This is a genomic window from Stenotrophomonas sp. ZAC14D1_NAIMI4_1, from assembly GCF_003086775.1.
Taxonomy (GTDB): Bacteria; Pseudomonadota; Gammaproteobacteria; order Xanthomonadales; family Xanthomonadaceae; genus Stenotrophomonas.
In genome coordinates this window covers 2,508,590-3,413,832 of sequence record NZ_CP026001.1, presented here as the reverse complement: position 1 = coordinate 3,413,832, position 905,243 = coordinate 2,508,590, and the positions used below count along the sequence as shown (strand labels likewise).

The 905,243-nt window shown below is 67.6% G+C and carries 807 protein-coding genes, 18 tRNA genes, 6 pseudogenes and 1 riboswitch (1 of these 832 cut by a window edge); of the genes and pseudogenes, 436 read left to right on the top strand and 395 right to left on the bottom strand.

Annotation, left to right across the window (positions count from 1 at the left end):
- The first annotated feature begins 29 nt into the window (after positions 1-29).
- Positions 30-2,411, top strand: a complete 2,382-nt coding sequence (gene pbpC / locus C1927_RS15765) for a penicillin-binding protein 1C (RefSeq protein WP_108747187.1) — start codon at positions 30-32, stop codon at positions 2,409-2,411.
- 48 nt (positions 2,412-2,459) lie between these two features.
- Here the strand turns inward: pbpC and C1927_RS15760 are convergent, their stop codons facing one another.
- Both C1927_RS15760 and C1927_RS15755 read right to left on the bottom strand, forming a co-directional pair.
- Positions 2,460-3,047: a ferritin-like domain-containing protein gene (locus tag C1927_RS15760; RefSeq protein WP_108747186.1), complete on the bottom strand. Its 588-nt coding sequence runs from the start codon at positions 3,045-3,047 to the stop codon at positions 2,460-2,462.
- Positions 3,048-3,076: 29 nt separating this feature from the next.
- Positions 3,077-3,559: a peroxiredoxin gene (locus C1927_RS15755; RefSeq protein WP_108747185.1), complete on the bottom strand. Its 483-nt coding sequence runs from the start codon at positions 3,557-3,559 to the stop codon at positions 3,077-3,079.
- A gap of 228 nt (positions 3,560-3,787) precedes the next feature.
- On the opposite strand from C1927_RS15755, the gene C1927_RS15750 reads away from it, so the two are divergent.
- Positions 3,788-4,681 (top strand): DnaJ C-terminal domain-containing protein, encoded by an 894-nt coding sequence (locus C1927_RS15750; protein WP_079222792.1) that lies wholly within the window; start codon positions 3,788-3,790, stop codon positions 4,679-4,681.
- A gap of 91 nt (positions 4,682-4,772) precedes the next feature.
- Here C1927_RS15750 and pilH read toward each other — a convergent pair whose 3' ends face one another.
- Together pilH and C1927_RS15740 are read right to left on the bottom strand one after the other, a co-directional pair.
- Positions 4,773-5,144 carry a twitching motility response regulator PilH gene (gene pilH, locus C1927_RS15745; protein ID WP_005410644.1) on the bottom strand — a complete coding sequence of 124 codons (372 nt, stop codon included), beginning with the start codon at positions 5,142-5,144 and terminating at the stop codon, positions 4,773-4,775.
- A gap of 88 nt (positions 5,145-5,232) precedes the next feature.
- Complete coding sequence (locus C1927_RS15740; protein ID WP_108747184.1) at positions 5,233-6,228, bottom strand: YhdH/YhfP family quinone oxidoreductase; 996 nt, start codon at positions 6,226-6,228, stop codon at positions 5,233-5,235.
- A gap of 152 nt (positions 6,229-6,380) precedes the next feature.
- Between C1927_RS15740 and hflK the strand changes: the two genes are divergently transcribed.
- The 4 genes and pseudogenes from hflK (at position 6,381) to C1927_RS15720 (ending at position 10,147) form a co-directional block, all read left to right on the top strand.
- Positions 6,381-7,514, top strand: coding sequence for an FtsH protease activity modulator HflK (hflK, locus tag C1927_RS15735; RefSeq protein ID WP_108747183.1), 1,134 nt, complete (start codon positions 6,381-6,383; stop codon positions 7,512-7,514).
- On the top strand, positions 7,511-8,374 hold the full coding sequence (locus C1927_RS15730) for a protease modulator HflC (protein WP_079222789.1): 864 nt from the start codon (positions 7,511-7,513) through the stop codon (positions 8,372-8,374). Before hflK ends, C1927_RS15730 begins: the two co-directional genes overlap by 4 nt.
- Positions 8,375-8,442: 68 nt before the next feature.
- Positions 8,443-8,625, top strand: a pseudogene (locus C1927_RS15725) (DUF2065 family protein); the annotation flags it as partial.
- 229 nt (positions 8,626-8,854) lie between these two features.
- Positions 8,855-10,147 carry an adenylosuccinate synthase gene (locus C1927_RS15720; RefSeq protein ID WP_108747182.1) on the top strand — a complete coding sequence of 431 codons (1,293 nt, stop codon included), beginning with the start codon at positions 8,855-8,857 and terminating at the stop codon, positions 10,145-10,147.
- A 194-nt stretch (positions 10,148-10,341) separates the two neighbouring features.
- On the opposite strand, the gene C1927_RS21455 is transcribed toward C1927_RS15720, so the two are convergent.
- Positions 10,342-10,779: a hypothetical protein gene (locus C1927_RS21455; protein WP_159095370.1), complete on the bottom strand. Its 438-nt coding sequence runs from the start codon at positions 10,777-10,779 to the stop codon at positions 10,342-10,344.
- A gap of 722 nt (positions 10,780-11,501) precedes the next feature.
- Between C1927_RS21455 and C1927_RS15715 the strand changes: the two genes are divergently transcribed.
- The 5 genes from C1927_RS15715 to C1927_RS15695 all read left to right on the top strand — a co-directional run bounded on the left by C1927_RS15715 (position 11,502) and on the right by C1927_RS15695 (position 14,274).
- Positions 11,502-11,858 carry a hypothetical protein gene (locus C1927_RS15715; RefSeq protein ID WP_108747181.1) on the top strand — a complete coding sequence of 119 codons (357 nt, stop codon included), beginning with the start codon at positions 11,502-11,504 and terminating at the stop codon, positions 11,856-11,858.
- A gap of 156 nt (positions 11,859-12,014) precedes the next feature.
- Positions 12,015-12,659, top strand: coding sequence for a hypothetical protein (locus C1927_RS15710; RefSeq protein ID WP_108747866.1), 645 nt, complete (start codon positions 12,015-12,017; stop codon positions 12,657-12,659).
- Positions 12,660-12,730: 71 nt separating this feature from the next.
- The gene (locus C1927_RS15705) at positions 12,731-13,375 is read left to right on the top strand and encodes a transcriptional regulator (RefSeq protein WP_254051490.1); all 645 of its coding nucleotides are present in this window, start codon (positions 12,731-12,733) and stop codon (positions 13,373-13,375) included.
- A complete protein-coding gene (locus tag C1927_RS15700; protein WP_079222784.1) occupies positions 13,338-13,745 on the top strand; it encodes a hypothetical protein in 408 nt (135 codons plus the stop codon). The genes C1927_RS15705 and C1927_RS15700 overlap by 38 nt, the downstream gene beginning before the upstream one ends.
- Positions 13,746-13,848: 103 nt before the next feature.
- Positions 13,849-14,274, top strand: a complete 426-nt coding sequence (locus C1927_RS15695) for a DUF4259 domain-containing protein (RefSeq protein ID WP_159095369.1) — start codon at positions 13,849-13,851, stop codon at positions 14,272-14,274.
- Positions 14,275-14,278: 4 nt separating this feature from the next.
- Here the strand turns inward: C1927_RS15695 and C1927_RS15690 are convergent, their stop codons facing one another.
- The 3 genes from C1927_RS15690 to C1927_RS15680 form a co-directional block, all read right to left on the bottom strand.
- Positions 14,279-14,926, bottom strand: a complete 648-nt coding sequence (locus tag C1927_RS15690; protein WP_108747178.1) for a M23 family metallopeptidase — start codon at positions 14,924-14,926, stop codon at positions 14,279-14,281.
- A 4-nt stretch (positions 14,927-14,930) separates the two neighbouring features.
- Positions 14,931-15,887 carry a L,D-transpeptidase gene (locus tag C1927_RS15685; protein WP_079222781.1) on the bottom strand — a complete coding sequence of 319 codons (957 nt, stop codon included), beginning with the start codon at positions 15,885-15,887 and terminating at the stop codon, positions 14,931-14,933.
- A gap of 94 nt (positions 15,888-15,981) precedes the next feature.
- Positions 15,982-16,386: a hypothetical protein gene (locus tag C1927_RS15680; RefSeq protein ID WP_108747177.1), complete on the bottom strand. Its 405-nt coding sequence runs from the start codon at positions 16,384-16,386 to the stop codon at positions 15,982-15,984.
- 79 nt (positions 16,387-16,465) lie between these two features.
- Between C1927_RS15680 and C1927_RS15675 the strand changes: the two genes are divergently transcribed.
- The 4 genes from C1927_RS15675 (at position 16,466) to C1927_RS15660 (ending at position 20,652) form a co-directional block, all read left to right on the top strand.
- Positions 16,466-16,831: a MerR family transcriptional regulator gene (locus C1927_RS15675; RefSeq protein ID WP_108747176.1), complete on the top strand. Its 366-nt coding sequence runs from the start codon at positions 16,466-16,468 to the stop codon at positions 16,829-16,831.
- A gap of 100 nt (positions 16,832-16,931) precedes the next feature.
- Complete coding sequence (locus C1927_RS15670) at positions 16,932-19,058, top strand: methyl-accepting chemotaxis protein (protein ID WP_108747175.1); 2,127 nt, start codon at positions 16,932-16,934, stop codon at positions 19,056-19,058.
- 98 nt (positions 19,059-19,156) lie between these two features.
- Positions 19,157-19,951, top strand: coding sequence for a hypothetical protein (locus tag C1927_RS15665; RefSeq protein WP_108747174.1), 795 nt, complete (start codon positions 19,157-19,159; stop codon positions 19,949-19,951).
- Positions 19,948-20,652 (top strand): alpha/beta hydrolase, encoded by a 705-nt coding sequence (locus tag C1927_RS15660; RefSeq protein ID WP_079222776.1) that lies wholly within the window; start codon positions 19,948-19,950, stop codon positions 20,650-20,652. Before C1927_RS15665 ends, C1927_RS15660 begins: the two co-directional genes overlap by 4 nt.
- A gap of 15 nt (positions 20,653-20,667) precedes the next feature.
- Here the strand turns inward: C1927_RS15660 and C1927_RS15655 are convergent.
- Positions 20,668-20,853: pseudogene (locus tag C1927_RS15655) on the bottom strand (hypothetical protein); the annotation flags it as partial.
- A 23-nt stretch (positions 20,854-20,876) separates the two neighbouring features.
- Positions 20,877-22,859: a catalase gene (locus C1927_RS15650; RefSeq protein WP_254051593.1), complete on the bottom strand. Its 1,983-nt coding sequence runs from the start codon at positions 22,857-22,859 to the stop codon at positions 20,877-20,879.
- Between the two features lie 234 nt (positions 22,860-23,093).
- On the opposite strand from C1927_RS15650, the gene C1927_RS15645 reads away from it, so the two are divergent.
- The 3 genes from C1927_RS15645 (at position 23,094) to C1927_RS15635 (ending at position 25,773) form a co-directional block, all read left to right on the top strand.
- A complete protein-coding gene (locus C1927_RS15645; RefSeq protein WP_079222773.1) occupies positions 23,094-23,816 on the top strand; it encodes an AraC family transcriptional regulator in 723 nt (240 codons plus the stop codon).
- Positions 23,817-23,897: 81 nt separating this feature from the next.
- Positions 23,898-25,259 (top strand): amino acid permease, encoded by a 1,362-nt coding sequence (locus C1927_RS15640; protein WP_079222772.1) that lies wholly within the window; start codon positions 23,898-23,900, stop codon positions 25,257-25,259.
- Positions 25,260-25,362: 103 nt separating this feature from the next.
- Positions 25,363-25,773: a VOC family protein gene (locus C1927_RS15635; RefSeq protein WP_079222771.1), complete on the top strand. Its 411-nt coding sequence runs from the start codon at positions 25,363-25,365 to the stop codon at positions 25,771-25,773.
- Positions 25,774-25,831: 58 nt separating this feature from the next.
- Here the strand turns inward: C1927_RS15635 and gcvP are convergent, their stop codons facing one another.
- Positions 25,832-28,699 (bottom strand): aminomethyl-transferring glycine dehydrogenase, encoded by a 2,868-nt coding sequence (gene gcvP / locus C1927_RS15630; RefSeq protein WP_108747172.1) that lies wholly within the window; start codon positions 28,697-28,699, stop codon positions 25,832-25,834.
- A gap of 62 nt (positions 28,700-28,761) precedes the next feature.
- Positions 28,762-28,864: riboswitch (glycine riboswitch) on the bottom strand.
- A 308-nt stretch (positions 28,865-29,172) separates the two neighbouring features.
- Here gcvP and C1927_RS15625 point away from each other — a divergent pair.
- The 3 genes from C1927_RS15625 to C1927_RS15615 all read left to right on the top strand — a co-directional run bounded on the left by C1927_RS15625 (position 29,173) and on the right by C1927_RS15615 (position 31,906).
- Positions 29,173-30,399, top strand: coding sequence for a multidrug effflux MFS transporter (locus tag C1927_RS15625; RefSeq protein WP_108747864.1), 1,227 nt, complete (start codon positions 29,173-29,175; stop codon positions 30,397-30,399).
- A gap of 140 nt (positions 30,400-30,539) precedes the next feature.
- On the top strand, positions 30,540-31,433 hold the full coding sequence (locus C1927_RS15620; protein WP_108747171.1) for a siderophore-interacting protein: 894 nt from the start codon (positions 30,540-30,542) through the stop codon (positions 31,431-31,433).
- An 80-nt stretch (positions 31,434-31,513) separates the two neighbouring features.
- Positions 31,514-31,906 carry a hypothetical protein gene (locus C1927_RS15615; protein ID WP_079222768.1) on the top strand — a complete coding sequence of 131 codons (393 nt, stop codon included), beginning with the start codon at positions 31,514-31,516 and terminating at the stop codon, positions 31,904-31,906.
- A 101-nt stretch (positions 31,907-32,007) separates the two neighbouring features.
- Here the strand turns inward: C1927_RS15615 and C1927_RS15610 are convergent, their stop codons facing one another.
- From C1927_RS15610 to C1927_RS15595, 4 genes are all read right to left on the bottom strand, one after another.
- Positions 32,008-33,972, bottom strand: a complete 1,965-nt coding sequence (locus C1927_RS15610; protein ID WP_108747170.1) for a M2 family metallopeptidase — start codon at positions 33,970-33,972, stop codon at positions 32,008-32,010.
- A gap of 627 nt (positions 33,973-34,599) precedes the next feature.
- Positions 34,600-36,249 carry a phosphoethanolamine--lipid A transferase gene (locus tag C1927_RS15605; RefSeq protein ID WP_108747169.1) on the bottom strand — a complete coding sequence of 550 codons (1,650 nt, stop codon included), beginning with the start codon at positions 36,247-36,249 and terminating at the stop codon, positions 34,600-34,602.
- Positions 36,246-37,013 carry a phosphatase PAP2 family protein gene (locus C1927_RS15600; RefSeq protein ID WP_108747863.1) on the bottom strand — a complete coding sequence of 256 codons (768 nt, stop codon included), beginning with the start codon at positions 37,011-37,013 and terminating at the stop codon, positions 36,246-36,248. Before C1927_RS15600 ends, C1927_RS15605 begins: the two co-directional genes overlap by 4 nt.
- Positions 37,014-37,124: 111 nt before the next feature.
- Positions 37,125-38,828 carry a glycosyltransferase family 39 protein gene (locus tag C1927_RS15595; RefSeq protein ID WP_108747168.1) on the bottom strand — a complete coding sequence of 568 codons (1,704 nt, stop codon included), beginning with the start codon at positions 38,826-38,828 and terminating at the stop codon, positions 37,125-37,127.
- Positions 38,829-38,960: 132 nt separating this feature from the next.
- On the opposite strand from C1927_RS15595, the gene C1927_RS15590 reads away from it, so the two are divergent.
- Together C1927_RS15590 and C1927_RS15585 are read left to right on the top strand one after the other, a co-directional pair.
- Positions 38,961-39,671: a response regulator transcription factor gene (locus C1927_RS15590; protein ID WP_108747167.1), complete on the top strand. Its 711-nt coding sequence runs from the start codon at positions 38,961-38,963 to the stop codon at positions 39,669-39,671.
- Positions 39,655-40,941, top strand: a complete 1,287-nt coding sequence (locus C1927_RS15585) for a HAMP domain-containing sensor histidine kinase (RefSeq protein WP_108747166.1) — start codon at positions 39,655-39,657, stop codon at positions 40,939-40,941. The genes C1927_RS15590 and C1927_RS15585 overlap by 17 nt, the downstream gene beginning before the upstream one ends.
- A gap of 73 nt (positions 40,942-41,014) precedes the next feature.
- On the opposite strand, the gene C1927_RS15580 is transcribed toward C1927_RS15585, so the two are convergent.
- On the bottom strand, positions 41,015-41,404 hold the full coding sequence (locus C1927_RS15580; RefSeq protein WP_079222762.1) for a VOC family protein: 390 nt from the start codon (positions 41,402-41,404) through the stop codon (positions 41,015-41,017).
- A 166-nt stretch (positions 41,405-41,570) separates the two neighbouring features.
- On the opposite strand from C1927_RS15580, the gene C1927_RS15575 reads away from it, so the two are divergent.
- Together C1927_RS15575 and C1927_RS15570 are read left to right on the top strand one after the other, a co-directional pair.
- Positions 41,571-42,821, top strand: coding sequence for a DUF819 family protein (locus C1927_RS15575; protein WP_079222761.1), 1,251 nt, complete (start codon positions 41,571-41,573; stop codon positions 42,819-42,821).
- Positions 42,822-43,183: 362 nt separating this feature from the next.
- Positions 43,184-44,119: a DUF3103 family protein gene (locus C1927_RS15570; protein WP_159095368.1), complete on the top strand. Its 936-nt coding sequence runs from the start codon at positions 43,184-43,186 to the stop codon at positions 44,117-44,119.
- A 436-nt stretch (positions 44,120-44,555) separates the two neighbouring features.
- Here the strand turns inward: C1927_RS15570 and C1927_RS15565 are convergent, their stop codons facing one another.
- Complete coding sequence (locus C1927_RS15565; RefSeq protein ID WP_005410613.1) at positions 44,556-44,780, bottom strand: CstA-like transporter-associated (seleno)protein; 225 nt, start codon at positions 44,778-44,780, stop codon at positions 44,556-44,558.
- Positions 44,780-46,861, bottom strand: a complete 2,082-nt coding sequence (locus C1927_RS15560; RefSeq protein ID WP_108747164.1) for a carbon starvation CstA family protein — start codon at positions 46,859-46,861, stop codon at positions 44,780-44,782. Before C1927_RS15560 ends, C1927_RS15565 begins: the two co-directional genes overlap by 1 nt.
- Positions 46,862-47,094: 233 nt before the next feature.
- Here C1927_RS15560 and C1927_RS15550 point away from each other — a divergent pair, with 233 nt between their 5' ends.
- Positions 47,095-47,946, top strand: coding sequence for a pirin family protein (locus C1927_RS15550; protein ID WP_108747163.1), 852 nt, complete (start codon positions 47,095-47,097; stop codon positions 47,944-47,946).
- A gap of 129 nt (positions 47,947-48,075) precedes the next feature.
- On the opposite strand, the gene C1927_RS15545 is transcribed toward C1927_RS15550, so the two are convergent.
- The 4 genes from C1927_RS15545 to C1927_RS15530 form a co-directional block, all read right to left on the bottom strand.
- Entirely contained in the window at positions 48,076-48,534 is a 459-nt protein-coding gene (locus tag C1927_RS15545; protein WP_108747162.1) for a hypothetical protein, read from the bottom strand.
- Positions 48,535-48,730: 196 nt separating this feature from the next.
- A complete protein-coding gene (gene aqpZ, locus C1927_RS15540) occupies positions 48,731-49,450 on the bottom strand; it encodes an aquaporin Z (RefSeq protein WP_079222755.1) in 720 nt (239 codons plus the stop codon).
- Positions 49,451-49,595: 145 nt separating this feature from the next.
- Complete coding sequence (locus C1927_RS15535) at positions 49,596-50,459, bottom strand: pirin family protein (protein ID WP_079225336.1); 864 nt, start codon at positions 50,457-50,459, stop codon at positions 49,596-49,598.
- Between the two features lie 636 nt (positions 50,460-51,095).
- Entirely contained in the window at positions 51,096-53,159 is a 2,064-nt protein-coding gene (locus C1927_RS15530) for a 3-hydroxyacyl-CoA dehydrogenase NAD-binding domain-containing protein (RefSeq protein ID WP_108747161.1), read from the bottom strand.
- A 234-nt stretch (positions 53,160-53,393) separates the two neighbouring features.
- Between C1927_RS15530 and rpoE the strand changes: the two genes are divergently transcribed.
- From rpoE to recO, 9 genes are all read left to right on the top strand, one after another.
- Positions 53,394-54,014 carry an RNA polymerase sigma factor RpoE gene (rpoE, locus tag C1927_RS15525; protein WP_079222753.1) on the top strand — a complete coding sequence of 207 codons (621 nt, stop codon included), beginning with the start codon at positions 53,394-53,396 and terminating at the stop codon, positions 54,012-54,014.
- On the top strand, positions 54,011-54,886 hold the full coding sequence (locus C1927_RS15520; RefSeq protein ID WP_108747160.1) for a sigma-E factor negative regulatory protein: 876 nt from the start codon (positions 54,011-54,013) through the stop codon (positions 54,884-54,886). The genes rpoE and C1927_RS15520 overlap by 4 nt, the downstream gene beginning before the upstream one ends.
- 75 nt (positions 54,887-54,961) lie before the next feature.
- A complete protein-coding gene (locus C1927_RS15515; RefSeq protein WP_108747159.1) occupies positions 54,962-56,497 on the top strand; it encodes a DegQ family serine endoprotease in 1,536 nt (511 codons plus the stop codon).
- 180 nt (positions 56,498-56,677) lie between these two features.
- Entirely contained in the window at positions 56,678-58,471 is a 1,794-nt protein-coding gene (gene lepA, locus C1927_RS15510; RefSeq protein ID WP_079225334.1) for a translation elongation factor 4, read from the top strand.
- 54 nt (positions 58,472-58,525) lie between these two features.
- Positions 58,526-59,320, top strand: coding sequence for a signal peptidase I (gene lepB, locus C1927_RS15505; protein WP_079222750.1), 795 nt, complete (start codon positions 58,526-58,528; stop codon positions 59,318-59,320).
- A 32-nt stretch (positions 59,321-59,352) separates the two neighbouring features.
- Complete coding sequence (locus C1927_RS15500; RefSeq protein ID WP_079222749.1) at positions 59,353-59,736, top strand: DUF4845 domain-containing protein; 384 nt, start codon at positions 59,353-59,355, stop codon at positions 59,734-59,736.
- Positions 59,726-60,406, top strand: a complete 681-nt coding sequence (gene rnc / locus C1927_RS15495; protein WP_079222748.1) for a ribonuclease III — start codon at positions 59,726-59,728, stop codon at positions 60,404-60,406. The genes C1927_RS15500 and rnc overlap by 11 nt, the downstream gene beginning before the upstream one ends.
- Positions 60,403-61,299, top strand: coding sequence for a GTPase Era (gene era, locus C1927_RS15490; protein WP_079222747.1), 897 nt, complete (start codon positions 60,403-60,405; stop codon positions 61,297-61,299). The genes rnc and era overlap by 4 nt, the downstream gene beginning before the upstream one ends.
- Before the next feature lie 18 nt (positions 61,300-61,317).
- Complete coding sequence (gene recO, locus C1927_RS15485; protein ID WP_079222746.1) at positions 61,318-62,037, top strand: DNA repair protein RecO; 720 nt, start codon at positions 61,318-61,320, stop codon at positions 62,035-62,037.
- Between the two features lie 537 nt (positions 62,038-62,574).
- On the opposite strand, the gene C1927_RS15480 is transcribed toward recO, so the two are convergent.
- Positions 62,575-63,297 (bottom strand): response regulator, encoded by a 723-nt coding sequence (locus C1927_RS15480; RefSeq protein WP_079225332.1) that lies wholly within the window; start codon positions 63,295-63,297, stop codon positions 62,575-62,577.
- 128 nt (positions 63,298-63,425) lie between these two features.
- Here C1927_RS15480 and rlmD point away from each other — a divergent pair, with 128 nt between their 5' ends.
- Positions 63,426-64,760 (top strand): 23S rRNA (uracil(1939)-C(5))-methyltransferase RlmD, encoded by a 1,335-nt coding sequence (gene rlmD, locus C1927_RS15475; protein ID WP_108747157.1) that lies wholly within the window; start codon positions 63,426-63,428, stop codon positions 64,758-64,760.
- A gap of 1 nt (position 64,761) precedes the next feature.
- Here rlmD and C1927_RS15470 read toward each other — a convergent pair whose 3' ends face one another.
- Positions 64,762-65,352, bottom strand: coding sequence for a hypothetical protein (locus tag C1927_RS15470; protein ID WP_108747156.1), 591 nt, complete (start codon positions 65,350-65,352; stop codon positions 64,762-64,764).
- Between the two features lie 92 nt (positions 65,353-65,444).
- Between C1927_RS15470 and C1927_RS15465 the strand changes: the two genes are divergently transcribed.
- The 8 genes from C1927_RS15465 to C1927_RS15430 all read left to right on the top strand — a co-directional run bounded on the left by C1927_RS15465 (position 65,445) and on the right by C1927_RS15430 (position 71,284).
- Positions 65,445-65,930: a CYTH domain-containing protein gene (locus tag C1927_RS15465; protein WP_108747155.1), complete on the top strand. Its 486-nt coding sequence runs from the start codon at positions 65,445-65,447 to the stop codon at positions 65,928-65,930.
- Between the two features lie 40 nt (positions 65,931-65,970).
- The gene (locus tag C1927_RS15460; protein ID WP_108747154.1) at positions 65,971-66,663 is read left to right on the top strand and encodes a DsbA family oxidoreductase; all 693 of its coding nucleotides are present in this window, start codon (positions 65,971-65,973) and stop codon (positions 66,661-66,663) included.
- 129 nt (positions 66,664-66,792) lie between these two features.
- Positions 66,793-67,800, top strand: a complete 1,008-nt coding sequence (gene nagZ, locus C1927_RS15455) for a beta-N-acetylhexosaminidase (RefSeq protein ID WP_079222741.1) — start codon at positions 66,793-66,795, stop codon at positions 67,798-67,800.
- Entirely contained in the window at positions 67,800-68,354 is a 555-nt protein-coding gene (locus C1927_RS15450) for a hypoxanthine-guanine phosphoribosyltransferase (RefSeq protein WP_079222740.1), read from the top strand. The genes nagZ and C1927_RS15450 overlap by 1 nt, the downstream gene beginning before the upstream one ends.
- A gap of 91 nt (positions 68,355-68,445) precedes the next feature.
- The gene (locus C1927_RS15445) at positions 68,446-69,192 is read left to right on the top strand and encodes an S-methyl-5'-thioinosine phosphorylase (protein ID WP_079222739.1); all 747 of its coding nucleotides are present in this window, start codon (positions 68,446-68,448) and stop codon (positions 69,190-69,192) included.
- An 87-nt stretch (positions 69,193-69,279) separates the two neighbouring features.
- Positions 69,280-69,486: a cold-shock protein gene (locus tag C1927_RS15440; protein WP_005410590.1), complete on the top strand. Its 207-nt coding sequence runs from the start codon at positions 69,280-69,282 to the stop codon at positions 69,484-69,486.
- 82 nt (positions 69,487-69,568) lie between these two features.
- Entirely contained in the window at positions 69,569-70,837 is a 1,269-nt protein-coding gene (locus C1927_RS15435) for an NAD(P)/FAD-dependent oxidoreductase (RefSeq protein WP_108747153.1), read from the top strand.
- Positions 70,838-71,014: 177 nt separating this feature from the next.
- The gene (locus tag C1927_RS15430) at positions 71,015-71,284 is read left to right on the top strand and encodes a hypothetical protein (RefSeq protein ID WP_079222737.1); all 270 of its coding nucleotides are present in this window, start codon (positions 71,015-71,017) and stop codon (positions 71,282-71,284) included.
- Between the two features lie 27 nt (positions 71,285-71,311).
- On the opposite strand, the gene pdeM is transcribed toward C1927_RS15430, so the two are convergent.
- The 4 genes from pdeM to C1927_RS15410 are packed head-to-tail and all read right to left on the bottom strand — an operon-like array spanning position 71,312 to position 77,001.
- The gene (pdeM, locus tag C1927_RS15425) at positions 71,312-71,953 is read right to left on the bottom strand and encodes a ligase-associated DNA damage response endonuclease PdeM (RefSeq protein WP_108747152.1); all 642 of its coding nucleotides are present in this window, start codon (positions 71,951-71,953) and stop codon (positions 71,312-71,314) included.
- A complete protein-coding gene (locus tag C1927_RS15420) occupies positions 71,943-74,402 on the bottom strand; it encodes a ligase-associated DNA damage response DEXH box helicase (protein ID WP_108747151.1) in 2,460 nt (819 codons plus the stop codon). The genes pdeM and C1927_RS15420 overlap by 11 nt, the downstream gene beginning before the upstream one ends.
- Positions 74,399-76,006: an ATP-dependent DNA ligase gene (locus C1927_RS15415; protein ID WP_108747150.1), complete on the bottom strand. Its 1,608-nt coding sequence runs from the start codon at positions 76,004-76,006 to the stop codon at positions 74,399-74,401. Before C1927_RS15415 ends, C1927_RS15420 begins: the two co-directional genes overlap by 4 nt.
- Positions 76,003-77,001 (bottom strand): ligase-associated DNA damage response exonuclease, encoded by a 999-nt coding sequence (locus tag C1927_RS15410; protein ID WP_108747149.1) that lies wholly within the window; start codon positions 76,999-77,001, stop codon positions 76,003-76,005. The genes C1927_RS15415 and C1927_RS15410 overlap by 4 nt, the downstream gene beginning before the upstream one ends.
- A gap of 113 nt (positions 77,002-77,114) precedes the next feature.
- Here C1927_RS15410 and C1927_RS15405 point away from each other — a divergent pair, with 113 nt between their 5' ends.
- Positions 77,115-78,755, top strand: a complete 1,641-nt coding sequence (locus C1927_RS15405; protein WP_108747148.1) for an acyl-CoA dehydrogenase family protein — start codon at positions 77,115-77,117, stop codon at positions 78,753-78,755.
- 282 nt (positions 78,756-79,037) lie between these two features.
- Here C1927_RS15405 and C1927_RS15400 read toward each other — a convergent pair whose 3' ends face one another.
- From C1927_RS15400 to C1927_RS15390, 3 genes are all read right to left on the bottom strand, one after another.
- Positions 79,038-79,448, bottom strand: coding sequence for a hypothetical protein (locus C1927_RS15400; protein WP_079222731.1), 411 nt, complete (start codon positions 79,446-79,448; stop codon positions 79,038-79,040).
- A 150-nt stretch (positions 79,449-79,598) separates the two neighbouring features.
- Complete coding sequence (locus C1927_RS15395) at positions 79,599-79,940, bottom strand: hypothetical protein (RefSeq protein WP_079222730.1); 342 nt, start codon at positions 79,938-79,940, stop codon at positions 79,599-79,601.
- Positions 79,941-80,062: 122 nt separating this feature from the next.
- Positions 80,063-81,238 (bottom strand): thiolase family protein, encoded by a 1,176-nt coding sequence (locus C1927_RS15390; protein ID WP_108747147.1) that lies wholly within the window; start codon positions 81,236-81,238, stop codon positions 80,063-80,065.
- A 182-nt stretch (positions 81,239-81,420) separates the two neighbouring features.
- On the opposite strand from C1927_RS15390, the gene C1927_RS15385 reads away from it, so the two are divergent.
- Entirely contained in the window at positions 81,421-84,267 is a 2,847-nt protein-coding gene (locus C1927_RS15385; RefSeq protein ID WP_108747146.1) for an autotransporter serine protease, read from the top strand.
- Positions 84,268-84,327: 60 nt separating this feature from the next.
- Here the strand turns inward: C1927_RS15385 and C1927_RS15380 are convergent, their stop codons facing one another.
- Positions 84,328-85,425: a Glu/Leu/Phe/Val dehydrogenase dimerization domain-containing protein gene (locus C1927_RS15380; protein WP_079222727.1), complete on the bottom strand. Its 1,098-nt coding sequence runs from the start codon at positions 85,423-85,425 to the stop codon at positions 84,328-84,330.
- A gap of 274 nt (positions 85,426-85,699) precedes the next feature.
- On the opposite strand from C1927_RS15380, the gene C1927_RS15375 reads away from it, so the two are divergent.
- Positions 85,700-86,779 (top strand): HDOD domain-containing protein, encoded by a 1,080-nt coding sequence (locus C1927_RS15375; protein ID WP_079222726.1) that lies wholly within the window; start codon positions 85,700-85,702, stop codon positions 86,777-86,779.
- A 3-nt stretch (positions 86,780-86,782) separates the two neighbouring features.
- On the opposite strand, the gene C1927_RS15370 is transcribed toward C1927_RS15375, so the two are convergent.
- From C1927_RS15370 to C1927_RS15360, 3 genes are read right to left on the bottom strand one after another with little or no spacing between them, the layout of a single operon-like run.
- A complete protein-coding gene (locus tag C1927_RS15370) occupies positions 86,783-88,351 on the bottom strand; it encodes a phospholipase D family protein (protein ID WP_079222725.1) in 1,569 nt (522 codons plus the stop codon).
- 49 nt (positions 88,352-88,400) lie between these two features.
- Positions 88,401-89,099 (bottom strand): RNA pseudouridine synthase, encoded by a 699-nt coding sequence (locus C1927_RS15365; protein ID WP_079222724.1) that lies wholly within the window; start codon positions 89,097-89,099, stop codon positions 88,401-88,403.
- A 47-nt stretch (positions 89,100-89,146) separates the two neighbouring features.
- Positions 89,147-89,647: a M48 family metallopeptidase gene (locus C1927_RS15360; protein WP_079222723.1), complete on the bottom strand. Its 501-nt coding sequence runs from the start codon at positions 89,645-89,647 to the stop codon at positions 89,147-89,149.
- 62 nt (positions 89,648-89,709) lie between these two features.
- Between C1927_RS15360 and C1927_RS15355 the strand changes: the two genes are divergently transcribed.
- The gene (locus C1927_RS15355; RefSeq protein WP_079222722.1) at positions 89,710-90,267 is read left to right on the top strand and encodes a DUF2058 domain-containing protein; all 558 of its coding nucleotides are present in this window, start codon (positions 89,710-89,712) and stop codon (positions 90,265-90,267) included.
- 106 nt (positions 90,268-90,373) lie between these two features.
- A complete protein-coding gene (locus tag C1927_RS15350; protein ID WP_079225322.1) occupies positions 90,374-90,640 on the top strand; it encodes a DksA/TraR family C4-type zinc finger protein in 267 nt (88 codons plus the stop codon).
- 615 nt (positions 90,641-91,255) lie between these two features.
- On the opposite strand, the gene C1927_RS15345 is transcribed toward C1927_RS15350, so the two are convergent.
- Positions 91,256-91,849, bottom strand: a complete 594-nt coding sequence (locus C1927_RS15345) for a mechanosensitive ion channel family protein (RefSeq protein WP_079222721.1) — start codon at positions 91,847-91,849, stop codon at positions 91,256-91,258.
- 35 nt (positions 91,850-91,884) lie between these two features.
- Positions 91,885-92,064, bottom strand: a complete 180-nt coding sequence (locus C1927_RS15340; RefSeq protein ID WP_079222720.1) for a hypothetical protein — start codon at positions 92,062-92,064, stop codon at positions 91,885-91,887.
- 122 nt (positions 92,065-92,186) lie between these two features.
- On the opposite strand from C1927_RS15340, the gene C1927_RS15335 reads away from it, so the two are divergent.
- Genes C1927_RS15335 through C1927_RS15325 form a run of 3 tightly spaced genes read left to right on the top strand, consistent with a single transcriptional unit; the run spans position 92,187 to position 94,198 of the window.
- Complete coding sequence (locus C1927_RS15335; protein WP_108747145.1) at positions 92,187-92,771, top strand: sigma-70 family RNA polymerase sigma factor; 585 nt, start codon at positions 92,187-92,189, stop codon at positions 92,769-92,771.
- On the top strand, positions 92,768-93,310 hold the full coding sequence (locus C1927_RS15330; RefSeq protein WP_108747144.1) for a hypothetical protein: 543 nt from the start codon (positions 92,768-92,770) through the stop codon (positions 93,308-93,310). The genes C1927_RS15335 and C1927_RS15330 overlap by 4 nt, the downstream gene beginning before the upstream one ends.
- Positions 93,311-93,322: 12 nt before the next feature.
- The gene (locus C1927_RS15325) at positions 93,323-94,198 is read left to right on the top strand and encodes a DUF4097 family beta strand repeat-containing protein (RefSeq protein ID WP_108747143.1); all 876 of its coding nucleotides are present in this window, start codon (positions 93,323-93,325) and stop codon (positions 94,196-94,198) included.
- A 48-nt stretch (positions 94,199-94,246) separates the two neighbouring features.
- Here the strand turns inward: C1927_RS15325 and C1927_RS15320 are convergent, their stop codons facing one another.
- From C1927_RS15320 to C1927_RS15310, 3 genes are all read right to left on the bottom strand, one after another.
- On the bottom strand, positions 94,247-94,429 hold the full coding sequence (locus C1927_RS15320) for a hypothetical protein (protein WP_079222716.1): 183 nt from the start codon (positions 94,427-94,429) through the stop codon (positions 94,247-94,249).
- Between the two features lie 11 nt (positions 94,430-94,440).
- Positions 94,441-94,734 carry a YkgJ family cysteine cluster protein gene (locus tag C1927_RS15315; protein ID WP_108747862.1) on the bottom strand — a complete coding sequence of 98 codons (294 nt, stop codon included), beginning with the start codon at positions 94,732-94,734 and terminating at the stop codon, positions 94,441-94,443.
- Positions 94,735-94,962: 228 nt separating this feature from the next.
- A complete protein-coding gene (locus C1927_RS15310; protein WP_108747142.1) occupies positions 94,963-96,324 on the bottom strand; it encodes an Hsp70 family protein in 1,362 nt (453 codons plus the stop codon).
- Positions 96,325-96,905: 581 nt separating this feature from the next.
- Here C1927_RS15310 and C1927_RS15305 point away from each other — a divergent pair.
- Positions 96,906-97,241, top strand: coding sequence for a zinc ribbon domain-containing protein YjdM (locus C1927_RS15305; protein ID WP_108747861.1), 336 nt, complete (start codon positions 96,906-96,908; stop codon positions 97,239-97,241).
- Positions 97,242-97,248: 7 nt separating this feature from the next.
- Here the strand turns inward: C1927_RS15305 and C1927_RS15300 are convergent, their stop codons facing one another.
- A complete protein-coding gene (locus C1927_RS15300) occupies positions 97,249-98,400 on the bottom strand; it encodes a tetratricopeptide repeat protein (protein WP_108747141.1) in 1,152 nt (383 codons plus the stop codon).
- Between the two features lie 230 nt (positions 98,401-98,630).
- Here C1927_RS15300 and C1927_RS15295 point away from each other — a divergent pair, with 230 nt between their 5' ends.
- The 4 genes from C1927_RS15295 (at position 98,631) to C1927_RS15280 (ending at position 101,504) form a co-directional block, all read left to right on the top strand.
- Positions 98,631-99,233 (top strand): hypothetical protein, encoded by a 603-nt coding sequence (locus C1927_RS15295; RefSeq protein ID WP_108747140.1) that lies wholly within the window; start codon positions 98,631-98,633, stop codon positions 99,231-99,233.
- A 46-nt stretch (positions 99,234-99,279) separates the two neighbouring features.
- Positions 99,280-99,465, top strand: coding sequence for an oxidoreductase-like domain-containing protein (locus tag C1927_RS15290; protein WP_079222712.1), 186 nt, complete (start codon positions 99,280-99,282; stop codon positions 99,463-99,465).
- On the top strand, positions 99,462-100,079 hold the full coding sequence (locus C1927_RS15285) for a DUF998 domain-containing protein (protein ID WP_108747139.1): 618 nt from the start codon (positions 99,462-99,464) through the stop codon (positions 100,077-100,079). The genes C1927_RS15290 and C1927_RS15285 overlap by 4 nt, the downstream gene beginning before the upstream one ends.
- A 78-nt stretch (positions 100,080-100,157) precedes the next feature.
- The gene (locus C1927_RS15280; RefSeq protein ID WP_301553983.1) at positions 100,158-101,504 is read left to right on the top strand and encodes an AcvB/VirJ family lysyl-phosphatidylglycerol hydrolase; all 1,347 of its coding nucleotides are present in this window, start codon (positions 100,158-100,160) and stop codon (positions 101,502-101,504) included.
- A gap of 101 nt (positions 101,505-101,605) precedes the next feature.
- Here the strand turns inward: C1927_RS15280 and mprF are convergent, their stop codons facing one another.
- Positions 101,606-104,170, bottom strand: coding sequence for a bifunctional lysylphosphatidylglycerol flippase/synthetase MprF (mprF, locus tag C1927_RS15275; protein WP_108747137.1), 2,565 nt, complete (start codon positions 104,168-104,170; stop codon positions 101,606-101,608).
- 192 nt (positions 104,171-104,362) lie between these two features.
- On the opposite strand from mprF, the gene C1927_RS15270 reads away from it, so the two are divergent.
- The gene (locus C1927_RS15270; RefSeq protein WP_079222708.1) at positions 104,363-104,710 is read left to right on the top strand and encodes a RidA family protein; all 348 of its coding nucleotides are present in this window, start codon (positions 104,363-104,365) and stop codon (positions 104,708-104,710) included.
- 57 nt (positions 104,711-104,767) lie between these two features.
- Here C1927_RS15270 and C1927_RS15265 read toward each other — a convergent pair whose 3' ends face one another.
- From C1927_RS15265 to C1927_RS15225, 9 genes are all read right to left on the bottom strand, one after another.
- Positions 104,768-105,124 (bottom strand): hypothetical protein, encoded by a 357-nt coding sequence (locus C1927_RS15265; protein WP_108747136.1) that lies wholly within the window; start codon positions 105,122-105,124, stop codon positions 104,768-104,770.
- Positions 105,125-105,374: 250 nt separating this feature from the next.
- Positions 105,375-105,788 (bottom strand): Rnf electron transport complex subunit RnfB, encoded by a 414-nt coding sequence (gene rnfB / locus C1927_RS15260; protein WP_079222707.1) that lies wholly within the window; start codon positions 105,786-105,788, stop codon positions 105,375-105,377.
- Between the two features lie 25 nt (positions 105,789-105,813).
- Positions 105,814-106,404 (bottom strand): HAD family hydrolase, encoded by a 591-nt coding sequence (locus C1927_RS15255; RefSeq protein ID WP_079222706.1) that lies wholly within the window; start codon positions 106,402-106,404, stop codon positions 105,814-105,816.
- A gap of 75 nt (positions 106,405-106,479) precedes the next feature.
- Positions 106,480-108,561, bottom strand: a complete 2,082-nt coding sequence (metG, locus tag C1927_RS15250) for a methionine--tRNA ligase (RefSeq protein WP_108747135.1) — start codon at positions 108,559-108,561, stop codon at positions 106,480-106,482.
- 102 nt (positions 108,562-108,663) lie between these two features.
- Complete coding sequence (locus C1927_RS15245; RefSeq protein ID WP_079222704.1) at positions 108,664-109,113, bottom strand: DUF2147 domain-containing protein; 450 nt, start codon at positions 109,111-109,113, stop codon at positions 108,664-108,666.
- A gap of 424 nt (positions 109,114-109,537) precedes the next feature.
- Complete coding sequence (locus tag C1927_RS15240; protein ID WP_079222703.1) at positions 109,538-109,945, bottom strand: VOC family protein; 408 nt, start codon at positions 109,943-109,945, stop codon at positions 109,538-109,540.
- Positions 109,942-111,882, bottom strand: coding sequence for a DUF885 family protein (locus C1927_RS15235; RefSeq protein ID WP_108747134.1), 1,941 nt, complete (start codon positions 111,880-111,882; stop codon positions 109,942-109,944). The genes C1927_RS15240 and C1927_RS15235 overlap by 4 nt, the downstream gene beginning before the upstream one ends.
- Before the next feature lie 94 nt (positions 111,883-111,976).
- Entirely contained in the window at positions 111,977-112,774 is a 798-nt protein-coding gene (locus tag C1927_RS15230) for a queuosine precursor transporter (protein WP_108747133.1), read from the bottom strand.
- Positions 112,771-113,454: a DUF502 domain-containing protein gene (locus C1927_RS15225; RefSeq protein WP_079222700.1), complete on the bottom strand. Its 684-nt coding sequence runs from the start codon at positions 113,452-113,454 to the stop codon at positions 112,771-112,773. The genes C1927_RS15230 and C1927_RS15225 overlap by 4 nt, the downstream gene beginning before the upstream one ends.
- A gap of 96 nt (positions 113,455-113,550) precedes the next feature.
- Between C1927_RS15225 and C1927_RS15220 the strand changes: the two genes are divergently transcribed.
- The gene (locus tag C1927_RS15220; protein ID WP_254051489.1) at positions 113,551-114,798 is read left to right on the top strand and encodes a hypothetical protein; all 1,248 of its coding nucleotides are present in this window, start codon (positions 113,551-113,553) and stop codon (positions 114,796-114,798) included.
- Position 114,799: 1 nt separating this feature from the next.
- Here C1927_RS15220 and C1927_RS15215 read toward each other — a convergent pair whose 3' ends face one another.
- The 4 genes from C1927_RS15215 to trxA all read right to left on the bottom strand — a co-directional run bounded on the left by C1927_RS15215 (position 114,800) and on the right by trxA (position 119,664).
- Positions 114,800-115,261, bottom strand: a complete 462-nt coding sequence (locus C1927_RS15215; RefSeq protein WP_079222698.1) for a DUF4442 domain-containing protein — start codon at positions 115,259-115,261, stop codon at positions 114,800-114,802.
- Positions 115,262-115,373: 112 nt separating this feature from the next.
- Entirely contained in the window at positions 115,374-116,999 is a 1,626-nt protein-coding gene (locus C1927_RS15210) for a CHASE2 domain-containing protein (RefSeq protein WP_108747131.1), read from the bottom strand.
- Positions 116,996-118,696 carry a FecR domain-containing protein gene (locus C1927_RS15205; RefSeq protein ID WP_108747130.1) on the bottom strand — a complete coding sequence of 567 codons (1,701 nt, stop codon included), beginning with the start codon at positions 118,694-118,696 and terminating at the stop codon, positions 116,996-116,998. The genes C1927_RS15210 and C1927_RS15205 overlap by 4 nt, the downstream gene beginning before the upstream one ends.
- A 107-nt stretch (positions 118,697-118,803) precedes the next feature.
- Positions 118,804-119,664: a thioredoxin gene (gene trxA, locus C1927_RS15200; protein ID WP_079222695.1), complete on the bottom strand. Its 861-nt coding sequence runs from the start codon at positions 119,662-119,664 to the stop codon at positions 118,804-118,806.
- A gap of 163 nt (positions 119,665-119,827) precedes the next feature.
- Between trxA and C1927_RS15195 the strand changes: the two genes are divergently transcribed.
- A complete protein-coding gene (locus C1927_RS15195; RefSeq protein ID WP_079222694.1) occupies positions 119,828-120,427 on the top strand; it encodes a DUF998 domain-containing protein in 600 nt (199 codons plus the stop codon).
- Positions 120,428-120,457: 30 nt separating this feature from the next.
- Here C1927_RS15195 and C1927_RS15190 read toward each other — a convergent pair whose 3' ends face one another.
- Entirely contained in the window at positions 120,458-120,691 is a 234-nt protein-coding gene (locus C1927_RS15190) for a hypothetical protein (RefSeq protein WP_079222693.1), read from the bottom strand.
- Between the two features lie 342 nt (positions 120,692-121,033).
- On the opposite strand from C1927_RS15190, the gene leuS reads away from it, so the two are divergent.
- The 7 genes from leuS to C1927_RS15155 all read left to right on the top strand — a co-directional run bounded on the left by leuS (position 121,034) and on the right by C1927_RS15155 (position 127,239).
- Positions 121,034-123,676, top strand: coding sequence for a leucine--tRNA ligase (gene leuS / locus C1927_RS15185; RefSeq protein ID WP_108747129.1), 2,643 nt, complete (start codon positions 121,034-121,036; stop codon positions 123,674-123,676).
- A gap of 138 nt (positions 123,677-123,814) precedes the next feature.
- Positions 123,815-124,399 carry an LPS assembly lipoprotein LptE gene (gene lptE / locus C1927_RS15180; RefSeq protein WP_108747128.1) on the top strand — a complete coding sequence of 195 codons (585 nt, stop codon included), beginning with the start codon at positions 123,815-123,817 and terminating at the stop codon, positions 124,397-124,399.
- Positions 124,400-124,412: 13 nt separating this feature from the next.
- Complete coding sequence (gene holA / locus C1927_RS15175; RefSeq protein ID WP_079222690.1) at positions 124,413-125,450, top strand: DNA polymerase III subunit delta; 1,038 nt, start codon at positions 124,413-124,415, stop codon at positions 125,448-125,450.
- A 3-nt stretch (positions 125,451-125,453) separates the two neighbouring features.
- Positions 125,454-126,119, top strand: a complete 666-nt coding sequence (gene nadD, locus C1927_RS15170; protein WP_079222689.1) for a nicotinate-nucleotide adenylyltransferase — start codon at positions 125,454-125,456, stop codon at positions 126,117-126,119.
- Positions 126,120-126,190: 71 nt separating this feature from the next.
- Complete coding sequence (gene rsfS / locus C1927_RS15165) at positions 126,191-126,604, top strand: ribosome silencing factor (protein WP_079222688.1); 414 nt, start codon at positions 126,191-126,193, stop codon at positions 126,602-126,604.
- A 65-nt stretch (positions 126,605-126,669) separates the two neighbouring features.
- Positions 126,670-127,140, top strand: coding sequence for a 23S rRNA (pseudouridine(1915)-N(3))-methyltransferase RlmH (gene rlmH, locus C1927_RS15160; RefSeq protein ID WP_079222687.1), 471 nt, complete (start codon positions 126,670-126,672; stop codon positions 127,138-127,140).
- Positions 127,141-127,162: 22 nt separating this feature from the next.
- Positions 127,163-127,239: transfer RNA gene (locus C1927_RS15155), tRNA-Asn, on the top strand.
- A 131-nt stretch (positions 127,240-127,370) separates the two neighbouring features.
- Here C1927_RS15155 and C1927_RS15150 read toward each other — a convergent pair.
- The 3 genes from C1927_RS15150 to C1927_RS15140 all read right to left on the bottom strand — a co-directional run bounded on the left by C1927_RS15150 (position 127,371) and on the right by C1927_RS15140 (position 132,156).
- Entirely contained in the window at positions 127,371-130,160 is a 2,790-nt protein-coding gene (locus tag C1927_RS15150) for a TonB-dependent receptor (RefSeq protein WP_079222686.1), read from the bottom strand.
- Positions 130,161-130,381: 221 nt separating this feature from the next.
- Positions 130,382-131,041: an energy transducer TonB gene (locus C1927_RS15145; RefSeq protein WP_079222685.1), complete on the bottom strand. Its 660-nt coding sequence runs from the start codon at positions 131,039-131,041 to the stop codon at positions 130,382-130,384.
- Between the two features lie 377 nt (positions 131,042-131,418).
- Positions 131,419-132,156 (bottom strand): SIMPL domain-containing protein, encoded by a 738-nt coding sequence (locus C1927_RS15140; RefSeq protein ID WP_079222684.1) that lies wholly within the window; start codon positions 132,154-132,156, stop codon positions 131,419-131,421.
- A 130-nt stretch (positions 132,157-132,286) separates the two neighbouring features.
- On the opposite strand from C1927_RS15140, the gene C1927_RS15135 reads away from it, so the two are divergent.
- From C1927_RS15135 to tldD, 4 genes are all read left to right on the top strand, one after another.
- Positions 132,287-132,895: a Maf family nucleotide pyrophosphatase gene (locus C1927_RS15135; protein ID WP_079222683.1), complete on the top strand. Its 609-nt coding sequence runs from the start codon at positions 132,287-132,289 to the stop codon at positions 132,893-132,895.
- The gene (rng, locus tag C1927_RS15130; RefSeq protein WP_108747127.1) at positions 132,888-134,375 is read left to right on the top strand and encodes a ribonuclease G; all 1,488 of its coding nucleotides are present in this window, start codon (positions 132,888-132,890) and stop codon (positions 134,373-134,375) included. The genes C1927_RS15135 and rng overlap by 8 nt, the downstream gene beginning before the upstream one ends.
- 30 nt (positions 134,376-134,405) lie before the next feature.
- On the top strand, positions 134,406-138,272 hold the full coding sequence (locus C1927_RS15125) for a YhdP family protein (protein WP_108747126.1): 3,867 nt from the start codon (positions 134,406-134,408) through the stop codon (positions 138,270-138,272).
- A 64-nt stretch (positions 138,273-138,336) separates the two neighbouring features.
- Positions 138,337-139,782: a metalloprotease TldD gene (tldD, locus tag C1927_RS15120; RefSeq protein WP_079222680.1), complete on the top strand. Its 1,446-nt coding sequence runs from the start codon at positions 138,337-138,339 to the stop codon at positions 139,780-139,782.
- Positions 139,783-139,823: 41 nt separating this feature from the next.
- Here the strand turns inward: tldD and yjgA are convergent, their stop codons facing one another.
- A complete protein-coding gene (yjgA, locus tag C1927_RS15115; protein ID WP_079222679.1) occupies positions 139,824-140,411 on the bottom strand; it encodes a ribosome biogenesis factor YjgA in 588 nt (195 codons plus the stop codon).
- Positions 140,412-140,479: 68 nt separating this feature from the next.
- Between yjgA and pmbA the strand changes: the two genes are divergently transcribed.
- Both pmbA and C1927_RS15105 read left to right on the top strand, forming a co-directional pair.
- Complete coding sequence (pmbA, locus tag C1927_RS15110; protein ID WP_079222678.1) at positions 140,480-141,847, top strand: metalloprotease PmbA; 1,368 nt, start codon at positions 140,480-140,482, stop codon at positions 141,845-141,847.
- Positions 141,848-141,934: 87 nt separating this feature from the next.
- Complete coding sequence (locus tag C1927_RS15105) at positions 141,935-142,297, top strand: DUF4870 domain-containing protein (RefSeq protein ID WP_079222677.1); 363 nt, start codon at positions 141,935-141,937, stop codon at positions 142,295-142,297.
- Positions 142,298-142,389: 92 nt separating this feature from the next.
- Here the strand turns inward: C1927_RS15105 and C1927_RS15100 are convergent, their stop codons facing one another.
- The 5 genes from C1927_RS15100 to C1927_RS15075 all read right to left on the bottom strand — a co-directional run bounded on the left by C1927_RS15100 (position 142,390) and on the right by C1927_RS15075 (position 148,042).
- Complete coding sequence (locus tag C1927_RS15100; protein ID WP_108747125.1) at positions 142,390-143,268, bottom strand: farnesyl diphosphate synthase; 879 nt, start codon at positions 143,266-143,268, stop codon at positions 142,390-142,392.
- A complete protein-coding gene (locus tag C1927_RS15095; RefSeq protein WP_006381978.1) occupies positions 143,258-143,518 on the bottom strand; it encodes an exodeoxyribonuclease VII small subunit in 261 nt (86 codons plus the stop codon). The genes C1927_RS15100 and C1927_RS15095 overlap by 11 nt, the downstream gene beginning before the upstream one ends.
- Positions 143,519-143,554: 36 nt before the next feature.
- Positions 143,555-144,841, bottom strand: coding sequence for a tRNA lysidine(34) synthetase TilS (gene tilS / locus C1927_RS15090; protein ID WP_079222674.1), 1,287 nt, complete (start codon positions 144,839-144,841; stop codon positions 143,555-143,557).
- 952 nt (positions 144,842-145,793) lie between these two features.
- A complete protein-coding gene (locus C1927_RS15080) occupies positions 145,794-146,339 on the bottom strand; it encodes a WG repeat-containing protein (RefSeq protein ID WP_108747123.1) in 546 nt (181 codons plus the stop codon).
- Entirely contained in the window at positions 146,336-148,042 is a 1,707-nt protein-coding gene (locus C1927_RS15075) for an alkaline phosphatase (RefSeq protein WP_108747122.1), read from the bottom strand. Before C1927_RS15075 ends, C1927_RS15080 begins: the two co-directional genes overlap by 4 nt.
- Positions 148,043-148,195: 153 nt before the next feature.
- On the opposite strand from C1927_RS15075, the gene C1927_RS15070 reads away from it, so the two are divergent.
- The 7 genes from C1927_RS15070 (at position 148,196) to C1927_RS15040 (ending at position 155,299) form a co-directional block, all read left to right on the top strand.
- Positions 148,196-149,530 carry a dicarboxylate/amino acid:cation symporter gene (locus C1927_RS15070; protein ID WP_079222671.1) on the top strand — a complete coding sequence of 445 codons (1,335 nt, stop codon included), beginning with the start codon at positions 148,196-148,198 and terminating at the stop codon, positions 149,528-149,530.
- A 231-nt stretch (positions 149,531-149,761) separates the two neighbouring features.
- Complete coding sequence (locus tag C1927_RS15065; RefSeq protein ID WP_108747121.1) at positions 149,762-150,310, top strand: hypothetical protein; 549 nt, start codon at positions 149,762-149,764, stop codon at positions 150,308-150,310.
- Positions 150,307-150,930, top strand: a complete 624-nt coding sequence (locus tag C1927_RS15060) for a hypothetical protein (RefSeq protein ID WP_108747120.1) — start codon at positions 150,307-150,309, stop codon at positions 150,928-150,930. Before C1927_RS15065 ends, C1927_RS15060 begins: the two co-directional genes overlap by 4 nt.
- Positions 150,931-150,973: 43 nt before the next feature.
- Complete coding sequence (locus C1927_RS15055) at positions 150,974-152,350, top strand: adhesin (protein ID WP_079222668.1); 1,377 nt, start codon at positions 150,974-150,976, stop codon at positions 152,348-152,350.
- Between the two features lie 140 nt (positions 152,351-152,490).
- Positions 152,491-153,195, top strand: coding sequence for a C39 family peptidase (locus tag C1927_RS15050; protein ID WP_079222667.1), 705 nt, complete (start codon positions 152,491-152,493; stop codon positions 153,193-153,195).
- Between the two features lie 13 nt (positions 153,196-153,208).
- Positions 153,209-153,958, top strand: a complete 750-nt coding sequence (locus C1927_RS15045) for a hypothetical protein (protein WP_079222666.1) — start codon at positions 153,209-153,211, stop codon at positions 153,956-153,958.
- A gap of 45 nt (positions 153,959-154,003) precedes the next feature.
- The gene (locus tag C1927_RS15040) at positions 154,004-155,299 is read left to right on the top strand and encodes a transporter (protein ID WP_079222665.1); all 1,296 of its coding nucleotides are present in this window, start codon (positions 154,004-154,006) and stop codon (positions 155,297-155,299) included.
- Positions 155,300-155,382: 83 nt separating this feature from the next.
- On the opposite strand, the gene C1927_RS15035 is transcribed toward C1927_RS15040, so the two are convergent.
- The 3 genes from C1927_RS15035 to C1927_RS15025 all read right to left on the bottom strand — a co-directional run bounded on the left by C1927_RS15035 (position 155,383) and on the right by C1927_RS15025 (position 158,419).
- Positions 155,383-156,735 (bottom strand): sigma-54 dependent transcriptional regulator, encoded by a 1,353-nt coding sequence (locus C1927_RS15035; protein WP_079222664.1) that lies wholly within the window; start codon positions 156,733-156,735, stop codon positions 155,383-155,385.
- Positions 156,736-156,977: 242 nt separating this feature from the next.
- Complete coding sequence (locus C1927_RS15030) at positions 156,978-157,679, bottom strand: C40 family peptidase (RefSeq protein ID WP_237772104.1); 702 nt, start codon at positions 157,677-157,679, stop codon at positions 156,978-156,980.
- Between the two features lie 200 nt (positions 157,680-157,879).
- A complete protein-coding gene (locus C1927_RS15025; protein ID WP_079222662.1) occupies positions 157,880-158,419 on the bottom strand; it encodes a C40 family peptidase in 540 nt (179 codons plus the stop codon).
- 111 nt (positions 158,420-158,530) lie between these two features.
- On the opposite strand from C1927_RS15025, the gene C1927_RS15020 reads away from it, so the two are divergent.
- From C1927_RS15020 to C1927_RS14995, 6 genes are all read left to right on the top strand, one after another.
- A complete protein-coding gene (locus C1927_RS15020) occupies positions 158,531-159,013 on the top strand; it encodes a peptidylprolyl isomerase (protein WP_079222661.1) in 483 nt (160 codons plus the stop codon).
- A 99-nt stretch (positions 159,014-159,112) separates the two neighbouring features.
- Complete coding sequence (locus C1927_RS15015; protein ID WP_079222660.1) at positions 159,113-160,357, top strand: DUF418 domain-containing protein; 1,245 nt, start codon at positions 159,113-159,115, stop codon at positions 160,355-160,357.
- A 118-nt stretch (positions 160,358-160,475) separates the two neighbouring features.
- Positions 160,476-161,834, top strand: a complete 1,359-nt coding sequence (gene gorA / locus C1927_RS15010) for a glutathione-disulfide reductase (RefSeq protein WP_079222659.1) — start codon at positions 160,476-160,478, stop codon at positions 161,832-161,834.
- Positions 161,835-161,997: 163 nt separating this feature from the next.
- A complete protein-coding gene (locus tag C1927_RS15005) occupies positions 161,998-162,918 on the top strand; it encodes a DMT family transporter (RefSeq protein WP_108747860.1) in 921 nt (306 codons plus the stop codon).
- Entirely contained in the window at positions 162,915-163,253 is a 339-nt protein-coding gene (locus C1927_RS15000; RefSeq protein WP_234458311.1) for an MGMT family protein, read from the top strand. Before C1927_RS15005 ends, C1927_RS15000 begins: the two co-directional genes overlap by 4 nt.
- 93 nt (positions 163,254-163,346) lie before the next feature.
- The gene (locus tag C1927_RS14995; RefSeq protein ID WP_108747119.1) at positions 163,347-164,021 is read left to right on the top strand and encodes a rhomboid family intramembrane serine protease; all 675 of its coding nucleotides are present in this window, start codon (positions 163,347-163,349) and stop codon (positions 164,019-164,021) included.
- A gap of 115 nt (positions 164,022-164,136) precedes the next feature.
- Here C1927_RS14995 and C1927_RS14990 read toward each other — a convergent pair whose 3' ends face one another.
- Together C1927_RS14990 and C1927_RS14985 are read right to left on the bottom strand one after the other, a co-directional pair.
- The gene (locus C1927_RS14990; RefSeq protein WP_108747118.1) at positions 164,137-165,723 is read right to left on the bottom strand and encodes an NAD(P)/FAD-dependent oxidoreductase; all 1,587 of its coding nucleotides are present in this window, start codon (positions 165,721-165,723) and stop codon (positions 164,137-164,139) included.
- Positions 165,720-166,202 carry a VOC family protein gene (locus C1927_RS14985; RefSeq protein WP_079222656.1) on the bottom strand — a complete coding sequence of 161 codons (483 nt, stop codon included), beginning with the start codon at positions 166,200-166,202 and terminating at the stop codon, positions 165,720-165,722. Before C1927_RS14985 ends, C1927_RS14990 begins: the two co-directional genes overlap by 4 nt.
- 134 nt (positions 166,203-166,336) lie before the next feature.
- Here C1927_RS14985 and C1927_RS14980 point away from each other — a divergent pair, with 134 nt between their 5' ends.
- Both C1927_RS14980 and C1927_RS14975 read left to right on the top strand, forming a co-directional pair.
- Positions 166,337-167,992 carry an SDR family oxidoreductase gene (locus tag C1927_RS14980; protein WP_108747117.1) on the top strand — a complete coding sequence of 552 codons (1,656 nt, stop codon included), beginning with the start codon at positions 166,337-166,339 and terminating at the stop codon, positions 167,990-167,992.
- A 737-nt stretch (positions 167,993-168,729) separates the two neighbouring features.
- Positions 168,730-171,768, top strand: coding sequence for a TonB-dependent receptor (locus tag C1927_RS14975; RefSeq protein WP_108747116.1), 3,039 nt, complete (start codon positions 168,730-168,732; stop codon positions 171,766-171,768).
- 127 nt (positions 171,769-171,895) lie between these two features.
- On the opposite strand, the gene C1927_RS14970 is transcribed toward C1927_RS14975, so the two are convergent.
- The 5 genes from C1927_RS14970 to C1927_RS14950 all read right to left on the bottom strand — a co-directional run bounded on the left by C1927_RS14970 (position 171,896) and on the right by C1927_RS14950 (position 184,866).
- Positions 171,896-173,902: a M13 family metallopeptidase gene (locus tag C1927_RS14970; RefSeq protein ID WP_108747115.1), complete on the bottom strand. Its 2,007-nt coding sequence runs from the start codon at positions 173,900-173,902 to the stop codon at positions 171,896-171,898.
- A gap of 229 nt (positions 173,903-174,131) precedes the next feature.
- On the bottom strand, positions 174,132-176,237 hold the full coding sequence (locus C1927_RS14965) for a M13-type metalloendopeptidase (RefSeq protein WP_108747114.1): 2,106 nt from the start codon (positions 176,235-176,237) through the stop codon (positions 174,132-174,134).
- A 189-nt stretch (positions 176,238-176,426) separates the two neighbouring features.
- Entirely contained in the window at positions 176,427-179,399 is a 2,973-nt protein-coding gene (locus C1927_RS14960; protein WP_108747113.1) for a TonB-dependent receptor, read from the bottom strand.
- A 376-nt stretch (positions 179,400-179,775) separates the two neighbouring features.
- Entirely contained in the window at positions 179,776-182,655 is a 2,880-nt protein-coding gene (locus C1927_RS14955) for a TonB-dependent receptor (protein ID WP_108747112.1), read from the bottom strand.
- Positions 182,656-182,844: 189 nt separating this feature from the next.
- Positions 182,845-184,866 (bottom strand): prolyl oligopeptidase family serine peptidase, encoded by a 2,022-nt coding sequence (locus C1927_RS14950; protein WP_108747111.1) that lies wholly within the window; start codon positions 184,864-184,866, stop codon positions 182,845-182,847.
- Positions 184,867-185,052: 186 nt separating this feature from the next.
- On the opposite strand from C1927_RS14950, the gene apbC reads away from it, so the two are divergent.
- On the top strand, positions 185,053-185,907 hold the full coding sequence (apbC, locus tag C1927_RS14945; RefSeq protein WP_108747110.1) for an iron-sulfur cluster carrier protein ApbC: 855 nt from the start codon (positions 185,053-185,055) through the stop codon (positions 185,905-185,907).
- A 78-nt stretch (positions 185,908-185,985) separates the two neighbouring features.
- A complete protein-coding gene (gene dcd / locus C1927_RS14940) occupies positions 185,986-186,558 on the top strand; it encodes a dCTP deaminase (protein ID WP_079222647.1) in 573 nt (190 codons plus the stop codon).
- A 70-nt stretch (positions 186,559-186,628) separates the two neighbouring features.
- Here dcd and C1927_RS21540 read toward each other — a convergent pair whose 3' ends face one another.
- From C1927_RS21540 to C1927_RS14930, 3 genes are read right to left on the bottom strand one after another with little or no spacing between them, the layout of a single operon-like run.
- Entirely contained in the window at positions 186,629-186,796 is a 168-nt protein-coding gene (locus tag C1927_RS21540) for a DUF5668 domain-containing protein (RefSeq protein WP_174208692.1), read from the bottom strand.
- A 15-nt stretch (positions 186,797-186,811) separates the two neighbouring features.
- Entirely contained in the window at positions 186,812-187,234 is a 423-nt protein-coding gene (locus C1927_RS14935) for an HIT family protein (protein ID WP_079222646.1), read from the bottom strand.
- Positions 187,231-187,902 (bottom strand): dienelactone hydrolase family protein, encoded by a 672-nt coding sequence (locus tag C1927_RS14930; RefSeq protein ID WP_079222645.1) that lies wholly within the window; start codon positions 187,900-187,902, stop codon positions 187,231-187,233. The genes C1927_RS14935 and C1927_RS14930 overlap by 4 nt, the downstream gene beginning before the upstream one ends.
- A gap of 237 nt (positions 187,903-188,139) precedes the next feature.
- Here C1927_RS14930 and C1927_RS14925 point away from each other — a divergent pair, with 237 nt between their 5' ends.
- The gene (locus C1927_RS14925) at positions 188,140-190,380 is read left to right on the top strand and encodes a P-loop NTPase fold protein (RefSeq protein ID WP_159095367.1); all 2,241 of its coding nucleotides are present in this window, start codon (positions 188,140-188,142) and stop codon (positions 190,378-190,380) included.
- 162 nt (positions 190,381-190,542) lie between these two features.
- On the opposite strand, the gene C1927_RS14920 is transcribed toward C1927_RS14925, so the two are convergent.
- Positions 190,543-191,217: a S24 family peptidase gene (locus C1927_RS14920; RefSeq protein ID WP_108747108.1), complete on the bottom strand. Its 675-nt coding sequence runs from the start codon at positions 191,215-191,217 to the stop codon at positions 190,543-190,545.
- 448 nt (positions 191,218-191,665) lie between these two features.
- On the opposite strand from C1927_RS14920, the gene rimO reads away from it, so the two are divergent.
- Together rimO and C1927_RS14905 are read left to right on the top strand one after the other, a co-directional pair.
- Positions 191,666-193,027 (top strand): 30S ribosomal protein S12 methylthiotransferase RimO, encoded by a 1,362-nt coding sequence (gene rimO / locus C1927_RS14910; protein ID WP_079222644.1) that lies wholly within the window; start codon positions 191,666-191,668, stop codon positions 193,025-193,027.
- Positions 193,024-193,860, top strand: coding sequence for a DUF3025 domain-containing protein (locus C1927_RS14905; protein WP_108747106.1), 837 nt, complete (start codon positions 193,024-193,026; stop codon positions 193,858-193,860). Before rimO ends, C1927_RS14905 begins: the two co-directional genes overlap by 4 nt.
- Positions 193,861-194,024: 164 nt before the next feature.
- On the opposite strand, the gene greB is transcribed toward C1927_RS14905, so the two are convergent.
- Complete coding sequence (greB, locus tag C1927_RS14900; protein ID WP_108747105.1) at positions 194,025-194,531, bottom strand: transcription elongation factor GreB; 507 nt, start codon at positions 194,529-194,531, stop codon at positions 194,025-194,027.
- A 51-nt stretch (positions 194,532-194,582) separates the two neighbouring features.
- Positions 194,583-196,088 (bottom strand): helicase HerA-like domain-containing protein, encoded by a 1,506-nt coding sequence (locus C1927_RS14895; RefSeq protein WP_108747104.1) that lies wholly within the window; start codon positions 196,086-196,088, stop codon positions 194,583-194,585.
- Positions 196,089-196,211: 123 nt separating this feature from the next.
- Between C1927_RS14895 and C1927_RS14890 the strand changes: the two genes are divergently transcribed.
- Together C1927_RS14890 and C1927_RS14885 are read left to right on the top strand one after the other, a co-directional pair.
- Entirely contained in the window at positions 196,212-197,819 is a 1,608-nt protein-coding gene (locus C1927_RS14890) for a transglycosylase SLT domain-containing protein (RefSeq protein WP_108747103.1), read from the top strand.
- Between the two features lie 18 nt (positions 197,820-197,837).
- Entirely contained in the window at positions 197,838-198,185 is a 348-nt protein-coding gene (locus C1927_RS14885) for a ribonuclease E inhibitor RraB (RefSeq protein WP_108747102.1), read from the top strand.
- Between the two features lie 140 nt (positions 198,186-198,325).
- On the opposite strand, the gene asd is transcribed toward C1927_RS14885, so the two are convergent.
- Together asd and C1927_RS14875 are read right to left on the bottom strand one after the other, a co-directional pair.
- Positions 198,326-199,168: an archaetidylserine decarboxylase gene (asd, locus tag C1927_RS14880; protein ID WP_108747101.1), complete on the bottom strand. Its 843-nt coding sequence runs from the start codon at positions 199,166-199,168 to the stop codon at positions 198,326-198,328.
- Positions 199,165-199,815, bottom strand: coding sequence for an SCO family protein (locus C1927_RS14875; protein ID WP_108747100.1), 651 nt, complete (start codon positions 199,813-199,815; stop codon positions 199,165-199,167). Before C1927_RS14875 ends, asd begins: the two co-directional genes overlap by 4 nt.
- A 122-nt stretch (positions 199,816-199,937) precedes the next feature.
- Here C1927_RS14875 and prmB point away from each other — a divergent pair, with 122 nt between their 5' ends.
- From prmB to C1927_RS14810, 13 genes are all read left to right on the top strand, one after another.
- Entirely contained in the window at positions 199,938-200,867 is a 930-nt protein-coding gene (gene prmB, locus C1927_RS14870; protein WP_108747859.1) for a 50S ribosomal protein L3 N(5)-glutamine methyltransferase, read from the top strand.
- Positions 200,864-201,967, top strand: a complete 1,104-nt coding sequence (gene aroC, locus C1927_RS14865) for a chorismate synthase (RefSeq protein WP_079222636.1) — start codon at positions 200,864-200,866, stop codon at positions 201,965-201,967. The genes prmB and aroC overlap by 4 nt, the downstream gene beginning before the upstream one ends.
- Positions 201,960-202,997 carry a D-glycerate dehydrogenase gene (locus C1927_RS14860; protein ID WP_108747099.1) on the top strand — a complete coding sequence of 346 codons (1,038 nt, stop codon included), beginning with the start codon at positions 201,960-201,962 and terminating at the stop codon, positions 202,995-202,997. Before aroC ends, C1927_RS14860 begins: the two co-directional genes overlap by 8 nt.
- 91 nt (positions 202,998-203,088) lie before the next feature.
- Positions 203,089-204,117 (top strand): aspartate-semialdehyde dehydrogenase, encoded by a 1,029-nt coding sequence (locus C1927_RS14855; RefSeq protein WP_108747098.1) that lies wholly within the window; start codon positions 203,089-203,091, stop codon positions 204,115-204,117.
- A gap of 151 nt (positions 204,118-204,268) precedes the next feature.
- Positions 204,269-206,272: a FimV/HubP family polar landmark protein gene (locus C1927_RS14850; protein WP_108747097.1), complete on the top strand. Its 2,004-nt coding sequence runs from the start codon at positions 204,269-204,271 to the stop codon at positions 206,270-206,272.
- A gap of 23 nt (positions 206,273-206,295) precedes the next feature.
- Complete coding sequence (locus tag C1927_RS14845) at positions 206,296-206,655, top strand: VOC family protein (RefSeq protein ID WP_108747096.1); 360 nt, start codon at positions 206,296-206,298, stop codon at positions 206,653-206,655.
- 35 nt (positions 206,656-206,690) lie between these two features.
- The gene (gene truA / locus C1927_RS14840; RefSeq protein WP_079222631.1) at positions 206,691-207,461 is read left to right on the top strand and encodes a tRNA pseudouridine(38-40) synthase TruA; all 771 of its coding nucleotides are present in this window, start codon (positions 206,691-206,693) and stop codon (positions 207,459-207,461) included.
- Positions 207,458-208,114 (top strand): phosphoribosylanthranilate isomerase, encoded by a 657-nt coding sequence (locus tag C1927_RS14835; RefSeq protein ID WP_108747095.1) that lies wholly within the window; start codon positions 207,458-207,460, stop codon positions 208,112-208,114. Before truA ends, C1927_RS14835 begins: the two co-directional genes overlap by 4 nt.
- Before the next feature lie 187 nt (positions 208,115-208,301).
- Entirely contained in the window at positions 208,302-208,973 is a 672-nt protein-coding gene (locus tag C1927_RS14830; protein WP_079222629.1) for an OB-fold-containig protein, read from the top strand.
- On the top strand, positions 208,973-210,991 hold the full coding sequence (locus tag C1927_RS14825) for a hypothetical protein (RefSeq protein WP_053450396.1): 2,019 nt from the start codon (positions 208,973-208,975) through the stop codon (positions 210,989-210,991). Before C1927_RS14830 ends, C1927_RS14825 begins: the two co-directional genes overlap by 1 nt.
- 85 nt (positions 210,992-211,076) lie before the next feature.
- Positions 211,077-216,485 carry a DNA repair ATPase gene (locus C1927_RS21840; RefSeq protein ID WP_108747094.1) on the top strand — a complete coding sequence of 1,803 codons (5,409 nt, stop codon included), beginning with the start codon at positions 211,077-211,079 and terminating at the stop codon, positions 216,483-216,485.
- Entirely contained in the window at positions 216,482-217,189 is a 708-nt protein-coding gene (locus C1927_RS14815) for a hypothetical protein (RefSeq protein ID WP_108747093.1), read from the top strand. Before C1927_RS21840 ends, C1927_RS14815 begins: the two co-directional genes overlap by 4 nt.
- A gap of 44 nt (positions 217,190-217,233) precedes the next feature.
- Positions 217,234-218,343, top strand: coding sequence for a toxic anion resistance protein (locus C1927_RS14810; RefSeq protein ID WP_108747092.1), 1,110 nt, complete (start codon positions 217,234-217,236; stop codon positions 218,341-218,343).
- A gap of 68 nt (positions 218,344-218,411) precedes the next feature.
- Here the strand turns inward: C1927_RS14810 and C1927_RS14805 are convergent, their stop codons facing one another.
- Positions 218,412-219,296: a LysR family transcriptional regulator gene (locus tag C1927_RS14805; protein WP_108747091.1), complete on the bottom strand. Its 885-nt coding sequence runs from the start codon at positions 219,294-219,296 to the stop codon at positions 218,412-218,414.
- A 97-nt stretch (positions 219,297-219,393) separates the two neighbouring features.
- On the opposite strand from C1927_RS14805, the gene trpB reads away from it, so the two are divergent.
- The 5 genes from trpB (at position 219,394) to glmM (ending at position 224,861) form a co-directional block, all read left to right on the top strand.
- Complete coding sequence (trpB, locus tag C1927_RS14800) at positions 219,394-220,611, top strand: tryptophan synthase subunit beta (RefSeq protein ID WP_079222624.1); 1,218 nt, start codon at positions 219,394-219,396, stop codon at positions 220,609-220,611.
- On the top strand, positions 220,608-221,288 hold the full coding sequence (locus C1927_RS14795; protein ID WP_079222623.1) for a hypothetical protein: 681 nt from the start codon (positions 220,608-220,610) through the stop codon (positions 221,286-221,288). The genes trpB and C1927_RS14795 overlap by 4 nt, the downstream gene beginning before the upstream one ends.
- Before the next feature lies 1 nt (position 221,289).
- The gene (gene trpA / locus C1927_RS14790) at positions 221,290-222,099 is read left to right on the top strand and encodes a tryptophan synthase subunit alpha (RefSeq protein ID WP_079222622.1); all 810 of its coding nucleotides are present in this window, start codon (positions 221,290-221,292) and stop codon (positions 222,097-222,099) included.
- Positions 222,100-222,615: 516 nt separating this feature from the next.
- Positions 222,616-223,497, top strand: coding sequence for an acetyl-CoA carboxylase, carboxyltransferase subunit beta (gene accD, locus C1927_RS14785; RefSeq protein WP_079222621.1), 882 nt, complete (start codon positions 222,616-222,618; stop codon positions 223,495-223,497).
- Positions 223,497-224,861 carry a phosphoglucosamine mutase gene (gene glmM / locus C1927_RS14780; protein WP_079222620.1) on the top strand — a complete coding sequence of 455 codons (1,365 nt, stop codon included), beginning with the start codon at positions 223,497-223,499 and terminating at the stop codon, positions 224,859-224,861. The genes accD and glmM overlap by 1 nt, the downstream gene beginning before the upstream one ends.
- Before the next feature lie 79 nt (positions 224,862-224,940).
- On the opposite strand, the gene C1927_RS14775 is transcribed toward glmM, so the two are convergent.
- The 3 genes from C1927_RS14775 to C1927_RS14765 are packed head-to-tail and all read right to left on the bottom strand — an operon-like array spanning position 224,941 to position 228,839.
- Positions 224,941-225,798, bottom strand: coding sequence for a polysaccharide deacetylase family protein (locus C1927_RS14775; RefSeq protein WP_079222619.1), 858 nt, complete (start codon positions 225,796-225,798; stop codon positions 224,941-224,943).
- Positions 225,791-226,936: a glycosyltransferase family 4 protein gene (locus C1927_RS14770; protein ID WP_108747090.1), complete on the bottom strand. Its 1,146-nt coding sequence runs from the start codon at positions 226,934-226,936 to the stop codon at positions 225,791-225,793. Before C1927_RS14770 ends, C1927_RS14775 begins: the two co-directional genes overlap by 8 nt.
- 19 nt (positions 226,937-226,955) lie before the next feature.
- On the bottom strand, positions 226,956-228,839 hold the full coding sequence (locus tag C1927_RS14765) for a sulfatase-like hydrolase/transferase (protein ID WP_108747089.1): 1,884 nt from the start codon (positions 228,837-228,839) through the stop codon (positions 226,956-226,958).
- Between the two features lie 195 nt (positions 228,840-229,034).
- Between C1927_RS14765 and C1927_RS14760 the strand changes: the two genes are divergently transcribed.
- The 28 genes from C1927_RS14760 to C1927_RS14625 all read left to right on the top strand — a co-directional run bounded on the left by C1927_RS14760 (position 229,035) and on the right by C1927_RS14625 (position 258,800).
- The gene (locus tag C1927_RS14760; protein WP_079222616.1) at positions 229,035-229,970 is read left to right on the top strand and encodes a 2-oxoglutarate and iron-dependent oxygenase domain-containing protein; all 936 of its coding nucleotides are present in this window, start codon (positions 229,035-229,037) and stop codon (positions 229,968-229,970) included.
- A 747-nt stretch (positions 229,971-230,717) separates the two neighbouring features.
- Positions 230,718-231,473 carry a triose-phosphate isomerase gene (gene tpiA / locus C1927_RS14755; RefSeq protein ID WP_079222615.1) on the top strand — a complete coding sequence of 252 codons (756 nt, stop codon included), beginning with the start codon at positions 230,718-230,720 and terminating at the stop codon, positions 231,471-231,473.
- 32 nt (positions 231,474-231,505) lie between these two features.
- Positions 231,506-231,943, top strand: coding sequence for a preprotein translocase subunit SecG (secG, locus tag C1927_RS14750; protein ID WP_079222614.1), 438 nt, complete (start codon positions 231,506-231,508; stop codon positions 231,941-231,943).
- A gap of 51 nt (positions 231,944-231,994) precedes the next feature.
- A tRNA-Leu gene (locus C1927_RS14745) sits at positions 231,995-232,079 on the top strand.
- A 110-nt stretch (positions 232,080-232,189) separates the two neighbouring features.
- A complete protein-coding gene (locus C1927_RS14740) occupies positions 232,190-232,546 on the top strand; it encodes an NADH-quinone oxidoreductase subunit A (protein ID WP_079222613.1) in 357 nt (118 codons plus the stop codon).
- Positions 232,537-233,091 (top strand): NADH-quinone oxidoreductase subunit B, encoded by a 555-nt coding sequence (locus tag C1927_RS14735; RefSeq protein WP_079222612.1) that lies wholly within the window; start codon positions 232,537-232,539, stop codon positions 233,089-233,091. Before C1927_RS14740 ends, C1927_RS14735 begins: the two co-directional genes overlap by 10 nt.
- 33 nt (positions 233,092-233,124) lie before the next feature.
- Complete coding sequence (locus C1927_RS14730) at positions 233,125-233,874, top strand: NADH-quinone oxidoreductase subunit C (protein WP_079222611.1); 750 nt, start codon at positions 233,125-233,127, stop codon at positions 233,872-233,874.
- Positions 233,871-235,178 (top strand): NADH-quinone oxidoreductase subunit D, encoded by a 1,308-nt coding sequence (locus C1927_RS14725; RefSeq protein ID WP_108747088.1) that lies wholly within the window; start codon positions 233,871-233,873, stop codon positions 235,176-235,178. The genes C1927_RS14730 and C1927_RS14725 overlap by 4 nt, the downstream gene beginning before the upstream one ends.
- Positions 235,179-235,275: 97 nt before the next feature.
- Positions 235,276-235,803, top strand: a complete 528-nt coding sequence (gene nuoE, locus C1927_RS14720) for an NADH-quinone oxidoreductase subunit NuoE (protein ID WP_079222609.1) — start codon at positions 235,276-235,278, stop codon at positions 235,801-235,803.
- Positions 235,804-235,807: 4 nt separating this feature from the next.
- Positions 235,808-237,148 carry an NADH-quinone oxidoreductase subunit NuoF gene (gene nuoF / locus C1927_RS14715; RefSeq protein WP_079222608.1) on the top strand — a complete coding sequence of 447 codons (1,341 nt, stop codon included), beginning with the start codon at positions 235,808-235,810 and terminating at the stop codon, positions 237,146-237,148.
- Positions 237,145-239,379, top strand: a complete 2,235-nt coding sequence (nuoG, locus tag C1927_RS14710; protein ID WP_108747087.1) for an NADH-quinone oxidoreductase subunit NuoG — start codon at positions 237,145-237,147, stop codon at positions 239,377-239,379. Before nuoF ends, nuoG begins: the two co-directional genes overlap by 4 nt.
- Complete coding sequence (gene nuoH / locus C1927_RS14705; RefSeq protein ID WP_006381129.1) at positions 239,376-240,470, top strand: NADH-quinone oxidoreductase subunit NuoH; 1,095 nt, start codon at positions 239,376-239,378, stop codon at positions 240,468-240,470. Before nuoG ends, nuoH begins: the two co-directional genes overlap by 4 nt.
- A 4-nt stretch (positions 240,471-240,474) precedes the next feature.
- A complete protein-coding gene (gene nuoI / locus C1927_RS14700; RefSeq protein ID WP_005410456.1) occupies positions 240,475-240,963 on the top strand; it encodes an NADH-quinone oxidoreductase subunit NuoI in 489 nt (162 codons plus the stop codon).
- 9 nt (positions 240,964-240,972) lie between these two features.
- Positions 240,973-241,632 carry an NADH-quinone oxidoreductase subunit J gene (locus tag C1927_RS14695; RefSeq protein WP_079222605.1) on the top strand — a complete coding sequence of 220 codons (660 nt, stop codon included), beginning with the start codon at positions 240,973-240,975 and terminating at the stop codon, positions 241,630-241,632.
- Positions 241,629-241,934 (top strand): NADH-quinone oxidoreductase subunit NuoK, encoded by a 306-nt coding sequence (gene nuoK / locus C1927_RS14690; protein ID WP_053519917.1) that lies wholly within the window; start codon positions 241,629-241,631, stop codon positions 241,932-241,934. Before C1927_RS14695 ends, nuoK begins: the two co-directional genes overlap by 4 nt.
- A 7-nt stretch (positions 241,935-241,941) precedes the next feature.
- Positions 241,942-244,113, top strand: a complete 2,172-nt coding sequence (gene nuoL / locus C1927_RS14685) for an NADH-quinone oxidoreductase subunit L (protein WP_079222604.1) — start codon at positions 241,942-241,944, stop codon at positions 244,111-244,113.
- A gap of 23 nt (positions 244,114-244,136) precedes the next feature.
- Positions 244,137-245,645 carry an NADH-quinone oxidoreductase subunit M gene (locus tag C1927_RS14680; RefSeq protein WP_079222603.1) on the top strand — a complete coding sequence of 503 codons (1,509 nt, stop codon included), beginning with the start codon at positions 244,137-244,139 and terminating at the stop codon, positions 245,643-245,645.
- Between the two features lie 15 nt (positions 245,646-245,660).
- Positions 245,661-247,121, top strand: a complete 1,461-nt coding sequence (nuoN, locus tag C1927_RS14675; RefSeq protein WP_079222602.1) for an NADH-quinone oxidoreductase subunit NuoN — start codon at positions 245,661-245,663, stop codon at positions 247,119-247,121.
- 127 nt (positions 247,122-247,248) lie between these two features.
- Positions 247,249-247,325: transfer RNA gene (locus C1927_RS14670), tRNA-Met, on the top strand.
- An 83-nt stretch (positions 247,326-247,408) separates the two neighbouring features.
- Positions 247,409-247,485 (top strand) — tRNA-Met (locus C1927_RS14665).
- 401 nt (positions 247,486-247,886) lie between these two features.
- Positions 247,887-248,477: a ribosome maturation factor RimP gene (gene rimP / locus C1927_RS14660; RefSeq protein WP_079222599.1), complete on the top strand. Its 591-nt coding sequence runs from the start codon at positions 247,887-247,889 to the stop codon at positions 248,475-248,477.
- A 4-nt stretch (positions 248,478-248,481) separates the two neighbouring features.
- On the top strand, positions 248,482-249,993 hold the full coding sequence (gene nusA / locus C1927_RS14655; protein ID WP_079222598.1) for a transcription termination factor NusA: 1,512 nt from the start codon (positions 248,482-248,484) through the stop codon (positions 249,991-249,993).
- A 92-nt stretch (positions 249,994-250,085) separates the two neighbouring features.
- Positions 250,086-252,734 carry a translation initiation factor IF-2 gene (infB, locus tag C1927_RS14650; protein ID WP_079222597.1) on the top strand — a complete coding sequence of 883 codons (2,649 nt, stop codon included), beginning with the start codon at positions 250,086-250,088 and terminating at the stop codon, positions 252,732-252,734.
- 236 nt (positions 252,735-252,970) lie between these two features.
- Entirely contained in the window at positions 252,971-253,354 is a 384-nt protein-coding gene (gene rbfA, locus C1927_RS14645) for a 30S ribosome-binding factor RbfA (RefSeq protein WP_019660575.1), read from the top strand.
- A gap of 106 nt (positions 253,355-253,460) precedes the next feature.
- Positions 253,461-254,369 carry a tRNA pseudouridine(55) synthase TruB gene (truB, locus tag C1927_RS14640; RefSeq protein ID WP_108747086.1) on the top strand — a complete coding sequence of 303 codons (909 nt, stop codon included), beginning with the start codon at positions 253,461-253,463 and terminating at the stop codon, positions 254,367-254,369.
- 173 nt (positions 254,370-254,542) lie between these two features.
- The gene (gene rpsO / locus C1927_RS14635) at positions 254,543-254,803 is read left to right on the top strand and encodes a 30S ribosomal protein S15 (protein WP_005410445.1); all 261 of its coding nucleotides are present in this window, start codon (positions 254,543-254,545) and stop codon (positions 254,801-254,803) included.
- A 150-nt stretch (positions 254,804-254,953) separates the two neighbouring features.
- Positions 254,954-257,062: a polyribonucleotide nucleotidyltransferase gene (gene pnp / locus C1927_RS14630; RefSeq protein ID WP_108747085.1), complete on the top strand. Its 2,109-nt coding sequence runs from the start codon at positions 254,954-254,956 to the stop codon at positions 257,060-257,062.
- Between the two features lie 172 nt (positions 257,063-257,234).
- The gene (locus C1927_RS14625; RefSeq protein WP_108747084.1) at positions 257,235-258,800 is read left to right on the top strand and encodes a winged helix-turn-helix transcriptional regulator; all 1,566 of its coding nucleotides are present in this window, start codon (positions 257,235-257,237) and stop codon (positions 258,798-258,800) included.
- Here C1927_RS14625 and C1927_RS14620 read toward each other — a convergent pair.
- Positions 258,769-259,833, bottom strand: a complete 1,065-nt coding sequence (locus C1927_RS14620; RefSeq protein WP_108747083.1) for a serine hydrolase — start codon at positions 259,831-259,833, stop codon at positions 258,769-258,771. The two genes, C1927_RS14625 and C1927_RS14620, sit on opposite strands and share 32 nt — an antisense overlap.
- A gap of 107 nt (positions 259,834-259,940) precedes the next feature.
- On the bottom strand, positions 259,941-260,930 hold the full coding sequence (locus tag C1927_RS14615) for a hypothetical protein (RefSeq protein ID WP_108747082.1): 990 nt from the start codon (positions 260,928-260,930) through the stop codon (positions 259,941-259,943).
- Positions 260,931-261,022: 92 nt separating this feature from the next.
- On the opposite strand from C1927_RS14615, the gene C1927_RS14610 reads away from it, so the two are divergent.
- Complete coding sequence (locus C1927_RS14610) at positions 261,023-262,207, top strand: glycoside hydrolase family 18 protein (RefSeq protein WP_108747081.1); 1,185 nt, start codon at positions 261,023-261,025, stop codon at positions 262,205-262,207.
- 39 nt (positions 262,208-262,246) lie between these two features.
- On the opposite strand, the gene C1927_RS14605 is transcribed toward C1927_RS14610, so the two are convergent.
- From C1927_RS14605 to C1927_RS14590, 4 genes are read right to left on the bottom strand one after another with little or no spacing between them, the layout of a single operon-like run.
- The gene (locus tag C1927_RS14605) at positions 262,247-263,806 is read right to left on the bottom strand and encodes a PepSY-associated TM helix domain-containing protein (RefSeq protein ID WP_108747080.1); all 1,560 of its coding nucleotides are present in this window, start codon (positions 263,804-263,806) and stop codon (positions 262,247-262,249) included.
- A gap of 10 nt (positions 263,807-263,816) precedes the next feature.
- Positions 263,817-264,080 (bottom strand): hypothetical protein, encoded by a 264-nt coding sequence (locus tag C1927_RS14600; RefSeq protein WP_108747079.1) that lies wholly within the window; start codon positions 264,078-264,080, stop codon positions 263,817-263,819.
- Positions 264,080-264,391, bottom strand: a complete 312-nt coding sequence (locus C1927_RS14595) for a hypothetical protein (protein ID WP_108747078.1) — start codon at positions 264,389-264,391, stop codon at positions 264,080-264,082. Before C1927_RS14595 ends, C1927_RS14600 begins: the two co-directional genes overlap by 1 nt.
- A 7-nt stretch (positions 264,392-264,398) precedes the next feature.
- On the bottom strand, positions 264,399-266,537 hold the full coding sequence (locus tag C1927_RS14590; RefSeq protein ID WP_108747858.1) for a TonB-dependent siderophore receptor: 2,139 nt from the start codon (positions 266,535-266,537) through the stop codon (positions 264,399-264,401).
- Positions 266,538-266,897: 360 nt separating this feature from the next.
- Between C1927_RS14590 and thrS the strand changes: the two genes are divergently transcribed.
- The 12 genes from thrS (at position 266,898) to C1927_RS14530 (ending at position 275,854) form a co-directional block, all read left to right on the top strand.
- Positions 266,898-268,799 (top strand): threonine--tRNA ligase, encoded by a 1,902-nt coding sequence (gene thrS / locus C1927_RS14585; protein WP_108747077.1) that lies wholly within the window; start codon positions 266,898-266,900, stop codon positions 268,797-268,799.
- A gap of 63 nt (positions 268,800-268,862) precedes the next feature.
- Entirely contained in the window at positions 268,863-269,390 is a 528-nt protein-coding gene (infC, locus tag C1927_RS14580) for a translation initiation factor IF-3 (RefSeq protein WP_075076340.1), read from the top strand.
- A gap of 266 nt (positions 269,391-269,656) precedes the next feature.
- Positions 269,657-269,854, top strand: a complete 198-nt coding sequence (gene rpmI / locus C1927_RS14575) for a 50S ribosomal protein L35 (RefSeq protein ID WP_005410436.1) — start codon at positions 269,657-269,659, stop codon at positions 269,852-269,854.
- A gap of 11 nt (positions 269,855-269,865) precedes the next feature.
- Positions 269,866-270,225, top strand: coding sequence for a 50S ribosomal protein L20 (rplT, locus tag C1927_RS14570; RefSeq protein WP_005410435.1), 360 nt, complete (start codon positions 269,866-269,868; stop codon positions 270,223-270,225).
- Between the two features lie 196 nt (positions 270,226-270,421).
- A complete protein-coding gene (gene pheS / locus C1927_RS14565) occupies positions 270,422-271,417 on the top strand; it encodes a phenylalanine--tRNA ligase subunit alpha (RefSeq protein ID WP_108747076.1) in 996 nt (331 codons plus the stop codon).
- Positions 271,418-271,500: 83 nt separating this feature from the next.
- The gene (gene pheT / locus C1927_RS14560) at positions 271,501-273,882 is read left to right on the top strand and encodes a phenylalanine--tRNA ligase subunit beta (RefSeq protein ID WP_108747857.1); all 2,382 of its coding nucleotides are present in this window, start codon (positions 271,501-271,503) and stop codon (positions 273,880-273,882) included.
- 27 nt (positions 273,883-273,909) lie between these two features.
- Positions 273,910-274,209, top strand: coding sequence for an integration host factor subunit alpha (locus tag C1927_RS14555; protein ID WP_005410432.1), 300 nt, complete (start codon positions 273,910-273,912; stop codon positions 274,207-274,209).
- Positions 274,190-274,546 (top strand): MerR family transcriptional regulator, encoded by a 357-nt coding sequence (locus C1927_RS14550; protein WP_005410431.1) that lies wholly within the window; start codon positions 274,190-274,192, stop codon positions 274,544-274,546. The genes C1927_RS14555 and C1927_RS14550 overlap by 20 nt, the downstream gene beginning before the upstream one ends.
- Before the next feature lie 68 nt (positions 274,547-274,614).
- A tRNA-Pro gene (locus tag C1927_RS14545) sits at positions 274,615-274,691 on the top strand.
- A gap of 118 nt (positions 274,692-274,809) precedes the next feature.
- Positions 274,810-275,010: a hypothetical protein gene (locus tag C1927_RS14540; protein WP_108747075.1), complete on the top strand. Its 201-nt coding sequence runs from the start codon at positions 274,810-274,812 to the stop codon at positions 275,008-275,010.
- On the top strand, positions 275,007-275,339 hold the full coding sequence (locus C1927_RS14535; protein ID WP_108747074.1) for a phosphotyrosine protein phosphatase: 333 nt from the start codon (positions 275,007-275,009) through the stop codon (positions 275,337-275,339). The genes C1927_RS14540 and C1927_RS14535 overlap by 4 nt, the downstream gene beginning before the upstream one ends.
- Positions 275,340-275,461: 122 nt before the next feature.
- Entirely contained in the window at positions 275,462-275,854 is a 393-nt protein-coding gene (locus C1927_RS14530) for a hypothetical protein (protein ID WP_108747073.1), read from the top strand.
- Positions 275,855-275,931: 77 nt separating this feature from the next.
- Here the strand turns inward: C1927_RS14530 and C1927_RS14525 are convergent, their stop codons facing one another.
- Positions 275,932-276,636, bottom strand: coding sequence for an aspartate/glutamate racemase family protein (locus C1927_RS14525; protein ID WP_313419842.1), 705 nt, complete (start codon positions 276,634-276,636; stop codon positions 275,932-275,934).
- A 138-nt stretch (positions 276,637-276,774) separates the two neighbouring features.
- Here C1927_RS14525 and C1927_RS14520 point away from each other — a divergent pair, with 138 nt between their 5' ends.
- Both C1927_RS14520 and C1927_RS14515 read left to right on the top strand, forming a co-directional pair.
- The gene (locus tag C1927_RS14520) at positions 276,775-277,413 is read left to right on the top strand and encodes a LysE family translocator (RefSeq protein WP_108747072.1); all 639 of its coding nucleotides are present in this window, start codon (positions 276,775-276,777) and stop codon (positions 277,411-277,413) included.
- A 97-nt stretch (positions 277,414-277,510) separates the two neighbouring features.
- Positions 277,511-277,684, top strand: a complete 174-nt coding sequence (locus C1927_RS14515) for a DUF1328 domain-containing protein (RefSeq protein WP_108747071.1) — start codon at positions 277,511-277,513, stop codon at positions 277,682-277,684.
- Positions 277,685-277,716: 32 nt separating this feature from the next.
- Here C1927_RS14515 and C1927_RS14510 read toward each other — a convergent pair whose 3' ends face one another.
- The 5 genes from C1927_RS14510 to C1927_RS14490 form a co-directional block, all read right to left on the bottom strand.
- Positions 277,717-278,049: an SMR family transporter gene (locus C1927_RS14510; RefSeq protein WP_108747070.1), complete on the bottom strand. Its 333-nt coding sequence runs from the start codon at positions 278,047-278,049 to the stop codon at positions 277,717-277,719.
- 13 nt (positions 278,050-278,062) lie between these two features.
- On the bottom strand, positions 278,063-278,635 hold the full coding sequence (locus C1927_RS14505; protein WP_108747069.1) for a TetR/AcrR family transcriptional regulator: 573 nt from the start codon (positions 278,633-278,635) through the stop codon (positions 278,063-278,065).
- A 47-nt stretch (positions 278,636-278,682) separates the two neighbouring features.
- Positions 278,683-279,417: a transporter gene (locus C1927_RS14500; protein ID WP_159096650.1), complete on the bottom strand. Its 735-nt coding sequence runs from the start codon at positions 279,415-279,417 to the stop codon at positions 278,683-278,685.
- A 105-nt stretch (positions 279,418-279,522) separates the two neighbouring features.
- Entirely contained in the window at positions 279,523-279,756 is a 234-nt protein-coding gene (locus C1927_RS14495) for a DUF1653 domain-containing protein (protein ID WP_079222578.1), read from the bottom strand.
- A gap of 9 nt (positions 279,757-279,765) precedes the next feature.
- Positions 279,766-280,041 carry a hypothetical protein gene (locus tag C1927_RS14490; protein ID WP_108747856.1) on the bottom strand — a complete coding sequence of 92 codons (276 nt, stop codon included), beginning with the start codon at positions 280,039-280,041 and terminating at the stop codon, positions 279,766-279,768.
- A 396-nt stretch (positions 280,042-280,437) separates the two neighbouring features.
- Here C1927_RS14490 and C1927_RS14485 point away from each other — a divergent pair, with 396 nt between their 5' ends.
- Positions 280,438-280,695, top strand: coding sequence for a hypothetical protein (locus tag C1927_RS14485; RefSeq protein ID WP_108747067.1), 258 nt, complete (start codon positions 280,438-280,440; stop codon positions 280,693-280,695).
- Here C1927_RS14485 and C1927_RS21445 read toward each other — a convergent pair.
- From C1927_RS21445 to C1927_RS14450, 7 genes are all read right to left on the bottom strand, one after another.
- The gene (locus C1927_RS21445) at positions 280,664-281,206 is read right to left on the bottom strand and encodes a hypothetical protein (RefSeq protein WP_159095365.1); all 543 of its coding nucleotides are present in this window, start codon (positions 281,204-281,206) and stop codon (positions 280,664-280,666) included. The two genes, C1927_RS14485 and C1927_RS21445, sit on opposite strands and share 32 nt — an antisense overlap.
- A gap of 23 nt (positions 281,207-281,229) precedes the next feature.
- Entirely contained in the window at positions 281,230-281,718 is a 489-nt protein-coding gene (locus tag C1927_RS21835; RefSeq protein WP_079222574.1) for a prepilin-type N-terminal cleavage/methylation domain-containing protein, read from the bottom strand.
- A gap of 78 nt (positions 281,719-281,796) precedes the next feature.
- A complete protein-coding gene (locus C1927_RS14470) occupies positions 281,797-282,255 on the bottom strand; it encodes a pilin (protein ID WP_079222573.1) in 459 nt (152 codons plus the stop codon).
- Positions 282,256-282,652: 397 nt separating this feature from the next.
- The gene (locus tag C1927_RS14465) at positions 282,653-282,979 is read right to left on the bottom strand and encodes a hypothetical protein (RefSeq protein WP_200734558.1); all 327 of its coding nucleotides are present in this window, start codon (positions 282,977-282,979) and stop codon (positions 282,653-282,655) included.
- A 99-nt stretch (positions 282,980-283,078) separates the two neighbouring features.
- Entirely contained in the window at positions 283,079-283,453 is a 375-nt protein-coding gene (locus C1927_RS14460) for a roadblock/LC7 domain-containing protein (protein WP_079222571.1), read from the bottom strand.
- Positions 283,446-283,997 (bottom strand): GTP-binding protein, encoded by a 552-nt coding sequence (locus C1927_RS14455; RefSeq protein ID WP_079222570.1) that lies wholly within the window; start codon positions 283,995-283,997, stop codon positions 283,446-283,448. Before C1927_RS14455 ends, C1927_RS14460 begins: the two co-directional genes overlap by 8 nt.
- Entirely contained in the window at positions 283,994-284,701 is a 708-nt protein-coding gene (locus tag C1927_RS14450; protein ID WP_254051486.1) for a hypothetical protein, read from the bottom strand. The genes C1927_RS14455 and C1927_RS14450 overlap by 4 nt, the downstream gene beginning before the upstream one ends.
- Before the next feature lie 240 nt (positions 284,702-284,941).
- Between C1927_RS14450 and C1927_RS14445 the strand changes: the two genes are divergently transcribed.
- The 3 genes from C1927_RS14445 (at position 284,942) to C1927_RS14435 (ending at position 286,619) form a co-directional block, all read left to right on the top strand.
- Positions 284,942-285,601 carry a response regulator transcription factor gene (locus C1927_RS14445; RefSeq protein ID WP_108747065.1) on the top strand — a complete coding sequence of 220 codons (660 nt, stop codon included), beginning with the start codon at positions 284,942-284,944 and terminating at the stop codon, positions 285,599-285,601.
- A gap of 201 nt (positions 285,602-285,802) precedes the next feature.
- Positions 285,803-286,282 carry a DUF3011 domain-containing protein gene (locus C1927_RS14440; RefSeq protein ID WP_343125736.1) on the top strand — a complete coding sequence of 160 codons (480 nt, stop codon included), beginning with the start codon at positions 285,803-285,805 and terminating at the stop codon, positions 286,280-286,282.
- A 133-nt stretch (positions 286,283-286,415) separates the two neighbouring features.
- Positions 286,416-286,619 (top strand): hypothetical protein, encoded by a 204-nt coding sequence (locus C1927_RS14435; protein WP_079222567.1) that lies wholly within the window; start codon positions 286,416-286,418, stop codon positions 286,617-286,619.
- Positions 286,620-286,806: 187 nt separating this feature from the next.
- Here C1927_RS14435 and dxs read toward each other — a convergent pair whose 3' ends face one another.
- From dxs to C1927_RS14395, 8 genes are all read right to left on the bottom strand, one after another.
- Positions 286,807-288,714, bottom strand: a complete 1,908-nt coding sequence (gene dxs / locus C1927_RS14430; RefSeq protein ID WP_108747064.1) for a 1-deoxy-D-xylulose-5-phosphate synthase — start codon at positions 288,712-288,714, stop codon at positions 286,807-286,809.
- Between the two features lie 105 nt (positions 288,715-288,819).
- Positions 288,820-289,485, bottom strand: a complete 666-nt coding sequence (locus C1927_RS14425) for an HNH endonuclease (protein WP_079222565.1) — start codon at positions 289,483-289,485, stop codon at positions 288,820-288,822.
- 213 nt (positions 289,486-289,698) lie between these two features.
- Entirely contained in the window at positions 289,699-291,489 is a 1,791-nt protein-coding gene (locus tag C1927_RS14420; RefSeq protein ID WP_079222564.1) for an acyl-CoA dehydrogenase C-terminal domain-containing protein, read from the bottom strand.
- Between the two features lie 61 nt (positions 291,490-291,550).
- The gene (locus C1927_RS14415) at positions 291,551-292,027 is read right to left on the bottom strand and encodes an LEA type 2 family protein (protein ID WP_108747063.1); all 477 of its coding nucleotides are present in this window, start codon (positions 292,025-292,027) and stop codon (positions 291,551-291,553) included.
- Between the two features lie 165 nt (positions 292,028-292,192).
- Complete coding sequence (locus C1927_RS14410) at positions 292,193-292,750, bottom strand: lipocalin family protein (protein ID WP_159095364.1); 558 nt, start codon at positions 292,748-292,750, stop codon at positions 292,193-292,195.
- A gap of 131 nt (positions 292,751-292,881) precedes the next feature.
- Positions 292,882-292,957, bottom strand: a tRNA-Phe gene (locus C1927_RS14405).
- 72 nt (positions 292,958-293,029) lie between these two features.
- A tRNA-Phe gene (locus C1927_RS14400) sits at positions 293,030-293,105 on the bottom strand.
- Positions 293,106-293,321: 216 nt separating this feature from the next.
- Positions 293,322-293,786 (bottom strand): hypothetical protein, encoded by a 465-nt coding sequence (locus C1927_RS14395; RefSeq protein WP_079222561.1) that lies wholly within the window; start codon positions 293,784-293,786, stop codon positions 293,322-293,324.
- 126 nt (positions 293,787-293,912) lie between these two features.
- On the opposite strand from C1927_RS14395, the gene C1927_RS14390 reads away from it, so the two are divergent.
- Together C1927_RS14390 and C1927_RS21535 are read left to right on the top strand one after the other, a co-directional pair.
- Positions 293,913-294,674, top strand: coding sequence for a hypothetical protein (locus tag C1927_RS14390; protein WP_079222560.1), 762 nt, complete (start codon positions 293,913-293,915; stop codon positions 294,672-294,674).
- Between the two features lie 110 nt (positions 294,675-294,784).
- Positions 294,785-294,961 (top strand): hypothetical protein, encoded by a 177-nt coding sequence (locus C1927_RS21535; RefSeq protein ID WP_174208691.1) that lies wholly within the window; start codon positions 294,785-294,787, stop codon positions 294,959-294,961.
- Between the two features lie 27 nt (positions 294,962-294,988).
- On the opposite strand, the gene C1927_RS14385 is transcribed toward C1927_RS21535, so the two are convergent.
- Positions 294,989-295,879: a hypothetical protein gene (locus C1927_RS14385; RefSeq protein ID WP_108747061.1), complete on the bottom strand. Its 891-nt coding sequence runs from the start codon at positions 295,877-295,879 to the stop codon at positions 294,989-294,991.
- A 108-nt stretch (positions 295,880-295,987) separates the two neighbouring features.
- Positions 295,988-296,063 (bottom strand) — tRNA-Ala (locus C1927_RS14380).
- 97 nt (positions 296,064-296,160) lie between these two features.
- Here C1927_RS14380 and C1927_RS14375 point away from each other — a divergent pair.
- The 4 genes from C1927_RS14375 to C1927_RS14360 all read left to right on the top strand — a co-directional run bounded on the left by C1927_RS14375 (position 296,161) and on the right by C1927_RS14360 (position 302,924).
- Positions 296,161-296,466, top strand: a complete 306-nt coding sequence (locus tag C1927_RS14375; protein WP_079222558.1) for a Rho-binding antiterminator — start codon at positions 296,161-296,163, stop codon at positions 296,464-296,466.
- A gap of 121 nt (positions 296,467-296,587) precedes the next feature.
- The gene (locus tag C1927_RS14370) at positions 296,588-299,146 is read left to right on the top strand and encodes a Cache 3/Cache 2 fusion domain-containing protein (protein ID WP_108747060.1); all 2,559 of its coding nucleotides are present in this window, start codon (positions 296,588-296,590) and stop codon (positions 299,144-299,146) included.
- A 189-nt stretch (positions 299,147-299,335) separates the two neighbouring features.
- Positions 299,336-301,663: a TonB-dependent receptor gene (locus C1927_RS14365; RefSeq protein WP_108747059.1), complete on the top strand. Its 2,328-nt coding sequence runs from the start codon at positions 299,336-299,338 to the stop codon at positions 301,661-301,663.
- Between the two features lie 127 nt (positions 301,664-301,790).
- On the top strand, positions 301,791-302,924 hold the full coding sequence (locus C1927_RS14360) for a hypothetical protein (RefSeq protein WP_159095363.1): 1,134 nt from the start codon (positions 301,791-301,793) through the stop codon (positions 302,922-302,924).
- A gap of 260 nt (positions 302,925-303,184) precedes the next feature.
- Here C1927_RS14360 and rnd read toward each other — a convergent pair whose 3' ends face one another.
- Positions 303,185-304,264 (bottom strand): ribonuclease D, encoded by a 1,080-nt coding sequence (rnd, locus tag C1927_RS14355; RefSeq protein ID WP_108747057.1) that lies wholly within the window; start codon positions 304,262-304,264, stop codon positions 303,185-303,187.
- An 84-nt stretch (positions 304,265-304,348) separates the two neighbouring features.
- On the opposite strand from rnd, the gene C1927_RS14350 reads away from it, so the two are divergent.
- Both C1927_RS14350 and C1927_RS14345 read left to right on the top strand, forming a co-directional pair.
- Positions 304,349-306,220, top strand: a complete 1,872-nt coding sequence (locus C1927_RS14350) for a formylglycine-generating enzyme family protein (RefSeq protein WP_108747056.1) — start codon at positions 304,349-304,351, stop codon at positions 306,218-306,220.
- An 89-nt stretch (positions 306,221-306,309) separates the two neighbouring features.
- The gene (locus C1927_RS14345) at positions 306,310-307,206 is read left to right on the top strand and encodes a M48 family metallopeptidase (protein ID WP_079222552.1); all 897 of its coding nucleotides are present in this window, start codon (positions 306,310-306,312) and stop codon (positions 307,204-307,206) included.
- Between the two features lie 624 nt (positions 307,207-307,830).
- Here C1927_RS14345 and xseA read toward each other — a convergent pair.
- The gene (xseA, locus tag C1927_RS14340) at positions 307,831-309,162 is read right to left on the bottom strand and encodes an exodeoxyribonuclease VII large subunit (RefSeq protein WP_079222551.1); all 1,332 of its coding nucleotides are present in this window, start codon (positions 309,160-309,162) and stop codon (positions 307,831-307,833) included.
- Positions 309,163-309,207: 45 nt separating this feature from the next.
- Positions 309,208-310,278: a tRNA epoxyqueuosine(34) reductase QueG gene (gene queG / locus C1927_RS14335; protein ID WP_079222550.1), complete on the bottom strand. Its 1,071-nt coding sequence runs from the start codon at positions 310,276-310,278 to the stop codon at positions 309,208-309,210.
- A 23-nt stretch (positions 310,279-310,301) separates the two neighbouring features.
- Here queG and C1927_RS14330 point away from each other — a divergent pair, with 23 nt between their 5' ends.
- The 6 genes from C1927_RS14330 to C1927_RS14305 all read left to right on the top strand — a co-directional run bounded on the left by C1927_RS14330 (position 310,302) and on the right by C1927_RS14305 (position 317,895).
- Positions 310,302-311,786: an NAD(P)H-hydrate dehydratase gene (locus C1927_RS14330; RefSeq protein WP_079222549.1), complete on the top strand. Its 1,485-nt coding sequence runs from the start codon at positions 310,302-310,304 to the stop codon at positions 311,784-311,786.
- Positions 311,783-312,265, top strand: coding sequence for a tRNA (adenosine(37)-N6)-threonylcarbamoyltransferase complex ATPase subunit type 1 TsaE (gene tsaE / locus C1927_RS14325; protein WP_108747055.1), 483 nt, complete (start codon positions 311,783-311,785; stop codon positions 312,263-312,265). The genes C1927_RS14330 and tsaE overlap by 4 nt, the downstream gene beginning before the upstream one ends.
- Before the next feature lie 81 nt (positions 312,266-312,346).
- Positions 312,347-313,927: an N-acetylmuramoyl-L-alanine amidase gene (locus tag C1927_RS14320; protein WP_108747054.1), complete on the top strand. Its 1,581-nt coding sequence runs from the start codon at positions 312,347-312,349 to the stop codon at positions 313,925-313,927.
- Positions 313,928-314,067: 140 nt separating this feature from the next.
- Positions 314,068-315,993, top strand: coding sequence for a DNA mismatch repair endonuclease MutL (gene mutL, locus C1927_RS14315; protein ID WP_108747053.1), 1,926 nt, complete (start codon positions 314,068-314,070; stop codon positions 315,991-315,993).
- 25 nt (positions 315,994-316,018) lie between these two features.
- Positions 316,019-316,948, top strand: coding sequence for a DUF1684 domain-containing protein (locus C1927_RS14310; RefSeq protein ID WP_079222545.1), 930 nt, complete (start codon positions 316,019-316,021; stop codon positions 316,946-316,948).
- 2 nt (positions 316,949-316,950) lie between these two features.
- Positions 316,951-317,895, top strand: coding sequence for a TraB/GumN family protein (locus C1927_RS14305; protein ID WP_108747052.1), 945 nt, complete (start codon positions 316,951-316,953; stop codon positions 317,893-317,895).
- Positions 317,896-318,091: 196 nt separating this feature from the next.
- Here the strand turns inward: C1927_RS14305 and phaR are convergent, their stop codons facing one another.
- From phaR to gluQRS, 3 genes are all read right to left on the bottom strand, one after another.
- Positions 318,092-318,625: a polyhydroxyalkanoate synthesis repressor PhaR gene (gene phaR, locus C1927_RS14300; protein WP_079222543.1), complete on the bottom strand. Its 534-nt coding sequence runs from the start codon at positions 318,623-318,625 to the stop codon at positions 318,092-318,094.
- A 184-nt stretch (positions 318,626-318,809) separates the two neighbouring features.
- Positions 318,810-319,550: an acetoacetyl-CoA reductase gene (phbB, locus tag C1927_RS14295; RefSeq protein ID WP_079222542.1), complete on the bottom strand. Its 741-nt coding sequence runs from the start codon at positions 319,548-319,550 to the stop codon at positions 318,810-318,812.
- A gap of 17 nt (positions 319,551-319,567) precedes the next feature.
- Positions 319,568-320,488, bottom strand: coding sequence for a tRNA glutamyl-Q(34) synthetase GluQRS (gluQRS, locus tag C1927_RS14290; RefSeq protein ID WP_079222541.1), 921 nt, complete (start codon positions 320,486-320,488; stop codon positions 319,568-319,570).
- 93 nt (positions 320,489-320,581) lie between these two features.
- Between gluQRS and htpX the strand changes: the two genes are divergently transcribed.
- Complete coding sequence (gene htpX / locus C1927_RS14285; RefSeq protein WP_079222540.1) at positions 320,582-321,448, top strand: protease HtpX; 867 nt, start codon at positions 320,582-320,584, stop codon at positions 321,446-321,448.
- A 227-nt stretch (positions 321,449-321,675) separates the two neighbouring features.
- Here the strand turns inward: htpX and C1927_RS14280 are convergent, their stop codons facing one another.
- Positions 321,676-322,503, bottom strand: a complete 828-nt coding sequence (locus tag C1927_RS14280) for an inositol monophosphatase family protein (protein WP_079222538.1) — start codon at positions 322,501-322,503, stop codon at positions 321,676-321,678.
- 120 nt (positions 322,504-322,623) lie between these two features.
- Between C1927_RS14280 and C1927_RS14275 the strand changes: the two genes are divergently transcribed.
- Positions 322,624-323,394: an RNA methyltransferase gene (locus tag C1927_RS14275; protein ID WP_079225299.1), complete on the top strand. Its 771-nt coding sequence runs from the start codon at positions 322,624-322,626 to the stop codon at positions 323,392-323,394.
- Positions 323,395-323,679: 285 nt separating this feature from the next.
- The gene (locus C1927_RS14270; RefSeq protein ID WP_079222537.1) at positions 323,680-325,806 is read left to right on the top strand and encodes a GGDEF domain-containing protein; all 2,127 of its coding nucleotides are present in this window, start codon (positions 323,680-323,682) and stop codon (positions 325,804-325,806) included.
- A 256-nt stretch (positions 325,807-326,062) separates the two neighbouring features.
- On the opposite strand, the gene epmB is transcribed toward C1927_RS14270, so the two are convergent.
- Positions 326,063-327,103: an EF-P beta-lysylation protein EpmB gene (epmB, locus tag C1927_RS14265; RefSeq protein ID WP_108747051.1), complete on the bottom strand. Its 1,041-nt coding sequence runs from the start codon at positions 327,101-327,103 to the stop codon at positions 326,063-326,065.
- Positions 327,104-327,199: 96 nt separating this feature from the next.
- On the opposite strand from epmB, the gene efp reads away from it, so the two are divergent.
- The 5 genes from efp (at position 327,200) to C1927_RS14240 (ending at position 331,466) form a co-directional block, all read left to right on the top strand.
- Positions 327,200-327,766, top strand: a complete 567-nt coding sequence (gene efp, locus C1927_RS14260) for an elongation factor P (protein ID WP_079222535.1) — start codon at positions 327,200-327,202, stop codon at positions 327,764-327,766.
- A 206-nt stretch (positions 327,767-327,972) separates the two neighbouring features.
- Complete coding sequence (locus C1927_RS14255; RefSeq protein ID WP_108747050.1) at positions 327,973-329,316, top strand: TRZ/ATZ family hydrolase; 1,344 nt, start codon at positions 327,973-327,975, stop codon at positions 329,314-329,316.
- 25 nt (positions 329,317-329,341) lie between these two features.
- Entirely contained in the window at positions 329,342-330,058 is a 717-nt protein-coding gene (ubiG, locus tag C1927_RS14250; RefSeq protein WP_088026601.1) for a bifunctional 2-polyprenyl-6-hydroxyphenol methylase/3-demethylubiquinol 3-O-methyltransferase UbiG, read from the top strand.
- Positions 330,055-330,750, top strand: coding sequence for a phosphoglycolate phosphatase (locus C1927_RS14245; RefSeq protein ID WP_108747049.1), 696 nt, complete (start codon positions 330,055-330,057; stop codon positions 330,748-330,750). The genes ubiG and C1927_RS14245 overlap by 4 nt, the downstream gene beginning before the upstream one ends.
- Before the next feature lie 11 nt (positions 330,751-330,761).
- A complete protein-coding gene (locus tag C1927_RS14240) occupies positions 330,762-331,466 on the top strand; it encodes a phytoene/squalene synthase family protein (protein WP_108747048.1) in 705 nt (234 codons plus the stop codon).
- Between the two features lie 87 nt (positions 331,467-331,553).
- Here C1927_RS14240 and C1927_RS14235 read toward each other — a convergent pair whose 3' ends face one another.
- The 6 genes and pseudogenes from C1927_RS14235 to yidD form a co-directional block, all read right to left on the bottom strand.
- Positions 331,554-333,065, bottom strand: a complete 1,512-nt coding sequence (locus tag C1927_RS14235) for a gliding motility protein (RefSeq protein WP_108747047.1) — start codon at positions 333,063-333,065, stop codon at positions 331,554-331,556.
- 76 nt (positions 333,066-333,141) lie between these two features.
- A pseudogene (locus C1927_RS21725) lies at positions 333,142-333,348 on the bottom strand (M23 family metallopeptidase); the annotation flags it as partial.
- A 50-nt stretch (positions 333,349-333,398) separates the two neighbouring features.
- Positions 333,399-334,121: a hypothetical protein gene (locus C1927_RS14225; RefSeq protein WP_202818492.1), complete on the bottom strand. Its 723-nt coding sequence runs from the start codon at positions 334,119-334,121 to the stop codon at positions 333,399-333,401.
- A 114-nt stretch (positions 334,122-334,235) separates the two neighbouring features.
- Entirely contained in the window at positions 334,236-335,084 is an 849-nt protein-coding gene (locus C1927_RS14220; protein ID WP_079222528.1) for a M23 family metallopeptidase, read from the bottom strand.
- Positions 335,084-336,430 carry a dihydroorotase gene (locus tag C1927_RS14215; RefSeq protein ID WP_108747044.1) on the bottom strand — a complete coding sequence of 449 codons (1,347 nt, stop codon included), beginning with the start codon at positions 336,428-336,430 and terminating at the stop codon, positions 335,084-335,086. Before C1927_RS14215 ends, C1927_RS14220 begins: the two co-directional genes overlap by 1 nt.
- A 1-nt stretch (position 336,431) precedes the next feature.
- Positions 336,432-336,686 (bottom strand): membrane protein insertion efficiency factor YidD, encoded by a 255-nt coding sequence (gene yidD / locus C1927_RS14210; protein ID WP_108747043.1) that lies wholly within the window; start codon positions 336,684-336,686, stop codon positions 336,432-336,434.
- A 271-nt stretch (positions 336,687-336,957) separates the two neighbouring features.
- On the opposite strand from yidD, the gene dksA reads away from it, so the two are divergent.
- Positions 336,958-338,199: an RNA polymerase-binding protein DksA gene (gene dksA, locus C1927_RS14205; protein ID WP_108747042.1), complete on the top strand. Its 1,242-nt coding sequence runs from the start codon at positions 336,958-336,960 to the stop codon at positions 338,197-338,199.
- 110 nt (positions 338,200-338,309) lie between these two features.
- On the opposite strand, the gene C1927_RS14200 is transcribed toward dksA, so the two are convergent.
- The 3 genes from C1927_RS14200 to cysS are packed head-to-tail and all read right to left on the bottom strand — an operon-like array spanning position 338,310 to position 341,435.
- Positions 338,310-339,554 carry an MFS transporter gene (locus tag C1927_RS14200; RefSeq protein ID WP_079222524.1) on the bottom strand — a complete coding sequence of 415 codons (1,245 nt, stop codon included), beginning with the start codon at positions 339,552-339,554 and terminating at the stop codon, positions 338,310-338,312.
- Complete coding sequence (locus C1927_RS14195; RefSeq protein ID WP_079222523.1) at positions 339,551-340,003, bottom strand: SufE family protein; 453 nt, start codon at positions 340,001-340,003, stop codon at positions 339,551-339,553. The genes C1927_RS14200 and C1927_RS14195 overlap by 4 nt, the downstream gene beginning before the upstream one ends.
- 55 nt (positions 340,004-340,058) lie before the next feature.
- Positions 340,059-341,435: a cysteine--tRNA ligase gene (cysS, locus tag C1927_RS14190; protein WP_108747041.1), complete on the bottom strand. Its 1,377-nt coding sequence runs from the start codon at positions 341,433-341,435 to the stop codon at positions 340,059-340,061.
- 189 nt (positions 341,436-341,624) lie between these two features.
- Between cysS and C1927_RS14185 the strand changes: the two genes are divergently transcribed.
- The 11 genes from C1927_RS14185 to C1927_RS14135 all read left to right on the top strand — a co-directional run bounded on the left by C1927_RS14185 (position 341,625) and on the right by C1927_RS14135 (position 352,986).
- Complete coding sequence (locus tag C1927_RS14185; RefSeq protein WP_079222521.1) at positions 341,625-342,188, top strand: hypothetical protein; 564 nt, start codon at positions 341,625-341,627, stop codon at positions 342,186-342,188.
- 337 nt (positions 342,189-342,525) lie between these two features.
- The gene (locus tag C1927_RS14180; RefSeq protein ID WP_053443310.1) at positions 342,526-343,536 is read left to right on the top strand and encodes an N-acetylornithine carbamoyltransferase; all 1,011 of its coding nucleotides are present in this window, start codon (positions 342,526-342,528) and stop codon (positions 343,534-343,536) included.
- A 119-nt stretch (positions 343,537-343,655) separates the two neighbouring features.
- Positions 343,656-344,852, top strand: a complete 1,197-nt coding sequence (locus C1927_RS14175; RefSeq protein WP_079222520.1) for an argininosuccinate synthase — start codon at positions 343,656-343,658, stop codon at positions 344,850-344,852.
- A gap of 109 nt (positions 344,853-344,961) precedes the next feature.
- The gene (locus C1927_RS14170) at positions 344,962-346,050 is read left to right on the top strand and encodes an acetylornithine deacetylase (RefSeq protein ID WP_079222519.1); all 1,089 of its coding nucleotides are present in this window, start codon (positions 344,962-344,964) and stop codon (positions 346,048-346,050) included.
- A 24-nt stretch (positions 346,051-346,074) separates the two neighbouring features.
- Positions 346,075-347,403, top strand: a complete 1,329-nt coding sequence (locus C1927_RS14165; RefSeq protein WP_079222518.1) for an acetylglutamate kinase — start codon at positions 346,075-346,077, stop codon at positions 347,401-347,403.
- Positions 347,404-347,408: 5 nt separating this feature from the next.
- Positions 347,409-348,011 (top strand): GNAT family protein, encoded by a 603-nt coding sequence (locus C1927_RS14160; protein WP_079222517.1) that lies wholly within the window; start codon positions 347,409-347,411, stop codon positions 348,009-348,011.
- Positions 348,008-348,961 (top strand): N-acetyl-gamma-glutamyl-phosphate reductase, encoded by a 954-nt coding sequence (argC, locus tag C1927_RS14155; protein WP_108747040.1) that lies wholly within the window; start codon positions 348,008-348,010, stop codon positions 348,959-348,961. The genes C1927_RS14160 and argC overlap by 4 nt, the downstream gene beginning before the upstream one ends.
- Positions 348,962-348,994: 33 nt before the next feature.
- Positions 348,995-350,290, top strand: coding sequence for an argininosuccinate lyase (gene argH, locus C1927_RS14150; protein ID WP_079222515.1), 1,296 nt, complete (start codon positions 348,995-348,997; stop codon positions 350,288-350,290).
- On the top strand, positions 350,290-350,553 hold the full coding sequence (locus C1927_RS14145; protein WP_079222514.1) for a YciI family protein: 264 nt from the start codon (positions 350,290-350,292) through the stop codon (positions 350,551-350,553). Before argH ends, C1927_RS14145 begins: the two co-directional genes overlap by 1 nt.
- Positions 350,554-350,563: 10 nt before the next feature.
- Positions 350,564-351,721: a glutamate 5-kinase gene (proB, locus tag C1927_RS14140; protein WP_079222513.1), complete on the top strand. Its 1,158-nt coding sequence runs from the start codon at positions 350,564-350,566 to the stop codon at positions 351,719-351,721.
- The gene (locus C1927_RS14135) at positions 351,718-352,986 is read left to right on the top strand and encodes a glutamate-5-semialdehyde dehydrogenase (protein ID WP_108747039.1); all 1,269 of its coding nucleotides are present in this window, start codon (positions 351,718-351,720) and stop codon (positions 352,984-352,986) included. The genes proB and C1927_RS14135 overlap by 4 nt, the downstream gene beginning before the upstream one ends.
- 708 nt (positions 352,987-353,694) lie before the next feature.
- On the opposite strand, the gene pgaD is transcribed toward C1927_RS14135, so the two are convergent.
- From pgaD to C1927_RS14110, 5 genes are all read right to left on the bottom strand, one after another.
- Positions 353,695-354,186 (bottom strand): poly-beta-1,6-N-acetyl-D-glucosamine biosynthesis protein PgaD, encoded by a 492-nt coding sequence (gene pgaD / locus C1927_RS14130; RefSeq protein WP_108747038.1) that lies wholly within the window; start codon positions 354,184-354,186, stop codon positions 353,695-353,697.
- Positions 354,183-355,436 carry a poly-beta-1,6-N-acetyl-D-glucosamine synthase gene (gene pgaC / locus C1927_RS14125; RefSeq protein ID WP_079222510.1) on the bottom strand — a complete coding sequence of 418 codons (1,254 nt, stop codon included), beginning with the start codon at positions 355,434-355,436 and terminating at the stop codon, positions 354,183-354,185. Before pgaC ends, pgaD begins: the two co-directional genes overlap by 4 nt.
- A 1-nt stretch (position 355,437) precedes the next feature.
- Positions 355,438-357,333: a poly-beta-1,6-N-acetyl-D-glucosamine N-deacetylase PgaB gene (gene pgaB / locus C1927_RS14120; protein WP_108747037.1), complete on the bottom strand. Its 1,896-nt coding sequence runs from the start codon at positions 357,331-357,333 to the stop codon at positions 355,438-355,440.
- A 1-nt stretch (position 357,334) separates the two neighbouring features.
- Positions 357,335-359,374 (bottom strand): poly-beta-1,6 N-acetyl-D-glucosamine export porin PgaA, encoded by a 2,040-nt coding sequence (gene pgaA, locus C1927_RS14115; RefSeq protein WP_108747036.1) that lies wholly within the window; start codon positions 359,372-359,374, stop codon positions 357,335-357,337.
- Between the two features lie 606 nt (positions 359,375-359,980).
- Positions 359,981-361,186, bottom strand: a complete 1,206-nt coding sequence (locus C1927_RS14110; protein WP_079222507.1) for an MFS transporter — start codon at positions 361,184-361,186, stop codon at positions 359,981-359,983.
- A gap of 205 nt (positions 361,187-361,391) precedes the next feature.
- On the opposite strand from C1927_RS14110, the pseudogene C1927_RS21890 reads away from it, so the two are divergent.
- From C1927_RS21890 to C1927_RS14090, 4 genes and pseudogenes are all read left to right on the top strand, one after another.
- A pseudogene (locus C1927_RS21890) lies at positions 361,392-361,739 on the top strand (PAAR domain-containing protein); the annotation flags it as partial.
- Between the two features lie 161 nt (positions 361,740-361,900).
- Positions 361,901-362,635, top strand: coding sequence for a Tox-REase-5 domain-containing protein (locus C1927_RS14100; protein ID WP_108747035.1), 735 nt, complete (start codon positions 361,901-361,903; stop codon positions 362,633-362,635).
- 155 nt (positions 362,636-362,790) lie between these two features.
- Positions 362,791-363,381: an Imm52 family immunity protein gene (locus C1927_RS14095; protein ID WP_159096649.1), complete on the top strand. Its 591-nt coding sequence runs from the start codon at positions 362,791-362,793 to the stop codon at positions 363,379-363,381.
- A 484-nt stretch (positions 363,382-363,865) separates the two neighbouring features.
- Positions 363,866-364,219 carry a hypothetical protein gene (locus tag C1927_RS14090; protein ID WP_108747033.1) on the top strand — a complete coding sequence of 118 codons (354 nt, stop codon included), beginning with the start codon at positions 363,866-363,868 and terminating at the stop codon, positions 364,217-364,219.
- Between the two features lie 110 nt (positions 364,220-364,329).
- On the opposite strand, the gene C1927_RS14085 is transcribed toward C1927_RS14090, so the two are convergent.
- The 5 genes from C1927_RS14085 to C1927_RS14065 form a co-directional block, all read right to left on the bottom strand.
- Positions 364,330-364,406, bottom strand: a tRNA-Pro gene (locus C1927_RS14085).
- 141 nt (positions 364,407-364,547) lie between these two features.
- Positions 364,548-364,624, bottom strand: a tRNA-Pro gene (locus C1927_RS14080).
- A 55-nt stretch (positions 364,625-364,679) separates the two neighbouring features.
- Complete coding sequence (gene cydX / locus C1927_RS14075) at positions 364,680-364,796, bottom strand: cytochrome bd-I oxidase subunit CydX (RefSeq protein WP_079222503.1); 117 nt, start codon at positions 364,794-364,796, stop codon at positions 364,680-364,682.
- 95 nt (positions 364,797-364,891) lie between these two features.
- Positions 364,892-366,046, bottom strand: coding sequence for a cytochrome d ubiquinol oxidase subunit II (cydB, locus tag C1927_RS14070; protein ID WP_079222502.1), 1,155 nt, complete (start codon positions 366,044-366,046; stop codon positions 364,892-364,894).
- 15 nt (positions 366,047-366,061) lie between these two features.
- Positions 366,062-367,645, bottom strand: coding sequence for a cytochrome ubiquinol oxidase subunit I (locus C1927_RS14065; protein WP_079222501.1), 1,584 nt, complete (start codon positions 367,643-367,645; stop codon positions 366,062-366,064).
- A 224-nt stretch (positions 367,646-367,869) separates the two neighbouring features.
- Between C1927_RS14065 and cydD the strand changes: the two genes are divergently transcribed.
- The gene (cydD, locus tag C1927_RS14060; protein ID WP_108747032.1) at positions 367,870-369,618 is read left to right on the top strand and encodes a thiol reductant ABC exporter subunit CydD; all 1,749 of its coding nucleotides are present in this window, start codon (positions 367,870-367,872) and stop codon (positions 369,616-369,618) included.
- On the top strand, positions 369,615-371,288 hold the full coding sequence (gene cydC / locus C1927_RS14055; RefSeq protein ID WP_108747031.1) for a thiol reductant ABC exporter subunit CydC: 1,674 nt from the start codon (positions 369,615-369,617) through the stop codon (positions 371,286-371,288). The genes cydD and cydC overlap by 4 nt, the downstream gene beginning before the upstream one ends.
- A 93-nt stretch (positions 371,289-371,381) precedes the next feature.
- On the opposite strand, the gene C1927_RS14050 is transcribed toward cydC, so the two are convergent.
- From C1927_RS14050 to ccmA, 11 genes are all read right to left on the bottom strand, one after another.
- On the bottom strand, positions 371,382-371,726 hold the full coding sequence (locus C1927_RS14050; protein ID WP_108747030.1) for a DUF1294 domain-containing protein: 345 nt from the start codon (positions 371,724-371,726) through the stop codon (positions 371,382-371,384).
- A complete protein-coding gene (locus C1927_RS14045; RefSeq protein ID WP_108747029.1) occupies positions 371,727-372,839 on the bottom strand; it encodes a homoserine O-acetyltransferase in 1,113 nt (370 codons plus the stop codon). It lies immediately after the preceding gene.
- Between the two features lie 371 nt (positions 372,840-373,210).
- Positions 373,211-374,203 carry a tetratricopeptide repeat protein gene (locus tag C1927_RS14040; protein ID WP_108747854.1) on the bottom strand — a complete coding sequence of 331 codons (993 nt, stop codon included), beginning with the start codon at positions 374,201-374,203 and terminating at the stop codon, positions 373,211-373,213.
- Positions 374,197-374,619, bottom strand: a complete 423-nt coding sequence (locus tag C1927_RS14035; protein ID WP_108747853.1) for a cytochrome c-type biogenesis protein — start codon at positions 374,617-374,619, stop codon at positions 374,197-374,199. The genes C1927_RS14040 and C1927_RS14035 overlap by 7 nt, the downstream gene beginning before the upstream one ends.
- Positions 374,620-374,650: 31 nt before the next feature.
- Positions 374,651-375,268, bottom strand: coding sequence for a DsbE family thiol:disulfide interchange protein (locus C1927_RS14030; RefSeq protein WP_079222496.1), 618 nt, complete (start codon positions 375,266-375,268; stop codon positions 374,651-374,653).
- Positions 375,269-375,276: 8 nt separating this feature from the next.
- Entirely contained in the window at positions 375,277-377,196 is a 1,920-nt protein-coding gene (locus C1927_RS14025; RefSeq protein WP_108747028.1) for a heme lyase CcmF/NrfE family subunit, read from the bottom strand.
- Positions 377,197-377,658, bottom strand: a complete 462-nt coding sequence (gene ccmE / locus C1927_RS14020) for a cytochrome c maturation protein CcmE (protein ID WP_079222494.1) — start codon at positions 377,656-377,658, stop codon at positions 377,197-377,199.
- Positions 377,655-377,843, bottom strand: a complete 189-nt coding sequence (gene ccmD, locus C1927_RS14015; protein ID WP_079222493.1) for a heme exporter protein CcmD — start codon at positions 377,841-377,843, stop codon at positions 377,655-377,657. Before ccmD ends, ccmE begins: the two co-directional genes overlap by 4 nt.
- Positions 377,840-378,592 (bottom strand): heme ABC transporter permease CcmC, encoded by a 753-nt coding sequence (ccmC, locus tag C1927_RS14010; RefSeq protein WP_079222492.1) that lies wholly within the window; start codon positions 378,590-378,592, stop codon positions 377,840-377,842. Before ccmC ends, ccmD begins: the two co-directional genes overlap by 4 nt.
- Before the next feature lie 43 nt (positions 378,593-378,635).
- Entirely contained in the window at positions 378,636-379,331 is a 696-nt protein-coding gene (gene ccmB / locus C1927_RS14005; protein WP_079222491.1) for a heme exporter protein CcmB, read from the bottom strand.
- Positions 379,328-379,990 (bottom strand): heme ABC exporter ATP-binding protein CcmA, encoded by a 663-nt coding sequence (ccmA, locus tag C1927_RS14000; RefSeq protein WP_079222490.1) that lies wholly within the window; start codon positions 379,988-379,990, stop codon positions 379,328-379,330. Before ccmA ends, ccmB begins: the two co-directional genes overlap by 4 nt.
- A 186-nt stretch (positions 379,991-380,176) precedes the next feature.
- Between ccmA and C1927_RS13995 the strand changes: the two genes are divergently transcribed.
- From C1927_RS13995 to C1927_RS13985, 3 genes are all read left to right on the top strand, one after another.
- Positions 380,177-381,325 (top strand): pyridoxal phosphate-dependent aminotransferase, encoded by a 1,149-nt coding sequence (locus tag C1927_RS13995; RefSeq protein ID WP_079222489.1) that lies wholly within the window; start codon positions 380,177-380,179, stop codon positions 381,323-381,325.
- Positions 381,326-381,338: 13 nt separating this feature from the next.
- Positions 381,339-382,145 carry an amidohydrolase gene (locus tag C1927_RS13990; RefSeq protein ID WP_108747027.1) on the top strand — a complete coding sequence of 269 codons (807 nt, stop codon included), beginning with the start codon at positions 381,339-381,341 and terminating at the stop codon, positions 382,143-382,145.
- 117 nt (positions 382,146-382,262) lie between these two features.
- Complete coding sequence (locus C1927_RS13985) at positions 382,263-382,697, top strand: hypothetical protein (protein ID WP_079222487.1); 435 nt, start codon at positions 382,263-382,265, stop codon at positions 382,695-382,697.
- Positions 382,698-382,802: 105 nt separating this feature from the next.
- Here C1927_RS13985 and C1927_RS13980 read toward each other — a convergent pair whose 3' ends face one another.
- The 3 genes from C1927_RS13980 to C1927_RS13970 are packed head-to-tail and all read right to left on the bottom strand — an operon-like array spanning position 382,803 to position 386,260.
- A complete protein-coding gene (locus tag C1927_RS13980; RefSeq protein ID WP_108747026.1) occupies positions 382,803-384,470 on the bottom strand; it encodes a pseudouridine synthase in 1,668 nt (555 codons plus the stop codon).
- Entirely contained in the window at positions 384,463-385,341 is an 879-nt protein-coding gene (scpB, locus tag C1927_RS13975) for an SMC-Scp complex subunit ScpB (RefSeq protein ID WP_079222485.1), read from the bottom strand. The genes C1927_RS13980 and scpB overlap by 8 nt, the downstream gene beginning before the upstream one ends.
- A 13-nt stretch (positions 385,342-385,354) precedes the next feature.
- Positions 385,355-386,260, bottom strand: a complete 906-nt coding sequence (locus tag C1927_RS13970) for a ScpA family protein (protein WP_079222484.1) — start codon at positions 386,258-386,260, stop codon at positions 385,355-385,357.
- 371 nt (positions 386,261-386,631) lie between these two features.
- On the opposite strand from C1927_RS13970, the gene C1927_RS13965 reads away from it, so the two are divergent.
- The 10 genes from C1927_RS13965 to C1927_RS13920 all read left to right on the top strand — a co-directional run bounded on the left by C1927_RS13965 (position 386,632) and on the right by C1927_RS13920 (position 400,491).
- The gene (locus tag C1927_RS13965) at positions 386,632-386,931 is read left to right on the top strand and encodes a YciI family protein (RefSeq protein WP_108747852.1); all 300 of its coding nucleotides are present in this window, start codon (positions 386,632-386,634) and stop codon (positions 386,929-386,931) included.
- Entirely contained in the window at positions 386,928-387,203 is a 276-nt protein-coding gene (locus C1927_RS13960; RefSeq protein ID WP_079222483.1) for a BolA family protein, read from the top strand. Before C1927_RS13965 ends, C1927_RS13960 begins: the two co-directional genes overlap by 4 nt.
- Before the next feature lie 148 nt (positions 387,204-387,351).
- Entirely contained in the window at positions 387,352-388,389 is a 1,038-nt protein-coding gene (locus C1927_RS13955; protein ID WP_079222482.1) for a LacI family DNA-binding transcriptional regulator, read from the top strand.
- A gap of 76 nt (positions 388,390-388,465) precedes the next feature.
- Positions 388,466-391,525 carry a TonB-dependent receptor gene (locus tag C1927_RS13950; protein WP_079222481.1) on the top strand — a complete coding sequence of 1,020 codons (3,060 nt, stop codon included), beginning with the start codon at positions 388,466-388,468 and terminating at the stop codon, positions 391,523-391,525.
- Between the two features lie 248 nt (positions 391,526-391,773).
- The gene (locus C1927_RS13945; RefSeq protein WP_079222480.1) at positions 391,774-393,378 is read left to right on the top strand and encodes a glucoamylase family protein; all 1,605 of its coding nucleotides are present in this window, start codon (positions 391,774-391,776) and stop codon (positions 393,376-393,378) included.
- A gap of 4 nt (positions 393,379-393,382) precedes the next feature.
- The gene (locus tag C1927_RS13940; protein WP_079222479.1) at positions 393,383-394,723 is read left to right on the top strand and encodes a sugar ABC transporter substrate-binding protein; all 1,341 of its coding nucleotides are present in this window, start codon (positions 393,383-393,385) and stop codon (positions 394,721-394,723) included.
- Complete coding sequence (locus tag C1927_RS13935; RefSeq protein WP_108747025.1) at positions 394,720-395,601, top strand: sugar ABC transporter permease; 882 nt, start codon at positions 394,720-394,722, stop codon at positions 395,599-395,601. The genes C1927_RS13940 and C1927_RS13935 overlap by 4 nt, the downstream gene beginning before the upstream one ends.
- A complete protein-coding gene (locus C1927_RS13930; protein ID WP_079222477.1) occupies positions 395,598-396,434 on the top strand; it encodes a carbohydrate ABC transporter permease in 837 nt (278 codons plus the stop codon). The genes C1927_RS13935 and C1927_RS13930 overlap by 4 nt, the downstream gene beginning before the upstream one ends.
- Positions 396,431-399,598, top strand: coding sequence for a discoidin domain-containing protein (locus tag C1927_RS13925; protein WP_108747024.1), 3,168 nt, complete (start codon positions 396,431-396,433; stop codon positions 399,596-399,598). The genes C1927_RS13930 and C1927_RS13925 overlap by 4 nt, the downstream gene beginning before the upstream one ends.
- A 2-nt stretch (positions 399,599-399,600) precedes the next feature.
- Complete coding sequence (locus C1927_RS13920) at positions 399,601-400,491, top strand: endonuclease/exonuclease/phosphatase family protein (protein WP_108747023.1); 891 nt, start codon at positions 399,601-399,603, stop codon at positions 400,489-400,491.
- Between the two features lie 487 nt (positions 400,492-400,978).
- Here the strand turns inward: C1927_RS13920 and C1927_RS13915 are convergent, their stop codons facing one another.
- Positions 400,979-404,296 carry an Rne/Rng family ribonuclease gene (locus tag C1927_RS13915; RefSeq protein WP_108747022.1) on the bottom strand — a complete coding sequence of 1,106 codons (3,318 nt, stop codon included), beginning with the start codon at positions 404,294-404,296 and terminating at the stop codon, positions 400,979-400,981.
- A gap of 407 nt (positions 404,297-404,703) precedes the next feature.
- Between C1927_RS13915 and C1927_RS13910 the strand changes: the two genes are divergently transcribed.
- Entirely contained in the window at positions 404,704-405,678 is a 975-nt protein-coding gene (locus tag C1927_RS13910) for an RluA family pseudouridine synthase (protein ID WP_079222473.1), read from the top strand.
- Positions 405,679-405,776: 98 nt separating this feature from the next.
- Here the strand turns inward: C1927_RS13910 and zupT are convergent, their stop codons facing one another.
- The 3 genes from zupT to C1927_RS13895 all read right to left on the bottom strand — a co-directional run bounded on the left by zupT (position 405,777) and on the right by C1927_RS13895 (position 407,447).
- Positions 405,777-406,586: a zinc transporter ZupT gene (zupT, locus tag C1927_RS13905; protein WP_079222472.1), complete on the bottom strand. Its 810-nt coding sequence runs from the start codon at positions 406,584-406,586 to the stop codon at positions 405,777-405,779.
- A 97-nt stretch (positions 406,587-406,683) separates the two neighbouring features.
- Positions 406,684-407,100 (bottom strand): energy transducer TonB, encoded by a 417-nt coding sequence (locus tag C1927_RS13900; protein WP_079222471.1) that lies wholly within the window; start codon positions 407,098-407,100, stop codon positions 406,684-406,686.
- On the bottom strand, positions 407,097-407,447 hold the full coding sequence (locus C1927_RS13895; RefSeq protein WP_079222470.1) for a 4a-hydroxytetrahydrobiopterin dehydratase: 351 nt from the start codon (positions 407,445-407,447) through the stop codon (positions 407,097-407,099). Before C1927_RS13895 ends, C1927_RS13900 begins: the two co-directional genes overlap by 4 nt.
- A 90-nt stretch (positions 407,448-407,537) precedes the next feature.
- On the opposite strand from C1927_RS13895, the gene C1927_RS13890 reads away from it, so the two are divergent.
- Both C1927_RS13890 and C1927_RS13885 read left to right on the top strand, forming a co-directional pair.
- A complete protein-coding gene (locus C1927_RS13890) occupies positions 407,538-408,137 on the top strand; it encodes an NfuA family Fe-S biogenesis protein (protein ID WP_108747021.1) in 600 nt (199 codons plus the stop codon).
- Positions 408,138-408,147: 10 nt separating this feature from the next.
- Positions 408,148-409,911 (top strand): hypothetical protein, encoded by a 1,764-nt coding sequence (locus tag C1927_RS13885; protein ID WP_108747020.1) that lies wholly within the window; start codon positions 408,148-408,150, stop codon positions 409,909-409,911.
- 61 nt (positions 409,912-409,972) lie between these two features.
- On the opposite strand, the gene C1927_RS13880 is transcribed toward C1927_RS13885, so the two are convergent.
- Positions 409,973-410,386, bottom strand: a complete 414-nt coding sequence (locus C1927_RS13880) for a barstar family protein (protein WP_079222467.1) — start codon at positions 410,384-410,386, stop codon at positions 409,973-409,975.
- A complete protein-coding gene (locus tag C1927_RS13875; RefSeq protein WP_079222466.1) occupies positions 410,383-410,844 on the bottom strand; it encodes a ribonuclease domain-containing protein in 462 nt (153 codons plus the stop codon). Before C1927_RS13875 ends, C1927_RS13880 begins: the two co-directional genes overlap by 4 nt.
- A 222-nt stretch (positions 410,845-411,066) precedes the next feature.
- Between C1927_RS13875 and C1927_RS13870 the strand changes: the two genes are divergently transcribed.
- The gene (locus C1927_RS13870; protein ID WP_079222465.1) at positions 411,067-411,678 is read left to right on the top strand and encodes a superoxide dismutase; all 612 of its coding nucleotides are present in this window, start codon (positions 411,067-411,069) and stop codon (positions 411,676-411,678) included.
- A 141-nt stretch (positions 411,679-411,819) separates the two neighbouring features.
- Here the strand turns inward: C1927_RS13870 and C1927_RS13865 are convergent, their stop codons facing one another.
- Complete coding sequence (locus C1927_RS13865; protein ID WP_108747019.1) at positions 411,820-412,671, bottom strand: endonuclease/exonuclease/phosphatase family protein; 852 nt, start codon at positions 412,669-412,671, stop codon at positions 411,820-411,822.
- A 161-nt stretch (positions 412,672-412,832) separates the two neighbouring features.
- On the opposite strand from C1927_RS13865, the gene C1927_RS13860 reads away from it, so the two are divergent.
- Both C1927_RS13860 and C1927_RS13855 read left to right on the top strand, forming a co-directional pair.
- Positions 412,833-414,398 (top strand): oligopeptide:H+ symporter, encoded by a 1,566-nt coding sequence (locus C1927_RS13860; RefSeq protein ID WP_079222463.1) that lies wholly within the window; start codon positions 412,833-412,835, stop codon positions 414,396-414,398.
- Between the two features lie 12 nt (positions 414,399-414,410).
- Positions 414,411-415,034, top strand: coding sequence for a rhomboid family intramembrane serine protease (locus tag C1927_RS13855; RefSeq protein WP_108747018.1), 624 nt, complete (start codon positions 414,411-414,413; stop codon positions 415,032-415,034).
- 43 nt (positions 415,035-415,077) lie between these two features.
- On the opposite strand, the gene C1927_RS21530 is transcribed toward C1927_RS13855, so the two are convergent.
- Positions 415,078-415,242 carry a hypothetical protein gene (locus C1927_RS21530; protein WP_174208690.1) on the bottom strand — a complete coding sequence of 55 codons (165 nt, stop codon included), beginning with the start codon at positions 415,240-415,242 and terminating at the stop codon, positions 415,078-415,080.
- 210 nt (positions 415,243-415,452) lie between these two features.
- Here C1927_RS21530 and C1927_RS13850 point away from each other — a divergent pair, with 210 nt between their 5' ends.
- The 3 genes from C1927_RS13850 to cfa all read left to right on the top strand — a co-directional run bounded on the left by C1927_RS13850 (position 415,453) and on the right by cfa (position 417,806).
- A complete protein-coding gene (locus C1927_RS13850) occupies positions 415,453-415,755 on the top strand; it encodes a GNAT family N-acetyltransferase (protein ID WP_079222461.1) in 303 nt (100 codons plus the stop codon).
- A 63-nt stretch (positions 415,756-415,818) separates the two neighbouring features.
- The gene (locus C1927_RS13845; protein ID WP_174208689.1) at positions 415,819-416,673 is read left to right on the top strand and encodes a DUF3298 and DUF4163 domain-containing protein; all 855 of its coding nucleotides are present in this window, start codon (positions 415,819-415,821) and stop codon (positions 416,671-416,673) included.
- Positions 416,674-416,690: 17 nt separating this feature from the next.
- Positions 416,691-417,806 carry a cyclopropane fatty acyl phospholipid synthase gene (gene cfa / locus C1927_RS13840; protein ID WP_079222460.1) on the top strand — a complete coding sequence of 372 codons (1,116 nt, stop codon included), beginning with the start codon at positions 416,691-416,693 and terminating at the stop codon, positions 417,804-417,806.
- A 113-nt stretch (positions 417,807-417,919) separates the two neighbouring features.
- Here cfa and C1927_RS13835 read toward each other — a convergent pair whose 3' ends face one another.
- Complete coding sequence (locus C1927_RS13835) at positions 417,920-420,088, bottom strand: M3 family metallopeptidase (protein ID WP_108747017.1); 2,169 nt, start codon at positions 420,086-420,088, stop codon at positions 417,920-417,922.
- 140 nt (positions 420,089-420,228) lie between these two features.
- On the opposite strand from C1927_RS13835, the gene C1927_RS13830 reads away from it, so the two are divergent.
- Positions 420,229-420,708, top strand: a complete 480-nt coding sequence (locus tag C1927_RS13830) for a glutathione peroxidase (RefSeq protein WP_079222458.1) — start codon at positions 420,229-420,231, stop codon at positions 420,706-420,708.
- Positions 420,709-420,748: 40 nt separating this feature from the next.
- Here C1927_RS13830 and C1927_RS13825 read toward each other — a convergent pair whose 3' ends face one another.
- The 4 genes from C1927_RS13825 to C1927_RS13810 all read right to left on the bottom strand — a co-directional run bounded on the left by C1927_RS13825 (position 420,749) and on the right by C1927_RS13810 (position 425,276).
- A complete protein-coding gene (locus tag C1927_RS13825) occupies positions 420,749-421,528 on the bottom strand; it encodes a ferredoxin--NADP reductase (RefSeq protein ID WP_049434844.1) in 780 nt (259 codons plus the stop codon).
- Positions 421,529-421,622: 94 nt separating this feature from the next.
- A complete protein-coding gene (locus tag C1927_RS13820; RefSeq protein WP_108747016.1) occupies positions 421,623-423,476 on the bottom strand; it encodes an ABC transporter ATP-binding protein in 1,854 nt (617 codons plus the stop codon).
- A 417-nt stretch (positions 423,477-423,893) separates the two neighbouring features.
- Entirely contained in the window at positions 423,894-424,343 is a 450-nt protein-coding gene (locus C1927_RS13815; protein ID WP_079225289.1) for a carboxymuconolactone decarboxylase family protein, read from the bottom strand.
- Between the two features lie 36 nt (positions 424,344-424,379).
- Positions 424,380-425,276, bottom strand: a complete 897-nt coding sequence (locus tag C1927_RS13810) for an RNA polymerase sigma-70 factor (protein ID WP_108747015.1) — start codon at positions 425,274-425,276, stop codon at positions 424,380-424,382.
- 148 nt (positions 425,277-425,424) lie between these two features.
- On the opposite strand from C1927_RS13810, the gene C1927_RS13805 reads away from it, so the two are divergent.
- The 3 genes from C1927_RS13805 to C1927_RS13795 all read left to right on the top strand — a co-directional run bounded on the left by C1927_RS13805 (position 425,425) and on the right by C1927_RS13795 (position 428,067).
- A complete protein-coding gene (locus C1927_RS13805) occupies positions 425,425-426,942 on the top strand; it encodes a fumarate hydratase (protein WP_108747014.1) in 1,518 nt (505 codons plus the stop codon).
- A gap of 119 nt (positions 426,943-427,061) precedes the next feature.
- Positions 427,062-427,394 (top strand): hypothetical protein, encoded by a 333-nt coding sequence (locus tag C1927_RS13800; RefSeq protein WP_079222454.1) that lies wholly within the window; start codon positions 427,062-427,064, stop codon positions 427,392-427,394.
- Between the two features lie 37 nt (positions 427,395-427,431).
- A complete protein-coding gene (locus C1927_RS13795; RefSeq protein ID WP_108747012.1) occupies positions 427,432-428,067 on the top strand; it encodes a glutathione S-transferase family protein in 636 nt (211 codons plus the stop codon).
- Positions 428,068-428,148: 81 nt separating this feature from the next.
- On the opposite strand, the gene arsC is transcribed toward C1927_RS13795, so the two are convergent.
- From arsC to C1927_RS13780, 3 genes are all read right to left on the bottom strand, one after another.
- Complete coding sequence (gene arsC / locus C1927_RS13790; RefSeq protein WP_108747011.1) at positions 428,149-428,490, bottom strand: arsenate reductase (glutaredoxin); 342 nt, start codon at positions 428,488-428,490, stop codon at positions 428,149-428,151.
- Positions 428,490-429,644: a phospholipase A gene (locus C1927_RS13785; protein WP_079222451.1), complete on the bottom strand. Its 1,155-nt coding sequence runs from the start codon at positions 429,642-429,644 to the stop codon at positions 428,490-428,492. The genes arsC and C1927_RS13785 overlap by 1 nt, the downstream gene beginning before the upstream one ends.
- 121 nt (positions 429,645-429,765) lie before the next feature.
- The gene (locus C1927_RS13780; RefSeq protein ID WP_108747010.1) at positions 429,766-430,251 is read right to left on the bottom strand and encodes a DUF456 domain-containing protein; all 486 of its coding nucleotides are present in this window, start codon (positions 430,249-430,251) and stop codon (positions 429,766-429,768) included.
- 234 nt (positions 430,252-430,485) lie between these two features.
- On the opposite strand from C1927_RS13780, the gene C1927_RS13775 reads away from it, so the two are divergent.
- On the top strand, positions 430,486-430,695 hold the full coding sequence (locus C1927_RS13775) for a cold-shock protein (protein WP_079222449.1): 210 nt from the start codon (positions 430,486-430,488) through the stop codon (positions 430,693-430,695).
- Between the two features lie 73 nt (positions 430,696-430,768).
- Here C1927_RS13775 and C1927_RS13770 read toward each other — a convergent pair whose 3' ends face one another.
- Both C1927_RS13770 and C1927_RS13765 read right to left on the bottom strand, forming a co-directional pair.
- Positions 430,769-431,266, bottom strand: a complete 498-nt coding sequence (locus tag C1927_RS13770; protein ID WP_079222448.1) for a glycine zipper 2TM domain-containing protein — start codon at positions 431,264-431,266, stop codon at positions 430,769-430,771.
- Positions 431,267-431,395: 129 nt separating this feature from the next.
- Positions 431,396-431,830, bottom strand: coding sequence for a cytochrome c (locus C1927_RS13765; RefSeq protein WP_108747009.1), 435 nt, complete (start codon positions 431,828-431,830; stop codon positions 431,396-431,398).
- 108 nt (positions 431,831-431,938) lie between these two features.
- Here C1927_RS13765 and C1927_RS13760 point away from each other — a divergent pair, with 108 nt between their 5' ends.
- A complete protein-coding gene (locus C1927_RS13760) occupies positions 431,939-432,754 on the top strand; it encodes a tRNA threonylcarbamoyladenosine dehydratase (protein ID WP_108747008.1) in 816 nt (271 codons plus the stop codon).
- Positions 432,755-432,788: 34 nt separating this feature from the next.
- Here C1927_RS13760 and C1927_RS13755 read toward each other — a convergent pair whose 3' ends face one another.
- Positions 432,789-433,562: a TatD family hydrolase gene (locus tag C1927_RS13755; protein ID WP_108747007.1), complete on the bottom strand. Its 774-nt coding sequence runs from the start codon at positions 433,560-433,562 to the stop codon at positions 432,789-432,791.
- Positions 433,559-433,774, bottom strand: coding sequence for a DUF6116 family protein (locus C1927_RS13750; RefSeq protein WP_079222444.1), 216 nt, complete (start codon positions 433,772-433,774; stop codon positions 433,559-433,561). Before C1927_RS13750 ends, C1927_RS13755 begins: the two co-directional genes overlap by 4 nt.
- Before the next feature lie 163 nt (positions 433,775-433,937).
- On the opposite strand from C1927_RS13750, the gene C1927_RS13745 reads away from it, so the two are divergent.
- From C1927_RS13745 to C1927_RS13690, 12 genes are all read left to right on the top strand, one after another.
- Positions 433,938-434,774 carry a glycine zipper 2TM domain-containing protein gene (locus C1927_RS13745; RefSeq protein WP_108747006.1) on the top strand — a complete coding sequence of 279 codons (837 nt, stop codon included), beginning with the start codon at positions 433,938-433,940 and terminating at the stop codon, positions 434,772-434,774.
- A gap of 122 nt (positions 434,775-434,896) precedes the next feature.
- Positions 434,897-435,439, top strand: a complete 543-nt coding sequence (locus tag C1927_RS13740) for a GNAT family N-acetyltransferase (RefSeq protein WP_108747005.1) — start codon at positions 434,897-434,899, stop codon at positions 435,437-435,439.
- An 84-nt stretch (positions 435,440-435,523) separates the two neighbouring features.
- Positions 435,524-436,183 (top strand): glutathione S-transferase family protein, encoded by a 660-nt coding sequence (locus tag C1927_RS13735; protein ID WP_108747004.1) that lies wholly within the window; start codon positions 435,524-435,526, stop codon positions 436,181-436,183.
- A 68-nt stretch (positions 436,184-436,251) separates the two neighbouring features.
- Entirely contained in the window at positions 436,252-438,531 is a 2,280-nt protein-coding gene (locus C1927_RS13730) for a transketolase C-terminal domain-containing protein (protein WP_108747003.1), read from the top strand.
- 3 nt (positions 438,532-438,534) lie between these two features.
- On the top strand, positions 438,535-440,478 hold the full coding sequence (gene asnB / locus C1927_RS13725; RefSeq protein WP_108747002.1) for an asparagine synthase (glutamine-hydrolyzing): 1,944 nt from the start codon (positions 438,535-438,537) through the stop codon (positions 440,476-440,478).
- A gap of 65 nt (positions 440,479-440,543) precedes the next feature.
- Complete coding sequence (locus C1927_RS13720; RefSeq protein WP_108747001.1) at positions 440,544-441,104, top strand: NADPH-dependent FMN reductase; 561 nt, start codon at positions 440,544-440,546, stop codon at positions 441,102-441,104.
- 203 nt (positions 441,105-441,307) lie between these two features.
- Positions 441,308-442,738 carry a replicative DNA helicase gene (locus C1927_RS13715; protein WP_079222437.1) on the top strand — a complete coding sequence of 477 codons (1,431 nt, stop codon included), beginning with the start codon at positions 441,308-441,310 and terminating at the stop codon, positions 442,736-442,738.
- 120 nt (positions 442,739-442,858) lie between these two features.
- Positions 442,859-445,102 (top strand): TonB-dependent receptor, encoded by a 2,244-nt coding sequence (locus C1927_RS13710; protein ID WP_108747000.1) that lies wholly within the window; start codon positions 442,859-442,861, stop codon positions 445,100-445,102.
- Positions 445,102-446,691, top strand: coding sequence for an alkaline phosphatase D family protein (locus tag C1927_RS13705; RefSeq protein WP_108746999.1), 1,590 nt, complete (start codon positions 445,102-445,104; stop codon positions 446,689-446,691). The genes C1927_RS13710 and C1927_RS13705 overlap by 1 nt, the downstream gene beginning before the upstream one ends.
- Positions 446,692-446,890: 199 nt before the next feature.
- Positions 446,891-452,443: a putative Ig domain-containing protein gene (locus C1927_RS13700; RefSeq protein WP_159095362.1), complete on the top strand. Its 5,553-nt coding sequence runs from the start codon at positions 446,891-446,893 to the stop codon at positions 452,441-452,443.
- 167 nt (positions 452,444-452,610) lie between these two features.
- Positions 452,611-452,823: a hypothetical protein gene (locus C1927_RS13695; protein WP_079222433.1), complete on the top strand. Its 213-nt coding sequence runs from the start codon at positions 452,611-452,613 to the stop codon at positions 452,821-452,823.
- Positions 452,820-453,080, top strand: coding sequence for a hypothetical protein (locus C1927_RS13690; RefSeq protein ID WP_108746997.1), 261 nt, complete (start codon positions 452,820-452,822; stop codon positions 453,078-453,080). The genes C1927_RS13695 and C1927_RS13690 overlap by 4 nt, the downstream gene beginning before the upstream one ends.
- Positions 453,081-453,141: 61 nt before the next feature.
- Here C1927_RS13690 and gstA read toward each other — a convergent pair whose 3' ends face one another.
- A complete protein-coding gene (gstA, locus tag C1927_RS13685; protein ID WP_108746996.1) occupies positions 453,142-453,744 on the bottom strand; it encodes a glutathione transferase GstA in 603 nt (200 codons plus the stop codon).
- A gap of 125 nt (positions 453,745-453,869) precedes the next feature.
- Between gstA and C1927_RS13680 the strand changes: the two genes are divergently transcribed.
- Positions 453,870-454,766: a LysR family transcriptional regulator gene (locus C1927_RS13680; RefSeq protein WP_254051483.1), complete on the top strand. Its 897-nt coding sequence runs from the start codon at positions 453,870-453,872 to the stop codon at positions 454,764-454,766.
- Here C1927_RS13680 and C1927_RS13675 read toward each other — a convergent pair.
- The 7 genes from C1927_RS13675 to purB all read right to left on the bottom strand — a co-directional run bounded on the left by C1927_RS13675 (position 454,758) and on the right by purB (position 465,454).
- Entirely contained in the window at positions 454,758-455,186 is a 429-nt protein-coding gene (locus C1927_RS13675) for a hypothetical protein (protein ID WP_108746994.1), read from the bottom strand. The two genes, C1927_RS13680 and C1927_RS13675, sit on opposite strands and share 9 nt — an antisense overlap.
- A 159-nt stretch (positions 455,187-455,345) precedes the next feature.
- On the bottom strand, positions 455,346-456,782 hold the full coding sequence (gene lpdA / locus C1927_RS13670) for a dihydrolipoyl dehydrogenase (RefSeq protein ID WP_079222428.1): 1,437 nt from the start codon (positions 456,780-456,782) through the stop codon (positions 455,346-455,348).
- A 63-nt stretch (positions 456,783-456,845) separates the two neighbouring features.
- On the bottom strand, positions 456,846-458,048 hold the full coding sequence (gene sucB, locus C1927_RS13665; RefSeq protein ID WP_108746993.1) for a dihydrolipoyllysine-residue succinyltransferase: 1,203 nt from the start codon (positions 458,046-458,048) through the stop codon (positions 456,846-456,848).
- A gap of 40 nt (positions 458,049-458,088) precedes the next feature.
- A complete protein-coding gene (locus tag C1927_RS13660) occupies positions 458,089-460,920 on the bottom strand; it encodes a 2-oxoglutarate dehydrogenase E1 component (RefSeq protein WP_108746992.1) in 2,832 nt (943 codons plus the stop codon).
- 186 nt (positions 460,921-461,106) lie between these two features.
- Positions 461,107-462,009 carry a GNAT family N-acetyltransferase gene (locus C1927_RS13655; protein WP_108746991.1) on the bottom strand — a complete coding sequence of 301 codons (903 nt, stop codon included), beginning with the start codon at positions 462,007-462,009 and terminating at the stop codon, positions 461,107-461,109.
- Positions 462,010-462,012: 3 nt separating this feature from the next.
- Positions 462,013-463,428: a cupin domain-containing protein gene (locus C1927_RS13650; RefSeq protein WP_079222424.1), complete on the bottom strand. Its 1,416-nt coding sequence runs from the start codon at positions 463,426-463,428 to the stop codon at positions 462,013-462,015.
- 658 nt (positions 463,429-464,086) lie between these two features.
- On the bottom strand, positions 464,087-465,454 hold the full coding sequence (purB, locus tag C1927_RS13645; protein ID WP_108746990.1) for an adenylosuccinate lyase: 1,368 nt from the start codon (positions 465,452-465,454) through the stop codon (positions 464,087-464,089).
- Positions 465,455-465,686: 232 nt separating this feature from the next.
- Here purB and C1927_RS13640 point away from each other — a divergent pair, with 232 nt between their 5' ends.
- Positions 465,687-467,126, top strand: coding sequence for a class II fumarate hydratase (locus C1927_RS13640; RefSeq protein WP_108746989.1), 1,440 nt, complete (start codon positions 465,687-465,689; stop codon positions 467,124-467,126).
- A 57-nt stretch (positions 467,127-467,183) separates the two neighbouring features.
- On the opposite strand, the gene C1927_RS13635 is transcribed toward C1927_RS13640, so the two are convergent.
- The 6 genes from C1927_RS13635 to C1927_RS13610 form a co-directional block, all read right to left on the bottom strand.
- Entirely contained in the window at positions 467,184-467,609 is a 426-nt protein-coding gene (locus C1927_RS13635) for a hypothetical protein (RefSeq protein WP_108746988.1), read from the bottom strand.
- Between the two features lie 106 nt (positions 467,610-467,715).
- Entirely contained in the window at positions 467,716-468,333 is a 618-nt protein-coding gene (locus C1927_RS13630; RefSeq protein WP_108746987.1) for a hypothetical protein, read from the bottom strand.
- 31 nt (positions 468,334-468,364) lie between these two features.
- Positions 468,365-469,252 (bottom strand): DUF2807 domain-containing protein, encoded by an 888-nt coding sequence (locus C1927_RS13625; RefSeq protein WP_108746986.1) that lies wholly within the window; start codon positions 469,250-469,252, stop codon positions 468,365-468,367.
- A gap of 21 nt (positions 469,253-469,273) precedes the next feature.
- Positions 469,274-470,299 (bottom strand): hypothetical protein, encoded by a 1,026-nt coding sequence (locus tag C1927_RS13620; protein ID WP_079222418.1) that lies wholly within the window; start codon positions 470,297-470,299, stop codon positions 469,274-469,276.
- A complete protein-coding gene (locus C1927_RS13615; protein ID WP_108746985.1) occupies positions 470,296-471,171 on the bottom strand; it encodes an ABC transporter ATP-binding protein in 876 nt (291 codons plus the stop codon). The genes C1927_RS13620 and C1927_RS13615 overlap by 4 nt, the downstream gene beginning before the upstream one ends.
- Positions 471,171-471,530, bottom strand: a complete 360-nt coding sequence (locus C1927_RS13610; RefSeq protein ID WP_079222416.1) for a GntR family transcriptional regulator — start codon at positions 471,528-471,530, stop codon at positions 471,171-471,173. The genes C1927_RS13615 and C1927_RS13610 overlap by 1 nt, the downstream gene beginning before the upstream one ends.
- Positions 471,531-472,149: 619 nt before the next feature.
- On the opposite strand from C1927_RS13610, the gene C1927_RS13600 reads away from it, so the two are divergent.
- The 5 genes from C1927_RS13600 to C1927_RS13580 all read left to right on the top strand — a co-directional run bounded on the left by C1927_RS13600 (position 472,150) and on the right by C1927_RS13580 (position 476,112).
- Positions 472,150-472,737: a glutathione peroxidase gene (locus tag C1927_RS13600; protein WP_108746983.1), complete on the top strand. Its 588-nt coding sequence runs from the start codon at positions 472,150-472,152 to the stop codon at positions 472,735-472,737.
- Between the two features lie 96 nt (positions 472,738-472,833).
- Entirely contained in the window at positions 472,834-473,811 is a 978-nt protein-coding gene (locus tag C1927_RS13595) for an FKBP-type peptidyl-prolyl cis-trans isomerase (protein WP_108746982.1), read from the top strand.
- Between the two features lie 22 nt (positions 473,812-473,833).
- Complete coding sequence (locus C1927_RS13590) at positions 473,834-475,183, top strand: UDP-glucose/GDP-mannose dehydrogenase family protein (protein WP_079222412.1); 1,350 nt, start codon at positions 473,834-473,836, stop codon at positions 475,181-475,183.
- Entirely contained in the window at positions 475,176-475,415 is a 240-nt protein-coding gene (locus C1927_RS13585; protein WP_079222411.1) for a SlyX family protein, read from the top strand. Before C1927_RS13590 ends, C1927_RS13585 begins: the two co-directional genes overlap by 8 nt.
- A 10-nt stretch (positions 475,416-475,425) precedes the next feature.
- Positions 475,426-476,112 carry a DUF2058 family protein gene (locus C1927_RS13580; RefSeq protein WP_108746981.1) on the top strand — a complete coding sequence of 229 codons (687 nt, stop codon included), beginning with the start codon at positions 475,426-475,428 and terminating at the stop codon, positions 476,110-476,112.
- A 48-nt stretch (positions 476,113-476,160) separates the two neighbouring features.
- Here C1927_RS13580 and C1927_RS13575 read toward each other — a convergent pair whose 3' ends face one another.
- From C1927_RS13575 to C1927_RS13560, 4 genes are read right to left on the bottom strand one after another with little or no spacing between them, the layout of a single operon-like run.
- Positions 476,161-477,348: an MFS transporter gene (locus C1927_RS13575; protein ID WP_108746980.1), complete on the bottom strand. Its 1,188-nt coding sequence runs from the start codon at positions 477,346-477,348 to the stop codon at positions 476,161-476,163.
- 47 nt (positions 477,349-477,395) lie between these two features.
- Positions 477,396-480,080 (bottom strand): methionine synthase, encoded by a 2,685-nt coding sequence (metH, locus tag C1927_RS13570; RefSeq protein ID WP_108746979.1) that lies wholly within the window; start codon positions 480,078-480,080, stop codon positions 477,396-477,398.
- The gene (locus tag C1927_RS13565) at positions 480,077-481,171 is read right to left on the bottom strand and encodes a homocysteine S-methyltransferase family protein (RefSeq protein WP_079222407.1); all 1,095 of its coding nucleotides are present in this window, start codon (positions 481,169-481,171) and stop codon (positions 480,077-480,079) included. Before C1927_RS13565 ends, metH begins: the two co-directional genes overlap by 4 nt.
- Before the next feature lie 7 nt (positions 481,172-481,178).
- A complete protein-coding gene (locus tag C1927_RS13560) occupies positions 481,179-482,108 on the bottom strand; it encodes a metalloregulator ArsR/SmtB family transcription factor (RefSeq protein ID WP_079222406.1) in 930 nt (309 codons plus the stop codon).
- Between the two features lie 163 nt (positions 482,109-482,271).
- Between C1927_RS13560 and C1927_RS13555 the strand changes: the two genes are divergently transcribed.
- Positions 482,272-483,420 (top strand): acyl-CoA dehydrogenase family protein, encoded by a 1,149-nt coding sequence (locus C1927_RS13555; protein WP_079222405.1) that lies wholly within the window; start codon positions 482,272-482,274, stop codon positions 483,418-483,420.
- Between the two features lie 188 nt (positions 483,421-483,608).
- Positions 483,609-483,896 (top strand): hypothetical protein, encoded by a 288-nt coding sequence (locus tag C1927_RS13550; protein ID WP_108747851.1) that lies wholly within the window; start codon positions 483,609-483,611, stop codon positions 483,894-483,896.
- Positions 483,897-484,046: 150 nt separating this feature from the next.
- Here the strand turns inward: C1927_RS13550 and C1927_RS13545 are convergent, their stop codons facing one another.
- Genes C1927_RS13545 through C1927_RS13535 form a run of 3 tightly spaced genes read right to left on the bottom strand, consistent with a single transcriptional unit; the run spans position 484,047 to position 489,151 of the window.
- Positions 484,047-487,217 (bottom strand): multidrug efflux RND transporter permease subunit, encoded by a 3,171-nt coding sequence (locus C1927_RS13545; RefSeq protein WP_079222404.1) that lies wholly within the window; start codon positions 487,215-487,217, stop codon positions 484,047-484,049.
- A gap of 15 nt (positions 487,218-487,232) precedes the next feature.
- On the bottom strand, positions 487,233-488,495 hold the full coding sequence (locus tag C1927_RS13540) for an efflux RND transporter periplasmic adaptor subunit (protein ID WP_108746978.1): 1,263 nt from the start codon (positions 488,493-488,495) through the stop codon (positions 487,233-487,235).
- The gene (locus C1927_RS13535) at positions 488,495-489,151 is read right to left on the bottom strand and encodes a TetR/AcrR family transcriptional regulator (protein WP_079222402.1); all 657 of its coding nucleotides are present in this window, start codon (positions 489,149-489,151) and stop codon (positions 488,495-488,497) included. The genes C1927_RS13540 and C1927_RS13535 overlap by 1 nt, the downstream gene beginning before the upstream one ends.
- A 275-nt stretch (positions 489,152-489,426) precedes the next feature.
- Between C1927_RS13535 and C1927_RS13530 the strand changes: the two genes are divergently transcribed.
- The 3 genes from C1927_RS13530 (at position 489,427) to C1927_RS13520 (ending at position 496,364) form a co-directional block, all read left to right on the top strand.
- Positions 489,427-494,403 (top strand): NAD-glutamate dehydrogenase domain-containing protein, encoded by a 4,977-nt coding sequence (locus C1927_RS13530; protein WP_079222401.1) that lies wholly within the window; start codon positions 489,427-489,429, stop codon positions 494,401-494,403.
- A 195-nt stretch (positions 494,404-494,598) separates the two neighbouring features.
- Positions 494,599-495,372: an NAD kinase gene (locus C1927_RS13525; RefSeq protein ID WP_079222400.1), complete on the top strand. Its 774-nt coding sequence runs from the start codon at positions 494,599-494,601 to the stop codon at positions 495,370-495,372.
- 47 nt (positions 495,373-495,419) lie between these two features.
- Positions 495,420-496,364 carry a 5'-nucleotidase gene (locus tag C1927_RS13520; protein ID WP_033831508.1) on the top strand — a complete coding sequence of 315 codons (945 nt, stop codon included), beginning with the start codon at positions 495,420-495,422 and terminating at the stop codon, positions 496,362-496,364.
- A gap of 53 nt (positions 496,365-496,417) precedes the next feature.
- On the opposite strand, the gene C1927_RS13515 is transcribed toward C1927_RS13520, so the two are convergent.
- The 12 genes from C1927_RS13515 to asnS all read right to left on the bottom strand — a co-directional run bounded on the left by C1927_RS13515 (position 496,418) and on the right by asnS (position 506,916).
- A complete protein-coding gene (locus C1927_RS13515) occupies positions 496,418-496,969 on the bottom strand; it encodes a DUF2939 domain-containing protein (protein WP_079222399.1) in 552 nt (183 codons plus the stop codon).
- Between the two features lie 42 nt (positions 496,970-497,011).
- Positions 497,012-498,004, bottom strand: coding sequence for an aldo/keto reductase (locus tag C1927_RS13510; RefSeq protein WP_108746977.1), 993 nt, complete (start codon positions 498,002-498,004; stop codon positions 497,012-497,014).
- A complete protein-coding gene (locus C1927_RS13505; RefSeq protein WP_079222397.1) occupies positions 498,004-498,690 on the bottom strand; it encodes a DUF2461 domain-containing protein in 687 nt (228 codons plus the stop codon). Before C1927_RS13505 ends, C1927_RS13510 begins: the two co-directional genes overlap by 1 nt.
- Complete coding sequence (gene sbcB, locus C1927_RS13500) at positions 498,687-500,126, bottom strand: exodeoxyribonuclease I (protein ID WP_108746976.1); 1,440 nt, start codon at positions 500,124-500,126, stop codon at positions 498,687-498,689. The genes C1927_RS13505 and sbcB overlap by 4 nt, the downstream gene beginning before the upstream one ends.
- Positions 500,126-501,493 (bottom strand): NAD(P)/FAD-dependent oxidoreductase, encoded by a 1,368-nt coding sequence (locus tag C1927_RS13495; protein WP_108747850.1) that lies wholly within the window; start codon positions 501,491-501,493, stop codon positions 500,126-500,128. Before C1927_RS13495 ends, sbcB begins: the two co-directional genes overlap by 1 nt.
- A gap of 31 nt (positions 501,494-501,524) precedes the next feature.
- On the bottom strand, positions 501,525-502,799 hold the full coding sequence (gene kynU / locus C1927_RS13490; protein WP_108746975.1) for a kynureninase: 1,275 nt from the start codon (positions 502,797-502,799) through the stop codon (positions 501,525-501,527).
- A 141-nt stretch (positions 502,800-502,940) separates the two neighbouring features.
- Positions 502,941-503,462, bottom strand: a complete 522-nt coding sequence (locus tag C1927_RS13485; protein ID WP_079222394.1) for a 3-hydroxyanthranilate 3,4-dioxygenase — start codon at positions 503,460-503,462, stop codon at positions 502,941-502,943.
- 19 nt (positions 503,463-503,481) lie between these two features.
- On the bottom strand, positions 503,482-504,144 hold the full coding sequence (can, locus tag C1927_RS13480; RefSeq protein WP_079222393.1) for a carbonate dehydratase: 663 nt from the start codon (positions 504,142-504,144) through the stop codon (positions 503,482-503,484).
- A 70-nt stretch (positions 504,145-504,214) separates the two neighbouring features.
- Positions 504,215-504,853 carry an FMN-binding negative transcriptional regulator gene (locus tag C1927_RS13475; RefSeq protein WP_108746974.1) on the bottom strand — a complete coding sequence of 213 codons (639 nt, stop codon included), beginning with the start codon at positions 504,851-504,853 and terminating at the stop codon, positions 504,215-504,217.
- Between the two features lie 10 nt (positions 504,854-504,863).
- Positions 504,864-505,181: a hypothetical protein gene (locus tag C1927_RS13470; RefSeq protein ID WP_079222391.1), complete on the bottom strand. Its 318-nt coding sequence runs from the start codon at positions 505,179-505,181 to the stop codon at positions 504,864-504,866.
- Positions 505,182-505,188: 7 nt separating this feature from the next.
- On the bottom strand, positions 505,189-505,488 hold the full coding sequence (locus C1927_RS13465; RefSeq protein WP_079222390.1) for a hypothetical protein: 300 nt from the start codon (positions 505,486-505,488) through the stop codon (positions 505,189-505,191).
- A 33-nt stretch (positions 505,489-505,521) separates the two neighbouring features.
- Complete coding sequence (asnS, locus tag C1927_RS13460) at positions 505,522-506,916, bottom strand: asparagine--tRNA ligase (RefSeq protein ID WP_079222389.1); 1,395 nt, start codon at positions 506,914-506,916, stop codon at positions 505,522-505,524.
- Between the two features lie 129 nt (positions 506,917-507,045).
- On the opposite strand from asnS, the gene C1927_RS13455 reads away from it, so the two are divergent.
- The 7 genes from C1927_RS13455 to zipA all read left to right on the top strand — a co-directional run bounded on the left by C1927_RS13455 (position 507,046) and on the right by zipA (position 513,937).
- The gene (locus tag C1927_RS13455) at positions 507,046-507,384 is read left to right on the top strand and encodes an iron-sulfur cluster assembly accessory protein (RefSeq protein WP_079222388.1); all 339 of its coding nucleotides are present in this window, start codon (positions 507,046-507,048) and stop codon (positions 507,382-507,384) included.
- 89 nt (positions 507,385-507,473) lie between these two features.
- A complete protein-coding gene (locus C1927_RS13450; RefSeq protein ID WP_108746973.1) occupies positions 507,474-508,016 on the top strand; it encodes a CbrC family protein in 543 nt (180 codons plus the stop codon).
- Between the two features lie 164 nt (positions 508,017-508,180).
- Positions 508,181-508,618, top strand: coding sequence for a 30S ribosomal protein S6 (gene rpsF, locus C1927_RS13445; protein WP_049445625.1), 438 nt, complete (start codon positions 508,181-508,183; stop codon positions 508,616-508,618).
- Between the two features lie 11 nt (positions 508,619-508,629).
- Positions 508,630-508,860 carry a 30S ribosomal protein S18 gene (gene rpsR, locus C1927_RS13440; RefSeq protein ID WP_002804494.1) on the top strand — a complete coding sequence of 77 codons (231 nt, stop codon included), beginning with the start codon at positions 508,630-508,632 and terminating at the stop codon, positions 508,858-508,860.
- A 104-nt stretch (positions 508,861-508,964) separates the two neighbouring features.
- On the top strand, positions 508,965-509,417 hold the full coding sequence (gene rplI / locus C1927_RS13435) for a 50S ribosomal protein L9 (RefSeq protein ID WP_079222386.1): 453 nt from the start codon (positions 508,965-508,967) through the stop codon (positions 509,415-509,417).
- A 232-nt stretch (positions 509,418-509,649) separates the two neighbouring features.
- On the top strand, positions 509,650-513,153 hold the full coding sequence (smc, locus tag C1927_RS13430) for a chromosome segregation protein SMC (RefSeq protein WP_108746972.1): 3,504 nt from the start codon (positions 509,650-509,652) through the stop codon (positions 513,151-513,153).
- 46 nt (positions 513,154-513,199) lie between these two features.
- Positions 513,200-513,937, top strand: coding sequence for a cell division protein ZipA (gene zipA, locus C1927_RS13425; protein WP_079222384.1), 738 nt, complete (start codon positions 513,200-513,202; stop codon positions 513,935-513,937).
- Positions 513,938-514,008: 71 nt separating this feature from the next.
- Here zipA and C1927_RS13420 read toward each other — a convergent pair whose 3' ends face one another.
- A complete protein-coding gene (locus C1927_RS13420; RefSeq protein ID WP_108746971.1) occupies positions 514,009-515,124 on the bottom strand; it encodes a pyridoxal phosphate-dependent aminotransferase in 1,116 nt (371 codons plus the stop codon).
- A gap of 135 nt (positions 515,125-515,259) precedes the next feature.
- Here C1927_RS13420 and ligA point away from each other — a divergent pair, with 135 nt between their 5' ends.
- The 10 genes from ligA to C1927_RS13370 all read left to right on the top strand — a co-directional run bounded on the left by ligA (position 515,260) and on the right by C1927_RS13370 (position 530,642).
- Positions 515,260-517,731: an NAD-dependent DNA ligase LigA gene (ligA, locus tag C1927_RS13415; protein WP_174208732.1), complete on the top strand. Its 2,472-nt coding sequence runs from the start codon at positions 515,260-515,262 to the stop codon at positions 517,729-517,731.
- 52 nt (positions 517,732-517,783) lie between these two features.
- Entirely contained in the window at positions 517,784-518,269 is a 486-nt protein-coding gene (locus C1927_RS13410; protein WP_079222381.1) for a GNAT family N-acetyltransferase, read from the top strand.
- The gene (gene epmA / locus C1927_RS13405; protein ID WP_079222380.1) at positions 518,266-519,222 is read left to right on the top strand and encodes an EF-P lysine aminoacylase EpmA; all 957 of its coding nucleotides are present in this window, start codon (positions 518,266-518,268) and stop codon (positions 519,220-519,222) included. The genes C1927_RS13410 and epmA overlap by 4 nt, the downstream gene beginning before the upstream one ends.
- Before the next feature lie 132 nt (positions 519,223-519,354).
- Positions 519,355-520,095 (top strand): DUF3011 domain-containing protein, encoded by a 741-nt coding sequence (locus C1927_RS13400; RefSeq protein ID WP_108746969.1) that lies wholly within the window; start codon positions 519,355-519,357, stop codon positions 520,093-520,095.
- 47 nt (positions 520,096-520,142) lie between these two features.
- Positions 520,143-521,207, top strand: coding sequence for an S-methyl-5-thioribose-1-phosphate isomerase (gene mtnA, locus C1927_RS13395; RefSeq protein ID WP_108746968.1), 1,065 nt, complete (start codon positions 520,143-520,145; stop codon positions 521,205-521,207).
- Between the two features lie 246 nt (positions 521,208-521,453).
- Positions 521,454-524,168 (top strand): DNA gyrase subunit A, encoded by a 2,715-nt coding sequence (gene gyrA / locus C1927_RS13390; RefSeq protein ID WP_079222377.1) that lies wholly within the window; start codon positions 521,454-521,456, stop codon positions 524,166-524,168.
- A gap of 179 nt (positions 524,169-524,347) precedes the next feature.
- Positions 524,348-526,888, top strand: a complete 2,541-nt coding sequence (locus C1927_RS13385; protein WP_108746967.1) for a membrane-bound PQQ-dependent dehydrogenase, glucose/quinate/shikimate family — start codon at positions 524,348-524,350, stop codon at positions 526,886-526,888.
- 469 nt (positions 526,889-527,357) lie between these two features.
- The gene (locus tag C1927_RS13380) at positions 527,358-527,825 is read left to right on the top strand and encodes a transposase (protein ID WP_108747849.1); all 468 of its coding nucleotides are present in this window, start codon (positions 527,358-527,360) and stop codon (positions 527,823-527,825) included.
- Positions 527,826-528,032: 207 nt separating this feature from the next.
- Positions 528,033-529,385: a serine hydrolase domain-containing protein gene (locus C1927_RS13375; protein WP_343125701.1), complete on the top strand. Its 1,353-nt coding sequence runs from the start codon at positions 528,033-528,035 to the stop codon at positions 529,383-529,385.
- Positions 529,386-529,466: 81 nt separating this feature from the next.
- Complete coding sequence (locus tag C1927_RS13370; protein WP_108746965.1) at positions 529,467-530,642, top strand: ankyrin repeat domain-containing protein; 1,176 nt, start codon at positions 529,467-529,469, stop codon at positions 530,640-530,642.
- Between the two features lie 12 nt (positions 530,643-530,654).
- Here the strand turns inward: C1927_RS13370 and C1927_RS13365 are convergent, their stop codons facing one another.
- Together C1927_RS13365 and C1927_RS13360 are read right to left on the bottom strand one after the other, a co-directional pair.
- Positions 530,655-531,047 (bottom strand): DUF3037 domain-containing protein, encoded by a 393-nt coding sequence (locus C1927_RS13365; protein ID WP_108746964.1) that lies wholly within the window; start codon positions 531,045-531,047, stop codon positions 530,655-530,657.
- Positions 531,025-531,801, bottom strand: a complete 777-nt coding sequence (locus C1927_RS13360) for a HipA family kinase (RefSeq protein WP_108746963.1) — start codon at positions 531,799-531,801, stop codon at positions 531,025-531,027. Before C1927_RS13360 ends, C1927_RS13365 begins: the two co-directional genes overlap by 23 nt.
- Before the next feature lie 93 nt (positions 531,802-531,894).
- On the opposite strand from C1927_RS13360, the gene C1927_RS13355 reads away from it, so the two are divergent.
- From C1927_RS13355 to C1927_RS13315, 9 genes are all read left to right on the top strand, one after another.
- Positions 531,895-532,512 (top strand): hypothetical protein, encoded by a 618-nt coding sequence (locus tag C1927_RS13355; RefSeq protein ID WP_159095361.1) that lies wholly within the window; start codon positions 531,895-531,897, stop codon positions 532,510-532,512.
- Between the two features lie 274 nt (positions 532,513-532,786).
- Entirely contained in the window at positions 532,787-533,116 is a 330-nt protein-coding gene (locus C1927_RS13350) for a hypothetical protein (RefSeq protein ID WP_079222370.1), read from the top strand.
- Between the two features lie 181 nt (positions 533,117-533,297).
- Positions 533,298-535,760, top strand: a complete 2,463-nt coding sequence (locus C1927_RS13345; RefSeq protein WP_108746961.1) for a prolyl oligopeptidase family serine peptidase — start codon at positions 533,298-533,300, stop codon at positions 535,758-535,760.
- Positions 535,761-535,883: 123 nt separating this feature from the next.
- Complete coding sequence (locus C1927_RS13340; RefSeq protein ID WP_108746960.1) at positions 535,884-536,210, top strand: hypothetical protein; 327 nt, start codon at positions 535,884-535,886, stop codon at positions 536,208-536,210.
- An 18-nt stretch (positions 536,211-536,228) separates the two neighbouring features.
- Entirely contained in the window at positions 536,229-536,570 is a 342-nt protein-coding gene (locus C1927_RS13335; RefSeq protein ID WP_108746959.1) for a hypothetical protein, read from the top strand.
- 137 nt (positions 536,571-536,707) lie between these two features.
- Entirely contained in the window at positions 536,708-539,095 is a 2,388-nt protein-coding gene (locus C1927_RS13330; protein WP_108746958.1) for a GH92 family glycosyl hydrolase, read from the top strand.
- Positions 539,096-539,266: 171 nt separating this feature from the next.
- Entirely contained in the window at positions 539,267-539,686 is a 420-nt protein-coding gene (locus C1927_RS13325; RefSeq protein ID WP_079222365.1) for a hypothetical protein, read from the top strand.
- 47 nt (positions 539,687-539,733) lie between these two features.
- On the top strand, positions 539,734-540,486 hold the full coding sequence (locus C1927_RS13320) for an SGNH/GDSL hydrolase family protein (RefSeq protein ID WP_254051590.1): 753 nt from the start codon (positions 539,734-539,736) through the stop codon (positions 540,484-540,486).
- A gap of 15 nt (positions 540,487-540,501) precedes the next feature.
- On the top strand, positions 540,502-540,969 hold the full coding sequence (locus tag C1927_RS13315; RefSeq protein WP_108746956.1) for a hypothetical protein: 468 nt from the start codon (positions 540,502-540,504) through the stop codon (positions 540,967-540,969).
- Between the two features lie 9 nt (positions 540,970-540,978).
- Here the strand turns inward: C1927_RS13315 and C1927_RS13310 are convergent, their stop codons facing one another.
- On the bottom strand, positions 540,979-541,845 hold the full coding sequence (locus tag C1927_RS13310; protein ID WP_108746955.1) for a LysR family transcriptional regulator: 867 nt from the start codon (positions 541,843-541,845) through the stop codon (positions 540,979-540,981).
- Positions 541,846-541,970: 125 nt separating this feature from the next.
- Here C1927_RS13310 and C1927_RS13305 point away from each other — a divergent pair, with 125 nt between their 5' ends.
- Entirely contained in the window at positions 541,971-543,092 is a 1,122-nt protein-coding gene (locus C1927_RS13305; protein ID WP_079222361.1) for an agmatine deiminase family protein, read from the top strand.
- A gap of 12 nt (positions 543,093-543,104) precedes the next feature.
- Here C1927_RS13305 and C1927_RS13300 read toward each other — a convergent pair whose 3' ends face one another.
- The gene (locus C1927_RS13300; RefSeq protein WP_079222360.1) at positions 543,105-543,650 is read right to left on the bottom strand and encodes a thioesterase family protein; all 546 of its coding nucleotides are present in this window, start codon (positions 543,648-543,650) and stop codon (positions 543,105-543,107) included.
- Positions 543,651-543,719: 69 nt separating this feature from the next.
- Here C1927_RS13300 and C1927_RS13295 point away from each other — a divergent pair, with 69 nt between their 5' ends.
- From C1927_RS13295 to C1927_RS13285, 3 genes are read left to right on the top strand one after another with little or no spacing between them, the layout of a single operon-like run.
- A complete protein-coding gene (locus C1927_RS13295; RefSeq protein ID WP_108746954.1) occupies positions 543,720-544,301 on the top strand; it encodes a TetR/AcrR family transcriptional regulator in 582 nt (193 codons plus the stop codon).
- Between the two features lie 44 nt (positions 544,302-544,345).
- Positions 544,346-544,726: a VOC family protein gene (locus C1927_RS13290; protein WP_079222358.1), complete on the top strand. Its 381-nt coding sequence runs from the start codon at positions 544,346-544,348 to the stop codon at positions 544,724-544,726.
- A complete protein-coding gene (locus C1927_RS13285) occupies positions 544,723-545,505 on the top strand; it encodes a hypothetical protein (RefSeq protein ID WP_108746953.1) in 783 nt (260 codons plus the stop codon). Before C1927_RS13290 ends, C1927_RS13285 begins: the two co-directional genes overlap by 4 nt.
- Before the next feature lie 35 nt (positions 545,506-545,540).
- Here C1927_RS13285 and C1927_RS13280 read toward each other — a convergent pair whose 3' ends face one another.
- The 7 genes from C1927_RS13280 to hutI form a co-directional block, all read right to left on the bottom strand.
- Positions 545,541-547,661, bottom strand: a complete 2,121-nt coding sequence (locus C1927_RS13280) for a TonB-dependent receptor (protein WP_108746952.1) — start codon at positions 547,659-547,661, stop codon at positions 545,541-545,543.
- Positions 547,662-548,088: 427 nt separating this feature from the next.
- Positions 548,089-550,071, bottom strand: a complete 1,983-nt coding sequence (gene drt3b / locus C1927_RS13275) for an antiviral reverse transcriptase Drt3b (protein ID WP_108746951.1) — start codon at positions 550,069-550,071, stop codon at positions 548,089-548,091.
- On the bottom strand, positions 550,064-551,320 hold the full coding sequence (gene drt3a / locus C1927_RS13270) for an antiviral reverse transcriptase Drt3a (protein WP_108746950.1): 1,257 nt from the start codon (positions 551,318-551,320) through the stop codon (positions 550,064-550,066). Before drt3a ends, drt3b begins: the two co-directional genes overlap by 8 nt.
- A 228-nt stretch (positions 551,321-551,548) precedes the next feature.
- The gene (hutU, locus tag C1927_RS13265; protein WP_108746949.1) at positions 551,549-553,216 is read right to left on the bottom strand and encodes a urocanate hydratase; all 1,668 of its coding nucleotides are present in this window, start codon (positions 553,214-553,216) and stop codon (positions 551,549-551,551) included.
- Positions 553,213-554,067 carry an N-formylglutamate deformylase gene (gene hutG, locus C1927_RS13260; protein ID WP_108746948.1) on the bottom strand — a complete coding sequence of 285 codons (855 nt, stop codon included), beginning with the start codon at positions 554,065-554,067 and terminating at the stop codon, positions 553,213-553,215. Before hutG ends, hutU begins: the two co-directional genes overlap by 4 nt.
- Positions 554,064-555,605: a histidine ammonia-lyase gene (gene hutH / locus C1927_RS13255; protein WP_108746947.1), complete on the bottom strand. Its 1,542-nt coding sequence runs from the start codon at positions 555,603-555,605 to the stop codon at positions 554,064-554,066. Before hutH ends, hutG begins: the two co-directional genes overlap by 4 nt.
- Positions 555,602-556,825: an imidazolonepropionase gene (gene hutI / locus C1927_RS13250; RefSeq protein ID WP_108747848.1), complete on the bottom strand. Its 1,224-nt coding sequence runs from the start codon at positions 556,823-556,825 to the stop codon at positions 555,602-555,604. The genes hutH and hutI overlap by 4 nt, the downstream gene beginning before the upstream one ends.
- Before the next feature lie 67 nt (positions 556,826-556,892).
- On the opposite strand from hutI, the gene C1927_RS13245 reads away from it, so the two are divergent.
- The 3 genes from C1927_RS13245 to C1927_RS13235 all read left to right on the top strand — a co-directional run bounded on the left by C1927_RS13245 (position 556,893) and on the right by C1927_RS13235 (position 559,546).
- Positions 556,893-558,263, top strand: coding sequence for a formimidoylglutamate deiminase (locus C1927_RS13245; RefSeq protein ID WP_079222351.1), 1,371 nt, complete (start codon positions 556,893-556,895; stop codon positions 558,261-558,263).
- 31 nt (positions 558,264-558,294) lie between these two features.
- The gene (gene hutC / locus C1927_RS13240) at positions 558,295-559,023 is read left to right on the top strand and encodes a histidine utilization repressor (protein ID WP_108746946.1); all 729 of its coding nucleotides are present in this window, start codon (positions 558,295-558,297) and stop codon (positions 559,021-559,023) included.
- A gap of 130 nt (positions 559,024-559,153) precedes the next feature.
- The gene (locus tag C1927_RS13235; protein ID WP_079222349.1) at positions 559,154-559,546 is read left to right on the top strand and encodes a type II toxin-antitoxin system HicB family antitoxin; all 393 of its coding nucleotides are present in this window, start codon (positions 559,154-559,156) and stop codon (positions 559,544-559,546) included.
- Positions 559,547-559,594: 48 nt separating this feature from the next.
- On the opposite strand, the gene C1927_RS13230 is transcribed toward C1927_RS13235, so the two are convergent.
- From C1927_RS13230 to C1927_RS13220, 3 genes are all read right to left on the bottom strand, one after another.
- Positions 559,595-560,647: a restriction endonuclease gene (locus C1927_RS13230; RefSeq protein WP_108746945.1), complete on the bottom strand. Its 1,053-nt coding sequence runs from the start codon at positions 560,645-560,647 to the stop codon at positions 559,595-559,597.
- Positions 560,648-560,885: 238 nt separating this feature from the next.
- Positions 560,886-561,377 (bottom strand): phasin family protein, encoded by a 492-nt coding sequence (locus C1927_RS13225; protein WP_108746944.1) that lies wholly within the window; start codon positions 561,375-561,377, stop codon positions 560,886-560,888.
- An 80-nt stretch (positions 561,378-561,457) separates the two neighbouring features.
- Positions 561,458-561,733 carry a polyhydroxyalkanoic acid system family protein gene (locus C1927_RS13220; RefSeq protein ID WP_079222346.1) on the bottom strand — a complete coding sequence of 92 codons (276 nt, stop codon included), beginning with the start codon at positions 561,731-561,733 and terminating at the stop codon, positions 561,458-561,460.
- Between the two features lie 124 nt (positions 561,734-561,857).
- On the opposite strand from C1927_RS13220, the gene C1927_RS13215 reads away from it, so the two are divergent.
- From C1927_RS13215 to aroA, 4 genes are all read left to right on the top strand, one after another.
- The gene (locus C1927_RS13215) at positions 561,858-562,667 is read left to right on the top strand and encodes an FHA domain-containing protein (protein WP_108746943.1); all 810 of its coding nucleotides are present in this window, start codon (positions 561,858-561,860) and stop codon (positions 562,665-562,667) included.
- A 142-nt stretch (positions 562,668-562,809) separates the two neighbouring features.
- A complete protein-coding gene (gene serC / locus C1927_RS13210) occupies positions 562,810-563,895 on the top strand; it encodes a 3-phosphoserine/phosphohydroxythreonine transaminase (protein WP_079222344.1) in 1,086 nt (361 codons plus the stop codon).
- Between the two features lie 51 nt (positions 563,896-563,946).
- The gene (gene pheA / locus C1927_RS13205; RefSeq protein ID WP_108746942.1) at positions 563,947-565,152 is read left to right on the top strand and encodes a prephenate dehydratase; all 1,206 of its coding nucleotides are present in this window, start codon (positions 563,947-563,949) and stop codon (positions 565,150-565,152) included.
- A 72-nt stretch (positions 565,153-565,224) separates the two neighbouring features.
- On the top strand, positions 565,225-566,535 hold the full coding sequence (gene aroA, locus C1927_RS13200) for a 3-phosphoshikimate 1-carboxyvinyltransferase (protein ID WP_108746941.1): 1,311 nt from the start codon (positions 565,225-565,227) through the stop codon (positions 566,533-566,535).
- An 81-nt stretch (positions 566,536-566,616) separates the two neighbouring features.
- Here aroA and C1927_RS13195 read toward each other — a convergent pair whose 3' ends face one another.
- Positions 566,617-567,180: an energy transducer TonB gene (locus C1927_RS13195; RefSeq protein ID WP_108746940.1), complete on the bottom strand. Its 564-nt coding sequence runs from the start codon at positions 567,178-567,180 to the stop codon at positions 566,617-566,619.
- A 118-nt stretch (positions 567,181-567,298) separates the two neighbouring features.
- Positions 567,299-567,937, bottom strand: a complete 639-nt coding sequence (locus C1927_RS13190) for an energy transducer TonB (RefSeq protein ID WP_108747847.1) — start codon at positions 567,935-567,937, stop codon at positions 567,299-567,301.
- A 113-nt stretch (positions 567,938-568,050) separates the two neighbouring features.
- Between C1927_RS13190 and serS the strand changes: the two genes are divergently transcribed.
- Entirely contained in the window at positions 568,051-569,331 is a 1,281-nt protein-coding gene (gene serS / locus C1927_RS13185; RefSeq protein WP_108746939.1) for a serine--tRNA ligase, read from the top strand.
- Positions 569,332-569,538: 207 nt separating this feature from the next.
- Here serS and C1927_RS13180 read toward each other — a convergent pair whose 3' ends face one another.
- Together C1927_RS13180 and C1927_RS13175 are read right to left on the bottom strand one after the other, a co-directional pair.
- Complete coding sequence (locus C1927_RS13180) at positions 569,539-569,889, bottom strand: ligand-binding protein SH3 (RefSeq protein ID WP_108746938.1); 351 nt, start codon at positions 569,887-569,889, stop codon at positions 569,539-569,541.
- 147 nt (positions 569,890-570,036) lie between these two features.
- Complete coding sequence (locus tag C1927_RS13175) at positions 570,037-570,621, bottom strand: NAD(P)H-dependent oxidoreductase (protein WP_079222337.1); 585 nt, start codon at positions 570,619-570,621, stop codon at positions 570,037-570,039.
- Positions 570,622-570,746: 125 nt separating this feature from the next.
- Between C1927_RS13175 and C1927_RS13170 the strand changes: the two genes are divergently transcribed.
- Positions 570,747-571,739: a LysR family transcriptional regulator gene (locus C1927_RS13170; RefSeq protein ID WP_079222336.1), complete on the top strand. Its 993-nt coding sequence runs from the start codon at positions 570,747-570,749 to the stop codon at positions 571,737-571,739.
- A gap of 76 nt (positions 571,740-571,815) precedes the next feature.
- Here the strand turns inward: C1927_RS13170 and C1927_RS13165 are convergent, their stop codons facing one another.
- Positions 571,816-572,874 carry a DUF4241 domain-containing protein gene (locus C1927_RS13165; protein ID WP_108746937.1) on the bottom strand — a complete coding sequence of 353 codons (1,059 nt, stop codon included), beginning with the start codon at positions 572,872-572,874 and terminating at the stop codon, positions 571,816-571,818.
- A 125-nt stretch (positions 572,875-572,999) separates the two neighbouring features.
- Between C1927_RS13165 and C1927_RS13160 the strand changes: the two genes are divergently transcribed.
- Positions 573,000-573,089: transfer RNA gene (locus C1927_RS13160), tRNA-Ser, on the top strand.
- Positions 573,090-573,340: 251 nt separating this feature from the next.
- Here the strand turns inward: C1927_RS13160 and C1927_RS13155 are convergent.
- Positions 573,341-574,081 (bottom strand): phage Gp37/Gp68 family protein, encoded by a 741-nt coding sequence (locus C1927_RS13155; protein WP_108746936.1) that lies wholly within the window; start codon positions 574,079-574,081, stop codon positions 573,341-573,343.
- A gap of 9 nt (positions 574,082-574,090) precedes the next feature.
- Positions 574,091-574,855 (bottom strand): three-Cys-motif partner protein TcmP, encoded by a 765-nt coding sequence (tcmP, locus tag C1927_RS13150; protein ID WP_254051589.1) that lies wholly within the window; start codon positions 574,853-574,855, stop codon positions 574,091-574,093.
- Positions 574,856-575,328: 473 nt separating this feature from the next.
- Here tcmP and C1927_RS21440 point away from each other — a divergent pair, with 473 nt between their 5' ends.
- From C1927_RS21440 to C1927_RS21885, 3 genes and pseudogenes are all read left to right on the top strand, one after another.
- On the top strand, positions 575,329-576,366 hold the full coding sequence (locus tag C1927_RS21440; protein ID WP_159095359.1) for a hypothetical protein: 1,038 nt from the start codon (positions 575,329-575,331) through the stop codon (positions 576,364-576,366).
- On the top strand, positions 576,363-578,573 hold the full coding sequence (locus C1927_RS21435; RefSeq protein ID WP_159095358.1) for a hypothetical protein: 2,211 nt from the start codon (positions 576,363-576,365) through the stop codon (positions 578,571-578,573). The genes C1927_RS21440 and C1927_RS21435 overlap by 4 nt, the downstream gene beginning before the upstream one ends.
- A gap of 292 nt (positions 578,574-578,865) precedes the next feature.
- A pseudogene (locus C1927_RS21885) lies at positions 578,866-578,952 on the top strand (GNAT family N-acetyltransferase); the annotation flags it as partial.
- A gap of 32 nt (positions 578,953-578,984) precedes the next feature.
- Here the strand turns inward: C1927_RS21885 and C1927_RS13135 are convergent.
- Together C1927_RS13135 and C1927_RS13130 are read right to left on the bottom strand one after the other, a co-directional pair.
- Entirely contained in the window at positions 578,985-581,738 is a 2,754-nt protein-coding gene (locus C1927_RS13135; RefSeq protein ID WP_108746933.1) for a UvrD-helicase domain-containing protein, read from the bottom strand.
- 149 nt (positions 581,739-581,887) lie between these two features.
- Positions 581,888-582,877 carry an MDR family oxidoreductase gene (locus C1927_RS13130; protein ID WP_108746932.1) on the bottom strand — a complete coding sequence of 330 codons (990 nt, stop codon included), beginning with the start codon at positions 582,875-582,877 and terminating at the stop codon, positions 581,888-581,890.
- 101 nt (positions 582,878-582,978) lie between these two features.
- Between C1927_RS13130 and C1927_RS13125 the strand changes: the two genes are divergently transcribed.
- Positions 582,979-583,326, top strand: coding sequence for a helix-turn-helix domain-containing protein (locus C1927_RS13125; RefSeq protein WP_108746931.1), 348 nt, complete (start codon positions 582,979-582,981; stop codon positions 583,324-583,326).
- A 1,141-nt stretch (positions 583,327-584,467) separates the two neighbouring features.
- On the opposite strand, the gene C1927_RS13120 is transcribed toward C1927_RS13125, so the two are convergent.
- Positions 584,468-585,826 carry a PAAR domain-containing protein gene (locus C1927_RS13120; RefSeq protein ID WP_254051482.1) on the bottom strand — a complete coding sequence of 453 codons (1,359 nt, stop codon included), beginning with the start codon at positions 585,824-585,826 and terminating at the stop codon, positions 584,468-584,470.
- Between the two features lie 468 nt (positions 585,827-586,294).
- Between C1927_RS13120 and C1927_RS13115 the strand changes: the two genes are divergently transcribed.
- On the top strand, positions 586,295-586,702 hold the full coding sequence (locus C1927_RS13115; RefSeq protein WP_079222331.1) for a hypothetical protein: 408 nt from the start codon (positions 586,295-586,297) through the stop codon (positions 586,700-586,702).
- Here C1927_RS13115 and C1927_RS13110 read toward each other — a convergent pair.
- Positions 586,650-587,096: a DUF805 domain-containing protein gene (locus C1927_RS13110; protein ID WP_079222330.1), complete on the bottom strand. Its 447-nt coding sequence runs from the start codon at positions 587,094-587,096 to the stop codon at positions 586,650-586,652. The two genes, C1927_RS13115 and C1927_RS13110, sit on opposite strands and share 53 nt — an antisense overlap.
- 275 nt (positions 587,097-587,371) lie before the next feature.
- Between C1927_RS13110 and C1927_RS13105 the strand changes: the two genes are divergently transcribed.
- On the top strand, positions 587,372-587,827 hold the full coding sequence (locus tag C1927_RS13105) for a hypothetical protein (protein WP_108746930.1): 456 nt from the start codon (positions 587,372-587,374) through the stop codon (positions 587,825-587,827).
- Between the two features lie 129 nt (positions 587,828-587,956).
- On the opposite strand, the gene C1927_RS13100 is transcribed toward C1927_RS13105, so the two are convergent.
- The 8 genes from C1927_RS13100 to C1927_RS13065 form a co-directional block, all read right to left on the bottom strand.
- Positions 587,957-588,334 carry an EF-hand domain-containing protein gene (locus C1927_RS13100; RefSeq protein ID WP_079222328.1) on the bottom strand — a complete coding sequence of 126 codons (378 nt, stop codon included), beginning with the start codon at positions 588,332-588,334 and terminating at the stop codon, positions 587,957-587,959.
- A gap of 31 nt (positions 588,335-588,365) precedes the next feature.
- Entirely contained in the window at positions 588,366-588,752 is a 387-nt protein-coding gene (locus C1927_RS13095) for a hypothetical protein (RefSeq protein ID WP_079222327.1), read from the bottom strand.
- A gap of 91 nt (positions 588,753-588,843) precedes the next feature.
- Positions 588,844-590,814 (bottom strand): MacB family efflux pump subunit, encoded by a 1,971-nt coding sequence (locus C1927_RS13090; RefSeq protein WP_254051481.1) that lies wholly within the window; start codon positions 590,812-590,814, stop codon positions 588,844-588,846.
- A complete protein-coding gene (locus tag C1927_RS13085) occupies positions 590,811-592,004 on the bottom strand; it encodes an efflux RND transporter periplasmic adaptor subunit (protein ID WP_108746929.1) in 1,194 nt (397 codons plus the stop codon). Before C1927_RS13085 ends, C1927_RS13090 begins: the two co-directional genes overlap by 4 nt.
- Positions 592,005-592,130: 126 nt before the next feature.
- Positions 592,131-592,883, bottom strand: coding sequence for a hypothetical protein (locus tag C1927_RS13080; protein WP_108746928.1), 753 nt, complete (start codon positions 592,881-592,883; stop codon positions 592,131-592,133).
- Between the two features lie 118 nt (positions 592,884-593,001).
- The gene (locus tag C1927_RS13075; protein ID WP_108746927.1) at positions 593,002-594,342 is read right to left on the bottom strand and encodes a HAMP domain-containing sensor histidine kinase; all 1,341 of its coding nucleotides are present in this window, start codon (positions 594,340-594,342) and stop codon (positions 593,002-593,004) included.
- The gene (locus tag C1927_RS13070; protein WP_108746926.1) at positions 594,342-595,016 is read right to left on the bottom strand and encodes a response regulator transcription factor; all 675 of its coding nucleotides are present in this window, start codon (positions 595,014-595,016) and stop codon (positions 594,342-594,344) included. The genes C1927_RS13075 and C1927_RS13070 overlap by 1 nt, the downstream gene beginning before the upstream one ends.
- Before the next feature lie 93 nt (positions 595,017-595,109).
- On the bottom strand, positions 595,110-595,757 hold the full coding sequence (locus tag C1927_RS13065) for a TetR/AcrR family transcriptional regulator (RefSeq protein ID WP_108746925.1): 648 nt from the start codon (positions 595,755-595,757) through the stop codon (positions 595,110-595,112).
- Positions 595,758-595,838: 81 nt separating this feature from the next.
- Between C1927_RS13065 and C1927_RS13060 the strand changes: the two genes are divergently transcribed.
- Entirely contained in the window at positions 595,839-597,362 is a 1,524-nt protein-coding gene (locus tag C1927_RS13060) for an FAD-dependent monooxygenase (protein ID WP_108746924.1), read from the top strand.
- Here the strand turns inward: C1927_RS13060 and C1927_RS13055 are convergent.
- The gene (locus C1927_RS13055; RefSeq protein ID WP_159095357.1) at positions 597,346-598,539 is read right to left on the bottom strand and encodes a GAF domain-containing sensor histidine kinase; all 1,194 of its coding nucleotides are present in this window, start codon (positions 598,537-598,539) and stop codon (positions 597,346-597,348) included. The genes C1927_RS13060 and C1927_RS13055 overlap by 17 nt on opposite strands.
- A gap of 117 nt (positions 598,540-598,656) precedes the next feature.
- Here C1927_RS13055 and C1927_RS13050 point away from each other — a divergent pair, with 117 nt between their 5' ends.
- A complete protein-coding gene (locus C1927_RS13050; protein WP_108746922.1) occupies positions 598,657-599,073 on the top strand; it encodes a hypothetical protein in 417 nt (138 codons plus the stop codon).
- Positions 599,074-599,105: 32 nt separating this feature from the next.
- On the opposite strand, the gene C1927_RS13045 is transcribed toward C1927_RS13050, so the two are convergent.
- The 8 genes from C1927_RS13045 to C1927_RS13010 all read right to left on the bottom strand — a co-directional run bounded on the left by C1927_RS13045 (position 599,106) and on the right by C1927_RS13010 (position 607,000).
- The gene (locus C1927_RS13045) at positions 599,106-600,869 is read right to left on the bottom strand and encodes a sensor domain-containing phosphodiesterase (protein ID WP_108746921.1); all 1,764 of its coding nucleotides are present in this window, start codon (positions 600,867-600,869) and stop codon (positions 599,106-599,108) included.
- Positions 600,870-601,058: 189 nt separating this feature from the next.
- Positions 601,059-603,179, bottom strand: a complete 2,121-nt coding sequence (locus C1927_RS13040) for a methyl-accepting chemotaxis protein (RefSeq protein WP_108746920.1) — start codon at positions 603,177-603,179, stop codon at positions 601,059-601,061.
- A 145-nt stretch (positions 603,180-603,324) separates the two neighbouring features.
- The gene (locus C1927_RS13035) at positions 603,325-603,540 is read right to left on the bottom strand and encodes a hypothetical protein (protein ID WP_254051480.1); all 216 of its coding nucleotides are present in this window, start codon (positions 603,538-603,540) and stop codon (positions 603,325-603,327) included.
- A gap of 148 nt (positions 603,541-603,688) precedes the next feature.
- Positions 603,689-604,432, bottom strand: a complete 744-nt coding sequence (locus C1927_RS13030; RefSeq protein WP_108746919.1) for an SOS response-associated peptidase family protein — start codon at positions 604,430-604,432, stop codon at positions 603,689-603,691.
- A gap of 15 nt (positions 604,433-604,447) precedes the next feature.
- Positions 604,448-604,636 (bottom strand): hypothetical protein, encoded by a 189-nt coding sequence (locus C1927_RS13025; RefSeq protein ID WP_108746918.1) that lies wholly within the window; start codon positions 604,634-604,636, stop codon positions 604,448-604,450.
- Positions 604,633-604,881 (bottom strand): hypothetical protein, encoded by a 249-nt coding sequence (locus C1927_RS13020; protein WP_079222314.1) that lies wholly within the window; start codon positions 604,879-604,881, stop codon positions 604,633-604,635. The genes C1927_RS13025 and C1927_RS13020 overlap by 4 nt, the downstream gene beginning before the upstream one ends.
- A gap of 143 nt (positions 604,882-605,024) precedes the next feature.
- Positions 605,025-606,221, bottom strand: a complete 1,197-nt coding sequence (locus tag C1927_RS13015; RefSeq protein WP_079222313.1) for an MFS transporter — start codon at positions 606,219-606,221, stop codon at positions 605,025-605,027.
- Between the two features lie 119 nt (positions 606,222-606,340).
- Complete coding sequence (locus C1927_RS13010; RefSeq protein ID WP_108746917.1) at positions 606,341-607,000, bottom strand: HD domain-containing protein; 660 nt, start codon at positions 606,998-607,000, stop codon at positions 606,341-606,343.
- 63 nt (positions 607,001-607,063) lie between these two features.
- On the opposite strand from C1927_RS13010, the gene C1927_RS13005 reads away from it, so the two are divergent.
- Positions 607,064-607,570 (top strand): N-acetyltransferase, encoded by a 507-nt coding sequence (locus tag C1927_RS13005; protein WP_108746916.1) that lies wholly within the window; start codon positions 607,064-607,066, stop codon positions 607,568-607,570.
- A 40-nt stretch (positions 607,571-607,610) separates the two neighbouring features.
- Here the strand turns inward: C1927_RS13005 and C1927_RS13000 are convergent, their stop codons facing one another.
- Both C1927_RS13000 and C1927_RS12995 read right to left on the bottom strand, forming a co-directional pair.
- Positions 607,611-607,817: a hypothetical protein gene (locus C1927_RS13000; protein ID WP_254051479.1), complete on the bottom strand. Its 207-nt coding sequence runs from the start codon at positions 607,815-607,817 to the stop codon at positions 607,611-607,613.
- An 80-nt stretch (positions 607,818-607,897) separates the two neighbouring features.
- Positions 607,898-608,335 carry an acetyltransferase gene (locus C1927_RS12995; RefSeq protein ID WP_079222310.1) on the bottom strand — a complete coding sequence of 146 codons (438 nt, stop codon included), beginning with the start codon at positions 608,333-608,335 and terminating at the stop codon, positions 607,898-607,900.
- A gap of 84 nt (positions 608,336-608,419) precedes the next feature.
- On the opposite strand from C1927_RS12995, the gene tadA reads away from it, so the two are divergent.
- From tadA to C1927_RS12975, 4 genes are all read left to right on the top strand, one after another.
- Positions 608,420-608,947 carry a tRNA adenosine(34) deaminase TadA gene (gene tadA, locus C1927_RS12990; RefSeq protein WP_108746915.1) on the top strand — a complete coding sequence of 176 codons (528 nt, stop codon included), beginning with the start codon at positions 608,420-608,422 and terminating at the stop codon, positions 608,945-608,947.
- Between the two features lie 75 nt (positions 608,948-609,022).
- Positions 609,023-609,595: an oligoribonuclease gene (gene orn / locus C1927_RS12985; protein WP_108746914.1), complete on the top strand. Its 573-nt coding sequence runs from the start codon at positions 609,023-609,025 to the stop codon at positions 609,593-609,595.
- 168 nt (positions 609,596-609,763) lie between these two features.
- On the top strand, positions 609,764-610,636 hold the full coding sequence (locus C1927_RS12980) for an EcsC family protein (RefSeq protein WP_079222307.1): 873 nt from the start codon (positions 609,764-609,766) through the stop codon (positions 610,634-610,636).
- 99 nt (positions 610,637-610,735) lie between these two features.
- Positions 610,736-611,851: an alkene reductase gene (locus tag C1927_RS12975; RefSeq protein ID WP_108746913.1), complete on the top strand. Its 1,116-nt coding sequence runs from the start codon at positions 610,736-610,738 to the stop codon at positions 611,849-611,851.
- Between the two features lie 122 nt (positions 611,852-611,973).
- On the opposite strand, the gene C1927_RS12970 is transcribed toward C1927_RS12975, so the two are convergent.
- Both C1927_RS12970 and ppsA read right to left on the bottom strand, forming a co-directional pair.
- Entirely contained in the window at positions 611,974-612,858 is an 885-nt protein-coding gene (locus C1927_RS12970; RefSeq protein ID WP_079222305.1) for a mechanosensitive ion channel domain-containing protein, read from the bottom strand.
- Positions 612,859-612,989: 131 nt separating this feature from the next.
- Positions 612,990-615,368, bottom strand: a complete 2,379-nt coding sequence (gene ppsA / locus C1927_RS12965; protein WP_079222304.1) for a phosphoenolpyruvate synthase — start codon at positions 615,366-615,368, stop codon at positions 612,990-612,992.
- A 143-nt stretch (positions 615,369-615,511) separates the two neighbouring features.
- Here ppsA and C1927_RS12960 point away from each other — a divergent pair, with 143 nt between their 5' ends.
- The 5 genes from C1927_RS12960 to C1927_RS12940 all read left to right on the top strand — a co-directional run bounded on the left by C1927_RS12960 (position 615,512) and on the right by C1927_RS12940 (position 619,862).
- Complete coding sequence (locus C1927_RS12960; protein ID WP_079222303.1) at positions 615,512-616,333, top strand: pyruvate, water dikinase regulatory protein; 822 nt, start codon at positions 615,512-615,514, stop codon at positions 616,331-616,333.
- A 184-nt stretch (positions 616,334-616,517) separates the two neighbouring features.
- A complete protein-coding gene (locus tag C1927_RS12955; RefSeq protein WP_079222302.1) occupies positions 616,518-617,030 on the top strand; it encodes a DUF1249 domain-containing protein in 513 nt (170 codons plus the stop codon).
- Between the two features lie 42 nt (positions 617,031-617,072).
- Positions 617,073-617,561 (top strand): 8-oxo-dGTP diphosphatase, encoded by a 489-nt coding sequence (locus tag C1927_RS12950; RefSeq protein ID WP_079222301.1) that lies wholly within the window; start codon positions 617,073-617,075, stop codon positions 617,559-617,561.
- A 185-nt stretch (positions 617,562-617,746) separates the two neighbouring features.
- A complete protein-coding gene (locus tag C1927_RS12945) occupies positions 617,747-618,376 on the top strand; it encodes a DUF2239 family protein (RefSeq protein ID WP_108746912.1) in 630 nt (209 codons plus the stop codon).
- A 118-nt stretch (positions 618,377-618,494) separates the two neighbouring features.
- On the top strand, positions 618,495-619,862 hold the full coding sequence (locus C1927_RS12940; protein WP_108746911.1) for an MATE family efflux transporter: 1,368 nt from the start codon (positions 618,495-618,497) through the stop codon (positions 619,860-619,862).
- Between the two features lie 62 nt (positions 619,863-619,924).
- Here C1927_RS12940 and C1927_RS12935 read toward each other — a convergent pair whose 3' ends face one another.
- Entirely contained in the window at positions 619,925-620,575 is a 651-nt protein-coding gene (locus C1927_RS12935) for a class I SAM-dependent methyltransferase (RefSeq protein ID WP_108746910.1), read from the bottom strand.
- Between the two features lie 345 nt (positions 620,576-620,920).
- Between C1927_RS12935 and C1927_RS12930 the strand changes: the two genes are divergently transcribed.
- From C1927_RS12930 to C1927_RS12855, 16 genes are all read left to right on the top strand, one after another.
- Positions 620,921-621,535 (top strand): phosphatidylcholine/phosphatidylserine synthase, encoded by a 615-nt coding sequence (locus tag C1927_RS12930; protein WP_108746909.1) that lies wholly within the window; start codon positions 620,921-620,923, stop codon positions 621,533-621,535.
- 22 nt (positions 621,536-621,557) lie between these two features.
- Complete coding sequence (gene phaE, locus C1927_RS12925; RefSeq protein ID WP_108746908.1) at positions 621,558-622,643, top strand: class III poly(R)-hydroxyalkanoic acid synthase subunit PhaE; 1,086 nt, start codon at positions 621,558-621,560, stop codon at positions 622,641-622,643.
- Positions 622,644-622,649: 6 nt separating this feature from the next.
- On the top strand, positions 622,650-623,717 hold the full coding sequence (gene phaC / locus C1927_RS12920; protein WP_108746907.1) for a class III poly(R)-hydroxyalkanoic acid synthase subunit PhaC: 1,068 nt from the start codon (positions 622,650-622,652) through the stop codon (positions 623,715-623,717).
- 45 nt (positions 623,718-623,762) lie between these two features.
- Positions 623,763-624,131 (top strand): YfeK family protein, encoded by a 369-nt coding sequence (locus C1927_RS12915; RefSeq protein WP_108747844.1) that lies wholly within the window; start codon positions 623,763-623,765, stop codon positions 624,129-624,131.
- A 65-nt stretch (positions 624,132-624,196) separates the two neighbouring features.
- Entirely contained in the window at positions 624,197-624,400 is a 204-nt protein-coding gene (locus tag C1927_RS12910; RefSeq protein ID WP_079222293.1) for a PspC domain-containing protein, read from the top strand.
- Positions 624,397-624,849, top strand: coding sequence for a hypothetical protein (locus C1927_RS12905; protein ID WP_079222292.1), 453 nt, complete (start codon positions 624,397-624,399; stop codon positions 624,847-624,849). The genes C1927_RS12910 and C1927_RS12905 overlap by 4 nt, the downstream gene beginning before the upstream one ends.
- A 705-nt stretch (positions 624,850-625,554) precedes the next feature.
- Positions 625,555-625,770, top strand: coding sequence for a hypothetical protein (locus C1927_RS12900; RefSeq protein WP_025879252.1), 216 nt, complete (start codon positions 625,555-625,557; stop codon positions 625,768-625,770).
- Positions 625,771-625,958: 188 nt separating this feature from the next.
- Positions 625,959-628,346 carry a Tex family protein gene (locus C1927_RS12895; RefSeq protein ID WP_108746906.1) on the top strand — a complete coding sequence of 796 codons (2,388 nt, stop codon included), beginning with the start codon at positions 625,959-625,961 and terminating at the stop codon, positions 628,344-628,346.
- A 208-nt stretch (positions 628,347-628,554) separates the two neighbouring features.
- The gene (locus tag C1927_RS12890; RefSeq protein WP_108747843.1) at positions 628,555-630,738 is read left to right on the top strand and encodes a PAS domain S-box protein; all 2,184 of its coding nucleotides are present in this window, start codon (positions 628,555-628,557) and stop codon (positions 630,736-630,738) included.
- Positions 630,739-630,833: 95 nt separating this feature from the next.
- Positions 630,834-631,517 (top strand): response regulator transcription factor, encoded by a 684-nt coding sequence (locus C1927_RS12885; protein ID WP_079222289.1) that lies wholly within the window; start codon positions 630,834-630,836, stop codon positions 631,515-631,517.
- Positions 631,495-632,874 (top strand): ATP-binding protein, encoded by a 1,380-nt coding sequence (locus C1927_RS12880; protein WP_108746905.1) that lies wholly within the window; start codon positions 631,495-631,497, stop codon positions 632,872-632,874. Before C1927_RS12885 ends, C1927_RS12880 begins: the two co-directional genes overlap by 23 nt.
- A 719-nt stretch (positions 632,875-633,593) precedes the next feature.
- A complete protein-coding gene (locus C1927_RS12875; protein ID WP_108746904.1) occupies positions 633,594-636,812 on the top strand; it encodes an efflux RND transporter permease subunit in 3,219 nt (1,072 codons plus the stop codon).
- Positions 636,805-637,968 (top strand): efflux RND transporter periplasmic adaptor subunit, encoded by a 1,164-nt coding sequence (locus tag C1927_RS12870; RefSeq protein ID WP_108746903.1) that lies wholly within the window; start codon positions 636,805-636,807, stop codon positions 637,966-637,968. Before C1927_RS12875 ends, C1927_RS12870 begins: the two co-directional genes overlap by 8 nt.
- Positions 637,955-639,349, top strand: coding sequence for an efflux transporter outer membrane subunit (locus tag C1927_RS12865; RefSeq protein WP_108746902.1), 1,395 nt, complete (start codon positions 637,955-637,957; stop codon positions 639,347-639,349). The genes C1927_RS12870 and C1927_RS12865 overlap by 14 nt, the downstream gene beginning before the upstream one ends.
- Positions 639,350-639,424: 75 nt before the next feature.
- Positions 639,425-639,652: a hypothetical protein gene (locus C1927_RS12860; protein ID WP_108746901.1), complete on the top strand. Its 228-nt coding sequence runs from the start codon at positions 639,425-639,427 to the stop codon at positions 639,650-639,652.
- A gap of 92 nt (positions 639,653-639,744) precedes the next feature.
- Positions 639,745-640,116: a hypothetical protein gene (locus C1927_RS12855; protein WP_108746900.1), complete on the top strand. Its 372-nt coding sequence runs from the start codon at positions 639,745-639,747 to the stop codon at positions 640,114-640,116.
- 2 nt (positions 640,117-640,118) lie between these two features.
- Here the strand turns inward: C1927_RS12855 and C1927_RS12850 are convergent, their stop codons facing one another.
- Complete coding sequence (locus C1927_RS12850) at positions 640,119-641,207, bottom strand: DUF5694 domain-containing protein (protein WP_108746899.1); 1,089 nt, start codon at positions 641,205-641,207, stop codon at positions 640,119-640,121.
- Positions 641,208-641,373: 166 nt separating this feature from the next.
- Between C1927_RS12850 and C1927_RS12845 the strand changes: the two genes are divergently transcribed.
- From C1927_RS12845 to C1927_RS12835, 3 genes are all read left to right on the top strand, one after another.
- Positions 641,374-641,649 (top strand): hypothetical protein, encoded by a 276-nt coding sequence (locus C1927_RS12845; protein WP_108746898.1) that lies wholly within the window; start codon positions 641,374-641,376, stop codon positions 641,647-641,649.
- A 15-nt stretch (positions 641,650-641,664) separates the two neighbouring features.
- Positions 641,665-642,075, top strand: a complete 411-nt coding sequence (locus C1927_RS12840) for a GNAT family N-acetyltransferase (protein WP_079222277.1) — start codon at positions 641,665-641,667, stop codon at positions 642,073-642,075.
- A 273-nt stretch (positions 642,076-642,348) separates the two neighbouring features.
- A complete protein-coding gene (locus C1927_RS12835) occupies positions 642,349-644,187 on the top strand; it encodes a methyl-accepting chemotaxis protein (RefSeq protein ID WP_079222276.1) in 1,839 nt (612 codons plus the stop codon).
- 64 nt (positions 644,188-644,251) lie between these two features.
- On the opposite strand, the gene C1927_RS12830 is transcribed toward C1927_RS12835, so the two are convergent.
- Positions 644,252-644,337, bottom strand: a tRNA-Leu gene (locus C1927_RS12830).
- A 138-nt stretch (positions 644,338-644,475) separates the two neighbouring features.
- On the opposite strand from C1927_RS12830, the gene C1927_RS12825 reads away from it, so the two are divergent.
- The gene (locus C1927_RS12825) at positions 644,476-644,856 is read left to right on the top strand and encodes a response regulator (RefSeq protein WP_079222274.1); all 381 of its coding nucleotides are present in this window, start codon (positions 644,476-644,478) and stop codon (positions 644,854-644,856) included.
- Positions 644,857-644,871: 15 nt separating this feature from the next.
- Here C1927_RS12825 and C1927_RS12820 read toward each other — a convergent pair whose 3' ends face one another.
- Positions 644,872-645,828 (bottom strand): SOS response-associated peptidase family protein, encoded by a 957-nt coding sequence (locus C1927_RS12820; protein WP_079222273.1) that lies wholly within the window; start codon positions 645,826-645,828, stop codon positions 644,872-644,874.
- Positions 645,829-645,904: 76 nt separating this feature from the next.
- Here C1927_RS12820 and C1927_RS12815 point away from each other — a divergent pair, with 76 nt between their 5' ends.
- Positions 645,905-646,321, top strand: a complete 417-nt coding sequence (locus tag C1927_RS12815; protein ID WP_079222271.1) for a GNAT family N-acetyltransferase — start codon at positions 645,905-645,907, stop codon at positions 646,319-646,321.
- Positions 646,322-646,381: 60 nt separating this feature from the next.
- Here C1927_RS12815 and C1927_RS12810 read toward each other — a convergent pair.
- From C1927_RS12810 to C1927_RS12775, 8 genes are all read right to left on the bottom strand, one after another.
- Positions 646,382-646,457: transfer RNA gene (locus C1927_RS12810), tRNA-Glu, on the bottom strand.
- A gap of 47 nt (positions 646,458-646,504) precedes the next feature.
- Positions 646,505-646,580: transfer RNA gene (locus C1927_RS12805), tRNA-Ala, on the bottom strand.
- A 46-nt stretch (positions 646,581-646,626) separates the two neighbouring features.
- Positions 646,627-646,702, bottom strand: a tRNA-Glu gene (locus C1927_RS12800).
- 49 nt (positions 646,703-646,751) lie between these two features.
- A tRNA-Ala gene (locus C1927_RS12795) sits at positions 646,752-646,827 on the bottom strand.
- Between the two features lie 184 nt (positions 646,828-647,011).
- Positions 647,012-647,087 (bottom strand) — tRNA-Glu (locus tag C1927_RS12790).
- 54 nt (positions 647,088-647,141) lie between these two features.
- A tRNA-Ala gene (locus tag C1927_RS12785) sits at positions 647,142-647,217 on the bottom strand.
- Positions 647,218-647,306: 89 nt separating this feature from the next.
- The gene (locus tag C1927_RS12780; protein ID WP_108746897.1) at positions 647,307-649,901 is read right to left on the bottom strand and encodes a heavy metal translocating P-type ATPase; all 2,595 of its coding nucleotides are present in this window, start codon (positions 649,899-649,901) and stop codon (positions 647,307-647,309) included.
- A complete protein-coding gene (locus C1927_RS12775) occupies positions 649,898-650,296 on the bottom strand; it encodes a heavy metal-responsive transcriptional regulator (protein WP_079222268.1) in 399 nt (132 codons plus the stop codon). Before C1927_RS12775 ends, C1927_RS12780 begins: the two co-directional genes overlap by 4 nt.
- 180 nt (positions 650,297-650,476) lie before the next feature.
- Here C1927_RS12775 and C1927_RS12770 point away from each other — a divergent pair, with 180 nt between their 5' ends.
- From C1927_RS12770 to dsbG, 3 genes are all read left to right on the top strand, one after another.
- Positions 650,477-651,544, top strand: a complete 1,068-nt coding sequence (locus C1927_RS12770) for a helix-turn-helix domain-containing protein (RefSeq protein WP_079225276.1) — start codon at positions 650,477-650,479, stop codon at positions 651,542-651,544.
- Positions 651,545-651,628: 84 nt separating this feature from the next.
- Entirely contained in the window at positions 651,629-652,432 is an 804-nt protein-coding gene (locus C1927_RS12765) for a TlpA disulfide reductase family protein (RefSeq protein ID WP_108746896.1), read from the top strand.
- Positions 652,433-652,462: 30 nt separating this feature from the next.
- The gene (gene dsbG, locus C1927_RS12760) at positions 652,463-653,302 is read left to right on the top strand and encodes a thiol:disulfide interchange protein DsbG (RefSeq protein WP_079222265.1); all 840 of its coding nucleotides are present in this window, start codon (positions 652,463-652,465) and stop codon (positions 653,300-653,302) included.
- 68 nt (positions 653,303-653,370) lie between these two features.
- On the opposite strand, the gene C1927_RS12755 is transcribed toward dsbG, so the two are convergent.
- From C1927_RS12755 to C1927_RS12715, 9 genes are all read right to left on the bottom strand, one after another.
- Positions 653,371-654,093 (bottom strand): energy transducer TonB, encoded by a 723-nt coding sequence (locus tag C1927_RS12755; RefSeq protein ID WP_108746895.1) that lies wholly within the window; start codon positions 654,091-654,093, stop codon positions 653,371-653,373.
- Positions 654,086-654,886 carry a ChaN family lipoprotein gene (locus tag C1927_RS12750; RefSeq protein ID WP_108746894.1) on the bottom strand — a complete coding sequence of 267 codons (801 nt, stop codon included), beginning with the start codon at positions 654,884-654,886 and terminating at the stop codon, positions 654,086-654,088. Before C1927_RS12750 ends, C1927_RS12755 begins: the two co-directional genes overlap by 8 nt.
- A complete protein-coding gene (locus C1927_RS12745; protein ID WP_108746893.1) occupies positions 654,873-657,344 on the bottom strand; it encodes a TonB-dependent receptor in 2,472 nt (823 codons plus the stop codon). Before C1927_RS12745 ends, C1927_RS12750 begins: the two co-directional genes overlap by 14 nt.
- 64 nt (positions 657,345-657,408) lie before the next feature.
- A complete protein-coding gene (locus C1927_RS12740) occupies positions 657,409-658,335 on the bottom strand; it encodes a FecR domain-containing protein (RefSeq protein ID WP_108746892.1) in 927 nt (308 codons plus the stop codon).
- On the bottom strand, positions 658,332-658,841 hold the full coding sequence (locus C1927_RS12735) for an RNA polymerase sigma factor (RefSeq protein ID WP_108746891.1): 510 nt from the start codon (positions 658,839-658,841) through the stop codon (positions 658,332-658,334). Before C1927_RS12735 ends, C1927_RS12740 begins: the two co-directional genes overlap by 4 nt.
- Before the next feature lie 120 nt (positions 658,842-658,961).
- A complete protein-coding gene (locus C1927_RS12730; RefSeq protein WP_108746890.1) occupies positions 658,962-659,507 on the bottom strand; it encodes a hypothetical protein in 546 nt (181 codons plus the stop codon).
- Positions 659,508-659,554: 47 nt separating this feature from the next.
- On the bottom strand, positions 659,555-659,779 hold the full coding sequence (locus tag C1927_RS12725) for a hypothetical protein (protein WP_079222258.1): 225 nt from the start codon (positions 659,777-659,779) through the stop codon (positions 659,555-659,557).
- Entirely contained in the window at positions 659,779-660,492 is a 714-nt protein-coding gene (locus C1927_RS12720; protein WP_108746889.1) for a glutamine amidotransferase, read from the bottom strand. Before C1927_RS12720 ends, C1927_RS12725 begins: the two co-directional genes overlap by 1 nt.
- The gene (locus C1927_RS12715) at positions 660,489-661,262 is read right to left on the bottom strand and encodes a YggS family pyridoxal phosphate-dependent enzyme (RefSeq protein ID WP_108746888.1); all 774 of its coding nucleotides are present in this window, start codon (positions 661,260-661,262) and stop codon (positions 660,489-660,491) included. The genes C1927_RS12720 and C1927_RS12715 overlap by 4 nt, the downstream gene beginning before the upstream one ends.
- 74 nt (positions 661,263-661,336) lie before the next feature.
- Here C1927_RS12715 and ptsJ point away from each other — a divergent pair, with 74 nt between their 5' ends.
- A complete protein-coding gene (gene ptsJ / locus C1927_RS12710) occupies positions 661,337-662,623 on the top strand; it encodes a transcriptional regulator PtsJ (protein WP_108746887.1) in 1,287 nt (428 codons plus the stop codon).
- Between the two features lie 139 nt (positions 662,624-662,762).
- Here ptsJ and C1927_RS12705 read toward each other — a convergent pair whose 3' ends face one another.
- The 7 genes from C1927_RS12705 to C1927_RS12675 all read right to left on the bottom strand — a co-directional run bounded on the left by C1927_RS12705 (position 662,763) and on the right by C1927_RS12675 (position 671,616).
- On the bottom strand, positions 662,763-663,269 hold the full coding sequence (locus C1927_RS12705) for a hypothetical protein (protein ID WP_108746886.1): 507 nt from the start codon (positions 663,267-663,269) through the stop codon (positions 662,763-662,765).
- 65 nt (positions 663,270-663,334) lie between these two features.
- The gene (locus C1927_RS12700) at positions 663,335-666,445 is read right to left on the bottom strand and encodes an error-prone DNA polymerase (RefSeq protein WP_108746885.1); all 3,111 of its coding nucleotides are present in this window, start codon (positions 666,443-666,445) and stop codon (positions 663,335-663,337) included.
- Between the two features lie 6 nt (positions 666,446-666,451).
- On the bottom strand, positions 666,452-667,861 hold the full coding sequence (locus tag C1927_RS12695; protein WP_079222253.1) for a DNA polymerase Y family protein: 1,410 nt from the start codon (positions 667,859-667,861) through the stop codon (positions 666,452-666,454).
- A 9-nt stretch (positions 667,862-667,870) separates the two neighbouring features.
- Complete coding sequence (gene imuA / locus C1927_RS12690; RefSeq protein WP_108746884.1) at positions 667,871-668,491, bottom strand: translesion DNA synthesis-associated protein ImuA; 621 nt, start codon at positions 668,489-668,491, stop codon at positions 667,871-667,873.
- Between the two features lie 388 nt (positions 668,492-668,879).
- A complete protein-coding gene (locus C1927_RS12685) occupies positions 668,880-669,887 on the bottom strand; it encodes a cyclase family protein (RefSeq protein WP_079222251.1) in 1,008 nt (335 codons plus the stop codon).
- Between the two features lie 35 nt (positions 669,888-669,922).
- Positions 669,923-670,573 carry a DsbA family protein gene (locus tag C1927_RS12680; protein ID WP_108746883.1) on the bottom strand — a complete coding sequence of 217 codons (651 nt, stop codon included), beginning with the start codon at positions 670,571-670,573 and terminating at the stop codon, positions 669,923-669,925.
- A gap of 92 nt (positions 670,574-670,665) precedes the next feature.
- Entirely contained in the window at positions 670,666-671,616 is a 951-nt protein-coding gene (locus tag C1927_RS12675) for a LysR family transcriptional regulator (RefSeq protein WP_174208731.1), read from the bottom strand.
- Positions 671,617-671,701: 85 nt separating this feature from the next.
- Between C1927_RS12675 and C1927_RS12670 the strand changes: the two genes are divergently transcribed.
- Entirely contained in the window at positions 671,702-672,589 is an 888-nt protein-coding gene (locus C1927_RS12670; protein ID WP_079222249.1) for a sterol desaturase family protein, read from the top strand.
- A gap of 9 nt (positions 672,590-672,598) precedes the next feature.
- Here C1927_RS12670 and C1927_RS12665 read toward each other — a convergent pair whose 3' ends face one another.
- Both C1927_RS12665 and C1927_RS21880 read right to left on the bottom strand, forming a co-directional pair.
- Positions 672,599-673,303: a helix-turn-helix transcriptional regulator gene (locus C1927_RS12665; RefSeq protein ID WP_079222248.1), complete on the bottom strand. Its 705-nt coding sequence runs from the start codon at positions 673,301-673,303 to the stop codon at positions 672,599-672,601.
- Positions 673,304-673,605: 302 nt separating this feature from the next.
- A pseudogene (locus C1927_RS21880) lies at positions 673,606-674,039 on the bottom strand (VOC family protein).
- Between the two features lie 334 nt (positions 674,040-674,373).
- On the opposite strand from C1927_RS21880, the gene C1927_RS12655 reads away from it, so the two are divergent.
- Complete coding sequence (locus C1927_RS12655; protein ID WP_079222246.1) at positions 674,374-677,169, top strand: glycoside hydrolase family 3 C-terminal domain-containing protein; 2,796 nt, start codon at positions 674,374-674,376, stop codon at positions 677,167-677,169.
- A 117-nt stretch (positions 677,170-677,286) separates the two neighbouring features.
- Here C1927_RS12655 and C1927_RS12650 read toward each other — a convergent pair whose 3' ends face one another.
- On the bottom strand, positions 677,287-678,192 hold the full coding sequence (locus tag C1927_RS12650) for a LysR family transcriptional regulator (RefSeq protein ID WP_108746882.1): 906 nt from the start codon (positions 678,190-678,192) through the stop codon (positions 677,287-677,289).
- Positions 678,193-678,297: 105 nt separating this feature from the next.
- Between C1927_RS12650 and C1927_RS12645 the strand changes: the two genes are divergently transcribed.
- From C1927_RS12645 to C1927_RS12635, 3 genes are all read left to right on the top strand, one after another.
- The gene (locus C1927_RS12645) at positions 678,298-679,656 is read left to right on the top strand and encodes an MFS transporter (RefSeq protein WP_108746881.1); all 1,359 of its coding nucleotides are present in this window, start codon (positions 678,298-678,300) and stop codon (positions 679,654-679,656) included.
- On the top strand, positions 679,656-680,042 hold the full coding sequence (locus tag C1927_RS12640) for a DUF4440 domain-containing protein (RefSeq protein ID WP_108746880.1): 387 nt from the start codon (positions 679,656-679,658) through the stop codon (positions 680,040-680,042). Before C1927_RS12645 ends, C1927_RS12640 begins: the two co-directional genes overlap by 1 nt.
- 199 nt (positions 680,043-680,241) lie before the next feature.
- Positions 680,242-682,152: a CocE/NonD family hydrolase gene (locus C1927_RS12635; RefSeq protein ID WP_079222242.1), complete on the top strand. Its 1,911-nt coding sequence runs from the start codon at positions 680,242-680,244 to the stop codon at positions 682,150-682,152.
- Positions 682,153-682,342: 190 nt separating this feature from the next.
- On the opposite strand, the gene C1927_RS12630 is transcribed toward C1927_RS12635, so the two are convergent.
- Both C1927_RS12630 and C1927_RS12625 read right to left on the bottom strand, forming a co-directional pair.
- Entirely contained in the window at positions 682,343-683,299 is a 957-nt protein-coding gene (locus C1927_RS12630) for an AraC family transcriptional regulator (RefSeq protein WP_108746879.1), read from the bottom strand.
- A 97-nt stretch (positions 683,300-683,396) separates the two neighbouring features.
- Positions 683,397-684,488: an alkene reductase gene (locus tag C1927_RS12625; protein ID WP_108746878.1), complete on the bottom strand. Its 1,092-nt coding sequence runs from the start codon at positions 684,486-684,488 to the stop codon at positions 683,397-683,399.
- Positions 684,489-684,676: 188 nt separating this feature from the next.
- Here C1927_RS12625 and C1927_RS12620 point away from each other — a divergent pair, with 188 nt between their 5' ends.
- The 7 genes from C1927_RS12620 (at position 684,677) to C1927_RS12590 (ending at position 692,264) form a co-directional block, all read left to right on the top strand.
- Complete coding sequence (locus C1927_RS12620; RefSeq protein WP_108746877.1) at positions 684,677-685,435, top strand: SDR family NAD(P)-dependent oxidoreductase; 759 nt, start codon at positions 684,677-684,679, stop codon at positions 685,433-685,435.
- Between the two features lie 124 nt (positions 685,436-685,559).
- Entirely contained in the window at positions 685,560-686,009 is a 450-nt protein-coding gene (locus tag C1927_RS12615) for an MgtC/SapB family protein (RefSeq protein WP_079222238.1), read from the top strand.
- Between the two features lie 190 nt (positions 686,010-686,199).
- A complete protein-coding gene (gene lldP / locus C1927_RS12610; RefSeq protein WP_108746876.1) occupies positions 686,200-687,858 on the top strand; it encodes an L-lactate permease in 1,659 nt (552 codons plus the stop codon).
- Between the two features lie 53 nt (positions 687,859-687,911).
- Positions 687,912-688,676, top strand: a complete 765-nt coding sequence (gene lldR, locus C1927_RS12605) for a transcriptional regulator LldR (protein WP_079225270.1) — start codon at positions 687,912-687,914, stop codon at positions 688,674-688,676.
- 18 nt (positions 688,677-688,694) lie between these two features.
- Positions 688,695-689,834 carry an FMN-dependent L-lactate dehydrogenase LldD gene (lldD, locus tag C1927_RS12600; protein WP_079222236.1) on the top strand — a complete coding sequence of 380 codons (1,140 nt, stop codon included), beginning with the start codon at positions 688,695-688,697 and terminating at the stop codon, positions 689,832-689,834.
- Positions 689,831-691,537: a D-lactate dehydrogenase gene (gene dld, locus C1927_RS12595; protein WP_108746875.1), complete on the top strand. Its 1,707-nt coding sequence runs from the start codon at positions 689,831-689,833 to the stop codon at positions 691,535-691,537. The genes lldD and dld overlap by 4 nt, the downstream gene beginning before the upstream one ends.
- Positions 691,538-691,598: 61 nt before the next feature.
- Complete coding sequence (locus C1927_RS12590; RefSeq protein WP_108746874.1) at positions 691,599-692,264, top strand: hypothetical protein; 666 nt, start codon at positions 691,599-691,601, stop codon at positions 692,262-692,264.
- 7 nt (positions 692,265-692,271) lie between these two features.
- On the opposite strand, the gene C1927_RS12585 is transcribed toward C1927_RS12590, so the two are convergent.
- The 7 genes from C1927_RS12585 to C1927_RS12550 all read right to left on the bottom strand — a co-directional run bounded on the left by C1927_RS12585 (position 692,272) and on the right by C1927_RS12550 (position 699,309).
- A complete protein-coding gene (locus tag C1927_RS12585) occupies positions 692,272-692,577 on the bottom strand; it encodes an I78 family peptidase inhibitor (protein ID WP_108746873.1) in 306 nt (101 codons plus the stop codon).
- Between the two features lie 102 nt (positions 692,578-692,679).
- Entirely contained in the window at positions 692,680-693,249 is a 570-nt protein-coding gene (locus C1927_RS12580; RefSeq protein ID WP_079222232.1) for a hypothetical protein, read from the bottom strand.
- Entirely contained in the window at positions 693,246-693,809 is a 564-nt protein-coding gene (locus C1927_RS12575; RefSeq protein ID WP_079222231.1) for a hypothetical protein, read from the bottom strand. The genes C1927_RS12580 and C1927_RS12575 overlap by 4 nt, the downstream gene beginning before the upstream one ends.
- 154 nt (positions 693,810-693,963) lie before the next feature.
- Positions 693,964-695,850, bottom strand: a complete 1,887-nt coding sequence (locus tag C1927_RS12570) for a TIGR02594 family protein (protein WP_079222230.1) — start codon at positions 695,848-695,850, stop codon at positions 693,964-693,966.
- Between the two features lie 11 nt (positions 695,851-695,861).
- The gene (locus tag C1927_RS12565; protein WP_079222229.1) at positions 695,862-696,380 is read right to left on the bottom strand and encodes a hypothetical protein; all 519 of its coding nucleotides are present in this window, start codon (positions 696,378-696,380) and stop codon (positions 695,862-695,864) included.
- Positions 696,377-698,107, bottom strand: a complete 1,731-nt coding sequence (locus C1927_RS12560) for a DUF2345 domain-containing protein (protein WP_343125735.1) — start codon at positions 698,105-698,107, stop codon at positions 696,377-696,379. The genes C1927_RS12565 and C1927_RS12560 overlap by 4 nt, the downstream gene beginning before the upstream one ends.
- A 377-nt stretch (positions 698,108-698,484) precedes the next feature.
- The gene (locus C1927_RS12550; protein ID WP_108746871.1) at positions 698,485-699,309 is read right to left on the bottom strand and encodes an alpha/beta hydrolase; all 825 of its coding nucleotides are present in this window, start codon (positions 699,307-699,309) and stop codon (positions 698,485-698,487) included.
- Positions 699,310-699,511: 202 nt separating this feature from the next.
- Here C1927_RS12550 and C1927_RS12545 point away from each other — a divergent pair, with 202 nt between their 5' ends.
- Positions 699,512-699,931, top strand: a complete 420-nt coding sequence (locus C1927_RS12545) for a hypothetical protein (RefSeq protein WP_108746870.1) — start codon at positions 699,512-699,514, stop codon at positions 699,929-699,931.
- Between the two features lie 50 nt (positions 699,932-699,981).
- Here the strand turns inward: C1927_RS12545 and C1927_RS12540 are convergent, their stop codons facing one another.
- The 13 genes from C1927_RS12540 to C1927_RS12480 form a co-directional block, all read right to left on the bottom strand.
- Positions 699,982-700,686: a DUF2968 domain-containing protein gene (locus C1927_RS12540; RefSeq protein WP_108746869.1), complete on the bottom strand. Its 705-nt coding sequence runs from the start codon at positions 700,684-700,686 to the stop codon at positions 699,982-699,984.
- A 99-nt stretch (positions 700,687-700,785) separates the two neighbouring features.
- Entirely contained in the window at positions 700,786-702,930 is a 2,145-nt protein-coding gene (locus C1927_RS12535; protein WP_108746868.1) for a TadG family pilus assembly protein, read from the bottom strand.
- A gap of 10 nt (positions 702,931-702,940) precedes the next feature.
- Positions 702,941-703,438, bottom strand: a complete 498-nt coding sequence (locus C1927_RS12530) for a DUF3613 domain-containing protein (RefSeq protein WP_108746867.1) — start codon at positions 703,436-703,438, stop codon at positions 702,941-702,943.
- The gene (locus C1927_RS12525; RefSeq protein WP_108747842.1) at positions 703,435-704,316 is read right to left on the bottom strand and encodes a Flp pilus assembly protein TadD; all 882 of its coding nucleotides are present in this window, start codon (positions 704,314-704,316) and stop codon (positions 703,435-703,437) included. Before C1927_RS12525 ends, C1927_RS12530 begins: the two co-directional genes overlap by 4 nt.
- A 5-nt stretch (positions 704,317-704,321) precedes the next feature.
- On the bottom strand, positions 704,322-705,251 hold the full coding sequence (locus tag C1927_RS12520) for a type II secretion system F family protein (protein ID WP_108746866.1): 930 nt from the start codon (positions 705,249-705,251) through the stop codon (positions 704,322-704,324).
- 28 nt (positions 705,252-705,279) lie between these two features.
- Positions 705,280-706,212, bottom strand: coding sequence for a type II secretion system F family protein (locus C1927_RS12515; protein ID WP_108746865.1), 933 nt, complete (start codon positions 706,210-706,212; stop codon positions 705,280-705,282).
- 2 nt (positions 706,213-706,214) lie between these two features.
- On the bottom strand, positions 706,215-707,564 hold the full coding sequence (locus tag C1927_RS12510; protein ID WP_108746864.1) for a CpaF family protein: 1,350 nt from the start codon (positions 707,562-707,564) through the stop codon (positions 706,215-706,217).
- On the bottom strand, positions 707,549-708,805 hold the full coding sequence (locus tag C1927_RS12505) for a fimbrial protein (protein WP_108746863.1): 1,257 nt from the start codon (positions 708,803-708,805) through the stop codon (positions 707,549-707,551). The genes C1927_RS12510 and C1927_RS12505 overlap by 16 nt, the downstream gene beginning before the upstream one ends.
- Before the next feature lie 24 nt (positions 708,806-708,829).
- Positions 708,830-710,188 (bottom strand): type II and III secretion system protein family protein, encoded by a 1,359-nt coding sequence (locus tag C1927_RS12500; RefSeq protein ID WP_079222160.1) that lies wholly within the window; start codon positions 710,186-710,188, stop codon positions 708,830-708,832.
- A gap of 19 nt (positions 710,189-710,207) precedes the next feature.
- Positions 710,208-711,245, bottom strand: a complete 1,038-nt coding sequence (gene cpaB, locus C1927_RS12495) for a Flp pilus assembly protein CpaB (RefSeq protein WP_108746862.1) — start codon at positions 711,243-711,245, stop codon at positions 710,208-710,210.
- A 24-nt stretch (positions 711,246-711,269) separates the two neighbouring features.
- A complete protein-coding gene (locus tag C1927_RS12490; RefSeq protein ID WP_079222158.1) occupies positions 711,270-711,758 on the bottom strand; it encodes a TadE/TadG family type IV pilus assembly protein in 489 nt (162 codons plus the stop codon).
- A complete protein-coding gene (locus C1927_RS12485) occupies positions 711,755-712,300 on the bottom strand; it encodes a prepilin peptidase (RefSeq protein ID WP_108746861.1) in 546 nt (181 codons plus the stop codon). Before C1927_RS12485 ends, C1927_RS12490 begins: the two co-directional genes overlap by 4 nt.
- A gap of 91 nt (positions 712,301-712,391) precedes the next feature.
- On the bottom strand, positions 712,392-712,580 hold the full coding sequence (locus C1927_RS12480) for a Flp family type IVb pilin (RefSeq protein WP_079222156.1): 189 nt from the start codon (positions 712,578-712,580) through the stop codon (positions 712,392-712,394).
- 276 nt (positions 712,581-712,856) lie between these two features.
- Here C1927_RS12480 and C1927_RS21430 point away from each other — a divergent pair, with 276 nt between their 5' ends.
- The 5 genes from C1927_RS21430 to C1927_RS12460 all read left to right on the top strand — a co-directional run bounded on the left by C1927_RS21430 (position 712,857) and on the right by C1927_RS12460 (position 720,318).
- On the top strand, positions 712,857-713,075 hold the full coding sequence (locus C1927_RS21430; RefSeq protein WP_159095356.1) for a hypothetical protein: 219 nt from the start codon (positions 712,857-712,859) through the stop codon (positions 713,073-713,075).
- Between the two features lie 180 nt (positions 713,076-713,255).
- On the top strand, positions 713,256-714,248 hold the full coding sequence (locus tag C1927_RS12475) for an AraC family transcriptional regulator (RefSeq protein ID WP_108746860.1): 993 nt from the start codon (positions 713,256-713,258) through the stop codon (positions 714,246-714,248).
- Between the two features lie 181 nt (positions 714,249-714,429).
- A complete protein-coding gene (locus C1927_RS12470; RefSeq protein ID WP_108746859.1) occupies positions 714,430-719,007 on the top strand; it encodes a YadA-like family protein in 4,578 nt (1,525 codons plus the stop codon).
- Positions 719,008-719,069: 62 nt separating this feature from the next.
- Positions 719,070-719,909 carry an OmpA family protein gene (locus C1927_RS12465; RefSeq protein WP_108746858.1) on the top strand — a complete coding sequence of 280 codons (840 nt, stop codon included), beginning with the start codon at positions 719,070-719,072 and terminating at the stop codon, positions 719,907-719,909.
- Positions 719,910-720,015: 106 nt separating this feature from the next.
- Entirely contained in the window at positions 720,016-720,318 is a 303-nt protein-coding gene (locus C1927_RS12460) for a hypothetical protein (protein WP_079222152.1), read from the top strand.
- A gap of 90 nt (positions 720,319-720,408) precedes the next feature.
- Here the strand turns inward: C1927_RS12460 and C1927_RS12455 are convergent, their stop codons facing one another.
- On the bottom strand, positions 720,409-722,181 hold the full coding sequence (locus tag C1927_RS12455) for a chloride channel protein (protein WP_254051474.1): 1,773 nt from the start codon (positions 722,179-722,181) through the stop codon (positions 720,409-720,411).
- Positions 722,182-722,243: 62 nt separating this feature from the next.
- Positions 722,244-724,319: a TonB-dependent siderophore receptor gene (locus C1927_RS12450; protein WP_108746856.1), complete on the bottom strand. Its 2,076-nt coding sequence runs from the start codon at positions 724,317-724,319 to the stop codon at positions 722,244-722,246.
- Between the two features lie 144 nt (positions 724,320-724,463).
- Between C1927_RS12450 and C1927_RS12445 the strand changes: the two genes are divergently transcribed.
- Positions 724,464-725,384 carry a M14 family metallocarboxypeptidase gene (locus C1927_RS12445; RefSeq protein WP_108746855.1) on the top strand — a complete coding sequence of 307 codons (921 nt, stop codon included), beginning with the start codon at positions 724,464-724,466 and terminating at the stop codon, positions 725,382-725,384.
- Between the two features lie 93 nt (positions 725,385-725,477).
- Here the strand turns inward: C1927_RS12445 and C1927_RS12440 are convergent, their stop codons facing one another.
- The gene (locus C1927_RS12440) at positions 725,478-726,329 is read right to left on the bottom strand and encodes a LysR family transcriptional regulator (protein WP_108746854.1); all 852 of its coding nucleotides are present in this window, start codon (positions 726,327-726,329) and stop codon (positions 725,478-725,480) included.
- Positions 726,330-726,486: 157 nt separating this feature from the next.
- On the opposite strand from C1927_RS12440, the gene C1927_RS12435 reads away from it, so the two are divergent.
- The 4 genes from C1927_RS12435 to betT all read left to right on the top strand — a co-directional run bounded on the left by C1927_RS12435 (position 726,487) and on the right by betT (position 729,723).
- Positions 726,487-726,843, top strand: a complete 357-nt coding sequence (locus tag C1927_RS12435) for an SMR family transporter (RefSeq protein ID WP_108746853.1) — start codon at positions 726,487-726,489, stop codon at positions 726,841-726,843.
- A complete protein-coding gene (locus C1927_RS12430) occupies positions 726,840-727,160 on the top strand; it encodes a multidrug efflux SMR transporter (protein ID WP_108746852.1) in 321 nt (106 codons plus the stop codon). The genes C1927_RS12435 and C1927_RS12430 overlap by 4 nt, the downstream gene beginning before the upstream one ends.
- Positions 727,161-727,227: 67 nt before the next feature.
- Complete coding sequence (locus C1927_RS12425) at positions 727,228-727,716, top strand: VOC family protein (protein ID WP_254051473.1); 489 nt, start codon at positions 727,228-727,230, stop codon at positions 727,714-727,716.
- 27 nt (positions 727,717-727,743) lie between these two features.
- On the top strand, positions 727,744-729,723 hold the full coding sequence (gene betT, locus C1927_RS12420; protein ID WP_108746851.1) for a choline BCCT transporter BetT: 1,980 nt from the start codon (positions 727,744-727,746) through the stop codon (positions 729,721-729,723).
- A 72-nt stretch (positions 729,724-729,795) separates the two neighbouring features.
- Here the strand turns inward: betT and C1927_RS12415 are convergent, their stop codons facing one another.
- Positions 729,796-730,773: a zinc-binding dehydrogenase gene (locus C1927_RS12415; protein ID WP_079222143.1), complete on the bottom strand. Its 978-nt coding sequence runs from the start codon at positions 730,771-730,773 to the stop codon at positions 729,796-729,798.
- A gap of 432 nt (positions 730,774-731,205) precedes the next feature.
- Here C1927_RS12415 and C1927_RS12410 point away from each other — a divergent pair, with 432 nt between their 5' ends.
- The 4 genes from C1927_RS12410 (at position 731,206) to C1927_RS12395 (ending at position 735,500) form a co-directional block, all read left to right on the top strand.
- On the top strand, positions 731,206-733,569 hold the full coding sequence (locus C1927_RS12410; protein WP_108746850.1) for a ribonucleoside-diphosphate reductase subunit alpha: 2,364 nt from the start codon (positions 731,206-731,208) through the stop codon (positions 733,567-733,569).
- Between the two features lie 99 nt (positions 733,570-733,668).
- On the top strand, positions 733,669-734,709 hold the full coding sequence (locus C1927_RS12405; RefSeq protein WP_079222141.1) for a ribonucleotide-diphosphate reductase subunit beta: 1,041 nt from the start codon (positions 733,669-733,671) through the stop codon (positions 734,707-734,709).
- A 13-nt stretch (positions 734,710-734,722) separates the two neighbouring features.
- A complete protein-coding gene (locus C1927_RS12400) occupies positions 734,723-735,202 on the top strand; it encodes a flavodoxin (RefSeq protein ID WP_237772098.1) in 480 nt (159 codons plus the stop codon).
- Entirely contained in the window at positions 735,174-735,500 is a 327-nt protein-coding gene (locus C1927_RS12395; protein ID WP_079222139.1) for a thioredoxin family protein, read from the top strand. Before C1927_RS12400 ends, C1927_RS12395 begins: the two co-directional genes overlap by 29 nt.
- Positions 735,501-735,580: 80 nt before the next feature.
- Here C1927_RS12395 and C1927_RS12390 read toward each other — a convergent pair whose 3' ends face one another.
- A complete protein-coding gene (locus tag C1927_RS12390) occupies positions 735,581-736,912 on the bottom strand; it encodes an Nramp family divalent metal transporter (RefSeq protein ID WP_108746848.1) in 1,332 nt (443 codons plus the stop codon).
- Between the two features lie 116 nt (positions 736,913-737,028).
- Between C1927_RS12390 and mntR the strand changes: the two genes are divergently transcribed.
- Positions 737,029-737,499 carry a manganese-binding transcriptional regulator MntR gene (gene mntR, locus C1927_RS12385; RefSeq protein WP_108746847.1) on the top strand — a complete coding sequence of 157 codons (471 nt, stop codon included), beginning with the start codon at positions 737,029-737,031 and terminating at the stop codon, positions 737,497-737,499.
- 352 nt (positions 737,500-737,851) lie between these two features.
- Here mntR and fabR read toward each other — a convergent pair whose 3' ends face one another.
- Entirely contained in the window at positions 737,852-738,511 is a 660-nt protein-coding gene (gene fabR / locus C1927_RS12380) for an HTH-type transcriptional repressor FabR (RefSeq protein ID WP_079222136.1), read from the bottom strand.
- Between the two features lie 92 nt (positions 738,512-738,603).
- Between fabR and C1927_RS12375 the strand changes: the two genes are divergently transcribed.
- A complete protein-coding gene (locus C1927_RS12375) occupies positions 738,604-739,674 on the top strand; it encodes a ferredoxin reductase (protein ID WP_237772067.1) in 1,071 nt (356 codons plus the stop codon).
- A gap of 12 nt (positions 739,675-739,686) precedes the next feature.
- Positions 739,687-740,835 carry an acyl-CoA desaturase gene (locus C1927_RS12370; protein ID WP_079222134.1) on the top strand — a complete coding sequence of 383 codons (1,149 nt, stop codon included), beginning with the start codon at positions 739,687-739,689 and terminating at the stop codon, positions 740,833-740,835.
- Positions 740,836-740,840: 5 nt separating this feature from the next.
- Here the strand turns inward: C1927_RS12370 and C1927_RS12365 are convergent, their stop codons facing one another.
- From C1927_RS12365 to C1927_RS12345, 5 genes are all read right to left on the bottom strand, one after another.
- Entirely contained in the window at positions 740,841-741,194 is a 354-nt protein-coding gene (locus C1927_RS12365) for a tetratricopeptide repeat protein (RefSeq protein WP_079222133.1), read from the bottom strand.
- Complete coding sequence (locus C1927_RS12360) at positions 741,191-741,769, bottom strand: flavin reductase family protein (RefSeq protein WP_079222132.1); 579 nt, start codon at positions 741,767-741,769, stop codon at positions 741,191-741,193. The genes C1927_RS12365 and C1927_RS12360 overlap by 4 nt, the downstream gene beginning before the upstream one ends.
- Entirely contained in the window at positions 741,769-742,395 is a 627-nt protein-coding gene (locus tag C1927_RS12355; RefSeq protein WP_108746846.1) for a superoxide dismutase, read from the bottom strand. Before C1927_RS12355 ends, C1927_RS12360 begins: the two co-directional genes overlap by 1 nt.
- 571 nt (positions 742,396-742,966) lie before the next feature.
- Complete coding sequence (locus C1927_RS12350; protein WP_108747841.1) at positions 742,967-744,490, bottom strand: thioredoxin family protein; 1,524 nt, start codon at positions 744,488-744,490, stop codon at positions 742,967-742,969.
- A gap of 132 nt (positions 744,491-744,622) precedes the next feature.
- Entirely contained in the window at positions 744,623-745,588 is a 966-nt protein-coding gene (locus tag C1927_RS12345; RefSeq protein WP_079222129.1) for a LysR family transcriptional regulator, read from the bottom strand.
- Between the two features lie 37 nt (positions 745,589-745,625).
- Here C1927_RS12345 and C1927_RS12340 point away from each other — a divergent pair, with 37 nt between their 5' ends.
- Positions 745,626-746,387, top strand: coding sequence for an SDR family oxidoreductase (locus C1927_RS12340; RefSeq protein WP_079222128.1), 762 nt, complete (start codon positions 745,626-745,628; stop codon positions 746,385-746,387).
- Positions 746,388-746,405: 18 nt separating this feature from the next.
- On the opposite strand, the gene C1927_RS12335 is transcribed toward C1927_RS12340, so the two are convergent.
- Entirely contained in the window at positions 746,406-746,855 is a 450-nt protein-coding gene (locus tag C1927_RS12335) for a GNAT family N-acetyltransferase (RefSeq protein WP_079222127.1), read from the bottom strand.
- Between the two features lie 55 nt (positions 746,856-746,910).
- On the opposite strand from C1927_RS12335, the gene C1927_RS12330 reads away from it, so the two are divergent.
- The 10 genes from C1927_RS12330 to C1927_RS12285 all read left to right on the top strand — a co-directional run bounded on the left by C1927_RS12330 (position 746,911) and on the right by C1927_RS12285 (position 758,542).
- A complete protein-coding gene (locus C1927_RS12330; protein WP_079222126.1) occupies positions 746,911-747,852 on the top strand; it encodes a TIGR03571 family LLM class oxidoreductase in 942 nt (313 codons plus the stop codon).
- A gap of 107 nt (positions 747,853-747,959) precedes the next feature.
- Positions 747,960-748,271, top strand: coding sequence for a DUF3817 domain-containing protein (locus C1927_RS12325; protein WP_079222125.1), 312 nt, complete (start codon positions 747,960-747,962; stop codon positions 748,269-748,271).
- A gap of 121 nt (positions 748,272-748,392) precedes the next feature.
- Positions 748,393-749,589 carry an MFS transporter gene (locus C1927_RS12320; protein WP_079222124.1) on the top strand — a complete coding sequence of 399 codons (1,197 nt, stop codon included), beginning with the start codon at positions 748,393-748,395 and terminating at the stop codon, positions 749,587-749,589.
- A complete protein-coding gene (locus C1927_RS12315) occupies positions 749,586-750,779 on the top strand; it encodes an isochorismate synthase (protein ID WP_079222123.1) in 1,194 nt (397 codons plus the stop codon). The genes C1927_RS12320 and C1927_RS12315 overlap by 4 nt, the downstream gene beginning before the upstream one ends.
- The gene (locus C1927_RS12310; protein ID WP_079222122.1) at positions 750,776-752,425 is read left to right on the top strand and encodes an AMP-binding protein; all 1,650 of its coding nucleotides are present in this window, start codon (positions 750,776-750,778) and stop codon (positions 752,423-752,425) included. Before C1927_RS12315 ends, C1927_RS12310 begins: the two co-directional genes overlap by 4 nt.
- The gene (locus C1927_RS12305) at positions 752,425-753,057 is read left to right on the top strand and encodes an isochorismatase family protein (RefSeq protein ID WP_108746844.1); all 633 of its coding nucleotides are present in this window, start codon (positions 752,425-752,427) and stop codon (positions 753,055-753,057) included. Before C1927_RS12310 ends, C1927_RS12305 begins: the two co-directional genes overlap by 1 nt.
- Positions 753,057-753,314: a phosphopantetheine-binding protein gene (locus C1927_RS12300; RefSeq protein ID WP_079222120.1), complete on the top strand. Its 258-nt coding sequence runs from the start codon at positions 753,057-753,059 to the stop codon at positions 753,312-753,314. Before C1927_RS12305 ends, C1927_RS12300 begins: the two co-directional genes overlap by 1 nt.
- Positions 753,311-757,198: a non-ribosomal peptide synthetase gene (locus tag C1927_RS12295; protein ID WP_108746843.1), complete on the top strand. Its 3,888-nt coding sequence runs from the start codon at positions 753,311-753,313 to the stop codon at positions 757,196-757,198. Before C1927_RS12300 ends, C1927_RS12295 begins: the two co-directional genes overlap by 4 nt.
- The gene (locus C1927_RS12290; RefSeq protein ID WP_079222118.1) at positions 757,189-757,947 is read left to right on the top strand and encodes a 2,3-dihydro-2,3-dihydroxybenzoate dehydrogenase; all 759 of its coding nucleotides are present in this window, start codon (positions 757,189-757,191) and stop codon (positions 757,945-757,947) included. The genes C1927_RS12295 and C1927_RS12290 overlap by 10 nt, the downstream gene beginning before the upstream one ends.
- Before the next feature lie 148 nt (positions 757,948-758,095).
- Positions 758,096-758,542, top strand: coding sequence for a transposase (locus tag C1927_RS12285; protein WP_079222117.1), 447 nt, complete (start codon positions 758,096-758,098; stop codon positions 758,540-758,542).
- A 142-nt stretch (positions 758,543-758,684) separates the two neighbouring features.
- Here the strand turns inward: C1927_RS12285 and C1927_RS12280 are convergent, their stop codons facing one another.
- From C1927_RS12280 to C1927_RS12265, 4 genes are read right to left on the bottom strand one after another with little or no spacing between them, the layout of a single operon-like run.
- Positions 758,685-759,065, bottom strand: a complete 381-nt coding sequence (locus C1927_RS12280; protein ID WP_108746842.1) for a DUF2894 domain-containing protein — start codon at positions 759,063-759,065, stop codon at positions 758,685-758,687.
- The gene (locus C1927_RS12275) at positions 759,055-759,693 is read right to left on the bottom strand and encodes an OmpA family protein (RefSeq protein ID WP_108746841.1); all 639 of its coding nucleotides are present in this window, start codon (positions 759,691-759,693) and stop codon (positions 759,055-759,057) included. The genes C1927_RS12280 and C1927_RS12275 overlap by 11 nt, the downstream gene beginning before the upstream one ends.
- Complete coding sequence (locus C1927_RS12270) at positions 759,690-761,921, bottom strand: DUF802 domain-containing protein (RefSeq protein ID WP_108746840.1); 2,232 nt, start codon at positions 761,919-761,921, stop codon at positions 759,690-759,692. Before C1927_RS12270 ends, C1927_RS12275 begins: the two co-directional genes overlap by 4 nt.
- A gap of 10 nt (positions 761,922-761,931) precedes the next feature.
- The gene (locus C1927_RS12265) at positions 761,932-762,585 is read right to left on the bottom strand and encodes a DUF3348 family protein (protein ID WP_108746839.1); all 654 of its coding nucleotides are present in this window, start codon (positions 762,583-762,585) and stop codon (positions 761,932-761,934) included.
- Positions 762,586-762,755: 170 nt separating this feature from the next.
- Here C1927_RS12265 and C1927_RS12260 point away from each other — a divergent pair, with 170 nt between their 5' ends.
- Positions 762,756-763,673 carry a M14 family metallocarboxypeptidase gene (locus tag C1927_RS12260; protein WP_108746838.1) on the top strand — a complete coding sequence of 306 codons (918 nt, stop codon included), beginning with the start codon at positions 762,756-762,758 and terminating at the stop codon, positions 763,671-763,673.
- A gap of 46 nt (positions 763,674-763,719) precedes the next feature.
- On the opposite strand, the gene C1927_RS12255 is transcribed toward C1927_RS12260, so the two are convergent.
- The 10 genes from C1927_RS12255 to C1927_RS12210 all read right to left on the bottom strand — a co-directional run bounded on the left by C1927_RS12255 (position 763,720) and on the right by C1927_RS12210 (position 774,123).
- Positions 763,720-764,346 carry a hypothetical protein gene (locus tag C1927_RS12255; protein WP_108746837.1) on the bottom strand — a complete coding sequence of 209 codons (627 nt, stop codon included), beginning with the start codon at positions 764,344-764,346 and terminating at the stop codon, positions 763,720-763,722.
- Between the two features lie 111 nt (positions 764,347-764,457).
- Positions 764,458-765,696: a hypothetical protein gene (locus C1927_RS12250; RefSeq protein WP_108746836.1), complete on the bottom strand. Its 1,239-nt coding sequence runs from the start codon at positions 765,694-765,696 to the stop codon at positions 764,458-764,460.
- Positions 765,697-765,805: 109 nt separating this feature from the next.
- Positions 765,806-766,192: a 4-carboxymuconolactone decarboxylase gene (pcaC, locus tag C1927_RS12245; RefSeq protein WP_079222109.1), complete on the bottom strand. Its 387-nt coding sequence runs from the start codon at positions 766,190-766,192 to the stop codon at positions 765,806-765,808.
- Positions 766,189-767,646, bottom strand: coding sequence for an NAD-dependent succinate-semialdehyde dehydrogenase (locus C1927_RS12240; RefSeq protein WP_108746835.1), 1,458 nt, complete (start codon positions 767,644-767,646; stop codon positions 766,189-766,191). Before C1927_RS12240 ends, pcaC begins: the two co-directional genes overlap by 4 nt.
- 57 nt (positions 767,647-767,703) lie before the next feature.
- Positions 767,704-769,095, bottom strand: coding sequence for a cytosine permease (locus tag C1927_RS12235; protein ID WP_079222107.1), 1,392 nt, complete (start codon positions 769,093-769,095; stop codon positions 767,704-767,706).
- A 191-nt stretch (positions 769,096-769,286) separates the two neighbouring features.
- Positions 769,287-770,756 carry an aldehyde dehydrogenase gene (locus C1927_RS12230; RefSeq protein ID WP_108746834.1) on the bottom strand — a complete coding sequence of 490 codons (1,470 nt, stop codon included), beginning with the start codon at positions 770,754-770,756 and terminating at the stop codon, positions 769,287-769,289.
- A gap of 2 nt (positions 770,757-770,758) precedes the next feature.
- Entirely contained in the window at positions 770,759-771,802 is a 1,044-nt protein-coding gene (locus C1927_RS12225; RefSeq protein WP_079222105.1) for an LLM class flavin-dependent oxidoreductase, read from the bottom strand.
- A gap of 1 nt (position 771,803) precedes the next feature.
- On the bottom strand, positions 771,804-772,721 hold the full coding sequence (locus tag C1927_RS12220; RefSeq protein ID WP_108746833.1) for a flavin reductase family protein: 918 nt from the start codon (positions 772,719-772,721) through the stop codon (positions 771,804-771,806).
- Between the two features lie 36 nt (positions 772,722-772,757).
- Positions 772,758-773,552: an alpha/beta fold hydrolase gene (locus C1927_RS12215; RefSeq protein WP_079222103.1), complete on the bottom strand. Its 795-nt coding sequence runs from the start codon at positions 773,550-773,552 to the stop codon at positions 772,758-772,760.
- On the bottom strand, positions 773,521-774,123 hold the full coding sequence (locus C1927_RS12210; RefSeq protein WP_108746832.1) for an amino acid synthesis family protein: 603 nt from the start codon (positions 774,121-774,123) through the stop codon (positions 773,521-773,523). The genes C1927_RS12215 and C1927_RS12210 overlap by 32 nt, the downstream gene beginning before the upstream one ends.
- Before the next feature lie 285 nt (positions 774,124-774,408).
- Here C1927_RS12210 and C1927_RS12205 point away from each other — a divergent pair, with 285 nt between their 5' ends.
- The 3 genes from C1927_RS12205 (at position 774,409) to C1927_RS12195 (ending at position 776,134) form a co-directional block, all read left to right on the top strand.
- Positions 774,409-775,080, top strand: a complete 672-nt coding sequence (locus C1927_RS12205) for a GntR family transcriptional regulator (protein ID WP_108746831.1) — start codon at positions 774,409-774,411, stop codon at positions 775,078-775,080.
- Positions 775,080-775,361 carry a DUF1330 domain-containing protein gene (locus C1927_RS12200; protein WP_108746830.1) on the top strand — a complete coding sequence of 94 codons (282 nt, stop codon included), beginning with the start codon at positions 775,080-775,082 and terminating at the stop codon, positions 775,359-775,361. Before C1927_RS12205 ends, C1927_RS12200 begins: the two co-directional genes overlap by 1 nt.
- 128 nt (positions 775,362-775,489) lie before the next feature.
- Positions 775,490-776,134 carry a hypothetical protein gene (locus C1927_RS12195; RefSeq protein ID WP_108746829.1) on the top strand — a complete coding sequence of 215 codons (645 nt, stop codon included), beginning with the start codon at positions 775,490-775,492 and terminating at the stop codon, positions 776,132-776,134.
- 61 nt (positions 776,135-776,195) lie between these two features.
- Here the strand turns inward: C1927_RS12195 and C1927_RS12190 are convergent, their stop codons facing one another.
- The 4 genes from C1927_RS12190 to C1927_RS12175 all read right to left on the bottom strand — a co-directional run bounded on the left by C1927_RS12190 (position 776,196) and on the right by C1927_RS12175 (position 779,721).
- Positions 776,196-776,777 (bottom strand): nuclear transport factor 2 family protein, encoded by a 582-nt coding sequence (locus tag C1927_RS12190; RefSeq protein WP_254051472.1) that lies wholly within the window; start codon positions 776,775-776,777, stop codon positions 776,196-776,198.
- 140 nt (positions 776,778-776,917) lie between these two features.
- Complete coding sequence (locus tag C1927_RS12185) at positions 776,918-777,727, bottom strand: trypsin-like serine protease (RefSeq protein WP_108746828.1); 810 nt, start codon at positions 777,725-777,727, stop codon at positions 776,918-776,920.
- Positions 777,728-777,855: 128 nt separating this feature from the next.
- Positions 777,856-779,109 carry an ectonucleotide pyrophosphatase/phosphodiesterase gene (locus C1927_RS12180; RefSeq protein ID WP_108746827.1) on the bottom strand — a complete coding sequence of 418 codons (1,254 nt, stop codon included), beginning with the start codon at positions 779,107-779,109 and terminating at the stop codon, positions 777,856-777,858.
- Between the two features lie 48 nt (positions 779,110-779,157).
- On the bottom strand, positions 779,158-779,721 hold the full coding sequence (locus C1927_RS12175) for a hypothetical protein (RefSeq protein ID WP_159095355.1): 564 nt from the start codon (positions 779,719-779,721) through the stop codon (positions 779,158-779,160).
- A 204-nt stretch (positions 779,722-779,925) separates the two neighbouring features.
- Between C1927_RS12175 and C1927_RS12170 the strand changes: the two genes are divergently transcribed.
- On the top strand, positions 779,926-780,252 hold the full coding sequence (locus C1927_RS12170; protein WP_079222095.1) for a hypothetical protein: 327 nt from the start codon (positions 779,926-779,928) through the stop codon (positions 780,250-780,252).
- Here the strand turns inward: C1927_RS12170 and C1927_RS12165 are convergent.
- The gene (locus tag C1927_RS12165; RefSeq protein ID WP_108746825.1) at positions 780,249-780,653 is read right to left on the bottom strand and encodes a ribonucleotide reductase subunit alpha; all 405 of its coding nucleotides are present in this window, start codon (positions 780,651-780,653) and stop codon (positions 780,249-780,251) included. The two genes, C1927_RS12170 and C1927_RS12165, sit on opposite strands and share 4 nt — an antisense overlap.
- 194 nt (positions 780,654-780,847) lie before the next feature.
- Here C1927_RS12165 and moaA point away from each other — a divergent pair, with 194 nt between their 5' ends.
- From moaA to C1927_RS12070, 19 genes are all read left to right on the top strand, one after another.
- Entirely contained in the window at positions 780,848-781,828 is a 981-nt protein-coding gene (moaA, locus tag C1927_RS12160; protein ID WP_108746824.1) for a GTP 3',8-cyclase MoaA, read from the top strand.
- A gap of 8 nt (positions 781,829-781,836) precedes the next feature.
- Positions 781,837-782,850, top strand: a complete 1,014-nt coding sequence (moaCB, locus tag C1927_RS12155) for a bifunctional molybdenum cofactor biosynthesis protein MoaC/MoaB (protein ID WP_079225248.1) — start codon at positions 781,837-781,839, stop codon at positions 782,848-782,850.
- The gene (gene glp / locus C1927_RS12150) at positions 782,847-784,100 is read left to right on the top strand and encodes a gephyrin-like molybdotransferase Glp (protein ID WP_108746823.1); all 1,254 of its coding nucleotides are present in this window, start codon (positions 782,847-782,849) and stop codon (positions 784,098-784,100) included. The genes moaCB and glp overlap by 4 nt, the downstream gene beginning before the upstream one ends.
- Entirely contained in the window at positions 784,100-784,360 is a 261-nt protein-coding gene (locus tag C1927_RS12145) for a MoaD/ThiS family protein (RefSeq protein ID WP_079222091.1), read from the top strand. Before glp ends, C1927_RS12145 begins: the two co-directional genes overlap by 1 nt.
- Before the next feature lies 1 nt (position 784,361).
- Entirely contained in the window at positions 784,362-784,856 is a 495-nt protein-coding gene (locus tag C1927_RS12140; protein WP_108746822.1) for a molybdenum cofactor biosynthesis protein MoaE, read from the top strand.
- Positions 784,857-784,892: 36 nt separating this feature from the next.
- Positions 784,893-785,429, top strand: coding sequence for a molybdenum cofactor guanylyltransferase (locus C1927_RS12135; protein WP_079225246.1), 537 nt, complete (start codon positions 784,893-784,895; stop codon positions 785,427-785,429).
- The gene (locus tag C1927_RS12130; RefSeq protein WP_079222089.1) at positions 785,426-785,794 is read left to right on the top strand and encodes a hypothetical protein; all 369 of its coding nucleotides are present in this window, start codon (positions 785,426-785,428) and stop codon (positions 785,792-785,794) included. Before C1927_RS12135 ends, C1927_RS12130 begins: the two co-directional genes overlap by 4 nt.
- A gap of 144 nt (positions 785,795-785,938) precedes the next feature.
- Positions 785,939-787,357, top strand: coding sequence for a NarK family nitrate/nitrite MFS transporter (locus C1927_RS12125; protein WP_108746821.1), 1,419 nt, complete (start codon positions 785,939-785,941; stop codon positions 787,355-787,357).
- An 87-nt stretch (positions 787,358-787,444) separates the two neighbouring features.
- On the top strand, positions 787,445-791,188 hold the full coding sequence (locus C1927_RS12120) for a nitrate reductase subunit alpha (protein WP_108746820.1): 3,744 nt from the start codon (positions 787,445-787,447) through the stop codon (positions 791,186-791,188).
- Positions 791,188-792,738 (top strand): nitrate reductase subunit beta, encoded by a 1,551-nt coding sequence (narH, locus tag C1927_RS12115; RefSeq protein ID WP_108746819.1) that lies wholly within the window; start codon positions 791,188-791,190, stop codon positions 792,736-792,738. The genes C1927_RS12120 and narH overlap by 1 nt, the downstream gene beginning before the upstream one ends.
- Positions 792,735-793,415 carry a nitrate reductase molybdenum cofactor assembly chaperone gene (narJ, locus tag C1927_RS12110; RefSeq protein WP_079222085.1) on the top strand — a complete coding sequence of 227 codons (681 nt, stop codon included), beginning with the start codon at positions 792,735-792,737 and terminating at the stop codon, positions 793,413-793,415. The genes narH and narJ overlap by 4 nt, the downstream gene beginning before the upstream one ends.
- Complete coding sequence (gene narI, locus C1927_RS12105) at positions 793,412-794,119, top strand: respiratory nitrate reductase subunit gamma (RefSeq protein ID WP_079222084.1); 708 nt, start codon at positions 793,412-793,414, stop codon at positions 794,117-794,119. Before narJ ends, narI begins: the two co-directional genes overlap by 4 nt.
- A 3-nt stretch (positions 794,120-794,122) precedes the next feature.
- Positions 794,123-795,028, top strand: a complete 906-nt coding sequence (locus tag C1927_RS12100) for a peptidylprolyl isomerase (RefSeq protein ID WP_108746818.1) — start codon at positions 794,123-794,125, stop codon at positions 795,026-795,028.
- Between the two features lie 24 nt (positions 795,029-795,052).
- Positions 795,053-796,384, top strand: a complete 1,332-nt coding sequence (locus C1927_RS12095) for a nitrate/nitrite transporter (protein WP_108746817.1) — start codon at positions 795,053-795,055, stop codon at positions 796,382-796,384.
- A gap of 130 nt (positions 796,385-796,514) precedes the next feature.
- Positions 796,515-797,729, top strand: coding sequence for a coproporphyrinogen III oxidase (locus tag C1927_RS12090; RefSeq protein WP_108746816.1), 1,215 nt, complete (start codon positions 796,515-796,517; stop codon positions 797,727-797,729).
- 11 nt (positions 797,730-797,740) lie between these two features.
- Entirely contained in the window at positions 797,741-798,517 is a 777-nt protein-coding gene (locus tag C1927_RS12085) for a helix-turn-helix domain-containing protein (protein WP_079222080.1), read from the top strand.
- A 19-nt stretch (positions 798,518-798,536) separates the two neighbouring features.
- On the top strand, positions 798,537-799,280 hold the full coding sequence (gene modA, locus C1927_RS12080) for a molybdate ABC transporter substrate-binding protein (RefSeq protein ID WP_079225244.1): 744 nt from the start codon (positions 798,537-798,539) through the stop codon (positions 799,278-799,280).
- Positions 799,281-799,283: 3 nt separating this feature from the next.
- Entirely contained in the window at positions 799,284-799,967 is a 684-nt protein-coding gene (modB, locus tag C1927_RS12075; protein WP_108746815.1) for a molybdate ABC transporter permease subunit, read from the top strand.
- A complete protein-coding gene (locus tag C1927_RS12070; protein ID WP_079222078.1) occupies positions 799,957-800,625 on the top strand; it encodes an ATP-binding cassette domain-containing protein in 669 nt (222 codons plus the stop codon). Before modB ends, C1927_RS12070 begins: the two co-directional genes overlap by 11 nt.
- A gap of 75 nt (positions 800,626-800,700) precedes the next feature.
- Here C1927_RS12070 and C1927_RS12065 read toward each other — a convergent pair whose 3' ends face one another.
- Genes C1927_RS12065 through C1927_RS12040 form a run of 6 tightly spaced genes read right to left on the bottom strand, consistent with a single transcriptional unit; the run spans position 800,701 to position 806,848 of the window.
- Entirely contained in the window at positions 800,701-801,501 is an 801-nt protein-coding gene (locus tag C1927_RS12065) for a class I SAM-dependent methyltransferase (RefSeq protein ID WP_108747839.1), read from the bottom strand.
- Between the two features lie 2 nt (positions 801,502-801,503).
- The gene (locus tag C1927_RS12060) at positions 801,504-802,274 is read right to left on the bottom strand and encodes an ABC transporter ATP-binding protein (RefSeq protein ID WP_108746814.1); all 771 of its coding nucleotides are present in this window, start codon (positions 802,272-802,274) and stop codon (positions 801,504-801,506) included.
- Entirely contained in the window at positions 802,271-803,287 is a 1,017-nt protein-coding gene (locus C1927_RS12055) for an iron ABC transporter permease (protein WP_108746813.1), read from the bottom strand. Before C1927_RS12055 ends, C1927_RS12060 begins: the two co-directional genes overlap by 4 nt.
- A complete protein-coding gene (locus tag C1927_RS12050) occupies positions 803,287-804,360 on the bottom strand; it encodes an iron ABC transporter substrate-binding protein (protein ID WP_254051470.1) in 1,074 nt (357 codons plus the stop codon). The genes C1927_RS12055 and C1927_RS12050 overlap by 1 nt, the downstream gene beginning before the upstream one ends.
- Entirely contained in the window at positions 804,321-804,860 is a 540-nt protein-coding gene (locus C1927_RS12045) for a DUF2478 domain-containing protein (protein WP_108746812.1), read from the bottom strand. The genes C1927_RS12050 and C1927_RS12045 overlap by 40 nt, the downstream gene beginning before the upstream one ends.
- Before the next feature lie 2 nt (positions 804,861-804,862).
- On the bottom strand, positions 804,863-806,848 hold the full coding sequence (locus tag C1927_RS12040; RefSeq protein WP_108746811.1) for a TonB-dependent receptor: 1,986 nt from the start codon (positions 806,846-806,848) through the stop codon (positions 804,863-804,865).
- A gap of 183 nt (positions 806,849-807,031) precedes the next feature.
- Between C1927_RS12040 and C1927_RS12035 the strand changes: the two genes are divergently transcribed.
- The gene (locus C1927_RS12035; protein ID WP_108746810.1) at positions 807,032-807,838 is read left to right on the top strand and encodes a TOBE domain-containing protein; all 807 of its coding nucleotides are present in this window, start codon (positions 807,032-807,034) and stop codon (positions 807,836-807,838) included.
- Between the two features lie 67 nt (positions 807,839-807,905).
- Here C1927_RS12035 and C1927_RS12030 read toward each other — a convergent pair whose 3' ends face one another.
- On the bottom strand, positions 807,906-809,435 hold the full coding sequence (locus C1927_RS12030; protein WP_079222072.1) for a sulfite reductase flavoprotein subunit alpha: 1,530 nt from the start codon (positions 809,433-809,435) through the stop codon (positions 807,906-807,908).
- Positions 809,432-809,860 carry a PAS domain-containing protein gene (locus tag C1927_RS12025; RefSeq protein ID WP_108746809.1) on the bottom strand — a complete coding sequence of 143 codons (429 nt, stop codon included), beginning with the start codon at positions 809,858-809,860 and terminating at the stop codon, positions 809,432-809,434. The genes C1927_RS12030 and C1927_RS12025 overlap by 4 nt, the downstream gene beginning before the upstream one ends.
- 345 nt (positions 809,861-810,205) lie before the next feature.
- On the opposite strand from C1927_RS12025, the gene glgA reads away from it, so the two are divergent.
- Genes glgA through glgX form a run of 7 tightly spaced genes read left to right on the top strand, consistent with a single transcriptional unit; the run spans position 810,206 to position 822,335 of the window.
- Complete coding sequence (glgA, locus tag C1927_RS12020; RefSeq protein WP_265349651.1) at positions 810,206-811,750, top strand: glycogen synthase GlgA; 1,545 nt, start codon at positions 810,206-810,208, stop codon at positions 811,748-811,750.
- On the top strand, positions 811,747-813,978 hold the full coding sequence (gene glgB, locus C1927_RS12015) for a 1,4-alpha-glucan branching protein GlgB (protein WP_108746808.1): 2,232 nt from the start codon (positions 811,747-811,749) through the stop codon (positions 813,976-813,978). The genes glgA and glgB overlap by 4 nt, the downstream gene beginning before the upstream one ends.
- Positions 813,975-815,696, top strand: coding sequence for a malto-oligosyltrehalose trehalohydrolase (treZ, locus tag C1927_RS12010; RefSeq protein ID WP_108746807.1), 1,722 nt, complete (start codon positions 813,975-813,977; stop codon positions 815,694-815,696). Before glgB ends, treZ begins: the two co-directional genes overlap by 4 nt.
- On the top strand, positions 815,693-817,531 hold the full coding sequence (locus C1927_RS12005) for a 4-alpha-glucanotransferase (RefSeq protein WP_108746806.1): 1,839 nt from the start codon (positions 815,693-815,695) through the stop codon (positions 817,529-817,531). The genes treZ and C1927_RS12005 overlap by 4 nt, the downstream gene beginning before the upstream one ends.
- Positions 817,528-820,068: a malto-oligosyltrehalose synthase gene (treY, locus tag C1927_RS12000; protein ID WP_108746805.1), complete on the top strand. Its 2,541-nt coding sequence runs from the start codon at positions 817,528-817,530 to the stop codon at positions 820,066-820,068. Before C1927_RS12005 ends, treY begins: the two co-directional genes overlap by 4 nt.
- On the top strand, positions 820,055-820,228 hold the full coding sequence (locus C1927_RS11995) for a DUF2934 domain-containing protein (protein ID WP_108746804.1): 174 nt from the start codon (positions 820,055-820,057) through the stop codon (positions 820,226-820,228). The genes treY and C1927_RS11995 overlap by 14 nt, the downstream gene beginning before the upstream one ends.
- On the top strand, positions 820,215-822,335 hold the full coding sequence (gene glgX, locus C1927_RS11990) for a glycogen debranching protein GlgX (RefSeq protein ID WP_108746803.1): 2,121 nt from the start codon (positions 820,215-820,217) through the stop codon (positions 822,333-822,335). The genes C1927_RS11995 and glgX overlap by 14 nt, the downstream gene beginning before the upstream one ends.
- Positions 822,336-822,377: 42 nt before the next feature.
- Here the strand turns inward: glgX and C1927_RS11985 are convergent, their stop codons facing one another.
- Together C1927_RS11985 and C1927_RS11980 are read right to left on the bottom strand one after the other, a co-directional pair.
- Positions 822,378-822,692 carry an AzlD family protein gene (locus C1927_RS11985; RefSeq protein ID WP_216821152.1) on the bottom strand — a complete coding sequence of 105 codons (315 nt, stop codon included), beginning with the start codon at positions 822,690-822,692 and terminating at the stop codon, positions 822,378-822,380.
- Entirely contained in the window at positions 822,689-823,423 is a 735-nt protein-coding gene (locus C1927_RS11980) for an AzlC family ABC transporter permease (RefSeq protein WP_108746802.1), read from the bottom strand. The genes C1927_RS11985 and C1927_RS11980 overlap by 4 nt, the downstream gene beginning before the upstream one ends.
- A gap of 124 nt (positions 823,424-823,547) precedes the next feature.
- On the opposite strand from C1927_RS11980, the gene C1927_RS11975 reads away from it, so the two are divergent.
- Positions 823,548-824,012: an Lrp/AsnC family transcriptional regulator gene (locus C1927_RS11975; RefSeq protein ID WP_079222062.1), complete on the top strand. Its 465-nt coding sequence runs from the start codon at positions 823,548-823,550 to the stop codon at positions 824,010-824,012.
- A gap of 10 nt (positions 824,013-824,022) precedes the next feature.
- Here C1927_RS11975 and C1927_RS11970 read toward each other — a convergent pair whose 3' ends face one another.
- Positions 824,023-824,421: an OsmC family protein gene (locus C1927_RS11970; protein ID WP_108746801.1), complete on the bottom strand. Its 399-nt coding sequence runs from the start codon at positions 824,419-824,421 to the stop codon at positions 824,023-824,025.
- Between the two features lie 148 nt (positions 824,422-824,569).
- On the opposite strand from C1927_RS11970, the gene C1927_RS11965 reads away from it, so the two are divergent.
- A complete protein-coding gene (locus C1927_RS11965) occupies positions 824,570-824,971 on the top strand; it encodes a response regulator (RefSeq protein WP_108746800.1) in 402 nt (133 codons plus the stop codon).
- 9 nt (positions 824,972-824,980) lie between these two features.
- Positions 824,981-826,558 carry a PAS domain-containing protein gene (locus C1927_RS11960; RefSeq protein WP_108746799.1) on the top strand — a complete coding sequence of 526 codons (1,578 nt, stop codon included), beginning with the start codon at positions 824,981-824,983 and terminating at the stop codon, positions 826,556-826,558.
- A gap of 14 nt (positions 826,559-826,572) precedes the next feature.
- Here C1927_RS11960 and C1927_RS11955 read toward each other — a convergent pair whose 3' ends face one another.
- Positions 826,573-827,661, bottom strand: a complete 1,089-nt coding sequence (locus C1927_RS11955) for a catalase family protein (RefSeq protein WP_108746798.1) — start codon at positions 827,659-827,661, stop codon at positions 826,573-826,575.
- A 107-nt stretch (positions 827,662-827,768) separates the two neighbouring features.
- Entirely contained in the window at positions 827,769-829,256 is a 1,488-nt protein-coding gene (gene proP / locus C1927_RS11950; RefSeq protein WP_108746797.1) for a glycine betaine/L-proline transporter ProP, read from the bottom strand.
- A gap of 609 nt (positions 829,257-829,865) precedes the next feature.
- Here proP and C1927_RS11945 point away from each other — a divergent pair.
- From C1927_RS11945 to C1927_RS11935, 3 genes are all read left to right on the top strand, one after another.
- Positions 829,866-830,282 carry a host attachment family protein gene (locus tag C1927_RS11945; protein WP_079222058.1) on the top strand — a complete coding sequence of 139 codons (417 nt, stop codon included), beginning with the start codon at positions 829,866-829,868 and terminating at the stop codon, positions 830,280-830,282.
- 4 nt (positions 830,283-830,286) lie between these two features.
- Positions 830,287-830,610 (top strand): thioredoxin family protein, encoded by a 324-nt coding sequence (locus C1927_RS11940; protein ID WP_079222057.1) that lies wholly within the window; start codon positions 830,287-830,289, stop codon positions 830,608-830,610.
- Between the two features lie 99 nt (positions 830,611-830,709).
- Positions 830,710-832,701, top strand: coding sequence for a DUF4034 domain-containing protein (locus C1927_RS11935; RefSeq protein ID WP_108746796.1), 1,992 nt, complete (start codon positions 830,710-830,712; stop codon positions 832,699-832,701).
- Positions 832,702-832,827: 126 nt separating this feature from the next.
- Here C1927_RS11935 and C1927_RS11930 read toward each other — a convergent pair whose 3' ends face one another.
- A complete protein-coding gene (locus C1927_RS11930; protein ID WP_108746795.1) occupies positions 832,828-833,076 on the bottom strand; it encodes a hypothetical protein in 249 nt (82 codons plus the stop codon).
- 639 nt (positions 833,077-833,715) lie between these two features.
- Here C1927_RS11930 and C1927_RS11925 point away from each other — a divergent pair.
- From C1927_RS11925 to C1927_RS11915, 3 genes are all read left to right on the top strand, one after another.
- Entirely contained in the window at positions 833,716-836,070 is a 2,355-nt protein-coding gene (locus tag C1927_RS11925) for a GH92 family glycosyl hydrolase (RefSeq protein WP_108746794.1), read from the top strand.
- 294 nt (positions 836,071-836,364) lie between these two features.
- Positions 836,365-839,205: a type VI secretion system Vgr family protein gene (locus tag C1927_RS11920; RefSeq protein WP_254051469.1), complete on the top strand. Its 2,841-nt coding sequence runs from the start codon at positions 836,365-836,367 to the stop codon at positions 839,203-839,205.
- Positions 839,206-839,232: 27 nt separating this feature from the next.
- Entirely contained in the window at positions 839,233-842,325 is a 3,093-nt protein-coding gene (locus C1927_RS11915) for a DNA repair protein (RefSeq protein WP_108746792.1), read from the top strand.
- 52 nt (positions 842,326-842,377) lie between these two features.
- Here C1927_RS11915 and C1927_RS11910 read toward each other — a convergent pair whose 3' ends face one another.
- From C1927_RS11910 to C1927_RS11895, 4 genes are all read right to left on the bottom strand, one after another.
- Complete coding sequence (locus C1927_RS11910; RefSeq protein WP_254051468.1) at positions 842,378-843,313, bottom strand: SUMF1/EgtB/PvdO family nonheme iron enzyme; 936 nt, start codon at positions 843,311-843,313, stop codon at positions 842,378-842,380.
- A 102-nt stretch (positions 843,314-843,415) separates the two neighbouring features.
- Positions 843,416-844,384, bottom strand: coding sequence for an SUMF1/EgtB/PvdO family nonheme iron enzyme (locus tag C1927_RS11905; RefSeq protein WP_108746790.1), 969 nt, complete (start codon positions 844,382-844,384; stop codon positions 843,416-843,418).
- 197 nt (positions 844,385-844,581) lie between these two features.
- Positions 844,582-845,955 (bottom strand): sensor histidine kinase, encoded by a 1,374-nt coding sequence (locus tag C1927_RS11900; RefSeq protein WP_108746789.1) that lies wholly within the window; start codon positions 845,953-845,955, stop codon positions 844,582-844,584.
- Positions 845,948-846,622: a response regulator gene (locus tag C1927_RS11895; RefSeq protein ID WP_108746788.1), complete on the bottom strand. Its 675-nt coding sequence runs from the start codon at positions 846,620-846,622 to the stop codon at positions 845,948-845,950. Before C1927_RS11895 ends, C1927_RS11900 begins: the two co-directional genes overlap by 8 nt.
- A 62-nt stretch (positions 846,623-846,684) precedes the next feature.
- Here C1927_RS11895 and C1927_RS11890 point away from each other — a divergent pair, with 62 nt between their 5' ends.
- From C1927_RS11890 to C1927_RS11880, 3 genes are read left to right on the top strand one after another with little or no spacing between them, the layout of a single operon-like run.
- Positions 846,685-847,932 carry a TolC family protein gene (locus C1927_RS11890; RefSeq protein ID WP_108747836.1) on the top strand — a complete coding sequence of 416 codons (1,248 nt, stop codon included), beginning with the start codon at positions 846,685-846,687 and terminating at the stop codon, positions 847,930-847,932.
- Positions 847,929-849,101, top strand: a complete 1,173-nt coding sequence (locus C1927_RS11885) for an efflux RND transporter periplasmic adaptor subunit (RefSeq protein WP_108746787.1) — start codon at positions 847,929-847,931, stop codon at positions 849,099-849,101. The genes C1927_RS11890 and C1927_RS11885 overlap by 4 nt, the downstream gene beginning before the upstream one ends.
- Positions 849,098-852,172 carry a CusA/CzcA family heavy metal efflux RND transporter gene (locus C1927_RS11880; protein WP_108746786.1) on the top strand — a complete coding sequence of 1,025 codons (3,075 nt, stop codon included), beginning with the start codon at positions 849,098-849,100 and terminating at the stop codon, positions 852,170-852,172. The genes C1927_RS11885 and C1927_RS11880 overlap by 4 nt, the downstream gene beginning before the upstream one ends.
- An 86-nt stretch (positions 852,173-852,258) precedes the next feature.
- Here C1927_RS11880 and C1927_RS11875 read toward each other — a convergent pair whose 3' ends face one another.
- Complete coding sequence (locus tag C1927_RS11875; RefSeq protein WP_079225234.1) at positions 852,259-853,002, bottom strand: SDR family oxidoreductase; 744 nt, start codon at positions 853,000-853,002, stop codon at positions 852,259-852,261.
- 106 nt (positions 853,003-853,108) lie between these two features.
- On the opposite strand from C1927_RS11875, the gene C1927_RS11870 reads away from it, so the two are divergent.
- Complete coding sequence (locus tag C1927_RS11870) at positions 853,109-854,002, top strand: LysR family transcriptional regulator (RefSeq protein ID WP_108746785.1); 894 nt, start codon at positions 853,109-853,111, stop codon at positions 854,000-854,002.
- 93 nt (positions 854,003-854,095) lie between these two features.
- On the opposite strand, the gene C1927_RS11865 is transcribed toward C1927_RS11870, so the two are convergent.
- Together C1927_RS11865 and dkgB are read right to left on the bottom strand one after the other, a co-directional pair.
- Positions 854,096-855,040, bottom strand: coding sequence for a TIGR03571 family LLM class oxidoreductase (locus C1927_RS11865; RefSeq protein ID WP_108746784.1), 945 nt, complete (start codon positions 855,038-855,040; stop codon positions 854,096-854,098).
- An 11-nt stretch (positions 855,041-855,051) separates the two neighbouring features.
- Positions 855,052-855,855, bottom strand: a complete 804-nt coding sequence (gene dkgB, locus C1927_RS11860; protein WP_108746783.1) for a 2,5-didehydrogluconate reductase DkgB — start codon at positions 855,853-855,855, stop codon at positions 855,052-855,054.
- Positions 855,856-855,969: 114 nt separating this feature from the next.
- On the opposite strand from dkgB, the gene C1927_RS11855 reads away from it, so the two are divergent.
- A complete protein-coding gene (locus tag C1927_RS11855) occupies positions 855,970-856,872 on the top strand; it encodes a LysR family transcriptional regulator (RefSeq protein WP_079222042.1) in 903 nt (300 codons plus the stop codon).
- Positions 856,873-856,885: 13 nt separating this feature from the next.
- Here C1927_RS11855 and C1927_RS11850 read toward each other — a convergent pair whose 3' ends face one another.
- Positions 856,886-858,304, bottom strand: coding sequence for an aldehyde dehydrogenase family protein (locus tag C1927_RS11850; RefSeq protein ID WP_108746782.1), 1,419 nt, complete (start codon positions 858,302-858,304; stop codon positions 856,886-856,888).
- Between the two features lie 117 nt (positions 858,305-858,421).
- On the opposite strand from C1927_RS11850, the gene C1927_RS11845 reads away from it, so the two are divergent.
- On the top strand, positions 858,422-859,336 hold the full coding sequence (locus tag C1927_RS11845; RefSeq protein WP_108746781.1) for a LysR family transcriptional regulator: 915 nt from the start codon (positions 858,422-858,424) through the stop codon (positions 859,334-859,336).
- 47 nt (positions 859,337-859,383) lie between these two features.
- Here the strand turns inward: C1927_RS11845 and C1927_RS11840 are convergent, their stop codons facing one another.
- Positions 859,384-859,860 carry a MerC domain-containing protein gene (locus C1927_RS11840; RefSeq protein ID WP_108746780.1) on the bottom strand — a complete coding sequence of 159 codons (477 nt, stop codon included), beginning with the start codon at positions 859,858-859,860 and terminating at the stop codon, positions 859,384-859,386.
- 32 nt (positions 859,861-859,892) lie between these two features.
- Between C1927_RS11840 and C1927_RS11835 the strand changes: the two genes are divergently transcribed.
- The 8 genes from C1927_RS11835 to C1927_RS11800 all read left to right on the top strand — a co-directional run bounded on the left by C1927_RS11835 (position 859,893) and on the right by C1927_RS11800 (position 866,602).
- Complete coding sequence (locus tag C1927_RS11835; protein WP_108746779.1) at positions 859,893-860,432, top strand: DUF2796 domain-containing protein; 540 nt, start codon at positions 859,893-859,895, stop codon at positions 860,430-860,432.
- Entirely contained in the window at positions 860,429-861,124 is a 696-nt protein-coding gene (locus C1927_RS11830; protein ID WP_108746778.1) for an ABC transporter ATP-binding protein, read from the top strand. Before C1927_RS11835 ends, C1927_RS11830 begins: the two co-directional genes overlap by 4 nt.
- Positions 861,117-862,370, top strand: coding sequence for an ABC transporter permease (locus C1927_RS11825; protein WP_108746777.1), 1,254 nt, complete (start codon positions 861,117-861,119; stop codon positions 862,368-862,370). The genes C1927_RS11830 and C1927_RS11825 overlap by 8 nt, the downstream gene beginning before the upstream one ends.
- Before the next feature lie 3 nt (positions 862,371-862,373).
- Entirely contained in the window at positions 862,374-862,925 is a 552-nt protein-coding gene (locus tag C1927_RS11820) for a DUF3299 domain-containing protein (RefSeq protein ID WP_108746776.1), read from the top strand.
- A complete protein-coding gene (locus C1927_RS11815; protein ID WP_108746775.1) occupies positions 862,915-863,574 on the top strand; it encodes a DUF3299 domain-containing protein in 660 nt (219 codons plus the stop codon). The genes C1927_RS11820 and C1927_RS11815 overlap by 11 nt, the downstream gene beginning before the upstream one ends.
- Positions 863,574-864,320, top strand: coding sequence for a hypothetical protein (locus C1927_RS11810; RefSeq protein WP_254051467.1), 747 nt, complete (start codon positions 863,574-863,576; stop codon positions 864,318-864,320). The genes C1927_RS11815 and C1927_RS11810 overlap by 1 nt, the downstream gene beginning before the upstream one ends.
- Positions 864,321-864,515: 195 nt before the next feature.
- Positions 864,516-866,048, top strand: coding sequence for an MFS transporter (locus C1927_RS11805; protein WP_108746774.1), 1,533 nt, complete (start codon positions 864,516-864,518; stop codon positions 866,046-866,048).
- Positions 866,049-866,053: 5 nt separating this feature from the next.
- Positions 866,054-866,602 carry a TetR/AcrR family transcriptional regulator gene (locus C1927_RS11800; RefSeq protein WP_079222031.1) on the top strand — a complete coding sequence of 183 codons (549 nt, stop codon included), beginning with the start codon at positions 866,054-866,056 and terminating at the stop codon, positions 866,600-866,602.
- 62 nt (positions 866,603-866,664) lie between these two features.
- On the opposite strand, the gene C1927_RS11795 is transcribed toward C1927_RS11800, so the two are convergent.
- On the bottom strand, positions 866,665-867,522 hold the full coding sequence (locus tag C1927_RS11795) for an AraC family transcriptional regulator (protein ID WP_254051466.1): 858 nt from the start codon (positions 867,520-867,522) through the stop codon (positions 866,665-866,667).
- Positions 867,523-867,628: 106 nt separating this feature from the next.
- On the opposite strand from C1927_RS11795, the gene C1927_RS11790 reads away from it, so the two are divergent.
- Positions 867,629-868,165 (top strand): carboxymuconolactone decarboxylase family protein, encoded by a 537-nt coding sequence (locus C1927_RS11790; protein WP_108746773.1) that lies wholly within the window; start codon positions 867,629-867,631, stop codon positions 868,163-868,165.
- Positions 868,166-868,279: 114 nt separating this feature from the next.
- Here C1927_RS11790 and fdhD read toward each other — a convergent pair whose 3' ends face one another.
- Positions 868,280-869,113, bottom strand: a complete 834-nt coding sequence (gene fdhD, locus C1927_RS11785) for a formate dehydrogenase accessory sulfurtransferase FdhD (protein ID WP_079222028.1) — start codon at positions 869,111-869,113, stop codon at positions 868,280-868,282.
- Positions 869,114-869,296: 183 nt separating this feature from the next.
- Here fdhD and C1927_RS11780 point away from each other — a divergent pair, with 183 nt between their 5' ends.
- The gene (locus C1927_RS11780) at positions 869,297-871,579 is read left to right on the top strand and encodes an FdhF/YdeP family oxidoreductase (protein WP_108746772.1); all 2,283 of its coding nucleotides are present in this window, start codon (positions 869,297-869,299) and stop codon (positions 871,577-871,579) included.
- A 53-nt stretch (positions 871,580-871,632) separates the two neighbouring features.
- On the opposite strand, the gene bla is transcribed toward C1927_RS11780, so the two are convergent.
- The gene (gene bla / locus C1927_RS11775) at positions 871,633-872,484 is read right to left on the bottom strand and encodes a subclass B3 metallo-beta-lactamase (RefSeq protein ID WP_079222026.1); all 852 of its coding nucleotides are present in this window, start codon (positions 872,482-872,484) and stop codon (positions 871,633-871,635) included.
- Positions 872,485-872,605: 121 nt separating this feature from the next.
- Here bla and C1927_RS11770 point away from each other — a divergent pair, with 121 nt between their 5' ends.
- On the top strand, positions 872,606-873,772 hold the full coding sequence (locus C1927_RS11770; protein WP_079222025.1) for a low temperature requirement protein A: 1,167 nt from the start codon (positions 872,606-872,608) through the stop codon (positions 873,770-873,772).
- A 21-nt stretch (positions 873,773-873,793) separates the two neighbouring features.
- On the opposite strand, the gene C1927_RS11765 is transcribed toward C1927_RS11770, so the two are convergent.
- From C1927_RS11765 to pip, 7 genes are all read right to left on the bottom strand, one after another.
- Positions 873,794-874,309, bottom strand: a complete 516-nt coding sequence (locus C1927_RS11765; protein WP_108746771.1) for a DUF1697 domain-containing protein — start codon at positions 874,307-874,309, stop codon at positions 873,794-873,796.
- Positions 874,306-874,947: a response regulator transcription factor gene (locus tag C1927_RS11760; RefSeq protein ID WP_079222023.1), complete on the bottom strand. Its 642-nt coding sequence runs from the start codon at positions 874,945-874,947 to the stop codon at positions 874,306-874,308. Before C1927_RS11760 ends, C1927_RS11765 begins: the two co-directional genes overlap by 4 nt.
- The gene (locus tag C1927_RS11755; protein WP_079222022.1) at positions 874,940-875,998 is read right to left on the bottom strand and encodes an ATP-binding protein; all 1,059 of its coding nucleotides are present in this window, start codon (positions 875,996-875,998) and stop codon (positions 874,940-874,942) included. Before C1927_RS11755 ends, C1927_RS11760 begins: the two co-directional genes overlap by 8 nt.
- A 136-nt stretch (positions 875,999-876,134) precedes the next feature.
- A complete protein-coding gene (locus C1927_RS11750) occupies positions 876,135-876,872 on the bottom strand; it encodes an MgtC/SapB family protein (RefSeq protein WP_174208728.1) in 738 nt (245 codons plus the stop codon).
- 2 nt (positions 876,873-876,874) lie between these two features.
- Complete coding sequence (gene mgtA, locus C1927_RS11745) at positions 876,875-879,634, bottom strand: magnesium-translocating P-type ATPase (RefSeq protein ID WP_108746769.1); 2,760 nt, start codon at positions 879,632-879,634, stop codon at positions 876,875-876,877.
- A gap of 55 nt (positions 879,635-879,689) precedes the next feature.
- Positions 879,690-879,989, bottom strand: coding sequence for a hypothetical protein (locus tag C1927_RS11740; protein WP_108746768.1), 300 nt, complete (start codon positions 879,987-879,989; stop codon positions 879,690-879,692).
- Between the two features lie 283 nt (positions 879,990-880,272).
- Complete coding sequence (pip, locus tag C1927_RS11735) at positions 880,273-881,229, bottom strand: prolyl aminopeptidase (protein WP_108746767.1); 957 nt, start codon at positions 881,227-881,229, stop codon at positions 880,273-880,275.
- Positions 881,230-881,310: 81 nt separating this feature from the next.
- On the opposite strand from pip, the gene C1927_RS11730 reads away from it, so the two are divergent.
- Positions 881,311-882,420, top strand: coding sequence for a crosslink repair DNA glycosylase YcaQ family protein (locus C1927_RS11730; RefSeq protein ID WP_079222017.1), 1,110 nt, complete (start codon positions 881,311-881,313; stop codon positions 882,418-882,420).
- 15 nt (positions 882,421-882,435) lie between these two features.
- Here C1927_RS11730 and C1927_RS21425 read toward each other — a convergent pair whose 3' ends face one another.
- The 4 genes from C1927_RS21425 to C1927_RS11715 form a co-directional block, all read right to left on the bottom strand.
- A complete protein-coding gene (locus C1927_RS21425; RefSeq protein WP_159095354.1) occupies positions 882,436-882,735 on the bottom strand; it encodes a hypothetical protein in 300 nt (99 codons plus the stop codon).
- A gap of 67 nt (positions 882,736-882,802) precedes the next feature.
- Positions 882,803-884,548, bottom strand: coding sequence for a PAS domain S-box protein (locus C1927_RS11725; RefSeq protein ID WP_079222016.1), 1,746 nt, complete (start codon positions 884,546-884,548; stop codon positions 882,803-882,805).
- Positions 884,549-884,661: 113 nt separating this feature from the next.
- Positions 884,662-885,612 (bottom strand): cation diffusion facilitator family transporter, encoded by a 951-nt coding sequence (locus tag C1927_RS11720; protein ID WP_079222015.1) that lies wholly within the window; start codon positions 885,610-885,612, stop codon positions 884,662-884,664.
- A 69-nt stretch (positions 885,613-885,681) separates the two neighbouring features.
- Positions 885,682-886,341, bottom strand: coding sequence for an AprI/Inh family metalloprotease inhibitor (locus tag C1927_RS11715; RefSeq protein ID WP_079222014.1), 660 nt, complete (start codon positions 886,339-886,341; stop codon positions 885,682-885,684).
- A 211-nt stretch (positions 886,342-886,552) separates the two neighbouring features.
- Here C1927_RS11715 and C1927_RS11710 point away from each other — a divergent pair, with 211 nt between their 5' ends.
- Positions 886,553-887,326 (top strand): CHAD domain-containing protein, encoded by a 774-nt coding sequence (locus C1927_RS11710; RefSeq protein WP_108746766.1) that lies wholly within the window; start codon positions 886,553-886,555, stop codon positions 887,324-887,326.
- 211 nt (positions 887,327-887,537) lie between these two features.
- Here C1927_RS11710 and C1927_RS11705 read toward each other — a convergent pair whose 3' ends face one another.
- The 17 genes from C1927_RS11705 to C1927_RS11625 all read right to left on the bottom strand — a co-directional run.
- Positions 887,538-888,164, bottom strand: a complete 627-nt coding sequence (locus C1927_RS11705) for an NTP transferase domain-containing protein (RefSeq protein WP_108746765.1) — start codon at positions 888,162-888,164, stop codon at positions 887,538-887,540.
- On the bottom strand, positions 888,131-889,120 hold the full coding sequence (locus C1927_RS11700) for an XdhC/CoxI family protein (protein WP_108746764.1): 990 nt from the start codon (positions 889,118-889,120) through the stop codon (positions 888,131-888,133). Before C1927_RS11700 ends, C1927_RS11705 begins: the two co-directional genes overlap by 34 nt.
- On the bottom strand, positions 889,117-891,318 hold the full coding sequence (gene paoC, locus C1927_RS11695) for an aldehyde oxidoreductase molybdenum-binding subunit PaoC (protein ID WP_108746763.1): 2,202 nt from the start codon (positions 891,316-891,318) through the stop codon (positions 889,117-889,119). The genes C1927_RS11700 and paoC overlap by 4 nt, the downstream gene beginning before the upstream one ends.
- On the bottom strand, positions 891,315-892,271 hold the full coding sequence (locus tag C1927_RS11690; protein ID WP_108746762.1) for a xanthine dehydrogenase family protein subunit M: 957 nt from the start codon (positions 892,269-892,271) through the stop codon (positions 891,315-891,317). The genes paoC and C1927_RS11690 overlap by 4 nt, the downstream gene beginning before the upstream one ends.
- Positions 892,268-892,915 (bottom strand): aldehyde dehydrogenase iron-sulfur subunit PaoA, encoded by a 648-nt coding sequence (gene paoA / locus C1927_RS11685; protein WP_108746761.1) that lies wholly within the window; start codon positions 892,913-892,915, stop codon positions 892,268-892,270. Before paoA ends, C1927_RS11690 begins: the two co-directional genes overlap by 4 nt.
- A 94-nt stretch (positions 892,916-893,009) precedes the next feature.
- A complete protein-coding gene (locus C1927_RS11680) occupies positions 893,010-895,829 on the bottom strand; it encodes a PAS domain-containing protein (RefSeq protein ID WP_254051465.1) in 2,820 nt (939 codons plus the stop codon).
- 103 nt (positions 895,830-895,932) lie between these two features.
- Complete coding sequence (locus tag C1927_RS11675) at positions 895,933-896,193, bottom strand: hypothetical protein (protein ID WP_079222006.1); 261 nt, start codon at positions 896,191-896,193, stop codon at positions 895,933-895,935.
- Complete coding sequence (locus tag C1927_RS11670; protein WP_108746759.1) at positions 896,190-897,542, bottom strand: hypothetical protein; 1,353 nt, start codon at positions 897,540-897,542, stop codon at positions 896,190-896,192. Before C1927_RS11670 ends, C1927_RS11675 begins: the two co-directional genes overlap by 4 nt.
- Before the next feature lie 21 nt (positions 897,543-897,563).
- Entirely contained in the window at positions 897,564-898,703 is a 1,140-nt protein-coding gene (locus C1927_RS11665; RefSeq protein WP_108746758.1) for an SPFH domain-containing protein, read from the bottom strand.
- Between the two features lie 175 nt (positions 898,704-898,878).
- Complete coding sequence (locus tag C1927_RS11660; RefSeq protein WP_108746757.1) at positions 898,879-899,142, bottom strand: CD225/dispanin family protein; 264 nt, start codon at positions 899,140-899,142, stop codon at positions 898,879-898,881.
- A gap of 73 nt (positions 899,143-899,215) precedes the next feature.
- Entirely contained in the window at positions 899,216-899,749 is a 534-nt protein-coding gene (locus tag C1927_RS11655; RefSeq protein ID WP_108746756.1) for a lipocalin family protein, read from the bottom strand.
- A gap of 13 nt (positions 899,750-899,762) precedes the next feature.
- Entirely contained in the window at positions 899,763-900,836 is a 1,074-nt protein-coding gene (locus tag C1927_RS11650; RefSeq protein ID WP_079222001.1) for a class I SAM-dependent methyltransferase, read from the bottom strand.
- Positions 900,833-901,624 (bottom strand): DUF1295 domain-containing protein, encoded by a 792-nt coding sequence (locus C1927_RS11645; protein WP_079222000.1) that lies wholly within the window; start codon positions 901,622-901,624, stop codon positions 900,833-900,835. Before C1927_RS11645 ends, C1927_RS11650 begins: the two co-directional genes overlap by 4 nt.
- Positions 901,621-902,181 carry a DUF2878 domain-containing protein gene (locus tag C1927_RS11640; RefSeq protein ID WP_079221999.1) on the bottom strand — a complete coding sequence of 187 codons (561 nt, stop codon included), beginning with the start codon at positions 902,179-902,181 and terminating at the stop codon, positions 901,621-901,623. The genes C1927_RS11645 and C1927_RS11640 overlap by 4 nt, the downstream gene beginning before the upstream one ends.
- A gap of 1 nt (position 902,182) precedes the next feature.
- Entirely contained in the window at positions 902,183-903,442 is a 1,260-nt protein-coding gene (locus C1927_RS11635) for a cyclopropane-fatty-acyl-phospholipid synthase family protein (protein WP_079221998.1), read from the bottom strand.
- Positions 903,439-904,206 (bottom strand): DUF1365 domain-containing protein, encoded by a 768-nt coding sequence (locus C1927_RS11630; RefSeq protein WP_079221997.1) that lies wholly within the window; start codon positions 904,204-904,206, stop codon positions 903,439-903,441. Before C1927_RS11630 ends, C1927_RS11635 begins: the two co-directional genes overlap by 4 nt.
- Positions 904,203-905,243: the 3' portion of an FAD-dependent oxidoreductase gene (locus tag C1927_RS11625; RefSeq protein ID WP_108746755.1), read on the bottom strand. It continues 237 nt past the right edge of the window; only the last 1,041 of its 1,278 coding nucleotides appear in the window; the start codon falls outside the window, past its right edge; it ends in the stop codon at positions 904,203-904,205. The genes C1927_RS11630 and C1927_RS11625 overlap by 4 nt, the downstream gene beginning before the upstream one ends.

The following is a 905,243-nucleotide window of genomic DNA, read 5'->3' as shown; positions in this document are numbered from 1 at the left end:
GGCGCGGCCCGTCCCACTGGCACGCTGCAATGAAGATCGAGTGGACGACCCGGCGGGCGGCCCTGCGCCGCCGGCTGCAACCGCTGTGGCCCTGGCTGCGCTGGGGCACGGCAGGGCTGCTGGTACTGCTGCTGGTCCTGGATTTCGTTTTCCCGCCGCCGCTGCCCAGGCAGCGCGACACCAGCACCCTGGTGGTGGCCGCCGACGGCAGCCCGCTGCGCGCGTTTGCCGATGGCGATGGCGTGTGGCGCTACCCGGCCTCGGCCGACAGCGTTTCGCCGTTGTACCTGCAGGCACTGCTGACCTACGAAGACCGCTGGTTCTGGAAACACCCGGGCATCAACCCGCTGGCGATCCTGCGTGCCAGCGGCCAGCTGCTGCGTGGCGGCCGCATCGTGTCGGGCGGTTCAACGCTCACCATGCAGGTGGCGCGCATCCTTGATCCGCACTCGCGCACGCCGTGGGGCAAGCTCAAGCAGATGCTGCGCGCGGTGCAGCTGGAAGTACACCTGAGCAAGGCGCAGATCCTCGCGCTGTACCTGGAACGCGCGCCCTACGGCGGCACCATCGAGGGCGTGGAAGCGGCCAGCTGGGCCTACCTGGGCAAGCCGGCCACGCAACTGTCGCACGCCGAGGCTGCGCTGCTGGCGGTACTGCCGCAGGCGCCCAGCCGGCTGCGCCCGGACCGCCACCCGGAAGCGGCGCAGAAAGCGCGCGACAAGGTGCTGGCGCGCATGGCCGAACTGGGCGTGTGGACGCCGGAAGAAGTAGACGATGCGCGCATCGAGAATGTGGTCGCGCGGTCGCTGCGGCCGCCGATGCATGCGGCGCTGCTGGCGCAGCGGCTGCATTCGGCACACCCGGGCCAGGCGCGCATCCAGAGCAGCATCGACCTGGACCTGCAGCGCACGCTGGAAGAGCGCGTGGCCAGCTATTTCTCCACGCTGCCCGAGCGCACCTCGGCTGCGCTGCTGGTGGTCGACAACCAGACCCTGCAGGCCCGTGCGTATGTCGGCACGCTGGCCTTCGGTGACCGCCAGCGCCTGGGCCACGTCGACATGGTGCAGGCCTGGCGCTCGCCGGGCTCCACGCTCAAGCCCTTCCTGTACGCCATGGCGCTGGACGATGGCCTGATCCATTCGGAAAGCCTGCTGGTGGATGCGCCGCAGAGCTTCGGCAGCTATCGGCCGGGCAACTTCGACGAGGCATTCAACGGTCCCGTCAGTGCATCCAGCGCGCTGCGCCTGTCGCTCAACGTGCCAGCGGTGGACCTGCTGCAGCGGGTGGGATCGGCGCGCTTCGCCGCGCGCCTCTCGCACGCGGGCATCCAGCTGCGCTTCCCGCCGGGCAGCTCGCCCAACCTGTCGCTCATCCTCGGCGGCACCGGTGCGCGGCTTGAGGATCTGGTCGGCGCCTTCGCTGCGCTCAACCGCAACGGCATTGCCGGGCGTGTGCGCTACAGCGATGACGATCCGATGATCGAGCGGCGCCTGTCCTCGCCCGGGGCCAGCTGGATCGTGCGCGAGATGCTCGAGTCCAACCCGCGCCCGGGTTATGGGGTGGGCACGTTCGACGTCGGTGGACGCCCGCGCGTGGCCTGGAAGACCGGTACCAGCTATGGCTACCGCGATGCCTGGGCGATCGGCAGCACCCGCCACTACACGGTGGGCGTGTGGGTGGGCCGGCCCGATGGCACGCCGCTGCCGGGTCAGTACGGCGCGGTGACGGCGTTGCCGCTGATGTTCGAGGTGGTCGACAGCCTGCCGCGCCAGCCCGGCGATGCCGCTGCTGCACCGATGCCGGCCAGCGTCAGCCGCGCCGACGTGTGCTGGCCCACCGGCGAACTGGCCGGGTCATTGCCGGCCACGCTGTGCCAGCGGCGCATGACGGCCTGGCTGCTGGACGGTGGCGTGCCGCCGACCTTCCCCGAACGTGAGGCGCGGCGCTGGCAGCCGGGCCGGCAGCGCTACATCGCCGATGCGCGCACGGGCCAGCGGCTGTCCGCCGACTGCAGTGCGCCGCACCAGGAAGTGGAACGCGAGATCGCGCGCTGGCCGGCGTTGTTGTCGCCGTGGCTGCCCAAGGCCACGCGCGATGCATCGCAGTTGCCACCACTGGCCGCCGACTGCCGCGACGATGGCCGCGAAGCGAGCGTGGCCCTGCACGTGGATGGCCTCAATGATGGCGCCGCGCTGGCGCGCGCACCCAATGCCCAGCACGGCGTGCGCCTGCAGCTGCGCGCGCTGGGCAGTGAACAGGCGGTGGACTGGCTGCTGGATGGCCGCTGGATCGCCCGCACCCAGGGGGCGCAGCTGATGCAGCGCGAGTTCGCCGACCCGGGCGCGCATACGCTGACCGCGCTGGCGACCGATGGCGCGTGGACGCAGGTGAGGTTTACGGTGATTCGTTGACGCCGGGCATGGCCCGGCGCTACCAACATTACGGCGCCGTGGCGCCGATCATTCCCCGATCCACCCGTCCAGCAGGTCGGCAAACTCGTCGGCGTGTTCCTCCTCCTGCGCCAGGATTTCCTCTAGGATGCGCTTGGTGGTGGTATCGCGGTCGCCGATGAAGTTGATCATCTCGCGGTAGCTGTCGATGGCAATGCGCTCGGCCACCAGGTTCTCGCGCACCATGTCGCGCAGGTCGCTGCCTTCCTTGTACTCGGCATGCGAGCGCGCGGTCAGGGTGTCAGGATTGAAATCCGGCTCGCCGCCGAGCTGCACGATGCGCTCGGCCAGCTTGCCGGCATGGGCCTGTTCCTGCTGCGCGTGTTCGAGGAACTCGGCCTTGACCGCATCGGCCAGCATGCCCTTGGCCATGAAGTAGTGCCGGTAATAGCGAAGCACGCACACGTACTCGGTAGCGAGGGCATCGTTGAGCAGCTTGATCACCACCTTGCGCTCGGCGCTGTAACTGTCGGTGATCGCACCGTCCTCGATGTTGCGGCGGGCGCGTTCGCGCAGGGTCGTACGGTCACTGATGCCGGGCACCTGGGCGCTGGGCTTGGCGGCGGGCTTGCTGGCTTTGGCTGGCTTGTTGGACATGGCTGGCCGGTTCCTCTTGCAGTGGGGTATCAGGTGGGAAGGTGCTCCAGCACGTAGTCGGCCGAGGACACCTCGAACTGGCCGGGTTCCTCGATCCAGGCGGCGCGGACCACGCCGTCATCGACGTACAGGGCGTAACGGCGCGAACGGATGCCCATGCCCGAGGCGCTGGCATCCAGCTCCAGGCCCAGCGCACGGGTCAGTTCGGCGTTGCCGTCGGAGAGCATCAACAGGCCCTCGGGCACGTGCTGGTCGGCGGCCCACGCCTTCATCACGAACGGGTCGTTGACCGCCAGGCAGTACACATCGATGCCACGCTGGCGGAACGCCGCGAACTTCTCGACGAAGCCAGGCAGGTGACGGGCCGAGCAGGTGGGAGTGAAGGCCCCGGGCACGGCGAACAGGACGACCTTGCGTCCTTCGAACAGCGCCTGGGTGTCCAGCGTTTCGATGCCCTCGCGGATACGCTTGAGTGTCACTTCCGGGATGCGGTCGCCAACGTGGATCGTCATGGGAACTCCTTGCTGGTGGGCAGGCTAGTCGGGCGGGTGGGAGGAACGCGTCAAGACATTGGAAAACCGGTGTGCACGCCCCATCCTGGGGCCAGGGCGGCGGCAGGTGCATTGCGCCGGATCAAACGGCCTCACCGGCGCCGCACGGGCAGCGGCGTAGCATGCCGGCGCGTAGAATGAGCCCGGGGCGGCGCCACCGGCGCGGCCGAAGCAGATCGAGGTAGCTGGATGGAATTCAAGGATTACTACGCCACCCTGGGGGTGGAACCGAGTGCGGGCGAGGCCGAGATCAAGACCGCCTACCGCCGGCTGGCGCGCAAGTACCACCCGGACGTGAGCAAGGAGGCCGGCGCCGAGGACAAGTTCAAGGCGGTCAACGAGGCCTACGAGGCGCTGCGCGATCCGGAAAAGCGCGCGGCCTATGACCAGCTGCGCGCGCAGGGCTATCGCCCGGGCGAGGAGTTCAACGTGCCGCCGAACTACGGCGGTGCGGGCGGCTTCAACTTCGAGGAAGTGTTCGGCGGCGGCGGTGCCGGCGGCGGCTTCAGCGATTTCTTCGAAAGCCTGTTCGCGCGCCAGCGCGGCGGGCAGGGTGCGGGCCCCGGCCCGGGCTTCAGCAGCCACGGCCAGGCGCCCAACCGCGATACCCGGGCCAAGCTGTCGGTGCCGCTGGAAGCGGCGTACAGCGGTGACAGCCTGCGCATCACCGTCAACGGCAAGCAGCTGGACGTGCGCGTGCCGAAGGGCATCCGCCCGGGCCAGGTGATCCGCCTGTCAGGGCAGGGCAGCCACGGTGGCAACCTGCTGCTGGAAGTGGAATATGCCGCCCACCCGCAGTTCGAAGTGGATGGCCGCAACATTCTCTACACGTTGCCGGTGACGCCGTGGCAGGCAGCGCTGGGCACCAGCATCAGCGTGCCGACGCTGGGCGGCGCGGTGGAGTTGAAGATCCCGGCCGATTCCGATGCCGGCCGCAAACTGCGCCTGCGTGGCCGCGGCCTGCCGGGCAGCCCGGATGGCGACCAGATCGTTGAGCTGGAGATCGTGGCACCGGCGGCGACCGACGACGCGCAGAAGAAGGCCTACCGGAACCTGGCAAAGGCCTTTGGCGAGACAATCTGAGGGTAGTGCCGGCCGCTGGCCGGCAACGTCATTACGCGGGACGGTGATGCGTGGTTGCCGGCCAGCGGCCGGCACTACCACCGCATGCGGCTCAGCCCTGGCCGGCGAACACCCGCTCCAGCACCTCGGACAGCTCGTCTTCCGAGAACGGCTTGGTGATGTAGGCCTTCGCGCCCTGGCGCATGCCCCACATGCGGTCGGTGTCCTGGTCCTTGGTGGTCACCAGGATCACCGGGATATGCCGGGTCGCCTCGTCGCGGGCGAGCGTGCGCGTGGCCTGGAACCCGTTGAGGTTCGGCATCACCACGTCCATCAATACCAGGTCGGGCAGTTCGGCCTTGGCCGTCTCCACCCCGGCCGCGCCATCGGTGGCGGTCAGGATCTGGTGCCCGAGTTTCTCGACGATGCGCTGTATCCCCAACAGCTGCGACGGTGAATCGTCGACGATCAGAATGCGTGCCATGTTGTTCCCCGTGTCATGCCCGCAGTGTAGTGCGGGCACATTGCTGGTGGGAGTAGGGTAGCTGCCGTCCGTCGCCTGCCTGCGACGTTCAGTCGATCCGCACCACCGTGCGGCCCAGCGAACCACCGGCCAGCATCCGCTCGAACACGCCCGGCAGGTCCGCCAGGCCTACTTCGGCGGTGCAGATGCGCTCCAGGTGCTGCGGCTTCCATTCCCCGCCCAGGCGCGCCCACACCTGCTCGCGCAGATCACGCGGCGCGCTGGCCGAGGACACGCCGAGCAGCGAGACGCCACGCAGGATGCATGGCATTACCGTCATCTCCAGTTTCGCGCTCGCGGCCAGGCCGGCACTGACCACGCTGCCATAGGGCACCGTCTGCGCCAGCAGGCTGGCCAGCATCGATCCGCCGGCATTGTCCAGGCCGCCGCCGAAGCGGGCCGACTGCAGGGGCGCGGTATCGGCCAGCGCCTCGCGCGGCAGCACCTCGCTCGCGCCGATGTCGCGCAGGAAGGCGGCCTGCTCCGGCTTGCCACTGATCGCATGCACCTCGTAGCCGGCACGGCTGAAGATGTCCACGGCCAGCGCGCCGACGCCGCCGGTGGCACCGGTCACGGCCAGCGGCCCGTGCCCCGGGGTCTGCCGGTTGTCCTGCAGGCGCAGCAGGGCCAGGGCCGCGGTGAAGCCGGCGGTGCCCAGCACCATCGCCTCGCGCGGGCTCAGCCCGGCCGGCTGGGCGATGACGGCGCGCGATTCCAGCCGTACGTACTGGCTGTAGCCTCCGTCACGGGTTTCGCTGAGGCCGCAGCCGGTCGCCAGCACCGCATCGCCCTCGCGCCAGGCCGGGTCGCTGGAGGCGACCACCGTGCCGGCCACGTCGATGCCGCCCACCAGCGGGAAGCGGCGCAGGATCTTCCCTTTGCCGGTGCCGGCCAGGGCGTCCTTGTAGTTGACCGAGGACCAGTGGGCGCGGACCAGCACCTGGCCGGGGCTGAGGTCGTCCACGCCCAGCTGGACAAGGCCGCTGCGGTAGCCGGCATCGTCGTTTTCGATCCGGAAGGCGGTGAACGGGGTGGTGGGGGCCATCGGCGCTGCCTGACTTCGAGGAAAACGCCACATTACCCGGTCAGGGCCCTTTCAAACCTGCCAGTCCGCCCCATCTTGTATGATCGGTGAAGATTCACGGCTGGCGCCGCGGGAAGGGCCCGCGCCGCAGCCCACATATTGATGGAGCGTGCATGGCCTGGAATACACCCGGCGGCAACAAGGGCGGACAAGGCCCCGAGGACAATCGACGCGGGCCGTTCGGGTCGCGCGGCGGTGGCAATGGTGGTGGCTGGGGCGGTCTGCCCGGGCCGCTGAAGGACCTGTTCGATGGCGGCATCCTGCGTTGGGTGGCGGCGGCGGTGGTGTTGCTGGTGCTGTTCTCCAGCTTCCAGCTGATCGGCGAACAGCAGCGTGGCGTGGTGCTGCGCTTCGGCCAGTTCTCGCGGATCCTGACCCCAGGCCCGAACTTCAAGCTGCCGTGGCCGATCGAATCGGTCACCAAGGTCAATGCCACCGAGATCAAGACCTTCTCGATCCAGGTGCCGGTGCTGACCCGCGACGAGAACATCGTCAACGTCTCGCTCAACGTGCAGTACCGCATCGATGACCCGCAGCAGTACCTGTTCGGTACCGTCGATGCCGACCAGGTGCTGGAACAGTCCGCGCAGAGCGCGGTGCGCGAGGAAGTCGGCCGCGCCGACCTCAACTCGGTGCTGAACAACCGTGGCCCGCTGGCCGTGGCCGCCGAGGAGCGCCTGCAGGCGCTGCTGGGTGCGTTCAAGACCGGCCTGACCGTGACCGGCCTGACCCTGCAGGACGCCCGTCCGCCGGAGGAGGTCAAGCCGGCCTTCGACGAGGTCAACGGTGCCCAGCAGGTCAAGGAACGCCTGATCAACGAAGCCCAGGCCTACGCCGCCAAGGTCGTGCCGGAAGCCCGTGGCCAGGCCTCGCGTGCCCGTACCACCGCCGAAGGCTACAAGCAGGCCGTGGTGTCCAAGGCCGAGGGTGACGCACAGCGCTTCAGCCTGCTGCAGGCCCAGTACAAGGACGCCCCGGAAGTCACCCGCAAGCGCCTGTGGCTGGAAACCGTGCAGCAGGTGCTGAGCGAGAACCGCAAGGTGATCGGTGGCGATGGTCGCCAGCTGATCTACGTGCCGATGACCGGCGACACCCGTCCCAGCGCCTCGGCGCCGGCCGCGGTGCCGAACCCGGACGTGGTGATGCCGTCGCTGCCGGGTACCGCAACCGAAGTTTCCCGTGATCCGGGCCGGGCCGTGACCCGCCCGACCGGGCGTCCGAGCGGCCGTGAGGAGGGCAGCCGATGAGAAGTTCTATCTGGATTGCCGTCGCCGTGGCGGCCCTGCTGGCCCTGCTGGGTTCGGTCTATGTGGTGCGCGAGGACCAGACCGCCATGGTCCTGAACCTGGGCAAGGTGGTGCGTTCGGACATCAAGCCGGGCCTGCACTTCAAGGTGCCGGTGGTGGAAACCGTACGCGTGTTCGACCGCCGCTTCCAGGTGCTGGACACGGCGCCGGCGCGTTACTTCACCGCCGAGCAGAAGGACGTCAGCGTCGACTTCTTCGCCGTCGGCTACATCTCCAACGTGGGCGACTACTTCCGTGCCACCGGTGGTGACCCGCGCGTGGCCAACGCGCGCCTGCAGCCGATCATCACCGATTCGCTGCGCAACCAGATCAACTCGCGCACCCTGCAGCAGCTGGTGTCGGGCGACCGCAGCGAGCTGATCGCCGCGCAGCTCAAGGACATCAACGAAGCGGTGTCCGGGCTGGGCATGCAGATGATCGACCTGCGCATCAAGCAGGTCGACCTGCCCACCGACAGCCAGGTGATCAACGACGTGTACGAGCGCATGCGCGCACAGCGCAAGCAGGAAGCCGCCAAGCTGCGCGCCGAGGGCGAGGAGCAGTCGCTGACCATCCGTGCCCAGGCCGACCGTGACAGCACCGTGCTGATCGCCGAAGCCGAGCGCGATGCACAGCGCCTGCGCGGTGAAGGCGATGCCGATGCCGCCCGCATCTACGGCAAGGCCGGTTCGGCGGACCCGTCGTTCTATGCGTTCTATCGCAGCCTGGAGGCCTACCGCGGCTCGATGACCGACGGCAACGGCATTATCGTGCTGGACAAGAACGACCCGTTCCTGCAGTACCTCAAGAGCGACCGCTGAGTCGTTCGGCAAGATCCCACGGGGCCCGGCCAGATGCCGGGCCCCGTGTTTTTTCCGGAGTGCCCCACATGAAAGATCTGTTCGCGGCCGTCTGCCTGGTGGCCGTGCTCGAAGGCCTGCTGCTGTTCGTGGCCCCGCTGGCCTGGAAGCGCATGGCCGAGCGCCTGCTGGACCTGCCCAGCCCGGCCCTGCGCAGCTTCGGTGGGCTGGTGCTGCTGGCCGGCCTGAGCCTGCTGTGGTGGGCACGGCACTACCGGCCTGACCGGCCGGTGAAGCCGTCCGTCGGAAAGGTGGCACCGGACCCCGGAAACCCGGATAATGCACAAAAGCCGGACGGGCCTCCCCGTTCGGCTTTTTCCGTGTCTGGGCCTTCCATCGCCGGCCGCTCCCCGTTTGGAGCCGCCATCCAGGTGCTGGCCAGCCCCGCCACGGTTTACCCGTCCGCGGCCCCGATGGCCGCAACAAATCGAGGAGCCCGTCATGGGTCAGTCTGTCGTAGTGTTGGGTGCCCAGTGGGGCGATGAAGGCAAGGGCAAGATCGTCGATCTGCTCACCGAGGAAATCGGCGCCGTGGTGCGCTTCCAGGGCGGCCACAATGCCGGCCACACCCTGGTCATCAATGGCAAGAAGACCGTCCTGCACCTGATCCCGTCGGGCATCCTGCGTGACGATGCGCTGTGCCTGATCGGCAACGGCGTGGTCATCTCGCCGGCCGCGCTGCAGAAGGAAATCGCCGAGCTGGAAGCCTCCGGCGTCGAAGTGCGTTCGCGCCTGAAGATCTCCCCGGCCGCGCCGCTGATCATGCCGTACCACATCGCCCTGGACCAGGCGCGCGAACGCGCTGCCGGCGGCAAGGCGATCGGCACCACCGGTCGCGGCATCGGCCCGGCCTACGAAGACAAGGTGGCGCGCCGCGGCATCCGCATCGCCGACCTGCATTACCCCAAGCAGCTGGAAGAACTCCTGCGCACCGCGCTGGATTACCACAACTTCGTGCTGACCAAGTATCTGAACACCGATGCGGTCGATTTCCAGAAGACCTTCGACGAAGCACTGGCGTTCGGCGAGTACGTGCAGCCGATGAAGTCCGACGTGGCCGGCATCCTGCACGACCTGCGCAAGCAGGGTAAGCGCGTGCTGTTCGAAGGTGCGCAGGGCGCACTGCTGGACATCGACCACGGCACCTACCCGTACGTCACCAGCTCCAACACCACCGTCGGTGGTGCACTGGCCGGTGCCGGCGTCGGCGCCGATTCGATCGACTACGTGCTGGGCATCGCCAAGGCCTACGCGACCCGCGTCGGCGGTGGTCCGTTCCCGACCGAACTGGACGATGAAATCGGCCAGGGCATCCGTGACCGCGGCGCCGAGTACGGTGCCTCGACCGGCCGCCCGCGTCGTTGCGGCTGGATGGACATCGTCGCGCTGAAGCGCGCCGTGGCCATCAACGGCATCAGCGGCCTGTGCATCACCAAGCTGGACGTGCTGGACGGCATGGAAAAGCTGAAGGTCTGCATCGCCTACGAATACAACGGCAAGCGCACCGAGTACGCGCCGCTGGACGCGCAGGGCTGGGAAGACTGCACCCCGGTCTACCTGGAGTTCCCGGGCTGGAGCGAGAACACCCACGGCATCACCAACTGGGACGAGCTGCCGCCGGCCGCACGTGCCTACCTGCGTTCGCTGGAAGAGCTGGCCGGTTGCCCGATCAGCATCGTCTCCACCGGCCCGGACCGCGACCACACCATGGTCCTGCAGGATCCGTTCGCCTGAGTAGGCGGTAGCGCCGGGCCATGCCCGGCGTGGTGGTAACGCTGTGCAATTGAAAAAGAGCGCCGCGACTCCCTGAGGGGTCGCGGCGCTTCTTTTTTGGCCAGAGCAGTCTCCGTCGCATGGCCAGGTGCTGGATCGCTGCCAGCAAATTGCGACGACTCAACTCGGCCCGATTCAATGAAATTTCCGGAAAGTTACATCCCAGGCTGCACTGTTTCCATCATGGATCCAACCGAAATGGCATCCCATTTGGGAAACTCGATTGAATCAAACACTGCATGTTTCGCAATGGGCTTCAATTTGTTCTCAAGATCGGAGATGTGAATCGCAATCTCTGGCTCTGCAACAAGCACGTATTTACTGCCATTCCAGTCGTACACGTAAAGCCCGCGACAGGCTATATCCAGAAAGTCGTCGGGCCGTGCAAAATTTGCGCGTAAATTGACATCTCCCGTTGCCGGAAGATCCATCAGGAGAGTTTCGATATTGCGCAGATCAACGTTGGCTTGCATCAACAGCGCTGTTGGAATTTCACCTTCTCCGGAAGTAACAAAGGCCGCAACCGTTCCACGTTGATCCATTCCCAACCATGTGCAGTCGATGCCATCGGGATATGCCTGTATTGTGATCATTTCGACAATTCATCTCTTTGGAATCTGGCTTCCTTCCGCGCTCCACCACAGGCGCGAGCTGCAACTTACCCGTTTTTGCATTGTAACCAGCAGTCTCCGTTGCTGGCGCCCGGCCCTTGAGGGGGGCAGGCTCTCCCGCCAAATTGCCAGCCATGGCTGGCAGAACCGGAGCCACCAGCATGTCGCTTCCGGCACTCTAAATCGGCCATCCACGTCAGATTCTCCCAAGCCACGCGCCACTCGCACTTCCCGCACGACCCCCGCATACAACTTCTGGTAAGCGATAAACGTCACGCGCCATTCTGAAGCGCGGGTTGATTGCGTCACCGCGCGTCGCTCTCGCCCGCGCAGCAGCAAATTCGCGCCTATTCCTGTCGCATCCAGCGCTCCCCGTGCATGCAACACTTCCCACCGCACGCTCGATTCCCTCCGGACCTTTCGGATTTTTCTCATTGAATCGATCGTGCAGGCGTAGACACCATGGCGCGCCACCGAAAAAGGGTGGCCGGGCATGCAAACCCGTTGCACATGAAGTAAGCGCTTGCCAGCCGGCACCGTCCTGAAACGGTGCCGGCTGGCAATCCGTCGGCCTTTATGGCGGGCGGTGCGTGGGGGTCTTCGGACCCGCCGGCCTAGCATGTGCACCGGTTTGCAACCCGCACCGTCCGCCACCCCGCTTCTGCGCGGTGGCGCTGTTACGTACAGCCACGGAAGCCGACGCCATGACCACTCGCAAGAACCCGCCACTCCATGTTGTTGATGCCGTCAACGACGATGAAGACCCCACCTCCGATCTCAGCACCTTCCAGGGCTGCCTCACCCGCATCCGTGATGGCGAAGGCTCTGATGGCATGCTCTGGCCGGAGGAAAACCTGTCCGACGGCCGACGCCAGTCACTGGCGCGGATCGACCGTGCGGCCGTGGCCATCCTCACCGCGGCGGAGATGCTGCATGCGGCCAACCGCTGCAAGACCATGGCCACGCCCCGCCGCCACCTCGATGAGGGCGTGGTGGAAGGCTTGTTCTTCGCCTGCCGCGAACTTGCCGAGCTGGTGTGCCGGGAAGTCAGGCCGGCCTGACCTCCGTTCTGCATGTGCGATGCCCAGCCTCGCCATCTGGCGAGGTACCGGGTAGGTTCACGCGCTGCGTAACACCGGCACTATGGACACGCGCAGTTCTGCGTTACGTTGTGGCCAACGCCAGCACGGATGCAGCGCAATGACCGGGAGTTCGGCATGAAGGGCGAGACGGTCGCGCGGGTGACCCTGTGGCTGCTGTGGAGCCTGTGGGCGCTGGCCTGCATCGTGCTGGTGCTGGGCGCGGCCGCCAACCACCTGGCCTCGCGCACGCAGACCCTGCCACTGGTGCTGCAGCCCGGCGCGACGGCCGAGATCACGGTCTACCGTTTCATCGACGACCCGCTGCGGCTGCGTCTGCGCTACGCCGATGACGGCGCCGATCCGTCGATCGATCCGGAGCTGCGCCTGCGCGCGGACACCCCGACCGATCGCAACGAGTTCCGCGCGAAGACACGCTCGGCTGCGCCCGGACCGGATGTTTCCCGAGCGCTGGAGTCGGTCGGGCCCAGCAGGTTCGCCGCCTCGTACTTCGGCTATGGGCGGGGGGACGCACTGCCGCGCGGGCGTTCCTGGCTGCGGCTGACCGTGCTGGAGGTCGACCCGGCGCTGGCCGGGCGAGCGGCCTCGGTGGAACTGCTGCCGCCGATGGACGTGTTGAAGCTGACCGACCTCGACTACCTCTGGCTGTGGCCGTTCTTCTTCTGGCAGCCGGTGGCGCTGCTTTTACTGATTGCCGCTGGCGGGCTGGCGGTCGCCAGCATCGCGCTGCGGCGCTGGCAACGGCGCAACAGCACCCGGTAGCGCCGGGCCTTGCCGGGCTGGGCAGGCAACGTGCTTGCCAAATGCCCAATATGGGCATAATAATGCCCAATATGGGTAACCACGCCGCCCCCTCGACTTCCACAGGCCCCATCGGCCTGGCCGACGCGCTGTTCACCCAGACCCAGCAACGGGTGCTGGCCCTGCTGTTCGGGCAGGACCGCCGTGATTTCAGCATTTCCGAGCTGATCAGTGGCAGCGGTGCCGGTTCCGGCGCCGTGCAGCGCGAAGTGGCCAAGCTGGTCGCCAGTGGCCTGGTGGAGCAGCGCAAGGTCGGCAACCAGAAGCGCTATCGCGCGTTTGCGGGCTCGCCGATCCACGCCGAACTGGTGGCGCTGGTGCACAAGACCATCGGCCTGGCACAGCCGCTGCGCGACGCACTGCAGCCGCTGCAGGACCAGATTGCCGCGGCCTTCGTCTTCGGCTCGGTGGCCAAGCGCACCGACAGCGCGCACAGCGACATCGACCTGATGCTGGTCTCCGATACGCTGGGCTATGCTGAACTGATGGCCGTGCTCGATCCGCTGGAAGATCGCCTGGGACGGCCGGTGAACCCGACGCTGTACACGCACGACGAATTGAACGATCGCCTGCACAAGGGCAATGCCTTCCTGCAGCGTGTACTGGAACAACCCAAGCTGTGGGTGATTGGAGGAATGGATGACCTCGCCATTGCAGAACCTGGTCGGGCCGGGTAAACCGCTCAGCGCCGAGCCGCCGGATCCGCGCGAGATCGAAGGCCTGCAGCGCTCGGGCCTGGCGCGGTTGCGTGACGCACGCAATGCGACGCTTTCGCTGGAAAGCCGCTTCGACCTGGCCTACAACGCCGCCCACGCATTGAGCCTGGCAGCGCTTCGTGCGCAGGGGTTCCGGCCCAGCAACCGCTACATCGTGTTCCAGTCGCTCAAGCACACGCTGGGCGTCGGCCCGGAGGTATGGCGGGTGCTCGACAAATGCCACCAGCAGCGCAACATCGCTGAGTACGAGGGCGAACTGGATGTCAGCGGGCGCCTGGTGGAAGACCTCATCGCCGCCTGTGAAGCGGTGCGGGTGGCCTGCGGTCTCTGAGCGCGCCGGTGGGTTGCCAGGATCCGCAGCCGTGCCGCATGCTTCTGCGTCGCGCCTCGCGGTCCGCGCGTGGCAGGACATCAATCAAGGAAGGAGCAACATCATGGGTGCATGGGGCAGCGGTACATTCGAAAACGATGACGCCTGCGATCTGGTCTGCGACCTGCGCGAAAGCACGGATCTTTCACTGCTGGAAGACGCGCTGCGCACGGCTGCCGAGACTGACGAAGACCTGGACGCCGGCGATGGCAGCAAGGCCCTGGCCGCAGCGGAAGTGATCCTGGCGCTGCTGGGCAATCCCTCGCCGGCGATCGCCGAAGAGGAAGACCTGCAGGCGTGGATGAAGGCCAATCCACAGCGCCCGACCGCCGCGCTGCTGGCACTGGCCGAACGCGCCGTACAGCAGGTGACGGCCGAAGACAGTGAGTTGCGCGAGTTGTGGGACGAGGCCGATTCGCTGGACGAATGGATGGCCGAAGTGAACACGCTGCAGGCCGGCCTGCGCGCCGCACGCAGCGCAGCCGGCTGAAGCCTCAGCGGCCAGCCGCCTGCAGCAACGGGTAAGGGTTGATCGATTCGCCCTTCCACCATTGCTTCTCCGGGCCCAGCACGTGCACCTCGAAATGCAGGTGCGGGGCCTCGGCGCTGGCATTGCCGGTGCTGCCGACGTAGCCGATCACTTCACCACGCTTGATCACCTGCTTTTCCGCCAGGCCATCGGCGTAGCGCTGCAGATGCGCGTAGTAGTAGCACCAGCGTCCGCTGGGCTCGAACTGGTAGATCGTCAGGCCACCGCGTTCGCTGTCGAACAGCTTTTCCACCGTGCCATCGGCCACCGCCAGCACCGGCGTCCCGGCGTCGGCCATGATGTCGATGGCATCGTGCACGCGCCCCTCGCTGCGTGCATCGGTGAAAGTGTCGCGCAGCTGCGATGGCTGGATGCCCTGCACGGGCAGCAGCAGGCCTGCGGGCGCATCCGCACCGGGAGAGGCCAGCGTGAGTGCTGGAGCCGCAGCATCCACGCGCGCGGGCGCCGCCGGCTTCACCGGCGCCGCCGTCACGGCTGCGGGTGGCGTTGCAGGCAGGGCAACCGCTACCGGCTCACCCGCATCGCGGCGCAGCCACCAGCCTGCACCCAGGCCCAGCAGCACGCCCAGTACGATCAGCTGCGAAAGACGCATCGGCTTACTCCTGCATCACCACGGGTACCGAGGTATCCAGCGCATCGGCCACGCGCAGCGCATCCCAGTTGGTCATGCGCACGCAGCCATGCGATTCGGTCTTGCCCACATGGCCGGGCTCGGGCGTGCCGTGCAGGCCGTAATGCGGCTTGGACAGATCGATCCAGACGCGCCCGACCGGGTTGTTCGGGCCCGGCGGCAGCGTCGCTTTTTTCTCGCCCTTGCGCGCATCCCAGAACAGCTTCGGGTTGTAGTGGAAGGGCGGGTCGCGGTACACGCCGAGGATCTTCCATTCACCGATCGGCAGCGGATCGTGCTGGCTGCCCGAGGACACCGGCACCTGCGCGATGACCTTGCCCGCCGCATCGAGCAGTTGCAGGGTGGAATCGGATTTGTCGACCACCACCTTGGCCGCCTTCGGCAGCGGTGCCGGGGCGATGTTGGGCACCTGGATGCGGCTGCCGGCCTTGCCCAGGTCGACGCCGGGGTTGAGTGCCTTCAGCAGCTCGGGCGAGGCATGGAAGCGCTCGCCCAGCGACTCTTCCACGCTGCCGTAGCCCAGCGCTTTCAGCTTGGCCTGTGCGGCCGGTCCCTTCGGAACCGGCTGGAACGGACCGGCCACGTCCTCGGCGGTCAGCGTGTAACTGGCCAGCGGCGCGTTGGCATCGGCCTGCAGCGCGTTCCAGGTTGCATCGTCCAGTTCGCCGGTGACGGTCAGCCCGTGTGCGGCCTGGAAGCCGGACACCGCGCGGCGCTGGTTGCTGCCCACCTCGCCATCGATCTGGCCGGGCGAGAAATTGGCGCGGTCCAGCAGTACCTGTGCGTGCAGCGGCGAGCGTGCGGCGATGTCCGGTCCCGCACGCTCGGCGATGGGCGCGGGCAGGTTGGCCGGCGGGGCCTGCGCGAATGCAGGGGAAACCAGCAGCGACAGCGCAAGCACGGCAACACGGGGTGAACGCATGGGAAGCTCCTGCAGAACGTGCCCCCACCATGCCTGCACCCCGCGACCAGCCCGCGTGAAAACACGGGCGTGTTGCTGAGCCGCAGATGAGCGCTCAACGCGCGGGTGGATCGTGGATGCGCCAGCTCTGCAGCACGCCGAAGACGATCTCGGCGACGGTGAACAGCAGCAGGATCGCGCTGGCACCGTGCAGCACCGCATACACCTGCCACAGCGCGAACAGCCCGCGTGCGGCGGCATCGAGGCGGCCCAGCAGCACGCTGGGGGCAAGCACGCGGGCCAGCGACCATATCACCACCACCGAGCCGAGCAGGTTGGCCAGCAGCATGTGCAGCGGGTCCAGCGCCGGTACCTGGCCAGGCAGCTGCCAGGCATCGGCCAGCGCAGCCATCGCCGCGTGCAGCGGAGCGAACGTCCAGGGCAGGGCGAAGGGCAGGGTGACCACCAGGTCGTAGAAGGCGCTGGCGCGGACGATGCGGAGGTAACGGGAGGTGAGCATGGACGCCTTCAACAGGAGAAAGAGGGCGTACTGTCAGGGCTGAAGTAAACTTCAGGGTCAAGCGTTTTCTGGAGCCCCCATGCAGATTGGAGAACTGGCCCAGGCCTGCGGCCTCTCGCGCGAAGCCCTGCGTTTCTACGAGAAGCAGGGCCTGATCGGCGCGCGGCGCCGGGCCAATGGCTACCGCGATTACCCGGACGAAACGGCGATGCTGGTGCACTACATCTGCACGGCCCAGCAGCTCGGTTTCACCCTGGCCGAGATCGGCCAGCGCCTGCCCAGGCTGTGGGAACAGGCCGATGCCGGCCCGCTGCTGGCGGCCGCCCTGCAGGAAAAACTGGCCGACATCGACGCGCGCATCGCCGCGCTCAGCGCACTGCGCCAGGACCTGGCCACCCGCCTGGCCAGCGCCTGTCCGCTGCAACCGCAACAGGCATCCGGCTGAACGGCCAACGTGAACGCCCACCGAAGCGTTCACGGTTGCACGGTCAAGGCCAGCGGGCGGCGCGCCGATAAGGGCACATCCCCCCCGTTTGGATACCCCCATGAACTACTTGAGGAACGTCAGGGTTGCCTGGCGCCTTGGCCTTGGCTTTGGCCTGTTGCTGCTGCTGGTGGCTGCCGTGGTCGCCACCGGCGCCACCGCCACCGCCGTGCAGAAGCGCGCGATGCAGCAGGTGGTCGACGTCAGCGTGGCCAAGGTGCGGCTGCTGTCGGAGATGCTCGATGCCAACAACCAGATGATGGTCGTGCGCCGCGAAATGCTGATCCGCCAGGGTGACGCACGCGACGCCGACGAGAAGCGCATCGCCGACCTGGTCGCGCGCTACGAGGCGAGCTGGACCGCCTACCAGGCGCTGCCCGGCGATGCCGAGGGCAGGGCGATGGGCGAGGCCATCGCGGCCAAGCGTGCCATCGCGCGCCCGCTCAACAAGCAGACCAGCGAATTGATGGAACAGGGGGATTTCCCCGGCGCGGTCGCGCTGACCCTGGGCCCGGTGCAGGAGGCGGCCAACGGCTGGAACAAGGCGCTGGCGGATGGCGTGGCCTTCGAGGAAAAGGAGAGCCGCGAAGCGGCGGCCGAAGCGATCCGCCTCGGCGAGCGCAGCCTGCTGCAGCTGCTGGTGCTGGGTGGCGTGGCGCTGCTGGTCGGCATCGCCGCTTCGGTGATGATCGGGCGCAGCATGACCGGCCCGCTGGCGCGCGCGGTGCAGCTGGCGCAGCAGCTCTCGAAGGGCGAGCTGGACCAGTCCTTCCATCTGGGTGGCCGCGATGAACTGACCCAGCTGGGCGAGGCCATGGGCAGCGTGCGGCAGAGCGTGCAGGCCGCCATCGGCGCGCAGCTGCAGATGGCCGAACAGCACGAGGCCGGTGCCATCGGCTACCGCATGGATGCCCGCGCCTTCCCCGGCGATTTCGGCCGCATGGTGCAGGCCACCAACAGCCTGGTGGAATCGCATGTGCAGGTGGAACTGCTGATGGCTGAGGTCATGCAGCGCTACGCGATCGGTGACCTCAGCCGTGACCTGCCGCAGTACCCGGGCGAGAAGGGCGCGTTCACCCGCACCCTGGCCGCCGTGAAGCAGAGCCTGATGGCGATCAGCGCGCAGATCGACACGCTGGCCCGGGCCGCCGGCGCGGGAGATTTCAGCGTGCGCGGCGATGCCGAGGCGTTCCAGTTCCAGTACCGCGCGATGGTCGAACACCTCAATGCCATGATGGCCAGCTCGCAGGCCAGCATCGCCGACGTGTCCGACGTGCTGCGCGCGATTTCGCACGGCAACCTGACCGCGCGCATGGAAGGTGAGTACGAAGGTGTCTTCGCCCGCATGCGCGACGATGCCAACACGACCACCACGCAGCTGACCGGCATCGTCCGCGGCATCCAGGTGGCGGCCGACAGCATCAACAATGCGGCGCAGGAACTGGCCGCGGGCAACAGCGATCTCTCGCGCCGTACCGAACAGCAGGCGGCGAACCTGGAAGAGGCCGCTGCATCGATGGAGGAACTGACCTCCACCGTGCGCCAGAACGCCGAGCTGGCCCGCCAGGCGGACAGCGAAGCCCATGCGGCCGGTGCTGCCGTGCGCGAAACCGAACAGGCCATGGCGCAGATGGCAACGGTGATGGGCGAGATCGACCAGTCCTCGGCACGCATCTCGGAAATTTCCACGGTGATCGACGGCATCGCGTTCCAGACCAACATCCTGGCGCTGAACGCCGCCGTCGAAGCGGCACGTGCCGGTGAGCAGGGCCGTGGCTTCGCCGTGGTCGCCAGCGAAGTGCGCACCCTGGCGCAGCGCGCCGGCGTCGCTGCCAAGGAGATCAAGGAGCTGATCGAGGATGCTGCCGCCAAGGTGCAGAGCGGCCTGGCCGTAACCGTACAGTCCGAGGCGGCGATCGCCCGCCTGGCCCACGCCAGTTCGCGCACCAACCAGCTGATGAGCGACATCGCTGCGGCCAGCAAGGAACAGGCGGCCGGCATCGAGCAGGTCAACCAGGTGGTGGTGCAGATGGACCAGGTGACCCAGCAGAACGCGGCCCTGGTGGAAGAAGCCACCGCGGCCAGCCGCGCGCTGGAAGAGCAGGCCAACGCACTGACCACCTCGGTGTCGGTGTTCCAGATCGAGCAGGGCAGCCCGGCCCGCGCCGTGGTGGCGCGCGCGGCCTGACCGCTCCGCCGGTAGAGTCGAGCTTGCTCGACTCTACCGCGCGGCCCCTTTTTCGGCGATGCTCGCTGGGGTGCTCGCTTGGAGCCGGGGGAGGAGGCATGGACAGCAACGAAACCGAAGGCGCCTACGGCGACGTGCCACGGATGCAGGGCATGGCTGCGCCCGACATGCCTTCGCCCGAGGTGCCGACCGACTGGTCGATGCTGCCGCTGGCCCGTGGGGATGATGATTCGGCGGTGATGCAGGCGCTGCGCCGCATGCGCCGCGAGCCGGCGCTGCTGGTGACCGTGGCCTACCTGCTGGTCTCGCTGCTGGGCCTGTGGTGCAGCTTCTGGTTCTACCGCGGCTTCAAGCTGTCGATCCTGGATTACCTGCAGCCCAGCGATTTCCTGGTGGCCGGCATCCGCGATCCGGCGTACGTGCTGCTGCTGGCCGCAGGCGTGCTGCTGGTCCTGGTGGTGAGCTGGCCGGAAACGCTGCGCATGCGCAATGCCGCCAAGCTGGAACAGCTGCGCGCGCGCAACTGGGCCTGGCGGGCAGTGCTGGCGCGCTCGGCACTGACCAGCTGGGAGGGCGTCGGCCTGCGTCCGCTGACAGCGATGACCCTGGCCGTGGCCGCCTTCATGGCGCTTGGCGCGGCGAACTACGTGACCGTGCGCGGTGAGCAGATCCGCAACGCGGGCAGCGGCGAAGTGATCCGCCTGCAGTTGAATGGTGATCGCGCGCCATTGCCGGGCACTGCGCGCCTGCTGGGTTCCAGCAGCGCGTTCCTGTTTGTCTGGTGGCCGCAACAGCGGCGTGCCGAGGCGATTCCGATCGCGGCGGTGCGCACGCTGCAGGCCGTTACCGTGGCGGCGCCTGCGCCGGCCGCCGCGCCCGGGCCCGGCAGTTGAACCCGCCGCTGCGCCCCCGTGTGCTGATGCTGCCCGGCCTGGACGGTGGCGTGGGCATGTCGGGCGCGTTCCTGGAGGCCTTGCGTGCACACGGGCTGGAGGCGGAGGCGCTGTCGCTGCCCGTGCACGGGGCACAGGATTATCCGACCCTGGCGGCATGGCTGCAGCCGCAGCTTCCCCGGCAGCCATGGGTGCTGCTGGCCGAATCGTTTGCCGGTCCGTTGGCGGTACAGATTGCTGCGCAGGCGCCCGCCGGCCTGCGTGGGCTGGTGCTCAGCACCACCTTCGCGCGACGGCCGGTGCCGGTGCCCGCCGCGAGCGCTGTGGCGCTGTCCGCGGCATGGCCGTTGCCGCCGCTGCCGGTGATGGCGCGGGTGCTGCTGGGGCAGTGGCGAACACCGCAGAACGTGCAGGCATTGCGCCAGGCCTTGGCCGAAGTACCCAGCCGCGTGCTGCGGCAACGCGCCGCCAGCACCCTGCGCGTGGACGTGCGTGCGCTGCTGCCGCGTATCGCAGTTCCGACGCTGTACCTGCAGGCGCGGCAGGACCGGCTGCTGTGGCCGCCCAGCGTGTCCGAGCTGCAGGCCCAGCTGCCGGAGGCACGTCACGTCGCGCTGCAGGGGCCGCACCTGCTGCTGCAGGCACGGCCCGAACAGGCGGCCGAAGTGGTGGCGCGCTGGGTGAACGGGCTGCCTGGCTGAGGTTCAGCTGTCGGCGGCCTTCTTTGTTGCCTTGCGCCCGCTGCCGCTGCGCTTGCCACCGCCATCCTGCTTGTTGACGGTGGCCCACGCGATGCGTTCGGCCGTACTCTCACTGGCGCCGCGCGCGCGTTCGCTTTCCTCGATGTGCTCGGCCTGGCGCTTCTGTTTGTCGGTGTAGGCAGATTTCTCACCACGGGGCATGTCGCTTCTCCGGTAGGGAACGATCAGGCCAGCAGGCGCAGCTTGGGTTCGCGCGCCCACTGGCGGGTGGCCGCGGCAGCGAGGAAGCCCTTGGCGTCCTCGGCTTCCACGGTGCCGGCATCGTTGCCCACGCGGGCGGCCTTCAACAGCGCCTGGCCACCGGCATCGCTGGCAATGGCCTTCAGGTGTGCCCACGCATGGCTGACGAATTCGACGGCAGCGGCTTCCTTGGCCAGCGCCTTGGCCCCGTCCGCACTGAGCACCACGGCCACGGCATCGAACACCGCCGAGGGCGTGCCCGCCAACTGGCCATCGGCAGCCTGGCGCTTGCCGTCGCTGAGGGTGGCGCCACCCACTTTCGGCGCCACCAGTTTCACTTCGGCACCGGCCTTCTGCGCGGCCTTGCGCAGGCTGGCGATCAGCCCCGCATCGGAGCCCTCATCGAACAGGATGCCGATGCAGCGCCCCTGCAACGTGTCTTTCGTGCGGCCGATGATGCGTACCTCGGGAACGGCGGGCATGTCCTGTGCGGGCGTTGCGGTCGGCGCGGCATCGGGCAGGTCGGCCAGGGCCAGGCCATCGGCTACGCGCTTGGCCAATGTCTCGTCGATGTTGCGCAGGTGGCTGACGGTACGCACGCGCACCTTCAGCGTTTCCACCTTGGACAGCTCGAACACCAGCGCCGAGGCGAGATGCGCCTGCTCCGGCTTTTCCAGGCTGCGGAAGAACGCGCGCGCCTGGCTGTAGTGGTCGGCGAAGCTCGCCGCACGCGTGCGTCCCTTGCGGCCATCATCGGCGGTTGCATGGCTGCGGAACCCGGCAGCGGTTTCGCGCGGGCTGTCGTCCTCCAGCGAGCTGGGGTCGTAGGCCACACGGCCCTTCGGCACCTGCATCTGCATGTGTCCATCGCGCTGGTGGTTGGCGAAGGGGCATTTGGGCGCATTGACCGGAATCTGGTGGAAGTTCGGCCCACCCAGGCGGATCAGCTGCGTGTCCAGGTAGGAGAACAGGCGGCCCTGCAGCAGCGGATCGTTGCTGAAATCGATGCCGGGCGGCACGTTGGCCGGGCAGAACGCCACCTGCTCGGTTTCGGCGAAGAAATTGTCCGGCCAGCGGTCCAGCACCATGCGCCCGATCACCTTCAGCGGCACCAGCGATTCGGGAATGATCTTGGTCGGGTCGAGGTGGTCGAACGGGAACGCCTCAGCCTCTTCTTCGGTGAACAGCTGCACCGCCAGTTCCCATTCGGGGAAGTCGCCGCGCTGGATCGCCTCGAACAGGTCGCGGCGATGGAAGTCGTTGTCGGCGGCCTGCAGTTTCAGCGCTTCATCCCACACGGTGGACTGGATGCCCAGCTTCGGTCGCCAGTGGAACTTGACGAACGTGGAGTCGCCGTCCTCATTCAACAGGCGGAAGCTGTGGACGCCGAAGCCTTCGATCATGCGCAGCGAACGCGGGATGCCACGGTCGCTCATCGCCCACATGATCATGTGCATCGATTCGGGCATCAGCGAGATGAAATCCCAGAACGTGTCATGCGCGCTGGCGGCCTGCGGGAACGCGCGGTCCGGCTCCATCTTCACCGCATGCACGAGATCGGGAAACTTCATCGCATCCTGGATGAAGAACACCGGGATGTTGTTGCCGACCAGGTCCCAGTTGCCTTCCGGCGTGTAGAACTTGACCGCGAAGCCCCGCACGTCGCGCGGAGTGTCGACCGAACCGGCACCGCCGGCCACGGTGGAGAAGCGGGTGAACACCGGCGTCTTCGTGCCCACTTCGGTGAGCACGCGGGCGCGGGTGTACTTCGCCAGCGAACGGGTCAGTTCGAAATAACCATGGGCGGCGCTGCCGCGCGCATGCACGATGCGTTCGGGAATGCGCTCGTGGTCGAAGTGGGTGATCTTCTCGCGGAGGATGAAATCCTCCAGCAGGGTGGGTCCGCGCGGGCCCTCGCGCAGCGAGTTCTGGTTGTCGGCCACCGGAATGCCCTGCGCGGTGGTCATCGCCGGATGCGTGCCGCCGGCCTGCAGGTGCAGTTCGTCACCGTCGCCGCGCTGCTGGGCCTGGGACTTCTGGGACGGGGCGGGTGCGCGCTTGCCGGTCGGCTTGCTGGCGGCCATCGGGGGGGTCTCCGGGATACGAGGGGGGCAGGCCATGACAGTCGCCCCCGGGCCGTTAACCCACGGTCCGCCGCGGGTGAACGTACAGGCAAAAGCGGGCTCGGGTATGCTTGCTGCATGCGAGTCGAGCCCACCGACATCGAAGCCCTGTTCGACGCCATTCCGGACGTGCTGTTCTTCATGAAGGACCGCCAGGGCCGCTACACCCACGTCAACCAGACCATGCTGCGGCGGCTGGGCCTGCGTGCGCGCAAGGATGTCATCGGCCGCACCGCTGCAGAGATCTACCCGACCGGCCTGAGCGCGGATTACGTGGACCAGGACGCACGCGTGCTGTCCGGTGAAGTGATCGAGAACCTGATGGAGCTGCACCTGTTCGCCAACCGCGAACCGGGCTGGTGCCTGACCTGCAAGCGGCCGCTGCTGGTGGATGGCAGCATCGAGGGGCTGATCGGCATCTCCCGCGACCTGGGCCAGAAGGACAGCCTGGGCACCCAGTACGAGCAGCTGCGCCTGGCCCTGGCCCACCTCAACGCGCACTACGCCGAGAACGTGCGCATGCAGACGCTGCTGGACATCACCGGTTTCTCGCTGTCCAAGCTGGAGCGCAGCTTCCGCAAGGTGTTCCAGATGACCCCGCAGCAGGTGCTGACCCGGCTGCGCATCCAGATGGCCATGCACCTGCTGCACGGTGACGACAGCATCGCCTGCATCGGCCAGGCCTGCGGTTTCAGCGACCAGAGTGCGTTCACCCGCAAATTCAAGGCTGAAACCGGTTTCTCGCCGCGTGCCTATCGGGCCCGTATCGGGGGCAATGTCGGCGAGGCCCTGCTGTCCTGAGCGGTCTGCTGCACTGTGCCTATCCCCGTGGGTGGGGGACAATGTAAGGTGACGCCCCTGTAGCCGCCGCCAGTCCCGCCGATGCCCGCCAGCCCCGTTACGCCTTCCCGCCTTGGCCATTCGCTCAAGCCGCGCCAGTTGATCATGATGGGCCTGGGCAGCGCGATCGGCGCCGGCCTGTTCCTCGGTTCCGGCGTGGGCGTGCAGGCGGCCGGCCCGGCCGTGCTGGTGTCCTACCTGGTGGCCGGCGCGCTGGTGATCATCGTGATGAATGCCCTGGGCGAAATGGCCGCGGCCAAGCCGACCAGTGGCGCGTTCTCGGTGTATGCGGCCGATGCCATGGGCGCCACCGCCGGTGCCACCGTGGGCTGGTTGTGGTGGGTGCAGCTGGTCATCGTCATCGCCGCCGAGGCGGTGGGTGCGGCCGGCCTGCTGGCCACGGTCTGGCCGGTGATACCGGTCCCGATGGCGGCGCTGGCCTTCATGCTGTTCTTCACTGCGATCAACCTGCTCGGGGTGAAGAACTTCGGCGAGTTCGAATTCTGGTTCGCCATCCTCAAGGTGGCCGCCATCCTCGCCTTCATCGCCATCGGCATCGCCCTGCTGATGGGCTGGCTGCCGCAGGTGGCCTCGCCGGGGTTGAGCAACTTCACCCAGCACGGCGGCTTCGCGCCGAAGGGCCTGGCCGGCATCGGCGCGGCGCTGCTGGTGGTGGTGTTCGCCTTTGGCGGCACCGAGATCGTGGCGGTGGCCGCCGCCGAAACCGAAGACCCCGAGCGCAGCATCGCCCGTGCCATCCGTACCGTGGCCTGGCGCATCCTGGTGTTCTACATCGGCTCGCTCAGCGTGATCATCGCCGTGGTGCCGTGGACCAGCGAGTCGCTGAAGTCGCCGTTTGCCGCCGTGCTTGCGGTCGCCAACATTCCGGGCGCGGCCACGGCCATCACCCTGATCGCGGTGATCGCGCTGCTGTCGGCGCTCAATGCCAACCTCTACGGTGCCTCGCGCATGATGTATTCGCTGGCGCAGCGCCGCGAAGCCCCCGCCGTGCTGGGCTGGACCGACCCGCGCCAGGTGCCGGTCATCGCCGTGCTGGCCAGCGTGCTGTTCGGCTTCGCCGCCACCATCATGGAGCTGCTGTTCCCGGACAAGGTGCTGCCGGTGCTGCTCAACATCGTCGGCTCCACCTGCCTGCTGGTGTGGACGCTGTCGCTGGTTTCGCAGCTGGTGCTGCGCCGTCGTGCCGATCGCCAGGGCACCCGCCTGCCGTTCCGCATGGCCGGCTTCCCGTGGCTGACGGTGTGCGCGCTGGGCATCCTGGCGCTGATCTTCGGCCTGCTGCTGAGCGAGGCGCATACGCGCCTGCAGTTCCTGTCGATGGTGGCGCTGACTGCGGCCATCGCCGCCGGCAGTGCCATTGCGCGGCGCATGCGGGAAGCCTGATCGGGGCTGCCGGCCAGCGGCCGGCACTACCACGGCGGCTGCACATCCGCCGTGCCATCCTGATCGCGTGGGCCGTCACCGGCCCGTCGAACAGGAGTACCGCATGCTGCGCAGTCGCCCGTTCCTGATGTTCACCGGCCAGGCCGAGGCCGCCATGGCCCTGTACGCCGACGCCTTCGCCGATTTCCGCCTGCTGGCCCTGCAGCACCACCCCGAAGGTGCCGGCGCCGGCGTGCCCGGCCAGGTGCGCCAGGCCATCTTCCTGCTGGGTGGCACCCACTACCTGTGCTTCGACAGCCTGGACGTGCACGACTTCACGTTCAGTCCCTCGATCTCGCTGTTCGTCGAATGCGCGGGCAGCGAGCAGTTCGAGCGCGCGGCGCGGGTGCTGGGCGAGGGCGGGCACTGGCTGATGCCGGTGGGGGACTACGATTTCAGCAACCGCTACGGCTGGGTGCAGGACCGCTACGGCGTGTCGTGGCAGTTGAGCCTGGGGCAGATGCCGGACCCGTGAGGCACAACGAAAACGGCCCGCTTGCGCGGGCCGTTCCGTTTACCGATCCATCGGGAATTTACGCCTCGACTTCGTCGTCCTTGTAGGCATCGACCGGGATGCAGGCGCACATCACGTTCTTGTCGCCGTACACGTTGTCGACGCGGGCCACCGGCGGCCAGTACTTCTGCAGCTTCAGGCTGGGCAGCGGGAAGGCTGCCAGCTCACGCGGGTAGGCGTGGGTCCACTCGCTGGCGGTCACCGCCGTCGCGGTATGCGGGGCGTTCTTCAGCGGGTTGTCCTCGCGGTCCAGGCGGCCGTCTTCGATCGCGCGGATTTCCTCGCGGATCTGGATCATCGCGTCGATGAAACGGTCCAGCTCGTGCAGCGATTCGCTCTCGGTCGGCTCGACCATCAGCGTGCCGGCCACCGGGAAGCTCAGGGTCGGGGCATGGAAGCCGAAGTCGATCAGGCGCTTGGCCACGTCTTCGGCGCCGATGCCGCTGGTCTTCTCCAGCGGGCGCACGTCGAGGATGCACTCGTGCGCCACCAGGCCGTTGCGGCCGGTGTACAGGGTCTTGAAGTGCGGAGCCAGGCGCTTGGCGATGTAGTTGGCGTTGAGCTGCGCGACCTGGGTGGCCTTGCGCAGGCCTTCGCTGCCCATCATGGCGATGTACATCCAGCTGATCGGCAGGATCGAGGCGCTGCCGAAGCTGGCCGCGCTGACCATGCCGACCGGGCCGTTGTCACCCAGCTTGCCCGGCAGGAACGGGGCCAGGTGTTCCTTCACCGCACACGGGCCAACGCCCGGGCCGCCGCCGCCGTGCGGGATGCAGAAGGTCTTGTGCAGGTTCAGGTGGGAAACGTCCGAACCCCACTTGCCCGGCTTGGCCACGCCGACCAGGGCGTTCATGTTGGCGCCGTCGGTGTACACCTGGCCGCCGTGCTGGTGGATGATCTCGCAGATCTCGACCACTTCTTCCTCGAACACGCCGTGCGTGGAGGGGTAGGTGATCATGATCGCGGCCAGGCGGCTGCTGTACTTCTCGGCGTTGATGCGGATGTCTTCGACATCGACGTTGCCGTTGGCATCGGTCTTGGTCACCACGACCTTCATGCCGCACATCTGCGCCGAGGCCGGGTTGGTGCCGTGCGCCGAATCCGGAATCAGGCAGATGTCACGATGATCTTCGCCGCGCGAGCGGTGGTAGGCGCGGATCGCCAGCAGGCCGGCGTACTCGCCCTGCGCGCCGGAGTTCGGCTGCAGGCTGACCGCGTCGTAGCCGGTGCACTCGACCAGCATCGCTTCCAGCGAGTCGATCAGTTCCTTGTAGCCCAGCGCCTGGTCGGCCGGCACCAGCGGATGGATCTGCGAGAACTCCGGCCAGGTCACCGGGATCATTTCGGCGGTGGCGTTGAGCTTCATGGTGCACGAGCCCAGCGGGATCATCGTGCGGTCCATCGCCAGGTCCTTGTCGGCCAGCGAACGCAGGTAGCGCAGCAGTTCGTGCTCGCTGTGGTGGGTGTTGAACACGGGGTGGGTCAGGAATTCCGACTGGCGCAGCAGGGCCGCCGGCAGTGCGTCGGCGGTGCTGGCATCCAGTGCGTCCACGTCGGCCTGCGCACCGAACACGGCGGCCAGGGCGACGATGTCGGCGCGGGTCGCGGTCTCGTCCAGGCTGATGCCGACCGAGTCGCTGTCGATCGCGCGCAGGTTGTAACCGGCGGCGCGGGCCTTGGCGTGGACCTCATCGGCATGCACGCCGGTGATGTGCAGGGTGTCGAAGAAATCGCCACCCACCTGCACGCCGGCATTGCGCAGCGATGCAGCCAGGATCGAGGCCAGGCGGTGGGTACGACGGGCGATGCGGGCCAGGCCTTCCGGGCCGTGGTAGACGGCGTACATCGAGGCCATCACCGCCAGCAGCACCTGCGCGGTGCAGATGTTGGAGGTGGCCTTCTCGCGGCGGATGTGCTGCTCGCGGGTCTGCAGGGTCAGGCGGTAGGCCGGCTTGCCTTCGGCATCGATGGAGACACCGATCAGGCGGCCCGGCATCGAGCGCTTGTAGGCATCACGGCAGGCCATGAACGCGGCGTGCGGGCCGCCGAAACCGAACGGCACGCCGAAACGCTGGCTGTTGCCGACCACGATGTCCGCGCCCCATTCGCCGGGGGCGGCCAGCAGGGTCAGGGCCAGCAGGTCGGTGGCCACGGCCACCAGGCCGCCGCGCGCGTGCACGGCATCGACCAGTGCCTTGTAGTCGCCCACCTGGCCGAAGGTGTCCGGGTACTGCAGCAGCAGGCCGAAGGCCTCCGCTTCCAGCGCTTCGGCCGGGGTGCCCACGCGCAGCACGATGCCCATGGGCTCGGCGCGGGTGCGCAGCAGTTCCAGCGTCTGCGGGTGCACGGCGTCGTGCACGAAGAAGGTGTCCGACTTCGACTTGGCCGAACGCTTGGCCAGGGTCATCGCTTCAGCGGCGGCGGTGGCTTCGTCCAGCAGCGAGGCGTTGGCGATCTCCATGCCGGTCAGGTCGGCACACAGGGTCTGGAAGTTGATCAGCGCTTCCATGCGGCCCTGCGAGATTTCCGCCTGGTACGGGGTGTAGGCGGTGTACCAGGCCGGGTTTTCCAGGATGTTGCGCAGGATCACGTTCGGCGTGTGGGTACCGTAGTAGCCCTGGCCGATGAAGCTGCGCAGCACGGTGTTCTTGTCGGCAATGGCACGGATCTTCGCCAGCGCCTGCACTTCGGTCATCGATTCCGGCAGTGCCAGCGGTGCGGGCGACTTGATCCTGGCCGGCACGATGGCATCGGTCATCGCGTCCAGCGTGGCGTGGCCGAGGACATCGAGCATCTGCGCTACCTCGGCATCGTTGGGGCCGATGTGGCGCTCGACGAACGCGGAATGATGCTCAAGCTCACGCAGGGAGGGGGTGTTCTGGGACATGGCGAAGGATCCGTCAGGAAAGGGCACACGCACGGGCACAAGCCGCCGGTTGGCGGTCTGCGGGGCGCCCCTCTGTCCTTTTGCCTGAGAGTTTAAAAGCGCGGCTGGCCGCTGCTTCGTGCCCCTTCGGCGCCGGATCGAACCGGTCTCTCCAGAGTTCTGTTACGGGTGGTATCGGGCCTGAGCGATTACGGGCGTTGCGCCTTCGGCAGCGGTGTTCCGCTTCTCCCACCATGTTGCCCCCTGATTATAGCGGGTTGCCGCCGCTGAACACGGGCCCGGAACCGGGGCAGCGCGCCTGCGCGCCTGAATGGCCGATGGCCCGGCCATGCGTTTCGTGCAGTGGTCGATGGCATCGGCCGCAATCCGGGCCTATCATGGCCGGACTCTCGTATTCATCTGGCGCCGTCCCTGCTGCAGGGGATCGGCGCCCGCCGTGCGTGCCGCGCATGGCCCTGCCGGACGCTTTGCCGATGACCCCCGCTGTTGCCCCTTCCACCCGACGCATGGCCCTGCTGCTCGCAGGCCTGGCCATGTTCGGCCCGTTCTCGATCGACACCATCTTCCCGGCCTTCCCGCAGCTGGCCCAGCGCTTGGCGGTGGATGAGGTGGCGGTGCAGCAGACCATCAGCGTCTACCTGCTGTTCTACGCGTTGATGAGCCTGGCGCACGGACCGCTGTCCGATGCCTGGGGCCGCAAGCGGGTGATTCTCGGCGGCCTGGTGGTGTTCATCGGCGCCTCGGTCGGCTGCGCGCTGTCCACCGACCTGAGCACCCTGCTGGTGTTCCGCGCGCTGCAGGGCCTGTCGGCCGGCGTGGGCATGATCGTCGGCCGCGCGGTCATCCGCGATCTGTACCACGGCCACGATGCGCAGCGGCTGATGAGCCAGGTATCGATGCTGTTCGGCATCGCCCCGGCCATCGCGCCGATCATCGGTGGCTGGATCCTGCTCAGTGGCGCCGGCTGGCCGCTGATCTTCTGGTTCCTGGTGGTGTTCTCACTGCTGCTGCTGGTCTGCACGGCCCGCTTCATGCCGGAGACCCACCCGGTGGCGGCTCGCGTGCCGCTGTCGCCGCGTGGCCTGCTGCGTGACTACGTGCGCATCGGCTTCAACCCGCGTTTCCTGCGCCTGGCGCTGGCCGGCAGCATCAACTTCGGCGGCATCTTCCTGTACATCGCCTCGGCGCCGGTGTTCGTCATGCAGCACCTGCACCTGGGTGAAGGTGGCTTCGCCTGGTTGTTCATTCCCACCATCGGCGGCATGACCACCGGTTCGTTCCTGTCCGGGCGCATGGCCGGGCGCACCACGCCCACCCGCCAGGTCGCCATCGGTTTCACCCTGTGCGCGGTGTCGGTGCTGCTCAACGTCGGCTATGTGTCCCTGGCACCGCAGTTCGTGCTGCCGTGGGCGGTGCTGCCGATCTTCCTGGGCGGCATGGGCATGGCGCTGATCTTCCCGATCCTGGCGCTGGCGGTGCTGGACATGTACCCGCACCAGCGCGGCCTGGCCTCCTCGCTGCAGGCGTTCATCCAGCTGATGATCAGCACCGTGGTGGCCGGCCTGGTGTCGCCGCTGCTGAGCGGCAGCCCGCTGCACCTGGCCCTGGGCCAGGCCGCCTTCTTCGCGGGCGGCTTCGCGTTCTGGTACTGGGAACACCGCCGCGAGCGCGCAGTGCAGGCAGTGGCCACCGGCCTTTGAGCAGCGCGCAGGGGCAGGGCGGCGCAAGCGTCCCCCGGCCCCTTGCGCCGCTGCAGCGGCGAGCTAGGCTGGGTGTTCCAGCCAGCCACTGCACGGGTGCATGACGGCCAGCCGATCCGAAGCCGTCGCGAGGTACCCCCATGGCTGCGCAGCAGACCTACCGCCTGTTCGAGGTGGCGCTGAAGGAGCGCCGCGTCCTTTCCCCCTCCCTGCACCGCCTGGTGTTCACCGGCGCCGACGTGGCGCGGATGAAGACCGAGGGCCCGGATCAGCGGATCAAGGTGTTTTTCCCCTTGCCCGGCCAGGACGCCCCGGACGTGCCCAGCGGCGAGGACTGGTACGCCCGCTACCGCGCCCTGGCCGACGACCAGCGCCCGCCGATGCGCACCTACACCCTTCGCCAGCTGCGCGCCGCGCAGGGCGAGGTCGACGTCGATTTCGTCCTGCACGGTGAAACCGGGCCGGCCTCGCGCTGGGCCACGCATGCCCGGCCCGGTGACCGCGTGGTGCTGCTGGCCCCGGATGCCGAGTGCGCCGAGAGCAGCGAAGGCTGGGAATGGAAGCCGCCGGCCGGGGTCGGCCAGGTGCTGCTGGTGGCTGACGAGACGGCGCTGCCGGCGGTGGCCGGCATCCTCGAGGAACTGGCCGCCCAGGTAGATCCGCCGCGCGTGCTGGCCCTGCTGGAAGTGGCGGGCGAGGGCGGTGCCATCGCCTTGAAGGCGCCGCCCACTGCCGAACTGGTATGGCTGCCGCGCGGCCAGGCCGCTTACGGCCAGGCGCTTGTGCAGGCCGTGCAGGCACGGTTGGCCGCCTCGTCGGTGGTTGCCGGGGAAGCGCTGGACGAGATCGACGTGGACGCACAGATCCTGTGGGAGCAGTCCGACGCGGGCGTGGCCGGGCCGTTCTACGCCTGGATGGCCGGCGAGGCCGGGGCCGTGATGGCGATCCGCCGCCACCTGGTCCGAGACTGCGGGCTGGACCGCCGTGCGCTGACGTTCATGGGTTACTGGCGGCAGGGCCGGGTGCTGGACTGAGCAGGCGGGGCCGGCGCCCGTGAAGCGGCGTCATGGCCGGGGTGCGTTATCCTTGCGCCCCCTCGTCGCGGTACCGCCCCATGTCCACCACCTCCAAGACCCGTCGCGACCAGCGCCGCCGCCAGGAAGAAAAGGCTGCCAACAAGGCCGCTGCCCAGGCCTCGCCTGTCGAGCCGCATGCCGAACTGCGCGATGCGCAGCGCACGCTGCTGGCTGGCGTCGTGCGCCGCGATGGCGAATGGGTGCTGGGCATGGATGGCCGCATCGCCGGCCACAGCGAGAGTGCCGCGCAGGTGCTCGCGCTGATCATGCAGGCCGGTGAACTGCACGAGCGCAAGGGCACGCCGGTGCGCCTGGTGTATTCCGATGCGCTGCGCGATGCCGCGCAGGCCGAGGCCAAGGAGAAGGGCCAGACCTTCGAGGAATACAAGGCCGAACTGGCCGCCGCAATGGCGGCGAAGAAAAACAACTGACCTGCAGTTGCGGTAGTGCCGGCCGCTGGCCGGCAACCCATTGCCGGCCAGCGGCCGGCACTACCAGAAAGGGGCGGATCCTTGCGGACCCGCCCCTTCTTTCATTTCGCCGCCGGTGCCGCGCTGGCCTGCCAGCCGCACATCTGGCCCTGGTTCTGCTGCTTCAGCCAGTCGTTGACCGGGCTGAAGTACTCGATCATCGGGCCGGCATCGAGCTTGTCGCTGCCGGTCAGCTCCTTCAGCGTGGCCTGCCACGGCTGGCTGGCACCCTTGCTCAGCATCGCCCAATACTTCTGGCCGGCTTCCTTGTTGCCGTAGAAGGTGCACTCATGCAGCGGGCCCTTGTAGCCAGCCGCATCGCACAGGCCCTTGTAGAACTGGAACTGCAGGATGCGCGCCAGGAAGTAGCGGGTGTACGGCGTGTTGCCCGGCACGTGGTACTTGGCGCCCGGATCGAAGAACTCTTCGCCACGGGTGCTGGCCGGGGCCACGCCCTGGTACTTGGCCTTCAGGTCCCACCAGGCCTTGTTGTAGTTGTCGGCGGTGATCGAGCCATCGAACACGCCCCAGCGCCAGCGGTCGATCATCAGCCCGAACGGCAGGAACGACACGCCCGACAGCGCCATGCGCATCTGGTTGTTGATGACCGCTTCGCGGCTTTCGGTCGGCGCGTCGACCAGGCCGATCGAGCTGAGGTACTTCGGCGTCATCGCCAGCACGATGGTGTCGCCGATCGCTTCATGGAAGCCATCGTTGGCACCGCCCTGGAACAGCGGCGGCAGCGGGTTGTAGGCCAGGTCGTAATAGATGTGGCCCAGCTCGTGGTAGATGGTGGTGAAGTTCTCTTCGTTCGGCTTGATGCACATCTTGGTGCGCACGTCGCCTTCCATGTTCATGTCCCAGGCACTGGCGTGGCAGACCACGTCGCGGTCATCGGGCTTGATGAACTGGGTGCGTTCCCAGTACGTCTGCGGCAGCGAGGGCATGCCCAGCGACACGTAGAAATCCTGCGCGCGCTCGGTCATCTGCTTGGCAGTGCGCAGTTCGGCCTCGCGCTGCGCCTTGTACTGCGCCGCCACGTTGGCATCCTTGCCGGCCTTGGCCAGCGCCGCGCTCAGGTTGGCCTGGTACTGCTTTTCCAGCGCTGCGGTGATGTCCAGGCTGCCGGCACCGGGGTACGGTTCCAGCTGGTCCCACAGGTTGGACCAGTCCTGCTGCCACATGTTGCCCAGCAGGTGCGCGGCGATCAGGCCGTTGCCCACTTCGGCCTTGTCCTTGCCATAGGTCTTGTCCAGTTTGCCGCGTGCGTAGCAGTGCAGCTGCTCGTACATCGGCTTGACCTGCTCCCACAGGCGGTCGGTTTCCGGCCCGATCTGCTCCGGCGGCATGTCATAGCCGCTGCGCCACATCTGCCCGGCATCGGTGAAGCCCATGCCCTTGGCGCCTTCATTGACCAGGCTGACGAACTGCTGGTAGTCGCCGCGCATGCTCTTGGTGGTGCTGTGCCAGCCCTGCCAGGCGTCGAGCTGCGTGTCGTAGTCGCGGCTGCGCGCCAGCACCTGTTCCAGCTCGCCGAGCTGGCGGCAGGAGTTGGGATCGTTGGCATCGGTGCAGTACTTGCCCGCGCCGTAACTGCCTTCCATGCGGGTGGCGATCTGGGTCAGCTGGGCCAGCTTGGCCGGATCACGCGGCGCCGGCATCGAGGACATCAGCTTCAGCAGGTGGATGGCGCGCTTGCTGTCCTCGCTCATCGGCTGGCCGTCGTACTTGCCGGCCTGCTCGATCCAGCTGTTGAGCTGGGTCAGCGAGCGCTCGTTGGCCTTGGCGGCGATACGTTCGGAATCGCTGTTGATGTAGGTGGAGGACAGCCACTGTGCCGAGGTCATCTCCGGGTAGGCGGCCTTGAATTCGGCGTTGATGCGGGCGACGAACTGGTCGGCGGTCTCGCCGGCGGGCGTGCTGGCGGTGGCGGCCTCGGTGCCGGGCGAAGGTTCCTTCTTGCAGGCGACCAGGGCCAGCGTGGCGGCGGCGATTGCCGAGGCCAGCAGGAGATGGCGGTGAGTCACGGGCGGTCCTTGGGTGGTGAACGACGGCCGAAGGCTAGTGGGCGCGCGTGCCTACCGCAAGTGGGGAAGGTTGGTGGGGCCCGGCAGGGCTGCGCCCTGCACCTGCAGAGGCCAAAGCCGAAGCAAGATCAAAAGCCTGCATTCCGTGGGACGGCGGGGCACTGTGGGTTTGCGGGGACGCCGTAAACCCGTCCATGGGGGCTTGGTCGCCGCATCCATGCGGCTCACACCCCGCAAACCCACAGTGCCCCGCCTTCGACAGTTGGCCGGCGGCTGTGGGTGGGTGCCGACCGTTGGTCGGCACATCTGTCAGATATCGAATGAATTCATCCACGCATGGCGTGGATCTACCGTGCCGACCAACGGTCGGCACCCACCATCAGCAGCGGAAATCGGCACCCACCAGAGCAGGACGCCGTTCCGACAGATCGCGGAAGTCTGTCGAAGGCGGGGTGGGTCCGGTTGAGGGGGTGTGAGCGCCATGGATGGCGCGACCAAGCCCCCATGGATGGGTTCACGGCGTCCCCCTCAACCGGACCCACCCCGCCAACCCTCAGCAAACCGGCTTTTGCCGTTGACGTTGATTCTGCAGGTGCAGGGCTGCAAGCCCTGCCAGAACAACACCCCTCAGCTCTCGCAGCCGGCGAACAGGTCCCGGTCGCGCTCATACAGCGCCGTCTTCACCTGCATCAGGCCCAGCACCGACGGGAACAGGTTGTCGTGGTCGGTGTACGCCGCCGAACGCTTGCGCACGCACTGCAGGTCGAGCCCGCGGCTGCTGGCAAAGCCCGGCGAGAACCACATCGTCATCGGCACGCGGGTCTGCTCGGCCGGAGCGATCGCGTAGGGCACGCCGTGCAGGAACAGGCCCTTCTCGCCCAGCGATTCACCATGGTCGGACAGGTAGATCATCGCCGTGTCGTAGTCCTGCAGGCCCTGCAGCGTGCCGATCGTCTTGCTCAGGAAGTGGTCGGTGTAGAGCACCGCGTTGTCGTAGCTGTTGGTGATTTCCTCACGCGTGCAACGGCCGATGTCACGCGTGTCGCAGGTCGGCTTGAAGCGGGCGAAGGCGGCCGGGTAGCGCTCGAAGTAGGCCGGGCCATGGTTGCCCAGCTGGTGCAGCACCACCACGCGGTCACCGGGCTTGGCGCGCACCTGCGTGGCCAGGTCCTGCAGCAGGATCTCGTCCATGCAGCGGCCATCGGCACACAGGCCCGGCGTGGTCGCGTCGGACAGTGACTGGAAGTCCAGGCCTTCGCACACGCCCTTGCAGCCGGACTGGTTGTCACGCCACAGCGGCGCGATGCCGGCGCGGTCCAGGACGTGCAGCAGCGACTGGTGGGCGCGGATCTTCTTTTCGTCGTAGTCATGGCGTCCCCACGGCGAGAACAGGCACGGCAGCGAAACTTCGGTGCTGGTGCCGCACGAATGCATGTCCGGGAAATTGATCACCGGTGCCTGTGCCAGTTCCGGGGTGGTGTTGCGCCCACCGTTGAGGCCCCAGTCCTGCGCACGCACGGTTTCGCCCATCACGATCACCAGCAGCCGCGGCTTGCTGGCCGGCGCGCGCGGGGTCGCCTTGGCATCGGTGCCGATCGGCAGTTTCGGCGCGCGCTGCACCGGGTTGTCGCCGCGCAGTGCGCGCGGCATGCCCAGCAGCACGTTGGCCGGGGTGGCCAGGTAGCGCACTTCGCGCTGGTTGCGCATCAGCGCCGAGACATCCTGGAACGAGATCAGCGCGCCACCCACGGCGGTGACCGCCGCCACCAGCAGGAAGCCGGCGCGCCACAGCAGGGCGCGGCCCCAGCTGCGGCGGCGCAGCTCCACCCGCCACAGCAGCGCCATGGGCAGTACCGCCAGCAGCAGCACCGGCCACACCAGCGAGACCGTCATCAGCTCGCGGCTTTCCTTCGGGTCGGTGGCCAGCACGTTGCGCAGCATGTCCGCATCCAGGTAGATGTGGTACTGGCTCATGTAGTGGGCGGCGAAGGCGGTCACCAGCAGCAGCACGCTGGTCACCACCTTGGCATTCCAGCGCCACACCAGGATGCCCAGCAGCACGCCATGCGCGCCCAGCAGCAGCAGGAACAGCGACAGCGCGTAGCGCAGGCTGCCGGGATGGCTGGCCATGGCGCTGTGCCAGAACAGGCCATTGCCGGCGACGGCGAAGAACAGGCTGGTCAGCACGATCAGCGCTTCGGTGGACAGCTGCGGGCGCCAGCGGCGAAGGCTGGCCAGCGCGGGCAGGCGGAACGAACGTTGGACCGATGCATTCATGCACGTGCCTCCTGGCGGGTCGGACGTTCCTGCGTGCGCCGGGCCAGCAGCCGCTCCGTGATCAGGAACAGGCCCAGCGACAGCAGCCAACACAGCAACGCCGTGGCAACGTCATGCGAAAGGAAGTGGGCGCCGCGCAGTTGCTGGCTGATGCCGAACACCAGGCCGCTGCCGAGGCCGATCCACAGCCCGGCCCAGCGCCAGGCCGGGCGCCAGAGCAGGGCGAAGAAGTACAGGCACAGCCAGGCATAGCCGGCGCTGGCATGGCCGGCCGGGAAACAGGCGCGCGCGGCCATGCCCTCGGGGCGGCTGGCCAGCAGGCCGATGAAAGGCTCGTGGCCGCCATAGCGCAGCAGGTCCCACGGGCAATCCATCGGCACCAGCGCCTTCAGCAGCGAGATCAGGCCGGTACCCAGCGCCATGGCCGCCACCACATAGAGCAGCGCCCAGCGCAGGGTGCGGTCACGGCCGCGGCGCCAGTGGTGGAAGCACAGCAGGATCGCGACCAGCGCCGCAGCGGTGCTCAGCCACTTGCCCCCCTTGTGCACGACCGAACGGGTCAGCCAGGCATCCTGCAGCGCCCAATGGCCACCTTCCAGCCGGAACAGGTGATCGGCCACCCACTGGTCACCGCCGAAGCCCATCAACAGGGTGAACAGCGGAAGGCCGATGGCCACGGGCAGCAGCAGATGCGTCAGCGCAAACCGCGACGCGAGCCACGAAGGCGTGAAGGCAAAGGCCGGGACAAGGGGACGAGCGGGCATGCGGGAAGGGGCCATGACAGGAATCCGCGGCCATGCTCGTCACCTTCATGTCGGAGAAGGGTCGTACATCCGTTCGCGCCGGGTTAATGCGATCCCGGCGCGAGCCAGGGTTCAGTCTTCTTCTTCCGATGCACCGGCGCGTTCGGCATGGCAGCTGGCGTCCCACGCGCTGCCCGGAAGCAGTTGCCAGCGGTTCCGGTTGGCGATGCCGATGTCGACCACCTGGGCCGGATCGACGCAGGGGCTCATCGCCTTGTCCAGTACCAGCACCCAGCGCTTCTCCGGGGCCTCGGCCAGCCACGGGCCGGCATCGTGCCACTGCTCTGCCCAGGGGCGCTTGAAGCCGAACTCGCGCACCGGCCGGTCGGCCTGCAGCAGGTTCTGTTCGCGCCAGGCCACCAGGGCCAGTTCGGCATCGGGTCCGATCCGCTTGCCAACGCGATGCATCAGCGACGAGGCGGAGGCGTAGGGGTCCAGCGTCGGCATCAGCACCAGCCCATAGAGCATCCACAGCATGCCGTGGGTGAGCAGGACCAGCACGGCCGCACGGCGCACGCGCAGCCACACCGCCAGCGTGGCCACGGCAATGGCGAAGACCAGCAGGCCGTTGCCCAGCACCGGCAGCAGTGAATCGGGCATCGCCCGCCGTGCCAGCTGGGCCTGCGCCCAGTGGCTGTCGGTCATCATCATCGCGCCCAGGGTGCCGGTGGCGAGCATCAGCAGCAGGCTGTAGCCGAACAGGTAGCGGCGCACGCACAGGCGGCGCAGCAGGCCCGGCAACAGCGGGGCCACGGCCAGCGCCATCGCCGGCAGCATCGGCAGCACGTACACCTCGCGCTTGCCCGGGCTGGCGGTGAAGAACAGCAGCACCAGCAACGCCCAGCCCAGCAGCAGCCATTGCCGGCGGTCGGCACGGCGCAGGCGGCGCCACCACGGCCTGGCCAGCAGCGGCAGCAGCAGGCTGCCGGGCAGCCACAGCGTCAGGATCACCTGCAGGTAGTACCAGACGGGCTGGCGGTGGTGCCAGGCGTTGGCGTAGCGCGTGCCGGTCTGCTTGAACAGCAGTTCGTGCGCGTAGGACTGCAGCGATGCACTGGGCTCGTGCAGCAGCGCCCAGCCCAGCGGTGCCAGCCACACCGCCACGCCCAGCAGGAATGCCGGCACCAGCCACAGCAGGGTGGCCGGGTGCGGGCCCGCTACGGCCTGCCCGCGGCGGCGCTGGTACAGCCACCAGCCGAACCACGGCAGCACCATCAGCAGCGGCAGGAAGCCCACGCCCTTGGTGACCGTACCCAGGCCGGCGGCGAAGCCGGCCAGCCACAGCGCCGGCAGGTTGCGGCGCTCAGCCAGATGGCGCAGGAGGCCCCACAGGGCCACGGTGGTCATCCCCACCAGCACCATGTCGATCTGTGCGCGCTTGGCCATCAGCCCGAACTGCAGCGTGCAGAACAGCGCAGCCATCGCGTACAGCGAATGCCGTGGCGACCACAGCCGGCGCGCCAGGTCCGAGACCAGCCACAGGCTCAGCAGGGCGGCCAGCAGCGAGGGCAGCAGGAAGGACCATTGCCAGCTGCCGACCACCTGGTGCGCCACCGCCTGCAGCCACATGAACACCGGCGGCTTTTCCGCGTAGAGCTCGCTGCCACGGTGCGGCAGCAGCCATTCCCCGCTTTCCACCATGGTGCGCGCGGCCAGCACGAAGCGCGGCTCGTCCGGCGGCTGCGGCTGGCGCATGCCGATGCCGGCGCCCAGCGAGGCGATCAAGAGCAGCCACAACAGGGGCAGGAACCAGCGGCGGGACAGGGCTACGGGCACGGCGGGCTCCGGGAGCAAAACGGCCATTGTGGAAGGGCAGGCGTGGGAAAGGCGTCGGAGGTGGGCGCAGGGCGACCGCATTCCGACATGGGCAGCGCTACCATGGTACGAACTTCCGTGGACATTCCGTGCATGCGCCTGTTGGTGATCGAGGACAACCGCCAGTTGGTGGCCAACCTGTTCGACTATTTCGAGTCGCGCGGGCACGTGCTGGACGTGGCCCCCGATGGCATCACCGGCCTGCACCTGGCGGGCAGCCACCCTTATGACGCGGTCATCCTGGACTGGATGCTGCCGCGCATGGAAGGGCCGGAAGTGCTGCGCCGCCTGCGCGCGGACCAGGGTTCGGAAGTGCCGGTGATCATGCTGACCGCCCGCGACGAGCTGCCGGACAAGATTGCCGGGTTCCGCGCCGGTGCCGATGACTACCTGACCAAGCCCTTCGCCCTGCCCGAGCTGGAAGTGCGGCTGGAGGCCCTGCTGCTGCGCGCGCAGGGGCGCAACCCGCGCAAGCGCCTGCAGGTGGCCGACCTGGTGCTGGACCTGGCCACCCTGGAGGCCCAGCGTGGCGGCCAGGCGCTGCACCTGTACCCGGCCTGCCGCAAGCTGCTGGAAGTGCTGATGCGCGCCAGCCCCGGCGCGGTCACCCGCCAGCAGCTGGAGTTCGCCCTGTGGGGCGACGAGCCGCCGGATGGCGACCTGCTGCGTTCGCACGTCTATGAACTGCGCCGCAGCGTGGACGGCCCCTTCAACGACAAGCTGATCCACACCCTGCCGCGCGTGGGTTACCGGTTGGCGGCCAGCGGCAGTGCAGGCAATGGAAACGATGAAGAAGGCGCGTAAGCCGGGGCCGCTGTACCGGCGCGTGATCGGCTGGCTGCTGGGCTACCTGGCGCTGATCTCGCTGGCGGTGTTCAGTGTCGGCAACTACGTGCATGAGCACGCCGAGCATGCGGCCTGGCGCGCGCTGCTCAATTCCGAACTGGACAGCATCGTCGAGCACACCGAGCACGAGCCGCAGTACCACTGGCAGGATTCGGACACGCTCAGCCTCTACCGCTTCGACGAGACCAACATGCCGGCCACCCTGCGCGGCCTGCATCCGGGCCTGCACGACGGGGTGATGGTCGGCGAGCGCGAGACCGCGGTGATGGTGCGCGACACCGCATCGATGGGGCGCGTGGCGCTGGCGCTGGACATCTCCGACTTCCACGACCTGGAGCAGTTCGCCACGCGCTGGGTGATGCTGGCCGGCATCATCATGGTCTTCGTCACCGTGCTGATGGCGTCCTTCGGCATGGAACGGGTGGTGCGCCCGCTCAGCCTGCTGGCCCATCACATCGGTGCGCTGCGGCCCGGCGAGCAGGGCCAGCGCATTGATGTCGACCCGCGTGGCAGTTCCGAGCTGCACACGATCGCCGACGCGCTCAACGACTACCTCGACCGCAACGAGCAGTTCGTCGAGCGCGAGCGGGTGTTCATCAGTACGGCCAGCCACGAGCTGCGCACGCCCATCGCGGTGATGACCGGCGCGGCCGAACTGGCGCTGGAACAGCCGGGGTTGCCCGAGCGCGCACGCCAGCAGATGCAGCGCGTGCTGCGGACGGCGCAGGGCGTGGAGCAGCTGATCGAGCTGCTGCTGGTGCTGGCCCGTGATCCGGCCCGGCTGGCCGCGCGCGCCGAGCGCATCGCACTGGACCAGCTGCTGCCGGAGATCGTCGCCGACCATCGCCACCTGCTCGGGGACAAGGACCTGAGTATCGGCATCCAGGCCGCACCGGTGGACATCGTGGCCCCGCTGGCCGTGGTGCAGGCCGCGATCGGCAACCTGCTGCGCAACGCCATCGAGAACAGTGGCCGTGGCCACATCGAACTGCGCTTGAGCCCGCAGGCAGTGCTGACCCTGCAGGACCCGGGCCATGGCATGGCGCCGGAGGAAATCGCTGCCATCCACGCGCGCATGGCCCGTGGTGAGCGTGCTGATCGCGGCGGCATCGGCCTGGACCTGATTGCCCGCCTGTGCGAACACCTGGGCTGGACCCTGCACCTGCAACCGGTCGAGCCGCGCGGCACCCTGGTCACCCTCGATTTCGGTGCGTCGCGTCCGGGCTGACCGCTCGCCCCGGTAGATGCCAACCTTGGTTGGCATGTTTTCCGTCGACCAAGGTCGACGCCTGCCAGAGCAGTCACCGCGCCTTCGGGCGCTCCACGTGCTGGTCGATCAGGATCACATTGCCATCAGGATCGGCCAGCTGCAGGTAGCCGGTGCCCTGGCCATCGGGATCAGTGCGTGTCGTCAGCGCGATGCCCTGTGCATCCAGCGCATCCTGCAGTTCGCGCACGTCCTGGAACTGGCCCAGTTCCTGCCGGTACTGGTCCCAGCCCGGGTTGAAGGTCAGCAGGTTGCCCTCGAACATGCCTTGGAACAGGCCGATCACGATGCCATCGTTGCGCAGCACCAGCCAGTTGCGTGCCGCATCACCGCCGCTCACCACGAAGCCCAGGGCTTCGTAGAACGCACGCGACGCCGCCAGATCCTTCACTGACAGGCTGACCGAGAAAGCACCCAGTTGCATGACAGGCTCCGATGGCGATGCGCCGTGGGGGATGGGGCAATTCTGGGCACGTTGCCGTGCTGCGGCAAGCAGCGCAGCATGACCCGGCGTGAAGGCGATGTTAATCTCGGGCAACGCCGCATCCTGCGGCGTTTTTTTTCCGCTCTTTCGATCGACAGAGGATCCCATGCCGACCGAACCCGCTACTGCCCTGATCAGCAACGACATCGTTGGCCTCGGCCTGATTGCCGCCACCCTTGCCCTGATCTTCTGGGCCGCCAGCGGCCCGACCCCCCTGCTGAAGAAGATCTTCGCCTGGGTGCCGGCCCTGCTGCTGTGCTACTTCATTCCCGCCATCTACAACACTGCCGGCGTCATCGACGGCCACAACACCGCGCTGTACAACCCGGTGGCGCGCGACGTGCTGCTGCCGGCGGCGCTGGTGCTGCTGACGCTGTCGATCGACCTGAAGGGCATCGCCAAGCTTGGCCCCAAGCTGCTGGTCGTGTTCTGCGCCGGTACCGCCGGCATCGTGCTCGGCGCCATCGTCTCCTTCCAGGTGATGAAGCTGATCCACCCGGAAACGGTGGCCGGCGACACCTGGGCAGGCATGGCCGCGCTGGCCGGCAGCTGGATCGGCGGCGGCGCCAACATGGTGGCCATGCGCGAGGTGTTCGGCGTCGATGCGACCACCTTCGGCCAGTTCGCGGTGGTCGACGTGGCCTGTGCCAGCCTGTGGATGGCCATCCTGCTGTTCCTGGCCAACCGCGCGCAGCAGATCGATACGCGCAATGGTGCCGACACCCGCGCCATCGATGAGATGAAGGCGCGCATCAGTGCCTATGACGCGCAGAACGCGCGCATTCCCAGCATGACCGACCTGATGATCATCGTCGGCGTGGCGCTCGGTGGTGTCGGCCTGGCGCATGCCATCGCCGCGCCGCTGGCGGGCTGGTTCAAGGCCAACATCAGCTGGGCCAGCCAGTTCAGCCTGGACAGCCAGTTCGTCTGGGTCATCCTGTTGTCCACGGCGATGGGCCTGGGCCTGAGCTTCACCCGCGCGCGCCGGCTGGAAGCGGCCGGTGCCTCGCGACTGGGCACCGTGTTCCTGTATTTCCTGATCGCCTGCATCGGCATGCAGATGAACCTGCTGTCGCTCCTGGACCGGCCGTGGCTGTTCCTGCTCGGCGCCATCTGGATGGCGACCCACGTGCTGGTGCTGTGGATCGTGGCCAAACTGCTGCGTGCGCCACTGTTCTTCTTCGCCATCGGGTCGCAGGGCAACATCGGTGCGGCGGCGTCGGCACCGGTGGTGGCGGCGGCATTCCACCCCTCGCTGGCGCCGGTGGGCGTGCTGCTGGGCACGGTGGGCTATGCCACCGGTACGGGATTGGCCTATGTCACCGGCCTCATCCTGAAGTGGATGGCTGATATGTAGAGCAGACAGTATTGTTTATAGGGTGGGAGCGCCTTTATATGACGCCATGGAACACAGAGGCAGAAACTGTGCGCTACGTTGTAAATTGATACTGAGTTACTTCATAGCGTGATCACGCCGCTGGCATCCGCCAGCTTTTCGGAGGTGTGATTATGAACAGAACAGAAAAAATCGTCCGGGGGTCGCTACTATCTCTTTGGCTGGTAAGTGCTACAGCCTTTGCTCAGCCGATACAGCAGAGTGGCGGGAGCGATGTGCGTTCCATTACCGATACTGTCGCGCGTGATGTTGCTGGATTGATGGCTCAACCGGGATTTGTCGAGAGTGCAAGTTCGGCATTGCAGACTGGGCCTGAAAATGGCGTGGCACTGCAACAGGTGATTTCCCATTTCGATCCGCAGGCACTCACAGTGGTCAGCAGGGAATTGTCATGGAAGGATCAGCAGCTGAGAGAACGGAAGGGGCTGCCGATGCAGGGGCCGGGCCTGCTGCAGTTGCGCGCCTATGTGCCCGAGGGCCAGTCGCTTGCTGATGCAGCTCCGGGCCAGTTGTGGGTCGCCAGCCTCCCACGCGGCAATGACCGCGACTGGACCACGCTGACCGCCTATGACGCACAGGGCCGCGCGCACCTGCTGGATGCGAAGCGGGCGCCGGATTTCCCCGTGCTGATCGTCGATGTCGATACCCGCCGCTCGGTGGCCGAGGGCATGGCCCTGGTCAACGCCGGCCTGCGTGAACGCGGCCTGCAGTCCCCGGAGCGCATCAGCATCGCTGCCAATGGCGCCAGCGCGTCGTTGGACATCACCCGGCTGGATCGCATCCGCCTGGCCGATGACCAGGAGCCGTGGGCACTGGGTGCGGCAGAGGTGTTTGCTGTCGTTTCCGGCTTGCAGGTCGACAAGGCCGAGCCGGAAATGGTCACCGTCGACATGCCGTACCTGGACTATGAAAACACCGATTACACCCCGCAGCAGGCGTTGGTGATCTGGGGCAACTACCGTTTCAACGCCGCCAACGTGCAGCTGTTCGAGGATGACGGCGATACCAACTACCAGGAACTGCTGGTAGCGTTGACCACCGGGGTGAAGACCGCGCTGGGCGTGTTCGCGCCGGAGTACGCGGTCATCGCCGACATCGCCGGTGCCATCCTCAAAGCCATGCCGTCGTCCTGGTTCGCCAACGATATCGACTACCTGGACAGCTTCTACCTGCTGCAGCGCGGGCAGGCCTATACCGATCGCATGGGGACAGCCAACAACGCCAAGGTCACGCTCACCCCCATCACCCTGGTGGAGTAGGCCGGCAGGGCTTGCAGCCCTGCACCCGCAGAGGCCGAAGCCCAAGCAAGATCAAAAGCGGCATTCCGTGGGATGGCGGGGTGGGTCCGACAGGTTCACGCGGCTGTTGGTGGGTGCCGACCGTTGGTCGGCACATGTGTCAGATATCGATAAACAAAATGGGGTCAGATCCGTTTCCTTCGGAAAACGGATCTGACCCCGCATGTGTCTCGCCGTCACCGGCAATCTGTCGAAGGCGGGGCGGTGTCGGATTGCGGGGTGTCCGCCGCATGGATGCGGCGGCCAAGCCTACAGGGACGTACTTGCGGCGTCCCCGCAATCCGACACCGCCCCGCCAACCAAACAGAAACCCGGAGCCGACGCTCTTGCAGTTGCAGTTGCAGTCGCTGTTGAATCGGCGGGCGCCGGGCTGCAAGCCCGGCACCCGCACAAAATTTCAACAGCAGCGACCGCCGTTGCGACCGCCGTACCGCGCTTCCTGCCGCTCACGGAAGAACGTCTTGTAGTCCATCGGCTCCTGGTCCGGATGCTTCTCCAGCATGTGCCGGACGTAGTTGTCGTAATCAGGAATCCCACAGCACAGCCGTGCGGTCTGCACCAGGCGCCGCCAGATGCGGCGGTGCGCCTGGTACTGGCCGGCAGGAACCAGTTGCGTGCTCATCACAGATCCACCATTTCATGTGGCTTCAGTGCCACGTACGGGGTCTCACGGTCAGTCCGCTGCGGATTGCGGCGCGCCGCCAGGATGGTCTTGATCGAATACACCAGCACGGCACCCACCACCAGCAGGAACAGTGCGGTCAGGCCGGTGTTGACGTAGGCGTTGACCACGATCTGCTTCATCTGCGCTACCGACTTGGCCGGCGCGGTGATCGTGTCGCTGGCAAGCGCAGCCTGGAACTTGTGCGCCTGCGCCAGGAAGCCCTGCGCCGGATTGCTGTCGAAGATCTTGATGAAACCGGCGTAGGTGGTGCAGATCAGCAGCCACACCGCCGGCACGGCAGTGACCCACGCGTAGCGGTCACGCTTCATCTTGAACAGCACCACCGTGCCCAGCATCAGCGCGATACCGGCCAGCATCTGGTTGGAGATGCCGAACAGCGGCCACAGCGTCTGGATGCCGCCGAACGGATCGACCACGCCGGTGTAGAGCAGGTAGCCCCACAGCGCCACGCAGCCTGCGGTACCGATGATGTTGGCGGTCCACGACTCGGTCTTCTTCAAGGCCGGCACGAAGTTGCCGAGCAGGTCCTGCAGCATGAAACGCCCGGCGCGGGTGCCGGCGTCCACCGCGGTCAGGATGAACAGTGCTTCGAACAGGATCGCGAAGTGGTACCAGAACGCCATCATCGCGTCGCTGCTGCTGGGGATCGCCTCATGCAGGATCTGCGCGATGCCAACCGCCAGCGTGGGGGCGCCACCGGCGCGATGCAGGATTGTCGGTTCACCAATGGCCGCCGCCGTCGCGGTGAGCTGTTCCGGGCTGATGGTGAAGCCCCACGTGTTGGTGATGAAGTGCGCCGCCGAGGCCGCATCGGCACCGATCACCGCCGCCGGGCTGTTCATTGCGAAGTAGATGCCCGGATCGATGATCGAGGCCGCCACCAGCGCCATCACTGCCACGAACGATTCCATCAGCATGCCGCCGTAGCCGATGTAGCGCATGTGCGCTTCATTGGCGAGCAGCTTGGGCGTGGTGCCGGAGGAGATCAGTGCGTGGAAGCCGGACACCGCGCCGCAGGCAATGGTGATGAACAGGAAGGGGAACATGCCGCCCTTCCACACCGGGCCGTCGCCGCTGGCGGCGAACTGGGTCAGGGCCGGCATCTTCAGTTCCGGCATGACCACCAGGATGCCGATCGCCAGGGCGATGATCGTGCCGATCTTCAGGAAGGTGGACAGGTAGTCGCGCGGGGCCAGCAGCAGCCACACCGGCAGCACCGAGGCGACGAAACCATAGCCGATCAGCATCCAGGTGATCTGGGTGCCGGTGAAGGTGAAGGCCGGGCCCCAGGTCGGGTCCGCCGCCACCTTGCCGCCGAACCAGATCGCGGCCAGCAGCAGGATCAGGCCGACCACCGAGATCTCGCCGATCTTGCCGGGGCGGATGTAGCGCATGTACACGCCCATCAGGATCGCGATGGGCATCGTCGCGATCACCGTGAACATGCCCCAGGGGCTTTCGGCCAGTGCCTTGACCACCACCATCGCCAGCACCGCCAGGATGATGATCATGATCAGGAAGGCGCCGAACAGCGCAATGGTGCCGGGCACCTGGCCCATTTCCTCACGCACCAGGTCGCCCAGCGAACGGCCGTTGCGGCGGCTGGACAGGAACAGGACCACGAAGTCCTGCACCGCGCCGGCCAGCACCACGCCCACCACCAGCCACAGCAGGCCGGGCAGGTAGCCCATCTGCGCGGCCAGCACCGGGCCGACCAGCGGGCCGGCGCCGGCGATGGCGGCGAAGTGGTGGCCGAACAGCACGTGCTTGTTGGTCGGGACGTAGTCCAGGCCATCGTTGTTGATCACCGCCGGGGTGGCCCGGGTCGGATCGAGCTGCATCACCTTGTCGGCGATGAACAGGCTGTAGAAGCGGTAGGCCACCAGGTACAGCGATACCGCGGCGACCACGATCCACAATGCGTTGATGTGCTCGCCGCGGCGCAGGGCCACTGTGCCCAGACAGAATGCGCCAAGCAGGGCGAGGGCCGCCCAGCCTATTTTGGAAAACCCTTTCATGAGGTGCTCTCTCCCGGAAAGATGTTCAAAGAGTCCCGCGTGACCTGTGCACGGTCAATGTGTGCGGGACTTTTCTGCGGTAGTACTTTGGTCGAACACAACGCAGGCGCCGCCGCGCGGCGGACATGACGCCCGGCGAACACCAGTGGTGGAACAATCGGTTGCGGTGCCGCCCATTGGCGTTGCGGCGTGCGGCGTCCATCTTCATCGGCATCCATCCAACAGGAGTCGCCATGAGCCTTCCCGAGCCGGTGCGCGTGCAGCGCACCATCCGTGGCATGCCCACCTCCGACGGTGCCGGCGTGCGCCTGACCCGCGTCATCGGCGGCCCGTCGCTGCCCGACCTCGATCCGTTCCTGCTGCTGGATGAATTCGGCACCGATCGTGCCGAGGACTACATCGCCGGCTTCCCGGAACACCCGCACCGTGGCTTCGAGACCGTCACCTACATGCTCGACGGGCGCATGCGCCACCGCGACAACCACGGCAACGAAGGCCTGCTGACCCCGGGTAGCGTGCAGTGGATGACCGCTGGCCGCGGCCTGGTCCATTCGGAAATGCCGGAGCAGGAAAGCGGGCAGATGCGCGGTTTCCAGCTGTGGGTGAACCTGCCGGCGCGCGACAAGATGACCGACCCCAAGTACCAGGAATTCGCGCCAGAGCGCATTCCGGTGGTGCAGCCGGCGGCGGGCGTGGAGGTGAAGGTGATCGCCGGTACCGTCGATGGCACGGCCGGCCCGATCGTCCAGCCGGCCACCGATCCGGTGTACCTGGACATCCGCCTCGAGGCCGACCGCGCCTGGACCTACACGCTGCCGGAAGGGCACAACGCCTTCGCTTATGTTTTCGAGGGCGGGGTGACGGTGGGTGAGCAGGACGCCGCGCGTGACGTGGCGCGCCAGGAACTGGCGGTGCTGGGCGGCGGCGAGCAGCTGCACCTGTCGGCCGGAAGCGAAGGCGCACGGCTGATCCTGGTGGCGGGTCGCCCGCTGCGCGAGCCGGTCATGCGCCACGGCCCGTTCGTGATGAACACCCGGCAGGAGCTGATGCAGGCCTTCGTGGATTTCCAGGAAGGCCGCTTCTGAGGTAGTGCCGGCCGCTGGCCGGCAACCGCCTGCGATGGCGGCAGACGAGCGTGCCGGCCAGCGGCCGGCACTACCGATCGATCGGGTTGAAGTGCGGGGATGCTGCCAGGCAGTCATCCCCGCAACCGCTCAGCGACCGTCGGCCACGGCCGACGGGGTCAGGCTCATGCCCTGCGCCAGCTGCTGCAGGCTGCCCAGTTCCTGGCTGCTGTCCGGGTACAGCGCGATCTGCGCATAGCGTCCCTTGTCCAGCTTGACCACGCTGATGCGCCGCTCGGCGTAGCCGGGCGGTTGCTGGCCGCCCAGGTCGGGCTGGTACCAGTACATCGATTCACCGCCGAAGCTGCCTTTTTCCTGGCGCAGCGAGCGGCTGAGTGGAATGCCCGGGTCGCGCTGGCTGAGCATCAGGCTCAGCACTTCGCGGCCTTCGGCGGTGGCCGCACGGCACACCACGAAATCGGGCTGTGCCTGCTGCTGCCATTGCAGGCCACTGCCGGCGGGCAGCGACGGGCACTCGACCGGAGCCTGTGCGGCGGCATGGGCCGCGACGAACAGCAGGCTCGACAACACAACAGGCACGAACTTCATGCATCCCCCAAGGTGGCGTGTCGTAAGGCGCCACCGGCGCGCCGGTGGCGGTGGCATCCCATCCCCGGATGCCGTGGCCGTCCGCATGTGTACGGACGGTCATTCCGACCTTAACGGAACGTGAGCGATCGCACAAATTGCGGTTACAACCGTAACCATCACGGCCGAGTGTCGGCCGTGATGGCCAGGGCAGGGCTCAGTGGTCGCTGCCGACCCACTTGTAAATCATCCCGCCGATCATGCCGCCCAGCAGCGGGGCCACCCAGAACAGCCACAACTGGCCGGTCGCGCCGCTGCCGGCAAAGAAAGCCACGGCGGTGGAGCGGGCCGGGTTCACCGACGTATTGGTGACCGGGATGCTGATCAGGTGGATCAGGGTGAGGGCCAGGCCGATGGCCAGCGGGGCGAAGCCGGCCGGTGCCTTGCCGTGCGTGGCCCCCATGATGACCACCAGGAACACGGCGGTGAGCACCACCTCGCACAGGAAGGCGGCGGCCACGCTGTAGCCACCCGGCGACAGTGCGCCGTAGCCATTGCTGGCGAATGCCCCGGCCTGGCTGCTGTCAATGCCGAAGCCGGGCGCACCGGAGGCGATCTGCAGGAGGATGAAGCCGGCCAGCAGGCCGCCGGCGCACTGGGCGATGACGTAGGGCAGCAGGTCGCGGGCTGGGAAGCGGCCGCCGGCCCAGAGCCCGACGCTGACCGCCGGATTGAAGTGCGCGCCGGACACGTGGCCGAACGCGTAGGCGCCGGTCACCACCGTCAGGCCGAAAGCCAGTGCCACGCCGAGGAAGCCGATGCCCAGCGGATTGCCGTCGCCGCCGAATTTCGCGGCCAGCACCGCGCTGCCACAGCCACCCAGGACCAGCCAGAACGTGCCGAGGAACTCGGCGGCCAAGCGTTTGCCCATGCCCATGACGTGCTCTCCAATGAGGCGCGCGGATGCGTGCGGTCGCATTGGAGTGCGCAGCAGGTGATGGCCGCGTATACGCGGCGTGGAGCCCCGGCGGGATGTGCCGAGGCCTTGCCGTAGCGTCGAGCTTGCTCGACTGCTTTCTGTCTCAGTACTGCGGCAGCGGAATGAATTCCTTGTCATCGCCGGGGATGGTGCCGAAGCGCCCGGCTTCCCAATCGTGCTTGGCCTGTTCGATGCGCTCCTTGGAGCTGGACACGAAGTTCCACCACAGGTGGCGCGGGCCATCGAGCGGTTCGCCACCGAACAGCATCGCCTTCACCGGTGTCTTCGCGCGCAGGCGGCCAACGGCGCCGGCCTCGGGGATGACCAGGTGCTGGGCCGGAATATCCACGCCATCCAGCTGCGCCTGGCCTTCGAGGATGTACAGCGCGCGTTCGCGATGGCCGTTGTCGATGTCGATCTCCGCATCCGGGTCGAGATCGATGGCCACGTTGAGCGTATCGGCGAAGACCTTCACCGGTGATTCTTCACCATAGGCACGGCCGGCGATGACGCGCAGCCACGCGCCGTTGCGGCGCTGCTCGGGCAGGGTGGCCGCGGCATGGTGGTAGAACGCCGGTTCGATTTCCTCGTGCGACTTCGGCAGCGCGACCCAGGTCTGCATGCCGTGGATCGGGTTGTCGTGGCTGCGGTCCGGCGGCGGGGTGCGCTCGGAATGGGCGATGCCGCGGCCGGCGGTCATCCAGTTCACGTCGCCGGGGCGGATGACCTGGTCCGAGCCCAGCGTATCGCGGTGGCCGATGGCGCCGGACCACAGGTAGGTGACGGTGGCCAGGCCGATATGCGGGTGCGGGCGCACGTCGATGGCGGTGCCGGGGTGCATGATGGCCGGGCCCATCTGGTCGACGAACACGAACGAGCCGATGCTGCGGGCCTGCAGGGTGGGCACCGCGCGGCGCACTTCCAGGCCGCCGATGTCGTGGACGCGCGGGGCGATGATGGTGGTCATGCGGGCGTTCTCGCTGGCAGGGATCAAGGTGGCCAGCATGGCATGCGGTCGTGGCGGGCACATGCCCCATGCGGGTAACAGGTTGTTCCAGCCAACGGCGCAGCCCCTCGTGGCTGGTCGATCGGTAGAGTCGACTGTTAGTCGACTGGCGCTGTGGCTGGCCGGGCGGGTGGGCTGCGCAGGGGACGCTGCAAGTACGTCCATGTAAGCTCGGTCGCCGCATCCATGCGGCTCACGCCCCGGCGCAACCCACCCGCCCGGCCCCCGACAGTTTCCGGGCGCGTCAGCCACGGAAAAGAAAAAAGAAAATCAAAATCAAACGCCGGTCGCTTCGCTCGCATCCACGCAAGCGTGGACCAAGCGTGTCGACCAAGGTCGACACCTACCGCAATGGGAGTTCACTCACCGTCACCGGGAAACTGTCGGGGGTGGGGCGGTGTGGGCTTGCAGGACCGCAGGCGCCATGGATGGCGCCTACGAGCCCCCATGGACGGGTTTACGGCGTGTCCTGCAAGCCCACACCGCCCCGCCCAACAAACAGAAAAGCCAGAGCCGGCTGTAGCTCCGGCTCTGGCTCTGGCTTCTGCAGTTGCTGTTGCCTCTGCGGGTGCCGGGCCGCAGGCCCGGCCGACAAACTCACACCACCGGTTCGCGCAGGACGGGGTTGTCCCAGCCCGGGCGCGGGGCGAAACGGTCGCCGTGGCGCTGCTGCAGCGCCTTCAGCCGCTCGACGATCGCATCGGCGCCCACCGCGCGGATGTGCTGGATCGGACCCCCACGGAACGGAGCAAACCCCGTGCCGAAGATCACGCCCGCATCCAGCAGGTCCGCATCGGCCACCACGCCTTCGTGCAGGCAGGCCACCGCTTCGTTCAGCAGCGGCAGGATCAGGCGGTCTTCCAGGTCCGCAGGGGCCTGGTAGTCACGCGCCACGTCCGGCTTCTTCGCCCGGCCGTTCTCCCAGGTGTAGATGCCCTGGCCATCCTTCTTGCCGCGCTTGGCCGGGTCCACCGTCGCCAGTGCCTCGGGCACCTGCAGGCCCAGGAACGGCGCCAGCTCCTTGCCCACGCCGGCGGCCACGTCCAGGCCCACCGTGTCGATCAGCTCGATCGGGCCCATCGGCATGCCGAACTTCACCGCGGCCTTGTCGATCACCGGGCCCGGAATGCCCTCGGCGTACGCCGTGGCGGCTTCCAGCATGTACGGGAACAGCACGCGGTTGACCAGGAAGCCAGGGCTGCCGGCCACCGGCACCGGGAACTTGCCCAGCGCCTTGCAGAACGCGGCCAGGCGGCGCTCGGTTTCCGGCGCCATGCCGTCGTGGTGGATGATTTCCACCAGCGGCATCTGCGCCACCGGGTTGAAATAGTGCAGGCCGGCAAACTGCGCCGGGCGCTGGATGTGGTCGCGCAGTTCCACCAGCGGAATCGAGGAGGTGTTGGTGGTCAGCAGCGCGTCCAGCTTCATCTTCGGTTCCAGCGTCTGGTACAGCGCACGCTTGGCTTCCGGGTTCTCGATGATCGCTTCGATGACCAGGTCGGCCTCGGCCACGCCATTGCCCTCCAGGTCGGCACGCAGGCGCGCGGCCACCGCCGGGCGCTTGCTCTCATCGCGCACCTTCTTGGCGAACAGCGCCTGCGCGCGTTCCATGGCCGGGTCGATGAAACGCTGCTCGCGGTCCTGCAGGGTCACCTCGAAGCCCTTGTACGCGGCCCAGGCGGCAATGTCGCCACCCATCACGCCGGCGCCGACCACGTGCACGTGGCGGATGCCGGCATCACCGCTGCCCAGCCCCTTCAGGCGCTCGGTCAGGAAGAAGATGCGGATCAGGTTGCGCGCGGTCGGCGTGCTGGCCAGCTTCACCACCGCGCGGCGCTCGGCGTCCAGGCGCGCCTGCACCGGCTTGCCGGCGGTGCGCTGCCAGGTGCTGATCAGCGCGTACGGCGCCGGGTACTGGTCCTTCTTGGCCTTGCGGGCGACCTGCTTGACCATCTGCGGGGCCAGCAGCTTGCGTGCCAGCCAGGTGTTGGTGGCCCAGGCGGTGGCGCGCTGCTTGAACGGGCGGGTGGTGCCGGACAGGGCCAGGGCCACGGCCGTATCGAGTACCACTGCCGGTGCCACCACCTTGTCTACCAGGCCGATGCCACGGGCGGCCGAGGCCGACAGGGTGCGGCCGGTCAGCATCATGTCCATCGCCGCCGGGGCGCCCACCAGCTGCGGCAGGCGCGCGCTGCCACCCCAGCCCGGGAAGATGCCCAGCTGGGTCTCCGGCAGGCCGATGCGGGTGCTGCTGTCATTGGAGGCCACGCGGTAGCGGCAGGCCAGCGCCAGCTCGGTGCCGCCGCCCAGGCAGTGGCCGTGGATGGCCGCCACGGTGGGGCAGGGCAGCTCGGCCAGCTTCTGGTAGGTGGACTGGCCGCGGCGGATCGCGTCGTTCACGGTGCCGCGCCGGTCGAACTCCTGGAACTCCTTCAGGTCCGCCCCGGCGATGAAGCCGGCCTTCTTCAGCGACTGGATGACCACGCCCTTGGGCGGGTCCAGGGCGATGCGCTCGAGCAGGTCGCCCAGCTCCAGCAGCACGTCCTGCGACATTGCGTTGACACTGCTGTCCTGACGATCCAGTGACAGCACGACCACGCCGTCATCGCGGATCTCGGGGTGCCAGTGGCTGAAGCGGAGACCATCGAAGCCTGAGAGCATGGACGTTCCATCCGGTTGTGTATGGAGAAGCGGCTATGATCCAGAGGTTGTTTCCCCCGCGTCAAATCCCTATAGCTGGGGGTGGCGACCCCGGATCCATGGCCCCGGACCGGGACGCTAGCGGAACGGTGGTTAAAAGCTGGTGCGGCGCCAGGTGATCGGCGACTGAACTTTTCCCGGGATTGGCAGTCTCATTGCCCGACGTCGGTTGGGCTGACAGGAGTGCGGCCCCTCATGGCCGATGTTGAAACACCACAGGAGCTGGATCTGGAACTGGTCCGGCGCGTGCAGCGCGGCGAGAGCGCGGCCTTCGATGTCCTGGTACGCAAGTACCAGCACCGGGTCGTCGGTCTGGTCGGTCGCTACATCGCCGACTGGAGCGAATGTCAGGACGTCGCCCAGGACACTTTCATCCGCGCCTACCGCGCGATCGGAAGTTTCCGTGGCGATGCCCAGTTCTCCACCTGGTTGCATCGGATCGCCGTGAACACCGCCAAAAACTACCTGGCTTCACACAATCGACGCCCGCCGACCGATGACATCGACATCGGCGACGCCGAGCAGTTCGATACCGGAACACGCCTGCGCGACACCGACACGCCGGAACGCGAGTTGATGCGCCAGGAGCTGGAACAGACGGTGATGAAGGCCGTCAACGCGCTGCCGGAAGAACTCCGGTCGGCGATCACCCTGCGCGAGGTGGAAGGCCTGAGTTACGAGGAAATCGCGCAGAAGATGGGGTGCCCGATCGGCACCGTGCGGTCCCGGATCTTCCGGGCGCGCGAGGCGATCGACACCGAACTCCGGCCGCTGCTGGACATCGGCAGCGCCACCCGTGAGAAGAGCCGCGTATGACCCACAGTCCCCTGAACGAATCGCAGAACCATCAATCCCCCGCCGGCCAGCGCCTGGACCAGCGCCACCGCGAACAGCTGTCGGCCCTGGTCGATGGCGAGCTCGGTGCCGATGAGGCGCGCTTCCTGCTGCGCCGCATGGAACACGATCCCGAGCTGTCCGGCAGCCAGGAACGCTGGCAGCTGCTCGGCGACGTGATGCGTGGCCAGGCGTCGCTGCTGGCCCCGGCCGGTTTCAGCGCGGCCGTGGCCGCCGCCATCGCCGCCGATCCGGCACCGCAGGCCGAGCCGCGCCGCCAGGTGCGCCGCACCGGTTGGCGTGCCTGGGGCGGTGGTGCCGCACTGGCCGCGTCGGTGGCCGCCGTGGCCCTGTTCATGGGCGGCGAGAAGCTGAAGGATGCCGGCCCTGGCGAGCCCCTGCCGCCGCAGGTGGTGGCCAGCCAGGCCGAACTGGCACCTGCGCCGGGTCCGTCCGCCGTGACCGAGGCCTCGGTCGACAGCGCCGCGATGGCCGTGGCCGCCGCACCGGCCGTAGCGATGGCCGCCAGCCGCCGCCAGGACGCCCGCCGCGCCAGCGCCACCCGCAGCCAGCAGGCCGCACGCGTGGCCCAGCGCGATGACGCGCCGCAGCGTGCGGTGGCCACTGCGCAGCCGGCGCTGAGCCCCAGCGTCCCGGCCAGCAGCGCCCGCCATCTGCCCTTCGGTGATGTCGGCAGCCTGCAGGCCCGGCCGTGGCCGAAGTCCAGCCTGGCCCCGGCCGCCGGCGGCGCGCTCAACGCCAGCTTCCCGACCTCGTCCGGTGGCGCCGCGTTTTACCCGTTCGAACCGCGCCTGCAGGAAGAACTGCCGGCGCCGCAGCGCCCGCGCGACTGACGCGTGCGGGCCCATGCCCCGCCACTGGCGGGGCCCTCCTTCCCCCTCTCCATCCGATCCGGAGGTTGCCGTCCGATGACTCACCGACTCCGCACGCAGGCCATGGGCCTGCTCGCCCTGACCCTGCCGCTGGTGGCCTGTGCCCAGCCCGCCGCGCCGGCCGCACCGCAGGCGGCCCCGGCCGCTGCCGCCGCACCGCGTGCCCCGGCGCAGCCGCTGGTCAGCGGCCTGCCTGATTTCACCAACCTGGTCGAACAGGTCGGCCCCGGCGTGGTCAACGTCGATGTCACCATCGTCCGCAACAACCGCCAGGCCTCGCGCGGCCCGATGGGCGACGACGACATGCCTGAGTTCTTCCGCCGCTTCTTCGGCCCTGATTTCCCGATGCCGGGGCAGGGGCCGGGTGGCCAGGATGGCGGTCCCAGCATCAAGGGGCGTGGCATGGGCTCGGGCTTCATCATCTCGCCCGACGGCTACGTGCTGACCAACTACCACGTGGTGGCAGACGCCAGCGAAGTGAAGGTGAAGCTGGGCGACAGCCGCGAGTTCACTGCCAAGGTGGTCGGCAGCGACCAGCAGTACGACGTGGCCCTGCTGAAGATCGACGGCAAGAACCTGCCGACCGTGCGCGTGGGCGATTCGAACACCCTCAAGCCGGGCCAGTGGGTTGTCGCGATCGGCTCGCCGTTCGGCCTCGACCATTCGGTCACCGCCGGCGTGGTCAGTGCCGTCGGCCGCAGCACCGGCGGGCCGGACCAGCGCTATGTGCCCTTCATCCAGACCGACGTGGCGATCAACCAGGGCAACTCCGGTGGCCCGTTGCTGAATACCCGCGGGGAAGTCGTTGGCATCAACTCGCAGATCTTCTCCGCCTCCGGCGGTTACATGGGCATCAGCTTCGCGATCCCGATCGACCTGGCGATGAGCGCGGTCGAGCAGATCAAGAAGAGCGGCAAGGTCACCCGTGGCCAGCTGGGCGCGGTGGTCGAACCGATCGATTCGCTGAAGGCGCAGGGCCTGGGCCTGCCGGACAGCCGTGGCGCGCTGGTCAACCAGATCGTGCCCGGCAGTGCCGCCGCCAAGGCGGGCGTGCAGCTCGGCGATGTCATCCGCTCGGTCAACGGCAGCACGGTCAACACCTGGTCCGACCTGCCGCCGCTGATCGGCGCGATGGCCCCGGGCAGCAAGGTCACCCTGGTCGTGTACCGCGATGGCAAGCCGCGTGAGCTCAGTGCCACCCTGACCGCACTGACCGACGACGGCCAGGGCACGGCCCGCGGCCCGTCCGCCGCCAATGCCGACGCCGCACCGCAGACCGGCGCCAATGCGCTGCTGGGCCTGGACGTGACCGAGCTGACCGCGCCGCAGCGCAAGCAGCTGGGCCTGGATTCGGGTGAGGGCGTGCGCATCACCGGGGTCAAGGGCGAGGGTGCCCGTGACGCCGGCCTGTCCCCGGGCATGGTCATCCTGCAGGTCGGCCGCACCGCGGTCGGCAGCGTCGATGCCCTCAACCGCGCGCTGTCCGGCTACAAGAAGGGCGACGTGGTGATGCTGCTGGTCCGCGCCAGCAGCGGCAACAGCGCCTTCGTGGCGGTCAAGGCCGGCCAGTAAGGCCTTCACGGCCGCCCCCGGGCGGCCCTGGTACTCCCCCAAAGCCCCGCCCCGGCGGGGCTTTGGCCATTCCGGGCCCGGTCCGATCAGGCTGCTTTCGCGGCAGAGGCCCGGGCATGCGATAATCGACCGTTACCCTGACGACGCCGCGCGCCGCCGCCACCTATGTCTTCTGATTCGATGCGGAACATCCGCAACTTCTCCATCATTGCCCACGTCGACCACGGCAAGTCCACGCTTGCCGACCGCATCATCCAGCTTTGCGGCGGCCTGCAGGCCCGCGAGATGGAAGCGCAGGTGCTCGATTCGAACCCGATCGAGCGCGAGCGTGGCATCACCATCAAGGCCCAGTCGGTCTCGCTGCCGTATGTAGCGAAGGACGGCCAGACCTACCACCTGAACTTCATCGACACCCCCGGCCACGTCGACTTCTCCTATGAAGTCAGCCGCTCGCTGGCCGCCTGCGAAGGCGCGCTGCTGGTGGTCGATGCCGCCCAGGGCGTGGAAGCGCAGTCGGTGGCCAACTGCTACACCGCCGTCGAGCAGGGCCTGGAAGTGGTGCCGGTGATCAACAAGATCGACCTGCCCACCGCCGACATCGAGCGCGCCAAGGCCGAGATCGAGGCCGTCATCGGCATCGACGCCGCCGACGCCGTGCCGGTCAGCGCCAAGACCGGCCTGAACGTGCAGGACGTGCTGGAAGCCATCGTCCATCGCATCCCGGCCCCGGTGCCGCGCGATACCGACAAGCTGCAGGCGCTGATCATCGACTCCTGGTTCGACAACTACCTCGGCGTGGTGTCGCTGGTGCGTGTCATGCAGGGCCAGATCAAGGCCGGCGACAAGCTGCAGGTGATGTCCACCGGCCGCACCCACCAGGTCGACAACGTCGGCGTGTTCACGCCCAAGCGCAAGGTGCTGCCGGCGCTGCGTGCCGGTGAAGTGGGCTGGGTCACCGCCAGCATCAAGGACGTCCACGGTGCGCCGGTCGGCGATACGCTGACCCTGGCCGCCGATCCGGCTGCCAAGCCGCTGCCGGGCTTCCAGGAGATGCAGCCGCGCGTGTTCGCCGGCCTGTTCCCGGTCGACGCCGAGGACTACCCGGACCTGCGCGAGGCACTGGACAAGCTGCGCCTGAACGACGCCGCGCTGCGCTTCGAGCCGGAAAGCTCCGAGGCGATGGGCTTCGGCTTCCGCTGCGGCTTCCTCGGCATGCTGCACATGGAAATCGTGCAGGAGCGCCTGGAGCGCGAATACAACCTGGACCTGATCAGCACCGCACCGACGGTGATCTATGAAGTCCTGAAGACCGACGGCACCATCGTCAACATGGACAACCCGGCCAAGCTGCCGCCGGTCAACCACGTCGAAGAGATCCGCGAGCCGATCATCCGCGCCAACGTGCTCACGCCCGAGGAGTACATCGGCAACATCATCAAGCTGTGCGAAGAAAAGCGCGGCAGCCAGCTCGGCATCAACTACCTGGGCAGCCAGGTGCAGATCAGCTACGAGCTGCCGATGGCCGAAGTGGTGCTGGACTTCTTCGACAAGCTGAAGTCGGTCAGCCGTGGCTACGCCTCGCTGGACTACCACTTCGTGCGCTTCGACGCCGGCCCGTTCGTGCGCGTGGACGTGCTGATCAATGGTGACAAGGTCGATGCGCTGTCGCTGATCGTGCACCGCAGCCATGCCGACCGCCGCGGCCGCGAGCTGTGCGAGAAGATGAAGGACCTGATCCCGCGCCAGCAGTTCGACGTGGCCATCCAGGCCGCCGTCGGCTCGCAGATCATCGCCCGCACCACGGTCAAGGCCATGCGCAAGAACGTGCTGGCCAAGTGCTATGGTGGCGACGTTTCGCGCAAGAAGAAGCTTCTGGAAAAGCAGAAGGAAGGCAAGAAGCGCATGAAGCAGGTCGGCCGCGTGGAAATCCCGCAGGAAGCCTTCCTGGCCGTGCTGCAGATGGACAACAAGTAAGCCCGCAGCGGCCCTTCGGGGCCGTTCGTCCGGTGACGTTGCAAAGGACCCTGAATGAAACTGTTTGAGATCCTCCTGGTCGTACTGACCCTGGCCTCGGGCCTGATCCTGCTGGCCGACAAGCTGTACCTGGCCAAGCGCCGGGCGCAGCGCGCGGGCCTGCTCGATACCGAGCCGGTGCTGGTGGACTACTCGCGGGCGTTCTTCCCGGTGCTGGTGGTCGTGCTGATCGTGCGCAGCTTCATCGCCGAGCCGTACAAGATCCCGTCCAGCTCGATGATGCCGAACCTGCTGATCGGCGATTTCATCCTGGTCAACAAGTTCTCCTACGGCCTGCGCCTGCCGATCTCCAACACCAAGTTCGTCCCGCTGGGCGAGCCGTCGCGGGGTGACGTGGTGGTGTTCCACTTCCCCGGCCACGGTGACAACGATCCGGCCAAGGGCGAGAACTTCATCAAGCGCGTCATCGGCGTGCCGGGTGACACCGTAGTCTTCGAAGGCGACGGCGTCATCCTCAATGGCGAGCCGCTGAAGTACGACAACAAGGGCATCTACGCCGGCGACAAGGGCCAGGGCGAGGGCGCCAACCTGCTGGTCGAGCACCTGCCGGGCCGCACCCACACCGTGCTGGAGACCGATTATCCTCGCGGCCAGGGACAGTGGACCGTGCCGGCGGGCAAGTACCTGGTGATGGGCGACAATCGCGACAACAGCGATGACGGCCGTTTCTGGGGCCTGCTGCCGGAAGAAAACCTGCGCGGCCGCGCGTTCCTGATCTGGCTGAACTGCCAGGGCTGGTTCTGCAAGGATGGCTTCCAGCCGTCGCGCATCGGCTCGGGCATCAACTGACTTCACATCCACGCGTATCTGGGGAGAACGCAATGAAGACGATGAACACGCAGCGCGGCATGACCCTGACCTCCTTCCTGGTGGTCCTGATCGTGGTGGGTTTCTTCCTCTACATCGGCATGAAGCTGTTCCCGATGTACCAGGAGTACTACGCCGTGCGCTCGGCGATGAAGAGCCTGGCCAAGGAACCGGAAGTGGGCTCCATGGCCCCGGCGCAGATCCAGGATCTGTTCTTCAGGCGCCTGTACATCAACTACTCGGAAAACGTGAAGCCGGCCAACGTCAAGTTCAACCGTCGTGACAACGGCTGGACCCTCAACGTCAACTACGAAGTGCGCCAGCCGCTGGTGGGCAACCTCGATGTGGTTGGCAAATTCGAATCATCCCAGGACCTCGTTCGTAGCGGTGCCCAGTAAATTCATCCAACGTGGTGACCTGATCGGTCACGTTTTCAGCGATCCAGCCCTGCTCAAGCAGGCGCTGACCCATCGCAGTGCCGGTGCGCCGCATAACGAGCGCCTGGAATTCCTCGGCGACAGCATCGTCAACATGATGGTCGCCGAGGCGCTGTACCAGCGCTGGCCCAAGGCCGACGAGGGGGCCATGACCCGCGCCCGCGCCGAGCTGGTGCGTGAAGGCGCCCTGGCGGTGATCGCCCGCACCCTCGAGCTGGGCGAACGCCTGACCCTGGGCCCGGGTGAGCTGAAGTCCGGCGGCCACCGCCGTGACTCGATCCTGGCCGACGCCCTGGAGGCGGTCGTGGCCGCGATCTACCTGGATGTCGGCTTCGAGGCCTGCCGGGCCGTCGTGCTGCCCTGGTTTGCCGCCTCGATGGAGGCCCTGCCGGCCACCGGCCGGCCCGAGAAAGACCCCAAGACCCGCCTGCAGGAATGGCTGCAGGCCCGACAGAAGGCGTTGCCGCAGTACGAACTGGTGTCAGAATCCGGTGACGACCACGCCAAGCACTTCCGGGTACGCTGCAACGTCGCGGACCCTGCCGCCAGCACCGAGGGCGAAGGCCCCTCGCGCCGGCTTGCCGAACAACAAGCGGCTGCTGCCGTCCTAGAACAACTGGATTCCAAGTGAGCGAACAAACTCCCCATCATTGCGGCAGCGTGGCCGTCATCGGCCGCCCGAACGTGGGCAAGTCGACCCTGACCAATGCCCTGGTCGGCGCCAAGGTCAGCATCGTCTCCAACCGCCCGCAGACCACGCGCCATCGCCTGCTGGGCATCGCCACGTATCCGGAAGGCCAGCTGGTGCTGGTCGATACTCCCGGCCTGCACAAGGTGCAGAAGCGGGCGATGAACCGGGTGATGAACCGCGCCGCGCGTGGCTCGCTGGAAGGTGTCGACGCCGGCTTGCTGGTGATCGAAGCCGGTCGCTGGGACGAGGAAGACAGCCTGGCCTTCAACGTGCTGCGCGATGCCGGCATCCCGGTGGTGCTGGTGGTCAACAAGATCGACCGCATGAAGGACAAGGGCGCGCTGCTGCCGTTCCTGCAGCAGGTGACCGAAGGCCGCGATTTCTCGGCCGTGCACCCGATTTCCGCGCAGAAGCGCAACGGCCTGGAAGCCCTGGTCCGCGACGTGCTGGCCCTGCTGCCGGAAGCGCCGCCGATGTTCGGCGAAGACGAGATCACCGACCGCAGCCAGCGCTTCCTGGCCGGCGAGCTGGTGCGTGAACAGCTGATGCGCCAGCTTGGCGAAGAGCTGCCGTACGCCACCACGGTGGAGATCGAGCGCTTCACCGAAGACGGCAACCTGCTGCGCATCGGCGCGGTCATCTGGGTCGAGCGCGAAGGCCAGAAGGCCATCGTGATCGGCAAGGGCGGCGCCCGCCTGAAGGAGATCGGCGCCAAATCCCGCCTGCAGATGGAACGTCTGTTCGGGGCCAAGGTGTTCCTGGAAACCTGGGTGCGTGTGCGTGAAGGCTGGTCCGATGACGAGGCCGCACTGAAGGCCTTCGGCTACGAATAAGCCGCGGCGGTCGCTTCGATGCTGATCGAGGACGACACCGGGTTCGTGCTGCATGCACGGGCCTACCGTGAGACCAGCCTGCTGGTGGAGGTACTGAGCGCGCAGCACGGCCGCATCGGCGTGCTGGCGCGCGGAGTGTCCACGGCCAAGGGCCAGGTGCTGCGTGCGGCCCTGCAGCCGCTGCAGTGGATACGTTTCAGCGCCCTGCAGCGTGGTGAACTGGCCCAGCTGCGCGGCGCCGAGGCGCTGGATGCGGCCCCGCGCCTGGTCGGCCAGGCAATGCTGGCCGGTTTCTACCTGAGTGAACTGACCCTGCGCCTGGCTCCCCGCCAGGACCCGCTGCCGGAGCTGTACCTCGCCTACGGCGAGGCGCGTGCGCGCCTGGCGGTGGGGGCGGGGCTGGCGTGGACGCTGCGCCGTTTCGAGCGTGAGCTGCTGGCGGCGCTGGGGCTGGGGTTCGAACTGGACACGGCCAGTGACGGCCAGCCGGTGGACCCGGCGGCACGTTACGAACTTGACCCGCAGGAGGGGCCGCAACGGTTGCTGAGCGAGCGTGGCGGTGAACGTCAGGCGGCGGCGACGGGCTCGGCGCTGTTGGCGCTGGCGGCGGACGACGAGCCGGATGCAGCAGACCTGGCCAGTCTGCGGCTGCCGATGCGGCGGGTGCTGTCCCATCACCTGGGGGCCAAGGGCCTCAAATCCTGGGAACTGCTCGAGCAGCTCACTCCCCGGAGATAAGGGGGGGGGGGGGGGGGCAGGGCTTGCAGCCCTGCACCCGCAGAATCAACGTCAACGTCAACGTCAAAGGCCTGCATTCCGTGGGATGGCGGGGTGGGTCCGGTTGAGGGGGACGCCGTAAACCCATCCATGGGGGCTTGGTCGCGGCATCCATGCCGCTCACACCCCCTCAACCGGACCCACCCCGCCTTCGACAGTTTCCCGCGGTCTGTCAGAACCTGCTGCTGTTGGAGGTGGGTGCCGACCGTTGGTCGGCACGGGGTTGGATCCAATTTTTGAATATCGATATCTGACAGATGTGCCGACCAACGGTCGGCACCCACCAACAGCCACCGGCCAACTGTCAGAGGTGGGGCGGTGTGGGTGGGCAGGACCGTTGGCGCCATGGATGGCGCCATCGAGCCCCCATGGACGGGTTTACGGCGTGTCCTGACCACCCACACCGCCCCGCCATCCCACGGAATGCCCGCTGTTGCTCTGGCCTTGGCCGTTGCCGTTGCATTGAGCAGGTGCAGGGCGCAGCCCTGCCGAACACCCTCAGTGCAGGAGGGCTGCCACCGCTGCCCGGAATCCGGCCTGCGCCGGCCCCGACTCCGGCGCATGATGCAGCTGCCGCACCGCCCGCGCCAACCGCGCCGCACCCACAAACCCACAGCTGGCCTGCAGGCGATGCAGCTGGTTGCGCAGGCTCGACGCGTCGTGCTGGTCCACCGCCTGTTCCACCGCATCGCGCACCCCCGGCAGTTCCGCCAGGAACAGCTCGCGCAGGGCGATCAGGTGGTTGCGCTGGCCATTCAGCGCCGCCAGGGCCGCCGTCTCGTCCCAGTCCTCGACCACCAGCTCGATCGCTGCCGGCGGCGGGGTCGCGCCCGCGGGGCTGTTGACCAGTGCGCGACGCACCGCCTTCAGCAGCTGGTCGCGGCCCAGCGGCTTGACCAGGGTGTCGCTGAAGCCGGCCTCGCGCAGGCGCGCGTGGATGCTCACATCGCCATCGGCGGTATGGGCCAGGGCAGGCGTGTCCGGATGCGAGCGGCGCAGTTCATGCAGCAGCTGCGCGCCATTGCCGTCGGGCAGGTTGACGTCGATCAGCCACAGGTCATGGGCACCAGGTTCGGCGCGCGCCAATGCACTTGCAAGTGAGTCAGCGGTGTCCACATCCGCTGGTAACGTTTCCAACGCCGCCTTGAAAAAACCGCGGCTGATGATGTCATCCTCGACAAGCAGGAAGCGTGGCCGACTGGCCCGCGGGGTCATCTGCATCAGGGCTGCCTCCATGTCAGCTGCGTCCATCATCAATCACGGGAGCGGCGGGCGCAAGCGGCCATCGGGCCCCCGCGTCCCGGATCTGCGACAATACGCACCCATTTTTGCCCGCAGCCTGTTGCCACGTGGCCCGATCCCGCTCCCGCATCGACCGTACTCCGTTCCAGACCGAGATCCTCGACCTCAGCCATGATGGTCGTGGCGTCGCCCGCCGTGAAGGCGAGGGCGGCAAGGTCACCTTCGTCAGTGGCGCCCTGCCGGGCGAAGTGGTGATGGCTGAACAGACCGCCCGCAGCCGTCATTTCGACGAGGCGCGCACCGTCGAGGTGCTGCAGCCCTCGCCGCAGCGGGTAACCCCCAAGTGCCCGCATTTCGGCACCTGCGCGGGCTGCGTGCTGCAGCATCTGGACGAAGACCAGCAGATCGTCGCCAAGCAGCGCGTGCTGATGGACAACCTCGAGCGCATCGGCCACGTGAAGCCGGGCGCCGTGCTGCCGCCGCTGGTCGGCGAAAGCTGGGGCTACCGCCGCAAGGGCCGGTTCTCGGTGCGCCGCGTGGAGAAGAAGGACAAGACCCTGGTCGGCTTCCGCGAGCAGGATCCGCGCTTCGTGGCTGATCTCAGCCAGTGCCTGACCGTGATCCCGGAGATCGGCACCAAGGTCGAGGCGCTGTCGACTTTCATCGAGTCGCTGGATGGCAAACGCGACATCCCGCAGATCGAGTTCATCGCTGGCGACCAGGCCGTGGTCCTGACCGTGCGCCACCTGCAGCCGCTCAGCGATGCCGACCGTGCGGCCTGGGCCGCCTTCGGCCAGCAGCATGGCTTCGTGATCTACCTGCAGTCCGGCGGCGTGGACACCGTGCAGCCGCTGGACGGGCAGGGCGTGCCGCTGTCGTTCCGGCTGGCGCCGTGGGATGTCGAGCTGGCGTTCCGCCCGCTGGACTTCATCCAGGTCAACGCCAAGCTTAACGAGAAGATGATCGCCCACGCCCTGGACCTGCTGGAGCCGGGCGAGGACGAGCGCGTACTGGACCTGTTCTGCGGCCTGGGCAACTTCACCCTGCCGCTGGCCCGCCGCGTGCGCGAAGTGGTGGGCGTGGAAGGCGATGCCGGCCTGGTCGCGCGTGCCCGTGAAAACGCGGAGCGCAACGGCCTGGCCAACGCCCAGTTCTTCAGCGCCGACCTGACCCAGGACCAGCGCAGCACCGCGTGGATGCGCCAGGGCTTCGACAAGCTGCTGCTGGACCCGCCGCGTTCGGGCGCCATCGAAGTGCTGCAGCAGCTGCCGCTGAAGCAGTTCAAGCGCATCGTCTACGTCAGCTGCCACCCGGGCTCGCTGGCCCGCGATGCCGGCTATCTGGTCAACGAACAGGGGTTCACCCTGGTCAGCGCCGGCGCCATGGACATGTTCCCGCACACCGCGCATGTGGAAAGCATCGCGGTGTTCGAGAAGCGCTGAGTCACCCGGCCGGCAGCGGGTCCAGGCGCCACTGGTCGCCGATCCGCTGCAGGCCCAGCGTCATCTGCCCATCATGGCCACTGTCGAAGGCCAGCAGCAGGTCGCACTGCAGCTGGCCGCTGGCCTGGGCCAGGTCGCAGCCGTCCACGCCGGCCAGGCGCATGCCATTGAAATCGGCGCGCAGCGCTTCGCGTTCCGAGGCATCGGCACCGGTCGCGATCGCTTCCTCGATGCGGGCCTGCAGCTGCGGGGCCAGTTCTGCCAACGGCGGCTGCGGTGCCTGCAGGCGCGTTGACTGCAGCCGCCAGCCATCGCCCTGCGGCGCCAGCCGCATCATCCGATGGCGCTGGTCCATGCCACGCTCGTAGCCCACGCTGCAATCGACGGCGCCGTCCCCGGCCGGTATGCACCAGGGCAGCGCGTTCAAGCGCGGTGCGAACATCGCGGCGGCGATCTGGCTGCCCGTGCTCCTGCCCTGCAGTCCGGCCTCCATCTCCGAAGCCAATGCGGCCTGCACCTGTTGCAGGTCGGGCGCGGAGGCGGCCAGGGCCAGTGCGGGTGGGCAGCACAACAGCAGCAACAGACGGCGCATCGACCGGCATCCATGCAGGAGGGAGCGCCATTGTAGGTGGCCGCACCGCGCCGGGTACCGGGCTGGTCACAGGCATCGCGCATAATGGCCGCATGGGCATTGAAATCGAACGCAAATTCCTCGTCACCCACGACGGTTGGCGTGCCGCCGCGCACCGGGTGATCCCGATGGCGCAAGGCTACATCAACGACATGGGCTCGCTTGACCGCGGCACCCAGAACGCCTCGGTGCGGGTGCGCATCGAAGGCGACCACGCCGCGCTGAACCTGAAGTCGCGCACGATCGGCCACACCCGCCAGGAGTTCGATTATCCGATTCCGGTGGAGGATGCGCGGGCGCTGCTGGCGCTGTGCGTGGGCGGGCTGGTCGACAAGCGCCGGCACCTGGTCGAGCACGCCGGCCTGATCTGGGAAGTGGACGAGTTCCTCGGCGACAACGCCGGGCTGGTGGTGGCCGAAGTCGAGCTGGACAGCGCCGACCAGGCCATCGACCTGCCGGACTGGGCCGGTGCCGAAGTGACCGACGACACCCGCTACTACAACGTCGCCTTGGCCAGTCACCCCTATTCACAGTGGTGAACCCCCTTTTTTCGTCCGCAGCGGTCCCCATGTCACCTGCATGAAGATCGATATCTACTCCGACGTGGTCTGCCCCTGGTGCTGGATCGGCAAGCATCGATTCGAGCAGGGTGTGCAGTTGCTGGGCGCCGATGCGCCTGAACTCGACATCCAGTGGCAGCCGTTCCAGCTGGATCCGGATGCCGGGGACACCCCGGTCCCGCTGCGCCAGGCCTACGCCGCCAAGTTCGGCGGTGCCGAGCGCGCCGAGCAGATCCTGGGCCAGACCCAGACCACCGCACGCGCCGAAGGCCTGCCAATGGACTTCAGCCAGGGCCAGGTGCGGGTGACCACGCTGCCGGCGCACCGGGTGCTGTGGCTGGCCGGCGAACAGGGCGTGCAGGACGCGGTGGGCGAGGCCCTGTTCCGCGCGCACTTCGAACATGGCCAGAACCTGGCCGACACCGCCGTGCTGGTGAAGGCCGGCGTGGCCGGCGGCCTCGACGGCGCCGAAATCGCCCAGATGCTGGCCTCCGACCGTGGCCTGGCCGAGGTCGAGGCCAAGCTGGCCCAGGCGCACGCACTGGGCATCTCCTCGGTGCCGACCTTCGTCATCGACGGCCGCTGGGCCATTTCCGGTGCACAGCCGCCCGAAGCGTTCGCCAACGCGCTGCGCCAGATCGCCGCCGAGCAGGGTGCGCCCGCCGCCGCGGCCGGTGACGAAGCCTGCGGCCCGGACGGCTGCGCCGTCTGAGCGGGCTGGGGTCGGAGCCCCTGCGGGGATCCGACCCCAACCTCCGTTTGCCCTGAACACTGCGCCTGCCGGCTGGTTCTGCGACAATGCGGCACTGCGCCATGCGGGCGCCCGTAGTGGAGATCGACCATGCTGCTGATCGGCGTTGCCGGCACTGAACTGACCGCCCAGGAACGCGAGTGGCTGCAGCACGATGCCGTGGCCGGGGTGGTGCTGTTCAAGCGCAACTTCGCCTCGCGCCAGCAGGTGACCGATCTGAGCGCGGCCATCCGCGCGGCCGCCCCGCGCCCGCAGCTGATCTGCGTGGACCAGGAAGGCGGCCGCGTACAGCGCTTCCGCGAGGGTTACAGCGACCTGCCGCCGCTGCAGGACATCGGCGCGCAGTACGCCAGCGATCCGCAGCAGGCGCTGGCCCTGGCCGAACAGCACGGCTGGCTGATGGCCAGCGAAGTGCGCGCAAGCGGCCTGGACCTCAGTTTCGCCCCGGTGGTCGACCTCGGCCGTGGCAACCGTGCCATCGGCAACCGCGCCTTCAGCGAAGACCCGCAGGTGGTGGCCGCGTTCACCGCGGCCTACGTGCGTGGCATGCACGCGGCCGGCATGGGCGCCACCCTCAAGCATTTCCCCGGCCACGGCACCGTGCTGGAAGACACCCACGTCGATACCGCCATCGACCCGCGCGGGCTGGATGAGCTGCGCGCGCAGGACCTGGTCCCGTTCAGTGCCGGCATTGCCGCCGGGGCCGACGCGGTGATGATGGCGCACGTGATCTACCCGCAGGTGGCAGCGGAACCGGCCGGCTATTCGCCGCGCTGGATCCAGGACATCCTGCGCGGCGAGCTCGGCTTCCGTGGCGTGGTGTTCTCCGACGACATCGGCATGGCTGCTTCGCACAGCGCCGGTGGCGTGCCGGCGCGCGTGCACGCGCACCTGGATGCCGGCTGCGATGTGGTGCTGGTCTGCCACCCCGAACTGGTCGACGAAGCCCTGCAGGCCGTGCAGGGGCGTTCACTCAATACCGCCGCGCTGCTGGGCCTGCTGGGCCGCGGCGCGCTTGGCTGGGATGGCCTGCTGGCCGATGCCCGCCATGGCGACACCCAATCCCGTTTGCTCCACACCCTTGGAAGAACCGTCTGATGCCGAACCTCACCATTTCCCAGGCCCTGGCCCAGGCCGACCTGCTGGTCGACCGTCCCACCATCGACAAGGCCATCGCCAGCATCGCCGACGCGATCGCACGCGACTACGAGGGCGAGGTCCCGCTGTTCCTGTCCATCATGCACGGTGCGCTGCCGTTCGCCGGCCAGCTGGCGCTGGAACTGGGCGCGCGCGGCCAGGACGTGCAGTTCGATTACCTGCATGCCACCCGTTACCGCGGTGAAACCACCGGCGGCGACCTGGTCTGGAAGCACAAGCCGGCCACCGCGCTGTTCGGCCGCCGCGTGCTGCTGGTCGATGACATCCTCGACGAGGGCTACACCCTGCAGGGCGTGCGCACCTGGTGCCTGGAACAGGGCGCCACCGACGTGCGCATCGCCGCGATGACGGTGAAGAAGCACGACCGTGGCCTGCCGGACGTCACCGCTGACTACGCGGGCATCGAACTGCCGGACCGTTATGTCTTCGGCTTCGGCATGGACGTCAACGAAACCCTGCGCTGCGTGCCGGCCATCTACGCGATGAAGGAATAAGGGCTGGCCGTTCGCGGCCTGTCCTTGTCCTGTCCTGTCCCGCGCCGGCATCTTCGGGTGCCGGCGTTTGTCTTTTCCTGGAGTGCATTGCATGCAACAGATCGCCCTGGCCGTGATTGGCGGCACCGGTGTCTACAACCTGGCCAAGCTCGACGACGTGCAGACGCACGAGGTCGAAACCCGTTTCGGCCGTCCGTCCGGCCCGGTGCGCGTGGGCACGCTGCTGGGCAACCGCGTGGCCTTCCTGGCGCGCCATGGCGAGGGCCATTCGCTGCCGCCGCACAAGATCAACTACCGCGCCAACCTGGCCGCGCTGCAGCAGATCGGTGCGCAGCGGGTGCTGGCGCTGAACACGGTCGGCGGCATCGGTGACGATTTCGGCCCGCGCGTGCTGGCCTGCCCGGACCAGATCATCGACTACACCTGGGGCCGGATCAGCACCATCTGCGAGGAAGAGGGCACCGACGTGGTGCACGTGGACTTCGGCCACCCCTACACGCCGATGCTGCGCAGCAAGATCCTGGCGGCGGCGAAGGTGACCGGCGTGAAGGTGCACGACGGCGGCTGCTATGGCGCCACCCAGGGCCCGCGGCTGGAAACCATCGCCGAAATCGCCCGCATGCGCCGCGACGGCTGCGACCTGGTGGGCATGACCGGCATGCCGGAAGCCGCGCTGGCACGGGAGCTGGGGCTGGATTACGCCTGCCTGGCGATCGTGGCGAACTGGGCCGCAGGCTGTGGCGACGGCGAGGAGATCACCATGGCCGAAGTACTGGCCAACGTGCAGGCCGCCAGCAACGGACTTCCGGAACTGGTCGGCGAATTGGCGCGGGGGTGATTGTCATCCTCGGGCAAGCTTTGCATACTCAGCCGGTACGCGGGTTCAGCGTACACCACCCATTCATTGCAAAGGTCTCGCATTAACATGCCGAACGGTACCGTCAAGTGGTTCAACGACGCCAAGGGATTTGGCTTCATCTCGCCGGAGGATGGCAGCGCCGACGTGTTCGCGCACTTCTCCGCCATCAACTCCAAGGGCTTCCGCAGCCTGCAGGAAGGCCAGCGTGTCACCTATGACGTGACCCAGGGCCCGAAGGGTGCGCAGGCTTCGAACATCACGCCGGCCGAGTGATCCACTCGACAGTGCGTTGAAAACCCCGCTACGGCGGGGTTTTTTTTTGCGCACGGCATCGGCTGGCGGGCACAATGCGGGCATGACGGAACGACTGCGCATCGCCGTGATCGGCTACGGCACCGCCGGCCAGGCATTGGCCATCCTGCTCACCCGTGATGGCCACGAGGTGGAGATCTTCGAACGGGTGCCGACGCCCGGCCCGGTGGGGGCCGGCTTCCTGCTGCAACCCAGCGGCCTGCAGGTGCTGTGGCAGATGGGCCTGCTGGACGAGGTGCGCGCGCATGCGGCACCGGTGCACCGGCTGTATGGCGATACGCCGTGCGAGCGCGCGGTGATGGACATGGGCTATGCCGGGCTGGATGTGCGCCTGCATGGCCTGGGCATGCAGCGCGGGGCGCTGTTCTCGCTGCTGGACCAGGCCCGCGCCGGCGAAGGCCAGCTGCATGTCGGCACCACCATTGTTTCGGTGGATGCCGTGCAGGGGCGGCTGCGTGACAGCGAGGGGCGCCAGCACGGGCCGTTCGATCTGGTGGTGGCCGCCGATGGCGCGGCGTCCACGCTGCGCGGCGGCGTCGAGGAAGGCATCGGCCTGGACCGGGTCTACCCGTGGGGCGCGCTGTGGTGCCTGCTGCCCGCGGAAGACTGGCCGCATGCGAACGAGCTTCGCCAGCGCTACGTGGCCGCGCGCAAGATGATCGGCCTGCTGCCGGTCGGCACCCGCCCGGGTGACGGCACGCCGCGCCTGAGTTTCTTCTGGAGCCTGCCGCGTGCCGACTTCGAGCGCTGGCAGGCCGATGGCATGGCCCCATGGCTGGAGGAACTGCATGCGCTGTGGCCGCAGGCCAGTGCGCGCTTCGCCCACCTGCAGGAGCCGGGCCAGCTGGCGCGCGCGGTCTACCGCGATGCGGTGATGAAGCGCTGGCACCAGGACCGGCTGGTGCTGGCCGGCGATGCCGCCCATGCCATGAGCCCGCAGCTGGGGCAGGGCGTGAACATGGCGCTGCTGGATGCGCTGGCCCTGCGCGATGCGCTGCGCACGCACGGTGGCGGCGCATTCGCGCTGCAGGCCTACCAGGCGCAGCGCCGCGCGCACGTGGCGGTCTACCAGCGCTGGAGCCGCTGGCTGACGCCGTTGTTCCAGTCCGAGCGCGATGTATGGGCCAAGGCGCGCGATGTGCTGCTCGGGCCGATGGGTCGCATGCCCGGTGGACGTGGCCACATGCTGCGCGTGCTCAGCGGCACCCAGCACGGCTGGTTCGGTGCGATGGCGCTGGATCCGGCCTTCATCGAGGCGCTTTCACAGGCGCCGGCGAGCCCGCCGGTGGGCGCGATTCCGCTGCGTGCGTGAACCGCGCCGTCACGGCAATTAACGAACACCTCACCCCGGATATGCGAGAAGAGGGGAGCACGCCATTGGCGCGTCGCCCGTTTTCCTTTCCGTGATCGAACATCGCGCGTGGCCGGGCGGCACCGCCGTCGCGGCCTGTTGCGGCCCGGATGCGCCGCAGTATTCGAGGAGGATGCCATGTTGTTCGCGGTCGATGAGCTGGAATCGGAAATCTGCAAGCTGAGGGGCCTGCTGCAGATGCTGCACGAGGACCAGCCCGACGTCCTGGAAGATGTGTTCGAGTTCCATGTGGGCAGCCTGATCAGCCATTCGGCACCGGCGCACCACGCGCGCATCCGTACCTGCGCGCGGGAAATGCTGGTCGCCATCCAGGCCTTGCCACGCCGCAGCAGCGAGCGCAGCGCTGATTTCCGGGTGATGCCGGAACTGCTCGCGCGCCCGGCCTGACCGGAGCGCCGTTGCACCCGCCCGTCATCAACGCACGGGCAGCGGGACCAGTTGGTCTTCCACGCAGGCGATCCACTGTTCGCCGCGTTGCCGCGCTGGCACCACGCCGGCGGTGAATGCCGAGAACGCCGGCAGCACCGTCTGTGCCTGCCGCAGCCAGAAGGCAGGAAAGCGCCGCCGAAGTGCGGGCAGGGCCACCTGTGGATGCACGTGGCCGGCAATCACGTGGGCCTGCGCATCCTGCCGCGGCTCGTGACAGAGCAGGAACGGTCCCAGCCGCAGGTCGTCGTGGATCTGCACCTGCAGCGCGGCGTGCGGTAGCTGCCGATCATGGTTGCCGCGCACCACGTGTACGTCCAGCGCGGCGTGCTGCTCGCGCCAGCCCAGCCATTGCCGATGCCATGCCGCGCGGTGCGCCGGCCCGTGCAGGATGTCGCCGAGGATCCACAGTTCGCGGCACGCCTGCTGCTGTACCAGCGCCTGCAGGCGCTGCAGGTCGTCTTCGGTGCCGCCGCTGGGCAGGGCAATGCCGGCGCGCCGGAACACGTCGGCCTTGCCCAGGTGCAGGTCGGCGATCAGCAACGCCTGTCGTGCCGGCCACCACAACGCGCGCGGGCCGAGCAGGCACATCGGCTCACCGCCCAGCTGCACCGGCAGTTCAGTGGCCATGGCGGCGCTCCAGCTGCTGTGCCGCGCGCTGCACGCGCGTGCGCCAGTCCTCGTTGCTGAACTGCCCCCGCAGGCGCTCGGCCCACAGCGGAAAGCCCAGCGGGGTCAGCGTGGGCGGCCGCTGCAGTGACACTACCTGCGTGGCGATGCGCTGCAGCGCCTGCTGCAGGCCAGGCAGGTCGAGTGCATCGGTGAGGACTTCCTGTTCGGCTTGGGCCAGCAGCACGTGGCCGGGGTCATGTTCGCGCAGCACGTCGTAGAGCAGGCCCGCCGAGGCCTGCAGCTGGCGCAGCGAACGCGGCACGCCGCCGGGCAGGCTCGGCACCAGCAGGCCGGCCACGCGTGCGATGCCGCGGAACTGCCGTCGTGCCAGCTCGCCCAGGTTCACTGCTGCGCGCAGATCGTCGAGCAGGTCGGCCGGATCGAACAGCGCCTGCCATGCCGCTGCATCGAGGTCGATGGTTTCCGCCGGTGCCAGCACCAGGCCATGGTCGTTGACCGCATAGCCGATGCTGTTGCGTTGCCGGCGCGTGCAGCGCAGCGACAGCAACGCCGCCAGCGCCTCGTGCACGTGGCGGCCGGCGAAGGGGTAGACGAACAGGAACTGGCCTTCGCGACGGCGCACATCTTCCAGCAGCAGCCGCGACGGCGCGGGTCGTTCCGAGAGCGATGCCTGCAGGCCAAGCAGCGGCGCCAGCCAGCGCGCCTCGGCGCTGGCATCGGCACCGGACAGGACCGCTTCAAGTTCGAGGCCCAGCGCCATCGACAGTGGCAGCTGGCCGCCCTGCCAGCGCGGCACCACGCCACTGCCGCTGCCACGCGCCAGGCGCACGTACGCGGTCATGTCGCGCAGTTGAACCAGCTCCAGCAGGCGTCCGGCAAACTGGAAGCGGTCGCCGCGGCGCAGGCGGCTGGCGAACTGTTCTTCCACCGCGCCCAGCCCGCCGCCACGCAGGAACTGCACGCGCACGCTGCCATCGCTGCTGATGGTGCCGATCGACAGGCGGTGGCGCAGTGCCTGGCGGCGATCATGCATGCGGTACCGGCCATCGTCGTCCAGCACCACCTTGCGGTACTCGGGGTACTGCGCGAGGGCGCGCCCGCCCTGCACGATGAACTCGAGCACGGCCTGCCACTGCGCGTCCTGCAGCGCGGCGAAGGCATCCGTGCGGCGCACCTGCGCGAGCAGGGCATCGGCCTGGAAGCCGCCCGCCAGTGCGCAGCTGACCGCGTGCTGGGCCAGCACATCCAGCGACAGCCTGGGCGGCGTGCGCGGTTCGGTGATGCCCTCGCGCAGCGCCCGGCGCACGGCTGCGTACTCGGCCAGCTCCAACGCGTGGGTGGGCACGCACAGCACGCTGCCGCTCGCGCCGGGCCGATGCCGTGCGCGTCCTGCGCGCTGGCGCAGGCGGGCCACGCCCTTGGGGCTGCCCAGCTGCAGCACCTGGTCCACTTCGGGGAAATCCACGCCCAGGTCCAGGCTGGACGTGGCCACCACGCAGCGCAGGGTGCCGGTACGCAGGCCGTCTTCCACCTGCTGGCGCAGCGTGGGATCGAGCGAGCCATGGTGCAGGGCCAGTGTCTGCGGATCTTCCGGCCAGACTGCGGCAAGCGCCTGGTGCCACAGCTCGGCCTGCGCGCGCGTGTTGGTGAACAGCAGGCTGCTGCGCGCGGCCATCAGCGCATCGAGCACGCGCGACAACTGGCCCAGGCCGAGGTGCCCGGCCCACGGGAAGCGTTCGCCGCTGGAAGGCAGCAGGCTGCTGATCGCCACCGGTCGCTGCCGTGCACCTTCCACCCGCACCGCGTCGGGCATCCCCGGCAGCAGCACATCGCGCGCCTGCTGCAGGTTGCCCAGCGTTGCCGACAGGCCCCACAGCTGCAGTGCCGGCGCGGTCTCGCGCAGCAGCGCGAGGTTCAACTGCAGCAGCACGCCGCGCTTGTTGCCCATCAGCTCGTGCCACTCGTCCACCACCACGCAGCGCAGCTGGCGCATGCGTTCCAGGGTGTCGGGGTAACTGAGCAGCAGGGCCAGCGATTCGGGCGTGGTGACCAGCACGTCGATGCGGCCTTCGCGGGCGAGGCGGCGGTCGCGGCTGCTGGCATCGCCACTGCGCAGGCCGACCTTCCAGCCCAGCCCGAGGCCCTCGATGGGCGCCTGCAGGGCGCGGGCGGTGTCGCTGGCCAGCGCCCGCAGCGGCGTCACCCACAGCACCTGCAGCGGGCGCACAGCATTTGCCCGCGGCGGCGCAGGCGGCGGATCGATCATGGCCTGCAGCAGCGGGCCACCGAACATCGCCAGGGTCTTGCCGCTGCCGGTGGGGGTGTGCAGCAGGCCCGAGCTGCCCGCCAGGTAATGGCGCCACATCGCGCGCTGGAACGGCAGCGGCTTCCAGCCACGGTGTTCGAACCAGGCCTGCAGCCGCTGCAGCGCGTCACCACGCTTCATCGCGCCAGTGCCTGCAGGGTCGCCAGCTGGTCCGCTTCGCTGGCCGGCTTGTCGTGGCGCCAGCGCAGGATGCGCGGGAAGCGCACGGCAATGCCGGACTTGTGCCGCGTGCTGCGGTTGACCGCCTCGAAGCCAAGCTCGAACACCTGCTCGCCGCGCACGCTGCGCACCGGGCCGAAGCGTTCGCGGGTATTGGCACGGATCCAGCGGTCCAGCGCCAGGATCTCCTTGTCGTCCAGCCCGGAGTAAGCCTTGGCCACCGGCACCAGGGTGTCGCCGTCCCAGACGCCGAAGGTGTAATCGGTGTACAGCGTGCTGCGCCGCCCGTGGCCGGCCTGCGCGTACAGCAGCACGGCGTCGATGGTCAGCGGCTCGACCTTCCACTTCCACCAGTCGCCGCGGCGGCGCCCGGCCTGGTAGATCGAATCACGGCGCTTGAGCATCAGCCCTTCGACACCGCGTTCGCGCGATGCTTCGCGCAGCTGCGCGGCGTGCGTCCAGTCGTCGGCGTGTACGTCGGGCGACAGCTGGATGCGCGTATCGCCGAGTGCACCGATCAGTTCGGCCAACTGTGCGCGCCGCTGCCGCAGCGGCTGTTCGCGCAGATCCTGGCCATCGCGTTCCAGCAGGTCGTAGGCGAGCACGCGCACCGGCGTGTTACGCAGCGTTGCCGCACCGGGCTTGCGGCGCTGGATGCGCGTCTGCAGCGCGGTGAATGCGCGCGGCGCATCGTCGGCCTCATCCCACGCCAGCAATTCGCCATCGATCACGCAGCCATCGGGGAGCGCCGCTGCAGCCTGTTCGATCTCGGGGAAGCGCCCATCCAGCCGCTCCTCGCCGCGCGACCACAGCGCCACTTCGCCCTGCCGGCACAGCAGTTGCAGGCGGATGCCATCCCACTTCCATTCCAGCAGCCAGTCCTCGATCGCGCCCAGGCGTTCGCCCGGTTCGCCTTCCAGCGGTGACGCCAGGAAGAACGGATAGGGCTGCTGGCGGTCCAGCGGCAACTCCTCCGGCGACAGCAGCTGCGCCAGCAGGCCGGGCGAGGGCACCCACTCACCGAGCATGCGCTGGGCGATGCGGGCGATGTCCAGCCCCGACCATTCGGCCAGGGCCTGCTGCACCAGCCGTTGCGATACGCCCACGCGCAGCGCGCCGGTCAGCAGCTTGTTGAACACCAGGCGCTCGCGGGCGGGCAGCTGCCGCCAGCCGGCCACCACGGCGGCGCGACGCACGTCCTCGGGCTGGTTGGCCACGGCCAGCAGATGCTGTTCGATCCAGTCGGCCAGCGGGCGGTCGGGGGCGCGCTGCGCGGGATCATCCAGCAGCAGGGTCAGCGTTTCGGCGAGGTCGCCCACCTGCGCGTAGCTGTCCTCGACCAGCCATGGCGGCAGCCCCGATTCCCCGCTCACCCACGCGCGCAGTTCGCCACTGGCGGCGATCTTCCTGCGCGCGCCACCGACCTTGCCGCCACTGAGCAGGTACAGCGCCCAGGCCGCATCGTGCGCGTTGGCGTGGGCGAAGTAGTCGACCAGCGCCGCACGCTTGTCCAGCGTGGCCGTGCTGCGGTCCAGCCGCTGGTAGAGCGCGGCGAAGGCCTTCATTCCTCGCTCCCGAAATCGGTACGGAAGGCCTCGGCGGCCACGCCACGTTCGCGCAGGAAGGGAATCAGCGCATCGGTGTTGCCATGGGTGGCGATCACGCGGGTCGCGCCGGTCTGTTCGATGGTCTGCAGCAGGGCGGGCCAGTCGGCGTGGTCGGACACCACGAAACCGCGATCTACATTGCGCCGCCGGCGGTTGCCGCGCAGCTGCATCCAGCCCGAGGCGAAACCGAGCTGGTGGCGGCCGAAGCGGCGCAGCCAGGGCGTGCCGGCGGCCGACGGCGGCGCGATGATCAGTTTGCCGGCGGCATCCGGCTGGCGGCCCTGCTCGGCCACCGTCAGTGTTTCCAGCATGGGGATGCCCGCCTCGCGGTACACCGCCACGCCATTGGCAACCGCACCGTGCAGCCAGGCGGGCGTGTCATCCAGCGCGAGCAGTTCGCCCAGCACCCGCTGCGCCTTGCCCAGCGAATAGCAGAGCAGCACGGCGGCTTCCCCGCGATGCCCGCATTCGCGGCGCCACGCCACGATCTCGGCGGCTACCTCGGTGGTATCGGGCCAGCGGTAGATCGGCAGGGCGAAGGTCGCTTCGGTGATGAACGTATCGCAGGGCACCACTTCGAACGGCGCACAGGTGGGGTCGGGCTGGCGCTTGTAGTCGCCCGATGCGACCCAGACCTGGCGGCCATCGTCGATGCGTACCTGCGAAGAACCCAGCACGTGGCCGGCCGGATGCAGCGAGACCTGCACCTGGCCCAGGGTGAACGGCTGGCCTTCGGCGTGTACCTGCAGCGGCACGTCGCCCAGCCGCCAGCGCAGGATCGGCGCACTGCCCGGGCTGCAGTGGTACTCGCCCATGCCGGGCCGCGCGTGGTCGCCATGGCCGTGGGTGATGACCGCGCGCGGCACCGGCCGCCACGGGTCGATGTGGAAATCGCCCGCGGCGCAGTAAAGCCCTTCGGGGCGAAGCACTACCAGATCGTCGTTGACTGCCATGCCTGCACTGTCGCGCGATGCTCGTGCACGGGGCGAGAACCGGCCTGAACGCGGGGTTGCCGGGCGATGCTGCACAATCGGCGCGCAGCCCTCTCGCCGGCAGGATGGAACCGATGAACGGACCGAGCTTCAGCAGCAGCGCGCCCTTTGAAACCCATGTGGTGCTCAACCAGCCGCCGCCGTTTGCGGGCCGCCATCTATGGACCGACGACGTGGCCCTGGCCGAGGCGGTGCAGCGCGAAGGCGGTGCCGCGTTCGCGCCACGGCTGGGCGTGTATGGCGCGCTGGCGGGCAACCAGCTCTACCAGCTGGGCTTTGATGCCAACCGTGACCGGCCACGGCTGCGCACGCACGATGCGCAGGGCCATCGCATCGACACGGTGGAGTTCCACCCGGCGTACCACCAGCTGATGCACGCCGCCAAGCAGCATGGCGTGGCGGGACTGTCATGGCACGAGCCGCAGCCCGGCGCGCACGTCGCGCGGGCGGCGTTGAGCTACCTGCACCACCAGGCGGAAGCGGGCACCAGCTGCCCGCTGACCATGACCCATGCCGCGGTGGCAGTGCTGCAGTCGCAGCCGCACCTGGCCGAATGGGCGCGCAAGGCGGCCTCACCGGTCTACGACGCGCGCGACGTCCCGGTGGCCGACAAGGCCGGCATCACCCTGGGCATGGGCATGACCGAGAAACAGGGCGGCTCGGACGTGCGCGCCAACAGCACGCGCGCCGAGCCCATCGACGGTGAGCGCTATCGCCTGGTCGGCCACAAGTGGTTCTTCTCGGCGCCGATGTCCGATGGCTTCCTGGTGCTGGCGCAGGCGCCGGGTGGGCTGACCTGCCTGCTGATGCCGCGGCGGCTGGCTGATGGTGATCGCAACGCCTTCCACCTGATGCGGCTGAAGGACAAGCTGGGTGACTGGTCCAATGCGTCCAGCGAGGTGGAGTTCTGTGGCGCGCAGGCCTGGCGCGTGGGCGAGGAGGGCAGGGGCGTGGCCACCATCATCGGCATGGTGATGATGACCCGGCTGGACTGCATGCTGGGCGCAGCCGCGGAAATGCGCATGGCGCTGGCGCAGGCCCTGCACCATGCACGCCACCGGCGCACCTTCGGCAAGCCGCTGGTGGAGCACGCGCTGATGGGCAACGTACTGGCCGACCTGGCGCTGGAATCGGAGGCGGCCACGGTGCTGGCGATGCGTATCGCGCGCGCGGTCGATCGTGCCGGCAGCGATCCGCAGGAGGCCGCGCTGGCGCGGCTGGGCACGGCGCTGGGCAAATACTGGGTGTGCAAGCGCGCGGCTGCGTTCGTCAACGAGGCGCAGGAATGCCTGGGCGGTGCCGGCTATGTGGAAGAGTCGATGCTGCCGCGGCTGTACCGGCAGGCGCCGCTGAATTCGATCTGGGAAGGCAGCGGCAACGTGCAGTGCCTGGACGTGCTGCGCGCGCTGGGGCGCGAGCCGGACGCGATGCGGGCGCTGCGCGCGGAGCTGGAAGTGGTGGCTGATCGCGACACAGGTTATGCGGCCGCGCTGCAGCGCTGGGCGTCGGCACCGGCGCCGGATGAATCGCAGGCTCGGCTGTTCTGCGAGCGCACGGTGCTGCTGCTGCAGGCGGCGCTGCTGCTGCGGGCGCGCAGCCCGATGGCCGGGGTGTTCGTGCGCAGCCGGCTGCAGGGCGAGCATGGGTTGGTGTTCGGGACGCTGCCGGGCGGGGTGGATGTGGGCGCGATGATGGCGCGGGCATTGCCGCAGTAGGTGGCCAACGGCGGGGCCCCTCGTGGTGGTCTCTGTATCGTGAGCGGGCCGCGCGGGTGGGTTGCGCAGGGGACGCCGTGAATACGTCCTTGTAGGCTCGAGCGCGCCATCCATGGCGCTTACGCCCCTGCGCAACCCACCCGCGCGGCCCCGGACGGTTTCCGGGCGCGTCCACCACGGAATCGACTGAAAAGCAGAAAGCAGAAAAGCCGCGGCAGTGCCGCGGCTTTTCCTGTAGAGCCGAGCCCATGCTCGGCTGCGGATAACGCGCGCTGCGCTGCGTCAGTGCTTGGCTTCTTCCTTGGCGGCGTTGGCGCGGGCGTCGGCGGCGACGTCGCTGGCCTTGTCGGCGACCTTCTGCGCGGCCGTGGCGGTGGCATCGCTGGCGTGGGCGGCGGCATCGGTGGCAGCGGCCTTGGCCTGGTCGGCAGCGTTGGCGGTGGCGTCGGCAGCATTGTCCAGCGCCTGCTGGGTGTCGGCGGCGGCGTGCTCGGACGCTTCGGCCGTCTTGTCGGCGGCGTCGCGGGTTGCGGCGGCGGCCTTGTCCACGGCTTCGCGTGCGGCGGCGCCGGCGCTGTCGGCAGCCTGCGCGGCGTCCTGCCTGGCCTGCTCGGCCTCGGGGCCCTTGCAGGCGGCCAGTGCCAGCAGCAGGGAGGCGGCCAGCAGGGTGGTGGTCAGCGGACGGGTCTTCATGGCGGGCTCCAGTGCTGCAATGGATGGGGACGCCAGCCTATTCATGCCTTCGTGAAGGCCCGGTGGTGGTGCGTGCAGCACTGCAGCAGGCAAAGAAAAAGCCGCTGGCGAACCAGCGGCTTTTCCAGAACAGCGTGAAGAAAGAAGTTATTACTTCTTGGCTTCTTCAGCAGCGTCCTTGGCCTGCTCGGCGGTGCCTTCGGCAGCCTTGGCAGCGTCGGCAGCAGCGCCGGCAGCAGCGTCGGTGGCAGCAGCGCCAGCCTGGGCAGCAGCGTCGGTCGAAGCGTCGGCAGCGGTGGCGGCGGTGTCAGCGGCCTGCTGGGCAGCGTCGGCGGTCTGGGCGCCAGCAGCGGCGGCCTGGTCGGCAGCAGCCTGGGCTTCGGTGGCGGCTTCGTTGGCCGAAGCAGCGGCGTCCTGGGCAGCTTCCTGCTTCGAGCAGGCGGCCAGGGCCAGGGCCAGGGACATAGCGACCAGCAGCTTGTTGATGCTCATTGTGTGAATCCTCGTCGTTGAATTAGGCAACGCGCAACTGCGCGCCGACAACATGATGACAAGCCACGTTTGGCTGTCAAGCGATCCCGCATTCATTTTTGCGAAATCAGCGTTAATCCCTTTCAGATCAATTCGATGGCGATAGCCGTTGCTTCGCCGCCACCGATGCAGAGCGTGGCAATGCCGCGCTTGCCGCCGTGCGTGCGCAAGGCGTTGACCAGGGTCACCACCAGACGCGCACCGGAGGCACCGATCGGATGGCCCAGTGCGCAGGCACCGCCATTCACGTTGATCTTCGCATGCGGGATGCCCAGTTCACGCATCGGCGCCATGGCGACAACGGCGAAGGCTTCGTTGATCTCGAACAGGTCCACCTGGTCGAGCGTCCAGCCGGTCTTCTGCAGCAGGCTGTGGATCGCGCCGATCGGGGCGGTGGTGAACCATTCCGGTTCCTGCGAATGGGTGGCATGGCCAACGATGCGCGCCAGCGGGGTGATGCCGCGCGCAGCGGCGTCTTCCTCGGCCAGCAGGACCACGGCGGCGGCGCCGTCGGAAATGCTGGAGGAGCTGGCGGCGGTGACGCTGCCGTCCTTCTTGAATGCGGGGCGCAGGGTCGGGATCTTGGCGATGTCCGAACGGCCCGGCTGCTCGTCGGTGGCGAACTCGACCTCACCCTTGCGGGTGGCGACCTTCACCGCGACGATCTCGCCGGCGAAGGCGCCATTGGCCTGTGCGGCCTGGGCACGGCGCACCGATTCGATCGCGTAGGCGTCCTGTTCCTCGCGGGTGAACTGGTACTTGTCCACCGCGCATTCGGCGAACTCACCCATGGCCTTGCCGTCGTAGGCGTTGACCAGGCCATCGTGGGCCATGTGGTCCACCGCCTGGAAGTTGCCGAAGCGGTTGCCGGTGCGTGAATTGGGCAGCATGTGCGGGGCGTTGGACATCGACTCCATGCCGCCGGCCACAACCACCTTGGCCGAACCGGCCTTGATCAGGTCATGGCCGAGCATGATGGTCTTCATGCCCGAGCCGCACACCTTGTTCAGCGTGGTGGCACCGGCCGACAGCGGGATGCCGGCAGCGATGGCGGCCTGGCGGGCCGGCGCCTGGCCGAGGTTGGCCGGCAGCACGCAGCCCATCAGGACTTCGGAAACGTCGCTGGCCGGAACCCCGGACTGCTCAAGGGCGGCGGCGATGGCAGCCGCGCCGAGGGTCGGGGTGGGCACGCCGTTGAACTGGCCGAGGAAGGAGCCGATGGCGGTGCGCTTGGCGGCGGCGATGACGATGTTGGACATGGCAATCTCGTTGATGCGTGAGCAATGTTCGGAAAGGAGACGGCGGCTGTTGGATGCAGCGCTGTTTCCCGGCAGACTGCGTGGGGGTCGGCCCAAGTATAGAGGGTCGGCGATGGCTGCCGCTGGGCAGCCCTTGATGCCTGCAGGGACGGTAGCAGGCCAACGTTCATGGGATGGAATCGATGGAACGCACGACGATGGCAAGGTCGATCCTGGGATCGGCACTGGTGGTGGCGTTGACGGCATGTGGCGGCGGAGGTGGCGGCGGCAACGTGCGCGTCGATCCTCCACCGACCACGCCCCCCACCACGCCACCGCCGACGACACCGCCACCGGCCACGCCGGCCGAACCGGCCATCAACGCGCACCTGTCCATCACCCAGGCCGACGCGGCGCGCAGCGCGGGGCTGGATGGCAGCGGCGTGCGCATCGGCATCGTCGATTCGGGCGTGCAGCGCAACCATCCCACCCTGAGCGGACGGGTGCTGGCCAACTACAGCTACGTCGACCCGCGCAGCAACAACCTCAACAACGATGACGTGGTCGGCCACGGTACGGCGGTTGCCGAGCTGGCGGCGGGCAAGGCGTTCGGTTCGTGGCCCGGTGGCATCGCGCCGAATGCGCAGATCGTCTCGGCACGGATCATTTCCGACACGCGTCCCACCGACGATGGCACGGGCAATGGCAACGAGGTCGATGGTGCGCTTGGACTGGCCGGGGTCCATCAGGACCTGATCAACCAGGGCGTGAAGGTCATGAACAACTCATGGGGCGGGTTGTACTGGACCAACGCCGCCGCCACCGCCCCCATCGCCGCCGAGTACCGTCCCTTCATCATCAACAACAACGGCCTGGTGGTGTTTGCCACCGGCAATGAAGCCAAGGCTGATCCGTCCGACATGGCGGCGCTGCCCAGCCAGGCGGGCCCGGGCAACTCGCGCCCGGCGGCCGACCTGGAGCGCGGCTGGCTGGCGGTGACCGCCGTCGATTCCACCGATCCCAGCAAGCGCGCCAGCTATGCCAATGCCTGCGGCGTGGCCGCCAGCTACTGCCTGGCCGCACCGGGCGCGGCGATCTTCGTCAATCCGGAGTACCCGACCGGCTCCGCGCTGCTGTGGAACTACGGCACTTCGTTCGCCGCGCCGCTGGTATCCGGTGCGGCGGCGCTGGTGTGGCAGAAATACCCGTACTTCAGCAACGACCTGGTGCGGCAGACCCTGCTGGGCACCGCCACCGACCTCGGTGCGCCCGGCGTGGACAACGTCTTCGGCTATGGCCTGCTGAACATCGCCAAGGCCATCAACGGCCCGGCGAAGTTCGACTGGGGCAATGCCACGGTCAACGTCTCGCAGACCGGCCTTGATTCGGTCTGGAGCAACGACATCAGCGGCAGCGGCGGGCTGGTCAAGCAGGGCGTCGGCGCGCTGGGCCTGTCGGGCACCAATACCTACACCGGCGATACCCGCATCGAGCAGGGCACGCTGGCGCTGCGCGACGGTGCGTCGATCACCTCCAACGTGGTCGTGGTGCCGCAGGCCGGTGTTCCCGAGGCCGCCGCGCTGCAGTTCATGACCGGTACCAGCCGGATCAAGGGCAACGTCGACAACGGCGCCACCGTCATCCTGCGCAACGCCAACACCACGGCCACCATCGAGGGCAACTACCTGCATCGCGCGGGCGCGCGGCTGAGCATCTCGCTGGGTTCCAACCCGCTGGAGATCACCGGCACGGCCACCCTGCAGGGCGGTGACGTGCACGTGGCCAGCATCATCAGCGGCTACGTGGCCGCCGATGGCCGCACCCAGACCGTGCTGCATGCCGGCCAGGGTGTCACCGGCAGGTTCGACGGGGTCAGCAACAGCCTGCCGCAGGGCACCCTGCTGCAGAGCTCGCTGAATTACGGCAGCGACAACGTGGTGCTGGTCACCGACCGCATCAACGTGACCCAGGCCGCCAGCCTGGCGCGCGCATCGGATGCGGCGTTGGCATCGGCATTGCGCGTGGAGTCGGCGTTCGAACGCCTCGATCTTGGCGCCGGCTCGTCCTCCTTCGCCGACGGTGCCGCCGCGCTGCAGCGCGTGGACGGCAACCAAGCCCTGCAGGCCAGCCTGGACAGCCTGTCCGGCAAGGCGCATGCGCTGGCCGCGGCGGCCACTTTCGACAGCATCGACCTGGGCCGTCGCGCGTTGTCAGCCCGCTTCGGCCAGGTGCAGGCCGCGCCGCGGCTGGGCGGTTCGTGGCAGAACGCGCTGGGCGATGCCGGCCAGGGCAGCTTCTCGGCCAGCGGCACCGACACCCGCGGCTGGATGATGGGCCAGGACGTGGCGATGGGCGGCAACGGCGTGCTGGGCTTTGCCTTCGGCGAACTGCGCAGCTACAGCAACAGCAGCTGGGGCGGTGATCGCGGGCGTGACCGGCAATCGCAGGCGCAGCTGTACGCCGGCTGGAGCAGTGGCGGCGCCTACGCACTGGGGCAGGTCGGCGCCGGCCAGTTCACCCGCCAGATCGACCGCCAGCTGCTGCTGGGGGCCGGCCAGTACGGCGTCAATGCGCGCTATGGCGGCAGCTTCAGCATGGCCAGCGTGGAGACCGGTTACCGCTTCGGCTCGGCCCGCGCCGCGCTGACACCCTACGTGGGCGCCGACTACGCGCGCGTGGACAACGATCGCTTCAGCGAACAGGGCGGGCTGGGCTTCGGCCTGCGCACGCAGGGCGGTAGCAGCAGCCGCAGCCAGGCACTGGCCGGCGTGCGCGCCGAACGGCAATGGCGTGGCTGGTCGCTGCGCGGTTATGCCGAGTGGCAGCAGCTGCTGTCCAGCCAAGGCCTGGATGCGGACGCGAGCTTCGTCGGCGTCGATGCGTGGGCACCGATGGCCGGCCTGCAGCCGACCCGTTCCGGTGGCCTGTTCGGCGTGTCGGTGGAATCGTGGTTGAGCCGCAACACGCGGCTGGCGTTTGGCTACGACCAGCGCTTCGGTCCGCGCGGCGATCTGCGCCAGGTGGCGCTGCGCTACAGCGCGGCGTTCTGATCGGGTTGCCTGGGAGTGCCGGCCGCTGGCCGGCACTACCGGTATTCCTTGCCGGGTGGATCAACCGCCGCGCAGGTTGCCCAGGCGCGGAGTGCTGCGGCCCAGCGGCATCTTCAGCTTGCCGATGGACAGGATGCGCGCTTCGGCGATGCGGTCGGCGGCGCGCTGCGGTGCGATGTTCTCGCGCTGCGACAGCTCGAAGATGCGCGTGAGGTTGTGGTAGATGCTGCGGATCAGGCGCATCGCGCGTTCGCGGTTGTAGCCGTCGATCTCCAGCGAAACGTTCATCACGCCGCCGGCATTGACCGCATAGTCCGGCGCGTAGAGGATGCCGCGCGCATGCAGTTCATCGCCGATCTCCAGGCTGGAGAGCTGGTTGTTGGCGGTGCCGCAGATGATCTTGGCCTTGATGCGCGGCAGGGTGTCGGCGTTGATGGCGCTTTCCAGCGCGCACGGTGCGAACACGTCGGCGTTGACCTCGTGGATCTCGTCCGGCTTGACCGCCTCGGCGCCGAAATCACTGACCGCGCGATCGACCAGGCTGCTGTCCAGGTCGGTCACGTACAGCTTGGCACCGCGGTCGCGCAGCAGCTTCACCAGTTCCATGCCGATGTGGCCCAGGCCCTGCACGGCAATGCTGGTCTTGCCCACTTCCTCGTGGCCGAACTTGAAGCGCAGTGACGCCATCAACGCCTGCAGCGCGCCATAGGCGGTGAACGGGGCCGGGTCGCCCGAGCCACCGTGGACCTGGTGCACGCCGGTCACGAACTGGCTTTCCAGGTAGATGTTTTCCATGTCGTTGACGTCGGTGCCAACGTCCTCGGCGGTGATGTAGCGACCGCCCAGCGAATCGACGTAGCGGCCGAAGGCGCGGAACAGCACCTCGGTCTTGTCCACCTTCGGGTCACCGATGATGACGGCCTTGCCGCCACCGACGTTGAGGCCGGCCAGTGCATTCTTGTAGGTCATCGTCCGGCTCAGCCGCAGCACGTCGGCCAGCGCCTCGTCGGTGCTGGCGTAGGGGCGCATGCGCACGCCGCCCAGGGCCGGGCCCAGGGTGGTGTTGTGGATGGCGATGATCGCCTTCAGGCCGGCATCCTGGTTGTGGCAGAACACAACCTGTTCGTGGCCGGTGGTGGCGAGGGTTTCGAATAGCATGGCGTCTCCGATGGCGCGATCAGCGGCGAACTGCAGCGAACTGCCAATGAACGGTAGGGTCCCAAAACAAAAAAAGCGACGTCGTCATGGCTGGGGGACGGGTCGCGCGGCGCCATTCTAGTCCATTCCCCCGGCATCTGCCGTGCAGATCCGAGCGGTCCGGGTTAAAGAAGATGAAAGTGCGGCCGATGCAGCGTCGACGGCAGGTGGCCGATGTGAAGAACGCGCAGGGGCAGTCAGTGGCAGCAGCAGTGCAACGACAGGGCCGACCCGGATGAGGCCGGCCTGGTGGCAATCGCTGGTGGAATGGGTGTCCCGGCGGGCTGGCACGGACCCGGTGCGGCTGGCCACGGCACCGCGGCAGGCCGTGGCCGCCGCTGCGGCAAGCCTGCAGGGCGAGGCGCTGCAGCCGGCGGAGATTGCCGCCCACCTGCAGCGCGGCCTGCATGCGCTGGCGCTGTACCCGCACCTGGTGGGCGAGCTGCCTGAAGGGCAGCCCTCGGCGTTGGCCGACGCGGTGGACCGTGCCCTGCAGGACCGCGACTGGGCGACCCGGCAGCTGCCGCGGCGCCCGCAGCTGTTGCCGCAGCTGATCCAGACCGTCAACGACGAGGTGGCCTCGGCCCGGGTGATGGCGGCGATCATCGGTCAGGACCCGGTGCTGACCGGCAACCTGCTGCGCATCGCCAACAGCCCGGCCTACAAAGTGCACGAACGGCCGGTGGACAGCCTGCAGCGGGCGGTGACCCTGGTCGGCACCGAGGGCGTGCGGCAGATCATCAGTGCCGTGCTGGTGCAGCCGGTCATGCAGGTGCAGTGCGAGGTGTTCCCGCAGTTCAGCGCGATCATCTGGGAGCACGCGCTGCTGGCCTCGCGCGCGGCCGCCGACCATGCGCGCACGGTCACCTTCGGCGATGCCTTCGCCGCGCAGTGGCTGGGCCTGGTGCAGGGCCTGGGCGCGGCCCTGGTGATGCGCCAGCTGCTGCAGGAAGCGCAGGCACGTGGCGAGACGGTCGCGCCGGAGGTGGTGCTGGACCTGCTGCAGCGCTGGTCGCTGCCGCTGGCCCAGCGCGTGGCCGCGGCCTGGGACCTGCCCGAACCGGTGCACCAGGCGCTGGCGGCCGATGCCCAGGGCCCGCTGGCCGACAGCCTGCGCCTGGGCAGCGCGGCGGCTGCCGCCAGCCTGCTGTGCCGGCACGGCCACGGCCCCCAGGCGCGCATGCTGGCGCTGCTGGAGCAGCTGCCTTCGGCACCGCCGCACGCCCTGCGCTGGATCTGGCGGCGCCTGCACGGGCGCAACGTGGAAACCCTCGACGAGGCCATGCATGACGCGCACGGCGAGGCCGGGGCATGAGCGCTACAGCTGCGATTCCACCGGCAACCAGCTGATCACGTGGGCGGTCAGGCGCGCGCCCAGGGTGCTGCCGGGCTCGCGGCCCACCCAGTGCGGCGGTGGCTGCCGCTCCAGCCAGCGCAGGTCATCGTCCGGCCCGAGCGCCAGCCACCAGCTGTGCAGCGGGTCGGCCAGGCGCAGGTATTCCTCGCGCAGCCGCGCACCCAGCACCGGGTCATCGAACAGCACGCCCATTTCGGTGTTGAGGTAGGCCGAACGAGGGTCGAGGTTGAATGAACCGACGAAGCCGCGGCGGTCGTCGATGACGAAGGCCTTGGTGTGCAGGCTGGCACCACTGCTGCCGAACAGGCTGGATTCGCCCGGCTCGCCGTGCGCCTTCAATTCGTACAGCTGCACGCCGGCCTTCAGCAGCGGTGCCCGATAGCCCATGTAGCCGCCGTGTACCGCCGCCACGTCGGTGGCGGCCAGCGAATTGGTCACCACGCCCACCTGGGCACCGCGCGCGGCCATCGCCGACAGGCCCTGCAGGCCATCGCGACCGGGCACGAAGTAGGGCGATACCAGCAGCGCGGCATGGCGGGTGGACTGCAGCTCCTCGACCAGTGCGCTGACCAGCCAGCCATCGCGCGCATCATCGCGATGCTTCATCGGCGGGTCGGACAGGATGCGCACGCTCGCGCTCCAGTGCAGCGGGTCCGGGCCCGGCTGGCGCAGCGCACGCGACGCCTTGACGCGCTGCAGGTAGGGTTGCGCCCGGGCGTGCAGTGCATCGCGGTCGGACTGGCGCAGCAGGGCGCGCAGCTGCGCATCGGTGTAGCTGGCCAGCGCGCCGATGGGAATGGCCGCCGCGCTGTTCCAGTAGTCGTCGAAGATGCGGTTGGCCTGTTCCACCGCAGGCCCGGCCACCACCAGGTCCAGGTCCTGGAAGTTGACGTCGTTGCGCGCGCTGAAATATTCCTCGCCGATGTTGCGGCCGCCGACGATCGCCACGCGGCCGTCGGCGATCCAGCTCTTGTTGTGCATGCGGTGGTTGACGCTGAAGGCGCGCTGGATCATTTCCAGCGTCCGCGCGATGCCGCTGCGGTTGCGGAACGGGTTGTACAGGCGGATCTCGATGTTGGGGTGCGCATCGAGCGCCATCATCAGCGCGTCCTTGTCCTTGGCATTCATGTCATCCAGCAGGATGCGCACGCGCACGCCGCGTTCGGCCGCGTCGTACAGCGCCTTGGCCATCAGGTGGCCCACCAGGTCGTCGTGCCAGATGTAGTACTGCAGGTCCAGGCTGCGCCCGGCCTGTTCGGTGATCTTCGCGCGCGCGGCGAATGCATCCATGCCATCGCTGAGGAACGCCACGCCCGATTGCCCGGGCCGCGCGTTCTGTTCGGGTACCAGCTGGCGATCAATGGCGGTCTGCGCCGGCTGCAGCGGCAGCACGTGCGAGACGGGCCCCCGCGCCTGCGGCGTCAGGTGGTCGGCCAGCAGCAGGCCGGACAGCACCAGCACCAGCAGGGCGGCGATGATCAGTGCGACGACACGCAGCACGCGTCGCCACATGGGTTTGCGCAGGCTCATGCCATCGATGGTAGATCCACGCCCTGCGTGGATGCCACCACTGCGGCAATCAGAACCGCTCGTCGCTGCCCAGGTAACGCCACTGCGCCGGCGGCAGCGGCCCCAGGGCCACGCGGCCGATACGCAGGCGGCGAACCGCGGCAACCTGCAGGCCGGCGTTGCCGACCGCCGTCCGCAGGCCCTTGGCGGTCAGGCCCTTGCCGGCAAAACGCAGGCGCTGCTCGTTCTGCCAGCTGACCTTGGCGCCGCCGGATTCGTGCTGCAGCCGGGCCATCAGCCAGGGGCCGCGCTCCGGGCCACCGTCGGCCACTTCCACCAGGTACTCCTGCTCGGTGCGGCCCAGGTTGCGCTGCAGGTGGGCGAGGGTGGCCGGATCCTGGCTGACCACCACCAGGCCACTGTCGGCGGCCGGCAGCGATGCCGCCAGCTGCAGCCCGTGGAAATGACGCTGCAGCGGGCGGATGTCGCTGGCATCGAGCTCGCTGCGGGTGGCGCTGCTGACCAGCGCGCACAGCGTCTCGGCGGCGACGCCGGCCGGCTTGTGCAGCAGCATGGTGACCCGCTCGGCCTTGCTGTCTTCGGCCTGTTCGGCCATCACGATCACGGCGCTCTCATCGACCGGGCGCTGCGGCTGCTCCACCACCTCGCCGTTGACCGTCACCCAGCCACCTTCGATGTAGCGGCGCGCTTCGCCGCGCGGGATCCCGAGCAGGGCGGACAGGCGTTTGTCGAGGCGGGTCGGTTCCATGGTGGGCAGGTCGGTCAGGGGGCGCGCAGTGTAGCTGCTGCGGCCGGTCAGCGCTGGCTGCGGTTGGCCAGCTCGGTCAGGTACAGGCGGGTATCGAACTCCAGCTGCAGGTAGTCCGGCTCCATGTGCTGGCACAGCTGGTAGAAGGCCTTGTTGTGGTCGGCTTCCTTCAGGTGGGCCAGTTCATGCACCACGATCATGCGCAGGAAGGCCGCCGGCGCCTGGCGGAACACGGTGGCGATGCGGATCTCGCGACTGGCCTTGAGGCGGCTGCCATGCACGCGGGAGATGGCGGTATGGGTGCCCAGCGCATGCTTGATGACCTCCAGCGTGTTGTCGTAGCAGACCTTGTTGAGCGGTACCGATTTGCGCAGGTAGCGGTCCTTCAGGTCCTGGGTGTAGTCGTACAGCTGGCGGTCGCTGCGCACCTCGTGCGGGTCGGGGTAGCGCTGCTGCAGCCAGGGGCCGAGCTTGCCCTGGGCCAGCAGTTCGCTGACCTGGGCGACCAGGGGTTCGGGATAGCCGGTGAGGTACTTCAGGACTGCCATGCAGGGGCGGCGGGGCGTCGGTAGAATGGGGCATCCAAGATTACACGCGGTACGCAACGACCATGGCAAAGCCCAACGCGCTGCAGGAACAATTGCTCAAGGCCGGCCTGGCCAAGAAGTCGCAGGCCAGCGCCGCCGCGAGCGCGCAGGCCAAGGCCCGCCAGGGCAAGGCCGAATCGACCTCGGCCGAGGTCCAGCGGGAAGCTGAACGCGCCCGCGCCGAGAAGGTCGAGCGCGACCGCGCGCTGGCCGCCGAGCGCAACGCCCAGGCCAAGCTGGCTGAACAGAAGGCGCAGGCGAAGCAGATCATCACGGCCCATGCCGTGCCCCACAAGGGCGATGACGAATACCGCTTCAGCGACGGCGGAGCGATCCGCACCCTGCTGATCGACCCCAAGCTGCGCAAGGCGCTGTCGGTGGGCGTGCTGGTCATCGTTGCCCAGGGCGAGGGCTACGCGCTGCTGCCGCGTGCCGCCGCCGAGAAGGTGCGCGAGCGTGCCCCGGAGGCGATCATCGTCGACCACGGCCAGCCGGGCTCGACTGCGGAGATTTCCACCGGCAACGCCGAGGACGACGCCTACTACGCCCAGTTCCAGGTGCCGGACGACCTGGTCTGGTAAGGCGCGGCTGAACCAACGGATACGACCGCCGGGCCCGGCCCGGCGCGACCGTTTGCGGCGGGGTGGATCGTCCCCATATCAGGCGACACACCTGCGGAGGATGGCCATGGCCACCGGTTGGGCGGGAGACGGCGCGGTCCAGGACCAGATCGACGCCACCGTCGACGATGCGATTGCCCGCGCGCGGCGCCAGCTGCGCGAAGGCCCGGGTCTGGAACACTGCGAGGAATGCGACGCGCCGATTCCGTTGGCGCGGCGCCAGGCCGTGCCCGGCGTACGGCTGTGCGTGGCCTGCCAGCAGGCGCTGGACGACGAGGAGCAGGCGCATGCCGGCTACAACCGGCGTGGCAGCAAGGACAGCCAGTTGAGGTAGGGGGTTCTATTGCAGGGCTGCGCCCTGCACCTGCTCAATGCAAAGGCAACGTCAAAAGCCAGAGCGGCATTCCGTGGGATGGCGGGGCGGTGTGGGTGGTCAGGACACGCCGTAAACCCGTCCCTGGGGGCTCGATGGCGCCATCCATGGCGCCAACGGTCCTGCCCACCCACACCGCCCCGCCTCTGACAGATTCCGTCCGCTGTTGGCAAATGCAGCTGTTGGTGGGTGCCGACCGTTGGTCGGCACATCTGTCAGATATCGAATGAATTCATCCACGCATGGCGTGGATCTACTGGGACGTGCGGTTGTTGGTAGGTGTCGACCTTGGTCAACACATCTGTCAGATATCGAATGAATTCATTCGTGCCGACCAACGGTCGGCACCCACCAAAGCAGAACGCCGTTCTGACAGATCGCGGAGAACTGTCGAAGGCGGGGTGGGTCCGGTTGAGGGGGTGTGAGCGCCATGGATGCCGCGACCAAGCCCCCATGGATGGGTTCACAGCGTCCCCCTCAACCGGACCCGCCCCGCCAACCCACGGAAAGCCAGCTTCTGCTCTTGCTCTGGCCTCTGCAGGTGCAGGGCGCAGCCCTGCAAAAACCCTCAACCCCTCAGCCGTCGCCCTGGATGCCACCCGGGGCCTGCGAGGGATCCCGCCAGCGCCGCACCGTGCGCTGGAAGAACAGGTTGTTCGGCAGCTGCAGCACCGTGCCCTCGTGGCCGTTGCCCGTTTCCTGCAGCGTCGTGTAGATCAGGTTCACGTCGATCACCCGGCCCTTCAGCCCCGGCTTCTCGCCGTTCTCCAGCACCTCGATGTAGTCATGCAGGCGGAACGGACGGGTGGTGAAGATCAGCAGCGTGCAGAAAATGTTCGACAGCACGCTCCACGCCGCGAAGAACGCTACCGCGCCCACGGCGGCAAAACCGGTGAAGGCCGTCCACAGCACCGATGGCTTCGCGCCCAGGAGGCTGAGGATGTACAGCAGCGCACTGAAATAGACCACGAAACTGGTGATCCGGCGCGCGCCCATCGCCATCTCCGGCGGCAGCGTGTAGTGCTCGGCGAAACGGCGGATCAGGCGGCGGGCCAGTACCCGCAGCAGCCAGGCAACCACCAGCACCAGCACGATCTGCAGGGCGATGCCGATGTAGTTGAGCCACGGATGGCTCCAGGCGGGCAGGTGATCCTTCAGCGACAACATCATGGGGCGACAACACGTGGCGATAACGGCCCTTGATGTTACCCGGCGCGTGCCGGGGTTTCGACCGATCCTGGCCAGGCCACGCAGACCACCGCCTGCCGATGCTGATGCAGGCAGGCCTGGCTGCTGTCCGCGCGAAGCTGCAGCGACAGGTCCAGGGCCTGCAGCACGACGCAGGCGACGATCACCAGCAGGGCGGCGCAGGAGGAGCTGGACATGGCGGGACTCCGGGGATTTTCACCAAGGACCCTGCATGGATGCAGCCAGCATCGAAAAGGTTGCAATGGCGCCGCCTTCAATCGGCCTTAAACCTTTTCCAGCGTCGCCGCATCCAAGCGATATGCTCGACACCACCATGCCCGCGCTGCCTGCCACCACCGACGCCGACGCCGTCGACGAACCCGCCCTGGTGCGGGCCGCGGCGGCGGGCGACATGGGGGCCTACGAACAGCTCTACCGGCGCCATTCGCCGCGCGTGTTTGCGGTGTTGTGGCGCCTGTGCGGCGGCCAGCAGGCGCGCGCCGAGGATGCGCTGCAGGAAGCTTTCCTGCAGGCCTGGAAGGCGCTGCCGGGGTTCCGCTTCGAAAGCAGCCTGTCGACCTGGCTGCACCGGCTGGGCGTCAACGCAGCGCTGATGGAGCTGCGCGGCCGCGCCGCCGGGCCGGACCATGACAGCCTGGACGAGGTCGATGGCGGCCTGCAGGAGCTGGCCGTGCACGATCGCTGCGCCGGCACCGAGCGCGATCTGGAACGCGCGCTGGCGACGCTGCCACCACGGGCGCGTGCGGTGCTGGTGCTGCACGACATCGAAGGCTGGAAACACCAGGAAATCGCCACACAGCTGCAGATGGCCGTCGGCAGTTCCAAGGCACAGTTGCACCGCGCGCGGAGTCTGTTGCGCGCGCGTCTGGGAGACATGACATGAGTACCCACGAAACCGACCACGACCACGACCCTGCGCTGCAGGCGCGGCTGCGGGCACTGCCCGGGCAGCGCATGCCACCGGCCGATGGCTGGGCACGCCTGGCGGCGCAGTTGCCACCGCGCGAAGCGGCACCGGCAGCGGTGGAGCATCCCGGCAACGTCGTGGGCCTGCCGCGCCGTGCCCGCCCGCGCTGGTGGCTGCCAGCAGGCGCTGCGCTGGCCGCCGGCCTGGCGGTGTATGCGGTGGCCCCGTGGCGGCAGGCACCGCTGCAGGCACCTGCGCCATCGATGCTGCAGCTGCAGGCAGCGGCAATGACCGAGCAGTACCAGCAGGCCGTGGCATCGCTGCCCGGTGCCCGCGCCGCGGAATGGCAGCCGGCCCTGCACGAACTGGATGAAAGCGCGGCACAGATCCGTGCTGCGCTGGCGCAGGACCCGCGCGCACCGCACCTGCTTGGACAGCTCAAGCGTACCTATACGCTGCGGCTGGAACTGACCCGGCAGGCGGCGCAGGCCGCCGCGGCCGGACTGACAACCTGAGGAGAGACCCCCATGCGAACCCTTTTCCCGCTCTGCGCTGCCTTGCTGCTGCCTGCCCTGGCCCTGGCCGATACACGCGTGGATGAGCGCCACACCCTGGCCAGCGGTGGCCGCATCGAGCTGAGCAACGTGGCCGGCAAGGTCACCGTGCGCGGCTGGGACCGCAACGAAGTGCAGCTGACCGGCAGCCTCGGCGATGGGCTGCAGCTGCGGCAGGAAAAGAGCGCCAACCGCGTGCGCTGGGAAGTGGAATACCCGCGGCGCCACACCAACGGCACGGCCACCCTGGTGTTGAATGTCCCGCGTGCCTCGGAACTGCTGCTGAGCACGGTCAGTGCCGACCAGGACATCAGCGGCATCGACGTGCGCCGGCTGCAGGCCGATACGGTCAGTGGCGACCTCAATGCCGCCGGACGCAGCGGCGACAGCAAGCTCAACACGGTCAGCGGCAACGTCGTCGCCAAGCTGCAGACGCCGCGCCTGGATGTGAACACCGTCAGTGGCCGCATCGAGGCGGGTGGGGGCGTGTCAGGGGATATCGGCGCGCAGACGGTGTCCGGGCGGGTCGGCGTGGATGCCGGCCGCATCCAGCGCCTGGCGGTGGAGACGGTCTCCGGCGGCATCGACCTGTCCACGTCGGGCCTGGCCCCGGGCGGTCGCATCAACGTCGAGTCGGTCAGTGCTTCGGTCAACCTGCGGTTGCCGGTCAAGGTCTCGGCCCAGCTGTCGGTGAACAGCTTCGCCGGCTCGATCAACAGTGATGCCGGCACCGTGGAGCGGCCGCGCTATGGGCCGGGCAGCAGTCTCGATACGAAGCTGGGCGGCGGCGATGGTGACATCCGCATCCAGTCGCATTCGGGCAGCGTGCGGGTCAGCCTGGACCGCTGAGCGCGGCCCGGCAGGCCGCGGCGGCAGCGCCGCCGCGGTCAGGGTGGGTCAGCTGGCTTTCTTCAGCGCCCAGGTGGTGCCAAGCACTTCGATCTTGCCACCGCTCTTGCGGAACGCGGCCAGATCGGACGCAATCGAATCGCTGCTGACCGTGGTGCTGGCGGCCGCGCCCTTGCGTTCGCTGCGGATGCTGTTGGTAGCCTTCGCGGGGGTCTTTGCCTTGCGGGGCATGGTTGCTCCTGTCAGGTGGAAGGGGAGGAAAGCGACCAGGCATCAGCCTGGCGCAGGTAATCCTGCCGCTCGCGGCGGCAGTCGTCGCCACCCATCGAAAACTGGCGGCAGATCGCCGGGCGCTGCGAATAGATCGTGCAGCGCAGGTGATAGGGATCGATCGCCGCGCACCAGCCCTCGTCATTGCGCGCCATCACGGCACGGCCGTGCCTGTCGCGCGAGGTATACTGGCGGGGCACGTCGTCGCCGGCCTGCAGCAGCACGGGCAACCGGCAACAGACCGCGTCACAACGGCGGCAGTCGATGGGTGCAGGTGCTTCTTCAGGTTGTGCGGCCACAGGGGCCAGGCGGGTGCCCAAAGCGGGTCTCGATGGCGGCTCGGGTAGTACGCGGACCATGAACGAGCCAGAAGGCATGGCCGCAAGGCCCGTCAAGCGGGCCAAGCCCTACCCGGGTACACACACCGGCGCAGCCGGCGGAAGGTAGAGCCCTATCAAGCCTACCGAGGGTAGCAAACTCCGCGTAACGTTTTGTTAATCCCGGCTGGCTGCCGCGAGCGCCAGGCCCTGGACCACGCCCAGCGAGGGCTCGCCATGGACCATGCGGGCGCCCGGGAAGGCCTCGGCCGCCGCCTGCCGCAGGTAGCCGGCGCGGGACATGCCGCCGGTCAGGAACACCGCATCCGGGTCGCCGCCGATATCGCTGCGGACCTGTGCCAGCAGCTCGCGGATCTGGGCCAGGTAGCCCGAGGCGGCGGTGGCCAGGCCTTCGGTGCTGCTGTCGGCATGCAGGTCGCGGGCGATGTAATCCAGGGTGCTGCGGTGGCTGGGGCTGCTGCTCAGGGCGATCTTGGCGCGTTCGACGTCGCGGTACAGGCGTGCGGTGTTGCCGGTGTCCTGCAGCGCCTGCAGGCGCGAACCCCACGGATCATCCACGTGGTCGTACTTGTGCTGGCGGAAGTCGCGCTGGCGGGTCATGTCCTGCACCGTGGCCGCTTCCACGTAGTGGTGGGCGGGCACGCGGGTGACGCCGCGGCCGAACAGCGGCATGTAGCTGGACAGGCTCAGCGACAGATCGATATCGGTACCGCCGCGGGCGATACCCCAGGCGCGGTGGATGCGCGGAGCGGCATCGCCGCCCACTTCGGCGTGGGCGATGTCGGTGGTGCCGCCGCCGATATCGACGATGACGGCCTGGTGCCGCTCGCGGCTTTCGGCGTGGTAATGCATGGCCGCCGCCGCCGGTTCTTCGAGGAAGTCGATCTGGTCGAAGCCGGCCTGGGTGGCGGCCTCGCGCAGGATGTCCAGCGCCTGGTCGTTGCCGGCGGCGCCGATCGAGCTGCGGAACTGCACCGGGCGTCCGAGCAGGGCCGCGCGCAGCGGCTGGCCGAGCTGGGCACTGGCGGTCAGGCGGATGTGTTCGAGGATGTGCGCGGCGATGCCGGTGATGGTCTGCCGCGCGCGCGGGTGCAGGTTGTAGCCGAGCATCGACTTCGGGCTCTGCACGAGGTTGCCTTCGTGCTCCTCGAAATAGGCTTCCAGGGCGTCATCGCCGTAGATGGCGTTCTGCAGCAGGTCGCTGGCGCTGCGTTCCTTGCCGGCGCGGGCTTCCATCCACTCACGGCGCAGGGCGCGCAGGGCTTCGCGGCGCAGTGCCTGCGGGGTGCGTTCCTGGCCGGCGGCGCGCGCGGCACGGGCGGCGCTGTCGATCATCTGCTGCAGTTCGTGTTCCTGGCCGGCGTCGAGCTGGAAGTCGTCCGGGTCGGGCACCACGCCGGGGAAATACACGCTGGTACGGAACTGTTCGGCGTCACCGAAGCGGATCGGCAGCAGCTGTCCATCACGGACGATGGCGGCGGCGGAGTTGCTGGTACCGAAGTCGATGCCAAGGCGCATGGGGAGGTCCGGGGGCGGGCGGGGGCCGCGCACTCTGCTGCAGATCGGGTCTTCCTGCAAGTTCCCCCTCTGCTTCGGATGGGTTCAGCGCCTCCCTGCTTCGTGTTCAGCCGAGGGGGCGGCCGGAGCAGGACACGCCGTAAACCCATCCATGGGGGCTCGTAGGCGCCTTGCTCGTGTGCGCTGTCCTGCGCACACGGCAAGACCGGGGTTGGGCGTCCTGCCCAACCCGCCCGAGGCATGCCTCGGGCCCATGGCGCCTGCGGTCCTGCTCCGGCCGCCCCCTCGGCTCTCGACAGTTTCCCTGAGCGCGGCAGCAAACGGCAGAGCGCGGCTCTGGCCTTTGAATTTTCCGGCCGCCGGCGCGGGAAACTGTCCAAGGCGGGACGGAGAGGGGCCGTCGGGACCGTAGGCGCCACGGATGGCGCCTACGAGCTACATGGACGTATTTACCGCGTGTCCCGGCGGCCCCTCTCCGTCCCGCCCATGCGATATCAGTCAAGGCGCTGCACGCGGAAAAATGGAAGCACGGACCCGCCGGTTACAATGGCGGCCGTTGATTCATTTTGAGGTACTTGCTGATGTCGTCCGCTCCCGCCTGCCCGCAGTGCACCCTGGAAAACACCTATGCCGATGGCGCGCTGTGGATCTGCGCCGACTGCGGTTTCGAGTGGACCGCCGAGGAGGGCGCCGGCGCGGCCCTGGTCGTGCGTGACAGCAACGGCAACACCCTGCAGGCCGGCGACACCGTCACCGTCATCAAGGACCTGAAGGTCAAAGGCTCGTCCATCCCGCTCAAGCAGGGCACGGTCATCCGCAACATCCGCCTGGTCGAGGACGACGCCGAACACATCGAAGGCAACTCGGACAAGATCAAGGGCCTGGTGCTGAAGACCTGCTTCCTCAAGAAGGCCTGAGCCGTCCTCAGCGCCGCGCCTGCTGCGTGCGCAGGCGCGACAGGCCGTCCAGCTTGGCCTGGTAGCGCTGCTGGTTGCTGTTGCCGCCCAGCGCACGTGCCCGCGTCAGCTCGCGGTCGGCACGCGCCAACTGCCCACTGAGGAAATACGCGCGCGCCAGCCCGAAATGGAACTGGTGCGCGTTGTCGTACAGCTGCACCGCGCGCCGGTAATAGCGGATCGCCAGGGCCAGGTCGCCACTGCGCTCCGCGGCGGCACCGGCCATGTACTGGGCGAACGGATCATTGCGCTGCACGGCCTTCAACCGCTGCTCCAGCGCCTGCGCCTGCGTGACCAGGCCCAGGCTGCGGTAGAGCACGCTGGCGTTGACCAGTGCCGAATCCTCGCGGGCATCCAGCCGCAGCGCCTGCTCCAGCGAGATGCGCGCGCCGGCGAGGTCGCCCTGGCGGCTGTCCAGCACGCCGAGGTTGTTCCAGGCGGGTGCAAAATCCGGCGCGCGGGCCAGTGCCGCGTTGAAGAAGTCGCGCGCGCCGGCCATGTCACCGGCGGTCATCCGCTCGGCGCCGCGGTTGTTGTAGAAATGCGCCAGCGCCCGGTCCAGCGTGATCGCATGCGGGCCGCGGCGGTCATAGAGGATGTTGCGGTCCAGGTCGACGGTGCCGCTGCGCCCGTTCACCACCACGCCAACATTGACGTGGCCCACGCTGTAGACCACGCCCTGGTCCTGGTCCTGGTACCAGGACACGACGCGATCCACTTCCTGCACGCTTGCCTGGATGCCCGCCTCGCGCGCAAGCGTGGCAAACAGCAGGGTGAAGGCCAGGCAGTTGGCCTGCCGCTTCTGCCAGATTTCCGAAAGCGTGTAGGTCGCATTGGGGTCGTACTGCAGGTCCAGTGCCTGCGCACCGAAGATCATCTCGGCCAGCGCCTGCAGGCGCTGCTCGCGTGAACTGTGGCGGGCGATCACCCGTGCCTGCAGCATCTGCCGCAGCGGCGGGGGAATGGCCAGCACCTGTTCGGGGGTCGGCACGCTGGCCACCGCAACCGGCGCGGCCGGTGCCACATACGGCGCCGGTGGCGGCGGATCCTGGGCCAGGGCGCTGGACGCACCAGTGGCAGCCAGCAAGGGGGCAAGGCAACAAGCGGCAAGACGGCGCATGGCAGTTCCCTGCAGCGGCGGGCAGCCCCGCCTTCCGGCAGTGTAGACCTGCGTGGGGAGGCCGGTATCAACCATTGGTCGGCGGCACAGGTTCATCCACACCCGGTGTGGACCAGCCCGCGACAAAGCTGTGGACAACCCGTTGCCAGCGTTGCCGCGCAGGCGATGTGAGCGGCTGGTGAAAAATTGTCCAGCTTGCCCGCAGCGGCTGCCGGCGGGATGATCCGTGCATGGACTTCGCCCCGATCCCGCTGGCACCGGCGCAGTGGCAGGCACTGCAGGATGCCTACGCCACGCCACCGCGCGCCTACCATCACTTCGGCCACGTGCGCGCGGTGCTGCAGCACTGCCAGGACGTTGCTGCCGGGCCCGGCTGGCAGCAGCCGGCCGAGGTGTACCTGGCGGTGCTCTACCACGACGCCATCTACCAGGCGGGGCGCAAGGACAACGAAGCGCGTTCGGCCGAACTGGCACGCAGGGCCATCGCCCAGGCGCCGGAGCTGGCTGGCGTGGATGCGGCACGGGTGGAGCAGTTGATCCTGCTGACCGCGCGCCACGGCGAACTGGGGCCGGACGACGTGGATGCCGAGGCGGCGCTGTTCCTGGATTGCGACATGGCCATCCTGGCCGCGCCCGAAGCGGTGTTTTCCGCCTACGACCGCGGCGTGGCCGAGGAATACCAGGGCGTGGTGCCGGGCTTCCTCTATCGCGCTGGCCGCCGCCGTTTCCTGCAGGGCCTGCTGCGTGCGCCGCGCATCTTCCTCAGCGATTTCTTCCACCAGCGGCTGGACGCGGCCGCGCGCGCCAACCTGCGCCGACAACTGGACGCCTGAGCGGGGCCGTTACACTGGGCGCCTGTCCGCAACGTTCTGCCTGCCCGTGACCGACCCCGTGCCCGCACCTGATCCCGATCCGCGCCCGCTGCCGCCGGAAGAACCCGGCCCCAACGAGTGCTGCGGCAGCGGCTGCCCGCTGTGCGTGCTCGACCTGTATTCGGACGAGCTGCAGCGCTACCGCAAGGCGCTGTCCGAGTGGCAGGCGCGGCACCCGCAGGAGACACCGTGATGCGCGCGCGGCCGGCGGCGTTGCTGGCCATCGTTGCGCTGCTGCTGTTCATCGCCACTGCCGTGTGGACCCAGTTCGCACGCGCCGACCTGGACTGGGTGCAGGCCACTCTCAGCCTGTACCTGCATGGCCCCTGGGGGCTGGCGCTGCGCAGTGCCTACTGCCTGCTGGCGCTGGCCATCGCGGTGCTGGGCATCGCGCTGTACCGGCACAGCACGGGGCCGCGGCGCAGTGCCGCCGCACCGCTGCTGTTCACCGTGGCTGCGCTCGGCCTGGCCACCGTTTCCATCGGCGACAGCTGGTTGCCCTCAGCGACGCCACTGCTGGCGCCGCTGGTGCATGGCCTGGCGGCCAACACCGCGTTCCTGTGCGCCAGCGTCGGCATGCTTCTGCAGGCGTGGTACCTGCGCCGCGAACCGGGCTGGCAGCGCAGTGCGGCCCTGCTGTGGGGCTGGGCGTGGCTGGCGTTTGTGCTGCTGTGGCTGCACGTGTTGTGGCGGGCCGGGCCACCGCGTGGGCTGGGCCAGAAGACAGTGATCGTGGTGATTGCCGGCTGGCTGCTGTGGCTGGCTTTTGCCCTGTACCGCCGCGGCCAGCGCAGCGCATCCGACTGAATCCCCAACGGCCTGCACCGGTACGTGCCGTGCACGCGGTGGCGGCGTATCGTGTGCGCATTCCACCGGGGATGCGATATGAAGCGTGCAGGGCTGGGCAGGGCAATGGGTGTGGTGCTGGCGCTGGCTGCGTTGCCGGCCATGGCGGCAGCGAACGTGCAGCAGTTCAGCCATGGGCGCTTCGACCAGGTACCGGTGCACATGCCTGCGGGAACACCGCAGCGGGTGGTGATCTGGTTCCATGAACCAACTGCCGGTGGCGATACCAGCCGATTGCCGATTGAAGCCCTGCGTGCCGACGGTGCCCTGGTGGCGGCGGTGGACATCAGCCACCTGCGTGGCGTGCTCAAGCGCGAAGGCAATCCGACCTGTTCGTTCGGTGCGGGTGACGTCGAGAATTTCTCGCGCTGGCTGCAGGCCTCGCTGCACCTGCCGGGCTACCACCTGCCGCTGGTCGGCGGTGATGGCGAAGGCGCGGAAATGGCCTATACGCTGGCTGCGCAGGCCGACACGCAGGTGTTTGCCGGGCTGCTGACCACCGGCTTCTGCCCCGACCACAGCCACGAGCGCATGGTCTGCGGCGATGGCGTGAAGCACAACCGGCTGCAGCCGACCGATCTGAATTTCCCGTGGCTGAGCGCGGCCGGCGGCAATGCCTGCAAGGCCGGCCAGGCCAGTGCGTTCGTGCAGCAGGTGGCGATGGCGCGTGAGTTCAAGCGCACTGCCCGCGGTGACGCCTCGCCCGGCCTGGTGGCGGCGGCACGGGTGGTCGGCGCGCAGGCCGGAGTGAGCCTGGCACCGCCACCGGATGCATTGAAGGGACTGCCGGTGGTGGAAGTGCCGGCCAGCGGCAACGGCGATACCCTGGCCATCTTCGTGTCGGGCGACGGCGGCTGGGCCGGCCTGGACAAGAACGTTGCCTCGTCGCTGAGCGAACATGGCGTGGCCGTGGTCGGCATCGATTCACTGCGCTACTTCTGGAGCGAGCGCACGCCCAAGGGCTTCGCCGCCGACCTGCAGAGGATCATCGCCCACTACAAGCAGCAATGGCGCCGCGACAAAGTGATGCTGGTTGGTTTCTCGCAGGGCGCCGACGTCCTGCCAGCCACCATCAACCAGCTCGACGCGGGCACCCGCGACGGCATCGAGCGCATCGCGCTGCTGTCGGTGGGGCGCAAGGCCGATTTTGAATTCCACGTCAGCAACTGGCTGGGCGGTGGCGGCGGCGGCCTGCCGATCGCACCGGAAGTGGCGAAGCTGCCTGCGGCCAAGACCCTGTGCGTGTACGGCAAGGATGACGAGGACGCACTGTGCCCGGACCTGCCGGCCAACGATGGCGTGCAGAAGGTGAAGCTGCCGGGCGACCATCACTTCAATGGTGATTACGATCGTTTGGCTGAGGTGATCCTCAAGGGCGGCGCGTAGGCCGCACCCACCGGTAGCGCCGGGCCATGCCCGGCGGAGAGCGTGCGAACCAACGGTTCGCACCCACCAGGGTGAGGGTGCGCACCCACCAGGGTGAGCGATCACCCGCGCCGCGGGTCCAGCGAGATCAATCGCGTGGCATCCAGCAGTGCCGCCGGCAGGTGCATGCCACCCGGTGCGGCGAGGTAGCGCGGGCGCCACTGCGGGTCGAACTTCGACTTGAAACGGCGCAGGCCACTGAAGCCATAGAAGCGTTCACCATGCCGCGCCAGCAGGCCGGCCAAGCGGTTCCAGCGGCCGGCCAGGCGGTGCTGGGCCAGCCCGGACAGCGGCGCCATGCCCAGCGAGAAGCGCGCATAGCCCTGCGCACGTCCCCACAGGAACAGTTCGATGAACAGGAAATCCATCGTGCCCTTCGGCGCTTCATTGACGTGGCGCATCAGGTCCACCGACAGCTCGGCCCCGGCAGGCGCCTGCCACAGGTTGGCGAAGGCCACGATCTCACCTTCGGCCTCGACCAGCGCCACCGGGAAGCGCGCCAGATAGCCGGGATCGAAACTGCCCAGCGAGAACCCCTTTTCGTCGCCGGCCTTGTCGTCCAGCCAGGCGTTGGAAATGGCGTGCAGGCGCGGCAGCAGTTCGGGAATCTCTTCCACCGGCGCCACCCGGAATGACAGGCCGCTGCGCTTGCCGCGGTTCCAGGCCTGGCGCAGGTCGGCGCGTTCGCGTCCTTCCAGGCCGAAGTCGTGCAGCGGCACCATCGCCTCTTCGCCCAGCTTGACCAGGCCCAGGCCCAGGTCCAGGTAGGTCTGCCAGTACGCCTCGCCCACCTGGTAGAACACCGGGCGCAGGCCAAGCCGGTCGGCTTCCTCGCGGAAGCGCCAGATCAGCGCACGGGCCACCTCCGGCGGGCCGACCGGATCGCCCATCGCAATCAGCGACCCGCCATAGCGCTGCATCATCACGAAGCCCTGTTTCGCCTCATCGCGCAGCACCGCCTTGTCGGCGGTCAGCACCAGGCAGGCCTGGGTGTCGGTGGCGCCGGCCAGCACCGGTGCCAGCGCCTGCAGGGTGGCATCGTCGGCAGCCGGCAACGGGGTGCGCGTGCTGTGCAGCAGGCGCGCCAGGCCGAACATCACCAGCGCGATGGCCACCACCAGCAACGCGCGCAGCGCACGCGGCGCGTTGCCCGACACGGCGAACTGCCACCAGAGTTCGTTCTGGTATTCGACGTGGCTGTAGGTGAAGAACAGCAGCCAGGTCACCGCCACCAGCACCAGGCCGAGGTTGCGCAGCCACGGCCACGACCAGGCTTCATCCAGCAGCGCGCCCTGGCGGTAGAACTCGCGGCGCGCGGCCCACAGCGCCATCGCCACCAGCAGCGCCGATACGGCGATGAGCGGTTGGCCGCCGCGCAGCCACAGCGGCAGCGGCGTGACCACGCATACCGCCATCGCCAGCATCCACGCGGCATGGCTGCGCCGGGCCAGGCCCTGGCCGATGAGCAGCAGGGCCACGCCGCCGAGGCTGCCGATCAGGTGCGAGGTTTCCAGGATGGGCAGCGAGGCGTTGAGGAGATGGCGGCGCGGCGTCGGCAGCGTGCCATCGATGACCAGCGCGGCACCGATGCTGAAGGCGGCCAGGGCGATGATCTGCGGCAGCCATGGTCGCAGCGCGTGCCAGCCCGCGCGGGTGGCGCCGGCGCTGGCCTGCAGCGGCTGGCGCAGGGCCGGGGCAAGGGCGAGCAGGGTGGCCAGCAGCAGCGGCAGCACGTAGTAGGTGACGCGGTAGATCAGCGCGGCGGCCAGCACCGCGGCCGGTGCGACCTGCGGCAGCAGCTTCAGCAGGCTCCACTCGAACACGCCCAGGCCCGCCGGCACCGTGGACACCAGGCCGGCCAGCACGGCCACCAGGTACAGGCCGACGAAGCCGGGCAGGCCGGTAGGCGTGGAGTCGGGCAGCAGCACGTAGAACGCGGCGCTGGCCAGCACCAGTTCGATGACGCTGAGCACGGTGACGCCGAGCATGGTGCGGCGGTCGGGCAGCCACAGGCCATGGCCGAAGATGCGGAACTGGCGCCCGTTGCGGCCGACCAGCAGCACGGTGGCGGCGTAGGCGAGCAGGCCGAGGATGCCGACCACGCGCACCGCCGCCGGGTCCAGCGGCAGGGCCAGCGCGGCCGCGGCCGGTTCCATGCACAGCGCCACGCCGATCAGCAGCCAGGCACCGAACACGAAGCCCAGCGTGCTCATCAGTACCACCTGGCCGATCTGCGCCAGGTCCAGGCCGGCACTGCGGTAGCCGCGCAGGCGCACCGCGCCGCCGGTCAATGCGGCAAAGCCCACGGTCTGGCCCAGGGTGTGGGCCAGGAACGCGGTGATGCCCACGCGTGCGGGATGCACGCGGATGCCACTGCGGCGCAGGCCGATGGCATCAAAGCCGATCAGGCAGGCGTAGCTGGCCAGGCCCAGCAGCACGGTCAGCGCGATCTGCGCACCGGTCAGCTTGTGGAAGGCGTCGCGGATGGCACGGTAGCCATGCTCGTCGAATTCGTTGGCGAGCCCGTGCAGGGCCAGCGCCAGGATCAGCAGCGGGATGACGATGGTCAGGACCCGCTTCCATGCCGGGGTATGGGAAGCGGTGGTGGAATCGGGGGCGTGGGTCATCGGCGCAAGGGTGCGTCAGCGGGGGCGAGGGTGGTGTCAACGTGAACGTGGCGCATCGTGCGCCTGTCGATCGCGTTTGACCAGCACCGGCACTGTGCGGCGATTGGCGGCAACGAGCGGCCGCGCCGGGTACACACTTCCGGCCCCGGCTGGGTGAGAATGAAGGCCTGTCCACCCGCAGGAGCCACGCCCATGATGGAGCGTTACGACATCGGACCGCGCATGTCCGAGATGACCGTGCACAACAAGGTCGCCTACCTTTCCGGCCAGATTCCGGAAGACACCAGCCAGGACATCACCGGGCAGACCCGGCAGGTACTGGCGGAGATCGACAAGCTGCTGGCGCTGGTGGCCAGTGATCGCCAGCACGTGCTGCGCGCGGAAGTGTTCCTGGCCGACATTGCCGATTTCGACGGCATGAACAAGGCGTGGGACGAGTGGGTGGTTGAAGGTGCGACCCCGGCGCGTGCGACGTTTGAAGCGAAGCTGGCGCATGCGGAGTGGAAGGTGGAGATCGTGATCACGGCGGCCGTGCCGTAATTCCGTGAGCCGGGGTCTGATCCCTCTCCCGCGGAGAGGGCTCTTGCCCCGCTGCAGTTACTGCGAATGGATCCTGCTGGCGGCATGTGCCGAGAGCGCGATGCACGCCTGCATCAGGCTTGCCATGAAGCGGTCGCCAACGTAGTCGTCGGCGTCGTCATGACTGCGGCTGCGTTCGGCGGCAAGCACGACTTCCTGCACCACGCGCAGGCCGGCCAGAATGCGGTCGGCCTCGGTCAGGCCCACGTGGCCGCCGGACAGGAAGCAGCCTTCCGGCCACAGGAATCCACCGGCGGGGGCACCTGCACTGATCTTCTGCAGCAGGGCCATCAACCTGGCGGGATCGCATTGGATCTCGTCCGCGGCATCGGTGGCGTCGCTGGCGCAGGCGCCGGATAGGTCCGAAGGGGTCATGGCACAGCTCCGTTCAGGGCAATCGGTTGCCGCCGCGGCAAGGTGGCGGGCGGAACGTGGCTTGAAAAACGGCCACCTGCTCGGGTGGCCCGTTTCAGGACGTGTGCGGGAGTCTTGCATGCCACTGCGCTTGCGGCAGCGCGGTGTCGCATCTGTCGCAGTCGGTGTATCAATCTGGGAGGCGCATCTCTTTCTCTGAGGGCGTGGACCGCGCAGCAGAGGGCGATTGCGACGAGGGTTGAGCCGCCCGCTACACCGGCACCAGATCGATGCAGTCCACCGGGCACGGCGGAATGCACAGCTCGCAGCCGGTGCACAGGTCGGCAATCACCGTGTGCATGTACTTGGCGCCGCCGACGATGGCATCCACCGGGCAGGCCTGGATGCACTTGGTGCAGCCGATGCAGTCGGCTTCGACGATCAGCGCGACCTGCGGCGCCTTGTGCGTGCCGCGCGTGCGGTCGAACGGCACGGCGGGCACGCCCAGCACCTGGGCCAGTGCGCGTGCGCCGGCATCACCACCGGGCGGGCAGCGGTCCACGCCCACGTCGCCGCGCGCCATCGCCTGTGCATACGGGCGGCAGCCGTCATAGCCGCATTGCCCGCATTGGGTCTGCGGCAGCAAGCGGTCCAGGCGTTCGGTCAGGGGCGGGATCAGGCTCATGCGTGGCGAAGGCTGCGCGTTGGAATCACTTCAGGGGTCTGCCGCGGTACCAGCGCTCGTGGGCGAGGGCCAGCATCGGGCGGTCTTCGTAGCTGTCGCCGTAGGCGTGGATGCGCAGGTAGCGCGACAGGTCGAACTGGCGACGGATGTGCTCGACCTTGCGCGGGCCGCAGTCACCGCCGGCATAGCGCCCGGTCAGGCGGCCGTCCTGGCTTTCCAGCCGGTTGCAGATCAGCTGCAGGCCCAGCTGCTCGCACCACGGCTTCAGGTACAGGTCCAGCGAGCCGGACACGATCACCACGGTGTGCTGCTGTTCCTTGTGCCAGCGGATCTGTTCCAGCATCTCCGGGCGTACCACCTCGGGCAGCACCTCGCGGGCAAAACCTGCCGCGAGCGTTGCGATGTCATCGGCGTGGCGTTCGCTGAAGGTGAGGCGGGTGACGCGGGCGCGGATGCGCTCGGCGGAAATGATGCGCAGGCGGTAGGCCAGCAGCCACGGACCGACCTTCCACCACGCGCGCGCCAGTTGTTCCGGCGTGGCCACGCGGCGCAGGAAGCGGCCATAGGTATCGCAGGTGGTGACGGTGTGGTCGAAATCGAACAGCGCCAGTTCCATCCTGCTCACTCCCATGGCGGTGCCTTCCGGGGCGGTCTGCGTGGAGGGCGCGGCGAGGGCCGCGCCCGCAGGGCATCAGCGGACCGGCATGCCCGGCTGCGCGCCGCTGTCTGCGTCCAGCAGCGCCAGCGCGCCGCCGTCGAAACCGGCCGACAGGATCATGCCTTCGCTCAGGCCGAAGCGCATCTTGCGCGGGGCCAGGTTGGCGATGAACACCACGCTGCGGCCGACCAGCGCTTCGGGCTCGCCGTAGCTGCCGCGGATGCCGGAGAAGATCTGGCGCTTGCCCAGCTCGCCGGCATCCAGTTCGAAGCGCAGCAGCTTGTCCGAACCTTCCACGAACTCACACACCAGCACCTTGCCGATGCGCAGGTCGAGCTTGGCGAAATCATCGATGCCGATGTAGGCCGGTGCGTCGGCGCTCTTCGCGTCGTCCTTGGCCGGGGCCGGGGCAGCCGGCTTCACGGCTTCGGTCCTGGCGGCGGGGGCGGCAGCGGCGGCCGGCTGCAGGGTGTCCTTGGAGGCGTCGATCATGGCGTCAATCTTCTTCGGGTCGATACGGGTGAACAGCGGGGTGTACTCGGCGATGCGGTGGCCCAGCAGCGGCTGTGCCAGTGCGGTCCAGTCGTTCACCGGCGCGGCCAGGAAGGCCTCGGCCTGCGCGGCGGTGGCCGGCAGCACCGGCTTCAGGGCGGTGACCAGCACGCGGAACAGGTTCAGGCCCTGGCTGCACACCGCCTGCAGCTGCGCGTCGGCGCCTTCCTGCTTGGCGATGACCCACGGCTTGACCTCGTCGATGTAGCGGTTGGCTTCGTCGGCCAGGGTCATGGTGAGCCGGATGGCGGCAGCCGGGTCGTTGCGCTCGTAGGCTTCACGGATCGGCGCCAGGCCATCGACGAAGCGCTGGTACTGCGCCGCATCGGGCAGCTGCGCGGCCAGCAGGCCATCGAAGCGCTTGCTGATGAAGCCGGCGCAGCGGCTGGCCAGGTTGACGAACTTGCCGACCAGGTCGGCGTTCACGCGTGCGACGAAGTCACCCAGGTTCAGGTCGAGGTCGTCCACGCCGCCGCTGGTCTTGGCCGCGTAGTAGTAACGCAGGGCTTCCGGTTCCAGGCCGGCGTCGAGGAAGGTGCGCGCCATCACGAAGGTGCCGCGCGACTTGCTCATCTTCGCGCCATCGACCATCAGGTAGCCGTTGACGTGCAGGCGGGTGGGCGCGCGGTGGCCGGTACCGTTCAGCACCGCCGGCCAGAACAGGCCGTGGAAGTTGACGATGTCCTTGCCGATGAAGTGGTGCAGTTCGGTGCTGGTGCCTTCGCGCAGGTGCGATTCGAAGTCTTCGCCGAGCGTGCCGCACAGGGTCTGGAAGCTGGACAGGTAGCCGATCGGCGCATCCAGCCAGACGTAGAAGTACTTGCCCGGCTGGCCGGGGATCTCGAAGCCGAAGTACGGCGCATCGCGCGAGATGTCCCACGCGCGCAGGCCACCTTCGGCGTCCAGCCATTCCATCAGCTTGGCCTTCACGCCGGGCAGGGCGACATCGCCGGCCAGCCAGCTGCGCAGGAAGCCTTCGAAACGGCCGACCTCGAAGAAGAAGTGTTCCGAATCGCGGATTTCCGGTGTGGCGCCGGAGATCACCGACTTCGGATCCTTCAGGTCGGTCGGGTTGTAGGTGGCGCCGCAGACTTCGCAGTTGTCGCCGTACTGGTCGGCGCTGCCGCAGTTCGGGCAGATGCCCTTGATGTAGCGGTCGGGCAGGAACATGCCCTTGGCCGGGTCGTAGAACTGCGCGACCGAACGGCGGCTGATGTGGCCGGCCGCTTCCAGCTTCAGGTAGAACTGCTCGGTCAGCGCCTTGTTGGCCGCCGAGTTGGTCGAGTCGTAGTGGTCGAAGGCCACGCCGAAGGCGGCGAAATCGCGCTCATGGCCGGCCTGGATGTTGGCGATGAAGGCTTCCGGGGTGACCCCGGCCTTTTCCGCGGCCAGCATGATGGGCGTGCCGTGGGTATCGTCGGCGCACACGAACCAGGCCTTGCCGCCGCTCATTCGCCGCGCGCGCACCCAGATGTCAGCCTGGATGTAGCCGACCAGATGGCCCAGGTGCAGGGGGCCGTTGGCGTAGGGCAGGGCGGTGGTGACGAGCGCGGTACGGGTCATGGTCGCGGGGTGCAGCCGAGGGGAACCGCAGAGTATCGCATGCCTGCAACGAGGTGACCCGGCCGGGGCCGGGTCACGGGGGTGCTGCGCGGGCCGGGGGGCTTACTCGCGGACCCAGGTCTGGGTGCGGCAGATGAAGGCGATGCAGCCGGACACGTCCAGCTTGCCGCCGCCCGGCTGCAGCTCCAGCTTGGACTTGTAGGTCTTGCCGTTGGCCGGGTCGAGGATGGTGCCGCCGGACCACTTGCTGTGGCTGCCCTTGTCCTGCGACAGGTTCCACAGGATGGTCATGCCCTTGACCGGCTTGTTCTTGTTGGCGCCTTCGCAGCCGTCGCAGACGGGGTTGGGACCCTTGTCGGACTGCAGGATCTCGACCACCTTGCCACTCAGTCCGCCGTTGGCGGCCTGGCTGATCTCCACGATCGACTTCACCTTGCCGGTCTTGTCGTCGATGGTCTTCCAGCGGCCGGCGGCGCTGTCGGCGGCCTGGGCCGACAGGGCGGCCAGGCACAGCGGCAGTGCCAGCAACAGGGTCTTGAAGGTCTTGCGCATGGTCCCCTCCCAGGGTTCATTCCGGCACGTTGCCGGTACAGGGCGACTGTATACCCATTCGGCGGGGTATGGGGAAGGGGGGGCTTTGCAGGGCTTGCAGCCCTGCACCTGCTGCAATCAACGTCAAAGGCCAGAGCCAGAGCGGCATTCCGAGGGATGGCGGGGCACTGTGGGTTTGCGGGGACGCCGTAAACCCCCCTCCGGGGTCCGGCCCAGCCGCTGGCGGCTGTGCGTTCGGGCGCTTGCGAAGCAGTGCTTCGCAAGCAAAGCGCCCTCACCCATGGGGGCTTGGTCGCCGCATCCATGCGGCTCACACCCCGCAAACCCACAGTGCCCCGCCTTCGACAGGTTCACGCGGCTGATGGTGGGTGCCGATTCACGCAGCTGATGGTGGGTGCCGACCGTTGGTCGGCACGGGGGCGGATCAACCGACTTCGTACAACTCCAGCGGCAGGTCGTCGGGGTCGGCGAAGAAGGTGAAGCGGGCGCCGGTGTACTCGTCCACGCGGATCGGTTCGCAGGCTACGCCATGCTCGGCCAGGCGCTGGATGAACGGTTCCAGCGCAGCCACCCGGAAGGCCAGGTGGCGCAGGCCCTGGGCCTCGGGCCGGCTGGGCCGGGGCGGTGGCGCCGGGAAGGAGAACAGCTCCAGCTGGCCGCCGTCGGGCAGGGACAGGTCCAGCTTCCACGAATCGCGCGCGGCACGGTGGTTCTCGGCCAGCACGCGCAGGCCGAGGATGCGCACGTAGAAATCCTTCGAACGTGCGTAATCGCTGCAGATGACGGCGGCATGGTGGATGCCCAGCAGGCCGCCGGTCGCTGCGCGGGTCATGGCGTTGCCGTGGCCGGTGCCGTCGCGGCGGGCTGGTCAAGCCAGCGGTCCACCTTGCGCTCCAGCACGTCCAGCGGCATCGAGCCGTCCTTCAGTACTTCGGCGTGGAAGCGACGCAGGTCGAAGGCTGCGCCCTGGCGCGCTCGGGCCTTGTCACGCAGGGCCAGGATGCGGCTCAGGCCCGCCACGTTGGACAGCGCCTGGCCCGGCTGGGCCATGATCCGTTCAACTTCGGCGCTGGCGTCGTCCTCGCTCATGTCCACGGCTTTCTGCAGGTAGTTCACTGCCTGCTGCTTGCTCCAGCCCTGCGAGTGCACGCCGGTGTCGGCCACCACGCGGGCCGCGCGCAGCAGGCGCGAGTACAGGTAGCCGATACGGTCGTAGGGATCGGTGTAGACGCCCAGATCGTCGCCGAGGGTTTCGGCATACAGGCCCCAGCCTTCGACGAAGGCGAGGTCGCCACCCAGGCGGCGGAAGCGCGGCAGCTTGGCCAGTTCCTGCTGCAGGCCCAGCTGCACGTGGTGGCCGGGGATGGCTTCATGCAGGTACTGCACCGGCACGCTCCAGCGCTTGCGGCTGGGCAGGTCGCGGGTGTTGACGTAGAGCACGCCCGGTTGTCCCGGCTGGCCGGGCTGGTAGGCGGCGGCAGCGGCAGTCAGTGCACGGTCCGGCTCGACCGCGCGTACTTCCAGGCGGTCCTTCGGCAGGGTGTCCAGCACCTGCGGCAGGCGCGCATCCACCTGCTGCTGCAGCTGGCGGTAGCGATTGATCAGCGCGTTGGCATCGCCGTACTGGAACTGGCGGTCGGTGCGCATGTTCTTCAGCAGCTTGGCCTGAGAGCCGCGCAGCTTGTTGTCCTTCATCACCGCAGCGATCTGCGCGCTCAGTTCCTGTACGCGCTGCTCGCCCAGCGCATGCAGCTGGGCGGCGGTCTGGTCGCTGGCGGTGGTCTGCACGATCAGGTTGGCGTACCAGCCCTGGCCGTCGGGCAGGGCGCCCAGGCCGCTGCTGCTGCGGGTGGCCGGCAGGTATTCGGTGGCGATGAAGCCGCGCAGGGCGCGGTAGGACGGCATGATGCGCAGCTCGATCATGCGCTTGTACTCGGCGCTGATGCGCGCTTTTTCCTCGGCCGGGATGTCGCTCGGCATGGTCCTGATCGGCGACCAGAAGATGCTTTCCTCGGCGGTCGGGGTGATCACCACGTCCAGCTGCGGCAGCACCTTCTCCATCAGGTCGCGCGGCTGCACCACGCCGGCCTTCATGCCCTGGCGCATGTTGTCGATGGCCTGGTTGAACAGGTCGGGGATGCCCAGCGAGCGGCGCGACCAGGTGTCGTAATCCTTGACCGTGTTGAACGGCTGCGCGCCTGCGCCGGCACCGAGGATCGCCATGATGCTGCCGATGTTGTAGTACTGGCTGATCGGCATCATCCAGCTCGGGTAGCGCTCGGCCGCCAGCGAGGCGCGCGCATCGCGCACGAAGATTTCGTAGCTGAGCAGGTCCTGGCCCTGCAGGCCGTCACTGCCGACCTTCTCGACCTTGCCCAGCCATTCGGTGGTGAAATCGTGCGACTGCTGGCGCCATGCGGCCGACAGGATGTTGGGCAGCTGGTCGTTGTAGCGGGCATCGCCCTGGAAGGTGGCCTGCAGCGGGTTCAACCGCATCGAGGCGTCCCAGTATTCGTCGTACAGGCGCTCCAGCTGCACCTGCCTGGGCACGGCGCGGGCCGGTGCCACCGGGCGCGTGGCGGCGCGGCGCGTGGAGCTGCCGCGTGCCGGGGTGGCGCGCGCGGGCTTGGCCTTCGGCTTGGCGGCCTGCCGGGTCTGCGCGGCGGCGGGGCGGCTGGCCTTCTTCTTCGCTGCCTCTGCCGACGGCACGGCACTGAACAGGAACAACGCGGCGATGGCGGCGGCCAGGGCGCGGGTGGGATACGGCATCAGGAGCTTCCGTGGAACACAGACCGTGGAGCTTGCACGATCCGGGCGCGTACGGCCAGCGTGAACGCGCAGTCAGCTTGCCGTCGCTGGGGCTTCAGTCAGCCGCAGCGGCAGCGCGCAGCTGCGCGGCGCGTGGTTCGCCCAAGTAGCGTGTGATCGCGCGCCGCATCAGGTACAGCAACGGAATCAGGGCGATGGCAAAGCCCATCTTGTACACGTAGTTGACGCTGCTGACGGCCAGGAACAGCGAGGTGGGCCATTTCTGCGGGCCCAGCACGAAGGCGATCCAGATCACCACGAAACTGTCCACCAGCTGCGAGACGGCGGTCGAACCGGTGGCGCGCAGCCACACGTGGCGCTCGCCGGTGGCCTGGCGGATGCGATGGAACACGGCCACGTCGATCAACTGGCCCACCAGGAAGGCCACCAGCGAACCTGCGATGGTCCACATGCCCTGGCCGAACACGGCCGCGAACGCGGCCTGGTAATCCGGCACGCCGTGCGCATCCATCGACGTAACCCACCAGCTGGCCGGTGCCAGCGAGATGGCGGCGAACGCGAACAGGAACCCATAGGCGATGAGCACCACCGCCAGCCACGAGATGAAGCGCACGCCGCGCTTGCCGAAGAACTCGTTGATGGTGTCGGTCATGATGAACACCACCGGCCACAACAGCGTGCCGGCGGTGAAGCTCAACGATCCGGTCTGGCCGAACAGGTTCCAGTTCAGTGCATCGATGCCCAGCGTGTCTTCCAGCGCGAAGATCTTCACCCCGATCAGCTCGGCCAGCACCGCGTTGCCGCAGAAGAACGTGGCCAGGATGATGAACAGCAGGACCGCGCGGTCCTGCAGGGGGCGCGCGTAAGGCGCGTCGCTGGGCGTGCCGCTCACTCCGGGCGTTCGCCGGCGCGGGTGAAGGGCACGCTGGCCGGAGCCACCGCACCGCCGGAAATGATGAAGCTCATCGCCTGGTCGACGGTCCAGTCGGTGGGGGTGAGCAGTTCCACCGGCACGATTTCCAGGTAGCCCGAGGTCGGGTTGGGCGTGGTAGGTACGTACACCGCCGCCAGTTCGCGGTCGGTGCCCTGTTCCTTGATGACCCGGGTGACCAGGCCCACCGACTTCATGTCACGGTGCGGGAAGTCGATGAGGACCACGCGCTGGGTGCTGCCCGGTTCGGTCTGCAGCATGTCCAGCAGCTTCTTGGCGCTGTCGTAGATGATGCTGGCCAGCGGGATGCGCTTGATGATGGCGCCGACCCAGCGCAGCAGGCGCTGGCCGACCACGCGACGGCTGGCCACGCCCACCGCCAGGATCACCAGCAGGGTGGCCAGCAGGGCGATGGTGTCCTGGATCCACTCGGCGTGGACCCAGCCCAGGTAGTGCGGGAAGCTGGTCGCGATCTGCTCGGACAGCGGCACCACCAGCGGGCTGGAAATGCCCGACAGCAACACGAAGACAAACTTCACCACGACCCAGGTCAGCCAGATCGGCAACAGGGTCAGCAGGCCGGTCAGGAACAGGCGCTGCAGGGAAGGGCGGGGGACCAGGGCGGGGGCTTCGAGCGACATGTGCGCATTGTAGCGGCCGATTGCGCTGGATTACGCTGGAAGGTCGGGGCGGGAGCCAGACAGGGAACGGATGCTGTGTTGAGGATTCTGCGCGGAGTGGGCTGGGCCCTGCTGGTGCTGGCGGTGCTGGTGTGGACGTTGTCGCGGTTCTGGCCGCTGCCGCCGGCCCAGCGTGAGCAGGTGCGCTGGCTGGAGGACGTGCGGCCGCTACCGGGGAAGGACGGCTTCGCCTTGTTATGGACGCTGCCCTTCGATGGCCTGGACCGGGCCCAGCGCGAGGCCGCGCTGGCCGAGGATGTGCGGCACTGGCAGGTGGACCCGGCGCCGGACCGGACCGATTCGGTGCTGGCGGCCACGCATCCGGAGGTGAAGGTCGACAGCCAGGGCTATTGCCGGTCCACGGGTGAAAGCTGCCTGGCCAAGGTGCGCGCCGATACCGCGCAGTTCCGTGCCGCCCACGCCGGGCACGAGGGCCTGCATGAACGCCTCGACGCGCTGGCCGATGCCGACCGCTTCGATACGCCGTTCCTGCCCTCGGGCTCCCCCGGGATCTACCCCTGGCCGCGCTACCAGACCCTGATGGATGCCAGCGGCGTGCATGCGCTGGCCTTCGTGCGGGGCGATGTTCCCGCGGCGCTGGCTGGCAGCTGCCGTTCGGTGCAGGTGGGACGGCGCCTCATGCGCGGTGGCAATGCGCTCATTGACAGCATGATCGGCGCGGCCATGGTGCGTGCCAACGTGTACCTGCTGGCGGAGATGCTGGCGGAACTGCCGCCGGGCCAGGTGCTGCCGGCGGCCTGCGAAAGCGCACTACAGCCGATGGAAGCCGCTGAGCAGAGCCTGTGTCGGGCAATGCAGGGCGAGTTCGCGATGAGCAGGGCTGCCATCGATGCGTCGTTGCAGCAGACCGGCGCCGTGCTGATGCTGGATCGCGAACACACTCTGGGCCGTTTCGCGCTGAACCTGGGTTGGGCCTGCGACCCGGCCGCGACCCGTTTGCTGGTGGCCGACCAGCCCGTAGCGACGGGGAGCGTGCGGAGCAGGGACTTCAGCTGTCTGTCCAACAGGGTCGGCTGCGTCCTCAGCGACATCGCCGCACCGACGTACCGCTCTTACGCCGCGCGCAGCCAGGACGTGGCTGCGTTGCTGCGCCTGCTCGGTGCACAGCGCTGGCTTCGGCAGCAGGCCGATGCACCGGAGCAGGCCCTGCAACGACTGCCTGCACAGTGGCGTTCATCCACACGCACGCCGGTGCTGTCGGCCGATGGCCGGCATCTGCAGGTGCCGCGGCGGGAAGCGGACATGCTGGATGGGTCCGAACCGGTGCTGTCGGTGCCGTTGTAGGTCAGGGGGCGCCGCGCGCCTGCGGCTTCAGGCGGACGTAGACCTGCTTGCGCACGCGGGCGACGACTTCGCCGGAGGCATCGACCACGTCGTTGCTGAACCAGCGCAGCACCTTCTCGCCGTTGGCCGCCTGGGAGCGCAGCTCATCCAGCACCGCCTCGTCGATATGGAAGGCGGTGCGGACGGTGCCGCGCCCGGGCTTGAGGAATTCGATGGCCCCGGCGCGATCCCACACGTAGTAGTCGCGGCCCAGGGTGTGCATCAGGCCGAGCATCCAGAACGGATCGGTCATCGCGAACAGGCTGCCACCGAAATGGGTGCCGACGTAGTTGCGGTTCCAGGGGCGCATCCGCAGCTCCACCTCGATCTGCCGGTAGTCCGGTGTGATGCGGGTGACATGGATGCCGGTGAACAGGAACGGCGGCCACAGGTTGATGCCGAGGCGGAAGGTGCTGGCTTTCATGGGCGGGCGGGGCGCGGGGGCGAGGACTCGAGTCTAACCATTCGCATGCGTATGTTGAACCCCGGCCTGCAGAACCCAAAACCCCAAAACCCCAAAACCGGGCCAGCGGGCGTTACACCTCACCACTCATTGCATACCCGTCACGGCCGTTGTCCTTGGCGCGGTACAGCGCGGCGTCGGCGCCTTCGACGAAATGGTGGGGATGCAGACTGCCATCGGGTACGCGCGTGTACACGCCGATGGTGAGGGTGATGCCGGCACCGCGGCCGTCGCCCGGGGGCGGCAGTGCGCGCACGCCGGCGATCAGGTCTTCGACCACCAGGCGCGCGCCATCGGCCGGGGTGTCCGGCAGCACCAGCGCGAACTCGTCGCCGCCATAGCGTGCGGCCATGTCGCGCGGGCGTCGTGCATGTGCAGCGATCAGCCGCGCGACATCGCGCAGCACGCCGTCACCGGCCTGGTGGCCGTGGCGGTCGTTGTGATGCTTGAAATGGTCCACGTCGATCAGGGCCAGGCTCAGCGGCTTGCCACTGCGCCGCGCGGCATCGCATTCCTCCTGCAGGGCCTGTTCGAAACGCAGGCGATTGCCCAGCCCGGTCAGCGCATCGCGGTTGGCCTGGCGGTGCCAGGCCGAGATGCGCCAGACCGCCCACACCAGCAGGATCAGCAGCACGCCGAGCAGGGCGCTGGCCGGTGTCCACCACAGGTTGCCCACGCGCAGCAGCAGCCAGCCCAGCAGCGGAGCCAGCGGCAGTGAGCACAGCGCGGCCAGCCACGGCAGGCGCAGGCCGAGCAGCATTACGCACAGCGCCGCCATCAGCCCGGACAGCACGTCCTGCCCGATGCGCGGCAGCACGTTGATCTGCTTGTCCTGCAGCAGCATCGAGGCAATGTTGGCCTGGTACTCGCTGCCGCTCATCCAGTACTCGCGGGTGGTCGGGGTCAGCAGGCGTGGTGCGATGCCGCTGGCGGTCATGCCGACCACGATGCGGCGGCCATGCAGCAGCGACGCGTCGACCTGGCCATCAAGCACATCGGCGTAGGAAACGTGCGGCAGCCGCTCGGGCGGGCCGGCATAGCGCACGCGCACGTAGTCGTCGCGACGCCATTGATAGGGCGATTCGAGTGCAGGCGCGGGGTCGGCGAGGCCATGCATGCGCTGGGCCGGGAGGCCGGACAGCGCCAGCCCCAGCGCCGGCCAGTGCGGCTGGCCGATGCCGGCGCGCAGGTAGACACCGCGCGCCACGCCATCGCCATCGACTTCCACGTCGCTGTGGCCGATGGCTGCTGCGCTGGCGGCGATCAGCGGGATGGGCAGCAGTTCCTCGGCCAGGCGGTCGCCTGCCGCCGGCGCCGCCAGCACCGGCAGCACCACGCGGCCATTGCGTCGGATGGCCGCGGCCAGTTCGGCATCCTGGCGCGCGTCCCGGCGGTCCGGCTCGGAGAGCATCAGGTCCAATGCCACCCGTTCGACACCGGCATCGGTCAAGCGGTCCAGCAGTCGTGCATGCACCGAGCGCGGCCACGGCCACTGGCCGATGCGCTGCAGGCTCTCTTCGTCGATGGCCACGATCAGCACGCTGGGGTCGGGGCGGTAGTCCCAGTCGCCCACCAGCAGGTCGTAGGCGGCTTCATCCTGCCGCCACAGGAACTGCCCGTGGCTGACCACCGCCGTGGCGATGCCGGCCAGCAGGGCCAGCAGGATGCGCCGCGACCAGGGCAGGGGCGAGCGTCTCACAGCAGCAGCCACAACAGCAGGGCACTGCCGCCGGCGCCGTAGCACAGCCGACACGGCAGCTTGACCTGCTGGGCGGGTGAGAACGGACCGGCGTGGCCGTCGTCGTCGATGTACTGCACGCGCACGTGCAGGGTACCGCGCCACGGTCGCTTGAAGCTGACCTGCGGCTGCGCCAGCGTTTCATCCACCAGCGGCGCCTTGAAGTCACCGCGGCGGTCCACCTGCACGCGGTAGCGCTGGCCTTCGCTGCCGGCCTGCCAGCGCAGGGTCAGCTCGCCGTGGGCAGCTTCGGGCGGCTGCAGGGCCGGGTCGACCGGATCGTCGGTGAGCTGCAGGGGCAGCGCCTGCCCGAACGGCCCCTGGTGGCCCTGGCCATCGCGCGAGGCAATGCGCCAGAAGTACTGTCCTGGCGGCAGCGGCGTGGCCAGGCGCAGGTCGGTGCCGGCGCTGGCCTGCTGCTGCAGTGGTTGCAGGAAGCGTGGCTCGCCGGCGATCTGCAGCACGCTGCTGCTCGCGCCCGGGGCCTGGGTCCAGCGGAAGCGCGGCCGGTCACTGTTGACGGCCTGGCCGTGCAGGGGCGACACGGTCAGCGGCGGTGGCGGCTGGTCGCTCAGCAGGAAATCGGCGCTGGCATCCAGGCCTTCCACGCCCTGCGCATCGACGGCGCGCAGCAGCAGGCGTAGGGCGCCGGGCGGCAGGTCGTCGATGACCAGCGAGGTGCCGGTGGTGGTGGCCGCGAACAGCAGGATCTCCGGCGTGGTGGCCAGCACCACTTCGACCCGGTAGTGGTCGGCAGCGGCCACCGGCTCCCATGCCAGGCGTGCCGGCAGCGGCGCCAGCGTGGTGGCATCGCTGCGCAGCCGCAGCGCGGGCAACAGCGCCGATACGGCTTCAGGTGCCGCATCGGCGCTGGCGCTGCGGCTGGCCTGGCCCGGGCGCACCAGCCGCTGGCCGTGCGGATTGCCCACCTGCACGCGGCCTTCCAGTACTTCGGTGGCACCGACCTGCGTGCCGTCGCCGGCACTGACCCGGAACACCGTGCCGCGGACGCTGCTGGTGGCTGCGGGGGCATCGATGATGTAGCGCGACGCCGGGCCGCGGGCGGGAGTGACGCGGTTGCTGGCCCGGCCCTGCTGCAGGCGCACGCGGGTATCGACCATGCCGGTGCGGCCGTAGCGGCTCAGCTGGTCCAGGCGCAGCCGCGAGTGCTCGCGCAGCTGCAGGCGCGAGGCATCGGCGAATTCAAGGGTGACGCTGGCATCGGCCGCCGTCTGCACGGTGTCGCCGATGTGCAGCCGCTCGCCGGCGAGCAGGGCACGGGTGGCACTGCCATTGGCAGCGGCCAGCTGCACGGTGCCGCGCACGGCCAGCACGCGCGCGGGGGCCGGTTCGACCCGCAGCCAGCTGACCGGGAAGCGAAGCAGCCCGCCGGGCGGCAAGCGGTAGGGGTTGTCGATGCGGTTGTGCTGTTGCAGCTGTTGCCAGGGCACGTCCGCCTTCAGGTACAGGCCGCCCAGATCCCAGAGGGTATCGCCGGGGCGGACCCGGTAGTTCCAGTCCTGTGCAGCGGCGAGGCCGGGCAGCAGGAGCAGGGCGCACAGCAGTGCGGCGAAACGGCGGGCGAGGGAAGACGACGAACGGCCAACGGTCACGGAGTGCTGTCCCGGCTGTGCGGGGGCGCAGCTGCAAGACCCCATGGCCCCGACCTCATCCCCCCGAATGGATCGTAGCGGCCAAAAGGCCGCTACCGATCACATTATTGCCCGCGTTCAGTGCAGGAATTCTGAACGGAGCGTGCCTTCGTTCAGAACAGCAGCGAGGCCATCTTCCGGCGGTAGCGGCCGACCAGGTCCTCGTCGGTGATGACGTTGAAGGCATCGATCAGCACCTTGCGCGGCAGGCCTTCGGCGAAGGTGCGGTCGATCCGCAGCATCTCCAGGAACTGCTCGAGCGCGGCTTCGTCGTGGCCGCCGAGCAGCAGCTGCACGCCGCGCAGATGGCGGGCCTGCAGGTCCTTGCCATCGGCGGCGATGCGGGCATCCAGGGCCTCGGCCGAGGGCGCATCCTTCAGCGCGGTGGCGAAGGCCAGGCGCGCACGGCCGCGCACCGCGCGGTCATCGGTGGCCAGGTTGGCGGGCAGGGCATCGATCAGCGTGCCGGCCTCATCCACGCCACCCACCTGCAGCAGGGCCAGGGCGAGGTCCAGCTTCAGCTCGTCCTTGTCCGGTTCGGCGGCGATCTGCGCACGCAGCACGTCCACCTGCGCCTGCGGGTCCAGCGGCGCCTCGTCTTCGGCCACGGTATCGCCGATATCGGCCGGCACGATGCCGTGCTGGGCCAGGAACTCGCGCAGCTGGCCTTCGGGGATGGCGCCGGGGAAGCCGTCCACCAGCTGGCCGCCCTTGACCAGGAACACGGTCGGGACCGAACGGATCTGGAAAGCGGCAGCGATCTGCTGCTCGGCGTCGACATCGACCTTGGCCAGCTCGAACGCGCCGTTGTACTCGGCCGCCAGCTTTTCCAGCATCGGACCCAGGGTCTTGCACGGGCCGCACCAGGTGGCCCAGAAGTCCACCAGCACCGGCGTCTGCAGGGATTTCTGCAGCACCTCGGCCTCGAAGGTCGCGGTGGTGGCGTCGAATACGTGTGTCGTCGTCTCGGTCATGGGGGAGATATCGCCTGGCAACTGGAGACCGATTCTATGGTGTCGATCCATGTCGGTCTCAACCCTGTCGTCACACCCGGCACGGGCAAACGTGCCGTGGCTTGGCGGTTGTCGTGCCTGCCGCGACAATGCAGCGGTCTTTCATTACAGGTGGGTCCGCGCGATGTCCGTGCTCTGGCTTGATCGTTGGTTGGGGCTGCTGGCCGCCATGTTGTTCGTGCTGGCCGTGCTCGGTTTCGGCGCAGGGCTGGCGGGCTACGCCCAGGCCGTGCACCCGGTGGCGCTGCTTGGTGCCCAGGGCGTGCCACATGCGCTTGCCTTCAACCTGCTGGGCCTGGTGCTGCCGGGCGCGCTGGCAGTGGTGGTGGCCGAGCGCCTGCGCCGGCAATTGCCGGTCGGGGCGGGCTGGGCGCCGCGGGTGGGCAGCCAGATGCTGCTGCTGGCGGGCCTGGCCTTCGCGGCCATGGGCCTGCTGCCGCTGGACCCGGAAGACCTGCATGGCGGCGCCAGCCAGCTGCACGCCAGCGCCTGGATGGTCTGGGTGCTGGGCTTCGTGGTCGGCACGCTGATGCTGGGCATCCCGCGCCTTCGCGGCGGGCACGGGCGTGCGATGGCCTTGCTGGCCCTGGGCTGCGGCGCGCTGGCCGGCCTGGCCGCGTTTGCCCTGCAGGGCGTGCTGCCGGCGCCGCTGGCGCAGCGGCTGGCCTTCGCCTGCTGGGCGGCCTGGCTGGCCCTGGCCCTGCCGCTGTCGCGGCGCCACTGAGGGCGCGGCGGCTGCCGCGCCCGGGGTGGGTCAGGGCTGCTGGTAGCACTTCACCTCGAATCCGACGGGGCCGAAGGTGTCATAGATCCAGGCGATGGTCTGGTTGATCGCGTTCTGCTCGGTATCGGCCTCCTCAGAGTGCCAGCCGGAGCTGCCGGGTTCATCGGTGATGATGTAGGCGCAGTTGAAGGTCGCGGCCTGTGCCGTGGCGGCGATGCCCAGGGCCAGGGAAACGGCAAGGGCGGCCTGTTGCAGCAATTTCATGGTGGTTCTCCAGTAGTGGGCTCCGGGTGACGACCATTGGCCGGCGGGGCAGGGAGCCGGCTGGCCCGCAGGTTCAGGCTCGACCGGGCTTGGAGGGCCGGTAGTAGGGAAATTCCGCCATCGGGGTAGGTCAACGCCGCGGCTACGCCTTCCAGTGACGGGCTTCGCCTCCGCCTTGGGACGCAGTGCCCGGACGGACTGTGCGCCTGGCCGGGATCGGCGCAGTGAGCTGCACCCAGGCAGGGCCGGCCGCGACAGTGGGCGGCCTTTCCGGGGCAGGGTTGGAGACGTTTGCCGCACTGCGGTACGCTGTACCGCTTTGCCGCCGCAACCGCGTGTTACATGACCAGCGCCGAACCCAACGTTTACGACCCGCAGCAGGTTGAATCCGCCGCCCAGAGCTTCTGGGATGCCACCCGCGCCTTCGAGGTCGACGAGACCTCGGACAAGCCGAAGTACTACTGCCTGTCGATGCTTCCGTACCCGTCCGGCGCGCTGCACATGGGTCATGTGCGCAATTACACGATCGGCGACGTGATCAGCCGCTACAAGCGCATGACCGGCCACAACGTGCTGCAGCCGATGGGCTGGGACGCGTTCGGCCTGCCGGCGGAGAACGCCGCGATCAAGAACAAGACCGCGCCGGCGGCGTGGACCTACAAGAACATCGACCACATGCGCAGCCAGCTGCAGTCGCTGGGCTATGCCATTGACTGGTCGCGCGAGTTCGCCACCTGCCGCCCGGACTACTACGTCCACGAGCAGCGCATGTTCACCCGCCTGATGCGCAAGGGCCTGGCCTACCGCCGCAACGCGGTGGTGAACTGGGACCCGGTCGACCAGACCGTGCTGGCCAACGAGCAGGTCATCGACGGCCGCGGCTGGCGCTCCGGCGCCCTGGTCGAGAAGCGCGAGATCCCGCAGTGGTTCCTGCGCATCACCGATTACGCCCAGGAACTGCTGGACGGCCTGGATGAGCTGGACGGCTGGCCGGAATCGGTCAAGACCATGCAGCGCAACTGGATCGGCCGTTCCGAAGGCCTGGAAATCCAGTTCGACGTGCGCGATGTCGATGGCAGCGCGCTGGACCCGCTGCGCGTGTTCACCACCCGCCCGGACACGGTGATGGGCGTGACCTTCGTGTCGATTGCCGCCGAGCACCCGCTGGCGCTGCACGCGGCGAAGAACAATCCGGAACTGGCGGCGATGCTGGCCGACCTGAAGCAGGGCGGCGTGTCCGAAGCCGAACTGGAAACCCAGGAAAAGCGCGGCATGGATACCGGCCTGCGCGCCGTGCACCCGGTCACCGGCGAGCAGGTGCCGGTGTGGGTGGCCAACTTCGTGCTGATGGGCTACGGCACCGGCGCGGTGATGGCCGTGCCCGGCCACGACCAGCGCGACAACGAGGTGGCCAACAAGTACGGCCTGCCGATCGTGCAGGTCATCGCCCTGAAGGATGCGCGCAACGACGATGAGCGCACCTGGGACGCCACCCGCTGGCAGGACTGGTACAGCGACAAGAGCCGCCAGACCGAACTGGTCAACTCGGCCGAATTCGACGGCCTGGACTTCCAGGGCGCCTTCGAAGCGCTGGCCGAGCGTTTCGAGCGCAAGGCCCAGGGCCAGCGCCGCGTCAACTACCGCCTGCGCGACTGGGGCGTGAGCCGCCAGCGTTACTGGGGCTGCCCGATTCCGGTGATCTACTGCGCCAAGTGCGGCGCGGTGCCGGTGCCGGAAGAACAGCTGCCGGTGGTGCTGCCGGAGGACGTGGCCTTTGCGGGCACCGGTTCGCCGATCAAGACCGACCCGGAATGGCGCAAGACCACCTGCCCGGACTGCGGCGGCGCGGCCGAGCGCGAGACCGACACCTTCGACACCTTCATGGAGTCGAGCTGGTACTACGCCCGTTACACCTCGCCGGGCGCCCGTGATGCCGTCGACAAGCGCGGCAACTACTGGCTGCCGGTGGACCAGTACATCGGTGGCATCGAGCACGCGATCCTGCACCTGATGTATTTCCGCTTCTACCACAAGCTGCTGCGTGACGCGCGGATGGTGGACAGCAACGAACCGGCGCGCAACCTGCTGTGCCAGGGCATGGTGATCGCCGAGACCTACTACCGCCCGAACCCGGATGGCTCGAAGGACTGGATCAACCCGGCCGACGTGGACGTGCAGCGCGACGAGCGCGGCCGCATCACCGGTGCCACGCTGATCGCCGACGGCCAGCCGGTGGTGGTCGGTGGCACCGAGAAGATGTCCAAGTCGAAGAACAACGGCGTGGACCCGCAGGCGATGGTCGGCAAGTACGGCGCCGACACCGTGCGCCTGTTCTCGATGTTTGCCGCGCCGCCGGAACAGTCGCTGGAGTGGAACGAAGCCGGCGTGGACGGCATGGCCCGCTTCCTGCGCCGCCTGTGGGCCCAGGTGCACAAGCACGCTGCCGACGGCGCCGCCCCGGCACTGGACGTGGCCGCGCTGGATGCCAACCAGAAGGCACTGCGCCGCAAGACCCACGAGACCATCGGCAAGGTCGGCGACGACTACGGCCGCCGCCACAGCTTCAACACCGCCATCGCTGCGGTGATGGAGCTGATGAACGCACTGGCCAAGTTCGAGGACACCAGCGAACAGGGTCGCGCGGTGCGCCAGGAAGCGCTGCAGGCCGTCGTGCTGCTGCTCAACCCGATCACCCCGCACGCCAGCCACACCCTGTGGCAGGTGCTGGGCCACGGCCAGACGCTGCTGGAAGACCAGCCGTTCCCGCAGGCCGACAGTGCCGCGCTGGTGCGTGATGCGCTGACCCTGGCCGTGCAGGTCAACGGCAAGCTGCGTGGCACCATCGACGTGGCCGCCGACGCCGCGCGCGAGCAGGTGGAGGCACTGGCCCTGGCCGAGCCGAACACCGCCAAGTTCATGGAAGGCCTGACGGTGCGCAAGATCATCATCGTCCCCGGCAAGATCGTGAACATCGTCGCTGCCTGATGCACCCGGCACCGGCCGCCGCCCTGGCGGCCGGTGCGTTGTCGCCATGCCACGGCCACGTGCCGATGGCCCTGCGTTCACGCGTCCTCGGGCACGCTGTCTGTTGCCGTGATCGCCCGGCTCCGCCAGACTGTTCCCATGACCCGAATTCTGCTTGCCCTCGTCCTTGTCCTCGGCCTTGCCGGCTGTGGCTTCCACCTGCGCAACAAGTTGATGCTGCCGACCGACACCGCGCCGGTGAAGGTGGTCTCCACCGCGCCCTACAGCGAGCTGGTCAAGCTGTTGAACCGCAGCCTGCTGGCGTCCGGTGCGAAGCTGGCCGACGAGGACAGCACGGATCCGGCGGCACAGCTGCAGGTGCTGTCCGAGCGCTGGGGTGACCTGCCCATCGCCATCGACGCACAGGGCCGCGCACAGGAATACAGCCTGCGCTATGCGGTCATCTTCATCTTCCGCCGCGAGGACGGCAGCGAGCTGGTGCCGCAGCAGGTGATCGAACTGTCGCGCGACTACGTGTCGCCGCCGACCGACGCCACCGGTACCACCACCGAACGCGAGATCCTGGCCGACGAGCTGCGCCGGGAAATGTCCGCCTCGATCATCCGCCGCATCGACAGCGTGGTGCGTGCCGAGCTGGAACGCGGCGGCAGCCTGTCCGCACCGAAGCCGGCCGTGTCGACCGATGGCGAACCGGCCACCGTGCCGGCGCCGGTCAAGCCCTGAGCTGCCGCATACGATGGAACTGCGACCGGAACAGCTGGCCAGCCAGGGCGGTGACACCGCGCTGGCGCCGGTATACCTGATCGCCGGCCCAGAAACCCTGCGCGTGCTGGAAGCCGCCGATGCGGTGCGCGCCCGCGCCCGCGCCAGCGGCGTGGACGAGCGCGAGGTGTTCGACGCCGACGGCCGCGATTTCGACTGGAACCAGCTTGATGCCAGCTTCAACGCGCCGAGCCTGTTCAGTGCGCGGCGCCTGGTGGAAGTGCGCCTGCCCAGCGGCAAGCCGGGCAAGGACGGCGCCGAAGTCATCAGCCGGTTCTGCGCCGACCCGGCGCCGGACGTGGTGCTGCTGATCACCGCCAACGAATGGAGCAAGGCCCACCAGGGCAAGTGGGCCGAGGCGGTCAACCGCGTCGGCGTGCTGTCGGTGGCCTGGGCGATCAAGCCGCATGAACTGCCGGACTGGATCGAGCGCCGCCTGCGCAGCAAGGGCCTGCGTGCGGATGGCGCAGCGGTGCAGCGCCTGGCCGAACGCGTGGAAGGCAACCTGCTGGCCGCCGCGCAGGAAATCGACAAGCTGGCCCTGCTGGCCGACGGCCAGCCGCTGGACGTCGAACGGATGGAATCGCTGGTGGCCGACGCCGCCCGCTACGACGTGTTCCGTCTGGTCGAAGCAACGTTCTCGGGCCAGCCGCAGGCGGTGCTGCGCATGCTCGCCGGCCTGCGTGGCGAAGGCGAGGCCGTGGCCGCGCTGATGCCGATCGTGATCCGCGAGCTGTTGGCCGGTGCCGGCCTGGCGCGGGTGCAGGCCCGCGGCGGCAACCTGGCCGCCGAAATGAAATCGCGCGGCATCTGGGAATCGCGGCAGGCGCCGTACAAGCGCGCGCTGCAGCGGCATCCTGAGGGCAAGCGCTGGGAGCGCTTCGTGGCCGAGGCGGGTCTGGTCGACCGCATCGCCAAGGGTCGCGCCGACGGTGACGCCTGGCTGGCGCTGGAGCGGCTGCTGGTGGCGGTGGCCGAAGCCCGCGCCGTGCGCCTGCTCGCGCGCGCCTGAGTGATGAGCCTGCGGATCTACTACGGCGGCACCTTCGATCCGGTGCACCTGGGCCATCTGGCCATCGCGCGCGCCGCACGCGACGAACTGCAGGTGGCCGTGCGCATGTTGCCGGCCGCCGACCCGCCGCACCGCGCGGCCCCGGGCGCCACCGCTGAACAACGCTGCCGCATGCTGTCGCTGGCCATCGGTGACGAGCCCGGCCTGCTGCTGGACCGCCGCGAGCTGGACCGGGCCGCACGGGATCCCGGCCGCCCGTCCTATACCGTGGACACCCTGCGCGAGCTGCGCGCCGAACTGGGCCCGAGCCGGCCGCTGGCCTGGCTGGTGGGTGCCGACAGCCTGCTGGCCCTGCCGGCCTGGCATGAATGGCAGGCGCTGTTCGGCCTGGCCCATTTCATCGTGGCCGAGCGCCCGGGCAGCCCCCTGCGCGATGCCGTCGCCGGCGAGCTCGGCCAGGCCCTGGAGGGCCGCTGGGCCGACAACGAGCAGTCGCTGTTCGCCAGCCCGGCCGGGCGCGTGCTGCGCCTGCACCAGCCCCTGCGCGGTGAATCGGCCAGCGCCGTCCGCACCCAGATCGCCGCCGCCGGGCCCTGGCGGGCCATGCTGCCGCCGGCGGTGGCCGACTACGTGGCCGACCAGCGCCTGTACCGGCCCGATACGCCCTGAATGCATGCCGTGAATGGCGCAGGCGCGCCATGCCCGTATAATCGCCCCCACGTTTATCGAGTCGATCCACTTTGAGCAACCAGACCCAGCCCCAGACCATCAAGGTCGATCTGCCCAGCCCGCCGCCCTCCGTGCCGGAACTGCTGGCCAGCGTCCGCCAAGCCACCGAAGACCTGAAGGCCAAGGACCTGGTCGAGATCGACGTGCGCGGCCGGTCCAGCGTGGCCGACTACATGATCGTCGTTTCGGGCACCTCGACCCGCCACGTCAAGTCGATCGCCGATGAAGTCGTGCGCTTCGCCAAGAACATCGACGTGATGCCGCTGGGCGTGGAAGGCGAGCGCGAAGCCGAGTGGGTGCTGGTCGACCTGGGCGACGTCATCGTCCACGTCATGCTGCCGCGCGTGCGCGAGTTCTACGCGCTCGAGCGCCTGTGGACGGTTGGCGACCAGCCGCCGCCGAGCGACGACGACGAAGTGGCCTGAGCCACGGCGTTGCTGCACCCTTCGACGGCGCCGATGGCGCCGTCGACGTTTTGGAGATGCCATCGATGAAAGCGCGCCTGATCGCCACCGGTGAACGCGCACCCAGCTGGGTCGCGCAGGGCTTTGCCGAGTACCAGAAACGGCTGTCGCACTGGTTGCCGTTCGAGCTGGTGGAAATCGAGCCGGGCCTGCGTGGCAAGGGGCGCGATGCGCGCCGCGCCACCGAGGACGAAGGCAAGCGGGTGATTGCCGCGCTGCCGAAGAACGCCTACGTGGTGGCACTGGATGTGCCGGGCCGCCAGCTCAGTTCCGAACAGCTGGCGCAGCGCCTCGAGCACTGGCGCGGGCAGGGCAGGGACCTCGCCTTCCTGATCGGTGGCCCGGAAGGTCACTCGCCGGAAGTGTCCGCGCTGGCCGATGAGAAGTGGTCGATCGGACCGCTCACGCTGCCGCACATGCTGGTGCGCCTGGTGGTGGCCGAGCAGCTGTATCGCGCGGCGGCAATGATTGCCAATCACCCCTACCATCGCGCGTGAAGAGTGGTTATACTAGTCGTCTGCCCGAATAGCTCAGCCGGTTAGAGCACTTGACTGTTAATCAGGGGGTCGTTGGTTCGAGTCCAACTTCGGGCGCCACCTCTGAAAACCCGCATCGCGAGATGCGGGTTTTTTTTGCGCGTCTGCCAGGGCGCCGCACATGCCCGGCGCGACGCAAAAAACAAAGGCCCGGGCAGTTGCCCGGGCCTTTGCAGGTGACGCGCCTTCGATTACTTGAAGGTGTACTTGGCGCCGACGGTGAAGTAACGACCAATCGCGCCGCTGAAGTGCAGCGGGTTGTAGTTGACCGCACCGTAGGTGCTGGGGTCGAGCGGAGCGATGCGATCGAACACGTTCTGCACCGATGCGTTCAGTTCGAAGGCTTCGGTGATGTTCCAGCGGCCGGACAGATCGAAGGTGGTGAAGGAGGAGATCTTCTCCACCGGCGAACCATCTTCATAGAAGGCCAGGTAGTCGCCACCGCGGCGGTCCTTGTTCTCCATGCTGTCGATGTAGTTCACCACGCCGCTGACGCTCCACGGGCCCTGCTTCCAGGTGGTGCCGAAGTTGATCTTGTCCTGCGGCGTACCGATGCAGTTGGTCACGTCGCAGTTGCCGTGGGTGCCGACGTAATCGACGGTGGTGTCACCCTCGGTACGTTCGAACTTCAGGATGTGGCTCCACTGCAGGTCCATCTCCAGCTGGCCCGGACCCAGGTCGAAGGTCTGGCGCACGTCGGTGTCGATACCGCGGACACGCGAGGAGTTGGCGTTCACGTAGGCCGTGTTGACCGCCAGGATCGTGCCGCTGTTGAGCACGCCACCGATGTTGTTGGAGTCACGCAGCACGTTGCCGGCGGCGATGGCGTCGGCGGTGCTGCCCTGCGCGATTTCGTTGGTGCGCTTGATTTCCCAGGCGTCAACGGTCATCGAGGTGCTGGAGGTCGGCTGCAGCACGATACCCACCGAGTAGCTCTTGGACTCTTCCGGCTTCAGGTCCTTGTTCGGGCGGGTGATGATCGCCACCGAGCGCGCGGTGCACTCGTTGGCCGGATCGATGCCGCAACGCACCGGATCGCGTGCGTTGGAGAAGGCGGCCAGGCCACCGTCACCGTTCTCGGCCGGGTTCGGCGCGCGGAAGCCTTCGGCGTAGCTGGCGCGCAGGGCGATCCAGTCGGCCGGGGTCCACTTCACGCCCAGCTTCGGCGTGGCCTTGCCTTCACCGCTCTCGTACTTGTCGTAACGCACGGCGCCGGACAGTTCCAGCGATTCCAGCACCGGCGCGGACAGTTCGGCGTAGCCGGCGTACACGTTCTGGGTGCCGTCATAGGCCGAGTAGCCCAGGCCGATGATCTGGCCAACGTCGGTGAACGTCTGCGGGGTCAGGCTGTTGCTGGTCTTGCGCCACTCGGTACCGAAGGCCAGGCCCAGCGGGCCGCCCTTCAGGTCCATCAGGCTGCGCGAGATGGTGAAGTCGAACATGTCCAGGCTGGACTTGGCGCGGGCGCTGATGGTCGGGCTGATCGCATCGTAGACCGACTGCGGCGTCTGCGACGCGTTGTCGCCGATGCGCCAGGTGCCGTACGGGCAGGCCGGGTTGCCCAGCACGCAGCGCACGGCGTCGTAGTTCAGGAAGCCGGTGCGCTTGTTGACCAGGTCGGTGCCCGAATGCAGGTAGGCGGTGTCGTAGCTCCACTCACCCCAGTTGCCCTTGGCACCCACCAGGAAGCGGTTGAACTCATTGGTGTTGTCGGTCACGCGCGGGCCCACGTCCCAGGCGCTGTAGCGCAGGCGCGCAGCGTAGGGCAGCGGGTTGTCCGGGTGGCCGGCGTACAGCATGGTTGCACCCGGGCCGCTGTTGGCGTTGACCGGGCCGCCCGGGTAACCCCAGCCGCCGGACACGCCGGACGGCGTGTTGCTGAAGATGGTTTCCTTCTTCGAGTAGCCGATCTCGGTGTAGATCTCACCACCTTCACCGAAGGCGAAGCTGGCACGACCGAACACGTTGACGTACTTCTCTTCCGGGCTCAGGTCGCGGTACAGCTGTGCCGGATCCCACAGGCAACCCTGTGCCTGGGCGGTGGCATCGGTCTGGCCCGGGATCGTGGTCACGCCGGCGCAGCCCGGCAGGGCGACCAGGTGGCCGGTGTTGTCGAACACCGAGCCGTTCGGGCCGGTGCCGCCTGCCGTGCCGCCGGACAGGTAGGCGCCACCCAGGAACTGCGCATCGGCGGCATCGTAGCCCCAGCGGCGGATGTCGCCGGTGCCGATCCACTTGCGGTTCTTGCGGTCGCTGATCTGGATGCGGTCGGTCTTGCCGACGTCCAGGCTGAAGAAGGCGTTCCAGCCATCGCTGGCGAGGTCGCCGGTACCGGCGGTCAGGGTGGCCTTCTTGGCATCGCCGTCGCCATCGCCGGACACGCCGTAGGAACCACGCAGGATCGCGCCCTGGAAGTCGCTGCGCAGGATGATGTTGACCACGCCGGCGATCGCGTCGGAACCGTAGATGGCCGAGGCGCCGTCCTTCAGCACTTCCACGCGCTCGACAGCGTCAAGCGGGATGGTGCTGAGGTCGGTGAACACCTTCTGGCCGTCGTCGGCCAGGCCGTAGGTCGCCATGCGGCGGCCGTTCAACAGCACCAGCGTCGAGCCGGCGCCCAGGCCGCGCAGCGAAATGCCCGCGCCGCCACCGGCGAAGCCGTTGCCGAAGGTCTTGGGAATGGAGCCGGCGCCGTCGGCGGTCAGCGTCTGCAGGTATTCGGCGACCGTGGTCTTGCCGGTGCGGTCGATTTCCTGGCGGGTCACCACCTGCACCGGGGACGGCGTTTCGGTGTTGGTGCGCGGGATGTTCGAACCGGTGACCGTGATGCGGTCAAGGTTGGTGGCCTGTTCCTGTGCGAAGGCAGAGGAGGAGACCGCGGCGCCGGCCAGCAGCAGGGTGCCGCCAGCGAGGATATGGGTGATGGAAGTTGCCAGGTGGTTTTGGCGGCGGCTGGCGGGCCGTTGGATCGGGTGTTTCACAGCTTCTCTCCTGACTGGAAAACTCGAGCATTGAGGGCTGTCACCCGGTGTGCCCCGGGGACGCATCAATCTAGGTTTCTGGCAGGTGACGACGGTGTGAAGTTTTACTGAATTCGTAACGATCTTTCGACCAAAGCGAAATGTTTTGGCGTGAACGGCTATTGACGGGGTACGGGCGGCGCGTATGGCCGGCCCGGCAGTGCGCCGGGCCGGCACGGGCCTTACTGCGGCAGGGAGAACTGCACCGGCACCATGCCGATGGCCGCTACCGCCTGGCCATCACGCTCGGCCGGCACGAAGCGCCAGTGGCGCAGGACCTGCTGCCGGGCCGCCTGGTCCAGGCTGCGCGAGCCACTGCTGCGCTCGATGCTGACATCCACCGGCTGGCCGCTGGGGTCCACCTCGACCCGCAGCAGGACGGTGCCCTGTTCGTGGTTGCGCACGGCCTGCACCGGGTAGGCCGGCGGCGGGGCGCTGCGGTACTGCAGCTGCACCCCGGCCATCGGGGTGGAGGGCGCCACGCTCGGCACCGCCTGTACCGGTGCCGGTTCGGCGGCGGGCAGGATGATGCCTTGGGCTTCTTCCAGCGTTGCGGTCGGGGTGGGCAGGGGCGGGACGACCGTCGGCGTGGTCTTCGGCTTGGGGTCGACCTTCACCTGGACCAGCTCCGGCGGCACCGGGGTCGGCTCCGGCGGTTCCGGTTGCTCCTTGGGGATCAGCCTGACCTCGGTGCTGTCGCGGGGAAGGGCGGTGATCGCCTGGTAGGTTGCCGGGATGAGCAGCAACAGAAAGGCCAGCAGGTGCAGGGCAATAGCCGCGCTCCAGGCGGCGACGCGGGCGGGATCGAACTGCAGCGGTACAACGGGATACGTACGAACCATGGTCCACCTCCATGCCAGTGACGAAGTCCTCAACGCACCAGGGCCGCCATCGGGGTTGCCGCACGCGGCTGGCAGTCAATCATTAGCGCCGGCGCCCGGCCACTGCCTAGAGGCAGGGTCACTGCCGTTGGGCTGGCCTTCATCTGTGGCGCCTGATCGGCCACCGGCCAAAGAAAACGGCGCCCCGGGGGGCGCCGCGTGTGGTCTGCCGCTGCGCTCGCGGGGCACGGCCCCGCGCTACCCATGTGGCGGCCCCGCGCGAGGCATCTGCCGGTAGCGCCGGGCCATGCCCGGCGGATGAAGACGCGCCGCTGCGCTCGCGGGGCATGGCCCCGCGCTACCCATGTGGCGGCCCCGCGCTGGCCTGGCGCGGGCGATCAGCGGCCCAGTTCGAACACCACGTCCAGGTTCACCGACACGGTCGATTCACCGGGCGCGACCGGGGTGGCCTTGTCCATCGCCGCACCGGCGGCCATGGCCCGCATCATCGGCATCGGGCGGAAGCCGCCGTTGCTGTTCTCGGAAATGCTGACGATGCGGCGCACCTGCAGGCCCAGCGACGTCGCATAGGTCTGGGCGCGGGCCTGGGCCTTCTTCAGCGCGGCCAGGCGGGCTTCGTCATAGACCGGCTCGGGCTGGTCGATCTCGAACTGCGGGCCGTTGATCTGGTTGGCACCCTGGGCCGCCAGGGCATCGAGCACCTTGCCCAGCTTGGCGATGTCGCGCACCTTCAGGCTGACCGTGTTGCTGGCCTGGTAGCCGGTGATCTTCGGCGCTTCGTTGTCGGCATAGCGGTACTGGGGGTTCAGGCTGACGCCGCTGGTCTGCACGTCGCGCTCGGCAATGCCGGCGGCCTTGATCGCGGCCAGCACCTTGTCCATCTGCTGGGCGTTCTGGCGCATGGCGCTGTTGCCGTCGGCGGCCTGGGTGACCACGCCGGCCGACAGGGTGGCCACGTCCGGCACGCGGGTGGCCTCGGCATTGGCCGAGATGTTCAGCAGGGTGCCTTCGGCCGCGGCGGCGATCGACGGCGACGACGGGGCGGCGTGGGCGGTCATCGAGGCTCCAAGAGCGAGGGACAGGGCGAGCAGCAGCGGGGTGACGGTGCGGCGCATGGGATCTCCTTGTTGTGGCGGTGAGGGTGGTGTCGTAGCGATGAACGCGCTGTGAGTCCGTTCGGGGTTTGAGGCGTGCCGGGCGGGGTTGCCGACGATTCAGGCAGCGCCCTCAGGTTATGCTGTGCCGATGCTCTATCTTGCTTCCCGCTCCCCCCGACGCAACCAGCTGCTGGCCCGACTCGGACGCCCCTTCCAGGCCCTCGACCTGGAGGTGCCCGAGGTGCGCGCGGCTGCCGAAAGCGCCGAACACTATGTATGCCGCGTGGCGGCCGACAAGGCGCGCGCCGGCCTGGCCGGGGTGCTGGCCAGCGACCCGCAGGCGCGGGTGCTGGGCTCGGATACCGAGGTCGTGCTCGACGGCGAGGTGTTCGGCAAGCCGGCCGATGCGGCCGACGCGCGGGCGATGCTGGCACGGCTGGCCGGGCGCACCCACCAGGTGATGACGGCCGTGGTGGTGGTGGGCGCTGGCGGGCTGGACAGTGAACTGGTCGTGTCCGAGGTCACCTTCGCCCCGATCAGCGCGGCCGACATCGCCGCCTACGTGGCCACCGGCGAGCCGCTGGACAAGGCTGGTGCCTACGCCATCCAGGGAGGCGCCGAGCGCTGGATCGAACACCTTTCCGGCAGCTACTCCGGCGTGATGGGGTTGCCGCTGCTTCATACCGATCGTCTGCTGGCGCGCTGCGGCGTGCCGGCCCCCATTGCCGATGCCGCCAGGGAGGCTGCCGATGTCTGAGGAAATCCTGGTCAATGTGACCCCGCGCGAGACCCGGGTCGCGGTGATCGAGAACGGCATGCTGCAGGAGCTGCACATCGAACGCGGCTGGCGCCGCGGCGTGGTCGGCAACATCTACAAGGGCAAGGTGCAGCGGGTCATGCCCGGCATGCAGGCGGCCTTCGTCGAGGTGGGCCTGGAGCGCGCCGCGTTCCTGCACGCCAACGACGTGGTGCGGCCGGCCCCGGTGGCCAGCGCCGATACCGAGCACACCACCCTGCCGCCGCCGTCCAGCGTGCCTATCGTCGAGCTGCTGCGCGACGGCCAGGACATCGTGGTGCAGGTGGTGAAGGACCCGATCGGCACCAAGGGCGCCCGCCTGACCACCCAGATCAGCATTCCGTCCCGCTACATGGTGCTGCTGCCGCAGTCCAAGGTGGTGGGCGTGTCGGCGCGCATCGAGGATGAAGGCGAGCGCGCGCGGCTGAAGGCGCTGGTGACCGAGCTGTCGGCCCAGCATGGCGGCTATGGCTACATCGTGCGCACCAATGCCGAAGGGCAGCCGGCCGAGGCCATCGCCGAGGACGTGGCCTACCTGTCGCGCGTCTGGAACGTGGTCGAACGGCGGGGCCGCGAAGCCCCCTCGTGCAGCAACATCTATGAAGACCTGAGCCTGCCGCTGCGTTCGGTGCGCGACCTGATCCGCAAGGACGTGGACAAGGTGAAGGTCGATTCGAAGGAAACCTTCGCCCAGCTGCAGGCCTTCGTGGCCAAGTACATGCCAGTGCTGGCCGAGAAGCTGGAGCTGTATTCGGGCGACCGGCCGATCTTCGACATGTTCGGGGTGGAGGACGAGATCGGCCGCGCGCTGGACAAGCAGGTGCCGCTGAAGTCCGGCGGCTACCTGGTCATCGACCAGACCGAGGCGATGACCACCATCGACGTGAACACCGGCTCGTTCCTTGGCCAGCGCAACCTGGAAGAGACCGTGTTCCGCACCAACCTGGAGGCCGCGCAGGCGGTGGCCAGGCAGCTGCGGCTGCGCAACCTGGGCGGCATCATCATCATCGACTTCATCGACATGGATGACGCCGAGCACCGCCGCCAGGTGCTGCGCACGCTGGAAAAGGCCCTGGCCCGCGACCACGCCAAGACCACGGTGTACGACTTCTCGCCGCTGGGCCTGGTCGAGATGACCCGCAAGCGCACCGTGGAAAGCCTGGAACGGCAGCTGTCGGAGACCTGCCCGCAGTGCAGCGGGCGGGGCTCGATCAAGACCACCGAGACGGTGACCTACGAGATCTTCCGCGAGATCACCCGCGCGGTGCGCCAGTTCGAAGCGGCGCGCCTGCTGGTGATCGCCTCGACCAAGGTCGTGGCGCGCATCACCGACGAGGAGTCGTCGGCGGTGGCCGAGCTGGAGGAGTTCCTCGGCAAGAGCATCCGCTTCCAGGCCGATGAGCAGTACCTGCAGGAGCAGTTCGATGTCGTTCTGCTCTGAAGCATGCGGCCCGGGCATCGGTCGAGGCCGATGAGCGCGCCGCCGCGCCTGCGACTGCGAAGGATCCGCCGTCATTTCGTTGCTGCATGCGCGGTCGGTCTGGTCGTGCTGGCGCTGCTGGTGGGTACGCTCAGCCAGCTGCTGCCGTTGGCCGAGCGCCATCCCCAGGCGATTGCGGCCTGGCTGAGTGAGCGCGCCGGGCAACCGGTGCGCTTTGAACAACTGGACACCGCCTGGACCCGCCGTGGCCCGCTGCTGCAGCTCAAGGGCCTGCGCATCGGCGCCGGGCAGGGGCTGGCCATCGGTGAGGCCGAAGTACTGGTGTCGATGTACAGCGGCCTGCTGCCGGGCCGTTCGCTGACCGAACTGCGCCTGCGCGGCCTGGCCCTGGACCTGCAGCAGGCCAGCGATGGCCGCTGGTCGGTGCGAGGGCTGCCGCAATCCAGCAGCGGTGATCCGCTGGATGCGCTGCGCCGGCTGGGCGAACTGCAGGTGATCGGTGGCCGCCTCGGCGTGCATGCGCCCGGCCTGGGCGTGGATGCCACGCTGCCGCGCATCGACCTGCGCCTGCGCGTGGATGGCGACCGCCTGCGGGTGGGCGTGCGCGCCTGGGCACAGACCGATGCGCTGCCGCTGACGGCGGTGCTGGACCTGGACCGCCGCCACGGCAACGGCCAGGCATGGCTGGGTGCCGACCCGGTCGATTTCCATGCATGGTCGCCGCTGCTGGCGGCCGGCGGCGTGCGCCTGCGCGAGGGCAAGGGCGAACTCAACCTGTGGCTGGCCCTGCGCGATTTCGCGCCGGTGGCCCTGACCACCGATTCGGACCTGCGCGAGGTGCGCATCGATGGCGCGCCGCTGCCGGGGATGACCACGCCGGGCCTGCAGCTGCAGCGCGTACAGGCCCGCCTGCGCTGGCAGCGCCAGGGCGACGGCTGGGCGCTGCAGGTGCCGCGCCTGCGCCTGCAGGCCGGGCCGGACCAGCAACAACTCGATGGCCTGCAGGTGCAGGTGGGCAAGCAGCTGCGGATCAGCAGCGGAACGGTGCAGGCCGGTACCGCGCTGCGCGCGCTGGCCCTGAGCGACCGCCTGGAACCGGGCCTGCGGCGCTGGCTGTACCTGTCCAGGCCGCAGCTGGACGTGCAGGCGCTGCAGTTGCAGGGCGAGCGCGACGGCCCGCTGTGGGCGCAGGGTGAGCTGCAGGCGCTGGGTTTTGCCAGCGTCGGCGATGCCCCCGGGGTTCGAGGCCTGGGCGGGCGCTTCGAAGGCGATGCCGATGGTTTCAGCCTGCAGCTGAAGCCGCAGCAGGAACTGCAGTTCGACTGGCCCACCGGCTTCGGCGAGCGTCACGACCTGCACCTGGCCGGGCAGATCGTCGGCTGGCGCGATGAAGCCGGTGGCTGGCGCATCGGCACGCCCGCCATGCGGGTGGAGGGCACCAATTACGCGGCCGACGTGCGGGGCGGGGTCTGGTTCCAGGGCGATGGCACGCGGCCGTGGCTGCAGCTGGCGGCCAAGCTGGACGACGTGCCGATGACCGCCGCCAAGCGGTTCTGGATCCATTCGAAGATGAGCAAGGGCGCCACCGACTGGCTGGATGCCGCCCTGGTCGGCGGCCAGGTGCGCGGCGGCATCGGCCTGGTCAGCGGTGACCTGGACGACTGGCCGTTCGACAACAACGATGGCCGCTTCGAGGCCACCGGCCACATCAGCAACGGCGACATCCGCTTCCAGCACGACTGGCCGCTGATGGGCCAGGTCGACGCCGACATCGCCTTCATCGGCCCCGGTTTCCACATGCAGGGCCGTGGTGACCTGGCCGGCGTGGCGGTGCAGAAGTTCGAGGCCGGCATCGAAGATTTCGGCCATGCGCCGCTGTACGTGCGTGCCGACAGCCAGAGCGAGGCGGGGCGGCTGCTGGCGATGCTGCGGCAGAGTGGCCTGCACAAGGATTACGGCGACACCCTGGACAACCTCGTGGCCAGCGGATCGGCCAACGTACACTTCGACCTGCTGCAGCCGCTGCACCACGACGAAAGCGGCGGGCACCTGCAGGGCACGGTGGACCTGGCCGGCGTGAAGCTGGTGGACAAGCGCTTCGATCTGGAATTCGACGCCATGCAGGGCCAGGCCCGGTACGGCAGCGGTGGTTTCGCCGCCGAGGACCTGGCAGTGCGGCACCTGGGCCAGGACGGCCGCCTGAGCCTGCGCGCCGGCGGCTACGTGCGCGATCCCGCGCGGGCCTTTGAATCGGAACTGGCCGCACGCCTGGATGCCAAGGTGCTGATCGACCGTGCGCCGGAAATGGCCTGGTTGAAACCCTATCTCGAGGGCACCTCGGCCTGGACCATTGCGGTCAACCTGCCCAAGGTGGCACCCGGTGCGCCGGCCCCGCCGAGCGAACTGCGCCTGCATTCGGACCTGGTGGGCACCCGCCTGGACCTGCCGGCGCCGCTGGACAAGCCGGCCGCCGATGCGCTGGCGACCACGGTGTCGGCGCAGCTGCCGATGGGCGATGGCCGCATCGACGTGGCCTTCGGCCAGCGCCTGGCGCTGGCGGCGCGCACCCACAACAACCAGACCGGCGTGCAGGTGACGATGGGCAGCGACCGCGTCGACCGCGATCCGCCGCCCAGCGGGCTGGCCATCAACGGCCGCAGCCCGACCCTGGATGCGCTGGAATGGATCGGCCTGGCGCGTGGCGCCGGTGGCGATGGCGACCCGATGCCGCTGCGCGCGGTGGACGTGCAGGTCGGCAGGCTGATGCTGATCGGCGGCATCTTCGAACAGACCCGCCTGCAGCTGCGGCCGGGCGCGCAGGCGCTGGACGTGCGCCTGGACGGTCCGTCGCTGGCCGGTCACCTGAGCGTCCCCAATGCCGATGGCGGCACCATCAGCGGCCAGCTCGACCGTGTGCACTGGCAGTCCTCGCCGGCAGCGCCCGGGGCGGACACTGCCGCGGCACCGGCGCGGCCGCAGACCGGTGCCGATGACATGGACCCGGCCAAGCTGCCGCCGTTCGCACTGGACATCGCCGACCTGACATTCGGCAAGGTGGTGCTGGGCCAGGCCGTGCTGCGCACGCGCCCGCTGGGCAACGGCCTGAACGTGGACACCCTGCGCTTCCGCGCGCCGGACCAGGAGATCGACATCACCGGCCGCTGGCTGGGCAAGGGCGAGGGCGCACGCACCGAACTGACCGCAAAGGTGCGCAGCCAGGACCTCGGCGGGCTGATGCAGAACCTGGATTACGCCGGCCAGCTGCGCGGCGGCTCCGGCCAGGCGCAGCTGCAGGCCGCCTGGGCCGGCGGGCCGTCCGATTTCCAGCTGGGCAACCTGCAGGGCACGCTCGACATCGACGCACGCAACGGCCAGCTGCTGGAACTGGACCCCGGTGCCGGCCGCGTGCTGGGCCTGCTCAGCGTGGCCCAGCTGCCGCGTCGCCTGATGTTCGATTTCCGCGATTTCTTCTCCAAGGGCTTTGCGTTCAACCACATTGAAGGCGGCATGCAGTTCGCCGATGGCATGGCGCGCACCGACAAGGTGCTGATCGAAGGCCCGGCGGCCAACATCACCATCCGCGGCCAGACCGACCTGCGCCAGCAGCAGTTCGACCAGACCATCGACGTCAACCCGCGCGCCGGCAACCTGCTGACCGTGGTCGGCGCGGTGGCCGGCGGGCCGGTGGGCGCCGCGCTGGGTGCGGCCACCAATGCGGTATTGTCCAAGCCACTGGGCGAGATCGGCGCCCGCACCTACCGGGTCACCGGCCCGTGGAAGGAGCCCAAGGTGGAGGTGATCGAACGCAGCCGCGACCGTCCCCCGGCCCCGCCGCGCGCGCCTGCACCGGCCCCGGCAGTGCCGCCGACCGTCACCGACCTGCCGCGCCCGCGCTGAGCGTCGCGGCCCCTGTTCATCCGGCGGCCTTGCCTGGCCGCCTCCAGACCCCCAGATCGAGACCATGACTGATAACGCACTGACGCTTGCCCAGGACCGCCTGTTGCGCCCCGGCGGCCTGGACACCGCTGGCCTGGAGCGCACCTTCGGCCAGCTGCTCGGCCCCGGCGTGGACTTCGGCGACCTGTATTTCCAGCATGCCCGGCGTGAAAGCTGGAGCGTGGAAGACGGCATCGTCAAGGACGGCGCCCATTCGATCGAGCAGGGCGTGGGCGTGCGCGCCATCGCCGGCGAGAAGACCGGCTTCGCCTATTCCGATGACATCCATGCCGATGCGCTGCTGACCGCTGCGCAGTCGGCCCGCGCGATTTCCCGCGAAGGCGGCGCCCAGGCCGGGCGTTCGCTGCTGCGTGGCAACGCGCGCGCGCTGTACCCGACGCTGGACCCGATCGACAGCCTGGGCAACGAGGCCAAGGTCGAGGTGCTCAAGCGCCTGGACGGCTACCTGCGCGCCGCCGACCCGCGGGTGAAGCAGGTGATGGTGAGCCTGTCCGGTGGCGTGGATACCGTGCTGGTGGCCCGCACCGACGGCGTGCTGGGGGCCGACGTGCGCCCGCTGGTGCGCCTGAACGTGCAGGTGATCGTCGAGCAGAACGGTCGCCGTGAATCGGGCTACGCCGGCGGCGGTGGCCGCTATGGGTATGCCGAACTGTTCGCCGACGGCCGCCCCGAGGCCTTCGCCCGCGAGGCCCTGCGCCAGGCGCTGGTGAACCTGGAAGCCGTCCCGGCACCGGCCGGGGTGATGCCGGTGGTGCTCGGCCCGGGCTGGCCCGGCGTGCTGCTGCATGAAGCGGTGGGCCATGGCCTGGAAGGCGACTTCAACCGCAAGGGCACCAGCGTCTACGCCGGCCGCATCGGCGAGCGCGTGGCCGCCCCGGGCGTGACCATCGTCGACGACGGCACCCTGGACGGGCGTCGCGGTTCGCTCAACATCGATGACGAGGGCCACCCGAGCCAGTGCACCACGCTGATCGAGGACGGCATCCTGGTCGGCTACATGCAGGACAGCCTCAACGCGCGCCTGATGGGCGTGGCCCCCACCGGCAACGGCCGTCGCGAGTCGTTCGCGCACCTGACCATGCCGCGCATGACCAACACCTACATGCGTGCCGGCCAGCACGACCCGCAGGAAATGATCCGTTCGGTGAAGAAGGGCCTGTACGCGGTCAACTTCGGCGGCGGCCAGGTCGACATCACCAGTGGCAAGTACGTGTTCTCGGCCACCGAGGCCTACCTGATCGAGGATGGCCGGATCACCGCGCCGGTGAAGGGTGCGACCCTGATCGGCAACGGCCCGGAAACCATGCAGAAGGTGCGCATGGTCGGCAACGACCTGGCCCTGGACGAGGGTGTCGGTATCTGCGGCAAGGACGGCCAGAGTGTCCCGGTGGGTGTCGGCCAGCCCTCGCTGCTGATCGAAGGCATCACTGTCGGCGGTACCCAGGCCTGAGCCGGGCGATGGCCAGCGCCACCGCCCGGGCCGGCGGGGACTCAGTCCTCGTCGGCTTCGTCGGTCTCGACGTCGTCGGCTTCATCGGCCGTGGCCTTCAGGCCCAGCGCGGCCGGCAGCATCAGCGTGCGCAGCACCTGGAAGATCTCGCGGTAGGCGCGCGGCGGCTTGTTCTTCGCCTTCTCGGCCTGCGCGTTGCGCACCAGGGTGCGCAGCTGCTGGCGGTCGGCCTGCGGGTAATCGTCGAGCAGGGCGCCCAGCGCCTTGTCGCCGTCGTTCAGCAGGCGCTCGCGCCAGTCTTCGGCGCGGTGCATCATCGCCACTTCGCGGCGGCCGGTTTCACTGTTGGCGTCCAGCGCGTCGCGGATCGCGTCCAGCGTGGCGTCTTCTTCGCGGCGCATGTGCTTGGCCAGGAACGCCAGCTGCCGCTTGTGGGCGATGTGGGCGGTGATCCGCTTGCACTCGGCGATATGCGGCAGCAGGTCTTCCGGCACCGGCAGGCGCGCCAGCTGGGCCGGGGTCAGCGACACCAGCTTCTCGCCCAAGGCCAGGACATCGAGCGCGTCGCGCCGGTTCTGGCTGCGGCTCTTGTCGTGGAATTCACCGGTTTCTTCGTCGCGTCCGCGCATCGTCCCTACCTGATTTCAAAAAAAGTCGCCCGGCGTGATGCCGGGCCCAACCCGCACAGGATAAAGCATTGAACGTGATCGCCCCTGAAGTGGCCGTCGGCGACGACAGCCCGGCCCGTCTGGAACGCCTGGCCGACCTTTCCCAGCAGCTGCTGGAGCGCGCCCGCGCGCTGGGCGCCAGCCAGGCCGAAGTGAGCTGCAGCGAAGACCGCGGGATGGAAGTGAACGTCCGTCTCGGCGAGGTCGAGACGGTGCAGTCCACCCGCGACCGCGGCATTGCCGTGACCGTGTACTTCGGCCAGCGCAAGGGCAGTGCCAGCACCGCCGACCTGAACGAGGCGAGCCTGGCGGCCACCGTCGAACAGGCCTGCGCGATCGCCCGCCATACCGAGGACGACCCGGCCGCCGGCCTGGCCGACGCCGCGCTGATGGCCCGCGACTTCCCCGACCTGGACAGCTGGCACCCCTGGGCGCTGCAGGCCGACGAGGCGGTGGACCTGGCCCTGGCCTGCGAGGCAGCCGGCCGCGAGGCCGATGCGCGCATCAGCAATTCCGACGGCGCCTCGGTGTCGAGCATGCAGAGTGTCTCGGTCTACGCCAATTCGCACGGCTTCATCGGTCGTGAGCGAGGCACCCACCATTCGGTCGGCTGCGCCCTGATCGCCGGCAGCGGCGATGGCATGCAGCGCGACGGCTGGTACACCGGTGGCCTGGCCCGCCAGGACCTGGAGGCGGCCGACAGCGTGGGCCGCCGCGCCGCCGAGCGCACCGTGTCGCGGCTGCAGCCGCGTTCGCTGCCGACCGGCAGCATGCCGGTGCTGTTCTCCCCGGAAGTGGCCCGTAGCCTGGTCGGCCACCTGCTGTCGGCGGTGTCCGGTGGTGCCCTGTACCGCCAGGCCAGCTTCCTGCTGGACAGCGTGGGCCAGCAGCTGTTCCCGGACTGGATGCAGATCGAGGAACTGCCGCACCTGCGCCGGGGCCTGCGCTCGGCCGCCTTCGACGGCGACGGCGTGGCGACCCGGGCCTCGGCCCTGGTGCGCGATGGCGTGCTGCAGCGCTACGTGCTGGGCAGCTATTCGGCGCGCAAGCTGGGCCTGCAGACCACCGCCAATGCCGGCGGCGTGCACAACCTGCAGCTGGCAGCCAATGCCGGTTCGCTGCAGGAGATCGCGCGGCAGATGGGCGACGGCCTGCTGGTGACCGAGCTGATGGGGCAGGGCGTGAACGGGGTGACCGGCGATTACTCGCGGGGCGCCGGTGGCTTCAAGGTGGAAAACGGGGAGATCCAGTACCCGGTTGACGGCATCACCATCGCCGGCAACCTGCGGGAGATGTTCACCGCCATCGAGGCCGTCGGCAGCGATGTCGACCCGCGCTCGCACATCCGTACCGGCTCGATCCTGGTCGGGCGGATGACCATCGCCGGTAATGATTGATGCCATTGATGGCGTAAGCTATGGCCGCCTGACGCGATCGGCCTGCTGCCGGTCGGTCAAGACCACCCAAAAACAAGGAGTTTTGTCGTGAGCGATTTCGAAAACGTGCCGGCCGCGTCCAGCGTGCCGAGCGACCAGCGCACCATGGCGCTGGCCGCGCACCTGCTGGGCATCTTCACCGGTTTCATCGGCGCCCTGATCATCTGGCTCATCAACAAGGATGATGCGGGCAAGGGCTTCGTGACCGACCAGTCCAAGGAAGCGCTGAACTTCCAGATCACCGTTGCCATCGCCGTGCTGGTCTGCGTGATCCTCAGCTTCGTCATCATCGGCGCCATCCTGATGCCGATCGTGTACGTGGCCAACCTGGTCCTGTGCATCATCGCTGCAGTGAAGGCCAACAACGGCGAAACCTATCGTTACCCGTTCACCCTGCGCCTGATCAAGTAAGATCCGCCGCACGTGGACGCGAAAACGCCCGGCAGTGCCGGGCGTTTTTGTGTGCGTCGCCGGTAGCGCCGGGCCACGCCCGGCGAGCGCGATCAATGATCCCGTTCCACCGCCAGGGTCGCCAGCGCACGCAGTGCGTCGGCCTCTTCGCCATGGCTGGCCAGCACCGACTGCATGCGTGCAGCCAGCTCGCGCAGGTGCGCCTTGGCACCGTCCATGCCCAGCAGTGCCGGGAAGGTGCTCTTGTCCTGCGCCTGGTCCTTGCCGGCGGTCTTGCCGAGCTGTTCGGAACTGGCTTCGACATCGAGGATGTCGTCACGCACCTGGAAGGCCAGGCCGAGCGCGTCGGCGAAGTCATCCAGCTGGGCCAGCTGCGCCTCGGGAGCGTGGCCGCACAGCGCGCCCATGCGAACCGCCGCGCGGATCAGCGCACCGGTCTTCAGTGCATGCATGCGGGTGAGCGCGGCCAGCGACTGCTGCTGGCCGGTGGCATCGATATCCAGCGCCTGGCCGCCGCACATGCCGGACGCACCGGACGCGTGGGCCAGGGTCTGCAGGCAGGCCACGCGCAGGCTGGCCGCCAGCGGTGCATCGGCCAGCAGGCCGAAGGCGCGTGCCTGCAGGGCATCGCCGGCGAGGATCGCAGTGGCCTCGTCGAAGGCGATGTGGGTGGTGGGCTTGCCACGACGCAGCGCGTCGTCGTCCATCGCCGGCAGGTCGTCATGCACCAGCGAGTACGCGTGGATCATTTCCACCGCCATGGCGGCGGCATCGAGCTGGTCCAGCGGTGCGCCGAACAGCTGGCCGCTGGCATACACCAGCAGCGGGCGCATGCGCTTGCCACCGCCCAGTACCGAATAGCGCATCGCCTGGTGCAGACGTTGCGGGGCATCGGCCGGCGAGGGCAGGGCGGCGTCGAGCTGGCTTTCGATACGGTCGCGCCAGCGTGCGAACTGCGCTTCAGCCGTCATGGCTGGGCGGATCGAAGGGTTCTGCGGTTTCGGGCTGGGCCGGATCGCTGAGCAGGCGCACGCGCAGTTCGGCCTGCTCCAGCGCCTGCTGGCACTGGCGGTACAGACCGACGCCGCGTTCGTAAGCACTGAGCGAAGCTTCCAGGCTCAGCTCGCCGGTTTCCATCTGCTCCACCAGTTGTTCCAGCGATTCAAGCGACTGCTCGAACTGGGCGACGGGGGAGGCGTTTTCGGGGGACTTCTTGGCCATGCGACAAGTGTGGACGGCAGCCGCGCGGGGGTCAATTCACCAGCCGCCGGGGCGCCACTGCAGCTGTGCGTCGTGGGCCAGCAGCCACGCCTGCAGCGGCGCGGAAACGACCACGTCGGCCGCGGCCAGCAGCTGCCCGCCGTCGAACAGCAGTGGCAGCTGCGCGCGCCGCCAGGGCGCGAGGTGTTCGCGCTGCAGGCAGTCCTTCAGCGCGTGTGAATGGGTACGGCCGGGCAGCAGGATGCGCTCGCCGCCCTGCCGCGCACGCACCTGCAGGGGCCGGTCGAACGCCTCGCAGCCCAGCAGGCGCAGCTGGCCGCCATCGGGCAGCGGGAGCGGTGCGCGGCCATCCCACGCGGCCTGCCAGCCCGCTGGCAGCGCGGGCAGCAGCGCCGGCAGCAGGTAGGCGTGGCCACGCCATTGCTGGATGGCGTGGTCCTGCCAGCGCACCTGTGCCTGGCGATCGCTGGGCGCGTCCAGCAGTTCCTGCTGCAGTTGCCGCAGCACCGTGGCCGGCAACGGCGCGGCGCCATGTGCGCGCACCCAGGCACGCAGCACGCGGGCACCGCGCGCCGGTGACACCTGGCGCAGCAGTTCCAGTGACAGTACGCGTGGTGCCACTTCCAGGTGGGCGATCAGTTCCGCATCTTCCTCGTCCAGCAACGTGCGGGTCTGCGCGCAGTGCGCGGCACTGCCGGCCAGGGCCGTGGCCGCATGCGGCCAGCGCTGGCGCAGCAACGGGAGGACGTGCAGGCGCAGGAAGTTGCGATCGGCATGGTCCTCGCCGTTGCTGGGGTCTTCGATCCAGCGCAGGGCGTGGCGATGGGCATAGTCGCGCAGCGCGCTGCGCACGGTGTGCAGCAGCGGCCGCCACAGGCGGTGGCCGTGCAGGAGGCTGTCTTCGGCCATCGCCGCCAGGCCATCGATGCCGGAGCCGCGCAGTGCGCGCAGCAGGAAGGTTTCGGCCTGGTCATCCTGGTGCTGGGCCAGGGCCAGCGTTTCGCCCTCGCGCAGTTCAGCGGCGAACGCCGCGCGCCGCGCCTGGCGGGCCGCAGCTTCCAGGCCCAGGCCCGCGCCGGTATCGACCTGCACGCGGTGCACGGCCAGCGCGATGCCCATGGCATCACACTGCTGCTGGCAGTGCTGCACCCAGTCATCGGCGCTGGCCTGCAGGCCGTGATGCACGTGTACCGCCCGCAGCGGCGTGCCGCTGGCCAGTGCGCTGCGTTGCAGCCAGTGCAGCAGCACGGTCGAATCCAGCCCGCCGCTGTAGGCGACCAGCAGGGGGGATTCCAGCGTGACGAGCGTGGGGAAGGTACTCACGGCGGGAAGTATAAGGGGGGCCTGGCAGGGCTGCGCCCTGCACCCGCCGAGGCCGAAGCGACAGCAACAGCAACAGCGGGCTATCCGTGGGATGGCGGGGTGGGTCCGGTTGAGGGGGACGCCGTAAATACGTCCATGTAAGCTCGGTCGCCGCATCCATGCGGCTCACGCCCCCTCAACCGGACCCACCCCGCCTTCGACAGTTTCCGGCGAGCTGTCGGAACGGCGTTCTGCTTTGGTGGGTGCCGATTCCCGCTGCTGATGGTGGGTGCCGACCGTTGGTCGGCACGGTAGATCCACGCCATGCGTGGATGAATTCATTCGATATCTGACAGATGTGCCGACCAACGGTCGGCACCCACCAACAGCCGCCGTTGCCAGTAGATCCACGCCATGCGTGGATGAATTCATTCGGTGTCTGACAGATGTGTCGACCAACGGTCGACACCTACCAACAGCCTGTCGGAGTCTGCACGGTAGATCCACGCCATGCGTGGATGAATCCATTCGATATCTGACAGATGTGCCGACCAACGGTCGGCACCCACCAACAGCCGCCGTTGCCAGTAGATCCACGCCATGCGTGGATGAATTCATTCGGTGTCTGACAGATGTGTCGACCAACGGTCGACACCTACCAACAGACTGTCGGAGTCTGCACGGTAGATCCACGCCATGCGTGGATGAATTCATTCGATATCTGACAGACGTGCCGACCAACGGTCGGCACCGACCAACAGCCGCGTGAACCTGTCGGGGGTGGGGCGGTATGGGCTTGCAGGACCGTTGGCGCCATGGATGGCGCCATCGAGCCCCCATGGATGGGTTTACGGCGTGTCCTGCAAGCCCATACCGCCTCGCCCAACACGTAGAAAGCCAGAGCCGCTTTGGCTCTGGCTTTGGCTGTTGACGTTGCATTGAGCAGGTGCAGGGCGCAGCCCTGCCGAAAAACCTACTTCACCCGGCGGCCCGAGCGGTCGATGCGGAACCATTCGCCGCCTTCCATCGGCGTATGCCCATCGCCATCCGGCGTCCCGCGCCGGCACCCGTTGCAGACCTCCGCCACGCCATCCTTGAACGGCCACGCGAAATCGAAAAGCGCCGGAATCACCTGGCGGAACTGCAGGTCGAAATAGCCCACGCGATCGCCCACGCGCCCGCGCAGCAGGCCTTCCTGCGGCGTGTCCGGGCCGTTGTCCCAGGTCAGCACCGGCAGGCTGCGGCCCGTGCGGTCCACGTAGTGGAAGCCCTGGTCGGCATACAACACCGCCAGCCCGTGGTCGTCGTAATCCAGGTCTTTCAGCGCCGCTGCACTGATCTTCAGCGTGTGCCCGACCACCTCGCAGCCGGGCAGGGCCCGCAGGCCGTGCTCATCGGTCAGCAGCTTGCAGTCCGGTGCCTGTGCCAGCGCCGCGCCGCTGGCCATCAGGCTGCACAGCACCAGCGACCGCACGAGGCGACCGCCGGCAGGCAGTGGTCGCAAAGGCCGCGCCGTCACTGCGCCTCACCCTTGCGTTCGAACGCGGTCGGCGCCGGCAGCTGCACCGGCACGCCCTTGTCATCGCAGGTGCCGGCCTGGCACAGGCGCTCGCGCAGGGCCGGGGTGGCCTGCACGATCATGTGGTAGATCGCGTTCTGCTCCAGCGTGCCACGGATGGCCTTGCTGCCCGGGCCTCGTGCCCAGATGCCCACGTCTTCGCCACCGTGCGATTCGGACTTCATCGGCACCAGCGCTTCCTGCATGTAATCCGGGTGCGTCGTGTCCACGTCGTGCAGGTTCGGGCGGCCGTTGGCCTGCTCGAAGCTGCTTGGGTTGTGCGGGTAGACCTTCGGGCCGGCCGGCTGCTGGTTGGTCGCGCCGGTGTGGCCCGGGCCGTTGGCGTAGCTCAGGGTGGTGTACGGCTGGCCGTTGCCGTCCAGTGCGTAGTCCAGCTTGCCGGCACCGTCTTCGCCGCCCTTGTCCTTCACCTTGCCCAGGATCGGGTTGCCACGCGCCGGGTAGCCGACGAAGTTGAGGGTGTGCGAGTGGTCGGCGGTGACGATGATCAGGGTGTCGTCGGCCGAGGTCAGTTCGTTGGCCACGCGCACCGCGTCGGACAGCGCCACGGTCTCGGTGAGGGCACGATAGGCATTGCCGCTGTGGTTGGCGTGGTCGATGCGCGCGCCTTCGATCATCAGCACGTAGCCTTCCTGGTGCTGCGACAGGTTCTTGATCGCGGCAGCGGTCAGCTCGGCCAGGCTCGGCTCACCGGCCGGGTCCTGCGGGCGCTCGTACTCGTAACGCATGTGGTCCGGCTCGAACAGGCCGAGGATCGCCGGTGCGGTGGCTGCGGCTGCCAGCTGGCTGCTGTTCCAGACGTAGGCACCCTGCGGGTGCGACTGCTGCCATTCCTGCACCAGGCTGCGGCCGTCCAGGCGCTGGCCGACCTTGTCGTCGTACTCGGGGTCGCGCTCTTCCACGGTGGTGAATTCGCCACGGCCACCGCCGAGGGCGACCAGCGGGCCACGGCCGTAGCGCGAGGTCGACAGCAGCTGCTGGGCGATGTCCTTGCAGCCAGCGGCCTTGGCCGCATCGGTCAGGTCGGTGTCGTTTTCCCAGTTGCGCTCGGGCGAGTGCGCGTAGGTTGCCGCCGGGGTGGCATGGGTCAGGCGCGCGGTGGAGACGATGCCGGTGGCCAGGCCGGCGCTGTCGGCCAGCTGCAGCCAGGTCAGCAGGCCCTTGGACAGGCTGTCGGCGCAGTCGCTGCGGCTGCCGGCGCTGACGCCGATCGCGCCCATGTGGGTCTTCACGCCGGTGGTGATGGCGGTCATGGTGCCGGCCGAGTCCGGCGTCTGTGAATCGGTGTTGTACGTCTTGCTGAACGCCGTGGCCGGGAAGCGCTCCCAGGACAGCAGGTTCTCTTCGCCCGAACCGCCCTTCTGCTGGCCTTCGTAGATGCGCGAGGCAGCGACGGTGGTCAGGCTCATGCCGTCACCCAGGAACAGGATGACGTTCTTGGCCTTGCCGGACATCGCGCCATTGGCGGCCGCCTGGGCGGCGCCGCTGCGGTACCACCACTGCGGGGTCTCGCCGGCCGGGTGGGCGACGGGATCAACGGCGACCTTCAGGCCGGCCGGGGCGGAGGCGGGGGTGGTGCTGGCGCAGGCGCCCAGCAGCAGGGTGGTGGCGCAGGCGGCCAACAGGGAGACGGAACGACGCATGGACGCTGGGATCTCACAAAGTGTAACGGGGCGTTCATTATGCCCAACCCTGCAATGCACGCCGATGACACACTGTTTGCCGGTGGGGCGGTCGTACCGCCCGCCCGCTTGGGCTATCGTGCCAGCATCCCTTCCTTCCCCCCTGGATTGCCTATGAAGCTGGTCTCTGCCTGGCTGCGGATTCCATTCTGGCAGCGCGTGGTCGGTGGCTTCGTGCTCGGCGCGCTGGCGGGCTGGGCGCTTGGCCCGGCCGCTGAAACCTGGTTCGGCCCGCTCGGCGAACTGTACGTCACCCTCATCAAGATGATCGCGGTACCGCTGGTGTTCTTCGCGGTCATCAACGCCATCTCCTCGCTGCACGGCCAGAAGTCGGTCGCCGCGCTCAGTGGCCGCACCTTCCTGTGGTTCGTCATCACCGCCGCGCTGGCGGTGTGCGTGGGCCTGGGCGTGGGCACCGTGCTGCAGCCTGGTGCCGGTGGCCTGCAGCTGTCGATGGCCAACAACTACGTGCCGCGCGAAGTGCCCAGCGTGGTGCAGGTGCTGCTGGACGTGGTGCCGTCCAACGTGTTCTATGCGCTGTCGGGCATCGGCACCAAGGTCAATGCCGCAGGCGAAACCGTGCTGGCCGCCGGCCGCGGTTCGATCCTGCCTGTGATCTTCTTCGCCGGCCTGGTGGGTTTCGCCATCGTCAAGCTCGGCGAGAAGGTGACCGAAGCGCGCAAGCTGGTCGGGCAGATGAGCGACATCATGATCCAGGTGACCCGCTTCGTGCTGGAAGTCACCCCGATCGGTACGTTCGGCCTGATCGCCGGCCTGGTCGGCAGCTACGGCTTCGAGAAGCTGCTGCCGCTGGGCCATTTCGTGCTGGCGCTGTACGTGGCCTGTGCGCTGCACATCGTGGTGGTCTACAGCGCGTTGCTGCTGTCGCACGGGCTGAATCCGCTGAAGTTCTTCCGCGGTGCGGCGCCGGGCATGCAGGTGGCGTTCGTCAGCTCGTCCAGCTTCGCCGCGATGCCGGTGGCATTGCGTTCGATCACCCACAACCTGGGCGTGAACAAGGATTACGGTTCGTTCGCGGTGCCGCTGGGCGCAAGCATCAAGATGGACGGCTGTGGTGCGATCTACCCGGCGCTGTGCGCGGTGTTCATCGCCCAGTACAGCGGCGTGCCGCTGACGCCCGAGCAGTACGTGGTGGTGCTGATCGCTTCGGTGCTGGGCAGCTTCGGCACCGCCGGCGTACCGGGCACGGCGGTCATCATGGCCACCGTGGTGCTGAGTGCGGCCAACCTGCCGCTGGAAACCATCGGCTACCTGTACGCGATCGACCGCATCCTGGACATGATGCGCACGATGACGAACGTGACCGGCCAGATGCTGGTGCCGGTGCTGGTGGCCAAGGAAACCGGCCTGCTCGACCAGGCGGTGTACGACAACCCGTCCACCAATGTCGGCCTGGACGATCCCGACCCGACGCCGCCGCGTAGCTGAAGCGGCACTGCAACGGGCTGTATCAGCACCTGTAACACCGCTGATACAGCCCCCGCCGGGCCTTGTGCAGCGTTGTTTCCTGCACGTTAAGGCAAACGAAATCCGAACGACTCTGTAACACCCTGCTGGCAATCCACCGCCCTGCAACTGGCTGAACCGCTTGCTACCAAGGCGTTTGGAAGTTGGCACGGAAGCTGCTCTGTCCCTGCGCATACGCAACGGGAGAGCGGCATGGACAGCAGCACCACCCATCTCGGTTCCTCGGTCCGGCAGCTGGCGCTGCTGCTGGCCCTGGCCTGCCCGCTGGCGGCCGCCGCCTCCGGTGCACGCCAGGGTGTGAAGCCGCAGCCGGGCGAAATCGTCCTGCTGCGGGATGTGGCCGCACGTCCGGCCTATCGCATGGCGCCGCCCGGCATGGCGTTGATCGCCGACCCCAAACCGCAGCATGAGATCGCCACCGCACTCGGCAGCGGCAGCGGCGGCGGCTCCAGCGGCATGGACGAACTGAGCGATGACGACTATGCCGGGCTCGGCGCGGGCCAGACCGGCCACCTGGCCGCGCCCGGTGGCACCACCGTGGAGCGGGTGACCCACCAGGCACTCGGCGGCACCCTGGGCCGTTCCAGTGACGGCGCGCTCGGCGGCAATGCCCTGGGCGGCGCGATGAGCGGCCCGCTGGGTGCGGTCGGCAATACCACCCGCGGCATCGGCGACACCGTACGCGGCGCGCTGGCACAGTTCCCGCTCGGTGCGGCTGCGCCGCAGGGCGGTGGCAAGTGAAGCGCGCGGCACGTGGCGCGCTGCTGCTGGTGCTGGCGGCTGCGCCGGCCCTGGCCTGGGCCGATGACTACAGCGGCATGCTGTCCTACCTGGACGTGGCCCGCATCGGCGACCGCGCGCTGGCTGGTGCCAGCGGCGCCATCATGGTCAACCAGGCCAGCGGCGACCTGAACATCCAGGCCAACCTGCAGGGCATGGCAACCGGCGACCAGGCCAACGTCGCCATCGCCGCACGCCAGCAGCGCCATGCCGACGTGGTGCTGTCCGGGCCGCTGCAGGCCAGCGCACATATCGAAGGCCAGGCGCTGGAAGGCGCCAGTGGCATCGCATCGATCAACCAGACCAGCGGCATCGCCAACACGACGCTCAACGTCGTCAGCGCGACGCTGGCCCGGCAAGGGATACGCGAGACCGACGACGCGGCTTTGGCGGCGTCGGACATCGCGTCAACAGGGGGGCAGGGCGACACCGGCGACGGTGTTGCGGCGGGTATCCGTAGTGTCGGCGTTTCCGCGTCGGCACTGCGGGGCTTCGACGGTGTCCTGCAACTCAATCAGATCGCGGGAGCCCGCAACGACACGGCCAACGTGCTTGGCCTGGTCGTCCAGGGCAACCCGTGAGCAGTACCCACCACCCGATGTATCACTGATGAGAGAGGGCACCATGAAAGCGACCATCAAGCAGTCTCTGCTCGCCATGGCAATTGCTTCTGCCTCGACCGCTGCCGCGGCCAATGGCTGGGACAACCAGAACGCCAACGCGAACATCAACCACAACCATGTCGTGACCGAGACCCGCAACGACACCCACAACCACACCGACAACGAGGTCCGCAACTGGACCCGTACCAACACCACGGTGCGCAACAACACCGACAGCTCCACCGTGACCCGCAACCGCATGGTCAACGAGCAGGTACAGAAGAACAGCAACATCCAGGCCGACGAGCGCAAGGAAAAGAACAACCACGGCGTCGACGTGAACCTGGAAAAGGACCTGCGCCTGAGCAGTGACGTGAACTTCTCCGGCGATCCGACCATCACCGGCAACATCGACCTGGATTCGGCCGCCATCGCGGTCATCGACAACCGCCAGTCGATCAGCCACAACACCGCCGGCAACAGCCTGCTCACCAACAGCGCCTCGATCGCCGATGACGTCGGTTCCGGTGCGTCCGGCAACCTCGGCTTCAACGTCGCTGCCGGTGACAACAACGCGCAGGACAACGCCGCTTCGCTGTCGGCGGCTGATGCATCCTTCAGCTTCGGCATGGCCGACGCCGAAGTGTTCGTCAACCAGTCCGGCATGGGCAACACCACCGTCAATTACGGCGTCACCAACGCCGCCGGCCTCGGTGGCAATGCCTTCAGCGGCGCGTCGGGCAACATCGGCGTGAACATCGCTTCGGGCAACAACAACGAGCAGAAGAACGCGCTCGCTGCTTCGGTGGCCACCAGTGCGATGGCCCAGTCCAGCATCAGCTCCAACCAGGTCTCCAGCGGCAACGCCGTGAGCAATGCGGGCTTCGTGCAGTCCTACACCGACACCGTGGAAGTGGGCATGAGCGGTGGCGTGGGCGGCCTGACCCTGGCCTATGGCGCGGGCACCTACCGCGGCACCGGCAATGCCTACCAGATGGCCAACTACTATCTGGATACCTGGAGTGGCGATCTGCCGCACCCGGGTGGCAACGCCACCGGCCACATCGATCTGGACAACGAGATCCAGAACGCCACGCCGAACCCGGGCCGTCCGGGCGTCGGTGGCCTGGGCTTCGATACGCGTGAAAGCGGCACCAGCCAGTTCGTCGAGCTGGGCATCGCCGACCTGTACGCCAGCCTGAGCGGCACCGTCACGACCACCCGCTGGGTGAACGTGAATGCGACCAACACCGCGGCGCTGTCGGGCAGTGCGTTCTCGGGCGCCTCCGGCAACATCGGCGTGAACGTCGCCTCGGGCACCGGCAACCTGCAGGCCAACAGTCTGGCCCTGGCCGTGGCACAGCCGAGCACCGGTGGCGGCACCGGCGGCGGCGAGTAACTCCTGGCGTGACCGCTTTCGCAGCCAAGCTGCGTTGAGTGCAACAAGCCCGGCCATCCGCCAATGGCCGGGTTCCCCCGGGAGCCCCTGCTCCTCCTCCCCCTTGGGGCAGGGGCTCCTTCCTTCCGCTGGAGGGCACCATGGCCGCACACCGCTGCTGGATCCGCCTGTTGTCCTGCCTGCTGTTGCTGGGCAGCGCCCATGCGTGGGCAGGCGATATCGCGTTCACGGGCGTACTGCCCAATGGCGCGCTGATGCAGCAGAAGGTGGAAAGCATGCAGGAGCGGCGCTACCGCAACCTGGTGCGGCAACACACCGATTACAGCTGTGGCGCGGCCGCACTGGCCACCATCCTGCGCTACGCCTACCACCTGGACACCACCGAAGCGACGGTGATCGAAGGGATGATGGGCGTGTCCGATCCGCAGCTGGTGAAGGAACGCGGTTTCTCGTTGCTGGACATCAAGCGCTATGTCGAATCACTGGGCATGCGCGGGCGTGGCTACCGCATCGACGAGAACCGGCTGCGCACGTTGCGCGTGCCCGGCCTGGTCCTGATGGACGTGCGCGGGTTCCGCCATTTCGTGGTGCTCAAGCAGGTCCGTGGCGGCATCGTCGAGGTGGCCGATCCGATCCTCGGCAACCGCAGCCTGTCACTGGCTGAATTCAACGAAGCGTGGCCGTCGCGTGCTGTTTTCGTCGTGATCGGCAGCGACTTCGATCGCAATACCGTTCTTCTGCAACCCAGCGAGCGGCCCAGTGCGCGTGCGTTGTACGCGCGGCAGGGCCCGATCACCGATGCCGAACTGGTCGATTTCGGCTTCAGCCACGCCGACCTGTTCTGAAGGAGGCTCGATCATGCTGTGCCAACGTCTGTTGATCGCCACGCTGCTGCTGTTGCCGGTGCTGCCCGCCTGGGCCGCTGAAGGCGCACCAGGACGTGGCCTGAAGGAAATACCCGATCCCGAACTGAACCTGATGCGTGGCCGCTACACCGTAGGCGGCAACAACGTCGCCTGGTTCGGGGTGACGATGATCTCGCAGTGGCAGGGCGCCAACGGCAGCAGCGTGCAGGGCGCGCTGACGCTGGGCATGGACTTCCGCCAGGGCGGTACGCCACGGCTGACGTTCCAGCCGCACGTGCAGGTCACCAACGCCGATGCCCCGCTGCCCACCACGGACAGCCGCAGCATCGACAGCAGCGGCCTGGCCAACGCCACCGGCCTGGTGCAGGCGGTGCAGGTGGCTGGCGATGGCAACACCGCACGCAACGTGACCACCCTGACCGTACGTGACGGCGCAGTGCCGACCACCAGCGACGACGGCACCCGCATCGCGCAGATGCAGCAGGGCGGGGCCAGCGCCACGGCGGTTCTTGATGGCAACCAGGCGCGCCTGATGCTGCAGATCGACGGCCAGGGCCTGGTCCAGCAGTGGATCCGCAATGGCAGCGTCGGCCAGGGCATCGCCCTGTCCGGTGATGGCCAAGTGGCAAGCAACCGGCTGCAGCTTGAGCTGGTGCGCAACACCGTGGCCAGCAACCAGCCGTTGAGCCAGAACGTGGCCCAGGCGATCGCGCTGAACCGCGGCATGGGCCCGGGCCAGTAACACGGCCTGGTCAAGGGGGAAGGACGGACAACGCAGGCCAACGACATGCACACTTATTTGCGGCTTACCCCGCTGGCGCTGGCGGCGCTGGCGGCCAACGCCTTCGCCCAGGAACCGGCGACGGAGGCCAAGGACGGTGCCGACGTACAGGCACTGATTTCCCAGCTGGAACAGCTCAAGGCCAACTACGCACAGGAAGTGCGCCGCCTGCGCGAGCTGGACATGCAGGTGCAGGCCATGCAGGCCCGCCTGAGCGGACGTGCCGGCGGCGCCACGACCCCGGCAGCACCCCTCGCCCCGGCGGCCGCAGCCGCAGCGCCACCCAGCAGCGAGGGGTATGCCAGCACCGCGGCCGAGGCCCAGCAGGCCAAGCAGGAGGCGCGGCGCAGCGTGGATGACGTGAAACAGCAGCAGGCAGCGCTGTTCTCGCGCAGGTTCACCCTGGAAAACAGCCTCACCTACGCGCGCTACGACCGCAAGCAGCTCAGCCTCAACGGCTTCCTGGCCTTGGATGCGATCTTCCTCGGCAATATCGCCATCGAGAACGTCGAATCCGATTCGCTGACCTACAACCTGGCCGCGCGCTGGGGTGTCAGCCCGAACCTGACGTTGAACATGGACGTGCCCTACCTGGCACGGCGCACCGTGTACCAGAAGGGCGGTGCGGGGGGTGCGGCGGCGGCCATCGCGCAGGAAGAGACCAATGGCAACGGCCTGGGTGATATCAGCGCGAGCGCCAACTACCGCCTGTTCGGCGAGCGTGGCTGGCGCCCGGAAACAGTGCTGACCGGCGGCGTCACCGCACCCACCGGCCGCGCGCCCTATGGCCTGGACTGGAAGGTGCTCGAGCGCGATGACGATGACTACATCCGCTTCGCGGTGCCGCGCGAACAACCGACCGGCAACGGCGTATGGCAGGCCAACCTGGGCGTGTCGATGGTGAAGACAGCCGACCCGGCGATCCTGTTCGCCAACGCCGGCTACATCCATTCCTTCCCGCGCGGCTTCGACGATATCGACAGCAACCCGGACACCGTGAATCCCGGCGACGTGAAGCTGGGCGGGTCGGTGTACTTCGGTGCCGGCGTGGCCTTTGCCTTCAACGAGCGCACGAGCCTGAGCATTTCCTTCAGCGACAAGATCAGCGCACGCGCGTCGACGCGGTTCCAGGGCGGGCAGTGGGTGAAGGTGATCGGCAGCGATGCCAATGCAGCGTCGTTGAACCTGGGCGTGACGTATGCGCTGAACCAGCACGCGACGATGGTGACGCTGCTGGGCATCGGCCTGACCCCGGATGCGCCGGACTTCACCCTGTCGTTCAAGGTGCCGTACATGTTGTAGCCGATTGCGGTGATGATGCATCGGTAACGCCGGGCCTGGCCCGGCGTTCTTTCAGTAGAGCCGAGCCATGCTCGGCTGGCTTCCTACCGCTCCGGAGGCAGTTCCAGGCGATGCTTCCGGCACAACCGGTACACCGTCACCCGCGATACCTGCATGTGCCGCGCGCAGGCCGATACGTTGTAGCCATGCATCTTCAGCGTCCGCAGCAGCACATCGCGCTCGACCTGGCCGCGGGCATCCTGCAGCACCGCGCGCGGGGCCGGGGTCTCGGCGTCGGCCATGTCCAGGTCGCTGGCGCTGATCAGTTCGTGTTCGCTGACGATCGCCGCGCGCTGCACCCGGTTCAACAGTTCGCGCACGTTGCCGGGCCAGTCGAAATGGCGCATCGCCAGGCGCGCGCCGGGATCGAAGCCGCGCGCGCGGCCCGGATGGCGGTTGCGGAAGCTGCGCAGGAAATGCTCGGCCAGCAGCAGCACGTCGTTGCCACGGTCGCGCAGCGCCGGCATCGGCAGCCGCAGCACGTTGAGCCGGTAGTACAGGTCGCGGCGGAACCGCCCCTGGGCCACGGCCTGCTCGAGGTCGACATGGGTGGCCGCCAGCACGCGCACGTCCACCCGCAGGGGCTGGTTGCTGCCGACCCGCTCCAGGGTGCCTTCCTGCAGCACCCGCAGCAGGCTGGTCTGGGCATCGGCCGGCAGGTCGCCCACCTCGTCCAGGAACACCGTGCCGCCATCGGCGGTTTCAAACAGGCCCACCCGGCGCTGCGCGGCCCCGGTGAAGGCGCCGCGCTCGTGGCCGAACAGCTCCGACTGCACCAGGCTGGCTGGAATGGCGCCGCAGTTGACCGCCAGGAAGGGCCGGCCGGCACGACCGGACAAGGCGTGCAGGGCCTGCGCCGCCAGCTCCTTGCCGGTGCCGGTTTCGCCGGTGACCAGCACCGGCAGTTCCACCGGGGCGAACTTGTGCAGGGCAGCCCGTACGGCCAACAGCGCCTGGCTGTCGCCGATCAGGGCCGGCAGGCCGCCGCCGTCGCGCATCGATGCCGTGGGCGGATCCTCCTCGCCGCAGTCACGCTGCATCGCCGTCAGCAGGTCCTGCAGTTCGCGGGGCAGGGTGAACTGGTCCTGGCAGGCACGCAGCAGCGGTGCCCAGCTGGGCGGTGGTGCATCCAGGCCTGCCGGCAGCACGGCCAGCCAGGGCAGATGGTGGTGCTGCTCGACCCAGGGCAGCAAGGGCCCCAGCGCCTCTGCATCGAGATGGCGCAGGTCCAGCACGGCCACCAGGTGGTCGCGCCCGCGCAGGCCCACGGCCATGGCGGGCGAGGGGCTGACGCAGCGCAGCTGCCAACCGGCGGCCGCCAGCGCCTCGCGCTCGCCCGCCAGGGGCTGGCCGAACCAGATCACACAGCGTGATGGAACCTGCAGGCTTGCCGCCATGCCTTCCCCCAAGCATCCGGGCAACGCGGGCGGTGTCAGACTGGGCATCGCCGCGTGCCGCCCCACGCCGGGATGCCATGGCCGCATCCAGCGGCCCGTCGCGGCAGGTATCCCGCCGTGACATCAAAGACCAACGCAGGCCGCGCCGGCCAGCGGCCACGCATCGGCGCTGCAGGACAGGCGGGCAACAAAAAAGCCGCTGCAGGGCAGCGGCTTCCGGTGCGGGCGCGGGTGCGGCGGGCTCAGAGCTCGACGCGGCGTGCCTGCATGAACTTGTTGCCCCAGTAGCCGGTCAGCAGGGTGTCGACGCGGACATCCTTGCCGGTGCTCGGTGCGTGCAGGAAGCGGCCTTCGCCGACATAGATGCCGACGTGGTCGACGCGACCCTTGCGGCCGAAGAAGACCAGATCGCCGGCGGCCAGCGCGGCACGGTCGTTGATCAGTTCGGCATTGTTGTCATGGGCCATTTCGCGCGAGACGCGCGGCAGCTCGATGCCCAGGGCCGAGCGGAACACGTAACCGACCAGGCCGCTGCAGTCGAAGCCGCTGTCCGGGTTGCTGCCACCCCAACGGTAGGGGGTGCCCAGCAGGGTCATCGCACGGCGCAGCAGGGACTGCACCTTGCCGTTGTCATCCAGGTTGCCCACCACGGCGCCGGTGGCGACGCTGCTGGTGTCGTAGTTGGCGAGCAGGCGGCTGAGGTCGCCGGCAACCATGGCCGAGCGGTCCATCAGCGGAATGGTGTCGTTGGCGGCCAGATGCGGCAGCAGGGCGGCCAGGGTGGCGCTGGCGGCGGCATCGGCGCGGCTGCGCTGGGGAGCGGCAGCGTCGGCCTTGGCGGCCGGCCGGGCGGTCTCGGCCACGGTGGCCGGGGTCGCGTCGGTCTTGGTGGGGGCACTCTGCGACCAGGCCGGAAGGCTGGTCAGACACAGCGCCAGGCCCAGGAAAAGCGGGCGGACACTACGTGAAGAAGCGGCGGTCTGGCCTTGGCCTTGCAGGTCGTCAGTCGTCACGCGTCGGTCACAGGAAAAAAACGATGGGGCATCATGCCCTGTAAAAGCGTCAATAAGTTAAAAATTCCGTTAATAAAACGTTATTTACGCAGTGATGTCCGTCACAGTTTTGAACATATCGCCTGTTCATTTTAGCGAAGAACGCGTTTCGCTCCTGTGTAGTGGTCTTTCCAGTAGGCGCCGCTGAGCGAGTCCAGGCGAACGGTGCCGCCGGTGCTCGGCGCGTGCACGAAACGGCCTTCGCCGACGTAGATGCCGACATGGGTGACGTTGCCGCGGCTGCCGAAGAACACCAGGTCGCCGGTGGCCAGGCGCTGCGGGTCGATCTTCGGCCCCTGCACGGCGGCCAGGTCGCGCGAGGTGCGCGGCAGCTTCAGGTCGACCATCTCGCGGTACACGTAGGTCACCAGGCCGCTGCAGTCAAAGCCCGAGTCGGGCGTGTTGCCGCCATAGCGGTAGGGCGTGCCGACCAGGCTGATGGCGCGCATCAGTACCGAATTGGCGGCCTCGGGGTTGTCCGGCGTGGTGGCCGGCCAGTGCGCCGACGGCGGCGGCGTGGCGGGGCGGACGGCCTTGCCGCCACCGCAGGCGGCCAGCAGCAGGGGCAGGGCCAGCAGCAGGGCGGGCGCGAGGATCCGGCGCAGGCCGGACGAAACTGGCGTGTTGTGCATGTTCTCCGGATAATGCGCCACCTTGGATTGGCCGTCATGATGGCGGCGTCCCCGCCGGGCGACAACCCGCCCCAACCCGCCTGCCTCCGGCAGATCCAGACAGAGTTGCGCATGAAGATCGAAAAAGACCGCGTTGTCCGCTTCCACTACACCGTCTCCGAGGTCGGCCAGGCGCCGATCGAATCGTCCAAGGACCGCGGTGAGCCGCTGTCGATCCTGATCGGCCACGGCAACATCATCCCGGGCCTGGAAAACGCCATGATGGACAAGGAAGCCGGCGCGACCTTCGACGTCGACGTCACGGCGGCCGATGCCTACGGCGAGCGTCGCGAGGGCCTGTCCCAGCGCGTGCCGAAGAAGCACTTCGGCAACGCCAAGCTGGTCCCGGGCCAGCAGGTCGTGCTGCAGACCAACTTCGGCCCGCGCGCGGTCACCGTGCAGAAGGTCGGCATGAGCGTGGTCGACGTCGACCTGAACCACCCGATGGCCGGCAAGGACCTGCATTTCGACGTCGAGATCGTCGAAGTGCGCGAAGCCGCCAAGGAAGAAATCGACCACGGCCATGTCCATGGCGACGGTGGCCACCAGCACTGATCGCAGCGCGATCGTGAGGGCAGCAACGACCCGCTCCGGCGGGTCGTTGCGTTTCTGGAACACGGCGCGGCCGTCCAAGGCGCGCAGGGCGGCGGCATAATGGCGGACCTGCCTGCCGGATGCCCCGTGAACGCCGCTTCCCTTTCCCTGCAGCCGGTGGCTTCCGGCGAACGCATCGCCGTGCTGGACGTGCTGCGCGGAGTGGCCCTGCTGGGCATCCTGTTGATGAACATCGAGGCCTTCAGCGGACCGCTGGACCTGGCCTTCACCGGCATCGACGCGCGCTGGCACGGGCTGGATTACGTGGCCGACGCCTTCGTCTACATCTTCGTGCAGGGCAAGTTCTTCACCCTGTTCTCGCTGCTGTTCGGTGCCGGCTTCGCGGTCATGGCGCAACGCGCGCAGGCGGCTGGCCGCGAGTTCACTCCGTTCTACCTGCGGCGCAGCCTCGGCCTGGCGCTGATCGGCCTGTGCCATGCGCTGCTGGTGTGGTCCGGCGATATCCTGGTGCTGTACGCGCTGGTGTCGCTGCCGCTGCTTGCCTGCCGCGAAGCGCCGCGCAGCTGGTTGCCGTGGATGGGCATCGTGGTCTACCTGGCCGGCGTGTCGATGATGCTGCTGATCGGCGCGATGGTGACGCTCTCGCCGGCGCAGGACCTGCAGAAAATGGTGGTCGATGCGCAGCAGGCCATCGACCAGCAGCGCCTGGTGTACGGGCAGGGCAGCTGGTTGCAGGGCAATGTGCAGCGCCTGCATGAGTTCGGCTCCTCGCTGGGCGCGCTGGTGATCACCGGGCCGGAAGTGCTGGGCATGTTCCTGATCGGCAGCTGGTTTGCCGGCAGCGGGGCGCTGGCCGAACCGGACCGCTTCCCCCGCCTGTATGCCGGCCTGCGCTGGGTCGCGCTGCCGCTGGGCCTGCTGGTCACGCTTGCCGGGGTGCTGTGGAAGCCCTACCTCGCGCCGGGCCAGTACACCCTGGAAACCACGGCGGTGATGTCGCTGGTGTCGGTCGGTGCGGTGCCGATGTGCCTGGGCTACCTGGCCTGGATCGTGCACTGGCGCGCGCGGCTCGGCTGGCTGGCACCGGCAGGGCGCATGGCGCTGACCCATTATCTGGCGCAGTCGCTGGCCTGCACCTGGCTGTTCAACCATTACGGGCTGGGCGGGTTCGACCTGATGCCGCGCGCCTGGCAGGTGGTGTTCGCGCTGCTGCTGTTCGCACTGCAGGTGGGCATCTCGCACTGGTGGCTGCGGCGCTTCCGCTTCGGCCCGATGGAATGGCTGTGGCGCGCGATGACCTACCGGCAGTGGCCGCCCATGCGCCGCGAGGTCGCGCAGGGCTGATTCCCGCCTGTGCCGCTCACGTTGCGCTGCATGTTCCCCATGGCATGCTCGGCCACGGCAGCGGCACCCTCCACGCAGGGCGTGGATCCATGATTCTCCCTTCTTCAGAGCGATCCCGATGAGCACTGCATCCTTTGACTATGACCTGATCGTCCTTGGCGGCGGTTCTGCCGGCCTGGCCGGCGCCATCCGGGCTGCCCAGCATGGCAAGCGCGTGGCGCTGCTGGAACCCGGCGCGCTGGGCGGTACCTGCGTCAATGTCGGCTGCGTGCCGAAGAAGGCCATGTGGCTGGCGGCCGACCTGCACGAGCGCATCGGCCTGGCCAGTGCGATGGGCTTCGATGTGCCGGCGCGCCCGGCGCTGTCGTGGAAGGAACTGGTGATCCATCGCCAGGCCTACATCAGCAACATCCACACCAGCTACAACAAGCGCCTGGACGAAACCGGCGTGGTGCGCATCCCCGCGCGCGGCCACCTGGTCGATGCGCACACCGTGGCGTGCAGCGATGGCGTGCGCTACAGCGCCGAGCACATCCTCATCGCCACCGGTGCACACCCGCAGCGGCCAGACATTCCCGGCGCGGCGCTGGGCCTGGTGTCCGATGATTTCTTCGACCTGCGCAGCGCACCGGCCGAGGTGGCGATCATCGGCGGCGGCTACATCGCGGTGGAGCTGGCCGGGCTGCTGCAGGCACTGGGCAGCCGGGTCAGCCTGCTGGTGCGGGGTGCGCGCCTGCTGGAACGCTTCGATTACGAACTGACCGACCAGCTGGCCGAGAACCTGAAGCAGCAGGGCGTGCGCATCCACTTCGATTACCGCCTGCGTGAGCTGCAGCGCGAGGGTGAGCGCGTGCGTGCCTTCGGCCATGATGGCCCGCTGGACAGCGTGTTCGATGCGGTGTTCTTCGCGACCGGGCGCCGCGGCAACAGCCGCGATCTTGGCCTGGAAGCGCTGGGCATCGGCATCGGCGAGCACCAGCAGGTGGAAGTGGATGAGTGGCAGACCACGGCGGTGCCCAGCGTGCATGCCGTGGGTGACATTGCCGGCAAGGTTGGCCTGACCCCGGTGGCGGTGGCTGCGGCAAGGCGCCTGATGGACCGCCTGTTCGGTGGTCGCCCGAGCGCGAAGATGGATTACAGCAACGTGGCCAGCGTGGTGTTCTCGCACCCGCCGCTGGGCGCGGTAGGCATGAGCGAGGAACAGGCGCGCGCCTGTTTCGACCAGGTGACGGTCTACCACAGCCGATTCCGGCCGATGCTGCAGGCGCTGGCCAACGGTACCCAGCGCAGCCTGTTCAAGATGGTCTGCGCCGGTGCCGACGAACGCGTGGTGGGCATCCACCTGCTGGGTGAAGCGGCCGACGAGATCCTGCAGGGCTTCGCGGTGGCGGTGAAGATGGGCGCAACCAAGGCCCAGTTCGACGACACCGTGGCCATCCACCCGACCTCGGCCGAGGAAGTCGTGCTGATGCGCTGACCCGCGGTTGTTGTAGAGCCGAGCCCATGCTCGGCTTTCTGCACCTTGGCACCGCGAAGCCGAGCATCGGCTCGGCTCTACAGGGCATCAGATGCGTGCATGCGACAATGCGCGTCCCCACATACCTCCGTGGCCGCACCCCGTGCGGCCTGCCGCCGTCCTGATGTCCAGTCCTTCCCCCCGCATCGCCACTGCTTCCCCGCGCATTGCCCTGGGTGGCATCGGCCTGGCTGCGGTCGGTGCCATCGCGGCGTCCGGCAAGGCCATCATCGTCAAGCTCGGCCTGCGCCATGGCGTGGATGCCACCACGCTGCTGGCCCTGCGCATGCTGATGGCGCTGCCGCTGTTCGTGCTGATGGCCCTGTGGTCGGCACGCCGTACCGAACCGCTGTCCTGGGCCGACCGGGCGCGCGTGCTGTGGCTGGGCTTCACCGGCTACTACCTGTCCAGCCTGCTCGATTTCCAGGGCCTGCAGTACATCAGCGTGACCCTGGAACGGCTGATCCTGTACTTGAACCCGACCCTGGTGCTGCTGATCAACGTCCTGCTGGCGCGGCAGCGTCCGGGCCGCTGGCAGGTGGCAGCGCTGGCGCTGAGCTACCTGGGCGTGCTGCTGGCCTTCGGCCATGACCTGCAGCGCGAGGGCGGGCAGATCATCGTTGGCAGCCTGCTGGTGCTGGGCAGCGCGCTCAGCTACGCGCTGTACCTGTTCGGCAGTGGCCAGGTGGTCGCGCGCATCGGTGCGGTGCGGCTGACCGCCTATGCCAGCTGCGTGGCCAGCGTGCTGGTGCTGCTGCATTTCGCCATCACCCATCCGCTGCCGCTGCTGTGGCAGGCACCTGCGGCGGTGCAATGGCTGTCGCTGGTCAACGCTACGGTATGCACCGTGCTGCCGGTGCTGGCCATCATGCTGGCCGTGCAGCGCGTCGGCTCGTCGCTGGCCGCGCAGGTGGGTATGCTGGGCCCGGTTTCCACCATCGTGATGAGTCTATGGCTGCTCGACGAGCCGATGGGGCCGGCGCAGATCGCCGGCACCGTGCTGGTGCTGATCGGCGTACTGCTGGTGACCCGCCTGCGGCGCTGACGCCGGAACAGGCGCGTGACCGCATCCTGGCGGTGATCCGCGCGATCCCGCCAGGGCAGGTGCTGGGCTACGGCCAGGTGGCCATGCGCGCGGGGCTGCCCGGCCGCGCACGGCTCACCGCGCGCATCCTGGGCCAGAACGAAGACCCCGGCCTGCCGTGGCACCGCGTGCTGCGCTCGGACGGGCGCATTGCCATGGCCGAAGGCTCGGCGGGCTGGCGCGAGCAGTCGCAGCGCCTGCGTGCCGAAGGCGTGGTGGTCGAGAACGGCCGGGTGCGGATGCCGGCCATCGACCCGGCTGCGGCGCTGGATGCCGCGATCTGGGGCCCGGGCTGATCGCTGCCGGCCACTGAACGGAGCGGGCGGGGCAGTCGCCACGCTGTCGTGATGCTGCGGCTATGATGGAGGCCGTTCCATGCCGGTATTCCCATGTTCCCGCGACTGCCCACCGTCACCAAGGCCCTGCTGATCGCCAACGCGATCCTGTTCCTGCTGCAGCAGCCGTTCCTGCTCGGCATGCAGACCTTCGAGCCCTTCATGCTGCAGCCCTGGCAGCAGGGCTTCGATGCGTTTTCCCCGGGCGGCAACTTCCAGCCCTGGCAGCTGCTGACCTACGGTTTCCTGCACGGCAGCTTCGGCCACCTGTTCTTCAACATGCTGGCGGTGTTCATGTTCGGCGCGCCGCTGGAGCAGACCTGGGGCGAGAAGCGCTTCCTGCTGTACTACCTGGTGTGCGTGGCCGGTGCTGGTGTCTGCCAGTTGCTGGTGGGTACGCTGCTGGAGAACCCGGCCACGGTGCTGGGCGCATCCGGCGGTGTGTTCGGCCTGCTGCTGGCCTACGGCATGCTGTTCCCGAACCAGCGCGTGATGCTGCTGTTCCCGCCCATTCCGATGAAGGCACGCACGTTCGTGATCCTGTTCGGCGTGGGTGAACTGGTGCTGGGCATGACCGGCTGGCAGCCGGGCGTCGCGCATTTCGCACATCTGGGCGGCATGCTGTTCGGCTGGTTGCTGATCCGTTACTGGCGCGGGCAGTCGCCGTTCAACAAGCGCCGCCCGCCCGGCCCACCGAAGCGCCCGAACCATCTGCGCAGCGTGAAGTGAGGCGCAGCGCGCCTCGCTTCACGCGGGTAGGTGCCGACCGTTGGTCGGCACGCTCTGGATCGGATCATTTGACGCTGTAGGTGTTTGTGGGTGCCGACCGTTGGTCGGCACGCCTTCACAAATCCTGCAACACCACCTGCGCCGCATTGTGCCCCGGTGCTCCGGTCACGCCGCCGCCGGGATGGGTGCCCGAGCCACACAGGTACAGCCCCGGCAGCGCTCCGCGATAGCCCGCCTGGCCGACCATCGGCCGCGCTGAGAACAGCTGGTTGGCGCTGAGCGCACCGTGGAAGATGTCGCCGCCGATCAGGCCGAAGGTGCGTTCCAGGTCCAGCGGTGACAGCACCTGCCGGCCGAGCACGCTGGCCGCGAAGCCCGGCGCGTGCTGCTCGACCGTGGCGATCACCAGGTCGGCCACTTCGTCGCGATGATCATCCCAGTGCCGCCCGCCGGGCAGCACCGGCGCGACGTGCTGGCAGAACAGGCTGGCCACATGCTGCCCGGGCGGCGCCAGCGAATCGTCCAGCGTGCTGGGAATCAGCATCTCCACGATCGGTTCGCGCGACCAACCGTCGCGGCGTGCATCCAGCCAGGCGCGGTCCATGTACTCCAGGCTGGGCGCCATGATGATGCCGGCGCTGAGGTGATCGCCGTGGCCGGGCAGGGCGCGGAAATCCGGCAGCCGCGACAGTGCGACGTTCATCCGGAACGTGCCCGAGCCGCAGCGCCACTGCGCCATCCGCTCGCGCGTCGCCTGCGGTACCTCTGCCGGTTCCAGCAACCGCTCGTAGAGCAGCTTGGGATTGACGTTGGCGATCACCGTGCGTGCGCGCAGGCTTTCGCCGTTGTCCAGTTCCACGCCGGCCGCACGGCCCTGCTCGACCAGAACGCGCCGCACACCGGCATCCACGCGCAGTTCGGCGCCGGCGTCGCGCGCCGAGGCGGCAATGGCCTGGCTGATCGCGCCCATGCCACCGATCGCGTGGCCCCAGGCACCTTTCACGCCATTGCACTGGCCGAACACGTGGTGCAGCAGCACATACGCACTGCCCGGCGTGTACGGGCTGGCGAAATTGCCGACGATGCCATCGAAGCCAAACAGCGCCTTGATCGGTTCGCTCTCGAACCAGCGGTCCAGATACTCGGCGGCCGACAGCGTGAACAGGTCCAGCAGCTCCTGCCGCAGCGAGGCGTCCAGCGTGGCCAGTTCGCGGCCGAGGCGCCCCATCTGCCAGAGCGCGGGCAGGGCGCGCCATCCGCCGGCCACGCCCAGGTCGGGTGGCGCACGCAGTGCCCATGCGCGCAGCACGTCGGCGAAGATCTCCAGCCGCGCTTCGTACTCGGGAAGCCGCTGTGCATCGCGCGCGGAGAACTTCGCGACCTCTGCCTGGGTGCGGCCCGGTGCGGACAGCAGGTAGCGGCCATCGTCCAGCGGCAGGAAGTTGTTGGCCGGCCGGTTGATGATGCGCAGGCCATGGGCATGCAGCTGCAGGTCATCGATCACCTTCGGCTGCAGCAGCGACACGGTGTAGGACGCCACCGAATTGCGGAAGCCGGGATGGAACTCCTCGGTAACCGCCGCTCCGCCCAGTACGTTGCGGCGCTCCAGCACCAGCACCTTCTTTCCCGCTCGCGCCAGATAGGCCGCACACACCAGCCCGTTGTGGCCGCCGCCGACGATGATGGCATCCCACTGGCTCATGCCTGGGCGATCGCCGCTTCGATGGTGGCGATGTCGATCTTCTTCATCGGCATCATCGCGTTGAAGGCGCGCTTGGCCAGCGCCTTGTCCGTGCTGGTCACCGCCTCGATCAGCATGCGCGGGCTGATCTGCCAGGACACGCCCCAGCGATCCTTGCACCAGCCGCAGTCGCTTTCCTGGCCGCCGTTGCCGACGATGGCATTCCACAGGCGATCGGTTTCGGCCTGGTCGGTGGTCTGGATCTGGAACGAGAACGCTTCGTTGTGCTTGAAGGTCGGCCCGCCATTGAGGCCGACGCAGGCCACGCCACAGACGGTGAACTCGACGGTGAGCACGGCGCCTTCCTGGCCGGCCGGGTAGTCCCCGGGGGCGTGGTGGACGGCGGTCACCGCGCTGTCGGGGAAGGTGTTGGCGTAGAAGGTGGCGGCCTCCAGCGCGTCCTTGTCGTACCACACGCAGATGATGTTCCTGATGGCCATGAGCGGCTCCGCACCGGGCGAAGGCGCAGCGATAGCACGGGCGGTGTTAATGCCGGATCGTGCTGCACTGCAGGACCGCGCTACCATCCTGCGGGAGAGCAGTTCCCTCCATGGCAGCACGACAAGGACGATGCGTGAAGATCCTGATCCTGGGCGGATATGGTGTATTTGGAGGGCGCCTGGTGCAGTTGCTGGCGGATCTGCCGCAACTGGAGCTGCTGGTGGCCGGGCGCACCCTGGCGGCGGCCGAGGCGTTCTGCCTGGCGTACCGCGGCCAATCCACGCTGCGGCCCTTGCGGGTGGACCGGCAGCAGCTGGTGCCGACGTTGCAGGCCGAACGGCCCGACCTGGTGGTCGATGCATCCGGCCCCTTCCAGGATTACGGCCGCCAGCGCTATGCGGCCATCGAAGCCTGCATCGCCGCCGGCATCGATTACCTGGACTTTGCCGACGCGGCAGATTTCGTTTCGGGTGTCCCGCAGTTCGACGCGCAGGCGCGGGCGGCCGGCGTCTACGTGCTGTCCGGGGTCAGCAGCTTCCCGGTGCTGACCGCTGCGGTGCTGCGGGTGATGGCCACGCGCATGGACATCCTCAGCGTGGAAGGCGGCATCGCGCCGTCACCGTATGCGGGCATCGGCCTGAACGTGATGCGCGCGGTGGTGGGCTATGCCGGCGCGCCGGTGAAGCTGCGCCGTGGTGGGCGCGACAGCCACGGCGTGGGCCTGGCCGAGAGCCGCCGCTTCACCGTCGCGGTGCCGGGCCGGATACCGCTGCGCAACCTGCATTTCTCGCTGGTGGACGTGCCCGACCTGCAGGTGCTGCCGCCGGAACACCCGACGCTCACCGATATCTGGATCGGCGCCGGCCCGGTGCCGGAAGTCCTGCACCGCATCCTCAACGTGTTGGCCAAGGCCCGCCAGCACCTGCGCCTGCCATCGCTGGAACCGTGCTCGCAGCTGTTCTACACCGTGCTGAACCTGATGAAGTTCGGCGAGCATCGCGGCGGCATGATCGTGCGCGCGGTCGGTGTGCGTGATGGTGCGCCGGTACGCCAGAGCTGGCACCTGCTGGCCGAGGCCGATGATGGTCCCTACATTCCATCGATGGTCATCGAAGCGCTGATCCGCAAGCAGCTCCTCGGCGAGCGGCCAGCGCCCGGTGCGCGCCCCGCGACGCACGCGCTGGAGCTGGCCGACTACGATCGATTGTTTGCCGGCCGCACCATCCATACCGGCTTCCGCCACGACATGCCCGGCGCCAGCCTGTACCAGCGCGTGCTGGGGGACGCCTATGCGCGGCTGCCAGCGGCCGTGCAGGCGCTGCATGCGCCGGGTGCGGCGCGGCGCTGGCAGGGCAGGGCGCAGGTGCAGCGCGGCCGAGGCCTGCTGTCGCGTCTGCTGGGCACGCTGTTTGGTTTTCCGGCGGCGGGCGAGCAGGTGCCGGTCAGCGTTGAGTTCACGCCGGAAGCCGGTGGCGAGCGCTGGACGCGTACGTTTGCCGGCCGCCGTTTTTCCTCGCTGCAGACCGAAGGGCGCGGCCGCAACGATGCGCTGCTGGTCGAGCGTTTCGGTGCGGTGTCGGTGGCCCTGGCCGTCGTGGTCGAGGGCGGCCAGCTGCAACTGGTACCGCGCCGCTGGTCGCTGCTCGGCATTCCGCTGCCACGCGCGCTGCTGCCGGGTGAGAACAGCTTCGAGTCGGAAGTGGACGGGCGTTTCGTGTTCGATGTCGAGATCGGTGCGCCGCTGGTCGGACGCATCGTGCACTACCGGGGAACGCTGGAACCAGGGTGATGGGCACTGATGCAGGCCTGCATCGGGCGTGTCGCAATCGGAACCAAGCGCTGTCGCTTCCTGCTTTGGCCGTCGCGCTTGTGCTGTGCTGGCGTGACGCATGCCGCCCGTCATGGATCGGTTTGGGCATGGCCCTGATCGTGTCCACGGTTCGCTGTTTCTCCAGGGTTTTCAATCGCATGGCGTGAGCTCCGGTGCGCGCGGGGGCATGCGGTGTGGCGCATCCAACCCGGTTTACCGAGGGGCGAGGCACTGACTCGCAGGGTTTCGCTGTGCGTATATCTCCCCTTCGTTCCCCGCGAACAGCGGCTCTCCCTCCGCACGGTGGTGGCCTGGCCCTGATCGCTGTCGGGCCGTTTTTTCGCAGTCCCGCCTGTATGGGGCTACGGCGCCCTTCTTGTCGCTGTATTTCTTCCCCGAAACAGCGATGAAACCGAAAGCATTAACTCAGTAAATCTTTCGAATATCCCGGATTCGCGGCACGGATCCTCTCGAATATCGCCGTCGATAAGCGGGCAAATATGCCCGCAAAAGTCTCAGTTGAATGGAATGTAAACAATTGTTTTCTTTTGTATCAAGAAAAAATCAATTAAATCAACAAGATAAAATATTTGCTATCAACCCTTGCAAGTTAAACTTTTATGAAATTAATATTCTATTCAGCTGCTACGAAGGTGAAGCACTGATGCAGCGAGTCTGAAAAACGAGTGTGTCTTTTCACGGAACAAGGAATTTTCATGACCTATAGCAAGACGGCCATCCGGCTGAAGCGCACGGCACTTGCCGCTGTCCTGACCTCCTTCATCGGCGCCGCCGCGGCGCAGAGCACCACCGGTTCCCTGTATGGCAACGCCCCGGCCGCCGCAGGCGCCACGGTCGTCGTACAGAGCGACTCGGGCCTCAAGCGCAGCGCGAACGTCGATGCAAACGGCCGCTACAACCTGGGTTCACTGCCGGTGGGCCGGTACTCCATCACCCTCGAGCGTGACGGGCAGGTGGTAGAGCAACGCGACAACGTGCTGCTGAAGGTCGGCGTAGGCACGGAAGTCTCCTTTGGCCAGTCCGCCAGCGGCGGTGCCACCAACCTCGACGCAGTGAACGTCACTGCCGCCAACATCCCGAAGATCGACGTGACCAACACTGTCTCCAAGTCGGTCATCACCTCCGAACAGCTCGATGTCCTGCCGCTGGGCCGCAGCGCCGAAGCGATCGCCCTGCTCGCGCCAGGCGTCGTCGCCGGCAGTGGCGAGTTCTCCAATGGTTCGCGCTCGGTGCTGTCGTTCGGCGGCTCCAGTGTCACCGAGAACGCGTACTACCTGAACGGCTTCAACGCGACCAATCCGCTCAATGCAATGGGCGGTGTCAGCCTGCCGTATGGCTCGATCGACCAGCAGGAAACCTTCATGGGTGGCTACGGCGCCGGCTACGGCCGTTCCACCGGCGGCGTGATCAACCAGCTCGGCAAGCGCGGTACCAATGAATGGAAGTTCGGCTTCCAGACCACCTGGTCGCCCGATTCGCTGGCCGAATCGCCGCGCGACATCTACTACCCCAACCACACCGCGCCGCCGGGTCTCGAACTCGAAGATCCTACCGGCACGGTCGCCGGCTCCCTGTACCGTTCGCGCAAGGGCGACACGGCGACCCGCACCACCTACAGCGGCTATGTCAGCGGCCCGCTGATCGAGGATCGCCTGTTCATCCACCTCGCCGCCGAGAAGGATCGCAACGAGGGCGTGTCCACCAGTGCTGCCGAAGCCGCACAGCAGATCCGCAGCCACTACACCACCGACACGCCGAAGTTCTACGGCAAGATCGACTGGAACATCAACGACAACAACACGCTGGAATACACCCGGCTGCAGAACACGGACCGCTACGGCAGCTACTACCGTGATTTCGACTACGACACGATGAGCGAGGGCGAGCGCACCGGTACCTTCGCCAACACGACCAAGCTCAAGGACGAGTTCGACATCTTCAAGTACACCGGGTACCTGACCGATGACCTGACCCTGAGCGCGGTGTGGGGCCGCAGCAAGGAAACCAACCTGGAATCCAATCCGAAGGATTCGGCCAACCCCTACATCAGCGGCCCGACCAGCCAGGATCCGTCGATCACCGGTGGTACGCCGATCCGCAACGACCAGACCGCGCTGTACACCAAGTCGCTGGATGCCGGCAGCAAGACCCGCGGCCTGCGCGTGGACCTGCAGTACCGCATCGGCAGCCATGAGCTGACCGCCGGTATCGACAACATGACCTACCAGGCCCACAACGAAGGGCAGGCGATGACCGGCCCGGGTTACGCCTGGATCTATTCGCGCATCGCACCGGGTTCGTCGCCGGCGCCGGCGTTCGACGTTGCCGCGCCGGGTGGTGATGGCTACTACGTCTACAAGTACATCTTCTCCACCACCACCAGCATGTCGGTGGAACAGAAGGCCTACTACCTGGAAGACCGCTGGCAGGTCAGCCCGAACTGGCTGCTGACCCTGGGCCTGCGCAACGACAAGTTCACCAACTACAACAGCTCGGCCATTGCCTACGTTGAAAGTGGTGACCAGTGGGCCCCGCGCCTGGGCGCCAGCTGGGATGTCTTTGGCGATTCGTCGTTGAAGGTGTTCGCCAACCTCGGCCGGTACTATCTGGCCCTGCCCAACAGCGTGGCCATCCGTGGCGCATCGGCGTCGACCTATACCAGTGAGTACTTCACCTACGGTGGCATCGATGCCAACGGCAACCCGACCGACCTGACCGCACTGGGCCCGGGCCCGGTATCGACCAACAACGAGTACGGCGTTGCGCCCGATCCGTTGTCGGTTGCGCCGACCGACCTGAAGTCGCAGTACCAGGATGAGTTCATCATGGGCTTCGAAAAGACCCTGGGTTCGTCCTGGAACACGGGTGCGAAGTTCACCTACCGTCGCCTGCAGACCGCCATCGACGATACCTGCGACTCCGACCAGATCTACGCAAAGCTCGATGCGATGGGCGTTGATACGGACGGCCTGGAAGTGCCGGGCTGCGTGATCTTCAACCCGGGCAAGACCAATACCTTCATGGTCAAGCACAGCGATGGCTCGGGTTACACGCCGGTGCAGATGAGCTCGTCGGACTGGGGCTACAACGGCAACAAGGCCAAGCGCAGCTACGTTGCAGTCGATCTGTTCATCGAGCATCCGCTGAGTGACAAGTGGTACGGCCGCCTGGATTACACCTGGTCGCGCAGCTACGGCAACACCGAAGGCCAGGTCAAGTCGGACATCGGCCAGGATGAAGCGGCCAAGACCCAGGACTGGGATTCCTACTACCTGATGGAGTACGCCGGTGGCTACCTCGCCAACGACCGTCGCCACCAGCTGAAGGGCTACGGCGCGTACCAGTTCAACGATGAGTGGACGGCGTCGGCCACCCTGCGCGTCACCTCGGGCATGCCGAAGAGCTGCCTCGGCTATTACGGCGCAGATGGCAGCGATCCGATCGGCTATCGGTCGTCGTACCACTACTGCAACGGCGAGCCGTCGCGCCCGGGTGATGCCGGCCGCCAGCCGTGGACCTACCGCTTGGACCTGGGCGTGATGTACCGCCCGGCCTTTGCCGACCACAAGCTGGCGTTCGGCCTGGACGTGTTCAACGTGCTCAACCAGCGCCGCGCGGTCCAGTCCGATCCGACGTATGAATCGGGCCAGCACACGGTCTCCAATACCTACGGTATCGGCACCTTCTACACCGCACCGCGTTCGGTGCGCCTGAGTGCGTCCTACGATTTCTGATGTAAAACCCGCTCTCTTTCAGTAGGACGTTTGACCCCGGCATCTGCCGGGGTCTTTTTATGTGCGGCCACCGCCCACGAAAAAGGCGCCCTGCGGCGCCTTCTTCGTTACTGCACCACGCTCGTGCTCAGCGCCAGACCTTGATCTGCTCGGCGTCGGTGCGCTGCATCGGCTGGCCGGCCTTGCAGCTGAAGGTCGCGCCGAACGCCGGCAGGTTCGACAGCGGGCCGTTGGTGCGCCAGCGGCCCGGTGCACGGATGTCGGCGGTCAGGCGGCGAGCGGCTTCGTTCGGCGACAGCTGCTGCGGCCACAGTGCAGCCCAGGCGCGGAAGAAGCCCTGCTGCTGCGCCGGCTTGGCCTTCGGCTCCTGCGCGGTGTAGGCCGCCCAGGCCAGTTCCAGGCCGGCGATGTCGGCCAGGTTCTCTTCCTGGGTCAGCGTGCCGTTGACCTTGGCACCCTTCACGCCGGGGAATTCGTAGGCGCCGTACTGCGCGGCCACGCGGCTGCCCAGCAGGGTCCAGGCGGTCTTGTCGGCCGGGGTCCACCAGCTGCGCAGTTCACCCTTGGCATCGACCAGGGCGCCCTTGGCGTCGATGGCGCGGTTCAGTTCGTGGCCGACCAGGCCACCGAAGCTGCCGAACTTGTCGGCGGCATCGGCCTTGGCGTTGAACACCGGGCCCTGCAGGATGGCGGCAGTGACGATCAGGCGGTTCTGCGCCAGGTCGTAGGCCAGCGACGGCTGCTGCGGCAGCACGTCCCAGCGGCGGTCGGCGTTGCCCTTGCCGATGCGCTTCATTTCCTCGCGGTGGCGCCAGGTCGAAGCGATCAGCATGTTGCTGCCGAACGAGCCACGGCCCATCGGCTGCACGGTGTAGTCCAGGTCGCGCAGCGGGGTGCCGATCTCGATCTTCAGCGCGCCCAGCTTGGCTTGTGCCTCGGTCTTGGCCTCGGCGCTCATCCAGGTGCTGTTCTTGACCGCCTCGATCTGCACTTCACGCACCTTGTCGACGATCCACGCCGCCTGGCGACGGTCTTCGGCGGACAGGTAGCGGGCGGCGTACTCGCGGCCGACCATCGGGCCGGCGGCCACGTTGATGGCATCCAGGACGCTTTCCCAGCGCTGCGCGGGCAGGGTCTGGCCACGCAGTACGCGGCCGCGGAACTCGAATTCGGCGTCGCGGTAGGCCTTGGACAGGTACGGCGCCATCGAGTCGCCCACGCGCCAGCGCAGGTAAGCCTTCCACTGTTCCGGCTTGAGCTTGGTGACCATGGTGTCGAGCTGCTTGAACAGGCCCGGGTCCGCCAGCGAGACCAGGTCGTCGTTCACGCCCTGCGCCTTCAGGAAGGCATCCAGCTGCAGGTTGCGGTAGCGGCTGTTGAGATCCTTGGTCGAGATCGGCGCGTAGTTGTTGAACGGGTTGTTGATGCCGGCCAGCGACTGCGCGTTGCGGGCCAGTTCGGTTTCCAGTTCGATCACCGACTGCGATTCGGCATCCAGCTTGGCTGCCGGGGTGCCGGTCAGGGCCAGGATCTGCTTGACGTAGTTGCGGTAGCGGCCCATCAGGGCCACGGTGTCGGCGTCGGTACGGGTGTAGAACGCCGGATCGGGCAGGCCCATGCCGCCCTGCATGAAGTAGCCGATGTGGCGGTCCAGCGCCTTCAGGTCCACGTCCGGGCCGAAGTTGAAGGCCACCGGGATGCCGACCTGGTGCAGCGCGGCAATCGAGGCCGGCACGTCCTTGGCCTTCTTGATCGCGTTGATGCGGGTCAGCAGCGGGGCGATCGGGTTGGAGCCATCGGCTTCCACCGCGGCTTCGTCCAGGCCGCTGGCCCAGAAGTCGCCCAGCAGCTTCTGCACGTTGCCCTGCGGCACCTTCATCGAGGCGTCCAGCAGTTCACGCTGCTGCTGGCGGCTGCGGTCGACCAGCTGGCCCAGCGCGGTGGCGGCACCGGACTGCGGCACCGGGTTGGCCTTCAGCCAGTCCGCGTTGGTGGCATCGTAGAAATCGCTGCACTGGGCGCTGACGGCCGGGGCGCGCACGGCCTTCTTCTTGGCGGCGAACGCATCGTGGGTCGGGACCAGGGTCGCCAGGCTGATACCCAGGGCGACGGCAAGCGGACGGAAATTGGGCATGTAGAACGAATCCGTGATGGATTGAGGGCGGGCGAACTATAGCAAGCCGTGCATGGGCACGGGATGCATGCGTCACGTCGCATCCGCCGGGCATGGCCCGGCGCTACCGGAGGGTGTGGTATGGGCACGGGATGCATGCGTCACGTCGCATCCGCCGGGCGGGTGCTGCACGAAAAAAGGCCCGGGAAATCCCGGGCCTTCAAGGGTCTGCCTTGGCGTCAGCCGCGGCTTACCAGATCACCACCTGCTGGTCGCCGGTGCGGGCCATCGGCGAGCCGGCCTTGCACTGGAATGCAGCGGCGAAGGTCGGCAGGTTCGACGGCGCACCCATGGCGCGGAACTGCGCCGGGGCGTGCGGGTCGGTCGCCAGGCGGACCTTGGCGTTTTCAGCGGTGTACTTGGTGCGCCACACGGTGGCCCAGTTGAAGAAGAAGCGCTGGTCGCGGGTGAAGCCGTCGACCTTCGGATCTTCCTTGCCGGCGGTGGCCTTCTGCAGGGCGTCGTAGGCGGTGGCCAGGCCACCCAGGTCGGCGATGTTCTCGCCCAGGGTCAGGTGGCCGTTCACGGCCTGGCCGTCGACCTTGTACTGGTCGAACTGCTTGACCAGCTTGCCGGTCAGGCCTTCGAAGTTCTTCTTGTCAGCCGGGGTCCACCAGTCTTCCAGGTTGCCGGTCGGCCCGAAACGTGCGCCCTGGTCGTCGTAACCGTGGGTCATTTCGTGGCCGATCACTGCGCCGATGCCGCCGTAGTTCAGGGCGTCGTCGGCCTTCGGGTCGAAGAACGGCGGCTGCAGGATGGCGGCCGGGAACACGATCTCGTTCTGCAGCGGGTTGTAGTAGGCGTTGACCGTCTGCGGAGTCATGCCCCACTCGGTCTTGTCCACCGGCTTGCCGACCTTGGACAGGTTGAACTTGTAGTTGAACTCGTTGGCGGCGCGCACGTTGCCCAGGTAGCTGTCGCGCTGGGTCTGCAGGCCGGCCCAGTCACGCCACTTGTCCGGGTAACCGATCTTCGGGGTGAAGGTTTCCCACTTGGCGATGGCCTTGGCCTTGGTCTCGTCGCTCATCCAGCTCAGGCCCTGGATGCGTTCCTTCAGCGACGCGGCCAGGTTCTTCACCAGTTCTTCCATCTTCGCCTTGGCTTCCGGCGAGAAGGCGACCTTCACGTACAGCTGGCCAAAGGCTTCGCCGGCATCGTTCTCGATGGTGCCCAGCACGCGCTTCCAGCGCGGCTTCTGTTCCTTCTGGCCATTGAGGGTCTTGCCGTAGAACTCGTAGTTCTCCTGCACGAAGGCGTCGGCCAGGTACGGCGAGGCGCCATCAACGGTGTGGAAGCGCAGGTAGGCGCGCCAGACCGACGGATCGGTGTCGCCCAGTGCCTTGCTCACTTCCTCGTGGAAGGCCGGCATGGCCAGCGAGAACTTCTCCGGTGCGGCAACGCCCTGCGACTTGAAGAACTCGGTCCAGCTGAAGTTCGGGGTCAGCTTGTCGGCGTCGGCCAGGGTGACCGGGTTGTAGAACAGCTCGACGTTGCGCGACAGGTCGACGCGCGACTTGGAGGCCTTGGCCAGGCGGGTCTCGAACTTGACCACGTCCTCGGCCTGCTTGGCGGCATCGGCAGCGGCCACGCCCGACAGTTCCAGCACCTTGGCGACGTGCGCCTGGTAGGCCTTCAGCTTGTCGGCGTTCTTGGTGTCGGTGTAATAGGTGGTGTCCGGCAGGCCCAGGCCGCCCTGGCTGGCGTAGGCCATGTTCATGGCCGAGTTCTTGAAGTCCGCTTCGGCGCCGAAGCCGAACAGGACGTTGTCGCCCTTGGCTGCGCTGGTGCGCAGGTAATCGGCGATGGCGGCCTTGTCCTGCAGGCCGTCGATGGCGGCCAGGTCAGCCTTCAGCGGCTCGATGCCCTGGGCGTTGATCTTGGCTTCGTCCATGCCGGTGGCCCACAGGTCGCCGACGATCTTCTCGATGTGGTTCGGGTTCTTGACCTGGGCAAGCTGCTCGGCCAGCTGGTGCTGCACGGCCACCGAACGCTCGTCGAGGATGGTGAAGGCGCCCCAGCTGGTGCGGTCGCCCGGAATCTCATTGGCGGCCAGCCACTTGCTGTTGACGTAGTCGCCAAAGGCGCCGCAGGCGTCCATCGCGCTGTCCAGGTCACTGGCCTGGAAGGCGTTGTAGGCCGGCAGCTTGGCCTCGTCCAGCTTGTAGGTGGTGGCCTGGTCAGTGGCGGCCGGCGTGGAGGCGGTGGCGTCCTTTGCCGGGGTGTCGGTCTTGCCGCAGCCGACCAGCGCGGCCGAAACGGCCAGGGTCAGCAGCACGATCTTGGGAGTACGGGTCACTTGAATGGCCTCCAGGCCGAGTGATTCAGGGAAGGGCCGTTTGGGGCGGCTGTGGGCCGAACGATACGCCGCTGGCCCGCCCTGCAAGGGTGTCGAAGGTCATGGCCGGGCGCAAGGGCCGGGCGGGGCCCATAAAAAGACAGACCCGGCAAAAGCCGGGCCTGTCGGGGTATTGCGGTCCTGACGGGATCAGAACTTGTAGGTCACGCCCACGTAGGCATAACGGCCGACCATGTCGTAGTAGGACGAGCCCAGATCGGTGCCGAAGTAGTTCACCGGCGGATCCTTGTCGAACACGTTGTCCACGCCCAGGTAGACCTCCACGCCGGAGTCCGCGATCTTATAGCCGACCTGCATGTTGTGGTACAGGTACGACGGGTTGCGGATCGGGCTCTGCGAACCCGGGTTGGACTTGTAGCTGTCCGGGGTCACGCGCAGGTTGCCGTCGACGTAGATCATGTCCCACTTCGCGCGGAAGTTGCCCAGGTCATAGTTGACGTTGAACTGGCCGCGCCAGCGCGGATCGCTGTAGTAGGTGACGTACTCGGTGAACTCATCCGGGAACGCCTGGAAGGCCCACTCACGCGACTGGATCAGGCGGGTACCGACCAGGCGCAGGGTGGTGTTGCCGCCTGCCAGCTGGAAGCGGTAGTCCATTTCCACGTCGACGCCGACGCGGCGGGACTTGGCCAGGTTCTCGGCAAGCGCGGTCCAGCCGATGATGCTGTACGGGGTGCCTGCGGTGCCGCTGGCGCGGACCACCATGTCGCAGAACGAGTTGTTCTGCACGCCGCCGGGCGAGTCAACGCAACGGGTTGCGTTGGTCTGCGCGGTCACCGAACCGATCGCGTCTTCCAGCGTGATGCGCCAGTAGTCCATCGACATGCCGAAGCCGTCCAGGAACTCAGGCTGCCACACGAAGCCCATGGTCACCGACTTGGAACGCTCCGGCTTCAGGTCCGGGTTGCCGCCGCTGACGCCCGGGCGGGTCGCCGTGTAGGTGTCCACCCAGTTGCTCGGGATGCCCAGCGCGGCGCAGTTGGCTGCACGCAGTGCCGGATCCTTCGCGGTGCCCGGACGGTTCGAGTTGGTCGAGAGCGTATTGCAGGGATCGTTGATGGTCGCGAAGTTCTGCGACTGCGGGTTGAACAGTTCGCCGATGCTCGGGGCGCGGACGGCCTTGGCCAGGCTGGCGCGGAAGCGCAGGGAGCTCAGCACTTCCCAATCCAGGCCGACGTTCCAGGTCTTGGTTTCGCCGATGGTGCTGTAGTCCGAGTAACGACCGGCCAGATCCAGGTTCAGGCGGCGGATGCCCGGGATGTCGGCCAGCAGCGGCACCGAGGTTTCCACGAAGGCTTCCTTGGTGTCGTACTCGCCACCACGGCTCGGGATGGCGTTCAGGAAGGTCAGGCCCATCGCCGACAGCGGATCGGTGTTTTCCTGGCTCTGTTCCTTGCGGTACTCCACGCCTGCTGCGATGCCCATGTCACCGGCCGGCAGCGAGAACAGCGAGCCGTTGGCCACCGAGGCGCTGAACACCTGCTGCTTCAGCTTGGACTGGTTCAGCGAATTGGTGTTGAACCATGCAGCTGCTTCCGGGCTGACCTTGCCGTTGCCCATCACGTTGAACGGAACGCAGCCGGCGACCAGGGCGGCCGAGTAGGCACGGCCGGTATACGGGTTGACGGCGTTGGGGTTCAGCGTCGAGCGGCAGACGATCTGGCCGTTGGCCGGATTGATGACGGCATCCAGACCGGCCTGCCAACGCTCTTCAATACGGTTGTTGAAGTTGATGCGATCGATGGTGGTCTGGCCGAAGTTGGCCGAAGCCTCGTAGGTCCAGTCGGCGCCCAGGTTGCCTTCCAGGCCCAGCACGGCACGTGCGGTGGAGCGCTCGACGTTTTCGCCGCGACGGCCGGAATCAACGTTGAAGCGCGACACGAGCAGGGTGCTCAGGCCGTTGGCGTCCATCAGGGCGCCCAGCTCCGGGGTCACGTACGCATTGTCGCGCTGGATGCGCAGGGCGCGCGCGGTACCCACCTGGTCGAAGGTCGGCTGGCCGAAGAACTCCGATTCGGTCTTGGTGTACTTGCCTTCGAAGAACAGGCGGTGGTCGTCGTTCAGATCGAAGTTGACGGCGGTGTTGAAGCTGAAGCGGTTGAACGCCGGCTCCAGATCCGCGACGGCATTCAGATCGGCGAAATCGCAGTTCGTACAGGTGTTCGCGCTGACGATCGTGCCGTCATAGCGGTTCTTGCGGAACGTGCCATCGGGATTGAACACATAGCGGTTCGAACCGTCAGCGCGGAATGCGCCGAGGGTGAACGTGCCGCCGTAGGACAGCGCATGGTTGCCGCCCGGACCCTGCAGGATGGTCTGCGGGTTGCTTTCGCTCGGCGGCTTGCTGGCGTCATAGTTCGGGTTGTTGACCGTGGTCAGGAACTCACGGCCGATCGCGCGATCGCCACGGCCGTAGCGGCCCTGGGTGCTGTACTCCATCGCGATGGCGGCGCTGCCGCGGCCGTCGGCAAAGTCCTTGCCGCCGGAGAAGCTGATGAAGGAACGGTCGAAGCTGCCTTCCGATGCTGCGCCGCGCTGGGCGCGCAGTTCGAAGCCATCGAACTTCTTCTTCATGATGAAGTTGACCACGCCGGCAACCGCATCGGCGCCGTACACGGCGGATGCACCACCGGTGATCACTTCAACGCGCTCGATCCACTCGACCGGGATGGTGTTGACGTCCACGGCGGTGGAGCCCGGGCTGGCGCCCACGTGGCGGCGGCCGTTGACCAGCACCAGGGTGCGTGCGGTGCCCATGCCACGCAGATCCATCAGGCCCAGACCGGCGGTGCCGATGAAACGGGTCGAGTTGCCCATGGTGTAGGTCGGGGTGAGCTGCGGCATCTTTGCCATCAGGTCACCGATGTTCACCGCGCCGGTGCCACGGATTTCCTCGGCCGAGATGGCCGTGACCGGCGACGGGGTGACGAAACCGGTACGCGCGATACGCGAGCCGGTGACGGTGACCTTGTCCAGGTCGACGGCCCTGTTGCCGGTGGACTCGGCGTCCTGGGCGAAGGCCGGTGCTGCAGCGGCGGCCATCAGGCCGGCCAGCAGGGCGCAGGTCAGCGGGTGGCGACCGGGCGTGCGGTGAATCGTCATGCGTGAAACCCCCTAATGGATGTGAATGCTGGCTTCCGTGCCGTAGTTCTGTGTGCGTTCATGTGTCGTCCTGACTCGCCTCGAACCTAACACGGCCTTAACGAGAAATGCATGTTTTCATCACGCATTGACGCGTTTCGTGTCCCAGTTGTTCATCAAATTGCAACAAATACAGTGGCTTAGTCTCACTTGTGATGGTTGCGTATGTAAGCTAACAATAGAGATGAATAGGGGATTAAGCGAAGCTTTGCGCAGAAGTGGCGTGGGCTTTGCACAAGCTGGCGTCTCGCGCGTCTGTCCGCGTGCCGGCTGCCGGGCTGAAGACAAAAGAAAAGGGCGGCCGAAGCCGCCCTTTTCATGTTGACGTTGTCGCCGGTCAGAACTTGTAGGAAACCCGGGCGAAGAACGTACGACCGTACCAGTCGTACTGCGATGCGTACAGCGGGGTGTTGCCGTAGCGGGTACCGGCGGTGTTGGAAATCAGGTCCGGTGCCTTGTCGAACAGGTTGCGCACGCCGACCATCAGGCTCCAGTCGTCCATGTTGTAGGCCACCGAGACGTTGTGGCGGAACTGCCAGCCGGCCTTGATGTCGCGCGTTGCGTTCTGGTAGCCGGAGTAGGTGAAGGTCCGGTCCAGATCCTTGTTCTGCGTGCTGCTGTTGTAGACACCCTGCCAGTTGAAGGCCCAGTCACCGCGCTCCAGGCTCACGCTGGCCAGGCCGACGGTCTTCGGACGGCCGATGTAGCCCACCTGGTCGGAGGTGGTGAAGCCGCTGTCAGCTGCCGAGTCGAACAGCTGGTAGGTGTCTTCCAGCGTGTAGGTGACCTGCGCTTCGGCGGACAACTTGCCGAAGGCGAAGTCGTTGTCGTAGTTGATCTGCAGGTCGTAGCCGCGGGTACGCTCGCGGTTGATGTTCACGTACTGGTTGTAGATGGTGGTGATCTGGTTCGGGTTGGCCGGATCGGTCGGGCTGTTGCGCACCAGGTTGTTGCAGAACGAGTTCGGGTACACGGCCGAACCGTAGCAGCCGAACACGATGTCGTATTCGTCAAGCTGGGTGATTTCGCCGCGCACGTCGTAGTCGAAGTAGTCCAGCGCGATGTTCAGGTTGGCGAAGGTCGGGGTCCACACCAGGCCCAGGGTCTTGGCCTTGGAGGTTTCCGGCTTCAGCTGGCCAGCGCCGCCACCGGAATAGATGGTGGCACTGCCACCGCCGCCGGCGTAGGTTTCCGGAATGCCAGCCGCACCGCAGTTGGCGCGCAGGAAGTCGTTGTTGCTGTCGCCCCACAGGATGCAGGGGTCGATCTGGTTCTGGGCCAGGAAGCCGGTCTGGTTGCCCAGGTACAGCTCATACAGGCCCGGCGCACGGTAGGAGGTGCCCATGGTGCCGCGGACGCGCAGCGAGGGGACGATCTGCCAGTTCACGCCGGTCTTCCAGACCTTGTCCGAACCCGACACGGAGTCATATTCGAACACGCGGCCGGACAGGTTGACCGACAGCGATTCGATGCCCGGAATGCCCTTCAGCAGCGGCACGTCCACTTCGGCGAAGGCTTCCTTCACCTTGTCGGTACCCTTGGTGATGTCGGCGGTGCTGGAACCCCAGATGTTGCCCGAGCGCGAGAACTCCGACGGGGTGTCGTTGATCTTGTACTTGCGGAACTCGACGCCGAAGGCCGAGGCGACGTCGCCGGCCGGCAGCGTGAACAGGTTGCCGCTGAGGATGGCGTTCGCACTGGTCTGTTCGTACACGGTGTTGCCAGTGTGGTACCGGCCGATCGCGTTCACCAGCTCGTCCATGCGCTGGCCACTCAGGAAGCCGGCGTTGAAGTAGTCGACCGGCATGTCGCCGCTGTTGTCGTAGGACAGATCACCCGTACGGGTCGCATCGATGGCCAGCGCACCGTAATCGCCGCTCGAGCGGCTGTAGCCGGCGTTGATTTCCCAGGCCCAGCTCTCGGTGGACTTGAACTGGCCGTCGAACTTGGTGGTGCCGTAGAAGTAGTCGACGGTGATCTTCTGGTCGCTCGGGAACGGCATGATGACCTGGAAGAGGTCATCGGCCGCTTCGCTGTACACGATCGGGAAGAACTGGCGCCAGGAGTGCGCCTTGGTCTCGCGGCGGTTGTACAGGAACTGCGTCTTCCAGTTGAAGCTGTCGAAGCTGAAATCGGTGGCGGCGTACAGCGTGGCGCGTTCGCGCTGGTTGATCACTTCCTGGTCATGGTAGAACGGGTAGTTCAGCACGTCCTCGTAATAGGCCGTACCACCGTTGGCGTAGGTGGGGGTCGGGCGCGGGCGCGGGCGGTAGCCCGGGAACGGACCGACAGTGCTGCCATCGGGCGAGGGCACGTAGCGGATCGCCGAGTTGTTGTAGTTGATGATGGTATTGGCGTACAGGTTGCCGGTGCTGCAGCCTGCCAGGTCGGTGCCGGCCAGGATCGAACGATCCTCGCGGTCGATACGCTTGCCGTCAGTGCCCCACACCATGTCCTGGGCGCAGGAGAAGAAGTCACGGTCGCCGACGGTCAGGGCGTTCAGGCGGTCCCACTGGGCCGCAGCAACGATGCTGCCCTTCTCGAAGTTCCAGCCGTTGGCGATCGAGGCAGAGAACTGCTCGCCGCCGCCGTGCTGCGGAACGCTCATCGAGTAGGTCATCTCCGGGCGGTCGATGCTCTTCTTGGTGATCAGGTTGACCACGCCGGCCAGAGCGTCCGAGCCGTAGATGGAGGACGAGCCGTCCTTCACGATTTCAATGCGCTGCAGGATGGCCTGCGGAATGACGTTCAGGTCGAATGAGCCGACCTGGCCGCGGGTACCGGCCGGGCCGGGGCGCTGGCCGTCGAGCAGGACCAGGGTGCGGTTGGCGCCCAGGCCACGCAGCGAGACGGTCTGCACGCCGGTGCCGCCTTCGACGACGAAGCCGCCGAACTGGTTGTTCATCTGGGTCGAGCCAGCGGCGATCGCCGAGGTCTGCAGGAAGTCAGCGGTGTCGAACTGACCGGAGGCGATGCTCTTGTCGATCGAGATGACCTGCACCGGCGAGGTGGTTTCGTACTCCGGGCGCTTGATGAGCGAACCGGTGACGCTGATGGCATCCAGGTTGGTGGCGTTCTTGGACGCGCTGCTCGACGTGGTCGTCGGCTGCTGCGGTTCCGCTTCCTGGGCAAAGACGGGCGCGGCCTGCAGGCATGCGAGGACGGCGAGGGTCAATGGGACGCGGCTTGGCTTGATCTGGCGATTGGCGGTGCGCATTTCGGTTGGATCCCCACTTGTTATGCTTCGGTTAAGCGAGTGTAAGTAGGGCGTTAGCTAAATGCAATATGAATATGAAAATTTATAACGCGTTGTTTTTAAAAGACATCTGGGGCTTTTGAAGCAAAAAAACCCTCTCGGTTCAGGCTCGAGAGGGTTTTTCTTCACATCTTTGTGTTAAAGGTGAAATCAGAGGCCGCCGGGGCCGCAGTCGTTCTTCAGGAACGATTCGATCAGGCCCAGCGTCTCGCGCTGCTGGCGCGGGTACCACGGCATGCTGTGCTGCTGGTCGGCGATCAGGTGGAACTTCGCCGGCACCTTGCCTTTGACCGCGTCGTAGAAGCCCTGTGCGTGGAACGAGGGCGTGCGCACGTCGCGGTCACCGACGAAGAGCATGACCGGGATGTTGGCCGACGCGGTGTTGCGCATCGGATCCATGCCCTTGACGGTCTGCCCCTGCAGGATGCGCTGCAGGCGGTTGTCGCTCCACGACGTGCCCAGACGGGCCAGGTCGGTCACCGGCGCACCTGCGATGGCGCACTGGTACGGCGATTTCGGTCGCACCGTCGCCGCAGCAGCGGCGAAACCACCGTAGGAGTAGCCGAAGATCGCGATGCGGTCCTTGGCAGCGAAGCCCTGCGACACCAGCCAGGCAGCACCGTCGTCATTGTCGTCGGACATCTTCTGGCCCCATTCGCGGTCGCCGGCGATCCACAGCTCGCGACCCAGGCCCGACGAACCGCGGTACTGCGGGCGAAGCACCGCGTAGCCGCGCGAGGTCAGCAGTGCGATCCAGCCCGAGGCGTCCCACTGCACGTAGTCGCGCGCCCAGGGGCCGCCATGCGGGTTGACGATGGCCGGCGGTGCCGGGTCGCCGTCCTTCCAGCCCTGCGGCAGGTCGAGGATGGCGGGAATCTCGCGCCCGTCACGGGCCTTGTAGGTGACCCAGCGCTCTTCGCCGGTGGCGCCCTTGGCGATCCATGGGCGCTCGCTGCCCAGGCTGACCACATTCTTGCGGTCCAGCAGCAGGAAGTAGCTGGTGGGCGCATCAGGGCCGACGGCGCGGAACAGGATGCGCGAGAAATCATCGTTGTAGCGGGCGATTTCCACCTGGCGGCCGCCGGCGGCCTGCTTCAGCGTGTCCTGGATCGACTTCAGGGTCGGGTCCACGTACACCGTCTGCGCGCTGGGGCCATCGATGGTGAAGCCCACGACCTGGTTGAAGGTCTTCGGCTGCGTGCTGAACACCAGGCTGGCGATGGAGAAGTTCGGGTTGGCCAGGACAGGCTCGGGGTCGAACTTCTGCAGCTTTGCGTCGTAGAGATGGACCTGGACCTTGTCCGAGAACAGGTCGGTCAGGATGTAGTACTTGCCGGTGGCGTCATCCACGCCGGCCAGCTCCACCGAGTGCCGGTTGGACAGCTTGGACAGCAGGGGCTTCTGCAGCACGAACTGGCCGGACGACGGGTCCAGGATCAGCACCTGCTGCTCGTAGTCGCCGCTGACCGGTTCGATCTGGGCCTTGGCCAGCACCTTGCCGGTGCGCGCGTCGAACAGCGCGGGCTGGGCGCGCGTGCCGCCGCGGAACAGCAGCTCGGTTTCCTTGGTCTTGAGGTTGTACAGATAGTAGTTGGCGGTCAGCGAGATTTCGCTCAGCTGGCGGATGATCACCCGGTCAGGATCCAGCGGCAGCATGTTGACCAGCGACGCGGTGCCACCCAGTTCAAGGCAGCGCTGGGTCTGCTCGCTGACACCCAGCTTGCGGGTGTTGTCGGCGAAGGCTTCGCCGAAGTCCTTCTGGGTCGTGTCGGTCAGGTAGGTCTTGACCACGAAGGTCTTGGTCGCGCCGGAAACACTGCCTTCGCCACAGCCGCCCAGCTGGCCGGTCCATTCCTGGCGGCCGACAGCGAGGATGCGGTCGGATTTCAGCGCCGCGGCGGCGATGAACTTCATGCGGTCACCGGACGGCGTGACCACCTTCGGGCCGCCGGACAGGCTGTCGGTGTCCCAGCTGGCCAGCGCGGTTTCTTCCGGGTTGGCCGGGGACGGGATCAGTGCGACCAGGTGCTTGCCGTCAGGGCTCATCGAAACCGACTGCAGCGCCGGCAGGCGCGCCAGGTCTTCAATGGGGACGGGGGCGGCGTGGCCAGAGGTGCCGGCCAGGGCCAGGGCCAGGGCGGTACCCAGGCGGAAGCGGGGAATCACGTGCATTTCTTGTCCTTGGGCTGCGCGTTGATCGAGGTCGAAAGCTGACTGATTGGTGAACGGATTCGGACGGTAGCAGATGTTCGGTAGGCGCGTCAGTGCCAACCGGAGCGCGCTGATCGCCTGGCCCGGCGGGTCCAACTTGTATGATGGGAGGTTGCCAGTCCCCACGAACCGCTTCCGGAGTCCGCAGTGAACAGCCCCGCCCGTCGTCCCCACGCCAGCCAGGTACAGAAGGGCCTGTCGCCCCATGCGCGCATCCGCAACGTGATCGCGGTGGGTTCGGGCAAAGGGGGCGTCGGCAAGTCCACCACCTCGGTGAACCTGGCGGTGGCCCTGCAACAGCTCGGTGCCCGCGTGGGCGTGCTGGACGCGGACATCTACGGCCCCAGCGTGCCGGCCATGCTCGGCCTGTCCGGCCGCCCGGAAAGCCCGGACAACAAGAGCATCGAACCGATGCGTGCGTTCGGCGTGGACACCATGTCCATCGGCTACCTGGTGGAAGACGAGACGCCGCTGATCATGCGCGCGCCGCGGGCGACCGCTGCGCTGACCCAGCTGTTCGAAGACACGCTGTGGGACGACCTGGACTACCTGCTGATCGACCTGCCGCCGGGCACCGGTGACATCCAGCTGACCCTGGTGCAGAAGATCCCGCTGGCCGGTGCGGTCATCGTCACCACGCCGCAGGACATCGCCACGCTGGATGCGAAGAAGGCGCTGAAGATGTTCGAGAAGGTGGAGGTGCCGGTGCTGGGCATCGTCGAGAACATGGCCGTGCACACCTGCAGCAACTGTGGCCACGTCGAGCACCTGTTCGGCGAGGGCGGTGGCGAGCGCATGGCCGCGCAGTACGGCGTGCCGCTGCTGGGGTCGCTGCCGCTGCAGATCGATATCCGCGAGCAGGGCGACGCCGGCAGCCCGATCACCGTCGCCCAGCCCGATTCGGCCGCCGCCCAGGCGTATCGCCGGGCCGCCGAGCGCCTGGTGGACGAAGTGGGCAAGCGCCCGCGGGCGTCGATCCAGATCCTGTCCTCGCTGCTCTGAGGCAGCAACCGCGGGGCTGCGGCGTGGCTGCCCGGCCCCCTGCTAGAATCCACGCGCCCCTCGCACCCAGGACAAAGCATGAGCATCAAGAGTGACCGTTGGATCCGCCGTATGTCCGAGCAGCACGGCATGATCGAGCCGTTCGAGGCCGGGCAGGTGAAGCATGCCAACGGTGAGCGCATCGTCAGCTACGGCACCTCCAGCTATGGTTACGACGTGCGCTGCTCGCGCGAGTTCAAGGTGTTCACCAACATCAACTCCACGATCGTCGACCCCAAGCACTTCGATCCGGGCAGCTTCGTGGACATCGTCGGTGATGAGTGCATCATCCCGCCCAACAGCTTCGCGCTGGCCCGCACGGTGGAATACTTCCGCATCCCGCGCGACACCCTGGTGGTGTGCCTGGGCAAGAGTACCTATGCCCGCTGCGGCATCATCGTCAACGTGACCCCGCTGGAACCGGAGTGGGAAGGCCACGTGACCCTGGAATTCAGCAATACCACGCCGCTGCCGGCGCGCATCTACGCCAACGAAGGCGTGGCCCAGATGCTGTTCTTCCAGGCGGCGGCCGACGATGTCTGCGAAACCTCGTACAAGGACCGCGGTGGCAAGTACCAGGGCCAGACCGGCGTGACCCTGCCGCGTACCTGAGCAACCTGTCGGTAGCGCCGGGCCATGCCCGGCTGCACATGGACAAAGGCGGCGCTTGCGCCGCCTTTGTTTATTTGCCGCGTCCGAACAGCATCGCGATGCCGACGCCGACCAGGCCGACCGGCCACCAGGTCAGGAACAGCTTGGAAACATTCAGGTGCGTCCAGCCCAGGTTGCTGGCGAGCATGAACAAGCCGATCAGGATCAGCAGGATGGCGGCGACAAGATTGAATCGCATCGGGTCGTCAAAGGCTCAGGGGTGGGCCGGATATCCTAGCCGTTCCTTCCAGTAGGCGACATGCTGGTCCAGCGCGGCCGGCTCGTAACGGTGCGCTGGCCCGCTGCCCCAGACCGGGCCGGGCCATGCAGGATCGCCGTCATGGCGGCCGATCACGTGGAAATGCAGCTGGCGCACGATGTTGCCCAGCGCCCCGATGTTGATCTTCTCCACCCCGTCCGAGCCATGCAGGGCCTTGCAGGCGCGGTTGAGTTCGGTGCGCAGCTTGTCCTGCTGCTCGCCGTCCAGCTCGATCCACTCTGTGATCCCGGCCAGGCGCGGCACCAGGACCAGCCAGGGGAATCGTTCGTCGTTCATCAACCGCACTTGCGACAACGGTCCTTCAGCAACCAGCACGCTGTCGGTGGCCAGGCGTGAATCCAGTTCGAAATCGCTCATCCAAGATGCTCCGTGAAGAAATCGAGGGTGCGTTGCAGCGCCAGGGCGGCGCTGTCTGGATCATACGCATGTCCGACCTCCCGGTTGAAGGCGTGGTCGGCCGGATAGACGTAGGTGGCCATCTGCGGCAGCTTTTCGCGGTGGGCCTGCACGGCCTCCGGCGGGATGCTCTTGTCCTGGGCGCCGAAGTGGAAGATCACCGGCGCCTTCGGCGTTTCGTCGAGGAAATTGACGTTGCGGCCGCCGTAGTAGCTGGCCGACGGCAGGCCCAGGCGCATCGCCGCCAACAGGGCCACGCTGCCGCCCCAGCAGTAGCCGACGGTGCCGACCTTGCCGTAGGGGGCCAGGCGCGTCGCCGCCGCGCGCACCACTTCGAGCGCCTTTTCCATGCCCAGGGTGTTGACCCGTTCCAGGCCGTCCTTCACGCCTTCCGGGCTGTAGGGCAGGGCGTCGGGGTCGGACTCCGGGCCATCGACCAGATCGAAGAACGACGGCGCCAGCACGGCGTAGCCTTCGGCGGCGAAGCGCTCGGCGACCCCGCGCATGTGCGCATTGACCCCGAAGATTTCCTGTATGACCACCAGCGCCGCGCGCGGCTTGCCCTCGGGCAGGACCTGCCAGGCGCGGACCGGGCCATGATGCGTATCCAGGGTGATCCATTCGGACATCGTCGGGTACCTCGTTGCAGGGGACAGGCCTGCATTGTCGACGCTGGCCGGGTTAGCGGCGTGTCAGCGGCTGTGCCCGATCAGGCGGCTGGCCATTCAGAGGGCGCTCCTAAGCCCGCTACACTGATGCACCGTATCGTGCCCGCTAGATTTCTCTAGACGCGCAAAAATTCCGGACCAGGATGCCTTCGGCGATCTCGGTTCTCATCGTTGGAAAATTCATCAGGAAGAATGGCTATGGATAGGCGAAATTTCAGCTATCACGGAGATAAGCCGATTGGTAGTTTTGGTGAGGATTTGCTCGGATTTGGAGATGCTGCAAGGCTGGTAGCGCGATCAATTCATTCAATGTCGTCTCCCGATGGTTTTGTCATAGGTATTGAGGGAGATTGGGGGGCGGGGAAATCCAGCTTCATTAATCTGGTGGTCGCCGCCATTAGTGAAGAGGACTCGCCTGCTGAGGTTATCTCATTTCTCCCTTGGTTGATCAGCTCCAGAGAAGGGTTGCTGCATGAGCTGTTTTCAGAGATTCTCAATGCATCGATTAATATTGTTACCCCGTCTCGGGCATCTACCGTTCTGGGGAGAGTCTTGCAGGTGTTGTCGAGGCCCGGCTACCTCGCGCGATGGCGGCGTGCTAGCCGGATCAAGCGTCTTTACTCTAAATTTTCGGGAAGGGTAGTGCAGGCTGCTCGTCTGGCGGACATTGGTTTTTCGGGAGGCGCGGCCGGAGCAGCAGTGCACGTGGGGAAAGAATTTGTGGACTCATGGCTTGACACGGATTCACTGGCGGACGAAAAGGCGAAGCTCAGTAGAGAGCTTGCAAATCTGGATAGGAAGATCGTTGTACTAATCGATGATCTAGATCGTTTGGAACCGCAAGAGGTTGTGGAGGTTTTGCGATTGGTCCGCGCGGTTGTTGATTTCCCAAACATTGTGTTTGTTCTTTGCTATTCGCGCGCCGTGGTTGCAAAGAGTCTTGAGTCTGCTCTGCAGTTGGCGGATGGTGACGATTTCTTGGGTAAGATCGTCCAGGTCTCCTATCCTATTCCACGTCCGCAGTCGTTTGATCTTCGCAGGATGCTGCGTGCGGAGATTATGAATTATTTTTCTGAAGTTCTAGCGGTGAGTGATGTTGGTGGTATGGGTGTCCACGATAGGCTGGAGCGGGTAATAGATTTTGAAGGAGGTCTTGGCCTTTCGACTCCGAGACACGTAGTCCGGGCGATAAATGCTCTCAGGTTCTACGGTGGGCACATTGCAGGGCAGGTCGATATTGCGGATTTGGTTTGGCTGCAGTTGATTCGATTGCAAAGCCACGATTTATTCAAGTGGGTGGAGTATTACTTGGTGGAGTTCTCGGCGCTCAATGCTGGGGCTGGAATCCAAGATGCTCAAAAGCAAGCGGATGAAGATGCGTTGAGAGCAATTCTCAATTCTATGCAGCCGGGTGCTTCGGTGGCTGGGCGACTCAGTATGCTTGCCGAAATTCTTCCTGGAGTTAAGGCGCGCAGTAATGTGAACGGCCGGCCCGGCGAGATGGTATTGAGTCTTTACGAGACCGATGGTGTGGTATCTGGTCGCAATGGAAGGCTTTCCAGTCTGCACCATCACCGTTTGTACTTTGCTTTTTCTGCGCCCCACGGGGCAATCAGTGACTATGAGCTTGAGGGGTTGATTGAAAGTTCTCGTCTTAACCTTAAGGGTGGGGTGCAAAAGATGCTTTCGCTGGCAACTCGAAAGGACTCGGGTGGGGGGCTCGGCATAAGTATGCTTATTGACCGGATTGAGGGTGCTGTCGAATCACTGCCTGACGATGCACTTTCGGGCTTGATATATGCCTTGGCTGACGTGATGCATGTCTTTTCCGGACCTGAACATGAGAGTGGCTTTGGGATTAATTCCGTTTGGCACGATGGTGAGATGCTTTTCGCTACTCTCTGGGGTCGAGCAACGCCGGCAGCTAGAGCAGTTTTGGTAACTCAAATTTTTGGAGGGGTATCATCCATTGAGTGGCTGGTTAATATCTTCAGGCGAGAGGTTTTTGCGCATGGGATCTATGGCGACCGTTCAGAGAGTGAGGAGAATTGGATTTTTTCCGCGGCGGAGCTTGATTGTGCGGGTTCTGAATTGATTTCGAGATTCCGGGGGATGGGGGTTTCCGAAATTGAAACCATTGATCGCCTGCTTCCTTTCCTTTACGCGCTGGTGCAGTTCGATCCGGGTGTGACAAACGAGGTTCGCGAAAAGCTGAAAGAATGGGTTGACTCCGATTACGGTCTCTTACATGTTCTGGAACGAATGAGGGGATGGCGTAGTTCCAATGGCGTTGTGACTCGGCCGCTATATGAGGAGCATGTGGAAAGGTTCATGGACCTAGAGTTGGTGAAGCGGAAGCTCACAAATTTAACGAAGACCAGGCCGGATTCGCGCGCTCGTAACTTGCTTGCGGCCATGGTCAAAGAAAAAGATGAATGATTTTCTGGAGCCAGACTGTAAACGCGCGTTGGTGGCGGTGAAGTCAATCTGGATGCCGACTTCTATTCGCATTATTGAGATCAACACGTTTTTACAATTTGCCTGCCTTCCATCTGCAGAATCCAAAAATAGTGAAGAAGTCCTGTAGCAACGGGGCTCCTCTCAGAACTTGCGCAGCCCCGCATGGACCAGCGCCTTGCCAAGGATGCTGACGTTGCCGGGCTCGGGGCGATAGGGCGGGAAGTCCGTGTTCACGCTCACCACGTACAGGCCATCGCCCCGCTTCTGCAGCATCTTGATCTGGGTTTCGCCGCCAAGGGTGATGAGGTAGTAGTCGTCACCGTCAAAGTGATCGAAGTTGGTATCGATCCAGACGATGTCGCCATCTTCCAGCTTGGGCCGCATCGAGGGCCCGCGACCGGTGATGATCTGGATGCGTCCGGGCTGCGGCAGGAAGCCGAGCTTCCGTCGCACCTCCCATTCGGCAACCTCGATCGTTCTCATCACCTCGGGTGTGTCGTAGGTGACACCCGTGTCTGCTTCCAGGACGTTGAAGCGAACGTATCCCGGAGGCGGTCCCATCTCCTCGACCGCCGGCTTGCCATCTGCGATGGCGCCTGGGGGCAGCATCGTGCCGTTACCGGTCGCGAGCCAGGATTCACTGACTCCGAGCACCTTGGCCGCCGCCAAGAGGTTCGCTCCACGCAGAAATTTTGCCTTTCCGCTGAACCAGTTATGGACGCTCGGTGCTGAAACGCCGACCTCTCGGGCCAGATGGGCCTTGGTGATCTGGGCGTGTCGGAGTGCACGGGCCAAGCGTTCAGAAAGAGTAGTCATTAGGAAAGACTAATTCTTAGCTAATTAGGAGTGGCTATTGACCCGTGAATTAGATGTGTCTAATTTCAGGCCATGAAAAATCCTAGTGCTTCTACCGTCATCGATCGCATGGGAGGGACCGGCAGGGTGGCCCGCATATGCGAGGTGAGCTCCGCTTCTGTCAGCCAATGGCGGTTGAAGGGCATACCGGCCGCAAGGCGACAGTTCCTGCAACTGTTGAGGCCTGAAGCCTTCCGCGAAGAAAGCGATGGTGACGGTCGTTCGATACCGCCCGACGACGGGTGGTACACGCTCAGGCGGTAGGGTGCCGAGCGGGCAGGGGATCAGCCGATCTGTCGTTCAGAGGTGGCGCATCAACCCCGTTATACTGGCGCCCTTTCAGGCCCCGGCCCCCAGGACCCCCTGCCATGCCGGCAGGGGCCCAGGCCCCCAGAGTCCCGCGATTTCCATGTCCCAGCTGAACCCCAAAGTCGGCTTCGTCAGCCTTGGCTGCCCGAAGGCCCTTGTCGATTCCGAGCGCATCCTCACCCAGCTCCGCTCGGAAGGTTATGACATCGTCCCGTCCTACGATTCGGCCGACGTGGTGGTGGTCAACACCTGCGGCTTCATCGATTCGGCGGTGACCGAGTCGCTGGACGCCATCGGCGAGGCGATGAACCAGAACGGCAAGGTCATCGTCACCGGCTGCCTGGGCAAGCGCCCGGAGCAGATCCGCGAGGCGTACCCGAACGTGCTGGCGGTGTCCGGCCCGCAGGACTACCAGAGCGTGATGGAAGCGGTGCACGAAGCGCTGCCGCCCAAGCACGACCCGTTCGTGGACCTGGTGCCGGACTACGGCATCAAGCTGACCCCGCGCCACTACGCGTACCTGAAGATTTCCGAAGGCTGCAACCACAAGTGCAGCTTCTGCATCATCCCGTCGATGCGCGGCAAGCTGGTCTCGCGCCCGGTGGATGAGGTGCTGCGCGAAGCCGAGCGCCTGGTGCGCGGCGGCGTGCGCGAACTGCTGGTGGTTTCGCAGGACACCTCGGCCTATGGCGTGGACGTGAAGTACGCCGAGAAGATGTGGCGCGACAAGGCTTACCAGACCCGCCTGAAGGCGCTGTGCGAAGGCCTGTCCGAACTCGATGCCTGGGTGCGCATGCACTACGTCTACCCGTACCCGCACGTGGACGAGGTGGTGCCGCTGATGGCGGAAAACCGCATCCTGCCGTACCTGGACATTCCGTTCCAGCACGCCAGCCCGCGCATCCTGCGCCTGATGAAGCGCCCCGGTGCGGTCGAGAAGACCCTCGAGCGCGTGCAGAACTGGCGCCGTATCGCCCCGGACATCACCGTGCGTTCGACCTTCATCGTCGGCTTCCCGGGCGAGACCGAGGCCGAGTTCGAAGAACTGCTGTCGTTCCTGGACGAAGCGCAGCTGGACCGCGTGGGCGCGTTTGCCTATTCGCCGGTCGAGGGCGCCACCGCCAACGACCTGCCGGACGCGGTGCCGGAAGAAGTGAAGCAGGAGCGCCTGGCGCGCTTCATGGAAAAGCAGGCGCAGATTTCCGCTGCACGCCTGGAAGCCAAGATCGGCACCGTGCAGCAGTGCCTGGTCGATGCCATCGAAGGCGATATCGCCGTGGCCCGTTCCAAGGCCGATGCCCCGGAAATCGACGGTCTGGTGCACATCCAGAACGCCGACCAGGTGCCGCTGCGCGTGGGCGAGTTCGTCAACGTGGAAATCACCGAGAGCGACGAGCACGATCTGTACGGTGACGCGCTGCCCAGCGCTGCCCGCCCGGCGTTCGACCTCAAGGTGCTGTGACCGCAGCGACGGCCGCCGGCGGCGACGCAGGCGGCCCTCGTCGCTTCATCCCGCCGCTGCGTGCGGCGGTCGATGCGCGGGTGTTCGACCATCCGCTGTTTGCCGGCGTGCGCGGTTTCGCCGATCTGCTGGCCGGACCCGGGTGGCCGGCCGTCTCCGTGCTGGATGCCCGGCTGGCGCTGCCGGGCGTGCAGTTGGTGGAGCAGGATGCAGCCCTGCTGGCCGACGGCCTGCACTACGAAACCCGTATTGCCCAAGGCCGCATCGCCACCCGCGCCGATAACTGGCACGACCTGTTCAACGCACTGGCCTGGGCCAGCCTGCCGTCGCTCAAGCGCGCGCTCAATGCCCAGCAGTGCCGGCACATCGCGGCGATGGCGCCCGGCCAGCGCAACCGCGCGCAGGCCGCGCTGACCCAGTTCGATGAAACCGGTGTGGTCGTGCAGGTGCGCGATCCGGCCGTGCTGGCCGCGTGGGATGCGCATGACTGGCGCGCGCTGTTTGAACCGTCGCACTGGCAGGGCGCCGGCATCGGCATCGTGGCGGTGTTCGGCCACGCGCTGATGGAACAGGCGCTGCTGCCGGGCCGGTTGCTGGTCGGCAAGTGCGTGCTGGTGCAGGCTGAAGAGGAGGTCGCGTGCATCGACACGGTTGCGCGCGCCATCGGCGAGGGCAGGGTGCTGGGTGATCCGCTGCAGCTGCGGCCGCTGCCGTTGGCAGGTATTCCCGGCTGGCATGAGCAGCAGGATGATGCCTTCTACGGCAACGCCGATTATTTCCGCCCGCTGCGCGCTGGCCGCCAGTACCCGCCGCCGCTGCCTCTGCTTCGGTAGAGTCGACCGTTGGTAGAGTCGACTGTTGGTAGAGTCGACTGTTGGTAGAGTCGACTGTTAGTCGACTACATTGCCCTTGGGGCCATGAAAACCCCCGCGCTGCGCGCGATAGTCGACTAACAGTCGACTCTACCAACAGCGGCGCAGTCGACCGACCGTCGACGTTACGGCGCCGCGTACTCCACGCCGATCACCGCGAACGTGAACTGGCCGCCGGGCAGCTCCACTGCGAACTCGTCATCGATGCGCTTCTTCAGCAGCGCCCGCGCCAGCGGCGAGTCGATGCTGATCCAGCCCAGCCCTGCATCGGTCTCGTCCGGGCCGACGATGCGATAGCGGCTGGTTTCGCCACTGTCCACGTTCTCCAGCTCCACCCACGCCCCGAAGAACACCGCCTGCGGGTCGGTCGGCGTGGTGTCGACCACGCGCAGCGATTCCAGGCGCTTGGTCAGGTAGCGCACGCGGCGGTCGATTTCGCCCAGCTGCTTCTTGCGGTAGGTGTACTCGGCATTTTCCGAGCGGTCGCCCTCGGCGGCGGCAGCGGCCAGCGCCTTCACCACCTCCGGGCGGCGCACGCGCCACAGGTCATCCAGTTCGGCTTTCAGCCGGGCATGGCCGGTGGCAGTGATCAGGGCGGTGCTTTTTTCTGCGGGGGGACGCCAGCGGGACATGCGGTACGGCTTCTTTTCTGGATGACAAATGGGGAGCGGGGCAGCAGCAGATCAGCGCTTGCCGCCGAAGATGCCGCCGAGGATGCCACGCACGATCTGGTTGCCCAGCTTGGTGCCGACGGTGCGCGTGGTCTGCTTGGCCATGGTTTCGATCATGCCCTGGCGGCGCTTGGTGCCGAAGATCGCATCCTTGATCGACTGGCCGAAGCCGCCTTCCTGTGCGTCATCCTGTTCGCGGCTGCGGGCGGCCGGGGCTGCGGCCTTCTCGGTCGCCTTCTGCGCGCGCTGGGCCAGCAGCTCGGCTGCCGATTCGCGGTTCACCGCGGTGTCGTAACGGGTGCCGACCGGGCTGCCGGCACGCACCTGCGCGCGCTCGGCCTCGGTGATCGGCCCCATCCGGCAGCGCGGCGGGGCGATCATCGTCTGCTGCACCGGCATCGGCACGCCCTTGTCCTGCAGCGTGGATACCAGTGCTTCACCGGTGCCGAGCTGGCTGAGCACCTTGGCCACGTCCAGCTTCGGGTTCGGTACGAAGGTCTCGGCGGCGGTCTTCACCGCCTTCTGGTCGCGCGGGGTGAAGGCGCGCAGCGCATGCTGCACGCGGTTGCCGAGCTGGCCGAGGATGTTGCCCGGCACGTCGTCGGGGAACTGCGAGCAGAAGTACACGCCCACGCCCTTGGAGCGGATCAGCCGCACCACCTGCTCGATGCGCTGCACCAGCGAGGCCGGCGCGTCGTCGAACAGCAGGTGCGCCTCGTCGAAGATGAAGACCAGCTTGGGTTTGTCCAGGTCGCCCACTTCGGGCAGCTGCTCGAACAGTTCCGACAGCAGCCACAGCAGGAACGTGGAATAGAGCTTGGGCTTGAGCACCAGCTGGTCGGCGGCGAGGATGCCGACCACGCCGCGGCCGTCGTGGTTGACCCGCATGAGGTCGGCCAGTTCCAGCGCCGGTTCACCGAAGAAGCCTTCGCCGCCGTCCTGGGCCAGGCGCAGCACCGCGCGCTGGATGGCGGCGATCGACTGCGCGCTGACCAGACCGTACTCGGTGGAGATGTCCTTGCGCTCCTCGGCCACCAGGCCGAGCAGGGCGCGCAGGTCATCCATGTCCAGCAGCAGCAGGCCGCGGTCGTCGGCCAGTTTGAAAACGATGTCGAGCACGCCGGCCTGGGTGTCGTTCAACTCCAGGATGCGCGCCAGCAGGGTGGGGCCCATTTCGCTGATGGTGGTGCGCACCGGGTGGCCGAGCTTGCCGTAGAGATCCCAGAACACGGTGGGGCTGGCGGCCGGGGCATAGTCGGCCACCCCGATCTCGGCGGCGCGCTGCAGCAGCGCATCGGCGCCGGTACCGGGCACGGCCAGGCCGGACACATCGCCCTTCACATCGGCCAGGAATACCGGCACGCCCAGCCGCGAGAAACCCTCGGCCAGGGTCATCAGGGTCACGGTCTTGCCGGTGCCGGTGGCGCCGGCAACCAGGCCATGGCGGTTGCCGAGTTTCGGCAGCAGGGTGACGGCCACATCATCGGTGATGCCTTTGCCCAGCAGAATCGGATCCATGGTCCAGCCCTTGTGGTGAATGCGCCCAATGTTAACCGGCGACGGTCGCGGGCCGACGGCCGGGTTGCCCGGACCTTGGCGGCCCCGCTACTCTGCCTGCCTGTTTCGCACACAGTGCCACCAATGCCCGTTCCTGTCCTGATTTCCCGTGGTTGGCCGCTGCTGGCACTTGCCGGCCTGGTATCCCTGGCGCCCGACGCCCATGCGCAGCGTGTCTCGGCGCGGGACCAGGCGAAGGCCGAGGCGCTGCAGCAGCGCATGGCCACCGCCGAGAAACGCTACAGCGATGCCCTGCTGCTGGTCGCCAATTCCGACCCGAAGGGCAGCAACGAAGCCGACGCCGCGCTGGAGGACATGGAAGATGTCATCAGCGAATGCGTGAAGCAGAAGGGCTGCCAGATGAGCAACATGCTGGCCACCTACAAGCGCCTGCTCAAGCGTGATGCCGACGCGGCTGCCAGCGATGACACCGCCGATGAAAGCGGCGACCGCCTGGAAGCCGACCCGGACCACGTCGGCCCGCTCACCGCCGATGTACCCGAGGCGGCCCGCGCCGCGGCCCTGCTCAACGACAAGCGCCATGCCTTCGACAACATGGTCGATTACAACCCGGCCGTGCAGGCGGGCATCCGCCGCTGGCTGACCGACATGCGCCCGGCGCTGCTGACCAGCTACGAGAACTACCAGAACCTGCGTGCGGTGATGTGGCCCGAGTGGGAAAAGCGCGGCCTGCCCGAAGCGCTGCTGTTCGGCATCATGGCCAAGGAATCCAATGGCCGCGTGCATGCCTCCTCGCGCGCTGGCGCTGCCGGCCTGATGCAGTTCATGCCCGCCACCGGCCGCCGCTTCGGGCTGGGCCCGGACGGCACCGGCTTCGATACGCGCTTTGACGCGCGCAGCGCCGCTGAAGCCAGCGCCAGCTATCTCAACGAGCGCCTGCGCGAACTGAACAACAACGTGGAAATGTCGGTGGCCGCCTACAACGGCGGCGAAGGCCGCGCCGCGCGCGTGTTCAAGCAGAGCGGCGGGCAGAGCTTCTGGACCGACAGCGTCTACAACCAGTTCCCCGGCGAGACCAAGGACTACGTGCCCATGGTGATCGCTGCCGCCTGGATCTTCCTGCACCCGCAGCAGTACGGCGTGGAGTTCCCGAAGATCAGCGCGCAGCCGGCGACGCTGCGCTTGGCCAAGTCCACCACCATCTACGAGCTGACCATCTGCCTGGGCAGCCACGGCACCCGTGATGGCTACATGCGCGTGCTGCGCAACCTCAACCCGCGCTATGAAGCCGATGGCTGGATTCCGGCCGGCACGCTGATCAATGCCACCACCCGCATCGCCGGCCTGTACCAGCGCAACTGTGTCAGCGGCCCGCGCGCGGACCTTGCCCGCACCCTCATCACCGCCGACCTGAACGCGGCCATCGTGCGCCCGACCGCCGCCAGCTACACCGGCAGCGTGGCGGTGGGTGGCGTAGTGCCGCTGGCCGACCCGAACGCCAGTACCACGGTGCCGACCGCACCGAGCGCGCCGGTGGCTGCGCCGCGTCCGGCTGCGCCCAAGGCCAAGCCTGCCAAGACCTACAAGGTCGGCAAGGGCGACACCCTGGGCCGCATCGCGGCGAAGTTCCGGTGCGAAGTGCCGACCCTGGCGCGCGCCAACGGCCTGAAGGCCCCCAGCTACAGCCTGCGCCCTGGCCAGGTGCTGAAGCTGCAGGGCTGCGACAAGTAACCGAACCGGAAGAGAGCCATGGACCTGGAAGCAACCCGCGATCTGTTCGCCAACCTGCGCGAGAACACCGACTGGGATCTCGCCAAGCCCCTGCTGTGGGGCTATTACTTCGTGCACTCCACCCCGGACCGCCTGCAGGCGCTGGCGACCACCCTGGAAGCCCAGGGCTATGAGGTGGTGGAGCTGTTCGAGCAGGAGCCGGAGGAGGGCGATGCGGCCTTCCACGTGCTGCACGTGGAGCGCGTGGAAATCCACGACGAGACCTCGCTGGACCTGCGGAACCAGGAACTGGCCGCCCTGGCCAGCCAGACCGGCGTGGAAGACTACGACGGCGTCGACGTCGGCCCGGCCCCGACCCTGCAGTAGTGCCGGCCGCTGGCCGGCATCGCGGTGAATCCATCCACGCATGGCGTGGATCTACCGACCCGGTGGTGAATCCATCCACGCATGGCGTGGATCTACCGACCCGGTAGTGCCGGCCGCTGGCCGGCATTGTTGCCGCTTCCTCAGCGCAGCTTCGCCAGCGCCTGGCCCAGCTGCACCGGGCTTTCGGCGCCCAGCTGCGGGGCGAACTCGGCCACGCCCGGAGGCAGCAGCACGATCACGGTCGAGCCGTAGTTGAAGCGCGCCATTTCGGCGAAGCGCTCCAGCTGGATGCCCTGGCCACGGTAATCCTTGCGGGTGATGCGGTCGCCGTAGGCCGGGATCTCTTCGCCGCTCCACACCGTTTCCACCCCGGACACCAGCAGCGCACCGACCATCACGCTGACCATCGGGCCGAAGCTGGTATCGAAGTGGCAGACCAGGCGCTCGTTGCGGGCAAACAGGCGCGGCACGCCGTTCACCGCGGCCGGGCCGACGCTGAACAGGCGGCCGGGCACGTGTACGGTCTCGCGCAGGGTGCCGGCCCAGGGCATGTGCACGCGGTGGTAGTCACGCGGCGACAGGTACACCGTGGCGTACAGGCCTTCGTTGTACGGCTTGGCGTCCTCCTCGCTGCCCAGCAGCTCGGCGGCGGTGAAGGACTGGCCCTTGGCCTGGAAGATGCGGCCGGCCTCGATCTTCCCCAGCTGGCTGATGCGGCCATCGGCCGGCATCACCAGGCTGCGCGGATCGGCGTCGGCCACGCGTGCGCCCGGCTTCAGGGCGCGGGTGAAGAACTGGTTGAAGGTCGGGTAGCTGCGCGGATCGGGGTTGGCCGCTTCGTCCAGGTTGACGTTGAACTTGCGGGTGACCGTATCGATCAGCCAGCGCGACACGCGCGGGTCGTCCGAGTACGCCAGCGAGCGCGCCATCGAGGACAGCAGGCGGTGGGGCAGGGCGTACGTCAGGGCGGTGGTCAGGCTCATGGGGCGGATTTCTCGGTCAGCTTCTGCAGGTCGCGGGCGATGGCCGGCGCGTTGAACGGGGGCCGCACCAGGCCGGCAAGCCGACCCTGCGGGTCGAGCACGGCCAGGCTGGCCGAGTGCTCGACGGTGTAATCCTCGGGATTCTCGTCGAAATGCTTGCCCGGCACCTTCTGGAACACGAAGCCCAGCGAGGTGGCGAAGCGCTCCAGCGACGGGATGTCGGCAGTGGCGGCCAGGGTGTCCTTGTGGAAGCCGTGCACGTACTCGCCCAGGCGGGTGGCGTTGTCACGGTCCGGGTCCACCGAAACGAACAGCACGCGCGGGCGCAGGGTGTCGGGCAGGGCCTCCCACTGGTTCTGCGCGCCGGCCAGCTCGGCCAGGGTGGTCGGGCACACGTCCGGGCAGAAGGTGAAGCCCAGGAACACCAGGGTCCAGTGGCCCTTCAGCTCGCCGGGGATGAGCCGGGTGCCGTCGGACTGGGCCAGATTGAAGTCGGGCAGCTCGCGGGTGTGCGGGTACAGGGTGATCGCTTCGGTGGCCGGCTGGTTGGCCGGCGGCTTCGGCGCGAACACCTGCTGCGCGGCCAGCAGGCCCAGGCCCGCCGCCAGGGCGATCAGCAGGATGATGCCGACGTTGCGATTGAACATGGGAGCCCCCGCAGGAAGTAATCCCCATCATACCGGCTGCGGCCTGATCGTTTCCGTCGCAACGGATGCCGCCGCGGGCGCCAGCCCCTATAATCGTGGGCCACTTTGCCCGCAGTACCGCCATGACCGCTGAAACGGCCGCCGAACTCCACACGATCATCGACCTGATCCGCTACGGCACCAGCCGTTTCAACGAAGCCGGGCTGACCTTCGGGCACAGCTACGACAACGCCCTGGACGAGGCCACCCAGCTGGTGCTGCACAGCCTGCACCTGCCGCACGACCTCGGCCCGGCCTACGGCCAGGCCCGCCTGCTGCAGGCCGAAAAGCTGCGCGTGCTGGAGCTGTTCCAGCGCCGCATCGACGAGCGTGTCCCGGCCGCCTACCTGACCGGTGAAGCCTGGTTCGCCGGCCTCAGCTTCAAGAGCGATTCACGCGCCCTGGTGCCGCGTTCGCCGATCGCCGAGCTGATCGAGTGCGGCTTCGAGCCGTGGCTGGCCGGCCGTGACGTCAGCCGCGCGCTGGACCTGTGCACCGGTTCGGGCTGCATCGCCATCGCCATGGGCCACTACTACCCGAACTGGGAAGTGGACGGCGTCGACCTGAGCGATGACGCGCTGTCGCTGGCCGAAGAGAACAAGGAACGCCTGCAGGCGCACAACGTGACCCTGCTGAAGTCGGACCTGTTCAACGGCCTGACCGGGCGCCACTACGACCTCATCGTCACCAACCCGCCGTACGTCACCAACGACGAGACCGATGCCCTGCCGCAGGAATACTCCTACGAGCCGGAAATGGGCCTGCGTGCCGGCGACGACGGCCTGGACCTGGTGCTGAAGATCCTGCGCGACGCCCCGCTGCACCTGAGCGAGGACGGCCTGCTGATCTGCGAAGTGGGTGAATCCGAACAGCACCTGATCAAGCTGCTGCCGGAAGTCGATTTCGCCTGGGTTGAATTCAAGGTCGGCCAGATGGGCATCTTCGCGGTCGAATGCCGCGAGCTGATCGCCCACAGCGCCCGCATCACCGAACTGGCGGCGCAGCGCCCGTGAGTTCCAATTCGTTCGGCAAGCTGTTCACCGTCACCACGTTCGGCGAGTCGCACGGGCCGGCCATCGGCTGCGTGCTCGACGGTTGCCCGCCGGGGCTGGCGCTGGATGCGGCCGAATTCGCCCACGACCTGCAGCGCCGCGCCACCGGCAAGAGCCGGCACACCTCGGCGCGCCGCGAGGCCGACGAGGTCGAGATCCTGTCCGGCGTGTACGAGGGCCTGACCACCGGCACCCCGATCGCGCTGCTGATCCGCAACACCGACCAGCGCAGCAAGGATTACGCCAACATCGGCCAGCAGTTCCGGCCGGGCCATGCCGACTACAGCTACTGGCACAAGTACGGCATCCGCGACCCGCGCGGTGGCGGCCGTTCTTCCGCGCGCGAGACCACCATGCGCGTGGCCGCCGGCGTGGTCGCCAAGAAGTGGCTGGCCGAACGCTTCGGCGTGACCGTGCGTGGCTACCTGTCGCAGCTGGGCGAGATCCGTCCGGCCGGTTTCGACTGGTCGGCGGTGGAAGACAACCCGTTCTTCTGGCCGCATGCCGAGCAGGTGCCCGAGCTGGAGGCGTACATGGATGCGCTGCGCAAGTCCGGTGATTCGGTCGGTGCGCGCGTGGACGTGGTGGCCGACAACGTGCCGCCGGGCTGGGGCGAACCCATCTACGGCAAGCTCGACGGCGACCTCGCCGCCGCGCTGATGAGCATCAACGCAGTGAAGGGCGTGGAGATCGGCGACGGCTTCGCCAGCGCCGCGCAGAAGGGCACCGAACACCGTGACCTGCTGACCCCGCAGGGGTTTGCCAGCAACCATGCCGGCGGCATTCTCGGTGGCATTTCCACCGGCCAGCCGGTGGTCGCGTCCATCGTCCTCAAGCCGACCTCCAGCCTGCGCCTGCCGGGCCCGTCGCTGGATACCGAAGGCAACGTGGTCGAGGTGGTCACCACCGGCCGCCACGACCCCTGCGTCGGCATCCGCGCCACCCCCATCGCCGAGGCGATGATGGCCCTGGTGCTGATGGACCAGGCGCTGCGCCACCGCGCCCAGTGCGGCGATGTCGGCACCATCACCCCGCGCATTCCCGGGCAGATCGATGGCTGATACCCGGCCGACGGTGTGGGTGAGCCAGCCGCTGATCGACGCGGCCATCGCGCCGCTGCGCGATCGCGTGCAGCTGCTGGCCACCGATACCGTCACCGCCTGGTCGCCACAGCAGATCGCCGAGCGCCTGGCCTCGGTCGACGGTGCGATCATCACCCTCAACGAGCGCATCGGCGCGGCCCAGGTGGCCGATGCCGCGCAGCTGCAGGTGATCGCCAACGTCGGCGTCGGCTACAACAACCTGGATGTCGACGCGCTGAGCGCGGCCGGCATCCTCGCCAGCAACACCCCGGACGTGCTCACCGAGACCACGGCCGACCTCGGTTTCGCCCTGCTGATGGCCACTGCGCGCCGCATCACCGAATCCGAGCGCTGGCTGCGTGACGGACAGTGGGGCCAGTGGTCGTTCCAGACCATGCTCGGCGCCGATATCCATGGCAGCACGCTGGGCATCCTCGGCATGGGCCGCATCGGCCAGGGCGTTGCCCGCCGGGGTGCACACGGGTTCGGCATGAAGGTGCTGTACCACAACCGTTCGCGCCTGCCGGCCGAAACCGAGGCCGCACTGGGTGCCACCTACGTGGACCTGGACACGCTGCTGGCGCAGTCCGACCACCTGGTCACCGTGCTGCCGTACACCCCCGCCTCGCACCACATCATCGATGCGGCCGCGCTGGCGAAGATGAAGCCGTCGGCCACCCTGGTGAACATCGCCCGTGGCGGCATCGTCGACGAGCTGGCCCTGGCCGATGCGCTGGCCCATGGCCGCCTGGCCGCCGCCGGCCTGGATGTCTACGAAGGCGAACCGAAGGTACGCCCGGAACTGCTGGCGCTGCACAACGTGGTGCTGACCCCGCATATCGGCAGCGCGTCGCTGGGCACCCGTACCGCCATGGTGCAGCTGGCCGTGGACAACCTGCTGGCCGGCCTCGGCCTGGCCGGCGAAGCAGCGCGCATGCCGAGCGCGATCAATGCCGACGCGGCCCTCGCCGCGCGTGCCGCGCTGGGCAAAAAAACCGGGAAACGATAGGGAACCTCTGCGCGCCCCGCCTGAGGAGGTTCCCCGAACCCAGCTGTCGTGCGTGAGTTTTTCCCCTTCCCGTTTTCGTGAGAGTTCCCCCATGAGCAATGCACAACGCAGCTTCCACGTCGCCATCGTCGGTGCCACCGGTGCCGTCGGCGAGACCATGCTGGCCATCCTGGCCGAGCGCAACTTCCCGGTCGGTACCCTGAGCCTGCTCGCTTCCGAGCGCTCGGCCGGCGGTGAAGTCGAGTTCGAAGGCCAGAAGGTGAAGATCCAGGACCTGGCCACCTTCGACCCCAGCGGCGTGGAGATCGCCCTGTTCTCGGCCGGTGGCAGCGTGTCCAAGGAATACGCGCCGAAGTTCGCCGCCGCCGGTGCGGTGGTGATCGACAACTCCTCGGCCTTCCGTTACGACGATGACGTGCCGCTGGTGGTGTCCGAGGTCAACCCGGACCAGGTCGGCAACCGTCCGCGCGGCATCATCGCCAACCCGAACTGCTCGACCATGCAGATGCTGGTGGCGCTGGCGCCGCTGCACCGCAAGTACGGCATCGAGCGCATCAACGTGTCCACCTACCAGTCGGTGTCCGGCGGTGGCCGTTCGGCGATGGAAGAGCTGGGCAAGCAGACCGGCCAGCTGCTGAGCTTCCAGGACATCGATCCGCAGCGCTTCCCGGTGCAGATCGCCTTCAACCTGATCCCGCACATCGACGACTTCCAGGACAACGGCTTCACCAAGGAAGAGATGAAGCTGGTCTGGGAAACCCGCAAGATCCTCGGCGACGAGAGCATCCTGGTGAACCCGACCGCCGTGCGCGTGCCGGTGTTCTACGGCCACTCCGAATCGGTGGCGATCGAAACCCGCGACAAGGTGACCGTGGCCGAAGCGCGCGCGCTGCTGGAGCAGTCGCCGGGCGTGGAAGTGGTGGACCGCCATGAAGCTGGTGGCTACCCGACCCCGGTCACCCACGCCTCGGGCACCGATGCGGTGTACGTCGGCCGCATCCGTGAAGACCTGTCGCACCCGCGCGGCCTGAACCTGTGGATCGTCTCGGACAACGTGCGCAAGGGCGCGGCGCTGAACGCCGTGCAGCTGGCCGAGCTGGTCGCCGCCGAACAGCGCTGATCATCCGCTGTTGCCTCACCGGTAGTGCCGGCCGCTGGCCGGCATTGCCATGGTGGGCGGGTCTGCCTGTCTGCCGGCCAGCGGCCGGCACTACCGCAAGGGTGTTTCAGGTGGGTGCGGACCGCGGTCCGCACGCTTTATAGTGTCGCCCATGAATAAACGGGCCAGGGGCGCAACGCGCCCGCTCTTCTATCTCTCCGCCGCGCTGCTGGCACTGGCCAGCAGTTCGGCCATGGCCCTGGGCCTGGGCGACATCCGCGTGCTGTCACGCCCCGGCCAGCCCCTGCTGGCCGAGATCCCGGTGGTGTCCGCCGATCCTTCCGAGCTCGAGAACCTGCGCGTGGCGCTGGCCTCGGCCGCCACCTTCGAGCGGGTCGGCCTGCAGCGGCCGACCGGCCTGGTCAGCGAACTCCAGTTCGAACTGACCACCAACAGCCAGGGCAGGGCGGTGGTGCGGGTGACCTCGCAGGCCCCGGTGGAAACCCCGTCGCTGAGCTTCCTGGTCGAAGCCGACTGGGGCCAGGGCCGTCTGGTCCGCGAATATTCCGCCCTGGTCGATGCACCGGCCAGCGCACTGGCCGTCGCCGAGCCGGAAATCGTCGCCCCGGCCGGGGTGCTGGGCAACACCATCACCCGCGATACGCCGCCGCCGGCAGCGCAGGCGCCTGCCGCCGCCCCGGCCGCGCCGGTCACCGCCGCGCGACCGGCCGAGCCGCGGCCGCGTGCCGCCGCACCCGCTGCCCGGGCCGCTGCCGACGGCAGCATCACCGTGCAGCAGGGCCAGACCCTTTCGCAGATTGCCGGTGCGCTGGCCCGCGGCAACCAGATCAGCCGGGAGCGGGCGATGATCGCCCTGCTGCGTGCCAATCCGGAGGCCTTCATCCGCGGCAACGTCAACCTGCTCAAGCAGGGCGCGGTACTGCGCGTGCCGGGCAGCGACGCCCTGGCCGCGATCGACGGCAACGAAGCCGCCGCATTGGTCCGCGAGCATGCCGCGCAGTGGCGCCAGGCGCGCACGGTGCCGCAGCCTGCCGGTACACCGGCGGCCGCGCCCGTGGCCGCCACCGCGACGCCCGCTGCTGCTGCCGCCAGCGCAGGGGCACGTCTTGAGATCGCTCCGGCGCTGGCGTCCGACGCCGCGCACGCGGGCACAACCACCGGCACCGGTGCCGGCAGCGAGGGTGACATGCTGGGCAATGAACAACTGCGGCAGGCCAGGGAAGACGTTGCCACCCGCGATGCCGAGATCGGTGAGCTGAAGCAGCGCGTGGCCGAGCTGGAGAAGCTGAAGGAACAGCAGCAGTCCTTGATTGCGATGAAGGACAACGACCTGGCCGCTGCCCAGCAGCGCCTGGCGCAACCGCCCGGCGCACCCGCCGGCGGCACGCCGTGGTACTGGCTGGGCCTTCCGCTGTTGCTGCTGGTGGCCGGTGCCGCCTGGCTGCTGCGCCGGCGCAAGCCCTCGCCGTTGCCGCCGCTGCGTGAGGAAGGCGACGCCGTGGCCCTGGCCGCAGCGGTGCCTGCCGGTGCCGCGCTGGATTCGCTGGCCGAGCAGTCGTCGTGGGCCGCTGGCCACGAAGAGGATGGCCGCCAGGAACCGTCGATGCCGGCCTGGGCCCTCGAAGACGACCGTGCCGCCCAGGCGCATGCCGACCAGGATGCGCTGCCGCCCGAGCCGGTTGAAGAACCGATGGCACCGCCTGCTGCCGACGTCGAAACGTCCTGGCAGGTGGGGGCGCTGGTGACCGACGAGGGCGACGAACTGCCGCCGGCGGTGAGTGACGCCCCGCGCTGGGATGAACCCGCGCCCGAATTCACGCCCGCTCCGCCGGAACCGGCCGATGAGGTCGGCGTGCCCGATTACGCGCTGCAGGCCGAGCAGCAGCCGGAGTTCCGCGGCGTGTTCGATCTGCCGGCCGAACCGGCGGAGGCTGCGCCGCCCGCGGCCGCGCCCCTCGACGAGGCGGTGGCGGCCGATGGATCCAGCGACCCCGACTGGGTCCCGCGCGCGGGCCAGGAGCGGCTGGAACTGGCCATCGCCTACCTCGACCTGGGCGACGCGCAGACCGCGCGGACGCTGCTGGAAGAAGTCGCCACCGATGGCGACGTGCACTGCCAGGCGCAGGCGCGCGAACTGCTCGCCCGGCTGGACTGACCACAGGACCACAGGCGCCGCCCATGACTCGCGAAAACCGCATCGACTACGTTGAGTTCGCCTCGGCCGACCCGGCCGCCAGCCGTGCCTTCTTCGAGGCCGTGTTCGGCTGGTCGTTCGTCGACTACGGCGAGGACTACACCGCCTTCGACGATGGCCGCCTGCAGGGCGGCTTCTTCCGTGGCCAGCCGCAGCGGGCCGAAGCCGGCGCACCGCTGCTGGTGCTGTATGCCGATCTGCTGGCACCGGTCGAAGCGGCCGTGCGCGCGGCCGGCGGCCAGATCGTCCGGCCCGTCTTCTCTTTCCCCGGTGGCAGCCGCTTCCAGTTCGTCGAGCCCGGTGGCAACGAATTGGCGATCTGGTCCGAACGCGACCCGGCCTGAGCGCCGTCCCACCCGCAACATCGAGGTAGCAGCACATGCGTTACGCGCTCGGCGTCGAATACGACGGCAGCGATTTCAGGGGCTGGCAGAACCTGGGCGAGGGCGGACCCAGCGTCCAGGCGAGCCTGGAGAAAGCCCTGTCCTCGGTGGCCGATGCGCCGCTGCAGGTGGTCTGCGCCGGCCGCACCGATGCCGGCGTGCACGGCCAGTGCCAGGTCGTGCATTTCGATACCGACGTGGTGCGCGATCCGCGCGCCTGGATGCTGGGCACCACCACCCGCCTGCCGCGCTCCATCGCGGTGCGCTGGTGCGTGCCGGTGGCCGACGATTTCCACGCCCGCTTCTCGGCGCGCGCCCGCCGCTACCGCTACCGCCTGCTCAACCGCGAGGTGCGCCCGGCGCTGGACCGGCAGACCCTCAGCTGGGAACGACGGGCGCTGGACGAGACCCTCATGCATGCCGCCGGCCAGGCCCTGCTCGGCGAGAACGACTTCAGCGCGTTCCGCTCGGTGCAGTGCCAGGCCCTGCATGCGCGGCGCGAGCTGCAGTCCCTGCAGGTCAGCCGCCAGGGCGAGGTGATCGAGGTGGCGGTGCGCGGTAATGCATTCCTTCATCACATGGTCCGCAATATCGTCGGTTCGCTGATCCTGGTCGGCAGCGGCGAGAAACCGGTGGAGTGGATCGCCGAGCTGCTGGCCGGACGCGACCGAACCGTTGCCGGCCCTACCGCACCTCCGCAGGGGCTGGTGTTCCTGGGGCCGCTGTACCCCGACAACTGGCATCTGCCTGCCGAGGTCACCTTATGAGCCGCTCCTACTACCGTACCCGCATCAAGTTCTGTGGCATGACCCGCGCCGGCGATGTGCGCCTGGCCGGCGAACTGGGCGTGGACGCGGTGGGTTTCATCTTCGCCCGTGAAAGCAGCCGCCGGGTGGCCCCGGCCGAAGCCCGGGCGATGCGCCAGGCGATCGCACCGATGGTCGACGTGGTGGCGCTGTTCCGCAACAACAGCAAGGAAGAAGTGCGTGAAGTGCTGCGCACCGTGCGTCCGACCCTGCTGCAGTTCCATGGCGAGGAAGACGAAAGCTTCTGCCGCAGCTTCAACATGCCGTACCTGAAGGCGATCGCCATGGGCGGTCGCGAGGACGTCAATGCGCGCACCCTGCAGCTGCGCTACCCCAGTGCTGCCGGTTTCCTGTTCGACAGCCACGCCCCGGGTGGCGGTGGCGGCACCGGCGTGGCCTTCGACTGGGCGCGCATTCCGACCGGCCTGCACCGTCCCTTCCTGCTGGCCGGCGGGCTGAACCCGGAGAACGTGAAGGACGCCATCCTCGCCACCCTGCCGTGGGGCGTTGACGTGTCCAGCGGCATCGAGGTCGAGCCGGGCATCAAGGACGGCTACAAGATGCGCACGTTCGTCGAAGAGGTGCGCAGCGCCGACTGCACCGTGCTGGAGTGACCCGGCACGATCCCGCGCGCGTCGCCGCCTGCGGTCGGCGCGCGTCTTCACATTTGTCCCTGTACACCCTCTTCACATAGGATGAAGGGGAAGCCATGGCCATGAGGGCCGTGGCGGGATCGACGGAACCGCTCCCGGCGGATTCCGAACGGGGCGTCACGCGCCCATAGCCCAGGAAGGCAAAGCGATGCAGGAATTCCTCACCGTCGTGTTCGGCTACCCGACCCTGCCGTACAGCGTCCTGCTGGCGGTGTCGCTGGTCTATTGGGGGCTTGCCGCTTTTGGCCTCGTCGATGACGGGTTCGGCGATCTCGGCGCCGATGGTGCGCTGGACAGTGACACCGATCTCAGCGGCCTCTCGGCCCTGCTGCAGCGCTTCGGCCTCGGTGGCGTGCCGGTCATGGTCGTGGTCACCCTGCTGGGCTTCTTCGGCTGGGCCTTGACCTATTTCATCCATCTGTTCGTACTGTTGCCGCTGCCGGACCTGCTGCGCTGGGGTTTCGGCACGCTCGTGGCCGTGCTCGCGCCGCTGCCGGCGGTGCCGATCACCGCGCTGCTGCTGCGGCCCATCCGCACCTTCCTGCAGCGCCTGCAGCCGGTCGCACAGGCCTCCCTGCTGGGGCGCGTGGGCGTGGTCGCCTCGCCCCGGGTGGATGCGCGCAGCGGCCACGCCACGGTCGATGACGGCGGTGCCGGGCTGGTGCTGCAGGTGCGCAGCGACATCGAACTGCAGCGTGGCGAGCGCATCGTGCTGGTCGAGCACGTGGCCGAACACCATTACTACCGGGTGGTCCGCGCTGATGCGGTCGCCCTCGATTTCCAGGACAACCTGCTTCCGGGCAACAAGGAGAATCACTGATGAGTTTTGCTGGCGCGGCCCCCTTCCTGATCGGGATCATCGTCCTCGTAGGCCTGCTGCTCGGCCTGGCGGGACTGTTCAAGGCGTTCTACCGCAAGGTCGACCAGGGCGTGGCCCTGATCGTCAACGACATGAGCGCCACGCCCAAGGTGCACTTCACCGGTGCGCTGATCATCCCGGTGCTGTACCGCGCCGAGCTGATGCGGATCAGCCTGATCACCCTGCAGATCGACCGCCGCGGCAAGGAGGGCCTGATCTGCCGCGACAACATGCGCGCCGACATCGCCGTGGCCTTCTACCTGCGGGTCAACGAGACCCAGGCCGATGTGCTGCGCGTGGCCAAGGCCATCGGCGCCGACCGTGCCTCGGACAAGCATGCCGTCGATGAGCTGTTCAACGCCAAGTTCTCCGAAGCGCTGAAGACGGTCGGCAAGAAGTTCGACTTCACCGAGCTGTTCGAGAAGCGCCAGGAATTCCGCGACGAGATCATCGCGGTCATCGGCAACGACCTGAACGGCTATGTGCTGGAAGACGTGGCCATCGACTACCTGGAGCAGACCCCGAAATCGCTGCTGGACCAGTTCAACATCCTCGACGCGCAGGGTATCCGCAAGATCACCGAGCTGACCGCTGCGCAGAACGTGGTGACCAACGAGCTGGAGCAGAACGAGAAGCTCGCCATCACCAAGAAGAACGTGGAAGCGCGCGAAGCCCTGCTGGCCCTGGAACGCCAGCAGGCCGAGGCCGAGGCACGGCAGAAGCGCGAGATCGAGACCATCCGCGCCCGCGAGGAAGCCGAGACCGCCAAGGTGCAGGAAGAACAGCGCCAGCTGTCCGAGAACGCACGCATCGAAGCGCAGCAGCTGATCGACATCCGTGACCAGAACCGCCTGCGCGAAGTGGAAGTGGCCGAACAGAACCGCCAGCGTGCGGTGGCCATCGAAGCCGAGCGGGTGGAGCGCGCGCGCCAGCTGGAACAGGTCACCACCGACCGCGAAGTGCAGCTGCAGGGCGTCGAGCGTGACAAGGTGGTCGAGCAGGGCAAGATGGACGTGGCCAACATCACCCGCGAACGCATCTCCATCGACAAGACCGTGGCCCAGGAAGAAGAGCGCATCAAGGAAGTGCGCGAGGTCTCCGAGGCCGACCGCCAGAAGCAGGTGCTGATCCTGGAAGCCGAAGCCAAGGCGCAGGAATCGCTGGTGCGCGAAGTGAAGGAAGCGCAGGCCCGCGAAACCGCCTCCAAGCACCGCGCGGTGGAACTGACCACCCTGGCCCAGGCCGAACACGAAGCGGCCGGCAAGCAGGCCGAAGCCAAGCGCCTGCTGGCCGACGCCTTCCGTGCCGAACAGGCGGCGCCGGGCCTGGCCGAAGCGCAGGTGCGTGAAGCCTCCGCACTGGCCATCGAGAAGGTCGGTATCGCCGAAGCCCGCGTGATCGAAGCCAAGGCCGAAGCCAACCTGAAGCAGGGCAGCAACGAGGCCCGCGTGCTGGCCGAAACCCTGCAGGCGCAGGCCCAGGGCGAAGAGAAGATGGGCCTGGCCCGCGCCACCGCCACCGAATCGCTGGGCAATGCCGAAGCCGGCGTGGTGCAGAAGAAGCTGCTGGCCGAAGCCGAAGGCCTGGTGCGCAAGTTCGAAGCCATCGCCTCGCTGAGCGACCAGGCACGTGGCCACGAAGAGTTCCGCATGATGCTGGACAACAGCCTGAAGCAGGCACTGGCCTCCATCGAAGCGGGCAAGGAAGTCTCGCGCGAGAACGCCAACGTCATCGCCAGCGCGCTGCGCAATGCCGACATCGACCTGGTCGGTGGCGACGGCGGCATGTTCGAGAACCTGGTCAAGGCCGTGTCGCTGGGCAAGTCGATCGAAGGCTTCGCCGGCAAGAGCCCGATCGTGCAGGAGCTGATGCAGCGCTACCTGGGCGTGGCCGTGGCCGAACCGGCACCGCGGCAGATCGCCGAGGACGCCGACGCAGCGCCGACCGTGTCGGCCGCCGTGGTCGACAGCGCCCGTTGATGCACCGGGCGGTGGCCGTTGCGGCCACCGCCCGCCCGCGCCGGCCGCAACCACGGCCGGCCGTCCGTAAGCCGGAAGCCTGCTGATGTCTGAAACCCATCCGTCCGCCGAAACCACCGCGCCGGAGGCCGGCGGCAACACCGTCGACCAGGCCGTTGCCCAGGGCGGTGCCTACGAAGTCCTGCGCCGCCGCCTTGGCGAACAGGGCCAGCGCCTGCAGGCGCTGGCCGAAGCCCTCAACCGCCAGCGACTGGCCGAGTTCGGCGACAGCCGGCTGGAGGTAGTCGGTCGCTTCCGCATCCGCAGCGAGAACAACTGCGTCGGCCGTGACATCGTCCAGGTCGGGCCTGACCGCCTGCTGTTCGGCTACAACGTCTACATCGGGCTCAAGACCCATACCCGCATCGAGGATGTGTTCGGCCTGTACCGGCTGGTGCAGGGCAAGGACGGCTACGATGTGGCCGCGCTGGAGCTGAAGGGCAGCTTCCTCGACCAGCCCGGCTTCGTGCACGACTTCAACGAGCTGTACGCCTACTACAAGCATGCGCGCCTGCTGCAGCTGATCGTGGTCGGCGACAAGCTGCTGGCATCGTTCCAGATCGGCGAGCGCAGCAGCGACGTGCGCGTGTTCCGCTGGGCGCTGTCGCGCGAAGGCGAGCTGACCTACCTCGATGCGCGCGGCGAACGCGATATCGCCCTGCCGCCGCCGTTCGATTTCGAATGGACCAAGGCCACCCGCGACCTCGCGGTCAACGGCCGCCACTCGCACCTGAACATCCTCGACACCCTGTTCGTGGAAACCACCGGTGGCGACCTGACCATCAAGGTCGAGAACAACACCGAAACCGGGCAGGGCATCTACAGCGAACCGGTGGAGGACAGCACGCAGTCGCTGGACGACGCCCAGTTCGAATTCGCGCGCGTCGGTTCGCTGCTGCTGCTGAAGGTGCTGCCGTACCGCGAGACCGTCTGGCGCGGGCTGATCTACAACACGCTCACCGGCGATATCGTGCGCAACGACGCCATCGTCCAGGCCTGCGTGCAGCTGCCCGAAGACCACGGCGTGATCTTCCCCGGCGGCTATTACCTGCAGGGCGGCGAGCACAAGGCCTTCGATGCCTCGATGGCCGGCATGCAGTTCAAGCGCAGCATCCGCTCGCCCAACGGCGAGGACGTGCTCTACATCTTCTACGAGCGCGAAGGCGGACGCTCAGCGCTGTTCGTCTACAACACCATCCAGCGCGTGCTGCAGAACCCGGTGTTCGGCCACGGCTATGCCTTCATGCAGGATGGGCGCATGGTGCTGTTCCATGCCGAGGGCGCCGAACCCACCCGCATCCATCCGATGCAGGTCTGGCAGACGCCGTTCAGCAGCGACGAGTTCGCCGCCAGCCGGCCGCCCGGCAACACCTTCATGGGCCGCATCGGCAATGCCGAACTGGTGCGCGGCATCTCCAACCTGTTCAACCTGTCCCGCGAGATCGACGGCCAGGATGTCTCGGTGCAGCGCTACCAGCGCCTGGTGGCCGACACCCGCCGCCTGTTCGATACCCACCACTGGCTGGGGGACGAGGCCTGCGACGGCGCCGAAGCGCTGCTGCGGCAGATCAGCGCCACGGGCGAGTCGGTGCTGGACGAGTACGAGAAGGTCCAGTCCATCCGCGAGCAGTCGGCGCAGGCGATGGTCGAGGCGGAAGCGAACTACAAGGCGCTGCTGGGCCGCCTGCAGCCGCAGAACTGGAACGAGGTGCAGGCCTTCGTCGAGGCCCTGAACGAGATCACCGCGCTGCGCGGGCGGCTGCTGACCATCCGCGAGCTGCGCTACATCGACACCGCGCGCATCGAGGCGATGGCCGCCGAACTGGTGCAGGCGCAGGATCGCGTGGGCGCCGCCACCGGCGAATTCCTGGCCGGCGATGCCGCACTGGCACCGCTGGGCAGCCGCCTGCAGGCACTGGATGAAGCCGCCCAGCAGGCCAGCAGTGCGCGCCAGCTGGACGAGCAGCTGGACGGCATGCGTGGCATGGCCGCCGACCTGGACATGCTGTCCGAACTGATGGCCGGCCTGAAGGTGGACGATGCCACCGCGCGTACCCGCGTGGTCGAGTCGATTTCCGCGCTGTACGGGCGGCTGAACCAGGCGCGCACGCGTGCCGAACAGCGCCGCCGCACGCTCGGCTCGGCCGAGGCCGTGGCCCAGTTCGCCGCACAGTTCGCGTTGTTCTCGCAGTCCATCACCAGTGCGCTGGCGATGGCCAACGATCCGGAAAAGGCCGACGAACAGCTGTCACGCCTGCTGGTGCAGCTGGAGGAACTGGAAAGCCAGTTCGGCGAGCACGAGCAGTTCCTCGGCGACATCCTCAGCAAGCGCGAGGAACTGGTCGAAGCCTTCGAGACGCACAAGCAGGCGTTGCTGGACGACCGCCAGCGCAAGGCGCGCTCGGTGCTCGACGCGGCCAACCGCATCCTCGATGGCCTGGCCAAGCGCACCGAGCGCTTCGCCACCGCCGACGAGCTCAACGCGTTCTTCGCCGGCGATCCGCTGATCCTCAAGCTGCGCGAACTGGCCGAGCGACTGCGTGCGCTGCGCGACAACGTCAAGGCCGATGACATCGAGGCGCGCCTGAAGGGCGTGCGCGACCAGGCCGTGCGCCAGCTGCGTGACCGCAGCGACCTGTACGAAGCCGGCGGCAACGTCGTCCGGCTCGGCCCGCGCCACCGTTTCAGCGTGAACACCCAGGCGCTGGACCTGACCCTGCTGCCGCGCGGCGACACGCTGGCCATCCACCTCACCGGCACCGATTTCCTGGAAACCCTGCACGACCCCGAGCTGGAGGCGCTCAAGCCGTTCTGGCCGGTGACCCTGGATTCGGAATCCGATGCGATCTACCGCGGCGAGTACCTGGCCGGCAGCCTGCTGCTGGCCGCGCAGGACGGCCGCGATGGCCTGGACATGGCCCAGCTGAAGCACGATCTCGCCAGCCCCGAGGCGCTGGACCAGCGCGTGCGTGCGTTCGCCGCGCCGCGTTACCGCGAGGGGTATGAGCGCGGCATCCATGACCACGATGCGGCGCTGATCCTGCACGCCCTGCTGCCGCTGCAGCAGGCCGCCGGCAGCCTGCGCCATGCACCGCGCGTCCGCGCACTGGCCATGCTGTTCTGGGCCGCCGAGCAGCGCAACGAGGCCGTGGCGCAGTGGCCGGCGCGCCAGGCCGGTGCCGATGCCATCGCCCGCCTGTTTGGTTCCGACGAAGGACGCCAGGCGCTGCGCGCGGAGATGGCCGCTGCGCTGGATGCGTTCGTGCAGGCGCAGGCCCTGCCGTTCGACGCCGCCGCGATCGAAGGTGCCGCTGCCTATCTCGGTGACGAACTGAGCGCGGGCGATCCGGTATTCGCCAGCAGCCGCCATGCGCTGGCACTGCTGGAGGCATTGCAGCAGCAGTTGGAGCAGGCGGGACAGCGCGAAGCACTGGAACGCGCGCTGCAGCGTGGACAGGATCCGCTGCCGCTGCGCTGGGCGTTGGCCGGGCAGTGGCTGCGCGCGCTGGGCCGGCTGCCGGCGCAGGCCGCCCATGCCGGTTACACCGATGAGGCCGCCGCACTGCTGCTGGTGCAGCGGCAGCTGCGCACGCGCGCCAGCGATGCCACGCTGCGGGTGGAAGTGAACGGCCTGCTCGGCGAGCATCCGCGCATCGTGCAGGGCACCCTGGCGCTGTCGCTGGATGATTTCCTCGCCCGTCTGCACGCCCACCTGCAGCAGTTCGTGCCGGCATTCCATGCCTACCAGGCGGTGCGCCAGGGCATCATCGGCCGTGAGCGGCAGGCCCTGCGCCTGTCCGAGTTCAAGGCGCGGCCGCTGTCCTCGTTCGTGCGCAACAAGCTCATCAACGACGTCTACCTCGGCGTGATCGGCGACAACCTGGCCAAGCAGATGGGCACGGTGGGCGAGAACAAGCGCAGCGACCTGATGGGCCTGCTGATGATGATCTCGCCGCCGGGCTACGGTAAGACCACGCTGATGGAATACGTGGCGCATCGGCTGGGCCTGGTCTTCATGAAGATCAACGGCCCGGCACTGGGCCACGACGTGCGCTCGCTGGACCCGGAGCAGGCGCCCGACGCCACCTCGCGGCAGGAGCTGGAAAAGCTCAACCTGGCCCTGGAGATGGGCAACAACACCATGCTGTATGTGGATGACATCCAGCACACCCATCCCGAGTTCCTGCAGAAGTTCATTTCGCTGTGCGATGGCACCCGCCGCATCGAAGGCGTCTGGCGCGGCCGCACGCGCACCTACGACATGCGCGGCAAGAAGTTCTGCGTGGTGATGGCCGGCAACCCGTATACCGAGTCGGGCGAGGTGTTCAAGATTCCGGACATGCTGGCCAACCGCGCCGACATCTACAACCTCGGCGACGTGCTGGGCGGCATGGAAGCGGCGTTCACCCTCAGCTACATCGAGAACAGCCTGACCTCCAACCCGGTGCTGGCACCGCTGGCGACCCGTGACATGGCCGACCTGTACCTGCTGGTCGATCGTGCGATGGGCAAGGACGTGTCGACCAACGGTCTCAGCCATGCCTACAGCGGTGCCGAGATCAACGAGATCACCGCCACCCTGCAGCGCATGCTGCGCGTGCGCGACGTGGTCTACCGGGTCAACCAGCAGTACATCGCCAGCGCCGCGCAGGATGACCGCTACCGCACCGAGCCGCCGTTCCGCCTGCAGGGCAGCTACCGCAACATGAACAAGCTGGCCGAGAAGATCTCGCCGGTGATGAACGAGGACGAGCTGCAGCAGTTGATCTCCGACCATTACCTGGGCGAGGCGCAGCTGCTGACCACCGGCGCCGAGGAAAACCTGCTGAAGCTTGGCGAGCTGCGCGGCGTGCTGGACGAGGCGCAGGCGCAGCGCTGGGCGCAGATCAAGCGCGATTTCCTGCGCAACAAGGCCATGGGTGCCGACGACAGCGATGTCGGTGGTCGCGTGGTCGCGCAGCTGGCCGACATCGCCAGTGCACTGCAGTTGCCGCCACCGGCTGCGCCGCAGGTGGCGGCGGATCCGGCACCGTGGCCGGCCTTGCTGGAAGCGCTGCAGCGCCTGGCCGAAGCACGCCCGGAAGCACCGGCCGCCGTGCAGCCCGCCGAGCCGGTGGTGATTGCTGCGCCCAGCCCCCCGGCCACGCCGCTGGCCGAGGATCTGCAGGCCGGGCTGGCCCCGCTGGTGCAACTGCTGGTGGCCTCGCAGGCACAGCAGGAACAGGTATCGCAGACCCTGGCGGCCTTCGCCGGGTGGGCGCGGCAGCAGGTCGAAGGCGCGGCCGGCGCCAGCACCACCACCGCGCGTCGTCCGCGCGTGCGGCGGGCCAGCACGCCGGAGGAACGCGCACTGGATGAGGCGCTGATGCGCCACTTCTACGGCGAGTCGCTGCCACCGGAAGCCACTGACGACGCCCCGGCGGGAAGCGCGCCGATGCCGCCGCCGTTGCCATGACCGACGCGGCGCCCCTGCCGACGCCGCAGCGGCCGGACACGGCGGATGTCGCACGCCTGGCCGACTACGGCGCACCGCTGCTGCAGGCGTTGGCCGCGCGCGACGTCGCGTTGCCGGCGACCGCCGGCGATGGACTGGTCGAGGCGCTGGCACGCATCGCACTGGCGCTGCAGGCTGCCGACCCGGCACGCCTGCGCCGGCAGGAAAGCTGGTGGGGCCGCCTGCTTGGCCGCGACGTCGAGCGTGAGGCCGCAGGCCGCGGCCTGCAGTCGCAGCTGGGGGTCCTCGCCCTGCAGGCACGCGAGCAGGCCCAGCAGCTGCAGCAGCACATGGCCGTGCGTGCCACCGCGATCAGCGCGACCGGCCAGGCCGCCGAAGCACTGCAGGCCTGGGCGGATGCGGCCGCTGCGGACGTGCCAGCGCTGCAGGGCGCCGGCCAGGAAGCACTGGCGGCGCGCATCGACCACCTGCAGCGGCTGGCGGCACTGCGCCGCATCGAAGCCGGGCAGTGGCAGCTGCTGCAGCAACAGGACGAGGTGCTGCTGCAGCGCTTCGCCCGCATCCACGATGTCCTGCTGCCAGCGTGGCGGCAGGCCGCACTGGCCGCGCAGGCCGCCACCGGCGCGGCCCGTGCCGGCCAGGCGGCCACGCTGCATGCACAGATCGACGACGAGGTCGCGGCGGCTCAGGCTAGACTGCGCTGAGCCGGCCGCCGCTGCCGCCAACCCACCTGCAAGGAGACTGCCCGATGACCCAGGACAGCCAGCACCCCGGCACCCTCGTGCCGACCCCGGCCACCCCTTCCGCACTCGACGAAGGCGCGCTGCAGGCGTTGGGCCTGGTCCGCGAGGACCTGCCGCGCATCGCCGAGATCCGCATGGAACTGGACGACCTGCGCCCGGGCAACCTGCAGGTATTCGGCCGCGAGGCCGCGACGCGCACGGCAGCGTTTTCCAGCCAGCTGCTGGACCAGGTTCGCAACCGCGACCTCGATGCCAGCGGCGACAAGCTGGGCGAAGTGGTGCGCATCGCGCGCAGCCTGAAACTGGACGGTTTCGCCCAGCGTTCGAAGGTGCCGGTGATCGGCGGCCTGATTGATCGCCTGCGCGTGTCCAAGGGCGAACTGGTGCAGAAGTTCAGCGACACCAACGCACAGATCGAGCAGCTGCTGGGCGACGTGGGCGTGCAGCAGGCGCTGATGGGCAAGCGCGTGGGCGAGTTCGACCGCATGCACGAGATCGTGCGCGAGGAGCGCCACGCGCTGGGCCTGTACGCAGCCGCCGGCAAGCAGCGCCTGGCCGAACTGCAGGCCGAGCAGCTGGCAGGGCAGGGCAGCGACGACCCGCAGCAGCGCATCCGCCAGAGCGAGGTCGACAACGCGATCCGCCTGATCGAAAAGCGCGTGTCCGACCTGCAGCTGATGCAGCACGCGGCCGACCAGTCGCTGCCGATGATCCGCCTGATCCAGGCCAACGCGCTGCAGCTGATCGAAAAATTCAACACGGTGCGCGAGATCACCATCCCGTCGTGGAAGCGCCAGTTTGCCATCCAGCTTTCGCTGGGCGAGCAGAAGGCCGCGGTCGAGCTGTCCACCGCAATCGACGATGCCACCAACGAGCTGATGCGCCGCAATGCCGATCTGCTGCGCCAGGCGTCGGTGGATACCGCACGCAGCAACCAGCGTGGCGTGATCGACGTGGCCACGCTGCGCCACGTACACGACCAGCTGATCGCCACGGTGGAGGAAGTGCGCAGCATCCATCGCGAAGGCATGCAGCAGCGCCAGCAGGCCGAAGTCGAACTGTCGCGCCTGCGCGAAGACCTGCAGCAGCGGCTGGCCGCACCCACGGCACCCTGACCGGTCGGGTCCAGCGCGCAGGCGTAGCGTCGAGCTTGCTCGACTGAGGTAGTCGAGCAAGCTCGACGCTACAGTTGCGCCATCGCCCACTCGGCCAGCGCATCCACGCGCGGGTCGGCCGGGCCGTCCGGCCGCGCCAGCACCCAGAACCCGCCTGTCGCCGAGAATCCCCAGGGCGCGATCAGCCGCCCTGCGGCCAGGTCCTCGGCCACCAGCGGCTCCGGCGCGATCGCTGGCCCCAGGCCTGCCACGGCCGCTTCCAGCAGGTAGTACAGATGCTCGAAGCCGGTGCCCATCTGCAACTGCGCCGGGTCCAGCCCATGCGCCTGCGCCCAGGCCGGCCATGCCTGCGGGCGCGAGCTGGTGTGCAGCAGCGTCTCCTTCAGCAGTGCCGGGGGCGGCACATGGCGCAACCGCTGCGCGGCGGGATGCGAGGGCGCCACCACCACGCCCACCCGTTCCGGCGCCAGTTCGCGCACCTGCCAGCCGCGCGGCCACGGCCCCTGCGCCAGCAGCAGGACCGCGTCCAGCGCCGCCTGCGCCTCGGTGAAGGCGCCATCCAGGGCCGACCATTGCAGGTTCACCCCGGGCAGGGCCGCCTGCAGCGCGGGCAGCCGTGGAATCATCCAGCGCGCCAGCACGCTGCCGCTGCAGCCCAGCACCAGCGCCGGGGAGCGCGCCGGTTGGCGCAGTTCGCGCACACAGGCCTCGATGCCGGCGAAGGCCTCGCCGCAGGCCGCATGCAGGCGCTGCCCGGCCTCGGTCAGGCGCAGCCCGCGCCCGGCGCGCTGGAACAGCGGCAACCCCAAATGGTCTTCCAGCAGTTTCAGCTGCCGGCTCACCGCACCGTGGGTGACGTGCAGGGCCTGCGCGGCGCGGCCCACGCCGCCCAGGCGGGCGGTGGCCTCGAAGGCACGCAGGGCATTGAGCGGCGGCAGCAGGGAGGTGCTCATGTGAGATTTCCTGACAATACGCGCCAGATAATATCGATATTCCGGTCAGGATCCGTGCGCTAGAGTATCCACCTGTCTCGAACCAGCGGTCGCTTCCATGTCTGCCTCCCCCATTGCCGACTTCCACGCCTTCCCGGATGCCCAGGGCCACTTCGGCCGCTACGGCGGCAGCTTCGTCGCCGAAACCCTGGTCGGCCCGCTGCAGGAACTGGCCCAGGCCTATGACCAGGCCCGCCAGGACCCCGCATTCCAGCAGGCCTACGACCGCGACCTGGCCCATTACGTGGGCCGGCCGAGCCCGATCTACCACGCACAGCGCCTGAGCGACCATGTCGGTGGCGCGCAGATCCTGCTCAAGCGCGAAGACCTGAACCACACCGGCGCGCACAAGATCAACAACACCATCGGCCAGGCCCTGCTGGCGGCGCGCATGGGCAAGAAGCGCATCATCGCCGAGACCGGCGCCGGCCAGCACGGCGTGGCCAGTGCCACCGTGGCCGCGCGCCTGGGCCTGGAGTGCGTGGTCTACATGGGCGCCACCGACATCGAGCGGCAGAAGATCAACGTCTACCGCATGAAGCTGCTGGGCGCGACGGTGGTGCCGGTCACCTCCGGCTCGGCCACCCTGAAAGACGCGCTCAACGAAGCGATGCGCGACTGGGTGACCAACGTGCAGGACACCTTCTACATCATCGGCACCGTGGCCGGCCCGGACCCATACCCGCGCATGGTGCGTGATTTCAACGCCATCGTCGGCCGCGAAGCGCGCGAGCAGATGCTGGCCGAGTATGGCCGCCTGCCCGATGCGATCACCGCCTGCGTCGGCGGCGGCAGCAATGCCATCGGCCTGTTCCATGCCTTCCTCAACGACCGCCAGGTCGAGATCTTCGGCGCCGAAGCGGCCGGTGACGGCATCCATACCGGCCGCCATGCCGCATCGATCGCAGCCGGCCGTCCCGGCGTGCTGCACGGCAACCGCACCTATGTGCTGTGCGATGACGATGGCCAGATCATCGAAACGCATTCGGTGTCGGCCGGCCTGGATTACCCCGGCGTCGGCCCCGAGCACGCCTTCCTGGCCGACAGCGGCCGCGCCACCTACCTCGGCATCACCGACGAAGAGGCGCTGCAGGCCTTCCACCTGCTGGCGCATGCCGAAGGCATCCTGCCGGCACTGGAATCCAGCCATGCGCTGGCCCAGGCCATCAAGCTGGCGCGCGAGCGCCCGCGTGACCAGATCGTGCTGTGCAACCTGTCCGGCCGTGGCGACAAGGACGTGCACACCATCGCCGCGCGCGAAGGCCTGGTGCTGTGAGCGCGCTGCTTCGCAACAGCAGTGCACTGCTGCTGGCAATCGGCCTGGCTGCGTGCCAGCCGCCGGAGCCGCCCGTGCTGGCGCCGGCGGCAAAGGCAACCACGCAGCCTGCACAGCAGCCCGCTGCCAACGATGATGCCGACCCATTGGCGCGCACGCCGATCGAAGATCCGCCGGCCGCCGACACGGAGTCCGGGGACGATGCGCCTGCAGTGGTTTCGGTCGCCCTGGACCATGCCGGCGAGGTGCTGATCGGCCAGCAGTTGAGCGACCTCAACGCGCTCGGGCCGTGGACCGCGCAAGGCGCGGTCGAAGCGCTCGGCGGCAGTTGCGAGTACTACGACGGCAAGGGTTTGCCGGCGGGCGTGTCCATGATGACCGACGAAGACCGCGTGGTCCGTTTCGACCTCGGCCTGGACCCGGAAAGCGGAGCGCCGGCCGAGCAGCCGGGCCCGTTTGGCCTGCGCGTCGGCATGACCCGTGCCCAGGCGGTTGCCCGGTTTCCAAAGCCGCCCGTGTCCAGCCCGCATGCCTACGACGGCGAGCAGGGCGAGTACCTGACCTGGCAGGATCCGGGCTCCGCACTCGGCATCCGCCTGGAATTGTTTGAAGGGAAGGTCATCCAGATGTACTGGGGGACCAGTGAAGCGATTGAACTGATTGAAGGGTGTGCCTGAAATGTCCGTTTCCCGACTCGATGCCTGTTTCCAGCGCCTGCGCGAGCAGCAGCGCAAGGCCCTGATCCCGTTCATCACTGCCGGCGACCCGTCGCTGGAGGCCACCGTGCCGGTCATGCATGCGCTGGTCGAGGCCGGCGCCGACGTGATCGAACTGGGCGTGCCGTTCTCCGATCCGATGGCCGATGGCCCGACCATCCAGCGCAGCTCCGAGCGCGCGCTGGCCCGTGGCGCCGGCAGCCGCTACGTGCTGCAGGCCGTGGCGCAGTTCCGCCAGCGCGATGCGCAGACCCCGGTAGTGCTGATGGGCTACCTCAACCCGGTGGAGATCCACGGCTATGCGGCGTTCGCCAAGGCCGCGGTCGAAGCCGGCGTGGACGGCGTGCTGCTGGTGGACCTGCCGCCGGAAGAAGCCACCGAAGCGCTGCAGGCGTTCGACGCGGCCGGCCTGGCGCTGGTCCTGCTGGCCTCGCCGACCACCAGCGAGGCCCGTGCAGACAAGCTGCTGGCGCTGGCCCGTGGCTACCTCTACTACGTCAGCTTCGCCGGCGTCACCGGCGCCTCCGAGCGCCTGGACAGCGAGGCCGCCAGCGCTCGCCTGCAGGCCCTGCGCGCGCGCGCCAGCGTGCCGGTGGTGGCTGGCTTCGGCATCAAGGATGCGGCCAGTGCCGCGGCCATGGCCCGCCAGGCCGATGGCGTGGTGGTCGGCAGTGCCCTGGTGGCGGCGCTGGCCGATGCCGCCTCGGCCGACGAAGCCGCCCAGCGGGCCGGCGCCTTCCTGGCCCCGCTGCGGCAGGCGCTGGACGCGTAACGGTAGTGCCGGCCGCTGGCCGGCATGCCATGCAAGAGCGTGTCGACCAACGGTCGACACCCACCAGAGCGGGGATCGAGCGATGTCGGTAGCGCCGGGCCGTGCCCGGCGGTGGTAGTGCCGGCCGCTGGCCGGCATGCCATGCAAGAGCGTGTCGAGCAACGGTCGACACCTACCAAAGCGGGGATCGAGCGATGTCGGTAGCGGCGGGCCATGCCCGGCGTTGGTAGTGCCGGCCGCTGGCCGGCATGCCATGCAAGAGCGTGTCGACCAACGGTCGACACCCACCAGAGCGGGGATCGAGCGATGTCGGTAGCGCCGGGCCGTGCCCGGCGACGCGGGGTTTGAGCAGCGTCCGCCGGGCATGGCCCGGCGCTACCGGCGCTAAACGTACGTCCCAGCATGGTTTTTTCCTGCCGGCCCGTGCCCCGCAAGGGGTGCACGGGCGGGGGCAGCGGAGCTAGACTGTCCGCCTTTGCGGCCCTCGGGCCGCCCTGAACGGAAGTGTCCTCCCGCATGAGTTGGCTCAGCAAGTTGATGCCGTCCGGCATCCGCACCGACAACACCCCCAGCAAGAAGCGCAGCGTCCCCGAGGGCCTGTGGGAAAAGTGCAGCAGCTGCGGCAGCGCGCTGTACCGCCCCGAGCTGGAAGAGAACCTGGAGGTCTGCCCGAAGTGCGGTCACCACATGGCGATCCGCGCCCGCGCGCGCCTGGCGGCCCTGTTCGACGCTGACAGCACCACCGAGATCGGTGCGCGCCTGGGCCCGACGGACCTGCTCAAGTTCAAGGACCAGAAGAAGTACAGCGAGCGCATCAAGATCGCGCAGAAGAACACCGGCGAGTACGACGCGCTGATCGCCATGCGCGGCCTGCTCAAGGGCCGTCCGCTGGTGGCGTCGTCCTTCGATTTCGCCTTCATGGGCGGTTCGATGGGTTCGGTGGTCGGCGAGCGCTTCGCCCTGGCCGCTGAAACCGCGGTCGAGATCGGTGCCCCCTACGTGTGCTTCTCCGCCAGCGGCGGCGCGCGCATGCAGGAAGGCCTGTTCTCGCTGATGCAGATGGCCAAGACCTCCGCTGCGCTGGGCAAGCTGCGCGAAGCCGGCCTGCCCTACATCTCGGTGCTGACCCACCCGACCACCGGTGGCGTGTCGGCCTCCTTCGCCATGCTGGGCGACATCAACATCGCCGAGCCGCAGGCGCTGATCGGCTTCGCCGGCCCGCGCGTGATCGAGCAGACCGTGCGCGAGAAGCTGCCTGAAGGCTTCCAGCGCTCCGAGTTCCTGCTGGAACACGGTGCCATCGACCAGATCTGCGACCGCCGTGAAATGCGTGATCGCCTGTCCGACCTGCTGGCCATGCTCGGCCGCCAGCCGGCGCCGGCGCCGGAGGCTGCGTAATGGCAGGCCGCAGGTACTTCGGTACTGACGGCATCCGCGGGCGCGTCGGGCAGAGCCCGATCTCGGCCGACTTCGTGATGCGCCTGGGCAATGCGCTGGGCCGCGTGCTGGTCGACCAGCGCGGCCACGACGGGCGCCGCCCGATCGTGGTGATCGGCAAGGACACGCGCATTTCCGGCTACATGTTCGAAGCCGCACTGGAAGCCGGCCTGGTGGCTGCCGGTGCCGACGTGCAGCTGCTGGGGCCGATGCCGACCCCGGCGGTGGCCTTCCTCACCCGCACCCTGGGCGTGGATGCCGGCGTGGTCATCAGTGCCTCGCACAACCCGCACTACGACAACGGCATCAAGTTCTTCTCCGCCCAGGGCGAGAAGCTTGATGACGCCACCGAGCTGGCGCTGGAAGCAGCGCTGGACGTGCCGTTCACCACGGCCGAGTCGGAAAAGCTGGGCAAGGCGGCGCGCGCGCGCGAAGCGGTCGGCCGCTACATCGAGTTCTGCAAGGCCAGCGTGCCGCGCACCTTCGACCTGCGTGGCGTGCGCCTGGTGCTGGACTGCGCCCACGGTGCGACCTACCAGATCGCGCCGCTGCTGTTCCGTGAGCTGGGTGCCGACGTGATCGGCATCGGTGCCGAACCCAACGGCGTCAACATCAACGACGGCGTGGGTTCGACCCACATCGACAACCTGGCGGCCAAGGTGCGCCAGACCGGTGCCGACCTGGGCATTGCCTTCGATGGCGACGGCGACCGCGTGCTGATGGCCGACGACCAGGGCAACCCGGTTGACGGCGACGACCTGCTCTACATCCTGGCCCGTGCGTGGCAGGCCGACGGCCGCCTGCGCGGTCCGGTGGTCGGCACGCTGATGAGCAACTTCGGCCTGGAAAAGGCCCTGGGCGAACTGCAGATCCCGTTCGTGCGCAGCAACGTGGGCGATCGTTACGTGCACCAGGCGCTGGTGGAAGGCGGCGGCGTGCTCGGCGGCGAAGCCTCCGGCCACCTGCTGTGCCTGGACCGCGCAACCACCGGCGACGGCATCGTCAGCGCCCTGCAGGTACTGGTGGCCCTGCGCCGCAGTGGCCAGACCCTGCGCCAGGCCCTGCAGCCGCTGGCCAAGGTGCCGCAGAAGACCGTCAACGTGCGCTTGGGTGATGTCTCGGCCAAGACCACCGTGCAGGCGGACAGCGTGCAGTCGGCGCTGGCCGAAGCACAGCAGGCAGTGGCGGGGCGCGGTCGCGCGTTCCTGCGTCCGTCCGGCACCGAGCCGGTGGTGCGCGTCACTGTCGAAGCCGACGAGGCCGTGCTGATGCAGGACACGCTGGATCGCCTGTCGGCCGCAGTGAAGGCGGCAGCCTCCGCCTGAGGCGGCTGCACTGGGCCCAGACGGAAAACGCCCCGGGAGACCGGGGCGTTTTTGTTTTTCCGCAGCGAGGGGCGCGTGATCAGGGCCCCGGCACCATCTTCTTCTGGCGCGCCTTGAAGCCGTTGAAGAACGGCGCGATCAGCGGGTTGTAGCTCTGCGCGATGCGCTTGCGCAGCCAGCTGGCCGGGCGGTTGCGGATCGCGAAGCGGTAGATCCGCTCCGGATCGCCGCCGACCACGTTGCGGCCGAACGGATGGGTGGTGTGCAGGTAACGGAAGCCGTGCTCGCGGGCCACCTCGACATGATCCTGGTCGAAATCGCCGTAGGGCCAGCACAGGGTGTCGGACACTTCGCCCAGCTTGTCCTGCAGCACCTGTCGCGAGATCGCCAGGTCCTGGCTGATGCCGGCACGGCGCTGTGCGCGGTCCAGGTCATCACGGCGCAGCCAGCGGGTGTGGGTGTGGGTATGGCAGTGCACTTCGAAGGTGCCGGCCTCGATGGCTGCGCGCGCTTCGCTCCAGCGCATCATCACCGTGTCGCTGCGGTCGTCCTCGAAGATCGCCGCTTCGCAGCCACGGTGGTCCGGCGTCGCCGGCAGCGTGGCCCCGGCGATGCCGGCATGCGGGCGTACGTCGCCTTCGCCCATCCAGCCGGTCACCACGAACACCACCGCATGCATGCCGTACTTCTGCAGGATCGGGTGCGCGTATACCCAGTTGTCCAGGTAGCCATCATCGAAGGTGATGACGATGGACCGGCGCGGCACCGGCTTGCCGGCAAGGAAGCCGGCGTACTGGTCCAGGGTCAGCGAGGTCCAGCCGTTGTCGGCCAGCCAGGCGATCTGGCTCTCGAAGTTTTCCGGCGAGACGGTGATCATCCCCGGCGAGGGGCTGACGTGGTGGTGCATCAGCACCGGAACAGTTCGCGCATCAGCCATGTCCCAGCTCCTTCAGCCACTGGTGGTAATAGGATTCGGTGGTTTCGCCATGCCCGGCCGGGCTGAAATCGTGCGCACTGCGCATCCAGTCCCAGCCTGCACGGCCCATCAGCTGCCGCCGCTGCGGATCGTCCACCAGCAGGCGCAGCGCAGCAGTCAGCGCGCCATTGTCGCCCAGCCGGGTGAGGATCGCATTGCTGCCCTCCAGCACCATTTCAGGCACGCCGCCCACCCGCGTTGCCACGATCGGTACGGCCACGTAGGCGGCCTCCAGGAACACCGTGCCGGCGGCCTCCTTGTGCGAGGCGAGGGCGAAGATGTCAAAGCCGGTCATCAGGCGGCAGGCGCTGTCACGGTAGCCGAGCAGGTGTACCTGCTGCTGCAGGCCATGTTCTTCGCGCATCGCCAGCAGGCGCTGCATGACCGCCTCGCCATTGCCCACCACCACCAGGTGCAGTCGCGGGTTGGCCTTGCACAGCGGCGCGATCGCGCGCAGCAGGTCGGCATGGCCCTTCGGCTCGCGCAGCACGGCCACGCACCCGACCACGATGTCCTCGCCGCTGAAGCCGAGTTCAGCACGGACCTCGGCGCGCACGTCCTGCAGGCACTGCCATGGGTCTTCCTTGCGCATGTCGGTCCAGCGCGGCGGTACCGCGATGGGCGGCACGATGCCGATGCTCCCGCCAGCGATGCCGCGCTCGGCCAGCAGCTGCTTGACGAACCGGCTCACGGTGATGACCCGGTGCGGCAGCCCGGTATAGGTCAGCAGCGAGTTGACCGGGCTCATCAGGTGGCGCGAGCGCACCACCAGCGGCGTTCCGCCCAGGCGTGCGCCCGCAGCGGCGATCAGCGTGTCGCGCCGGCTGGTGGTGTTGACCACGTCGTAACGCTCGCGGCGTACCAGGCGCGAGACCGACCAGATGCCGCGCATCAGGCGGGCCATGCCACCCATGCGCAGGGTGTGCACGGTGAAACCATCATCGCGGGCCAGCGTGCCCAGCCGCGCGTCGGGCTGGCACAGCAGCGCGACCTCATGGCCGCGCGCACGCATCACCTGCATGTGGCGAAGAATGTAGATCTCCTGGCCACCCATTCCCTTGGCGGCTTCGGTGTGGAGGATGCGCAGCGGGCGGTTCATCGTGAATCTGTCCTGGATTTCAACGGTTGCGGAAGCGCGTGAGCGCGTCCCATGCGGTGCGCAGCGCGGCCGGATCCGGCGCCTGCTGCGGTAGGGGCAGGTAGTCCTGGTCCAGTGCGGTGGCGTTGCCGAACTTGTCGAACACGTAGATCACCTCGCCGTGGCGTACCGCGCGCTGTGACCAGCTCTCCACCACCAGCGAGCGCTGGCCCTGCGGCACGGCCAGCAGATCCTGGCCGGTACTGAAATCACCCAGCGCGTTCTCGCAGCCCAGCGCATGCCGCATCAGCGTCGGCACCCAATCCTCGTGGGAGCTGGTGCGCGCGTCGTGGCCGCTGGCTTCGCCCGGCCAGCGCAGCACGAACGGCACCTGCACCTGGTGGTTGGAGAAGTTGCCGTTGTGGCCCCAGTAGTTCAGGCCGAGGTCGTTGAATTCTTCGGCGTGGTCGCCGGTCACCAGCACGATGGTGTCCTGCTCCAGGCCCTGTGCGCGCAGTTGTTCGAGCAGCTGGCCGACCAGGCTGTCGGCGTAGTGCACGGCCGTGTGATAACGGTTCAACTCCGGCGCCGGGTCATGGTCCGGGCCGAATTTGAGGAAGTCGATGTCGGCGGCCATCGGCGTGGCCACCGGCGGATAGCCGGCCGGCATCTGGTACGGCGCGTGGGTGGAATCGAGGAAGACGAAACCGAACCAGGGGCGCTGCGCGGCCTGGCTGCGGGTGATGTCCTGCTGCAGGGACGCGACGATGCTCTGGTCGCGCGCGGACGGATCCAGTTCCGTCGGCCCCTGGTGCAGCTGGTCGCGCACATCGGCAAATGCGGTGCGGTCGAACTCGGGGCTGTACAACGGCGCGCTACCGTACAGATGCAGGTCGTAGCCCTGCTGCTGCAGTACCTTGAACAGCTGCGAGCCGCGCTGCTCGTCCAGCATGCTCGGCCAGTAGCCACCCGGCAGGCCGTACAACAGGCCGAACAGACCGTAACGGGTCGCGTTGCCGGTGCTGAGGTGGTGGTCGTAGACGCGGGCCGAGCCGGCCAGCGCCGCGGTGTGGGGCATGTACTGAGGGGTCAGCGCGTCGTGCCGCAGCGATTCCAGCACCACCATCAGCACGTTGGGCCGGCGGTGGCTCTGGCAACGCAGCGGCTGCAGCGGATACTGCAGCTGGGCGTGGCGCGGGTCGGGCAGGCCGGCCTGCTGCTGGCTGTGTACGCCCAGCCGACGCATGAAACTCTTGGCGGTGATCGGCTGCGCCCAGGGCAGGTAGTTCCACTGGCTGATCACCGCGCGTTCGCCCAGCGCATCGTAGTAGGCGGTGGCGACCTGGCCGCCGCCCATCAGCAGCGCAACGGCGGTCCAGGCCTGCAGCACGCGGTGCCGGTGCGGCGCCGGCGAGAGCAGCTTCCAGCAGGCCCAGGCCAGCAGCGCCTGGGCAGCAAAGAGGGCCGCCACCAGGCCGGCCACCTGCAGCCAGGTCTTCCACGACAGGCTGACCTGGTCCTGCAGCGCGCCGCCAAACACCATGTTGGCGACCATCGCATTGAGATGGAACCGGTACAGGGCGAACACCTTGGCGTCGACCAGCAGCAGGCACAGCCACAGCCCCTGCAGTGCGATGGCTGAAAGTGTCAGCGTGCGCGCACTGCGCGGCCACAAGCCGATCGCCAGAGGCAGCGCACCGGCCAGCGCGCCCAGCGCCAGCAGGTGGCCGGGCAGGGCGACGGCCAGATAGGCCAGGCCGAGGCCGCCACCGGGGTTGTCGCGCAGCGGCACGTTGCCCAGCGCGATCAGCAGGGCCAGAACGGCGTTGGCCGCGACAAACAGCGACCACCACGCCAACCGGCGCCAGCGGCGGTCGTTTCCGGAAAGCGGGGCAGGGGCAGCAGCGGGCAGTGCGACGGACATGGTGCAGGCGGCGGGCAGGGGTGCAGGGGACGTGCTGCATGGGCGCCGGGAGGGGCTGCCTGCTCGCGCGGGTGGCGCATTGTATCGGTTTGTTTCATTGTATCGGTGGCGTACCTGGGCCGATCTGTCACAATGTTCAGGCTGGCCGGCAGACAGCTGCCGGCCCATTGACCCAACGACAAGCCAGGAACCGCTGTGAGCCAGATCCCGACCCTCGACATCACCCGTTTTGACAGCGACCGCGAGGCCTTCGTGGCCGAGCTGGGCGCGGCCTACCGCCAATGGGGATTCGCGGGCATCCGCAACCACGGCATCCCGCAGGCCGACATCGACGCGGCCTACGATGTCTTCAAGGCCTTCTTCGCCCTGCCGGACGAGGTCAAGCGCAAGTACCACGTGGCCGGCAGCGGCGGCGCCCGCGGCTACACCCCGTTCGGCGTGGAAACCGCCAAGGGCTCCAAGCACTTCGACCTGAAGGAGTTCTGGCACATCGGCCGCGAGATCGCCGACGACTCCAAGTACCGTGACGTGATGGCGCCGAACCTGTGGCCGACCGAGGTCGAAGGTTTCCGTGAGCGCGGCTACGGCCTGTACCAGGCGCTGGACAACCTGGGCTCGCGCGTCCTGTCGGCACTGGCCCTGCACATCGGCCTGCCGGAAGACTTCTTCGCCGACAAGACCAACTTCGGCAATTCGATCCTGCGCCCGATCCACTACCCGCCGATCACCACCGACGACATTCCGAACGTGCGTGCCGGTGCCCATGGCGACATCAACTTCATCACCCTGCTGGTCGGCGCCAGCGCCGCGGGCCTGGAAGTGCAGTCGCATGAGGGCGAGTGGGTGCCGTTCACGTCCGACGCGGACACCATCGTGGTCAACATCGGCGACATGCTGCAGCGCCTGACCAACCACGTGTACCCGTCGACCATCCACCGCGTGGTCAACCCCCCGGGCGAGCTGGCCCGCCAGCCGCGTTACTCGGTGCCGTTCTTCCTGCACCCGAACCCGGACTTCCTGATCGACGTGCTGCCGTCGTGCATCACCCCGGAGAACCCGAGCCGGTACCCGGAGCCGATCACCGCCCACGGCTTCCTCGAGGAACGCCTGCGCGAGATCAAGCTGAAGTAATGAGAAAGCCGCCGAAAGGCGGCTTTTTCATTACGGGTAGCGCCGGGCCGTGCCCGGCGAGCGCAGCGGGAGGGTGTTCGGCAGGGCTGCGCCCTGCACCTGCAGAGGCCAAAGCCAGAGCCAGAGCCGAAGCGGCTCTGGGTTACTGCTGGTTGGGCGGGGCGGTGCGGGTTGGCAGGACACGCCGTAAACCCGTCCATGGGGGCTCGATGGCGCCATCCATGGCGCCAACGGTCCTGCCAACCCACACCGCCCCACCCCCGACACTTTCCCGCGGCGGTTGGTACCGGCGGCTCCTGGTAGGTGTCGACCTTGGTCGACACGGTAGATCCACGCCATGCGTGGATGAGATCTGTCAGATCGAAGTGGGGTAGGGGGCTGGTCCAACCCGGCGGCTCGCCGGAATGCTGCTTCTGCTCTTGCCCTTGCTCTTCTTTTTTCTTTCCGTGGCGGCCGGAACCGCCGCGATGTGTCAGAGGCCGGGCGGGTGGGTTGCGCAGGGGCGCAGGCGCCATGGATGGCGCCTACGAGCCCCCATGGATGGGTTCACGGCGTGTCCCGCGCCCCTGCCGCGCCCGGCCAAGCCAGCGCAACCCAACCGGGCATTCCGCGACCCACCCAACCCGACCGACCCGCCACGAGGGGCTGCGCCGTTCGCTGAAAACCCATGTAACCGCTTACAAGCAAACGGGTTTTTCCCGTAACGGGTATCATGGGCGGCTGACTTCATACAGGAGCCACCCGCTCATGCGCCGCAAGATCGTCGCCGGAAACTGGAAGCTGCACGGCAGCCGTCAATTCGCCACTGACCTGCTGGGCCAGGTGGCTGCGGGGCTGCCCAAGGCCGGGGTGGAGGTCGTCATCCTGCCGCCGCTGCCCTACCTGGGCGAGCTGGTCGAGGACTTCGGCGGGACCGGCCTGGTGTTCGGTGCCCAGGATGTCAGCAGCAACGAGAAGGGCGCCTATACCGGGGAGGTCTGCGCCGCCATGCTGCATGAGGTCGGTGCCCGCTACGGCCTGGTCGGCCACTCCGAGCGCCGCCAGTACCATAATGAAAGCAGCGAGCTGGTCGCGCGCAAGTTCGCCGCCGCCCTGCATGCCGGCCTGGTGCCGGTGCTGTGCGTGGGTGAAACCCTGGAACAGCGCGAGGCCGGGCAGACCGAGGCGGTCATCGCCGCCCAGCTGGCCCCGGTGCTGGCCCTGGTCGGGGGCGAGGGTTTCGCCACTGCCGTGGTCGCCTACGAGCCGGTCTGGGCCATCGGCACCGGCAAGACCGCCAGCAAGGAGCAGGCGCAGCAGGTCCACGCGTTCATCCGTGGCGAAGTGGCGCGCATCGATGCTAGAATCGCTGATTCACTGCCCATTCTTTACGGCGGCAGCGTGAAGCCCGACAATGCCGGGGAACTGTTCGCGCAGCCGGATGTCGATGGTGGGCTGGTCGGCGGCGCCTCCCTGGTGGCCGCGGACTTCCTGGCCATCGCGCAGGCGGCGGCTGCGAACTAACTCTACAAGTATTGTCCGAGGGCGGATTCCCAATGCTGATGTTGATCCTCAATGTCGTCTACGTGCTCGTGGCCGTGGCCATGATCGCGCTCATCCTGATGCAGCGTGGTTCGGGTGCGGCGGCTGGTTCGGGCTTCGGCGCTGGCGCCTCGGGCACTGTGTTTGGTGCGCGTGGCGCGTCCAACTTCCTGTCCAAGTCGACCAAGTGGCTGGCCGTGGTGTTCTTCGGCATCAGCCTCTTCATGGCCTGGTATGCCGGTCACGGCAGCCGTCCGGCGGCCGAGCAGGACCTGGGCCTGATGTCCGCCCCGGCGGCCAGCGCTCCGGCCGCCCCGGCGGGTGAACTTCCGGCCGTTCCGAAGGCCGATGCGGTCCCGGCCGCCCCGGTTCCGGCCGCGACTGTGCCGGCTCAGGCGGAATCTTCGGTTTCTGGTGAAGAAAAGCCTTCGGAAGGCTCCCAGAAAGACTGAAGACGGTTACAATATGCGGCGCATCGGGTTATCTGACTGATGTGATCGTTTGCCCAGGTGGCGGAATTGGTAGACGCACTACCTTGAGGTGGTAGCGACTTAGGTCGTAGGGGTTCGAGTCCCCTCTTGGGCACCATTTGTAAGTAAAGCGGGTTCTCCTGGCGCGCAATGCGCCAGCCGTTTCCCGTCCACTCCCCCATGCCAAAGCGCCTGCAGGCGCGGCGGCAGAGGCAAGAGAGAATCGCTGTGCTGGCCGAATATTTGCCGTCTCTGCTGTTTCTGATCGTCGCGACCGGTATCGGCATCACGCTGATGCTGATCGGTCGATTCCTCGGTCCCCGCCGCCCCGATCTGGAAAAGCTCTCGCCGTACGAGTGCGGCTTCGAGGCCTTCGAAGACGCGCGCATGAAGTTCGATGTGCGCTACTACCTGATCGCGATCCAGTTCATCGTCTTCGACCTGGAAATCATCTTCATCGTGCCGTGGACCCAGGTCTTCATGGAGCTGGGCGCCCGTTCGCTCGTCACCATGGGCCTGTTCGTCGGCATGCTGTTCCTCGGTTTCATTTACGTCTGGAAGAAGGGAGCGCTGGAATGGGAGTGATTCAGACTCTCGATGGCCTCATGAACAACCCGGTCCCGGAAGGGCGGGTTGATGACATCCTGCGGCCGGAGGGCGACAACCCGCTGCTGGAAAAGGGCTTCGTCACCACCAGCGTCGACGCACTGCTGAACTGGGCGCGCACCGGCTCGATGTGGCCGATGACCTTCGGTTTGGCCTGCTGCGCGGTCGAGATGATGCACGCCGGCGCCGCGCGCCTGGATCTTGACCGCTACGGCGTGGTGTTCCGCCCGTCGCCGCGTCAGTCCGACGTGATGATCGTGGCCGGCACCCTGGTCAACAAGATGGCCCCGGCGCTGCGCAAGGTCTACGACCAGATGCCGGACCCGAAGTGGGTCATCTCGATGGGCAGCTGCGCCAACGGCGGCGGCTACTACCATTACTCCTATTCTGTCGTGCGCGGCTGTGATCGCGTGGTGCCGGTGGACGTCTACGTCCCGGGCTGCCCGCCGACCGCCGAGGCGCTGGTGTACGGGATCCTGCAGCTGCAGAAGAAGATCTGGCGTACACAGACCATCGCCCGCTGACCCTTCCACACTACAAGAGCGCGCCAAGCCCCCATGGCAGAGCAAGCATCCTTCATCGACCGACTCTCCGCACGTTTCGCTGGTGCGAAGGTCATCGTGGTCGAACCCCGCGGCGAAGTGACGCTGGAGGTGCCTGCCGCCGAGTGGCATGCCACCGCGCTGGCGCTGCGTGACGAGTTTGGTTTCGAGCAGGCCGTGGATCTCTGCGGCGTCGATTACCTCGGTTATGGCTCCGACGAATGGGACACCGCTGACGTGTCCTCGCAGGGCTTCAGCCGCGGCGTCGAAGGCAAGGCCCAGGGCCGTTTCGCGTGGGGCGAGTTCCCCACCGAAGAAAACGGTGCCGATGGCGCGAGCCCGCAGCACATGCCGACCCAGCGTTTCGCCGTGGTCGCCCAGCTGCGCTCCTACCAGCACAACCTGATGTTGCACCTGCGCTGCTTCGCCCCTGACGAAGCACTGCCGGTGGTGTCCTCGCTGACCGGCATCTGGCCGGGCCTGAACTGGTTCGAGCGCGAAGCGTTCGACCTGTACGGCGTGATCTTCGAAGGTCACCCGGACCTGCGCCGGATCCTGACCGACTACGGTTTCGTCGGCCATCCGTTCCGCAAGGACTTCCCGCTCATCGGCAACGTCGAAGTCCGCTACGACGAAGAAAAGAAGCGCGTGATCTACGAACCGGTCACCTCGGTGGAGCCGCGTGTCGGCGTGCCGCGCGTGATCCGTGACGACGCCCGTCTGCAGACCGCAGAAGGTGAGCGCGCGCAGGAGGCAGTGAAGTGAGCCACGTACACCAGGCCGGCGAAGCCTTCGCCAGCAACCCCGCCGAAAGCCGGCAGGAAATCCGCAACTACACCATGAACTTCGGCCCGCAGCATCCGGCCGCCCATGGTGTGCTGCGCCTGATCCTGGAAATGGATGGCGAAACCATCATGCGCGCCGACCCGCACGTCGGCCTGCTGCATCGTGGTACCGAAAAGCTGGCCGAGTCCAAGCCGTTCAACCAGTCGATCGGTTACATGGATCGCCTGGATTACGTGTCGATGATGTGCAACGAGCACGCCTACGTGCGCTCGATCGAGACCCTGATGGGGATCGAGGCGCCGGAGCGTGCGCAGTACATCCGCACCATGTTCGACGAAATCACCCGCATCCTGAACCACCTGATGTGGCTGGGCTCCAACGCACTCGACCTGGGTGCGATGGCGGTCATGCTGTACGCCTTCCGCGAACGCGAAGAGCTGATGGACTGCTACGAAGCGGTCTCCGGCGCGCGCATGCACGCGGCGTACTACCGTCCGGGCGGCGTCTACCGCGACCTGCCGGACCACATGCCGAAGTACAAGGAATCGCGCTGGCACAAGGGCAAGGCGCTGAAGCAGCTCAATGCTTCGCGTGAAGGCTCGCTGCTGGACTTCCTGGAGAACTTCACCAACGAGTTCCCGGGTCGCGTCGACGAATACGAAACCCTGCTGACCGACAACCGTATCTGGAAGCAGCGTACGGTCGGCATCGGCGTGGTCAGTCCGGAACTGGCCCACCAGTGGGGCATGACCGGCGTGATGCTGCGCGGTTCGGGCGTTGCCTGGGATCTGCGCAAGAAGCGTCCGTACGCCAAGTACGATGCCGTCGATTTCGACATCCCGCTGGGCAAGGAAGGCGACTGCTACGACCGCTACCTGTGCCGCGTGGCCGAAATGCGCGAATCCAACCGCATCATCAAGCAGTGCGTGGCGTGGCTGAAGGCCAACCCGGGCCCGGTGATGGTGAAGAACTTCAAGGTCGCTCCGCCCAAGCGCGAGGACATGAAGGACGACATGGAAGCGCTGATCCACCACTTCAAGCTGTTCAGCGAAGGCTATTGCGTCCCGGCCGGCGAAACCTATTCGGCGGTGGAAGCCCCGAAGGGCGAGTTCGGCTGTTACCTGGTCTCCGATGGCGCCAACAAGCCTTTCCGCGTGCACCTGCGCGCGCCGGGCTTCGCCCACCTGTCCTCGATCGATTCGATCGTGCGCGGCCACATGCTGGCTGACGTGGTGGCAATGATCGGCACCTACGATCTGGTGTTCGGCGAGGTTGACCGGTAATGACGTCTGCCAAGCCAACGCCTGCTGCAGGCAGCCGGCGCAAGCCGGCGCCGCAGTTTCTGCAATTTCACGTTATGCATTTCGCTGAGGTCGGCCGATGAAGGCGACAGGTAATTTCGAGACGGCGCGCGACGTCGACCCGATGGTGGTGTTGAGCGACAAGACGCGCGCTCACATCGATCACTGGCTGTCCAAGTTCCCGCCGGACCGCAAGCGCTCTGCCGTGCTGCAGGGCCTGCACGCGGCCCAGGAGCAGAACGAGGGCTGGCTGACCGACGAGCTGATCGCCGGCGTGGCCAAGTACCTCGACCTGCCGCCAGTGTGGGCCTACGAGGTCGCCAGCTTCTACTCGATGTTCGAGACCGAGAAGGTGGGCCGCAACAACGTGGCCATCTGCACCAACATCAGCTGCTGGCTCAATGGCGCCGAGGACATCGTGCGCCATTGCGAGAAGAAGCTGGGCATCAAGCACGGCCAGTCCACCCCGGACGGCCGCGTCTACCTCAAGCGCGAGGAAGAGTGCCTGGCAGGCTGCGGTGGTGCACCGATGATGGTCATCAACGGTCATTACCATGAGCGTCTGACCCTGGAAAAGGTCGACGAGCTGCTGGACGGGCTGGAGTAAGGGCATGGCACATCACCACGAATCCAAGGGTCCGGTCGGCCCCGCGCCGCTGCCGCACCAGGTGGTCTACACCACCCTGCATTACGACACCCCGTGGTCGTACGAAAGCTACCTGAAGACCGGTGGCTATGCCGCCCTGCGCAAGATCCTCGAAGAGAAGATCCCGCCGGAGCAGGTCATCGAGATGGTCAAGGCCTCGGGCCTGCGCGGCCGCGGTGGCGCGGGCTTCCCGACCGGCCTGAAGTGGTCCTTCATGCCCAAGGGCAACATGCAGAAGTACATCCTCTGCAACTCGGATGAATCCGAGCCGGGCACCTGCAAGGACCGCGACATCCTGCGCTACAACCCGCATTCGGTCGTGGAAGGCATGGCGATCGCCTGCTACGCCACCGGCTCGACCGTGGGCTACAACTACCTGCGCGGTGAGTTCCACCACGAGCCGTTCGAGAACTTCGAACAGGCCCTGGCCGATGCCTATGCAAATGGCTGGCTGGGCAAGAACGTGATGGGCTCGGGCGTGGACATCGACATCTACGGTGCCCTGGGCGCCGGCGCCTACATCTGCGGCGAAGAAACCGCACTGATGGAATCGCTGGAAGGCAAGAAGGGCCAGCCGCGCTACAAGCCGCCGTTCCCGGCGAACTTCGGCCTGTACGGCAAGCCGTCGACGATCAACAACACCGAAACCTACGGTTCGGTGCCGGCGATCATCCGCAACGGTCCGGAGTGGTTCAAGGGCCTGAGCCTGACCGCCAACGGTGGCCCGAAGTGCTTCTCGGTCTCCGGCTGCGTGCAGAACGGCGGCAACTTCGAAGTGCCGCTGGGCACCACCTTCGACGACCTGCTGGCGATGGCCGGTGGCCTGCGTCCGGGCCGCACCCTGAAGGGCGCGATCCCGGGCGGCGTGTCGATGCCGGTGCTGACCGCGGCCGAGCTGAAGGGCCTGCCGATGGACTACGACACTATCCGCGCACTGGGCTCCGGCCTGGGTTCGGGCGCCGTCGTGGTGCTGGATGACAGCGTCTGTTGCGTCAAGTTCGCCTGCCGCATCAGCCAGTTCTTCCACAAGGAATCCTGCGGCCAGTGCACCCCGTGCCGTGAAGGTACCGGCTGGATGCACCGCGTGCTGGAGCGCATCGTCGCCGGCAAGGCCACGATGGAAGACCTGCACCAGCTGAAGGCGGTGGCCGGCCAGATCGAAGGCCACACCATCTGTGCGTTCGGCGAAGCGGCTGCATGGCCCATCCAGGGCTTCCTGCGCCAGTTCTGGGACGAGTTCGAGTACTACATCGTCAACGGTCATTCGATGGTTGACGGCAAGAAGGTGGAGGCAGCCGCTGCATGAGCGCGCAACCCGTAAATCCGAGCGTCCCACCCGATCACGTCACCATCGAGATCGATGGCAAGTCGCTGGTCGTGCCCAAGGGCTCGATGATCATCCAGGCCGCCGACAAGGCTGGCATCTCCATTCCGCGCTTCTGCTACCACGAGAAGCTGCCGATCGCCGCCAACTGCCGCATGTGCCTGGTGGACGTGGAAAAGTCGCCGAAGCCGGCGCCGGCCTGCGCCACCCCGGTGATGGACGGCATGAAGGTCGCCACCCGCAGTGAGAAGGCGCTCAAGTTCCAGCGTTCGGTGATGGAGTTCCTGCTCATCAACCACCCGCTGGACTGCCCGATCTGCGACCAGGGCGGCGAGTGCGAACTGCAGGACGTCTCGCTGGGCTATGGCCGTTCGGTCAGCCGCTTCAACGAGCGCAAGCGCGTGGTGCCGGACGAGGACATGGGTCCGCTGGTCGCCACCGAGATGACCCGCTGCATCCAGTGCACCCGCTGCGTGCGCTTCACCGCCGACGTGGCTGGCACCTATGAACTGGGTGGCATGTACCGTGGCGAGAACCTGCAGATCGGTACCTACGACGGCAAGCCGCTGACCACCGAGCTGTCCGGCAACGTCGTCGACGTCTGCCCGGTCGGCGCGCTGACCAACAAGGTGTTCCAGTTCCGCGCCCGCCCGTGGGAACTGACCGCGCGCGAATCGCTGGGCTACCACGACGCCATGGGTTCGAACCTGTTCCTGCACGTGCGTCGCGGCGAAGTGCTGCGCACCGTGCCGCGCGACAACGAAGCCGTGAACGAGTGCTGGCTGTCCGACCGTGACCGCTACTCGCACCAGGGCCTGTACAGCGAAGACCGTGCGGTCAAGCCGCTGCGCAAGGTCAATGGCGAGTGGAAGGAAGTGAGCTGGGCCGAAGGCCTGGCCGCGGCCGCCGAGATCCTCAAGGCCCACCAGGGTGACCACCTGGGCGTGCTGGTGCACCCGTCGACCTCCAACGAGGAAGGCGCGCTGCTGGCCCGCCTGGCCAAGGGCCTGGGCTCGAACAACATCGACCACCGCATCAACAACCGCGATTTCTCCGACGCCGCAACCGCCGAAGTGTTCGGCCTGCCGCTGGCCGAGATCGAAGGCGCCGACCGCATCGTCATTCTGGGCAGCAACATCCGCCACGAACTGCCGCTGCTGCACGCCCGCCTGCGCAAGGCGCAGACCACCAAGGGCGCGAAGATCCACGTCGTCAACCCGGTGGACTTCGACTTCGCCTTCAGCGTTGCCGGCAAGCAGATCGTCGCCCCGTCGAAGTTCGTCGACGCGCTGGCCAACGAAGAACTGCGTTCGGCAGTGCAGGGCGGTACCAACACCGTGCTGATCGTCGGTGGCATCGCCGAGAACCACCCGCAGGCCGCCGCGATCCGCGCCGCCGCGCGTGATTTCGCTGCCGCTACCGGTGCCAGGCTGTGCCGCATCCCGCAGGGCGCCAATGCCGTGGGCCTGGCCCGCGCCGGCGTGCTGCCGGCCGGCAAGGACGTCGCCACCATGCTGGCGCAGCCGCGCCAGGCCTACGTGGTGTACGGCCTGGAACCGGGCCTGGACTTCGCCGATGCCCCGGCCGCGCGCAAGGCGCTGGTCGGTGCCAAGGTGGTGGCCTTCAGCCAGTTCGCCTGTGTCTCCACCCGCGACGTTGCCGACGTCATCCTGCCGATCGGTGCACTGCCGGAAATCGACGCCACCCTGACCAACCTCGATGGTCGCGAGCAGTCGGCCCGCGCCGGCGGCAAGCTGCCGGGCGAGGCCCGTGAAGGCTGGCGCGTGCTGCGCGCACTGGGCGGCGAGATGGCACTGGCCGGTTTCGACTTCACCGACCTGGCCGGCCTGCGTGCCAGCCTGGTGCCGGTGTCGGTCGCCGTGGCTGCCTCGGCCCAGCCGGCCGTTGCCGGCGAAGGCCTGGAAGTGGCTTCGACCGCTGCGATCTACCGCACCGATGCGGTGGTCCGCCGCGCCCCGGCGCTGCAGTCGCATCCGCTGAACAACGCCCCGCGCATCGTGCTGAACGCTGACGATGCCGCGCGCCTGCAGCTGCAGGAAGGGCAGATGGCCAAGGTCGGCACCGATGCCGGCAAGGCCACCCTGCCGGTGGTGGTCGACGCCCGCGTCGCTGCGGGTTCGGTCTGGATTGAATCGGGCCACGGCGCGACCGCGCCGCTGGGTGCCGCTCGCGTATCGGTGGTGGCTGCATGAACGAATTGCTGTTGAACGCGGTCGACCCGCTGCACCAGTGGCTGCTTGGCCTTGGTGATATCGGCGCGCTGATCTGGATCATCCTGAAGATCCTGGTGATCACCGTTCCGGTGATCATCTCGGTGGCCTTCTACGTGGTCTGGGAACGCAAGCTGATCGGCTGGATGCACGTCCGCCACGGCCCGATGTACGTGGGCATGGGCATCTTCCAGGCCTTCGCCGACGTCTTCAAGCTGCTGTTCAAGGAAGTGGTCCAGCCGAGCAGCGCCAACAAGGCGATCTACCTGCTCGCACCGCTGATCACCCTGGCCCCGGCCTTCGCGGCCTGGTCGGTGGTGCCCTTCGATTCGCAGATCGTGCTGTCCAACGCCAACGCCGGCCTGCTGTACCTGCTGGCGATGACCTCGCTGGGCATCTACGGCATCATCCTGGCCGGTTGGGCGTCCAACTCGAAGTACGCGTTCCTGGGTGCCATGCGCGCCTCGGCGCAGATGATCAGCTACGAAATCGCCATGGGCTTCGCCCTGGTCGGCGTGATGATCGCTTCGGGCAGCCTGAACCTGAGCAACATCGTGATGGCGCAGGCCGGCAATTCCGGCTTCTTCGACTGGTTCCTGCTGCCGCTGTTCCCGTTGTTCGTCATCTACTGGGTGTCGGGCGTGGCTGAAACCAACCGCGCGCCGTTCGACGTGGTGGAAGGCGAATCGGAAATCGTCGCCGGCCACATGGTCGAATACTCCGGCGGTGCCTTCGCCCTGTTCTTCCTGGCCGAATACGCGAACATGATCCTGATCAGCTTCCTGATCTCGATCTTCTTCCTCGGCGGCTGGCTGAGCCCGATCCAGGGTTGGGTCAACTTCGGTGATGTCTCGCCGCTGGTCGACTGGATCTGGAAGGGCGGCGCACCGTGGCTGTTCGTCAAGGTGTTCTTCTTCGCCAGTGCCTACATCTGGTTCCGTGCCAGCTTCCCGCGCTTCCGCTACGACCAGATCATGCGCCTGGGCTGGAAGGTCTTCATCCCGCTGGCCATTCTGTGGATCGCGGTTACCGCCGTCATGGTGTTCTTCGGCGTGATTCAAAAGGGCGTCTAAAGTGATGAACAGGATTACCCATTACTTCAAGAGCCTGCTGCTGCTCGAACTGCTGGCCGGTCTCTGGCTGACGCTGAAGTACAGCTTCAAGCCGAAGTACACGATGATGTACCCGATGGAGAAGTTCCCGCAGTCGCCGCGCTTCCGTGGCCTGCACGCCCTGCGCCGTTACCCCAACGGTGAAGAGCGCTGCATCGCCTGCAAGCTGTGCGAAGCGGTGTGCCCGGCACTGGCCATCACCATCGACTCGGCCAAGCGCGAGGACGGCACCCGCCGTACCACCCGCTACGACATCGATCTGTTCAAGTGCATCTTCTGCGGCTTCTGTGAAGAAAGCTGCCCGGTGGACTCGATCGTCGAAACCCACATCCTCGAGTACCACTTCGAGAACCGTGGCGAAAACATCGTTACCAAGCCGCAGCTGCTGGCCCTTGGCGATCGTCTCGAAAACGAGATCGCCGAGCGTCGTGCCGCCGATGCCGCTTACCGCTGAGGTCGAGAGATGGATTGGGTAAATATCGCTTTCTGGGTGTTCGCCATCGCGGCAACGGTTTCGGCCGGTGCGGTGATCAGCGTGCGCAACCCGGTTCACGCCGTGCTCTGCCTGGTGCTGACCTTCTTCTCCATTGCCTGCGTGTGGCTGCTGGTCGGTGCCGAGTTCCTCGGTGTCGCGCTGGTGCTCGTCTACGTCGGCGCGGTGATGGTGCTGTTCCTGTTCGTGGTGATGATGCTCGACATCGATCCCACGAACCTGCGTGAGGGCTGGGTGCGCTACCTGCCGGTCGGCCTGATCGTGGCCGTCGCCATGCTGGTGCAGATGCTGATCCTGATCGGGGTGAAGGGCAGGGCGGTCAACGCCTTCCCGGCGGACAACGCTGCGGCCCTGGCCGCGGACACGTCCAACATCACCTGGCTGGCCCGCAGCCTGTTCACCGAGTACCTGCTGCCGTTCGAGTTCGCCGCCGTCATCCTGACCGTGGCCGTGGTTGCCGCCGTCATGCTGACCCTGCGTCGCCGTACCGGTGTCAAGGTCCAGAACCCGGGCGACCAGACCATGGTCAAGGCCTCGCAGCGTCTGCGCGTGGTCAAGATGGACGCTGAAAAGCCGCTGGTCCACAGCAACACCAAGCCGGTCGCGGGCGACGAGGAGACCCAGGCATGATCACTCTCGGCCACATCCTGGCGCTGGGCGCGGTGCTGTTCTGCATCAGCCTTGCCGGCATCTTCCTCAACCGCAAGAACATCATCGTCCTGCTGATGTCCATCGAGTTGATGCTGCTGTCGGTGAACATCAACTTCGTCGGGTTCTCGCGCCAGCTGGGCGATCCGTCCGGCCAGCTGTTCGTGTTCTTCATCCTGACCGTTGCCGCTGCCGAGGCCGCCATCGGCCTGGCGATCCTGGTGACCCTGTTCCGTACACGCCGCACAATCAATGTCGGCGAAGTCGATTCGCTGAAGGGCTGATCCACAGATGGAAATCACTCTCTCCAAGAGTCTGTTGATCGCAGTGGTGCTTGCACCGCTGTTCGGCAGCATCATCGCCGGCCTGTTCGGTCGCCAGGTCAAGCGCTTCGGCGCACAGACCGTCACCATCCTCGGCGTGGCCATCAGCTGCGCCCTGTCGATGTACACCCTGTACCAGCTGGTCTGGGGCGGTGCGCAGCCGTTCAACCAGAACCTGTACACCTTCTTCGAAGTGGGCCAGTACTCGGCCCATGTCGGCTTCATGGTCGACAAGCTGACCGCGATGATGATGGTGGTGGTGACCTTCGTGTCGCTGCTGGTCCACATCTACACCATCGGCTACATGGAAGAAGACCCGGGCTACCAGCGCTTCTTCAGCTACATCTCGCTGTTCACCTTCTCGATGCTCACCCTGGTGATGAGCAACAACTTCCTGCAGCTGTTCTTCGGCTGGGAAGCGGTGGGCCTGGTGTCGTACCTGCTGATCGGCTTCTGGTTCAAGCGCCCGACCGCGATCTTCGCCAACATGAAGGCGTTCCTGGTCAACCGCGTCGGTGACTTCGGCTTCCTGCTGGGCATCGCCGGCGTGCTGTGGGTGTTCGGCACCCTGGATTACTCGCAGGTGTTCTCGCAGGCCAGCGTGCTGTCCAGCCCGCAGGCGCAGATGCAGGTCTGGGACGGCACCCTGCTGGGCATGCAGCTGCTGAGCGAGCCGGTCGTCTGGTCGATCGCCACGGTCATCTGCATCTGCCTGTTCATCGGCGCCATGGGCAAGTCGGCCCAGGTCCCGCTGCACGTGTGGCTGCCGGACTCGATGGAAGGCCCGACCCCGATCTCGGCACTGATCCACGCCGCGACCATGGTGACCGCCGGTATCTTCATGGTCACCCGCATGTCGCCGCTGTTCGAGCTGTCGCAGACCGCGCTGAACTTCATCCTCTTCATCGGTGCCACCACCGCGTTCTTCACTGGCCTGATCGGCATCGTGCAGAACGACATCAAGCGTGTGGTCGCGTACTCGACCCTGTCGCAGCTGGGCTACATGACGGTTGCACTGGGCGTGTCGGCCTACTCGGCCGCCGTGTTCCACCTGATGACCCACGCCTTCTTCAAGGCGCTGCTGTTCCTGGGTGCCGGCTCGGTCATCATCGCGATGCACCACGAGCAGGACATGCGCAAGATGGGCGGCCTGCGCAAGTACATGCCGATCACCTTCATCACCATGTGGATCGGTACGCTGGCCCTGGTCGGTACGCCGTTCTTCTCCGGCTTCTACTCGAAGGACACCATCATCGAGGCGGCCGAGATCCACGCCCATATCCAGAACAGCTGGGTGGCCACCTATGGCTACTGGGCAGTGCTGGGTGGGGTGCTGGTGACCAGCTTCTACAGCTTCCGCCTGCTGTTCATGACCTTCCATGGTCCGGAGCGCTTCCGCGATGCGCACCATGATGACCACGGCCATGACGACCATCATGCCGCCGATGCCCATCATGCCGACGCGCACCACGGCGATGCCCATGACGACCACGGCCATGGCCACGGTCCGCATGAGCCGCACGAAACCCCGTGGGTGGTGACCCTGCCGCTGATCCTGCTGGCCATCCCCTCGATCGCCATCGGTTTCTTCAGCATCGGCCCGATGCTGCACGGCACCGACTGGGCCGGCCACCACGCCCACGAGGCGATCAAGGGCCAGGCGACCACGTTCTTCACCGGCATCGTCGATTTCTACGATCCGGCCAAGAACACCGTCGGCTTCCTCGGCGAGGAGTTCCATGGTCCGGTGGCGTTCGCGCTGCACGGCATGATGCTGCCGCCGTTCTGGCTGACCCTGGCAGGCTTCCTGCTGGCCGCGCTGTTCTACCTGTGGAAGCCGGACCTGTCGGGCAAGGCCCGCAGGACCTTCGCTCCGCTGGTCTCGGTGCTGGAAAACAAGTACGGCTTCGACAAGCTGTGGATCGATGGCTTCGCCGGTGGCAGCGTCAAGCTCGGCAAGGTCGCACGCTGGATCGACAGCAACATCGTCGATGGCGTGGTCAATCTCTCGGCACGTGTTGTGGACGTCGCAGCCGGCGTGCTGCGTCGTACCCAATCCGGTTTCCTCTATCACTACGCCTTCGCAATGATCATCGGCCTGATTGCCCTCCTGGGCGTGCTGATGCATTACCTGCGTTGATGACCTGTACGGAATAAGAAGACGTGTCGAACTGGCCCCTACTCAGTGTCCTCATCTGGCTGCCGATCCTCGGCGGTGCCCTGATCCTTGCGATCCGTGATGCGCAGACCGCCCGCTGGGCGTCGATCGGCGTGGCGCTGCTGACCTTCGTTGCGAGTCTCTCGCTGCTCAGCGGCTACAACCCGGCTGCCGATGGCATGCAGTTCGTCGAGACCCATGCGTGGATCCCGGCGTACAAGATCGGCTACAACCTGGGCGTGGATGGCATCGCCATCGCGCTGATCCTGCTGACCACCCTGGTCGGCGTGCTGGCCCTGCTGGGCGCCTGGAGCGCGATCGACAAGCGCGTCAACCAGTACGTGGCTGCCTTCCTGATCCTGGAAGGCGTCACCGTCGGCATCTTCTCGGCCACGGACGCGATGCTGTTCTACGTGTTCTTCGAGGCGATGCTGATCCCGATGTTCCTCATCATCGGTGTCTGGGGCGGCCCGCGTCGCATCTACGCCGCGATGAAGTTCTTCCTGTACACCTTCCTCGGCTCCGTGTTGATGCTGGTGGCGCTGATCTACCTGTACATGAAGGGCGGCAGCTTCCAGCTGGCCGACCTGTACGCGCTGCCGCTGAGCGCCAAGGAACAGACCTGGATCTTCTTCGCCTTCCTGATCGCCTTCGCGGTCAAGGTGCCGATGTTCCCGGTGCACACCTGGCTGCCGGACGCCCACGTGGAAGCGCCGACCGCCGGTTCGGTCATCCTGGCCGCCATCGCCCTGAAGATCGGTGGCTACGGCTTCCTGCGCTTCAACCTGCCGATCGTCCCCGATGCGTCGAGCGAGTGGGCCTGGCTGGTCATCGCCCTGTCGCTGATCGCCGTGATCTACGTCGGCCTGGTCGCCCTGGTTCAGGACGACATGAAGAAGCTGATCGCCTATTCGTCGATCGCGCACATGGGCTTTGTCACCCTGGGCACCTTCATCGCCCTGTGGCTGGTGCGTGAAGCCGGCAACGCCGATGCCGCCCGCCTGGGCCTGCAGGGCGCCATGGTGCAGATGATCTCGCACGGCTTCGTGTCCGGCGCGATGTTCTCCTGCGTCGGCGTGCTGTACGACCGCATGCACAGCCGCCGCATCGCCGATTACGGCGGCGTGGTCAACGTGATGCCGTGGTTCGCCACCTTCGCCATGCTGTTCTTCATGGCCAATGCCGGCCTGCCGGGCACGAGTGGTTTTGCCGGTGAATTCATGGTCATCCTGGCTGCGTTCCAGCGCAATCCGTGGATCGCCCTGGGCGCCGCCACCACCCTGATCATCGGTGCGGCTTACACCCTGTGGCTGTACAAGCGCATCTTCTTCGGCGAAGTGGCCAACAGCCACGTGGCTGAGCTGAAGGACATCAACGGCCGCGAATGGGCGCTGCTGACCGTGTTCGCCATCGGCGTGCTGGCCCTGGGCATCTACCCCAAGCCGCTGACCGACCTGATGGAGCCCTCGATCGCGAAGCTGGCGATGCAGATCGCATCCAGCAAGCTGCTGTAATTCCAGGATTTGATGATGACCACCTCGCCGCTGTTGCCATTGACCGCCGCTGACCTGCCACCGCTCGCTCCCGAGCTGGTGCTGATCGGCAGCGCCTTCGCCCTGATGATCCTCGACCTGTTCGTCAGCAACCGGAACAAGATCGTCACCCACCTGTTCTCGGTCGCTGCCTTGGCCGTGGTGCTGTTCATGCTCGCCACCGGCGTGGGCGGGCAGGGTGAGGTCTTCCACGGCATGTTCGTGCGCGATACCGCCGCGGACGTGATGAAGACCGGGATCGTGCTGCTCAGCGGCCTGACCCTGGTCTACGGCTGGCGCTACCTGCGCGACCGCAACCTGTTCCAGGGCGAGATCCCGGTGCTGATCCTGTTCGGCACCGCCGGCATGATGATCCTGGTTTCGGCCGGCAGCCTGCTGATGGTCTACCTGGGCCTGGAACTGCTGGCCCTGTGCTCCTACGCCCTGGTCGCCAGCAACCGCGACAGCGGCCTGGCCTCGGAAGCGGCGATGAAGTACATCGTCCTCGGTTCGCTGGCATCGGGCCTGCTGCTGTACGGCATGTCGCTGATCTACGGCGCCACCGGCAGCCTGCACCTGGACGCCATCCAGGCCGCCATCCCGCATTCGGACGAGCGCGTGCTGCTGATCACCGGTGCGGTGTTCATGATCGCCGGCGTCGCCTTCAAGCTGGGTGCCGCGCCGTTCCACATGTGGCTGCCGGACGTGTACCAGGGTGCCCCGGCACCGATCGCGCTGTTCATCAGCTCGGCACCGAAGCTGGCCGCCTTCGGCATGGCGTACCGCCTGCTGGAAATGGGCGTGGGCCCGCTGTCGACCGAACTGCAGCTGCTGATCGCCGGCCTGGCCGCCGTGTCGCTGGTCATCGGCAACCTGATGGCCATCGCGCAGAGCAACCTCAAGCGCATGCTGGCGTTCTCCACCGTCTCGCACATCGGCTTCCTGCTGATGGGCATCGCCGGTGGTGGCGCGCAGGGTTATGCCGCAGCGCTGTTCTACGCTCTGGCCTACGCCATCATGTCCACCGCCGCCTTCGGTGCGATCATCGCCCTGTCGCGCGCCGGCTTTGAAGCCGAGAACATCGAGGACTTCAAGGGCCTGAACGCCCGCAACCCGTGGATGGCCGGCCTGGTGCTGTGCATCATGGCGTCGCTGGCAGGCATCCCGCCGTTCCTGGGCTTCTGGACCAAGCTGGCCGTGCTCGGCGCAGCCGTCAACGGCGGCCTGCTGTGGCTGGCCATCCTGGGCGTGCTGTGCGCCGTGGTCGGCTGCTTCTACTACCTGCGCGTCATCAAGGTCATGTACTTCGATGAGCCGGTGGGCGAGGCCATGCCGCGCAACAACGACCGCGTGCTGGGCGTGGTGCTGGGCGTGAATGCCCTGGCACTGCTGGCTCTGGGCCTGGCCTGGAACCCGATCATGGTCTGGTGCCAGCAGGCATTTGCGCATCTTGCATAAAAGTTGACACAAAGCTGCGCGATTCGTGTAATATGCGCAGCCTGAGTTGTCACTGCAGCGGTTCAGCCAGAACATCGTTGCGATAGCCCTCCTCGAAAGAGCAGGGCAGCAGTTCAAACACTTCCGGTGCGGGGTGGAGCAGTCTGGCAGCTCGTCGGGCTCATAACCCGAAGGTCGCAGGTTCAAATCCTGCCCCCGCTACCAAACATCGAAACGGCGCCAACCGGTTTGATGAATGAGGGAAAGCTTGCATGTTTTGAAGTTATCACTCATAATTCCGCTTCTGATGCGGGGTGGAGCAGTCTGGCAGCTCGTCGGGCTCATAACCCGAAGGTCGCAGGTTCAAATCCTGCCCCCGCTACCAAGTAAAGAGATCGCCTTCGAAGTCCTGCTTCGAAGGCGTTTTTCTTTGGGGTTTGCTGGATCCGCCGGGCATGGCCCGGCGCTACCGCCGCGCGTTGCCCCGGTAGCGCCGGGCCATGCCCGGCGAGCGCAGCGGTCGGTTTCAGGCCGGCCCAAGCCTTGCACCAGTGCGGTGCAGCCGCTATCATCAGCGGCCTAGGCAGTACCCCTGAAGGCGGCCTCCCATCGGGAGACCCGGTCCGGAAGGAGGGCTCGCAACACGCTTACGCAGCGCGTTGCAACCGGAATCCAGTCACCGGAGTCTTTCCGGAAAAAGGGGCCCAGCGGGCCCTTTGTCGTTTCCGGGGCGTCATGTTTCCCGCCGGCTGTGGCCGGCACCCAACCAAGAGATCAAGGCAGGCTGTGAGCGACAAGGCAACCGACATCGCGAATCTGCTCGCCCCGACCGTTGTGTCGCTGGGCCTGGAGCTGCTGGGCGTTGAGTATCTGCCGGCCCCCGGCGGTGCGACCCTGCGCCTTTACATCGACGTGCCGCTGGCTGAACAGCCCGAGCGCATCATCAACGTGGACGACTGCGAGCGCGTCAGCCGCGAAGTGTCCGCGCAGATGGACGTGGAAGACCCGATCAGCGGCAACTACACGCTGGAAGTGTCCTCGCCGGGCGTCGACCGTCCGCTGTTCAACCTGGAGCAGTTCGGCCGTCACCTGGGCGAAATGGCCAAGGTCACGCTGAAGCTGCCGCAGGACAACCGTCGTCGCCTGCAGGGCCGCATCGAAGCGACCGACGAGGCCGCGGACACCATCACCTTCATCGTCGACAAGACCGAAGTGGTCGTGTCGGCCGACAACATCGACAAGGCCCGGATCATGCCGGACTGGGTTGCCCTGGGCCTGGCCCCGAGCAAGCCGACCGGCCCGGCGCCGAAGCGTCCGAAGCCGGACAAGAATTCTTCTTCCAACGAGCCGGCGGCAAAAAAGCCGCGCGCGGAGTGAGCCAATGAGCAAGGAACTGTTGCTGGTAGTGGACGCGGTCGCCAACGAGAAGGGCGTGCCGCGTGAAGTGATCTTCGATGCGATCGAGGCCGCCCTGGCGTCCGCAGCGAAGAAGCGCTATCCCGACGAGGAAGTGCTGGCCCGCGTGGTCATCGACCACAAGGATGGCAGCTACGAAACCTTCCGCCGCTGGGAAGTGGTGGCCGATGACGTGGTCATGGAATCGCCGGACCGGCAGATCCGCCTGATGGACGCCATCGAAGAAGCCGAAGGCGTGGACGTCGGTGACTTCATCGAAGAACAGATCGAAAACCCCGATTTCGGCCGCATCGCCGCCCAGGCTGCCAAGCAGGTCATCGTGCAGCGCGTGCGCGAAGCCGAGCGCCAGCAGGTGGTCGATGCGTGGAAGGATCGCGTCGGTGAGCTGATCACCGGTGTGGTCAAGCGCGCCGAGCGCGGCAACATCTACGTGGACCTGGGTGGCAACGCCGAAGGCTTCATCCCGAAGGACAAGGGCATTCCGCGCGACGTGCTGCGCGCCGGTGACCGCGTGCGCGGCTACCTGGCCGAAGTGCGTTCGGAACCGCGTGGCCCGCAGCTGTTCATCAGCCGCGCCGCCCCGGAGTTCATGATCGAGCTGTTCAAGCTCGAAGTGCCGGAAGTCGGCCAGGGCCTGGTGGAAATCAAGGCCTGTGCCCGCGATCCGGGCGACCGCGCCAAGATCGCCGTGCTGGCCCACGATACCCGTACCGATCCGATCGGTGCCTGCATCGGCATGCGCGGTTCGCGCGTGCAGGCCGTGTCCAACGAGCTCAATGGCGAGCGCGTGGACATCGTGCTGTGGAACGATAGCCCGGCCAACTTCGTCATCAACGCGATGGCGCCGGCCGAAGTGCAGTCGATCATCGTCGATGAAGACAAGCACTCGATGGATCTGGCCGTGGCCGAAGACCGCCTGGCCCAGGCCATCGGCAAGGGCGGCCAGAACGTGCGCCTGGCCAGCCGCCTGACCGGTTGGCAGCTGAACGTGATGACCCAGGACCAGGTCACCGCCAAGTCCGAAGCCGAGCAGGCCTCGGCCCGCCAGCTGTTCATGGACAAGCTGGAAGTGGACGAGGAAATCGCCGGCATCCTGGTCAGCGAAGGCTTCGGCACGGTTGAAGAAATTGCATATGTCCCGGTCGGCGAACTGCTGGCCGTGGAAGGTTTCGACGAGGACATCGTCGAAGAGCTGCGCGCTCGTGCCCGCGATGCGCTGCTCAATGAGGCCCTGGCAGTCGAAGAAGGCCTTGAAGACGGCCAGCCGGCGCAGGACCTGCTGTCCCTTGAGGGCATGGACGAAGCCACCGCTTACGCGCTGGCCGGCCACGGCGTGCGCACCAGCGAGGAGCTTTCCGACCTGGCCGCCGACGAGGTCATGGACTTCGGCATCGAAGGGCTGGACCAGGAGCGCGCCGCGGCGCTGATCCTGGCCGCGCGTGCCGAGGAGATCGCCCGACTGGAACGCGGCGAATGAGCCGGCAATGAACAGGGCCCTGAGCCGATCAGGGCGTAGAATCCGCGCCACCTCCATCTGCGGGGGGGCGCCCACAAGATCATAGGATCCGAATGTCGCAGCAAACCACCATCCGCAAGCTTGCCGAACTGGTCAACACGCCGGTCGAGAAACTGCTGGAACAGCTGGCCGGTGCCGGCATGAAGTTCAGCGGTCCCGACCAGGTCGTGACCAGCACCGAGAAGGTGAAGCTCCTGGGCTTCCTTCGTCGTTCGCACGGCAAGCCCGAGCAGGCCCCGGAGGAGACTGATCAGTCTGCAAAGAAGATCACGCTCAACCGCCGGAAACAGCAGGAAGTGACGGTCAATTCCGGTCGCAGCAAGACGACCGTGAATGTCGAGGTGCGCCAGAAGCGTACCTACGTCAAGGATGGTGCGCGTGCCATGACGCCGGACGAAGAGCGTGCCGACATCCTGCGCAAGCTGGAAGAGTCGCGCGCCCGCAACCTCGCCGAACAGCAGGCCCTGGCCGAAAAGGATCGTCTGCGCGACGAAGCCATCGTCCGTGCCCGTGAGGAAGAAGTTGCCGCCAAGGAACGCGCCGAGGCCGAGAAGAAGGCTGCCGAGGAAGCTGCAGTGGCCGCCAAGGCCGCCGAGGCCCTGGCTGCCACCAAGCCCAAGCGTGCGCCGATCGACGAAACCGCGCCGCGCCCGCCGCGTACCCCGGCTGCCGCTCCGGCCGCACCGCGTGGTGCACCGCCGGCGCCGCCGCGCAGCGACGACCGCAACAACCGCAGCGCGCCGCGCAACGAGCGTGGCCCGGGCGATCGCTTCGCCGGCCAGATGCACCTGTCTGCTGCCGACCGTGCGCGTCGTGGCAACAGCAACAACAGCAACAACCGTGGTCGCCCGGGTGGCCGCAACCAGAGTGGCGGCCGTCGCGACATGTCGCGCGGTGGCAACAACGCCGGTCCGCACGCCTTCGAGCGTCCGACCGCACCGGTCGTGCGTGAAGTGGCGATCGGCGAAACCATCACCGTGGCCGACCTGGCGCAGAAGCTCGCGCTGAAGGGTGGCGAGGTGGTGAAGGCGCTGTTCAAGATGGGCGTGATGGCCACCATCACCCAGTCCATCGACCATGACACCGCCGCGCTGGTGACCGAAGAACTCGGCCACAAGGCGATCCGTGCCAATGACAACGATGCCGAAGACGCACTGCTGGCCTCGACCGGTGAAAACCAGGGCGAAGCCGTGCAGCGTCCGCCGGTGGTCACCATCATGGGCCACGTCGACCACGGCAAGACCTCGCTGCTGGATTACATCCGCCGCACCAAGGTTGCCCACGGCGAAGCCGGTGGCATCACCCAGCACATCGGTGCGTACCACGTTGATACGCCGAAGGGCGTCATCAGCTTCCTGGATACCCCGGGCCACGCCGCGTTCACCTCGATGCGTGCCCGCGGTGCCAAGCTGACCGACATCGTGGTGCTGGTGGTTGCCGCCGACGACGGCGTCATGCCGCAGACCAAGGAAGCGATCCAGCACGCCCGTTCGGCGGGTGTGCCGCTGATCGTGGCCATCAACAAGATCGACAAGTCCGGCGCCGACCCGATGCGGGTCAAGAACGAGCTGCTCTCCGAGCAGGTCGTGGCCGAAGACTTCGGTGGTGACATCCAGATGGTGGAGATCTCGGCCAAGACCGGCCTGGGCATCGACGACCTGCTGGACGCCGTCTCGGTCCAGGCTGAACTGCTGGAACTGAAGGCCGTCGACGAAGGCCGCGCCGCAGGCGTGGTGATCGAATCGTCGCTGGACAAGGGCCGTGGCCCGGTTGCGACGGTGCTGGTGCAGCAGGGCCGCCTGAAGAAGGGCGACTACCTGGTGTGCGGCATCCAGTACGGCCGCGTGCGTGCGCTGTTCGACGAAACCGGCAAGCAGCCGGAGTTCGCTGGCCCGTCCATCCCGGTGCAGGTCCTGGGCCTGTCCGGCGTGCCGGAAGCCGGTGACGACTTCGTGGTCGTCGAGGACGAGCGCCTGGCCAAGGACGTTGCCCAGCAGCGTGAGACCAAGCGCCGTGAATCGCGCCTGGTCGCCACCGCTGGCAGCCGCATGGAAGACATCATGGCGACCCTGGGCAAGGGCGAGGGCCAGCAGGTCCTCAACCTGGTCATCAAGGCCGACGTGCAGGGTTCGGTGCAGGCCCTGAGCCAGGCACTGGTCGCGCTGTCCAACGAAGATATCCGCATCAACGTGATCCACTCCGGCGTGGGCGGCATCACCGAGTCGGACGCCAATTCGGCCGCCGCTTCGAAGGCCACCGTCATCGGCTTCAACGTGCGTGCGGATGCTTCGGCCCGTCGCATCATCGAATCCAACGGCGTGGACCTGCGTTACTTCTCGATCATCTATGACGTGATCGACCAGGTGAAGCAGGTGGCCTCCGGTCTGCTGGGCGTGGAGATCCGCGAAGAGATCATCGGTATCGCCGAAGTCCGCGACGTGTTCCGCAGCTCCAAGCTGGGCGCCGTTGCCGGTTCGATGGTCATCGAGGGCGTGGTCAAGCGCAACAAGCCGATCCGCGTGCTGCGCGACAGCGTGGTGATCTTCGAGGGCGAGCTGGAATCGCTGCGCCGCTTCAAGGAAAACGTCGAGGAAGTCCGCAACGGTACCGAATGCGGTATCGCGGTGAAGGCCTACAACGACGTCAAGCCGGGTGACCAGATCGAGTGCTTCGAGCGTATCGAAGTGCCGCGCACCCTGTAATGCTGCAAGGTGGCCCGACCAACGGTCGGGCCCTACCGTGATGTAGAACCCGACCAACGGTCGGGTACCATGTAGATGTAGCGCCCGACCGTTGGTCAGGCGACCCTGTAGATGTAGCGCCCGACCGTTGGTCGGGCGACCCTGTAGATGTAGCGCCCGACCGTTGGTCGGGCGGCCATTGAATCAAGAGTAGCGCCCGACCGTTGGTCGGGCGACAACTGAACCAAGAGCCTCTCGTGCCCAAGACTTTCCATCGAACCGACCGTGTCTCCGCCCAGCTGCGCCGTGAACTCGGCACCCTGGTGCACAACGCCGTGCGCGAGCACGGGTTGCCCTCGGTGAGCGTGTCCGACGTGGAAATCACCCGCGACATGGCCCATGCCAAGGTGTTCGTCACCGCGCTGATGCCGGAACGTTCGGCCGAAGCCGTGGCCGGCCTGAAGGAGCTGGGCTACCGCCTGCGCATGGACCTGGCCCGCGCGATGAAGCTGCGCCACGTGCCCGAGCTGCATTTCCACTACGACGACTCGGTCGACCGTGGTGAGCACATCGACAACCTCCTGCGCGACCTGCCCGATACGCTGGCCGCGGAGAAGCGTCGCGAGAGCGACGAAGAATAAGCTTGCGCCGGGTGATGCCCGGCGTTTTCCATTCTGACCGTGCGAGGCCGGACGCTGGCCGCGCTTCGCGCTCGCCGGGCATGGCCCGGCGCTACCCGTATCTGTCATGACCCGAATTCAGTTCCGCCGCCTGGATGGCATCCTGCTGCTCGACAAGTCGACCGGCATGAGCTCCAACGCCGCCCTGCAGGTGGCCCGCCGCCTGTTCCGTGCCGAAAAGGGCGGCCATACCGGCAGCCTTGACCCGCTGGCCACCGGCCTGCTGCCGCTCTGCTTCGGCGAGGCGACCAAGATCGCCGGCCTGCTGCTGGGTTCGGCCAAGGCCTACGACGCCGAGATCCAGCTCGGCCAGACCACCGATACCGATGATTCCGAAGGCCAGGTGCTGCTGCAGCGCCCGGTGCCGGCCATCAGTGCCGAGGCCCTGCAGGTCGCCCTGGCGCCGCTGACCGGCCGCATCCTGCAGCGGGCACCGATCTATTCGGCGCTGAAGCAGGGCGGTGAGCCGCTGTATGTGAAGGCCCGCCGCGGTGAAGCCATCGAGGCGCCCGAGCGCGAGGTGCACGTGCAGGCCATCGAGGTGCTCGAGCAGCAGGCCGATCGCCTGCGCCTGCGGGTGACCTGTGGTTCGGGCACCTACATCCGCAGCCTGGCCCGCGACCTCGGCGAGGCGCTGGGCTGCGGCGCCCACATCAGCGCGCTGCGCAGGCTGTGGGTCGAGCCGTTCCATGCCCCGGCCATGGTCACCCTGGACCAGCTGCGGGCGATGGTCGAGGCCGGCGACGAAGCCGGCATGGACGCACTGCTGCTGCCGCTGGCTGCCGGCCTGGCCGAATACCCGCGCGTCGACCTCGACGCTGAACAGGCCCATCGCTTCTGTGTCGGCCAGCGCCAGCGCGACCCGTCGTGGCCGCGCGGCCTGGTGGCCGTGTACGGTCCGGACGATGCTGTCCAGGGCCTGGGCCAGGTCGACGACAGTGGCCTGCTGGCCCCGCAGCGCCGGTTCAACCTCTGACAGGGGGAGGGCGGTTCAGCCCCGGTCCTTGTTCCCGGAGCCCCTGACCGTTACAATTTCGCGGCCGTTTTCCGGCAACCTGCCTCGCGCAGGTTTCATCCTCGTAGTCCACGGCGAGCCTGGCGGTGCGCGAAGCGCGTTCCTGCCGGCCACGCATCACAGAGAAAAAGAAAATGTCGATCGACACCCAGAAGGTCATTGAAGACAACAAGCGCAGCTCGGCTGACACCGGCTCCCCGGAAGTCCAGGTTGCCCTGCTGACCGCCCGCATCGAACTGCTGACCGGCCACTTCAAGACCCACAAGAAGGACCACCACAGCCGCCGCGGCCTGCTGCAGATGGTCAACCGCCGTCGCAGCCTGCTCGACTACCTGAAGAAGAAGGACGTCGAGCGTTACAAGGCCCTGATCGAAAAGCTTGGCCTGCGTCGCTAAGCAAAGAATCCCCCGCGGCGCAGCGATGCGCCGCGGTTTTGTTTTGTAGCACCGAAATACCGATTCAGACCGGAACGATCCGGTCACCCGCAGGCGGCATGGGTCGCCGACGGTCCAAATTCGCAGACAGCATCCCCAAGGACACCCTCCGTGGCAAAAATCACCAAAACCTTCCAGTACGGCAAGCACACCGTCACGCTTGAAACCGGCGAAATCGCCCGTCAGGCCGGTGGCGCCGTCATCGTCAAGTTCGACGACACCGTGCTGCTGGTCTCCGCCGTTGCCGCCAAGAGCGCGCGCGAAGGCCAGGATTTCTTCCCCCTGACCTGTGACTATCAGGAGAAGTTCTACGCAGGTGGCCGTATCCCGGGTGGCTTCTTCAAGCGCGAAGGCCGCGCGACCGAGAAGGAAACCCTGATCTCGCGTCTGATCGACCGTCCGATCCGTCCGCTGTTCCCGGAAGACTACAAGAACGAAGTCCAGATCATCGCCACGGTGATGTCGCTGAACCCGGAAATCGACGGTGACATCCCGGCGCTGATCGGTGCCTCGGCTGCCCTGTCGCTGGCCGGTACCCCGTTCAAGGGTCCGATCGCCGCCGCCAAGGTCGGCTACAAGAACGGTGAGTACATCCTCAACCCGACCGTGTCGGAACTGAAGGATTCGGAGCTGGAACTGGTCGTTGCCGGTACCGCCAACGCCGTGCTGATGGTTGAATCCGAAGCCGCGCTGCTGTCCGAAGACGTGATGCTGGGCGCCGTGACCTTCGGTCACCGCGAAATGCAGAAGGTCATCAACGCGATCAACGAGCTGACCGTGGAAGCCGGCACCAAGCCGTCGACCTGGGTGGCCCCGGCCAAGAACGACGCGCTGATCAGCGCCCTGCAGGAAGCCATCGGCCCGCGCCTGGGCGAAGCCTTCCAGGTGCGCGACAAGCTGCAGCGCCGTGACGCCATCTCGGCGATCAAGAAGGACGTGGTTGAAACCCTGGCTGGCCGCGTGGCCGCTGAGGGCTGGAACCCGGCCGAGCTGTCGAAGGAATTCGGCGAGCTGGAATACAGCACCATGCGCAACTCGGTGCTGGACACCAAGGTCCGCATCGACGGCCGTCAGCTGGACACCGTCCGCCCGATCGCCGTGCAGACCGGCATCCTGCCGCGTACCCACGGTTCCTCGCTGTTCACCCGCGGTGAAACGCAGGCCATCGTGACCATCACCCTGGGCACCGCCCGTGATGGCCAGGTCATCGATGCCGTCTCCGGTGAGTACAAGGAAAACTTCCTGTTCCACTACAACTTCCCCCCGTACTCGGTGGGTGAGACCGGCCGCATGATGGGCCCGAAGCGCCGCGAAATCGGCCACGGTCGCCTTGCCAAGCGCGGCGTGCTGGCTGTGATGCCGTCGCTGGAATCCTTCCCGTACACCATCCGCGTCGTCTCGGAAATCACCGAGTCGAACGGCTCCTCGTCGATGGCCTCGGTCTGCGGTTCGTCGCTGGCCCTGATGGACGCCGGCGTGCCGGTGAAGGCACCGGTTGCCGGTATCGCCATGGGCCTGGTCAAGGAAGGCGATCGCTTCGTCGTCCTGTCCGACATCCTGGGTGACGAAGATCACCTGGGCGACATGGACTTCAAGGTTGCCGGTACCGCTGAGGGCATCTCCGCCCTGCAGATGGACATCAAGATCGAAGGCATCACCGAAGAGATCATGAAGCAGGCTCTGCAGCAGGCCAAGGCTGGCCGTCTGCACATCCTGGGCGAAATGGCCCACGGCCTGACCGCTCCGCGTGAAGAGCTGTCGGACTACGCGCCGCGCCTGCTGACCATCAAGATCCACCCGGACAAGATCCGCGAAGTGATCGGCAAGGGTGGCTCGACCATCCAGGCCATCACCAAGGAAACCGGCACCCAGATCGACATCCAGGATGACGGCACCATCGTCATCGCTTCGGTCAACGCCATCGCTGCCCAGGCCGCCAAGGCCCGCATCGAGCAGATCACCTCGGACGTCGAGCCGGGCCGCATCTACGAAGGCAAGGTCGCCAAGATCATGGACTTCGGTGCGTTCGTCACGATCCTGCCGGGCAAGGACGGTCTGGTCCACGTGTCGCAGATCTCCAGCGACCGCGTCGAGAAGGTCGGCGACGTGCTGAAGGAAGGCGATGTGGTCAAGGTCAAGGTCCTGGAAGTCGACAAGCAGGGCCGTATCCGCCTGTCGATGAAGGCCGTGGAAGAAGGCGAAGGCGCCAGCGCCGAGTAATCGACCTCTGGTCGATGACGGTAGGTGAGGACCGTTGGTCCTCACACCTTCGCGCAGAGGTCGGTAGGTGAGGACCGTTGGTCCTCACACCTTCGCTGAAATGAAAAAGCGGGCTTCGGCCCGCTTTTTCTTTGCCTGTCTTCCGGCGCAGCCGTAACGCTATGCTTCGCCCATGGACACCCTTCGCCTGCTGGACCTGGACATCGATCGCCCGGCCCGACGGGTCAGCCGCGCTGGCGAACCGCTGCCGATAAGCGGCATGACCTGGATCCTGCTGGACGTGCTGCTGGCCCACGGTACCGACGTCGTGGATTTCGATACCCTGGCCGCCGAGGTCTGGGCACCGGCGGTGGTCGGCGAAGACGCGGTCAGCCAGCGGGTCAAGCTGCTGCGCCAGGCCCTTGGTGATGACAGCCGGCACCCGCGTTACATCCGTTCCGTGCGCGGTCGCGGTTACCAGCTCTGCGCGCAACCGGTCGCGGTCAGCGCACCGCCCGCGCGATCAGGATGGGACCGGAAGGCCGCCTGGACAGCCACGGCTGCCGCGGCAGTGGCCGTGGCCGCGGTCGTATTCGTGCTGTGGCCACGGCCAGTACCGCAGGGGGCCGCGCAGCCGGTGCTGCAACGCGCCGACTATTACGCCGGCATCGGCCAGGCCAGCAACAACGAACGGGCGATCAGCCTGTACCGGCAGGCCTTGCAGGCCGATCCCGAATCCGTACCGGCCCGCCGTGGCCTGTCACGGGCGCTGTCCGCGCAGGGGTGCCTGTTCAACGGCACGCCCGCGCAGATGGAAGAAGCACTGCGCTTGGCCGACCAGGAGCGCCAGCGCGCGCCGGATGATGCTGCCGCGCACGCCCTGTGGGGCTACGCGCAGGATTGCCTGGGCGACATGCGGCAGGCCATCGCGGGCTACTCGCGCGCCATCGAGCTGGACCCCGCCGACGAACGCAGCCGCGCATCGCTGGCCTACCTGCAGCAGGAGCGTGGCGAGCTGGTCACGGCGTTGCGCGGGAACCTGTCGCTGAAGGCGCCAGAGCGCGTCCGCTTCCGTGACGTGCAGGTCGCGCGCGAACTGGAATTGCTTGGCTTCACCCAGGCCGCCGCGCAGCGCCATGCGCGCAACTTCCAACTGTACCCGGACAACGTGTTTTCCAATATCGCCTGGCCGCGCAGCCTGTATGTGGCCGGCGCGCCGGAGCAGGCCAGGCAGGCGCTGGACGAGGCGCTCGCGCGCGGCACGCCGCATCCACAACTGCTGCGCCTGCAGGGCGAGCTGGCACTGCTGGCCGGCGACCCGGCGGCGGCCGCCGCGGCGTTCGAGCGTGGCCGCCAGCTTCGGCCCCAGCAGTCGCTCGGCCAGACCCTGGCGGACCTGCATGGCGTGCCACCCTCACGGGCGATGTGGCTCGGTGAGCGGCTGCAGCAGCGCGCCGCCAACGCCGGCGACGGCTGGCCGGACGCGGCGCTGGAACGGGCGCTGCTGCTGCAGGCCGGCGGGCGCCACACAGACGCCGTGGCAGCGCTGCATCAGGCCGTCGACGATGGCTTCCGCGACGTGGCATGGCTGCGCGTGACGCCCCTGTTCGTGCCCCTGCACAACGCCCCGGGGTGGCCTGCGCTGCTGGATCGCCTCGACACCGACATTGCGCGCCAGCGTGCGCTGGTGCTGGCGGCACCGTGGCGGCCGGATGACCTGGCCGCGCTCAGCGCAGCGCCGGCAGCAGGAACTCGGTGAGGATGCGCCGCGACTGCGGGTGGGCGAAGTTGCGGTTGAACGCCTGGCTGGTGACTACCGCCACCACGCGCTGCTCGGGCAGCACGAAGACGTAGTTGCCGCCGTTGCCGGACATCGCCCAGACCGTACGCGGCGAACCCTGCACGTCCAGCTTCAGGCCCCACCACTGGTAGCCGTAGTCGCTGCCGTCGGAGGTGGTTGCCTGCGCCTGCACCATCGCCTCGATGTAGTCCCTGGGCACGAGCTGGCGGCCCTGCCAGCGGCCACCGTCCAGCACCAGCTGGCCGAACCGCGCGAGGTCCTGCGTGCGGTAGCGCGTGCCGCCGCCGCCCATGCCGATGCCCTCCGGCGAGCGGTTCCACTGGCTGCGGGTGATGCCCAGCGGCCGCTCCAGGACCCGTGCGGCGTACTCGGCCAGCGGTTGGCCACTGGCCTGTTCCAGCACGGCGCCCAGCACGAACGGGCTGGCGGTGCAGTACGCGAATGCGCGGCCATGCGGGCTGTCCTCCGGGCGCTGCATCCACGGCGCGAAGCCCTTCACCGGCAGGGCCAGGGCGAAGTCCAGCCAGCGCTCGCGCACGTACATGCGCTCCTCGTGGCCGGCCGAGAACGGGTTCTCGTCATCGCATTCCCAGAGGCTGCTCATGGTCAGCAGGTCCTGCACGGTCGTGCCGCGCAGGCGCGAATCGATGGCGTGCCGGGCAGTGAAGGCCGGGAAGTAGTCGTACACCCGGGCCTGCACGCCGGGCAGCGTGCCATCGCCGATGGCGGCACCGACCAGCAGCGCTGTCACGCCCTTGCTGGCCGAGCGCACGTCGTGCAGGGTCTGCGCATCGGCGCCGTTGAAATAGCCCTCGTAGACCACCTTGCCATCCACCTGCAGCAGCACGCTGCGGATCTGCTTCAGTTCGTCGGTGGCGATGGCCTGCTGCAGGGCCTGCAGGCGGGCTGGGTCAGGTGGCGTGGCGCGGGCCGCGAAGGGCAGGGCGAATACGGCGCAGAGCAGGGCCAGGGCAGGCAGGGTCGAACGCATCGTCGGGCTCCATCAAAGGGGAGCCCGATTGAACCTGCGTGGCGCCTGAAGTGCTGGAAACCTGCCTGAAGAATGCTGAAGCCCCTGTGCCACAAGGCGTGTGGGTGTCAACCTTGGTTGACGCGCTCATCCTCTTCTTCCTCGCCCAGCCACCACACCTGGCCCGGCGCCGGATCACTCAGCGGATGCTCGCGCTGCTCGATGGCCTGCAGCACGCGCCCCGGTGCCGCAGCGGTCCAGGTGGCCAGCAGCTTTTCCACCGCGGCCCGGCCCTGGGCGGCAATGCCCAGATCACGCTCGCGTGCCCAACCACCGCCATCATCGTTGCCGGCGTCGTCGTCATGCCGGTGCGGCGTGCCGTAGCTGCAGCGGCGGCACAGCCGGCGCACGGTGGCGGTCCAATCCTCGACCGTGCCGATGCCGGGCAGGGTCATGGCCTCCAGGGCTGCGACGTCCTCGGGGCCGTCGCACTGCACGAACACGGTGAAGGTCGCCATGTCCGATGCCTGCAGGCGCTGCATCGCGTTGAACACCGGCACCTCGATGTCGCGGTAGGTGCGCAGGCCCGTGCAGGCACCGTCATGCAGCACGATGTCGCCGAAGCGGAAGCCGCTTTCGGGCAGAGGCACGTTGTCGATGCGCGCGCGCACCGGGTCGATGCGGCTCATGTACACCACCTCGGCATCGGCCCAGGGTGCCAGGCGCACGCAGGCCACGCCGAAGTCGCCTGTGATCGCCCCCTCACCCTCGGGCAGGGTGATGCCACAGTGCGTCCACTGCCGCCGTGCCTCGGCCCAGTCACCCACGGCCGAAGCAGCGATGCCGGCATTCCAGGCCGTGGCCTCGTCGAAGTCCCCGCGCACCTGCGCCGAACGCAGGTTGTCCTGCAGCGAAGCAGGCCAGTTGCGCAGGTACTTGTGCGCCAGCCCGCGCATGTAATGCAGGTAGGGGATCTCCGGCGCATGGCCGATCAGCTCGCCGAACAGGTCCGCGGCCTGCGCCAGTTCGCCATCGTCGAACGCCGCATAGGCGCGTGCCTCCAGGGCCTGCAGTGCATCCTGGGTGTCATCGTGGGAGGCGTTGTCGTCTGTGCTCATGTCCGTGTGCGATTGAAGATCCGCGGCTACCTTAGCCGATGCCGGATCCGTGTAGAGTCGAGCACGCTCGTCTCTACCTACCGGGAGTTTCCATGTTGCGCCAGACCTTGGCCGGGCTTGCCCTGCTGATCGCCGCCGCCGTTCCTGTCGCCAGCCACGCGGCGCAGCCGCCGATCTACGGTGCCTACTACCCCGGTGGTTCGGCCGAGCGCTACCCGGTGTCGCGTATTCCAGCCGATCGCCTCACCCACCTGTTCTATGCGTTCTCCACCATCGACGCAGGGCGCTGCACGGTCGGCGCCGAAGCGGCGGACAACTTCGCCGCGCTGGCCGAGCTGAAGAAGGCGCACCCGCACCTGCGCACGCTGATCTCCATCGGCGGCTGGGGCGCCGGTGGCTTTTCCGATGCCGCGCTGACCGAGGCCAGCCGCAAGCGCCTGGTCGATTCGTGCATGGCGCTGTTCTTCGACCAGTACGCGGGCAGCTTCGATGGCGTGGACATCGACTGGGAATTCCCGGTCAGTGGCGGCCCGAAGGAGCTGGCCCATCGCCCGCAGGACCGCGCGAACATGACCCGGCTCGCGCAGGCGTTCCGCGTGGCGCTGGATGCGCGCGGCCGCAAGCTTGGCCAGCCGATGCTGCTGACCGCCGCCCTCGCAGCCGGCCGCCTGCAGACCGATGGCCCGTATGATCCGGCCGCCAGCTATGACCTGCCGGCGCTGGCCAATGTGCTCGATTTCATCAACCTGATGAGCTACGACATGGGCACCGGCTTCTCGGCGGTGTCCACCTTCAACGCGCCGCTGCATGAAGTGGCGGCCGACCCGCTGGCGCCGGAGCTGCGGCGCTGGAACAACGTGGCCGGTGCGGTGCAGTACTACCGCGACCATGGCGTGCCGGCCGACAAGCTGGTGCTGGGCGTGCCGTTCTACGGGCGTGGCTTCAAGGTGACCGGCGAGGCGCCTGATGGGGTGTACCAGGCCTACAGCGCACCGGCCGATGCCGGCGACTGGCGGGTGATCAAGGCCCGTTACCTGGACCAGCCGGGCTGGACGAAACACTGGCAGCCGCAGGCGCAGAGCCCCTGGCTGTACAACGCGGCCGAGAAGATCTTCATCAGCTACGAAGACCCGCGTTCCATCGGCCTGCGCGCGCAGTTCGCCCGCGAGCAGGGCCTGGCCGGCGTGTTCATGTGGGAGCTGACCGGCGATGACGAACAGGCCAGCCTGCTCAACGCCATGCTGGCACCGTGGCACAAGGCCCGCGTCGGCGATTGACCCCGGACTGGTAGCGCCGGGCCATGCCCGGCGGGTGCCTCAATTGGCCCACACGCTGTTGGGGTCGCCATCACGGGCACGGCGCTGGCTGGCCACCGCCAGCCGCGCAAAGCCGAACGCCATCGCCAGCGCCACCACGTCGATCCAGAACAGCGGCCACAGCCCGCGCGCGGCGGCCAGCCACGGCCAGTCGCCGTTGAGTGCGCCATGCATCACCGGCACCAGGGCGGTGCTGATGGCTGCGGCCCACAGCAGTTCACGCGCGGCCTGCGCCGGCCGGCGCAGGGCCGCCCACAGCGCGCACGCCGCCCAGGTGCCGAAGCAGGCCCAGCGGATGCCGTGGTCCACCGCGGCCGGGGCCACCCGTTCGAGCACCAGCGCGGTGACGAACGCCACCGAAATCGCCACGCACAGGCCGATGCACACGCCCACCGTCGCCCGCGCCATGTTCACTCCCGAACGCGGCTGCTGCGGCTGCCGGCGCTTGCGCCGCGATTCGATCCACAGCAGGTTGCCCGAGTAGAACAGGAAGGCGCCGCCCAGCCCCAGCAGGAAGTACAGCCAGACCACCACGCCGTTGCCGAACTCGCCGAAGTGCAGGGCGTACGCCGCGCTGAGCGTGGCGTGGTTGGCATCGCGATGGCCGGGCAGCTGGCTGGCCAGCACGCGGCCACTGGCCACATCCAGTGCGACCGAGCCGAGCGGGCCGAGGGTGCCGCTGGATTCGCCGGTGATCTCGATGGTGGCGTTGGCATCTGCGCCATTGGCCAGCTTCAGGTAGGCCGGTTCGAAATCGGCAACGCCCTGTGCGCGCGCCACTTCCAGGGCGCGTGCGTGCAGCTCGCGCAGGCTGCCCGGTGCGGCCGGCACGCCCGCGGCCTCGCGCACCGGCGCGGTGTCCATCGCCGCCGGCACCACCTGCATGGCCTTGCCTTCGAAGATGAGCGGGTTGAGCAGGGCGATCTGAATGAACACCAGGCAGAGCAGGGCGCCGGTCACCGCGAACATCAGGTGGAACGGCAGGCTGAGCACGCCGATCACGTTGTGCGCGTCCTGCCACATCTGCTTGAGGTTGCGGCCCGGGCGCAGCGCGAACAGGTCACCCAGCAGCTTGGGCAGGTGGATGACCACGCCGCTGAGCAGGGCCATGCCGTACAGCAGGCTGACGATGCCCATCACGTAGATGCCGGCCACCGGCAGGCCCAGGCTGTAGTGCAGCTCGTTGACCAGCTCGGCCAGGCCGGCCTGCGGCGGCGTCGGGCTGCCGCCGGTCTGACCGGGCCAGGCATAGCGCCAGCCGCCGTCGGCCCCTTGCCAGTAGGCCAGCGGCTGCGGGTGCTCGGCGCCGGGGAAGGTCATGCCGACATGGCGGCGCGCCTCCGGGTGCTTGGCCAGCACGTCGTCCAGCAGGTACTGCGCATCATCCAGCCCGGACGGCAGCACGCTGGCCGCGCCCGGCGTCTGCCACATCGGCAGGTCGTGGTGGAACAGGGTGAGGGCACCGGCATAGAACGCCACGAACAGGCCGAAGCCGGCCACCAGGCCGACCCAGGTGTGCAGGGTGGTGAAGGTACGCAGGGTCTGCGAACTGAATTTCATGCGGTCGTTCTCATTGCACCGCGCCGCTCAGGCGCAGCAGCCACAGCGCGGCGAAGCCGCCGGCGGCACAGGCGGCGGGCACCAGCCAGGCGCGCGCCACCGTGCGGAAACTGAAGGCCCACAGCGCCGCCAGCATCCACAGCGGGACGAAAGCGATCAGGGCCGGCACCACCGCGCTCGGCCACGGCCCCGGCGGCAGCCAGGTCAGCAGGCCGGTGGCAGCGGCGGCAAGGAAGAAGCCAGCGAAGATGCCCGACAGGGCGCGCGTCCACATCAGCGCGGGCCTCTGCCAGGGAGGTCCGTGGCCGGGCGGTGCCAGGCTGCCAGTGCCGGCAGCAGCAGGGCCACCAGCATCCAGGTGCACAGCATCGCCACCAGGCCGGCGGCAACGCCCAGTTCGGCCATCCACAGCCACAGCGAGGCGACCGCCGCGACCATGCCGATCTGCCGGCCCAGGCGGCCGGCACGGCGCAGGCGTGGCCAGCGGCAGTGCGGCGATGCCGCGTAGAACGCCAGGGCGGAAAACATCGCCGACAGCATGGCCAGGCTGCAGAAGCCCAGCGTGGACAGGCCCACGGTGATCATCGTCGGCTCACCACTGGTAACGCAGGCTGGCGGTGACGGTGCGCGGGTAGCCGTAGTAGCACCACGTCGCGCTGTTGCAGGCCGACACGTACTTCTTGTCGGCCGCGTTGGCGGCGTTCACCTGCAGGCGCCACGGGCCACGGTCGTAGTGCACGCTGGCGTCGATCAGGGTGAACGACGGGGTGTACCAGTCGTTGTAGATGTCGCCGTAGATGCCACCGTTGTAGCGCACGCCTGCACCGAAGCCGAAGCCGCTCAGCGCGCCGGCGGTGAAGGTGTAGTCGGCGCCGAGCGAGGCGCTCTCCTTCGGCACCAGCGCCACCCGCTTGCCCAGCGAGGCGGCATCGGTGCTGCGGCGGACCTTGGCGTCCAGGCGGGTGTAGCTGCCATACACGCTCAGGCCCTGGCCGATGTTCCAGCGGCCTTCCAGCTCGGCGCCGCGCACGCGGGTCTGGCCCTGCTGGATCGAGAACAGGGTGTGCTGCGGGTCGACGGTGAGCGTGTTGTCCTGTTCGATCTGGTAGGCAGCGGCGGTCAGCAGCAGGCGGCCACCTTCGGGCTGGTACTTCACGCCCGCCTCGAACTGCTCGCCGGTGGTCGGCACGAAGGCGCGGCCTTCGAAATCGGTGCCGATGGTGGTCTGGAACGACTGCGACCAGCTGACGTAGGGGCTGACGCCGTTGTCGAACAGGTAGTTCACGCCGACCCGGCCGGAGAACTGGTCATCGCTCTGGTGGGCGGTGCCGGTGCCGCCGATGCGCTGTTCGGTATCGGTGCCGACCCAGTCCTGGCGGCCGGCCAGGGTCACCAGCCAGCGGTCGATGCGGATCTGGTCCTGCAGGTACAGGCCCAGCGTGCCCTGCGTCTGCACCTGCCGCGAGGTGTAGTCGGGCACCTGCACCGGCGCGCCGTACACCGGGTTGTAGGCATCGATGCCGGGCGCGCCGAACAGGAACGCCGAGGCGTAGTCGTCACGCGCGCGGCGGTAGTCCAGCCCGGCCAGCACGGTGTGCTCGACGCGGCCGCTGTGGAAGCGGAACGTCAGGTTGTTGTCGATGGCCACGCTCTCGGAGGTGTCCATGCGCGGGTAGTAGTAGCGCACCAGCTCGGTGCTGTCCGGCGCGGCCAGGCCGAACAGGCCCAGACTGCCGTGGCTGGCATCCACTTCGGCCCAGCTGTAGCGCACGTTCTGGTTGAACACGGTGCCGTCGCCGAAATCGTGGCGGAACTCATAGCCCAGCGACGCGGCTTCCTTGGTGTAGTCGTTCACCCCCGGCTCGCCGCTGAAGAAGTGGCGGGAGATGTAGCGGCCGTTGACACCGGGCACCACCGTGCCCTGGTAGGGCAGGAAGCCGCCCGTCTCGACCGTGTCGTTCTTCTGGTAGCGGGCCAGCACGGTCAGCGAATTGGCCTCGTCCGGGGTCCAGGTGATGGACGGGGCGAGGTAGTAGCGGTCGTCATGGACCTGGTCGATGACGTTGTCGCTGTTGCGGGCCAGGCCGACCAGGCGGTACAGGACGCTGCCGCTGTCGTTGAGCGCGCCGCCGATGTCGAAGGCGGCCTGCTTCAGGCCGTAGTTGCCGACCTGCAGTTCCACCTCCTGCAGCGGGTTGGCGCTCGGGCGCTTGCTGACGAAATTGACCAGGCCGCCCGGCGGCATCGCGCCGTAGTTGACCGAGGCCGGGCCCTTCAGCACGTCGATGCGCTCCAGGCCATACGGCTCGATGCGCGATTCGCCGGTCCAGGTGCCTTCCACCGTGGCCAGGCCGTCAAGGTAACGGGCCGGCTTGAAGCCGCGCACCAGCAGCCAGTCGCTGCGGGTGTCCTCGCCGTACTGGCCGCCCTGGGCGCCAGCGGTGTACCACACCGCTTCCTCCACGCCGTGGATGCCACGGTCGCGCATCTGCCGGTCGGTGATGACCGAGATCGACTGCGGAATCTCGCGCAGCGGGGTGTCGGTCTTGGTCGCGCTGCCGCTTTCGGTGGCGATGGGGGCGGTCACCTGCACGGTGTCCAGCGTGCGCGCTTCATCGGCCTGGGCCAGGGTGGGAAGCGCGCCGGACAGGGCTGCGGCCAGCGCAAGCGCCAGGGTGGACAGCGGGGCACGGAACAGGCCGGCACGAACCGGCAACGACTGCGGAGACATGGGCGGATCCAGGGCCGGGAAGGGGCGCGCCACACGCAAGTGAGAAACGCCTGCGTATGGTAATCATTGCCATCTGGCCCCGCCAGCGGCCGCCATTCAGCCGCCCTGGCACGGCATTGGCCCGGCTGGCTTGGGCTTTGCCGCGCGCTGGTTTAAGATCGACGCAGAACCCTGACTGGAACAAGGTGGCCCGCGCCCAGCGCCGGCCGAGCGTGCGACATGAGCACTACCACCGCCCACCGCTGACCTGCCCCCGAAGGCCCTGTGTTCCAGGCGCCCTCGCGGCGCTTTTTTATTGCCCGGGCACCGCCCGGAACGCTTTCCAGCCCGCTCGAGCGGGCCCCGCACGAAGCCATTGCGATGATCAATATCACCCTTCCCGACGGCAGCCGCCGCGAATTCGAAAACCCCGTCAGCGTCATGGACGTCGCCCAGTCGATCGGCGCCGGCCTGGCCAAGGCCACCATCGCCGGTTCGGTCGATGGCGTGCTGGTCGATGCCAGCGACGTCATCGACCACGATGCCCGCCTGCGCATCATCACCGCCAAGGACGAGGAGGGCGTGGAAATCATCCGCCACTCCTGCGCCCACCTGGTCGGCCACGCCGTCAAGCAGCTGTACCCCGACGTGAAGATGGTGATCGGTCCGGTCATCGCCGAAGGCTTCTACTACGACATCTATTCCGAGCGTCCGTTCACGCCGGAAGACATGGCCGCCATCGAGAAGCGCATGGGCGAGCTGATCGCCCAGGATTACGACGTCATCAAGAAGGTGACGCCGCGCGCTGAAGTGTTCGAGATCTTCAAGGCCCGTGGCGAGGACTACAAGCTGCGCCTGATCGAGGACATGTCCGACGACATCCAGGCGATGGGCATGTACTACCACCAGGAATACGTGGACATGTGCCGCGGCCCGCACGTGCCGAACACGCGCTTCCTGAAGGCCTTCAAGCTGACCCGCATTTCCGGCGCGTACTGGCGTGGCGATGCGCAGAACGAACAGCTGCAGCGCATCTACGGCACCGCGTGGGCCGACAAGAAGCAGCTCGATGCGTACATCAAGCGCATCGAGGAAGCCGAAATGCGCGACCACCGCCGCATCGGCAAGCAGCAGGACCTGTTCCACCTGCAGGAAGAAGCCCCGGGCCTGGTGTTCTGGCACCCCAAGGGCTGGGCGCTGTGGCAGGTGGTCGAGCAGTACATGCGCAAGGTCTACCGCAGCACCGGCTACGGCGAAGTGCGCTGCCCGCAGATCCTGGACGTGTCGCTGTGGCAGAAATCGGGCCACTGGGACAACTACCAGGACGCGATGTTCTTCACCGAGTCCGAGAAGCGTACCTACGCGCTCAAGCCGATGAACTGCCCGGGCCACGTGCAGGTGTTCAACCAGGGCCTGCACAGCTACCGCGACCTGCCGATCCGCTACGGCGAGTTTGGTGCCTGCCACCGCAACGAGCCGTCCGGCGCGCTGCACGGCATCCTGCGCGTGCGTGGCTTCACCCAGGACGATGGCCATGTGTTCTGCACCGAAGACCAGGTCGAGGCGGAAGTGACCGCGTTCCACCAGCAGGCGCTGGCGGTTTACCAGCACTTCGGCTTCGACGAGATCCAGGTGAAGATCGCCCTGCGCCCGGAATCGCGCCTGGGTGACGACGCGACCTGGGACAAGGCCGAAGGCGCGCTGCGCTCGGCGCTGTCCAGCTGTGGCGTGGAATGGCAGGAGCTGCCGGGCGAGGGCGCCTTCTACGGCCCGAAGATCGAGTACCACCTGAAGGACGCCATCGGCCGTACCTGGCAGCTGGGCACCATGCAGGTCGACTTCATGATGCCGGGCCGCCTGGGCGCCGAGTACGTGGACGAAAACAGCCAGAAGAAGCATCCGGTCATGCTGCACCGGGCCATCGTCGGTTCGATGGAGCGCTTCCTCGGCATCCTGATCGAGCACCACGCCGGCCAGTTCCCGGCCTGGCTGGCGCCGACCCAGGTGGTGGTGGCCAACATCACCGACGCTCAGGCTGAATACGTCTCCAGCGTGACCAAGACCCTTGCGGAGCAAGGCTTCCGCGTCAGCTCGGATTTGCGTAACGAGAAGATCGGCTATAAAATCCGCGAGCATACGTTGCAGCGCGTGCCTTACCTGCTGGTCATCGGTGACCGCGAGAAGGAAAATGGAGCTGTGGCGGTGCGTACGCGTTCTGGCGAAGACCTGGGCAGCATGAGCCTGCAGGCCTTCATCGAGCGGCTCCAGGCCGAGGGCGCGTAAGCAAAGGTCCGGTCCGGGCGCACAGGCACCCGGACCGGTTCGATACCCTTGGGAGAACGTAATATCAGCACCCCTGACAACAAACAGAACCGCAAGAATCAGGAAATCCGTGTGCCGCGCGTCCGCGTGATCGGCAGTGACGGAGAAATGATCGGCGTGTTGTCGCGCGACGAAGCGCTGTCCATGGCCGAAGATGAAGGCCTGGACCTGGTTGAAATCCAGCCGCAGGCCGATCCGCCGGTCTGCAAGATCATGGATTTCGGCAAGTTCAAGTTCGAAGCGCAGAAGAAGGCCAGCGAGGCCAAGAAGAAGACCAAGCAGGTCGAGATCAAGGAAGTGAAGTTCCGTCCGGTCACGGACGAGGGCGACTACCAGATCAAGCTGCGCAAGATGCGCGGTTTCCTTGAGGAAGGCGACAAGATCAAGGTCAACATCCGCTTCCGTGGCCGTGAAATGAGCCACCAGGAACTGGGTCGCGAGATGGCCAACCGGATCGAGACCGATCTGGGCGAGGACATCGTCATCGAATCCCGTCCGCGCCTGGAAGGGCGTCAGATGGTCATGATGATCGCGCCGAAGAAGAAGACCTGAGGCCTGACGGGCCGCCTTCCGGGGCGCCTGGCTGAATGGTTCAGGGTAAAGGGACGCCACGGGCGTCCCTTTGCTTTTGCGGTAACACGGTAATTCATGCCGGAAAGGGTCGCAGGGGCTGGTGGCAGGGCGGTTTTGCCTGTATCATGCCCGGCTCGACCCACCCAGGACGGGTCGTACGCCGATCATGGCAGGACGGAAAGAGCGGCCCAGGCCGCCGCCAGATCAGTCAGAAACCAGGGTCATATCCCATCAAGGACATTGCAATGCCCAAGATCAAGACCAACCGGGCAGCGGCCAAGCGTTTCCGCAAGACCGCCTCGGGCAAGTACAAGTGCGGCCACGCCAACCGTAGCCACATCCTCACGAAGAAAGCGACCAAGCGTAAGCGTAATCTGCGTCAGACGGGCCATGTCCGTGCAGAAGACGCAGGCCGTCTGGACCGCATGCTCCCTTACCTCTGAGGAACTGAAAAATGGCACGAGTTAAGCGTGGCGTACAGGCGCGTCGCCGCCACAAGAAAATCCTTGATCTGGCGAAGGGCTACTACAATGCCCGTCGCAAGGTCTTCCGCGTCGCCAAGCAGGCGGTCATCAAGGCACAGCAGTACGCCTACATCGGCCGTAAGCAGAAGAAGCGCAACTTCCGTTCGCTGTGGATCACCCGTATCAATGCGGCTGCCCGCATCAACGGCCTGAGCTACAGCCGCTTCATGAACGGCCTGCTGAAGGCCGGCATCACCCTGGACCGCAAGGTCCTGGCTGATATCGCCGTGCACGACGCAGCTGGTTTTGCTGCACTGGCCGAAAAGGCCAAGGGCGCACTGGCGGCATAAGTCCTTCCCGATGCCGTTGCCGTTCAACGGGAACGGTGTCAGGTAGAGGCAATGCATGGGGAAGGGCGCAAGTCCTTCCCCATTCTTTTTTGGGTCCCGGCAACGCCGCAGGCGCGCGGTGCGGGGACCGGCGGTGGCGACAGGGGTCGGCCCTTCGCGCATCGCGATGGCAGACCGACTGGAGTTCCGGCCCCCCATGAGCGACATCCAATCCCTCACCACTCAGGCGCTGGCCGATGTGGCCGCCGCACAGAGCCCCGACGTGCTGGAACAGCTGCGCGTGGCCCTGCTCGGCAAGAGCGGCAGCATCACCGCCCAGCTCAAGCAGCTCGGCGCCCTGCCGGCCGACGAGCGCAAGGCCGCCGGTGAAGCCATCAACCAGGCCCGTGACGCGCTGTCCAGCGCGCTGGGCGAGCGCAAGGCCGTGCTGGAAAACGCCGCACTGGATGCGCGCCTGGCCGCCGAAGCGATCGACATCACCCTGCCGGGCCGCAACGGCGACCGTGCCGGCCTGCACCCCATCACCCGCACCCTGGAACGCATCACCGGCATCTTCGGCCGGTTGGGCTACGAGCTGTCCGAGGGTCCGGAGATCGAGGACGACTGGCACAACTTCGAAGCGCTGAACTTCCCGCCGCACCACCCGGCGCGTGCCATGCACGACACCTTCTACTTCGGCGACGGCCGCCTGCTGCGCACGCATACCTCCGGTGTGCAGGTGCGCTACATGGGCGAGCACCAGCCGCCGCTGCGCATGATCGCTGCCGGCAAGGTGTACCGCAGCGACAGCGACCAGACCCATTCGCCGATGTTCCACCAGGTCGAAGGCCTGCTGGTGGATGAGCATTCCACCTTCGCCGACCTGAAGGGCACGCTGGCCGAGTTCGTGCGTGCCTTCTTCGAGCGCGATTTCGAAATGCGCTTCCGCCCCAGCTACTTCCCGTTCGTCGAACCCGGCGCGGAAGTGGACATCGCCTGGCAGCAGCCCGACGGCAGCACCCGCTGGCTGGAAGTGCTCGGCTGCGGCATGGTCCACCCGAACGTGCTGCGCAACGTCGGCATCGATCCGGAACGCTACACCGGCTTCGCCTTCGGGCTGGGCGTGGAGCGCTTCGCGATGCTGCGTTACGGCGTCAACGACCTGCGCGCGTTCTTCGAGAACGACGTGCGGTTCCTGAAGCAGTTCGCGTAACGGACCAGGTAGCGTCGGGCCATGCCCGGCGGACTCAACAACGCAGGCCCAGGCGCATGCGCCGGGCCCACCAGGGTGACACCATGAAATTCTCCGAAAACTGGCTGCGCAGCCACGTCCCGACCTCCGCCACGCGCGATGAACTGAGCGCGGTGCTCACCGCCATCGGCCTGGAAGTGGAAGAAGTGACCGCGCTCGGCAACGGCCTGCAGCACGTGGTCGTGGCACGCATCGTCGAGGCCGTGCGCCATCCCGAAGCCGACCGCCTGCAGGTGTGCAAGGTTGATGCAGGGCAGGGCGAACTGCTGCAGATCGTCTGCGGTGCGCCCAACGCGCGCCCGGGCCTGGTCGCGCCGCTGGCCATGGTCGGCGCGCAGATCGGCGATCTGAAGATCAAGCCGGCCAAGCTGCGCGGCGTCGAATCCAACGGCATGCTGTGCTCGGCCAAGGAACTGGGCCTGGACACCGATGCCTCGGGCCTGCTGGAGCTGCCTGATGATGCGCCGGTCGGCCAGGCCCTGGTCGAGTACCTCGGCCTGCCCGACGCCAGCATCGAAATCAAGCTGACCCCCAACCGCGCCGATTGCTTCAGCGTGCGCGGCATCGCCTACGACGTGGCCGCGGCCACCCGCAGCGAAGTGCTGGATTTCGCCGCCGACGCCATTGCGGCGGTCGGCAGCCGCGAGCTGTCCATCCAGCTCGACGCCGGCGCCGAAGCGCCGCGTTACCTGGGCCGTGTCATCGAGGGCGTCAACGCCGCCGCCAAGACCCCGCTGTGGATGGCCGAGCGCCTGCGCCGCAGCGGCGTGCGCCCGGTGTCGCTGCTGGTCGACATCACCCAGTACGTGATGCTGGAACTGGGCCAGCCGATGCACGCCTATGACCTGGGCACCCTGCAGGGCAGCATCGCCGTGCGCCGTTCGCGTGCCGGCGAAGCGATCAAGCTGCTGGACGGCCGCGATGCGGTGCTGGACGACAGCTTCCTGGTGGTGACCGACGCCGACCGTGCCGTCGGCCTGGCCGGCCTGATGGGCGGCTTCGATACCCGCGTCACCGACGACACCACCGCCGTGTTCCTGGAGGCTGCGCACTTCGCGCCGGCCGCCATCATGGGCCGTGGCCGCAAGCTGGGCCTGCACACCGATGCCGGCCATCGCTTCGAGCGTGGTGTTGATCCGGCGCTGCCGCGTACCGCCATCGAATACGCCACCCGCCTGGTGCTGGACCTGGCCGGCGGTACCCCGGCGCCGGTCACCGAGGCCGTGCGTGAGGCCGATCTGCCGCCGCCGGCGACGATCATCCTGCGTCGTGCCCGCATCACCCGCGTGCTGGGCATCACCATTGAAGACGCCGAGGTCGAGCGCATCCTGCGCGCGCTGGGCATGGGCGTGACCGCGGCCGGCGAAGGCTGGCAGGTGACCGCGCCGAGCCGTCGCTTCGATATCGCCATCGAAGAAGACCTGATCGAGGAACTGGCGCGCATCCACGGCTACGAGCAGATCCCGACCACCCTGCCGGGTGGCGCGGCGCGCGTGGCGATGCCGACCGAGACCCAGCTGGACGTGCTCAGCGTGCGCCGCCAGCTGATCGCCCGCGATCTGCAGGAAACCCTGAATTTCGCCTTCGTCGATGATGCGCTGCTGACCCAGTGGCAGCTGCGCGACAACCTGGTGCCGCTGGCCAACCCGCTGTCGGCCGAGCTGGCGGTGATGCGCCCGGCGCTGCTGCCGGGCCTGGTCGCCACCCTGGGCCGCAATGCCGCCCGCCAGCTGGCCCGCGTGCGCCTGTTCGAAGTGGGCCGGGTGTTCGCCCAGCAGGCTGGCGAAGGCCAGCCGGCACCCCTGGAAACCCCGCGCGTGGCGGCCGCCATCTGTGGCGATGCGCAGTCCGTGCAGTGGGGCCTGCCGACCCGCAAGGTCGATTTCCATGACCTGAAGGGCGACCTGGAATCGTTGGCCGCCGCCAGCGGTGCCGTGCTTGAATTCCGCCCGTCCACCCGTGCCTTCGGCCACCCGGCCCGTTCGGCCGAGGTGTACCGCGATGGCGTGGTGATCGGCTGGATCGGCCAGATCCATCCGCGCCTGGCCAAGGCCATGGACATCGAGGCTGACGTCTACGCCTTCGAACTGGACCTGGAGGCACTGTCCGCCCGTGCGCTGCCGCGTGCCGGCGAGCTGTCGCGCTTCCCGGCGGTGCGCCGCGACCTGGCGTTCCTGGTGCCTGAACAGGTGGCCTGGAGCGACCTGGCAGCGACCATCCGGCAGGCCGCTGGCCCGCTGCTGCGCGAGCTGAACCTGTTCGACCGTTACGTCGGCCAGGGTGTCGAGCCTGGGTTCAAGAGTCTCGCTATGGGCTTGATTTTGCAGGACAAGTCGCGCACTCTGACGGACCGCGACGTGGAAGCGGTGGTGGCCGAGGCGGTCACTGCGATCGAGCGTGAACACCACGCCCGGATCCGCGGCTGAGCGGGAAGCACTCAGGGGTAGCAGGCAATGGCATTGACCAAGGCGGAGATGGCGGAAAAGCTGTTCGACGAAGTCGGTCTGAACAAGCGGGAAGCCAAGGAATTCGTCGACGCGTTCTTCGATGTGCTGCGTGAAGCGTTGGAACAGGGACGTCAGGTGAAGCTGTCCGGCTTCGGTAATTTCGACCTGCGGCGCAAGAACCAGCGCCCGGGTCGCAACCCCAAGACCGGCGAGGAAATTCCGATTTCCGCCCGTACGGTGGTCACCTTCCGTCCGGGCCAGAAGCTCAAGGAGAGGGTGGAAGCTTATGCTGGATCCGGGCAGTAACCGCGAACTACCGCCGATCCCGGCCAAGCGCTACTTCACCATTGGTGAGGTAAGCGAGCTGTGCGACGTCAAGCCGCACGTGCTGCGCTACTGGGAAACCGAGTTTCCCAGCCTTGAGCCGGCCAAGCGCCGTGGCAACCGCCGCTACTACCAGCGCCACGACGTGCTGATGGTGCGGCAGATCCGCAGCCTGCTGTACGAGCAGGGTTACACCATCGGCGGCGCGCGCCTGCGCCTGGATGGTCCGGATGCGCGCGAGGAATCGGCGCTGAGCAACCAGATCATCAAGCAGGTACGCATGGAGCTGGAAGAAGTGCTGCAATTGCTTCGCCGGTGATCCAAAACCCCGCGTAATCCGCTATACTTCACGGCCCGCCGCACTGGCGGGCACATCGCAGCATCAGTCGGGGCGTAGCGCAGCCTGGTAGCGCATCTGCCTGGGGGGCAGAGGGTCGTCGGTTCGAATCCGGCCGTCCCGACCACTGTGATGAAACAGAAAGCCTGCGCACGCGATGCGTGGGCTTTTTTGTTGTTGCGTTGTATGCTTCGCACCACTCGTACTACCGCGGCTGCTGAACCCGGTACTCACGAGAAAACATCATGGAAACTGCAAGAACCCGAGCCTGGCGTCGTGCCAGGGCGCGCCTGCACGGCGGTGACCGCCCTGCACCGGTGCAGGCCTTCAAGCCCGAGAAGAACTGGAAGCTGCTCTACACGCGCGGCGACAAGCTGATCCGCGCGCGCCAGTTGGGGTTTACCTATCCCATCCTCAGCACCACGCAGCTGCTGGAGCAGGGATGATCAACCTTCTGTTTGTCTGCAGCCGCAACCAGCTGCGCAGCCCGACCGCCGAAGCCATGTGGCGACGGCGGCCTGGCTTCGCCGGACGTTCGGCGGGCACCAGCCCGCATGCACGCCATCCCATCAGCCCGGCGGATATCCGCTGGGCTGATGTCATCTTCGTCATGGAGCCCAAGCACCAGCATCGTCTGCAGGCAGCCTTCCCGCGGTTGCTGGAACACACGCCGCTGCACTGCCTGGACATCCCCGACGACTACCGTTGCATGGACCCGGCGCTGATGGCACTGCTGGAGTTGCGGGTCGCGGCTTACCTGCCGGTTGCTACCTGATACCGGGCGTTCAGGCCCGCAGCCCATACGCTGCGGTACTTCCCTTATCATCGGCGCACATCCGATTGCATCGGCATTCTCCTCGCACCCGCCACCGGCGGTTGCGGCGGGCGTGCAGGACGATGCGCGGACCACGACGACCACAGGGGGTTGCGTTGATCAGCAGTACCGTCATTCATCGTTCGGCCGACGCAGGCACGGACGGCGTCCGCGTCCTGGACACCACGTTCAAGGAAAAGCGCGTCTTTGTTTCATGGGGCCTGCGTGGCGAGGATCTCAGCCGTGAGGCCGAGCCGGCCGAAACCGTTGCCGCGCGCCAGGCATTGCAGCGCGAGTCGCGGCAGGTTGAAGGGCCTCGCAGCGGCGAGGTGTTCATTGCCAATCAGGCCGCCGCGGCCATCAGCGTGTACCGCCTGCTCAGCGAGGCGCGCAGTGGTGATGCCGTGTTCTTCCTGTGCGATTCGCCGGCGGTGGTCGAGTGGCTGGTGACCGCGCTGGAAATACGCGAAGGCTGAAGCGCGCTTTGTAGAGTCGAGCAAGCTCGACTCTACGGAGCAAAGAAGCAGTCGAGCAAGCTCGACTCTACAAACCGCTATGCCAGTGCGGCATCCACGGCGGCGCGTGCATGCAGGGTGGTGGTGTCGAACAGCGGCACCGGGCTGTCCTGCTCACGTACCAGCAGCATGATCTCGGTGCAACCCAGGATGATCGCCTCGGCGCCACGGGCGACCAGCCGCGTGATCACGTCCACGTACACCTGTCGCGAAGCTTCGCTGACCACGCCTGCAATCAGTTCGCGGTAGATGATGTCGTGCACGTCGCGGCGGTCGTCAGCGTCGGGCACCAGCACCTCCAGCCCGAAACGATCGCTCAGCCGCCCACGGTAGAAGTCCTCTTCCATGGTGAAGGCGGTGCCGAGCAGGCCGACCGTGCGCAGGCCCGCCTGCAGGATCGCCTGGGCGGTCGGGTCGGCAATATGCAGCAGCGGCAGCGGACAGGCGGCTTCCATCTGCGGGGCCAGCTTGTGCATGGTGTTGGTGCAGACCACCAGCAGGTCGGCGCCACCGGCCTGCAGGCGGCGTGCGGCATCGATCATTTCCGTGCCCAGCGCGTCCCAGTCGCCGTCATGCTGCAACTGCTTGATGCGGGCGAAATCCACCGACCACAGCAGCAGCTGCGCCGAATGCGCGCCCCCCAGTCGCTGGCGGACATCCTCGTTGATGAGGCGGTAGTACTGCGCCGAGCTTTCCCAGCTCATGCCGCCGATCAGGCCCAGGGTCTTCATGCGTATCTCCATGCTGGAGCCACCATTGCAGCACAGACCGGTGGCCGCGTGCAGGGCGCCATCTGTAACCGTCATTCGTGGCCGGCGCTGTACGTACCGCGGCGCGCCGCCAGCCCGTAAGCTGGTGGGCTCCCCGCGTCGAGAACAACAATGGCCCTGCATACCTGGTGGTGGTTCCTGGCCACGGTCTTCGTGCTGTGCGGCACGCCGGGCCCGAACATGCTGCATATCCTGGGCCGCAGCGTCGGGCTGGGTTTCCGCCGCAGCGTGCCGGCCATGGCCGGCTGCCTGTTGGCCATGCTGCTGGTGCTGGCCGCTTCGGCTGCTGGCCTGAGCGCGTTGCTGCGTTCCTCGCCGATGTTGTTCGAAGTGCTGCGTTACCTGGGCGTGGCGTATCTGGCCTGGCTGGGCATCAAGGCCTGGCGCGACAGCTGCCGTCCGGTCGCCACGGGTGCCGGAAGCGAGCCGCTGCTGGCGCCGGTGCACGGTGCGTGGTCGGTCTTCCGCGGTGGTCTGCTGGTGGGGCTGAGCAACCCGAAGCTGCTGCTGTTCGCCGCCGCATTCCTGCCGCAGTTCGTCGATCCCGCGCGTGCGCAGGGCCTGCAGTACACGGTGCTGGTGGCCACTTTCGCCGCCTGCGAACTGTTCTGGTACGTGATGTATGCCGCGGGCGGGCACAGCCTGCGCCGCTGGCTGGCCAAGCCCTTCGCGCAGCGCTGGTTCGAACGGCTGGTGGGCAGCGTGTTCCTCGCGTTCGCTGTCGCGCTGCTGCGCTTCCGCCCGCGCTGAACGTTCACGCCGCGCGCGCGGCGCGCTCACGGCACCCGCATCGGCGCCTGCCTAACCTGATCCCACTGTTATTAGTCCCTGTGGGGAAAGGATCGACATGATCAAGTGGGCCATCATTTTCGCCGTCATCGGCCTCATTGCCGGTGTGCTCGGTTTCGGCGGCATCGCCGGTACCGCAGTCGGCATCGCCAAGTTCCTGTTCTGGGCAGGCATCATCATCGCGGTGATCCTGTTCCTGATCGGCAGGAGCGTGGCCAAAAAGGTCGCCTGACAGCCTGCCCCAGGTGGCCGGCGGCAGCGCGCTCAGTGCGCGCTGCTTTTCGAGAACAGATTGATGACCAGCACACCCGCGCAGATCAGGCCGATGCCGATCAGCGCCGGCGTGTCCAGGCGCTGCTTGAACACCAGCAGGCCGATCAGCGAAATCAGCACAATGCCCACGCCGGACCAGATCGCGTAGGCGATGCCGGTGGGGATCGATTTCATCGTGAGCGCCAGCAGGTAGAAGCACACGCCGTAGCAGGCCAGCGCACCCAGCGTGGGCGCGAGCCGGCTCATCCCCTCGGACGCTTTCAGCAGCGAGGTGGCGATCACCTCCAGCGCGATGGCGGCGGCCAGGTAGGCATAAGGATTCATCGCGGGCTCCAGGTCAGCCGGGCATGCACAGTTTCAGGGCTTCGCCCGCCATGGCCAGCGCATTGCGCCGTTCTTCCTCATCCAGCGGGCGGCCATAGGCCGTGGCCCAGTAGCCATCGGCAGCGCAGCGCGCCGCGTACAGGCGCGGGTCGGTGGCCTCGCCGGGGAACTCGGCCAGCATGCCGCGCATCCATTCGCGCCAGTGCGCCAGCATGGCCGGTTCCAGCAGGTTGGCCATGGTCAGGCCGATATCGTTGTTCTGGGTCTGCTGCAGCAGATGGTTGAAGCTCACCTCGACGTAGGCACGGGTGAAGCAGCCATGGCCGGGCGGCGCCTGCAGCATGTGCGCGCGCAGATCCTGCTCGAACGCAGAAACCAGCGCGGTCAGCGTTGCGTCCAGCAGCGCCTGTTTGCTGCTGAAGTGATGGAACAGGGCGCCCTTGCTGACGCCAGCGGCACGGGCGACGTCCTGCACCGTCAGCGCGGCAAGTCCGCCCTGGCCGATCACGCGGGCGGTCGCGTCGAGCAGGGCCTGGCGCACGGCTTCGGGCGCCTTGCGGCGCGTGAGGGTGGGGGATGCGGACATGAATGAAGGAAACCGACTGGACGGTATGATTGTAGCGCAGCCGCGTCTCAGTCCAGGTAGACCGACAGTCCGCTGGCCATCTGCAGGTCCGGGCTGTCATCGTCCAGGCCGACGTCGAATGAGATATCCAGCTGGACGCCCGGGCGCACCTGCCAGCTCAGGCCGGCCCCCGCCAGCGTCTGGTCGGGCGCATCGCTGACGTCGAAGAAGCCCGCTTCCAGATAGGTGGACACCGTCGGGGTGGCCTGCAGCGACAGGCTGGGCGCCCACGTGGTCGTGCGTTGGCCCGCGCCGCGCTGATGCTCGGCAAACAGTCCCAGGCTCCAGCGATCGGTCAGGGCCTGCTCCACGCTGGCCGCAAGTGCATATTGCCGGCCGTCGCTGAAGGCTGCGTCGCCGCGCGCCACCACGGCCGTGGCCAGCACCGCCCATGCGGTCCGGTCATTGCTGCCGGGGCCGGCCCACTTCACGCCGACGCTGCTGTCGCCCGCCCCGCGCAGGCGTGTGTCCTCGCCACCTGGCGCGCGCAGGCGCTGGCGATTCCACGGTGTACCCGATACCTGCAGTTCCAGGCCGGGCGCCAGGCCGGTGCGCAGCAGGGCATCGCCGGACAAGGTCGTGCTGCGCACGCCCTCGGCGTCGGTTTCGCGCAGGTAGGAAGGAAGCCCGAACTCCAGCGCGACGGCGCCACGGCCTACCGTGTCGGTACTGAAGCCGAGGCCGGGCCGATCAAAGGCGGGCGGGGCGGACGGAGGCTCTGCCCGTGCGGACAGGCAGGCCATGGAAAGCCCGAACAGAACGATGCACTGGCGCATGCTGGCCGACGAGCTCGAGGGATGTTGCCGAGCATGCGCGGGCCGCGCGTCGGGGCGCCGTGAACGCGGGCGTCAGTCGTCGATGCGGGCGAAGCGCGGCTGCGGGCCGTGTTCGCCGGGCACCTGTTCGACGAACATGGCGTACGGGCGTACCCACAGGCCACCTTCGCCGTAGAGGGCGCGGTACAGCACCTGCGGTTGCAGGGTTTCGCTGCTGCGCACGATATCGATCACTTCGTACAGACCGCCCTTGAAATGGCGGTAACGGCCCGGCTCGAGGCGGGGCAGGGGGCTGAGGTCGGACATCCGGGAATTCTACTTCCGCGCGGGCGTGGGCGGCAGCGCGCACCAGGCATCAATGGCCTCGGCGGTGTTGGCCAGGCCCTGGGCCTGGGCCAGCTCCCATGGCCGCTCGCAGCGCCCGCTGCGCTGGCACCATTGGTAGCCGGCCGAACCGATGCAGCCGTGGGCATCGCGATCGCCGCCGACCACGGGCGCGGCGGCGGCGGCATCCCGGGCGGGCGCGGGTTCGGGCTGTGCGCAGGCACTCAATGCCAGCACCAGCAGCACCGGCAGAAGGGCAGTCTTCATCGGCATGGCCTCGGTTCCGGAGGCCTCAGTGTGGGCCGCTTCCGCGCCGGCAACAAGCGCTCAGCTGATGCTGGCGCGGACCAGCTCCTCAAGCAGAACCAGATAGCTGGCCACGAAGTAGAACTTCAGCAAGGTCGAACGCTGCAGCGGAAGCGAGGTGCGCATGTGGAAGGGGCCCCTGTTAGTGACGGTAGTGTGAAGCGCGCCTGACTTCGTGACAAGAGTCACGGAAAACCTTCACTAAACGGACTCATAGATGTGATGGGGGTAGCGTTCTGACAGCTCCGTGCGGATTTTTCGTACTTATCTGATAGGCCGCCCCTGACCGGCTGATTAGGGTGGATGGCATCAGCAGACGGCCTCGGGCCCCTGCGCCTTCCAACACAGGAGTCCGTCATGGTCATTACCGTCAAATGCAGTGCCGCCCAGTGGTCGCTGCTGGATCCCGTTGCAGGCAGCGCCGAAGCGTTCTGTTCGGGGGCTGCCGCCTTCGATACCGCCGTCGAGCGGGCCGGGGATCACTATCGCCGGACCGGGCAGGAGAGCACCGTGCGCGTGGAAGCGCTGGGCAACAGCATCGAAGCCGTGCGTTTCCAGGCGGTGGCTGTCGCGCCAGAGCAGGTTACGGAGCTGCATCCTGCGCCAGCGGCGTGACGCCAGCCGCATCCCGGCTCAGCGCCGGGGTGATGAAGCGCCACAGCCATGCACGGCTGACGGTTTTGGTGTGGACGTGTTCGATCCGCCCCGGCAGCGCCCTGTCCTGCAGCAGCCGCTGCGGGTCCTCGGCCAGCACCAGGATGAGCAGGTCGCGGCGCAGGCAGCAGATGCGCCGCAGCAGGGGAATTCCATCGCTTTGGCCGATGGTAGGCATGCAGGGGTCGATGACCAGCACTTTGCAGGCCGGCTCGGAAATGCGTGCCAGTACCTCCGATGGTGAGCGGGCTTCGCGGGGAGCCTGACCCTGCAGGTGCGGGAAAATGCCGAGGACGAGCTCGCTGCGGACCCAGGGGTTTGCATCTGCGATGACCAGGGCGTGGGCTTGGCCGTAAAGCCTGGGGGTGATGGCAACAGGGCTTTCTGGGGTAAACCGATCGTCGTTGGCGGCGGGTACGGTGGACATGTGGGTGTAGTGGGTGATGCGCGAGAGACGGTTCGGTGTCTGCACGTGCAGTTGTCCGGTTGCTGGGGCTATCGAGTGCAGGACGTGGGCACTATGGCTGCATTGTCGGTAGACACCATGCACCGCCACGAGCCTGTCGCCCGGTGGCGCGTAAGATGGATAGCAGCGTACCGGTAGCCAGGGTGCTCTCCCAATATGCACATGATTTCGAAATCCATGACGTAGGGATTTGAAGCTGGGAAAGAAATCCATCTGCAGTGAGTACCCTGCTCAGGGAGGCCAAGTTGCGTTGGGCTGGGCATGCCTGATGGTGACTCCGGGAACTGGAAGTCATGACCTGCTGCAATCAGTGCCTCGACGGTGGCCTTGCCTGGGGCAATCTCTGCGAGGGCGCCTGCAACCCGGGCTTTTGCTGAAAAGAGCTGGTACTGCGGCAACGCGATCAGCGCCAGGATGCTGATGATCGCCACGACCACCATCAGTTCGATGAGGGAGAAGCCGGCTTGTTGGGTTCCATGGGGGAGTGTGGCGCCCTTGCGGAGAGTTTCAGAGGTCATGTGATCTCCGTCGGAAAGTGTGTATCCAAGGAAAGGCTGGCGTGGAGCACACGCCAGCCTTGCATGTCGGGAGAGCTGTCAGACGCAGACAGCGGGCAGAAGCGACTTGTCGGTCACCGTGCTCGTGCACGTCCAGACGCCCTGGCTGTTACGGTTGAGGCTGATCACCGTGCCAGTGCCGTAGCGAGCGTCTGTCTTCAACTCGCAGGTCAACGCACCGACGCCCAACGCGTCGAACTTCGCGTCAAACGAATCGCACCGCGAGCCTTTGACTGGCAGGCCAAGTGCCTCCGGCTTTGCATTGGCGATGAGACCGCCTTCGGCCATCACGGCTTCAACGCCGACCTTGCCACCGGCGACTTCGGCAAGACCACCGGCAATCTTCGATTTGGCAGAGAAAGCCTGGTACTGCGGCAGCGCGATCATGGCCAGAATGGCGATGATCGCCACGACAATCATCAGCTCGATAAGCGAGAAGCCTTTCTGCTGGGAAACTGGGCTGGGTGCGCGGAATGCGCGGATACGAGAGGCGTTCATGATAATCCTTCACGGGAATTATGGATTTCGGGTTTCGCTGCGCGGGTTGTTCTGCGCGGCTTGCCAGAATGAAATCACCTGTACTGAAAATGAGATATTCCAAAAATCGTAAAGTTAAGGTCGCCGGAGTTGATGTGGCGACATTTGCAAATGTTCGGATCAAGTAAATGCAACTTTTACCGCGCTGCGCGGAGATCAATTCCCGTAAAGTTCGCCGGTTGCAGCGGGATTTGCTTTTCCACGGCAATACAGAGCCGCGCGTCGCGCAGCTGTCGTTCTTTCCGGAACGTTTCCAGATCGATGATCTGTTTCTGCACAGAACCGCAGTGCCTGGGTCGCTCTCCCCAGAGCGGCCCAGGCGTTCCTGTCCCCATTTTTACGCTTCGCTGCCTGCGCTTTACAGCGCCAACGAACTTTCCACATCCAGCACCATGCGGCGGGCGAGGGCGAGGTTCGCCTTCTGCCGGTCCAGCACGACGTAGAAGAACAGCCCCTTCTTGGCCGACACCGGGCGCAGCACGTGGTAAGCGCGGCCCAGGGTGATGAGGATGTCCTCGATGCTGTCGTTGAGGTTGAGGGCCTCGGCGGTTTTCATCTTGGCGCGCAGCACTTCGGTGTTGCCGGCGGCGGCCAGCTCCATGTCCACGCCCGAGCCGGCGTTGCCCAGCAGCATGCCGCTCTCGTAGTCGACCAGTGCAACGGCTTGTGCGCCGTTGATCTGCATGAGTGTGTCCAGGCATTTGTTGATGGCGGTATTCATTTCAGTGGTCCGTTGCGGGTGTTTGGAAGAAAAGAGTCGTCTGAGCAGTGAGAGCGACATGCATCAGTTCGTGTTGTCGGCCAGCGTGCGCACGCACTGCTTGGCATGCCACAGGGCGTTGCCGATGACACAGCTGTGGTCGCACGCGGTCATCAGCAGCCGCGGCTGCGATCCGGGTATGGCCAGCATCAGTACCTTGCCGTCGGCGGCGTCGAGGATCAGCGTGTCCAGTTCGCCAAAGCGCAGCTCGCGCCCCAGCGCGCTGGCCAGGCCCAGCATCGAGCTGGTCATCGCGGCCAGGCGATCGGCCACGTTGCCTTTCGGCCCGGCCTGGGCGAGCGCGAAGCCGTCGGCGCTGGCAACCACGATGGCCTGGATGCCCGGGACGTCGCGCGCCAGTGCGTTCAATGCAGGTGCGGCGTTGAGGGCGTCACTCATGCGCGGCCGCCATCGCATTGCATTCGATCTGGCTCATCAGCAGGTCCATGGCGGTGATGGCCTGCTTCATGTCACGCGGGTCCAGCGGCAAGGCCGGCAGGTGCGGGGCCTGCTCGCTCAACCACGCCTGCCAGTGCGGCAGGATCGGATCGTCGGTGCGGCCGCACTTGGTGATGCCGATGACCACCGGCAGGGTGGGCGCGTGCTCGGCGATGGCCTGCAGGTGCTGGCCGGCGAGTGTGGCATTGACGCACTTGCTGCCATCCACCAGCACGATGGCGCCCTCGGCACCTGCCAGCAGGATCGGCCAGATGTAGGAGAAGCGTTCCTGCCCGGGCGAGCCATACAGGCGCAGCCGGTCACCGCCCGGCAGGTCGATGTCGCCGTAATCCATGGCAACGGTGGTGTATTCCTTGCCCACGCTGGGGTCGGTATTGCGGGCTTCGGTCACCACGGCTTTGCCGTGGGTGAGGGTCTGCACCAGGGTGGATTTGCCCGCTCCCAGCGGGCCCATAACGACGATCTTGTGCTCACGCACGCTCATGCACTCCAGCGGATACGAAGTTGGCGCCACAGATTGACCAGACCATCGGTGGGCGAGGGGCGGACCGGTGCGTCGCTGCCCATCACCGGGAAGGCGTAGGCAGTGAGGAAGGCGGCATTGAAGAACGACTGCACCTGGCGTTGCGGCAGGTCGAGGATGTCGCAGCACGCCTGGACGGAGGCGCCCTGCTTGATCAACAGTGCGCACAGGCGGAAGTGGTCGTGGCGGTGGGCGAGGATGCGGAAGTCCGGCCAGCGGCGCAGGCGCAGCTTGGCGTCCATCTGCAGCGGCAGCATCAAGCGATCCAGACGCGTTGCGGCCAGCGCGATGTTCCAGAGCGTGGGGCGCAGCGCCAGGTTGCTGGACACGACCGCGCGCTGCTCGAACACCTCCTGCGTGACCGGTGCAAGGCTCAACGCCGGGTGCTCCTCGGCCAGCAGTTTCTGCAGCAGTGTCAGCGTGATCGGTGCGGGCGCCGTGGTCATCATGCGGTCGTTCTTCGTGTCCAGCCAGCAGACGGCCGTGTCGTCATGGATGACGGCGGCATAGGCGGACCTGCGCGGCATCGCGGTGTCGCTCGTGAGGTGGATGCGCAGCTGCTGCACGAAGGGCAGCGCCGCGGCCGGCAGCGTTGCCGCTGGCATCGACAGGGGGGCAGGACGTGCCTCGAGATCATCGAAAGGATGGCGGCGGAATCGGACCATGAGCATCGGGCGCCATGAGTGATCGGAGGTGGATATATAAGTCGGTTTCTGTTTCTGTTTCCATGAAACTATTGGGAAAGTTGCAAATGCACGTGGGTGTCATGCAATTAATGGAAAGGCGTGCATGAGCGCGGGTTTGTGATGAGAAATTGCATTTTCCAATGTTAAGTTGACGAAGCGTTCAAGGGTTATTAGCGTTTTCCGTGCGCACTGCGGCGTGACCATTTACAGGCAATCACCATGCTCACTCGAATCGCCATCGCGGATGACCATCCGCTGGTGCTGTTTGGCACCCGCCTTGTGATCGAGGCAGAGGGCCGGCACAGCGTCGTGGGCGAGGCGCAGTGCGCGGAAGCGCTGCTCGATCTGCTTGCCACTGAAGATGTGGATCTGGTGGTGACCGACTTTTCGATGCCGGGTGGAAAGCGGCCGGATGGCCAGGCGATGCTGCAGGCGCTGCGTCGCAATCACCCCAGGATTCCCGTGGTCCTGGTCACGATGATCACTAATCCGACCACGCTCAACATGGCCATGCGGACCGGCGTGCGCGGGCTGGTCTACAAGGGCAGTGGCGTGGACGGCCTTCGCAATGCGGTCGATTCGGTCATGGGCGGGGGCATCTACCTGGATTCCGAGCTTGCGCCCTGCCTGCAGGAGGCGGGGCGCGAGCGGACCCTGTCCGTGCTGTCGCCCAAGGAACTGGAAGTGCTGCGGCTGTATGTATCCGGGCCGTCGATCACCGAGATCGCCGCACAGTTGCGGCGGACGGTCAGCACGATCAGCCGGCAGCGGATCTCGGCAATGCGCAAGCTGGGCATCAGCAATGACGCCGAGCTGTTCGCGTTTGCGTTCGAGGAAAAACTGGGGGCACCGCTGGCGATGGCGGCCGAGGGAGAGTGACCGCCGGCGGGTGCTGATGGTTTCTGGTCAGGCCCGGTTGGGTTGCTTGAACGGAATGCCAACCATGTCATGCGCCCCCTCTGTGCGGCGCGCCCGGAATCTCCGATGCTTGCGCCATCGTATTCATCTGGAGAAGTGGCAATGGGCAAGGGATCGGGCAGGGGACTGGGCTGGGGAACCGTGGCATGCCTCGTGCTGCCGATGCTGGCGGCTGCAGGTGCCGCGCAGGCGCAGAACCGTGGCTATGACGACCGCTACGACAACCGTGGCGGCGGAATCGTGCGCTGCGAATCGGTGAAGAACCGCAGCAACGAGTGCCGCCTGGACGGCCGCGCGCGCCTGATCCGCCAGTTGTCCGGCTCGCCGTGCGTGGAGGGCCGCACCTGGGGCCAGTCGCGTGGTGGCGTGTGGGTGACCCAGGGCTGCCGTGCCGAGTTCGTGGGCGAATCCCGTGGCGGCTGGGGCCACGGCGGCGGCGGTTGGGGCGGCAATGGCGGCCAGGTGATCGCCTGCCATTCCAACGACCGCCGGCAGAAGTACTGCGATGCGCGCATCCGCCGCGAGGTGCGCCTGGTGCGCCAGGAGTCGCGCAGCCCCTGCGTGGAAGGTCGTACCTGGGGTTGGGACCGCCGCGGTGTGTGGGTCAGCGATGGTTGCCGGGCCCAGTTCCAGATCAACTGACGGCAGTGGCCCTCAGATTCAGATTAATCTGATGGCGGTCACAGTTCATTCCTCGTATCGTCGGCAACCGGGGGCAGTGCGCCTCCCGGTGTGCCCACCGTCATCGATACGCTGTTCAAGGAGTGAGCAACGCATGTTGATCCGTCTGCAATGTGAGCAGCGCCAGTGGCGCGTGCTGCACCCGGACAAGCCGGAACCGATCGAGTTCCGCGACGGTGTCCGCGCCTTCGATTTCGCCGAAACCCTCGCGCGCCTGCACTTCACCGATACCGGCCAGCGTGCGGCCGTGCGCGTGGAAGCCAGCGGCGCGTTTGTCGAGGCGATCAGCTACGGTTGAGCGTCACCGACGGTTGGGTGGGTGTATCCACCGCCGGTTTGGTGGGTGCGGACCGGTGGTCCGCACAGATGGATCTACTGGTTTGGTGGGTGCGGACCGTTGGTCCGCACTGATGGATCTACTGGTTTGGTGGGTGCGGACCGTTGGTCCGCACTGATGAGCCCATCCACGCATGGCGTGGATCTACTCAGCTGGCCGCGCTCAGCGGCGGCGTACCGCTTTCCAGCTTCGGCCAGCGCTTGAGCACTGCCGCGCGGATGCCCGCAGCGTCGATGCCGGCTTCCGCCAGCAGGTCTTCGCGGCTGGCGTGGTGCTGGAAGGCGTCCGGCAGTCCCAGGTGCAGGATCGGGCGCAGCACGTCTTCGGCGTTCAGCAGCTCGGCCACGGCCGAGCCGGCACCGCCAGCCACCACGTTGTCCTCGATGGTCACCAGGCCGTCGTGGCTGTTGGCCATGGCCAGCACCAGCTCGCGGTCCAGCGGCTTGATGAAGCGCATGTTGACCACGCTCAGGCCCAGCTCGCGGCCGACCTGTTCGGCGGCGCTGACGGTGCTGCCAAAGGCCAGCAGGGCGATGCGGTTGCCCTGCACGCGCAGCTCGCCCTTGCCGATCGGCAAGGTGGACAGGTCGTTGCCGGCATCCACGCCGGTGCCGGTGCCGCGCGGGTAGCGCACGGCGGCCGGGCCGGGGTGCTGCAGGCCGGTGCTGAGCATCTGCCGGCATTCGGCTTCGTTGGACGGTGCCATCACCACCATGTTCGGCACGCAGCGCAGGAAGCTCAGGTCCAGGTTGCCGGCGTGGGTCGCGCCGTCCGGGCCGACCACGCCGGCGCGGTCGATCGCAAACAGCACGTCCAGGTCCTGGATGGCCACGTCATGCACCAGCTGGTCGTACGCGCGCTGCAGGAAGGTGGAGTAGATCGCCACGACCGGCTTGCCGCCCTGGGTGGCCATGCCGGCGGCCAGGGTCACCGCGTGCTGCTCGGCGATGGCCACGTCGAAGTAGCGCTGCGGGTATTCCTTGCTGAAACGCACCAGGCCGGAGCCTTCGCGCATCGCCGGGGTGATCGCACACATGCGCGGCTCTGCAGCGGCGGCATCGCACAGCCAATCGCTGAAGACGTCGGTATAGGTCGGCTTCTTGGCACCGGTCTTGGCGACCAGGCCCTTGTCCGGATCGAACGGGCCCACCGCGTGGTAACCGATCTGGTCGCCTTCGGCCGGCTCGTAGCCCTTGCCCTTGGTGGTCATCACGTGCAGCAGCTTCGGGCCCTTGGAGGCGCGCAGCGTCTTCAGCGTGGACAGCAGGGCGGGCATGTCGTGGCCGTCGATCGGGCCGGTGTAGTGGAAGCCCATTTCCTCGAACATGGTGGACGGCACGAACATGCCCTTCCAGTGTTCTTCCCAGCGCTTGACGAAGCGAGCAGGGTTGTTCTTCTTGTCGCCGAGGATCTTCTTGCCGCCCTCGCGCAGCGCGTTGAGCGTGCGGCTGCCGGTGGCGCGGCCGAGCATCTTGGTCAGCCCGCCGACCGCCTCGGAGATCGACATGTTGTTGTCGTTGAGGATGACCAGCAGGTTCGGCTCCGGGTCCATGCCGCCGGCATGCATCAGCGCTTCGAAGGCCATGCCGGCGGTCATCGCGCCGTCGCCGATGACCGCCACGACCTTGCGGTCATCGCCCTGCGACTGGCGCGCGATGGCCATGCCCAGCGCAGCCGAGATCGAGGTGGAGGAATGGCCGACGCCGAAGGTGTCGTATTCGCTTTCCTCGCGCTTGGGGAACGGCGCAACGCCGTCCTTCTGCTTGACGGTGTGGATCTCGTCGCGGCGGCCGGTGAGGATCTTGTGCGGGTACGTCTGGTGGCCGACGTCCCAGACCAGCTGGTCGTGCGGGGTCTGGTAGAGGTAGTGCAGGGCCACGGTGAGTTCGATCACGCCCAGGCCGGCGGCGAAGTGACCGCCGCTCTTGCCCACCGACTCGATCAGGTAGGCGCGCAGCTCATCGGCGACCGCGCGCATTTCGGATTCGTCGAACGTACGCAGGTCATCGGGCGTCTGGATGCGCGCGAGGCGGGGATAGCGGGCAGAGTCGATCATCGTGTTCGCACTTGTTCTGAACGCCCATTTTCGCCCTCAATCGGGGGTGGGGCAAGCAAACGCCGCCGCCCGTGACAGGACGGTGAGGGTTGCCGGTGCCGGTGTTCAGGTGCTGAGCTTGGATCGCTTGGGCAGCTGCGCCTTCAGGAAGGCCATCTGGTCGGCCAGGATGTTGCGGTTGGAGAGGATCAGGTGCTCGATCCAGCTGGGCCGGTAGGGGATGGCCAGCAGGGGCATGTTGGCCTGCTGCGGGGTGCGGTTGCTCTTGCGCGAGTTGCACTGGAAGCAGGCGGTCACCACGTTTTCCCAGCAATCCAGGCCGCCCTTGGACAGGGGCATGACGTGGTCGCGGGTGAGGGTGGGGCGGTTGAACTGCTGGCCGCAGTACAGGCAGAGGTGGGCATCGCGGGCGAACAGCGCCGGGTTGGTCAGGTTCGGCGTGGGGTCCGGTGCGCGCGAGCGGGCATGGCCGCGGGCGGCGATGATCGGGTGCAGGTCCATGCCGCTCTGCAGGCCGCTGAGGCGGTTGGTGCCGCCGTGGATATGCAGGCAGGGGTCGCCCAAGGTCCAGGAGACCGCGTTGCGGGCGTAGAGACAGGCTGCGTCCTGCCAGGTGATCCAATCCAGGACGCGTCCGTGGGCGTCAAGCGAGAGCAGGCGGACGGTGCCGGGGCGATGCAGCGGGCTGGCATTGGGCGATGACGCGGCGCCCGGAGCAGAAATCGAGGCTCCGGCTTCGATCAGACCCAAGCGTGTAGTGTCTGTCTCCATCGGGAGAACAGCTTATACCCGAATCATTGCGATTTGTGTATCGCCCGTGGGCGATACGCAAATCGCAGGATTCGGGTCCGCGCATTCTTCCTATCCCCCGCGCCGTTGGCGCGCCCCCCTTAACAAAGGGGGGCTCTCCTCCAGATACATGGCGGGGTCTGGGGCCCTTATCCACGCGTGGCGTGGATCTACTGGGGCGTAGACGCCCCCGGCTCAGGCGCCGAAGCGCTCGTCGTCCATGGCCATCAGCGGGGCGGCGCCGGCCTGCATGGCGGCGGCGTGGGCGAGGGTGCGCGGCAGGACGCGGGCGAAGTAGAAGCGGGCGGTTTCGCGCTTGCCCTGGGCGAAGGCGGCGCCATGTGCGCTGGCGTCGGCGGCAGCGACGCTGCGGGCCCACCAGTAGGCCAGCACCACGTAACCCGAGTAGAACAGGTAGTCGTAGCTGGCCGCGCCCAGTTCGTCCGGGTTGGCGGCGGCGCGCTTGAGCACGTCCATCGTCAGCTTGCCCCACTCGGCTGCCTTGGCCTGCAGCGGGCCGATGAACTCGGCCAGCGCCTCGTTGCCTTCGTGTTCCTTGGCGAAGGCTTCGATCTCGGCCAGCATCAGCTTCAGGCCGGCGCCCTGGCTGGAGGCGGTCTTGCGGCCGATCAGGTCCAGCGCCTGGATGCCGGTGGTGCCTTCATACAGCGTGGTGATGCGTGCATCGCGCGCCAGCTGCTCCATGCCGTGCTCGCGGATGTAGCCGTGGCCACCGAAGCACTGCAGGGCGTTGTAGGTGTTCTCGATGCCCCATTCGGTCTGGCAGGCCTTGGAGATCGGGGTGAGGAAGCTGACCAGGGTGTCGGCGCGCTCACGCTCGGCGGCGTCGCCGGCGCTGTGTGCCACGTCGATGAGGGTGGCCGCGTGCAGGGCCAGCAGGCGGCTGCCTTCGACCAGCGACTTGATGGTCAGCAGCATGCGGCGCACGTCCGGGTGGACCAGGATCGGGTCGGCGGCCTTTTCCGGGAACTTGGCGCCGCTCAGGGCGCGCGACTGCAGGCGCTCGCGGCTGTACTTCAGCGCGTTCTGGTAGGCACGCTCGGACAGGCCGATGCCCTGCAGGCCGACGCCCAGGCGTGCGGTGTTCATCATGGTGAACATCGCCTGCAGGCCCTTGTGCGGCTGGCCGACCAGGTAGCCCTGCGCACCGTCGAAGTTCATCACGCAGGTGACCGAACCCTTGATGCCCATCTTGTGCTCGATCGAGCCGCAGCGCAGTGCGTTGCGCTCGCCGACGTTGCCGTCGCGGTCGACCTTGAACTTGGGGGTGACGAACAGCGAGATGCCCTTGGCGCCCGGCGGGGCGTCGGGCAGCTTGGCCAGCACCAGATGCACGATGTTTTCAGTCAGGTCGTGCTCGCCGGCGGTGATGAAGATCTTGGTGCCGGTGATCGCGTAGCTGCCGTCGGCATTCGGCTCGGCCTTGGTCTTCAGCAGGCCCAGGTCGGTGCCGCAATGCGGTTCGGTCAGGCACATGGTGCCGGTCCAGCGGCCTTCGATCAGCGGCTTGAGGAAGGCGTCGTGCTGCCACGCCTCGCCGTGCTGCTTCAGGGCCTCGATGGCGCCGTGGGAGAGCAGGGGGAAGTTGCCCCAGGCCAGGTTGGCCGCGTTGATCATTTCGTTCAGCGGCACGCCCAGCGTGTGCGGCAGGCCCTGGCCACCCAGTTCCGGTGCGGCAGTCAGGCCGGTCCAGCCGCCATCGACGAACTGGTCGTAGGCCTGCTTGAAGCCGGGCGGGGTGGTCACTTCACCGGTGGCCTGGTCGAGCACGCAGCCGATTTCGTCGCCCACGCTGTTGAGCGGGGCCAGCACGCTGGCACTGAAGCGGCCGGCTTCTTCCAGCACGGCATCGACCACGTCGGCGGTGGCGTCGGTGAAGCCCAGGCGGGCGAACAGCGGTTCCACCTTGAGCACGTCGTGCAGGGCGAAACGGAGGTCGGAAAGCGGGGCGGTGTAGCTGCTCATCGGTGACGTCTCGATCAGGACAAAAGGGCGCGGCAGGCGATGCCGCGGCGAAAGGGGGATCTCAGCGCAGCACGCCGGGCAGGCCGGGGGCCTGGTTGAGGGTGCTGCGGCCGCTGATGTCGAAGCTGCGCTGCTTCTTTTCCTGCGGCGTGGCGGCCACCGTGCCCTTCAGCCCATAGGCCAGGGTGCGGTTGCCGGCCAGGGCGTCGGCCACCACCAGGCGCGCGCCGGAGCTGGGCACCAGGTCGAGGTTGATGACGTCGGCCGAGGTGCCGCCGATGGAGATGGCCGGCTTGGCCTGCAGGGTGCCTGCTTCGGTGTCGCCCACGGTCAGGGTCAGCGACACATCGTCGAAGGTCATGGGCATCGAGCTGTAGTTCTGCAGGCGCAGGGCGACGGTCCAGTTGCCGTCGGCGCGCACGGTGAGCTGCTGCAGGCTGGCCGCCGGTTCCGAAACACGCTTGACGATGCCATCGCTGCAAGCAGCCAGGGCCAGGGTGCACAGGACGATCAAGGCGAAACGGAAACGGTGGAGCATGGGCGCAGGTCCTTTGTAGGGGGTGCGTGGGATAAGCATACTACGGCGTATGGTGGAATGGATCGCCCGTGGCGACCCGTCGCAGAGGGTAGCGCGTGAGCATGACCGGCAGGCGTGCGCGGGACGCTGCCAGGGGCGCGCCCGGGATGCTGGAAGGGTTGGGGTTCAGTCGGCTGGCGTGGGCGCGGGATCGCGCAGCGGGGCCATCACCCGCAGGGGCGCCAGGTCGTACCCCATCGCTTCGGCTTTGGCCTTGAGCTGCTCGAACAGGGCGCGGTCCATGTCGGGCAGGCGCGAGAGGATCCACAGGTATCGGCGGTCGGGTTCGCCGACCACGGCCCACTGGTAGTCCGGGTCCAGCGCGATCACCCAGTAGTCAGCCCAGACCAGCGGCACCCAGCTCAGCCAGTCCGGGGCGAAGCGTACCTGCAGCTGGCCGGGTTGGCCTTCCACCGGGCGTGCCACGCCATCGGCGGCGATGCGCTCTCCGCTCTGCACGCGGCAGGCGTTGCTGACGCTGATGCGGCCGTCGCGGCGCAGGCTGTACGTCGCCGTGATGTCGCCGACGCACTTTTTCTGGAAGGAGACGGGGAGGTGTGCGATCTCATGCCACTGGCCGGCATAGCGATCGATATCCAGCGCCTGGACCGACTGCACGTTGGCGGCGCCGGCGTGGGCGGCGGCGATCAGCAGGCAGGGCAGCAGCGCGTGGCGCAGTCGCATGGGACGTCTCCGGTCGAGACGTCGAGAGTAGGCGACTGGACGCTGGACCGGGCGTGAAAACCATCGTTCAGGTTCCATCGGTCGCGCGAAGCGGCAAAAAAAAAGACCTGCATTTCTGCAGGTCTTCAAACTGGTGGCCGAGGACGGAATCGAACCGCCGACACGGGGATTTTCAATCCCCTGCTCTACCAACTGAGCTACTCGGCCAGTCTGGTTGGCCAACCGCGCGAACGCAGTGGCCGGAAAAAAAAGACCTGCATTTCTGCAGGCCTTCGAAAGTGGTGGCCGAGGACGGAATCGAACCGCCGACACGGGGATTTTCAATCCCCTGCTCTACCAACTGAGCTACTCGGCCACTTGTTTCGTTGCAGCGAGGTCGCTGCCAAGGACGCGCATATTACGGAGGTCGACTGCGTTCGGCAAGCGTTTTGGCAAAAAACCTTCACATTGCCGTCTGCGCGCGCGCAAGTGCTTGATCCTCGGTGCTCTGCAGGCGGCCGCAGCGGGTAGCGCGGGGCCGTTGGCATTTCGCCGGGCGTGGCCCGGCGCTACCGGTACAGGCCAATGCGACTCACGGCGCGAAACGCACCTGCCGTGGGTCGCTGACGCTGATCTGCGTCTGGTAGTAGTACTTGCCGCTGGGCTGGCCGTTGCCGTCGATGAAATCGATGCGGACCTGGCGCGCGGTGCCGCGCACCAGCAGGCGGCGGTTCTGCAGGTGGTCCAGCTTCAGGCCCAGCGCGCTTTCCAGCCCCGGCCGCAGGGCCGAGTCCATGTTGAGGGTGATGTTCAGCGGATGCCGGTAGTCGCGTTCGCTGTTGAGGTAGATGCGGCCATCGTCGCTGCCGATGGCCTGCACGGTCATGGCGAAGATGCCGGAAATGCCGCGTGCCGGATCGTCCTGTGCGGCGCGCACGGCTTCGTAGTTGCCGATGTAGCCGGGCATCGGCGGCGGCGCAGCGGCCAGGCGGTGGGCACAGCCGGTCGTGAGCAGCAGCGGGGCCAGCAGTGCGGCCAGCAGGGTGGGGCGGTACATGGCGCTTCCTTGTGCGTCGGTGATGTGCCGATTCTGGCCGCGCGAGCGTTGCAGCCACAAGCGCGCTGTCCAACCTGCCCGCCGATGGGTCATGCTGGACGCCTGTTGCATCGACCAGGGAAGGACATGCCGAAGACCGCCGACGTTCATGCCATCGACTGGGCAACGCTGCAGGGTGCCTACGGCGACGCGTCTGAAGCGGGCGCACTGCTGGCATCGATGATGGACCCGCAGCACCAGCAGGACTGGAACGACATCTGGTCGCACCTGTGCCACCAGGGCTCGGTCTATTCGGCCAGCCACGCGGCGCTGCCGGTGCTGTTGTCGATCGCGCGGCAGACCGGGCGCAGCGACGGTGATGATGCGCTGCTGCTGGCCGGCGCCATCGTTGCCGGCTCGGACGTGGGCGATCCTGGGCTGGTGCCGCATGGCGATGTCATCCAGGCGTTGCGCAGCAAGGTGCACAAGCGCCTGCAAGGCACCGGCAAGGATGCGGTGCCGCTGTCCGACGATGGTCACGGTGAACGTGGCTGGCTGCGCCAGGCCTGGCTGGGGCTGAGTGGCGAGAAGGCCTGGTCGCAGCACCTGGACCGGCTTGCCGAGGGCGAGATCGTAGGCGAGTGCGTAGCCTGTTCGGCGGACCTTTACTGCACGCTGGATGCGGAAGCGCCGTACGTGTGCCATGAGGATCCGGTGTTCGGCGCGCCGTCGGCGACGACAGCACTGTTGCCGGGCGAACCGGTGGGCGTGGCCGAGCAATGGTTGATGCACCAGGTGCGCGATGATGGCGACCAGCGCGCCGAGCAGTTGCTGGCGCTGGCGTTCGGTCATTCCACCTGCAGTGCCTGCGGGCATCCCTTCGCCGTGCGCGAATGCGTGCAGGCCTGAACCTCACGTCGCCCCTGCACGCGGTGCTCGCGGCGGCCTGACCTGCGCATCACCGGCGCGCGTCTAGCGTGCGTTGACCGGGCCGGCCTGTTGCCGGCCGGAGCGCCCCCATGAACGACAAGCAGAACCCCAACCAGCAGCAGGCCCGCGAGGGTGCCCAGGAAAGCCGCCAGGATCGCCGGCAGGATGAGGTGGCCAAGCAGCGGCCGGGCCAGGACGACCAGCAGGTGCATGACGCGCATTCGCGCCGGCCGCAGCGTAAGGATGGAAGCCAGGACCCGGCCTGAGCGCGCCGGTGGCCGCTGGCGCCCGGCCTATGGCTGCGCCAGCAGTGCCGACACTTCGCGGATGCGCAGGTCGAGCAGGCGTGCGTCACGCGCGGTGATGAGGCTCGAACGAACGTACGCTTCGTAGTTCTCCCCGGCGCATCCGCCCCCCGACAGGCAGACGGACGCCATCAGCGGTGAGCCGCTGCTGCAGTCATATCCCATGCGGCAGCCGACGATGCTCCACGCATGGCCCGAAATCGGATCGGAAGAGAGGTCCGCGTACCGGCCCGTGGCGCTGCTGTGTGTGGGGTGCGCCACCAGTTCGCCAAGCCGGAACACGGCGGCCGGGTCTTTCGATCTGGCAACATCGTCCATCAGGCGCGTGTAGGCGGCCGCGTCCGGTTTCTCACCGTTGAGCAACAGCAGCCGGGCCTGGGCGGCGAGGTCACCGCGGGTGGCTGCAGATTCAAGCCAGGCACGGATGGCCTCGATCGGGATGATCTGGCCGCCATCGACCTTCGCGCACAACGCCGCAGTAGAACGGGCAGTGCGCATCATTTCTGCCGTCTCCTCCGGGTACGGGGTGTGGCGGGCCATGACTTCGTAGCCCGGCAGGTAGTTTTCTGGTGCGATGTTGACCGCAAAGCAGCGCTCATAGAGTTCAGCCAGTTCACGCTGGGAAACCGCGTCCCCTGACTGCGCCCGAGCCTTGAGATCGCCGAACGCGAATGCCTGCGGGCGCGGTGGGGCGGCGGTCGCAGGGCCGGCAGCGTGCAGGCCTGGCGCGGCGGGCGCTTTCAGGGAGGCGTGGTCCGCAGCGGGCGGGTCACCGGCGGCGGTGCTGTGGTCACGGCCGTCGCCCGACCAGATGGCATAGGCCCCGATGGCCAGAAGGACAATCGCAGCAATCAGCGTCCGTGCGTTTTTCCCGATCACCCGCGTGTCCTCGTGGCCGATTCCGTTGCCAACCGTGCAACAAAAAAGGCCGGAAGCCCTGTTACTTCAGGAGTTCCGGCCTTCTGCGTGCGTTGCCGCACTGAATAGTGGTGGAGCCAAGGAGGATCGAACTCCTGACCTCGTCATTGCGAACGACGCGCTCTCCCAGCTGAGCTATGGCCCCACGGCTGGGATCCAGTGTAGCGCCGCCCTCCGGGCTTGCCAAGCGGCGGCCCGGGACCCATGGCAGGCTAAGCACCATCACCGCCGAGGAACCCCACATGACCGACTACCAACCGCTGGAGTGCGACCTGCACGATGTGCTGGAAATCGCCTGCCTGCACCGCGCCCTGCTGCAGGTCGAACTGCGCGACGGCAGCCGTTTCGTGGCGCGGGCGCGGACCACCGAGAGCACTGCGGACAAGGAAGAGTTCCTGCTGCTGGATGCGCCCGACGGCGAGCGCCGCATCCGCCTGGACCAGCTGCACGCGGTGGCCACCGTGGGCGCTGATGGCACTGCCGGCGCGCGCACGGTACTGGGGCCCGGGCCTGCTGACGCCAGTGGCGAAGCTGAACAAGGTTTCTGAATCAATGGCTTGGCGCCGTCAATAACCAGATCCGGCTAGGCGGCGGGCGTAAAGAGGACGAGAACGGTGCCGTTAATGGGGATGCGCTTTCGAGCACTCCCTTCCACGGATCCGTTTTTCCATGATGACCCCTGCTGCCTCCCGTTTCTCTGCTTCGCCGCCGCGCCGTTCGTTGACCATCGCCTCGCGGCTTGCCCTGTTGATGGCCGCGATCACCACCGTCGCCTTCGCCGCCCTGGCGGTCCTGATCTACCGCGACACCGCTGACAGTTACCAGCAGCGCGTGAGCGCTGGCCTGGACACCGCCACCGTGCTGATGCGCGATTCGGTGCAGTTGTACGACCGCAGCCTGAGCGAAAGCACCGAGCGCATCGCCGGTACCTTCCGCGCGATGCTGCCGCAGGGTGAGGCGCAGGCCGATGGCACCGCAACCATCGATGTGGCCGGCCGCAGCACGCCGACGCTGCGCCTGGGCAGCCAGGCCATCGGCCCGGCGTCGACCGAAGTCGATCGCTTCGCCGACGCCACCGGTGGCGTGGCGACGGTGTTCGTGCGCGATGGCGATGATTTCGTGCGCGTGGCTACGTCGCTGCGCAACGCGCAGGGCGAGCGTGTGCTGGGCACCGTGCTTGACCACGCCAATCCTGCGTATGCGCGGGTGCTGGGCGGGCAGGGCTACACCGGCCCGGCGCACCTGTTCGGCACCGATTACATGACCCACTACATGCCGATCCGCGCCGCCGATGGCAGCGTGGCCGGCATCGCCTTCGTCGGCCAGGACTATTCGCAGGGCCTGGCCGCGCTGAAGGCGCGCCTGCGCGAGGCCACGCTGGGCCGCGAAGGGCGCTTCATCGTGCTCGATACCCGCGCCGGCAAGGAGCGCGGCCGCGTGGTGGCCGCCACCGACGGCGAGGGCGGGCTGCTGCAGGAGCGGGTGGCCGCGCAGGACCTGCCGGCGCTGCAGGCGCTGCTGGACGGCAGCAGCACGCAGGCACGCCTGCATCTGAGCCCGGCTGCGGGTGGCAGCGAGCAGGCGTGGTTTGCCTCGGCACAGCGCTACGGCCCGTGGCAGTGGCTGGTGCTGGGCCTCGAGCCGCAGTCGGTGCTGGATGATGTGCTCAACGGCCTGATGCTGCGCATCGCGCTGATCTCTGCGCTGGCACTGGCCACGGTGGTGACCCTGATCGTGCTGGTGGTTCGCCGGTTGCTGGGTCGCCCGCTGGCCGCCGCCGCGCAGGTCGCGCGTGACGTGGCAAGCGGGCGCCTGGATCGCGAGATCGAGGTGCGCCGGGACGACGAGGTCGGCCGCGTGCTGGGTTCGCTGCAGCAGATGCGCTCCAAGCTGCGCGAGATCCTGCAGGCGCAGGCGGCCATGGGCGAACACCACGCGGCCGGTGTGGTCAGCCACCGCATCGACGAACAGGCCTTCGAGGGTGAATTCCGCGCCATGGTGGCCGGCACCAACGCGCTGGTGGCCGCACACCTGCAGACCCAGCAGCGCATGGTTGCGCTGGTCGAGCGCTATGCCGAGGGTGACCTGCAGCAGACGATGGACGTGCTGCCGGGCGAACAGGTGGCCATCACCCAGGCGCTCAATGGCGTGCGTTCGAAACTGCAGGGCATCAACGGCGAGATCAAGCGCCTGGTGGCGGCCGCTGCCGCTGGCGACTTCAGCGTGCGCGGTGATGCGCAGGCTTTTGCCAACGATTTCCGGCAGATGGTGCAGGGCCTGAACAGTGTGATGGGCACGGCCGATGAGAACCTGATGGCGCTTTCGGGGTTGCTGCGCAACCTGGCCGAAGGTGACCTGCGGCATCGCATCGATGGCCAGTCTCAGGGCGTGTTCGCACGCATGCGCGGGGACGCCAATGCCACCGTGGGTGCGCTGACCGGCATCGTCGGCCGCATCCAGCAGGCGGCAGGCGCGGTGAGCCTGGCCGCAGCGGAGATCGCTGCGGGCAACGACGATCTGTCGCGTCGCACCGAACAGCAGGCGGCCAACCTGGAAGAGTCGGCGGCGTCGATCGAGGAGATGACCTCGGCCGTGCGCCAGAACGCCGACCATGCGCGCCGCGCCGACCAACTGGCGAGCGAGGCGGCACAGGTGGCCGGGCGCGGTGGCGTGGCGATGGCGGAGATGCAGGCGACGATGGGCCTGATCGACGCGGCATCGCGGCGCATCGCCGAGATCATCGCGGTGATCGATGGCATCGCCTTCCAGACCAACATCCTGGCGTTGAACGCGGCGGTTGAGGCGGCGCGGGCCGGCGAGGAAGGACGCGGTTTTGCGGTGGTTGCCAGTGAGGTGCGCGCGCTGGCGCAGCGCTCCACGCTGGCCGCCGCGGAGATCAAGGGGCTGATCGAGGATTCGGTCGCCCGGGTGGCCGAAGGCAACGTACTGGCCGGTGATGCCGGGCGGACCATCCAGGACGTGGTGGCATCGGTGACCGAACTGGGGGGACTGGTGGGCGAGATCGCCCATGCCTGCCAGGAACAGGCCGCCGGTATCGAGCTGGTCAACCAGAGCATCGTGCAGATGGACGGCGTGACCCAGCAGAACGCCGCGCTGGTGGAGGAGGCGTCGGCGTCGGCACGGGCGATGAGCAGCCAGGCGCATGCCCTGCAGGAGGCGGCCGGTCGCTTCGTGCTGGCACGTTCTCCGTTGGCTGCAGGCGTGTAAGGGGAGCAGGGCCCGGGGGCGGTGGTGTTCGCTGCCGCCCCCACTTTGCCGCAGTGGGCGGGAACCTGACTGCGACGGGGTGCGCAACGAAATCGTAACAATTCGGGCGATAATGAACGCTTGCGCAGTGTCTCCCCTTTCTACCGCCCGGCTCGCGCAGGCCGCACGGATGCCTCCTCAGAGCTCTCGATGCCTTCCCATACCGATTCCCGCCGTTCGTCGGGCATGTCGTCCTTTGTTTCTTTCCGTCGCCACCCGCTGGCCCTGGCCTGTGCCGGCCTGGCCCTGGTCGGCAGCTTCGGTGCCGCCGCGCAGGACAGCGCGCCGACCCCGACCGGTCTGGACACCATCACCGTGACCGCCGAACACCGTGAGCAGAACCTGCAGGAAGTGCCGGTATCGGTGGGCGTGGTGCAGGGCGAGCGCATGCGCGACTTCACCGCCGGCGGCGACGACACCCTGCTGGCGCTGTCCGGCCGCGTGCCGAGCCTGTATGCGGAAACCACCACCGGCCGCATCTTCCCGCGCTTCTACATCCGCGGCCTGGGCAACATCGACTTCTACCTGGGTGCTTCGCAGCCGGTGTCGATCATCCAGGACGACGTGGTGCTGGAGCACGTGGTGCTGAAGTCCAACCCGGTCTATGACGTGGACCAGGTGGAAGTGCTGCGCGGCCCGCAGGGCTCGCTGTTCGGCCGCAACACCACCGCCGGCATCGTCAAGTTCGACACCATCAAGCCGAGCGAAGACTACAGCGGCCGCGTCAGCGCCAGCTATGCCAGCTACAACAGCGTCTCGATCGACGGCGGCTTCGGTGGCCCGATCAACGATGTCGCCGCGTTCCGCGTGTCGGCCCTGTACCAGCACCGCGACGACTACGTCGACAACACCTACACCGGCCCCAGCGCCGATGGCACGGTCAGCCCGAAGAAGAACGCCATGGGCGGCTTCGATGACCGCAACGTGCGCGCGCAGCTGCTGCTGACCCCGAGCGACCAGTTCTCGATCCTGGCCTCGGCCCACGCCCGCGATTACGAAGGCACCTCGACCCTGTTCCTGCGCAACGCGCTGACCAAGGGCTCGAACCAGACCGACGTGCCGCGCGACAAGGTCGCCTACGACGAAGCCGACAACAACCCGCAGGCCTACAAGACCTACGGCGGCTCGGTGAAGGCGCGCTATGACTTCGGCGCGGTCGACTTCACCTCGATCACCGCTTACGAAACCACCTCCGGCTACAGCCGTGGTGACACCGACGGCGGCGCAGCGGTGAACTTCCCGGTCAACGGCGTGCCGAACGGCTACGGCCAGTCGATGGGCCAGATCCGCGACCTTGACCAGTGGACCCAGGAATTCCGCTTGGCCAGCCACGATGACAACGCCCTGCAGTGGCAGGCCGGTGCGTTCTACTTCAACGGCAGCGACACCACCGATTTCTACCAGCGCGCGTGGTTCCTGCAGGGCGCGGCCCGCAACCCGAACAACTGGGTGCGCCTGCGCAACAAGAACACCTCGTGGGCTGGTTTCGGCCAGATCAGCTACGCCTTCACCGACAAGTTCAGCATCACCGCCGGCCTGCGCCAGACCAAGGACGAGAAGCACACCCGCCTGCTGAAGACCGCTGACACCGCTGCCGGCGTGGTCACCTACAAGGGCCGTACGGACGTGAAGATGTCCGATACCACCCCGAGCTGGGACCTGAGCGCGATGTACCAGTTCAACCCGAACGTGAGCGTCTACGCGAAGGTCGCCCGTGGCTTCCGCGGCCCGACCATCCAGGGCCGTTCGGCGGTGTTCAACGCTGACTTCACCACCGCCGATTCGGAAACGATCCTGTCGTGGGAAGCGGGCGTGAAGAGCAGCCTGTGGGACAACCGCCTGCGCCTGAACGCCACGGCGTTCACCTACACCGTCAACGACATCCAGCTCAACGGCAACGATTCGGACGGCAATGGCGTGCTGTTCAACGCAGACAAGGCCAAGGCGTACGGCTTTGAAGCCGACATGGAACTGCGCCCGATCCCGAACCTGACCCTGAGCGCCGGCGTCAGCCTGCTGCACAGCGAAGTGCAGGACAAGCGCGTGTATGCGCAGGTCTGTGCACTGAACGGCGCGGTGGTGTGCACCGTGAATGACCCGACCATCAAGGTCGGTGCGAACACCTTCGCCCAGATCGACGGCAATCCGCTGCCGAACGCGCCGAAGTACAACGTGAACTTCGCTGCCCGTTACGACTTCCCGGTCAGCGATGCCGGCACGATGTTCGTGTCCACCGACTGGAACAAGCAGGGTTACACCAGCTTCGTCCTGTACGACAGCAAGGAATTCAACTCCAAGGGTGATTTCGAAGGCGGCCTGAAGCTGGGTTACTCCGGCAACTACGGTGCCTACGAAGTGGCGCTGTTCGCGCGCAACATCACCAACGAGAAGAACCTCAAGGGCGTGATCGAGAACTACATGGCCGCGGTCTACAACGAACCGCGCACCGTGGGTGTTTCGCTGAACATGAACTGGTAAGCGCTGGCGTCATGCAGCCACCGGCAACGCCCCGCACTGCGGGGCGTTGTCGTTTCCGCGACCTGCGTGCCACGACGGCGCGAAGGCACATGCTATGTTCGCGCGCCGTGTTGAATGGATCTCGACCATGCTGAAATCCCTGTACCAGGACCATGCCGACCCCATCACTGCGCTCGCGCTGCAGGCGCGCTGCGAAGCACAGGTGGTCAGCTGGCGCTGGGCAACCGCATCGATGGGATACATCACGCCGTTCCCGCGCGAGTCCACGGGCACGCCAGCGCCGCGCTGGGTGGCCGAAGCAAAGGCGGATGCGCGAAAGCACGTGCAGCACGGCCTCGATGGGGAAGGGCGCATCGTGTTCGAGCGCGGCCCGTCCGGTCGCATCGGCGTGTGGCTGCACCAGCAGGACTGCCGCCATTACCTCACTTTCCATGAAGGCGGCCATATCAGCGACGCCTGGGAATTCCGCGAGCAGGGCGGGCGCCTGCAGGCACTGGACCTGGTGGACAATGGCCGCGGCATCGACCGCACCTACCACTGGCAGGGCGACCGGCTGCTGCGCGAAGTGATGTGCAACTGGAGCACGACCGGACGCACCTGGTGGTGCCAGGATGTCTACAGCTACAACGATGCCGGCCAGCTGGACCGCATCGTGCTGGAGTACCTGGACAAGAATGGACGCGCCACCGGCCAGCGCCGGCTGCAGTACCAGCGGCCACGCCCGGGCGAGACGCTGGCCACGGTCACCGCTGACGTCGAGCGCCTGCTGATCGAGGCGATTGCGGCCCAGCTGCCGCTCATCCCGCGCGATGAGCCGCTGTACTGCCTGCTGCTGTGCTTCACCGAAAGCGACTTCACCGCGGCCTGGCCGCCGTTTTTGGTGTGGGGCCGGCAGCCCTACCGCGAGGCGGTGCTGGCGCGTGGCGAGGACGTGGCCTATTACCTGTGGGCGCCGGATGAGATGCGTGGCGTGCAGGGCGATGCGCATGAGTGCTGGTTCGACGATGTTGCGCTGGTCGAGGCCTGCAAGCGGCATTCGCAGTACATGGAAATGCGCGGCAGCGATGCGTCGGCCAAGCGCGTGCTGAAGAACGTGGCGGCCTGGCTGGACGCGCCCGAACGCCGCGCGCTGCTCACAGCCACCGATGATTTCGTGGTGGCCGTGGCTGACAACACGGGGAGCATCGACCCGCTGCCCGGGCTGCGCCGGGCGATCGGGCCGGAGCGCTGGGGCCGGTTGAAGGAACGCGGTTACGTCTGAGCGACGGTGAGGACGGCAGAGCCCAGGTAGAGTCGACTTTCAGTCGACTGCTCTGGGCGGTGCAGCAGTCCGGTCGCGCTGCGCGCGATAGTCGACCAACGGTCGACTCTACCCAGCCGACCTCCGGTGAGGATCGCCGCAGCACGGCCGCGTTGCGCGCGTTCCAGTCGGCCTCCGGTGAGGATCGCCGCAGGCCGGTAGAGTCGACTGTCAGTCGACTGCTCTGGGCGGTGCAGCCGGCCCCAACTGGCGCCGCGCCATCAACGCGCCGGCAGCAGTGCCTGCAGGCGCGCTTCCAGTTCCTGCTGGCGCCAGCCAGCCAGCGCGGCGGGCCACTGGCGACGTTCCAGATAGCTTTCCAGGTGCTTGCGCGAGGCCAGCACGCCGTCGGCCAGGCCCAGCTCGCGGCTGCGCTCAGCCACCGCGTCCTGCAGCTTCTTCAGCAGCTGCTTGTTGGTATCGCTGGCCTGCATTGCCAGCGGTGCATCGGCTTCGTCGTCCAGCGGCGTGGACAGGGCCTGCCAGACCGCGCCGGCCAGCTTGCGCGGTGCCTTCGGGAACTGCTCGAACAGCTTGCCCAGCGCCGCCTCGTCGGCCGGCGGCGTGCGCGCCAGGGTGGCGGCCAGCTCGTTGTCCAGGATCCAGCTGCGCGGGCGGTCGCTGCTACGTGCCTGCACATCGCGCCAGCGCAGCAGGCGCAGCAGGCGGCGCTGGGCCGCGGCATCGAGGAACTGCGCCGCGCGCATGCCCAGGTGCGGCCAGCGCTCTTCATCGTTGGCCACGCTGGCCAGCAGGCGCTCGCCATCATCGTGCAGCCACTGCTGGCGGCCCAGCGCCTGCAGCTTGCCGTCGATGGCGTCATGCAGCGCGAACAGGTGCTCGACGTCGTCGGCGGCGTACTGCAGCTGCGAATCGGACAGCGGCCGGCGCATCCAGTCCGAGCGGGTTTCACCCTTGGCCAGGGCGACGCCGGTGATTTCCTGCACCAGCTTCTGGTAGCCCATGCCGGCGCCGATGCCGGCCAGTGCTGCACCGATCTGGGTGTCGAACAGTGGCCGCGGCAGCACGCCGCAGGTCCACTTGAATGCCACCAGGTCTTCGCTGGCGCTGTGCATCACCTTCGTGATGGATTCATCGGCCAGCCACGGGGCCAGGGCTTCGGGCATGCCGGGAATCAGCGGGTCGATCAGCAGGATGTCATCGCCGACGGCCATCTGCACCAGCGCAAGCTGCGGCCAGAAGGTGCGTTCACGGATGAATTCGGTGTCCAGGCCGATGCGGCTCGGGCGCTGCTGGCGGTACGTGTCCAGCTCGGCGGGGGTGGTGATCCAGGTTGCCACGTGTCAGGGCCTACTACTCGGGTTTGCTCAGGCAGGGGAGAATAGCCTAACGTCGGTCCGCATCCGTGTTGAAGGAGCCCCCGCTTGCGTTTTCCGCTGTCGTCCGCGCTGTGCACCGCCCTGGCCGTTGCCCTGGCCGGCTGCACGCCGCCGCCCCCGGTGCCCGCCAGCGGGGCCGATGAGGAGCGTCCGGCGCAGGCCCAGCCCGCGGACGCGCCGGGGCAGGGCACCGTCACCATCGCCGATGACGACGCGGCCGAGGACATCCAGCAGTGGACGCCGCCCCGGGTGGACCGGCAGCAGCGCAGCCAGGCGCAGATGCGCCGTGCTGCCGGGCAGGCCTTCGCCCGCGACCACCTGTACGAGGATGCCGACGCGGCCATCCCGCTGTGGCTGGCGGTGCAGGAGGAAGATCCGGACGATCGCCAGGCCCGCGACGGCCTGCAGCGGGCCCGGCAACGCCTGCTGCAGCAGGCCGACGCGCTGCTGGCGCGGCCGCTGAAGCAGCGCGAGGCGCTGGCCGAAGCCAGCCGGCAGGCGCTGGTGCTGCTGACCCTGGCGCCGAAGGACGACAAGGTGCGCGCGCTGCAGGGCCGGGTGGAGACCGCGCAGCGCGTGGTGGCCTACAACCGTGCCGGTGAGGATGATCTGCGTGCCGACCGCATCGGCGAGGACGGCGACGGTGCCATTCCCAATTTCCGCGAAGCGCTGGCCCTGGACAAGGACAACCGGCGTGCGCGGCAGGGCCTCGCGGCGGCAGAGAGTGGGCTGATCCGCCGTGCGGAGGACGCCGCGCGTGCGCGAGACTTCGCCAGTGCCGGTGCCTGGCTGGCCGAGGCCAGCAAGGTGCGCGATTCCTCGCCGACCATCGCCGATGCCTTCGAGCGCATCGAACAGATCCGTGCCACGGCGCTGGTGCAGCTGCGTGACGGTGGCCTGCGCGACCTGACCACGCCGCAGGGCCTGAAGCCGGCGCGCGAGAAACTGGCCGAAGCGCTGCGCATCGCCCTGCCTGGTGACCCGGTGGTGGCGCAGCTGCGCGAGCGCATCGACCTGGCCACCCATTACGGCAGCTTCCGCCCCGGCCAGGTGTTCAGCGATGCACTGCGTGACGGCGGCCGTGGCCCGCAGATGATCGTGGTGCCGCATGGCGGCTTCCAGATGGGCGCCGGCGATACCGAGCCCGGTGCCACCGACGCCGAGCGGCCCTCGCACTACGTGCGCTTCGAACGCGGCTTTGCGATGGCCATCACCGAAGTGACCGTGAGCGACTTCGAGCGCTACGTGAAGGCGACCAACGCCCGCCCGCGCGCGACCCGGCGCGGCCATTCGGTGGTCTACGACGAGCGCAGCGGCAACTTCATCCGCCGCAGCGGCGTGGACTGGCGCTCGGATTACGACGGCAGCCGGGCGATGGGCAATTCGCCGGTGATGCACGTGAGCGTGCGCGACGCCGAGAATTACGCCACGTGGCTGTCCGAGCAGACCGGCCGTTCCTACCGGCTGCCCAGCGAAGCCGAGTTCGAGTACGCGATGCGGGGCGGCAACAGTGGCCGCTACCCCTGGGGCGATGCGGGCCTGCCGCCGGAAGGCAACGGCAACTACACCGGCAGCCGCGATGTCTCGCCCTCGGGCCGGCACTGGCAGAACGCCTTCGTCGGCTACGGCGATGGCTGGTGGGGCCCGGCACCGGTGGCCACCTTCCAGGCAAATGCTTTCGGCCTGCACGACCTGTCCGGCAACCTCAGCGAGTGGGTGGCCGACTGCTGGCATGCCAGCTACCGGCGCGCCCCGTCCGATGGCGCGGCGTGGTTCAACCCGGGCTGCCGCTCGCGGGTCATCCGCGGTGGCAACTGGGCCAACGCACCGGAACAGACCCGCGCCGCCTGGCGCCAGTCGCAGGATTCGGACACCACCAGCGCGCGCATCGGCTTCCGCCTGGTGCGCGGCATCTGATCCCGCAGCGGCTTCACCCGCCCTGGGCGGCGGCGCACTAAGATTGCGCCGTGCCCGCCGGCCGGCGGGGTCTGCTGGAAGGCCTGTCGATGCGCAACGATCCCTTTTCCCGCTCGCCGCAACAGGGCCCCCGGCGCGGCCTGTTCGGCAACATCCGCTGGTGGGTGCTGCTGCTGGCGGCCGGCTATGCGGCGTTCTACTGGTTTTCCAACCGCTCGGTCGACCCCTACACCGGCGAGAAGGTGCTGATCGACAGCACCCTGGATGCCAGCCAGGAAAAAGCGCTGGGCCTGCAGGCGTATCAGGAGATCCTGTCGCAGGAGCGGCCGCTGGATCCGAACGCGCAGATTTCGCGCGACATCCGCGCCATCGCGCAGCGCCTGATCGCCAAGGTGGACGTGGTGGAGACCGCGCTGGCGCAGGAGCACGGCGTGCAGCCCGGGCACTTCTCCCGTGACTTCGACTGGGAGGTCAACGTCATCCAGTCCGACCAGGCCAACGCGTTCTGCCTGCCGGGCGGCAAGATGGCGGTGTACACCGGGCTGGTGCCGGTGGCGCGCACCACCGATGCGATGGCGGTGGTGATGGGCCATGAGATCGCCCATGCGTTGCTGCGCCATGGTGCGCAGCGCATGGCGCAGCAGAAGCTGACGCAGATCGGGCAGATGGCGGGCGCGGCCAGCGGCATGGATGCGCAGCAGCAACAGATGATGATGTCGGCGATGGGCTACGGTTATCTGCTGCCGTATGCGCGCAGCCACGAGACCCAGGCCGATGAGGTGGGGCTGATGCTGGCGGCGGCGGCGTGCTTCGATCCGCGCGAGGCGGTGCCGTTGTGGGAGCGGATGGGGCAGGCCAGTGGCGGGCAGTCGCCGCCGGAGTTTTCCTCGACCCATCCCAACCCGGGTACCCGGATCCAGAACCTGCAGGCGCTGATGCCGAAGGCACTGGAGTACCGGCAGAAGTTCTGCGAGCAGGCGAAGTAGGGTGTTGTTTGTTTTGCAGGGCTTGCAGCCCTGCACCTGCTCAATCAACGTCAACGTCAACGTCAAAAGCCGGCATTCCGTGGGTTGGCGGGGTGGGTCCGGTTGAGGGGGGCGCCGTAAACCCATCCATGGGGGCTTGGTCGCGCCATCCATGGCGCTCACACCCCCTCAACCGGACCCACCCCGCCTTCGACAGTTTTCCGCGATCTGTCGGAACGGCATGACGCTGCTGTTGGTGGGTGCCGACCGTTGGTCGGCACGGGATCGGATATTGATATCTGACAGATGTGCCGACCAACGGTCGGCACCTACCAACAGCCGCAGTTGCCAGTAGATCCACGCCATGCGTGGATGAATTCATTCGATATCTGACAGATGTGCCGACCAACGGTCGGCACCCACCACCAGCAGTTCCCAACAGCCGCGTGAACCTGTCGAAGGCGGGGCACTGTGGGTTTGCGGGGTGTGAGCCGCATGGATGCGGCGACCAAGCCTACATGGACGTATTTACGGCGTCCCCGCAAACCCACAGTGCCCCGCCATCCCACGGAATGCCGCTTCGGCTTTTGACGTTGCTGTTGATTTGCAGCAGGTGCAGGGCTGCAAGCCCTGCCGAACAACCCCTTACTTGACCAGCACGTCGATCACGCCGTCACCGACGCGCGCCTGCAGGGCATCCCCCGGCTGTACCTGCCCGACCTGCCGCACCAGCGTGCCGTCATCACGGCGCGTCAGGATGCTGTAGCCACGCGCCACCGTCGCCAGCGGGCTCACCGCCTCCAGCGAACGCGCCAGCCCACGCAGCCGCAATGCGTCCCGTTGCAGCAAGCGCTGCAGCGCCGCCTGCGGGCGGCCGCGCAGGGCGGCCAGGCGCCGCTGCATCTCGTCCAGCTGGCGCTGCGGATGGTGACCGCGCAGGATTGCTGCTGCGTGGCGCAGGCGCGCTGCACGGCGCTCCTGCTGCTGGTTGAATGCTGCATGCAGGCGCCGGCCCAGGTCGAGCTGGCGGCGACGCAGCAGGTCAAGGCGCGCCTGCGGGCTCTGTGCGTTCAGGCGCAGCAGGGCGCGGTCGGCGCGCTGCATCGCCTGCTGCATCGTGTGCCGCTGCAGCTGCACCATGCGCGCGGCGGTGCGGCGCAGGCGCAGGGTCAGTTCGCGCTGGTCGGGCACCAGCAGTTCGGCGGCCACCGACGGCGTCGGCGCGCGCAGGTCAGCGGCGTAATCACTCAGGCTGAAGTCGGTTTCGTGACCCACCGCCGACACCACCGGCGTGCCGCTGGCGGCGATCGCGCGGGCCAGTGCCTCGTCGTTGAAGGCCCACAGATCCTCCAGCGAACCACCGCCGCGGGTCAGCAGGATCACGTCGTAACGCCCACTGGCATCGGCGGCCTGCAGCAGGCGGGTGATCTGCGCGGCGGCGGTGCTGCCCTGGACCAGGGTCGGCAGCAGGTCCACTTCCAGCAGCGGGAAACGGCGGGCCAGCACGCTCAGCACGTCGCGCACGGCGGCGCCGGTGGGCGAGGTGATCACTGCCAGGCGCTGCACGTGCGCCGGCATCGGCCGCTTGCGTGCCGGGTCGAACAGGCCCTCGGCCTCCAGGCGTGCCTTCAGTTCCTCGAAGGCGCGGCGCAGCGCACCTTCGCCGGCTTCCTCCATGTGGTCCAGCACCATCTGGTACTCGCCGCGGGCGTCGTACAGGGTGACCTTGCCGCGCACCAGCACGCGCATGCCTTCGCGCGGCACGAACTTCAGGTACTGCGCCTTCATCCGGAACATGGCGGCGCGCAGCTGCGCGCGTGCGTCCTTCAGGGTGAAGTACAGGTGCCCGGATGCGGGGCGGGCGACGCTGCCCAGCTCGGCTTCGACCCAGATCGCCGGGAAGCTGCCTTCCAGCAGGTCGCGGGCCAGGGTGTTGAGCTGGCTGGGGGTGAGGACGTCGTTGTTGCGTGGCTGCATGGGTACGGCGGATGGCGGGCGGAGCAGGGCGCTCAGGATCGCACGTCAGCGCGCGCCGTGCTGGGCCAGCGCCCATTGCACGTGCTCGCGCACCAGCGGCGAAGGATCGTCGATGCGGGTATGCAGGGCGGCCAGCGCCTCGGCCGAGGCCGGTGCATTGCCCAGGGCCACCGCGATGTTGCGCAGCCAGCGTTCATGGCCGCTGCGGCGGATCGGGCTGCCCTCGGTGCGGCGCAGGAATTCGGCCTCGTCCCAGGCGAACAGCTGGTCCAGGCGTGCGGTATCGAGGTTGTTGCGCGCACGGAAATCCGCCTCGTCGGTGCGCTTGGCGAACTTGTTCCAGGGGCAGACCAGCTGGCAGTCGTCGCAGCCGTAGATGCGGTTGCCCATCAGGGGCCGCATGTCTTCGGGAATGGCGCCGTCGTGTTCGATGGTGAGGTAGGAAATGCAGCGTCGTGCATCCAGCCGCTGCGGGCCGATGATGGCCTGGGTGGGGCAGATGTCGATGCAGCGCGTGCAGGTGCCGCAGTGGGCGGTGGCAGGCGCATCGATCGGCAGCGGGATGTCGATGTAGATCTCGCCGATGAAGAACCATGAGCCGCCGTGGCGGTCGATCAGGCAGGTGTGCTTGCCGATCCAGCCCAGCCCGGCATTGCGTGCCAGCGCACGTTCCAGCACCGGCGCCGAATCGACGAACACGCGATAGCCCAGTGGCGCCACTTCATCGTTGATCTGCGTGGCCAGCTTCTGCAGGCGGTTGCGCATCAGCTTGTGGTAATCGCGGCCCAGTGCGTAACGCGCGACGTAGGCGCGGCCCGGATCGGCGAGGGTGGCCCAGGCTTCGGTGTCGTCCTTGTGGCTGTAATCCATGCCCACCGATATCACACGCACGGTGCCGGGCAGCAGCTCGGCCGGGCGTGCGCGCAGGGTGCCGTGGCGGGCCATCCAGTCCATCGTGCCGTACAGGCCCTTGCCCAGCCAGTCGGCCAGGTGTGCCTCATCCTCGCCCAGCTCGATGCCGGCGATGCCACAGCGCTGGAAGCCGTGCGCGCGGGCCAGTTCACGGATGCGCGAGACGGCCTGGGCTGGATCGAGGGGGGCGGGGACGGGGAACATGCGCACCAGTATAAAATCCCGGCATGCCCGATCTCTCCCTTCTCTTTGATACCGCCGCTGCACGCACGCTGGATGCACGCGCGTCCGCGCTGGCCGGCGACGACGGCTGGGGCCTGATGTCCCAGGCCGGTCTGGCCGCGTGGCAGTGCCTGCTGCAGCAATGGCCCGATGCCCGCCAGCTGTGCGTGGTGGCGGGCAGTGGCAACAACGGGGGCGATGGCTACGTGCTGGCGACGCATGCCCTGCAGTCAGGCCGGCAGGTGCGCCTGTTCGTGCTGGCCGGGAAGCCGCCGGCCACGGCGCTGGCCCGGCAGGCGGCCGCAGCGTTCATCGACGCAGGTGGCCAGGTGGAAACCGTGGACGGTGCGCTTCCGGCGTGCGATCTGCTGGTGGATGCGTTGTTCGGGCTGGGACTGGACCGCGCACCGGAAGGTGATGCCCGCGCGCTGATCGAGGCGATCAATGCCCAGGATGCGCCGGTGTTTGCGCTGGATGTGCCCAGTGGCGTGGACGCCGATCGCGGCCAGGTGCCTGGCGTGGCGGTACGCGCGCAGGTCACCCTGCAGTTCATCGCCAACCACCGGGGGCTGTTCACTGGTGGCGCGCTGGACCATGTCGGCCAGCGCCGGCTTGCGCCGCTGGAGCTGGATGACGCGTCCTGGGAAGGCGTGAGCGCCAGTGCGCAGCGCTGGGCGGCCGATCGCCTGCCCCGCCTGCTGCCGCCGCGCCGCGCCAACACCCACAAGGGTGAATCCGGCCATGTGCTGTGCGTGGGAGGCAACCACGGCAGTGGCGGCGCCATCGCCCTGGCCGCCGAGGCAGGCCTGCGCGCCGGTGCCGGCCTGCTCAGCATCGGCACCCGTGGCGACCACGTCGGCCCGCTGCTGGCGCGGCTGCCGGAGGCGATGGTGCACGCGCTGGAAGACGGCGACGTGCTGCCGAACCTGCTGGACAAGGCCCGTGTCGTGGCGATCGGCCCCGGGCTGGGCCAGGACGACTGGGCCCGCGCCCTGTTTGCCCGTGTGCTGGACTGTGGCAAGCCGCTGGTGATTGATGCCGATGCCCTGAACCTGCTGGCCCGCGACCCTCGCGCGCTGCCCGATGCCATCCTGACCCCGCACCCGGGCGAGGCCGCGCGGCTGCTTGAATGCACGACGGCCGAGATCCAGGCCGACCGCTACCGCTGCGCGCAGGCGCTGGCCGAGCGCTACCACGCGGTGGTGGTGCTGAAGGGGGCGGGCAGCATCGTGGCCGCCCCGGGCCAGACCCCGCGCCTGATTGCCGCCGGCAACCCCGGCATGGCCGTGGGTGGCATGGGCGACCTGCTCACCGGCATCATCGCCAGCCTGCGCGCGCAGGGCCTGGATGCCTTCGACGCCGCCGCGTGCGGTGCCCTGCTGCATGCGCTGGCCGGCGATGCCGCCGCCCTCGATGGCGCACGCGGCCTGCTCCCTACTGATCTGCTGGCGCCCCTGCGGCGGCTGGCCAACCCGGAACTGCCGCAATGACTGAATTCTTCCTGGCCGACAGCGAAGCCACCGAACTGCTGGGCCAGTGGCTGGCCGCCACCCGTCCGCCGCAGGCGCTGGTCGAGCTGCGGGGCGATCTCGGCGCCGGCAAATCCACCACCGCACGCGCACTGCTGCGTGCATTGGGCGTGCAGGGCGCGATCCGCAGCCCGACCTACACCCTGGTCGAGCGCTACCCGCTGGCCAGCGGTGGCGAAGCGTGGCACCTGGACCTGTACCGCATCGGCCAGGCGGGCGAACTGGATTTCCTTGGCCTGGACGAGGGCAGCGCGGTGCTGTGGCTGGTCGAATGGCCCGAGCGCGGCGCCGGCGCCCTCCCGCCCACCGATCTGGTGGTGGCGCTGGAGATCGAGGGGCAGGGCCGACGCGTCCGTCTCACTGGGGCCAGCGACGCCGGGCGTGAATGGCTCGGTCGGCTTCCCGACGGGGGCGACTTGCAGGCCATTTCTGTGGGCTGACGAGAACAAACACCGGCAGGTTACGGATTATTAAGGAAAAAGGTGTTGCATTCCGTTCAGCGCGGTGATTGAATCCTGACCATGCGCCTGGGGAACCGTCTCATCGCCATCTGTGCCGCCGTCGGACTGGGTCTGGCGAGCGTCTGCGCGTGGGCCGGTGAGGTCCGCCAGGTCCAGCTGAACACCGGCGCGACCGGCACCCGTGCGGAAATCTCACTGGTTGGCAGCGGCGGCTACAAGACCCTGTCGCTGTCCTCGCCGAACCGCCTGGTGATCGATTTCCCCGATTCCAGCGCCGTGCACAACCTGAAGATGCCGGCCGCGCAGGGCGTGGTCACCGCCGTCCGTACCGGACAGCCGGTTCCGGGCACTTTCCGTGTCGTCTTCGACCTAGCCGCATCGGTGGCGCCGTTCCGCCCGCAGATGCAGCGCGAAGGCAACGAATCCCGGCTGGTGATCGAATGGCCGGGCGATGGTCCAGCCACCGCCGCCAGCCGTGCCGCGCCTGCGGCCGCTGCTCCCGTCGCCCCTTCCGCCGCCAGCATGGCTGCCGCACAGACGGCACAGTCGCGTGGCGATGCCGCCCGTGCCACCGCGCTGTTGACCGCGCAGGTGCAGCAGCAGGCCAGCGCTACCGCCGCCGCACCGGTTGCGCCTGCACCGGCCCCGACCACCACCCCGGCCCAGGTGGCCGCTGCGGGCATCAGTGCCGGCAGCACGCCGCCGCCGTCTTCGTCGTCTTCGCCGGCCGCGATCCTTGCCGGCCAGCCGACCCGTACCGTGGTGGCCGCCGCACCGGCACCGACGCCTGCGCCGGCCGCTGCGCCGGCCGCTGCGCCGGCCGAAGCACCGCGGCCGGCCATGCCCAGCGATGCCTCGCGCATCCGCATGCAGCCGGGCATGCGCCACCTGGTGGTGGCCATCGATCCGGGTCATGGCGGCCAGGATCCGGGCGCGATCGGCCCGACCGGCAAGCGCGAGAAGGATGTCACCCTGGCGGTGGCACGTGAACTGGCCCGCCAGGTCAACGCCACGCCGGGCCTGAAGGCCTACCTGACCCGCGACAGCGACGTGTTCATCCCGCTGCCGATGCGTGCGCAGAAGGCGCGCGCCAACAAGGCCGACATCTTCATTTCGATCCATGCCGACGCCGCCGAGAACCGTTCGGCCACGGGTTCGTCGGTGTACGTGCTGTCCACCAAGGGTGCCTCTTCGCAGCGCGCGCGCTGGCTGGCCGACAAGGAAAACGCGGCCGACCTGGTCGGTGGCGTGCGCCTGCAGCAGACCGAAGGCACCCTGGCCAACGTGCTGCTGGACCTGGCCCAGAGCGGCTACATGAAGGCGTCCGAAGACGCGGCCGGCCACGTGCTGGGCGGCCTGAAGCGGATCGGCAACAACCACAAGCCGAACCTCGAGCGCGCCAACTTCGCCGTGCTGCGCACCTCGGACATGCCGGCGATGCTGGTGGAAACCGCCTTCATCTCCAACCCGGACGAAGAGCGTCGCCTGATCGACCCGGCCTACCAGCGCAAGGTCGCTGGCGCGGTGCTCGATGGCGTGCATACCTTCTTCAGCCGGCAGCCGCCGCCGGGCACGCTGTATGCGGCCCGCGCCCAGGCCGAGATCGACGCCGCCGCCACCATGGCCGGCGGCAGCAAGTAACCCGCCGAAGGCGGGTTACTGCTTTCTGTAGGGTCGACTGTTAGTCGACTACGCGCGCAGCGCGGGGTTTTTCGGTGCCCGGCCAGGAGCAGTCGACTGACAGTCGACTCTACCTGCGGTGCCTCCGTTATCATCCCCGCATGACGTCTGCTACCCATCCGCGCCCGATCCGGCCGTTGCCGGAAATCCTCATCAACCAGATCGCTGCCGGCGAAGTGGTCGAGCGGCCCGCGTCGGTGGTCAAGGAGCTGGTCGAGAATGCCATCGATGCCGGCGCCAGCCGCGTGGACATCGATCTGGAGGAGGGCGGTGTGCGCCTCATCCGCATCCGCGACAACGGCAGTGGCATCGCCCCCGAACAGCTGCCATTGGCCGTCTCGCGGCACGCCACCAGCAAGATCGCCGACCTCGACGACCTCGAATCGGTGGCCACCCTTGGCTTCCGCGGCGAAGCGCTGCCGTCGATCGCCTCGGTCAGCCGTTTCACCCTGGCCTCGCGCCGCGCGCATGACGAGCACGGCTCGGCGCTGCAGATCGAAGGCGGCAAGATCGGCGAAGTGACCCCGCGCGCGCATGCGCCGGGCACCACCGTGGAAGTGCGCGAGCTGTTCTACAACGTGCCGGCGCGGCGCAAGTTCCTGCGTGCCGAGCGCACTGAAATGGGCCATATCGAAGAGTGGCTGCGCTCGCTGGCGCTGGCCCGCCCCGATGTCGAGCTGCGCGTCTCGCACAACGGCAAGGCCTCGCGCCGCTACAAGCCCGGCGACCTGTATTCCGATGCGCGCCTGGCCGAGACGCTCGGCGAGGACTTCGCCAACCAGGCCGTGCGCGTGGACCACACCGGTGCCGGCCTGCGCCTGCATGGCTGGATCGCGCAGCCGCATTATTCGCGGGCCAGCGCCGACCAGCAGTACCTGTACGTCAATGGCCGTTCGGTGCGCGACCGCAGTGTCGCCCATGCGGTGAAGATGGCTTACGGCGACGTGCTCTACCACGGCCGCCAGCCGGCCTACGTGCTGTTCCTGGAACTGGACCCGACCCGGGTCGACGTCAACGTGCACCCGGCCAAGCACGAAGTGCGCTTCCGCGATTCGCGGCTGGTGCACGACTTCGTCTACCGCACCTTGAAGGATGCGCTGGCCGACACCCGTGCCGGCGTTTCCGCACAGGAGATCGGCGCCGGTCCGGCCCATCCTGCCGATGTCGGCAGCGCGCCGATGCCGTCCAGCGCGCCGATGCCGTCCAGCGCGGGTGCGTCGGGCTTTGGCCTGGTGCGCGGCGCGGCCCCGGGATCGGGCGGCGGTGGTGGCGGTGGCGGTTTCTCCGGTTGGCGCCCGCAGCAGCCGCTGGGCCTGCAGGTCGCCGATGCGCCCGCCGCCTATGCCGCACTGTATGCCGCACCCGGTGCAGGCGAACGCAGCAGCGCGCTGCCGCCGATGCCGAGCGGGAACGGCCTGCCGGTGACCAGTGCCGACGCCGGCGTGCCGCCGTTGGGCTACGCCATCGCGCAGCTGCATGGCATCTACATCCTGGCCGAGAACGCCGAAGGCCTGATCGTGGTGGACATGCATGCCGCCCACGAGCGCATCGGCTACGAACGCCTGAAGAACGCACACGATGGCATCGGCCTGCAGTCGCAGCCGTTGCTGGTGCCGATCACGTTGGCCGTGGGCGAGCGCGAGGCCGACACCGCTGAAGCCGAGGCGGAGACGCTGTCCGCGCTCGGTTTCGAGGTCACCCGTGCCGGCCCCGGCGCGCTGCACGTGCGCAGCATTCCCGCGCTGCTGGCCAACGCCGAGCCGGAAGGCCTGCTGCGCGACGTGCTGACCGACCTGCGCGAGCATGGCCAGAGCCGGCGCATCGCCAGTGCGCGCGACGAGCTGCTGTCGACCATGGCCTGCCACGGCGCCGTGCGCGCCAACCGGCGCCTGACCGTGCCGGAAATGAACGCGCTGCTGCGCGACATGGAAATCACTGAGCGCTCGGGCCAGTGCAACCACGGGCGACCGACCTGGGCACGTTTTTCGCTGGCGGAGATCGACCGCTGGTTCCTGCGCGGCCGTTGAGCGGCGCAACATCGAGGGAGCATCCATGCGTTATCGGGGAGTGGGCGGACTGCTGGTCGCCTTGTTGCTGGCCGCCTGCAGCCCGTCACCGGAGCCTGTGGCGGTGGTGAAGGAAGATCCGGCGTTCGCGGCCGCGCAGCAGCAATGGCGCGTGCAGCGCTATGAAGACCTGACCCGGCCCGACGGCTGGACGGCGCTGGTCGGCCTGCACTGGCTGCAGTACAAGTCGCACTTCATCGGCAGCGGCGCCAGCAGCGGCATCCGCCTGGGCGTGGGCCCGGACAAGCTGGGCCTGCTGCGGCGCGAGGGCGACCAGTGGTGGTTCAGTCCCGAAGCCGGCGTGGATGTCAGCCAGGACGGCCAGCCGGTGCGTGGCCGCGTGCGCATGAACACCGACAAGGATCCGGCGCCCACCGTGCTCGCCTTCGATGGCGGCAAGGGCCATCTGAGCATCATCCGTCGCGGCCCGCGCGATGCGCTGCGGGTGAAGCATGCCGACGCCGCGGCGCGCCGCGATTTCGCCGGCCTGCAGTACTGGCCAGGCGGTGCCGGCTGGCAGGTGCAGGCACGTTTCATCGCCCATCCCGCTGGCAAGACCCTGCCGATCGTGGACATCACCGGCCTGACCACCGAAATGCCCAATGCCGGCGCGGTGGAATTCGAACGCGACGGGCGCAGCTGGCGGCTGGAAGCGATCGGCGCGCCGGGCGAGCCCCTGTTCCTGGTCTTTGCCGACCGCACCAGCGGCCACGGCAGTTACCCGGCCGGGCGCTACCTGGACATCGATGCACCGGCCGCCGATGGCAGCGTGCGCATCGATTTCAACCACGCCTACAACCCGCCCTGTGCTTTCACCCCGTATGCGACCTGCCCGTTGGCACCGCCGGAAAACCGGCTGGACCTGCGCGTGGACGCTGGTGAGAAGGCGTATCACCTGCCTGAAGGAGAAGGCTGACCATGTCGATCAGATCATTGTTGCGCGGTGCCGTGCTGTTGCTGGCCTGCGCGGTCGCTCCCCTGGCCGCCGCCCGCGGCGCACCAGCCGAAGCGCCGGCCGCCAAGCCGCCGGTGCCGTTGCTGTGGAAGGTGACCGGCCCGGGCGATGCCCGCGTCTACCTGCTTGGCTCGTTCCACCTGCTCAAGCCCACCGATTACCCCTTGTCGGCCGATGTCGAGCAGGCCTTCACCGCGTCCAAGCGCGTGCTGTTCGAAGTGTCGCCGGAGGAGATGGAATCGACCCAGGCCGCCACCCAGATGGTGCAGACCGCCATCCGCCGCGATGGCAGTGAACTGAAGCGTGACCTGGATGATGCCACCTGGCAGAAACTGCAGGCCTATGCCACGCAGAACAAGCTGCCCCTGGCGCAGCTGCAGGGCATGAAGAGCTGGTTCGTCGCGCTCAACATCACCATCGGGCAGATGCAGAAGATGGGCCTGGATGCGAACCTCGGCCTGGACCGCTATTTCATGGCGCAGGCGAAGAAGGCGGGCAAGCAGACCGGCGGGCTGGAGGACATGCAGAGCCAGATCAACCTGCTCGATGGCATGAGCCTGCAGGAGCAGCGGCAGATGATGGCCGAAGCGCTGGACCAGGCCGAGAAGGGCGATGCACAGTCGCTGATGCTGCACGACGCCTGGCGCCGTGGCGATGACCGCCTGCTGTGGAACAAGATGGCGGTGGAAATGCGCCAGCAGTACCCGCAGCTCTACCAGCGCATCAACACCGCGCGCAACGATGCCTGGGTGCCCAAGCTGCTGCCGTACCTGCAGGATGGGCAGGGCGGCGCGCTGGTGGTGGTCGGCGGCCTGCACCTGCTGGGCAGCGACGGCGTCGTGGAAAAGCTGAAGGCCAAGGGCTACAAGGTCGAGCGCGTGTGCACGGGGTGCAAGCCGAAACGTTGAGGGTAGAGTCGACCGTTGGTCGACTGCTTTTCGGTCGGATGGCGGAAATGCCCGCGCTTCGCGATAGTCGACCAACGGTCGACTCTACCGAAGAGCAGTCGACCAACGGTCGACTCTACCCGCTGGGATGCCGGCATCCAAAACAAAACGGCGCGCCTCAGGGCGCGCCGTCTTCGTTTGGGGCTGGGCGGTGGTCTCAGCGCCGGGTCTTGCCGCCGGTGCCGGTGCCGGTACCCGGCTCGTTCGGCTTGGTGCCGGTGCCGGTGCCCGTACCGCCGGGGCGCGGGCCGCCGAAGCCGGTGCCCATGTTGCGCTGGAATTCCTGCCAGAGCTCGAGGTTGCGCTCGGTCAGCTGGTTCATCATCGCCCACGGGGTCTGGCCCAGCAGGTTGCCCATCTGCTGGCGGAACTGCTGCTGCTGGTCGAGGAAGACCTGCATGCTGCGCTCCAGGTAGTTGCCCATGAAGCCCTGCAGCGAATCGCCGTAGAAGCGGATCAGCTGGCTCAGCAGCTGGGTGGACAGCATCGGTTCGCCGTCCTGTTCCTGGTCGGCGATGATCTGCAGCAGGACCGAACGGGTCAGGTCATCGCCGCTCTTGGCGTCGCGGACCTCGAAGTCTTCACCGTCCAGGATCAGCTGGCGCACATCCTCTATGGTGATGTAGCTGGAAATTTCGGTGTCGTAGAGACGGCGGTTCGGATACTTCTTGATGATGCGGGTCGCAGCCATGAAGCGGTCACTCGTCACTGTAGACGTGCAGCATGGCGCAGTGCACAAGCCTTGGCAACCGCCGCAGCCCCCGCCGGGCTTGGGTTTCACGCCCGATCATGTTGCGCAGCAAGGGTTTGCGTGCTGCGCAGCATGACCAACGGCAGGGGGCCTTCGCGTGCCCGCTGCCGGTGCCTGCGCGGCCTTACCAGCCCATGTGGTGGCCGCCGTTGATGTCCAGGTTGCTGCCGGTGATCCAGGCGGCCTCGTCAGCCACCAGGAAGGACACGCCGTAGGCGATTTCCTCCGGCTTGCCCAGGCGCCCGGTGGGGATGTCGGCGATGATCTTCGCGCGCACTTCCTCCGGCACCGCCATCACCATGTCGGTGGCCACGTAGCCCGGCGAGATCGTGTTGACGGTGATGCCGAAGCCGGCGTTCTCGCGCGCCAGGGAGATGGTGAAACCGTGCATGCCGGCCTTGGCCGCGGCGTAGTTGGCCTGGCCGTACTGGCCCTTCAGGCCGTTGATCGAGCTGATCTGGATGACCCGGCCCCAGCCGCGGCGGCGCATGCCTTCAATGACCGGGCGGGTGACGTTGAACACCGAATTGAGGTTGGTGTTGATCACGTCGTGCCACTGGTCCGCACGCATGCGGTGGAAAGTGGTATCGCGGGTGATGCCGGCGTTGTTGACCAGGATCTCGACCGGGCCCAGCTCGGCTTCAACCGCGCGGATCAGCGCTTCGGCGCTGTCCGGGTCGGACACATCGCCGGGGAAGATCGACACGTTGTAGCCGCGTTCGGTCATGGCCTGCTGCCAGGCGCGGGCCTTGGCCTCGTCGCGGTAATTGGTGGCGACCCGGTGGCCCTGGTCGGCCAGGCGTTGGCAGATGGCGGTGCCGATGCCGCCGGTTCCGCCGGTGACCAGTGCGACGCGAGAAGTCATGGAATGCTGTCCGGGTTTCAGGTGGGGGAAAGGGGATTCTGCAACATCGGCGCGGAAAGTGCGCCCGGTGGCAGCAGGATGTCGCTGCGTGGCAGCCGCTGGGGGTCGAAGGCCCGGCGCGCGGCGGCCAGCAGCGCGTGTACCTCGTCGATGCCCTCCAGCGCAGCCGGCGCCTGGCCCAGCAGCTGCCACAGCTGGCGCAGCACCGGTACCGGCCGCGCGCTGTCCACCGGCAGCGCGGCCAGCGATTTGGACAGCTTGTGGCCGGGCGCATCCAGCAGCAGGGGCAGGTGCCAGTAGCGCGGCACTGCCAGCCCCAGCGCCTGCTGCAGCAGGATCTGCCGCGCGGTGGAATCGAGCAGGTCGGCGCCGCGCACCACTTCGGTGACGCCCTGTGCGGCGTCGTCCACCACCACGGCCAGTTGGTAGGCCCAGCAGCCATCGGCGCGGCGCAGCACGAAATCGCCAACGTCAGCATGCACATCCTGGGTCTGCAGGCCGCGCAGGCCATCCTCGAACTGCACCACGCTGCCCGGTGGCACGCGGAAGCGGACGGCGGGGTCCGGTCGCGGTTGCCGCGCCACGCAGCGATGGTGGATGCCGCCGCTGGCGGCCACTTCGCTGCGGCTGCAGTGGCAGACGAAGGCCAGATCGCTGGCCAGCAGCACGTCCAGCGCGGCCTGGTAGGCATCGCCACGTTCGCTCTGCCAGAGCACGTGGCCGTCGTGATCCAGGCCGAAGGCGGCCAGCGCCTGCAATTGTGACTGCGCCGCGCCCGTGACGGTGCGGGGTGGGTCGACATCCTCGATGCGCAGCCGCCACAGGCCGCCGTGATGGCGCGCAAGCAGCCAGCTGCCGAGGGCGGCGAGCAGGGAACCGGGGTGCAGCAGGCCGGTGGGCGAGGGCGCAAAGCGGCCGCAGGGGATAGGCGAGGTCATGCTGGCTGAATCGTCGGTCAGGTTGGCGCTTGAATTCAAGCTGACTGCACCGCAAATTGGCAGATATCGACCCCTTCCGAGCCGGAATTTCCCATGTTTACCCGCGTAGCCCTTTTCCTGGCCACCAACCTTGCGGTGCTGATCCTCGCCGGCATCGTGATGTCCATCCTGGGCGTGGACTCCCGTTCGATGAGCGGCCTGCTGGTCATGGCCGGCATCTTCGGCTTTGGTGGCTCCTTCATCTCGCTGCTGCTGTCCAAGTGGATGGCCAAGCGTTCCACCGGTGCGGTGGTCATCACCGAACCGCGCAACCCGACCGAGCGTTGGCTGCTGGCCACCGTCGAACGCCAGGCCAAGGCGGCCGGCATCGGCATGCCCGAAGTGGCCGTGTATGACGGTCCGGAAATCAACGCGTTCGCCACCGGTGCCAACCGCAACAACGCGCTGGTGGCGGTGTCCACCGGCCTGCTGCACAACATGAGCGAAGACGAGGCCGAAGCGGTGCTGGGCCACGAGATCGCCCACGTCGCCAACGGTGACATGATCACCATGGCGCTGCTGCAGGGCGTGCTGAATACCTTCGTGATCGTGCTGGCCCGCGTGGTCGGCGGCGTCATCGACAGCGCGCTGTCGGGCAACCGCGAAGGCGGCGGCCGTGGCTTCGCCTACTTCATCATCGTGTTCGTGCTGGAGATGGTGTTCGGCCTGTTCGCCACGATGATCTCGATGTGGTTCTCGCGCCATCGCGAGTTCCGCGCCGACGCTGGCGGTGCCTCGCTGGCCGGCCGCCAGAAGATGATCGCCGCGCTGGAGCGCCTGCAGCTCAACCACGGCCAGAGCACGCTGCCGACCCAGATCGCGGCCTTCGGCATTGCCGGTTCGACGGCGAAGAAGCTGTTCATGAGCCACCCGCCGCTGGAAGAGCGCATCGCCGCACTGCGCGCTTCGACCGCCGCGTAAGCGTCGGGCTGAACCTGGAAACACGAACGCCCGGCCTTGTGCCGGGCGTTTTGTTTCTCCAACGCGGCAGCGGTTGTCGCATGGGTTTGTAGAGCCGAGCCCGCGCTCGGCTGCCTTTCGCGCTGCGCGCGTAAGTCGAGCATGGCTCGACTCTACAAGGGGGCGCGGCACAAACAGAAACGGCACCCTCGCAGGTGCCGTTTCAGTGAGCCGCGCTGCCTGGACGCTTAGAACTTCGCGTCGAACTCGGCCGCGTAGCCGGTGTTGACCAGCACCTTCTGCAGCGACTCGGCCACCTTCAGGTTGCCGGCGACGACCTGCTGGGTGTCCGGGCCACGGTTGTCCATGCGGGCCAGGGTCGCGCCCTTGAAGTCGCAGACCTTGCCGCCGGCTTCGCGGACCAGCAGCACGCCAGCGGCGATGTCCCAGGCCTTCACGCCGGCTTCGAAGTAGGCGTCGGCGCGGCCACAGGCCACGTAGGCCAGGTCCAGGGCGGCCGAACCGCTGCGGCGGATGTCCTCGGCCTGCACCAGCAGGGCGTCGACGGCCTTCAGCTGGGCGCTGGCACGGGCGCGCTCACGCGGGGCGAAGCCGGTGTGGATCATGGTGCCGCCCAGATCCTTGCGGTCGGCCACGCGGATGCGGCGGTCGTTGAGCACGGCACCGGCGCCACGGCTGGCGGTGAACAGTTCATTGCGCAGCGGATCGAAGATGACCGCGTCGGTCGGCTCGCCGTTCTCGACCAGGGCGATCGACACGCAGTAGTGCGGCACGCCGCGCAGGTAGTTGCTGGTGCCGTCCAGCGGGTCGATGACCCACATGTTGCGGTGGCCACCCTGCACGCCGCCTTCTTCGCCGAACACGCCGTACTCGGGGTAGGCGCGCTTGAGTTCCTTGACGATCACCTTTTCAGCGTCGGCATCGACTTCGCTGGCGTAATCCATCCGGCCCTTCTGCACCACATTGAGCGCCTCGAGCTTGTTGATGTTGCGCAACAGGACGTTGCCGGCGAGGCGGGCGGCCTTGACCATGACGGTGACGGCGGGTTTCTGCATGGCGTGGGCTCCCGGAAAGGCAGAAGAGGTAGGACTGGCGGGGGAAAAGAGCGGGTCCGGCGCAGTGGCCGGCCGCACAGTTTACCATTGGTCTTCGTCCAGCTCGACATTTCCCTGTTCATGTCCCAGTTTTCCGCCGCCACCCGCCTCCGATTCGTCCTGGTCGGGACCCAGCACCCCGGCAACATGGGTGCTGCCGCCCGCGCCCTGAAGACCATGGGCCTGGCCCGCATGGTCCTGGTCGCCCCCGAGAAGCCGCTGGACGAGGAGGCCTTCCGCCGCTCGGCCGGTGCCGAAGACGTGCTCGGCGACGCCCCGGTGGTGGCCACCCTGGCCGAAGCCGTCGCCGACTGCACCCTGGTGCTGGGCTGCACCGCGCGTGCGCGCCGCGTCCAGCTGGAGGAATACCTGCCGTCCGACGCCGCCGCCCGGGCCGTGGCCAAGGCCGGCGAGGGCGCCGAAGTGGCCCTGGTGTTCGGCCGTGAACGCACCGGCCTTACCAACGAAGAGCTGCAGCTGTGCCATGCGGCGGTGCATATCCCGTCCGACCCGGCGTTCAGCTCGCTCAACCTGGCGGCCGCCGTGCAGGTGCTGGCCTATGAAACGCGCATGCAGCTGCTGGGCGCGCAGCCGGCGGCGGAGGCCGAGGCCGGTTCCCGTGAACCGGTGGCCAGCCATGAGCAGATGGAGAGCTTCTTCGCCCAGCTTGGCGACACCCTGGACGAGATCGATTTCCACAAGGGCCGTGCGCCCGAATCGGCCATGCGCAAGCTGCGCCGCCTGTTCCTGCGCAGCGAGCCGAGCGAACAGGAAGTGCGCCTGCTGCGCGGCATCCTCGCCGATGCCCAGCGCATGGCGCGGCTGGCCGGGAACCACGGCAAGGAAGGCTGACGACGTTCTCATTTTTTCGGGTAGTCTGTCTGGATACCCTGGGGGGATGATGCTTGTGTCGGCTTCATGCAAGGCAACGCAGTGGGGATTGCTGAGCCTGGTTCCATGGCGGCCTGTCCGCGCGGCCACGGCCGCGGCGGAGATGCTTCGGGCGTGGTATCGGATCGACAAGGTCACAGAAACAATGAAGGGCCGGGCTCTGCTGCAGCGTCCGGTGGCCGTGCATGCGCGGTGGAATGGATTGGAATGGGCAGTGCAGTCGGGACACGTACGGATGGAAGTGGCATGAAGTGGCTCGGCTCGGGGATGCAGGCCCGTTTCCTGCTCGCGATGGGCGGGGCGATGCTGGTGGTGGTGGCGATCCTGGCGGTGTTGCTGGGCCGCCAGGCGACGATGCAGAGCGAGGTGAAGAGCCTCAGCGGCGGCGTCATCCATGAACTGTTTGACCGCAGCGTGCGCAGCCGCGGCGAGGCGTTGGCGCGCGAGCTGTCCGATTCGCTGGCCAACCCGCTCTATTACAACGACCTGGGCCAGGTGGGCGTGCTGGTGCGCTCGACCTCGCGGCAGCAGGTGGTGCGCTACGTGCTGGTGTTCGACGGCAAGGGCCGGCTGGTGCATGACGGCTCGGTCGGCGTGCCCGGCTTCGGCAAGCCGATGACCGACCCGCTGGCCGCGGCGGCGACCGCCGCGCAGGGCCTGGTGGTACAGCAGTCGGCCACCGTGCTCGACAACACCATGCCGATCATGGTCGGCAAGCAGCGCATCGGCGGCGTCCGCGTGGGCATGGCGCTGGATGAAGTGCGGGAGCGCGAGCTGGCCGCCAACGCCACCCTCGGCGAGCGCCTGCAGCAGGTCGGCAGCCGCCACCTGGGCTGGCTGCTGCTGATGCTGGGCCTGCTGGTGGTGATCGGGGTGGTTGTCATCCTGTATGTGCAGCGCACCCTGGTGGCGCCGATCCGGGACCTGGCCGCCGCCGCGCGCCGCATCGAGGCCGGTGACTACCAGGCTCCGCTGCGGGAAAACACCCGTGACGACGAGGTCGGCGAGCTGGTGCGCGGGTTTGCCCGCATGCGCGATGCGATTGCCCGCCACGACCGCGAAGTGCGGCACATGGCCTACACCGATGCGCTGACCGGGCTGACCAACCGCCTCGCGTTCCGTGAGGCGCTGGACCACCGGCTGATGGCCGCGCGGGCATCCAAGCACCGGCTGGGCCTGCTGTTTGCCGACATCGATGATTTCAAGCGGGTCAACGACACGCTGGGCCACGAGGCGGGCGACGAGGCGCTGCTGCAGTTCGCCCAGCGCATCGGCCATGCCGTGGCCGAGGCAGGCGGCGACGACGCGCTGCTGGCGCGTTTCGGTGGCGACGAGTTCGTCATCCTGGTCGGCGATGGCGACGTGGCTGCCAATGCCCGGCTGCTGGCCGAAGTGCTGGTGCGCGAGCTGGGCAAGCCGCTGGTGGTGCAGGGCAGGGAGCTGTTCCTGGGCACCTCGATCGGCGTGACGCTGTACCCGGACGATGCCGCCGATGCCACCACGCTGCTGAAGAACGGCGACATCGCCATGTACCAGGCGAAGATGGCCGGCAAGAACTGCTACCGCTACTACAGCCGGGCGATGGACCACGCGGTCGAGCGTCGCGTGCACATGGAGCAGGAGCTGCGCGGTGCCTGGGAGCGCGGCGAGCTGCGCCTGGCCTACCAGCCGATCTTCCGCATGCGCGACCGCCGCCTGGTGGGCGTGGAAGTGCTGCTGCGCTGGCAGCACCCGACCCTGGGCACGATCCCGCCGTCGGTGTTCATCGAAGTGGCCGAGCAGAGTGGCCTGATCGAGGTGATCGGCCCGAAGGTGCTGCGTGCGGCCTGCATGGAGGCCTCGCAGTGGCCGCGTGGCGCAGCCGGCGACGAACTGTTCGTGTCCGTGAACGTGTCGCCGCGCCAGCTGCGCGGCGGCGAACTGCCTGCACTGGTGGCGCAATGCCTGCACGAATCGGGGCTGCCGTCCTCGCGCCTGCACCTGGAACTGACCGAAACCGCGGTGATCGGCGACGAGATGCTGGCCGCGCAGCTGCTGGACAAGCTGCACCGCACCGGCGTGAAGGTCTGGCTGGATGACTTCGGCACCGGCTTCTCCGGCCTCAGCCACCTGCGCCAGGTGCCGGTGGACGGCGTGAAGATCGACAAGAGCTTCGTGGCCGACATGCAGCGCGACCCGGACGACCTGGCGCTGACCACGGCAATCATCGCCATGGCCCATGCACTGGGCATCACCGTGGTGGCCGAGGGCATCGAGCAGGAAGCGCAGTTCGAACTGCTGGCCCAGCGCGGCTGCGACCTGGGGCAGGGCTACTGGTTGAGCCACCCGGTCACCGCCACCGAAGTGGTGCGGATGATCGACTCCGGCGTCTGAAGTAGAGCCACGCCATGCGTGGCTGCTTCGGCCTGGACGCCCATCCACGCATGGCGTGGATCTACCGGCCCTGCGCGGCTGCGAGCAGTAGAGCCACGCCATGCGTGGCTGCTTCGGCCTGGAAACCCATCCACGCATGGCGTGGATCTACCGGCCCTGCGCGGCTGCGAGCAGTAGAGCCACGCCATGCGTGGCTGCTTCGGCCTGGAAGCCCATCCACGCATGGCGTGGATCTACCGGCCCTGCGCGTTCCGGGTTACACCGGGCGCTTGCTGGGGTCGCCGGGCAGCTCGCGCACCAGCTTGGGGATCAGGTAGCCGGACAGGCGTGCGGTCAGGCCGGCGATCAGGGCCTTGGCCCGGGCGTCGTCCACTTCGAAGTGGGCCACGCCCTCGACCTTGTCCAGCTGGTGCAGGTAATACGGCAGCACGCCCGCGGCGAAGCTGCGCTCGCTCAGGTCCTGCAGCGCCTGCACGCTGTCGTTGACCCCGCGCAGCAGCACGGCCTGGTTCAGCAGCTGTGCGCCAAGGCCGCGCAGGCGTGCCATCGCGGCATCCACGCTGGCATCGAATTCGTTGGCATGGTTGGCATGCACCACGATGGCGAGCGGCCACGGCAGGCTGCCCAGCCAGGCCAGCAGCTCCTCGTCCACGCGCTCGGGCAGCACGATCGGCAGGCGGGTGTGGATGCGCAGGCGGCGGATGTGCGGTATCTGGCGCAGGGCATCGGTCAGCTCGGCCAGCTTGTGCGTGGCCAGCGACAGCGGATCGCCGCCGGACAGGATCACCTCGTCGATGTCCGGATCGGCCGCAATGGCCGCCACGGCCTCCTGCCAGCCACCCTTGGCGGCGTTTTCCGCGCCGTAGTCGAAATGGCGGCGGAAGCAGTAGCGGCAGTTGATCGCGCAGCTGCCGGTGGCCACCAGCAGGGCCCGGCCGCGGTACTTCTGGATGACCCCGGTGGCCTTCTTCGCCGCGCCATCGCCCACCGCGTCGAAGCTGAACCCGGGCGCCGGACGCATTTCCTCGTCGATCGGCAGCACCTGGCGCAGCAGCGGGTCGGTGGCATCGCCGGGGCGCATGCGCGCCACGAAGCCTTCCGGCACGCGCAGGGCGAACTGGGCCATGGCCGCCTCCGAGACCCCCAGCGCCGCCGGGTCCAGCTGCAGCCGGGCCAGCAGGGCGTGCGGGTCGCGCAGCGCCTGGCGCCAGAGCTGCTGCCAGCGCGCGGGTGCGCCTGGCGACTGGGGCCGGGGGAAGGCGGAAAGCTGCATGGAGAGGGGGCCTGCGGTTATCATGGGGGCATAAACAGTTGCCCACCGGGGTTCCGGTGGGTTTTCCATTCTACCGGCTCGCCGCACGCGCGGCGGTTTCGCCATTTGAGGAGCTTGAGCATGGCCACTGCGGGCATGAACGATGTCAAGAACGGGATGAAGATCCTGGTCAACAATGAACCGGCCGTCATCTCCGAGACCGAGTTCATCAAGCCGGGCAAGGGCCAGGCTTTCACCCGCGTGCGCTATCGCTTCATCCGCTCGGGCCGCACCGTGGAAATGACCATGAAGGCCACCGATGACGTGGAAGTGGCCGACGTTGTCGATACCAACATGGATTACATGTACAGCGACGGCGAGTACTGGCACTTCATGGACCCGGAAACCTTCGAGCAGGTGCAGGCCGACAAGGCCGGCATGGGCGGCGCCGAGAAGTGGCTGAAGGGCGAAGAGTCCTGCATCGTCACCCTGTTCAACGGTTCGCCGATCTTCGTGCAGCCGCCGAACTTCGTCGAGCTGAAGATCACCGAGACCGATCCGGGCGTCCGTGGCGACACCTCGGGCGGCGGCGGCAAGCCGGCCACCCTGGAAACCGGCGCCGTGGTCCGCGTGCCGCTGTTCGTCAACCAGGATGAAATCGTCAAGGTTGATACCCGCTCGGGCGAATACTCCGCGCGCGTCAAGTAATCCGGCGCAGCCGGATTACGGTAGTGCCGGCCGCTGGCCGGCAACCCCGGCGCCGGATTACCTGTAGAGCCGAGCCATGCTCGGCTTTCCGGGCACCGCCCGGAACCTGTTGCCGGCGCCCATGGCGCCGCAACGGACAGCCGCCGGGCATGGCCCGGCGCTACCGCCTCCCGCCAGGCCCTTCTCCAATAGCCAAGTGAGCCCGCATGAGCGATAGCCCGCACCTCCCCGAAGCCTGCGACCTGCTCATCGAAGCCGGTTATGTCGTTCCGATCGAGCCGCATGCGGTGGTGCTGGAAGATCATGCCGTCGCCGTGCGTGGCAGCGAAATCGTCGCCATCCTGCCGCGAGCCGAGGCCCGCGCGCGTTTCCGCGCCACCCAGGTGGTCAGCCGCCCCGACGCGGCGCTGATGCCCGGCCTGGTCAATGCGCACACGCACAACCCGATGACCCTGCTGCGCGGCGTCGCCGACGATCTGCCGCTGATGACCTGGCTGCAGCAGCACATCTGGCCGGTGGAAGCGGCGGTGATCGGCCCTGAATTCGTCGCCGACGGCACCACCCTGGCCATCGCCGAGATGCTGCGCGGCGGCACAACCTGCGCCAACGAGAACTACTTCTTCGGCGACGTGCAGGCCGCGGTCTACAAGAAGCACGGTTTCCGCGCGCTGGTCGGCGCGGTCATCATCGATTTCCCCACCGCCTGGGCCAAGACCGACGACGAGTACTTCGCCAAGGCCGGTGAACTGCACGACCAGTGGCGCACCGATCCGTTGATCGGCACCGCGTTCGCGCCGCATGCGCCGTACACGGTCAACGATGCCAATTTCGAGCGGGTGCGGATGCTGTCCGACCAGCTCGACATGCAGGTGCACCTGCACACCCACGAGACCGCGCAGGAGATCAACGATTCGATCAAGCTGCACGGCCAGCGCCCGCTGGCGCGGCTGGATCGCCTCGGCCTGGTCAACGACCGCCTGATCGCGGTGCACATGACCCAGCTGACCGACGCCGAAATCCACCTCTGCGCCGAGCGTGGCGTCAGCGTGGTGCATTGCCCGGAATCGAACCTGAAGCTCGCCTCCGGTTTCTGCCCGGCCTGCGCCCTGCAGCGCGCCGGCGTGAACCTGGCCATCGGCACCGACGGCTGCGCCAGCAACAACGACCTGGACATGTTCAGCGAGAACCGCACGGCGGCGATCCTGGCCAAGGCCGTGGCCGACGATGCGACGGCGCTGGACGCGGCCACCACGCTGCGCGCCTCCACCCTGGGCGGTGCCCGCGCGCTGGGCTTCGGTGAACGCATCGGCTCGATCGAAGTCGGCAAGCAGGCCGACCTGGTCTGCGTCGACCTGTCCGCGCTGGAAACCCAGCCGCTGCACAACGTGCTGTCGCAGCTGGTGTACGCCACCGGCCGCCAGCAGGTCAGCGATGTCTGGATTGCCGGCAAGCCCAAGCTGGTGCAGCGCGAGCTGGTCGGCATGGACCTGCCGGGCATCATCGCCAACGCGCGCCAGTGGCGCGAGCGCATCCGTCATATCCGCGCCTGAACCCCGGCGCTGCAAGGACTTTCTCATGACTGCCCCCCACGCTTCCTCCAATTTCGATCAGGCAGAGCTGGACAAGTTCGCCGCGCTGGCCAACCGCTGGTGGGACGCTGACGGCCCGCAGAAGCCGCTGCATGCGCTGAACCCCGTACGCCTGAAGTACGTGGCTGACCGCGTGCAGTTGCGCGGTGCGCGCGTGCTCGACATCGGCTGCGGTGGCGGCCTGTTGAGCGAAGCGCTGGCCCAGGCCGGCGCCGACGTCACCGCGATTGACCTCGCCCCGGAGCTGGTCAAGGTGGCGCGCCTGCATGCGCTGGAAAGCGGCGCCAAGGTCGATTACCGGGTGCAGGCCGCCGAGGACCTGGCCGCCGAACAGCCGGGCAGCTTCGACGTGGTCACCTGCATGGAAATGCTCGAGCACGTGCCCGATCCGGGCGCGATCATCGAAGCCTGCAAGCGGCTGCTGAAGCCCGGTGGCCACCTGTTCCTGTCGACCATCAACCGCACCGCTGCCGCGTTCGCAGTGGCGATCGTCGGCGCCGAGTACGTGGCACGGCTGCTGCCCAAGGGCACCCACCACTACCAGGAATTCATCAAGCCGGCCGAGCTGGCACGCTGGCTGCGCGAGGCCGATGTGCAGCTGGTGGATGTGAGCGGCATGGCCTATGAGCCGTGGCGCAACCATGCCCGCCTGAGCAGCCGCACCGACATCAACTACCTGGCCTACGCGGTCAAGCCTGCATGACCACGGCCAGCTTCCCGCGGGCGGTGCTGTTCGACCTGGACGGCACGCTGCTGGACAGTGCGCCGGATTTCGTCGCCACCTGCGATGCGATGCTGGCCGAGCGCGGGCGTGCGCCGATCGACCCGGCGCAGCTGCGCCCGGTGGTCTCCAAGGGCTCGCGTGCGATGTTGACCGCCGCCTTCCCGGATCTGGACGCGGCCGACCGCGATGCCCTGATTCCCGAATTCCTGCAGCGCTATGAAGCGCTGATCGGCCAGCACGCGGTGCTGTTCGACGGCGTGGCCGGCATGCTCGCCGCGCTGGACGCCGCAGGTACCGTGTGGGGCATCGTCACCAACAAGCCGGAATACCTGGCGCGCCTGATCCTGCCGCAACAGGGCTGGCAGCAGCGCTGCGCGGTGCTGGTGGGCGGTGACAGCCTGGCCGAGCGCAAGCCGCATCCGCTGCCGCTGCTGCATGCCGCGCAGGCGATCGGCATCGCCGCCGAAGACTGCGTGTACGTGGGCGACGACGAGCGCGACATCATCGCCGCACGCGCGGCGGCCATGCCCTCGGTGGCGGCGCTGTGGGGCTACCGCCTGCACAGCGACGATCCGCTGGCCTGGCAGGCCGACGTGCTGGTGGAGAACGCCGAACTTCTGCAACTGGCCAGTCTCTGGCCGACCCGGCCGGCAGCCCCGGCCCAGCCGTAAGGAATGACGTAGTGAGCAGTACCGCGCTGGACAGTTTCCTCGACAAGTGGCGCAGCCGTTGGCCGGAATGGTCGGTGGCCGCCCCGTTCGTGGCCGAATCGCAACGCGAGCTCGCAGTGGCGTGGTTTGCGCTGCTGCAGGAGTTCGACGACATGCTCAACACCAGCGGCGACCCGCTGCCGGCCGACGCCAAGCTGGCGTGGTGGGGCGAGGAGCTGCGCAGCTGGGCGGGGCAGCGTTCGCGCCATCCGCTGGGCCGCCTGCTGGAGCCGGTGCGTGCGCCGTGGGCGCAGCTGGCCGGGACGCTGCCGGACCTGGTCGAGGCGCGCACGGTTGCCCTCGATGCCGCCAGCGCCGAGCGCGCGCTGGCCAACTACGCCGAAGCGGTTGCCGCCGTGGAAGTCGTGCTGTTCAACGACACGCCGCGCAAGGGCGCCGGCCGTGCCGTGCAGCTGCAGACCCTGGCCCAGCGCCTGCAGGATGCCGGCGTGGCTGGTGTGCCGCGCAGCCTGCTGGACCAGGACGCCAGTACCGCCGCGCAGCGGTGGGCACAGGCTCTGCTGAAGGGCTGGGGCACCCGCGTACCCGGTCCGCGCGCGCGCCGCGTCTGGGCCAGCCTGGCCCGCGCCCGCGTGGCCGCACAGGCGGCCGGCAAACCGATTGAAGCGACCCCGGTACGCACGCTGCTGCGTGTGTGGTGGGCCGCCCGCGGTTGATGCCGCTGCCGCTGCGCTCGCCGGGCATGGCCCGGCGCTACCGGGCGCGGTAATCGGGTAGCGCCGGGCCATGCCCGGCGGATGCCCTCAGAACGTCCTGGCCTCGTTCATCGCCGCGCGCAGCACCTCGCGGTCGAGCGCCATTCCGCTGCGTGCTTCCACCGCATCGACGATGCCCAGCCACGCGGTGTAGATCTGCTCGCGTTCCTCGGTTTCGATGAAGCCGCTGCGACGATCCAGCGCGTTGAAGCCTTCGGTGTAGGTGCGTCCCACCCGCGCCAGCGCCTCCGTCACTGCCGCTGCGTCGCCGCCTGCCGAGGCGAGCTTCAGCGCCTCGCTGCAGGCCTTGCGGTACAGCGTGGCCGCCGCCTTCGCCTGCGCGCTGCTGACCTGCGCGCTGCCGTCCCAATCACGGAACGGATTGTCGAGGTTGGCAGCCAGCCAATCCGGCGTGCGCAGCTGGGTGACAGCGAGGTCCAGGCCACTGGCAACCTCGCGCTTGTAGGCCTTCCTGATCGCCGCGCCCAGTGCAGCCGGCACGCTGCCCAGCCACAGCCGGCACAGCCGCGGCCAGCAGCCGGGCGCAGGAAACACCGCATCCTCCGGCGGGAACACGTCGCTGGCACTGAGCGTATGAAGTTGCTGCAGTTCACCCAGCCGCTGCAGGCCGTGCAGCACGGCGGGTGCGCCGGTGACATGCAGCGCACGCAGCTGCGGGAAGCGTTCGGCGATGCGTCCGCCATCGAGTTCGCGCACGTCGCGCAGCTGCAGCTCGCCCAGTGACGGCAGTCCAGCCCAGGCCAGCGTGGCATCGGTACTGATGAGCGTCAGCCAGCGGCCGTCATCCTCGGCGGTGATGAGCAGGTCGGGCTCGAGCGTACCGTGCAGGGTCAGGCGGGACAGGCCGTCGTTGAGATGCAGGTGGCGCAGGCCGCTGGCATCGATGCTGGCCTGGATCAGGCCGGTGCCGCGCAGGTCCAGAGTGGTGTCCTGAAGGTGGCAGATGTCCAGTGAGTGGATCAGCGGTCGCGTGCGCAGCCACGGCAACAGTCCGGGCACCGGTTTGCTGATATCCAGCTGGGTGAGCAGGGGCAGGGCATCAAACAGTGCCAGCGAAGGGGCCAGGTTCATGGCTGCGGCATCCAGGCAGGTGGCGCAGCGGCGAATCGGGTGTTCGCCGCGTTCCAGCAGCACGCTTCGATCTTCCTGTGCTGCGGTGGCGTGCTTGAAGGCCTCTACGGCAGCTGCATCCAATGCATCCCAGCGGCGTTGGTGTGCAACTTCCGCTCCGTCGGGCCAGCTCCCGTATATCTTCGGCGCGGCCTCGATCAGCGGCGCGCGCCAGCCCACGTGCAGGAAATCGCGCGGCGGTCGTTTTCCCACCCAGCGGTGGTGCAGGGCATTGTCCTGCTGGAGGTAGTTGAAGCGCGCCGGCTGCATCCCGGCGATGGTTGCCGGGTCGGGCAAGATGGTGCCGGTCCAGTCCAGGGTGAGCACGGCGAGGCTGCCGTCGCGCTGATCCTGGTGCGTCAGCTGGTAGGCGACGAACGCCTGCAGGCGTTCGTTGTGGACGACGTGAATATCACCTGGGGCGGGCATGCAATGTTCCTTGTTTCCATGCGGCGAAGCAGCCCGGTAGTGCCGGCCGCTGGCCGGCAACCAGGCCGCACGGCCGTTGTTTACGTTCCAGCGCCAGCAACGGATCGATGCGGGTGACGAACCAGTTCATGCCCCAGTGCAGGTGCGGGCCGGTGGCGCCACCGGCGGCGATCATCTGGCCCTGGGTCACCCGGTCGCCGACCTTCACGTCGATGCGCGACAGTTGCACAAAGCTCGAACTGACAACGTAGCCGTGGTCGATCATTGGAGTACAGCTGGTCAGTGCTGAAAATGCCTCGTAAGCATGGCCTATCCAACGGCAGATCGAAATACTCATGGCTGGCAACTCTCGCCAAAAACAACTTCAAAGCTGCTGCATTCCGAACAGTGATCCAGAAACTCCCTGCACGCTTTGACATCCGAGTTGAGGGCCACGCACCCGTAGCCGATGTCGTCATGAGGATAAATTGCCATGTTGAGTGCGGGGATGATGCAGAAGCACACCTGGCCCGCTACGCCTGCATGACACATGAGAAGTCTGGATAGTTTTATGAAGTCAGAGTACTCAAAGCTGAAGCTCAGAGAGCCTGCGGGTAACGGGGACTCGCCGTAGAGGTAGCTCTCATACTCGTCAGACATCGGCAAAAGGAGTCGTCTTGACTTCATTTCATCATAGATGTGCTGATAGCGCTTGATCGTATCTACATCTTTCTCCCTCTCGTCCCGGTATGAGAGAGCTGTCACAACAAGAAAATTTCCACTTCTCGAGCCAAGGAAGCCATCCAGCAGCGCTACGGCCTTGTCTACAAGTGAGTGGGAATGTTCGCCCGTTCTTTGAAAGTATCCGGCCCACTTGCCTGAAGCGCCGAAGCCGTCAAGTTTGATGTCGCTCAGCGAAAACGTATTCTTGAGTTTTGATGAATATTCCATTTCCTGCTCCATCGTGCTCATCATCCTCGGCAAGGGCTTGACCATCCGAGCTCCGGAGCGCCATTCCTGATTTTTCCATGAAGCGAATGGAAAGGTCGACGTGATCAGTCCTGCGGGGCCGTTCATCGACAGGGCTCACGCAAGCAGCTTGAAACAGCCCCAGCTCCTACGCGGCTGCGGATGTAGTTGACGCCGATTCCGCATCGCTGCCGGGCGTGGCCCGGCGACGATGCGCGTGCGTTACTTGCGTTCCAGCACCAGCAAAGGATCGATGCGGGTGTCGAACCAGTTCATGCCCCAGTGCAGGTGCGGGCCGGTGGCACGGCCGGTGGCGCCGACAGCGGCGATCACCTGGCCCTGGGTCACCCGGTCGCCGACCTTCACGTCGATGCGCGACAGGTGCAGGAAGTTCGAGCTGACGCCGTAGCCATGGTCGATCAGCAGGGTGCCGCCGGTGAGGTACAGGTCCGGGCCAGCGAACGTCACCACGCCGGCCGCCGGTGCCTTCACCGGGGTGCCGGTGGGCACGGCGATGTCCATGCCCGAATGACCGGCGCCGGGCTGGCCGTTGTACACGCGTGCATTGCCGAAGCGACCGCTGATGCGGCCCTGCACCGGCCAGATGAAGGTCTGGGTGAAATCGGTGCGGTCGTCATCGCGGGCACGCGCAGCGGTCACCTGCGCCTGTTCGCGCTTGATCCGCTCGGCAATCGCCGGTGGCGGATTGACCGTCTTCGGCGGTACGCCGTTGACGCGCTCGGTCGGCCAGTCGCGCGCGGTCACGGTGATGGTGGCCGTCTCGCTGCCACCGTCGGGGCGCTGCACCTGTACCTGCAACGGACCCTTCTCATCGCGGCCGATGCCGAACACCACGCTGCCGTAGCTGCTCACCCGCAACTGCCGGCCGGCGTACTGCACGCGGCTGCCGGCGGGCACCTTGCCGATCACCAGCGCGCCCTGCGAAGCGCTGGCCGGGAACACCACGCGGCTGTCGATCAGGCTGCCGATGCCATCCTGCGCCTGTGCCTGGGGTGCGGTGAGCAGGGGCGCGGCCAGCAGCAGCGCCCCGATCATCAGTGCCGAACGCATCAGCGGTCGTAGGTCATGCGCTGGCCGGCGGGTTCGCCCACCAGCTTGCTGCCGTCCCACACCAGCTGGCCGTTGACCCAGGTGGAGGCCACGCGCGAACGGAAGGTGGTGCCTTCGAACGGCGACCAGCCGCACTTGGACAGCACGTCCTCGCGCTTGACGGTGAACGGCACGTCTTCCACCAGCACCAGGTCGGCGAAGTAGCCTTCGCGCAGGAAGCCGCGTTCTTCCACGTCGAACAGCTGCGCCGGGGCGTGGGCGAACTTCTGCACCACCTGTTCGCGGGTCAGCTTGCCTTCGTGCACGCGCTCCAGCGCGGCCACCAGCGCGTACTGCACCAGCGGCAGGCCCGACGGTGCCTGCGCATAGGGCTTCTGCTTCTCTTCCCAGGTGTGCGGGGCGTGGTCGGTGGCCAGCACGTCCAGCACGTCATCGGCCAGCGCGGCGGTGATTGCCTCGCGGTCGGACACTTCCTTGATGGCCGGGTTGCACTTGATCAGGTTGCCCTTGGTCGCGTAATCCGGGCGCGCGAAATGCAGGAAGTGCACGCAGGTTTCAGCGGTGATCTGCTTGCGGCTGCCGTCAGCGCGGATCAGCGGGCCCTTCTCGAACAGCGCCAGCTCGTCGGCGGTGGAGATGTGCAGCACGTGCAGGCGGGTGCCGTGCTTGCGCGCCAGCGACATCGCCAGGCGGGTCGACTTGATGCAGGCCTCGCGCGAACGGATGTCCGGGTGCATGTCCGGGGTCAGCGCGTCGCCGTACTTCTCCTGGAAGGCCTTGAGGTTGGCATCGATCATCGGCGTGTCTTCGCAGTGCGTGATGATCGGCGTGGGGCATTCGCGGAAGATCGCATCCAGCGTTTCCGGGTTGTCCACCAGCATGTTGCCGGTGGAGGCGCCCATGAACACCTTCACGCCCGGTGCCTTCTTCGGGTCGAGCGCGCGGATCGCTTCCAGGTTGTCATTGCTGGCGCCGTGGTAGAAGCCGTAGTTGGCCCAGGCGCGGCCGCGTGCCAGCTCGTACTTGGCTTCCAGGATGGTCGAATCCAGGGTCGGCGGGTTGGTGTTGGGCATGTCCATGAAGCTGGTCAGGCCACCGGCCACGGCGGCTGCCGATTCGCTGGCGATGTCGCCCTTGTGGGTCAGGCCCGGCTCGCGGAAGTGCACCTGGTCATCGATCATGCCGGGCAGCAGCCAGCGCCCGGCTGCGTCCACCACCTGTTCGCCGTCGCGCGGGGCCAGGCCACTGCCGATCTGCGCGATGCGGCCGTTCTCGATGCGCAGGTCGCCGTTGAAGGTGCGGCCTTCGTTGACCATGCGGGCATTGGTAATGAGGGTGGAGGACATGTCAGTGTTTTCCTGTGCAACGGCAAGAGGGGGCGTTGGGCGATTCGGGCACCGGATCGAAGCCGCCGGGGTGGAACGGATGGCAGCGGCCGAGGCGGCGCGCGGCCAGCCAGCTGCCACGCAGCGGACCGTGCATCGAGATGGCGTCCATGGCGTATTCAGAACAGCTGGGCACAAAACGGCAGCGCGGCCCCAGCAGGGGGCTGATGAAGCGCTTGTAGAAGCGCAGCAGGGCAATGAGCAGGCGCGAGATCACCCAGTCATCTTATGCCAGTTGGCATGAAGCCCGCATTTGTGCAGGATGGGCCGTTGGTCGCATGTCGCCCATGGCCTGCGACCGGTACCGGCACCGTGAGGTGCCGGCCAGGTTCCGTACCGCGCAAGGCGGTCCAGGTTCGCCGGACCGTCGCTTTGGGCCGCTGGCTCCAGGACTGAATGGAGTAGGCCCCCAAGGTTGCTGCTGCGGGTCGGGTAGGCTATAAAGGCCCGCTTTCCCGGGCCCCGGGGAATCCAAGGAAGAGCGTTTCGTGGCTGCTAAAAAAACTGCAAAGAAGGCCGTCGAGGCCGCCAAGAAAACCGCCAAGCCTGTTGTGAAGAAGTTGGCGGCCAAGCCTGTTGCCAAGAAGCCGGCCAGCAAGGCGGTCCCCAAGGCAGCATCCTCACAATCGGCGGCCAGGAAGGCCACCGCAACGAAAACACCGGCCAAGGCCAGCAAGCCTGCGGCGAAGAAGGCCGCAGCGCCGGTCAAGTCCAAGCCAGCGGCGGCCAGCAAGAAGGCGCCGGTGGCGAAGAAGGCTGCCAGCAAGGCTGCACCGGTCAAGAAGGCCGTGGCCAAGCCGGCACCGAAGAAGGCCGTCGCCAAGCCCGCACCGAAGCCGGTGGCAAAGAAAGCCGCGGCCAAGCCGGCAGCCAAGCCGGCGGTGAAGAAGGGTGCAACGGCTAAACCCGCCGCCACGCCTGCCGCTGTAAAGAAGGTAACCAAGAATGTCGCCAAGCCGGCTGCCAAGCCGGCCCCGGCCCCGGTAGTGAAAACCGCACCGAAGCCCGCCGCCAAGGCAGCTCCGGCCAAGTCTGTCCCGGCCAAGACCGCGGCAGTGGCAGCAGCCAGACCGGCCCCCAAGCCGGCCCCGGCCGCCACCCCTGCAGCATCGACGGCCCCGCAATCCAAGAATCCCGTGCCCGTTTCGAAATCGCCTGCCAAGACCGCTGTGAAAACTGCCGTGAAACCAGATCCCGCTCCGAAGACCGTGTCGCGCCCAGTGGGCAAGGTTGCCGTGGCTGTGACCGCCCGTTCGGCGGCGCCGGCCCCGCGCAGCAAGTACAAGGTCGTCGAATACAAGACCGACGAGGCCACCGGCCGCCCGATCCTGCCGACCGGCTACAAGCCTGGCTCGGACGAGGAGTACATGAGCCCGCTGCAGCAGGAATACTTCCGCCAGCGCCTGCAGAACTGGCGCGCTGATCTGGTGGAAGAATCCAAGCAGACCATCGAGAACCTGCGCGAGGAAGTGCGTGACATCGGCGATGAAGCCGAGCGTGCGACCCGCGAGACCGAGAACTCGCTGGAACTGCGTACCCGTGACCGCTACCGCAAGCTGATCGGCAAGATCGACAGCACCCTGAAGCGCCTGGAAGCCGGCGACTACGGTTACTGCGTGGACACCGGTGAGGAAATCGGCCTGGAGCGCCTCGAAGCGCGCCTGACCGCCGAGCGCACCATCGACGCCCAGGAGCGTTGGGAGCACCTGCAGAAGCAGCAGGGCGACTGATTCCAGTTCGTTGTCTGGTCATGCGAAAAACCCGGCCTCGGCCGGGTTTTTTGTTGGGTATTCCTGGCTCTACAAAGAAGCCAGCCGAGCATCGGCTCGGCTCTACAGGTTCATTGCAGGTCGCGCAGGTTCAACTTCCGCAGCGTCGGGTTCTTCCACGCCGTGATGCCGGCCACGCTCAACACGGCAAACCCGCCCAGCACCACCGCCGGCACCAGGCCCAGCAGTTTCGCCATCGTGCCGGCGTAGAACGCGCCCAGCTCGTTGGACGAGCTGATGAAGATGCCGTTGATGGACGACACCCGTCCGCGCATTTCCTCCGGCGTGGCCAGCTGCAGGATGGTCGAGCGCACCACCACCGAGACGCCGTCGAAGGCGCCGTAGAACAGCAGGATCAGCGCCGACAGCCAGAAGTGCTGGGACAGGCCGAAGCTGACCACGCACAGGCCGAAACCGGCCACAGCGAACAGCAGCACGCGGCCGGCATTCTTCTGCAGCGGGTGGCGGGCCAGCCACAGGCCCACCGCGATCGAACCCAGCGCCGGCGCCGCGCGCAGGATGCCCAGGCCCTCGGGGCCGTAGTGCAGGATTTCCTGCAGGAAGGCCGGCAGCATCGCCACCACGCCGCCCAGCAGCACCGAGAACATGTCCAGTGCCATCGCACCGACCATGATGCGGTTGCCGACCACGAAGCGGGCACCCTCGGCGATGCTCTTGAAGATCGGCGCGGCCGGGCCGTCGTGTACCGGCTCGCTCACCTTCAGCGTGGCCAGGCAGCCCATCGCCACCACGGCGAAGGCGGTGGCCACGCCATAGGACAGGCCCTTGCCGCCCCAGCCGACCAGGATGCCGCCCAGCGCCGGGCCCACCACCATGCCCGACTGGAACACCACGCTGCCCAGGCCGGCGCCGCGGGCGAACTGGCTGCGCTCGAGCACGCGGGCGAACAGCGCGTTGTAGATGGGCGACAGGAACGCGCGCACCATGCCGGTCAGCGCGATGGCGGCGTAGATCGGCCACACGCCCTGGAACGGCAGCCAGCCGGTGGCCACGCCGGTCAGCACCACGGCGGTGGCGACCAGGCCGGCGCAGGCGACCATGCCCAGCCGGCGGCGCGGCAGGTGGTCCACCAGGTAGCCGGCAAACGGCGCCACGCAGAAGAACGGCAGCACCTCGGCCAGGCCGACCAGGCCCAGCGAGAACGGATTGCGGGTGACTTCGTAGATGTGCCAGCCGACGGTGACGGCCACCACCTGGTAGGACAGCATCGCGAAGATGCGGTACGCCAGCAGCTTGGCAAAGCCCGGCCGGCCCAGCAGGGCCAGCGCGCCTTCGTCCCCGGTGGCGGCGGTCACGGCTGTTCGCGCTGCAGCTGGGCCTGCGCGGTCTCGCGGATGAAGGCCAGCATCGCTGCCACGCCGTTGCTGCGGGTGGGCGAGAGGTGGCGGGCCAGGCCGATGTCCTGGATGTAGCTCGGTTCGGTATCGAGGATCTCCTGCGCCGAACGCCCGGAATACACGCGCAGGGCCAGGAAGATCAGGCCGGAGACAATGGCCGAATCACTGATGGCGTGGAAGCGCAGCGACTGCGCGTTGCCTTCGGGCACGATCCAGACCATCGACTGGCAGCCCAGCAGACGGTGCTCTTCGGTTTTCCAGGCGTCGGCGAAGGCCGGCAGCTTGCGGCCCAGGTCGATCAGGTACTGGTAGCGCTCGGACCAGTCGCCGAAGAAGGCAAATTCCTCGGCGATGGCGGCCTGGGCCTCGGCGGCGGTGGGTTCAAGCGGGAACGGGGAGTCGGTCACAACGGTCTCTACAGTGGGGGCGTGGCCGGACGCGCCGGCCACGGGGCAGGGCGGGTCAGGCGCGCTTGCGTACCCAGCGCACGCCCTGCGGGGTGTCTTCCAGGACGATGCCTTCGGCGGCCAGCTGGTCGCGGATGGCGTCGGAGCGGGCGAAATCACGGGCCTGCTTGGCGGCGGCACGCTCGTCGATCAGGGCCTGGATGCGTGCATCGTCGTCGCCTTCGCTGGCCGCGGTGCCGAACCACTGCGCCGGGTCGGCCTGCAGCAGGCCCAGCGCCAGGCCGGCACCGAGCAGCTCGCCCTTCAGGCGCGTGCGCTCGGCCGGATCGGTCGCGCGGCGCGCCTCGCCGGCGATGCGGGCCACTTCGGCCAGCGCCTGCGGGGTGTTCAGATCGTCATCCAGGGTCGCCTCGACGGCGGCCGGGATCGCCGCCGTGGCGGTCACATCGGCCAGGTCGCGCAGGGTGCCGTACAGGCGGTCCAGGGTGCGCGCGGACTGTTCGATCAGCGCATCGGACCAGTCCAGCGGCTGCCGGTAGTGGGCCGAGAGCAGGGCCAGGCGCAGCGCCTCGGGCGGATGCTGGCGCACCAGGTCATGCACGCGCTCGATGTTGCCCAGCGACTTGCTCATCTTGGCGCCGCCGAAGTTGAGCATGCCGTTGTGCATCCAGAACCGGGCGAAGATCCTGCCGCCATGGGCGCACTCGCTCTGCGCGATCTCGTTTTCGTGGTGCGGGAACTGCAGGTCCACGCCACCGGCATGGATGTCGATGGTCTCGCCCAGGTGGGCGGCAGCCATCGCCGAGCATTCGATGTGCCAGCCGGGGCGGCCACGGCCCCACGGCGATTCCCAGCCGGGCAGGTCGTCACTGGAGGGCTTCCACAGCACGAAATCGCCGGCATCGCGCTTGTACGGGGCCACCTCGACGCGGGCACCGGCCAGCATTTCCTCCGGATCACGGCGCGACAGCTTGCCGTAGCCATCGAAGCTGGCCACCGCGAACAGCACGTGGCCCTCGGCGGCGTAGGCGTGGCCGTTGGCGATGAGCTGCTCGATCATGGTGATGATCTGCGGCATGTGCGCGGTCACTTCCGGCTCGATGTCCGGTGGCACCACGCCCAGCGCGGCCATGTCTTCACGGTAGGCGGCGGCGAACTTGTCGGTGATGGTGCTGATCGGCACGCCCTGCTCGCGCGCGGCGTTGTTGATCTTGTCGTCCACGTCGGTGATGTTGCGCGCGTAGCGCAGGCCACCGAAACGCCGCCGCAGCAGGTCGGCCAGCACCCCGAACACCACCGGGCCGCGGGCATTGCCGATGTGCACGTAGTTGTAGACCGTCGGGCCGCACACATACAGGGTCGGACAGGCCGGGTCGATCGGGGTGAACGGTTCGAGCTGGCGAGTCAGGTTGTTGTGCAGGCGCAGGGTCATGGGGCTGTGGCTGGGGGACAAGCCTGTGATTTTAGAACGTGTCGGGCCCCAATGGGGGGATGGCCGGCGGCGGCCGGGCGGGGCAGGGGGGCCGCCGAGGGGTGGGCAGGAGCTGCGCGGACGGGTAATGTTCAGCCCCTCGCGGTCGTCACTGCCTACACTATCGCCGTGCCCTTTCTTCCATCGCCAATGAAATCCACCGCGTTGCTGACCCTGGCCTGCCTGTCGGCGGCGCCGGTCGTGGCCCAGGCCCAGGAGGCCGAACCGCGCAACCGGGTGGTGATCGTGGAGAACGTGAAGTTCGACTACGCCCAGGTGCTGAACGTCGAACCGGTCTTCCAGACCCTGCGCGCGACCCGCACCGAGGAGCACTGCGAGCCGGTCTCGACCCGCACCCTGGCCCCGGTCAACGTGACCGGCGAGGAGCCGGTGGAGGAAAAGGGGCGGATCGGTCGCTTCTGGGACTCGGTGCGCTCGATGTTCAAGCACAGCGACGAGGAGGCCGCCCAGGAGGTGGCCGCCGAGAACCCGGCGCCGGCCCCGGCCAACAATGGCCCCATGCTGACCCGCGACTGCAAGATCGTGCCGGTCGGCCGCGAGTTCCGCCGGCCGATCGCCTATGACGTGGACTACGTCTACAAGGGCACCAAATACCGTTCGCGGCTGCCGGAAGACCCCGGCAACCGGTTGAAGATCCGGGTCTCGATCACCCCCTGGGTGGGCCCGGAGCAGGCGGCGGCCAGTTCCCCCTGACCGGCCGGGGCCATGCGCTGCCGGCAGCGTGGGGTCTTGCGCCCACCCCGCCCCCATGCAAAGATAATCGACCATGAAGCTCACCGACTTCCAGCACGACAGCAGCGCCGCCCGCCAGGCCACTGGCATGACGTCGCGTGCCCGTCGACCGGAACCCCACATCCTCGCTGGGTAACCGGAGCTTTCTGCTGTTCGTCCGATGAAAACCCAGCCTCCCGGCTGGGTTTTTTCGTTTCCGCGTTCCGAAAGCTTCATCTGAAACTTTTTCGTCCCACCCTGTTCCCTGTTCTCCCTTCCACCGCGCCGCACCCCCGGCGCCGCCACGCAAGGAAAGATGATGTCCCCCAAGCACTTCCTGAACACCCAGGACTGGAGCCGCAGCGATCTTGACGCGCTGCTGACCCAGGCCGCGCTGTTCAAGCGCAACAAGCTCGGCGACCAGCTCAAGGGCAAGTCGATCGCGCTGGTGTTCTTCAACCCGTCCATGCGCACCCGCACCAGCTTCGAACTGGGCGCGTTCCAGCTCGGTGCCCACGCGGTGGTGCTGCAGCCGGGCAAGGATGCGTGGCCGATCGAGTTCAACCTCGGCACGGTGATGGACGGCGACACGGAAGAGCACATCGCAGAAGTGGCCAAGGTGCTGGGGCGTTACTGCGACATCATCGCCGTGCGTGCGTTCCCCAAGTTCATCGACTGGGCCTACGACCGCCAGGACATCGTCCTCAACAGCTTCGCCAAGTACTCGCCGGTGCCGGTCATCAACATGGAGACCATCACCCACCCGTGCCAGGAACTGGCCCACGTGATGGCGCTGCAGGAACACTTCGGTACCCAGGACCTGCGCGGCAAGAAGTACGTGCTGACCTGGACCTACCACCCCAAGCCGCTGAACACCGCCGTGGCCAACTCGGCGCTGACCATCGCCACCCGCATGGGCATGGACGTGACCCTGCTGTGCCCGACCGCCGACTACATCCTCGACGACCGCTACATGGGCTGGGCCGAGCAGAACGTGGCCGAGAGCGGTGGTTCGCTGAAGATCAGCCATGACATCGACAGCGCCTACGCCGGCGCCGACGTCGTCTACGCCAAGAGCTGGGGCGCGCTGCCGTTCTTCGGCAACTGGGAACCGGAAAAGCCGATCCGCGACCAGTTCAAGCACTTCATCGTCGACGAACGCAAGATGGCGCTGACCAACAACGGCGTGTTCAGCCACTGCCTGCCGCTGCGCCGCAACGTCAAGGCCACCGACGGCGTGATGGATTCGCCGCAGTGCATCGCCATCAACGAAGCCGAGAACCGCCTGCACGTGCAGAAGGCGATCATGGCGGCGGTTGCCGGGCGCTAGATCTAACAAGGGGTAGAGCCGACCGTTGGTCGGCTGCTCCAGCAGCGGTGCATCCAACATTCCAGCCGACCAACGGTCGGCTCTACCGAATTCCCATCCCCCAAGTGGACCTGATCCCCATGAGCAACAAAGACGTCGTTCTCGCCTTCTCCGGCGGCCTGGATACCAGCTTCTGCGTGCCGTACCTGCAGGAGCGTGGCTACAACGTGCACACCGTGTTCGCCGACACCGGCGGCGTGGATGATGAGGAGCGCGATTTCATCGAGAAGCGCGCTGCCGAGCTGGGCGTGGCCAGCCACCAGACCGTCAACGGTGGCCCGGCCATCTGGGAAGGCTTCGTCAAGCCGTTCGTGTGGGCCGGCGAAGGCTACCAGGGCCAGTACCCGCTGCTGGTCTCCGACCGCTACCTGATCGTCGATGCCGCGCTGAAGCGTGCCGCCGAACTGGGCACCAACATCATCGCCCACGGCTGCACCGGTATGGGCAACGATCAGGTCCGCTTCGACCTGGCCGTGAAGGCACTGGGCGACTACCAGATCATCGCGCCGATCCGCGAGATCCAGAAGGAACACACCCAGACCCGCGCCTACGAGCAGAAGTACCTGGAAGAACGCGGCTTCGGCGTGCGCGCCAAGCAGCAGGCCTACACCATCAACGAGAACCTGCTGGGCCTGACCATGTCCGGCGGTGAGATCGACCGTTGGGAAGCCCCGGGCGAAGGCGCGCGTGGCTGGTGCTCGCCGCGCAGCGAGTGGCCGGAACAGGCCCTGACCGTGACCCTGAAGTTCGTCGAAGGCGAAGCCGTCGAACTGGACGGCAAGGCGCTGCCGGGTGACCAGATCCTGGCACAGCTCAACAAGCTGTTTGCCCCGTACGGCGTCGGCCGCGGCGTCTACACCGGCGATACCGTGATCGGCCTGAAGGGCCGCATCGTGTTCGAGGCACCGGGCCTGGTCTCGCTGCTGGCCGCGCACCGCGCCCTGGAAGACGCCGTGCTGACCAAGCAGCAGAACCGCTTCAAGCCGGACGTGGCGCGCAAGTGGGTGGAGCTGGTGTATGAAGGCTTCTACCACGACCCGCTGAAGACCGACATCGAGGCCTTCCTGAAGTCCTCGCAGGCCAAGGTCAATGGTGAAGTGGTGCTGGAAACCCGTGGCGGCCGCGTCGATGCGGTGGCCGTGAAGTCGCCGCACCTGCTCAACACCAAGGGTGCCACCTACGCGCAGTCGGCCGACTGGGGCGTGGAAGAGGCCGAAGGCTTCATCAAGCTGTTCGGCATGAGCTCGACCTTGTACGCGCAGGTCAACCGCGGTTGACCCACCTGCGCCGCTGGCGCGCCCCCTTGAACACCTAGGGGGCTCTCCAGCAGGCGCATTCCGGTAGCGCCGGGCCATGCCCGGCGGAATTCCACAGGATTGTTGATTCATGCTTGAACAGACGCTCGATCACCTGCAGGCCCTGGTGTCCTTCGACACCCGCAACCCGCCGCGTGCGATCACCACCGGTGGCATCTTCGATTACCTGCGTGCGAACCTGCCCGGCTTCAACGTCGAGGTGATCGACCACGGCGCCGGTGCGGTCAGCCTGTATGCCGTGCGCGGGACGCCGAAGTACCTGTTCAACGTGCATCTGGATACCGTGCCGGACTCGCCGCACTGGAGTGCTGACCCGCACGTGATGCGCCGCCTGGATGACCGCGTGGTCGGCCTCGGCGTGTGTGACATCAAGGGCGCGGCCGCTGCGCTGGTGGCCGCGGCCAATGCCAGCGATGGCGACGCCGCGTTCCTGTTCTCCAGCGACGAGGAAGCCAACGACCCGCGCTGCATCGCCGCGTTCCTGGCCCGTGGCCTGCCGTACGAAGCGGTGCTGGTGGCCGAGCCGACCATGAGCGAGGCCGTGCTGGCCCACCGTGGCATCAGCTCGGTGCTGATGCAGTTCGCCGGCCGTGCCGGCCATGCCTCGGGCAAGCAGGATGCGGCCGCCAGTGCGCTGCACCAGGCCATGCGCTGGGGCAACCGCGCGCTGGACCATGTGGAATCGCTGGCCTCGGCGCGCTTTGGCGGCCTCACCGGCCTGCGCTTCAACATCGGTCGCGTCGAGGGTGGCATCAAGGCCAACATGATCGCCCCGGCCGCTGAAGTGCGTTTCGGCTTCCGCCCGCTGCCGTCGATGGACATCGATGCGCTGCTGGCCACCTTCGCCGGTTTCGCCGAACCGGACGCCGCACTGTTCACCGAAACCTTCCGTGGCCCCAGCCTGCCGGCCGGTGACATCGCCGAAGCAGAACACCGCCGCCTGCTGGCGCGCGACGTGGCCGATGCGCTGGACCTGCCGATCGGCAACGCCGTGGACTTCTGGACCGAAGCCTCGCTGTTCTCCGCCGGTGGTTACACCACGCTGGTGTTCGGGCCGGGTGACATCGCCCAGGCCCACACCGCCGATGAGTTCGTGACGCTGGACCAGCTGCAGCGCTATACCGACGCCGTGCACCGCATCATCGCCGCCGGCGCCTGATACCTACCTTCTGACGAAACCGAAATGTCTCCTGCCCTCCAGCCCCACCGCCAGACCCGCCAGACCATCGTGCGCCTGCTTTCCAGCATGGCCAGCGCGAAGGAGATCAGCCAGTACCTCAAGCGCTTCTCGCAGCTGGACGCCAAGCGCTTCGCCGTGGTCAAGGTCGGCGGCGCGGTGCTGCGCGACGATCTCGAAGCGCTGACCTCCTCGCTGTCGTTCCTGCAGGAAGTCGGCCTGACCCCGATCGTGCTACACGGCGCCGGCCCGCAGCTGGATGCCGAACTGTCGGCCGCCGGCATCGACAAGCAGACCGTCAACGGCCTGCGGGTGACGTCGCCCGAAGCGCTGGCGATCGTGCGCCGCGTGTTCCAGCAGTCCAACCTGCGCCTGGTCGAGGCCCTGCAGCAGAACGGTGCGCGCGCCACCTCCATCACCGGCGGCGTGTTCGAGGCCGAGTACCTGGACGTGGACACCTACGGCCTGGTCGGTGAAGTGAAGCGGGTCAACCTGGCCCCGATCGAGGCCAGCCTGCGCGCCGGCTCGATCCCGGTCATCACCAGCCTGGGCGAGACCGCCGGCGGGCAGATCCTCAACGTCAACGCCGATTTCGCCGCCAACGAGCTGGTGCAGGAACTGCAGCCGTACAAGATCATCTTCCTCACCGGTACCGGCGGCCTGCTGGACGAGTCGGGCAGCGTGATCGATTCGATCAACCTGTCCACCGAGTATGACCACCTGATCGCGCAGCCGTGGATCCACGGCGGCATGAAGGTGAAGATCGAGCAGATCAAGGATCTGCTGGATCGCCTGCCGCTGGAATCGTCGGTGTCGATCACCCGGCCGGCTGACCTGGCCAAGGAACTGTTCACCCACAAGGGCTCGGGCACGCTGGTGCGCAAGGGCGAAAAAGTGCTGCGCGCCACCGGCTGGGACGAACTGGACCTGCCGCGCCTGAAGGGCCTGATCGAATCCAGTTTCGGCCGCACCCTGGTGCCGGACTATTTCGAGAAGACCAAGCTGCTGCGCGCCTATGTCAGCGAGAACTACCGCACCGCGGTCATCCTCACCGACGAAGCCGAAGGCGTGTACCTGGACAAGTTCGCCGTGCTCGACGATGCGCAGGGTGAGGGCCTGGGGCGTGCGGTCTGGAACGTGATGCTGGAAGAAACCCCGCAGCTGTTCTGGCGCTCGCGCAACGGCAACCCGATCAACCATTTCTACTACGCCGAGTCCGACGGCTGCTACAAGCAGAACACCTGGAAGGTGTTCTGGTTCGGCGCCGATGGCATCGACCGCATCAAGACCTATGTGGACCACTGCGCGGCGCGCCCGCCGAGCCTGCAGGACTGAGTGCGATGAGCCACGCCGACGCCTGGACCACCGTTCCCACCCTGCGCGGCCAGCACGTGATGCTGGAGCCGTTGCAGCGTGACCACGTGCCCGGCCTGGCGGCGGCATTGCAAGGCAGCGGCCTGGACCAGCTCTGGTACACCCAGGTGCCTTCGCCGGAGCAGGCAGGGCACTACGTGCAGGCCGCGCTGGACGTGCAGGCCGAAGGCAAGGTGCTGCCGTTCGTGATCCGCGATGCGGCCGGCGACATCGTCGGCAGCACGCGCTTCTATGCGCTGGAGCCGGGCGTGCCCCGGCTCAGCCTCGGCTACACCTGGTACGCCCCGCGCGTGCAGCGCACCGGGGTCAACACCGAGGCCAAGCTGCTGCTGTTGCAGCACGCGTTTGAAACCCTGGGCTGCATCAGCGTGGTGCTGGAAACCAGCTGGTTCAACCACACCTCGCGCGCCGCCATCGCCCGCCTGGGCGCCAAGCAGGACGGCGTGCTGCGCAACTACACCCGGCATGCCGACGGCACGCCGCGCGACACCGTCATCTTCTCCATCATCGACGCGGAATGGCAGGGCGTGAAGCGCCACCTGCAGCACCGCCTGGACCATCACGCATGAACGATTCGACTTTCACCCTGGGCATTGTCGGTGCCCGCGGCCACACCGGCGCCGAGCTGATCAAGCTGGTGGCCGCGCATCCGCGCCTGCAGCTGGCATTCGTGTCTTCGCGCGAGCTCGCTGGCAAGCGCCTGGCCGATCATCACCCGGAGTACCAGGGCGAGCTGCATTACGAGAACCTGGACGCCGATGCCGTGGCCGCCAAGGGCGTGGACGCGGTGATCCTGGCCCTGCCCAATGGCCTGGCCGCCCCCTTCGTGGCCGCCCTGCAGGCGGCCAAGCCGGACACCGTCATCATCGACCTGTCGGCCGACTACCGCTTCGATGGCCAGTGGTACTACGGCCTGCCGGAGCTGACCCGTGGCCGCTACCAGGGCCAGAAGCACATCAGCAACCCGGGCTGCTACGCCACGGCCATGCAGCTGGCGATCCATCCGCTGCTGGACCTGCTGGCCGGCCCGCCGCAGTGCTTCGGCGTGTCCGGCTACTCCGGTGCCGGCACCTCGCCCTCGGACAAGAACAACCCCGAGCTGCTGGCCGACAACCTGATGCCCTACGCGCTGACCAACCACATGCACGAACGCGAAGTGTCCGCGCAGCTGGGCGTGCCGGTGGAATTCATGCCGCACGTAGCACCGCATTTCCGTGGCATCACCCTTACCGCCAACCTGTGGCTGAACCGCGCGCAGACCCGCGAGCAGATCGTCGAGCGCTTCCAGCAGGCCTACGCCGCGGAAGCACTCGTGGAAATCGTGGATGAAGCGCCGTGGGTCAGCCGCATCGCCGGCCGCCATGGCGCGCAGGTGGGTGGCTTCACCCTGGCCCCGGGCAACAAGCGGGTCGTGGTCGTGGCAACCCTGGACAACCTGCTCAAGGGCGCCGCCACCCAGGCCATGCAGAACCTCAACCTCGCGCTGGGCATCGACGAACTGACGTCGATCCCGCACTGATACCGCCCAGACACCGCCTTCCCGGAGCCCCCCATGGCAGACCTTCTTTGGCAGAAGCCCGGCGTCGCCGTCGACGCCCAGATCCAGACCTTCCTCGCCGGCGATGACGTGATCCTCGATCGCGAATTCTTCCTGCACGATATCGCCGCCAGCGCCGCGCACGCGCAGGGCCTGCAGCACATCGGCATCCTCAGCCCCGACGAGCTGGAAGGCCTGCTGCGCGAACTGGAGGTGCTGGCACAGGACTTCCGCGCAGGCCGTTTCGTGCTCGATACGCAGTACGAGGATGGTCACTCGGCCATCGAAGCGCGCCTCACCGAGCGCCTGGGCGATGCCGGCCGCAAGATCCACACCGGGCGGAGCCGCAACGATCAGATCCTGGTCGCTACCCGCCTGTGGCTGAAGGAAAAGCTGCAGCGCGTTGCCCAGCTCAGTGCCGAAGTGGCCAAGGTCGCGCTGGACCGCGCGCAGGCCGAGAAGGACGTGCCGCTTCCCGGCTACACCCACATCCAGCGCGCCGTGGTGTCCTCGGCGGGCATGTGGTGGGCCGGCTGGGCCGAAGCCTTCATCGACAATGCCGTGCGTGCGCGTGACACCCATGCACTGGTCGATGCCAACCCGCTGGGCACCGCCGCTGGTTACGGCGTGAACCTGCCGCTGGACCGCGAACACACCACGGCCGCGCTGGGCTTTGCGCGCATGCAGATCTCGCCGATCTACGCGCAGCTGTCGCGCGGCAAGTTCGAGCTGGCCGCACTGGAAGCGCTGGGCGGTGCCACCCTCGACCTGCGCCGCATTGCCTGGGATCTTTCGCTGTTCACCAGCGCCGAGTTCGGCTTCGTCGCCCTGCCGGCGCAGTACACCACCGGCAGTTCGATCATGCCGAACAAGCGGAACCCGGACGTCATCGAGCTGATGCGCGCCACCCATGCCAGCGTCGCCGCTGCACGCACCGAGATCGAGCAGCTGCTGTCGCTGCCGTCGGGTTACCACCGCGACCTGCAGTCTTCGAAGGGCGCCATCTTCCACGGCTTCGGCCGCGGCCTGGCCGCGCTGGAACTGCTGCCGGCGCTGCTGGCCAACCTGGAATGGCGTGACGACAAGCTGCGCGCGGCCATCGATTCGGGCATGTACGCCACCGACGTCGCCGTTGAAGCCGCCGTGGCGGGCGTGCCGTTCCGCGAGGCCTACAAGGCCGCTGCGGCCGGTGCCGACAGCGCAGGGCAGGGCCGTACGCCGGAAGGCAGCCTGGCCGCCCGCGTGTCACCCGGTTCGGCCGCCGACCTGCGCCTGGACGAACTGCGCACGCGCTGGCAGGCGCTGGCCTGATGGCGGGCACCGTCTACCTGGTGCTGGCCATGCGCCGGCCCGACTTCAACGCCGCCGCCGTGCAGCCGCACCTGGATTTCCTCGATGCGCTGCGCGCGCAGGGCCAGCTGCAGCTGACCGGCGGATTCACCGATGGCAGTGGCGGCGCCTACGTGCTGTGCAATGTGGCCAGCCTGGCTGATGCACAGGCCATCGTCGCCACCGATCCGCTGGTGACGATGCAGGCCTCGCACCTGACCGTGCACGAATGGAACACCCGCTGAGGCGCACCTGATGACCCTGCACGCCACCCACGTCGCTTCGCCGTTCCCCGAACAAGCGCTGCCGCCGTGGCGGCGTGCGGTGCTCAAGGTGGGCAGCAGCCTGCTGGCCGCCGATGGCGGCGGCCTGTCGCCGCGCCATGCGCTGGGCCTGGCGCAGTTCGTGTCGGCCAACGTGCTGGCCGGGCGCGAAGTGGTCATCGTCTCCTCCGGCGCGGTCGCCGCCGGCCGCGCCATCCTGCCGCGTGCCGATGAGCCCGGTGCGGCGATGGCTGCGCGGCAGGCACTGGCCGCGCTGGGCCAGGCACAGTTGATCGGCCTCTGGCAGCGCTTCTTCGAGCGCCCGGTGGCGCAGGTGCTGCTGACCCACGACGACCTGCGCAACCGCCGTCGCTACCTCAATGCGCGCGCCACGCTCACCGAGCTGCTGCGGCTGGGCGCGTTGCCGGTGGTCAACGAGAACGACACCGTGTCGGTGGACGAACTCAAGCTTGGCGACAATGACAACCTGGCCGCCACCGTGGCCGCGTTGGTCGATGCCGATGCGCTGTTCATAGCGACCGACATCGACGGCCTGTACAGCGCCGACCCGCGTACCGTGGCCGATGCACGCCCGCTGCATGACGTCCCCGAGCTGGATGACACGGTGCTGGCGATGGCCGGTGGCGCCGGTTCGCGTGCCGGTACCGGTGGCATGCGGACCAAGCTGGAAGCCGCGGCGAAGGCCGGCCGGCTCGGCATCGAAACCTACCTGTTCAACGGCCGCAGCGGCGATGTCGTGCGCGCGCTGGCGCAGGATCGCCTGTTCGGCACCCGCATCCATGCCGCGCGCAGCCGTGAGGCCGCACGCAAGCACTGGCTGCGGCATGCACCGCTGGCCGACGGCGCGATCCTGGTCGATGCCGGCGCGGCGCAGGCGATGCGCGAGAAGGGTGCCTCGCTGCTGCCCGGCGGCATCACCGGTGCCGATGGCGATTTCCGCCGTGGCGACATGGTGCAGGTGTGCTGGAACACGCCGCAGGGCCGCCTCTGCGTCGCCCGTGGCGTCAGCCAGTACGCCGCCGATGATGTGCGGCGCATCGCCGGCCGCCATTCGCGCGACATCCAGGCCGTGCTCGGCTACAACTACGGCGGTACCGTCGTCCATCGCGACGATCTGGTGCTGCCATGACCGGACAGCAGGACACCCCCATGAGTGAGATTGAAGCGCAGGCACGTGCCTGCCGTGATGCGGCCCAGGTGGTTGCTGGCCTGGACAGCGCCGCACGCGGCAAGCTGCTGCAGGCCATGGCCCAGGCACTGGAAATGAACGCCGGGCTGATCCTGGCCGGCAATGCCCGTGACCTGGCGGCGGCACGCGAGAAGGGCGTCGGTAGCGCGATGCTCGACCGCCTTGCCCTGGACCCGGCGCGCCTGTTCGCGATGGCCGAGGCCGTGCGCGAAGTGGCCGCACTGCCGGACCCGGCGGGGCAGGTGACCCGCGACGACGTGCGCCCCAACGGCATCCGCGTACAGAAAGTACGCGTGCCGCTGGGCGTGATCGCGATGATCTACGAAGCGCGGCCGAACGTGACCGCCGAAGCGGCGGCGCTGTGCCTGAAGGCCGGCAACGGCGTGATCCTGCGCGGCGGCTCGGAGGCGATCCATTCCAACACCGCCATCGCCCAGGCACTGGCTGCGGCCCTGCAGGCCAATGGCGTGCCGCCGGCCGCAGTGACCGTGCTGACCGACCTGCGCCGCGAGGCGATGCTGGAGCTGCTGCAGCTGCACGAACTGATCGACCTGGCCATTCCCCGCGGTGGCGAAGGGCTGATCCGGTTCGTGGCCGAGCATGCACGCGTGCCGGTGATCAAGCACTACAAGGGTGTCTGCCACTTGTTCGTGGATGCCAGCGCCGACCTGGACAAGGCCATCGGCCTGCTGCTGGATGGCAAGTGCAGCCGCCCGGCGGCCTGCAATTCGCTGGAAACGCTGCTGGTCCACCAGGACGTGGCCGACACTTTCCTGCCGCGCGCGGCGCAGGCACTGGGCGAGCGTGGCGTGCAGCTGCGTGCCGACGGACGTGCGCAGCCGCTGCTGCCGGGCAGCACGGCCGCCACCGACGAGGATTACGCGGCGGAGTTTCTCGACCTGGTGCTGGCAGTACGGGTGGTGGATGATCTGGACGCTGCCATCGCCCACATCCGCACCTACACCTCCGACCACACCGAAGTGATCGCCACCGAAGACAGCGGCCATGCAGAGCGCTTCGTCAACGCGCTGCGTTCTGCCGTGGTGATGGTCAACGCGTCCTCGCGTTTCTCCGATGGGGGGCAGCTGGGGCTGGGCAGCGAGATCGGCATTTCCACCACGCGCCTGCATGCGTATGGGCCGATGGGCCTGGAAGCGCTGACGGTTGAACGTTTCGTGGTGCGCGGCGAAGGGCAGACGCGGTAGGGGTTTGTCCTGCAGGGCTTGCAGCCCTGCACCCGCTGCAGATCTACGTCAACGTCAACGTCAAAGGCGGGCATTCCGTGGGATGGCGGGGTGGGTCCGGTTGAGGGGGACGCCGTAAACCCATCCTTGGGGGCTTGGTCGCGGCATCCATGCCGCTCACACCCCCTCAACCGGACCCACCCCGCCTTCGACAGTTTCCTGCGATCTGTCGGAACGGCGTTCTGCTTTGGTGGGTGCCGACCGTTGGTCGGCACGGGGTCGGCTATCGATTTCTGACAGAAAAATCGTGTCGACCAAGGTCGACACCTACCAACAGCCGCGCGCCCCAGTAGATCCACGCCATGCGTGGATGATTCATTCGACATCTGACAGATGTGCCGACCAACGGTCGGCACCCACCAACAGCCACCGGCCAACTGTCAGAGGCGGGGCGGTGTGGGTGGGCAGGACCGTTGGCGCCATGGATGGCGCCATCGAGCCCCCATGGGTGAGGGCGCTTTGCTTGCGAAGCACTGCTTCGCAAGCGCCCGAACGCACAGCCGCCAGCGGCTGGGCCGGACCCCGGAGGGGGGGTTACGGCGTGTCCTGCTCACCCACACCGCCCCGCCATCCCACGGAATGCCCGCCTTTGACGTTGACGTTGACGTTGACGTTGACGTTGATTCGGCAGGTGCAGGCCTGCAAGCCCTGCAAAAAAACACCCACCCCTTACAACATCGGCTGCCGCGTCAGTCCCACCGGCCGTGCGTTGTCATCCATGTGCAGCGTCACCGCCTTCGCATGCATCAGCTGCTCGGCCAGCGCATCGCTCGCACCCAGTGCACGGGCGATGTCCTGGCGGCTGGAATCCTCGCGCGGTGCACGCCGTTCCTTGCCACCAAAGCGGAAACGGTTGTACTCGGCCCAGGCGATCAGCAGCAGCGAGCAGCAGACCAGGATCACCGGCAGCGCAATCATCACGAACGGATCCACGTGCTGGCTGTGCTGGTACAGCTGCACGTAGGCCAGGTGCCCGCCCAGCAGCCATGAAACCAGGGTCACCAGCGGTGCCCACAGGTAGAAGTAGAAACCCCAGAACGCCAGGGTCACGAAGCCCCAGGCCGTGCGCTGCAGGCGCGGCTGCTGGCGCGACTTCTGGATCAACCGCGAATCGAAGCGGTTGGACGACTTTGTCTTGGTGGTGCCGCGGACGGTGCTCATCGGATCCCCCGGTCAGGGCTGACCCAGGTGGCACGCTTGCCGCGGCGCTTGAACAACGTCTTCGGCAACGCCACCAGGGTAGTGAAGAGGCTGATCAGCCAGTACGCCATCGGGTACCAGATGACCCAGAAGTAGTTGCGTCCAATGTGTGTTTCGTAACGACGATCGATGATCAGGCTGCTGGCGAACTGCAGCAGGCAGACCAGCGCCAGGATCACGCCGTGCCATTGCGGCAGCAGCGTGTCGATGTACAGCGGGGCCGGCAGCGGGATGAACTTGCCCAGCGCCCACAGCACCACGATCAGCAGCATGGTGTACGCCCAGAACACGCTGAGGATGTACTCCAGCAGCACGCCCCACATGCGCCGCTTGCGCCAGCTGAACAACGACGTGCCGTGCCGCAGCAGCACTTCCACGCCGCCCTGCGCCCAGCGCAGGCGCTGCCGCCACAGGCCCTTCAGCGTCTCCGGCATCAGGATGAAGCACAGCGCGTTGGGTTCGTAGCGGATGTCCCAGTGGTCCAGCTGCAGGCGCCAGCTGATGTCGATGTCCTCGGTCACCATGTCGTCGGCCCAGTAGCCGATGCGGTGCAGGGCCGTGCGACGGAACGCGGCAATCACCCCGGACACGGTGAAGATGCGCCCGTACACGCGCTGCGCGCGCTTGATCATGCCGATGATCGAGGAGAACTCGGCCACCTGCAGGCGGCCCAGCAGCGTGGAGCGGTTGCGGATGCGCGGGTTGCCGGTCACCGCACCCACGCGCGGGCCGCTGGTCAGGTGCCAGACCATCCAGTGCATGGCGTACTCTTCCAGCATCGCATCGCCGTCGATGCACACCAGGTACTCCGAGCGCGAGGCCAGGGCGCCCATGCGCAGTGCATTGGCCTTGCCCAGGTTGCGGTCCAGGTGCACCACCCGCAGGCGCGGGTGCAGGGCGGCCAATGCGTCCAGGCGGGCGCCGGTATCGTCGCTGCTGCCATCGTTGATGGCGATCACTTCGAAATCCGGATACCGCTGCGCCAGTGCCGCGCCGATGGTGTCGTCCAGGTTGTCCGATTCGTTGTGGCAGGGAATCAGCAGCGTGGCGAACGGGTAGCTGTCCATCGGCGGCGGATCGTTGCGCGGTCGCGACTTCCGCTCGCGCCGGAAGAAGTAGTACAGGCCGCCTGACATCCAGAAGAACGCCATCACCATCGGGTAGAAGAAGGCGAACTGGAACAGGGCATACAGCCAGGGGCTCATGTCCATGTCACTTCTCCGGGTACGGGAAGTTGCGCGCGGACATCGCGGCGCGCGCGTCCGTGGTCGACGGCTTGTCGGCGATGAAATCGTCCGGGTACCACGCGAAATGGCGCACGCCCTGCGCCTGCAGGCGGCGTACCTGCGCGCGCAGGCGCTGGCCGCTGATCGGCGTCTGCGTGCGCCAGTCCACGGTCTGCAGCTCGAACAGCGTGTGCTTCAGCTCGGGGTCGTGCGCGCGCACGGCGGTGACCAGGCGGTCCAGCCAGCGCTCGGGGTGCTTGCTGCCTTCCATCCACGGCATCGCCATCAGCGCGGTGCGGTCATAGGCGTGGTTGAACAGGTCCAGGCGCTGGGCGAACCAGCTGGCGCTCTGCGGTTCCAGTACCGGCTGCGCGTACAGGTTGCGCACCGTGCCCAGCTTCGGCCGCCAGCGCTGGGCGGTATCGCGCAGCTCCAGGGTGAAGTCGATCAGCGCCTGGGTGCGGCCGCCATCGGTGCCTTCCTGCGGCAGCTGCGCCAGTTCGGTGTCGCGCACATAGGCATCGTCATGGAACAGCAGGCCTTCGAAGTACGAGTTGATCGCCAGGTCTTCGTAGATGTCCTTGATGATCTGCCGCGCCTGCGGCTTGGTGAAGTCCAGGCGGTACATGCCGTCGCGTTCCGGGCTGGCGATGCCCAGCGCGGTGCGCTGCGCCGCATCGGGCAGCTCGTAGCCCAGCACCGGCAGCCAGGCGTAGACCTTCACCCCGGCGCGGGTCTTCAGCTGCCACGCCACGCGGTTGAACAGGTCCGCGCGCATCGGCATGTGGCGGTTGGGGAAGTACAGCGCGTCTGCGGTGTTGTTGCCATCGGGATCGGCGAAGGCCTGCAGGTAGACGTGGGTCGGGCCCACCGTCTTGACGCGGTCGATCAGCTTGTCGAGGTTGCGTGCCAGCTGTGCCGGGTCCGGGTCGTACACCGCATCCAGGTCGATCTGCAGCGCACGGGTGCCATCGAGGCTGACATTGCGGCGCAGTTCGAAGGCGAGCGAGCTGACGTTCGGGTTGTTGGTCACCAGCAGGCGGGCCAGGCCATGCAGGTCGGAAGTGACCGGCGTGCTGCGGCCTTCCAGGTCGAACGACACCGGCATGCCCAGTTGTTCGGCGATGTCGTTGCTCAGCTGGTTGTAGGCCGCATACGGCCACACGATCGCCTTCGGGGTGACGCCCAGTTCCTTCTGGATGCGCTTGACGCTCAGCGCGAGATCGTCGCGCAGGCGCTTCTCGTACTGCTGTGTGGTCTCGTAGCGCTGCGTCTGCGGGTCGTAGGTGCGGGTGATCACCGCCGGGGTCTGGTTGCCCTGCGGGTTGGACTGCACGCCGTGGTGCTGGTTGTCGGTATGGCTGGCCAGTTCGATCAGGCCACTGGCCTGCATTTCCCGCAGCTGGTCCCAGGTCAGGAAATCATCGTGGCCGAACGGGCGGTAGCCGTAGTCGATGGTGCGGCCCGGGGCCATGTCGACGTAATCGGTGATCACCGCCACCAGCGCGGGGTAGTTGTAGGCGCGCAGCAGCGGGTAGACGCGGCTGTAGACGCTGCGCAGGCCATCATCGAAGGTCAGCAGGACCGGCCGCGGCGGCAGCTGGGCTTCCCCGCGCGAGGCCTTGATCAGCTGCGACAGCGAGATCGGGTGGTAGCCGTGCGCGCTGAGCCAGTCCAGGTGCGCAGCGAAGTTCTGCGTGCTGACCGCGTAGGCATCGGCATCGCCCTTCTCACGCACATCGTCGCGGATGTCGTGGTAGCTCAGCACCAGCAGGCCGTTGTCGGCCGAATCCAGGTCGCGCTCCTGGGCAGCGGCCGGCAGGGCCAGCAGCACCAGCCCCAGCAGCAGCACGGTCATCAGGTTTCGAAGCATCCGTTCCATCTCACTCTCCCCAGCGCAGCGCGGCATCGAAGCCGATGTGACGTTCACGTTGGCCGTCGTAGACCGGCCGCGACCAGCTCACGCCGTACTCCAGGATCCTGCCCTGGCCGAACTGCCACTCGTGGCGATAGGCCACCGTGGGGATGAGCGAACTGCCGAACCCTTCCTGCCAGTAGTCGCCCAGCGACACCGTCAGGCGGTGCCGGAAGTGGCGCTCGTAGTGGCGCCACAGCTGCTGGTCGATGCGCAGGCCGATTTCCACCGAGCGGTCGCGCGAGGGATTGAAGTAGGGCGCATCGTCAAGCGAGCCGCGGCTGGTGTAGAGGCTGCCGAGGCCATCGACCACCACGCGCGGGCGGGTCAGCAGGCGCTGCTCGATGGCGGTGTTCAGGGTCTCGCGGCGGTTGCCGTCGTCGTAGCGGAACTGGCTGCCACCCAGGCTCCAGTGCGTGCGCTCGTTGCGGGTGTAGTCAACCGCCACCGCCACGCTGTCGGCGGTGATGCCCGACACGCGCGCCTGCATCGAGGCTTCCGGATCGTTGCGCGCGGCGGTCACGCCGGCGTGCCACTGGTCGTTGAACTGCCAGCCGAAGCCGCCGCGCAGGCCTGTGTCGCCGATGCTGTCGTTGGGGCGCAGCACGGCGGCCTCGGCATCGACGCGGCCGAAGCGGTAGCGTGCGCCCGCGCCCATCCACAGCGGGTTGATCTTCTGGTCCTGGAAGGTCACCGAACGACGGTCGGCGAAGGCGAACAGGCGCCAGCGGTCATCGAGGATCGGCGAGGCTACTTCGGTGCCGTAATGCAGGTCGTCGTTGCCCAGCGGTGAACTGCCGCCGCCGCCGGAACTGCGGCCGCCTTCCACCGTGGCCTGCAGCTGCCAGCCGCGGTGCGCGCGCCAGTCGCGGTCCATGCGCTGCACCGAGGGCTGGTTGGGGTAACGCTCGAGCAGATCGTCATGCAGCGGCCGGGCGAGGTCGTCGCGCTGCAGCTGCACGTAGGATTCGTACATGCCGATCCGCGGCGACACGTCGCGCGGGTCGAGGGTGTAGGCCATCTGGTGGCGCTCCAGCGCCCGTCGCGGCCAGCCGCGCATCTGGTAGACGCTGCCCAGTGCGGTCTGCAGGCCACCGTTGCCGGGCCCGACATCGACCAGGGCTTCCAGCTCGCGCTGTGCGGTGGGCAGATCGCCGCTGTAGGCGCGGATCATCGAGAGGTTGAGGTCGGCCTCGTAGCGCGCCCAGTTGGCATAGGGGCTCTTGCCGCCGCCCCAGCGCCATGCCGGCTCATCCTTCTGCCAGGCGTCCAGGTAGCCGATGGCCTTCTCGGCCTGCTCGGTCTCGAGATAGGCGTAGGCCAGCTCGGAACGGGACTCGAAGCGCGAAGGATCGTTCTTCACTGCCGCTTCCAGCAGCGGAATCGCCTCGTCCGGGTGCTGGGTGGCCATCATCGAATCGCCCACTGCCGGCAGCACGTAGTCGGGCAGGGCATGGCCTTCCTGCTGCAGGGCGCGCGCTTCGTCGCGCACCTGGGCATGGCGTGACAGGCGGTTGAGCAGGATCAGGCGGTCCATGCGGATGCGCAGGGGCGCCTGCGCCAGCGGCGTGCCGTCGCGCTGCACGTACTGCTCCATTTCCGCCAGCGATGCTTCGGCTTCGTCCAGGCGGCTGTCCTCGCTCTGGCCGTAGGCCAGGCTCCAGTTCACCCGCTTGGCGATGTAGTTCGCTTCCAGTCGTGCCTTCTGGTCGGCATCGAACAGGTCGGGCCGCGCCTGGTACAGGCGCCAGGCGCGGTCGGCGTTGCCGATATCGCCCAGGGTCAGCACCTGCAGCTTGTACAGCAGCGGATCGTTGGGCTCCTGCAGCTGCGAGCGCTCGATGGCGGCCAGGGCATCGACCCAGCGGGCCTGGTCACGGTAGTGGCCGATTTCAGCCAGCCGGTCAGCACGGCTGGCGGCGGGTGGCGGCGAAGCGGCATGGGCCCCGAACGCCAGCGCGGCGCAGGCCAGGCCGACGCAGAGCGCCAGCGGACGGTGGACAATCATGAAACCCCCTTAGCATCCCTACTTCAACGATGTGCTGAAAGTGTGACGCACATCACATGCCAACTGTGCCTGGCCGTCTCCCAAGGTGGCCAGAGCCTGCCTTTACAGCTAAGACGCAATAGTCCCGCCAGACCGGTCAAGCTCATCGCAACTCCCTGACAACCAAACACTTTTTCAGGTCTTTCAGCGGTGCCCAAGGCGCCCGCCGGGCGCCGCCGCGCCCTGACCCGGGGTCTGGAGCCGCCCAGAACGGCAGCCCCTCCGCGTCATGATTGGACACCCTACGTCAGCAGGTGCCGAAGCGATGTGTAGAAGCATCGTGAGAGAGACGTGCGCATCCCTTCAGATTCGAGATCCGACCACGTTCATCCACGCAGGACGTGGATGTTCCAACCGTCACACGGAAACTGTCGGGGGTGGGGTGGTGTGGGTGGGCAGGACCGTTGGCGCCATGGAGGGCGCCATCGAGCCCCCAAGGATGGGTTCACGGCGTGTCCTGCCCACCCGCACCGCCGCGCCCAGCAAACAGAAACCCAGAGCCGCTGTTGCCGTTGCCGTTGACCTTGGCAGGTGCAGGGCGCAGCCCTGCCGCAGCAACCCAACCCCTTACCAGAGGTCTTCCAGCTTGCGCGGCTTGCACGCCACCCACGACGCGCCCAGCATCAGCGCCGCGCAGCCGAACAGGAAGCCGAACGGCAGCCCCCAGCCATTGCTGACCGTATGCAGCCAGCCCACCAGGAACGGCCCCAGGCAGCTGAAGCTGTAACCCACGCCCTGCATGAAGCCGGACAGCGCCGCCGACCCGGTAGGCGTACGCGTGCGCAGGTTGATCAGGGTCAGCGCCAGCGGGAAGGTGGACGGGCCCACGCCCAGCAGCGCCGCCCACAGCAGCGGCGCCTTCAGCGGTGCCAGCAGCAGGCCGGTGAAGGCGATGACGAACGCGAAGAAGCCGATCAGCACCAGAGGGAACGGGTTCGGCAGGCGCACCGCCAGCGAGGGGATGACCAGTGACGGCAGCAGGCCCAGCGCCGAGAACACCGCCACCATCACGCCACCGAACGCCGGCGTGGCGCCGGCCTCGACCACGATGCGCGGCAGCCAGGTGAACATCGAATAGGTCATCAGCGAGGTCATGCCGAACATCAGCGTCATGCTCCAGCCCAGCGACGTGCGCCAGACCTTGCCGTGCGGCTGCGCGCTGGGGTCGCTGCTGTCCTGCACCGGCCTGGGCGCACGCTTGGCCAGCAGCAGCCAGGGCAGGGCGGCGGCCAGGGCCAGCAGTGCCCACATGCCCAGCGACACGCGCCAGCCAGCGGCATTGGCCACCGGCACCGCCAGCAGCGCCGGGGTCATCGTGCCCAGCTGCAGCACGCTGATGTACAGCGTGCTCATCGTGCCCACCTTGTTGGCGAAGTAGCGCTTCACCAGCGGCGGCACCACCACGTTGCCGATGCCCATGCCGGCCAGCGCGATCACCGAACCGAGCAGCAGGGTGCCGACGTTGCCGGCACTGGAGCGCAGCAGCAGGCCGGCCATGGCCAGGGTCATCGCCAGCAGCGTGGTGCGCTCCAGGCCCAGGCGCCGGGCCACGGCCGGGGTCGTCACGCCGAACAGTGCGAACGAGGCCGTCGGCAGCATGCCCAGCACGCCGGTCATGGTGGTGCCGAAGCCGAACTGCTGGCCCAGCACGTCCAGCAGCGGGGTGATGGAGGTGACCGCCGTACGCAGGTTGACCGCCGCCAGCAGGATGGCAACGAAGGCCAGCAGGCGGCCATGCAGCAGCGAGGGTGAGGGCGAAGTGGGGGACGTCATGCGGGGGTCCTTGCAGGTGGCGCACGCCGCAACGTGGGCGTGCAGCGCCGCACCGGACAGCGCCGGTGAGGTGGGTGGGGGAAAGGTGGCCATTGTACGTGGCGCGATGCGCCCGGTCCTGTCGGCGCTGACTGTCGCGATCCGCACATCCTGAAGTCCGTTGTCACAGCGCGGCGGAAATCCGCTCTGTTCCCGCGAATCCGTTGTGTTTCCAGCGTTTGCGTGGCGCACGCCCAGCCAACGGCAGGGCACGCTGCGCTGCGCTCAAGTGCAGGCTGTTTGCGCCATTGCTAGGTTCGGGCCAAATCCAATACGGAAGGATGGTGGGGTGGCAAGGACGTTGATTGTGGTGGGGGATGCGACCAGCAGCGGGGGCCGGGTGATTACCGGTTCGCCTGCGACCGACATCGAGGGCAAGCCTGTGGCGCGGGTAGGTGACAAAGCCACCTGCCCCAAACATCAGGTCGTGGCGTCCATCGTCAGTGGTGATTCCACCCTGGTGTTTGAGGGCCAGCCGGTGGCGCGTGACGGCGACAAGCTGTCGTGTGGGTGCTCGCTTATCGCCGGGCAGCAGTCGCTGGTGTTCGTGGATGCCGGCGGTGGCGGCGGCGCAGGCAGCGGACCGGTGGCGCAGACCGCGCAGGCGGCGGGTGCCACTTCACCCGCAGCGCTCGCGCCTGCCGCGCCGACGGCTGAAAAGGCGGTAACGGCAGCGTGGATGAAGACGGCAATCCGGTGGATCCCTACGGCGGGCCGACCACCGGTGACGTGGCCGACGGCATCCGCGATGTGGTGGGCGATATCCAGCAGCGGGTGCGCGGCAAAGCCAAGCCGGATGCGCGCGCTGAGCCGACGGCCAAGGCGCGGGAGGTGGACTGCTCGCAGATGCCCGACGAGACCGCGTGCAACGAGTGCCTGCTGAAGGAGGGGGTCATTGGCCCGCCGATCACCCCGCGCTTCGTTACCCAGGACAATCTGATCAACTACGAGTACCAGCTATACATTGCCAACCTGCGCTCGGCGCCGCTGCGATTTGGATTCATGGTGGCGGACAAGGCCGATCCAGATCGGCGGTTGTTCTCGGTGGATACACTGTTTGACTACCTTGAGCGCGATGGGTTCTCCCGTACCGTGCAGGAGTGGCACTTCAACGCCTGTGAGTTTGATGGCTTCTGGTTGAAGGACTGCACGGTGGTGGAGGCGAAGGGGAGGTATGAGCAGTTTCTGGATGAGAAAGGGAGGCCAAAGTACAACTTTGTGGAGGATGGTGTTTTTGTTCCCTTTAGGGACGAGATGATGAGACAGCGCGCTGCAATTGCTATTGCCGGTCCGCAAGCGAAGCTCTTGTGGTGTTTTATGCAGGCACGGACGATGCAAGCTGCCATCGCTCTTGGCCGTGTCGACCCCGTGATCTGCAGATACGAGCCCTTCTCGGGAGGAGGTCTATGATTATCGATGCGCAAACCAACTTCTGCACAATACCGGGGTCGCGATCACCGGAGCAGGTTCTGACTATGGCTGTGAACGTTACCAAGGGCCTGGCAAGGATTTGTCCTTCGATGACAGACTGGTACGCGCTTCCTTCCAGCCGGGAGGAGAGGACGGTGTCGCTGAAGGATTCAGAGGCGATCCTGATGAAAATGGCGAGAAATATTGAAGGCCTTCGCACTCGATTTGGTGATTATGAAGAGCTCGGTGCCTCCATCATTCTGAGTAACGTTGACAACAATCGGGACTGGCGCAAGCCTGGGGTTGTAGTTCTTTCGTTGAATCCGAGAAACGGCTCTAGCTACTTTAGGATAAGTGGGATTGAGCCTTTCGGAGAAGCCGTCTCGTCGATCATGCTCAACGCGATGATTTGCTTGGTAAAGGAGATGAAGCCTGCGTTCGCCTGCACGGACGTCAAAGCCGAAACTCCCGATAAGGGCCTTGTGGCCTATCAATTTGACCGGCGCCTGTATCAACACCGGGAATTCTTCGGTTGGATGGGCTTCGTGCCCGCGCAGATCACCCACGCGCAGATGCGCGACGCGAATGCCGTCCACCCGATTGATGGCCTGGGAACGGTGATCGTCTCGGTGCCGGGCGTGTTCGACCCCACCGACGACGTGCAGGTGGACAAGGTGCACCGCGTCGAAATGGATCTGGCCAGCTACGATCTGTTGCCGGTGACCGATCCTCACCTAAAGGGCTGAGCACGACCACGACCGCCCCGCACTCTCTCGCAGCGCTTCCACCGCGCGCAGGGTGACGCAATCCGCACAACCCCCATCCTGCCGCGCGGCACAACGGCGCTTGCGGCTTAACACTGCCAAGCCTTTGCGCCCCTAGGTTCTGGACGCCCGCAGACGCTGTGCAACAATGTCGCGAATCGTACGAATTGTTGCAGTGGCGCGTTTGCCCATTGGCACATCGTGCGTTGGCGTTTACACCTTCGCATGCCACCGGAAAAGGGTGGCCGGGACTGCAAAACCCGAGCTGACTTGTTGTATACGCTTGCCAGCCGGCGTCGCTTCGCGCGGCGCCGGCTGGCATTCCGTTCGCGTTCCATGGCGGGCGGTGCGTGGGGGTGTGCGCAAGCACATCCGCCCGAACGAAGTCAGCCGGGTTTTTGCAGCCACGTATCGCCCGCCGCTTTTCTGCGGCGGCTTCACTGTGTTCCTTGCATGGAGAATGCCCATGAAGACGTCTGATACTTCCTTCCCGCCCACCGGTCACGCGCCGGCCAATGCCGATACCGCTGGCGAGCCCATCACCTTCGTCGCGCAGTTGCGTGGCATCGACGGCGGCGGCGCATCCGATGGCCGCCCCTGGCCAGAGCCACAGCTGGCCCCAGGCCGGCGCATCGCACTGGCCGATCTGGATTGTGCGCTGGTGGGGCTGCGCACCGTGCATGACATCCTGCTGGCGGCCGAGCGGGCGCGGCAGGATGGCGGGCCGGACCAGGATGTGGGCGAGCGCATCGTGGAGGGGCTGATGCAGGCCTGCCGGGCGCTGGCCATGTATGCCAGCCTGAACGTGCGGCCCTGCTGAAGGAACGCGGCGGGGCAGGGCGGCTGCCTTGCCCCGTTGCAGGCCCGGGCGACAGGCACAAAAAAACCCGGAGGACTGTCGTCTTCCAGGCTTCTTGGTGACCACTGAAGTGGTCGGGGAGACAGGATTCGAACCTGCGACCTCTACGTCCCGAACGTAGCGCTCTACCAGACTGAGCTACACCCCGAAGGGAGCCGCCTATTCTATCCATTCACCCCGATGGCGGCAAGGGGTAAATGGTGTTTCTTCACATTGCCGGAGCAATGGAACCCTTCAGGGAACAAAAAAGCCTGGAAGACTTCACCAGGCTTCAATGCGACCACCAAAGTGGTCGGGGAGACAGGATTCGAACCTGCGACCTCTACGTCCCGAACGTAGCGCTCTACCAGACTGAGCTACACCCCGAAGGAGCCGCCTAAGATACCGTGTGAAGGCCAAGGCGGCAAGGCTTTTTTACAGCTCAGCGACTGTTTTCTTTCTCAAGGCGGTTCCGCTCGCGCGATTCGAACCACATGCCGTTGAGGATGGCCACGGTGGAGGCCAGGCCAGTGCCGAGGATCCAGGCGAAATACCACATGCTCGTATCTCCTTCGTTCGGGGCATGTGCCGGCCGTGGCCGGCACAGAGTGCTCATGGTGGGTGCCGACCGTTGGTCGGCACATAGGCAATCCATCAATACGCGTTCGGGTTGTCGCCCATCTCTTCAACCGTCGTCTTGCCCTTCAGCACGCGGTACACCCAGGTGGTGTAGGCGAGGATGATCGGCAGGAAGATGGCCGTGGCCAGCAGCATGATCCACAGCGTGAGGTGGCTGGACGAGCTGTCCCAGACGGTCAGGCTGGAGGTGGGCTGGCTGGAGGACGGCAGCAGGAAGGGGAAGATGGCGAAGCCGACGGTGAGGATGATGCCGGCGATGGAGGCGCCCGAGGCGATGAAGGCCAGGCCGCCGCGGCGTGCACGCAGCAGCACCGCACTGGCCAGCGCACCCAGCAGGCCCAGCACCGGGAACACGATCGTGGCTGGCATGCTGCTGTAGTTGCGCAGCCAGCCGCCGGCAGCGGTGCCGATCGCTGCGGTCTTCAGCAGCGGGTTGGTCGGGCCATCGGTCACCACCTGCGAGGTGATCTGGTAGCCGGGCAGGCCGAAGGCCACCCAGACGCCCGCCACGGCGAACAGCACGAAGCTGATGAGCGCGGCGATGCTGCCGTAGCGCGCGGCACGTTCGGCCACCGGGCCGTCGGTCTTGATGACCAGCATGGCCGCACCGTGCGACACCAGCATGGCCACGCTGACCAGGCCGGCGATGAGGGCGAACGGCGTGAGCAGGCCGAAGAACGAACCGGTGTAGGTCACGCGCAGGGTGTCATCGAAGTGGAACGGCACGCCCAGCAGCACGTTGCCCACCGCCACGCCCGCAATCAGGCCCGGCAGCAGGCCACCCACGAACAGCACGCGATCCCAGTTGTCGCGCCAGCGCTTGGACGGCATCTTGCTGCGGTACTTGAAGCCGACCGGCCGCAGGATCAGGCCGAACAGCATGGCAAACACCGCCAGGTAGAAGCCGGAGAAGCTGACCGCATACAGCGGCGGCCAGGCGGCGAAGATCGCGCCGCCCCCCAGCACCAGCCAGACCTGGTTGCCTTCCCAGACCGGGCCGACGGTGTTGATCACCAGCCGGCGTTCTTCATCGGTTTTCGCCACGAACGGCAGCAGGGTGCCAACGCCGAGGTCGAAGCCGTCCATCACCGCCCAGCCGATCAGCAGGATGCCAAGCAGCAGCCACCAGATCACGCGGAGCGTGGTGTAATCAAGTGCAATGAATTCCATCTGGATTCTCCTGCCTCAGGCCTGTCCGGCAGCGGCTGCAGTGGGGGAAACAGGCCGGATGTCAGCCTGCAGCGTCGGCAGGATGTCGTCCGGGCCGGTGCGGATCGCCTTCAGCATCAGCTTGATCTCGATGATCAGCAGCACCGTATAGAGCGCGGTGAACACCGCCAGCGTGGTCAGGATTTCATGCAGGGCCAGGCCCGATGCCGCGTAGAAGGTGGGCAGCACGCCATCCACCGCCCACGGCTGGCGGCCGTACTCGGCCACGAACCAGCCGCATTCGATCGCGATCCACGGCGCCGGCAGGCTCCACACGGCCAGCCTCAGGAACCAGCGCTTGTCCTGGAAGTTGTTGCGGCAGGAGTAGTAGAACGCCAGGGCGAAGAAGGCGATGAGGTAGAAGCCCAGGCCCGCCATGATGCGGAAGGTCCAGAACAGCGGTGCCACGCGCGGCACGGTATCCATCGCCGCCTTGGAGATTTCCTCCGGCGTGGCGTTGAGGATGTCCTCGCGGTAGCGCTTCAGCAGCAGGCCGTGGCCCAGGTCCTGCCAGTGGCGGTCGAACATCTCGCGCGCCTGCAGGTCGGTCTTGTCCTTCTTGATCCGCTCCAGCGCGCCATAGGCGATCTGGCCACCGCGGATGCGGTGCTCGGCGCGCTCCACCAGTTCCAGGATGCCGGGAATCGGCTGGTCCAGCGAACGGGTGGCGATCAGGCCCATCAGGTACGGGATCTTGATCGCGTAATCGTTCTGGTGGGTGGCCTGGTTGGGAATGCCGAAGGCGGTGAAGTCGGCCGGCGCACGCTCGGTTTCCCACATCGCTTCGATCGCGGCCAGCTTCATCTTCTGGTGTTCGCTGGCGGCGTAACCGCTTTCGTCACCCAGCACCACCACCGACAGCGAGGACAGCAGGCCGAAGGCTGCGGCCACCGCGAACGAACGGCGGGCCATGTCCTTGTGCTTGTTGCGCAGCAGGTACAGGGCGCTGATCGACATCACGAAGATGGCGCCGGTCACGTAGCCGGCACTGACGGTGTGCACGAACTTGGCCTGTGCCACCGGATTGAGCAGCACGGCGGCGAAATCCACCACTTCCATGCGCATCGTGTCCGGGTTGAACACCGCACCGGTCGGGTTCTGCATCCAGCCGTTGGCGATCAGGATCCACACCGCCGACAGGTTGGTGCCCAGCGCCATCAGCCAGGTGACGGTGAGGTGCTTGACCGGGCTCAGGCGCTTCCAGCCAAAGAAGAACAGGCCGATGAAGGTAGCTTCCAGGAAGAACGCCATCAGGCCTTCGATGGCCAGCGGCGCACCGAAGATGTCACCCACGTAGTGGCTGTAGTACGACCAGTTCATGCCGAACTGGAATTCCATCACCAGGCCGGTGGCCACGCCGATGGCGAAGTTGATGCCGAACAGCGTGCCCCAGAACAGGGTCATCTGCCGCCAGACCTGCTTGCGGGTCATGACGTACACGCTCTCCATGATGGCCACCATGAAGGACAGGCCAAGCGTGAGCGGTACGAATAGGAAGTGGTACATCGCGGTCAGAGCGAATTGCAGCCGCGACAGTTCTACGACTGTCTGATCAATCATGGCCTGGCTACCTCGTGGATAGTGCCGTTGCGGGTGGCGGGAAGGGTGGTCTACGGGTGAATGATGTGACCGACTACTTCAAACAGCCTTGATCCAGATCAATGTATGAATGGGAACCCAAGAGGATCGTATGCCATTCCCGTGACCACTGCGACCGCCGGCCGCAGGGGGACACTGTTGCCTGCGCCTACAATGCGGGGCATTCCCTGCCATCTGTGAAGACTTTGAGCGCTGCCAAACCCACTGCTGCCGAGCCGCGTACCGCAGAAGAAGAATCGGCCCTGCAGCGGCGCGCCCGCACCGCGTGGCTGGCTGGCCTGGCCCATGCCGCGCGCGGCCGGCAGCGCCTGGCCGCCCTGTGCATCAGCCTCTCCGGCGCCCTGCTGGTCGGCCAGGCCGCCGCGATCGCCTGGCTGGTGCAGACCGTGCTGGTGGAACGCGCGCCGTTGGCCAGCGGCCTGCCGGTCCTGGCCGCGCTGGCCGTCATCCTGGTGCTGCGCACGCTGCTGGGCAGCGCCACCCAGGCCGCCGCCGGTGATGTGGCCGATGCCGCCCGGCTGGCCCTGCGTGAGCGTGTGTTCGCGCGCCTGCTCGGGCACGGCCCGCTGTGGCTGCGGCAGCGCCGCACCGGTGAACTGGGCGAGCTGATGCTGCACCACGGCGATGCCATCGAAAGCTATTACAGCGGCTTCCTGCCGGTGCGTACCGAAGTGGTGGTGGTGCCGCTGCTGATCCTGGCCGCGGTGGCCTGGGTCGACTGGGTGGTGGCACTGATCCTGCTGTTCACCGCGCCGCTGGTGCCGTTCTTCATGATGCTGGTGGGCTGGGGCGCCGAAGCGGCCGGCCGCGCACAGCTGGGTGAACTGGCGCGGATGAGCGGCCACTTCGCCGATCGCATCAAGGGCCTGGGCCTGCTGCGCCTGTATGGGCGCGGCGAGGCGGAACTGGCTGGCATCGAAGCGGCGGCCGAGGGCGTGCGCGTGCGTACGATGAAGGTGCTGCGCATCGCGTTCCTGTCATCCACCGTGCTGGAATTCTTTGCCTCGGTGAGCGTGGCGATGGTCGCGCTCTACCTGGGCCTGAGCTATCTGGGCCTGATGTCGCTGCATGCAGCGGTGCCGACGCTGGGCGCGGGCCTGTTCTGCCTGCTGCTGGCCCCGGAGTTCTACGCGCCGCTGCGGCGGCTGGCCGCGCATTACCACGACCGCGCCAACGCGCTGGCCGCCGCGGCCGAGGTGGAGCGCCTGCTGCTTTCGCTGCCGGACGAGCCGGTGATGGCCGAGGTGCCGGTGGCACCGCTGGCGGTGGAGCCGGCCGAGGCGGCCTTGCCGCCGGTGCTGGCACAGGGGCTGGTGCTGCGCCCCTTGGGCGCCCCGCAGGATGTGCTGCAGGGCGTGGACCTGCGGCTGGAGCCCGGGCAGCGGCTGGCGCTTGTCGGCCCCAGTGGCTCGGGCAAGAGCACGCTGCTGGAAGCGCTGGCCGGGTGGCTGCCGCCGCGTGCGGGGCGGGTACAGCTGCGCCCTGGCGTGCAGGTGGCCTATGCCAGCCAGCGTCCCTACCTGTTCCATGGCTCGATTGCCGACAACCTGCGCCTGGCCGACCCGGCGGCCAGCGATGCACGCCTGCGCGCGGTGGCCGAGGCGGCGCAGGTGCTGCAGTTCGCCCAGCGCCTGCCCGATGGGCTGGATACCGTGATCGGTGAGCGCGGCTTCGGCCTGTCCGGCGGCGAAGCCCGGCGCATCGGCCTGGCCCGGCTGCTGCTGCGCGACCCGCAGGTGCTGCTGCTGGACGAGCCCACCGCCTTCCTCGATGCCGATACCGAAGCGGCGTTGCTGCGCAGCCTGGCCGCGTACGCGCGCGGCCGCAGCGTGGTGGTGGCCACCCACAGCCCGGTGGTGATCGCCTGGGCAGACCGTTGCCTGCTGCTGCCCGAAGGACGCATGGTCGACCCGGCACAGGCGGTGCGCGCATGAGCCGTTCGCCCGATTCGCTGCGCGCGGTGTTCCTGCGCCACCGGCCGCGCCTGCTGCTGACGGTGCTGCTGCTGTGGATCACCATGCTGGCCGGCACCGCGCTGCTGGGCCTGTCCGGTGGTTTCCTCACCGCCGCCGCGTTGGCCGGTGCGGCAGGGCTGGCGCAGGGTTTCAACTTCTTCTCGCCTTCGGCCGGCATCCGCGGGCTGACCATGGCGCGCATCGTGTCGCGCTATTTCGAAAAGCTGGTCGGCCACGATGCCACGCTGCGCATCGCCCGCGACCTGCGCGTGTGGTTCTTCCGGCGCGCGCTGCCGCTGGCACCGGCGCGGCTGGGGGCCACGCGCACCGGTGAACTGCTGGCCCGCCTGCTGGGCGATATCGGCGAGGTCGATGGCCTGCTGGTGCGCGCCATCGGGCCGCTGGTGGCGCTGGGTGCGCTGTCGCTGGTGGCGGTGGGCGCGGCGGCGATGATCCTGCCCTCGGCCGCCGTGCTCCTGGCCGTGCTGGCGCTGCTGATCGGCTTCGGCGTGCCGTGGCTGGGCGTGCGCGGGCATGACGATGAAGAAGCCGATCGTGCCGCGCATCGCGCTGCGCTGCGGACGGCTGCATTCGAAGGGCTGGAGGGTGCGGGCGACCTGGCCGCGCTGCATGCCGATGCCGCGTGGCAGCTGAAGGTGCGCGTGGCAGCCAAGCAGCTGGCCTCGCGCGACCGGCGCCGGCGCTGGCGGCTGATCGCGGCGTCCACCCTGCATGGCCTGGTGGCCGGGCTGGGCCTGGTGGCGATGCTGGCGCTGGCCCTGCATGCGGCAGAACAGCAGCGCATTCCTGCGGAGATGGCCGCCGGGCTGGTGTTCCTGACCGTGGCGATGATCGAGTTGTGGGCGGGCATGGGTCTGGCATGGCAGTCGCTGCAGTCCGGCCGCATCGCTGCGGACCGCCTGCAGTCCATCGTCGAGCAGGCGCCGACGGTGGAAGACCCGTCGCTGCCGCAGGCGGTGCCGCAGGCTGCCACCGTGCACTGGGAAGACGTGCATTTCCGCTGGCCGGGCGCGGCGCGGCCGGTGCTGTCGGGCCTGCAGTTGTCCCTGGCACCCGGTGAGCGCATCGCCATCCGCGGCGACAGCGGCAGTGGCAAGACCACGCTGTCCAGCCTGCTGCTGCGCCTGTGGGATCCGCAGCAGGGGCGGTTGAGCTACGGCGGACACGATCTGCGCGGGTTCGCCCAGGCCGATTGGCATCGGCAGCTGGCGTGGTTGCCGCAGAACGCGCCGGTATTTGCCGGCACGGTGGCCGAGAACCTGCGGCTGGGTGACCCTGAAGCCGGCGATGACGCCCTGTGGGCGGTGCTGCGCCGCGTGCGCCTGGGTGAGTGGGCCGAACGCAATGGCGGCCTGCAGGCGTGGGTAGGCGAGAACGGCGCGACGATGTCGGCCGGGCAGGCGCGGCGCCTGGCATTGGCGCGGGCGCTGCTGCGCAACGCGCCGATCCTGCTGCTGGACGAACCGACCGAAGGCCTGGATGTGGATACCGCGCGCGCGCTGCTGCAGGATCTGGCTGGCCTGCTGGAGGGCCGCAGCCTGTTGATGATCACCCACGACGACCTGCCCAACGGCGTCGTGGATGCGCAGTACCGGTTGCGTGACGGCGTGCTGGAGCGCGAAGCGTAATCGCGGTAGTGCCGGTCGCTGGCCGGCAACCACGCATCCGCGTCGAACATCACGAGCTTGCCGGCCAGCGGCCGGCACTACCCTTCCGGGTGGTTACCGCGCGAATTCGCGCAGCATCACTGCGATCGATGCGACGTTCGCCACCACGCACAGCCAGAACACCCACTGGAATTCCGCCTTGCGGTGCTTGTGGCGGAACAGCGCCTGGCCCAGCAGCGCCCCCGGCCAGCCACCGGCGAACGCCAGCAGCTGCAGCGTGCGCTCGGGAATGCGCCACTGCTTGCGCTGTGCCGCGCGCTTGTCATGCCCGTACAGCCCGAACGACACCGCACTGGCCAGCAGGCACCAGCCGCCCAGCCACAGCGGCAGCACCGCGCAGAGCGTCAGCGCGACCAGCGCGCCGAACGCGGCCAACGCCAGGTTGCGCCGCCAGGCCACTTACAGCGCGTCGAGGAAGCCGCGCACGGCCGGGCCGAAGCGGTCGAAGTCGACCAGGAAGGCGTCGTGGCCCTGCGGTGAATCCAGGCCGATGAACTGCGCATCGGCGCCGCCGGCACGCAGGCCGTCGGCCACCTGCTGCTGCTGCTGCACCGGGAACAGGATGTCGGTGTTGGCGCCGATGGCCAGTGCCTTTTCGACACGGATCTGTGCCAGCCCCGCCAGCACGTCCCCATCGGCATACTCGGCCAGGTCGAACCAGTCCATCGAGCGGCTCAGGTACAGGTAGCAGTTCGGATCGAAGAAGCGCACGAAGCGCCGTGCATGGCCTTCGAGGTAGCTTTCCACCTGGAATTCCAGCCCGAACGGATCATCGTCGGTCTGGTCTGAATCCAGCCGCACGCGGCCGAAGCGGCCATCCCATTCCAGCGCGGAGCGATAGGTGATCACGCCCAGCTTGCGCGCCATGCGCATGCCCGATTCGGGGTAGTCGGTTTCGGTGTAACGCCCACCGTTCCACTGCGGGTCCAGGCGGATGGCTTCGCGCTGCAGCGAGCGGATGGCGATGGAGAACGGCAGTGCCTGCGCGCTGCCGGAAATATTGACGTGGCTGCGGGCGATGCCCGGCTGCAGCATCAGCACGGCCAGCGCGGTCATGCCGCCCATCGAATTGCCGACCACGCAGGCCAGTTGCGCGATCCCCAGGGCATGCACCACCTCGATGGCGGCGCGTGCACCGTCTTCCACCGACAGTTCCGGGAAATCGAGGCGATAGGGTTCGCCGGTGGCCGGGTTCTGCGACGCCGGACCGGTGGAACCCTTGCAGCTGCCCAGCGAATTGACGCAGACCACGAACCAGCGGTCGGTATCGATGGGCTTGCCGGCGCCGACCATCGCTTCCCACCAGCCCGCGGCCGGGTTGCCGGCGTTGGCGGCGGCGTGCGCGTCCGGCGACAGGCCGGTGACGATCAGGATCGCATTGCGACCGTCGGCAGCCAGGGTGCCCCAGGTTTCATAGGCCACGCGCGCGCCGTGCAGTGCGCCGCCGCGCTTGAACGGGAAGGGCGAGGGCAGGGCATGGAAGCGGGTGCCGGGCGGGATGAATTCGGTCATGCAGGCATTCTAGCGGGGCAGCCTGTGCACCTGGCGACACGCTGGTTTCCATTGGCGACGCATGCATCCGCCGGGCATGGCCCGGCGCTACCGGGGGGGGGGGGGGGGGGGTGGCGCCGGGCCATGCCCGGCGGGCGCAGCGGTGCGGGTTCGGGGAACGGCAAGTGGACCACGCCGTCATGCGGCAGCTCCACCCGCCCCACGTCCCCCTCAAGGTCCACTTCGCTGGGGTTGGCGCATGGTCGCTTCCAGCGGGCAACACGGTGGTTCACATGGGCGGCGAGTGCGCCGCGCGGGACGGGCCCCGCGCGGCGGGGGGGGGGGGGGCGTGGGTAGCGCCGGGCCATGCCCGGCGGGCGCAGCGGTGCGCGTTACGGGAACCGCAACTCGACCACGCCGTCATGCGGCAGCTTCACCCGCACCACGTCGCTCTGCAGGTCGCCTTCGCTGCGGTTGGCGCTGCCGCTGCGCGAAATGCGTGCCAGCACCTCCACTTCGGCGTGCGCCGACAAGGGGGCGGTCGGCATCGGGCTGTCACCGTCACCGAGCCCGACCGTGGCCGGGAAACCCGCCAGCGGCAGCTTGCGTGCGGCCACCGGCATCGGCGGGCCGCCGACGGCGCGGGCCAGCACGAATACCTGGGTGCTGGCCGGCCAATCGCCCTGCGCCAGCGATGCGGGCAGGTGTACGCGAACCTGCAGCAGCGCGGGCGCATCCACGGCCGGTGCCTGCGGGGCCTGGCCCGCGGCTTCGCGGGCGATGGCGATCTGTGCCTGCAGGGCCTGTGCAGCACCGGGCTCCAGGCGCGGCAGCAGGCTGCTCCAGACGTCGGCCGCCTCGGCGTTCTTTCCGCGCTGGCGCAGGGCAATGCCGAGCAGCCAGCTGGCGCGCTCCGCGTCCGGTGCCAGGCGACGCGCCTGTTGCAGCCAGTCCATCGCGGTATCGTCGAACTGCTTGCCGGCATCGGCCTGTGCGCGCGCCTGTGCGGCTTCCACCAGGACGCCGGCATCATCCGGGGCGAGGGCCACGGCGCGGGCGAAGGCCTCGGCCGCTGCAGCGGTGTTGCCCAGCTCACTCTGCGAACGGCCGAGCAGCGCCCAGCCATCGGCACGCTGCGGATCGCGCTCAAGTGCCTGCTGCAGTGCGCTCACGCCATCACGCAGGGTGGCCACCGATGGTGCCGGCTGCATGCGTGCGGCGCGCGGGTCGCCCACCAGCAGGTACAGGCAGGCGCCGACCACGCCCAGTGCCAGCACGCCCAGCATGAAACCGCGACGGCCCTGCTGGCGCAGCGGCCACAGCACCAGTGCGGCCATCAGCGCAGCCACCAGGCCAGCCAACCACGGCAATGCGTTGCTCACCAGCCATCTCCTTCGTCGGTGTTGCCGGCCGGTGCAGGCGCCACGTTGCGGCCACGGCGGCGGACGATGCCCAGCACCACCAGGCCGCCGGCGCCCAGCAGCAGCAACGGGCCACCCCACAGCAGCCAGGTGCCCGGCTGCAGCGGCGGCTGGTACAGCACGAATTCGCCGTAACGGGCCACCAGGAACTGCTTGATCTGCGCGTCGTCGTGGCCCTGCTGCATCAGCTGCAGCACCTCGCGGCGCAGGTCCTGGGCGATCTGTGCGTTGGAATCGGCCAGCGACTGGTTCTGGCACTGCACGCAGCGCAGCTGCGCGGCCAGGTCGTGGAAGCGCGATTCTTCGGCAGCGTCGCGGAAGGCGAGAGGGCGCGGGTCGTGCAGCGGCTGCTGGGCCAGCGCCGGCAGCGCTGCGGCCATCAGCAGCGCAAGCAGCAGCCCGCGGCCGCGCTTATGGATTGCCGTGCAGGCCGGCATCGGCATTGCCCTGGGCCTTCTCGATCTTCTGCAGCGCCGGGATCAGCTTCTCATCCACCACCTGCTGGGTCATCGCGCCGCTGTACTTCCAGCGCACGATGCCACTGCCGTCGACCAGGAAGGTTTCCGGCGCGGCGGTCACGCCCCAGTCGATGGCGGTGCGGCCTTCAACATCGCTCAGCACGACCATGAACGGGTTGCCCAGCGTTTCCAGCCAGTGCAGCGCGTCGGTCGGTTCATCCTTCCAGTTGTAGCCGATCACGCGCACGCGCTTGCTTTCGGCGAAGCGGGTCAGCACCGGGTGTTCCTCGCGGCAGGCCGCGCACCAGCTGCCCCACACGTTCAGCAGGTAGGGTGCGCCGCGCAGCTCTTCGCTGCGCACGGTCATGCTGGGATCGTGCAGCACCGGCAGCGCAAAGGCCGGTGCCGGCTTGTCGATCAGCGCCGACGGCAGCACGTCGCGCTGCGGGTCGCCCGATTTCATCACCCCGTAGATCATCAGCCCCAGCAGGCCGAAGAAGAACAGCACGCCGATCACGATGGCTACCGGCGGCAGCGGGCGGGAAGGACGCGGGGCGGGGGACTCGGACATGGAAACTCCTACGGACGGCGGAAACGGCGGTCGGCGGCGGTGATGAATCCGCCCAGGGCCATCAGCAGCGCGCCCAGCCAGATCCAGCGCATGAACGGCTTGATGTGGACCCGTACCGCCCATGCATTGTTGCCCAGCGGCTCGCCCAATGCCACGTAGACATCACCGCTCAGGCGTGCATCGATGCCGGCTTCGGTCATCACCTGGCCACCGCTGGCGTACTGGCGCTTTTCCGGGTGCAGCAGGGCCAGTTCGCGACCGTTGCGGAACACCCGCAGGTGGCCGCGATCGGCGGTGAAGTTGGGGCCTTCGCGATGGTCCACGCCTTCGAAGCGCACTTCGTGGCGACCGACCACCACCTGCTGGCCCGGCGCCAGCGCGACTTCGCGCTGCACGTTCAGCGCTTCCACCAGCAGCGCGCCGGCCAGGAAAACCGCGATGCCGGCGTGGGCGACGATCATGCCGAGCATCTCGGCCGTGAAGCGGCCATTGCCGCGCAGGCGCTGCCAGACGAAGCGCACGGTACCCAGCCCGACCCAGGCGGCGGCGGCCACGCCGAGGCCGGCCTTCCAGCCGTTCTGCGGCGCCTGCCACCACGCCAGCGCGCCCAGCAACACGGCCAGCCCCAGCCACGGTGCAAGCAGCGCGAATGCACGCGATGGCTGGTCGCGCTGCCACTTCACCAGCGGGCCGAACGGCAGCAGCAGCACCATCGGTGCCATCAGCAGCAGGAACAGGCTGCCGAAGTAGGGCGGGCCGACCGAGATCTTGCCCAGCGACAGCGCGTCGGCCAGCAGCGGGTACAGCGTGCCCAGCAGCACCATCGCGCAGGCCGTGGCCAGCAGCAGGTTGTTGGCCAGCAGCAGCGTTTCTCGCGAGGTGGCGGTGAAGCCACGGCGCGGATCACCGGCGTCCACGCTGAGTCCGCTGGCGCGCAGCACGTACAGCAGCAGGCTGCCGCCGACCAGCAGCGAGAGGAAGACGAGGATGAACAGGCCGCGCGAGGGATCGGCGGCGAACGAGTGCACGCTGGTCAGCACGCCCGAGCGCACCAGGAAGGTGCCAAGCAGGGACAGCGCGAAGGCGGCGATGGCCAGCAGCAGGGTCCAGCTGCCGAAGGTGCCGCGCTTTTCAGTGACGGCCTGCGAGTGGATCAGCGCGGCGCCGACCAGCCACGGCATGAAGCTGGCATTTTCCACCGGGTCCCAGAACCACCAGCCGCCCCAGCCCAGCTCGTAGTACGCCCACCAGCTGCCCAGCGCGATGCCCAGGGTCAGGAAGCCCCAGGCCACGTTGGTCCACGGCCGCGTCCAGCGCAGCCAGCGCGCATCCACGCGGCCTTCCAGCAGGGCGGCCACGGCGAAGGCGAACGGCACCGCAAAGCCCACGTAGCCCAGGTACAGCATCGGCGGGTGGATGATCAGCCCCGGGTCCTGCAGCAGCGGGTTGAGGTCGCGGCCCTCCAGCGGCGCCGGATTCAGGCGCAGGAACGGGTTGGAGGTGAAGATGAGGAAGGCGAGGAAGCCGACGCTGACCACGCCCATCACCGCCAGCACGCGCGCCTGCACCGGGGCCGGCAGGTGCCGCGAGAACAACGCTACGGCACCGGTCCACAGCGCCAGCACCAGCGCCCACATCAGCAGCGAGCCTTCGTGCGCGCCCCAGACCGCCGAGTAGCGGTAGATCATCGGCAGCAGTGAATTGGAGTTCTCGGCCACGTAGCGCACCGAGAAGTCCTGCTGCACGAAGGCGGCGGTCAGCACCGCGAACGCTCCGGCCACCAGCAGCAGCTGGGCGCAGGCGGCCGGACGCGCCACCGCCATCCACGCCGCATTGCCGCGCTGCGCGCCCACCAGCGGCAGGCCGGCCTGCAGCAGCGAGGCCAGCAACGCACACAGCAGCAGGATCTGGCCCAGCTCTGGCAACACTCAGCGCACCTCGGTGGCCGGTACCGGCACGTCGTGCTTGCGATGGGCATCGCCCATCTTGTCGGCCACTTCCTTCGGCACGTACTTCTCATCGTGCTTGGCCAGCACTTCATCGGCCACGAACACACCGTCCTGCAGGCGCCCGCTGGCGACCACGGCAGTGCCCTCGGCAAACATGTCCGGCAGGATGCGCGAGGTGAGCACGGCCAGCTGGGCGTCGCCGTCGGTGACCTCGAAACGCGCATCGAGCGAACCGACCGGGCGGTTGAACGAGCCCTTCACCACCATGCCGCCGAGACGGAAGCGGGTCTGCGCATCGACGTCGCCACGCAGAACTTCGGACGGGGTGTAGAGGTAGGCGATGTTGCGTTCCAGTGCCATCGCCACCAGCGCGGTGGCCAGGCCGGAGGCGAGCAGGGCCAGCAGCACCCAGGCCAGCCGGCGGCGCTGTACCGGGGTCATCGTTCCAGCTCCGCCGACAGGGTCGGTGCGGCCTGCTGGGCGGTCTGCCGCGCCTGCTGCCGCTGCTGGCGCGATTGTGCCTGGCGGCGGGCGGCGCGCAGGCGCATCCACGAGCCGATGGCATCGGCCAGCAACACCAGCACGAACACCGCATAGGCGCCGATCACGAAGGGCAGGTGGGTCATCGCTGCGTCTCCTCCACGCGCTGGCCGACCCAGGCCTTGCCGGCCTCGCGGTCGAGGTTGTCGGCGCGTGCCTTGGCCAGCACCGAGCCGGCGAACCAGAATTTGGTGCCGATCACCATCCACCACAGCGGCGCGATCATCGCGCTGCTGATGGCCGAGTCACCGAAGACGCTGATCGACTGGCGCTGGTGCAGGCCGCCCCACCAGTCCACCGAATAGCGGATGACCGGCAGCAGGCTGACGCCGACGATCGCCAGCAGCCCAGCCGCGCGCGCGGCGCTGCGGCGGTCCTCGATGGCGTGGTACAGGCCGATGACGCCCAGATAGAGGAACAGCAGGACCAGTTCGCTGGTCATGCGCGGGTCCCAGTCCCACCAGGTGCCCCAGGTGCCCTTGCCCCAGATGCTGCCGGTGAGCAGGGTGATGAGGGTGAAGCCAGCGCCCATCGGCGCGCAGGCCATCGCCAGGATCTCGCAGATCTTGATGCGCCAGATCAGCGCGATGGCGGCATACAGCGCCATCAGCGCGAACACGAACAGGCTCATCCAGGCACTGGGTACGTGGATGTAGAGGATGCGGAAGCTGTCCAGCTGGCGTGCCTCCGGCGGCACCACCAGCAGCGCCTGCCACAGGCCGACCAGCAGCACTGGCAGCGCGGCGATGTAGAACACACGCGACCAGCGGGCAGCGAAACGATCGAACGTGGGCGGCGAACCGAGTTGATGGAACCAGCGGACGATCGGATTCATGCGTGACGGCTATCCAGCAAGGGTGGATTGGCTCTCTGCCCGTTCAACTCAGGGAAATACGGATGGCCGCAGCCGTCGCCAGCGGTGCCAGCAGCAACGCGACCACCAGTCCTGCGCCCAGCATCAGCAGCGCACCCACCGGATCCTGCCCGCGACTGGCCGCCGCCAGGCTGCCCGCACCAAACACCAGCACCGGTACGTACAGCGGCAACGACAGCAACGCCACGAGAATACCAGAGCGCCGGATGCCTACGGTCAGCGCGGCGACCACGCCACCGATCAGGCTCAGCACCGGTGTTCCCAGCAGCAACGATGCCAGCAACATCGGCAGTTGGTCATGTGGCAGATGCAGCATTTCCGCCAGCAACGGGCTGACCACGATCAGCGGCAGTGCGGTGGTGGCCCAATGCAGCAGCACGCGCACCAGCACCAGCCAGGCCAGCGGAACCGGTGCCAGCAGCCATTGTTCCAGCGATCCATCCTCGGCATCGGAACGGAACAGCGAATCCAGCGCCAGCTGCCCGGCCAGCAGCACCGCCAGCCACAGCACCGCACCGGCCGTGGCGGCCAGCGGCTGCGGGTCGCGGCCCTGTGCCAGGGCGAACAGCACCACCACCAGCAGGGCGAACAGCACCGGTTGCAGCGCATCACCACGACGGCGCCACAGCAGGCGCAGGTCGCGTGAAAGCAGGGCGCGGGCGGTCTGCCACAGGCCCGGTTCGGTACCCGGGGCGATCATGCCGCAGCTCCCTGCGTGGTGGCGGGCGGCTGCCCGGGCGCACGCAGTTCCAGCAGGCGCGTGCGTACCGGCGGCGCAGCATAGGCGCCGTGGGTGGTGACCAAGGCGGCACCGCCGCCGCGCAGATGGGCCGAAATCATCCGGTTGACCAGGTTGATGCCATCCAGATCGAGGTTGGCGTAGGGTTCGTCGAGCAGCCACAGCGGCGCCGGTGACAGCCAGATGCGGGCCAGCGCCAGGCGGCGTTTCTGGCCGGCCGACAAGTGCCGCACCAAGGTGTCCTCGTAGCCGGCCAGACCGACGATGGCCAGCGCGCTGCCGGGCATCTGCTTGGCCCGGCGGCCATGCAGGCCACAGAGGAAATGCAGGTTCTCCAGCGTGTCCAGGTCCGGCTTCAGCGCCGGCAGGTGGCTGAGGTAGGCGACATAGCGGGCACGCTCGGCATTGCTGGCCTGCTTGCCGTCAATGCGGACCTGGCCGGCGCCCGGCCGGGCCAATCCCGCCAAAACGCGCAGCAGGGTGGTCTTGCCGGCACCATTGCCGCCCTGCACCAGCAGCGCCTCGCCGGCGTCCACGTGGAAATCCAGCGGGCCGAACACGGGTTCGTCATTGCGGGAGAAGCTCAGGCCGCTGGCGGCCAGCAATGCTGGGGTGTTCAAGGGGCAGGGGTCTTCGTGCCGGAGTGCGGCGGCAATTGTAGCGATGAATGCCCGCGGTAGTGCCGGCCGCTGGCCGGCAATTCCCCCGGCGCCGGTTGTCTGGCCGCTGTTGCCGGCCAGCGGCCGGCACTACCGAAGCAGGGATTGCGTAAACTCAGGGGTCTGTCTCCCCATTCCCCCAGGCCGATGCAACCCACCACCAAGCTGCCCAAGGTCGGTACCACGATCTTCACCGTGATGTCCCAGCTCGCCGCCGAACACGGCGCGGTCAACCTGGGCCAGGGTTTCCCGGATTTCTCCGCGCCGCAGCGCCTGATCGACGAAACCACCAAGGCGATGGCCGCCGGCCTGAACCAGTACCCGCCGATGACCGGCGTGGCACCGCTGCGCCAGGCCATCGCGCAGAAGTCGCTGGACCTGTACGGCGCGACGATCGACCCGGACACCGAAATCACCGTCACCAGCGGTGCCACCGAGGCGATCTTCAACGCCATCCACGCCGTGGTGCGTGCCGGCGAGGAGGTGATCGTGCTGGACCCGGCCTACGACTGCTATGAACCGGCCATCGAACTGGCCGGCGCCATTGCCGTGCACGTGCCGCTGGATCCGCAGACCTTCGCCGTGGACTGGGACCGCGTGCGCGCGGCGATCACCCCGCGCACCCGCATGCTGATGGTCAACACGCCGCACAACCCGTCCGGCGCGATGCTGGACGAGGCCGACATGCAGGCGCTGGCCGACCTGCTGCGTGGCACGCAGATCTACCTGATCTCCGATGAAGTGTACGAACACATCATCTACGACGGCCGCCGCCACGAATCGGCGCTGCGCTACCCCGAACTGCGCGAGCGCACCTTCGTCATCTCCAGCTTCGGCAAGACCTACCACTGCACCGGCTGGAAGATCGGCTACGCCGTGGCGCCGCCGCTGCTGACCGCTGAATTCCGCAAGGTGCACCAGTACAACACCTTCACCAGCTTCGGCCCGGCGCAGTATGGTTTCGCCGCGATGATCCGCGACGAACCGGAGCACCACCTGGAGCTGGGTGCGTTCTACCAGGCCAAGCGCGATCGTTTCCGCGAGCAGCTGGCCAGCACGCGCCTGAAGCCGCTGCCGGTGCCGGGCGGCTATTTCCAGCTGGTCGACTACTCGGCCATCAGCGATCTGCCCGACCATGAATTCGTGAAGTGGCTGACCATCGAGAAGGGCGTCACTGCCATCCCGCTGTCGCCGTTCTACGAAACCGCGCCGGTCGGCCAGCGCCTGGTGCGCCTGTGCTTTGCCAAGAACGAAGCGACCCTGGACGCGGCGATCGAACGCCTGCGCCTGCTGTGAGGAACTGACGACCATGCAGGACCTGCGCATTTCCCTCGTCCAGGGCGACACCCGCTGGCATGACCCGGCGGGCAACCGTGATTACTACGGCGCGTTGCTGGCGCCGCTGGCCGGCAGCACCGACCTGGTGATCCTGCCGGAGACCTTCACCAGTGGCTTCTCCAACGAGGCCATCGCCCAGGCCGAAGGCATGGACGGCCCGACCGTCGCCTGGGTGCGCGAGCAGGCCCGGGCGCTGGACGCGGCGGTGATCGGCAGCGTGCAGCTGCGCGATGGCGAAGGCGTCTACAACCGCCTGCTGTTCGCCACGCCCGATGGCGGGCTGCAGTACTACGACAAGCGCCACCTGTTCCGTTACGGCGGCGAGCACGAGCGCTATGCCGCCGGGCGCGACCGCCTGAGCGTGGAATGGAAGGGCTGGCGGATCAATCCGCAGGTCTGCTACGACCTGCGTTTCCCGGTGTTCTGCCGCAACCGTTACAACGTCGAGCGGGCAGGGCAGATGGATTTCGACCTGCAGATCTTCGTGGCCAACTGGCCCTCGGCGCGCGCCTATGCGTGGACGACCCTGCTGCGCGCGCGGGCGATCGAGAACCTGTGCTTCGTGGCCGCGGTCAACCGCATCGGCGTGGACGGCAACCAGCTGCACTACGCCGGCGACAGCGCGGTGATCGACTTCCTCGGCCAGCCGCAGGTGGAGATCCGCGAGCGCGAACAGGTGGTCACCACCACCATCTCGGCCGAGGCCCTGGCCGCGCACCGCGCACGCTTCCCGGCGATGCTCGATGCCGATGCGTTCCACCTGGACGAGCGCGCCTGAGCGGGCGCTCGACCGGCGGCTGAACGCTTGCCGCACCGGCGCGCGTGCCTGCATCCACCGTGCACGCGCGCGCTGCTAGATTCGCCGGCAGTCCGACCTGAAGTGGAAGTCCTGCCGATGAACAAGCCCCTTGTCCTGCTGCTGGCGCTGGCCGCAGCCTCGCTGGCCCCGGCCGCCCATGCCGGTGGCAACCTTGATTGCCAGCTGCGCTACAACCTGTCCGGCTGGTCGCTGATCTACAAGACCGCCTCGGGCAACGGCACCATCCAGTGCAGCAACGGCGCCAGCATGCCGGTGCACATCCAGCTCAAGGGCGGCGGCCTGACCGTGGGCAAGTCGAAGATCAGCAACGGCCGCGGCAGCTTCACCGGCGCGGTGGGCATCAACGAGCTGCTGGGCACCTACGCTTCGGTGGGCGCGCACGCGGGCGCGGTGAAATCCAGCAACGCGCAGGTGATGACCAAGGGCGACGTTTCGCTGGCACTGTCCGGCACCGGCAAGGGCTGGGACCTGGGCGTGGACGGCACCGCGTTCACCATCAGCCGTCGCTGATCCCGGTCCATCCACGCATGGCGTGGATCTACCAGGTATCTGTTCCACCCGATAAAGAAAAACCCCGGCCGGAGCCGGGGTTTTTCATTTCAGCACGGCGTGCGATCAGCCGCCGCGCGGGCCGCTGCGACGCGGGCCGCCCGGACCACGGTTGCCACCCGGACCACGGTTGCCGCCGGGGCCGCCCGGGCCACGGTTGCCACCCGGGCCGCCGGGACCACGGTTGCCGCCCGGACCGCGATTGCCGCCGGGACGTGCATTGGCGTTGCCGCCCGGACGACCGTTGCCTGCCGGACGCGTGCTGCCGTACGGGCTGAAGCCCGGATTGGCGTGGTCGGACGGGAAGCTCGGGGCGTTGCCCGGATGGCCGTAGGGGTGCTTGTTGCCCTGGCCCTGCGAGCGGTTGCCCGCACCGGCCGGACGACCCTGGCCGCCACCGGCGCCACCACGGCCTTCACCGCCGAAGCCACCGCGACCCTGGCCGCCACCTGCACCGGCGCCCGGACCCTTCGGCTTGCCGTACGGACGGCCCTGGCCACCCGCGCCAGCGCCCGGACCACGGGCACCCGGGCCACGTGCGCCCGGACCGGCGTTGCGGTGGCCGCTCGGGCCGGTGCTGACACCGTCCGGCACGTACCAGGTACGGAACGCGGCCGGGTTGCCTTCCGGCAGCGAACGGTCGTTCTTCGGCGCGCGCTGCTTGAACGGCTTCTGCGACTGCTTGGCGGCTGCTTCGCCGCTGACGGTCAGGCCGCCCTTGAAGCCGCCACCCTTGCCACCGCGACCACGGCCGCGGTCTTCGCGCACGTTGTCGAAGCGGCGCAGTTCGCGACCTTCATCGGCGGTGCTGTGGCCGTTGACGTAGGCATTGCCACGACCGCCTTCGCGCACGCGCACGGTGGTCTTGGCAGCGCGACGCTGGCCGATCACCGGCTGCAGGGTCAGCGCCGACGGCGCGCCTTCTTCCAGCTTCAGCTGCGCGCGCAGGGCTTCGACCTGGGCGGTCGGCAATTCCACCGAATGGCCACGGACCAGTTCGCGCGGCAGGCTGACCTTGCCGTAGCGGGTGCGCTTCAGGCGGCTGACCTGGCAGCCCTGCGATTCCCACAGGCGGCGCACTTCGCGGTTGCGGCCTTCCTTGACCACGACGCGGAACCAGTCGTGCGAGTCGGTGCCGCCGATGCGTTCGATCTCGTCGAACTTGGCCGGGCCGTCTTCCAGCGCGACACCGCGGGCGAGGCGGTCGACGATGGCGTCGGAGACCTTTTCCTCGCCTTCCGGGGCACGCACGCGCACCACGTACTCGCGCTCGACCTCGAACGACGGGTGCATCATGGCGTTGGCCAGTTCACCGTCGGTGGTGGCCAGCAGCAGGCCGGTGGTGTTGATGTCCAGGCGGCCGATGGCGATCCAGCGCGCGCCCTTCAGCGGCGGCAGGGATTCGAACACGGTCGGGCGGCCTTCGGGATCTTCGCGGGTGGTCACTTCGCCTTCCGGCTTGTTGTAGACCAGCACGCGCGACGGCTCGGCCAGGGCAGTGGCGACGAAGCCACGGCCATCCAGCTCGATCTTGTCGCCGCTCTTGACCGACATGCCGGTCTGCGCGACTTCGCCGTTGACCTTGACCAGGCCTTCGGCGATGCGCTGTTCCAGCGCACGGCGCGAGCCGAGGCCGGCCTGGGCCAGCACCTTGTGCAGGCGCTCTTCCAGCTTGAACTGTTCGGAGGTGGCTTCGCGCTTCAGCGAGAGCTTGTTACGGGGGGTGTCACTCATCAGTTTTGCTCCGGCCGACGGTTTCGAGGTCGGCCTCTGGTTCGGAATCGGCTTGGTCAACAGCCACGGTCGTCGTCGCGACGGCGTTGTCTTCGCGTTCGTTCACTGGCACCGCGCGCTCGCCCGGCGCGGAATCGGGGTGCCCATCATCGAGGGGCGAAGGTGCTTGCTCATCGGTGGCCGGCGCAGCAGCTGCGTCGGCGGAATCGGGGGTGTTGCCATCGCCGCCCTGCAGGCCGGCGTCATCGTTGGCGGCCGCGTCGGGGTCGGCGCTGATGTCCGGGCCGGCGGCACCGGCAACGGCGGGACCATCACGGTCCAGCGCCAGCTGCGGTTCCAGCTCGCCCAGGTCTTTCAGTTCCGACAGCGGCGGCAGTTCGTCCAGGCGCTTCAGGCCGAAATAGTCCAGGAAGCCCTTGGTGGTGCCAAACAGCGCCGGCTTGCCGGGCACGTCGCGGTGGCCGACCACGCGGATCCATTCGCGCTCTTCCAGTGCCTGGATGATGTTGCTGCTGACCGCCACGCCGCGCACCTGCTCGATCTCGCCACGGGTGATCGGCTGCCGGTAGGCGATCAGCGCCAGGGTTTCCAGGGTGGCGCGGGTGTAGCGGGTCTTGCGTTCGGTCCACAGCCGGCTGATCCAGCCGTGCACTTCGCCGGTCACCTGGTAGCGGAAGCCGGAGGCGACCTCGACCAGTTCCACGCCGCGGCCTTCGCAGCCCTCGCGCAGGCGCTCCAGCGCACGTTCGATGCTGCCCGGCGGTGCCGGTTCCTCTTCCGGGAACAGGTCTTTCAGCTGGGCCAGGGTGAGCGGCTGGCTGGAGGCCAGCAGGGCACCTTCGACAATGCGGTTGATCAGCGTCTGGTCCATCGGCAGTCAGCGCTCACTCGTTTTCATTGGCGGCGTCGTTGTCGTCGAACTCGCTGCTGAACTGCAGCGGGGCGTTGGTGTTGCCGGCGGCCAGGGACTTCACGTAGATCGGCGCCAGCGGTTCTTCCTGGACCAGGTCCAGCAGCTGCTCCTTGGCCAGTTCCAGCACGGCCAGGAACGTGACCAGCACGCCCAGCTTGCCTTCTTCGGCGGTGAACAGCCCTTCAAAGCGGTAGAACCTGCCGTCTTCAAGCCGGCCGAGCACTTCGCCCATGCGCTGCCGCACGCTCAGTGCCTCGCGCTTGATGGCGTGGCCGCTGAACAGCTCGGCGCGCTTGAGCACGTCGTGCAGGGCCAGCAGCATCTCCTTCAGGTCCACCGGCGGCGGCAACTTCACCGTCGCCCGCTCGGGCATGAAGGCGTGCGCCACCGTGGTGTCGCGGTCCTGGCGGGGCAGGGCGTCGATATCCTCGGCAGCCTGCTTGAAACGTTCGTACTCCTGCAGCCGGCGCACCAGCTCGGCGCGCGGGTCGGCTTCGTCGCCTTCCTCGCTGACCGGGCGCGGCAGCAGCATGCGCGACTTCACCTCGGCCAGGATCGCGGCCATCACCAGGTACTCGGCGGCCAGTTCGAAGCGCAGCTCGCGCATCACGGTGATGTATTCCACGTACTGCCGGGTGATCTCGGCCACGGGAATGTCCAGCACGTCCAGGTTCTGCCGGCGGATCAGGTACAGCAGCAGGTCCAGCGGACCTTCAAAGGCATCCAGGATGACTTCCAGCGCATCCGGCGGGATGTACAGGTCCTGCGGGATCTGCAGGACCGGTTGCCCATGCACCACGGCCAGCGGCATTTCCTGCTGCTGGGGGGCGGGCGGCCGGGTTGGCGGGTTCGCGTCGAGCGCGAGTTCGGAAGTCATCTAATGGACAATAGGATTGCAACGGACCAGTCGCGGTACCGGACCTGCCGGGCCTGCGCCACGGCGCCCCAGGCACCAGTCACGCCGGGATCGGCGCGATTCCACACATATCAAACAGCAGGACGCGCCGCAGGAAACGGCGGCGACGGAACTACGGGGAGGTCGTCTACGTGGCCCGGCCGGTTGGCCCGGTTCGAAGCAGCGGTACGGTCGTCGGGGGCTGCGTTGGCCGCAAAAACCGACGGGCTGCTGCATCAAGCCACGTGCAATGGTGCCTAGGGTACGGCTTTGCCGGGCCAGTGTCCAGCCGGGCCGGTGGCGGTGGCCCATTGGCTAGAATCGACGCACCGCAACATGAACGAGGAATGCCCGTGTTCTATGTGATTGAAGGTTACGACGGCCAGGATGTCCTGGCGCAGCGGCTGCAGGCCCGGCCCGAACACCTGGCGCGGCTGCACGCGCTGCGCGACGAAGGCCGCCTGCTGCTGGCCGGGCCGTGCCCGGCGATCGACAGCGAGGATCCGGGTCCGGCCGGCTTCAGCGGATCGGTGGTGATTGCCGCGTTCGACTCGCTCGCGCAGGCCCGGGAGTGGGCCGATGCCGACCCCTATGTGGCTGCCGGCGTCTACACCCGCGTCGACGTGCGGCCGTTCCGCAAGGTGCTGCCATGAGTGCGCAGCGCATCGATCTGATCCGTGCTGCGCTGCAACAGGCATTGGCGCCGAGCACGCTTGAGATCGAAGACGACAGCCACCGCCATGCCGGCCACGCCGGTGCACGTGACGGGCGGGGCCATTTCAACGTGCTGGTGGTCAGCGAGCAGTTCGCCGGCATGGCCCCGCTGGCGCGCCATCGCGCGGTGTATGCCGCGCTGGGCGGGCTGATGGAGACCGATATCCATGCGCTGTCCATCCGCGCATACACCCTGTCCGAGCAGGGCTGATGGCCTGTCCCGCAAAGTCCTGCCAGGTCCAGGAACAGACCTGTCCACGTCAGATTTCTGTGTCCATCCGGGGACATTCGTCTAACGGAGTGTTTACAAGCGCAGATGGAAACGCTTACATTCCGCGCCAAGCTGGTAGGTCCAAGCCGTGGAGGGCGGCTTCGTGAACAAGGCAGCCATAACAATCAAAGACGTCGCACGAGAAGCCCGGGTCTCCGTGGCCACGGTTTCCCGCGCGCTGAACGGGCATGAGAATGTCGCCGAACCGGTCCGCCAGCTTGTGCTGGAGGTCGCCGCGAGGCTGCGTTACACCCCGCACGCCGCCGCACGCAGCCTGAGCAGCCGCCGCACCAATACGGTGGGCGTGGTGCTGCCCGATCTGTACGGCGAATTCTTCTCCGAGCTGATGCGCGGCATCGACAACGTTGCCCGCAACCGTCGCCAGCACCTGCTGGTGTCCAGCTACCACGGCGACCAGGTACAGCAGGGCGCCGCCCTGCGTGCCATGCGCGGCCGCGTCGATGGCCTGCTGGTGCTCTCGCCCTATGCCGAGAGCCCCGGCTTCCTCACCGACAACCTGCCGCAGTCGCTGCCCACGGTCCTGATCAATACCTATCTGCCGGGGCAGGATCACCCGGTCCTGAGCATCGACGATCACGCCGGTGCGATGGCCATGACCCGCCACCTGCTCGATGCCGGCCACCGCCGCATCGCGTTCATTTCTGGCCCGGATCTCAACTTCGACGCGCGTGAGCGCCTGCGCGGCTTCCGTGACGCGCTGGCGGCCTTCGGCAACGGCGCCGAAGGCATCGAGTTGCCCGGTGATTTCGACGAAGCTTCCGGCCATCGCGCCGGTCAGGAGATGCTGGCAGCCGGCGCGCTGCCCGATGCCGTGTTCGCCGCCAACGACATGATGGCCCTGGGTTGCCTCTACGCATTCGCGCAGGCAGGCATCCATGTGCCCACCGATGTCGCCCTGGCGGGTTTCGATGACATTCCACTGGCGCGGTTTGTACACCCCTCGTTGACCACCATGCAGGTCAGTATCGCCGAGTTGGGCGATAGGGCGATGACGCGTCTGATGCAGTTGATGGACGGCAACACCCCCGAAGGGGCAGGTGACAAGCAGACGCTCGTTCCCCGCCTCATCGTTCGCGATTCCACCACTCCGCCATCGGGCCATTGAAGCCAGAGGCGTTCCTTCTTTCTTGATTGATCGCAGGTACCGCATTCGCGGATACCGCCACCCGGAGATTGAGTTGATGATGCATTCCACGATCCGCATGCCGGCCCGCCGGCTGCTGAGCACCGCACTGGTCAGCTGCCTGATGCTGGCCGCCGCCCCGAACGTCATGGCGCAGTCGGCCAACGCCAGCCTGCGCGGCCAGGTGGCCGGCGCCCAGGCCGGTTCGGAAGTCACCGCTACCAACGTCGCCACCGGCACCGTCCGTCGCGGCACCGTGCGCGCCGATGGCACCTATTCGCTGATGGGCCTGGACCCGGGCACCTATGACGTGGCCGCCAATGGCCAGACCCAGAAGGTCACCGTCACCGTGGCCTCGACCTCCACGCTGAACTTCAGCGAGGCCGCCGCCGGTGGTACTGCCGGTGGCAGCGCCGCGACCAACCTGGACACCGTCAACGTCGTCGCGCCGACCCTGCTGCAGGAAGTGCGTACCTCCGAAGTCGGCAAGACCGTCAGCCTGCAGCAGATCCAGACCACCCCGCAGGTGTCGCGCAACTTCCTGGAGTTCGCCGATGCCGTGCCGGGCCTGATCTTCACCCGTGATGCCAAGGGCAACACCTCGCTGCGCGGCGGTGCCACCAATTCCGACGGCACCAACGTCTACATCGACGGCGTGGGCCAGAAGAGCTACGTCAAGGGCGGCGGCGTGGCCGGCCAGTCCGGCAGCGCCGGCAACCCGTTCCCGCAGCTGGCCATCGGCGAATACAAGGTCATCAGCGGCAACTACAAGGCCGAGTACGGCCAGGTGTCCAGCGCCGCAGTGACCGCTGCCACCAAGTCCGGTACCAATGAATTCAAGGGTGAGGCGTTCTACCGCTACACCGATGAAGACATGCGCGCCAAGACCCCGGCCGAGCGCCAGGGCGGCAAGGACAAGATGGTCTCGGCCGAGAAGGAATACGGCTTCGCCCTGGGCGGCCCGATCATCCAGGACAAGGCGCACTTCTTCGTCACCTACGAAGCCAAGCGCTTCGACCTGCCGGTCACCATCGCTCCGGACGGTGCCGTCACCGGTGCCGCCAGCCTGCTGCCGCCCGCGGGCGCCGCCGGCCTGGGCCCGGCCAGCCAGCCGTTCCAGCAGGACCTGATCTTCGGCAAGATCGACTTCGAGCCGACCGACAACGACCGCATCGAGCTGACCTTCCAGGACCGCGACGAAACCCAGTCGCAGTTCAGTGGCCAGACCTCGCCGGAAGCCGGCCGTGAAGTGGTCAACACCGACCGTCGTTACGCGCTGCGCTGGAACCACAGCGGCGAGCGTTTCTACAACGAAATGATGGTCACCCATGAAGATTCCTTCAACAACCCGACCCCGCTGACCCTGGCCAACGGCATCACCTACACCGCACCGGACGGCACCGAAGACCGCACCGTGGTGAAGATCGGTGGCGCCTCGGCACTGGATTCGCAGGTGAAGGGCCAGAAGGGCTGGTCGATCGAGGACAACCTGACCCTGGACGGCATCCAGTGGGCCGGCGACCACACCATCAAGATGGGCGTGAAGTACAAGGCCATCGACCTGTACGCCTCCGATGCGGCGCAGATCAACCCGACCTTCACCTACAGCCTGGGCGATCCGGACTTCCCGGATTCCATCCCGTACAAGGCGCAGTTCGTCAAGCCGGTGACCGGCGTGGACGGCGTCTCGGGTGAAGTGCGTTCGAAGTCCAAGCAGTACGGCGTGTTCATCCAGGACGACTGGCAGGTCAACGACCACCTGCAGATCAACCTCGGCCTGCGCTGGGACTACGAAGTCACCCCGTCCTACCTGGACTTCGTGACCCCGCAGGCGGTGGTCGATGCGATCTACTCGCAGGATCCGCGCGCCCCCGCCGGCCAGACCTACGCCGATTCGCTGGCGCTGGGCGGCCTGGACATCAGCAACTACATCAGCAACGGCCACAACCGCAAGGCATTCAAGGATGCCTGGCAGCCGCGCCTGGGCTTCTCGTATGACATCAACGCCGACGAGCAGCACGTGATCCACGGTGGTGCCGGCCGTTCGTACGACCGCGACCTGTTCGACAACCTGCAGCTGGAAACCACCAAGCTGGCCCTGCCGCAGCCGACCATCTACTTCCGCAACCCGGCCACCGGCACCTGCATCAACGGCCAGGCCGCCTGCTATGACTGGAACCCGAACCTGCTCAACGGCATCGGCAACCTGCAGGACCTGGTCGGCGCGACCAGCAATGCCGGCCTGGAAGTCGACCTGCTCAACAACAAGCTGAAGGCGCCGTACTCGGATCAGTTCAGCCTGGGCATGAGCAACCAGATCGGTGACTGGCTGACCGACGCCACCATCGCCCGCACCCTGAGCTACGACGGCTTCGCCTTCACCCTGGGCAACCGTTACCCGACCGGCCAGTTCTTCGATGACCCGCGCCTGTGCGGTGGCACCGAGGCGGGCCTGAGCCAGGCCTGGAGCTGCAACGTGCCGGGCTTCGGCAGCCTGATCATCGGCCAGCAGGGCATCAAGACCCGTGCGACCCAGGTCCTGCTGTCGGCGCAGAAGCCGTTCACCAAGGAAAGCGGCTGGGGTACCTCGATCGCCTACACCTGGACGACCGCGCGCCACAACCGCGACATCAACGAGAAGTACGCCTTTGACCGCGGCCTGATCGGCGACTACCCGACCATCCGTTCCAACGGTGCACCGCGCCACCGCCTGGTGATGACCGGTTCGTACGCTGGCTTCTGGGGCATCACCTTCGGTGGCAAGATCACCCTGGCCACCCCGACCGCCGTCAACGACTGGTACCCGGTGCCGCAGGCCAGTGGCTTCAACCTGCCGACCCCGCAGGCTGCCGTGCCCAATGCCAATGGCAAGTTCCTGCTGGGCGGCAAGATCTTCGGCTACCGTTCGGTGGACCTGCAGGCGACGAAGACGTTCAAGATGCCGGGCGACACCGAGATGTACGCTCGTATCGACATCATCAACGTGTTCAACTTCGACAACTTCTCCACCTACAACTACGTCAAGACGAACGGCAAGCTGCAGGCCAGTTACAACGAGACCGGCGACATCATCGGTACTCCGCGCCAGGTCAAGGCCGAAGTGGGCTTCCGCTTCTAAGCAACGACGTACGCACCACCCCGTTGCCAGCGGCCCGCCGCTGGCAACGGAACCTGGCAATGGCCGGCCTGCGGGCCGGTCCATTGTCCAGCCCCATGCGGCGTCGCTGCGGCGCTGCATGGGACTGGACAATGCCTGTGTTGAATCGGCCACGAATGCGTGGTTTTTTAAGAGTCTGGTTTGTAAACGATTTCAGGCCATTGGACGTTATGCTTTCCCATCGATCAGCCCACTGGAGGAACCGCGCCATGCAGGCACGCCACCTGTTGACCGCCGCTGCGATGACCCTGGCCATCGCCGCCTGCAAACCGGCCCAGCAGGAGCCTGCAAAGCCCAAGCCGCCGGTGATCCTGCTGGAAGCAGACGCGCCGCCGCGGCCGATGAAGCCGGAACTGCCGCCGCTGTTCGATGACATCGAGCGCCGCACCTTCCAGTTCTTCTGGGACACCACCAACGAACTCAACGGCCTGACCCCGGACCGCTACCCGTCGCGCCCGTTCGCCAGCATCGCCTCGGTCGGCTTCGCGCTGACCGCCTACCCGATCGGCATCGAGAACGGCTGGGTCAGCCGCAACCAGGCCATCGACCGCACCCTGACCACGCTGAAGTTCTTCCGCGACGTGCCGATGGGCCCGCAGCGCACCGGCAAGGCCGGTTACAAAGGCTTCTACTACCACTTCCTGGACATGCAGGAAGGCCGCCGCTACGACAGCTGGGTCGAGCTGTCCTCGGTCGACACCGCGCTGCTGATGATGGGCGTGCTGTTCGCCCAGTCGTACTACGACGGCGACGACCCGCGCGAAAAGGAAATCCGGCAGATCGCCGACCAGCTGTACAAGCAGGTCGACTGGCCGTGGCTGCAGCAGCGTGCGCCGCTGATCTCGATGGGCTGGTTCCCCGAGAGCGGCTTCATCGACCACGATTGGATGGGCTACAACGAGGCGATGATGGTCTACATCCTCGCCCTCGGCTCGCCCAGCCACCCGGTGAGCCCGGATGCGTGGACGGTGTGGACGCGCACCTATGACAACGACTGGGGCGTCTACCAGGGCCAGGAATACCTGTCCTTCGGCCCGCTGTTCGGCCACCAGTACAGCCATGTCTGGATCGATTTCCGCGATATCCAGGATGCCTACATGCGCGAGCGTGGCAGCACCTACTTCCTCAACAGCCGCTCGGCGGCGCTGGCGCACCGCGAGTACGCCATCGCCAACCCGATGCAGTGGAAGGACTATGGCGAGAACGTGTGGGGCCTGACCGCCAGCGACGGCCCGCAGAACACCACCCAGGAATACCGTGGCGAGCAGCGCCAGTTCCGCCATTACTCCTCGCGCGGCGCCGGCCTGCGCGAGAACTTCGATGACGGCACCATCGCCCCGACCGCAGCGATCTCCTCGATCGTGTTCGCGCCCGAACAGGTGATCCCGGCCACGCTGGAGATGCACAAGCGCTACGGCGACTACATCTATTCCAGCTATGGCTTCCTGGATTCGTTCAACCCCAGCTTCAACTACGACATCCCGATCAAGACCGGCCGCATGGTGCCGGACCGCGGCTGGGTGGCCAGCGATTACATCGCCATCGACCAGGGCCCGATCCTGACGATGATCGCCAACTACCGCGATGACTTCGTCTGGGAAGTGATGAAGAAGAACCCGTACATCCGCAAGGGCCTGGAACGGGCCGGTTTCAGCGGTGGCTGGCTGGCCCCGGAAGGGTCGTTCCAGCCGCTGGTGCTGGAAAAGGATGAGAAGGCTGCGGCGGCACGCGCGGTCGGTATCGCAGAATCGCGCGCGGCTGCCGCGCAGGAACAGAAGAACAATGCCAACCGCAACACGGGCCAGGGGAAGTAACAAGGTGCACGATTGGATTGACCGCCTGCGACGCTGGGCCCTGCCTGCGATGGCCGCACTGGCCATGGCCGGCTGCGCGCGCACCGAGCAGGGCACCACGACGGTCCGCTTCTGGGCCATGGGCCGCGAGGCCGAAGTGGTCAGCGAACTCATCCACGAGTTCGAGGCCGAGAACCCCGGCATCAAGGTGGATGTGCAGAACATTCCCTGGACGGCCGCGCACGAGAAGCTGCTGACCGCCTTTGCGGCCGACGGCCTGCCCGATGTCTGCCAGCTCGGCAACACCTGGGTGCCCGAGTTCGCCGAACTCAACGCACTGACCCCGCTGCAGCCGTTCGTGCAGCAGTCGTCCGTGGTCGATCCGAAGGACTACTTCCAGGGCATCTGGGATACCAACGTGATCCACGGTGAGCTGGTGGGCGTGCCGTGGTACGTCGACACCCGCCTGATCTTCTACCGCAAGGACCTGCTGGCGCAGGCCGGCTTCGACCATCCGCCGCGCACCTGGGCGGAGTGGGACGAGCAGATGGCCGCAATCAAGAAGATGCAGGGCCCGAACCGCTATGCGGTGCTGATGCCGATCAATGAGTTCGAGCAGCAGCTGTCGCTGGCCCTGCAGCAGCCCGATCCGCTGCTGCGCGACGAGGACACCCGCGGCAACTTCTCCAGCCCTGGTTTCCGTCGCACCCTGGCCTTCTACGCCAACATGTTCGAGCAGGGCTGGGCGCCGAAGATGTCCGAGACGCAGATCTCCAACGTCTGGGATGAGTTCTTCCGCGGCTTCAACGTGTTCTACATCTCCGGCCCCTGGAACATCCGCGAGTTCAAGAAGCTGCAGCCCAAGGAACTGGAAGGGAAGTGGGGCACCGCCGCCCTGCCGGGCCCGGACGGCCCGGGCGCGGGCATCGCCGGTGGCACCAGCCTGGTGATCTTCCGCAAGTCGCAGCAGAAGGAAGCCTCCTGGAAGCTGATCGAATTCCTGTCGCGCCCGGAGATCCAGGCCCGGTTCCACTCGATCATCGGTGACCTGCCGCCGCGCCGCAGTACCTGGAACGCCCCGTCGCTGGCCAACGATCCGCTGGCCGCCGCGTTCCGTGACCAGCTGGAGCGCGTCAAGCCGACGCCGAAGGTGCTCGAGTGGGAGCGCATCGTGCAGGAAATGCGCATCGTCACCGAGAAGGTGGTGCGTGGCGGCATGCCGCAGGACAAGGCCGTGGAAGAGCTGGACCAGCGCGTGGACAAGGTGCTGGCCAAGCGCCGCTGGATGCATGAACAACAACGCCTGCAGCGCAGCGATGCCCCCCCGGGCTCGACCAGTGCAGTCGCGGCCGGGAGCCCGCAATGAAACGTTCGTCCCTCGCCGGCTGGATCTTCGCCGGCCCCTCGCTGATCGTGCTGGGCGTGTTCTTCGGCCTGCCGGTGGCATCGGCGCTCGCCCTGAGCGTGACCGACTTCGACCTGTACGCGCTGGCTGACGGCGGCAACCTGCGCTTCGTCGGGCTGGGCAACTACGTCGACCTGCTGCAGACGCCGATGTTCTGGAAGTCGCTGTGGAACACCACCTATTTCGTGGTGATCGGCGTGCCGTTGTCGATCGGCGTGTCGCTGGGTGCGGCCATGCTGCTCAATGCACCGGCCGCGCGCTTCAAGGCCCTGTTCCGCACCGCGCTGTTCGCCCCGGTGGTGACCACCCTGGTGGCGGTGGCGGTGATCTGGCGCTACCTGTTCCATACCAGCTACGGCCTGGTCAACTACGGCCTGGGCCATATCGGCATCAGCCCGATCGACTGGCTGGGCGACCCGAACTGGGCGATGCCCACCATCATGCTGTTCGCCGTGTGGAAGAACTTCGGCTACAACATGGTGATCTTCCTGGCCGGCCTGCAGGCCATCCCGCATGACCTGTACGAGGCCGCGCGCATCGATGGCGCCTCGCGCTGGAAGCAGTTCCTGCACATCACCCTGCCGATGCTCGGCCCGGTGCTGCTGGTGGTTGGTGTCATTACCGTGTCCGGCTACTTCCAGCTGTTCGCCGAACCGTACGTCATGACCCGCGGCGACCCACTGCAGAGCACCGTCAGCGTGCTGTATTTCATGTTCGAGGAAGGCTTCAAGTGGTGGAACCTGGGACGCGCCTCTGCCGTGGCGTTCCTGCTGTTCCTGATCATCCTGGCGGTGACCACCGTGATGCTGCGTTTCGGCCGCAAGAGGCAGTTGGTATGAGTCGTGAGATCGGCCAGTCACGCTGGCACCCGTGGATGATCAATGGCGCGTTGCTGGTGCTGGCCCTGGTCAGCCTGGCACCGCTGTTGTGGATGCTCTCGGTGTCGTTCATGCCGCAGGGCGAGGCGACCCATTTCCCGCCGCCACTGCTGCCTTCGCACGTCACCACCCACAACTACACCGAGCTGTTCGCGCGCACCGGCATGGGTGGCAACTTCGCCAACAGCCTGCTGGTGTCGGTGGCGATCACCTTCGGTTCGCTGCTGCTCAACACCATGGCCGGCTATGCGTTCGCCAAGCTGAACTTCGTCGGCCGCGAGCGCCTGTTCCAGGTGCTGATGGCGGCGCTGGTGATCCCGGCGCAGGTGGCGATGCTGCCGCTGTTCCTGCTGATGAAGCAGCTGGGCCTGGTCAACAGCTTCGGCGGCGTTATCGTGCCGGCGCTGGCCAGCGTGTTCGGCATCTTCCTGGTGCGCCAGTACGCCCGTTCCATCCCGGACGAGCTGCTGGAAGCGGCCCGCATCGACGGGGCAGGGGAGCTGCGCATCTTCTTCCAGATCGTGCTGCCGATGCTCAAGCCGGTGCTGGTGACCCTGGCGATCTTTACGTTCATGGGCGCGTGGAACGATTTCATGTGGCCGTTGATCGTCTTGACCGATCAGGAGCACTACACTTTGCCGGTGGCGCTGGCCACCCTCTCGCGCGAGCACATCATGGACGTGGAAATGATGATGGCCGGCGCGGTGGTCACCGTGGTTCCGGTGCTGGCCCTGTTCCTGGTGCTGCAGCGGTACTACATCCAAGGTCTGTTGCTGGGGAGCGTCAAGGGATGAAGCGAGCGATCGCCGTTGGATTGGGCCTGTTGTGGACCTCCCTGGCGATCGCCGCACCACCGGCGCTGCCGGCGCCCAAGGTGCTGGACGACTTCGATGACATCAGCGCGTGGAAGCTGGTGCTGTCCGACCAGGTCAGCGGTTCGCTGCGGCCGGTCAGCGGCGCCGGTGGCGGCCGCGCGCTGTGCCTGGATTACGACTTCCACAAGGTGTCCGGTTATGTCGGCCTGCGCCGCGCGCTGAACATCGAGTACCCGGCCAATTACCGCTTCGGCTTCCAGCTGCGCGGCGATTCCCCGCGCAACGACCTGCAGTTCAAGCTGATCGATGCCAGCGGCGACAACGTGTGGTGGGTCAACCGGCCGGGCTACAGCTTCAGCAAGGCCTGGGCGCCGGTGGAGTACCGCCGCCGCCAGATCGACAAGGCCTGGGGCCCCTCGGCCGAGAAGGAGATGGCGCGCAGCGCCGCGGTCGAGTTCACGATCTACAGCAAGGTCGGTGGCCGCGGCACCGTGTGCTTCGACAAGCTGACCCTGCAGGGCCTGCCGCCGCAGGACGAGTCGGCGCTGATGCCGTCGGTGATCGCCGACACGGCCACCGCGCTGCAGGACCGCATGATCGATGGCAAGAGCGATACGTTCTGGGTCAGTGGCGGGGTCAAGCAGCAGACCATCAGCCTGGACCTGCACAAGAGCCGCGAGATCGGCGGTGCGGTGATCGACTGGCTGCCCAACCTGGAGGCGACCCGCTACACGGTGCGCACCTCCGAGGACGGCCGCGACTGGCGGACGGTGCGCGAAGTCACCGGTGGTGGCGGCGGCCGTGACTGGCTGGCGCTGCCCGATACCGATGCGCGCTACGTGCGCTTCGATCTGCAGGACGGGCCGAACTGGCGGTATGGCATCCGCGATATCGCGCTGAAGCCGCTGGCCTTCGCGGCCACGCCCAACGCCTTCCTGTCCTCGGTGGCCGCCGACCTGCCGCGCGGTGCATTGCCGCGTGCCTACGTGGGCGAGCAGCCGTACTGGACCCTGCTGGGCCTCGACGGTGGCCAGGAGCAGGCGCTGATCAGCGAGGATGGCGCACTGGAGCCGGCCAAGGGCAGCTTCAGCATCGAGCCGTTCATCCGCATGGACGGCAAGCTGCTGGACTGGTCCAGCGTGGCCACCACGCAGTCGCTGCAGGACCGTTACCTGCCCATCGCCACGGTCGACTGGGTGCATGAGAAGGCCGGCCTGTCGGTGACCAGTTTCGTGCAGGGCACGCCCGAGCGCGCCCAGCTGATCGGCCGCTACCGCCTGAGCAACCCGGACAAGGTCGCCCACGAATACACCCTGGCGCTGGCGATCCGGCCCTGGCAGGTCAACCCGCCGACCCAGTTCCTCAACACCACCGGCGGCTTCAGCCGCATCGAAGCGCTGGACGTGGGCGAGCAGCTGGTGCGCGTCAACGGCGAACCGCGCATCTACCCGCTGCAGGTCCCGGACGCGCGCTTTGCCACGACCTTCGACGGCAAGCTCGATGCGATGCACCTGGCGTCGGGCAGCTTCCCGGCGACCACGGCGGTGAAGGACAGCACGGGCCTGGCCTCCGGCGCGATGCTGTACACCATCAAGCTGGAGCCGGGGCAGAGCCGCGAGGTGGCCGTGGTGCTGCCGCAGACCGGCGGCTGGAAGCCGCAGGCGCTGGACGTGGCCAAGGCGCAGCAGCAGGTGGCGGCGATGTGGCGCGACAAGCTGGGCGTGGTCAACCTGCAGGTACCGGCGGCCGGCCAGCCACTGGTTGAAACCCTGCGCACCGCTGTGGCGCACATGCTGATCTCGCGCGTGGGCCCGCGCCTGCAGCCGGGCACGCGTTCGTATGCACGCAGCTGGATCCGCGATGGCGCGATGATTTCCGAAGGCCTGCTGCGCATGGGCCGCAGCGATGCCGTGCGTGATTACGTGACCTGGTATGCGCCGTTCCAGTTCGAGAATGGCAAGGTGCCGTGCTGTGTCGATGCCCGCGGCAGCGACCCGGTGCCGGAGAACGACAGCCACGGCGAGCTGATCTACAACATCGCCGAGTACTGGCGCTACACCGGCGACGGCACGTTCCTGGAGCTGATGTGGCCGCACGTGCAGGGCGCCTACAGCTACATGGAGCAGCTGCGTGCCAGCGAGCGCACCGAAGAGAACCGCGCACGCAACCCTGCCTTCTACGGGATGATGCCGGCCTCGATCAGCCATGAGGGCTATTCGGCCAAGCCGATGCACTCGTACTGGGACAACTTCTGGGCGCTGCGCGGCTACAAGGATGCTGCGCAGGTGGCGGCACAGCTGGGCAAGGTGGAGGCGATGCAGATCAGCGAGTCGCGCGACCAGTTCCGCGACGACCTGCAGGCTTCGCTGCTGGCCGCCATGCAGCAGCACAGGATCGATTACCTGCCCGGTTCGGCCGAGCTGGGTGACTTCGATGCCACCTCCACCACCATCGCGCTGGCGCCGGGTGGCGAGCAGGGCCGGCTGCCGCAGGAGGCGCTGGAGGCGACCTTCGAGCGCTACTGGAACGAGTTCGTCGCGCGCCGCGATGGCAAGCGCGAGTGGAAGGACTACACGCCCTACGAATGGCGCAACGTGGCGGCCTTCGTGCGCCTGGGCTGGCGCGACCGCGCCTGGCAGGCCACCCAGTTCTTCTTCAAGGACCGTGCGCCGCAGCCGTGGAACCAGTGGGCCGAAGTGGTCTCGCGCACGCCGCGCAAGCCGTTCTTCGTCGGTGACCTGCCGCATGCCTGGGTAGCGTCGGACTTCGTGCGCTCGGCCCTGGACATGTTCGCCTACAACCGCGACGCCGATGAGGCGCTGGTGCTGGCAGCAGGCATTCCAACTGCCTGGTTCCAGGGGGAGGGCATCGCCGTGCAGGGCCTGCGCACACCGCAGGGCCAGTTGAACTACCGCCTGCAGCGCAGCGACAAGCAGCTGGTGCTCGACCTGCAAGCGGGCCTGGTGCCGCCGCCCGGTGGCGTGGTGCTGCCGTGGCCGTACAGCGGCGATCCGGGTGAGGCCACCATCAATGGCGAGCCGGCCGAATGGAACAACCGCGAACTGCGCGTGCACCAGTTGCCGGCGCGGATCGAGATCGACGTGCCCAGCGCGGTGCGCCGCGCAGAACGCAAGGGACAGTAAGCATGGCGTTGAAGCAGGGGAGGGCGCGCGTGGCATTGCGCGGCCTGGGGCTGGCAATCGCACTGGCCCTGCCGGGGCTGGCACCGGCGCAGCAGGCGGCAGAGGCCGCGCCGGCCGCGGCCGAGGTGTCCACTGCGCCCGGCATGAGCATGGTGACGTTCAACCTGCACCACGACCGCGAGGATTGGCCGACCCGTCGGCGCACGATCCTGGCCGAGCTCAAGCGCCTGCAACCCGATGCCATCGCGCTGCAGGAAGTGATCCAGCGCCGCAATGTGCGCAACCAGGCGCAGTGGCTGGCCAGCCAGCTCGGCTACAAGTACGTGTTCGTTTCCACCGATCCGGTGGGGGCGCCCAAGCGCTACGGCAACGCGCTGCTGACCCGGCGCCCGATCCTGGCCCATGGCGAGCACCTGCTGCAGCCGCTGGATGACTACCGCACCGTGGCCCATCTGCGCATCGACGTGGACGGACAGCCGGTGAACGTCTATGCCACGCATCTGAACGAACGCAGCGACGAGCGTGGCCAAGGCATCCGCCGCAGCCAGGTGGAAGACCTGCTGCGCTACATCACCGGGACCTCGGCGGGCGCGCCGGTGGTGATCGCCGGTGATTTCAACGCGCTGGTGGACGCGGGCGACCTGAGCGAGCTGCGCAGCCATTACGGCGACAGCTATGGCAGCGTGCACGTGAATACCGACCTGGCCGGTGTGAGCACGTTGAACCGCCACTATTACCAGGCGCCCTCGCGTATCGACCACATCTTCTTCCAGCAGGACCGGATGGTCGCGCGCGAAGCGAAGATCCTGTTCGACCAGCCCGACGACAGCGGCCGCTTTGCCTCGGACCATTACGGCGTCTGGACCCGGCTGCAGTTCGCCCCGGCGCGCTGACGCCGCGGGATTTCATGCTCTGGCAGGTGCCAACCTAGGTTGGCACGGGCGCGTCCGCGCGCGTTGAATCAACGGCGCCAACCAAGGTTGGCATCTACCAGGGTGGTGCCCGTGCTCCGGCAGGGTCGGCATGCGTTGAATCAACGGCGCTCTGGTAGGTGCCAACCTTGGTTGGCACGGGCGCGTCCGCGTGCGTTGAATCGACGGCGCCAACCAAGGTTGGCATCTACCAGGGCGGTGCCCGTGCTCCGGCGCTCAGGTAGGTGCCAACCTCGGTTGGCACGGGCGTGTCCGCGCGCGTTGAATCAACGGCGCCAACCAAGGTTGGCATCTACCAGGGTGGTGCCCGTGCTCCGGCAGGGCCGGCATGCGTTGAATCAACGGCGCCAACCACGGTTGGCATCCACCCATGCAGTGCCGGACGCACAAACAAAAACGGCGGGGATCATCGATCCCCGCCGTTTCGTTTCAAGCGATCAAAGAACGATCAGTTCGCCGGCGGCGTGCGCTTGGCGGCTTCTTCGTCTTCGTCCGATGCCTGGGCATCGGCAGCCTGGCTGGCCGAATCGGCATGGCCGTCGGCCACCGGGTCGATGGACGGCGTCACCACGGCTTCGGCCACCGGTGCGGCAGCTTCAACCGGCGCGGCTTCGACAGCCACCGGCGCGGCCGGCTGCTCGACGACCGGTGCGGTTTCGACCGCCGGGGCGGCCTCGACGACCGGCTCCGCTTCAACCACCGGAGCGGCTTCAACGACCGGGGCGACCTCGGCCACGACCGGTGCGGCTTCAACCACCGGGGCGGTTTCAGCAATCACCGGCTTGGCTTCGACGACCGGAGCCACTTCAACCACCGGAGCAGCTTCGACGACCACCGGTGCCGGCGCGGCCACCACAGCGGCCTCCTCGACAACCGGCTTGGCCTCGGCCACCACGGCTACCGGCGCTGCCGGCTGGGCCGGGGTTGCGGCGTCGATCTCGTCCAGCATGCTGGTCTGCACCGGCTGCGGCTTCGGCTCGGCCTTGGCGGCAGATTCCTGGGCGGCAGCATCCTGCGGGGCCACCGCGTCGACCACGGCGCTGCTCACGGCAACCACCGGGGCGGCAGCGGCAACAGCCACCGGCGCACGGGCCGGCTTCCCGGCTTCCACGGCCACCGGCTCGACGTCGTCATCGAAATCGAATTCCGGCTGCGAACGGGTCGCCTGCGCGGCAGCGACCGGGGTGGCCTGCGCAGCGTGGTCGGCGACCTGTTCGGTGCTGTCGTTGTCGTTGTCATCGCTTTCGTCACCGTCGTCCTGGTCATCGCCCAGGGCATCGGTACCGGCGGCATTCTCGGCGCCACCGCGACGACGACGACGGCCACCGCGACGGCCACGACGGCGGCGGGTCGCGCCTTCGCCTGCCTGCTCGCCCGAGGCGTCGGTTGCTGCGTCTTCGCCGGACACGGCCGTCGCGTCGGCGTCAGCGCCTGCGTTGGCGGCGGCATCGGCGACCGGTGCGGCATCAGCCACCAGCACTTCGGCGGCCGGTGCGGCCGGTGCGACCGGTGCGACCGGTGCGGCGGGCGCAGTGCCTTCCTGCGCGGTCACCGCATTGGCGGCGACGGCGGTGGCGGCTACAGCGGCCGCTGCCGTTGCGGTATCGACCGGTGCTTCGGCGGCGGTGCGCTGCGGCTTCTCGGCCGGCTTGTCGCCGTCCTGCTGCGGGCGCGGCTGCTTGGGCTGCTTCAGCTTCGGCTGCTGCTGCGGGTTCTGGCCCTGCTGCTCGTTGCGCGGCGGCTTCTGCTGCTGCGGCTGCGGCTGGCCATCCTTCTGCTGGGCGTCCTTCTGCTTGCCCTGCTGCGGCTGCTGCTGGGCGTTGCCGTTATTGTTGCCGCCCTGGCGGCCGTCCTTGCGCTGCTCACCGCGGTCCTTGCGGTTGCCGCCGTCCTTCTGCTGCTGCGCATTGGCGTTGCCGCCATTGCCACGGCTGTCGTCGCGACGGTCCTTGCGGTCCTTGTTGCGATCCTTGTTGCGGTCCTTGCGGCCGCCATCCTGCTGCGGCTGGCGGGCTGCCGGAGCCGGAGCGGGGGCCGGAGCCGGCTCGCCACCGAAGATGCGCTTCAGCCAACCGACCACGCCGCCACTGGCGGCCGGTGCCGGGGCTGCGGCGACCGGTGCCGGTGCAGGAGCAGCCACCGGTTCGGCTTCGGCACGCACCGGGGCCGGTGCGGTGTGCTTGACCTGGGTCACCGCCGGCGGCGGGATGTTCAGCTGGCCCTTGGTCAGCGCGTGCACCGGCAGCTTGCGCGGGGTGCCACGCTGGTAGCTCGGCTTGTTGCTCTCTTCACCCAGCTCGTTCTCGCGCAGGCGGGTCACGGTGTAATGCGGGGTGTGCAGCTGCTCGTCGGCGACGATCACGATCGGCGCCTCGTGGCGCTTCTCGATCTCGCGCAGGGCGCTGCGCTTCTCGTTCAGCAGGTAATTGGCGATCTCCACCGGGGCCTGGACCAGCACCTGCCCGGTGTTCTCCTTCATCGCATGCTCTTCGGCGACGCGGATGATCGACAGCGACAGCGACTCGACGCTGCGCATGCGGCCGTGGCCGTCGCAGCGCGGGCAGACGATCTGGCTGGATTCACCCAGGCTCGGGCGCAGGCGTTGGCGGCTCATTTCCAGCAGGCCGAAGCGCGAGATGCGGCCGACCTGGACGCGCGCGCGGTCGTACTTCAGCGCGTTGGTCAGGCGGTTCTCGACCTCACGCTGGTGCTTGTTGGAGGCCATGTCGATGAAATCGATGACCACCAGGCCGCCCAGGTCGCGCAGGCGCAGCTGGCGGGCCACTTCCTCGGCCGCTTCCAGGTTGGTCTGGAAGGCGGTGTCCTCGATGTCGCTGCCCTTGGTGGCGCGCGAGGAGTTGACGTCGACGGCGGTCAGCGCTTCGGTCTGGTCGACCACGATCGAGCCGCCCGACGGCAGGCGCACGTTGCGCTCGTAGGCGCCTTCGATCTGCGATTCGATCTGGAAGCGGTTGAACAGCGGGATGTCGTCCTTGTAATGCTTGAGCTTGCGCAGGGTCTGCGGCATCACCTGCTGCATGAACTCGCGGGCGTGCTCGTACATCTCCTCGGTGTCCACCAGGATCTCGCCGATGTCGGCGCGCAGGTAGTCACGCAGGGCGCGCACGATCAGGCGCGATTCCTGGTAGATCAGGAACGGTGCCGGCTTGCTCAGGGCCGCTTCGGCGATCGCGCGCCAGACGTTCAGCAGGTAGTCCAGATCCCACTGCAGTTCTTCGGCATCGCGGCCGACGCCGGCGGTGCGGATGATCACGCCCATGTCGTCGGGGATGTTCAGCTTGTCCAAGGCGTCCTTCAGGGCAGCCCGGTCTTCGCCTTCGATGCGACGGGAGACACCGCCCGCGCTCGGCGAGTTCGGCATCAGCACCATGTAACGGCCGGCCAGCGAGATGAACGTGGTCAGGGCGGCGCCCTTGTTGCCACGCTCTTCCTTGTCCACCTGGACGACGATTTCCTGGCCTTCCTTCAGCAGCTCGCGGATGCCGGCCTTGTTGTGGTCGACACCGGCCTGGAAGTAGTCGCGGGAAATTTCCTTCAGCGGCAGGAAGCCATGGCGGCCACCACCGTATTCGACGAAGGCCGCTTCCAGCGAGGGCTCGATGCGGAAGATCCGGCCCTTGTAGATGTTGGACTTCTTCTGTTCCTTCGCCGGCTGCTCGATATCGATGTCATACAACGACTGGCCATCGACGATGGCAACACGCAGCTCTTCAGCCTGCGTGGCGTTGATCAGCATTCGCTTCATTGTTGCGTTCCTCGCAAGCGGCTACCGCGCGGAACGCCATGGGGTTTCGCCTCTGGACACGGTTCGCCGCCCATTCGCGCATGCGCGGGGAGGGCGGCTTGGGTTTCCAGCGCTACGACACCACGGCAGGCCGCGGGAGCGCTTCACTTTTCTGGTTTTGGGGTGTTGCAGGGCCGGCGGCAGCTGTCAGCCAGGCTGGAGCGCCGCGCGGGACATGTTCAGCACGGTTGCGTGTCAGGCATCCGGCGATGGCCGGGAAGGCCGGTGAGCCGCTAACATGGCCGCCCCGCGGGCGGTGGTCGCGCACTGTGCCGGATTCGTCGGAAGCCGGGCTTCTGGCCCTGAGTAACTTCCAACAAAATCAATCCCTTATCTCGCCCCCCGAGTGTAACAGAATAAACAGCCAGATGACTGCCTCAGACCCCACCAAGCCAGCCGGCGACAAGCCTTCCGTGCGCATGATCACCGTTCCCGAGGACCGTGCCGGGCAGCGCCTGGACAATTTCCTGCTGGGCCAGCTCAAGGGTGCTCCGCGCAGCCTGGTCTACAAACTGGTGCGCAGCGGCCAGGTCCGCGTGAACGGTGGCCGCGCCAAGGCCGAACGCAAGCTGGAGGCCGGCGACGAGGTGCGTGTGCCGCCGGTTCGTCTCACTGAAGAGGGAGACAAGGCCGGTCCGCCCGAGTCCTTCATGCGCCGCCTGGAGCAGGCCATTGTCTTCGAGGATGCGCGCCTGCTGGCCCTGAACAAGCCGACCGGCGTGGCCAGCCATGGCGGCAGCGGCATCAGCTTCGGCGCCATCGAGACCCTGCGCGCCCTGCGCCCGGGGCAGACCCTGGAGCTGGTCCACCGGTTGGATCGCGACACCTCCGGCCTGCTGATCGTGGCCAAGAAGCGTTCAGCGTTGAGCGAGCTGCAGGCACTGCTGCGTGAAGACCACGGCGCCGGCATCCGCAAGCGCTACCTGACCCTGCTGGCTGGCCGCATGCCCGACGGCGTGATGACGGTCGACGCGCCGCTGCACGTGGGCCTGCGCCAGGGTGGCGAGCGCCACGTCCAGGTCAACGCGATCGGCAAGGAATCGATCAGCCACTTCCGTGTGCTTGAGCGCAAGGGCGGCCATTCGTACTGCGAAGTGCGCATCGAAACGGGCCGTACCCACCAGATCCGCGTGCATGCCCAGCATCTGGGTCATCCGGTGGCCGGTGACGACAAATACGGCGATCCGGCAGTCAACAAGCGGCTTCGTGAGCAGATCGGGCTGAAGCGCCTGTTCCTGCACGCGGCCTCGCTGGAGTTTGCGCTGGACGCGGGCAAGACCCCGTACGTGCTGAACGCGCCGCTGGCCGATGAGCTGGTCGAAGCGCTGGATCGCCTGCGCTGACGATGGCGCCGGGCGCCGGTCATTGCCGCCAGGCATGGCCTGGCGCTACCTGGGGTTGGTGGATCCACGCCACGCGTGGATGCGCCTTTCGGGACCGATCACCATTTGAACAACACCAGGCTGATCGCCAGCGTGCCCATGCCCGCCACCAGTCCGTACACCGTCTCGTGGCCCTTGGCATAGCGCTTGGCTGCAGGCAGCAGCTCATCCAGCGCCAGGAACACCATTACGCCGGCAATCAGCCCGAACACCCAGCCGAACGTGGCGTGCGAGAGCGAGCCCTTCAGCAGGAAATAGCCGAGCACCGCGCCCACCGGCTCGGCCAGGCCCGACAGCAGGCTGGCCAGGAAGGCATGCAGCTTGCTCTGTGTGGCGAAGTACACCGGCACCGCGATCGCGATGCCCTCGGGAATGTTGTGGATGGCGATGGCGAAGGCCAGCGGCATGCCCACTGACGGGCTTTCCACGGTCGCGAAGAAGGTCGCCAGGCCCTCGGGAAAGTTGTGCGCGGTGATCGCCACGGCGGTCAGCAGGCCGACGCGCTTGATGTAGGCCTTGTTGTTGTCGAGGAACGCCGGTTCCTTAGAATCCAGCGTCTCGTGCGGGTTCGGGATCAGGTGATCGATCGCCACGATGGCCAGCACGCCCAGCAGGAAGGCGATGGTGCCGTAGGTGAAACCGCTGCGCTCGCCATAGGCCAGTGCGAACGATGCGATGGACTTGTTCAGGATTTCCGACAGCGAGACATACACCATCGCGCCGCCGGCAAAGGCCAGGCCGAACGCCAGCAGGCGGGGGCTGGGCCGACGCGAGAACAGCACCAGCAGACTGCCGATGGCTGTCGCCAGGCCGGCAGCAAGGGTGACCGCAAGCGCGATCCAGAAGTTTTCCGGGGAGATCTGCAGCATTTACCGACGCGTTCCTGGTCATTCAGCAACCGCCCCGGGCGGGCCGGGGCGGCGGGGGCGAGGCGGGCGTCGGCTGGCCTCGTCGCTACGCCGGCTTTCAGCCGCCGCGGCGCATCCGCTCTTCGATGGCGAAGCACTGGTCCGGCTTCGGCTGCGGCGGGTTGAAGCTGACCGGCACCTGGATGGTGGCGGGCACGGCCTGGCCGTTGCGGGTGGCGGCCTTGAACTCCCAGGCCTGCACGGCCGTCCTGGCGAGGTCGTCCAGCTGCGCGTTGCCGGCACCGGTCAGCAGCAGGACCTCGCTGGGACGGCCATCGGTGCCGATGGTGACCTTGAAGGTGCTGGTGCCGCCCACGCCGGTGCAGGCCAGTTCCATGGGGTACTGCGGCGGCGGGGTTTTCACTGCCGCCACCTCGGTGGGCGGGGCGGCCGGCGGCGCCGGCGGCTCGGACGAACCACAGCCGGCCAGGCCGGTGGCGGCGAGCAGGGACAGGCTCAGCAGTCGAACATTCATTTCACGTGCTCCGTCAGGGCCGAGGTCTTGGCTGCGCAGATGAAGTCGTTTTCGCTCAGCCCGCCCACGTCATGGGTGGAGTAGCGCACGACGGCGCGGTCGTAATGCACGCCCAGGTCCGGGTGGTGGTCCTCGTGGTGGGCGATCCAGGCCAGCGCGTTCACGAAGGCCATGGTGGCGTAGTAATCCTTGAAGCGGAACGTGCGCACCAGCGCCTGGCCGGCCTCGGCCAGTTCCCAGCCCGGCACCTGCGGCAGCAGTTCGGCCAGGCGGGCCTCGCCCAGCTTGTGATCGCTGCCCTTGCGCGGCACGCAACGCGCCTGCGCCAGCGGAATCAGGTCGGACATGGGTTCCTCCACCTCGTGTTGACTGAACAATGCGCCGGGCGGTGTATAAACCGTATGAGCGACCGACGCTGACTTGGCTAGAATAGCCTGATGATCCAGATCTCCGACACTGCCCAGACCCACTTCCGCAAGCTGATCGAACGCGAGGGCGTGCCCGGCATGGGCGTGCGCCTGAGCGCCGTCGACCCCGGCACCCCGCGCGCAGACGCCCGCCTGGAGTTCGCCGAACCCAGCGACCTGCTCGGTGACGAGTGGGCCGTGGACTGCGATGGCTTCACCCTCTACGTCGACGCACTCAGCGTGGGCTGGCTCGACGGTGCCGAGATCGACATCGTCCCGGGCAACGCCGGCAGCCAGCAGCTGACCATCAAGGCCCCGCGCATCAAGGGCGAAGCGCCCGGTGAAGCCGCCTCGCTGGTCGAGCGCGTGCACTGGGTCGTGGAAAACGAAGTCAACCCGCAGCTGGCGTCGCATGGCGGCAAGGTCGCGGTGCAGGAAGTCTCGGCCGATGGCGTGGTGCTGCTGCGCTTCGGCGGCGGCTGCCAGGGCTGTGGCATGGCCGACGTGACGCTCAAGCAGGGCATCGAGAAGACCCTGATGGGCCGCGTGCCGGGCGTCACCGCCGTGCGCGATGCGACCGACCATGACAGCGGCCACGCGCCGTACATCCCCCGCGGCAACGCCGCCTGATCGCCAACGCGTGCCTCTGCCCAGAGCCGAGCAACTCATCGATCTGCTGCTGGCACGCCAGCAGCACCCCCTCATCCTCGAAAAACGCACGCGCCTGCCGTATGGCTGGGCGATCTGGCTGCGCTCGCTGAAGCCGATCGCGCGGCCGTTCCACGCCGGCGATGTAATCGCGGTGCTGCTGCCACGACCGCTGCCCGGTCGTCCCGGGGTGCTGCCGGCGCTGGGCCCATGGGGCGCCGCGCGGCGCCTGCTGTGGCAGGACTGGGAGCCGGCCCCGCGCGACCAGCGCTGGATGCGCTGGACCTCGGCCGTCGCCAGTGCGCTGCTGCACCTGCTGTTCTTCCTGTTGCTGCTGTGGGTGGCAGTGATCCGCACCACCGCACCGGAGGACGCCGGTGCCGAAGGCGAGCGCGTGCAGATTGAATTTGTCGGCCGTGGTGCGCAGGAAGGCGGCGGCGACCAGCCCGGCGCCGAGGCGGCGGCCGCTGCCGAAGCCGGTGCGGTGGCCAGTGGCCAGCCGGCGGGCGAGGCCAGTGCGCCACGTCCGCAGCCGGCCGCGCCTGCCGCCGCCGCCCCGGCCGTGGCCGCCAGCGCCGCGGTGACCCCGCCACCGCCGGTGCAGAGCGAACCCGCGCCGCAGGCTTCGCCCCCGCCGACACCGGTGCAGGCCACCGAAGTGGCCGAGGCCACCACCGATTTCGTGGTGCCACCGGTCAGCGTGCCGCGCACCGAAGTGAACATCGTGCCGCGTGACACCACGCCCGCCGTGCGCGAGCGCAGCGTGCAGACCGTGCAGGCGCCAGCTGTACCGATGCAGGTGCGGCAGGTGCCGCTGGCCGTGCCTGCCCCGGCGGTCCGCGAGGTGCAGGTGCAGGAGCATGAGGTCGCCACGCTGGAAGCTCCGGTGGCGCCGCAGCCGGTGCGCAGCGCCGACGTGCAGGTACGCCTGCCGCAGCAGCGCGAGGTGCAGGTGCGCGAGCGCGAAGTGCAGGCGGTGGTCGACCCGCAGGTGCGCATGGCGGCCGTGCCTGGCCGCGAACCCAGCGTGCGTGCGCCGACCGGTCGTGAGGTGCAGGTGCGCGAACGCAGCGTGGCCAACGCGCCGGTCGCTGCGCCGTCGCCTTCCACTGGCGCCAGCACTGCACCGGCCCCGGCCCCGGCCGGCAGTGCGGCCCGCCAATCCAGTACGGCATCGGCGCGACCGGCCGCCAGTTCGGCGACCCCCGCGCAGGCCGGTGCGCGTCCTGCGCCGGACCCGGGCAACTGGGCAACGCCGGCAAAGGGCGACGATTGGGGTGCCTCGGACCGCAACCGTGACGGCGCGCGCAGCGGTGCAGCGCAGGCCAGCACGCAGGGTGCGGGGCAGGGGCTGTTCAATGCCGATGGCAGCGTGAAGGTGCCGGGCGGGGAAGGCAAGGGTGAGGCCGAGCGTGGTGCCCCGGGTGGGGCCAACGATGGCTGGACCAAGGAGCGCATCGCCGAGTCGGGCCGATGGCTGAAGCGGCCGCCGTACGACTACACGCCCACCTCGTTCGACAAGTACTGGGTGCCGCAGGAATCGCTGCTGGCCGAATGGGTGCGCAAGGGCGTCAAGGCGATGGAGATCCCGTTGCCGGGTACCAGCACGAAGATCTCCTGCGTGATTTCGATCCTGCAGGCCGGTGGTGGCTGCGGCCTGACCGACCCGAACATGCAGGACCAGCCGGCGGTGGCAAGGCCGCCACCGGACATCCCGTTCAAGAAAGAGCTGCAGGAAGATAACGGCAGCCGGTAACGGCGGACTGTACGCCGCATGCCGCGCTGCGCGCTCGCCGGACGTGGCCCGGCGCTACCGCTCACTCGCTCTGCGAGAGGAACACCCAGAACGGCACGTCACGCCCGACCCAGTCGCGGCTGGCCTCATCCATCACATCCAGCAGCGTGTCGAAATCCTTCGCCGCGCCTGCGCGCAGCGCATCCACGTCGGCCAGGAACAGTGCATAGCCCGGTGCGGGCAGCCACTGCAGGTCGCGCAGGTTGTCGGCCAGCGCATCCCAGTTGCCGCCGAAGCCAGCCGGGAAATCGAGCTGTGCGGCCAGCCGCGCCAGCAGGGTGCGCTTGTCGGCCACGCCGTGCAGGTCGATGCGGATCACCTTCAGCGAAGCATCGCGCATGGCCGCAGCCAGGTCGCTGATGTCGCCGGTGTCGATGGCGTAGACGCCGGCGTTGTTGATGTCATGCAGGCCGAGGCCGAAATCGTCGTGGCTCATGGGCGTTCTCCCGGGGCCGGTACGGTGAAGCTGCGGAACGAATCGTAGTGATCGTCGGTGTAGTACCACGCCTGCGGCGGATCGCCGCCGGTGATGATGCGGCGCGCGCCGCGGTTGGAGGCACCGGGGGTGTCGACCGTGTACTCGCGGTAGTAGCCGCGCGGCCGCTGCGGCAGCCGCTGCTCGCGGTTGCCGAAGGTGGTGCCGTCCTGGCGGTGCGGGTAGGGCCCGCCGCGCTGGATGAGAGCGATGGTCTGGCGCGCCTCGGCCGGCAGGAAGCCGGGCAGGCCGTCGTTGCGGTCGCCGCCGCTGCCATGCACAGCCGGTGCGCTGCGGTTGGCTGCGCCCTGCAGGTCCGGTGCGAACTGCGGTGCCGGTGGCCGCTGCAGGAAATGGTTGGCGACCAGGCCGAGCAGCAGCAGGGCGATGGCGGTGATCAACAGCCGGGGGTTGCGCATGGGCGGGCGGGCGAAGGGAATGCGTGCACTGTAGCGCCTGCGCGCTGCACCGTGCATGAGGATCGGCCGATGCGTCACCGTTGCGTAACAATTGCCAGTGCAATCACCTGCAGGACGCAATTTCCTTTACATCCCCCTTGGTAATCTGGCGGTCTGTCCCCATCATTCAACGCGCACCGCCCGACGACGCCGTCGGGTGCCCTCGCTATCAGGAGATGCATCATGGCCTACACCCTGCCCAAGCTGTCCTACGCCTACGACGCGCTGGAACCGAACATCGATGCGGCAACGATGGAAATCCATCACACCAAGCATCACCAGACCTACATCAACAACGTCAACGCGGCGCTGGAAGGCACCGAGTACGCTGACCTGCCGGTCGAAGAGCTGGTGAAGAAGCTGAAGTCGCTGCCGGAGAACCTGCAGGGTCCGGTGCGCAACAACGGTGGTGGCCACGCCAACCACTCGCTGTTCTGGACCGTGATGGCTCCCAACGCTGGCGGCAACCCGGTCGGCGACGTGGCCAAGGCCATCGACAAGGACCTGGGCGGTTTCGACAAGTTCAAGGACGCCTTCACCAAGGCCGCACTGACCCGCTTCGGCAGCGGCTGGGCCTGGCTGAGCGTGACCCCGGACAAGAAGGTCGTGGTGGAAAGCACCGGCAACCAGGACAGCCCGCTGATGGAAGGCAACACGCCGATCCTGGGCCTGGACGTGTGGGAACACGCGTACTACCTGAAGTACCAGAACCGTCGTCCGGAATACATCGGCGCGTTCTTCAACGTCATCGACTGGAACGAAGTCGAGCGCCGTTACCAGGAAGCGATCGCCTGATTGCCGTAATGGCATGAAACGAAGAGGCCGGGGGAAACCCCGGCCTTTTTGTTTTCGTGCGACCGCATCCGCCGGGCATGGCCCGGCGCTACCTGAAACGGGGGGAGCGCCGGGCCACGCCCGGCGAGCGCAGCGGTGCGTTCATTCGGTTGCAGCCGGCACGCCCTGCAGCCGCAGCGTGGCCATCACCCCCAGCCGCAGGCCGGGCAGGTCGCCGTCGGCGGGCAGCAGGATCGGTTGCTGGCGGATGCCGCCGAAATGCTTGACCTGGAACAGCACGTCCAGGCCGTGGCCGCTGGCGCCGCCGCCGCTGGCGGCCGGTGCTTCCGGCTTGCCGCCGGGGTTGCGCCGGGCCGGCTGGAAGCCGGGCGTGCTGCGTACCAGTTCGCTGGTGCCGGCAGCGAAATCACCGGCGATCAGGCTCGGCATGCCCTCGGCGGTGGCGCCGATCCAGGTCATCAGGTCACTGGTCTGGTGCTGGCGCGCCGTGGCCTCGTCCGGGTCCGGGCGCAGGCGGGCCACGTAGACGTTGAGCTGGGCATCGCCCAGCCGCACGCGCATCATGCCGGCCGCACTGAAGGTGCCCGGCGGATGCAGCAGGGTTACCCCGTCCTCGCTCACCGGCAGGCGGGTCAGCATGGCGTTGCCATGGCGCAGGGGCTGGCTGGGCGGGTCGGCGGTGACGAAATCGCAGCTGTAGCGCAGCCGGCTGGCCAGCCAGCAGGCGGGGTTGCGGCCCTGCTGCTGCAGTACCTGCTGCACCGAGATCACATCCGGCTGCAGTTCGGCCAGCAGCTGCAGCACCTGCTCGCGGCGCTGCTTCCACAGCGCGTCATCGCGGCTGGGCAGTTCCAGTGCGGCCACAGTCAGCTGGCGGCCCTCGTCGCCCGCACCGCCGGCCAGCGGCGTGGCCTGTGGTCGCGCCCACGCGGGCACGGCCAGCAGAAGCACGAAGCAACCGAGCAGGAGGCGGGCAGGGGGAAGGCGGCGCATAACGATAAGTTTACGCTTTTGCCGTGCATGTGCCGTGACTTCCGGCAGGGTCGCGGCGGCCTGCCATGGATCGGCGGCGCTGTCATGCAGCCCTGCAGCGTGCTTCGCAAGCACGCCTTCCGTAAACTTGCGCCTTTCGCTTTGCAGGAATGCCTTACAGGATGAGCCACGACGCAGTCGCCCCCATCGCCGGCCAGGGAAAGATGCCGCGCCAGATCCCCTACATCATCGGCAACGAGGCCTGCGAACGGTTCAGCTTCTACGGGATGCGCAACATCCTGGTGCAGTTCCTGATCACCTCGCTGCTGCTGCAGGAAATCACTGCAGAAGGCCGCGCCGGTGAAGCCAAGGACATCATGCACAGCTTCATGATCGGCGTGTACTTCTTCCCGCTGCTCGGTGGCTGGCTGGCCGACAGGTTCTTCGGCAAGTACCACACCATCCTCTGGTTCAGCCTGGTCTACTGCGCCGGCCACCTCTGCCTTGCGCTGTTCGAGAACAGCCGCGAGGGCTTCTTCCTCGGCCTGGGCCTGATCGCGCTGGGCGCCGGTGGCATCAAGCCGCTGGTGGCCTCGTTCATGGGTGACCAGTTCGACCAGAGCAACAAGCACCTGGCCAAGTTCGTCTTCGATGCCTTCTACTGGATCATCAACTTCGGCTCGCTGTTCGCCTCGCTGCTGATCCCGCTGGTGCTGAAGAACTGGGGCCCGCAGTGGGCGTTCGGCATCCCGGGCATCCTGATGTTCATCGCCACCTTCGTGTTCTGGCTGGGCCGCAAGCGCTACGTGCTGGTGCCGCTGCCGCCGAAGGACCCGCATTCGTTCGCCAACGTGGTGCGCACCGCGCTGACCACGCACGTGGCTGGTCAGGGCCGTCCGGGCCTGGCCATCGCCGTGGCCGGCGTGGTCCTGGCCGTGGCCTCGCTGGGGCTGGTCGGCAGCCTGGGCATCGTCATCTGCCTGTGCATCGCGCTGGTGCTGATCCTGGCCGGCATCGGCGGCGGCACCTGGATGCAGCTGGACCGCGCCCGTGCCCAGCACCCGGCCGAGGCGGTGGAAGGCGTGCGCTCGGTGCTGCGCGTGCTGGTCATCTTCGCGCTGACCACGCCGTTCTTCTCGCTGTTCGACCAGAAGGCCTCGACCTGGGTGCTGCAGGGCCAGCAGATGCAGATGCCGAGCTGGTTCACCGCCTCGCAGATGCAGGCACTGAACCCGCTGCTGGTGATGATCCTGATCCCGTTCAACAACCTGGTGCTGTACCCGGCCCTGCGCCGCTTCGGCTTCGAGCCGACCGCGCTGCGCCGGATGACCGCAGGCATCGCCTTCAGCGGCCTGGCCTGGATCGTGGTGGGCGGCATCCAGGTGGTGATGGACGGCGGCAACGCCATGTCCATCTTCTGGCAGATGCTGCCGTATGCGCTGCTGACCTTTGGCGAGGTGCTGGTCTCGGCCACCGGCCTGGAGTTCGCCTACAGCCAGGCGCCGCAGGCCATGAAGGGCGTGGTGATGAGCTTCTGGAACCTGACCACCACCATCGGCAACCTGTGGGTGCTGCTGTCCAATGCGGCGGTGCGCAACCACACGGTGACCGAGAAGATCGCCGGGACCGGCCTCAGCGAGGCGGCGTTCCTGATGTTCTTCTTCGCCGGGTTCGCGTTCGTTGCGGCGTTGGCCTTCGGTTGGTATGCAAAACGCTATCGTATGGTCGACAACTACCGCACTGCCTGAGCCTGAGCTGACATGACCCCCGTCAATCTGCTGCTGATCGCCATCACCGCCGTCCTGTCGTGGATGGCGTTCAACAACCGCAAGCTGGCCGACCGCCTGATCCTGTGGCCGCCGGCGGTGGATCGCCACCGCCAGTACGACCGCCTGATCACCTACGGCTTCATCCACGCCGACTGGTCGCACCTGATCTTCAACATGATCACGCTGTTCTTCTTCGGCGGGCAGATCGAGAGGGTGATGCTGGCGTTGACCGGCAGCTGGCTGACCTACCCGGCGTTCTACCTGGGCGCGCTGCTGGTCTCGATCCTGCCCAGCTACCTGAAGAACCAGAAGAACCCGAACTACCTGAGCCTGGGTGCATCGGGGGCGGTGTCGGCGGTGCTGTTCGCCTTCATCCTGCTCAGCCCGTGGACGATCATCCTGGTGTTCTTCATTCCGGCGCCGGCCATCATCTATGCCGTGTTCTACGTCGGCTACAGCATCTGGATGGACAAGCGTGGCGGTGACCGCATCAACCACAGCGCGCACCTGGCCGGTGCCGCCTTTGGCGTGATCTTCATGCTGGCCATGCAGCCGGCCATCTTCAGCCACTTCCTGGCCCAGCTGTCGAACCCGACCTTCGGGTTCGGCCGCTGAGGGGCACGGGTCGGATCCATCAGGATCCGGCCCGCGTGGCGGCTCAGGCCGCCCGGGTCTGCTGGCCGTAGGTGTCGAGCAGGCGCGAGAACACTTCCTCGCCGATCCGCTGGAAATCCTGGTCGTCGGTCTGACCTTCCACTGCCAGCTGCAGCAGGCCCTCCAGCAGGGCGTGGTCGGTGTCGGTGTGGGAATCGCTGGGGTGCATGGCGGGCCTCCAAAGGCATGACACAGGGGCAACATTCGCAAGGGGCGTGCCAATCGGGCCGTATCCCTCCAGAGGGGATAGCGGCCGCCATTGCTGCAGCTTGAGGGCGGGATATGACGCAAACCGTCCAGACCTGCCCCTGTTCAGGCTTCACGCGGTCATGGCGCCCCGCTGCGCACCATGCGCGCAGTCGTCGCAGGAGACAGTCCCATGGCTTCGGTCACGCCCCCCGGTCTGGCCTACGAGGTCGAGCACGACCAGGCCAACCACCGTTTCATCGCCCATGTGCGTGGACAGCGGGCGCTGCTGGACTACCAGATCAAGCGCAGGCGCATGGTCATCACCCATACCGAGGTGCCCGAGCCGATCGCCGGCCGCGGCATCGCCGGTGAGCTGACCCGCGTCGCGCTGCGCTTCGCCCGCGAGCACAAGTACAAGGTGGTGCCGGCCTGCGCCTACGCCGAGGCCTTCCTGCAGCGCCACGAGGAGTTTCACGACCTGCTGGTAGGCTGAATGCAGCGGGCCACGCTTCAGCCATCGCAGGCGATGATGTACGAACATGAACAGGGGATCCCGATGAAGACTGGAAACAACCGGCCACTGCGTGCGAGCGCGCTGGCCGGCGCAATGGGCGTGCTGCTGCTGGCCGGTTGCCAGCGTGGCGAAGAGGCAGCTCCGGCCCCCGAGGCGGCGCCGGCGGCAGAAGCCACCGCGACCGAGCCCACGCCTGCTGCTGAAGCACCGCTGGATCTGCGCGATGTGGTGGAGAACAACGAACGCGAAGTCGTCGGCATCAGCTACCCGGCCGGCATCGACCGCTACCCGGGCCTGGCGCGCGCGCTGCAGGAATACGCCACCTCCGCCCGCGGCGATCTGCAGCAGGCGCTGGACGGCCTGGGCAACGACAAGCCGACCATGCCCTACGAGCTGTCGCTGAGCTTCGAGAAGGTGCTGGAGACCCCGCAGCTGGTGGTGGTCAGTGCCGATGGCAGCCGCTATACCGGTGGCGCCCACGGCGAGCCGCTGGTGGCGCGCTTCGTATGGCTGCCGCAGCAGCAGCAGATGCTGAGCGCCAGCACGCTGGTGGCCGATGACAAGGGCTGGAAGGCGATCAGCGATTTCGTTGCCGACCAGCTGCGCGAGCGCGTGGCCACCCGCCTCAGCGGTGAGGACATGGAGCCGGCGGACCTGCAGGAATCGCTGCGCAACGCCTCGCGGATGATTGCCGAGGGCACCGGCCCGCAGGCCGAGAACTTCAGCCAGTTCCAGCCGCTGACCGACGACAAGGGCCAGATCACGGCGCTGCGTTTCGTGTTCCCGCCCTACCAGGTGGGCCCGTATTCGGACGGCACGCAGACGGCCGATGTGCCGGCCGCAGTGCTGCTGCCGCACGTGGCCAAGGATTACGTGGCGCTGTTCGCACGCGGGTAACCGCAGACGGAGGACGCGTGGATACAGGGTTGCAGGAGCGGGTTGCCGACCTGCTCCAGGAAGCCGGGGTCCGCATCGGCGGCACCCAGCCACAGGATATCCAGGTTCATGACCCGCGCTTCTTCGCGCGGGTCATGGGCCACGGCTCGCTCGGGCTGGGCGAGAGCTACATGGACGGTTGGTGGGATGCCAACGTCCTGGATGATTTCCTGGTCCACCTGATGATGGCGCACCTGGACGAACGCGTGCATGGCTGGCGCGAGGTGGCCGATGCACTGAAGGCGCGGCTGTTCAACCTGCAGGCCGGGCAGGGCAGCTATGAAGTCGGCCGCCGCCATTACGACCTTGGCAACGACCTGTACCGGGCCATGCTGGGCAGGCGCATGGTCTACAGCTGTGGCTACTGGCGCAATGCCGCCGACCTGGATGCCGCGCAGGAGGCCAAGCTCGACCTGGTCTGCCGCAAGCTGGGCCTGCGGCCGGGCCAGCGCGTGCTCGACATCGGCTGTGGCTGGGGCGAGGCATTGAAGTTTGCCGCCGAGCGCCATGGTGTCAGTGGCGTGGGCGTGACCATTTCGCAGGAGCAGGCGGCCTACGCGCGCGAGCTGTGCGCTGGCCTGCCGATCGAGATCCGCCTGCAGGATTACCGCGAACTGGACGAGCCGTTCGATGCGGTGTTTTCCATCGGCATGTTCGAGCACGTGGGTGACAAGAACTACGACAGCTTTTTCGAGGTGGCCCGGCGCTGCCTGTCACCCCGTGGGTTGCTGCTGTTGCACAGCATCGGCACGAATGTGTCGCGGCACCGCACCGACCCATGGATCGCCCGCTACATTTTTCCCAATTCGATGCTGCCTTCGGCGGTGCAGATCACCCGGGCCTTCGAGGGGCGCTTCGTGCTGGAGGACTGGCACAACTTCGGCACCGACTACGACCTGACCCTGCAGGCCTGGCGGCGCAACGTGGAAGCGGCGTGGCCGCAGCTGGATGCGCGCTACGACGAGCATTTCCGCCGCATGTGGCGGTTCTACCTGGCCGGGTCGATGGCCACCTTCCGCTGCCGGCATGCGCAGCTGTGGCAGCTGGTGCTGTCGCCGGAAGGCGTGCGCGGCGGGTACGTGGCGCCGCGTTGAGTTCATCGTCGGGGTCAGAGCCCTTTCCGTTGGAAAGGGATCCGACCCCGGCGGATGGAAAAAAACCGCCCGGTCTCCCGGGCGGTTTTCGTTTCATGCGACTGCGCGGGCGATCAGTTGCCGGCGCCGGTCAGGCCACGCTTTTCCAGCAGCGGTTCGATCTGCGGCTCGTGGCCGGCGAAATCGCGGAACAGCTGCATGGCATCCACGCTGCCGCCCTTGGACAGCAGGGTGGCGCGGAAGTGGTCGCCGTTCTTGCGGCTCAGGCCACCGTTGTCCTTGAACCACTTCTGGGTGTTCGCGTCCAGCACTTCCGACCAGATGTAGGCGTAGTAGCCGGCCGAGTAGCCGCCCATGATGTGGCTGAAGTACGGGGTCCGGTAGCGCGGCGGAACCGGCGCGTAGTAGATGCCGTCCTTCTCCAGCGCGGCGCGCTCGAAGGCCATCACGTCCTTGGCCGCCGGCACCTTGTCGGCTGCCAGCTGGTGCCAGTTCTGGTCCAGCATCGCTGCACCCAGGTACTCGGTGGTGGCGAAGCCCTGGTTGAACTTGGCCGCGGCCAGCACCTTGTCCAGCAGCGCCTGCGGCATCGCCGAGCCGTTCTGGTAGTGCTTGGCGTAGTTCTTCAGGATGGCCGGGTTGTCGGCCCACATTTCGTTGACCTGCGAGGGGAACTCGACGAAGTCGCGCGGCACGGCGGTGCCCGAGAAGTACGGGTACTTCACGTTGGAGAACATGCCGTGCAGGGCGTGGCCGAACTCGTGGAAGGTGGTGCTCACCTCATCCCAGGTCAGCAGGGTCGGCTGGCCGGCCGGCGGCTTGGGGATGTTCAGGTGGTTGGCGACCACCGGCTTGAAGCCGGTCAGCTTGGACTGCGAGACGTAGGAGTTCATCCAGGCGCCACCGCGCTTGGATGCACGCGCGTACGGGTCGAAGATGAAGATCGCCAGCTGGCTGCCGTCGGCATCGAACACGTCATAGACGGTGACGTCGTCGTGGTAGACCGGCAGGTCGTTACGCTGCTTGAAGGTCAGGCCGAATTCCTGGTTGGCGGCGAAGAACACGCCGTTCTCCAGCACGTTCTTCATTTCGAAGTACGGCTTGAGCTGGGATTCGTCGAAGTTGTACTTGGCCTGGCGCACCTTCTCGCTGTAGAACGCCCAGTCCCACGGCTCGAGGGCGAAGGTCTTCTTGCCGGCGGCCTTCTGTTCCTTGTCGATCATCGCCTGCAGGTCGGCGGCTTCGCGCTTGGCGTTGGCCACGGCGGCCGGGGCCAGCTTGCCCAGCATCGCGTTGACCGCTTCGGGGGTCTTGGCGGTCTGGTTGGTCAGGTTGTAGGCGGCGAAGTTCGCAAAGCCCATCAGCTTGGCCTTGTCGGCACGCAGCTGCATGATGCGCGAGACCAGTGCGGTGTTGTCGAACTCACCGCCGCGGCTGCCGCGGGTGATCGAGGCTTCGTAGATCTTCTGGCGCAGCGCGCGGTTGGCCAGGTTGGTCAGCGGCGGCTGGCCGGTGGTGTTGAGCAGGGTGATCACGTACTTGCCGTCCAGGCCACGGGCCTTGGCGGCCTCGGCGGCGGCGGCGATCTGTTCCTGGGACAGGCCGTCGAGCTGCTTGACGTCGTCGACGGTGATCGCCGAAGCGTTCACTTCCGACTGCACGTTCTGGCTGAACTTCGTGCCAAGGTTGGCCAGCTCGGCGTTCATGCCCTTCAGCGTGGCCTTGTCGGCCTCGGACAGCTTGGCGCCGGCGCGCACGTAGTTGTCGTAGTACTTCTCGACCAGGCGCACGCCTTCGGCGTCCAGGCCCAGCTGGTTGCGGGTGTCATACAGCGCCTGGATGCGGGCGAACAGCTTGCCGTTCAGCGCGATCGCATCGCTGTGCGCGGCGAACTTCGCCGAGTAGTCGGCCTGCAGCTTCTTGCGCGCATCGTTGGTGTCGGCGCCGACCAGGCTGAAGAACACGGTGGTCGCGCGGTCCAGCACGTCGCCGCTCTTTTCCAGGGCGATGATGGTGTTGTCGAAGGTCGGCTTGGCCTTGGTGTTGGCGATTGCCTCCACTTCCTTCAGCTGCTGCGCCATGCCGGCGTCGAAGGCCGGGGCGAAGTCGCTGTCCTTGATCTTGTCGAACTGCGGGAAGTGCAGCGGCAGCGGGCTTTCGGCGAAGAACGGGTTGGCCTGCTGGGCGTTGGCAGCAGCGGCCGGGGTGGCGGCGCTGGCCGAATAGGCGGGCAGGGCAAGGCCGAGGGTCATGGCCACGGCAAGGGCAAGGCGGGTGGTCAAGGCGGTACTCCGGTAAGGCAAACAAGTGCCCGAGGGTAACCCGCCCGGGGCGGGCGCCACTTGTGTCAAAAGGCATGCCCGGCAGCGCCAACCGGCACGGCCTGCGATTACCATGGGACACCCCACCCGGACCGCATGCCATGCCCAACGCCTTCGACTTCGGTTTCGTGGACCTGGACGGCCAGGCGCAGGCGCTGGCGCAGTACCAGGGCCGCCCGATGCTGCTGGTCAACGTCGCCAGCCGCTGCGGCTTCACCCCGCAGTACACCGGCCTGGAGCAGCTGTGGCAGGCATACCGCGATCGTGGCCTGATGGTGATCGGCTTCCCCTGCAACCAGTTTGGCGGGCAGGAGCCGGGTGACGCGGCGCAGATCCGCCAGTTCTGTTCGCTGGACTATCCGGTCAGCTTCCCGCTGTCGCAGAAGATCGAGGTCAACGGCGAGGGTGCCGACCCGCTGTGGACGTGGCTGTCGCACGAGAAGCGTGGCCTGCTTGGCATCGCCCGCATCAAGTGGAATTTCAGCAAGTTCCTGCTCGACCGGCAGGGGCAGGTGGTGGCGCGCTATGCACCGACCACCGCACCGGAGCAGCTGCGCAGCGCGATCGAAGCGCTGCTCTGACCGTCATCCGCCGGGCATGGCCCGGCGCTACCGCGGCGGCTTACTTTTCGACGAAGGCGCGTTCGAACACGTAGTGGCCCGGCTGGCCGATGCGCGGCGACACCTGGAAGCCACGCGCATCGAGCACGGTGCGCAGGTCGGCCAGCATCTGCGGGCTGCCGCAGATCATCGCGCGGTCGTTTTCCGGGCTCAGTTCGGGCAGGCCGAGGGTGCGCTGCATCTCGCCGCTTTCCATCAGCTGGGTGAGGCGGCCCTGGTTGGCGAACGGCTCGCGGGTGACGGCCGGGTAGTACAGCAGCTTGTCGCCGATCATCTCGCCGAGGAACTCGTGCTCGCGCAGTTCCTTCTCGAAGTAATCGCGGTAGGCCAGGTCCTTTTCGTAGCGCACGCCGTGGCAGAGGATCACCTTCTCGAAGCGCTCGTAGGTTTCCGGGTCCTTGATGACCGACAGCCACGGTGCCATGCCGGTGCCGGTACCCAGCAGGTACAGGTTCTTGCCCGGGTGCAGGTCGCTGATCAGCAGGGTGCCGGTGGGCTTCTTGCCGACCAGCACCTTGTCACCCGGCTTGATGTGCTGCAGGCGCGAGGTCAGCGGGCCGTCCTGCACCTTGATGCTGAAGAACTCCAGGTGCTCTTCCCAGTTGGCGCTGGCGATGGAATACGCGCGCAGCAGCGGCCGCGCCTCGGTTTCCAGGCCGATCATCACGAACTGGCCGTTCTCGAAACGGAAACCGCTGTCGCGGGTGAGGGTGAAGCTGAAGTAGGCATCGGTCCAGTGGCGGACCTCAAGCACCGTTTCGGCGCCGAAAGCGGAAGACATGGGGGCACATTCAGGCAATGGATTCGTCCCCGCCATTCTACCTCAAATGAGAGGGGTTCTCATTATCCGGAACGAGAGGCGTTCTCAGGGCCGTTCAGCGGTAGCCGGCGGCCTGCAGTTCGAACAGCTCGGCGTAACGCCCGCCCTGGGCCATCAGTTCGTCGTGGGTACCGCTGGCTTCCAGCCGGCCCTCGGCCAGCACCAGGATGCGGTCGGCCATGCGTACCGAGGAAAAACGGTGCGAGATCAGCACCGCGGTGCGCTTGTCGGCCAGTTCGCGGAAGCGCTGGAACACCTCGAATTCGGCGCGTGCATCGAGTGCGGCAGTCGGTTCGTCGAGGATCATCACCTGCGCGTCGCGCATCCAGGCGCGGGCGATGGCGATCTTCTGCCATTGCCCGCCGGACAGGTCCACGCCCTGCTTGAAGCGGCGGCCGATCAGCTGCCCGTAGCCACCGGGCAGGGCATCGATCACTTCTTCGGCCATGCCCCGGCGTGCGGCATCGGCGATGCGAGCCTGGTCGGCCATCGCCTCCACCTGGCCGACGCCGATGTTCTCGCCAGCGGTCAGGTTGTAGCGGACGAAGTCCTGGAAGATGACGCCCAGGTTGGCGCGCAGGTCGTCCAGGTCGTAGCCGCGCAGGTCGCGGCCATCGAGCAGGATGCGGCCTTCGTCCGGTTCGTACAGGCGCGCCAGCAGCTTGACCAGGGTGGTCTTGCCCGCGCCGTTCTCGCCCACCAGGGCCAGCACTTCACCGGCGTGCAGCTGGAAATCGAGGTGGCGCACCGCCCATTGCTCGGCATCCGGGTAGCGGAAGCCCACGTTCTCGAACACGAAGCCCTCGCGGATCGGCCGCGGCACGGCCACCGCGCCCTCGCGCGAATGGATTTCCGGCTCGATCTGGAAGAACGAGTACAGGTCTTCCAGGTACAGCGCCTGGCTGGCTACCTGCGAGAAGCCGATCAGCAGCCCTTCCAGCAGCTGGCGCAGGCGCAGGAAGCTGCCGGCGAGGAAGGTCAGGTCGCCGATGGAAAAATCACCGCGCACCGTGCGCCAGGCGATGTAGGCATAGGCGGTGTAGTAACCCAGCGTACCCAGTGCGGCCAGCACCGTGCCCCAGAACGCGCGCCGCCGCGCCAGCGCCCGGTTGGCCAGGAACAGCGCCGCCGACAGCCGCCGGTAGCGATCCACCAGGAAGCGGTGCAGGTTGAAGATCTTCACTTCCTTGGCCGTTTCCACGCTCGCGCCAAGCTGGCGCAGGTAGTCCAGCTGGCGCCGCTCGGGCGTCCACAGGAAGTTGAGGCTGTAGCCGGCCGCGTTGAAATGCGATTCGCCGATGAAGGCCGGCACCAGGGCGAGGGCAAGCAGCAGGATCAGCCACGGTGCATAGACCAGCAGGCCGACCGCCAGGCTGGCCACGGTGATCGCATCCTGCACCTGGCCGAACAACTGGCTCATCAGGTTCATCCGGCCCATGGTCTGCCGCCGCGCGCGGTCCAGCTTGTCCTGCAGGTCGGGGTCTTCGAAGTCCTCCAGGTCCAGGGTGGCGGCGTGTTCCATCAGGCGCACGCTGGTGGCGTTGGCGAACAGTTCCGACAGCAGTGCATCGGCATAGCTGACCAGCCGGCCGAGCAGGTCCGAGGCGATGGCCAGGCCGAATTCCAGCGCCAGCAGGCCCAGCAGCGGATTGAGCACGCCACTGGACAGCGCCTCGCCCAACGGCGGGAAGCCGGCGTCGTGCTGGCTCAGGTGCAGCGCGGTATCGATGATGAGCTTGCCCACGTACAGCATCGCCACGGGCAGCAACGCGCGGATCAGGCGCAGGCCGAGGCTGGTCAGGGTCAACGCGGGGCTGGTCTGCCACACCTGGCGCAGGAAGGGCGGCAGGTTGCGCATCGCCTTGAAGCGCTGGCGCAGGCTCGGTTTCTTCTCGGGGGCAGCAGGCATGCCGCCATTGTGCGCGCGTGCGGCGTGCAGATGGGGTCAGATCCCTTTGCGTCGCAAAGGGCTCTGACCCCACTACCGCGCTTCGGGGTCAGAGCCCTTCGCCATGCGAAGGGATCTGACCCCTCATATCCACGCAATGCGTGGATCCACCGTGCCGACCAACGGTCGGCACCCACCAACAGCAGCTGGCACGGGATGCCGTTCCGACAGGCCGCGGGAAACTGTCGAAGGCGGGGTGGGTCCGGTTGCGGGGGTGTGAGCGGCATGGATGCCGCGACCAAGCCCCCATGGATGGGTTTACGGCGTCCCCCGCAACCGGACCCACCCCGCCATTCCGCAGAAAGCCAGCAGTTGACGTTGCCCTGCTCTGGCCGTTGCCTCTGCGGGTGCCGGGCGCAGCCCGGCCAGAAAACCCCCTTACGGCAGCGGCGGCAGCAGGCCCGCGCCCAGCCGGTTCCAGGCATTGATCACCGCAATGCCCATGCTCAGGTCGCTGATGCCCTTCTCATCGAAGTGCGGTGCCAGCGCATCGAATGCGGCCTGCGAAGGTGCGCCTTCGGTCAGCCGGGTCAGGGCCTCGGCCCAACCCAGCGCGGCACGTTCGCGCGCATCGAAGAAGCGGCTTTCATGCCAGGCCGGCAGGGTGTCCAGCTTGCGCGGCTCGATGCCGCCCTTGCGCAGCGCGGTGCCATGCATGTCCATGCAGTAGCCGCAGCCATTGAGCTGGGACACGCGCAGGAACAGCAGTTCCATCAGCGTCGGGTCGATCGAACTGTCATGCACCGCCTTGCTGGTGGCCAGCAGGCCCTTGAAGGCCTCGGCGGCCAGGCGGGTGTAGGGGACGCGGGGAGAGGCATGGTCGGACATTTTCAGCTCCACGACGGCCACGGTGGCCGTCTTTCATTACAAGGACGCCGCACCGTCCGCGTTCGTGACAGTCCCGTGCAGCTTTTCCGGATTCAGCACGCTGTACACGTTGGCGATTCGGCCATCGGTCACTTCGATGGTGGTGACCGAGTGCAGGCGGTCGCCCTGGAAGCGCAGGATCGCCGGCTCGCCATTGACCCAGCCCAGTTGCGCGGTATGGCCCAGGCCGCGGCGCGCGATGGCCCAGAACAGGCGGCCGATGCGCTCGGCGCCCAGCAGCGGGCGCACCGCCGCGGTGACCACGCCGCCGCCATCGGACACCAGCCGCGCATTGGCATGCAGCAGCGCCTGGATGGCCTCGCTGTCGCCTTGCTGGGTGGCGTCCATGAAGCGCGCCAGCAACTGCCGGTGCTGGCCGACGTCGGCGTTGAAGCGCGGCCGCCCGGCCTGCAGGCGCTGTTTTGCCCGGTGTACCAGCTGGCGGCAGTTCGGTTCGCTGAGGCCGAGCAGGGCGGCGATCTGCCGGTAGTCGTGGTCGAAGGCCTCCTTCAGCAGGAAGGCGGCCCGTTCCTCCGGGCCGAGCTGCTCCAGCAGGGTGAGGAAGGCCACCGACACCTCATCGGCGCGGGCATGGGCCAGGGCCGGGTCGCTGGACGGTTCAGGTTCCAGGCTGATCTCCAGCGGCTCGGCCAGCCACGGGCCGACGTAGTGGACCCGCTCGCGCCGGGCCGCGCGCAGCCGGTCCAGGCCCAGCCGTGTGGTGGTGGTGACCAGCCAGGCCTCGGGGTCGCGGACGGCGGACGCATCGGCGCCGGACCAGCGCAGCCAGGCATCCTGGACCACGTCCTCGGCATCGCTGCGGCTGCCGAGCAGGCGGTAGGCCAGCGCCATCAGGCGCGGGCGGTGGGTCTGGAAGGTGGCTTCAGTGTTCATGTCGACCAGGACGCCGGGGAGGGATGAAGCGTGACACGGACGTCGTGCGATCTTGCCGTCCAGCGGCCGGCACTACCACCCCTGCGGCCGGGGGAGGGGGTAAAATGGGCGGATTACCCCCCGCCAGCCTCGAGCAAGCGAGCAAGCCGTGACATCGATCAAGCAGGAAGACCTCATCCAGTCCATCGCCGACGCGCTGCAGTACATCTCGTACTACCACCCGGTCGACTACATCAAGAACCTCGCCGCCGCCTATGAGCGCGAGGAGTCGCCGGCCGCGAAGGAAGCGATGGCCCAGATCCTGATCAACTCGCGGATGTGCGCCGAAGGCCACCGTCCGATCTGCCAGGACACCGGCATCGTCACCGTGTTCCTGGAAATCGGCATGGACGTGCGCTGGGACGACGCGACCATGGGCGTGGAAGACATGGCCAACGAAGGCGTGCGCCGTGCCTACCTGCACCCGGACAACAAGCTGCGCGCCTCGGTGCTGGCCGATCCGGCCGGCAAGCGCGTCAACACCAAGGACAACACCCCGGGCGTGGTCAACGTCAAGGTCGTGCCGGGCAACACCGTCGACGTCATCGTCGCCGCCAAGGGCGGTGGTTCGGAAGCCAAGACCAAGTTCGCCATGCTCAACCCGTCCGATTCCATCGTCGACTGGGTGCTGAAGACCGTGCCGACCATGGGCGCTGGCTGGTGCCCGCCGGGCATGCTGGGCATCGGCATCGGCGGCACCGCTGAAAAGGCGATGCTGCTGGCCAAGGAAGCGCTGATGGAGCCGATCGACATCACCGAGCTGCAGGCCCGTGGTGCGTCCAACCGCATCGAAGAACTGCGCCTGGAACTGTACGAGAAGGTCAACGCGCTGGGCATCGGCGCACAGGGCCTGGGTGGCCTGACCACCGTCCTGGACATCAAGATCAACGATTACCCGACCCACGCGGCCAACCTGCCGGTGGCGATGATCCCGAACTGCGCGGCCACCCGCCATGCGCACTTCACCCTGGATGGCAGCGGCCCGGTGATGCTGGACCCGCCGTCGCTGGAAGACTGGCCGAAGCTGACCTACGACGCGTCCAAGGGCACCCGCGTGGACCTGGATACGGTCACCCCGGAAGACGTGGCCAACTGGAAGCCGGGCCAGACCCTGCTGCTCAACGGCAAGCTGCTGACCGGCCGCGACGCCGCGCACAAGCGCATGGTCGACATGCTCAACAAGGGCGAGGAACTGCCGGTCGATCTGAAGGGTCGCTTCATCTACTACGTCGGCCCGGTCGATCCGGTGCGCGACGAAGTGGTGGGCCCTGCCGGCCCGACCACGGCCACCCGCATGGACAAGTTCACCGAGCAGGTGCTGGCACAGACCGGCCTGCTGGGCATGGTCGGCAAGGCCGAGCGCGGCCCGGCCGCCATCGAGGCGATCAAGAAGCACAAGTCGGCCTACCTGATGGCCGTCGGTGGTTCGGCCTACCTGGTGTCCAAGGCGATCAAGGCGGCCAAGGTCGTCGGCTTCGCTGACCTGGGCATGGAAGCGATCTACGAATTCACCGTTCAGGACATGCCGGTGACCGTGGCGGTCGATTCCACCGGCGAATCGGTGCACAAGACCGGCCCGCGCGAATGGCAGGCCCGCATCGGCAAGATTCCGGTGGTGGTGGAGTAATTCCACCGGGAGCAGAAGAACGGCGCCGCAGGGCGCCGTTTTTTGTTTAACGCCGCACGAAGGTCTGCATTGCTAGGCTCGGCTGGCGTTTTTCCGGTGTATTGAACAGGGAGTGTCCAATGTCATTGTTCCGTGGCTTTGTCGTGCTGTGTGTTGTTTCCCTCGCCGCCTGCAGCAGTGGCGGAGATCTCTACGACGGCGCACCCGGCAACAACGCCAGCGCGCAATGCGTGATGGCGTGCCAGCAGTACCGCAACGCCTGCCTGGCCCGCTCCGATTCGGACCGCCGCTCGACCTGCGATGCGCAGGCGGCGAGCAAGTGCGACCGGATCAAGGATGACGAGATGCGGCGCTCGTGCATGTCACAGGCGCAGGCCTGCATGGACCAGTCGCCGTTGATCAGCTGCAGCCAGGACGCCGACAGCTGCATGGCCTCGTGCGGCGGCGGTTGAGCGCATAATCGGCGCTTCCCGCAACCGGAGTCGTCGCATGCGCACTACGCTGTATGGGTCTGTCAGCACCGCCTCGCTGGTGGTGCACTGGCTGCTGGTCGAACTGGGCATCGAGCACGAACTGGTGCTGCTGGATTTCGACACGCGCGAGCACAAGGCGGCGCCGTACCTGGCGTTGAACCCGGCAGGCGTGGTGCCGACGCTGCAGATCGATGGCCAGGTGCTGACCGAAGCGGCTGCCATCGCGCTGTACCTGGCAGACCGCCACCCCGAGGCGGGACTGCTGCCGGCGCCGGGTACGCCCGCGCGCGGCCAGGCATACCGCTGGATGTTCTGGTGCGCCAACACCCTGCAGCCCGCCTACCGCGCGTGGTTCTACCCGCATGAAGCCGCCGGAGAAGCCAACGTCGCCGCCACCCAGGCGATGGCGCGCCAGCGCCTGGAAGCCGCGTGGCAGCGGATGGCCGCGCACCTGCAGACGCAGGGGCCGTACGTGCTGGGCGAAGCGCCGAGCGTGGTCGATTTCATGCTGGTGATGCTGATGCGCTGGTCGCGCAACATGCCCACCCCGGCAGACAGCCTGCCGGTGCTGAAGGTCTACGCGCAGCGCCTGAAGGCGCGACCGTCATTCATCGAGACCTACCGCCGCGAAGGCATCACCGACTGGCTGTAATTGCCTGCGTCATGGCGGGGTAGAGTCGACCGTTGGTCGACTCCGCCCTGCGTGCGACAGTCGACCAACGGTCGACGTTACCTACAGCAGGTCGAGGACGCGCTCCGGCGGGCGGCACAGGCGCGTGCCCTTGGGGGTGCGCACGATGGGGCGGTTGATCAGCCGCGGGTGCTTGGCCATGGCGGCCAGCAGGGTGGCTTCATCGGCACCGGCCAGGCCGAGTTCAACGAACTGCGGCTCCTTGCTGCGCACCAGGTCGATGGCGGACAGGCTGGATTCGGCCAGCACCTGGCGCAGGGTGGCCACGTCGGGCGGGGCGCCCAGGTAGTCCACCACCACCGGTTCGATGCCGGCTTCGCGGATCAGCGCCAGCGCGCCGCGCGAATTGCTGCACGCCGGGTTGTGCCAGATCGTCACGGTCATCAGAACCACTCCAGCAGCGATACGCCCACGCCCACGTAGGTGGCCTTGTGGTTGTAGTCGATCATGCTCTCGCCGTAGCCATCGAACACCTGGATATGGCCGCGCAGCAGGTTGCTGATCGGGAAGCCGTAGTCGAGCTGCAGCGCGCCGTGCGAACGGTCGCCGGTGCGCAGCGAATGGCGCGCCATCAGCGCGACTTCATGGCCGTTGCGGTTCCAGATCAGGGTCGCGTCGCCGCGGCCCATGTAGTCTTCGATATCCGGATTGTTGTCTTCGCTGCGCGACTCGGGAATGCGGTACCACGGGCGCAGCACCAGCGCCCAGTTCTCACGGTCCAGGCCGATGTTGAGCATCACCCGGTTCCAGCTGCGCGACAGCGGGTCAGGCCGGCCGTTGGACTGGTGGTTGAGGCCGATGCCGGTCATCCGCCCACGCCAGCCACCGATGGAGTAGCCGTTGCGGAACACCATCATCACTTCCGGCTCGTAGTTGGTTTCGCGGAACGGGCGCGAATTCTCGGCGTTGTAGGCCTGCCAGCGCGAGCTCTGGGTATAGCCGGCCCAGATGTCACCGTTGTCGCCGAACAGGTTCTCGGCGATCTTGGTCTTGAAGCTGATCTGGAACTTCAGCTCGGTGCTGTCCAGCACCTGCGGCGTGGTTACGCTGTTGGCCGGGTTCGGCGACTGCGGCATCTGGTTCTTGTCGCTGGTCCAGAAGGCGGGCAACAGGTAGACCGGCTTGTAGGCGCGCAGCTGGAACGGGCCCAGCTTGGAGTCCTCGGCCAGTTCCCAGCGGCTGTCCAGCAGCGAGCCGCGGCCGGCGTTGGCCAGGGCGCTGTCGTCCGGCGCCGGGCGGAAGAGGTCGCCCACGCGGGTGCGCAGCTTTTCTTCGCCCTGGCTGAGGCGTGACGCCTGGCGTTGTTCGCGCAGGGCCTGTGCGGCCTGCTGGGCGGCGGCGTCCGCCTCGGCCGTGGCCTGGACGTTGCGGCCGAACAGCCGGTCGTAGCAGGCCAGGCGCGCGGCGTCACTGTCGACGGCGGCGCAGCCGGCCGGCGTAGCGGTTGAAGTGGGCGCGATTTCCTGCGCGGCAAGCGGCGCACTGGCCAGGGCCAGCGCCAGCGGCGCGAAGCGGGGGAGCAGCGTGGGGAGGGTCATTGCAGCAGGCCCTTCAGGGATGAATACGGAAAGACGCACAGTGTGGCGGCTGCCCGTGGCGACGGCCAGCCCCTTGGTTTATGCCCGGCGCGGGCGTGCGCGTGGCGTGAAGGCGGCGCGGTTACAGGAACCAGGCAAAGGCGAACAGGCCCAGCATGGCGATCACTACGGCCAGCTTCAGCGCCAGGCCCAGCAGGATGCCCAGCCAGGTGGCCAGGCCGACCTTGGTCGAGCGCCCAAGCTCGCGGGTGTGCCAGTACTCGCCGAGCAGGGCGCCCAGCAGGGGGCCGGCAAACAGGCCGACGGGCATGAAGAACAGGCCCACGATGCTGCCGATGAAGGTGCCCCACAGTGCCTTGCGGCTGGCACCCACCCGTTGCGCCCCGACCACCGTGGACAGGACATCGACCAGCAGGGAGAGCGCGGTCAGCACGCCGAGGATGACCAGGGTGGGCCAGCCGACATGTGCGAAGCCGTCAGCCCATGCTGCCAGCAGCAGTCCGACGAAGACCAGCGGTACGCCCGGAAGCGCCGGCAGGATGATGCCCGCGATGCCCACAAGGACAAAAATGACCGCTAGCAGATACAAGATGAATGAGAGGTCCATGCTGTCCAGTATGGTGGTCTTTTTGGGGTTGACAGTGAAGAATTTTGGCAGTTGCTTTTTCGTTTTGGTCGGGTTAAGTTGCAGTCGCTGAGCTTGGCAAGGTCACCGTGGATCGTGGCCTGATGAAGCAAGATCTCTTCGATCCGCTGCATCGTTGCACCTCGCTTCCCCCTTGCTTGTCAGCCGCCCAACAGGCGTTTCCAACAACAAGAGAGTCACCAGGGAGTGAGTGAGATGTCTGATCGCGAGACCGGTACCGTCAAGTGGTTCAACGATGCAAAGGGCTTCGGCTTCATCAGCCGTGAAAACGGCGAAGACGTGTTCGTGCATTTCCGTGCCATCCAGACCCAGGGCTTCAAGAGCCTGAAGGAAGGCCAGAAGGTCACCTTCACCGTCGTGCAGGGCCAGAAGGGCCTGCAGGCAGATGCCGTAGAGCCGGTCTGAACGGCCTGCAGCGTGCTGCACGAAAAAGGCCCGCGCAAGCGGGCCTTTTTCATTGCCACCGTCACCTGCCGGATCAGCGCAGGACGACGCGGCCGTTGACCACGCGCACGTAGGTGTTCTCACGGATGCCGGCCAGGTCGCGCTGGTTGACCACGACGGTACGGCCATCATCCATGCGCACGGTGATGTCGTAGGTATCGCTGGTCACGTTCTTCTGGATCTGGTTGCCGGCCAGGGCACCACCCACCGCGCCTGCGGCGGCGGCGACGTTCTTGTTGCCCCGGCTGCCGCCGGTGTGGTCGGAGATCTCATGGCCGGCCACGGCGCCGACGATGCCACCGAGGATGGCGCCGGTCGCGCTGGGCGCGGTGCGGCCCGAGGCCACGGTATTGATGCGGGTGACGATGCCGCAGTCGGCGCAACGGTTCTGGTTGTAGCCGCCGTTGTTGCCATAGCCGCCATTGTTGTAGCCACCGTTGTTGTAACCACCGCCGCCGTAACCGGGCGAGGTGGCGCAGCCAGCCAGGGCGAGCGTAGCAATGGCACTGGCAGCGATGAGCTGGATCTTCATGGGGCGTCTCCTGGCCGTGAAGGCGGATGGAAGGGTGGTACTGCGTCATGCAGCAGGGTGATCGAATCGTCCACTTTTCAACGTGAACAAGGTGCCAATCACGTCGGCCTTCCCCGGCTGGAAGATGAATCAGCGGAAGTCCTGGTGGCAGGCCCGGCAGTCGTCCTGCACGGTCTGCACGACCTTGCCCAGCGCGGCGCAGTCGGCGGGCGGGGCGGCCAGCGCGGCATTGAGGCTGGCCCGGTACTGGCTGGCGTGCTGCTGGAAGCGCGCATCCTCCTTCAGCCCGGGAAACGCCAGGTCCAGGTCGTTGGACAGCAGGCGCAGCGACTGCAGGCGCGGCACGCTGTCAGCCAGGCTGCAGCGGTTCTGCTGCTGGGCCTGCTGCAGCAGTTCGGCCTGCCGCTGCATCACGTGCATCAGGCTGTGCGGGAAGGGATCGCGGCCCGCCTGCAGGGCGCGGCCCACCATCACCGTGGCGACCAGGCCGATCAGCAGGCCCAGGCCGAGCACGAACAGGTAGCGCTGGGCGCTGGAGGGACGACGGGTCGGGCTGGCGTTCATGCTTGCTCCTCCGTGGGTGATGCGCGAATGGGTGATGCGCGGGCGTGCAACGGTGGGTTCGATGGCGGCCCGCTATGGCCGCCGCTGCCTGCACGTTAAAATAGCCCCATGAACGAACAGGTCAAACAACGCTTCGCCGGCATCGAACGGCTGTATGGCGTAGGCGCGCTCGAGCGCCTGCAGGGCAGCCGCGTGGCGGTGGTGGGCATGGGCGGCGTCGGCTCGTGGGTCGTGGAAGCGCTGGCCCGTTCGGCAGTCGGCCACCTGACCCTGATCGATGCCGATGACATCTGCGTGTCCAACACCAACCGGCAGCTGCCGGCGATGGAAGGCAACTACGGCCGCAACAAATCCGAGGCGATGGCCGAGCGCTGCCGCGCGATCAATCCGCAGATCGAGGTCGATGCGGTGCAGGCGTTCCTCACCACCGGCAACATGGCCGAACTGCTGGACCGTGGTTTCGACCTGGTCATCGACGCCTGCGACAGCTTCCGGGTGAAGGTGGAAACCATCGCCTGGTGCCGTCGCCGCAAGCTGCCGCTGCTGACGGTGGGCGCCGCCGGCGGGCGTACCGACCCGACCCTGGTGCGCATCCGTGATGTCTCGCGTACCGAGCACGACGCAATGCTGGCGCTGATCCGCAAGAAGCTGCGCAGCGAGTTCAACTTCCCGAAGAACGCCAAGCGCTACTTCGGCGTGCCGGCGGTGTACTCGCTGGAAAACGTGAAGTACCCGCAGGCCGATGGCAGCGTCTGCGGCCTGCGGCCGAACCTGGGCGCCGATGCCGCGCTGAAGCTGGATTGCGGTGCCGGGCTGGGTGCGGCCACGCATATCACCGGCGCGTTCGCCTTCGCTGCAGTCGGCAAGGCGCTGGAAATGCTGCTGGAGCCGAAGAAGGTGAAGGCCGAAGCCGCCGAGGTTTGAGCGGTAGCGCCGGGCCATGCCCGGCGGGAGACGGTCAGGCTGCAGGCAGCGCGAACAGCCGCCGGGCGTTCTCGCTGGTGGCCCGCGCCACGGTTTCCACATCCGTGCCGCGCAGTGCGGCCACGTGGCGGGCGATCACCGACAGCCGCGCCGGTTCATTGCGCTCGCCACGGATGCCGGCGTCGGGCTGGTCCGGTGCGTCGGTTTCCAGCAGCAGCTGCTGCAGCGGCATCTCCCGCACGAGCCGCTGCAGGCGCTGCGCGCGTTCGTAGGTCAGTGGCCCGCCCAGGCCAAGCAGGAAGCCCTGCTTGTCCAGCTGTGCAGCCTGCTCCGGGCTGCCGGGGAAGCTGTGCACGACGCCACGCAGGCCGCCGATGCGACGGATCGCGGCGATCACCGCATCCACCGCGCGGCGCGCGTGCACGATCACCGGCAGGTCGAAGTCGCGGGCCAGCTTCAACTGGCCGATGAAATAGTCCTGCTGCGCCTGCGCGTCCAGCCCGTCGACGAAGAAATCCAGGCCGCACTCGCCGATCGCGCACGGACGCTCGCGCTCGATCCAGTCGCGCAGCTGGTCCAGGTGCCCGGGGCGGTGCTCGGCCAGGAACATCGGGTGCAGGCCGTACGCCGGGTATAGTCCCGGTGCCTGCTGGCAGACCTCGCGCAGCTTCGGCCAGCTGGCGGCGGTCACCGCCGGCACCACCTGGGCCTGCACGCCGGCCGCGCGGGCGCGTTCGATCACGGCCGTGCGGTCAGGGTCGAACTCGCTGGCATCCAGGTGGCAATGGCTGTCGACCAGCATGTTCAACGCTGTTCCAGCGGCGGTGGCGTCGCCGCGCTGCGGTTCTTCCAGTTGGCCAGCAGCAGGGTGCCCAGGCCCAGCACCAGTTCGTCCACGAACGGGATGGGGTCGGGGATGAACAGCGTCAGCGCGAACAGGCCGGCGGTCAGCTTGAACAGGGTGGGGTAGCGCAGCCGGCGTGCCCATTGCAGGACCGGCAGCAGCATCGGGTTGGCCATGGCGGGGCTCCACGTGGGCGAGGTGCAAACGCTACCACGGGCCCTGCATTTCCCGATGCTGAATGGGTTACGGCCATGAGCAGGAATTGTGGAGATTCCGTTCAGGCAGGCCATGCTGCAATCTGCATCGAGAACGTTGCGGACGGTCCGCAAGGAGCAGGTCATGAAAAGCACAACTACAACTGTCCTGGTCGCAGCGGGCGCGCTGCTGGTGGGTGGCATCGCAACCGCCGCCTTCATGAAGAGTGGTGACAAGGCCCCGGATTCGCTGGGCGCCGCCAATCCTTCCGAGTCGCGCCTGGTCGATGGCAGCGCTGCCGATGATGGCGCGCGCGGCGACGCGGTCGATGCCACTGCACCGCGCGGCCTGGAATACGCCGATGTGCTGAAGGTTGACCCGCTCACCGAGAAGCAGAAGGCGTACGCGACGGTCATCGGCACCGAGCCGGTGCGCGAGACGTCCACCACCCAGACCCCGCATGAGGTGTGCCAGGACGTGGTGGTGCAGGAGCGCCTGCCCGAGCGTGATGGCAACGTGGGCGGCACCGTGGTGGGCGCCGTGGTCGGCGGCCTGCTCGGCAACCAGGTCGGTGGCGGCAACGGCAAGAAGGCGGCCACTGCAGCGGGCGCCGTGGCCGGTGGCTTCATCGGCAACCAGGTGGACAAGCGCCACGTCGGTGGCCGCGTGGTCAACCGCACCGAACGCCAGTGCCACACTGAAACGGCGACCTCCGAGTCGAGCCGCGTCACCGGTTACAACGTGACCTACCGCAATGAAGACGGCACCACCGGCACCATGCGCATGGCCAGCAAGCCGGGCACGCGCATCGCCATGGGTACCAACGATGTGGTCAAGGGCTACAACGTGACCTACCGCTACGATGGCGCCGAGAAGACCGTGCGCATGGACAACAAGCCGGCCAGCGACCGCCTGCCGGTGGTGGATGGCCAGCTGGTCACCCAGACCGCAGCAGCCGGCGAAGCGGCGGCCAACCGCTAGTAACGTTTCTGCTGCAGCGTCCATCGGACAGGCCGGCTTTTGCCGGCCTGTTCCGTTTGCGGGCATCGTCACCGCGCCCGGATCGGCGATGATGGCCGGCCACGGCATATGACGGAGCCTGCATGAGCATCTTCGACCTGCGCATCGAAACCGAGCGGCTGATCCTGCGCCCGCCGCAGGCCCAGGACCTGGAACCCTACCTGGCCTTCTGTGCCGATGAAGAGGTGATGCGCAGCCTGGGCGGCGTGCAGCTGCCTTCGGTGGCTTGGCGCAGCTTCTGCAGCCTGGCCGGCGCCTGGCAGCTGTTCGGCTTCTCCATGTTCAGCGTCATCGAGAAGGCCAGCGGCGAGTGGGTCGGCCGCATGGGCCCGTGGCAACCCCTGGGCTGGCCCGGTCCCGAGGTCGGCTGGAGCATCCGCCGCGCCAGTTGGGGGCGCGGCTATGCCCCGGAGGCCGCCGTCGCCGCCATTGACTGGGCGTTCGACACGCAGGGCTGGGACGAGGTCATCCACACCATTGCCGAGGACAACGAAAAGTCCAAGGCGGTGGCGCGCAAGCTGGGCAGTGGCCTGCTGCGCATGGGCCGGTTGCCGCCACCCTACGAAGGCGGGCCGCTGGAGATCTGGGGGCAGTCGCGCGCGCAGTGGCGGCAACGCACGCGTTGATGCTGCACCCGCGCTTGGCATCGGCCGGCGTGCTTGCCAGACTGCGGGCAGCCGGCCGTCGGCCGGGATGCCCTGGAGCAGGCAATGGTGGAAGAGCGCGTTCCGTTGACGGTGCACGGCATGTCGGTGTCGGGCAACTGCCACAAGGTGCGGATGCTGCTGGAGCAGCTCGGCAGCCGCTACCGCTGGGTGGAAGTGGACAGCGCGCATGGGCAGACCCACTCGCCCGAATTCCTCGCGCTCAACCCGAATGCGAAAGTGCCGCTGATCGTGCGCGACGATGGCCGCGTGCTGACCGAATCCAACGCGATCCTGTTCTGGCTGGCCGAAGGCACGCCCTACCTGCCCACCGATGGCTGGGAACGGGCGCAGGCGCTGAGCTGGATGTTCTTCGAGCAGTACAGCCACGAGCCCTGCGTGGCCGTGGCGCGCTTCATCCGTGGCTGGACAGATGCCGATTCGCCGCGCCGGGCCGAACTGCCGCGGCTGCATGAGCGTGCTGCCACTGCGCTGGCGGTGATGGAGCAGCACCTGCGGCAGGCGCAGTGGTTCACCGGCAACGAGTACGGCATCGCCGACATCGCGCTGTTCGCCTACACCGATGTTGCCGCCGACGGTGGCATCGACCTGCAGCCGTTCGCGGAAGTGCGCGCCTGGCTGCAGCGGGTGCGCGAGCAGCCACGTTTCGTGGCGATGCCGGCGGTGACCGCCGAGGTTCGCGCACGCCTGGACGGCCGCGCGTAGGGTAGAACCCGGCATGGTAGCGCCGGGCCGCGCCCGGCGGAACGCAACAACGACACGGAGGGTGTTCGATGTTCGCTGTGGTTCCCGATCCGATTCCCGCGCGCATGCGCGCGCTCAACCGCGCCGAAGTGTGCGACGTCAATTTCCTCGAGGCGCTGCGTGGTTGGCGCGGGCTGCCACGGCCGAAGCCGGCCCCGGATGCGCCGATCCTGCCGGGCAGCACGCTCACCGCAGCCGCGTTCGCCGAGTTGTTCGATTCGCAGATGGCCAGCCGCCAGCTGGACCTGATGGCGCGCGTGCTGCGGTTGCAGAACAAGGTCTTCTACACCATCGGTTCATCCGGCCATGAAGGCAACGCGCTGCTGGCGCGGGCCTGCCGGCATACCGATCCGGCCTTCCTGCACTATCGTTCCGGTGCGTTCATGGCCGAGCGCGCGCGCCAGGTGCCGGGCCTGGACCCGTTGCGCGATGCCGCACTGTCCTTTGCCGCCAGTGCCGACGACCCGGCCAGCGGTGGCCGCCACAAGGTGTGGGGCAGCCGCCCGCTGTGGGTGCTGCCGCAGACCTCGACCATCGCCTCGCACCTGCCCAAGGCGCTGGGCACTGCGCTGGCCATCGAGAGCGGCAAGCGCCTGGGCCAGCCGCTGCCGATCCCCGCCGACAGCATCGTGCTGTGTTCCTTTGGCGATGCCTCGGCCAACCACGCGACGGCGCAGACCGCCTTCAACACCGCGATGTGGTCGGCCTACCAGAAGCTGCCCGCACCGATCCTGTTCGTCTGCGAGGACAACGGCCTGGGCATTTCGGTGAAGACCCCGGAAGGCTGGATCGCCGAACGCTTCAGCCGCCAGCCGGGGCTGGACTACTACTACGCCGATGGCCTGGACCTGGCGGCGGGACATGCCCAGGTACAGGCGGCGGTCGAGCATTGCCGGCGTACCCGCCGGCCGACCTTCCTGCACCTGCGCACCACGCGGCTGATGGGCCATGCCGGCACCGATTTCGAAGTGGAATGGCGCGCGCTGGCTGACCTCTGCGCGGCCGAGGCACAGGACCCGCTGCTGCGGTCGGCACAGATCGCGCTGGAATCAGGCTGGATGGATGCCGCCGGCATCGAGGCCGCCTACGAGACGCTGCGCGCGCGCTGCCTGTCGGCCGCCTCCGACGCCGAAGGCCGGCCCAAGCTGCAGTCGCTGGATGAAGTGGTTGCGCCACTGGCGCCCTACACGCCGGCGGCAGTGATGGCCGAAGCCGGGCGCGCGGTGCCGGCCGAAGCACGCGAGGCGCTGTACGGCGGCGCTGACGCGTTGCCGGAACGGCAGCCACCGCGCCACCTGGCCGTGCAGATCAACCACGGCCTGCAGGAACTGCTGTGCAAGTACCCGCAGGCGCTGCTGTTCGGCGAGGACGTGGCGCAGAAGGGCGGCGTCTACACGGTCACCAAGGATCTGCTGCGCCGCTTCGGGCCGCGCCGGGTGTTCAACACCCTGCTGGACGAGACGATGATCCTGGGCATGGCGCAGGGCCTGGCCAACATGGGCCTGCTTCCGGTACCGGAAATCCAGTACCTGGCCTACCTGCACAATGCCATCGACCAGCTGCGCGGGGAGGCCTGTTCGCTGCAGTTCTTCTCCAACGACCAGTTCCGCAACCCGATGCTGGTGCGGGTGGCCGGGCTGGGCTACCAGAAGGGCTTCGGTGGCCATTTCCACAACGACAACTCGATCACCGCGCTGCGCGACATCCCCGGCCTGGTGGTGGGTTGCCCGTCGCGCGGCGACGATGCGGTGATGATGCTGCGCACGCTGGCGGCGCTGGCCCGCGTGGATGGCCGGGTGGCGGTGTTCCTCGAGCCGATCGCGCTGTACATGAGCAAGGACCTGCACGCGCCCGGTGATGGCCAGTGGCTGTTCGACTACCCGGCACCTGGGCAGGCGCTGGTGCTGGGCGAGGGCCGGGTCTACGCGCCTGATGCGGACGATCTGGTGGTCTTCACCTACGGCAACGGCGTACCGATGGCGCTGCGCGCGGTGCCGGCCATCCAGGCGCAGACCGGTTGGCAGGTACGGGTGGTGGACCTGCGCTGGCTGGTGCCGCTGGATGCTGGTTTCATCGCCGCCCAGGCCGCCAGCGCGCGGCGGGTGCTGGTGCTGGACGAGGGCCGCCACAGCGGCGGGGTGGGCGAGGGGGTGGTCACCGCCCTGGTCGAGGCCGGGCATGGCCACCTGCCGCTGCGGCGGGTCTGCGGCGCCGATACCTACACGCCGCTGGCGGGGGCAGCAATGTTCGGCCTTCCAAGCGACAATGCGGTGATTGGCGCCGCCCTCGACCTGGCGCAGGAACCCTGATGCATGTGTGGATTGGCGGGAATGTTGTTGCCGGCGGCGCAGTCGCCGGCCGAGGTGCTGCAGGCGCAGGCGCTGGCCATGGGGCAGGCGCTGCACCACCGCGGGCCGGATGACGGCGGCACCTGGGTCGACGCCAGCGCCGGCATCGCCCTGGCGCACCGCCGCCTGAGCATCCTCGACCTGTCACCGCTGGGCCACCAGCCGATGGCCTCGGCCGACGGCCGTTACGTGATGGCCTACAACGGCGAGGTCTACAACTTCGCTGCGCTGCGTGCCGAGCTGGAACCACTGGGCCATGCCTTCCGCGGCCATTCCGATACCGAAGTGCTGCTGGCCGCGATCCTGCAGTGGGGCGTCGAGGAGACCCTGCAGCGCGCCAACGGCATGTTCGCCATCGCGCTCTGGGACCGCCACGAGCAGTGCCTGTGGCTGGCCCGTGACCGGGTGGGCAAGAAGCCGCTGTATTACGGCTGGGCCGGCGACACCCTGGTGTTCGGCTCGGAACTGAAGGCGCTGTGGCAGCACCCGGATTTCGACAACGACATCGACAGCGATGCACTGACCCTGCTGCTGCGGCTGGACTACATCCCGGCCCCGCACAGCATCCACCAGCGCTGCTACAAGCTGATGCCGGGCCGCGTGCTGCGGCTGGATGCGGCGATGGTGGCCGCAGGTGCATCCGCGCATCGCCCCGAGCAGGCGCAGCGCCCGTACTGGGACGCCCGTGCGCGCATGCAGGCGGCCCTGGCCGCGCCGTTCCAGGGCCGCATCGAGGACGCCGAGGAACAGCTGGACGGCCTGCTGCGCGATGCCGTGGCGCTGCGCATGGTGGCCGACGTGCCGGTGGGCGTGTTCCTGTCCGGTGGCACCGATTCATCGCTGGTGGCCGCGCTGATGCAGGCACAGAGCACGCAGCCGGTGCACAGTTTCAGCATCGGCTTCAGCGGCTCGCACCATGACGAGGCGCCGCTGGCCAAGGAACTGGCCGGCCATCTGGGCTGCGACCACACCGAGCTCTATGTGAGCGGCGCCGACGCGCTGGCGGTGGTGCCGCAGCTGCCGGCGATGTTCGACGAACCCTTTGCCGACGCCTCGCAAGTGCCGACCGCGCTGGTCGCGCGCCTGGCGCGGCAGGGCGTGACCGTGGCCCTGTCCGGGGACGGCGGCGACGAACTGTTCTTCGGCTATACCCGCTATGTGCGCGCGCTGCGCAACTGGCAGATGCTGGGCCGCGTACCGGCGCCGCTGCGGCGCTGGATGGGCGCGCGTGCGCACCAGCAGGGCGAGGCCTCGCGCACCGGCGGCCTGGCTGCGCTGCTGGCCGAGACCGGCGCGCGTGGCATCGGCGATGTCTACCGCAACCGCATCTCGCGCTGGCGCGACCCGGCGGCGGCGGTGATCGGCGCGCGCGAGGCCGGCAGCTTCTACGACCTGGCCGACCCGCTGCACGGCGCCGGCACCCCGGCCGACGCGATGATGCTGGCCGATTTTGTCAGCTACCTGCCCGACGACCTGCTGTGCAAGGTCGACCGCACCTCGATGGCGGTCAGCCTGGAGGCGCGGGCACCGCTGCTGGACTGGCGCGTGGCTGAATTCGCCTGGTCACTGCCGCTGGCGTTCAAGCGCAGCGAGGACACCAGCAAGGTGCTGCTCAAGCGCGTGCTTGGCCGCTACGTGCCGCAGTCGATGGTGCACCGGCCCAAGCGCGGCTTCGGCGCGCCGGTGAGTGAATGGCTGAAGGGCGACCTGCGGCCGTGGGCCGATGACCTGTTGCAGCCGGCCCGGCTGGAACGCGAAGGCGTGCTGTCGGCGGCGGCCGTGCAGCCGCTGTGGCAGCAGTTCCTGGGTGGCCAGCGCAAGTGGCACACCCACCTCTGGAACGTGCTGATGTTCCAGGCCTGGCAGGACCATTGGCGGCAGGTGCGGGCGGGCGTGGCACGCGGCTGATCTTCACCGGGGCACACCGGGCCGGCCGCTAGGCTGGCCCTTTCCCCCGCCAGGAGTGTGTCGCCATGCCTGTTCCCACCATCGCCGTGTTCGTTGGCAGCCTGCGCAGGGAGTCCTGCAACCGCAGGCTGGCCCTGGCACTGGAAAAGCTGGCCGGTGATCGCGCGCGTTTCCAGTACGTGCGCATCGACGATCTGCCGCTGTACAACCAGGATTTCGACGGCAGCTACCCGGCGCAGGGCACCCGCCTGAAGGACGAGGTGCGCGCTGCTGACGCGGTGCTGTTCGTCACCCCCGAATACAACCGCTCGGTGCCGGGTGTGCTGAAGAACGCCATCGACATCGGCTCGCGGCCCTATGGTGACAGCGCCTTTGGCGGCAAGCCGGCGGCGGTGATCGGCGCCTCCATCGGCCAGATCGGCACGGCCGTGGCCCAGCAGCACCTGCGCAACAGCCTGGCTTTCCTGGACATGCACGTGCTCGGCCAGCCGGAGGCGTTCCTCCATTTCAAGGACGAGCTGATCGGGGCGGATGGCACGATCCACAATGAAGGCACGCAGAAGTTCCTGCAGGGCTATGTAGACCGCTTCCTGCAGCTGATCGCGGTGCATGCCAAGGGCGACTGACGCTGCCCTCGGGGTCAGCGCCCTCTGCTGCGCAGAGGGATCTGACCCCATGCGATAATGGGTCTCCATAGGCCGGACAGGCACGTCGCACAGCGGCGGATATCCCCCGTTCGTCCACGGCTTATCCACAGGCTTGTCCATGGCCGCCGGGGTCGGCGCATGCCTACACTCGTCTGGCCCACTTTCGCAGGAAACACCGCAGCATGTCCGCCCGTTCCGGCTTCCGTTCCAACCGCAAAGAGCGCGGCGATGGCTTCGACCGCGATCGCGACGAATCGCGCATCGACCAGCTGCGCGTGCCGCCGCACTCGGTGGAAGCCGAACAGGCGGTGCTGGGCGGCCTGATGCTGGCGCCGGAAGCCTACGACCGGGTCAACGACCAGCTGACCGAGACCGACTTCTACCGCCGCGACCACCAGATGATCTACCGGGCGATCCGCGAGCTGTCCGAGCGCGAGCGCCCGTTCGATGCGGTGACCCTGGGCGAGTGGTTCGAATCGCAGGGCAGGATGGAGCTGGTGGGCGACGGCGCCTACCTGATCGAACTGGCCAGCACCACGCCATCGGCGGCCAACATCGTCGCCTACGCCGAGATCGTGCGTGACAAGGCGGTGCTGCGGCAGCTGATCCAGGTCGGCACCGACATCGTCAACGACGGCTTCCAGCCGGAAGGCCGCGACAGCAGCGAACTGCTGGCCTCGGCCGAGAAGAGCGTGTTCGCCATTGCCGAACAGGGCGCACGTGGGCGTACCGACTTCGTGGCCATGCCCGGCGCACTGAAGGATGCCTTCGAGGAACTGCGCAACCGCTTCGAGAACGGCGGCAACATCACCGGCCTGCCGACCGGCTACACCGATTTCGATGCGATGACCGCCGGCCTGCAGCCGACCGACCTGATCATCCTGGCCGCGCGCCCGGCGATGGGCAAGACCACCTTCGCGCTGAACATCGCCGAGTACGCGGCGATCAAGTCGAAGAAGGGCGTGGCGGTGTTCTCGATGGAAATGTCCGCATCGCAGCTGGCAATGCGCCTGATTTCCTCCAACGGCCGCATCAACGCCTCGCGCCTGCGTACCGGCCAGCTGGAAGACGAGGACTGGAGCCGGGTCACCAGCGCGATCAAGATGCTGAAGGAAACCAAGATCTTCATCGACGATACGCCGGGCGTGTCGCCGGAGATCCTGCGTTCCAAGTGCCGCCGCCTGAAGCGCGAGCACGACCTGGGCCTGATCGTGATCGACTACCTGCAGCTGATGAGCGTGCCGGGCAACAGCGAAAACCGCGCGACCGAAATCTCTGAAATCTCGCGCTCGCTGAAGGGCCTGGCCAAGGAATTGAACGTACCGGTGATCGCGCTTTCGCAGCTCAATCGATCGCTGGAAACGCGAACCGACAAGCGCCCGGTGATGGCCGACCTTCGCGAATCGGGCGCAATCGAGCAGGACGCGGACATGATCGTCTTCATCTACCGCGACGATTACTACAACAAGGAAAATTCGCCGGACAAGGGCCTGGCCGAGATCATCATCGGCAAGCACCGTGGTGGCCCCACCGGTTCGTGCAAGCTGAAGTTCTTCGGCGAATACACCCGCTTCGACAACCTGTCCCACGATTCGGTCGGTTCATTCGAGTAACGGGTTCTTCCTGTGTATGCAGCGTGTAAATGACATGTAACGCGCTGCTTCTACGATTCCGCCGCTGCTGCTCTTCGACGCCGCCTTTCGGCGTCCAGCGTGCCCAAGGAATCCGCCTTCATGTCGCCCCATGCTCCGCTTCGCCGCAACCTGCTTGCCCTGCTGGTCTGTGCATCGCTGCCGTCGCTTGCTCTGGCTGAAACCGCTCCTGCCACTGAAGCACCGTCGGCCACGACCCTCGATTCGATCTCGGTGATCGGCCGCGGCGAGGCCCGCCAGGTGCAGCGTGTCACCGCGGAAGACATGAAGGTGCTGCCGCCGGGCGCCAACCCGCTGAAGCTGCTGGCCAGCAAGCCGGGCGTGCATTTCGAATCGGCCGACGCCACCGGTGCCTATGAGTGGTCCACCAGCATCAGCCTGCGCGGTTTCAACCAGAACCGCCTCGGCTATACGCTTGATGGCATCCCGCTGGGCAACATGTCCTACGGCAACAGCAATGGCCTGCATATCAGCCGCGCCGTGATCAGCGAGAACCTGGGCGGTGCGGAAGTGTCCACCGGCATCGGCGCACTGGGTACGCCGTCCACCAGCAACCTCGGGGGCGTGTTCCAGTTCTATTCGATCGATCCGTCCACCGAGTACGGCGTGGTGCTGGCGCAGGGCTTCGGCAGTGACAATGCGCGCCGCAGCTATGCACGCCTGGAGACGGGCGAACACCAGGGGTTTGCTGCCTACCTGTCCGGCGCGTACTCCGAGGGCGACAAGTGGAAGGGCAAGGGATCGCAGGAGTCGAAGCAGTTCAACGGCAAGGCCACCTACCACTTCGGTGAGGACAGCAGGATCACCGCGCTGTTCAACGGATCGCGCCGGGTCGAGGCCGATTACCAGGATCTGTCGCTGGAAATGATCGATCGCCTCGGCTGGAACTGGGACAACTATGCACCGGACTGGGATCGCGCGGTCGCTGCTGCGAACGGCCAGTACAGTGGCGGCGTCAACAGCCCATGGGACGCGTATTACTCCGGCCATGGCCTGCGCAATGACGACCTGTCCAGCATCGCCGGCGATTTCGGCCTCAACGATTCGATGCGGCTGAAGGTCAACGTCTACAACCACAGCAATCGCGGCCAGGGCCATTGGTTCAGCCCGTCCAATCCCTCCAACCCGGGTACCAGCCGGGAAATTCCGATTTCGATCCGCACCACCGAATACGCGATCGACCGTACCGGCGTGACCTCTGCGTTCACCTGGAATGTCGGCGGCCACGAACTGGAAGCCGGCCTCTGGTACGAGGACAACGGCCACAGCGTGCAGCGCAACTTCTACTACATCGATGGCCCCATCACCGATGACTTCTTCCTGCGCAATCCCGACCAGCGCGTGTGGAACCAGCACTACACCACCATCACCCGCCAGTTCTATGTGCAGGACCGCTTCCGCCTGTTCGATGATCGCCTGACCATCGACATCGGTGCCAAGTCGCCGCACACCCGTACCAGCGTGCGCACGCCGCTGGGCAACTACGCGAACAACAGCAGCCTCACCGCGAAGAAGGGCCTGCTGCCGCAGGCTGGCTTCAACTTCAAGCTCAACGAAGGCAACGAGGTCTTCGGTTCGTTCGCAAAGAATGTCGCTGCCTATGCACTGGGCGTCGGCAGCCCGTTCAACGTGCCGCAGGCCGACTTCGATGCCAGCGCAGGCAACCTGAAGCCGGAACAGTCACGCACGATCGAGCTGGGCTGGCGTGGCTACGGCCGGGGTTATGAAGCGTCGGTCGCGGTGTATGACGTGAAGTTCGACAACCGCCTGCTGGCGATTGCCCAGTGCGTGGGCATCCTTGGCTGCCCGGCGCTGTTCTCCAACGTCGGCTCGGTCACCAGCCGCGGCGCCGAGGCCACCCTGCAGTTGAAGCCGATGCAGGACCTGGCCTGGTCCAATGCGCTGTCCTGGAATGACAGCACCTACGACAACGATTACGTGAACAACGAAGTGGTGCCGACCCGCGGCCGCAAGACCGTGGACACGCCCGAATGGATGTTCGCCAGCACGCTCGCATGGACCCCGGGGCCGTGGGACATGCGCCTGTCGGCCAACCATGTCGGCAAGCGTTACGTGACCTACACCAATGATCTTTCGGTGCCCAGCTACTGGCTGGTCAATGCATCGGTGGCCTACGACTTCGGTGCGATGGGCCCGGCGCAGAACCTGACGGTTGCACTGAACCTGACCAACCTGACCGACAAGCGCTACCTGTCCTCCATCAACACCAATGGCACCTACGCCACTGACCCGACCCGCAGCCTGGCGACCATGCAGGTCGGCGCGCCGCGGCAGGTGATGGCCACCGCCACCGTCCGCTTCTGATGCGCGCACCTGTCGATCCGGAAACCCGTCGCCGCCTGCTGCGCATGGCGTGGCAGGGCACGGGGGCGGCCATCGCACTGGCGGCGATGCCGGGGCTGGCCACGGCCGGCCCGCGACCGCGGCTCGGGCGCGATCCGTTCACGCTGGGCGTCGCTGCTGGCGACCCGGATCCGCAGGGCGCGGTGCTGTGGACGCGGCTGGCAACGGACCCGCTCAATGGCGGCGGCATGCCCGCGCGGGCGGTGCCGGTGCGCTGGTACGTGGCAGAAGACCCTGGCATGCGCCGGCTGGTGCAGCGGGGTGTTGCTGCTGCCGTACCGGAACTGGCGCATTCGGTGCACGTGGAGGTCAATGGCCTGCGCCCGGGCCGTGACTACTACTACCGGTTCGCCTGCGACGGGGATGAAGAAAGCGCGGTCGGCCACTTCCGCACCGCGCCGTTGCCCGATACGCAGCTGCAGCAGCTGCGGTTGGCCCTGTGCACCTGCCAGGCCTGGAACAGCGGCTACTATCCGGTGCTGCGCGATATCGCGCGGAGCGATGTCGACCTGGTGCTGCACGCCGGCGACTACCTGTACGAATACAGCCCGCTGCAGAATGCACGCGGCAGCACGCTGGATGCAGCGCGCTTCAGTGGCGAGACCGTCAGCCTGGAGCGTTACCGCGACCAGTACGCGCTGTACAAGCTCGATCCGGACCTGCAGGCAGCGCATGCCGCGCATGCTTTCGCGGTGATCTGGGATGACCACGAGGTGCAGAACGACTACTCCGGCATCCATCCGGAGAAGCCCGGCGTATCGACGGAAGATTTCATCGTGCGTCGGGCGGCGGCCTACCGCGCGTTCTACGAACACCTGCCCATGCGCAGCACGCCGGCCGGCAATGGTGGCCTGCGCGTGCACCGGGGGCTGCGCTACGGTGATCTTGCGCAGCTCAGCCTGCTCGATTGCCGGCAGTTCCGTCCCGCCAATCCCTGCGGGGTGGGCGAATCGGCGCGCTGCGAAGCGGCACTGGACCCGCGCATGAGCATGCTCGGTGTCGGCCAGGAAGCCTGGTTCGCCCAGTCGATGTTGGCGGCACAGGGGTTGCGCTGGAACGTGGTGGTACAGCAGTTGCTGATGGCCCAGCTGCGGCTGGAGGCAGGCACCCCACGCGAGCGCTTCTGGAACGACGCCTGGGACGGCTATCCGCTTGCGCGCAACCGTCTGCTGCAGGCGCTGCAGACAGGCGGGCAGGGCAACGCGATCGTGCTCGGCGGCGACTGGCACTCCACCTTCGTCAACGACCTGAAGCTGGACTTCGATGCGGCCAGCTCGCCGGTGGTGGCCACCGAATTCATCGCGCCGGCAATCAGCAGTGGCGGCGACGATACCCCGTATGGCCCTTACTACGGCCCATCGATTCCGCAGAACCCGCATATCCGCTATTTCGACGGCGACCGTCGCGGCTGGTGGAAGCTGCAGCTGAACCGGCAGACCGTGGATGCCGAACTGCGCTTTGCCGACAGCGTGCTGCGTGCCGATGCCGAGGTGCGGACCGCAGCGCGCTTCCAGGTCATCCACGGCCGACCGGGGGCCGTGCCGGTATAAGCCCCGGCCGGCGCTCAAGTTCCCCCGTCACCTGCCGTTACCGCACCGGTAACAGGGGGAAACATCACCGTCCATGACCCATCGCTGCACGCGCGGCGATGGAGCAGCGCGTGCGCCCCCTTCATTCATGGGGAACGGATCGATGTCGGCGGTAGCAGGGAAGAGTGGGTTGAGGCGCGGCGTCGCCTGGATGTGCGTGGTGTTGTTGCAGCTGCTGGCAGGTACGGGCGTTGCGCAGGCGGCGTCGGCGGCGTGCGAGGCCATCAACCTGATAGGTGCCACGACCAACGAGATCCGGTCGTTCGCACAGGGTGCCTTCCTGCCAGGGGAGTCGCTGACAATCAGTTTCAGAGACAGCGGCGAGAACATCGGCAAACCGCCGACGTCGGCCGACGCCATCATTTTCCGCAGTTTGAGTTTTGGCCCGGGAGGCTACGACTACCGCAGCAACACCGGGTCTGCCGGAGCGCACAGCGGAACGGTCGACAGCAGCTTCCTGGTGGCCAACGGCCTGTTCATGAGCATCAAGACCGGAAGGTACATCAGCCCGGTCGAGATCCGCTGCATTTCCGCTGCCGCACAACCGCTGCAGCTGGCGCCGCCGGCGACGCAGCAGTTCACCGTCGGCACGGCGGTGGATTTCAACCTGGCCGCCAGCGGCGGCACCCTGCCTTACAACTTCGGCATCAACAGTGGCACCTTGCCCGCCGGGCTGGTGCTTGAGCCGACGGGGCGCCTGAATGGCACGCCGCAGGTCGCGGGCACGTTCAGCGTCAGCGTGGAGGTCACCGATGCCGCGGCCGCCAGCGCGCACCAGCCGCTGTCGGTCAACATCGCGGCCATCGCGCCCGATGCCCCCGGCCAGGTCGTGGCCGTCGCCGGCGATGGCCAGGCCGTGGTCAGCTTCACCGCACCGACGCAGACCGGCGGCGCGCCCATTGTCCAGTACGCCGTGATGGCGTCCACGGGCGAATGGATGCTCGGCACGCAGTCGCCGATCACGGTGACCGGCCTTGCCAACGGCATGCCCGTGCAGTTCCAGGTGATCGCCAACAACGGCAGTCAGGCCAGCCAGCCGTCGCAGGCAAGCGCGGCGGTCACGCCGATGACCGGGCAGACGATCCAGTTCAATGCGCCCGGCGACCAGCCCTTGGGTTCGCTGCTGGCACTGGAGGCCACCGCGAGCAGCGGCCTGGCCGTCGAGTACGAGAGCCTGAATCCACTGGTCTGCGTGCTGGAACGTGCAGGCAACCTGCGGCTGTCCGCGCTCGGTACGTGCACGGTGCGCGCGCTGCAGCCCGGCAACGCGGGCACGCGCGCGGCGCAGCCGGTGGAGCGCAGCTTCAACGTGGTGGCTGCCCGCGCGTCGGCGCCGACCCTGCGTCGCGTCGAACGGATCGGCGCAAGCAGCGTGGACGTGTACTTCGATGTACCCGCCAGCGACGGTGGCAGTGCCATCCTCTCTTACGAGGTGGCAGCACGCCCGGGTGCTGCTGTGGTCAGCGGTGCCTCCAGCCCGGTACGCATGAGCCGCCTGCATGCAGGCACGACCTATACCTTCGCCGTGCGTGCGCGCACCGCGACAGGGCCCGGCACCTTCTCCGCCGAGTCCGATCCTGTGACGATGCCGACCGTGCCGCGCGTGACCGGCCTGCAGGTACCGGCCGACGGCCGCTACCTCGCCGGTGCCAGCCTCGATTTCCTGCTGGTCCTGGATCAGCCAGCAATCGTGCAGGGCGTGCCCGAGCTGCTGCTGTCGATCGGCGGGCAGCGCGTAGCCGCGACCTATCGCGCTGGCTCGGGCAGCAATCTGCTGGCTTTCAGCTACACCGTGTTGCCGGGCCAGTTGGACGAGGACGGCATCGGCATCGACGGCCTGCAGCTGGCCGGTGGCAGCATCCGCAATGCCGATGGCATCGATGCTGTGCTGGCGCTGGCAGGCGTGGGCGCTACCGGCGGCATCCTGGTGGGCGCGCAGCCGGCTGCCGCGCCGTCCATCACCGGCGTGGTTGCAGGCGATGGCGTGGTGACGTTGCAGTTCGCAGCGCCCGCGCAGGATGGCGGCAGCCCGGTGCTGGATTACGTGGTGACCGCGCAGCCCGATGGCCTGCAGTTGCAGGCGGCCGCTTCTCCGGCAGTGTTCACCGGCCTGCGCAATGGCACTGCGTATCGCTTTACGGTGACCGCGCGTACCGCAGCCGGGCTGGGCGCGGCGTCCATGGCATCGGACGACGTGGTGCCGATGGCGCAGCAGCAGATCCAGTTCGCACCCCTGGATGCCCAGGCTTTCGGCAGCACGCCACAGGTGCTGGCCAGTGCCAGCAGTGGCCTGGCGGTGTCGCTGTCCAGCAGCACACCCCGGGTCTGCAGCGTCGCTGCCGATGGCCGGGTGACCCTGCTTGCGGCCGGTACCTGCAGCATCGACGCCGATCAGCCGGGTGACGCCGCGACCCATGCCGCTACCCGCGTCAGCCGTTCGTTCGCGGTGCTGGCGGTGGTGCCGGGCGCGCCCCGCATCACTGCGGTCGTACTCGCTGCGGGCAGTGTGGACGTGAGCTTCCAGGCGCCGGCGTTCGAAGGCGGCAGTGCGGTCGACAGCTATCTGCTGCAGGCGCTGCCAGGTGGACAGAGCGTGCGTGGCAACGGCAGTCCGCTGCGTATCGACGGGCTGCCCACTGGCATCGCGCATCGCTTCGTGGTGACCGCCTTCAATGCGGCGGGAGCCGGTGCGGCATCGTTGCCGTCCGATCCGCTCACCGTGCAGGGCGCACCGGCGGTGACCGGCGTGCAGGTGCCGTCCGTCGGCCGCTACCTCGCCGGACAGGTGCTGTCCTTTGCGGTGCAGTTCGACCAGGGCCTGCAGGTGGGCGCTGCGCCGCAGCTGCTGCTGCGCATCGGCAGCCAGCGTCGGCTGGCCACGCTCTCGGCGGTGGAGACGGAGGTGCAGGGCAGTGTGCTGCGCTTCCAGTACACGCTGCAGGCCGATGACCGCGACGAGGATGGCGTCGAGGTGGAATCGGTGCAGGCTGCTGCCGGCAGCCTGCGCAATGCACAGGGCACCGAGGCACGCACTGCGCTGGCCAACGTCGGGGCGACCACCGGTGTACGCGTCGGCGCCGACCTGCCGTCGGCCGTCGCCAATGTGCGCGGCGTGGCCGGTGATGGGCAGGTGCAGGTGCATTTCGATGCAGCGTCGGCCGGCAGTGGCGCCATCGTCGATTACACCGTGACCGCGCAGCCGGGCGGCATCAGCGCAACCGGTACGACCTCGCCGATCACCGTGCGTGGCCTGGCCAACGGCAGCGCCTATCGTTTCGTGGTGGTCGCACGCAGCGAATACGGCAGCGGCGTGGTGTCGGCCGCCTCGGCAGCGGTGGTGCCGTTGCCGGACCTGGCCGTGGCCGATTCCAGCATCGTCGTGCCTTACGGTGCCGCAGCCGTCGTGCTGCCGCTGTCGGTGGGCGGTGTGGCCGAGCAGGTGCAGCTGACCGTGGGCCCGCAGCATGGACAGGTTGACGTGCAGGGCACGACGCTGCGCTACACGCCGGCCGCAGGCTATGCCGGCAACGACAGCATCAGCTACACCGTCAGCGATGCCTTCCGCACGTCGGCACCGGCCACGATCACGATTACCGTGGGTACGCCGACCGTGGTCCTGCAGTCGGCTGCGTTGCCGTTGGGCGAGGCTGGCACGGCGCTCGACGCGCAGCTGTCCAGCAGCGGCGGCGCGGCGCCTTACACCTACGCCATTGTTGGCGGCAGTCTGCCGACGGGCCTCCGCCTGGATCGCAGCGGACACCTGGCAGGTACGCCGGTGGCCGCAGGGCGTTTCGAGATCGAGGTCGAGGTGACCGACAGCAGCTCCGGCGGCGGTCCGTTCCGTGCGCGCCGCGTATTCGTGCTGAACGTGGCGGCTCCGCAGATCGGGGAAGTCGAAGCCCCGCTGCCCGCGGCAACCCAGGCTGGCCCGGTCAGCCTGCGCCTGCAGGCACGTGGCGGTACCGCGCCCTATGCGTTCCGCCTGATGTCGGGTGCGCTGCCGCCCGGCGTGCTGCTGTCCAGCGACGGCCAGGTGCAGGGCGTGGCCACCGTGGCCGGCGTGTTCGATTTCGACGTGGAAGTCAGCGACACCTACGGCTTCACCGGCGTGGCGCGCTACCAGCTGAAGATCGCGCAGGCCGCGCAGGCTATCACCGGCTTCAGCGTGGACCCGGCAACGCCGGTCTACAGCGAGGGCGGCAGCTTCGAGGTCTCCGCACGGGGTGGTGCGTCGGGTCAGCCGCTGCGTTTCGGCAGCAGCAGCCCCGCGGTCTGCAGTGTCAGCGGCACGCGCGTCGCCATGCTGGCGGCAGGGCGCTGCGTGCTGACCGTAGACCAGGACGGCGATGCCAACCATGAAGCGGCCGCGCAGCAACAACACGTGGTCGATATCGCGCTGGCCGTGCCGGTGCTGGCGTGGAGTGCCGACCTGCAGCGCCTGCTGGAACAGGGCAGTTTCGAACTGCCGCTGCCGACCAGCGCCAGCCCGGGTGCCTTCAGCTTCCATAGCAGCGACACCGCAGTGGCCAGTGTCGAGGGCCGCACTGTGCATGTGCACGGCGAAGGTCGTGCGGTGATCACCGCCAAGCAGGCCGCTGCGGGCAGCTATGCCGCGGCCAGTGCCGAGCTGGTGCTGGTGGTGAACATGCGCCCGGACCCGACCCGTGACCCGGGCGTGACCGGGCTGCTGCAGGCGCAGGTGGATGCGAGCGTGCGCTTCGCCAACGCGCAGCAGGCCAACATCCGCGAGCGCCTGCGGCAGGTACGTGCGGGCGGCAATGCCGACAGCAACACGCTGTCGGTGTCGACCGGCGCGCGAGGCCCGGAGGCGGCGTCGCTGCCGCTGGGCCAGGCCATGGAGAGCGAGCGTCCGCTGCTGCCCGCCGGCTGGGGCACCTGGGTGTCCGGCACGGCCACCTACGGCCGGGGTGGCCCGACCGGGGCAGGGCGGTATGACCTGCGCAGCGACGGCCTGACCGTGGGCGTGGATCGTCGCCTCGGTGACAGCGCACTGTGGGGCGTGGCCGGCAGCATCGGCCGCAACGACAGCGAGCAGGATGATGCCCGCACGCGCCTGCAGGCCGACCAGCGGTCGCTGGCGTTGTATGGCCTGTGGCGCGGCAACGCGCACGTGTTCGTCGATGCGGTGCTGGCCACCGGCAACCTGCGCTTCGACCTGCAGCGCTGGAGCCGCGATGCCGGCGCGATGGCGGTGGCCCGTCGCGAGGGTTCGCAGTGGTTCGGTTCGCTGGCGCTGGGCTATGAGCAGGTGTTGTCGGGCATGCGCATGAGTGGCTACGCACGGCTGGACGGCAGCCGCAGCACGCTGGATGCCTACCGCGAGCACGGCCTGGGCGAACTGGATCTGGCCTATGGCCGCCACGTCGTTGACAGCCGCGCGCTGGCATTCGGCCTGGAAGGCAGCGCGGTCGAATCGGCTGAGGCGCGCATGCGCCCGTTCTGGAGCATCGAGTACCGGCAGGCGCTGCAGGACCGGGGCGAAGCAACGTTGAACTACGCTGAGTGGGCGCGTCCGCAGGACTACCGCCTGGCGATGCGCAGCTACAACGAAGATCTGCTGTCGCTGTCTACCGGCGTCGACATGTCCATCGCGCGCGGCTGGATCCTGTCGCTGCTGCTGGGCCATGAACAGGCCCGGGGCAGTGATCGTTCCAGCAGCGTCGGCCTGCGCCTGAGCAACGGCAGCCGCTGAGGCCGCCAGCGCGATAATGCCAGCGGCGGCACCGGGCCATGCCCGGCGACCGCCGCTGCACCGGGTTTCATCGCCCCCAGCCCGGTTTCGTCGCAATCCGTTTGCGGCGGCCGCGGGCGCGCGGCACGGTGGTCACAGGCGGCAGGGTGCCGCCCAAGGAGACCGTCATGAAGACCTTGTTCGCGCTGGGCGTGTGGTGCCTGCTGTTCGTGCTGTGCTGGCCGTTGGCGCTGCTGGCGCTGATTGCCTGGCCGTTCGTCTGGCTGCTGAGCCTGCCGTTCCGCCTGGTCGGCATCACCTTCTCGGCGTTGTTCGCCTTCCTGCGTGCGCTGTTCATGCTGCCGGCCCGCGTGCTGGGCGGCCGTGCGGTGGCGGCATGAAGGTGCTGCTGGTTGCCCTGGCAGCGCTGGCCGGCCCGGCACTGGCGCAGTCGCCGGCACCGTCCTCGGCGTGGTTGGAGCGCCAGCAGACGGCCGCTGCCGATGAGGCGGATGCGGCCGGGTCCAGGTCTGCGAAAGCGCCCGAAGCCAAGGAGCGCTGTCGGGTCGTGAAGCAATGGAAGGTGAGGGACACCGTGGTCGAGCACCGCGTGTGTGAGGATGCGCCAAAGCCCGAGGCGCCCGCCCGGCAGGGGTAGAGCCGAGCCTGCGCTCGGCTGCTTTTTGTATCGGCCAGCCGAGCATGGGCTCGGCGCTGCATCAGGCCGCCTCGGCGCGCAGCGCCGCCTGCACCGCCGGGCGCGCATTGATCCGGCGCACGTAGGCCTCCAGCGCCGGCCACGTTGCAAGATCGATCGCAAAGAAGCGGCACCAGCCGAGCACGGTGAACAGATAGGCGTCGACCACGCTGAAGGCGGCGCCCATCAGGTAGTCCTGTGTCGCCAGTGTCTCCTGCAACAGGTCGAAGCGCTTGAACAGCTTCTGCCGGAAGATGGCCTTGGCCTCGTCCGGCAGCGCCGCATTGAACAGCGGCGCCGAGCCGGCGTGGATCTCGCTGGTCACGAAGTTCAGCCATTCCTGCAGGCGCACGCGCTGCCAGCTTGCAGGCGGCGGCGCCAGGCCGCTGTCCGGCCGCAGATCGGCCAGGTACTGGACGATGGCCGGGCCTTCACTCAGCACCTGCCCGTCATCCAGTTCAAGTGCTGCGACATAACCCGTGCGGCTGATGGTGCGGAAGTCGCGGCCATCGCTGGTGCGCTTGGTCGCGTTGTCGACCTTCACCAGTTCGAAGGGAAGGCCGAGTTCGCGCAGCACGATATGGGGCGAGAGCGAGCAGGTCCAGGGTGCGTAGTACAGCTTCAAGGGGAGCCTCCGGTGGCAGGGAAATGGCAGCGGCCTGCCGATCCAGGGCAGTCTGCCCAGCCGGGGAGCGGTGGTAAAATTAATGTTCGACTTCATTGCCATAAGTTGAGCTACTGCAACACATGATGAATCTCGCGCATTGGCGGTTGCTGGTGGCTGTGGCCGACGAGGGCACGATCTCGCGCGCGGCTGACCGCGTCGGCATCACCCAGTCCGGGGCCAGCCAAGCCATCGGCCAGCTGGAGGCCGCACTCGGCTTTCCGGTGTTCGTCCGCGAGCGCCGCCAGGTCGACGTCACGGCGCTGGGCCAGCAGGTGATCGATCACGCGCGGCGCATGCTGGACGGCCTGCAGGCCATCCGCGCGCTGGCCGACGACAGCCAGGGGCTGAGCGGTGCGCGCATCCGCCTGGCAACGTTCCCCTCGATCGTTTCGACCGTGCTGCCGGCACTGCTGCGCGACTTCCAGCGCCGCCACCCGGGCATCGAAGTGGTGGTGGTGGAGGGCACCGACGAGGAGGTCGAACAGTGGCTGGCTTCGGGTGCGGTCGAGGTGGGCGTGGTGCTGAACCCTGCACCCGCGCGATTGCCGTTGGCCCTGGGGAGCGATGCGTGGGTGGCGGTACTCGCGCAGGCGCATCCGCTGGGGCGGCGCGCCACCGAGCGCGGAATCGCGCTGGATGAACTGGTTGCCGAGCCCTTCATCCTTGCCACAGGCGGGTGCACGGTGAATGGCCAGCGGCTGATGGAGGACGCAGGCCTGCAACTGACCGACGTGCGGATAACGGTGCGCGACTGGGCCAGCGCCTGCGTGCTGGTGCGCGAGGGACTGGGCGTTTCGCTGGTGCCCGAGTCGACGCTGCCGTTGGATCGTCAGGGGCTGCGGGTGCTGCCCATCACCCCGGGCATCCGCCGCGTGTTCGGCCTGGTCTGTTCCCCGGCGGCGCCCGCATCGCGGGCAACGCAGGTCTTCATGCAGGTACTGGGCGCGGCGGCTGCCGCCAGTGAGTCCGGGTCAGCGTGAACCCGCTGCCGGCGGTGCAGGGACGACCTGCTGCTGGCCATCGCTGTACATCATCATGATCTTCTCGCCGCGGTAGGGCAGCACGACTTCGGGCCGCCACGGATCGCCCTTGGGCGAGGTGGCCTTGGCCGTGACAGTGCAGCCGCTGTCCTTGATGCCGCAGCGGCGGATGGCGATCTGCAGGGTGCCGTCGGCGGAGCGGTAATCGACGCCAGGTGAGTGGAACAGGGTTTCGCCCGGCATGCTGTAGCGGATCCTGATCTGGTTGGTGCCTAGCGGGCTTACTTCAACCGGTTGCACCGAGGCCCTGCGGTAGTCGCCTTCCAGCGGTTCGGCTGCGCAGGCCAGCAGCGGAACCAGGGTTGCCATCAACATCACCGCAGCGGCGCGCGACGTGCGGGCGAGGGGAGTCGAGCGCATGGACTTTCCTTCCTTGGTCAGATGCCCCGATCATTGAACCGCAGCATTGCAGGGTCAAGACACGCGGCGCTGCTGCAGGCAACGAAAAACCCCGCCGAAGCGGGGTTTTTGGTTTGCAGGCGAGTGCCGACCAACGGTCGGCACCTACCGTGATGCAGATCAGTTCGCCTTGTGGATGGCGCGCTTGCTGACCGCCATCGCCGCGTCGTGGATCACTTCCGACAGCGACGGGTGGGCGTGGCAGATGCGGGCCAGGTCATCGGCCGAGCCGCTGAACTCCATGGTCAGCACGCCTTCGTGCACCAGCTCGGAGACGTTGGCGCCGACCAGGTGCATGCCGAGGATGCGATCGGTTTCGGCATGGGCCAGGATCTTCACGAAGCCTGCCGGCTCGATCATCGCCACGGCGCGACCGTTGGCGGCGAACGGGAAGCTGCCGGCCTTGTACGGAATGCCTTCGGCCTTCAGCTGCGCTTCGGTCTTGCCGACCCAGGCCAGTTCCGGCTCGGTGTAGATGACCCACGGGATGGTGTCGAAGTTGACGTGGCCCGGCAGGCCGGCGATCAGTTCGGCAACCGCGATGCCTTCCTCGAAGCCCTTGTGCGCCAGCATCGGGCCGCGCACGCAGTCACCCACTGCCCAGACGCCGTTGACGCCGGTGTGGCAGTGCGCGTCGACTTCGATCTGGCCACGCTCGTTGACCTTCACGCCGGTGCCTTCGGCCAGCAGGCCCTTGGTGGCGGCGCGACGGCCGACGGCCACCAGCAGCTTGTCCACGGTCAGGGTCTTCTCGCCTTCGCTGTCGGTGTAGGTGACAACGACTTCCTTCTTCTTGCCCTTGCCGGTGATCTCGGTCTTGGAGACCTTGGCACCGAGGCGGATGTCCAGGCCCTGCTTCTTGAATTCCTTGGCAGCGGTCTTGGCCACTTCGGCGTCGGCCACGGCCAGGAACTCCGGCAGTGCTTCCAGGATGGTGACTTCAGCGCCCAGGCGCTTCCACACGCTGCCCAGTTCCAGGCCGATGACGCCGGCGCCGATCACGGCCAGGCGGTTCGGCACTTCGGTGAAGTCCAGGCCGCCGACGTTGTCGACGATGACGTCGCCGTCGAACTTGGCGAACGGCAGTTCGATCGAATCCGAACCGGCGGCGATGATGACGTTGGTGCCCTTCAGCTCGACTTCCGAACCGTCGTGCTGCTTCACCTTGACCACGTTGCCCGGCTGCAGTTCACCGAAACCGTAGTAGGTGGCGACCTTGTTGGCCTTGAACAGCATGGCGATGCCGCCAGTGAACTGCTTGACGATCTTGTCCTTGCGGCCAACCATCGCTTCGACGTCGATCTTGGCATCCTTGAAGCTGATGCCGTGGTCGCCAAAGATGTGGCCCATGTTCCAGAACTGGCGCGAGGAATCCAGCAGCGCCTTGGACGGGATGCAGCCCACGCGCAGGCAGGTGCCGCCCAGTGCCGGCTTGCCGTCCTTGCCCAGCGCTGCGTCGATGCAGGCGGTCTTCAGGCCCAGCTGTGCCGCGCGGATGGCAGCGTGGTAACCGGCCGGGCCTGCACCGATGACGACGACGTCGAATTGTTCAGCCATTGAATTATTCCTTGATGCATTACCAGAACCCCTCCGCGCGGGCGCGGAGGGGCGGGAGGTCTCTTACAGGCCGAACAGCATGCGGCCCGGGTTTTCCAGCTGGTTCTTGATGTCCACCAGGAACTGCACCGAGTCCTTGCCATCGATGATGCGATGGTCGTAGGACAGGGCCAGGTACATCATCGGCGCGATCACGACCTGGCCGTTCTGGGCGATCGGACGCTCCTTGATGGCGTGCATGCCCAGGATGGCGCTCTGCGGCGGGTTGATGATCGGGGTCGACAGCAGCGAACCAAAGGTGCCGCCGTTGGTCACGGTGAAGGTGCCGCCCTGCAGTTCGTCCAGGCCCAGCTTGCCGTCACGCGCCTTCTTGGCGTAGTCGGCGATGGTCTTTTCGATGTCGGCGAACGACATGCGCTCGACGTTGCGCAGGACCGGGGTGACCAGGCCCTTCTCGGTGGACACGGCGATCGAGATGTCCGAATAGCCGTGGTAGATGATGTCGTCGCCGTCGATCGAGGCGTTGACCAGCGGGAAGCGCTGCAGGGCGTTGGCAGCGGCCTTCACGAAGAAGCTCATGAAGCCCAGCTTGATGCCGTGTGCCTTGACGAACTCGTCCTGCAGGTCCTTGCGCGCGGCCGACACCTTGGACAGGTCGACTTCGTTGAAGGTGGTCAGCATGGCGGTGGAGTTCTTCGACTCCATCAGGCGTTCGGCGATGCGCTTGCGGATGCGGGTCATCGGCACGCGTTCTTCCGGACGTGCGCCACCGGCCTTGCCGGCGCCGCCGTTGCGGGCGAAGTTGACGATGTCTTCCTTGGTCACGGCGCCGCGACGGCCGGTGCCGTCGACGTCAGCCGGGTTCACGCCTTCGGTGATGGCGGTGAAGCGGGCACCCGGCGGCAGGGTGTCGGCAGCCGACTTGGCAGCCGGGGCCGGAGCGGCGGCAGCGGCCGGGGCAGCAGCGGCCGGGGCAGCGGCGGCAGCCGGAGCGGCTTCAGCGGCCGGAGCCGGGGCAGCAGCCACGGCGCCTTCTTCGATGATCGCCACGACCTGGCTGGAGGTCACGGTGTCGCCTTCCTTGAACTTGATCTCCTTGATCACGCCATCGACCGGCGACGGCACTTCCAGGACGACCTTGTCGGTTTCCAGGTCAAGCAGGTTTTCGTCGCGCTTGACGGCGTCGCCCACCTTCTTGTGCCAGGTGGCGATGGTGCCGTCGGCGACGGATTCGGGCAGTACCGGGGCTTTGACTTCGGTGGCCATTGCGGGAGCTTCCTGGTTTGTCTTCTAAATAGGGGGAGGGTTATTCAGCGAACGTGTCGTTGAACGGGTTGACCAGTGCATCGGCGACCAGCTGCTGCTGTTCGCGGACGTGGTCAGCCATGTGACCGGCAGCCGGCGAAGCCGAACGTGCGCGACCGGCGTAGTGCAGGTTCTGGCCTTCGGCCAGGCAGAACTGCAGGTGGTGGCGGATCTGGTACCACGCACCCTGGTTCTGCGGTTCTTCCTGCGTCCACACCACGTCGGTGGCCTTGCCGTACTTCTTCAGTTCGGCGGCCAGCAGCGCACGCGGGAACGGGTACAGCTGTTCCACGCGGATGATCGCCACGTCGTCCTGGCCACGCTTGGTCTGGTCTTCCAGCAGGTCGTAGTAGACCTTGCCCGAGCACAGCACCACGCGCTTGACCTTCTTGGCATCGGCATTGGCATCGCCGATCAGGTGCTGGAACTCGCCGTTGGCCAGCTCGTCCAGGGTCGACACGGCCAGCTTGTGGCGCAGCAGCGACTTGGGCGACATCACCACCAGCGGCTTGCGGGTGGTCAGGTGCTGCTGGCGGCGCAGCATGTGGAAGGCCTGTGCCGGGGTGGACGGAACCACGACCAGCATGTTTTCCAGCGCGCACAGCTGCAGGAAGCGCTCCAGGCGCGCCGAGCTGTGTTCCGGGCCTTGGCCTTCATAACCGTGCGGCAGCAGCAGGGTCAGGCCGGAAATACGCCCCCACTTGGCTTCGCCGGCGGCGATGAACTGGTCGATCACCACCTGGGCGCCGTTGGCGAAGTCGCCGAACTGGCCTTCCCAGATGCACAGGGTGTTGGGATCGGTGGTCGAGAAACCGTACTCGTAGGCCATCACGGCTTCTTCGCTCAGCAGCGAATCGATGATGGTGGCCTTCTCCGGCGAATCCACCAGCTGCCGCAGCGGCAGGTAGTAGTTGTCGGTCTTCTGGTCGTGCAGGATCGCGTGGCGGTGGGTGAAGGTGCCGCGGCCGACGTCCTGGCCGACCAGGCGCAGGGCATTGCCCTCGTCCAGCAGGGTGGCGTAGGCCAGGTTCTCGGCAAAGCCCCAGTCGCCCGGGATCTCGCCGGCGGCCATCTTGCGGCGGTCGTCGTAGACCTTCGACACGCGCGAGTGCAGCTGCACTTCTTCCGGCACGGTATTGATCAGCTTGGCCAGCTCGACCAGCTTGTCCTTGTCCACCTTGGTGGAGATCTCATCGGACAGCTTGCCTTCCAGCAGCTTCGGCCAATCGACGAACAGCGGGCTGGTCGGCGGGGTCTTCTCGACCTTGGCCAGTTCGGTGGTCACTTCGCCACCGTCCAGCTTGTCGCGGTACGCATCGACCATCGCCTTGCCGGCGCCGGCGGCGATCACGCCTGCCTTTTCCAGCTGCTCGGCGTACAGCTCGCGGGTGGTCGGGTGCTTGCGGATCACCTGGTACATCAGCGGCTGGGTGATCGCCGGTTCGTCGGCCTCGTTGTGGCCCCAACGGCGGTAGCACATCAGGTCGATGACCACGTCCTTGGCGAACTTCTGGCGGAACTCGAAGGCCAGCTGCGCGGCGAACACGACTGCTTCCGGATCATCGCCGTTCACGTGCAGCACCGGTGCGGCGATCATCTTCGCCACGTCGGTGGCATAGCGCGTGGAGCGCGTATCCAGCGGGTTGGAGGTGGTGAAGCCGACCTGGTTGTTGACCACGATGTGCACGGTGCCGCCGACGGCGAAGCCGCGGGCCTGCGACATCTGGAACAGCTCCATGACCACGCCCTGGCCGGAGAAGGCCGCGTCGCCGTGGATGAGGATCGGCATGACCTGCTTGCGGGCGGTGTCCTTGCGGCGCTCCTGGCGCGAACGCACGGAACCGGCAACCACCGGGTCGGCGATTTCCAGGTGCGACGGGTTGAACGCCAGCGCCAGGTGCACCGGGCCACCGTCGGTGGCCACGTCGGCCGAGAAGCCCATGTGGTACTTCACGTCGCCGGCCGAGGCGTGCTCGTCGTGCTCGAACTTGCCTTCGAACTCGTCGAACAGCTTGCGCGGGTTCTTGCCGAGGGTGTTGACGAGCACGTTCAGGCGGCCGCGGTGGGCCATGCCGACGACCACGTCCTTGACGCCATCCTTGCCGGCGCTGCGGATGATGGTGTCCATCATCGGGATCAGCGAGTCGCCGCCTTCCAGCGAGAAGCGCTTCTGGCCGACGTACTTGGTGTGCAGGTAGCGCTCGAGGCCTTCGGCGGCGGTCAGGCGCTCCAGCGTGCGGCGCTGGGTGTCAGCGTCCAGCTGGTAGTTGCCACCGGCCAGTTCCAGCTTCTTGTAGATCCACTGGCGCTGCTCGACTTCGGCGATGTGCATGAACTCTGCACCGATCGAGCCGGTGTAGGTCGCCTTCAGGCGTGCCAGCAGGTCACGCAGCTTCATGCGCGGCTGGCCGCCGACGCCGCCGGTGCTGAACTCACTGTTGAGATCGCCGTCGGACAGGCTGTGGAACGGCAGGCCCAGGTCCGGGGTGTTGACCGGCGTGGTCAGGCCCAGCGGGTCCAGGCGCGCATCGAGGTGGCCGCGCGAGCGGTAGGCAGTGATCAGACGACCGACATTGCGCTCACGCTCGTCGCCTGCACCCGTGCCGGTGCCGGCTTTCAGCGCATCCTTGGCCGCGTCCGCGATGTGGGAGATGACGGCCGAGTGCGGAATGTCGCCTGCTTCACGGCCCTTGAAGCCGTCGAAGTAGGTTTTCCATTTGGGATCGACACTATCCGGGGAGACCAGGTACTGCTCGTACAGGTCCTCGACATAGGAGGCGTTGCCGCCGGCGAGTTGCGAAGATTGCGCAAACTGCTTCAGTTGATTGTCCACGATGGAGGGTGCTGATTCGCTTTGTGGGGTATGGCTTCAGAAGGACCCTGCAGGAAAATGAATAGCCCTGCACGGGCGCGTTCAAACGGCCAAATTGTACCCCCATCCGGACACGAAGGGGCACCGCCAACGGCATTGCGCGTCCCCCGGTGTCGCTCCCAGACAGGTTTGTCCGGGACAGCGCGCTCAGATGCCGAGCGCGCGCAGTTCGCTGCAATCGCGCGAACGGTCCCAGACGCGCTGCAATTGCTGCTCGAACGGCTGCGAACGTGCGGGCAGCGCGATCCCGGCTTCGCCGTCCAGCCGATGGCCGATAAGACGAAAGTAGAAGTCGCCCGCGTCATTGACGAGGCAGGCCGAGGCCAGCGCACGGTCGATCGGATCGCTGACCTCGCGGAACTGGATCACACTGGGCAGGCGCTGGGCCAGCGCCAGCAGCGGGGAACCGGCAGCAGCAATGGCGGCCGCGTCGTGCACGATCACCCGCAATTGCTTGTCGTGGCGGGCGGTGACGAAGCGGCGCAGGGCCGCCTGCACCGGTGCTGCATCCAGCAGGCCGGGGTCGAGCTGGCGGCTGTGCAGCCACAGCTGGCGCCGCGCCCGGTGGATGATGGCGGTGGTGATGGCCACGGCCTCGGCGCGGCTGTCGATGGCGCTGGCCACGCCCAGCCGGCGGCGCATCTGCTGGTGGCCGATGCCGGCCTCCTCGAAGACCGCGCCTTCGGGCAGGAAGCCCTGGCGGGCGTAGAAATCACGGGCTGGCAGCTGCGCATGCAGGTGCACCTCGGCCAGGCCGAGCGCGCGCCCGGCCTCGACCAGTGCGTCCAGCAGGGCCTCGCCGACCCCCTGGTTGCGGTGGCTGGCCAGCACCGCCATGCGGCCGATGCGGCCATCGGGGGCGAGCCGGCCGGTGCCGACCGGCTGGCCATCGGCGTCCAGGGCCAGCGCGTGGGCGCTGACCGGGTCCAGCGCATCCCGCTCAAGCTCGGCCGCGATGCCCTGTTCCTGCACGAACACCCGCTGCCGCACGTCGTGGATGGCGGCGTGGGCGTCGGCGTGGCTGACCTGCTGGACCCGGATGGTGGCCATGGCTCAGGCGCGGCCGTCGTTGCTGTCGTCTTCGTCGTGGTCTTCGAAGTTGACGATGACCTCGATGCCGTCGTCGTGCACGTTTACGGTGTGCACGTCGTCGGAGACCACCTCGTCGTCGAGCTCGGCCACCTGGTCGTGGCCTTCGACCACTTCGCCCAGCACCGCGGCATCCTCGCCTTCGTCCTCGTCCTCGGCGTCAAACACCTCGTTCGGGTCGATCAGCTGGAACACGCCGCCGACCAGCAGCTGCTGCAGCACCGCGCGGCCCTTGTCGGACAGGCCACGATAGGCCGCCGCGTCCATCTGCTCGGCGCCGGCCAGGCGCTGTGCGTCCTTCACCGGCAGGGCGAAATCCTGGCCGCTGACATACAGGCTGGCGCCGCGCTTGGCCCGGCGCCAGGCCAGGCGTGCCCACGGGTGGCGCTGCAGCAGCAGGCCCGAAGCCAGCGCCTGCACCACTTCTTCCGGTGCCGGTGCCGCCTGGTGGGCCATCACTTCGCCCGCCGCGCGGTAGGTGGTGATGAAGCGGCCGAACCAGTCGCCCAGCTTGTCCGGATCGTTCATGCGGATGGCGTTGAGCGCGGTGATCACCCGTGCCATCGCTACCGTATCGATTTCGTTCGGATCGGCCGGGACCTTCAGGTCGGGATCCTGGTAACGGATGTTCTCGTCCGCATCGGCGATGAGCGTGTCCAGGTAGTCGCTGATCAGCTCGGCCGAGGCCGGCGCGCGCATGCCGAAGGAGAAGGTCAGGCAGGGGTCTTCGGCCACGCCGTGGTGCGGCACGTTCGGCGGCAGATACAGCATGTCGCCCGGCGCCAGCACCCAGTCGTGGGTCGGCTTGAACACCTGCAGCAGCTTCAGTTCCACGTCCGGGCGGAAGCCCAGCGGGGGCCGCTTGCCCTTGATCGATTCGCTGGCGTCGATCTGCCAGCGACGGTGGCCGTGGGCCTGCAGCAGGAACACGTCGTACTGGTCGACGTGGGCGCCGACCGAGCCACCGGTGGCGGCGAAGCTGATCATCACGTCATCCATGCGCCAGCGCGGCAGGAAGCTGAAGTGCTCGATCAGGGCGCGCACGTCCGGGTCCCACTTGTCGACGTCCTGCACGAGCAGGGTCCAGTCGCGGTCGGGCAGGGCGGGGAACACCTCTTCCTGGAACGGGCCGCTGCGCACGCGCCAGCCGTCCTGGGCCTTGTCGTGCTGGATCAGGCGCGCCAGCACGCCTTCCTCGCAGGCCAGCCCGGCCAGGTCTTCCGGCTGCACCGGGGTCTGGAAATCGGGGAAGGCATTGCGGATCAGCAGCGGGCGCTTCTGCCAGAAGTCGCGCAGGAACGTGGCCGGGGCCATGCCCAGCGGCTTGCCGGGGCGGGCGGTGACTTCGATGAGGGGAGCGGTGGACTTGCGGGCGGCCATGGGGGATTCCTTGCAGCGGAAAGCGGGAGGGGCGGCGTGGCGGGCCGCCTGAGATCTCCATTGTCCGCCGTTCGTGGGGATTGCGCACGTGCGCGGGTTTGTCGCGGGGGTTCCGGCCAACGGCGGAGCCCCTCGTGGCGGGGTGGGTTCACAAGCCGAAGCCGCGCTGGGCCGGGTGGGGTGGGTTCGCGGGACACGCCGTAAACCCATCCATGGGGGCTCGATGGCGCCATCCATGGCGCCAACGGTCCCGCGAACCCACCCCACCCGGCCCCTGACAGTTTCCTGCGCGGCCCGCCACGGAATGGAAGAAGAAAAGCAAAGGCAACGCGGGTCGCGCGCTGCGCTTGCTCGTGTAGCGCCGAAAAACAAAGAGGGACGCGGCGAAGCCGCGTCCCTCTCAATTCCGTCCCGACAACCCAATGCTCTTCGATCCGTCACCGGGAATCTGTCAGGGGTGGGGCGGGTTGGGTTCGCGGGACCGCAGGCGCCATGGATGGCGCCTACGAGCCCCCATGGACGGGTTCACGGCGTGTCCCGCGAACCCAACCCGCCCCGCCAAGCAAGGCATAACCCAGAGCCGCCTTTGACGTTAGCTGTTGCTGTTGCAGTTGCCTGCCGCAGGCAGCGCCCGCGGCCGCCGCCGCAAAGGAACCCCTCAGATCTTGCGAGCCAGCGCCTCAGCCAGACCCGTGTAGCTGCCCGGGGTCATCTCACGCAGCGACTGCTTGGCATCCTCCGGCAGCGCCAGCGTCTCCACGAACGCCCGCATCGACTCCGCCGTGATGCCCTGGCCACGCGTCAGCGCCTTCAGCTGCTCGTACGGGTTCGGCAGGCCATGGCGGCGCATCACCGTCTGCACGGCCTCGGCCAGCACTTCCCAGGCCGCGTCCAGATCGGCATCCAGGCGCTGCGGGTTCACTTCCAGCTTGCCCAGGCCCTTGGCCAGCGAATCCAGCGCCACCTGGCCGTGGCCGAAGGCGGTGCCCAGTGCGCGCAGCACCGTGGAATCGGTCAGGTCACGCTGCCAGCGGCTGATCGGCAGCTTCGCGCTGAAATGCTCGAACAGCGCGTTGGCGATGCCGAAGTTGCCCTCGGCGTTCTCGAAATCGATCGGGTTCACCTTGTGCGGCATCGTCGACGAACCGACTTCGCCTTCCTTCAGGCGCTGCTTGAAGTAGCCCAGCGAGATGTAGCCCCAGATGTCGCGGGCCAGGTCGATCAGGATGATGTTGGCGCGGCGCGCGGCATCGCCGATCTCGGCGATGTTGTCGTGCGGCTCGATCTGCGTGGTGTACGGGTTGAACACCAGGCCCAGGCTGGTCACGAAGCGCTCGGCGAAGGCCGGCCAGTCCACGTCCGGGTAGCTGGCCACGTGGGCGTTGTAGTTGCCCACCGCGCCGTTGATCTTGCCGGTCAGCTCGACCGCGGCGATCTGCCGGCGCTGGCGCTCCAGGCGGGCGACAACGTTGGCCAGCTCCTTGCCCAGGGTGGTCGGCGAGGCGGTCTGGCCGTGGGTGCGCGACAGCATCGGCTGTGCGGCCTGGGCGTGGGCCAGGGTGCGCAGGGTGGCGGCGACGCCGTCCAGGCTCGGCAGCAGCACTTCGCGGCGGGCCTGTTCCAGCATCAGGCCGTAGCTGAGGTTGTTGATGTCCTCGCTGGTGCAGGCGAAGTGCACGAACTCCAGCGCCGGGGCCAGCTCGGCGTCGTCCTTCAGCTGTTCCTTGATGAAGTACTCCACCGCCTTGACGTCATGGTTGGTGGTGCGCTCGATCTCCTTCACGCGCGCGGCCTGGGCCGCGGTGAGGTTGGCGGCGAGGGCGCGCAGGCGGGTGGTGGCCGCCTCGGAGAACGCGGCCAGTTCGACGATGCCCGGCTCGGCGCCCAGGGCCAGCAGCCACTCGACTTCGACCGTGATGCGGGCCTTGATCAGGCCGTATTCGGAGAAGATCGGGCGCAGGGCGTCGACCTTGCCGGCATAGCGGCCATCGAGCGGGGACAGGGCGAGCAGGGCGTAATCGGACATGTCGGCAGGGCTGGGGCGAGCGGCGGGGGCCATATTCTACGACGCTGCGGGCTGCCGCGCTTCGGCGTTGCCGGCGAGCGGCCGGCGCTACCGATCGGACGGTGCGACCCATCGGCGGCGTTCCATGCTTCGGACAAGGGAGTATCGTTGGCACAGCCGCCAGCCCCGGGAAGCGACCCGCTGCCAGCCGCCGCTTCCCTTTCCCCAACAGAAGTAGTGCGGAGTTGATGCAATGAGCAAAGCTGCAAGCAAGGGTGGAACCGCGACGTTCCGTATCGAACACGACAGCATGGGTGAACTGCAGGTACCTGCCGACGCCCTGTGGGGCGCGCAGACCCAGCGTGCCGTGGAGAACTTCCCGGTCTCGGGCCAGCGCATGCCGCGCGGTTTCATCCGTGCCCTGGGCCTGGTGAAGGGCGCTGCCGCCGGCGTCAACGCCGAGCTGGGCCACCTGCCCAAGGTCGTGGCCAAGGCCATCCAGGTGGCTGCCGCCGAAGTGTCGGCCGGTCAGTGGGACGCGCATTTCCCCATCGACGTCTACCAGACCGGTTCGGGTACCTCCTCGAACATGAATGCCAACGAGGTCATCGCCACCCTGGCCAACCGTGCCGGCAAGGCGGGCAAGACCGTGGTGCACCCCAACGACCACGTCAACCAGGGGCAGAGCTCCAACGATGTGATCCCGACGGCATTGCGCGTGTCGGCGGTGCTGGCCGTGCACGAGCATCTGCTGCCGGCGCTGGTGCACCTGCGCAAGACCCTGGACAAGAAGGGCCGCAGCCTGCGCAAGGTGGTCAAGACCGGCCGCACCCACCTGATGGATGCGATGCCGCTGACCTTCGAGCAGGAATTTGGCGCGTGGTCGGCGCAGCTGGCCTCGGCACAGGAACGCATCGAAGACAGCCTCAAGCGCGTGCGTCGCCTGCCGCTGGGCGGCACCGCCATCGGCACCGGCATCAATGCCGATCCGCGCTTCGGCGAGCAGGTGGCCAAGGCCCTCAAGCAGCAGACCGGTGTCAAGTTCGACAGCGCGGCGAACAAGTTTGAAGGCCTGGCCGCGCAGGATGATGCCGTGGAACTGTCCGGCCAGCTCAATGCCCTGGCCGTGGCCCTGATCAAGATCGCCAATGACCTGCGCTGGATGAACGCCGGTCCGCTGGCCGGGCTGGGCGAGATCGAACTGCCGGCCCTGCAGCCGGGCAGCTCGATCATGCCGGGCAAGGTCAACCCGGTCATTCCCGAGGCGACCGTGATGGCCTGCGCGCAGGTGATCGGCCACCACACCGCGATCACCGTGGCCGGGCAGACCGGCAACTTCCAGCTCAATGTCACCCTGCCGCTGATCGCGGTGAACCTGCTCGATGGCATCGGCCTGCTGGCCAACGTGTCCGTCCTGCTGGCCGACAGCGCGATCAAGGGGCTGAAGGTGCGCGAGGACCGCGTGGCCGAGGCGCTGGCGCGCAATCCGATCCTGGTGACCGCGCTGAACCCGATCATCGGCTATGAGAAGGCGGCGGCCATCGCCAAGCGGGCCTACAAGGAACAGCGCCCGGTGCTGGATGTGGCGCTGGAGGACAGCGGCCTGGACGAGGCCGAGCTGCGCCGCCTGCTGGACCCGGCCGCGCTGACCGCCGGTGGCATCCAGGCCGGTGGTGGTGGTGCCGGCGGCTGATCTGGCGGCATCCACGCACCAAACGAAAACGCCGCCCCTGGGGCGGCGTTTTTCGTATCAGCGGCGGTCGGCGACGATGTTGCCGAACGTCTCGGTGTAATCCTTGAACTCCGGGATGGCCTGCACCAGGTCCGGCGGAATCACCTCCATGCCCTCCGGTGGCTGGATCTTCACCGGCTGCATGTTCGGATCGGCCGGGGCCGCCACCAGGGTGTTCTGGCGCAGCACCTGCAGCTTGCCGAACATGGTCTGCAGCATCTGCCGCTGGCCATCGTTCAGCGGGATCTGGATCTCGTCCACCTTCATCGTGCCGTCGGGCAGGATGATGATGTTCGGCGCCGGCTGGCGGCGCACCGTCACCATGCTTTCGCTGACGGAGATCTTGGGCTTGCCGCGCTCGGCGCGGTGGTTGCGGTAGTCCTGGTCGCAGCCGGCCAGGCCCAGGCAGAGCAGGGCGACCAGCAGCAGCAACAGCTTCTTCATGGCGGTTCTATCGGGTGCATCGGGGGCCGCCATTGTAAGCCCGGGCGGCCCGGCACGGCCGGCAACGGGTCAGGTTGCCGGCCGGGTGCGGCGAAGTGTCACAGGGTCAGCGGTTGACCACGGTGTTGGTGTTGCAGTCGTCGATGTCGCGCTGGTCCATGGTGGCGTAGGGCTGGAACGCCGGCAGGTCGCGGGCCAGTGCCTGCTGGCTGGCCAGCATCGCCGGCAGCCGGTTGCACAGCTGCTTGGCCTGGGCTTCGATCTTCTCGGCCTCGGCATTGATGCGCTTCTCGATGCCGTCGGTGTCGCCACTGAACACGCCCTTGATCGCTTCGCTGGCGGCGCTGGCGCCCAGCTTGGCACCGGCCACGCCGATCTCCATGCCGTCCTGGGCGATGCCGGCGATCTGGCCGCGATAGTCCAGCAGCTGGCGACGCTGTGCCGGCGTGGTCTCCACTTCCTTGCCGGCGATCAGCAGGCGGCCATCCGGGGTGATCTCCGCACGCGGCTGCTTGTCCGAGGAAATCTTGATGTTGCCCTTGGCGATTTCCTCACGGGCCTTGTCGGTGGCTTCCTTGACGCTCTTGCCGATCTCGCCGGTGGCATCGGCCACGGCCTTGCCCGGCGACGTGTCCGACGGCGAAGAGGAAGACGAGGACGTGCCGCCACAGGCGATCAGCGGCAGGCACAGCAGGACGGCAGGCATCAGGCGCAGCAGGTTCATGGCGTTCTCCTCAAGGCAATGGATGGATGGCTTACTTGCCGCGCGGCAGGGTGACCTTGCCGCCGATGTCGCGATGGCGGACGTCGCCGCTGCCACTGTGGTCGACGGTCAGGTTGCCGCCGGCGCCGTTGACGGTGATGTCGCCCGAGCCGTGGCTGCGCACGTGCACGTTGCCGCCGGTCTGGTCGATGTCCACGTCGCCGGAGCCGACCACGCCGATCTCCACGTTGCCCTTCACCTGGCGGAAGCCGATGTCGCCCGAGCCGACCGTTTCCAGCCGCGCGTTGCCACGCACGTCGCTGATCTTCAGGTCACCCGAACCGACGGTGCCGACCACGGCGTCGCCGCCGATGTTGCGGGCCTTGACGTCGCCCGAACCCAGCGACAGCAGGTTCAGCGATGCGGCGCCGTCGATGTCCAGGTCGCCCGAGCCGACCGCAGCATGCACGCTGCCCCGCGTGCCGCGGGCGATGCCATCACCGGAGCCGACATCCATGCTCAGCGACTGCGCGTTGTCCACGCTGGCATCGCCGGAACCGATGCGGAACTGCAGCGGCAGGTTGTCCGGCACGCTGCCACGGATGTCCAGCCAGGCATGGAAGTTGCCCAGGCTGAGGCCGGGCCGGCTGTCACGGCGCAGGCTGACCACCAGCTTGTCGCCTTCGCGGCGCTGGTCCAGCCGCAGCTGGTCCAGCAGCTCCTGGCTGGACGCGCAGGCGCGGCCTTCCAGCTGGCCACCGCCGGCATTGGCGACCACCTTCAGATCGTGCTGGTTGACCTCGAACACCACGGCCTTGGCACCGGCCGTGTCCAGCTTCAGCGAGCGCGGCGCGGAAAGCTTGCAGTTCGGTGCGTCGGCGGCCTGCACCGACAGCGGCAACAGCAGCAACAGGGCACTACAGGCGAGCAGGGTACGCATGGTGGTCTCTCCGGGAAGGGATCAGATTTCGCCGGCGCGCTTGCGCAGGCGGATGGCCAGGATGATGAAGGCGACGCCGAACGCTGCACCGATCCACAGGTCGGGCATGGCCAGGGTCTTCAGCTGCTCGGCCGGGCTCATCAGCGCGGCCAGCGACTCGACGCTCTTGGCCCTGTCGCTCGCGCTGAGGCGGTAGACCAGGTCCACGCCCGGCACCGTGCCCAGCAGCAGGCGGCCGACGATGTGCTGCCAGAACCAGCCGGTGGTCATGTCGAACACATGCATCAGCTTGGTGGTGCTGACGATGATGCCGGCGAACAGCGGCAGCATGACCGCCCACAGGAACGGCTTGCTCTTGGCCCAGGCCGAGCACAGCAGCAGCCAGCCGGCGGTCGGCAGCGCCCACAGCGCGTACACCGGGATGGCGGTCAGCAGGCCGGCGCTCAGGGTCAGCGGACTGGCCGGGCCCCAGATCAGGGTGGTCGCGCTGCCGCCGTGGGTGACCGCGACGATGCTGATGATCAGCAGGAAGCCGAACATGGTGGCGACGGCGGCCAGGGTGGCCACCAGCGGCGCGATGACCAGGGCGCTGATCACCTTGGACAACACGGTCTGGGTGTCCGACAGCGGCAGCGACTTCCAGAACAGGATGCTGCGGTCGCGGCGGTCGTCGTAGAGGGCGCCCAGGCAGTAGAAGAACACCACGAAGGCCAGCACCAGGAAGGGCCAGGTGGAGCTGAGCAGCAGGGTCAGGTCCAGGCCGTTGCCGAGGTCGGCCATGTCCTTGGCGCTGATCTTCTGAGTCAGCAGGGCCAGGTCCAGGCCGTTGATGTTCACGTCCTCGCCATCGACGTGCAGGCCGCCGTCGCGGGCGGCGCGGTGCAGGGCGAACAGGCCCAGTCCGATGCCCACCGCGCTCATCAGCAGCGAGACGATGCCGGCGATCAGCGGGGCGTACAGGAAGCCGCCGCGGTTCTCCCAGTATTCGCGCTTGAGCAGCCAGCGCAGGGTGCCTGCGGGGCTGACCGGATGGTTGACGGCATTCATGCGTAGGTCCCCTTCATGACAGCGACGAACAGATCGGCCAGGCCCGCGTTGCGGGTCTCGCCCAGGGTGGAAAGCTGGCTGCGCGGCACGCCGTCGAACAGCAGCACGGTCTTGCCGAAGGCCTGGGCGCGCTCGTCGATCGGCTTCAGTGCGCGGGCGGTTTCCAGCTGGTCTGCACCCACCAGCAGCTCGGTGTAGCGTTCGCCCACCTCGTCCATCTCCGCGCTGAGGACCACGCGGCCATCGCGGATGAACATCACGTCGCTGAGGATGTGCTCGATCTCTTCCACCTGGTGGGTGGTGACGATGATCGTCTTCTGCTCGTCGAAGTAGTCCTCCAGCAGGCGCTGGTAGAACTCCTTGCGGTACAGGATGTCCAGGCCCAGGGTCGGCTCGTCCAGCACCAGGATGCGGGCGTCGATGGCCATCACCAGGGCCAGGTGCAGCTGCACGATCATGCCCTTGGACAGCTCGCGCACGCGCTGCTTGGGCTGCAGCTTGGTGTTGGCCAGGAAGCGTTCGCAGCGGGCGCGGTCGAAGCGCGGGTGCACGCCGGCCACGAAATCGATGGCCTCGCGCACCTTCAGCCAGCGCGGCAGCACGGCCACGTCGGCGATGAAGCAGATGTCCTTCATCAGTTCATCGCGGTGCGCCCGCGGGTCGCGGCCCAGCACCGACAGCTCGCCCTCCACCGAGGTCAGGCCGAGGATGGCCTTCAGTGCGGTGGTCTTGCCGGCGCCATTGGGCCCGATCAGGCCGACGATGCGGCCTGCCGGGATGGAGAAGCTGGCGTTGTCGAGGGCAACGGTGTTCTTGTAGGCCTTGCGCAGGCCCTTGGCGGTGATGACGGCTTCGCTTGCGACGGTACTCATCAGATCTTCCCCTGGGGCAGCAATTCGTCGAGGCTCAGGCCCAGGCGCTGGATGCGCTCCAGGACCGCCGGCCATTCTTCATTGAGGAAGCGCTCACGCTCGCTGCTGCGCAGCTGCGTGGCGGCCTGCTCGGTCATGAACATGCCCAGGCCGCGGCGCTTCTCGACCAGGCCTTCATCGGCCAGTTCCTGGTAGGCGCGCGAAACGGTGATGGGATTGAGCTGGTAGTCGGCGGCCACCTGGCGCACCGAAGGCAGGGCGTCGCCCGGCTTGAGGATTCCGTCGAGCATCATGGCGATCACGCGCTCCTTCAGCTGGCGGTAGATGGGAGCGCCGTCGCTCCACTGGATGTCGCTCATATTCAGCTCCGTGGGGTCAGCGGCTGTGCGAACGAGAAGTACGGCATGGACAGGGAGCTGTGCAGCCGACGCGGGGGAGGGGGAGAGGGTTCGGCGTTCCCGGCCGTGAAGGGTGCTGCGTCCTGCGGGGTGTTGTCGGGGGAGGAGGAGGGCACCGGCGGTGCCGGCAGGGCCAGCCAGAGCAGGGCCAACAGCGTGGATACGGCCGTGACCGCAGGGGCGGCATGGCGGCGTCGCATCTGGATGTTCATGGTTTCCCCCTGTCTCAGGTGACTGGTGTTGTATGCAACTATAACACCGGCACGCTGTCGTGCAAGACCCGCTGCAACCCAACTGATGGCAGGGGTGGTCACACTTCTGAAGCTATCGAGTCAAGTGATTGATCTGATTGGAGAACGGGCTTCGCACAGCCGTGTTTTCCGGACCCGCTTCCATTCAGCAACATCGATGCTATGTCATCGGCGGTGCGCTGGCGGGCCCCAGGGGCGGCAGCCGCCACGCCGCGCAAAGTGAGGCGGCCCCTGCAACGGCAGGCGCTCCGGGCCCCGGTGCTATAGTTCGGCCGATTCCCGGCCGGAGCTGGCCGGAGCCCTGAAACAGCTACCGCGGAACGACCCTCATGCCTCTGCCGACTGCTCTCCCGCGCCGCCTTCGCGGCCTGTCCCTGTTGACCGTGCTGGCCTTTGGCCTGGCCGGGTCGGCCAGCGCCCTGGCCGCCGATCTGCTTGATGTGAGCTACCGCCCGTTGGCCGGCAAGCAGCAGGTCAACCTGGAAAAGCGCTACCACGGCCAGGTGCTGCTGGTGGTCAACACCGCCAGCAAGTGTGGCTACACCCCGCAGTACGAAGGCCTGGAGGCGCTGCACAAGCAGTACGCCAGCAAGGGCTTTGCCGTGCTCGGCTTCCCGTCGAATGATTTCAAGGGCCAGGAGCCCGGCGATGAGAAGCAGATCCAGGATTTCTGCACGCTGACCTACGGCGTCAAGTTCCCGATGTTCGAGAAGGTGCACGTGGTCGGTGCCGAGGCCACGCCGCTGTACCAGCGCCTGACCGCCGCCACCGGCGTTGCCCCGGGCTGGAACTTCCACAAGTACCTGGTGGGCCGCGATGGCAAGGTCATTGCCCAGTTCGCCAGCAAGGTCACACCGGATGATCCGCAGCTGAAAGCGGCCATCGACAAGGCGCTGGCTGCGCCGGCCACCCATTGAATGACGGCACGCACGCCTCGACATCTCCGGCGTGCGTGCGACAATGATTGCTTTCGCGCCGACGTCGGCGCCCAGACACTTCCAGGAATGCAGCGAATGAAGATGGGAATGCGCGGCGCAGCGGCGTCGGTTCTGATTCTGGCGATGGGCACCTCTGGTGCTGCCCTGTCGCAACAACCGGCCGCACCGGCGGCCGCCAAGGAGACCGCAACCTTGAATTCCCCCAAGCAGAAGCTCGGCTACGCCATCGGTCTGGATGTGGCCAAGTCGTTCGCACCGATCGCCGATGAAATCGACGTGGCCGCCCTGCGCACCGCCGTCGAGCGTTCGTTCGAAGGCCTGCAGCCGCAGATCACCCAGGACCAGGCCAAGGCCACCGACGCGGCCCTGCGCCAGGTCGTGATGGCCCGCAACGGCCAGCAGGTTCCGGGCATGGCACCGGGCTCGCAGCCGGCCAAGGTCGACCGCGTCAAGGTCGCTCAGATGATCGGTTCCTACTCGGTCGGCCCGTCGCTGGCGCAGCTGAAGGATGACATCGATACGGCCTCGCTGTTTGACGCGATCAGCACCGCTCTGAGCAAGGGCCAGCCGAAGATGACCGAAGCTGACGCGACGGCCACCATCCAGTCGTTCATGAGCACCAAGCAGGCTGAAATGCAGGCCAAGGCCGCCCAGGCTGCGCAGACCAACCGTCAGGAAGGCAACGCGTTCCTGGCCAAGAACAAGACCCAGCCGGGCGTGGTGACCACCGCCTCGGGCCTGCAGTACCAGGTGATCCGCCCGGGTAGCGGCGAGCGCCCGCTGCCGAGCAGCAAGGTGCGCGTGAACTACGAAGGCAAGCTGCTGGACGGCACCGTGTTTGACAGCTCCGCCAGCCGTGGCCCGGCCGAGTTCGGCCTGGACCAGGTCATCAAGGGCTGGACCGAGGGCGTGGCCCTGATGCCGGTCGGTTCCAAGTACCGCTTCTGGATCCCGGGCGACCTGGCCTATGGCGAGAACGGCACCCCGGGTGGCCCGATCGGCCCGAACGCCACGCTGACCTTCGACGTCGAGCTGCTGGGCGTTCTGCCGTAAGCCCCCAGGAGTCAGCACGGACATGCGCGTTGCGATTTTCGGTACCGGCTACGTCGGTCTGGTGACAGGGACCTGCCTGGCCGATGCCGGCCACCAGGTGGTCTGCGTCGATATCGACCAGGCCAAGGTGGACGGCCTCAACCAGGGCATCATCCCGATCTACGAGCCGGGCCTGGAGCCGATGGTGAAGGCCAACCACGCCGCGTCGCGGCTGGCGTTCACCACCGATGCCGCAGCCGCCATCGGCCATGGGCAGGTGGTGTTCATCGCCGTCGGCACGCCGCCGGACGAGGATGGCAGCGCCGACCTGCAGTACGTGCTGGCCGTGGCCCGCACCATCGGCCGGCACATGAGCGTGCCGACCGTGGTGGTCAACAAGTCGACGGTGCCGGTGGGCACCGCCGACAAGGTGCGTGCAGCGATCGCCGCCGAGCTTTCCGCGCGTGGCGCGGACATCGCCTTCGACGTGGTGTCCAACCCCGAGTTCCTGAAGGAAGGCGATGCGGTGGCTGACTGCATGCGCCCGGACCGCATCATCATCGGCGCCACCAGCGCCGAATCGGTGGCGGTGATGCGCCGCCTGTATGCACCGTTCAACCGCAACCACGACCGCGTGGTGGAAATGGACGTGCGTTCGGCCGAGCTGACCAAGTACGCGGCCAACGCGATGCTGGCGACCAAGATTTCGTTCATGAACGAAATCGCCAACATCGCCGAGCGCGTCGGCGCCGACATCGAGCAGGTCCGCCAGGGCATCGGTTCGGACCCGCGCATCGGCTGGCACTTCATCTACCCGGGCGCCGGCTACGGTGGCTCGTGCTTCCCCAAGGATGTGCAGGCGCTGGCCAGCACCGCGCAGCAGTACGGCCTGGAGCCGAAGCTGCTCAATGCCGTCGAAGCGGTCAATGATGCGCAGAAGGGCCACCTGTTCGAACTCATCCAGCGCCATTACGGCACGGATGCGGGCGCGAGCCTGCGTGGGAAGACGTTTGCGGTGTGGGGCCTGGCCTTCAAGCCCAATACCGACGACATGCGCGAGGCATCCAGCCGCCGCCTGCTGGCCCAGCTTTGGGACGCCGGTGCGACGGTGCGTGCCTACGACCCGGAAGCCACCCATGAAGCGCAGCGCATCTTCGGGCAGCGCGACGATCTGGTGTTCTGCGGCAGTGCCGACGAGGCCCTGCAGGGCGCCGCTGCGGTGGTCGTGGTGACCGAGTGGAAGCAGTTCCGCAGCCCCGATTTCCAGGCGCTGCGTTCGCAGCTGAAGGACGCGGTGGTGTTCGATGGCCGCAACCTGTACGACCCGTCCGAGGTCGAGGCTGCCGGCCTGGCTTATTACGGCATTGGCCGGGGGCGTTCGTTGCATGTCTGAGTTGCCGAGTGAACGTGAGCAGGCGCTGGAAGCGCGCCTGGTCGAACTGGAGATGCGCGTGTCCTTCCAGGAACACGCGCTGGCCGAACTGAGCGATGCGCTGGCCGCTGCAAGCATGCAGGGCAGCCGCAATGCCGATGTGCTGCGCGTGCTGCTGGAAGACCTGGGCAAGGTCCGCAACGCATTGAATTCTTCCGATCCGGCGAGCGAACCGCCGCCGCCGCACTACTGATCCGATTCCTATGAGCGATACCCTCCGCGACCAGCTGATGGGCCTGGGCTTCAAGCCGGCACCCAAGCCCGAGCGCAAGAACGATGCCCCCCGCCGTGATGGCCGCCCGCAGGGCAAGGGTGGCAATGGCGATGGCAATGCAAGGCCGCAGGGCGCTGGCAAGGGCGAACAAAAGCCCGGCGAGCGTCGTGGCCATGGCCGTGGTGGTGCCGGCAAGCCCGGCCCGTCGCGCGGCCCGGGCCAGCAGGGCCCGCGCAAGCCGCGCACTGCCGAAGAGATGGACCTGGCCAAGGCCTACGCCATCCGCGCGCAGAAGGAAAAAGAAGAGCGCATCGAGACCGAGCGCCTGAAGCAGGAAGAAGCGCGCCAGCGCCGCGAGGCCAAGGCCAAGCTGGAAGAACTGCTGAAGGACAAGGGGCTCAATGACGAGGCGGCCGACATCGCCCGTCACTTCCCCTACGGCGGCAAGATCAAGCGCATCTACGTGACCGCTGCGCAGCTGACCGCGCTCAATGCGGGTGAGCTGGGCGTGGTGCAGCTCAACGGCCGTTACCTGCTGGTGACCGCCGAGCTGCTGGCGCAGTCGGAGGCCGTGTTCGCCGCATCGGTGGCGCTGAAGGTCGATCCGAATGCACCGGCCGAAGAAGATCCGTATGCGGATCCGCAGTTCCAGGTGCCGGACGACCTGGTCTGGTAAGCAGGCCTGCAGGATGACGAGGACGCCGGGCATTGCCCGGCGTTTTCGTCAGTGCGTGCCGGTGGCGCTGCGCCGCGCGCGGATCAACGGCAGGCTCAGCGCGAAGAAGCACAGCAGGGCGCCGACCAGGGCAAAGCCGCTTCCGGCGAGGAACGCGGTGCGGCCGTTGTCGATGGGCCACAGCTGGCCGGCGATGAGTGCGCCGAGCACGCCGCCGACACCGGACGAGAAACCGTACAGCAGGCCCTGGCCGTGGCCGTTGAGCCGGCCCGGGAAATAGGTCGCCAGCATCTGCATGGCCGCGGCGAAGAAGGCGGCGAAGCCCAGCGCATGTGCGGTCTGCGCCAGCAGCATCACCGGCAGGTTTTCCGGGAACAATGCGGTGACCGCCCAGCGCAGGCAGGAGCTGACCAGGGCGATCAGCAGCATCCAGCTGGCGTCGTAGCGGCGGAAGAAGCGGCCGATGGTGAAGAACACGCCCACCTCGAACACCACGCCGATGGTCCACAACAGGCCGAGGGTCGAGGTGCGGTAGCCGTGGTGGTCCATGTAGACCGAGAAGAACGTGTAGTACGGCCCGAACGACAGCTGTTCCATGAACGCGGCCAGGAAGAACGCGAGCACCGGCGGCCGGCGCACGATCTGCCAGAAACCGCTGGCGTCGCCCTCGGCCTTGCCGATGCCGCGTGCGTACTGGTTGCTGAAGGCCGAAGCCACCAGCAGGGCGAACAGCGGCAGCATCATCCATGGCAGCAGCCCGGCGCGGCTGCCGCTGCCGTCGCCTTCGATCAGCCAGCCGAACAGGGTGACAATGGCGATGAAGCCCAGCGAGCCCCAGACGCGGATCAGCCCATAACGATGGCTGTCGCTGCCCAGGTGGGTGAGGGTGATCGACTCGAACTGCGGCATCACCGCGTTGTAGAAGAAGCAGAACACCACCATCGCCGGGTACATCCACGGCTGCGGCAGCGGCAGCAGGAACACCGCGAAACTCAGCAGCGTCAGCACGCAGCCCACCCGCAGCAGGCGGATCGGGCGTGGCGAGGCCGCCGCCAGTGATGTCCAGGTGCTGGGCGCGATCACGCGGGTGGCGTACCACAGGCCCATCATCACGCTGATGGCGGTGACGCTCATCCCGCGCGCGGTCAGGAACAGGCTCCAGTACGGCGTGAACGCGCCGAGCGCGGCGTAATAGAACAGGTAGAAGCTGGACAGGCGTGCGGCGGGAACGGTCATCGCGGGAATAATGCACGTGGCGCCGGGGCATGCCCAGCGCCACCGTCTCATTCGGGGTCGTAGTCGAGGTTGGAGGCCAGCCAGCGCTCGGCCTGGGCGCGGTCGACGCCCTTGCGGCGGGCGTAGTCGCTGACCTGTTCGCGGCTGAGGCGGCCCACCACGAAGTACTGGCTCTGCGGGTGGCTGAAGTAGTAGCCCGACACGGCGGCGGTGGGCAGCATGGCGAAGCTCTCGGTCAGCTCCATGCCGGCGTTGGCCTCGGCCTGCAGGAGGTCGAACAGCCGGCGCTTTTCGCTGTGCTCGGGGCAGGCGGGATAGCCGGGCGCCGGGCGGATACCGCGATACTTTTCGTCGATCAGGGCTTCGTTGTCCAGCGTCTCGGCGTGGTCGTAGCCCCAGAATTCCGTGCGCACGCGCTGGTGCAGGCGCTCGGCCAGCGCTTCGGCAAAGCGGTCGGCCAGTGCTTTCAGCAGGATCGCGTTGTAGTCGTCATGCTCGGCTTCGAAGCGCGCGACGTGGGCGTCGATGCCGATGCCGGCGGTCACCGCGAAGGCACCGATCCAGTCCTGCCGGCCACTGTCGGCGGGCGCGACGAAATCGGCCAGGCAGAAGTCCGGGCGCTCGGCGGGCTTGTCCACCTGCTGCCGCAGGAAGTGCAGGGTGGTCTCGCCCTGCGGGTGCTGCACGCGCACGTCATCGCCGACGCTGTTGGCCGGCCACAGCCCGAACACGGCCTTGGCCTGCAGCCACTTCTCGCCGACGATGCGGTCGAGCATCGTGCGGGCGTCGCGGTACAGCTCGCTGGCCTGGGTGCCGACGATCTCGTCGGTGAGGATGGCCGGGTACTTGCCGGCCAGTTCCCACGCCTGGAAGAACGGTGTCCAGTCGATGTAATCGACCAGTTCGGCCAGCGGGTAGTCATCGAACACATGCAGGCCCGGCTGCCTGGGGGCCGGCGGTGTGTAGTTCACCCAGTCACCCTGGAATCTCTGCCCGCGCGCGTGTTCCAGCGAAACCAGGCGCTTGGCATCGCCGCGGTTGCGATGGCGGGCGCGGATTTCGGCGTAGTCGGCTTCGTTGGCGGCGACGAAGGCTTCGCGCAGGTCGCGCGAGATCAGCGACTGGGCCACGCCGACGGCGCGCGAGGCATCCTTCACCCAGACGGTCGGCGCCTTGTAATGCGGGTCGATCTTCAGCGCTGTATGCGCGCGCGAGGTGGTCGCGCCGCCGATCAGCAGCGGCAGGTCGAAGCCCTGGCGCTCCATCTCGCGCGCCACGTGGCTCATTTCTTCCAGCGAGGGCGTGATCAGTCCGGACAGGCCGATCAGGTCGGCGTTGTGCTCGCGCGCGGCGTCGAGGATCTTCTGCGCCGGCACCATCACGCCCAGGTCCACGACCTCGAAGTTGTTGCAGGCCAGGACCACGCCGACGATGTTCTTGCCGATGTCGTGCACATCGCCCTTCACCGTGGCCATGATGATCTTGCCGTTGCTGCGGGCGGTGTCGCCGCTGCGCGCCTTCTCCGCTTCGATGTAGGGCAGCAGGTAGGCCACGGCCTTCTTCATCACGCGCGCGGACTTCACCACCTGGGGCAGGAACATCTTGCCGGCGCCGAACAGGTCGCCGACCACGTTCATGCCGTCCATCAGCGGCCCTTCGATCACGTCCAGCGGGCGGCTGGAGGCCTGTCGCGCCAGCTCGGTGTCCTCTTCCACGAAGGCATCCAGGCCGTGCACCAGTGCATGCGCCAGGCGCTGCGCCACCGGCTTCTCGCGCCAGGCGAGGTCTTCGGTTTTCGCCGCGCCCTTCTTGCCCTTGTAGCGCTCGGCAATCTCCAGCAGGCGTTCGGTGGCATCGCTGCGGCGGTTGAGGATCACGTCCTCCACGCGCTCGCGCAGTTCCGGCTCCAGCTCGTCGTAGATCGGCATGGCGCCGGCGTTGACGATGCCCATGTCCATGCCGGCGGCGATGGCGTGGTAGAGGAACACCGAATGGATGGCCTGGCGCACCGTTTCGTTGCCGCGGAACGAGAACGAGACGTTGGAGACGCCGCCGGACACATGGCAGTGCGGCAGGGTCTGCTTGATGATGCGGGTGGCTTCGATGAAGTCGACCGCGTAGTTGTCGTGCTCTTCGATGCCGGTGGCGACAGCGAAGATGTTGGGGTCGAAGATGATGTCCTGCGGCGGGAAGCCGATCTCATCGACGAGGATGCGATAGGCGCGGGTACAGATCTCGACCTTGCGTGCGCAGGTGTCGGCCTGGCCGGCCTCGTCGAAGGCCATCACCACCGCCGCGGCGCCATAGCGCAGCACCTTGCGGGCATGCTCGCGGAACAGCGCCTCGCCTTCCTTCAGCGAGATCGAGTTGACCACGCTCTTGCCCTGCAGGCATTTCAGGCCGGCCTCGATCACGCTCCACTTGGAGGAATCGACCATTACCGGAATGCGCGCGATGTCCGGCTCGGACATGATCAGGTTGAGGTAGCGGGTCATCGCCGCTTCCGAATCGATCAGGCCCTCGTCCATGTTGACGTCGAGGATCTGCGCGCCGCTGGCCACCTGCTGGCGGGCCACGTCCACCGCTTCTTCGTAGCGGCCTTCCTTGATGAGCTTGCGGAACTGCGCGCTGCCGGTGACGTTGGTGCGTTCGCCGACGTTGACGAACAACAGGTCCGGAGTGATGACCAGCGGTTCCAGGCCGGACAGGCGGGTGTAGGGTGAGGTGCTCATGCGGCCTGCTGCTCCTGTGCGCCGGGCAGGGCGCGCGGCGGCAGGCCGGCCACGGCTTCGGCGATGGCGCGGATGTGGTCCGGCGTGGAGCCGCAGCAGCCACCCACCAGGTTCAGCAGGCCATCCTCGGCAAAGCCGCGCAGGGTGGCGGCCATTTCCTCGGGCGTCTCGTCGTACTCGCCGAAGGCATTGGGCAGGCCCGCATTGGGGTGGGCGCTGACGTGGCAGTCGGCCACCTGGGACAGGGTTTCCACGTGCGGGCGCATGGCGTCGGCACCCAGCGCGCAGTTCAGGCCGATCGACAGCGGGCGTGCGTGGGCAAGCGACGCATGGAAGGCGTCGGCGGTCTGCCCCGACAGGGTGCGGCCGGAGGCATCGGTGATGGTGCCGGAGATCATCACCGGCAGGCGCGCGCCGCGTGCATCGAAGGCCTCTTCCAGCGCATACAGCGCGGCCTTGGCGTTGAGCGTGTCGAAGATGGTCTCCACCATCAGGGTGTCGGCACCACCGTCGATCAGGCCTTCGATGGCCTCGCGGTAGGTATCGCGGAGTTCGTCGAAACTGGTGTTGCGGAAGCCGGGATCGTTCACGTCCGGGCTGATCGAAGCGGTACGGCTGGTCGGCCCGATCACGCCGATGACGAAGCGCGGCTTGTCCGGCGTGGTTGCTTCCACGGCATCGCAGCAGGCACGCGCGACGGCGGCGCCTGCCTTGTTCAGTTCATACACCAGGTGTTCCAGGTGGTAGTCGGCCTGGCTGACCGAGGTGGCGTTGAAGGTGTTGGTTTCCACCAGGTCCGCACCGGCCTGCAGGTAGGCGGTGTGGATATCGCCGATGACCTGCGGCCGGGTCAGCAGCAGCAGGTCGTTGTTGCCCTTCAGGTCATGGCCTTCCGGCGTGCCGTGGTCGCAGCCGGGGCCATGGCTGTGGTCGTAGCCCCCGGCGAAACGTTCGCCGCGGTAATCCGCTTCCTGCAGGCCATGGCGCTGGATCATGGTGCCCATTGCCCCATCGATGATCAGGATGCGCTCGCGCAGCGCGGCGAGCAGGGCATGGGCACGTTCGGGATGCAGCCAGGGCAGGGCGGACACGGCGACCTCAGGGCTTGTTGGCGATCAGCGAGATGACTTCAAAATGCGGCGGGCGCTTTTCACGGGTCACCGTTTCCAGGCTGGAGACCTGCAGCCCGGCCTTGTCGACGAACTTGCGCAGTTCCTTGTCGCTGAAGCCGAGGTTGACGTGGCCATAGGCTTCCACCGCGGCCTTGTGCTCGTGGCGGGCCAGGCTGCACAGCAGCAGGCGGCCACCCGGGCGCAGCACGCGCGCGGACTCGGCCACGGCCTGCGCCGGCTTGCTGGCATAGGTCAGCGCGTGCATCAGCACCACCAGGTCGAACGTGCGGTCCTTGAAGGGCAGGGCGTGCATGTCGCCCTCGCGCACCTCCACGTTGGGCAGGCGGCGCAGGCGCTCGCTGGCGGCGGCCACCACGCGCGCGCTGGTGTCGATGCACACGTAGCGGCTGGCGTGCGGCGCGACCAGTTCGGCCAGCACGCCGTCACCGGAGGCGATGTCCAGCACGTCGCCGGTTTCCAGCAGCGGCAGTGCCGTGCGTGCCAGCGCTTCCCAGGTGCGGCCCGGCGAGTAGTGGCGTTCCATGTCGCCGGCCACGCTGTCGGCCCAGTTCTGGTCGGCGGCACGGCTGGCCATCACTGCGGCGACGCGTTCAGCATCCTGGCGCAGCAGCGGGTCATCGCTTCCGTTGCTCAAGGCATGCCACAATGCGCGCTGCGCCGGGTCCAGCTGGGCATCGTCGAAGCGGTAGTAGGCCGACACGCCGGCACGGCGGTCGCGGACCAGGCCCGCTTCCTTCAGGCGCGCCAGGTGGGTCGACACCCGCGGCTGCGCCAGCCGGGTGATCGCCGACAGCTCGGCCACGGTCAGCTCTTCCTGTTCCAGCAGCGCCAGCAGGCGCACACGGGTGGCGTCGGCGAACACCTTCAGGCGGGTCGACCAGTCTTCCAGATCCATAAATATCTACCTATCGCGATATAGAGATATATTCGCCGACGGCGCCTGTCCCGGTCAAGCCACCACCACCCGCAAGTCAGCCGCCGTTGCCCGGCCCCGGTACAATCGGCGCACCTGGGCACGCTGTGCGTGGCCCATATCATCATGTCCCTGGGAGGGTGTTGTGGATTTCAGCTTTACTGAAGAGCAGTTGATGCTGCAGGACGTTGCGCGGCGCATCGCGCAGGAAAAGATCGCCCCGAGCGCGGAGCACCATGACCGCACCGGCGAATTCCCCCTGGAGAACATCCGCCTGCTGGGCGAGAACGGCCTGATGGGCATCGAAGTGCCGACCGAATACGGCGGTGCAGGCATGGACCCGATTGCGTACGTGCTGGCGATGGTGGAGGTCGCCGCCGGTGATGCTGCGCATTCGACGATCATGTCGGTCAACAATTCGCTGTTCTGCAACGGCATCCTGACCCATGGCAGCGAGGCGCAGAAGCAGAAGTACGTGCGCGCCATCGCCGAAGGCGAAGCCATCGGTGCCTTCGCCCTGACCGAGCCGCAGTCCGGTTCGGATGCCACGGCCATGCGCTGCCGCGCGGTCAAGCAGGCCGACGGCACCTACGTCATCAATGGCAAGAAGAGCTGGATCACCTCCGGCCCGGTGGCCAAGTACATCGTGCTGTTCGCGATGAGCGAGCCGGACAAGGGCGCGCGTGGCATCACCGCGTTCCTGGTCGACACCGACAAGGCCGGTTTCGGCCGCGGCAAGACCGAGCCGAAGCTGGGCATCCGCGCCTCGGCCACCTGCGAGATCGAGTTCAACGATTACGTGGCCCAGGCCGAGGACGTGCTGGGCCAGGAAGGCGAGGGCTTCAAGATCGCCATGGGCGTGCTCGACGCCGGCCGCATCGGCATCGCCTCGCAGGCCATCGGCATCGCCCGTGCTGCCTATGAGGCAACCCTGGAATACGTGAAGGACCGCAAGGCCTTCGGTGCCGCCATTGGTACCTTCCAGATGACCCAGGCCAAGATCGCCGATATGAAGTGCAAGCTGGACGCGGCGCTGCTGCTGACCCTGCGCGCTGCATGGGTGAAGGGCGAGGGCAAGCGCTTCAGCAACGAAGCGGCCATCGCCAAGCTCACCGCGTCCGAAGCGGCCATGTGGATCACCCACCAGGCCGTGCAGATCCACGGCGGCATGGGCTATTCCAAGGAAATGCCGCTGGAGCGCTACTTCCGTGATGCCAAGATCACCGAGATCTACGAAGGCACCTCGGAAATCCAGCGCCTGGTGATCGCCCGCAACGAGACGGGCCTGCGCTGAGTTCGAGCGGCCGCGCCGCTGCAATGGCGGCGTGGCCGTGCGTGGATGCGCGCTGACGGTGGGGCGTGTAGAGCCGAGCCCATGCTCGGCTCCGGTACACGCAGCCGAGCATGGGCTCGGCGCTACAGAAAGCGGTCGCGTGCCCGAGCCCCGCTACAATGCAGGCCGTTTTTTTCAAGGTCTGCACGATGATCTATCGCGGTTGGGGATTCATGACGCTGGTGACGCCGATCGCAGGCATCCTGCTGCTGGCGTACTTCTTCCCGCACGACGGCCCGAAGGGCAACATTCCGCTGCAGCAGGTGCTGCTGGGTGGGGGCATCGGTGCGGCCGTGAACGTGCTGCTGGGCCTGTGGTTGAACCGCGCGCCGCGGCAGAAGGGCGAGGCGGCGCCGCATCATGTCTTCTTCGTGCCCATGCAGTGGGCCGCGCTGGTGATCGTGGCGGTGTGTGCCGTGGTCGCGCTGCTGCGCTGAGGGACGGTCGTTGCTCTGGTAGGTGCCAACCTTGGTTGGCACGAATCCGAGGGCGCCAACCAAGGTTGGCATCTACCGTGGCCCCGCGATGCGGCAACAAAAAAGGCCCCGGATCGCTCCGGGGCCTTTTCATTTCTGCCTACCGCCGGATCAACGATCCGGGCGGTGTGCGGCTTCGGCGTCGCGCTGGCGCTCCATGAACTCCTTGGAGGGTTCATCCAGCTTGTCGCCCAGCATGCGGCGCACGACCACGAAGAACACCGGGATCATCAGCAGGCCCAGCAGGGTGGCGAACAGCATGCCGCCGATCACGCCGGTACCGATGGCGTGGCGGGAGTTGGCGCCGGCACCGGTGGAGATGGCCATCGGGATCACGCCCATGATGAACGCGAACGAGGTCATCAGGATCGGGCGGAAACGCAGGCGGGCCGCTTCGATGGTGGCATCGCGCAGGGTCTTGCCCGCGGCACGCTGTTCCACCGCGAACTCCACGATCAGGATCGCGTTCTTCGCGGCCAGGCCGATCACCGTGATCATGCCGATCTTGAAGAAGATGTCGTTGGGCAGGCCGCGGATCATCGACAGGCCGATGGCACCCAGCACGCCCAGCGGCACCACCAGCAGCACCGCCACCGGGATCGACCAGCTTTCATACAGTGCGGCAAGGCAGAGGAACACCACCACCACCGACAGCACCAGCAGCAGCGTCGCGGCGTTGCCTGCCAGGATTTCCTGGTAGGACATGCCCGACCAGTCATAGCCGTAGCCGGCCGGCAGGTCGTTGGTGACGATGTCTTCCATCGCCGTCATCGCTTCACCCGAGCTCTTGCCCGGTGCCTGCGAGCCGACGATGTTGATGGCCGAGTAGCCGTTGTAGCGGCTCAGCGACGGCGGTGCCGACACCCATTCCGACTTGACCACCGTGTTCAGCGGGATCATGGCATTGGTGCCGTCGGCATTGGTGGTCAGGCTGGAGGGGCTGTAGAAGCTCTTCAGCGATTCCTGGCCGGTGCGGTACGGCGCGTCGGCCTGCATGGTCACGCGCTTGATGCGGCCCTGGTAGAAGAAGTCGTTGACGTACACCGGGGCCAGCATCAGCTGGATGGTGCTGTACACGTCCGACACCGACATGCCCATCGACTGCGCCTGCACGCGGTCGACATGCAGCGCCAGCTGCGGGGCGTTTTCCAGGCCGTTCGGGCGCACGCCGGTCAGCTTGTCGCTTTCCTGCGCCGCCTTGCCCAGCAGGATGTTGCGCGCCTGGGTCAGCTGTTCGTAGCCCTGGCCACCACGGTCCTGCAGCCACATATCGAAGCCGCCGAACTGGCCCAGGCCCTGCACGGTCGGCAGGTTGACCACGAAGATCTGCGCCTCCTTGATGCCGTAGAACGCGCCGTTCATGTTCTGGATGAACTCGGGCACGGTGACCTTGCGGTCGGCCCACGGCTTGAGGCGGATGAAGCCCATGCCCACGTTCTCGCCCGAACCGACGAAGCTGAAGCCGGCAATCTGCATCAGGCCTTCGTAGCCTTCCTGGTCCTTCAGGATGCCGCGCATCTGCGAGAAGACTTCGTTGGTCTGGCCCTTGGTCGAGCCCGGCGGCAGCTGCACGATGGCCAGTGCGTAGCCCTGGTCTTCTTCCGGCAGGAAGCTGCCCGGCATGCGGGTGAACAGGAAGCCGCACAGTGCGGTGAGCACCACGGCCAGGATCATCCAGCGCGGCGCGTGCTTCACCGCCGAGGTGATGTGGCCGACGTAGGTCCCGCTGATCTTGTCGTAGTACTTGTTGAAGGTGCGGTAGACGATGTTCGGGTTGTCGTTGTGGGTCGGCTTGAGGAAGGTCGCGCACAGGGCCGGGGTGAAGCCCAGCGCCAGGAACGCGGAGAACGCCATCGAGATGGCGATGGTGAGCGCGAACTGCTTGTAGATCTCACCGGCCGCACCGCCCTGCAGGGCCGAGGGGATGAACACCGCCGCCAGCACGACGGTGATGGCCACCACCGCGCCGGTGATCTGGGTCATCGCCTTCTGCGTGGCCGGCTTCGGCGCCAGGCCTTCCTCGGTCATGATGCGTTCGACGTTCTCGATGACCACGATCGCGTCATCGACCACGATGCCGATCGCCAGCACCATTGCGAACAGGGTCAGCTGGTTGATGGTGAAGCCGATCAGCCACATGCCCAGGAACGTACCCAGCAGGGCCACCGGAATGACCAGGGTGGGGATGATCGTCGCGCGGAAGTTCTGCAGGAAGATCAGCATCACCAGGAACACCAGCAACACCGCTTCGAACAGCGTCTTGACCACTTCCTCGATGGAGATCTTGACGAAGGTGGTGCTGTCGTACGGCGAGAACCAGCTGACGCCGGCCGGGAAGCTCGGCTGCAGCTCGTCCATCTTGGCGCGCACGGCATCGGCCACGTTCAGGGCGTTGGCGCCCGGCAGCAGCTGGATGGCGAAGGCACCGGCGGCCTGGCCGTTGTACTGGGTATCGAAGCCGTAGTTGTTGGCACCGAAGGCGACGCGGGCGATGTCCTTGAGCAGCACGCGCGAGCCGTTGGCATTGGCCCGCAGGATGATGTTCTCGAACTCTTCAGGCGAGCTGAAGCGGCCTTCGGCTGAAACCGTGGCAGTGAAGTGGCCATCCGGCGAGGGATCCGAACCCAGCGAACCGGCCGCGAACTGCACGTTCTGCGCGCGCACCGCCGCCAGCACTTCGCTGGCCGACAGGCCGTAGCCCTGCATCTTTTCCGGGTTCAGCCAGATGTTCATGGCGTACTCGGAACCGAACTGCTGGGTGCTGCCGACGCCGGGGATACGCGAAACCTGGTCGAGCACGCGCGAACCGACGATGTCGTTCAGGGCGTCGCGGCTGATCGTGCCGGTGTCCGAACGCAGGCCGACCACCATCAGGAAGCCGGCGTTGGCCTTGGCCACCACCACGCCCTGCTGGGTCACTTCTGAAGGCAGTCGTGGCGTGGCCAGCGACACCTTGTTCTGCACCTGCACCTGGGCGATGTCCGGATCGGTGCCGGTCTCGAAGGTCAGGGTGATCTGCGCACGGCCGTTGGAGGACGAGGACGAGCTGAAGTACAGCAGGTGATCGATACCGGTCAGCTGCTGCTCGATCACCTGGGTGACCGATTTTTCAGTGGTGTCCGCGCTCGCGCCCGGGTAGGTGGCCTGGACGGTCACCTGCGGCGGGGCGATGTTGGGATAGGACTCGACGCCGAGGTTGAGGATCGCGATCACGCCGCTGAGCGAGATCAGGATCGCAACCACCCAGGCGAAGACTGGATGTTCGATGAAAAATTTAGGCATGACGGAAGGTTCCCGTTACTGCTTGTTCGATTCGGTGGCGGCAGGCTCGGCCTTGTCGGCAGCCTCCGGCTTGGCCGGCGCCTTCTCGGCGCCGCCTGCAGCCGCGGCTGCCGGGGCTGCACCGGCAGCGGCGGGCTGGCCGTTGGCATCCTGGCCCGGGGTCCAGGGCTTGGCCGTGGCCGGCGCCCCTTCCTTGACCTTCTGCACGCCCGCCACCACGACCTTGTCACCGGCGGCCAGGCCGTCGCTGACCATCCAGTTGCCGCCCTGTGCGCCTTCGGTCTTCACGTTCTTGCGCACGACCTTGCCGTCGGCGCCGACCACCATCACGAAGCCGCCGGCGCTGTCACGCTGCAGGGCCTGCTGCGGGATCAGGAAGGCGTTGTTGCGTTCACCCAGGTTGGCCTGGAAGCTGACAAAGGCACCCGGCAGCAGGATCTTCTGCGGGTTGGGCAGCACCGCGCGCAGCGAAACCGCACCGGTGGTCGGGTCGACCGTGGTGGACGAGAAGTCCAGCGTGCCGGCTTCGCCGTAGGAGGTGCCATCGGACAGCTTGACGTTGACGGTGGCCTTGCCATCGCCGGACAGCGCCAGCGCGCCACGCGCCTGCTGCGCACGCAGCTGGCTCAGTTCGTCCACGCTCAGCGAGAAGTTCACGTACAGCGGGTCGAGCTGGTCCACGGTGGTCAGCAGGGTCACGTCGCCCTGGCCGACCAGGGCACCTTCGGTGACCTGCTGCTTGTTGGCCACGCCGCTGATCGGCGAGGTCACTTCGGCATAGCCCAGGCTGATGCGCGAGGAGGTGACCGAGGCTTCAGCCTGCTTCACCGCGGCCAGCGCGGTGCGCTCGGCGGCTTCGGCGCTGTCCAGGTCGGACTTGGACACGTACTGCTGCGGCGCCAGCGAACGGGCGCGGTCGGCGGCGACCTTGGCGTTGGCGTAGGTCGCGCGGGCCGAGGCCAGCTGTGCTTCCGACGCGTTGAGGCTGGCGCGCAGCGGGGCCGGATCGATCAGGAACAGGGTCTGGCCCTGCTTGACCTCGCTGCCTTCCTGGTAGACGCGCTTGAGCAGCACGCCCGGCACGCGCGCGCGCACGTCGGCGCTGCGGAACGGCGACAGGCGGCCGACCAGTTCACGCTGCAGCGGCAGGGTCTGCGGCTTGGCGTCGATCACGCCCACCTCCGGCGGCGGGGGCGTCTGCTGTTCCGGCTTCTTGCAGGCGGCCAGCGCGACAGCAACGGCGCACGTCAAGGCAAGGGTGCGGAGTGGGGCGGTCATCAGGAGGAACTCCGGGGTTGGTTTGTAGTGGGGGCCACCGACGGCGTTGGCGCAAAGGCGCGCAGGAAGCTGTCGACGGAGAATTCTGCCCAGCGCCGACGCAGCTGCGCGTCATCGCGATGGGGGGTATGGAAACGCTGTTTGTCGAAATCCTGACCGGCGATCATGCTCAGCAGCAGTTCGGCCATGAAGTGCGGGTCGTCATGCCGGAGCTGGCCACGCATGCAAACGGTTTCAATCCATTCAGCAAGATGAAGCGTCAATGCGCCGGCACCATGCCGGTACAGCGTACGCGCCTCTTCGGGAAACTGCGCCGCATCGGCGGCAATCACCCGGCAGGCCTGTCCCACGTGCGGCTGGTTGAAATGCTCCAGGAAGTCGGTGGCGAACTGCAGAAGGCTGGCACGCAGGTCGTCAGTGCGGAGTGCACGGACCATGGCCCCGGTAGCGTGGCCGACGTGGCGCTGCATGACCCGCCGCAGCAGGTCCTGCTTGCTGCCGTAGCGCGAATAGAGCGTCTGCTTGGAGCAGCCGGCATGCTGGGCCACCGCATCCATGCTGATCTGCATGCCCTGGTGGGCCAGCAGTTCGCGCACGGCATCGAATACGCGCTGATCGCGCGCATCCAGGGCAGCGGGGAGGTAGGCCGGGTTCACGCGGTGGACTATACCGTCCAGTTCAGGATTGTGGAATCGTGCCGATAGTCCTGTCCGTCCTGACAGCGGGCGCTGCGCGCGCTTATTCCGGCAACACGGTTTGCCGATCCTGTCGGTATCGCGTTGCCCAGTGCCGACGCCATACCGGTGCGAACTGAATAGGCGTCTAAACCGCAGCAAACCCGGCATTTCATTATTCCGTCCTGCAGCAAGGCCTTTTCCTGCAACAGGGCTACAATTTCATTTTCCCAACTGAGCAAGCGCCTCGCTCTGCCATGAAACCGCAAAAAACCGCAGCCAAGACCGTGAAAAACAAAACCAAGCCAGCTGAGTCGGAGGTCGCAGTGACCGCTGGTTTCTCCCTGGAGCCGGTGTACACGGCCTTGCGCAAGCGTTACCCCGCGGCCGCGCAGGCCGAGGCAGTGGCATTCGCAGCCGATTTCTACAAGCGCATGGAGTCGGACGAGTTCCCGCACCACACCGCTGAAGAGTGGGCGGCGCTGGCGGCAGACACCCTGGAGTTCGCGCGTGCACGCAAGGCCGGCAAGGCCAACGTGCGCGTGTTCAACCCCACGGCCAAGGCCAACGGTTGGGAATCGCCGCACACCGTGCTGCAGATCATCAACGATGACATGCCGTTCCTGGTCGACACCGTCACCATGTCGCTGGCCGAACAGGGCGTGGGCGTGCATGTGCTGGGCCACCCGGTGCTGCGCTTCACCCGCGACAAGGCCGGCAAGCTGGCCAAGGTCGGCGAGGGCGATGCCGAATCGGTGATGCTGCTGGAGATCGACCGCCAGCCGGCCGAAGCCATGGCCGCCATCGAGCAGGCCATCAACAAGGCGCTGGATGAAGTGCGCGCCATCGTGCGCGACTGGCAGCCGATGAAGGACAAGGCGCTGGCGCTGGCCGACGACCTGGGCAGCCGCCAGCTGCCGGTCGACGATGCCTCGCGTGCCGAAGCGCAGCAGTTCCTGCGCTGGGCCGCCGACAACCACTTCACCTTCTTCGGCTACCGCGAATACCGCGTGGAGAAGCAGGGCAAGGAAGACGTGCTGGCGCCGCTGAACGACACCGGCCTGGGCCTGATGCGCGGCAAGGACAAGTCCGCCGCACGTCCGGTCAAGACCCTGGCCGCGCAGGGCCTGAACACCACGTCCGGGCTGAAGGACGCGCTGATCCTGACCAAGACCAATGCCCGCTCGCGCGTGCACCGCGCCGGCTACATGGACTACATCGGCGTGCTGGAATTCGACGCCAAGGGCAGGATCATCGGCGAACAGCGCTTCCTGGGCCTGTTCACCTCCAGCGCCTACAACCGCCGCCCGTGGGAAATCCCGCTGGTGCGCCAGCGCCACGAATACGTGATGAAGCAGTCCGGCCTGGCCCCGGCCAGCCACAGCGGCAAGGCCCTGCGCCACATCCTGGAAACCCTGCCGCGCGAAGAACTGTTCCAGTCCAGCGAGGACGAACTGTTCCGCACCGCCATGGGCGTGCTGGGCCTGCAGGAGCGCGTGCGCAGCCGCCTGTTCCTGCGCCGCGACAAGTACAGCCGCTTCATTTCCGCGCTGGTCTACCTGCCGCGCGAGCGCTTCAACACCGATGTGCGCCTGCGCATCGAGGCGATGCTGAAGGAAGCGCTGCACGGTGAGTACGTGGACAGCTCGGTGGTGCTGGGCGAATCGCCGCTGGCCCAGGTGCACCTGATCGTGCGCCCGAAGCCGGGCGAAATGCTCGACGTCGATACCGCCGAACTGGAACAGAAGCTGGCCCAGGTGCTGCGCAACTGGCAGGACGACCTGCGCGAAGCGCTGGTGACCCGCCATGGCGAGACCGAAGGCCTGCGCATCGCCGCCCGTATCGGCAAGGCGCTGCCGGCCGGCTACATCGAAGACAACAGCACCGCCGTTGCCGCCAACGATGTCAGCCAGCTTGATGCCCTGACCGGTCCGGACGACCTGCGCCTGAGCCTGCAGGCCGTGCCGCGCGAAAGCGGCGATGGCCTGCGCCTGAAGCTGTACCGCCAGCTGGATGACATCCCGCTGTCGGACGCGCTGCCGATGATGGAAAACATGGGCCTGCGCGTGATCGCCGAGCGTCCGTACCGCTTGTCGGTCGACAACGCCCCGGTGTACGTGCAGGACTTCGAGGTCGAATCGACCGCCGGCGCCATCGATGCCGCCCGCGTCGATGAAGCCTTCGGCGAGACCTTCGCCCGCGTCTGGCACGGCGATGCCGAGAACGATGGCTTCAACCGCCTGGTGCTGGCCGCGGGCCTGCATTGGCGCCAGGTCGCCATGCTGCGTGGTTACTGCAAGTACCTGCTGCAGACCGGCGTGCCGTTCTCGCAGGCGTACGTGGAAGGCACGTTCTCGCGCTACCCGCTGCTGGCCCGCCTGCTGGTGGAACTGTTCGAAGCCCGCTTCGATCCGGCCACCGGCCATGAGAGCAAGGACGACATCGCTGCCGGCCAGGCCCAGCTGAAGGCCCACTTCGATGTGCTGGCTGCCGCCGACGATGCCACCCTGAAGGTGCTCAAGACCGTTGTCGATGCGCGCAAGGGCGACCGCGATGCGCAGATGCAGGCCGCGCGCGAAGCGCTGCTGAAGCTGATGGACCGCGTGTCCAGCCTGGACGAGGACCGCATCCTGCGCTCGTTCATGGGCGTGATCGACGCGACCCTGCGCACCAGCTACTACCAGACCGATGCCAACGGCCAGCATGGCCATGTCATCAGCTTCAAGTTCGATTCGGCCCTGGTGCCGGACCTGCCGAAGCCGCGTCCGTACCGCGAAATCTTCGTCTATGGCCCGCGCGTGGAAGGTACCCACCTGCGCTTCGGTGCAGTCGCCCGTGGTGGCCTGCGCTGGTCGGACCGTCGCGAAGACTTCCGCACCGAGGTGCTGGGCCTGGTCAAGGCGCAGATGGTCAAGAACACCGTCATCGTGCCGGTCGGCGCGAAGGGCGGCTTCTTCGCCAAGACCCCGCCGGTGAACGGCGATCGTGATGCGGTGTTCGCCAACGGCGTGGCCTGCTACAAGCTGTTCATCCAGGGCCTGCTGGACATCACCGACAACATCGTCAACAACAAGATCGTGCCGCCGGTGGATGTCGTGCGCCACGACATGGACGACCCGTACCTGGTGGTGGCGGCCGACAAGGGCACCGCGACCTTCTCCGACATCGCCAACGGCCTGGCCATCGCGCACGGCTTCTGGATGGGCGATGCGTTCGCTTCCGGTGGCTCGGTCGGTTACGACCACAAGGGCATGGGCATCACCGCCCGCGGTGCGTGGGAATCGGTCAAGCGCCACTTCCGTGCACTGGGCCGTGACAGCCAGAGCCAGGACTTCACCTCGGTCGGCGTGGGCGACATGTCCGGCGACGTGTTCGGCAACGGCATGCTGCTGTCGCGCCACATCCGCCTGGTTGCTGCGTTCGACCACCGCCACATCTTCCTGGACCCGAACCCGGATGCGGCCACGTCGTTCGTCGAGCGTGAGCGCATGTTCACCGTGCCGCGTTCGAGCTGGGCGGACTACGATGCCAAGCTGATCAGCAAGGGTGGCGGCATCTTCCCGCGTACCCTGAAGTCGATCGAGATCACCCCGCAGGTGCGTGAAGCGCTGGGCCTGGACGAGAACGTCAAGGCACTGTCGCCGAACGACCTGATGAGCGCGATCCTGAAGGCACCGGTCGACCTGCTGTGGAACGGCGGCATCGGTACCTACGTCAAGGCCGCCAGCGAGCAGCACAGCGATGTCGGCGACCGCGCCAACAACGCCCTGCGCGTCAACGGTGGCGAGCTGCGCTGCAAGGTGGTGGGCGAGGGTGGCAACCTGGGCATGACCCAGCTGGGCCGCATCGAAGCTGCCCAGGCCGGCGTGCTGCTCAACACCGACTTCATCGACAACTCGGCCGGTGTGGATACCTCCGACCATGAAGTCAACATCAAGATCCTGCTCAACGATGTGGTGCGCGCCAAGAAGCTGACCGTCGAGCAGCGCAACAAGCTGCTGGCGTCGATGACCGACGAGGTCGCCGACCTGGTGCTCAACGACAACTACCGCCAGAACCAGGCCCTGAGCCTGATGGAGCGGATGGCGGTCAAGCGCCTGGGTTCCAAGCAGCACTTCATCCGCACCCTGGAACAGCAGGGCCTGCTTGATCGCCAGATCGAGTTCCTGCCGTCCGATGCCGAGCTGTCGCAGCGCAAGGCACGCGGCCAGGGCCTGACCCGTCCGGAACTGTCGGTGCTGCTGTCCTATTCCAAGCTGGTGGCGTTTGCCCAGCTGCTGGATTCGGACATCCCGGAAGATCCGTACCTGTCCAAGGAACTGCAGCGCTACTTCCCGACGCCGCTGCAGAAGAAGTACGCCGACGCGATGGAGCGTCACCGCCTGAAGCGCGAAATCATCGCCACGGCCGTGACCAACCAGACCATCAACCGCATGGGCGCCACCTTCCTGATGCGCATGCAGGAAGACACCGGCCGCACCATCGCCGAGGTCGCCAAGGCGTACACCATCAGCCGCGAAACGCTGGATGCCCGCGCGCTGTGGGCGCAGATCGACGCCCTCGACGGCACCCTGCCGGAGTCGGTGCAGATCGACGCACTGGAAGTGATCTGGAAGCTGCAGCGTTCGTTCGTGCGCTGGCTGCTGTCGCGCCCGGGCCCGATGCCGGGCATCACCGAGGCGGTCAACCGCTACCAGGGTCCGTTCAACGACATCCGTGTTGCTTCGGGCGTGCTGCCGGATTCGCAGCGTCCGACCTACGAAGCCCTGGTGGCCGAGTGGAAGGAAAAGGGCCTGCCGTCCGCGCTGGCCCAGCAGCTGGCCGAACTGCACTTCCTGGAGCCGGCGTTCGACATCATCGAACTGGCCCGCACCCGCAAGCTGAAGCCGGTGGACGTGTCCAAGATCCACTTCCGCCTGGGCGATGCCCTGCAGCTGCCGTGGCTGTTCGAGCAGATCGACGCGCTGGAGGTCAACGGCCGCTGGCATGCCGTCGCCCGTGGCGTGCTGCGTGACGAACTGGCCGCGCACCACCGCAACCTGGCCGGCCAGGTGCTGGGTACCAAGGGCAGCAGTGCTGAAGCCAAGGTCGCCAGCTGGATCGGCCGCGACGACAGCAGCCTGCGCTTCACCCTGTCGATGCTGGCCGAACTGGCCGAGCAGAAGACCCTGGACTACCCGACCGTTTCGGTCGCGGTGCAGCGCCTGGGCCAGCTGGCCGCGCATGGTGCGTAAGTGATGTAGTGCCGGGCCACGCCCGGCAAGCGTGAAACGGAACGGCCCCGCGAAAGCGGGGCCGTTCTGCGTTGTGGCAAAGGTGGTAGTGCCGGCCGCTGGCCGGCAACCCGATGAACCTGGGTCGTGCGGCTGCCGGCCAGCGGCCGGCACTACCGGGTATGCTCTTGCTGGCACACCCACCCGGATCCACCGATGAGCGACACCCCCCGCATCGCTTTCCTGGCCAGCACCGCCGAACCGGCGCAGATGGCCCGCGCGGCGATGGTTTCCCGCTACGGCGACCACGCGCCCGACCAGGCCGACGTGCTGTGCCCGCTGGGCGGCGACGGCTTCATGCTGCAGACCCTGCATCGGCACGGCCGCCTGGGCAAGCCGGTGTTCGGCATGAAGCTGGGCACCGTTGGCTTCCTGATGAACCAGTACCGCGCCGAAGACGATGTGGTTGCACGCATCGCCCGCGCCGAGCCGGCCAACCTGCGGCCGCTGGAAATGCTGGCGCTGACCGAATCCGGTGCCAGCACCGGTTCGCTGGCCTACAACGATGTCTCGCTGCTGCGGCAGACCCGCCAGGCGGCGCACATCGGCATCGATCTCAACGGCCAGGAACGGGTGGCCGAGCTGATCGGCGATGGCGTGCTGGTGGCCACCCCGGCCGGCAGCACTGCCTACAACTATTCGGCGCACGGCCCGGTGCTGCCGCTGGGGTCGCATACCATCGCCCTGACGCCGTTGGCTCCTTACCGGCCGCGGCGCTGGCGCGGAGCCATCCTCAAGGCCGACACCGAAGTGCGCTTCCGTGTGCTTGATCCCTACAAGCGCCCGGTCAGCGTCACTGCCGATTCGCACGAGACCCGCGACGTGGTGGAAGTCACCATCCGCGAATCGAAGGAGCACCGGGTGACCCTGCTGTTCGACCCGGAACACAACCTGGAAGACCGGATCCTGAGCGAACAGTTCGTTTTTTGACGACAATACGCTGCCGGCCCCGCCGATCGCTTGAAGGACCCCCACCGATGGGCGACAACTCCCCCCGCCTGCTGACCGTCGCGGTGACCTCGCGCGCGCTGTTCGACCTGGAAGAAAGCCATGCGCTGTTCGAGAGCGATGGCGTAGCGGCCTATGCCGAGTACCAGCGCCAGCATGAGGACGACATCCTTGGCCCCGGCGTGGCCTTCCCGGTGGTGCGCAAGCTGCTGGCGCTCAACCAGGGTGCCAGCCCCGAGAACCCGCGCGTCGAGGTCATCCTGCTGTCGCGCAATTCGGCCGATACCGGCCTGCGCATCTTCAATTCCATCCAGCACTATGGGCTGGGCATCATCCGCGCGACCTTCACCGCCGGCGAGCCGACCTGGCCCTACGTGAAGCCGTTCGGCACCGACCTGTTCCTGTCGGCCAATCCCGAATCGGTGCGCAGTGCGCTGCGCCATGGCATCGCGGCGGCGACCATCCTGCCCAAGCCCCCGGGTGAAACCGCGGCGGCTGCGGCCGACCAGATCGATATCACGCGCCCGGCCGGACAGCTGCGCATCGCCTTCGATGGAGACGCGGTGATCTTCGGCGACGAGAGCGAGCGGATCTCGCGCGAGCAGGGGGTTGAGGCCTTCGGCCGCCACGAGCGCGAGCGTGCCCGCGAGCCGCTCAGTGGTGGCCCGTTCCGCGGCTTCCTGTCGGCCCTGCACACGCTGCAGGAAGTGTTCCCGGCGGGCGACAGCGCGCCGATCCGCACCGCGCTGGTCACCGCGCGTTCGGCCCCCGCGCACGAGCGGGTGATCCGCACCCTGCGCGAGTGGGGCGTGCGCCTGGACGAGGCCCTGTTCCTCGGCGGCCGCCACAAGGGCCCGTTCCTGCAGGCCTTCGGCGCGGACATCTTCTTCGATGATTCGCAGCACAACATCGACAGCGCCCGTGAACACGTGGCCGCCGGTCACGTCCCACACGGCGTGGCCAACGAGGGCTGAAGCGGATTCGACGGGTGGGTGCCAACCGTTGGTTGGCATCGCCGGGCATGGGGCTACGGGCTTCCCGACATCCCCAGCTGCAGGTCCACCACCTTCCAGCGCAGGCCCTGCGGCTCCAGAACCACCTTCATCGGTGGTTCGCCGGGGCCGCGCTGGACGTCGATCACGAAGCGGTCCAGCGCCTCGAAATGGTGTTCGGCGTTCTTCAACGGCCGCGCCGGTTCGGTCGGGCCGAACGCATCGCCGCCCTGCAGTTCATTGCGGCCGCGCTTCCACAGCACGTGGCCCTGCAGCATCGCGCCGATGCCGGTCGGCGTGACCATGGTGTCCACCGCCGCCCCTCCCAGCTGGTCACCCAGCCCGTACAGCAGCGCGCCGAACGGGCTGGCCGCCACGTCCGGCCCCGCCTGCCGCACCAGGTAATCGTTCAGCTGGGCGCGCAGGCTGCTGCGTACGCGCGGAAAATCCACGTAGCGCTCCAGCCGCGCGGTATCGCGCTGCTCGATGGCCTTGGACAGGCCGTGCACGGTCAAGTACGGGCCACTGAACCACCAGGCGGCCACGGCCAGGACGAGGGCAACCAGAATGCCGATGAGTTTCTTCATGGCGCCCAGACTGCCGCAACTCCGGCAGCGGCAGGTTAAGCGTCAGTGACTAGGTGAGCCGCTGCCATCGCCGAAGGCGGCCACCAGCCGCTGCCGATCGGCGCCATCCAGCGCCTCCAGGCGGGTCTGCAGCACCTGTTCGAGGCTGGCCACGCGGGTGGTGCCGAGGATGCCGCTGGCCACGCCGGGATGCTGCAGTACATAGGCGAAGGCGGTCTGCGCCGGCTGCTGGCTGTGCACCGATGCCACCGCGCGGCGCATCGCGCGTGCGCTGCGCATCAGTGCGCGGCTGCTGGGCTTCAGCCAGGTGCGCGCCAGGTACCAGGCGTCGGCCAGCCGGGGCAGGCGTGGCCGGGCCGGCAGCAGGTGGCCCTGGGCAAGTACGGTGCCGGCCAGCACGCCGATGCCGGCTGCGGTGAGCTGGTCGATCAGCGGCTCGCGGTCCTGCTGCAGGGCGTTGTAATCCAGCAGGACCACGTCGAAGGCCTCGGGGTGGGCGATCATCCAGCGCAGCGTCACCGCCGAGTGCGTGTTGATGCCGGTGCACCGCACCAGGCCGCGCTCGCGCAGGCGCTGCAGCGCCGCCAGCAGGTCATCGTTGATGTCGTGCTCGCTGGCGCCATGCAGCTGGTAGATGTCCAGGTAATCCAGCCCGAGGTTGCGCAGCGACGCCTCGCAGCTGGCGGTGATCGCCGCCGCGGAGAAGTCACGCTGCTCGGCACCGCTGATGCCGGCCTGGCCGGTCAGCGTGCCGCCTTTGCTGGACACCACCAGGGACTCACGCGGAAAGCGCGCCAGCAGCGGGCGCAGGATGCGGCCCAGGCGCGGCTCGGCATGGAAGCCGGAATAGTTGTGGCCGGTGTCGAGCAGGTTCACGCCCTGTGCCAGGGCGTGCTCGACCACGGCGGCCGCAGCGCCTTCAGCGAAGCGGCGGTGGCCCCAGAAGCCGGAACAACCCAGGCCGATCGGCGAGACCTGCAGGCCGGTGCGGCCGAGCACGCGCCGCTGCCGGGCCAGGGGTAGTGCCTGCGCCATCAGAATTCCAGGTCCAGGGCGGCGCAGAGGTAATCGACGAACGGGCCCAGTGCGGCCAGATCCTTGCCCAGGGTGGACAGCAGCCGCGGGCCGGTCATGGTGTCGTCGTCCAGCGAGCGCCACATCACCCAGTTGCGGTGCTTGAGGTCGTCGATGAACTCGAAGTCGGCGGGGAAGCCGCGCGGCGGCCGCACCAGTTTCTCGGTCTGCTCGAAATCAAAGCGCTTGCGCAGGGCCGGCGCGTGCGCGGCGGCCTTCCAGCTGCCCGGGTTGTCGAGGATGAAATGACGGATGCGCCGCTGCGTGTCCGGCTCCGGATGCCACAGGCCGGCGCCGACGAAACTCTCGCCTGGCTGCAGGTGGATGTAGAACGAAGGCGCAGCCACTTCGCGGCGGCGCTCATGGAACAGGCGGGCGCCCTGCCAGGTCTTGTACGGCGACTTGTCGTTGGAAAAACGCGCGTCGCGGTGGATGCGGAACAGCGAACCGCCGACACCGCGCGTATCCGAACGGAAGTGGTCGCTGACTTCGGTCAATGCCGGCTGCAGGTCGCCCAGCAGGCGCAGGAACGGCTGCCGCACATGGTCTTCGTACTGCTGGCGGTGGTCGTTGAACCAGGCCTTCTCGTTATGCCGCGCCAGGCTGCGCAGGAACTTGAAACTGGCGTCGGAGAAATACGTGCTCACAGCGTCTCCTGCAGGTGGTGGCCCCAGTCGCGCAGCGACTGCAGCAGGCCGGCCCGGCGCGCGTCATCGGGCGCTTCGGCGGCCAGCGCGTCGATCTGCTGCTGGTACTGGGGCAGGTTCAGTTCGCCCAGGCCGCTCTCGCCGAGCAGGCGCTGGCGGCGGTAATCCTGCCAGCGCTCGCGTTCATCCGGTGCGAGGCTGTCGGGATGGTTGCGTGCGCGGTAGCGGAACAGCAGCTCCGGCAGGCGCGGGTCGCGGAAGCGGCCTTCCAGCGCGGCCAGCTGCTGCGGCGCACTGGTGCGGGCCAGGGCCAGCAGCGGCTTGTCGCCCGCGCCGAGGAAGCCGTCATACAGCGAGGCGTCCACGTCGGACACGATGGCCGGCCGCGGCTGGTTGAAGACCTGGCGCGCCTTCTCGGCCAGCGCTGCAGCAACCGCGCGCAGGCGCTCGGCCTTGGCTTCGATCGCGGCCACGTCCAGGCCCAGGCGTGCGTGGTCGTCGGCGCGCAGGTGGTTCCAGGCCACCAGCGCCGGCACCTTGTTCAGATGCACTTCCTTCAGCGGCACGCGGGCCACGCCCTCAGGCAGTTCGCTGGCCCGCATGTACAGGCGCTGGGCGATCACATCGGCCGGCAGCTCCAGCAGGTCATCGATTTCGCCTTCCAGGTCGAACACGATCACCCGGTTGTTGATGGTCGGGTGCATGGCCAGCGGCAGCACCGGCGCCGCACACAGGCGGCTGGCCGGGTAGCGCATGGAGATGTGCAGCACCGGGTTCATCGCGGCCACGTCCAGCAGGCTGCCGACGAAGCGCTTGTCGCGCAGCTTCAGTGCGTAATCCCACAACCGCGGCTGCGACTGCTTGAACAGCCGCGCCATGCCGATGGTGGCGCGCACATCCGAAAGCGCCTCGTGCGCATCGCCTTCGCGCACGCCGTTGGCTTCGGCCAGGTGCTCCAGCTTGAACGAGGTCGCGCCATCTTCGCGCAGCGGCCACTGGATGCCGTCCGGGCGCAAAGCACGCATCATCCGCAGCATGTCCAGCAGATCCCAGCGCGAATTGCCGTTGCGCCACTCGCGCTCGTAGGGATCGTGGAAATTGCGGAACAGGCCGTAGCGGATGAACTCGTCGTCGAAGCGCAGGGTGTTGTAGCCGAGCGCGCAGGTGCCCGGCCGCGACAGCTGCTCGTTGATGCGGTCGAAGGCCTCGGCTTCGCTGATGCCCTCGGCCATGGCCTGCTGCGGGGTGATGCCGGTGACCAGGGTCGCCATGGGCGACGGCACCAGGTCATCGGCCGGGCGCACGAAGAAACTGACCGGCGTGTCGATCACGTTCAGATCGGCATCGGTGCGCATCGCCGCGAACTGCGCGATGCGGGTGCGGCGCGGGTCCTGGCCGAAGGTTTCGAGATCGTAGAACAGGAAGCTGTCGGCCATCAGTGTGCGCCCTCCAGGACCGGCAGCTGCGCATGGATCTGCGCTTCCAGCGTGGCCCAGTCGATGTTGTCCAAGGATTGGTGGCCTGCGGTGGCCGCCACCAGCATGTCGCGCTGGATCTCCGTGCGGCGCAGCGCTTCGGCATACGGCGTGTGCAGGAAGGTGACCATGGTGTAGTGCGGCACGAAGCGCGTGGGCCAGCGCCGCTGCAGTTCCTGTTCCAGCTCGCGCTGCAGCAGGAAGGCCGGATCGGCGACGCGGTCGCGCATCTCCAGGTAGTTCTCCAGCGCCATCTGCTGGATGGCACGCGCATTCGGCTTGCGCTCGGCCTCGAAGGCGGCGAAGGCGCCTTCCAGGTCGTCCGCCTCCTGCAGGTGGCGGGCCAGTGCCACGCAATCCTCGAAGGCGCAGTTCATGCCCTGGCCGTGGAACGGCACCATTGCGTGCGCGGCATCGCCGATCAGCACGGCGCGGCCGGCCTGGTGCCAGCGCTGCAGGGTGAGCGTGCCGAGCAGGCCGGGCGGATGCTGTTCCCAGTCCGCGCGCAGGTCCGGGATCAGCGGCAGCGTGTCAGCGAACTCGCGGGAGAACAGTGCTTCGGCCTGCGCGCCGGTGTTGACCGTGGCAAAGCTCGGCTCGCCCTTGTTGGGCAGGAACAGGGTGACGGTGAACGTGCCTTCGTGGTTGGGCAGGGCGATGCACATGTAATGGCCGCGCGGCCAGATGTGCAGCGCGTTGCGCTCGATGCGGAAACCGCCGTCGGCCGCGGGCGGGATCTCCAGCTCCTTGTACGAGTGGTCGAGGAAGGCAATGTCCTCGCCCAGCGGCGCACGCCGGTTCATGGCAGCGCGCAGTGCCGAACCGGCCCCGTCGGCACCGATCAGCGTGTCGAAACGGATGTCGTGCGGGCTGTCGTCGCGATCATCGATGAAGCGCGCGTAGCCGGCATCGAAATCGACGGTGTGCAGGCGGCGATGGAAGTGCACGGTGGCGCCGGCCTGTTCGGCCAGTTCCAGCAGCGTGGTGTTCAGGCCGCTGCGGTGGATCGACCAGATCACTTCGCTGTCGTCGCGCCCGTAGCGCTGCAGCTGCGGTTCGCCCTCGCGCGGGTGCACCATGCGGCCGCGCATCATCACCGCGCGGGCCATCACTTCGTCTTCCACGCCGGCCTGGCGCAGCGCGTTGCGGCCGCGCTCAGCCAGCGCCAGGTTGATCGAGCGGCCGCTTTCGTAGTCGGCCACGCGCGGGTCGCCACGGCGTTCGTACAGGGTGATCCGCCAGCCCTGGCGGGACAGCAGGATGGCCAGCAGGGAACCGGCCAGGCCGGCACCGATGATGCTCAACGAGCGGGATGCATGTGCGATCAACGAACTGTCCAGCAAGAGGTGGGGGAGCGGCTTACAGGCCGGCCCAGGCTTCCACTTCCTCGACGAAGTGGTGCACGTCCAGGTAGCGGTTGTAGAGCGGGGTGGGCGAAATGCGGATCACGTCCGGCTCGCGCCAGTCACCCAGCACGCCGATGGCGCGCAGATGTTCGAACAGGGCGCGGCCACGATCGCGGCCTGCAAGTACCCGCAGCGAGAGCTGGCAACCGCGGCGTTCCGGTTCGGACGGGGTGACGATGTCCAGTACCTGCGGCAGGCGTGCACGCACCAGGGCGTCGAGCAGGCCGGTGAGGGCCAGCGACTTGCGGCGCAGCGCTTCCATGCCGGCCCGCTCGAACAGGTCCAGCGATGCACGCAGCGGGGCCAGGCCGAGGATCGGCGGGTTGCTCAGCTGCCAGCCTTCGGCGCCGATGGCCGGGGTGAACTGCGGCGCCATCTGGAAGCGGGTCGCTTCATCGTGGCCCCACCAGCCGGCGAAGCGGGGCAGGGTGGTGTCGCGGTGGTGGCGCTCATGCACGAAGGCACCGGCCACGGCGCCCGGGCCGCTGTTGAGGTACTTGTAGTGGCACCACACCGCGAAATCCGGCGCGACATCGTGCAGGTGCAGCGGCAGGTTGCCGACCGAATGGGCCAGGTCGAAGCCGATGCGGGCGCCCTGCAGGCGGGCGATGCGGGTAATCGCATCGAGGTCGAAGGCCTGGCCGGTGCGGTACTGCACGCCCGGCCACAGCACCAGCGCCAGGCGCGGGCCCTGTTCGCCGATGGCGCGTTCGATGGCGGCCATCGAGATCGTCCCGTTGGCTTCATCCGGCTGCACTTCCACCAGGCAATCGGCCGGGTCGAAACCGTGGAAGCGGATCTGCGCTTCCACCGCATGGCGGTCGGTCGGGAACGCGCCGGCTTCCATCAGGATGACCGGGCGCTCGGTAGTGGGCCGGTAGAAGCTGACCATCATCAGGTGCAGGTTCACGCTCAGCGTGTTCATCGCCACCACTTCGCTGGGCAGCGCACCGACCACGCGGGCCAGCTGTGCGCTGACCAGGCGGTGGTAGGACAGCCACTGGGTGGGGCCGGTGAAGTGGCCTTCCACGGCCAGCTCGCCCCACTGCTTCATCACTTCCTGCACGGCGGCCTGCGCGCCACGCGGCTGCAGGCCCAGCGAGTTGCCGACGAAGTAGGTCTGTTCGCCGCCGCCATGGCGCGGAATCAGGAATTCATTGCGCAGCGGGCGCAGCGGATCGGCGGCGTCCAGGGCGATGGCGTGGGTGCGGCTGAGCAGGTCGGACATGGTCGGGCAACAGGCTGCAACGGGGCTGCCAGTGTAGCGCCTGGGGCCTGCGTGATGCCGCGCGGTGCGCTCGCCGGGCGTGGCCTGGCGCTACCCGTAGATCATGCGCACCGGTAGCGCCGGGCCGTGCCCGGCGAACGTTCAGCCCGCCGCCGGTGCCGGCAGCGGATCCACGTGCCCGCACGCGCTGCAGGTACGCAGTTCCAGGCTGGCCTGGTAGCGCGCGAACACCTTGGGCAGGTCGGTCTCGATGTTCTGCAGCGGGAAATACTCTTCGTGCAGCTTGTGGTTGCAGCGCTCGCAATGCCAGATCACGCCGTCCTTCTCATGCGGCAGGCGCTTGCGCTCGACCACCAGGCCGATGCCGCCAGGCGGGCGCCGCGGCGAATGCGGCACCTTGGCCGGCAGCAGGAAGATCTCGCCGGCGCGGATGGGGATGTCACGCACCGCGCCATCCTCCTGCACCTTCAGCACCATCTCGCCTTCCAGCTGGTAGAACCACTCCGGGCCTTCGTCGTAGTGGTAATCAGTGCGCGAGTTCGGCCCGCCCACCACCATCACGATGAAATCGCCGTTGTCGATCATCTTGTTGCCCACCGGCGGCTTCAGCAGGTGGCGGTGTTCTTCGATCCAGGCGTGCAGGTTGATCGGCGAGGCGAGCATGGTCGGTTCCCCTGGGAGGTCAGTCGCGCTTGCCCTTGCGCGGCACGTAGGACAGGGCCTTTTCGTATGCCGGCTGCAGGTCTTCCTGCGAACCCACGTCGATGCCCATCTCGCGCACGCGGCCGTCCTTCAGGCTGTACACCCAGCCATGCACCATCAGCTTCTGGCCGCGGGCCCAGGCGTCCTGCACGATGGTCGAGCGGCACAGGTTGGCGACCTGCTCGATCACGTTCAGCTCGCACAGGCGGGCGTGCTTGAGCTCATCGGTCTCGATGGCGTCGATGATCGCGGTGTGCTTCTGCATCACATCACCCACGTGGCGCAGCCAGTTGTCGGCCAGGCCGACGCGGGTGTTGTGCAGGCAGGCGTGCACGCCGCCGCAGCCGTAATGGCCGACGATCAGGATGTGCTTCACCTTCAGCTGGTCCACCGCGTACTGCACCACGCTCAGGCAGTTCAGATCGGTGTGGGCCACGACGTTCGCCACGTTGCGGTGCACGAACACTTCGCCCGGCGCCATGCCGATGATCTGGTTGGCCGGCACGCGCGAATCGGAACAGCCGATCCACAGGTATTCCGGGTGCTGCTGCTTGGCCAGCTGGTGGAAGAACTCGGGGTCTTCCTTCTCGATGCGGTCGGCCCAGTCGCGGTTGTTCTGCAGCAGCTTGTGGATGTCTTTCATGTTCGGGTCCCTGGCGTCGGGTGGGCGAGGGCGTGGCCGTCCGGCCGCGCCTTCGCGGGAAACAATGCGCTCAGTCGCTGGCGGCGGTCTGCGCGCGGTGCCAGCGCATCCACTGCGCCAGCTCGGTGAAATGCGGGGTGTCGAGCTTTTCCAGTTCGGCGATCACTGCCTGCTGGTTGGCCTCGGGGTGGTTCTGGCTCAGTTTCAGCTTCAGCTGTACCAGTTCGACCTGGAAGCGGAAGCCGATGATGCCGCGCAGCTGGCGACGGTGGTCATCACGCTGCGGTTCGAACTGCCAGGCCTGGCCGACGCTGGCTTCGAAGCGGTCGCCGATGTCGGAGACCAGCTGGGCCAGCTCATCGGTATCGTCGAAACGCTGCAGCTGGCCGCGCAGTTCGGCGGCGGCGTAGTTCCAGGTCGGCACGCGCGAGGCGGCTTCCTTGTCCGGGTACCAGCTGGCCGACACGTAGCCATGCGGGCCGTCCACCAGCACCTTGGCCGCGCCGTCATGGCGCGCCTGCGGGTTGGCCCGGGCCCAGTGGCCGCGCAGTTCGATCTGGTCGCCGTCGCGCCGGTACAGCACGGGCACGCGGGTCAGTTCGGGCAGGCCGTCGTCACCGGTGGTCAGCACGGTGACGAACGGATCACGCGCCAGCAGGCGATCCAGCCAGAGCAGGTCGGTCGCGGCGAAGTCGCGTGGGGTGAACATGGTTTGCGCCTCAGGCGCGCGCGCCCAGCGACTGGATCATGCGCCCGCGCAGGCCTTCATCGCTGCCGGCCTGCGGCGGCTGCACTTCGTGCAGGCTGAAGCCGCGCACCAGGGCGTCTTCTTCGTCCAGGCCGTCGTACTCGACGAACTCGGCGTCGAACAGCTGCGAACGCGCGGTGTCTTCGCTGTCATAGCTCAGCGTGTTGCCATCGCTGTCGAGCACTTCGGCGGTGCCGGCCGGGCGCACGCGCAGGCGGGCCCAGATCAGGGTGTTGCCGAGGCTGGCCAGCCACCAGCTGTCACGCGCGTCGTTGTTGTTGTCGTTCATGTGTGCGTTACCAGAGCGAAGCCACCCAGAGCAGGGCAGCCATGCCCAGTCCGGCCAGCAGGGTCAGCAGCGATACCCAGGCCGGCGTCGCCAGCCCGGACAGCGAGCGGTCCGGCTGCTGGCGGTAATCGCGGCGCAGCAGCCAGGCCAGGGCATCGGGCTTGAGGAAGGCGCCATTGCCGAAGCGCGCGGCGAGCGCCGGATGGCGGTCGCGCACGTGCACCAGGGTCAATGGCCAGAAGATCACGAAGGCACTGAACCCGGCCACTGCGACGCCGACGAAACAGAGGGCGAAGAACAGGGTCATGGGGCAGTACCTCCGTGGTCGTTGGGGGTGGGCTTAGAAGTCCGCGCTGCCCGGGGCGCGCGGGTAGGGGATCGCATCGCGGATGTTGGACAGGCCGCAGACGTAGACCACCAGGCGCTCGAAGCCCAGGCCGAAGCCGGCGTGCGGCACCGAACCGTAGCGGCGGAAATCGCGGTACCAGCTGTAATGCTCGCGATCCAGGCCGAACTGGGCCATGCGCGCATCCAGCACGTCCAGGCGCTCTTCGCGCTGGCTGCCACCGATGATCTCGCCGATGCCCGGAGCCAGCACGTCCATCGCGGCGACGGTCTTGCCGTCGTCGTTCAGGCGCATGTAGAAGGCCTTGATGTGCTCGGGGTAGTTGGTCACCACCACCGGGCGGCCGACGTGTTCCTCGGTCAGCCAGCGCTCGTGCTCGGTCTGCAGGTCCAGGCCCCATTCGACCGGGAAGTCGAACTTCTTGCCCGACTTCTGCAGCAGGCTGACCGCATCGGTGTAGTCGATGCGCTCGAACGGTGCGTTGATGAAGTCTTCCAGCTTGGTGATCGCGTTCTTGTCCACGCGTTCTGCGATGAAGGCCAGGTCGTCACCGCGCTCGTTCAGCACGGCACGGAACAGGTACTTCAGGAACTCTTCGGCCAGGCGTGCGTCTTCGGCCAGGTCGGCGAAGGCGATTTCCGGCTCGATCATCCAGAACTCCGCCAGGTGGCGGGTGGTGTGGCTGTTTTCGGCGCGGAAGGTCGGGCCGAAGGTGTAGACCTTGCTCAGCGCCAGGCAGTAGGCCTCGACGTTCAGCTGGCCGGACACGGTCAGGAAGGTTTCCTTGCCGAAGAAATCGCGGCTGAAATCGATCGCGCCCTTCTCGTCGCGCGGCAGGTTCACCATGTCCAGGGTGGACACGCGGAACATCTGGCCGGCGCCTTCGGCGTCGGAGGTGGTGATGATCGGGGTGCTGATCCAGTTGAAGCCGTTCTCGTGGAAGAAACGGTGTACGGCCTGGGCCAGGCAGTTGCGGATGCGGGTGACCGCGCCGAACAGGTTGGTGCGCGGGCGCAGGTGCGCCACTTCACGCAGGAACTCCGGCGACATCGGCTTGGGCTGGATCGGGTAGGTAAGCGGGTCTTCGACCCAGCCGACCACCTCCAGCGCGCTGGCCTGGATCTCGAACGACTGGCCCTTGCCCTGCGACTTCACCAGGGTGCCGGTGGCGATGACCGAGCAGCCGCTGGTAAGGCGCTTGATCTCGTCGAAATTGGCCAGGGTGTCGTTGGCCACGACCTGGATCGGCGCGAAGCAGGAACCGTCGCTCACATTGACGAAGGCCAGATTCGCTGAACCGCGCACCGTGCGCACCCATCCGCGTACCGTGACTTCGCCGCCTTCCGGGATCTTCCCGGCAAGCGCATGTTCAACGCTGACCACCGTCATGACTTGAATCCTCTGCTGATCGACTCGATCTGTGAACACGGGAGTTTACCGGTTGCAGCGTTCTGCTTGCGAGGCATTTCTGCGCCCCTTGGCTCCTTATAATGTCCCCGTACCCTTGGAGTAAGCCTCATGGCCGTCAGCCTGACCCCCATCGCCTTCGAGCGCGTGCAGCGCTTCGTCGCCCAGACCCCCGGCGCCCTGGGCCTGCGCTTCGGCGTGACCAAGACCGGCTGCTCCGGCTGGGGCCACGTGACCGACCTGGCCCGTGACGAGCGCGACGGCGACACCGTGTTCGACCAGGACGGCGTGAAGATCTATGTCGACGCCAAGAGCCTGGCCCTGGTGGATGGCACCGTGATCGACTTCGGCAAGCACGGCCTGAGCGAGACCTTCACGTTCAGCAACCCGAACGCCACCGCCGAGTGCGGCTGCGGCGAAAGCTTCACCACCGACGCCGACAAGGCCTGAGCCTCGGCCAGCGCCTGCCGGGCATGGCCCGGCGCTACCGGAGCCTGCTCGGGTAGCCGGCCTTGGTCGGCAGGGAAGGAATCCACGGAATGGAACGACCGGTCTTCACCTATCACCCCAACGCCTACGCACTGTCCTTCGAGGATATCGACGGTGTCTGCGACTGCTGCGGCGAGCCGCGGACGCTGCGCTACCGGGGGCCGTTCTACACACGCCTGCGCCCGGATTATCTGTGCCCGTGGTGCATCGCCGATGGCAGGGCCGCGGCCCGTTACGGCGGCGAGTTCACCGGCTGGAGTGATATCGAGGGGGTGTCGCCGGACCCGGCCGACCCGCCGCCGACCATTGCCCGCCCGCTGCTGCTGGAAATCTGCGAGCGCACTCCCGGTTATGCCTCCTGGCAGCAGTCTGTCTGGCTCAGCCACTGTGAACGGCCCTGCGCCTTTCTCGGCTATGCCGGCAGTGAAGACCTCCAGCCCATCCTCGATGAGGTCCGGCCGGACGTGGCCGAGGTCAACCCGCGCGACGCCGACTGGGTGCTGGAGCATCTGAGCCGGGATGGCGAGATGGTCGGGTGCCTGTTCCAGTGCCTGGAATGTGGCCAGCACCGCCTTCATGTCGATCTGGGGTAGCCCGGGCGGGTTCAGGTTGCCTGGCCTTGGCCGGTTGCCCGGCACCCCCATCTGCGCCATAATGCGCGGCTTCCTGCCTTCCTGGCGGGAACCCTTGCCCCACCGCGGTAACCACGGCGGGGGGCTGTCCGGCCGCAAGGCCACATCCGAAAGGTAGAAAAAACATGAGTCGTCATTACGAAATCGTGTTCATGGTCCACCCGGACCAGAGCGAGCAGGTCCCGGCCATGATCGAGCGCTACAAGTCGCTGGTCGAGAACGGCAACGGCACCATCCACCGTCTGGAAGACTGGGGCCGCCGCCAGCTGGCTTACCCGATCCAGAACCTGGTGAAGGCGCACTACGTGCTGCTGAACATCGAAGCCGACCAGGCCGTTCTGAACGAACTGACCGAAAGCTTCCGCTTCAACGACGCCGTGCTGCGCAACCTGGTCATCAAGCGTGACGAGGCTGACACCGAGCAGTCGCTGATCATGAAGAGCAAGGACGAGAAGGGTGACAAGCCGGAGCGCGGTGAGCGCCGTCGTCGTGACGACGAAGAAGGCGAGTCCACCACCACCGCTGACAACGAAGCCGGCGACGACGCCGCTTCTGCCGCCTAAGGAGCCTTCCCATGTCCAAGTTCTTCCGTCGTCGCAAGTTCTGCAAGTTCACCGCTGAAGGTGTCAAGGAGATCGATTACAAGGATCTCAACACCCTGCGCCAGTACCTGACCGAGAACGGCAAGATCGTGCCGAGCCGCGTCACCGGTACCAAGTCGAAGTACCAGCGCCAGCTGGCGACCGCCGTCAAGCGCGCTCGCTTCCTGGCCCTGATCCCGTACACCGACAACCACGACGTCTGATGCCCGGCGGGGCGGCCCGGTGCCGCCCCGCTGTGCCAGCTATTCGGACAGCCTTTGTTGCGGGGCATTGCCTCGCTAACGAATAACTTATCTGGAGCAATACCATGCAGCTGATCCTCCTGCAGAAAGTCACCAACCTCGGCAACCTGGGCGACCTGGTCGACGTGAAGCCGGGCTACGGCCGTAACTTCCTCGTGCCGCAGGGCAAGGCCGTTCCGGCCACCGAGAGCAACAAGGCCGAGTTCGAAGCCAAGCGCGCCGAATACGAAGCCAAGGCCCAGGCCATCCACGCCGACGCTGACGCCCGCAAGGCCAAGCTGGAAGGCGCGAGCGTGACCATCGCCGCCAACGCTTCGACCGAAGGCAAGCTGTACGGTTCGGTCGGCGCCCGCGAAATCGCTGATGCCTTCACCGCTGCCGGCTTCGAGCTGAACAAGAGCGAAGTCATCCTGGGCGAAGGCGCCTTCCGCAACATCGGTGAGTACGACGTCCTGGTGCACCTGCACGCCGACGTCGAAACCACCGTCAAGGTTGTGGTTGAAGCCGAAAAGGCCTGATCCCAAGCCGCAAGGCCTGGTGTCACCAGAACGGGCGCCCGCAAGGGTGCCCGTTTTGTTTTGTGGGCCCCTGTCCGCGCGGCCGGGCCCGGGTAATGTTCCACGCCCCTCGTAGAACACAGCCACATCGGTATACTCAGGGCGTCACACCCGTTCCACGGCCAGCGATCCCAGCAGGATCAATGACTTGGAGGGTAAGCAGGCCGCTCGCCGGCCCCAGTCCGGAACCTCTATGCGTCTTTCCACGATCAAGCTGTCCGGCTTCAAGTCGTTCGTCGATCCGACCACCCTGCACCTGCCGACCAACATGACCGGCGTGGTGGGGCCCAATGGCTGCGGCAAGTCGAACATCATCGACGCCGTGCGCTGGGTCATGGGCGAAAGTTCGGCCAGCCGCCTGCGCGGCGACTCGCTGACCGACGTGATCTTCTCCGGTTCCAATGCCCGCAAGCCGGTCTCGCAGGCCACCGTCGAGCTGATCTTCGACAACTCGGACCACACGATTTCCGGCGAGTACGCCTCGTTCAACGAAATCTCGGTCAAGCGCACCGTCAGCCGCGACGGCAGCAGCAACTATTATCTCAACGGCACCAAGTGCCGCCGCCGCGATATCACCGATCTGTTCCTGGGCACCGGCCTGGGGCCGCGCAGCTACTCGATCATCGAGCAGGGCATGATCAGCCAGATCATCGAGGCGCGGCCGGAAGACCTGCGCGTGTACCTGGAAGAGGCCGCTGGCATCTCCAAATACAAGGAACGCCGCAAGGAAACCGAAACACGCATCCGCCATACCCGCGAGAACCTCGACCGCCTGGGCGACCTGCGCGACGAGATCAGCAAGCAGCTCGAACACCTCAAGCGCCAGGCCCGGCAGGCCGAGCAGTACCAGGCCCTGCAGGAAGAGCGCCGGGTCAAGGATGCCGAGTGGAAGACCCTGGAGTTCCGCGGCCTTGATGGCCGCCTGTCCAAGCTGCGCGAAGGCCTGTCGCAGGAAGAAACCAAGCTGCAGCAGCTGATCGCCGACCAGCGCGAAGCCGAGGCCCGCATCGAGACCTCGCGCGTGCGCCGCGAAGAGGCCGCCGACGCACTCAATATCGCGCAGGCCGCCGTCTACCAGGTGGGCAGCACCCTGGCCCGCGTCGAGCAGCAGATCCAGCACCAGCGCGAACTGTCGCAGCGCCTGCACAAGGCGCGCGATGAAACCCGGCAGGCATTGTCCGAGCTGGGCCAGCACATCAGCGGCGACGAAGCCAAGCTGATGGTGCTGCGCGAGGCGGTCGACGATGCTACCCCGCAGCTGGAAGCGCTGCAGGAAGAAAACGAGATCAAGCAGGAAAGCCTGCGCGAGGCCGAAGACCGCCTGGCCAGCTGGCAGCAGCGCTGGGAGCAGCACACCTCGCAGAGTTCGGAAGCTTCGCGCGCCGGCGATGTCGAGCGCACCCGCGTGGACTACCTGGACAAGCAGATCCTCGATGCCGACCGCCGCCGCGAAGCGCTGGCCGCCGAGCGCGCCGGGCTGGACGTGGATGCGCTGGAGGAGGCCTTCGAGCAGCTGCACCTGCAGCACGAAACGCAGAAGACCGCGCTGGACGAACTCGGCGAGGACGTCGAGCAGCGCAAGCAGGGCGTGGCCGCCGTGCAGGAACAGCAGCGCACGGGCCAGAACGAACTGGCCGAGCTGCGCAAGCAGGCCAATGGCCTGCGTGGCCGCCTGGCCTCGCTGGAAACCCTGCAGCAGGCCGCACTCGGCCAGGAACAGGGTGCCGCCGTGGCCTGGCTGAAGGCGCAGGGGCTGGATTCGGCCGCGCGCGTGGGCGAGCGCCTGGACGTCGACGCGGGCTGGGAAAATGCCGTGGAAAGCGCGCTCGGCCAGTTGATCGAAGGCGTGCTGGTGGATGATCCGGCGCGCCTGGTCGATGCACTGGGCGAGCTGGGCGACGGCCGCATCGCGCTGGTGGCCGATGATGCCGGTGAGTTGAAGGTGGCGCCGACGTCGCTGGCGGCGCGCGTACGCGGCCCGGTCGCGATCCGCCGCCTGCTGGCGCACCTGCACGGTGCCCGCGATCTGGCCGAAGCGAAGACGCTGCAGGCGGGCCTGCCCGAGGGCGATTCCATCATCACCCAGGGCGGCGAGCGCCTGGGCCAGGGCTGGCTGCGCGTGTCGCGCTCCGGTGCGGCCGAGCAGGGCGCGCTGCTGCGCGAACGCGAGATCAACGAACTGCGCGAGCAGATCGAGCAGCTGCAGGACCGCGAGGCCGAGCTGGAAGAACAGCTCGCTGGTTTCCGTGACCAGCTGCTGGCAGCGGAGCAGCAGCGCGAGGACGCGCAGCGCTCGCTGTACCAGGCCCATCGTGCGGTGTCCGAGCTGGCCGGCCAGCTGCAGGGCCAGCAGGGCAAGGTGGAAGCTGCGCGCACGCGCATCGATCGCATCGAAGGCGAGCTGGCGCAGTTGCTTGAAACACTGGACGTCAATCGCGAACAGGCGCGCGAGGCGCGCTCGCGGCTGGAAAACGCCGTCAGCAGCATGGGCGACCTGGAGTCGACGCGGCAGGGCCTGGAAGGCGAACGCCGCCAGCTGACCGATGCGCGCGACCTGGCCCGCGAAGCGGCGCGTTCCGTGCGCGAGCGCTCGCATGCCCTGGCCCTGACCCTGGAATCGCAGCGTGCCCAGGTGGCATCGCTGAGCCAGGCGCTGGAGCGCATGAGCACGCAGCGCGGCCAGCTGGATTCGCGCCTGGGCGAACTGCATTCGCAGCTGGACGAAGGCGACTCGCCGGTCGAATCACTGCAGTCCGAACACCAGAACGCGCTGGAAGAGCGTGTGCGGGCCGACCGCGTGCTGACCGAAGCGCGCACGCTGCTCGATGGCATCGACGCCGAGCTGCGCAATTACGAACAGACCCGCCACCAGCGTGACGAGCAGGCGCTGGCCCAGCGTGAGCGCATTTCGCAGCGCAAGCTGGACCAGCAGGCCTTGGTGCTCAGCGCCGAGACCCTGCAGGGCGCGGTGGAAAAGGCCGGTTTCGTGCTGCAGGACGTGCTCAACGCGCTGCCCGATGATGCCCGCCTGGGCGACTGGGAACAGGCGGTGCACCAGATCGATGGCCGCATGCGCCGGCTGGAGCCGGTCAACCTTGCTGCCATCCACGAGTACGGCGAGGCCTCGCAGCGTTCGGATTATCTGGACGCGCAGCACACCGACCTGACCACCGCACTGGAAACCCTGGAAGACGCCATCCGCAAGATCGACCGCGAAACCCGCGGGCGCTTCAAGGACACCTTCGACCGCGTCAACGCCGGCGTGCAGGCGCTGTACCCGCGCCTGTTCGGCGGCGGCCATGCCTACCTGGAACTGACCGGTGAAGACCTGCTCGACACCGGCGTGACCATCATGGCGCGCCCGCCGGGCAAGCGCGTGTCCAGCATTTCGCTGCTGTCCGGCGGCGAGAAAGCGATGACCGCGGTGGCCCTGGTGTTCGCCATCTTCCAGCTCAACCCCGCGCCGTTCTGCCTGCTGGACGAGGTGGATGCGCCGCTGGACGAGGCCAATGTCGGCCGCCTGGCCAACATGGTCAAGGAGATGAGCGAGAAGGTGCAGTTCCTGTTCGTCAGCCACAACAAGGCAACGATGGAGGCGGCCCACCAGCTTTCGGGCGTCACCATGCGCGAGCCGGGCGTCAGCCGCCTGGTCAGCGTGGACCTGGAAGAAGCCGCGCGATTGGCGGGCGCGGCATGACGTGCCATTCTAGTTACCTGAATGAACTAGCCGGAGTACCTACCGAATGACCGACACGGCACTGTTGCGCATCGGCATCCTGGCCGCCGGCCTGCTGCTGGTTGCTGCGATCTTCCTGTTTGGCCGTCCGAAGAAGAAGCCGCAGGGACGTCGCGTGGAGAGCGCGGAACCGACTGCCGGCGAGCGCCGCGAGCCGGTGCTGGGCGAAGACGGTGTGGCCCTGGCCGAGACCCGCAGCGAGCCGGGCCTGGGCGATGAAGGCCAGCAGGCCGAGCTTGGCCTGGCCGATACCGATGCCGGCAGCAGCGATCTGGGCAAGCGCGCGACCCAGGACTTCGACAAGATCGTGTCGTTGTTCGTGGCCGCCCGCGCCGGTGAGCAGCTGCGTGGCGAGGACATCGTGGTGGCGGCCGAGAAGACCGGCCTGGTGTTCGGGCACATGAACGTGTTCCACCGCCTGGTGGAAGGCCATCCCGAGCGCGGCCCGATCTTCTCGATGGCCAGCATCATGAAGCCGGGCAGCTTTGACATGGCCAACATCCGCGCCATGGAAACCCCGGCAATCGCCTTCTTCCTCACCTTGCCGGCCCCGCTGACCGCGCTGGATGCCTGGGAAAAGATGCTGCCGACCGTGCAGCGCATGGCCGAGCTGCTCGATGGCGTGGTGCTGGATGACAGCCGCAACGCCCTGGGCCGCCAGCGCATCGCCCACATCCGCGACGAGCTGCGTGCCTACGACCGCCAGCACCAGGCCCCGCCGCTGACCAAGACCCCGCGCTGGTAAGAGCGTTTTTTCTGGTGTGCCGACCAACGGTCGGCACCCGCCCAGGTAGATCCACGCCATGCGTGGATGGGTTACGCCGGCACGCCGGTGACCTTCGCGAATGCGCGACGGAACGCGGCCATTTCCTCTTCGGTGCCCACGGTCACCCGCACGCGTTGCGGCCAGATCGGCCAGCTGCGGCCGATCACCACGCCGTCGTCGGCCATCGCCTTGGCGAACGCGTTGCCGTCGCGCTGCACATCCACCACGAAGCAGTTTGCTTCCGACGGCACGCAGCTGAAGCCGCGCTTGCCCAGCCAGGCGATGGTGGCCTGCCGGGCCTTGGCATTCTGCAGCCGCCGCTGCGCGATCAACCCGGGATCCTGCAGGCTGGCCAGCGCGGCCGCCAGCGCCGGCACCGGCAGCGGGTTCTCGCCCAGGCTGGCCAGTTCGCGCAGCCGGTCGGGGTGGGCCGCCGCCACGCCCAGGCGCAGGCCGGCCATGCCGTAGAGCTTGGAGAACGTACGCAGCACGATCAGGTCATCGCGCTGGGCCACCTGTGCGATCAGGCTCGGCTGCTCGCTGTACTGCAGGTAGGCCTCGTCCACCAGTACGCGCGTGCTGGTCGGCTTGTTGGCCAGCAGCCAGGCCAGTTCGGCCGGCGGGCTGATCGAGCCGGTGGGGTTGTTCGGATTGCACACGTACACCAGCCCCGTCGGCTGCGCATGCGCCGCAGCCACCATCGCGCGCAGGTCGTGCGCACCATCGGCGCGCAGCGGCACCTTCTGCACATGAGCGCCACGCGCAGCAGCCATGTCACCGAGCGTTTCGAAAGTGGGGTCGGCTACCACCAGCGCGGCCTGCGGGCCGGTCCACAGCGTGGCGGCGCGGTTCAACGGCTCGCTGGAGCCCGGGTAGAGGCGCACATGATCGGCCGGGATGCCGGCCTGGGCGACGAAGGCATCGCGCACCTGCCCCGCCAGGGCGAACTGATACCGGCCGCTGCCGGCAACGCTGTCGCGTGCCGCCTGCTGGGCGGCGGGCGAGGGGCCATACGGACACTCGTTGAAGTTGAGCAGGACCGGGCCGGCGGCAGCGGGTGCCGCGGCAGGCTGGGCCTGGCCGAGGCGCGGCAGGCTGCTGCCGGCGGCGACAAGGCCGACCCCGGCCAGTTGCAGGAAGTGGCGGCGGGAAGCGGGCAGGGACACGGGGAGGATTCCGGAGGGCAACCGCAGCACGCTAACGCTGGTTGGGGGCGGGCGGCAACCCGGCGGTTCGGCGCGGGCATGACGGGGCCTGGCGCCCGGGCGCGGTAGAATTCACGGCCATCCCAGAAACACCGGATCCCGATGAGCCCCAGCCCCGCCGAACGCGCCGAAGACCTCCGCCGGCAGATCGCCCAGGCCAACCGCGCCTACCACGAGCTGGACGCGCCGGAGATCCCCGACGTCGACTACGACCGGCTCGTACGCGAGCTGGAGGCGCTGGAACGCGAGCACCCGGAACTGGCCGTGGCCGACAGCCCCACCCAGCAGGTGGGTGCGCGCCCGTCCGGCCGCTTCGCCGAGGTGCGCCATGCGGTGCCGATGCTGTCGCTGTCCAACGCCTTCAGCGATGAGGAAGTGGCCGATTTCGTGCGCCGCATCGACGAGCGCCTCGGCCGCCGCAGCCTGCAGTTCTCGGCCGAACCGAAGATGGACGGGCTGGCGATCAGCCTGCGCTACGAAGACGGCGCGTTCGTGCTGGGCGCGACCCGTGGCGATGGCAGTACCGGCGAGGACGTGACCGCCAACCTGCGTGAGATCAACGACATTCCCAAGCGCCTGCAGGGCCAGGACTGGCCCGACGTGCTGGAAGTGCGTGGCGAGGTCTACATGGCCCGTGCCGATTTTGAGGCCTACAACGACCGCGCGCGCCTGCACGGCGGCAAGGTGCTGGCCAACCCGCGCAATGCCGCGGCCGGTTCGCTGCGCCAGCTGGATGCGAAGATGAGTGCGCAGCGCAGGCTGAGCTTCTTTGCCTACGGCACCGGCGACGTGCAGGGCGGTGAACTGCCCGACACCCATTCGGGCACGCTGGCGCAGCTGGGGGCCTGGGGCTTCCCGGTGAGCGAGCTGTGCAAGGTGGTGGACGGCACTGACGGCCTGCTCGGTTACTACCGTGACATCGGCGAGCGCCGCGACGGCCTGCCGTTCGATATCGACGGTGTGGTCTACAAGCTGGACGACCGTGCTGGCCAGCAGGCCATGGGCTTCGTCTCGCGCGCGCCGCGCTGGGCCATCGCGCACAAGTTCCCGGCGCAGGAACAGAGCACCACGGTCGAGGCGATCGAGATCCAGATCGGCCGCACTGGTGCCGCAACACCGGTCGCGCGCCTGGCGCCGGTGGCAGTGGCCGGCGTGATCGTCTCCAACGCCACGCTGCACAACGCCGACCAGATCGCACGCCTGGACGTGCGCGTGGGCGACAGCGTGATCGTGCGCCGCGCCGGTGATGTCATTCCCGAAGTGGTCAGCGTCATCCTCGACCGCCGCCCGCAGGGCACCACGCCGTGGCAGATGCCGACCCGTTGCCCGGTGTGCGGATCGGAAATCGTGCGTGAAGAAGGCGCCGCCGCGTGGCGCTGCTCGGGTGAACTGAGCTGCCCGGCGCAGCGCAAGGAAGCCATCGCGCACTTCGCTTCGCGCCGCGCGATGGACATCGACGGCCTCGGTGACAAGTACATCGAAACCCTGGTCGACGCCGGCATCGTCAAGCGCGTTGCCGACCTGTACCAGCTGACCCGCGACCAGCTGCTGCACCTGAAGCTGGTGCTCGATGCCGAGGATCCCTCGGCGCTGGCCAACAGCCTCAAGCCGCACCTGCCGGCCGAAGGCAGTGGCGACGTGCTCAACGCCGTGCTCAAGCTCGACGGCCAGGACCCGGCATGGCGCGCGCAGGCGCTGGTGCAGCCGGTGGTGTTCGAATGGAACACGAAGAAGATCGCGACCAAGTGGGCCGACAACCTGATCGCCGCCATCGATGCCAGCCGCGAGGCCAGCCTGGAACGGCTGCTGTTCGCGCTGGGCATCGAACACGTGGGCGAGAGCACGGCCAAGGCGCTGGCGCTGTGGTTTGGTGATCTGGCGCTGATCCGTCGCCTGCCGTGGCCGCTGTTCAAGCGCGTGCCGGATATCGGGGGCGAAGTGGCGCGTTCGCTGGGGCACTTCTTCGAACAGCAGGGCAACCAGCAGGCCATCGACGCGCTGCTGCAGGTCGGCCAGGTCCGCATCCGCGATGGCCATCCGCCGAGCGCCAAGCTGCGCGAGGGCCTGGACCTGGCCCAGCTGCTGGTGGAGGCCGAGATTCCCGGCATCACCCGCCTGCGTGCGGAAAAGCTGGTCGCCGTGCTGCCCAGCGCACAGGCGGTGCTGGACGCCGAGCATGGCCAGTTCGTCAACGCCGGCCTGCCCGATGACACCGCGCGTGGCGTGGCCCAGTGGCTGGACACCGATGGCCATGGCGCGATGCTGCTGGCGGCGGAGACCGAGATGCAGCACATCCTGGCCAAGGCGCCGGCGCTGGCGGAGGTCGTCGCTGGTCCGCTGGATGGGCAGACCGTGGTGCTCACCGGCACGCTGGCCCAGCTCACCCGCGATGTCGCCAAGGATCGCCTGGAAGCGCTGGGGGCCAAGGTCTCCGGCAGTGTCTCCAAAAAGACCAGTTTCCTGGTGGCGGGCACCGAGGCCGGCTCCAAGCTGGACAAGGCGCAGTCGCTGGGGGTGCCGGTGTGGGATGAAGACCGCCTGCTGGCCTATCTGGCCGAACACGAGTAATGACCCCGCCGGGCGCTGCGTGCGCCCGGTCTGACGCATGAGAGGACAACCGATGCAGACCGCCCCGCTGGATTTCCGCCTGGCCACCCGTGCCGACGAGGCGCTGCTGATCGCGCTGATGCGTGAGTTCTACGCCGAAGACAAGATCGAATTCGACGACGCACGCGTGCGCCGTGGCGTCGATGCACTGCTGGCCGACCCGCGCAACGGCGAAGTGCTGCTGTGGCTGGACGAGGCAGGGGAGGTCTGCGGCTACGCGGTCATCGCCATGGGCTTCAGCCTGGAGCAGGGCGGCCATTTCATGCTGCTGGACGAGCTGTACCTGGCGCACCGCGCGCGCGGCCGCGGCCGTGGCAAGCAGGCGCTGGCCACCTGCGAACAGCGTGCACGTGGTCGCGGTGTCAGCCGGCTGCGCCTGGAAGTGAACCACCACAACGAACTGGCGCGGCGCCTGTACCTGGCCAGCGGCTACATCGATGACACCCGCGATCTGCTGACCCTGCCGCTGGACCACCCGCGCCCGGAGGGCATCCTGTGAGCGAGGCCCTGCTGCGCGCGCTGCAGCAGCGTGCCGCGCTCAATGCGCTGGTGCGCCGCTTCTTCGCCGAGCGCGATGTGCTGGAAGTGGAAACGCCGATCCTCTCGGTGGCCGGCAACACCGAACCGAACATCGACAGCTTCCATACCGATTTCAGTGGCCACGTCGATGCCGGTGGCCGCCGCCGCTGGCTGCGCACGTCGCCGGAATTTCCCCTGAAGCGCCTGCTCGCCGCGGGCGTGGGCGATTGCTACGAACTCGGCCGGGTGTTCCGCAATGGCGAGGCCGGTGGCCGCCACAATCCCGAGTTCACCATGCTGGAGTGGTACCGCGTGGGCTGGGACCACCATCGCCTGGTGCAGGAAACCGCCGAGCTGGTGCGCCAGGCGTTGGCGCTGGTCGGGCGCACGGCAACACTGCGCGTGCTCAGCTACCGTGAACTGTTCCAGCAGCATGCCGGCGTCGATCCGTTCGATGCGGACGAAGGTGCGCTGCGCACCGCGCTGGGTGACGTGCATATCGATCCGGTGGGCCTGACCCGTGACGACTGGCTCGACCTGCTGATGACCCATCGCATCCAACCGCACTTCGATGACGCGGTCATGACCGTGGTGCATGACTGGCCCGCCAGCCAGGCGGCGCTGGCGCGCATCCGCCCTGGCACGCCACCGCTGGCCGAGCGGTTCGAGTTGTACCTGGGGGCGGTCGAGCTCGCCAACGGCTATCACGAGCTGAACGATGCAGGCGAGCAGCGTGCGCGCTTCGAACATGACCAGCAGCGCCGGCACGAACGTGGCCAGGTGCAGCCGGCGCTCGATGAGGCCTTGCTGGCGGCATTGCCTGCGATGCCCGCCTGTGCAGGTGTCGCGGTGGGTGTGGATCGCCTGCTGATGGCGATGAACCGCACGCCGCGCATCGCCGATGTGCTGGCCTTCGATTTCGCGCATGCCTGAACGCATGCGCGTGCGCTGCGCCTGAACAAAACCGACGGATTTCGCGCTTGATTCAGCAAGCGCGATGATGGTCTTATCACGCCTGATGCGGGACACTGGCGTCGTGATTCATCCGCTCCGTTGGGGAATGCTTTGGTCAAGTGGTTTGCGGTCGTGGCGGCACCGGTGTACTCCATGGCGATATGGGGCGGCGTGCTGCCGTCGTCGGCGTCGGCCCAGCCGGCCGGCTACGAGGGCGAAGTGGTGACCTGCGAATCGCGCGACATGGGCTGGGTGCACTGCGATATCGACGTCAGCAACGGCGTCGACCTGGTGCGCCAGTTGTCGAGCAATACCTGCATCCGTGGCAGCGAATGGGGCACCGACCGCAGTGGCGTGTGGGTGACCCTGGGCTGCCGTGCTGAATTCCGCGCGCGTTCCGCGCAGGGTACCGCCGGCACGACTGCTGCCAGCGACGGCAAGGGCAAGCGCCTGGTGCGCCGCGTGGTGCGCTGCGAATCCAACGGCCGACCGCAGAGCTGCCCCGTGCGGCTGGATGGCGCGCCGGTTCGCCTGCTGCGCCAGCTTTCGGTGCTGCCATGCCGCGAAGGGCAGGGCTGGGGCTACAAGCGCAACGAGGTCTGGACCAGCCGCGGCTGCCAGGGCGATTTCGAGGTAGCCGACGATGACGGCCGGTTCGTCGACGTGGCACGCAAGCTGACCTGCGAATCCAAGTCCAAGCGCCGGCGCTTCTGCGGTGCCACCATCTCCACCGAGGCGAAGGTGATCAAGCAGTTGTCCGGCACGCCCTGCGAGGAAGGCAGGACCTGGGGCTGGAGCCGCAACGGTATCTGGGTGGATGGCGGCTGCCGCGCCGATTTCTCGGTGAATTGAGCCCGCGCAGGCTCCAACCGCGCCGGGCGTGGCCCTACAATGGGCCCATGAACACTGCCACCGACCTCGACTACGCCCGCTACGACCACATCCGCCCGATCCTGTGGACCGGCGATGCCCTGCAACTGCTTGACCAGCGCAAGCTGCCGTTCGTGGTCGAACACGTGGTCTGCCATGACAGCGACGAAGTCGCCAGCGCCATCCATGCACTGACCGTGCGCGGTGCACCGGCCATCGGCATCGCCGCCGCCTGGGGCGTGGTGCTGGCGGCACGCGACGTGCGGGCCGCCGATGGTGCACATGCATTGCAGCAGCTGGAACCGGCCCTGCAGCGGCTGAACGCCTCGCGCCCCACCGCGGTGAACCTGGCCTGGGCGCTGGCGCGCATGCGCCGCTGCCTGACCGCCGCCGGCGCCGACTGGAAGGCGCTGCTGGAAGCCGAGGCCCAGGCCATCGCCGAGGAAGACCTGGCGGCCAACCGCCACATGGGTGCGCTGGGTGCGGGCCTGATCGAGGCCGGCAGCGGCGTGCTCACCCATTGCAATACCGGCTCGCTGGCCACCGCCGGCTTCGGTACCGCGCTGGGCGTGATCCGCGCCGGCATGGCCCAGCACCGCATCGCCCGCGTGTTCGCCGGTGAAACCCGGCCGTGGCTGCAGGGCGCACGCCTGACCGTGTGGGAACTGCAGCAGGACGGCATCGACGCCACCCTGATCGCCGATTCGGCCGCCTCGCACCTGATGAAGACCGGCGCGGTGCAGTGGGTGATCGTCGGCGCCGACCGCATCTGCGCCAATGGCGATACCGCCAACAAGATCGGCACCTACCAGCTGGCCATTGCCGCCCGCCACCACGGGGTGAAGTTCATGGTTGTGGCCCCGTCCTCGACGGTGGACATGGAGACCGTGGACGGCAGCCAGATCGAGATCGAGCAGCGCGACCCGGGCGAGTTGTACGGCGTGGGCGGCACCCGCACCGTGGCCGAGGGCATCGCCGCCTGGAACCCGGTGTTCGACGTCACCCCGGGCGAGCTGATCGACGCCATCGTGACCGAGCGCGGCGTCATCCTGAACCCGACCGCCGGGAACATGCGCGCGGCCTTCGGCGGCTGAGGCAGGCGGGTCCTGCCGGGGTCGGATCCCTTTCTGCAGGAAAGGGCTCCGACCCCAGCCCCCGGTAGTGCCGGCCGCTGGCCGGCAGCCCCCTAAGTTCCTGATTTGTGCCGGTAAAATCCCCGTAAAGGGAGGCGGAAAACGGCCTGTTGTGGTAGTATCCACAGGTTGAATCGAGGTTCCGGCACGACCCCCTCCCGCAGAGGGCTGCGCCGGACTGGACCGCTACCAGACAACGGAACCCGAATGGCAGAAACCGCCAAGGAAATCATCCAGGTCAACCTGGAAGACGAGATGCGCAAGAGCTACCTCGATTACGCCATGAGCGTGATCGTGGGCCGCGCGCTCCCGGATGCGCGCGACGGCCTCAAGCCGGTGCATCGTCGCGTGCTGTTCGCGATGAACGAGTTGAACGCGCACAGCAACAAGCCCTACTTCAAGTCGGCGCGTATCGTCGGTGACGTCATCGGTAAGTACCACCCGCATGGCGATCAGTCGGTGTACGACACGCTGGTGCGCCTGGCACAGCCGTTCTCGCTGCGTTACATGCTGGTCGATGGCCAGGGTAACTTCGGCTCGATCGATGGCGACTCCGCCGCGGCGATGCGATACACCGAAGCGCGCATGTCGCGCCTCGCGCATGAGCTGATGGCCGACATCGACAAGGAAACCGTCGATTTCCAGCCCAACTACGACGAAAAGGAACTGGAGCCGACGGTCATGCCGACCCGGTTCCCGAACCTGCTGGTCAACGGTTCGGCCGGTATCGCGGTGGGCATGGCAACCAACATCCCGCCGCACAACCTGAGCGAGTCGATCAACGCCTGCATCGCGCTGATCGACAACCCGGAGATCGATGTCGACGGCCTGATGGAGTACATCCCGGGCCCCGATTTCCCGACCGCCGGCATCATCAACGGCACCGCCGGCATCGTCGCCGGCTACCGCACCGGCCGTGGCCGCGTGCGCATCCGTGCCCGTGCCGATATCGAAGTGGCCGACAACGGCCGAGAATCGATCATCGTCACTGAAATTCCTTACCAGGTGAACAAGGCGCGTCTGATCGAAAAGATCGCCGAGCTGGTCAAGGAAAAGAAGATCGAAGGCATCAGCGAGCTGCGCGATGAGTCCGACAAGGACGGCATGCGCATCTACATCGAGATCAAGCGCGGTGAATCTGCCGAGGTTGTGCTGAACAACCTGTACCAGCAGACGCAGATGGAATCGGTGTTCGGCATCAACATGGTGGCGCTGGTCGATGGCCGCCCGCAGTTGATGAACCTCAAGCAGATGCTCGAGGCCTTCGTCCGCCACCGTCGCGAAGTGGTCACCCGCCGCACCGTGTTCGAGCTGCGCAAGGCGCGCGCCCGTGCCCACGTGCTGGAAGGCCTGACCGTCGCGCTGGCCAACATCGACGAGATGATCGAACTGATCAAGACCTCGCCGAACCCCAACGAAGCGCGCGAACGCATGCTCGCCCGCCTGTGGGAGCCGGGTCTGGTCGGTTCGATGCTGGGCGCCGCCGGTGCCGAAGCCTCGCGTCCGGAAGACCTGCCCAAGGGCGTGGGCCTGATCGAGGGCGGCTACCAGCTGACTGAGATCCAGGCCACCCAGATCCTGGAAATGCGCCTGCACCGCCTGACCGGGCTGGAGCAGGACCGCCTGACCGACGAGTACAAGCAGCTGCTGGAAGTGATCGCCGGGCTGATCCACATCCTGGAAGATCCCGACCGCCTGCGCCAGGTCATCCGCGAGGAACTGGTCAACGTCAAGGCTGAATTCGGCGATGAACGTCGCACCGAGATCCGCCACAGCGAAGAAGACCTGGACATCCTCGACCTGATCGCGCCGGAAGACGTGGTGGTCACCGTGTCGCACGCCGGCTACGTCAAGCGCCAGCCGGTGAGCGTGTACCGCGCGCAGCGCCGCGGTGGCCGTGGCCGCAGTGCGGCGGCGACCAAGGAAGAGGATTTCATCGAACAGCTGTGGCTGGTCAACACGCACGACACGCTGCTGACCTTCACCAGTTCGGGCAAGGTGTTCTGGCTGCCGGTGTACCAGCTGCCCGAAGCCGGTTCCAACGCCCGCGGCCGTCCGATCATCAACTGGATCCCGCTGGAACCGGGCGAACGCGTGCAGGCCGTGCTGCCGGTGCGCGAATACGCCGATGGCCAGTTCGTGTTCTTCGCCACGAAGAACGGTACGGTCAAGAAGACCCCGCTGAGCGAGTTCGCCTTCCGTCTGGCCCGCGGCAAGATCGCGATCAACCTGGACGAGGGCGATGCCCTGGTCGGCGTCGGCCTGACCGATGGCGACCGTGACATCCTGCTGTTCGCTTCCAACGGCAAGACCGTGCGCTTCGGCGAGGACAAGGTCCGCTCGATGGGTCGTACCGCCACCGGCGTGCGCGGCATCAAGATGCCGGCCGGCGAAGAAGTGGTCAGCCTGATCGTGGCCGAGAGTGCCGGCGGCAGCGAGGACGAGAACGAGGACGACAACGGTGTCGAGGACATCGCAGCCAATGGCGATGCGGTGATCGACGGCGCCGACGACGCCAGCGTGCAGTACATCCTGACCGCCACCGAGAACGGCTACGGCAAGCGCACCCCGCTGCCGGACTACCCGCGCAAGGGTCGTGGCACCCAGGGCGTGATCGGCATCCAGACCACCGAGCGCAACGGCAAGCTGGTCGCCGCGGTGCTGATGGGTTCCGATGACGAGGTCCTGCTGATCTCCGACGGCGGTACCCTGGTGCGTACGCGTGGCTCGGAAATCAGCCGCGTCGGCCGCAACACCCAGGGCGTCACCCTGATCCGCCTGTCCAAGGACGAGAAGCTGCAGGCGGTGGAGCGCATGGATGCCTCGATCGACGAGGACGAGGACGAGGTGGCCGCCGCCGCCCCGGCCGCGACCGACGGCGCACCGGCTGCGGCCAGCAGCGAGGACGCCGCGCAGGAGTGATCCTGCCGCGATGAGAGGTACCCGACGACGCCGGCCTTGTGCCGGCGTCGTCGTATCTGCAGGCAAAGAACGCATTCATTTCACAGGCAGGGGCGGATAACGGTTGGCGAACCAGCGGACGATGCCGTCCGCAGTGACCCTCTTCCAACCGGCCACCCGGCCGCGCCCTGGAGCCTGAAATGCCTGCCGCCCCCGCTGCCGTTCCCCCCGAAGACCCCTCCCGCACGCCGCGTCGCCGGCACCCGGTGGCCACCCTCCTGTCCCTGCTGCTGATCCTGCTCGGCGCGGTCATCGGCGGCCTGGGTATCTGGCTGCTGACGCTGGGCGGTTCCTGGTACTACGCCATCGCCGGCGTCGCCATGCTGGCCAGCGGTGTGCTGCTGTGGGGCAACCGCCGCAGTGCCGCGCTGCTGTTCGCCGCCATCTTCATCGGCACGCTGCTGTGGACGTGGTGGGAGTCGGGCAGCAGCTACTGGCGCTGGGTGCCGCGGCTGGGCCTGGTGACCGCGCTGGCGATCGTGATGGCGCTGCTCGCCCCGACCCTGCAGCGGCCGTTCCCGCGGCGTGCATCGCGCGGTGTTGCGGTGGTGCTGATGCTGGTGTTCGTGGCGGCGTTCGCGCTCGCCTTCGTGCCGCACGGTGAAGTGCGCGGCGAGCAGCCGTTCCCCGATGCAACCGCCTCGACCGGCATCGATCCCACTGAGGACACCACCGGCCTGCAGCCCTCCGACCGCCCGGCCGACAGCGACTGGGCCGCGTGGGGCCGCAACAACGCCGCCACCCGTTTCTCGCCGCTGCAGCAGATCACCCCGGACAACGTGGCCACGCTGCAGCCGGCCTGGCAGTTCCGCACCGGCGACCTGCCAGAGAACCGCTGGGGCGCGGAAACCACGCCGCTGAAGATCGGCAACCGCTTGTACCTGTGCACCGCGCGCAACCAGTTGATCGCACTCGACGCCAGCAGCGGCAAGGAAATCTGGCGTTTCAATCCGAAGGTGAAGGACGCTTCCATTCCCTACACCGCAGCATGCCGCGGCGTGTCCTATTACGAACAACCGAGTGGCGCCGCCGTGGTCGATGCTGCCCTGGCAGATGCGGCGGCCGACCTCGCACTGCCTGCACCGCCGCCGACCGCAGGCGCCGCCAGCGTGCCTGGCAACCGCCCGGCCTGCACCGCACGCATCATCGAAGGCACCCTGGACGGCCGCATCATCGCCGTGGATGCCGACAGCGGAAAGCCCTGCGCCAACTTCGGCAACAACGGCCAGGTCGACATCACCCTGGGCATGGGCAGCACGCCGCCGGGCTATGTGTCCATCACCTCGCCGCCGGCCATCGTGCGCGGCGTCATCGTGACCGGCCACCAGGTGCTGGACGGCCAGCGCCGCGATGCGCCGTCGGGCGTCATCCAGGCCTACGATGCGGTGACCGGCAAGCTGCGCTGGGCCTGGGACATGGACCAGCCGGAACTGACCGGCCTGCCGGCGCAGGGCAAGGAGTACACGCGTGGCACGCCGAACATGTGGACCACCGCCACCGGCGATGAAAAGCTGGGCCTGGTCTATCTGCCGATGGGCAATTCCGCGGGCGACTACTGGAGTGGCTCGCGCACCGAGAACCAGAACAAGTACGCCACATCGCTGGTCGCCATCGACGTGACCACCGGCAAGCCCGCGTGGCATTTCCAGGCCGTGCGCAAGGATGTCTGGGATTACGACATGGGTTCGCAGGGCAGCCTGATCGACTACCCGACTGCGCAGGGCAAGGTGCCGGCCATCCTGCTGCCGACCAAGCAGGGCGACATGTACATCCTCGACCGCCGCACCGGCGAGCTGCTGACCCCTGCAGAAGAACGCAAGGTGCCGACCGGTGGCGTCGAACCGGAGCAGCGCTCGCCGACCCAGTTGTTCTCGCTGTACCACACGCTGCGCCGCGAGCACGACCTGACCGAGCAGGACATGTGGGGCATCACGCCCATCGACCAGCTGGTGTGCCGCATCCAGTTCCGCAAGGCGCATTACGAAGGCTTCTACACGCCGCCGAGCACCGATCATCATTCGATCGAATACCCCGGCTACAACGGTGGTTCGGACTGGGGCAGCGTGGCCATCGATACGCGGCGCGGGGTGATCGTGGCCAACTACAACGACATGCCCAACTACAACCGGCTGGTGCCGCGCGCCGAGGCCGACCGCAAGGGCTGGCTGCCGCGCGAGGCGATCACCCATGACAAGGGCGGCGCCGAAGGTGCGGGCGACCCGCAGGTGGGCACGCCGTACGCCATCGACGTCAACGCCGGCTGGCGCCTGCCGTTCACCGGCCTGCTGTGCAAGCAGCCGCCCTATGGTGGCATCCGCGCCGTCGACCTGCGCACCGGCAAGCTGCTGTGGGATCGGCCGTTCGGCAGTGCGCGCGGCAATGGCCCGTTCGGCATCCGTTCCGGCCTGCCGATTGAAATCGGCACGCCCAACAACGGCGGTTCGGTGGTGACCGCCAGCGGACTGATCTTCATCGCGGCGGCCACCGACGACCTGCTGCGCGCCATTGATCTGAAGACCGGCAAGGAACTGTGGCACGCCAAGCTGCCGGCCGGTGGCCAGGCCAACCCGATGGTGTACGAGCAGGACGGCCGCCAGTACGTGGTGATCGTGGCGGCCGGGCACCACTTCATGGAAACACCGAAGGGTGATTACGTGATGGCGTACGCGCTGCCGAAATGACGGGGTAGAGTCGACCGTTGGTCGACTGCCCTTCGCGACCCAACTAAAACCCCGCGCCTCGCGCGGGAGGCGACCAACGGTCGACTCTACCCAGTCGGCGCCGGGTCATTTCCCTACGGGATGACTGTTCTCACGCTGCCGAAATGACGGGGTAGAGTCGACCGTTGGTCGACTGCCCTTCGCGACCCAACCAAAACCCCGCGCCTCGCGCGGGAGTCGACCAACGGTCGACTCTACCCAGTCGGCGCCGGGTCATTTCCCTACGGGATGACTGTTCTCACGCTGCCGAAATGACGGGGTAGAGTCGACCGTTGGTCGACTGCCCTTCGCGACCCAACTAAAACCCCGCGCCTCGCGCGGGGGTCGACCAACGGTCGACGCTACCCAGTCGGCGCCGGGTCATTTCCCTATGGAATGACTGGTCTCACGCCGATGCCAGAACGGAGCCACCATGGGCATGTTCAATCACATGCCCAGTCCACAACTCCTCATCGGCCGCCGCTCCATCATCGGCAACGTGTACGCAATTACGATGATCTGCAGAGATCGTCGTCCCATCTTCGAAGACCCAGCCAACGCCGGCATCGCGATACAGGTGCTGGAGGCAATGGACCAACAAGGGCTGACCTCGTCGCTTGCGTGGGTGGTCATGCCCGACCACCTGCATTGGCTTGCCCAGCTTCGCGAAAAGTCACTCGGCTACTGCGTGCAGCGCTTCAAGTCACGCAGCGGTTTGCTGATCAACCAACATCGCGGAAGCGCCGGGGCCCTCTGGCAGGCGGGCTACTTCGACCATGCGATCCGCAGTGAGGAATCACTGCGAAAGCATGCGCGCTACATCCTGGCCAATCCCATAAGGGCAGGATTGGCAACCCGACTGGGCGAGTACCCGCAGGGATGGTGCCGCTGGCCGCTGGATGATACCGACCCAGGGTAGAGTCGACCGTTGGTCGACTGCGCTTTGCGACCAGGCCAAAAGGCCCCGCGCTTTGCGCGGTAGTCGACCAACGGTCGACTCTACCCGCTCGGCACGCGCCAGCGTTGGGCTAGGATGGCCGCACGACTCGTCTGCGAAGGAATCGCCATGTTCGTGCGCTGTCTCGCCACCCGCCAACTGTTCTGGGCGCTGTTGATGCTGTTGTGCATGGGGACCGCGCACGCTGCGCGGCCCGCCCCTGAGGCAAAACGTGCAGCCGATGACTGGCTGGCTGCCTTCAATGCCGGCAGCCTTGAGGGATTGCAGGCGTTCGCCGACCGTTACGCCAAGAAGGACGGCAGCACTCCGCAGGATTATCTGGAATTCCGCGCGTCGACCGGTCCGCTGAAGCTGCTGGAGGTGCGTGAGAGCACGCCGCTGCAGGCAAAGCTGCTGGTGCTGGCGCAGCAGACCGAGCGTGCGATGCTGGTGACCGCGGAGATGGACCCGGCCCATCCGGAACATTTGAAGCTGTTCCAGCTGGAAGGCACACCCACGCCGGAGCAGTACCAGCCCGCACGCGTTCCCTTGCCGGCGCTGATGGCTGACGCCCGCGCCAAGCTGGACGCCTTGGCCGCGGAGGATGCGCTCTCGGGTACCGTGCTGGTGGCGCAGAACGGGCGCGTGCTGCTGGACTGGAGCGGTGGCCTGGCTGACCGCCGCGCAAACAAGGCGGTCGATGCACGGACGCAGTTCCGCCTGGCCTCGTCCAACAAGATGTTCACCTCGGTGGCCATCCTGCAGCTGGTACAGGCCGGCAAGGTGAGCCTGGACGACACAATCGGCAAGCACCTGCCGGACTATCCGAACAAGGCCGTCGCCGATACCGTGACCGTGCGACAGCTGCTGACCCACACCAGTGGCCTGGGTGATTTCTTCGGCGATGATTTCGACCAGTACTCGGCCTCGCTGAAGACGCTCGATGACTACGTTCAGCGCTTCGCCAAGGATGCGCCGCAGTTCACGCCCGGCAGCCAGGACGCCTACTCCAACTACGGTTTCATCGTGCTCGGGCGCATCATCGAGGCCGTGTCAGGGCAGTCCTACTATGCCTATGTCGATGAACACATCCTGCGCCCGGCGGGCATGACCGGCACCGGCTTCGAGCCGGAAACCGTGGAGGTTGTGCAGCGTGCCGTTGCCTACACGAAGAAGGAAGGCCAATGGACGCGCGAAACCAGATCGCTGCCGTGGCGTGGCATGTCAGCCGGTGGTGGTTACAGCACCGCCGCTGACATGCTGAAGTTCTGCGAGGCGCTGCGCAGCGGCAAGCTGGTGTCGCCGGCACTGCTGCGCCAGGCCACCACCGCGCAGAACCACAAGGGCTGGTATGGCTTTGGGTTCGTGGTGCAGGGGCAGGGCAGCCAGCGCCAGTACGGGCACGAAGGGGGCGCGCCGGGCTCGAACAGTGCCATCGTCGTGCTGCCCGAGCAGGGCTACGTGGTCATCGGCCTGGCCAATGTTGATCCGGATGCGGTGGGCAACGTGGTCAATTACATCGCCCGCCGGTTGCCGCTGTAGCGTTGCCGCACGGCCGCGCGCTGCAGGAATGGCGCGCAGTGCGATAGGCTGGTCGATCAACACGGGTTTCATGGACGAAGCATGAGCGATCGCCACGCATTGGGTATCGAACACGAGAGCGAACTCGTTCACCTCTACAACGCCGTCGAGGCGGGGGGCCTGGACGTGGTGCGCACCATCGCGGCCGCGCAGCCCGCCCTGCTGCGGCTGGCCTACTTTGGCAATGCCGGCAGCAAGAGCGTGCTGCACATGGCGGCGGCGAGCGGCCAGGAAGCGGTCTGCCACTGGCTGCTGGGGTGGGGGCTGCCGGTTGACGTGAGCTTCAGCGGCAACGATGGCGCGACGCCCTTGATGGCAGCTGTGAATGGCGGTCACGCCGCGGTCTGCACGTTGCTGCTGCAGGCGGGCGCCAATCCGGATGGCACCGCGCTGGTGTCCTGCCCGCCGCTGTATGCAGCCGCTGTCGCCGGGCGCGGCGATATCGTCGAGCTGCTGCTGCACGCTGGCGCCGACGTCAACCGTCTGCACCGGCAGATGAACCAGTCGTCGCTGGACGTTGCGCGCATCTGGAAGCACCCCGCGGTGGCGGCGACGTTGGAACACCAAGGGGGCAGAAGCGTGCGCGATTACGAGGGCCCCTACGTGCAGGGACCGGGCGAATCGATCATCGTCTTCGTGCACAACACGGCCGGGCCGGTACTGCGGCCGGAGTTCTCGCCGGTATCGCGTGATCCCAGGGCGTCCCTGCACGTGAGCCTGCTTGACGGAAAATCCGACTTCAAGCTGCTGTTCACAACGGGACTGCATGGCGCCGGGACGCCGATGACCGAGCTGTTCCTCTGCCTGCAGGGCAACTGGCCGTTGCCGCGCACCGGGCTGGCCGATGACAGTGTGTGGCGATTCCCGGAACTGCTGCTGTCGCGCATGGTGGAGAAGCTGTTCGCGCAGGGGCCGATCAGCGAGGGACACCTGCTGGAACGCAGCGACCCCGCGTTCACTGATCTACCGTGGCCGGAGGATGTCGACGCACTGCTGGCGGTGGACAAGCCCTGGAATCCGGTGAACGAGCGCGATTCGATCCCGCCGCACCAGCGCGTCACGCTGCTGGTGCTGGCCCCGGTGAAGTACACGCGGAAGGGCAGGCCCGATGCCGGCGCCCTGGCGACCCTGCTCGAGCGCAAGCGCAAGGCCAGCTGGCGCGTGCTGTCGCTGCGGCGGGATGATCCCCGGGTCCGCCTGGCAGTCCTGCCAGACTGACGGTGTGCCGCCTCAGCGCGGCACCCGCACCATCTTCGTCATCAAGTGCTCCACCACGCCCGCCGGATCGGCCGTGCGACCCACGTGCGTGCTGGACATCTGCACGATCGAACTGCGCTTGGCCGTAAGGAAATGGAAGCGCGCGCGTGCCGGCAGCTGTGCGATCGGGCCGGCGTTGGCGTCGCCGCGGCAGATGGCCACGATGGCATTCAGCCACGGTTGCAGGGCTTCCAGATCAAGCGCGGGGGCGAACGCCTGCAGGCGCGCCGCATCGATTTCGATGGCCGCTTCCAGATGGCGTGCGCCAGGGCAGGACACGATCACCCCGACGTTGATGAACTCTTCGCGCTCCACCCGCGGTACCACGCGGATGACCGCATAGTCATACGTGTGCAGCGTGGGCACGGATGGCCTCCTGCACGAACACCGCACGCACCTTCAGGCGATGCTTGAGGTAGTTGATGTAGCCCTGGCGGTAGGCCTGCGGGCTGTCGAAGGCCGGCTCGTCCACCAGCCAGCTGTCCGGCACCAGGTCGACGATGCGCTCGATTTCCGCATCGGGCAGGCGTGCGGCCAGCTCGGCATCCACCTCGGCAATGCGGCTGGCAAACGGCAGCAGCACATGGTCACGGATCAGAACGAAGGGCTTTTCGCAGGCGTCGCCGGCATTGGCCCAGTCGTGGTGGAAGTACATCGCCGCACCGTGATCGATCAGGTACAGCTTGCGGTGCCAGACCATCAGGTTGGGATTGCGCGTGGTGCGGTCGACGTTGCTGGTGAAGGCATCGAACCAGACCAGGCGCGAGGCCAGGTCGGCATCCACCGGCATCGCGGCAGGATCGTAGTTGATCGCGCCGGGCAGGTAATCCAGGCCCAGGTTCAGGCCCTCGCTGGCACGGATCAGGTCCTGGATTTCCGGGTCCGGTTCGGTGCGGGCGAACTCGCTGTCCAGCTCCACGAACAGGATTTCCGGAATCGGCAGGCCGACCGAGCGGGCCATTTCGCCGGCGATCAGCTCGGCGATCAACGCTTTCGGACCCTGGCCGGCGCCACGGAACTTGAGCACGGCCATGCCGTCGTCGTCGGTCTCGACCACGGCGGGCAGGGAACCCCCTTCGCGGAGCGGGGTGATGTAACGGAGGGCGTGGACGGTTCGCACGGCGGGCGTTGATGGATGGGTTGCGCGCAGTTTACCTTGGCCACCCGCGCACGGTACGCGCACGGGTGGATGGCAACGGAATGGAGCATTGCGATGGCGTGGGGTGTGGACGAAATCTATCTGGCCGCGACGGAACGGGCCGTAGCCTGGGCAACAGGATCGCCGTTCGCACACATCTCCTACCTGGTGAAGGACCCGGTGGCATCCTGCGATGCACGGGGGGATGAGCATCGTCACAGCGTTGGCGCGCAGGGCCTTCTGGTGCTTCGCGGCGTAGGCAGTCCGCAAGGGTTCCAATCCGGGCGCATGCCGGGGGCGGTGCATTGGGACGGGCTGCGGCCAGACGCCGGGGCAGCGCCGGTCGATGCCGCCGTTGGCGCGCAGCTCCAGGCGTACATCACGCAGATGGACATGCGCGGCCTGGATGCGCCCGATGCGTTCCGCGCGTGGCTGCGGGAGGTGTCGCTGCGCCTGCAGCAGCCGCTGATGTTCTATACCGCTTCGACGTTCGGCGGCACCTGCGACTACGACTACGCATTGACTTACACGCCGAACGAGCGCCTGCATGCAACGCGTTTCGAGGGTCTGCGGCCGTGCAGTCCGACGGCGCTGCAGTCCGGCCTCGCATGCCTGTCGATCACCTTGCCGACCAACTATTTCGCACTGCATGAGCGCAGCTTCGATTGGGCTTCACGGGCGCTGCTGCAGTGAATCACGTCGGCGGCGCGCACGTCGGGGGCATCCAGGGGCGCATGGATGAATGCGTAGGTCGCCAGGCATAGGGCAGGCAGTCGCCAAACGTAACGGCCACTGTCTGGCAGCGCGGCGGGCACGGCATTGCGCGCCATCTTCACTTCACACTGCCTCTGGCGATGGCAGCATTCATCCCCGGGGAGCATGAACCGGCCAGGATGGCCGTGGTGTACGAGAGCTGCCATCCTTCAAGCGTTTCCACGATGTTCTTGCAGGCTTTGGAGGTGCACCCATGAACGACGAATCCAATCCCCTGCTGCCGACCCTGGACGATGCCAAGGCCGAGCAGATGATCGGCAAAGTGGTACTGGTCGGTATCACCCGTTATGGCGGCGATGGCCAGATGCGGGACCAGCAGCAGTATTCGGGCACAGTGCTGCGCATCAGTGCCGAGGAAGGCGTCGTGCTGGCCGACGAGGCCGATGGCCACGAGCGTTACCTGCCACCGATGCTGGACCAGTACCTGCCGGCGGAGCCGGGGGAGTACCGCCTGCGTTCGGGCGGCGAGATCGTGGTCGACCCCGATTACCTGACCACCTGGGATCTGCACGCGCAGCAATGAGGCGAGGCGTTTGGCCGCCGGGCATGGCCCGGCGCTGCCGAAGGTTGCCGGTGCCCGGCGGGGTGGTTTGCAGCATCCGGCCACTAGCCCTTCCGGCCCATTCACAACCCTCCCCGGGGTGCTAGATTCGGCCGATGCCCGCTGTCTGGCGGGTGCCCAATCACACCCCTGGGGATCACGGATGCTCATCCATCGCACCTCTCTGGCGGCGGCCATCGCCGTTGCCACCTTCGGCCTGCTGGCCGCTGGCCCGGCGCTTGCCGATTACGCAAAGCCGCCGGAACACCTGCTGAAGGTGCTGAAGGCACCGCCGCCGCCGGCACCGAATGTCGATCCGAGCGGCCAGCGCCTGCTGCTGACCACCGCGCAGACCTATCCGTCCATCGCCCGCGTGGCCCAGCCGTACCTGAAGCTGGCCGGTGTGCGCCTGGAGCCGAAGAACCGCAGCCGCCACGATACCCCCGGTGGTTACGGCATTCCGGCCTGCGTAGCCGATTTCAGCGTGGTTGAAATTGCCAGCGGCAAGACCACCAAGGTCGACCTGCCGCAGGGCTGCGCCGGTGCAGCGCAGTGGTCGGCCGATGGCAGCCACTTCGCCTTCCAGAATGCGGTCGATACCAGCGTGCAGCTGTGGGTGGGCGATGCAGCCACCGGCCAGGTCAAGCAGGTGCCGGGCGTGCAGCTCAACCCGATCTTCGGCAGCACCGTGCAGTGGCTCGGCGGCAGCCAGAACCTGCTGGTGAAGCTGGTGCCGGCCAACCAGGGCGCGGCCCCCACCGACGGCGGCGTGCCGACCGGCCCGGACGCGCAGGAATCGCTGGGCAGCAGCGGCGAAAGCAGCACCTATGAAGCGCGCGACACGCTGACCAGCGCGCATGACGAAAAGCTGTTCGCCTACTACGGCGCTTCGCAGCTGGCCGTGGTCGACACCGCCAGCGGCAGCGTCCGCCCGGTCGGCAGCGCCGCCATCTTCAACGACGTCAACGCTGCACCCGATGGCGTGCACGTGCTGACCGAATCGATCAAGCCGCCGTTCTCGCATGCGGTGACCTACCAGCGCTTCGCCAACGATGTGGCGGTGCTGGACATCACCACGGGCAAGGCCACCGCCATCGCCAGCCTGCCGCTGGCCGACCGCGTGCCGGTGCACGGCGTGCCGGAAGGCCCGCGTGGTTTCGACTGGCGCTCCACCGACCCGGCCACCCTGGTCTACGCCGAAGCGTTGGACAAGGGCGACTGGAAGGTGACCGTGCCGCACCGCGATCGCGTGCTGATGCTGAAGGCCCCGTTCAACGGCAAGCCGGTGGAAATCGCCCGTACCGCGCAGCGTTTCGAAGGCCTGGCCTGGTCGGCGGACCCGGCCGTGTCCTTCATGTTCGAGAACGACGAGAACCGCCACTGGGTGCAGACCCGCATCGTCGATGTCGACCAGCCGAAGAAGGAAGGCCGCCTGCTGTGGGACATGTCCAGCGATGAGCTGTACGGCGACCCGGGCAACCTGGTGTTCAAGCGCCTGCCCAACGGCGCGGCGGTCGTGCGCCAGGAAGGCAATTTCGTGTTCCTGCGCGGGCAGGGCGCATCGCCGCAGGGTGATCGTCCGTTCCTGGACCGCCTGGACCTGGGCACGCTGAAGAGCGAGCGCCTGTTCCGCAGCAGCGCCGATGCCTACGAGCAGTTCCTGGGCTTCAGCAACACCCCGGGCCGCTACCTCACCTGGCACCAGTCGGTGGTGGACGCGCCGAATGCGTTCGTGCGCCAGCAGGGCGAGGCGGTTGCCGCCGCCAAGGACGGTGAGGCGCAATACGCGTCCACGGCCACTGCGCTGACCAAGCTGGTCGACCCGACGCCGGAAGTGCGCCAGATCAAGAAGCAGCTGGTGACCTACAAGCGCGCCGACGGCGTGGATCTGTCCTTCACCCTGTACACCCCGCCGGGCTACAAGGAAGGCCAGCGCGTGCCGGCGATCCTGTATGCGTACCCGGCCGACTTCGCCAACGCCGCCCAGGCCGGCCAGGTGTCCGGTTCGCAGCAGACCTTCACCCGCCTGCAGCCGTACCGCCTGATGCTGCTGGCCGGCTACGCGATCATCGACAACGCCTCGTTCCCGATCGTCGGCGACCCGAAGACCGCCTACGACACCTACCTGGAGCAGCTGGAAGCCGACGCCAAGGCGGCGGTGGACAAGGCCGTGGACATGGGCGTGGTCGATCGCAACCGCATCGGCGTCACCGGCCACAGCCATGGCGGCCTGATGACCGCCAACCTGATCGCGCACACCAACCTGTTCAAGGCCGGCGTGGCGACCAGCGGTTCGTACAACAAGACGTTCACCCCGTTCGGTTTCCAGAACGAGCGTCGCTCGGTGTGGCAGGCGCAGGACGTGTACCTGAAGGCGTCGCCGTTCTTCTACGCCGACAAGATCAAGCTGCCGCTGCTGCTGGTCCACGGCGAGGATGATGCCAACCCGGGCACCGAACCGTTCCAGTCGCGCAAGCTGTACCAGGCCATCCGTGGCAACGGTGGCACGACCCGCCTGGTGATGCTGCCGAACGAACCGCACTGGTACACCGCGCTGGAATCGAACGAACAGCTGGTGTCGGAAATGCTGAACTGGTTCGACACCTACGTGAAGAACGCGAAGTAAGGTCGAGCCTGCTCGACTGCCCTTGTAGAGTCGAGCCATGCTCGACTCTACAAAGGCCCTGCCATTGCGTTGCCGCAAAGCTGCGGTACGCTGCAGCTCTGGTGTTCGCCACGGATGCGTCCAATGAAAGCCATCGTTCTTGCTGTGTCCCTGTCACTGGCCATCGCACCGGCCATCGCGCCGGCGCAGGAGCTGACCGGTGAACTGGCCGCGCTGGGCATTACCGCCGGCATGCCCTATGCCAAGGCCAAGCGCCTGCTTGATGCGGCCGGTTGGCGCGTCACGCCGACGGAATCAGCGCAGGCCGCACTGCCGGATTTCCCCGAGATCGAATGCGGCCAGGGCCGCGATGCGGTGTGCTCGGCCGGCTTCCACAAGGACGATCAAACCGTGGCGATGATCATCGGCACCACCCAAGCGGGGCAGCCGTACGTACAAGGCACCTACTGATCGGCCACGGATACCGCCATGACATCTGTTGCAACCGGTCGTACCGGAATCGGATGGCTGCTGATCGGCCTGCTGTGCAGTGGCGTGGCTGCAGTGGGCTGCACGGTGCTGGGCCGCTTTGCGATACCGCAGTTCGTTGAGAGTTTCGCCGAAGCGGGGCAGCCCTTGCCCATGATCACCCAGGTCTTTGCAGGCAGCTACGGGCTGGTATGGCTTGCACCGCTGGCGGTGGTTGCCACCTGGCTGGCGGGGCGGGCACGCACGTCGGCGCTGATCGGTTGTATCGCGCTGATGCTGGCGACGCCGGTGGCCCTGTTCGCGGCCTATCTGCCGCTGTTCAAGCTGGGTACGCTGTTCTGATTGACGCGCCAGCAGAAGGCTGCGGTTCGTGACCCTGTACCGGTAACCATGACCTCCGGCCCGTCGCCGGGTGTCCGGCCGCGTACTACTCTCAGCGGTTCAAGGCGCGTGGGTGCCTCCTTCCACTGGAGTTGTCGATGTCCCGTTCGTTGCTGGTCGTCGTTTCCGCTGTACTGACGCTGTCCCCGCTGCCGCTGCTGGCCGCCAGGGCACCTGCGCAGGACCTGGCCGCCGAGGTCAATCCGTTCATCGGCACCACCAATGCCGGCAACGTCTACCCTGGGCCGACGGTGCCCTTCGGCATGGTGGCCTTCAGCCCGGAAATGACCGCATTGCCGGGCAAGCGTTTCCCGATCGCCGCACCCGGCGGCTACGAGTGGCGCAGCAACGGTGTGCGTGGTTTCAGCCTGACCCACGTCAATGGCACCGGCTGTACCGGCGCCAGCGGCGATATCCCGCTGATGCCAGTGACCCTGCCAGTGGAGCTGTCGCCCTCATCCGCCGATGCCGGGGTGCGCTACACCAGCCTGCTGGACCACGCCAAGGAAACCGCCAGCCCCGGCGCCTACACGCTCACCCTGGACAACGGCGTGGCCGTCAGCCTGGCGGCCACCGCGCGCACGGCCGTGGGCCAGTTCCAGTTCCCGGCCGACAAGCCGGCCAACCTGCTGTTCCGCACGTCCGACAGCGAAGTGGGCAGCAGCGATTCGACGATCATCATCGACCCGGCCACGCGCACCGTGCGCGGTTCGGTCACCAGCGGCAACTTCTGCGGCTACCTCGCCGAGGACCGCCGCGAAAGCTATTACACCCTGCATTTCGTCGCCGAATTTGACCAGCCGTTTGAGGTGGGTGGCACCTGGCGCGACGACACGGTGCAGGCCGGCGCGCGTGAAGGAAGCGGTGGCACCACCTATGGCAGCAAGGGCCACCCGCCGGCCGGCAAGGGCGCGGGCGGCTGGATCAGCTTTGATGCCAAGCGCACGCCGCAGGTGACCGCACGCATCGGCATTTCGTACGTGGATGAAGCCGGCGCGCGGGCCAACCTGCGCCGCGAGAGCCCGCAGGGCACGACGGTGGCTGCAACGCAGGCCGCCACCCGTGCGAAGTGGAACGAACTGCTGGGCCAGGTGCGGGTACAGGGCGGCACGGCCGACGAGCGCACCGTGTTCTACACTGCGCTCTACCACGCCATGCTGGCGCCCAACCTGCACAGCGATGGCGACGGGCGCTACCGCGGCATGGATGGCAAGGTGCATAGCCTGTCCAAACGACAGCAGGCGCAGTACGCCAACTACTCGGGCTGGGATGTGTACCGCTCGCAGCTGCAGCTGCTGACCCTGCTGCAGCCGCAGGTGGGCTCTGACGTGGCGCAGTCGCTGTTGAACCAGGCCGACCAGAATGGCGGCGTGTGGGATCGCTGGACGCATATCACCGGTGCCACCGGGGTGATGAACGGCGATCCGTCGCCGCCGTCCGTGGCGGCCATCCATGCCTTTGGCGGCCGCAGCTTCGACCTGCAGCGCGCCTACGCCTCGCTGAAGAAGGCCGCCACCGTGCCCACCGCGCGCGATCTGGACAAGCGCGGTTGCCCGGTGCTGTGCGTGGGCCAGCGCCCGGGCCTGGACCAGTGGCTGGCGTTGAAGTACATGCCGGAAGGCGCACCGGGCTGGGGCAGTGCGGCCGACACGCTGGAAATGGTCAGCGCCGATTTCGGCCTGTCCGAGCTGGCCCTGGCGGCCGGCGATGCGCAGGGCGCAAAGCAGTTCCGCGAGCGTTCCGGCTGGTGGCGCAACCTCTACAACCCGAAGGCCACCGCGCAGCAGGGCTACATCCAGCCGCGCAACGCCGATGGCAGCTGGCCCGCGTTCGACCCGGCCGCCGACGATGGGTTCGTCGAGGGCAGCGGCGCGCAGTACCTGTGGATGGTGCCGTTCGATCCGGCCGGCCTGTTCGAGGCGCTCGGTGGCCGCGAGGCCAGCATCGCGCGGCTCGACGCGTTCTTCCGCAAGGAGGATGGTGCCTGGGCAGTGACCAAGTCCGGCCCGCTGCACGCCGAGCTGGACAACGAACCGTCCATCGCCGCGCCGTGGCTCTACAACTTCCTCGGCCAGCCGTGGAAGACCCAGGAAACCGTGCGCCAGGCGATGCGCCAGATCTGGACCAACACGCCCGAAGGCATGCCCGGCAACGATGACCTCGGGCAGATGTCCTCGTGGTACGTGTGGTCGGCGCTGGGCCTGTACCCGGTGTACCCGGGCCGCGCGGACCTGGTGATCGGCAGCCCGCTGTTCACCGAAGCGGTGATCACCCGCCCGGGCGCGAAGATCGTGGTGCGTGCGCGCGGCGCAGCGATGGATGCGCCGTACGTGCAGTCGCTGCAGGTGGATGGCAAGGCCAGCAACGCGAGCTGGCTGCCCGCCAGTTTCGTGCAGCGCGGCGGCACCCTGGACTTCGAACTGGGCACCACGAAGAACGAGCAGTGGGGCGCACAGGACGTACCGCCTTCGCACGGCCCCCGTTGAATCCGCACCATGCGTGGATGAACCACCACACGGCCGGGCACCACCCGGCCAGTAGATCCACGCCATGCGTGGATGCGGTGCCGCGCCATGCGTGGATGAACCTTCGCACGGCCGGGCACCACCCGGCCGTGCTAGCCTGACCGTGCAACAGACAAGCGGCAGGAGGTTCCCATGGAAATTCCACAGGACGTGTACGAGCACGTACTGGGCGTGGCGGTCGAAATGGCCAATGCCAGCACCCACGGTGATACCCGCAGCCAGTGGCGGCTGCATGACGAACTGCGGCAGTACTGCGATGCGATGGCGGTGGAAGGCCGCGACCATCCTTTCCTGTGGGAAACCCTGGGCGACTTCACCAGCGACAGTGGCGTAGCGATCGGTTACTACGAACGCGCGCTGAAACAGGCGCGCCAGCTGGGCGTGATCGAAGGCGAAGCGTCGATCTGCCTGGAGCTGGCGCGGCGCCACATCGACCAGGGTGAAAAGGAGCGCGGCTACGAGTTCGCGTTGCGCGCGGACGAAGCCGCACGGCAGACCGACGACCTCGATCTGCGGCGCGAGATCAGCCAGTTCCTTCTGGAAAATTCATGAGCTACATCCTTCACGCCCGATGCTGCGCTGCCGCCCTGGCCCTCGCCATGACCGCGTCCTGTGTGCAGGCGCAGCCGCCGCAGGCGGTCAATCCGCTGCTGGTGAAACCGGTCGACCAGGTCACCGCGGATGAGGTGCGCTATCTGCAGCAGCGCCTGTCCGACTGGCCAGAGCTGGCGCGCTACCGCGAGGCCAACGCGCGCGTACCGGCCAAGCAGGCCGGCGTGCCACGCGTGCTGTTCTACGGCGATTCGATCACCCAGGGCTGGGGTGAAAAAGATCCTGCGGCGTTCTTCCCCGGCAAGGGCTACCTCAACCGCGGCATCGGCGGGCAGACCACGCCGCAGATGCTGCTGCGCTTCCGCCAGGACGTCATCGCTTTGCAGCCGGACGTGGTGCTCATCCTTGCCGGCACCAACGATATTGCTGGCAACACCGGGCCCAGCACGCAGGCGATGATCGAGGACAATCTGCACGCGATGGTGGAGCTGGCCCGTGCACACGGCATCGCCGTGGTGCTGGCCTCGGTGCTGCCGGTGAGCGAGTACCCGTGGATGCCCGGCATCGAACCGGCGCCGAAGGTGCGCGCCTTGAATGCGGCGCTCAAGCAGTATGCCGATGCACAGGGGCTGGTGTACCTGGATTACTACACGGCCATGGCCAATGCGGCCGGTGGACTGGATCCTGCGTTGGCGGCCGATGGCGTGCATCCCACCGCGAAGGGCTATGCCGTGATGGCACCGTTGGCGGAGCGCGCCATCGAGCGCGCGCTGGCCGCCACGCCGCCTGGCGCGCGCTGATCGCATTCGCTGGGCATGGCAGCTGTTTCCAACAGGCTGGTCGAGACCGTGGCGCGCGCCGTGTTCAAGCGCAACCCGGTGCTGGTCACCGAGCTTTACTCGAGCGCCGGTGCGCAGCCGCGCCGCTACGCGTCGGCCGAGGCGCTCTGTGAACATGGCCGGGCCCTGCAGTGGGTGTCCGGCGGCATGCTGCTGATAGGCGTGCAGTACGCGGACATGGGCGGTGCCGTGCGCGTGCGCCCGTTCGACACCGGGCGCGGTGAATCTGCGCGCTTCACGGTCTCCGGCTGGGGGCTGATCTCGATCCTGCTGCCGATGGCCGTCGATGCCAACTGCGCCGCGAAAGTGCACGCCCTCACCGAGCGCGCTGCGCTGGGCCGGGAGCGGGGCGCGCTGGATGTTCCGCCCGTGTGCGACTGGAACTGGAACGTGGTGGAATCGCACAAGCGGCGCTTGAAGGACGTGCTCCGGAAGGCGCTTTGACCGTCTTGCTCAGTCGTCGCCAGGCGTCAGCAACGCCAGCACCCACTCGCAGAAGCTGAGTACCAGCGGATCGCGGGCGCTGTCGTCGTGCAGCAACCAGCTCCACTGCGGCCCATCCACTCGATACGCGTGCAGTGGCTGCAGTAGCCCTTGCGCGCAGGCACTGGCGGCCAGCAGTTCGCTCACCAGTGCGATGCCCAGGCCCTGGCAGGCCGCATCCAGCAGTTGCCCTGGCTCGGAAAAGTTCAGGCCCGCGCGCTGCTGCCCGACATCGGCGCCGCCCTGCACCTGCCACTGGCTCCAGTCCCATTCGCGCTCACCATGCAGGGTGGTGCGCTCGGTCGCCGGCTGCGCCATCACGCTGGGGTGGCAGGCCGGGTACAGGCGGTCCTGCAGCAGCACACGGTGCTGGCACTGCGGCTGTGGCTGCAGCTCATCGCCCAGTGCGATATCCACCGTCTGGCTGGCCATGTCCGGCAGCGTTTCACTGGTCAGCAGCCACAGGTCCGCTCCCGGGTGCCGCCTGCGGAAATCGCCCAGGCGTGGCACCAGCCAGTGGCGGGCGAAGGCCGGGCTGGCGCTGACGATGAGCTGGTGCGGCTTCCGGTACTGGTCCAGGCGACGGATGCCGCCGGCCAGCTGGCGCAACATGGCCTGGGTCGTGGCCAGCAGATCGGTGCCGGCATCGGTCAGGCTGACACTGCGTCCCTGGCGGAAGAACAGCGGCTGTTCCAGATAATCCTCCAGCCCTCGGATCTGCTGGCTGATGGCCGACTGGCTCAGGTGCAGTTCCTCTGCGGCACGGTGGAAGCTGCCCAGCCGGGCGGCGGCTTCAAAGCCACGCAGAGCGGTCAGCGGGGGCCAGTGCTTGAGCATGATTGATAAGGAAAACTGTTCAGTTGTGCGCTGAATCTATCGTTTGTCGCTGCGCGCACACAAGCGCAGCATGGTTCATCGCGCTGCAGGCGCTTGTACCCACTCATCAGCTGGCCTTCATCGTCATGTCGACCCGTCGTCACTTTCTCTCACAACTGGCTGGGGCCGCAGGTCTGGGTGGCCTGGCGGCGCTGGGCCTGGGCGCCACCGGTACTGTGCGGGCCGCCGTGCCTGCTGGCTGGCACATGCCCGACGAGCATGGGCCACAGGAGCGCGTGTTCCTCGCCTTCGCCGCCCAGCCCCGGGTCTGGGGTGCGCAGGCCGCAGCGGTGAACGACGCCGTGGCCCGACTGGCCCGCACCATCGCCCGCTACCAGCCGGTCAGCCTGCTGTGCCGCCCCGCGCAGCGCCGCCAGGCGCAGGACCGCTGTGGCCATGACAACATCGAATTCCTCGAGGTGCCATTGGATGACATCTGGGTACGCGACTACGGCGGTTGCTTCGTCACAGACGGTCGCGGCGGGCTGGGCCTGGTCGATCTGAACTTCAATGGCTGGGGCTGCAAACAGTCCGCGCGCAACGATGGCGCGGTGGCGCCCTGGCTGGCGCAGGCCACCGGTGCCACCCTGCTGGAAAGCGATCTGGTGGGCGAGGGCGGTGGCATCGAAGTGGACGGGCAGGGCACCGCCATCCTCACTGAAAGCTGCTGGGTGAACCGCAACCGCAATCCGGGGTGGTCACGCGCCGATATCGAAGCCGAGCTGAAACACCACTTCGGCCTGCGCAAGGTGATCTGGCTGCCAGGCATCGCCGGCGAAGACATCACCGATGCGCACGTCGATTTCTATGCCCGTTTCGTGCGCCCGGGCGTGGTCATCGCCAATCTGGACAACGACCCGGACTCCTACGACCACGGCCTGACGCGCGAACACCTGCGCATCCTGCGTGCGGCAACCGATGCCGACGGGCGCCGCCTGCAGGTGCATACGCTGCCGCCACCGCTGGGCGGGCGCAGCAACGTGCATACCCGCGACAACGATGATCTGGCCCGGGGCTACATCAACTACCTGCCGGTCAACGGTGCGGTCATCGCCCCGCAGTTCGGCGATGCGCGGGCCGATGGCTACTGCCGCGACCTGCTGCAGGGGCTGTACCCGGGGCGGGTGATCGAGCAGGTGGACATTGATGCGATCGCCGGTGGTGGCGGTGGCATCCATTGCGTGACCAAGAACATGCCCCGGGCCTGAGCGGGGGCCCGCTCAGTCGTCGTCGCGCTTCAGTGCCGCATCGGCGGCGAGCAGCGCTTCGGCGGCCGCACTCAATGGCGGCGACGGCGGCGTATCGCAGCCGATGGCCGCCATCATCCGTTCCATGCCCACGAAGCTGCGCGCACGGCGGTCGTAGATGCCGGTGACCAGCAGGGCACGGGTGACGACTTTCTGCTCCGGCCCGACCAGCACGCGCTGTTCCATGATGATCCGCGTGCCGACCCAGCCGGCCAGCCGCGTTTCCAGGGTGAAGCGCTGGAACGGCTTGAGCTCGCGGCGGAACTGGATGGTGCCGGCGCCGACGATGGGCGCCCACTTCTCGCGCAGCGCCACCTTGCCCAGGCCCATGCGCAGGATCAGGTCCAGCCGGCCGAGGTCGAAGATGTTCCAGTAGCGCCCGTTGGTCATGTGCAGGTTGCTGTCCAGATCGTTGGGCAGCACGCGGAACGGCAGGCGCGAAACCCCGAACGGGGCCTGCAGCTTCGGCCGGAACAGGCTGCACAGCAGCAGGTGGAGCAGGCGGAACCAGAGATTCATGGTTATAACGACTGTTATAGAACAGCCGATACGCTAATCTATGACGACTGTCCTAGCAAGGAGAGCGGCATGAGCCCGCGAGCGTCCGAAGCCCCGCAGCGTGTGATCGATGCCGCCGCCCAGATGCTGGCGCGGGTAGGGCTCAATGCCACCAGCATCCGCGAGGTGACCAAGCTGGCCGAAGCGCCGCTGGGCTCCACCTACCACCACTTCCCGGGAGGGAAGCAGGAACTGCTGGCCAGGGCGACCCACATGGCCGGCGACAAAGTGGAGGCCCTGCTGGTGGAGCTGCTGCGCGACGGCGCGGTGCAGGGCCTACAGCAGTTCCTGGCGATGTGGCGCGAACGCCTGCTGCGCTCGCAGTTCCGTGCCGGCTGCCCGGTGCTGGCCGCGGCAGTGGAAGAACCGGTCGACGCCGTAGCGAGCCAGCCGCGCGCGGCCGCCGCCGAGGTGTTCGTGCGTTGGCAGGGGCACCTCGCCCAAGCCTTCGTCGCCGATGGGCACGTGCCGGCGCAGGCGGCCGGATTGGCCAGTCTTGTCATCGCCAGCGTGGAAGGTGCGGTGGCAATGAGTCGCGCGCTGCAGGACATCGCCCCGTTCGACCAGGTGGCCGCGCAGCTGCTGACGGCCGCTGCGCCACCTGCACGCTAGAATCGACCCGAACGTACCCACGCTTGTCCGGCAAGGATGTCCGCATGCTGCATCACCTTTCCCTCGGCGTCCGTGATCTGGATGCCGCCGGTCGCTTCTACGACGCAGTGCTCGCCGCACTCGGTTACCGCCGTGTGTTCGAGGATGACACCGCGATCGGCTACGGCGTGGCCGATGATGAAGACGCGCTGTGCCTGAAGCTGCGCGACGATGCCACGCCGCCAGGCCCGGGCTTCCATCTGGCATTTGCCGCCGACTCTGCCATGGCCGTCGATGTCTTCCATGCAGCGGCCATGGCGACCGGAGGGCGTGACAACGGTCCGCCGGGCCTGCGCCCCGATTACGGCGATACCTATTACGCGGCGTTCGTGGTCGACCCCGATGGCCATCACATCGAAGCGGTGACCAAGGCGCTGCCGGCATGAAGCGGACCAGGCGTTTCGGCGGCAGCGCGCTGAAGCTGCCGATGACCCGCAGCAGCGAAGTCGCACGCGCGCGGCGGCAACTTCAGCACCAGGGATGGCCGCGCCTGCAGATGGCGCTGATCGTGCTGCTGACCGGCGGCGCGGGCTTCCTGGCCTCGCATGTGCTGCGGCTGGCCGGACTGGACAGCATGCTGCTGCGTTACCCGCTGGCGGTGCTGCTGGCCTATGCCGTGTTCCTGCTGCTGATGTGGATCTGGATCCGCTGGCGCTGGGATGCGGTGGCGGACGGGGCAGGCGAAGTCGCCAGCAATGGTGGCGGTGGTGGAAGTACGCCGCGCAGCGGTCCCTCCTGGGGCGGCAACGGCGGTCACTCCGGCGGTGGTGGCGCGTCGGCATCCTGGGGCGAGGCCTCGGCTGCCTCGGTCATGGACAGCGACGGCGCATCCCTGATCGATGCCGCCACCGAGCATGAAGCCGGCCTGCCGTTGCTGGCCGTGCTCGGCATTCTCGCGCTGGTGGCCAGCGTGCTGCTGGCCAGTGCGTGGGTGGTGTGGTCGGCGCCGGTGCTGATGGCCGAGCTGCTGGTGGACGCTGCGATTGTCGGCGGCCTGTACCGGCGCATGCAGGGCATGGGGGCGCAGGGCTGGTGGCGGTTGTGCCTGTCGCACACGTTCTGGCCGCTGCTGGGCCTGCTGGTGTTCTTCGCCGGGCTGGGCTGGGTGGCGCAGCAGCTGGCGCCGGGTGCGGTCAGCCTGATGCAGGTGGTGCAGGCGCTGTAGTTTCCTGGCTGCGCCTGCAGGCCGGCGATTGCCGCTCAATCAAAGCGCCAACGCACCCCCGCGTAGACACCCCGGCCTTCGCCCGGCGTGGAGCGGGCGACATCCTTGCCGGCATCGTCATAGCCCGGCGTCACCGTTGCGGCGTAGTGGCGGTCGCCGATGTTGCGCATTTCCGCCCAGGCCTGCCAGCGGCCACCCGGTGCGTCGTAGCCGATGCGGCTGCCGAAGATCACATGGCTGTCAGCCCAGTAGCTGTTGGCGTAATCCACGGCAATGCGCGAGGCGTACTCGGTGTTGAGTGCGGCGTACAGGCCGGAGGCATGGTCGAAGCGCAGTTCGGCCTGGTAGCTGTGCTGCGGCAGGCCGGGCAGGCGGTTGCTGCCGAAGCGCGTGTCATGGCGGTAGCGGAAATCACTGAAGGTGTAGGCCTGGCGCAGTGACAGTCGGCCCGGTGCGGACTGCCACAGCGTGCTGTCCAGGCCGGCCTCGATGCCGCGGTGCACGGTAGGGCTGGCGTTGTTTTCGGCCACGAACAGGTTTGGCACCGGCTGCAGCTCCACACTCAGCAGTTCGTGGTTGACGTGTGCGTAGTAGCCGGTCAGTTCCCAGCGGCCCAGTACCGCTTCGCCGCGCGCGCCCAGTTCCAGCGTGGTGGCGGTCTGGTTCTGCATCGCCACCGGCGTACTTTGGCGTCCGGTCGACGGACCGTTGCCAGTGCCGAAGAACTGGTTCGAACCCCAGATCATCGACCACGGGTGCGGCGCTTCCACCGAGCGGCTGAGGTTGCCGAACCACTGCGTCTGCGCACTGTGCTGCCAGGTGAAGCCCAGGCGCGGCGCGTAATCCCAGTCGTGGTCGCGCAGGCGGCCGCCGCTGGTGGGCCAGGTCACCTGCACATCGCTGCGGGTGTTGATCAGCGCCAGGCCGGTCTGCACACGCAGGCGATCATTCACGGCCAGGTTGTTGCCGATGTGCAGCGTGCTGTTGGTACCGAGATGGCGGAAGTCGCGCGTGCGCGTGCCGGCGGCATAGCCATTGCTGGCAAAACGCAGCGACTCGCGAACGTTGGCATCCAGGTCGTGGGCCACGCGCAGGCCGACGGTGGTTTCGCTGTCCCGGCCGAACAGAGTGTGGCGATGGCGGTAGTCCAGCGTGGCGTTGAGGTCGGCGTAGTCCAGCTGCTGGCGGTACAGGCTCTCGCCCAGGTCCATCGGGTACGTGTGGTAGACCAGCCCGGCCTGCAGCGAAGAATCCTCGTCGATCTGCAGCGTGGTCATGTTGCCGATCCAGGTGCTGCCCGGCTGCGGACGGCGCGCATCGATGGCCAGGTTGGCCGGGTTGGCCGCGCGCGGGTCGTTGCGGATCTGCTCGCGGGTCAGGCGCCCGGGCGTTTCGTGGTTGGTTTCGCGGTAGCGCACGAAGAAGCGCGTCTGCAGATCGGGCGTGACCTGCCAGCCGATGTTGGCCATCGCGCCCTTGCCATCACCGCGCGCGTGGCGCTGGTAACCGTCGAATTCGCTGTCGGTGTAGGCCAGGAAGTAGTCGACATCACCACTGACGCCGCCCCAGCTGATCCCGCGCTTCTGGTAGCCGCGGCTGCCGGCTTCGTAATGCAGCTGCACGCCGGCCGAATCACGGCCGCTGCGGCTGACGTAGTCGATGGCACCGCCCAGCGCCAGCGCGCCGCGCTCGAAACCGTTGGCGCCGCGCAGGACTTCCACGCGTGACAGCCACAGCGGTTCCAGCAGTTCGTAGGGCGTGCCGCCCGGGCCGGTCAGCGGCAGGCCATCGAGGGAGACGGCGATGCCCGAGGCATGCGCGCCCGGCCCGCGGTTGATGCCCGAACCGCGGATCGACACCTTGGTGCCCTCGTTGCCCGGCGACTGCGCACTGATGCCCGGCTGGAAGGCCAGCACATCGGCACTGCTGGACAGGCGGCTGTCCGCCTTGGCGACATCGATGACGTTGCTGGCGCCGGGCACGCGCTTGAGCGCCTCGCGGGCCTGTTCGACGTCGCTGGCGGCGGTGACCTTGACCGCATCGAGGGTGGTCGGGGCATCCGCCGGGGCGGCCAAGGCGGGATGGGTCAGCGTGGCGACAACGGCCAGGGCCAGCGGGGACAGGGTGGGACGGTGCAGCGAACGGGAAGAGGGCATGCGTCTGACATCAAGGCGGAACGGGGCCGCGGATGGCAGGTCATGCCCTGTCAACCGCAATGAGGTCGCGCAAGTTAACAGGTTGCACCCGCGTCGTCACCCTGTACGTCGGGGTGCGCCGGGACAGTGGCGTCAATTGGGCATCGCTGATAGATGATTGCCGTACGCAGCTTCAGCCGGGTCGTCGGGAAGTGGTGAGCACCAGCACCGGTCGATCGGATGAGAGAAATCGCTGAAGTTAACAGGGAAAGGAATCTCAGACTGAGAGTCAGATCATCATGGGAGATCTGCAAGACGGTGGGGTGGCCTCATCTCAATAGTGTGTGCGGCACGAATGCCGCCCTCCGGAGCACAGAAACCATGCGCCGCAGTAGAGAAATCCGACAAAGCCTATTGGCCACCCCGCCGTCAATGAATCCTTGCACAATCAGTAAACGACGCGCAACTCCTTCCTCTCAAGGAGGTTGAGGAGGTCGATCTCTCTCCAGTCAACAAACCATGGTAGAGATTCGAAGTCCTTAACTAGTTCGGCCAAAGCCGCTGGATCAGTTGATGGAAGATCCAGGGCACTCAGCAGGGACTTGGCCCAGCTTAGGCGGCGCTGGATATCTAGGTGTGGACATCCAATGAAATCCAATGCAGTGAGTGCCTTCTCGGAGTCCTTGGTGAAGCTGGTTGATCGGCTGAGTATATCGTCGACGCCGTCGCACACCCATTTTCTAAGGGTTGAAAAGGTTGGTCCCGATTTGATGTAGTAAATGGCGGACACTAGATTGAAATAAGAGGCGGGGCGGCTGGGGTTAATAAACGCCTTCTCTAGTGTTTTTGGGCTGATGCTAAGTTCGTCGCTGAACTCGCTAACGGCAAGGAGAATGTTCTGGGTCTCCAAATCAATAAAGCCGTCTGTGCGTGGCTCAATCACTGATCGATCTATCGCGACCGTCGCTTCACCAAGTAGTGCGGTCGAAAGCGCTTGCGCATACTGGGGAAGGTGTTGCTTCGAGAATCGGCTGATCACTACAATCAGCATGGAAATTTTATACGACGCGGTAACGGAAGGGGCGACACTGTATAGGAAAAATACGCATTTTATGATTAGGGCGAGAGCTTCATATGTGTCATGCGTAAGTTCTTTTTCGTCACCTTTATTTGTGTTGAATTCCTCTGGGTATGAGTCCATGAGGTAGATTGCACGATTCTTCAAGCCTGAAATGAGGTATCCGGAGACCTCGTCATACCCGCATTCGTTCGTCGAGCAGCAAGACTTCACGTCATTGCAGAAACTGAGGAAGAGGCGGTCATGCTTGTAAATTGTGGTTGAGCGGAGACCATTTGAGTTTGCCTTGGTCTTCTTGGTGAACTTGCTGACAAATGCTGAAAGCAAGGACTTCGAGTCGAGTATTGATTTCGACTTCTCGGTCATGAAAGGGCGTTCGTATTTGCGGACCTTGCTGTCGTTCACGCTCAGTTTGAGTAATGTGAGTTCGGACTCGATTTCTGCAAATACGCGTCGTGAAACGCTGGGGTCGTTCGCAAATATGAAATAGTCGTCGACATACCGCCGAATTTCAAAATCAACCCGGTCCACTAAATTTTGAGTTTGGAGTTTTGATTTTACTCTAACGTCGACCTGTTGAAGTATTATCTCTGCAAATATTCGACTTACTTCTGGTCCGATCAATATCCCGCTGGTCTCGCCGAAGTTTGAGCTCTGCATGAGCGCGTCAAACGCATTTCCGAAAGAATTAAGTCTGATATTTTCTTTGGAGAACTCTTTGCTTTTTACTGCCCAAAGGATTGTATGCGTGTAAATGCTGTCAAAGCACTTTGCGACATCCAGCATCCATAGGTGTGAATGTCGGCGCTCTAGTTCAATGAACTCCTTGGAATCAAAGAATTTGTAAAGCCTGCCATGGCCGAAATACGAGAAGTAGGAGGGGCTGTGGGAAAGATGCTTGTCCAGGGTGTCGATTGATACCTGTGATCTCTTGTAACGAGACACACCCTCTCCATTGGATCTTGTGAAGTACGATCCGGCTATTGATTTTGGTGCCCTGAGACTCGATGTGCTTCGGCTAGTGTAGTTTGTAATGAGCGGAGAGTATTTACTATAAAAATCCATCATCCTCCACTGTGATCCAGGGTGAGGAACCGATAGCTGTCGGTGTGATAGCGCGTTCTTCTTGATTTTGTAGGAATATGGGATGTGCCAAAGGTCCTGTCCCTCCTGCTTTATTAGCTTGTCGAAGACGCTTTCTGATAAGCCGGTAGAAGTGGAGCTGTTCTTGATTGCGCGCAGGTAGAGGCCGTCGTTCGAGAAGACAATTGGCGTCTCGGCGGGAGAGGTTTCCGTTACAAGTGATCTAAACTTATCGGACTTCCGCACCTTGACTCTGGTCTTTTCACTCATGTTTCCAGCACCTCTGGATTCGCGCCAGCTCTTTTGGATTGAATTGGTAAAAGCGTTTAAACCTTGCTCCCGAATAGAAGCTGTGGCGCAACAGTTGAGCTCTCTGAGATGAGGACAGCTTGCTCGACAACTTCGAGAAGATGCGACCTTTGGTCGAATGGAGCGTGTTTCTAAGGAATCTGTCGAGCTCGGGGAGGGCTTTGCTCCTCTCCAAGTCGATTAGAGGGTAATTGAAGTGTATTCCCGAAAGTCTAGTGATTCCTTTGCTTCTATCTCGGAGACTAATGTTGCTCGTCAGGTGTCGAACTCGGCGTTCCAATAAGTCGAAATCAGATGTCCTAATGAAATCTACGTATGACTTCATCAGCCGAGTCTTTGTTCTAGTGATCTTGCTCTCTGCGATATCGAGCCAAACGTCACGTGTCTGGTCGGCACGGTAGTTGTGATCAGCGTTGGCACAGTGAAATGCGTATCCAAGATAGTTAAATGATAGAAACTTGGTTGCCTTTCCGGTTGCATTTTCTTTTGGCTTGCATTTTTCAAATGCAAGGACGGTCTTTTTTGTTTCCTTGAACTGCAGTCCGTTCGGAAGGACGGTCTCGAACTCTGAAATGGATACTGAGCTGTTCGCCCCGGAGTTCATGATGACGACGATGTCGTCTACAAAACGCCTGTAGAAAAAGACCTTCGGGTTCGAGTGCAGTTGCGCGTCAAATTCACGCATCATGGAATCGGCCAAGGTTGGGCTTATCACGAGTCCACGGGGCAACCCCGAGTTGCCAAGGACTACATGGTTGTCAATAATGGATTTGATCGCGATTCTGGTGCTGGAGGAAATTGTTCTACTACCGACCAAGTGGTTCAAAACATAGTCGGCTGTAAAGGATTCATAGAAGCTCTTGACATCCAGCTTTATAATCAAGAAAGGGACTTGTTCCGAAATCACGGCCTTTAGCGCGAGTACGATATCGTCTCGATTGCCCGGCACTCGATGTTTGTCATGCAGTCCTCGATTAAGCATTCTGAGGGCTATGGTTGAGGCGTGGTCAGTCGCTCGAGCAACGGACTTTCCGCCCGAGTGGGCATAAGCAATCTTGGACGAGAGCTTCGATGGTGCTGCCAAGAGTTGGACTGCATCTTCAATTGATTGGGACAGATGCTCGGGGTCTTTCAGGTGCGGTTCGAGAAAAAAGTCGATCCTTCGAACTTCCTTCCTAATGTTGTGTGCGATCAAACCCGAGCGATGCATGTCGTGATTCCCTACGTTCGTCCGTTGTCTTTGAGGCTGCCGGAAAGGTTGGGTTGGTTTAGCTTGCGCCGTATATCGCGGTATTGCCACCTATTTGGTTCATTGATGAACATGTGCATGACCTGTTACCAATGGATCGTAGCGAATTGTCTGCCCCCAAAGCATTGTGAATAGCAGCAACGGCTGAGTTCATTTGTCCCCATCATTGAGATTCGAAGTGGTGTAGCTCTAGCTCAGAATCCCCGGCAGATCCAGCCCCTTCTCCTTCGCGCATTCCACCGCGATCTCATACCCGGCATCCGCATGGCGCATCACGCCGGTGGCCGGGTCGTTCCACAGCACGCGGCCAATCCGCTTCGCCGCCGCCTCGGTGCCGTCGCAGACGATCACCATGCCGGCGTGCTGCGAGAAGCCCATGCCGACGCCACCGCCGTGGTGCAGCGACACCCAGGTGGCGCCGCTGGCGGTATTGAGCAGGGCATTCAGCAGCGGCCAGTCGGACACCGCGTCGGAGCCGTCGGCCATCGCTTCGGTTTCGCGGTTCGGCGAGGCCACGCTGCCGCTGTCCAGGTGGTCACGGCCAATCACCACCGGCGCCTTCAGTTCGCCGTTGGCGACCATCTCGTTGAAGGCGAGGCCGAGTCGATCGCGATCACCCAGGCCCACCCAGCAGATACGCGCGGGCAGGCCCTGGAACTTGATCTTCTCGGCAGCCATGTCCAGCCAGCGGTGCAGGTGCGGGTTGTCCGGAATTAGTTCCTTCACCTTGGCATCGGTCTTGGCGATGTCTTCCGGGTCGCCGCTCAGTGCGGCCCAGCGGAACGGGCCGATGCCACGGCAGAACAGCGGGCGGATGTAGGCCGGCACGAAGCCCGGGAAATCGAAGGCATTGGCCACGCCTTCTTCCAGCGCCATCTGCCGCAGGTTGTTGCCGTAATCCACGGTGGGCACGCCCAGTGCGTGGAAACCGAGCATGGCGCGGATGTGGTTGGCCATCGAGGCGCGCGCGGCCTTTTCCACTTCCTTCGGCGCAGAGACACGCTTCTCGTCCCACTGCTCGACGGTCCAGCCCTGCGGCAGGTAGCCGTTCACAGGGTCGTGCGCGGAGGTCTGGTCGGTCAGCAGGTCGGGCTGGATGCCGCGCTCCAGCAGTTCAGCCAGCACGTCGGCCACGTTGCCCAGCAGGCCCACCGACTTCGGCGTGCCGGCCTTGCAGGCTTCGTCGATCAGGCGCAGCGCTTCGTCCAGGTTGTCGGTCCAGGTGTCCAGGTAGCCGGTGCGCAGGCGCATGTCGATGCTGCTCTTGCGGCACTCCACGGCCAGGCAGGATGCGCCGGCCATCACCGCGGCCAGCGGCTGTGCGCCACCCATGCCACCCAGGCCACCGGTGAACAGCCACTTGCCGGTCAGGTCGCCACTGAAGTGCTGGCGGCCCATTTCCACGAAGGTTTCGTAGGTGCCCTGCACGATGCCCTGCGCGCCGATGTAGATCCAGCTGCCAGCGGTCATCTGGCCGTACATGGCCAGGCCCTTCTTATCCAGCTCGTTGAAGTGGTCCCAGTTGGCCCAGCGCGGCACCAGGTTGGAATTGGCGATCAGCACGCGCGGTGCATCGGCGTGGGTGCGGAACACGCCCACTGGCTTGCCCGACTGCACCAGCAGGGTCTGGTCGTCGTCCAGGCGCTTGAGCGTTTCGACGATGGCGTCAAAGCTTTCCCAGTCGCGCGCGGCGCGGCCGATGCCGCCGTAAACCACCAGTTCCTGCGGGCGCTCGGCCACGTCCGGGTGCAGGTTGTTCATCAGCATGCGCAGCGGCGCTTCAGTCAGCCAGCTCTTGGCGTTCAGCGTGGTGCCGGTGGGCGCGATGATGGTGCGGCTCGGGTCGTTGCGGGTCATGCGGCGCTCCGGTTGGTAGCAAATTCAAGGCAGGCGTTGAGCACCTGCGCCAGGGTGTGGCGCAGGGGTGCGGCGTGGTCGGGGTCCAGCGGGGTGGGCCAGCTGTGCTCGTCCACCTGGTCCGGCAGGGGCTCGTGCATGTAGCCACGGCAGGCCAGCTCCATCTGCAGCGTGTGCACGCCGCCGGCGATGTCGCTGTAGTGGCGGGTGATCCAGCCGCCCTTGAAGCGGCCGTTGCGCACCTGGCTCATGCCGCTGATCTTCAGCAGGTTTTCCACCACATCGCTCAGCGCGTTGTCGCAGGAGGTGTCCGGCGCACCGGACGGGCCGGCCGTGCCCAGGTTGAACTGCGGCAGCTCACCGTCGAACAGGTGCGGGATATGCGAGCGGATCGAATGTGCGTCATAGACCACCACCGTGCCGTGGCGCTCGCGCAGGCGCGCGATCTGTGCGGCCAGCGCAGCGTGGTAGGGCGCGAAATACGTGTCGCGGCGGCGGGCAATTTCCGCGTCATCCGGCTCGCGCCCGGCGTGGTACAGCGGCTGGTTGTCGAAGGTGGTCAGCGGGCACAGGCCGGTGGTGTTCTGGCCCGGGTACAACGACACGCCACTGGGGTCGCGGTTGAGGTCGATCACCGAACGCGAGATCGCCGAACGCACGGTGGTGGCCCCCATGCCGCGCACGAAGTCGTACAGCTCGTGCACCCACCAGTCGGCATCACGACGTGCCAGCCACGGCGAGTGGTAGTCACCCATCAGCTCGTGCGGCAGCTCGCTGCCGGTATGCGGGAAACTGACGATCAACGGGGCATCGCCCTCGTGCACCGTCAGCCATTCGGGCCGGGCATTCATGCCTGTGGCTCCACGGTCGGCAGCAGTTCCGCCAGGCCCTGTGCCAGTGCGCCGCTGCGCACCAGGTTCGTGGCGGTCACCATGTCGGGGTGGAAGTAGCGGTCTTCTTCCAGCGTCGGCACCTGCGCGCGCAGGGTGGCGCGCACGGTCTCCAGCGCGGCGCTGGAGCGCAGCGGCGCGTGGAAATCACAGCCCTGCGCGGCGGCCAGCAGCTCGATGCCGATCACGTTGGCCGCGTTCTCGGCCATCTGCATCAGACGGCGTGCGCCATGCGCGGCCATCGAGACGTGGTCTTCCTGGTTGGCCGAGGTCGGGATCGAGTCAACGCTGGCCGGGTAGGCGCGCTGCTTGTTTTCAGAGACGAGCGCGGCGGCGGTCACCTGCGGAATCATGAAGCCCGAATTGAGGCCGGGCCGCGGGGTCAGGAACGCCGGCAGGCCGGACAGCGCCGGGTCCACCAGCATGGCCAGGCGACGCTCGCTGATCGAGCCGATCTCGCACACCGCCATCGCCAGCATGTCGGCAGCGAAGGCCACCGGCTCGGCGTGGAAGTTGCCGCCGGACAGCGCTTCACCGGTATCGGTGAACACCAGCGGATTGTCGGACACGCCATTGGCTTCAATTTCCAGCGTGGTCGCGGCCTGGCGCAGGATATCCAGCGCCGCGCCCATCACCTGCGGCTGGCAGCGCAGGCAGTACGGGTCCTGCACGCGCACGTCGTTGTCGCGGTGCGATTCGCGGATATCCGAACCCTGCATCAGCGAGCGCAGCGTGGCGGCGGTGGCGATCTGCCCGCGCTGGCCACGGATGGCGTGGATACGCGGGTCGAACGGCGTGTCCGAGCCCTTCGCCGCTTCCACCGACAGCGCGCCGGTGACCAGCGCGGCCTGGAACACGGTCTCGATCTCGAACAGGCCCGCCAGCGCATACGCAGTGGAGAACTGCGTGCCGTTGAGCAGCGCCAGGCCTTCCTTCGCACCCAGTTCCACCGGCTGCAGGCCGGCACGCGCCAGTGCGTCCAGCGCCGGCATGCGCTCGTCGCCGATGAAGGCCTCGCCCACGCCCAGCATCACGCTGGCCAGGTGCGATAGCGGTGCCAGATCGCCGGAGGCACCGACCGAGCCCTGTGCCGGCACGACCGGCAGCACGCCCTTCACCAGCATCGCTTCGAGCAGCAGCAGGGTTTCCTCGCGCACGCCCGAAGCGCCCTGGGCCAGGCTTACCAGCTTCAGAGCCATCATCAGCCGCACCACGCTGGCCGGCATCGGCTCACCCACGCCGGCGGCATGCGAAAGCACGATGTTCCGCTGCAGGGTGGCCAGGTCTTCGCGCTCGATGCGCACGCTGGCCAGCTTGCCGAAGCCGGTATTGATGCCATAGACCGGCGCGCCCTTGGCGACGATGGCGGCCACCGCCGCCGCACTGGCGCGCACTGCCGGCAGCGCGGCCGGGTCCAGCGCAAGCGGCGCACCGCGATAGGCCTGCCGCCACTGGGCGAGGGTGACATGGCCGGGGCGAAGAACCAGGGTGTTGCTCATGTGTTGCTCCAGGAAGCAGGCAGGTCGGGCTGCCCGCGCACCACGCGCGCGTGCAGCGGATTGAATCCCATGCGATAGACCAGGTCGGCCGGCGCGTCGATGTCCCAGATCGCCAGGTCGCAGTCCATGCCCACCGCCAGGCGGCCGATGCGCTCGCCATGGCCCAGCGCGCGCGCCGCTTCACGGGTGAAGCCGGCGATGCATTCGTCCACGGTCAGGCGGAACAGGGTCGCGCCCATGTTCATCGCCAGCAGCGGGCTGGTCAGCGGCGAGGTGCCGGGGTTGCTGTCGGTGGCCAGGGCCAGCGGCACGCCGGCCGCACGCAGCGCGGCAATCGGGGGTAGGGTGGTATCGCGGGTGAAATAGAAGGCGCCGGGCAGCAGCACCGCCACGGTGCCAGCCGCGGCCATCGCGGCGATGCCGGCATCGTCCAGGTGCTCGATATGGTCGGCCGACAGCGCGCCGAAGCTGGCGGCCAGTTCGGCGCCATGCTGGTTGCTCATCTGCTCGGCGTGGATCTTCACCGCCAACCCGTTGCCACGTGCGGCTTCGAAGACCTGGCGTGCCTGCGCGGGCGAGAACGCGATGTTCTCGCAGAACACGTCCACTGCTTCTGCCAGGCCGTCAGCGGCGATGGCCGGAATCATCACGTTGCACACTTCGTCGGTGTAGTCCTGGGCCTCGCGCCCCGGGGGTACCGCATGCGCACCGAGGAAGGTCGGCACCACGGTCACCCGGCATTCCTCGCCCAGCGCGCGTGCCACCTGCAGCTGCTTGCGCTCATCGTCCAGGGTCAGGCCATAGCCGGATTTGATCTCCACCGTGGTCACGCCTTCGGCACGCATGGCCAGCAGGCGCGGACGGCTTTCGTCGGCCAGCTGTTGCGGCGAGGCGGCGCGGGTGGCGCGCACGGTGGAGACGATGCCGCCGCCGGCGCGGGCGATGTCGGCGTAGCTGACACCCTGCAGGCGTTGTTCGAACTCGTTGGCGCGGTTGCCGGCGTAGACCAGGTGGGTGTGGCAGTCGACCAGGCCCGGCGAGATCCAGCGGCCTTCGCCATCGATGCGGGTGGTCGGCCGCAGGTGCGCGTCGCTGCCGGCAGTGCCGACGTGGACGATGCGCCCTTCGGCGCAGGCCAGCACGCCGTTGCGGATGATCCCCAGGCCGGGGCCATCGAGGGTCATCAGGTGGACGTTGGACCAGAGAATATCGACGTGCATGGCATCCACAACGCGGCTGTGCTTATATGTCTATACAATATAGGCGTCCATTTCGGGTTGTCCAGCCATGTCCGATTCGCGTTCCCCGCAGAGTTTCCATGCCGCCCACGCCCTGCTGGGCGAGGGCTGGGCGCGCGATGTGCGCCTGCAGGTGCAGGGCGGCCGCATCGCCCGCATTGACGCGGGGCAGGGCGCGCAGGACGGTGATACCCGCGTCGGCCTGCTGCTGCCGGGCCTGCCCAACCTGCACAGCCACGCCTTCCAGCGCGGCATGGCCGGCCTGACCGAGATCGGCGGGGGGGACGGCGACAGTTTCTGGAGCTGGCGCGAGCTGATGTACCGCTTCCTGGCCCACCTGCGCCCCGACGCGGTGCAGGCCATCGCCGCCCAGGCCTACATGGAAATGCTGGAAAGCGGCTTCACCCGGGTCGGCGAGTTCCATTACCTGCACCACCAGGCTGACGGCCAGCCCTACGCGCTGCGGGCCGAGATGAGCGCGCGCATCGCCGCCGCCGCCGACCAGACCGGCATCGGCCTGACCCTGCTGCCGGTGTTCTACGCCCACGCCGATTTTGGCGGCGCGCCGCCCAATCCCGCGCAGCGCCGGCTGATCCACGACGTGGACGGGTTCGCGCGGCTGCTGGAAGGGGCGAAGACCGCCTTGTCCACGTTGCCCGACGCGGTGCTGGGCATTGCCCCGCACAGCCTGCGCGCGGTCACCGGCGAGGAACTGGATGCGCTGCTGCCGCTGACCACCGGCCCGGTACATATCCACATTGCCGAGCAGGTGCGCGAGGTCGAGGCCTGCCTGGCCTGGAGCGGCCAGCGGCCGGTGCAGTGGCTGTACGAACACGCGGCGGTGGATGCGCGCTGGTGCCTGGTGCACGCCACCCACATCACCGATGCCGAGCGCGCGCAGATGGTGGCCAGCAAGGCCGTGGCCGGCCTGTGCCCGATCACCGAGGCCAACCTGGGCGATGGCCTGTTCCCGATGCAGGCGTTCGCCCGCGAAGGCGGACGCTTCGGCGTCGGCTCCGATTCCAACGTGCTGATCGACGCCGCCGAGGAGCTGCGCCTGCTCGAGTACGGCCAGCGCCTGGCCTTGCGCGGGCGCAACGTGCTGGCCCCGGATGCCTCGCGCAGCAGCGGCCGTTTCCTGTTCGACGGTGCCCTGCAGGGCGGCGCGCAGGCGCTGGGCGTGGCTGCCGGGCTGCAGGTCGGGGCCAGCGCCGATCTGCTTGAACTGGACCCCGCGCACCCGGCGCTGCAGGTGCGACAAGGTGACGCATGGCTTGACAGCTGGGTCTTCGCTGCACGTAATGGCGCGCTGCGTTCGGTCTGGCGCCATGGCCGCCAGGTCGTGGCCGACGGCCGCCACCTGCAGCGCGAGGCCATCACCACCGCCTTTGCCGCTGCCCTGCGTGGCGTGCTGGGCTGACCGCCTCCCGCTCATTGAGACCCCCACACCCGTGAAGGCCAGCAAGTCCGCCACGCTCAACCAGCGTATCCGCAGCGATCTGGAAAGCCGCATCCTCAGCGGCGAATGGGCGCCGGGTTTCCGCATCCCGTACGAGCACGAGCTGATGGAGCAGTACGGCTGCTCGCGGATGACGGTGAACAAGGTACTGACCGCGCTGGCCGAGAGCGGCATGATCGAGCGCCGCCGCCGTGCCGGTTCGTTCGTGGCGCGGCAGCCCCCGCACCTGGAACAGGTGGCGCTGGAGATCCCCGATATCGCCATGGAGGTCGGCTCGCGCGGCCACCAGTACGCCTACCGGCTGCTGCAGCGCGACCTGCGCCTGGCCGAGCCCGGCAATGCCGGCGAGAGGGAGCTGGCCGGCAGTGAGCCGTTGCTGGCGATGCGCTGCCTGCACCTGGCCGACGGCCGGCCACTGGCGCTGGAACACCGCCTGATCAGCCCGGTGGGCGTGCCCGAGGTGCTGGAGGTGGATTTCAGCACCACCGCGCCGGGCAGCTGGCTGCTGCAGAACGTGTCCTGGACCCGCGCCCAGCACCGCATCAGCGCGTGGGGCGCGGACGCGGGCGCGGCCAAGCTGCTGGAGGTGAAGCCGGGCACCGCCTGCCTGGTGATCGAGCGCCTGACCTGGCGCGGCGACCAGCCCATCACCCGCGTGCGGCAGATGTTCCTGGGCGATGCCTGGGACCTGGTGGCGCGTTTCGCGCCGGGCGCGCGTTAGGGCGCGCGTTCCCTGTAGCGCCGAGCCATGTTCGGCTTCTCCGCCAAGGCGCGTCGACTGTCGCGGATGCCTCTACCGCAACGACACACGGGCGCTTAGCGTGCCTTTGACGAGGTGCCGGACGGGTCCCATGCGATATCCAGTCTTGATCGAAGCCGGTGACGAACGTACAGCCTGGGGCGTGGTCGTGCCCGATCTGCCGGGCTGTTTCTCTGCTGCTGACACGCTTGATGAAGCGCTCAGTTCGGCGGAGGAGGCCGCGCTTGCCTGGATTGACGCCGCATTGGATGCGGGGAACTCCATCCCGACGCCGTCTGCGCCGCAGAAGCTCGTGGCCGAAGCTGCCACCGGCACGCACTGGATTCTTGCTTACATCAACATTGATCCAGCCTTGTTGGACGATACCGTCGAGCGGGTCAACATCAGCCTGCCGCGGCGGATCCTTGCAAGGTTGGATGCGCAGGCCAAGGCGGCCGGCGAATCGCGTTCAAGCTACATCGCCCACCTTGCCGCGTTGGGTTGAAGCCGCGGAATCGTTTATCCATCCACGCCGTGCGTGGATGTTGCCCCATCAATACGTGGCGCACTGCCGCCAGCGCACCGGCTCGTCCACGCCGGGGCGGGCATTGATCTGCACGCGCACGTTGCGCAGGGCGGGGTAGCGCAGCACTTCCTGGCACACGCGCGGCCACACCGCTTCCAGCTCGCCGGTGCGGTTGATGGCCAGGGTCTGCCGGGTCAGCCAGACGCCGCTGGCAATGCCCGGCTGGCGGGACAACGCGCGGGCCATTTCGGCCTGGTAACGGTCCAGGGTGGCCGTATCCGGATTGAGGTCGTTGCGGTCGCCATCGGCCGCTGCAGCGGGTGCGGCTTCGGTGGGTGCAGCCGGTGCGACCGGCGCGGCCACATCCTCCGCGCTCGCCATCGGCGTTGCGGCCGGTTGCGCCTCGGCTGCGGCGGGTGCGGGTGCGGGTGACGGTGCAGGGGCCGGCACTGGCGTGCTTTCCGCCGCCGTCGCAGTGGGCTCCACATGCAGCCCCTGCAGGCCCAGCCCGACCAGCAGGCCCAGGGTCACCGCGCCCAGCGCGGCAATGGCAATGCGGCGCAGGGCTTCATGCCGCGCCGTGGCGCGTACGCGCGTTTCAATCTCGCCCGGCAGGTAGGCCTGCAGCAGCGGCCACAGGCGCGGGCCGTCCAGCACTTCCACCGACTGCTTTTCCGCAGCGGCCAGGCCATCGCGCTCGACGCGGCCTTCGGTAATCAGCAGGCCGCCCTTGGCGCCGCCCAGGCGCGCGACCGCGCCCAGCTCGTTCACGGCAGCCGTACCGATGCGGTAGGCCAGGCCATGCTTGCAGGACACCAGCCAGGTGTTGGGACCATCGCTCAGCAGGAAATCACTGCTCGGTTCGCGGACCTCCTCGGTCGGGTCGGCCACTTCGCGCAGGCCGCGCTGCTCGCGCAGCATCCGCTTGATCAGCGTCGAAAACTCACGCCAATGCATGCCCGCCAGGGCTTGCAGCCCCAGTTGCATTTCCGTTCGCCGCCGCTTGATCCACCACAGATAGACGATTGCCAGGGTGCAGGTAAGCAGGGCCGACAGCAGGGCCAGGATCCAAGGGAGCATGCAGGAAGAGAGCGGAAGGGGCGAAAACGGAAGACCACAGTGTAAAGGCCGCGCCGTCCGATTGCGTCAGGACGTTCCTGACACGGATTGTGATGCAGCCCGCAGATCCGCGTGGCGCAGGCACGAAAAAACCCGCCAATCCTGAAGCCGTGAGGGGAGGGAACAAACGGCAGGCGAAGCGATTGGCGGGTTCGTCGCGATTGTCAGGCAATCTTTATTGCATTGCAACAATCGGCGGTCAGGGCACGCCGCCCGGCGATTGGTGGCTGCCCGGTGCGGGCGCATCGCTGCCCGAGGCCGCGCGGTTCTCCAGCTTGGCCAGGCGCGCATGCAGCACATCCAGGCGCGCTTCGAGCGCGGCCAGTTCATCGGCGGTGGGTACGTGCAGGCGCTTGAGGACGCCCTGTACCTGGTCATCGAATGCCTTCTCGACCTTGCTCCAGGTGCCGGACGCCTTTTCGCGGGCCTCGTCCAGCGAGGTCTCCACGTTGTCGCGCCAGCCCGGCCCCTGCTCACCGCTGCGTTCGCGGCGGCGGGCTTCCCAGGCTTCGCCTTCCTTCACCAGGCCATCGAAGAAGCGGCTGCCTTCGGCCTGTGCGCGGCCCAGGGCACCGAGGCCGGCCAGCCAGACCTGCTGTGCCGAATCGCTGAATCGGCGCGAAAAGCGCTCGGCCTGTTCGCCGAACGAAGCGTCGTCGTCGCGGCGGTCGTCATTCTCGTACTGGTTCATCGCGCTTCCCGGGGAGTTGGACCTGCCCCCGAGGGTAGCGCGCACGAACGTTGCTGGGCCGTGATGGCCGCGGCCAGGGTTCAGCCCAGCTTTTCCTTCAGCACGCGCTGGATCTCGCTTTCCACCATGCCCTTCATGGCCGACAGCAGGAAGCCCAGCTTGGCGGTCACGCGCACCGCGCCCGGCTGCAGCTCGATGGCGCCGTCCACGCCGCTGCCGCTGAAGTTCAGCACGTCGGCGGCCCAGCTGGACTTCAGGCCGAAGCGCTCGCCCAGCTTGGCGGCAACCTGTTCGATCGCCTCGCGGGCCTGTGCATCGGGCAGGGCGTGGGCGTGGCGGACATCGATGGTGGACATGCAGGCTCCTGGCGCTGGGCGGGGATATCAAAGAGGGCGGCCATTGTGCGCATCGGCGGGCGCCACGCCAAGCGCCCGTCGCCGGTTCTTCTGCGTTGGCGAGCAACCTGCTAGTCTGCGCCGCGTGCAGAACCTGCTAGTTCACTTCAGTCAACAACAACAGCCCGACCAGCCCCTGCGGCCCGGGGTGCAGCGCATCGTGCGCCAGGCAAACGGCAGCGTGCGGCTGGGCGATCCCGGCCATGGCGCGCTCCTGCTGGCCCAGTTCTGCATGGACGACCGCGGCCTCTGGCTGCAGGTTGGCAACGGCATCCGCAGCATCCACGTGAACGGCCGCCCGGTGCGGCGCATGGCCCTGCTGCGTGCAGGCGATGCGGTGTATGTGGATGGCGTGGAAATGCTCCTGCAGGGTGAGGTCGAGAGCCTGCTGCAGGCACCGTCGCCGTCGCCGGCCAGCGAGGGCAACGCCGATGAGCAGCGCCTGCTGCGGGGTGTCGGCGGCCTGCACCATGGCCGCAGCTACACCCTGTCGCGCCCGCGCCTGGTGGGCAGTGGTGGCGATGCCGATATCGGGATTGACGATCCTGCGTTTGCCGAACAGCACGCGCGGGTGGAAGTGCACGGCGACCGCGTGCTGCTGCGTGACCTCGGCAGTGCCGACGGTGCCCGGGTCAACGGCGTGGCAGTGCGCCACTGCTGGCTGCAGCCAGGCGACCAGATCGTGTTCGATGGCCAGCACCGCTTCGTGCTGGAAGTACCGCACGATCCGCGCCGGCGCCCGCTGCCGGCCGAGGACGACGCCAGCCAGGACGCCGAGCAGGTGGCCGATGCCCCCGCGGCCCCGCGCCGGGTACGGCGCTGGCCGTGGCTGCTGGCCAGTGCGTTGCTGCTGGCCGGTGTGCTCAGCCTGCTGCTCTGGTTCGGCGCGCGCTGATCTGCGTCCACCGGGCATGGCCCGGCGCTACCGGTGCCGCGCGTGGAAAATGGATTCCAATGAAACCAAATTTCCCTTGCCGCACCAGGCCGCAAGGCTGGTGCACTGCGGCATACTAGGCGTCTTGCCCCACAGGTGTGACATGACGCGCGCGTTCAACTTCAGTGCCGGCCCTGCAACCTTGCCGGAATCGGTCCTGCGCCAGGCGCAGGCGGAAATGCTGGACTGGCACGGTGCCGGCGCCTCGATCGTGGAAATGAGCCATCGCGGCCCGGAATTCATGTCCGTGGCCGCCGAGGCCGAGGCCGACCTGCGCCGCCTGCTCGATATCCCCGATGACTACGCCGTGCTGTTCCTGCCCGGCGGTGCCACCACCCAGCAGGCGCTCATCCCGCTCAACTTCGCCCAGGCCGGCCAGCGTGCCGACTACGTGGTCAGCGGCCACTGGGGCAAGACGGCGGTCAAGCAGGCCAGCCCCTATGTCGGCGTCAACATCGCCGCCAGCAGCGAGGCCAATGGCTACCGCGCGCTGCCCGAGCGCAGCAGCTGGCAGCTTTCCAGCGATGCCGCCTACGTCCACATCACCGCCAACGAGACCATCCACGGCGTCGAGTTCCGTGATGTGCCCGACACCGGTGACGTCCCGCTGGTGGCCGATTTCAGCTCGTCCATCGCCAGCGAGCCGCTGGATGTGCGCCGCTATGGCGTCATCTATGCCGGCGCGCAGAAGAACCTGGGCCCGGTCGGCATCGCGGTGATGATCATCCGCCGCGACCTGCTCGAGCGCAGTGGCCAGGCCCGCGCGGACATCTTCGATTACCGCTCGCACGTCGCCCGCGATTCGATGCTCAACACCCCGCCCACCTGGAACTGGTACCTGGCCGGCCTGGTGTTCAAGTGGATGCTGGCCGAAGGCGGCGTGGTCGAGTTCGCCAAGCGCAATGCCGCCAAGGCCGCGCTGGTGTACGGCGCCATCGATGCCTCCGGCGGTTTCTACCGCAATGAAGTGGCGCACTCGGCGCGCTCGCGGATGAACATCCCGTTCTTCCTGCCCAACGCCGATCTCGATGCCCGCTTCGTGGCCGAGGCCAAGGCCGCCGGCCTGCTGGCGCTGAAGGGCCACAAGGTGGTCGGTGGCATCCGTGCCTCGCTGTACAACGCCATGCCGCTGGCCGGAGCCGAGGCGCTGGTCGCCTTCATGGCCGATTTCCAGCAGCGCAACGGCTGAGCAATGAACGGCGCGCACCGTCGGGTGCGTGCCCCGCAACAAGGAATTCCGATGGCAAGCAAACCCAGCAAGAAGTCGCCGAAGAAGGGCGAGTCCGCCAAGGCCGAACCGGCCAAGGCCGCCGCCGCGGCCAAGGGCAAGGCCTCGTCCAAGACCACCCCGGTGCCGACCCAGGCGCCGCTGGCACTGGCCGACGTACGCTCCAAGATCGACCAGATCGACCGTGACATCCAGAGCCTGATCGCCGAGCGTGCGCAGTTCGCCCACCAGGTCGGCAAGGCCAAGGGCAAGCTTGCCGCCGCCGTCGATTACTACCGCCCCGAGCGCGAAGCCCAGGTGCTGCGCATGGTGGTGGACCGCAACGAAGGCCCGCTCAGCGATGAAGTGCTGGTGCACGTCTACCGCGAAATCATGTCGGCCTGCCTGGCCCAGCAGGAACCGCTGAAGATCGGTTACCTCGGTCCGGAAGGCACCTTCAGCCAGCAGGCCGTGCTCAAGCACTTCGGCCGCTCGGCGATGGGCCTGCCGATGGCCAGCATCGAAGAAGTGTTCCAGGAAGTGGAAGCGGGCAGCGCCGATTTCGGCGTGGTGCCGGTGGAAAACTCGGGGCAGGGCACCATCCAGATCACCCTGGACATGTTCCTCACCTCCAACCTGAAGATCTGCGGTGAAGTGGAACTGCGCGTGCAGCAGTACCTGATGTCGCGCAGTGGCCGCCTGGAGGATATCGAGCGCGTCTACGGCCACCCGCAGTCCTTCATGCAGACCTCGGCGTGGATGCGCGCCAACCTGCCCAAGGCCGAAAAGATCCCGGTGGCCAGCAACGCCGAAGGCGCGCGCCGTGCGCGCAATGCCGACGACGCGGCCGCCATTGGTGGCGAAAGCGCCGGCCACGTGTACGGCCTGAAGAAGGTCGTCACCAAGCCCATCCAGAACGATGCCGACAACACCACCCGTTTCCTGGTGGTGGGCCGCAACATCTTCCCGACCTCCGGCCACGACCGCACCTCGGTGCTGGTGTTCATCCATGACAAGCCCGGCGCGCTGTTCGATGTGCTCAGCCCGTTCGCCCGCCACGGCATCAGCATGAACCGCATCGAGTCGCGCCCCTCGCACCACGGCAAGTGGGAATACGGCTTCTTCATCGACCTGGCCGGCCATATCGACGATGCGCCGATGCAGGCCGCGCTGGCCGAGCTGGAAGCGCACTCGGCGCAGATCAAGGTGCTGGGTTCCTACCCGGTGGCCGTGCCCTGATTGCCGTTGCGGCCGCGTGCCGCGCCCTTTGATGCACCGCCGGCGTGCCGGCGTTTACGGAATGATCGAACGATGAGCAACGCGCAACACTGGATCGCCCGCAAGGGCCAGCCGCTGCAGGGCAGCCTGACCATTCCCGGCGACAAGTCGGTCTCGCACCGCTCGGTGATGTTTGCCGCGCTGGCCGATGGCACCTCGCATATCGAGGGCTTCCTGGAAGGCGAAGACACCCGTGCCACCGCGCGCATCTTCAGCCAGCTCGGCGTGCGCATCGAGACCCCCAGTGCGTCGCAGCGCGTCGTCCACGGTGTCGGCATCGACGGCCTGCAGGCCCCCAGCGCGCCGCTGGACTGCGGTAACGCCGGCACCGGCATGCGCCTGCTGGCCGGCCTGTTGGCAGGCCAGGCGTTCGACTGCACCCTGGTGGGTGATGAATCGCTGTCCGGCCGGCCGATGCGCCGCGTCACCGGCCCGCTCGCGCAGATGGGCGCGAAGATCGACACCGAAAGCGATGGCACGCCGCCGCTGCACGTCCATGGCGGCCAGTCGCTTCAGGGTATTGATTTCGCCTCGCCGGTGGCCAGCGCGCAGGTGAAGTCGGCCGTGCTGCTGGCCGGCCTGTACGCACAGGGCGAAACCAGCGTGCTCGAACCGCACCCGACCCGCGATTACACCGAGCGCATGCTGTCGGCCTTCGGCGTGGACATCGAGTTCTCGCCGGGCAAGGCCCGCCTGCATGGCGGCCAGCGCCTGCGCGCCACCGACATTGTTGTTCCGGCCGATTTCTCTTCTGCGGCCTTCTTCCTGGTGGCCGCCAGCATCATCCCGGGGTCCGAGCTGCGCCTGAAGCAGGTCGGCCTCAACCCGCGCCGCACTGGCTTGCTGCACGCGCTGCGCCTGATGGGCGCGGACATCACCGAAGAGAATCCGGCCGAGCAGGGCGGTGAGCCGGTGGCCGACCTGGTGGTGCGCTACGCCCCGCTGAAGGGCGCGCGCATTCCCGAAGCGCTTGTGCCGGACATGATCGACGAATTCCCGGCCCTGTTCGTGGCTGCCGCCGCAGCCGAAGGCCAGACCGTGGTGACCGGCGCTGCCGAGCTGCGGGTGAAGGAATCGGACCGCCTGGCGGCCATGGCCACCGGCCTGCGCGCGCTGGGCATGCAGGTGGATGAAACCGAGGACGGCGCCACGCTGCACGGTGGCGTCACCCTGGGCAGCGGCACCATCGAAAGCCACGGTGACCACCGCATCGCGATGGCGTTTGCCATTGCCGGCCAGATCAGCGGCGGCGAAGTGCGCATCAACGACATCGCCAACGTCGCCACGTCCTTCCCGGATTTCGACGGACTGGCCCGCAGCGCCGGTTTCAACCTGGCGGCATGATCGGTAGTGCCGGCCGCTGGCCGGCAAAAAAAGACGGAGGCCGAAGCCTCCGTCTCCCGATCACGAACCCCTCGCTCGCGATCAACGCTGCTCGGTACGGAAATCCACCGGCACGCGCACCACACTCGCCACCGCACGGCCGTCCTGCATGGCCGGCTGGAACTTCCAGCCCTGCACGGTGTTCAGCACCGAACGATCCAGGTCACGGCTGCGCTCGCCACTACGCGACACGATGCTCGCGTTGGTCACGTTGCCGCGGGTATCCACGTCCAGGCTGGCAATCACGCTGCCCTGCACGCCGTTGCGCAGCGCAGTGGGCGGGTAGCTCGGCTTGCCATTGCTGGCCAGCGGACGCGCCTCACGGTTGCGTACGGCCGGGGCCGCCTTGCGCTGCTCGCTGGCCGGGGCCGCGTTGCGGGCTGCCGGGGCCGTTGCCACAGGGGTCTCGCTGGCCGGCAGCATGCGCTCGCCCACCGGGGCCGGCGCCACGTCTTCCTGGCCCGAAAAACGCAGCCACATCAGCGCAGCAGCAAACATCGCCACGATGAGGGCCATCCACAGCCACGGCGACGTGCGCTGCGGGCGCTCGCTCACGTCCTGCTGCAGATGCGGGGAATGAAGGTGTTCATGGGTAGTAGCACTCATTGCAGACTCCTCGCGTCAGTAACGACGCCCAGAGTCTTGCCCGAGCCGGTGTAGCGGTGTGTCAGCGTTGCGTCAACGCAACCGGCAGGGTTCAGGTTGCCTGCCGGGATGCGTTCAGTTACTGCGGCTTGAAGTCAAACGGCACTTCAATGGAGCCCGGCACCGGCTGGCCATTGCTCAGCGCGGGGGTGAAGCGCCAGCGGCGCACCGCGTCGGTGGCCGCGCGGTCCAGGTCACGCGAGCCGCTGCGCTGGATCACCGTGATGTTGTTGGCGTAGCCGGTGGCATCGACGTCCACCCGCACCACCACGCTGCCGGACTCGCCACGACGCAGGGCGCCGGACGGGTAGGCCGGCGGCGGCGACTGGCCCGCCACGGGCATCGGCTGGCTGTTGCCCGTGGCCGGGGCGGTGCCGCCCGGTGCGGCCGGGGCCGGCTCAATGCTGGCCGGCGGCGGCGGGGCGGTTTCCACCAGCTTCGGCGCTTCCTCCTGCACCGGCGCCGGCTTGGCATCGGGCATGTCGCTGGAACCGGCCGCCGCGGCCAGGGGCTCGGGCAGCGGCTCGACCTGCGCGGTTTCCTGCGGGGTCTGCGTGGCCGGATCATCGGCGCGGAAGAATTCCTTGTCGCGGCCGGTCAACCAGACCACCACGAACAGCAGCACGCCCACGCCGAAGGCGATGCCGGCGATCTTCAGGGCGTTGCGCGGGATATGCACGGTGAACGACTTGGCAGGCGATGAGCGGGGTGCAGACATGGACCGGACCAGCAGGGAATGCCCCGATTCTGCCATGGCGGGAATGAACCGGGCGGCAGAAATCCGTATAACAGGCGATAATCCCGTCCCTGATACCCACCACGACACCTGCCATGCTTGATCCAGCCCTGCTCCGCCACCAGCCCGCCGACCTCGCCGAACGCCTGCGCACCAGCCGCGGCTTCGAGCTCGACGTGTCTGCCCTGGAGTCCCTGGAGGCCGATCGCAAGCGCATCCAGGTGCGGACCCAGGAGCTGCAGAGCCTGCGCAACAGCCGTTCCAAGGCCATCGGCCAGGCCAAGGCAAAGGGCGAGGACGTTTCGGCCATCATGGCTGAAGTGGCCGCGTTCGCTGACGAACTGAAGGCTTCGGAAGTGGCGCTGGACGATCTGCGCGAAAAGATCGACACCATCGCCGCGGGCATCCCGAACCTGCCGGCTGATGACGTACCGGCGGGCGCCGATGAGAACGACAATGTCGAACAGGCGCGCTGGGGCACCCCGCGCACCTTCGATTTCCCGGTGCTGGACCACGTCGAGCTGGGCGCCCGCAACGCCGGCCTGGACGCGGAAACCGCCGCCAAGCTGTCGGGCTCGCGCTTCACCGTGCTGCGCGGCCAGATCGCGCGCCTGCACCGTGCCCTGGCCCAGTTCATGCTGGACCTGCACGCCGGTGAGCACGGCTATGAAGAAACCAACGTGCCGCTGCTGGTCAACGCCGATTCGCTGCGTGGCACCGGCCAGCTGCCGAAGTTCGAGGACGACCTGTTCAAGACCGCCGTGGGCGATTCCACGCGCTACCTGATCCCGACGTCGGAAGTGCCGCTGACCAACCTGGTGCGCGACGAGATCGTCGACGCCGAGCGCCTGCCGCTGCGCGTGACCGCGCATTCGATGTGCTTCCGCGCCGAAGCCGGCAGCGGTGGCCGCGACGTGCGTGGCATGATCCGCCAGCACCAGTTCGAGAAAGTCGAGCTGGTCTCGGTCTGCCGCCCGGAAGACAGCGATGCCGAGCACACCCGCATGACCCGCTGCGCCGAAGTCGTGCTGGAAAAGCTGGGCCTGCCGTACCGCAAGGTGCTGCTGTGCACCGGCGACATGGGTTTCTCGGCCATCAAGACCTACGACCTGGAAGTCTGGCTGCCCTCGCAGAACACCTACCGCGAGATCAGCTCGTGCTCCAACACCGGTGATTTCCAGGCGCGCCGCATGCAGGCCCGCTGGCGCAACCCGGCCACCGGCAAGCCGGAACTGGTGCACACCCTGAACGGCTCGGGCGTGGCGGTGGGCCGCGCGATGATCGCGGTGATGGAGAACTACCAGAACGCCGACGGCACCATCACCGTGCCGGACGTCCTGCGCCCATACATGGGTGGCGTCGAAACCATCGGTTGAACCCGGTAGCGCCGGGCCATGCCCGGCGTTTTGGGGTGGGGAACCGCGCATTGCGCGGTCCCGCATCCACGCATGGCGTGGCAAGGCATCCACGCATGGCGTGGATCTACTGAACTGGTCGCGCATTGCGCGGTCCCGCATCCACGTACGGCGTGGATTTACGCGCCGATGCAGTAGATCCACGCCATGCGTGGATGAACCCCGCGATCACCCCACAACCTGCACCTTCTCCAACGGCACCCACCCGGGCTCGCCCGTCTCCGGCACGCACCACGCCCAACCATTGAGCGTGCGCACCCCGCGCAGCCGCTGCCCCGGCTCGACATCCAGCTCCCGCGCGCAGTAATCCTCCGTGGCAAACGCGTCACCCTGCGCACTGCGCCCGATTACCGGCGCAGGCACGAACCCCGGTTCCTGCCCCTCGGCCTGGCACAGAAACCAGTCTTCCCAGCCCTCGGGGCCTTCATAACGCTCGCCCACCACCAGCGCCTGCCCACGGCGCAGGGTGATCGGGTGCGGAAATTCGCTGCGGTGCGCAGCCGTCACGATGTAGTCCATGCCCCCAGCCTACCGGCAGCGCGCAACAAAAAACGGCCCCGCAAAGCGGAGCCGTCGGGGTGGGCCAGGATGGGGGAGGGACTCCCGGCCCGCAATCAGCGCCCCCGACGAGGAGGGGGGAGGGCGCCGATCGCTGGAACGCAGTACTTATGCAGCCACTTCTTCGGCAGCGTGCGACGGCAGTGCCGACAGCGCGCCGGCAATGGCGTCTTCGCGGTGTTTCGGCGAGTAGGCAATGCCCTCGGCGCGCACGAACTCGACGTTGTCGATGCCCATGAAGGCGAACACCTGGCGCAGGAAGGGCTCCTGGAAGTCAGCCGGCGAATCGGTGTAGATGCCGCCACGGGCGCTGACCACGATCACGCGCTTGCCGCCGGCCAGGCCCACCGGGCCGTTCTCGGTGTACTTGAAGGTGCGGCCGGCCACGGCAACGCGGTCGATCCAGGCCTTCAGCGTGGACGGAATGCTGAAGTTGTACATCGGCGCGCCGATGACCAGGATGTCCGCTGCCAGGAACTGCTGCATCACCTGTTCAGCATCGGTCGCCTCGGCGGCATCCACACCAGCCAGCGAGCTGCTGCGCAGATGAGGTACCGGATTGGCGTCAAGATCGCGATAATCGACCTGCAGGCCGTCGATCTGGTTCTTGAACTGAGCGACCACCGCGGCGGTCAGCTGGCGGGAGACGGAGTTGTCGCCAAGCACGCTGGCGTCGAGATGCAGAAGCTTCATGGCAGTCACCTATGTTCTGGAAGGAGGGGCGGTGTTTGCCGCCGACGGAGAGAACGATAGGTTGTTGCATGGGCGGGATAAAGATGGTTCAATGCCACGAATTGTTCTAGATATGGAACTCGGGTATGCATGACCTGAATGACCTGTACTACTTCGCCATGGTCGTCGACCACGGTGGTTTCGCTGCCGCCGAGCGCGCCTTGGGCATCCCCAAATCGCGCCTGAGCCGCCGTATCAGCCAGCTTGAGACAGACCTGGGCGTGCGCCTGCTGCAGCGCTCCACGCGCCGCTTTGCCGTTACCGACGTTGGCACCAGCGTGCACCGCCACGCACAGACCATGCTGGCCGAGGCCCAGGCCGCGCGCGAGGTGGTCGATCGCCTCAGCGCCGAGCCGCGCGGCGTCGTGCGTGCCAGCGTACCCGTCTCGCTGGCGCAGATGCAGCTGCCCAAGCTGCTGCCCAAGTTCCTCGAGCAGTACCCGAAGGTCCGCCTGCAGCTGAACATCAGCAACCGCCGCGTGGACATCATCAATGAAGGCTACGACGTGGCCCTGCGCGTGCGTTCGCGCCTGGATGACGACGGCAGCCTGGTGATGCGCAGCTTCGGCCAGGTGCAGGAACTGCTGGTGGCCAGCCCGAAGTACCTGGACCGCGCCGGCCGCCCGAAGGACCCGGAAGAGCTGACCCAGCACGTCACCCTCAGCATCAGCGAGGACGAAGCGCGCCAGCGCTGGGAACTGCATGGCCCCGAAGGCGAAGTGCGCCGGGTGGACCTGCAGCCGCGCGTGGCCGGCTTCGATTTCCCGCTGCTGCAGAGCATGGTGAAGGACGGCTTCGGCATCACCATGCTGCCGGAAACCGTCTGCGCCGAAGCCGTGCGCAATGGCGAGCTGGAAGTGGTGCTGCCGGACTGGTCGCTGCCGCAGGGCGTGTGCCACGCCGTGTTCGCCTCGCGCCGCGGCCTGCTGCCGGCGGTGCGCGTGTTCATCGATTTCCTGGCCGAACACCTGCCGCCGCAGCTGGAGGCCTCGCGCCTGGATTGCGGCGGCGCGTGCGAGAAGGCCAAGGAGAAGATCAAGGCCAGTGCGCTGGGTGCGCTGGCGGTGGATGCAGGCTGAGGCCTGCCTCACCGCTCACGCTGAGCTTTGAAAGGTAGCGCCGGGCCATGCCCGGCGTTGCTGTTTCCGGCACCTGCTACCTGCGCCCAAACAACCGAGCCCAGAAGCCAGGCCGAGCCTTTGCCACCGTTGCAGGCGTGGCAACGACCGGCGCCTCCAGCATGGCCATCAGCTCCGGGCTGCGTGGCTTCTTAAGGAGGTGCGCGTAGTCCAGATAACTGGTCACCTTGCTCGTGTGCAGGCTCTGGGGCATTGCCGGTAGCGCGGCGCTCTGCAGCAGTTCCCGCAGCGCCTGCGGGCGGTCCAGGCGGATCGCCTCGAACAGTGCAGTACCGCCGCAGCCGGGCTCGATCTGGTTGGCCCGCTGTGGTGCATCCTTCAGGAGCGCGCGGAGCGCATCCGCGTCATCACGCTTCACCGCTGCCACCAATTGCGCCAATGCCTCGGCTTCCTCGGGCGCAAGACTGTCGCGATAGGCCTGGTCGGCAATCTCACGCTCGTCGCGCCCATCACCGCCTTCGATGCACAGGAAATCGGTGACCAGTGCCACCGGAATGCCGGACGTATCCAGCGCCCAGTAGCTGGGATAGACGCCGTCGCCCCAGCCGCTGGTGAACACGACCAGACCATGCGGCGAATCCTGGCCCCAAGGACGGTACTCAGCGCCTTCATCCAGGCCGTCGTGGTCGATCAGCGCATCGGACCATGCTTCGTTGCCCTGATCGATCAGCGCAAGCAGCGCCTGCTGGGTATCGGTGTCCATGAAGCAACCGATGCCGGCGTCGACCGGGTAGCCAATGAAGCTGTCCTCGTCCAAGCCGGTCAGGTCCTGCGTGGTCCAGCGCGCCATCTGCCAGTGCAGGGCCGATACCGTCAGTGCCTGGCGCGGTTTGAACCAGACCACGGCCAGTGCCGGGCGGCCGCTGTGCACGATGATCTCGACCGGATGCAGGCCCACCGGGGCGGTGTAGTCGGCCAGCGCTGGGGCCTCGGCCTGGACCAGCGGATCGCAGACCACCAGGTGCCCACTGTTGACCGGGAGATGGCCGGCGAAGCTGCGGGTCAGGGCGACCGCGGCCAGCTGGGTGTCGTCCAGCAGGCAGGTGCGCAGGTTCGCCAGATCGAGGTGGGCCATGGCGGCTCCGGTTGCAGATGATGCCCCACCGTGCCGGATGCGAAGGGCAGGGGCAAGGGTGGTCTTGGGCAAATGCGCTTCACGTGCGAGAATACGCCGCTGCCCGGGCAACCGGGACCCCGATTGGAGAGATGGCCGAGCGGTTTAAGGCACCGGTCTTGAAAACCGGCGAAGGGTTAAACCTTCCGTGGGTTCGAATCCCACTCTCTCCGCCAATCGATCCTGGGTTGTTGATTTTGAGTTGGAATCAACGGCTCTCGCGAACCGCCGAGATGTTCCGGAAACGCACTCAGCAACCAGACTGAACCTTGATCGAGTAGTGGCAGATCGGTAGTGCGAAGGATTTGAAGCTGTATGGGCAGCTCATGGAGCAGGACGTCCGGGCGGGGATTTACGTCGCGGCCCTGTTCTGGGCCGGCTTGATTGGAAAGCACCAACGTAAAGCGGGGTCAGGTCAAGCTCACCTCTAAAAGGCAGCTGGCATTTCGCTCCAGCTTCTGCCATCTAACTCCCTGCCGTTCGCCTTCTTTGAACGACGAACGCCATCTTCGCCATGAGCACCCCATTGCTTAAAGAAGAAACTTACTTCAGCCGCGCAGCACTGCTTTTGAAGTGATCTCGCCCATTCGGGCCTCATTGGTCTAGCTCCATGGCCAGATTCCCCACCAACGATGAGCCAAGAAATCCCTTCTAGATTCAAAGTGCCAAGGTCTTCCAGTAACGGTTCCGCGGAAATAAATCGAGTTCTTGCGTCAATTCGCTTCAGGTGATTGATGCGTGGAACGCCGTGCCTCCTGTTCTCCACAGATGTTCCAATCCAGATATGATCTGCCACCTTTCTTCCTTTCAGAAAGTCCGCCATGCGATCAGCTCTCTTGGTGAGAATCTGATATGTATGCCAATCTGCGGCAAGCATGGTGGCGAATACAGATTCTACGAAGGCCGAGGGAACCTTTGGGTGGAAAAGGTCACTCATTGAGTTAACGAAATAGATCGTTGGCTTGGTTCGTGCTAGCGGCTCACCCAGCTTTTCACTGCGAAGGGCAATCCTCTTGAATCCGTATTCGTAGCCAGGTGTGCCCATCGCCTGCAGACGTCGGGCCATGACTTCGGCATAGCAGTGCTTGCAGCCAGGCGATGTCTTCGTGCATCCGACAATCGGATTCCACGTGGCTTCGGTCCATTCGATGCGCGAGTTCGTTGCCATCACCGCGTCTCAGAGAGAGAGGCCCTTTTGTCCCGAGCGATCGTTTAATGTTCGCCAGATGTTGTCTCCAAGTTTGTGCTTGGATGCCAGCACCAGTCTATAGATCTCTCGACGTCGGGTGTTCTTTACTGAAACAATACGATCCGAGACATGATAGCCGAGGTCTTGGATTAGCTTCGTCCAGTGAGCGAAGAACTGTTGGCGAACAACGGATTTTCCGCGATTTGTGTCGCAGCTATCCTTCCACCCTGGTGCTACGGCATCAAATCTGGGCCAAAGGTCGCGGCGCTCTAAGTTGCGAGCCATGTCAGACGCTGCGAAATGGATGAGCAAATCCACTCTAGGTGCGTCTGCCAACGCCTTCAGGACTGAAAAGGGAAGTTGGGGAAGGGAGTAAGGGTCGAGATAGGCCAGGTGAATGCCTCGCTTTGGCAGGTTCATGACCACTTTGTGGACGCTAGTCTCCGCTGCTCCTACGAATGAAGTCACTTGAACGTTCGAGGCCGCAGAGAGTCTGGCTTTGCAGGCAACTACGTTATCTTCCAGCAAGTCCGCGATAAAAACTCGACTAAAAGGAACTGCTCGGCCTCGATGGCTCCGCGCCGCTGCGTCAACGGCCGCCAGTGTTCCGCCGGACAGCGAACCGTGGGTCTCCCGGATGCGCGCTTTCCCTGGCCCACAGTAGAGGTCAATGAGGCAATGAGAGCCGCCCATCTTCCCACGGGCCCCTTGTGAGGCAGTGACGTAGTGCCTTAAAAAATGATGCTTATCCAAGACCCAAGGGCCAACTATCTCCCTAGGATAGCCGTCCTCATCTGCCTCGTAGTGATCGTCCAAGACCCGCCCCCTCAGGATGTCCTGAAGTGATCTTCATCCATAACCGGGCGCTCTGCAACTTCGAAACACGGGTGCTGCCATCGTTTACTGATGGAGCATCCGCTGATGGTCGTTGACGGCGATCTCAGGACAAGGGTGCTCTGTATGGAGCCGAACGCAATGCAATGGTCGTCAAGGGTGCGGGCATCGTTTACTTGGGGGGGCGAAGGTGGGCTCGTATGCGGGTGCTGGCAACCTAGCCCCTGTTCACGCTATGGTGAGCAATATCATTGAACATCGTCACCTAGTCCCCCACTCCCCCCGGTAGGAGCAGAATGGTCCAGCTTTCTCCAACGACGCATCGATCGCTACTCGAAATGGAGGGAGTCCTTAGGGAGATCAGCGCGTCCCCACCAGGGAATCTGGCCGTAATGAAAGACTTCGCATCCAAACGAATTGGTGCGTTCTACGATGCCGCCCGACTGCAACTGCTTTCCACTTGGGCCCGCCAATCACCCGGTAATTTGCTCCAGTTTCATGCAGCAAATAGTGTGAATGGCGTTCTTGAAGAGTGGTGCGACTATGCCCCCGGAATTGTCGCATTGCGACTTTGTGACGGTGTTAGCGTAGGTGAAGAGATCGTAGACAGGCGAGAAGCGTTGGAGCCTGCCGCATTCAAGATGCTTCGCACAGACTCTCTTGACTTCGAGAAACTAATCAAAGGTCGATCTCTCGATTTTACATGTGTAAGCGGAGCTAAGATTCAGTACTTGCGTCCCCTGTTCCACGCGAGGGACCCTGCCTCAGTAAAGGGCAAGCAGGAGATGTTTGATCTCCTTCAAAAGCTAAATTCAGAGGTCTCGCAATTGGATGAATTCAGGGTGCCTCGGGAGTTTTTGGAGGCCTGCTCGGTGTTCGCAAGCGAGCTCATCAGAAATACGCAAGAGCACGCAACCAAGGACTGCTACGGGCGCGCATATATTGAGCACGCGGAGGGCTTCATCATTAGCTGGACCCAGTTGGAGGGTGAAAGCTATGAGCGGGATTTTCAAGGGCACCCTCGGCTTCGGGAGTTCTGGGAAAGGGAGACGGGCGCTGCGGGCGCACAACCCCTCAGGTCACTGCAGGTTAGCTTTTTCGATACTGGTCCTGGAATTGCGGGTAGAGCGACCGGCCGGGAGCTCAGTGACATCACTCAGGCTGTCGAGCGAGAAGCATTGCTGCGTAGCTTGAGGAAGAATGCTTCTACAAAGCGAGAGACTGGAGCTGGAAATGGATATCCAGAGGTTCTGGAAAGACTTCGTCAAGTTGGCGGGCTGATGTCGATTCGTACTGGGCGGCTAAGATTGTTTCAGGCTTTTTTCCCAAACGAGGAGCGTGATGTCTTTGCCTTTGATAGCTGGTCGGAAGAGCTTCTCGCCCCCGTTACTGGAACTGTTGTCTCAATTATCTTGCCGATCAGACGATGACTAGGAAGTCTTTTGCGTTCACTGCCAATGGACCTGGTGATCAAGATTCGCCAGCAATAGATTGGCTCTGTATCTATTTTGATGAGCGCCCAAAGTGGACGGCTCATCAGTTTTTCGACGAATTAACCTTAGCATTGAAGAGTGTGCAGATCCTGCCGGACGGGGTCTTGGTGATGGCTGATGAACTCCTGCTAGATAATCTTTTGGAGTTTTGGGCGAAGGATTCCGCAGCTAGAAAAACGTTCATGGGTCGCGGTGAGCGAGGTGAGTCTTTGTTCGTGAAGAGCTGTCGCTTTGGCGGATGGAGTTTGAAAAAGGGACTGGTCTACCGTCAGGCTATGCCCGACGCCGGAAGGGATTGGCCGGAATTGAAGCCCAAAAGAGTCGTAGCCGAGGGCTTGAGGCAGCTGGTGGAAGCGAACAGCGTAGTTCAGCTTGCCCCAGCCGGTCATACTTTTCGCCATCCGTCAGGAACGGTGGGGAAAATTTTTATACAGGCCAGGGAACTTGTCTCAGGCGAAGCCGAGCTAGGCTTCGCAGCACGCGCTCTGGCCCAGTTGCTGCCCGCCCTACGGCAGGCTGACCTGGAAGTGGTATTCGTTGACAGCATGGGTATCTATCCCATTGTCCGTGCAGCTCTCGCATTGGGATCGGCCCAGGCACGCATTGAGAGTTTTCGGTCGTACACCAACTTTTCAAAGCTGTCTCGACCGGTCGAGCCCTATGCTGTAGTCATTTCAGCTTCTACTACCGGCGGAATGGCTCGCCGCTGTGTTGAAGATATGGGCTTTGAATCCGATCGGGTCGCAACCATTGTTGACTTGAAGCGCAAGAGTCGACACGGCCAAGTGCTGATCGCGTTAGCGGATCACGCTCCGAGCCTGTTGGCCATTGACTCGGAACGAAGTGACACCCAGATTGAGTTAGTTGGTGAACACTTTTCGTCAAAGTCCAAACCGCCCCGGGTAGTGACCCTCGGTATTCTTCACGAACCCAAACTTTTGAAACGATTCCTTCTGACTGTTGGTCGAGAGGCAACTTTATCCCTGAATCACACTCCAGCCGTCTCCGGAAAGGTCCGCCCTCTCTGCCTCGATGGCCGTGCGGTCGTCGAGGACAGCGAGTTCGTGTCCTGGGTCCGGGAGGAAGTGCGATGGCACCTCCCGTTAACGGTGGATTATGTCATTGCGGCGGATGGCAATGGTTCCTGTGAACTGGCGGCGTTGATCGCTGATGAGATTTTGAGTATAACGGGAAGGCGACCCCATGTGGTGAGTGATGGAATGCTCACTGCCGACGCCGTGAGAGGGGCTAGTGGAGTGGTTGTGGTGCAGGCGGTCGTTGGCGATGGAGGGCTGCTTCGAGAGGTTAGCCGTGATTTGCGTGAGTACATCGATACGCATTGTCCTCGACACTTTCTCTGTGGTGTTTCGTGCCCAACTTCAGGCGAGTCGGGACAACGCTTGGAGCAATTTCTTGTAAGGAACCCGACGGAGCGAAGCTATGGGTTCTCGTCCTGGCTGAGTTTGCCTATCGGCACCAACGCGATCGCCGACACTTGGGATCTTTATGGAGATGTGGCAGCCAGACTCCAAAATGCGGCTGTACCCGACGACGCTTCCAAGGAATTGGTGAAGAAGTCGGTGGCCATGGCGGTTAACTGTATCCGCGCTTCAGCTGGCTCGTTCTTGTGCAAGCCCAATGGCGCGGCTCTGGACCATACGCCAGGTTTCGTATTTCTGCCCGTAGAGTTTACTGAGACCGGGCTGCCTACGGAGAGTCTGACTTTCTTGATCATTTCCGCCGTGCTTCAAGCGGCACGTGAGTTGAAGAATCCGGCAATCCAGTTGAAGTCCACGGGGTATGAGTCGGTGGTGTTGGCGCCTGAAAACTTCCAGCGCTTCAACGACAATATTCTTCAGGCGTGTCTTCTTAGGGCAGCGTTGCCATCAGAGCTTGACTACGCTGCTAGTCCTGACGTGAGTTTGCTGATGAAGGAGCTGCTCGCAAAGGTCTTTGAACGACAGGACTACGCCTACGGAGGTGCCGGTCTTGAGTTTGCCGCAGCGTTGCTAACCGGGAGGATCAAACTTCAATCTCACCATGCGGATGAGTTGCTTGAGGGAGCGTGCAAGGCACTTTTGGGGCGTGGTGAGCCTAGCCCGCTTCTAGGATTTCTTTACTTCGCTGGGCGTTTGGATGGCTAGGAGCATTGGTTTGGAGGTGTCTAGAGCGTGCGTCTCAATCCATGGTGTGGCGTGCGAAAACTGTCTGTCCTTGCAGTGTTGGCATAGGCGCGTACTGAACTTTTGCTTGCTTCTCAAAACATTGAGGCGCTTCCAGTAGTACTCTCGATGCTGTTTGCTTACATTGTGAAGAGTTCCGGAGTTGAGTGCGATTAGCTGGTGTTCTTTGGTTCGGCGCGCGAGCCTTCGTGCCGATCAATGAAACGATCTGCGTCGAGCTGCCAACTCCAGAAGCCGTTCACTTTCAACACCGCGCATGGGCTTTGTTGATACCGGCCGTTCACCGGTGGATTCGCACGGCCGTCCGTATCCTCTGATTCATCTGCGTCATGTCGGTTGAATCGCCCGCGTGCAGCCACGCGCTGCACGCACCTAGTGGCGGCGCGCACCCTTCGGCTTGTTATGGCACAACGGATAACTAGAACACGATCTGAAAGCCCCATGGGGCCCATTCCGCTCCACAAACACACCCACCTTGCACACCGGGCAGCGCTCCTCGTTGATGGTCGCACCTGAAATCCCGGTCACCTCCACAACCCCTTCCTCCACCAGCTCATCCAGGAAGGGCGAGTGCTTGCCTTGCAAGGTGAACATCGCCACGCTGCGCCGCGCACGCGTCAGCGCCACATAGAACAACCGCCGTTCTTCGCTCAGCGGGTACGTATCCCCATCCGGCATCGCCAGCGACAGCACCGGGTCATCCGCGCGCAGGCTGGGGAATCCACGATTCACCATGCCCGGCAGGATCACGTAGTCCGCCTCGCGGCCTTTCGAGCGATGGGCCGTCAGGAACTCAACCTCCATCGTGCTGCCAAACAGCGTCTTCCAGTCCGCAGGCAGCGCATTGCGATCCGCCCGGTAGCGGCCCAGCACGAACACGCGAACGCGCCCATCGCGCCCCCGTGGTACGGCTCCAGAAACCAACTGCTGGTGCAGCTTGGTCAGGTACTGGCGAACACCGTCCTGTACTTCCTCACGCCGCGTCATCTGGAACGCCTGCAGCACCGGCCCCATCGCCGGCGCAGCAGAACGCACCGCCTTGGCAATCTGTGCAGGGTTGCGGCTGATGAAACGGCTGGAGATATCGCACAGTTCCTGCGGGCAGCGGAAGGTCTGCTCCAGCTTCAGCAACTGGGCATGGCCCATCCATTCGCGGAATCCGGTCATCACCGAAACATCCGCGCCAGCGAAGCGATTGATCGACTGCCAGTCATCACCCACTGCAAAGAGGTGGCGACCCGGCTGGCTGACCAGTGCACGGCACAGGCGGGCGCGGGCGCGCGAGGCGTCCTGGAACTCATCGGCCATCACCAGCTCGTAGGGCGATTGGTAATGCCCTTGCTCCAGGATGCCGGCGGCCATGTTGAGCATGTCCTCGAAGTCGATGCCGCGCTCGTCGGCCAGCGCGTTGTCCCAGGCCTGGAAAACCGGCGCGGCGATTTCCAGGAACCGCCGATGCCGTTCCTTGAACTGGTCCTCGGGCATCTGCTGCAGACGCGCGGCTAGATCGTCCAGCGTCAGGCAGTTGCTCTTGGCGTGGGCAATGAAGGTCCGCATCAGGCCGATCAGGTCGGCATCCGGCATGGGCTTTGCGCCCTCGGTCGGCAGCTCGCGGTCGGGGTTCGGGTCGAGCCGGACATCGGAATCGCCGAGTTTCCCGGCAAGGTGTTCCAGTGCGTGCCCGCTGCGCAGGCCAAACGAAGTGGTCTCGACCAGCGCAGTGCCGCGCGCCACGTGCTGCTGGCGTTTCCACTGCATGCCTTCAGCGTAGTTGTCGAAGTGTTTCGGCGGCTGGCCATTGGCATCCAGCGCAAAGTGCTCGTGATACAGCGCTGCGTCCGGGTAATAGAAGTCCGGTCGGTACTGGCGGTGGGTATCGGTGGCGGTATCAAATTCGTAACGGCGCTCGTAGTCGTACGCCACGCCGTTGTAGAACAGCCAATCGGCAATGACGCACTCTTCCAGGCTCTTTACCCGCTCGCCCTGCAGGGTGCGGATGTAGGGCGTGCCATCGCGGTCGTAGCCGTCGGCCATCATCTGGGCACCGAACGGCGGAAGATCGCGCCCGAACACCAGCCGGAACATGTCCCACTGGGTGCGGAAGTGGATCGAGCGATCCTTCAGGTCATCCACCAGCTCGGCCAGCTTGTTGAAGCCCTGCGTCGCGTCGATGGCCCACTCGGGAATGTCGGGCTTGCGGCCGGTGGCCTTGCCGATGATCGCCAGGCCCAACGCATGGAAGGTGCGTGCCTCGACCACGGTGTCGCCCATGCCGAGCCGTTCGAAGGACCGCTGCGCGCGCTCTTCCAGTTCCTTGGCGGCATCCTTGTTGAAGGCGAGCATCACGATCCGCTCGGGTTCAACGAACCCGCGATCAATGGCATAAGCGGCCTTGGCGACCATCGTGGAGGTCTTGCCGGATCCCGCCGAGGCGACGACCTGCACGCAGTTGTCGAAGCAGATGACCGCACGGGCCTGTTCCTCGGTCAGCGGCCTGCTTTCCACCCGGTCCAGGAAGTCCTTGGCCAGCACCAGTTCCCGCGTTGTCATGGTCGCATTGGCGTCTGCCCACACGGCGGGCCAATCCAGCTGCCAGTCGTGCAGGGCATCCAGCGCGACGCGGTGGCTGTGCGCCTGCAGATCGTCGTGCACGTCCTCATCGAGGAACAGTCGCTCCAGCTCGGCCGGCGACAAGGGCAGGGCGGGGCGCTCGGCCAGCAGCGCCTGCTGCTGTTCGTGGGTGATCCAGCGGCGGCCCCCAGTGCCCCGGTCGGTGAGTGCGTCGGCGTCGGCCAGCCATGACTGGATCTGCTCCAGGATGTCCTCAAAGAGCGCCTTGCGCCCGCGCGTGGTGCGCGCAAAGAGCACCTGCTGAACCGCGGCCGAGAGCTGCGAAGCCTGGCGGTTGGGCAGGCCATCCACGGACAGCGTTTCGCCGTCCCCGGTCTGCAGCGCCACCGTGGCCCAGAACAGGCCCGGAAGCACTCGCACACGCTGGTCGTCATCCACGCGCTGGGAGTACTGCCGGCCCGCAATCAGCAGCTCAACATGCTCGCCGTCCAGCCGCAGCCGCCAGTCCGGCGAGCGGGTCACACGCTGGCCCCAGCCCGAGGGGCACCATTCCATAGACATCCAGATACTGCCTTGCGTACGTCACTGGGCGTAAAGCGCCCTTACAGCCCCATGATAAGGGGGCTTGGTGTCGCGCGCAGGGCTTCTGGACTGGCGGGCCCGCTGCCAGCGATGGCGTTGCACCACCGCTGGCGTAACAGGCGTCAGGCGTTCACGTCGACCACGATCCGCCCGCGCACCTTGCCCGGGATGATCTGCTCGTACACGTCCAGCACCTCGGCAAGGCCGATCTGCTGCACCGTGCTCTCAAGCTTCTGCGGGTCCAGGTCGGTGGCCAGGCGATCCCATGCACGCTGGCGCACGTCCTGCGGTGCGTTCACCGAATCCACGCCGGCCAGGGTGACGTTGCGCAGGATGAAGGGCAGCACCGAGCCATGCAGCGCATCGCTCTGTGCCAGGCCGCAGGCCGCTACGGCGCCGCGGTACTTGGTCTCGGCAAGTGCGTTGACCAAGGTCGGGCCGCCGGCCACGTCCACCACGCCAGCCCAGCGCTCGGCGCTGATCGGCTTCTTGCGCGGCTCGGAAAGCTCTGCGCGGTCGATGATCTCCGCCGCGCCCAGGCTGTGCAGGTACGCGGCATGTTCGGGGCGGCCGGTGGCGGCCACGACGCGGTAGCCCAGCTTGGAAAGAATGGCCACGGCAATCGAGCCCACGCCGCCATTGGCGCCGGTTACCAGCACATCGCCCTTTTCCGGGGTCACGCCCGCGTCTTCCAGTGCCAGCACGCACAGCATGGCGGTATAGCCGGCGGTGCCGATGGCCATGGCATCGCGGGTGCTCAGGTTGCCGGGAATCCTGTTCAGCCACTCACCCCGCACGCGGGCGCGCTGGGCCAGGCCGCCGTGGTGGCCCATGCTCAGATCCCAGCCGTTGAGCACCACGCGATCACCCGCCTTGAAACCGGCATTGCTGGATTCCAGCACCACGCCGGAAAGGTCGATGCCGGGAATGAGCGGAAACCTCTGGATGACCGGGCGCTCGTTGGTCAGCGCCAGCGCATCCTTGTAGTTGAGGGTCGAATAATCGACCTGCACCAGGACATCGCCGTCCATCAGGTCGGCCTCGTCAAAATCCACCAGTTCGGTGGAAACACGGTCGTTGGTCTTGCTGGAAAGCAGAGCCTTGAACTTCATGAAGCGCCTCACGATCAGTGGATGGCCCCATGCTAGGCTCGCACCGTTATTGCAACAAGAACGACGATTTTTCGTAGGTACTATGGTTTTCCGGAGTATGTATGCGCAGCAAGCGTTGGGATGGCAAGAGCGGGTGCGCGGTTGAGGTCACGCTGTCGGTGATGGGCGGCGTGTGGAAACCGGTCATCCTGTTTCACCTGATGAAGCGCAAGCGGCGTTTCATGGAATTGACCCGGTTGGTGCCCAACGCCACGCAATCGATGCTGACCAGCCAGTTGCGTGAACTGGAGGCGGACGGCGTGCTGATCCGCCATGTGTACCCGGAAGTGCCGCCGAAGGTGGAATACGAACTTTCCGAATTCGGGCGTTCGCTGGTGCCGGTGCTGCTGGCGATGCGCGAGTGGGGCGAAACCTATCGCGGGTACCAGAGCACGCGCGGGGACAGTTGAAGGTTGGGAGCCTGGTGAGGTTCCTGCTGCAACGGTCTATATGGCTGCGCTCCTCTCATCAGGGAGGTAGCGAGGATGGGGGCACGTCCCCGCAGGTCACCACGATAGGCTTCAATTCGCGATCATCGACGGATTGATGTAGGTGAAAGCAAGCACTGAACACACGCATCTTTCCCACGCCGCTATTGTGTGGGCTATCAGGCTTATATCCGGAAAGGACCACCTCGTAGTACGCGCCCACCTGCAGTGGTGGGGCAGTAGTGGGGCCGGACCCATAGGGTATGCACTGGTCAGGTGGGAGCGCAGGTTCGGGAACGTGCTCGTCCATGAAGACCCGTTCCCACATCGGGTAGAGGCCTTGCCCGGCAGCGCTCACTCCGATGGAGTCGATCTCAGGCGGCTCGGATCGATTCTCGCGGGTGTCGGGAACGCCAAAACACAGCCTGCCGTCAGACGTGCTGATTGTGGCTTTCTGGTAGCGCCCGGGCGGTGGTGAGCAGCTGGCCACGAGGGGTAGCAGTACCGCCCAGAGCGGCCATGCTTGTCTGGTCATCGTGTCGTCTTTGGAAGGTGTACGTGTCGCCAGGCGGACCTTCCGCAGGACCGGGCCGCTCACTGCGCCACCCGAGCCACTGGTCCGCCGCTTATGAAGGGGGCAGCGAGGATGGCGGCACCTCCCCGCAGGTCACCACGACAGGGTTCAACTCGCGGCCATCGGCGGATTGACGGAGGTGGAAGCATGCTTTGAACACACGCATCTTTCCCACAGTTCCATTGTCCAGGTTGTCTGGCGTGTACCCAGAAAGGACCACCTGGTAGTACGCGCCCACCTGCAGCGGCGGGGCAGGTGTGGGGCCGGACCCGTAGGGTATGCACTGGTCAGGTGGGAGCGCAGGTTCGGGAATGTGCTCGTCCATGAAGACCCGCTCCCACTGCGGGTAGAGTCCTTGCCCAGCAGCGCTCACTCCGATGACAGCGATCTCAGGGGGCGCGGATCGAGTCTCCCGCGTGTCAGGAACACCAAAACACAGCCTGCCGTCAGACGTGCTGACCGTGGCCTTCTGGTAGCGCCCGGGCGGTGGTGAGCAGCTTGCCACGAGGGGTAGCAGCAGCATCGCCCAAAGGGGCCATGACTGTTTGATCATCGGGTCGTTCTCGGGAGGTTGCGCTTGCCGGCCGTGGAGCCGAGGAATTGTGAGAGGACGCGTTTCAACTGGGCATGGATGCCGAATGTGGTGCGATACATTTTGTTGCTCATCAAGCTTTGTGAATCACGGAAGGCGACGAGGAAATAGTCTGCGACGATGTCGCCTTGCGCTTCCATGTTGTAGTCGTGGAGCAGGCGCACGTCATCGAGCACGTAGTCGTAGCTCATGTTCGGCCGCGGTCCACGCACCAGCTTCACGTTGTAGCCAAGCTGATACTGCCAGACATGGGTCATTTCATGGATGAAAAGGTGCTGATCTCGAAGTTCGCCAGAGAAATAATCATCAAGATAGAGACCTTTTGGAAAATAGATCTCGCCATTGGGTGCAACCACAGTGTCCTCCGGTTGCATCCCAAGCAGCATCCAGTAGCCATGGTTGTGAATCCTCACCAGGCTGTAGTCAATCGCATCGCCGAATACCAGCTGTGCCATCTCGATCTCGCCTTGTGTCAAGCGGCGTTCATGGCTTGGCACCTGCACCGGTACGATCGACGTTCCCAAGGTGTCAGAGGTGGTGATCACACCGTCAACTTCAAAAATCTCTACATCATCGATCCCGGCCAACAGAGTGCGTTCGCAACAGCCGCTCGTGGTACTGGGTGGGCGCAACTCCGCGCGCACCACTGCCACGCTTTCCCGGGTTGATACACGTGAGGTCTCGCCCAGCGCGCTGGTGATGCCGGAGAAGGTCTGGCCGTCCGACAGGTGGAGCGTGTAGGGAAGCTCACGCAACGGCATGCCCTGTGAGCCGGTGAAACGGATGGCCTGGTCGAACTGAAGGTGGCGGCCGCTGTGCAGCGGTGTTGCAGCAGGCTGCGTACCGGCTGAGTTGCGGCTGGCAGTTCCGCCTGTGGTGGCCGAATTGGATACATACACCCGGAGCTGCTGGCTGGACATCACCCTGCAGCCACACGCGAGCGCGCATCCGTCCAACGCAACAGGCTGGCCATCGATGATGATCGTGCTGTCGCCTTCGACAATCGCAAATACCCCTTTGTGCATCTGCGGGCAGGTCGCCTTGTCGCCCACGCGTGCAACGCCCATGCCCTCGATATCGGTTCGGTTCGACGCGGTGATTACACGCCCTCCGCTGGAGGTCGGGTCTCCCATCACAATCCAGTTCCGTGCCATGAATCGCTTCCATTGCTGATCGGCCGGGAGAATCCGATGCAATTCGGAATGGATTCGAGTGTCTTTTGCGACATGCCCGCCGGAATCGCACTGCAACGGGCGATTGCGGATTCTCTGGAGGCGCAGGCCTGCTCTCTGATGCCGGATCCGCAGGGTGTTCAAGGGTCGATTGCGACACCTGATCTGTTCCGACGTGAGCGGCTTCTAGGGAAAGGTGAGTCAGGTGTGTCGCGGTCGGCCTTCCCGCATGCACGGCGGCATGCCATCTGCACGCGAACGTTCCCGCCCCATCGGGCGCGTTTGATGGAGAACTCGCCACCACATGACGCAAGCGCCGTGACTGCGCGCCAATGCGGAATTTCCCTACTTCTCTTCCACGCACGAGTACGCCAATCATCGCCTCGCCAAGGCACTCGCCCTGGCCGGGATTGGCGTCCCGAACTTACGTAGTACACGGCGTCGTGGTTGCGGTCGAACCTGCAGTCACGACAATGCACCTTCTGCCAGTCCATGGCGGACGGTGTGTGGGGGTCTCAGGACCCGCCGGCTTTCGTACTACGTATCCGGCACGCCAACCCGCACCGTCCGCCACCTTGCATCTGCAGGTGGCCACACCGTGAGGTTGCCGTCATGCCTGACCGTCTTCCCGATTATCCCCGCCTGCACGCGCTGCTCGGCGCTGCCCTGCGCGATCTTCCCAACACCCTCGCAGAGAAGCTCGAGGAGGCCCTCTGCGACTCTGCCGAGCGCGCCGTACCTTCCACATTCCTTGCGCACTTGAAGGGCCATGGCGCGAACCTGCGTGCCGATGGCGAACCCTGGACCGAAACCCGCCTCAGCCCCGGGCGCGCCTTTGAGATGGCCCTGGCCACCCGCAGCGCCTCGGGCATTACCGCACTGACTGCCGTGCTGCACGCTGCGCATGTGGCGCGGGAGAGCGAGACCCCGGATGGCTACCCGTCGGCTGCCGTGGTGGAGGGCCTGTTCAACGCCTGCCAGGTGTTGTCGCTGCAGGTGGAGCGCTGCCTGGTGCCTTGAGGCTCAGCCCGGGCAGCGAACGGGTCTGCGCGGTGCGTTCCGGGCCGAATCGATTGTCCTCGCCGGTTCCCGGCAGCAGCATCACCGGGAACAGGACGAACACGCCCAACGGTACGAAAACGATCACCGCGTACCAGCCTGACTCGTCGATATCGTGCAGCCGGCGCACGATCGCGGCCAGGGTCGGGATGAACAGCAGCACGGCTGCCGCCATGCCCAGCAACCAGCCGGCGGCAGCCAGTCTGTAGGCGTTCTCCCCATGGGGCAGCTCGATCAGGGCATGGCATGCGCCGAACACCGCGAGTACGAACAGCAGGTACGACCAGAACTCCGTGCGGTCACAGCGGCCGGAGAAATCGAAGTAACGCCTGAGCGGCTCGAACGGGGGAAGCATCGGTGGTCGGCTCAATCCAATGGGGCAATCAGGTGTCCGCGCCATGGCATGGGCGGGGCATTCCGTTGCTGCGGTGGGCGAGGGCGCCACCGGCAGTTCCTGGCTGCTGTGTTAGCAGCCGGCCCTTGAGCACATCCTGAATCGCTACGCCTGCTTCCACGTTGCGGTGCCGCCGCACGGTGCAGCGCGCGCGTAACCGGGGCCTCACGCAGTCTTTGCAACTTCGCGTCGAGCCATTGCTAAGTTCGCTGGGTATCCACTCCAGGAACTCTGCAATGACCCGGAAGTCCCCGCTTGTCCTGTTCTGCCTTTGCCTGGCCCCGGCGCTGGCCTTCGCCCAGTCTGACCGCCAGGTGGCCGAAGACATGGTCACCCGCGCCGCCAATGTCTGCCCCGGCCACAGCACTGAACGCACCACGCCGACCGTGAAGAAGGTGCCGGTGGGTGCGCTGCGGGTGATGCTTGATCGCGGCCTGGTGATGTGCCCGGACCGCCGCCTTGATGCCACTGCCCCGGCGGTGTTCTATGGCCGTGTGGGGGTATTTGGCTGGAACCCGGACGTGCCGGCGGCGGCGACGGTGGTGGTGGCGAAGATCGACCAGATGACCCGCAAGGATGAGTACCCGGTGGAGACGCTGGTGTGGGATGCCAAGGGCACCGCGCTGACCCAGCAGACGGTGCCGGCGTTTGAACCGCGGCCGGGTGCGGCGGTGTTGTACAAGGTGCGTTGATTCATCAGCGCTGTAGGGCCGGTAGATGCCCACTTTGGTGGGCGCTTCGGCTTGCGCGCGCGGTGACGGAATCGTGCCCACCAAGGTGGGCACCTACCACAGCGATGCGAGGGCGCACCCACCACGGCGCTACTTCGCTGGTGCGTCCGCCGTCTGTGCGGCCACCATCGCCTGCTGCATCTCCTTCAGCGAGAGATAGCCGTCGCCATCGGTGTCCAGGCCGGTGAAGTACTTGGCGATCTCCGGCACGACGGCCGCTTCCTGCTTGCTGATCTTCCCGTCCTTGTTGGTGTCCATTTCCTTGAACGCGGCGTCGATCGAATCGGCCTGCTTGCTGAAGCGCGCCTGCTGGTATTTCGCGTACTCGGCCTTGTCGATGCGGCCGTCGCCGTTGCTGTCCATGGCGGCGAAACTCGAATCAATGTAAGCCTGCTTCGGGTCGTTGCTGGCGGCGTGGCCAAGCAGCGGTGCGGTGCAGAGGGCAATCAGTAGAGCGGTCTTGTTCATGCGGTGGTTTCCTTGAAGGCTGCGGGGCAGTTCAGCGGCAGGGATAGGTGTAGCCGTCCGAGCCACGGTAGGTGTCGTTGCGGCGGTCGTAGTTGCCGTAGCGGTTCATGCAGTAGTCGGCGCGCTCACGGTTCTCGCGTTCACGCTTGGCAGCGGCCGCGATCACGCCGGCCACCACGGCCGCGCCCACCACACCCACCACCACGCCCTTGGCCTTGGCATCGTCACGGCGGTCGCGTTCCCGTTCGCGCTCACGGCGCTCGCGTTCATCGCGCTGGCGGTCCTCGTAGCCGCGGTCCCATCCGGCGCGGTAGCCATCGCGGTGCTGCGCCTGTGCCGGGCCGGCATAGGGCAGCAGCACCAGAAACTGCACGGCGGCCGCCAGCAGCCATGCGCTGCGTCCTGTCTTCTCAACCATCGTTCCGCTCCTGTGCGGCTGTGTCGGTAGGGTCAGTACAGCGCGCGGACATTGCGCGAACCTGCCGTCACTGCAGCGTTCTGCATGCCGTTCAGCGGACCAGGGCTTCCACCGGGTCGAGCTGTGCGGCACGGCGTGCCGGCAGGAAGCCGAAGCCGATGCCGATCAGGCTGCTGCAGGCGAACGCGGCCAGGATCGAGGCGGAGGAGAACACCAGGCTGAAGCCGATATCGGCCAAGGCCAGCACCGCACCCAGGGCCAGCGCCACGCCGATGCCCAGCACGCCACCGAGCAGGCACACCAGCACCGATTCGATGAGGAACTGCTGCAGGATGTCGCTGCGCCGGGCACCCACGGCCATGCGCACGCCGATCTCGCGGGTCCGTTCGGTCACCGAGACCAGCATGATGTTCATCACCCCGATGCCGCCCACCACCAGCGCGATGGCGGCGATGGCACTGATCATCAACGTCAGGATGCGCGTGGTCTGTTCGATGGACTGGCGGATCTGCGCGTTGTTGCTCATGTAGAAGTCCGTGCGGCCATGGCGGCGCGCCAGCAGCCGGCTGATCGAGGCCTCCGCTGCCTGCATGCCCACCGCATCGGAAACGCGGACGGTGATGTTCGACACGTGGCTCTGCCCCAGCATGCGGGCCATGGCGGTGGTGTAGGGCACCCAGACCTGCAGCAGTGAGGCGTCGCCCACGGCGCCGGCTTCCTTCTTGACCACGCCCACCACCCGCACCGGCACGTTGCCCAGCAGCAGGCTCTGGCCGATGGGATCCTCCTGGGCGGCGAAGAAGCGTGCGCGCGTGTTGGCGTCGATCACCGCCACCTGCTGGTGGCCGGCCACCGCAGGCTGGCCGAAGAAGCGGCCGGCGCCCAGCTTCAACCCATGCACGCGGAAGTACTGCTCGCTGACACCCTGGATCTGCACGTTTGCTGCACGATTGCCGCGCTGTGCGGTGCCGCTGCTGGCCACGCCGGGCGTCGCGCTGTCCACGAAGGGCTGGCCGGCCAAAGCAACGCTGTCGCCCGGGGTCAGCGTTTCCACCTGCGCGGCGTGTACATCGCCAAAGCCCGAGCCGGGGTAGATCTCGATGGTGTTGGTGCCCAGCGAGGCGATGTTGGACAGGATGGCCTGGCGTGCGCCAGTGCCCAGCGCCACCACCGACACCACCGAGGCGATGCCGATGATGATGCCGAGCATGGTGAGGAAGGTGCGCATGCGGTGTGCGTTCATCGCGCGCAGAGCCATGCGGAAGGCTTCGGTGAAGCGGTCGCGCAGTGCCAGCCAGCCGCTGCCCTCGCTGCGGGTCTGCAGGACGGCGCTCGTGCTGGCACTGGCGGCCAGGGCGGCCGCGGTGGGGCGGTCATCCACGATGCGCCCATCGCGGATCTCGATGATGCGCTGGGCGTGCTCGGCCACGGCCATGTCATGGGTCACCAGCACCACGGTGTGGCCTTCGGCGTGCAGCTCACCGAGGATCTTCATCACTTCCTTGCCGGACTGCGTATCCAGTGCACCGGTGGGTTCGTCGGCGAAGATCACCGCGCCGCCGTTCATCAGGGCGCGGGCGATGGACACGCGCTGCTGCTGGCCGCCGGACAGCTCGCCGGGAAGGTGCTGCATGCGTTCGCCCAGGCCCAGCCGCTGCAGCAGCGCCTGGGCGCGGCGGTGGCGCTCGGCCGCTGGCTGGCCGGCATAGATGGCCGGCACTTCGACGTTGCCCAGTGCGGTGAGGTCGGTCAGCAGGTGGTAGCGCTGGAAGATGAAGCCGAAGTGCTCGCGGCGCAGTTCGGCCAGTTCATCCGGCGTCATCTGCGCGGTCTCGCGGCCGGCAATGCAGTAGGTGCCGGCCGAGGGCCGGTCCAGGCAGCCGAGGATGTTCATCAGCGTGGATTTACCCGAGCCGGACTGGCCGACAATGGCCACCAGTTCGCCAGCGCGGATATCCAGGTCGATGCCATCGAGCACCACCAGGGTCTGCTCGCCCGCAGCGAACTCGCGGCGGATGCCGCGCACGCGCAGCAGCGCCCTGTCCATCGCGGCGTCGGTCATGGCTGTGCAGCGCCCGTGGCTGCGGGGGCTTCGGCAGTGTGTGCCAGCACCACCTGTTCGCCTTGCTGCAGGCCACTGCGCACCTCTACGTTGATCTGGTCATCCAGCCCGATGGTGATGCGCCGCGCGGCTGGCCGGCCATCGGCGCCACGGACCTGCACGCTGTAGCTGCCATCGGCTGCCCGTGCGCCCAGGGCGGCCGATGGGATGGTCAGCACCCCCTTGGCACGGCCGAGCACGATGCGCACCTGTGCGGTCATGTAGCTGCGCAGGCGGCCATCGGCGTTGTCCACGTCGAACTGGCCGTTGTAGTACATGGCGGTGCGGCTGGCACCGGCCGACGCGCCGGGCGCGGCGAAGCCGGAGGTGTCTTCGTTGGTGATCGATTCCGGCGCCGGTGCGATGTCGCGCAGCGTGCTGCTGTAGCGCCGGCCGCTGTCGCCGAGGATGGTGAAGTACGCCTCCTGGCCCAGGGCGGTGTGCACCACGTCGGCCTCGGAGATTTCAGCGTAGACGGTCATCACGTCCTGGTTGCCCAGCATCACGATGGTCGGTGCGCTCTGCACGGCGTTGACCGTCTGCCCCTGGCGGGCGACCACGGCCAGCACGGTGCCGTCGGTGGGGGCAGTGATGCGCGTGTAGCCCAGGTTGGTCTGTGCCACGTCCACATCGGTCTGCCGTTGCACCACTTCGCCATCAAGCGCAGCGACCTGTTCGCGGGTGGCATCGACCTTGGTTTTCGCTGCATCGTAGTCGGCACGCGCCACCAGTTGGCGGGCAACCAGTGCCTGCTGGCGCTGCAGGGTCAGCTGGTACTGGCGCAGGTCGGCAGCCAGGGCATCGCGGTTGGCGCGGGCGCTGCGTTGTGCGGCCTGGGCGCTCTGCAGCGCGTTGCGCTGGGTACGCGAGTCGATCTCGGCAATCAGGTCGCCGGCCTTCACCCTGTCGCCGAGCTTCACGTGCAGGGTTTCGATGCGGCCGGAAACCTGTGCACCCACGCTCACCAGGCGCGAGGGCTTCAGGGTGCCGGTGGCTTCGACCACCTGTTCGATATCGCCGCGTTGAACGGGCGACACCTCCAGTTCGGGTGGTGCGGCGGGCATCAGCCAGAGCACGGCCAGGGCCAGCAGGCACGCGCCAGCGGCGGCGGCGATCCACAGGCGGCGACGGGTGCGGGGTGCGGCGCTCATGGGCGCGTTGCCCGTTGTGCGGTGAACATCGGAAATCCTTGCAGGAATGACGGGCGTGCCTGTGCGTGCAGGCAGGGCCGAGTCTCTATGTCCAGGATTGCGCCAACCTTGCGGCGCCGGGCCTGCTCAGTGGCTGCCGACCTGCAGCGCCACGGCGACGGCCGCGCACAGGCTGCCCAGCACCAGCAACAGATGCCCTGTGATGCGATGCGTGCCAGCACGCAATTGCACGGCCACCGACACGCCGATGCAGGCCGTGCCCGCCAGCAGTGCAGCGCGCGCGGGCAGGGACAACAGCACCGCCTGCCCGGCCAGGGTGGCGGCCAAGAGCGTGGCCGTGGCCACATGCAGCGGCCGCTGCCAGGGGCGATGGCGGCCGTGTGCAGTCAGCCATGCGTTGAGCAGCAGCAGGGCCAAGCTGGCGCCGAGCAGGGTGTTGGCACCCGGGGCTGCGACGGTTGCGAACGGCAGCAGGCTGGTCCACGAAAGCAGCGCCGGGGCAGGGGCTTCCAACCGCTGCGGCCACGGTGAAGACACTCCGGTGCGGTCCAGTGACCACGCGGCCATGGCATGCAGCGTGCCGTGCGTCGCCACGAGCAGCAATGTGGCCGCCGCCAGCGCTGCGCCTGCGTGCAGTGCCACGAACACCACCAGGGCGGCGCCGGGCAGGGCCATGAACAGTGCGCCGAACAGTCGCGCCAGTGCGATCGGCCGTGCTGGCTCCGGCAGGTCACGCAGCCAGCGCGGCCAGTGTGCCAGCCCGCGCAGGCGCCGAGGTTGCGGGTGCCGGTTCCAGGCGGCGACGGTCAGCGAAGTGGCCGCAGCGCCGGGTTCGGATCGGGGCGTGTTTTTCGGCGGTGCAGCGGCGGCCTGCGGCATGGGCGTCCTTTCAGTACGGAACAGGGACGCGCACAGGCGCCCTGCGCCCGATACTGCGCAGCCAACATTGCCGCAAGCTTGCCGGCGCGTGCCGCACGCGCCCGCAGACAGGTGGCAGTCACGCCGCCGGCGGGTTCGCACCGGGGTGCGGTGGAAACTCCACGCGGATCAACGCGCCGCCACCGGGCGCGTCGAGAATCGTGACCTGGCCACCGTGGCGCTCCACCACCTGCCGGACCAGGTTCAGGCCCAGGCCCGCGCCGCTCTGCCGGGGGCGCAGGCGCTGGAAAGGCTCGAAGACGCGTTCGCGTTCGGCCACCGGTATGCCGGGGCCGTCATCTTCCACTTCCAGGCAGCTGCCCTGTACGCGCACGATCACGTTGCGGCCACCGTGTTCGGCTGCGTTCAAGACCAGGTTGGAGATCACGCGCTCGATCGCGCCGGCTTCGCCCAGCACCGGGTAATGCTGCTCCACCGACACCGCGACCGTGCGCTCGGACTGGATCAGCAGTGGCGCCAGGTCGGCCACCACGCGCTTGGCCACGCGCGCCAGGTTCAGCGTTTCCTTCGGCCCGTCTTCGTCCATGCGGTGCAGGTCCAGCAGCTGCTCGGCCAGCGTGGCCAGGCGCGCTACTTCCAGGGCCAGGCTGCGTGAGGTGGCATCGTCGGCGGCGTCCAGCTTCACCCGCAGAATCGCGATGGGCGTGCGCAGTTCGTGCGCGGCAGCCGCAATGAAGCGGCGCTGGCGTTCGTGGCCCTCGTCCAGCCGGTCCAGCGCGTCGTTCACCGCGTTCACCAGCGGTGCGATCTCCACCGGTACCGCCGTGGCGGTGAGGCGGATGCCGCGGTGGTTGGCGGAAATCTTCCCGGCCTCGGCGGCGATGCGCTCCACGCCGGCCAGTGCGCGGCGCACGATGATCGGCGTCAGCACGATGGTCACCAGCGCCAGCAGCAGGAAGATCGGCACGGTGATGATGTGCGCGGCCAGCGCCATCTGCCAGGTGAGGGTATCTACTTCGCCATGGGCCATGATCGTCAGCTTGCCCGCCGGCCCGGTGTGCTGGCGCACCACCACCGCCAGGCCGTCGCCGCGTTCGCGCCCGCGCAGGTCTCCATAGGGAATGCCGTCCAGCAGCCCCACCAGTGAGGCGTAGGCAGGCGGCACGTTGCCGAAGGTCACGTGGTGGCCGCTGTCATCCTGGGCGATGAACCAGGCGCCCGGCGCGATCTTCAGTTCTTCGGCCAGCTCCGGTGTGTTCTTCACGAACAGCCTGCCGCTGGCATCACGATGCACGGCATCGGCGGCCACCGGCGCGAAGGTCTGGATGGTGTAGTAGCCACCGCTGTCCACGCGCACCAGCACCATCAGCAGCACGAAGAACGCCAGCAGCAGGGCCAGCAGATGGAAGATCAGCGGCTTGATGATCAGCGGCCACTTCAGCGAAGGACGCCGCGCCATTACTTGATTTCCCGCATCAGGTAGCCGACGCCGCGGATGGCGTGGATCTCCACGCCGGCATCGGCCTCGGCCAGCTTGCGGCGCAGGCGCGAGACGTGCGAATCGAGGGTGTTGGAGTGCACGCCATCATCGAAGCCATACACGGCCATCTCGATGGATTCGCGCAGCACGGTGCGGCCGATGCGCCGCGCCAGCGCGGCCAGCACGCGGATCTCGCGTCGCGGCAGGTCCAGCCGCTCGCCGCCCACGCGGGTTTCGCCGGACACCGGGTCGAAGCTCAGGCGCCCGACGGTGACGGTCTCGGCGTTGAGGCCGCTGGGGCGGCGGCCGACGGCGCGGATGCGGGCGAACAGTTCCTCCAGCGCGAAGGGCTTGGCCAGGTAATCGTCGGCACCTTCATCCAGCCCGGCCACGCGGTCGGGCAGCTGGCCCAGCGCACTGAGCACGATGATGGGTACGCCGGGGTTGTGCTGGCGCAGCAGGGCGATCAGGGCCAGGCCATCGCCGTCGGGCAGGGTGCGGTCCAGCAGCACCAGGTCGTGCAGCCCGCAGAGCGCCGCCTCGCGGGCCATCGCCACGGTGCCGGCCAGATCCACCACGTGGCGCTCGCGCTGCAGCGCGCCTTTCAGCGTGGCGGCCAGTTCGGTTTCGTCTTCGATCAGCAGGATATGCATCGGCGGTACGGCGGGGCAGATGGGAAACGGCGGTGCCGCACCGTATTACAGGAACATTGCGTGAACATGGCGTGGCCCGGTGCCGTGTGGGATTTACCCGGGCGGCAGGGCCGGGGCGGTGTACGGCGTGCCGGCCAGTGCCACCAGGACCCCGGTCGTGCCGCGCACGATCAGCTGCAGCATGGCCTCGCGCGGTTCCTCATTGCCTGCCAGGGCCTGCAATCCGCGCTGGTAGGCGGCCACCACCAGGCCCATCAGCATGCACGCGCCCAGGCGGGCCTCGGCATCACCGGCGTCACGGCCTGCAGCGGTGGCCATCAGCAGGGCCAGATCATCGGTCAGTTGCGCCTGCAGGCGCCGCCCGTGGTCGGCCAGCACGGGGCTGTCGGCCACGGTGGCCCAGAACGCGGCGGCGCCGGGGTGGATGCGCAGCAGGGGATGGCCACTGTGCAGCAGCTCGCGCAGCAGGGTGTTGAAGGCGGCCAGCGGGGTCAGGCCGGCATGCGCGTGCATGCCCTCACGCAGCAGCTGCCGTGCCTCTTCATCGCGGTCGAAGACCAGGTGTTCTTTGCTGGCGAAGTAGTTGAACACCGTCTTGCGCGATACCCCGGCGGCCTCGGCGATCTCGGCCATCGACACGGCCTCGAAGCCGCGCTCGATGATCAGGCGCGTGGCCACATCGGAAATGGCTTGCCGGGTTTCGGCCTTGCGTTGCTCGCGGCGGCCAGCAGGTGGGCTCATGACGGGTTCACATCGAAAACGTACACCGAGTGTAACATTCGCGGCGACAGAGCGCCGATCCGGTGCTCATGGGGGTTTTCCATGCAGTACGACGTGGTCATCGCCGGCGCCGGTCCGGTCGGCCTGTTTCTGGCGGCCGAGCTGGCCCGGGGTGGGGCGCAGGTGCTTGTGCTGGAGCAGGCGGCAGTGGCCGACACGCCGCTGAAGCGGCTGCCGTTCGGCCTGCGCGGCCTCAACGCGCCCACGCTGGAGGCGCTGGACCGCCGTGGCCTGCTGCAGGCGGTGGCCGCCACCCAGGTGCGCATGCCCGCCAAGGGGGCGCCGCCGCCGGGCACCGCGCACTGGTTGGCGCAGGCGCGGCCACTGGGCGGGCACTTCGCCGGTATTCCGTTCGCGCTGGACCGCGTCGACAGCGGGCGCTGGCCGTACCGGTTGCCTGGTCCGGCGGCCACCCAGATGCCGGTGGAGCTGGCGGCGCTGGAAGCGGTGCTGGCCGGGCGCGCGCAGTCGCTGGGCGTGCGGATCATGCGCAGTACGGCCGTGGAAGACATCCAGCCGCAGGCTGACCATGTGCGGGTTGATGCAGGCGGGCAACGCTTCACTGGCCGCTGGCTGGTGGGCTGCGATGGCGGCCGCAGCACGGTGCGCAAGCGCGCCGGTGTTGCCTTCGTCGGCACAGAGCCTGAGTTCACGGGCCACTCCCTCAGCGTCACGCTGGAGGATCCTTCGGTGCTGACGCCTGGCCGCCAGTACACCGACCATGGCATGTGCAACTTCAACCCGCCCGGCACGCTGGCACTGGCCGATTTCGATGGTGGCGCCGGGCACCGCCAGCCGCTTGATCGTGACACTACAGAGGCCCTGCTGCGCCGCGTTTCAGGCCGCGATGTGCGGGTGCGCGAACTGCATCTGGCGACGACCTGGACCGATGCCGCGCGCCAGGCCGAGCGCTATCGCCACGGGCGCGTTCTGCTGGCCGGTGACGCCGCGCACGTGCATTCGCCGCTGGGTGGGCAGGGGTTGAACCTCGGGCTGGGCGATGCGATGAACCTGGGCTGGAAGCTGGCCGCCGTGCTGCGTGGCGAGGCGGGCGAGGCGCTGCTGGACAGTTACCACGCCGAGCGCTACCCGATCGGGGCGCAGGTGCTGGACTGGTCGCGCGCGCAGGTGGCGCTGATGCGGCCGGGTGCGGGCTCGCGTGCGCTGGCTGCGGTGATGGCCGATCTGCTCGATACCACCGGGGGCGCGACCTACATGGCCGAGCGCGTGTGGGGCGTTGCGCAGCAGCTGCAGCTCGGGGGCGCGCATCGGCTGGTGGGGCGAAGTGCGCCGGATTTCGTGTCGGCTGATGGGCTGCGCATGGGCGAACTGCTTCGCGCGGGACGCGGTGTGTACTGGGTCTTCGATGCAGGTTCGCCGCTGTGCGGCGTGCTGGATGCGTGGCAGCCGCAGGTCCAGTGCATTACCCGCCCGCCCACAGATGGCATGGGACTGGCGGCGCTGCTGGTACGGCCCGATGGCATCGTCGCCTGGGCGGCCGACACCGGTGAAGCGGCAGGCGACGTGCGTGAGGCGGCGTCGCGCTGGTTCAGATCCGCAGCGTAAGCACCGTGCCGGCGCCATCGGAACTGGTGACGCTCAGCGTGCCGCCGTGGGCCTTGGCGATCTGCGAGGCGATGTACAGGCCCAGCCCGAGCCCGGCATCCAGCCGCCGCTCCTGTGGCCGCGCGAACGGCTCGAACACCTGCGCCAGTTGCGCCGCCGGAATGACGCCCTGGTTGGCCACGCTGATTTCGATGCCGTCGTCGGTGCCTCGGCCATGCACCCGTATCGGCTGGTCCGCCGTACCGTGCACGGCGGCGTTGATGACCAGGTTGGCCAGCAGTTGGCACAACCGTGCGGCGTCGCAGAGAAAGGTCAACGGCAGCTGCAGGTCCACTTCGCAGGTGCGCTGCGGATAGGGGCGCATTGCTTCGCGGCAGGCCATGGCCAGGATGCCGGACAGGTCCGACCACGGCTCCAGCTTCAGTGCGATGCCGCTGCCCAGGCGTCCGCGTGTGAAATCCAGGGTGACATCGATCAGTTCGGCGATGCGGTCGGCACTCTCGTTGATATGGCCAAGCACCTTCTGCTGCGAATCGGACAACGCGCCCAGCGACAGCAGGTCGACACCGGCGCGGATGGCCTGCACAGGGTTGCGCAGATCGTGCGCCAGCACACCGATGAATTCCTCGCGCTGCTTGGCCACCCGGTGCAGTTCGGCATTGGACTGCTCGAACTCGGCCAGTTGGCGGCCGACCGAATCGCCCTGCGCCTTCAGCCCATCGATGGTGCGGCTGTCGGCATCGTGGCTGAGGATGGCATCGATCTGCGCCGCCACCAGTAACGCCAAAGAGTTCAGCGACTGCACGCGTTCCTCATCCACCGGCCGGGGTTCCGGGTCCAGCGTGCACAGCGTGCCGAAAATGGAGCCGTCGTCCAGCACCAGCGGCACCGAGAGGAAGCTGCGGAAGCCGTACATGCCCGGGATGGGGCTGCACTGGTAGTCCGGGTGGCTCAACGCATCGGCAAACCACACCGGGGAGCGCGACGCGCGGACTTCCTTGCAGAAGGTCTTGTTCACATCGAGGAGCATGCCGCTGGAAATGCCCAGGCCGGCGCTGTCGATACTCTGGATGGAGCGTGCCGAGGTGTCGGTTACTTCAGCCACCAGTGCCACGCGCATGCCGGTCAACGCGCATGCCAGGTCCAGCGATGGCCGGAAATCGATTCGGGTAGGCATGGGGGTTCCGGACAGACTGCGGTATGCGGCCAGTATAGCGAGCACTACCGGAGTTTCATCACACCTTCGCGGCCGCATCGACACACTTCACGCCCTTCCCGAACCGCAAGGCATGCCGTGATCAGCAGTACGCTCCTCCAGACCTTCTCCGCTTCCCACCCGGCCGATGCGCGTGTGCTGCGCACCCGGTTTGGCGGCAAGGAGATTTTTGTGGGCTGCTGCGTGACCGGCATCGAACTGGGCCGGCCGGTGTTCGACATGGCCGGCGAGCAGATGCTGGATGCGCTGTTCGAGCGCGCCGGGCAGGTGAAGGTGGTGGTGCTGGGCAGCGCCTTCGAGTGCCCCATCCGCTTCCATCAGGAACTGCAGCAGGTGTCGGCCGATACCGCGCTGTGCTTCGCGTTTGGCGATGTCGTGGCGCTGGAGGAAGCGTTGCCGCTGCTGCGACCGCAGTACACCGGTGGCGTGCTGGAGCGCTGCGGCTCGCTGGAGGGTGTCGGCGTGGCTGAACTGCTGGCCGCACGCGCCGCGTAACCGCGAGCAGAGACAGTCGAGCAAGCTCGACTCTACGCCTGGGCGGACGCGCCGCGGAATCGTTCGCTGAACGCTTCAGCCGTCATCGGTCGGGCCAGGGCAAAGCCCTGGATTTCATCGCAGCCCAGTGCCTGCAGCCGCGCGACCTGCTCGGCGCTTTCCACGCCTTCGGCCACCGCGGCATAGCCCAGGCGCTGGGCCAGGCCGATGATCGCTTCCACCTTCAGCGCGGCACGCGGGTCCAGGCAAAGGCGGTCGATCACGGTCTTGTCCAGCTTGAGCGTGCTGATCGGCAGCTCGGTGAGGTAGCCGAAGTTGCTGTAGCCGCTACCAAAGTCATCCACGGCGATGCGCAGCCCCGCTGCCGCCATCTGCCGCAGCTGCTGGCCGGCGGGGGAGTCCACGCGCAGCCACTGGCTCTCGGTGATCTCCACTTCGATGTCCGCGCAGGACAGCCCTTTCTGTTCGATCGCGCGGATCAGTCGCAGCGCCGCATCTTCCTCGCCCATGTCGCGCGCCGAGTAGTTGATCGAAAGGGTCAGCGTGATGCCCGCCGCGCGCCAGGCAACGCACTGGTCCAGCGCCTGGTCGATCACCCAGCGGGTGATGCCCTGCATGACCGCCGTGCGTTCGAACACCGGGATGAACTCGGCCGGGCTGACAGCACCCAGTTGCGGGTGGTTCCAGCGGATCAACACCTCGGCAGCCACTGGTTCAAGGTCTGAGGCGCGGAAGCGCGGCTGGTAGACCAGGTGGAACTGCTTTTCCTGCAGCGCTTCGCGTGCATCGGTGGCCAACCGATAGCCACGCCGCGTGCGCGCATCGCGCGTTTCGGAATACCAGCGGAACGGCGCGCGGCTGTTGATGGCGGCGTTCAGCCCCACCAGCATGCGGCGGATGGCCTCGTCTGCCGTGTGCTGGCCCAGGGTGACGCCACAGATGCCGGCATGGAACGAAGGCGACATCGGCACCTGCGCGGCCATCATGGGCCGGGTCAGCCGATCCTGCAGCTCGGCCACCAGGTCTTCCACGGCCTTCGACGATGACAGCTCGACCACGAAGGCAAACCGCGCCACACCTACGTGATAAACCTCGGCCATGCCGTCCAGCGCCACCCGCAGGCGCACGCCGATGCGGCGGATCAGTGTTTCCAGTGGCGCCATGCCCAGTACCTGGCCGGCCTCGGTAGCGGTGGTGGCATCGAAGACGTCGATCAGCACCGCATGCACGAAGGTGTCCGGCTCACGCGCGGCGTGGGCGTCGAAGTCCAGCGCGAACTGATGGCGGTCGGGCAGGCCGCTGACCGGATCGCGGCGGCCGGTCAGGGCGCGCAGCTCGAGTTCGTTCATCGCCGCACTGGCCAGGGTCTGCAGCTGGCGACGCTGCGCTTCGGAAAACTGCCGGGGCGCGTCGTCCATGATGCAGAACGCACCGATGGCCACGCCGTTGCGGGCAACCAGGGGCGTGCCTGCATAGAAGCGAAGCTGCGCATCGCCGGTCACCAGCGGATTGCTGGCGTGGCGCGGGTGCGCGCGCAGGTCATCGATGACCAGCGTCTCGGCGATGCCGATGGCAGAGGCGCAGATCGAATCGCGGATATGCGTCTGGGTGACGTCCAGCCCCTTGCGCGAGACCAGCCGCTGGCGATCGACCTCCAGCAGCGAAACGAACGCAACGGGCACGTTGAAGGCGTGGGTGGCGAGCTCGGTGAGGCTGTCGAGGGCGGCGCCGGAGACGTCGCCGAGCGCATTGAGGCCGGCCAGGGTGGAAAGGCGTTCTTGTTCGGGGGAGGGCATCAGGACCACATCAGAACGTACAGGAGGCTGCACAGGCGGAACGACCGCGGCAGCGCAACCACAATGTCGCGCGCCAGGGATCGGGGGAAGGGGGGCAGGCCGCTGCCTGCTGAATGCTTCAGGCCTGCACCGTGATGGTAGTGCGGGGCCGATGCGGGCAGTGTGAGTGCCCGCATCGGTCCCTGCCGATCAGGCCGCGCGCCGGAGTGCAGTGGCTGCTTGGCCCGAGACGCGGAACACGGCGGCGGCCTGGTCCAGTTCCGCTGCCTGTCCGGCCATTGCGCGCGCGGCTGCACTGGCTTCCTCGACCAGCGCGGCATTCTGCTGGGTGGCCTCGTCCATCTGCGCGATGGTCTGGTTGACCTGTTCGATGCCAGCCGCCTGCTCGACGCTGGCCTGGGCGATCTGCTGCACCAGGTGCCCGGTCTGGCCCGCGGCAGCGGTCAGCTGACCGATGGCGGCCTCGGTCTGGCGGGCGATGGTGATGCCCGCTTCCACGCTGCCAGTGGATTCATCGATCAATGCCTTGATGTCCTTGGCCGAGGCCGCCGCGCGCTGGGCCAGGGTGCGCACTTCGCTGGCGACCACGGCGAAGCCGCGGCCCTGTTCGCCCGCGCGGGCCGCCTCGACCGCTGCATTGAGGGCCAGGATGTTGGTCTGGAACGCGATGCCGTCGATCAGGCTGACCATTTCGCCGATACGCAGCGAAGAAGCGTTGATCTGGCCCATCACGCGCACTACGTCCTGCACCGCGTGCGCGGTCTGCTGCAGGGCCTCGCCGGCACTGCGCGAAGCCGCATCGGCCTGCTGTGCATGCTCGGCGTTCTGGCGGACGGTGGAGGTCAGCTCTTCCATCGATGCAGCGGTTTCCTCCAGGTTCGCGGCCTGGCTTTCGGTACGCCGCGAGAGGTCGGCGTTGCCTGCGGCAATCTCATCGGACGCGCTGGCGATCGAACCGGAGGCCTGCTGGATGCGGCGGATGATGCCGGCGAGGTTTTCCGCCGTGCGGTTGGTGTCGCGCTGCATGGCGGCAAACACGCCCTGGAAATCGCCGTCGATGCGGCGGGTCAGGTCGCCCTCGGCCATCGCACCCAGCACTTTCGACAACGCACCGAGGCTGCCGTCAGCGGTGGCCATCAGACGGTTGAGGTCTTCGATCATGCGGCGGAAATCGTGGCGGTAGGCGGTGGCATCACCACGCGCGCTGAAGTCACCGGCTGCGGCGGCCGATGCCAGGCGCTGGATGTCCTGGTTGATCGCGTGCAGGCTGGCCTTGGCGGCATCCATCGATTCGTGCAGCATCGCGCGGCTGCCCGGCAGGCGCCGTGCGTCGCGGCTGAGGTCGCCCTGGGCATACTGGTTCAGTACCTCGATGGCGTCGACGATCGCGTCCAGGTGCTCGAAGACCATGGTGTTCATGCCCTGCGCCAGCTCGCCGTAGACGCCGGGGAAATCCACCGGCATGCGGTGGCTGATGTCCTCGGCGGCATGCTTGCCGATCATCAGCTGGGTCTGCTGCGAGAAGCGCTGCAGCAGGCCGACCATGCCGTCGGTGGCGCGCAGCATCTGGCCCACTTCGTCGGGGCTGTCGTCCTGGTGGCGGATGCTGAGATCGCCGCGGGTCACCGCACTGATCGACGCCTGCACCTGCGCCAGTGGGCGGGTCAGGCTGCGCGAGATCAGCCATGCGGCGACGATGCCCAGGCCCAGGCTGAGCATGCCGAACAGGCTGAGCAGCGCGGTCGTGCGTGCGGCCAGTGCCTGCATCTCCTTGGCGGCTTCGTCGACCAGGGTCTGCTGAAGTTCGGCGAACTCGGCCAGCGCGGCGTTCCAATCGGCGGCAGCCGGGCCGGCACGGGTCAGCAGCTGCGTGCTGGCCGCATCGAAATCGCCGGCCAGCATCGCCGCATCGAGGTCGCGGTTGAGTGCAACGGTGGCCTGCTGCTTCTGGGCAACCTTGGCGCGCATCGTTTCGGCCAGCGGGCTGGTGGCCGGGCGCTCGGTGAAGTGGGTCCAGATCTGGTCGTAGCGCTCCGACATCGCATGCGCCCTGGCAATGTCTTCGCCCAGGCCCTGGCCGCGCTTGATCAGCATGTCGCGGCGCAGGAGCAGCAGTTCCTTGTTGATGATGAGCATGTCGTACAGCTCGCCCATGCGGGTGACGCGGACGTTCACGGCGTTGTCGAACTGTTGCCGCTGCTGGTGATTGCTGTGCAGGGCGATCGCAAGAATGGTGGCGATCAGGAGAAGCAGGATGGAAAAGCCCGCAGTGAGGCGGGTGCCAACCTTGAAGCGGCGCAGCGTGTTCATTTTGTGAAATCCGGTAGTCGTTGTAGGCCCGACTGCCGGGCGTGTCTGCACAGGAAAGAGTCCCGGCAAGCAGTACAACGATAGCGGCGGCGCAGGCTGAAGCTTTAGCGCCGGGGACAGGATTTTTTTCGGAGGTGCCTGCAGGTCAGGCGATGCAGAGTACGAACACGGCCGACAGGGCGAGCATCAGCACGAAAACCCGCCGGCTGAGGGCCAGGCAGGCCAATCCAGCGGCCAGCGCCCAGGCGCCGAGCAGCACGCACGCCAGCAGCCACAGCCCCATACCCATCAACGAGCCGGACACCACGCCCGACAGCGCCAGTGCCTTGAACAGGCCCACGCCCAGCACGCTGCCCAGCATTCCGGCCTGCAAGGCAACGGCATCATGGCGGGGGGGCAGGGCGGTGATGCATGGCCTGCACTGTGCAGGAAGCCACATCCACGCCATGTGTTTTTTGCGGTTCAGCGAAGGGGCTGGATGCCTTTGCAGCCAGACAGCTCCCCCTCGCTCACGTGTCGTCGTCCAGCGCGTCCCCATCCCAGTCGGCCGGCACGTCATCGGCCTGCAGCCCATCCGGGTCGACGGGTTCGAGCAGCGTGTAGTCATCGCGACGCGGGTCGCGGATGCCGAGGCCGACGTACGTGGCTTCCAGTGCAGCGGTATGGGCGCGCCGCCGCAGTTGTGCCGGCGTAGCCAGGGTGCCGCCGAGCCAGGCCGCAGCCGCGGCGGGCTCGAGGAACACCGGGCCATCGGGCGACAACGGGGCAGGGATGGCAGGGTTGCCATCGGTCAGGATCGAAAACGTATCGCGCTGCTGGCCCGCGTCATCCTGCCAGTGCTCCCACAGCCCCGCCGCCAGCAGCGCTACGCCATCCTGGCGCTGGACGAACATCGGCCAGGGCGGCCGTCGCTGCCGGTCCCATTTGAAGTAGCCGGTCATCGGCACGATGCAGCGGCGCTTGTTCCAGGCATCGGCGAAGATGCGGCTGCGTGGCGCGCGTTCCAGCCGCGCGGTAACCGTGGTGTAGGGCGTGGACGGCTGCTTCGACCAGCGCGGCACCAGGCCCCACTGCATGTCCGCAACGACGGTGCCCGCGGCTGCATCGGATGCCCCGGCGGCCCAGACCCATGCGTGGCCGTCCTTGCCGATGTTGTAGCGCGTATCGGCACCGGCCAACGCGGCAGATACTTCGCCGGGCAGGTCAGCGGGAAAGCTTTCCGCGTCGACGAAGGCCTGCACGAAGCGCCGCATGCCCGCCCCGCCGCGTCAGTGCGGCGCGTGCGCCTGCAGTACGTCGCGGCCGTGCGGGGTCAGGTCGATGTCACCGTCTTCGGCCTGCACCGCAAGCCCGGCTGTGACCGCCCAGGTGGCGTCGTCGCCCTTCACCGGTTGCGCATCGGCGATCGCGCGCAGGATCTGCAGCTGTCCGGCCGTCAGGGGCGCGTCCATGTTCATACACCCAGTACCCGCGGCAGTTGCCAGTCGGCCACGCGCGCATTGCTCACCGCCTGGTGGCAGCCGCAGTCATCGCAACGGAACAGGGTGCCACCGGGAAGATGCAGCAGGTTGCCTTCGGTAGACGATGTCGTGGCATCGCAGTGCTTGCAGGTCACCGTCAGCGCGGTAATGCGTTCGACGCCACCGGCCATGTTGAAGACGGCCTCGAAGGCGCGAATGGCGAAGTGACCGGTGTCCGACATGGGAAAGGGGCTGCCAGGAAGAAGGTGCATTCATCGTCACACTTTCCCCTGTGACGGCACCGTCAGCCCGATGCGGCGGCGAGGTCAACGCGGCCTCCGGCAGGCGCAGCCCCTGCCAGCGGCAAGGGCTGCGGTCCGGGGGCTCAGGCCGCCTTGCGGCGGCGGTCCACCAGCATCGACACGCCCCACAGCAGCAGGCCGCCGATGGCGGTGGCGGCACCGACATAGCCGGTGGTGGCCGGGCTGAAGCCGGCGCTGATGGCCATGCCGCCCAGCCACGGGCCCAGCGCATTGGCGGTATTGAAGGCGGCGTGGTTGGAGGCGGCGGCCAGCGTCTGCGCCTCGCCGGCCACATCCATCAGACGGGTCTGCAGCACGGCTGCCAGCGCGCCCATGGTGCCCACGGTGATGATCATCGGGCCGATGGTCCACACCGATTGTGCGGCCAGCGGGTACAGCAGCAGCATCACGATGGACCACACCAGCACCACGGCCGCGGCCTTGAAGTGGAACTTGTCCACCAGCCAGCCGCCGGCGATGTTGCCGATGATCGCGCCGATGCCGAACACACCCACCGCCAGCGGCATCCACGACTCGGCCACGCCGGTCACCTGCACCAGGGTCGGTGCGAGGTAGGTGAACACGCAGAACATGCCCGCAAAGCCGACCGCGCCGATGGCCAGCGCCAGCCAGACCTGGGTGGTGTTGAACGCGCGCAGCTCACGCATCGGCGAGGTACGCACCTCGTCCGGGTCGGGCAGCAGGAAGCGGGCGATCATCACCACGGTGGCGATGGCCAGCACGCTGACCAGGGCGAAGGCGGTGCGCCAGCTCAACTGCTGGCCCAGCCAGGTGGTCAGCGGGTTGCCGATCAGGATCGCGATCGACAGGCCCAGCAGCACCCGCGACATCGCCTGGCCACGCTGGCCGGCCGGGCTGATGGCTGCGGCCACCAGCATCGCCACGCCGAAGTAGGCGCCATGCGGCAGGCCGGCGACGAAGCGCGCGATCAGCATGGTGCTGTAGTTGGGGGCCAGGGCGCTGGCCAGGTTGCCCACCGCGTAGAAGCCCATCAGGGCCAGCAGCAGCTTGCGGCGCGGGAACGAGGCGCCGATGAACGCGAGGATCGGCGCACCGACCACCACGCCGATGGCGTAGGCGCTGATCAGGTGGCCGACCTGGGTTTCGCTGATCGACAGGCCGCGGCTGATTTCCAGCATCAGGCCCATGCTGGCGAATTCGCTGGTGCCGATGGCAAAGCCACCCAGCGACAGGGCGAGGATGATCCAGGTGCGCTGACGCGGCGTCAGCCGCGCGGCCAGGGGAGAATTGGGGCTCATGCGGGGGGCGGGCAGGGCGGAGGAAGCCGCCCATTGTACTGCTGCACCGCAACAGCGGTCAGCGCCCGCTGCCAAGAATCAGCGTTTGGCCGGTGGTGCCGTCCGCGCCCCGGCCGTGGTCAGGCCAGCACGTACATGTCACTCCAGAGGATGAACGCCTCCGCTGTCAGCTGTGCTTCCAGTTCGGCCAGTGCGGTGTCACGTGCGCTGATCAGCGCTTTCAGGTGCGGACCGGGCGTGTCGTCGCCGGTGTGGGCGCCGGCACAGGCGTCCTCGGCCTGCCGCACCCGCATGCGTGCGGTCTCCATCAGCTGCAGCACGCGCGTAGGCGCCGGATCGGACACGACGGTGGACGCGCTGCCGGTGCCCAGCGCGGCCAGCGCGGCGGCGTACTTGCCACGCAGGCGTTCGGCCACCGCCGGCGGCAGCTGCAGCAGCCGGCGAGGGTGGGCGTTGTCGGCAATATCGGCCAGCTTCACCTTCAGCGCACGCGGATGCTGGCGGATGCGGGCGTAGTACTGCGCGGCATCGGGTGCGCTGTGCCGGCTGAGCAGGGTGACGATCTCGCGGACCGGCGCCGGAAACGCCTCCAGCCGCGCCGCATGCTGCGGGCAATCCTCCACCACGTCGTGCAGCCAGGCCGCTGCCTTGGCCGTGTCATCGTCATGGATGGCAGCGGCCACGCGCGCGACATGCTCGATGTAGGGCAGCCCGGCCTTGTCCTGCTGCCCGGCGTGGGCTTCGTACGCCAACGTGCGTGCCTCGACAACCCAGTCCATCATCACCTCCTGCAGGTAGACGATGCAGTATCGCCCACGCTGCTGAACTGAACGAGGTGTCCTGTGAACTTCATCATCCGCCCTGAAACCCCGGCCGACGTCGCCAGCATCCATGCACTGACGGCTTCCGCCTTCGCCCATGCCGCGCACAGCAGCCATACCGAAGCGTTCATCGTTGACGCATTGCGTGCACGCGGTGAACTGACGGTGTCGCTGGTGGCGGTGGACGAGAGTCGGCTGCTCGGCCACGTGGCCGTATCGCCGGTGTCGATATCCGATGGCAGCGCTGGCTGGTTCGGCCTGGGCCCCATCTCGGTTGCGCCGGCCTGGCAGGGGCAGGGCATCGGGTCTGCATTGATGGACGCAGCCATCAACGCACTGCGCCGGCAGCATGCGCGGGGCTGCGTGTTGCTGGGCGAGCCAGCGTATTACCACCGCTTTGGTTTCCGTGCCGAACCGGCGCTGGTGCTGCCGGGCGTTCCTGCCGGGTACTTCCAGGCGCTGTGCCTGCAGCCACCGTTGCCACAGGGCGAGGTGCGCTATTCCCCGGCATTCGAAGCGACTGCCTGAGTATCCAGCCCAAGGGCGCGATGCCCCGGGCCGCAATGGTTCAGGGCATCTCGTCGTCGCGCAGCGGCACCCATGGCACCGGCTCGGGTTCCGGCGGCGGAATGCGCCGGCCACCGATATGGGTCAACAGCGCATTGGTGCGCTGTTGTTCGGCCAGCAGCCGGGCCAGCAGCGAGCGGCACGAAAAAATCGCGAAGGGCACGAATAACCAGACCGCGCCCATCACCACCATCAGCAGGCCCCACATCACTTCGGCTGGTTGCATCGTTCGTCATCCGTGTCGAGGGAGTGCAAACCTAGCATCCAGTGCACGGATTGTGGGCGTGCTCAGCCGCCGTAGCGCAGATGGATCAGCGGATACGGCCGGCCGTGGCCATCGACCGGCGAGCGGCCGGTTTCGACGAAGCCCAGGTGCCGATAGAAGCCCACGGCCTGCGCGTTCTGCGCGTTGACATCGGTGGTGAGCTGGGGGTGTTCGGCCAGCGCGTGCTGCAGCAGCAGGCGGCCCACGCCGGAACCGCGCGCAGCGGGGTCGATGAACAAGGCTTCCATGTGGCTGCCATCCACCAGCATGAAGCCAAGCGGGCGATCCTGGGCATCGGCGGCGACCAGCAGCGGTGCCTGCGGCAGGAATCCGGCCACTTCGGCATCGATGGCCTGGCGGTCATCGGCACTGAGGAAATCGTGGGTGGCATCGACCGAGCGACGCCAGAGATCGACCAGGGCAGCGCCTTCGTCGGCGCGGGAGGGACGTAGTGTGGGCATGTGACTGTCCAAGGTGCTTGTGAAGGACGCGTAGTATGCTGCTGCCTCACCCGCAATTGAACAGCCCCAAGCGGGAGGAGAACCATGGTCGACACCCCGCTGGGCGTGCCTGTGCACGATGCCGATGAACACTGGATGCGCCACGCACTGGCCCTGGCCGAGCGCGCGCAGCACGAATTCGACGAAATTCCGGTGGGGGCGGTGCTGGTGGGCGCCGATGGTGCGCTGCTGGGCGAGGGCTGGAACCTCAACATCGCCTCCCATGACCCCAGTGCACACGCCGAGATCGTGGCCATGCGCGAAGGTGGGCGGGCACTGGCCAACCACCGGTTGATCGGCAGCACCCTGTACGTGACCCTGGAGCCGTGTGCGATGTGCGCGATGGCCATCGTGCACGCGCGCGTCGCGCGGCTGGTCTACGGTGCCAGCGACCCGAAGACCGGTGCCTGCGGCAGCGTGTTCAACCTGCTGGGCGATGGCCGCCACAACCACCGGGTGGAGATCCACGGTGGCGTGCTGGCCAAGGAGGCCAGCCTGCGCCTGACCAATTACTTCCGCGCCAAGCGCGGCAAACCGCCGCTGCTGCTGGAAGACCACGCCGGCGAGGGCTGAGCAGCGAAAGGGTATGATGGCCGCCTCTTTCCTTTTCCGGCGGGCGCCCTGCCTGCCCAGCAACGAGGCGACACGATGGTGGAGAACGGCGCGGCCAACGAACGACTGATCTGGATCGACCTGGAAATGACCGGGTTGGATACCGACAACGATTCGATCATCGAGATCGCCACCGTGGTCACCGATGCCCAGCTGAACGTGCTGGCCGAGGGCCCGCAATTCGCCATCCACCACCCGCTGGAAACGCTGGAAGCGATGGACGAATGGAACCGCAACCAGCATCGCCGTTCGGGCCTGTGGCAGCGCGTGCTGGACAGCACCACCACCCTGGCCCAGGCCGAAGCGCAGACCGTGAACTTCCTCGCGCAGTGGATTCCGTCGGGTGTTTCGCCGATGAGCGGCAACTCGATCTGCCAGGACCGCCGTTTCCTGCATCGCCAGATGCCGCGGCTGGAGAAGTACTTCCATTACCGCAATCTGGACGTGTCCACGGTGAAGGAGCTGGCCAAGCGCTGGGCGCCGACCGTGGCTGCCGGGCTGGCCAAGAACAGCAACCACACCGCGCTGAGCGACGTGCATGATTCGATCGCCGAACTGCGCCACTACCGCCAGTTCATGGGCGTGCTGTCGGGCCTGCCGACTGCCTGAACAACGACGCCGGGCATGGCCCGGCGCTACCGGGGTCACGCGAACTGGTAGTGCCGGCCGCTGGCCGGCAAGGCGCCGGGGTCGGATCCCTTTCCGGCGGAAAGGGCTCTGACCCCTCTGTCGTGCCCGCGACAAACCGTTCAACTCCATGGCGCTACTATCGGCCCCATGAACGAGCCGATCCTGCTGCCGCGCGATATCGCCCACGATGCCCAGGACTGGGCCGACCTGCAGCGGGCGGTGACCCTGCTGGAGGCGCCGACGATCACCGCGCGCATGGCCAACCTGGTCGGCACGCCGCTGGAGTTCGCGGTGAAGGCGCTGCCCAAGGCGATCTCCGGGCGCATCCATGGCGCCGTCGAGGCGGCACTGTCGAAATCCGCGCAGGCGGCGCTGTGGAGCATGGGCAACACGCCCGGCAAGTCGGCCTCCACCCGCTGGCACAAGGTGGCTGCGGCGACATCGGGTGCCGTGGGCGGTGCCTTCGGCTTTGCCGCGCTGTTCATCGAGCTGCCGGTGTCCACCACCATCATGATGCGCGCCGTGGCCGACGTGGCCCGCAGCGAGGGGTTCGACCTGTCGCAGTTCAGCACCCGCCAGGCCTGCCTGGAGGTGTTCGCGCTGGGCGGCAATTCGCCACGCGACGATGCCAGCGAGACCGGTTACTACCTGGCGCGCGGTTTCACCACCGACGTGATGCGCCATCTGTCGGCCGAACTGGCCGGGCGCGTGGTCACCGGCCGCGACCTGACCCTGGGCGTGGCACCGAAGGAGGCCGGCAAGCTGCTGGCCAAGCTGGTGGAGAAGGTGGCTGCGCGTTTCGGCGTGGTGGTGACCGAGAAGTTCGCCGCGCAGGCGGTGCCGATCGTGGGCGCCGCGGCCGGCGCCACCCTCAATACGATGTTCACCGACTACTACCAGGACATGGCGCGCGGCCACTTCATCGTGCGCCGACTGGAGCTGAAGTACGGCGAAGAGGTGGTGCGGACCTGCTATGACCGGGTGGCGCATGGCGCGGCCAGGATCGAGCCGACGCTGTAACCCTTGCCTTCACGGCACAACTGTTTTGCCCGCGGGCGGCTGTTGCGCGCCGCGGGCCGTCCCCATCCTTGCGGTCAGTCCCCCGCAAGAGAATGCGCCATGTTGTTCACCCCCCACACCCTGGGCACGCTGGCCCTGCCGAACCGCATCGTGATGCCGCCGATGACCCGCTCGCGGGCGGCCGCCGGCAATGTCGCCACCGCGCAGATGGCCCGGTACTACGCCCAGCGCGCCGGTGCCGGCCTGATTGTCAGCGAAGGCACCCAGATCAGCCCGCAGGGCCAGGGCTATGCCTGGACCCCGGGCATCCACAGCGAGGCACAGGTGCAGGGCTGGCGGCAGGTGACCGATGCGGTACACGCCGCCGGTGGGCGCATCTTCGCCCAGTTGTGGCACGTCGGCCGCGTCTCCCACGTCGCCCTGCAGCCCGATGGCGCGGCGCCGGTATCGTCGTCGGCACTGCTGGCCGAAGGGGTGAAGGTCTTCGTCGACCCGACCGGCGCCGGCCCCGGGTCGGGTGTGGGCGAGATGATCCAGCACTCGATGCCGCGCGCGCTGGCCGAGGACGAGATTCCGGGCATCATCGCCGACTACGCGCAGGCCACCCGCAATGCGCTGGCCGCGGGCTTCGACGGCGTCGAGCTGCATGGTGCCAACGGCTACCTGATCAACCAGTTCATCGATTCGCAGGCCAACCAGCGCACCGATGGCTACGGCGGCGCGCTGCAGAACCGCCTGCGCTTCCTGCGCGAGGTGGTGGAGGCCGTGGTGGCTGTCGCCGGTGCGCAGCGCGTGGGCGTGCGCCTGGCGCCGCTGACGACCCTGCAGGGTGCGGTGGACGACACGCCGCAGGCGACTTACCTGGCCGCCGCGCATCTGCTGGGCGGGCTCGGCGTGGGCTACCTGCACATCGCCGAGGCCGACTGGGAGGATGCGCCGGTGATGCCGGTGGCATTCAAGCAGGCCCTGCGCATGGTCTACCCGGGCACGCTGATCTACGCTGGCAAGTACACCGCCGAACGTGCCGAGCAGGCGCTGGCCGAGGGCTGGGCGGACCTGATCGGTTTCGGCCGGCCGTTCATCGCCAACCCCGACCTGCCGGAGCGCCTGCGCAACGGGGCGGAGCTGAATCCGCCGGATCGCGCGACGTACTTTGGCGGCGGCGAAGCGGGGTACACCGATTACCCGGCGCTGGAAGAGGCCGTCGAGGCCTGATACCGATGTGTGGTTGCCGGCCAGCGGCCGGCACTCCCAGTGCATGGCATGTGGTGGGTGCCGACCGTTGGTCGGCACGCTGTGTCGGGTAGCGCCGGGCCATGCCCGGCGCTACCTGGATGTCAGGGCTTGTCGCGCACCAGCGCCTCGGCCTCGACCACGCCGCCATCCTTGCCATGCAGGTACAGGTGCATGTCCTGCTGCGGGTAGGGCAGGTTGATGCCAGCCTTGTCATAGCCCAGCTTGATCTGTTCCAGCAGGGTGACCTTGGTACCGAACTGGTCGGCCGATTTCACGTAGCAGCGGATGCCCAGCTTGATGGCGTGGTCGCCCAGTTCGTACACCACCACGTCCGGCTCGGGCGAAGGCAGCACGCGGCTGTCGGCCTTCATCAGCGCGATGGCGGTTTCACGCGCCAGCTGGATGTTGTCCTCGTAACCGATGCCGACCACCAGTTCGACGCGGCGCGTCGGCTCGGCGGTGAGGTTGATGATCGGCGCGGCGGTGATCAGCGTGTTGGGAATGGTGGTGTGCTGGTTGTCGGCGCCGGTGATGACGGTCTGGAAGATGCGCACTTCGCGCACGGTGCCGGTCTGCCCGGCCACGGTCACCACATCGCCAACGCGGAACGGGCGCAGGGTCACCAGCATCACCCCGGAGGCGATGTTGGACAGCGAATCCTTCAATGCCAGGCCGACGGCCAGGCCGGCGGTGCCGAGCACGGCAAGCAGCGGGGAAATCGGTACGCCCAGCGTATTGATGGCCAGCACGACCACGATGACCAGCGAGGCCGAATACACCACGTTTCGCATGAAATTGCCGAGCATCGGGTCCATGCCGACCCTTGCCGTTGCACGCGGCAGGGTATTGGACACCCGTCTTGCCAGCCACATGCCGACCAGCAGCACCACGATGGCGGCAAGCAGCGGCACGCCGTAGGTTTCGAACAGGCGTTCCCAATCCAGCGAATGGAACCAGGTCGTGGCGGGGGCGGTGACAGCAATCATGCGGGCTCCTTTGCAGCGGTCGTCATGGCGTATGCGAACGCCAGAAACAGGCACGCCCCGCAGAGGCGGGGCGTGCATGCAACTGCAGTATGGGCGGACGCCAATGAAAGCGACGTCAGCCCATCAATGGATCAACCATTGGCCTTGTGCTTGGCCAGGCGCAGCCAGGTGTCGACCACGGTATCCGGGTTCAACGACAGCGACTCGATGCCTTCCTGCATCAGCCACTCGGCCAGATCCGGGTGGTCGGACGGGCCCTGGCCGCAGATGCCGACGTACTTGCCCTTGGCGCGTGCGGCCTTGATGGCCATCGACAGCAGCTTCTTCACCGCCGGGTTACGTTCGTCGAACAGGTGCGCGACGATCGACGAATCGCGGTCCAGGCCCAGGCTGAGCTGGGTCAGGTCGTTGGAGCCGATCGAGAAGCCATCGAAGATCTCCAGGAACTCATCGGCGAGCAGTGCGTTGGACGGCACTTCGCACATCATGATGATCTTCAGGCCGTTCTCGCCCTGCTTCAGGCCATTCTGCTCCAGCACCTCGACGACCTTGCGGCCTTCTTCCAGGGTGCGCACGAACGGAATCATGACCCACAGGTTGTCCAGGCCCATTTCGTTGCGCACGCGCAGCACGGCCTTGCATTCCAGCGCGAAGGCGGCCGAGAAGCTCGGATCGACGTAACGGCTGGCGCCGCGGAAGCCGATCATCGGATTCTCTTCGTGCGGCTCGTAGTTGCTGCCGCCGACCAGGTTGGCGTACTCGTTGGACTTGAAGTCCGACAGGCGCACGATCACCGGATTCGGCGCAACCGAAGCGGTGAGGGTGGCGATGCCTTCGGCCAGGCGGTCCACGTAGAAGCTGACCGGGTCGCCATAGCCGGCGATCTTCTCGTCGATCTTCTTCTTGGTGGCCGCATCCTGGCGGTCGTATTCCAGCAGCGCGTTCGGGTGGATGCCGATGTGGCTGGCGATGATCATTTCCAGGCGGGCCAGGCCGATGCCGGCGTTCGGCAGCTGGCCGAAGTCGAAGGCACGTTCCGGGTTGGCCACGTTCATCATGATCTTCAGCGGTGCCGGCGGCATGTTGCCCAGATCGGTGGTGGTGCGCTCGAAATCGAGCTTGCCTTCGTAGATGAAGCCGGTATCGCCTTCAGCGCAGCTGACAGTGACCTGCTGGCCATCTTCGATGACCTTGGTGGCGTTGCCCGAACCGACCACGGCCGGCACGCCCAGCTCGCGCGCGATGATCGCGGCGTGGCAGGTACGGCCACCACGGTTGGTGACGATGGCCGAAGCGCGCTTCATCACCGGCTCCCAGTCGGGGTCGGTCATGTCGGCGATCAGCACGTCGCCCGGCTGCACGCGGTTCATGTCTTCCAGCGTCTTGACCACGCGGGCGGTGCCCGAGCCGATCTTGGCGCCGACGGCACGACCTTCGGCCAGCACGTTGCCGCCCTTTTCAGTCAGCGCGAAGCGCTCGATCTGGGTGGCGTGGCTGCGCGACTTCACCGTTTCCGGGCGCGCCTGCACGATGAACAGCTTGCCGCTGACACCGTCCTTGGCCCACTCGATGTCCATCGGGCGGCCGTAGTGCTTTTCGATGACCAGTGCCTGCTTGGACAGTTCCTGCACGTCCTCGTCGCTGATGGAGAAGGTGCTGCGCAGTTCGGCCGGGGTGTCCTCGATCCTGACGCGCTCGCCGGGGACATCCGAATACACCATGCGGATCGCCTTGCTGCCGAGCGAGCGGCGCAGGATCGCCGGCTTGCCGGCCTGCAGGGTGGGCTTGTAGACGTAGTACTCGTCCGGGTTGACCGCGCCCTGCACGACCATTTCGCCCAGGCCGAACGACGAGGTGACGAACACCACGTCACGGAAGCCCGATTCGGTGTCCAGGGTGAACAGCACGCCGGAGGAACCGACGCCCGAACGCACCATCAGCTGCACGCCGGCCGACAGGAACACGTCTTCGTGCTTGAAGCCGTGGTGGACGCGGTAGGCGATGGCACGGTCGTTGTACAGCGAGGCGAACACTTCCTTGACCTTGTGCACGACATCGTCGGCACCGGTGACATTGAGGAAGGTTTCCTGCTGGCCGGCGAAGGACGCATCGGGCAGGTCTTCGGCGGTAGCCGAGGAGCGCACTGCAACGGCCACGTCGCCGCCGCCGTTCTCGGCGCTCAGCGTGGCGTAGGCGCTGCGGATGTCCTGGTCCAGCTGCGGCTGCAGCGGGGCGTCGATCACCCAGGTGCGGATTTCCTTGCCAGCGACGGTCAGCGCATTGACGTCCTCGACGTCCAGCGTGGCCAGCTTGTCGAAGATGCGCTTGGACAGGTCGTTGTGGGCAATGAAGTCCTTGAAGGCTTCAGCGGTCGTGGCGTAACCGCCGGGGACGGAGACCCCCAGACCGGCCAGGTTGCCGATCATTTCGCCCAGCGACGAATTCTTGCCGCCTACGCGGGCCAGATCGCCCAGACGCAGTTCGTGCAACCACAGGATGTTCTCGTTCAAGCGCGATGCTCCGTTTGGCCATCGCCCGAGGCGGGCTGAATGGCCGCGTCCGTAGGAAGAAGCCGATATGATGCCGGTCGCAGTACCGTCGGCACAAGCTTGTGCTGCAACCATTTTCAGCTTCAGAGGGGTGAAAACCGCCTATGTCGACCATCCGTCCGGTGTTCTACGTTTCCGATGGAACCGGTATCACCGCTGAAACCATTGGGCATAGCCTGCTCACGCAGTTCACCGGGTTCAGCTTCATCACTGATCGAATGTCGTTCATCGACGACCCCGAAAAAGCCCGGGAAGCCTGTGCCCGGATCCAGGCAGCGGGGGAGCGGTACCAGGTCCGGCCCATCGTGGTGAACTCCTGCGTGGACCAGAGCCTGAGCCTGATCCTGGGCGAAAGCGGGGCCCTGATGCTGGACGTGTTCGCCCCGTTCATCGAGCCGCTGGAGCGGGAACTGTCCAGCCCGCGCCTGGCCCGGGTCGGCCAGGCCCACGGCATGGTGGACTTCGAGACCTACCACCGCCGCATCAACGCGATGAACTTCGCCCTGACCCACGATGACGGCATCGCGGTGAACTACGACGACGCCGACGTGATCCTGGTGGCGGTGTCGCGCGCCGGCAAGACGCCCACCTGCATCTACCTGGCCCTGCATTACGGGGTGCGCGCGGCCAATTACCCGCTGACCGACGAGGACCTGGAAAGCGACCGCCTGCCGCCGCGGCTGAGAAACTATCGTCGGAAACTATTCGGCCTGACCATCGACCCGGACCGCCTGCAGCAGATCCGCCAGGAGCGCCGGCCGAACTCGCGCTACGCCAACCTGGACACCTGCAAGCGCGAGGTGGCCGCCGCCGAGGTGATGTTCCAGATGGAGCGGATCCCGACGCTGAGCACCACCCACACCTCGATCGAGGAGATTTCCAGCAAGGTGCTGGGCACGCTGGGGCTGCAGCGCGAGATGTATTGAGGCGGCTGGTAGAGCCGGCCGCTGGCCGGCTGCCAGGGTGGCCGGCGGCAGCGGATTGCCGGCCAGCGGCCGGCACTACCCGAGGTTTCGGTCGGGCGTCCCGGGCGCAGCGGCGGTTGAACGCCCCCCTTTGGCCGGGCCCGTGCAGCCCCCACGTTGTAAGGCCAACGTGTAGGATCGACCCATGGCCCAAGCCTCGCCCCGCACCGAACGCATCCCCCGCCTGAGCCGGCTCAGCTGGCTGATGGGCCTGTATGCCGAAAACTACCGGCATCTGGTGCGCCTGTTCGCCCCGGCTGAACTGACCGCCGGCAGCTACGTCTCCTCCGTGGGCGACGGCCTGGACGTGCGCCTGGACGTGATCGAATGCCACCGCTACACGGTGGAGCTGCGCCTGACCTACGACCTGGCCGACCCGGTCACCGGCGAGCCGGACCCCTCGGCCTATGTGCGCCTGTACCGCGATGCCCGCCAGGCCGAGACCACCCACTGCTACGTGGGCCGCCGCTGGCAGGACACGATGGGCCTGTACCCGCCGCCGGCGGAGCTGATCAGCCATCGCATGCGGATGAACACCTTCCTCGGCAAGTGGCTGGAATACCTGGCCGAGCGAGGCCACGGCGTGGCTACCCTGCGCCGCGACCCGGAGGGCAGCGCGGCGCTGCCGGCCGAGCGCCGCCTGTCGCTGGTGCGCTGATCGGCCATAATCCGGGGCTGACCTGCCGCTGGATGCTGCCCCATGCCGTATACCCCGATCGTCGCCACCCTGGGCTATGTGCTCTCGCCCGATCGTCGCCAGGTGCTGATGATCCACCGCAACACGCGGCCCGGTGACCACCACCTGGGCAAGTACAACGGCCTGGGCGGCAAGGTTGAACCGACCGAGGACGTGGCGGCCGGCATGCGCCGCGAGATCGCCGAGGAAGCCGGCATCGACTGCACGGCCATGCGCCTGCGCGGCACCATCAGCTGGCCGGGCTTCGGCAAGCACGGCGAGGACTGGTTCGGCTTCGTCTTCATCATCGACAGCTTCGAAGGCAGCCCGCACGGCGGCAACCACGAGGGCACCCTGGAGTGGGTGGACGTGGACAAGCTGGACACGCTGCCGATGTGGGAGGGTGACCGCAACTTCCTGCCGCTGGTGTTCGACGCCGACCCGCGCCCGTTCCATGGGGTGATGCCGTACCGGGATGGGCGCATGCAGAGCTGGGCGTTCAGCCGGCTCTGAGGTCATTCGGGTAGCGCCGGCCGCTGGCCGGCTGCCCGATGCTGCGATATTGCCGGCCAGCGGCCGGCACTACCGGCTGCGGCTGGGCGGGTTCGGCGCGTGTTTCGGGGTATTAATACCCGGGTGATATTGACGTTTCAATATTACCCGGGCAATATTCCCGCATCGTCCCGGATGCCACCGCCATGCCTGCGCAGGAACTTGCCCCTTTCAGCTGTTTTGATGGTCATCGCCTGGTTGTTTCCGGTACTCCGGCAATGGCCGCGCTGGCGCTCAAGCAGCTGCGCGCCGACAACGCTGCGGGGCCGCTGCTGGTGTTCGACAACGCCACCGGTCGTTCCCATGATTTCGACACGCGTGGCAGCGATGCGCAGTTGCTGGCGCGCGTGGCCAAGGCGTTTCCGGTCGCGCCCGCTGCCGGGCCGGAGCCGCCTGCCGAAGCGTTGCCCGCCGCACCGCGCGGACGCGGTCGGCCCAAGCTGGGCGTGGTGGCGCGCGAGGTGACCCTGTTGTCACGCCATTGGGCGTGGCTGGCAGAGCAGCCGGGTGGGGCGTCGGTGGTGCTGCGGCGGCTGGTCGAAGCGGCCAGCCGCGAGGGTGCGGACAAGGATCGCCGGCGCCGCGACAGCGAGCGTGCCTACCACTTCCTGCAGACCATCGCAGGTGACCTGCCGGGGTTCGAGGAGGTCATCCGTGTGCTGTTCGCGCATGACCGTGACCGATTCCTCGCAGCGCTGCAGGCCTGGCCGGAGGACGTGTGCCGGCACGCGCTGTGGCTGGCCTTCGATGACAGCGCCGAACGCACCAACAGCTGACCTTCCATCGCGGCGCTGAGCCGCCGCTTCATCTGACCGCGGGCCGCAGCCCGCTCTGACTGTGCGTGCTTTGCTGGCGGAAACGCCGGGCAGGGCAGCGCCTTGCCCAAGGAATGCCATGACCATCGCTGCACAACCCATCGCCGCAGCCACCCCGCCACTGTGGAGGACCTACCTGGCCCTGCTGGTGCCCATGCTGCTGACCAATGCGCTGCAGTTGGCGGCCGGTACGCTGGACAACATCTACCTGGGGCACCTGCTGGGAACGCGGGCAGTGGCGGCTGCCGCTGCCTTCTTTCCGGTCTTCTTCCTGCTGCTGGCCCTGGTGATGGGCCTGGCAACGGGTGCGATGGTGCTGATCGGCAACGCCTGGGGGGCGGGTCAGCCGCAGCAGGCACGTGCCGTGGCTGGCAGCGCCATCGCCCTGGTCCTGCTGCTGTCGGTGCTGGTGCTCTGCGTGGGCAGCACGTTCGCGCCGCAGCTGCTGGCGGCCTTGGGCACACCAGTGGCCATCCTCGGCGAGGCCACTGTGTATGCGCGCGTGCTGCTGCTGGGCGCGCCGGTGTTCTTCCTGTTGTGGCTGGCCACGGCGATCAGCCGCGCGGTGGGCGATGCAAAGACGCCGCTGCATGCCCTGCTGCTGGCAACCGTGCTGGGACTGCTGTGCACGCCGCTGCTGATCCTGGGCTGGGGCGGACTGCCGCGACTGGGCGCTGCCAGTGCAGCGGTGTCGGCGGTGTTCGCCTCCGCCGTGGCGCTGGGCTGGTTGCTGTGGCGCTGGCGACGCCTGCGGCATCCACTGGCGCCGGGCCGCGCGCTGCTGGGGGCGATCCGTTTCGATGGGCAGCTTGTCCGTCGCATCCTGCGGATCGGTGTGCCGGCGTCGCTGCAGATGTTCAGTCTGGCGGTGGCGGAAATCGCGCTGCTGGGATGGATCAACCCGCACGGTTACCAAGCCACTGCGGCCTATGGCGCGGTCAACCAGTTGATGAGCTGGGTGCAGCTGCCGGCGATGTCGCTGGGCATCACCGCCACCATTCTGGCGGCCCATGCATCAGGGGCCGGGCGCAACGCCCGGCTGCCGTCCATCGCCCGCGTCGGTGCGTGGCTTGCGCTGGTGCTGCTGGCTGCGGTCGTGCTGCTTGTCGTGCTGCTGGCGCCGTGGCTGGTCGGCCTGATCCTGGATGCAGCCGAGGTGCAGGCACTGGCCACGCTGCAGCTGCGGACGGTGGTGTGGGGCGTGCTGGCAATGGCGCCGATGGCGGTGCTGGTGGGGGTGATGCGCGGCAGTGGAACGGTCCTGTTGCCCGCCGTGCTGGGAATGGCGGCGGTACTGCTGCTCGAGCTTCCGCTGGCGATGTGGCTGCAGTCAACGCAGGGCTTGCCGGGGCTGTGGCTGGCCTGGCCGCTGGGATTGCTGGCGATGCTGGTGATGCAGGTGGCGTGTTTCAGCCGCTGGCGGCGACGGTTGCAGGCGGTTGCCTGAGCGCTGCTGCCGATGTTGCCGGCCAGCGGCTGGCACTACCGGGTGCGGCCCGGCGGGGGCGATCAGCGCCGGTGTGCCAGCAGCAGGTGGAAGTGCTTGTCGCGGGCCTGGCCGTCATTGCCGATGGCCGTTTCCCGGTGGCTGCGCCAGGCCGAAACGCTGAAGCCGGACACCCGCAGGGCCAGTTCCACCGCATCCAGTTCGTGCAGCTGGAAATCCCCGGCAAACGGCAGGCCGCGCATGAAGGCGGCATCGCCGAAGGCCAGGCACAGGCGGCCGCCCCGGCGCAGCACCCGCGCCAGCTCGTCCAGCACCGGGGCCAGGTTCGGCCAGAAATACAGGGTATTGACTGCAAGGGCGGCGTCCGTTGACGCATCTGCCACCGGCAGTGCATGGGCATCGCCATGGCGCATCGCGGCGCGGTCGGCCAGGCCGGTACCGGCCAGCCGCTGGTTGCCGGCGTCCACCATGGCAGTGGACAGCTCGATTCCCAGGTAATGGCTGCCGGCGGCCTGCAGCAGCAGGGGCGCGAAGGCCGCGTTGCCGGGGCCGATCTCCAGCACCTGCTCGCCTGCAATGACCGCCAGCAGGCTGATCGCGGCCTGGTTCAAGGCGCCGTTGCTGCGGTTCATCGATTCGCCCACGGCCAGCGCGGCTTCGCCGTGGGGGTGCCGCAACTGCGCGGCCAGGGTGCGTGCGTCCAGCATCGACAACGTCCATGAAAAAGGGATCGGACGTGGCGTCGGCGGGTCCGCCGGTGACCATAGCGCCGGGTCGGCAACTTGGGAAGTAGGGAAACCCCTCGTCGAGGTGATCAGCAAATGGCCAGCGTCGCAGTCCCTGAGACCAGGTTGTCCACAGGGGGTGTGGATTACGCGTGGGCAACTTTGTGGATAAGCCCCGACAGGCGCCACCCCCCTAGGCTGTCAAGATGGGTGGCCAAAAATTCACCGCTGGTGATGAGCGGTGACGGGCGGGTGAAGGTCGTCGTCGGTCCGCGCTGTCGCCAGCAGCGGCGCTCGCGGTACCCTGTCCGCCTTGATCCTCCGTGAGACCCCATGAAACGTCATTTCTCGATGCTGCGTGAGTTCCAACTGGCGGACTGGTTCACCCTGGCCAACGCCTTCTGCGGCACCGGGGCCGTGTTTGCCGCCATGCGCTTCCTGCAGGACGGCGAGCGCGGCTACCTGATGTTCGGCATGGCGCTGATCCCGCTGGCCTTCATCTTCGACGCCCTCGACGGCCGCATCGCGCGCTGGCGCAAGTCCAGTTCCACCCTGGGCCGCGAGCTTGATTCGCTGTCGGACGTGATCTCCTTCGGCGTGGCCCCGGCGGCGCTGGCCTATGCCTGCGGCATGCAGGGCGGCTGGGACTGGCTGGTGCTGAGCTACTTCGTCTGCTGCGGCGTCAGCCGCCTGGCCCGTTACAACGTGACCGCCGAGTCGCTGTCCGGCGACGAGGGCAAGGTCAAGTATTTCGAGGGCACGCCCATTCCTACCAGCCTGGCGCTGGTGATCGTGCTGGCCATTGCCGCCGGCACCGACGCCATCGGCCACAACCTCTGGTTCGGGCAATGGCAGCTCGGCCCGTGGCAGCTGCACCCGATGGTGCTGCTGTTCGCCCTGTCCGGGTCGCTGATGATCAGCAAGACCCTGCACATCCCCAAGCCATGACCCAGCCCAGCGGAGGCCCGCGATGACCAGCTCGGCCCACGACGCCGGCAGCAGCGATTTCGAGACCCTGTCCCGCCAGTACTTCGGCGCCTGGGGCGATGCCCTGCGCCATGCCGCCACGCCGGGCGCACCGGCCGGGGACGACCCGGGCAGCTGGCGGCGCCTGTTTGACTGGTGGGGGCAGCTGTTGCCCGAGCAGGGGCAGGGTGCCCCGGAAGATGCGCTGCGCCGCTTCCGCGAGCAGGCCGGCAGCTGGTACGGGACCATGCAGGAAGTGGCCGCGCGCTTTGCCGGCCGCGACGCCAGCAGCGCCGACGTGGCCCAGGCCTGGCGCGAAGCCGTGCAGGGGCAGGGCGATGGCATGCTGCAGTGGATGCTGCAGGGCGCACGCGGCAGCACGCAGGCCGGTGCCTCGCTGCCCGAGTTCGCTGCCTGGCTGCAGCAATGGCAGGTGCAGGCGGGCCCGTGGCTGCAGAGCCCGGCGTTCGGCCCCGGCCGCGAGCACCAGGCGCGCTGGCAGACCCTGCTGCGCGCGCAGGAGGAATACCAACAGCATTCGCGTGCCTACGTGGACCAGATCAAGCAGGCGCTGGAAGAGGCCTTCGACCTGTTCGAGAAGCGCCTGGCCGAGCACGAACAGCCGGGCAGCCAGCTGACCAGTGCACGGGCGATGTTCGACCTGTGGATCGAGGTGGCCGAAGAGGCCTACGCCAAGGTCGCCCTGTCCGAGGCGTTCCAGCAGGTCTACGCTTCGCTGGGCAATGCGCAGATGCGCCTGCGCGCGGGCCTGCAGCGCGAGGTCGAGCAGGTGAGCGAACGCATCGGCCTGCCCACGCGCAGCGAGATGGACGCCGCCCACCGCCGCATCGCCGAGCTGGAGCGCAGCCTGCGCCGCCTGCAGGCGCAGGTGGCGGTGCTGGCCGGTACCGCCGAGGTCGACCCGGTGGCGCAGCCCGCCCCGGCCAGGGTGAAGCCGGCCGCGCGCAAGGCGGCGAAGAAGACCGCGCCGGCGAAAAAGTCCGCCGTGGCCAAGCCGGCTGCCAGCAAGGCCGCAGCAAAGAAAGCACCGGCGAAGCCCGCCACACGCCGCACCACTGCGCGGAAATAACGACCGATGAAAGGACCGCTGGGCTTCAACGCCGATGACCTGATGCAGGAAACCCTGGCCATGCAGCGCAAGCTGATGGAAGGGCTGAAGCTGCTGCCGCAGGTGGAGGACGTGGATTATGGCGCCACCGCCCGCGAGGAAATCTGGCGCGACGGCAAGGTGGTGCTGTACCGCTTCGTGGGCGAGCAGGCGCCGAGCCGCAAGCCGCCGCTGCTGATCGTCTACGCGCTGGTCAACCGGCCGTACATGGTCGACCTGCAGGCGGACCGTTCGCTGGTGCAGAAGCTGCTGGCGCTGGGCCAGGACGTGTACGTGCTGGACTGGGGCTACCCGGACCGCTCCGAGCGCTTCCAGACCCTGGAGGACTACCTGCTGCGCTACATCGACGGCGCGGTGGATGCGCTGCGTGCACGCAGCGGTGGGCCGGTGGACATGCTGGGCATCTGCCAGGGCGGCGTGTTCGCCCTGTGCTACGCCGCGCTGCGCCGGCACAAGCTGGGCAACCTGATCACCATGGTCACCCCGGTCGATTTCCATACCGCCGACAACATGCTCTCGCACTGGGCGCGGCAGGTGGACGTGGACCTGCTGGTGGACACGCTGGGCAACATCCCGGCCGACCTGATGAACGCCAGTTACCTGATGCTCAAGCCGTTCCGCCTGAACGTGCAGAAGTACGTGGGCCTGCTGGACATCCTCGATGACAAGGCCGCGCTGGAGGATTTCCTGCGCATGGAGAAGTGGATCTTCGATTCGCCGGACCTGGCGGGCGAGGCATTCCGCGACTTCATCAAGCAGTTCTACCAGGGCAACGGGCTGGTGAATGGCACGGTGCGGATCGGCGAGGAAGCGGTGGATCTGTCGAAGGTGACCCTGCCGGTGCTGAACATCTATGCCGAGCAGGATCATCTGGTGCCGCCGGACGCCTCGCGGGCCATGCGTGGGCGCTTGGGCACGGCTGATTACACCGAATCCAGTTTCCGCGGCGGGCATATCGGGATCTACGTGTCCGGCCGCGCTCAGCGCGAAGTGCCGGCAACGATCGATGGCTGGCTGAAGGCCCGCGACCCGTAGAGTCGAGCTTGCTCGACTGCCTCTGTAGACTGCCCTGGGGGGATGATGACGTACCGTATTCCGTTGATTCTTGCCGCACTGCTGGCAGCGCCGCTTGCCCACGCCGCCCCCGGCCCGCAGGCGCAGCGCGAGATCGCCCAGCTGATCGGCAGCCTGGATGGTTCGCAGTGCCGGTTCCAGCGCAACGGCAGCTGGCATGACGCGGCCGAGGCGCGTGCGCACCTGCAGCGCAAGTACGACTACCTGCTGAAGAAGGACAAGGTGGACAGCGCCGAGCAGTTCATCGAGCGCGCGGCCAGCCAGAGCAGCATGAGCGGCAAGCCTTACCGCATCCAGTGCCCCGGGCAGGCTGAACAGACCGCCGCGGCCTGGTTCGGCACCCGCCTGCAGGCGCTGCGCCAACGCACGCCGTAGACATGGCCCGGGTGTAGAGTCGAGCCACGCTCGACTGTGCCTTCTGATTCCCGAGGAGAACCGCCATGAACACCACGCCACGCACGCTGTCGCGTTCGTTGAACGATCGCATGATCGCCGGCGTGATGGGCGGCATCGCCCATCGCTTCGGCTGGAACCCGACCCTGGTGCGGATCGTGTTCGTGTTGATCTCGATCGGCTCGGCGGCTTTCCCCGGCATCCTGATCTATCTGATCCTGTGGCTGCTGATCCCGAACGAGGCCGATTGAACGCCGCCTCCCGGCCCTGGCCCCTCTGGCTGCGCGCGCTGCAGGTGCTGGGCGCGGCCTGGACCGTGCCCAATACGCTGATCGGCGTGATCGCTGGGCTGGCCGGCCTGTTGGGCGGGGCGAAGCTGCGCTGGAGCGGGCGCGACTGTGCGCTCATCTTCGACCACTGGCCCTGGGGGCCGGGTGGGGCGATCACGCTGGGCAATGTGATCCTGCACACCGGCCATGACCTGGGCATGTCGTGCCGCACCTATGCGCACCAGGCGGGGTGGGGCGTGGAGCCGCTGATCCGGCTGGATGACCACGAGCGGGCGCACGTGTACCAGTACCTGGTGCTGGGGCCGCTGTACCTGCCGGTCTACCTGTTGTGTGGGGGCGTGAGTGCGCGCAACCCGTTCGAGCGGGCGGCGGATCGTTACGCCCGGTTCGGGCATGGCTGGTGGCCGTAGTATCCCGCCAACGGCGCAGCCCCTCGTGGCTGGGGCGCGGTGATTCATGCGGGCTGGCCGGGCAGGTGGATTGCGCAGGGGGCGCTGCAAGTACGTCCCTGTAAGCTCGGTCGCCGCATCCATGCGGCTCACGCCCCTGCGCAACCCACCTGCCCGGCCACGGACACGTTCCTGCGGCGTCCAGCCACGGAAGAGAAAAAGAACAGCAGAAGCGGGTCGCGCGCTGCGCTTGCTCGCAGCCAAGCATGGCTTGGCTCTACAGGAAGCAAAGAGCGGCCGGCCAGGCCGCTCTGCTTTTGATCTTCTTTTTCTTTTCCGTGGGTGGAGGCACCCGGGAACCGTCAGGGGACGGGCGGGGTGGGTTCGCGGGACCGTTGGCGCCATGGATGGCGCCATCGAGCCCCCATGGATGGGTTTACGGCGTGTCCCGCGAATCCACCCCGCCCGGCCCGGCTCGCAATGCCAGTCGCGTCACCCACCACCCACGAGGGGCTGCGCCGTTGGCTGGAAACCCCCGTTTGTTAGCCGGAAGTTAAGGATATGTAAGCGTTCTGCAGTGATCCGGCAGTCATCTGCATGCAACCGATCGTCATTAGCCTTCGTGACGTTCCAGTCAGCTTGATCGCGGTAAGCTCTATCCCGATGAGCTCGCAAGTACCGCTCATCGTGTGCAGTACGCAGTAGCAATTTGGAGGAAGACATCACATGGCAATCGTTCTTTATGTCGGTGGTAGCAAGGATGGCGAGAAGGGCGTGGTGCCCTACGGCTTCAGCAAATCCCGCGCCGACACCGCGCTGGGGCCGGAGTTCTACACCGAGCGGTTCATGGAACTGCAGGGTGTCGGCAAGGTCCGGTTGATGGCCCTGGAAAGCCTGCGCGACGACATCGTCATGCAGCGCGCCGCCCGCCACTACCGTTGACCCCGTAGCACGCGGCAGGGCGCGCCCACCATCGCGCGCCCGCGCCGGCATCCCAGCCCCCCCGCCAGGATGCCGGCGTCCAGACCGGCCGCCGGAGGCTGAATCCCACCGCCTGTCAACGCCTTGTCCCGCTTGGCCGTGGGTTGCCAGAATGGGGCCTTCCCGTAACGCGGCCCAGACCTGAAGCAATGCACGACGCCAAGAACGCCCAGAGCGCGCTCGCCCAGCAGATCGCCCAGACCATCGCCGACGAGATCGGTGCCCAGTCCGCCCAGGTACGTGCCGCGGTCGGCCTGCTCGACGAGGGCGCCAGCGTTCCGTTCATCGCCCGCTACCGCAAGGAAGTGACCGGTGGCCTGGACGACACCCAGCTGCGCAACCTCGAAGTACGCCTGACCTACCTGCGCGAGCTGGAAGACCGCCGCGCCGCAGTGCTGGCCAGCATCGGCGAGCAGGGCAAGCTGAGCGACGCGCTGCGCAACGACATCCTCGCGGCCGATACCAAGAGCCGCCTGGAAGATCTGTACCTGCCGTACAAGCCCAAGCGCCGCACCCGCGCGCAGATCGCCCGCGAGGCCGGGCTGGAGCCGCTGGCCGATGGCCTGCTGGGCGACCCTACGCAGGACCCGCAGGTGTTCGCTGCCACCTTCGTCGATGCCGAAAAGGGCGTGGCCGATACCAAGGCGGCGCTGGAAGGCGCCCGCGCGATCCTGATGGAGCGCTGGGGCGAAGATGCCGCGCTGGTGGGCGAACTGCGCACCTGGCTGGGCGAAACCGGCGTCATCCGCGCCCGCGTGGCCGAAGGCAAGGAAACCGAGGGCGCCAAGTACCGCGATTATTTCGAGCACGCCGAATCGCTGGCGAAGATTCCCTCGCACCGCCTGCTGGCGCTGTTCCGTGCGCGCCGCGAAGAGATCCTGTTCCTGGAGCTGGATCCGGGCAGCGATGCCGAAGCCGGCCACCAGTACGCCGAAGGCCGCGTGGCACGCAAGGCCGGCATCGCCGACCAGGGCCGCGCCGGCGATCGCTGGCTGCTCGATGCCTGCCGCCTGACCTGGCGCGCGAAGCTGCACACGCACCTGCTGCTGGACCTGTTCAACCAGGCCCGCGAGAAGGCCGAGGCCGACGCCATTGCCGTGTTCGGTGACAACCTGAAGGACCTGCTGCTGGCCGCGCCGGCCGGGCCGAAGACCGTGCTGGGCCTGGATCCGGGCATCCGCACCGGCTGCAAGATCGCCGTGGTCGATGCCACCGGCAAGCTGGTGGCCACCGAGACCATCTACCCGCACGAGCCGCGCCGGCAGTGGGACCAGTCGCTGCAGACGATCAGGCAGCTGTGCGCCAAGCACAACGTCGAACTGATCGCGATCGGCAACGGCACCGCCAGCCGCGAGACCGACAAGCTGGCCGGTGAGGCGATCAAGGCCGCGGGCAACCCGAAGCTGCAGAAGGTGGTGGTCAGCGAGGCCGGTGCCTCGGTGTACTCGGCGTCTGAATTTGCGGCCAGGGAGTTCCCCGGCCTGGACGTGTCGCTGCGTGGCGCGGTGTCGATCGCCCGCCGCCTGCAGGACCCGCTGGCCGAACTGGTGAAGATCGAACCCAAGGCGATCGGCGTTGGCCAGTACCAGCACGATGTGGACCAGTACCGCCTGGCACGGGCGCTGGATGCGCGCGTGGAGGACTGCGTGAACGCTGTCGGCGTCTACGTCAACACCGCGTCGGCCGCGCTGCTGTCGCGCGTGTCCGGCCTGTCGTCCACGGTGGCCGAGAACATCGTGCGCCACCGCGATGACAACGGCCCGTTCAAGCGCCGCAAGGACCTGCTGAAGGTCGCGCGCCTGGGCGAAAAGACCTTCGAGCAGTGCGCCGGCTTCCTGCGCATCGCCGATGGAGACCAGCCGCTGGATGCCTCGGCCGTGCACCCGGAAGCCTATCCGGTGGTCGAGCGCATCGTCGCCAGCACCGCGCGCCCGATCAAGGCGCTGATCGGCGACGGCAGCTTCCTGCGTGGCCTGAAAGCCGAGCAGTTCACCGATGCGACCTTCGGCGTGCCGACCGTGCGCGACATCCTCAAGGAACTGGAAAAGCCGGGCCGCGACCCGCGTCCGGAGTTCAAGGCCGCCCGCTTCGCCGAAGGCGTGGAGGACATCAAGGACCTGCGCGAAGGCATGGTGCTGGAAGGCGTGGTCAGCAACGTGGCCGCCTTCGGTGCCTTCGTCGACATCGGCGTGCACCAGGACGGGCTCATCCATATCTCGGCGCTGTCGGACACCTTCGTCAAGGATCCGCGCGACGTGGTCAAGGCTGGCGACATCGTCAAGGTGAAGGTGCTGGAGGTGGACGTGCCGCGCAAGCGCATTGCCCTGACCCGGCGCCTGGACGACACCCCCGGCCAGGCCACCAGCCGGCCGGGCCAGCGCGAGGAGCGCGGCCAGGGGCAGGGGCCGCGCCGCGATGCAGGCGGCCCGAACCGTGGCCAGAACCGCGGGCAGGGCACGGGCGGCCGCCCCGCGCAGTCGGCGCCACCGGCCAACAACGCCCTGGCCGACGCCTTCGCCCGCGCCAAGCGCAGCTGACCTCCGCCCCCACCCGTGCTGCGGCCCGGGTGGGGGGACTTGTCGAGGTTCCCCCGCAGTGCGCACACTTGCGCCCATGGGGGGCCATCGGGCCGTCCCGACGTCGCCGGGGGAGGGCCGTGGCGCCAATCGTACCCGCCAGCATCCACCACGGTTGCAGCCCACTGCTGCGGCCGGCGCGCGCGTGCGCGCAGGGCACGGGGCGCTGATGGGCGGCCCCGGCAACAACGAAGGCACCCTGGTCGAGCGCCGCCTGCTGGAGCTGGCCGAAGACCGTCGCCGCCTGGCGATGATCATTGAAGGCACCGCCGCCGGCACCTGGGAATGGAACGTGCAGACCGGCCAGATGCGCATCAACGCGCGCTGGGCGGAGATCGTCGGCTACCGCCAGGAAGACCTGGAGCCGGTAAGCCAGGACACGTTCCAGGCATTGGTCCATCCCGATGACCTGGCGCGTTCGGATGCGGCGCTGGAAGCGCATTTCCAGGGGCACACCGATCAATACGCGTGCCTGCTGCGCATGCGCCACAAGGACGGCCGCTGGATCTGGATCCATGACCGCGGGCGCGTGTTCGAGTGGGACGGGCAGGGGCGACCGCTGTGGATGGCCGGCGCCCATGACGATGTGACCGAACTGCAGCAGGCCCGGCAGGACGCGGCGGAAATGCGCCAGCGGCTGCAGGCGCTGGTCGATGCATCCGACGAAGTGGCGGTGATGGCCACTGACCCGCAGGGCACGATCACCCTGTTCAACACCGGCGCCGAGCGCCTGCTGGGCTATTCGGCCGACGACGTGGTGGGCCGGGTCGACCCGGGCATCTTCCATGAGCCTGAAGAGATGGCCGTGTTCCTGGCGCCGCTGGCCGATGCCGAGGGGCGCCTGCCGACGATTTTCCAGGCCATGACGGCGCAGGCCCAGGGCCGCACGTTCTCGCGGCAGTGGACCTTCCTGCGCAAGGATGGCCAGCGCCGCCAGGTGCGCCTGTCGATCAGCCGCATGGACGGTGCCGACGGCCAGCGCATCGGCTACGTCGGCATGGCCATCGACATCACCGAGATGCAGCAGGCGCGTGCCGATGCGCGGCTGGCGGCGGACAAGTTCGCCGGTGCGTTCACCTCGGCGGCGCTGGGCATGGCCCTGGTCTCGCTCGAAGGGCGCTGGCTGGACGTCAACGAAGCACTGTGCCGCATCCTCGGCTACCCGCGCGAAGAGCTGCTGCAGGTCGATTTCCAGCGCCTGACCCACCCGGCCGACCTGCAGAACGACCTGGCCCTGGTGCAGGACCTGCTGGCCGGCCGGCGCAATCATTACCATCTGGAAAAGCGCTACCTGGACCGCGATGGCAACACCATCTGGGCGCGCCTGTCGGTCTCGCTGGTGCGCAACGAGCGTGGCGAGCCGCTGCATTTCGTGTCGCAGATCCAGGACGTCACCGCCCAGCGCAGCAGCGAGCAGCGCCTGTACGAAAGCGAGCAGCGCAGCCGCATCACCCTGGATGCGGTGGCCGACCTGGTGCTGAGCGTCACCCTGGCCGGGCGCATCGAGTACGCCAATGCCGCCGCCGTGCGCATGCTGGCTGGCGATGGTGCGCTGACCCTGGCCGGCCACAACGTCCAGGACGTGCTGTCGCTGACCACCGAATACGCGCCCGGCTCGGTGCTGGACGTCGCCGTGCTGCTGGACCCGGACAGCAATGCCGTGGACCTGCACGCCGACCTGCTGATGCGGATGGGCGCGGTGACGGTGCCGGTCGACCTCACCCGCGCCTGGCTGCGCGATGACGAGGGCCACGTGCGCGGCGCGGTGTGGGTGCTGCGCGACGATACCCAGCAGCGCGCCCGCCAGCGCGAGGCACGCCACCTGGCCGAGATCGACCCGCTGACCGAACTGGGCAACCGCCGGGGTTTCGAGGCGCACCTACAGCAGGCGATCACCCGCGTCGAGCGCACCGGCCAGGCCGCCTCGCTGATGTTCATCGACCTGGACCGCTTCAAGCCGGTCAACGACACCTGGGGCCATCTGGCCGGCGATGCCGTGCTGTGGGCGGTGGCCAGCGTACTGCGCCACGGCGTGCGCGATTCGGACATCGTGGCGCGGCTGGGGGGCGACGAATTCGCGGTGATCCTGCCTGGCTGTGGCCCGCGCCGTGCCGCCCGCATCGGCCGCGAACTGCTGCAGACCCTGGCCGCACTGTCCATTCCGTGGGACACGGCACGGCTGCGCATCGGCGCCAGCATCGGCATTGCGCCGCTTGAGACGGGCATGACCGTGGATGAGGCGGTGGCCTCCGCCGATGCCCAGTGCTACCGGGCCAAGGCCATGGGCCGCAACAACGTGCAGGTGCAGGGCGAACTGGGCGAACTGCCCAACGAGGACAACGAGCCGGGCTGAACCGGTACGTACCGGGCGCCCGCATGAAGCATGTTTCATTTGCCCGCACCGGCCGATTTGGCGAGCATGGGCGAGTCTGGACTTCAGCGGTGCCCATGTCGCGCGTATTGACCATCGAGGACGATGCCATCACCGCCCAGGAAATCGTGGCGGAGCTGGGCAACCATGGGCTGCAGGTGGACTGGGTGGCCGACGGCCGTGAAGGCCTGGTCCGCGCCGCCAGCGGCGACTACGACGCCATCACCCTGGACCGCATGCTGCCCGGGCTGGATGGGCTGGCCATCGTCACCACCCTGCGCCGCATCGGCGTGCAGACCCCGGTGCTGATGCTCAGCGCGTTGTCCGACGTGGACGAGCGCGTGCGCGGCCTGCGTGCCGGCGGCGATGACTACCTGACCAAGCCGTTCGCCTCCGACGAGATGGCTGCGCGGGTGGAAGTGCTGCTGCGTCGCCGCCAGCAGCCGGCCAGCAACGAGACCGTGCTGCGCGTGGGCGACCTGCAGCTGGACCTGCTGGCGCGCACCGCCCACCGGGGTGGCCGCAGCCTGAGCCTGCTGCCGACCGAGTTCAAGCTGCTGGAATACCTGATGCGCAACGCCGGGCAGGTGTTGACCCGGATGATGCTGTTCGAGGAAGTGTGGGGCTACCACTTCGACCCCGGCACCAACCTGATCGACGTCCATATCGGCCGCCTGCGGCGCAAGCTCGACCAGGCCGACCTGCCGTCGCTGATCCGTACCGTGCGCGGCAGTGGCTATGTCCTCAGCGAAACTGTCTGACGGCTGGCGTTCGTCCAGCAGCCGCCTGCTGGGGCTGTACAGCCTGCTGTTCGTGGCGTGGTCGTGCGTGCTGCTGGGCGTGCTGTACTGGCGGGTGTCGCTGTACCTGGACGAGCTGGCGCAGTCGGCGGTCCTGCAGCGGGCGCACCTGTTCGAACACTTCACCGGCGACGCGCTGACCGAAGCCCTGCGCGAGAACCGGCGCTACGACCTGCATGGCATCGACGCGTACGGGCTGTTCACCCCGCAGGGCCAGCCGCTGGCCGGGGTGCTGAAAACCCTGCCGGCGCAGCTGCCGCGCGATGGCAGCGCGCACCCGGTATCGGGCCTGCCGATCACCGATGCCAACGCGCAGGGCAAGCGTGGCTTCGGCCTGGCGATGCCGACCCGCGACGGCCGCATCCTGGTGCTGGTGCGCTACAGCGGTCCCTTGAACGAGGTGAATCACCTGATTCTTGATGCGCTGCTGTGGGGCGTGTCGCTGACCCTGGTGCCCGGCCTGCTCGGCTGGCACCTGCTGCGCCGGCGGCCACTGCGGCGCATCCAGGCCATTGAACAGGCCACCGCGCAGATCGTGGCCGGCAACCTGGGGCAGCGCCTGCCGTTGTCCAGCCGCCGCGATGAACTGGACATGCTGGCCTCGATCGTCAACGCGATGCTCGACCGCATCGAGCAGTTGATGACCGAGGTCAAAGGGGTGTGCGACAACATCGCCCACGACCTGCGCACGCCGCTGACCCGTCTGCGCGCGCAGCTGTACCGCATGCGCCAGCAGGTGGGCGATGGTGAACCGCAGGCGCTTGCGCTGGAGCAGGTGCTGGACGAGACCGATACGCTGATGGCGCGTTTCCGCGCGCTGCTGCGTATTTCCGAGCTGGAGGACCACCAGCGCCGCTCCGGTTTCGTCGCGCTGGCGCCGGAGGCGCTGCTGCACGAGATCCACGCGTTCTACGCGCCGCTGGCCGAGGAAAAGGGCCAATGGCTGGAGCTGGAACTGGCGGCGGATCTGCCTGGCGTGGTGGGTGATCGTGGGCTGTTGTTCGAGGCGATCGGCAACCTGCTGGACAACGCGATCCGGTTTGCGCCGGAGGGCGGCCGGGTGCGGCTGGCCGCGCGGGTACAGGACACTGCCACGTGCATCGTGGTGGAGGATTCCGGCCCGGGCATTCCCGAGGCGGAGCGCAGCCTGGTGTTCCAGCGGTTCCATCGGGCCGATGCGAGCGAGGGCGGGGGGTTCGGCCTGGGCCTGTCGATCGTGGCGGCCATTGCTGGCCTGCACGGGTTCCGTGTGACGGCAGGGGAGTCGCGGCTGGGCGGTGCCAGTTTCAGCCTGCTGTGCCGGCCGCAGGTGCTGTAGGGGGTGTTCTTCTGCAGGGCTTGCAGCCCTGCACCTGCTGCAATCAACGTCAACGTCAACTTCAAAAGCCTGCATTCCGTGGGATGGCGGGGTGGGTCCGGTTGCGGGGGACGCCGTAAATCCGTCCATGGAGGCTCGGTCGCGCCATCCATGGCGCTCACGCCCCCGCAACCGGACCCACCCCGCCTTCGACAGATCTCTGCGGCCTGTTGGTGCCCGCTGCAATTGGTGGGTGCCGACCGTTGGTCGGCACGGGGTCGGATATCGATGTCTGACAGATGTGTCGACCAAGGTCGACACCTACCAACAGCCGGCGTTGCCAGTAGATCCACGCCATGCGTGGATGAATTCATTCGCTATCTGACAGATGTGCCGACCAACGGTCGGCACCCACCATCAGCCGCGTGAACCTGTCGGGGGTGGGGCGGTGTGGGTGGGCAGGACCGTTGGCGCCATGGATGGCGCCATCGAGCCCCCATGGACGGGTTTACGGCGTGTCCTGCCCACCCACACCGCCCCGCCCGACCAGCAGAAAACCAGAGCTGCCCTGGCTTTGGCTTTGGCCTTTGCATTAAGCAGGTGCAGGGCGCAGCCCTGCCGAACCCCACCCCTTTCATGAAAGATGTTTCATCCACGGCACAGCTTTGTTTTAACTGCCAGCGCCGATACTTTCCGGCCTGCGCTGCCCACGGTGGGCACACGCACTGCTGGAGAGCTGCATGCTCGGCTTGGTCAGGACCGCGCTCAACAAGCCTTACACCTTCGTGGTGATGGCCATTTTCATCTGCATCGTCGGTCCGCTCAGCGCCCTGCGTACGCCCACCGACGTGTTCCCCGACATCGGCATCCCCGTCATCGCCGTCGTCTGGCAGTACACCGGCCTGTCCCCCGATGCCATGTCCGGCCGCGTCATCTCGCCCTACGAGCGCGCGCTCAGCACCACCGTCAACGACATCGAACACATCGAATCGCAGTCGCTGGCCGGCATGGGCGTGGTCAAGGTGTTCTTCCAGCCCGGCGTGGACATCCGTACCGCCAACGCGCAGATCACCGCCATCTCGCAGACCATCGTCAAGCAGATGCCGGCCGGCATGACCCCGCCGCTGATCCTCAACTACAGCGCCTCCACCGTGCCGGTGCTGCAGATGGCGTTCTCCAGCCCGACCCTGGGCGAATCGCAGATCCGCGACCTGGCGCAGAACACCGTGCGCCCACCGCTCACCTCCATTCCCGGCCTGGCCATCCCCGCACCCTACGGCGGCAAGCAGCGGCAGATCACCCTCGACCTCGATCCGCAGGCGCTGGCAGCCAAGGGCTTGTCCGCGCAGGACGTCGGCAACGCGCTGGCCGCGCAGAACCAGATCACCCCGGTGGGCACGGCCAAGCTCGGCGGCAACGAGTTCACCGTGCTGCTCAACAACAGCCCCAGCGACATCGAAGCGCTCAACGATCTGCCGATCCGCACGGTCAATGGCGCGGTGGTCACCATCGGCCAGGTCGCCCACGTGCGCGATGGCTCGCCGCCACAGACCAACATCGTGCGCGTCAACGGCGGCCACTCGGTGCTGATGGCCGCGCTGAAGAATGGCGATGCTTCCACGCTCACCCTGGTCAGCCGCATCCGCGCCATGCTGCCGCAGATCGGCGAAACCCTGCCGCCATCGCTGAAGATCTCGCTGCTCGGCGATGCCTCCACCTTCGTGCGTGAATCGATCAGCAGTGTCGCCCGCGAAGGCATCATCGCCGCGCTGCTCACCAGCGTGATGATCCTGGTCTTCCTCGGCAGCTGGCGCTCGACGGTGATCATTGCGGCGTCGATTCCGCTGGCGGTGCTCTCGGCCATCGCGCTGCTGTCGGCGGCCGGGCAGACGCTCAACGTGATGACCCTGGGCGGCCTGGCGCTGGCCGTGGGCATCCTGGTGGACGACGCCACGGTGACCATCGAGAACGTCAACTGGCACCTGGAACAGGGCAAGGGCGTGCGCGAGGCCATCCTCGATGGCGCCGCACAGATCGTCGGCCCGGCGTTCGTCTCGCTGCTGTGCATCTGCATCGTGTTCGTGCCGATGTTCCTGCTCGATGGCATCGCCGGCTACCTGTTCCGGCCGATGGCGCTGGCAGTCATCTTCGCCATGGGCAGTTCGTTCGTGCTGTCGCGCACCCTGGTGCCGACCATGGCGCTGTACCTGCTGCGCCCGCACCGGGTCGAGCATGGCGTGGGCCACCATCCCGAAGATGCCTTCCTCAACCATCACGAGGGCGATCATCCGCAGCACCGCCGTGCGCGCCTGGCCGCCACGCTGGTGCGCTGGCAGCAGCGTTTCGAAGCCGGTTTCTCGGCCGTGCGTGACCGCTACCACGCGCTGCTGGGCCTGGCCCTGGGCAACCGCCGGCCGTTCCTGATCGGCTTCATGGCCTGCGTGCTGGTGTCCTTCGCGCTGCTGCCGACCCTGGGCCAGGATTTCTTCCCGGCCACCGAGGCCAGTGCGCTGTCGCTGCATGTGCGCCTGCCGCTGGGCACCCGCATCGAGGAAACCGCTGCTGCCTTCGATCGCATTGAAGCGCGCATCCGCCAGGAAGTCCCGCCGGCCGAGATCGATGCCATCGTCGACAACCTGGGCCTGCCGATGACCGGCATCAACATGGCCTACAGCGGCAGCGGCACCATCGGCCCGCAGGACGGTGACATCCAGGTTTCGCTGAAGCCCGGACACGGTGATGCGGCCGGGTACGAGCGTCGCCTCCGCGAAGTGCTGCCCGCCGCCTTCCCGGGCACCAGCTTCGCCTTCCTGCCGGCCGATACCAGCAGCCAGATCCTCAACTTCGGTTCGCCGGCGCCGATGGATGTGCGCATTGCCGGGCCCAATGCGGCCGGCAACCGCGCCTATGCGCAGGAACTGATCCGCCGGCTGCGCCACGTGCCCGGCCTGGTCGATCTGCGCCTGCAGCAGCCCGATGGCTACCCGACGCTGAAGGTGGACGTGGACCGCCTGCGCGCCAACGGCCTGGGCATCACCGAGCGCGACGTCACCAACAGCATGGTCGCCTCGCTGGCCGGCAGTGGCCAGGTGGCGCCGACGTTCTGGCTGAGCCCGAAGAACGGCATCTCCTACGGCGTGGTGGCCGCCACCCCGCAGTACCGCATGGACAGCCTGGCCGCCTTGAGCGCGTTGCCGGTCACCGGCAGCAGCGGCGTGCCGCAGGTGCTGGGCGGCCTGGCCGAGATCCAGCGCGGGTCCAGTTCGGCGGTGGTGACCCACTACAACGTGCAGCCCACCCTGGACGTGTACGCCAGCGTGCAGGGGCGTGACCTGGGCGCGGTGGCCGCCGATGTGCAGAAGGTCATCGATGGCATGGCCAGCCAGCGCCCGCGTGGCACCGAGGTCGGCCTGCACGGCCAGATCGATGCGCTGCATGTGGCCTTTACCGGCCTCGGCTACGGCCTGCTGGCCGCCATCGTGCTGATCTATCTGCTGATCGTCATCAACTTCCAGTCGTGGACAGACCCGTTCGTCATCATCACCGCGCTGCCCGCTGGCCTCGCCGGTGTGGTCTGGATGCTGTTCCTCACCCACACATCGTTGTCGGTGCCCGCGCTGACCGGGGCCATCCTGTGCATGGGCGTGGCCACGGCCAATTCGATCCTGGTGGTCAGTTTCTGCCGCGAGCGCCTGGCCGAACACGGCGATGCCGCCAAGGCCGCGCTGGAAGCCGGGTTCACCCGTTTCCGGCCGGTCTGCATGACCGCGCTGGCGATGATCCTGGGCATGCTGCCGACCGCACTGTCCACCGAGCAGAACGCGCCGCTGGGCCGCGCGGTCATCGGCGGCCTGCTGCTGGCGACGTGCGCCACCCTGTTGTTCGTGCCGGTGGTGTTTGCCCTGGCCCACTCGCGTAAGCCCCGCACCGCCCCCGCTGGAGAGCCCCTGCATGTCTGATGCTTCGCTGCCGCAGCGTTCGCTGCGCCGCCCCCTCATCCTGGGTGCCGCCATCGCGGTGGTCGTGGTTGCCGCCGGCCTGGCCCTGCGCGCGCAGCAGGCCCACGCCGTGGTGGAATGGACCGAGCGCCAGGCGGTGCCGGCCGTGCAGGTTGTCACGGCCGGTGCACAGGCGGCGGCGGGCACGATGACCCTGCCGGCGCACCTGACTGCCTGGACCGAAGCGCCCATCCACGCGCGCGTCGGTGGCTACCTCAAATCGTGGACTGCCGACATCGGCCAGTCGGTCAAGGCCGGCCAGGTTCTGGCGGTGATCGACAGCCCGGAACTGGACCAGCAGATCGCCCAGGCCCACGCCCACCTGCTGCAGGCACAGGCCGATGCCGCGCTGGCCAAGGTCAGTGCCGAGCGCTGGCAGGGCATGCTGGGCAGCCATTCGGTGTCGCGCCAGGAAGCCGATGAGAAGCAGGCCAATGCGCTGGCGGCGCAGGCCAGCGTGGAAGCGGCGCAGGCCGACTATGCGCGGCTGCAGGAGCTGGGGCGCTACCGCACGCTGCGCGCACCGTTCGATGGCACCGTGACCTCGCGGCAGACCGACGTCGGCCAGCTGATCCGCGCCGATGACAGCGGCCGCGAACTGTTCAACATTGCCGATACGCGCCGCCTGCGCCTGATGGTGCCGGTGCCGCAGAACAGCGCGGGCAGCATCACGCCGGGGCTGCAGGCCAGCCTGCAGGTGCCGGGCCAGTCCGGCCGCCACTTCACCGCCACGCTGCAGGGTGACTCCAGTGCGATCGACCGCAGTTCGGGCACGCTGCTGGCGCAGTTCGTGGTCGACAATGCCGACGGCGCGCTGCTGCCGGGCAGCTACGCCGAAGTGACCCTGCCGCAGCAGGGCGGCGGCGACGGCGTCAGCGTGCCGGCCGAGGTGCTGATCTTCCGCGCCAAGGGCACCCAGGTGGCGGTGGTCGATGGCAAGGACATCGTGCACCTGCGCGACATCCACATCGCCAGCGACCTGGGCAGCACGCTGCGCGTGGACCGCGGCCTGAAGGCCGGCGACTGGGTCATTCCCAACCCGCCCGACGCGCTGCGCGAAGGCGACCACGTGCGCGTGGTCGCCGGTGAGCAGGAGCCTGCACATGCGCGTGGTTGAACGCCGGCTGGTGCTGGTGCTGGGCGCGGTGCTGCTCGGCGGTTGTTCGCTCGCGCCGACTTACCAGGTGCCTGCCGTGGCGATGCCGGCCGGCTATGAAGGCGGTGGCGCATCCGCGGCCGCCTCGCCGTTGCCGGCTGCCTGGTGGCAGGCCTTCCAGGATCCGCAGCTGGACCACCTGCAGCAGCAGCTGGTCGAGGCCAGCCCGACGCTGGCGCTGGCCGTGGCCCATTACGATGCCGCGCGTGCCGCAGCCGGTGAAGTGACGTCGGCCCGTGCGCCACAGGTCGGCTTCAGTGGTGGCCCGATGCGCCAGCGCCAGTCCGATGACAAGCCGCTGCGCAGTGCCACCCAGCCTGCGATCTACGACAGCAACAGCGCGGCGTTCTCGCTGTCCTTCGACCTGGACCTGTGGGGACGCCTGCGCAACGCCGCTGCTGCGGCAGGGGCGCGTGCCGAGGCCAGTGGCGATGACCTGGCGGCAGCACGGCTGAGCCTGTCGCAGCAGATGGCCGGGCTGTACCTGCAGCTGCGCGGCGCCGAGGCGCAGCAGGTGATCCTGCGCGACAGCATCGACGACTACCGGCAGGCGCTGGCCCTGACCGAAGACCGGTTCCGCGGCGAGATCGCCTCGGAACTGGACGTGGCCCGCGCGCGCCACCAGCTGGCCAGCGCGCAGGCCGACCTGGACGCACTGGATGCACGCCACGCGCTGCTGCGCCATGCCATCGCCGAACTGGTGGGGGCCCCGGCCAGTGGCTTCGTGCTGGCCGATGGCAATCTGCCGACGCTGCCGCAGGTTCCCGCGGACCTGCCCAGCAAGCTGTTGCAGCAGCGCCCGGACATCGCTGCAGCCGAGCGGCGGGTGTTTGCCGCCAACGCCGGCATCGGGGTGGCGCGTGCCGCCTGGTTCCCGCAGCTCAGCCTGACCGGACTGCTGGGCGGGCAGACCTCCGGCAGCGCGTCGGTGCTGGACGTGGGCAACCGCTACTGGGCACTGGGCCCGCTGGCCGCGCTGCCGGTGTTCGATGGCGGCCGCCGCAGGGCTGCGAAGGCGCAGGCCTACGCCGAGTTCGATGCGGCCTCGGCGCAGTACCGGGCCACGGTGCTGGCGGCGATCCGCCAGGTCGAGGACCAGCTGACCCTGCTGCGCCAGCTGGATGCGCAGCGCGGGCACGAGGACGACGCCGTGCAGGCCGCGCGGCGCGCAGAACAGATCGCACGCGACCGCTACGCCGGCGGCGCGGTGAGCTACCTGGATGTAGTGAGTGCGCAGACCGACGCGCGGCAGGCGCAGCTGGGCCTGCAGGACATCCAGAGCCGGCAGCTGCAGGCCAGCGCGGCGCTGATGGCGGCCCTCGGCGGCGGCTGGGCGCGCTGAGTCCGGCCACGGTCTCAACCTGTGAGAGGGCGGGGCGGAACAATCGCCCCATCGCCACCTCAGCAGGGAAGTGCCATGAGCCGTTGGAACACCCACATCGCCGGCGCCTACGCGCCCGCCAGCATCGGCTGGCTGCTGGCCCTGGCCGGCGGCCTGCGACTGGAACAGCTGCGTGCCGACCCGCTGGCGCAGTCGCTGGTGCCGGTGCTGCAATGGGGCGTGGCCAGCGCACTGCTGGCTACCCTGGCCTGCATCATCGGCGCCAGCGCCGTACTGTGGCGCAACGGGCGCCGCCCCCGCTGAGCAGGCCAGTCTTGGTAGAGTCGAGCCGTGCTCGACTGCCTGTGCAGACGGCAGTCGAGCACGGCTCGACGCTACCAATGACGAGGTTGTTGATGTTCGCCTGGGATGAAACCGCCTTTATCGGATTGTTCGGCGTCGCACCGTCGGTGGACGCCTCCGACGGCATCGACGTGCAGGTGGTGCATGCGCAGGGAGGCGTCCGCCTGCTGTTGTCCTTCAGCGTGCTGAGCGGTGATGCACGCGTGCAGGTGTTTGCGGCGGGACAGGGCGAGCCGGTGTTTGACGGCTGCCTCGCATCCAGCCCGGGCGCGCGGGTGGTCCGCAATGCAGGGGCCGAGTTCGTCGAGATCGGTGGGGCCGGCAGCTGGCCGCATGCGCGCGGCTACGACATGCAGCAGCCCTTGGAGCATGGGCTGCGCGTGTTCGTCTCGCCCGCGTTGATGGTCAAGACGTTCGGCCCGTAGCGTCAGCGCAGCAGCGGCGCCACATCCACCAGCTGCACATCATGCATCTGGTCCAGATAGGCCTCGTAGTACCACTTGTGTGACGAACCCACGATGGCCAGCATGCGCGTGCCCGGGTGTTGGCCGAGCACGTCGCGGATGTTGGCGACCATGCGCAGGTTGCGGGTTTCCCAGTAGCCCACGTAGTTGCGGCCGAAGCCCTCCGGCGACGGTTCGACCAGGGCAGCGCCGAAGTCGCTGTCGTAGACGTTCTGCGCGGTCTGCGGGGAATTCTCGTGGCGGTAGAGGGCCAGCACGCCGCCTGGCTGGGCCACGTTGTCATCGAAGGGAGCAGAGGCCGCGCGGCGGGCTTTGCTGGCGGGGTTGTCCCACGCGCCGCGGATGGCCTTTGCATAGGCCTTCTGCAGTTCCTTCGGGGTTTCCGTATCGGCAGTGTGGTCATCCACCGACCACAGGCGTTCCAGCGCCAGCCGTGCGGCCAGCTCGGCGGCGACCAGGTTCACCTCGTCCTTGCGCAGCACGCGTGCATCCAGGAAGGCGACCAGTTCCGGGGTCAGGCTGTCGGCCGCGCGGCGTTCGCTGCTGGGCAGGCGCAGCCATTGCACGATGGCCGAACCGCGTTCGCCGGCGGCCAAGGCCACCGCCGCCAGCCGGCGCCGCTGGGCCGGCGTGGCGTCCTTCGGCCATGTCGCCAGCAGCCGCTCCATTTCGGCATTGGCTTGCGGTACATCCAGCCCGGTTGCGGCCTGTGCCGGTGCGGTGTCGACGCAGTAGGTGCTCACGCTGTCGGCGTAGCGGGTCGGGCTGCGGCGCATGAAATCGCATTGCAGGCCCGATACGTTCTCCACTGCGATGGCCGTGGGCTGCCATGCCTGCAGGCGCGACAGCAGCGGCTCCAGCATCGCCGGCTGGAACGAATCGGGCAGGGCGGAGAGATGCGGGCTGCCCAGAACCAGGACGTCATTCACGCGGCCGGCAGGCGGTCCCTTGTGCTCGCCCGGATGGAAGGCGGGGCGATAGGGCGCATCAGCGGCGCCGGCGGCGGCACTGCACAGGCTCAACAACAAGACACACGCGCGACGTTTGAACATGGGCTTCTCCCTGCAATGGATGCATCCGTGATGCAGGTGATGCTGCACGCAGCGACGCGCGATGTAATGGGTCGTTGGTCATTGCAACCTTCCCGGCGCAGCGCGCATCGCTGTAACGGCGGTGGTGGTCCACAATGGCTGCTGCATCCTGCAAACGAACACCGACATGGACGCTGCACTCCCCATTGTGACGATCGCCGCACTGCTCGGTGCCATCATTGGCTTCGTCGGGCCGCTCGGCTGGCGCTGGCAGCTGCTGCGGCTGTCGCCGGCGCTGCTGCTGCCGGTGGCACTGCATGTCCTGCAGCACACGTCGTGGATCTTCGGTGGCGGCGGTGGCTGGGTGACGGCAGCGCTGCTTGTGTGGGTGGGCAGTCTCGGCTACCTGCCGGCCGTGCTGGCCATTGCCGTGCTGCGCTGGATGATGTGGCGTCAACGCTGACCGCGGAGGAACACGATGCTGGTAAGAGTAGGCAATCTGGACGAAGCCCTGCAGGTGCTGCAGGGCGTGGGCGAGCTGGGCCAGGGGCGCACCCATGCCACCTACGCGCAACGCCTGGCCGGGCGCCGCCACCTGGTGCTGGTGGCCGAGCAGGGCGGTGAGCTGGTCGGCTTCAAGGTGGGTTACGCGCTCGATCGCAGGCGTTTCTACAGCTGGGTTGGCGGCATCCATCCGGCCCATCGCCGCCAGGGCATCGCCCAGGCGCTGCTGGAAACCCAGCAGCGCTGGGCAGCCGCGCAGGGTTACGGCTGCATCGAAGTGAAGACCTCGCAGGCCTTCCCGCAGATGGTGGCCCTGCTGGAGCGCAATGGCTACGAGGCCCAGGGCGAGGCCGGGGGCAAGCTGCTGTACCGCCGGGCGTTGTGAAGGCGCGGGTCGTGCAGATCGCCCTAAAGGTGGCGTCCGGCCCGCCGATAACCTGACTGGATCCCGCTCCTGCCTTTCGCTGCTGGACTCCAGGCTGCCCCCGACGGGTGGCCCGCGCTGTGTGTACCGCCTTCCGCAGTCCGCAGTCCAGCTTTACGCGCAAGACGAACAAGGACGCTTCCCCCCCCGCGCGTCTGCAAGTCCAGGCAATTGATGGCCCCGCCGGGCATCCGCCCGCCGGATTGCATTCTATTGGACTCCGAGGAACCCAAGATGCTGATGCCAGGCTTCACGGCGGGTGAGCAGACGCCGGCCGATTCCCATTCCCGTTACTCACCCTGGCGCCTGCTGCTGGGCGCGCTGGGTGCGCAGCGCACCACCACTGATGTGCCCGCGCAGGACCGCCGACAGGATGAGCTTGCCGCGCAGGTGGCTGCCCTGCACCGCGTGCAGGCGGTCATCGAGTTCGCCCTGGATGGCACCATCCTGCAGGCCAACGACAACTTCCTGCAGGCGGTGGGCTACCGCCTTGATGAGATCCAGGGCCAGCACCACGCCCTGTTCGTCGACCCCGAACACGCCCGCAGCGCCGAGTACCGCGAGTTCTGGGCGCGGCTGGCGCGCGGCGAGTTCGATGCCGGCCAGTACCGGCGCATCGGCAAGGGCGGGCGCGAGATATGGATCCAGGCTTCGTACAATCCGGTGCTGGATCGCCAAGGGCGGCCGTACAAGGTGGTGAAGTTCGCCACGGACATCACCGCGCAGAAATTGCAGGCCGCCGATTCGGCAGGCCAGTTGGCGGCCATCGACAAGTCACAGGCGGTCATCGAGTTCAGCCTGGACGGTCGCATCCTGTCCGCCAATGCCAACTTCCTCGCTGCCACCGGCTACACGCTGGAGGAAGTGCGCGGCCGGCACCATTCCCTGTTCGTCGAACCCGACCAGCGCGAGAGCGCCGAATACCGCCAGTTCTGGGAAAAACTGGGCCGGGGCGAGTATGACGCGGGCCAGTACCGGCGGCTGGGCAAGGACGGGCGCGAGGTGTGGATCCAGGCGTCCTACAATCCCATCCTCGATATGAACGGTCGCCCGTTCAAGGTCGTGAAGTACGCCACCGACATCACCGCGCAGGTGCACGAAAACCAGGCCACCCAGCGCGCCGTGGCGCAGACCCGCGAAGTGGTGGCGGCCGCAAAGCAGGGCGACCTGACCCACCACGTGGACATGACCGACAAGCGTGGCCCGATCGCCGATCTCTGCGAGGGCGTCAACGCGCTGGTGGAGGCCATGGCCGGCATCCTCGGCCAGATCAAGTTCGCCGCCGACACCATTGCGGTGGGCGCGAGCGAGATCGCGCAGGGCAACAACGATCTGTCCCAGCGCACCGAGCAGCAGGCCGCCTCGCTGGAAGAAACGGCGGTGTCGATGAAGGGCCTGGCCGAAACCGTGCAGCGCACCGCCACCCATGCACGACAGGCCAGCGAACTGGCCGGTGGCACGGCTGAAGTGGCGGCGCGCGGCGGCACCGTGGTCCATGAAGTGGTCTCGACCATGGCGGTGATCAACACGTCCTCGCGGCGCATCGTCGACATCATCGGGGTGATCGACGGCATTGCCTTCCAGACCAACATCCTGGCCTTGAATGCCGCCGTGGAAGCCGCGCGCGCGGGGCAGCATGGCCGCGGCTTCGCCGTGGTGGCCACCGAGATCCGCGAGCTGTCGCAGCGTTCGGCCAGTGCGGCCAAGGAGATCAAGCAGCTCATCGACGCATCGGTGGCCAACGTCGGCGCCGGCACCGCGCAGGTGGAAAGCGCGGGACGCACCATGGATGAGATCGTGCGCGATGTGCGCCGGGTCAGCGAACTGATGACCCAGATCAGCACGGCGGCACAGCAGCAGAGCGACGACATCCAGCAGATGAACCAGGCCGTCGACCTGATCGACCAGGGCACGCAGCAGAACGCAGCGCTGGTGGAGGAGGCTTCGGCGGCGGCGCGCAGCATGGAGGAACAGTCCGCGCAGCTGCTGCAGACCGTGGCCGGGTTCCGGGTGGATGCGGGGCAGGGCGGCGCGGGCGCGCAGCGGATGCCGATGCTGCGGGTCGTGACCTGACGCCGGGGCGGTTGTGCCTGCAGCAACGCAAAAGGCCAGGTCGATGACCTGGCCTTTTGTTCGATGGTGCCGGTGAAAGGACTCGAACCTTCATGGGGTCACCCCCGGCTGATTTTGAGTCAGCTGCGTATACCATTCCGCCACACCGGCAGCAGCGGGCTAGTGTAACCGAGCCCGGAGGACCTTCATAGAGGCGCCTCCGTACAGGGCCGGAAGCCCGTTGATTTGTCGGTAATGGCTGGGCGATGGCTATACTGGATCCGGTTGACAGGCGCCGGAGGGAGGCCCATGACTGCGTTGCAAGGCCTGCGGGTGCTGGTGGTCGAGAACGATGAGATGAGTGCCGCCCTGCTGCAGATGCAGCTGGTGCAGGCGGGCGCCGTGGTGGTCGGTCTGGCCGAGACGGTTGCCGAGTCGTTGCGCCTGCTGCAGGACACCTCGCCGGACGTGGCTCTGCTGGATTACCGCCTGGCCCGCAACGAGACCAGTGAGCCGGTGGCCGCTGCCCTGGCCGCACGCGGCGTGCCCTTCGTGCTGGCCACCGGCATGACCGCCGATCAGCTGCCTGCGTCGATGCGCGGCGGTGTGCTGCTGGTCAAGCCCTACCTGTCGGCGGATCTGTCGCGGGCATTGGTGCGCGCGGTCGGCCGTTCCAGCGCCAAGGCCTGACCGCCGGGCTCAGGCTCAGGCCGCCTCTTCGTAGACGTAACGCAGATCCTCGCGGTCATCGAGGATGGCGTACTGCGTGGCCAGCTGGTCCGGATCGGGGTTGAGCCAGGCATCGAGGTGTTCCGGCCGGATCGGCACTACGCCGCGGTCATGACCGGCGGCAGCCACGTCGGCCGGCGGTGCGTCGGTGATCGCGGCGAAGGACAACAGCCGGCCTTCCGGGCCTTCCCACTCGGCCCACAGGCAGGCCAGCAGCAGATCACGTGGCGGGTCGGGGCGGAATTCCAGCACCACGTCCTGTTCCTTTTCTCCGGTATCCAGGCTGCGGCCGGCCATGGCATGACGCGGCACGTGCTCGTAGAACGCGCTGACCACCACCACGCCGTGGCGCAGGCCGAAGGCGCCGCGCCAGTAGCCTTCCAGGCTGTCGCGTCGCGCGTTGTAGGTGCCCGGGTAGAGCACGTCGTTGCGTGCGGGCTTGTCCGGCAGGCGGCACTGGTAGCGCATCGGCTTGATCACCCGCTGCCCGTTTTCGCTGACCATCACCGGCGCGTAGGTGCCGGGGAAGATGCGGTTGTCGCGCGGCAGCAGCTGCACCCGGTGCAGGTCGTCCAGGCGTGCCTGCGCGCGTTCGATGCGGTTGCTGGCCACGCGCAGGTCGTTGCGCGCTTTCTGTGTCGGCCGCGTGGCCAGGGTGGCGTGGGCGATGTCGCGCCGTTCGCTCTGCTTCAACAGCTCGGCCTGCAGCGCCTGCTGCTCCTCGGCATGCCACTGCTGGATCTTCGCCACGATGTCGCGGCCCTGCTCGGTGCGTGCGCCGGCAAAGCCATCGTCCATCGCCTTGGGTGTCTTCGGCCGCTTCTTGCCGGGATCGTGCGCGTACAGCTCGGCAAATTCTTCCAGCGACAGCACGGCGCCGTATTCACGGACAAGCTTGGCGTAGTCGGCGCGGATCAGGGCGGAGTAGCACATGGGCGTTCTGTGGGCGAAGGTCGCAGCGGCTGCGACGTGACTACGGCAGGATAGCCTGACCACCTGGAGATGACGCATGAGTGATTCGACGACCTGCCAGTTCCGCGACGGCGTGGCGACCGTGGAGGATTACTGCCAGCTGCGCCTGCTGGCCGGGCTGAGTGCCAAGACCGCCGAGGCCGCCAGCCGCGCGCTGCCCAACACGCTGTTCGGCGTCTGCGCCTATCAGGGAAGTGAGCTGGTGGCGATGGGCCGGATCGTCGGCGATGGCGGTTGCCACCTGCAGGTCTGCGATATCGCCGTGTTGCCGCGGTTGCAGGGGCAGGGGCTGGGCAAGGAAGTAATGCGGCGGCTGGATGCGTGGATGCAGGCGAATCTGCCGCCGTCGGCATATGTGAGCCTGCTCGCCGATGGCGAGGCGCATCGCCTGTACGCGCAGTTCGGGTTTGCACCCACCGCACCGGCGTCGGTCGGCATGTATCGGCGCTTCTGAAATCGATGCCTGGATGACAGGCAAAGAAAAACCCCGGCCGAGGCCGGGGTCTTCAAGAATTGGCGTCCCCACGGGGATTCGAACCCCGGTCGCCACCGTGAAAGGGTGATGTCCTAGGCCTCTAGACGATGGGGACGCACGAAAAACTTCAAGTTGTAGATCTTCGACGGCCTAATGTCGAAGTGGTGGAGCCAAGCGGGATCGAACCGCTGACCTCCTGCATGCCATGCAGGCGCTCTCCCAGCTGAGCTATGGCCCCATGAAACTCCGGATTGTCCTGCCGGGAGCAGGGTCCGTTTTGAAACTGGCGTCCCCACGGGGATTCGAACCCCGGTCGCCACCGTGAAAGGGTGATGTCCTAGGCCTCTAGACGATGGGGACGCACGAAAAACTTCAAGTTGTAGAACCTTCGACGGCCTAATGTCGAAAGTGGTGGAGCCAAGCGGGATCGAACCGCTGACCTCCTGCATGCCATGCAGGCGCTCTCCCAGCTGAGCTATGGCCCCGTGTTACCGAGCCGCCTATCTTACCAACGTATTCACCTTTGTGGAAGCTTTTTTTTCGCTTTCTTCGTTCTGGTCCTCCAAGGCCACGAGGGCAGGGGAACCACAACGCCACAACCTGAACGCCGGTAGGCGGTGAACAAAAAAGACCCGGTTATCGGCCGGGTCCTCGTTGTTCGTGATGAGTTGGCGTCCCCACGGGGATTCGAACCCCGGTCGCCACCGTGAAAGGGTGATGTCCTAGGCCTCTAGACGATGGGGACGCAGATCTCATCAATGTTCTTTTGCGACCTTTCGACGGCCTAATGCCGAAAGATTGGTGGAGCCAAGCGGGATCGAACCGCTGACCTCCTGCATGCCATGCAGGCGCTCTCCCAGCTGAGCTATGGCCCCACGTCGCTGAGGAGCGAAATAATAGCTGTGCCCCCGGGGGTTGGCAAGCGTTTGTTGCACTTTTCTTCACGTCCGTTGCGACGCCGATGTCAGCCGGGCGGCAGGCGCTGTGTGCGCAGGCGCAGCGCGTTGCTGATGACCGATACCGAACTCAGGCTCATCGCCACCGCTGCAAGCATCGGCGACAGCGAAATGCCCCACGGCACCAGCACGCCGGCCGCGACCGGAATGCCCAGGCCGTTGTAGAGGAAGGCGAAGCCGAGGTTCTGGCGCATGTTGCGCACGGCCGCACGCGACAACTGGCGCGCACGCAGGATGCCGCGCAGATCGCCCTTCACCAGCGTGACCTGTGCGCTGGACATCGCCACGTCGGTGCCGGTGCCCATGGCGATGCCGACGTTCGCACTGGCCAGGGCAGGGGCATCGTTGATGCCATCACCCGCCATCGCCACGACGCGACCCTCTGCCTGCAACTGCTGCACCAGTGCGGCCTTGTCGGCGGGACGGCTTTCGCCGTGTACTTCGTCCAGGCCCAGCGTGGATGCAACCGCCTGTGCGGTCAGCAGGCCATCACCGGTGGCCATGATGATGCGCAGGCCGTCGCGGTGCAGTGCGGCGATGGCTTCGGCGGTGGTCGATTTGATCGGATCCGCCACGGACAGCAGTCCGGCGAGCTGGCCGTCCACCGCCAGATACATCACGCTGGCACCGCGTCGGCGCAGGGCATCGGCCTGTTCTTGCAGTGCGGTCACCTGCACCGATTGCCCAGCCATCAATGCCGTGTTGCCCAGCCACATCGCGCGGCCCTCCACGCGACCCTGCACGCCCAGCCCGGTGATCGAATCGAACTCCTCCAACGCCAGCAGCGGCAGGCCACGGCTGCGTGCAGCGGCGACGATGGCCTCGGCCAGCGGATGTTCGCTGCCCTGGTCGAGACTGGCGGCCCACTGCAGCACCTGCGCATCCTCGAAACCCGCACTGGCCTGCACGGCGTCGAACGCCGGGCGGCCTTCGGTGAGCGTGCCGGTCTTGTCGATCACCAGCGTATCGACCTTGCCCAGTGCTTCGATCGCTTCGGCATCGCGGAACAGCACGCCGTGCTGCGCGGCGCGGCCGGTGGCAACCATGATCGACATCGGCGTGGCCAGCCCCAGCGCACAGGGGCAGGCGATGATCAACACCGCCACCGCGCTCAGCACGCCGTGTGTCCACGACGGCTCCGGTCCGAACAGGCCCCAGCCGAACAGCGCCAGCGCGGCCACGGCCAGCACCGCCAGCACGAACCAGTACGCCACCTTGTCAGCCATGCGCTGCATCGGCGCGCGCGAACGTTGCGCCTGTGCCACCAGCTGCACGATCTGCGCCAGCATGCTGTCGTCGCCCACGCGCTCGGCTTCGATCACCAGCGCGCCCGAACCATTCAGGGTCGCGCCGATCACGCTGTCGCCGGCCTGCTTGGTCACGGGCACGGGTTCGCCGGTCAGCATCGATTCGTCCAGCGTCGAACGGCCTTCCAGCACGCGGCCATCCACCGGCACCTTTTCGCCGGGGCGCACGCGCAGGCGGTCACCCGCCTTCACCGATGCCAGCTCCACGTCATGTTCGCTGCCATCGGCATCGATCCGCCGCGCGGTCTTCGGTGCCAGGCCCAGCAGCGCCTTGATCGCCGCCGAGGTCTTGGCCCGTGCGCGCAGTTCCATCAGCTGGCCAAGCAGGGTGAGCGAAATGATCACCGCCGCCGCCTCGAAATACACGCCCACGTGGCCGTGCTGCTGGAAAGAAGGCGGGAACACGCCCGGTGCGACCGTGGCCACCACGCTGTAGCCGTAGGCGGCGATGACGCCGGTGCCGATCAGCGTCCACATGTTGGGGCTGCGGTTGCGGATCGATTGTGCCCAGCGTTCGAGGAACGGCCACCCGGCCCACAGAACCACGGGCGTGGCCAGCGCGCCTTCGATCCACACCCGCAGCGTGGGCGACAGCGCGTGCAGCAACGGGGTCATCGCCAGCATCGCCAGCGCCATCGTTGCCACGCTCAGCGGCAGCGAGACCCAGAAGCGGCGACGGAAGTCGGTCAGTTCCGGATTCTCGCCATCGTCCAGGCTGGGCATCATCGGTTCCAGCGCCATGCCGCAGATCGGGCAGGTGCCGGGGCCTTCCTGCACGATTTCCGGGTCCATCGGGCAGGTGTACAGCGTGCCTGCAGGCACCTCCGGTGCGACGTAGGACGACGGATCGAGATAGCGCTGCGGGTCGGCGATGAATTTCTGCCGGCAGCCGCCGCTGCAGAAGTGGTAGTCCTGGCCCTGGTGGTGGGCGTGGTGCGCGGTGCTGGCAGGATCCACGTCCATGCCGCAGACCAGGTCCTTCACCGTGGCGGCGCCAGCGGCGGGCGCCGCATGCCCGCCGCAGCAGCCACCGGCCTTCTTTGTGGCGCTGGCTGCGGGCGTGCTGCCGTCGAACGCGGCAGGGTCGGCCAGGAAGCGTTCGCGGCAGCGTGCCGAGCAGAAATGCCAGTCACGGCCATCGTGGTTGGCATGGTGGGCGCTGGTGGCCGGGGCCACGTCCATGCCGCAGACCGGATCCTTCACTGCCAGTGGCGCCTTCTTCGCGCCGCCGCAGCAGCTGCCGCCGCCCGTTGCCGTGCCGTGCGCATGTCCAGAATGCGAGTGCCCGCTGTTCATGCGTTGTCCTCGGTCAGGGCGGCGAGGATGGGACATTGCTCCAGGTCGCCATGGCCCGGGCAGGCGTCGACCAGCTGTGACAGCGCGGCGTGCATGCGCTGCAGCTCGGCCATGCGCTGCTCGATGTCGAGCAGGCGGGCCTGTGCGGTATCGCGCACGCTGGCCATGTCCTGCTGGTGGCGATCACTCAGCGTCAGCAGTTCGGCGATTTCCTCCAGGCTGAAGCCCAGCGCCTTGGCGCGGCGGATGAAGCGCAGGCGGCGCAGGTCCTGCTCGCCGAAGATGCGGTAGCCGCCGGCGGAACGTGCTGCGGTGGGCAGCAGCTGCTGGCGTTCGTAGTAGCGGACGGTATCGATCGGCACCCCGGCCTCGCGGGCCAGCTGTCCAATGTTCATGGCGCACTCCTGGATGACTGGGGCCATTGTCAACCCTGGAGTCTGGTCAAGAGTCAAGGGTTTATCGGTTTTGCCCATTCAGGTCACTTTGCAACTTTCTTCATAGCCCCGCCGTTGGGGCAGTTCCTACCCTCGCCTGAACTGGCCGCTCGACGGCCTGAACGAATGGAGGAGGGGAGCGTGGAGGGACTGAAGAACGAGGACTTCGTCGAGGTTGCCGTGGTCGAATACCCGGGAGGAGATCCTTCCGCGGCCTCGGTACTGGCTGAAATGGCCCATGTGGCCAACCGTCTTGCCCAGCAGCAGCGGCGCCCCAGCGCGCGCGTGCTGGTCACCCGCTGGATCGTGCCCGCCAGCCACCGCGGCGTGAACCGGGTTACGGGTGCGGACATGCTGGATGCGGCGATTCCTGCGGTGATTGCCCTGCCGGGCCAGGTCAGCCCCGTGGTTTCGGTGCGGGCCGAGGAAGTGTTGCTGGACTGGCTGCGTGCACATTACGACGGCGGCAGCCTGCTGTCGGCGGCGGCCGATGGCGTGGGCGTACTGGCACGGGCGGGTCTGCTGGCCGGGCGTACCGTGGCGGGCCCCGACCTGCGCCGGCACCCGGGCCTGCAGGGCCAGGCCGCCAGCTGGGCGCCCAGCGAGCGCACGCTGGTCGACGATGGCGATCTGCTGACCGTGGCCGGCCCGCAGGCATGGCGCTATCTCGGCCTGCGCCTGCTGTACCGCCTGCACGGGCAAGGCGTGGCCAGTGCGGTGGCGCAGCAGCTGGGCATCGTCGTGCCGGCGGGCGTGCAGCAGGACCTGGAACGGTTCAGTGCCAATTTCGCCCACGGCGACCGTGACGTGCTCAAGGCCCAGCGCTGGCTGCACACCACGTCGGCCCGCGGGGCGACCCTGCCGTCCATCTGCGAGGTTTCCGGTCTGGAACCGCGCACCCTGCAGCGTCGCTTCCTCAAGGCCACCGGGCTGCGTCCCATCGAGTACTGCCAGCGGCTGCGGGTAGCGAAGGCGCAGACCCTGCTGCAACAGGGCGCGAGCATCGACGAGGTGGCCTGGGGTGTGGGCTATGCGGACCAGAGTGCGTTCCGCCGCCTGTTCCTGCGCATTGTCGGCATGACGCCGGCTAATTACCGCCGTCATGTGAGCTGCAAGCGTCGAGAGCGCGCTCTGCCGGCGCCCGCCGCGATGGCCTCTCGTGCCTTGCCGGTCGTGCCGGTCACAGGGCCAACGCTCGACGCGGCCTGACCGCCATGGTCGGAGCGCGGCGCTTGCAACACAGGCGCAGCGCTCCGACCATGCAGGCCTCTGGAATGTAGTGCAGGTGATGCAATGCCAAGTGTGGGGCCGGTGCCGATGCCGGTTGTGGTGATCCTGGTCTGTCTGCTGCTGGCGATGGGCATCGCGCGGCTCTGGTCGTCGCGCCAGCCCGTGCCGCAGCGGCCCTCAGGCGCGGGCCGGGTGCTGGACATGCTGCTGGTGGGCCTGCTCTGTGGCCGCGTGTCCTTCATCGTCGCCAATTTCGCCTTCTATCGCGAAGCGCCCTGGAGCATGTTGCAGATTGCCGATGGTGGCTATCACGTGCCCGTGGTGCTGGTTGCAGCGCTTGGGTGGGGCCTCTGGAGCCTGCGCCGGCATCCTTCACTGCGTGTTCCGGTGCTGTGCAGCGCCCTTGCAGGCGCAGTGCTGTGGGGCCTGGGCAGCTACGGCCTGGCACAGTGGCAGGCCAACACGTTGTCGCTGCCGGCGGTGCAGGTGGTGGACCTGCAGGGCAGGCCGCTGGACCTGGCGCAGTTCCATGGCAAGCCGGTGGTGCTCAATCTCTGGGCAAGCTGGTGCGGCCCATGCCGGCGCGAAATGCCGGTTCTGGCCCAGGCGCAGCAGGCACACCCTGAGCTGCAGTTCGTCTTTCTCAACCAGGGCGAAAGCCTCGATGAGGCCCAGCAGTTTCTGACTGCGGAGCGCCTTGCGCTGCGCGACGTGCTGCTGGATGAGCCTGCCGCTGCCTCGACCGTGCTGGGCGTGCGGGCCTATCCCTCGACCCTGTTCTTCGATGCGCAGGGGCGCCTGCACGATCTGCACCTGGGTGAACTGACCCACGCCGGTCTTGAACACAAACTGCGCAGGCTGCGGTAGCCTGCGCGGGCATTTCCCTCTGGAGTTCACATGCTGTCGATTTCCCTGCGCACCGCGCCTGCGGTCCTGATCCTGCCGATGCTGCTGGCCATTACCGCCTGCAGCCAGGCACAGACGCCGCCGGCCAAGACGCCTGCCGGGACTGCTGCAGCAGCTCCTGCGGCAGGCAAGGGTGAGCGTCCTGCGGTGCTGAAGGGCATCGAGAAGCACGGCTTCGAAGTCATTTCCGAGTTCGATGCGCCGGGTGGCCTGCGTGGCTTCGCCGGCGTGGTTGGCGGCCAGCAGCCGGCGGCGGCCTATGTCACCGCCGATGGCAAGCATGTGCTGGTGGGCAGCCTGTTCGATGCCGAGGGCAACGACGTGGCCGCCGAGGCGGTGGAGAAATTGGTGGCCGCGCCGATGTCGGCCAAGATGTGGTCCAAGCTGGAAGGCAGTGCCTGGGTACGCGACGGAAAGGCCGATGCACCGCGCGTGGTCTATACCTTCAGTGACGCAAACTGCCCGTATTGCCACAAGTTCTGGGAAGCGGCACGTCCGTGGGTGGATGCCGGCAAGGTGCAGCTTCGCCACATCATGGTTGGCGTGATCCGCGAGGACAGCCCGGCCAAGGCCGCAGCCATCCTGTCCGCGCGCGACCCCAGCGCCGCGCTGCTGGACAACGAACACCAGTTCGACCGGGGTGGCATCAAGCCGCTGCCGAGCATCAGCCGCGAAGTGGCGGGCAAGCTGGATGCAAACCAGGTGCTGATGGTGGAAATGGGCTTCCAGGGCACGCCGGGCATCCTGTTCCAGAATGAGCAGGGCAGCGTCGAACGCCGCGCCGGCCTGCCGCAGGGCGATGACCTGCAGAAGGTGCTCGGCCCGCGCTGAGGATGTTCCCGCACCGCAAATGAATGACAGCAGGCCCGCATGGCAACGTGCGGGCCTGCTGCGTTCTGTCACCCGGCCTGGTGCAGGTAGTACTCCACGGGCACCACCAGTTCCTGCGGCGCGTTCATCTCATCAGGAATGGGCGGCAGCGGTTGTGCGCGGCGGAAGGTCTGCAGCGCGGCTTCATCCAGCAGTGGCTGGCCGCTGGACTGCTCCAGGCGCAGGGCAAGCAGGCTGCCTGTGCGGTCCAGGCTGACCCGTACCCAGGCCGTGCCCTGCTGGCGCCGTGCGCGCGCGGTGGCGGGGTAGAAGCGATAGCGTTGCAGTCGCGCCATCAGCCGGGCCTCCCACTGGTCGCTGGCGGCGCCGGCCTGCAGGTCCGCAGGAGGGGCGTCCGGTGTGGGCGGTGCGGCGGCGACCGAGGCCGTGGCCGGCGCGGCGTTGGTGCTTGCGGCAGGCGGGGCAACCAGCAGCGGCTGGCGTCCGCTGCCGCCGGTTTCGCTGGCTGCGCGTTCGCCTTCGCGCGCAGCCGTGGGCAACGGCGGCGGTGGCGCTTTGCTGGGCTGCGGCGCACTGGCCTGCTGCGCCGGGCGGGGCGTATCGGCGTGGCGCTCCTCCACCGGCTGCGGCGGCGCGGCCGGTGCCAGCAGGCGCAGGCTGATGCGCATGTCCTGCTCCGGCGGCGGCAGTGCCGCCGGGGTCACCACCCAGTGCACGAGCAGCAACAGCGGCAACAGGTGCAGGCCGACGCTGATGGCGACGGCCTGCCAGTGGCCGCTGCGCTCACTCATCGGCGGTCACCCACAGCAGATCGGCGTCGCCAACGTCGAGGGCTTCGCCCGGTGCGGCCAAGGCGATCACCAGCGCCGGCGTGGCCGGCGGCAGGTAGCCGGGCACGCCGGTACCACGCAGCACGTGCCAGCGGCCGGCGACCAGCAGGGCGGGTGCGGGCGACGTTGCCAGTACCTGGGCCATGCGCGTGTCGCGTGCCTGCTGCACGGCAAGCATGCCCTCCAGCATCGGCGCGGCCCCGGCATGCTGGGCCAGCACGACTGCTGACAACCGCTGGCGCGCGTCGGCTACCGGGAAGCGGACCGGCTCAGTCGATGCCAGCAGCGCATCGACTTCGGCACGCGACAGGTTGCCGCCGTGCAGGGCAATGCCTGCAGCGCAGGCGTCCTGCACCAGGCCGCCATAGGCCTGCCAGGGCCAGCGGCTGTCCCAGCCCAGCAGTTCCTGCAGGCGGCTGCCGTCGGCCCGGTTGCCCTTGGCCAGCCAGCGTTGCACGCGCTGCAGGCGCGCCTGGCGTTCCTGCGCGATCATCTCCAGCACCAGCGCGCCCTGCGGCCGCTGCCGCTGCAGGGCCGCGAGCAGCCAGCGCTGCGCGGCGTGGTCGGCCTCGACATCGTGGCGCTCGCCCAGCAGCACGCGCTGCGCCCCGGCCACGCGCTGCGTGAAGCCCGCCTCATCCAGCGCCTGCCCAGTGGCCAGGTCGATGACGCGTCCCGGCATCGGCTGCGCCCCGGCCATGCCTGCCAGTGCGAGCAGGCACAGCAGCAGCCAGCGGCGCTCAGAACGCCACATTGATGCCCATCGAGACCGTCCGTCCACGGCCGTTGCCGCGATCCAGGATCGGGCTGAAGATGCTGTCGATCGAGGCATTGTTGTCATAGGCTTTGTTCTGCAGGTTTTCGATGTTCAGCCACAGCGTGGTATTGGCCTGGGGCTTGAAGCTGGCGTAGAAATCCAGCAGCACGCCGGTGCCGCCGGTCTTGCGGGTCTGGAAGAAGTCGTAGCCTTCCTCGGTGGGGCCGGAGTACTCGGCACGCACGCCGGCCTGCACGCGCTGCTGCCACCAGCTGCCACCCACGTCCAGCGTCCAGTAGCGGTCGGGCAGGGCGGTGATGTCTTCCAGGTTGACGTATTCGATGGTGGGCGCGCTGGTGTGCGACCGTGTCCAGCTCAACGTGGCGTGGTAGTGCTCGCTGGCGTAGTGGGCTTCCAGTTCGATGCCACGCATGCGCACGATGCCGGGCTGGTTCATCCAGCGGGTGGTGGTGGTGAAGTCATCGGCATCGAGCACGTCGGTCCAGGCGCTCAACTGCTCGTCGCTGTCGATGGCCACCACCAGCGGCGCCACTTCCGGCGGATGCACCACCAGCAGGTATTGCGGCTTGATGTAGTCGCGGATGCGGTTGTCGAAGCGGGTGACCCGCAGCTGGGCCAGGTCGCCGTCGACCAGCAGCGAGTCGGTACTGAGGTTGGCGCCGAACTGCAGGTTGCGCGAACGCTCGCGGCGCAGGAACGGGTTGGCGCCCACGCCATCGGCGTCGCTCATGCCTTCCAGCGGGATCTTCTCGAAGAACATCTCCTGCACGCGCGGCGCGCGCGAGGTGCGCGAGGCTTCAACGAACAGCTGCAGCCAGTCGGTGGCCTGCACCGAGAACGCGAGGCTGGGGCTGAGCGCATGCTGGGTGCGGCGCACGTCGATGTCGCCGCCGCCGATGTCCGCACACTGGCCCGGCACATCCGAACAGACCGGGATGTGGCCGCTGATGCCATACCGTTCCTGGCGCAGGCCAGCGGTCAATGCGTAGCGGTCATGCTGCAGTTCAAGCGTGCTGAACACGCTGTCCAGCTGGCTGCGGCCCTGCGGGTTGGCGCCGCGCAGGGTGGGGGTGTCGGCCACGAAGATGTCCGACTGGTGCTTGACGCCGGTGTTCCAGCGCGCCTGCACCGGGCCGATCTCGAAGCGGCTGGTGTTGTCTGCGGTCCAGCTGCTCAGGCTGCTGTGCGTGCGTCGGCCGATGTAGCTGGAATCCTCCACCGGCGGGTAATACAGATGCGTCTTGTTGCCGGCGAAGGTGACGCGCACGTCCAGCCACGGCGTGTAGGGCGTGTAGTGGTAACTGGCGCGCTGGTTGCGCGCGGAAATCTGCCACGGGTAGTTGTGGTAGAAGTCGTTTTCATAGTGCATGTGGCTCAGGTCCAGCCGGTGCTGGTCGCTGGGCTGCAGGCGCGCCTTCAGCAGCCAGCTGCTGGGTTGCTGGCTGGCCGGGTCGGCGCTGTTCTTCTGTCCATTGGCGGTTGCGTATTCGCCGCTGCGGCTGCTGCTGGCCGCTGCCAGCAGGCCGAACTGGCGGTCGCCGCCGTCCTCGCTGTGGCGCCATGCGCCGGCGAACGTGCGGCCATCGCCGTAGCCGTTGTTGCCGTGGCGGTAACCGGCGCGCAGGCCCCAGTCGCGGCCTTCGGCCAGCAGGTCGTCGATGTCCAGCGTGCGGAAGTTGGCACTGCCGGCCAGCGTGCCGGCGCCGTCAGCACCGGCCACCGCGCCGCGCTGCACGTCAACGCCGGCCAGCAGGAACGGATCGACATAGGCGAACGGACCGCCGGAGCCATGCCCGGCGTTGTTGCGGAAGGTCTGGGTCACGCCGTCGATCATGGTGTTGACCCGGCCGGCGCCGGTCATGCCGCGGATGTTGACCTGCAGCCCCGGCTGGCTGCGCGAGTGGAAGCTGTGGCTGCCGGGCATCGAGCGCAGCAGGCTGTTGCCGTCCTGGCGTTCGGCCATGGCAACGCGCTCGCTGCCGACCTTGGGGGTGAAGCCGTCGGCGAGGGGGGCGACGTACTGGCTGGTGCCGGCACCGGCAGCCGGCCCGCGCGAGGTGTCGCTCTGCACGCGCAGCGGACCGGTACGGCGGCTGCCGTCGTCGCGCTGGGGCGGCGCTGGTTCCAGGGTGGCATGACGGGCGTCGATGAAGCGCGGCCGCAGGGGGCTGCCGGCCAGCAGGCGGGTCAGCGCCTGGGCGTCATCGAAGTCACCCTGCAGGGCGGGGGCCACATGGCCAGCGGGGAGTGCGGTGGCCATCACCAGATCCACGCCCGTGAGGCGGCTGTAGGCATCCAGTGCCTGGGCCAGCGGCTGCGCGGGCAGATCGTAGTGGCGTGTCGCTGCCTGTGCGCGGGCAGGTGCAGGCAGCAGTGGCAGGGCGCCGGCACACGCCAGCGAGAGGGCAAGAACGAGGGGGCGGTGGTACAGCATCGAAGGCTCCAGGGGATGACGCAGGGCGTCGTTCACCTGGGTAGACGCGGCGGCAGGGCCGATGTCAGGGTGCATCGCGCGGTTCGTCGTGCGGCGCCACCCAGACCTGCACGTCACCGGGCAGGCGCAGCACGCGCACGTGCAGCTGCGTGGCCAGCTGGTCACGGCTTTCGGCAGCGCCATCGGCATTGCCGAGCAGGGTCACCGGTTGCTGGCGGAGTGCGGGGCCGATGATCCAGGTGTGGCCGCCGTGCCAGGCATCCAGCCCCTGTGCGACCTTGGCCAGCGGTGCCGAGACCCAGTGCAGGCGTCGCTCGCGCCAGGCCAGTGCGCCGCTTTCCATCTCTGTGGCTGCGCTCGTGCCGTTGCCATCGAAGCGCATCTGCTGGCCTTCCTCAGCCTCGGCGTGGCCCGGGCCGCTGTCCACCCGTACCGTGTGCTCGGTGACGGCGACCCTGCTGGCGTGCTCGCCCACGGCGACATCGAAGGCGGTGCCCAGCGCGGTCACGGTGCCGTGGGGTGTGTGCACCTGGAAGGGCCTGCCGGTGTCGGTGGCGACCTTGAACCAGGCCTGGCCGTGCTGCAGCTGCAGCTGGCGACGCGTGCCATCGATGCGCACGTGGATCTCGCTGCCGGGCGCAAGCTGCAGGTGCGAGCCATCGGGCAGGATTTCGTCACGGATCTGTCCGGCGGCCGTGCGTACCACCTGCGCGGCGGGTGGGGTCACATGGCGGCTGTACAGGCCCAGCGCACACAGCAGCAGGACCGCGATACCGGCGTCGCGCACGCGGCGACGCTGCCGCCGCTGCTGCTGCCGCTGCATGCTGGGCAGGCCCGTGCCGGCCTGCCAGAGCGCCTGCAGGTGCTGGTACTGCGCGGCGTGGCGCGGGTCGGCCGCATACCAGCGGGCGAAGGCGTTCTCGTCGCGGTGGCCGTCGTGGCCATCCAGCCACCAGCGGGCGGCTTCCTGGGCAATGGCGTCGTGGCTCACGCCTGCGGTACCTGCTGCACGGCGACCAGTGCACGCAGCAGGTGGCCGTGCGCGGTCTGCCGGGTGATGCCAAGCAGGCGCCCAATCTCGGCCAGCCCCATCTGCTCCACCCGTGCCAGCAGGAAGACCTGGCGTGACCGCGCCGGCAGGGCGGCGATGATCGCGTCGAGATGGCGCAGCTGCTCGGCATCGAGCAGGCGCTGTTCGGGCAGTGGTGCGGGGTCGGCGATGGCCAGCAGCTGGGCGTCGTCCAACGTTTCTTCGTGACGGCGCGTGCGCTGCCGGTAGTGGTCGGCGATCAGGTTGTGGGCGACGCGGTACAGGTAGGCGCGGCCGTTGCCCAGCAGTCCGCTGGCCGCGACCTTGATGACGCGCAGCCAGGTTTCCTGGACGACGTCATCGGCGTCGCTGCGTTGCGGGAGTTTGCGGCGGACGTGGGCATGCAGCGGCCGGTAATGGGCTGCGCACAGATGCGCGACATCCGTCGGTTCGACAGGCGTGGACACAAGGCGGGCGGGGGCAGTGTGGAGGAACAGCCCGCGGCGGCAAGGGCAGCGGCTGCACCTTACAGTAAAGGAGAATCATTTGCATCATCGCGATCCGGCCTGGTGCGGCCGGGCGCCCGGTCAGGGGCTGCGGCTGACGCTTCGCAGCTGCAGCAGCAGGCGGTGCGCCGGGAACGTGCGCAGCGTCGGGTGCCGGGATCGATAGTAGGCGTTCCAGTAGCTCGCTGCGCGTTGGATGCAGCGGTCCACGAAGGCCGGGTTCGCTCGGACCAGGGGCAGGTAGGCAGCCAGGCCGATCTGCTGCGCCTGCTGTTCGACGGCTACGGCGATCTCCTCGACGTACTCGCCGAGCAGCGCAAGATGGAAGGCCAGGACCCACGGTGCCGATGCCGCGCCCAGCGTTTCAAGCGCGTGCTGGCGCAGATGGCCGTCCGGGTGGCGCGTCGCCAGGCAGAGGCACAGCAGGCGCGCGTCGCCCTGCAGCGAGGAGGCGAGGCGCATCAGGCGTGTGCCATCGGCATAGAGGCGGCAGGGGAAGCGCAGCGCTTCTTCGTCGAGTCGGATCTGGTGCTGGGCAAGGTTCGGGTGGGGCGTTGCCTCGATGCGGCGCAGGCGGTGCTGCAGATCCGTGGCGATGTCGCGCAGATGGGCGGGTACGTCGAGCATCGGTCGAGTATCGCCGCCCCTGACGGCCGGGCCAATGGCCAGGCCGTTCAGAGCGGCCGGTACTGGATCTGTGCCGCCAGCACGCGCAGGCCATCGGCGCCACTGGACAGGATGCGCTCCTCGCCCACGCCCTTCAGGCGCTGCAGCTGGAAACCGTCTTCGGCCGGCAGGCGGGCGGCGAGCGCGTCCAGATGCTGCAGGGCGCTTGGGCCCTCACAGTCGAACTGGCCCCAGTACTGGCCGTGGCGGTGGATGGTCAGGCGGTAGTGCATCACGGGGTCTCCGGCAGGTGCTGCAACCACTGCGCGAACATGGCGTTGGCCGCAGCGGCCAGCGGCGCGCCATAGCGACGGGCCTGCGCGCGCAGGTCGTTGGGGTCGATGCCGGCCTGGGCCAGTTCGAGGGTGTGGCCGATCAGCCAGCGCTCGAACTGGCGCGCATCCAGTTCCGGATGGCATTGCAGGGCAAGGGCATGGAGGCCGACCGCGAAGGCCTGGTGGCGGCAGGCCGGCGTGCTGGCCAGGCGCTGCGCGCCCTCGGGCAGCTCGAAGGCTTCGCCGTGCCAGTGCAGCACCGGGATGCCCTGCAGGGCGTGCAACGGCGAGCGTTGGCCGTCTTCGGTCAGCAGCAGCGGGGCAAAGCCGATTTCCTTGCCGCCACTGGCCGCAACCGTGGCGCCCAAGGCGCGCGCCATCAACTGCGCGCCCAGGCAGATGCCCAGTGTCGGTCGCTGCTGCTGCAGGCGGCGTTGCAGCAGGGCGATGCTGTCGGCCACGAACGGGTAGAGGGCCGTGTCATTGGCGCTGATCGGGCCGCCAAGCACGACCAGCAGGTCCGCGTGTTCGGCGGGCTCCAGCGGATCGACGCCGGCCTGCAGCACCTGCACGGTCCAGCCCTGCGCGTGCAGCAGGGGCTGCAGCGTGCCCAGGTCTTCGAAGGCAACGTGCTGCAGCACGACGGCGTGCCTGCCGGCAGCGGTCGTCATGCGGGTTCCCCGGCGCTGGGCCAGTAGAAGCTGTCCGGTGTCGCGCGCGCGCCGAAGATCGCCTGGCCGACGCGGACCACGGTGGCACCTTCTTCGATGGCGACCTCGAAATCACCGGACATGCCCATCGACAGCTGCGACAGGTCGATGCCTGCCGGTGCGGTCTGCTGCAGCTGGTCGCGCAGCTCGCGCAGGCGCACGAAGCAGGCGCGTACGCGTTCGATCTCGGGGGTGAAGATGGCCAGGGTCATCAGCCCGCGCACGCGCAGGCGGTCGAAGGCGGGCAGCTGCTGTACGAAGGCCGCGACGGCATCCGGTTCCAGGCCGTACTTGCTGGGTTCGGCCGAGGTGTTCACCTGCACGAACACATCCAGGACGCGGTCTTCCAGCTGCAGCCGTTGCTGCAGGGCCTCGGCCACGCGCAGGCTGTCCAGTGCCTGGAATTCGCTGGCGAAGCGGGCGACATAGCGGGCTTTGTTGGTCTGCAGGTGGCCGATGACCGACCAGTGCACGCCGAGGTCGGCCATCGACTCGGCCTTGCGCTGGGCTTCCTGCACCTTGTTCTCGCCCAGCGCGTGGCAACCGGCGGCCACGGCCATGCGGATGCGGGCTTCGTCGACGGTCTTGCTGACCGGCAGCAGGCGCACGCTGGCCGGGTCGCGGCCGGCGCGGCTGCAGGCCGTGGCGATGCGTTGGCGCACGGTGACCAGGTTGGCAGCGATCTGTTCGACGGACTGGGCGACGGGCCAGTCGGCGGCGGCAAGGGGCATGGGGGACCTCCAGTGCGGGTGGCCAGGGTGGGATACACTGGCACAGGACAAGGCTTATTTTGGCATAGGACAAAATGAAAATCACCGGGCGTAGCGCCGAGGCCATCTTCGACAGCATCCGTGAGGGGATCGGCAGTGGCCAGCTGGCGGCGGGCAGCGTGCTGCCGCCGGTGCGTGAACTGGCCGAGCGGTTGGGCGTGAACCGCAATACCGTGGCGGCCGCCTACAAGCGGCTGGACGGTGCCGGCCTGGCCAGCACTGCCGGCCGCCGCGGCACGGTGGTGCGCGGGCCGGCACAGGCCATGGCCCGTGAGGGCAGCGCGCCAGGCCTGGCCCTGCGCGACCTGGCCGGCGGCAACCCGGACCCGCGCCTGCTGCCGGCGTTGCGCCTGCAGGCTGCTGCCCCCCGGCTGTACGGGGCGGACACGGTGGATGCGCGGATGCAGCGCCTGGCCCGTGCCTCGCTGGACCCGCATTGTCCGGCCGGCTATGCGCTGGAACTCACCCATGGTGCGGTGGATGGCATCGAGCGCCTGCTGGCGGCGTGGCTGCTGCCGGGCGACCGTATCGCCGTGGAGGATCCGTGCTTCCTCGGCAGCCTGAACGTGCTGGCGGCGGGCGGGCATGCGGTGCTGCCGGTAGCGGTGGACGCGCACGGCATGCAGGTGGAGGCGCTGCGCGCTGCGCTGGAGGCTGGTGCACGGGCGGTGCTGCTGACCCCGCGCGCACACAACCCCACCGGCGCCAGCCTGGATGCGAAACGGGCGCGGGCGCTGCGCCAGCTGCTGGCGGGCTACCCGCAGGTGGCGGTACTGATCGACGATCACTATGCGCTGCTTTCGCAGCAGCCCTACCACTCGGTGCTGCCGGCCGATGACCGCCGCTGGGCGCTGCTGCGTTCGCTGTCCAAGGCGCTGGGGCCGGATCTGCGCCTGGCGTGGCTGGGCTGCGACGCCGCCACCGCCAGCCGTCTGCGCCTGCGCCTGGCTGCCGGTACGGGCTGGGTCAGCCATCTGCTGCAGGATGCGGCCAGTGCCGTGCTGGAATCGGCACCGCAGCGGGCGAAGATCACGGCGGCGGGCGAGCGGTACCAGCAGCGGTTGCAGTCGCTGCAGGCACAGCTGCGCGAACGCGGGATGCAGACGCCGCTGTCGATGGAGGGGCTGAACCTGTGGCTGCCACTGCTGGATGACAGCCACGCGCAGGTGCTGGCACTGGCGGCCCGCGGCTGGCATGTGCGCGGGGGTGAAGTGTTTGCGGTGGCGGCGCCGGCACATGGGCTGCGCATCACCTGCGCGGCGCTGGGGACGACCGAGCTGCGCAGGCTGGCCGATGACCTGGTGGCGGTGTGCGGCTTGTAGCGTCGAGCTTGCTCGACTTCGTTTGGATTGTAGAGTCGAGCTTGCTCGACTGGCTTCTGCCAACAGAAGTCGAGCATGGCTCGACTCTACAGAAGCGGAAGTCGAGCAAGCTCGACTCTACAGAAACATTTCCGGGCGATCAGGGCGCGGCATTGGCGCCCGGCCGCACGTAGTAGGTCTGGCCGGTGTCGTCCAGGAACACCAGTTCCGGCTTGCCCTGCCACGAGGTGAGCATGGCGCCGGTGTTGTTCTGGTGGCGCACCATCAGGCTGGCACCGCGATCGGGGTTGGCCACGACCTTGAATACTTCAGTGGTGCCACTGGCATCGTCCAGGGTCAGCAGCGCTTCGCCACCTCGGTCGCTGGTGCCATAGGCGCCGCGTTCGGAACCGTCCGGCCCGAGCAGGATCATGCCCGACAGTGCGGTGGCACGCGGGCTCTGCGGTTTGCCCTTGCTGAGCGGGTCGGGCACGGGAGCGCCGAGGATGACGCGCGCCTGGCCCTTCTCATCGTGGATGACCAGGCCACGGGCTTCGATCACCCGTTGTGGCGATTGGCTGTGATGCAGGTTCCAGGCGGTCCAGCCGGAAACGAGCAGGGCGAGGGTCGAAACCCCCAGCGTGGTCAGCATCAGTGCGCGGGCCATCGTTCGTCCTTCCTTGGATGTGCCGACGATAGCGGATGCAAAAGCGGATGGGTAGGGCCACGCGATCAATGGAAATCGCGGCTGTGGCTGCGCAGGCCCTGCAGCAGTTCGTCCAGGCACAGCATGCGCTGCACGATCACGTGCTGCACGCCATCGACGCGTTCCAGGCGGCCGTCGATCTGCATCAGCTGGGTATCGACCAGCACGCGGTGCTGTCGGTCGGCCACGTGCCGCCAGACCACGGCGTTGACCATGCCGGTCTCATCTTCCAGCGTGAGGAACGTGACCCCGCTGGCGGTCTGCGGGCGCTGCCGCATGCGTACCAGCCCGGCGATGCGGACGCGGCGGCCATGGCCGTGGCCGCCCAGCTGTGCAGCGTCCAGGCACCCGCGGCTGCGCAGTTGCGCGCGCAGGAAACTGATCGGGTGGCGGCCGAGCGTGGTGCCGGTGCTGCGGTAATCGGCCTGCATGTCTTCCCACGCACTGGGCAGCGGCAGCGCCACGCGTGCCTCGGCGGTGGCACGGGCCTGGTCGAACAGCGGCAGCCGGTTTTCCACGCCGGAAATATCCCAGCGCGCACGATGGCGATGCCCGCTGAGCCCGCGCAGCGCGCCGGCGTCTGCCAGCAGCCCCTGCTGGCGGCGGTCCAGCCCGGTGCGCTGGCACAGGTCGCCGACATCGTCGAATGGGCGCCGCGCGCGCTCGCGCATGAGCGCCTGCACGGCGGTTTCGCTGCAGCCATCGACCAGGCGCAGGCCAAGCCGGATCGCCGCCGGGCCCTTGCTGAAATCCAGGGTGCAGTCCCAGTCGCTGTGGCGCACGTCCACCGGCAGCACCGTGATGCCATGCCGGCGCGCGTCCTGCAGCAGCTGGTCGGGGCTGTAGAAGCCCAGCGGCTGGCTGTTGATGAGGCTGGCGGTGAACGCAGCCGGGTGGTGACACTTCAGCCAGCAGCTGTTGTAGGTCAGCAGGGCAAAACTGGCGGCATGACTTTCCGGGAACCCGTAATCGCCGAACCCCTTGATCTGCTCGAACAGGTGTTCGCCGTAGTCGAGGCTGAAGCCGTTCTTCAGCATGCCGGCCAGCAGCTTTTCGCGATGGGGCTCCAGTCCGCCGCGGCGCTTCCATGCGGCCATCGAACGGCGCAGGGCATCGGCCTCGCCCGGGGTATAGCCGGCCGCCTCCACCGCCAGCTGCATCACCTGCTCCTGGAACAGCGGCACGCCCAGGGTGCGCGCGAACACGCGTTCCAGCTGCGGCGGATAGAGTGGGTTTTCCGGGTCGTTCAATGCCTCGGGACCCTGTTCACGCAGGATCCTTCGCCGCTCCAGGTAGGGGTGCACCATGTCGCCCTGGATGGGGCCAGGGCGCACGATCGCCACTTCGATCACCAGGTCGTAGAAAGTACGCGGCTGCATGCGCGGCAGCATGGCCATCTGCGCGCGCGATTCGATCTGGAATACGCCGATGGTGTCGGCGGCGCAGATCATGTCGTAGGTCTGCTCGTCCTTGGGGGGAATCGCATCCATGCGCCCTGCGTGCAGGCCGTGCTGCTGCAGCATCGCCAGGCACTTGCGGATGGCGGTGAGCATGCCCAGCGCCAGGCAGTCGACCTTCATCAGGCCGGTGGCATCGAGGTCATCCTTGTCCCACTGGATGACGGTGCGCCCGGCCATGGCCGCGTTTTCCACCGGTACGAGGGTGGACAGCGGGTGTTCGGAAATGACGAAGCCACCCGGGTGCTGCGACAGGTGGCGGGGGAAATCGATCAGCTCTTCGGTGAGTGACAGCAGCCGCCGCATCAGCGGCGTGTCCGGATCGAAGCCGCGTTCGCGCAGGGTGTCCGGCAGCGGGATGTTGCCGCCCCAATGATCCATCGCTGCGCCCAGCTCGTTCACCTGGTCCATCGGCAGGCCGAGCGCACGGGCGACATCGCGGATCGCGCTGCGGCCGCGGTAGCTGATCGCCACGGCGGTCAGCGCGGCGCGCTCGCGGCCATAGCGGTTGAACACGTACTGCAGCACTTCCTCGCGGCGCTCGTGTTCGAAATCGATGTCGATATCCGGCGGCTCATCACGTTCATCGGAAATGAAACGCTCGAACAGCAGGTTGCTGCGCGCCGGGTCGATCTCGGTGACGCCCAGCACGAAGCACACCGCCGAATTGGCCGCCGAGCCGCGGCCCTGGCAGAGGATCTTCTGCTCGCGGGCGAAGCGGACGATGTCCTGCACGGTGAGGAAGTAGGAGGCGTAGTTCTTCTTGGCGATCAAGGCCAGTTCGTGCTCGATCTGCTTGCGTTGCGCCGGCTGGATGCCCCACGGCCAGCGCTCGGGAATCCCCTTTTCCACCAGCGCACGCAGCCAGCTGTCCGGGGTCTCCCCTTCGGGCACCAGTTCGCGCGGGTAGGTGTACTGCAACTGGTCCAGGGTGAAGTGGCAGCGCTCGGCGATGCGCAGGGTCTCGGCCAGCAGTTCGGGCGGGTACAGCCTGGCCAGGGCGCTGCGCGGGCGCAGGTGGCGCTCGCCATTGGGAAACAGCCGCCAGCCGGCTTCGGCCACGCTGCAGCGGTGGCGGATCGCGGTCAGCGTGTCCTGCAGGGCGCGGCGGCGGCGCACGTGCATGTGCACATCGCCGCTGGCCACCAGTGGCAACGCGTGGCGTTCGCCGAAGGCCTGCAGCTGCTGCAGGCGGCGCACATCGTCGTGTTCGTGGTGCAGTTCCACCGCCAGCCACAGGCGGTCGTGGAAGGCGGTGCGCAGCGTCAGCAGGTGGCTGGCATCGGGCTGCCGGTCCAGCCACAGGCACAGCAGGCCCCCGGCCAGGCCGTGCAGGTCTTCGCGCAGGCAGCGGTATTCGCCCTTGCCTGCGCGCCGCCGGCAGGTGGTGATCAGCTGGCACAGGCCGGCATAGGCATCCTGGTCGGTGCACAGCAGGGCGATCTTCGGCCCGTCCTCGACCTGGAATTCGGCGCCTACGACCAGCGCCACGCCGTGCGTCTTCGCCGCCTGCCAGGCCCGCACGATGCCGGCCAGCGAACACTCATCGGTGATCGCAACGGCGCGGTAGCCCTGGCCGGCGGCGCGCGCGAACAGCTCGTCGGCGGTGGACGCGCCGCGCTGGAAACTGAAGGCCGACAGGCAGTGCAGTTCGGCATAGGCAGGGGAGGCGGCGTGCATGGCGGTTCAACCGAACCAGCCGTGCAGCATCCACGGTGCATGCGGATCGTTGCGCGGGCGGAAGGCCCAGCCGCGCTGGCCGTGCGCGGTCTCCACCACGTAGTAGTCGCGGCGCGCATCGGCGTGGTCCCACCAGCCCGATTCGATCCGCTCCGGCCCGGCGACGATGCGCAGGCGCGGGTCGCGCAGTGGCTGCGGTGCCTCCAGCAGCCAGCCGGGGCGCAACGGCCAGTACGCAGGGGGCTTGGCCGCCGGCTGGGTGCCGCTGGCACATTCGGGGCGATGGTCGGCCTGCACCGCCAGTGGCTGCACGGCATCATCGCCAAGGCGCGCCCGCAGGCGCTCGCGCAGCTGGGTCCACGGCATCGCCTGCGCCGGGCGGGTGTCGAACAGATCGCGTGCGGCCGGCACGAACGGCGGCAGGTGTTCGGCCTGCAGGCGCAGCGCCCGGCTGCCGGCAGGCAGGGCGAAGGCCTCCATGCGGTTGCGGGCGATCTCGAACAGCAACGCGGCATCGCGTTCGGGCGCCAGCAGGCCGATGGTCAGCACGCTGGCCGGCAGCAGGTCGTGTTCGAAATACAGGTCGAAGCGCTGCACGCCGCCATCGCGCGAACACAGGAACGCAGCCAGGTCCAGCAGCAGGCGGCGCAGCGGAAACAGCAGCGCCTGGCTGGATTCGATCTCGTACTCGAATTCGATGCGTGCGTCGAAACGGTCGGGAGGCTGGTAGTAGCGCAGTGGCGCGGTGGGCAGGCCGCGCAGCGCATCCAGCTGCTGCAGCACATCGGGTGCGAAGCGCCGGGCCAGGCTGTCGCGCGGCAGTTCGAGCACCGCGCCCAGCGTGCGCAGGCCGGAGCGGCCCAGCACGGTGACCGCCTCGGCGGGCAGCCCGCAGCGTGACAAGGGCAGTGGCGCCAGCAGGGCCGGCAACTGCTGCGCATCGATGCCCAGGCCGTCGTGCACGTTGGCCAGCACGCGCGCGGCATGCGGGGTGGGCGCGGCCACCAGGCGGTGGCGGAAGCCCAGTTCGTGCAGGCCATCGCGCAGGCGTTTCTCGATCTTCAGCCAGTCACCGAACAGGGCACGGCTGGCACCGATTTCCATCACCAGCGCATGCGGAAAATCGAGGCTGACCTGCGAACTGTAGGCGTAGGCCCAACTGGCCAGCAGCTGGCGGGTCTGCTGCTCGGCGCTGGGGTCGTAGTCGTGCAGCTGCATGTCCTGCACCAGCACCTGTGCGGCCGACAGCAGCATGCCCGGGCGCAGGCCGGCCGCGCGTGCTGCCGGGCTGACCGCGCGCAGCACGCGGCGCTGCGCCGGCCCCTGCAGCAGCACCAGCGGCCGCTGCGGGTCCGGCTGCAGGCGCAGCACGCTGTCCAGCGCCAGCTGCGGCAACAACAGGCAGGCCCAGTGCATGGCGCGGCCTCAGTGGGCAACGGCCAGCGGCAGCGGTTGCGCCGGTGGCAAGCCACCGCGGCACTTCAGCACCCGCACCTGGCCGTGGTCGAGCTGCAGGCGCAGGCTGGCAGGCGAGGGATTGCGCGCAGCGCGCACGTCGCGGAACACGAAGCCCAGGCACTGGCCGCTGTCGGCGGCAACCTGCAGGCGGCGCAGCGAGCGGTCATCGGCCTGCTGCGGCTGCGGCCAGCACAGCACCGCCGCACAGGCGGCCGAGCGCAGGCATTGTTCGGCCGCCCACAGGGCCTGCTTCGGCGTGGCGTGGATGATCTGCAGCTGGGCCAGGTCCAGCCCGGCCGCGGCCCAGGCCGGGGCGTGCGGGCGGTAGGGCGGGGCGACCAGCACGATGGGCCGGTCGCGCTGGCTCAGCCTGGCCAGCGCCGGCCAGACCAGAGCCAGTTCACCCACGCCGGGGGCGTCCTGCAGTACCTCGCACAGGCCGCTGGCGGGCCAGCCGCCGCCGGGCAGGCGGGCATCCAGCGCCGGGTGGCCGCTGGCCAGGTGGTCGCTGGCCGGCCCATTGCGCGCCGGGCCACGCCACAGCTGTCGGCCGTCCAGCAGGCGGTCGAGCGCGACGACGGCACCCATCAGCCGGTCCCCCGGGGGAGGGGCCAATCAGGCTGGAAGCGACAGAAATGGGCGGAAACGGCTGGCATGGAGCGAGTGTCGGCAGACCGGCATCAGGGGCTGGGACCAGACATGCTACTCGCCTTGTGAGTAGAATTACTAATGAAATTGGAGGGTCGGGTTTCAGGTTGCTGAAGCGGTAAAGCATCCACGCATGGCGTGGATCTACCAGGCCGATGAGTAGATCCACGCCATGCGTGGATGGGCAAAAGGCGACCGAATCGGTAGATCCACGCCATGCGTGGATAGGCAAAAGGCGACCGAATCGGTAGATCCACGCCATGCGTGGATGGGCAAAAGTGCGCCGCCGACCCGGGCCGGCGGCTACCCGCTCATCGGTGCCGCCTGGTTACGGGTGCAACGGCAGCGCAACCGGACGCAGCGGCGCGGCATCGCCGCCGCGGATCTTCAACGGGCCGCCGATGAAGGCGAACTCGTAGACCTTGTCGCGGGCCAGTTCGTCCAGCGCCACCAGTTCGATGATCGGTGCGCCCTGCTGGGCCAGCAGGTAGGTGTGCAGCGGCACGTAGTCGTCGGATACCTCCGAGGGGAAGGTCTCGAAGCTGAGGTTGTCGGCACCGACGATCATCGCGCCGCTGTCTTCGACCAGGAAGCGCGCCGCGTCCAGGCCCATGCCCGGCGGGTTGGCCATGTACGCCTTCGGCTGTTCGAACAGGCGCATGCGGCCGGTGCGGATCAGCACGATGTCACCCTGCTGCAGCTTCACCTTCTGGCGTGCCAGCGCATCCTTCAGATCCTGGCGGGTGACCCGGTAGCTGTCCGGCAGCATGTCCACGCCCTTGGCCCCGGCCACGTCGATCAGCACGCCACGCGCGATCAGCGGCGGGAATTTCTCGATGCCGGTGACGTTCCAGCCGCGGTCGCCGAGATGCTGGTCGGCCTCGAAGCCGTTCCAGATCTTCCCGTGGATGCCGAAGTGGTTCAGCGCATCGATGTGGGTGCCGGTGTGGCTGTACATCGAGAACGCGGTGCCGGTGTAGCTGCGGGTGAGGTTCATGGTCTCGCCCACGCCCATCGGGTCGTCCATCACCGTGCCGCGCGGGGTATGGGTCATCCAGAACTGGTAGTGCGGGTCACCGGCGTCCTGCCAGCTGGGCATGCCGACGTAGTACTCGGTAGCCAGGTCATAGGCCTTGCCGCCGCTGACCCGCGACAGGATCGCCGCGCGCGAAGCCTCGGTGATCAGGTTGAGGCGGCCGATCTCGTCCTTCGGCCCCCAGGGGCTGGTGCCGACCTGCTGGCCGGAGGGAACGCGTTCGTGTGCGGAAACAGCGGTGGAAGCGCCGGCACCGGCCAGCAGCAGGGCCAGCGCGGTGGCCAGGGGACGTGGGGTCATGGGGAATCTCCTTGCAGGGTGGGGGAAGGTGCGGCTCAGGCCGCGACCAGACGGGCCAGGGCCTGGCGCAGCTGCGGCAACGGCAGGGTCTGCAGACGCAGGCCGTTGCCGCCGATCACGGTGGGAATGGAGCGGATGCCGAGGGCAGCGGCTTCGCTGCGGTCGGCCTGTACGCGCTGGCGGACTTCGTCGCTGCGCATGTGGTCAGCGAAGGCGCCGCGCGGGTGGCCCAGCGATTCGGCGATGTCCAGCAGCACCTCGGCATCGCCGATGTTGCGGTGCTGGTGCAGGTGCGCCCACTGCACGGCATCGAACATCGCGCCATGGGCCTCATTGCCGCCCAGCAGCCCTGCAGCCTGGCAGGCCAGTGCGCCGAGCCAGCCGGAGGGATACTCGAAATCCTGTGCGCGCATGCCTTCGATATCGATGCGCGCGCTGTCTTCATGCGCGGCGCAGTCGGTCCAGTGGCGCAGGATGGTTGCCTTGGCGCGCTGCATCGAGCCGAACACCTCGATCATCTGCGCGCGCGAGTCCTGCAGCACGAAGCTGCGATGACGCACCTGGATGCCGAGTTCGGCGGAGACCTGCTGCAGGCGCGGAGCCAGCACGAAGCACCAGCCGCAGACCACGTCGTGGAAGAAATCGACCACCGGCGCTGCGGTGGCGGGGGAAGGAACGGAAGACATCTGCCTGCCATCAGTGAGAGGGGAGGCGGCAGAGTAGGCAGCGCGGCATGCCCGAAACAGCACGCCGCAGGCAGCTCAGTTTTCGCTGGTGGTTACGAATCCAGGCCGGGGCAGCCAGGCAGATCGGCGTGCAGGAAATCGATGAAGGCACGGACCTTGGGCTGCAGGTGGCGCGCGGTGGGGTAGACCGCATGCACGAAGCGCGGCGGATACTGGTGGTCGGGCAGCACCTGCTGCAGTTCGCCACGGGCCAGTGCCGGCGCCGCCAGGAACGAGGGCAGGGCGCCGATGCCCATGCCGGCCACCAGCAGGTCGCGCAGCATCAGGCTGTTGTTGGCGGTGACGCGCGCCGGCAGGGTGATCGTCACCTGGCCATCAGGGCCAAGCAGCGGCCAGCTGCCGGGTGAGTCGGACAGGCTGTAGGCCAGCACGCTGTGCGACTGCAGGTCATCCACCGCCGCGGGTGCAGGGTGCTGCTGCAGGTAGGATGGCGCCGCGCACAGCACCTGCTGCAGCGAGGCCAGGCGGCGCGCCACCAGCCGCGAGTCATCCAGTTCGGCGCGCAGCCGCAGCGAGACATCGAAGCCTTCGCCGACGGCATCGAGCAGGCGATCTTCCATCACCAGGTCCAGCGACACCTTCGGATGCTGCTGCAGGAAGCGCGGCAGCAACGGCGACAGCGTGCTCAAGGCAAAGGACTGCGGTGCATTCACGCGCAGCCGCCCCGCCACCTCGCCACGCTGTTCGGCAATGCCGCGTTCCAGTGCGTCCAGTTCGTCGAGCAGGCGGCAGCACTCGCGGTAGTAGGTATGGCCCGTCTCGGTCAGGCTCATGCGCCGTGTGGTCCGTTGCAGCAGGACCACGCCCAGGTGCGATTCCAGCGCGCGCAGCTGCTTGCTCAACCCGGCCGATGACATGCCCAGGTCCTCGGCGGCGCGGGCCAGCCCGCCGCGCTCGACGATGCGACGGAAAGCGCGCATCAGGTTGAAGGAGTCCATGCCGGTCCCGGGCGCGAAGAAACCGCCATTGTAGATCCGCGGCATGCCCACCACGCGGTTGCGTCGTTTGTTCAAGCCAGCCCGCCGCGCGCGGCGCCACCCTGCAGGCTCCTCACGTTTCGGGTTGCCCATGAAGCTCTGGTTCCTCCGCCTGTACGCTCCGCTGTTCCTGTTCGGCTTCCTCGCCGCCGCCATCGTCTGGGTCGGCCACCGCCACGGCGACCCGCTGTGGCTGCTGGCCCTGCTGGCCCTCGCCATTGCCGTGTCCTTCATGGCCGAACGCCTCTGGCCCTACGATCCGTCGTTCAACCACGACCACGATGATCGCGTGCGCGACACCCTGCATGCCCTGGTCAACGAAGGCCTGAACCTGCTGTCGATCGCGGCCGTCCCGCTGCTGGCGGCGATCATTCCGTGGCAGGCGTGGCCGCAGCAGTGGCCCTTCGCGCTGCAGGTGCTGGTGGCCATCATCGCCGCCGATCTCGGCATCACCCTGGTGCACTACGCCAGCCATCGCATCGGCTGGTTGTGGCGGCTGCACGCGGTGCACCACAGCGTCACCCGCATGTACGGGTTCAACGGCCTGATGAAGCACCCGCTGCACCAGGCCGCCGAGGCGGTGGGCGGGGTGCTGCCGCTGCTGGCGCTGGGCCTGCCGATGCCTGTGGCCGCGGTGCTGGCCTTTGCCATTGCCATCCAGCTGCTGCTGCAGCATTCCAACGTGGACATGCGCCCGGGCGTACTCGGCCGGGTGATGGCCTGGGCACCACTGCACCGCTTCCACCACATGCGCTACGGCACCGCCGGCGACGTCAACTTCGGCCTGTTCCTGACCGTCTGGGACCGCCTGCTGGGTACCGCGTTCGATGCACCGGGCTACCGCTTGGGAACGCATGACCTGGGCATCGGCAGCCAGCCGGATTATCCGCGCGGCTATGCCGGGCAACTGATGGCGCCGTTCCGCGAGCTGCCCCATGGGCAGGTGCCTGAAGTGCCTGAAGGCCTGCGCCGTCGTTGAGCCTGCGCCTCAGGTGGCGCGCAGCTGCAATCCCTGCAGCTGTGCCGCGCCGATGCCGAACATGCGGCGCAGGCTGCGCGACAGATGGGCCAGATCGGCGAAGCCCGCGGCGTGCGCGCTGTCGGTCAGGCTGTGACCGTGCAGGTGGTGTGCCAGTGCGGTGCGCAGGCGCTGCCACAGCACCCAGCCACGCAGGGTCACCGCCAGGTCGGACTGGAAACGCCGGTGCAGCTGGCTGGGTGACAGATGCGCGGCCCCGGCGATATCGGCGGCGGGCACCGGGCCGGGCAGGTGCTGGGCGATGCGTTCCAGTGCCACCTGCACGCGGCGGTCCAACGGCTGCGCGCGGCTCAGCTGCGGCAGTCGCTCGTGCAGGATGCTGATATCGGCGGGCAGCTGGTACAGGTGCTGCTGGATCTGTTCGAGATCGGCATGGGCCGGTTCGAGGAACAGGGTGCAGCCGTCCTGCGGCGCGGAGAGGATGGCATGCGGCACGAAGGATGGCAGCCACAGGCGTTGGCCGAGGTGTGGCACGCCGTCGATCTCCACCTGCCAGGGCGCGCCGTCGCTGACCAGCAGCTGGTGGGCGTAGTGCGCGTGCGTGCCGCTGCCACCGGCATGGCCCTGCAGCAGGGCGGCGTGTGCATCCAGCAGCAGGGTGCCATTCCAGGGCAGGGCGGGGTGGGGCATGCGGGCATTGTAGATCCACGCCATGCGTGGATGACCTCTACCGGAATTGAATCCATGGAGATCCGACCCTCGTGCCGACCAACGGTCGGCACCCACCACCATCAGCAGCAGGTTCCAACAGCTCGCAGGAAACTGTCGAAGGCGGGGTGGGTCCGGTGGCAGGGGCGTGAGCCGCATGGATGCGGCGACCGAGCTTACATGGACGTACTTGCAGCGTCCCCTGCCACCGGACCCACCCCGCCATCCCACGGAATGCAGGCTTTTGACGTTGACGTTGACGTTGACGTTGACGTTAGCGGGTGCCGGGCGGCAGCCCGGCCGCCCCATCACCGCCCGTGCGGGTCCGGGCGGTGGTGCACGTACTCGACCACGGTGCCATCGGGGTGCACCGCATTGAATGCCGCGCCAGTGGGCACGACCTGCAGCGGGAAGATGATCTCGGCGCCGGCGGCCACCAGCCGGTCGTGGTACGGCCGGACATCGTCGACCAGCAGGGTGCCGGTGGTGGAGGTGAACGGCGCCAGCGCGTCATCGCTGCCTTCGATCAGCAGGAAGCGCCGACCATGGCCAGGCGCAGGCCCGCATCGGGGAACGGAAAGCCGGCATCGGCCACCACGCCCTGCAGCTGCTCGTAGAACGCGACGCTGCGCTCCAGTTCACCGGGGGTGACGAACACGCGGATCAGCACGCGCGGGCTGCGCTGGCTGGAGGTATCACAGCGGTCGCGCCAGAGGTGGTCGAAAGTGCGGTGTACGTTCATGGGCTCGGTCCATCGCCGGGGACTCCCATTATCGGTACGCCCCTGCGGCCTGCTGATGACCGCCGGTGATGGCCTGATAACCATGCCGTCGCAGCGGCCTGTGACTTAGGTCCTGTTGACAGCCATCAATGCCCTCGCACAATCTTAACAAGATGGGTCGCTCTGCGGCCCGGGCAGGCAGGTTGTCACGCCGGGAGGAGGGTCCCGCGCGCAGACCGGTCCGTCCCCTGGCCCGCGGTGTGTTGCCTGGCAACGCCCGCGCGGCATGAACGCTGCACCCTTCGGCGGCACTTTCCCTGGACCGATTGCCTTGGCAACGGAATTACGCCCGCCGATGAAAACGTTTACAAAGCCGCTCGCCCTGTCCCTTGCGCTGTCTGCCGCGCTGGCCGCCCCGGCCTGGGCCGACACGGCCGCCTTCACCGTGCTGACCCTGGAACAGGCACCGACCCAGGATGCGATCCCCGCCCTGGCTGCCCAGCTGAAATCCCTGAAGGTGGACGCGGTCAGCGTGCGCCAGGTGCAGCGCGGCATCGGCCAGGTCGATCCGCTGCAGCTGCTGGCCGATGGCCTGGGCTACGAATACCGCTTCATCGCCGCCGGCAAGGATGATGGCCAGACCCAGCAGGGCCAGGCCGTGCTGACCCGCCTGCCGATCGCCGCCGAATCCGGCCCCGACCAGCCGGGCCTGAACTACCTGCGCCTGGACGACGGCCGCCACACCGTGGCGCTGTACACCGATGCCGGCGCGGGTGCCGCGCGCCTGCCCGCCCTGGTCACCCGTTCACGCCTGGGCGCACCGGCGGTGCTGCTGGGTGCTGTGGCCGGTGAGTCGGCCAAGGCGGCCGGCTTCGACCCGGCCCGCGTGGCCCTGGAAGCCGATGCCAGCTACTTCAGCGATGGCTTCCAGGCGGCCAGCAGCGCGCCGTTCAAGATTGATGGCAGCACCCTGCGCGCGACCCTGCTGACCCTGGCCTACGTGGCCGACAAGGGCGGCGAGCAGCCGTGGATGGACACCACCCTCAACGCCGACGCGCGCGCCGCGCTGCTGCTGAAGGCGATGACCGAGGACGAGAAGTTCCAGATGCTGCACAGCTACTTCGGGCTGGGCAAGGATGGTGGACCGCTGCCGGACGGCGCCGTGGGTTCGGCCGGTTTCGTGCCGGCAGTGCCGCGCCTGGGCATTCCGGCGCAGCAGTCGGCCGATGCCGGCGTCGGCGTGACCAATCCAGGTGGCATCCGCCCGGGTGACTTCGCCACCGCCATGCCGTCCGGCCCGTCCACCGCGTCCAGCTGGAACCGCGAAGTGGCCTTCGCCGGCGGCGCGACCATGGGCCGCGAAGCGTGGCAGCAGCGCTTCAACATCCTGCTGTCGGGCAGCGTCAACCTGCAGCGTGACCCGCGCAACGGCCGCAACTTCGAATACGCCGGTGAGGATCCCCTGCTGGCCGGCTCGATGGTCGGCGCGCTCATCCAGGGCGTGCAGAGCCAGCACGTGATCTCCTCGATGAAGCACTTCGCGCTGAACGACATGGAGACCCGCCGCAACTTCCACGACGTGCGCATCGGCGAACAGGCCATGCACGAATCGGACCTGCTGGCCTTCGAGATCGCGCTGGACGCCGGCCGCCCGGGTGTTGCGATGTGCTCGTACAACAAGATCAACGGCACTTACGGCTGCGAGAACGGCTACCTGATGAACCAGGTGCTGAAGCAGGAGTGGAAGTTCCCCGGTTTCGTGATGTCCGACTGGGGTGGCGTGCACAGTGGTTCGAAGGCGGCGCTGGCCGGCCTGGACCAGCAGTCGGCCGGTGAAGTGTTCGACGCCGCGGTGTTCTTCGACGAACCGCTGCGCCTGGCCGTGCACGGCGGCGTGGTGCCGCAGGCGCGCCTGAACGACATGGTGGCGCGCATCCTGCGCACGATGTTCCTGCATGGCAACTTCGACAACCCGCCGCAGCACCAGAAGGTGGATGCCGAAGCCGGCTACGCCGTTGCCCAGCGCACGGTGGAAGAGGGCAGCGTGCTGCTGCGCAATGAAGGCAACCTGCTGCCGCTGGCCGACAGCGTGAAGCGCATCGTCATCATTGGTGGCCATGCCGACAAGGGCGTGATCGGTGGCGGTGGTTCGTCGATGGTCGGCGTGACCGCCAAGGGCACCAACGCGGTGCCCGGCGTGATGCCGACCACCTGGCCGGGCCCGGTGATCTTCCACCCGTCCTCGCCGCTGGAATCGCTGCGTGCAGCGCGTCCGGACGCGACCATCGAGTACGTGGACGGCACCAACGCCGCTGCGGCGGCCAAGGCGGCCGCGCAGGCCGACGTGGCCATCGTGTTCGCCACCCAGTGGGCGGCCGAATCGGTGGACCTGCCGGACATGCAGCTGCCCGACAAGCAGGACGCGCTGATCTCGGCGGTGGCCAAGGCCAACCCGAAGACCGTGCTGGTGCTGGAAACCAACGGCCCGGTGCGCACCCCGTGGCTGGCGCAGGTGCCGGCGATGCTGCAGGCCTGGTACCCGGGCATCCGCGGTGGCGAAGGCATCGCCGCGCTGCTGACCGGCCAGGCCAACCCGTCCGGCCGCCTGCCGGTCACCTGGGTGGTGGACGAATCGCAGCTGCCGCGCCCGCACATCGACGGCCTGGGCTTCAAGCCGAAGAAGGAATTCGGCGACGTGTTCGATTTCGATATCGAAGGCGCCAACGTCGGCTACAAGTGGATGGCGGCCAAGGGCCTGACCCCGACTTTCGCCTTCGGCCATGGCCTGTCTTACACGTCCTTCGCCTATGAAAACCTGAAGGTGAGCGTGGAAGGCTCGCGCCTGGTCGCCAGCGTGGACATCCGCAACACCGGCAAGCGTGCCGGTGCCGACGTGGCCCAGCTGTACCTGAAGCTGCCGGCCGGCAGCACCACGCCGATCCGCCTGATCGGCTATGACAAGGTGCAGCTGCAGCCGGGCGAACAGCGCCGCATCCGCATCGAAGCCGAGCCGAAGACCCTGGCCCACTACGATGCGCAGGCCCGCCAGTGGAAGATCGACGGTGGCACCTACCAGGTGCAGCTGTCGCGCAACGCCGCCGAGCCGCTGCAGAGCGTGGACGTGCAGCTGGTAGAGCAGGTGCTGCGCTGATACTGCGGGTTGTTGATGCTTGAAGGAACGGCCCCGAAAGGGGCCGTTTCTGTTTGTGGGGTGCCGCTGCGCTCGCCGGGCACGGCCCGGCGCTACTGCGCCCGGCGGACGCCGTCATCACCCGGGCGTGCCGGTGAACCACCCGCGCAGGAAATCGATCAGCTGCCGCACCTTCGGCGAGGGCTGCGTGCTGTGCGGGTAGACCGCGTACACGCTCTGCTGCGGGAAGCGGTGCTGGCGCAGCACCGGCCGCAGGCGATCCAGGGCCAGGTCGTCCTCGATCAGCCAGCGTGGCAGCACGGTCACCCCGGCACCGGCCAGGGCGAAGGCGCGCAGACTGCTGGCGCCATCCACGCGCACCACGGCATTGCTGGGATTGGTGGCAAACAACGCGTCGCTGCCATCGGGCGCAACCACCGGCACATCGGCCAGGCGTGGGTAGCCCAGGCGGGGCAGGGTACCCAGCTGCACGGGATCATCGGCCGCATCGGCAGAGGGCAGGCGTGCCAGCAGTGAAGGCGCCGCCACCGCGCACAGCGGGTGGCGTTCCAACTCGCTGGCGTGCAGGCCTGAATCCGGCAGGCGGCCAAGGCGGATGGCCAGGTCGAAGCGCTCCGGAATCAGGTCGGCCGGTGCTGGCGACGTGGACAGATGCAGCTGCAGCGCTGGGTGTCGTGCACGGAACGCCTCCAGCGCTGGGATCAGGCGCAGCTGCGCGTACTCCGGCGTGGTGGTCAGGCGCAGCGTGCCCTGCAGCTGATGCTGGTCGCGGCGCGCGGCATCGATGGCCGCCTGCGCTGCCTCCAGTGCCTGCACGCAGTGCTGCAGGAACTGTTCGCCGGCCTCGGTCAGCGCCAGGTGGCGGGTACTGCGCAGCAGCAGGGTCACGCCCAGCTCCTGCTCCAGCCGCTTCAGATTGAAGCTGACCACTGCGCGGCTCAGGCCCAGGCGCTCGGCGGCCGCGGTGAGGCTGCCGGCGTCGACCACGGCACGGAAGATGTCAAAGCGGTCCAGGCTGACCATGATGATTCATTGTCAAAACAGATTTGACAGTGTTGCAGCTGGTGTCGTGTTTTTCCAACAACCGTCGAACGGCATGCTGGCCGCTTCCCCGCTGGAGCGCCGCCGATGCCCTCTCCCCGCCTGCGCCACGAGGCGATCTTCCTGCTGGTGTTCGCGCTGGACCTGGTCAACATGTTCATCGCCACGGTGGCCTACCCGGCGCTGGCAGCCGAACTGCAGGCGGACATCAGCACCCTGGCATGGGTCGGCACGGCCTACATGCTGGGCTTGAGCGTGGTGATTCCGCTGGCGCCGTGGCTGGCCGCGCGCTGTGGTGAACGGCGACTGTTGCTGGCGGCCCTGCTGCTGCTCGCGTTGGCGGCGGCCTTGGCCGGTGCGGCGCCGGGCATCGGCTGGCTGCTGGGATGGCGGCTGCTGCAGGGCCTGGCCGGCGGCCTGCTGATTCCCGTTGCCCAGGCCGCGGCGTATCGGCAATGCAGCCCTGAGCAGCGTGGCGCGCTGACCCGTCGCATCCTGCTGGTGGCGCTGCTGGTGCCAGCGCTGGCGCCGGCGCTGGGCGGGCTGCTGGTGCAGTGGCTGTCCTGGCGGGGTGTGCTCTGGGCCAGCCTGCCGCTGGCACTGGCCGCGATGGGACTGGTACTGGCCTGGATGCCGCCCGATGGCGAGCGCACTGCGCCCCGCCTGCAGGCCTATGCGCTGGCCACCGCGATGAGCGCGCTGGGCGTGCTGCTGCTGGCGCTGACCTGGCTGGGCGAACCCGGCCACCGGATTGTCGGCGCGGTGCTGTTGCTGGTGGCGCTGCTGCTGGCGACCGCCCACCTGCGCCACGCGCGCCAGCAGGCACAGCCGCTGCTGCGCTGGTCGCTGCTGTCCCATCGCGGGCTGCGGCTGGCAATGCTGGTCTATCTGGCGGTGCCGGGCGTTTTCATTGGCAGCCAGCTGGCCAGCACGCTGCAGCTGCACCTGGCGGGCTACAGTGCTGCGCGCATCGGTGCATTGATGCTGCCGTGGGCGCTGGCATCGGCGGTGGCCATCACCGGCAGCCGACGCCTGCTCGCGCGCTTCGGGCCGGCAGCAGTGCTGCGCGGTGGCATGCTGCTGCAGGCCAGCGGCCTGATGTTGATGGCGCTGTTGCCGCAGCCCCCGTTTGCGCTGGCAGCGCTGTTGTACGCGTTGATGGGCGCCGGCGGCAGCCTGTGCAGCAGCACCGCACAGACGCTGGCCTTCCACGGTGTGGAGGGTGAAGCGCTGGGTGATGCCAGCGCGCTGTGGAATCTCAACCGCCAGCTCAGCTTCTGCCTCGGCACCGCCGCCATCGCACTGTTGCTGGCCCTGGCCGTGCAATGGCTGCCGGCGCAGGCCACCGGTGTGGCGCTGGGCCTGGCCGCTGTCCTTACCCTGCTGCCGATGGCGCTGTTGCGCCGTTCGCAGCCACTGACCCTTGCGCAACCGGAGCGTGCCTGATGCAACACACCGCCGAACATGAAATCCACGACCTGCACGACATGCTGCAGGCGTGGTTCCGCGCCGAGGTGGGCGCCGAAGCACTCGACGATCTGATGGCGCACTTCTGCGCGGATTTCAGCATGGTCGGCATTGCCGGGCGGCGCTTGGACCGGCAGGCGGTACAGGCGTTGTTCGTCGGCGGGCATGGGGCACGGCCTGGCCTGCGCATCGCCATCGACGCCGTGCAGGCGATCGAGGCGCCGTCACCGCTGGCGGTGCTGCGTTACCGCGAAGGGCACGCCGTGGGAGATGGGGCGATCGCATGGCGGGAGTCGCTGGCGGTGCTGCGGCAGGAACAGGGGCATTGGCGATGGTTGGCGCTGCATGAGGTTCAATCGGGCTGACGGATCCGCCGGGCATGGCCCGGCGCTACCTCGGGCGCGCGGATCGGTAGCGCCGGGCCATGCCCGGCGGGCGCTGTCCAGCACCGCTTGGCATGTGCCATCAGTCCTGCCTCCAAAGAGCGCGGAACGCAAAGCCCGCACACACTTCACCGGGTTGGGCAGGAGTACGCTTGGGTCTTTCCTGCCGGGAGGGGTTTCCATGCGTGTGCGTGCCGTTGCTGTAGCCATCGCCCTTTGCCTGTCCAGCACCGTGCTGGCCGCCGATACCCCGCCGATGACCCCGGACATCAGCGGAAAGCCCTTCGTGGCCCCCGATGTCGGCCGCGACTATGACAAGCGCGTGGTGATGGTGCCGATGCGTGATGGCACCCGGCTGTACACCGTCATCGTGGTGCCCAAGGGGGCGCACAACGCACCGATCCTGCTGACCCGCACGCCCTACGATGCCGCCGGCCGCGCCAGCCGCACCGATTCGCCGCGCATGCGTGACATGCTGCCGCAGGGCGATGAAGTGTTCGTCGATGGCGGCTACATCCGCGTGTTCCAGGACATCCGCGGCAAGTACGGTTCCGAAGGCGATTACGTGATGACCCGGCCGCTGCGCGGGCCGCTGAACAACACCAAGGTGGACCATTCCACCGACGCCTGGGACACCATCGACTGGCTGGTCAAGCATGTGCCGGAAACCAACGGCAAGGTCGGCATGCTGGGCTCGTCGTATGAAGGGTTCACCGTGGTGATGGCGTTGACCGACCCGCACCCCGCACTGAAGGTGGCCGCGCCGCAGAGCCCCATGGTCGATGGCTGGATGGGCGATGACTGGCTCAACTACGGTGCGTTCCGCCAGGTCAACTTCAACTATTTCGCCATGCAGACCGAGAAGCGCGGCAAGGGCACGCCGCTGCCCAGCCTCGGCTACGACGACTACAGCACGTTCCTGCGCATCGGCTCGGCCGGTGACTACGCCCGCTTTACCGGCGTGGACAAGCTGACCTGGTGGAAGAAGCTGGTCGAGCACCCGGCCTACGATGCGTTCTGGCAGGGCCAGGCGCTGGATGCAGTGATGGCGAAGACGCCGCTGAAGGTGCCGACCATGTGGCTGCAGGGCCTGTGGGACCAGGAAGACATGTGGGGCGCCAACCACGCCTACCGGGCGATGGAAGGCCGTGACACCGGCAACACGCTCAACTACCTGGTGATGGGACCGTGGCGGCACAGCCAGGTGAACTACACCGGCAACGAGCTGGGGGCGCTGAAGTTCGATGGCGATACCGCGCTGCAGTTCCGCCGCGACGTGCTCAAGCCGTTCTTCGACCAGTACCTGGTGGATGGCGCACCGAAGGCCGACACGCCGCCGGTGCTGGTCTACAACACCGGCGAGAACCACTGGGACCGCCTGCAGGGCTGGCCGCGCAGCTGCGAGAAGGACTGCACTGCGGCCAGCAAGCCGCTGTACCTGCGTGCCGGTGGCAAGCTGGCCTTCCAGGCGCCGGCGGCGGGCGAGGGTGATTTCGAGGAATACGTGTCCGACCCGGCCAAGCCGGTGCCGTTCGTGCCGCGCCCGGTACGCTTCGGCGACCGTGACATGTGGACCACCTGGCTGGTGAAGGACCAGCGCTTCGTCGACGGTCGGCCGGACGTGCTGACCTTCATCACTGAACCGCTGAACGAACCCCTTCGCATTGGTGGCGCGCCGGTGGTGCACCTGCAGGCCTCCACCAGCGGCACCGACAGCGACTGGGTGGTGAAGCTGATCGACGTCTATCCCGACCAGGAGGCATCGACGCCGGAGATGGGTGGCTACGAGCTGCCGGTGTCACTGGCGATCTTCCGTGGTCGCTACCGCGAGAGCTTCAGCGCGCCCAAGGCACTGGCCGCCAACCAGGTGCTGCCGTACCGCTTCGACCTGCCCAATGCCAACCATGTATTCCAGAAGGGGCACCGGGTGATGGTGCAGGTGCAGTCCAGCCTGTTCCCGCTGTACGACCGCAACCCGCAGACCTACGTGCCGAACATCTACCTGGCCAAGCCGGCCGATTACCAGAAGGCCACGCAGCGGGTCTGGCACAGCGCCGCACAGGCCAGTTACATCGATTTGCCGGTGTACTGAAGCGGACGGTGGTAGTGCCGGCCGCTGGCCGGCATGCCATGCAAGAGCGTGTCGACCAACGGTCGACACCCACCAGGTAGCGCCGGGCCGTGCCCGGCGTTGGTAGTGCCGGCCGCTGGCCGGCATGCCATGCAAGAGCGTGTCGACCAACGGTCGACACCCACCAGAGCGGGAATCGCGCGAGAGCTGGTCACCCTACCTTCGAGGGCCCGGTGCGCCAGCGGCTGGGCACCAACCCGAAGCGCTTGCGGAAAGCGGCTGCGAAGTTGCTCGGGTGCCGATAGCCCGTAGCCGCCGCGGCCTGCTCCACGCTCCAGCCGCGCTCGCGCAGGCCTTGTTCGGCGTGGTGCATGCGCTGCTCGTGCAGGTAATCGAACACCGAGCAGCCGTACTGCTGCACGAAATGACGACGCAGCGAACTGGGACTCATGCAGGCGATCTGCGCCAGCTCGACCAGGCTGTGTTCATGGCTGGGATCCTCGCGCAGGAACGCACGCACCCGTTCCAGCCGCGCGCGCTGGCCGGCACGCAGCGCACGGGGTGTGGCGGGATGAAGATCATCGGCCTGCAGGCCCACGGCCAGGACCTGCAGGGCCAGGCCCTCGCGCCACAGCGCATCCAGTCCACCCTGCCAGGGGCTGTCGAACAACTGCGACAGCGCGGGCAGCAGCGTGTGCGGAATGGCCCAGTGCCGGCAGCCGACCCCGGGTCCGTGCAGTGCCTGCTGCAGCGCGGGTTGCTGCAGCAGCTCCACATCGAACTCCGCGGGCAGGCACAGGCTCACGCCGCGCAGTCGCACGCTGCCCGGATGCACGCCGCGCATCTCGACCGGTTCACGGTGATGGCTGGTCATCGCGGTACCCGCGCGCAGGCTGAAGGCCTCACGCTGCGGCACCTGCACATCCACCTGCCCATCCAGCATCATCCGGATCGACAGGCCCGGGCGCTGCTCGGCAGTGGCCGTATAGCCCACGCGGTTGCACACATCCGTGGCAACCAGGCTGAGGCCACCGCGCAGGGTCTGTTCGTGCATTTCGCCACGACCGATCCATTGGTCATCGCGAAGGTCGCGCGGGTCGGCGCGATAGTCATAGCCGTGCCGATCACCGAAGCGACGGTAATCGGCAAACGTGAAATATCGGGACATTGCTAAGCCGCTCAGCTGGGGAGGAAAGTGCTGGCGTCGGCTCGCAACGATATTCTAGCGCGGGCCCGCCGCCGCAGCGACGGGCCGCAACGCTGGCTTACGCGCCCAGTGCAGGGTAATCGGTGTAGCCGTGCTCGCCGCCGCCATACAGCGTGGCGGGGTCGAGATCGGCCAGCGCAGCACCGCTGCGCAGGCGGGCAACCAGATCAGGGTTGGCGATGAACGGACGCCCGAAGGCGACCATGTCGGCGTAGCCGCTGGCCACGGCCTGCTGGGCACGCGCAGCGTCGTAGCCGTTGTTGGCGATCCACGGGCCACGGAAACGCGCGCGCAGGCCCGCGTAGTCGAAGGCCAGGTTGTCACGGTCGCCGCCGGTGGCGCCTTCGATCACATGGATGAAGGCCAGGCCGCCGATCGTGTCCAGGCGCTCCACCGCGCGGTCGAACAGCGGCTGCGGGTCGCTGTCGTGTGCATCGTTGACCGGCGTGACCGGCGAGAGGCGAACACCGGTGCGCGCTGCGCCGATGGTTTCGGCCACGGCGCTCACCACTTCAAACAACAGGCGCGTGCGGTTCTCGATGCTGCCGCCGTAGGCATCGCTGCGGTGGTTGCTGCCATCGCGCAGGAACTGGTCGATCAGATAGCCGTTGGCCGCGTGCACTTCCACACCGTCGAAGCCGGCGGCGATCGCATTGCGGGCAGCGATGCGGTAGTCCTCGATCAGTGCCGGGATTTCTTCAATGGCCAGCGCCCGGGGCGCGGACACATCTTCGAAGCCATTGGCGGTGAAGGTCTTGCCATTGGCGCGGATCGCGCTCGGCGCCACCGGCACTTCGCCTTCGGGCAACAGGCTGGTGTGGGAGATGCGGCCGACGTGCCAGAGCTGCAGCACGATGCGTCCGCCTTCAGCGTGTACCGCGTCGGTCACTGATTTCCATGCAGCAACCTGCGCGTCGCTGTAGATGCCCGGGGTATCCAGGTAGCCCTGGCCGAGTGGGCTGATCTGCGTCGCCTCGGCGATGATCAGGCCAGCGCTGGCGCGCTGCTGGTAGTAGGTGATGGCGAGCGGCGAGGGCACGCGGTCGGGCAGGGCCCGGTTGCGCGTCAGCGGTGCCATGGCGATGCGATTGGCCACGGCGATGTCGCCAAGGCGGGTAGGCGTGAACAGCAGATCGGCGGCAGGACTCATCGAAGGTTCCACAGGGGAGAGGTGTGGGGCTGAGCATAGGCGCGAACGCGTTTCAGCGATGGGAAGGATCGTTGCAGTCCGTGCGTGTCGATGGCGCCCTGGGATGGCATGTCCGTAACACGCGCGGGCGTAACGTCATCACCAGGCGGACGCGCTCCGCACGCCTTACCAACACGTGGAGAACACAGATGATCGATTACCAGCTCAAGGGCAAGACCGCCATCGTGACCGGTGGTGTATCCGGTATCGGCCTGGCGGTGGCCGAACTGCTCGCTGCATCGGGTGCCAGCATTTCGGTGTGGGACCTGAAACAGGACGCGGTGGACGCCACCGTGCAGACCCTCACGGCCAAGGGCGTGCAGGCCATCGGCATCGCCCTGGATGTCACCGATGAAGCGGCGGTGGAAGCCGCCGTGCAGCGCACGGTGAATGAACTCGGTGGCATCGACGTGGCGGTGAACAACGCCGGCATCGGCGGCCCGGCCGCGAGCAGTGGCGATTACCCGGTCGATGGCTGGAAGCGCGTGGTCGACGTGAACCTCACCAGCGTGTTCCTGTGCCAGCGTGCGCAGATCCAGGCGATGCGCGCGGCGGGCAAGGGCGGCAGCATCATCAACATGGCCTCGATCCTGGGCCAGGTGGGCTATGCCGGTTCCACCGCTTACGTGGCCGCCAAGCACGGCGTGGTTGGCCTGACCCAGACCGCTGCATGGGAACATGCTCCCGATGGCATCCGCATCAACGCGGTCGGCCCGGGCTTCATTGCCACGCCGCTGCTGGAGAAGATGGATGCCAAGGTGCGGGCCACGCTGGAAGGCCGCCATGCGCTCAAGCGCCTGGGCACGCCGGAGGAAGTGGCCGCGCTGGTGGCCTGGCTGGCCAGCGATGACGCCTCGTTCGCGACCGGCACCTACTACGCGATCGATGGTGGCTACCTGGCGCAGTGATGCGCTGAGTGCAGACGGCGCCGGGCATCGCCCGGCGCGGGTGGGTGAACCGGCTGTGCTGGCGCCTTCACTGTGATGCCACGGGCCCCGCGCCACGCTCCGGGAAAACGCCCGGAGCCTACCGATGGAACTTACCCAGGACGTATCGATCCTGCTGCGCGTGGCCGCAGCGATGCTGTTCGGCGGCGTGCTGGGCGTCGAACGCGAGATGGGCAAGCACGCTGCGGGCCTGCGTACCCACATGCTGATCGCCGGGGCGGCGGCGCTGATCGTCGGCCTCGGTGATTCGGTGGCCGAGCACTTCCAGCAGGAGCGCTACCGCGACCTGCTGCAGGTGGACCCTGTACGCCTGATCGAGGCGGTCGTGGCCTGCGTCGGCTTCGTTGCGGCCGGCACCATCCTGCGCGGCAACCGCGAGGACCAGGTCAGCGGGCTGACCACCGCCAGTTCACTGGTGATGGCTGCGGCCATCGGCATTGCCGTGGGCATCGGCAAGTACGTGATTGCCATCGGCGTCAGCGTGCTCTGTGTACTGGTGCTGGCGGTGATCCGGCGGGTGGAGAAACGGTTGTGAGTGTTCCCCGGAGAAATGGTATGACCAATAATCCGTCTAGCCCTATGGTCTAATAGGCTCTACGCACGATCGACGGTTCAATCTGCGTCCAGTGGTCCGCTTTTCTTCTTTATTGGTACGACCAATAGGAATGAAGGCCACGACGAACCACCGGATGCGGTGGTGAACCCGTCCCCAGTCGAGAGCCCCCATGCAGCCCTGGCAACACCTGTACGACCCCGCCGGCAACCTGTGGTTGTCGAGCCTGATCGCGCTGCTGCCGATCGCGTTCTTCTTCGTTGCCCTGGCCGTGCTGCGCATGAAGGGGTGGCTGGCTGGCACGCTCACCGTTGCCATCGCACTCGGCGTTGCCCTGCTGTTCTACCGGATGCCGCTGGCGCAGGCGTTGGGCGCGGCGGGCTACGGCTTCGTCTACGGCCTGTGGCCGATTGCATGGATCATCATCGGCGCGGTGTTCCTCTACAAAGTCTCGGTGAAAACCGGCCAGTTCGACATCATCCGCGCCTCGATCCTGTCGGTCACCGAGGACCAGCGCCTGCAGATGCTCATGGTCGGTTTTGCCTTCGGTGCCTTTCTGGAGGGCGCAGCCGGCTTCGGCGCGCCGGTGGCCATCACCGCCGCGCTGCTGGTCGGGCTGGGCTTCAAGCCGCTGTATGCCGCGGGCCTGTGCCTGATCGTCAACACCGCGCCGGTGGCATTCGGCGCGATGGGCATCCCGATCATTGTCGCCGGGCAGGTCACCGGCCTGGACGCGTTCGAGATCGGCCAGATGGCCGGGCGCCAGCTGCCCTTCCTCACCGTCATCGTGCTGTTCTGGATCATGGCCATCATGGATGGCTGGCGTGGCATCCGGGAAACCTGGCCGGCGGTACTGGTGGCCGGTGGTTCGTTCGCCATCGCCCAGTACCTGACGTCCAACTTCATCGGCCCGGAACTGCCTGACATCACCGCGTCACTGGCCTCGCTGGTCTGCCTGACCCTGTTCCTGCGTCGCTGGAAGCCGGTGCGCATCTTCCGTTTCGACACCGCCACCAGTGCCGAGGCCGCCGCGCAGGCCCTGGACGCACCGCGCTACAGCGTCGGCCAGATCGCCAAGGCGTGGTCGCCGTTCCTGATCCTCACCGCGATGGTCACTCTGTGGAGCATCAAGCCCTTCAAGGCGTTGTTCGCAGCAGGCGGCCCGCTGCAGGGCTGGGTGCTGAAAATCCCGGTGCCGGGGCTGGACCAGATGGTGCAGAAGATGCCGCCGATCGTGCCGGCACCCCTGAGCTACGACGCGGTCTACACGTTCGACTGGTTCTCGGCTACCGGCACCTCGATCCTCCTCGCTGCAGTCATCGCCATCCTGGCCCTGCGCATGCCGGCCCGGGCCGCCGTGCAGACCTTCGGCGAAACCGTGCGCGAGCTGCGCGTGCCGATCTACTCCATCGGCATGGTGCTGGCCTTTGCCTTCATCGCCAACTACTCCGGGCTGTCGGCCACGCTGGCGCTGGCACTGGCCCACACCGGCAAGGCCTTCCCGTTCTTCTCGCCGTTCCTGGGGTGGCTGGGCGTGTTCCTCACCGGCTCGGACACCTCGTCCAACGCGCTGTTCTCGGCGCTGCAGGCGACCACCGCGCAGCAGATCGGGGTGTCTGACGTGCTGCTGGTGGCGGCCAACACCACTGGCGGGGTGACCGGCAAGATGATCTCGCCGCAGTCGATTGCCATTGCGTGCGCCGCGGTGGGCCTGGCCGGCAGGGAATCGGACCTGTTCCGCTTCACGGTCAAGCACAGCCTGATCTTCACCACGATGGTCGGCCTGATCACCCTGGCCCAGGCCTATTGGCTGACCTGGATGATCCCCTGAGCCATGTCAGGCAGGCTGACCCACCGCTGCATGCTTCGGGCGACAATGGCGCCATGAGCATGCAACGGGTTTCGGACAAGGTGGCCGCGCAGCTGCGCGTGCTGGTGCAGGAGCAGCAGCTGAAGCCGGGTGACCGGCTGCCGGCCGAGCGCGCGCTGGCGGTGCAGCTTGGGGTTTCGCGTACCGCGCTGCGCGAGGCGATCGCGCAGCTGGCCAGCCAGGGATTGCTGACTGCCCGTGTGGGCGGCGGCACCTACGTGGCCGAGCCGGCCGCGCGGGCCCGGCAGGCGCTGGACGAGCCGCTGGCACCGTACCTGCCGCTGTTCCAGGGCGATCCGGAATACCGCTTCGACGTGCTCGAGATCCGCCACGCGCTGGAAGGTGCCACTGCCTGGCATGCCGCGCTGCGTGCCACCGACGAAGACCGCGCGCGCATCGCGCAGGCCTTCCAGACCATGATGGATGCACACGGCAAGGATGATCCGGCCGGCGAGGCCGAAGCCGATGCGGCGTTCCATCTGTCCATCGCCGAAGCCTCGCACAACCTGGTGCTGCTGCAGGTGATGCGCGGGCTGTTCGAGCTGCTGCAGACCAACATCTCGCAGAGCCGCGAAAAGCTCTACACCTCGGCCCGCACGTTCTCGCCGCTGTCCGACCAGCACCGCGAAATGATGGATGCGGTGCTGGCCGGCGATCCCGAACGCGCGCGCGCCGCCGCGCACGCCCATCTCGCGTTCGTGCACACCACGCTGCGCACCCTCGATGACAACGAGGCCCGGCGTGCACGCGCCTCGCGCCTACCTTCTCCGCATGGCTGATTACTTCCGGTTGACCCCATGATCATTTCCGCCTCCACCGATTACCGTGCCGCAGCGCAACGCCGCCTGCCGCCGTTCCTGTTCCACTACATCGATGGCGGCGCGTATGCCGAGCACACGCTGAAGCGCAATGTTTCCGATCTGTCCGACATCGCGCTGCGCCAGCGCATCCTGCGCAACATGTCCGACCTGAGCCTGGAAACCGAATTGTTCGGCGAGACGCTGGCGATGCCGGTGGCGCTGGCCCCGGTCGGCCTGACCGGCATGTACGCACGGCGCGGCGAGGTGCAGGCCGCGCGTGCGGCCGACAGTCGCGGCATTCCCTTCACCCTGTCCACTGTCTCGGTCTGCCCGATCGAAGAAGTGGCGCCGGCCATCCAGCGGCCGATGTGGTTCCAGCTGTACGTGCTGCGCGACCGCGGCTTCATGCGCAATGCGCTGGAGCGCGCACAGGCGGCGGGCGTGACCACCCTGGTGTTCACCGTGGACATGCCGGTGCCGGGCGCGCGCTATCGTGACGCGCATTCGGGCATGAGCGGTCCCAATGCCTCGCTGCGCCGCTTCGGCCAGGCCATCACCCATCCGCAGTGGGCCTGGGATGTTGGCCTGTTCGGTCGCCCGCACGACCTCGGCAACATCTCCGCCTACCGCGGCAATCCGACCGGGCTGGCCGACTACATCGGCTGGCTGGGCAGCAACTTCGACCCGTCCATTTCCTGGAAGGACCTGGAGTGGATCCGCGAGTTCTGGAAGGGCCCGATGGTGATCAAGGGCATCCTCGATCCGGACGACGCCCGCGATGCGGTGAAGTTCGGAGCCGATGGCATCGTGGTGTCCAACCATGGTGGCCGCCAGCTGGACGGCGTGCTGTCCACTGCACGCGCACTGCCGACCATTGCCGACGCCGTGCAGGGCGATCTGAAGATCCTGGCTGATTCGGGCATCCGCAACGGCCTGGACGTGGTGCGCATGCTGGCGCTGGGCGCCGACACCGTGCTGCTGGGCCGTGCCTTCGTCTATGCGCTCGCCGCACAGGGTGAGGCCGGCGTGGCCAACCTGCTGGACCTGATCGCCAAGGAAATGCGCGTGGCGATGACTCTGACCGGCGCGCGTCGCATCGCCGATATCGGCCGTGACTCTCTGGTGAGCCTGCCATGAGTGGCCACGACGCCGTGCTGGCACAGTTGCGCGATGCGGTCGGCAGTGGCCATGTACTGACCGGCGACAAGGCCACGCGGCGCTTTCGCCGCGGCTACCGCTTCGGTGATGGCCCGGTGCTGGCGGTGGTGCGCCCGGGCACGCTGCTGGAACTGTGGCGCGTGCTGCAGGTGGCAGTGCAGGGTGGGGCAGCGATCATCCTGCAGGCGGCCAACACCGGCCTGACCGGCGGTTCGACCCCGGACGGCGACGACTACGGCCGGCCGATCGTGCTGGTCAGCACCCTGCGTCTGACCGGCATCCAGCTGTTGAACGAAGGCCGCCAGGTGCTGTGCCTGCCAGGCGAAACACTGGACCGCCTTGAGCAGACGCTCGCACCGCTGGGGCGCGAACCGCATTCGGTGATCGGCTCGTCCTGCATCGGCGCTTCGGTGCTGGGCGGCGTCTGCAACAATTCCGGCGGCGCGCTGGTGCGCCGTGGCCCGGCGTACACCGAGCTGGCACTGTACGCGCAGGTCGATGCGCAGGGCACACTGCGACTGGTCAACCACCTGGGCATCGCCCTGGGCGATACCCCGGAGCAGATCCTGCAGCGCCTGCAGGACGGGCAGTACAGCGCGTCCGACGTCGGCGACGGCGACGGTCGCGCCGCGTCCGATCCACGCTATGCCGAGGAGGTGCGGCTGATCGACGCCGATACGCCCGCCCGGTTCAACGCCGATCCCAGCCGCCATTACGAAGCGGCCGGTTCGGCGGGAAAGCTGGCCGTATTCGCCGTGCGCCTGGATACGTTCGAAAAGGAAGCCGCCGAGGTCTTCTACATCGGCAGCAACCGCACCGCCACGCTCACCGCCATCCGCCGCCAGCTGCTGACCGGTTTCGAGCGACTGCCGATTGCAGGTGAGTACATCCATCGCGACGCCTATGACATCGGCGAGCGTTATGGAAAGGACACGTTCCTGTTGATTGATCGCCTGGGCACCGCGCGCGTGCCGGCCGCATTCGCGCTCAAGAGCCGCGTCGATGGCTGGTTCGAGCGACTGGGCCTGCGCGGGGTGACCGACCGGGTGATGCAGGCACTGACCGGCCTGTTGCCCTCGCATCTGCCGGCGCGCATGGGCGAGTTCCGCCAGCGCTATGAACATCACCTGCTGCTGAAGGTATCGGCACAGGATGCCGCAGAGACCGAGCGCTGGCTGCGCGGGTGTTTCGCCAACCACGAGGGTGGTTTCTTCCGCTGCACGGCCGAAGAAGGGCGCAAGGCGTTCCTGCATCGTTTCGCGGTCGCCGGTGCAGCGGTGCGCTACCGCGAAGTCCACCGTGCGCAGGTACAGGACATCGTGGCGCTGGACATCGCGCTGCGCCGCGACGACGCGGACTGGTTCGAATCCCTGCCGGCCGACATCGACGGGCGCCTGCTGCACAAGCTGTACTACGGCCACTTCCTCTGCCATGTGTTCCATCAGGATTACATCGCGCGCAAGGGCGAAGACCCGATGGCGATCGAGCATGCGATGTGGGCGCTGCTGGACCAGCGCGGTGCCGAGTATCCGGCCGAACACAACGTCGGCCACCTGTATCCGGCCAAGCCGGCACTGGCCGGCTTCTACCGTCAGCTCGACCCGAGCAACACGTTCAATCCGGGTATTGGCCACACCTCCAAGGCGAAGGGGTGGGGGAGCTGCGACTGCAACGGGCATTGAACATCTCCTGCGTTACCATCGCTGCATTCGCAAGGATGCGCTGCTGCGCAGAGGATGCCTGATGAGCCATGTCCCCGTTTCCCGAGCGCTGTCTGCCGCGCTGCTGATGATGCCGCTGATTGCTGCGGCGGCCGCGCCCAGCGCAACCGGCAGCCGCCTGGAAGCGCTGTCACCCGTGCCCGCTGCTGCAGACACTGCGGCGGACGGCGCCCGCTACTGCACCGAGGACCGCGCCTGGTGCGCGCAGGCACTGCAGGCCGATGAGACGCCGTTTGCCACGCTGATGGTGGAAGAAACGAGGAGCGGCGCACGCGAACCGCTGAACCGTGCGGTGACCGTGGCCGTGCCTGAAGGCGCACGCCTTGCGGTGTGGCCGAACATCATCCGCCTGCCTGCCCAGCGCGTGGAAGGCAATGAGGTGCAGGATGTGCTGGTCGCCGCGGTCGTGCAGCAGGAGGGAAAGCCTGCCTGGCTGCACGTGGGCCAGGTTCGTCACCTGGCCGATGATGTGCAGACCGACAGTGATCTGCTGGTGGTGCCGTGGCAGGCGGGGGCCAGCCTTGAGGTCCAGCCCTCCACCGATGCCCTGCCGCAGTTGAAGTACCGCAGCGGCGAGCGTGCCGCGTGTGCCGCCGACCGGGTGTTCCGCAGCGTCGGCGGCAGCTACGTGCCCGACAGGCCGCTGCCGGCCTGTGCCAAGGTGGCCGGCCTGCCGCAGGCCCGCTAGGGCGCGGTTACTCGCAGCGTGCGGCAGTGATGATGTTGTTCTTGTCCATGTAGACCCGCAGGCGGTCCTGGCGGATGTCCTTGGTGGTGATGGTGGTCGGGCCGATCGGATTGACCAGGCCCGCGCCGCTCTCACGCGACAGCCGGCGCATGTTTTCTTCATTGCCCGGCTGGCCTACGGCCCACCCCAGCTGGCTGGCGTCGCAGAGGCCCGAGCCCTTCACCTGCGGGCCGGGCGTGCTGACACAGGCCGACAGCAGCAGCGGCGTGGCAAGGGCGGCAAGGGCGAGGCGGGCGGAACCGAAACGGGTCATGAGCGGCGCTCCTGCGAGATGGTGGCGCCACCATACTACCCTGCCTGTGGCGACGGCATGCGTTGGATCAAAGCAGGGGGCTCGTCTGCGCCGCATCTGTCGCTATTCACTGCAGACCTGGATCAGGTCAATGCCTGCTGGACCGCGATACCGCATCGTCACCCCGTCGAACTGCAGCTGGATGTTCTCGGTACGGACGGTGCCGTTCTGACCGGCTGGGCAGTCCCGTGTCGCGTCCAGTGCTGGCCAGGCAGCATGCGGCGCGACAGGAGCTGTCAATGTCGTGAAGCTGCCCTCCAATAGACGGATATAGGTTCCATCCGCACACTGGGCAAGGATCAGTCTATCGGTAACATCGAGATCGCCGTAGCTGCTTCCGAAGTAGGTGAGGATCGCGTCTTTGCGCCCGTCGTTGTTGAGATCGGGCGTGTCGTTCAAGAAGGTCTTTCCTTCCTGGGCGCTGTATGGGCAGCCCTCGTCATTTCCCGGTGGGCACGCGCTGACGCGCTTTCCATCCACCGGTAACAGTTCGATCCTGTCATCGATGGCGGTCGAACACGCGCGTTGCAGCGAGGTGTGCAGCGGAGTGCGCGCGATGGAGACGTCCGCAGCAGCGGAGAACGCCAGCAGCAGGAGGGCCTGATACAGGCTCTGGCATCGTGACGACGTCACAGTGAACTTCCGCGCTTGATCGCCTCCCACACCTTGTCTACGTGCGCGCGCAGCACTGGCGCAGCCGAAGCCAGTGCAGGGTCGTCCTGACGGTCGCCGCCGAAGGGTTCATCGCCTTCGACCTCCACCAGCGATTCACCACGCACTTCGTAATACTGCTCCCCCTGGCGAAGGCCGATGCGCAGCTGCTGCGGGTCCACCCCGCCGCCACAGAAGCTGTGGCTCGCCAGGGTCAGCTCGGCGCGGCCATCGTTGTCGAGGTCGGTCGCCGTCACCTGGTCGAGGAAATAGCCCGCGTCCAGGTCCAGGCCTTCGCATTGGATAGGGTCGTCGACGCTCCACCGCGACGTCCAAGGCGTCGCCTGGTCCGCACGCCGGTATAGCTCCGCACGCAGGGTGACCTGCTCCACCGGATCCTCGTCGCCTTCGGCCGGCAGGGTCTTTTCGCTGCGCGACAGCAGCAGTACACCGGCACCGTCGGCGTCCTGGAACACCACCTGTTTCAGCAGCGTGCCGGAGTAGAGATCAGTCAGCTGCGCGTCGCCCAGCGGCGGCAGCATCTCCAGCTTGGCTGTGGGGGCCGCATCAGCCTCACCGGACAGCGTAGCTGCATCTGCCGCAGCGGTACCTGCTGGCTCGGCATCGGGCGAGTTGGGTGCACCGCATCCCGCAAGCCCGAGCCCGATGGTGGCAATCAGGGCCCATCGCAGCGGTTCAGCGCGTGTTGTCGCCAGCCTTCTTGGCCACAACAATGCCCAGTGCCGCGTTGAGATCGGTGGCTGCCAGTTCATCGAGTTTGGATTCCTTGAGTTCCTTCTGCGCGAAAGGCAGATAGCTTTTTGGCACGTAGTAGCGCAGCGTGGCTGGATTGAAGCGGACGAAGTTGATCTGATCGCTCTGGTTTCCGCCCAGCAGTACTGGGCGGCCGCGCTCCATCGCGTAGACGAAGCCCACATGCGATGTTCCGACCAGTGCCACTGCGCCGAACACCGGCCCATCGATCTGGCTGAAGCGGGTGGTGTCGGCAGCGAACGAACGTGCCCGGTAGGGGTGGGGCGAGGAAGTGGCAAAGCCAGCGCTGCGCAGGCACCAGTTCACGAACGAGGCGCACCACGCGTTCGAGCTGCCAGCAAGCGTAGTGAACTGCTTGCCGTAGCCAAGTTCCGAATGGAAATTGATCGTGCGGCTGATCTCGGCTTCCTTCTTGCCTGCCCATTTGCGTGCCTGTGCATAGGCATGCTCGACCCAGGGGGCGCGCTTCTGGGAGAAGGGAATGATCGAGATCGGATGGCCTTCGCCCTCGCGACTGCGAGTGTCACGCGCCTGCACTGCCGCAGGTTGCCTGGTCGAAGTCCCCGCCGATGTGCTCGTCGGCTGCTTCACAAGGGAAGGGCGATCGCTCTTGCTCGCAGCCGTTGAACCGGTATTGCGTGTTGACGCAGTCTGCGACGCGGATGACGCTGCTTTTGCGCCTGCCGGCAGGGTGATTTTCTGTCCCGGACTGATCCGGTTTGCATTGCTGATCGACGGGTTTGCGGCCATCAGCGCATCGACACTGGTGCCATGACGGTCGGCGATGCTGCCCAACGTGTCGCCGGAGCGCACGCTGTATGCAGCCGAAGCGCGTGCTGCGGGCGGTGCAGGTCCACCGTCATTGGCGGCGCTGGCTGGTGCCTTGCCGTAGATCCACACCACATGCCCCGGATAGATGCGGTTACGGTTGCGGATCTGGTTGTTTGCCACCAGTTCGTCCACTGAGGTCTTGAAACGGCTGGCAATGGTTGCCAGGGTGTCGCCGGGTTGCACGACGTAGCGCAGTGACGTTCGCTTGTCCTTGCTGGGCTGCACAGGATTGTGCGGCTGGGAGTTTCCACCGACCGTCATCATGTTGCGCGCAAACACAAGGGATGCGGAGGCCTGCTGCAGCGCGAACTGCCCGATGCGCGTCCCGATCTTGCCGGATTCGTCCAGGAACAGCTCGATCATCTCGCCCGGCTGGCGGGTGATGAAGGCGGGCAGAGCACCGTGTTCGTTGGTCTTGACCTTTTTCTCACCGGCGGTGCTGCTGCGCACGATCACCGGCGTCGACGGCAGGGGGCGGGTACCATCGGACAGCGTGACCTGGGTCGCATGCACGATGCGCTCCTTGCGGGTCTCGGGCTTGGCGTTGAAGCCTTCGTACTGCTCCATCGCGCCGATCATGCCGTTGAACTGCTCGTCGGTCATGTCCTTGATGACCGTCTGGTCGGTGGCGCCGGACCGCTTGCGCACATAGGCCAGATAAGCGGCCGTATCGTTCTCCGATTCGGGCGCGTAGGTGTGCATGGCGTTGTACAACGTCATATCGTTGTACTTGCGGCGCAGCAACGCGCGCTTTTCGGCCCGCCCATCCTCCGCTGTGGGAAACACAGCGAATTTGCCGCTCTTGGTATCGGCCTGCCCGATCATCTTCAGATACTTGCCGCCCGGGCGCAGATTGCCAGGGTTGTTGAGCAGCCATGCCAGCGAGCCGCCACTGCGGATGAGCTTGTCACCGTTGTCGGCGGTGAATTCCACAGTGCGCGTTTCCTTGTTGAAAACAGCGCTGATATAGGTAGGCATTCCGTGTCTTCCTATCGGGACGGGAGCTTGGCCAGGGCCTGCGTCACATCGATGCCCTTTGCCAGCCGTCGGGTGGAGTCGAGCACCAGCACCCAGCGCTCTTCATCGGGTTGCTGCTTCAGCAGATAGCGTTTGAGCTCGACCGTTGCATCGTCGTCATACGGGGTGTCCTTGAACGTCAGTTCGGCGATGTACACGGACACCTTGCCCGCCTCGACTACTACACGGGCATCGCGCAAGGGAAAGTCAGCCGTCGCGGTCGCCTTTACCAGGAACTCCGCGGGCGGTGCCTCGCTGCGTGCCAGCAGTGGAAGCTGGTTCCACACTGAATCAGTGCCCGTCGGGCGGTACTGAAAGCTGTAGACGTGGAAGCTGTTCGCGTTGAAGTGGCTGACGTAGCCAGCGTTCACGCGCACCGTGCCTTGGCCGGCCTTGATGTCGGTGCTGCCGGGCGAGTACTGCTGTGCCTGGGCAAGCGAAGCCAGGCAGATGCCGAGCGGGAGCAGGAGCAGAAATGATCGGATGTTCATGTCGAGGATGGCGATTCGTTGAGAAGTTCCAGGATCTGTTCCGGTGTCAGCGTTCCGATTGCTTCGCTGCCGTCGAGATCGCCCAGGAAGGGATCATCGCCATCGGAATCGGGGGTATCACCGTCGTTCTCGGGCGCGTTGCCTGCCGTCGAAGTCAACATCTCCCAGCGGTCGTCGCCCACTTCCAGGGTGAGCGGGCGGCCCAAGCCGTCGGCCATCACCCGCGGCAACCTGCCGTCTTCACCGATGGTACCGCTGGCGACCTGTTCGCCTTCGTCGTTGAAGATACGGTACGCCTTGTCCTTCCATCCCATCTCCGTAGCCAGCGAGTCCGCACCTTCCAACGCGAAGCGCAGGCTGTCCTTGAATGAAAACAGGCCACTCGGGAGGACCGGTATCGCGGGGGCGTCACTGCCGCCCCCCATGAACGGATGCTCACCCGCCTTCACCTTGAACTCGCCCGGGCAGCTGAACGTGATGTTCCCGCCTTCCAGCGTGATCGCGCTGCTGCCGGCCTGCAGCACTACCTTGGTCTGCGCCAGCACGTCGATGCGGTCGTCGGTGGCGGTGATGGTCAATGCCTGGTCGCTCAGCAGCTCCAGCTCGCCGTCGTTGGCCTGCAGGCTGACCGGCCCCTGCGCGGCAATCACCCGCAGTGGGCCACTCTGCGCGAACAGCGAAACATGCTCGCCGGAAACGGTGGCGATGGTCTCGCCGGCGCTGACGTGCAGGTCCTGCTGTACGGTCATCTGCAGGTTCTGCCCGGCATAGGCCACGGCGCTGGCCGGGGTGGTCCAGGCCACATGGTGCGGGGCTTCGGCCAGCAGCAGCGGTTTGCCCAGCCGTTCCACCGGCTGCTCGCCGGGGCTGCGGCCATCGCTGCCGGGCTTCATCGCGTTCTGCCCGTTCACGTCGCCGCTGTAGCGGCCCTGCGCCTGCGGATCGATCTGCTCGCGCAGCTGCTTGGTCCGCTCGTACTCGGCCAGGCCGGGCACCTGCTGCTGGCCCAGCGTCTGCTGCATCTGTTCCAGGCTGCGCTCGGCCCCCTTCAGCTGCGACACCACGCTGGCGTTGTCCATCACCGTGGAGCCGGCGCGCTGCTGCAGGCTGGCCGACAGCAGCAGGCCTTCGCCGGCGTGCACGTTGCCCCAGCCCTGGGTGGCCAGCTCGAAGCCTTCGCCGCGCAGGGCGCCGCGGGCGGTGTCCTGGTGGGCGATGAGGTAGCCCAGCTCCAGCCGGCTGTCGGCCAGCGAGCTGTGCAGGCGCGTGCGCAACTGGCCGGGCGTGTCGTCGATCACCCACTGCTGGGTGCCGCTGCCGTCATGGGCCTGGGTGTGCAGGCCGCTGAGCACGCCGGGATGGCGGGCGTTCTCGTCGATGCCGCCGCCGAAGGGCGGGGCGACTTCGCCGTTGTACAGCTGGCCGGTGATGCGCGGCTGGTCGATGTCCCCGTGCAGGAATTCCACCAGCACCTCGGCGCCCACGCGCGGCAGGAAGGCGGTGCCCCAGTTGGGGCCGGCCACCCATTCGGCCACCGACACCCAGCTGCCGCTGGTGTGGTCGCCGGGGGCATGGCCGGGCTGCGCGCTGCCGGTGTCGTTCAGGCCGCCCGGGTTGGGCTTGCTGCCGCGCTGCCAGCCGAACTGGATGCGCACCTGGTGTTCGCGGTTGGGGCTGAGCGCGGCATCGGCCACGCCCACCACGCGCGCGGTCTGCGGGCCGTGCAGGGTGGGGCGGTCCAGCGGCAGGGCGCGCAGCGGCACGTCGGCGCCGGTGGCGATGAAACTGTTGCGGTAGGCACCGCGTTCCAGCGCGGTGTTGCCCAGCAGTTCGGCGATGCCCTGGTCCAGGTTGTTCACCGCCACGTGCTGCACGGCCAGCAGCTGGAAGCTCTGGCCGGCATGCTGCGGGTGCTGGGACAGGGCAAAGGTGGCGTCCAGGAATTGCTGCGCGGCCTGCATCGCGGTGAACGCGCGCCGGTGGTGCGGCACTTCGTGGGCGGGCATGACCCGCTGCCGGCAGCCGGCGTTCCGCACCACCACAGCGACATCTGACCGGCACTACCGAAGGAGCGGCGGCGCCATTGCGGCGCCGCCGCCACGCGTCACTTGCGTGCGAACGCCAGCAGGTCGGCGTTGAACTGGTCGGCGTGGGTGATGGTCAGGCCGTGCGGGGCGCCGGCGTAGACCTTCAGTTCGGCATCCTTGATGATCTGCGAGGACAGCTTGGCCGAGGCATCGAACGGCACGATCTGGTCGTCATCGCCATGCACGACCAGGGCCGGCACGTCGATCTTCTTCAGGTCTTCGGTGTAATCCACTTCCGAGAATTCGTGCACGCAGTCGTACTGGCCCTTGACGCCGCCCAGCATGCCCTGCAGCCAGAACGAATCACGCATGCCCTGGGTGACGTTGTTGCCATCGCGGTTGGCGCCGAAGAACGGCGTGGTCAGGTCCTTGAAGAACTGCGAGCGGTCACCGCCGGTGCCCTGGCGGATGCCGTCGAAGACGTCCAGCGGCGTGCCGGCCGGGTTGGCATCGGTCTTCAGCATCAGCGGCGGCACGGCGCCGACCAGCACCACCTTGGCCACGCGCTTGCTGCCGTGGCGGCCGATGTAGTGCGCCACTTCGCCACCGCCGGTGGAGTGGCCGACCAGGATCGCGTCCTTGAGGTCGAGGGCTTCGATCACCGCCGCCAGGTCATCGGCGTAGGTGTCCATGTTGTTGCCGTCCCAGGTCTGGCTGGAGCGGCCGTGGCTGCGGCGGTCATGGGCGATGACGCGGTAGCCGTTCTGGCCCATGAACAGCATCTGCGGGTCCCACGCGTCGGACGACAGCGGCCAACCATGCGCGAACACGATCGGCTGGCCGGTGCCCCAGTCCTTGTAGAAGATGCGGGCGCCGTCTTTGACGGTTACGAAGTTGCTCATTGCAGGTTCCTTTGGCGGTAGGGGAAAGACACCGGCGGTCGCGCTGCCGGCGTACCGGCAGTACAGCGCAGGATCCACCGCGTGGCTTGCACGCCTGTGTCCAATGGATGGCAGGCGGTCACAGGTCGCGATGACGCGCTTCGCTCTGGCGGAACCGGGTCGATGCTGGCCACGATGTCCGCCAGGCCAGGGAGGAGGCGGCATGCAGAGAACACTGTGGGGAATGATCGTGGGGTGGCTGCTGGCCGGTGCGGTGCAGGCCCAGACCCATGTCTACAAATGCGTGGACGGGCCGCACCCGGTCTACCAGCAGACGCCCTGCCAGGGGCGCGCGGAATGGCGCTGGGACGTGCCGGCGGAGGCGGCGCAGCCGCGTGGCAGTGGCGAGGTGGCACCGTCGCGTGTGGCGCGGCCGACGCAGCCTGGCCGCGCCTCAGGCAGAACCACGCGTGGCCGCAGTGGCCGCAGCGAAGGTGCGCTGATCACGCTGGAACGCGATCCCGCCGGCTGTCAGCAGGCGCGTCGCGAGCAGGCGCGGAAGATGACGCGGGCCCGTCGGCTGGATTACCAGCAGCGGCGGCAGTTGGATGACGCGCTGCGCCTGGCCTGCCAGCAGCCCTGAAACAACAACGGCACCCGAAGGTGCCGTTGCGTGCGTGCGGTGCCGGTGACTCAGTTGCCGTCGCTGGCGGCCGCCGGTGAGCCCGAAGCGCCGGCCTTCGGCAGGCTCAGTTCCGGGTTGCCCTGTTCGGCCTGCAGGATCTGGATGCGGCGCTGCAGGGCATCGAGCTGGTTGTTGGTGCTCTGCACGTCGGTGCTCAGGCTGACCGCCTGCTGCTGGGCCTGCTGCAGGGAGGCGCTGACCTGGGCCGACTGTGCCTGCTGCTGCTCCATTTCCAGCTGCAGCGTGCGCAGGCGCTCTTCGTTGTAGGACACCAGGCGCTCGGTGTAGCGCTTGCCTGCTTCGAGGCGGGTGGTGTCGATGTAGACCTGGGCCAGCTGCTCGGTCTGCTGCACGAAGGTGCGGTAGACGCGTTCGGCGTTGTCGACCGCATCGGTCTTGATGACGCGCCAGAAGTTCTTTTCCTGGAACAGCGCCACGTAGTAGGTCAGGGTGCTGGCATTGAACAGCAGGCTGGCGCCGTAGTTGCCGTTGTAGGTGGTGCGCAGCTCGGTGAGCTGGTTCGCATCCATCAACTGCTTGAGTTCGTCAACCGTATTGCGCACCACCGGCCCGCTGCGGACCGGTTCGGCCGCCGCTTCGCGATCGCCGCGTGCTGCCAGTGCCGGCGGTGCCACCACGATCATGGCCATGGCCAGCAGTGCCGCGCCGCGCGGATACCGGGCGAAGACGGTGCCCCCTGAAGTTTCTCGCATGTCTAGACCATCCACGAACGAAGTGTGGTTGAAATGAATGTGGTTCCCCGCCGCGAGTCTAGCATGGGTGCAGCAGCCGCCAACCGCACCGGACAGGGGTCAATACACCAGCTGGGCGGCATTGCACTGGATCGACTGCATGCTGACGTCGGTACGGCCCAGTTCCAGGCCCAGCAGGTCGGCCAGGACCTGGGTCAGCAGTGCGCCGACGCTGTTGAGCACGGGCTTGAGCGCGGACAGGATCGGCGTAAGCACGGTGCACAGCAGGCCCGAGCAGCTGACCGCGTTGCCGGGACCGGTGACCCCATCGCCGCCGGTGGGGTCGTTGAAACCGCCGGGCTTGGTCTGGATGTAGGAGGCCAGGTTGTCGCGCACGCAGTTGTTGTAACTGACCAGGTTGGTGACGAGGCTGTCGCAGCGGTTGATCAGCAGGCCGCCCAGCAGCGCGCCGAGGGCACCATCGAGCAGGCCCAGGCCCTGGCCGGTGACCGCCGTGCGGTAGCCGGTCCATACCGATCCGTCTTCCCAGCACGTGGTGAGGCCCAGCACGCAGAGCCGGGGCACGCCTTTGGTGACGGTCCAGTCGCCCAGGGGGGCGAGGTTCTGCGCCGGACTGCCATCGCGCAGCAGCGGGATGACGTTGTCGACGTTGTAGCGGCTGTTTGGAGCATGCGCAGCGGCCAGGTAGCGTTCGGCGAGGGCGGTAGCGGCCTGCTTGGGGTCGCTCTTCGGGCCGCTGAGCATGCCGGACAGCACGCGCAGCAGCTCGTTGACCAGGGTGGACACCGTATCGCCCACTGCCAGCGGATTGATGCGCGTGGAAGCGGTCTGGCCCGCGGCCAGGGTCAGGTTCTGGCTGTCGGTCAACGCTGGCAGGGTGATCTTGTTGTTGATGAGTGGCTGGCCGAGCAGGGTGAGCAGCTGCGCGTTCTGCAGCGTGGCGTCGCACACGTTGTTCTTCGAGAAGACATCGGCCGCGTTGACGTTGCCGACGCAGGCCCGCAGCACCGACGAGTCCACCTTGACCGTGGCGGTGGGCGGCGTGGCGCCGCACTGGATCGACGACAGCGTGCCCATCGCATTGGTCACGTCCACGTGCAGCGGCAGGTGCAGGCGCGTGCCCAGCAGCGACAGCAGGGCGCCGACCGCAGGCACGCGGTTGCTGTCGACGTCCACCATCAGCCGCACCTGGGCGTTGTACGCACGCGCGCCGACGCCACCGATGGCGATCGACGGCGGCTCGATCACGCCGGCCTTGACGTCGATGCCGAGCAGGTTGAGGCCGCGCACCTGCACGCCGTTGTTGTCGTTGGCGATGGAAATGCCGGTGTTGAGCAGGTCCAGCACGTTGATCTTCGATTCCAGCGCACTGCCGATGCTGCCATCCGGCGCGATCACCTCGGCGAACAGGCCGCCGCCGCCGTTCTGGCTGCCCAGGGTGATGTTGGCCTGGTTGATGTCCAGCCCGGTCGACACCAGGCTGCCAAGCGCGCGCAGCTGCGCGGCCACGGCACTGTCACGGCCAAGCACGACGGCGGTGGCATCGACCAGCTGCGCCAGCGAGATCTTGTTGACCGACAACAGGCGGTTGAAGTCGGCCACGCTCAGGTTGGCCTCCACCGGGATGCCCAGGGCCTTCAGCAGGCCCGACGGCGTGACGCTCACCTGGGCCAGGCCGTCGTAGGACAGCACGGTGGCGTTGCTCACATCCAGGCCGACCAGGCGCAGGGTGGCCATCAACGGCGAGTTGCCGTTGGTACGCAGCAGCTGCGATCCGACGCTGAACACCGCCGACGGTGCCGTTCGCTTGGCCACGGCCTGGGCGCTGACCGTGGGCAGCTGTGCGTGGGCGCCGAAGAACGGCAGCACGCTGCGTTGCGCCACCACCTTCACCGCATTGCGCGGATTCTCCACGCTGACGGTACCGATGAAGTGATCGGCAGTGGCATGGTTGGCATTCCAGTTGCCGCAGCGCACATCCAGTTGCCCGCCGAACCGGTTCTCCTGCAGCGCGTTCTGCCGTGCGGCGGTATTGTCACTGTTGCCGGAGGTGCACAGGTCCAGGCGCTGCGCGCCTGCCAGCGCGGCCAGGTCGGCCACCTTCTGCGCGTCCCGCTTGGCCCAGAGCAGGTAGCCCACTTCGACCAGGCCGAGCATCGTCACCAGCCCGGCCATCACCAGCATCATGGTGACCGACATGCCACCGCGCTGGTGGAAGGTGAGGGTGCGTGGCGGACGGCGCATGGTCGAGTCCTCAGCGGCTGGAGCCGGACGTGCCCGAGCCGCGCGTCACGTCGGTTTCGAAGAAGTCCGGGATTTCGTGTTCGAAGCTCTTGAGGTAGCGCGCATAGCTGGCCGTGGCCTGGTCGCCGAGCATCGGCAGGCGGGCGCCCGCCTGGGTGCCGGAGGCCTGCAGCTGGAACAGGTGGCGCACGGTGGCGCCGTTGCCGGACAGTGCCAGCGCGGCGGTGCTGCTGGTGGCAACCGGCGCGGCCTGCATGCTGGCGGTACTGGCTGCAGACGCAACCGCGGGCGCCGTCAGGTCGACGGTGGGCAGCGGCTCGGCCGCTGCTGGCGTGTGCACGGGCACTGGCGGCGCTGGCGCTGGCGCCGCCACGGCGGGCAGCGGGCCGCCCATCATCTGCCCGGTAAGCGGCGGCTGCGGCGACTGCGCGTTGCTTGCCGATGCCCAGAGGAGGCAGCTGGCGGCCAGAGCCATGCGGGGGCGGGACAGGAAAAGAGAGGCGGTCATGGCGTGTTCCCGGTGGGGTGGTCGGCGCTGCCGAAGCGTTCAAGCATGGAAGGGGCGAGGCGTGGGACAAGCCGGTCATCGCGTTCGCTGCGTGGGGTTTCAGCGGCGATCCGGCCCGGCACGGCAACGCGGGTGGGCATGCTGCTGCGCGCGGCTGCGACGGGCGCGGTGGCCTGCGTGCTGCGCGCGGCGTCGCGTTGCTGCCAGCGCGTGCGTATCTGTTGCGCCTGTTCACTGATGTTGCGCTGTACGTCCGGGCTGAGCTGTGCCTGCGCCGCAAGGCGCTCGGCGGTGGCGGCATCACCGCGCAGCATGGCCCACAGCGCCAGGTTGGCGGTGGCCTTGGCATTGCCCGGCTGCAGCTCCAGTGCCTTGGCCAGTGGTTCGCGCGCCTGGTCCAGCTGGCCGGCACGCAGGCGCGCGTAGCCCAGGTCACCGAGGTAGTCGGTGTTCAATGGCTGCAGGCGGGTGGCCCGTGCCAACGCCTGTTCGCTGGCGGCATCATCGTTGCGGCGCGCGGCGATCAGCCCCAGGCCGTGCGCGGCCGCGGCCGCCTGTGGGCCGGAATCCAGGCTGCGGTAGATGTCGGCCGCGGCGTCGGCCTGGCCCGTTTCGCGCAGTGCATCGGCCTGCAGCAGGCGCAGCGCGGGCGCATCGCCGAAGCGCTGGCGATAGGCATCCACGTGGGCCAGCGAGGCGAACCATGCACCCTGCTGCTGCATGCGTGCGATCAGTTCCAGGTAGGTGTTGCGGCTGCCCTGCGGCGCTGGCGTGGGTTCGGCCAGGCTCGGCGCCTGCCGGTAGGCCGGCGTGGTCGAGGCGCAACCGGCCAGCGCGGCCAGGGCACACAGCAGGTAGGCAGGGCGAAGTGCGGGCATGGTGTTCATCCCATCTTGGTCAAGGTATTGGCCAGCGCCACCAGCGCAGGGCCGGCCAGCACCAGCATCAGCGCCGGCAGCAGGGTCAGCATCATCACCACGGTCATCTTCACCGAGAGCTTTCCGACCTTTTCCTTCAGCGTGTTGCGGCGCTGCTCGCGCAGGCGGACGCTGAACTGGCGCAGCGGTTCCTGCACGGCACCGCCATGCGCGTGCACCTGCAGGATCAGCTGCACGAGGCTGGACAGGTCATCGTCGCCATAGACGTCGCTGAGGCGGCGCAGTGACTGTGCGCGCGTACGGCCCAGCGAATAGGCGGTGTTGGCTTCATGGATCTCGCCGCCCAGCACCGGGAGGGCATCGCGCAGCTTCTCGCCCAGCGTCTGCAGGCTCTGGTCCATGCTGAAGCCCACCCCCTGCAGCAGGCGCAGCAGGTCGATCAGCAGCGGCAGTTCGTTGGATACCGCGCGGCGCCGGCGCGCCACCCAGCTGGACAGTGCGAACTTGGGCAGCAGCAGGCCCGCAGCCAGTGCACCGATGACCACCATGAAGCGTGACGCGCCGGTGGCATCACTCAGTGCCAGTGCAGCCACCAGTACCAGCACGGCCAGCAGCAGCCGCAGCGCAAGATAGATGGCGGTGCCGCGACGCGTGTTCCAGCCGGCCAGATCCAGCAGCAGCCGGTCTTCGCTGGCCAGCAGGGCAGCCTCCAGGCGGCCGCCGGTGAACAGTTGGCCGAGCTGCTGCAGCCAGCCAAAGGAATCGCGTGCCGGCGCGGCGTCCGGCGGCGCGGCGTCACGCGGGCGCAGGGCGGTCTGCAGGGTGGCACTGGTGCGTGCTTCACGGCTGCCGCGCACCCAGCCGCCCAGGCCGAGCAGGGCCACGCCCGCGGCCAGCACCAGCAGGGCCAGCATCCACCAGGTCGCGGCGCTCATTGGAGGTCTCCCGGGAACAGGCGTGCGTTCATAGCGAGCGCGCCAGGCGATACAGCAGGAAGCCACCGACCAGTTCCAGGCCGAGGGCGATCAACAGCACCTTGTGGCCCAGCGGGTCGTGCAGCACGGGCTGGAAGAAATCGGGGCTGCTGATGGCCATGATCACCGCGCTGATGGGCGGCAGCAGCCCCAGCACCCAGGCCGACATGCGGGTTTCCGAGGTGGTGGCGGCCAGTTCCTGCTGTGCCTGTTCCAGGTCACGCATGAAATCGCCCATGCGCTGCAGGATCTGGTCGGAGCGGCCACCAATGCGCACGCTGACGCCGATCACCACGGCGAGCACCTTCAGCACATCCATCTGGTAGGGCTGGGCGGCCATGCCCAGCGCCCGGTCCAGGTCCATGCCGCTGCGCGCATAGCGCACGGTGGTGTCGAGCATGTCGCGCAACGGCGCGGTGGTCTGTACCGATGCGGTCTGGAACGCCATCTGCAGGCTGTTGCCCAGCGCGGTCAGCCGCACCAGGTTGTCGAGGAAGTCGGGCAGCTGGTGCAGCAGGCGCGCCCGCAACCGCGTGGTACGGCGGACGATCCACAGTACGCAGGCAAGCAGGTACAGGCCCAGGGTCAGCGGGAACATCCACAATGTGCCTAGGCGCAGCACGGCAACGGCGGACAGCGCGATGCCGGGCACGATCAGCAGCAGCGGCAGTTTCCAGCCCGGGCTCAGCCCGGCGCGCTGCAGGAAGGCATCCCAGGGCAGGCTGCGCTTGGCGGCTGCCGGTGCCCCCCGGCTCGGGTCGCTGGCCGCAGGGGGCGCGTTGCCGCCGCGGCCCAGCTGCTGCTCGGCATGCTGCAGGGAGGCCTGGCGCTGTTCGCGGCCGTACGCGGCGCCCCACAGCCACACGGCGGCGGCCAGCAGCACGGCGACGATGCTCAGCAGCAGGAGTGCGCCGATGCCCATGCTCAGAAGTCTCCGTACAGCGATTCGCGCAGCAGCTGGCGGAAAGGCTCCAGCTTGCGCGAATGCGGCTGGAAGCCGAGGCCGATCCAGCGGTTGACCTCGGCCCCGCTCGCGTCCACCTGCACCTCGTGGCGGAACATCTCCTGGGTGGTGATCAGGTTGTCGCTGACGCCGGTGATTTCGGTGATCGACACCAGCACGCGACGGCCATTGGGCAGTCGCGCGATCTGCACGATGAAGTCGATCGCGCTGGCGATCTGCCGGCGCAGGCTGTCCTCGCTGCCCTGGAAGCCGGCAAAACCGGCCAGCATCTCGATGCGGTAGAGACAGTCACGCGGCGAGTTGGCGTGGATGGTGGCCATCGAACCGTCGTGGCCGGTGTTCATGGCCTGCAGCATCTCCAGCACTTCCGCGCCACGTACTTCGCCGACCACGATGCGGTCCGGGCGCATGCGCAGGCTGTTGCGGACCAGGTCGCGGATGCCCACGGCACCATGTCCATCGGCGCCCCCCACGCGGCTTTCCAGGCGCACCACGTGCGGATGGTTCAGCGACAGCTCGGCGGTGTCCTCCACGGTGATGACGCGCTCGGTTTCGGGCACGTAGCTGGTCAGTGCGTTCAGCAGCGAGGTCTTGCCCGAGCTGGTGCCGCCGGAGACCAGGATGTTGCAGCGGCCCAGCACCATGGCCTTGATGAGCGCCTGCATCGGTGCGTCGAAGGTGCCCTTGGCCAGCAGCTCGTCCGGGGTGAAGGGATCCTTGCGGAACTTGCGGATGGACACCATCGGCCCGTCCACGGCCAGTGGCGAGATGATGGCGTTGAGCCGGCCGCCGTTGGGCAGGCGCGCGTCCACCATCGGATTGGAGTCGTCCAGGCGGCGCCCGATCGGGGCGAGGATGCGGCGCAGGATGCGCAGCAGGTGGGTATCGTCGGTAAAGCGCTGGGTCGCGCGCCGGAGCACGCCGCCCTGCGAGACGTGCACGTCCTTGAAGCCGTTGATCAGGATGTCCTCGATCGTCGGATCGTGCAGCAGGTCATCCAGCGGGCCGAAACCGGTGAGCTCCTTCACCAGCCCCTGGGCAACAGCCTGCATCTCCTCCTCGTTGATCGGGATGCGCCATTCCTGGATGAAGCTGACGGTCTGCACCTGCACCCAGCGTGCGATGGTGTCCGGTGCCCACGAATCGATGTCGATCCGCTCGTCCTCGATGCTGTTGAGCAGATGCTCATGCGCGGCCGACAGCACCTTCTGGTACTGCTCGGTCTGTGCGAACGGTGGGCTGGCCGGTGCGTTCTCAGGCAGCACGGCACGCGCCATGGCGTTGGGAAACAGGGTCACTTTGTCTTCCATGGCGTTCCACCCAGGGCAAGGGCAAGTCTTTCCCGCAGGCCGGGCGGCAGGGCCGGGCCGGCGGCCGGGTCCAGTCGCGCCACCAGCGGGGCGAGGGCGCGCAGGTACGGATCGCGCGGGGCATCCTGCAGCAGCAGGTGGCCGTGGCTGGCCGCGGCCCGCACGCGCGGGCGCTCGGGCAGGGTGGCCAGCAGGGGCAGTTCGAAGCGTCGTGCGATCTGTTCCGGGGTCAGGCCGCTGTGTTCGTCATGGCGGTTGACCACCAGCTGCAGCCGGCTTTCGCGTTCGCGCTGCCCGCTCAGGTGCTTGAGGGCGTGGTCGAGCGACACCAGCGTGGCGATGGCGGTGTCGGCCACCAGCCAGATCTCATCGGCCTGTTCCAGCAGCAGCGGCGGCAGTTGGCGCAGCGGGCAGCCGCCGGCATCGCACAGCACGCTGGTGAACACCCCGCGCAGGCGCTGCAGCAGGGCACCCGGGTCGGACGGCGGCACGGCGTCGCTGCCGCTGGCACGGTCGAGCAGGACCAGGCCACTGGTGTGCCGGGCCATCGCCGTGCGTGCCAGCGTCGCGTCGATGCGGCTGGCGTTGCGCAGTGCATCCTCGTAGTGGAAGCGGCTGTCCAGGTTGAGGTAAAGCGCGAGGTCGCCCGCCGGCTGCGCCAGTTCCATCAGCAGGCCATCGGTCCCGGCGGCATCGTCGGCGGCGTCGCCACGCTGCTGCTGCGCGAGCACGGCCAGATGGGCCGCCAGCGTGCTGGTGCCGACGCCGGCGCGCACGCCCAGCAGCAGGATGAACCGTGCCCGGTGCGCGGGCTGTGCGGCGGCTGCGGCACGCGGCGAAAGTGCACGGCGCAGGGCGGCTTCGATGCCGGCGTTGTCACTGTCCAGGTCGAGCACGTCGCGCAGGCCGGCACGCAGGGCCATCACTACGCCTTCCACCTGGCTGTTGCCGGTCGCCCCCACCGCCACCAGGTTCAGGTCAGGCTGGGTCTGCTGCAGTTGCGCGGCCAGCACCATGGACGAGGCCGCGTACTCGGGACGGAAGTCGAGCAGGACCAGGCCATTGGCACCGCGCTGCAGGTCCTGTGCGGAGGTGGGCTGCGCGCTGTCCTGCCAGTGCAGCACGGCCGATGCCGGCAGCCGTGCCGCCAGCCGGGGCAGCAGTTCACGATCGACGCCGTACAGGACCAGATTCATCGGTGGTCCCGAGGCATGCAATGGCTGGGCGGTGGCGTAGGGCATGGGCGTGGGGTCCGCAGCATCGGGTCAGCGCGAGAATCCGGGCACCGGGTCCTGGCTGACCGGACCCAGCAGCCACGCACCCCACTCGGGCAGGTGCGGGCGGGATTCGCGGTCGCCGGGCAGCGGCAGTTCGGTGTTGCGGGCCAGCGGCTGCACCAGGCGCGGGGTGACGATGATCACCAGCTCCTTGTCCTGGCGCTTGTAATCCAGGTTGCGGAAGAACGAGCCGATGATCGGCAGGTCACCGAGCATCGGGATCTTGTTCACCGTGGAAGCGACGGTGGAACTGACCAGGCCGCCGATGACGAAGCTCTCGCCGTCGCCCAGTTCGACCGTGGTATCGGCACGGCGCGTGCTGATGGAGGGAATCTGCACGCCGTTGAGGGCGATCGCGTTGGTGTAGTCCAGGTCGCTCGCTTCCGGCGCGACCTTCAGCGCGATGCGGTTGGCCGACAGCACGGTGGGGGTGACGGTCAGGCCGATGCCGAACGGCTTGTAGGTGACGGTGGTGGTGCCCAGGCCCTGCGGCTCGAGGATCGGCAGCTCGCCGCCGGCCAGGAAGCTCGCGCTCTGGCCGGACAGGGCGACCAGGGTCGGCTCGGCCAGCACGCGTGCCATGCCGTTGCTCTGCAGCAGGTCGACGTCGGCATTCCACAACCCGTTGGTGGAGCCGAACACCAGCCGGAATGCCGAGGAAATGGGTGATTCGGCTTCGTTGCTGCTGTTGCCTTCCTGCATGCCGGGCAGGATGCCGGTGTTGCCCGGCAGGATGCCGCCGGGGCGGGCGAAGCCATAGGCAAAGCCACCGTTGCGGTTCTGGAAGCTGATGCCGATCTGCTTCAGCGCGGTCTTGTTGAACTCGACCACCTTCACTTCCACCTGCACCACGCCGCCACTGGCGATGGTGGAGGCGTCGGCCAGCATGCCTTCCTTGCCCAGCGCCATGGCAGCGGTCTTCTGCTCCTGCATGTGGGACAGCATGCTGTCGCTGCTTCCCTGCAGCAGGCCCTGCTGGTCCTGCTGGGTGAACACCAGGCCGTTGCGGCCGGCATCGGCGGCACCCTGCACGGCGCTCTGCACGCGGACCTGCAGCCGCTGCGGCTCGCTCTGCTTGCGGTGCCACAGCAGCAGGGTGGTGGTGCCGGGCGCCTTGCCCACCAGCAATGCCTGGCGCTGGCCGCGCAGCATCACCACATCGGCCACGCCCGGATCGGCGATGGCCACCCGTTCCAGGTCGGCCGGCAGGGTCCACGGACGCTGTTCGCGGGCCTGCAGCACCAGCTCATCTGCCGCCACGCCCGTGCCGGGCGCCAGCAGCACCAGCAGCAGGGCCAGCCAGCGTTGGCGGGCGGTCGGGCGAGGATGCGAGCGATGTACGGTCATGGAAGGTCTCGGGGGCAGGTCAAAGGGAACCGCGGGGGGCTGCACTGTCGCCACGGATGATCTCGATGCCGGCCGGGCGCGCGGCTGCACGACGCGGTGCGGCCGCACGCGGCGCTGCGTCGGCCACCGGCCGCGGTCGCGCGGAAGCGCCTGCCAGGCCGTCGCCGTCGATGCCGGCATAGGCGTTGTTTTCGGGGCGCTGCAAGGCCTGCTGCTGTTCGGTGTCCAGGCCGCGCAGCGGATCCAGCACGCCGCGTGCCTGCGGGAACAGGGCGACGTCGGGCAGGCCCGCGTCGGCCGGGTTGCGCAGCGCCAGGTAGAGCTTGCCCTGCTGGGCGCCCAGCAACAGGCGGTTGGCCTCGTCCACCGGCACCGCCAGCACCGCGCTGCGCGCCGGTTGGGTGGCATCGTTGTGGCTGCTGGCGCTCGAGCTGCCGGTAATGTCGGCGGCGCGCGGGTCGTCGCCCTGCGCACTGCCGCCGTTGTCAGCGCTGGCCTGGCCCGGGTCCACGGCAATGTCCTGCTGGCCGTAGCTCAACACCCGCAGGCGGGACAGCAGCAGGCGGGTCTGGGCCAGTTCCGGCTGGCCGTTCGCGCTGTTGCTGGTGCTGCGCAGGTTGAGGAACACATCGACGAAATCGCCGGGCAGGATCCGGTTGCCTGCGCCCACCAGCTCATCGACCGGCACGGCCAATGCGCGCTCGCCGGGACGAAGCTGCAGCGAGAAACCCTGGGCAAGCAGGCTGCGGTTGACCGTAGTGCCCTCGGCGATGTCCTGCACCGGCACCTTGCCCAGCACCGAGGCCAGGTCGGACGACGCGCCGGGCTCGGCCGCAGTGCGCTGGGCCAGGCGCACGCCATCGGCGCGGATCGGCTCGCCGGCCGGCAGGCGGGCCACGGCTTCCACCACGGTGACGGTGCGCGCATCGCTGGTGGAGGCTGCCATGGGCGCGGTCGCCGTGGTGGCGGGCTTGCGCCCCACCATGAACGCCACTACGGCGAGGAGCAGGGCCAGGGCGATCAGTGCGATGGCGGCGATGCGGGTCAACTTGAGCATGGAACCATCTCCTGAAACCGGTCGTCAGTTGCTGCCGAGGTCGAGCTGGGCGACCGCGACACTGCGGATGGGGGCCTTCATCACCCAGCCGTACAGCGTGCCGGTGCCAGGAAGGAACGGGTGGCTGGAATAGTCGTAGCTGACCGTGACGGTCACGCACTGCGCGCTGGCCAGGCCGCTGCAGGCGGCAGGCGGCGATACCACGATGGCGCCGGCGCCGCTGCCCGTGCTGCTGGCCGAACCGCAATCGGGATCCTGGCCCGAGAACTGCAACAGCCACTGCATCGAGCGGCGCGCGGCCGAGCACGCGGCAACGCGACGCTCGGCGGTGCTGCCGAAACGCAGCGATGCGCGCGCACCCTCGGCCGATGCGGTGGCCAGGGTCTGCTGCGCGGCCATGATCATCACGCCCGAGAAAGTGAGCATCAGCAGCGGGATGAAGCCGAGCATCATCATCAGCGCGTACTCGACGGTGATGACGCCGCGTTGGCGATGGCGTCCGATCATCCTCATGGCATGACTCCCTGGGTCGAGGCCAGGACCCAGCCGATGGCGGCGAAGGCCAGATAGGCGGCGTAGGGGATGCCCTTGCGTCCCTGGCGGGCGAGGTGCATGTCCTGGATGGCCGGGCGCGCCTGCCAGTGCGCGCTCAGCCGCGCGCAGTGCAGGTGCAGGCGTGGCGGCACCCAGGGCACTACCCGTCGTGCGCTGATCACCAGTACCGAATGCAGGCCTGCCACCAGGCTTGCGGCGATCCAGATCGGCAGCAGGGCGGTCCAGCCCAGCAGCAGGCCCAGCACGGCGAAGAACTTGACGTCACCGGCGCCCATCCAGCCGAGCGCGTAGAAGGGCAGCAGCGATGCCAGCCCCAGCGCGGCGCCCAGCAGGTGCCCCCACCATGGCAGGTGCGGGCCGGAAAACTGGCCGGCGACGATCAACGGGAGGGCAAGCGCGCACGCTCCGGCCAGCCAGGCGTTGGGGACACGGCGGGCATACAGATCGCTGATCGCGATGCGCAGGCTCAATCCCATGGCCAACAGCCCCAGTAGCGTCATCCCACACCCTCAGCGTCCTTCAATGGACAAGTACGTGAAACTGAAACCGCCATCGAGGTTGCGCGGGGGCAACCCTCGACGGCATGGCGACTCACTCCGCGGCCGTTGTGGCTTTCTCGGCGGTTTCGGTGAGCGCGGTAAACAGCGAAGTAAAGAACGAGGTGATCTGTTCCTTGCCGACCACGACCAGGATGCCGGCGATGACCGCCGCCAACAGGCCATATTCCAGCGCGGTCACGCCGTCTTCTTCGTTGAGGAATCTGCGGATGGATGCGTTCATGACGGTTGTCTCCCTATACCAGTCAGGTTTAGCTGTATTACCCGGTTTGAATGGGTGCCCGGCTCCGCCGGGTCCATCCATGGACCCCCGCCTTCCTGGCAGGGGGACAGGGCGGGACATTCCCCTCCCTGTTTATTCGTCGTGATCCAGAACCCGGGGAGCAGCTGCCACGCGACCACCATGGCGCGGCGTCCGGCCGCGGGTCGAGTGTCTGCTGGTGGCGTGCTTTCGCATGTTTCCCCCTGGGTGAGGCCGTTGTCGCCTGGCCGGATCACCATGGCTTCGACTCTTGCCCGAATGGCGCGGTGCCGCAAGCCCAATCAATATGCAAATTCGGCACAAAGCCATTTTCACGTGAAGAAAAGCGGCCGTTTGCGTGAAGAAAAAACGTTGCCCGACAAATCCGTTCATTTGGATCGAGAAAATCGCCGGGAGGCGTTGCCGCATGCGAATTCCGTGCCATTCGGCGGCCTGTTTGGAAACAGGAAGAATTAATGGTTAACGTAATGCGTCACTGTTTACGGGCGCTGATTTACACGCAATACTCAGGTGCATTCGACAAGCAAGCGTGGCAGCCGACCTGCATTGAAAGCCGGGACGGTGAATGGACTACGGCGCGCGCCCTGTCAGGCAGTGGGGGCGGCGGATACGGACTCATGGGGGGACGACACTGTCATGGAAGGTGGGGTGGGCGATATCGAAGGCGGCCAGCTCGACGACGGCGAACTGCGGTCGATCGACCTGGCGACGCTGAGCGGTGTGCTTCGCGTCTGCGATGTGGAGCTGCTGCTGCTCGACGGCAACGGCCCCAGGGCTGCCTTCTCTTCGCGCGTGCACGACGAAGCGCTGTTCTGCAGCATCACCTGCGGCTTCCATTGCCGCGGGCGCTTCATGCTGCCCCCGGACTGGGCGATGCTCGGGTTCGTGCATGCCACCGATGAGGTGCAGAGCTGGTGCCACGGCGTGCCGATGGTGGCGGGCATGTCATTCACCGTGCTGCCGGAAGGCATCAGTGAATTCACGCTCAGCGCCGGCACCCGGATCACGGCCATGCTGCTGCCGGTGGCGCGGGTGCAGCGCAAGCTCACCGAACTGAGCCTGCGCAGCACGCCGCCGGCCGGCCAGGCCCTGAGCCTGGTGCAGCTGCCCGTCGACAGCCAGGCGCTGGCCAACCACTACCTGCAGCTGCACGCGCAGCTGGGGCAAGGCACCGCCCTGCAGCCGGAAGAGACCGACCGCCTGCTGCATGAACACATCCAGGCGCTGCTGGCGGCGGGGCCCGGCGATCGGCCCGGCTTCACCCGGGCGCGGCGGACGCACTACCTGATCGCGCAGCGGGCCGAGAACTTCATGCGGCTCAACCTGCGGCGCAATATATACATGAATGAAATCTGCGATGCGGCCGGTGTCAGCGAGCGCGGCCTGCGCTATGCGTTCGAGGACCTGTTCGGCGTGTCGCCCAACCGCTACCTGTCGATGCTGCGGTTGTGCGCGGCGTGCCGCAGCCTGTCGATGGCCGATTCCAGCCGCCGCTCGGTCAAGGCCATCGCGCTCAGCTGCGGCCTGTGGGATCTGTCCCGGTTTGCCGACAACTACCGCAAGGTGTTCGGCGAACTGCCACGCGACACCCTGATGCGTTCGCCCGCGCAGATCGGCCAACCGGCCTGAAACCAGCGCGCTGCCGAATCTGCATATCCGCCTGCCGAATCCGCCCGTGGCTTTGCCGGAATGCGCGATTGCCGTGCCGGAATGAAGTGCCCCGCCACCGTTGAAACCGCTGAAATGTCAGTCACGTGCCGACCGGCATGCCCACTGGATTTCAAGTCGTTCGTCAACGGGGGAAGTGCTCATGAACCGCATTTACCGGCGTGTATGGAACCGCCAGCTCAATGCTCTTGTCGTGGCCTCGGAACTGGCCACCGGCGATGGCGGTGCAACCACGCTCCGCGATCCGCAATCGAAACTGCTGGTGCCCAGCGCACTGGCCCTGGCACTGCTCAGTGTCCTCGCCAGCGGCACAGCGGCCGCCAGTGAAGCCAACCAGTCACTGCGTGACCTGCAGGCACTGGCGGCCAAGTACACCCAGACCATGCCGGTGAAGGTCGATGCCGAAGTGGCACTGGCCGCCGCCGCACGCCAGGCGCAGACCAGCCCGGCCATCAGCACCGATGCGCGCATCGGGCTGCAGCTGAGCACCACCGGCCTGCCGGTGGTACGCGATGTACTGCCGGCCACGGTCAAGGTTTCACTGGGCACCGGCAAGGCGCCGCAGCAGGTGGCCGCGCCGGGCGTGGCGGCCGATGTGCGTGCGTCGGTCGGGCTGGGCAGCAGCACCCGCGTCGAAGCCGCCGTGGCGGCGCAGCTGGCCCCGCAGTCGCAGGCACCGCTCGCCGTGGCCACCACGGCCGCTGCCAAGGCCCATGTGGGCGTAGCGGGCACGCCGGTTGCGGCTCTCGATACCAAGGCTGCGGTCGCCGCAAACGTGGCGGCAACGCCGACCACGTCGCTGTCCGGCCTGAAGGCCGCAGTCGATGGTCAGGTCGATGCAAAGCTGGCGCTGGCCGGCCATGCCATCGAAGGGCAGGGCAAGGTGGGCGCTGCGGCGTCGGCCACGCTGCCGGCCAAGGAGGAACTGCCGGGCGACACCGACGATCGTGCACTGACTGCCGGGCTCGATGGCACCGTCGCCGGCAAGGTGCGCGTGCTGGGCCCGGATGGCGAGGCGGTCATCGCCGACCGCAACCTGAAACTGGCCGGCAGCACGATCGTGGGCGCGCAGACCAGTTCGCTGGGCCTGGGCGGCCTGCTCACCGGCGTCGGCAGTGCGCTGAACGGTGTCGGCGGTGCCGTCGGCAGCCTGGTCAACGGCGATCTCAACGGCACGGTCGGAAACCTCGGCGGTGCCGTGGGCGGCCTGCTCGGCAACACGCTCGATGGCCTGGGCCTGACCCAGCCTTCAGCGATTCCGCCGGACAGCCCGAAGGCGCCCGCAGCAGCTGATCCGAATGCTGGCCTGATCATCGGCACCGGCGGCCTGGTCGGTGGTGTCAGCTCGTTGATCGGCCCGACCACCGCCAGCCTGTTCGGCGGCACCGGCTACCTCTCCAACGGCAACCTGAAGGTCAGCACCGCCAACGTGATGCAGACCTATTCCGCGGTCAACGTGCTGGGCATTCCGCTGGTCAACGCCACACCGGTCGGCACCACCCTCAACGGCCTGGGCGGTGCAGTCACCGGTGGGAATTCACACCTCACGCTGATCGGCGGCGTCACCTCGGACAGCTACATCTACAACATCAACAACGGCAACCCGGGCGGACTGCTGGGGCTGCTGCTGCCGGGCCAGTCGCCGGACTGGGCCGCCAAGTGCCTGGATATCGGCCTGGCCGATATCTCCTGCTGGGCGGTCAATCCGGCGCAGGATTACCAGGTGCTGATGGGTGACGGCGCCTTCGCCAACGGCTCCAGGGAAGTGGTGATCGGCGCCAACGCACGCCACGAACTGCCCAAGGTCGATGCCAGCGTCGCCTTCCCCGGCAACGGTACCAACGATCCGACCAACCCCACCGGCGTGCCCACCGCGGACTACGCCGCGCGCATGGGCCATTCGGTGATCGTCGGCGACAGCGCCTCCGGCACCGCCAACGGGCAGACCCTGCTCGGCGCCGAGGCAACCTCCGACAAGGCCAATTCGGTGGCGCTGGGCTACCGCTCGGCTGCAGTACGTGGCGCGCAGGCCAGCTACAGCGCCTACGGCCTGACCGCAGCGCAGGTGTCCGCCGGTGAAGTGTCGGTGGGCAGCGCCGACGGCGGCGAGCGGCAGATCACCAACCTGGCCGCAGGTAGTGCCAACACCGATGCGGTCAACGTCGCCCAGTTGAGGGGCGCGATCAGCCAGATCGATGCACTGGGCGACGTCGCCGTGACCTACGACCTGGACGCCAACGGCGACCCGGACTACCGCCGTGTCACGCTGGGCAATGGCACCGGCACCACCACTCTGGGCAACCTGGCGGCGGGTGCGATCAGCGCCACCAGCACCGAAGCGGTCAACGGCAGCCAGCTGTTCACCAGCAACGATGCGATCACGCGCTTCTTCGGCGGCCGCACGGCCTTCGACCCGGCCACCGGTGCCTTCACTGCACCGCTGTTCGAGATCAGCACCATCTCCGGAGACGGCGCGATCGCCCAGGGCGCATACGAGAACGCCACCGATGCCTTCGACGCCGTCGATGGCTCGCTGGTGAACCTCAACACGCAGATCAACGACATCCGCAACGGCGGCACCAAGTACCTGCGGGTGAATTCCACCGGCGTGGAAGCCGTGGCGACCGGCAGCGACTCCATCGCCGTCGGCAGCAACGCGCAGGCCACTGCTGCCAACAGTATCGCCGTCGGCGCAGGCAGCCTGGCCGACCGTGACAACACCGTCTCCGTCGGCGCCGCCGGTGCCGAACGCCAGATCGCCCACGTCGCCGCAGCGACCGAGGCGACCGATGCGGTCAACCTGGGCCAGCTGCAGGCATCGGAGGAGGGCGCGCTGCGCTACGACCTCAACGCCGATGGCAGCGTGGACTACGCCAGCGCCACGCTGGGCCAGGGCGGTACCGCCACCACCCTGCGCAACCTGGGCCCGGGCGAAGTCAGCGCGCTCAGCAGCGAAGCCATCAATGGCGCCCAGCTGTTTGCCGCCAACCAGACCGTGGCCACCCACCTGGGCGGCGGTTCGACGGTGGATGGCAACGGCGTGGTCACCGCGCCGACCTACAACATCAACAACGTCGCCGCCAACGGCACCATCAGCCAGGGCAGCTACAACGACGTGGGCAGTGCCTTCGATGCGGTGAGCAATTCGCTGGCCAACGTGGTCGACCAGACCGACGACCTGGACAAGCGCGCCGTGAAATACGATGTGGATGGCAACGGCGACATGATGGATTCGGTCACCCTCAGCGGTACCGGTGGCGCTGCGGTGACGCTGACCAACGTGGCCGCTGGCAGCATCCAGGCCGGCAGCAGCGATGCCATCACCGGCGACCAGCTGTTCGCCACCCACGCCACCATCGCCAACTACTTCGGCGGCAGCACCACCTACGACGGCACCACCTCGCAGTGGACCGCACCGTCCTTCAGCATTTCCAGCATCGCCACCGACGGCAGCATCTCGCTCAACGACTACAGCAACGTTACTGCCGCCTTCTCGGCGGTCGACGGTTCGCTGCGCACGCTCAACCAGCGCATCCTCAACGGCAGCGCCAGTCCCTACCTGGCGGTCAATTCGGCTGCCGCCGCAGCGACCGCGACCGGCGACGAGGCGGTGGCGGTGGGCCCGCAGGCCAGCGCGGCCGGTGCCTCCAGCGTGGCCGTCGGCAACGGCGCCAGCGCCAGCGCCGACAACAGCGTGGCCCTGGGCAGCGGTTCGGTCGCCAGCGTCGGCGCACAGACCGGTTACACCGGCGCCTACGGCGAAGCCGGGGCCAGCAACTCGGCCGGTGAAGTGTCGGTGGGCAGCAGTGGTGCCGAGCGCAAGATCACCAACGTGGCCGACGGCTCCGATGACCACGACGCCACCAACGTGGGCCAGCTGAACAACGGCGTGAACTACGCCATCGACCAGTCCAAGGCCTACACCGACCAGAAGATCCAGAACATCACCAACGTGGCGGGCAGCTTCCGCGCCAACAACAGCAACAACCTGGCCGACCCGGCCGCGACCGGCGCCAACTCCGCCGCCGGTGGTGCCGGTTCCACCGCCGCCGGAGCCAACTCCACTGCGCTGGGCAATGGCGCGCAGGCGCAGGCCGACAACTCGGTGGCGCTGGGCGCCGGCTCCGTCGCCAACCGCGCCAACACGGTGTCGGTGGGCGCTGCCGGTGCCGAACGCCAGGTGGTCAACGTGGCCGACGGCACCCAGGCCACCGATGCGGTCAACGTGCGCCAGCTGCAGGCATCGCAGCAGGGCACGCTGCGCTACGACACCACCGTCAACGGTGACACCAACTTCAACAGCGTCACCCTCGGCAGCACCACCGGCGGCCCGACCACCGTGCGCAACGTGGCGGCCGGTACCGCCGGCACCGATGCGGTCAACGTCGACCAGCTGAGGGCTGGCATGTCGCAGACCCTGGACTGGTCCAAGGCCTATACCGACGAGCGCATGGGCGGCTTCGAGCGGGAACTGCGCAAGACCGACAACCGCGCTTCGGCCGGCATCGCCTCGGCCATGGCCACCGCCGCACTGCCGCAGCCCAGTGAAGCGGGTCGCAGCATGGCCTCGTTCGCGGCGGGCAGCTACAACGGCGAATCGGGCATGGCGCTGGGCATTTCCGGTGTCTCCGAAGGCGGCCGCTGGATCTACAAGTTCAGCGGTTCCACCAACACCCGTGGCGAAGCCGGCGTAGCCGTCGGCGCCGGCATCCAGTGGTAAGCGCGCGGGCCGGGCTGCGCGACAGCCCGGCCCTGCCCACCACATCGACAGGGGGAATCCCAATGACGATCCAACGCACCTCGCGCCCCGGCCCGTTCGCCGCGTCGCTCATCCTGGTCCTGGCCGCCGGCCTGCTGGCCGGTTGCCGCAGCACCGCACCCGCCGGGGAATCGCCGGCTGCAGACACCCTGGTCAGCTTCCCCGATGCCAGCAAGGCATCACTGAAGGAAGGCACCTATCCCGACGTGGCCGATCTGCGCCGCTTCGCCCCTGGCATGAGCAAGCGCCAGCTGTACGCACTGCTGGGCACGCCGCACTTCAACGAAGGCATGTGGGGCGTGCGCAGGTGGAACTACCTGTTCAACTTCCGCACCGCACAGGGCGCGGAGTACTTCACGTGCCAGTTCCAGGTGGAATTCGACGGCAAGGGCATCGCCCAGGCCGGGCACTGGAAGCCGCAGGCCTGCGCGGCCGTGCTTGACCCACCGCCGCCGCCGCCGGTTGCAGCCGCGCCTGCGCCGCTGCCGGCCCAGCCGCTGCGCCTGTCCGCCGATGCGTTGTTCGGCTTCGACAGCGACGTGCTGAGCCAGGAAGGCCAGACGGCGGTGCAGGGCGTGCTCGCACAGGTGCGTGAAGCCAGCCAGGTGCAGTCGATCCAGGTGGTCGGCTACACCGATCGTATCGGCGGCGCCGACTACAACCAGCGGCTGTCGCAGCGGCGTGCCGAGTCGGTGCGGGTGGCACTGGTGCAGGGCGGGGTACCTGCACAGGCCATCAGCGCGGAAGGACGCGGCGCCGCCGACCCCCTCGTGGAGTGCACGCAGCGAAGCCAGCGCGAGCTGATCGCCTGCCTGGCGCCGAACCGCCGCGTACAGATCGCCGGTACCGCCCGGCTCGACTGAGCGCCCCTGCCGGCCCTGCCGGCGCCCGTGTTTCCCCCCTGATCCGCCGGCCGGCGTGGATGCGTCTCCCCCGTCATCTCCGCTTGCCGGCGGGCCAGGTCTTTCCATGGTGCACGCGATGAATGCCCAATTCCTGCCCTTGTCCATGAAGACGGAAACCACAGTCAGCGTGTATGGCCAGCTTGGCAACCATTCAGTGGTGCGCCTTCCCGGCCGGCGCCTTCCCGGCCTGATCCTGCAGGCCGACACCGTGGCCGGGTTCCTCACCCAGCTGCAGGACGCGCAGGCCTGCCTGCGCAGCGGGCGCGCGCAACGTGCCGATGCCGAGATGGACATGCTGATCGACACGCTGCAGCAGTGGTACGCGCTGATCGAATCACGCCTGGCCGATGCAGGCGAGGCACTGTAGCGGCCGCAGGTTCTGCCATCCACGCATGGCGTGGATCTACTGAATCAACCGGATCTGTGGCAGTAGATCCACGCCATGCGTGGATGGACGTCAATCGCTGTCGTCGACGCGTTCGCCCATCAACTCGCGCTGGCGCTTGTCCAGCTCTTCGGCGTAGCGCTTGCGCACGAACGCTTCGGAGACCACGCCCAGCACCTGGCCATCACTGGCTACCACCGCCAGTTCGTCGGCCTGGGTCTGGTCGAAGCGCTGCATCACCGCCACCACGTTGGCGTTGGCGGCCAGCGCAACGTCGCGGTTCTCGGCATAGTCGCCCACCACCGCATCCGGCTTCACGCCATCGCCGTACATGCGCGGAATCTGCACGATGCCGGCGTATTGGCCTTCGCTGTCCACGAGGATCACGCGGCCGCCCGAACCCAGCGGGAAGCGCTGGCGGAACGAGGCCGTATCCAGGTCGGCCGGTGCGGTGGCCACGCCCTTGCGCATCATCCGCCCGGCATTGAGGTTCTGCACCCAGCCCACGTCGCGCGCGCTCTTGATGGTTTCCCCGCGCAGATGCATGCGCCAGGTGGAGAACGAATAGCCGAACCACTGCCGCACCAGCGTGCTGGACACCAGCACAGCGCTCATCACCACGCTGGTCAGCAGGAAGTCGTGGGTGCCCTCCAGCACCAGCATGGCCATGGTCATCGGTGCGCCGACCACGGCGGCCGCCAGCGCGGCCATGCCGGCCAGAGCAGCCGAAGTGGCATCGATCACCGGCACGCCGGTGGCCATCGCCAGCAGGCCGGCAAACAGGGCGCCGACCAGCGTGCCCATGAACAGCGAGGCGAAGAACAGCCCGCCGCGGAAGCCGAAGCCCAGCGAGATGCCCGAGGCCAGGCACTTGAGGGTCAGCAGGGCGCCGATCCAGATCAGCGGCAGGTGGGTGGTCAGGTCCAGGTGCAGCGCGCCATGGCCGGAAGACAGCACCTGCGGGCTGGCCATCGCCAGCGGAATCAGCAGCAGGCCGCCGAGCACCGGGCGGCCCCACAGCGGCAGCGGGCTGCGCTTGACCGTGCCTTCGATCGAAGCGATCAGGCGCATCACCAGGATGCCGACCATGGCGCAGCAGCAGCCGAGCAGGCCGTAGATGGCGTAGTCGGCGGCGCGCACGTCGATGGTGGATGCGGCCGGCAGCAGATAGGCGTCGATGCCGGCCTGGTCTGCCACGAAGGCACCGGCCAGTGCAGCCACGGCCACCGGTGCCAGTGCGGCGGGCGTGTAGGCACCGATCACGATCTCGAAGGCGTAGAACGCGCCAGCCAGGGGCGCACCGAAGGCGGCGGCGATGGCACCGGCCGAACCGGCACCGACCAGGATGCGCACGTCATTGCGGCGCAGGCGCATCACCCGGCCCAGCTGCGAGCCGCTGCCGGCACCCATCTGCGTGTACGACGCCTCCAGGCCCACCGATGCGCCGCAGCCGTTGGAGATCAGGGTCTGGGTCAGCACGATCAGGTTGTCGCGCATCGACATGCGGCCGCCGTGCAGGGCGTTGGCCTCCACCGCATCGAGCAGCGGGCGCTTGAGGCGGGTGGCGGCCAGCGCGACCAGGCCGACCAGCAGGCCGCCCAGCGGCAGCACCAGCAGGGCGGTCCACGGCAGCGAGGGCAGGGAGCTCAGGCGGATGCCTTCATCCAGGCCGTACAGCGCGGCCTGCAGCCAGCGCGCGATGCCCGATTGCAGCAGGGTCAGGCCGCCGGCGAGCAGGCCGACCACCAGGGCGAGGGCGATGAACCACAGGTCGCTGCCGCGCAGGCGCAGGCGCAGGCCCTGGAAGGCCAGATGCAGGCGGGATGGCGAAGCGTGGGAGGACATGGTGGCGGCATGATACGCCGCCACCGTGATCGCTGCCCTCACCGCATCGGGCGGCTGGTGGTTCAGAAGCGGTAGCGGCCCTGCACGTAGAAGGTGCGCGGCGCGGCCACCATGCGCCCGGCGTTGCCGTCGACGTTGCGGGTGTACCAGCGCTTGTCGGCCAGGTTGTTCACGCCCAGCGCGATCTCGCTGTCAGCCAGGCCCGGCACCTGCCAGGCCACCTGCGCGTTCAACAGTCGAACGCCCGGCACCCGGCCCACGCGCGCATCGGCGCTCTCGGCCCAGGTGTTGGCCGCATCGGAGAACTGCCCGCTCTGGTGCGTGCTGGAGACGTTGAAGGTCCAGGCGGCGAGGGCGTAGCGGGCGCCGATGCTGTCGGTGTCGCGCGAGTAGAAGGGCACGTCCAGGCCGCGGTTGTCGCCGGACTGCTGGATCGCCTTGGTCCAGGTGTAGTTCGCGTACAGCTCGAGCCCGGCCAGTGCGCTGTCCTCGGCGAAACGGTACTCCAGCGCGCTCTCCACGCCCTTGTGGTCGGTGGCGCCGATGTTCTGGAAGGTCGGCGGGGTGATGCCCGGCACCTGCTGGATCTGGTTGTCGAAGCGCATCTTGAACACGGTCACTTCCGCGCGCAGGGCGCCGTCCTGCCAGCGCGCACCCAGCTCGGTGGTCTTGGCCACTTCCGGGTTCAGCGGGTTGCTGGCGGTCTGCGAATTCAGCTGGATGTTCTGCACCGGCCCGAACGAGGTGGTGTAGTTGCCGAACACGGTCAGCTGCGGGGTCAGCAGGTAGGCGATGTTGATCGACGGCAGCGCCTTGTCGTTGCGGCTGCTGAAGGTGGTGCCGCCGCCGGCCTGGCGGCGGTCCATGTCGATCCACTCCATGCGCACGCCCGGCGTGATGCGCCACTGGCCCACGGCGATGCGGTCGTCGACGTAGAAGGCGTGCGCATCGGTGGCGTTGTCGAAGCGGGTGATGGCGCTTTCCACGCCGGTGCGGCGGACCACGGTGTAGCTGCGGTCGTTGCCGCGCTCGCGCAGGAAGCGGTAGCCGGCGGTGATGTCATGCACCGTGCTGCCCCAGCGCAGGCGCTGGGTGTAGCGCGGCTCGATGCCCAGCACGCGGTAATCGCGCGGCTGCACGGTCAGCTGGGTGTTGGCAGCGTTGATGAGCGAGCTGGCGCGGTTGCTTTCGTTGTAATACGCCAGCACTTCAAATTCGCTGTTGGCCGACAGGGTATTGGTGTAGCCCAGGTCGATGCCGGTGCGGTGGCCTTTCCAGAAATCGGTGGGGCGGGTGTTCTGGAACGGATCGGCCTCGTACTGGGCGCGGGTCAGGCCGCCCGGGGTCAGCGAGCGCACATCGTAGTACGACAATTTCGCGCGCAGCTCCTGCTGCTCGTCGATGGCATAGGCGAACTTCAGCGCGAGGTCGTCGAAGCGGTCATCGCTGCCCTGGCGCCAGCCGCGGCCGTCCTGGCCCGAGTACAGCAGGGCCATGCCCAGGCCGTTGTCGCCGGTACCGCCGAGGAAGGCGTTGTACTGGGTGCTGTCACCACCGCCGTGGTCGTAGGCGGTGTAGCGCACGCCGGCTTCGCCGTGCAGGCCGGCCTCGGTGGGGATGGCGCGGGTGCTGAAATTGATGATGCCGCCGACGTTCTGCGGCCCGTAGCGCACCGCGCCGCCGCCGCGCACCACGTCGATGGACTCGATGTTGGACAGGCTGGTCGGGGCAAACGAGAGCTGCGGCTGGCCGTAGGGCGCCACTGCCAGCGGCACGCCGTCCAGCAGCACGGTCGAGCGTGGCGAGTAGCGGCCGGTCAGGCCACGCACGCCGATGTTGAGCGAGACCGAGCTGCCGGCCGTGCCCGAGTTGTCGGTGACCTGCACGCCGGGAATGCGGCGCATGGCATCGCCGATGCTGGCTGCGCCGCTGGCGTCGATGCGCTGGCGGTCGACCACGGTGCGGGCACCGGCGAAGCTTTTCACGCTGTCGTGCAGGCCGGTGCCCAGCCAGCTGCCGGAGACCTGGATGCTGTCCAGGGTGGTGGCGCTGTCCTGCGCAAAGGCGGTGGCGGACAGGCACAGGGTCAGGGCGGCGGCCAGGGGCAGGCGGGCCGGGGGCAGGATTCGGAAGGGCATGGAGGCGGGCGCGGAAGGGTCGTAAATGAGAATTATTGCTGATTCCATTCGCCAATGGAATGCGTCTTTCGGGGGTGGCGCGGCCGTGGCCTGAATGGCCCGGTGGTAAAGTGGAAGATTGTTTCCTGACTGCCGAGATCTGCCATGTCCACTGCCGCTTTCTATCCCGTCGGAACCTCTGGCCAGCCGTGGGGCACGGCGGAACGGGAGCAGTGGCGCGGCCGCCAGCAGCGCCTGCGCCGCTATGACCAGGAAGTGCTGCCGCGCATCGAAGCGCTGGCCGGCCGCTTCGAGAAGGTGGCCTATGGCCAGCTCGACTATGCCGGTGAGTCCTACACCCTGTTCGCCCTGCGCAGCCACGACTGGAACCCGGCCCTGCCGGCGGCGCTGGTCACCGGTGGCGTGCACGGCTACGAAACCAGCGGCGTGATGGGGGCGCTGGATTTCCTGGAGCAGCACGCGGCCGACTACGCCGGCAAGGCCAACCTGCTGGTGGCGCCGTGCGTGAACCCGTGGGGCTTCGAGCGCATCAACCGCTGGAACTACGATGCGATCGACCCGAACCGCAATTTCCGCGCTGATGGCCCGGCCCGTGAATCGACCGCCGTCATCGCGCTGATCGCCCCGTACAAGGGGCAGTTCGTGCTGCACATCGACCTGCACGAGACCACCGACAGCGACGAGAGCGAGTTCCGCCCGGCGCTGGCTGCGCGCGATGGCAAGCCGTTCGAACCGGGCCTGATTCCCGATGGCTTCTATCTGGTCGATGACAGCGAGAACCCGCAGCCGGCGTTCCAGCAGGCGGTGATCGCCGCAGTGGAGCAGGTGACCCACATCGCTCCGGCCGACGAGAAGAACGAGATCATCGGTTCGCCGGTGGTCGCCCACGGCGTCATCGAGTACCCGCTGGTGAAGCTGGCGCTGTGCGCGGGCATCACCGGTGCGAAGTACACCACCACCACCGAGGTCTACCCGGACAGCCCGCGGGCGACGCCGGAGCAGTGCAACGACGCGCAGGTGGCGGCGGTGCGCTCGGCGCTGGAGTACGCGCTGGCCCACCGTTGACCGGTTGAAATCGTTCGCATCCACGCATGGCGTGGATCTACTGATGGGTAGTGCCGGCCGCTGGCCGGCAATCGCGGCACTACCTCCTCGCGATCAGCCCAATGCGTCGGCCCACCACAACGCGGCCGGCCCCGGCGGGCTGTCGCGGCGGCGCACCAGGTCGCTGTGGATGCGCCGGGGCCAGCCGGGCAGGCGCAGCTCCAGCAGCCGCCCGCGGTCATAGCGCTGCACCAGTGCCCGTGGCAGTTCAGCCCAGCCGATGCCGTCCTCGGCCATCTCCATCACCATCAGGTAGTCCGAAGCCGTCCACACCCGGCCAGCGGCGGCGCGTGCGTGGTCGGCCTGCGCGCTCAGCCGCACCTGCCGGTGCCGGGCCAGCTGCTGCGAAGCACGCGTGCCGGCCCGTGCCAGTGGATGCTCGAGGGCCACGTAGATCGCCAGCTCGCTGTGGTGGGCCAGCGGCTGCGCCAGCAGCGCATCGGGATAGCGGTCCTGTCGTGGCAGCAGGCCCAGGTCGGCGCGCGCGCTGGTGACGATCTCCAGCACATCGTGGCCTTCGGCATCCAGCCATTCCAGCTCCACCTCGGGAAACGCCTCAGCAAAACGCTGCAGCACGCGTTGCGCCGGGTCGAGCTGGTAGACATCGGAGAACACCACGGTCAGCCGCGGCTCGACGGGCGCGGCCAGGCGTACGCTCAACTGCTGCAGGCGCTGGTCGGCGGCAAGGATCTCCTGCGCGTGGCCGAGCACCTCGCGCCCGGCCTCGGTCAGCTGCGGGTAGCGCGCGCTGCGGTCGAACAGGGCCACCCCCAGGTCGGCTTCCAGGTGGGCGATGGCGGTGCTGACGGTGGACTGGGTCTTGCGCAGGCGCCGCGCCGCTGCGGAGAACGAGCCAAGTGCAGCGGCCTCGACGAAGGCCTGCAGGGATTCGGGAGAGTAGGGCATCGATCCATCGCTCCTGTCGATGGAATCCATCTTGGGGCCAACGTAAAAGGCGATGATACTGCCTCCCGTGCCCACCGCCTTCCTGTGGCAGGCAGCGCTCTTCCACGCACGGCGTGGATCTACCCTCCGGCTCCGGCGCGGCCACAAGGAGTTCCCCATGTCCCGCATTGTTCCTGCCCGTGGCGCGATGGTCGCCTGGGCCTGCCTGACCGTGGCAATCGTCGCCGAAGTGGTCGGCACGTCGTTCATGGCCCACGCCGCCCGCGATGGCGGCTGGGTCGGCTATGCGGTGATGGCGGCCGCACTGGCGCTGTCGTATTACTTCCTGGCGTTGTCGGTGCGCCGCATCGCGGTGGGCGTGGCCTATGCCGTGTGGGAAGGCCTGGGCCTGACCCTGCTGACCGTGGTCGGTGTGTGGGTGTTCGGCGAGCACCTGTCGCTGCAGCAGCTGGCCGGCCTGGGGCTGGCGGTGGTCGGCATCGTCTGCGTCACCCTGGGGGAGGCGCACGCATGAACATGACCGCACTGTTTTTCGTGATCTGTTCGGCCCTGATCGACGTGGCCGCCAACATGATGGTGGCCCGATCCGATGGCTTCCGCCGCTGGCGCTGGGGTGCCGGGGCCATCGTGCTGGTCTGGATCGCTTTCGCGATGCTGGGCCAGGCAGTGCGCCACATCGACCTCGCCACGGCCTATGCGTTGTGGGGCGCCATCGGTGTGATCGGCACGGCCACCTGCGGCCGCCTGCTGTTCGGCAACCGGCTGCGCCCCATCGGCTGGGTAGGCATCGGCCTGGTCACCGCTGCGGTCCTGCTGCTCAGCACCGCCTGAGCGGCGGCGATTGCGGCGCGCGGTGGGGTGGCCGACACTGCAGGCATCCCGCAATGGAGTGCCCGCCATGTTCAGCCACATCACCGTCGGTTCCAACGATCTTGCAGTCTCGCGCCGCTTCTACGACGCCTTGTTCGCCGCCATGGGCGGGCGCCCGGGCATGACCGACGAAGACGGCAAGCTGGTCTACATCAAGGAGGGGCGGATGTTCATCGTCACCCCGCCCATCGATGGCCAGCCGGCCTGCCACGCCAACGGCGGCACCATTGGTTTCGCGCTGCAGTCCCCGCAGGCGGTGCACGCCTGGCAGGAGGCCGGCGTGGCCCAGGGTGGCAGCGCCATCGAAGCGCCGGCCGGTGTGCGCCACAAGGCGGGGCGCCAGTTGTACCTGGCCTACCTGCGCGATCCGGATGGCAACAAGCTGTGCGGTGTACACGTGATGGGCTGTGTGGCGCGGCGCGCGCGTGATAGCACGCCGCACCTGTCCGCGGGCTGTCGTCGCGACCGTGCACTTCATCCTGCGTCCACTGCCGTTCACGCAGACTCGGTCGGCTAATCCCTGATCGACCGGAGATGGCTGCCGATGGAAGCACTGGAGCCTCAACACCCCCCGGTGCGCACTCTCCGGCCCGTCTTCGCCTTCGCGGCGATCGTTGTCGTTGCCTTCGCACTGTTCGTCAGCCTGTTCCCGCTGGGGGCCGGCCGCCTGCTGCTGAAGGCGCAGGACTGGGCCGCACTCAACGTCGGTTGGTACTACCTGCTGGCGATGACCCTGTACCTGGTGTTCGTGGTGGGCGTGGCGCTGTCCAAGTACGGCGGCATCAAGCTCGGCGCAGACCACGACGAGCCGGAATTCAGCTATCTCTCGTGGGCCGGCATGCTGTTCGCCGCCGGCATCAGCATCACCCTGTTCTTCTTCTGCGTTTCCGAGCCGCTCACCCATTACCTGCAGCCGCCGCAGGGCGATGCCGCTGCTGGCGAGGCAGGCGCGCGGCAGGCCATGCAGCTGCTGTTCCTGCACTGGGGCCTGCATGGCTGGGGCGTGTTCGCGCTGGCGGCCATGGCGATGGCCTACTTCGCCTACCGCCACAACCTGCCGCTGGCGCTGCGCTCGGCGCTGTACCCGCTCATCGGCAAGCGCATCAACGGCCCCATCGGCTACACCGTGGATGCACTGGGCATCGTCGCCACCGTGTTCGGCATCGGTGCCGACATGGGTTTCGGCGTGCTGCACCTCAACGCCGGCCTGACCCACCTGTTCAACGTGCCGCACTCCAACCTGGTGCAGATCCTGCTGGTGGCCAGCATGATGGGCGCCGCCGTGGCGGTGGCCGTGTCCGGGGTGGAGAAGGGCGTGCGCTGGATGGCCAACATCAACATGCTGCTGGCCATCGCGCTGGTGCTGTTCATGCTGTGCGCCGGCCCCACCCAGTACCTGCTCAGCACGCTCATGCAGAACCTGGGCGATTACCTGGGCAGCGTGGTCGGCAAGAGCTTCGACGTGTATGCCTATGGCGGCCGCCCGCAGTGGCTCGGTGGCTGGACGGTGTTCTACTGGGCCTGGTGGATCGGCTGGGCGCCGTTCGTGGGGCTGTTCATCGCGCGCATCTCGCGTGGCCGCACCATCCGCGAATTCGTGTTCGGCGTGCTGCTGATACCGCTCGGTTTCACCCTGGCGTGGCTGTCGATCTTCGGCAACAGTGCGCTGGACCAGGTGCTGCACCATGGCCAGCAGCAGCTGGCACAGCTGGCGGTGGATGATCCGCCCACGGTGCTGTACGCGCTGCTGGATGGCTACCCATGGAGTCGGGTGGTGATCGCGGTGACCGTGCTGGTGAGTTTCATCTTCTTCGTGACCTCGGCTGATTCGGGCGCGGTGGTGCTGTCCACGCTGTCCTCGCACGGCGGTGCGCCTGAGGACGACGGCCCGCGCTGGCTGCGCGTGTTCTGGGGCACGGTCATCGCGGTGCTCACCGCAGGCCTGCTGCTGGCCGGCAGCATCGATGCGCTGAAATCGGCGGTGGTGCTGGCCTCGCTGCCGTTCTCGGCGGTGCTGCTGCTGATGATGTGGGGCCTGACCCGCGCCTTCAGTGACGAATCGCACCGCGAGCGCGCGCAGCAGTTCCGGCCATCACCGCTGATCGGCGATGACCGCCACCACCAGGGCTGGCGCCAGCGCCTGAGCCAGGCCATGCACTTCCCGGTGCGCGACCAGGTCTACCGCTTCATGGACGATACGGTGAAGCCAGCGATGGAAGCGGTGGCCGAGCAGCTGCGCGGGCAGGGCTGGGATGTGGCCACGCGCTTCGAGGCGGGCGACATGGAACTGTCGGTCAACCACGGCGAGCAGCAGGATTTCCTGTACCGGGTGATCCTCAGCGGCTACCTGACCCCGTCCTTCGCCGCCCAGCAGCTGCGCAACCAGCGCTACTACCGCGCCGAAGTGCATCTGTTCGAAGGCAGCCAGGACTACGACCTGGTCGGCTACAGCCGCAAGCAGATCATCAACGACATCATCAGCCAGTACGAACGCCACCTGCAGTTCCTGCATCTGAGCCGTTGATGGGTGGGTGCGGACCGTTGGTCCGCACCTCCGTGTAGAGCCGAGCCCACGCTCGGCTCCACCATGCGGTGATCAGACCCGCAGCAGCACCTTGCCGCCGCGCCCCGGCTGCGCGCTTGCAGTGGCTGCGGCCTGGATGTCATCCAGCGCGAAGATGCCGTCCACCGGCAGGGTCAGCTCGCCGCTGGCCGCGCGCTGCAGTAGTTCGCCCACCAGCCGACGCTTGTCTTCCACCGGCATCGCCTGGCTGACCTTGCTGCCCCAGAAGCCCTTCACCGTGGCTTCCTTGTAGATCAGGCCGCTGGCGGGGATGCGCATCGCCTCGCCACTCATCACCCCGAACGAGACCAGGGTGCCGTGCAGGCCGAGCAGCTCGACCAGATCGGCGCTGGCATCGCCACCGATGGAATCGACCGCAGCGGCTGCCTGTGCTTCGCCCGTGGCCTCGCGCACGCGGTCCTTCCAGCCGTCCTGCGACGTATCGAACACGTGGTCGATGCCGAGCGCCTGCAGCTGCGCGACCGCCTTGGCATTGCGCACCAAGTTGGCCACGTTGACCCCGCGTGCGCGCGCCAGCATCGCCAGCGACTTGCCGACGGCGCCGTTGGCGGTGTTCTGCACGATCCACTGGCCGGCCTCGACGTGCAGGAATTCCAGCAGCATCAGGGCGCTCAGCGGCATCGCGATCAACTGTGCCGCGGTTTCATCGGCGATGGCGTCCGGCATCGGGATGACCATGCGCGCCGGCGCGATGAACGCCTCGGCCCAGGTGGCATGCACCGACGCAGCGGCGACGCGCTGGCCGACCTGCAGGCCCTGCACGCCTTCGCCGAGGGCATCGACCACGCCCAGCGCTTCGCTGCCGCCTACAGCCGGCAAGGTCGGCTTGTAGCCATACAGGCCGCGCACGGTCAGCAGGTCGTGGTTGTGGATGGAGGCGAGCGTGGTGCGGATGCGTACCTCGCCGGGGCCAGGCTCGGGCAGGGCGACATCGGCGATGGCAAGGACGGTGGCGGGATCGCCGAAGGCGGTGTACTGGGCAGCACGCATGGGGGACTTCCGGTTGAAAAGGAGGTTGTAACCAACTGGGGATGGCGGCGCCGTGGACAAGGCGCCGGTGGTGCAACACGGCATCCTGCGACGGATCGTCGCGGCATGTCGTGATTACCGCATCTTGTGTTGACGGTTCGATCCATCCCCACTATGTTGTGGCCGTCACCCCCGGTCAGCCGCCGCCGCCGGACACGCAGCAAACGTCCCGCGGCCCGCCCCTGAAGGCTTGCCGTGTCGACGCGGCCGCCATCGTGCGGACACAGGTCGCCCCCACGGCCCGGATACCGGCCGCAGGCGCAGGCTATCGCCGACGACCTCGTGTTCCCGCGCTTTGGCATACATCCCCGATCGCCCCGTGCGCCGGTATCGCGTGCAGGGCCGCCATGGCATCGAACGCCACCGCGCGTGCGAGCCTGGAGTTCCACCACCATGACCGACAACACCTACCGCACGGCCGATCTGGCCGGCGCCGGCGACGCTTTGCGCGCTGCGGGCGAGCACGTGCCGACCTGGATCAGCAAGGAAGCGGGCAACCGCCGGCTGCCGTTCGACGCCGGACGCCTGCAGCGCAGCATCGACAGCGTGCATGCCGAGTTCCCGCAGCTGGACGTGGGCGACTACCGCCGCGTGGTGCAGGCGATGGTCGAGCGCAAGCCGAGCATCAGCGCCGATGACCTGGTGGACCTGCTGATCCGCGAGGCCGAATCGCGCGTGGACCTGGTGGCGCCGGAATGGGAGCAGTTCGCCGCGCGGCTGTACCTGCGCCGGCTGTACAAGCGCGCCAGCCGCAACCGCTTCTACGATGTCAGCCTGAAATACGGTTCCTACGTGGGCCTGCAGGAAAGCCTGGCCGACCGCGGCGTGTACAGCAACGACATCCTGCGCTGCTATTCGAAGGACGAACTGCAGCAGGCCGGCCAGATGATCGAGCCCGAGCGCGACCGCCTGTTCGCCTACAACGGCCTGTACCTGCTGGCCACGCGCTACCTGGCCAGCGACCGCAGCCGCGAGGTGTACGAACTGCCGCAGGAGCGCTGGCTGACCATCGCGCTGTACCTGATGCAGGACGAGAAGCCCAGGGAGCGCCGCATGCAGCTGGTGGGCGAGGCCTACTGGGCGCTGTCCAACCTGTACATGACGGTGGCCACGCCGACCCTGGCCAACGCCGGCAAGGTCGGCGGGCAGCTGTCCAGCTGCTTCATCGATACAGTGGATGACAGCCTGCAGGGCATCTATGACTCCAACACCGATATCGCCCGGGTGTCCAAGCACGGTGGCGGCGTGGGTGCCTACCTCGGCTATGTGCGCAGCAGCGGCGCGCCGATCCGCGGCGTGCCCAATTCCTCCGGCGGCGTGGTCCCGTGGATCAAGCAGCTCAACAACACCGCCGTGTCGGTCGACCAGCTGGGCCAGCGCAAGGGCGCGGTGGCGGTGTACCTGGACATCTGGCATCGCGACATCGAGGCCTTCCTCGATCTGCGCCTGAACAATGGCGACCAGCGGCTGCGCGCGCATGATGTGTTCACTGCGGTCTGCGTGCCCGATCTGTTCATGGAGGCGGTGGAGCGTCGGGCCGATTGGTACCTGTTCGACCCGCACGAGGTGAAGCAGGCCAAGGGCTGGTACCTGCAGGACTTCTACGATGAGACGCGGGGTGCGGGCAGCTTCCGCGACCGCTATGCCGAACTGGTGGGCGACGAGCGCATCAGCCGCCGTACCGTGCGTGCCATCGATCTGTTCAAGCGGGTCATGGTGAGCCAGCTGGAGACCGGCAACCCGTTCCTGTTCTACCGCGATGAAGTGAACCGCAAGAACCCGAACAAGCACGCGGGCATGGTCTATTCCAGCAACCTGTGCACCGAGATCCTGCAGAACATGAGCCCGACGCGGATGATCCAGGAGATCGTCAGCGGCGACCAGATCGTCACCACCCGGCGTGCCGGCGATTTCGTGGTCTGCAACCTGTCCTCGATCAACCTCGGGCGGGCCATCACCGCACCGGACGATCTGCTGGCCAAGGATGTGCTGGAGCGCCTGATTCCCATCCAGGTGCGCATGCTCGACAACGTCATCGACCTCAATGCACTGCCGGTGCCGCAGGCCACCATCACCAACCGCAAGTACCGCGCCATCGGGCTGGGCACCTTCGGCTGGCATCACCTGCTCGCGCAGCAGGGCATCCAGTGGGAGACGGCAGAGGCCGAGACGCTGTCGGACACGCTGTTCGAGCGCATCAACTTCCTGACCATCCAGGCCAGCCTGCAGCTGGCCCGCGAAAAGGGCAGCTACCCGATGTTCGCTGGCAGCGACTGGCAGACCGGTGCCTATTTCCGTGACCGCCGCTACGAAGGCGCCGCCTGGGACAGCCTGGCCCGCGACGTGGCCACGCATGGCCTGCGCAACGGCTGGCTGCTGGCAGTGGCACCGAACATGAGTACCGCGCAGATCGCCGGATCCACCGCGTCGATCGACCCGATCTACAGCGCGTTCTACTACGAGGAAAAGAAGGACTTCCGCCGGCCCGTGGCTGCACCGGGGTTGTCGCTGGAAACGTGGCCCTACTACGAGAAGGGTGCCTACAAGGTCGACCAGTTCGCCAGCGTGCGGCAGAACGCCCGCCGCCAGCGCCACGTCGACCAGGCCATCAGCTTCAACCTGTACGTGCCCAGCACCATCCGCGCCAGCACGCTGCTGGAGCTGCACCTGAGCGCGTGGCGCGAGGGCCTGAAAACCACCTACTACGTGCGCTCCAACGACATCGACATCAGCGAATGCGAGTGGTGCTCCAGCTGACGACCCACGGTAGCGCCGGGCCACGCCCGGCGAGCGCATCGCGCGACCGTCATTCATTCCGCCGGGCAAGGCCCGGCGCTACCCCCTGCAGGTAAGACCATGGCAACCCCCCTCGACCGCATCAAGATCCTCGAACCGCGCCACCCCAACCGCAGCACCGGCATCATCAACGGCCGCACCAGTGGCATCCTCAACTGGAACGACATTCCGTACCCGTCGTTCTATCGGGCCTACAAGGAGCTGTCGACCAACTTCTGGATCCCCGACGAGGTGGACATGAAGCTGGACGCGCGCCAGTACGGCGAGCTGTCCGGGCGCGAGAAGAATGCCTATGACTCGATCATCGGCCTGCTGGCCACGCTCGATTCGCCGCAGACCCGCTTCATCTACAACGTGGCCGAGTACATCACCGACCCGGCGGCACATGCCAACGCGGCGATCATCGGCCAGCAGGAAGTGATCCACAACGAGAGCTACAGCTACGTGCTGGCCTCGATCACCGACCTGCCCAACCAGAACCGCGTGTTCGAACTGGCGCGCACCCATCCGACCATCATCAAGCGCAATGCGCCGATCATGGGGGCGTATGACGATTTCATGCGCGAGAAGACCGCCGAGACCCTGCTGAAGTCGCTGATCCAGTCGTCCATCCTGGAGGGCATCAATTTCTATTCCGGCTTTGCGTACTTCTACAACATGGTGCGGCAGAACCGCATGACCGGAACCGGCAAGATCATCAGTTTCATCAACCGCGACGAGCTGGCCCACACCAAGTTCATCAGCGAGCTGATCCGCGCCATCATCGGCGAGAACCCGGAGCTGCAGACCAACGAACTGACGGCCTATGTGCACCAGGCGTTCGAGCACGCCATCGAGCTGGAAACCCAGTGGTCGTCGGAAGTGCTGGACGGCATCGACGGCATCGACGTCGAGGAGATGACCCGCTACGTGAAGTACCGCGCCAACAAGATGGCCGGCATGCTGGGCATCGAGCGCCTGTACAGCGACACCACCGACAACGTGATGCCGTGGATCAAGGCCTACGCCGACAACTTCACCGAAACCAAGACCGACTTCTTCGAGATGCGCAATGCAAGTTACAAGAAGACCAACGTCGACAACGGCTTCGACGACCTCTGAGCCGGACGCGGCGCTGCGCATCCTGCTGGTGGTGGCCTCGCTGAGCGGCAACACCCGCGAGCTGGGCCGGCACATCCAGGCGCGCTGCCAGGCGGCCGGGCATGTGGTGCACTGGCAGGAGGCCGATGACCTGCGCGCGGCCGCGCCGCTGGCCGCCGATGAAGCCGACCTGGTGCTGCTGGGCTGCTGGACCGACAACGCCGGGCGGACGCCCTCGGAGATGAAGGCCTGGGTGGCTGGCATCGCCGAGCGCGGCCAGCGCCCACGCCAGCTGGCGGTGTTCGGGACCGGCGAAACGCAGTGGGGGCAGGAGTACTACTGCGGCGCCGTGCACCGGTTGATCCGCTACTTCAACAGCAGCTACCCGCCGCTGGAAATCGAACAGATGCCGCATGGCGAACGCCACGCCGCGGCCATCGACGCCTGGACCGATACGGTCCTGGCCCACTACAGGAGCACCTGCGATGCAGATCATCGACGCCACCACGCCTGAGCAGTTCCAGCAGCTGCTGGCCGAGCACCCGCGGGTGCTGGTGGATTTCCACAAGGACCAGTGCCCGGGGTGCCGGATGCTGGAGATGTCGCTGCACCGCGTGGCCAACAGCGTGGCGGGGCAGGGCACGACGTTGCTGCGCGTGCAGCTGGAGGTGCTGGGTGAAGCGTTCTTCCGCGAACTGGGGCTGCGGCAGACGCCGACGCTGTCGTTGTTCCGCGATGGTGACGAGCGCCAGCGGCTGCCAGGATTCCAGTCGCCGCAGCAGATAGAAGCCGCGATCGCGATGCATCTGTAGAGCCGAGCCATGCTCGGCTGCTTTTCGCGATGACAGGGGTCAGAGCCCTTGCCTGTGGCAAGGGGTCCGACCCCTGCGGGTTACGCGCCGGCGAAGGTATCCACCAGCAGCTTCACGTTCAACGCGACGATCACCACGGCGATCACCCAGGCGATGCTGCCCAGCCAGCGCGGGGCCACCAGCGCGCCCATCGTGGCCTTGTCGGTCGCGAGACGTACCAGCGGAATGATCGCAAACGGCAGCTGCATCGACAGCACCACCTGGCTCAGCACCAGCAGCTTCACTGCGCCCTGGTCGCCGAACAGCAGGATCACCACCACCACCGGGATGATCGCCAGCGCCCGGGTGATCAACCGGCGCAGCCACGGGGGCAGGCGCAGGTGCAGGAACCCTTCCATCACGATCTGTCCGGCCAGGGTGGCGGTCACTGTGGAATTCAGGCCTGAAGCGAGCAGGGCCACCGCGAACAGGGTCGAGGCCAGGCCTACGCCCAGCATCGGTGCCAGCAGTTGATGCGCCTGCTCGATATCCTCCACGTCGAACCGGCCATTGGCATGGAAGACGGCAGCCGCCAGGATCAGGATGCTGGCATTGATGAACAGGGCCAGGGTCAGCGCGATGGTGCTGTCGGTCACCGCCCAGCGCAGCGCGCTGCGACGCCCTTCATCGGTGCGTGGATACGCGCGCGTCTGCACGATGGACGAGTGCAGATAGAGGTTGTGCGGCATCACCGTGGCACCAATGATGCCGATGGCGATGTACAGCGCATGCGGATCGGTGACCACCTGCGTGCGCGGGATGAAGCCGCCCAGCACCTCCATCACCGGCGGCGCGGCCAGTGCGATCTGCACCAGGAAGCAGCCGAAGATGATCATGAGCAGGGCGATGACGAAGGCTTCCAGGGCGCGGAAGCCGCGGTTCATCAGCAGCAGCACCAGCAGCGTGTCCAGTGCGGTGATCACCGCGCCCCACAGCAGTGGCAGGTCGAACAGCAGCTTCAGTGCGATGGCGGTGCCGATCACCTCGGCCAGGTCGCAGGCGATGATCGCTGCTTCGCACAGGCCCCACAGCGCGAGGTTTACCGGTTTGGGATAGCGCGCGCGGCAGGCCTGGGCCAGGTCCATGCCGGTGGCGATGCCCAGCCGCGCCGACAAGGCCTGCAGGATCACCGCCATCAGGTTGGAGATGAGGATGACCGACAGCAGCAGGTAGCCGAAGCGCGAGCCGCCGGCCAGGTCGGTGGCCCAGTTGCCCGGGTCCATGTAGCCGACCGAGACCATGTAGCCGGGGCCGATGAAGGCCAGCAGACGGAACCACCAGTGGCCTTTTTCGGGTACGGCGACCGAGGCGTTGAGCGCGCCGAGACTGGCTGCAGGGGCGGCCGGGGAGTCGGTGGGCTCGACGGTGTTCATGGCTGCAATATAGCCACTGCTATATCCATTAGCAATGTGAAACAATCGTCTTTGCTGCGTCACTGGTCCAGAATTCAGGTTCAGATCCGGAATACCTCGGCAGGACAGGCACACGCGTGGGCAAGACAGGCGCTTCGACATCGGCAAAGAATCCCCCCTTGATCGAGGCCGAGCGCCAGGTCGAGAGCTTCCGGCAGGTGCGCGAGGCACACCGGATGGAGCTGGTCGAGGACTACGTGGAGCTGATCTCCGACCTGCTGGCCGATGGCGGCGAGGCGCGCCAGGTCGACATCGCCACCCGCCTGGGCGTGGCGCAGCCGACGGTGGCCAAGATGCTGCGGCGCCTGGCCCGTGATGGCTGGGTGGTGCAGCGGCCGTACCGGGGCGTGTTCCTGACCCCGGAAGGCGAGGCGCTGGCCCACGCCAGCCGCGAGCGGCACCAGACCGTGGAGCGCTTCCTGCTGGCGCTGGGCGTCGACCCGGACACGGCGCGGCGCGATGCCGAGGGCATCGAACACCATGTGAGCGAGCAGACGCTGGCGCTGTTCGAGGCGTTCGTGCGCAAGGCCGAGGGCGGGGCGGGCTGAGGTTTGGGGCAGGGCTTGCAGCCCTGCACCCGCCTCAGATCAACGTCAACGTCAAAAGCGGGCTATCCGTGGGATGGCGGGGTGGGTCCGGTTGAGGGGGGCGCTGCAAGTACGTCCCTGTAAGCTCGGTCGCCGCATCCATGCGGCTCACGCCCCCTCAACCGGACCCACCCCGCCTTCGACAGTTTCCCGCGATCTGTCGGAACGGAGATCTGCTCTGGTGGGTGCCGACCGTTGGTCGGCACGGGGTCGGATCTGGTGGATGTCGACCTTGGCCGACACAGTAGATCCACGCCATGCGTGGATGAATTCATTCGATCTCTAACAGATTTCATCCACGCATGGCGTGGATCTACCTGCCGCGACGGAACGCGGCCGGGCTGCGGGCGCCGACGATGATCATGCGGATCATCGTGGAAATCTGTTCGACCAGCTCCGGGTCTTTCTCCGGCGGCTGGTCCATCGCGGTGGCGCCCATGGCAAACACCAGGCGGGTGATGGCGGTGGCCACCAGTTCCGGCTTGTAGAGCTTGGCGCCGTCCAGCGCGGCCAGGCGCACCAGGTCGTGCTGCAGCTCTTCTTCGAAATAGTGCAGTTCGCGTTCAACCGCGTGCTTGAAATCATCCGAGCCCACCGCGCCTTCGCGCAGCAGCACGTGCAGCAGCTTGTCGTCTGCGCGCAGCTGCTCCATGAAGGTTTCCACCGATACGCGCACGACGCTGGTCGCACTGGACGTGGCGCGCTGGCGCGCTTCGCCGATGATCGTGCGCAGTGAGCGGCCGGCCACGTCGATGAGCGCCACGGCCAGTTCGTCCATGTCGCGGAACTGCCGGTAGAAGCTGTTCGGGGCAATGCCCGCTTCGCGCGCGACTTCGCGCAGGCTCAGCGTGGACAGGCTGCGGTGCGGGCCGATCAGTTTCAGCGCGGCGGCCAACAGATCCTCGCGGCTCACCGTACGGCGGGCCGGGCTGTTGGCATCTTCGGGCGGCGACAGAACTGTGGCGGCGGCCATGGCACTTCCGGAGGGGCAAGGCTGAATCATACCCAATCCGGAGCAATATACACATGTATACACAGGTGTGTGTGCGGCCGTATAGTGCGCCCATGAGCGCTGTGATCCGTCCCTCCCTGTTTTCCCCGTACCGCTGGCTGTCGCCGTCGCTGTTCGATTTCTGGGCGGGCCAGCTGAATCCCTTGTGGACCCTGCGCGAGCCCCTGGCCCGCCTGGTCCGGCGCGAGCCGGCCGGCGAGGGCGCCGCCACCCTGGTCCTGCGCTGCAACCGGCACTGGGCGGGCATGCGCGCCGGCCAGCACATCACCCTGGGCGTGGAGCTTGAAGGGCGCGTGTTGCGCCGCAGCTACAGCCCGACCGCGCTGGGTCGCCGCGAGCTGGCCATCACCGTCAAGGCGGTCGAAGGCGGCGCCATCAGCCAGCATCTGGTCCACCACGCCAAGCCGGGCGATCTGTTCCGCCTGGACGCGGCGTTTGGGGACTTCCACATGCCCGCCGCCGCCCCGGTGCTGCTGCTGGCCGCCGGCAGCGGCATCACGCCCATGCGCAGCCTGCTGCGCGAGGCCTGCCGCCGCCCGCTGGCCGCGCCGGTGGACCTGTTCTACTGGGAACGCAACGCCGCCGCGTTCCAGTTCCGTGAGGAACTGCAGGCGCTGGCCGCGGCCACCCCGAACCTGCGCGTGCACCTGCTGACCACCCGCGAAGGCGAGGTGCCGGCCGCGCGCATCACCACCCATTCGCTGGCCGTGCCCGGCGACGACACCCCGCTGGCCCAGCGCCACGTGCTGGCGTGTGGCCCGGATGGTTTCGTGGCGGCTGCACGGCAACGCCTGGTGCACCAGGTGGCCGGTTTCCAGGCCGAGGCCTTCACCCCGCCGGCACCGCTCAGCGATGCCGACAGTGCCGGCGAGATCGCCCTGACCCTGGCCCGCAGTGGCCGCCAGCTGAAGGTCGCGCGCGGCCGTTCGCTGCTGGAAAGCCTGGAAGCGCAGGGCATCAAGCCCAAGCACGGCTGCCGCATGGGTATCTGCAACAGCTGCACCTGCGACCGCGTCAGTGGCACCACCCGCCACCTGCGCACCGGTGAAATGCAGTCCGAAACGGCGCAGCCGGTGCGGATCTGCGTGAGCGCACCGACTACCGACCTGACTTTGGATCTCTGAGGACCTGCTGCCATGACCCGCGCTTCCGACCGTGCCCTGAGCCCCGCCGAGATGAACGCCTTCGGTGCCGAGCTCGACGCGATCCGTGACCGTATCCTGGGCAGCCTCGGCGCCTCCGACACCCGCTACATCCGCCGCGTGGCCGCCGCCGTGCGCTGGTCGGGCGTGCTGGGCCGTGGCCTGCTGTTCCTGGGCGCGTTCTCGCCCCTGTTCTGGGCGCCGCTGCTGTGGCCGGCCTGCATCGCCGGCACCCTGCTGCTGGCGCTGGCCAAGATCCTGGAGAACATGGAGCTGGGCCATAACGTGATGCACGGCCAGTACGACTGGACCGGCGACCCCAAGCTCAACGGCAACACCTATGAGTGGGACATCGTTGCTACCGGCGACAACTGGCGCAAGACCCACAATTTCCGCCACCACACCTACACCAACGTGCGTGGCATGGACGATGACATCGGCTACGGCCTGCTGCGCATCTTCCCGGAACAGCGCTGGTCGCCGTTCTACCTGCTGCAGCCGATCATCGCGCCGATCTTCGCGCTGCTGTTCCAGTGGGGCGTGGCTGCACAGGACCTGCGCCTGGGCCGCTGGTTCAAGGGCCGCATCAGCAGCCGTGCGATGTGGCTGCAGACCCGCCCGGTGGCACGCAAGATGCTGCGCCAGGTGCTGAAGGACTACGTGTTCTTCCCGCTGCTGGCCGGCCCGTTCTTCCTGCCGGTGATGCTGGGCAACCTGGTCGCCAACGGCATGCGCAACGTCTGGACCTACGTGATCATCTTCTGCGGCCACTTCACCGCCGAATCGGAAACCTTCCCGAAGGAATGCCTGCGCAATGAATCGCGCGGCCACTGGTACCTGCGCCAGCTGCGTGGTTCGTCCAACATCAGCGGTGGCTTCATCATCAACGTGCTGTCGGGCAACCTCAGCCACCAGATCGAACACCACTTCTACCCGGACCTGCCGGCCAACCGCTATGCGGCCATTGCCAAGGAAGTGAAGGACATCTGCCGCCGCTACGGCCAGCACTACAACAACGGCTCGCTGCCGCGCCAGTTCGCCCAGGTGGTCTGGCGCATCCTGCGCCACGCCTTCCCGAGCAAGCCGCGCCGCCTGCCGATGCCGGACATCATGCCGGCACCGGCGCCCGCCAACGCGGGCTGAGGCCTTCAGCTGGCCTTGGCCAGCGCTGCCGGCAGGCCGCCGTCCTTCGGGGCGCGGTCCAGCCGGCGCAGGAACACCTGCATTTCCTTGCGCGCCTGCTGGTCGCCCTTGCTGCCGGCCACGCTGAGCCCGCGCTGCCACGCTTCGCGCGCCGCCTGCGGCTGGCCACTGGCCAGCCAGGCCTTGCCGAGCAGCTTCCACGCCGCCGAATAGTGCGGATCCAGCGCCACGCACCGGGCCAGGTGCGTGGCCGCATGCACCGGCTGTCCGGCATCCAGCCAGCTCTGGCCCAGGCCGAAACGCAGCAGCGCGCTGTCCTTGCCGCTGGCCAGCAGGCTTTCCAGTGCTTCGATGTTCATGGCTTTACCTCGTGCAGGTGCTCAAGTGGCCCGGGGAGGAAGCGGCCGCGGTGGAACAGCAGGGGGGCGCCGCCGGCGTCGTGTGCGCCGATGATGCGTCCGGCCAGCAGCAGGTGGTCACCCACCGGCCACTGCGCATGGCGGTTGCAGTGCAGGTGGGCGACCGCACCGGCGATGCGCGGGGGTTCATCGTGTTCGCCATCGAGCAGTGCCACATCCGTGAAGCGATCACGCACGGCCGGATCGGCGAAGCGCCGGGCCAGGGCTTCCTGGTGTGCACCGAGGATGCTGAGGGTGAAGCGCGTGGCACGCTGGAACACCCGCAGGCTCTGCGCGTGCAGGGCCAGGTTCCACAGCACCAGCGGTGGCTGAAGCGATACCGGCACGAATGAGTTGATGGTCAGTCCGTGCGGCGTGCCCCGCGCGTCGCGCGCGGTGACGATGGCCACGCCGGTCGGGTAGTGGCCCAGCAGCCGGCGCAGCGCGCGCGGCGGCAGGTCCACCGATGGGGCCGGCGCCGGGGCAGGGAAGACCCCTGCCCACGGCCCGGCATAGGCAGGGCCGCCGGCGTCCATCAGCCGCGTGCCTGGCGGTAGCGACGGCCGACCTCTGCCCAGTCGATGATGTTGAAGAACGCGCCGATGTAGTCGGGACGGCGGTTCTGGTAGTGCAGGTAGTAGGCGTGTTCCCAGACATCCAGGCCGAGGATGGGGGTGTTGCCGGACAGGCCCGCGGCGGCACCCATCAGCGGGCTGTCCTGGTTGGCACTGCTCTCGACCTGCAGGTGACCTTCGCGATCGCTGGTCAGCCACGCCCAGCCGCTGCCGAAGCGGGTCTGTGCAGCTTTGCTGAAGGCATCCCTGAAGGCGTCGAAACCACCGAGATCACGCTCGATGGCTGCCGCCAGCCCGGCGTCCGGCGTGCCGCCGCTGGGGCTGAGCACGGTCCAGAACAGGCTGTGGTTGGCATGGCCACCGCCGTTGTTGCGCACCGCGCCGCGCACGGACTCGGGCAGCGCATCCAGGTCGGCGATCAGCGCTTCCACCGGCGTTTCGGCGATGCCGGCCTGTTCCAGTGCGGCGTTGAGGTTGTTGATGTAGGCCTGGTGATGCTTGCCGTGGTGGATCTCCATGGTGCGCGCATCGAAGTGCGGTTCCAGGGCGTCGTAGGCGTAGGGGAGGGCGGGAAGCGAGTACGGCATTGCAACAGTCTCCGTGGGGAAGGCCGGGGGCCTCGGGAGGACTGTTATCGCACCTCAACTTTGGTTGAGGTCAAGGGAGAATGGAAGGCGTGCGCTGTCAGCGCCTTGATTCTTTCCTTGGTGCAGGGGCGGATGGGTCAGCGCAGGACACGCCGTAAACCCATCCATGGGGGCTCGATGGCGCCATCCATGGCGCCAACGGTCCTGCGCTGCCCCATCCGCCCCTGCCGGACAGTTTCATGCGCCGGCGCGGAGGCGGATTCAAAGGCAAGAGCAAAGGCAAAGCCGCCAGGTGCCGGCCGCTGGTCGGCAACTCGGCCATCCGTGATTGCCGGCCAGCGGCCGGCACTACCCGAATCCTCACCGGCGAGGTGATGCGCTGCCCGCGCTCGCAGGAAACTGTCTGGAGGGGGCGGGGGCCGCTGGGCAGGACCGTTGGCGCCATGGATGGCGCCATCGAGCACCATGGAGGGGCTTTTGCGTGTCCTGACCAGCGGCCCCCGCCCCCTCCCCCTCGTATCAACAGAAGCGCCGGGCATCGCACCAACCCGCCAGCGCTTTCAAATCACACTCAGCTCAACCAGCCCTTGCACGCGCTGTCGATCTGCTCGCCACAGGCCTGCTGCATGCGCTGCTGCAACCGCGCCAGTGTGTCCGCACCCTGGTGCTTGCCGCCCCAGGCCTTCAGCTGCACCGCCAGCCGTTCAAAACGCTGCTTCGTGCGCTGGTGGTAGCCCGACGGCTGTGCCTGCAGCTCGGCAATCAACGCGTCGGTGGCCTGCTCGATGCGCGGTGCATCGTCGGGGGCCAGGCGCAGCAGGCCCTCCACGTACAGCACGCCCCACTGCACCCGCGTGGCTGGGCCCTGTGCGCCTTCGTAGGCACGCTTCAACCACTCCAGTGCCCCCGCCGTGTCGCCGCGCTTCTCGGCCAGCTCAGCCAGTTCGGGCATGTAGTAGTAGGGCTGCTCGCTGCGCTTCAACTCGGCCAGCAGCAGGCTCTCGGCACCGGCGTCGTCGCCGACTTCGCGCAGGGCATAGACCGCGCTGCTGATGGTGGCCTGGCGCGCATGCGCATCCGTGGCCGCGGAATCGGCGGCGGTCACCCGCTGCTTCACCCGCTGCACCAGCGCCGCAGGCAGCGCGCCTTCGGGCTGCTGCTGGCGGGCCAGCGACACTTCGGTCAACGCACGCGACAGTGCATCGTCCGCACGATTGCCACGCTCGGCATCGGCGCGGTCCAGCGCCAGCAGCAACTGCTGGCCCAGCGTGTTGCTGCTGGCCGGGCCTGCGCTCGCCTGCTTCACCAGTGCAGCACCCGCATAGCCCAGCAGCTCGCGGTTGCGGCGCACTTCGGTGGGTTGTGCCAGCACCGCCTGCAGCAGCTCGCGCACTTCGGTCGGCGGCGTCGTCGGCTTCTCCGCGGTGGCCAGCGCCAACAGGGCGAAGCGACGCTGCAGGGCGGCATCGGGGGCGGCCTTGGCCAGCTGGCGCAGCACGTCGTCGGCCTTGCGCTGGCCGGCCAGGCGGTTGGCATCCACTTCCCAGCCGTAGTCACCCAGCACCTGCCAGTCCTCGGCGCCGAGCTTGCCTGGCGTGGACAAGGCCGTGGCCAGGGTCTCGGCCACCGCGCTGCGGCGGCTGGCGGCCACGGTGAGCGTACGGGTCAGTTCGGCCGCGTCGTTGCCGCCGGCCACGCGGATGATCTCGTTGCGCTGCGGGTCCAGCACGATCAGGGTCGGGTAGCCGCGCACGCCGAAGCGCTCGCCCCAGGCCTGCGCACCTTCCTCGTCACCATCCAGGTAGACCGGCACGAATTTGCCGGTCAGGGCGATGAAGGCGGGATCCTTGAACAGGCCGGCCTTCAGCTGGTTGCAGGGCGGGCACCACACTGCGCCCCAGTACAGCAGGACCGGCTTGCCGGTTTCGGCGGCCTCGTTGAATGCATCGTCGACATCGCCCTGGCGCCAGGCAATGGCCGTGGTCGGCGCGGCCTCGGCGGCCTTCGCGCTCGCTACCGGTGCCTGCGCGGGGGAACAGGCGCTCAGCGCGGTGGCCAGCAGCAACAGGGGAAGGGCAGCGCGCATCGGCAGCATCTCGAAGGAACGGGAGTGAAGCGCCATTGTAGGAACGCCGCCCGCCATTACTGATGCAGTTTGCTTATGTCCGGCTTGCAGGAGGCTATATGCCGGGGCTACGGCGCCGCAGCTGCCGGCCAGCGGCCGGCACTACCGCATCTCCACTGCCAGCAGCCCGGCCAGCCAGGTCATGAATGCCTCGACCCGCCGCGGCAGGTGGCGGCGTTGCGCATAGACCAGGTTCACCGGCATCGGTTCGGCCAGGCAGTCGGGCAGTACTTCCACCAGGCGTCCGTCATTCAGCGCCTCGCGTGCGCCCATTTCCGGCACCTGGATGATGCCGAGGCCGGCCAGGGCGGCGGCACTGTAGCCGTCGGCGCTGTTGACCGTGAGCGCGCCGCGCATCGGCCAGGTCCGGTAGCGCTGGCCATCGAAGTACTCGAAGCCGGGCGAACGCTGGCCCAGCGTGCCCACGTAATGCACCAGCCGATGCTGGTCGAGGTCGGCCAGTTCGCGCGGCGTACCGTGGGCGGCCAGGTAGCCCGGGCTGGCCACGTTGACGATGCGCATCTGCCCCAGGGGGCGCGCGATCAGGCTGCTGTCGTCCAGCGTGCCGACCCGCAGCACGCAGTCGAAGCCTTCGCGCACCACGTCCACGCGGCGGTCGGTGGCGCTCAGTTCGACCTCCAGCCCCGGGTGCAGGGCCAGGAAGGCCGGCAACTGCGGGATGACCAGGTTGCGGGCCATGCCGCCGGGCATGTCCACCCGCAGGCGGCCGCTGAGTTCGCTGGTTTCGCGCCGGAACAGGTTCTGCAGTTCGTCCATGTCGTCGAGCAGGTCGTGCGCGCGCTGCTGCAGCTGGGCACCGTCGGCGGTGAGATGCACGCGGCGGGTGGTCCGGTGCAGCAGCTGCGTGCCCAGTTCGGCTTCGAGCCGGGCGATGGCCTGGGAGACGCTGGCCTTGGGCAGGCCCAGGCTGTCAGCGGCGCGGGTGAACGAACCCAGTTCGGTGACGCGCAGGAAGACGCGCAGGGTGTCGAGGCGGTCCATCGATTGTTCGCCTGGCTTGAACAGTAAAATCAGGATCGCGCGATTTATGCGTGTAGGCAATCCCAATAGTCTGGCCACACTTCCTCCCAGACAGGTGCCCGCCATGACTTCTCCTTCCCGCGTCGTCCTCATCACCGGTGGCAGCCGCGGCCTTGGCCGCAATGCGGCACTGGCCCTGGCGGCCGACGGTGCCGATATCGTGATCACCTATCGCTCGCAGGCCGACGCCGCTGCGCAGGTCGTGCAGCAGGTACAGGCGCTGGGCCGCCGTGCGCTGGCGCTGCCGCTGGACATGGCCGACAGTCCGGCGTTCCCGGCCTTCGCCGCGCAGCTGCGTGACGCGTTGCAGGCGTGGGGTGTCACCGCACTGCAGGGCCTGCTCAACAATGCCGGTGAAGCGCTGTACGCACCGATCGCCGAGACCACCGAAGCGCAGTTCGACCACGCCGTGGCCGTGCACCTGAAGGGGCCGTACTTCCTGACCCAGGCACTGCTGCCGCTGATCGCGGATGGTGGCCGCATCCTCAATGTCTCCAGCGGCCTGGCCCGCTTCTCGCTGCCGGGCAGCTCGGCCTACGCGATGATGAAGGGCGGTGTCGAAGTGTTCACCCGTTACCTGGCCAAGGAGCTGGGTGCGCGCGGCATCAGCGCCAACACGCTGGCGCCGGGCGCGATCGAAACCGATTTCGGTGGCGGCCACGTGCGTGACAACGCGCAGGTGAACGCCATGGTCTCGTCGATCACCGCGCTGGGTCGCCCCGGCCTGCCCGACGACATCGGTCCGGTGGTGGTGGCGCTGCTGTCGCCGTCCACGGCCTGGGTCAACGGCCAGCGCGTGGAAGCCTCTGGCGGCATGTTCGTCTGACCGCCCGCGGGCGGCGCGTCATGGGGCGGCGAGGCTCAGCGGCTGGTAGACCAGGCCGTTGAACTCGCCGGCCTCGCCGTCGATCACGAAGCCGTAGCGCTGGTAAGTCGGCACCGCATTCAACGAGGCGCGCACGCTCATCGCCGGTGCGCGCAGCAGCGGCAGGACGGCGCGGAACAGGGCATGGCCGATGCCCTGGCCCTGGCAGCGAGGATCAACGAACAGCATCGCCAGGTGGCGGCCTTCCTTCAGTTCGACCACGCCAACCAGGGTGCCGTCCTGCTCGGCCACCAGGATGTGGTTGTCACCCTGCAGCCGCTCGGCGAATGCGCCGGTGGCAGCCACCTGCATGAAGGTCTGCACGCCTTGTGCGCTGAGCGACGGCGCGACGGCAGCGTCGAAGGCGGCGATGCAGATCGCGCTGATGGCGGGCAGATCGTCGGGGCGGGCGGGGCGGATGGCGTGCATGCAGTGTTCTTTCCATGATGACGTGCGGGTGCATTGCACACGATAAGCTCGCCGCATGAACCACTTCAATGCGGCCCATGCCCGGGTATTCCCACAGCGCGGCCTGAGCCTGGGGCTGATGACGCCGGTCGCCGTGAACGGCCTTGCCGACGTTGCGGAAGCGCAACGCATCGCGCGCCTGGCCGACGATCTCGGCTTTGCTGCGCTGTGGACCCGCGATGTGCCGCTGATGGTGCCGCAGGGGCCGGAAGCGACAACCAGCGCGTTGGATGATCCGTTCCTCTGGCTTGCGCTGCTGGCCGGTGCCACCACGCGCATTGCGCTGGGCAGCGCGGCCATCGTGTTGCCGCTGCGGCATCCACTGCACGTGGCCAAGGCGGCATTGAGCCTGGACCGGATCAGCGGTGGGCGATTCGTGCTCGGCCTGGGCTCGGGTGATCGGCCGGAGGAGTTCGCGGCGTTCGGCGAAGACCTGGAGGGCAGGGCGGTCACGTTCCGCGAGCGCTGGGCAGTGCTGCGTGCGGCGGTGTCGCCGGACGACGCCGAGCGGGCGCGCGTGCGCGACGTGAGCGGTGGATTCGACGTGCTGCCAGCGCCGCACGCGCGCATCCCGATGCTGGTGGTCGGCACGGCGCGGCAGAGCCTGCAGTGGATCGCCCGCGAAGCGGAGGGCTGGGCCACCTACCACCGCGAAGAAGCGGCGCAGGAAGGGCGCATCGAGCTGTGGCAGCAGGCGCTGGCGCAGGGCGGTGGTGCAGCCAAGCCGTTCGTGCAGTCGATGCTGCTGGACCTGCAGGCCGATCCGCGCGCCCCGGCAGAAGCGCTGCCGCTGGGCCTGAAGGTGGGCCGCGATGGTCTGCGGGCTTACCTGCAGCGCGTGCATGCCCAGGGCGTGGGCCATGTGATGTTCAACCTGGTCAGCAATGGGCGGCCGGTGGACGAGGTGCTGCGCGAGATCGCTGCGGTGGGTGTCGACCTCGGCGGACACGCTGCCTGATCGCGCATTCGCCGGGCGTGGCCCGGCGCTACCGGTAAACGCGTGCATCTGCGTATCATTCGCGTTTGATCCTGCTGCCGGAGCTGCGCGTGACCCGACGTAATCCCATGCATCCGACCGGGCGTGTCTTCGCCGTGGTCGCCTTCATCGAAGCGCTCACCTGGGCCGGGCTGCTGGCCGGCATGTGGCTCAAGTACGGGCCCTATGAGAACGTCGCCCTGGTCAAAGTGTTCGGTCCGCTGCATGGCGCGGCCTTCCTGGTCTACGTGGCGGTGACGCTGTTTGCCGCCGTCCGCCTGCGCTGGCCGTGGTGGGCCAGTGCGCTGGCGCTGCTGGCGGCCATTCCGCCGCTGGTCACCCTGCCGCTGGAATGGTGGTTCCGCCGCCGCGGCCTGCTGGAACTGCGCAGCCTGCGCTGAGACGCTGCGTTACCTATGCGTTCAAGCGAATGGGTATCAAATGCAAATACGAGCCGTTATCATTTGAGGATGCCATCACCCCTGCCGGGGCGGCGCCTTCTTTAGAAACGGCTGGTGTTCCATGCATGCACGTCCCGTCGTCGCCGGTCTGCCGGCCCTGGTCCTTGCCGCCCTGATCGGCACCATGGCGATGATGTCGTTCGTGGCGGTGATCGGGCCGGTGGTGCGCCTGCTCGGCCTGTCCGAATGGCACGCCGGCCTGTCGGTCACCGCCGCTGGCGTGCTGTGGATGCTGGCCGCCCGTCCCTGGGGACGGCTGAGTGACCGCATCGGCCGCAAGCGCGTGCTGCTGCTGGCCATGGCTGCCTACACGGTGATCTACATCGGCCTGGCGGTGTTCATTGACGTCGCCCTGCAGGTGGTTCCGCCCGTGCTGGTCTCGGTACTCGTGCTGGTCGGCGCACGTGGGTTGATCGGCCTGTTCTATGCAGCTGTCCCGCCCACGGCGGCGGCGTTGATTGCCGACCAGGCCCCCACCGGCCAGCGAGCGCAGTTCATGGCGCGGCTGGGCAGCGCCAATGCGCTGGGCATGGTGCTGGGCCCGGCTGCTGCGGGCTGGCTGGCCTACCGCAACCTTTCCCTCGCGCTGTACGTGGCGGCGCTGCTGCCGCTGTTGTCGCTGGCGCTGATCGCCTGGCGGTTGCCGGCCACGCCGCCGGTGGCCGCTGCACAGGCGCGTGCGCGCGCACCGATGTCGCGGCTGGATGCACGCCTGCGCCTGCCGCAGCTGGCGGCCTTCCTGGCAATGGTCTCGGTGACCATCGCGCAGGTCACCGTGGGGTTCTTCGCCATTGATCGTTTCGTGCTGGATGCCGCTGCGGGCGCGCGCATGGCCGGCATCGCACTCACCGCCGTCGGCGTGGGCCTGATCCTGGCGCAGGTGCTGGTAATGAAGCTGGAGGTGCATCCGCGCCGCTGGATCATCATCGGCGCCCTGATTGCGGGGCTGGGTTTTGCCGCGGTGGCGGCGGTGCAGCAGCCCTGGCAGCTGCCGGCCACCTACGCAGTGGCGGCGGTCGGCATGGGGTTCGTGTTCCCGTCCTTCCAGGCATTGGCCGCCGATGCGGTAGAGCCACACGAACAGGGCGCGGCCGCCGGCACCGTCGCCGCCGCGCAGGGGCTGGGCATGGTGGCCGGCCCGATGCTGGGCACGGTGTTGTACCGCGCAGGCGCCAGCCTGCCGTATCTGCTGGTGGGCGTGCTGCTGTTGCTGCTGTGCGGCCTGGCCATGGCCCATCGCGCAAAGGAGACCGCATGAACGATTCCCTGATGCAGGGCGCGTGGCCGGACGCTGCGCCGACGCCTGCCCATCACACTGACGAAGCTGCGCTGTTCCTGCTGCAGCACGCCGACCAGCAGATCCACGCACGCGGCTGCCGCGCGAGCCTGCCGACCGGCGCGCTGGCCAGCCTGGCCGAACGCGTGCAGGCCTTCTTTGCCCAGCAGCGGGGTGGTCCGGGGCTGTTGCTGGGCGCCGTGCCGTTCGAGCCGCGTGCGGACGATGCGCTGTACCAGCCCGAACGCGTACTGCCGGGGCTGCACGTGGCGCCTCTGCACGCGCCCGCCCTGCGCGGGGCATTGACAGCCGAGCCGACTGCGCAGGCCTACGCCGCTGCCGTGGCGACGGCCGTGGAGGCGATGCGCGCACCGTCGGCAACGCTGCGCAAAGTGGTGCTGGCGCGCAGCCTGGTGGCGCACACCGAGCAGCCACTTGCGCCGGACACGCTGCTGGCGCGCCTGGGTGCCGATCCCTCGGTGGCAACCTATGCCGTGCCGCTGCCGGTCGAACCCGGGCAGGCGCCGGCGTGGCTGGTCGGCGCGACACCGGAACTGCTGCTGCGCAAGCGCGGCGCTCAGGTGCTGTCGCATCCGCTGGCCGGCTCTGCCCGCCGCAGCAGCGATCCGGCCGAGGACCAGTGCGTGGCCCAGGCGTTGCTGGCTTCGCGCAAGGACCACGATGAACACCGCCACGTGGTCGAGGCCATCGTCGACGGCCTGGCCCCCTGGTGCCGTCGTGTCGAGGCACAGGCGCAGCCGGTGCTGCACGCTACCGCCAGCATGTGGCACCTGGGCACGCGCATCCATGCAACGCTGAAGGATGCATCGACGCCCGCCGCCACGCTGCTGGCCGAACTGCACCCGACGCCTGCGGTCTGCGGAACCCCGCGACAGGCCGCGCTGCAGCGCATCCGCGAACTGGAGCCGGTGCCACGCGGCTTCTATGCCGGCGCGGTCGGCTGGCTGGACGCGCAGGGTGACGGCGACTGGTACGTGGCCATCCGCTGCGCACGCCTGCAGGGCACGCAGCTGCGCCTGTTCGCCGGTGCCGGCGTCGTCGCCGACTCGCAGCCGCAGGCTGAAGCAGCCGAGACCGGCGCGAAATTCACTGCCTTGTTGAACGCCCTGGGTGTGCACGACCCGGCGGCCCTGATCGAGCCCCAGCCATGAACCCCATTGAATCCCCTCGGCTGCCGCTGCAGCAGGCCTGGCCCGAAGCGCGCGTTGCACGCTATCGCGCTGCCGGCCACTGGCGCGGCGAGACCTTCCCGGCCTTCCTGCGCGAGCGCGCAGAGCAGTACGCCGATGACATCGCGGTGGTGGCCGGTGACGTACGCCTGAGCTACGCACAGCTGTGGCACGAAGCCGGGCGTATCGGCGCCGGCCTGCTGGGGCAGGGCCTGCAGCCGGGTGACCGGGTGCTGGTGCAGCTGGGCAACACCGCCGGTTTCATCACCACCGTATGCGGGCTGTTCCGTGCCGGACTGGTGCCGGTGTACGTACTGCCGGCCCACCGCCTCACCGAGCTGGTCCACTTCGCCCGCAAGGCCGAAGCCAGCGCCTACATCACCACCGATGTGCACGAGGGCTTCGACCATCGTGGCCTGGCGCGCGCGCTGCAGGCGGAAGTACCCGCCGTCGCGCGCGTGGTGATCGATGGCGAGGCGGACGGGTTCATCGCACTGGACGCGCTGCAGGGTGACCGCAGCCATCTGCCGTCCGACCCGGACCCGCAATCGGTGGCGTTCCTGCAGATTTCCGGTGGCAGCACCGGGCTGTCCAAGCTGATCCCGCGCACCCACGACGACTACATCTATTCGTTCCGCGCCAGCAACGCGATCTGCGGCATCGACCGCGACAGCGTCTACCTGGTGGCACTGCCGGCGGCGCACAATTTCCCGATGAGTTCGCCGGGGTTCTTCGGCGCGCTGTACGCCGGCGCCCGCGTGGTGCTCAGCCCCGGCCCGGGCCCGGATGCGGCGTTTCCGCTGATCGCCCGCGAACGCGTGACCTGCTGTGGCCTGGTGCCGCCGCTGGCGCTGCTGTGGGCGCAGGCGGCGGCCACCAGCGCGCACGATCTGTCCAGCCTGCAGGTGCTGCAGGTGGGCGGTGCCAAGCTGGTGCCGGAGGCGGCGCGAAGGGTGATCGATGGCCTGGGCTGCACCCTGCAGCAGGTGTTCGGCATGGCCGAGGGCCTGGTGAACTACACGCGGCTGGATGACCCTGAAGAACTGATCGTGGCCTGCCAGGGCCGGCCGATCAGCCCGGATGACGAGGTGCGCGTGGTCGATGATCACGACCAGCCCGTGGCCGAGGGCGAGGTGGGGCATCTGCTGACCCGTGGCCCGTACACCATCGGCGCGTATCACAACGATGAAGTGGCCAACGCACGGGCCTTCACCGACGATGGCTTCTATCGCACCGGCGACCGCGTGCAGCAGCTGCCGGGCGGTTACCTGGTGGTGCAGGGCCGGGCGGGTGACCACATCAACCGTGCCGGCGAGAAGATCTCCGCCGAGGAGATCGAGGACCACCTGCTGGCCCATCCCGCGGTGTTCGACGCGGCGGTGGTGTCCATTCCCGATGACTACCTGGGCGAGCGCAGCTGCGCCTTCGTCATCCAGCAGGGCGAACCGATCAAGGGCCCCGCGCTGAAGGCGTGGATGCGTGGCCGCGGTCTGGCGGCATTCAAGGTGCCCGACCAGGTGGTGTTCGTGGACAGTTTCGATACCACGGCGGTCGGCAAGATCAGCCGCCGTGAACTGCGTGCGCAGCTGCGCGCGCGTCATCTGCAACAGACAGGAGGAACGCGCTGATGGCGCTGCCCCGCATTACCCCGTACGCCTTGCCGACCGCCGCCGAACTGCCGGCACCGCGCGGCCCGTGGCGCCCGCAGCGTGATCGCATCGCGCTGCTGGTGCATGACATGCAACGCTACTTCCTCGCCGCGTTCGACGCCGACGCCGCGCCGCTGCAGCCAGCGGTGGCTAACATCGCGCGCCTGCTGGCGCACTGCCGCGCACATGGCATCCCGGTGTTCTACACCGCCCAGCATGGCGACCAGGACCGGCGCGACCGCGGCCTGCAGGCGGACCTGTGGGGCCCGGGCATGCGCCGCAGCGACGAGCATGAGCCGATCATCGATGCGCTGGCCCCGCAGGCTGGCGAACACGTGCTGGTCAAGCATCGTTACAGCGCCTTCCAGCGCAGCAACCTGGAAACCCTGATGCGCGTGCGTGGCCGCGGCCAGCTGCTGGTCACCGGTGTGTATGCGCATATCGGCTGCACGGCCACGGTGGCCGAAGCCTTCCAGCGCGACATCGAAGCCTTCATCGCCGCTGATGCGGTGGCCGACTTCTCGCGCGCGGACCATGACCAGGCCCTGCACTGGATCGCACGCACCAGTGGCGTGCCGATGACCACCGATCAGCTGCTGGAGGTGCTGTGATGACTACGACGAACGACGTGCTGGACCTTGAACGCATGCGGGCCGACGTGGCCCGCGTGCTCGACTGTGCGCCGGCCGACATCGGCGACGACGACAACCTGATCGACCTGGACCTGGATTCGATGCGCATGCTCGGCCTCGTCCTGGCCTGGAGCAACACCGGCCTGCCGCTGGAATTCTCGCAGTTGGCCGAGCACAGCACGCTGCGCCAGTGGTGGGCGGTGGTGCAGACGCTGCAGGCGGCGCAGCGGGCATGACCGCTGCGGGGCTGGCCACGCCGGTGGCGCTGACCGAGGCGCAGTCGGGCCTGTGGTTCGCCCAGCGCCTTGCGCCGGACAATCCCGCGTTCAATACGGCCCATGCTGTATGGATCGAGGGCGCGCTGGACGTGGCCGCCTTCGTGGCCGCCGCCAACCAGGCCGCCGCCGAGGCGCAGGCCCTGGCGCTGCGCTTTGCCGAGGGCGAGGATGGACAGCCCCTGCAGTGGCATGACGCGGCCCACGTGCCGCTGCTGGCACTGCACGATCTGTCCGCGGACGCCGATCCCGCCGCTTCGGCGCGGGCGGCGATGCAGGCCGACCGGCTGGCGCCTGTGGACCCCACCCGCGACCGCATCAGCCAGCAGGTGCTGTTTGATCTGGGCGGACAGCGTTGGGTCTGGTACCTGCGCGTGCACCACCTGGCTGCCGATGGCTATGGCATGGCGTTGTTCAGTGATCGCGTGTGTGCGCTGCACGCAGGCCGCGGCGGTGAACCGTTGCCGCCGCTGGCGGGCGTACTGGCCGATGATGCCGCCTACCGCAGTGATGCACGTCGCGAGCAGGCGGGCCAGTGGTGGCGCGAGCAGTTGCGGGGCGCACCGGCCGCTGCGGGCCTGGCCGGTACGGCGGCCGCGGGCAGCGATGCGCTGCGCTGGGTGCAGCCACTCGATGCCGCGTTCCGCGACCTGCTGCTGCAGACGTCGGTGCGCTGGCTGCAACCGTGGCCGGACGTGCTGGCCGCGTTGTCGGCCGAGTACCTGCGGCGGATGAGTGCCGCCGAGGAGGTCGTGCTGGGCGTGCCCTACATGGGACGGCTGGGCAATGCCTCGGCGCGGGTGCCGGCCATGGTGATGAACGTACTGCCGCTGCGGGTGGCGGCGGGCGAGGGCAGCGTCGAGGATTTCTCGCGCCGTATCGGCCGGCAGCTGAGCCAAGGGCGCAGGCAGGGTCGCTACCGGGGCGAGCAGATGCGCCGTGATCTCGGCCTGGTGGGCGTGCAGCAGCGCCTGCACGGCCCGCTGGTGAACGTGCAGCCGTTCTACAAGCCGCTGGCGTTGCCCGGCGTTGAGGCCACGCTGGAGGTGCTGTGCACCGGCCCGGTCGATGACCTGACCCTGGGCTTCCGTGGCGACGGACAGGCGCTGCTGGATCTGGAGATCGAAGCCAATCCGGCGCTCTACAGCCTGGATGACGTGCAGGCGCACGCCGCGCGGCTGCAGCATTTCGTGTCAGCGGCACTGCAGGCGGACGACATCTGCCAGGTGCCGCTGGCGACGCCGGACGAGGCACAGCGCACCGTACACGGCTTCAATGCCACCGACCACGCGTTGCCGGCGACCACCCTGGTGCAGCTGCTGCAGCAGGGCATGGATCGCGATCCGCAGGCGACGGCCCTGGTGTTCGGCGATACCACGATGGACCACGCCACGCTGGAAGCACGCAGCTTCGGATTGGCCGCGCAGCTGCATGCGATGGGCATACGCCCTGGTGACATTGTCGCGGTAGCGCTGCCGCGCTCGCTTGAGCTGGTCGTCGCGTTGCTGGGCGTACTCCGCGCCGGTGCCGCCTACCTGCCGCTGGACCTTGCCCACCCGGATGAACGGCTGGCGCGCATCCTCGCATCGGCGCGGCCGGCCTGCGTGCTGGCCGAGGCCGACGTGCAGGCGCGGCTGGGCGATGTCACGCTGCTGCCGCCTTCGCAGTGGACCGCACTGAGCTTCGCCGCGCCGTGGGCCGATCCGGCGCCGGGCGATGCGGCCTATGTCATCTACACCTCTGGCTCGACCGGTGAACCCAAGGGCGTGGTGATCGAACACCAGGCCATCGTCAACCGCCTGCTGTGGATGCGCGAGCACTACGGGTTCGCCGCGGATGATCGCGTGCTGCAGAAAACCCCGGCCACCTTCGACGTGTCGGTGTGGGAGTTCTTCCTGCCGCTGCTGTGCGGCGCCACCCTGGTGCTGGCTGGGCCGGATGCGCACCGCGACCCGAGCGAGCTGGCGCGGCTGATCCGCAGCCATGACATCACCACCGCGCACTTCGTGCCGTCGATGCTGGATGCCTTCCTCGCGGCACCGGCTTCGGAGGGCCTGCGCCTGCGCCGCGTGTTCACCAGCGGCGAGGCCTTGGACGCCACGCTGCGCGACCGTTTCCACGGCCGGGTGCATGCGGAACTGCACAATCTGTACGGGCCGACCGAGGCGGCGGTGGATGTGAGCTGGTGGCCGGCCAGTGCCGGCGATCGCTCGCGGCCGGTGCCGATCGGCTTCCCGGTATGGAACACGCGCCTGTACGTGCTGGATGCACGCATGCAGCCGCTGCCGGTCGGCGTGGCCGGTGATCTGTACCTGGGCGGCGTGCAGCTGGCGCGCGGCTATCTGGGCCGCGACGACCTGACCAACGAGCGCTTTCTGGCCGATCCGTTCCTGCCCGGGCAGCGCATCTATCGCACCGGTGACGTCGCGCGCTGGCGCGGCGATGGCGCGGTGGAGTACCTGGGCCGCAGCGACCACCAGGTGAAGCTGCGCGGCCTGCGCATCGAGCTGGGCGAGATCGAGGCTGCGCTGCGCGAACTGCCTGGCATGGACCGGGTGGAAGTGCTGCTGCGGCAGGATGCGCCGGGCGAGGCGCGGCTGGTCGCCTACGTGCCGTCTTCATTTGCCGATGCAGCGGTGCTGCGCAGCCATCTGGCCACGCGCGTGCCGGACTACATGCTGCCCTCTGCATTCGTCGGCGTGGATCATTGGCCGGTGACGGCGAACGGTAAGCTGGACCGCGGCGCATTGCCGAAGCCGCCGGAAGAGCACGCCGGCGGACTGGCGCCGCGCACGCCGCTGGAGCATGAGCTGGCAGCGCTGTTCGCACAGGCGCTCGGTCGCACGACGCCCATTGCCGTGGACGCGGACTTCTTCAGCCTGGGTGGCGATTCGCTCTCGGCGGTGCATCTGCTGCTGGCCATTGAACAGCGCTGGCGCTGCGACCTGGGCCTGGGCGCGCTGTTCGCGCAGCCGACGGTGGCCGCATTGGCCACGCGTATCGCCGAGCCACCAGCGTCGGCCGACCACGGGCTGGGGCCGGTGATCGCACTGGCGACGGCGGAAAGCGCCGCCCCGCCGCTGTTCGTGGTGCATCCCGCCGGCGGCATCGCCTGGAACTACCGGACGCTGGCGCGAGCGCTGCAGCCGGCGCGTACGGTCCATGGCCTGCAGTCGCCGGCATTGGACCCACGGCAGGCCATGCCGTCGAGCATCGAAGTGATGGCAAACGACTACGTGCAGCGCATCGCCACCCTGCAGCCGCAGGGGCCGGTACACCTGCTGGGCTGGTCGGTGGGTGGCATCCTCGCCCAGGCCATGGCGGTGCGCCTGCACGAGATCGGCCGCGAAGTGGGTGAGCTGGTGCTGCTCGATGCGTATCCCAGTGAATGCTGGCGGGCTGAACCGGAGCCCGATGCCATCGCCGCGCTGCGTGCGTTGCTGGCCATCGCCGGCCATGACCCCGACGCACATCCGGAACTGGACAGCCGCGAGCGCATCCTCGCCTTCCTGCGCCGTGGTGGCAGCGCGCTGGGCAGCCTGCCGGATGTGGTACTCGATGGCGTGGTGCGTGCGGTGACCGGCACCAATCGCCTGATCCGCGAACATCAGCATCGGCCCTTTGATGGCACGCTGGTGCATGTGCGCGCGGGGCGCGACCACCAGGCGCGGCCGCAGCTGCAGTCGGCGTTGTGGATGGCCCATGCACGCAGGGTGCAGGCACTGGAGCTGCCGTTCCTGCACGCCGAACTGACTGGCCGCGATGCGGTGGCGCAGCTGGCGCCCTGGTTGTCGACGCGGTTGCGGCAGTGGGATGAACAACAGGAGATCGCAACATGCAGCTGAGCGGTTTTGAAGGACGCGTGGCGCTGGTGACCGGCGCGGCCGGTGGCATCGGCGCGGCCCTGGTACGGCTGCTGGCCGATGCAGGGTGCACGGTGGTGGCGACGGACTACCAGCGTCCAGCCGTGCAGGATGCGCGGGTACGGGCATTCGCGCTGGACGTGACCGACAGCGCGGCGGTGGATGCGCTGGTGGAGCAGGTGGAGGCGGGCGTGGGCCCAATCGCGCTGGCCGCCAGCGTGGCCGGCGTGTTGCATGTGGGCGAAGTGGCTACGACCGGCGATGAGGACTGGCGGCGCGTGTTCGCGGTCAACGCCGATGGCGTATTCCATGTCGGCCGCGCGCTGGCGCGGGTGATGTCACCACGGCGCCAGGGCGCGATCGTCACGGTCAGTTCCAATGCGGCCGGCGTGCCCCGCCACGGCATGGCCGCCTATGCGGCGTCGAAGGCCGCTGCCACCATGTTCAGCCGCTGCCTGGGGCTGGAGCTGGCACCACTGGGCATCCGCTGCAACATCGTCGCGCCCGGATCGACGCTGACGCCGATGCAGACCGGCATGTGGGAAGACGCGCACGGCGCCGAGCGGGTGATTGCAGGCAACCTGGATACCTACAAGGCCGGCATCCCGCTGCGCAAGCTGGCCACGCCGGAGGACATCGCCCATTCGGTGATGTTCCTGCTGTCCGAACAGGCCGGTCACGTGGCGATGAGTGACCTGTACGTGGATGGCGGCGCCACCCTGCGCGGTTGAGCGCCTGTAGAGCCGGCCGCTGGCCGGCAATCGCGATCTGGTAGTGCCGGCCGCTGGCCGGCAACCCCGATCAGTTCCAGACAATTCCGAACCTCCGTCACGGCAGACCCCGACGCTCATCCCTCAACTGCCTGGCCCATGATGTGCCATGAGCAGCCATCGCCTCCGCCTCGGCCGCCGCTCGATCACTGGCCAGGCCTACGTTCTGACAACGACCACCCAGCAGCGCCGCCGCCTCTTTGAAAGCGCGGCGGCGGCAGCCTGCGTCATCGCGCAGTTCCGATACATTGAAGAGAAGGGGCTGGTGCGGTCGTTCGCCTGGGTCGTCATGCCGGATCACGTGCACTGGATGTTCCAGCTGCAGGCGTCGGAGCTTGCTGACATCGCCCGCCGGCTGAAGTCATCCAGCGCGCTGGCGCTGAATCGACTGGCTGACCGGCGCAGTACGGTATGGCAGTCAGGGTATTTTGATCACGCGGTGAGAGCCGAGGAGTCGCTGGTGAAGCAGGCGCTGTACATCCTGGGGAACCCGATCCGGGCCGGTCTCGCCAGGCAGATCGGCGAGTATCCGCACGCGTGGTCGATGTGGACCTAATGCCGGCCAGCGGCCGGCACTACCACGGCGCTCACTGTTGCAGCGCGGGGCGGGGTAGTGCCGGCCGCTGGCCGGCAACCGCAGCGAGGTGCGTGATCGTGAGCTGCTGCCGGCCAGCGGCCGGCACTACCGAGGCAACGGCCTAGACGCCGGTGCGGGGCTTGCGGATGCGCTTGGGCTTTGCGGCATCGCCGCCGCTGGCGGCACCGTCCTGCAGTGCCTGCAGCCAGGACAGCGTGTCGATGTAGTCGATGAAGTGCCGCAGGTAGCCGGGGCTGGTGGCCTGCATCATGTCCAGCATGCGCTGCACCAGCACCGCCGAGTTCAACGGACCGCCATCGGCGGGTGCCTCGGCACGCAGCGAGCGGCGTACCTGCAGTTCGCTGCGCAGCTCGGACCACTCGCGGCGCACCTGGTCCAGCATCGGCACCTGCGGGTAATGCCGCAGGCTGCGCGAGCCGGCGTCGAGGTCGCGTACCAGGCCGCGCAGGCCTTCCAGCGGCGAGGATGGCTTACGTGCCATCAGCGGCCTTCGGCTTGGGGATCGGCGCGATTTCCACGCGGCGGTTGCGCGCGCGGCCGGCTTCATCGGCATTGGAACTGACCGGCTGCTCGCTGCCGAATGCGGCGGCAAACACGGCATCGGCCGGTACGCCGTCGGCAATCAGCGTGCGGGTCACGGTCAGTGAACGCTGCGCGGACAATTCCCAGTTGTCGGCGAAGCGGCGGTTGCCATCGCGGATCGGCGCATCATCGGTGAAGCCGCTGACCATCAGGATTTCTTCGCGCGAGCCCAGGTACGCCGCCAGCGGCGCCGCCAGGCTGCGCAGCAGCTCCTGGCCTTCCGGCTGCAGCTGGTCCGAGTTGAGCGCGAACAGCACGCTGCCGCTGATGCCGATGCGGCCGTCCACCAGGGTAACCCGGCCGGCGGCCAGGGGGCCGGCCAGCGCCTGTTCCAGCGTCTGCAGGCGCTTGGCCTCGGCCTGGCGCTGCTTTACTTCCTGGTCCAGCCGCTGCGACAGCTCCAGCTGCACCGCCACCACGCCGACCAGGATCAGCACGAAGGCGCCCAGCAGCACCGACATCAGATCGCCGAATGCGGCCCAGATCGGGGCGTGCGAGCCGCCGTCGACCTCCAGTTCGTCGCTCATGCGCTACCGGCCTTGCCACGGCGCGTGGCCAGCTGCTGCAGTTCTTCCATCACCTGCTTCTGCGACAGCAGGCTGAGGTCGACCACCTCGCGTGCCTGCGCCACGTAGTAGGCCAGCTGTTCGTCGCTGCGGGCCAGCGAGGCGTCCAGGGCGCCGCCGATCTGTTCCAGGCGCCCGGACAGTTCGGTCGATGCGGCGCCGAACTGTTCGACGGCGGCGCCGAAGGTGCCGGCCAGCTGGCCGACCTCCGCTGCGCTGCCACTGAGGTGGCCGGCGATGCCGTCGAGCTTGCCGGTCTCGGCAGCAATATGGTCGGTGAAACGGCTGCCGACGCGCTCCAGCAGCTCGGCCGAGCCGCCCACCAGTGCATCCACCGCAGTGCGCTGTTCGTGCGAAGCGTGGTTGATCGCTTCCAGCAGGGTCTGCACGGTGGCCAGCAGGTGGCCGCGCTCTTCCAGCATGGCATTGTCGCGCGCCAGGCTTTCAGACAGGGTGCTGCGCAGTTCGTTGATGACCTCGGCTGCGGCCTTGGGGGCGTCGGCGGCGGTCTGCAGCAAGGTGGAGACCTCTGCCAGAGTGGCGCTGGCCTGTGCGCGACCGTTCTCGCCGATCTGCTGCGCCGTGCTGGCCAGGGTCGCGCAGACCTGCTGCTGGCGCTCGGCCAGGCCCTGCGCGATGGCTTCCAGTGCGCTGCTCCACTGCTGCAGGCGCTGCTCATCACCAGCCTGCAACTGCGACTGCAGGGCCATGTGCGCCTGCTGCAGTTCCGTGGAAACCGCATCCCAGCGCGCCTGGCGCTGCTGCTCGCGCGCATCCAGGCCCGCCTGCAGTTCTGCATGAGCGCTGGCGGCGGCAGCCTGTGCCGCCTGCCAGTCCTGCGAGCGCTGCGTTTCGTGGTCCTGCAGCAGCGACTGGCCAGCGGCGTGGCGCTCGTCCAGTGCCAGCAGCAGTGCCTGTGCCTGCGTGTCCAGCTGTGCACCCACCGCCTGCAGCGACTGTTGCTGGCGTTCCAGCAGCGTGGTGTTCAATGTGTGCTGCTGCTCGGCCGCGCTGCGCCATGCTTCGGCCGTGTCGGCGGCATCGGCCTGCAGGCGATCGCTGATACGGGCGATCAGCGTTTCGGCCTGTGTGCCCTGGCCATCACTGAACGCCTGCAGGTGCTGGCGCAGATCGGCCACCAGCGCCTCCTGCGCCCGGGCCTGCTCGGCTACGACCTTGGCCCAGCTCGCCTCGGTGGCAACGCGGCTGCGCTCGAAGCCATCATTGAGGCCGGCCAGCTGCTGCTGCACGGCCTGCTCGACACGCGCATGCAGGGCCTGGCCATGGGTCGCCAGGCCGGCCAGCGTGGTTTCGGCCATCGGCTGCAGCGCGCCACCAATAGCGGCCGCACTGGCTTCGGCGCCTTCGCGCAGCGACTGCTGCAGCGAAACCGCCAGGCGTTCCTGCAGGGCCTGGCTCTGGGTGAGGAACTCGGACTGTCCGGCCAGCAGCCGCTCGTTGGCCGCCGTGCTGTGCTGTTCGAAGGCGCTGGTCATCGCCTGCAGGCGGTCCACCAGCGCGGGCAGGGCAGACGACTGCGCCTGCAGCAGGCGCAGCGACTCGGCGCGCTGCCAGGCCTGCGAATACGGATGCAGCTCACCGGCGATGGCGCGGTCCAGCTGCTGTACCACCTGCAGCCGGTCGCGGCGCAGCAGTGCCGACAGCAGGCCGAGCATGGCCGAGCTGGCCACGCCGGCAATGGAGGTGCCAAACGCTACGGCCAGGCCCTGCACCGGCGAGGCCAGCGAGCCGCGGATGGCGGCCATGTCGGTCGCGCTCTGCAGGGCAAGGCCGGTGCCGCGCAGCGTGTCCATCATGCCCAGCAGGGTGCCGAGCATGCCCAGCAGCACCAGCAGGCCCACCAGATAAGGGGTCAGCACCGGGCCGGGCAGGGCGGTGCGCTCGCCTTCCACGCGCAGGCGAACGGCATTGCGCAGGCCCACCGGCACGCGCTCCAGCCACGGCGCCAGCGATTCCTTCGCCGTCCCCAGGTCGTTCAGTGCAGCGCGCAGCCCGTTGCTGGCCTGGCGGTAGCGGTACAGCTCCACCCCGCCGGCGATGTAGCAGGCCGCGATGATCGCCGCCACGGCTGCGCCCAGCGGGTGCACCGCCACGTAGCCGATGCCGATCCAGCACACGGCCAGCAGGCCGACAAGGAATACAACGACATGGAAAGCAGTTCTGGACATGGTGTTCCGGTCAGTGGGAGCGCAGGGCTGCAAGCAGCCCATGGATCGGGTGGAAACGCAGTTCGAGCTCGGCCAGCAGCAGGCTGCGCATGTCATTGCGGAATGCCGCGCGCCAGCCGGGCTGGCCGTGCACGCGTTCGAAACGGGCGCCCAGCACCGTGGGCACCGTCGCCAGCAGGCTGTGCTCGCGCGGGGTCAGGGTCTGTTCCATCACCGCATCGACCTCGGCCAGCCGCGCCAGTTCGGGCGAGGCCTGCACCAGCTGGTCGCGCAGGCGGCCGCGCAGGCGCCCGGTGGCGGTCTGGATGGCCTGCTGCAACACGCGGTAGCGCTGGCGCAGCGACGCGAAGTTGGGGTGTGCGGCGGCCTCGGCCAGGTCCAGCAGGCGCTCGGCCTCGGCATCCTCGCCGATGGAGGCCAGCAGGCTGGACTCGGCCTGCGCGCAGTCGGCCAGCAGGTCGTCCACCGCCTCGGCGGCCTCGCCCGGCTCGGGCAGGCGGCCGTCCAGCGCCCCGGACAGGGCCACGGCACGGCTCCAGTCCACCCACTGGCCGAGGCGATCGGTCAGGGCGGGACTGCTGGCCGGCATCGCACCGTCGCTGAGACGGGCAAGCAGGCGGAGGAAGTCCGGTCCACCGAGGACCGGCTGCGCGGCGTTCGCCATCAAGTAGCCAGGGGCCAAAAACCGTTGATTTTACAACCAGATGACCGCCGCTGGATGAAGGGGCCGGGCCATCCCCCGTGGTCAGGCACGGGGAGGGTCTCGGCCCGCGCCGGCAGACGGCTTAGAATGGTCGGCTGCACTAACGCAACTGGACCCTCTGGAGCTTCTGCATGACCCTCGCGCCGTTCTATCCCATCGGTACCCCCGGCCAGCCCTGGGGCGATGCTGAACGCGCACAGTGGCGGGCCGCCCAGCAACGCCAGCGCAGCTACCACGACGACGTGGTGGCAGCGCTTGAGCGCCTGGACGACGGTTTCGACGTGATCCAGTACGGCCAGCTCGACTATGCGCCGGATCATTACCCGCTGTTTGCCGTGGTCAACCACGGCTGGAACCCGGCGCTGCCGACCGCCCTGGTCACCGGCGGCGTGCACGGCTATGAAACCAGCGGCGTGCACGGTGCGCTGCAGTTTCTCGAGCAGCAGGCCGAGCGCTACCTGGGCCGGATGAACCTGATCGTGGCGCCGTGCGTCAGCCCGTGGGGCTACGAGCGCATCCAGCGCTGGAACCCGAATGCGATCGACCCCAACCGCAGCTTCCGTGACGGGGGCCTGATCGAGGAAGCCGCCTCGCTGATGCGCTGGGTGGCCGAGCGCAAGGCGGACATCCGTGTGCACCTGGACCTGCACGAGACCACCGACAGCGACCTGCACGAGTTCGATCCGGCACGCTGTGCCCGCGACGGCAAGCCGTTCGAGCGTGACACCATCCCCGATGGCTTCTACGTGATCGGCAACAGCGAGGATCCGCAGCACGGCTTCCAGAAGGCACTGATCGAGGCCGTGGCCCCGATCACCCATATCGCCCCGGCCGATGCCGAGGGCAACCTGGTGGGCCTGCCGCTGCAGTCGCCGGGCGTGGTCTGGGGCGAGTCGCGCTCGATCGGCGCATGCGCCGGTTTCACCGACGCGCGCTATGCCACCACCACCGAGGTGTACCCGGACAGCCCGCGCACCAACCCGCAGGAATGCAACGACGCCCAGGTGGCAGCAGTGTGCGCGGGCCTGGATTACGCACTGGCGCAATGAGGTAGCGCCGGGCCATGCCCGGCGACCAACCTGCCGGCGCTGCGGATCATCCCTTCTGGCGCTGCTCCTGGATGGCCTTGTCCAGTGCATCCAGGTCATCGGTGGACGACTGCAGCCACTGCGCGTACGCGGGGGTTTCGACGAAACCTTCGCCGCGCAGCACGGTGTCCAGGTCCGGGTTGTCATTGCTGGCGTGCTGCAGGAAGCCCGCCATCAGGCCCGACAGGCGGTGCGCGGCCTGGAAAGCAGCCTGCGGCGATCCTGCCGGCTCGACGATGGTGCCGAGGAAGGCCGCGTAGGCGGCGTGATCGACGTCGAAGTCATCGCGGTTCTTGAACGCCTCTGCACTCAGCTGTGCTTCACCCGAGCTGTGGCGGGCGAAGCCCCAGGTCCAGATATCGAGGAAATGCAGCGCTTCCAGCTTCTGGCGTTCTTCCGTGCTCAGATCGACCGCGCCGGACAGGGCGTACTCCATGGTGGCGGCCGAAAAGGCTTCGGTGCCGGAGTTGGCGTGGAAATCGCTGAGGCTGCGCAGCGCATCGGGTTCATGCGGGTCGAGCTGCAGCGCACGGTAGATCACGCGCGCGCCTTCGATGTGGCGGCCCTCGGCGATGAAGATGTTGAGGGCGTGGGTGGCCAGCTGGGCAGCGTTGAGTTCGGCGAAGGTCGTCATCGGGGTGGGAAAGGGAAAGGGCGGTCCGATGGTAGGTGCAGTGTTCCGCCGCAACAAGGGCCATACCCGGCCGCGCAGTAGATCCACGCCATGCGTGGATGTTCGATTGCCTCAGAACCGGTAGCCGATGACCGTGAACAGCGAGGTCTTGTAGCGGTCATCACCGCCCTCTGCGGCGCCGCTGATGTACTGCCCGGCACCCACGAACGGATCATTGCGGCCAACCAGCAGCTCGCTGGATACGCGCAGGCGGCCATGCGTCCATGCGCCGCCCAGGGTCAGGCGCTGGCTGTCCTTGAAGTCGGCTTCGTCCTTGATGAAGCGTGACAGGCTGGCGTACAGATCGACGTCCTGCCCGCCCAGTGTCACCGGGCGACCCACTTCGGCGAACACCACTGTGCCCTTCGTGGCGATGTTGTACGACGCATCGAAACCGCCCACGGTGATCACGTGCGTATCGCGCGCTGCAGGCAGGCTGATGTCCTGCCGTGCCACCAGCAGCTTGCCGCGCCAGCTGCCGTTGCCCACCTTGATGCTCGCCGCCAGCGCGCGGCGCTCACCGTCACCCTGCGGCGTCCCGCTTTCATCCTGCAGCCGGGAGTAAAGGCCCGAGACGGCGGCCGAGACCGTGATGTCATCGTGCCTGTACAGATCCCAGTCGAGCGTGGCCGCCACCAGGTCGCGTTCCGAGGTGCGGGTGCCGTTGGGCACGTAGCTGTCGCCCTGCACGAAGGCCGTGGAGTAGCGCGCCCCATCGCGGCTGATGCCCTTGCCATCCGGCGTGGACGTGGGGTAATAGCCGGCGGCCAGGCGGTAGCCCTCGCCGTCGTGGCGGTAGGTGATGCCCGGTGCGTACACCTCTTCCAGGCCGACCACGAAGCCGATGCTGCCGAGCACCTGCGCGCCCCAGTACTGCTCGTCCAGCACCACCGGCTGCAGGCCCACCGCCACGCGGTCGCCATTGGCGAAGCGGCGCCCGGCGTACGCCTGCAGCGGGAAGCTCACTTCGCCGGGGTAGTTGCGGTAGCCCCCCGCATGCGAGTACAGCACGCTGCCGCCGTAGAAGCGGTACTGGGCCGAGGCGAAATAGTCCTTGCCGTCATAGTCGGCCTTCAGGATGAGCGTGTCGAAGGACAGGTGGTTGGAGGTGCGGCGGGTGCCATCGCCGTGTGCGTCGTTGAAGCGCACATCCCAGCGGCCGCGCAGGACACCGCCAAGTGTCCAGCCGGTGTGTGCCGGTGCAGGCGTATCGACGGCCTCGGTGGGGGCATCGGCATGTGCAAGCGAGGCACACGCCAGGCACAGGGCCAGGACAAGAGGCGAACGGACGAAACGGAACGCAGGATGCATGGCAGGTTCCCAGGCAGGAACAGCAGGAAAGTGGACCCTCGGGCAACAGGGCGCCCACCGCGCCGCAAGGCACGGGCAGGGCGCAACGATGGAGAGGGGTGGTTGGGGCTTACGTCTCGGTGGCATCGAACTCGGCGATGGCCTCGCGGGCCACGCGGAAACTGTCGACCGCAGCGGGTACGCCGCAGTAGATCGCCACCTGCAGCAGCACCTCGCGGATCTTCTCGCGGCTGACGCCGTTGCGCAGTGCGCCCTTGACGTGGATCTTCAGCTCGTGTGGCCGGTTCAACGCGGAAATCATCGCCAGGTTGATCAGGCTGCGCTCGGCCAGCGCCAGGTCGCTGCGCGCCCACACCGTGCCCCAGCAGTACTCGGTCACCAGTTCCTGCAGCGGCTGGCTGAAGGCATCGGCCTGCGCCAGGGCGCGATCCACATATTCGTCACCCAGCACGTGGCGGCGGATCTGCAGGCCTTTCTCGAAGCGGGAATCGCTCATGCGCTGATGCCTCCGAACAGGGTGTACTTGATGTCCAGGAAATCCTCGATGCCGTAGCGCGAACCCTCGCGCCCCAGCCCGGACTGCTTGATGCCGCCAAACGGCGCCACTTCATTGGAGATGGCGGCGCGGTTGATGCCGACCATGCCGTAGTCCAGCCGTTCGCTCATGCGCCAGGCGCGGCCGAGGTCGCGGGTGTAGCAGTACGCGGCCAGCCCGGAATCGGTGGCGTTGGCCAGGCGCACGGCCTCGGCCTCATCGTGGAAGCGGAACACGGCAGCCAGCGGGCCGAAGGTTTCGTCGGTCGCCACCTGCATCTCTGCGGTGGCATCGACCAGCAGGCTCGGCTGGTAGAAGCACTCGCCCTGCGCGCCGACGGCGCCGCCCAGCAGCACGCGCCCGCCCTTGGCCACCGCATCGTCCACGTGCGACTGCACCTTGGCCACTGCGGCGGTGTTGATCAGCGGGCCGATCTGCGTGCCCTCGGCCTCGCCCGCGCCCACCTTCAACGCGGCGATGCGTGCACGCAGCGCCTCGACGAAGGCATCGTGGATGGCGTCGTGGACCAGGAAGCGGTTGACGCAGACGCAGGTCTGGCCGGCGTTGCGGAACTTGGCCAGCATCGCGCCATCAACCGCCGCTTCGAGATCGGCATCCTCGAACACGATGAACGGCGCGTTGCCGCCCAGCTCCAGCGACACCTTTTTTACTGTCTTCGCGGCCTTGCCGTACAGCATGCGGCCGACCGGCGTGGAGCCGGTGAAGGTGAATTTGCGCACTTCTTCGCTGTCGAAGAACGCATCACCGATGGACGCGGCATGGCCCGTGACCACGCTGAACATCGCCGCGGGCACGCCAGCCTGCAAGGCCAGGTCGGCCATCGCCAGCGCGGTGAACGGCGTTTCTGCCGCCGGCTTGACGATGCATGGGCAGCCGGCGGCCAGTGCCGGGGCCACCTTGCGGGTGATCATTGCGGCGGGGAAATTCCACGGCGTCACCGCCGCCACGATGCCGATCGGCTGGCGCGTCACCATGATCCGCGCATCGGGGTAGGGGCTGGGAATGATGTCACCGTAGACGCGCTTGGCTTCCTCGGCGAACCATTCGACGAAGCTGGCGGCGTAGACGATCTCCGCGCGGGCTTCGGCCAGCGGCTTGCCCTGTTCGGCGGTCAGCAGGCGCGCAAGTGTTTCGGTGTTTTCGATCAGCAGGCGGTGCCAGGCCTTCAGCACGCGCGAGCGATGCTCGGCCGTGGTGGCACGCCAGTCGGCCCAGCCGGCGCTCGCTGCCGCGATCGCGCGCTCGGTTTCGGCACGGCCCAGGCGCGGCACCGTGCCCAGCACCTGCTGGGTCGCCGGATCGAGGATTTCATCCACCTCACCGCTATCGGCGGTGATCCATTGCCCAGCTACCAGCGCACGCTGGTGGAACAGCGCGGACGTTTCAACGTTCATGCATACCTCGTGGTTCGTGTCGCGCGCGGGCACCGGGGTACCCGCGCCGTTGGGGGTTCAGGTGGCCGCGACACTGGCGCCCTGGGGCGCACGCACGGCCAGCAGGTAGTAGGCGAGGGCGCTGACCAGCAGGCCGATCACCCAGGACACATCGACGCCACCGAACAACTGCGCCCACGCGCCCTGGAAGAACGCGTTGCTGATGAAGGGCACCTGGGCGATGGCGCCCAGCAGGTAGGCCAGCAGGGCACGGCCATTGAACAGGCCATAGCGGCCCCCATCGCGGGCGAAGATCGAGGCGATGTCGTAGCGCCCGCCGTTCACCACGTAGAAGTCCAGCAGGTTGATCGACACCCACGGCGCCAGGATGAACAGCAGCGCGAACACCGCGTTGATGAAGATCTCGATGAAGTTGGCCGACGCCCACAGTGCGCACAGCGTGGACGCCACCAGCAGGGCGCACGACAGCGTGATGCGGGCCAGCCGTGCCGGCGTCCACGCGGGCGAGAACGTCTGCAGCGAGGTGACGCAGGACAGCACCGCGCCGTACAGGTTCATCGCGTTGTGGCCGATGATGTTGACCAGGAACAGCACCATCAGCACGTAGCCGAACCAGCCGGTGTGCAGGCGTACCGCTTCCATCGCATCGGTCTGCTGGCCACCGCTGACCGCCAGCATGCCGAAGGTGAAGGCCAGGATGGGGCCCAGTGCAGCGCCCAGGTAGGTGTAGATGAAGGGCCGGAACACGCCCACGCTGCGCGGCAGCGCACGCGAATAATCCGAGGTATAGGGCGAGAAGCTGATCTGCCAGACGCAGCAGATACCGAACATCGAGAACCAGCCGGCGGGCGAGAAGCTGCCATGGCTGAAGGCTTCGGCGCCCAGGCGCGGCACCATGATGGCCAGGCCGATGGCCAGCGCGCCACCCATGAACCAGATGCCGATGCGGTTGAAGCCGTGGATGAAGTTGTAGCCGATGATGCCGATGGCCGTGGCCAGCGCCGCACCGATGATGGTGGCCAGCGGCAGCGGCACCGCCGGGATGACCGTGTGCAGGGTCTTGCCGGACAGGATGATGTTGGAGATGAAGTAGCCCAGGTAGATCAGCGTGGTGAAACCCACGACCAGCAGCGAGCCGAAGCGGCCGAACTGCGCGCGGCTCTGGATCATCTGCGGGATGCCGGCCAGCGGCCCCTGGGCCGAGGCAAGGGCGAGGATCGCGGCGCCGAACATATGGCCGGTGACGATGGCCAGCAGCGCACTGGCGATGTCCAGCTTGAACGTCAGCACCGACATCGCGCCGGTGATGACCGCCAGCGGGGCGATGTTGGTACAGAACCACAGGGTGAACAGGTCACGGGGGTTGCCGTGGCGTTCCTGCTCGGGGATGTAGCCGATGGAGTGGCCCTCGATGGAGAAAGCGCCATCCTGCTTGCTTGCATTGCTCATGGGCGGATTTCCTTGGCCTGCCGGTCGCCCGGCAGGCGTGCGTCGGGATCGGTCGCGCGCGCCCGGCTGTGCAGGGGCGCAGGAACGATCCGGTCATGGAACCGGGCTGCGCGACCTCGCCCATCGAGGGGGGGGGGAGGCGAGGGCGCGCGGGCCGGAGGCGGGAACGGGTGTGGGTGCCGGGCGCGGGCCTAGCGCATCACGAACGGGTCATCCATGGGGACATCGGACGTACGCAGCCACACCGTCTTGGTCGTGGTGTATTCCAGGGCGGCCGCTGCGCCGCCTTCCCGTCCATGGCCCGAAAGACCGAATCCACCGAATGGCGCCAGCGGTGAAATCGCGCGATAGGTATTGATCCAGACCACGCCCGAACGGATTGCCCGGCTCAGCCGGTGCGCGCGCGTCAGGTTGCGGGTGAAGATGCCGGCAGCCAGGCCGAAGGCGGTGCTGTTGGCCTTGCTGATCGCTTGGGCTTCATCGTCGAACACATCCACCGACAGCACCGGGCCGAACAGTTCGGTGGTGATGCTGTCGGCCTGCGGTGACGCGCTGCAGTCGACGATGGTGGGCGGGAAGTAGATGCCGGCGCGATCGCCGCGGGTACCGCCGCAGAGCACGCGGGCGCCCTGGGCAACCGATGCGGCCAGCACCGCTTCGATGTTCTGGCGCTGGCGCTCGGTGCACAGTGGGCCGAACTCGGTGGCCGCGTCGTCCGGGGCGCCGATGCGGATGGCCGCCACTTTCTCCAGCAGTCGCGCAAGGAAGGCATCCTTGATGCCCGCCTGTACCAGCAGGCGCGAACCGGCCACGCAGCTCTGCCCGCTGGCCGCGAAGATCGCTGCCAGTTGTGCGTTCACCGCGCTGTCCAGGTCGGCATCGTCGAACACGATGAACGGCGATTTCCCACCCAGTTCCAGCGAGACGCGGGCCAGGTTGCCGGTGGTGTTGGCCACGATGTGGCGCGCGGTGGCCGGGCCGCCGGTGAAGGCGACCTGCGCCACCTTCGGGTGGCTGCTCAGCACGGCGCCGCACTCGGGGCCGAAGCCGGTGATGACGTTGACCACGCCCGGCGGGAAGCCGGCCTGGTGCAGCAGCCGGGCAAACGCCAGCAGCGGGCCGGGCGCTTCTTCTGAAGCTTTCAGCACCACCGTGCAACCCGCGGCCAGGGCCGGGCCCAGCTTCACCGCCGACAGGAACAGCTGGCTGTTCCAGGGCACGATGGCCGCCACCACGCCGATCGGCTCGCGGCTGATCCACACCTGCATGTCCGGCTTGTCGACCGGCACGAAGCTGCCTTCGATCTTGTCGGCGATGCCGGCGTAATAGCGGTAGTACTCGGCGATGTAGGCAATCTGGCCACGGGTTTCGCGGATGATCTTGCCGGTGTCGCGGGTCTCGATGGCCGCCAGTTCCGGCGCCGCCTGTTCCAGCAGGTCGGCCAGCCGGTACAGCAGCTTGCTGCGCTGGGAGGCGGTCAGGGTGGCCCAGGCCGGATCGCGCAGGGCACGGTCGGCGGCCTCGACCGCGCGTTCCACCTGCTCGCGGCGCGCCTCGGGCATGGTCGCCCATGGCGTGCCGGTGGCCGGGTCGATGCTGTCGAACGTACCGGCACCGGCTTCGAAACGGCCGTCGATGTAGAGCTCGAACGGGCTGTCCATGGTCATTCCTGGGCGAAGGCGGGCATGACGTCGTTGATCATACGCAACAGCGAGGCCTTCTTGCGCTCGAAGGACATGCCGGTGTCGATCCAGAACGAGTACTCGTCAAAGCCCATGGCCTCGTAGGCCTTCAGGCGCGCGATGACTTCCTCGGCCGGACCGATCACGTTGTTGCTGCGCATCGCCTGGGCCGAGTACATCGGGTGGGCGGCAATCTCCTCATCGCTCAGCTTGGCGATCAGGCCCTGGCTGATCGGGCGTTCGTTCTTGAACCACGCGCCGAAGTAGTTGTAGAACACGTTGATCTCATCGGCAGCGACCTGTGCATCGGCTTCCGAGTCGGCCACGTAGGTGTGGCGCAGCAGCATGATCTTCGGGCGCGGCACGTCGCTGAACTTCTCGCAGGCCGCGTTGAAGTGGCCGATCAGCTTCTGTACTTCGTCATCGCCGAAGTGCAGCGGGGTGACCTGCACGTTGCAGCCATTCTGCACGGCGAATTCGTGACTGTTGGGATCGCGCGCAGCCACCCAGATCGGCGGGTGCGGCTGCTGCAGCGGCAGCGGCGCGGAGGTGGTGCTGGGGAAGGACCAGAATTCGCCCTCATGGGCATAGTCGCCCTTCCACAGGCCCTTGATGGCCGGGATCAGTTCGCGCATGCGCTGGCCGGCGCCCCAGGCATCCATCCCCGGCACCATGCGCTCGTACTCGAACGAATAGGCGCCACGGGCGATCCCCAGGTCGAGGCGGCCGTTGGAGATGATGTCGGTCATCGCCGCTTCGCCGGCCAGCTTGATCGGGTGCCAGAACGGGGCCACCACGGTGCCGGTGCCCAGGCGCACGTTCTTCGTCTTGTTGGCGATGTCGGCCAGGTTGAGCAGCGGGTTCGGCGCGATGGTGAAGTTCATGCCGTGGTGCTCGCCGGTCCAGATGGCGTGCATGCCACCTTCGTCGGCGATCTGGCACAGCTCGATCATCTCGTCGTACAGCTGCTTCTGCGACTGCTGGTCCGAGACGCGTTCCATATGGATGAACAAAGAAAACCGCATTTCAACTCTCCCTTCCAATCAGTTCTTTGACCACACCGCAGGTGTGGTTGCCGTAATAGGTGCCGTAGGTCTTCAGTGCGCTCTCGCGGCAGTAGCGCTGCAGCATGCTCTTGACCGCTGCATCGGCGATGTCCAGTGTCGGCACGTCGGCCAGCGCCACGTACTGCCCATCGCGCGCGCTCGCTTCGGGGGTGCTGCACAGGAACGTGACGAACTGCCGGTGTGTGTCGGTGTCCGTATAGACGGAGTACACGAAGCTCGGCGAGGCACCGGGCTGATGCCGGGCAAAGATGCGTTCCAATGCGTTGTCTGCACCCTCGTTGCCGATCTCGACGGTGGGCAAGGCCCAGCCGCCTTCCGGTGCTGGCACCAGCAGCAGGCTGTCGTCGTGGGCGATGATCGCGCTGATCAGACCCTTGGTATCGGTCATGACCTCGGTGGCCACCTTGGCGGGGGTGAAGTAGCCACCACGGTAGTAGCCCAGCCCGGGCAGGCCGGCCGTGTGGAAGTGCTCCACCTGCCCGATCAGGACGGCATGGTCACCGGCCTCCACCACCGTGTGCATGGTGCAGTCGAACCACGCACTGACCGCATCCAGGATCGGGCTTCCGAGAGCGCTGTTGGTCCATGACACCGCGGCAAACCGATCCGGATTGCGCCGGGCAAAGGTATTGGATGCGTCGGTCTGTGCCTCGGACAGAATGTTGATGGCAAAGCGCTTGGCGCCCACGAAGTTGTCGTAGTTGCCCGATGCGTTGGCGATGCTGACCAGCAACAGCGGCGGATCGAGCGACACCGAAGCGAACGAGTTCGCGGTGAAACCAATCGGTTCACCGTCTGCGGTGGTGGACGTCACGATGGTGACGCCGGTCATGAACGAGCCGAAGGCTTCCCTCAGCTCTTTTGGATCGATAGCCATATGTTCCCTCCAACCGATGGCCTGGAATGTGTGCTGCTAGTTCGTTGTGGTGCCCAGCCATTCCGCCAGCGCCGCGTTGACCTTGGCGGGGGCGGTCAGGTTGACCATGTGGCGTTCGTGCGGAATGACCACGGCCTTGCCGTTGCGTGCCAGCGCCGCCATCGACAGGGCCATGGCCGGCGTCGAGTTGGCATCTTCCGCGCCGGTCAGTGCCAGGGCAGGGCAGCCCACTTCCGACCAGCGTTCGGCGTAGGTCACATCGCCCCGTGCGAAGGCGCGGTAGGCATCGGCATAGCCCTGCACATCCACGTTCTCCAGCCACGAGCGCACGTCCTCCACCAGTGACGCCTCGGTGGTGCCTTCGTCGAACCAGCGCTGCAACGGGGTTTCCACGTCCACCCGGCCAGTGGCCAGTTCATCCGAACGGGTCACCACCGCGTGGCGGGCGGCATCGGTACGCAGGTGCACGCCATTGATGACGGCCAGGCGGCGCACCAGGTCCGGCCGCTCGATGGCCACGCCGGCGGCGATCAGGGCGCCCATCGAGTGCCCGGCCAGGTTGACCGGGCCCAGCTGCAGGGCGCTGATGAACTCCACCATCCACGCCACGTAGTCGGTCAGCCCGGGCTCGCCTGGCAGGCGCGTGCTCTGGCCGTGGCCGGGCATGTCCACCGCGATGACCCGGTACTGCTGGGCGAAGGCGGCGATCTGCGGACCCCAGGCGGCGGCCTGCATGCCGACGCCGTGGATCAGGACCAGGGGCTCTCCCGCACCCTGGTCCAGGCAGTGCGCCTGTTGGTTACTTGACAGCGGCAGGGTTCGAGACGTCATGGCCGAGCTCTTTCAGGTCCTGGTAGCGGTCACCGATGCGGTGGTGCGGGCGGGCGGCGGTGGCTGCGCCCAGCACGACCACCAGCTCATCGGCAGCCGGGGCATCGGCAATGGCGAACTGCACGGTCAGGTAGTGCGAACGGCGGCCTTCATCGTTCTTGTCCATCATCGGCAGCACGATCGGCGCATTGGCCGGGCCGCGGGTGTTGGTGAAGGCCAGGTAGGACTTGGCGCGCACCGCGTTGCGGTAGATGTTGCCGAAATGCAGGGTGTGGATCAGCGCCGAGGCGTGTTCCAGCTCGCCGTCCAGGCCGACCACCGCGCTCTTGCCGAAGGCCTCGACCGCATCGCCGGAACCGACCTCGCCCAGGATGAGGTCGGTCAGGTGCTGGCTCAGCTGCGGGCCCAGCGCCCGGATCTCCGGCGACAGGTCCTCGACGTAGCCACGGCCGGCCCACGGGTTACGGATCACGGCCGCGGCGGCCACCATCTTCAGCGGCGTGGCAGCGTCGCGGCCCCCGTCCACATGCACGTTCTCCACGTGGAGAACGGTCTTTCGTATCAGGCTCATCTGGTCCTTCCTCGCCGCCGCTGGCGGTCACAATGGTGGTGTACGGTATGTTGGTATACCATTGGCAGCGACGGTATCACGCTCCAAAATCGGCTTGCAATATGTCTATGCGCATTCATTTTTCTCCCGCGACGAAAGTCGCAGGCGAGGGTGGTGCGACGGGGACGAGGCGGCCTGCCGGGGTGCGCTATTCATGATCCGTGGTTGAATAGCGTGGACGTACACGAGCTACCGGCAGCACGCCCGCCACCGCGTGGCTGCCACCTAAAGGGATTGCGAAACACGATGAACCTGAGAATCGACCACTCGCCGGTCACCCTGCGCGAGAAGTGCCTGGAAAAGCTGCGCAACGCGATCATCACCGGCTATTTCCCGTCCGGTGCGCGACTGGTCGAGCGCACCCTGTGCGAGCAGCTGGGTGTCAGCCGCACGGTGGTGCGCGAAGTGATCCGCTACCTGCAGGCCGAGGGCCTGGTGGAAGTGCTGCCGCAGAAGGGCCCGATCGTGGCCGTGCTGAACTGGGACGTGGCCAGCCAGGTCTACCGCATCCGCCTGGTGCTGGAGCAGAGCGCCGTGGCCGACTGCGTGCGCAACCTCACCGACGACACCGCCGCGCAGATCCAGAAGGCGCTGGAAACCCTGCGCACGTCGTATGGCACGCCGGATATCGCGCCGGTGCTGGAAGCTTCCTCCACGCTGTACGAAACCATCTTCCGTGCCGGCAACAACCACATCGCCTGGGAAATCGTGCAGCGCCTCAATGGCCGCATCAGCCGCCTGCGCGCGATGACCCTGACCCACGTGGACCGCGAGAAAACCGGCTTTGAACGCATCAAGGCCATCTGCGATGCGATCTGCGTGCAGCGCGACGAAGCGCTGGCGCGGCAGCGCGTGGCCGAACACATCGGCGAGGCCGAGGCGATTGCCCATGCCTTGCTCGAACAGGAGCAGAAGTGATGGCCGCTTACTGGATTGCCCACGTGCAGGTGCTGGATGCCGACAAGTACAGCGGTTACACCGCGCTTGCACCGGCCGCGTTTGCGAAGTACGGCGCGAAGTTCCTGGCCCGTGGTGGCCGCTCGGTGGTGCTGGAAGGCGATCTGCCCGACCGCCATGTGGTGATCGAATTTGCCGACCTGGAAACCGCCCAGGCCTGCTATGCCTCACCGGAGTACCAGCAGGCCAAGGCCAAGCGCGAAGGGCACTGCATCGCCAGTGTGGTGATCGTCGAAGGCTGACCACAGCTCTGGTAGATCCACGCCATGCGTGGATGCCCCCCGCGTCCCGTCGAAATCGAAGACTTCACAACCCACAAGCACGCCAACCGCGACCATGGGCCGCCCCACGCCCACGAGTTCCGCCGAGGATGCTGCAGAACCTGCTCCATTTCGCGCCGCTGCTGACGGCAGTGATGACCTGCGTGACCGCCCTGATATGGGTGGTCTACCTCAATTTCTTCCTGCGCAGCTACCGCCGCCAGCAGCGCCCGTCGATCCTCATCACCTCCGGTGCCGGCCGCAACCTGGACGCGCACTGTTTCGTGACCAACCTGGGCCTGGAGCCGGTGTACCTGCTGGACGTGGTGATCGATCTGATCGAGCCCGACGGCACCGTGGTGCGCGCGGTCATCCCCGAGCGCACCGAGCACTGGAGCAAGGGCGCGCCCAGCGAGGACGAGGACATCCGCCGTGCCACCAACGTCGGCCCGCTCAGCAGCGGCGGTGAGCGCGACCTGGGCCGGTTCCGCACGCTCATCGACCGCGCCGGTACGGAGAACCCGGACATCAAGACCGGCAACGCCTTCACCAGCCTGGAAGTGACCGTGGTCATCGTCACCGCCAGCCAGGCCGAGCTCTGTGGCGCCTCGCGCTGCTATCGCATCGAATACGGCGCCGACGGCACGCCGCGATTGAAGGCGCGGACCATCAAGGCCGCGCAGCTGCAGGGGTACTTCGCGCGCCGGAACCTGACCCGGCTGCTGACCCACCAGCTGGAAAGCGCGCGTTTGTAGGGCCGAGCCATGCTCGGCGGCTCCGCGCAGACCGCAGCCGAGCATGGCTCGGCTCTACAGGTCACTCGGCGGCCGGGCTGCGCTCGTCACGTACCGAATAGATCACCGAGAAGATCTTCCAGCCCCGTTCGGTGCGGATGAGCTGCCACATCTCCTTGCCCCAGTTCTGCTTCACGCCATCGGACAGGAACGTGTAATCGAAGGTCAGCGAGGCGGCGTCGCCATCGGTTTCGATCCTGGGGTTGGAGAAAACTTCTTCCTTCGGCGTGGACGATGCAACCGCATTGTCGATAAGCGAGATGAAATTATTCGAGGGAATCTGCCGCGCCTTGATCGCGTCGGGCTTGGTCCTGCGGATGTCCTGCAGGCGCACGTCCTCGGAAACGAACTGCCAGCCGATGTCCTCAGGCTTGTCCGAGAAGAACAGGCTCATGTAGGTGGGCGTGTCCTTGTTGACCAGTGCGGTGCGGAAGGTTTCCAGGACCTGCTCGATGGCCTTGACGTCCTCCGCGTGCGTGCTCGGCTGCGCACTGGCATGGCTGGCGGCGATCAGGCCTGCACAGAGAATCAGCCCCGCTGGACGCGGCAGGATCCTTGCAGGGGAGCGCCCGCTGATCGGGGAGCGGGGAGTGCGGTCATCCATGGCGTCATGTTCCCAGGTGCCTCGTGGCACGCCGGAGAATCTACCATGCGGCGTTGCGCAAGCGCCGCGCGAAATGCAGCCGGGCATGGCTCGGCTCTACAGGCGGCTGCGGCCACGGCTGGTGACCCGCGCCCGGTGATTCACCGTTCGCCGTCCATCACGCTCTCGATCCAGCCGGCGTAGCGCGAGATGCGCACGTTGTGCACCACCTGCCCGTAATAGCCGGCTTCCAGTGCATGTTCGGGTACGGCCGTGATCCATGAGCCCAGGCCGATCAGCTGCCAGCCCTGCGGGTCGCGGATCAGCAACGGGCCGCCGCTGTCACCGCTGCCTATCACGCCTTCCAGCGGCAGGCTGCTGCCCGGGCCGTCGAAGCGATACCAGAGATAGCGGTCGTTGCCGCCGGTCACCACGTTTTCCGCGCGGCGCAGCTCACCCCGGTGAGGAGCACCTGGCGCCAGCCCGGTCAAGCCATTGCCTGTGGCACCTTTACCCACGAGCGTGGCGATCCTGCCCGCTTCGTCATGCCCGCGATAGAGGCGGACCGGCGCAACGTCGCTGACCGGCGTGGCGAGCTGGATCAGCGCGATGTCATCGGAGGCGGCGAGGAAGGCGTGGATCGGGGCGGGGTTGCCCGATGCCAGCGCCGCCTGGCCCAAGGCATCGGGCATGAGCCGGTAGCCTGGATGCACGAACACCCGTTCGACGCGGTAGGCCTGACCGTTGATCCGCACCTCGGCATCCATGCCCTCCATCGGCGCGGCGTGCGCGGCGGTCACCACCCAGCGCGGTGCGATGAGCACGCCATGGCCCTCGCCGGGCAGGTCGGCCAGGGCCGGGAAGGCCGACGGCGGTATCCGGTAGGCGCTGTCATCCACATCGCTGCGGATGACGATGGCGCCAGCGGCGAAGGGCAGGGTGGCGAGTACGAGAAGAAGCCAGCGGCGCATGGGCAGGTGCAGTCGTGTGCGTGGTCAATCCGCACCGTATCCCGGTTCTGGCCCGCAGAGAACCCGCATGCGATGAAGCGGCCCGCACGTGCGACGAACACATGCGGAACCGCGACGGAAAGGCCAGCTCAGTGCGTGCGCAGCACCGCGTCGAACGTAGCCGGGTTGCCATCGTTGGCTGCCGCCGGCACGTCCAGCAGGCGGGCGAGCAGCGGATAGACATCCACGTTGTCGAAGCCATCCAGCGTCCTGCCCGCCTCGAACGAAGGCCCGCTGGCCACGAACACCGCGCGCATCGACGGCAGGGTGTTGTCGTAGCCGTGGGTGCCACGGTACGCATGGGCGTGGCGGGCCAGCATGCCGGGCGTCAGTGCATCCCAGCCTTCATCCATCTCGCAGATGATCGGTGGCGTGCGTGGGTGCTGGCCGTACTGCCAGCGCGGCGGCAGGTCGGCGCGCTTCCAGCACTGGTAGTGGTCGTGCCGGCCCAGCAGCGCCCGTTCGGCCTCGCGTTCGCGCCCGGGCATGGCCTGGAAACCGACCGGCTGGCCCACGCTGGTGGCCACCGCAATGGCCGGGTCGACCATGCGCTCGGTGTCCAGTACCTGGCCCTCGGGCAGCTCGGCCATGCCGTGGTCGGACACCAGCACGATGTTGGTGCCGGTGGCCAGGCCTCGTGCGTCCAGCCCTTCCAGCACCTGGCCGACGATGGCATCGGCGCGCTGGATCGCCTGGCGGTACTCGGCCGAATCCGGCCCGTAGGTGTGGCCGGCCTTGTCGACGTTTTCCATGTACAGCGTGGCCAGGCGCGGCGCCTGCGGGCCGGTCTGCGCCAGCCAGCCCAGCACGGTCTGCACGCGGTCCTCCAGCGCGATGGAGCGGTCATAGACCTGCCACTGGCTTGGCCGCACGCCCTGGATGGCGGCCTCGCTGCCGGGCCACGACCAGGTGGCCGTGCGTACGCCGGCCTTCTCGGCGCTTACCCAGATCGGCTCGCCGCCCCACCAGCGCGCGTCGGTGACGGCGGCCGGGTTGCTGATCTCGAAACCGCCCAGCTGAGGGTCGTGCATGCTGTTGTGGATGATGCCGTGGTGGCCGGGACGCAGGCCGGTGACCAGGGTGTAGTGGTTGGGGAAGGTCAGCGACGGATAGGACGGCGTCATCCAGCGTGCGCGCACGCCACCGTCGATCATCCGCTGGATGTTGGGGGTCAGGCCGCGATCAAGGGCATCGGCGCGCAGGCCGTCGATGGAGACCAGCAGCAGGCGCGGTGACGGCTGAACCGTGGTCGGGGGCGTTGCAGAGGTCTGGCGGGGCGATGGCGTGCTGCACGCCATCAGGAAGAGGGCGGCGATCGAGCCGCAGACAAGGCGCATGTTCATGGCCCATCCTAGCCCTGTGCGATGACAGGTCTAGGACGGATGTGGCCTCTACCGGGCCAGGGACTGCCAATCGCGTTCCGGCTGCATGCCGAGGCTTTCGATGAAGGGCTCCAGGCCCGCGTAGAACGCCTGCGGCACCGGATTCCTGGTGCCATCCCACCGCAGTTCGTCGCACTGGAAGCAGACCTCCAGCGTATGGGTGCGCTTCTTCCCCTTGTAGAACTCGAAGCGGTGATGGGGCTCGAAGATGCAGGCGGTGACCCAGTCGCTCACATAAGGGTCGATGCCCTCCAGCGTGGCCAGGAACGGCTGCTTGCGAGTGCCGGTCAGCACCGCTTCGCGGTACCTGCGCTCCGCGGGCGGCGTGGCACTGTTGCTGCTGTTGTTGGTGTCATACGGGGAGGAATGTTCAACGACCACGATGCGGTCGGCGTCGCGGGCCACGCGGGCAAGATCATCCAGCATGGGTTGGCCCTCGGCGTTGGGTGGCTTGTCTTCGATGGCCAGCGGGTCTTCGCTGGCGGCGGTCGGTGGTGACACTGGCGCGGACGGGGTGCAGCCACAGGCAAGGCCCAACAGGCCCAGCGCTGTCATTCGTTGCAGCAGATGCATCAGCGGTCACTCCTTGATTGGGCTGGAAGGCCGTGTTCGACGCCGGGTGCAGGCAGTCCGTTGCGGGTGCTGGGCATGGTCGTGGAGTCGAGGTAGTCGAGGTAGTCGAGCAAGCTCGACTCTACTTCAGGGCGGTGGCGGTTGACGCTGGCCGCGGCGGGGCGCAGGCTGGACGGGCCTGCTTCCTGGACAGAAGGGAGACTTATGACCGCAAGCGCGTCCCTCCACCCCTCGCCTGGCACGCACGGCCACACGCGCCTGTGGAGCGTGTTCTGGCTGCAGGGGGTCATTCCCAGCAATCTGCTGTGGGCGGCAGCCCTGTGGGCCCTGGCCAACCAGCGCACCACGCTGCTGCTGGCCCTGTTTGCCGCGCTGCTGCTCTATACCGGCTGGATCATCCCGGCGGTGTGGCGGGCCGCGCCTACCGCGCGCACCCCCAACCTGGGCGTGGCCGCACGCGGGCTGACCGTGGCCTGGGGGCTGAACACCGTGCTGGTGATCTTCTTCCTGACCCTGCAGCTGCTGGCCTAGTAGAACTGGATCGGCTCGCCAGCGCGGTCGAAGGCGGCGAAGCGGCCGATCTGGCCGTCATGGATGGCATTGACCATCAGCTGCAGCGGGCGGGCGGCTTCATCGCTGTTGGGCGCAAAGCCGGCGCGCCCGTCCATGGCGGCCACGAACACCAGGTCCCAGTTGATGCCAGTGGTGGTCGATTCGGCGGCCAGGGCCTGGAAGCTGGGTACCTCCGCAGGCAGCTTGTCCACGCACAGCACCGGTGACAGCGTGCCGCCCTCGCGGCGGTCGTGCCGGTCGCGCTGGTCGGTGGTGGGCGACTCGGGCAGGTCGGCACGCACGAACACGAACAGCAGGCGCTGCGGCTCGGCCTGTTCAGCGGCGGCGTGCAGGAGTTGCTGGAAATCGTTCATCATCATGAGGGTTGTCACACATCCGCTGCACGGAAAGCCGCATGCTGCCACAACGCGTGCGCCGCCGGGCCAGCGGCGATTGATTTAAGTCATGCCCAAGGAACAGCGCGCCGCGTACTCTGGCAATCGTTCCAGCAGGCGAGGGTATCCGGACCATTCCGGGTATAGGCAAGACGGTGGAGCAACAAGGTGGACCAGCCATGAGCCAACTCACCGACGGTTTCGGGCGCAGCTTTCCATACCTGCGCCTGTCGCTGACCGAAGCCTGCAACTTCCGTTGCAGTTATTGCCTGCCCGATGGCTACCAGGGTGAGGGCAGGCCGCGCTTCCTGCAGGTGGACGAGATTGCCCGGCTGGTGCGCGCGTTTGCGGCGCTGGGCATGAGCAAGATCCGCCTGACCGGTGGCGAGCCGAGCCTGCGCAAGGACCTGGAGCAGATCATCGGCACCGTGGCTGCGGTGCCCGGCATCCGCAAGGTGGCCATCACCACCAACGGCACCTTGCTGCCGCGGCGCCTGCCGGGCTGGCATCGTGCCGGCCTCACGGCCTTGAACGTGAGCATGGACAGCCTGCAGCGCGAGCGCTTCCACGCCATTACCGGGCATGACCGGTTGCCGGAGATCGAGCAGGGCCTGGCCCTGGCCCAGGCACTGGGCCTGCAGTCGATCAAGCTCAACGCGGTGCTGCTGCGCGGGCTGAACGACGACGAGCTGCCGCAGTGGATGGAGTACCTGCGCGAGCGGCCCTTCAGCGTGCGCTTCATCGAACTGATGCGCACCGGCGACAACGAAGCCTATTTCCAGCGCCACCACCTGCGCGCTGACGTGGTGATCGAACAGCTGCTGGCGGCTGGCTGGCAGGAGCGCCCGCGTGCGGCCGATGCCGGCCCCGCGCGCGAGTTCGGCCACCCGCAGCACCGCGGCACGGTGGGCATCATCGCGCCGTACTCGCGCGATTTCTGCAAGGGCTGCAACCGCCTGCGGGTGACCGCCAAGGGCGACCTGCGGCTGTGCCTGTTCGGCGAATTCGGCGTGCCGCTGCGCCCGTTGCTGCAGAGCGACGACGACCACGACGCACTGCTGGCACGCATCACCACCCAGCTTGGCCTGAAAGCGGCCGGGCACGGATTGCACCAGGGCCAGACCGGGCTGACCCCGCACCTGGCCTCGATCGGAGGATGAGCAACACCATGACCGGGGAATTGAACGCGGCCTTCCACATGGCCGATGTCCGCGACAAACGCATCACCCGCCGCCGCGCGGTGGCCGTGGGCGAACTGCATGCCGGGCCGGTGGCCTACCCGCTGATCGTCGAGCGCCGCCTGCCCAAGGGCGATGCGCTGGTGATGGCTGAGATTGCCGGCCTGCAGGGCGCGAAGATGGCGTCGATGCTGATGCCGCTGTGCCACCCGCTGCCGCTGGAACTGGTGCAGGTGTTCTGCGCACCAGTGCCGGAACGGCAGGCGATCCGCGTCTGGTGCGAGTGCGCCAGCGAGGCGCGCACCGGCGTGGAAATGGAGGCGCTGGCAGGGGTGAACGCGGCCCTGCTGACCCTGTACGACCTGAGCAAGCCGGTGGAACCGGCGCTGCGCATCGAAGGCATCCGCCTGCTGTTCAAGGAAGGCGGCAAGCGCGGCGTCTGGCTGCACCCCGATGGCATGGACGAGGCCGAGCGCGCCCGTTTCAAGCCACGTGCGCCGAAGGGTTTGGAAGGCGCGGCGTGCGCGGTGATCACCCTCAGCGACCGGGCCAGTGATGGCACCTATGCCGATGCATCCGGCCCGAAGCTGGTGGCGGGCCTGCAGGCGCTGGGCGGCGAGGTGGTGGCGGCCGAGGTGCTGGCCGATGGCATCGAGCCGCTGGCCAGCCGCCTGCGCGCGCTGGCCGGCAGTGGCGTGCGCCTGTGCCTATGCACCGGCGGTACGGGCCTGGGCCCGCGCGACCTGACCCCGGAAGCGCTGCGTTCGCTGGACGCGCGCCCGGTGCATGGGCTGGCGCAGATGGTGCGCGCGCTGAGTGCGCAGCACACGCCGATGGCCTGGCTGAGCCGGGCCGAAGTGGTGCAGCTGGGCAACCTGCTGGTGTTTGCCCTGCCGGGCAGCCCGCGCGCCGCCGCACAGTGCCTGGACATCCTGGCGCCGGTACTTGGGCATGCCCTGGCGATGGTCGATGGCGGTGGCCACGGCCAGGGGGGCGCGGCATGATTGCCTACAGCGAAGCACTACAGCACCTGCTGGAGGCGGCCTCGGCGCTGCCGGCCGAACGCCTGCGCCTGCACGATGCGGGCGGGCGCACCCTGGCCAGCGACATCATCAGCGCACAGTCGCTGCCGCCGTTCGACAACTCGGCGATGGATGGATTCGCGCTGCGCGCCGATGGCACGCCCTTCGCCAGTGGTACCGAATTTGCGGTGCAGGGCTGGCAGGCCGCCGGCGATGACGGCACCGTGGGCGGCGAGGGCGCCTGGGAAATCATGACCGGTGCGCGCATGCCGACCGGCCTGGATACGGTGGTGCCGGTGGAGCAGGTGGAGATCCTGCAGCGCCACGAAGGCCGCCCGACCCGGATCGCGCTGCGCGCGGACGTCAGCCCCGGCCAGCATGTGCGCCTGCGCGGCCAGGACGTCAGCGAGGGCGAGCGCGTGCTGCGTGCCGGCGACGTACTGGATATCAACGCCCGCACCCTGCTGCACGCCATCGGCGTCGGCGAGGTGGCGGTGGTCGCGCGGCCGAAGGCTGCGGTGATCGCCACCGGCAAGGAACTGGTGACCGAGGCCGCGCAGTCGCTGCAGTCCGGGCAGATCCGTGACAGCAACCGGCCCTACCTGGTGGGTCGCCTGCAGGCGGCCGGCGCCGAGGTGGTCTGGCAGGGCACGGTGGGCGACGAGGTGGCCGCCTTCAATGCTGTGCTCGACCAGGCGCTGGACGCCGGGGCGCAGCTGCTGATCAGCACCGGTGCCGTGTCGGCCGGGCGCTACGATTTCGTGCCGGACGCCCTGCGTGAGCGCGGCGCCCGCATCATTTTCCACAAGGTGGCGATCCGCCCGGGCAAGCCGCTGCTGTTCGCGGTACTGCCTGGTGGCGCGTTGTATTTCGGCCTGCCGGGCAACCCGGTGTCGGCCGCGGTGGGACAGCGCTTCTTCGTCGAGCCGGTGCTGCGCCGCCTGTTGGGGCTGGCCCCGGAGACGCCGCTGCAGCTGCCGCTGCAGGCCGACGTGCGCAAGCCCGAAGGCCTGCGCTTCCATGCCCGTGCGCGGGTGGAGGTGGACGCGCAGGGACGGTTGAGCGCGCGCGTGCTGTCCGGCCAGGAGTCGTTCCGCCTGATGTCCATGCTGCGGGCCAACGCCTGGGTGGTGCTGGAGGCCGAGGGCAACCTCGCGCCGGCCGGGACCTATGTGCGGGTGCAGGGCTGGGGTCACCACGAACCGGTGCAGCTGGTAAGCGAGGAATCATGATGAAACAGGTGAACCTGCAGTTGTTTGGTGCGTTTTCCGACCTGGATGCGAGCCGCGAGATCGCGGTTGACGTTGCCGGGGCGACCATTGCCGATCTGCGCCAGGCGCTGCGCGAGCTGCTGCCGGTGCGCTGGCCGGATTTCCGTGCCGGCCTGCTGGACTACTCGGCGTTCGCCGACCAGCAACGGGTGCTGCGCGACCACGATGCGCTGCCGGCCGACGGCCGCGTGGCGATCCTGCCACCGGTCAGTGGGGGTTGAGATGAGCCATCCCACGATCGCGAAGGTGGTCGACCGCGCACAGGCGGCGATTGATCCGGGCGAAGGCATTGCGGCGGTATCCGATCCCGGTTTCGGCGGCATCGACGTATTCATCGGCAAGGTGCGCGACCTCAACCAGGGCCGGCCGGTGCTGGGTATCAGCTACGACCTGTTCGAGCCGCTGGTGCTGAACGAGGTGCAGCGGCTGGCGGCCGAGGTGCAGGCCGCCTACGGGCCGAAGCTGAAGCTGTACGTGGCCCACGCCAAGGGCCGCCTGGCGGTGGGCGAGGTGGCGGTGGTGGTGGCCGCAGGCAGCCCGCACCGTGACGAAGCCTTCCGTGCATGCCGGCAGCTGATCGAGGCGGTCAAGCACCAGTGCCCGATCTGGAAGCAGGAGCATTACCAGGACGGTGACAGCGAGTGGACCGAGGGTTGCAGCCTGTGCCACGCCGACGACACCCCGGTGCATGACCATGACCACGCCCACCACCCGTGATGGGCGCGTGCCCGGAGCGCGCAGGTGAACGCGCCGATGGCCGGCATCGTGCTGGCCGGCGGGCTGTCCAGCCGCATGGGCCGCGACAAGGCCATGCTGCCCTGGCAGGGGCGCACGCTGCTGGAACACATGCGCGGCCTGCTGATGCTGGCAGGCGCGGACCGGGTCTGGGTGAGTGGCCACTACCCGGCGTTTGATGGCATCCCCGACCGGGTGGCCCGCTGCGGTCCGCTGGGCGGGCTGTACAGCGTCGCCCTGCAGATGCCTGACGGCCCGGCGTGGGTGGTGCCGGTGGATACGCCACGCCTCACCCCCCGGCTGCTCCAGCAGTTGCGTGATGCCCATCCTGGCCGCTGCACGATCTATGACGGCCATCCGCTCCCAATGCTGTTTAATGTGGACAATGAAAGCCGTACAGTCCTTGAAAGCATGATCCACGATCCCCTTGGCCCGCGTTCCCTGCAGGCCCTGCAACATCGCCTGGGCGCACACACCGTGCGCCTGGCCCACGCCGACGAAAGCGCCCTGGTCAACTGCAACACGCCCGCCCAATGGGAGGATGTCGCCTCATGAAGGTGCAGCTGCAGGATCAAGCCATGCGACTACGCCTGGACGAGGCCGAACTGGCCCGGCTGCTGGCCGGCGAATCGGTCGAGAACCTGACCCGGTTCGGCGGCAATGGGGGCTGGGGCACGGCAGTGTCCCTGCATGGCGGCGACCAGGCCGTGCTGCTCGACGGTGGCACCTACTGCCGGCTGGTACTGCCGCGCGAGGCGGTCGAAGCGCTGGCCGGGCGCCTGCCGTGCCGTGACGGGCTGGCCTTCCCGCTGTACCTTGATGACGGCACCACGCTGCAGCTGCAGTTCGATGTGGATGTGCGCGACAGCGTGCGCCAGCGCGGCGTGAGCCGCCGCAGCAGTTCCGGGTCACCGGTTTGACATTTGTCAGGGGCAGGGTGGATACCGGCCCCTGATTGATCCAGATCAACCCCGTCGAGGGCAATGCCCGGCCTAATGGCTGCGTGACGACGGGTTACAACTTGAAAGCAGTACCCACGTCATTCCACAGCCTTGGAGCCATGTATGACCGTCGGTAGCGATCCTGTTGTCCCCAGCACTGCCCGATCCGGCCGCGTCATCAGCGACTGGATGCCGGAAGACGCCGGTTACTGGGAACGCACCGGCAAGCGGGTCGCCACCCGCAACCTGGTCATCTCCATCCCCTCGCTGCTGCTGGCCTTCGCGGTCTGGGTGCTGTTCTCGGCGGTGACCATCAGCCTGCCTAAGATCGGCTTCCCCTTCAGCACCGACCAGCTGTTCTGGCTGGTGGCGCTGCCCAGCCTGTCCGGCGCCACGCTGCGCATCTTCTATTCCTTCGTCATCCCGATCTTCGGTGGCCGCCGCTGGACGGCGCTGTCCACCGCCTCGCTGCTGGCGCCCACGATCTGGCTGGGGTTTGCCGTGCAGAACCCGGCCACCCCGTACTGGGTGTTCGTGGTCATCGCCATCCTCTGTGGCTTCGGCGGGGCGAACTTCTCCTCCTCGATGTCCAACATCTCCTTCTTCTACCCCAAGCAGAAGCAGGGCCTGGCGCTCGGCCTGAACGCCGGGCTGGGCAACGTGGGCGTGTCGGTGGCGCAGGCGGTCGTGCCGCTGGTCATCACCGTGGGCGTGTTTGGTGCGCTGGGTGGCGCACCGCAGCCGGTGGTGGACGGGGGCGCGGCGCTGTACCTGCAGAACGCCGGTTTCATCTGGGTGCCTGCCATCATCGTCTGCGCGGTCGCGGCCTGGTTCGGCATGAACGACCTGACCAGTGCGCGCTCATCCTTCGCCGAGCAGGCGGTGATCTTCCGCCGCAAGCACAACTGGCTGATGTGCTGGCTGTACATCGGCACCTTCGGTTCCTACATCGGCTTCTCGGCCGGCTTCCCGATGCTGGTCAAGAGCCAGTTCCCGGAGGTGAATCCGCTGACCTACGCCTTCATCGGCCCGCTGCTGGGCGCGCTGATGCGCTCGGTCGGCGGCAGCATGGCTGACCGCTGGGGCGGCGCACGCCTGACCTTCTGGGTGTTCGCGCTGATGATCGCTGCGGTGTTCGGCGTGCTGCACTTCCTGCCCAGCGACGGCCAGGGCGGCAACTTCAACGGCTTCCTGCTCAGCTTCATGGCGCTGTTCGTGCTCAGTGGCATCGGCAACGGCACCACCTTCCGCATGATCCCGGTGATCTTCCGCACCCTGCACGAGCGCTGGGCGGCCAATGACAGCGCCGAGGGCAAGGCCGCTGCCGGGCACCAGGCCAGCATCGAGTCGGCCGCCGTGGTCGGTTTCTCCGGCGCAATCGGTGCCTACGGCGGCTTCTTCATTCCCAAGAGCTACGGCTCGTCCATCACGTTGACCGGCAGCCCGGACATGGCGCTGTACGGATTCATCGCTTTCTACTTCACCTGCCTGGCCGTGACCTGGTGGTGGTACTACCGGCGCGGTGCTGAAACCCCCTGCTAGGGGCAGCCACGCTGACAACCCGAGCAATGCACCGAAGCCAATGAACACCCCAGCCACGATGCCGATGTCCGCAAAGGGAGATCCACGATGAGTTATTTCCTCGATCGCTTGCAGTTCTTCAAGCGTGAACCCCAAACCTTTGCCGATGGCCATGGTTTTGCCAAGAGCGAGGGCCGTGACTGGGAAAACAGTTACCGCCAGCGCTGGCAGTACGACAAGATCGTCCGCTCCACCCACGGGGTGAACTGCACCGGTTCGTGCAGCTGGAAGATCTACGTCAAGAACGGCCTGGTGACCTGGGAAACCCAGCAGACCGACTACCCGCGCACGCGCCCGGACCTGCCCAACCATGAACCGCGTGGCTGCCCGCGTGGCGCCAGCTATTCCTGGTACCTGTACAGCGCCAACCGCCTGAAGTACCCGCTGATCCGCGGCACGCTGCTGCGCCTGTGGCGCGAAGCCCGCAGGAGCAAGGCCCCGGTGGATGCCTGGGCCAGCATCGTCGAGGACAAGGAAAAGGCGCGCTCGTACAAGACCCGCCGCGGCATGGGCGGCTTCGTGCGCTTGCAGTGGGAAGAGGCCAACGAGATCATCGCCGCCTCCAACCTGTACACGGTGAAGCAGTACGGGCCGGACCGCGTCGTCGGTTTCTCGCCCATTCCGGCGATGTCGATGGTGTCCTATGCGGCCGGCGCGCGTTACCTGTCATTGCTGGGCGGCGCCTGCCTGTCCTTCTATGACTGGTACTGCGATCTGCCGCCGGCCTCGCCGCAGATCTGGGGCGAACAGACCGACGTGCCCGAATCGGCCGACTGGTACAACAGCCGCTACATCATCGCCTGGGGCTCGAACGTGCCGCAGACGCGCACGCCCGATGCGCACTTCTTCACCGAGGCGCGCTACAACGGCACCAAGACGGTGGCGATCTGCCCGGACTATTCCGAGTTGGCCAAGCTGACCGACCATTGGCTGCACCCCAAGCAGGGCACCGATGCAGCGCTGGCGTTTGCCTTCGGCCACGTGATCCTGCGCGAGTTCCACGTCGATTCGCCCTCGCAGTACTTCCAGGACTACTGCCGCCAGTACTCGGACATGCCGATGCTGGTGCGCCTGGAGCGCCGCGAGGATGGCCGGCTGGTGCCGGGCCGCTTCCTGCGCGCCAGCGAACTGGGTGGCCTGGGCGAAGCCAACAATCCCGACTGGAAGACCCTGGCCTACGACGAGAGCAGCGGCCAGATCGTGGTGCCCAACGGCTCGATCGGCTTCCGCTGGGGCGAGAAGGGCAAGTGGAACATCGAGGAAAAGGAAAGCAACGGCGCCGATACGCGCCTGCGGCTGAGCCTGGCCGACGGCCACGAGGGTATCGAAGCGGTCAGCTTCCCGTACTTCGGCGGCATCGAGACCGACGGCTGGACCGCAGCCCCGGCCGAGGAGGTGCTTGAACGCAACATCCCGGTGCGTCGCCTGGCCCTGGCCGAAGGCGGTGACACCCTGGTGGCCACGGTCTACGACCTGCTGCTGGCCCAGTACGGCGTGGACCGTGGCTTCGGCGGCGGCAACGTGGCCACCAGCTTCGACGACATGGTGCCGGGCACCCCGGCCTGGCAGGAGCGCATCACCGGCGTGTCGCGTGCCGAGGTGATCGAGATCGCCCGTGAGTTCGCCCGCACCGCCGACAAGACCCACGGCCGTTCGATGATCATCGTCGGCGCGGGCATGAACCACTGGTTCCACAACGACATGAACTACCGCGGCCTGATCAACATGCTGATCATGTGCGGCTGCGTGGGCCAGACCGGTGGCGGCTGGGCGCATTACGTGGGCCAGGAAAAGCTGCGCCCGCAGACCGGCTGGCAGCCGCTGGCCTTCGGCCTGGACTGGAGCCGCCCGCCGCGGCACATGAACGGCACGTCGTTCTTCTACTTCAACACCGGGCAGTGGCGCTACGAGAAGCTGCAGGTGGATGAGCTGCTCTCGCCGCTGGCCGATGCCAGCAAGTACAGCGGCAGCCTGGCCGACCTCAACCTGCGCGCGGTGCGCATGGGCTGGCTGCCCAGCACCCCGCAGCTGGACCGCAACCCGCTGCAGCTGGTGCGCGAGGCCGAGGCGGCCGGCGTGGCCCCGGCCGACTACGCGCTGGGCAAGTTCAAGGATGGCTCGCTGGACTTCGCCTTCGCCGACCCGGATGCGCAGCAGAACCACCCGCGGATGATGTTCATCTGGCGCTCGAACCTGCTCGGTTCCTCGGGCAAGGGCCATGAATACATGCTGCGCCACCTGCTGGGCACGCGCCACGGCCTGCAGGGCAAGGACCTGGGCGAGATGGGCGCGATCAAGCCGCAGGAAGTGAAGTGGCACGACGAGGCGCCGGAAGGCAAGCTCGACCTCCTGGTCACGCTCGACTTCCGCATGTGCACCACGGCGCTGTACTCGGACATCGTGCTGCCGACGGCGACGTGGTACGAGAAGGACGATCTCAATACCTCGGACATGCACCCGTTCATCCACCCGCTGTCCAAGGCGGTGGACCCAGCCTGGGAATCGCGCAGCGACTGGGACATCTTCAAGGGCGTGGCGCGTACCCTCAGCGACATGGCACCGGGCGTGCTGGGCGTTGAAAGGGACCTGGTGCTGGTGCCGACCCTGCACGACACGCCCAACGAACTGGGCATGCCGTTCGGCGTGGCCGACTGGAAGAAGGGCGAGTGCGAGGCCATCCCGGGGCAGACCATGCCGTCGATGACCGTGGTCGAGCGTGACTACCCCAATCTGTACCGCAAGTTCACCTCGCTGGGCCCGCTGCTGGACAAGCTGGGCAACGGCGGCAAGGGCATGAACTGGGATACGAAGCACGAGATCGACTTCCTCGGCAAGCTCAACCATACCGTGCTCGACGAGGGGGTCAGCCAGGGCCGTCCGGCCATTTCCACCGCCATCGACGCAGCCGAAGTCATCCTGCACCTGGCGCCTGAAACCAACGGCCACGTGGCAGTGAAGGCCTGGGAATCGCTGGGCAGCTTCACCGGCCGCGAGCACACCCACCTGGCGGTCGGCAAGGAACACGAGGCGATCCGCTTCCGTGACATCCAGGCGCAGCCGCGCAAGATCATCTCCTCGCCGATCTGGTCGGGCCTGGAGGACGACAACGTCAGCTACAACGCGGGCTACACCAACGTGCACGAGCTGATCCCGTGGCGCACGGTGACCGGCCGCCAGCAGTTCTACCAGGACCATGAGTGGATGATCGACTTCGGCGAGGCGTTCATGAGCTATCGCCCGCCGGTCAACACGCGCACGGTGGAGCCGCTGCTGAACCAGCGCCCGAACGGCAACAAGGAGATCGTGCTGAACTGGATCACCCCGCACCAGAAGTGGGGCATCCACAGCACCTACAGCGACAACCTGATCATGCAGACGCTGTCGCGCGGCGGTCCGATAGTGTGGCTGAGCGAGGATGACGCGCGCAGTGCCGGCATCGTCGACAACGACTGGATCGAGCTGTTCAACGTCAATGGTGCGATTGCGGCGCGCGCGGTGGTCAGCCAGCGCGTGATGCCGGGCATGGCGATGATGTACCACGCCCAGGAACGCATCATCAATGTGCCGGGTTCGCAGATCACCGGCACCCGTGGCGGCATCCACAACTCGGTGACCCGCATCGTGCTCAAGCCCACCCACATGATCGGCGGCTACGCGCAGCTGGCCTACGGCTTCAATTACTACGGCACCTGCGGCACCAACCGCGACGAGTTCGTGATCGTCCGCAAGATGGACAAGATCGACTGGCTGGATGGTGAGGCTGTTCCTGCGGCTGCGAAGGAGGTGGTGTGATGAAAGTCCGTGCACAGATCGCGATGGTGCTGAACCTGGACAAGTGCATCGGCTGCCATACCTGCTCGATCACCTGCAAGAACGTCTGGACCTCGCGCGAGGGCGTCGAATACGCCTGGTTCAACAACGTGGAAACCAAGCCGGGCATCGGCTACCCGAAGGAGTGGGAGAACCAGGACAAGTGGAACGGCGGTTGGGTGCGCACGCGCGCCGGCAAGCTGGTGCCGCGTGCCGGCGGGCGCTGGCGGATGCTGGCCAAGATCTTCGCCAACCCGGACCTGCCGCAGATCGACGACTACTACGAGCCGTTCGATTTCGACTACCAGAACCTGCACACCGCCAAGGACAGCCAGCACCAGCCCACCGCGCGGCCGCGTTCGCTGATCAGCGGCGAACGCATGCAGAAGATCGAGTGGGGCCCGAACTGGGAGGAGATCCTCGGCTCGGAATTCAGCAAGCGCTCGCGCGACTACAACTTCAACGAGGTGCAGAAGGAGATCTACGGCGCCTTCGAGAAGACCTTCATGATGTACCTGCCGCGCCTGTGCGAACACTGCCTGAACCCGGCGTGCGTGTCGGCGTGCCCGTCCGGTGCGATCTACAAGCGCGAGGAAGACGGCATCGTGCTGATCGACCAGGACAAGTGCCGTGGCTGGCGCATGTGCGTGTCGGCCTGTCCTTACAAGAAGATCTACTACAACTGGAAGAGCGGCAAATCCGAGAAGTGCATCTTCTGCTACCCGCGCATCGAGATGGGTGAGCCGACGGTGTGCTCGGAAACCTGCGTGGGCCGCATCCGCTACCTGGGCGTGATGCTGTACGACGCCGACCGCATCGCCGAGGCCGCCTCGGTGGCTGCGGAGAAGGACCTGTACCAGGCCCACCTGGACATCTTCCTGGACCCCGAAGACCCGGCGGTGATCGCCGCTGCGCGCTCGGAAGGCATCCCGGACAGCTGGCTGGAAGCGGCCAAGCAGTCGCCGGTGTACAAGCTGGCCATCGACTGGAAGCTGGCCCTGCCGCTGCACCCGGAATACCGCACGCTGCCGATGGTCTGGTACGTGCCACCGCTGTCGCCCATCCAGTCCGCCGCCGAGCGCGGCCGCATCGGCATGAGCGGCGAGCTGCCGGACGTGGCGTCGCTGCGCATTCCGGTGCGCTACCTGGCCAACATGCTCACGGCCGGCGACGAAGCCCCGGTGGTGCGTGCGCTGGAACGGCTGATGGCGATGCGCGCCTGGCGCCGGGCCAAGAACGTGGACGGCGTGGAGGACACCGCCGTGCTGGACCAGGCGGGGCTGAGCATCGCCCAGGTGGAGGAGATGTACCGCTACCTGGCCATCGCCAACTACGAGGATCGTTTCGTGATTCCCACCGGCCACCGCGAGTATGCCAACGACGCCTTCGGTGAGCGTGGTGGCTGCGGCTTCACCTTCGGCAACGGCTGCAACGGTGACAGCCCGGCCGACCTGTTCGGGCAGCGCAAGGCCACCACCTTCGTGGTCAACAACGGGCCCAACCACCGGCGCCGCAAGGAGGTGGTGGAATGAGCGTCCTCAAGCTGGTCGGGGTACTGCTGGACTACCCCCGTGATGAACTCTGGCAGCACGGCGACGAACTGCTGGCTGCCTGTGACCAGGCGGCACTCCCCGCCGCCCGCCGCCAGCAGCTGCGCGGCTTCGTGCAGCAACTGCTGGACAGTGACCCGCTGGACGCGCAGGCGGCCTGGCTGGCGACGTTCGACCGGGGCCGTTCGATGAGCCTGCTGCTGTTCGAACACATCCACGGCGAATCGCGTGACCGCGGCCAGGCCATGGTCGATCTGGTGGAAACCTACCGCCGTGCCGGCTTCGAGCTGGATGCGCGCGAGCTGCCGGATTACCTGCCGCTGCTGCTGGAATTCCTGGCCCACCGGCCACAGGAGGAGGCCCGCGAATGGCTGCACCATATCGGCCATATCGCCGGCATGCTGGCCGCGCGTGCGGCCGAACGCACGCTGCCGCACGTACCGCTGCTGGAGATCCTGGTGGAGGCCGGCGACGGCAAGGTCAACCTGGAGGCGCTGCGGCAGCGCGCCAGCGAAGAACCCCGCGACGACACGGCCGAGGCGATGGACCGGTTGTGGGAAGAGGAGGCGGTGCGCTTCGGCGCCGAAGCCCCTGCCGAAGACTGCAAGCCACCGACGCGCTCGCCCGGGCGTCCCGTGCACCGTGAGGTCCAGCCATGAACTACTACCTTCATCAATTCGCCTTCCAGTACTACCCGTACATCGCCGTGGCAGTGCTGCTGATCGGCAGCTGGGCCCGCTACGACAAGGCCATGTACACCTGGCGCACCGGCTCCAGCCAGATGCTGTCGGACAAGGGCATGCGGATCGGCAGCAACTGCTTCCACATCGGCATCCTGGCCATTCTCGGTGGCCACCTGGTGGGCCTGCTGACCCCGCATGCGGTGTACGAGCACTTCATCACCTCCTCACAGAAGCAGATGCTGGCGATGGTGGTGGGCGGCGTGTTCGGTGCGCTTTGCTTCATCGGCATCAGCATCCTGCTGGTGCGCCGCCTGTTCAACGCGCGCGTGCGGGCCACCGGCAGCTTCGGTGACACGCTGGTGCTGGTGCTGCTGTTCGCCCAGCTGTGCCTGGGCCTGTACAGCATCCGCATCTCGTCCGGCCACCTGGACGGGGGCGTGATGGTGCAGCTGGCCGAATGGGCACAGCACATCGTCACCTTCCGTGCCGGCGCCGCCGATTACATCGAGGGCGTCAGCTGGGTCTACAAGATGCACATCTTCCTGGGCCTGACCCTGTTCCTGATCGCACCGTTCACCCGCCTGGTGCACGTGTGGAGCATTCCGATCAGCTACCTGTGGCGGCCGTACCAGGTGGTGCGCCGCCGCCAGGCCCCGCTGCGCTACGGTCCGCGGGAGTAAGCCATGGGCAGCCTGCCGAAGTTCCTGCCGATCACCGTGATCGACTCCAATGCCCCGGTTCCGGCCGAGGCCCATTCGCACCACCACGACGCAGCGGAGCAGGGGCCGCGCTCGCTCGGGCAGCCGGCGCCGTGCCGGCTGTACGTGGACGAGACCGCGATCAGCGAGGCCGACATCGCCCGCGAGATGCAGCACCACCGGGCGATGCGCCCGGAGCAGTCGCGGGCCGAGGCGGCGCGTGCGCTGGTGGTGCGCGAGCTGCTGCGCCTGGAGGTGCGGCGGCTGGGCCTGCAGGCGCAGGAGGGCGGCCGGGTGAGTGACGAGGAAGTGCTGATCCAGCAGCTGATCGAGGACGCGATCGAAGACCGCGTACCCACCGACGAGGACTGCCAGCGCTATTTCGAACAGAACCCCGAACGTTTCCGCTCGCCAGACCGCGTGCGCCTGCGCCATATCCTGCTGGCGGCACCGGCTGACGACGTGGCCGGGCGGCTGGACGCACGCAACGAAGGCGAGCGGCTGGTGGCGGAGTTGAAGCAGGCCCCGCACCTGTTTGCTGATTTCGCCCTGCGCCACTCGCGGTGCCCCTCCAGCAGCGATGGTGGCGACCTTGGTTGGCTGCAGCGCGGGCAGACCACGCCGGAGTTCGACCGCCAGGTGTTCCGCCTGCGCGAGGGCCTGGCGGGGTTCCCGGTGGAATCACGCTGGGGCTACCACGTGGTCTGCATCGACGCCCGTGAGGACGGCCAGCCGCAGCCTTTCGAGGCGGTGCTGCCGCAGATCCGCGACTACCTGGAACTGCAGGTGCGCCAGCGCGAGGTGCAGGCCTACCTGCTGCAGCTGCAGGAACGTTACCCGGTGCGCGGGCTGGACGAGATCGAAGCCGAAGCCGAAGCCGGGAACGGCTGACCGACCCTTGAGAAAGGAGATTGCATGAACCAGGTCCTCGCCCCCGCCAGTGCCGGGCAGCAGCAGCGTGCGCTGTGGCTGAGCACGTTCGCCTTCACCGTGTGTTTCGCGGTATGGATGATCTTCTCCATCATCGGCATCCAGATCAGCGAGCAGCTGGGACTGAGCGACACCCAGTTCGGCCTGCTGATCGCCACCCCGGTGCTGACCGGTTCCATCAGCCGGGTCTTCCTCGGCATCTGGTCCGACCAGTTCGGCGGCCGCAAGGTGATGGTACTGGTGATGCTGTGTGGCGCGGTGGCGACCTGGATGCTGACCTACGCCCACACCTACCCCCAGTTCCTGTTCGCCGCGCTGTGCGTGGGCATTGCCGGCGGCAACTTCTCGGTGGGCGTGGCCTATGTCTCGCGCTTCTTCCCGGCCAGCAAGCAGGGTACGGCGCTGGGCATCTTCGGCGCCGGCAACATCGGCGCCGCGGTGACCAAGCTGCTGGCGCCGCTGGTGATGGTGGCGGCCGGCTGGACCATGGTGGCCAAGGTCTGGGCGGTGGCCCTGGCGGTCACCGCCATTCTGTTCTTCCTGTTCAGCAAGGAAGATCCTTCGCTCGAGCAGCGCCGCCGCGACGGCGTCAAGCCGGTGCCGTTCGCCGAGCAGATGGCTCCGCTGAAGAACCTGCAGGTCTGGCGGTTCTCGCTGTACTACTTCTTCGTGTTCGGTGGCTTCGTGGCGCTGGCGTTGTGGCTGCCGCACTACCTGGTGGGTGCCTACGGCATGGACGTGGGCCATGCGGGCATGCTGGCGGCCTGCTACTCCATCCCGGCCAGCCTGTTCCGAGTGGTCGGTGGCTGGATGTCGGACCGGATCGGCGCACGGCGGGTGATGTACTGGACCTTCGGCGTGTCGGCCATCTGCACCTTCCTGCTGGCCTACCCGGATACCGAATACGTGGTGAAGGGCATCCATGGCCCGATCCATTTCCACCTGGCCATCGGCGTGGTGATGTTCACCGTGCTGGTGTTCGTGCTGGGCTTCTTCATGTCGCTGGGCAAGGCAGCGGTCTACAAGCACATTCCGGTCTACTACCCCCACCATGTGGGCGCGGTAGGCGGTGTGGTGGGCATGATCGGTGGGCTGGGTGGCTTCATCCTGCCGATCGTGTTCGGCGCGCTCAACGATGCGCTGGGCATCTGGAGCAGCTGCTTCATGCTGCTGTTCGTGCTGGTGGCCACGGCGCTGGCATGGATGCACTTCGCGATCCGCCGGATGGAGCGTCGCCACTTCCCGCAGATCGACCGCGAGACCGATCTGCCCGAAGCCATCGATGCGGCTGCGGCCGATCGTTCGCGTGGCAGGTAGCCGGGTTTGCCGGCCAGCGGCCGGCACTGCCGGGTGCGCATGCCGGCTGCTGGCCGGCATGTATCCACCGATGCACCACGCTTGATTTCAATCAGGGCAACGCGAAGAGGGACGCCCGAAGATGTCTGCCATGAGCTTCCACGTCGACCCGAGTGAGGACACCGCGCTGCAGGCAGCATTGCTGCGGCAACCCGGCCACGTGCTGTTCCCGGCGGCCGACCAGTTCAGTGCCGGCTTCGGCGAAAGTGGATGGCGCGGCGCCCTGCGCGCCAGCAACGAGCACCTGATCCCGCGCGGGCTGACCCTGGGCTTCCAGGCCGGTCGGGCAGGGCAGGCGGCAGCCGCGTCCGGCTATCTGGATACCCTGCTGGCCGCATTGCGGCGCCAGGCCGATGCACTGGCCGATGATCGCGAGGTGGTGGCCATGGTGCTGCAGCTCGGCCTGGCCGAGGTGCTGGTGCCGGTGGCGTTGGGCCAGTTGCTGGATGCGGTGCCACAGCAGCTGCGCACCGTGGCCCGGCCGCAGGTGGAAGTCCGCGTGGATGCCGGCAGCACGCTGGCACCGGCGCAGCTCCGCGCCGTGGGCTGCACCCGTTTCAACGTGATCGACCGTGCTGATGCGCCGGGTCCAACCCTGCTGGCACAGTCGCGCCAGGTCGGGTTCACTGCGCGCTACTACCAGTTCCGCGTGCCGTCGGCGGAGGATGGTGGCTTCATCGAGCGCGTGCATGAAGTCCTGGCCGAGGCACCGGAACGCATCCTGTTGCCGGCACCGTGTGCCGTGCCCGAACGGCCCGCTGCCGATGCGTGGCTGCAGACCTGGCGGCTGCTGCGCGACGCCGGCTACGTGGCCATCGGCGGTGACCACTACCAGCGCGGCGACCTGCCGGACCCGAACGGGCCGGGCGATGGGCAGCGCCATTGCGACCTGGCCGGCGTGCCACGCCGTGACCGCAGCGACTTCGTCGGCCTGGGCCTGGCGGCCTGCAGCCAGATCGGCGAGGTGTTCTACCGGCTGGAAGACGACCTGCAGGCCTGGCAGGCGCGCCTGCAGTCTGGACAGATGGGGGTGACGGCTGGCCTGATCCTGTCTGAACAGGAGCGACTGTCGTCCGAGGTGGCGCAGAGCATCGCCTGCGACCATTCCGTCGATGCCGCGGCGTTTGAATGGCGCAATGGCGTCGCGTTTGATGCGTGCTTCGCCGATGCACTGCCGGCCCTGGATCCGCTGCTGGCGCGCGGCTGGGCCCACTGGGACGGGCGCGTCCTGCGCCTGGCCGAAGAAGGGCACCTGCTGTGGCGTATGATGGCGGCATGTTTCCGGCCGGCGGCCGCCATCGCTTGAGTGTCGCTTCGATGTCCTTGACTCCGCCTTCCCGCGGCCGCCTCGGCCAGGCCACGCCGAACCCCGCCGCCGCCGATGATGGCGACGCCCTGCATTTCTGCAGCACCTGCGCGTTTTCCGATGCCTGCATGTCGCAGGGCTACGACAAGACCGCGCTGGGTGACCTGCACGTGCTGGTGGATCATGTCGGCCCGTTCCACGCGGGTGATTACATCTTCCGTGCCGGTGAACAGTTCGATTCGATCGCCGCGGTGCGCGCGGGCATGGTCAAGACCTTCGTCGATGACAGCCAGGGCAACGAGCAGGTGCTCGGTTTCAGCCTGCCCGGCGAAGTGATCGGCCTCAATGCCATTCATGGTTCGCGCTTCCCCTGCAATGCCGTAGCGCTGGACACGGTGCACCTGTGCCGCATCTCCTTCCCGAAGCTGAGCCTGCTGGCCACGCGCATGCCCGGGCTGCAGGCCAAACTGTTCAGCCTGCTCAGCGCGGAGATCGGCAAGGTCGCCACGCTGGCCGCCAACCACCGCACCGAGGAACGCATGGCCGCGTTCCTGCTGGACATGTCCGAGCGTTACGCGCGCCGTGGTTTTTCCGCCACGCGCTTCAACCTGACCATGGCCCGCACCGAGATCGCCAACTACCTGCGCATGGCGCCGGAGACTGCCAGCCGCGTGCTGCGGCGCCTGAGCGACGACGGTGTGATCGCGGTCAAACAGCGTGAGATCCTGCTGCTGCAACCTGAGCGTCTGGCCGCCCTGGCGGTGGCCGACGAATCCGAACCAGACTGAATCCTGACGGGAGCCGATGATGAAACGTGCTGGACTGTTGTTGCTGGGCCTGCTGGCCGCACTGCCGGCATGGGCCGCCGACCTGACGGTGTCGGCGGCGTCGAGCCTGACCGAGAGTTTCCGCGAACTGGGCGCGGCCTACGAGAAGGCGCACCCGGGCACCAAGGTTGATTTCAACTTCGCCGCGTCGGGGGTGCTGCTGCAGCAGATCAGCCGCGGTGCGCCGGTGGATGTGTTTGCGTCGGCCGACGAGACCACGATGGACCAGGCCGAACAGCAGAAGCTGCTGGCGCCCGGCACCCGCGAGGTGTTTGCGGTGAACGCGCTGTGGGTGGTGGTGCCGCCGCAGGCCAAGGCCGCCCCGCGTGCCCTGAAGGATCTGGCGGGCGGCAGCGTGCAGCGCATCGCGCTGGGCAACCCTGACAGCGTGCCGGTGGGCCGCTATGCCAAGGGTGCGCTGGAAAAGGCGGGGCTGTGGCCGGCGGTGCAGGGCAAGGCCATCACCACCCAGAACGTGCGCCAGTCGCTGGATTACGTGGCGCGCGGTGAAGTGGATGCGGGCTTCGTCTACGCCACCGATGCGCAGGCCATGCCCGACCGCGTGCGCCGCGCGTTTGAAGTGCCGGTCGCCGGTCGCATCGCCTATCCGCTGGCGGTGGTCCAGGCCAGCACGCAGCCGGCCGAAGCAAAGCGCTTCACGGCCTTCGTGCGCTCGCCGCAGGGCCAGGCGATCCTGGTCAAGCACGGATTCGGCAAGCCCTGAGGCATGGATCTGGATTGGAGCGCCCTGGGCCTGTCGTTGAAGGTGGCCGGCTGGGCCACCGCGATCAACCTGGTGCTGGGCGTTGCGCTGGGTGCGCTGCTGGCGCGCAGGCGCTTCCCTGGCCGTGAACTGCTGGATTCGATACTGACCCTGCCGATGGTGCTGCCGCCCACGGTGCTGGGCTACTACCTGCTGGTGCTGATCGGCCGCAACGGTCCGATAGGCGTGTGGCTGCAGTCGTGGTTCGGCATCAATCTGGTGTTTACCTGGCAGGCGGCGGTGATAGCCGCAGCGGTGGCCTCGCTGCCGCTGGTGTTCAAGCCGGCCCGCGCCGCGTTCGAAGGCGTGGATGGCCAGCTCGAGAATGCGGCACGCACGCTGGGCGTGTCCGAGGCCGCGGTGTTCTTCCGCATCACCTTGCCGCTGGCCTGGCGCGGCATCCTGGCCGGCCTGCTGCTGGCGTTCGCGCGGGCGATGGGCGAGTTCGGTGCGACGTTGATGGTGGCGGGCAGCATTCCCGGCCGCACGCAGACGCTCTCGATTGCGATCTATGAAGCGGTGCAGGCCGGGCAGGATGGCAAGGCCAATGCGCTGGTGATCCTGACCTCGGTGGTGTGCATCGTGATCCTGCTGCTGGCCGCGCGCCTGGTAGGCGGGCGCCGGCAGGAGCTGCGCGATGTGGCTTGATCTGCAGGTTCACCGGCCGATGCAGGCGGCCAGCCCGCAGTTCGTGCTGGACGTGGCGCTGCAGTGCCGGCAGCGCCAGGTGGTGCTGTTCGGCCCGTCCGGTGCGGGCAAGAGCCTGACCCTGAAGGCCGTGGCAGGCCTGCTGCGGCCTTGGCACGGCCACGTGCGGCTGCAGGGCCAGGTGTTGTTCGACAGTGCCGCGGGGGTGAACCTGCCACCGCAGCAACGCCGGCTGGGCTATGTGTTCCAGGATTACGCGCTGTTCCCGCACCTGAGTGTGCGGCAGAACGTGGCGTTCGGGCTGCACCGCGGCTGGCTCAATCCTCGCCGCGCCGTACGCAATGATGCGGTGGAGCGTTGGCTGCAGGCCTTCCGCATCGACCACGTGGCCGATCTGCTGCCGTCGCAGGTATCTGGCGGCCAGCGTCAGCGTACGGCGCTGGCACGGGCGCTGGTGACCCAGCCGCAGGCGCTGCTGCTGGACGAACCGTTCGCTGCACTGGACCACGATCTGCGCCAGCACCTGCGCCAGGAGCTGGAAGCGGTGCTGGATGAGACGGGCATTCCGCTGCTGCTGATCAGCCACGACCCGCGCGATGTCGAAGTATTCGGCCAGCAGGTGGCCCGCGTCGTTGACGGCCGCATCGTCAGCGATTGACCCGGTAGCGCCGGGCCACGCCCGGCGAGCGCGTAGCGCGGTGGATAACCGCCGGGCATGGCCCGGCGCTACCGGTCAGCAGTCCGTCGCCCACTGGATGAAGGCCCAGCGCCGTGTCGGTGCCATGCCGAACCGATGCTGCGGCGAACGCGCATGCCAGGCGCGCACGCGCTCCTGCTCGTCCTCATCCAGCACACCGAACAGGTCAACCGCCTGGCGCACCAGGCCATCGGCATCCTGGTCCACGTCGCGCACCGATTCGGGCAGGTAGTCCACCTGCGGCTCGCGGCCCATGTCCAGCAGCATGTTGATGGGGTAACGGTGATCGGGCATCGGCACCCATTCGCGGCCCAGCAGCTCGGCCAGTTCCGTGACACCGGCGCGCGGGCCGGTGGCGAAGGTGATGCAGGCGCGCTGGAGTGCATGTGCATCCAGCCTGCGCAGTGCGGCTTCAAGGTCCGGCACCATCAGCGAGCGCGAGGCAATAGCCAGGCCGCAGCGCGGCACGGCCTGCCAGTCATCGGTCCAGGACAGCGGCCACGGCGTGACATTGCCCACGCCGTCGCGAGCGATGGCCGCGCGCAGTCCATCGAGCATGCCGCTGCTGTAGTCCAGCGCATGCACCTGCTCCACCTGCGCGGCGATGGGCAGGCTGAGCAGGCCGGGACCGCAGCCCACGTCCAGCACGGTGGCAATGCCAGTGAGATCGAGCCGGGCGAGGAAGGCCTCGCTGTAGTCATCATGCCGGCGCTTCCAGCTGGACTGTGCCGCCCGCGCGTCCCAGGCGCTGGCGGGCTTGGGCTGGAAGCCGCAGGCCAGCAGGTGCTGGCGGTAGCGGGCACTGTGGTCGATGGGCGCGGGAAGCGGGGTGTTCACGATCATGCTCCAGAAGCGGGAAGTGCGGCGGCGACACGGGCAGCATCGACGCCATAGAGGGCGGCCAGCCGCGCGGGCGTGGCGATCTCCTGCGCGCGACCGAGCGCCGTCAGGCTGCCCGCCGACATCAGCGCGATGCGATCGGCCACCTGCAGCGCGTGCTGCGGTTGATGGGTGGACAGCAGCACGCCGATGCCGCGCCCGGCCAGGCGGCGCACGGTATCGAGGATGTGCAGCTGGTTGCCGAAATCGAGACTGGCGGTGGGTTCGTCCATCACCAGCAGCTGCGCCTGCTGGGCCAGGGCGCGGGCGATCAGCACCAGCTGCCGTTCGCCCCCGCTGAGGGTGGTCACGGTGCGGTCGGCCAGCGCCTGCAGGCCCAGTTCGCGCAGGCAGTCTTCGGCGATCGCTTCATCGGCGCGGCCGGGTGCGGCCAGCAGGCCGAGGTGCGCAGCGCGACCCATCGCCACCACGTCGCGCACGCACCAGGCAAACGGCAGTGGCGCGGCCTGGGGCACGTAACCCATTCGCCGCGCGCGTGTGGCGCGGTCAAGCCCGCGCAGCGGCTGGCCCAGCAGGCGTACCTCGCCGGCTACCGGCGGCAGCAGCCCGAGCAGGGTACGGAACAGGGTGGTCTTGCCGCAGCCGTTGGGGCCGAGCAGGCACATCACTTCGCCCGGCTGCACCGACAGCGCGAACGGTGCGCCCAGTGCCACCCCGGCATGGCCGATCACCAGGGCGTCTGCATTCAGCAGCGACGGGGCCGGGCTCATGCGCGACGCTCGCTGCGCGCCAGGACCAGCAGGAAGCAGGGCACACCGACGAAGGCGGTGAGGATGCCCAGCGGCAGTTCGATCGGCGCCACGATGCGTGCCAGCGTGTCGGCCGCCAGCAGGAAGCTGGCGCCCAGCAGCAGGCTGGCCGGCAGCAGGCGGCGGAAGTCCGCGCCGACCAGCAGGCGGGCGATGTGCGGAACCACCAGCCCGACCCAGCCGATGATGCCCGCCAGTGAAACCGCCGCGGCGGTGCACAGCGTGGCCGCCGCGATCAAGGTCCAGCGCAGCGGCGTCACCGCCACGCCCAGTGCGCTGGCTTCCTCGTCGCCCAGGCTGAGCAGGTTGACCCGCCAGCGCAGCAATAGCAGCGGCAGCACGCCGATCAGCAGCAGCGGCGCGGTTACCCGCAGATCATCGGTGACCACCGCGTTGAGGCCGCCCAGCAGCCAGAACGTGATGGATGGGAGCTGGGTGTACGGATCGGCCAGCAGCTTCAGCAGCGAAATGCCCGCGCCCAGCAGTGCGGAAACCGCTACGCCGGTCAGCACGAGCACCAGCACCGGATCATGCCGGCGCACCAGCGCGGCCACCATGCAGACCAGGCCGACCGCACCCAGCCCACCCGCAAAGGCAATGCCCTGGACCAGCAGCATCGGCAGGCCGAGGAACAGGCCCAGCGAAGCGCCGAGGCCGGCACCAGCGGAGACGCCAAGGATGTCCGGCGAGACCAGCGGGTTGCGGAACATGGCCTGGTAAGCCGCGCCGGCAGCAGAGAGCACCGCGCCGATCAGCACCGCGGCCAGCACGCGCGGCAGGCGGATATGCCAGAGCGCGGCCTGCACTGCCGGAGGACTGGGCTCGCCGATGCCGAACAGCTGCCAGCCGATGGCCTGCAGCAGCGCTCCGGGCCGCACGGGGAACTGGCCGACCGAGAACGCCGCCAGCAGCATCGCCAGCAACAATGCCCAGCCACCCACATGCCAGGCCCAACCAGGAAGCGGACGCCGCATCAGCTGCGCGTGTCCAGGTGGCGTGCGATGTCGGCGGGCAACGGTTGGCCCCACAGCAGCAGATGCAGTGCAGCCAGCCGCGCGCGCAGTGCGGCCGGTGCCAGTGCCGGCGCTGCGCCGGGGTGCAGCTTGGACAGCAGCCAGGGCAGGCCCGGCAGGCGGTTGATGCCCGGTGGACCGTCCAGCCAGCCGAACGGCAGCACCGGCGCGCAGTGCAGGCGCCCCTCGCGTACCGCGCGCAGGGCGCGCCAGCGCGGATCCTGTACGGCGCGTGCAGCAAAGCCGGCATCCTGGGTCAGGATCACGTCCGGGTCCCAGGCCAGCAGCTGCTCGAACGACACGCGCGCCAAGCCTCCGCTGCCGGCACTCGCCGCCACGTTGCGGCCGCCACAGAATTCGATCACCTCGGTATTGATGGAGCCGGACAAGCCGCTCTCCAGGCCATCGCTGCCGCGGCCGTAGTAGACAGTGGGGCGGGATGCGGGCGGACGCGCGGCCAGCACCTCGCGCACCAGTGCCAGTTGTGCCTCTGCGGCCTTGGCCAGCGCTTCGCCGCGCGCAGGTACGCCCAGCAGTGTGCCGACGTGGCGCAACTGCGCGGGATGGTCGGGCAGCCGGCCTGCAATCAACTCGAAGGGGATGGCGGTCTGCTTCCAGACGCGCTCGGCGCCGTCGCGATAGTTGGCATCGAAATCCCCGGCGTCCAGTACCAGGTCCGGCTGCATCGACAACAGGCGTTCCAGGCTGACGGTGCTGCCACGGCCGGCCAGGCGGCCGACCACGGGCAGGGTGCGCAGCGATGCCGGTAACTGCGCCAGGGCATCCGGCGAAACCTTCATCGGCCAGCCGAGCAGGCGGTCCGGCGCCACGGCGGCGATCAGCACGGCGGCCGGCGGACCGGCGGCGAACACACGCCTGGGGGTGGCCTTCGGCGCACCCAGGCGCAGCACGCGCTGGGCGGGCATCGCCAGCAGTTCTGCACTGGCGGCCAGCAAGGGTGCCAGCGCGAAGGCCTGCAGCAGCGCACGCCGCCTCATGCCGCCGCCACCGGTGCGCTGCGGCAGGCCTTCCACCAGCGCTCCAGTGCATCGGCGTCGGCGGGCAGTTCGGCGGCCAGCCCGCCGGTGAACTCGCGCCAGGCCTGCAGATAGGGCAGCTTCACTGCGGTCAACACGGGAATGTCGGCCATCATCAGCGCCAGCAGTTCGTCGGCCATGCCGCCGCCTTCCGATTCCAGCGTGCCGAAGCGGTTGGCGATGGCCAGCTCGGCAGGTTCCTGCAGGGCACGACGCAGTACGACGCTGGCATCGGCGATGCCGCCCGGGTCCAGATTGCAGCCGCACGACGCCGGGCCGAGCGCCTGGCTGATGGGGTAGCGTGAGCCGGGGTCGGTCACGTCCATCAGGGCCATGCGCTTGCCGTTGGCAGTGGGTTCGTGTGGCAGGTGCACCAGCCCGCGCACGCGCACCCCGGCAGCCAGCTGGCGCGCGGCGAACGCGGCCAGCAGCCCATCGGGTTCGCCGCTGTGGTCATGCACGATCGCGGCGATGCGCGGTGTCGGGGTGGTGCCCATGCTCAGAACCTCCAGTTGGCGTTGGCGAACCAGGTGCGGCCGGGCATCGGGTAGCCATCGGCCAGCTCATACCACTTGTCGCCGATATTGCGCACGCCGACGTCGAAATCCAAGGCGTCACGCGGGGCCCAGCTGGCCTTCAGGCCGACGATGCCGTAGCCGGGCAGGGCACGTACCGGGCGCGCGGTGTCGGCGTAGCTGACCTTGCGCCCCTGTTCGGCTTCCACCGTGGCCTGCAGCTTGACCTGCGGCAGCATCTGCCAGCCAACCGCCATGAACAGCCGCTGCCGCGGGCTGTCGAGCAGGGCGACGTCGCGGTTCTGCAGGTTGGTGCGGCGCAGCCAGGTGTAGCTGCCCTGCAGGTTCCAGTCATCACCGAAGCGCTGCTGCAGGCCCAGTTCCACGCCCTGGTGGCGGGCTTTGCCGATGTTCTGCGCCTGGTTGCAGGTGCTGCCGCCGCAGTCGGTCGAGGCCACGATAGCGGTCTGGATCAGGTCATCGATGCGGCTCTGGAACAGCGCGGCCTGCAGCTGGCCGCCTTCCCACCAGCGCCCGCGCAGGCCCAGTTCGAAATGGGTGGCGTGCTCGGGGGCGAGGTCCGGGTTGGGCAGGGCCGCACCCATGCGCGCCGAATAGCGGTCCTTGATGGTCGGGAAGCGCGTGCGCCGCGCGACGCTGGCGTACCACTGCTGGTCCGGCGCCATCTGCTGCACGTACTCGACCACGCCGTTGGTGGCGTCGGTGCTGCCGGTCGGCCAGAAGTACACGCGCTTGGCCTCGCGGCGGTCGTGGCCGATGCCCACGCGCAGGTGCGAGGTATCGGTGAGCGCGATGCGGTCTTCGATGGCCACCGAGGTGGTGACATCGCGGTACTCCTTGGTCGGCGAATGCGGGTTGCTCTCGCTGTGCTTGTCTTCCTTGTAGTGCACGGCCAGCTGCAGTTCCTGGCGCGGCAGCACGGTAGTGGCCAGGGTGACCGAGCCACCGACGGTGCGGTCGTCGTAGATGCTGGGGAAGCTGGCGTTGTCCATGGCCACCTGGTAGGTGCCATCGGTATAGGCGTCCAGGCCGTTGCCGTAGGTATCGCGGTAGACGCGCGTGCGCAGGGTGGTGTGTTCGCCCAGGGCGGTGTTGCCGATGAAGTACAGGCTGTCCTTGTCCCACCAGGGCCAGCGCCAGTAGCGGATGCCGCTGCGCGCGGTGCCGGTGTAGACCGGGTTGCCCTTCTCGCCGTCCTGGCGTGCATAGCCGATGGCGTACTCATCGCCTTCGCGCGGCGTGTAGCCGAGCTTGAACGACAGGCGACGGTCTTCGCGCTGGGCATTCTGGCGCTCGCTGCCGGTGTCGGTGGGTACGCGCTTGTAATCGACGAAGCCGTCGGGCAGCGGGAACTCATCGGCCTTCAGGATCGATGCGCCCAGCTGGTAGTACCAGTCGCCCTGGCGGCCGCCAAGGTTGAAGGCCGCCTTGCGCTCGCCACCATCGGCGATGCCCAGGCGCACATCGCCTTCGAACGGACGGTCGGGGCGGCGACTGACCAGGTTGATCGCACCGCCGAGGATGTTGGGGCCATACAGCAGCGAGGCGCCACCGCTGGCGACCTGGATCTCGGCGAGATCGAAGGTGGTGAAGCGGCCGAAATCCACATAGCCGTCGTAGGGCACGTACAACGGGATGCCATCCAGGAACACCGGCACCTGGCGTGCATCGAAGCCGCGCAGGTAGACCATGTCCTCATTGCGCGAGTTGCGGGCCAGGCTGACGCCGGGCAGCACGCTGACGGCCTCGCCGACGGTGTTGCGGTCCAGCTGCTGGATGCGTTCTGCATCCAGGCGGCGCTCGGCCACGGTGGCCGACGTGCCGCGGGTGGCGTGCACGTCAACCGTGCCCAGGGTGAATACCGGGGGCGGCGCGGCCGCCTCGAGGGCATGTGCGGAGAGAGGGAGCAGCAGGGCCGACAGGGGTAGAACGAAACGACAGGTACGCATCCTCGCGAGTCCTCGGGTTCGTTATATCCACGATGATATAACGGTTGGCAGGGGTCAACTTGATGACCGACCGGGGTAGTGTCGGCGGTGCGGTGAATGGGCACCTTGATTCATATCAAGGCCGGTGCGGTGCAGCGACGCCTTACACTGGGGGCCCGCACGCGCGGCATGGAACGGAGCACGATGAGCGAGGCCGACCCCACCCTGGAACTGCAGGGCAACCTGTGGCTGAGCATTGCCGGGCAGAACCTGGGCGGAGGCGGGCGCTTCGCCCTGCTGGGTTTGATCGACGCCTGCGGTTCGATCAGCCAGGCCGCCAAGCGCATGGGTATGACCTACAAGAACGCCTGGGATGCGGTGGACGCGATGAACACCGCGGCCGGCGAACCGCTGGTCGCGCGCAGCGTGGGCGGTCGCGGTGGTGGCGGTGCGCGCCTGACCGAGCGTGGCCGGCAGCTGATCGCGCGCTTTGAACAGGTCGAGCGTGCGCACCGCGCATTCCTGCAGTCGCTGCAGGCCACCCCCGGGCTGGACGAGGATCTGGCCCTGATCCGGAGAATCGGCATGATCACCAGTGCACGCAACCAGTTCCACGGGCGCGTCAGCGCGCTGGCCAACGGCGCCGTCAACGACGAAGTACAGATTGAGGTCGCGCCCGGCGTGGCGGTGGTCGCCACCATCACCCACGGCAGCGTGGAATCGCTGGGCCTGGCCGTGGGGGTGCCGGCGTATGCGCTGGTCAAGGCGTCCTCGGTGATCGTGGCGCAGGGCGATGGCACGCGCTATTCGGCACGCAACCAGTTCAGTGGCACGGTCGAGCGCATCACCGAAGGCGCGGTGAATGATGAGATCGTGGTGGATATCGGCCATGGCTGCACCGTGGTGGCGATCATCACCCGCACCAGCACCCGCGCACTGGGGCTGCAGGAAGGCGGCCCGGCGACGGTGCTGTTCAAGGCATCGAGCGTGATTGTCGGCGTGCCGATGTAACGGCGAAGGGCAGCAGCGCCCCACGGTTGGTAGCGCCGGGCCATGCCCGGCGGAATCGATCCCGCCGTCAATACAGCTCGCAGTGGGTGCGGCCTTCACCGCGCAGCGTCTCCCAGCGCCCCTCGCCACCGATCGCATCGATGGCCTCGCGCACCGCTGCTTCCAGGTGCCGCTTGTTGCCGCACAGGTACAGGTGGCCACCACGTGCCAGCAGATCACGCACTTCATCGGCGCGCTGCTGCAGCACATGCTGCACGTAGACCTTTCCGGTGCCGTCACGCGAGAAGGCGGTATGCAGGCCGGACAGCAGCCCCTGTGCGTGCCAGTCCTGCAATTGTTCGCGGTACAGGTAATCGTGTTGCCGGTGCTTCTCGCCGAACACCAGGTGCACGTCGCGCGCGCGCGTGCCGGCCTGCAGTTCCTGCATCAGGCCCATCAGCGGCGCGATGCCGGTACCGGTGCCGACCATCAGCAGCGGCGCATCAGCAGCGTCGGGCAGGTGGAAGCCCGGGTTGGACCGGCAGTACACGCGTGCTTGGCCGGCACCGTGCAACAGGCTGCCGGTGGCGGTGCCAAAACGCTCGCGGCCGCGAAGGTGGTATCGCACCTCGCGCACGCACAGGCTTACCTGGTCGTCGCCGGGGTGCGAGGCAATGGAGTAGGCGCGGGGCAGGCGCGGCGAAAGGATGCTGCACAGCCGGTCCAGCGGGACGCTGTCCGGCGTGGCATGGTCCTGCAGCAGGTCCAGCACATCCAGGCCGTGCAGGTACGCGTCCAGTTCGCGCTTCTGGCTGACCTTGAGCAGGCCTTTCAGCGTTTCGCTGCCGCCAAGGCGGGCCAGTTCGCGCAGCACGCTCTTGCTGGGCAGGCGCAGCTCGCGGTCCTGCAGCGCCGTCACTGCCGCGGGATCGCCGTACCACGTTGCCAGTGCCTGCAGCAGCGACGGATCGTTGTCCGGGACCACGTGCAGGGTGTCGCCGGCACGGTAGGCCATGCCGCTGCCGGCAATGTCGAGCTGCACGTGCCACGCAGCGGGGTCGCTGCTGTTCAAGCGGCGGCGCTCAACGATGGGCGCGGCAAAGGCATTGTCTTCGCCGTAGGCGGTGACCTGCAGGCGCAGGTCCTGGCCGGCGGCGAGGTTCCCCTGCAACACCTGGCCCAGCACCGGCTGCCATTGCTGGAAGAACTGCTCGTAGCCGAGATCGGCATCCACGCGGTGCAGCAGCGGCTGCGCCTGGCGCTCGCTCAGTGCGGCGTCCAGCGCCTTGGTGAAGCCACAGAAACTGGGGTAGCCGGTATCGCCCAGGCCGAACACGGCGTAGCGCAGGCCGCTCAGCATCGGGGTCTGGCGCAGCGTTTCAAAGAACTGCTCGCCATTTGCGGGCGGTTCGCCGTCGCCGAACGAACTGGAAATGGCCAGCAGCACGTCGCCGTGGCCGAGGCTGGCCACGTCGATGTCGTTGAACGGAAGGACCTGCGGCGCGTGCGGCTGCAGCTCCGCGCCCAGGCGCTGGGCCAGGGCGCGGGCATTGCCCGACTCGGACGCGAAGCCCACCAGCAGGCGGCTGAAGGACGTACTGGTCGGGAGGGCGTTCACGCGGCCTCGTAGAAGTCGTCGAACTTTTCCTTGCTGAACTCGACCAGGTCGTAGTTCTGCATCAGGTCGTTCACCACGCGGCGGATGCTGATGTACGAGGTGATGTTGCCTTCGGCATCGAACAGCGGCTGCACGGTGGTGTCGACCACGTAGAGCACGCCGCCCTTGCCCAGGTTCGGGACGATGCCGGTCCAGGTCTTGCCGGCCTTGATGGTGTCCCACATGTCCTTGTAGACGGCCTTGGGCACGTCAGGGTGGCGCACGATGCTGTGCGGCTGGCCGATCAGCTCCTCGCGCGCGAACCCGGTAAGCGTGCAGAACAGGTCATTGGCATAGGTGATGTTGCCCTGCAGGTCGGTGGTGGAGATCACCATGACGTTCTGCATGGCGTTCAGCAGCTGGGCGTTGTCGGGGGAGTAGCTCATCGCAGGTCCTTTGGATGCCGGTGACGCCGGCGTTGGGGTTCCTGCATAGAGATACGCGCACGGCACGCGGCGCGGATTGATATTGGTCAACTGCAGTTGCGTGAAGCCCTGCGACCAGGTGACGCAGGGGGCTCACAGCGGTGCGCATCCAACGATGCGTACTGAGCTGATGCCGCGCTGTCACAAAGAAATCGCCGTCGCTTCACGGATGTTTGATATGGAACAGTGCACATTCGGGTAGAGCCTACGCAAACGTCCCCCACGTTCCGCGACGACTTCCTTCCCAGACCTGGCGCCCATATGGGCGCGGCTGGCGTCTGCCTGACTGATTCAGAGAAGTTCACCATGGCCCTCGACCTCGTCGCCGATTCCCTGCACGATCCCGTTGCAGAGACTGTCCTGCCCGCCCTCGACCTGGTGCCCATCGGCACCCGCCGTGGCCCGTCACAGCCGATTGAACTGCCGGAGCTGGTGCAGCGGGTCCTGTTCGTGGCGACCGAAATGGCGGACTTCATCAAGGCCGGTGGCCTCGGTGATGTTGCGGCGGCCCTGCCGCGGGCGGTCCGCGCCGGTTGTGATGCACGCGTGCTGTTGCCGGGCTACCCTGAAGTGCTGCAGCGCCTGCCGCACCTGCGTGAAGTAGGTCGCGTCGCCGGGCGTGCCGGTCTGCCGGCCTGCACCGTGGCCATGGCGCTCCAGGCCGATGGTCTTCCGATCTATGTGCTGCTGTCGCCCGCGCTGTATGAACGCGAGGGCTCGCCCTATGTGGACGCGCAGGGCCGCGAATGGCAGGACAACGCAGTGCGTTTTGCCACCTTGTCGCATGCCGCTGCGGAACTGGCCGCCGGTCGTGCCGGGCTGGACTGGACGCCGCAACTGCTGCACCTGAACGACTGGCCAGTGGCGATGGCGGCTGCCTATGTGCGCTGGGATCGCACTGCGGTGCCGACCCTGCTGACCATCCACAACCTGGCCTACCAGGGCCTGTTTCCGTTTGCCCTGGCGCCGACCCTCGGCGTGCCTGCGGAGCATCTGGACGAACTGCATTTCCATGGCCACATGTCCTTCCTGCAGGGCGGCATTGCCAATGCTACCCGCCTGAACACGGTCAGCCTGCGCTATGCGCAGCAGATCACTGCCGCCGAGGATGGCTGTGGGCTGCACGAACTGCTGGCGCGACGCGCTGCCGGTGGCCACCTGAGCGGGATCGTCAATGGCATCGACGCCAGCTGGGATCCGCGCCGAGACATTCACCTCAAGGCCCGCTTCAGCATCGGCCAGTGCGCAGGGCGCGAAGCCAATGCCGAGGCGGTGCGCCAGGCATTCGGCCTGAAGCCCTCGCAGGGGCCGCTGTTCGCAGTGGTCTCGCGGCTGGTCCATCAGAAGGGCCTGGACATCACCTGTGACGTTGCCCCGCAGATCGTGGCAGCCGGGGGCCAGCTGGTGGTGATCGGCGGTGGCGAGCCGCAGGTGGAAGCGCAGGTGCAGGCACTGGCACAGCGCTACCCCGGGCGGGTCGGCGCCTTCATCGGCTTCGAGGAGGGCCTGGCGCGGCAGATGTTCGCGGGCGCCGACTTCCTGTTGATGCCCTCGCGCTTCGAACCCTGCGGCCTCAGCCAGATGTACGCGCAACGCTTTGGCTGCCTGCCCGTGGCCCATGCCACCGGTGGCTTGGTCGACACGGTCGAGGACGGCGTGACCGGCTTCCTGTTCCATGGCGCCAATGCCGATGGGCTGCGCCGCTGCGTAGAACGGGCGATGCGCACTTTCCGCCTGCCTGCACTGATGCATGCGATGCGACGTGCGGCGATGCTGCGTCCGGGCGGTTGGGAAACGGCCGGCAAGGCCTACCTGGCGCTGTACCAGCAGACCTGCCAGGTGGCTGCATGAATGACGAAGGACGGGGTGTGGTGGCGTTCGGGTACGAAGACGTAGAGCAGCGCGATGCGGCCACGCCGGTCGCGCACGAACTGCAGGCGCTGGTGCAGGGTGGCCCGGCCGATGCCTTTGCCTGGCTGGGCCCGCATGCTGATGGCAGTGGTAGCCGCCGCCTGCGCGTGCTGGTGCCGGGCGCGCAGCGGGTCGAGGTGGTCGAGTCAACGGGCAGCCGCTGGGACCTGTGTGCTACCGCCCTGCCGGGGCTCTATGAGGGGCCTGCAGGCGCGGATGGGGTCCCGCTGCTCACGCTGCACTTCCCCGAGGGCATCGAGCAGGTGCACGACGCCTATGCATTCGGCCCGCTGCTGGATGAAGCGCTGCTGCAGCGTATCCATCAGGGGGACGCTGAGGCGGTCCGCGCCTTGGGCGCAACGCAGATGACCGTGCAGGATGTCGAGGGCGTTCGTTTCGCGGTATGGGCACCAAATGCCCGGCGTGTGGCGGTGGTGGGTGACTTCAATGGCTGGGACGGCCACCGGCACCCAATGCGACTGCGGCACGCCGCCGGCGTGTGGGAGCTGTTCATTCCCGGGGTGAAACCGGGCGACTGCTACAAGTTCCGTGTGATCGGCGTTGACGGCCAGAGCCTGCCCGACAAGCTGGACCCGATGGCGCGCTGGGCCGAGCGCTCGCCTGCCACAGCGTCGCGGGTGGTCGCCTCCGCGCCTCTGCAGTGGAACGACCAGGCGTGGTTGCAGCGCCGCAGCCAGCTGGGCATCACTGCGCCGCTATCCATCTACGAGGTGCATGCGGGATCCTGGCAACGTGCCGAGGACGGCAGCGTGCTCGACTGGGACGCGCTGGCGGATCGCCTGATTCCCCACGTCACCGGCCTGGGATTCACCCACATCGAACTTCTGCCCATCAGTGAGCACCCCTTTGGTGGCTCCTGGGGCTACCAGCCGCTGGGCATTTACGCGCCAACCGCGCGCTACGGCACCCCGGAGGCATTCGCCCGCTTCGTCGACCGCTGCCATCAGGCCAGCCTGGGCGTGATCGTCGATTGGGTCAGTGCGCATTTTCCTGACGATGCCCATGGCCTCGCTTGCTTCGATGGCACAGCGCTGTACGAGCACGCCGACCCGCGCGAAGGCAAGCATGCCGACTGGGACACGCTGATCTACAACTACGGTCGCAACGAGGTGTCTGCCTATCTTTTGGGCAGCGCGCTGGAGTGGATCGAGCGCTTCCACATCGATGGGCTGCGCGTGGATGCGGTGGCATCCATGCTGTACCGAGACTACAGCCGTCCCGAGGGGCAGTGGGTGCCCAACGCACAGGGCGGCCGCGAGAACCTGGAAGCGGTGTCGTTCCTGCAGCGCATGAACCAGACCCTGCGCGAGCGCTTCCCGGATGTACTGGTGATCGCCGAGGAGAGCACGGCGTGGCCGGGCGTCACCAACGCGGTTGCCGACGGCGGGCTGGGATTCACCCACAAATGGAACATGGGATGGATGCACGACACGCTGCACTACCTGCAGCGCGATCCGGTGCATCGCCTGCACCACCATAGCGAAATCAGCTTCGGCCTGGTCTACGCCTTTTCCGAGCGCTTCGTGCTGCCGCTTTCGCATGACGAGGTGGTGCATGGCAAGGGCTCGCTGCTGAACAAGATGGCGGGCGACCGCGAGCAGCAGTTTGCCCAGTTGCGTGCCTACTACGCCTTCATGTGGGCCCACCCGGGCAGCAAACTGCTGTTCATGGGCGCTGAATTCGGCCAGCGCGGCGAATGGGCGCACCAGCGGGCGCTGGAATGGGATCAGGCCGGGACGGCCGAGGGGGGAGGGCTGATGCGCCTTGTCGGTGACCTCAACGCACAGCTGCAGCAGCCTGTCCTGCATCGGGACGAGCGTGACGAGCGAGGGTTTGCCTGGAGCGTCGCCGACGACAACCGCAACAGCGTGTACGCCTTCATCCGCCAGGACCCGGCAGGCGTCGCGCCCGCGATGCTGGTGGTCAGCAATTTCACTCCCGTGCTGCGCGAAGGCTACCGCGTTGGCGTACCCGAGTCCGGCTTTTGGTCGGAGCGGTTGAACACCGACAGCCACCATTATGCAGGCGGCAACGCCGGCAACCTGGGGGCGGTGGCGACCGACGCGCGACCGATGCACGGGCACGCGCAATCACTGCGGCTGACTCTGCCGCCGATGTCGACGCTGTACCTGCAGGTTGTCGCATGACCGCTCCCGGTCGTCTGGGTGCGTGGCCAACGGGCGCGGGGATGGTGGAGTTCCGGCTGTGGGCGCCTGATATCAACCAGGTGGAGCTGGTGCTGTGCGGCGCCGCATTGCCGATGCTTCGGCAGGCCGACGGCGTGCATTGGATCCGTACGACAGCGGCGCAGGGCGATCGTTACCGCTTCCGCCTTCCGGATGGCAGCGAGGTGCCGGATCCCGCTTCGCGCTGGCAGCCCGAGGGCGTTGAAAGCCCAAGCGCCGTCCTGGCCGAGGATGCCTATGCCTGGCAGACGCGGGACTGGGGCGGCGTGGCCTGGCCGGACATGGTGATCTACGAGGTGCACGTCGAGGCAGCCGGCGGATTTGCCGCGCTGACGGCGCAGCTGCCTATGCTGGCGGCGACGGGCATTACCGCCATCGAACTGATGCCGGTGGCGCAGTTTCCAGGCAGCCGTAACTGGGGCTATGACGGTGTATTTCCCTACGCCCCGGCACAAGCCTATGGCGGACCCGAAGCACTGAAGCGATTCGTCGATGCCGCGCATGCCGCCGGCCTGGCAGTGCTGCTGGATGTGGTCTACAACCACTTCGGGCCGCAGGGCAACCATCTGGCGCAGTATGCCAAGGGCTTCTTCCACAGCGGCCGCAGTACCCCGTGGGGTGAAGCCATCGACTTCGAGCAGCCCTGGGTGCAGCGCTTCTTCATCGACAATGCGCTGATGTGGCTGCAGGAGTACCGGTTTGATGGGCTGCGCCTGGACGCGGTGCACGCCATCGATGATGACCGCTTCCTGCAGCAGCTCAGTGATACGATCCGCGCCGAGGTTCCGCATGCGCATCTGGTGCTGGAAAACGAGCGCAACCAGGCCCGTTGGCTGCGCGGTGCCTATCAGGCGCAGTGGAATGATGATTTCCACAATGCCCTGCACGTGCTGCTCACCGGCGAGCATGAGGGCTACTACGCCGCTTACGCCGGGCGCGCCGAAGCGTTGCTGGCGCGCTGCCTGGCCGAGGGCTTTGCCTGGCAGGGCGAGCCCGACCTGCAGGGCGAAGCCCGCGGCGAGCCCAGTGGCGACCTGCCGCCGTCTCGTTTCGTGGTGTTCGCGCAGAACCATGACCAGGTGGGCAACCGCGCCTTTGGCGACCGGCTGAGCCAGTTGCTGGAACCGCAGGCGCTGCGCATGGCCACCGCGCTGACCGTACTCACACCCATGGTGCCCATGCTGTTCATGGGTGAGCCATGGCAGGCCACCGCGCCGTTCCTGTTCTTCACCGATTACCAGGCGCCGTTGGACGAAGCGGTGCGTGAAGGGCGCCGACGCGAATTCGCGGGGTTCAGTGCATTTGCCGACGCCGCATCACGGGCCCGGATCCCCGACCCGAATGACCCCGAGACACTGCAGGCTTCGTACGTGCCCCCACCGGGTGACGGCTTTGCTTCGCAGCAGGCGCTTGCATGGCTTCGCGATCTGCTCAGCCTACGTCGGCGCTGCCTGCAGCCAGGCCTGGAGCAGGCACGTTCGCTGGGGGCAAAGGTGCTGGGCCCGGGCGCGGTGCAGGCGGGTTGGCAGTTGCCGGCGGGGCAGTGGTGGATTGCCATCAACGCTGGCCCCGCCGAGCTGGCGCATTCCCTTCCTGATGGAGAACGGCTGCTGGACCTGCCGAACGGGCCGCTGCTTCCGCCGGGTGGTGGTCTGCAGCTGCGCTGGCTGCCGGCATGAGCCGAGATGCAGCGTTGCAGGCCGCCGCGCGCGCGGCCGGGCTGATGCCGCAGTGGGAAGATGTTTCCGGGCGCCAGTGCGATGTAGCGCCGGAGGTGCTGCGCGCGGTATTGCAGGCGCTGCAGCCGGATGCGGCCGACGCAGGCAGGCCGCTGCACACGGCCATCTGCGGGGAGTCCGTGGCCCTGCCCAGCGCTGTGGGCGCGGCGTGCTGGGTGAACGAAGCCGGGCAGGCGTCCGTGGCGCGCCAGGAGGGCGATGGACGCTGGCGCGCACCCTCGCAACCCGGGTACTGGCATTGGCAGCAGGGGCAGCGTCGTATTGCGGTTGCGGTCGCGCCAGAGAAGGCATGGTGGCCCTCCCAGGTTGACCGTGGCTGGGGCCTGGCGGCGCAGGTCTACAGCCTGCGCAGCGAAGGCGATGCCGGTATTGGCGACAGCGCGGGTTGCCTGCCTTGGCTGCAGCGGCTGCGTCAGCACGGCGGGCAGGCGCTGGCACTCAGCCCGATGCATGCCGGCTTGCCACCCACTGCCGGCTACAGCCCCTATTCGCCCAGCGACCGTCGCTGGCTGGACCCGCTGCAGGCATCGCTTGTGCAGGCGGTACCGGAGGCAGCCCGCGCGGCACTCGCGGAAGATTCTGCCTTGGCCCGTTCCGTGCAAGCGGCCAGCGCCGCGCGTCGAATCGACTGGCCTGGCGCGGCCGACCTCAAGTGGCGCTGGCTGCGTTCGACCCGGCAGTATCTGCAGCAGGCGCAGCCCGACCTGTGGGCGGAGACCTGCCAGTGGCAGGCTGACGCGGGCGCTGCGCTGCGGGACTACTGTGTCCTGGCGGCCGACGCGCGCAGCGGTGACGCGCAGGACCATGCATTCGCACAGTGGGTGGCGCAGCGCTGCTGGACGCAGCTGCACGCGCAGGCCCGCAGCAACGGCGCGGCCATTGGCCTGATTGCCGATCTCGCGGTGGGCTGCGCACCCGACGGTGCGGAAGCACGTTCGCAGGCCAGCGCCATGCTGGCCGGCCTGGAACTGGGTGCACCACCAGACGCGTTCAATACCCAAGGCCAGGCATGGGGCATCACCAGCTTCTCGCCGCTGGCGCTGCGCAGGCAGGGCTATGCGCCTTTCATCACGCTGCTGCGGGCGGTCATGGCCAGCCGTGGCGGCGTGCGCATCGATCACATTCTTGGCCTGCACCGGCTGTGGGTGTTGCCGCAAGGCGCGCCCGCCAGTGAAGGCGTCTATCTGCAGTTCCCGCTGCAGGACCTGTTGAACCTGCTGGTGCTGGAATCGTGGCGGCACCGGTGCGTGGTCATCGGCGAGGACCTGGGCGTGGTGCCAGCAGGTATCCGCCAGCAGCTGGCCGCGCGCGGCGTCCTCGGCGTGGATGTGCTGCCGTTCACCCGCGATGCGGCGGGCTTCCTGCCTGCCGAACGCTGGCGCCGCGACGCCGTCGCCATGCCGTCCACCCACGATCTACCGCCCCTCGGGGGATGGCTGCGTGGACGCGACCTGCGCTGGCGGGCACGCCTGGGCGAATTCGACGACCTGCCTGCAGCGCTGGCGAAGCGCCGGCAGGATGCGGCAGCACTGGCAAAGATCATTGATGGAGACGACGTGGAAGACGAAGCACTGGACCTGCTGGCCAGCACCCCATCGCGCTTGGCCCTGCTCCCCTTGGAGGACGCGCTGGGCCTGCGCGCACAGGTCAATCTGCCGGGAACCGTCGGCGGCCATCCGAACTGGCGCCGCCGGCTGCCCCTGCAGTGGGATGAGCGTGCGTTGCAGGCGCGCCTGCAGCGCATCAGCGTCGGCCGTGATGGAGCCATGGCATGACCGCGTTGCGCGCGACCGCGCGGCTGCAGCTGCACAAGGGCTTTGATTTCGACGCAGCGGCAGCACAGGTGGGCTACTTCGCCGACCTCGGGGTCAGCCACCTCTACCTCTCGCCCATCGCAGCCTCGATGCCGGGCTCGACCCACGGTTACGACGGCATCGATCCTACCCTGATCAATCCAGAGCTGGGCGGGGAGGGCGGCTTCCTGCGGCTGGCACAGCGGGCACGCGCACGCGGCCTGGGCCTGCTTCTGGACATCGTGCCCAACCATCTGGCGGCCGCGCCGCAGAACCCCTGGTGGTCGGATGTGCTGATGCACGGTCGGCGCAGCCGGTACGCGCAGTGGTTCGACATTGACTGGGACGCCGCCGACGGTGATGAACGGCTGTGGCTGCCGGTGCTGGACCGGCCGCTGCAGGAGGCCGTCCAGGCGGGCGTTCTGCGGGTGGAGGACATCGGGGATCAGCCTTTCCTGGTCCATCATGATCTGCGCCTGCCGTTGTCTCCGCGCAGCTATCCGTTGCAGCCTGGCGCGCGCCAGGGTTGGATCGAGCGCTGCAACCGCTCCGCGGAGCGCATGCACATTCTCCTGCAGCGGCAGCACTATCAACTGGCCTGGTGGCGCACCGGGGGCGACCAGATCAACTACCGGCGCTTCTTCGACATCACCTCGCTTGCCGCGTTGCGGGTCGAGCGCGAGGACGTCTTCGATGCCGTGCACGCGCTGCCGCTGCGGCTGGTACGCGAGGGCTGGGTGGATGGCCTGAGGATCGACCACATCGACGGTCTGGCCGATCCGGGCGGCTACCTGCAGCGGCTGCGCGCACATCTCGATGCCGCCGCTGAAGCAGGCGGTCGTCGTGGTGCGGACATCACCCTGCACGTAGAAAAAATCCTCGCCGAGGGTGAGGCTCTGCCCGCCGGCTGGGCGTGCGATGGCACTACGGGCTACGACTTCATGGATCAGGCCGGTGCATGGCTGCACGAACAGAATTCGGCGCAGGCCTTGGCTGAGCAGTGGCAGGCGCGCTCGGGCGATATGCGCAGTCTCGAGCAGGTGCAGCAGGCGGCCCGCGATGCACTGCTGGATGGATCGCTGCACGCAGACCTGCAGCGCCTGCTGGTCTGTGTTCGGAAGACAATGGGTGAGGCAGCAGCCCTCGGCGACATCAGCGAGGCGATGTTGCGCCGGGCAGTCTGTGCGCTGTTAAGACACTATCCTGTCTATCGCCCCTATACGCTGCAGACGGCGACCGAGCGGAATGTCCTGGCCAAGGCCGAAGCGGCTGCCGTGCAGGGTCTCGACGCTGCGGGGCGCGGGGCCGTGAGCCTGCTGGTCAGCGCCCTGCAGGCGCCCGAGGGCCACGAACTGCGCGTGCGGTTTGGCCAGCTCTCGGCACCGCTCAATGCCAAGGCGGTGGAAGACACGGCGTTCTATCGCTACTACCGTGCGCTGTCGCGCAACGAGGTTGGCAGCGATCCGCAGCGCGTCGGGCTTGGGAGCGATGCACTGATTGAACTCTCCCAGGCCCGTGCGCGCCAGCACCCCCTGGCGATGCTGGCCTTGGCCACGCACGACCATAAACGCGGCCCGGATTCGCGTGCGCGCCTGGCGCTGATCAGCGCCGACGTCGGGGCATGGCAGTCGGCGCTGGCCGAGTGGGAGCGGCAGTGCGCGGCTGCGTCCATGCCGATGCCATTGCCCGCTGCCGAAAGCTATGCACTGTGGCAGGCGCTGGTCGGCGCCTGGCCGATGCACGGTGCGCCCGCCGCGGACTTCCCGAAGCGCATGGACCAGTGGCTGCGCAAGGCGCTGCGCGAAGGCAAGCGGATCAGCAACTGGCTCGATCCCGAGCTCGCCGTTGAAGATGCCGCGCAGCAGTGGCTGCAGGACCTGATGCACGACAGCGAACTGCAGGGCGTGCGCGATGCACTGGCTGATTTCGTGAGGACGCGGGCGGCCGCCGGAGCCAGCAACGGGCTTGTACAGCTGTGCCTGCAGCTGTGCCTGCCGGGTGTTCCCGATATCTACCAGGGCACCGAGTTCTGGGATCTCAGTCTGGTCGATCCGGACAACCGACGCCCCGTGGATTTCGCACGGCGCGCACAGGCATTGGCTGATGATCGAGCGTGGACGGAGTTGCTGCAGCACTGGCATGAGGGAACGCCGAAGATGCGCCTGCTGTCGCGGCTGCTGCAACTGCGGCGCGAGCATCCGGCGTTGTTCCGGTACGGCGCTCTGCAGGCCCTATCCGATCCCGCTTCGGCAGATTTGGTCTTCGTGCGTGAGCACGCAGGGCAGGTGCTGCTGGTGGCGGTGCGCAGGGCGAGCGCAGCGCGATGCCCTGGTCCTGCCCTTGCGTGGAGAGAGGATGCGGAGCAGCGCGTGACTGGGGTTCCGCAACGAACGATGCGCAACGTGCTGGACGGTCGCACGGAGATTTTCAACGGTTCTGCCTCGGATGCGCTGCTGTTTGCCGGCAGCCCCGTGGCGGTGTGGATCAGCCAGGGGAGTGGGGCAGATGGACAGCAGTGAACGACGCCGCCGCATCGAAATGCTGGCGCACCAGATCTGGGAGGCCGAGGGCCGCCCGGATGAGCAGGAACAACGTCATTGGCACATGGCCGAGCGTTTGGTGGAAGCAGAGATAGCAGCGCTTCATGCGGGTAAGGACGAGAACGATGGCAACCCGTAAGTGGACACAGAGCTCGCGCGTTCGCGAGGGCAGGCCGTTCCCGCTGGGCGCGACCTGGGATGGGCTGGGGGTGAATTTCGCACTGTACTCTCGGCATGCCACCAAGGTGGAGCTGTGCCTTTTCGATGCGCGCAACCGCGAGATCGAGCGCATCGTCCTGCCGGAGTACACCAACGAGGTCTGGCACGGCTACCTGCCGGACGTGCGCCCGGGCCAGCGCTATGGATACCGCGTGCATGGCCCCTATGCGCCGCAGGATGGACATCGCTTCAATCCGAACAAGCTGCTGCTGGACCCGTATGCCAAGCAGATCGTGGGCGAGATCAAGTGGGCGCCGCAGCTGTTCGGCTATACGCTGGGACACCGCGACGCCGACCTGAGCTTCGACCGCCGCGACAGCGCGCCGTACATGCCGCGCTGCGCGGTGATCGACCCGGCCTTCAGCTGGGGCAGCGAGCGCGCGCCCGCTACACCGTGGGATCGCTCGGTCATCTACGAGGCGCACGTGCGCGGCCTGACCATGCAGCATCCCGGCGTCCCCCACGCCGAGCGCGGCACGTTCTCGGCGCTGCGGCACGATGCGGTGGTGGACCATCTGGTGCATCTGGGCGTCACGGCCATCGAGCTGCTGCCGGTGCACGCCTATGTGGACGACCAGCAACTATTGGAGCGCGGCCTGCGCAACTACTGGGGCTACAACACCATCGGCTTCTTCGCGCCTCAGCCGCGCTACCTGTCGCTGGAGACGGTGGCCGAGTTCAAGCAGATGATCGCCCGCCTGCACAGCGCGGGTATCGAAGTGATCCTGGACGTGGTCTACAACCACACCGCCGAAGGCAATGAACTGGGGCCGACGCTCTCGTTCAAGGGCATCGACAATGCCAGCTACTATCGCCTGGCCGATGACCGGCGCTTCTATATCAACGATACCGGCACGGGCAACACCTTCGACCTGACCAATGCCGGTGCGCTGCGCATGGTGATGGATTCGCTGCGGTATTGGGTGACCGAGATGCGCGTCGATGGCTTCCGCTTCGACCTGGCCACCATCCTCGGCCGCGAGCGGCATGGCTTTGACCCGTCGGGCAGCTTCCTGGATGCGGTGCGCCAGGATCCGGTGCTGAGCCAGGTCAAGCTGATCGCCGAACCGTGGGACATCGGGCCCGGCGGCTACCAGCTGGGTCAGTTCCCGCCGGGATGGGCCGAGTGGAATGACCGGTTCCGTGACACCACCCGAGCGCTGTGGCGCGGGGATGCCGGCCAGTTGCCGGAGTTCGCGGCGCGGTTTACCGGCTCTGCCGATCTGTTCGACCATCACGGCCGCCGGCCGTCGGCCAGCATCAATCTGGTCACCGCGCACGATGGCTACACCCTGCACGATCTGGTGAGCTACAACGACCGCCACAATGAGGCCAATGGCGAGGACAACCGCGATGGCCATTTCCACAACCTGTCGTGCAACCACGGCGTGGAAGGCGATACGGACGATGAGTGCATCCTCGCCGTGCGTTCGCGGCAGATGCGCAATCTACTCGGTACGCTGCTGCTCGCGCAGGGCACGCCGATGCTGCTGGCGGGCGATGAGTTTGGTCATTCGCAGCAGGGCAACAACAACGCCTACTGCCAGGACAATCCATTGAGCTGGATTGACTGGGAGCGTGCGGCGCAGCCGGGGCCGCAGGCGCAAGCGGCCTTCGTACGGCGCGCACTGGCACTGCGTCGCCGCTACGGGCTGCTGCGCCGCAATCGTTTCCTCACCGGCGACTACGACGAATCGCTTGGAATGCGCGATATCGAGTGGCGCAGGCCCGATGGGCAGCCCATGGGCGAGGGGGATTGGCACAACCCGGAGCAGCGGGCGTTGCTGATCGTGCTGGATGGACGCAGCCCGGACAGCGGGCTGCGTGAGCCAGGGCGCCATGTCAGTCTGGCCCTGCTGCTGAACCCGGGTGACCAGCCACAGCGGTTCAGGCCGTCCGACGAGACCCTGTCATTCCGTCGCGTGGTGCTGCAGACCGACGATGCGCCACTAGAGATGGACGAGGAAGGGCAGTGGACGCTGCCTGCGCGGAGCCTATGCCTGCTGGCCTCCAGCAGCGCAGGGTGATGGCGTGGAATCAGTAGCGCCGGGCCATGCCCGGCGGGCCGTTCACCCCATCACGTAGCGCAATACTCCCGCCGAAACCACACCGATCAGCACCGTCGGCAGCATCGACCACCGCGTGGCAGCCAGCAGGGTGATCGCCAGTGCGGCAAGATCGGCCGGATGGCTGGAAACGAAGTCCGGTGCGATCACCGAGATCAGCACACAGCCCGGCGCCGCTTCCATCACCGTGACCGCGCGCTTGCTGAGGGTTCGGTTGCGCAGGGCCAGGTAGCCAAGGATGCGGGTGAGGTAGGTCACGGCCGCCATCAGCACGATGGTCAGCAACGAGGTCCAGTGGATCAGTCCGCCGAGGATCATGCCGCGTCCTCCGCCAGCAGCCAGGCGGCGGCAAGCCCGGCCAGCGCACCGCTGGCCACGTACCACGCGCCGGGCACCAGCAGGTAGGTGCCTGCGGCCACCAGCAGGCTGACCAGCCAGGGGCGGGCGGCCTTCATGCCCTGCCACATGCCGCGCAGCAGCACCAGGAACACGGCCGGGAAGGCCATGTCGAACCCATAGGCGTGGATGTCGCCCAGCAACGGCCCGACCAGCGCGCCCAGCGTGGTGAACACCACCCAGACCGTGTACAGGCCCGCAGATACTCCCAGGTAGTAGGCCAGGCTGAAGCCCCGGCCACGGTGACGTGCATCGGCCACGCCCAGCGCCCAGCTTTCATCGCACATGAAGAACAGCGCGGGCAGGACCCGGCGCCGCGGCAGCTGCTGCAGCAATGGGGCGAGGCTGGCGCCCATCAGCAGGTGGCGGCTGTTGACCAGGGCGGTGATGGCCACGATCAAGGCAATGTGCGGCGGCGAGGTCCACAGTTCCACCGCAGCGAATTCGGAGCCGCCAGCGAAATTGAGGCCGGTCATCAGCGGCACTTCCAGCGCGGCAAGGCCCTTCTGCGCGGCCTGGGCACCCAGCACCAGGGCAAAGGGAAGGAAGCCGATCATCACCGGAATGGCGGCGCGCAGGCCACGCAGGAATTCGGCACGGGGCGCGGTGTCGCAGGCGGGGTCGGGCAGGGGCAGGGTGGTGCGGGCGTCCATGGAGCGATCGCAGGTGGGGGACGACCATGCTAACGGCCAGCCCCTCGAATCGGGTTGCGTTGATGCCGTGATGATCCGAATATCTGCAATCCTGTGCGCGCCTTCGCCAATCCAGTGAAATCCCATGCAGAACGAGCTCGACAGCCTGGACCGCCGCATCCTTGATGCCCTGCAACGTGACGGGCGGCTGCAGAACCTGGAGCTTGCCCGGCAGGTCGGGCTGTCTCCATCGGCCTGCCTGCGCCGGGTGCGGCTGCTGGAGGAGGGGGGCTACATCGACCGCTACGTGGCGCTGCTGAACCCGGCCAAGGTCGGGCGCGGTTTCACGGTATTCGTGCGGGTGTGGCTGCGCGGGCAGGACGAGGACACCACCAACCACTTCATCAACAGCATCAAGTCGTTCCCCGAGGTGCTCGAGTGCCACCTGATGGCGGGCGACTGTGACTTCCTGCTGCGGGTGGCGGTGGCGGACCTGGATGCGTACCGGCAGTTCCAGATCCGGCACCTGAACCGCATTGCAGGCGTGCAGAACACCAAGACCGAGATCCCGATGCAGCGGATCAAGCAGACCACCGAGCTGCCGCTCTGAGCTGCGGCCCTCAGCCCACCTGCCCGCGCTCGCTGGTGATGCGGGCACCCTCGCGCATCACCAGGGTCACCGGAGTCTTTTCCACCACCTCCAGCAGCCGCGACCACTGCGCATCGCTCAGCTCGGCGCTGGCGTGCAGCACCCGGTGCACATGCAGGCGACCGTCCGCGTCGCGCTCCGAGCGCAGTTCAGCGCGGAACTCGCCCAGCTCCCAGCCCTTGCGCTGGGCATACATGCGCAGGGTGATGGCCGTACATGAGGCCAGCGAGGCCAGGTACAGGTCGAAGGGGGCAAAGCCGCGGCCCTGGCCGCCCAGCGACGCCGGTTCGTCGGCATCAACGGAATACGTGCCGTTGCTGACGTGGTGCAGGTAGTTGTCGGCGGTGGAGGTGATGCGTGCGTAGGCCATTGGGGGCACAGGAAAGTGGAGGCCGGGAAATGGTACCGCCGCCGGCCCGGCACCGGTACGTCGCCCTGTCGTCACGCGATCTTGTAGGCCGATTGGCCACCCTTTGCCTGTAACAGACGGAGGTGCCGCCTGGACAGGAGCGTTGTAAGTGTTGGGAGCCGTTGATAACCCGGGCCTGCAAGGGGTGCGTGTGCTGGTGGCGGAAGATGAATTCGCCATTGCCATGTTCCTGGTCGACTATCTGGAACTGAAGGGCGTGCACATCGTGGGCCCCGCCGGCGACCTCGCCGCGCTGAACAGGCTGTTCGACGAGCAGCCCATCGATGTCGCCCTCCTGGATATCAACCTGGGGGGCGAGCAGGTCTACCCCCTGGCGGATCGGCTGGCGGCCGCCGGCATCCCGTTCCTGCTGACGTCCGGCTACGACGACAACGTGCCAAGCCGCTTTGCCGATACGCCTCGCTGCGCCAAGCCCTACCACATCCAGGCGCTGGCCCAGCAGCTGGAGACACTGGTGCATGCCCGCCGCGCCACCGCAGGTGGCAGTTGAAGGTGCCACATGGCTAGCCGGATGGAGCTGAGCGCGCCCGTCGCCACGACGCCTGTGCTGCCGACGTCGCCGCCGCTGCACGCGATGCGCGGTGGCATGGCCGAACGGATCGCCGGGCACGACTGGTCGGCCACCCCGCTGGGGGACCGTAACGATTGGGCGCCGCACCTGCGGGCGACCGTGGACCTGATGCTGGCCCACGGCTTCCCGATGATCGTGCTGTGGGGCGAAGAACTGATCCAGCTGTACAACGATGGCTACGCCGAGATCCTGGCCGACAAGCACCCGCACGGCCTGGGCCAGGCGACCCGCATCTGCTGGCCCGAGGTGTGGCACATCAACGGCCCCATCTATGCACGGGTATGGCAGGGCGAAACCATCACCTACGAGGACAAGCTGTATCCGCTTGCCCGGCAGGGGGTGCTGGAGGACATCTGGTTCACCATTACCTACAGCCCCATCCGTGATGCGTGCGGCCGTATCGATGGCGTGCTAGTCACGATGTTCGAGACGACCGCTGCGCATGCCGCGCACGCTGCACGCGAGCATGAACAGCGGCGCAGGCGGCAGAGTGACGAGCGCCTGTCACTGGCCTTCCAGATGCTTCCGGTGGGGCTGTGCATCGTCGATACCGAAGGCCGGGTACTGCAGTCCAACGAGCAGATGCGCGCCTACCTGCCCAGCGGCGAACTGCCGTCACGCGACAGCCGCAACATGCCGCGCTGGCAGGGCTGGCATGAGGATGGCAGCCTGATCGGCCCGGAAGACTTCGCCGTAGCGCGCGCGCTTCGCGGCGACACGGTCGTGCCGGGGCTGGAATTCCAGTTCACCCACGAGGATGGACAGGTGCGGTGGACACGCATCGCGGCAGCGCCGCTGCGGGATGCGCAGGGCGAAGTCACCGGTGTGTTCGCCATCGCCATCGACATCGATACGCTGAAGCGTGCCACCGAGCGCCAGGCCGTGCTGCTGGCCGAGCTGCAGCACCGGGTGCGCAACATCATGGCAATGATCCACGCCATTGCATGGCGCACGCAGGAAACCGTGGGCAGCGTCGAGGAGTATGCCGAGCGCTTGTGCGGGCGGTTGATGTCACTGGCCCGCACGCAGGCGCTGCTGACCCGCGGTGACAATGCGGGGGTCTGCCTGCGCGGCATGCTGGACGAGGAAATATCGGTGCAGGTGCACCGTTCTGACCAGTATCTGCTGGAAGGCCCTGACGTGCTGCTGCCGCCGAAGGCTGCCGAGGTCCTCTCGCTGGCCGTGCACGAACTGGCGACCAACGCGCTCAAGTACGGGGCCATCCGCAGCGATGGCCGCATCGACGTTTCGTGGTCCGTCCAAGTGAAGGAGGGGAGCAGCCCCTGGTTGGCCTTGCACTGGTGCGAACGGCATTCGCCCGTGGACGGCTGGTCGCCACCGCAGCGACGAGGGCTGGGCTGCTCGCTCATCGAGAAGCGGGTGCCCTACGAGCTGGCCGGCAGCGGACAGCTGCTGTTCCGTGCCGACGGCGTGGATGCCCACATCCGTTTCCCGCTGCGGGACCGGGACAGCCTGCTGCAGACCGACGCACCAGCAACGGGTTGACGCGTCGCGGCCGGCTACGCGCCGGGAAGCGGCTCATGCAGCGGGCAGCCATTGTGCTGCGAGCGATGCGCGCGCGAAGCAGCCATCACCACGCGGCGTGCCCGATTCAAAGCGCCCAATGGCCGGTGCGCCTGCAGTGCGTGCCATGGGCTGAAGGCCAGGCGGTCCTCGATGCCCGGTGACTCGGCGTCGTCCCAGCTCACCTGGGGTGGAACGTGCAGCGTAGCCACTGCAATGAACGGGCTCTGCTCCTGCGGCCATTCCACCGAGGCATCCTCGATGGGCATCGTCTGCTCGTCACGGCACAGCTGTGCACACAGTTCCCAGACAAGCTCAGTGCGGCCGCTGGCAAGCGCGTCCTGGATGGCATCGCGCTGGCTGTCCTCGCTGTTCTCCACGGGCGCACCGCTGAGCGACTGCAACGTCGCTGAGACGGGGCGAAGGCAGAACTTGGCCACGTAGGGGCCGAAGCGGAACGGCACCTGGCTGAAGAAGGTTTCGCCCATCGGGTGGGTCTGCGGTTCGCCACCCATTCCCTTGATCTTGCCGCTGCCGCCGCCAGCGGCTTCCAGCAGCCGCTCGCCGCCACGCAGGGCGGCTGAAATCACTGCCTTGGTGCGCGGCATGCGCTCGGTGGTTGCCGCCAGCAGCTTGGTGGAGCGGAGGAAGCCCTTGGGGCCCGGGCTGGTGAAGGCCGGGCCGTTGACCATCAGGAAGTCCTGGCTGTGCTGTTCTTCGCTTTCCGCCACGCGCTCGCCCGGCACGCCAAGAATCTTCAGCGCAATCGCACGTGGCGTGGACACCGTGTCCGGCAGCTGCTCGGCAGGCGGGGAAGAGAAGCGCACGACCGCTTCATACGCGCCCGGGGCGGCAAACAGTCCATGTGCGAGCTCCTCTGGCAGGTTGTCTGCTATCTGCAACTTTCCCTTCAGCAGGGCCTGGCCCTTGGCGTGCACGGCGCGATGCGCGTGGCCTTCAGCGGCGGCGACCGTGCGGGCCATGTCCAGGAACACATCGCGCAACGCATCGATGGTCTCAGCTTCGTCAGCCTCGGGCTGCTCCATGCCGGCATGGAACGGAACGGGGGAAAGTAGCGGGCGCATGGTTGGCTCCATCAGGGATGAAGCCAGCATGCGTGATTGCGGTTATCCGCCAGTGCAGGGCCGGCATGGGCCGCTTTCACGACCCATGCGCGGGCGCCTGCGATGCCTCAGGCAGGCTTGGGTGCCTCGCCGTCACCGGCGTCCGGCAGCGGCGGCAGGGTCGGGTCCACGGTCACCGGTACATCGCTCTTGAGCAGCGCAGCGGCTTCCTTGTCGCTGGCCACGGCCGGCGGTGAACCGCGCAGCGGCATGTTCGCCGTCTCCTTCACGAACATCATGGTGACCAGGCCGACCACCGCCGCAACCATCAGGTAGTAGGCCGGCACCAGCGGGTCGCCCGTGCGCTCGACCAGCCAGGCGGTGACCAGCGGCGTGGTGCCACCGAACAGCGAGACCGACACGTTGAAGGCGATCGACAGTGCGCTGTAGCGCACCGGCGTGTAGAACAGCGCCGGCAGCGTGGAGGGCATCGAGCTGGTGAAGCACACCAGGGCCAGGCCGAGCAGCATCAGGCCGAGGAAGATCAGCCAGTCATTGCCGCTGCCGATCAGCAGCAGGCAGGGCACGGCCAACACCAGCAGCGCGATGCAGGCACCGATGATCATCGGCCGGCGGCCCAGCTTGTCGCTGAAAAGCCCGCCGACGATGTTCAGCGGCATCATCACCAGCATCACGATGATGATCAGCAGCAGGCCCTTGCTCTCGGCATACCCCATGGTCACGCTCAGGTAGCTGGGCATGTAGGTCAGCAGCATGTAGTCGGTGACGTTGAACACCAGCACCAGGCCCATGCACACCAGCAGCTGGCGGCCATGCACGCGGAACAGGTCACCCAGGCCCGGGCGGTCGTGCTCGCGCTTCTCGGCTTCTTCGGCAAAGGCGCGGAAGGCCGGGGTTTCTTCCAGCTTCATGCGCATGTACAGGCCGAGCAGGCCCAGCGGGCCGGCCACCAGGAACGGAATGCGCCAGCCCCAGTCCAGCATGTCCTCGCTGCTCAACAGCATGTGCAGCGCGGTGACGGTGCCTGCACCGGCGATGTAGCCGCCCAGCGTGCCGAACTCCAGCCAGCTGCCCATCAGGCCGCGGTTGCGGTCGGTGGAGTATTCGGCGATGAAGGTCGCCGCGCCGCCATACTCGCCGCCGGTGGAGAAGCCCTGCACGACGCGTGCGAGCAGCAGCAGGACCGGCGCCCAGATGCCGATGCGCTCGTAGGAGGGAATCAGGCCGATGGCAAACGTGCCCAGCGCCATCAGGATCATGGTGAACGCCAGCACTTTCTGCCGCCCGTAGCGGTCACCCAGCGGGCCGAACACCAGGCCGCCCAGTGGGCGCACCAGGAACGCCACGGTGAAGGTGGCAAAGGCGGCGATGACCTGCGCGGTGGGGTTGCTGGAGGGGAAGAAGACCTGGCCAATGGTCACGGCAAGGTAGCCGTAGACGCCGAAGTCGAACCACTCCATCGCGTTGCCCAGTGCAGCGGCACCGACGGCGCGCTTGAGCATGGGCTTGTCGACGACGGTGATCTCGTCAACCTTCAGGTGGCGGCGGCGTTTGAACCAGCCGAAATGGGCATGGGCATCGGGGTTGTCCTGCATGGGACGTCCTTTCTGTTCTTGGATTGGAGTGCGGAATAGGCGGTGTGGTGTGTCCCGAGAATCGGAAACGGCGATGCTGGCGCAACTGGCGCAGGGGCATCGGTGCGGGCGGTCCACGCTGGACCAGGACGTACGGGAAAAGACCACGCACGGGAAACTACGCCGTGGATCGGCGAGGGCTGGTGAAGATCGAGGATCCGGGCCAGCGGCGATGGCTGCTGCTGCCGATCAGCACAGGCTGATCAGTTCAGGCGGGCAGGGTGCACATCGAGAGAAGCAGCGAAGAACTACGCCTGAGCGGTGTCATCCACCCGGATCCTGCGCGCGGCGGAGGAAGGGCGGGGTGGGAGCGGGTGTGGCAAGCGGTACGCCGGTCGGCCGTGCTTCCCACGTAACAGGCGTGCCTGTCACGTAGTACGTCGTGTCGATCATCCGTTCATGATAACGGTTACGGCGTGAACATGCAGCGAAGCGGTCGCGCACGGACGCTGTGTTCCAGCGTGCCTGTTCATGTGCGTGCCGTGATGACATGCTGTGGACGCACTGTGGCCGCCTCGCTCACAACGCAGCCTTTACGGTGTTGGCGAACCAACGCAACCGGAGCATCGCATGACCCGTCGCATTCCCGAAGGTACCCTTGTCGTCGTCACCGATGGTGGTTCGGCACGCGTGTTCACCAACGTCGGCACCGATCATCAGCTGACGCTGAAGCAGGAGGGCGAGCTGCGCCTGCAGGACATCAGCGAGCAGGGCGTGTCGGGCCAGGGCCCTTCCGGTGCCGTGCCGAAGGACATGTCCATTTCCCAGCTCAACGAAGCCACGTTCGCCAAGCAGGTCGCCGAACAGTTGAACGAGGATGCGCTGAAGAACCGCTATGCGCACCTGATCCTGGTGGCTGACCCGATCACCCTGGGCCGCATCCGCCCGCTGCTGCACAAGGAAGCGCAGGCGCGACTGCTGGATGATCTCGCCAAGAACTTCACCAACGCGCCGCTGGAAGACATCCAGCGCGCACTGGCGGCGTAACCGCATGCCGTTCATGCGCGACCACCAGGCCGTCGAGCCGGCCCGCAGCGATGTCGATGCGCAGGCGGGTTGGCTGCTGATCGAGTTCGGTGCGCCCTGGTGCGGCCACTGCCAGGCCGCGCAGCCGGCGCTGCAGGCCTTCGTGGACGCGCATGACCTGCCGCACTGGAAAATTGAAGATGGCAAGGGCAAGCCGTTGGGCCGCTCATTCCAGGTGAAGCTCTGGCCGACTGTCGTGCTGCTGCGCGACGGCCAGGAAGTGGCCCGCGTAGTGCGGCCGGTGGACAGCGCCGATCTGTCCACGCTGGTGGCGGCGCTGCCGACGTAGCTTCGGGCGTGCTCGACTGTTCCTGATTTCTGGTAGAGCCGAGCCATGCTCGGCTGCAGCGCTATACTCCGCGCGTGCTGTCGCTCTGCTTGAATCCTGATGACCTCTCCGCTTTCCGTTGAATCCCCGCGGCGTCTTGCCGCGCCCGCGATCTGGGATGACCTGCTCGCCCATCGCTTCGAGGCCATCGAGTCCGCCTTGCCTGAACTTCTCGCGCCGCAGGACGCCGATGGCGGTGCGCGCGTGCTCACCCTACTGGCCCCGCCTCAGGCCCTGCCGATCAACACGTTGTGGCAGGCACTGGCTGCCTGGCAGCAGGCCTCGCCGCAGGCCGACGCGCCGCTGCTGCTGGCAGCGCTGGTCTGGGACCGCATCGCCGTCGATGCGCGCGGCTCCGGCTGGACTGCTTCAGTGGGCGAGGGCGCCTGGTCGAGCGTGCACGCCGCGCAGACCGCGCTGTTCGTGCATGCGATCGCCCTGGCCGATCGTGGGCCGCTGTGCTGGCCGCTGCTGCACCAGCTGATGCGAAGCGTGGCGGCCTTCGGCGTTCCCGTGTGGATGAGCGACTGGATGCATGATGGCTTCCATCCTGCCGATGGCGCCGGCCCCTGGCGCGACATGCAGGCGCTGCTGGGTGCGTGGATGGCCGAGGCACCCCGCCTGCCGGCGCTGCCAGCAGAGTTGCCCACTTCCTGGGCGACCGCGATCCCGATTCCGCCGGAGCTGGACGAGGAGGGCGACCCGATCGAGGGGCACGGCACTTCGCCGGAGCCCGCGCTGGCCTGGTTGCAGATGGGCCTGCAGGCCGCCGGCCATGGCCTGCCGTTGCTGGACACCTACGCGCGGCTGCGCACGCCACGTTGGGGCGGCAGCCATGACGAGATCCTGGCGCTGGCCGATGGTCCCCTGGCCGAAGGCCTCGACGCATCGCAGCGCAACCAGCTGCGGATGATCGCCTGGCTGGACGCCATCGACGTGGACAGCATCGATACCGGCAACCGCGGCGCGGTGCAGCAGGCGTTCGCGCGCGGGATGGAGCTGCTGGCGCAGCCGCAGTCGGCACTGGAGCGCACGGGCATCCACCTGCAGCTGGCCGAGCTTGCATCGCGGGTGGACAACACCGGCATGGCCGCGGCGCATTATGCGCAGGCGGTCGACCCCAGCGTGCCGCGCGGGTTTGATGACCCCCAGTTGATGCGCATGCTGCACGCGGCTGCCGCCACCGGCATGGGCGAGTGGCTGGCGCCGGTCGTAGCGCGGCAGTGGCGCAATTCTGCCTGGGCCGCAGTGATGCAGGGCGCACTGCGCGACACCGGCTGGTGTGGTGTGGCGCCGGATGCAGCACAGGCCGAGGCGGCCTATCGCCATGCGGCGGCGCTGATGGCGGTGCCAGCGCCTGGCGCGGACTGCCCGTTCAACGACGTCTATTACGCCTTCGACGAAACGCTGCAGCACACCGCGCTGCTGCATATGGCGCAGGCCGGTGCCGAGCTGGGCTTCCCGGAAATGCAGGCCGCGCTGGGCTACCACTACTTCGAGCATGTGCCGGCCTACGATCCGGCGCTGGCCATCCAGTGGTACCGCCGCGCAGCGGAGCAGGACAGTAGCCGCGCGCTCTACAACCTCAGCCTGGTCTACGACCGCGGGCTGGAGGAGGGCGGCATTGCGGGCATGGGTGTGGACGAACTGGTGCACCTGTCCAACGCCTGCGAGCTGCGTTGCCTGGAACTGGCGGCGACCGAAGAAGAATGGGGTGAGCGCCTGCAGCGCCGGGTGCGCAGCTGCGTGGCCGGCGTCGGCTATTACCTGCGCACGCAGGTAATAGCCGAAGGTCGCCTGCCACGCCTGCTGGAGACCCTCGAATTCTGGGGCGGCCAGGCGTGGACACAGGCGGCCTGGATGCTGGCGCAGTACTACGCCGCACGCAGCGAGCACGAGTTCGACCGGGCGGTGTTCTGGGCCGAGCGCGCCTGCGCGCAGCAGCCGGACGATGAGGACGTGCTGGCGCTGCGTACGACCCTGCAGCGCGGCCTGTTCGGCAGCCGGCGCTACCGGCAGGCGCTGGAGCGCGTCAGCGACGGCCTGCAGTAGAGTCGAGCTTGCTCGACTGCTGTGTCTGTAGAGCCGAGCCATGCAGGACTGCTGTGTCTGTAGCGCCGAGCCCATGCTCGGCTGAGAGGGCAGCCGAGCATGGGCTCGGCTCTACCCAACCGGGCCTCAATGCAGCGTAATGGGGCCGTGGTGTGCACGCAGTTCACCCAGCAACCGGCGGCCACGCTGGCTGACGGCAATGATGGCCGAGCTGACCTTGTGCACGTTGTAGCCCGGCCGGGCATGAGCCGCCGGGTCCGGCGGTTCGTTCTCGTTGATCATCGTCGCCATGCCTTCGGCGGTGTACAGCGCGTGTTCCAACCGGAAAAACAGCGATTCCACTTCGTTGGTAATGGTGGGTGCTTCAGATGACATGCGATGGCTCCTGCAAGAGTGGGCCACCCGTAGGTGGCGGGCGATACGCGGGTGGAACTTCGGCTGAGCTGTGAGAAAAAGCCGGTGGGCCATGCGGCCGCCGCGCACCGCCCGCCGTAGTCACGGCAAGCAGCTCTCACAACTCATTTCGGGGTTCCACGCCCGGCAGCGGTTACGCCACTGCGCCGCCATCCTGCACTCCGCCATCGCAGCGGATCCAGTTTCTTTTTCATCATCGCGTTGCCTCATCTGCGGCGCCGCCAAGAGCGCTTGAATGCACACCCCTGCAAGTGGTCCGAATGCGTCACGACATGGCGCAATGCGCCCAGCGCACGACACTCCGCTTACCCACGGGTGCTCAGCCCCAGCAGGACGGCAGGCCGCCGGCATCCACATCGGGGCCACGAAACAACGCCAAAAACGTCGCAAGCGCGCCAGCACGTCTGCAGCCGGGTCTCGTCGTAGTGGTGCCGGGCACCGCTACCGATCCAGTCTGTCCGCCGGGGCAGAGGTGGTGAATACAAAAAGTTGCATATGAAAGCGACACTTTTCGTCGCGTCTCCATCTGTTCAGTTGCAACGCAGCATGTGCAGGCCTTGGCCCGGTGCTACGATCCCGTCACCACCTGAATCGATCCAAATGCCGATGCCCCTGCTGGACCGTCGCCTCCTGATCGCCGTCGCCGCCACCGCCATGCTCGCCTCCGGCGTGGGCACGGCCGCCACGCCGAAGTCCGCCGCCGACAAGGCCTATGCCTCGGTCGACCCCTTCATCGGCACCGGCGGGGAAGGGCATACCTACCCGGGTGCCACCGTGCCCTTCGGCATGGTCCAGCTCAGCCCGGACACCCGCATCCAGCCGCGCGAGAAGGCCTATGGCTGGGCAGCGGGCTACCGCTACGACGACAGCAGCATCGTCGGCTTCTCGCATACGCATTTCTCCGGTACCGGCCATTCCGACCTGGGCGACATCCTGGTGATGCCCTTCACCGGCGAACCGGGCCTGGAGCGCGGTGACCCGGAGAAGCCGCGCAGTGGCTACGCCTCGCGCTTCCGCCATGACGACGAGAAGGCCGAGCCCGGTTACTACGCCGTGACCCTGGACGACTACAAGGTACGCGCCGAGCTGACCACCAGCGCCCGCGTGGGCGTGCATCGCTATACCTTCCCCAAGGGTACCGACGCGAAGATGCTGCTGGACATGCGCACCAGCATGTACGACTACCCGGGCAAGATCCTGTGGTCGCGGGTGCGCGTGCGCGACGATGGCACCGTGACTGGCTTCCGCGAAACGCGGGGCTGGGCCGCGGGCCGCCAGTTGTACTTCGCCATGCGCTTCTCGCGGCCGCTGGCCAGCCACGAGCTGCACAACACCGAGAAGGACATCGTCTACAAGGGCTTCGCGCCCCCGGGCGAAAAGGACCCGGCGCAGCGGGCGCAGATCGAGGGCCGGCAGCTGGTCGGCACGTTCGACTTCGGCAAGCTCGATGCGCCGCTGATCGTCAAGGTCGCGATCTCGCCGGTCAGCGAGGCCGGTGCGATCGCCAACCTCGATGCGGAGGTGGCCGACTTCAATTTCGACCGCGTGCGCGCACAGGCAAAGCAGGAGTGGACCCAGGCGCTGTCGGTGCTGGACATCGACGCGCCCGAGCATGCACGGCGCAGCGCCTACACCGCGCTTTACCACACCATGCTGGGCCCGACGCTGTTCATGGATGCCGACGGCCAGTACCGTGGCGCCGACAATGCGGTGCACAAGGCCGAGGGCTACACCAACTACTCGACGTTCTCGCTGTGGGATACCTATCGCGCCCTGCATCCCCTGCTGACCCTGGTGCAGCCGGAAAAGCGCAACAGCGACTTCATCAACTCGATGCTGGCCCACCACGACCACAGCCCGTACGGCATGCTGCCGGTGTGGTCGTTCCACGGCCTGGAAGACTGGTGCATGATCGGCTACCACGCGGTGCCGGTGATCGCCGATGCCTACGTGAAGGGCATCCGTGGCTTCGATGCCGACAAGGCACTGAAGGCGATGGTCGAGACGGCGAACTACGGCCCTTACGATGGCATCGCGCAGTACCGCGAGCTGGGTTACGTGCCCATCGATGAGGAAGGCGAGGCGGCCAGCAAGACCCTGGAGTACGCCTTCGACGACTGGACCATCGCGCGCATGGCGCAGGCCATGGGTAAGGCCGACGTGGCCAGCACCTTCGACAAGCGCGCCGGCAACTGGCGCAATGCGTTCGACAAGGACACCGGCTTCATGCGCGCGCGCAAGCGTGACGGCAGCTTCCGCACGCCGTTCGACCCCAGCGCCAGCGGCTACGGCACCGACTACACCGAAGGCAACGCCTGGCAGTATTCCTGGTATGTGCCGCAGGACGTGGCCGGCCTGGCGGCAGCGCATGGGGGCAGCGACAAGCTGCTGGCGCGGCTGGATGAGGTGTTCAACGCCAAGGTGGATCCGTCCATCTTCGAGCACATGGAAGACATCACCGGCCTGATCGGCTGGTATGCGCACGGCAACGAACCCAGCCACCACGTGGCCTACCTGTACTCGTATGCCGGCCAGCCCTGGCGCAGCCAGGCACGCCTGAAGCAGATCATGGACACGCAGTACGCCGATCGCCCCGATGGCCTGGCCGGCAACGATGACGTTGGCCAGATGTCGGCGTGGTACGTGTTCACCGCGCTGGGCCTCTACCCGGTGGCACCGGGTTCGGGCGAGTACATCCTGGGCCGCCCGTTCCTGCCGAAGACCGCGATGCGCCTGCCGAACGGCAAGACCTTCACCATCGTGGCCAACGGCCTGGACGACAAGCACACCTACGTGGGCAGCGTCAGCCTCAACGGCAAGCCGCTGCAGCGCACCTTCCTGCGCCATGACGAGATCCTGGCCGGTGGCGAGCTGACCTTCACCATGCAGGCCGAGCCGAACAAGGCATGGCCGGGGCAGGGTGCGCAGGCACCGTATTCGATGTCGAAACCGTAACCGGTAGCGCCGGGCCATGCCCGGCGGCGGAACCTGTAGAGCCGAGCCCACGCTCGGCTCAGGCATTACAGAAGCAGCCGAGCATGGGCTCGGCTCTACCAAAGCGATGCGCGCTGCGCAGGTGCCACCTTCCGTGTCGCAATCAGCACCTCTTTCTGGCGGCACGTCAGGTCTCGGCCATACAACTCGCGGGCCAATCCGTGACGCAATGATGTTCTCTGGCTGCCCGAGGTCATTCTCGTAATCGTCTGATTTTTCCTCGGCCAACCCCTTGCTAGGTTCCTGCGCACAGAAGTGCGCCAGGGTGGTGCACAGGGCGTAAGCCATATGCACACGTTGCAAGCGCATGAGGATGCAGCGCTGCTGCACCGGTTTGAACTGCCCGGCGCAGGGCTTTTGCTGGTCGAACGCTGGCGCGGACGCGAAGCGTTGTCCGAAGGACTGGACTACCACGTCGACGTACTCGCTCCCCACGCGGACCCTGCCTGCGAAGCGTGGCTCGGCAGGCCCGCAACGCTGTCCACCCGCGATGCGCAGGGGCGCGACATCCGGCGGGTCGGCCTGGTACGCGAGGTGTACCGGCTGGACTGCGATCGCGGCTTCACCCGCTATCGCATTCGCCTGGCGGCATGGACGTGGTGGCTGGCGCAGCAACGGAACAGTCGCGTTTTCCGTGATGCAACCGTCCGCCAGATCGTGGATGCCGTGTTCGCCGGCCATCCGTCGCTCGCCTGCTGGCGCTGGAGCGACGATGCACGGGCCTGCCTGGACGCGCTGCCGCCGCGTCACTACTGCGTGCAGTATCGCCAGTCGGATATGGATTTTGTCGCCGGCCTGCTGGCCGAAGAGGGCATTGGCTGGCGTGTCGAGGCAGATGCGGAGGCGCCCGCACTGCATCGAATCGAACTGTTCTTCGATAGCGTGGCCTTGCCACAGCACGCGGTTTCGGCAAGTGACGGTGCCCTGCGCTTCCACCGCGGCGACGCGACCGAGCAGGAGGACAGCGTGCTGCACCTGGCCAGGCGCGTGCGGCTGGGCCCCCACCGGTTGAGCATGGTCAGCGATGACTATCGGCAGGATCGCACGCTGGCCGTGCAGTTGCCGGTGGATGGCGGTGGCAGTTCGTCTGTCGAGGAGTATCTTGCGTGCGGCTCGCTGGGCTTCGAGTCGCGGGCAGAAGGCGAGCGGCGCGCCGTACTTTCGGTTGAGCGCCACGAAGCGGATCGGCATGGGTGGCAGGGCATTGCGACAGTGCGAGGCCTGGCCGCAGGCCGGTGGTCGGCCATCAGCCAATGGTCGCCGCAACACACGCCCGAACTTCTGATCACTTCGCTGGAGCATGCCGGCGCCAATACCTTGCCAGATCGGCTGCTCCCGCATCGTTGGGTGGAGGCGCTGCAAAGTGACGGGTTCCTGCCTGCCGAACTGCAGCGCTATGCCCAGCAGCTCGGCTATGCCGCAGCCTTCCATGCTGTTGACCGCCAGCGTCCCTGGCGTCCATCCACGCCAGACCCGGCGGGCGAAGCCCAGGTGGTGGGTCGGCAGACGGCCATTGTGATTGGCGCCGATGAGGGCGGCGGAGCAGCCGAAGGCGGTCGCGTGTACGCCGACTCACTCGGGCGGATCCGCGTGCGCTTTCCGCTGATGGATGCAGCGGGCAAGCCTGCGCACAGCGCATGGTTGCGCGTTGCACAGCGGTTTGCAGGTCCGGGCGTGGGCAGCCAGTTCCTGCCGCGCGTGGGCCAGGAGGTGCTGGTGGGCTTCCTGGAGGGGGATGTGCAGCGCCCGATCGTACTGGGCGCCCTCTACAACGGGCGCGGCGAGAGCGATCCATCGCTGCATGCGCAGGCGAGCGATACGCGCGTCGGCGGTACCGGCAACCTTGCCGGTGGCAACGCACCGGCCTGGCACGCAGCGGGTGATGGCCCGCAAGCGCATCGCCATCCCGGTGCGCTCTGGGGTTTCAGCTCCCGCGAATGGGGCGGTGAGGGTGGCTCCACCCTGCAGTTCGACGACACGGACGACCAGCTCCGCCTGCAGTTGGCGACGACACAGGCGGCCAGCCAGTTGAACCTGGGCCACGTCATCCACCAGCGCGGCAATCATCGCGGCAGCCTGCGTGGGCAGGGCTTCGAGCTGCGCAGCGATGCAGCGGGCGTGGTGCGCAGCGAGCGCGGGCTGTGGCTCGGTGCCCATCCGGCAGGGCCTGGCCAACCGGCGGGTACGGCGGCGCAGGCAGGTGCGCTGCTGGCCCAGTGTGGGGCGATGGCCGCTGCGTTCGGGCAGAGCGCTGTGCTGCACGGCACCGGAGGGTTGCATGCCTCGCCTGCGTTGGCACCGCTGCGGCAAGCGGCAGCGGGCGTGGTCGCGGCCGATGGCTTCGCCCGTGCGTGCGCCGCCACCGGTGATACCGCCGGTGGCGTTCCCCACAGCACGGCACCGCTGCTGGGCATGGTTGCGCCGCTGCAGGCAGTGGTGGCGGGGCAGGGACTGTTCTGGCAGGCAGGGCAGAGCCTGGTCCTGGGTGCCGGCGGTGCTGCACACGCGGTAGTCATGGGCCATGTGCGCCTGCACGCGGCACAGTCAGTCGGCGTCCTGGCGTCGGCCGCCACTTCGACATCGGGCCGTCCGTCCGGCCTGACCATCGCCGCCGGTGAGCAGCCTATCGAGATCCAGGCGCAGGGCGACGCGGTGAAGCTGCAGTCTCGGCAGTCACAGCGCCTGTCCAGCGCGCATGCGGCGGTAGAACTGGCCGCTGGAGGTGCACTGGTCGTACAGGTAGCGGGCGGCGCCAGCCTGCGCATGGAGGGGGGCAACCTGCAGTTCAGCTGCCCGGGAACCCTCACCGTGCATGCGGGCCAGCACAGCTTCATCGGCCCGGCGTCCCTTGCTTATCCGCTACGCACGCTGGGTATTGCACCCTGCCGCGCCCGCTTCCTTGTTCGCGATCACGCAGGTGCCCCGCTGGCGGGGGCGGCCTATTCGATGCAGCTGCCGGATGGCCGCTGGTTGAGCGGAACGACCGATGGCAACGGGTTTACCCAGGAAGTTGTCACCGACGGACCGGAGAAGGTGGGCCTGTTCGTGGATGACGAACGGCACGAGGGCTACCTGCGCGACGCAGGCGATAACTGATCACGTTGGAAGAAAGGAATCTGGAACATGAGCTCTGGAAAGTTCACGCTGTTTCGCCATGACGGGCATGGCAACGTCGTGCCCTGTGCGGGCGTCACCTATCGCGTCCGCGATGTGCTGCATGGCTTCGCCATCGTGGCGTCCGGCAGGACCGACAGCCACGGCGATACGGATCGGGTGATACTGCCGGAGCGCGCACCCACCCCGGCGCCACCGGTCCTCCCTGACTGGCGCAAAGGCTGGCCGCACCCCGGCGCCGGGCCAGCCGGCCTGAAGCTGCCCTGGCCACGGCGCAACGCGCAGGAGGCAGCTACTGCCCCAGGGCAGGGCGTGCTCCTGCCGCAGAGTGAACATCGGTACCACCTGCAGGTGCGCGATGACGCCAGCGGCGAGTGGAGCGATCCGCTGCTGCACCCGGACTGCCGTGAGCCCGCGCAGCTGGGGCCGTGGAGCGAGGATCCACGGGCCGACGCGTCGATGCGGCCTGCACTGCAGGTGCGGCGGCTGCGGCTGCGGCCGTTCCACCAGTTGCAGCTGCAGCGGCAGGGCCCGCCAACACCGGTGCCGCGGGCCACGTTCGTCGGCTACCGTCGCGACAGCAAGGGTGCGGAGGTCATCGCCCGCGACGTGCAGGGACAGGTGGTGCGTGGCGTAACGGACCTGCAGGGGATGACGCCGCGCATCTTCTGCGAATCAGATCTGCGGCTGGTCTTCACGCTGCCGGGCAGCCGGAGCGAGCTGCGCAGCGGCCTGTCCGAGCCACGGGTCGTCGGGCAGACCCGCCTGGTGCCGGTGGTGCCGGTGAAGATGCATGCTGTTGTGAGCGGGCCGGGCGAAGGTGCCACACTGGAGCTGGCTGGGAAGATCAGTGTGCCGGCGCTGCTGAACGCGGCCGACGAAGAATTTCTGCTGCTGACACCCGAGGTCTGGGAGGAGTTCCGTGAGGTCTCGCGTTCCATCGAAGGCAGCCTATCCGCCGTACCGCGCGCCCGCTGGCAGCTGGAGGAGGCCCTTGCGGGCCGCAGCCTGGAAGCGATTGCCCAGGCCGAGAAGAACCTGGGCATGGCCGAGGACCGTGCAGCGGCGATGCTCAACGGCAACTTTGCCCGGAAGGCCGATCTTGTTGAAGTGATCACGATTGAAAGCTACAGCCGCAAGGATGATGGCGAGCCACAGCAGGAGGTAGGCCTTCGCCGCAACTACCTGCCGCGTTTCAAATACGATGAATTCAAAGGCCGCCGGCTGATGGGCGTGCCCACCCACGTGGACGTGGGCGTGACGACGCGGGCGGGTGACAGCACGATGTCTGCGGGCAGCGCCGCCCGCCAGAAAGGCTCGGCCTTCGAGAACTTCGATTCACGCAAGTTCAAGGAGTCGCTGATGACGATCAAGGGCCAGATCGGCCGGAACGTCAAGGCGCCGAACATCCAGTTCGATCTGATCGAGCTGGGTGGGAATCAGTTCTCCGACCTTGTGCGCGAGTCGGAGACCTATTCGCTGGAGACCTCTGCGCAGTGGTTGCGGTTTGTGGCAGGCGCCGGGGCCAGCGCCCAGGCCGAGTGGGACCCACTGCACCGCAAGGTCAGCGCCAAGGTCGAAGCAAGCGCGCATTACAAAATGGCGCTGTTTGAAACAAAGGCCGTGCATACGTGGTCGATTCCGTCGCGAACCGGGTGGATGCAGCGCTACGGCGACATCGACCTGGGTGCGATCGTGTTCCAGATGTCGCTGGAGCTGCATGGCTTTGCCGGAGTGAAGCGTGCCTTGATGGGTGCTGTTGGCGTGACCATTGATCGCGGCGCTGTGAAGGTCGAGGCGCAGCCACGCGATCGTGATGACAGTTTCGTCCCCAGCTTCGACATCGTGCGTGGCATGCCCCGCGCTGACATGGGCGATCCCCCGGACAAGGACGGCAAGCCGTCCGGGCGCTTCGTGATGGCGGCGGTGGGCGAGAAGCCGCCAAAGAGCCTGAATGGCATGCAGGTGAACGCCGAGGCGTTTGTGGGTGTTGAAGCTGGGCTGACGCCTGCGGGCGAGCTGCAGTGGCTGCCGCCGCAGCAGGGAAAGCCGGTAACGCTTGCGAAGTTGAGCCTGGGTACGGCGGGTTCTGCGGGGGCGGGGGCGAAGGCGCAGCTGTATGTGTATTACGCGGACGGGAGGTTCAGGATCAAAGTCAGTGCGCGGTTGTGCCTGGGCATTGGCTGCAGAGGGTCGCTGGATTTCGTGGTGGGCGTGGAGGGGATGCTGGAGTTCGCCAAGTGGGTGTATTACCAGTTGGCGCATGCGGGATTTAAAGAGTTGTTGTTCGTTGCGGGGGAGGCTCTGGAATATCTCTCCCAAGTTGTGTACCTGGTTTTCTCCCGAGATGGTTCCATCGCTGAGTACCTGACTGGTGGCCTTGATGACGCCCAGGAGAAGGTGAAGGCGATAATTCGCGATAATGACTTGGCGGGAGGCAGGGCTGAGCTGGTGCGGCGGATCAACTCTGTCGCAGTGAGCCCGTCCAGCGGCAACGGGGCATGGCTTTTGTACGCCACACCCATGACTCGTGGGATGCTTCTGTACGCGATAACCCGCCACAACTGGATGACTCATATGAAAAATCCAGCCGATGTCGAGGGCGTGATCGATCCCCAGGCGCACTACCTTCCTGATCACAAAAAGGCTGTGATCCGTGTGATAAAGGGCATCACTCTCGCCAGTGAGTGGGAAGCCATGTTTCAGCACATGACCGCTGAAGGCGAGCCCAGCGATGAAAAGCCAGGCAAGCTTGAGGGCGATGTAATTAGATTTTTGAACTACGGTGTTTCGTTGTCCGGTGATCTAAAAGGCCAAGTGATTGATCCCATTAATGCGGAGGGTGAGGCGCCTTCGGGCCAACTTGGAAATAGCTACCTTGAACAGTTCCTTGCACATCGCAACAGATTGCTGGGTAGCTTCCCCAAGGGGTATGAGCTGGCGGACCTGCAGGTGATGGATGTCGATACACTGTTGGCGCTTGACGGGAGGGAGGCCCCTACCTTCGCGAGCCTCGATGTAAACTATCTCCAGCGGTTTGATCATGAGCGGCGAGCCATCGCTGCAGCCGCTAGAGCTGGAACGTCCGAAAGCACATCCTGACCACGACGCATCAGTTCATGGCTGAGGCGTGCGATGAGGAACAGTCGCGCGATTACCTATCCGTCGCACCTTGTGTAGTGGGGGATGCACATCGGAACCTGTTTCGGCTGTTGGGGTTGAAGAGGTGCTTGTCCTTGTCTTCGAGCAGCGGATTCGGGCCAGGATTTGGATGGCGTTTGAATCGAGTAAACGTCATAGAGGTGATGAAGAGCGAGTCCCCGCCACGACTGTTATGACTTCGCTGCACCTTCTCCTCACCATGCGCAGGTCCGCGCGGATCGCGTGTTTCGGAAATGTCGTAGGGATCCTGATACCAGTCAAACATCCACTCAAACCCATGATCGATCATGTCGTACAGGCCTAGCGGGGTGGGCGGGTATTGACCAAGCGGGGTTGGACCGATCGTGTACCCGTGCTGTGAAGCGTAGCGTGAGATTGTCTCGTTGTCGCCGACATTCCTTCCATCGTCGACGCTGCCATCATCGGTGGGCCAAATAACAAATTGGCCCCGGTTTCGCGCTGCGTACTCCCACTGCGCCTCTGTCGGCAGCTCCATCTTCCGCCCGATCAGTTTTCCTACCCAGCCACAGTACTGTTGCGCGGCCTCCCAGCTCACGCCGACCGGTAGTTCGTCCGGTATGTTTCTGTACTCCAGGTCGATCGGGTACTGCGCCGTTCGGGGCTGACCCGTGGCATCGGTGTAGACGTCGAAGTCGGCGTAGGTGATCTTCTTTGCACCGATTGCGTAGCTGCTTAGTGTCACCTCGCGCAGCACGTCATCGTTGCGGTCACTGCTGTACGGCATCTCTGCGCGCGGATCGATGGGGCCGAAGTCACCCATGATGAAGGTGCCGCCTTCAATTTCTACCAGGTCTTTTTTGGTCTTTTGCGACAATGCTTCGACGCGCGCGGTGAGCTCAGGAGAGAGCGCTTGGGGCTTTTTTGGCGTAGGGCCTTGGCACGCGATTAGTAGAAACGCTGTGGGCACAAGGGATTTCAGAAGCGCGGATCGAAGTGGTCGCATTGAAAGCACCGATCAGTTCTGGAGGGACTGAGTCAGCGTAACAACAGCACGACCGGTGGGCGACACTCATGCCAAAGGAGGCGGGAGCGCGGCTCCTGCGCAGCGGAATCGGTTGAAGCCGTTGGGATTGAATATGCGCCTCCCTTCTTCCGAGAGAAGGGGGTCGGGACCAGGGTCAGGTTCGTTTCTAAAACGAGTGAACGTCATAGATACGATGAAAAGCGCGCTTCCGCCCTGATTGGTGTGGCTTCGCTGGACTTTTTCATCGCCATGTGCCGGCCCGCGGGGGTCTTGTGTGTCGGAAATGTCGTAAGGATCCCTATACCAGTCAAAGACCCACTCATATCCATGGTCGATCATGTCATACAGACCCAGTGGGGTGGGCGGGTACTGGCCAAGAGGAGTTGGGCCGACCGTGTAGCCATGTTTGGACGCATACGCTCGGAGCGTCTTGTAGTCACCAACATTGCGACCATTGTCGACGCTGCCATCATCGGTGGGCCATATTACGAACTGGCCCCGGTTACGCGCCGCATACTCCCACTGCGCCTCCGTCGGCAGCTCCATCTTCCGCCCGATCAGTTTTCCCACCCATCCGCAGTACTGCTGCGCGGCTTCCCAGCTCACGCCGACCGGCAGGTCGTCTGGCAGGTTCCTGTACTCCAGATCCATCGGGTACTGTGCCGTTCGGGGCTGCCCCGTGGCATCGGTGTAGACGTCGAAGTCGGCGTAGGTGATCTTCTTGGCACCAAGTGCGTAGCTGCTCAGCGTTACCTCGCGCAGCACGTCATCGTTGCGGTCACTGCTGTATGGCATCTTTGCGCGCGGGTCGATGGGGCCGAAGTCGCCCATGATGAAGGTGCCGCCTTCCACCTCCACGAGGTCTTTTTTGGTCTTTTGCGACAACGCTTCGACGCGCGCGGTGAGCTCAGGAGAGAGCGTGTGGGGCTTTTTCGGCGTAGGACCTTGGCAAGCGGTCAGTAGAAACGCTGTTGGCACAAGGCATTTCAGAAGTGCGGATCGAAGAGGCGACATTGAAAGCACCGATCAGTTCTGGAGGGACTGAATCAGCGTAGCAATGCGGGGGCATGACACGTGGCGGCTGACACTGTCCGCTGCCTAGATCTTGCAGGGCCTAACCCATGCTCGGCTCAGACACCGCGCAAGAAGCAGCCGAGCATGGGCTCGGCTCTGCAGAGTCCGCCTGCAGTCGAGCAAGCTCGACTCTACGGTCAGGTAGAAAACCGCAATCCCACCCGCGCGCCGCCCATCGGAGCGCTGCCGATGTCCAGCGCGGCGCCATGCCGCTGCGCGATCTCGGCCACGATGGCCAAGCCCAGGCCACAGCCATCGCCTTGGCTGCTGGCGCGGTAGAAGCGTTCCGTGACGCGACCGCGCTCAGTCGCGTCGATGCCGGCACCATCATCATCCACCCACAGCTGCACGCCGTCGTCGCGCCGCTGCACCGCCAGCGTGATTACCCCTTGCTCGGCGCCGTACCGCAGCGCGTTGTCCAGCAGGTTGCCCAACGCTTCACGCAGCAGCGGCGCATCGCCTGCAACCGGCACGCCGTCATCCGGCCCTTCGTAACCCAGGTCCACGCCAGCCGCCAGCGCACGGTCGGCGTAGCGCTCGACCACGCCACGTGCCAGCACGGCGACGTCCAGCGTCTGCAACGGCAAGGCGCTGCCCTGTGCATCCTCCGAGCGGCTGAGCAGCAACAGCTGGTTGACCAGGTGCTGCAGCCGCGACAGGCCGGCCAGCGTGCCGGACAGCGCCAGTTGCTGTGCCTGTGGATCCTGCTGCCTCAACGAGCTTTCCAGCTCCACCTGCATCGCGGCCAAGGGCGTGCGCAACTGGTGTGCAGCGTTGCTGACAAAGCGCCGCTGCGCCGCCTGCATCGCATCCAGCCGCTGCAGCAACGCGTTGTAGGCCTCCACCGCCGGCCATAGTTCACGCGGTGCTTCCTGCGCCGGGTCCAACGGCGCCAAGGGGTCCGGGCGCGGGCTGGCCAGGCGCCGTGCGACCTGGTTGGCATGCCGCGCTGCGGCGCCGGTACCGGACCAGGCCAGCCATGCGGCCAGCGCGAGAATCGCGGCCTGGAAGGGCACGCTGGTCATCAGCAGCTTGCGCTCCAGCCGGTGCCGCTTGCGCAGGGTCTCGGCCACGCGAAGGCGCACGTCGTGGCCGCCTGCCACAGGCACCACCACGTCCACCATGCGCACGGGTTGCCCGCGCAGCCGCGCATCGTAATAGGTCGCATCGTCGTCTGCGGCCTGTGCGGGACGCGGCAGCGCTTCGGGCAGATCGCCGTAGAGACGTGCACCGGCGGTGTCGACCACCTCGCCGTGTACCTCGTCCACGGTGTCCCAGGTGAACATGCGCGACATCGCCGGCGTCACGTCCATCACGGCGCGCCCGTCCTGGTCCTTCACCAGCTCGGACAGCGACATCGCTGAATCCAGCAGCCAGCGGTCGTAGACCTGGCCGGCAAAGTAGCGCGCCAGTGCGAAGGATCCCACCGCACTGCACAGCAGCAGGACCAGCAGCGGCAGCCACAGGCGCCGCAGCAGCAGCCCGCGCAGGCTGTGCACGCGCTCAACCATCGATGGCCTCCAGCCGGTAGCCGAGACCGCGCAGCATGCGGATGCCAACGCCCGCGCCGGCCTGCTCGAACTTGCGGCGCAGGCGGCTGACATGTACCTCGATCACCGACAGGTTGGCGTCGTGGTCCCAGCTGTACAGCGTGTCGAACAGCCGCTGCTTGGTGACCGTGCGCCCGGGTTGCTGCATCAGTGCATCCACCAGGGCGAGTTCGCGCGCGGTCAATTCGATGCGTTGGCCGTCCACCTGTACTTCCTGGCGGATGCTGTCCAGGCACAGCCGGCCCAGTCGCTTCTGTGCCGGAGCATCGCTGCGGCGACGCGACAGGGCGCGCAGGCGTGCTTCCAGCTCGCCCAGTGCGAAGGGTTTGGCCAGGTAATCATCGCCACCGCGGTCCAGGCCGAGGATGCGATCCTCCACGCCATCGCGCGCGGTGAGGATCAGTACGGGCAGCGTGATGCCCTGGTCGCGCAGGCGCGAGAGCAGCTCCAGCCCATCCACATCGGGCAGCGACAGGTCCAGCACCATCACGTCATAGGGTGCGGCGGCCAGTGCCGCGGGTGCCAGCAGGCCCAGCGCAAGGTGGTCACACAGGTGGCCGGCACCCTGCAGGGCGCGCACCAGGCCGTCGGCCAGGGCCGCGTCGTCTTCGATCAACAGGATTCGCATTGCAAGCTTCGCGCAAGGTTCGGGAAAGTTTGGCGCAAGTGCGCCACCTTACCGTGGCGCGCATGAATTTCCTCCCTCGTTCGGCGGCCCTGCTGGCCGCACTGGCGTGCGCACCGGCGGCCTGGGCGATCAGCCTGCAGGACGCACAACGCGCCATGGATGCACACAACCCTGACCTTCGCGCGGCGGCACTGGAACTGCGTGGGGCACAGGGTGATGCACTCACTGCCGCACTGCGGCCGGCGCCGGAACTGTCGCTCGGCAGCAGCAAGATCAGCCCGAAGCATGGCGTCGGCAGCGGCCGCTGGCAGGACAAGCGCGTGGACAGCACCGTTGGCCTCGGCTGGACCTGGGAACGCGGTGGCAAGCGCAGCCTGCGCATGCGCCAGGCCGATGCATTGGTGGAGGCGGCCGGACTGGACATGCTGGATACCAAGCGTCGCCAGCAGCTGGCGCTGCACGAGGCGTACTTCGGCTTGAAGGCCGCGCAGGACAACTTTGATGTTGCCGAGGCGAACCGGCGCAGTTCCGCCGAGCAGATGGCGGCGGCCGAACGCCAGGTCGCGTCCGGGGCGATGGCGCCGGTGGATCGTGCGCGCCTTGCGGTGGATGACCTTGCGGTGGCCGACGCGGCACGTGACGCGGCGCTTGATCTGCGCGATGCGCGGCATGCGCTGGCCCTGCTGCTGGGCATGGATGAAAGCGCGTCGCTCAGTGCCGACGATGACTGGCCGGATGCCACCCTCGAACCTGCAAGCAGCGCTGCCGATCCGCAGCAGCGTGTCGACCTTCGCGCCGCCCGTTCGCGGCTGGCCGCCGCCGATGCGGGCGTGTCGCTGGCGCGCAGCGAGCGCCGCCGCGACATCCAGTGGGGCGTGGAAGCCGAGCGCGAGCCGACCGACATCAACGGCGTTACCTGGGGCGTTTCGGTGACGATTCCGCTGGGTGCGCCCTCACGTGCGCATGGCGGCATCCAGCGCGCCGAGGCCGACCGCGATACCGCTGCGCTGGAACTGCATGCGCTGCAGCGCCAGGCCTGGGCCGAGCTGGACCAGTTGCAGGCCAGCGCCGCAAGCGCCGCGCAGCGGCGGCAGGCGTACGAAGGCCTGCAGGCCGACAGCGCGCGCAAGGCCGTTGAAGGCATCGAGCTCGCCTACCGACGCGGTGCGGCCAGCCTGACCGACCTGCTGGATGCGCGCCGCAGCTGGCGCGACTTCGAAGCCGCGCTGATCCAGGCGCGTGCCGACCATGCCGTTGCGTTGGCGCGCTGGAACGCGGCCACCTCTGTAGCCCAAGGAGATACCCCATGACCCCGCGTGACAACACCCAACCGCGTGCGCGCCGCGCGGTGTTGCCTGCACTGCTCGCGCTGGCCCTGCTGTCCGGCTGCGGGCGTGAGCCGGCGACCCATGCCGATCCTGCGCCGGCCGTCACTGCCGGCCAGATCCAGTTCCCGGCCGACAGCCGCCAGCTGGAGGTATTGCGCAGCGAAGCCGTCGGCGAGGGGGCCAGCGCATCGCTGCAGCTGCCAGGCCGCATCGTGTGGGACGAAACCCGCTCCAGCGCCCTGCGGTCCCCGATGCCGGGGCAGGTGTCGCGCATCGAGGCGCAGCCGGGGCAGAAGGTGAAGGCCGGCCAGATCATCGCCTGGATCACCTCGCCGGAGTTCGGCCAGGCGCAGGCGGAGGGTGTGCGTGGGCAGGCTGAACTGCAGCAGGCCCGGCGTGAGCTGGAGCGCACCCGCGAGCTGCATGCCGCCGGCGTGGCCTCAGGCCGCGAACTGGACGAGGCGGAAGCGCATTTTGCCGGCAGCCAGGCCGACCAAGCCCGCGCCGCCGCGTTTGCTACCGCCTATGGCAATGGCAACCGCGTTGACCAGCGATTGCCGCTGCGCGCGCCCATCGACGGCGTGCTGGTGGAACGGCGCATGAGCCCCGGCATGAACGTCGGCCCGGACAGCGAGCAGCCGCTGGCGGTCATCGGTGATCCCGATCGCCTGTGGCTGCTGCTGGACATCCCGGAAAGCCTGGCTGGTCGCCTGCGGCCCGGCATGCAGGTGCGTGTGCCGGCCGCCGATGGCAGCACGCTGCAGGCCACGCTGCAGCACGTCGATGACTTCGTCGACAGCGAGCGCCGCGTGGTGCAGGCCCGCGCCGAGCTGGACAACCGCAACCGCAGCCTCAAGGCGGGGCAGTACGTACGGGCCCAGGTCGCGCTGCCGGGGCAGGGCGGCGTATCGCTGCCGGATGCGGCGGTGCTGCTGATCGACGGCAGGCAGGTCGTGTTCGTGGATGAAGGCAAGGGGCACTACGCGCGCCGTGCCGTGCAGGCCGAAGAACTGGGCGATGGCCGCCTGTGGGTACGCGAGGGCCTGCCCGCCGGCAGCCGCGTGGTGGTTGAAGGTGGGCTGCTGCTGCAGCAGCTGGTGGATACCGCGCCGGCCACGTCCACCTCCGGCACGGGGCGCGCCGCACCATGATCGACCGTTTGATTGCGTACTGCCTGCGCCAGCCGCTGATGGTGATGCTGGCGCTGCTGCTGTTCATCGGTGGCGGCGTTGCGGCGTTCCGCGTGCTGCCGGTCGAGGCCTTCCCCGATGTGTCCGACACCCAGGTGACGGTGGTGTCGCTGCACCCGGGCCGCGCGGCCGAGGAGGTTGAGCGCGAGGTGACGATGCCACTGGAAGTGGCGTTGTCGGGCATTCCGCACTCGGTGCGGGTGTTCTCGCACACGCAGTTCGGCCTGTCGATGATCATCCTGACCTTCGATGACAAGGCCGATGACTACTTCGCCCGGCAACAGGTGCTGGAGCGCCTGCAGGGCGTGGAGCTGCCCGAAGGCGTGACGCCGGAGCTTGAAGCGATGAGCTCGGCGGTGGGCGAGATCTACCGCTACGTGCTGAAGGCACCGCACATGAGCCCCACCGAGCTGCGCACGGTGCAGGAATGGGTGATGGAGCGTGGCCTGCGCACCGTGCCCGGCGTGGCCGATGTGATCAGCTTCGGCGGCTACGCGCGCACCTTCCAGGTCAAGCCGGATCTGGACAAGCTGCGCGACCGTGGCATCAGCCTGGGGGAGTTCTCCGAAGCGCTGGAGAAGGGCAGCTCCAATGCCGGTGGTGGCTATGTCGAACGCGGCCAGCAGCAGTTCCTGATCCGCGGCGTCGGCCTGATGCGCTCGCCCGCCGACATCGGCAGCGTGGTGGTGGCGCAGAAGGGCGGCACGCCGGTGCTGGTGCGTGACCTGGCCAGCATCGCCGACACCGGCCTGCCGCGGCAGGGGCTGGTCGGCCAGGACGACAATGACGACGCGGTGTTCGGCATGGTGCTGATGCGCAAGGGCGAAAATCCGTCCGATGTGCTTGATGCCCTGCATGCGCGCGTGGCCGAGATCGAGGCCGGCCAGCTGCCGGTCGGGGTCAGCATCGAGCCGTTCTATGACCGCTCCTGGCTGGTGTCGACCACGTTGAAGACGGTGTTCCGCAACCTGCTGGAAGGTGCGGTGCTGGTGTTCCTGGTGCTCTGGCTGTTCCTGTACAACGCCCGCGCGGCGCTGATCGTGGCGGCGATGATGCCGCTGGCGCTGCTGTCCACCTTCCTCGGCCTGCACCTGTGGGGCGTGCCGGCCAACCTGCTGTCGCTGGGGGCGATGGACTTCGGCATCATCATCGACGGTGCGGTCATCGTCACCGAGCACATCGTTTCACGCTTGTCCGCGCTGCCACCCAGCGCGGACCGGAAGACACGGTTCTCCACCGTGCTGTCGGCGGCCTCGGAGGTCGGGCGGCCGACGTTCTTCTCGATGCTCATCATCATCGCCGCGCATATTCCGATCTTCACCCTGCAGCGGCAGGAAGGCCGGATGTTCGCACCGATGGCCTACTCGGTGACCTCGGCATTGATCGGCGCACTGATCCTGGCGCTCACCGTGGTGCCGCTGTTCTGCTACTGGTGGCTGCGCTGCGACCGCATGCGCGGCGGGAACCCGCTGATGGACCGGCTGACCGGCTGGTACCAGCCGGTGCTGGAACGCGCCCTGGCCCGACCGCGGGCAGTGGTGCTGACCGCCGTGGCCCTGCTGGTCGGCACCTTGGCGCTGGGCACGCGGCTGGGCTCGGAGTTCCTGCCCGAGCTGGATGAGGGGTCGATCTGGCTCACCGCCACCCTCGACCCCAGCACCAGCCTGGCCGAAGCGCAGCAGCAGTCGCGGCGCATCCGCGAACTGGTGAACACCTATCCGCAGGTGTCGACGGTGGTGGCCAAGCTTGGGCGGCCCGAAGACGGCTCCGATGCCAAGGGCGCGAATCAGATCGAGGCGCTTGTGGCGCTGAAGCCTGAGAAGGAATGGCCCAAGGGCGTGGACAAGCGGCAACTGATCGCCGACCTGCAGCGCACGCTCGAACAGCGCATTCCCGGGCCGGAGTTCTCGATCTCGCAGCCGGTGCGCGACAACATCCTGGAGAGCATCTCGCAGATCAAGGGCCAGGTCGTCATCAAGGTCAGCGGTGCCGACCTGGACGTGCTGAATCGGCAGGCCCAGGCCATCCTCGGCCAGGTGCGTGGCGTGGACGGCGTGGAGAGCGCCTTCATCGACCGCGATGGTTCGCTGCCGCAGCTGCAGATCGAGATCGACCGCGACCGTGCCGCGCGCTACGGGCTGAACGTACGCGACATCGACGAGGTGATCGAAACCGCCCTGGGCGGCCGCGAAGTGGGCGAGCTGTGGGAGGGCGACCGCAGGTTCCCGATCACCCTGCGCCTGGACGATGCCGACCGCGACCTGCAGCGCCTGCGCATGGTGCCAGTGGGGATCGGCGATGGGCATACGGTGACGTTGTCCGATGTGGCTGAGTTCCGCATGGCCAGCGGTGCGATCAACATTTCCCGCGAGAATGCGCAGCGGGTGAAGGCCGTGAGCATCTTCATCGCCGGCCGCGACATGGGCAGCGTGGTGGCCGACATGCGTTCGCGGGTGGATGCCAGCGTCGCACTGCCCGACGGCTACCGTCTGGAATGGTCGGGCGAGTTCGAGAACCAGCAGCGCGCGATGAAGCGGCTGGGCTGGGTGATCCCGCTGTCGGTGCTGATCATCTTCGTGCTGCTGTTCGATGCGTTCAAGGACATCAGCAGTGCGGCACTGATCCTGGCCAACGTGCCGCTGGCGATGATCGGCGGCATCCTGGCCCTGTGGGTGACCGGCATTCCGCTCTCAGTGTCAGCCGCGATCGGCTTCATTGCATTGTTCGGCCAGGCGGTGCTGAACGGCGTAGTGATGCTCAGCCGCTTCGCCCAGCTGCGCGAGCAGGGCATGGATCTGCTGCAGTCGGTGGTGCAGGGTTCGCTGCAGCGCCTGCGCACGGTGCTGATGACCGCGTTGCTGGCGATGTTCGGCCTGCTGCCGATGGCCACCTCGCATGCCATCGGTGCGGAGACGCAGAAGCCGCTGGCGGTGGTGGTGATCGGCGGCCTGCTGTCGGCGATGCTGCTGACGCTGCTGGTGCTGCCGACGTTGTATTACTGGGTGCACCGCAGGCGGGAGGCGGCCCGGTAGGTGCCAACCTTGGTTGGCACGTTGGGACCGTCCACTGCGGTGGACGACTACCGGTACCGCCGCCGGGCATGGCCCGGCGCTACCGGTTACACCATCCCGCCATTGGCACGCAGCACTTGGCCGTTGATCCATCCGCCATCGGCACCGGCCAGGAACGCCACCGCGCCTGCGATGTCTTCCGGCGTGCCCAGTCGCTCGAGCGGATTCATCTTCGCAAGACGATCAATCAGCTCCGGCGACTTGCCATCCAGGAACAGATCGGTGGCGGTCGGGCCCGGTGCCACCGCATTGACCGTGATGCCGCGCCCGCGCAGCTCTTTGCTGAGGATCGCACCGAGCGTCTCCACCGCTGCCTTGCTGGCCGCATAGACGCTGTAGTTCTCCAGCTTGATGCCGACCACGCTGGTGGACAGGGTGACGATGCGGCCGCCGTCGCGGACCCGTCGCGCGCTTTCGCGCAGGACGTTGAACGCGCCCTTCAGGTTGATGCCCATCACCCGCTCAAACAGTGCGTCGTCGCTGTCGGCCAGCGCGGCCAGCTGCAGGACGCCGGCACTGTTGACCACCACGTCGACGCCACCGAAGCGCGCCTCGATGGCATCGAACAGCTGGCGGACGGCCTGCGGGTCGGCGACGTCGGCCTGCAGTGCGATGGCCTGGCCCCCGGCGGCGGTCAGTTCGGCCGCCAGCGCTTCAGCATCATCGCGGCGCCCGGCGTAGTTGATGGCCACGGCATGGCCATCGGCAGCCAGGCGACGCGAGATGGCCGCGCCGATACCGCGCGAGCCACCGGTGACCAGGGCGACGGAAGGGGAGGAGGCAACGGTCATGTTCGGTTCCAGCAGGACACGCCCGATCGGCGCAGGGTCATCTTCGCGCAGCCGCGCGTCCGGATAATCTGGCATGATCCGCCAACATCATCCGGCAGGCCGAACAATGGATCGCTTCACCGCCATGCGTGCCTTCGTCCGCATCGTCGAACGCCGCAGCTTCACCCGCGCGTCTGAAGACCTGGGCCTGCCACGGGCGACGGTGACCGATGCGATCAAGGCGCTGGAACAGCGCCTGGGCGTGCGCCTGCTGCACCGGACCACGCGGCTGGTGGTGCCGACCCTGGAAGGCGAGGCGTTCTACGGCCGCTGCCTGCGCCTGATCGCTGACATGGACGATGCCGAGGCCGCCTTCCGTGACGTGCCGCCACGCGGCCCGCTGCGCATCGAGGTACACGGCACGCTGGGCCGCCACCTGTTGTTTCCGCACCTGCCGGACTTCCTGCAGCGCTACCCGGAGATTGAACTGGATGTCAGCGAAGGCGACCGCTACGTGGACCTGCTGCGGGAAGGCGTGGACGCGGCGCTGCGGGTCGGCAGCCTGGCCGACAGCGATCTGGCCGCGCGAAGGCTGGCCTTGCTGCGCGAAGTCACGGTGGCCTCGCCTGGCTACCTGCAGGCCCGGGGCGTGCCGGGCAGCATCGATGCCCTGCAGGACGGCCACGAAATGGTCGGCTATCGATCCAGCGCCACCGGGCAGCTGATTCCGCTGGAATTCCAGCTCGGTGGGCAGGTCCGCTACCTGCCGCTGCCGGCACGGGTGCGCGTTTCCGGCGCGGATGCGTTTCTTGGCGCCGCGCTGGCGGGGCTGGGCATCATCCAGGCGCCTCGCTACCGCATGGACCCGTACATTGCGCGCGGGCAGCTGGTCGAGCTGCTGCCGGAGGCGCCGCCCACGCCCAGTCCGCTCAGCGTGGTCTACCCGCGCAACCGCACGCCTTCTCCCCGCCTGCGGGTGTTCATCGACTGGGTGGCCGGGGTATTCGACCAGGACGGGTAGTGCCGGCCGCTGGCCGGCACCTCTGCCACGCGGGCGCTACGCAGTTGCCGGCCAGCGGCCGGCACTACCTGGCATCACTGGCCAGCGCCTGGCTCAGACAGCCATCGCAGGAGCGTGCGCGGTGAAGTGCGGCAGCACATGCTCGGCGATCTCGTGGAAGGTTTCGGCCAAGGGCCGTTCGTTGCGCCGGAACTGCAGCCCGATGTGGTCCACGCCAGCGGCCTGCATGGCCTGCAGTTCGGCCATCAGCGCGTTGCGGCCGCCGCGCAGGCCGAAGCGCCAGCGTTGCAACGGCGCGTCCGCCTGGGCCAGCAGGTCCAGGTGGATGAAGCTGGCATAGGGCTTGTCACCGGCGACCGCACGCCACGCTGCCACACGCTGCGCATGGTCCTGCGGCGTGCCGGGGTAGGCCAGGCAACCGTCCATGTGCTGGCCGATCCACGCCGGCTGCTGCTGGGCCAGGCCGGCCACGAACAGCGGCAGCGCCGGCCCGCCCGCAGGCAGCACGTCCAACCCCTGCGGCAGGTGCGCGGCGCCGCCCTCGCGCAGCAGCGCGACCTGGTCGCGGAAGCGGCTGCCCCGGGTGTCGAAGTCACGACCGAACAGCGGGTACTCCACGGGCCGGTCGCCGCTGGCCACGCCCAGCAGCAGGCGGTCATCGCTGAGCTGCTGCACGCTGCGTGCCGACTTCAGGGTCAGCAGCGGCTCGCGGATCGGCAGGACCACCGCGCCGGTGCCCAGCAGGATGTTGTCGGTGATGCCGGCCAGGTAGCCCAGGTACGTGAACACCTCGAACACCTGCGCGGCATCGCCGAAGGCGGGGTCGTACACCGGCACGTCGCGTACCCACAGCGCGCGGAAGCCGAGGCGGTCGGCCAGCCGCGCGAGTTCGGCATGCCGCTGCAGGTCGGGTTCGCCGGGCAGGCGCCGCGCGGCACGGCGCGCCTGTTCGCCCAGCGGCGTCCAGTCATTGTCCAGGGGGGCTTCGATGCCGATGCTGAAGCCACCGGCACGCAGCCGCGTCAACGCACTGCCCATGTCGATGCGCCTCAGTCCCAGGCCGGGGCCAGGCCCGGCGGGTCGACCTCGCGGCCGTTGCGTTCCAGCGCGGCGATCGCGGCCATGTCCTCGGCATCCAGATGCAGGTCCTGGGCGAGCAGGTTGCTGGCCAGGTTCTCGCGCTTGGTCGACGAGGGGATGACGGCGTAGCCCAGCTGCAGCGCCCAGGCCAGCGCCACCTGGGCCACCGTGGCCTGGTGCTTGTCGGCGATGCGGGCCAGCACCGGGTCTTTCAGTACCTTGCCGTAGGCCAGGGTCATGTACGAGGTCACGGTGATGCCCTGGTCCTTCAGGAACGCGGTCAGCGCCGGGCTCTGCAGGTACGGGCTCAGTTCGATCTGGTTGGTGGCGATCTGGCCGGCGCCGACGACCTCGATGGCCTGGCGGGTCAGCTCGATGTTGAAGTTGGACACGCCGATCTGCCGGGCCAGGCCCAGCGTCTTCGCTTCGGCCAGCGCGGTCATGTATTCGCGCAGCTCGACGGCGCTGCCGGGGGCGGGCCAGTGGATCAGCAGCAGGTCGACATGGTCGGTGCGCAGCTTGGCCAGGCTGTCGCGCAGGCTGGGGATCAGCGCGTCGGCGGCATGGTTGTCGACCCAGATCTTGGTGGTCAGGAACAGCTGCTCACGCGGCACGCCGGATTCAGCGATGGCCCGGCCGACCTCGGCCTCATTGCCGTAGATCTGCGCGGTGTCGATGGCGCGGTAGCCGACGTCGAGCGCGTTGCGCACCGAGTCGATGACGGTCTGGCTGGTCAGGCGGAAGGTGCCGACGCCAAAGGAAGGAATGCTCATGGATGGCTCCAGGCTGGAAGGGGAGCGGAGTGCTCCGACGGGGGCCAGTCTGGCGGCTTTACATTTGCCGATTAAGCCGTGTATACGGGAAACGCTTTTGCGCCGGAGTAAAGAATGAAGACCACCCTGGATGAGATGAAGGCCTTCGTCGCGGTGGTCGACAGCGGCTCGATCACCGCAGCGGCCGAGGCACTGGAACTGACCATCTCGGCCACCAGCCGCACCCTGGCGCGGCTGGAGGACAAGCTGCAGACCACGCTGCTGCGGCGGACCACCCGGCGTCTTGAACTGACCGAAGAAGGTGCGGCCTTCCTCGAGTACGCGCGCACCATCCTGGCCACGGTGGACGAGGCCGAGGAACAGATGGCCGCCCGCCGCCTGCAGCCGGTGGGACGCCTGCGCGTGGATGCCGCCACGCCCTTCATGCTGCACGTGATCGTGCCCTTGCTGGCGGGCTTCCGCGAGCGCTACCCGCAGGTGGAGCTGGAACTGAACTCCAACGAGGGCATCACCGACCTGATCGAGAAGCGCACCGATGTGGCGTTCCGCATCGGCGTGCTGCGTGATTCCACCCTGCACGCACGGCCGATCGGCCACAGCCGCATCCGCGTGGTGGCCAGCCCGGACTACCTGCAGCGGCGCGGCTCGCCCAGCCGCATCGCCCAGTTGCGCGAGCATGATCTGCTGGGCTTCACCCAGCCCAGCTCGCTCAACGAATGGCCGCTGCGTGACGCCGACGGTGGCCCGTTCGTCATCCAGCCGGCCATCGCCTCGTCCAGTGGTGAAACGTTGCGGCAGATGGCCGTGGCCGGGCTGGGCATTGCCTGCCTGTCCGACTTCCTCACCCGTGAGGATCGCCGCGCAGGGCGGCTGGTGCAGCTGTTCGCGCGGCAGACCCAGGACGTGCTGCAGCCGATCAACGCGGTCTACTACCGCAACACCGCGCTGGCGGCACGCATCACCTGTTTCGTGGACCATGTGATGCAGACGCTGGGGCAACGGCCGTTCGATGAGTGATGGCGTGCGTGGGTCAGCCAACCACCAGCGTCTGTGCCTCCAGGAACGCTTCCAGCCCCCACGCGCCACTCTCGCGGCCGATGCCCGACTGCTTCATGCCGCCGAACGGGGCCATCGGCTCATGCCGCAGGGTATTCACCAGCACCCGGCCGGACTGGATCTGCCGCGCCACCGCCGTCGCCCGCGCTTCATCACTGCCGATCACCAGCGCACTCAATCCGTAGGCGGTGTCATTGGCGATGGCCACCGCCTCTTCCTCGTCGCGGTAGCCGATCACGCCCAGCACCGGCCCGAAGATTTCCTCGCGGGCAATGGTCATGTCGTTGCGCACGTCGGTGAACAGGGTAGGGCGCACGAACCAGCCCTTCTGCAGCCCCTCGGGGCGCCCTTCGCCACCGGCCAGCAGCCGCGCGCCTTCTGCGATGCCGGTCGTGATGTAGCCCTGCACGCGCTGCCACTGCCGTTCGCTGACCATCGGCCCGACCGTGGTCGCGGCATCGCGCGGGTCGCCACTGCGCACGGCTTGTACGGCAGCCGCGAGGGCATCCTCGAACGCCGCCCGGCGCGATTCGGGCACCAGGATGCGGGTGCCCGCAATGCAGGCCTGGCCACTGTTGATGAAACCGGCCTGCACGGCCAGCGCTGCGGCCGCCTGCGGGTCGGCATCGTCGAGGATCACCGTGGGCGACTTGCCGCCCAGCTCGAGGGTGACACGCTTGAAGGTGTCCGCACTGGACCGCAGGATCGCGCGGCCGGTGGCGGTGGACCCGGTAAAGGAGATCTTGGCCACGTCGGGCGATGCGCTGAGCACGGCGCCGACGTCCTGGCCCAGGCCGTTGACGATGTTGGCAACGCCGGCCGGCAGCTGCGCCGCGTGCAGCGCCTCCATCACCACCTGGGTCTGCAGCGCTGACATCTCGCTGGGCTTGACCACGGCGGTACAGCCGGCCGCCAGCGCGGTCGCAAGCTTGCCGCAGATGAAGGACGCATTGCTGTTCCAGGGTGTGATCAGGCCGGCCACGCCCACCGGCAGCAGATGCACCTGGGCCTGGCCGACGCTGCGCTGGAACGGGAAATCGGCCAGCACGCGCATCGCCTCGTCGATCACCTGCACGGGGTGCTCGACCATCCAGCGCGAACGGGCCGAGGGCGCACCGTACTCGGCCAGCACCGCCGCGTGCAGGGCATCCTGGCGCTCGGCCATCGCATCGCGGAAGCGGCCGAGCATGGCCAGGCGCTCGGCCACGCTGCGCGCGGCCTGTGCGGGAAGGGCGGCCTTGGCCGCGGCCACTGCACGTTCGGCATCGACCGCGTCGCCCAGCCGTACCGTGCCGATGACTGCTTCGGTGGCGGGGTTGTGCAGGTTGGCGAGGTGCTGGCCGTGGGACGCCACGAAAGCGCCGTTGATGAAGTGCTGGTCGATGCGTTGCATGGCCGGTTCCTGGGGAGTGAGAGGGTGTGGGCAGAGTCTGGCGCTGCTCGACCGTGCGGGGAATCCGGTCTATCGTGGATGGGGTGTCCCGGTTTTCGGGATGATTGAAGGCGTGCCATGCATCGTTCCGGGCTGGTTGAACTTGATGCCGTGCTGGCCGTGGCCCGCCGCGGCAGCTTCCGTGCGGCCGCGCGCGAACTGGGCATGTCCACCTCGGCGCTGAGCCATGCCGTGGCGAGCCTGGAAGGGCGCCTGCAGGCGCGCCTGTTCCACCGCACCACGCGCAGCGTGGCCCTGACCGAAGCCGGCGCTCGCTACGTCGCGCGCATCGGCCCTGCGCTGGCCGAGATCCAGGCGGCGGCCGAAGAACTGCACGGCGACGCGCAGCACCCCAGTGGCGCGTTGCGCATCAGCGTGCCGCCGGAAAGCACGCGCATGCTGGCCGGGTTGGTGGCGGCCTTCGTGCAGCGCTACCCGCAGGTGCGGCTGGAGCTGTCCGCCGAGGCCCGGCTGGTGGACATCGTGGCCGATGGCTTCGATGCCGGCGTGCGCCTGCATGAGCAGGTGCCACAGGACATGGTGGCCTTGCCGCTCTATCGACAGCAGCGCATGCGCGTGGTCGCGTCGCCTGCGTACCTGGCCGCGCACGGTACGCCGGATACGCCCGATGCGCTGGCCGGGCACGGCGCGATCCGCATGCGCCTGTCGCACGGCGGCGTGTATCGCTGGGAGCTGGAACACCGCGGCCAGGTGCTGCAGGTTGATCCACCGGCGCGCCTGGTGGTGGGTGAACTGCAGGCGGCACGGGCGGCGGCGCTGGCCGGGGTTGGCCTGGCCTTCCTGTCCGAATGGCATATCCGCGATGACCTCGACAGCGGCGCGCTCGTACCGGTGCTGGATGCCTGGTGCCCGCCGTTCCCCGGCCTGTACCTGTACTTCCCAGGCCACCGGCACCTGCCGCCGCCGTTGAAGGCCTTCGCCGACCTGCTGCGCGAACGCGACGCGCAGGGATTGGCCCCCGACGCCGTGTAGAGGCCGACCTTGGTTGGCACGTTTTGAACGTCCACCAAGGTGGACGGCTACCGGGTGCGGTGCAGCGCCCGGCGGTTGCGGATATGCGCAGCGGCCAGCAGCACACCGCCGCAGGCGGTCGCCACGCCATGCCACACCAGCGATTCCTTCAGGGGCAGGTACAGCGAGGACGACAGCAGCGCGAACGCACCGCACGCGGCCAGGCGCAGCGGACCGGTCTGGCCATGCCGGCGCCAGCCGGAGGCGGTGCTCGCGGCGGCCACGCTGGACGCCACCAGGGCGAACACCCATTCCCAGCGTGACATCACCAGCAGCGCGGTCATCGCGCCGTGGGCCGGGTGCTGGAATGAACGCAGCGCCATCATCGCCGCAGGCACGAAGGCCAGCAGCAGGGGCAGGGTGACGCAGTGCGCGGCGCAGGCCAGGGACAGCCACGCGCCAGCCAGGTCGAGACGGGGGTGCCAGCGTGCCGAAACAGGCGGCTGGGGCAATGCCCTTGCGGGCGGTGTGGGGATGTGGTCCATAATGTTACATAGTAACAACGTGAGACTCCCCCATGAAGCGTTCTGTTTTGCTGTTCCTGTTGTTTGCCGCCCCCGCCGTGCACGCCCATGACGTTCGCCAGCTCGGTGCCCACGTGCATGGCCAGGCCACCGTCGACCTCGCCCTGGACCAGGGCAGGCTTGAGCTCGCCCTGCAGGCACCGGGCATCGGCATCCTCGATTTCGAACGGCCGCCGGCCACCCCGGTCGAACAGGCCGCACTGGCCTCGGCACTGGCTGCGTTGAAGCGTGCCGACTGGCTGACCCTGCCCAGCGCAGCGCAGTGCACGCCGTTGCACCGTGACGCGCACGCCGAAGGCTTCGCTGCCGCAGCGGCGACGCCGGCCACGGCAGCGGGCAAGCATGCGCACGCAGGCTTCACTGCCGAGCTGAGCTACCAGTGCGCCAACCCCGCCGCGCTGCGCGTGCTGGTGCTGTCGCTGCCCAAGGCCTTCCCGAACCTGCACGAGGTCATCGTCAACACGGCCACCCCGGCCGGCCAGGGCCGCACCGTGCTGAGCGCCGACAACCTGCGCGTGGTGCTTGCGCCATGACGTCCGCTGCGGTGATCGCGCTGGACCAGGTGCGCTTCAGCTACGGCGGGCGCGCCGTGCTGGATATCCCGCAGCTGCAGATTGCCCCGGGCAGCAGTGTGCTGCTGCGGGGTGCCAGCGGTTCGGGCAAGAGCACCCTGCTGGGCCTGCTGGCGGGCGTGCTGACGCCGGAGCAGGGCGAGGTGAGGGTCGCCGGTACGCCGCTGCACGCACTCAGGCCGTCGGCCCGCGACCGTTTCCGCGCCGACCAGCTGGGCGTGATCTTCCAGCAGTTCAACCTGCTGCCGTTCCTCAGCGTGCGCGACAACATCGCGCTGGGGCTGCGCTTCTCGCCACTGCGCAGCGGGCGGGTGGGCCGGCCGGTCGATGATGAGATCAAGCGCCTGCTGCAGGCCCTGCAGCTGCCGCCGGACCTGCTGCTGCGCCGGGCCGGCACGCTCAGCGTGGGCCAGCAGCAGCGGGTGGCCGCCGCGCGTGCGCTGATCGGCCGTCCTGCGGTACTGCTGGCCGATGAGCCGACCTCGGCCCTCGACCGTGGCGCCGCCACCGCCTTCCTGCAATTGATGGCGGCGCAATGTGCGGCAGCCGGCACCACGGCGGTGGTGGTCAGCCATGACGACAGCCTGCAGCCGCTGTTCGACCGCGTGGTGCAACTGCAGGACATCAACCACGCCGGAGCCGTCCATGCTTGAACTTGCCTGGGCCAGCCTGCGCAGCCGTGCGCTGAGCGTGGCCCTTACCGTCCTGGTCATCACCCTCAGCGTGACCCTGCTGCTGGGCGTGGAGCGCGTCCGCGTGCAGGCCCACGAGGGGTTTGCCAGCACCGTTTCCGGCACCGATCTGATTGTCGGCGCGCGCTCGGGGCCGGTGAACCTGCTGCTGTATTCGGTGTTCCACATCGGTGACCCGACCAACAACGTGTCCTGGCAGTCCTACCAGGAACTGTCCACGCTGCCGCAGGTGAAGTGGGCGGTGCCCCTGTCGCTTGGCGATTCCTGGCGCGGCTACCGGGTCATCGGCACCACCGCCGGCTACTTCCAGCATTACCGCTACGGGGCCGGGCACCCGCTCGCCTTCGCCGAGGGCACGCCGTTCGATGATCTCTATGATGCGGTCATCGGCGCCGACGTCGCCCGCGCGCAGGGCGTACGGGTGGGTGATGAAATGATCCTGGCCCATGGCACTGCCGCGGTGACTCTGGCCAGGCATGCCGACAAGCCGTTCCGCATCCGCGGCGTGCTGCAGCGCACCGGCACGCCGGTGGATTCTTCGGTGCTGGTGTCGTTGCCGGCGATCGAGGCCATCCACGTGGACTGGCGCTCCGGCGTGCAGCTGCGCGGGCACGCGGTGAGCGCCGAGGAGGCACGGCACCTGGACCTGACGCCGACCAGCATCACCGCCTTCATGCTCGGCCTCAACTCGCGCATTGCCACGTTCTCGGTGCAGCGCGCCATCAATGACTATCCCGATGAGGCCCTGCTGGCGATCCTGCCCGGTGTCACCCTGCAGCAGCTGTGGCAGTCGCTCGGTACCGCCGAGCGGGCGCTGCAGCTGATCAGCGCGATGGTGGTGCTGCTGGGCCTGGTCTCGCTGGTGGCGCTGCTGGTGTCGACCCTGCAGGAGCGCCGCCGCGAAATGGCCGTGCTGCGTGCCACCGGTGCACGGCCGCGCTACATCGCCAGCCTGCTGGTGCTGGAAGCGGTGGCGACCAGTGGCATGGCCTGCGTGCTTGCGCTGGCCGTGCTGGTCAGCGGCAGCCTGGCCGGGCGTGGCTGGGCGCTGGCGAACTTCGGGCTGTCGATCACCCATGTCTGGCCGGATCTGGGCGAGCTGGCCTGGGTGGGTGGGGTGCTGCTGCTGAGTGCGTTGGCCGGCCTGGTGCCGGCGCTGCTGGCCTACCGCCGTACCGTGGCCGACGGCCTCTCGGCGGGGGGCTGAACCATGCGCACCTGGATCGCTCTTGCGTTGATGCTGGTGCTGGCCGGCTGCGAGCGCCCGGTGGATACCGGTGTGCAGGCCCTGCCACCTGCGCCGGTGCAGGAGGGCACAGCGACCGCTGCTGTCGCCGAGCAGGAACTGGACTGGCTGCAGATGATGCCTGCCGACGAGCTGGCCGCGCTGGAGCGTGGCGATGGCCCGGAGGTGAAGCACAGCGGTAACCGGCGCATGGCCCAGTTCGGGACCTTCCGCACGGTGGATGCGGTGCTGGACCGCGCCGTGCGCCTGCCTGGCTACGTGGTGCCGCTGGCCAATGCCGCCGACGGACGCCTGTCCGAGTTCCTGTTCGTGCCGTACTACGGCGCCTGCATCCACGTGCCGCCGCCGCCACCGAACCAGATCGTGCACGTGCGGCTGTCGCGCCCGATCGCCATGCCGGACATGTATTCACCGTTCTTCCTGGCCGGCACCCTGCGCGGCGAACGCGTGGACGACGATCTGGCCGGTTCGGCCTACACCATGGTTGACCCGCAGTTGAGGCCCTATGAACCGTAATGCCTGCGTGCTGGTGGTGATGTTGCTGGCTGCCTGCAGCCGGCCCGGTGGTGATGTGCCTGCCGCGGCGGCAGAAACTCCTGTGGGCACGACGCGGCCGGAGGCAGCAACCACGGCCGACACGGCCGCGCCCGGCGATGCCGCGATCACCGCGTGGAGCGACCTGATGCCCGAGGACGACGCCTTCCTGCGCCCGCCGCCGCAGATCGGCATCGACCGCAGCGGTGGCATGGGGGCGATGTCCGGCGTCGGTGGGCTGATCGATGACACGGGTTCGGGCACGCCGCCGGGCGCGGCCATCGACCATTCCAGCCCCGACCGCGCCCAGCAGTTCGGCTCGGCCGCCGTGGTCGATGGCTTGGACGGTCGCGCGGTCGACCTGGATGGCTACGTGGTGCCGCTGGCCATGGACGATGCCGGTGCCGTGAACGAACTGCTGTTCGTGCCGTTCTACGGTGCCTGCATCCATGTGCCGCCACCGCCGCCGAACCAGATCATCCACGTGACCCTGGAGCGGCCCATCGCACTGGGCAACCTGTGGGATGCCTATCGGCTGTCGGGCCACCTGCGCATCAAGCGTTTCGAGGCCGACATCGCCAGTGCGTCCTATGACGCGGACGCGGCCACGCTGACGGCGATCGACCGTTGATGCCGCGTGCGCGCTGGCTGTGCATCGGCGCAGCCCTGCTGCTTGGCGCTGCGTTGCTGGTCTGGCAGCGCTGGACGCCGCAGGTGCGGCCGCCGCCAGTGGCGTTCCCTGCGCCCATTCCCGCACTGCAGGCCGACATCGAACGGCACCTGCGCGAGGATCGCGCCTTCCGTGACGACGTGGTGTTCCTGCTGGTGGCCACCGTGCGTGACCGGTGTGTACCGGCCGAGGCCGGCGTGCTGGCACGCATGGCCAACCGCGCGGCGCTGCCGGTGCTGGGTGCGATCAGTGCAGTGACCGCGCAGGACCGCAGGCTCGACCGGCCGATCTACCAGTACATCCAGCACCGCGCCGACAGCACGGCCTGCGGCGAGCCGCTGCAGCTGCCGGACGCAGGCCAGCGGCGCCTGCAGGTGGATGTCGAGCAGTACGCGCGCAGCTTTCCCGACAGCTACTACGATCCCACGCACAGCACCGCTCCGCGGGACTTCGCCGGCCACAGCCTGGTCGAGCGCGCCGGCGATGCCTGCAACAGCGTGGTGTATTCAGTGCTGCCCCTGGGGCCGGGCGACTGGCGCTGCAGCATGCTGCGTGCCACGGCGCGCCGTCATGTGCGCAAGCTCTGCGAAGGCGAACTGCAGCGCCAGCATGGCAGCACCGGTGGCGAACTCGACATGGCCGTGGGGCAGGGCATGCAGGGCGCGGTGGTGGCGACCATCGCCGCGTTGCCGGAAGGCTGCCGGTAACCGGGTTTGTAGAGTCGAGCTTGCTCGACTGCCGTCGCGTCAGTAGAGCCGAGCCATGCTCGGCTGCTCCAGAATTGTTCCATGCGCAGTCGAGCAAGCTCGACTCTACCTGAACGACGCAATGGCGCGGGCTCATAACTATACCGGACGTCCTGTATAGTTACGAACCTCAACCCGTTCCTGCAGGTCTGTTCCATGGCGCTTTCCCAGCCCCTGGCCGGTGCTCCGGCCCTGTCCCGTGCCCGTCGCTGGGCGCTGCTGTTCACCGTGGCTGCCGGCCTGCTGCTGGTCACGCTGGACAACTCGGTGCTGTACACCGCGCTGCCCACCCTGACCGAGGAGCTGTCCGCCAGCGCCGGGCAGGCGCTGTGGATCATCAACGCCTACCCGCTGGTGATGGCCGGCCTGCTGCTGGGCGCAGGTACCCTGGGTGACCGGTTGGGCCACCGCCGGATGTTCCTGATCGGCCTGGTCGTGTTCGGTATCGCCTCGCTGGCGGCCGCGTTCTCAGCCACGCCCGCGCAGTTGATCGCGGCGCGTGCCTTCCTTGCCGTCGGTGCGGCGGCCATGATGCCGGCCACCCTGGCCTTGATCGGTCTCAGCTTCCACGAGGAGCGCGAACGCAACATCGCCATCGCCCTCTGGGGTTCGGTGGCCATCGTTGGTGCGGCGCTCGGCCCGATCATCGGCGGCCTGCTGCTGCAGCATTTCTGGTGGGGTTCGGTGTTCCTGATCAACGTGCCGGTGGTGGTGGTGGCGTTCATTGCGACCCTGCTGCTGGCGCCGGAAGGCCAGCGCGACACCTCGCGCCCCTGGGACATGCTGTCCTCGCTGCTGGCGCTGGCGGCCCTGTCGGGGCTGGTGCTGGCGATCAAGTCGCTGATCGCCACGCCGCCTTCGTATGCCCTGGGTGTGGGTGCGCTGCTGCTGGCAGGTGTCAGCGGCACTGCGTTCGCACGTCGCCAGCAGCGCCTTGCCTATCCGCTGCTGGATTTCGCCATCTTCCGCAATCCCGCCTTCCTCGCCGGCACGCTGTCAGCGGTGTTCACCCTGTTCGCGCTGGCGGGCCTGCAGCTGGTCACCACGCAGCGCTTCCAGCTGGTGGCCGGCTTCAGCCCGCTGCAGGCCGGCCTGCTGGTTTCGGTAGCCGCGTTGGGCAGCCTGCCCAGTGCACTGCTGGGTGGCAGCATCCTGCACCGCGTCGGCCTGCGCCCGTTGATCTGTGGCGGCCTGGCGACCGGCGCGGTAGGCGTGGCCGTGGTGGCGTTCGGCTTCCCGCAAGGCGTGGGTTGGGTGGTGGCTGGCATGGCGCTGACCGGCGTGGGCATGGGCGCGGCGATCTCGGTGGCGTCCACCGCCATCCTCAACAACGTGCCGGCACACCGCGCCGGCATGGCGTCGTCTGTGGAAGAAGTCTCCTATGAATTCGGTGGCCTGTTGGCAGTGGCATTGCTGGGCAGCCTGGGGGCGGCGATGTATGGCGCGTTCCTGCCCGATGCGGCGGACATGCCCGCGGCGGCGCGCGAAGGCTTCACCCAGGCACTGCACCTGGCGCGCGAAGGCGGGCAGGGGGCGTGGTTCGCGCAGGCGGTGGCCGCCTATGACCGTGGCTACCAGATCGTGCTGCTGGTCATCATGGCGGTGCTCGCCGCAGGTGCCGCGGTGCTGGCGCGCCTGCTGCGCGGGCGCGTGGGTGGCCGCGACGGCGCAGGCGATCGCGTAAAGTAACGGCAATGAGAACCAGCAAGCGCGACCGCATCCTCGACGCCGCCGTGAGCGTCATCAACCGTGACGGTCTCGGTGCCGTCACTTTTGAATCGGTGGCGGCCGAAGCGCAGCTGACGCGCGGTGGCCTGCTGTACCACTTCCCCTCGCGCGAAGCGCTGCTGCGCGGCATCGACGAGCACCTGGTAAAGGCCTGGGAGGCGTCGATGGAGGCGTTGCTCGGCAAGCGCGCCGACGAGGCGACGGCGCTGGAGCGGTACCAGACCTTCGTGCGGGTGTCGGCACAGAGCGCCACCCGTGCCGAGCTGATGTTCATGCTCGAATCGATGGACCCGGACGCCGGCGAACGCCCCTGGGGCCCGGTGGTGCAGCGCTGGGCGCCATCGCCGCCGGCCAGGGCGGTTGCGGACCCGGCGGCGCTGGATGATTTCGTGGCGCGGCTGGCCGCCGATGGTCTGTGGATCTACGAGGCGATGTACGAAGGCCAGCTGGATGCCGAGGTGCGTGCGCAGCTGACCGAGCGGATTGCCGGGTTGTTGTCGGCCGGCAAGGCGTAACGCCGTTGTAGAGTCGAGCTTGCTCGACTGCCTTTTGCAGAAGCAGTCGAGCAAGCTCGACGCTACGCGGCTGCGGCCTGCGCCAGCCACGCCCGCGGCGAGACGCCCATCCGCTTGCGGAAGGCCTTGGACAGCGAGGCGGTATCGGCAAAGCCGACGTCCACCGCGACCTGCTTCACCGGCGCGCCCGCCCGCAGCTGCGCGCAGGCCAGGCTCAACCGCCAGTCCTGCAGATAGCTGGCCGGGGTGGCCTGCATCACGTCCTTGAACACCGCGGCGAACGCACTGCGCGACAGCCCGGCGATGGCCGCCATGCGCGGCAGCGTCCATTCCTCCTGCGGTGCCTGGTGCAGGGCCACCAGGGTACGCGCCAGCCGCGCATCGGACAGGCCGCGCATCAGCCCATGGCTGACCCCGGCCGCATCCGGGTGGTCCACCACCCAGCGCAGCACCTGGATGAGTGCCACCTCGAACAGTCGGTTGGTCAGCAGCCGCGAGCCGCAGCGTTGGCGGTCCGCCTCGCCAAACAGCAGCTGCAGGGTGCCATCCAGCTCGCCGATGTCCGCCAATGGAACCACCATCACCGGCGGCAGCGACTGCACCACCGGGTTGCGCGCACCGCCGTCGAAATCCAGCGTGGCGCAGGTGAAATCCGGCCCATCCAGCGGCGCGTTGAGGAAGGTGTGGTGCAGTGGTTGCGGGTACAGCAGCAGGCTGGGCTGGTCGACCCGCAGGCGCGAGGGCAGGCCGGCTTCGGTGTGGCACACCTCCATCTCGCCCTTGCGCAGGATGTGCAGGAACGCGCGGCCGGGCTGTGGCGCGAACTCGTGGCGCCCGCACAGGGGGCCGGAATGGAAGAGGGCGGCCTGCACGCGGAAGCGTTCAAGCAGGGCGGACAGGCGGTCGGGCGGGGTGTCCATGGACGAATGGATAACCAATTCGGACAAATGTTGGGGATTCGTCCTGCGAGTCTACCTACGATGACCCCATCGTCCAATCCCGGACGCGTTACCGAAGGAAACCGCCATGTCCCGTATCGCCCTGATCGACGCTGCCGCCACCACCCCCGACCGCCAGGCCCTGCTGGGCCAGGTACACGCCGCCTTCGGCGCCACTCCGGCCATGTTCCGCGCCGTGGCCAACTCGCCGGCGGCGCTGGCCAGCATGTGGGGCTCGTTCGGCGCCCTTGGCGGCGGTCGCCTGTCGCCGCTGCTGGGTGAGCAGATCGCCGTCGCCATCGCCAACCGCAACGCCTGCGAGTACTGCCTGGCCGCGCACACCGCGCTGGGCCGCAAGGCCGGTGCCAGCGGCGAGCAGATGGCTGCCGCCCAGGTCGGCCAGTCCAGCGACCCGGCCACGGCCGCCGCGCTCACGTTCGCCCTGACGGTGGTGGAGAACCGCGCGCAGATCAGCGACACCGACGTGCAGGCACTGCGTGATGCCGGTTTCGATGATGAGCTGATCGTCGAGATCCTCGCCCACGTCGCCCTCAACCTGTTCACCAACTACGTCAACGTGGCGTTCGACGTGCCGGTCGATTTCCCGAAGATCGCGCTGCGCTGAGGCCTGCGCGCAACCAGGCAAGACCGACGGGTAGAGTCGACTGTCAGTCGACTATCGCGCGAAGCGCGGGATTTTCGGGCGGTCCGTGGAACAGCAGTCGACTGACAGTCGACTCTACCCGGCCTGCAACCGCTCGGGGTGGGTATACACATTGAACCCGCCCTCGCGCGCGAATCCCACCAGGCAGAGGCCGGCGCTGCGGGCGAGGTCGATGGCCAGTGCCGTGGGCGCCGACACCGCCGCCAGCACGCTCGCGCCGGCGCGCGCCGCCTTGCTGACCATTTCGTAACTTGCCCGGCTGGAAATCACCAGCAGGCCACCCTCGCTGCCATGCTCGTTGTGGTGCAGTGCCCCGATCAGCTTGTCCAGGGCGTTGTGGCGGCCGACATCCTCACGCACCCAGCCGATGCGACCACTGGCATCGGCCCAGGCGGCGGCATGGGTGGAACCGCTGGCAGCATTCATCGGCTGGTGCTGCGCCAGCGCGGCGAGTGCGCGCTGCAGCGCCACGGGCGAATAGCTGCGGCGATCACGTATCGGCGGCAGGGGCCGCAGGACATCCTCCAACTGCCGCGTGCCGCACAAACCGCAGCCGCCCCGGCCCGGCAGCAGGCGCCCGTTGGCCGGGTCCAGCGCTGCGCCGGGCGCGTCCTCGGTCACGGTCATCTTCAGCTCGATGCCTTCCAGCTGCGGCTGCACGTCGATCGACAGCACCTGCTGCGGCCGCGCGACCAGGCCCTCGCTGAGCGAGAAGCCCAGGGCGAAATCCTCCAGGTCGCAGGGCGTGGCCATCATCACCGCGAAGGCGGTGCCGTTGTAGCGCATCGCCACCGGTACTTCTTCGGCGATCAGATCGACCCGTTCGTCCTGCTCCGTTTTCCGCCAGCGCTGCAAGGTGCGCAGCGCGGTCCCGGCCGGCGGTGGGGAAAGCGGTGTCGGTGCGGGCATGCAGTACGTCCTGGGTGGAGCACGAAGGCCATCTACCGCCGCAGGATAGCGCAGCGATCACGGGAAGACGCCGTTGTAACCGTTGCCGTGGCAGGCTGGCACCCCTCCTCCGGGTAATGGCACGACGGCCGCGGTCGTGCTTGACTGGGCCCGGTCCCTTGCGCGCCACCAGGTTGCCGAGCCATGTCCGAACAGAAACCGCCGCGATACACGTCCTACAACCAGCCGGCCGGTGGCTGGGGTGCTGCCGGGGCAACGGCCAAGGTGCTGCTGCAGCAGAGCGTGGTCGGCAAAGGCTCGAAGGCACTGCTGGCGATGAACCAGCCGGGTGGCTTCAAGTGCCCCAGCTGCGCCTTCCCGGACGCGGACCACCGGCGCAAGTTCGAGTTCTGCGAGAACGGCGCCAAGGCTCTGGCCTGGGAGGCGACCGAGCACCGCGTCACCCGCGAATTCTTCGCCGCCCACAGCGTCAGCGAACTGATGGAACAGAGTGACTACTGGCTGGAGATGCAGGGCAGGTTGACCGAGCCGATGCGCTACGACGCGGCCAGCGACCACTACGTACCCTGCGCCTGGGACGAGGCGTTTGCCTTGATCGGCGAGCATCTGCGTGCCTTGGACCACCCCGACCAGGCCGAGTTCTACACCTCCGGGCGCACGCCCAACGAAGCGGCGTTCCTGTATTCGATCTTCGTGCGTGAGTTCGGCACCAACAATTTCCCCGATTGTTCCAACATGTGCCACGAGCCCACCAGCCGCGGCCTGCCGCCGGTGATCGGGGTGGGCAAGGGCACCATCGTGCTGGACGATTTCGAACACGCCGAGGCCATCTTCGTGATGGGCCAGAACACCGGCACCAATTCGCCGCGGATGATGACCAACCTGGTGGAGGCGCGCAAACGAGGCATCCCCATCGTGGCGGTGAATCCGATGCCCGAGCGCGCGCTGATCCGTTTCACCGAGCCGCAGGACATCGTGCAGATGGCCACGCTGGGGTCGACCGAGATCACCAGCGAGTTCGTGCACATCCGCATCGGCGGTGACCTGGCCTTCCTCAAGGGCATCATGAAAGTGATGTTCGAGCGCGAAGCGCAGGGCGAATCCGTGCTCGACCACGCCTTCCTGGCCGAGCACACCCTGGGCGTGGACGCGCTGCGCGAAGACGCGCTGGCGCAGGACTGGGCCGAGATCGTGCGGGTGTCGGGCATCGCCGAGGTGCAGATCCGGCGCTGCGCGGATATCTACATCCGTTCGCAGGCCACGGTGATCTGCTACGGCATGGGCCTGACCCAGCACCAGTACGGTTCACGCCTGCTGCAGCAGGTGGCCAACCTGCTGTTGCTGCGTGGCAACTTCGGCAAGCGCGGCGCGGGCATCGGCCCCATCCGCGGGCACTCCAACGTGCAGGGCGACCGCACCGTGGGCATCGACGAGAAGCCCAAGCCGGCCTATCTGGACCGGGTGCGCGAGGTGTTCGGCTTCGAGCCGCCGCGCGCGCATGGCCATCATGTGGTCGAGTCGATCCAGGCGATGCTTGATGGACAGGCCCGGGTGTTCATCGGCCTGGGCGGCAACTTCATCCATGCCGTGCCCGATACGCCGCGCGCCTACGCGGCGATGCAGCGGCTGGAGCTGACCGTGGGCATCGCGACCAAGCTCAACCGCGGCCACCTGGTGCACGGCCGTGATGCACTGATCCTGCCGGTGGTGGCGCGCTCGGAGTGGATCCGCACGCCGGCCGGCGAGCAGTTCGTGACCATCGAAGATGCGATGTCCAATGTCAGCGCCTCGCGCGGCGTGCTCGAGCCGGTCAGCGAGCACGTGCTGCCGGAGGTCGAGATCGTCTGCCGCATGGCGATGGCCACGCTGCCGGACAGCCGGGTGGACTGGGCGGCCTGCATGCACGATTACGCGCCGATCCGCGAGCTGATCGCGACCGTCTACCCGGAGATCTATGCCGGCTTCAACGAGCGCATCCAGCAACCGCATGGCTTCCACCTGGACATCCCGCCGCGCCGCCGGGTGTGGCCGACCGACACCGGCAAGGCCAACATCCTGGTGATGCCTGGCCTGGAGGTGAACGACGTGGTGGACGACCCGGAGATGCTGCGCCTGGCCACGGTGCGTTCGCACGACCAGTACAACACCACCATCTACAGCTACAGCGATCGCTACCGGGGCGTGTACAACGACCGCAACGTGGTGTTCATGAACATCGAGGACCGGCTGGCACGCGGACTGGGCAAGGAAGCGCGGGTAAGCCTGGAAACGATCGCCGACGATGGCGTCGTGCGGCGCATCGATGGCCTGACCGTGCTGGACTATCCGATGCCGCGCGGCGCGCTGGCCGGCTACTACCCGGAACTGAATCCGCTGTTGCCGCTGGACTACTACGATCGCATCAGTGGCACGCCCGCAGCGAAATCGATCCCGGTGCGGGTGCGCGCGCTGGTCGAGGCGCCGTAGCGGTAGAGCCGAGCCATGCTCGGCTGCTCCAGAGCAGTCGAGCAAGCTCGACTCTACCGGGTCAGGGCTGCGTCGAGCTTCTGTTCGGCGGCGTCTGCATACGCGCCGCAGCTCATCGCCTTGTCACCGGCCTTGCTGCCGGCCGCGTAGTCCCAGCCACTGGCACCCGGATGCGGGGTCAGCAGCACGTCGCAGGGCAGGGCGCGCACGGTGGCGAAACTGCGGCGGAAGTCCTCGACCAGGTGCGGATAGCGCGGGTTGTCCTTCAGCGTGTAACCCGGTGCACTCAGGCTGTCCGCATAGGCGATGCGCACCGGCGTGCCGTTGCGGGTGTCGGTCCAGGTCCATGTGGTGCTGCCGGGCGTGTGGCCGGGGGTGAAGTGGGCGGTGAAACGCATGCCGCCAACGTCCACCGTCTCGCCGTCCATGATGATGCGGTCCACCTGTGCCGGCGCAAAGGTGAACCGATCGCCGAAGTGCAGGTCGTCGGTGCCGCCGCGGGCCAGCAGTACCGCCGATTCGGCATTGGCCAGCACGCGCGCGCCCGTGCGGCGCTTGAGTTCGGCCACCGGGCCAGCGTGGTCGGCGTGAGCGTGGCTGAGCAGGATCACCCGCAGGTCAGCCGGGGCCACGCCACGCAGCTGCAGGTTGTGCAGCAGGTGGTCGGCCATCTGCGGCATGCCGCCGTCCAGCAGCACCGCACCCTGCGGGGTCTGCACCAGCAGGGCGGTGAGGTCCGCGGTGCCGATCTGCCAGGTGTGGTCGGCGATCTGCAGCGGCGCGATGGGCTGCAGCCACGACGCATCGACGGTGTACGCGCGCAGTTGCGGCAGCGCCGGTCCGGCAGCGTGGGCCGCCAGCGGCAGGGCGGTGGCCAGGGCGAAGGCAAGGGGCAGGATGCGCATTCGGAGGGATCGGTCGGGAAGGTGCGAAGACGCTATCACGGCCGCTTCCTGGGCCGTTTCGCGTATTGCTCATGGCTGCAATAAGCGCGATGGTTGGCTCGGCCACCGATCAGGAGTTTCCATGGTTCCCGGCATCCGTGTACCCGCCCTGCGCCGCCGCGACGGTCACCACGCGCGGGTGACCTACGAGGAGCTGTTCTTCGATCTGGTCTACGTCTTCGCCGTCACCCAGCTCAGCCACCACCTGCTGCACCACCTCGGCCTGCTCGGCGTGCTGCAGACGCTGGTGCTGTGGTTCGCGGTCTGGCTGGGCTGGCAGTACGCGTGCTGGGTCAGCAACTGGTTCGATCCGCAGGCGCCGCGTATCCGGGGCCTGTTGTTCACCACGATGCTGCTGGCGCTGCTGATGTCGTCCTCCATTCCCGACGCGTTCGGCGAGCGCGCCTGGGTGTTTGCGGGGGCCTACGCCACGATGCAGGTGGGACGCACGGCCTTCGTGTTGTGGGAAGTAGGGCGCGGCCATGCACTGGCGCCCAACTTCCGCCGCATGCTGGCCTGGGTGCTGGTGTCGGCCTGCTTCTGGCTGGCGGGGGCGGCAGCCGAAGGCAACCTGCGGCTGGGGCTGTGGGCGCTGGCGGTGGCCTGCGAATACCTGTCGCCGATGTTCGGCTTCGCGTTCCCGGGGCTGGGGCGCTCGCACACGCGCGAATGGACGATCGAAGGCGGCCATCTGGCCGAGCGCTGCCAGCTGTTCGTCATCGTCGCACTCGGTGAGACGCTGCTGGCCACCGGCGGCGTGCTCAGCGAGGCGGGCAACTGGAACGTCGACGTGGTCTCGGCCGTGCTCGCCACCTTCGCCGGCACCCTGGCGATGTGGTGGCTGTACTTCGGCATCTCCAGCCAGGATGCCACCGACACCATCACCCGCTCCGACGATCCCGGGCGCATCGGCGCCTACTTCCACTACGTGCATGCGCTGCTGATCGCCGGCATCATCGCCACCGCGGTCGGCAACGACCTGGTGATGGACGCGCCGGAGGAGGGTGTATCGCTGCCGCACGCAGCGATGCTGGTGGCCGGGCCGCTGATCTACCTGCTGGGCAGCGCGCTGTACAAGCGCGCGGTGTACGGGCGGGTGCCGCGTTCGCACCTGCTGGGCGCGCTGCTGCTGGTGGCCATGGGCCCCCTGCTGCCGTTCACCCACCTGCTGGCGGCTGGCTGGCTGACCAGCGTAGTGGTGTTGCTGGTGGGCCTGATCGACACGCGGACGCGACATCGCCTGCCGTAGCCGTACGGGCGGAGACCGCGCTCAGGCCAGCGCAGCGGCCATCGCAGCCAGCCGTACCACGGTGTTGAGATTGCGGCCGGTGCCCTGCGCAGCGCAGGGAATCCGCAGCTTCGAATCGGCCATGCCCTCGCCGTAGTGCACGTACAATGCGCGCGGCCCCAGCGCCAGCTGCTCGGCAATGCGCCCGGTCACGCCCTGCAACGGATCGCCCGGCAGCGGGCCGTCGACGAACAGGGCAACCACGCGGTTGCCGGCGGCCTGCGGGAAAGGATTGCCCCTGACCACATCGGCCATCTCCGCGGCGCTGCGCACCAGCACACCTACCGGCTTGCCGGCATGAGCCTGCAGCCGGTGGGCGAGTGCGTCGCGAACGGTTGCCTCGTCGCTTTGGCTGCGGAACACCACGTTGCCGCTGGCGATATAGGTCCGCACGTCGCTGAAGCCGGCGTCCACGCACATCGCCACCAGCGCTGCCATCGGCAGCTTGCCGGTACCGCCCACGTTCACCGCCCGCAGCAGGGCCACGTAAACGTTCATGGTGCAGCGGCCTGCAGGCGGTCGTACATGCGCACGAGGTCAACCAGGGTGCGCGCTTCCATCTTGCGCATCACCTGCGCGCGCCGCACTTTCACCGTGATCTCGCTGACACCGAGGTCGGCGGCGATCTGCTTGTTGAGGCGTCCGCGCACCACGCCGTCCACCACCTCGCGCTCACCGGCGCTGAGGGTCTGCCAGCGTGCCTGCAGCTCGCCCAGCGCCTCGCCCTCGCGCCGCCGCTCGCGGTCCAGGGCGATGCCCTTGTGGATGGCGTCCAGCAGTTCCTGGTCGCGGAAGGGCTTGGTCAGGAATTCGATGGCGCCGGCCTTGATCGCATTGACGCCCATGGCGATGTCGCCGTGGCCGGTGATGAACACCACCGGCACCTGCAGGCCGAGGTCCGCCATGCTGCGGTGGAAGTCCAGGCCGCTCTGTCCGGGCATGCGCACGTCCAGCACCAGGCAGGCCGGCGCATCGTCGCGGGGATGATCGAGGAAGGCCTGGGTGGAGGCGAATGCCCGCACCTGCAGGCCCATCGACGCCAGCAGGTCTTCCAGCGCGGCGCGCACGGATGCATCGTCATCGATCACATAGACGATGGGGGCCGCGTCGGCCGGGGGTGGCAACGGCTTACGCATGGTCATCCTTGCCCGCGGTGGGCAGCTCGAACACGAAACAGGCGCCACCCCCGGCCGGTCGTTCGGCGCGGATGCGGCCACCATTGGCCTCGATCATCGAACGGCTCAGGCTGAGGCCCAGGCCGAGGCCATGGTCCTTGGTGGTCCAGAAGGCATCAAAGACGCGGTCCGGCTGATCCGTGGGCAGGCCGATGCCACGGTCACGCACGCTCAGGCTGGCCTGGCCGCGGCCATCGCGCGCGGTCACCAGGGCCACGCGGCGCTCGCCCGGGGGCAGCTGGGCCATCGCATCGACCGCGTTCAGCAGCAGGTTGCCGATCACCTGCTGCACCTGCACCGGGTCGGCGAAGACCGCGGGCAGCTCGGTATCCAGCAGCAGCGACACGTCTACGTGGTGCTGGTCGAGTTCGCTGCGCGACAGCGCGAGCATGTCCTGTACGGCCTGGTTCAGATCGAAGGCGCGGCGTTCCGGTGCCGCGCCCTGGGTCAGGCCACGGATGCGGGCAATTACGTCACTGGCACGATGTGCATCGGACAGGATGCGGGCGATGGCCTGCAGCGCCTTGTCGACGTTGGGGGGCGATTGCGCCAACCAGCGCTGGCCGGCCTCGGCACTGCTGGCAATGGCCGCCAGCGGCTGGTTCACTTCGTGGGCGATCGAGGTCGTCAGCTCACCCACCGTGGAGGCCCGCGCGACCCGCAACAGGCGCGCCTGTGCTTCCTGCACGGCAGCCTTGGCAGCTTCCATCTTCAGCACCAGCCAGGTGGTGATGCCGATGACCAGCATGCCGATGGTCGAGTTGACCAGGCCGATGCGATAGGTGCCGAAGCGGGTCAGGAAGAAGCTGAGGCCGGTCAGGGCGATGCAGGCCGCCGCCAGGCAGAGCAGGCCGCGGGCCGACATCAGCCGCGACGCGGCGAGGATGACGGCCGCGTAGAAGCAGGCAGCGGCCACCGCGTAATCGGTGAGGGTGTCCAGCAGGAAGATCGCCCCCATCACCACGATCAGGGCGAACAGCGCCAGCGGGCGGCGGGGCGACAGCGACGGCATCGGGTGGGGCTCCCTGGCGGGTGGTGGGGGGATGATAAGCGGCGCTGGCAGGAGATTCCCACCGTGGTGGAGCGGGTTTGGTAGCTGCCCACCTTGGTGGGCAATGCCGGCCAGCGGCCGGCACTACCGGGGTGGGTCATTCCTCGAGGCTGGCGTTCCAGAACCCCTGCAGCACACCGGGTGTACCGGCCAGGTTCTCCAGCACCGCATCCAGTTCGGCTGCATCGACCGAGGTGGCATACAGCACCGCCTCGATCTCCACGTCGCGTTCGCCGAACGGCCGCTGGTCCACCGCCCGTACCGGATACTGCGCCTGTTCCAGCAGCAACAGCAGGCGGTCCAGCACTTCGGCCTGCTGCTCGCGCTGGCAGACGACGTTGATCGCATAGGTCGCCTCGCCGAAGCCCTCTGCCAGCGGTTGCCGCTGGATGCGGTTCACCACTGGCCGTAGCAGGGTGTTGGCGGCCAGCACGAACACGGCTGCCATCACCGCTTCCGGCAGCAGCTTGACGCCGGCACAGGTTCCGACCGCGGCCGAACCCCACAGGGTCGCGGCGGTGTTCAGGCCCGAAACCTGCGCACCGTCCTTCATGATCGCGCCGGCGCCAAGGAATCCGACGCCGGAGATGACGTAGGCCACCACGTGCAGCGGCGAGGGCGGGCCGCCGTACAGATCATGGAAGCGCACCGCCAGATCGACGAAGACGGCGGCGCCGACCGCCACCAGCGTGTTGGTGCGCAGCCCGGCCGTGCGTTGCCGCAGTTGGCGTTCCAGGCCGATGGCCGCGCCCAGCACGAACGCAACGGTCAGGCTGAGCAGCGAGCCGAGCGTCGCCCCCGCGTCGAACGGCGGCAGGTTCACCTGCAACGCGATCATCACTGCCACCCGTAGCGGCGGATGTAGAGCCGCTTCATTGCCGTGGTCAGCACCGCATAGCCGAACAGGATCGCTACCAGGAACGGCCAGTAACCCAGCGGCAGGGCCTGCAGCTTGAAGTAACCGGCCAGCGGGCTCATCGGCAGCAGCACGCCGATGGCCATGATCGCGCCGGTCATCAGCAGCAGCGCCGGTGCGGCGATGCTCTGCAGGAACGGCACCCTGGGCGTGCGGATCATGTGCACGATCAGGGTCTGGGTGAGCAGGCCGACCACGAACCAGCCGGACTGGAACAGGCTCTGGTCGGCGGCCGTGCGCGCATCGAACACATGCCACATCAGTGCGAAGCAGCACAGGTCGAAGATCGAACTGATCGGCCCGAAGAACACCATGAAGCGGCCGATGTCCGCCGGATTCCACTTCAGCGGCTGCCGCACCAGTTCCTCGTCGACGTTGTCGAACGGAATGGCGATCTGCGAGATGTCATACAGCAGGTTCTGCACCAGCAGCTGCAGCGGCAGCATCGGCAGGAAGGGCAGGAAGGCCGAAGCGACCAGTACCGAGAACACGTTGCCGAAATTGGAGCTGGCGGTCATGCGGATGTACTTGAGCATGTTGCAGAACGTGCGGCGGCCCTGCACGATGCCGTCCTCCAGCACCATCAGGCTCTTTTCCAGCAGGATGATGTCGGCGGCCTCCTTGGCGATGTCCACCGCGCTGTCCACGCTGATGCCGATGTCGGCCGCGCGCAGGGCCGGTGCGTCGTTGATGCCGTCGCCCATGAAGCCCACCACCTTGCCCTGTGCGCGCAGGCAGCGCACCAGGCGTTCCTTGTGCAGTGGCGTGAGGCGAGCGAAGACGCGGTGCTGCTGCAGTGCCTGTGAGAGTGCGGCATCCTCCATGCGTTCGATCTGTGGGCCGGTCAGGATGGCGTCGGCCTCCAGCCCGACCTGGGCGCAGACACGCGCGGTCACCAGTTCGTTGTCGCCGGTGAAGACCTTGACCTCCACGCCATGCGCGGCCAGTGCCTGCAGGGCCTGGGCGGCCGACTCCTTGGGCGGGTCGAGGAAGGCCACGTAGCCGAGCAGGGTCAGCCCGCATTCGTCGGCCTGCGAATACACCGACTGGCTGGCCGCCGTTTCCTTCATCGCCACGGCCACGACGCGCAGCCCCTGTTCGTTCAGTTCCTCGGTGGTCTGCCGCACCCGCGCCAGCCGCGCCGCGTCCAGCGGCCGGTCGTGCCCGCCCTCGCGCACGGTGCTGCACACCGCCAGCATTTCCTCCACCGCGCCCTTGCAGATCAGCTCGTGGTGGTCATCGCGCTCGGCCACCACCACCGACATGCGGCGGCGCTGGAAGTCGAACGGAATCTCGTCGACCTTGCGGTAATCCTGCGACAGGCGCAGCGAGCTCTGCAGCTCCACGTGCTCCAGCACGGCGCGATCGAGCAGGTTGATCAGCCCGGTCTGGAAATGGCTGTTGAGGTAGGCGAACTTCAGCACGTCCTCCGAGTCCTGCCCGAACACATCGGTGTGGCGCTCCAGGGCGATGCGGTCCTGGGTGAGGGTGCCGGTCTTGTCGGTGCACAGCACCTCCATCGCGCCGAAGTTCTGGATCGCGTCCAGTCGCTTGACGATCACCCGCTTGCGCGACAGCAGCACGGCGCCCTTGGCGAGGGTGGAGGTGACGATCATGGGCAGCATCTCAGGGGTAAGGCCCACCGCCACCGACAGTGCAAACAGGAAGGCTTCAGTCCAGTCGCCCTTGGTCCAGCCGTTGATGAGCAGCACGAACGGCACCATGACCAGGGCGAAGCGGATCAGCAGCCAGCTGACACTGTTGACCCCGGCCTGGAACGCGGTCGGCGCCCGCTCGGTAGCGGTGCTGCGCTGGGCAAGCGTGCCGAAGTAGGTGCGGTTGCCGGTGGCCAGCACCACCGCCGTCGCCGTGCCGGACACCACGTTCGTGCCCATGAACAGCAGGTTGGCCTGTTCCATCAGGCCGGCATCGGCGGCCCCCGGGCTGGCGAACTTCTCCACCGGCAGCGACTCGCCGGTCATTGCCGCCTGGGCGACGAACAGATCCTTGGCAGTCAGCACGCGGCAGTCGGCCGGAATCATGTCGCCGGCAGAGAGCACGATGTGGTCGCCCGGCACCAGTTCGCGGATCGGCAGGTCGAGCAGGCGCGCCGGGCGGCGGCTGTGCAGGTGCGCGCCGAAGTACTGGCCGGCCAGCTCCGCGGCCTCGGTGCCCGCGCTGCGCCGCAATACCCGCGAGGTGTTGCCGACCAGCGCCTTCAGCCGCTCGGCGGCGCGGTTGGAGCGTCCTTCCTGCACGAAGCGGATGAGCGTGGACAGCAGGACCATCGCACCGATCACCACCGTGGCCTTGGCGTCCTCGGTCAGCCAGGAAACGGCGGCCAGCACGCTCAGCAGCAGGTTGAACGGATTGCGGTAGCACTGCCACAGGTGGCGCCACCACGGCAGCGGCTTTTCGTGATCGACTTCATTGGGGCCGAGCCGGGCAAAGCGCTCGCTGGCCTCCTGCGGGCTCAGGCCATCGGCGTGCGAATCCAGTGCGGCCAGCAGGCGGACATCGTCGAGCTGGGCCAGGCGGAGCAGGCCCTCGGTAAGCGTGGAAGGCGCGGCTTCCGCTGCGCCGCGGCCGAAGCCGGACTCGGGCAGGGCGCGGCGGCGGAACAGGCTGCCTGCGCGACGGCTGCGCAGGAATGCATTGAACCAGGCGTTGAGCAGGCTCATGGGGTCATCCTCGGAGGTGCCGACCCGGGTGCGCCGGGTCGTGGAGTGGCGTGGGTCAGGCGCGGCGCAGGGTAGGCACCGGCGGCGACCATGGCTGCAGGTGCAGGCGCTGGCTGCCGCCGATGCACAGCGGCTTCATGGCATCGCGCAGGGGGTGGGGCAGGTGGCGCAGCGCCGTCATGCGCTCGCTGATCGGCAGCAGCGACAACGCATCGGCGACGACGCGCGGCGAACCGAGCGCCAGCGCATGGGCGAACAGGACGGGGCCGTGCTGCAGCAGGCGGCTGCGCAGGCCTGCGCGGTCGCGCTCAGCGATCAGGCGGCGCAGGGTGATGTAGAGGATCGTGCAGGACATGGGGATACTCCGGGCAGGCGACGCCCGGGGCCCCCATCACGCGTGAGGACAGGGACCGGCGATGGGCGCCAGCAGGGAAGGGGGGTTACTGATCCAGGGCGCGGCGCGCCCGGCAGGGTCGGGGTCCATCAGCGTCTCCGTGGGCAAGGCCGTCGTGGCCCAGTGCCGCTATTGTCCGCGCAGGGCTGCGCCGGGCCTAGATGCCCGTGGGTAAGCGCGGCTATACGTTGGTATAGGCAGCACGCGCGATATGCGATGAATGGCATCCACGCGTGGCGTGGATCTACAGATGCGCGGAACGATCCGCGAATGCGTCCGTCGCGCGCACCAGTGCATCGGTCGTGGCGGGTTCGGTGGCGCTGTGCCCGGACAACACCATCTCCAGCTGGGCCTCCGGCCAGGCGCAGGCGAGATCCCAGGCGCTGCGTGCCGGGCAGATGATGTCGTAGCGCCCCTGCACGATCACCCCGGGCAGGTGGCGGATGCGATCAACCCCGCGCAGCAGTTGCCCATGTTCGAGAAACGCGTTGTGGCGGAAGTAATGGGCCTCGATGCGTGCCTTGGCCAACGTGTCGAGCGGATCGGCGTCGGAGACCGCATCAACGTCATGCACCAGGGTGGCGGCGTTGTCCTCCCAGCCCAGCCAGGCCAGGGCGGCGGCGATCTGCGTCTGTCGGTCAGGGCTGTCCAGCCGCTTCCAGTACGCAGCAATCAGGTCGCCACGCTCTTCTTCAGGAATATGCGCCTCGTAGCGCGCCCAGCGCTCGGGGAAGATCCAGCGCGCACCGCCGTCGGCCTGGTTGAACCAGGCGTTCTCTTCCGCGCGGCCCAGATATACGCCGCGCACGATCACGCCGCTCGCACGCTCGGAATGGGCCTGCGCATAGGCCAGCGCCAGGGTGGACCCCCAGGAGCCACCGAACACCAGCCAGCGCTCGATGCCCAGATGCGCGCGCGCACGCTCGATGTCCTGCACCAGGTGCGCGGTGGTGTTGTCGCGCAGCTCGCCAAAGGGAGTGGAGCGTCCGCAGCCGCGCTGGTCGATCAACACGATGCGGTAGCGCGCCGGGTCGAAGAAGCGTCGATGCGTAGGCGAGACGCCTGCCCCCGGTCCGCCATGCAGGAACACGACCGGGATGCCATCGGGGTTGCCACACTCCTCCAGATGCAGCGTGTGCAGCGCATCCACGGCGAGGCGGTGCTCGCGGTAGGGCGTGATCGAGGGATAGAGCGTGCGCATGGCGTTGCCTCACTTGCGGGAATGGCAAGCATAGTTGGCTTTTTCAATGCCAGTCGAGCGCGCGCGACCCTACAATGCGCTATGCCTGCCATGCCCAGCCTTGATGACCTGCGCCGCCATGCAGTGGCGCGCACGCTGTTCACGCCGACCACCCTGCTGGCGGCGATCCGTCGCCTCGGCTTCGTGCAGGCGGACCCCATACGCGCACCGGCCCGCGCCCAGGACCTGATCCTGCGCCACCGGGTGAAGGGCTACCGGGCCGGTGACCTGGAGCGGCGCTATGCGCGGCTGCCGGTGGAAGAAGACTGCCTGGTCAATTATGGGTTCCTGCCGCGCGAGCACCTGGCGTTGATGCACCCTCGAGTATCCAAGCGGGTATGGGACGCCGCCACGCGGCGCCGGGCGGCCGAAGTGCTGGAATTCGTGCAGGCGCGTGGCAGTGTCCACCCGCGCGAGGTGGACCAGGCCTTTGCCCATGGGCGGGTGACCAACTATTGGGGCGGCACCAGCAATGCCAGCACGCACCTGCTCGATGGCATGCACTACCGCGGCATGTTGCGCGTGCAGCGGCGTGACAGTGGTACCCGCATCTACGGCATCGCCGAGCACCCGCTGGCGGATGCCGGGGCCGCCGCACAGGCGCTGCGGGCAGCCGCGCTCATCGACCTGGTGGTCCGCACCTACGCGCCATTGCCAGCCGCCAGCCTGACCTATCTCGTGCGCCTGCTCGGTTATGGCGCGCCGCACCTGGCTGCGCCGCTGCAGCAGGCATTGCGTGATGCCCGGCAGGCACTGGCCAGTACCGTTGTCGATGGCACGACCTGGTATTGGCCGGCCGAAGAAAACCCGCGTTCGCGGCGCTTCCAGGTGGATGAGCAGGTGCGCCTGCTGGCGCCCTTCGACCCGGTCACCTGGGATCGCCGGCGCTTCGAGCTGCTGTGGGGGTGGGTGTACAAGTTCGAGGCCTATACGCCTGCGCCCAAGCGCCGCTTCGGCTACTACGCATTGCCGTTGCTGTGGCGTGACCAGGTGATCGGCTGGGCCAACATCAGCGTGCGCGACGGCGGCCTGCAGCCGGCGTTCGGCTACGCCAGCGGCAAGGCGCCGCGCGAGGTCGCATTCCGCAATGCACTGGATGACGAACTGCAGCGCATGAGCGACTTCCTGCTCGGGCCCAGCGGCGCGCCCTGAGCCGCGCCGCCGGTGTCAGCCGCGCCCTCGGCCAGGCAGAGGCAGAGCACTGGCCGAGGCAGTGGCAGGTGATGCGACCGCAATTACGTGATCGCACTCTTCCAGCCGTGCATTGGCCACGGCCTGCGTCGCGCCGCAGTGGGCGCAGGCAAGCACGGTGCCCCCGCTCAGGCGTGCGATCTGCGTGCCCTTGGTACGGGTGACTTCACCGCAGGCTTCGCAGCGCAGCGCCATCGAACGGATCTGCACGATGGTGCCTGCCGGATCCCTGTCTGCATCAAGGGCCAATACGAAAAATCGACCGGTATTGGGCATGGCACTGTCTCCGTAGAACCTGCCTTCAGGGTGCCCGCAGCGCCGGTTGCAAGGTGTGATGGGAGGCTCAATCGGATGTGGACGTGGATCCCGCAGGCATCACGGGATCATCCTCCCGCTTGCGCCGGCGCACCCGTTCGCGGGTGCTGTACAGGCTGTTGTCGGCGCGATGGATGGTGTCGGCCACCACCTCGCCGCGGGCATGCGTGGCCGCACCCATCGAGAACGCGATCGGGGCAAGCCCGGCATTGACCTCATACCAGTCCAGCAGGGCCTGCAGGCGCTCGCGGCCCGGCTGGATCAACACCACCATGAACTCGTCGCCGCCGAGCCGGACCTCGCTTTCGCCTGCACCCAGCGGCGAGCGCAGGAACGCAGCGAACTCCACCAGGATGGCGTCGCCGCGGCGATGGCCCTGGGTATCGTTGACCTGCTTGAAATGATCCAGGTCGAACACCACGCAGGCCCAGGATTCGGTTTCCAGCTGTTCCAGCCGGTGCAGGTAGCGGCGGTTGTGGCACAGGGTCAGCGGGTCGCGCTGGGACAGTTCGCGCAGGCGCTCTTCCTGCTGCCGCAGCGCGGTGACGTCCTGGGCGTGGCCGAGCACGAACGGTGGATGCGCCTCGCTGTCCAGCACGTTGTTGTAGGCCCAGTAGCGGCGGCTGCCATCGGCCGCGATCAGCTCGATGACACCGGCATCGGTATGGTTGCTCTCGATCCGCGCCAGGTAGGCCTTGAACGCATCGCGCTTCTCCGGCGGCATCAGGTCGCACAGGCTGCGGCCGACCATCTGGCTTTCGGGGAAGCCCAGCGACTGCACCGCCGCCGGGTTCACCGAGGTGACCGTACCGTCCAGCGTGTGCGTGCAGATCAGGCCCAGGCTGTAGTGGAACAGGCGCCGGTAGCGCACTTCGCTGGCTTCCAGCGCATCCAGCACCGCGCGTTCCTCGGTGATGTCCTGGATGGCGCCGACCAGGCGTGGCCGTCCCTCTACCTGCTGGCGGCTGCCGACCACGCGGGTCCAGATCGAACGGCCATCGGCGGTGGTCATCGGCAACTGTACTTCCCAGGGCGTGCCGGCCTCGACGCAGCGCTTGACCGAGGCCTCGATGATGGCGCGGCTGTCGTCGCGGTAGAAGGACAGGGCGCTGTCCAGGGATGGCTGGTAGCTGGCGCGCACGCCGTGGATCTGCTTGGTCTCGCGGGTCCAGCGCACCTCGTTGCTGGTCAGGTCCAGTTCCCAGCCGCCCACCTTGGCGGCAGTGTTGGTACGTTCGAGGAAATCCTCGCTGCGCTTGAGGTCGCTGTGCAGGTGCTGGGCCTGGTCGACCTTCTGCAGCAGCGCGGCGCGCTGTTCCAGGACCTGGGTGGTCACCCGGCCCAGGTGCACCATCAGTTCGCGCTGCGAGGGCGAGAGCACGCCGGGCATCGTATCGAGCAGGCACAGGGTGCCGATGCGGGCGCCATGCGCGGTGCCAAGCGGAATGCCGGCGTAATGGCGTATGCGTGGGCCGCCGGTGACCAGCGGATTGGCCGCGAACAGCGGGTCCTGGCGCGCGTCAGGAATCTCCATCAGCGCGTCGCGCTCGATGGCATGCGTGCAGAACGAAATGTCGCGCGGGGTTTCGCTGGTGCCGGGCAGGCCGATGTTGGCCTTGAACCATTGCCGGTGTTCGGCAACGATGGAAATCAGCCCCATCGGCATGCCGGTCGCAGCCTGGGCGGCCGCGACGATGGCATCGAAGACGGGTTCTGAGGGCGTGTCGAGCACGCCCAGGCGGTCGATCTCACAGAGTCTGGAAGCTTCATCCATAACTGGCGCGCTGGCTTCTGTCGGGAAGGGCGGGGCAGGCCCCACGCTAATGGGGCAGGGGTTAGCATCGTGCGTTCCCGGGTGATGCCCGTGTGATGCAGGCTGCCGCTGTCTCAGTTGTTCTGCTTCAGCGCCGCCTGGCGTGCAGCAAAGACTTCCGGGGTCTGCGGCTTGACGAACAGTGCCACCAGTTCGGGAAATTCGTCCTTGACCGCCGTCTCGATACGGGTGATGCAGGCTTCGATCTGCGGCGTGCGCCGGTCGTCCTCGAACTCCGCGCTGAGCATCGCCACCACCTGCTCGGGCCCCATCTGCATGGTCGTCACGCCGTTGGCACGCAGCAGGTCAGGATCAGTGACCGCCACGGCCATGATCCGCTGCGCCACCGCCGGGTGGGCCGGCTCGCCCACCAGCAGGCCCTTGGTTTCCCGCGCCAGCAGGAAAGCGGTCACGGCGAGCACGGCCGCGATGCACAGGGAGGCCACGCCATCGAGCACGGGCATGTCCAGCAGCTGCGCGGCCAGCAGGCCGGCCAAGGCGAAACCCAGGCCCAGCAGCGCGGCGCTGTCTTCCAGCAGTACGGTGAACGTGGAGGGATCCTTGCTGCGCCGGAAGGCTTCGAAGTAGCCCATGCGCCCCTTGCTGCGGCGGAACTCGCGCAGGGCGATGTACCACGACGTGCCCTCGAACAGCAGCGATACGCCCAGTACCGTGTAGCTGAGGCCATGGTTCGTGGCCGGCTGCGGGTGGCGGATGTGCTGGATGCCTTCGTACGCCGATACGCCCGCACCGGCGGCGAACACCAGCAGGGCGACGATGAAGCTCCAGAAATACAGCTCACGCCCGTAACCGAAGGGGTGCAGTGTGTCGGGAGACTTCTCCGCACGGTGCAGGCCGTACAGCAGCAGGATTTCGTTCAGGGTGTCGACCAGCGAATGGACGCCTTCGCTCAGCATGGCCGAGCTGCCGGAAATGCCGGCAGCGATGAACTTGGCGATGGCGATGGCGAGGTTGCCGAACAGCGCGGCGTAGACGACCAGGCGTGAGCCCGTGGGAGCGGCCATGTGAGGGGGAAGATGGAACGGACACCCCATGTTGCTGTGGGGGGTGTCCGTGCCGCGTATACGGCTCGCTCAGCGCTGCCTCGGGTTGAGGTAGATGCGGGTTCCGTCCGATTCGCGCCGGCCCGACCAGCGCCCGCCACCGCTGGGGCGGAAGCGTGCGATGACCTGGTTGTTGGTGTCGGTCAGCAGCAGCTGGTTGCCGGACAGCATCCAGCGGTTGACCGAAAAGAAGCCATCGGGGCAGCCGGCCGGCACCCACGCGCCATAGCCGCCGAACCATTGGCTGTCCTTCAGCGTGATGGTGCAGCTGGAGCCGTTTTCCTGGCCCAGGGTCCAGTCACCAAACAGATCGCTGTCGCGCACCGACCAGCCGCCATGGTGGCGGCCGCTGCCCCAGTCGTCGCGGTTGTCGTCGTGGTAGCCGATGTCCACCTCGGCGCCGGAACTGCGGCTGCGCGACTCCGAGTGCGCGTTGCCGGTCGTGGTGGTCTCGGTGGTCATCGAGCCCATGTTGCCGAAGTCCGTATTGGACTGGGTCGGGTCGCCGCTGTCGTCCTGGCCCGTGCCGTTGTTCGTCTGGGTGGTCGTCGTGGTCTGCGAGCTGCTGGTGGTCTGCGTGCTGGTCGTGTCCTGGCCAAAGCCGAACGATGCGTCCTGGGCCATGGCGGTGGCGGGGAGGGCAAGGCTGCACAGCGCCAGCAGCCCGTAGTGCGGGAAGAGCTTGGCCATCGTCGAATCCTCGTTGGAGAACGCTGGAACCGCTGATCTGCGTGTGGGGCGGCAGCCTGCCGCGCCGGCGGAGCATAGCGCCGGCCGGACGGCGGCGGCGTGAGGGCCGTGTGCAGGTGGAGGCCTGGCGGGGCGGCGGCCAGCGCATCGTGAACAGGGCTGTCCGTGGCGGGGGATACACTGCATGCCCACCCCAGCGGGGCAGGCCCCGATGTCCGCAGCAGAACCAGGCCAGGCCGTGCGGCAACGGGCACTGCAGGAGTGCCGGTCGATCACCGCGGCCCTGTCGTTCACCGATGATCCGCACGCGTCGATCCACGCCGCGCGCAAGGCGATCCGCCGCCTGCGGGCGCTGCTTGGCCTGGTGCAGCATCCGGCGCTGGACCTGGAGGACGCGGACCGCCGCCTGCAGCGCCTCGGCGACAGCCTGTCGGACCTGCGCGATGCCCATGTGGTGGTGCGGGCTGCGGTCTACCTGCAGGACAGCCATGCCGCAGACGCGTGGCCGGCCATCATCGCCCGGCTCACCCAGCGCCGCGACCGGCTGCTGCAGCAGAGCCTGCAGCGCGATCCCGGGTTCGAGCGGCGGTTGCGCCGCGTGGTGATCGTGCAGGAGCAGCTTGCGGCGCAGCCCTGGGCGAAGCTGCGGCGTTCGGCGCTGCGCAGCAACCTGGAGCGCAGCCAACGGCGGGCCGAAAAGGCCGCCCAACGTGCGAGCGACGATGGCGGGGCCGAGGCGATTCACCGCTGGCGACGCAAGGTCCGCCGCCTGCGCATGCAGCTGGACGTGGCACACGCACTGCATCTGCACGCGGGGAAACGGCAAGCGTCCGCTGGCGATGCGAAGGCCCTGCACCGGCTCAGTGATGCACTGGGGCAGCAGCAGGATCTACAGCTGCTGCACAACCTGGTCAGGGCAATGCCGGCCGCTCATGGCAAGGCGCGGGTGCTCGAGCAGCTGCGCAACGCGCAGCACGCAGGGTAATGGAGGGATCGACGCAGCCGCGGTAGCGCCAGGCCATGCCTGGCGGATGCCATCAGGGGCCGCTGCGGTCGCCGGGCATGGCCCGGCGCTACCGATCGTCATTGCGGCGGTAGCGAAGGGTTCGACGCAGCCTTGGTAGCGCCAGGCCATGCCTGGCGGATGCCATCAGGGGCCGCTGCGCTCGCCGGGCGTGGCCCGGCGCTACCGGTCCTCATTGCGGCGGCGTGTCGATCCATCCTGCGGCGAGCGCGGCGCGCAGATCGTCCGCGTCGTCGATGTCACGAAGGGACGCGTCGCTGATGCAGAGGGCGACGCCCGGGGTCTGCCGCAGGCGGCGGCCGAAACCGCGGTCACCACCGCTTTCCGGCAGGCCGCTGAACCATGCGGCGGGGACGACAGCCGGCGAGCCCGGCACGCCGCCTTCCAGCGTGGCAGCGCAGTGGCACGGCGTGCTGGCCGCAGCCGCGAGCAGGGCGCGAAGATGTGCTGCATGCAGGCGGGGCTGGTCACAGACCAGGACCAGCACGTGGCGGGCGGTGCCGAGGTGCGGCGCTGCCAGCCGGAGACTGCTGCCGATGCCCAGCGCAGGCGCGGGATTCTCTACCTGGACGGCGCGCAGTCCGCTCAGTTCGGAACCGAAAGCGGGGCCCTGCGGCGTCACGACGATCAGGACATCCGGATCTGTTTCAGAGGCCAGCCGCGCCGCACGCCGCAACAATGATTCGCCTTCGACCTGCAACCACTGCTTGGGCCGGCCCAGGCGACGGCTCAGCCCGGCGGCGAGCACTACGGCCGCGTGGCCGCTCACGTATTGCCCAGTGCGCTGCCATGCCGCCATGCCTGCAGCTGGGCGGTGATGCTCAGGGCGATGGCTTCAGGCCCCCGTCCGCCCAGTGCGAGGCCGATGGGTGAGCGCAGCCGGGAGTGCAGTGCGGCGCGCGTATCTGCGTCCAGCACCTTGAACAGATCCTCCCTGCGCTGGCGAGGGCCCAGCAATCCGATGAAAGGGATCCTTGATCGGGAAAGCAATCGCAACGCATCCAGGTCCAGCTCGAAGTTGTGGTGCATGACCAGCGCCGCATCCACCAAGTGATCTGCTTGTGCCCCGTTATTCTGCTGCGCCGACGGCAGGCGCGCCTGCCACGCACTGCGCGGCTCCACGATCTGTATCAGCCAGCCCTGGTCTTCCAGCATTGGCACCAGCGTCGCGGCCTCAGGTCCGGCGCCATGCAGCTTTACCAGCGGTGGCCGGTGCCACTGCAGGCGCCACGCGCGGGTGTCGATGGCCTCGTCGCTCTCGAGCACCGGCAGTTGGATGCTGAACGAAGATCCAGCACAGCGACCGTCGATACGACCCTTGGTTGCCAGGGACAGGTGCAGGCTGTCACGGCCCTGCAGCCAGACATCCAGGCAGCCTGCCAGGCCGGGCAACCGGTGCAACGGCAGCAGTGCGATCCACTGGCAGCCGCGACAGCCCACGGCGTTGCCGGAGAACAGCGCCGCATCATCGCGGGTATCAATCTTTACCCAGGTGACGCGTCCTTCCGCTGCAACCCTGCAGGCCGCACGCGCGAGTTCCGGCTCGAGGCAGCCGCCACTAAGCCAGCCGATCTGTTCGTCGCCGGCAAACAACACGCAGGTCCCCGCACGGCTGTAGGTCGAGCCCTCGGTCTGCACCACGATGGCCAGCACCGCCGGAGAGCGCATGCGTGCGGCATCGGCAGCAGCACGCAGTACGGGCCGTGCATTGCCCGTTTCAAGGTCCAGGGGTGCGGGAAAAAGCGCCGTTGTCATGCGAGGTCCGGCAGGCCTGCGAGCAGCTTGTCCAGCGTCAGTGGGTAGTTCCTGACCCTTACACCGGTTGCGTTGTAGACGGCGTTGGCGATGGCGGCACTGACACCACACAGACCCAGCTCGCCGACGCCCTTGGCTTTCATCGGGGATGACACTGCATCTGCCTCGTCGAGGAACACGACCTCCTGATGCGGCACATCGGCATGCACGGGAACTTCGTAGCCTGCAAGGTCATGGTTGACGAAGAAGCCCAGGCGCGGGTCGACGATCAGTTCCTCCGACAGCGCAGCGCCGATGCCCATCGTCATCGCGCCGATGACCTGGCTGCGTGCCGTCGTGGGATTCAGGATGCGTCCCGCAGCGCAGACGGCCAGCATCCGCCGGATGCGCGTCTCGCCCGTCGCGACATCAACGCCGACCTCGACGAAATGCGCAGCGAAGGTGGATTGCTGGAATTTTTCCTGCAGGGTGTCAAATTCGATGCTGTCCTCGGCAACCAGTTCGCCGCTGCGGGTCGCCTCCGTCAAGGCAGCCCGTCGTTGCCCAGCGATGACATGGCCATCCTCGAACCGTGCCACGGACGGATCCATTTCCAGCGCGTTGGCGACCTTGGTCCGCAGTGCCATGCAGGCCGCGTAGACACCGGCAGTAGAACTGTTCGCACCCCATTGGCCGCCAGAGCCGGCGGCAACCGGAAAGCGCGAGTCGCCCAGCTTCACCGTGACCTGCTCCAGGGGAACGCCCAGCATTTCGGCGGCGGTCTGGCCGATGATGGTGTAACTGCCTGTACCGATATCGGTCATGTCGGTCTCGACGGTCACGCGGCCATCAGTGGACAGGCGCACGCGCGCGCCGGACTTCATCACCAGGTTGTTGCGGAAGCCGGCCGCCACCCCCATGCCGACCAGCCAGCGTCCATCGCGGCTGGTTGCAGGGGCTGCGTTGCGACGCTCCCAGCCGAAGCGCGAGGCACCGGATTGCAGGCACTGCACCAGCTGGCGCTGCGAAAATGGCCGTGACGGATCGCTGGGGTCGACCTGGGTGTCGTTGCGGATGCGGAACTCGATCGGATCCAGCCCGACCTTTTCTGCCATCTCATCCATGGCGATTTCCAGGGCCATCAGCCCGGGCGTCTCGCCGGGCGCGCGCATCGCGTTGCCTTCGGGCAGGTCCAGCGCGGCCAATCGCATGGCGGCCAGCCGGTGCGCGCCGGCGTACAGGAAGCGGGTCTGCTGTACGGCTTCCTCAGGCGAGCCCCCCGCCAGGTTGCCTGACCACGATTCGTGCCCGATGGCGGTCAACGTTCCGTTCGGGGATGCGCCCAGCCGGATGCGCTGGATGGTGGCCGGGCGGTGGGTCGTGTTGTTGGCGACCAGCGGGCGTTGCAGCGCCACCTTGACCGGGCGCTTCGCTGCGCGTGCCGCGAGCGCTGCGAGCAGGGCATCGGAGCGCAGGAACAGCTTTCCGCCAAAGCCTCCGCCGATGTAAGGCGATACCAGGCGGACGTTGTCCTTGGGGATGCCCAGGGTCCTGGCCAGGTCCGTACGGCCCCAGTCGATCATCTGGTTGGACGTCCACACGGTCAGGTGGTCACCGTCCCACGCCGCCAGCGTTGCATGAGGCTCCATCATGGCGTGTGACTGGTCAGGGGTGTGATACGTCGCATCCAGGGTGATGTCGGCCTGCTGGAACGCCTTTTCGAAGTCGCCCACCCGGGCATCGGGCTCGGGAGTCTTCAATGACGACTCATCTTTGCGGGCCGCAGCCAGGTCGAATGAACCGTGCCGCGGTGCGTAGCGCACGCGGACCTTGGCGGCCGCCGCGCGTGCCTGCTCGAAAGTCTCGGCAACCACCACCGCCAGCGCCTGGTGGTAGTGGCTGATCGTCGGGCCACCGAGCAGCGGCGCGGCGTTGCGCTTCACGCGCTGCAGCGGCCCGGCATTGTCGGCAGTGACGATGGCCAGCACGCCCGGTGAGCGGCGGGCGGGCTCAAGGTCCAGTGAGGCGACGGCTCCGGCGGCGACTCCTGCACCCACCACCACGCCGTAGGCCGGTGTCTCGGGCAGTGCGTCATGCCATTCGTATGCGTAGGTCGCCTTTCCGGACACCTTCAATGGACCGTCGATGCGCGGGTGCGGTTGCCCGACGATCTTCTTTGCATCGATGGGATTGGTACCAGCAGGCGTATTGAACTTCATGCGCGCGCCCTCAGGTCCTGCAGGATGGATGCCAGCGTGCGTTCGGCCAGTACCGCCTTGAAGTGGTTCTGGCCGGTCGGTGCCGCACCCAGCAACAGCGACGACATGACGGCCGAGGCTCCCTGCGGCAGTGCGGCGTCAGCGGCGTCGCTGCGCCATGGCTTGTAGGCCACGCCGCCCAGCGCGACGCGTCCGCTGCCATCGGCCTGCACGATGGCCGCAACCGAAACAAGCGCGAACGCGTACGATGCGCGGTCACGCACTTTCCGATAGACATGGGTGCCACCTGCCGGGGGGGGCAGGATCACCGCCTGGATCAGCTCGCCTCGCAGCAGCGTCGTCTCCAGGTGTGGGGTTGTTCCCGGTGGGCGGTACAGCGCATCCAGCGCAATGCGCCGACGGGTGCCGTCGGCACGCAGTGTTTCCACCGACGCGCCCAATGCCATCATCGCCACGGCCATGTCACTGGGATGCGTGGCGATGCAGTCTGCGCTGCCACCGATGATCGCCAGTTGCCGGCTGGCGCCTTCCACTGCGGCACAGCCGCTGCCCGGCAGGCGCTTGTTGCAGGCCTGGGCCGTATCGTAGAAGTACGGGCAGCGCGTGCGTTGCAGCAGATTGCCTGCCGTGGTTGCCTTGTTGCGCAGCTGCCCCGAGGCACCTGACACCAGCGCCCGGGTCAGCAACGCGTAATCGCGGCGGACGCGTGCGTCTGCGGCCAGGTCGGTATTGCGCACGAGTGCACCGACCCGGAGGCCGCCATCGGCCGTCGCTTCGATGCCGTCCATGCCCAGCCCGTTCACATCGATCAGATGCGTCGGCGTTTCCACTTCCAGCTTCATCAGGTCCAGCAGGTTGGTGCCCCCGGCGATGAAGCGTGCGCCCGGCGCGCGCGTGGCGGCGGCAATGGCGTCGGCCGCGCTGCTGGGGCGTTCATAGGTGAAGGCCCTCATGAGCGCTTCCCTGCCGCATCCTGGATCGCGTCGATGATGTTGGAGTACGCGCCGCAGCGGCAGATATTGCCGCTCATCCGCTCGCGGATCTCTTCGGGTGTCAGTGCCGCAGGCGCGTCCAGGCGTGCAGTGACGTGGCTGGGTACACCGCGCTCGATTTCGTCCAGCACCGCAACGGCCGAGCAGATCTGGCCCGGCGTGCAGTACCCGCACTGGAACCCATCATGCTTGACGAAGGCGGCCTGCATGTCGCTGAGGTTGCCGGGTGATCCCATGCCCTCGATGGTGGTGATGCTGGCGCCCTCATGCATCACGGCCAGGGTCAGGCATGCATTGATGCGGCGGCCGTCCACCAGCACGGTGCAGGCACCGCACTGCCCGTGGTCGCAGCCTTTCTTGGTGCCCGTCAGCTGCAGGTGCTCACGCAGCGCATCCAGCAGGGTGACGCGGGTATCGAGCAGCAGTGAGCGGTTTGCACCGTTCACCTTGAATGCTACCTGCGAGGTGACCGGGGCACGTGCCGCGGAACGATCGGGCTCGGCGGCGGCGGCGACAGCGGCGGGCATGGCCATGGTCGTGGCCGAGCCCGCACTGAGCTTGAGCATGTCGCGCCGCGTGAGCGGAAGCTTGGAAGGGGGATTCATCGTGACTCCGCTGGCTGCAGTCGGCTGACGGGATTGCGTGTCAGCATGGCCGCGCTGCGGTAGGCGGGTGGTGAAACTCCGCCCTGTTACCCGTTCAGCTTGCTTGCTGTGAGGGTGGATGGCCCGATGATGACAGCACCGCGCGCACCCGCGTGGCCAGTTCGCCGATGGTGAAGGGCTTGCCGATCAACTGCACGTTCGCGTCGAGCACGCCATCGTCGACCAGCGCATTGCGGCTGTTGCCGGTGGCGAACAGCACCTTCAGGTGCGGATGCCGCGCCAGTGCCTGGTCGGCCAGCTGCCGCCCGTTGACCCCGGGCATCACCACGTCGGTGAACAGCAGGGCGATGTTGGGATGGGCCTGCAGCAGGGGCAGGGCGCTGGCGGCGCCATCGGCCGACAGCACCTGATAGCCCAGTTCGGACAGCGCATCGACCGAGAACGCGCGCACCGCCGCGTCATCGTCCACGACCAGGATCTGCTCCGCGCCACCGCCCGACAACGGGGTTGCAACGGTCGCGGCCGGTGGCAGTGCGTCCACCTCGGCCAGCAGGCGCGGCAGGTAGATGACCACTGTGGTGCCCGCGCCGGGCGTGGACTGCAGGCGGACGTGGCCGTTGGACTGCTGCACGAAGCCGTAGACCTGCGACAGCCCCAGGCCCGTACCCTGGCCGACGGGCTTGGTGGTGAAGAACGGATCGAACGCGCGTGCCATCACGTCCGCCGGCATGCCGCTGCCGGTGTCGGTCACCGCGATGCGCACATAGTCGCCGGTGGGAATGCCACCGTGATCGGCCACGGCTGCCAGATCGATCTGGCAGTTGCTGGTCTGCAGCTGCAGGCGGCCGCCGCCCGGCATGGCATCACGTGCGTTCACGGCCAGGTTGAGGATGACGTTCTCCAGCTGGCTGGCATCGGCGTGCGTCCACCACTGGCCGCCGCCCAGCACGGTTTCCAGAATGACGCTGTTGCCGAGCGAGTGGACCAGCAGGTCGGTCATGCCCGCCACCAGATGGTTCACGTCCAGGGCGACCGGTTGCAGCGGCTGTTGCCGCGAGAAGGCCAGCAGCCGCTGGGTCAGCTGGGCGGCGCGCTGGGCGCCATCCAGGGCCATCTCGATGTAGCGCACGGCGCGGGCATCGCTGTCGCCGATGCGCAGGGCCAGCAGGTCCAGCGGGCCGATCACCGTGGCCAGCATGTTGTTGAAATCGTGCGCGATGCCGCCACTGAGCTGGCCGACGGCTTCCATCTTGCGGCTCTGCCGCAGCGCGTCCTCCACCCGCATGCGCTCGGCCACTTCGGCGCGCACCCGCGCTTCGAGCTGCTCGTTGAGCTCGCGCAGGCGCGCGTCGGCGGCCTTGCGCGCGGTGATGTCAATGACCACGCCCAGCATGCGTACGCAGCGACCGGCCTCGAAGATGCCCCGGCCCTTGGCCGCGACCCAGCGCACGATGCCATCTTCCTTGCCGACCGTGCGGTACTCCACGTCATAGTTGGCGCGCCGCTGCGGATCGGCGCAGGCCTCCAGCGCCGCCAGCGTTTCGGCACGGTCATCCGTATGCAGGCCTGCGCGGAAGTCGTCGAAGGTCACCTCCGCATCGGAGGAAATGCCGAACATCGCCTTCGTGCGCGCGGGCCAGAGCAGGATGTTCTGCACCAGGTCGAGATCCCACAGGCCGAGCTCGCCCGCTTCGGTGGCCAGGCGCAGGCGTTCCTCGCCTTCGGCCAGTGCGGCTTCGGCGGCCTTGCGCCCGGACAGGTCGAGCATGGCACCGATCATCCGGAGCGGCCGTCCATCGCCATCGCGCAGTACTGCGCCACGGTCGAGCACGGCGGCATAGCTGCCGTCGGCGCGGCGGAAGCGGTACTCGCCGTTCCAGGTCGTGCCATCGCCGTCGATGACGGCATGGATGTTGCGGTCGATGCGATCGCGGTCTTCGGGATGGATGTGGTCCAGCCACCACTGCGCGCTGGTTTCCACCATCGAGTGCCCAAACAGGCTGGACAGCGCTTCGTTCCAGACCACGTGGCCGTCTGCCATGCGCCAGTCCCAGACCGCATCGTTGGTGGCCTGTGCCGCCAGGCGGTAGCGTTCCTCGAGGTCGAGGCGGTCGGCTTCGGCGGACTTGCGGTCGGTGATGTCCAGCGAGGTGCCGACCAGGCCGATGATCTCGCCATCGCCGTTGCGCAGCGGCGCCTTGGTCGACAGCCACCACGCGCGGCGCCCATCCGGAAAGCTGACTTCTTCCTCAACCTGCTCGGTGCGACCGCTGGCCATCACGCGCTCATCGGTCGCCATGACCGCCGCGGCCTGCGCGGGATCGGCCAGCAGCTCGGCATCGGTGCGCCCGACATACTCCGCGGGCGTACGCCCGATCAGTTCGGTGGTGCCGCTGTTGCCGATCAGCAGGCGGCCCTGGCGGTCCTTGGCGTACATCACGCCTGGCGCGGCCTCGACGAAGGAACGCAGCAGGGCCTGGGCCTGGTCGCGCTCGGCCTGCACCCGCAGGCGCTCATCGATATCGATCAGGACGCCGGGAAAGCTTTTCGCCCGCCCGTGCTCATCCAGATCGACGCGGCCGATGCTTTCCAGCCAGTGGTATCGGCCATCGGGGCCCTGCGTGCGGTACTGGTGGGCGAAGCGGCCACCGTGGTGCACCGCGTGCTCGATGGCGGCCACCAGGCCGGGCAGGTCATCAGGATGGACCGCGCCCAGCACGTCGTGCAGCTGCAGCTTGCGCTGGGCCAGCGCCGGGTCGAGGCCGAACGCACGCGCCAGCGCTTCGTCCACGGTCAACTGGTCGCGCGGAACATCCCAAAACCAGGTGCCGACGATGGCGCCTGCAGCCAGCGCCATGTTCACGCTCTCGGTGGCATGGGCGGCTTGGGGCAGGGAAGCGGGAGGCTGGTTCACGGACGATCTCGAGCGACGGTGCACTGCCTGCCGCAGTCAGCGGCAGGCAGATCAAGGGCCGCCAGTCTAGATCAGTCGCTTGTCACGGTAGCGTGGTGCCGGCTCAACTGCCGCCGGGTTTCACCCGCATCACCCGTTTGCGGTACTCGTAGACGTTGTCACCGCGCACGCGCCGTTCCTGCGTGCCGGTGATCGAATCCACGCGTCGGTCCGAGCCGGTGACCGGCTTGGCGTCGATAGCGGTTTCGCGTTCGAACGAATGCGATTTGTCGGTGTTGCGGTAATAGCGGTACAGCGCCCAGTACAGCGCCGTAGCACCGGCCGGACCGGCCGCCAGCAACCAGAGACCACTGTCGTCACTCATGTTGTCGCCACCAGGAAGGCAATTGCGAGGGCTTCGATGACCGTGCCGGTGGCCAGGGCGGCCAGCAGCATCTTCCACTGCTGCACCGGCACGCTGCCCATGGTTTCGCCGGTACGGCCGTTCACCGCGATGTAGTGCAGCATGCCGCCGTTGGCGCCGGGCTGGTGGTAGGAGTACAGCCATACCGGCAGGTACATCGACACCCAGCGGGTGCCATGCACGTCCAGCTGTTCCTGTTCCCAGCGCACGCCACGGTCGTAGCGGCGCACGCTGGCCTGGACCTGGGCACGGGCGATCGACAGCAGCTGGTCCTCCAGCCGCGGGCGCAGCTTCTCGACATCCAGGTTGCGCTTCTCCGAGGTGAAGCCGGCCAGGTAGGACGCGTTCCATTTGACCGCGTTCTTGGTGTCGAACGGCAGGATGGTGTTGATGATGTTGTTGGTATTGGTCTGCGTGTCGAGGTTGCCGCGCTCGGCCGAGGATTCCAGCGGCAGGTCGTCGACGGTGAAATCGACCTGGCGCTCGACCTGGTAGATGTCCGCGTCGTAGTAGGTCTGCTTGTTCTTCTCGGTACCGCGGGTGTATTCGCGGGTCTTGATCTCGCCCTTGCCGGCCACGGCCGCGCTGACATTGCTGTCCACGATCATGTAGGGCAGGTACACGCCCACTACGTTTTCCGGGGTGAACTGGTCCTTGAACGCCTTCAGCGCGAACATCCGCCGCTTGTCGACGAACTGGCGGATCCGCGCGACGGCGTCGTCCTTCTTGATGTGGAAGGGCAACACCGCATCGGGCACGGCACCGTTGCTGATCTGCTCGTTCACGCCGAACACGTGGCGGCACCAGTGGCAGCGTGCGGTCATCGTGCTCTCGGTGTTGACGGTGACCTCGGCGCCGCAGCCGCTGCACTTGAAGGTCATCAACGCAGAGGTGTCGGCGTCGATGTTGCGTGCGCCGGAGGCGATGACGGTGCCCTGCAGCTGGTCCAGCGCTTCACCCAGCCCGAATTCCTCCTCCACCCGCGCACCGTGCCACTCGTGGCGGCAGTAGAGGCAGACCAGGATGTCGGTGCCAAGCTTGGGGCGGATGTCGGTGGCGCCGCACTTCGGGCAGCGGTTCAGGCCGTCCTTCAGCTCGCTGGCGGAGGTGTCGATGGCCAGCGGATCGGGGGCCTCGACGTCATCACGGATGGCCTGCGGCAGCGTGCTGGTATCCAGCGGGAAGCTGCCGGGCAGGGGCGGGACGTCCTGCGGCGAACCCGGACCGTCCAGCTTCGCCGCCGGCAGGGGCGGGGGCGAAGCGGGATCGGACTGGGGCAGCGGCGGAGGGCCGTTTCTGGGGTCGGACATGGTGTCTGCGCGCCCTGCGTCTTACAGGCCCAGCGCCTTGGCCTTCAGCGCGTCGTAGTCGTCCTGCGTGATCAAGCCCAGGTCCAGCATTTCCTTGGCCTTCTTCAGCTTGGCCACCGGATCATCGGCCGCCGGCGCCGCCGGCTGCTGCAGGTTGCCCGCGCCGAACATGCCCGACGCCATGCCGACACCGACGAGGCCTGCCGCGCCGCCGGTCTCGCCGGCCGACTGGATGCCCTGGGCGACGCTGGCCTGCAGGTTGGAATTGCCGCGCGAACCGGACAGCGCGTCGGCGCGCTGCACGGTCTTCAGCAGTTCACGGGTGTTGGCGTCGTACTCGATCGAAACGATGGCGGTCTTGACGATGGCCAGGCCACGGTCGGACTGCCACTGGTAGGCCTGCTCGACCGCGGCCGACAGGCTGTGGGCGAAGCCGATCGAATCCTGCTGCAGCTTGGTGATGCGGTTGCCCTTGGCCGGGTCGTTCGTGTACAGGCTGAACGCCGGTGCCAGCGAACCCACCACTTCATTGAACAGCTGGGTTGCGGCGGCATTGTCCATGTCGGTGAAGTCGAACACCTGGCCCGGACGCAGGTAGCTGGCCGGCACGAAGTTCTTCACGAACAGGATCGGGTCGACGATCTTCAGCGTGTACGAGCCACGGGTGACCGCGCCGACCTGGGTGTTGAGGAAGCCATCGTCCCAGTAGATTTCAGACTGGGTGCCGAAGCGGTTGTCCGGCAGTTCCTTCAGCGAGACGAAGAACGCGGCCTGCTGCGAGCCCGGCTGGCCACCGAACTTGAAGCGTTCCCAGCTCTGCTTGATGAAGGTGCTGACCAGACCGTCGCCGGCGAAGATCGACTGCGAATTGAGGTCGTCCGAGCGCCATTCGTAACCACCGGCTTCGGCCACGAAGGCGGTGATGGCACCGTCCTGGAACAGCAGCAGGCCGTAGCCTTCGGGCACGATGATCTTCGAGCCGTTGCTGATGATGTTGGACGAGCCGCTGGTGTTGGAGCCGCGCCCGGCGTTGGCGCCGTTCGGCACGGCCGCGAACAGCGCCGCCGTCGACGGCAGGCCCGTCGGCACGGTGTAGAAGTCCTTCCACTGGTCGGCCAGAACACCGCCCACTGCACCCTTGACCGCCTGTACCAGACCCATGACCTGCTCCCTGTGGTTACCGGACAGGCACCGTGCCTGTCGTGCTCGGCTGACTATAGAGGAGCGGGGCGGTGCCTCGCCACCGGTGCCGCAGGCGCGCATTCATGCACGGCATGCCAGGCAGAACCGGCAGGAAAGGGCGGGACAGGCGGTTGCCCGTGCCCGCCCGGAGTACTTACGCCATGGCGCGAGTGATCAGCCCGTAGCCGATGAGCACGACCAGCAGGGCCGGCAGCGTCACGAACGACGCGATCATCCAGCGCAGTGCCTTGCGCGAGGCGATGGACGCCGGGCCGGTCTGGCCGGTGGCATTGAGTGACGAGGTCTTGTTGGCGTAGACGGTGGCGACGATGCCGAACGGCCAGAAGCCGCAGAAAATGCTCAGGACGGCGAGGAACAGATAGTCCTTGGGCGGAACGGCGGGTGCTGCGATCTCCATGAAAACGATTTCTCCTTGATGGGGGCGGGATTATGCCGCAGCCCCATCGTCGCCGCACAGGGCGCTGTGGCGATCAGCGCACCGATTGCGGCACCCGTCGCAGTTTGCTCGTGTCATAGCCCATTGCGGCGATACGGTCGACCGCCGGCTGGTAGTCCTGTGGCGAGACCTGCGGCGTGCGGGCCATGTACCAGACGTAGTCGCGCTTGCTGCGACCGACGATGGTCTGCTGATAGCCCTCGTCCAGCCACGCAATGATGTATTCGGCCTGGATGGGCCAGACGAACTGCATGCCCCAGACCGCACCGGCACCTTCCTTCTCGACCCGGCCAACCGGATGCATGCTCTTGAAGGGCGCATCGAAGCTGCCCTTGCGATAGGTAAAAGTGGTCTGGATGCGCCCGTCAGGCTTCAGCGCGTAGCTTTCCACCGCATCAAACGCTTCGCGCTCGGGCCAGGATGGGATGTGGGCGATCACGTACCAGTCACCCATGAAGCGCGGCACGTCCACCGATGCGGGGCGCGGGAGGGGGCGGGTGTCCTGGCTGCTGCAGCCCGCGCCAAACAGGGCCACGGCCAGAAGCGTGAACAACGGGGGCATACGCATGTCTACGTCTCCTTCAGCGTGGGCGGAACAGGTAGTGGGCGACCAGCCACTGCTGGCCATCGTCATAGCCGAACAGTTCGGCGCAGGCCATCCAGAACATGCGCCAGCGCTGCCACCAGATGCGCGCCGCGGCGTCGCCGTAGGTGGCCTGCAGGATGGGCATCAGCGATCCGCGCGCCGCGTCCTGGTTGTCCAGCCAGTGGTTGGCGGTACGCTCGTAATGGGTGCCATCCAGCAGCCAGCGCTGGTCCAGCTGCAGGTGCTGCTGGAAGTGCAGCAGGGTGTCGGCGGCCGGCATCAGGCCGCCGGTGAAGAAGTGCCGCCCCATCCAGTTGTCATCGCCTTCCGTCTCGAACGGATACATCAGCGTGCGGTGGGCAAAGATGTGCACGAACAGCGCGCCGTCCGGGCGCAGCCAGTCGGCGATGCGCTGCAGCAGCTGCTGGTAGTTGCGCACGTGCTCGAACATCTCCACCGACACGCAGCGGTCGAATCGCGCTGCCGGCAGTTCCAGCAGGTTGACGTCGCGGGTGAGCACCTCGACGTTGCGCAGGCTCCGCGCCTGGCACTGGCCGAGGATGTGCTCGCGCTGGCTGTGCGAATTGGAGACGGCGGTGATGCGCGCATTGGGATAGCGTTCGGCCATCCACAAGGTCAGCGAGCCCCAGCCACACCCCAGCTCGAGGATGTCCTGCCCGTCGCGCAGGCCGGCGCGCTGCGCGTACAGCTCCAGCATTGCGTCTTCGGCCTGGTCCAGGGTTTCGTGACCGGTGCGGTAATAGCAGCTGCTGTACTTCAGGCGCTTGCCGAGGCACGCCTGGAAAAAGGCGGCGGGCACCTCGTAATGCTGGCGGTTGGCCGCATCCACATGCAGGGCCAACGGACTGCCGGCGAGGTCGGCAATGCGCCGCTGGAAGCGCACCGACTGCGCGGCAAGGCCGCCCTCGGTTTCCTCCTGCAGGCGCTGCGCGCACTGGCGGCGTATGCCGGCCCGCAGGGCGACATCCGGAATCCAGCCGCGCTCGGCCCAGCCGGTCAGGCCGCCTTCGATCTGGACGGGTGGGTGCAGCGGGCTGGCAGTGTTCATGGCGTGCGGTCCTGGGAAGGGGAGGTGCGGGGGAACCACGGGAAGAACATCGACGTGCTGCGCTGGTAGTCGCGGTAGTCCTCGCCGCGGCTGCGCAGGGCCTGCTTCTCGGTGAAGGGCACGCCGCTGAGGTAACGCAGGAACAGGTACATCACCACCGGGCCGGACCAGGCCAGCCACCACAGCGGCGAGCCAACGGCGAGCAGCACGTAGGTAAACCAATGCAGCCATTCGAAGAAGTAGTTCGGGTGGCGCGAGTAACGCCACAGCCCCTGCCGGCAGGTGCGGCCCTTGTTGGCCGGATTGGCGCGGAAGCGCGCGAGCTGGCGATCGGCCAGTGCTTCGCCGCCGACACTGAGCAGCCACACCGCCACGGCGGCCGCGATCCACGCGGCGTGACCGGTGGACGGGTTGCGCGCAACCGCCAGGAACGGCAGCGCGAACAGCACCACCAGCAGGGCCTGGGCCATGAAGAACCCGAAGATCTTTCCCTGGTGGCCGTTCCAGTGCCCGCGCAGGTAGCGGTAGCGGCCATCCTCGTCTTCACTGCGCACGCGGTGCCAGAGGTGCAGGGCGAGCCGGCTGCCCCACAGGCCACCCAGCACGGCCAGTGCGATGCGCGGCTGCATCGCGCCATCGCCCAGCCAGGCCAGCAGCAGTGCGCCGGCCGCCACGCCCTTGGCCCACAGCACGTCGACCACGCCGATGTTGTGGTGGCGGCGCTGCCAGGCCCAGCCCCAGCACATCACCAGCACCGCGTAGAGCAGCACCCAGCCAAGCAGGTTCATGCGCGTGTTCCCTTGTGAGCGTTTCCGTGTGCATTCATGCCGGTGTTGCCGGTGCCGCGCCGTGCCAGTGCGCACAGCAGCGGCAGCGCGATGCTCCAGCCCACTCCCAGCAGCAGCACGCCGTGCCAAGCGGGCGCAGCAAAGTGCACCGCCTGGAAACCGCGCGCCGCCGAGATGTAGGCCAGCGGAGCCAGCAGCAGGCCGAAGGCTACCGGCAGCAGGCGATGGCGCTGCAGGAAGGCCATCGAACACGTCAGCGTCATGGCGAAGGCCGCCCACAGCGCCATGATCCAGGGCGGCGGCGCCCAGCCCAGGGGCGCGGCGGCATAACGCATCGCGCCGCTGGCGGCGGCAACCCCATCCACCAGCCAGGCGCAGGCGAGGGCAAGCAGCAGCAGGCGCAGTTCCAGCCGCGGCACAGGACTGGTGAGCACCTGGCTGGCGATGTACAGCGACGCCGCCACCAGGGCCGGCCATTGCCAGCCACGGCCCGCGCCCGCCACTGCGCACAGCCAGACCAGCTGGTTGCCGAGCAGGTTGGCCCACGTGCGGCCCATCTCAGGCCTCGCCGCCTGCGGGCACGTCCGTGCAATAGCCCGGGCGCGCCAGCAGCAGGTGCGATACGCCGATGGATCGCTCCAGGAAGCCGCCCTCGCAGTAGGCCAGGTAGAACTCCCACAGCCGGCAGAAGCGCTCGTCGAAGCCCTGTGCCTGCACGGCGGCACGCTGCGCCAGGAAGCGCTGCCGCCAGGCGCGCAGGGTGAGGGCGTAGGAGTGGCCGAAATCCTGTTGCGCCACCAGCTGCAGGTCACTGGCCCGGGTCTTGGCGGCCATGATCGCGTTGATCGAGGGAATGAAGCTGCCGGGGAAAACGAAACGCTTGATGTAGTCGACGCTGCGCCGGGCCTGCTCGTAGCGGTGGTCTTCGATGGTGATCGCCTGCAGCAGGGCCACGCCCTCGGGCTTCAGCAGGCGCTGCAGGGTGCCCATGTAGGTGTCGAGGAACTCGGCGCCGATGGCCTCGATCATCTCGATGGAAACCAGCTTGTCGAACTGTCCCTGCAGGTCGCGGTAGTCCTGCATCAGCACGCTGACGCGGTCCTGCAGGCCGGCGTCCTGTACGCGCTGCACGGCCAGCGCATGCTGTTCGGCGGAAATGGTGGTGGTGGTGACGTGGCAGCCGTAGTTGCGTGCGGCATGCACGGCGAAACCGCCCCAGCCGGTGCCGATCTCCACCACACGATCGCCCGGCTGCAGGCGCAGCTGCTGGCAGATGCGGTCCAGCTTGCGGGTCGAGGCCACCTCCAGCGTCTCGTCGGCCTGCGCGTACAACGCCGAGGAGTACATCAGGTCCGACGACAGGAACAAGGCGAAGAAATCGTTGCCCAGGTCGTAGTGCGCGGCAATGTTGCGACGGCTGCCCTCGCGGCTGTTGCGGCGCAGGCGGTTCCAGCCACGCAGCAGCCAGCCGGCCGCGCGTGCCGGGCCGCGCTCCATGCCATCGAGCAGGTCGCGGTTGCGCACCAGCAGGCGCACCAGTGCCACCAGGTCGTCGCAGCGCCAGTCACCATGGATGTAGCTTTCGCCGGCACCGACGCTGCCCTGCGCGGCCACCTTGCGGTAGAACGCCGGGTCGTCGATGGTCACCGTTGCCTGCAGCGGGCCGTGGCCATTGCCTAGCAGCACCTCGCCGAAGGCATCGCGCACGCGCAGCTGGCCGTCCCGCAACGGGGCGAGCTGCGCCAGCAGGCGGCGGCGCAGGAAGGCATCCAGTGCGCCGGCGCGGGGCAGGGCCACCGAAGGCGTCAGGTTGTTCATCGCGGTTTCTCGGCAAGGGAAGGGTGGTCGTGCACGGGGTTGCGCTTCATCCACAGGCGCAGTGCATGCCAGTGGATGGCCGCCACCACCTGCACGGTCATCAACGGGTAGGCCAGCAGCACGCGGGCCAGGCCGCGGCCATCCAGCGGGCGGCGCTGCATCGACTGGGTGGCATCAAACTGGCGGACGCCGTCGCGCCAGACCTGCATGTGCACGCGCAGCGCGTCGCCTGGTGCGTTGAAGCGCCAGTCGTAGCGGCAGTCCATCGGCATGAAGGGCGAGACGTGGAAGCACTTGTCGAACTGCCAGCGCAGGCTGCCGCCTTCGTGCTGGGCCTGCTCGACCGGCAGCACGTAGGCATGCCGTTCCTTCCACGGGGTGTTGGTGATGTCGGCGACGATGCAATCCAGCGTGCTGCCGTCAGCCTGGTAGCAGTAGTAGAAGCTGACCGGATTGAACACGTGGCCGCCGAAGCGCAGATGCGCCAGCAGGCGCACCGGGCCGGCAGGACGGCGGCCCAGCACGGTGGCGGCGTGGTCGCGCACGGCATCGGCCAGCGGCACCCCGGAGGCGCCCAGGTAATCACTGCGGCGGAATTCGGCCAGGTTGCGGCGGTTGACCGACCAGAGCCAGCGCCCGGCGAAGACCTGGTCCAGCTCGTCGAGGTCAAGCAGCAGCTGCGCGACGGGATAGCGGAACGCGTGCGCATGCGGGTGGTGCCGCCGGTGCTGCACATGGCCGAAGTAGAGCGCACTGGCGGTCATGCGGTGATCTCGGTCGGGCGCAGCGGCGATGCGATGCCGGTGCGGGAGCGCAGCGCGTCGACCGTGCGCCGCGCACTGGCGATGCCGTCTTCATGGAAGCCCCAGCCCCAGTAGGCGCCGGCGAACCAGGTATGGCGATGGCCCTGGATCTCGCCCCAGCGCTGCTGCGCGCGTACCGCGGCATGGTCGTGCACCGGGTGCGCGTAATGCAGACGGCGCAGCACCTTCGAGGGGTCGATGGCATCGCTGCGGTTGAGGGTCACCACCAGCGGCGTGTCGCCAGGCAGGCCCTGCAGCAGGTTCATGCAGTAGCTGACTGTGCACGGCGCGTCCGGGTCGGCAGGTACGTGCGCGTTCCAGGCGGCCCAGGCCTTGCGGTTGCGCGGCAGCAGCGAGGCGTCGGTGTGCAGCACCGCCTCGTTGGCCTGGTAACGGATGGCGCCCAGCACGGCGTGCTCGACCGGGTCGGCATCGGCCAACAGGGCCAGCGCCTGGTCGCTGTGGCAGGCCAGGATCACCTCGTCGAAGCCTTCGATGCCGGCGGCGCTGTGCACGCGCGCGCCCCAGGGCATGCGCTCGATCGCCCGGACCGGGGTTTCCAGCCGCTCGTGCACGCGCCAGCGGCTGCGCAGGGCATCCACATAGCGTGCCGAGCCACCCTTGACCACGCGCCACGGCGGGCGGCCGGTCATCTGCAGCATCTGGTGGTTGGCCATGAACTGGACCAGGTAGCGTGCCGGGAAGTCCAGCACGGTGGCCGTTGGCGAAGACCACAGCGCCGACGCCATCGGCAGCAGATGTTCCTCCACGAACGCATCGCCGTAACGCTGCTGCCGCAGGTACTGGCCCAGCGTCGGGCCCTCGGCTTCGGCCAGCAGCAGCGGCGCATCGCGGTAGAAGCGCCGCAGGTCGGCCAGCATGCCCCAGAAGCGCGGCGACACCAGGTTGCGGCGCTGGCAGAACAGCCCATCCAGCGAGGTGGCGTTGTACTCCACGCCGCTGCGCTCGCTGTGCATCGAGAAACTCATCGTGGTCGG

Excerpts from the sequence above, each read along its gene's own strand:
- pbpC (WP_108747187.1), top strand. The coding sequence starts at position 30 with ATGAAGATCGAGTGGACGACCCGGCGGGCGGCCCTGCGCCGCCGGCTG.
- C1927_RS15760 (WP_108747186.1), bottom strand. The coding sequence starts at position 3,047 with ATGTCCAACAAGCCAGCCAAAGCCAGCAAGCCCGCCGCCAAGCCCAGC.
- C1927_RS15755 (WP_108747185.1), bottom strand. The coding sequence starts at position 3,559 with ATGACGATCCACGTTGGCGACCGCATCCCGGAAGTGACACTCAAGCGT.
- C1927_RS15750 (WP_079222792.1), top strand. The coding sequence starts at position 3,788 with ATGGAATTCAAGGATTACTACGCCACCCTGGGGGTGGAACCGAGTGCG.
- pilH (WP_005410644.1), bottom strand. The coding sequence starts at position 5,144 with ATGGCACGCATTCTGATCGTCGACGATTCACCGTCGCAGCTGTTGGGG.
- C1927_RS15740 (WP_108747184.1), bottom strand. The coding sequence starts at position 6,228 with ATGGCCCCCACCACCCCGTTCACCGCCTTCCGGATCGAAAACGACGAT.
- hflK (WP_108747183.1), top strand. The coding sequence starts at position 6,381 with ATGGCCTGGAATACACCCGGCGGCAACAAGGGCGGACAAGGCCCCGAG.
- C1927_RS15730 (WP_079222789.1), top strand. The coding sequence starts at position 7,511 with ATGAGAAGTTCTATCTGGATTGCCGTCGCCGTGGCGGCCCTGCTGGCC.
- C1927_RS15720 (WP_108747182.1), top strand. The coding sequence starts at position 8,855 with ATGGGTCAGTCTGTCGTAGTGTTGGGTGCCCAGTGGGGCGATGAAGGC.
- C1927_RS21455 (WP_159095370.1), bottom strand. The coding sequence starts at position 10,779 with ATGATCACAATACAGGCATATCCCGATGGCATCGACTGCACATGGTTG.
- C1927_RS15715 (WP_108747181.1), top strand. The coding sequence starts at position 11,502 with ATGACCACTCGCAAGAACCCGCCACTCCATGTTGTTGATGCCGTCAAC.
- C1927_RS15710 (WP_108747866.1), top strand. The coding sequence starts at position 12,015 with ATGAAGGGCGAGACGGTCGCGCGGGTGACCCTGTGGCTGCTGTGGAGC.
- C1927_RS15705 (WP_254051490.1), top strand. The coding sequence starts at position 12,731 with ATGGGTAACCACGCCGCCCCCTCGACTTCCACAGGCCCCATCGGCCTG.
- C1927_RS15700 (WP_079222784.1), top strand. The coding sequence starts at position 13,338 with ATGACCTCGCCATTGCAGAACCTGGTCGGGCCGGGTAAACCGCTCAGC.
- C1927_RS15695 (WP_159095369.1), top strand. The coding sequence starts at position 13,849 with ATGGGTGCATGGGGCAGCGGTACATTCGAAAACGATGACGCCTGCGAT.
- C1927_RS15690 (WP_108747178.1), bottom strand. The coding sequence starts at position 14,926 with ATGCGTCTTTCGCAGCTGATCGTACTGGGCGTGCTGCTGGGCCTGGGT.
- C1927_RS15685 (WP_079222781.1), bottom strand. The coding sequence starts at position 15,887 with ATGCGTTCACCCCGTGTTGCCGTGCTTGCGCTGTCGCTGCTGGTTTCC.
- C1927_RS15680 (WP_108747177.1), bottom strand. The coding sequence starts at position 16,386 with ATGCTCACCTCCCGTTACCTCCGCATCGTCCGCGCCAGCGCCTTCTAC.
- C1927_RS15675 (WP_108747176.1), top strand. The coding sequence starts at position 16,466 with ATGCAGATTGGAGAACTGGCCCAGGCCTGCGGCCTCTCGCGCGAAGCC.
- C1927_RS15670 (WP_108747175.1), top strand. The coding sequence starts at position 16,932 with ATGAACTACTTGAGGAACGTCAGGGTTGCCTGGCGCCTTGGCCTTGGC.
- C1927_RS15665 (WP_108747174.1), top strand. The coding sequence starts at position 19,157 with ATGGACAGCAACGAAACCGAAGGCGCCTACGGCGACGTGCCACGGATG.
- C1927_RS15650 (WP_254051593.1), bottom strand. The coding sequence starts at position 22,859 with ATGACCACCGCGCAGGGCATTCCGGTGGCCGACAACCAGAACTCGCTG.
- C1927_RS15645 (WP_079222773.1), top strand. The coding sequence starts at position 23,094 with ATGCGAGTCGAGCCCACCGACATCGAAGCCCTGTTCGACGCCATTCCG.
- C1927_RS15640 (WP_079222772.1), top strand. The coding sequence starts at position 23,898 with ATGCCCGCCAGCCCCGTTACGCCTTCCCGCCTTGGCCATTCGCTCAAG.
- C1927_RS15635 (WP_079222771.1), top strand. The coding sequence starts at position 25,363 with ATGCTGCGCAGTCGCCCGTTCCTGATGTTCACCGGCCAGGCCGAGGCC.
- gcvP (WP_108747172.1), bottom strand. The coding sequence starts at position 28,699 with ATGTCCCAGAACACCCCCTCCCTGCGTGAGCTTGAGCATCATTCCGCG.
- C1927_RS15625 (WP_108747864.1), top strand. The coding sequence starts at position 29,173 with ATGACCCCCGCTGTTGCCCCTTCCACCCGACGCATGGCCCTGCTGCTC.
- C1927_RS15620 (WP_108747171.1), top strand. The coding sequence starts at position 30,540 with ATGGCTGCGCAGCAGACCTACCGCCTGTTCGAGGTGGCGCTGAAGGAG.
- C1927_RS15615 (WP_079222768.1), top strand. The coding sequence starts at position 31,514 with ATGTCCACCACCTCCAAGACCCGTCGCGACCAGCGCCGCCGCCAGGAA.
- C1927_RS15605 (WP_108747169.1), bottom strand. The coding sequence starts at position 36,249 with ATGAATGCATCGGTCCAACGTTCGTTCCGCCTGCCCGCGCTGGCCAGC.
- C1927_RS15600 (WP_108747863.1), bottom strand. The coding sequence starts at position 37,013 with ATGCCCGCTCGTCCCCTTGTCCCGGCCTTTGCCTTCACGCCTTCGTGG.
- C1927_RS15590 (WP_108747167.1), top strand. The coding sequence starts at position 38,961 with ATGCGCCTGTTGGTGATCGAGGACAACCGCCAGTTGGTGGCCAACCTG.
- C1927_RS15585 (WP_108747166.1), top strand. The coding sequence starts at position 39,655 with ATGAAGAAGGCGCGTAAGCCGGGGCCGCTGTACCGGCGCGTGATCGGC.
- C1927_RS15580 (WP_079222762.1), bottom strand. The coding sequence starts at position 41,404 with ATGCAACTGGGTGCTTTCTCGGTCAGCCTGTCAGTGAAGGATCTGGCG.
- C1927_RS15575 (WP_079222761.1), top strand. The coding sequence starts at position 41,571 with ATGCCGACCGAACCCGCTACTGCCCTGATCAGCAACGACATCGTTGGC.
- C1927_RS15565 (WP_005410613.1), bottom strand. The coding sequence starts at position 44,780 with ATGAGCACGCAACTGGTTCCTGCCGGCCAGTACCAGGCGCACCGCCGC.
- C1927_RS15560 (WP_108747164.1), bottom strand. The coding sequence starts at position 46,861 with ATGAAAGGGTTTTCCAAAATAGGCTGGGCGGCCCTCGCCCTGCTTGGC.
- C1927_RS15550 (WP_108747163.1), top strand. The coding sequence starts at position 47,095 with ATGAGCCTTCCCGAGCCGGTGCGCGTGCAGCGCACCATCCGTGGCATG.
- C1927_RS15545 (WP_108747162.1), bottom strand. The coding sequence starts at position 48,534 with ATGAAGTTCGTGCCTGTTGTGTTGTCGAGCCTGCTGTTCGTCGCGGCC.
- aqpZ (WP_079222755.1), bottom strand. The coding sequence starts at position 49,450 with ATGGGCATGGGCAAACGCTTGGCCGCCGAGTTCCTCGGCACGTTCTGG.
- C1927_RS15535 (WP_079225336.1), bottom strand. The coding sequence starts at position 50,459 with ATGACCACCATCATCGCCCCGCGCGTCCACGACATCGGCGGCCTGGAA.
- C1927_RS15530 (WP_108747161.1), bottom strand. The coding sequence starts at position 53,159 with ATGCTCTCAGGCTTCGATGGTCTCCGCTTCAGCCACTGGCACCCCGAG.
- rpoE (WP_079222753.1), top strand. The coding sequence starts at position 53,394 with ATGGCCGATGTTGAAACACCACAGGAGCTGGATCTGGAACTGGTCCGG.
- C1927_RS15520 (WP_108747160.1), top strand. The coding sequence starts at position 54,011 with ATGACCCACAGTCCCCTGAACGAATCGCAGAACCATCAATCCCCCGCC.
- C1927_RS15515 (WP_108747159.1), top strand. The coding sequence starts at position 54,962 with ATGACTCACCGACTCCGCACGCAGGCCATGGGCCTGCTCGCCCTGACC.
- lepA (WP_079225334.1), top strand. The coding sequence starts at position 56,678 with ATGCGGAACATCCGCAACTTCTCCATCATTGCCCACGTCGACCACGGC.
- lepB (WP_079222750.1), top strand. The coding sequence starts at position 58,526 with ATGAAACTGTTTGAGATCCTCCTGGTCGTACTGACCCTGGCCTCGGGC.
- C1927_RS15500 (WP_079222749.1), top strand. The coding sequence starts at position 59,353 with ATGAAGACGATGAACACGCAGCGCGGCATGACCCTGACCTCCTTCCTG.
- recO (WP_079222746.1), top strand. The coding sequence starts at position 61,318 with ATGCTGATCGAGGACGACACCGGGTTCGTGCTGCATGCACGGGCCTAC.
- C1927_RS15480 (WP_079225332.1), bottom strand. The coding sequence starts at position 63,297 with ATGCAGATGACCCCGCGGGCCAGTCGGCCACGCTTCCTGCTTGTCGAG.
- C1927_RS15470 (WP_108747156.1), bottom strand. The coding sequence starts at position 65,352 with ATGCGCCGTCTGTTGCTGCTGTTGTGCTGCCCACCCGCACTGGCCCTG.
- C1927_RS15465 (WP_108747155.1), top strand. The coding sequence starts at position 65,445 with ATGGGCATTGAAATCGAACGCAAATTCCTCGTCACCCACGACGGTTGG.
- C1927_RS15460 (WP_108747154.1), top strand. The coding sequence starts at position 65,971 with ATGAAGATCGATATCTACTCCGACGTGGTCTGCCCCTGGTGCTGGATC.
- nagZ (WP_079222741.1), top strand. The coding sequence starts at position 66,793 with ATGCTGCTGATCGGCGTTGCCGGCACTGAACTGACCGCCCAGGAACGC.
- C1927_RS15450 (WP_079222740.1), top strand. The coding sequence starts at position 67,800 with ATGCCGAACCTCACCATTTCCCAGGCCCTGGCCCAGGCCGACCTGCTG.
- C1927_RS15445 (WP_079222739.1), top strand. The coding sequence starts at position 68,446 with ATGCAACAGATCGCCCTGGCCGTGATTGGCGGCACCGGTGTCTACAAC.
- C1927_RS15440 (WP_005410590.1), top strand. The coding sequence starts at position 69,280 with ATGCCGAACGGTACCGTCAAGTGGTTCAACGACGCCAAGGGATTTGGC.
- C1927_RS15435 (WP_108747153.1), top strand. The coding sequence starts at position 69,569 with ATGACGGAACGACTGCGCATCGCCGTGATCGGCTACGGCACCGCCGGC.
- C1927_RS15430 (WP_079222737.1), top strand. The coding sequence starts at position 71,015 with ATGTTGTTCGCGGTCGATGAGCTGGAATCGGAAATCTGCAAGCTGAGG.
- pdeM (WP_108747152.1), bottom strand. The coding sequence starts at position 71,953 with ATGGCCACTGAACTGCCGGTGCAGCTGGGCGGTGAGCCGATGTGCCTG.
- C1927_RS15420 (WP_108747151.1), bottom strand. The coding sequence starts at position 74,402 with ATGAAGCGTGGTGACGCGCTGCAGCGGCTGCAGGCCTGGTTCGAACAC.
- C1927_RS15415 (WP_108747150.1), bottom strand. The coding sequence starts at position 76,006 with ATGAAGGCCTTCGCCGCGCTCTACCAGCGGCTGGACCGCAGCACGGCC.
- C1927_RS15410 (WP_108747149.1), bottom strand. The coding sequence starts at position 77,001 with ATGGCAGTCAACGACGATCTGGTAGTGCTTCGCCCCGAAGGGCTTTAC.
- C1927_RS15405 (WP_108747148.1), top strand. The coding sequence starts at position 77,115 with ATGAACGGACCGAGCTTCAGCAGCAGCGCGCCCTTTGAAACCCATGTG.
- C1927_RS15400 (WP_079222731.1), bottom strand. The coding sequence starts at position 79,448 with ATGAAGACCCGTCCGCTGACCACCACCCTGCTGGCCGCCTCCCTGCTG.
- C1927_RS15395 (WP_079222730.1), bottom strand. The coding sequence starts at position 79,940 with ATGAGCATCAACAAGCTGCTGGTCGCTATGTCCCTGGCCCTGGCCCTG.
- C1927_RS15390 (WP_108747147.1), bottom strand. The coding sequence starts at position 81,238 with ATGTCCAACATCGTCATCGCCGCCGCCAAGCGCACCGCCATCGGCTCC.
- C1927_RS15385 (WP_108747146.1), top strand. The coding sequence starts at position 81,421 with ATGGAACGCACGACGATGGCAAGGTCGATCCTGGGATCGGCACTGGTG.
- C1927_RS15380 (WP_079222727.1), bottom strand. The coding sequence starts at position 85,425 with ATGCTATTCGAAACCCTCGCCACCACCGGCCACGAACAGGTTGTGTTC.
- C1927_RS15375 (WP_079222726.1), top strand. The coding sequence starts at position 85,700 with ATGAGGCCGGCCTGGTGGCAATCGCTGGTGGAATGGGTGTCCCGGCGG.
- C1927_RS15370 (WP_079222725.1), bottom strand. The coding sequence starts at position 88,351 with ATGAGCCTGCGCAAACCCATGTGGCGACGCGTGCTGCGTGTCGTCGCA.
- C1927_RS15365 (WP_079222724.1), bottom strand. The coding sequence starts at position 89,099 with ATGGAACCGACCCGCCTCGACAAACGCCTGTCCGCCCTGCTCGGGATC.
- C1927_RS15360 (WP_079222723.1), bottom strand. The coding sequence starts at position 89,647 with ATGGCAGTCCTGAAGTACCTCACCGGCTATCCCGAACCCCTGGTCGCC.
- C1927_RS15355 (WP_079222722.1), top strand. The coding sequence starts at position 89,710 with ATGGCAAAGCCCAACGCGCTGCAGGAACAATTGCTCAAGGCCGGCCTG.
- C1927_RS15350 (WP_079225322.1), top strand. The coding sequence starts at position 90,374 with ATGGCCACCGGTTGGGCGGGAGACGGCGCGGTCCAGGACCAGATCGAC.
- C1927_RS15345 (WP_079222721.1), bottom strand. The coding sequence starts at position 91,849 with ATGATGTTGTCGCTGAAGGATCACCTGCCCGCCTGGAGCCATCCGTGG.
- C1927_RS15340 (WP_079222720.1), bottom strand. The coding sequence starts at position 92,064 with ATGTCCAGCTCCTCCTGCGCCGCCCTGCTGGTGATCGTCGCCTGCGTC.
- C1927_RS15335 (WP_108747145.1), top strand. The coding sequence starts at position 92,187 with ATGCTCGACACCACCATGCCCGCGCTGCCTGCCACCACCGACGCCGAC.
- C1927_RS15330 (WP_108747144.1), top strand. The coding sequence starts at position 92,768 with ATGAGTACCCACGAAACCGACCACGACCACGACCCTGCGCTGCAGGCG.
- C1927_RS15325 (WP_108747143.1), top strand. The coding sequence starts at position 93,323 with ATGCGAACCCTTTTCCCGCTCTGCGCTGCCTTGCTGCTGCCTGCCCTG.
- C1927_RS15320 (WP_079222716.1), bottom strand. The coding sequence starts at position 94,429 with ATGCCCCGCAAGGCAAAGACCCCCGCGAAGGCTACCAACAGCATCCGC.
- C1927_RS15310 (WP_108747142.1), bottom strand. The coding sequence starts at position 96,324 with ATGCGCCTTGGCATCGACTTCGGTACCAGCAACTCCGCCGCCGCCATC.
- C1927_RS15305 (WP_108747861.1), top strand. The coding sequence starts at position 96,906 with ATGTCGTCCGCTCCCGCCTGCCCGCAGTGCACCCTGGAAAACACCTAT.
- C1927_RS15300 (WP_108747141.1), bottom strand. The coding sequence starts at position 98,400 with ATGCGCCGTCTTGCCGCTTGTTGCCTTGCCCCCTTGCTGGCTGCCACT.
- C1927_RS15295 (WP_108747140.1), top strand. The coding sequence starts at position 98,631 with ATGGACTTCGCCCCGATCCCGCTGGCACCGGCGCAGTGGCAGGCACTG.
- C1927_RS15280 (WP_301553983.1), top strand. The coding sequence starts at position 100,158 with ATGAAGCGTGCAGGGCTGGGCAGGGCAATGGGTGTGGTGCTGGCGCTG.
- mprF (WP_108747137.1), bottom strand. The coding sequence starts at position 104,170 with ATGACCCACGCCCCCGATTCCACCACCGCTTCCCATACCCCGGCATGG.
- C1927_RS15270 (WP_079222708.1), top strand. The coding sequence starts at position 104,363 with ATGATGGAGCGTTACGACATCGGACCGCGCATGTCCGAGATGACCGTG.
- C1927_RS15265 (WP_108747136.1), bottom strand. The coding sequence starts at position 105,124 with ATGACCCCTTCGGACCTATCCGGCGCCTGCGCCAGCGACGCCACCGAT.
- rnfB (WP_079222707.1), bottom strand. The coding sequence starts at position 105,788 with ATGAGCCTGATCCCGCCCCTGACCGAACGCCTGGACCGCTTGCTGCCG.
- C1927_RS15255 (WP_079222706.1), bottom strand. The coding sequence starts at position 106,404 with ATGGAACTGGCGCTGTTCGATTTCGACCACACCGTCACCACCTGCGAT.
- metG (WP_108747135.1), bottom strand. The coding sequence starts at position 108,561 with ATGACCCGTACCGCGCTCGTCACCACCGCCCTGCCCTACGCCAACGGC.
- C1927_RS15245 (WP_079222704.1), bottom strand. The coding sequence starts at position 109,113 with ATGCGCAAGACCTTCAAGACCCTGTTGCTGGCACTGCCGCTGTGCCTG.
- C1927_RS15240 (WP_079222703.1), bottom strand. The coding sequence starts at position 109,945 with ATGACCCGCGCAGCGACCGGCGGCCTGCTGGGCATCCACCATGCCGCC.
- C1927_RS15235 (WP_108747134.1), bottom strand. The coding sequence starts at position 111,882 with ATGCCGTATCCCACCCGCGCCCTGGCCGCCGCCATCGCCGCGTTGTTC.
- C1927_RS15225 (WP_079222700.1), bottom strand. The coding sequence starts at position 113,454 with ATGTCGCTCGAAGCCCCCGCCCTGGTCCCCCGCCCTTCCCTGCAGCGC.
- C1927_RS15215 (WP_079222698.1), bottom strand. The coding sequence starts at position 115,261 with ATGAAAGCCAGCACCTTCCGCCTCGGCATCAACCTGTGGCCGCCGTTC.
- C1927_RS15205 (WP_108747130.1), bottom strand. The coding sequence starts at position 118,696 with ATGGGGTCTTGCAGCTGCGCCCCCGCACAGCCGGGACAGCACTCCGTG.
- trxA (WP_079222695.1), bottom strand. The coding sequence starts at position 119,664 with ATGACCGAGACGACGACACACGTATTCGACGCCACCACCGCGACCTTC.
- C1927_RS15195 (WP_079222694.1), top strand. The coding sequence starts at position 119,828 with ATGTCCGTGCTCTGGCTTGATCGTTGGTTGGGGCTGCTGGCCGCCATG.
- C1927_RS15190 (WP_079222693.1), bottom strand. The coding sequence starts at position 120,691 with ATGAAATTGCTGCAACAGGCCGCCCTTGCCGTTTCCCTGGCCCTGGGC.
- leuS (WP_108747129.1), top strand. The coding sequence starts at position 121,034 with ATGACCAGCGCCGAACCCAACGTTTACGACCCGCAGCAGGTTGAATCC.
- lptE (WP_108747128.1), top strand. The coding sequence starts at position 123,815 with ATGACCCGAATTCTGCTTGCCCTCGTCCTTGTCCTCGGCCTTGCCGGC.
- holA (WP_079222690.1), top strand. The coding sequence starts at position 124,413 with ATGGAACTGCGACCGGAACAGCTGGCCAGCCAGGGCGGTGACACCGCG.
- nadD (WP_079222689.1), top strand. The coding sequence starts at position 125,454 with ATGAGCCTGCGGATCTACTACGGCGGCACCTTCGATCCGGTGCACCTG.
- rlmH (WP_079222687.1), top strand. The coding sequence starts at position 126,670 with ATGAAAGCGCGCCTGATCGCCACCGGTGAACGCGCACCCAGCTGGGTC.
- C1927_RS15145 (WP_079222685.1), bottom strand. The coding sequence starts at position 131,041 with ATGGTTCGTACGTATCCCGTTGTACCGCTGCAGTTCGATCCCGCCCGC.
- C1927_RS15140 (WP_079222684.1), bottom strand. The coding sequence starts at position 132,156 with ATGCGCCGCACCGTCACCCCGCTGCTGCTCGCCCTGTCCCTCGCTCTT.
- C1927_RS15135 (WP_079222683.1), top strand. The coding sequence starts at position 132,287 with ATGCTCTATCTTGCTTCCCGCTCCCCCCGACGCAACCAGCTGCTGGCC.
- rng (WP_108747127.1), top strand. The coding sequence starts at position 132,888 with ATGTCTGAGGAAATCCTGGTCAATGTGACCCCGCGCGAGACCCGGGTC.
- C1927_RS15125 (WP_108747126.1), top strand. The coding sequence starts at position 134,406 with ATGAGCGCGCCGCCGCGCCTGCGACTGCGAAGGATCCGCCGTCATTTC.
- tldD (WP_079222680.1), top strand. The coding sequence starts at position 138,337 with ATGACTGATAACGCACTGACGCTTGCCCAGGACCGCCTGTTGCGCCCC.
- yjgA (WP_079222679.1), bottom strand. The coding sequence starts at position 140,411 with ATGCGCGGACGCGACGAAGAAACCGGTGAATTCCACGACAAGAGCCGC.
- C1927_RS15100 (WP_108747125.1), bottom strand. The coding sequence starts at position 143,268 with ATGACGGCTGAAGCGCAGTTCGCACGCTGGCGCGACCGTATCGAAAGC.
- C1927_RS15095 (WP_006381978.1), bottom strand. The coding sequence starts at position 143,518 with ATGGCCAAGAAGTCCCCCGAAAACGCCTCCCCCGTCGCCCAGTTCGAG.
- C1927_RS15075 (WP_108747122.1), bottom strand. The coding sequence starts at position 148,042 with ATGCGTCGTTCCGTCTCCCTGTTGGCCGCCTGCGCCACCACCCTGCTG.
- C1927_RS15070 (WP_079222671.1), top strand. The coding sequence starts at position 148,196 with ATGAAGCTGGTCTCTGCCTGGCTGCGGATTCCATTCTGGCAGCGCGTG.
- C1927_RS15065 (WP_108747121.1), top strand. The coding sequence starts at position 149,762 with ATGGACAGCAGCACCACCCATCTCGGTTCCTCGGTCCGGCAGCTGGCG.
- C1927_RS15055 (WP_079222668.1), top strand. The coding sequence starts at position 150,974 with ATGAAAGCGACCATCAAGCAGTCTCTGCTCGCCATGGCAATTGCTTCT.
- C1927_RS15050 (WP_079222667.1), top strand. The coding sequence starts at position 152,491 with ATGGCCGCACACCGCTGCTGGATCCGCCTGTTGTCCTGCCTGCTGTTG.
- C1927_RS15045 (WP_079222666.1), top strand. The coding sequence starts at position 153,209 with ATGCTGTGCCAACGTCTGTTGATCGCCACGCTGCTGCTGTTGCCGGTG.
- C1927_RS15040 (WP_079222665.1), top strand. The coding sequence starts at position 154,004 with ATGCACACTTATTTGCGGCTTACCCCGCTGGCGCTGGCGGCGCTGGCG.
- C1927_RS15035 (WP_079222664.1), bottom strand. The coding sequence starts at position 156,735 with ATGGCGGCAAGCCTGCAGGTTCCATCACGCTGTGTGATCTGGTTCGGC.
- C1927_RS15025 (WP_079222662.1), bottom strand. The coding sequence starts at position 158,419 with ATGCACAACACGCCAGTTTCGTCCGGCCTGCGCCGGATCCTCGCGCCC.
- C1927_RS15020 (WP_079222661.1), top strand. The coding sequence starts at position 158,531 with ATGAAGATCGAAAAAGACCGCGTTGTCCGCTTCCACTACACCGTCTCC.
- C1927_RS15015 (WP_079222660.1), top strand. The coding sequence starts at position 159,113 with ATGGCGGACCTGCCTGCCGGATGCCCCGTGAACGCCGCTTCCCTTTCC.
- gorA (WP_079222659.1), top strand. The coding sequence starts at position 160,476 with ATGAGCACTGCATCCTTTGACTATGACCTGATCGTCCTTGGCGGCGGT.
- C1927_RS15005 (WP_108747860.1), top strand. The coding sequence starts at position 161,998 with ATGTCCAGTCCTTCCCCCCGCATCGCCACTGCTTCCCCGCGCATTGCC.
- C1927_RS14995 (WP_108747119.1), top strand. The coding sequence starts at position 163,347 with ATGTTCCCGCGACTGCCCACCGTCACCAAGGCCCTGCTGATCGCCAAC.
- C1927_RS14990 (WP_108747118.1), bottom strand. The coding sequence starts at position 165,723 with ATGAGCCAGTGGGATGCCATCATCGTCGGCGGCGGCCACAACGGGCTG.
- C1927_RS14985 (WP_079222656.1), bottom strand. The coding sequence starts at position 166,202 with ATGGCCATCAGGAACATCATCTGCGTGTGGTACGACAAGGACGCGCTG.
- C1927_RS14975 (WP_108747116.1), top strand. The coding sequence starts at position 168,730 with ATGACCTATAGCAAGACGGCCATCCGGCTGAAGCGCACGGCACTTGCC.
- C1927_RS14970 (WP_108747115.1), bottom strand. The coding sequence starts at position 173,902 with ATGCCCAATTTCCGTCCGCTTGCCGTCGCCCTGGGTATCAGCCTGGCG.
- C1927_RS14960 (WP_108747113.1), bottom strand. The coding sequence starts at position 179,399 with ATGACGATTCACCGCACGCCCGGTCGCCACCCGCTGACCTGCGCCCTG.
- C1927_RS14955 (WP_108747112.1), bottom strand. The coding sequence starts at position 182,655 with ATGCGCACCGCCAATCGCCAGATCAAGCCAAGCCGCGTCCCATTGACC.
- C1927_RS14950 (WP_108747111.1), bottom strand. The coding sequence starts at position 184,866 with ATGCACGTGATTCCCCGCTTCCGCCTGGGTACCGCCCTGGCCCTGGCC.
- dcd (WP_079222647.1), top strand. The coding sequence starts at position 185,986 with ATGAGCATCAAGAGTGACCGTTGGATCCGCCGTATGTCCGAGCAGCAC.
- C1927_RS21540 (WP_174208692.1), bottom strand. The coding sequence starts at position 186,796 with ATGCGATTCAATCTTGTCGCCGCCATCCTGCTGATCCTGATCGGCTTG.
- C1927_RS14935 (WP_079222646.1), bottom strand. The coding sequence starts at position 187,234 with ATGAGCGATTTCGAACTGGATTCACGCCTGGCCACCGACAGCGTGCTG.
- C1927_RS14930 (WP_079222645.1), bottom strand. The coding sequence starts at position 187,902 with ATGTCCGAATGGATCACCCTGGATACGCATCATGGCCCGGTCCGCGCC.
- C1927_RS14925 (WP_159095367.1), top strand. The coding sequence starts at position 188,140 with ATGGATAGGCGAAATTTCAGCTATCACGGAGATAAGCCGATTGGTAGT.
- C1927_RS14920 (WP_108747108.1), bottom strand. The coding sequence starts at position 191,217 with ATGACTACTCTTTCTGAACGCTTGGCCCGTGCACTCCGACACGCCCAG.
- rimO (WP_079222644.1), top strand. The coding sequence starts at position 191,666 with ATGTCCCAGCTGAACCCCAAAGTCGGCTTCGTCAGCCTTGGCTGCCCG.
- greB (WP_108747105.1), bottom strand. The coding sequence starts at position 194,531 with ATGTCCCGCTGGCGTCCCCCCGCAGAAAAAAGCACCGCCCTGATCACT.
- C1927_RS14895 (WP_108747104.1), bottom strand. The coding sequence starts at position 196,088 with ATGGATCCGATTCTGCTGGGCAAAGGCATCACCGATGATGTGGCCGTC.
- C1927_RS14890 (WP_108747103.1), top strand. The coding sequence starts at position 196,212 with ATGCCCGTTCCTGTCCTGATTTCCCGTGGTTGGCCGCTGCTGGCACTT.
- C1927_RS14885 (WP_108747102.1), top strand. The coding sequence starts at position 197,838 with ATGGACCTGGAAGCAACCCGCGATCTGTTCGCCAACCTGCGCGAGAAC.
- asd (WP_108747101.1), bottom strand. The coding sequence starts at position 199,168 with ATGAGCCTGACCACCGCCCTGACGTACGCCCTGCCCCACCGCCTGCTG.
- C1927_RS14875 (WP_108747100.1), bottom strand. The coding sequence starts at position 199,815 with ATGTTCAATCGCAACGTCGGCATCATCCTGCTGATCGCCCTGGCGGCG.
- prmB (WP_108747859.1), top strand. The coding sequence starts at position 199,938 with ATGACCGCTGAAACGGCCGCCGAACTCCACACGATCATCGACCTGATC.
- C1927_RS14860 (WP_108747099.1), top strand. The coding sequence starts at position 201,960 with ATGGCTGATACCCGGCCGACGGTGTGGGTGAGCCAGCCGCTGATCGAC.
- C1927_RS14855 (WP_108747098.1), top strand. The coding sequence starts at position 203,089 with ATGAGCAATGCACAACGCAGCTTCCACGTCGCCATCGTCGGTGCCACC.
- C1927_RS14850 (WP_108747097.1), top strand. The coding sequence starts at position 204,269 with ATGAATAAACGGGCCAGGGGCGCAACGCGCCCGCTCTTCTATCTCTCC.
- C1927_RS14845 (WP_108747096.1), top strand. The coding sequence starts at position 206,296 with ATGACTCGCGAAAACCGCATCGACTACGTTGAGTTCGCCTCGGCCGAC.
- truA (WP_079222631.1), top strand. The coding sequence starts at position 206,691 with ATGCGTTACGCGCTCGGCGTCGAATACGACGGCAGCGATTTCAGGGGC.
- C1927_RS14835 (WP_108747095.1), top strand. The coding sequence starts at position 207,458 with ATGAGCCGCTCCTACTACCGTACCCGCATCAAGTTCTGTGGCATGACC.
- C1927_RS14830 (WP_079222629.1), top strand. The coding sequence starts at position 208,302 with ATGCAGGAATTCCTCACCGTCGTGTTCGGCTACCCGACCCTGCCGTAC.
- C1927_RS14825 (WP_053450396.1), top strand. The coding sequence starts at position 208,973 with ATGAGTTTTGCTGGCGCGGCCCCCTTCCTGATCGGGATCATCGTCCTC.
- C1927_RS21840 (WP_108747094.1), top strand. The coding sequence starts at position 211,077 with ATGTCTGAAACCCATCCGTCCGCCGAAACCACCGCGCCGGAGGCCGGC.
- C1927_RS14815 (WP_108747093.1), top strand. The coding sequence starts at position 216,482 with ATGACCGACGCGGCGCCCCTGCCGACGCCGCAGCGGCCGGACACGGCG.
- C1927_RS14810 (WP_108747092.1), top strand. The coding sequence starts at position 217,234 with ATGACCCAGGACAGCCAGCACCCCGGCACCCTCGTGCCGACCCCGGCC.
- C1927_RS14805 (WP_108747091.1), bottom strand. The coding sequence starts at position 219,296 with ATGAGCACCTCCCTGCTGCCGCCGCTCAATGCCCTGCGTGCCTTCGAG.
- trpB (WP_079222624.1), top strand. The coding sequence starts at position 219,394 with ATGTCTGCCTCCCCCATTGCCGACTTCCACGCCTTCCCGGATGCCCAG.
- trpA (WP_079222622.1), top strand. The coding sequence starts at position 221,290 with ATGTCCGTTTCCCGACTCGATGCCTGTTTCCAGCGCCTGCGCGAGCAG.
- accD (WP_079222621.1), top strand. The coding sequence starts at position 222,616 with ATGAGTTGGCTCAGCAAGTTGATGCCGTCCGGCATCCGCACCGACAAC.
- glmM (WP_079222620.1), top strand. The coding sequence starts at position 223,497 with ATGGCAGGCCGCAGGTACTTCGGTACTGACGGCATCCGCGGGCGCGTC.
- C1927_RS14775 (WP_079222619.1), bottom strand. The coding sequence starts at position 225,798 with ATGGCTGATGCGCGAACTGTTCCGGTGCTGATGCACCACCACGTCAGC.
- C1927_RS14770 (WP_108747090.1), bottom strand. The coding sequence starts at position 226,936 with ATGAACCGCCCGCTGCGCATCCTCCACACCGAAGCCGCCAAGGGAATG.
- C1927_RS14765 (WP_108747089.1), bottom strand. The coding sequence starts at position 228,839 with ATGTCCGTCGCACTGCCCGCTGCTGCCCCTGCCCCGCTTTCCGGAAAC.
- tpiA (WP_079222615.1), top strand. The coding sequence starts at position 230,718 with ATGCGCCGCAAGATCGTCGCCGGAAACTGGAAGCTGCACGGCAGCCGT.
- secG (WP_079222614.1), top strand. The coding sequence starts at position 231,506 with ATGCTGATGTTGATCCTCAATGTCGTCTACGTGCTCGTGGCCGTGGCC.
- C1927_RS14735 (WP_079222612.1), top strand. The coding sequence starts at position 232,537 with ATGGGAGTGATTCAGACTCTCGATGGCCTCATGAACAACCCGGTCCCG.
- C1927_RS14730 (WP_079222611.1), top strand. The coding sequence starts at position 233,125 with ATGGCAGAGCAAGCATCCTTCATCGACCGACTCTCCGCACGTTTCGCT.
- nuoE (WP_079222609.1), top strand. The coding sequence starts at position 235,276 with ATGAAGGCGACAGGTAATTTCGAGACGGCGCGCGACGTCGACCCGATG.
- nuoF (WP_079222608.1), top strand. The coding sequence starts at position 235,808 with ATGGCACATCACCACGAATCCAAGGGTCCGGTCGGCCCCGCGCCGCTG.
- nuoG (WP_108747087.1), top strand. The coding sequence starts at position 237,145 with ATGAGCGCGCAACCCGTAAATCCGAGCGTCCCACCCGATCACGTCACC.
- nuoH (WP_006381129.1), top strand. The coding sequence starts at position 239,376 with ATGAACGAATTGCTGTTGAACGCGGTCGACCCGCTGCACCAGTGGCTG.
- nuoI (WP_005410456.1), top strand. The coding sequence starts at position 240,475 with ATGAACAGGATTACCCATTACTTCAAGAGCCTGCTGCTGCTCGAACTG.
- C1927_RS14695 (WP_079222605.1), top strand. The coding sequence starts at position 240,973 with ATGGATTGGGTAAATATCGCTTTCTGGGTGTTCGCCATCGCGGCAACG.
- nuoK (WP_053519917.1), top strand. The coding sequence starts at position 241,629 with ATGATCACTCTCGGCCACATCCTGGCGCTGGGCGCGGTGCTGTTCTGC.
- nuoL (WP_079222604.1), top strand. The coding sequence starts at position 241,942 with ATGGAAATCACTCTCTCCAAGAGTCTGTTGATCGCAGTGGTGCTTGCA.
- nuoN (WP_079222602.1), top strand. The coding sequence starts at position 245,661 with ATGACCACCTCGCCGCTGTTGCCATTGACCGCCGCTGACCTGCCACCG.
- nusA (WP_079222598.1), top strand. The coding sequence starts at position 248,482 with ATGAGCAAGGAACTGTTGCTGGTAGTGGACGCGGTCGCCAACGAGAAG.
- infB (WP_079222597.1), top strand. The coding sequence starts at position 250,086 with ATGTCGCAGCAAACCACCATCCGCAAGCTTGCCGAACTGGTCAACACG.
- truB (WP_108747086.1), top strand. The coding sequence starts at position 253,461 with ATGACCCGAATTCAGTTCCGCCGCCTGGATGGCATCCTGCTGCTCGAC.
- rpsO (WP_005410445.1), top strand. The coding sequence starts at position 254,543 with ATGTCGATCGACACCCAGAAGGTCATTGAAGACAACAAGCGCAGCTCG.
- C1927_RS14625 (WP_108747084.1), top strand. The coding sequence starts at position 257,235 with ATGGACACCCTTCGCCTGCTGGACCTGGACATCGATCGCCCGGCCCGA.
- C1927_RS14620 (WP_108747083.1), bottom strand. The coding sequence starts at position 259,833 with ATGCGTTCGACCCTGCCTGCCCTGGCCCTGCTCTGCGCCGTATTCGCC.
- C1927_RS14615 (WP_108747082.1), bottom strand. The coding sequence starts at position 260,930 with ATGAGCACAGACGACAACGCCTCCCACGATGACACCCAGGATGCACTG.
- C1927_RS14610 (WP_108747081.1), top strand. The coding sequence starts at position 261,023 with ATGTTGCGCCAGACCTTGGCCGGGCTTGCCCTGCTGATCGCCGCCGCC.
- C1927_RS14605 (WP_108747080.1), bottom strand. The coding sequence starts at position 263,806 with ATGAAATTCAGTTCGCAGACCCTGCGTACCTTCACCACCCTGCACACC.
- C1927_RS14600 (WP_108747079.1), bottom strand. The coding sequence starts at position 264,080 with ATGTGGACGCGCGCCCTGTCGGGCATCTTCGCTGGCTTCTTCCTTGCC.
- C1927_RS14595 (WP_108747078.1), bottom strand. The coding sequence starts at position 264,391 with ATGATCACCGTGGGCCTGTCCACGCTGGGCTTCTGCAGCCTGGCCATG.
- C1927_RS14590 (WP_108747858.1), bottom strand. The coding sequence starts at position 266,537 with ATGTCTCCGCAGTCGTTGCCGGTTCGTGCCGGCCTGTTCCGTGCCCCG.
- thrS (WP_108747077.1), top strand. The coding sequence starts at position 266,898 with ATGATCAATATCACCCTTCCCGACGGCAGCCGCCGCGAATTCGAAAAC.
- rpmI (WP_005410436.1), top strand. The coding sequence starts at position 269,657 with ATGCCCAAGATCAAGACCAACCGGGCAGCGGCCAAGCGTTTCCGCAAG.
- rplT (WP_005410435.1), top strand. The coding sequence starts at position 269,866 with ATGGCACGAGTTAAGCGTGGCGTACAGGCGCGTCGCCGCCACAAGAAA.
- pheS (WP_108747076.1), top strand. The coding sequence starts at position 270,422 with ATGAGCGACATCCAATCCCTCACCACTCAGGCGCTGGCCGATGTGGCC.
- pheT (WP_108747857.1), top strand. The coding sequence starts at position 271,501 with ATGAAATTCTCCGAAAACTGGCTGCGCAGCCACGTCCCGACCTCCGCC.
- C1927_RS14555 (WP_005410432.1), top strand. The coding sequence starts at position 273,910 with ATGGCATTGACCAAGGCGGAGATGGCGGAAAAGCTGTTCGACGAAGTC.
- C1927_RS14550 (WP_005410431.1), top strand. The coding sequence starts at position 274,190 with ATGCTGGATCCGGGCAGTAACCGCGAACTACCGCCGATCCCGGCCAAG.
- C1927_RS14540 (WP_108747075.1), top strand. The coding sequence starts at position 274,810 with ATGGAAACTGCAAGAACCCGAGCCTGGCGTCGTGCCAGGGCGCGCCTG.
- C1927_RS14535 (WP_108747074.1), top strand. The coding sequence starts at position 275,007 with ATGATCAACCTTCTGTTTGTCTGCAGCCGCAACCAGCTGCGCAGCCCG.
- C1927_RS14530 (WP_108747073.1), top strand. The coding sequence starts at position 275,462 with ATGCGCGGACCACGACGACCACAGGGGGTTGCGTTGATCAGCAGTACC.
- C1927_RS14525 (WP_313419842.1), bottom strand. The coding sequence starts at position 276,636 with ATGGAGATACGCATGAAGACCCTGGGCCTGATCGGCGGCATGAGCTGG.
- C1927_RS14520 (WP_108747072.1), top strand. The coding sequence starts at position 276,775 with ATGGCCCTGCATACCTGGTGGTGGTTCCTGGCCACGGTCTTCGTGCTG.
- C1927_RS14515 (WP_108747071.1), top strand. The coding sequence starts at position 277,511 with ATGATCAAGTGGGCCATCATTTTCGCCGTCATCGGCCTCATTGCCGGT.
- C1927_RS14510 (WP_108747070.1), bottom strand. The coding sequence starts at position 278,049 with ATGAATCCTTATGCCTACCTGGCCGCCGCCATCGCGCTGGAGGTGATC.
- C1927_RS14505 (WP_108747069.1), bottom strand. The coding sequence starts at position 278,635 with ATGTCCGCATCCCCCACCCTCACGCGCCGCAAGGCGCCCGAAGCCGTG.
- C1927_RS14500 (WP_159096650.1), bottom strand. The coding sequence starts at position 279,417 with ATGGCCTGCCTGTCCGCACGGGCAGAGCCTCCGTCCGCCCCGCCCGCC.
- C1927_RS14495 (WP_079222578.1), bottom strand. The coding sequence starts at position 279,756 with ATGTCCGACCTCAGCCCCCTGCCCCGCCTCGAGCCGGGCCGTTACCGC.
- C1927_RS14490 (WP_108747856.1), bottom strand. The coding sequence starts at position 280,041 with ATGAAGACTGCCCTTCTGCCGGTGCTGCTGGTGCTGGCATTGAGTGCC.
- C1927_RS14485 (WP_108747067.1), top strand. The coding sequence starts at position 280,438 with ATGGTCATTACCGTCAAATGCAGTGCCGCCCAGTGGTCGCTGCTGGAT.
- C1927_RS21835 (WP_079222574.1), bottom strand. The coding sequence starts at position 281,718 with ATGACCTCTGAAACTCTCCGCAAGGGCGCCACACTCCCCCATGGAACC.
- C1927_RS14470 (WP_079222573.1), bottom strand. The coding sequence starts at position 282,255 with ATGAACGCCTCTCGTATCCGCGCATTCCGCGCACCCAGCCCAGTTTCC.
- C1927_RS14465 (WP_200734558.1), bottom strand. The coding sequence starts at position 282,979 with ATGCAGATCAACGGCGCACAAGCCGTTGCACTGGTCGACTACGAGAGC.
- C1927_RS14460 (WP_079222571.1), bottom strand. The coding sequence starts at position 283,453 with ATGAGTGACGCCCTCAACGCCGCACCTGCATTGAACGCACTGGCGCGC.
- C1927_RS14455 (WP_079222570.1), bottom strand. The coding sequence starts at position 283,997 with ATGAGCGTGCGTGAGCACAAGATCGTCGTTATGGGCCCGCTGGGAGCG.
- C1927_RS14450 (WP_254051486.1), bottom strand. The coding sequence starts at position 284,701 with ATGGTCCGATTCCGCCGCCATCCTTTCGATGATCTCGAGGCACGTCCT.
- C1927_RS14445 (WP_108747065.1), top strand. The coding sequence starts at position 284,942 with ATGCTCACTCGAATCGCCATCGCGGATGACCATCCGCTGGTGCTGTTT.
- C1927_RS14440 (WP_343125736.1), top strand. The coding sequence starts at position 285,803 with ATGCTGGCGGCTGCAGGTGCCGCGCAGGCGCAGAACCGTGGCTATGAC.
- C1927_RS14435 (WP_079222567.1), top strand. The coding sequence starts at position 286,416 with ATGTTGATCCGTCTGCAATGTGAGCAGCGCCAGTGGCGCGTGCTGCAC.
- dxs (WP_108747064.1), bottom strand. The coding sequence starts at position 288,714 with ATGATCGACTCTGCCCGCTATCCCCGCCTCGCGCGCATCCAGACGCCC.
- C1927_RS14425 (WP_079222565.1), bottom strand. The coding sequence starts at position 289,485 with ATGGAGACAGACACTACACGCTTGGGTCTGATCGAAGCCGGAGCCTCG.
- C1927_RS14420 (WP_079222564.1), bottom strand. The coding sequence starts at position 291,489 with ATGAGCAGCTACACCGCCCCGCTTTCCGACCTCCGTTTCGCCCTGCAC.
- C1927_RS14415 (WP_108747063.1), bottom strand. The coding sequence starts at position 292,027 with ATGCTCCACCGTTTCCGTTTCGCCTTGATCGTCCTGTGCACCCTGGCC.
- C1927_RS14410 (WP_159095364.1), bottom strand. The coding sequence starts at position 292,750 with ATGCGACTGCGCCACGCGCTGCTGCCCTGCCTGCTGATCGCCGCCGCC.
- C1927_RS14395 (WP_079222561.1), bottom strand. The coding sequence starts at position 293,786 with ATGTACCGCCCCACCCTGCTGGCCGCACTGCTGGCCCCGCTGCTGCTC.
- C1927_RS14390 (WP_079222560.1), top strand. The coding sequence starts at position 293,913 with ATGCCGAAGACCGCCGACGTTCATGCCATCGACTGGGCAACGCTGCAG.
- C1927_RS21535 (WP_174208691.1), top strand. The coding sequence starts at position 294,785 with ATGAACGACAAGCAGAACCCCAACCAGCAGCAGGCCCGCGAGGGTGCC.
- C1927_RS14375 (WP_079222558.1), top strand. The coding sequence starts at position 296,161 with ATGACCGACTACCAACCGCTGGAGTGCGACCTGCACGATGTGCTGGAA.
- C1927_RS14370 (WP_108747060.1), top strand. The coding sequence starts at position 296,588 with ATGATGACCCCTGCTGCCTCCCGTTTCTCTGCTTCGCCGCCGCGCCGT.
- C1927_RS14365 (WP_108747059.1), top strand. The coding sequence starts at position 299,336 with ATGCCTTCCCATACCGATTCCCGCCGTTCGTCGGGCATGTCGTCCTTT.
- C1927_RS14360 (WP_159095363.1), top strand. The coding sequence starts at position 301,791 with ATGCTGAAATCCCTGTACCAGGACCATGCCGACCCCATCACTGCGCTC.
- C1927_RS14345 (WP_079222552.1), top strand. The coding sequence starts at position 306,310 with ATGCGCAACGATCCCTTTTCCCGCTCGCCGCAACAGGGCCCCCGGCGC.
- xseA (WP_079222551.1), bottom strand. The coding sequence starts at position 309,162 with ATGCAGCCACGCAACAACGACGTCCTCACCCCCAGCCAGCTCAACACC.
- queG (WP_079222550.1), bottom strand. The coding sequence starts at position 310,278 with ATGTTCCCCGTCCCCGCCCCCCTCGATCCAGCCCAGGCCGTCTCGCGC.
- C1927_RS14330 (WP_079222549.1), top strand. The coding sequence starts at position 310,302 with ATGCCCGATCTCTCCCTTCTCTTTGATACCGCCGCTGCACGCACGCTG.
- tsaE (WP_108747055.1), top strand. The coding sequence starts at position 311,783 with ATGACTGAATTCTTCCTGGCCGACAGCGAAGCCACCGAACTGCTGGGC.
- C1927_RS14320 (WP_108747054.1), top strand. The coding sequence starts at position 312,347 with ATGCGCCTGGGGAACCGTCTCATCGCCATCTGTGCCGCCGTCGGACTG.
- mutL (WP_108747053.1), top strand. The coding sequence starts at position 314,068 with ATGACGTCTGCTACCCATCCGCGCCCGATCCGGCCGTTGCCGGAAATC.
- C1927_RS14310 (WP_079222545.1), top strand. The coding sequence starts at position 316,019 with ATGCGTTATCGGGGAGTGGGCGGACTGCTGGTCGCCTTGTTGCTGGCC.
- C1927_RS14305 (WP_108747052.1), top strand. The coding sequence starts at position 316,951 with ATGTCGATCAGATCATTGTTGCGCGGTGCCGTGCTGTTGCTGGCCTGC.
- phaR (WP_079222543.1), bottom strand. The coding sequence starts at position 318,625 with ATGGCTGCGACCCGCATCATCAAGAAGTATCCGAACCGCCGTCTCTAC.
- phbB (WP_079222542.1), bottom strand. The coding sequence starts at position 319,550 with ATGACTTCTCGCGTCGCACTGGTCACCGGCGGAACCGGCGGCATCGGC.
- gluQRS (WP_079222541.1), bottom strand. The coding sequence starts at position 320,488 with ATGACCTCGCCTATCCCCTGCGGCCGCTTTGCGCCCTCGCCCACCGGC.
- htpX (WP_079222540.1), top strand. The coding sequence starts at position 320,582 with ATGTTTACCCGCGTAGCCCTTTTCCTGGCCACCAACCTTGCGGTGCTG.
- C1927_RS14280 (WP_079222538.1), bottom strand. The coding sequence starts at position 322,503 with ATGCAGAAACCCGCCGTCACCGTCATGGTCAAGGCCGCCCGCCTCGCC.
- C1927_RS14275 (WP_079225299.1), top strand. The coding sequence starts at position 322,624 with ATGTCCCAGTTTTCCGCCGCCACCCGCCTCCGATTCGTCCTGGTCGGG.
- C1927_RS14270 (WP_079222537.1), top strand. The coding sequence starts at position 323,680 with ATGAAGTGGCTCGGCTCGGGGATGCAGGCCCGTTTCCTGCTCGCGATG.
- epmB (WP_108747051.1), bottom strand. The coding sequence starts at position 327,103 with ATGATAACCGCAGGCCCCCTCTCCATGCAGCTTTCCGCCTTCCCCCGG.
- efp (WP_079222535.1), top strand. The coding sequence starts at position 327,200 with ATGGCCACTGCGGGCATGAACGATGTCAAGAACGGGATGAAGATCCTG.
- C1927_RS14255 (WP_108747050.1), top strand. The coding sequence starts at position 327,973 with ATGAGCGATAGCCCGCACCTCCCCGAAGCCTGCGACCTGCTCATCGAA.
- ubiG (WP_088026601.1), top strand. The coding sequence starts at position 329,342 with ATGACTGCCCCCCACGCTTCCTCCAATTTCGATCAGGCAGAGCTGGAC.
- C1927_RS14245 (WP_108747049.1), top strand. The coding sequence starts at position 330,055 with ATGACCACGGCCAGCTTCCCGCGGGCGGTGCTGTTCGACCTGGACGGC.
- C1927_RS14235 (WP_108747047.1), bottom strand. The coding sequence starts at position 333,065 with ATGCCCGCCCCAGGTGATATTCACGTCGTCCACAACGAACGCCTGCAG.
- C1927_RS14225 (WP_202818492.1), bottom strand. The coding sequence starts at position 334,121 with ATGAACGGCCCCGCAGGACTGATCACGTCGACCTTTCCATTCGCTTCA.
- C1927_RS14220 (WP_079222528.1), bottom strand. The coding sequence starts at position 335,084 with ATGCGTTCGGCACTGATGATCGGGGCGCTGCTGCTGGCCGCGCCCCTG.
- C1927_RS14215 (WP_108747044.1), bottom strand. The coding sequence starts at position 336,430 with ATGTCCTCCACCCTCATTACCAATGCCCGCATGGTCAACGAAGGCCGC.
- cysS (WP_108747041.1), bottom strand. The coding sequence starts at position 341,435 with ATGACCCTGCGCCTGCACAACAACCTGACTCGCCAGCTCGAACCGTTC.
- C1927_RS14185 (WP_079222521.1), top strand. The coding sequence starts at position 341,625 with ATGAAATCCACCGCGTTGCTGACCCTGGCCTGCCTGTCGGCGGCGCCG.
- C1927_RS14180 (WP_053443310.1), top strand. The coding sequence starts at position 342,526 with ATGTCCCCCAAGCACTTCCTGAACACCCAGGACTGGAGCCGCAGCGAT.
- C1927_RS14175 (WP_079222520.1), top strand. The coding sequence starts at position 343,656 with ATGAGCAACAAAGACGTCGTTCTCGCCTTCTCCGGCGGCCTGGATACC.
- C1927_RS14170 (WP_079222519.1), top strand. The coding sequence starts at position 344,962 with ATGCTTGAACAGACGCTCGATCACCTGCAGGCCCTGGTGTCCTTCGAC.
- C1927_RS14165 (WP_079222518.1), top strand. The coding sequence starts at position 346,075 with ATGTCTCCTGCCCTCCAGCCCCACCGCCAGACCCGCCAGACCATCGTG.
- C1927_RS14160 (WP_079222517.1), top strand. The coding sequence starts at position 347,409 with ATGAGCCACGCCGACGCCTGGACCACCGTTCCCACCCTGCGCGGCCAG.
- argC (WP_108747040.1), top strand. The coding sequence starts at position 348,008 with ATGAACGATTCGACTTTCACCCTGGGCATTGTCGGTGCCCGCGGCCAC.
- argH (WP_079222515.1), top strand. The coding sequence starts at position 348,995 with ATGGCAGACCTTCTTTGGCAGAAGCCCGGCGTCGCCGTCGACGCCCAG.
- C1927_RS14145 (WP_079222514.1), top strand. The coding sequence starts at position 350,290 with ATGGCGGGCACCGTCTACCTGGTGCTGGCCATGCGCCGGCCCGACTTC.
- proB (WP_079222513.1), top strand. The coding sequence starts at position 350,564 with ATGACCCTGCACGCCACCCACGTCGCTTCGCCGTTCCCCGAACAAGCG.
- C1927_RS14135 (WP_108747039.1), top strand. The coding sequence starts at position 351,718 with ATGACCGGACAGCAGGACACCCCCATGAGTGAGATTGAAGCGCAGGCA.
- pgaD (WP_108747038.1), bottom strand. The coding sequence starts at position 354,186 with ATGAGCACCGTCCGCGGCACCACCAAGACAAAGTCGTCCAACCGCTTC.
- pgaC (WP_079222510.1), bottom strand. The coding sequence starts at position 355,436 with ATGGACATGAGCCCCTGGCTGTATGCCCTGTTCCAGTTCGCCTTCTTC.
- pgaB (WP_108747037.1), bottom strand. The coding sequence starts at position 357,333 with ATGGAACGGATGCTTCGAAACCTGATGACCGTGCTGCTGCTGGGGCTG.
- pgaA (WP_108747036.1), bottom strand. The coding sequence starts at position 359,374 with ATGATTGTCCACCGTCCGCTGGCGCTCTGCGTCGGCCTGGCCTGCGCC.
- C1927_RS14110 (WP_079222507.1), bottom strand. The coding sequence starts at position 361,186 with ATGACGTCCCCCACTTCGCCCTCACCCTCGCTGCTGCATGGCCGCCTG.
- C1927_RS14090 (WP_108747033.1), top strand. The coding sequence starts at position 363,866 with ATGAAGACGTCTGATACTTCCTTCCCGCCCACCGGTCACGCGCCGGCC.
- cydX (WP_079222503.1), bottom strand. The coding sequence starts at position 364,796 with ATGTGGTATTTCGCCTGGATCCTCGGCACTGGCCTGGCCTCCACCGTG.
- cydB (WP_079222502.1), bottom strand. The coding sequence starts at position 366,046 with ATGGAATTCATTGCACTTGATTACACCACGCTCCGCGTGATCTGGTGG.
- C1927_RS14065 (WP_079222501.1), bottom strand. The coding sequence starts at position 367,645 with ATGATTGATCAGACAGTCGTAGAACTGTCGCGGCTGCAATTCGCTCTG.
- cydC (WP_108747031.1), top strand. The coding sequence starts at position 369,615 with ATGAGCCGTTCGCCCGATTCGCTGCGCGCGGTGTTCCTGCGCCACCGG.
- C1927_RS14045 (WP_108747029.1), bottom strand. The coding sequence starts at position 372,839 with ATGACCGAATTCATCCCGCCCGGCACCCGCTTCCATGCCCTGCCCTCG.
- C1927_RS14035 (WP_108747853.1), bottom strand. The coding sequence starts at position 374,619 with ATGGCCGCAGCGCTGCCGGCGCTGGCCCAGCAGCCGCTGCACGACCCG.
- C1927_RS14030 (WP_079222496.1), bottom strand. The coding sequence starts at position 375,268 with ATGTCCGAGTCCCCCGCCCCGCGTCCTTCCCGCCCGCTGCCGCCGGTA.
- ccmE (WP_079222494.1), bottom strand. The coding sequence starts at position 377,658 with ATGACCCCGGTACAGCGCCGCCGGCTGGCCTGGGTGCTGCTGGCCCTG.
- ccmD (WP_079222493.1), bottom strand. The coding sequence starts at position 377,843 with ATGACCCACCTGCCCTTCGTGATCGGCGCCTATGCGGTGTTCGTGCTG.
- ccmC (WP_079222492.1), bottom strand. The coding sequence starts at position 378,592 with ATGAATCCGATCGTCCGCTGGTTCCATCAACTCGGTTCGCCGCCCACG.
- ccmB (WP_079222491.1), bottom strand. The coding sequence starts at position 379,331 with ATGATCGCCCCGGGTACCGAACCGGGCCTGTGGCAGACCGCCCGCGCC.
- C1927_RS13995 (WP_079222489.1), top strand. The coding sequence starts at position 380,177 with ATGCAACCCACCACCAAGCTGCCCAAGGTCGGTACCACGATCTTCACC.
- C1927_RS13990 (WP_108747027.1), top strand. The coding sequence starts at position 381,339 with ATGCAGGACCTGCGCATTTCCCTCGTCCAGGGCGACACCCGCTGGCAT.
- C1927_RS13985 (WP_079222487.1), top strand. The coding sequence starts at position 382,263 with ATGAACAAGCCCCTTGTCCTGCTGCTGGCGCTGGCCGCAGCCTCGCTG.
- C1927_RS13980 (WP_108747026.1), bottom strand. The coding sequence starts at position 384,470 with ATGAGTGACACCCCCCGTAACAAGCTCTCGCTGAAGCGCGAAGCCACC.
- scpB (WP_079222485.1), bottom strand. The coding sequence starts at position 385,341 with ATGGACCAGACGCTGATCAACCGCATTGTCGAAGGTGCCCTGCTGGCC.
- C1927_RS13970 (WP_079222484.1), bottom strand. The coding sequence starts at position 386,260 with ATGACTTCCGAACTCGCGCTCGACGCGAACCCGCCAACCCGGCCGCCC.
- C1927_RS13960 (WP_079222483.1), top strand. The coding sequence starts at position 386,928 with ATGAGTGCGCAGCGCATCGATCTGATCCGTGCTGCGCTGCAACAGGCA.
- C1927_RS13950 (WP_079222481.1), top strand. The coding sequence starts at position 388,466 with ATGATGCATTCCACGATCCGCATGCCGGCCCGCCGGCTGCTGAGCACC.
- C1927_RS13945 (WP_079222480.1), top strand. The coding sequence starts at position 391,774 with ATGCAGGCACGCCACCTGTTGACCGCCGCTGCGATGACCCTGGCCATC.
- C1927_RS13935 (WP_108747025.1), top strand. The coding sequence starts at position 394,720 with ATGAAACGTTCGTCCCTCGCCGGCTGGATCTTCGCCGGCCCCTCGCTG.
- C1927_RS13930 (WP_079222477.1), top strand. The coding sequence starts at position 395,598 with ATGAGTCGTGAGATCGGCCAGTCACGCTGGCACCCGTGGATGATCAAT.
- C1927_RS13925 (WP_108747024.1), top strand. The coding sequence starts at position 396,431 with ATGAAGCGAGCGATCGCCGTTGGATTGGGCCTGTTGTGGACCTCCCTG.
- C1927_RS13920 (WP_108747023.1), top strand. The coding sequence starts at position 399,601 with ATGGCGTTGAAGCAGGGGAGGGCGCGCGTGGCATTGCGCGGCCTGGGG.
- C1927_RS13915 (WP_108747022.1), bottom strand. The coding sequence starts at position 404,296 with ATGAAGCGAATGCTGATCAACGCCACGCAGGCTGAAGAGCTGCGTGTT.
- C1927_RS13910 (WP_079222473.1), top strand. The coding sequence starts at position 404,704 with ATGACTGCCTCAGACCCCACCAAGCCAGCCGGCGACAAGCCTTCCGTG.
- zupT (WP_079222472.1), bottom strand. The coding sequence starts at position 406,586 with ATGCTGCAGATCTCCCCGGAAAACTTCTGGATCGCGCTTGCGGTCACC.
- C1927_RS13900 (WP_079222471.1), bottom strand. The coding sequence starts at position 407,100 with ATGAATGTTCGACTGCTGAGCCTGTCCCTGCTCGCCGCCACCGGCCTG.
- C1927_RS13895 (WP_079222470.1), bottom strand. The coding sequence starts at position 407,447 with ATGTCCGACCTGATTCCGCTGGCGCAGGCGCGTTGCGTGCCGCGCAAG.
- C1927_RS13890 (WP_108747021.1), top strand. The coding sequence starts at position 407,538 with ATGATCCAGATCTCCGACACTGCCCAGACCCACTTCCGCAAGCTGATC.
- C1927_RS13880 (WP_079222467.1), bottom strand. The coding sequence starts at position 410,386 with ATGAGCCACGACGATTTCGGCCTCGGCCTGCATGACATCAACAACGCC.
- C1927_RS13875 (WP_079222466.1), bottom strand. The coding sequence starts at position 410,844 with ATGCGCAACCCCCGGCTGTTGATCACCGCCATCGCCCTGCTGCTGCTC.
- C1927_RS13870 (WP_079222465.1), top strand. The coding sequence starts at position 411,067 with ATGGCCTACACCCTGCCCAAGCTGTCCTACGCCTACGACGCGCTGGAA.
- C1927_RS13865 (WP_108747019.1), bottom strand. The coding sequence starts at position 412,671 with ATGCGCCGCCTTCCCCCTGCCCGCCTCCTGCTCGGTTGCTTCGTGCTT.
- C1927_RS13860 (WP_079222463.1), top strand. The coding sequence starts at position 412,833 with ATGAGCCACGACGCAGTCGCCCCCATCGCCGGCCAGGGAAAGATGCCG.
- C1927_RS13855 (WP_108747018.1), top strand. The coding sequence starts at position 414,411 with ATGACCCCCGTCAATCTGCTGCTGATCGCCATCACCGCCGTCCTGTCG.
- C1927_RS21530 (WP_174208690.1), bottom strand. The coding sequence starts at position 415,242 with ATGCACCCCAGCGATTCCCACACCGACACCGACCACGCCCTGCTGGAG.
- C1927_RS13850 (WP_079222461.1), top strand. The coding sequence starts at position 415,453 with ATGGCTTCGGTCACGCCCCCCGGTCTGGCCTACGAGGTCGAGCACGAC.
- C1927_RS13845 (WP_174208689.1), top strand. The coding sequence starts at position 415,819 with ATGAAGACTGGAAACAACCGGCCACTGCGTGCGAGCGCGCTGGCCGGC.
- C1927_RS13830 (WP_079222458.1), top strand. The coding sequence starts at position 420,229 with ATGCCCAACGCCTTCGACTTCGGTTTCGTGGACCTGGACGGCCAGGCG.
- C1927_RS13825 (WP_049434844.1), bottom strand. The coding sequence starts at position 421,528 with ATGTCTTCCGCTTTCGGCGCCGAAACGGTGCTTGAGGTCCGCCACTGG.
- C1927_RS13820 (WP_108747016.1), bottom strand. The coding sequence starts at position 423,476 with ATGCCTGCTGCCCCCGAGAAGAAACCGAGCCTGCGCCAGCGCTTCAAG.
- C1927_RS13815 (WP_079225289.1), bottom strand. The coding sequence starts at position 424,343 with ATGTCCGACCATGCCTCTCCCCGCGTCCCCTACACCCGCCTGGCCGCC.
- C1927_RS13810 (WP_108747015.1), bottom strand. The coding sequence starts at position 425,276 with ATGAACACTGAAGCCACCTTCCAGACCCACCGCCCGCGCCTGATGGCG.
- C1927_RS13800 (WP_079222454.1), top strand. The coding sequence starts at position 427,062 with ATGTCATTGTTCCGTGGCTTTGTCGTGCTGTGTGTTGTTTCCCTCGCC.
- C1927_RS13795 (WP_108747012.1), top strand. The coding sequence starts at position 427,432 with ATGCGCACTACGCTGTATGGGTCTGTCAGCACCGCCTCGCTGGTGGTG.
- arsC (WP_108747011.1), bottom strand. The coding sequence starts at position 428,490 with ATGACCGTGACGATCTGGCACAACCCGGCGTGCAGCAATTCGCGCGGC.
- C1927_RS13785 (WP_079222451.1), bottom strand. The coding sequence starts at position 429,644 with ATGACCCTCCCCACGCTGCTCCCCCGCTTCGCGCCGCTGGCGCTGGCC.
- C1927_RS13780 (WP_108747010.1), bottom strand. The coding sequence starts at position 430,251 with ATGGACCTCTCATTCATCTTGTATCTGCTAGCGGTCATTTTTGTCCTT.
- C1927_RS13775 (WP_079222449.1), top strand. The coding sequence starts at position 430,486 with ATGTCTGATCGCGAGACCGGTACCGTCAAGTGGTTCAACGATGCAAAG.
- C1927_RS13770 (WP_079222448.1), bottom strand. The coding sequence starts at position 431,266 with ATGAAGATCCAGCTCATCGCTGCCAGTGCCATTGCTACGCTCGCCCTG.
- C1927_RS13765 (WP_108747009.1), bottom strand. The coding sequence starts at position 431,830 with ATGAACGCCAGCCCGACCCGTCGTCCCTCCAGCGCCCAGCGCTACCTG.
- C1927_RS13760 (WP_108747008.1), top strand. The coding sequence starts at position 431,939 with ATGAACGAACAGGTCAAACAACGCTTCGCCGGCATCGAACGGCTGTAT.
- C1927_RS13750 (WP_079222444.1), bottom strand. The coding sequence starts at position 433,774 with ATGGCCAACCCGATGCTGCTGCCGGTCCTGCAATGGGCACGCCGGCTG.
- C1927_RS13745 (WP_108747006.1), top strand. The coding sequence starts at position 433,938 with ATGAAAAGCACAACTACAACTGTCCTGGTCGCAGCGGGCGCGCTGCTG.
- C1927_RS13740 (WP_108747005.1), top strand. The coding sequence starts at position 434,897 with ATGAGCATCTTCGACCTGCGCATCGAAACCGAGCGGCTGATCCTGCGC.
- C1927_RS13735 (WP_108747004.1), top strand. The coding sequence starts at position 435,524 with ATGGTGGAAGAGCGCGTTCCGTTGACGGTGCACGGCATGTCGGTGTCG.
- C1927_RS13730 (WP_108747003.1), top strand. The coding sequence starts at position 436,252 with ATGTTCGCTGTGGTTCCCGATCCGATTCCCGCGCGCATGCGCGCGCTC.
- asnB (WP_108747002.1), top strand. The coding sequence starts at position 438,535 with ATGTGTGGATTGGCGGGAATGTTGTTGCCGGCGGCGCAGTCGCCGGCC.
- C1927_RS13720 (WP_108747001.1), top strand. The coding sequence starts at position 440,544 with ATGCCTGTTCCCACCATCGCCGTGTTCGTTGGCAGCCTGCGCAGGGAG.
- C1927_RS13715 (WP_079222437.1), top strand. The coding sequence starts at position 441,308 with ATGTCCGCCCGTTCCGGCTTCCGTTCCAACCGCAAAGAGCGCGGCGAT.
- C1927_RS13710 (WP_108747000.1), top strand. The coding sequence starts at position 442,859 with ATGTCGCCCCATGCTCCGCTTCGCCGCAACCTGCTTGCCCTGCTGGTC.
- C1927_RS13705 (WP_108746999.1), top strand. The coding sequence starts at position 445,102 with ATGCGCGCACCTGTCGATCCGGAAACCCGTCGCCGCCTGCTGCGCATG.
- C1927_RS13695 (WP_079222433.1), top strand. The coding sequence starts at position 452,611 with ATGAAGACCTTGTTCGCGCTGGGCGTGTGGTGCCTGCTGTTCGTGCTG.
- C1927_RS13690 (WP_108746997.1), top strand. The coding sequence starts at position 452,820 with ATGAAGGTGCTGCTGGTTGCCCTGGCAGCGCTGGCCGGCCCGGCACTG.
- C1927_RS13680 (WP_254051483.1), top strand. The coding sequence starts at position 453,870 with ATGAATCTCGCGCATTGGCGGTTGCTGGTGGCTGTGGCCGACGAGGGC.
- C1927_RS13675 (WP_108746994.1), bottom strand. The coding sequence starts at position 455,186 with ATGCGCTCGACTCCCCTCGCCCGCACGTCGCGCGCCGCTGCGGTGATG.
- lpdA (WP_079222428.1), bottom strand. The coding sequence starts at position 456,782 with ATGGCTGAACAATTCGACGTCGTCGTCATCGGTGCAGGCCCGGCCGGT.
- sucB (WP_108746993.1), bottom strand. The coding sequence starts at position 458,048 with ATGGCCACCGAAGTCAAAGCCCCGGTACTGCCCGAATCCGTCGCCGAC.
- C1927_RS13655 (WP_108746991.1), bottom strand. The coding sequence starts at position 462,009 with ATGGCCACCATCCGGGTCCAGCAGGTCAGCCACGCCGACGCCCACGCC.
- C1927_RS13650 (WP_079222424.1), bottom strand. The coding sequence starts at position 463,428 with ATGGCCGCCCGCAAGTCCACCGCTCCCCTCATCGAAGTCACCGCCCGC.
- purB (WP_108746990.1), bottom strand. The coding sequence starts at position 465,454 with ATGTCCGATTACGCCCTGCTCGCCCTGTCCCCGCTCGATGGCCGCTAT.
- C1927_RS13640 (WP_108746989.1), top strand. The coding sequence starts at position 465,687 with ATGAGCAAAGCTGCAAGCAAGGGTGGAACCGCGACGTTCCGTATCGAA.
- C1927_RS13635 (WP_108746988.1), bottom strand. The coding sequence starts at position 467,609 with ATGAAGAAGCTGTTGCTGCTGCTGGTCGCCCTGCTCTGCCTGGGCCTG.
- C1927_RS13630 (WP_108746987.1), bottom strand. The coding sequence starts at position 468,333 with ATGAACCTGCTGCGCCTGATGCCTGCCGTCCTGCTGTGCCTGCCGCTG.
- C1927_RS13625 (WP_108746986.1), bottom strand. The coding sequence starts at position 469,252 with ATGCGTACCCTGCTCGCCTGTAGTGCCCTGTTGCTGCTGTTGCCGCTG.
- C1927_RS13620 (WP_079222418.1), bottom strand. The coding sequence starts at position 470,299 with ATGAATGCCGTCAACCATCCGGTCAGCCCCGCAGGCACCCTGCGCTGG.
- C1927_RS13615 (WP_108746985.1), bottom strand. The coding sequence starts at position 471,171 with ATGAGTACCGTCGCAAGCGAAGCCGTCATCACCGCCAAGGGCCTGCGC.
- C1927_RS13610 (WP_079222416.1), bottom strand. The coding sequence starts at position 471,530 with ATGAGCGACATCCAGTGGAGCGACGGCGCTCCCATCTACCGCCAGCTG.
- C1927_RS13600 (WP_108746983.1), top strand. The coding sequence starts at position 472,150 with ATGCCTCTGCCGACTGCTCTCCCGCGCCGCCTTCGCGGCCTGTCCCTG.
- C1927_RS13595 (WP_108746982.1), top strand. The coding sequence starts at position 472,834 with ATGAAGATGGGAATGCGCGGCGCAGCGGCGTCGGTTCTGATTCTGGCG.
- C1927_RS13590 (WP_079222412.1), top strand. The coding sequence starts at position 473,834 with ATGCGCGTTGCGATTTTCGGTACCGGCTACGTCGGTCTGGTGACAGGG.
- C1927_RS13585 (WP_079222411.1), top strand. The coding sequence starts at position 475,176 with ATGTCTGAGTTGCCGAGTGAACGTGAGCAGGCGCTGGAAGCGCGCCTG.
- C1927_RS13580 (WP_108746981.1), top strand. The coding sequence starts at position 475,426 with ATGAGCGATACCCTCCGCGACCAGCTGATGGGCCTGGGCTTCAAGCCG.
- C1927_RS13575 (WP_108746980.1), bottom strand. The coding sequence starts at position 477,348 with ATGACCGTTCCCGCCGCACGCCTGTCCAGCTTCTACCTGTTCTATTAC.
- metH (WP_108746979.1), bottom strand. The coding sequence starts at position 480,080 with ATGAGCACCTCACCCTACACCCGCCTGTCCGGCCTGGAACCGCTGGTC.
- C1927_RS13560 (WP_079222406.1), bottom strand. The coding sequence starts at position 482,108 with ATGGATCTGGAAGACTGGTCGACCCGCCTGAAGGTGTTCGCCGACGCC.
- C1927_RS13550 (WP_108747851.1), top strand. The coding sequence starts at position 483,609 with ATGATCTATCGCGGTTGGGGATTCATGACGCTGGTGACGCCGATCGCA.
- C1927_RS13545 (WP_079222404.1), bottom strand. The coding sequence starts at position 487,217 with ATGCCTAAATTTTTCATCGAACATCCAGTCTTCGCCTGGGTGGTTGCG.
- C1927_RS13540 (WP_108746978.1), bottom strand. The coding sequence starts at position 488,495 with ATGACCGCCCCACTCCGCACCCTTGCCTTGACGTGCGCCGTTGCTGTC.
- C1927_RS13530 (WP_079222401.1), top strand. The coding sequence starts at position 489,427 with ATGAAACCGCAAAAAACCGCAGCCAAGACCGTGAAAAACAAAACCAAG.
- C1927_RS13525 (WP_079222400.1), top strand. The coding sequence starts at position 494,599 with ATGAGCGACACCCCCCGCATCGCTTTCCTGGCCAGCACCGCCGAACCG.
- C1927_RS13520 (WP_033831508.1), top strand. The coding sequence starts at position 495,420 with ATGGGCGACAACTCCCCCCGCCTGCTGACCGTCGCGGTGACCTCGCGC.
- C1927_RS13515 (WP_079222399.1), bottom strand. The coding sequence starts at position 496,969 with ATGAAGAAACTCATCGGCATTCTGGTTGCCCTCGTCCTGGCCGTGGCC.
- C1927_RS13510 (WP_108746977.1), bottom strand. The coding sequence starts at position 498,004 with ATGGCGCAGGCACTACCCCTGGCCCGGCAGCGGCGCGTGCTCGGCCGC.
- sbcB (WP_108746976.1), bottom strand. The coding sequence starts at position 500,126 with ATGGCCGACAGCTTCCTGTTCTACGATCTCGAAACCTTCGGCCAGGAC.
- kynU (WP_108746975.1), bottom strand. The coding sequence starts at position 502,799 with ATGTCCGACCTGCTCAGCCGCACCCACGCCATCGCCCTGGACGCCGCC.
- C1927_RS13485 (WP_079222394.1), bottom strand. The coding sequence starts at position 503,462 with ATGCTCGCCTCGCCGATCAACCTGCACGCCTGGATCGAAGAACACCGC.
- can (WP_079222393.1), bottom strand. The coding sequence starts at position 504,144 with ATGAAAGACATCCACAAGCTGCTGCAGAACAACCGCGACTGGGCCGAC.
- C1927_RS13475 (WP_108746974.1), bottom strand. The coding sequence starts at position 504,853 with ATGTTCACCCCACGCGACTTCGCCGCGACCGACCTGCTCTGGCTGGAT.
- C1927_RS13470 (WP_079222391.1), bottom strand. The coding sequence starts at position 505,181 with ATGAACGACAACAACAACGACGCGCGTGACAGCTGGTGGCTGGCCAGC.
- C1927_RS13465 (WP_079222390.1), bottom strand. The coding sequence starts at position 505,488 with ATGACCCTGTTCTTCGCCCTCTGTTTCGTCGGCGTCGCAGTGGCCGGG.
- asnS (WP_079222389.1), bottom strand. The coding sequence starts at position 506,916 with ATGACGGTGGTCAGCGTTGAACATGCGCTTGCCGGGAAGATCCCGGAA.
- C1927_RS13455 (WP_079222388.1), top strand. The coding sequence starts at position 507,046 with ATGGCCGTCAGCCTGACCCCCATCGCCTTCGAGCGCGTGCAGCGCTTC.
- C1927_RS13450 (WP_108746973.1), top strand. The coding sequence starts at position 507,474 with ATGGAACGACCGGTCTTCACCTATCACCCCAACGCCTACGCACTGTCC.
- rpsF (WP_049445625.1), top strand. The coding sequence starts at position 508,181 with ATGAGTCGTCATTACGAAATCGTGTTCATGGTCCACCCGGACCAGAGC.
- rpsR (WP_002804494.1), top strand. The coding sequence starts at position 508,630 with ATGTCCAAGTTCTTCCGTCGTCGCAAGTTCTGCAAGTTCACCGCTGAA.
- rplI (WP_079222386.1), top strand. The coding sequence starts at position 508,965 with ATGCAGCTGATCCTCCTGCAGAAAGTCACCAACCTCGGCAACCTGGGC.
- smc (WP_108746972.1), top strand. The coding sequence starts at position 509,650 with ATGCGTCTTTCCACGATCAAGCTGTCCGGCTTCAAGTCGTTCGTCGAT.
- zipA (WP_079222384.1), top strand. The coding sequence starts at position 513,200 with ATGACCGACACGGCACTGTTGCGCATCGGCATCCTGGCCGCCGGCCTG.
- C1927_RS13410 (WP_079222381.1), top strand. The coding sequence starts at position 517,784 with ATGCAGACCGCCCCGCTGGATTTCCGCCTGGCCACCCGTGCCGACGAG.
- mtnA (WP_108746968.1), top strand. The coding sequence starts at position 520,143 with ATGAACACTGCCACCGACCTCGACTACGCCCGCTACGACCACATCCGC.
- gyrA (WP_079222377.1), top strand. The coding sequence starts at position 521,454 with ATGGCAGAAACCGCCAAGGAAATCATCCAGGTCAACCTGGAAGACGAG.
- C1927_RS13385 (WP_108746967.1), top strand. The coding sequence starts at position 524,348 with ATGCCTGCCGCCCCCGCTGCCGTTCCCCCCGAAGACCCCTCCCGCACG.
- C1927_RS13380 (WP_108747849.1), top strand. The coding sequence starts at position 527,358 with ATGCCCAGTCCACAACTCCTCATCGGCCGCCGCTCCATCATCGGCAAC.
- C1927_RS13375 (WP_343125701.1), top strand. The coding sequence starts at position 528,033 with ATGGGGACCGCGCACGCTGCGCGGCCCGCCCCTGAGGCAAAACGTGCA.
- C1927_RS13370 (WP_108746965.1), top strand. The coding sequence starts at position 529,467 with ATGAGCGATCGCCACGCATTGGGTATCGAACACGAGAGCGAACTCGTT.
- C1927_RS13355 (WP_159095361.1), top strand. The coding sequence starts at position 531,895 with ATGGCGTGGGGTGTGGACGAAATCTATCTGGCCGCGACGGAACGGGCC.
- C1927_RS13350 (WP_079222370.1), top strand. The coding sequence starts at position 532,787 with ATGAACGACGAATCCAATCCCCTGCTGCCGACCCTGGACGATGCCAAG.
- C1927_RS13345 (WP_108746961.1), top strand. The coding sequence starts at position 533,298 with ATGCTCATCCATCGCACCTCTCTGGCGGCGGCCATCGCCGTTGCCACC.
- C1927_RS13340 (WP_108746960.1), top strand. The coding sequence starts at position 535,884 with ATGAAAGCCATCGTTCTTGCTGTGTCCCTGTCACTGGCCATCGCACCG.
- C1927_RS13335 (WP_108746959.1), top strand. The coding sequence starts at position 536,229 with ATGACATCTGTTGCAACCGGTCGTACCGGAATCGGATGGCTGCTGATC.
- C1927_RS13330 (WP_108746958.1), top strand. The coding sequence starts at position 536,708 with ATGTCCCGTTCGTTGCTGGTCGTCGTTTCCGCTGTACTGACGCTGTCC.
- C1927_RS13325 (WP_079222365.1), top strand. The coding sequence starts at position 539,267 with ATGGAAATTCCACAGGACGTGTACGAGCACGTACTGGGCGTGGCGGTC.
- C1927_RS13320 (WP_254051590.1), top strand. The coding sequence starts at position 539,734 with ATGACCGCGTCCTGTGTGCAGGCGCAGCCGCCGCAGGCGGTCAATCCG.
- C1927_RS13315 (WP_108746956.1), top strand. The coding sequence starts at position 540,502 with ATGGCAGCTGTTTCCAACAGGCTGGTCGAGACCGTGGCGCGCGCCGTG.
- C1927_RS13310 (WP_108746955.1), bottom strand. The coding sequence starts at position 541,845 with ATGCTCAAGCACTGGCCCCCGCTGACCGCTCTGCGTGGCTTTGAAGCC.
- C1927_RS13305 (WP_079222361.1), top strand. The coding sequence starts at position 541,971 with ATGTCGACCCGTCGTCACTTTCTCTCACAACTGGCTGGGGCCGCAGGT.
- C1927_RS13300 (WP_079222360.1), bottom strand. The coding sequence starts at position 543,650 with ATGAATCTCTGGTTCCGCCTGCTCCACCTGCTGCTGTGCAGCCTGTTC.
- C1927_RS13295 (WP_108746954.1), top strand. The coding sequence starts at position 543,720 with ATGAGCCCGCGAGCGTCCGAAGCCCCGCAGCGTGTGATCGATGCCGCC.
- C1927_RS13290 (WP_079222358.1), top strand. The coding sequence starts at position 544,346 with ATGCTGCATCACCTTTCCCTCGGCGTCCGTGATCTGGATGCCGCCGGT.
- C1927_RS13285 (WP_108746953.1), top strand. The coding sequence starts at position 544,723 with ATGAAGCGGACCAGGCGTTTCGGCGGCAGCGCGCTGAAGCTGCCGATG.
- C1927_RS13280 (WP_108746952.1), bottom strand. The coding sequence starts at position 547,661 with ATGCCCTCTTCCCGTTCGCTGCACCGTCCCACCCTGTCCCCGCTGGCC.
- drt3b (WP_108746951.1), bottom strand. The coding sequence starts at position 550,071 with ATGAGTGAAAAGACCAGAGTCAAGGTGCGGAAGTCCGATAAGTTTAGA.
- drt3a (WP_108746950.1), bottom strand. The coding sequence starts at position 551,320 with ATGCATCGCTCGGGTTTGATCGCACACAACATTAGGAAGGAAGTTCGA.
- hutU (WP_108746949.1), bottom strand. The coding sequence starts at position 553,216 with ATGACCCGCAACGACCCGAGCCGCACCATCATCGCGCCCACCGGCACC.
- hutG (WP_108746948.1), bottom strand. The coding sequence starts at position 554,067 with ATGAATGCCCGGCCCGAATGGCTGACGGTGCACGAGGGCGATGCCCCG.
- hutH (WP_108746947.1), bottom strand. The coding sequence starts at position 555,605 with ATGAGCAACACCCTGGTTCTTCGCCCCGGCCATGTCACCCTCGCCCAG.
- hutI (WP_108747848.1), bottom strand. The coding sequence starts at position 556,825 with ATGCACGTCGATATTCTCTGGTCCAACGTCCACCTGATGACCCTCGAT.
- C1927_RS13245 (WP_079222351.1), top strand. The coding sequence starts at position 556,893 with ATGTCCGATTCGCGTTCCCCGCAGAGTTTCCATGCCGCCCACGCCCTG.
- C1927_RS13235 (WP_079222349.1), top strand. The coding sequence starts at position 559,154 with ATGCGATATCCAGTCTTGATCGAAGCCGGTGACGAACGTACAGCCTGG.
- C1927_RS13230 (WP_108746945.1), bottom strand. The coding sequence starts at position 560,647 with ATGCTCCCTTGGATCCTGGCCCTGCTGTCGGCCCTGCTTACCTGCACC.
- C1927_RS13225 (WP_108746944.1), bottom strand. The coding sequence starts at position 561,377 with ATGAACCAGTACGAGAATGACGACCGCCGCGACGACGACGCTTCGTTC.
- C1927_RS13220 (WP_079222346.1), bottom strand. The coding sequence starts at position 561,733 with ATGTCCACCATCGATGTCCGCCACGCCCACGCCCTGCCCGATGCACAG.
- serC (WP_079222344.1), top strand. The coding sequence starts at position 562,810 with ATGACGCGCGCGTTCAACTTCAGTGCCGGCCCTGCAACCTTGCCGGAA.
- pheA (WP_108746942.1), top strand. The coding sequence starts at position 563,947 with ATGGCAAGCAAACCCAGCAAGAAGTCGCCGAAGAAGGGCGAGTCCGCC.
- aroA (WP_108746941.1), top strand. The coding sequence starts at position 565,225 with ATGAGCAACGCGCAACACTGGATCGCCCGCAAGGGCCAGCCGCTGCAG.
- C1927_RS13195 (WP_108746940.1), bottom strand. The coding sequence starts at position 567,180 with ATGAGTGCTACTACCCATGAACACCTTCATTCCCCGCATCTGCAGCAG.
- C1927_RS13190 (WP_108747847.1), bottom strand. The coding sequence starts at position 567,937 with ATGTCTGCACCCCGCTCATCGCCTGCCAAGTCGTTCACCGTGCATATC.
- serS (WP_108746939.1), top strand. The coding sequence starts at position 568,051 with ATGCTTGATCCAGCCCTGCTCCGCCACCAGCCCGCCGACCTCGCCGAA.
- C1927_RS13180 (WP_108746938.1), bottom strand. The coding sequence starts at position 569,889 with ATGGACTACATCGTGACGGCTGCGCACCGCAGCGAATTTCCGCACCCG.
- C1927_RS13175 (WP_079222337.1), bottom strand. The coding sequence starts at position 570,621 with ATGAAGCTTCTGCATCTCGACGCCAGCGTGCTTGGCGACAACTCCGTC.
- C1927_RS13170 (WP_079222336.1), top strand. The coding sequence starts at position 570,747 with ATGCATGACCTGAATGACCTGTACTACTTCGCCATGGTCGTCGACCAC.
- C1927_RS13165 (WP_108746937.1), bottom strand. The coding sequence starts at position 572,874 with ATGGCCCACCTCGATCTGGCGAACCTGCGCACCTGCCTGCTGGACGAC.
- C1927_RS13155 (WP_108746936.1), bottom strand. The coding sequence starts at position 574,081 with ATGGCAACGAACTCGCGCATCGAATGGACCGAAGCCACGTGGAATCCG.
- C1927_RS21440 (WP_159095359.1), top strand. The coding sequence starts at position 575,329 with ATGAAAGACTTCGCATCCAAACGAATTGGTGCGTTCTACGATGCCGCC.
- C1927_RS21435 (WP_159095358.1), top strand. The coding sequence starts at position 576,363 with ATGACTAGGAAGTCTTTTGCGTTCACTGCCAATGGACCTGGTGATCAA.
- C1927_RS13135 (WP_108746933.1), bottom strand. The coding sequence starts at position 581,738 with ATGGAATGGTGCCCCTCGGGCTGGGGCCAGCGTGTGACCCGCTCGCCG.
- C1927_RS13130 (WP_108746932.1), bottom strand. The coding sequence starts at position 582,877 with ATGAAGTTCAAGGCTCTGCTTTCCAGCAAGACCAACGACCGTGTTTCC.
- C1927_RS13125 (WP_108746931.1), top strand. The coding sequence starts at position 582,979 with ATGCGCAGCAAGCGTTGGGATGGCAAGAGCGGGTGCGCGGTTGAGGTC.
- C1927_RS13115 (WP_079222331.1), top strand. The coding sequence starts at position 586,295 with ATGCCTGACCGTCTTCCCGATTATCCCCGCCTGCACGCGCTGCTCGGC.
- C1927_RS13110 (WP_079222330.1), bottom strand. The coding sequence starts at position 587,096 with ATGCTTCCCCCGTTCGAGCCGCTCAGGCGTTACTTCGATTTCTCCGGC.
- C1927_RS13105 (WP_108746930.1), top strand. The coding sequence starts at position 587,372 with ATGACCCGGAAGTCCCCGCTTGTCCTGTTCTGCCTTTGCCTGGCCCCG.
- C1927_RS13100 (WP_079222328.1), bottom strand. The coding sequence starts at position 588,334 with ATGAACAAGACCGCTCTACTGATTGCCCTCTGCACCGCACCGCTGCTT.
- C1927_RS13095 (WP_079222327.1), bottom strand. The coding sequence starts at position 588,752 with ATGGTTGAGAAGACAGGACGCAGCGCATGGCTGCTGGCGGCCGCCGTG.
- C1927_RS13090 (WP_254051481.1), bottom strand. The coding sequence starts at position 590,814 with ATGACCGACGCCGCGATGGACAGGGCGCTGCTGCGCGTGCGCGGCATC.
- C1927_RS13085 (WP_108746929.1), bottom strand. The coding sequence starts at position 592,004 with ATGAGCGCCGCACCCCGCACCCGTCGCCGCCTGTGGATCGCCGCCGCC.
- C1927_RS13080 (WP_108746928.1), bottom strand. The coding sequence starts at position 592,883 with ATGCCGCAGGCCGCCGCTGCACCGCCGAAAAACACGCCCCGATCCGAA.
- C1927_RS13075 (WP_108746927.1), bottom strand. The coding sequence starts at position 594,342 with ATGGCGCGGCGTCCTTCGCTGAAGTGGCCGCTGATCATCAAGCCGCTG.
- C1927_RS13070 (WP_108746926.1), bottom strand. The coding sequence starts at position 595,016 with ATGCATATCCTGCTGATCGAAGACGAAACCGAACTGGCCGCCACGCTG.
- C1927_RS13065 (WP_108746925.1), bottom strand. The coding sequence starts at position 595,757 with ATGAGCCCACCTGCTGGCCGCCGCGAGCAACGCAAGGCCGAAACCCGG.
- C1927_RS13060 (WP_108746924.1), top strand. The coding sequence starts at position 595,839 with ATGCAGTACGACGTGGTCATCGCCGGCGCCGGTCCGGTCGGCCTGTTT.
- C1927_RS13055 (WP_159095357.1), bottom strand. The coding sequence starts at position 598,539 with ATGCCTACCCGAATCGATTTCCGGCCATCGCTGGACCTGGCATGCGCG.
- C1927_RS13045 (WP_108746921.1), bottom strand. The coding sequence starts at position 600,869 with ATGCCCTCCCCCGAACAAGAACGCCTTTCCACCCTGGCCGGCCTCAAT.
- C1927_RS13040 (WP_108746920.1), bottom strand. The coding sequence starts at position 603,179 with ATGAACACGCTGCGCCGCTTCAAGGTTGGCACCCGCCTCACTGCGGGC.
- C1927_RS13035 (WP_254051480.1), bottom strand. The coding sequence starts at position 603,540 with ATGCTGGGCAGCGTGCTGGGCGTGGGCCTGTTCAAGGCACTGGCGCTG.
- C1927_RS13030 (WP_108746919.1), bottom strand. The coding sequence starts at position 604,432 with ATGCGGCGCTTCGTGCAGGCCTTCGTCGACGCGGAAAGCTTTCCCGCT.
- C1927_RS13025 (WP_108746918.1), bottom strand. The coding sequence starts at position 604,636 with ATGAACATGGACGCGCCCCTGACGGCCGGACAGCTGCAGATCCTGCGC.
- C1927_RS13020 (WP_079222314.1), bottom strand. The coding sequence starts at position 604,881 with ATGTCGGACACCGGTCACTTCGCCATTCGCGCCTTCGAGGCCGTCTTC.
- C1927_RS13015 (WP_079222313.1), bottom strand. The coding sequence starts at position 606,221 with ATGAGCCCCAATTCTCCCCTGGCCGCGCGGCTGACGCCGCGTCAGCGC.
- C1927_RS13010 (WP_108746917.1), bottom strand. The coding sequence starts at position 607,000 with ATGGACTGGGTTGTCGAGGCACGCACGTTGGCGTACGAAGCCCACGCC.
- C1927_RS13000 (WP_254051479.1), bottom strand. The coding sequence starts at position 607,817 with ATGTGGGGCCTGCTGATGGTGGTGATGGGCGCGGTCTGGTTATTCGTG.
- C1927_RS12995 (WP_079222310.1), bottom strand. The coding sequence starts at position 608,335 with ATGCCCACACTACGTCCCTCCCGCGCCGACGAAGGCGCTGCCCTGGTC.
- tadA (WP_108746915.1), top strand. The coding sequence starts at position 608,420 with ATGGTCGACACCCCGCTGGGCGTGCCTGTGCACGATGCCGATGAACAC.
- orn (WP_108746914.1), top strand. The coding sequence starts at position 609,023 with ATGGTGGAGAACGGCGCGGCCAACGAACGACTGATCTGGATCGACCTG.
- C1927_RS12980 (WP_079222307.1), top strand. The coding sequence starts at position 609,764 with ATGAACGAGCCGATCCTGCTGCCGCGCGATATCGCCCACGATGCCCAG.
- C1927_RS12975 (WP_108746913.1), top strand. The coding sequence starts at position 610,736 with ATGTTGTTCACCCCCCACACCCTGGGCACGCTGGCCCTGCCGAACCGC.
- C1927_RS12970 (WP_079222305.1), bottom strand. The coding sequence starts at position 612,858 with ATGATTGCTGTCACCGCCCCCGCCACGACCTGGTTCCATTCGCTGGAT.
- C1927_RS12960 (WP_079222303.1), top strand. The coding sequence starts at position 615,512 with ATGTCGACCATCCGTCCGGTGTTCTACGTTTCCGATGGAACCGGTATC.
- C1927_RS12955 (WP_079222302.1), top strand. The coding sequence starts at position 616,518 with ATGGCCCAAGCCTCGCCCCGCACCGAACGCATCCCCCGCCTGAGCCGG.
- C1927_RS12950 (WP_079222301.1), top strand. The coding sequence starts at position 617,073 with ATGCCGTATACCCCGATCGTCGCCACCCTGGGCTATGTGCTCTCGCCC.
- C1927_RS12945 (WP_108746912.1), top strand. The coding sequence starts at position 617,747 with ATGCCTGCGCAGGAACTTGCCCCTTTCAGCTGTTTTGATGGTCATCGC.
- C1927_RS12940 (WP_108746911.1), top strand. The coding sequence starts at position 618,495 with ATGACCATCGCTGCACAACCCATCGCCGCAGCCACCCCGCCACTGTGG.
- C1927_RS12930 (WP_108746909.1), top strand. The coding sequence starts at position 620,921 with ATGAAACGTCATTTCTCGATGCTGCGTGAGTTCCAACTGGCGGACTGG.
- phaE (WP_108746908.1), top strand. The coding sequence starts at position 621,558 with ATGACCAGCTCGGCCCACGACGCCGGCAGCAGCGATTTCGAGACCCTG.
- phaC (WP_108746907.1), top strand. The coding sequence starts at position 622,650 with ATGAAAGGACCGCTGGGCTTCAACGCCGATGACCTGATGCAGGAAACC.
- C1927_RS12915 (WP_108747844.1), top strand. The coding sequence starts at position 623,763 with ATGACGTACCGTATTCCGTTGATTCTTGCCGCACTGCTGGCAGCGCCG.
- C1927_RS12910 (WP_079222293.1), top strand. The coding sequence starts at position 624,197 with ATGAACACCACGCCACGCACGCTGTCGCGTTCGTTGAACGATCGCATG.
- C1927_RS12900 (WP_025879252.1), top strand. The coding sequence starts at position 625,555 with ATGGCAATCGTTCTTTATGTCGGTGGTAGCAAGGATGGCGAGAAGGGC.
- C1927_RS12895 (WP_108746906.1), top strand. The coding sequence starts at position 625,959 with ATGCACGACGCCAAGAACGCCCAGAGCGCGCTCGCCCAGCAGATCGCC.
- C1927_RS12890 (WP_108747843.1), top strand. The coding sequence starts at position 628,555 with ATGGGCGGCCCCGGCAACAACGAAGGCACCCTGGTCGAGCGCCGCCTG.
- C1927_RS12885 (WP_079222289.1), top strand. The coding sequence starts at position 630,834 with ATGTCGCGCGTATTGACCATCGAGGACGATGCCATCACCGCCCAGGAA.
- C1927_RS12880 (WP_108746905.1), top strand. The coding sequence starts at position 631,495 with ATGTCCTCAGCGAAACTGTCTGACGGCTGGCGTTCGTCCAGCAGCCGC.
- C1927_RS12875 (WP_108746904.1), top strand. The coding sequence starts at position 633,594 with ATGCTCGGCTTGGTCAGGACCGCGCTCAACAAGCCTTACACCTTCGTG.
- C1927_RS12870 (WP_108746903.1), top strand. The coding sequence starts at position 636,805 with ATGTCTGATGCTTCGCTGCCGCAGCGTTCGCTGCGCCGCCCCCTCATC.
- C1927_RS12865 (WP_108746902.1), top strand. The coding sequence starts at position 637,955 with ATGCGCGTGGTTGAACGCCGGCTGGTGCTGGTGCTGGGCGCGGTGCTG.
- C1927_RS12860 (WP_108746901.1), top strand. The coding sequence starts at position 639,425 with ATGAGCCGTTGGAACACCCACATCGCCGGCGCCTACGCGCCCGCCAGC.
- C1927_RS12855 (WP_108746900.1), top strand. The coding sequence starts at position 639,745 with ATGTTCGCCTGGGATGAAACCGCCTTTATCGGATTGTTCGGCGTCGCA.
- C1927_RS12850 (WP_108746899.1), bottom strand. The coding sequence starts at position 641,207 with ATGTTCAAACGTCGCGCGTGTGTCTTGTTGTTGAGCCTGTGCAGTGCC.
- C1927_RS12845 (WP_108746898.1), top strand. The coding sequence starts at position 641,374 with ATGGACGCTGCACTCCCCATTGTGACGATCGCCGCACTGCTCGGTGCC.
- C1927_RS12840 (WP_079222277.1), top strand. The coding sequence starts at position 641,665 with ATGCTGGTAAGAGTAGGCAATCTGGACGAAGCCCTGCAGGTGCTGCAG.
- C1927_RS12835 (WP_079222276.1), top strand. The coding sequence starts at position 642,349 with ATGCTGATGCCAGGCTTCACGGCGGGTGAGCAGACGCCGGCCGATTCC.
- C1927_RS12825 (WP_079222274.1), top strand. The coding sequence starts at position 644,476 with ATGACTGCGTTGCAAGGCCTGCGGGTGCTGGTGGTCGAGAACGATGAG.
- C1927_RS12820 (WP_079222273.1), bottom strand. The coding sequence starts at position 645,828 with ATGTGCTACTCCGCCCTGATCCGCGCCGACTACGCCAAGCTTGTCCGT.
- C1927_RS12815 (WP_079222271.1), top strand. The coding sequence starts at position 645,905 with ATGAGTGATTCGACGACCTGCCAGTTCCGCGACGGCGTGGCGACCGTG.
- C1927_RS12780 (WP_108746897.1), bottom strand. The coding sequence starts at position 649,901 with ATGAACAGCGGGCACTCGCATTCTGGACATGCGCACGGCACGGCAACG.
- C1927_RS12775 (WP_079222268.1), bottom strand. The coding sequence starts at position 650,296 with ATGAACATTGGACAGCTGGCCCGCGAGGCCGGGGTGCCGATCGATACC.
- C1927_RS12765 (WP_108746896.1), top strand. The coding sequence starts at position 651,629 with ATGCCAAGTGTGGGGCCGGTGCCGATGCCGGTTGTGGTGATCCTGGTC.
- dsbG (WP_079222265.1), top strand. The coding sequence starts at position 652,463 with ATGCTGTCGATTTCCCTGCGCACCGCGCCTGCGGTCCTGATCCTGCCG.
- C1927_RS12755 (WP_108746895.1), bottom strand. The coding sequence starts at position 654,093 with ATGAGTGAGCGCAGCGGCCACTGGCAGGCCGTCGCCATCAGCGTCGGC.
- C1927_RS12750 (WP_108746894.1), bottom strand. The coding sequence starts at position 654,886 with ATGTGGCGTTCTGAGCGCCGCTGGCTGCTGCTGTGCCTGCTCGCACTG.
- C1927_RS12745 (WP_108746893.1), bottom strand. The coding sequence starts at position 657,344 with ATGCTGTACCACCGCCCCCTCGTTCTTGCCCTCTCGCTGGCGTGTGCC.
- C1927_RS12730 (WP_108746890.1), bottom strand. The coding sequence starts at position 659,507 with ATGCTCGACGTACCCGCCCATCTGCGCGACATCGCCACGGATCTGCAG.
- C1927_RS12725 (WP_079222258.1), bottom strand. The coding sequence starts at position 659,779 with ATGCACTACCGCCTGACCATCCACCGCCACGGCCAGTACTGGGGCCAG.
- C1927_RS12720 (WP_108746889.1), bottom strand. The coding sequence starts at position 660,492 with ATGACGACCGCTGCCGGCAGGCACGCCGTCGTGCTGCAGCACGTTGCC.
- C1927_RS12715 (WP_108746888.1), bottom strand. The coding sequence starts at position 661,262 with ATGCCCCTTGCCGCCGCCGACTGGCCCGTCGCCCAGTCCGTCGAACAG.
- ptsJ (WP_108746887.1), top strand. The coding sequence starts at position 661,337 with ATGAAAATCACCGGGCGTAGCGCCGAGGCCATCTTCGACAGCATCCGT.
- C1927_RS12705 (WP_108746886.1), bottom strand. The coding sequence starts at position 663,269 with ATGGCCCGCGCACTGATGCTGACCACGCTGGGGGTTTCGACCCTCGCC.
- C1927_RS12700 (WP_108746885.1), bottom strand. The coding sequence starts at position 666,445 with ATGCACGCCGCCTCCCCTGCCTATGCCGAACTGCACTGCCTGTCGGCC.
- C1927_RS12695 (WP_079222253.1), bottom strand. The coding sequence starts at position 667,861 with ATGCACTGGGCCTGCCTGTTGTTGCCGCAGCTGGCGCTGGACAGCGTG.
- imuA (WP_108746884.1), bottom strand. The coding sequence starts at position 668,491 with ATGGGTGCCGTCGTCGCGCTCGACCGCCTGCTGGACGGCCGACAGCTG.
- C1927_RS12685 (WP_079222251.1), bottom strand. The coding sequence starts at position 669,887 with ATGACCCCACGTCCCCTGGCCACCGCGCTGGCCCTGCTGCTGGCCGGT.
- C1927_RS12680 (WP_108746883.1), bottom strand. The coding sequence starts at position 670,573 with ATGTCTTCCGTTCCTTCCCCCGCCACCGCAGCGCCGGTGGTCGATTTC.
- C1927_RS12675 (WP_174208731.1), bottom strand. The coding sequence starts at position 671,616 with ATGCCGCGGATCTACAATGGCGGTTTCTTCGCGCCCGGGACCGGCATG.
- C1927_RS12670 (WP_079222249.1), top strand. The coding sequence starts at position 671,702 with ATGAAGCTCTGGTTCCTCCGCCTGTACGCTCCGCTGTTCCTGTTCGGC.
- C1927_RS12665 (WP_079222248.1), bottom strand. The coding sequence starts at position 673,303 with ATGGCGTGGATCTACAATGCCCGCATGCCCCACCCCGCCCTGCCCTGG.
- C1927_RS12655 (WP_079222246.1), top strand. The coding sequence starts at position 674,374 with ATGAAAACGTTTACAAAGCCGCTCGCCCTGTCCCTTGCGCTGTCTGCC.
- C1927_RS12650 (WP_108746882.1), bottom strand. The coding sequence starts at position 678,192 with ATGGTCAGCCTGGACCGCTTTGACATCTTCCGTGCCGTGGTCGACGCC.
- C1927_RS12645 (WP_108746881.1), top strand. The coding sequence starts at position 678,298 with ATGCCCTCTCCCCGCCTGCGCCACGAGGCGATCTTCCTGCTGGTGTTC.
- C1927_RS12640 (WP_108746880.1), top strand. The coding sequence starts at position 679,656 with ATGCAACACACCGCCGAACATGAAATCCACGACCTGCACGACATGCTG.
- C1927_RS12635 (WP_079222242.1), top strand. The coding sequence starts at position 680,242 with ATGCGTGTGCGTGCCGTTGCTGTAGCCATCGCCCTTTGCCTGTCCAGC.
- C1927_RS12630 (WP_108746879.1), bottom strand. The coding sequence starts at position 683,299 with ATGTCCCGATATTTCACGTTTGCCGATTACCGTCGCTTCGGTGATCGG.
- C1927_RS12625 (WP_108746878.1), bottom strand. The coding sequence starts at position 684,488 with ATGAGTCCTGCCGCCGATCTGCTGTTCACGCCTACCCGCCTTGGCGAC.
- C1927_RS12620 (WP_108746877.1), top strand. The coding sequence starts at position 684,677 with ATGATCGATTACCAGCTCAAGGGCAAGACCGCCATCGTGACCGGTGGT.
- C1927_RS12615 (WP_079222238.1), top strand. The coding sequence starts at position 685,560 with ATGGAACTTACCCAGGACGTATCGATCCTGCTGCGCGTGGCCGCAGCG.
- lldP (WP_108746876.1), top strand. The coding sequence starts at position 686,200 with ATGCAGCCCTGGCAACACCTGTACGACCCCGCCGGCAACCTGTGGTTG.
- lldR (WP_079225270.1), top strand. The coding sequence starts at position 687,912 with ATGAGCATGCAACGGGTTTCGGACAAGGTGGCCGCGCAGCTGCGCGTG.
- lldD (WP_079222236.1), top strand. The coding sequence starts at position 688,695 with ATGATCATTTCCGCCTCCACCGATTACCGTGCCGCAGCGCAACGCCGC.
- dld (WP_108746875.1), top strand. The coding sequence starts at position 689,831 with ATGAGTGGCCACGACGCCGTGCTGGCACAGTTGCGCGATGCGGTCGGC.
- C1927_RS12590 (WP_108746874.1), top strand. The coding sequence starts at position 691,599 with ATGAGCCATGTCCCCGTTTCCCGAGCGCTGTCTGCCGCGCTGCTGATG.
- C1927_RS12585 (WP_108746873.1), bottom strand. The coding sequence starts at position 692,577 with ATGACCCGTTTCGGTTCCGCCCGCCTCGCCCTTGCCGCCCTTGCCACG.
- C1927_RS12575 (WP_079222231.1), bottom strand. The coding sequence starts at position 693,809 with ATGCTGCCGCCGCTGGGCGACGCGCAGCTGACTGATCTCTACTCCGGC.
- C1927_RS12570 (WP_079222230.1), bottom strand. The coding sequence starts at position 695,850 with ATGCCTACCTATATCAGCGCTGTTTTCAACAAGGAAACGCGCACTGTG.
- C1927_RS12565 (WP_079222229.1), bottom strand. The coding sequence starts at position 696,380 with ATGAACATCCGATCATTTCTGCTCCTGCTCCCGCTCGGCATCTGCCTG.
- C1927_RS12550 (WP_108746871.1), bottom strand. The coding sequence starts at position 699,309 with ATGAGCAACTTCGTAACCGTCAAAGACGGCGCCCGCATCTTCTACAAG.
- C1927_RS12545 (WP_108746870.1), top strand. The coding sequence starts at position 699,512 with ATGCAGAGAACACTGTGGGGAATGATCGTGGGGTGGCTGCTGGCCGGT.
- C1927_RS12540 (WP_108746869.1), bottom strand. The coding sequence starts at position 700,686 with ATGCGAGAAACTTCAGGGGGCACCGTCTTCGCCCGGTATCCGCGCGGC.
- C1927_RS12535 (WP_108746868.1), bottom strand. The coding sequence starts at position 702,930 with ATGCGCCGTCCGCCACGCACCCTCACCTTCCACCAGCGCGGTGGCATG.
- C1927_RS12530 (WP_108746867.1), bottom strand. The coding sequence starts at position 703,438 with ATGACCGCCTCTCTTTTCCTGTCCCGCCCCCGCATGGCTCTGGCCGCC.
- C1927_RS12525 (WP_108747842.1), bottom strand. The coding sequence starts at position 704,316 with ATGCCCGCACTTCGCCCTGCCTACCTGCTGTGTGCCCTGGCCGCGCTG.
- C1927_RS12520 (WP_108746866.1), bottom strand. The coding sequence starts at position 705,251 with ATGAGCGCCGCGACCTGGTGGATGCTGGCCCTGCTGGTGCTGGCCGCG.
- C1927_RS12515 (WP_108746865.1), bottom strand. The coding sequence starts at position 706,212 with ATGGGCATCGGCGCACTCCTGCTGCTGAGCATCGTCGCCGTGCTGCTG.
- C1927_RS12510 (WP_108746864.1), bottom strand. The coding sequence starts at position 707,564 with ATGGAAGACAAAGTGACCCTGTTTCCCAACGCCATGGCGCGTGCCGTG.
- C1927_RS12505 (WP_108746863.1), bottom strand. The coding sequence starts at position 708,805 with ATGCCCTACGCCACCGCCCAGCCATTGCATGCCTCGGGACCACCGATG.
- C1927_RS12500 (WP_079222160.1), bottom strand. The coding sequence starts at position 710,188 with ATGACCGTACATCGCTCGCATCCTCGCCCGACCGCCCGCCAACGCTGG.
- cpaB (WP_108746862.1), bottom strand. The coding sequence starts at position 711,245 with ATGCTCAAGTTGACCCGCATCGCCGCCATCGCACTGATCGCCCTGGCC.
- C1927_RS12490 (WP_079222158.1), bottom strand. The coding sequence starts at position 711,758 with ATGAGGATGATCGGACGCCATCGCCAACGCGGCGTCATCACCGTCGAG.
- C1927_RS12485 (WP_108746861.1), bottom strand. The coding sequence starts at position 712,300 with ATGACGCTACTGGGGCTGTTGGCCATGGGATTGAGCCTGCGCATCGCG.
- C1927_RS12480 (WP_079222156.1), bottom strand. The coding sequence starts at position 712,580 with ATGAACGCATCCATCCGCAGATTCCTCAACGAAGAAGACGGCGTGACC.
- C1927_RS21430 (WP_159095356.1), top strand. The coding sequence starts at position 712,857 with ATGGCTTCGACTCTTGCCCGAATGGCGCGGTGCCGCAAGCCCAATCAA.
- C1927_RS12475 (WP_108746860.1), top strand. The coding sequence starts at position 713,256 with ATGGAAGGTGGGGTGGGCGATATCGAAGGCGGCCAGCTCGACGACGGC.
- C1927_RS12470 (WP_108746859.1), top strand. The coding sequence starts at position 714,430 with ATGAACCGCATTTACCGGCGTGTATGGAACCGCCAGCTCAATGCTCTT.
- C1927_RS12465 (WP_108746858.1), top strand. The coding sequence starts at position 719,070 with ATGACGATCCAACGCACCTCGCGCCCCGGCCCGTTCGCCGCGTCGCTC.
- C1927_RS12460 (WP_079222152.1), top strand. The coding sequence starts at position 720,016 with ATGGTGCACGCGATGAATGCCCAATTCCTGCCCTTGTCCATGAAGACG.
- C1927_RS12455 (WP_254051474.1), bottom strand. The coding sequence starts at position 722,181 with ATGTCCTCCCACGCTTCGCCATCCCGCCTGCATCTGGCCTTCCAGGGC.
- C1927_RS12450 (WP_108746856.1), bottom strand. The coding sequence starts at position 724,319 with ATGCCCTTCCGAATCCTGCCCCCGGCCCGCCTGCCCCTGGCCGCCGCC.
- C1927_RS12445 (WP_108746855.1), top strand. The coding sequence starts at position 724,464 with ATGTCCACTGCCGCTTTCTATCCCGTCGGAACCTCTGGCCAGCCGTGG.
- C1927_RS12440 (WP_108746854.1), bottom strand. The coding sequence starts at position 726,329 with ATGCCCTACTCTCCCGAATCCCTGCAGGCCTTCGTCGAGGCCGCTGCA.
- C1927_RS12435 (WP_108746853.1), top strand. The coding sequence starts at position 726,487 with ATGTCCCGCATTGTTCCTGCCCGTGGCGCGATGGTCGCCTGGGCCTGC.
- C1927_RS12430 (WP_108746852.1), top strand. The coding sequence starts at position 726,840 with ATGAACATGACCGCACTGTTTTTCGTGATCTGTTCGGCCCTGATCGAC.
- C1927_RS12425 (WP_254051473.1), top strand. The coding sequence starts at position 727,228 with ATGTTCAGCCACATCACCGTCGGTTCCAACGATCTTGCAGTCTCGCGC.
- betT (WP_108746851.1), top strand. The coding sequence starts at position 727,744 with ATGGAAGCACTGGAGCCTCAACACCCCCCGGTGCGCACTCTCCGGCCC.
- C1927_RS12415 (WP_079222143.1), bottom strand. The coding sequence starts at position 730,773 with ATGCGTGCTGCCCAGTACACCGCCTTCGGCGATCCCGCCACCGTCCTT.
- C1927_RS12410 (WP_108746850.1), top strand. The coding sequence starts at position 731,206 with ATGACCGACAACACCTACCGCACGGCCGATCTGGCCGGCGCCGGCGAC.
- C1927_RS12405 (WP_079222141.1), top strand. The coding sequence starts at position 733,669 with ATGGCAACCCCCCTCGACCGCATCAAGATCCTCGAACCGCGCCACCCC.
- C1927_RS12395 (WP_079222139.1), top strand. The coding sequence starts at position 735,174 with ATGCAGATCATCGACGCCACCACGCCTGAGCAGTTCCAGCAGCTGCTG.
- C1927_RS12390 (WP_108746848.1), bottom strand. The coding sequence starts at position 736,912 with ATGAACACCGTCGAGCCCACCGACTCCCCGGCCGCCCCTGCAGCCAGT.
- fabR (WP_079222136.1), bottom strand. The coding sequence starts at position 738,511 with ATGGCCGCCGCCACAGTTCTGTCGCCGCCCGAAGATGCCAACAGCCCG.
- C1927_RS12375 (WP_237772067.1), top strand. The coding sequence starts at position 738,604 with ATGAGCGCTGTGATCCGTCCCTCCCTGTTTTCCCCGTACCGCTGGCTG.
- C1927_RS12370 (WP_079222134.1), top strand. The coding sequence starts at position 739,687 with ATGACCCGCGCTTCCGACCGTGCCCTGAGCCCCGCCGAGATGAACGCC.
- C1927_RS12365 (WP_079222133.1), bottom strand. The coding sequence starts at position 741,194 with ATGAACATCGAAGCACTGGAAAGCCTGCTGGCCAGCGGCAAGGACAGC.
- C1927_RS12360 (WP_079222132.1), bottom strand. The coding sequence starts at position 741,769 with ATGGACGCCGGCGGCCCTGCCTATGCCGGGCCGTGGGCAGGGGTCTTC.
- C1927_RS12355 (WP_108746846.1), bottom strand. The coding sequence starts at position 742,395 with ATGCCGTACTCGCTTCCCGCCCTCCCCTACGCCTACGACGCCCTGGAA.
- C1927_RS12350 (WP_108747841.1), bottom strand. The coding sequence starts at position 744,490 with ATGCTGCCGATGCGCGCTGCCCTTCCCCTGTTGCTGCTGGCCACCGCG.
- C1927_RS12340 (WP_079222128.1), top strand. The coding sequence starts at position 745,626 with ATGACTTCTCCTTCCCGCGTCGTCCTCATCACCGGTGGCAGCCGCGGC.
- C1927_RS12335 (WP_079222127.1), bottom strand. The coding sequence starts at position 746,855 with ATGCACGCCATCCGCCCCGCCCGCCCCGACGATCTGCCCGCCATCAGC.
- C1927_RS12330 (WP_079222126.1), top strand. The coding sequence starts at position 746,911 with ATGAACCACTTCAATGCGGCCCATGCCCGGGTATTCCCACAGCGCGGC.
- C1927_RS12325 (WP_079222125.1), top strand. The coding sequence starts at position 747,960 with ATGCATCCGACCGGGCGTGTCTTCGCCGTGGTCGCCTTCATCGAAGCG.
- C1927_RS12320 (WP_079222124.1), top strand. The coding sequence starts at position 748,393 with ATGCATGCACGTCCCGTCGTCGCCGGTCTGCCGGCCCTGGTCCTTGCC.
- C1927_RS12315 (WP_079222123.1), top strand. The coding sequence starts at position 749,586 with ATGAACGATTCCCTGATGCAGGGCGCGTGGCCGGACGCTGCGCCGACG.
- C1927_RS12310 (WP_079222122.1), top strand. The coding sequence starts at position 750,776 with ATGAACCCCATTGAATCCCCTCGGCTGCCGCTGCAGCAGGCCTGGCCC.
- C1927_RS12305 (WP_108746844.1), top strand. The coding sequence starts at position 752,425 with ATGGCGCTGCCCCGCATTACCCCGTACGCCTTGCCGACCGCCGCCGAA.
- C1927_RS12300 (WP_079222120.1), top strand. The coding sequence starts at position 753,057 with ATGACTACGACGAACGACGTGCTGGACCTTGAACGCATGCGGGCCGAC.
- C1927_RS12295 (WP_108746843.1), top strand. The coding sequence starts at position 753,311 with ATGACCGCTGCGGGGCTGGCCACGCCGGTGGCGCTGACCGAGGCGCAG.
- C1927_RS12290 (WP_079222118.1), top strand. The coding sequence starts at position 757,189 with ATGCAGCTGAGCGGTTTTGAAGGACGCGTGGCGCTGGTGACCGGCGCG.
- C1927_RS12285 (WP_079222117.1), top strand. The coding sequence starts at position 758,096 with ATGAGCAGCCATCGCCTCCGCCTCGGCCGCCGCTCGATCACTGGCCAG.
- C1927_RS12280 (WP_108746842.1), bottom strand. The coding sequence starts at position 759,065 with ATGGCACGTAAGCCATCCTCGCCGCTGGAAGGCCTGCGCGGCCTGGTA.
- C1927_RS12275 (WP_108746841.1), bottom strand. The coding sequence starts at position 759,693 with ATGAGCGACGAACTGGAGGTCGACGGCGGCTCGCACGCCCCGATCTGG.
- C1927_RS12270 (WP_108746840.1), bottom strand. The coding sequence starts at position 761,921 with ATGTCCAGAACTGCTTTCCATGTCGTTGTATTCCTTGTCGGCCTGCTG.
- C1927_RS12265 (WP_108746839.1), bottom strand. The coding sequence starts at position 762,585 with ATGGCGAACGCCGCGCAGCCGGTCCTCGGTGGACCGGACTTCCTCCGC.
- C1927_RS12260 (WP_108746838.1), top strand. The coding sequence starts at position 762,756 with ATGACCCTCGCGCCGTTCTATCCCATCGGTACCCCCGGCCAGCCCTGG.
- C1927_RS12255 (WP_108746837.1), bottom strand. The coding sequence starts at position 764,346 with ATGACGACCTTCGCCGAACTCAACGCTGCCCAGCTGGCCACCCACGCC.
- C1927_RS12250 (WP_108746836.1), bottom strand. The coding sequence starts at position 765,696 with ATGCATCCTGCGTTCCGTTTCGTCCGTTCGCCTCTTGTCCTGGCCCTG.
- pcaC (WP_079222109.1), bottom strand. The coding sequence starts at position 766,192 with ATGAGCGATTCCCGCTTCGAGAAAGGCCTGCAGATCCGCCGCCACGTG.
- C1927_RS12240 (WP_108746835.1), bottom strand. The coding sequence starts at position 767,646 with ATGAACGTTGAAACGTCCGCGCTGTTCCACCAGCGTGCGCTGGTAGCT.
- C1927_RS12235 (WP_079222107.1), bottom strand. The coding sequence starts at position 769,095 with ATGAGCAATGCAAGCAAGCAGGATGGCGCTTTCTCCATCGAGGGCCAC.
- C1927_RS12230 (WP_108746834.1), bottom strand. The coding sequence starts at position 770,756 with ATGGACAGCCCGTTCGAGCTCTACATCGACGGCCGTTTCGAAGCCGGT.
- C1927_RS12225 (WP_079222105.1), bottom strand. The coding sequence starts at position 771,802 with ATGCGGTTTTCTTTGTTCATCCATATGGAACGCGTCTCGGACCAGCAG.
- C1927_RS12220 (WP_108746833.1), bottom strand. The coding sequence starts at position 772,721 with ATGGCTATCGATCCAAAAGAGCTGAGGGAAGCCTTCGGCTCGTTCATG.
- C1927_RS12215 (WP_079222103.1), bottom strand. The coding sequence starts at position 773,552 with ATGACGTCTCGAACCCTGCCGCTGTCAAGTAACCAACAGGCGCACTGC.
- C1927_RS12210 (WP_108746832.1), bottom strand. The coding sequence starts at position 774,123 with ATGAGCCTGATACGAAAGACCGTTCTCCACGTGGAGAACGTGCATGTG.
- C1927_RS12205 (WP_108746831.1), top strand. The coding sequence starts at position 774,409 with ATGAACCTGAGAATCGACCACTCGCCGGTCACCCTGCGCGAGAAGTGC.
- C1927_RS12200 (WP_108746830.1), top strand. The coding sequence starts at position 775,080 with ATGGCCGCTTACTGGATTGCCCACGTGCAGGTGCTGGATGCCGACAAG.
- C1927_RS12195 (WP_108746829.1), top strand. The coding sequence starts at position 775,490 with ATGCTGCAGAACCTGCTCCATTTCGCGCCGCTGCTGACGGCAGTGATG.
- C1927_RS12190 (WP_254051472.1), bottom strand. The coding sequence starts at position 776,777 with ATGGATGACCGCACTCCCCGCTCCCCGATCAGCGGGCGCTCCCCTGCA.
- C1927_RS12185 (WP_108746828.1), bottom strand. The coding sequence starts at position 777,727 with ATGCGCCGCTGGCTTCTTCTCGTACTCGCCACCCTGCCCTTCGCCGCT.
- C1927_RS12180 (WP_108746827.1), bottom strand. The coding sequence starts at position 779,109 with ATGAACATGCGCCTTGTCTGCGGCTCGATCGCCGCCCTCTTCCTGATG.
- C1927_RS12175 (WP_159095355.1), bottom strand. The coding sequence starts at position 779,721 with ATGCATCTGCTGCAACGAATGACAGCGCTGGGCCTGTTGGGCCTTGCC.
- C1927_RS12170 (WP_079222095.1), top strand. The coding sequence starts at position 779,926 with ATGACCGCAAGCGCGTCCCTCCACCCCTCGCCTGGCACGCACGGCCAC.
- C1927_RS12165 (WP_108746825.1), bottom strand. The coding sequence starts at position 780,653 with ATGATGATGAACGATTTCCAGCAACTCCTGCACGCCGCCGCTGAACAG.
- moaA (WP_108746824.1), top strand. The coding sequence starts at position 780,848 with ATGAGCCAACTCACCGACGGTTTCGGGCGCAGCTTTCCATACCTGCGC.
- moaCB (WP_079225248.1), top strand. The coding sequence starts at position 781,837 with ATGACCGGGGAATTGAACGCGGCCTTCCACATGGCCGATGTCCGCGAC.
- glp (WP_108746823.1), top strand. The coding sequence starts at position 782,847 with ATGATTGCCTACAGCGAAGCACTACAGCACCTGCTGGAGGCGGCCTCG.
- C1927_RS12145 (WP_079222091.1), top strand. The coding sequence starts at position 784,100 with ATGAAACAGGTGAACCTGCAGTTGTTTGGTGCGTTTTCCGACCTGGAT.
- C1927_RS12140 (WP_108746822.1), top strand. The coding sequence starts at position 784,362 with ATGAGCCATCCCACGATCGCGAAGGTGGTCGACCGCGCACAGGCGGCG.
- C1927_RS12135 (WP_079225246.1), top strand. The coding sequence starts at position 784,893 with ATGGCCGGCATCGTGCTGGCCGGCGGGCTGTCCAGCCGCATGGGCCGC.
- C1927_RS12130 (WP_079222089.1), top strand. The coding sequence starts at position 785,426 with ATGAAGGTGCAGCTGCAGGATCAAGCCATGCGACTACGCCTGGACGAG.
- C1927_RS12125 (WP_108746821.1), top strand. The coding sequence starts at position 785,939 with ATGACCGTCGGTAGCGATCCTGTTGTCCCCAGCACTGCCCGATCCGGC.
- C1927_RS12120 (WP_108746820.1), top strand. The coding sequence starts at position 787,445 with ATGAGTTATTTCCTCGATCGCTTGCAGTTCTTCAAGCGTGAACCCCAA.
- narH (WP_108746819.1), top strand. The coding sequence starts at position 791,188 with ATGAAAGTCCGTGCACAGATCGCGATGGTGCTGAACCTGGACAAGTGC.
- narJ (WP_079222085.1), top strand. The coding sequence starts at position 792,735 with ATGAGCGTCCTCAAGCTGGTCGGGGTACTGCTGGACTACCCCCGTGAT.
- narI (WP_079222084.1), top strand. The coding sequence starts at position 793,412 with ATGAACTACTACCTTCATCAATTCGCCTTCCAGTACTACCCGTACATC.
- C1927_RS12100 (WP_108746818.1), top strand. The coding sequence starts at position 794,123 with ATGGGCAGCCTGCCGAAGTTCCTGCCGATCACCGTGATCGACTCCAAT.
- C1927_RS12095 (WP_108746817.1), top strand. The coding sequence starts at position 795,053 with ATGAACCAGGTCCTCGCCCCCGCCAGTGCCGGGCAGCAGCAGCGTGCG.
- C1927_RS12090 (WP_108746816.1), top strand. The coding sequence starts at position 796,515 with ATGAGCTTCCACGTCGACCCGAGTGAGGACACCGCGCTGCAGGCAGCA.
- C1927_RS12085 (WP_079222080.1), top strand. The coding sequence starts at position 797,741 with ATGTCCTTGACTCCGCCTTCCCGCGGCCGCCTCGGCCAGGCCACGCCG.
- modA (WP_079225244.1), top strand. The coding sequence starts at position 798,537 with ATGAAACGTGCTGGACTGTTGTTGCTGGGCCTGCTGGCCGCACTGCCG.
- modB (WP_108746815.1), top strand. The coding sequence starts at position 799,284 with ATGGATCTGGATTGGAGCGCCCTGGGCCTGTCGTTGAAGGTGGCCGGC.
- C1927_RS12070 (WP_079222078.1), top strand. The coding sequence starts at position 799,957 with ATGTGGCTTGATCTGCAGGTTCACCGGCCGATGCAGGCGGCCAGCCCG.
- C1927_RS12060 (WP_108746814.1), bottom strand. The coding sequence starts at position 802,274 with ATGAGCCCGGCCCCGTCGCTGCTGAATGCAGACGCCCTGGTGATCGGC.
- C1927_RS12055 (WP_108746813.1), bottom strand. The coding sequence starts at position 803,287 with ATGCGGCGTCCGCTTCCTGGTTGGGCCTGGCATGTGGGTGGCTGGGCA.
- C1927_RS12045 (WP_108746812.1), bottom strand. The coding sequence starts at position 804,860 with ATGGGCACCACCCCGACACCGCGCATCGCCGCGATCGTGCATGACCAC.
- C1927_RS12040 (WP_108746811.1), bottom strand. The coding sequence starts at position 806,848 with ATGCGTACCTGTCGTTTCGTTCTACCCCTGTCGGCCCTGCTGCTCCCT.
- C1927_RS12035 (WP_108746810.1), top strand. The coding sequence starts at position 807,032 with ATGAGCGAGGCCGACCCCACCCTGGAACTGCAGGGCAACCTGTGGCTG.
- C1927_RS12025 (WP_108746809.1), bottom strand. The coding sequence starts at position 809,860 with ATGAGCTACTCCCCCGACAACGCCCAGCTGCTGAACGCCATGCAGAAC.
- glgA (WP_265349651.1), top strand. The coding sequence starts at position 810,206 with ATGGCCCTCGACCTCGTCGCCGATTCCCTGCACGATCCCGTTGCAGAG.
- glgB (WP_108746808.1), top strand. The coding sequence starts at position 811,747 with ATGAATGACGAAGGACGGGGTGTGGTGGCGTTCGGGTACGAAGACGTA.
- treZ (WP_108746807.1), top strand. The coding sequence starts at position 813,975 with ATGACCGCTCCCGGTCGTCTGGGTGCGTGGCCAACGGGCGCGGGGATG.
- C1927_RS12005 (WP_108746806.1), top strand. The coding sequence starts at position 815,693 with ATGAGCCGAGATGCAGCGTTGCAGGCCGCCGCGCGCGCGGCCGGGCTG.
- treY (WP_108746805.1), top strand. The coding sequence starts at position 817,528 with ATGACCGCGTTGCGCGCGACCGCGCGGCTGCAGCTGCACAAGGGCTTT.
- C1927_RS11995 (WP_108746804.1), top strand. The coding sequence starts at position 820,055 with ATGGACAGCAGTGAACGACGCCGCCGCATCGAAATGCTGGCGCACCAG.
- glgX (WP_108746803.1), top strand. The coding sequence starts at position 820,215 with ATGGCAACCCGTAAGTGGACACAGAGCTCGCGCGTTCGCGAGGGCAGG.
- C1927_RS11985 (WP_216821152.1), bottom strand. The coding sequence starts at position 822,692 with ATGATCCTCGGCGGACTGATCCACTGGACCTCGTTGCTGACCATCGTG.
- C1927_RS11980 (WP_108746802.1), bottom strand. The coding sequence starts at position 823,423 with ATGGACGCCCGCACCACCCTGCCCCTGCCCGACCCCGCCTGCGACACC.
- C1927_RS11975 (WP_079222062.1), top strand. The coding sequence starts at position 823,548 with ATGCAGAACGAGCTCGACAGCCTGGACCGCCGCATCCTTGATGCCCTG.
- C1927_RS11970 (WP_108746801.1), bottom strand. The coding sequence starts at position 824,421 with ATGGCCTACGCACGCATCACCTCCACCGCCGACAACTACCTGCACCAC.
- C1927_RS11960 (WP_108746799.1), top strand. The coding sequence starts at position 824,981 with ATGGCTAGCCGGATGGAGCTGAGCGCGCCCGTCGCCACGACGCCTGTG.
- C1927_RS11955 (WP_108746798.1), bottom strand. The coding sequence starts at position 827,661 with ATGCGCCCGCTACTTTCCCCCGTTCCGTTCCATGCCGGCATGGAGCAG.
- proP (WP_108746797.1), bottom strand. The coding sequence starts at position 829,256 with ATGCAGGACAACCCCGATGCCCATGCCCATTTCGGCTGGTTCAAACGC.
- C1927_RS11945 (WP_079222058.1), top strand. The coding sequence starts at position 829,866 with ATGACCCGTCGCATTCCCGAAGGTACCCTTGTCGTCGTCACCGATGGT.
- C1927_RS11940 (WP_079222057.1), top strand. The coding sequence starts at position 830,287 with ATGCCGTTCATGCGCGACCACCAGGCCGTCGAGCCGGCCCGCAGCGAT.
- C1927_RS11935 (WP_108746796.1), top strand. The coding sequence starts at position 830,710 with ATGACCTCTCCGCTTTCCGTTGAATCCCCGCGGCGTCTTGCCGCGCCC.
- C1927_RS11930 (WP_108746795.1), bottom strand. The coding sequence starts at position 833,076 with ATGTCATCTGAAGCACCCACCATTACCAACGAAGTGGAATCGCTGTTT.
- C1927_RS11925 (WP_108746794.1), top strand. The coding sequence starts at position 833,716 with ATGCCGATGCCCCTGCTGGACCGTCGCCTCCTGATCGCCGTCGCCGCC.
- C1927_RS11915 (WP_108746792.1), top strand. The coding sequence starts at position 839,233 with ATGAGCTCTGGAAAGTTCACGCTGTTTCGCCATGACGGGCATGGCAAC.
- C1927_RS11905 (WP_108746790.1), bottom strand. The coding sequence starts at position 844,384 with ATGTCGCCTCTTCGATCCGCACTTCTGAAATGCCTTGTGCCAACAGCG.
- C1927_RS11900 (WP_108746789.1), bottom strand. The coding sequence starts at position 845,955 with ATGGTTGAGCGCGTGCACAGCCTGCGCGGGCTGCTGCTGCGGCGCCTG.
- C1927_RS11895 (WP_108746788.1), bottom strand. The coding sequence starts at position 846,622 with ATGCGAATCCTGTTGATCGAAGACGACGCGGCCCTGGCCGACGGCCTG.
- C1927_RS11890 (WP_108747836.1), top strand. The coding sequence starts at position 846,685 with ATGAATTTCCTCCCTCGTTCGGCGGCCCTGCTGGCCGCACTGGCGTGC.
- C1927_RS11885 (WP_108746787.1), top strand. The coding sequence starts at position 847,929 with ATGACCCCGCGTGACAACACCCAACCGCGTGCGCGCCGCGCGGTGTTG.
- C1927_RS11880 (WP_108746786.1), top strand. The coding sequence starts at position 849,098 with ATGATCGACCGTTTGATTGCGTACTGCCTGCGCCAGCCGCTGATGGTG.
- C1927_RS11875 (WP_079225234.1), bottom strand. The coding sequence starts at position 853,002 with ATGACCGTTGCCTCCTCCCCTTCCGTCGCCCTGGTCACCGGTGGCTCG.
- C1927_RS11870 (WP_108746785.1), top strand. The coding sequence starts at position 853,109 with ATGGATCGCTTCACCGCCATGCGTGCCTTCGTCCGCATCGTCGAACGC.
- C1927_RS11865 (WP_108746784.1), bottom strand. The coding sequence starts at position 855,040 with ATGGGCAGTGCGTTGACGCGGCTGCGTGCCGGTGGCTTCAGCATCGGC.
- dkgB (WP_108746783.1), bottom strand. The coding sequence starts at position 855,855 with ATGAGCATTCCTTCCTTTGGCGTCGGCACCTTCCGCCTGACCAGCCAG.
- C1927_RS11855 (WP_079222042.1), top strand. The coding sequence starts at position 855,970 with ATGAAGACCACCCTGGATGAGATGAAGGCCTTCGTCGCGGTGGTCGAC.
- C1927_RS11850 (WP_108746782.1), bottom strand. The coding sequence starts at position 858,304 with ATGCAACGCATCGACCAGCACTTCATCAACGGCGCTTTCGTGGCGTCC.
- C1927_RS11845 (WP_108746781.1), top strand. The coding sequence starts at position 858,422 with ATGCATCGTTCCGGGCTGGTTGAACTTGATGCCGTGCTGGCCGTGGCC.
- C1927_RS11840 (WP_108746780.1), bottom strand. The coding sequence starts at position 859,860 with ATGGACCACATCCCCACACCGCCCGCAAGGGCATTGCCCCAGCCGCCT.
- C1927_RS11835 (WP_108746779.1), top strand. The coding sequence starts at position 859,893 with ATGAAGCGTTCTGTTTTGCTGTTCCTGTTGTTTGCCGCCCCCGCCGTG.
- C1927_RS11830 (WP_108746778.1), top strand. The coding sequence starts at position 860,429 with ATGACGTCCGCTGCGGTGATCGCGCTGGACCAGGTGCGCTTCAGCTAC.
- C1927_RS11825 (WP_108746777.1), top strand. The coding sequence starts at position 861,117 with ATGCTTGAACTTGCCTGGGCCAGCCTGCGCAGCCGTGCGCTGAGCGTG.
- C1927_RS11820 (WP_108746776.1), top strand. The coding sequence starts at position 862,374 with ATGCGCACCTGGATCGCTCTTGCGTTGATGCTGGTGCTGGCCGGCTGC.
- C1927_RS11815 (WP_108746775.1), top strand. The coding sequence starts at position 862,915 with ATGAACCGTAATGCCTGCGTGCTGGTGGTGATGTTGCTGGCTGCCTGC.
- C1927_RS11810 (WP_254051467.1), top strand. The coding sequence starts at position 863,574 with ATGCCGCGTGCGCGCTGGCTGTGCATCGGCGCAGCCCTGCTGCTTGGC.
- C1927_RS11805 (WP_108746774.1), top strand. The coding sequence starts at position 864,516 with ATGGCGCTTTCCCAGCCCCTGGCCGGTGCTCCGGCCCTGTCCCGTGCC.
- C1927_RS11800 (WP_079222031.1), top strand. The coding sequence starts at position 866,054 with ATGAGAACCAGCAAGCGCGACCGCATCCTCGACGCCGCCGTGAGCGTC.
- C1927_RS11795 (WP_254051466.1), bottom strand. The coding sequence starts at position 867,522 with ATGGACACCCCGCCCGACCGCCTGTCCGCCCTGCTTGAACGCTTCCGC.
- C1927_RS11790 (WP_108746773.1), top strand. The coding sequence starts at position 867,629 with ATGTCCCGTATCGCCCTGATCGACGCTGCCGCCACCACCCCCGACCGC.
- fdhD (WP_079222028.1), bottom strand. The coding sequence starts at position 869,113 with ATGCCCGCACCGACACCGCTTTCCCCACCGCCGGCCGGGACCGCGCTG.
- C1927_RS11780 (WP_108746772.1), top strand. The coding sequence starts at position 869,297 with ATGTCCGAACAGAAACCGCCGCGATACACGTCCTACAACCAGCCGGCC.
- bla (WP_079222026.1), bottom strand. The coding sequence starts at position 872,484 with ATGCGCATCCTGCCCCTTGCCTTCGCCCTGGCCACCGCCCTGCCGCTG.
- C1927_RS11770 (WP_079222025.1), top strand. The coding sequence starts at position 872,606 with ATGGTTCCCGGCATCCGTGTACCCGCCCTGCGCCGCCGCGACGGTCAC.
- C1927_RS11765 (WP_108746771.1), bottom strand. The coding sequence starts at position 874,309 with ATGAACGTTTACGTGGCCCTGCTGCGGGCGGTGAACGTGGGCGGTACC.
- C1927_RS11760 (WP_079222023.1), bottom strand. The coding sequence starts at position 874,947 with ATGCGTAAGCCGTTGCCACCCCCGGCCGACGCGGCCCCCATCGTCTAT.
- C1927_RS11755 (WP_079222022.1), bottom strand. The coding sequence starts at position 875,998 with ATGCCGTCGCTGTCGCCCCGCCGCCCGCTGGCGCTGTTCGCCCTGATC.
- mgtA (WP_108746769.1), bottom strand. The coding sequence starts at position 879,634 with ATGAGCCTGCTCAACGCCTGGTTCAATGCATTCCTGCGCAGCCGTCGC.
- C1927_RS11740 (WP_108746768.1), bottom strand. The coding sequence starts at position 879,989 with ATGTCCTGCACGATCCTCTACATCACCCTGCGCCGCCTGATCGCTGAG.
- pip (WP_108746767.1), bottom strand. The coding sequence starts at position 881,229 with ATGCGCACGCTCTATCCCTCGATCACGCCCTACCGCGAGCACCGCCTC.
- C1927_RS11730 (WP_079222017.1), top strand. The coding sequence starts at position 881,311 with ATGCCTGCCATGCCCAGCCTTGATGACCTGCGCCGCCATGCAGTGGCG.
- C1927_RS21425 (WP_159095354.1), bottom strand. The coding sequence starts at position 882,735 with ATGCCCAATACCGGTCGATTTTTCGTATTGGCCCTTGATGCAGACAGG.
- C1927_RS11725 (WP_079222016.1), bottom strand. The coding sequence starts at position 884,548 with ATGGATGAAGCTTCCAGACTCTGTGAGATCGACCGCCTGGGCGTGCTC.
- C1927_RS11720 (WP_079222015.1), bottom strand. The coding sequence starts at position 885,612 with ATGGCCGCTCCCACGGGCTCACGCCTGGTCGTCTACGCCGCGCTGTTC.
- C1927_RS11715 (WP_079222014.1), bottom strand. The coding sequence starts at position 886,341 with ATGGCCAAGCTCTTCCCGCACTACGGGCTGCTGGCGCTGTGCAGCCTT.
- C1927_RS11710 (WP_108746766.1), top strand. The coding sequence starts at position 886,553 with ATGTCCGCAGCAGAACCAGGCCAGGCCGTGCGGCAACGGGCACTGCAG.
- C1927_RS11705 (WP_108746765.1), bottom strand. The coding sequence starts at position 888,164 with ATGGCGGCATGGCAGCGCACTGGGCAATACGTGAGCGGCCACGCGGCC.
- C1927_RS11700 (WP_108746764.1), bottom strand. The coding sequence starts at position 889,120 with ATGACAACGGCGCTTTTTCCCGCACCCCTGGACCTTGAAACGGGCAAT.
- paoC (WP_108746763.1), bottom strand. The coding sequence starts at position 891,318 with ATGAAGTTCAATACGCCTGCTGGTACCAATCCCATCGATGCAAAGAAG.
- C1927_RS11690 (WP_108746762.1), bottom strand. The coding sequence starts at position 892,271 with ATGAGGGCCTTCACCTATGAACGCCCCAGCAGCGCGGCCGACGCCATT.
- paoA (WP_108746761.1), bottom strand. The coding sequence starts at position 892,915 with ATGAATCCCCCTTCCAAGCTTCCGCTCACGCGGCGCGACATGCTCAAG.
- C1927_RS11675 (WP_079222006.1), bottom strand. The coding sequence starts at position 896,193 with ATGAGTGACGACAGTGGTCTCTGGTTGCTGGCGGCCGGTCCGGCCGGT.
- C1927_RS11670 (WP_108746759.1), bottom strand. The coding sequence starts at position 897,542 with ATGTCCGACCCCAGAAACGGCCCTCCGCCGCTGCCCCAGTCCGATCCC.
- C1927_RS11665 (WP_108746758.1), bottom strand. The coding sequence starts at position 898,703 with ATGGGTCTGGTACAGGCGGTCAAGGGTGCAGTGGGCGGTGTTCTGGCC.
- C1927_RS11660 (WP_108746757.1), bottom strand. The coding sequence starts at position 899,142 with ATGGAGATCGCAGCACCCGCCGTTCCGCCCAAGGACTATCTGTTCCTC.
- C1927_RS11655 (WP_108746756.1), bottom strand. The coding sequence starts at position 899,749 with ATGCGTATGCCCCCGTTGTTCACGCTTCTGGCCGTGGCCCTGTTTGGC.
- C1927_RS11650 (WP_079222001.1), bottom strand. The coding sequence starts at position 900,836 with ATGAACACTGCCAGCCCGCTGCACCCACCCGTCCAGATCGAAGGCGGC.
- C1927_RS11645 (WP_079222000.1), bottom strand. The coding sequence starts at position 901,624 with ATGAACCTGCTTGGCTGGGTGCTGCTCTACGCGGTGCTGGTGATGTGC.
- C1927_RS11640 (WP_079221999.1), bottom strand. The coding sequence starts at position 902,181 with ATGGGCCGCACGTGGGCCAACCTGCTCGGCAACCAGCTGGTCTGGCTG.
- C1927_RS11635 (WP_079221998.1), bottom strand. The coding sequence starts at position 903,442 with ATGAACAACCTGACGCCTTCGGTGGCCCTGCCCCGCGCCGGCGCACTG.
- C1927_RS11630 (WP_079221997.1), bottom strand. The coding sequence starts at position 904,206 with ATGACCGCCAGTGCGCTCTACTTCGGCCATGTGCAGCACCGGCGGCAC.